Genomic DNA, 922,746 nt, shown 5'->3' with positions numbered 1-922,746 from the left:
TTGGTTCTGCGGAATCCATTAGCTATGCGGGCCCAGCGGTCCTGCTCACATTTTTAATTGTCGGGTTCATCGTCTATCTGCTGATGCGCATGCTCGGCGAGATGGCAGTAGCGCATCCTGTCTCAGGCTCGTTCGCGGCCTATGCTCGTGAGTTTATCGGCCCGCGCGCCGGGTTTATCACGGGATGGAACTGGTGGTTTACCACCATCGTGGTGGGCATGATTGAGCTCACCGCGATGGGCACCTTCCTCGACTTCTGGTTCCCTGACATTCCGCACTGGCTCACTGCGCTTGTCACGCTTATCGTTGTGATGCTTGTGAACGCAGCACGCGTGAGCGTGTTCGCAGAGGCCGAGTACTGGCTCTCACTGTTTAAGGTCATTGCGCTGATCCTGATGATCATTCTGGGCGTTGTGCTGGTGCTTGGTCTTGGTCCGGAGCCAGCAGTCGGTTTTGGCAACCTCTTTGTCCACGGCGGATTCTTCCCGAATGGCGCATCTGGTGTGCTGTTCTCCCTGGTAGCGGTGACCTTTACATTCGGCGGCATCATGTCGATCGGCACGGCAGCTGGCGAGACAGAGCACCCGGAGAAGACGATCCCGCGCGCAGTGAACTCTGTTATTTGGCGCATTTTGGTCTTCTACATCGGTGGCATGAGCGTCATCTTGCTGCTCGCGCCGTGGGACGAACAGGATATTTCCGCCAGCCCGTTCGTCAGGGTGCTCTCCTCCGTGGGAATCGACGGCGCCGCGCACTTGCTCAACCTTGTTATTTTGGTAGCGGTTGCGTCAGTGTGTAACACAATGACGTACTCGGGAAGCCGTATGCTGCGCGATCTCGCGCGCAATGGCCAGGCGTCCTCATTTTTCGCAGCAACAACCAAAAAGGGGTTGCCGCTTCGCGCTCTGCTGTTCAACGGTTCGCTGATGGGCATTGTGGTCTTCATGAACTACTTCTTTGAGGGTCGTGTGTTCGCCATCCTGCTTGCCATCATCGTCGGCTCCGAGCTGATTACTTGGGCTGCTGTGTGCTTCGCGCACCTGAACTTCCGGAAGACGCACCCCGATGTGTCCTTCCGCGCTCCGTGGTACCCAGTGGCAAACTGGATCTGTGCAGGGTTCTTCATCCTGGTGTTGGTCCTGATGGCGTTCCTGCCTGATTACCGCACCGGCCTGTTCGCTCTGATCGGCTGGGTGATCGCGCTTTCAATCATTTGGGCGTTGAAGCCGAAGTCGCGCGCCTAAACTTTTCTATTCTCTACTCAAGGAACATCCGAGTTGATTCGCAAAGATCTCGATAGCCTTCCGTCCTACGTCCCCGGCCAGAGGAACGAGCGTGCGGTGAAGCTTTCCTCCAATGAGATTGCTGAGGGCCCACTGCCCGCAGTAGAGGAGGCGATGGCACAGTCACTGCGGACCGTGAACCGATACCCGGACATGGGTGCGATGCAACTGCGCGAGGCGATTGCTGCCTCGCTCGGCGTGCGGTCGGAGCAGGTCGCTGTCGGCACCGGGTCTTCAGCGCTGTGCCAGCAGCTGGTGACCATGACCTCGCAGCCGGGCAACGAGGTCGTCTTCCCATGGCGGTCGTTCGAGGCGTACCCGATTTTCGCTCAGATCGCGGGAGCTACGCCGGTTGCAGTGCCATTGACGGCTGACCACCGGATGGATTTGCCAGCGATGGCGGATGCAATTACCCCACGAACTTCCCTGGTGTTTGTGTGCAACCCGAATAACCCGACGGGCACCACAATCACGGAGCGTGAGTGGGCTGACTTCATGGCCCGCGTCCCTCAAGACGTTATCGTCGCGCTGGACGAGGCCTACTTCGAATACAACGCAGCTACCGACTCCCCGCGCGGTGTCGATGAAATTCAGGTGTATCCCAACGTTGTGTGCCTTAGGACCTTTTCCAAGGCGTATGGGCTGGCCGGAGCGCGCGTTGGCTACGCGTTCGGCCAGGAGGAGACGATCGATGCGCTGAATAAGGTCGCCGTTCCGTTTAGTGTGAGCTCGGTGGCACAGGTCGGTGCGCTTGCTTCCTTGTCTTCACAAGACGAGCTCCACGACCGCGTCGCCCGGACGCGCGCGCAGCGTGAGCGGCTGCAGGAGTTCTTCGCTGCATACGGAACTCCCCACTCCGAGGCGAATTTCGTGTGGGTTCCGGCAGAGAGTTTGAACGAATCACCGCAGGAGTTGGCGGCGCAGCTTGCTTCGCACGGGGTGCTTGTTCGCGCCTTTGATGAAGGCATCCGTATTACGGTGACAAACGAGGAAGAAACCAATGCGTGCACTGCCGCCTGGCGGGCGCTTGACAATGGTGGGCGTCGAAACCTAAGCTAGCTGGGTCTCGGCGAGGGCTGATTTTGGCCGTTATCGACGCGATATGTATCTCAGACTTTGGCCTGTGATCACTCGACGAGCAATTTGTCCGTTCAGTGGTCACAGGTTTTTTGTGGCCCAATTACAAAAGGAGTCACAAACATGGCTATTACCCCAGTTGTTGTCCCAGGTCAGAAGCGCGAAGAGTTCGGCAAGGGCGCTGCACGTCGCCTGCGTCGCGACGGCCGTATCCCGGGCGTTCTCTACGAAGCTGGCATCGACAACATCCACTTCTCTGTCGACCGCATCGAGATGACCTCCATCGTGCGCAACGAGGGCGTCAACGCCATTGTTGAGCTGGAGCTCGACGGCGAGAAGCTGCTCGCGATGGTCAAGCACATCGACCAGAACGTGATCACCCTCGATATCGACCACATCGACCTGCTCGGCATTAAGCGCGGCGAGAAGGTTGTCGTCGAGGTCCCTGTTGTCACTGTCGGCGAGGCTCACCCAGACGCAGTCGTCCTGGTCGAGTCCGACCTGATCGAGATCGAGATCGACGCTCTGAACATCCCGGACGAGATCGAGGTCAACATCGATGGCAAGGAGATCGGCGACCTCATCACCGCTGCCGACGTCACGCTGCCTGAGGGCGCTGAGCTGGTGTCCGCTCCGGATCACCTGCTGGTGAACTTCACCTACGAGCAGGTTGACGAGGATCTCGAGGCTGCAGCTGAGGAAGCTGAAGAGGGCGGCGCTGAAGCTGGCGCAGAGTCCACTGAGGAAGCTGAGTAATCCTCCCGCTGCGTTTCACAACGTTTCGACGCCCCGTTCCACATGCGAGCGGGGCGTTTTGCCATCTGTGCCTATGATGTGGGAATGACTGCTTCACCTATCATCGTCGTGGGCCTTGGAAACCCTGGCCCGAAATATGAGGGAACGCGCCATAACGTAGGCGTGTCTGTTATTGAGGAGCTCGCGGGCCGAGCAACGATGTCGCCGGCGACGCTTGCGCTGCACAAGCGCACGAATACCCAGGTTGCGGAACTCGCCGCAGGCAGGCTTCTGGCGGACCGTCGAGTGGTCCTGGCACGAACGCAAAGCTACATGAACGTGTCTGGCGGCCCGGTCAAGGCACTGCTTGACTACTTCGACGCCTCCCCCGCGGACCTTTACGTGGTCCACGACGAGCTTGACCTTCCGCTGGGAGAGGTGAAGCTACGCACCGGCGGGGGCGACCACGGGCATAACGGGCTGAAGTCAGTGACCCAGTCGCTGTCGAAGCTGAAAAACGGCAAGAACTACAACAAGCTTGCGGTCGGGATTGGGCGCCCGCCGGGCAAGATGCCGCCGGCGGACTTTGTGCTGCGCCAGTTCGCGGCGAAAGAGCAGATCGATGTCGCGATTGCTGTTGCCGATGCGGCCGACGCGTTCATCGCCCACGCGCAGGGTTAAACAGGGTTAACGGGTACCTGCCATCCACGCTTCCACGGCCGCCGCGGGCCCCGTAGGCAAGGTGCCTCGGCGGGCACCGACTAGGCAGTAGTCATTGCTCGAGGTCATGGGGCGCAGGTAGGGGTAGAGTGGCGGCAGATCGGGGTGTTCGTCTGTGAACGCGCTCTGGATACCCCTGGCGACCCGTCCGCTGAACGCCCTGCTGGCAATCGTCGACCGATCGCTTTGGAGAAGCTCTCGGTTGCGCAGGCTCGTTCCGGCTTCGTCCGTCATGAGGAATATGCTGCCGCAGGATACCGCCGTGGCGCCTGCTTCAATGAGGCGATCGACGTCGTAGGGCGTGCGCGCTCCCCCAGCCGCGATGATTGGCACTCTGATGTCCTTGAGCACGCGGACAAGCTCCAGGGTGTCCCGCGGGTCGGGTGTCTCGTTCGGCGACCACGTTGCGCGGTGGCCTCCTGCAGAAATTCCTTGCACCACAAGTGCGTCAACGCCACGCGCGACGGCAACCTTCGCTTCTTCTTCGTTGGTGACGGTCGCCCAGGCCTGCGCGCCGGCGTTGTGTGCGCGTTGAATTTCGCGCTCGGAAAAACACCCAAACGTCGAGGAGACCACTGCAGGGCCAGCCTCGAGCGCAATCGCAAACTTATCCTCGAAGCCACAGCTCAAGTCAACATCCGGCACCTCCACCCCAAGTTCCGCGGCCAGCGCGCGGACGTCACGCTGATCGGGCGCAATCCGCTGTGGCATGAAGAAGTTCACGCCAAAGTTGCCGGTGACCTCCGCAAGTTCTTCGCGGGCCTGCGAGACGCTGCAGGTCCCAAACGCGAGGAACCCAAACGTCACGGCATTGACAAGGGCCGGCGTGGAGGGTCCTCCCGCCATCGGAGCCGCAATAATCTTCGGTAGCTGCATACCCATACGCTAACGGCTCCCACCGTGAGAATCAAGAGGTTCTGCCTTACACTAGCCTCCGTGTTGAACTTCTTCCGCCGCTTCAAGCGCGCCAACCCCGCCCCTGAGAACATCGACTGGCTCGTAGTTGGGCTGGGCAACCCTGGTACCGAGTACGAGCGGACGCGACACAACGTCGGCTACCTCGTTGTGGATGCGCTCGCGAAATCGCTTCCGGTCATCGCAGGTCGCGATTACTCGTTCGCGGTGAAGGACGGTGTGGCCTACGCCCGCGCGCACACCTACATGAACGAGTCTGGCAAGGCCATCGCTCCGCTCGCCGCGCGCTACAACCTTCCTCCGGAGCGGATCGTGATTGTCCACGACGAGCTGGACCTGCCTCCGGGCAAGGTTCGTTTGAAGCAGGGCAGCAACGAGAACGGCCACAACGGGTTGAAGTCGCTCACGCAGGAGCTCGGGACGCGCGACTACGTGCGGGTGCGCGTCGGCATCGGCAGGCCGCCGAAAGGAAGCGGCATCGCTATCCCCGATTGGGTGCTTGCGGAATTCACAACCACCCCCACTGATGCAATCGCGTTAGCTGCCGATGCCGTCCACGCAATCACCAGCACCGGGCTCGCGCAAGCGCAAAACGAGATCCACCCGCGCAGCTAACCCGGCTCTCCTACTGGGAAGCGTGATGGTGACGCAAGAACTGTTCCAGCGCATTCAGCATCTTCGTCAGGTCTGTGTTCTTCTGCGGGCGCGGGGTGAGGGTGCCGTTGGTGGCGTCGTCGAAAAGTGAAAGGGCAACTTGGTTGCGCACGTCGAACATCGAAAAGTTTGCGACGATCTGCCGCCAGTGCTCCACCGCGCGAATCGCGCCGTCGGCACTGTATCCAACGAATGCGACGGGCTTCATGGCCCACTCGCCGCTGAGGCTGTCGTAGGCGTTCTTCATCGCGCCAGGCACGGAGTGATTGTGCTCAGGGGTAACGAAGATGTAGCCGTCGCAACTATCGACTGCGCGAGACCATGCGGTAACACGCTCATCGGCGTACTGTTTGTTCGCGCCTCCAGGTAGCGTCGCTGTGTCGAGCAGTGGGACTTGAAACTCCTGGAGATCAAGGATCTCGTAGGTGACGTCGGGGCTGTTCGCAGCAGCGTCAGCAACCCAGTGGGCAACTTGCTCGCCAAAGCGGCCTTGGCGAATGGATCCGAGCACGATTCCGACTTTCATCACAAACCTCACAGTGTTGCGTTACGTTGACCTAATTCTTTCCCAACCGCGGCGACTATAGCACCGCCGCTTCTCACCCTACCTGCCTCCGGTTGTCTATCTCCCCCGCCTTGCGACTACGCTTGAGCACTTATGAGCACGTCTACTGGTACCCGCGCAGAGGCCCACCGTCGCCGCACGTTCGCAGTCATTGCCCACCCCGATGCTGGTAAGTCAACGCTGACGGAGGCGCTCGCGCTGCACGCGCACGTTATTTCGGAAGCAGGTGCGGTGCACGGAAAGGGCAACCGCAAGTCGACGGTCTCCGACTGGATGGATATGGAAAAGGAGCGCGGCATTTCGGTCGCGTCCTCGGCGCTCCAGTTCGAGTACCTCCCCGAAGGCTCGGAGGCGACGACGCCCTACATGATCAACCTGGTTGATACGCCTGGTCACGCCGATTTCTCCGAAGATACCTACCGCGTGCTGTCCGCAGTCGATGCCGCTGTCATGCTTATCGACGCCGCCAAGGGCCTTGAGCCACAAACCCTCAAGCTCTTCCGCGTCTGCAAGGCGCGCGGCTTGCCGATCGTCACGGTGGTCAACAAGTGGGACCGCATCGGCCGCGAGCCGCTCGAGCTGGTGGACGAGATTGTCCAGGAGATCGACCTGCAGCCGACGCCGCTGTACTGGCCTGTCGGCGAGGCTGGCGACTTCCGTGGGCTCGCCCACATCAACGCTGACGGCGAGGCAGACAACTATATCCACTTCATCCGTACCGCCGGCGGGTCCACCATCGCGCCGGAGGAGCACTACTCCCCTGATGAGGCAGCTAACCGCGAGGGCGAGACCTGGGAGACCGCCGTCGAGGAAGCTGAGCTGCTTGCCGCCGACGGCGCTGTGCACGACCAGACGCTGTTCGAGCAGTGCGTGACCTCCCCCATCATCTTCGCCTCCGCGATGCTGAACTTCGGTGTCCATCAAATCCTGGACACGCTGTGCGCGATCGCGCCAGCTCCTCAGGGCCGTGACGCCGACCCCAAGGCCGTCGAGACTTCCACCACCGCGATGGATACTCACCGTGACCTCGACGACGACTTTTCCGGTGTGGTGTTCAAAGTGCAGGCAGGCATGGACAAACACCACCGCGACACCTTGGCGTTTATGCGAGTCATCTCCGGCGAGTTCGACCGCGGTATGCAGGTCACGCACGCCCAAAGTGGCCGTACGTTCTCCACCAAGTACGCGCTGACTGTGTTCGGCCGAAACCGCGACACCGTGGAAACCGCCTTCCCCGGCGACATCATCGGTTTGGTCAACGCCGGTTCGCTCGCGCCGGGCGACACCATCTACGCAGGCAAGAAGGTGCAATACCCGCCGATGCCGCAGTTCGCACCGGAACACTTCCAGACGCTGCGCGCTAAGTCTTTGGGCAAGTATAAGCAGTTCCGTAAGGCCCTCGACCAGCTGGATGCGGAAGGCGTTGTCCAGATCCTGCGCAACGACCTGCGCGGCGACGCTGCTCCGGTCATGGCGGCCGTCGGCCCGATGCAGTTCGAGGTCATGCAGGCCCGCATGGAGCTGGAGTACAACGTGGAAACAGTCACGGAACCAATCCCGTACTCGGTGGCACGTCGCACCGATGCCGAATCCGCGGAGGCGCTTGGTCGCCAGCGTGGCGTCGAGATCTTCACGCGCACTGACGGTGAGCTCATCGCCCTGTTCGGTGATAAGTGGCGCCTGGCCTTCATCCAGAAGGAGCACCCGAACCTCACGATGGAACCACTCGTCGCCGACTAGGCCTCCGGCCCCTCCTCGACGTCGTCGTCTTCCCCCTGCTCTTTGAGCGCGGAGGCACTGCGGTCGATCCAGTGCTGCACTTTCAGCCGGAAATCGACCGCTTTCGTGCTTCTCGGCGGGACCTGAATGATTGTTTTTGCGTCATAGCCGACCTGCAGCTGTTTCACGCGCAGCACTTCCGCGTCGATCTTGACGCCTTCAAGTAGCACGACGTTCATCACCCACACCAGAACAAGCACGGCACCTGCCGTACCGAACGCCCCGTACGCGCTCGAAATCCCGATCGTGCCGATGAACCACGAAAAGCCAAGCCAAATAATGAAAATCGCCGTCAACGCCATCGAAGATCCGAGGGTGAGCAGGCGAAACTTCTCCGGCCGTACGTTGGGCGAAACGTAGTAGAGCACGGAGATCAACGCGATCGCAGTCACGATGATGACTGGGAAGCGGGCGTAATCCCAGACAGGCAGGAAGATCTTTGTCAGGTAATCAACGGTATCTGTCATCCCTAGAGGTTCTGCGATCGGCTGCAGCAGACCGTTCACAATTGACTCGCGCAAAAACGTGCCGACGATGATCACGATCACCCCAAGCACCATTATCAGCGTGGTGACCCACATGGTGAACCACGTGCGGACCAGGTTGCGCCCCTCTATGCGGCCGTACATGACGTTCGCGTTCCGGGAGAAGGACCGCACGTACGCGGATGCGGAAAGAAGCGAGACCACGATCGATACCACCAGCGCAATCGTGCTCTGCGCCGGGGTGCCAATCACCGTCAGGAGGAAGCGCAGGGCCTCATCCTCCAATGCTTCGGGTACATAGAGTGCAATGAAGTCGTCAATGATGTCATTGACGGCGGCCTCGTCACGTGGCAGCAGCAGCGTCGCGATCGAGTAGACCGCCAAAATCATCGGAGCGATAGACAACACGGCGTAATAGGTCAGCGCAGCCGCGCGGTCAAGCATCGCGTCAACGGAGAAGTCTGCAATGACACGCTTGGCCACGTATACCCAGCCCTGCGGCGTCACTCGGTTATCTTTTGTGAACACGTCAGGCCTGTCGCTGTGCTGCGGCACGTGCACGAGTTCGCCGGGACCATAGGGCACGACGTAGTCTGTCGCCGGAGGCGATTCGCTGTGTTCCATGGCGTTTACCCTAGTACAGGGTATCGTGTGCACCATGAGCGTGTTGGGTCAGATCAAGAAATGGTTCGGGGCGGGCGCTGCTCCTGCACTCGCAGAGTACCCGACGGAGTATGAGCGTGTGGAGCTCCCGGTGCTCAAGGTCACGACTGCGGCGCTCTCTCCAGGTTCGGACGAACGATTGGTCGTCGTGACCTCTACACCGGCGGCACTCGCGGAGCTCCAGCGTATCGACGGCCCGCTCCAAATGATCTGCCCCGGCGCGCGCACCGTGACTTGGGTGCCCGTCAAAAAGCCCGCTGTTCCTGTACTCGACCCCAATGCTGGATGGGTCATCCCGCTGACCGCTGAGGCGCGTCAGGAAATCGCTTCGCTGCCGGCGACCGAAGGCGAGCTCGAGCTGCAGACCATGCACCTCGCGTTCATTCTCGAGTCTGTACAGTAAGCCCCATGGATTCCGTTTCCCAGCTCTCCACCAGTACGCAGGACTATCTCAAGTCACTCTGGGCGCTCACCGAATGGTCAGACACGAAGGTGACCACCAAGGTGCTGGCGGATTACATGGGGCTTCGGCTCTCGAGCGTGTCGGACGCCGTCAAGAAGCTTGCTCAGCAAGGGTACGTACACCATAAGCCTTACGCGCCCATTACGCTGACGGAGGAAGGCCGCGCGCACGCCGTCGCGATGATTCGCCGTCACCGCCTCATCGAAACATTCCTCGTGGAAACGCTCGGATACTCGTGGGACCAGGTGCATGACGACGCCGAGGTCCTCGAGCACGCCGTTTCGGAATTCATGCTGCAGCGCCTCGACGCCCACCTCAACTACCCTTCCCGCGACCCACACGGCGACCCCATCCCCGCCGCCGACGGCACCGTGCCGCAATTCCACGCTGAGCCGCTGAGCACGATCGCCCCAGACAACGACGTCGTGGTCCAACGTGTCTCCGACGGTGACCCGAGTCTGCTGCAGTTCTTCGACACCTCCGGTATCACGGTGGGTACGCACTTGCGTACCCAGCAGGCAGCCCCGTTCTCTGACACCGTCGAAGTGCTTATCGACGGCCAGCAACCTCCACTTGCGCTCGGGAAACGCGCAGCGGACGCCGTGTGGGTGACCGCCGAGTCTGCCGAGTCCACCGGGCCCACAAGGCGCAGCTGAGGAACTCGAGCCCGTAGATGACAGTCATCGTGGCGGAGGTGGGGGCGTCGAGAAGGTAGGCGACGCCGAAGCCTGCGACTGCCCCAACCGCAGCGAGCAGAACCGTCAGGGCCATCATGCGAGGTACCGTCGTGGCCAACTGTTTGGCTGCTGCCGCGGGGATGACCACCAGCGCAATGACCAGGATCGCCCCGACTGCGTTGAACGCTGCCGTTACGGTCAACGACACCAGGAACATAAACGCGATCGACAGCATGCCCACTGGCACACCGATGCTGCGCGCGAACTGGCCATCAAACGTGGACGCGAGAAGCTGCGGGTAGAAAAGACCAATCACAGCCACGTTGAGTACGAGCACGGCAAGCATGATGTAGAGGTACACCGGCCCGATCTGCACCCCGCCGAGGCTGAGCTGGTGCCACGCGGCCAGGTTCAAGTCCCCGACGAGCACCGCGTGCGTATCCAGGTGCACGTTCGAGAAGTGCGAGGTAATCAGGATGACGCCCACGCTGAACAGTGCGGGGAAGATAAGCCCCTGCGGCGCGTCACCAATCACCAGGCCCGAATCCCCGAGCCACTGGGCGCCGAGGACCACCAGCACGCCCGCCAGCGCGGCACACACGATCACCACCGGCGAGTTCAGGTTGTTCGTAAATAAGTACCCCAGGGCAATGCCTGGCAGAATCGCGTGCCCGATGGCATCAATGAGCATGGAATGCTTCCGCAGCACAACGAATACCCCCGGCACCGCGCACGCGCTAGCCGTCACTACCGCTAACAAGAGTGTCCCGACGATAAAACTCACGATCCCACCTCCGCTTTCGTTGCAGTTTCCAGCCTGGCGCGTAGCGCTGCGGTTGCGCGCCGCTGTGCGCGAGCCCGTGCGATAACGCTGCGTTTCGGAGCGAAGAGGAACGACACCAGAAAAATCGCGAACAGGACAAGCACGATGACGGGGCCCGTCGGCACGTTGCCAAGCGCGATCGATAAGTAGGATCCGACACCGCTGCCGACCGCCCCAAACACGCCCGCGAGCACGACCATCGCTGGCACTGTTTGCACCCACTGACGCGCCGCAGCAGGCGGAGTTACAACGAATGCCACCATCAGCACCAGCCCCACCGATTTGACCCCGATCACCGTCGCGAGCGCGATCGTCATGAACATCGCCGTGTCGATGACCCTCGGGTGGAACCCAAGCATCGTGGACTGCACGGGGTCGAAGGAGCGCAGCTCGAACTCCTTAAACAACACGCACATCACGCAGACCGCGAGCACCCCGACGATGATGCTGATTCGCAGGTCCGCTCTGGTAATCACTGACGCGTTGCCGAACAGGTAGTCCTGAATCCCACCTTTGCCTGGGAACGGATTGTTTGTGATCACGTCCAGCAACAACATACCGAAGCCGAAGAAGAACGACAGGCTGATCGCCATCGCTGCATCAATCGACGTCCGTGTCCGGGCAGTAATCGTGTTCGCCACCATCACCGCACTTGTACCAGTGATGACAGCGCCCACGAGCAGCGCAACCATGTTACGGCCGTCGACTCCCAGCCCGACGCACAGCAAAAACGCCAGCAGCGTGCCCGGAAGTGCGGAGTGGGAAATCACATCACTGGTCAGCGATTGCTTCCGCAGGTACGCAAACGTCCCGAGCATCCCCGCCACAGCGCCGATGATGGTGGTCCCCCAAAACACCATGGAGTAGGTGTGGTTTGCAAAGAATGCACCAAGGCTTATCGACGTCCCCATCACAGCACACCCAACAATCCCATAGAGTCCGCACTCAATCCGTACGTCTTCGCGATCATCTCCGGCGTAAATGTCGTAGACACCGGGCCCGATGCAATCACTGTCTTGTCCAACAGCGTCACCGCATCGCAGTACGTTGGTACCGTTGCGAGGTCGTGATGGACCATCACCATCGTCGTACCTGCCTCGCGCATGTCGCGGAGCACGTCGATAATTGTCGCCTCACTTTTCGCATCAATGCCCTGAAACGGCTCGTCGAGGAAGAACAGGTCCGGGTCCTGCACTAACCCTCGTGCGAGGAACACCCGCTGGCGCTGCCCACCGGAGAGCGCACCAATCTGGCGGCTGGCGAAATCCTGCATCCCTACGCGCTCCAACGCACCGTACGCGGCGGCGCGTTCGCGCTTCCCCGCCCTGCGGAACCAACCGAGGCTCCCATACGTGCCCATCGTCACCACGTCAAGCACCGTCGTAGGAAAATCCCAGTCAACGCTCGCGTGTTGAGGCATGTAGCCCACACGGTGGCGCACTGCCTTGAGAGGCTGGCCGAAAAACTCGGTCGCCCCGGTCAACGTCGGAACAAGACCCAGCATTGCCTTGATCAGGGTCGACTTGCCGGCGCCATTCGGCCCGACGACCCCCATAATGACGCCTTCTGGGACCCGCACCTCCACCTGCTCCAGGACCGGATCAAGGTGGTAGGCGACGGAAAGATTATGCGTCGCGCACGCAAACGTCTGCGTAGTCATGGGTTACTTGCCCCCGAGCGCTGCAGCAACTGCTTCAGCGTTATGCAGGAACGCCCCGATGTAGGTATCCGTTGGCGCGGTGGGGCCGAGGGTGTCGGCGAAGAGCTCCTCGTCAGAAATGGCAACATCCCACCCGCGGGCGTGCACAGCCTCCTGCAGGCTCTTAATCGCCTGCGGGTTCGCCTGATTGTCCTGGAAGATCGTCGGCACCTTGTTGTCCGCGATGAGATCCGCAAGGTCCGAAAGTTCCGACGCCGACAGCTTCGCCTCTGTGGAAACAAAGTCCGTCGCGTACACATCCAACCCGTAGGTCTTGCCGAAGTAGTTGAAGGCATCGTGGCCGGTGATCAAGATGCGTGGCCCAGTGATGTTCGCCAGCATGGTTGCAGCCTTTTCGTTCGCATCCGCGATTTCCGCCTGGTATTTCGCGGCGTTCTCGTGGTACTCATCGGACTTCGAAGGGTCGACCTCTGCAAGCTTGTTTGCGACCTCGCCGACAACCAGGCTCCACGCCTCTGGACTGTTCCATACGTGCGGGTCATGCAGAGGGTTGCCCTCAGCATCGGTTTCTGGCCAGTCAAGCAGCAGATTGTTCGGCAGCTTGTCTCCTACTGCCAGCTGGCGGTCCCCGAGGCTCTCCAGCTGCTTGATCATCTGAGCTTCGAGGTGCAGGCCGTTCCAGAACACCACATCGGAGGACTGAATCTTGTCGATGTCCTTCGTTGAGGGCTGGTAGGTGTGCGGGTCCCCGCCCGGGCCAACCATCGTGGTGACCTCCGCCTCAGGCGCAATGTTGGCGATGGCATCCGCGAGGTAACCCGTGGTTGCGTAGACCTGCAGCGCACCGTCGGCGTTGATGCCGTCCTGTGTCGCCTGGTTGTCCTCGGTAGACGAGCAGCCTGCGAGCCCTACGCCCAAGGCAAGCGCGCATGCAGTGAGGATCCTGGATGTGCGTGACATGAAGTGTTTCCTTTCAAACTAAGGTGTACCTCACCAACTCTAAAGTTCGCCCTACCGAACTTGCAACTTATTATGTGCAAACTCACACGAAGATATGGTTGAGCTGCACAAATAGAGAAAGGCCCCGCGGGAGAATTCCCACGGGGCCTTTGTAGAGAGAAGTTTAGAACTTCAGAAGACCTGATGCCCATGCCGCAGCGTAGACCGCCGCCAACACACCGCCGACTGCAGCGATAATGCCGACGATCATCCCCACGTTGTCGGACGCGGACGACTTGTCCGACTGGCCCGTGTTCACACCAGTATCGGTCGGTGGCGCCTGAGGCTTCGGCGTCTCAACGTCAATGCGGTCCGGCTCCTCCGGTGCCTGACGCCCAGCCTTCGGGTCCAGAATCCGGCGCGCAGATTCCTTCAGGCGGTCACTAGCGGTTGGATCCTTCTCGATCTCCTTGCGGATGCGCTCCATCTCTTCCGCCGTGTAGTCAAGAACGGAAACCTGGTACTCCTCCTTGAATACCTCGTCGCCTTCGGCGTTAACGATGCGGATCTCAAGCGGCATCGTCGAGTCCCGCAGCGAGGTTGCATTCTTGATCGGGATTTCAACACGTGCAGAAGGTTCCGCACCGCTGGCGTTAATCTGGCCAGGAACAGTGACTTCGATTGGCTCCGCACCCGTGATCGTCGGGTATTTGGCGTACACCGTGAACTTGTGCAGATCCAGACCGAGGTTGCGGATCTCACCAGTCAGTACGTCGGTTGAACGGTTCGTCACCACCGCCGCATCTTCACCACCGGCCAGACGGAAACCGGCCTTTCCAGGGTTCTGATCTGCAGCAATGATTTCTAGCTCGCGAGCAGAAATATTGTGGCTTGGCTCCGGAATGTCGTCGGTGCCAACGGTGCCTTCACCTGAGCCAATGTATTTGCCCTTGAGGTTCAGGTTGTCCCAGTCCGCTGGTACAGAGTATTCGCCCTCGTAGCAGACGACGCCGTCCTGTTCGCACTTCTCCTTCGGGTACCTCTTGTCGGTCTTGGGGACCGATTCATAGGCCTGGTCGGAGTAGTCGAAGTGCGACCACTGGTAGAGGTAGTTCATGACCGACTTGTACGTCGGCAAATACGCCTCGGTATCCACCGGGTTCGTCGACAGTGCGCCATTGTGGGTCAGGCCTAGGTTGTGGCCGAACTCGTGCAGGATGGTGTTTCGCAGCTGCTCTTGGTTGGTCACGTTCTCGTGGTAAGACACGTAAAACGCAGAGTCGTTGACCAGGCCGGTACCCGTCGACCAGTCACCCTTCTCCATCTGGTCGCCGATAATGCCGACGCGGAACACCGACTCACGAGTACCGAGCAGCTCCTGGCGCTTTTGCCCTAGCTTGTCTCGCTTCGACATACCATCCGCGAAGTACAGCGGGGTGAAGTCCTCCGTTGGGCCACCGTGCCTGTTCTCGTAGTTAGGGATGGAGGTGTAGAGGTCACCAGCATCGATATGGAGACGAATCCCGTGCGCAGCGAACTTATCCTCCAGCTCCATCAGGGACTCACGGGAAGGCCGGTACACGTTCGCGTTCGCCTCAGCGCACTTCGCAAACTTCTCAAAGTCTTGGATGTTCGCGCCGAACTTATTCACCTCGTTGCAGTTCAGCGTCTCCCACTCAGACTTCATCCAGTTCAACTGCAGGAACAGATCTTTCTGTCCTACTTTCGCCCCCCACCTGTCGAGTGGAAGCTGGGTCCCGTCAGCAGCGGTAAACCCCACCTTCTCCCACTCATCCGGCAGCCCATCCTGGTCAGTGTCTTTCGCCGTGGGCTGCGTCTGGATGAAGATGTTCGCGGTAACCGACGCCGTCCCCTGAACTGGTAGTTCCTTGTTCCACGCCGCGTACTGGTAGCCGGCGCCGTCTTCGGCAACTTCACCCACCCGGCTAGCTTCGCCAGACTCGATCGCGTGCCCCGCCGCCTTTGAGACGTCAGCACCACGGAAGTTCACCGAAACATCGTAGCCAGGTTTTTCGGCAGGACCGAAGTTAAACCTTCCGCCTCGGTAGGTACCTTGATACTGCGCATACTTTGGCACGGCAGAGAACATCTCAATGTCAATCTTGCGGTCACGCTTCGACTTGTTCGTAGCCTCGACCGTCACGTCCATCGAATTTGTGCCGATCTCAATCGTGCGCGTGATCTGGATTTCGGTGTTCGCATCGTAGTGCGTCAGGATGACCTTGTAACCGATCTCGTTTTCTTCAACGTCAGACTTCGTCTCAGTCGGGAGGAACGCCACCTGCCGCCCGTCGACGGTCAGTACAGTCTGCAGGCTGCTTTCGAGCAAACCGCCGACCGACTGCGGGTTCTGGAACGTCGTGGTCAGCTTCGACCCGTACGCCAGGTCCGAGATAGCAAAGCCTTCAGTCTTCGAATCGTTCTCGATCCAGACGCCGCCGGGAATCTTTTGAACGCCAGCCTCAGCGATGGGCTGCACCCCACCGAAGGCAAGGCCTGCGCACAGCGCGATAGCAAGAGCTCGTTTCATCTTCACTTTTCTCGTCCTTTATCCCGAAACGTCAAATCCGGCGTTCTTCAACGCATGCGTCACCGCATTAAACGGCGGAACATGCTTATTACTGTCCCACAACCAGAAGAGTAAGACACCAAGGCCCTCAGCGGCGATCATGAACGGCACGATCCACCACACGCGCTCCCAGTTCAGCTCCTTTTGCGTCGCTGTTTGCTTAGGCACAACGTGTAGGTCGATCAGCTGCTGTGAGCCATCTTCCCACGTCACAACAACAGGAACGTTAATCTCTTTTGGCTTCTGACTACGTGGCACCGTAGCTCGCACCTCGCCCGTTTCCGGGTTGATATCGACGTTCGCGTCCTGGTTCTTGTAGCTCTTTGGCAGCCCGTAGTGCACACCAGAGAACTGATCTTTCGGCTTGGCAAAGCCCTCTTGCACAGCGTAGTCGACTGTGTTCTTCCTAGCTAACGAGTTAGCAGTTGCCTTCAACTCGATGATTTGGTGCCCACCGGGGAAGTCAACGCGCAGCTTCGCGGTGTAGGTGCTGTCTGCCTCGGTATCTGCCGGAATCTTTGCAGTGACGCGGCCTGTCGCGCGGTCAATGGTGATCGGAATGCCACCGTCGTTTTCGATGGAGAACACGCTGCCGTAGACAGGATCGCCCTCTGGTTCAGCGGTGAACGCCTTACCAGGGGTCACGATTTGCTGTGCATAGCGCAGCTTGTGTGCCTCGAGTTCCTCCGGGCTGAGTTGGTTCACGATGTGCACAGGCAGTGTTACGTACTCCCTTGACCCATCCGTGTAGCTGGCCAGGATGTGTAAGTTGTAATCCTTATCCTCGACGCCTTCGGGAACCACAGCCTCGACGACCCCCGTGGCACTGTCGACGGCGACGTTCCATCCGCGGAGGTCAGCGTTCTTTCTAGCGTCCCAACGGAACTCGGTGCCAACGGGCAGCGGTTCGCGGGAGTTGAGATCTGCAACGAACTTTCCACCTGGCGCCACGCGGGCGTCATCATAGGAGATGTCCGTTACTGTCTTGAGCAGCGGAGGGATCACCTCAAAAGCGGCGTCCGTCTTCAGCTGGCTGCCGTCGGGCATCGTCACGGTCACCGGAATTTTGACGGTCTCCCCGACCTTGGTACCCCTCGAAGCGACGTACTTGACCTCGCCGGTGTTCTTATCGATCGTAGCTTCTGGGTATGAAGTCTCAAACGTCGTCCCACGAGGCACCGGCTGGTTAATGAAGTCGTAGCCGTCTTTACGCAGCGTCAAGCTCGGTGTGATGCTTGAACCGACAGAACCGGGACGAACGTAGCTAGTTGGGTACTTGAAGGCGTACCGATCAGCGCCACTAGCTGATTCCTGCAACTCAATCCTGACGGCAAAGTCAGGTGCATTCGAAGCGCGAATCTTGACGGTGTACACACCGGCCTTCGTCGTTTCGAGTGGTGCAACCTCCACCGTGCCGTCACGGTAGACAGTCACCCATTCAGGAGTCCCACCGATCTTTTCAAACTCGGTACCGGTCTCATTCTCCTCGTTTGGCATGACCACTTTGCGCTCACCTGGCTTCAAGTCAATCTTCGGCCACGTATAGAAAATGGTTTGCTCAGCAGGCAGCTTCAGCGAGGTGATGATGAACGTGTCTTCTTTGACGGTGATCCAACCCGAAATAAAGCGCGGTTTCTCCGGGTCCTTTCCGCCATAGATTTGGTAGCGGTACGAACCTGGGTCGACGATAAACGCAACTGCACCATTCTCGCTGGTGCGCGCAACGTGCGAAGTCTTCCCATCCTGGCTCACGAACCGTACCTCGGTGTCCTGCAGTGGTGAACCATCGGTATCGAGGAAGAGGTACGAGCGCTTCGCTTTCCCTTCCGGAAGTTCCTCAAACCCCAGCGAGTTTGAAGTATCGACGGCAACTTCGTCGATCACTTCCGGAGAATCTTGCTCGGCATGGGCATATGTTGGAGCAATACCTGCGGACACAAGCATGATTGAAGTCGCCGCTGCGACCGCGAGCCCGGTTTTACACTTACCTCGACGCACTATTGCCTCTGCCTTACACTTCTTCGAATCACCCATACCGAAAGACGTACGCTTCTAACTTAGTGTATGAACGTCAATTTGCGAACTCCCAGCGCAAAACGTACACCCCCCAATAACTCATCATGCCCCAGGAACTGCCATGTGCAGCCTGGGGCATGGAAAGAAATGACTACTTCAGATCCTCCGGAACGGTCCGTGCGGGGTAAATGCGCGGGCGAACACCCGCGATCTCCTCAACAACTCGCACTACCTGGTGGGAGTAGCCATACTCATTGTCGTACCAGACGTAGAGCACGAGGTGCTTGCCGGCCGAAATCGTCGCCAACCCGTCAACGACACCAGCGTGCGTGGTACCGAGCAAATCTGTCGAGACAACCTCAGGCGATTGGATGTAGTCAATCTGCTGGCGCAGGTTAGAATCCGTCGAGACCTTACGGAGGAAGTTATTGACCTCATCCTTTGTCGTCTCGGTTTCGAGCTCGAGGTTGAGCACCGCCATGGAAACGTCAGGCGTTGGAACGCGGATCGCGTTGCCGGTCAGCTTGCCCTCGAACTCGGGAAGCGCCTTCGACACAGCCTTTGCGGCACCTGTTTCCGTCAGCACCATGTTGAGGCCAGCAGCGCGACCGCGGCGGTCCCCCTTGTGGAAGTTGTCGGCCAGGTTCTGGTCGTTCGTGTAGGAGTGCACTGTCTCAACGTGACCGTGGACCACACCGTAGCGATCGTTGATGACCTTCAGCACCGGCGTAATACCGTTCGTGGTGCACGAAGCCGCGGACAGGATCTGGTCGCCGTCCGCAATGTCAGCATGGTTGATACCGTAGACGATGTTCTTAATATCACCCTTACCTGGAGCGGTCAGCAGAACGCGGGAGACACCCTTGGACTTCAGGTGCTGGCTCAGCCCAGCCTCATCGCGCCAGACACCGGTGTTATCAACGACGATCGCATCGTTGATGCCGTACTCGGTGTAATCGATGGATGCCGGATCGTTCGCGTAGATCATCTGGATCGGCGTCCCGTTGGCCCAGATGACTTCCTTCTCGTGATCCACAGTGATAGTGCCGTCAAATGGACCGTGCACCGAGTCGCGGCGAAGCAAAGATGCACGCTTGACGATGTCGTCGTCACCCTTCTTCCGCACGACGACGGCGCGCAGGCGCGCTCCCCCGTACATCGCCTCACGAGCAATCAGAATGCGAGCCAACAAGCGGCCGATGCGACCGAAACCATACAGCACAACATCGCGTGGCTCGAGCTCCGAGTCCGTATCGACGACGTCGGCAAGCGCCTCGTTCAAGTAGGCCCGCAGATCGCTCGCGCCGGACTTCTTGTAGTCGCTGGCAAGACGGCCAAGGTCAATCGATGCCGTGCCGAGGTTCATCTGAACAAGCTCACGAAGCACCGGCAACGTGTCCTCGAGCGGAAGCTCCTTCTCCACAATGCGACGCGCGTACCGGTGCGCCTTAATAATGTCGATGTCCGTCACACCTACCAGCAGTCGGCCAAAAATCGAGGTGACAACGTTGTTTTCACGGTGAAGCTGGCTGATGAGCGGAAGCATTTCCTGGGCCAGGGTCAGCTTGTGATTCCAGTCCTGTTGGTGCGTTGTATTCGTAGGCGTAGACACAGTCATCCTCTTCATGCGGTAATTGAACAATTGGGAAACGTTTGCCTTGGGGGTACATGACACAGCTGCCGTACCCCCAATACAGGAATTATCGTAGCGTGTATTGGTCCATCTTTGTTACAAATACTCCAGCTAAACCAACCGCACCGCGAGATATGGTTACATCAGTCGCCTTAGGTGGGCTTTGTAGTGCAACGCCAAGTAAACCCGCACCCCACCCCCAAAACACACCCCCGGTGCTGGATGGCGGTATTTGTCCAACGTGGCGTCGACAAGCTGGCGCGAAACTACCTTCGGTACCCTGTGCACGTACATCAACGCATTGGAGGAAACGAATCTATGCCTTGCCCGAAGATCATCGCCCTCGACATGGACGGCACCCTGCTCAACGAACACGGGCGCATTCCCGACGCCTTCTGGGAGCTCCTTCGCCTTGCCGACGACCGCGAAGTCCTGGTCACGCCGGCATCGGGACGCCAGCTCGCGACGCTTCGTGATATGTTCACCACTCATCAGCCTCACACGTTCATCGCGGAGAACGGTTCCGTCGTCTTCCACGACGGCCGCATAATCGACGTGACTGCCATGCCGGAGCAGCCAGTACGCGAGTTTCTACGCGCGTTTGAAACAGCGCCGTTTTCAGCGTCGGCGGTGCTGTGCACTCCCGAGCAGTCCTACTCGCTGCGCGGTGCATCTAAGGAAGTCGAGCAGGAGATTGCAAAGTACTATCACGCCAACACAAACGTGGATTCGCTTGTCGACGTCCCCTTCGAACAACCCGTGAAAGTCGCGCTCTACGTGGACGGTGATGCAGAGCGTGACGCGCTGGCGTGGGTGCAGGCGCACGCGCCTGGACTGGACCACGTAGTAAGTGGCCAGCACTGGATCGACATCATGAGCCCAGCGGCAGACAAGGGCAAGGCGCTGCTGGCGATCGCGGACGCCTTGGGCGTGCCTCAGGAAGCAACTGCCGCGATCGGTGATTTCCTGAACGATTACACGATGCTCCAGGCGGCTGGAACAGCGGTTGCGATGGGCAACGCCCACCCGGACCTTAAGACGGTGGCGGACGAGGTCATCGGAACCAACGCTGAGCGTGCAGCAGTGCATCGACTTGCTGCATGGCTCAGTGAGCAATAGCGCTTACTTTGCGGACTTGCGCTCCGCAATAGCTCTCTCAAGCTCAGCTTGGCGCTCTTCGAACTCCTGGACCTTCGCCTTCATCTGCGCCATGAGTTCTTCGTGGTGCTTACGACCGAGCTCGAGGCGCTCCTCAAGCTCGGCCAGTTCCTTCGCACGTTGTGATTCATCTAGGGTCATGCCCCTATTGTGGCAAATTTTCCGCGCCGAAGCGAAGCGCTACTTCCCTTTCGCTAGAAACGACTCCGCGTTCGCAGATTCCCAGTCCTCGCGCCAGTTCTCTGGGACGTCGCCGTCGACTAGCTGACCGTCACGAAGCCACTCGTAGCGCTCGCGGTACGTCTGGGGTTTCCCGTAGTCGTCGTTGCAGCGAATCATCTCAGGGCGCAGGTCCTTCGGATCTTGCACTCCCATCGCGGCCATGAGGCGCAGCGCTGACGAAACGGTGGCCTTCTGGTACCGCATCACGCGCATTGATTTGTCCTCGACATCCAGGCCACGCTCACGCCACGGGTCTTGCGTCGCGACACCAGCCGGGCACGTACCGAGGTGGCACTCCATTGCCTGCACACAGCCGACGGCCATCATCATCGCGCGGGCGCTCAGCAGGAAGTCCGCGCCCTGCACCATGCGACGCACCAAGTCGTTGCCGGCGGCGATCTTGCCGGCAGCGCCGATCTTGATCTTGTCGCGAAGGCCGCAGCCCACCAGCGCATTATTCACGAACGTCAGGCCCTCTGTGAGTGGCAGGCCCACGTGGTCCTCAAACTCCTTCGGCGCCGAGCCAGTACCGCCCTCGGAACCGTCGACCACGATGAAGTCAGGCAGAATGCCAGTCTCGAGCATGGCCTTGCACACCGAGAGGAATTCCCGACGAGAGCCTATGCACAGTTTGAATCCAACCGGCTTCCCCCCGGAGAGGGTACGCATCTGGTCGATGAAGTGCAGGAGGCCGATTGGGGTATCAAATTCAGAGTGCGCACCTGGGGACGTGAACGCCTTCCCCTCCTCAATCCCGCGAATTTCAGCAACTTCCTTCGTCGCCTTCGCGGCTGGCAGCTCACCGCCCAAACCAGGCTTCGCTCCCTGTGAGAGCTTGAGCAGCGTCATCTTCACCTGCGGCCGCTTTGCCTTCTCTGCGAAGGTATCTGCATCAAATCCCCCCATCGGGGTGCGTGCGCCGAAGTACCCGGTGCCGATTTCCCACACCAGGTCACCGCCGTACTTTTCGTGGTGCGGGGACAGACCGCCTTCACCGGTGTCCTGGTAGAACCCGCCCATCTTGGCTCCCTTGTTCATCGCTTCGACGGCGCGCCCAGACAACGAGCCGAAGCTCATAGCGGAGATGTTCAGCAATGCTGCACTGTACGGCTGGGAGCACTGTGGACCTCCAATCAGCACGCGCGGCGGCTCGGCAGGCATATCTACGGGGCGCATCGAATGCACCAGGGAGCGGTGTCCCTGCTCGTAGACGTTTTCTTGCGTACCGAACGCAGTGGTCGAAGTCTGCCCTTTCGCGCGCGAGTAGATGAGACTACGAGTGCGGCGGTCGAATGGGCGGCCGTCCCAGTCACGCTCAATAAAGTACTGCTGAAGCTCCGGTCGAATCTTCTCGAGTGCCCACCGCGCACGCCCCAAGACTGGGTAAATTCTTCGAATGGAGTGTTTCTTCTGAGTCAGATCCACAGCTGCAACAGTTCCTACCCCCAACGCTGCCGCGATCGACGCTGTTGCTGCCCAGTTGCGCTTGCCTGCCATGATGCTCCTTAGACTAAGTGGCGTGTAGAAAAGCGTTCCTGTGTTCACCGTACGCAAAAAAATAACAAAACAAACTCCAGCCACACTTCATGTGGTGTTTCCCCCTTTCGTTCAACCACCATTGGGGAACTCTCGTTAGGGTGGGGCCATGATTGACTTTTCCCGCCCCGCAAACATCGTCGCGCCCAAACTACTCGGGTGCACACTCACTCATGGCGGGGTCAGCATCGTATTGACCGAGGTCGAGGCATACCTCGGCGAGGAAGACGCCGCCGCGCACACCTATCGCGGCAAAACGGCACGAAACGCTGCGATGTTCGGCCCTCCAGGACACTTCTACGTCTACCTTTCGTACGGCATTCACCACAACGTCAACATTGTGTGCGCACCGGAGGGCATCGGCCAGGGATGCCTACTGCGCGGAGGCAGGGTCATCGAAGGCCACGACATCGCCTATCGACGCCGCCAAAAACCCGACCGCCTTCCCATCGAAGAAGACAACCTGGCGCGTGGTCCCGGAAACCTGGGCGAAGCGTTGGGGTTTGAACTCACCGACAACCATAAATCCGTCTCTTTGACCGCACCTACCGCTCCCCCGGAGTGGGTTTGTGGCCCCCGTATTGGCATCTCGAAGAATGCTGATGCCCCCTGGCGATTCTGGATCCCCGGAGACAAAACTGTTTCCACGCCACGCGGTTATAAAACGAGCAATAAATACAAGGCATAAATCCTAAACTTTTGGGCGATTTTCTTTAGGTAAGCCTTGCCTTACTATTGGTGCGTCAGCTTGGAGCGCTCGCTCCCCACCTACACACGATCGGAGTCACCGATGACCCTCATCGCCCCTGCACAGATGCCACTGTCCGTCGCCCTGAAGGAGCAGACCACAGCCGCACACGCAAGTGCCGAGACCTCCCGCTTCATGTCTAACCTCAGCGGAGGTCAGCTCAGCGCAACAGCCGTCGCCGAGCTCACCGTGCAGTACTTCCACATCTATTCCGCACTCGAAGCCGCGGTGCGCCGCACAGCCACTCACCATGCCGTAGCCCAGATCGCCGACCCGAGACTTGAGCGGGTAGACGCAATCTCCGCCGACCTCACAGCGCTACTCGGCGCGGATTGGCAAAATCACCATCACCCACTCGAGGCAACGTCACGCTACGTTGCCGAACTCAACGCACTCACCCCCAACAACGGCCCCGAGGTGATAGCACACCACTACGTTCGCTACCTCGGCGACATCGCTGGTGGTCAGGCGCTTGCCCGGGTATTTCGCAGCGAATACAACCTCGGCGATAACGCCCTCAACTTCTACGACTTTTCCGCGATTGGGAAAATCCCGCCATATCGTGCGCAATACAAAGCATCCCTGGACGCCATGCAACTGAGCGACGACGAACGCGCCCAACTCATCGAGACAGCAAAGCACGTCTTCACGCTGAATGAAGCGGTGTTCCAGGAGCTCACATCACGACTCGACTAGCCCTCGACACTTGGCGTCACTGCTGTCGAGATACACAAGCACACCCCACACGGCACTTGCCGCCACAAAGGCGGCAAGCACGCCCCCGGTAAGGGTGTAGCTCTCAGGCACCGCAAACAACACCATCAGTGAGACTGCAATCACCCCAGCCCATACCACCCCAACGAGAAGGCCGGAGCGACGATCTCCGCGTGGTGCTGCCTGATAACTACGTCGCGACGGCAGCGCTGCTAGCGCAAGAACTAGCACAATTAACCCCAAGCAGGCCAAGGAGCTTACCCACACATTTCCGGCGCTCACACCAAAGACCACAATCCCAGCAATCACAGCTGCCAGTGCACGCTCCCACGGCGCGAACCGCCCTCGAGGCACCTCTGAGACGACTGGTATGAGCTCGGTTACAGGCTCCTGATCCACTACCACAACAACACCCTTCCATAAGGCTACGCTTACCTAATTTTTATTAGGTAAGCTTACCCTCATTTATTCCGACGACGAAGAGTATTCCTCAAGAACTATGTCTATCCGCTATGTATGCGCGTTGGCCGCTTCTGCCAGCATGCTTGGCTTTGCAGCAACAGCGTTCAGCCCGCTCCTCATTACCCCTCCCCCTGCTCCGGCACAAGAACAAACCGCGTCACACCGCACTGTATCCACGGGAACAATGGATTGGGGTGTGCGGGAATCGTTCCGTAAGTACATCGAAACTGGCGTCGCCAAGGGGTCCATCTCCACAGATGAAGGGGCGACTCGCTCAGGGACGGCATTCCAATTCCCAGCCGAATCCTCCGCGATTACTGGCCCATCCTCCGGACAATTCAACTTCACCGGCTCAGTCCACTTCAGTGGCCACGATGGCTCTCTCGAGCTGACGCTCAGCAACCCGATCTTGGTGGTCAACGGCACTAACGCAGAACTCCGGGTGGACTACAGCACACGGAAGTATGTCGGCGCAGGCGCTGTGGGCCCTGTCGAAGAAGGACAAAAAGAAGTACTGGCCACCATCACCCTTGACGCCGCACCGGACTTCACCGCAAGCCAAGTGACAATAAGCGGCCACACCTCACTTACCGCTTCTGGGGAAACTATCTTCGCCGGATTCTACGAAGCAGGCGAGCCCCTCGACCCGATCAGTATCGAATCTCTCACTCACGGAGGCTTCGGGTGCCGGACCAGTCCCGGACTTCACACTCGGGTCCCCATCAGGAGACAATAGCAACGCAGCTGCTCAGGGGCACAGTGGCGCCACACGTTCAAAGGCGACAAGCGGACCGGCTTTCTGGCTCGGACAGGTAAACGACACGCTCATCGAGGTCAACGGGCTGTTTACCAACGCCGACAAGGTCTTGCGAAGCGCAACGTCGTTACACGAGCGCGCTACATCGTCGCAACAGTCAGCCCGTCCCAACCGCTCTTCGACGGCGCCGGGGACGACTGCTTCGGCTGCCAACACGGCCCCGGCGCGCAACCAAGCATCAGCGCCGACTTCCCCATCGAGCAACGCATCGGCCCACAGCAATCGCGATGCCTCAGCCACAGCACCGTCAGGCGGTAATGCATCTTCAAATACCGTCTGTGATGCTGGCACCTCACACGGAGTCACCTCTGCTGAGGCACAGTGGGGAATCCGGCAGTCGTTCCGTACATACATCCGTGGCAATATCGCGAAAGGAAAGTGGGAGCTCCAAGGCGTTGGAGACAGCGGTAACACCTTTACTTTCAACGGCAATTCGGGAGCAGTTGATTCTGCGACGCGGTCGGGGTCCATCCTCTACCCCGGTTCGATCCGTTTTACCGGGCACGGGGGCGTATTGGACACTCGTTTTTCCAACATGGAAATCCAGTTCTCCGGCAATACCGGCCAGCTGATCCTCAACGCGACGTCGAACACCATGGAAGGCGACCCCCGCGACTACGGGCGCATCGCCATCGCAGACCTCACTTTCACGAACCTCGATGTGAGCGACTCTGCGGTAACCGGTACAGCAGAAGCAACGCTTACGAGCACAGGTTCGGAAGCGTTTGGGCAGTTCTACCCTCCTGGCGATCCGCTCGACACAATTCACTTCACCGCTCAACTCGGCGGATCGGCTAACTGCGCCGAAGGCCAGGGCTCCATCGGAGGGGCGTCCTCTCCATCCAACAATGCGGCGGGGGCCGACGCTCGAGCGAAACTTCGGAAGTCTACAACATCCTCGTCTACGCCTTCCCGCGGAAGCGTTCTCGACGAGCATTTGGGGGACGCAACTGTTTCGTCCTCTGATCAGCCAGAAGGCGGAAAGTTCCAGATTAAAAACACCGCGCCCAATTCGCGTACAGGGGCGGATGGTTGGGATGACGCGACCGTCGCGACGCTCTTGGTGCTCATTGCCTCGCTGCTTGGCGCAGGCGGTGCGCTCATCAGATTCGCGGTCATCGGATAGGGAGATATGACACTATGAAAATGCTGCAAACCACTCTTTCCTTGGTTACCGCGACTGCGATAACGCTGAGCCTCGGCGGGTGTGCGGAGTGGGACAACCCAACACAACACACCACCAACGAGCTCGCGGAGTCGCTGCAGACAAACGGGGACCCACACCAGGCGCAAGGGGTTTCGATGGTCTCTGAGATCTCCGAGGTCGAGCCAATCGATACGCCACGGGAACAAGCTCTGCCCGTCGAAGTGACCGATGCGGACGGTTACGACGTCACCATTACTGATACCTCCCGCATCCTTGCACTGGACCTATACGGCACATTCACCAAGACGCTTCGTGGTGTCGGCATGGCAGACAACATCGTCGGGCGGACCGTAAGTTCCTCGGAGCCGTCGCTTGCGCATCTGCCCGTAGTCACGGAAAACGGGCATTCGCTCAACGTCGAGGCCATTCTGAATCTTCGTCCCACCTTGGTGCTTGTCGACCGCTCAGTAGGACCAGTTGAGGCGATCGACCAGCTACGGGCAGCCGGTATCACCACTGTGATGCTGGAGCCGACGCGTTCGCTGGCCTCGATCGCGGAGGACATCACTAATGTGGCAACCCTCGTCGGTGAGCCTGAGGCAGGCCGCCTCCTCGCCGAACGCAGCGAGAAAGAAGTCCAGCAAGCGCTCGACGCAATCGCTGCGGTGGCACCTGAAGAACCACTGCGAATGTCGTTTTTGTATGCTCGCGGCACCGGTGGCGTCTTCTATCTACTCGGGCGTGAAGAAGGAACTGAAGAACTCATCACTGCTCTAGGTGGCAGGGACGTCAATTCCGAGCACGGCATCGGTCAGCCTTCGCCTGCAAGCCCTGAGGCGCTCGCCGAGGTAAACCCCGAAGTGTTCGTCATGATGAACGGTGGGCTCCAGTCCACAGGCGATATTGAAGGCCTCCTCCAACGTCCCGGCGTCGCACAAACCACCGCGGGGCAGCACCGGCGAGTCCTGGCGCTTCCCGACGGTGACTCACTTGCGTTCGGACCTCAAACTGGCGAACTGCTGCTGCGCGCGGCGCACGCTCTCTACGGAGAGCAGCTATGAGCGAGCACCACGGAGCAATCCATGCACGACGCATTGGAAGAATTGTGCTTTTCGCAGCCACCGCTTCCCTGCTAGTGCTCACGGCCATTGCCTCTCTCGTTGTAGGCCAGTTTGAGTTCTCCCCCGGCGAGCTCTGGCCGATCCTTACCGCAGGGCCAATGTCAGCGTCCACACTCGAAGCATCAGTATTGTGGCAAATCCGCATCCCGAGGCTCGTTCTAGGACTCTGCGTCGGCGCGGCACTGGGAACAGGCGGGGCGCTCATGCAGTCCGTATTTGCCAACCCCCTAGCAGAACCAAGCGTCGTTGGCGTCAGTACCGGGGCAGGTGTAGGCGCAGCAATCGCCACCGTATTCGGCATCACCATATTCGGAACGATGACCGTGCCGATCTTCGCGTTCGCAACGGGCATATTCGTCACCGTGGTGGTGTACCAGCTAGCGCGTTCAGGTGGCAGAGTCCGCGTCCTGAACCTGGTTCTAGTAGGCATCGCAGCGAACGCTATCTGCGGCGCATGCATTTCAGCACTCACATTCATCGCCCCCACCACGGCGCGGGAACAGATCGTTTTCTGGCAGATGGGCAGTCTCGCTGGGGCGAGTTGGGCGCAAACTGGGGTGGTAGCTGCCGTTGTCACCTTCGCATTGGCATGTGCCATGTGTTTTGTGCGCAAGCTCGACATCCTCGCTTTGGGCGACCAAGCTGCATTCCATGTAGGCATCAACGTCGCACGCCTGCGCATGTTGGCGATCGCACTATCGACATTGCTTACAGCCGCAGCAGTCTCCTTCGCTGGGTTGATCGGGTTCGTAGGACTCGTCGTCCCACATATCGTGCGCACTGCGGTCGGCCCGTCCAATACGATGCTTGTCCCGGCTTCTGCACTCGGTGGCGCGCTTTTGATCGGTGCTGGCGATATCCTCTCCCGCACAATCATTCCATTCGCTGACCTGCCAATCGGTATTTTCACAGCGCTGATTGGCGGGCCGACCTTCTTCTTCCTGCTGCGGCAGATGATGCGAAAGGGCCATGCACAATGACAGTTACCGCTTCACATGTCACAGTCCATAGACAGGGGCGCGAAATACTCCACGATGTCAGCATGTCCGCGCAGAGTGGAGAGGTCACCGGCCTCATCGGCCCCAACGGAGCTGGCAAGTCTACATTGCTCGCTGCGCTCTCCGGCGATACATCCCTCTCGAGCGGAAGCGTCCAGCTTGTAGGTCAGGATGTATCTGGGTGCACCGCTCATCAACTCGCTCGGACGCGTGCCGTCATGCTTCAGGATGTCAGTGTCGCCTTTTCGTTCTTGGTGCGCGACGTCGTCGAGATGGGGCGCCATCCGTGGGGCACTCAGCCTGACGACGCCACCATCGTCAACCAAGCGCTCGCCGCGACGGGCATCACGCACCTCCAGGAACGAGAGATGTTCACGCTTTCCGGTGGTGAGCGCGCCCGTGTGGCCTTTGCCAGAGTCTTGGCACAGCGAACACCTGTGGTGTTTCTCGACGAACCAACTGCCGCGATGGACGTGCGCTTCCAAGAGCAGACGATGGGCGTCGCCCGCACCTTGGCACGTGATGGCGCGACCGTGATCGTCGTGCTCCACGATCTTCAGCTTGCTGCGCGGTACTGCGACCACGTGGTGTGCTTGAAGCAGGGGGCTGTTGCGGCAGCGGGGCCGGTGGCCGAGGTGTACCAGGACCACATTCTGAGCGAGATCTACGACTGGCCTATTACGGTCCTGCACGACGGAAATCGTGTTTTCATCGCGCCTCATGAGGCAAACTGCTCCCCTATGACAGGTGCGACCTAGCCCCATTACCCCCGGCCGTTGACCAAACCCCAACCAATATTTAAGGTTAGCCTAACCTCACCATTCGGTGTGGTTGCGATTACTCATGAAAGGACGTACATGTCTCGCTCCACCACTCTGGCAACCCTCACCGCTGCCTTCCTTGCTTCTACTGCCCTCGTCGCGCCGAGCGCATTCGCGGAAGCCCCAACGCTCGAGTCCGGGCACGCAAACTGGAACATCAAGGGATCATTCCTGAGCTACATCCAGAAGCCGTTTGCCGCAGCAACCATCACGGCGTCCGATGGGGCAGAAAAGGTACTTGACGCGAGCAAGCTGGTTGACTTCGCCTTGCCAGTAAATGCAAAGGAGTCCAAGCTCACGGCAACTGGCGAAGGGGTCATAGACCTCGACGGCGCTATCAGTATCAACGCACACCACGGTGCGATGGATATCCAGCTGTCTGATTTCAAGGTCGTCATCGAAGGGGCTAAAGGGTTCCTCCAGGCAGACTATGTCCGCAAGGGCGCTATGCCCGGTGCAGAGACCACCACGTTGACCGGCGACGATAAGCGCATCGTCGAGTTCGACGTCCAACAGCCGCTGAAGGCTAACAAGAACAACCAATTCGCTGCGACCTTCACCCCGACCAAACTGACAGAGGACGGCTCCGCGATCTTCGATAAGCAGTACAAGGCCGGTGAGCCTTTCGCGGATTCCAAGGTAGCCCTTGCACTGAAATTCAAGGATGCTCCCGCACAGACGACGCCCACTCCCACGCCGGAAGGATCAAGCCTTGGAACCGGCGCGATCGTCGGAATCGTGCTTGCCGCAATCGCGGCCCTCGGTGGCCTTGCATTTGCAGCGAGCCAGCCAGGTTTCCAGGCGATGCTCGGGAAGCTCGTATGAGCGCCGTCGATAACGTCGGCGGACACATCACCACGGTGATCACTTCACTCATGGCGATCGCTGGCGTCGTAATGACCGTCGCCGCACTCGCCCAGGGCGCAGGGACGATTCTCGGGATCCAGCTACCAACGATTCCTTGATATACAGAGATATACAGACCGCAAAACAAGAAACCCAGCCACCTCATGGTATGGCTGGGTTTCTCCATTTGGGCAACACACCAAACTAGGAGTTCTTCTTGCCCTTCTTCTTTTTCTTGCTGCTCACCTTGGAGAGTTCCAGCTTTGCAGCAGCATCGGGCACGTAACGGAACTCGTCGCGCGGAGGTCGCTCGTAGTCAATAATCTCTGGGCGTTCAGGGATCTCTGGCAGATCAGGGTCAATGTGCTCGTAGGGGATCGTCGACAAGAGGTGAGAAATCACATTGATGCGCGAGCGCTTCTTATCCTCCGACTCAACCGTGTACCACGGCGCCGCAGGAATATCCGTGTGGATAAACATCTCATCCTTGGCTCGGGAGTAGTCCTCCCACTTTGTAATGGACTCGAGGTCCATTGGCGAGAGCTTCCACTGGCGCAGCGGGTCTTCCCGGCGGGATTGGAATCGCTTGTACTGCTCTTCATCCGATACAGAGAACCAGTACTTACGCAGCATGATGCCGTCCTCAACGAGGAGGCGTTCAAAGATCGGTGTCTGGTGTAGGAACCGACGGTATTCCTCCGTGGTGCAGAACCCCATCACGCGCTCAACGCCGGCGCGGTTGTACCAGGACCTGTCGAAGATGACGATCTCGCCTGCGGCGGGGAGCTTTTCGACGTAGCGCTGGAAGTACCACTGCGTCTGCTCGCGCTCAGTTGGCTTCGGCAGCGCCTCAATACGGCAGGTGCGCGGGTTCAGGTACTGGGTGATGCGCTTAATTGCGGAGCCTTTGCCTGCCGCGTCGCGCCCCTCCATCACGATGACAACACGCGCTCCGGTCTTGACGACCCACTGCTGCATTGCCACCAACTCAGCTTGAAGGCGTACGAGTTCTTTCTCGTACGCCTTCTTGGAAAGTTTCGGGGGCTTGGTGGAATTCTTCTCTTCACTCATAGGTACTAACCGTACCCATAAAGCGGGGAGAAATTAAGCCGATTCGGCTAGTCCACCTTGAATTCAGCCATGGTATCCCACTCGGTCTTACCCTCGATCAGGGTATTGATGATGGTCGGGGTTTCCTTCAGAATCTTCGGGAACAGCTCCTGGGCGGCGCGGAAATGATCGGAGTTCACGTGCGCTTCCGCGGCATCGTCGTGGAATGCCTCGATGAGCAGGTATTCGTTCTTATCCTCTTCACTGCGGTACCAGTCAAAGAAGATGCAGCCCGGCTCTGCGCGGGTTGCGTTGGTGAATTCCTCTACCTCTTGACGAAATGTCTCGACGTATTCTGGCAGTGGCTTGTAACGAACGTTGATCAAAATCATGCCACCACCCTACGCATATCTCGCATTGTTGTCAGCCGACGCTTTTGGCTACGAAGCTGCTCAGTTAATTGTTCAACAATAGATGCGTTATACTCGTAACAGTTGTCGGCCGATGGTTCTATTTACCATTGCTGACTAGCTTAAATAAATAGTTCTACACTTACGGATGCCATGCTTGCTCAAAACGTTGCCTCTGAGGTCCGCCGCGCGATTTCGCGTGGTGAGTTCTCCCCAGGCCAGAAGCTCAACGAGGTTGCCCTCGCTGAGCGTTTCGAGGTATCCAGAAATACCCTCCGCGAAGCATTTGCAATGCTTACGTCAGAAGGTCTTTGTGAGCGCATTCCGAACCGTGGCGTATTCCTCGCCACTCCTTCCCCGGACTTCGTCACTGACACCTACCGTGCGCGCGCCGCAATCGAGCCTGCGGCTCTCCTTTGGGGCGAAGAGCTCGATGTTGACCGTCTCGAAAAACTCAACACTGAAGCCCGCGAGGCAATCGCTCAGGACGACGATGACCTGCTGACGGCCGTGAACCAGGCTTTCCACCACGTGGTGCTCTCCGCAATGGGCTCGAAGACCCTCGGCGACACCATGGACCAGCTTGACGCGTTCATGCGCTTGGCAACGCTTCCGATTATTCAGCAGCAGCCGTCGTTTAACCGCCAGTTCATCTCCGTCAACGAGCACATTGTGGAGCTGCTGCGCAAAGAAAAGCGCCACGAGGCTTCCGACTACCTGCAGGAAGCACTCCTCGAGCAGGGTCGTATTGTGAACGACCTGATCGAGAAGATCAATAACGGGTACCCGATTTAGTGCTCGAGCTGCTCCCCAAGCTCAAGCCACTCCATCTCTAGCTCATCGCGGCCATCGTTGGTGCGCTGCAATTCCTGCGTCTTCGCGCCGATCGCTTCGAAATCCGGCGCGTCTTCACCCGACATGTCGGCAATCTGCGCTTCCAACTCCTTGGCACGTGTTTCCGCCGTCGCGATCTTGCGCTCAAGCGCTTTCATCCGCTTCCGGATCTCACGTTCTTCCTGCGATGACAGCCGCGGTTCCTCCACGGGGGCAGCTTTTTCGGAGTTTTCGGTCTTCTCCCCCAAATCGAGTGGACCCGTTTGGGTGTCCATGGCAGCTCGCTGCTCGAGGTACTGCGTGATCCCTCCGGGTAGGTTGCTCAGCCTGCCGTCGCCGAACAGTGCGTAGGTAGAGTCCGCGATGCGTTCAATCAGATAGCGGTCGTGCGAAATCACGACGAGCGTTCCTGGCCAGCCATCGAGTAAGTCTTCGAGTTCCTGCAGCGTATCGATGTCGAGGTCGTTGGTGGGCTCGTCGAGAAGCAATACGTTGGGCTCACTCATCAGCACACGCGTCAGTTGGAGCCGACGACGCTCACCGCCGGAGAGGTCCCCAACAGGTGTGCGCTGGCGCTTCGGGCTAAACCCGAGACGCTCCGCGAGCTGGGATGCCGAAACCTCCTTCTTACCCAACGTGATGTAGTGCGCGACGTCCTCCACAGAGTCGAGCACCGTCCTCGTTGGGTCGAGGTCGTCGAATTCCTGTCGCAGCCACCCAATCCGTGTGGTCAGGCCTTCGATGCGCTTGCCGACGGCAAGCGGGTAGTCACCGGCGAGCGTCCGCAGCAACGTCGTCTTTCCGGAACCGTTGACACCAACAAGACCGATGCGCTCGCCCGGCGCGAGCCGCCACGTGAGGTGGTCGACGAGCGTGCGCCCGTCAGGAGCGTCGATGCGGGCGTCCTCAAACTCGATGACGACGTTGCCCTGGCGTTGCTTGGAAAACGCCATCAGCTCGACCTTGTCGCGTGGTGGCGGGACATTTGCGATGAGAGCTTCGGCTGCTTCGATGCGGTAGCGCGGTTTTGACGTGCGTGCGGGGGCGCCTCGGCGCAGCCACGCGAGCTCTTTGCGCGCTAAGTTCTGACGACGCTGCTCGATGGCGTCGGCCTGGCGGGCACGCTCGGCGCGGGCGAACGTCCAGTCGTTGTAGCCACCCTCGTAGACGTCGACGGTGCCGTCGTGGACCTCCCAGGTCAGCGTAGCGACGGTATCGAGGAACCAGCGGTCGTGCGTAACCACCACGACTGCGAGTTTGCGCTGCATGAGGTGGGATGCCAGCCACTGCACGCCCTCGACGTCAAGGTGGTTCGTCGGCTCGTCAAGCACGACGAGATCTAAGTCCTGCACAAGGGCCGCGGCGAGGCTCACGCGGCGCCGCTCACCACCAGAAAGCTCCCCGACCGGGGTGTCCAGCCCGAGGGCAGCCACGCCTGTTCCTTGGAGAACCTCTCGCACCTTGCTATTCGACGCCCACTCGTACGTCTCGAGCCCCAAGGGTTTGACGACGACGTCGCCGACGGTGGCGTCGTCGTGAATTTCGAAGCGTTGTGTCACCACCGCCATGCGTAGGTCAGAGTTGTGCGACACGCGCCCGCTGTCCGGGGCTTCGATGCCGGTGAGCACCTCAAGCAACGTGGTTTTCCCACCGCCGTTGACGCCGACGATGCCGATGCGGTCACCGGTCTGAATACCCAGGGAAACACCGTCGAGTAGTGTTTTTAAGCCCCAGCTTTTGGATACGTTTTCGAGGTTGATCAGGTTCGCCATAGCAAACCCATCGTAGCTTACGCCTCGAGTTGCGCTCCCGCTGACGGGCCGGAAGTGCAGAACACCTCGACGCCCTCGACGCTGTCACGCAGTCGTGCTTCGAGTTTCCGTGCAGATTCTTCGTCGAAGCACAGTGCGGCGATCGTCGGCCCGGACCCGGAAACGATCGCTCGGGCTACAAGTTCAGTTTCGGATTCGATGCGTGTGATCAGGGCTGCGATGCGTGGGCGCATCGACACCGCCGCGGCCTCCAGGTCGTTGTGCAGGTGTTTCGCAAGTTCGCGCGCGTCGCCCGTCACGAGTGCCTGCGACAGCGCGGCCGTGTCCAAATGCGGTACGAGTGCCGGGTTGTCGTGACGCAGGTCATCGAGTGTTTCGAAGGCCTTGCCCGTCGAAATCCCAATCTTCGGATTGCAAAACACCCACCAGTACGTGCCGCGCCCGAGGACCTCAACGAGGGCGTCGCCACGCCCGGTGCCAAGCGCTGTGTGGCCGTGGAGTGCGAACGGCACGTCCGCTCCCAGCCCGGCTGCAAGGTCGTAAAGATCTTCTTCGCTGAGCCGCTCACCGCAGTACCGCTCCACGTAGGCGTTCGCTGCGACGAGCCCAGCCGCGGCATCTGCGGAGCCGCCAGCCATCCCGCCTGCCACAAACACATGCTTGTCGACGACCAGCTTCGCCTTCGGCAACGACAATCCTTGCACGCCACTGCGGGCCCGCACGGCGTCGACGACGGCATCGACCGCACGCCACGTCAGGTTTCGAGGCGTATCGATATCCTCGTCCGGTACGTCCACGTGGAAGTGCGTCTGCATCCCAACGACCACGGAGCCAGATTCGACGCATGCCGCCTCATCCTCGACGACGATGCGAACTCGCTCGCGGCGCTCAACGGCTTGGAAAACCGTTACCAACTCGTGGTAGCCGTCGGCACGCGCGTTGCCGACGCCGAGGTGCAGGTTCACTTTGCCGGGCGCTGATGCAACAATCTCCCGCGTGCTGCTGCTCATCGGGCCTCCCCCAGCCTGACGAAGTCCTCCACCCCGAGCTTCTCACCACGCAGTCCAGGATCGATACCGGCCGCCCGCAGCGCAGACTCGGCTTCCGCGGGGGAACCGTACACCGATGCGAGCGTTGAGCGCAGCGTCTTGCGGCGTTGGGCGAAGGCGGCGTCGATAAGTGGGAAGACCTTGTCGCGCACGCTGCGGTCGCGCCCCGGATCGACGTCGATGCGAACAAGCCCGGACTCGATATTCGGAGCCGGCCAGAAGACGTGCTTGCCGATGGTCCCTGCCTGCGACACCTCGCCATAAAACGCCGCTTTTACGCTAGGCACGCCGTAAATCTTCGTGCCTGGCTTCGCGGCAAGGCGGTCAGCGACCTCCTTCTGCACCATCACGAGCACGCGGCGAATGGAAGGGAACTCCGCAAGCAGATGTAACAACACCGGCACCGAAACGTTGTACGGCAGGTTCGCGACCAGCGCCGTTGGCTCCCCGGGAACATCACGCTGCGTAGTCTTCAGTGCATCCATGTGCACGATATCCAGCTTGTGCGCGGCCGAAGGTGCTCGAAGCTCCACCGTTTTACCCAGCTGCTGTGCCAGCCTGTCATCGATCTCGAGCGCGGTCACGTGCGCCGCCTCATCGAGCAAGCCAAGCGTCAGCGACCCGAGACCCGGACCGACCTCGACCACGCGGTCGTCTGGGGAAAGCTCCGCTGCGGCAACGATACGCCGTACGGTATTCGGGTCGTGCACGAAGTTCTGCCCCAGCCGTTTCGTTGGGGTGACATCGAGTGCAGCCGCAAGCTCACGGATTTCTACCGGGCCAAGCAGTTGGGATTCGCTCATACCTGACGAGGTTAGCGCAACCCCATCCGCGCGGTACATGCAGGCCACGCACCCCACCCCTGGGATGCCTGCGTTTTCTGGGCGATTGCGATCTGCTGCTCGCGGGTCGCCTGGTCAGCGGTCGGCGCGTACTGGGTGCCGCCGTACGCTGCCCACGTCGACGCAGAAAATTGCAAGCCGCCGTGGTAGCCATTACCCGTGTTGATGGACCAGTTGCCGCCAAACTCACACTGCGCCAACGTGTCCCATACCGAACCAGCTGCTACTGCGGGAGCATTCGCCGACTCCTTGGTACCGCGTCGCACCTTCGCCGCCTTCGGCGCACGAACCTCGCGCTCACCTGCAATGCCCTCGGATTCAACCTTGCCATTGACCAGAACGGTCTCGTGGAGAATTTCCTTCTCCCCGTCCTTGCCTTCCTCCAGCACCTCTTCGTTGCCGGTTTCCAGCTCTTCATCATCGACGTACTCAACCGGTGCCTCGATTGGCAGGACCTCAGCATGCTTCACCACGTTGACGCGGTCGAGCACGATCTCCATGTTCGGGTACACCGCGGCATCAAGCGGGTGGTTCAAACAATCATCGGAGTCGAAGGTGATGCCACGGTCCGCGAGGAGCTCGCCTACGGTTTTCTTCGCAACCGACGCGTAGGTCACGTTCCCGCCGTCATTGATCGCGATGATCTTCGGGGTGGTCACGTCGACATTGAGGCCGTCGACAAGCTTGGTGTCCTTGTCCAGGTCCGACGAGGAAGCCGGGGACACACCCACCTCGTCCATGACTTCCCCAACAGTCAGCGCTGTCGAGGTGATTTCCTTTGCCACCCCGTCGACGACGACGGCGACTGGCTTCGCAGTACGAACGGTCACGGTATCGCCGTTCGACAGCTTCTCAGCAGGCGCCGGGTACACAACGTCACTGTCCTTGACCTCAACGCCCGCAGCCTGCAACGCACCCGCGACGTCACCCGAGAAGGTCTTCAGCGAGGTCGCCTCACCGTTGACGTCCACTGTGACGTCCTTCTGCGCGGCGAGCGCCGTGGTGGTACCGGCTGCAATGACAACACCTGCGAGTGCCCCGACGGCGATTCGCTTCGTTGCGGTGTTGTTGTGCTGGATACGCGAGCCCATAAAGCGTCATTCCCCTTCGTCACGAAATAATACTTCGATAACAATACGGTAACTTCTACCGTTTTACCAGCACATGTTTGCACACCATGGTGGACACGTTCACTCGCGCCACGCGATTCACACCACTCACAGCCGACCTGGGACAACGCTTACTTGCGCCCAGTGTGTTCCCGGACACGTGCACAGCATCATCCCAGACCATAGACGCGATCGAAGGTAGCGGATACCTCGCTCGCCAGCGTCTCGACGTCCACTCCCCGAGCTTGCGCAACCACGTGTGCCGTATGCCCAATCAGCGATGGCTCATTGCGCGAACCTCGAAACGGCTCCGGGGTCATATACGGCGCATCGGTTTCGATGAGCAGCTGGCCCACCGGCGCCAGAGCCGCCGCCTCCCGCAGCTCCTCATTGCGCTTAAACGTAACGTTGCCGGCAAAGGAGAGCACATAGCCACGCTCAATCGCCTCCCGCGCCACGTCAAGGGGCGAGGAGAAGCAGTGCAAAATCACATGCTCCGGTTTCGGCGTATCCGCGAGAATCCGCATCATGTCCGCATCCCCCTCACGGTTATGGATCATCAATGCCTTGCCGGAGTCCACGGCGAGCTGAATGTGCCAACGAAACGCCTCTTCTTGCGTGGCAAGGTCAGCGGTGTTCTCGGCGTCGTGGCGGATCCAATACGTATCGATGCCTGTCTCCCCCACCGCAACACACCGAGCGTCCGAGGCCATCTGCGTGAGCCGTTCCCGCGTCGCGTCGCCGAGCTCGGCGGCTCGCGTCGGATGGATCGCGCACGCTGCGAACACGCCCTCATGCATGTGCGCGGCAGCAAGCGCCTGCTCTGCTTCCGCGAGCCCATCGCCCACGGTGCATACCCGCTCCACACCGGCGCTCAACGCACGCTCCATAATCGCATCGATATCCGCCTGCGTGGTGGCTCCGGTAGAGGCCAGGTGGGTGTGGGCGTCGATAAGCCCTGGTATAGGGGCTGCTGGTACTGGTGTCGGGCGAGGTTTCTTTTTGCTCATACGATAGAGCCTATGACATTCCACGCGATTGACGCACAGACCCAAACCAGCATCGACAACGCACTGGCCGAGGCAGCGGCGCAGGGGCTCAATGGCCCTGCACGAGTAATCATCGAGCGGTTCGAAGGGCTACTCGAGGATTTCCTTGCACTTCCCCGCGACGCACAACGCAGCTACCCGCGCGGCGACACAGCCCGTATCGTCGGCACCGCCCTCGGCGACGCATTCGTCCGCGACTACGGATTTACCTGGAAACTCCTGAAAGATGACTACGGCACGGACCTCGTCGTCGTCCGCGATGCCGACCCCAACTCCCCCAAATACACCGCCCCCATCATGGTTGTCGACGCCCGCTTCGACGACGACGCAACCGGCAAGCTCACCACGTTCCTGGAGCAGTTCCTCAGCGGCTTGCAACACTAAGCTCGTCGTCAATAACGACGTGACGCGCCGCCACGATGCCAACAGCCCCCATGACCAACGCCATGATGACTAACGCGATCAGGATCGGCTGGAACTCCCCGATCCGCCCATAGGCCACGCCAATGAGCAGCGGCCCCGTTGCCGCGAGCACGTACCCGACCGGCTGCACAAAACCCGACAGCCGTGCAGTGACTAGCGGGTCGCGTGTGCGCGCCGGGATCAGTGCGATTGCTAGCGGGAAGCAGCACCCGCCGAAGCCCAGGAGGAAGCTCCAGCCCAGCGGTGATGCTGCCGGTGCGAAGTACAAACCGAGATACCCAGTGGCCGTCGAGAGCGCAAACAGCACCACCAGCGGCGTCAGCGTCCGCGCGCGAGAGATGACCGTCGGCAGCACAAGCCCACCAACCATGCCTACCGCGCCAAGCAGCCCCAGTCCCGTGGCTGCGGTGGAAGGGGCAACCCCGGCGTCAATGAAAATGGCGGGCAACCACCCCATCTGGATATACGCGCTGGTTGACTGCAACCCGAAGAAGAGCATCAAGGCCACCGCAGTGAGCGACTTCCACACCGGCGCCTCTGGCGTAGCAACCGCGCCGTCCTGCGGGGTCGAAGCCTTGCTCCCGGGGATGTCCCTCCCGAACTTGAAGAGCACAAATACCCAAACTGCCAGCTGCACGACAGCCGTCACCGCCCACAGGCCGAGTGCCGACTGCCACGAGGATGTCACCAACGCGCTGAGCGGGCCAGCCGCCGACGATAAACCCAGCGTTACGGAGTACACCGTGGTCAGGGCGACGATGTAGCGCCCGCCATGCTGCTTGATCCACGCAGGCAGCAACACGTTCATAAGTGCGATGGCGCCGGCCGCGCCCACCGTCGCGAGTAAGAACATCGCGATATCGGGTGCGAAGGGGCGCAAGCCCAAGCCCGCGGTCAGCAACCCCGCAGCGCCAAGAATGACGGGGGTGAGGCCAAACCGCCGCGCAATCGGTACCGCACAGATACCGACCAGGAAGAAGAGCGTGCCGGGGATCGCTGTGATGACGCCACCGACCCATGCCGGGGCATCATAGTATGCGATGACCTGGTCAAGTACAGACCCGACGGAGGCAATGCCCGCACGCAAATTCAGTGAGGCACTAATGACAGCGACGAAAAGTACAAGAGCAAACACTCGAAGCACTCTAGCGCTGCCGCAGCGTTACTGCACAGGCGCCCACTCCGGGCCGGTCTCCCCGAGCTCCGGATCGAGCTTCGCCACCAGTGGCTTCGGCTTCGACAGTGCCACGCCGGGCTCCATTGGCACGCGCTTCCATGTCGCCTGCTGCTCGGAGTAGTCGCCGGTGATGGTGAGGTAGGTCTGGCCGCGCTCCGGCAGGCCGACGCCGACGAGATCGTAGTCAGCATCATCGCGAACCTCAACGATGGACGGCTCTGCGGCCCACACACCAGTCCGGCCGAGGGTCTCGTGTACCTTCTGCGCCGTGTGCGGCAGGAACGGGGTCAGCATCGCATTGCAGTCGCTGACCACCTGCAGTGCGGTCCACAGAACCGTCGCCAGACGAGTGCGCTGGTCCGGATCCTTCGCGAGCTTCCACGGCTCCTGGCCCGCGATGTACGCGTTGGTCTCCCCGACCACGTGCATGATCTTGGTGATCGCGCTCTTGAAGTGAGCCTCAGCCAAGTCCTTGCCTGCGGAAACAAACGTGGATTCCGCCAATTCAAGGATTTTCTCGTCCACTTCGGCGAGCTCTCCTGGTTCTGGAACCTCACCGAAGTTCTTGTGCGCCATCGACACAGTGCGGTTGACCAGGTTGCCCCAGCCATTCGCCAGCTCGTTGTTCACACGGCGCACGAACTCGTCCCAGGTGAAGTCCGTGTCGTTGTTCTCCGGTCCGGCCACCGCAATGAAGTAGCGCAACGGGTCCGCACCGAACTCTTTCAGGAAGTCCTTGACGTAGATGACTACGCCCTTCGAAGACGAGAACTTCGAACCGGACATGGTCAGGAACTCCGAGGACACAACCTCAGTCGGAAGATTCAGGGTGCCCAGCTCGTGTTCTTGCCCACCATGCGAGCCCTTGCCCGCGTAGCCGAGCAGCTCCGCTGGCCAGATCTGTGAGTGGAACGTGATGTTGTCTTTGCCCATGAAGTAGTAGCTCGCCGTTTCTGGGTCCTGCCAGAACGTCTTCCACGCATCCGGGTTGCCGCTTCGCTCCGCCCACTCAATCGAGGCAGACAAGTAGCCGACCACCGCGTCAAACCAAACATAGAGCTTCTTCGACGGGTTGTCCTGCCAGTCCTCGACCGGGATAGGGATGCCCCAGTCGATGTCACGCGTCATTGCGCGCGGACGCATGTCCTCCAAGAGGTTCAACGAGAACTTCAGCACGTTCGGGCGCCACTTCTCACGGGTGCTCAGCCACGTCTTCAACGCGTCGTGCAGCGCCGGGAGATCCAGCATGAAGTGCTCGGTCTCAACAAACTTCGGCGTCTCGCCGTTGATCTTGGAGACAGGGTTGATCAGGTCTGCTGGGTCGAGCTGGTTACCGCAGGTATCGCACTGGTCACCACGAGCGTCAGTCGCGCCGCAGATTGGGCAGGTGCCCTCAATGTAGCGGTCCGGCAGCGTACGGCCATTCGAAGGAGAGATCGCGCCCTGCGTCGTCTCCTTGATCATGTAGCCGTTGGCGTACAGTCCCTTAAACAGCTGCTGCACCACGGCATAGTGGTTACGAGTCGACGTGCGAGTGAACAGGTCGTAGGACAGGCCCAAACCGGCCAAGTCGTGCACGATCTGTTCGTTGTAGCGGTCTGCGAGCTCCTTGACGCTCACGCCTTCCTTGTCCGCCTGCACCAACAGCGGGGTCCCGTGTTCGTCGGTGCCGGAGACCATCAGGACGTTGTTGCCAGCCATGCGCTGATAGCGCGCAAACACGTCAGAAGGTACCCCGAAACCAGCTACGTGGCCGATGTGGCGGGGGCCGTTCGCATATGGCCACGCAACGCACACAAGGATATTTTTTTGAGTCTTCGCAGAAGTCATGCCCTTAAGCATAAGTTATGGCCCCGACACAACCCATGTTTCGGGTCATATCGGGGCCATGAGCGGTATTCACCGCAGGATGTCAGAGCTTAGTTACGCGGACGCAACATGCGCTTGACCTGCTCCTTCTTCCTATCAAGCTCGAGCTGGTCGCGGTGCATACGGCGTTCAATAGCCAACTGGCGGTTGAAGCGATCCTGTTCCTTCTTGTCCAGGTAAATCGTGTCGTTCGACACGTCCTTCACAATCGCGAACATCAGCAATACCAGGATGAGCAAGAACGGGGTTGCCGCAACAATCGTCACCGACTGCAGCGCACCCAGCGCGTCGGAGCCGCCGGCGATCAGCAGCGTCAGACCGACGAACGCCGTACCAAGGCCCCAGACCGCTGCGATCCACGGGTTCGCATCCGACTTACCGTTCTGCGACATCGACGCCATCACAGTCGACGCAGAGTCCGCCGAAGTAATAAAGAACGTACCCAGCAGGATCACCGCGAAAATACCAATGTAGAAGCCACCTGGCAGCTGGTGCAGCAGGTTGAAGAGCTGCTCTTCCGAGGTGCCCTCGCCGTAAATGGAACGACCGTCCTGCTCGAACTTGATCGCGGTGCCACCAAAGATGGCGAACCAGACGGTGGACAGGCCTGCCGGGATCAGCATGACGCCAAGGCAGAACTCGCGGATGGTGCGGCCACGGGAAATACGTGCCAGGAAGGTACCAACGAATGGTGACCAGGAAATCCACCATGCCCAGTAGAAGATGGTCCAACCGGACAGGAAGTCTCCTGCTTCACCGTTCTGATTCTCAGCGGTACGGCCAGCCATCTCAAAAAACTGGGACAGGTATGCGCCGACGCCCGTCGGCAAGAAGTTCAGGGTGCTGACGGTTGGGCCGAAGACGAACACGAAAATAGCCAGCAACGCAGCAATCGCCATATTGAAGTTCGACAGCCACTGGATCCCCTTGCCGACGCCCGACATCGCGGACAGCAGGAATGCAAGAGTCAGGACGGACACGATGCCGACCGTCAGCTTCGTCGACGGCGAATCCACAAAGCCGGAAGCGTTCAGGCCCGAGCTAATCTGCATCGCGCCCAAGCCCAGCGAACATGCGGTACCGAAAATCGTTGCAAAAATTGCAAAACCATCAATCAGCTTGCCCCAGAAACCGTTCACGCCCTTTTCACCAATCAGCGGGATGAAGGCGCTAGAGAGCAGCTGCTTGCGGCCGAGGCGGAACGTCGAGTACGCGATCGCAAGGCCCAAGATCGCGTAAATCGCCCATGGGTGCAGGCTCCAGTGGAACATTGTCTGCGCGAGCGCAGTGCCCACTTCGTGTGGCTGGTGGCCAGGGACACCATCGCGGTACATCGCCAGCGGCTCAGACGCACCGTAGAACATCAGACCAATGCCCATGCCTGCCGCGAACATCATCGCAATCCATGACGACGTTCTAAACTCCGGTTGTTCGTCCGACTTGCCCAGGCGGATCGTACCGAAGTTCGAAAACGCGATTACCAAGACAAAGAACACAAAAATCGTGCCGAAGAGCACGAACGCCCAGCCAAGGTTGTTAATCACCCAGCTGAAGGACGTATCAGCAAAGCTCGAGAAACTATCTGTTGCTAACAGGCCCCAAGCGACGACGGCCGCCACCACGACGAGAAGCGGAACAACGATGCTCCAGTCAATCTTCGCGTTCTCGTCCTCCGCAGCAAGCTCAACCTGCTCCTCTGCGTCGACCGATTCTTTACGCTCCCCGCGCCGCTCTGCAACGATGAGCTCGGCAAGCTCGCTCGTCGCAGACGGTGCGGCAATTTCGGTTTCATCGGAATTTATCTGTTCAGTACTCCGAGTTTCTGCATCAGGATCATGCGGATCCTGGGTCAGGTCTCCCTGAGACATGAAAAATTCTCCTCAATTCCATAGAAAATAAGAAAGCTTTAGCAGGTTAACTGAATTCGGCTGCTATATCTAATCCAATTCGTCCACGTAGTGCCCATTTTCAGCCAAAAAGTCTGACTATTCCGCGCTGCGAGCTTCCTGAGCGAGGTCATATAATTCGCCCGATTTCACCCCGTGCTGCTTCGCGATAGTCTTCACTGCATCCTTCATCCGCATACCCCCGCTTACCAGCTCTAAGACTAGTTCCACGAGGTCTTCGGGCTCCGCTGTTGCGGCATCACCGCCCTCGATGACAACGGTGACTTCTCCCCTCACTCCGTCCTTGGCCCACTCGGCGAGTTCACCGAGCGTCGCGCGCTTTACTTCTTCGTACGTTTTTGTCAGTTCGCGGCACACCGCTGCACGTCGATCGCGGCCGAGGACCGAAGCGGCGTCGTCAAGCGTCTGTGCCAGTCGGTGCGGCGATTCGAAGAAGCACACGGCGCGCGGTTGGTGTACAAGCTCCTTGAGCCAGGCTTCCCGCGCGCCTGCCTTGCGTGGAGCAAAGCCATCGAAGATGAAGTGCCCTACATGCAAGCCTGAGAGCGCAAGCGCCGTCGTGACAGCAGAGGGGCCAGGCAGGCAAGTCACGGGGACGCCGGCGTCGTGTGCCGCTGCAACGAGTGAAAGGCCAGGGTCGGACACAATCGGCATGCCGGCGTCCGTCACCACGAGCACAACGCCATTGCGAGCAGCCGCGAGCAACTCGTGCCGCCGCTGCTCTTCGTTGTGGTCAAAATTCGAGATGATCTTCCCACGCGGTTCCACTCCCAAGGCTGCCGCTAGCGCGCGGGTGCGCCGCGTATCCTCCGCCGCAATCACGTCTGCGTTCGCGAGTGCGTGCTGAAGCCGCTGCGAGGCGTCATCAATATTGCCGAGCGGCGTAGCGGCCAGCACTACCCCACGTGTTGGAAACTGGTGTTGCAACGTCGCTTGAGTGTCTGCACTATCCATGCAATAGATACTAGGTGCAGCTACAGATAATGCGGCGAACACAGTAGTATCCATTCACGTGAATACCAATGCGCCCATCGATACCGTCCAGAGTGAAGCGTCGCCAACGCCCGCGTTGATGAAGCCTGGCAGGCCCCAGCCGGGAGCACCAGTCAGCGTGCCTTGGCATCGCCGGGACACCATGACGCTGGCGGTACTGACGGTCCTCGCGCTGTTCACGCGCTTCCTCGGGCTGGTGCAGCCGACGTCTTCTGGCACCCCGGTCTTCGACGAGAAGCACTACGTGCCGCAGGGCTGGGACATGGTGCGCAGCTCCTTTAACCCAGTGCTGGGCGGCATCGAGTCCAACCCCGGCTATGGGCTGGTGGTGCACCCGCCGTTGGGCAAGCAGCTCCTCGCGCTTGGTGAAACCATCTTCGGCTACACCCCGATGGGTTGGCGCATCATGACAGCGCTCTTTGGTACCGCAGTCATCGTGTTCACGTTCCTGCTCGCTCGCCGCGTGAGCCAGTCGACGTCGATCGCAGCCATCGCAGGCGTCATCGCGCTTTTCGACGGCGTGCTGCTGGTCGCAGCCAAATTTGGCATGCTAGACATCTTCCAGGTGCTGTTCATCGTCGCCGCCGCGTGGACGCTCGCAGGTGACATGCGTCAGGTGCACCAGCGTTGGCACGACGCCTGGCTGTCAGGTGCTGTGCAGTCCTCGGGTCCGTACGGGCCGCGCCTCGGGTTCCGCTGGTGGCGCTTCGCTACCGGTGTGTTGCTCGGACTCGCCCTGGGCGTGAAGTGGTCGGGGTTGTATTACATCGCGTTCTACGGCCTGATGTCTGCGTTTTGGGATCTGTGGCTGCGAAAGCGTTATGGCGTCGAGAAGCCGCTGGCTGGCGCACTGTGGCGCGATGTGCCGTCTGCACTCGCCTCGATCGTGCTGCTGCCTGCGCTCCTCTATATCTGGTCGTGGCGCGCATGGTTCGCCTCTGAGACTTCTGTGTACCGCCACTCCCTGGCGGACGGCACGATCGCAGGTTCTGACTGGCCGTGGCTCGCCAACCTGCCGGATGCCGCTGCTGGATGGCTGTATTACCACTTCTCCGTGCTCGAGTTCCACGGCTCCCTCACGAGCTCTAGCGGGCACTCGCACCCATGGGACTCCAAGCCGTGGGCGTGGCTCGTCGCAGCACGCCCGATCCTCTACTACTCCTCCACCGACATCGAGTGCGGCGACGGCAACACCTGCCGCGAAATGATTTCACTGTTCGGCACCCCGGCGATCTGGTGGCTCACCATCCCCGTGTTGCTGTGGGCAGCGTGGGTCTGGATTACCCGACGCGACTTCCGCGTCATCGTGCCAGTCATCGGCTTTGCCGCAGGCTTCCTGCCGTGGCTTGCGGCGTTCGACCGCCAGATGTACTTCTTCTACGCCACCGCGCTCATTCCGTTTACCGCAGTGCTGCTCGCGCTGGCGCTCGGAAACATCGCGAAGAAAGGCACGCTACGGGAACCTAAGTGGCTGGTGAAGCTGACCGGCGCCCCGATTCGCACCGGCCAAATCATCGTGATTGTCTACCTCGCCGTTGTGGCGGCAAGCTTCGTCTACTGGGGTCCGATCCTGTACGGCCTTCGAGTCACCGACGGCTACTACGAGTCCCTCATGTGGTTCCCGAGCTGGAAATAGTTCGCTAGAGGCCGGTCGGGTCTGCGTTGAGCAAGTGCCACGCGCGGCGCATGGCCACGCCTTTGTCCGCGATCCACGTCCAGGCGAGCGCCAACAACGCGATTCCCGGAGCGATGACCGTCATCGGTGCCACTGCTCCGATACGCTGCACAGCATCAAGCACCGCAAACCCAAGGGTAAACGTGAACATCGTCCCCACGATCAGCACAATGCCGGGGATCTGGGCAGGCTTCCAGGACGCGAGCCCCAACGACAGGCCCACGCCGAAGCGGACCGCAACCCCCATCAGCGTGGCTGCGGCGACCTCAGGAGTCTGCGCCAACGCCTCGCCCACACCGACGACCCCAACGATGGCCCACACAATCCAGCACACCGCGATCGCACACAGCGCGGCTCTGCCAATCATCACGTTGACTTGTCGGCGCTGCATCATCGCGTGCCACGGGTCGTTGACCCCAGCGAGGATCGCGTCAGCGAGGTCGCTCGGAGGAGCCACATTGCCGTCAACCTCTGCAAAGCGCACCGTCTGCGACAAGGAAAGCGCCTGCTCCCAAAACGCGGCGCACTCCTCGCACTGCGCCAGGTGGGCGTCCACGATGGCGTCGTCAAGCGATGGTTGCTCCCCGTCGAGCCGCGCGGACAGGCAGGCCTGAATCTCGTCATGGCTAATCACGTGTGAGCACCCCGTCCAAGCTTGCGCGCCCCGGCCCGAACACGATGACCACGAACAACGCCGCGGCGAGCACCATCGTGTATTCAATACCGCCATCGGCAATGAAGAAACCGTTGCTCAAATGCACGAAGTAGGTTGCCGCCACCGCCAACAATGCAAGTACCGACGCGACGATCGTAGTCAGCAGACCAATGACGAGGAACGCACCCCCAACCAGCTCAACGAATCCCGCCAGATACGCCGACAGCGTCGGCTGAGGCACCCCAATCGCCGCAAAGTCCTCCGCAGTGCGCCGCATTCCCAGCTCAAACCAGCGCTGGTACCCACGCGCAACAAACACGATCCCGAGCACCGCGCGGATGACTAAGAGCGCAAAATCTCGAACTGCTGGCCTGTTCATGCACACTAGAGTACTCAAGGAACCGAACTAGACAGAAAAACGTCAAACTACGTATGGATAAAGAAACGAAGCAACAATTCCCAATCACCGGCGACGACGGACTCAGCCGCCCACCCTGGGCCGCACACGATCCGCTCCTGCGCCACTACTACGACACCGAATGGGGCATGCCCATCCGCGACGAGGCCGGAATGTTCGAGCGCCTCTGCCTCGAGGGGTTCCAAGTCGGATTGTCGTGGAAGCTCATTCTGCAAAAGCGCGACGCCCTACGCGAAGCCTTCCACGGATTCGACCCCGACGCCCTCGCACGGATGGACTCAATCGAACATCTTCTTGACGACGCCTCCCTGATCCGCAACCGGCGCAAACTCCAGGCGGTGCTCACCAACGCGTCCGCCACCCGCGAGTTGCGCGAATCCGGCACGGATCTTGCAACCTTTATCTGGTCCTACCAGCCAGAAACCACACCTACACCCCGCACGATGGAGGAGGTTCCAACCCAGTCTGAGGAGTCACGCCGCCTCGCGCGGGACCTGAAGAAGCGTGGCTTCACCTTCGTCGGCCCCGTCACGATGTACGCGCTCATGGAATCGACCGGCATCATCGACACGAATCTGATCGGCACGCACCGGCGAGGAGCCTCCGGGGTGTGGAGCTAGTCGTCATCCATCTCTGCGAAGGCTTCCTCCACTGAGTCGTACTCCTCGCGGGACGCCTCCCAGACTTCCTTCGCAGCTGAGAAGTTCACCGCTGCGATGATGGCGCCAACGATGATGTCGAACCAAGCGGTGGACCACACGAACGTCAGTAACCCGGCCGCAATGATGAGCAGGTTCGCCAGTGCGTCGTTGCGCGCTGCCAGCCACGCCCCCGTCGCCAACGACGACCCCTGGTCCCGTAGCCTCAGCAGAATCACCGCGCACACGACATTCACCACGAGCGCACCAACCGCGACCCCCGTAAGGCCCTCCGGCGATGGCGGCTCCGGGTCCAGCACCTTCGCAACAACGGTCACCACCGCCGCGACCGCCGGAATCAGAATCAACGCCGCCAACACACTACCCGCCGTACGACGCCGCGATGCAGACCAAGCGACCGCGAAGAACACCAGGAAGTTAATCGCCGTGTCCTCCAGGAAGTCCGCCGAATCCGCAAACAACGACGCCGACCCAATCGAAACAGCCGCCACAAACTCAACGAAGAAGTACGCCAAGTTCAGCAGCGCAACCACCAGTACTGCTCGGCGGATCCGTTCTGTAGCCACGAGGTTCTCCTTTTCTTCGACTGTCTTGCGCGTAGCACTCCTGTAGCACTCTAGCGACGTTGGTTGCTCTGTTCTAAACGTTCCTGAACGTTGGCTGGGCACCGCAATCCATTAGCCCAATCATGCGACCTGGGCTTTTGCCAGCCCGCTTGCCGAAAAACCCGGAATTTGGTGCCAGCACAAACACAACAAAACCCCAGGCCACCAACGACCTGGGGTTTTACGGAACTGTGGAGCTAAGGGGAATCGAACCCCTGACCTTCGCATTGCGAACGCGACGCTCTACCAACTGAGCTATAGCCCCTCGCTGGAGAAAACGTTACTCCTCTTCTCCGCTGATGCTAAATCGTCCGGGTACCCAGGCGATTTAGCTCGCTCGTGGGGCACGGTTGTCATCCTCGCCGTATGGGTAGTGGGGGGAATTCCTGTGGTCCTCGAAGATTGCGGAGGATGCTTCGGGGAGGTCGGTGAAGTCGGGGTGGGCGTCGTCAAGGTCGAGTGCTACGGATTCTCCGTATCGACGCGGCCACTCCTGCCTGGGGTGCGTCGAATCTGCAGTGGCGACGCCGAGGCGCGCGCGACGCAGCTGGCGCATGCGTCGGCGATGCAGCGCACGCTCCTGACGGACGACGCTGCGCAGCACAACCATGAACCAGGCGGTCAAGGCAACGGAGGCTGCTGGCAGGATCCATGTCCAGCCGCCTGCGACGAACGCAATCACAAACGTGACCACACAGGCGATGACGAGGCCCAGGAAGGTGCGCTGACGGCGCATAAAGCGGTCTTCGCGTGCCCGGCGTGCACGGTCTGGGTCCCAGCCGCCACGGCCGCGGCGGGCCTCTGCAAACGCGAGATCTTCGTCGGTGACTGCGACCTCTTCATCTGGAGCGTCCTGGTCGTCCTCAGGTTCCTCGGCAGTGAGCTCTTCGGCGTCCATCTTTGCCGTCACGCCAGTGTCGTATCCGAAGTCCGCTGCGGAGTAGTACGAGTCGGGGATGCTTTCGGCTTCTGCTACAGAGGCCTCCGGATCCTCCGCAGTCTCGAGTGCTACCGCATCGGCGTCGTCTGAAGAATCGTCTGAAGCCTCATCCACTTCATCGGCGGACTCAGTCTCAGCCTCAGCGGACTCCGCTTCAACTGCCGCATCCTCGACTGGCTCCGCTTCGATGACCTCTCCCTCAATAACGTTTGAGTCGGCATCTTCTTCGGAGCCAGCGTCTTCCTGGTTCTTCGAGAAGAAGTTTCGGATGACCGCACTGTCGTCGATGAGCACTTCGCTGGCAGCTGGCTCGTGTTCGACGGCTTCGACGAGTTCCACGTCCGCAGCGTCCTCGTCGTGCAGGTGCACGTCCGCAGCGGTCACGCGTGGGCGGCGACGAACCTCCATGGGTTCCGTACCACCGGTGTGCAGGACCCTCGTCTCGTCGTACCCTTCGCCGGAGCGGCGAATTGGTTTGTTGTTGCCAAATACGAGTGGTGCCAGCACGATGACCCACACGACGATCATCAAGATAATGATCAAGCTCGGGCTACCCATACAGCGAAGCCACCTTCCTAAAACTACCCTCGAAACTGACCTTTAACGGTAGCGAGCAATCCGCTCTTCCGGCCCGAGCCACGCCGGGGCCGCGTCATCGAATTCGGCCGGAACGCCGCAGCCTGTCTACAGCCGTGGTCGGGTAGTCATCTTCGGTCATTGCGACGAAGTAGTGGTCACGCCAGCGGCCGTCGATATGAATGTTTCCCCGCATGAATCCTTCTTCGCGGAAACCCACGGTCTGCAGGACGTGGCCGCTGGCCGGGTTGTCTGGAAGGTACGTCGCAGTCACGCGGTGCAGGCCCACCCGCGCAAAGGCGTGGTCAACGCCCAAGGCGCACGCGGCCGTCGCGACGCCGCGCCCTTGATACTGGCTGTGCACCCAGTAGCCGATCCAGCACTCGTCGACGGTTCCGCGCTGAATACCGCCGAGGGTCAGTTGGCCGGCAAAGTGGCCGTCGACCTCTATCACCATCGGTACGACGGTGCCATCTGCAGCCATTTCTTTGAGCATCGTCCACTGCCCCGCCCAAGCGCTCTTGGTGTGAGCAGCTTCCCATGTGGAATGGATCGTTGGTTCTACCGGCTGCAACCACTGCTGGTCAAGCAGGCGGGTACGGCACCATTCCCCGCCATCCTGCAAGCGTAGGGGCCGCAGCGTGACGGTTTCCCCGCTAGGAAGTCTCACGAACGGAGTGCGTTCGGGCCAACCAGGTGTGGGTCCGTGCAGCCAAGTTTCAATCCTTCGCAGCAGGCCCAACGTCTATCCCCGCTGCTGGAGGAATTCGACGTCCACCACGTCGCCTGGGCGGATCTCCGCGGTGGACTCCGGCAGGCGAATCATGGCGTTGGCTTCCGCGAAGCCTGCGAAGAGGTGGGAGGTTTCGCCACCGGCACCGCCGAGGCCTTCGACTAAGTAGTCGCCGGTCTCCGTGTCTCGCATGAGGCGTGCACGGATGTAACCACGCCGCCCCGGCTGCGAGGTAATTGCCCGCATCGAGCGTGCGCGAACCACCGGGCGCTGCCAAGACTGCTTGCCCAGCGCTTGGCGGATTGCCGGTCGCACGATGGTTTCGGCGATCACGAGCGCGGCCGTCGGATTGGACGGCAGCAGGAAGACCGGCACATGTTCCTCACCCAGCGTGCCGAAACCCTGGACGGACCCGGGGTGCATGGCCACTCGAGTGGTGTCGATTTCCCCGAGGTCATGCAGCACTTCTTGGAGTGTCTGCGCGCCTGAACCACCAACAGCGCCGGTGATCACGATCATCTCGCTGCGCCCAATGTAGCCAGCCAGGGTTTCCCGCATCTTCCGCGGCTCAGCGTTCATGATGCCGACACGGTGTACATCTGCACCCGCTTCCTCGGCGGCAGCAGAAACGACGTAGGAGGCGACGTCGATAACTTGGCCCAAGCCTGGCTCTCGTTCGATGTCAACGAGTTCCATGCCGAAACTCAGCACGGTGACTCTCGGCCGGGGATACACCAGTACTTTTGTGCGCCCAGCAGCGGCTAGCAGCCCAATTTGTGCAGGTCCGAGGACCGTGCGGGGGCGCACTGCGATGTCGCCTGGCTGGATATCAGCCCCCGGCTTACGTACGAACTCGCCACTTGCAACTGGGCGTTGCGGCGTAACCCGCTTGGTGCCCCGGTCGCTCCATTCCAGTGGCAACACGGCGTCGGCAAGTGTGGGAAGCGGGGCACCTGTTGCAACCCGCACCGCTTGGCGTGGCTGCAGGCGCAACGGCTTCTGGGAACCGGCGGGAACCTCCCCCACCACGGGTAGAGCACGATCGGCGTTGGTGCGTGGGCGCGAATCGCGCTCCGGCTCGCCGTCTTCTTCCGCCTGGCGCGGCTTCACCCGCAGGCCTGCGGATCCTCCGACGTCGACCGCGCGGACGGCGTAGCCGTCGATGGCTGCTTGCGAAAAACCGGGCAGCGCGCGTGTCGCTACGACTTCCTCGGCGCACATCAGCCCCAGCGCGTCGTCGATCCCCACTCGGATCGGCTCGGGGGTCCGGATTGCGTCGCCAATTATGGCAAGCTGCTCATCAACACCGCGCATCAGCCACGCCTCTTTCTACGCCTTCGTTAGCGTTGTTCATCACCCGTGAGTTCGGGGTGTTCGGCCTCAAAGTCGTTCATGATCTGCTTGAGTGCCGTGTACAGTGCAGGTCCGTACTTCGGGTCGTGCAAACCAAAGTCCACATTAGCGGGAATGTAGCCGCCCGGGTTGCCCAAATCGTGGCGCTTGCCGTGGTGCACCACGATGTGCACTGGATGACCTTCCTGGATCATCAGCTCGATCGCATCGGTCAGTTGCAGCTCCCCGCCCTTGCCCGGCGTGATGCGACGCAGCGCATCAAAAATTGCCCGGTCAAGCAGGTAGCGTCCGGTGGCCACGAGCGTCGACGGCGCGTCTTCCACGGCCGGCTTTTCCACCATGCCCTTCACGCGCTTGACCTCGACGCCCTCAATAGTCTCGTCGACGTCTTCGACATCAAACACGCCGTAGTTAAAGACTTCCTCCGGCGTCACGTTGAACGCACACAGCACGGAGCCGCCGAGCTTCTCGCGGGTGCGCACCATTTTCTCCATCACGCCGGTGGGAAGCACAAGGTCATCTGGCAGCATGACGGCGACAACGTCCTCGTTTTCGTCGAGGGCAGATTCCGCGCAGCTCACCGCGTGGCCAAGGCCCAACGGCTTCTCCTGCGTCACGGCGACTGCATTAATAAGGTCCGCGGCGCGGGCGACCTTCTTCACTTGGTCGTCTTTCCCGCGCGCCGCGAGGGTCTCGCGCAGCAGTTCGAACTCGCCGAAGTGGCGCATGATTTCTTCTTTTGCCGGAGCTGTCACGATCACCAATCGGCGAGCGCCGAGCTCTGCCGCTTCCTCGGCAATCAGCTCGATACCGGGTGTATCCACCACGGGCAGGAGTTCCTTAGGAACAGTCTTCGTAGCTGGCAAAAACCGTGTACCCATGCCAGCTGCCGGCACCACGACGGTCTTCACGCCACGCGACGCAGGCTGCTGGGAGGTTTCTTCATTAGACTTCCGCATAAAGATCTACTTTACCTCTGTATGGCCCGACTACCGTTTCCGACTCGTGAGGAGGCTCCCCCACTTGCACACCAAGCAAACTATCCGCGAAGCACACACTACTTTTCGACGCCACCTCGCCAGCAAACCCGACGAAAAGCGTCAACGCGACGCCAGCATTCTCCAGCACACGCTCGAGGCTCTCGATCACTTCGGCGCCGTGGGCAGTGAAATCAGCGCCTACCACCCGCTGCGCACGGAACCCGCTGCCGCTGACTACCCGCTGCAGCTCGCCCAACACGCAAGAACGGTGTGGCTGCCGATTTCGCTTCCTGGCGGTGTGCTGCAATGGGCCGCGTGCACCGAAGAACAGCAGCCGGGCGCGCTTGGCATCGCGGAGCCAGTCGGTTCCCGGTTCTCCAGCGAAGTGCTCAAAGGTTGCGCTGCGCTGGTGATCCCGGCGCTCGCCGTGGACCGCCGCGGGCAACGTTTGGGTAAGGGCGCCGGCTATTACGACCGAGCGCTTGAGCAGGTCCGCGACCACCGCATCCCTATTGTTGCGGTGGTGTTTGACGAAGAAGTCGTCGACACGCTGCCAGCGCAACCTCACGATGTGCCCGTCGATGCAATCGTGACAGACCGCGGATTTTTCCAACTCTAGGGAACCTTCCAGGCCACACCCGCGTCTAAAGACGCATGAAGCCCGCCTCATTCCTTCGCGACCTCCGCATGCCCGGCTACCACCGCACCGTCACAGTGCGCCGCACGATCGCCGTCGTGTTACTGCTGGTAGCAGGCGCAAGCATACTTTTCGACGCCCGCTCCGCCGACCCACCCGCTGTTGTCTTCGCCCGCGACGTTGAGGCCGGCACAGTGCTCACCACGGCGGACGTGGAGCTTCGCAGGCTGCCGCCCTCTGTTGTTCCCGCGAACGCCTTGGGCAGTACAGACCTCGCCGTCGGACAGGTCCTCGCGGCTGGTGCATCCGCGAACGAAGTAGTTACCAACACCCGTCTTGTCGGACCGGACCTTAAAGCTTCGCTGATCGAAAGCGATGACGACCCGCACGACTTCACCATGGTTCCGGTCACGCTCGCGGAACCGGAACTCATCCCGATGCTGCATCACGGCGCCGGCGTAGACGTGGTCGCGCCAGGCCCGCGAGTTATTGCGCGTGGCGGAAGGGTGGTCACGACGAACGAGGAGGGGTCAATCCTGGTACTGCTGCGCAGTGTCGATGCAGCCAACGTTGCGGCCGCATCACTGACGGACCCGTTAACAGTTGTATTGACCACACGATAGTTTGTTGCCTATAGTTTTTAGGTCCAAATCCAAACCTTACAAAGGAGACCCTAATGCTTGAGGGCTTTAAGAACTTTATTCTGCGCGGCAACGTTATTGACCTCGCAGTCGGTGTTGTTATTGGTGCTGCGTTCACCGCAGTTGTTACCGCTTTCTCCGACAACATCATCAACCCGCTGATCGCTTCCGTCGGTGGCGCTGATTACTCCGGCCTTGGCTTCCACATCATTTCCGGCAACGACGCAACTTTCCTCGACTTCGGCGCGCTGATCACTGCAGCGATTAACTTCCTGCTGATCGCGGCAGTCGTCTACTTCGTGATCGTCGCTCCGATGAACAAGCTCGACGAGATGCAGAAGCATAAGCGCGGCATCCAGCCAGACGCCCCGGCTCCGACCGAGACCGAGCTGCTCACCGAAATCCGCGACCTGCTCTCCGAGAAGCCCGCGCAGCAGTAGTACTGCTATTCTCCGTAATGGGGTGGTCGCTCGTACTCATAAAAGGCTTTGCCTGTGAGTTCTGGCTCGCCGTCGCCGTCGATATCGACGCTGCGCCCGGCATCATAGCCCGTCCGCCCAGAAGCCGCGTCACCAAATAGTTGCGTGCGTTCAGGACTACGGTCGTACTCTGCTTCCGACCGTCGCTCCACGCGCCTCCGCTGGTGGCGCGGCTTTTTCATGCTCGCCATCGTTCCTGATTACGCCTGTACGGAGTAGGTATTCAGCTCGCCGATCAGGTGCTGGACTAGTGGTGCGATCGTCGATACGCCGTCGCGTATCGCTTGGCGGCTTGCGGCGAGGTTTACCACGACGGTCGAACCAGAGACGCCACACACACCGCGCGACGTGCAGGCATCCACCGCTCCACACGCCTGGCCCGACGAACGAACCGCCTGCGCTACACCGGGCACGTTCTTGTCGATCACGGCCTTCGTCGCCTCTGGCGCCGTATCACGTGGCCCGACGCCAGTGCCACCGACGGTCAGCACCAGGTCAACCCCACCAACGACACCGGTTTCGATCGCTTTGCGGATCTCCGCCTCGCTCGAATTGACGTGCACCACCGCGTCAACGGTAAACCCGAACTCGCTGAGCAACTCGACGAGCATGTCACCCGTGGTATCCCCTTCTGAGCTGTATCGGCGGTCCCCAACCAGCACTGCGATGGCCGCAGGAGGCGTCGGAGTCTGCTCGGCGAGCTCTGCGGCCTTCAGCGATGCTTCGTCGGGCTCCCCAACCGTGTCAAGCAATACTTCTGTCGTTGGCATGCCAGGTCTCCTGTCGTGTCGTTGCGAAATCGCACAGTTTCATTTTCATTGTTTGCTTCAAAACTTACCCGTTGCTCAGGGTTACATCTACGGAATGAGGAGCTTCTTCTCCCTCCCGCAAGACTTCAAGCTGAACAACCTGCCCGAAGTCCTTCGACCGCGTCGCCGCAATCAACGCATCCGCTGAATCAATCAGCCGACCGTCCAGCTTGGTAATCACATCACCTTCTCGGATACCGGCCTTTTCTGCTGGACTACCAGGCTCAACTCCGGCGACCACGGCGCCGTCGATACGAGTGCCGCGAATCGAAACGCGGACGCCCAACATCGGCTGCGACGCCTTGCCGGTTTCAATGAGCTGCTGCGCGACACGCTTGGCAAAATTCGACGGAATCGCGAACCCGAGACCAATCGAGCCCGACGACTGCTCGCCACCAAAGCCGCCCGCCGAGAGCGAAGCAATAGCCGAGTTCATCCCGATCAGGTGCCCCTGCATATCCACGAGCGGACCACCCGAGTTACCAGGGTTAATCGCAGCGTCTGTCTGCAGCCCGTCCATCAACGAGCTCTCCCCACCGCCCTGGGCCGCACGCACCGGGCGGTTCTTCGCCGAGATGATGCCACTGGTTACCGTCGCCGAGAGCCCAAGTGGAGAACCAACTGCGACAACCTGCTGGCCAACCTTCAGCTCGTCCGAGTTGCCGAAGTCAAGCACAGGGAGATTTTCGACGCCATCAACCTTCAGCACGCCAATATCAGTGTTGACGTCCGACGCTACAAACGTAGCCGAGTGCTTCGAGCCGTCGTTGAACACCACCTGAATCTCGGACCGTTCGGTCGCCGCAGCGCCAATCACGTGGTGGTTCGTCAAAATGTAGCCGTCGGAGGAAATAATCGACCCCGACCCTTCCGCGATACCATTCGGCGTCGCCACAGTGATGGATACAACCGAAGGCAGCACTGCGGCCGCAACCTGCTCAACGGAGCCATCAGGCGCAGTCTCTGGCGATGCGAGGCTCGGGTTCTCAAGTGCGTTGTAGTGCTGCTGTTCGCCGTTATCGTTCGCAGCGACGACTGCGTACCCGGCGCCGGCGCCGGCCAACAGCGAAAGCACTACGGAGCACGCCACTGTAGCCGCACCCAGCCCACGCCGCTGCTTTTGCTGCGGTGCAGACTGCACGAATGCGGTTTCCGGGGAGGCCTCCTGTGGATAGGAGGCCTCGTACGGGTTTTGTTGTGGCGTATTTGATTGTGGTGAATACGGGTTCGTCATGTGCAGTAGTATGCACGACGCCACTGTGGTAGCACTAAAAAGTAAACTCGTTCTCTCGCAATGTTTCCTGAATGTTCACTGTGTTAGCTGAGCTGGGATTTGTTCGGCAATCGCGGAATTTCGATGCCTTCTTCTTCCAGATAAAAATCCTCATCAGCATCCGGAGCCTTCCCCGGGAAGACCACACGGAAGCGCGCCCCGTGGTCATCCGACTCCTCCACGAAGATCCGGGCACCATGCCGGTCCATCACCTGCTTGACGATTGCAAGCCCCAAGCCCGAACCAGGCATCGAACGCGACTCCGCCGAACGGTAGAAGCGCTCAAAAACCCGCTCACGCTCCTCCGGAGCAATGCCCGGGCCGGAATCGTCGACAACCAACACTGCGTACTTCTTCGCTGCCTTCAACGAAATCCTTACCGTTCCGCCTTCTGGCGACCACTTGGCCGCGTTGTCGATCAGGTTGAGCGGAGCGCGGCCCATCGCGAACCGATCACCCATAATCAGCCACGGGTCAGCGTTGAACTGGAACGTAACGTCAGGCCGACGACGCTCAACACGCCGCACAGCCTCCTCCAGGATCACATCCAGGCGGATCTCCTCAAACTCAACGTTCGAGGAATCCTCCCGCGCGAGATCCACCAGGTCTCCGATAAGCGTCGACATTTCTGTCATCTGCGCCAGCACATCCCGCTCAAGATCGGCGCGGTCCTCCGCACTAATCTGATCCTGCCGATCAGCGGAGTACATCATCATGAGCAGCTCAATGTTGGTGCGCATGGAAGTCAGCGGCGTTTTCAGCTCGTGGCCGGCGTCGGCAACAAGCTGTGCCTGCCTGGTGCGCGAATCCTGCAGCGAAGCCATCATGTCATTAAACGCGTTCGTAATACGCGCCATCTCATCATGGCCCTGCACCGGAAGCGGCTTCAGCTCCTTCGTCCTGGTTACTTCCTTTAGCGCAAGGTGCAATTTACGCAGCGGGCGCATACCGGAACTCGAAACCAGGAACGCCACCAGCGTCGACACTATCCAGCCCAAGCTGAGCAGCACCAACAGCGCCGCGGCAATACTGCGCTGCAGCTGACGCGTCGGGTCGACCGCCTTCGACAGGGCCACGACTGTCCCATCATCCAGCCTTGTAACCAACACACGGTTACCGTGCAGGGTGCGTGCGGAGACGTCCGCTCCGTAGTTCATTCGCGCAAAGTCCCCACCCACGGGAATTTCATCTCCCACGAATCGGTTCGACTCCGCGCGTGAAGCCGTGGCGAGGATGTGAGGGTTGCGGCGTCGAAAAGTCTCGACCTCAGCCGCCAGTTCCTCATCGCTGGACATTTCCTGCGAGTCGTACGCGAGCATCGCGCCCTGTGTGCGTAGATCGTTGTCCATCATGCCGATAATCGACGTCGACGACGCCCAGTAACTCACTGATGCCGTGACCAAAATCGTAAGGGCCACGAGCACGCCTGTCAGCACCGCAAGCTGCTGGCGAAGCGTCATCTCCGACCCGAGGTACGCACCACGAATATAGGTATCGAACAGGATCGTCGGCAGGTTCGGACGCGGGGGTTCCTGATCTTGCTCGGCTGCCGACACTTGGCGATCCGCCCCGTCAAGGGACATGCCCGTAGTGCGCTCAAAGTGATCCGCCGACTGGCGCAAAATCACAGTGCGGTCTCCCGAAGCACGTAGCCAACCCCACGGACCGTATGGATCAGGCGAGGCTCCCCGCCCGCCTCAGTCTTCTTACGGAGGTACCCGATGTAGACCTCCAAGGCGTTGCCGGACGTCGGGAAGTCGTATCCCCACACCTCTTCAAGAATCTGCTGGCGCGACAGCACCTTGCGCGGGTTCTCGATCAAAACGAGAAGGAGCGCAAACTCGGTACGGGTCAAGGAAATAGCGCGGTCGCCACGGAAGACGTCGCGGGTATCGGTCTCTACAGACAAGTCCTCAAACTCGTACTTTGTTTTCGGAGCAGACTGCGACTGGATAGCGTCAGCCTGAGCGCGGCGCAGCAGCGAGCGTACGCGTGCCAACAGCTCCTCAAGCGCGAAAGGCTTCGGCAGGTAGTCATCGGCGCCGGCATCCAAGCCCGCCACACGGTCCGCGACACCATCTCGCGCTGTCAGCATCAACACAGGACGGTCATATCCCGAGGAGCGCAATGTGCGGCACACGTCGAGCCCATCGATCTTCGGCATCATCACGTCAAGAATCGTCAGATCGGGCTGTTCGTCACGGATGACATCGAGCGCCTCCTCGCCGTCAGAAGCAAGCAGCACATCATACCCGTTGAAGCGAAGGGAACGCCGCAGGGATTCACGAACGGCTTGCTCATCATCGGCAACAAGAATCTTCATACGCCTATTATTGCCTATCTGAGAGACTTTTAACACCGGACTGTCAGATACATGAAAAAGCCGGGCCCGTTGGGCCCGGCGAACGCTTATAGTAAGGCGCTTTTAGAACTGCTCGACGTCAATCAAGCCAGCCTGTGCAGCCTTGAGCAGGCGACGTGGGATACGTACTTCCTGGCCGTCAACCTTCGCGGTGATCAGCGGCGCATTGTCAGCCTTCCACTGCGAACGACGCATACGGGTGTTCGCGCGGGACTTCTTAAACTTAGGGGTTGCCATTGTTGTTTCTCCTTACGCCCTATTTTGCGGTCTTCTTCTTGCGGCGAGCCATACCGCCGAAGCGCTGGTTGAACTTCTCAACGCGGCCAGCGGTGTCCATGAGACGCTGTGCGCCGGTCCAGAACGGGTGGGACTCAGCGGTCACATCAACGACGATGAGCGGGTACTCGTTGCCGTCTTCCCAGGTATCGGTGCGGTCGGAGGTCTTGGTGGAGCGCGTCAGGAACTTGTGGCCCGTGTTCGCGTCCTGGAAGATTACCGGGTGGTAATCCGGATGGATATCCTTCTTCATATGTGAGTTCGTCTCCCTCAGGATTGATACTTCAGGTCGGTTCCCCGTTTGGGGATCGTGCCTGAGTTGGGTGCGAATGATTCATGTCCGCCCAGCTGTTCACTGGACAACTTTGCACATATTACAGGGTGAATCCGGTTTTACATAATCAAGTTCCGCCAACGCCACCGACAAACAACCGGTAGGTGTGCGAAATAGAATTATGCATTTCCTTGCTGGACGTGTATTGTTGACTCTCGCTGTTGTCGAAGTACACGTATACGCCTACGTCAACCGATTACTCAGATACTTTGTCGCGGACCCTCACTCCGCATTTTCGTATCTAACTTTTCAGTGATCAGTGCGTGGGCGGCAGAAGAGAAAGAAGTCAACCCATGTCGGCACATTGCCAGGTCACGGGACGGAAGCCACAGTTCGGCAAGACCGTCTCCCACTCGCACCGCCGCCACTCGCGTCGTTGGAACCCCAACGTACAGAAGCGCCGGTTCTACCTGCCCTCCGAGGGCCGTACCATCACCCTGACCGTTTCCACGAAGGGTCTGAAGGTCATCGACCGCGACGGAATTGAGTCCGTCGTAGCTAAGATCCGTGCACGAGGTGAGAAGATCTAATGGCACGCAACGATATTCGCCCGATCATCAAGCTGAAGAGCACTGCGGGCACAGGTTTCACCTATGTAACCCGTAAGAACAAGCGCAACAACCCAGATCGCATCTCCCTGAAGAAGTACGATCCGGTTGTTCGCAAGCACGTCGAATTCCGCGAGGAGCGATAAGTTATGGCTAAAAAGTCCAAGATCGCCAAGAACGAAAAGCGCAAGGAGATCGTCGCTCGCTACGCTGAGCGTCGTAACGAGCTGAAGGCAATCATCCGCAACCCGGAGACCTCTGACGAGGACCGTCTGGACGCTCAGTTTGAGCTGAACCGCCAGCCTCGCGACGCCTCCCCTGTTCGCGTGCGCAACCGCGACTCCCGCGATGGTCGCCCACGTGGTTACCTCCGTAAGTTCGGTATTTCCCGTGTCCGTATGCGCGAGATGGCTCACCGCGGTGAGCTGCCTGGCGTCCGTAAGTCTTCGTGGTAAGGAGGATGACCAATGAAGCGCAATAATAACCATCGCAAGGCGCGCATGGAGCAGTCCCGCCGCCCGAAGAAGAACCCGTTGAAGGCCAAGGGCATCGAGAAGGTCGACTACAAGGACCTCGACACCCTTCGTCTGTTCATCTCTGATCGTCACAAGATCCGTTCCCGCCGTGTTACCGGTCTTTCCCCACAGCAGCAGCGTGAAGTTGCTACTGCGGTGAAGAACGCACGCGAGATGGCTCTTCTGCCGTTCACCAGCCGCTAAAGTTCGGTTGACGATAACAGCGTAGAGTCTTTCGACGAACTCCCGCCCCTGGTCTCCAGGCGCGGGAGTTTTTTCATGCCCTGTTGAAGCTGACGCACGGCACGACAAAAGGCCCCCACGACCGTGGGGGCCTTCAGTATGTCTCGGGTTAGGCGATACTAGTGCGCAAAGTGGCGCGTACCGGTCACGTACATTGCGACGCCAGCGTCTTCTGCGGCCTTAATGACTTCCTCGTCGCGGATGGAACCACCAGGCTGCACGACGGCACGCACTCCGGCGTCCGCGAGGATCTGGAATCCATCTGCGAATGGGAAGAACGCGTCGGAGGCGGCGACGGCACCGTTGGTACGGTTGCGGCCCTCGTCGAGCGAGTTAGCGCGGTCGACGGCCAGCTTCGCCGAATCGACGCGGTTGACCTGCCCCATGCCGATGCCGACGGTAGCGCCGTCGTGCGCAACGAGGATTGCGTTCGACTTCACGCAGCGTACTGCACGCCACGCGAACACGAGGTCCGACATGGTTGCGTCGTCGACGGCTTCGCCTGCCACTAGCTTCCAGTTTTCTGGGTTATCGCCCTCGGCCTGGAACGCGTCGCGCTCCTGGAGAAGGAAGCCGCCGGAGATCTGCTTGATCTCTTCGGTGTCTTGGCCTGGCTCCACTTCGAGGATGCGAAGGTTCTTCTTGGTCTGCAGCAGCTCGAGCGCATCCGGCGCGTAGGAAGGCGCGATGATGACCTCGGTAAAGATTGGCTTGACCTGCTCGGCAAGCTCGAGCGTGACCTCGCGGTTCGTCGCAATGACGCCGCCGTACGCAGATACAGGGTCGCAGGCGTGCGCCTTTCGGTGCGCGTCAGCGATGGATACCTCAGATATTGCGACGCCGCACGGATTGGCGTGCTTGATGATTGCGACGCACGGTTCTTCGTGGTCCCAGGCTGCGCGCCACGCGGCGTCGGCATCCTGGTAGTTGTTGTAGCTCATTTCCTTGCCGCCGTACTGAGTGGCGTCGGCAAGGCCCCAGCCCTCGTTGATGACGCTTGCCGCTTGGTGCGGGTTCTCACCGTAGCGCAGCGCACCGTCCTCGTCGTCGTCGAGCTGCTCCGCAAACCAGTCTGCAACGGCGGCGTCGTACTCTGCGGTGTGCGCGAACGCTGCAGCCGCCAGTTCGCGGCGCTGCTCGAGGGTGAATCCACCCTGCTCGACTGCTTCTTGCGCCAGCTGGTACTGGTCCGGGGAGGTCAGGATCGCCACTGATGGGTGGTTCTTCGCTGCTGCGCGGACCATGGAAGGACCGCCGATGTCGATCTGCTCGACGCATTCATCGAACTCCGCGCCGGACGCAACCGTTTCCTCGAATGGGTACAGGTTGACCACGACGAGCTCGAACGGTGCAACCCCGAAGTTCCTCGAGCTGTTGCTTGTGGCTGTCCTTGCGGAGGTCTGCCAGGATGCCTGCGTGCACGTGCGGATGCAGCGTCTTCACGCGGCCTTCAAGCACCTCTGGAAATCCGGTGACTTCCGATACTTCGGTGACGGGCACACCGCTTGCGGCAATCTTTTTAGCAGTCGAACCAGTAGAGACAATTTCCACACCGGCCGAGTGGAGCGCCTTTGCAAGCGGCTCAAGATCGGTCTTGTCGTACACGCTCACGAGCGCTCGACGAATAGGTGTGCGTGCGTTGTTCATGCGAAAGTGACCTTTCCTTCATGTATCGAAGCAGTAGCTAGTAGCTCAGTAACCTGACGGCGCTCTTCTTGCTTAATCCGTTCGTGCAGCGAGGACTCCGTATCCCCTGGCTGCACCAACACGGGGCGCTGCGCAATGATGCGGCCTGTGTCCATCCCGTCGTCGACAAAGTGGACGGTGCAGCCGGTGACCTTGACGCCGTAAGCGAGGGCGTCGCGCACCGCGTGCGCTCCTGGGAAAGCAGGCAAGAGCGAAGGGTGAGTGTTAATTGTTTTACCTTCGTAGACATCCAAGAATGGGCGCCCCAAAATGCGCATAAACCCTGCGGAAACAACAAGGTCCGGGCTGCAACTAGAGACGGTTTCCGCAAGGTGGGCATTCCACGCGTCACGGTCCTTTTCCATTTCCACGATTGCAGTCGGGATGCCTGCGTTCTTCGCCCTCTCGATTGCCGGACACACTTGGTCCGCAACAACTAGGTCAACACGGTATGCACAAGGGTGGGCGTCCTGGTAGTCCATAATCGCCCGCAAGAGCGTTCCAGTACCAGAAACAAGGACGGCCACAGATAAAGCTTTATCAGCACTCACGGTTCATCAGTGTAGTCATTCTTCTTCCGCGTGTGAGCGGTTCAAGAAAGTTCGCACAAAGCGCACAAGCCACACCAATCCGCCCACGCCGACGGTCCATATAAAGAGGAAAAGCACTGCGGAAGCTAGGTCAGCGCCAACGACGCCGTACGCCCCCGCGTGCCCACGCGCGAGTAGGAGGCAGACGGCGAACATCGCTGCACTCCACGAGCCAATGGCGGCGACTTCTACCATCGTTGACGTCCGCCGCACGAAGAACGCGCACAGGATGGTCACGGGCACAGCGAGGAGGACGGCTGCCCACGGCGCGACTGTCGCAGGGATTGCCGCAAAGAGAGGGAACGGGGGCAGGGGGACGGAGAGGACGTCGAAAAGCGACACTTCCCCACTGCCGACGTGGAAGGATCCGCCGAGAAGCACTGCGAGCGTGCCCACGACAGCATTCGGAAGGTACAAGATGCTCAGGAGGATCAGCATGATGGCGCTCCCCCACCCGGAGTTGGGGTATGCCGCGTAGGCTTCGCCAATGCTCTGGTAGCGCGCAGCGAGCACGATGAGCAGCACAAGTGCGCTCCCCGCGCATAGAAAGAGGAGAAGCAGGCTCGCAGCGCGGGCCGTATCGACGGCCACCACCGGCACACGGACCGTGGTGGCGAGGGCCTGCCAGAGCACATGCCGAATGCCAAAGAGGAAGCCGATGAGATGGATGCAAGGCGGTAGCACTAGCGCTTGCCATGCGGGTGGTGGTTCTATCGCGAAGACTGCGGAGGCGTCAGTCACCATGAACAGCGCCATCGCGCTTGCGAGTAGCGGCAGCACAATCACCAGCCCAGCGATCACCGCGAGATCCAAGATGCTGACCTGCTTCGCAGTTGCGGCACGTACTCGCCACGCCATGAGGGCCACGATCCCAATGGCTGGAAGCAGCGGCACCTGAGACAAGTACACCCCGTCGATCGTGAGGGATACGCCGTGAAGGACAAACCATGTTTGCCCGATTGCGGCGGGCAGGTACGCAGTCTTCCATCCACCAATCAGGAGCGTCGCGGCGCAGACTGCAACGATGCCAAGGATGACATCGAGCGTCGGGATACCTATATAAGGGAGGTACGTCCGAATACGCGTCTTCCAGGTGCGCTCCTCCGGCGGAATGGTGTCTGCATCAGGCTTTCTTTTCGACGCCCACTTCGCACCGCGCCGTGCATTACTCAGGAAACCGCGACCGCTGCCCCGCGAGGAGCGGTCCACCGGTGATGATTGAGGTCTTGTTTTCTTCGACATTGCGCCTTATATTGCCATTGGTTGACCGTTTTCTGCCGTTCGACACTACCGCATTCCACTCACTGCCTGGCGTTTTAGGCGATGTAACGTAATACGCAAAGAAAACGATTAAGAAATACTCAGGTTATAGCTTGCCTTAGCGCATTCGATTCATTACAGTTACCTCTCGTAGATAACAGGAAGGTTACAAACGTTACAGTTCTGTAACCAACGGGAAGTCTAAAGAGGGTCCATGCTCCACTCAACGAAATCAGCTGGCAAGCACCGCAAGCAGTCCCCTAACAAGGGTCGCGTCGCAATGGTTGCCGTTGCCACTGGCGCCGTCTCCACTGCTGGGCTCTCTGGCGCTGCCGCAGCTGCGCTTCAGGGCGATAGCTCCCAGCAAGCTGGCAGCTACACCCTCGCCGCAGACACCGACCAGCTCACGGCACTGACCGATGAGGCTGCGCCACAGATCCTCGCTATCGCGGAATACAAGCCGGTTGAGAACCTTGCGGATCAGCTCGTGAAGGCAGTCGCGCATTCCGAGGAGGTCGCACGCGCCGATGAAGCCGCTCGCGCACCGCTGGTTGTGAAGCCAGCTGAGGGTGTGTTCACCTCCGGTTTCGGCCCACGCTGGGGCTCTTTCCACTCTGGCGTCGACATCGCCAACGTGAATGGCACCCCAATCCTGGCCGTCATGGACGGCACCGTCATCGACTCCGGCCCGGCACAGGGCTACGGTAATTGGATCCGCATCCGACACGAGGATGGCTCTGTCTCCGTATACGGCCACATGGATTCCCTCTACGCTTCCGTCGGTCAGGTTGTGCACGCTGGCGAACTGATCGCCGGTATGGGTAGCCAGGGCTTCTCCACCGGCTCACACCTGCACTTCGAGATCCACCCAGATGGCAACACTCCTGTTGACCCGGCGACGTGGCTCGCAGAGCGTGGCATTCAGCTCTAAATCCAAAACTTCAGACCGCTGTGGCTCATATATGAGTCACGGCGGTTTTTTCTTTTTCGACACACCAGCCGGGGGTACCGTCACCTACCCCCGCCATAAACCACATTGGCACCATTGTTCCCATCTGTCACATTCGTCACGGGCGCCCAGCCAGCGAGTTTGCGGTTGTTCTAGAAGCATTCGAACATACTTTTCCCTCCCTACCTGCGGTTACGCATTGCTAAGCCCACGGGAGGTGACTAAGTTTTTTCGCTGTATGTGGCTGCAGCGTGGCCACCCGGATTTTTTAGAAAAGGTTGCTTCTCCGTATGAATCGCACAGTACTTTCGGCACTTGCCGTCGCGACTGCGTCCATGCTCACTCTCACCGCTTCCCCTGCGAACGCTGTAGGTCTCACGCTGAACGGCGCTCCGATTGACCACAATCAGGCCGTGAAGGCTGTTGCGCAAGCAGCAGACACGATTCTGGATAGCGGTGCAACCCTGCGCGTCGGAGACTACTCACTCGTGTACGACCCGCGCGTCATTCAGGAAAACCTCGGTCTCTCCTTCCAGCAGGAAGGTGCGAACGGTGGCGTCCGCTACCAGCGTGGCCGCACCGCCGATGGCCGCACGGTCGTCACCCCGGCAACGGGGACGTTTACGTCCGGGTTCGGCCCACGCTGGGGCACCGTCCACCAAGGCATCGATATTGCGAACAACCTCGGCTCCCCGATCTACGCCGTGATGGATGGCACCGTCATCAACGCCGGCCCGGCCCAGGGCTTCGGCAACTGGGTCGTGATCAAGCACGACGGCGGCGAGGTCTCCGTTTACGGCCACATGGCGGTCTACAACGTCAGCGTCGGCCAACGCGTGACGGCCGGCCAGCAGATCGCGCAGATCGGCAACGAAGGCTTCTCCACCGGGCCGCACCTCCACTTCGAGATCCACCCAGATGGCGTGACACCAGTAGACCCTGTGCCGTGGTTCGCGCAGGCAGGTATCCGCATCCAGTAGTTAGAGCTTCTCCATCGGTACGCCGCCGATCAGCATCAGGCGGACTGTCCCGGAGGAACCAAAGTCAATCGTCACGGTTTCTCGCACTCCCGCACCATCAACGGCCAGTACGGTACCCAGCCCGTATTTTGCATGGTTGACCCGGTCCCCGACCGCCAGCTGCAGGTCCTTGTTCACCTTGGTCCTGCTGCTACCGCCGCGCGACTGCGACCGCCCAAACCCGTTGCTGCGGCTCCGGCCACCAGTTGACCACGGTGAATGCGAAGAGCCCGAAGAATACGTGGGCTCCTCACGCTTCCAATCGATGAGTTCCTGCGGAATCTCCCCAAGGAATCGGCTCGCCGGGTTTGTCACCGGGCTCCCCCATGAGGACCGCACCATCGCGCGCGTCAGGTAAAGGCGCTTGCGCGCACGGGTGATGCCGACATACGCCAGGCGACGCTCTTCGGCGAGCTCCGCCGGATCCCCCAAGGCGCGCAGGTGCGGGAACTGCCCGTCTTCCCACCCAGTCACAAACACGACGGGGAACTCAAGACCCTTTGCGGTGTGCAGCGTCATCAACGTGACTACGCCCTGATCGTTCTCAGGAAGCTGATCGGCGTCAGCGACGAGCGCCACCTTCTCCAGGAAGGCTTGTAGGGTTCCTGGCAGCGGTTCACCCTCGTCGAAGATCTCCGAAATTTCCTCGTCGCTTAGGTACGCCAGCTGCAGTGCAGACTCCGAGGAATACTCGCGCGCGACGGACACCAACTCGTTTAGGTTGTCCAAGCGCGTCGCGTCCTGTGGGTCGTTCGACTGCTCCAACTGCGCTTTGTACCCGGTGACGTCCAGAATCGTGGAGACCAGCTCCCCGAGGTCAGTGTTGCCAGCCTCTTCTCGCTGGTCCGCTGCCATTTCCTCGCGCAATTCATCCATCATGGTGACAAAACCATTGATGGCGTTCTTCGCGCGCGTACCCAGTGCGTCAATGCCTCCGTCGGCCGCCACCCGCAACGCTTGGCCGAAGCTCACCGAGTAGGTCTGCGCGTACAGCGCCACCGTGGACTGCGCCTTATCCCCGATGGCACGCTTTGGCTCGTTAATAATCCTGCGCAGGCTGACCGTATCGTCCGGGTTTTCTAGCGCCTTGAGGTAGGCCACGATATCGCGAACCTCTTTGCGCTCATAGAAGCGCGTGCCGCCTACCACCTTGTACGGGATCCCGGTGCGAATGAAGATGTCTTCCAACGCACGCGATGCATTGTTGGTGCGGTACATGATCGCGATGTCGGAGTAGGGCACTCCACTGTCTGTGAGCCGGTCGATCTCGCCAGCGATAAACCGAGCCTCGTCGTGCTCGTTGTCCGCGACGTAGCCGACGATCTGGTCGCCGGTGCCGTGGTCCGTCCACAGCTTCTTCGGGCGCCGACCGGTGTTCTGGGAAATCACCGCGTTGGCAGCGTCCAAGATGGTTTGCGTCGAGCGGTAGTTCTGCTCCAGCACGATGGTGGTTGCGTCGGGGTAGTCGCGCTCAAACTCCTCGATGTTGCGGATCGTCGCGCCACGGAACGCGTAAATCGACTGGTCGGAGTCGCCAACTACGGCAAGCTCAGAAGCCTCAGGCCCCTTGCCCACCAGGGTGTGGATGAGTTCGTACTGCGCATGGTTCGTGTCCTGGTACTCGTCCACGAGTACGTGGCGGAAGCGGCGTCGATAATAATCCGCAACCTGCGGGTGCTCCTTAAAAATCCGCACGACCTCCCCGATGAGGTCGTCGAAGTCGACAGCGTTCGCGGCGCGCAGGCGGCGCTGATACTCAACAAACACCTTGGCCACAGTGGAATCGAATGGGTTGTGGGTGCGCTGCGCGTCGTCGGCCGCCTGCTGTTCGTCGATGAGCTCGTTCTTGAGGTTCGAGATCGCATTCGCGAGCACCCGGGGTGAAAACTTCTTCAGGTCGAGATTGTTCTCTTTGGCAATCATCGAGAGCAGCCGGCGGGAATCGTCGGCGTCATAGATACTGAAGTTCGTGTTCAGCCCAGGAACGAGCTGGGCCTGCTGGCGGAGGATCCGCACACAAATCGAGTGAAAGGTTGCCACCCACATCCGCTCGGTCTGCGGCCCGATAAGCGCAGCGACGCGCTCCTTCATCTCCGCGGCAGCCTTGTTGGTAAATGTAATCGCCAGGACCTGCCAGGGCGCGACGCCTCGCTCCTGCAGTAGGAATGCGATGCGCCTGGTCAGCACTGCGGTTTTGCCGGACCCAGCGCCCGCGACAATCAGAAGAGGCGAGCCGCTGTGGCGCACGGCGGCTTCCTGTTGGGGGTTGAGTCCTAGCGTCAGATCATTCATGTCACACACCCTAACTCACACCCCGGACACAACCGCTGGAGCAGTGGCATAATGAGCAACCATGAGTGACTTCGAAATCCGCATGCCGTCCGGGACGGACGATCCGCTCTCCGATGCGGAGATCCAGCAGTACCGCAAAGAGATTGACCGCCTCGACCGTGTGATTTTGGACGCGATTAAGCGTCGCACCAAGGTGTCGAAGGCGATCGGCAAGACGCGGATGGGGTCAGGCGGCACAAAGCTTGTGCACACCCGCGAGGTCGCGATCATTAACCAATTCCGCGATGAGCTTGGGGAGGAAGGCCCGGCGCTGGCAAATATCTTGCTGCGCCTGGGACGCGGAAAGCTGGGCTAGCCCCAACAACGCACTCCCCAACTTTCGTAGTACCATATCAAGGCAGACAACCATCCGTTTCAAGGAGGAACTATGTCCAATATCACCGCCACGCCAGCCTGGTCTAACTTGGAGAAGCTCCACGCCTCCAAGGCTGATACGACCCTGCGCGAGCTCTTCGACCGCGACGCAGACCGCGCGAAGAAGCTCACCTTCGACGCAGCAGGGCTGCACGTTGACCTTTCCAAGCAGCTTATCGACGCCGACGTCGTCGATGCGCTCGTCTCCCTCGCAGAAACCGCACAGCTTCGCACCAAGATCGACGCGATGTTCGCGGGCGAGCACATCAACGACACCGAGGACCGCGCGGTGCTGCACACGGCGCTGCGCCTTCCGGTAGAGGCCAACCTTGAGGTCGACGGCCAAGACGTAGCGGCGGACGTGCATGAGGTGCTGGGCCGGATGCGTGACTTCGCATCGGCGCTTCGCTCCGGCGAATGGCTGGGCCACACCGGACACACCATTAAGAAGATCGTCAACATTGGTATTGGTGGTTCGGACCTGGGACCTGCGATGGCAACCAAGGCACTGCGCGCCTACGCAACCGCGGGCATTACCGCAGAGTTCGTCTCCAACGTCGACCCGGCGGACATCGCCGCAGTCCTCGACCGTTGCAACCCTGAAGAGACGCTGTTCGTCATCGCATCGAAGACGTTCACCACCCAGGAGACCCTAACCAACGCACACGTGGCGAAGCGCTGGCTCATCGAGCAGTTCGACGGCGACGCCTCCGCTGTGGCGAAGCACTTCGTCGCAGTGTCTACGAACGCGGAAAAGGTCGCCGAGTTCGGCATCGATACCGCGAACATGTTCCCGTTCTGGAACTGGGTCGGCGGCCGCTACTCCATGGACTCCGCGATTGGCCTGAGCCTGATGGCCGTCATCGGACCGATGGACTTCATGCGCATGCTCGAGGGCTTCCACGCCATGGATGAGCACTTCCGCACCACCGAGTTCTCCCAGAACGTGCCGGTGCTGATGGGCCTGCTCAACGTCTGGTACCGCAACTTCTACAACGCCGAGACGCACGCCGTCCTGCCCTACTCCGAGGACCTTTCCCGCTTCCCTGCCTACCTGCAGCAGCTGACCATGGAGTCCAACGGCAAGTCCGTGCGCCACGACGGCACCGCGGTGACCTACAACACCGGCGAGATTTTCTGGGGCGAGCCAGGCACGAACGGCCAGCACGCATTCTTCCAGCTGCTGCACCAGGGCACCTCGCTCGTGCCGGCGGACTTCATCGGCTTCGCCACCCCGAAGGAAGACTTCCCGACCATGACCGGCGAAGGCTCCATGCACGACCTGCTGATGGGCAACTTCTTCGCACAGACGAAGGTGCTCGCGTTCGGCAAGAACCAGGCCGCCATCGAGGCCGAGGGTGTCGACGCCACGCTGGCCCCGCACAAGGTCATGCCAGGCAACCGTCCGACCACGACCATCCTGGCCGAGGAGCTGACCCCGTTCACGCTCGGCGCACTCATCGCGCTCTACGAGCACATCGTGTTCACCGAAGGTGTGATTTGGGACATCAACTCGTTTGACCAGTGGGGCGTTGAGCTCGGCAAGCAGCAGGCAAACGACCTGGCCAAGGCCGTCGCGGGCGAGGAAACCCCAGCAACCGGCGATGCCTCCACCGACGCACTGATTGGCTGGTACCGCGAAAACCGTCGCTAGCGCTTGGTGCATCACTCCTTAGTAGGGCAAGATAGGCAGTTGTTTTACCTACAACTAAGGAGTGAACGTGCAAGCCATCATCGACTGGATCGTCAACCTGATGGAGCTTCTCGGCGCCCCCGGCGTCGGGATAGCGATTTTCTTGGAGAACGCCTTCCCACCGATCCCCTCCGAGGTAGTGCTGCCGCTGGCCGGCTTCACGGTCGCGCAGGGCTCGCTGAGCTACCTGGCGGTGTTCATCTGGTCGGTGATGGGGTCCGTCGCGGGCGCGTTTTTCCTTTACGGCCTCGGTGCCTGGCTGGGCGCCGAACGCCTGCGCGCGATCGCTGACTGGATGTGGTTGGTGAAGGCGTCGGACGTCGATAAGTCCCTCGAGTGGTTTGATAAGCACGGCCGATCCTCAGTCTTCTTCGGCCGCCTGATTCCGGGGGTGCGCTCCCTCATCTCGATCCCAGCAGGCCTGGACCGCATGAACCTCGCGATGTTCGCCCTGTGGACCGGGCTCGGCTCCGCAATCTGGAACGCAATCCTGATCACGCTCGGCATGTACCTCGGCGAAAGCTGGGAGACGGTCTCCCATTACGTGGATACGTACTCGACCGTGGTCTACGTCCTGCTGATCCTGATCATGCTCGGCTTCCTGGCGTACTTCATTCGCCGCTCCATGAAGGAGAAGGCGGCTGGCACTGAGGGCACCACCAAATAACTCGCTCTAAGTCTCCCGCTCCCCCGAGAAACCCCTTCTCGATGAGCGTGCCGCACCGCCGACACGGCTTGTTGTTCCTTCCAAATACGTAGCTGGTCTCCCCGGCGCGTTTGATCCCTGTGGTCACTCGCACCGGGGAGTCTTTGTTTGCCCACATGAGGCGCCGCGCGATCGCCACATGCTTTTCGACGTCCACTTCACCCACCGTGCGCGACGGGTGCGTACCAGCGATGAAGTGAATTTCTGCGCGGTACTCATTGCCGATGCCCGCGACGAAACGCTGGTTGAGCAGCGCGCGCCCCATTTCGAGGTGCGGGTGCTCACTGATCCTGCGCACGACCTCTTCCTGGTCGAAGTCGCGTGCCAGCATGTCCGGGCCCAGGTAGCCCATCCGCTGCGGGTACTCGCGCGCGGGGAACACATCGACGAGGCCCAGCGAGTGTCCGACGAGCTCGATATCAGGCTTCGGCGCGTCCGCGAGGCGCAGCACCACCCGGGCGGTGTGGCCGGGCTTGCGCCAGCGGGTGCCCGCACGATGGATTGCCCATGTGCCTTCCATCTTGAGGTGCGTGTGTAGCACTTGTGATTCGTGGCCTTCGCGGGAAAACTCCATGAAGAGGTGCTTGCCGTAGGGCCAGACGCGCTCGCAGGTCATGCCGGTGAAATCGACGGTGGCGAAGCGCGGCACGCGAACACTCGTGGCAGTGACTTCACGGTGTTGCATCCACTGCAGGCGCTTCGACAGCTGATAGACGGAATCCCCTTCAGGCATAGTGGTATCCATGTTCCGCTTCTTACAAAACCTTTTCAACTACGGCCCCACGCCGGAAGAGTCGCTTATCGGCTTCTTCCCCGACATGGATGCCGCCACCGAGTGGGCGCGGGGTGTGCTGGCAGGGACCGGCACCGACCCCGAAACCGAGTTTGTTCGCGCCGTGAAAGACGTGCGGGTGGCGAACCCGCGCATCGGCCTGGCCGCGGCAACCCACCTGGTCAGACAGCTCGTTTAGAACGTATATTCGAGTCTGAGTGTTTCATGTCCGGCCCCTCGATATAGTTGATCTAACTACTAGAAGGAGGGGACATGAACGACGTGACCAAGCTCGTTGACCAGGTCATTAACGGCCTGGATCAGCTGCGCACGCTTTTCGACGACCCCACTTCCCTCCCCCTTTCCGCCATCGCCGAAGACATCGCACGCCTCGAACACGCGATGGACAAGAAGGCCTACATCGACGCCGCCTTCGCGCAAGTCTGCGCTATCACCGATGCCGGAAAACTCGTCGGCGCCAACTATCCCGACGCCTACCTCATGGAGAAGCTAGGCATCTCCAGGGGCGAGGCCTACAACCGGCTCGCGCGCGCCAAGGCGATGTTCGCTCCGGTGACGGAGCCGGACCGTGGCGGCCTGCTCGATGTGGAGGAGGCGGAGCGGCGTCGTAAAGACCAGGTCCAAGCTCGCCGCCACGCCGACGCGGTTCCGGCGGCCAAGCAAGACATCATCCGGCGCGAGACCGACAGGCTGCTCAAGGCCGCCGAGGGCGAGCACATGAGCATCTACGCCCACGCCATGGAGGAAGCGAGGACCCGAGACGAGCAGGACCTTCGCCTCACGGTCAAGCGCCTCGTGGATAAGGCGAACCGGCCACACGCGAAGAAGAACCCCAACGCGGGCTTTGAGAAGCGCGAGGCCACGCTCGGCAAGGAGAACTCCGACGGCACCTACCACGTGCGCCTGGACATGACAGCAGGCGATTACGCGCTCTACAAGGCGCTGACTGACAAGGGGCTTGCGCCAAACTCCAACATCCCGCCCGATCGCCAGCAGGACCGCGACCCCCGCACCCGTGGCCAGCGCCGCTACGACCAGTTCATGGCCATCATGCGCCAATACGAGCACGGCGAGCAGACCACCAACGGTGGCGCCGCCTCCGTGGTGGTCTCAGTGACTCTCGACGACTTCGCCGACGCCGACGCCACCACACTGTTCCAAACCAACGTCGGCGTGGAGCTGGACGCCTTCGAACTCGTGCGCCTCGGCATGGATGGCACGTCTGACTTCCTGCTCACCGTCGACGGAATCACCGGCGTGCCGCTGCATCTGGGCAGGTCCAAGCGGCTCGCCTCTGTTGGGCAACGCATCGCCATGTTTGCTATCCAGGGCGTGTGCTCCTGGGCCGGCTGCACCACCGCAATGAGCGAGTGCGAAGCCCACCACATCATTTCCTGGCTGCGCCACGGCGGCACCGACATCACCAACCTCACCGGCCTGTGCCCCACCCACCACCGGTGCAACAACGACCACCGGGACGGCTCCTTCAACAAGGGCTACATGGATTACGACCCCACCACCGGCACCGCGTTGTTGGTCAAGGCCGACGGCACCCGCCACACCAACACCTCGGACCCCGCCATGCACTCGGCGGTGAATCGGATCCGGAACAAACGGGCGATGCGGGCAGGGCCACCGGGGACTACTCACCGGCCGGTGCCTCGCGTGATACTGCGACCCTAAATCGAGCCGAAACGCTAATCGTCGAAGGAGAGCCCGTCCAGATCCCCTAGGGCCTCCGTCATGCTGCGCCCGCGCCGCTTCGGAGGCGCGGCCTGCTTGCCTCCGATTCTTACGCCCTTGTGCGTCACCGCCACGCCAAGATCGCGGAGCCGGAACGCGGGCTCGCCGTTGACGGTTTCGACGTTGAGCGGGCGCATCCTCCCGGCGGCGACGGCATCCGATAGTGCGTCGATGACAAGTGGTAGCGGATCTTCGATGCCTTCCGGGAAGGTCTCGAAGAAGGTGGTGAGCTTCTTGCCGCCACGGGTGATGTGGGCCGCCAACAGCCCGTCCACGAGCACCACCATCGCGCCTGCCGATTCTGGTCGGGCCGGTCACGGGCCACGGCAGCGCGGCCCCGTAGGGGTTGGCCGGGTCGGTGGCGGCGAGCACGTACACCTTTGGCTCACGCGCACCCGATGGCCAACCGGCGACGTCGTCGCTGTCCTGCTGGCCACGCAGCCGATCAATCGTCGCAGGGGTGGAGAACTGCGCTGCGCCAAGCCCCTCGATGAGGTAGCCGCGCAGCGCCTTGCCGGAGTCCTCGAACCCGGAGAGCACCTTGTACGCCAACGCGAAGCCGCCGATGACATTCTCTGCGACGACGGCGCCCTTGGTCACCACCCCGTAGCGGTCCAGCCATGCCTCCCCAAGCGCGAGCGAGCGCCGGGTCGGGTCGGTGTCGGGCTGCGGGGTTGCCGCCCACCTCCCCACCATGTCGGGCGGGGCGGTTTGCGTAAACGAGGTCCTCCCGGAACGGATGCGGGAGCGGGACGGTCTACGCTTCGCGCGGTGCGCGGCCTTACCGCCGGCGAGGCGTGCGCGCAGCGGCGCGAAGGAATCCGGTGAAACGTGGCCGGCCTCGACGAGGTCCCACATGGATTCGCGTAGCTCTTCGGCAGTCGTCGCTGGCGTGAGCAGGTCGCTGAACAGGTAGCCTCCACCTGCTGCGAGCGTGTCCATGATGTGCTGCTGCGTGAGCGAGAGCAACGGCGGGTCGACTTGCGGCAAGAGCTGCGCGGCGTAGTCACTCGGCAGCAGCATGATCCACGGATCGTTCGCCCCCGCCGACCCGGCGCCCACAATGATAACCTCGCCGGAGGCAGTCAGCTCATCCAACATGATCGGCGAGTAGTCCCCCACCCGCGACGGCAAGATGTGGGACTCCCACGCAGAGGCCGGCAGCCGCACGCCCGCGAGCTGCTCGATGACGGAGTACACTCCGTCGGCGCCGCGTAAGGGAGGCACCGTTCCCGCCGCGGCGACGTTTGACCACGCCGGCAGGAAACGCCCGTACGCCGACGCCGACACCGGCCGGGCCTGCGCCCGCGCGACCGCCAAGGAGCGCGAACGGATCACGCGCAGGACCTCGTGCGCGACGTACTCCTGGTCGTCGACGCCTTGGCGGAAGCGCCCCTCGATGACGGAGTTGGCGTCGACAAGCGGTTGGAGCACCGCGTAGGCAGCGCCGAGCGCGAGCCCGAAGGCGTCGGCAAGCGTGCGCAGCGTGAAAGGGCCGCGGGTGCGCACCCAGCGGCGCACGAGCTGGGCGAGCGCATCGGGGATGGTGGCCACCTGCGCTGCCACCCCGGGAGGGACCGGCACGCCAAGGCCATCGCGCAGCAGTGGGGCGTCGAGCGCCTGCGCAACGTGTTCCCTGCCGCCGATGCGCACCCGCATCACGCGTGGCCCGAGCGACGCCTCCACCCCCGCGAGCGGCACCGAGGTGTACTCCGCGAGCTCGTCCACAGACACCGGGCCGGTCAGGCGCAGGGTGTCGGCGAACTGCTCCGGTGTCTCGGCGCGGCCGACCCGGCGCAGCGACGCGTCGACCTCGGCGATCACCTCTGGGTCCAACAGCTCGCGCAGCTCCACGGTGCCCAACAGCTTGGCCAGCAGTGACGGGTCGAGCGCGAGCGCCGCCGCCCGCTTCTCTGCAAGCGGGGTGTCGCCCTCGTACATGAACGCGCCGGTGTAGTTGAACAGCAGCGATGAGGCAAACGGGCTCGGCTGCTGCGTAGTCACCTCCGCGATCCGGACTCGGCGCGTCTGCAGGTCACGGATCACCTCTTGCAGCGCTGGCAGGTCGTAAACGTCTTGGAGGCACTCGCGCACCGTTTCCAGGATGATCGGAAACGACGGGTAATTCCGGGCCACATCCAACAACTGCTCGGCGCGCTGGCGCTGCTGCCACAGGGGCGCGCGCTTGCCGGGGTTGCGGCGCGGCAGCAAGAGGGCGCGGGCGGCGCACTCGCGGAACCGGGAGGCGAACAGAGCGGAGTTTCCCACCTGCTCGGTGACGATGTAGGTGATCTCGTCGGCGTCGAATTGGAACAGGGCCCCGGAGGGTTCGTGGTCGCCTTGGGGCAGGCGCAGGACGATGCCGTCGTCGCCAGCCACGGCCTGGGCGTCCATCCCGGTCTCCTGCGCGATCCGCCACCCGGCAGCCAGCGCCCACGCGGCGTTCACACCCTTGCCGAATGGCGTGTGCAGCACCACGCGCCAGTCCCCGAGCTCGTCGGTGAAGCGCTCGAACACCAGCGTCGTCTCGTCCGGCAGCACGCCGGTGGCTTCCTCTTGCTCCTCGAGGTAGGCCCGCAGATTGTCGCGCGCGTACGCATCAAGCGAATTATCGACGCCCGCTCCGCCTCGCACCTCCCTCCTGAACGCACCGAGCGCCTTGCCGAGTTCGTACGGGCGCCCGACGCCCTCCCCCGACCAAAACGGCAGCCTGCCGGTATGCCCCGGCGCGGGAGAGACCTGTACTTGGTCGCGCGTGATGTTTTCGATGCGCCAGCTCGTCGCCCCGAGCGTGAACACGTCGCCGACGCGGGACTCGTAAACCATTTCCTCGTCTAGCTCGCCGACGCGGCGCGGCGCCCCGCCTTCGGCCTCGGAGCCGACGAGGAACACGCCGAACATGCCACGGTCCGGGATGGTGCCTGCGTTGGTGACCGCGACGCGCTGTGCACCCTGCAACGCCTTGAGCACGGTGCCGTCGAGCCAGGCGCGCGGCTTGAGCTCCGCGAAGTCAGTCGAGGGGTACACGCCGGTGACCAGGTCGATAACCGCGTTGAACACATCACGGTCGAGGTTGCGGTAGGGCCAGGCGCGGGTGACGGTCTCGTACCAGTCATCGAGCTCGAGGTCCTCGACTGCCACCGCGGCCACCGTCTGTTGGGCGAGCACGTCCAGCGGGGAGCGTGGCGTGCGCAGCTCCTCGATGAGCCCGTCGCGCATCCGCGGCACGGTCACGGCCGTTTGCACCAGGTCGGAGCGGTGCTTCGGATAGAACGAGCCGTGCGAGATCGCGCCTACCGTGTGCCCGGCGCGCCCGACGCGCTGCAGCCCGGAGGCGACCGACGGCGGCGACTCCACCTGGATCACCAGCTCCACCGCACCCATATCGATGCCGAGTTCCAGCGAGGACGTCGACACGACCACTTTGAGCGTGCCCTCTTTCAGCATCGTTTCCGTCGTGGCCCGCTCGTCCTTGGACACGCTGCCATGGTGCGCCCGTGCAATCACAGGCGCCGCCTCCCCCGCGAGGTCGACCCCTTTGCCCAGCTGTGCAGGGGGGCGTCGAGTAGCAGGGCTGAGGGCCTCGGGGTCGTGCTCCTTGGCCCACAGCTCGTTGAGCTGGCTGGTGAGCCGCTCCGCTGTGCGTCGCGAGTTCACGAACACGATCGTCGAGCGGTGCGCCATGACCTCCCGGTACACCGATTCCGCGATGTGCGGCCAAATCGACTTCGGCGCCGGTGGCATCAGCGCCGCTGTCTCCCCGCCGAGGTCCAGGGCGTCGTCGACGGTGGCATCCCCAATTGTCGACGCCTCCTCCGGCACCGGCAGGTCACTCATGTCAGCCACCGGCACCCGCACCGCGAGGTCCCAGCGCTTCTCCCCCGGTGGCTGGATGATCGTCGTTCGTGGCCCGAGGAAGTCCGCCACGGCCTCCAGCGGGCGCACCGTCGCAGACAACCCGATGCGTTGAAAGTCCCCAGCGATGCGCCCGAGCCGCTCCAGCGACAGCGCCAGGTGCACGCCCCGCTTCGTGCCCGCGAGCGCGTGAATCTCGTCCACGATCACGGTGTCTACGGTCCGCAGGATGCCCGAGGCCTTCGAGGTCAGCATCAAATACAGCGACTCAGGCGTGGTGATCAGGATGTCCGGCGGCTTGCGCACCTGGCGAGACCGCTCCGCTTGCGAGGTATCACCCGAGCGCACCGCCACCGAAACATCCGGTATGTCCAGCCCCATGCGCTGCGCCACGCGCCCAATCCCGCCGAGCGGGGCCCGCAAATTATTTTCGACGTCCACACCAAGGGCCTTCAGCGGCGAGATATATAAGGTGCGCACCCCGCCGTGACTGCTGGCGTTCGCCCCATCGATTGGCAGGGCCTGTTGCCCGTCGCGCTCCACGAGCGAATTCAACGACCACAAAAAGGCCGCTAACGTCTTACCAGAACCGGTAGGCGCTACCACCAGGGCGTTGCCGCCGTCGGAAATCGTGGCCCACGCCTGCTCCTGCACTGGCGTTGGCGCCTCGAATACTTCTTCAAACCAGGTCGCCACCTGCGGTTTGAAGCGTTCGAGGATTCCTTTGGCCATGCCCGCCAGAATACAGATAGTGCAGGCAGGCGAAAAGAAATGGTTCCTTTGGCTGGTTTCGCGCTAAAGTCGAAGCCATGACTGCTCAGTATTCAGACTCTCGGCTGACAAACTTAATCGCGCAAGGCACCGGCGAGATCCTCAAGGGTATTCGCGGTGTTGGCCTTCTCCGCGGACGTGAACTTGGAGAAGCCGGCGACGACCTGGCACAGAACTGGATCGCGCGCGTGCTTGAGCAGCACCGCCCGGGCGATGCATTTCTGTCCGAAGAGGCAGCCGACGACCACTCCCGTCTCAGCAACAACCGCGTCTGGATTGTTGACCCGCTCGACGGCACGAAGGAGTTCGCAACCGGCCGCCAGGACTGGGCCGTGCACATCGCGCTCGTCGAAGACGGCGTCCCGACCCACGCGGCGGTAGGTCTGCCGGACCTTGGCGTCGTATTCAAATCTTCCGACGTACGCCACGTCTCGGGGCCGTTCGCGAAGAAGATCGCAATGTCGCGCAACCGCCCGCCGGCGATCGCCCCGTTCGTTGCTGATGCCCTCGGCTTCGAGACCAACCCCGTCGGTTCCGCTGGCGCGAAGGCAATGCATGTCCTGCTCGGCGATTTTGACGCCTACGTACACGCCGGTGGCCAGTACGAGTGGGACCAGGCAGCACCAGTTGGTGTGTCCATGGCTGCGGGCCTGCACTGCTCGCGCCTCGACGGCTCGCCGCTGAAGTACAACAACAAGGACACCTACATCCCGGATCTGCTCATCTGCCGTCCGGAGCTTGCCGACGACATCCTGGAAGCCTGCGCGAAGTACTACGACGAGCACGGCTCCTTCGAAGGGGTCGTCGCGAAGTGAGCCTGGTGACTCCGTACGAAGACCTCCTGCGCGACGTCCTGGAAAACGGCACCGATAAGGGCGACCGCACCGGCACCGGCACGCGAAGCGTCTTCGGCCGCCAGCTGCGCTACGACCTTTCCGAGTCCTTCCCCCTGCTGACCACCAAGAAGGTGTACTTCAAGGGCGTCGTGGGCGAGCTGCTGTGGTTCCTCCGCGGCGACTCCAACGTGACCTGGCTGCAGGAACACGGCGTGCGCATCTGGAACGAGTGGGCCGACGAAAATGGCGAGCTCGGCCCGGTCTACGGCGTGCAGTGGCGTTCCTGGCCCACCCCCGATGGGCAGCACGTCGACCAGATTTCACGGGCGCTCGAGCTTTTGAAGGACGACCCCAATTCGCGCCGCAACCTGGTATCCGCGTGGAACGTCTCCGAGCTCGAGCACATGGCGCTGCTGCCGTGTCACCTGCTGTTCCAGCTGTATGTAGCTGACGGCAAGCTGAGCCTGCAGGTGTACCAACGCTCCGCCGACATGTTCCTGGGCGTGCCGTTTAACATCGCCTCCTACGCGCTGCTCGCGCACATGTTTGCACAGCAGGCAGGTCTCGAGGTCGGCGAACTCATCTGGACCGGCGGCGACTGCCACATTTACAACAATCACTTCGACCAGGTGCGCGAGCAGCTCTCCCGCGAGCCTCGCCCCTACCCGCAGCTCAAGCTGCGGAAGGCAGAGTCGCTGTTTGACTACGACTTCTCCGACATCGAAGTCGTCGGCTACGACCCGCACCCGACGATCAAAGCGCAGGTGTCCGTCTAATGCTGGGCGCGATCTGGGCCGAAAGCATCGACGGCATCATCGGCGACGGCGTGGGCATGCCCTGGCACCTGCCTGAGGACCTGCGCCACTTCAAGGAGATCACGCTGGGCCACCCGATCATCATGGGGCGCAAGACTTGGGACCACCTCCCCATCAAGCCGCTGCCGGGCAGGACAAACCATGTGTTGTCCTCGCGCGAGCCCGGCGAGTGGTCCGACGGCGCCTTCGTGTCCCGCGACATCCCAGATTTGAAGACGTCCGCCTGGATCATCGGCGGTGGCCAGATTTACGAAGCAACCATCGACGAAGTAGACGTCATTGAACGCACGATCGTCGATGTCCACGTCGCAGACAAGCTCGGAGCGTCCGCCGTCCGCGCGCCCCGCGTCACCGATGACTTCGCTATCGTTTCTGATGGACCGTGGCAAACCTCCGCCAATGGCACCCGTTTCAAGTACCAACGCCTCGAAAGGTTAGGCCCAAAATCATGACCACTCCCGAAACCTCTTCCCACGTCACCATCTTCGCAACCGATTGGTGCCCGTTCTGCAAGAAGCTTCGCGAGCGCCTCGACCGTACCGAAACCCCTTACGACGTCGTTGACATCGAAGCCGAAGGCGCCAAGGACGCCGCCGCGTGGGTCGAGTCCGTCAACGACGGCAACCGCGTCGTCCCCACCGTCCTCTATTCTGACGGCACGCACGCGACCAACCCTGCCGCGTCCGCTGTTCGCGCGAAGCTGCGCGAACTGACCGGCGAAGAGGCCTAACACCCGGGCAAATAGCGATGCCGTCGCGGGCGCCCGCGACTTTGGCAACACTTCTGTCCTGCGGTACTGTTAGTCGAGTTGCCCCAGTAGCTCAGGGGATAGAGCACGGCTCTCCTAAAGCCGGTGTCGGAGGTTCGAATCCTCTCTGGGGCGCAAAAGGGGGTTTCGAAGAATCTGGTTTGATTGTTCGAACAACCCCCTCAAATCATCAAAAACGCCTCTACCTGCGCAAATAGGAGAGGCGTTTTTGTTGTGCCGGGACTGTTTCCGGGGGTGTTGTTACCAAAAAGTGGCCGAAAATCGCTGCTTGTTGATCGCTTCTGCCCGCCACCCTTCTTGTGGTGGCGGTTGAAAGTTGAAAGTTGAAACCGGATTTAAGCAACTTGTGGTGGTGCGTTCGCGTAATGAATTTCAGAGAGAAACTCATCAGACATACGTCTCGTCTCAGGCGGTGTGGGTGGTTTCGGTTTGATGTCGAAGTTGATAACTAGCCTATGTAGGTAACGCTTAATAAGACCTACGTTGACACTGACAGCGCCGAGAGCAACAAACACCGCATTCGCAGCAAACCCGCGAACCATTCTCGTTGTCTGATCCCCGATTGACGAGTAACGACCAGACTTGAGAAGGTCATTGCGGGACTCAATCGTGTTACGGCCACGGTGATAAATCGCAGCCCATTCTTTGGTAGCCCAGGCAGGTCCTTGTTGGGCATATTTCGCTCCCACATGCAGCGGGATACGCAAAGTCTTGTTGCCCTTCAGCAACCCTTTTCGATGTTGCTTCGGAGGTAAATCCTTCTCAAAAACCTTCACCGCATCAGCAGCAAAATTCTCAGGCCTCTTCACACCCGGCAGAAGCACGGTTGTGTATTTTCCGTAATTCGCCGGGTTATAAAACACGGTTGTGCCATCCTCGGTGACGGTTTTGATGCGCAGTTCAAAGGGTTTCCGCTTCTCAATACGAGTAGCGAACTCGGTTTCATCAATTTTTCCTGCATGGAAATCAACACCCGCATCGACAAGCTTCTTCGGCATGCCTGCGACATACCAAGTGCCGTCAATCAGATCAGCACCCTGATAGTGCGTACGGAAACCGAGAGAGTCACCTCGCTGGTCACCCATCTTTTTGTACCCCGCAAGCCTCAGTGGCATGGCAAGGTTTTCGGGCTTCGAGTTCGGCAGATAAGCACGGTCACCGATGAAATACCCCTTCGGCATCTCGGGATCGCTAATGATGTGGGACAACGCGTCCTGTGCCCGTTTGCCAATGTTGTGGCCCGGTTTGTCGAGTGACATGCCTAGCAACAGAGAAGGCGTCTCGTCTTCAGTCTTACCGAAAGTCATGACAGCGAGAGTTGCTTCATACGCCCACATCGTCTTGTATGGGTTGTCTTCGTTCGAGCCATCATGGTTGCCTTCACGCACGTACCAGCCCGCGTCAGGCTCAGAGGAAACGCGACGAGCCCCGCGAGCAGAACCAATCCGAGCGGCTTTGATTGGAGTGCCATCAACCGCGACGTCACCGGTCCATCGGCTGAATTCTTCTTCACCGATAAGTTTCGCCGCTGCCATGATGAGGCTGTTGTTGAACAGGGTAAGTCGTTGTCTGCGTGCCTCGACCAGTGCGGGAGAGCGAGTTGCGACTAGGGTGTCGTATTCTTCGCGAGTGAGGCGTTGTTTGTAGGACATTTCTGGGAAGGGGTCGACCACGCGGAGGATGGCGTGATAGGCGTGCCAGAGTTTGTCGTACCACTGTTTACGACCACGTAGGCTCTTGTAGTCCGTTTCGTTACGGGCGGGGAAACCAAGGGTTTTGAGGGCTTTATCTGTAGCCCTGTCGCAGATGATGTCGCGAGCCTTCGTCAGGTGCATTGGCTGATTGTCGATAGCGAGCATCACCATGAGTACGAGCACGCTGCGGATGGGGATTTCACGTGGTCTACCGACACCGCCCAAACCGATGCCGTCTTCTTCGGTCCAGTGCTCGATGAGATCGATGACACCTGAGTCGTCAACAACGTCGATAGGGGTGCGTAGTTTCGCGACATCGACTTGGTCGAGGTAGATAAGTCCTACGTCTGCTGGGGTTCCATCTGCGCGTAGTGCTGAGTGCGTGGAGAACGTCATGAGGTGTCACCTCCCCTCAAAAAGTGTCGAGGCATTAAGGAATTGCCAGCATTCATCCCGGTTTGTGTTGCCGGGTGAAGCGGTGTGGGTTCCGTCGAATACGGACGTGAAATCGTCGCGTGTAACGCGTTGTCGAGAGTGGTGAGGGGTTTATGCGGTCGTAGAGCGGTTGGCTCGATACGAGGCGATGAAGGCTGGGCGGTACATGGTGTGTCCCCTTTCGTGGTGAGGAGTGTGGCCCTTGTTGGTCGTTGTAGCGACCATATAGCGCTTATGATAGCGGTTGTTAAAAAGACCGTCAAGGCCAAAGCTGCAGGCCACCACTTCGTTATCTCACCGTTAGCGTGGCGTGGCCCAAAACCACCCCAGCATTGTCCTACGGTCAATACATGCCCGCAAAACAACCCACGCCCCGCGAGCTCTATCCAGACTGGCCCACATATAAAGTCGATGACCTCGCACACGAACGAGTCCGCCAAGCCGTCCTTGGACTGAAAGACATCATGCGCACCTCCACCGAGCTGACGAGCATCAACAAAGTTGCCCGCTACTGCGGTGTTGGTGAATCGACACTTGCGGATTTCATGGCGGGCAGAGCCTGGCCAAGTATCCTTACCCTCGCCCAAATTGAAGTTAGCTTGGGTCAACCCATCTGGCCCGTACGTCAACGCATGGACGCACGGGAACGCAAACGAGAAGCGAACAGATTGGGCAAAGAAACGCACATATAAAGGATCACGGCCCACATCGATTCTTTTCGATCAAGTCACACCAACCAGGCACAACCACAACGAAAGCAGCAGGCCTAAGACCTGCACACACGTTTCACAACAGCCGGGAACGCGGCCGTAAACACAACGACACGCCTACAACAACGATAAGCAAGATAGTCTCATCATGTGCCCTACAGTAAGGACGTGACTCCCAAGAACAATCAGCCAGTACCTTCACCTAAAGAAGTCGAGTCAAAGCTACTCCTTCCCAGGCATGAAGACGAAATCCTAACCTCCCTACTGGAACTACTTCCAAAAGACCCCGAGGACTGGCAACTAATCGGAATCGTCAACAAAGACAAGGACGTATTCACCTTCGGCAATGACTCAAAAATCGTGGGCCGCGCATTCGAAGTCATCGCCACCGCCTACATCAAGCAACTCGCCCAAAACCTCGGGTACAAGTTCCACGAGAGCGAGATTCAGACTGTTTACCCTGACTTCGTTCTCGAAAAACCCAATGGACGCCTCATTGCAATCGACGTGAAATCCACCTACAGAGGATTCGACAAACAAGGCAACACACGAGCATTCAACTTCACCCTCGGAAGCTTCACCAGCTTCCTTCGTACAGGAACGAAGAATATCTACCGCCACTATGAAGACTATGACTCGCACTACGTCCTAGCATTCCTCTATTCGAGGACCAACAGATTTGAAACAACCAAAGTGTCGATAGATGACCTTGACTCCGTCCAACCGGCATACGCTGACGTCGAGGTGGCGTTTATGGAGAAGTATCGGCTCGCAGGGGACAAACCAGGAAGTGGCAACACCGACAACATTGGCACATTCAAATCAACCTCAATGGAGCCGTTCCAATACGGTGCCGGGCCGTTCGCCTTGCTGGGCAATGCTGTATACGAACACTATTGGCAGAATTTCCCCAAATATCGCGACTCAGCCAAGGAAAAAGAGAGCCGTTATAAAAACCTGCCCGCCTATTTCGACTGGCTCGAAAAGCAGGCCAACAGCCCCTTCGACCCTGCTGAACTGAGGGAAAAATACCAAGCATACAAAGCTTTTGTGGCTTCTAACGGTTGGAAAATTCCCCTTAACTAGAACAATGCCAGAACTTCCTCTGCCGGTTCCTCGACCTCCTCAACCTTCCGATTCAGTGGCTGTACATCACTAAGTGGCACCGCATTTTCGGGCGAGATAACCAATGCTTCAGTCATCGCATTACGATTCTTCTCGCTCGCTCCCACATGGTAAAAGTGCGCAGTCGTTCGTAGCTCTCCAGTCCAAGAATCAAGATGTGTATTCTCCCTATATTGGTTTGAGTGCCACATCGACAGTGCATAACCCGCATCCGAGCTTTGCACAATTTGAGCAAGTGAATCTGCCTTGCTTTGATCCCAAGTGCTGAAGTACTCATCATGCCGCCCAATGTAGGGCGGGTCGAGATAAATAAAGTCTCCGGCTTCAGCCCTATCGATAACTTCGCTAAAATCGACTAGCTCGAATTGCCACTGGGGGCGCTCGGCAATCAACTGCTCAACCCAATGAACCTGGTTGACAATCTTCGTAATGAGAGCGGGTTTAAATCGCTCTGGTTTTCTACAAAAGGGGACGTTATAGGACCCTTTGGTATTAAAGCGCATCATGCCGTTAAAGTTGCTGCGTTGAAGGAACAGAAAGTCAAACGGACTTGCAGTTTCATTAAAGCGTTCACGGACTTCGTAGTAGTACGAGTGCTTGTCGGCAGGGGTTTGAGCAAGTTTCGGGGCTTCCTCTTCGAGGTAGTCTCGCACTTTCCATGCGGTTACCTCGCCAGTCTGAACCGATTTGTAAAAATTTATGAGGTGTGGGTTCACATCTGAAAATACAGCTCGCTCAGGTGCAAGATTGAAGCCCACTACGCCCGACCCCATGAAAGGTTCGTAGTAGGTTCCATGCCCGTCCCACTGGATGTGTGAGGCGATAAACGGGACCAGTTTGGTTTTGATGCCCTGGATTTTGATTGGTGGGACTTTCACGCGATACATGCTTGAAGGAAGGCTCATTGTTGTGCTTTCGAGTAGTCGTTTTCTAGGTGGGCGTGAGTGTATCAGCGAGGGGCGACACGAGGTTTGGACTTTTCACATTCAGCCGGGTATCCGGCTATGCGAGTGATGTTAGCGCGCCTGTCTGCGGATAACCAGTTCCGGTCTGCAGGGGTCACTTTCTCCGATTGTATCCGCTTTTGATGATATCCTGAGATGGTCTTTTATGCGACCACCAGGGCCCATTCGTCGTAGCTTTTTGCGGCAATTTTCCTTCACGGTCGTTGATTTCACCGATCAACGAAGGAAAACACAATGCCCCCTGCAACCACGGAAACAACCCTCTCGCGCGACGAAATTATTCAACGCCTCAGCGAATTCAGACACTACTGGACACAGCAGATTGAGTTCTGGGAACAAGAAGGAACCAGAGGCACCGAGAAACGCTACGCCGACTCTTTCCTCAGAGAACTCGTCGAATGCTTCGGGATTAAAGCAACCAGGGCCCTAGAGGCACAACGACCCGCCAACAGAGCCGACACCGACAGCAACCTCAAAGGTGCTATCGACATGTTCTACCCAGGTGTTGTGCTCGCTGAAGCGAAGTCACACTACGTAGCCCTTGATGATGCGCAACAGCAGGCGCGGGCATATCTCTACGGCGGGGACATCGACCCGGATGAGAAGCCGCGTGTGTTGTTGATGACGAACTTCAAACAGTTCCGTCTCGAATTCGTTGACTCTGTTGAGCCTGACTACGAATTCGATTTGGTCGATATTGCGGAAAACGTCGATGCCTTGATGTTCCTGCACCGCCTTGACGCTCCCACCCCGAAGCAGCAGGAACACGCCTCAGTTGAAGCGTCAGACTCATGGCGAACCTTTACACCGCCATGGTTGGGGATGTCTCTGATGTGGAGGTTGGCGATGATGCGCCTGTCTGCCCAGAAGATGAGGACCGTGACACGTTTGAGGTGTCTGTGTTTTTGTCACGCATCTTGTTTCTGTTGTTCGCGGAAGACTCTGAACTGATCCCTCGCGGCTTGTTTACTACGTTCGTTGAGGAGCATACGACTGCAGAGACTTTGGGCGGTCAGATGCAGGCACTGTTCGAAACGTTGAACACGCCATGTGAGAGTCGGGATAAGAATCTGCCTGATTATCTGGCGATGTTCCCGTATGTCAACGGAAGGCTTTTTGAGCAGCATGTTCCGACGCGTTATTTCTCTGCTGAGATGCGTGAGGCGTTGCTTGCTGCGACTGTTTTGGATTGGTCGGGGATTTCTCCTGCGATCTTTGGTTCGCTGTTCCAGATGGTGAAGTCGAAGGAGGCTCGGCGTGCCGATGGGGAGCATTACACGAGTGAAGCGAATATTTTGAAGGTTATTGGCCCGCTGTTTTTGGATGAGTTTCGTCGTGAAGCGGACAGGTTGATTCGCAATAAGTCCACGACAGTGAAGAAGTTTCGTGCTTTTCAGGATGAGTTGGCGACGTATCAGTTTTTAGACCCTGCGTGTGGGTCGGGCAATTTTCTTGTGGTGGCGTATAGGGAACTGCGGTTGATTGAGACGGATATTATTGCGGAGATTTATCGTCGTGATCATCAGTCTATGTGGTCGTTGAATGTGGAGTTTGACCAGAAGGTTCGCATTGATCAGTTTCATGGGATTGAGAAGAACTGGTGGCCTGCTCTTATTGCTGAGGTTGCGATGTTCTTGGTGGACCATCAGGCGAATGTGGAGTTGTCGAAGCGCATTGGTTTGGCGCCTGAGCGTTTGCCGTTGCGCACTGCTGCGAATATTCGGCATGCGGATGCATTGAAAGTTGATTGGGGTGGCGAGGAGGGTGTGCCTGATGCTGCGATGACGTTTGTGTTTGGCAACCCGCCGTTTTTGGGGAACAACTACCAGACGGATGAGCAGCGGGCGGATGTGAAACGGTTGTGGGGTGAGCTTGGTGTGAAAAGCGTTGGTCAGCCAGATTTGGTGACGGGGTGGCATGTGAAGTCGGTGCAGTTCTTAGCGGACCGACATGGCAAGTTTGGTTTTGTGACTACGAATTCGATTGCTCAGGGTTCTCATGTGCCGCTGGTGTTTGGGACGTTGCGTCAGCATGGGTGGGTTCCTGAGTTTGTGCATCAGTCGTTTCCGTGGGATGCGGAGGCTGCGGTGCATTGTGTGGTGGTTGGTTTTACGCGAGAGAGGGGTGTGAAGCAGCGTTTGTGGGCCTATGGGGAAAAGGGTGTGCCGCCGGTTGAGGTTGCGGTGAAGCAGTTTTTGAATGCGTATTTGGTGGATGGTCCTGATGTGGTTGTGGAGAAAAGGACTATGCCGTTGAGTCCGGTTGTTCCGCCAGCGTCTAGAGGGTCGCAACCTACATCAGGGAATAATCTTGATCCGAAACCAGGCGCACCAAAACCTGTCGATGATGCTGTCGCCATGAAGTACGTTCGTCGCCTCGTTGGGGCACACGAGCTGATTCATGACGAAGATCGCTGGTGTTTATGGCTTGAAGACCTTGACCCCAAGGACCTAGCGAAGTCTCCAGTGTTGCAAGAGCGGGTCGAGGGCACTAGACAGTTCCGACTACAGAGTAAAAAGGCTGCGACTCGTGATGATGCGACGATTCCTCACTTGTTTACGGAGCGGAGGCAACCTGAGAGCGATTACCTGTGCATCCCTGTAGTCTTCTCCGAGAATCGTCCATATTTCACTGCGGACTACTTGCCTGCGGAGGTAATTGCCAACAACAGAGTATTCACGGCAGAGGATTCAGACGGTTTCGCGTTCGCAATCATTTCATCTTCCATGTTCAAGAATTGGCAAGATACCATCGGCGGAAGATTGGAATCACGAAATAGCTTTGCTAATACGCTTGTATGGAACACGTTCCCGATGCCTGACGTCGACGAGAAAACACGACAGAGAATCATTATCGCGGGGCAGAAGATTCTTGAAGCCCGTAAACTCCGCCCAGACTTGTCGCTCGATGAGCAGTACAAAGTCATGTCACCAGAACTCATCAAAGCGCACAATGCGCTCGATGCTGAGATGGATAAAGCGTTCGGGGCGAAGAAACGCCTGGATAGTAAGCAGGAGCGATTGAGCCGCTTATTTGACAGCTACAAAGGCCTCTCTAGAGATTGACCCTGTCCGATGTACCTTTGGTATTTTTGCTAAGGGCCTTAATCTGAGGCCCCGACCACCCTTTAGACCAAAAATAACTTTCAAGGTCGTATCGAGTTGGACGTAGCTCTGTAGGCAGCTCGGAAACGGCACCTAGTCGTTGTTTTCGCTCGTAGTCATATTTTGTTCCTGCCCAGCGGGAGTTTTTGCTCTTATCGTATTGAGACGCGAGATAGGATAGGTGATGCGCTGCCTGTCCGGAGAGTTCATTCGGGGCTGGGAGTAATATCCCCTTCTCGTCTGGTGTGCAGATGATCTCCGGCGAAACTGAATGGATGAAGGACGAAAAACCTAGCTCCGTTTCAGTCTCAGACCTCCTAGTTTCCAGATATGGAGCATCAACAAATGTTAGGCAACCCGGAGAATATGCAATTTCCAGATCGGAACGGGTTTCCCAAAAGATGGCATTTCCTCTCGCTGTATCGTCCTGTGAGAGGGTTTGGATATCGTACCTATCTCTAAAATCTTCCAATCCAGATTCTTTCAGATTTTTAAGCAGAGGAACGTAGATTGTGAAAGCATCAGTGCGCTCTTCCATCCAGCTAATAAGATGAGAAAAGCGATCCCTCGCTCCTAACCCCTGTGCTTTAAATGCTGCATGAGTGACGACGTATACGTTTTTTGTTTTTTCTTCTTGCATGTACCCAATTATACGCCGGAACGGTCCTTGTAAAGACCATTTATTTATAGCCGGGTACGCGGCTAGAATGAACCTCTCATTGAAATGTGGGAGGTTTTTCTTTTGCCTGTTTTTGATACTCCGCTGCCGCTGCAGATCCCTTCACGTGAAGCGCGCATTGTTGGCTTGACAGTCGATGCGACGTGGTGGCTGAACGATGAAACTGATATCTACAACACGCGCAGCGTGACAACGCATGAACATGATCATGTCCTGCAGAAAACGTTTGGTCTTGATGTTGCTGACACAGTGAAAACGATTAGTAACAATCTGTTTACGTGTGGGTCGTTTCCGTTGCCGGAGACTCGCGTATTGGCGGAGCGCGCCGAAAGTATTTGTTGCCGGGTTGATGTTGAAATTGGTGGGGAGAAGTTTTGTGACGCGGTTGTGTTCGATGTGTGTTTTCGTGGTGACACGCAGCCGTTAACAGCGACGTTTCACACGCGTGGCGATATGCCTGAGGATTTGAATCGGTTTGGGGAAATTGTGGTGGGGTTCCTTGCTCGTGAGCATGTGACACGGGCGGGATAGCAGTGCTTCACGCGGGTGTGGGTCCGGTGACGGGCGGGATTTTGTCTTACTCCCGTTGCGCCTCTCCTATGCGCCTTCTAGAGGGGATAAATACCTCTTCCCCGAACGCTTAAGGGAAGGGGTGAGTTATGGGGGTTTGTGTCCTCCGGTGTCCCATTTAGTGATTTTTAGGGTCTACGACGAGTCACCGCCGCTCGGAGGTGGGGTATGTGTGTTTTCGGGTCAGGATTGCAGGTCAGGACTATAGGTCGATTCGCAGGTTCGCGATGAGATGCCTGATTTTTCCCTCCGAATCGTCCGCTGAATCAGCCTTTATTTCGAACCGATAGGCGAACAGGCAGATTCCCGCCGGAAAGGGCTTTCAAACATCTTCCTGCATCCCCGCCGCAGACCCCATTATTTCTTCCTCCGAGCCTCTTTCCGAATCCACATACCTAAGTTTCCGAATTGGGTGGCGCATCGAATTACTCACTGTTGCGGCTCATGAACAGCTGCAGCCCTTTCACGCCATATTCCGGGATACTTTGACGCTCTACTCCGAATGTGTGACGCACCTCGATAACCATGTCAACAGTACGATCTGCGAATACTTTCGGCACAGTGCTCGGGAGTTTCTTCGGGTCCAGTGATCGCTCAACGATTTGCCCACCAGCCAACTGATTCTGCTCCCCTAAGAGGTAGTCACCTTTAAAACTGAGAATGGAGCCCTGCGAGCCATCCGAGTTAATCGTCGCGATGGTAATCATTCGGATCTCAGTCATCGTCCGACCCACGTTTTTAATTGAGAATCGGAACTCAGCGTGGTCTCGCAGAGATTCGATATCAGGCCTGCCGTAGAAGAAAATGAAGTTGATGTCGAGCACCGCCCCTTCTTTCTCCCACGCTTGTTTCGTAAACCGCAGCGTTGCGATAGCAACCACCAACGCCGCTAAAGCAACCGCAAATGACGCCCCGGAAAGAACCAGTGTCGGCCACTGAGGAGAAGAAGCAGGCCAGTTCGTTACTTCCACCGGGAGGGGTGTAGGCACAGGAGTAATCATGTGCCTAATCCTAAGGCGGAAGACCGGAGGCATAAAACAGTAAAGCCCCGACGAACTACTAGTGTTCAACGAGGCCTATTGAGGGGCTGCCTTATGCTCCAGGCCCTGCTGCGCCGCCCGTAGCGAGCACACTATGCAACCCTGCCACCCGCACATGCGCATCAGTCAAATAGTAGTGCCGCAGGGCACCTGTTTTCTCCGTCACAGCAATACGACACGGCTGCGTGGACTCGTCCAGTGCCACCTCGTCCACCGCCCCACTATTCAGCGAATCAGGAAGCGGATACGCACAGTCATACTGCGGGTCAATCACAAACCGAACACCACCCGCAAACTCCGCAACCACAACCGCATCAGCATTCCGCGACAGACGAAACGCCGCCACCTCATCCAACCCAAAACGTGCCATAACATCACGCACCTGGCCCGCCCTCATCCATGTTTCAATCGCTGCGTGAATCGTCCTCGTAGCATCTTTCCCCGTCACAACAAGAACATCAGTGGCAGGCGTAGCCCAGGAGCATGCTTTGCCTGTGCCACGCTGCACCAGCCCGAACCTGTTGACCCCGTCACGAAATGCTGCGGTAGCCACCATACGAACCCAACGAGCAGCATCACCTTCAACGAACCCACCCATAAACCTATGCCTGGGACGAATCACCACACGAACACTTTTCCCGTCCTCCTGCTTGCCGGTTAATAGGATTGCGGCTGTGTCGTCGTGCTTGAGATAGTTCATCAGCATTGCAATGTTGTCCATACACACCCCTCCTTCTATTTCGTTTCACGTAACACGCGCACTACTGTTCTCGCGGCTGTGCGTAGCTCAACTCTGTGGCCGGGTTCAAGCAGCTGAAAAACTCATGTTTCCCCGCCGCGTGAGGCAACAATCTGTTCATCGGAAATGTCCTCAACACGCCACATCGAGCCTTCACCCTCAAACACCGGCCACAGCGTCAACACATCAGACCCCCGCTTCACAATCGCCACACGATTACCGCGCAACCTTGCCTGCAAAAATCCCTGTTCCTGATTCATTAACTGATCTCCTCCCTAAAGAACGCCTAACCGACAACACGAAGCGACGGCACACATTGACCAAACAAATGCCTATGCTGCATCACCTCGCCAGGGTCAATCACCGGACGAAACGCCTCATATTTCCGCAACTGCTTAATCCCTGCTGAAGCACAAATCAACCAATCAGGCACCCGCCTGTGCAACAACGTGACAATCCACGTCGCACGCATCCTCCGAACCGTAGGTCGCAACAAGCCTGGCACTGACTGCGTGAGTGTTTTCGTAACAACAGCATCCGGGTGGCGATTAGCAACATTGGGGCGCAGCACAAACTGCGAAAGGTCACCGTCAGGTTGCAGTACTTGGAAATCATCCACGAAATCAGCAAGCATCGGCACAACCCGATCAGGCAAACGAATAACCGCGCCCTGCTCGTCGAAACGCACCTGATTCCACCGCAACTGTGTCATCTCCGACGCCGACAACCCAGCACCCAACCCAAGGGCATAAATCTTCTTCCGCTCCAATGTGACAATGCCAGGTGACACGGTTGAAGCCCACGAGTAAATAAGACTCTGCTCCCTGTCGTTATATGGGCCTGTGGGGTCTGAGGCGGGATACGGAATGTATTTCCTCGGACCCTCCCACGTGTCATTGAGCGCTTCCCCAAGACGCTTCAGCGTCTTACGCTTGTCAGACTTTGACGCTCGCGACACATCAAGCGAGTGCACATACTGCTCAATGATTTCATCATCTAACAGCACCGATGTCTCAAGGTCGTAACCAGTGCCAGCACAATACGCCGCAAGTCCCGCAAGCGGGCCCATATAGCGACGGAACTCAACATTGGGGTGGAGCTTAGCGTATTTCTCGGCATGCTCAACGACCCATGGGCGAACACTACCCCATAGGTGCTCGGGGATATTTTTCGGCGTGTATTCCTGAATCGAAGCCAGTTTTCCTCCAAAGGTCAGGCGCTTTATGCAGCCGCACTTACGACTGCGCGCACAGTTTGAAGGATAGCCCGGTTAGCCGGGTACCCGGCTGTGATTTTCGCTGCACTTCCCTGGCACCCCACACAGGGTGCAGAACTAGCGCGCCGCCCCCATCTACTTACCAGCCCGCCCAGGCCACAATTGACACCCCAATACAGTCTCAAGACGAGCCACCGTCTCCGCCGAAGGCCACCCAGCCCCATTCAACAACTGATGCAGCACCGCATGCGAAGTCCCAACCTTCCTGGCAAGGTCACGAAGCGAAGTGACTTCCCCCTCGCTCAACGCCTCATTAAATGCCGTTTGGAAATTACGGACAAGCCTCAGAAGCTTCTTGTCATTCACATCGCTCACCGCCGCTAGCTTCACATCAGGCCAGCCCTCATATAACGCGGCGTAATCCTTCTTCGGGGGACGACCCCGTGCAGGTGAACCAGACATACATCACTCCCAAACCCACGGCGTAAGACGCTGTCAATGCTAGGTCGTTTCACAGACCAGGACAACAGGTAACGGATAGCTCCTATGAAGCAATCAAACACGCCAATACTGTGAGACACACGAAAACGTTGATGAGTTCAGCCATCTCCAAACGTTCGACCCCATATACTGAATCTTTGTGACCCACTCTGATCCGAACATCGAAACAGTCGCCTCTCTGCACCTAGACGGCGACCGCTTTGAAGATTTCGGAATGCCCGCCGCAAACGCGAAAGAAGTAGCAGCGTTAGACGAACTCCTCTACCAACTCATTGAACTTCGCTGGCGAGCAAAGCACCCCGAAAGCTCCAAACTGCCAAACAACTTTAGGAAGGCCTACGAACTTCGAATTAACACCATCGACAAAGGCTCAGCCACTCCCCTCCTTCAGAGAAAGCTAAATGTCCCAGAAGACCCAACTCTATTTGATGTCACTCCTGATGGATTCACGGACGATTTTCGCCAGGCCGTAGAAGAGCTAGAAGAAATCCTACGCCTCGCGTCAGAGCACGGACCACTACCCGACAGCGTTTACGATTTACCCTTGCCCGCAATCCGAAACCTAGGGTCCACTCTTCGCGACGACGAAAAACTTCAAGTCGGACATGGCAGGGTCACCGACTGGAGTACCAAACCGACCTACACGACCTCCGCCCGTAAATACATACTTGACCAGCTGGGTAAACCACAGTTCAAACAAGTCACATACAGCGGACTTGTACGAAGCACAAACGTATCGAACGGCACTTTCAACTTCGTAGATGCGGCATCCCGCGTTTCAGCAACCGCTTCATACGACCTTGGCTTCCAACTCGACATTGATGGCCAAAACGAACAGACATGGGCTTGGGTCGAAGTTGAAGGACAAGTTGAATTCACCAGTAAATCAAAGTCACACGTCTTCATCTCAGTTGACAGCATTCATACAGATCAACTGACTGCTGAATACAACCGCCTGCAAGACCGACTCAAAGAGATCGGGGAGCTACAACCAGGATGGCTTGACGGCGAAGAAGGTGACGACTTCAACCAAGGTCAACTGGAGAATGCCCATGCAGTCGTTAAAGCTGCTGTAAACGCGGGCAAGTTACCGAAAACAGTGGCTCCATCGGTCGACGGTGCAATCGTCTTTTCTTGGATAAACGGTGACCAGCACTTCTCTGTTGAAGTGGAACCTGAAGGCGGATTCTATTTCCACAAATCCAACACAATCTCAATGAATGCCATCGACCAAGATGTAGAAACACTCGGCAAACACCCCTCCAACCTCGTCACAGAATGGGTAGAGAGGATTGTCGAGTGACTTAACCACAGCGGATAACTGAGCCTGAGCAGATAATGCTACGGGTCGTCAACGCCCAGTTCTTCGACAACGGGATGGTGACGGCGCAAGCATTCAGACTCACCAAGAACGACAAAGATAAACTGTCGGTCAACCAGGAAAGAAAAATCACGCCAAACGAGGCGCTAGAGCAAAAATCCGCGATCCTCCGAGCGAGGAAGCAAAGCGAAGGAAAGCCATTCAACCCACCTCCTGTAGTTGCGAGGATGACTGTGCGTGAAATTGAGGACATTCCTCTACCCACCGAGGAGGGCGAGTTGCACGATGGCGAGCAATCCGCTCTGTCGGTTTGGGATGACTCTATGCTCGAAGACACACCTGATAGCCACGCCTATATTGATTTTGGGCAGGCATATCCGTCAAGGAAGCGACTCAAAGCGATCTATAACCGTTTAGCCGCAATTGCCAATCAGAACGGTAAATTGTTCCAACCTGAGCAATAGCCGGATCATCGGCTAACAAACATGCACTTAACCTCTTTGTTTTCTTGGGCGATGTCCTTTGGCCAGTTTCAATGTGCCGTACCTTTTAGCGTCAACCCCATGAATCCAAACGACGTATACACACAACCCCCAACCTCCATACCCCGCACCACCTGGACAAAAATCGCCCCCATAGTCTGTGACATCATCGCCACCTACTGCACCGCACACCCACCAACCACCGTATCCCACTACAAAGCGCTCAGAGCAGCAGTCACAAAACACATCGCCTACTGCCACAACACAGGCTGCGACCTCAATTACCAGTACATATTCGACGACGAAATCATCGAACAATCAGTCCACAGCCACACCAACGCCGCGACCTCATCCAAAAGCAGAACACGACGACTCCTCAAAATCATCGCCCAACACCTCAACCCTGATTTTGACGGGCCTCGGATGTATCACCGCTACGAAAGAAACGACCCCAACCCGCCCTACACAACCAAAGAAATCCACAACATCTGGCAATGGGCCAACACCACTGACAAACGCGGTCACACAAAACAACTCATCGTCGCATGCGGACTCGGCGCAGGACTCACCGCAAAAGAAACAGGACACCTTACAGGCGCAGACATCAAAATCGACAACCTAGGAGTGATGCTTCACCTCCCCGACAGAACAGTTCCCGTCCTCAACGAATGGGACGAAGCTTTCAGAACCTACAAACTAGAGCAGCACCCTGACAGTGACTACATCCTCTGCCCACAGTCAGCACGACGAAACCAAATCATCTCCGAACGACTCAGCGTCATCGGAACCGTCACCGGCATCCCACAACCAAACATGCGACGGATGCGAACCACATGGATTGTCGAACACCTCAACAACCACGTACCCGACGCAGCAATCTGTGCAGCTGCAGGAATCAAAACACTCAAAAACTACGAACACTACCGACCTGACACAACCTCAGTAGAGAAGTACCGAAGCCTCCTCCACAGAGCACCTGTAGCAGGTCGAGGCGGACTAGTCGTAATCCACTAAACAAACGAGCCTTGGCTCACAGCGAGGCTTATCTTTTGCGACACAAGCGTGAGAGGAAAACTGAAAAGAGGTGAGAGGGCGGATGGATACGAGGCGAGAAAACAGGTGGACAAAGAAATATTCGACAACCCCCAAAACACCCCCGCGGCCTGCGCAAATAGGCTGCGGGGGTTTTCGCCTTTCTGCGAAAAACGCGAATGCACTAACTTATCTATCCCCTTTGCGGAAGATTTGGCCTGCCCAGGAACTCCTTGACCACGGTCATCATGTCCGACTTCTTCATGTCCGGCAGGTAACAGTGAATGACTGCCAGCGAGATATTGGCGAGTGACATTTCGTCTTCGTACAGCAGGTACCAGCCTTGGTGCGTCGGGTGGAATTTGTGCTTCGAGGCAGCGAGTGAGCGGAAGCCGTAGAGTGGCTCGATCGTCGCACCGGCCTTATCCAGGATGATTTCTACGAGTGATTCCGGCGCATCCGTTCGAGCCAGCGGCGCTCCGGAGAGGGAGACCCATCCAAGTCCTTGCTCGGCAGCGATGCGGGTGCTTTCCGCGAGAAGGAATTCGATGGCTGGCCGGAACCCGTTCGCGTCGCGGCGCATGAAGTCAAGGGTGTAGCCGACGAGGGCGCCGCCCTCGTAGACGGGCAGCCAGCTTGTTACTGCGTGCAGGCTGCCGTCGTCGCCCACTGCGAGGAGGAGTTTGGTGTCCGGGTCGCGGAGCTCGTCGAGCCCTCCCAGGGTGAAGCCCATTTCTGGAAGCGCTTTATCCGCGACCCATTGTTCTGAGAGCGCGACGATGCGCTCACGCATTTCCACTGGGCTTTCGGCCCAGCTAGTCCACACGGCGCGCACTCCCTCTTTTGCTGCGCGGTTGCGCGCGGTTCGGATGTTTTGAAATTTCTTGCCTTTGAACTCGGTGTTATCCGTCAACAACATGGATTCTTCGGCGACGTGGATGCGTCGGAAGTCGGGGCGAGCAAAGGTGCCGGGCACTGAATACCACGCGACTCTCCAGCCTTGACTTGCGGCGAACTCTTCAAACGCACTGGCAACGGCTTCTTCTGTCATCGTGCCTCGGTGCACGGGACTTCCGACCGTGACAGCGACGTTGTAGGAGACGCGGTACGCGACGACGCCTTCTCCGTCGCCGGAGTCCGTCCCGCAGAAAAAGTAGCGGTTTCTTTCCCACAGCCCCATCCACGCGAGGTGGTCACCGGACCCATGGACCAGAATCTCCCGGGCTCGCTGGCGGTCCTGCGCGTGTGCTTCGGACGGCGGCGCGGACAGCACCTCAAACAGTGCAATCAGCGCGGTAATCCAGAATATGATTCCCACCCATTCGTAGAAGATCCACGCCACGGAGCTGATGGGGAACGCATGCGTTGGAGCCAGCACAGCTACCACGGGTGGGAGGTACCTGTTCGGCAGCTCAGCAAGCAGCGCGCTTATCGACGCTCCTCCGAGGAAGCCGTCTCGCACAACCCAGGCTCCGCAGGTCCACAGTGCTGCGGTTGCTAACCACGTCCCTCCTATGATCGCCGCGCCACGGTACCAGTTGGACGGAACCGTGAACCGGCGGCGAGTGGCAATGAGGACTGCAATGGTGACCAGCCACGGGAGAACTACCAGTATTGTGTTCACAGCGGTAGAGCCGTCTGCTCCCCCACCGATTGTTTGCCAGCAGATCACCGCAATGGATCCAACGCTGACGAGGACGGCTGCCCACCATGCCAGTTTCCTGCCATGCACGAGCCCCAGCGCAAGGATGGCTGACAAAACGATAGGCAAGGCATTCATCAGCAAGGGACCGAGGCCATGTTGACTGTTTACCGCCATCGCTTCCGCGCAGGCGACGGATGTAGCGTCAGCGCACCGCTGGGCTACTAAATGCCCTGCGACTGTCGGCTCCCACATCAGCTTGCTCACTCCTGCGAAAGGCCCCTGTGCAGCGGGGTTGATCGCCGTGATAACTGGTCCGATTGCAACACTGAGAAACAGGGCAGCCACCAGGACCCGTGCTTCCCGCAGCGACATTCTGCGTGGCGTACCTGTGTCCGTGACAAGGACGCCAGCGACGGTCCCTGCGACAATGGCGACAAGTGCAACGACGCCTGAGAGTGAGCCGTCGTAGAGTACAAGGGTCGTCATCATCGCAAGCATCACGAGGCGGAGGCGGCGTCGCCACAGCACGCCCATGAAGGCAGTGGCGAATGCGGCGGGCCCGAAGATCCACGCGACCGGAGACACAAAGGTCTCGTTGGCAAGGTCTGGGCCCCACAGGTTAAAGCCTGCTCGCTCGATGGCACTACCGATAATGAAGCCGAAAGGAAGCGCTACAAACTCGGAAGCCGTCGCCGCAACCGCGAAGCGAGCAGAGCCAAGTCGCACCTCGGCTGGAACTGCGAATAGCAGCGCTGCGACAGTGGCCAGGATGAGCCCGACGAGGTTACCTGCGGTCAGCCCTGCGGTGGCCCAGTGCCAAAGGTCGGGATCAACGGGAAGGCGCAATCCGAAAGCCTCCCGCGGGGCCGCACCCGACAATACGCAGGCTAAATACGCAGCCCAAGCGATACTCAAGAGGCCGAGCGTGACTGGAACTTTCCTCAAACAGGTGCTGATCAAGTGTTTCATTGAATTCCTCCGCGTTGAGCAACGAAGTCAATGTCTTGGCGTAGCGCCACTCGCCACACTTCGAAGCTGTGTCCACCTGGCAGCGAGCGGAATGTGGTGCTCATCCCGGCTTTCTGCGCGAGCTCGTTTTGGTGCGGAAGCGCTGCCATAGCCTCTTGGTCACGCTTGCCGGCGGCGAACCTGCCAGCGATTCCCTTGTAGGTCGCCGTCCCGATTGCTTCCTGAAGGAGCGTTTCCGGGTTCACGGATTGGAACGCGGCCTCGTCGCCGCCGAACAGCACGTCGACGGTCCGTTGGTGCCCGCCTAGGTTCGGTTCCGCCTCACCCGAATAGTCGAGGAACGTCCCATAGGCCGTGGGATCGTTGGTAATCACTTGGAGTGCGCACGTGCCGCCGTAGCTTAACCCACCGATTGCCCACGTGCGTTGGTCTTCTTTCACACGGAAATTGTCCTTGACCAGCTGTGGAATTTGCTGGGCCAGGTAGGTTTGGATTTGCAGATCCGGGCCGTCCACGCACCCGGGATTCCCCGTGGTTGTTCCTGTGCCGTCCGCGCTGACGACAATGGGGGCTACGCCGTCGTGTGCAACTTGGTAGTCGTCGAGCGTCTGTTGCGCCCCGCCTTCGTCAAACCACCGGATTGGGCTGCCGGGGCTTCCCGCGAGCAGCACGAGGACCGGTAGGTGCTCGCCATGCCAGTAGGCGGGCGGAACGTACACAATTGCATCGCGCAGCGGTGGGGCAGGCAGGGTCACTAGGGCGCCCACTTCCCTGCCGTCGAGGGTCGGGGCGGTCGTCGTTTCGCGGAACTGATCCAAATTCATGGACACGGTGACCGGGACCGGGCGGAAGGACCCGAGGGTCGGGTACTGCTCATAAACAAGGTTGACCGCGAGGTACGCCAGCATCAAAGGAATCACTGCGAGCGGGGCGAGGCGCCACCGCCACCGCGGCGCCAAGAAGATGGTCGCCACCACGAACACGGCAGCTGCACAGCTGGCGTAGATGTGCCACGGAATTGCATCCGGGAACGGCTTCGGCCACACCGCGAGCAACAGGTACGCCGCTACGAGCAGCGCTGCCGCGATTGCGAGTGCAATGCGCCGGTGCTGACGGCCGTACCACAACGCGACAACCACGGAAGCAGCTAAGGAGAGGTAGATCGCCCAGGTCGCGCCTGTGCTGACCACGGATAACGAACGGATTGCATCCACGGCGAGTAGTTTAAGACGCTATGGCGTTGCTTTCCTACGTGCCACGGATACTTCCATCGCCTTCAACAGCGAACTCCCAGACAACAGGCCGCATCGTTGTGGCCCTCCATGGCACTGGCTCCTCCCCTTTTGTCTTCCGCCGCCTTGCACACGAACTGGAAAAACATGGGATTGGGTTGATTGCGCCTGGCTACGGCCATCGGGCAACGGCAGGTATCGACGCCTCGTCCCAAGAGATTGCGGCGTTCCTCGACAGCCTGGCTGCGCAGCAGGTCGATGTTGTGGGGCACTCGTATGGCGCGCTGATCGGGCTGAGGGCTGTTCAGCTGAGCGCAATCGCCGCGCGCTGCGGCACGATCGTGGGCCTCGGAGCCTCGTGGCGTGGCACGCACGGCATTGCGCGTCTGTTTCCGCCTGGACTTGTTCGGGCAGTGGTTGGCGACGCGTTCGTCGAATTGGAGCATTTCCGGGAGGAGCCAGTGGCCCCTTCCGGTACCGAAATCGTCTCCATCGTTTCGGATGCTGACCGCATTGTTCCAGCGTGGTCGTCACGGTGGGGAGACGTGATCGAGGTGTCTGGTGTATCGCATGCGGCGCTGGCGTTGCGGACGAATGAGATCCTGGCGGCGCTCGGGGTATGCCCTTCCGGCACCGGCTGAACAGCAACAACCCTACATTGTTGATACGTCACCAATAATCACCTACACTCGCACCTGCAATCATTTTTGATGACACGTCAACGAAAGTAGGAATCATGTCTCAGCTCACCGGTACATACAAGCTCGACCCGGCACACTCCTCCATCGGCTTCACCGTCCGCCACGCGATGGTGACGAAGGTCCGCGGCGAGTTTACCGACCACGACACCACCATCACGCTCACCGACGATCTGGCAGCAAGCACGGCACAGGGCACGGTCCGGACCGCGAGCGTCGATACCCGAAACGAGGACCGCGACGCACACGTGCGCGGCGAGGACTTCTTCGATGTGGAGAAGCACCCGGAGATGACGTTTACCTCGACGGCGTTCAACGTAGACGAGGCCGGCAACGGCACGGTCACGGGTGATCTGACCATCAAGGGCACCACGAAGCCAGTCACGTTCGAGGTTGAGACCTTCGGCGTCGAGGAGGACCCGTTCGGCAACACGCGCATCGGGTTCGAGGCCAGCACGTCAATTAACCGCACCGATTTCGGTATCGATTTCCAGGCTCCGCTCAACTCGGGCGGCATGCTCGTGAGTGAGAAGGTCGCCATTGAAATTGAGGGCTCCGCGATCAAGCAGGGCGCCTAGTCTCTGCCGTACCATCGGGGTATGAGCGCTACCAAGATCCCAACCATGTCGGTCCCTGTACGGGACTCTCGCGGGCCGTACGTCCTCGGCATCGACGTCGGCTCGACGGCGAGCCGCGGCGGCCTTTACGACGCCACCGGCCGCCCCGTCAAGGGCGCGAAGCAGCGCGTTGCGCACGCGTTTACTACCACCGCTGACGGCGCGAGCACCATCGACGCCGACCAGGTCGTCGCCGAGGTCCGCAAGGTTATCGACGACACCGTCGCGTTCGCCGCAGCGCATGACCTGCGCATTGAGGCCATCTGCATGGACTCGTTCGCCTCGAGCCTCCTCCTTGTCGACGCCCACGGCGACGCCCTGACCCCGCTGTACACCTACGCGGACTCACAATCCCGCGACTACGTCGAACGGCTCCGCAACACAATCGACGAGGCCGAGTACCACCAGCGCACCGGCGTGCGCCTCCACACGAGTTACCACCCGGCGCGCCTCGCCTGGGCCAAAGAACAGCTGCCAGAGTTTTCGCGCGCAGCCACGGTCATGACGATCGGCGAGTACGTGTACCACAAGCTCGCGGGCATCCATGGCCTGGCCGTCTCTACCGCGGCGTGGTCGGGCGTCGCCAATGCGCACACCGGGGAGCTCGACACCGAGATTCTCGACGCCATCGACATCCCGCACGACATGATCCAGCCGCTGCGCTTCCCCGACGAACCCGACTACCCGGATGACACCGCGTGGCCCGCGCTCAATGGGGTTGCGTGGTTCCACTGCATCCCAGACGGCTGGCCGTCCAATGTCGGCCCCGGCGCGACCGGCCCCGACACCATCGCGGTAGCCGCGGCGACCTCCGGCGCGATGCGCGTCATACTCCCGGAGGTGCCAGCTCGCATCCCAGAGGGACTGTGGTGCTACCGCATCGCACGAGACAAGGCCATCTTGGGCGGCGCGCTCAACGACGTCGGGCGTGCCGTCACCTGGCTCGAGGAAACCATCCAGCCGGTGGCCCCGGATGAGATCGCCGCGGTGCTTTCCTCCGGGCCAGGGCGCGCCCCGCTAGTGCTGCCGTTCTTTACCGGCGAGCGCTCCACCGGCTGGGCCGCGAGCGCGCAAGCGCAGCTCTTGGGCGTCACCGCGGCAACTACACCGGCCGATTTGTGGCGGGGCGTGTTTGAAGGCATCGCGATGTCGTATCTTCGCGTCTACGAGCAGCTCAAGGAGGCAGGCGCACTCCCCGAGCGCGTGGTCGCCTCCGGGCGCGTCACGGCCGACCACCCGGCATGGCTGTCGGTGCTCGCCGATGCGCTTGGTTGCGACGTCGTCCCCCTGGAGATGAAGCGCGCCACTTTGCGCGGCACCGTGCTCATCGCGCTGGACGACATCGCCCCTGAAGTAAAGAGAGCGACCCCGCCGTTCGGCCAAGGGCACCGCAACGTGGATGCACACGCCGAGTACTTCAGGGAGCTCCGCGACCGCTTCGAGGCTGCGTACCGCACGTTAGTTGCACAGTAGCTCTACAATCAGTCTGATTGTCCCAGTATTGATCTCACAAGGGAGCCCCGTTGGCACGCCACGCAACTCAGTCCTCGCCATCTCCGCTGCGCACGGCACGCGGCGCGCTAGTAGCGTTCCTCGCGATTGCCGGCATCGCCACGGTAGTGGGCCTCGCCCTACTGTGGCCGGGCGGCAAGCAGCCAGAGGTCCTGCCCGGGTTTGAGCAGACCCAGACGTCAACGGCGGAAACCGTCAAGGCAACCGTCATTGAACACTCGGTGGCTTCCTGTGGTGGCGTCGCAACGCCGAACCACCCTGAGTGCGACTTCCTGCGCGTCGAGCTCAAGTCCGGAGGCACCACCACGATCGAGACAGCGCAGCAGCCGGGCACCCCGGAGCTTTCGGTCGGCGACCGCGTGGTGCTCTCGGTGCACCACAGCCCCGAGACTTCGTACTCCTTCCTTGACATGGATCGCTCGATACCGCTTGGGCTGTGGCTCGCACTCACGCTGCTGGTCGTCGTCGTGGTTGGGGCATGGCGTGGGGTGCGCGCGATCTTCGGCCTGCTGTGCACCTTGCTGGTCATCTTCGGCTTCCTCGTTCCCGGGCTGCTGCTCGGATATAACCCCGTGGGGCTTTCCTTGGTGACGGGTGCCGCGGTGCTCTTCCCTGTCATCTTTGTTGTGCACGGCAGGAATTGGAAGTCCGCGTCAGCCCTGGCTGGCACCCTGACCGCGCTGGGGCTCGCGGCACTCGCCGCGCACCTCGCCATCGATACGACGCAGCTGCGCGGCCTTGCCGACGAAAACAACCTCCTCATCCACATGTACCTCCCCCAGGTGCAAGTGCCAGGCATCATGCTCGCCGGATTCATCATCGGTGCCCTCGGCGTGCTCACCGACGTCACCATTGCGCAGGCTTCAACGGTGCAGGAGCTGTATGAGACTTCGCCCGACGCCCGGCCCCGCACCGTGTTCACCTCCGCGATGAAGGTCGGCCACGACCACATTGCGTCGATGGTCTACACCCTGGTCCTGGCGTATATGGGCGCTGCCCTCCCCCTGTCGATGCTGCTCCAGGTCGCCGACCGGCCGCTGACCCAGGTGCTCACCTCCGACGTGGTGGCCACCGAGATCATGCGTTCGAGTATCGGCGCGATCGCGTTGGTCCTGGCAGTGCCGATCACCACGGCGATTGCCGCGTGGACAATCCGCGCTCCCCAACCCCAACAGTAATGTTGCTAGAGTTACGGGTGTGACTACTTTTAATCGACGCCGCTTCCTTCAAACCACCGCACTCGCTCTCGCGGGCGCAACCCTTGGCTCCACCGCGCAAGCCCACGCCCAGGGCCGCATCCTCGGCACCGTGATCGACTACGCGGGCGGGGTTCCGTCCGGTCGCGCAGTAAAGGCCGCCGGGCACCTCGGCGCTGTCCGCTACGTGTCGGAGCGCCGCCCCGGCGCGAACTGGATGCTGGGCAAGCCCGTCACGCTGGGCGAAACACAGGACTTCGCCGCGAACGACCTCGCCACGGCGTCCGTCTACCAGTTCGGCCGTGCCGAGACCGCCGACTGGCTCGGCGGCGCCGCTGCTGCCGCCCGCCACGCACCGGAGGCGATGCGCCTCCACGCCTCCGCCGGCGGCCCAACCGGCCGCCCGATCTACATCGCGATCGACGACAACCCCTCGCGTTCCCAGTACCTGAACCAGATCCGCCCCTACCTCCGGGCGTTCTCCGCGGCGCTGACGCTTGGCGGCTACCAGACCGGTGTATACGGAAACATCAACGTGATCCAGTGGTGCATCGAGGACGGCATCGGCTCGTTCTTCTGGCAGCACGACTGGGGCTCCGGCGGCAAACTGCACCCGCGCGCAAACATCCACCAGAAAGCAAAGTGGACCGGAGTGATCGACGGCGTCACGGTGGACATCAACAACGTCTACAGCGCCGATTGGGGCCAGTGGACCCCTGGGCGACGTGGCCCCGGCTTCACCCTTGGCGACCTGGGCAGCTCCCAGCTTTCATCACGCTTTGATTGGCGCGCGCTGCTGCCGAAGTAGCGTCACGCAAAGTAGCGTCACCAGGACATGGCAAAACCCCGGTGCACAGAGCGTAAAGGCTCGCCGCACCGGGGTCTTTGCGTTTGTGCTAGCTAGGGTCTCCCGGGAACTCGCGCGGGTCATTCGACATCCGCTCGCCGCTCAACGCGTCGAGCGCTGCGATATCTTCCTGCGAAAGCTCGACCTCGACCGCCCCGAGATTCTCCTCGAGGCGAACTGGATTCGCCGTCTTCGGCACAACCGAGCATCCCAGGCTCATCACGTACGCGAGCGCAATCTGCGCCGGGGTCCGGCCGTGCTTCTCGGCGAGGCGAGTAAACACCGGATCGTCAAGGTTCGCGCCTCGCGCGAGCGGCGCCCACGCCTCGGTGACAATCCCCTTTTCCTGGTGGTAGGCGCGCAGCTCCTGCTGAGTAAACCCTGCGTGCAGCTCCACCTGGTTGAGCACTGGCGCGACGCCGGTGTGCGCGATGATCTCATCGAGCACCTCTTCATAGAAGTTCGCCACGCCTACCGACTGCAACCGGCCCATGCCCTGCAGCTGCACCAAAGATTCGTACGCTTGCACGAAGGTCCCGTGCTGCGGCCACGGCCAGTGCACGAGGAAGAGATCGATAAACTCGAGCCCCATCCGCTGCAGCGACTCCTCGTAGGCTTCCGCTGCACGAGTCTGGTCATCGTTCCATAGCTTCGAGGTGATGAATAGCTCTTCGCGAGTCACATCACCGGCCGCAATCGCGTCGGCGACCGCGCGCCCAACCTGCTCCTCATTGCCGTAAAAGGAGGCAGTGTCGATGTGGCGGTAGCCCAACTCAATAGCTCGCCGCACGATGTTGACGCAGTCTTCACCCTGCAGCTTGTAAGTGCCCAGACCTAGCAGCGGAAAATCATAACCGTCGTTGAGTGTTGTCACTGGAATGCGCATATCGAATCCTTAGCGCGCGTCAAGCAGGTCGATAATGAACACCAGCGTCAGGCCAGAGAGCGGGTGGCCGCCACCAGCAGGGCCGTACGCCTTCTCCGGCGGAATCGTCAGCTTGCGGCGACCGCCAACCTTCATCCCCGGGATGCCCTCTTGCCAACCCGCGATGAGGCCAGCCAACGGGAACTCCGCGGCCTCGCCGCGGTCCCACGAAGAGTCGAACTCTTCACCGGTTGCATAGTCAACACCCAGGTAGTGCACCTGCACATAACCGCCTGCTACAGCTTCGGCTCCGTCGCCGACTACGAGATCCTCGATGACAAGGTCCGTTGGGGCAGGTGCTTCAGGTACCTCAATCGTGGGCTTTTCCATACGTGAATACTCCTTGCGTCGTTCATTCATGGCGAAACCGCCGGGTACATATCCCCAAAGTATAAAGGAAGATACGTACCCGGCGGTGAACGCTAGAGATTATCGCTGGTCACGCGGCACAAAGTCGCGCTTCGTGTAGCCGGTGTAGATCTGGCGTGGACGGTTGATCTTGGAGTTCATCGCCAGCTGCTCGCGGTACTGTGCGATCCAGCCCGGGAGACGGCCGATGGCGAAGAGCACGGTGAAGAAGTCCGTCGGGAAGCCCATCGCGCGGTAGATCAGACCGGTGTAGAAGTCTACGTTCGGGTAGAGCTTGCGCGAGATGAAGTAGTCGTCCTTCAGCGCGATCTCCTCGAGCTTCATCGCCAGGTCCAGGAGCTCGTCGCCACCGAGGTGCTCCAGCACCTCGTGTGCGGTCTCCTTGACGATCGCTGCGCGTGGGTCGTAGTTCTTGTACACGCGGTGGCCGAAGCCCATCAGGCGGACGCCCTTTTCCTTGTTCTTCACGCGGTTCATGAAGTCGGTGGCGTCGCCGCCGTGGTTGTCCTTAATGTCCTCGAGCATCTCGAGCACAGCCTGGTTTGCACCACCGTGCAACGGGCCTGCCAGCGCGTTGATGCCGCCTGCAATGGAGACGAACATGTTCGCCTGCGCGGAAGCAATCATGCGGACCGTGGAGGTGGAGCAGTTCTGCTCGTGGTCTGCGTGCAGAATCAGCAGCTTGTCCAGAGCCTTCACCAGGATCGGGTCAACCTCGTACGGCTCGGTTGGGTAGCCGAACATCATGCGGAGGAAGTTCTCGCGTGCGTTCAGCGAGTTGTCTGGGTACATGTACGGCTTACCTCGGGATGCACGGTATGCGTACGCCGCCAGCATCGGCACCTTCGCCATCAGGCGAACGGTTGCCTTGTCCAGCTGCTCCTCGTCGAGCGGATCCAGCTGGTCCTGGTAGTAAGCAGAAAGAATGTTCACGGACGACGCCAGCACCGCCATTGGGTGTGCGTTGCGCGGGAAGACGTTGAACGCGGCCTTGAAGTCTTCGTCGAGAAGCGTGTGGTGACGAATCTCGGAGTTGAACTTCTTGTACTCATCCGTCGTTGGAAGCTCGCCATTGATGAGGAGGTACGACACCTCGTTGAACGTTGCGTTCTGCGCCAGTTCAGCGATGTCGTAGCCGCGGTAACGCAGAATGCCGTTGGCGCCATCGATGTAGGTGATCTTCGACTCGGTCGAGCCAGTGGACACGTAGCCCGGATCGAAGGTGACAAGCCCAGTCTCCCCGAGGAGGTTGCCTAGCACCACTCCGTCGTTGCCCTCGGTGGCGGACTTGATGTCCATTTCGAATTCGCCACCTGGGTAGTGAAGTACAGCTTTGTCTTGACCTTCAGAAGCCATAGCAAACCTTTCTCAGAAGTTTCGGAAACCCTATTCCTTGCGGGATGCAAGGAGGTTGCAATTTACTCCCGCAATGCTAGCAAAAAATGTGACTCGCCCGACACAACTCAATAAATCTATTGACCACCACACCCCCATTTGTTCGATTTTCAAGTATCCGGAAAAGAGCTGGCGAAAGGCGCCCCGGGCGCGTCGTTGGGTAATAAGATGCAGTGAGACGCGAGTGGCGTCGTCAAGTTTCTCTACCCCCTGTTACAGGAAAGGCTGTCATGCAAACATTTCCGGTTCTTCCCCCAGCTCTGCTTCCTAGCGATGGACGTTTTGGCTGCGGCCCTTCAAAGGTTCGCCCGGAGCAGCTCGAGGCTATCGCGAAGGGCGCGGACATCATTGGTACCTCTCACCGCCAGCCAGCTGTGAAGAATCTTGTGGGTGAGGTCCGCCAAGGTTTGCACGACTTCTTCAGCCTTCCGGAAGGCTACGAAATCGTGTTTTCGCTCGGAGGCGCGACCGCCTTTTGGGACGCCGCTACCTTCGGCCTCATCGAGACGAAGTCTGCACACCTGACGTTCGGTGAGTTTTCTGGGAAGTTTGCGAAGGCCTCGGCCGCCGCACCATGGCTGGCTGATCCGCAGATCGTGGACTCCGCACCCGGCACCGCACCTTCGCCGCACGAGCTCGACGGCGCCGACGCCGACGTCGTTGCGTGGGCACACAACGAGACTTCCACCGGCGCGATGGTCCCTGTTCGCCGCCCGGACACCGATGCACTCGTAGTTATCGACGCCACCTCCGGCGCCGGCGGCCTCCCCGTCAATGTGCACGAGGCGGACGTCTACTACTTCTCGCCGCAGAAGTGCTTCGCTTCTGACGGCGGCATGTGGTTCGCCGTGATGAGCCCAGCCGCCCTGGAGCGCATTGAAAAGATCCAGGCGTCTGGCCGCTTCATCCCCGCGTTCCTGAACTTGCAGACGGCCGTCGATAACTCGCGGAAGAACCAGACGTACAACACCCCAGCAATCAGCCCACTGCTGATGCTGGCGGAGCAGGTTCGTTGGATGAACGAGCTCGGCGGGTTGGATGCGATGGTTGCTCGCACGACGGCTTCGTCCTCCTTGCTGTACAAGTGGGCTGACAACCACGAGTTTGCAACGCCGTTCGTCGAGGACCCTGCTGCCCGATCCAAGGTCGTCGGCACGATCGATTTCGACGAGCGCATCGACGCAGCTGAGCTGGCTAAGGCGCTTCGCCAGAATGGTTACCTGGATACGGAGCCGTACCGCAAGCTTGGCCGCAACCAGTTGCGCATCGGTCTGTTCCCTGCAATCAAGTCCGAGGACGTCAAGCACCTGACCAAGTCTATTGACTATCTGATCGAACAGGGCGTGGGCCAGAAGTAGTCCAGAACAAATGGGCTAAGCTGGTGGAGGTATTTGTCAGCGGAAAGGAGCCACATGCGCGAGTTGTACCTCATGGATGAGGAGTCCACGGAGACGTTCTTCGTCCTCCGAGATGACGAGGGCATCCGTTACCAGCTCGCGCGTTCCGAGATGCAGGCCGTGGCTGAGGAGGAATCCACCAAGCCTGAGCTTGAGGTTGCACCGGACGCGCAGGAACCATCCGCTGACGCTGACAATGCACTCGGTGACGAGCACTCCGAGGACGCAGCGGAGACAGCCTCCGAGGAGAAGCCTCGCAGCCTGCCGGAACCGGACCCGCTGTACTCCACCCCGCTTTCGATGCGCCCGAACCAGATCCAGGCGCGCATCCGCTCCGGCACCCAGCCATCCGAGTTGGCTGAGGAGATGGGGGTGGCTGAAAGCCGGATCGACCCGTACGCCCACCCGGTGCTCCTGGAGCGCTCGCAGGTTGCCGAGGCCGCAAAGCAGTCGCACCCGATGCGCGAGGACGGCCCAGCGAAGCTGACGCTGTTCGAAATCCTCGCCACCGCATTCGCTGCCCGCGGGCATTCGCTTAGCGACGCCACCTGGGACGCAACCCGTGAGCCCGGCGATGATTGGGTGGTGCATGTCCGGTGGCAGGCAGGCTTAAGCGAAAACGAGGCCTTGTGGTCCTTCCACCGCCAGATGGGTTCCGCACCGACGACGGAGGCGCGAAACTCCATCGCTGCAGACCTCACGGACCCGGATTTTGTGCAGCCAGTTCGTTCACTCACGGCTATCGATCAAGACGTCGATGAGGGCGAAGACGCCACCGATGCCCCCGCTGCTTCGGACGAGGATGCAATCGCGACCGGTGACTTCTTGCAGCACCCGGATGAGGCGCCGCAGCCGCAGAAGAGGCGTCGAAAAGCTGTGACTCCGCACTGGGAAGATGTCCTGTTGGGGGTCCGAACAAACACGAAGCGGCCGCGAAAGTAGGGCCCCGCTATGTCTCATAACGCCGTGGTTACCTGCTGGTTTGTCAACGTCGCACACCCGGAGGAGGTGCTCGAGGGCGAGCCGAAGGCGGACCGTGGGTTCGGCCGAAAGCTGCTCGCACAGGTTAATCCGGCGTGGCCTATTACTCCGATTGGCCAGTTCCCGCTGAATCGTTCCTCGGTTCCTGGTGTGGACGAGTATTACATCGCGGGGTACCCGGGAGTTGCGGTTGTCCGTTTCTTTGTCACGGACGCCGAGCGCATCAGCGAAACCGCCAAGGCGCTGCGCACCGCACTGCCTAGCGCTGACACCTACGTCTACGCGGAAGGCACCGATTCGGACTACGCGGCGATCGCCCACTACCAGGGTGAGACGCTGCGCCGCGCGTTCTCTGCCACCCGCGACCACGTCTTCGAGGACGTCGGCTTGCCGGACCCGTTCGAGGCCCCGTACTGGGCCGGGGAAACCGCACCCCAGCTCGGCGGCATTTCGCTACCGTTCGAGCCGCCAGCGCTGATGCGCGAGGCTGAGCGAGCGTGGTTGGGGATCGAGGTCGGCGAGGACGGGCCGGATGTGCACATCATCGGCTACGCGGTGGATGGCCGCCCGGAGCCGAAAGTCGAGGCTCCTGCCCCACGCACCAAGACTGTCAACGAGGTGGCGGCAAAGTTCGCCGAGCAGACCAACACGTACGACGATTACGAGCAGCACGACGAAGAGGCAGAGCGTGACGAGTTTTCCGAGCTTGCCGACGCCTCCGTCGCAGCAGCAAAGCGCGTTGGCCGCGGGCTACGTCGCCGCGCCCGCGACCTGAAGGCTACGATTGCGGAGAAAATCCGCCACGCAGACCGCGGCTGATGAGGTCGCGCTGGCGCTCGTAGAACGCAATCGCCGCAGCCGTGGCCACGTTGAGTGAATCCGTCCCCGGCGCCATGGGGATTCTCGCGCGCACATCGGTCGCGCGCATTGCGTGCTGCGTGAGCCCAGGGCCTTCCCCGCCGACGAGAAATGCCACCCTCTCGTGATCGTTGAGTGCCTCTGAGAGGTACACGGCATCGTCCGCAGGGGTCAGCGACACCAGCCACCAGCCCTGTTCCTGCAGCTGTGCGAGCTCGCGCTGCCACGTGGTTGGGGTTCCGCCGAAGTGCGCAAACGGGGTGCGAAGCACATGGCCCATTGAGACGCGGACGCTGCGCCGGTAGAGCGGGTCGGCGGTGGCGGCGCCGAACAGCACGCCATCAACGCCCATGCCGGCGGCGTTGCGAAAGATGGAGCCGATGTTCTCGTGGTCCCCCACTCCCTCAAGAATCACCAGGGTGCGGGCATCTGCCACGACGTCCTCGACGCTCAGCGGTTCGGGTTTATCCGCGGAGACTAACAGCCCGCGGTGCATGTCATAGCCGGCGACCTCCCCCATCACTGCGCGGCTGATCTCGTAGACCGGTATTCCCTCCGCTTCGAGGCGCTCGCCGTACTGTTCCAAAAAAGACTGGAGGCGGCCACCGAAGCCGAACACCGCGCGGACAGGAAAGCGGGACTCCACAAGGCGTCCCGCAACAAGAGGCCCCTCCGCAAACACCAGGCCTTTCTCGCGGTCTGAGTGCTTCAGGTCGCGGATATCGTCAAGCCGGGGGTCGGAGGGGTCGTCGATAACTATGCTCACGCTTTACGAGATTAGCGACATCAACGGTCCTTGTGCGAAATAGATCAGGAACAGCGCAGAAATCAGCCACATGATCCAGTGGATGTCCTTGCGCTTGCCAGCGAAGAGCGCCATCACGGTAAACGCGATGAAGCCGACGCCGATGCCGTTGGCAATCGAGTAGGTCAGCGGCATCATGATAATGGTCAAGAAGGCCGGGAAGGCAACGTCGAAACGGGTCCAGTCGATGTTGCTGACCTGCATCATCATCAGCGCGCCAACCACGACGAGGACCGGTGCGGCGGCCTCGATTGGGACGATTTCGTACAGCGGGGTGAGGAACATCGCCAGCAGGAACAGGATGCCGGTGACCACGTTTGCGAGGCCGGTGCGGGCGCCGTCAGCAATGCCGGCGGACGAGTCCACGAACACCGTGTTCGAGGAACCAGAAAACGCGCCACCGACTACTGCGCCGAAGCCTTCAACAACAAGGGCTTTCTTCATGCCTGGCAGGTTGTCGTTCTCGTCGGTCAGGCCGGCCTGGCGGCCGAGCGCCGTCATGGTGCCCATTGCGTCGAAGAAGTTCGCCAACACGAGGGTGAAGACCAGGAGGCTGGCGGCGACGACACCGACCTCAACGAAGGCACCAACCATGTCGATTTTGCCCACGAGGGACAGATCCGGGATGCCACCCAAAGAATCCGGAAGCGCAGGGACCGCGAGCGACCAGCCGTGGTCATTCTCAGTGGACGAGCCTGCACCGACGAAGGACTCCACAATCATCGAGATGATCGTCGTCGCGACGATGCCGATGAACAGCCCACCCGGAATGTTCCGGATCACCATGAAGCCACAGATGAGCAGGCCGATGACAAACACAGCCGTCGGCCACGAGGCGATCGAACCACCGAAGCCCAGCTGCACCGGGACAGTGGTGTGTGCCTCGTCAGGGATGCGGCGCACGAACCCGGCGTCCACCAAGCCGATCATCGCGATGAACATGCCGATGCCGACACTCATTGCCACCTTCATCGAGTTCGGGATGGCCTCAAAGACGGCGGTACGGAACCCGGAAATCGCAAGAATGCAGATGATAATACCGTCAATCACGATGAGGCCCATGGCCTCTGGCCAGGTCAGGCCCTGTTGCCCAACGAGTGTCACTGCAACGAGTGTGTTCAGGCCAAGGCCCGCAGCAATACCAAACGGATATTTAGCAATAACGCCGAACAAGATACACATCACACCGGCGGCAAGGGCCGTCACCGCAGCTACCTGCGGGATACCAAGCACGACACCTTCGCGGTCGGGGCTCGTGCCCAGGATCAAAGGATTCAGGAGCACGATGTACGCCATCGCAAAGAAGGTCACGATACCGGCGCGGATTTCGCGGCCGACGCTCGAGCCTCGCTCACTGATATGGAAGAATTTATCAAGCCCGCTAGCGGGCTGCTTCGTTGAAGATTCGCTTGGAATACTCACTGCGAAGATCCCCTTTAGTTCGTTGAGGAAGTTATGAAAGAGAGCAAAGTTGTTGCATGCATCGGCTGAAATCTATCTGCCAAAAGCCTGCAATAGACTTTTACCTTAGTGCACACACTTCCTAATAATTTCGACTTGGAGCCCAAAGTGGATGTATTCAGCTTTGTCATTTCGCAAGGCATGGTTGCAGATGCAGATCTGCTCACCTCGAAGCTTCGCGGCTGCGGCATCTCGCACTCGGAGTTTGAACGCCTCCGCGTTACGGTCAGCCAGGTTACGGGCCCTCGCAAAGCGGTCGTCCACGCCACGGGAGGCCATGCGTCCTTGACGCTTCGCCCGGCGTCTGCGCCCTCCACGGAGATCACCATGTTCGCGGAGCCAATCCGGGATCAGCGCGCGCAGCCGAACAGGCACGGGCCGGACCTCGGGTGGCAGTTGCACGCATCGGCAACGCTGGGCACCAACGACGGATTGCTTGCCGACGCCAGCGGCCGCATCATCTCCGCACTCCTCCAACCACTGATCACATTTTCAAGCGCCACGCAGGCGGTCATCTCCGGGCACCCTGCTACCGCTGGATCATACGCGCTGGAGGGGGTTGTGCGTGTGTTGGAGGAGGCGGGCGTCGAAACGCATGAGGCGCACGACGGCTTCTCACGCTTCGACCTGATGCACCAGGAGACGTGGGCCGTCGATGCTGTGCACGGTGCCCGGCTTGTCGAGCAATGGCAGGAGTATGGCACACCCAAGCCTGGCCCCCGAATGATTTCGCGCGGTTTACTGCCGACGCACCGCGAGATCAATGAAACCCGGCGGCTGCGGGCATCATTGCTCTAGCGGGTTACTTCCCGTCGTGGCGCGGCGCCTTGGTATCTGCGTGGGCACCGCAGCCGTAGGATGCAGCGACGATGCGGCCATCAGCTGAGTATTCGTTGGTGCACACTCCGAAGTTCTCCCCCACTGGGTGCTCCATCGGGATGTAGAACGCGCAGGTCCGGCAGTGCAGCGTTGCCTGCTCGGCGAACGCAGAATTAGGGCCAAACTTGCCCTTCCGCCACCGCGTCTTCGCCGCATTGAGGCCTTCTTGCGTGAGGTAGTGGTCAGTTTCCCTGCCTGGGAACGTCACTGCATCCTTTGCAAAGGAGTCTGTGGTCAGGCGCTCGTCGTCAGGCGCTGGCTCCATGATGTCGCCGGGGCCGAGGTCGCCGGGGCGAAGACGCTCGGAGTACGGCACCCAGTCCGGCGCCTGCAGCGCGTCGCGAGCCGGCATGAGCGCGACCTCGTTGACGGTCACCCATGTTGAGCCCGTGGCACACGCGACGACCGCGTTCCATTCCCACCCGTTGTAGCCAGGCACGCTCGCTTCGAAGCGGTGCGTGGCCACGTTGCTCGAGAGCCCAGCGACACCGATGTGCGCGCCGACCTCGCCTTCCGCGATCTCGAGGATGGCCTCTCGCGCGACCTCAATTGCTTTGTCGCTCAGCAGTGGTGAAGAGTTCTTGTTCTGAGACACGCTCTCCATTATGGCCCATTTCTGGGGAAATGCTGCATGATGGACGTATGCGTGTTCACTCCCGACGGTTTTGGTCCATCCTGATGTGTCCTTTGGTGCTGCTCACCGTGAGTGGTTGCGATGAAGCTGCCACCGAGGTGGAGCAGCTGAAACCCGAAATCGTACAACGCTACGACTACGACCCTGCCCTGTTCACCCAGGGCCTCGAAGTCGATGAGGACGGCACACTCCTCGTCAGTACCGGCCAATACGGAGCGTCCGGCATGTATCGGCTCACGACAGAAGGCGACGTGTTGGGCGAGGTTGCCTTGCCGGACGTGTTCTTCGGCGAAGGCATGACCCGCGTCGGAGATTCGCTTTGGCAGCTGACGTGGCAGGAGGGCACTGCGTTTCGCCGCGATGCAGCGTCCCTAGCAACTGTCGATACCGCCCACTACGACGGCGAAGGGTGGGGGCTGTGCGCCACCGATGATGCACTTATTTTCTCCGACGGTTCCGCCGAGCTGCGCCGCATGGACCCGGACACGCTCGCCGAGCTTGCGCGGTTCGAAGTCACCGACCAAGGCAAACCCGTCGAGGGTCTCAACGAGTTGGAGTGCGTCGGCGACGACGTCTACGCAAACATCTTCACAACCACCGACATCGTGCGTATCGACGCCACCTCCGGCCACGTCACGGCCAGGATCGATGCGTCGTCTCTTCCCAACAACGCCGACGAAGAAATAAACAATGTGCTCAACGGGATCGCGCATATCCCTGGCACCGACGAGTTTTACCTCACCGGCAAGCGTTGGCCCGACCTCTACCGCGTCCGGTTGGTCCCTTCCCAGTAGAATTTCGCTCATGACTGCTTCCCGCCGTGCTTCCTCTCGCCTTGCACTCCAACTCGGTGCGACAGTTCTCGCCGTCGCTATCCTGCTCGCTGGGGTGTACGCGTTCATGAACTGGCAGCGCTCGCAGCCAGGTCTTCCCGTAGAAGACCTTCGGATTCACGTCACTGCATCCGACGGCGAGCACGAGATCGCCCCCTACACGCTCTGCCCCCTCGATGAACAATGTGACGGCGGTGAGCCACCGGCACTCACACGTGATGGCTCCGACGAACTCACATTCCGCATCGACCCAGACATCGCTGCGGGCAGCTGGCGCCTCCTCCTCATTTACGACGACCCCTCCGCCAACGAAGAGCGCCTCCACCAGGCGGGCGAAACCACCGAAGAGACCGCTTCTGCCGTCAAAGAAGGCGGGGCGAAACTCCTCGTTGCTGAAGTCTCGACGCTGGCTGTAAAAAATGACGACCACGGGGAAGAAATCCCGGTGGTCGCCACATGGTCGGTCGCGTTTGAATAACGCTTAGGCGTCAAGCTCCTTCGCCACTGCGCGCAGGATGCCCGCAACCTGTCGAGCCTCTTTGCGCTCAGGGTAGCGCCCAGCCGTCAACGCCGGTTGCACGTCGGACTCGATGAGCGTCATCACATCGGCAAGCATGCTTCCGAGTTCTTCTGGCTTCCTACGGTGCACGGGGCGACGCTTCGGCGTCTCCAAGATGGCGACGCGCAGCGCCTGCGGGCCCTTTCGGCCTGCGGCAAAGTCGAACTCGATGCGCTGTCCAGGCACAAGCTCATCCACACCATCCGGGAGCACCGACTTAGAAATAAATACGTCGTCGTCTCCAGGGTTGGATGCGAAGCCGAAGCCCTTGTCGGCGTCGAACCACTTCACCTTTCCAATTGGCATTAGTCTTCGTTCCTTCTCTGTTCTCTATGCAGACTCAGCAGTGGCTATCCATCATAGTCGTATCGCCCGTTCGAGCCCCAACACGAAAGAAAGTGCCACAAATCACACTCGCGCCAATTTGGCTCGTGAACAGGACAAACAGCCCTACCAGTCTCCCCGCGTCCGCGACACCAACCCCAAAAAGTGCCCGGAGCGTGACTAAATCGTTATAAAGCGTTAGGCTGTCCCGCAGCAAGAAAACGAGGCACGCTGAGTTCTGTTCGCCTCGCACAATTACACAAAGAACAGAAGCGGAGGACCCAACCTTCGGAAACTCCCTCCCGGAGCTTCCTTGGGGTGAAGTTGCTACTGCAACCGGACACCTCAGCCCGAACCCGACAGCTTACTTCGCAAGCGACAACAAGAGAGGACATCGTATTTTCATGGGACGCCATTCCAAGCAGACCACTTCCCTGACCAAGAAGGCACTCGCCGGCGCAGCCGCAACCGCGGCGTTCGCTGGACTGATGGCCCCAGAGGCCACGGCAGCGCCTGACTCTGACTGGGACCGTCTCGCACAGTGCGAGTCCGGCGGCAACTGGGCAATCAACACCGGCAACGGCTACCACGGCGGCCTGCAGTTCTCCGCGTCCACCTGGCAGGCATTCGGTGGCGGCCAGTTCGCTCCAACCGCGAACCTGGCAACCCGTGAGCAGCAGATCATCGTTGCAGAGCGCACCCTGGCACAGCAGGGTTGGGGCGCATGGCCAGCATGCTCCGCTCGCCTTGGACTGAACTCCGCTGCGACAAATCGCGACGCACAGGCTGTCTCACCGGCACCTGCTCCTGCACGCGCTGCCGTTGCATCCCCGGACGCAGCCCAGCGCCAGGCAGAGAACCCAGTTGACGCCCTGTACCGTCAGCTCGGCAGCTCCCTGAGCAACTATGGTTTCGCGATTCCGGCGCACATCCAGCAGTCCTACGCTGCGAACCGCGCGAACTACGATGCGTTCTACAGCCAGAACGCTGCACTGATCAACGCTGTTCGCTCGGGCGATCTCGCCGCTATCGGCGCAGCACTGCTGAACCGCTAAGCACTCAATAGAACGTGCCCGCCACAGAAAGCTTGTGGCGGGCACGTTTGTTTTGCTTTATGAAAGGGGCATAGGGACTGGCCAGCCCACTCTTTCAGGGCTGGCCAAAAGGTTGAACACTTAGCGGTTGATTCGCGTCGTTGGGTGGACGTACCCGATTTCTTCCGCCGGGAGTGGGAGCACGAGCTCGTCCCCAAACGGGCTAGATGCACCGGTAAGCTGCGAGGACAGCTCGGTGACAGGCGAACCATTACCAGGGGTGTTGGTGGGCCACGCCGGGTTCGCGCGACCGATCTTCTCTACGTCTTTAGCCATGCGTACTATTCTTTCACGCCTGGACAAAAATCGCACGTACACTAGCCAACGCTATGACTACGTTCCAGGAAGCGCTCCGCACGATGCGCCCCGAACAACTCCGGGAGCTCATTTATCTCAGGCCAGACGCCTTTTACCCCACCCCGCCATCCTGGGGTTCGCTGGGGACGCGGCTGTCGCTGGCTGGGTCTGCAGCACGAGCGTTACGCCGTCTCAACGCTGCCGAGTTGCGGCTTCTGGAAGCGCTCGGGGACGTCGGCGCCGAGCTCTCTCCCGTCGACACCAACAGTGTCCCCGCAGCGCGTGTTCCCGGGGCCGTCGAGCGTCTCCGTGCGATGGCGCTCATCTATGGCCCGGATACTGCTGTACGGGTCGCACCAGGGGCACTTTCCGCGCTGCCGTCGGGCTGGCGCCTCGGGGACCAGGCCCCACCGAACCTCGACGGGCTGCTGGAAGGACTCAGCGCCCGCGAGCGCTCAGTGCTGGATACGCTAGCGGCGTCAGGTTCCGTCGGCACGACGAGGGCCGCCGCGGCGGACGCGGATCCCACGACGCCAGTTGCAACACTCATTGCGAAAGGGCTGCTCATCCGCGTCGACGCCACAACGGTTCGCCTACCTCGCCCCGTCCGCGACGTCCTCCGTGGCCTGCCACCGCGCGAGTTCCCCGAGCACGCCCCTGCCGTCAACGATCCAGATCAGCCGACGATCGACCGCAACGCTACTGGCGCGGGCCTCGACGCGGTGCGCAAGCTCCGCCAGCTACTGCTCCTGTTACTTGAGTCCCCGGTCGCACTGAACAAGGACGGCTCCCTGGGGGTCCGCGCACATGCGGGGTTAACGCAGGCCCTCGGTTTCGATCCTGCGCTCCTCATTACCACGGGCGAATCCGCCGGCCTTCTCGGCCGCGGAAGCACCGACGAGGCCGACGTACTCGCGGCCACCCACGACGCTCTTTCCTGGCTGGACGCCACACTCGCCGACCAGTGGGCTATCCTCCTCGCCGGCTGGCTCGCCTCGCCCTGGCGCACCGACAAGACACCGGAGCACCGCCTCCTTTCCGAGCCCACCCACAACCCCGACGTCAGGCACGCCCGGAGGCGCATCGTCGAGTACGCGGGCCCCGACCAGGAGGCTCGATTACTGTTCCACGTACCGCTCATGGCAGCGAATTTCTCACCCCAACTTATCGACGCCACCATCGCCGAAGCCGCATTCGTCGGCGCGATTGGCGGCGTGGGGAGCTCGGCGTCGACACCGCTGCTTGCGCTCCTCGACGACGGCGACGTCGTCGAGGCTACGAAGCAGCTCGTCCCCGCGGAGGTCTCGCAACTCATCGCGCAGGGCGACATGACACTGCTCGCCCCGGGGCCGCTCGATGCGGCGACCGCCGCCGTCGTCGAAGATATCGCCGACCTTGAATCGCCGGGCCTTGCCAGCATGTGGCGCATCAGCGACGCCTCCCTGAAGCGCGCCCTCGACCGTGGGCACGACGCCGACTCACTGCACACATGGTTTAAACAGCACATCATGGGCGAGGTTCCGCAGGCCATCACCTTCCTTATCGATGATCTCTCCCGCACCCACGGCGCAATCCGCGCCGGCAGCGCGCTGAGCTACATCCGCTGCGCCGACCCTGCCCTCCTCGCCGTGGCGGCTGAGCACGCCGATCTGCGGATCTTGGCGCCGACCGTCGCCGTCAGCCCGCTTCCGCTGCCACGCTTGCTCCACGAGTTGCAAGCCGCGGGCCTGCAGCCAACCGCCGAAGACGACCACGGCGCCTCCATCACACTTGCGGAGGAACCAACACTGGTGCGAGCAACACCGTCCTCGCTCCCCCGAACCGCCTCTCTGAGCAAAGGGGACGTCGATAAGATTGTTGCGGCCCTCAACTCGGATACAAGCCAACCTTCCGGGGTCAGCGAAACGTCAACGACTGATATGCTTCGTGCAGCAGCCCGCGCCCGTCGCCGCGTCAAGGTTGAGTACGCGGACTCGCAGGGCGCGCAGCACACCCTAACGGTCATCCCGTTGACGGTGAGTGTCGGCGTCATTGATGCGCAGGACACGGCCACGCAGCGCGTGATCCGCATACCACTGCGGCGCGTAATCACTGTGACGCTGGTGTAGAAAGAAAGGTCCAACAATGACGTTTGGGGACGGCCCACTGATCGTGCAGTCCGATAAAACCGTACTGCTTGAAATCGCGCACCCGGACGCGGCGAAAGCTCGCGCAGCGCTTTCCCCATTCGCTGAACTCGAGCGCGCCCCCGAGCACGTCCATACCTACCGCATCACCCCACTTGCGCTGTGGAATGCCCGCGCCACCGGCTTCGACGCCGAGACCGCAATCGATGTCCTCGAGCGCTATTCCCGGTTCCCCGTCCCCCAGTCGCTCCTCATCGACATTGCGGAGACGATGGCGCGCTACGGACGCGTCAGCCTACTCAACGATCCACAACGCGGGCTCATCCTCACCACGGAAGAGCCCCCAATCCTGGATGAGATTACGCGCAACAAGAACATCATCCCGTTTCTTGGCCAGCGCTTCGACGCGCACACGGTAGGCGTACACCCGTCTGCACGCGGGCGCATCAAACAAGAACTGATCAAGACGGGCTGGCCGGTGGCGGACCACGCCGGATACGTCGACGGCGAATCCCACCCAATCGCGCTCGACTTTGACGGTTGGGAGCTTCGCGACTACCAGCAGTACGCCGCTCAAGCATTCTGGGAGGGCGGCTCAGGCGTGGTGGTCCTGCCGTGCGGTGCGGGCAAAACCATCGTTGGCGCCGCCGCGATGGCGCAGGCAGAGACGACCACGCTGATCCTTGTAACCAACACTATCGCCGGGCGGCAGTGGCGCGATGAGCTGCTGCGCCGCACCACGCTCACCCCGGAAGAAATCGGTGAGTACTCCGGCGAAAAGAAGGAGATCCGCCCGGTCACCATCGCGACCTACCAGGTCGTCACCCGGAAAACGAAAGGCGAATACCGCGCCCTCGAGCTTTTCGACACCACCGACTGGGGCCTCATCATCTACGACGAAGTCCACCTCCTCCCCGCCCCCGTTTTCCGCATGGCGGCCGACCTCCAGTCCCGCCGCCGTCTCGGCCTGACCGCAACGCTCATCCGCGAGGACGGCCGCGAAGACGACGTCTTCTCCCTCATCGGCCCCAAGCGTTACGACGCCCCCTGGAAAGAACTCGAAATGGCAGGCTTCATCGCCACCGCCGAATGCATCGAGGTCCGCACCACGCTCACGGAAGAAGAGCGCCTCAGCTACGCGACGGCCTCCGCACGCGAGCGCTACCGCCTGGCCGCCACCGCATCAGCCAAGCTCTCGACGGTCAAGGACATTCTCGCCCGCCACGAGGGCGAACCGACGCTCATCATCGGAGCTTACGTCGACCACCTGCGCACCATTGCACAGCAGATCGACGCCCCACTCATCGACGGCCGCACCAGCACCAAAGCCCGCGAAGAAGCCTTCGAGCGCTTCCGCCAAGGCGAGCTCCGCACCCTCGTCGTATCGAAGGTGGCGAACTTCTCCATCGACCTCCCCCAGGCAGCCGTGGGAATCCAGGTCTCTGGCACCTTCGGTTCCCGCCAAGAAGAGGCCCAGCGCCTCGGCCGACTCCTTCGACCCAAGCCGGACAGCAGTGAGGTCCTGTTCTACACCGTGGTCACTCGAGACACCCTCGACGCCGAGTACGCCATGCACCGCCAACGCTTCCTCGCCGAACAGGGCTACGCTTATCGCATCATGGATGCCTCAGACCTCAAACGCGGCCTATAGACTGTGGCCTATGACTGAACAACCATTCCGCTTCAACGTCGACGAAGAATACGCCAAAGAACACAACGAACTTATTCGAAATACCAAGAACCTCGTTACCTCAAGCATCGCTCTGTTCGTCGTCTGCCTCATCGCGGGCGTCATAGTCTGGTTCCTCGTCGACCCGACCTCCCCCTGGCGCCTACTCGGATCCCTCTCCCTTATCTTTTTCGGCACCATCATGCTGATCGTCGGTCTTGCTATTCCTCGCGCGGTTCCACGTACCCAAGCAATTTACGACGCCAACCCCCTCTCTCCCGCCGTCATCACCGATGACAAGGGCACCACAGTTACCCTCACCGCGTTAGTAAACACAGTCGTTGACCAGCAGTCCCCTGCCGAGTGGGCGCTCACCTCAACTGTGGTGCAACGGATCCCCGGCGTCACTCCTAAGGTTGGCGCTGCAGTTCCGTGCGTCGCTGTGGGAGGCCAGCGCACATCCCGCGACAAGGCACACTGGGCAACGATTACTCCGATGCCAATCGCGTGGGGCACCCCTTCAGAGGAAGTTATCAAACAAGCCACGGACTACATCCCCGACAATCAGTGGCGCGCCCTCAAGCAAGCTATCCGCGACGAGGATCTAGTCAAGAAGTCTAGAAATGAGCTCATAGCTCTTTAGGCCGACATCCTCGCCTCTGCGTACGCCCCAGGGAATGCTCAAGCCCTGGGGCGTATTGCTTGCGCCATGCCTCAGCCATTGAGGCCAGGTAGCCTGAGAGGCCTAACACTTTGAACGGAGATTCCAAGATGAACGATGCTTTTCCCCTTCGCACCCCTCGCCTTATCCTCACTCCTCCCACGGACCAAGATATAGACGCCATTTTTAGGATCCACGCCGACGCCCGCACCTATCAACACCGTCCCGACCTCGCGATGAAAAACCGCAAAGAGGCAGAGGAGTTGGCGCGCGCATGGCAAGAAAACTGGGATGAACAGGGTCTTGGCTACTACGTAGTGTCCACGATTGACGGAACAACCATCGGGTTTACTGGAGTACGCCACAGTGAGGAAGCCGGTGAACAGGTACTCAACCTCTATTACCGATTCGCCCCTGAATCTCAGGGCCAGGGATACGCAAAGGAGGCCGCATCAGCGGCGATTGCCAATGCACAGGAACGCTTCCCGCAGCTTCCAATCATCGCTATCATCGACCCCACTAATGAGGCATCGATCGGTTTAGCATTGAGGCTCGGACTCCACCACGTCCATGGTGCGGGTGTACCGAACGATTACGAAGTCTACCGCCTCTCCTGACTTCTCAACTCAACGCGGCGGGGTTCTCGACGCAAGCCTCTCTAGATACATCCCCGTTTGTTTGTTGTGTGGGGGGTACACAACAAAAAAGAGTGTGGTGGGTACCACCACCCCCAACAACAGGAATAATGGAACCCACCACACACAAGAAAATGAAGTTATAGGCCGGCGGTAACCTACTCTCCCACACCCTCCCAGGTGCAGTACCATCAGCGCGGGCGGGCTTAGCTAACCGGGTTCGGAAAGGGACCGGGCGTTTCCCCGCCGCCATCAACCACCGACACGACCAAAATCGTGCCAACACAATACTGTTGATAACAACGACAATATTCACATATCAGCACAGGCATGTTATGCCAGACACTGCACAGTGGACGCAAACACTCAACTCTTCTTCGCGGAAGAACACTCAAAACTCTTGACCATAAACAATGCACACTATTGCGTGATTTGTTTTAGTCTCGGTGTAATTAGTACCAGTCACCTTACACACCTCACAGTGCTACCAGAATCCGGCCTATCAACCCCATCATCTCTAGGGAACCTCAAACGAAACCTCATCTCAAAACAGGCTTCCCGCTTAGATGCTTTCAGCGGTTATCCCTCCCGTACGTAGCCAACCAGCCCTGCTCCTGGCGGAACAACTGGCACACCAGAGGTACGTCCGTCCCGGTCCTCTCGTACTAGGGACAGCCTTCTTCAAGTTTCAACGCGCGCGGCGGATAGAGACCGAACTGTCTCACGACGTTCTGAACCCAGCTCGCGTGCCGCTTTAATGGGCGAACAGCCCAACCCTTGGGACCTACTCCAGCCCCAGGATGCGACGAGCCGACATCGAGGTGCCAAACCATCCCGTCGATATGGACTCTTGGGGAAGATCAGCCTGTTATCCCCGGGGTACCTTTTATCCGTTGAGCGACACCACATCCACAAGTAGGTGCCGGATCACTAGTCCCGACTTTCGTCCCTGCTCGACTTGTAAGTCTCACAGTCAAGCTCCCTTGTGCACTTACACTCACCACCTGATTGCCAACCAGGCTGAGGGAACCTTTGGGCGCCTCCGTTACATTTTGGGAGGCAACCGCCCCAGTTAAACTACCCACCAGGCACTGTCCCCAACCCAAATCATGGGCCAAGGTTAGACATCCACTACGGTCAGAGTGGTATTTCAACAACGACTCCACAATCACTAGCGTGACCACTTCACAGTCTCCCACCTATCCTACACAAACCGCACCGAATACCAATACCAAGCTATAGTGAAGGTCCCGGGGTCTTTTCGTCCTGCCGCGCGAAACGAGCATCTTTACTCGTACTGCAATTTCACCGGGCCTGTGGTTGAGACAGCAGGGGAGTCGTTACGCCATTCGTGCAGGTCGGAACTTACCCGACAAGGAATTTCGCTACCTTAGGATGGTTATAGTTACCACCGCCGTTTACTGGGGCTTAAATTCTCCGCTTCGACCACAAGGATCTAACAGGTCCTCTTAACCTTCCAGCACCGGGCAGGCGTCAGTCCGTATACATCAACTTAACCGTCTTCGCACGGACCTGTGTTTTTGATAAACAGTCGCTCCCCTCTATTCTCTGCGACCCCCACCAGCAACACACCGAAAAAGGCATGCAACCAGCAAGGGCCCCCCTTCTCCCGAAGTTACGGGGGCAATTTGCCGAATTCCTTAACCACAGTTCACCCGACCGCTTTAGTATTCTCTACCTGACCACCTGTGTCGGTTTCGGGTACGGGCCATACACACACATCGCTAGAGGCTTTTCTCGACAGCAAAGGATCACCACCATCACCCAACAATTGGGCTACGCATCACGCCTCACACAAAATATCGACCGCATTTCACAAGTCGACGTGCCACACGCTTACACCAAGTAATCCAACACTTGGCGCGGCTACCTGACTGCGTCACCCCATCACTGAACTACCACGGATCAGGCCCCACGCATCACCAACAACCACACACCCAAAAGGATGCGCATGTTGCCAGTTCAGGGTGGTTAGTATCACCGCTTCACTCTTTGTCGCATGCATACGGGTACGGGAATATCAACCCGTTGACCATCGACTACGCCTGTCGGCCTCGCCTTAGGACCCGACTCACCCTGGGAAGACGAACTTGACCCAGGAACCCTTAGTCATCCAGCGGATACGATTCTCACGTATCTCTCGTTACTCATGCCTGCATTCTCACTCGCACACAGTCCACCACCCCTTACAGTATGGCTTCACCCCATGCACGACGCTCCCCTACCCATAGTAAAAACTATGCCGCGGCTTCGGCGGTGTACTTGAGCCCCACTACATTGTCGGCGCAGAACCACTCGACCAGTGAGCTATTACGCACTCTTTCAAGGATGGCTGCTTCTAAGCCAACCTCCTGGCTGTCTTCGCAATCCCACATCCTTTTCCACTTAGTACACCCTTAGGGGCCTTAACCGGCGATCTGGGCTGTTTCCCTCTCGACTATGAAGCTTATCCCCCACAGTCTCACTGCTATAGAACACTTGACCGGCATTCGGAGTTTGGCTGATGTTGCTAAGATGATAGTCCCGCTCAACCAACCAGTAGCTCTACCTCCGGCAAACTACTATAACGCTGCACCTAAATGCATTTCGGGGAGAACCAGCTATCACGGAGTTTGATTGGCCTTTCACCCCTACCCACAACTCATCCCCTCAGTTTTCAACCTAAGTGGGTTCGCGCCTCCACAACCTCTTACAGCTGCTTCACACTGGCCATGGGTAGATCACCCCGCTTCGGGTCCAGGACATGCCACTTACAACACCCAATTAGGATTCGCTTTCGCTACGACTACCCCACACGGGTTAACCTCGCGACATGCCGCTGACTCGCAGGCTCATTCTTCAAAAGGCACGCCATCACACACACGCGGTGCTCTGACGGATTGTAAGCGCACGGTTTCAGGAACTCTTTCACTCCCCTCCCGGGGTACTTTTCACCATTCCCTCACGGTACTTATCCACTATCGGTCACACTTAGTATTTAGGCTTACCGGGTGGTCCCGGCAGATTCACAGCAGATTCCACGAGCCCACTGCTACTCGGGCAAACAATCACCACAACACGACACGCCTTCACGTACAGGGGCTCTCACCCTCTCCGGCACACCATCCCAGGTGACTTCCGCTAACACGCCGCATCATGAGGGTACATGGCAGCATACCCACAATCATCGCCCACAACACCACACGCGCAACCCCTGCCAGGTATCACACACGCATGGTTTAGCCTCATCCACGTTCGCTCGCCACTACTAGCAGAATCACAATTGTTTTCTTCTCCTACGGGTACTGAGATGTTTCACTTCCCCGCGTAACCCCCACACAGACTATACATTCATCTGCAGGTAACACTCCATAACAAGTGCCAGGTTTCCCCATTCGGACATCCTCGGATCAACGCTTTGTTGGCAACTCCCCGAGGCATAACGCAGCCTCACACGTCCTTCATCGGCTAAGCATGCCAAGGCATCCACCGTACGCCCTTGTAACAAAACAAAAACACACAACAAACAAACAACAAACAACCACCACACACAAACAGCATGACAATCACTTGTTGTTAGGCAAACTTACAATCAAAAAATTCTTCCACAAGAATAAAGATGCTCGCGTCCACTATACAGTTCTCACACAACACACCCCACACACCAACCACCAACCAAACCAGTCAATGATCAACACGCGGAATCATTCAAGACAACACAACTGCTGCCTCAGACACCCAACAGTGCACCAACACACAATAATTATTACTTCTTTTTGACTACATAACCCGGCCACACTGCAACCACAACCACAACCACCACACGCATATGCATGACAGTCTGTAGCTGGTGTGTCTCCACCCGGAAACAACAATTGGCAGCCACACCTACGGTGACTCAACCAACAAACAAGCCCACAACTGTGAGCCAACAAAAAATAAAACTCCTTAGAAAGGAGGTGATCCAGCCGCACCTTCCGGTACGGCTACCTTGTTACGACTTCGTCCCAATCGCCGATCCCACCTTCGACAGCTCCCATGACAGGCCACTGGCTTCGGGTGTTACCAACTTTCATGACGTGACGGGCGGTGTGTACAAGGCCCGGGAACGTATTCACCGCAGCGTTGCTGATCTGCGATTACTAGCGACTCCGACTTCATGGGGTCGAGTTGCAGACCCCAATCCGAACTAAGGCCGGCTTTGTGCGATTAGCATCCCCTCACAAGGTAGCAAACGCGCTGTACCGACCATTGTAGCATGTGTGAAGCCCTGGACATAAGGGGCATGATGATTTGACGTCATCCCCACCTTCCTCCGAGTTAACCCCGGCAGTCTCTCATGAGTCCCCACCATTACGTGCTGGCAACATAAGACAAGGGTTGCGCTCGTTGCGGGACTTAACCCAACATCTCACGACACGAGCTGACGACAACCATGCACCACCTGTATAGCGACCACAAGGGAAACCACATCTCTGCGGCGATCCGCTACATGTCAAGCCCAGGTAAGGTTCTTCGCGTTGCATCGAATTAATCCACATGCTCCGCCGCTTGTGCGGGCCCCCGTCAATTCCTTTGAGTTTTAGCCTTGCGGCCGTACTCCCCAGGCGGGGCGCTTAATGCGTTAGCTACGGCACAAATCCCGTGGAAGGGACTCACACCTAGCGCCCACCGTTTACGGCATGGACTACCAGGGTATCTAATCCTGTTCGCTACCCATGCTTTCGCTCCTCAGCGTCAGTTACTGCCCAGAGACCTGCCTTCGCCATCGGTGTTCCTCCTGATATCTGCGCATTTCACCGCTACACCAGGAATTCCAGTCTCCCCTACAGCACTCAAGTTATGCCCGTATCGCCTGCAGTCCCACAGTTAAGCTGTGGACTTACACAAACGACGCGACAAACCACCTACGAGCTCTTTACGCCCAGTAATTCCGGACAACGCTCGCACCCTACGTATTACCGCGGCTGCTGGCACGTAGTTAGCCGGTGCTTCTTCTCCAGGTACCGTCACAAAAATGCTTCGTCCCTAGCGAAAGGAGTTTACAACCCGAAGGCCTTCATCCCCCACGCGGCGTCGCTGCATCAGGCTTGCGCCCATTGTGCAATATTCCCCACTGCTGCCTCCCGTAGGAGTCTGGGCCGTATCTCAGTCCCAATGTGGCCGTACACCCTCTCAGGCCGGCTACCCGTCGACGCCTTGGTAGGCCATTACCCCACCAACAAGCTGATAGGCCGCGAGCTCATCCCATACCGCAAAAGCTTTCCACAACAATATCCAAAAAGTTGTCCTATCCGGTATTAGACCCAGTTTCCCAAGCTTATCCCGAAGTACAGGGCAGATCACCCACGTGTTACTCACCCGTTCGCCACTCGAGTACCAGTGCAAGCACTGGCCTTTCCGTTCGACTTGCATGTGTTAAGCACGCCGCCAGCGTTCATCCTGAGCCAGGATCAAACTCTCCACAAAAACTATTTCAGAAAGAAACAAGGCCGTGAAAAGCCCGAAAACCTAACCAAAAACAAACCAACCACCAACAACAACCAAAACAGTCATCGCCAGTGTCTGGCAAAATCCTAAAATTACAAAAACTGTAAAGTACAAACAACCAGTCCCAACCCGACGGGGCAAAACAGGACCAGTCACAACCACATCAACCAATACAGTCAACATGACCGTGCATCTGCACCACACCAGTGACACCCAATCATAGGTTCAAGCATCACCGCCGGCACACACCAAAACATGGCACACAGCACGCAACCAAAAGTCAATGCAATCAAAAAAATAAAAAGTACATTGGCACACTATCGAGTTCTCAAACAACAACCGCACACCCAACAACCAACCCCAACCAGAGCCAGCGTCAAGCAGCTGAAACAAAGTTACACACCCGTAAACACAAAGTCAAATCCAACCAAACCAGCCAGACTCAAAACCGCCCACAAGCAGCAACTTTATTCACTTTGATCATTCCCTCCAAGCGGCCAGGCCGCTCGTCGGCAACGAGGGATAACTTAACCACGAACCAACAAACAACACAAATCGCCTGCGTAACGAGCATTTTAGTGATATGTAGCGAGTGGCCCATCCGGGCCCCCAATTACATGCACGGGCGTGTTGAAGATTTGCGTGAGCAACTCGTCGTTCATGATTTCGCGCGGAGTCCCAAACGCGGCGATCTGACCATCCTTGGTGGCGCAGATGTAGTCGGCGTACTTCGCTGCGAAGTTGATGTCGTGCAGCACGATGATGATGGTCCGCCCGAAGTCCCTCGCGGCGGAGTACAGGTGCTTCATCATTTCCACCGAGTGTGCAATGTCGAGATTGTTTAGTGGTTCGTCGAGAAGAACATAGTCAGTTTCCTGGCAGAGCACCATCGCAACGTAAGCGCGCTGACGCTGCCCTCCTGAGAGCTGATCCAGGTAACGGTTTTCGAGTTCGTGGAGACCAAGGAAGTCGATGTACTTCGAGATGATCTGCTCGTCCTCGGGAGTGAGACGTCCATGGCTGTACGGGAAGCGCCCGAAGCCGACGAGCTGGCGCACCGTCAGGCGCGTCACAAAGTGGTTCTCCTGACGCAAGATCGAGATGATCTTTGCGAGATCTTTTGATTTAGCGCTGGTGACGTCCATACGGCCGATTTCGACGGTGCCGGAGTCGATAGCTAAGAGACGCCCAATCATCGTGAGGAGCGTCGACTTGCCCGCACCGTTCGGTCCAACGAGCGCGGTGATGCCACCAGCGGGAATCTCGATATTGACGGGTCCGATTTTGACGTCGTCGCCGTAGTCTTTGCGGACTTCTTTCAGCGTGATCATAAGCGTCCCTTCTTCAAGATGACTGCCAAAAAGGTGATGCCACCGACGAGCTCAATGATGATTGACACGACGCCCTGCGCATAAAACACGTGGTTCATGATGAAGTAGGCGCCACTGAGTACGCAGAATCCCAGCATTACTGCCATTGGGAAGATGTAACGGTGGTCGTAGGTATCGCAGAATTGGTACGCGAGCGTCGCTACGAGGAACCCCAGGAACGTCATCGGCCCGACGAGCGCGGTCGAGACCGCCATCAAGATGGAGACCAGCACCAATGTGAAGATCGAGTGGAATCGGTGGCTAACGCCGAGGTTCACGGTGACATCTCTGCCGAGTGCGAGGACGTTGAGGCGGCGTGAATTGAAGACCAGTAGTGCTGTGGCGCCGACCGCGAGTGGGATAGCGACCGGATAGTACTCAGGATCCGCGTTGTTGACGGAGCCAAACAACCGCGCGGTGAGGACGTCGAACTCGCTTGGTGTGAGGAGGCGCTGCATGAATGTCGACACACTGCCGAGTCCGCCACCGATCACGATGCCAACCAGCAGCATCGCGTGCATATTTGCGTGCTTTCCAGACAACAGCCACGCGTACAGCACAAGGCTCAGGCCAACCATGAGCACTAGCTGCAGCACGAACATCTGGAGCGTATATCCATTGTTCAGGCCAGCGGCACCGAGGAAGAACACGGTCGAGGTGTGAATCGACACGTAGAGGGCTTCAAAACCCATGATAGACGGCGTAATGATGCGGTTGTTCGTCACCGTTTGGAACGAAACGGTCGCCACCGCCTGGCACAGCGCCACAATCGCCATCGCGATAACCGAGTTCAAACGGCGCTTCGCAATCAGCCAGTATCCGGTGGTGCCGAAGTCCATGGGGTTGCCGTAGGCCAGCAAACCCGCGGTAAAGCAGACCGCGGCGATGATAAGGCACGCAAGAATTACCCAGTAGCGGGTTTTGCTCCTGCTGGATTGGAAGGCGCCGACGAAGCGGGCGTCGATAGGTTGTTTAGGCACGGCGACTCTGCCTCACGATCAAGAAGACGAAAACCACCGCTCCGATGATGCCCAAGATGACGGACACCGGGATCTCGAACGGGGCGATGATCGTGCGGGCCAGCAAGTCGCACACGGTGACGATGCCGACGCCAAGGAGGCAGACCCACGGAAGGTTGGAGCGGAGGTCGTCGCCACGCATCATGGAAACAATGTTGGGAACAATGAGCCCAAGAAAAGGAAGATTGCCGACGACCACCGTCACGACGCCCGCTGCGACCGCAACGAGGCTCGTTCCGACCAAGATGATGCGGCCGTAGTTAAGGCCAATGTTCGTGGCGACGTCCTCCCCCAGGCCGGCGGCCGTAAGGCGGTCGGCGTAGAAGAACACGGCAATCACGACCGCGACGACGATCCACAGCACCTCGTACTGCCCGGAAATCACGGAGGTAAACGAGCCAGCGAACCAGATGCCAAGTGACTGAAGCAGGTCAGTTTGAAGCGCCCAGAACGTGGAGAATGCACTGACGACTGCCCCCAGCATGATGCCGACGATCGGGACGATCAGGCTCGAGCGCAGCGTCACCCTCCGAAGGAACGCAAAGAAGACCATCGTCCCGATGAATGCGAAGGTGACGGAAATGATCATGCGCTGCAGGATCGTGCCGTCGGGTAAGAATACGTACGATGCCAGCAGGCCCAGGCCAGCCCACTCGGTGGTACCCGTCGTGGTGGGCTCGACGAAGCGGTTCTGGGTGAGCATCTGCATGATGAGGCCGCTCATCGCCATCGCAGCCCCGGCAAGCACCAGCGCGATAGTGCGCGGAACGCGAGTGGTTTTGAACATGTCCCAGCCGTCGCTTGATCGAAAAACGTCGTACTGGCCAACCAATAAGGACAAGGCCAGCAGCACGATCACAATGACGAGACCCACCCCAAGCTTCCAATTAAGAAGTTTGGGGTGGGTGCGCGTACCCGGTTGCGCCATTACTTGGCGGCCTCCAGCTGGTCAGCAATGCCGTTCAGGATTTCGGTGTAGGTCAGGATGGACTCGTTGATGTAGGTGTCCTGCGGAGCCACATAGATGTGGTTCTCCTTGACTGCGGTGACATTCTGCAGTGCGGCAGAGTCGCTCAGCACGCTCAGAGCAGCCGGGGACTCCCCTTCCTTCTTAATGGCCGCGTCGCGGTCAAGGGCGAAGATCCAATCTGGGTTGGAGTCGGCGATAGCCTCAACAGAAATATCGTCACCCTTGTGGTCGCTCGAGGCGTTTTCTACCTTCAGCGCCGGAGTGAAACCGATGAGGTCAAAGAGGGGGCCAAAGGTGCGGCCGATGCCCGGCGCAACATATCCGATTTCCCCACCAGAAACGTTGACAGCCATCACGGTCTGCGCTGGGTCGTATGCGTCGCGAGCACGCTGTACTGCCTTGGTGAAGTCTTCGACGGTTTTCTCCGCTTCGGCCTGCTTACCGAAGATTTCGCCGAGCTCGAGGGTCTGACGGATCAACTCACGGTCGAAGGGTTCATCGTCACGTGGTTCGAAGTCGACGAGTACTGCGTTTGGAACAAGTTTCTGAATCTCGTCGTCGTACTTTTCAAAACGCTGGCCCGAGATGATTACGTCCGGGTCAGCTGCAACGATGATCTCCAGATTCGGCTCCTTGTGATTGCCGATGTCCGCAATATCGTCATTGTCTCGCAGGCCCGGAACATCTTTCGAAACCAACTTCTTTGGCGCCGCAACCGGCTTCACACCCCAGGAGTCCAGGAGCTCGAAGGTGCGGTTGTCGAGCGCAACGACGCGCTTCGGCGGAGTCGGCACAGTCTTTTCGCCATAGTTGTCGGTCACGGTCACGGTGCCGTTTTCCGCGGCAGTCGTCGTAGCGGAGGCGCTAGCCTGGGTCTCCGAAGTGGACGCGTTGTTCGACTCTGCTTCAGAGCAGGCGGTCAGCGTCATCGCTGCGGCGGCTGCAACAGCCACGATGGTCTTACGTGAAAAACGAATCATGTTGAAAAGTATCCTTGCTACTCATATCCAAGGGTAGGGTTACCTCACTCACCCTAAGCTACTCATGAGAGTTAGGCAAGGCTTAGAGAAGAAAGTGATTATCGACATCCCCCTCCCCTTACCCCCGTGTCATGCATCTACGCAGCTTAGATCGCATCGAATCAGCCATTGGCCGCAGCCCCATCTGGTGCAAGCACACCTTAGCTGTGACAGAATACTCGGAGCACTGGATCTCACCGCGTCAGTACAATAGGAGGACTCCAAATGTCCACAATCGCAGTCTTCGCATTCTTTCTCGCCTACATCGTTGCCCCTAGCAGTCCCATCGTATGGATCTTGCTCGCGGTCGCGTTCGTCGCCCTCACCTGGGACACAGTCGCGCTCGTGCGAAAGGATGCTTCCCGATGAACTCACCACTCAACAACTCAGCCATCTACATCCTCGGTACTGCCCTTGCATATCTGGCGACCGGCTGGGCCTGGACGATTGCCATAGGCGCTGCCGCAGCTCTTTCAGCATTCTCCCGCCACCTGTACACAGACAAGGCGTAACGTCACTGAGGGGAACGGAAGAGATTCTACCGATCGTCAATAAACGTGAGATCCCCTCCAAGCCAAAAGCCGCCACTCACAGTGACGGCTACAACTAGCTATGTGCTTTACCCTTCGGTGAACGAGTCCCACGGAGCACCAACCATATCGGCAAGTTCAATATCCGCTTCATCTTCCGAAACCAGCTTCATATTCTAGGGCCAATACTCACCACGTATTCGAGCAAATCTTCACCCGTGTTCAACTGGCTCGCTCATCACGCTTTACCTTTCACTTGGGGCTCTGGCCTCTAGATGTCTTTGACGCTGCCTTCGCCGTCAATGAACTCCAGCGGCGACGCTGGGAAATGTGCACGACTGACAACCTCGGTAACGACGTCCGCAACAAGCTCGCGGGATGTCGTCATGCTGCTGGCACGCTCTGCATCATTGTCCAGCACAGTAATGCCCCCAGCAGGCTCTTCGGTGAGCGCCGCTGGGCCGAGGATGAGGTAGTTGAGGTCCGTCGAATTCAGCTTCTTATCGACGGCCTTCTTCGACTCGACATACGCATACCACGACTCATCCGACGGGTCAGTCGTGTTCTCAGTGGCGCCGACATAGGAGATCATCACGTAAGCCGGTGCTCGCTTCCCCTCCGCAGCCAGTTTCTCTAGCCCAGCAATGGAAGCGAGGGCGGCGTCGCGGTCGACTGCCCACGTCACCTCCGCACCAGCGCGTCCACCGTTACCGGCACCCCACACCACAACGTCATACTGGGCAAGGAGCTCAGCCCAGTCCTCAACGGAGATCTCGGTCAGGTCCCGCAGGACAGGAGTAGCACCGAGTGCTTCAATATCGGCAGCCTGGTCGGGGTTGCGTATGAGGGAATGGACAGTATGGCCAGCGGCGACGAGCTTTGGCGCTGCCAACAGCCCCACCTTGCCATGGCCACCGATGTACAGAACGTTCTTGCGTGCAGTCGTCGTTTCAGTCATGGGCGCCACTGTACGCGTCATCTGCTTTCTCTAACGGTTGGCCGAAATTTGGGTCATACCCAGACCCTCAACTTGTAGTTACTCTCCTTCACAATCGCCCACAATCGAAAACCAAGTCCATGCAACGTATCCGACATATGCGAGCGGAAGAACCAGCGGTAAGAAAATGCCAGCAACCGCGCACATCGTAAGTGCGCCGATGGCCACCCGTGCGAATGACGGTTCAGAACCTGAAGCAACGAGCCTTACCGTCACTACGGCGGTAACGAAGCAGAGGACAACAGTCAGCTCCCACGGGATCCCGCTTCTGGTGGCCAAGATCACCGTCGCAATACCAACACAAATCCACAGGACCTTTGGAAGACTCACACTAGAACCCGATCCATTCCTTAGGGACAGTCACACTGAAGCGTAACAAGCTCGGTCTACCGAGCACCAGGTATGCAACCTGAAGCCGATGGAATAGCCTCGGCAAGATATGAAGAAAATGACCCTCTACCTGCTTAAACAAGTAGAGGGTCAGTGGAGCCGCCGGGAATCCACTATCAGGCAGCATTACCCCAGCTAGTTGACGTGCAGGCCGTGCAATATCCAACACCGTGCAATATACGTGCAATATCAACCCGAGGAGCGGCCCCATGAACACCACGAAAACTACCACCAGCCCGGCGCGCCGGGCATCCAAACAACACCCACCACTACGCCACTTCATCCACCACGAGGAGGCAGACGGCACTATCCATTACATGTGCGGCCTAGTGCGTGCACCAGGCACTGCAACCAAGGGCACCCACGCAGATAAGATGAACTGCCCCGCCTGTGAGGCAGCAGCACACCTCTGGGAGGTAATGCCATGACCACTCACCAACTCCCCCGAGACGATCAACCAGGCGACTACACCGGCTGTTGGAACCAGGTCTACATCCAAACGGTCTACCCCGACACTGCCGCAGGGGTGTGGCACTTCTCCATGCCCAACAGGCTGCGCGGCTCCTACTGCGGCACGTTTAACCGCGTGTGGGGCTGCGAGCTACGAGGTGCGCGACTACGTACACGCCGGGGTGGTATCCTCACGATCAGCCCACAGGGCGCAACCGTCGGGCAGATCCTCAACAAACTTGCCCGCTGGGAGTTTAAGGGGCAGCTACTTGAGTTCTGCCCCAACTGTCTCGGTATGGCTCGGGCAGAAGCTGAACTGATCAGCCAACCAAAGTACCGGCTACGTGGGCTGCTCAGACAGCTTGAGGGCACCAGTACCCCACCGGCGTAAGTTCAACCGCTTAGACGGCAAAATTCACCAGGCGTTTTACCGAACACCCCGGCCCGGTAGTGTTGCTGTTCGTGGAGGGTACGCCCCACGCGGGCACGGGGTTACGCGTTAGTACGGAATCCCGTACTAACAACACCTGGTACGCCCCACGCGGGCACGGGGTTACGGTTTCCCGAATTCGGGAAACTCGAAAACGTGGAGTACGCCCCACGCGGGCACGGGGGCTACTCAATTGGTGAATTTCACCACTTTCCTCCATCTCATCGCGTACACCCAACCAGCCCGCCCCAGCAGCAACACCCCCCCGGTAGCCTCGGAGAGAGAGAAAACCTGACTGGGGGCGCAGTGCTGAGACAGGCACGGGAGGTGCCTAAGATTATCGCCACCCCCGCCTTATAGGTATCCGTTTTCCACACCCCAGACCCGTGCAAACTTTGCCGGGGAGAAAACGGGGGTTGGGCGTAGGCATCCCCCGCTGTGGCGCGCCGGGGAGCCACCCCCACCCCCTCCTACGGCAGGAGTGTACAGGCACCTGTCCTAAATGTCCTAGGTGTCCTAGTGCTGGTCACAGCGTTTTTCGCATGTCCTAGGTAGTGTCCTAACTGTCCTAAGTCACCCCGGTAGCTAGGACACCTAGGACGGGGTTAGGACACCCCGGCAAGCTAGCTACCTGCGTTAGGACGCTAGGACACCTAGGACACTTCACCCTTAGACACCACGGCATCGAAGTTCGGGCCGCGCCGCAACCAGTTACGCACCCGCCGCCCCTCCTCAGTCTTTTCGGCGACCACAGCCCCGGCAAGCTCCAACTCCCGCACCGCCATATCAAACTCATCACGATAGCGCCGCGCGCCGTTACGCAACGGGGACTCTGCCACCCATCCATCATCAGCGCGCAACGCGCCCAACACGTCCCGGCGCGCCTTAGCAACCTTGCGTACTTGCCGTTGCTCCTCTGCCGCATCCCGGCGCTCCATGCGCTCTGCATCAGCCTCAACGCGCTTGCCAAACAGGTGCTCCTCCGCAGCCGCAACCACATCCGAGGAGTACCCCATCAGCGCCTTAGCGCGGGCGTAATCATCCTCAGTCACATAGTTTGAGCTACGCAACAGGGCAATGCCTGCCGCCAACTTGAGTACGGTCTGCATCCCGTGCCCACTACTGCCCGGGGCAGGCCCATAGATCAGCTTTTGCTCCTGCCCACCACACACACTGTGCGCAATCTCGGGAGCAAATTGCATCGGCTCCCCACGAAGCAAAGAATCTGGCACCTCCACCCGCAACGGCTGTACCTGCGGGTACTCACCACCGGGCGTACGCGCCGGGTCTACCAGCTCGGTGAAGATAAAACGGTGGCGCAGCCCGTCATCATCGCCCTCTAGGAGGTAGCCAACCGTGTCAGGTTGCGCACCTACCCACATGCACGCTCGGTAGGTATCGGCGGGGATAAACGTGTTGTCCGCTTTATTGTTGGTGGTAAGCACATTGCCGCTGTACATGTTCAGGATGTGCGGGCGCAGCGTACTGCCCTGCCTGCCTGCCAACTGCCTAAACAGCCCCACCTCGGATACACCGAACAGCACGGGCTGTGCCACCGGCTCCTCCTCGGTAGCTTCCAATGCTTTCAGCACCCCCTCCCCCGAGCCAATACCGGCATCTTTCGGTGTAAGTTGCTTGCCACCGCCGTGCACGATTACGGCACGTCGCGCGCAACGCATCAGGCGATCTTTCCCCATCCCGGGCGCACCCATCAAACACAAAAACATGTTCGGAGAAAACGGCCCAAGACCAGCATCCAAGGTGACACTACCCGGGGTGCAGGCAAGCGTATACAACGCAGCCGCTTCCAACAGTGCTATTGGTGGGAGGTAGTTTGCGCGGGCGTAGTCGCGCACACGCTCAAGTGCGGCACCGGCACCACCAAACACCGACTGTTCTAACTGCCGCCACTGGTTTTTAGACGGGTAGACAGAATGAATTACCGACTCCACGACTGCACCCCCTTATCGGGCGCATCGGTACGCGGGCGCAGCGGATCACGGTGCCCACTGGCAAGCGGAACACAACGCAAACCAGACTCCCCACGCAGACGGTACCCCCGGCGCACCTCCTGTACCTTGCGGCGGGCACGTACCCGCAACACAGCTTCACGATCAATCATGCCCACGGCCGCACCCCCAACCCGGCGCGGCGCATCAGCCGATACAGCGGCGGCAACAACCGGTTACACACTGCGGCAACCTCCACATCCGAGGCACCCGCAGTAGCGCACAACGCTTCACCTGTGATCTCCAAGGCGCGCCGGGCACGCAGCCCAACCAGGGCATCAGCCAGCCCGCACACATCACTCCACACAGGCGCGGGGAACTGCGCACTAGTCGCGTCCAAAAGCACGCCAGCTACGTTGCCCGAGGCAAGCACACCGGCACGTTGTAGATCACTGCGCACCCGATCCGGCGACACAGGCGCATCACCCTCCCCCGCCTCAACCAGGCGGCGGGCAGCTTCTACCGTTGCGGCGTAGATCGTACGGGCATCTTGCGCGTACAGGTCTGCCTCCTCCAGCTTGCGGCTTAACTCAAGCACCTGTCGCGCCGGGGCGTAAAGAAGCCCGCGCAACAGGGCTGTTTCCGTTGAAGCGTTGTACCGCTGCCAGGTATCATTGTCGGTGACTGCCTGCCCCCGCGTAGTCTCTGGCACCCGCTCCCCTGCAACCGGGAGTTGGGTGCATTCTTTCGTGTTGGTCACTTTGCACCCCCAGCCCGGTGAGGGAACAGTTGGTGCACGCCGGTAGCGCAATCGCCTGGTGAGCTTGGTTCATCTGCGGCTGCGCAATCGTAATAGCCCGGCGCGATTACCTCCGAGTAGGCGCGGTTGCGCAACTCCACGGGCCACCCCTCTAGTGCTGCTGCGAGCACCTGGTGGGCAATGCCCAACAGATCACCCCGAGACGCGGGTACCTCAACTGCGCTGCCGTCTGCAAGTTCCAAGTGGAGGCGGTAGGCGGCTACATCCAAGTTGGTGCGCGGGCTGCGCTGGCACCACACCTCAAACTGCCCGGCTGGCTCCATATCGTCCTGGTCGGTGGGGTATTCATCTGCCCATAGTGCGCGGGCGGCTACTTTCTCCCATGCTGCGGTAGCCATTACTTCACCCCCTCTGCCCATGCATTAGTTGGGGTGAACAGTGCGTCTACATCCTCGGGGCGTAGACGGATAGCACGCCCGGCGCGGTAGGCGATCAGGGAACCATCTTCAATGCGGCGGCGCAGTGTCCGCTCGGTGAATCCTGTACGTTCAGCTGCCTGTTTCAGCGTCTCGTAACGCTGCAAAGTGTTATTAGCGGTTGCCGTTTTGGACACGACAAACACACCTCCCAAATTCGGAGTGAGTTTGCCTATACCGCTAAGTAGGTCATTGTGTCTACGGTATCAACCGAGAGCGTGTACCAATCACACTAACACAGTTGTCCGCTCAGTTCCGGCGTTGTCACTCTTTAGGCAGTTCAATCTCATTGCGAGGAGAATAAACGCCCATATCGTTCTCCACTTCCTCCACGCTCAGGCACGCTTCACTGTCTTTGCATACCAAAAGCCCCGGTGGATTACCGGCCTCAAAAACTGGTGGGTGCTTCTCTAGTTGCCGCCACAATTCACTATCTGTAACTTGCCAAACATCCCGCTTACCGCAGACTCCGATGTAGCCCGGCGAGCTACTTGCGCGCACGTCCTCGGGTGCCTCCCTCCCAGGTTGTAGCCCCTTAAGCCCGCCCGCTGGTGAAAAGCCAACATCATCGGGACCATCCCCCATGAGCATAAACTCCGGGTCTACATGCCGGTAGGCAAAAAACCACCAGGTCTCAAACATGTACCCCGGCTTCAAGTCTCTGAGAAAAGTAAACGGCCCCCACGGCTCCGGCCGCTCGGGGTAAATTCCCCCCTGGTCATTGGCCTCAAGTACCGGGGCGTTTACGAGGAGGTACCCATCGTCATCTAGTTCACCAAACTGCACCGGCTCTTGTGGGTGAAGCATCCTCACCGGGTACGCAAAACCTAGGAGTTTACGGCACTTGCGGCATCGGTAAACCACTTTTGCGGTACGCCGAAACCTGCTCTTATCTTCCTCTGTCAGTTTCCGTACCAGGTTCTCCTCCGGGTCGGGAATACCGTTGTACATCCACTGTTTAAAATCACTTGCCATTTAAGCCTCCTCTACTGCCTTGCCCGGCGCGCCGGGCACCGTAAGTGTTGCGTTTACTTTTTCCATCAGCGTGCTGGTGCGCTCAGCCCGCACCTGCATGTAAACCTTGGTGATCGTGTCCATATCGTCCTGCCCGAGCAACCGCCCAATCTCTTTCAGGTGCGCACCCTGCTCTGCTAGCCGGGTAATCAACCAGTACCTGCCCGTGTGCGGGTGCACCCGCTTAGTAACCCCCTGTGCATCCTGCACGCGGTTGAGTACCGAGCGGTAGGAGGTATCCATCAACATGCGGCCCGTGCTGGTGGTGGTAAACAGGCGCAGCTCCACCTCCCCCTCTGCCACCTGCACAGTGGTTGCGCTTGCCGGGGCGTAGTGATTGAGGTGATGCAGCATCAGCGGCACATCCACGGCCATAATTGGCACTGCCCGCTGCCCCGCACTGGTCTTAGGGGGCTGCACCACCATCTGAATACGCCCGTCTACTTTGAGGCGTTGCGCGTTGCGGCGCACATGCACCGTTACCCGAGGCAGGTACGGCCCCGAGTAGGGCACGGGCGGGGTGTAGTCAACCTCCACATCCTCCACGGCTACCGCTAGGGCTTCACCAATACGCAGCCCGTGATGGAGCATCAGCGCGGTAATCGCCCTGTAGCGCGCCGGGGCGTGCTCAATCAGCGTTGCAAGCTCCTCATCGGTGGGCAGGTACTTCTCCTCGGGGTTAACCCGCTTAGCACCCTCCCGAATATCCACCGGGTTTTTGTCAATCAGTTCACGCCGTACAGCTTCATCCATTGCCGCCTTAAGCCGTTTGTAGGCGTGCTGGTTGCGCTGCAACGTGTCAGGGTAGGCGCGGCGTAGACCATCCCACCAGGCATACACCTGTTGCTTAGTGAGTTCACGAATAGGCACACCCCGCAGCGCGACCACATCAGGCTCCTCATTCCCGGGCGGTACCGGCTCGGTAATGCGGTTGCGGGCAATGTCTCGGTAGTTCTGCATGGTGGACGCTCGGGGTGCATCGGCGCGCAGTTCGAGGATGTTGTGGTACTCATCTATCCATTCCCCCACAGTAAGCGCTGCGCGCTTCTCTGCCTCCTCCCGGCGTGCTGGTGGTGTCCACGCGTCTAGATCAATCAGGCGGCGCTCTGCGGCCAACCATGCTTCAGCCTGCCCGCGAGTGGGGAAAGTGTGCGGCGCTTTGTGTGTTGCCATATCCGGCCCGGCGTAGGTTGCTTGCCACCGCCCGCTCGGGAGTTTTCGGCGGCGGCCCCAATCCGAGCGCGCCTGTCGTTTCTTAGTAGCCACTGGTGCGCTCCTGGTATTGCACGGGCCTAGTTTCGTGCAATATACGTGCAATAGCAGGGTACAAAAGTGTCCGCTTGTGACATCTCATGACCACATAGTAGCATTGCCACTACCTGCACAAACAAAAGAAAACCCCCGATCAAAACAACCGAGGGTTTTCCCACTAGGTGGAGCCGCCGGGAATTGAACCCGGGTCCTTCACCACCGCGCCAGGGCTTCTCCGTGCGCAGTTCGCGCACTGCCTCTGCTCGGCCCTCCGGATCAGGCAAACATGTCCGGATGACGGGCCCAGTCAGTGAAAAATGTCCCTTCCGACGCCCCACTGACAAGGCCGGAAGGCAAGCCCCCTAAGTCGACGCCAGGTACCGGGTCGGGGGCATCCCCGGCCTGACGGACACGCAGGTCGCTGAACCTTTCTAATTAGGCAGCGAGGGCGTAGTCACGCTGAGAGTTCTTCTCTGCGTTTATTGGTTGCTACGACGCTTACGGTGGTCTCTAGCCTGCACCGGCACGCTTCCCCTGGCTTAGTCGATGAAGTCGAAACCAGAATCGACCCCTCGTACTACGGGAACCGTAGAAGCACCACCCTAGCCGACGAGTATGCTCCCGCGCAAGGGCCCCGACCTAGGCGGTTGGGGTGATGCGCAGGAATTCGACCACGGCATCCGGGCCGGCGTCAACGGCGAGGCGTGCGGCCTTCGCCACGGACTGTGGCGTCATCTTCGGCCCGTTGGTGTCGCCGTGGAGCATGTCGGTGTCGCTGCGTCCTGGGTGCAGGGAGGTCACGCGCACGGCTCCGGCTTCCTCCAGGCGGAGGGAATCGGTGAAGCCGCGCAGGCCGAATTTGGAGGCACAGTAGGCGGAGTTGCCGTCGATACCAAAGAAGCCGGCGCCGGAGTTGATGGTCAGGATGAGGCCGTTGCTGCGTCGCAGCGCGGGCAAGAGCGCCTTCGTGAGCAGCATTGGTGCGATCACGTTGACTTCCATGGTGCGACGCAGGTCGGCCTCGGTAAGGTCGGTGAGGCGGGCGGGCGTCATGACGCCTGCGGCGAGCACGAGCACGTCGAGCTCTTCAATGTTCGACGCAGCCTCCGCCACAGCGGCGCTGTCCGTCAGGTCAACCTCGAAGGGCTCCGCGCTGGGCAGTGCGCTGACAACCTCGGAGGCGTCGCGGGAGGCGCCGACGTAGACGTGGTGGTCGCGGCCAGTTCCTCGGCGATCGCGCGACCGATACCTCGGGAGGCGCCTGTGACCAGTGCTTTCTTCATGAAGTTTCCTCCTTAGGCTTTGATGCCTTTGAACTTCCGGCCGAGGTCGCGGGCGATTTCGCGGTCCTCAGTGCGGCGTTTGATGGCTTGGCGCTTGTCGTAGTCCTGCCTACCTTGCCCCAGGCCGAGCTCCACTTTCGCGCGGCCGTCCTTGAGGTAGAGCGAGAGCGGGATGAGGGTGCGGTTGCCGTCGCGAAGCTTGCCCTGCAGGGAGTCGATTTCGCGGCGGTGCATGAGCAGCTTGCGGGTCCGGCGTGGAGGGTGGTTCGTCCAGTGCCCCTTGGAGTACTCCGGGATGTGCATGTTGCGCAGCCAGACCTCACCGTTATCGATGGTCGCAAACGCCTCGACCAGCGACACCTTGCCTTCGCGCAGCGACTTGATCTCGGTGCCGACGAGCACGATGCCGGTCTCCCAGGTGTCCAGGATGTTGTAGTCGTGGCGCGCTTTCCGGTTGGTCGCGAGGACCCCGGTGTTGCTCAGCTTTTGTTTCTTCTTCTTGCCCATAGGCGTTCCACCCTACTACTTCCGTACATAGCTGCGCAGTGCCACCTGAGCTGCGAGGGCGCCAATGACGACGGCCCCAAGTCCGACAAGCGGCATCACTGTCATGACGGCGGAGTCCGGAACGCGGGCGACGAGTTGGGAGGCGTAGAGGTCACCGAGGATCGGGTCGACGAGCGAGCGCTTCCCCACCCACGCCAACACGGTGGCAAGCACCGCACCGATCAGCACGGAGAGCACCGCTTCCAGCACGAATGGGGCCTGGGTGAACCAGCGGGATGCACCCACCATGCGCATAATGGCGATCTGCTCGCGGCGGTTGTACGCGGCGAGCTGGACCATGTTCACAATCAGGAACAGCGATGCCAGTGCCTGCGCCGCGGCGACGACGAAGGTCACGTTGCGGAAGGTGTCCATGGTGCCCGCGGCCTCGCGTACGGTGTCGGCCTGGTCGCTGACCATGGCAACCTGCGGCATGTCACGGATGGCGTCGATAGGTGCGATGTCGGACGGGTCCTTGAGGCGCACGTGCAGCGCGGCGGGCAGCGCGTCCGGGGAGGTTTCGCGCACGAGGTCCGGCTCGGAGTCCTGGAAGAGCTCCACGAAGCGTTCGTAGGACTGCTCGCGGGAACGGAAGGTCACCTGTTCGACGCGGTCGTCGGCTTGCAGGGTGTCGCGGACCTCGCGGCAGGCCTCGGAAGAGCAGTCATTATCCTCGGCGGAGATGGTCTCGTCGAGCTCCACCATGACTTCGACGCGGTCGAGGTAGAGGTCCTTCGTCGCGCTCGTCGCCTGCGAAATCAGGATGCCTGCGCCGACGAGCACGAGCGAAAGCGCGGTGGTGATGATGAGCGCGATGGTCATGGTGAAATTGCGCCCGAGGCCGCGGAGGCCTTCGCGGAAAATGAAGTTCCAGTTCATGCTTATCCCCTCACGGTTCCGTAGACGCCGTTGGCGTCGTCGCGAACAAGTTTGCCCAGGTGCAGTTCCATGACGCGCTGGCGCATCTCGTTGACGGCGCGTGCGTTGTGGGTGGACATCACAACGGTGGTGCCAAGGCGGTTGATGCGCGCGAGTAGCGCCATGATCTCGTCGGAGGTTCCCGGGTCGAGGTTGCCCGTGGGCTCGTCGGCGAGGACGAGTGGGGGCTTATCGACGAACGCTCGCGCGATCGCGACGCGTTGCTGCTCGCCGCCTGATAGTTCGTGTGGCATGCGGTTCGCTTTCGCATCCAGTCCGACCAGCTCGAGGGCCTCTGGTACCAGTTTTGCGATGCGCTGCTTCTTCTTCCCGATCACCTCGAGCGCGAACGCCACGTTGTCGTAGACGCTCAGCTTGGGCAGCAGCCTGAAGTCCTGGAAGACGTAGCCGATGGACTGACGCAGCAGGTTTACGTTGCTGCCCTTTAATGCGTTGACGTGGAAGTCGTCGAAGTAGATATCCCCCGAGGTCAGGTTTTCCTCACGGATCATCAGCTGAAGCAACGTCGACTTGCCGGACCCGGACGGGCCGATGAGGAAGACGAAGTCGCCGTCGGCAATTTCGAATGAGACATCGTCGAGTGCTGGGCGTGTGGACGTCGGGTAGACCTTCGTCACGTTGGAAAAAGTGATCACCCGCTACACACTACTACTTCTTCTGTTACTCCTGTGACTGGAGTTGCTCCATGCGCCAGCGGATACCGGCCTCCAAGAAACCGTCGATGTCGCCGTCGAGCACCTTCTGCGGGTCCCCCACCTCGTAGTTCGTGCGCAGGTCCTTCACCATCTGGTACGGGTGCAGCACATAGGAGCGCATCTGGTTGCCCCAGCTTGCGTTGCCGCCGGCACCCAGGGCGTCCATCTCAGCCTTTTCTTCCATGCGTTTCTTCTCTAGGAGCTTGGACTGCAGCACGTTGAGCGCGGACGCCTTGTTCTGGATCTGAGATTTCTCGTTCTGGCAGGTCACCACGATGCCGGTTGGGATGTGCGTGATGCGCACCGCCGAGTCTGTGGTGTTGACCGACTGCCCGCCGGGACCCGAGGAGCGGTAGACATCCACGCGAATCTCGCTATCGGGGATTTCAATCGAGTCGGTGTGTTCGACCACCGGCAGCACTTCTACCTCAGCGAACGAGGTCTGGCGTCGCGCCTGGTTATCGAACGGCGAGATGCGCACCAGGCGGTGCGCGCCCTGTTCGACAGAAAGCTGACCGTACATATATTCCCCGTGCACCACGAAGGTCGCCGACTTGATCCCGGCTTCCTCGGCGTAGGAAATGTCGTACACGTCCACCTTGTGGCCGTGCTTCTCTGCCCAGCGGATGTACATGCGCATGAGCATCTCGGCCCAGTCAGCAGCATCAACACCGCCGGCGCCGGAGCGGATGTTGACGACGGCCTCGCGCTCGTCGTACTCGCCCGACAGCATCGTCTGCACTTCCAGGGAATCGACGTCCGCTTCGACGGCGTCGAGCTCATCGTCGGCGAGCGAAGGATCGCCTTCCTCTTCGGCGAGTTCGTACATGACGGGGAGGTCGTCGATACGCGAGCGCAAGCTCGTGACTTTCTTCAGGCGAGCCTGGACGCTGGAGAGCTCCGAGGTGACCTGCTGCGCGTGGGCGGGGTCGTCCCAGAGGCTCGGGTCGCCGGCTTGCTGCTCGAGTTCTTTGATGCGCAGGGCCATTTCGTCGAGGTCCATGACTTTTTCGATGGTGGTCAACGTGGCGTCAATACGTTTGATTCGAGCGAGCGTCTCCGGTTGCATACCGTCGAAGTCTAGACGACGCTCCACAAATCGCGCGCACAGCCCCATAATGGGTACATGACTTCTTTCATTGAGCAACATCGCGACTCTGATGACGCAACACTGGCCGCCGCGCTAGTTGAGCATGCTGGCTCGCTTGCGCTGCGAATGCGGGAGGAAGGCCTTTCGACGGATTACAAGACCTCAATTTCTGACGTGGTGACGGAGGCGGACCGTGCCGCCGAACGCTTCGTCGCGGAAACGCTCGCCGAGCTGCGCCCACACGACGGCGTCCTCGGCGAAGAGGGTGCTTCCAAACATGGCGATTCCTCACGGACGTGGGTAATTGACCCGGTTGATGGCACCTTTAACTTCACGCAGGGCTCCGACTACTTCTGCTCGGCGCTCGCGCTGGTAGAGGGCGACCCCTCGGACCCTGCGCGGATCCTGATTGGCGCGGTGCACCGCCCGGCGATGAATACGACGTGGCTTGCCCACGATGGCGTCGCGACGCGCAACGGCGAGCCATTGCCCGACCTCGAGGCGGCGTCGCTGGCCTCGCAGGGCCTGGTGACGTACCTGCACCCGACGTTCATGCGCGATGACGCCATCCGGAACGCGTGGTTGCGCGCGGTGCGCGACGCGGCGACGATCCGCATGTGGGGCGCTGGCTCCGTCGACCTGTCCAATATCGCTAGTGGCCAGCTGGGTGGGTGGCTGCAGCACTCCGTCGCCGATTGGGACTGGCTGCCGGGCAAGGCGCTCATTGAGGCAGTTGGGGGCGTGGCAAAGAAGGTGCCTGCGGGCGGGGTGACCTGGTGCGTTGCCGGAAACCCACAAATTGTGTCGGACATTGAAGCTAGGCTTACTGAGCATGACGAATCTTTATGACGATGACCTCGCCCTTGCCCTCGAACTCGCAGATGCTGCCGACGCGATCACGCTCGACCGCTTCGAAGCGTCCGACCTGAAGGTGAAATCAAAGCCGGATATGACCCCGGTTTCCGACGCCGATGTTGCTGTCGAGGAGGTGTTGCGTGAGCGCCTCGCCGAGGCGCGTCCAGGCGACTCGATCGTTGGCGAAGAGTTCGGCGGCGAGACCGCCTTCGAGGGCCGCCAGTGGGTCATCGACCCGATCGACGGCACGAAGAACTTCGTTCGCGGCGTTCCCGTGTGGGCGACGTTGATTTCACTGCTTGTCGACGGCCAACCAGTCCTAGGCGTCGTCTCTGCCCCAGCGCTTGCGCGCCGCTGGTACGCGGCCCAAGGCTCGGGCGCGTGGCGGACGTTTAACAAGGGCAGCCTGAAGCGCCTCGAGGTCTCCCATGTGAGCGAGCTTGCGGATGCCTCCCTGGCGATGTCTTCGCTTGAGGGCTGGAAGGCACGTGGCCTGCAGGAGAACTTCATCGCACTCACTGAGCGCACCTGGCGCCTGCGCGGCTACGGGGATTTCTTCGGCTACTGCCTGGTGGCCGAGGGCGCCGTCGACATCGCGGCAGAACCGGAGGTTTCTGTGTGGGACCTCGCTGCTCTGTCTGTCCTGGTCACGGAGGCCGGTGGCACGTTTAGCTCACTCAACGGTGAGCCTGGACCGCACGGCGGCGACGCGATCGCCACGAACGGGCTGCTGCACGACGCCGCCCGGAAGGTAATCGGCGTCTAAGCCGCCGCAAGCGTTTTAGTCCTACGGCAGGCGGAAGCCGTTGTCCAGCGTGGACAGCACCGCGTCCATCCGGACCGCGCCCGTCGGCGCGTGAATCACGCCCTGCAGCGGGCTGTGGCACGAGACATCGAACGGCGATGGGAGCACCCCGCCGTTCAGGATGCCGACGAGGCGGTCGCCCACCACTACGGGTGCGCCCGAATCACCCTGCATAGCGCAGGTGTGGGAGATGTTCATGGACTCCCAGTCGTGCAGCGTCACGCCGCACGTCCTGCCGGAGGCCACGCCCTGCTTGCACACCACGTTGCCGGGCTTGATCGGCTTGCTGCCGAGGTGGTTGATGTGGACGCCGTTGTAGGAGCGGGTCACCTCCGCGTTCGAGCCCAGCTCGATCAGTGCGTAGTCGAGGTCCCGGTTGACCTCCACGATGGTGCCGGAAGGCCCGACTTGCCAGGAGTCGGCGGAGGTGACGGCGTCGCCAACTTCACCGCAGTGCCCGGCGGTCAGCGCGTACTTGTGCCCTTTATCGTCGTGGCCCGCCACGGCGACGGTGCACATTGATTCGGTGCCATTGGTGCGCTTCACGTAAATCGGGGTGCTGGGCCCGTAGAGGGAATTTCCCCGAGTGAGCGCTTGGTTCGAGGCCTCCGGAATCCGCGGGGCGTCGTGGAAGGAACCGGGCACGCGGTGCAGCACGTAGTCGGTCCAAGGTTTTCCGGCGAGTAGCTTCGAAGCGGCGTCGCTACGCCAGACATAGTTTGGGTCGACGTTGCCCTCGTACTCCGAGCGCACCTGCGCTATTGCCGGTGGCGCGAGCCCCACCCCTGCGACCGCGATTCCAACCCCAGCAACGAGCGCACACACTCGGCGAAGCAACATAGGCACCCTTCCACTCCAACCACAGACGTTTCTTGAGTACACAATGCCACCTTTTGCCCTAATTTGCCCCATCGGCACGGCAGCCAGCACAAAAGGTGTGGGTGCGGAACTATGCTCAAGCCATGCGCCTAGAAGAAAAGTTCACGCCGTTCCTACAAAGCCTGGAAGCTCACCGCGGTGAGCTAGAGAATTTGTACAAGTGGTTCCACCAGAACCCCGAACTATCCATGCAGGAGTTTGCTACCTCCGCTCGCATTCAGGAGGAGCTGGAGGCGCTCGGCGTCGAGGTGGTGCCCGTCGGCACAACGGGGCTCGTGGGCGTCGTGCGAAACGGCGACGGCCCAACTGTCGGTTTCCGCGCCGACTTCGACGCCCTCCCAATCAAGGAAGAAACGGGGCTTGAGTACTCGGCTTCCCCGGAGCTGGGCATCATGCACGCCTGCGGCCACGACATGCACACGACCGCACTGTTGGGTGCGGTTCGCTTGCTGCAGGAAAATACCGACGCGTGGAGCGGCACCTTCCTTGCCATCTTCCAGCCTGGTGAGGAGACCGGCGCTGGCGCCCAGGACATGGCCGACGCGGGGCTAGCCACGAAGGTACCTACCCCCGAGGTAGTGCTTGGCCAGCACGTGGGACCGATGCTGCCGAACTACGGCCTCGGCGCACTACCAGGGCCAGTGTTTGCTGCGGCCGAACAGACGAAGGTCACCATTTACGGGCAGGGTGCCCACGGCTCGCAACCACACAACGGCATCGACCCGGTGGTGATCGCGGCAAGCATTATCACTCGGCTGCAAACGATCGTTGCACGCGAAGTAGACCCGCAGGACATGGCCGTAGTCACGGTTGGCGCGGTCCACGCGGGTAACTCGGCGAACACGATCGCCGCGACGGCCGAGATTTCCGTTTCCACGCGCGCGTTTACCTCCGAGCTTTCGGAGAAGCTCAACGCCTCCATCAAGCGGATCGTTCGTGCAGAGTGCGAGGCCGCTGGCACGCCAAAGCCGCCCGCGTTCGAGCGCATCGGTGGTGCACCGGAGTTCCACAACGACGAGGCGACGGCCGACACTGTCATGACCGCGTTCCGGAAGAACTTCGACGAGGTGGGCGACTTCGGCAGGCTTTCCGGCTCCGAGGACTTCCCCACGATTGGCAACGCGTTCGGCGCCCCGTACTTCTACTGGTTCTTGGGCAGTGTCAAAGATATCGACGGCGCCCCTTCGAACCACTCGCCGTACTTCGCCCCTGACCTGCAGCCGGTGCTTGACAGCAGTATCCAGGCCATCTTGGTCTCTACGTCTCCGTGGTTGATGCGAGGGTAGGCCTGCCGTACGCTTTCGTTGCATGCGTACCGTAGAGCAACAGCAACGTACACGGCTCGTCGTCCCGGATATCGCGCGGGGTTTGGCGCTGCTCGGCATCGCCGTAGCCAACGCGATTTCGTACTGGCTCACTCCTTTAAGCACAACCGTGACAGGCGAGCACCCAGGCACGGTGGCTGACCAAGCCGCGACGGTCTTCGCGGCGATGTTCGTGCACGTCCGTGGCCTGCCGATGTTCTCAACGCTCCTCGGCTTCGGCTTCGGTCTGGTCGCGGCGAGTCTGGCACGCAAAGGGTACCCGGCCGGTGCTGCCCGGCGCGTGCTGGCGAAGCGCTACGGGATGCTCGCGCTCTTTGGCCTGGCACACATGTGGCTGCTGTTTAGCGGCGACATCATGTTGACCTACGGGCTTATTGGTGTGCTGATGGCGATGTTCCTGCGCGTGCGCTCGGGGGTGCTCTACGTCATTGCTGGCATCATTCTGGGACTGTCGTGCATTGTGTACTCGCTGGTTGCGGTGTTTTTCTATGGAACACCCCTGGACCTTGCAACGCCGGCACCGGATGCTAGCTCCTTTGCCACGTACTTTGCCGGGAACCAAGAGTTCGCGATCTACATGTTTTTCTCGCAGCCCCTCGTTGTGATCCAGCTGGGCGCGCTTTCCCTGATTGGTTTTGTGTGGGCGCGTGACGGCGTGCTCACTGACGTGAATGAGCACGCGCGGACGCTGTGGATTTGGGTAGCGGTGGCCGTCGCTGTCGTTGTTGCGATCGGCATCCCACTTGGGCTTGCACAGCTGGGCATCCTGCCTGCGTCGACAGCGGCATTTTGGTCAATTTTGAACCAGAGCTTCGGGATGCTCACCGGACCGGGCATCCTGGCTGCGTTCGCGCTGGCAACGCAGCACTGGAACCAGCAGCCACCGCGCTGGACGATGCCGATGATCGCCCTGGGGAAGCGCTCCATGTCCGGCTACCTTCTGCAGACGTTCGTGTTGCTTCCGACCGCGGTACTGATCGGCTACTCGTGGCTGCCGGGTCTCGGGGAGCTCCGCCCAATATTGCTCGGGACCGCGGTGTGGCTGCTGTCGGTGGCGCTCGCCGCCCTGCTTGAGCGCATGGGCAAGCAGGGCCCGTTCGAGTCGCTGCACCGCCGCCTCTCATACGGCCCGACGCGCCGCATCGAACCATACTCAGATCCTGCGAGTGGAAAGGCCCTCCCGCAATGAGCACGCACCGAATCCAAGTAGCACCGCTTTCGGAGCTCACCTCGCTCGAGGCGTTCGAACTATTCAAGCTCCGCGTCGACGTCTTCGTCGCCGAGCAGCACTGCCCTTATCGGGAACTCGACGAGCAGGACGCGCACCCTGACACGCTGCACCTGCTCGCGTGGAACGGTGCGGTGTTGGAGGGCTGCGCCCGCGTCTTTCCCACCGCAACGGGTTCCCAGTTTGGCCGTTTCGTCGTCGCCCCGGCCGCTCGCGGCACAGGCCTGGGCGCGCAGATCGCGCGAACGGGCATCCAGCTCACCGAGCGCTGGCCGGGCGACCTGATCGTCGAGGCACAGTCTGGCCTGGTCCCCTACTACGAGCAGTTCGGCCTTGTCGCCGAGGGCGAGGAGTTCCTTGACACTGGAGTTCCGCATCGTGTGATGCGTCTTCGTCGCTCATAAATATTTTTCTAGCTTTTCCTAAGGTTTCGCGCTAGTCTCATTCTGTCAGATCATTGATTATTTGAAAGGAAGCTCCATGCGCGCAATCTCTGCAGCTCTTGGTTCTGTTCTCGTCGCAGGGCTGGCTCTGACCGGCTGCAGCTCCACGGATGAGCAAACCCCACAGGCACAGTCCGACTCCGCCATCACCATCGATAACTGTGGCACCGAGGTCACCGTTCAGGGACCGGTCCAGCGTGCGACCACGCTCGAGCAGGGCGCAACGGACACCCTGCTGTTGCTCGGCGCCAAGGATCAGATTGCAGGCTACGGCCACCAGAAGGACCTGCCACCAGCTGGCTTCTCCCTCGACGGACTGAAGGAAGTCAGCCCGTCGGTGCCGAACTCGGAGCAGCTGCGTGACGCGGACACGGACTTCATCTTCTCCCCGTTCGACGAGAACTGGCGCGCCGACGCCGCAGGTACCCGCGAGGAGTGGGCAAAGCTGGGCGTCGCCACCTTCAACCCGAACAGCGAGTGCCCGTCCTACGGCGACAACAAGGGCAAGGACTCCTTCCAGCTGATCGCGAAGGACCTCGAGGACCTGGGCAAGCTCTTCGGCCGCGAAGAGGAGGCGAAGAAGCTCATTGAGAAGCAGACCTCCGAGCTGGAGAACGCAAAGCAGGCGCCTGAGGGCACCACGTTCATGCTGCTCTACTCGTCTGTTGGCGGTTCCCCGTACGTCGCTGGCGGCCCGTCGATCGTCACCAACATGGGAGAGCGCACCGGCATGAAGAACGTCTTCGCCAACCTGGATGAGGAGTGGCCGCAGGTGTCGTGGGAGGCCGTCGCCGAGGCCGATCCGGACGTGATCATCCTCGCGGACCTGCCTGGCCGCGGCGAGCCGGGCGATAAGTGGGAGGAGAAGGTCGCAGACCTCGAGTCCACCCCGGGCACCAAGGAGATGAAGGCAGTCAAGAACAACATGTACATTGTGGTTCCTGGCGTCGCCACCTCGGCTTCCGCTCGTTCCTACGAGGTAGTGCAGAACATCTCGAAGGCAATTGACGACGGCCTCTTCGACGGAGCAGCCAAGTAACTGTGAAGAAGACCGTCACTGTTTCAGCCATCGCGTTAGTACTGCTGGTACTCGCGATGGTTTGTTCTATTCCGATTGGCTCAAGCTCCCTGAGCTTTACTGAGCTGCGGGGGATTTTTGATCCGGCGTTGCCCGCCCCTTCCCCGCTGCGCATGTCCATCCTGACCGAGCTTCGCATCCCTCGCATCCTGATGGCTGCGATGGTCGGGGCGATCCTCGCGGTGTGCGGTGTGGCGATGCAGGCCATCACCCACAACGACCTCGCCGAGCCGTACCTGCTGGGTATTTCCTCGGGCGCGTCGACGGGCGCTGTCGTGGCTATCCTGTTCTCAACCTGGCAGTACGGCATCATCGCCGGTGCAGCGGTGGGTGCGCTCGTGTCCTTCGGCATGTTGATGCTGCTGCTGCGCAACAGTGCGGCCGACGCCGCACGTGTGGTGCTGACCGGTGTGCTGATTGGGTTCCTGTTCCAGTCGTTGACCTCGCTGATCGTTACCGCGTCCGGGAACGCTGAGTCGACCCGCGGCATCATGTTCTGGCTGCTCGGCGTGCTCAGCGCCGCGCGTTGGTACACCGTGATCGCGGTGTTCATCGTCGGCACGCTCGGCACGGTGGCGTTGTGGATGATGTCGCGCTACCTAGATGCGCTCTCCCTCGGTGATGCGACGGCGTCCACGATGGGCATTCCGGTTGTGGCGTTGCGCTACGCGGTGTTGGTGGCGGTGTCGCTCATGACGGCGGCTACGGTCGCGTCCGTCGGCGCGATCGGGTTTGTGGGCTTGATTGTTCCGCACGCTGTGCGCATGATGTCCGGCCCGCGGCACGCGAGCTTGATCCCGATTTCCGCGGTGGTCGGCGCGATCACGCTTGTGGTTGCCGACGCCATCGCTCGCGCGCTGTTCGCCCCGCAGGAACTGCCTGTCGGCGTGATCACCGCGCTCATCGGCGTCCCTGCGTTCTTCTTGATCCTGCGGAGGAAGCACTGATGTTAGAAGTCAAGAACCTTGAAACGGGCTTCCCCGGTACGACCATCCTGAGCGGCATCTCGTTCGAACTCGACGCCCCGTCCGTCATCGGGCTCGTGGGCCCGAACGGCTGCGGCAAGTCGACGTTGCTCAAATCCATCGCCGGGGTGCACCCATTCACAGGCGATGTGCTGTTCGACGGCAAGCCGCTGCGCGACTACCCTCGCACCGAGCGCGTCCACGTACTGTCCTACGTTGCGCAGCACTCTGGCGACAAGATCCCGCTGACCGTGCGCGAGGTGATCCAGCTGGGCCGCAGCGCCGGCCGCGGACCGTTCGCGCAAGCCCAGCCGGAGGACGAGGAGATTATCCTTCACGCCCTGCGTCACGCGGACCTCGAGGGCATCGTGGACCAGAAGATGTCGGAGCTCTCCGGCGGCCAGATCCAACGCGCCATGGTTGCGCGCGCGATGGCGCAGCGTTCAAAGGTGATGCTGCTGGACGAGCCGACAAACCACCTCGACCTGCATCACCAGTACAAGCTGATGAACATGCTTCGCCACCTGTCCCGTGAGCACAACACGGTGATCGTGCTGGCGATTCATGACCTGGCGCTCGCCGCTCGCTACTGTGACCGCCTCCTACTGCTGCACGATAAGCAGCTCAAGGGCAACGGTGCGCCAGACGATGTGCTTACTCCGGCGGTCCTTGAGAATGTTTTCGGTGTGAGCGGTAACCTAGACCGAGATAGCCAGGACATCCCGGTGCTGCATATTTCCCATCCGGTGTAGTGAATTTTAGGATTCCAGAAAGGTTTCAGTAGTGGCTCAGTCAGTAGATTTCCCCCATTGGACCGGGATTTTCAAGATCCTCGGGGATCAAACCCGGTTGACGCTGCTTGCTGCGATTCACCACGCCGGCCAGCACAAGCTGACCGTGACCGAGCTCGCGGAGGTCACCGAGCTTCGTATCGCAACCGCGTCCGCCGCGCTACGCGCGATGGAGAACAACGGCACGGTGTCCTCGAAACGAGACGGCCGCAGCATCTATTACGCCATCGCGGACAATGACATCCACGAGCTGTTGCACTGGATAGGTGCGGGCCATGCCCACGAACATGGACATGGCCCGGATTCGGCCGATAGCAAGTAACTAGTACTGGCGCAGGTCGATCGGCCCCTGGCCGCGCGTCTCGGCACGAACCACGTTCGCTGCCGCCTTGATGATACGCATCAGGTCCTCCGTCCAGTCAGCAACCCCGCGCAGCACGAAGCCTGGCACTTCGGTCTCTGTGACCGAAGCGCTCGCAGTGCCCTTGCCCTCCAGGGAGTTGCGCACTGCATCCCGGACCTTCTCCAGCAGCTCCGGCGTCATGTTCGGGTCGATGCAGATCGCCGTTGCGAAGTGGGTGTGCTGCCCCAGGAAGGACTCCTTCACGTCGTTGAAGAGTTCCTTCGTCGGCTCGATGCGCACGTTGTCCACGACGGCCAGCTTGCCGTCGACACGAACGACGTTACGCAGGTGCGCCTGCTCGTACAGGAACTGGCGACCATCCGGCGACCAGCCCGGCGTGACGATGTCCGACATGAACAGCTGCGACTCCGCGTCCATGTTGACGGTAATTTGCTGGCGGAAGTCCGCCTCCCGGTACAGGATCAACTGATCCGGGATGTACTCCATCACGGCGTTGCCGTGCAGGGTGAACTCCACGTTCTGTACAACGTAGTCGTCCGGGGTGCGGTACACCTTCGCCGCGGACTGGTCAGTCAAAAGCACGGACGCGTCCGGCTCTACTTCGACTTCCATCCGGTACACGTCCCCACCAACGTATCCCCCACCGGGGTTCGCGATGGTGTAGTAGACCTGCCCGGAATCATCCAGGTAGTGCGGGCGGATGATCTTGAACGCACCCTCGTGGTACTGCCGTTTCGCTACGGACTTGGTACCGCCAATGCCGATACCAAGCTCCAGTACACCAGTTTCCTCATGCGGCGGTTCGTGGGTGAAGACCGCGCTTGACTCGCCCCACATCAAGCTACGCCTTGGTGTCGAGATCTTGCATAAGCACATCTCGACGAATCCACTCGATGACCTGGTCAAGGCCCTCGTCGGTCTTGAGGTTGGTCAGCACGAACGGCTTGTCACCGCGGAACTTCTTCGAGTCGTCGGCCATGACCTGCAGGTCCGCGCCAACGTACGGAGCGAGGTCCGTCTTGTTAATCACGAACAGGTCGGACTTGATCATGCCCTGGCCTGCCTTGCGCGGAATCTTCTCGCCCTGCGCAACGTCGATGATGTAAATCGAGAAGTCAACGAGCTCCGGGGAGAACGTCGCGGACAGGTTGTCGCCGCCGGACTCCATGAACACCAGCTCCAGGTCCGGGTGGCGGTTCAGCAGCTCCTCGTAGGCGGCCTCGTTCATCGAGGTGTCTTCGCGAATAGCGGTGTGCGGGCAGCCACCGGTCTCAACACCAATGATGCGGTCCTCTGGCAGCACGCCGTCGCGAGCCAGGATGCGGGCATCCTCGGTGGTGTAAATGTCGTTGGTAATCGCGGCCATGGAGATCTCTCCCTCCAGGGCGCGCGTAATACGCTCAATGAGCTGCGTCTTACCGGAGCCGACAGGGCCACCGACGCCAATCTTGATTACTGACATACTTCTATCTTCCTTCCAAGTTTTAAGACATAAACATTCGCGAGTGCAGGAACTCGTGTTCCATCTGCGCAATTTCCATATCCGGTGCCGCCACACCCAAGTCGTGGATCGTGTGCTCCATGGTCACCGCGGCGTAGCGCGACACCCAGTCATACACGCCAACCAGCAGACGCTGGCCCGCGTCCTGGCCGAGCGGGATCGCGCGGATCGCGTTCTGCACCATCGAAGTCGCAAGCTGCATGAGGTACGCCTCGACAGCGGTGTACTCCTCCACGCCAGCGGCGCCGAGCACCAGCCCGAACGCGATGCCGGGGTTGCCCTTGTACTCACGGGCCGCAAGCCCGCGGTCGTACTCGGTGACGAGCGCATCGTTGGCGTCGACAATCTTGGCAACCTTCGACATGCGCCGACCCATCGACTGCATCGCGGCGCGCAGCTCCTTCGGCGTCTGCGTCGCATGCACCAGGGCATCGAGCTCAGCGAGCTTTTCGACGCGCTCCGCCTCCGACAAGCCGGACTGCTGCAGCTCGATGGCGAACCTGGCCGCCAGGGCGTCATTAAACGTGGCCTGGTACAGGTAGCCGCGCAGCCACGTCGCGAACGTGTCGGCGTCGCGGATGACGTCACGCTGCAGGTACGTTTCCATGCCCGCGGAGTGCGCGAAGCCACCAGTTGGCAGGGCGGAGTCGGTGAGGTGCCAGACGACGAGCTGGCTGCGATTAGTGGGTATGCTCTGCATGACGGAACGCCTTTGGCATCACGTATTCACCGCGGTGGTAGGACACACCGGTGTGCTGGATATGGTGCTCGACGGTGTGGTCGTACCGCACAACCATAACGTCCTTGTCGAATGCATTCTCACCAGCGGCGAAGAACTGCGCCTGGAGGTGACGGTTACCGAGCGCGTGAGCGACCTCGAGGGCCTCGCGGATAGTCGCCGGTTCGATCACCAGGACGTCGGAAGCTGCGATCTTTGCGACGATCAGTTTGTCCCCCTCGCGGGCGAGAATGTCGCCGTCGACAAACTCGCGGAAGTCGTTGTTGAGACGGATGCCGAGCTCGGTGCCTTGCTCGGTGGTCACGCGCTGGATGCGCTTGACACGGGACTCGTTGTCGAACACGACGTAATCGCAGTTCGACGTATCAATACCCTCGGTGGTATTCACGTTGCCGAGAATCTCAGTAACGATCATGTTGCGATAAGTACCTTTCGTTTATTTTGTGGTCGCAGAAAATAAAAAGCGAGCTGAGGCAGCGTCTGCTGCCCCCGCTCGCTTCTGCTACACGTCCACCTTAGAACAGGAAGTAGCGCTGTGCCATAGCCAGTTCTTCAGCTGGCTCGGAGTGGATTTCCTCACCGTTGACGGTCAGTACGTAGGTCTCCGGATCGACCTTGATATCAGGCGTCTCGGAGTTGTACTTCATGTCTGCCTTGGAGAGGTTGCGGATGCCCTTCGCCTCAACGAACTTGCGGTTCGTGTTCAGCTGATCCGGCACGCCGGCCTCGAATGCGGCCGTCGGCAGGAAGGTGACGCTGGTGCGACGGACTGCATCGCCGTACGCTGCGTAGGAATAACGCATCGTGCGTGGCTGTGGCGTCGGGATGGATGCGTTGGAGTCACCCATCTCGGCGCGTGCAACGTAGCCGGACTTGAGCACGAGCAACGGCTTGACGCCGAAGTGTGCTGGCTCCCAGACCACCAGGTCAGCAATCTTGCCCTCTTCAACGGAACCGACTGCGTGCGCGATACCGTGAGCGATAGCTGGGTTGATGGTGTACTTGGACACGTAACGCTTGATGCGCTCGTTGTCGTTGCCCTCGGAGTCGCCCTCGAGCGGACCACGCTGCTGCTTCATGCGGTCAGCGACCTGCCAGGTGCGCAGCACGACCTCGCCGACGCGGCCCATTGCCTGGGAGTCGGAGGAGGTGATGGAGAGGATGCCCATGTCGTGCAGGACGTCCTCCGCCGCGATGGTCTCCTTGCGGATGCGGGAGTCTGCGAACGCCACGTCCTCCGGAAGATCCGGGTTCAGGTGGTGGCAGACCATGATCATGTCAAGGTGCTCTTCCAGCGTGTTGTGGGTGTACGGCAGCGTCGGGTTGGTCGACGCCGGCAGCACGTTGGAGTGGCCAGCAAGCTCGATGATGTCCGGCGCGTGACCGCCGCCAGCGCCCTCGGTGTGGAAGGTGTGGATGACGCGGCCGTCAATTGCCTTGACGGTGTTGTCCACGAAGCCACCCTCGTTGAGGGTATCGGTGTGGATTGCGATCTGGACGTCCATCTCGTCCGCGACCTTGAGCGCGTTGTCGATGGAGTTTGCGGTCGCACCCCAGTCCTCGTGGATCTTCAGGCCGATGGCACCGGCCTTGATCTGCTCGCGCAGCGGGTTCAGCGCGGAAGCGTGGCCCTTGCCCAGGAAGCCAACGTTGACCGGGAAGTCAACGGAAGCCTCGATCATGTGCTTGATGTTGGTCGCACCCGCGGAGACCGTCGTTGCGTTGGTGGAATCAACCGGGCCAACGCCGCCACCGATGAGGGTGGTGGTGCCGTTGTCCAGGGCAGCCATGACCTGGTCTGGGGAGATGAAGTGAATGTGGGTATCCACTGCACCAGCGGTGACGATCTTGCCTTCGCCGCCGATGACCTCGGTTGCGACGCCCACAACGATGTCGATGCCGTCCTGGATGTCCGGGTTACCAGCGCGGCCGATCTTGAGGATCTTGCCGTCCTTGATGCCGATGTCAGCAACGTAGATGCCGGTGTAGTCGATAATGATCGGGCCGGTAATAACGAGGTCCGGAATCAGTTCTTCACCGGTAACACGGGAGTTTTGGCCCATGCCGTCACGGATAACCTTGCCGCCACCGAAGTTGACTTCTTCGCCTGGCTTCAGCAGGTTCTTCTCAACGCGTGCGATCAGCGAGGTGTCCGCGAGGCGGACGCCGTCACCGGTGTGTGGGCCGTAAAGCTCGGCGTACTGACGCCTATCCATCTCAAATGCCATTTTGTTCCCTTCCTTAAAGGTTTCGTAATCCGTTTACTTGACTGGGCCGTTGACCTTGCCGTTGAAGCCGTGAACTTCGCGCTTGCCGCCGAAGTCGATCAGTTCAACAGTGCGGGAATCGCCTGGCTCGAGACGGGCTGCGGTGCCCGACGGGATGTCGAGGCGCTTGCCCATCGCAGCTTCACGGTCGAACTCGAGGGCGCTGTTTGCCTCTGCGAAGTGGAAGTGGGAACCGACCTGGATCGGGCGGTCGCCGGTGTTCTTCACCTCAAGTGTGATCGGCTCGCTGCCTTCGTTCAGGATGACCTTGCCTTCAGTGATGAAGTACTCGCCTGGAATCATGGATAGTCTCCTTTTATCGGATTGGGTTGTGGACAGTGACAAGCTTGGTGCCGTCAGGGAAGGTTGCCTCAACCTGAACGTCAGAGATCATCTCTGGAACGCCTTCCATGACATCGTCACGGGTAAGCACCTGGATGCCCTCGGACATCAGCTGCGCTACCGTCTTGCCATCGCGGGCGCCTTCCATGAGGTAATCCGTGATGAGAGCTACCGACTCTGGGTAGTTCAGCTTCACGCCGCGTTCCTTGCGGCGACGTGCCACATCAGCAGCAACCACGATGAGCAGCTTTTCCTGTTCGCGTTGGGTCAGCTTCATTTCTTCTCCTTGCTCGTTGACGATTGATATTCGATTATTTGCCGACGCCCCGCCTGTGCCTTCTGGAACAGACGGGGTTCAGCTTTCACTCATTGTGTGAAATTTTTTCGGTTCGCCCCGAACCTACTCCGAATTAGTGGTGATGGTGATGCTTCTTCGGGTTATCCGAGGCTTCTTCCGGTGAGTGTCCGGGCGCTAATCCCTCTCTGATGAGCTGTTCATCGAGTGAGTGATCCGGATTCTCATGGTCGGGTTTCATCTTCGATTTTGTAAACATTGAGAACAGTCCGTTCTGGTACGCCACTGTACCCAAAATCAGGAAGATACCGATGATCTGGAGTACCGATGGGATCTCGCCAAACAGCGGAGCTGCAATGATGACGGAGGTCACCGGCGAGAGCAGCAGGATACCTGCGGACAGGGTCGGGTCGAGCCAGACCGTGCCGTACTGCACGAAGGTCCATGCCAGCGCCTGGCCGAGGATAGCCAAGCAGATGAGGTTGAACCAGTTCCATGCGGTCAGCGCGTCACCGACGGTGTGCTCAGGATCAACCAGCGGGAGCTGACCGTCGATCAGAACACCGTTGACGAAGTCGAATCCCTTACGCGGGGAGATGAAGAATGCCACGATTGTTGGCGGGACTGCCTGCGCAATCATCGTGTACATCATCGGCTGGACGTACAGATCCTTACGTGCCGAGGTACCAGCCTTGCGGGAGAGGTAGAGGTAGAAGGAGTAGCACACGCCCGAGGTCAGACCGAAGATCGTGCCCAGGGTTGCAGTCTTAATGCCGTAGATGGACTCTGGGCCGCCAGATGCCTCAGCAGCCTCGAAGACGCCACCGGTCAGCAGCACGCCGACCGTCATGATCGGAACAAGAATAAGGAAGACCGGCGGAATCTTGTACTTATCAAATACCGCGGTCAGCATCGGCACGATAATGACCTGCAGGTTCAGCAGAATTGCAGCAATACCCGCACCAACGTAGAAGATGGAGTAGTTCCAGCAGGTAAAGTTGACACCAAGGAAGAGACCGGAGGCAATCGAGAGCATAATGCCCTTCTTGCTCAAGGCGGACTTCTTGCGGATCTCGGAAATACCGAACGGGATCAGGACAATGCAGCCGATCACGACGCGCAGGAAGGCCTGCGTGGCGGGATCCATGTTCGTGGCCTTGACCCACAACGGGGTACCGGCAAGGAATGCTGTACCAAGCGCAAGGAACAAAACCGCCTTGCCGTGGCTCACTGGTTTGATTGGCGGACCCTTGATGTCCGCTGCCGTAGTGGCGCTAGAAGTATTTGACATGCCAAACACAATACATTCCGAAACACAATTCAGAATTTCTTAAGGCGCCATTTGCATAACTTTCAAACTATTGCATATATAACCCCTCTCCGAGCGACTTTATAAAAGCTCCATTCAGATTTTTATACATTTCGACTACCCCCGTTATAGGGTATACCCAAACAGTACAAACATACTGTCAGCTGCACGTTTCCCAAAGATGCCCCGAAAATTGGGCCAAAAATAGAAACTCTCTACCCCTTTATTGAATATCCGAGATTCAATGGTTCGATTGAATTGCATACTGTTGTTTTTTCATTATTTTATAAATCAACATTCAAAAGTTTCCTGGGAGCTTTTTAAGGTCCAACTTTCAACCTTTCCCGGTTCGCCTGGTCCCATACCCCTCCCCGACCGCACTGTTAACATATTGCAGGTCAGATATAGGGAGGCGGAAAGCAGACATGCCTTTGTCCGAAATCAATGCTGAACGTAAACGAGAACAGCGGCTCCTCGAACGGTTTATGTGGCTCTCCATCACAGCGTCCGTCATCACCATTGCTTTGAAGATGGCAGCGGCCGGCATTACGGGATCAGTCGGTTTCCTCTCAGACGCCATCGAGTCCGTGATCAACCTGGTTGCTGCCCTCGTCGGCCTGTGGGCACTAAAGCTTTCCGCCAAGCCCGCAGACGAAAACCACAACTTTGGCCACGCGAAGGCCGAGTATTTCTCCGCGCAGGTGGAGGGGTCGCTGATTCTGGTGGCGTCCGTGGCCATTATCTATACGTCCGTGCAGCGCATTATTCACCCGCAGCCGGTTGAGCAGATCGGTATCGGCCTGGCGTTCTCTGTTGCCGCCACGGTACTGAACCTCGCGGTGGGCGTCGCGCTGGTGAAGGCTGGGAAAAAGTACCGCTCTTCAACGCTGGATGCCGACGGCCACCACCTGCTTACTGACGTGTGGACCACGGTCGGCGTGATCATCGGCATCGCGGCTGTCTGGATTACGGGCTGGCAGCTGCTCGACCCGATCATCGCGCTGTGCGTCGGCTTCAACGTCCTGTTCACTGGCTACCGCCTGCTCAAAGGCGCCATTCTTGGGCTGCTCTCGGAAGCGCTACCGCAAGATGAGCTGGAGAAGCTGCACGGCTTCCTTAATAGCTACGTCGCCGAGCACGACGTCGAGTTCACGTCTGTGCGCACGGCTGCGTTTGGGCGGGATCGGCTCATCAGCCTCGTGGTGCAGGTACCCGGCGGCTGGACAGTGGCGTACTCCCACGAACACGCTGACGCCATCGAGGACGGCATCACCGAAGCCATCGGCGAATCGGAAACCATCGTGCACGTGGAGCCCGCGGGGTACCACACGCGCACAGGCCCGCTCTGGGCTTAAGACCCGTCTTCGGTTACGGACGCGTACTGTTCGCTGAGCTTGTCCGCCTCGGTGACGTAGAACATGGCGCGCTGCCCCATGGACTCGTCGCGCTTGTCGGTGCGGGCCTGCAGGTCTTCGATTTCGGACTCGGGAACGCCGATGCCACGCATCTCGTCCGTCTTTGACCAGATGGCAATGATGGCGTCTTCGAAGGCGGGCTCGTCCATCTCGCCTGGATCGGCATCGGGCTCGGCCTCTGCTTCCTGCGAAGCCGGTGCGGCGGGTGTTTGCTCGAATGGGAGGGGCTGGGTGGTGCACGAAGTGGCCGTCGATACGCAGGCGGCGGCGAGTGCTGCGACGAAAAGTTTTGAGTGTTTCATTCTGCTTATTCTAACCACCGAAATTCGCTGGTCATACGATTAAGATACAGAGGTATGGCTGTACAGCATGGAACGATTCCACCACCGGCGCTCCAGCAGCGCGCCCCCTCCCTTTCGAAAAAGCAGTGGGCGGGCCTCATTCTTGGCGCCGTGCTCTTCGCGCTCCCCTTCTTTTTCAACATCCCTGGCCTCGAGGCGCCCGGCCAGCGGATGCTTTCTATTTTCCTGTTGGCGATTGTCTTCTGGATCCTCGAGCCGATCCCGCTGACCGCGACCGCGGTGCTAGTGATCTTCCTCGAGGTCATCCTGCTTTCGAAGGGCGCCATCGTTGACCCGACGGGTGGCGTCGAGGCGCTGAAGGAGACGGTGCTGCCGGCGTCCGACTACTTTGCGGCGCTGGCGAACCCGGTGATCATCCTGTTCTTGGGCGGGTTCATGATTGCGCATGGCGCGGAGAAGTTCGGGCTGGACAAGAACCTGGCGGCGATCATGCTTCGGCCGTTCCCGGACAAGGCGCGGCTGACGGTGCTGGGGCTCATGCTGATTACCGCGCTGCTGAGCATGTTTATGTCGAATACGGCGACGACGGCCACGATGTTCGCGGTGGTCATCCCGATTCTGCGCACGCTGCCGCCGGGTAAGGTGCGCGCGGGTGTGGCGCTGTCGATTCCGCTAGCGGCGAACGTGGGCGGCATCGGTACTCCGGTAGGTACGCCGCCGAACGCGATCGCGATTGGTGCGCTGGCAGAATACTGCATCAAGGTGTCCTTCGTGCAGTGGATGCTGCTTGCCGTCCCGTTCATGCTGGTTGTGCTGGTGTTTGCGTGGCTGTTCCTGTGCGTCGCGTTCATCCCTTCGGAGACGCGGATCTCGATTGCAATGGATGCGTCCTGGGATACGTCGTCGAACGCGAAGCTGTTTTACGCCGTCGCGGGGCTGACGATTGCGCTGTGGATGAGCGAGCCACTTCACGGGATCTCCTCGAATATTGTCGGTTTCTTCCCCGTCGTTGCGCTGCTGAGCCTGAAAGTGATGAAGGGCAAGGACGTCCAGGCGCTGGACTGGCCGGTGTTGTGGCTGGTCTCCGGCGGTATTGCGCTGGGCACGGGCGTGGGTGCGACGGGCCTCGACGATTGGCTGGTCGGCTCCGTGAACTGGAAGGTGCTCGGCCCGATGATGATCCTGGCGCTGCTGGGCCTGATCGGGTTTGCCATGGCGAACGTCATTTCCCACTCGGCGGCGGCGAACCTGCTGGTGCCACTGGCGGTCTCGCTGGCGATCACGCTGTCCGAGCCGAGCCCGATGCTCATCGCGGTGATTGTGGCGATCGCCTGCTCGCTGGGTATGGCGCTGCCGATCTCCACCCCGCCGAACGCGATTGCGTACGCCACGAAGGAGATCACCATCCCACAGATGGCGCAGGTCGGCCTGGTGGTGGGTACGGTGGCAACGCTGCTGCTGATCTTCGTGATGCCGTCAGTATGGACGCTGCTGGGGTTGCTGTAGATGATTCCACACTCAACAATCGCGGTCATCGGTGCGTCGGAGGCGTCGCGCACCGTCCAGAGCATCGTGCGCGACGCGTTCGGCGGCACGCATACGGTGCTCACCTACCCGTCGCTGACGGACTTGCCTCGCACGGACGACCTCGCGCTCGTCACCGTCACGGTGCACGAGCACGGGCTCACCGCCGATCACCCGCTGGTCAAATTTCTTGACGACGCCCACTACGAACACACCCGCATCATCGTCCTGACCACGGCACCGACGGTGTCGGGCCTGGACCGGCTCAGCGAGCTGGGCAGGCTGGACATGCTGGTGTACACGCCGGAGATCCACGACGAGGCCCTGGCACGGAACCTGCAGCAGCAGCTCACCCGCTATTGGGCGTCGCGCTACCACGACAACCCCGAGCTGGCGTCGAAGTACGACCAGCCGGCGGCGCCGGCGCTGGACGTGGAGCTCAGCGACGAGGAGATCATCAAGCACATTATTGACGCCGCCGACCGGCACCTCGGGCGCCAGCCGCGCCTGGTCTTCCCTCCCGGGGTGAACCTGACCACGGAGGGCAAAGAGGTCGAGGAAGTCATCTTGACCATCTCGGGCGAGGTGGTGCTGCAGCGCAGCACGGACGCCGGGGATATTACGATGCACCGCGGATCGACGGGCCAGGTAATTGGCCTGTTGGCGCTAGCGGGCACGCGCATCGGGTTCTTCACCGCGCGAACCACGACGGAGGTCACGGCGGTGCAGCTGCCGATGGACCAACTCAACTACCTGCTCGACATCGCACCTGGCCTGGACCGCATGCTCGCCGTGCTGCTGGTGCGTTCCTACGACCGGCGCCTGCGCCGCTCCGAGGACATCCAGGTGCACCAGCACGAGATGACCGCGGAGCTGGAGCAGGAGCGGGCGCGGCTGAGCACCGCGCTTCGCAACCTGGAGGAGGCCCGCCGCGAGTTGATGAGCCAGGCCCGGTTCGCCTCGCTCGGCGAGCTGGCGGCGGGGGTCGCCCACGAGCTGAACAACCCGATGGCCGCGATTGAGCGCACGGCGGCGCATCTCGGAGAGGACGTCGATAAGCTGCTTGCGGCGAGCCCGAACCGGAAGTGGCGCGAGGGCGTGCTCAAGGCGTTTGAGCAGGCGAAACTGGCGCCCTCGGTGAGTACGAAGGAGGCGCGCAGGCTGCGGCGTGAGCTCACCGAGATCATCGGCGACCGCGCGCTTGCGCAGCGCTGGGTGCTCGCCGGGCTGCACGACGCCGCCTTTGCTAAGCAGGTGGCCCGCTCCCGCAGGCTCGACTTCGAAACCATCGAGCGCGCTGCGGCGATCGGCACTGGGGTGCGCAACCTCTCCACCGCGGCGACCCGCATCACGGAACTCGTGGCCTCGCTGCGCTCGTACGCGCGCCCTGACGGCGACCCCGTCACCGATGTCAATGTCCACGAAGGTATTGACGACACGCTGCGCCTCATCTCGCACCGGCTCGACCACGTCGAGGTCATCCGCGATTACGCGGAGCTGCCCAACATCACGTGCATGCCGGGCCAGCTTGCGCAGGTGTGGACGAACCTGCTGACCAACGCCGCCGAGGCGATGCAGGACACGGGCGTTGGCAGCGCAGTCACGATCAGAACCAGCGCACCAGAGCCGGGCTGGATTGAAGTCGACATTATTGATGACGGCCCCGGCATCCCCGGCGAGCGCCTCGAGCGGCTCTTCGAACCGCGTTTCACCACGAAGAACGGCCAGGTGCGCTTCGGGATGGGGATCGGCCTGAGTGTGTGCCGAAGCATCATCAATAAGCACCACGGAACCATCACGCTGGAGTCCTCGCCACGAGGCACCCAAGCCAGCGTTCGCCTACGTATCAACGGACCAAGGAGACACCATGAACCTCACCATTCTGATTCTTGAAGATGAAGCCGAAGTGCGCGCCGCCCTTGAGCGCGACCTCCTCCCCTTCGCGGACACCGTCCGCCTGGAGGTTGCCTCCAACGCCGACGAAGCATGGGAGGTGATCGACGAGCTCAGCGACGACGGCGACCTCCTCGCGCTCGCGCTGTGTGACCACCGCATGCCCGGTACCACCGGCGTGGAGTTTTTGGTGCAGATGGCGCAGGACCCGCGCACCGCAGCGACCCGCAAGGTGCTGGTCACGGGCCAGGCTCAGCTCAAGGACACCGTGCACGCGGTGAACGAGGCGAACCTGGACTACTACATCGCCAAGCCGTGGGACGTCGAGGAGCTGCACCAGGTTGTGCGGAACATGCTCACGGACTACGTAGAGGCGCTCGACATTGACCCGCTGCCCTACTTCGAGGTGCTTGACCAGCAGCGGGCGCTGAAGCTTACCCGCCACCGGGACTAATGAATGGAGGTTGGGGTGTGCTCGGGCGGGATCTTCGGGTGGTCTAACAGGTCGAACCCGAAGAGGATCCGGTCCTTGACTCCCGCCAGAATCGCCTCGACGGAGTAGACGTCACGGAACGTTTGCTTCGTAAACACTTCGGCGGGTGAGCCTTCGGCATAGATCTTGCCTTCGTGGAGCACGATGATGTGGTCCGCGAAGCGCTCAATCAGGTCGATTTGGTGCAGGCTTACTACCGTTGTGATGTTTCGTTCAACCGTGAGCGCCTTGATTTGGTGCAGGATTCTGTACTGGTTTTCGATGTCGAGTGCGGACGTGGGCTCATCGAAAAGCAGGATGTCTGGCCGTTTGACCATGGCCTGCCCGATGAAGACTTTTTGGCGTTGGCCACCGGACAGGTTGCGGATCGCGACGTCGCGCAGGGGCTGCAGCTCAAGCATGTCGAGCACTTCGTTGACGTCGTCGATGTCTTCCTGCGTGGTGCGGATGCCCAGCTTGGATACTTTGCCGATCATCACCGTTTCGAAGACCGTGAACGGCAGGTCACCCTCCGTGTGCTGGTTCAGGTAGGAAATGGTGCCAGTGGTTTCGATGTCGCCGGAGATCTTCTTGCCGCGCCCCTGGTTGTGTGAGCGGACAATCGACGTCATCAGCGTGGTCTTGCCCGCGCCGTTGCGTCCCATCAACACGGTGACCTCGCCGGGTTTGGCTTGGAAGCTGATGTCCTTGATGATCTGGCGCTCGCCGTAGTCGAACGAGAAGTTCTTGACGCGAATCATGCCGCTACACCGCCCTTTGACGGCGCTGGCTTGTCAGCGCATAGACCAAGAACGGGATACCGATAATCGAGCTGATGATGCCGATTGGGACCACAACGCCCGGGACGATCAGCTTCGAGAGGATCGAGGACACCAGCAGGATCATCGCACCAAGAATGGCGGAGCTGGTCAGGTAGAACCGTTGGTCCTCGGAGACCAGTCGGCGCGCCAGGTGCGGCGCGGCCAGGCCGATGAAGCCGATCTTGCCGCAGAAACTCACCGCGAGGGCGGTCAGGATTGAGGCGAGGACCAGCGAGAGGATCTTCACGCGTCCGACCTTGACGCCGAGCGCTTCCGCTCGTGCTTCGCCGAACTTCAGCGCGGTCAGGTTCCACGCGTTGCGCAGCAGCACCGCGAAGACAACGACGAACGTCGAGAGCAGGATCCACGCCTGCGGGTAGGAGGCGCGGGTGAGCCCGCCCATCGTCCAGAAGACGATGTACGACAGGCTCTCTTCTGACGCGCGGTACTGGATCAGGGACAGGAAGGCGTCGAAAAGGAAGTTCAGCGCGATACCCGCAAGCACGAGTGATGAGTTGCTCATCTCGATGTATTTGCCCACCGCGAAGATAATCAGCACGGAGACCAACGCGAGCAGCAGCGCTCCGCCGGTTACGAAGACCATCGGCAGCGCCATCACAAAGACGATGGCTGCGCCGAGGCTCGCCGCCGAGGACACGCCAAGCGTGAACGGGCTGGCGAGCGGGTTATTCAGGATCGTCTGCATCACGGCACCCGCCAACCCCAGGCTCATCCCCACCCCTACTGCCATGAGGGCAGCTGGCATGCGCATGCGGAAGAACGCAACGTGCTCAACCGAGTCAGGGTCTAACACGGTGGAGAAGTTTGAGAGCTTGATGTTAGCGGGGCCGACGCACAATCCACCACGAAAAGGACTACGACCGCCAAAATGGCAAATGCGACCAGTAGCCCTTTCGGGAGGCTTCTTGATGTTGGTTTACTCATACTTGACGAACCAGGTTCCCTCGTATGGGATCGGCATGTACTTATCGAAGTAGTCCTTGATCAGGGCTTCCGGGTCCAAGTCTGCGAACTCGTCTGGGTGGAAGAGCTTGGCAAGCTGAGCGTAGGAGTAGAAGTCGAGCATTTCGCGGGTCATCGGGTGCCCGATGGCGTAGAGCTCGTTGTTTTGGATAGCGGTGAGCTTGTCCCAGCCTTCGCGCTCACGGTAAGGCTTAAGCGAAGCAAGCGCTTCGTCCTTCGAGACCGAAAAGCCCATCTTGACGGAGTCCGGCTGGTTGGCCCAGAGGGATCCGCAAAAATAATCTTGTCCGGGTCGCTGACCAACACCTGCTCTGCTGACAACGCTTCCGCGTCGTTGGCTGCCATGAAGTGCGTGGCGATGTTGTCCGCACCGACGGCGTCCAGGATGGCGCCCCACATAATGTCAGCACCGTAGGTGTTGCCGAACTCCGTCGGACCGCTGGAGCTGGTTTCAAAGTACACCGAGGTAGAGCGGTCCAGCTTCGAAGCGCGCTCCTCGATGTCGCCGACGACGTCCTCGTAGAACTTCGTGATCTCGTCGACATTCTTCGTCAGCCCAGTGGCTTCAGCGATGATCTTGGTGGACTGAATATGGTTTTCCAGCTTTTGGCTGTGGTAATCGATGTAGATTACCGGGATGCCAGTCTGTTCAGCGATGACATCCATCTTTGCCTTTTGGCGAACCGGAGCAATGACTCCGTCGACACCCATCGTCAAAAGTTGTTCGGCGGAGATCTGATCCTTCGTCGCATCACCAATCTTCGGGATATCAGCAAGCTCCGGGTTCGCCTCAAGCAAAAGGTCCCACAGATCTTGTCGATTGGACTCGAGCCCCTTGTCCATCGCAGCGATCTTGGACGTGTAGTTGTCCCGGTCGAGGGCCGCCATCGTCAAAAGCGGCCCGCCTGAACCAGAAAGCTGGATGGCGGCGTGCTCGAGTGGTTTCTCCAGTTGAATCGTGTTCCCGGTGATGTCCGTGATGGTCACTGCATGCGAGGCATCTGCAACGGTCTGGCTCGCTTCCGGAGTGGACTCGTTGTTCGTAGAGGTGCTGCATCCAGTGACTGTCCACATCATCGCGGCACAGAGCACTACAGCTGGGAGGGATTTCTTCGCGGAGAAGGCCATATGTATCGACTTTCACTGTGGTTTGGTTGCACCGATTCCGAGCAAGGAATGTGAAGGCGCAAGGGTGGATGGCTCCACCCAACTAGCAAATGTTCAATTAATAAATTGAACAACCAAATTACAGCACATGTGAAAGCGATACGTCAAGCCTGTCAATTTATTGTGAGACCTCTTCTGAAGCCTCCGCAATCGCGGCCGCGAGGCGCTGAGCCGCTTGCGCGATCTCCTCGTCGCTGATCACCAGCGGCGGCGTCAGGCGGATCACGTCATCCGCCGGCGCGTTGAGGATCACGCCGTGCTCAAGGCCAAGCTTGACGACGCGCTTCGCCACCGGCCGCTCCAGCACCACGCCGAGCATGAGCCCACGCCCGCGGACTTCCTTGACGCCCGGGATCTTCGAGGTGGCGTCGGCAAGCAGTTGCCCCTTGCGGCGCACCTCCGCGAGGAAGGCGTCGTCGATGGTGGCCAGCACTGCCGTGGCCGCCGCGCACGAGACGGGGTTGCCGCCGAACGTGGTGCCGTGGCTGCCCGGCGTAAATAGCTTCGCTGCCTCGCCGCGGGCGATCGTCGCGCCGATTGGCATGCCGCCGCCGAGGCCCTTGGCCATAGTGATCACGTCCGGTAGCACGCCCTCGTGTTGGAAGGCGAAGAAGTCGCCGGTGCGGCCGACGCCGGTCTGCACCTCGTCGGCGATGAAGAGGATGCCGTGCTTGTCGCACAGCTCGCGGACCTGGGTGAGGAAGCCTTCCGGGGCGGGGATGACGCCGGTCTCGCCCTGGATGGGCTCCATGATGATGGCCGCGGTATCCGAAGGGTTCTGCTCCACGAGTGCGGTGAGCGCCTCGATGTCGCCGTAGGGGTAGAACTCCACGCCGGCGGGCAGCGGCTCGAAGGGCTTTTGCTTGTCGGGCTGGCCGGTCATGGCGAGCGCGCCCATGGTGCGGCCGTGGAAGCCGTGCTGCGCTGCAAGGATGCGGCGGCGACCCGTCAGGCGCGCGAGTTTGAAGGCTGCCTCGTTGGCCTCGGTGCCGGAGTTGCCGAAGTAGACGCGGGCGGTGTTGTCGCCGACGTGCTCGCGGAGTGCCTCGGCGACCTTGACCACGGGTGCGGAGCCGAACAGGTTCGAGACGTGCCCGAGCGTCGACACCTGGTGGGTGACCGCCTCAACGACGGCCGGATGCGCGTAGCCAAGCGAGTTGACCGCGATGCCGGCCAGCATGTCGATGTACTGCTTGTCATCGGCGTCAGTCACGGTGGAGCCGGAACCTTCGACGAGCTCGATTGGCGGAACCGGGTAGTTATCTAAAAGCGCGCCCGCCCAACGCTGCGTGAAGTCCTTCATGCGTCATCCTTTCTAAAAATGGTGCCGTCCGGGTACTGGGAACGGTCGTAATCATCTGGCAGAACCATGGTGCCCACCCCGCCCATCGTGAGCAGCTCAAGGAGCACGGAGTGTGCGACGCGCCCGTCGATGACGTGGGCGGCTTTCACCCCGCCCTGCACCGCCGTGAGACACGCCTCCATCTTGGGGATCATGCCCGAGTCCAGTGCTGGCAGCATCTGCTCGAGGTCCCCGGCCTCGAATCTTAGACAGCAGCGAATCCCTATTCGGCCAGTCTGTGTAGAGGCCCTCCACGTTGGTGAGCACCACGAGGCGCTCCGCGCCGATCGCCGCGGCGAGCGCGCCCGCGGCCTCGTCGGCGTTGATGTTGTACACCTCGCCGTTCTCTCCCGGCGCGATGCCGGAGACCACCGGGATGCGGCCGGCCTCGATGATGTCCATGACGGCGGCGGGGTTCACGTCGGTGATCGTGCCGACGAGCCCGATGTCGCGGGTTTCGCCGTCGACTTCGACGGTGCGGCGCTTCGCGGTGAACAGCCCGGCGTCCTCGCCGGAGGTGCCCACCGCGTAGGGCCCATGGGAGTTGATCTTGCCCAGCAGGTCGCGCCCGACCTGGCCGAAGAGCACCATGCGCACCACGTCCAGGATCTCCGGTGTGGTGACGCGGAACCCGCCGACGAACTCGCCGCCGTCCAGGCCGAGGCGGGAGAGCATCGCGCTGATCTGCGGGCCGCCGCCGTGGACGACGACGGGCTTCGCGCCGACGGTGCGCAGGAAGACCATGTCGGCGGCGAATGCGGCCTTGAGGTCTTCATCGATCATGGCGTTGCCGCCGTACTTGACCACCACAATTTTGTCGCGGTAGTGCTGCAGCCATGGCAGTGCCTCTGCCAGGACGGTTGCCCGCTGCTCGCTGCTGAGATTCGCTAACACGACTGCCTCCTAGCTGCTGTATGCGGAGTTGATTTCGACGTAGGCGTGCGACAGGTCGGTGGTGCGCACGGTGGCGCTGCCCTGCCCGCCGGTGCCGAGGTTGACGACGACCTCGATGTCCGCACCGCTCAAGTCCACTTCGCGCGCGCCCGGCGCGCCCGCGGACTGCGCGCACACGGTGTGCCCGTTGAAGGTGACGGAGATGTTCTCGGCGTCCATCTCGGCCTCGGCCATGCCGACGGCGGCGAGCACGCGGCCCCAGTTCGGGTCGGAGCCGAACATCGCGGTCTTGACCAGGTTGTCGCGCCCGATTGTCCGGGCTGCGTTGAGCGCCTGGGCGTCGTCGGCCGCACCTTCGACGGTGATGGCCACGCGTTTGGTTACGCCTTCGGCGTCGGACTGCATCATGGCGGCGAGCTGCGAGCAGGCGTCCTGCATCGCGGCGTCGAGGTCTTCCTGCGTCGGGGTGACGCCGCTTGCGCCGCTGGCCATAGCGATGACGGTGTCGTTGGTGGAGGTGGAGCCGTCGATATCGAGGGTGTTGAAGGTGGTGGCAACGGCGCGGTCGAGCGCAGCCTGCAGCGCTTGGCTCTCGACGTCCGCGTCCGTGGTGATGCACACGAGCATCGTGGCAAGCGACGGCGCCATCATGCCCGCGCCCTTGCCCATTCCGCCGAGCGTCCACCCGTCACCATTGACGACGACCTCCTTCGCCACCGTATCCGTGGTCTTGATGGCGACGGCGGCGTCCGCGCCATGGTCGCCGAGCTGTTTCACAACGACCCCGATGCCGTGCTCTATCTTGTCCATCGGCAGCAGGTCACCAATGATGCCGGTGGAGCACACCGCGATCTGCGAGGCGTCCACCCCGATACCCTCGGCGGTCAGCTGCTGCATCGCCTTGGCGTCCTCGACGCCCTGCGCGCCGGTGCAGGCGTTGGCGTTGCCGGAGTTAAACACGACGGCGGAAATAGCGCCGCCCTTGATTACTTCGCGGCTGACCTTGACCGGGGCTGCGAAGACTTTGTTGCGGGTAAACACGGCTGCGGCCGCGTTCTTTGGCCCTTCGTTGACCACGACGGCCATGTCCGGCTTGCCGGATGCCTTGATGCCGGCCGAGATTGCTGCGGCGCTGAATCCCTTGGGGGCGGTAACACCAGTAGTGCTCATGATGAAAATGTCCTTTACAGTCCTATACGAGAAGAAGAAGTAGAGATGGGGTGAGGCTGGCGGTTACGGAGCCACCCCGGCTCGCGAGAGCCCCGCGGTCTCTTCGAGGCCGAGTGCAAGGTTCATGCACTGCACGGCACCGCCGCCGGTGCCCTTGGTGAGGTTGTCGATGGCACTGGTGACCACGAGCTTCTTGGCCGATTCGTCGACTGCTACCTGCACGTGGCACATGTTTGAGCCGACCACGTGCTGCGTCTGCGGCTGCTGCCCTGCCGGGAGCAGGGTGACGAAGGCTTCGCCCGCGTAGGCGGATTCGTACGCCGCGCGGACAGCGGCAGCGTCCACGCCCTGGGCAAGGGGTGCGACCACGGTGGTGAGGATGCCGCGCGGCAGCGGTGCGAGCACCGGCGTGAAGCTGATGCCGACCGGAGACTGCGCGACTTCTTGCAGGTTCTGCTGGATCTCCGGGGTGTGTCGGTGGGTGCCGCCAGCGCTGTAGGCCTTCAGCGAACCCATTGTTTCCGCGCCCAGCATGGCAACGCTCGCCTTCTTGCCTGCGCCGGACACGCCGGTGACGGAGACGATGGTCAGGTCCGGCTCGACCAGGCCGGATGCCACCGCGGGCCACGCCGCGAGCGTAGCGCCCGTCGGAAAGCAGCCGGGCACCGCGATCCGCGTGGCTGCCGCGATCTGCTCGCGGTGGCCGGGCAGCTCCGGCAGGCCGTACGGCCAGGACCCGGCGTGCTCGGAGCCGTAGTAGTGCTGCCAGGCATCGGCGCTGCGCAGGCGGAAGTCCGCAGCACAGTCGATGACCGTGACCTCTGGCGGCAGCGCCGCGCCGATCTTCGCGGAGTGCCCGTGCGGCAAGCCGAGGAAGACGACGTCGTGGCCCGCGAGCACCTCTACCGTGGTGGGTTCGATGACACGGTCGGCGAGCTCGGGCAGGTGCGGCATGAGCTCGCCTACCGAGGCGCCCGCGTTGGAGGCCCCGGTGAGCGCACCGATCTCGAGCTCGCCCGCGAGGTATGCCGGGTGGCCGAGCAGCAGGCGGAGGATCTCGCCGCCGGCGTACCCGGTAGCGCCCGCGACTGCTACGTTCAACACTTTTTGCTCTGACATACACGGGAGTGTAACAGCTATACGGCGCGGTGTATGTTATTCAGGAAAATTTCTTTCCTCCTACCCCCGGAAACACGTCTGCCCACTACCGAAACGAAATCGGCAGTGGGCAGTGAACGCGTATTTTATGCCATCAACGCATATTCATATATCCCTAGATGACGCCCTGCGCCAGCATCGCGTCAGCGACCTTCTTGAAGCCCGCGATATTCGCGCCGGCCACGTAGTCGCCCTCCATGTCGTACTCCTTTGCGGTCGAATCGACCGTCTTGAAGATGTTCGACATGATCTCATGCAAACGCTGGTCGGTGTACTCGAAGGACCAGGAGTCGCGCGAGGCGTTCTGCTGCATCTCCAGCGCGGAGGTGGCCACGCCACCTGCGTTGGCGGCCTTGCCCGGCGCGAACGCGATCCCCTTCTGCTGGAAGTAGTGGGCAGCCGCTGGGGTGCACGGCATGTTGGCGCCCTCGGCGACGTAGCGCACACCGTTGTCCACGAGGAGTTTGGCGTCGTCACCATCGAGCTCGTTCTGGGTGGCACACGGCAGAGCAACGTCCGCCTGGACCTCCCACACGTTGCCGTCCCGGTGGAATTCGACGCCCTCGCCGGCCTCGGCCGCGTAGGTGGAGATGCGCCCGCGGCGCACTTCCTTAACATCCTTGAGCAGTTCGATGTCCACGCCGTTCGGGGTGGTGACGTAGCCGGAGGAGTCCGACATGGCGACAACCACACCGCCGAGCTGTTGCACCTTCTCCGCAGCGTAGATAGCCACGTTGCCGGAGCCGGACACGATAACCTTGGAGCCCTCGAAGGACTCGCCGTGGGTCTGCATCATCTCGGAGGTGAGGTAGACCAGGCCGTATCCGGTTGCCTCAGTGCGGACGAGGGAACCGCCCCACTTCAGGCCCTTGCCGGTGATCACGCCGGACTCATGGCTGTTTTCCAGGCGGCGGTACTGGCCAAAGAGGTAGCCGATCTCGCGGGCGCCAACGCCGATGTCACCGGCTGGCACGTCGCGGTATTCGCCGATGTGGGTGTGCAGCTCCGTCATGAAGGACTGGCAGAAGCGCATGATCTCGGCGTCGGACTTGCCCTTCGGGTCGAAGTCGGAGCCACCCTTCGCGCCACCGATTGGCAGGCCGGTCAGGGAGTTCTTGAAGATTTGCTCGAAGCCCAGGAACTTGATGATGCCCAGGTTGACGCTCGGGTGGAATCGCAGCCCGCCCTTGTATGGGCCGAGCGCGGAGTTGAACTGTACGCGGAAGCCGCGGTTGACCTGGATTTGCCCGTTGTCATCGACCCACGGGACGCGGAACACAAGTTGGCGCTCTGGCTCGCAGAGTCGCTCAATGAGGCCGTAGTCAGCGTAGTGAGGATCCTTATTGAGGACGATCTTGAGGGAGTCAAGCACTTCCGCGAGCGCCTGGTGGAACTCTGGTTCCCCCGCGTTCCTCATCTGCAATTTGCCGTAATAGTCTGAGATCTGTTGATCGATAGACATGTGAATCCTTTCTTCGTGGCGCCCCTTCCGTGGCGAGCACTATATTGACTGGACCCCTGTTAGTTTTCCCTCATTGCACGAGCAGCGCAGCAGAAAACAACGCAAACTTTTGGGACATGGGTCACATTCTCCGCTCCCCTGCCCTTTACTGCTTTTCGACGCCCCTCCGCCCACCGCGCACACCCCACTCGAACACACCTTCGTCAACATGGACGCTGCACCCCGACCTCTACCTGCTAAAACGCGCCAACAGCACGACCAATACAGGCTTGCCCGCGTGCTTGCCCGCCGAAATGTCGGACCCGTTCGCTACATTGCAGCAACACCAACGACACCGAAGGAGACCAATCATGACAACAACGCCCACAGTGCGGTTCCACGGCTACCCGAAACGACTAGTGCCGGACATCCTGAGAGGAGTGGACCGGGACGTTCCCATGACCGATCGCGACAGCGACTCGATCTTCCTCATCGTGAAGTATCTGAAAATCACCGACCCGGAGAACGCGAACGAGCCGACCGCGTACAAGATTCTGAAACAGCTTCACAGCGAACACGCCCAGTTGGAGCGCGGGGTATTCAATCGATTGTGCGAGACACCGAGCGCGTGCAGGAGGAGAAAGATCAGGCGTTCTACCGGGTAATGTTCCAGTTTTTGCAGTACCAAGTAGGACAGCTCGTGATCAAAGCCTTGGAGGCGACGGAAGGGGACGCGACGAGGTTGGTAGGAATGATGCGCTGGCACAATCCGGGGATCACACCAGCAGAAACGAACGACGCAGTGATGAAGACTACCGTGGAGGAAGCACTGAAAACGTTGGGCAAGGACCACAGCCCGCAGGCTGTCGAGGAACTTTGGCGGCAGCTGAACCAACAGGTCGATCTGTTGTCGCAGACTCGGAGAGCGCAGCGATTAGCGCGATGGGCGAAGGACATCCAGAGCCTTCCGGACAGCAGCGACGAGATGAAACGAATCTTCCTGCAGGATCAGAACGAAGCCGCCTGGACGGTAATCGACCAACATCTGACGGAGCCGATCAACGCGCTGATGGAGCAGCAGGAAGAAGAGGATCCCTGGGCGGTGGACTGGGACAGTTAAGCGGGGTTGTCGATACCGCAACTCGTTCTGGCACACCGGTTCGGTTTGACCGGTCAAGCTTGGAACGGGTTGCGTCCTCGCCGCGAGCGCGCGTCGAAGCCAACATTGAGGCAATACGTCCCGCGCAGCACGGAATACACGGTGCGCTCAATATCGTGTGCGCTCATGACTGCCCTGCTTCAAATTGCTCGAACGCGTGTTTTGCCTCAATAAGATGGATACGACGAACCGCCTCCTCAACGACTTCGCCTACAACGCTCCTAACATCGCCCGTGCCCAGGAGAGCGTTGACAGCATCAATCTGTTCATCCGTCACTTCGTCGTCGACACCCGCAGGAACCTGGTAATACTTGGCCAACAAGTACCTAGAAAGGTCTTCTGTCAACGCGTTCAATCGCTGAAACTGCGCTCCAAGGGTTTCCGGCCCCAAAAGCCGCACTGCTTGGTCAATGCCAAAGACCTGCCACCCGCTTGCATCCGCCTTGCTGTCATCTCCTCCCCATGTTGCCGCGCACTCGGCGATATGTGATACGAGCAATTCTTTGGTTCGGTGCTTAATCAGGCTCCATGCCCGTGGCGACACACCGTTAAAAGCCCTGCTCATTGACACAATGTGTTCATTAATCGTGGTTGTTTTCATCATGGCAATACTCCATCTGCGAATGCTTGTCTATATTTAGACGCTGGAGACCGCGTCTCGGTTCCCAACGCTATTGCTCGAAGATCGAATGTGGGCGTAAGGGACATTTTGTATGTAGATGTCTATCTGGTTTCCCGGGATGGCCTCGGCCAACAACCAGATATGGTTTTCAAAACAGTTCCATTTGCCCGTTTTGAGAAATCAACACCGAATGACGTCTGGTGTGTGGTATGGAGTCTGCGGGCAGCACAGGAACCCCAGCGAGATCAAGGACTCTAAGGAACTAGAACCAGCCGCCTGTGCGTTGGGCGGTCGCAAATAGCCAGGGGACGAGCAAAGCCCTTGACGTGCACAATTCTGGCCGCATCGAGTTAGCGGGTGTTCCGGTCGACCTCCTAGCGTCGACCAATGCAGGTCACGGCATTTTGGGCCCATTTCGTGCTATTTGGCCGATTTTGCGCTGACCTGCGTTGGTAAACCGGAGTAGGTCGACCGGAAGAGGTCGACGGGAAGAGGTCGACCGGAAGAGGTCGACGGGCCGAAAGAATTCGATACCGGCATTGATCATCAGTGGAATCCCGACTTAGGAGTGAGAAAAAGGTGGGCCGGACGGAGCTGAACACACACACAAAATGTCCCTTATCGCGACACGCCGTGTTTACGCACAAAATGTCCCTTAAGCCGGAAACAGGAAAAGCCCCCTCCGAAGAGGGGGCTGATCCCGACAAGCTCCGCTGCCGGCCCGGCATCGCGTACAACACTGATGAGTCGGTGCGGTACATATCTGGCCCGAAGAAGGGCAAACAAATCTCCGGGAACCAGAAGTTCATCGACGCGCAGCGTGGACTTCGAGAGCACATGTACGCGTTGGGTTACCCGGTAGAGCTAGATGTGTCTGAACGTCACAATGAGTCGCTGAATCTTGACCGTTACGTCGAACAGCAGGACCGGGAGCGCGACCTTGCGAACCGTGAGGACGAGGTGGAACGGAAGCACAGCTCCGTACAGCGAGATGTCGATGCTGCAGCGAAAGACCGCAAGCAAGCTGCAGAAGAACTCGAACGGGCGCAGCAGGCCCGTGAAGAAGCCCAGCGTGTGCAGGAAAATGCTGAACAGCAGGCTCGCGAGGTTGCCGAGCGCGTACTCAAAGAAGCACGCGAGACGGCCGAGCAGGACGCCGAAAAGATTCGTGATGATGCACAGAAGGATGCTGAACAGGAGTTGGGTCTTGCCGAGGCACGGGCGGAAGAGTTGCTGGACCGTGCCAAGGAGGTTGAGAGCGCCGCCGAAGCCAAGCTCAAGCGTGTAGAGCAGGAAGCTGAACAGCTCCGCAGCGAAGCACGCGAAAAGGCCGAGCAAGAAGCCGAGCAGATCCGCAGTGACGCACGCAAAGAAGCTGAGCAGACGCTGGGTCTCGCTGAAGCTCAGGCAGATGAGCTGCTTGACCTTGCCGAAGAATTCGGCAGTGAAGAACATGATGAGGCCACACGTGACGCTGCAGTAACGCGCGAGGAAGCAGAGCAGGAAGCGAAGATCATCATCGAGGAAGCAACGCAGTCGTTGCAGGAGATTTCGCATGTTGATCAGGACTTTTTGCGGGTCGAGATTGACAGCAACCCAGAGATGAAGCAACGGTACCGCGAGATCGTCATCGACCGTACTCAGGAGGAAAGCGCTGCAGTACTGCGTCGCGCGCTGGAACGCATCGCTAAGCGCCGCCAGCAGGAGCAACAGCGCGACCACGACGGTGACAAGGAGTCCCCCGACGGCGGCAAGCCGTAGATGGGGGTCTCCCCTGCCCTGTATGGCCCTGTAGCGGCCTAACAGGATGTCGCCAGGGTCAGTGTCCAGCGACAGCGCTAAAACCGCTCTAATTCAGCGAAAATCGAAGAATTAGAGCGGTGTTTTTTGAAGCGTCCTGGGTTCAGATTCAGGTAACTCAAGGATGAGTGTGAATCCGGGGTTTGTGTCTTTGAGAAGGCCCTTTAGAAGCCTTCAAGTACTTCGTAGAGGGCGGTGGCTAGGGTTAGTCGCCGTCGCTAGCTGTGCTTGGCTGTTAATGTCATGTCGACCAACTGCAGGAAGCGTATAACGTAGTCTTTGACAAAGCCTGCGGTGCCTTCATTGAGATGGCCGGAGTCTTCGAAGAGGGTGGGGGATTGGCCAAGGAATACCTCGGGCTGACCAGGAAGCGGCATATCGAAGTAGGACAGGGCGAGCCGGAGGTTCTTCTGTGAACTGTAGCCGCCCATGCGGCCTACAGAGTGACTGATGATACCTGCGGGAAGGTTCTTCCAAGCCACATCCGAGTTGGGCTTGGAACCGATGTCCACTGCATTCTTGAGACAGGCAGGGATAGTACGGTTATTTTCCGGGGTAACAAAGAGGACGCCGCTCGAGTTCTTGATGGTGTCGCGGAAAGTGGTGTACTCAGCTGGAATGGGCTTGTCCGTGACCGAGGGGTCATCGTAGTCGAAGTCATAGAGCGGCAAGTCACGGATTTCAACGATGTCTGCCTGGTAGTTTTCAGGGATCATTGTGAGCACTTCGTGTGCAATCTTGCGCGCAAATGAGCCGCGGCGCAGGCTGCCGACGATAACACTAATGCGTGGGGTGGTCATAGGAAGTCCTTTCTTTTTAGTTGGGCGTAGGTACGTGCGATCAAGGGAGAAAAGGCTTGCAGCCAAAGGCAGGCGGTGGCCCGGCGGCGTGGGCGGCAGTAAGAAAGTTATCCACTTTGTCTTCTTCATGGCGGAAGTACAGTTCGATGAGTCCTAACAGTCCCCCGAGGACGGCCTCCCGTGCGGCGGACGTATCCAAAAGCCGCATGGCTGCTGGTTGGTTTCCTTCGCGGATGGCTTCAAACAGCGCGATGGTCTCAAGCCAGCTTCCTTGGTCTGGTCGTGGAAACGGTTTAGAAATCCCAGTCATCATCACTCGTTTCTTCAGCGGTGCCAATGACATAGGAGGAACCGGAGCCGGAGAAGAAGTCATGGTTTTCATCTGCTCCAGGTGCTAGGGCAGCGAGGATTTCCGGGTTCACTTCCGTTTCTTCAGGTGGGAAGTAGTCCGGGTAGCCCAAATTCATGAGCGCCTTATTGGCGTTATAGCGAACGAATACAGCTACATCATCCATGAGCCCCAACGGCTCATATAGCTCGCCGGAATAATCCAGCTCTAGGGCATAAAGCTCTTCGAGCAAGGAAATAGTGAAATCATGCATCTCCTGTTGCCGTTGTGGAGCAGACGTTTCCAGTCCGCGCTGGTACTTGTAGCCTGAGTAGTAACCGTGCACTGCCTTGTCACGCAGAATGAGGCGAATCATGTCTGCCGTATTTGTCAGGGTGGCGTGGACGGAAAAATGCAGGGGAAGATAGAAACCCGCGTAGAGAAGCAGCGAGGAAAGCAGCGTCGATGACACTTTGCGCTTGAGTGGATCGGGTCCAAAATAATGAGTGAGCACTTTTTTGGCGCGTGCCTGGAGAAGGTCATTATTCACCGCCCAGCGGTATGCCTCATCAATTTCTTTCGTACTGCTCAAAGTAGAAAACACTGAAGAGTAAGAACGGGCATGGACTGATTGCATGAAGGCGATGTTGGTATACACGGCCTCCTCGTGCTCGGTGCGGGCATCTTGGATCTGACAGATTTCGCCCACAGTGGCCTGGACGGTGTCCAGGGTGGTGAGTCCCGTGAACACCCGCATGGTGAGGTTGCGTTCCTCCGGTGTCATCCTCTGCCACGCCGGGAGATCGTTTGAAAGTGGAACCTTTTCTGGCAACCAAAAGTTGGCGGTGAGGCGGTTCCACACTTCAAGATCCTTCTCATCGCTCACCCGATTCCAATTGATGGCGCGGATGCGGGCTGAAGGGTCATGCCGGTAACTTGGCGGCGTAACTGAGATGCTGGTTAGCTCAGCAGTGTTTGATGTTGAAGACATAGCTTCTTTCTTTCTTGATGGATGGTTGTGAATGAAGGAAGGACCGTGTTCCTACAGAGCACAGGAAACGCAGCCTTCGACCTCGGTTCCCTGGAGTGCAGGTTGGCGTAAACGGATGTAGTACAAGGTCTTGATTCCGGCTTTCCAGGCATAGATTTGTGCCTTGTTGATGTCCCGCGTAGTGGTGTCAGCGGTGAAGAACAAAGTCAGGGAAAGCCCTTGGTCCACGTGTTGGGTGGCCATAGCGTAGGTGTCGATGATTTTTTTGTACCCCACGGTGTAGGAGTCATCGAAATACTCCAAGTTGTCGTTGGTCATTTCCGGTGCGGGGTAGTACACGCGCCCCAAGCGGCCTTCCTTGCGTATTTCAATCTTGGAGGCAATCGGGTGTATGGACGCGGTGGAGTCATTGATGTAGGAAATTGATCCAGTGGGTGGAACTGCCTGCAAGTAGGCGTTGTAGATGCCGTCTTGCATCACTTGGTTCTTGAGCCGTAGCCAATCCTCGCGTTGAGGAATCTGCACGCCAGCCTCATGGAATAGCTGTTTTACGTGGTCAGTGGCCGGCGCCCAGTCTTGGTCGATGTACTTGTCGAAGTAGACGCCAGTGGCATAGGTGGATTCTTCAAAGCCAGTGAATCGTTGACCTTTCTCAACCGCTAGCGCATGGGATGCACGGAGCGCATGATAGGTCACGGTCAGGAAATAGATATTTGTAAAGTCCAGTGCTTCGGCGCAGCCATAAGGAATACGCTTGGAAGCCAGGAAACCGTGGAGATTCATTTGGCCCAACCCGATGGCATGCATGGATGCATTACCGTGAGCGATGGAAGGAACAGCTTCGATATTTGTTAGGTCTGAGACCTTCGTGAGAGCGCGCACCGCGGTTTCAACAGTTTCCCCAAAGTCCGGTGATTCAAAAGCTTTAGCGATGTTGAGCGACCCTAGATTGCAGGAAATGTCCTGGCCAACGGTGGTGTAGTTACCTGAGGCGCCGTAGGTGGATGGCGTGTTGACCTGGAGGATCTCACTACACAGATTGGACATATTGATATGTCCTTTGAGGGGATTAGCGCGGTTGACCGTATCCTCAAAGAGTATGTAGGGGTATCCAGATTCAAACTGAAGCTCAGCCAGCGTGGTGAAAAACTCGCGGGCCTTGATAGTCGTATGAGAAATTCGCGGATTGGAAACCAGCTCGTCGTAATACTCGGTGATAGACATGTCAGACATGGCTACGCCGTACTCGCGAGCGATGTCATACGGGCTAAAAAGATGCATATCCTTGTTCTCTTTGGCCAGCTGGAAGGTTATATCTGGAATAACAACTCCCAGCGAAAGAGTCTTAATGCGGACTTTCTCATCGGCATTTTCCCGCTTGGTATCCAGGAAACGAAGAATATCTGGATGGTGCGCATGTAGGTAGACGGCTCCAGCGCCCTGTCGAGCGCCCAATTGGTTGGCATAGCTGAAGCTATCTTCCAGAATTTTCATGACTGGGACTACGCCGGAAGCTTGGTTCTCAATCTTTTTGATTGGGGCTCCGGATTCGCGCAGATTGCTCAGTAACAAGGCCACACCACCGCCGCGTTTTGAAAGCTGCAGTGCAGAGTTCACGCTGCGGCCAATGCTTTCCAAATTGTCTTCGATGCGAAGGAGGAAGCAGGAGACCATTTCGCCACGCTGGGCTTTTCCTGCGTTGAGAAAAGTAGGGGTGGCGGGCTGGAAGCGTCCGGTCATGATGTCATCCACCAGCTTCTCCGCAAGCTCTTCATCGCCCTGTGCAAGGTACAAAGCTGTGGTGGCGACGCGTTCTTCGTAGCCTTCCAGAAATCGCGAGCCATCAAAGGTTTTCAGTGCGTATGAAGTAAAGAACTTAAATGCGCCGAGGAAAGTGCGGAACTGATGCTTGGCTCGGTGGGCTCTGTCGTACATAGTGCACAGAAAATCGTCATCATAAAGCTCAAGGAATTCCCGCTCGTAGTATTCGTTATCAACCAACCACTCCAAGCGCTGCTTGGTGGATTCAAACTGATGCATGCGGGGAGTGACATGGTGCGCTAAAAAGTCTTGTGTTGCCTCAATGTCCTTGTCGAACTGGATTCTTCCCGAATCGTCGAATAGGTTCAGCTGCGCGTTGAGTGCATGGTAGCTCTTGCGCTTACCGACACCGCCGGCATCGTCTGCTGAAGCGGTGCGGGGCGTAGGGCCAATGGGCTGTGTGGGGGTGGCCTTAAGTGGCGGCATTGTGGTTTCCAATCTGTGTGTTGCGGATGTGGTCTTCATTTTGTGGGAAATCAATGGGGTGTAATTGTTAGTTGCTTTGCTGCTCCCAAAACTTGTGAAGGCCCTGCTTTACAGCGGCAACGTCCTTCTGCGTGCCGAGTAGCTCGAAGTGATACAGCTCTGGAACGTGGCACTTAGCGGAAATGATGCGGCCGGCGACGCAGTAAGCGCTTCCGAAGTTGGTATTGCCTGAGGTAATCACGCCCCGGATAAAGGAACGGTTGATTGGGTCATTGAGGAAGTCGATGACCTGTTTGGGGACTGCGCGTTTGAGCGAGCCACCGCCGTAGGTTGGAACGATGAGTACGTACGGGTGTGAAACCTGGATCATTCCGGTTTTCTTGGGCCGCAGTGGAATGCGCACTGCGGGTCTATCTAAGCGTTCGACGAATCTTTTTGTGTTTTCAGAAACGCTAGAAAAGTACACCAAATCTGGTGAGTCTGACATGACAATCCTGCTCATCCTGGCCTTAGCCATAAGTGGGATAGGTGATGATCGAAAAGATTAACTACGTACTACCGTAGTTGCAAACTACGTCGCACCGTAGTTTTTAAAAGGGCAGGTAGGGACAGGATTAATGAGAAAGGGAAAGACTACAGGATGTGGTGTGCTACAAACACTGCGTCCGTAGCTGGGCGCCCAAGTACTACCCACTGAGTACTGTCGGCTACCTGTACTTCGAGCGATTCTGAAAAGGGCGTTCCTTCGCGCGTGGTAAGAACAGCCCCAATGACGATGCCTTGCTCTTTGAGGAAGGCCAGCAGTTGTGGGTCGGAATCAGAAATGCGTTCCACGGTCACCTGCGGTTGTGCTCCGCTGTCGGTGAGACGGTGCGCACTGGGGATAGTGACCTGTCCATCAACCGTAGGGATAGGGTCGCCGTGTGGATCCCTAGTGGGGTAATTGAGGAACTTATCCACGCGCTCTATGAGCATGTCAGACACCGCGTGTTCAAGATTTTCGGCTTCATCATGGACCTCGTCCCACGTATAATCCAATGCTTGAACCAAAAAAGACTCAAGCAATCGGTGGCGGCGCACCATGACCAATGCGTACTGCCTGCCAAGTTCGGTTAACTCCACAGAGCCATAGGGCGTGTGTGACACGAGCCCTTGCTTCGACATTTTGCGCACTGCATCGGAGACCGAGGAGAGCTTGAGTCCCAGCTGTTTCGCTATAAGTGTGGCGGTAACGGGCTCGGATGACCATTCCTTTAGCCCCCAGATAGCTTTCAAATAGTTCTGGGTACTGGTGGACAGCTCAGAAACAGACATGAGTAAATGTTAACCCAGCTTCCGTATGCGCCTTAGGCGCTGTGCCCCAACGCTCATAGCGAACAGAGGCCAAGTTTGAGAGGAATGCCGGTAAGGTGGGGCCAGTTAAAGCATTCTTCACTTGAAGGAGAACCACTAATGTCTGAGAAGATTTCAATGAACTTGAAGTGCGCCAGCGTAGTGCGTAATGGAATGGCTAGTACACAGTGCAGTAAAACAGCGCATGTAATGGCTCATGTAATGCACTGTGTAGAGACAGAGCGTCTGGAGCAGGAGTATCAGCGCTCCCGTACTGGACGGCGACGGCGTTATGCGTGGTCTGTGCTGAAAAAATAACCCCGCAGGTTTCCCTGCGGGGTGTTGTTGCAACTAGAACGGCACTTCTTCAGAGTCATTAGCAGCAGCGTTATCTGCGCTGTTCTCGCGGCGTGCTGCTCGTGCCTCAGACTCCTTCTTGGAGTCGATCAGCTGCACAGTGTCGATGCGCGCTACCAGCGGATAGTGCTTGTTGCCGTCCTTATCGGTGTAGTTGTCAGTCTTCAGCGAGTAGCTCACTGCAACGCGATCACCAGCGCCGATGCATCCGAAGACGCCGAGGTTCTTGGCGTCAGCCACGTAGCCAGTGAGTTCGACAATCTCTGATTCCACCTTGCCTGTGGACTTGTTCTTGAACGTATTACGTGCATAGACGCTGAGCTTCACCGTCGCACCGCCGTTTGCGTGCTCGAACAGCTTCGGTGCGCGAGCTGCGTTGCCGACGATGGTGCCGTTGTTGAAGGGGTTGGATATGATGGTTCTCCTTATCTGAGTGGGTGTGATTTGCCGTGCAATTTGGGTACTTAAGCAGCGGCTTTGCTGCTGCGGGGTGGTTGCGCTGTCGCTACAGCACTGCCCAGGGCAGCGGTGTGCCTGCCGCCTCTAGGTCGCGCAGTTCTTGTGTTGCGCCCGGATCGGCGTCCTCGCCGTCGATGCCGTCGGCGAGCTGGTAGAGCAGTTCCAGGTCGGTGTGGATGAAGTCGCGCATCAGGTGCCTCCTTGTTCGGATTGGTGGTCAATCCGTCTGTTGGAGACAGCTCTGCTGTCTAGGGGTCGCTCCCTTGCCTCGTTGAGGTGTCTGTCGTCGCAAGCCACGGCCGACGAGAAATAGAAACCCCGTTGCATCGCTGCAACGGGGTGTGTGGGATTACTCGGCGAACAAGATCGTTCGGGTCTTCTCAGCGCCCTCGCGAACGAGTTCAACCATCCGCTCGCCTTGGCCGATGTCGGTCAGCTTGGCCACCAGAGACGGGAAGTTCTCGTCTGGCCCGATCTCGGTGGCTCGCTGCGCAGCCACGCCAGCCAGCCCCGGCTGGCCTGTGGCGTGCGCGAGCACGGCAACAGTGGCCGTGAGCTGCGAGCGCATCCCTGGCCAGCTGGTCGGGACGGCACGCATAACCTTCTCTATAAACGCAAGGCCCGCCTGCGGGTCATCGAGCAGCGCTGCAAGCAGCGTGTCTCGCAAGCGCGGCGTGGTGAAGCATTTCAGCGCGGATCGAACAGCGCGAGTGCTCGGCTGGGTCATCCCTGCCGCCGCCTGCTCGTACTCACGCTGCAGCACGTCGGAGAACATGGGCGGGATATACGCCAGCGCGTCTTCGATGATGTCGGCGTGCTCGGCAGCGTCGATGCCGTGATCGGTGCTGTTCAACCGTGCCTCGATGTCGTCTTTGCTCGGCTCCGGCAGCTCGCCGGTGTGCTCTAGCATCTGCCGCAGCGCCGCCGATGCGGCGACCTCGCCGACAACGCCGTGGCGCGGCTCGTCGATGAGCGGATGCTGATACACGGACCACCACGCAGCCCCGGTGACGATCTCAGGCACCTGCACCACCCCGAGCAGCGGCGGTAGGTGCACTGCCCCGCTGGTGAGATACGTTGCCGTCTCCTCGAAGACCGGCTGCGCAATGTCATCGCTGATCATGTACGCGATAACAGCGTCGAGTTCGAGGTGGTGGACCCACGCTGCGAACCGCTCGCGGCTCTCGGTGAGCTTTGCAACAGCTTCGTCCAGGTCGAACCGCGCGACCGGGCCGAGGCGGACGGTGTCGACGCCCTCGTCGTCGACGAAGAACGCGAGGATCAGCGAGTTGTTCGGGTAAAACCCGAGGATGCCGGGGAGGTTCGCGAGAATCTCGCCGTGGGATGCAAGCGTGTGAGAATGGGTGGACATGGCAGTGCTCCTTTGCACGAATACGGGGTGTATGTGGTCAATCCCGTATTCGGCCCGGCCCTGCCGATCGCAGGCGTATCCCAGCAGTGCAGCACTCATGTGTGCCGAGCGTCGCTAGCGCAGCCTGATGCCTTCTCGCCGGGTGCGAGCGCTAGCGACGCAGCCTGTGCCTAAGCGTCGGCTTCGATGCGCTTGAGAGCGCGATAGATCGTCGGCCGCGAGACGTTGAGTGTCCTGGCTACTGCGCTGACGGACTTGCCGCCCTCAATAAGCTTTCTCCCGAACGCCACGGTTGAGCAGTCTCACCCCCGAGATAGGCAGACCCCCCGAACTGCCGGCTCCCGTGGCGTTCCTTCGTTGCCGCCGACCTCGCAATCACTAAGCAATGCCCCGAAAACCTGCGCCGCTTCGTTGGAGCGTCGCAGTTCCGTTTGGTGCAGGATTTTGCTCCCAGTGCACCAGCTAGTGCACCAAAAGGTGATCCGATCACAAAATGAAGAAGACCCCTACCAGCATCTGCACTGGTAGGGGCCTTATCTTAGTAGCGGGGGCAGGATTCGAACCTACGACCTCTGGGTTATGAGCCCAGCGAGCTACCGAGCTGCTCCACCCCGCGTCGGGTGATGTTGAATTTTCACCTGCTGCCTTAACGGGCAACGAGTGATAACTATACGCATACCCCTTTGAAACGCCAAATCCCCTGCGCATCTCACGGATTCGCAGGGGATTCAGGCGGTCATACGGGAAGGGTTACATGCTCTGGTATTCCTTCACGGCGCGGTCCAGCTCGTCGAGCGCCTTGCCGTACTCCTCGAAGGAGCCGTTGCGTGCGCCTTCCAGGTTGCGCAGCGCGTCATTGATGTTGTTGAGGGCCTCATCCTTGTTACCGGCAGCCGCTGGTGCTGGGGTTTCGGCCTTCTCGCCATCGGCTGGTGCTTCCTCGGCAGGCTTCGTGTTGCCCTTGTCGTCGACGATGTCGATGTCCTGGGCAGCCTCAGAGTGAATGCCAACCTGCTTCAGCGCCTGGGAGATCGTCGGCGCGTAGCCAACCTGGCCGCGGTAGAACACGAGCACGCGCAGCAGCTTCGGGAAGGCCGATGCCTGGTCCTTGCGCTGCGAGTAAATCGGCTCCACGTAAAGGATCTCTCCTCCGCCGACCGGCAGGGTGAGCAGGTTACCGTTCTTCAGGTCGTTGGTGCCCTGCCACAGGGTGCGGTCGCGCGCCACCTGGTCAGAGGACATTAAGGCATCCTGCGCCTGCTTCGGGCCCTGAGTCTGCGTGTTGGTTGGCAGCACGCGGACGGTGATCTGGCCGTAGTTCTCCGGGTCGGAGGACACGGACATGTGCGCGGAGAGGAACTCGCGGTTCAGGCCACGGAACGGCGTGATCAGCTGGAAGGAAGGCTGGTTGGTCTCCGGGTCGCCGGCGACGACGTAGTACGGAGGCTGGTTGAGCTCCTTGCGGCCTTCCGGCGCGGTCGGGTCGTTCGGCACGGACCAGAAGGCGTCGTTGTTGAAGAACACGCCTGGGTCGTTCACGTGGTAGCGAGCCAGCAGTTCACGCTGGACCTTGAACAGGTCCTCCGGGTAACGCAGGTGGTCGCGCAGCGAATCGGAGATGTCACTTGCCGGGCGCACGGTGCCCGGGAACGCGCCCATCCACGCCTTGAGCACCGGGTCGTTCTCGTCGAATGCGTAGAGGTCCACCGTGCCGTCGTAGGCGTCAACGGTCGCCTTGACGGAGTTGCGGATGTAGCCAACGTTGTTGTTCAGCAGGCGCTGCGTGGTCCCGTCCGGGTTCAGCGCGTCCTGCGTCGTATCGGTCAGCGATTCGCGCGTTGCGTACGGCAGCTGGGACAGCGTGGTGTAGCCGTCCACGATCCACTTGATCTTGCCGTCGATCACCGCCGGGTACGTCTTGGAGTCGGTGGTCAGCCACGGCGCGACCTTCTCAACGCGCTCGCGTGGGTCGCGGTCGTAGAGAATCTTCGACTCGGAACCAACGCGGTCAGACAGCAGGAACTTCAGCTCCTGGTACTTCGCGGAGTACGCGATGCGGTTGACCCAATTGCCGATGTTGACGCCACCTTCGCCCTGGTAGGTGTAGGTAGAGCTGTCCGTGTCGTACTCGACGGGGCCCTGGCCGTTATCGCCGACGATGGCGTAGTCCAGGCCGTCGTTCGCAGAGGCGATCACCGGGCCGTAGTAGACGCGGGGCTCGTCGACCTGGATCCCCAGCTCGTCCGCCTGGTCCTTCTCAGCAGCGATCGCGTTGGTCTGCAAATCGGAAACGGTGAAGATCGGCAGACCACCACGGGTGGAGCCTGCGTCCTGCGCGGCCTCGTCAACGCGGTTCGCCTGCGCTGCAATGAAGCCGTTGCCGTGGGTGTACACGGTGTGGCGGTTGATCCAGTCACGCTGGTTTTCGCGCAGCGCGTTCGGGTCCATCTCGCGGGCCGCGACGACGAAGTCGCGCATCTTGCCGTCAACCTCGTAGCGGTCCATCGCCAGCTGGTCCGGGAAGCCGTAGAAGTTACGCAGCTGCTGGTTCTGGGTAAAGGTCGGTGAAATGATCTCCGGGTCCAGCAGGCGAATGTTGCTGATCGTGGCAGCGTCGTCCGCAACCTTATCGTTGGAGACCTTTTCCGCGCCCCAGTTGTCCTGGTATTTCACCTGCTCGTCGGTCAAGCCGAACGCGTAGCGGGTGGCCTCAATATTGCGGGCGATGTACTCGGCTTCCTTCGACTGGCGGTTCGGCTTGACCGAGAACTGCTCCAGCAGCGCCGGCCACACACCGCCGACCACGAGCGAGGACACAAGCATCAGCACCGCGGCCAGCACAGGAACGCGGAAGTCCTTATACACAACGGACGCGAAGAACGCCGCTGCGACGAGCACCGCGATGACCGTCAGGATCACCTTGGCCGGCAGCGACGCGTTGACCGTGGTGTAGGACGCACCCGTGAAGATGTCGTTCTGGGAGTACAGCAGGGTGTAGCGCTCTAGCCAGTAGCTAACTGCCTTGAGCACCATCCACAGGCCCGCGGTCACGGCGAGCTGCACGCGAGCGGACGTCGAAATGTGGCCCGGCACCCCGCTTACCTTGTTGCCGATGCGGATGCCGCCCAGCAAGTAGTGGCCCACCGCGCCAACGATGAAGGCGACGAGCAGCAGGAGCGAGAGGCCGTCGATAATCGCGGTGATACCCGGCAGTGCGAAGGCGTAGAACCCGAGGTCCTTGCCAAACTGCGGATCATTCACGCCGAAGGATTCCCCGTTGAACCACAGCATGAACGTGCGCCACAGGCGCTGCCCTGCCAGGCCGGAGAAGACCGCGATCACCACCGGAACCCACACCAAGAGCGTGCGAACGCCCTGCTGCAAGTTGACCTGGGTCCGCGTGTCGCCGACAACGGCTTCAAAGCTCAAGGCTTCTTTTGTGCGGCCGCGCCACGCAAGCCACGCGGCGAGGTAGGTGATCAGCGCGCCAACGGCGGCAAAAATAACAAACAACACCACTCGCGCCACGATGACGCGGTTGAAGACCCCACGGAAATCAAGCTCCCCGAACCAAAGAAAATCGGTGTAGAGACCGATCAGGATCGGGATGCAAAACAGCAATACACCGAGGACACCAATGGTGATGGCAAGTCCGGAGTTCTGTTTCTTCGCGTGGGGCTGTGGTTGGCTGAGGCGGGTGGCCAAATCCTGCTCCTTCGAAATAGTCTTAGTACGCGTATTAAGGTTCTACCTTAAAAAGTGTAACGCCTGAACTGACAGAAGGGTTCCCGTGCTCAACCAACAAGCATTAAATAAGGCCATGTCCGAAGCCGTCGAGTTCGTGCATGCGGAAGGCTGGGACCAAGGCCCGACCCTCTTCGCACTCGTGCCCTCCTCCCTGCTTGTGGACGAGCTCGAGCAGCTCGAGGTTGACGACGCCACTTCGCCCCTAACCCTCGTCGTGCAGGACAACCTGCCGGACAACATCCGCCCCGGCTCCGAGGAGCTCGCGGAGTACGTGGCACGTATCGCCTGGCCGCACGCGGTGGAGGGTGCCGTGCTGGCGCAGGAGATCATGTTCCGGGACACCAGCAGCGACGACCCCTCGCCGCGCCCGGCGCGCCTCTTCTCCGGTGTGCTGCGCGAAGAAGGCATCGAGCAGACGCTGCTGCAGATGCGCCTAACCGAGGAGGAGCTTGAGGAGCGCGGCCTGTTCGCCCAGGATGATATTGAGCTTCGCGGTGGGCCTAACGTGGCCCCGAATGTTATTGCTGCGTTACGCTACGGTTTGGAACAAGACCCTGATGAGCTGTCCTAAGAGGTTAAAGGAGCACAACGTGGCTACATTTTCGAACGTTTGGCGTCGGCGCGTCGGTACGCCAGCGGTGCTGGCGATGGTGCTGGTGGTAGCCACCGCGTGCGGTGGCAAGGACGAGCCGACGGAGCATCCGACCACGACGGAGGCACCAGCCTCCTCCACCGTTGAAACCACGGAGTCGCCGTCGGAGTCTGAGTCTGAGTCCGCGGAGGCTACGACGGAGGGGACGTCGACAAGCACCACGAGCACCGCGAAGAAAGACGATAACGGCGTTGCTGAGGTCGCCAAGCAGTTCTCGACGCTCGCTCCGCCCGAGTTCTTCGAAAAGCTAGACAGCTGCACCCCGACCGGCCTCCCGGACGCGTTCGATTGCAGCAGCTCCGAGATGGGCCAGTTCCAGTTCATGGAGTCCGAGTCCGTCGCCACCACGAGTACGCAGGTGCTCACCGAGCTGCGCTCGAGCGAGGTCGTGGAGGACACCGGCCGTTTCGTGGTCGGCTGGTCCACGGTTGGGTCCTCCGCCGTGGTGACCGTCATTGATAATGACAAGGGCCAGATTATGAAGCAGCTGCTCACCATGGACCGCGAAGGCCCGCGCGAACACATCTACAAGCTCGGGCTGGCGAAGCGCCCGGAGGGCGCCACCACCCCTGCGGAGGCAACCACCTCCACCGAGTCTGAGTCCTAGCTGCAGCTGCGCACCGGCTGGCCGTGGGCGAACGCGTCCATGGCCTTCACGGCGTCATCAAGCGTTTTGACTGCCGCGACCTGCATCTCCCCGCTGTCCGTGCGCATGACTTCCGCGCAGTTGCCCTCGGGCGCGAGGAAAAGCTCCGCGCCTGCGTCGCGGGCACCTGCGATCTTATGGGAGATGCCACCGATCGGGCCGACCTCCCCTGACTCATCAATCGTGCCGGTTCCGGCCACGAACTTCCCGCCGTTGAGCAGACCCGGCGAAAGCTTATCGATCACCGCCAGCGAGAACATCATCCCGGCACTCGGCCCGCCCACATCGTTGAGGTTGTAGGTCACCTGCACGCCGTCGGCCGGAGCGGACGTCATCAAGATCCCCAACATGGGCACCTTCTTATCCTCCGGATTCGCGCCGAGGGTGATCTCCTCCGTGTGCGGCGTGCCGTCACGCAGCACGTCGACGCTGAGCCGGTCGCCGGGGGCGTGCTCGCGCACGATCTGCTGCACCTCCCGCGGCTGTGAGACGTCCTTCCCCCCGACCTTCGTGATGATGTCTGCTGCCTGCAACGTACCGCCTGCGGCGCTGCCCTCCATCACCTCGTGAACCACCACTGTCGTCGGGCGGCCGAGGTAGTTCATCGCGGCGATCGTCGCCGCCGACTCCGAAGCAACGAATGCCTCCTGGTTGCGCTGCTTCATCTCCTCCCGGTTCGTATTCGAAGGCATGATCTGCTCCAGCGGCACAATCGTGTCATCCGTGGTGATCCAGCGGGTCAGCGCCTGCACCAGCGTCATATTGGTACGCACGGACACCGTGGTCATGTTGAGGTTGCCCTCCGTTTCGTCGGAGTCCGCGCCCTCGATCTCAACGACGGGCACGCCCTCAACATCGCCGAGCGTGTTAAACGTCGGCCCCGGCCCCTGCGCCGCGTACGGCACGGCCAGGGAGATATTGGTGCCAGGAATATGGTCGAGGCTCAGCGCCGCGGCCAGCACCGCAAGGGGGATGGCGCCCCACACAATCGTGGCGAGGCGGCGGCTGCGCGGCTGTGCCTGTGCTTGTTCTTGCTCGGCGTTCATCACGCCCACAAATCTTAGATGTTCGCCCACAGCGTTGCGATTTTCCCGCTTGCACCCAACACAACCTGCGCACACGACTGTAGGGTGGTGCCTATGAGCAATGGATTCGGATTTACCTTCCCCAACAACGACAACGACGGTGACAACGGTGACGACGAGCGTCGCAACCAGCAGAACAACCCGTTCGCCGCGTTCGGGTTCGGGGGCAACGTTGGCGGTGGCCAAGGTGGCTTGGGCGATATTTTGAACCAGTTCGGGCAGATGCTCTCCGGCATGGGCTCGACGATGAACGCCCGCACAGAGGGCGAGTCCGTGAACTTCGAAATGGCACTGCGCATGGCACGCCAGCACGTCGGCGACAAGGCTGCGGTCTCCGCGGGGGATCGCACCGCGGTTGAGGAGTCAGTACGCCTCGCCGACCTCTGGCTTGACGACGCCACTACGCTTCCTTCCGCGAACGCCCAGCCGCGCACGTGGAATGCGGACGACTGGCTGGTTGAAACCATGCCGATGTGGAAGCGCCTGGTCAACCCCGTTGCGGAGCAGATGAACCGCGCACAGCGAGACACCATGCCCGCCGAGGCCCGCGAGATGATGGGCCCGATGGTCGGCATGATGGAGCAGATGAACGCCATGAACTTCGGCGTCAAGCTCGGCCACGCCCTCGGCGACCTTGCCGAGCAAGCCCTGACCGGCTCCGACTTCGGCCTGCCCGTCGCCCCCGCAGGCGTGACGGCCATCTTGCCGAAGAACGTCACCGCCGCCGCCAAGGGCCTCGAGATCCCCGGCCAGGAGGTCCTGGTCTACATCGTGGCCCGCGAGGCTGCCCGCCAGCGCCTGTTCAAGCACGTGCCGTGGCTCGTCGAGCGCCTGGTCTCCTCCGTTGAGGAGTACGCGGCAGGCCTAGAGATCGATACCTCGCAGCTGGAGGAAATGGCTCGCGGGTTGAACCTGGAAAGCGGCGACCCGCAAGCCATCCAGGAAGCACTCCAGCAGCTTGAGGGCGCGGACCTCTCCCCGCGCGTGACCTCCCGCAACGCCTCTGCCACCGCCCGCCTAGAGACGCTGCTCGCGCTCGTCGAGGGCTGGGTCGACGTTGTCACCGACGCTTCCCTCGCGGACCGCATCCCGTCGACGCCACAGCTCGCCGAAGCATGGGCGCGCCGACGCGCAACAGGTGGCTCCGCCGAGCGCGCATTTGCGAACGTCGTCGGCATCGAGCTGGGCGCCCCGAAGGTCCGCGAGGCCGCCGAGCTGTGGCGCCGCGTCGAAAACGCCGTGGGCCAGACCCGCCGCGACCAGGTCTGGGACCACCCAGACTTCCTGCCGACCCCTGAGCACCTGTCCAACCCGGCGGCGTTCATCGATACCCTGCTGGACGATTCCTCCGACGACAACTTCGACGAAGAACTCGCGCGCTTGGAAGAGGAGCTGCGCAAGAACGACGAGGATTAGCCTTCCCCGCCGAACCGTTGGTAGGCCTCAAGGTAGCCCTTCGCGCGTTCCGCGAGGGGCGCTTTGTCTGCCCACGCCCAGAACTTCGGGCCATGCCCCGGGATGAACGTGTGCGTCAGCTCGTGCACAATCACCGCGTCGAGGACGTAGCCCGGCACCTGCTGCAGCCTGTCACTGATCCGAATCGTGCCCGTTGACGGGGTGCAGCTTCCCCACCGCTTCGTCTGGTTCGACACCCACCGTATCGAGCCCACTTTCGCCCGCCCCTCAAGCACCTGCTCGTTGAGCACCTCCGCGCGCGCCTGAAGATCCGCGTCGCTGACGTGCTGGTGGCGAGTCTTCTTCCGGATCTTTCGCAGCATCTCGGCCACCGCCTCGCGCTCCTCGCGCTCGCTGAACCGAGCTGGGATGCGAACTTCCACGACGCCGTCGATAAGCCGGGCCTGCACTGTGCGCGTGCGCCGCGGCGAGCGAATCACCCGATACTCAAACTCCGACTCTTGCATGCCGAAGATTGTATGCTGTACAACCGACACAGCTTACGGGGCACAAGGGGGAAGCATGTGTAACCAGCAGGAAACGCTCATCGCGCTGGCCATGGGGGTCCAGGTACTCAGCAGGGGCCCGCACGCGCTGCAATTCGGGCTCGACGCCACACGCAGCGGCATCATCGAAGTCGGCGACGCCCGCGCAGTCGCCGCGGTGCTCGACTCGCTGTCCACACCGCGGCCACTGCCCGAGGTGGTTCGGCGGCTTGCGGCTTCCATGGACGCGGATGCCGCGCGCAGCCTCATCCAGGACCTCATCGCCTACCGCGTCCTCGTCGAAGTCTCCCGCCCGGAGGTACTGCTGATCGGCACCTCAACGCTTGCGAACACGCTGGTAGAAACACTGCGTGCCAGCGGCATCCACGTGCGCTCCCCCGAGTCCACCCAGCCACTGTCCCGCTTTCTTTTCGACGCCCCCTCGCCCCTCCCGCTCATCATCGTCGACCAGGCGCACCGCACCCGGGCGCTCGCCGCGTACACCCGGCACCGCACAGGCCCTGTGATTCCGGTGCTGCAGATCGACTCCCGCGTTCTCATCGGCCCCTACGCAATCGGTGTGGAGGGCCCGTGCCTGATCTGCCGCGAGCACTACCTGCTTGAGCGCGACCCACAGTGGGCAGCGATCGCCGCCGCGGCACCCGCCGGGGTGCGCAACCCGGACCCGGTCGTGGTCCAGGCAGGAGTGGTCGCCGCAACAACGATGGCCCGACGGGTCTGCCAACTGCCGGACCCGCCGGGCGTATCCGCCCCGGACCCCCGCACCGGCGACACCCTGCTTGTGGACCCCTTCAACCGCACCCCACTCAAGACGCTTCGCCTGCAGCCACACCCCGACTGCCCGCTGTGCTTCTAGGTGGTTTGTCGCGGCTAGCGGAACTCCGCCAACGTTTCCAGAACCTCGGCGCCGTAGCGCTCCACCTTCACCGGACCCACCCCCGACACGGCGAGCAGGCCCTGCTCGTCCTCCGGCATAGTCTCCGCGATGGCGAGCAGGGTGGCATCGGAAAACACCATGTAGGCCGGCTGCTTCGCCGCGCGCGACGTTTTGAGCCGCCAGCGCTTCAGCGCCTGGTAGACGTCCTCGTCGATGTCGGCGTCGCAATCCTGGTGTCGGCCCAACGCCTTATCTGCCGGGGCGAAGAGCACATTGCCGCACACCCGGCAGCGGCGCGTCTGCTTCAACCGCTGCGGGGTTTCCTCCGCCTCAAGCTCGGGCACCAGCCCGTCCAGGAAGCGCGAGCGCGACCGCGACTTCCTGCCGCCCTCCTGCCTGGCCAGCGCCCACGACAGCTGCAGGTGCTCCCGGGCGCGCGTCACGCCAACGTAGAAGAGCCTGCGCTCCTCCTCGATGTTCTCGTCGCCCGCCTTGATCGCGTGCGAGATCGGCAGCGTGTTTTCCACCAGGCCAACGAGGAAAACCGCGTCCCACTCCAGGCCCTTCGCCGCGTGCAAGCTGGCGAGCGTGACCCCATCAATCGCCGGTGGTTGCTTTGCCTCCGCGCGCTGACGCAGCGAACGCAGTACGTCCTCCAGGCTCGAGGCCTCCTTGGTTTGCACGATCTCCTCGATGAGGTCCACGAGTGCGCGCAGCCCCTGCCAACGCTCCCGTGCCTGGGCGCCTTCCGGCTCCGTCGGCGTCAACCCGAGCGGCGCGAACGCCGCCTTGGCCACCACCACCGGGTCATCCGGCAAGTCGTGGCGCCTGGTTGCCGCCACGAGCGCCTGCAACGCCTCGCGGATCTCGCCGCGCTGGAAGAAACCTTCCCCACCGCGCACCTGGTAGACGATGCCCGCATCCGCGAGCGCGGCTTCAAACGCCGCCGACTGCGCATTAATCCGGTACAGCACCGCGATCTCCTTGGCGGGTACGCCGGAATCAATCAGGCGCTGTACCGCCGCGGCGACCTCGCGGGCCTCCGTCGGCTCGTCGTCGTAGGCGTGGAACGTCGGCTGCGGTCCGGACTCCCGCATACCGATCAGCTCAAGCCTGGTCCCCGCGGCCCGGCCTGTCGCGCGCGAGATGACCGCATTGGCCAGCTCGGTAATTTCGGGCGTCGAGCGGTAGTCGCGCTGCAACTTCACCACAGTGCCGTGCTCATAGGTGCGCGAGAAGTTCAGCAGGTAGTCCGGGGTCGCGCCGGTAAAGGAGTAAATCGTCTGGTTCGCGTCCCCTACCACCGTCAGGTCATCGCGCTGCCCAAGCCAGCCCTCCAGCACCCGTTGCTGCAGCGGGGTCACATCCTGGTACTCGTCAACCACGAAGGACTGGTACTGGGAGCGGAACTCCTCCGCCACCGCGGGCGCGTTCTCCAGGGCACCCGCGACGTGCAGGAGCAAGTCGTCGAAGTCGATGAGCATGCCTTCCGGGCTCGTCTTCGCCTCCTCGTACAGCCGGTAGACCTCCGCGACCTTCTTCGGATCCGTCGGCGGAGTCCGGTTCGTATCGGCGATGCGGTCCACGTAGTCCTGCGCGCCGATCACGCTCGCCTTCGCCCACTCGATCTCCCCCAGCAGGTCGCGGACCATCTCCTTATCCGACTCCAGCCCGGCTGCGCGAGCCGCCCGCCCCACCAGCGGGAACTTGTTGTCCAGCAGCCGCCACGGCAGATCCCCCGCAATCTGCGGCCAGAAGTAGCGCAGCTGCCGCATCGCCGCCGAGTGGAACGTGCGCGCCTGCACGCCGCCAATGCCCATCGTGCGCAGACGATCGCGCATCTCCCCTGCCGCACGCTGCGTAAACGTCACCGCCAGCACACGGTTCGGGCTCACCGTGCCCTGGTCAATCATGTGCGCGATGCGGTACGTAATCGTGCGCGTCTTACCCGTCCCGGCGCCGGCCAGGATGCACACCGGGCCACGAGGAGCGGTCGCTGCAATCCGCTGATCCTCATCCAGCAAGCTCAGATCTACAGCCACTTACGTTCCTCTCCGTTCCTCGTTGAACTCTCCACGAGCCCATTGGTCAATCATCCGCCGCGCAATCGTCCCCGGCACCGCCAGCGTGACAGTGCCGAGCTCGTCGCGGCGCAGCCAGCGCAGCTGCGTCAGCTCCCCATCCAAGGGGCCCACAGCATCAACATCACTTGTCGACGCCACCATCCCCAACATCAGCGCACCCGACAGCGCCCACGGCTGCGACCCAACATAGCGCACGCCCCCGACACGACGTCCTGTTTCCTCCCACACCTCACGCGCGAAGGCGTCCTCGATGGTCTCGCCGACATCGATGTATCCCGCAATCAGCGTGAAGTAGCCCGGGCGGCGCGCGTTCTCCCCCAGCAAAATCCGCTCCCCGTCCGTCGACTGCACCACCCCGATCACCGACGGGTCAATACGCGGAAACAGCGGTTTCCCGCTGGCACCACGGGCAACGATGCCCGCCTCGCCCCAGGCGACTTCGCTGCCGTCGCGCGGGTCGAAGCGCAGCTGGCGCTGGTTACGCAGCAGACCGAACCCGCGTGCAACAAGATAGTCGCTTGCGTGGCTGCGGCAAGTGCCGAAGCGCTCGCCCAATGCCTCAAGCTGCGCCTCGCTCACCAGCACCGCCCACACATCGTCGCCGACGTGCACCGTGTTCTCGGCGTGGGGTTGGGCGGAGTGGGCGTCGAAAAGTGTGGGCGTGTCATCAGCTCCAAGCACAAACCTGACGGCGGCATCGAAGGCAATGAACCGCTTCATAGGCCGCCTACTCCGTCGGGCGCGTGCGCTCAGTCAGCGGGGTCGGCTGCGTCATCTGCACGAACAGCAGGCGGTCGCCGGGCTCAACCGTCTCGGCCTCCGGGGCGTCAATGCGGTAGAGCTCACCGGAGCGCACCACACCCAGCACAATGTCGGCGAGGTGACGCGGGTTCGCTCCGACCTCGTCGTCCGCGATCGGACGCTCCGCAACCGCGAAGCCCTCGTCCGGGCTGAGCAGGTCCTCCATCATCTCCACCACAGGTGGCGTGACCGTCGCAATGCCCAGCAGGCGGCCCGCCGTTTCAGAGGAGACCACCACCGAGTCCGCGCCCGACTGCATCAGCAAGTGCTGATTCTCACTCTCACGGACGCTGGCAACGATCATGGCGCTCGGCGCCAACTCACGGACAGACAGCGTGACCAACACCGCGGTATCGTCCGAGGACGGCGCCACCACAACTGAGCGCGCACGCGCCACACCCGCGACCTTCAGCACGCTCGAGCGAGTGCCGTTGCCGTGGACGGTGACAAGGCCGCGCTTCTCGGCGTTCGACAGCACCACGGCGTCATCATCAACAACAACGATGTTGCCCGGGGCGGTACCGCCCGCGAGCAGCGCATCCACCGCGGACCTGCCCTTCGTGCCGTAGCCGATAACGATGGTGTGATTGCGCACTGTTCTCCTCCATTGCTGAATCTGTAGCGTCTTGCGGGAATCCTCCGTCAACACCGACAACGTCGTACCGACCAAGAGCATCAGGAATGCCACACGGCACGGCGTGATGACCAAGATATTCATCAGGCGCGCGCTTTGCGTCACCGGCGTGATATTGCCGTAGCCGGTCGTTGAGAGCGAAACCGCCGAATAGTACAGGGCGTCGATAAAGGTCAGTGGCTCGGTGTACCCCTCTTTGTCGAAGTAGACCACCGTCGCCACGGCCAACACCAACATGGCCGCGTAGCCGAAGCGCCTTGCCATCAACGCCCATGGAGTGGTGCGTTCCGCCGACGGAATCCGAACGACATCCAGCAGGGTGTGCACCGGTATTTCCGATGGATCCGCATCCGCACGGAACCGGTCACTCCATGACAACGCAAACGGCAGTTTCACTCCGCTATCCTTCCTCGCTACTACGGCGTGAAACTGTACCGGAAGTTGCGCCGTTTGCTGCATCTTCCAACAACTTCGTCAGCTGCTGCGCATCCGGAAGCTCCGTCGCGGTGAAGTCCTTTCCATCGCGGACGTAGAAGAACACGGCCTTCACTGGGCGGCCGTCGTTGGCGATTCGCTTCCACGCCTCCGTGTACACGGCAAGCTGCAGCTTCGCTGCCTCCATCGCCGCACCCACCGGGCGGTTGCCGGTCTTCCAGTCCACCACGACCCAGCCGTCGCCGTCCGCAAAGACCGCGTCCATGCGGCCGCGCACCACCGCCTTGCCGAGCGCCAGCTCAAACGGGCACTCCACGTGCGTCGGCGTCTTCGACGCCCAGTGGCTGCTCTCGAAGTTGGCTTTCAGTCGCTTGAGCGTCGAGGGATCTACCTCAAACTCGCCCATGCCCGGCAGCTCGTCCTCAGTGAGCAGCGGGTGCGCACCGTAGAAATCCTCGATCCACTCGTGGAATGCGGTGCCGCGCTTCGCGTACTGGTTCGGCTTGAACGGCACCGGGCGACGTGCCCGGCGCGCGAACTGTTCCACGTCCGCCTGCATGGCCACCACATCCGAGGCGGTCAGCTCACCAGGCAGCATGACGGGCACGTCCGGCGACTGCGCCGCCTTGTGCTCCTCAATGAGCGCGGTGGCGTCGCGCTCCCACAGCTCGTAGAGTTCGCCGGCCGCGGGCGCGATTTCAGTCTCGAGCGCGCCCCTGACCAGCTCACTCGGGCGAGTGGCCTGACTACTGGCAGCGTGCGCCGCTTCGTAGGACTGCACAGGCCACGTGCCGACGGCCACCTCCGGCTGCTGTACCGTTTTCTCCGCATCCTCGTCCTCGACCTGCTCCGGCAGCTCGAGGCCCTCGAACGCCGCGAAGTGCTCGTACGGCCCGTTCGTATTCTTTTTGCCGCCCAGAGAGATGTTCGACCCGGTAAGCAACAGCCTGTTTTCCGTACGTGTGATAGCCACGTAGAACAGGCGCGCCTGCTCCTCAGCGAGATCCTCGCCGATGTGCTTGCGCCACGCATTGGCAGCGTTCTTAAACTGCGTGCGGTGCTCTACCTCTGCGAACTCCTCGTAGATGTCCGGGTCACCGAACGTCTCAGGCTGCAGGAATGGGATCTGGGCGAGGAAGGTCTCAATCTTTGAGCTGTAGGTGTCCTTATCCGCGTGCAACACAGCGACGGTATCCCACTCCAGGCCCTTCGCCTTGTGCACCGTCAAGATCTGCACGCGGTCCCCGCGCACGGTGACGTTGCCCGGCGCAAGCCCGTCCTCCTGCTGCTTCGCCAACTCGAAGTAGTCCAGCAGCGCTTCCACGCTCGTGCCCGGGTACTCCTCGACGTAGTGCAGCAGCTGGTCCAAGTGCACCGTGCCTGCCGACGAGCGCCGCGCCAGCACCTCAACGCGAATACCGAAGACCTCGATGATGTCCGCGAACAAGTCACTGAGCCGCTTGCCCAGCGAATTGCGCCGCAGCTGTCGCAGCCGCGACGCCAGCAGCTGCAGGCGCTTGTAGCCTTCCTCGCTGTAGCGCTCTGGCTCGCCCAGGTCCGCCACCGCGTCCGCCAGGCCCGCGGGCTTCGCCGACTGCATCTTCAGCGCCTCCGCCTCGAGTGCAAGCTGCGTCAGCTCCTCGATGAGGCGCTCCTCCGGGTCCGCGGGCACTGGCCTGGCTGCTTCCTCCTCCGCGACCGGGCCGTCCGCGCGGGCTTGCAGGTTCTTGGCACGTGCGGCGAGCGCCTCCATATCCGCTAGCCCGAGCCCGACCGACGGCCCACCCAGCACGCGCAGTGCCGCCTCAGAATCCTCGGGGCGGACCAACATCGTGGCCACAGCCAACGTGTCCTGCACCTCCGGGGTATCCAGCAGGCCGCCGAGCCCCACGATCTCATACGGCACACCACGGGCCTCAAGCGCCTGGGCGATCGGCTGCGCATGCCTGTTCTTCCTGGTCAGCACCGCGGCCGAGAGCTTACCGCCCTGCTCAAACTGCTGCTGCAGCGCGTCGGCAACGAACTCAATTTCTTCCTCCTCCCGCTGGAAGAACTGCATCTCCACGTCGCCTGCCGCAGCGTCCTTGCGTGGCTCCAGAGGCGCGACGGCACGATCTTCCCCGCTGCCAAGGATCGCGGTGGAGACCTGGTTCGCCATCTCAAGCACCTTGCTCGGGTTACGCCAGGAGATGGTGAGCTGCTTCTTCTGCGCCGGCACACCGCCCGCGGCAGGGAAATCCTCCACGAATGCCGCGAGGTTTTCCGACGTCGCCCCGCGCCAGCCGTAGATTGCCTGCATCGGGTCGCCCACCGCAGTCACCGTCAACGTGGGGTCCTGGCCCTCGCCAAACAGGCTGCGCAGCAACACTCGTTGCGAATGCGAGGTGTCCTGGTACTCGTCGAGCATGACCACGCGGTACTTCTGCCGCTGCGCAGCACCGACGGACGCGTGCTGCTCCGCGAGCGTGGCCGCAATGTTCATTTGCTCGTTGAACGTGACCACACCACGCTCACGCAGCGCCGCGTTAAGCTCCTCAACCAGCGGCAACATCAACTGGCGCTGGCGCTGCTTGTTGCGCCACCCCGTCATGGTCTTGCAGAATTCGGTTTTGCTCCGCGGCGACTTCGGTAGCGATTCCGTCTCTTTCAGGAAGATCTCCGCGGCCTCGTAAATATCGTTTGGGTCTGCCAGGGCGTTGCCCATCGCCGTGGTGAGCTTCAGTAGGTCCTCCACCACTGTGCTCATCGCGGGGGCAGGGGCACCTTCCGCGATGAGTGGTTTGTTGTAATTGCTCACGACTTCGACGGCGATCGCATGCAGCTCAGCCTGCGTAATCAGGCGCGCGTCCGGCTCTACCGGGACGAGCAGCCCGTAGTCGCGAACGAGCTCGCCCGCGTACGAGTCGTACGTAGCAACAGTCGGCGCGATAACCTCCAGGCTTTCCGCCAGCGCGCCCGAAGGATCGAGCTCCCGTACGAGCTCCCGGTGACGAGCCAACGCCTGCAGCCGGTTCCGGATCCGCTGCCCCAGCTCGCGGGCCGCCTTGCGGGTAAACGTCAAGCCGAGGACTTCCTCCGGCCGCACATACCCGTTGGCGACGAGCCATACCACGCGGTCCGCCATCGTCTTCGTCTTGCCCGCGCCAGCACCGGCCACGACCAGCATCGGCCCCGGCTCGGCACCAATCACGTCGGCCTGCTGGCTACTAGGGGGAAATGCGTCCCCGAGCGCCTGGAAGAGTTCCTGGGGTGTGAAATCAGCCATTGTAAATCATCGTCCCTTCGATCTGGACCGGGCACAGCGCGCGCACAGCGCAGTAATCGCAGTGCTTGCCCGCCTGCGCTTCGAGTTGCGGCCCTGTTGTCTTGCCGGGCAGCGGTGCAATGAGTTCGGTGAAGTACTCGAGTTCTTCCTCTTCTTTGCGCGGTTGCTCGCGCGTGGTTGCGGCGTTCGTTCCGTGCTTCGAGTACACGAGCGCCGCCCCACCAACGTCCAGGCCCTCTTGCCCATCGGTGGACGTCACAACGCGAAGATCGTCGCCCTCACCGATGAGTTGCCCATGGCTCAGCGCAAGCTGGTACGCCATGAGCTGCTCGCACTCCTTCGCGCTATCTACGGAGAGCATCGTCGAGCCAGTCTTCAGGTCAACGATGTGCACGCTGCCGCTTTCTTCCTTATCCAGCCGGTCGGCTCGCCCGCGGATATGGACGTCTTCTGCGACCTGGACGGAGATCGGCACCTCCATGCCCACAACCTCGAACTTCTTCGCGCGGTTTTCCCACCACTTGTTGGTGCGCTCCAGCATCGCCTCGAAGTCGCGGACTTGGGCCTCGGCCTGCCACGCGGGGGCGTCAACAATCGCGCGGTAGGTGGCCAGCGTGTGCATCCGAGCCTGCTCTTCCGGCACGCCTCGGCCGAGGGCCTCGAAGTAGGCGTGCACGATCGATCCGATCACCATCGGCATCGAGCTATCAAAACCGAGAGTGCGCTCGAGCACCGAGCTCATCGGGCACTTCAACAGCGCCTCAATCCTCGACGGCGACAGCGAACGCTGCCCTTCAACGGGCTCATCCGTCGAAGGCTCCGTGGTGGTCCACCACTGCTCCGGGTCCGCAAGCGGCACCCCGGCCTCCACCAGCCGCGCAATCTGGCGCGCGGCCTGGCGCCGGTCTGCCTCCGTACTGTGTTCCTCGTCTGCGAGTGTGCGGCGTAGCTCCCCCAGGAAATCATCGCGGGACAGTACGCGCACAACCGTGGCCTCCGCACCGTCATCCCCAGCCGCGGCGTCCTCCGCAGACAGCGTCACCAGTTGCGGGGATATGCCGGTTTCCTCGCAGAGCTCCTCAATGAACCGGGACGGCTCGATGACCTCCTCGCCGTCAGTCTGGTCGACGGCCGTGACCAGGACGCGCTCCGTCGCGCGGGTCAACGCCACGTGGAACAGGCGACGCTCCTCCTCGAGGCGCTCGCGCAAGTGCGACACCGGGGTAGCGGGATCCACGTCGTGGTCAACCAGGTCCACCAGATCCTGCTGGCCGAAAATCGAGCCGGTCTCGCCCAGGCTCGGCCACTCGAGATCCTGCACACCGGCAACGACAACACGGCTAAACTGCCTGCCCACCGCACCATGCGCAGTCAACAGCGCCACTGCGTCCGGCGTGGCCGCTCGGCGATCGCGCACACCGGTGGGCAGTTCCTGCTCCAACATGCTGTTCACGAACAGCTCGAGCCCACCCTGGGTTTTACGCTCGGTGAAGTCACCGGCGGCGTCGAATAACGCCATGACCGCATCCAGATCCCGGTCAGCCTGCGAGCCCGTCGTGCCGCCCCGAAGCGCAACCGCAGTGAGGTGATCTGCCAAACCCGTGGCGTTCCACAGCGCCCACAACACCTCCTCGACGCTGCCGTCAGCGTCGTAGACCTCCCTGGCGGCATCCAACACCTGACGGATGCGGTGCAGCATCTGCAGCTCACGGTCAGTGAGTACCTCGCCGAAGTCCGGCAGCTCTGCCTTGGAAACAACAAGGTCACGCAGCGTTTCCTCCGCACGCGCCTCTGGTTTCCAACGCCGCAGGCCGCGCAACAGGCGGCGCAGCGTCACCGGGTCCGTACCACCGATGGGCCCAAGCAGCAGGTCGCGCCACTGCTCAACCGTCAGCGGTGTGTACAGCGACTGCAACCCAAGCAGCAGCGAGGCAACAATGCGTTGCTCGCTGAGCACCACATCCGTCGGATTCAGGGCTACCGGCACGCCCGCGTGCAACAGCGCGCGGCGGAATGGCTCAATCATCCCTGACGAACGCACAATGACCGCCATATCCCGAAACGCGACCTCCTCCTCGAGGTGCGCGCGACGAAGTGCGTCCGCCACCGCCGCGAGCTGCGCCGTCGGCGTCTGCGCTAGCGCCACCGAGACCTCCGGCGCACGCCGCGTCTGCCCCAAGTCAATCACCGTGTGCTCAAGGCCCCCCAGCGTGGCAAAGAACTCCGGGCTTGCCCCGCGGAACTGGTAGACGGACTGATCCAAGTCACCACCCACAACCCCGAGTGTGGCCCCCTGCAGCAGGCGCTGCACGAACTTTGCCGCCGCGGGCGAGAGATGCTGGGCGTCGTCCACAATCACGGTGTGCCACGTCCGTCCCAACGGCACGTCGAGCGCCCTGGCAATCAGCTCGGATGCCGAGTAACGCACCGTCCCGGTCAGCGCCATGACCTGCTGGTATTCCTCCAAAAAGTCGCCGGCCGCGCTCCAAATCCCCTGCCCGTAGCGGGCTCCGAGCACCTTGAGCTGCTCAGCGTCCAGCCCGCGCTCAATCGCGCGCAGCAAAAAGTCACGCAGCTGGCGCGCAAAGCCCACCATCGGCAATGCCGGGCGCAGCTCAGCAGGCCAGCTCCCCCGGCCATCCTCGGCGTGCCCCTGCAGCAATTGGCGGATGACCGCGTCCTGCTCCGCGCCAGAAATCAGGCGCAGCTGTTCCTGCTGCTCCCGCAGCACGGCAAACGCCAGGGAGTGCACGGAGCGAACCATCGGGCCGTCGGCAACAAAGTCAGTATCAGCGAGCCGCTCCGAAATCTCCGCCCTGATCCGCGCGGCGGACTCCTTCGAATCCGTCAAGAACAAGACGCCCTCCGCGTCCGACTGCCGCTTCGCCGACGCCACAAACGTATCGATGAGAAAGCTGGTCACCCCCGAACCCGCCTGGCCGGTTACCTTCCATAACCCCTCGGTGGGAAGTGGCTGCGACCACGTTCTATCGTGCGCTTGGTGTTCGCGCGGGACTAAAAACGCGCGGGGTGTGGTGGACTGCTGGTCATTCATGCCCACCATTGTGGCATGCTAGCGGGACATAAGGAGCTCGGAAACCTCCGAAAACTTCGAACGCGCGTTCGCATTCTGGAACGTTCCGTCGTGCTGCGCCATCCGCATCCGGAAATCCAACGCGCGCCCCGCCAGGAACACAAGGTCCGGAATGTGGGACCAGCGCTCCACGATTCGCGGATCGACAGCCCCGGCGAGCAGGGCGTCGACAATTACGACGGCAGCCGAGTACCCCCTCGGGCGAAGCCGCGCCGAAGGCACAAGATCCGTCAACACGGGCGCGGCATAGCCCGAAAACAGCGTGTGGGAGAGCACGTCCACGTGCGCCACGCACAGCCCCTCAGCACTGGCATCCTCGTGGCCCTTCCACGCACCGCGATCCGCCTCTGCGATCACGTCAGAGCTATCGCGTTCGGGCAGCTCCTGCGCCACCTCGGCCTGCTGCAGCGCGCGCTCCAGCGCAAGCGCCGCCGCCACGGCCTCATCCACGCGGGCCGCCGGCGCACCCGGCGAGAACTCGTTGGCCACGAAGCCAGCCACCACGAAGCGCCCGTCCGTCGCACGCACCGGGCGCGCAACATGCACCCCCTCAAGGTGGTCAGCGATGCGCTCACGCACCTTGCCCGACCACGCCGCCGTCGGCGCAGCCTGCGAAATCACAATGCGCCCAAATTTCTTCGCCTCACCCCAGGCAACATCAGGTGCCGACACCGACTCCCCATCAACCTGAAACGCCGACAACACATGCTCGGGAATAGTCACAGCGCAGCTCGCCTTCCTCTCGTCTGTCTCTACCTACAGCACTTACAACACTGCCGGGCGCGGGTACGGCCACGGGTTCGACCTGCAGGTGTCCTGGTTATCCGGGTACACCTCTTCCTTATCAAAGGAGTACAGCTGCGCATTGTTCAAGCTCAGCGTCTGCTGCATCATCACCGGCGCCAGCACGCCATTTTCCGGGCACGGCTCGTGGTGCGCGAAGCCGAGCGCATGGCCAACCTCGTGATTGATCAGGTACTGGCGGTAGCGACCCAGATCCCCCTCATACGGCGCAGCGCCCCGGACCCAGCGGGCCTCGTTCAAAATGACCGTGTCCTCGCCGGTCACGCGGGTGCGGCAGCTGGTCTCCATTTCAAGGTGCACGCCGCACAGCTCTCGTGTTGTCGCCGCGGACGCGAGCCGAATCTTCAGCGATGGCTCATCGGCCGCCGTGACGTGTTCAAACCGGAAGCGCGGGTCGTTGGTCCAGCCACGGGGGTCGCTCAAGGTGGCGTCGACAAGCGCGGCGACGGCCTCATTGCCCCCGTACAGTGCCGTATCGAGCCCATGCTCCACCTCGACAACAAAGCGAACCGTGAGCTCATCCCCCTTGCCAGCCTGCATCCCAGGGTGGCCAACCTCGTAAAAGGTGCCCTCCCCAGTCTCCGTAAACGGGCCACCCGGCGGCAACTGCAGTACGTCCTGCTGGCCTTCCGGCAGCACACTCACCGTGCGCGAGGCCTCGTCACCGTCAGGCTGCTCGATCGCGCTCTCACCAGCGCTTCCCGCAAACACCTCCCCGTCGGGGTTTTGCAGCATGTTCACAATCACGAACACCGTCAGCACAGCCAACACCGGAATCGCGTAGGCGCGCCACCCGTACTCGCGGGCGAAGCGCACAAGCCGACCCTCCGCTTCCGGGTCTACCGCGGTGAACTCACCGTCGTCCTCAAAGTCCCAATCCTCGAAAACGTCGGTGTCGTGATTGTTCTTCATGGTCGTAAATGTAGCGGGTTTTAACGCATGAACCCAACGGAACGAGCCTGCGCAGAGCCAAGCTCAACGTACGCAATCTTCTCGGTGCGCACCAAGTACTTCTTACCCTTGTCATCCTCCAGCGTCACCGTCGGAGTTTGGTCCTCAATCGCCTGCTTCACCGTATTGAGCACATTCTCATGCCCCTCAGCAATCGCGATGGAGAGCTCACGTGCGGTGTCTGCAAGACCGATCTTGATATCCATATGTTCGTTTCCGTCCTTATCGTTGTTCATCTTTGTTCATCTTCACGGATGTCAATCCATTGTAACGGCCTACAGCTAAGATGAGGGCGTGTCCAAATCAGCTGCTAGAGAACAGTCACCCGATTTTCATGAGCTAGGGGTCGCCGCCGAACTCATCGATGCCCTCGAGAAGCTCGATATCCATCGCACATTTTCCATCCAGGAACTTGCAATCCCCCTCGCGCTCGACGGCCGCGACATCATCGGCCAAGCCCGCACGGGAATGGGCAAAACCTACGGCTTCGGCATCCCGTTGCTCGACCGAGTATTTGACGACGCCACCATCGCCGAACTCGACGGCACACCCCGCGCCCTCGTGGTCGTCCCCACCCGCGAGCTCGCTGTGCAGGTCGGCGACGACCTGGAGCGGGCAGCGAAGTACACCCCGGTGCGCGTCGCCACCATCTACGGCGGGCGGCCCTACCAGGAGCAGATTGACGCACTACACAAGGGCGTCGACGTCGTCGTGGGCACGCCCGGCCGCCTCATCGACCTCTACCACCAGGGCGAACTCCAACTCGGCCACGTCGCGATCCTCGTCCTCGACGAAGCCGACGAGATGCTCGACATGGGCTTTTTGCCCGACATCGAAACGCTGTGGTCCGCCCTACCTGACCAACTGCAAACGATGCTGTTCTCCGCGACCATGCCCGGCCAGATCCTGCAGCTGGCGCGCTCCAAGATGAACACGCCGATCCACATCCGCGCCGAGCAAGGCGAGGAAGCCGCCTCCACCCACGAAAGCACCAAACAGGTCGTGTTCTACGCCCACCACATGGACAAACCCGAGGTGCTCGCGCGCGTCCTGCAGGCCAACGGCCGCGGCAAAACCATCATCTTTACCCGCACGAAGCGCTCCGCCGCGCGCGTCGCAGACGACCTCGGCCAGCGTGGCTTCTCCGTCGGTGCCGTCCACGGCGACCTTGGACAAGGTGCGCGCGAGGCCTCCCTGAACGCCTTCCGCGAAGGGGACGTCGAGATCCTCGTCGCCACCGATGTTGCAGCGCGCGGCATCGACGTCGACGACGTCACCCACGTGATCAACTACCAAGTCCCCGACGACCCAATGACCTACGTCCACCGCATCGGCCGCACCGGGCGCGCAGGCCACTCCGGCACCGCCGTGACCATGGCCGACCTCGACGAAACAGCGAAATGGGAAGCAATCAACGAGGAACTTTCCCTCGACAAGCCCCAGCCCCCAACGTGGTTTTCCACCTCCGAAGAGCTCTTCGAGGCCCTGGACATTCCGGACTCGGCTTTATCCACGGTGGGCAAACCGCGTAAAGTGCTCGGAGCACGCCCGCAACGCTCGGGCGAGAGAACACCCTCCACGAGACGTGGAACGAACCGCTCAGGAAGGAAACGGCGTTGAGTCAGCCCCTACGTCGCACCCGCAACGACTTGATCGCGACCGCAGTCATCACCGCGATCGCAATCATCCTCCTTGCCATCGCGTTTTTCACCGCACCGATCCGCAGCTCTCACCTGGAGCCGGCGGCGGAGGAATATGAGAACGCGGGACGCCTCGCCGTCGTCCCCTCGAAGGTCGAGGAAGCCTTCCGCCTTCCGGACACCTCCCCCGGCGTCCAACCCGTGATCGCTGCAGGCATGATCATCACCTACAACGACGGCACCATCACCGCCACCACGCCAGCCGGCGACACCGCCTGGACCTACAAACGCCCAAACGAGCTATGCCTGCTCGGCCATGCGTGGGACAAGGTCGTCGCCGCATACCGCGACAATGCTGGCTGTGGGGACGTCGTCACGATCAACGCGCTCACCGGCGAGTACGCAGGCACACGCTCCGCCATCGCCCCCGAAGTGATCACACGTGTGCAGTCCAACGACCGCGTCGGCTACGTCAGCTCCCACCGCGTCGAGCTGTGGCGCTCCGACATGGTCAAGACCGTCGAATACGGCTACAACGAGGCCCCGCAGGAGCCGGACATGCAGCCAGAGTCCTGCACCATCAACTCCGCACTGACCCGCACCGACATTATGGCGACCACGGAGTACTGCGACGACGGCCCCAAGCTCAAGTTCCAGAACACCACCCCCGAGGACTCCCGCGAACCCGAGATGTACGAAAGCGTCGACATCTCCGAGAACGCCTACCTCGTCGCGGTGTCCCAGGACGCGGCCGCGATCTACGACCCAGACAGCCACAAAGTCCGCACCTACGACAAGGACGGCAACGACCTCGCCGCCTCCGAAATCCCGCCACTGGACGGCCCGCAGAAGATTGACCAAATTGTCGACGTCCTCCCCGTCGCCGACCTGCCCCACCACATGACGTACCACGAAGGCGACACCCTGCTGCTCATGGAACCCTCCCGCCTGAGCGTTACCGGCGTGTTCCAGGGCGCGCTTGGCACCGGCTTCCCCGCCGGCGAGCGCCTGCTCTACGCCTCCGACACCGGCATCGCCGTCGCCAACTGGGACGACAACAAGGTGGAGAAGATCATCCCCGTCGATCGTGGCGGATACACCGGCCCCGTCTACATCGACTCCGCCGGCACCACGATCGTAGAAAAGCGCGGCGAGGAGATCGTCGTTCTCAACACGAACCTCTCCTAGCGTCGCGCAGCACCCCGATCCCCCGCGCCCGTCGCCTGGTAGCTTTGTTAGCTTCGCTAGCGGCGGGCCTTTTTCAGTTCGTACATCGCCTCTTGGTAGGCCGCTGACGCCGGGTGGAACACCGTAATCAACACGAGCACCGCCGAAAGCGCCGTCGCCGCACTGAGTAGGTGCGCGCCCCCGAGGAACATATAAAACGCCACACCGAGCAGGATCGCCTCGATGAGCACGATCGCGCCCGAGCCCCTTGGCCGTCCCCGCAGCGTCGAGATAGCCACAAACGCGACAAAACCGAAGACGATGGCAAGGAACACCGCCGTGCCCAACGCCACGTAGTGGCTTGCTTCCGCGCTCGATTCAATGCTGCTATCGCTAATGCCTTCAATCTGGGCGTAGATCAGCATGATGATGTAGCCGAGCATCGCCAAGCACTGCAGCAACACGACGACCGCTCCGAACCGCAGCATGCCCGGAACGCCAGGGTGGTCCAATGAGTTTTCTTTGCTGTTCACACAACGGAGTCTAATGATCAGGGCCAGATTCCGACACCAGTTGCGGTGCAGACGATTGCCGATTTGACCTTAGCGAACACATATGTCAGCTAATTATCTTCTTATATATGCAGCTCAGGGCGCTAAGAGCGCTCTATCACAGGAAACTCACACCACATATGAGCGGCAACAATGAATACAATCCATATGATTCCAATCACACTTTTGCCCAGAACCCTAGCGGAAAGCTCAAAACCGTGCCATCATTCTCGAGTAGCAAAAATTACGGGCTGGTTTCACAGCCCTTAACCCCAAGTCACCACAGGGTTAACGCCAGGTCCGGAAGTGGAGTCTCGCGCAACGCGATGCACTCGCCCAGGCAATGGAATCAAACTTAGTTTGCAACACGCCCCCTCAAGGGCGACAAATGTGGTGCGCAAAAATACATAGTCACGACGCATTCTGAACTTGAAGGAGTACTTATTATGGATTGGCGCCACGAAGCCGTTTGCCGCGACGAAGACCCAGAACTCTTCTTCCCTGTCGGCAACTCCGGCCCTGCACTCGCACAGATCGCTGAAGCGAAGCTTGTTTGCAACCGCTGCCCAGTCACTTCCCACTGCATGAAGTGGGCACTGGAAACCGGCCAAGACGCCGGCGTCTGGGGTGGCCTTTCTGAGGAAGAGCGTCGCGCACTGAAGCGCCGCAACAAGGCCCGCGCGCGCAACCGCGCACGCCTGTCGGCCTAAGCTCTACGGCTATTGCCGGTGCCTCTCGCAGAATTTCCTCGGGGGATTTCACCGCACTGCGGCAACAACGATAAACTGAATACTTCGTAACTAGGTTTGCACCTAATTCATCGCTATTTAAAGGAGGCACCATGAGCAAGCGTGGCCGTAAGCGTAAGGACCGTCGCAAGAAGAGCGCGAACCGCGGTAAGCGCCCAAACGCATAAGAACGCGAACACTCCCCATCGGCAAGGACCATGAGTCCACGCCGATGGGGAGTTTTTTCGTGCCCTGGTCCGCTGGCATTGCGGGGTGTTTTGGTTGCCTGTGTGGTGGCTGGGCACCACATTCCTACCGCATGCAGACGCGACCAGCAAGCTCTCGCAACGACGGGCCGCAAAACCCGGAATTAGGTGCGCCACCTGCTGATGCCCCGCGCGCCACTAGAAAATAGTTCCCACGCCCGGGAACCATTTTGCATCTGGGGCCGGTTCCGGTCGACCAGCACCGGCGTTTCTCCAAGTCGCGACGACTGTCTACGAAGATTGTTCCCGGTTTCACTGATCTTCGGGGAACTATCCTGAACCCCGCACAACAACAAAGAAGGGGCCTGTGCCACCAGGAACACTCCCGGTATCACAAGCCCCACGGCCCACTACCCTTTGTTTAGAAGTGCAGACCACCAGACATCGCAGCAGCAACACCACCACCAATTAACAGCAGCAGCACCACAATCGGAGCAACAATCGCCGCGATATTCGTCTCACCAGCAGGCGCACCACTTACATCACCAGCACTCGGTGCTGGACGCTGCGTGGTCAACTGCGAGGACTCATGCTTACCAGCCTTCGCCGTCGTCGTCGGCGCAGTCTGCGCATTGTGCTGCGGTTTACGCGGCGCACCAGCCATCGCATCACCATCAACATCAGCATCCATGACCGCGGCAACATCAAACCGGCCAGCAAACGCCTGCGAACCATCCTCATTGACCACACGCACATCCAACGGCAACGACGACGTCTTGACCACACCCACCGTCACCGGCAACTCCACCGTCGCCTCTCCTTGACCAGCAACCGTGACAACCTGCTCGGCCTTCCCAGACGGGTAGATCACCTCAAGGCGCATCCGGGCTGCATCCAACCCAGGATTTGCAACCTTCAAGCTCACCGTATTCTCACCACGGTGAAGCTGCGGGGAATCAGCAACAGCAACCTTGACAGAACCCTGCGCATCTTCTGCCGCCTGCATCGCTTCCTGCTGGGCAGCCAATGCCTTGGCATCAACCTTGCCACCGGCAGCACCGATCGTGGAGTTGTAATCCTTACCAATCTTGCCGGTGTTAATCATCAAGTTGTCCCAGTCAGCTGGCACACGGTAGTCACCTTTGTAGCAGTCCATGCCTGGCTGGTTGCACACCTCCGGCAGTGGGCCACCGGAGACGGCTTCTTCATCCGAGTAGTTAAAGTGGGTGAACTGGTAGAGGTAGTTCATCACCGAGTAGTAGTTCGGCAGGTAATCCGACTGCGGGACCTCGTTGGCGAACTTCATCGAACCATTATGATTCAACCCCAAGGTGTGGCCCAGCTCGTGCATGATCGTGTTACGCAGCTGATCATCGCTGCGCATACGCTCATGCTTGGCAACATAAAACGAGTTATCCGCAACCAAAGCCAAGCCGGTACCCCAGTGGCCACGCTGCATCTGATCGCCAATAACACCAACGCGGAAGACTGCCGCACGAGCACCCAGCATCGTGTCAATATTCTCGACCAGCTTCATACCAGGCACCGTGCCCTCAAAGTAGTACGGTGCATACGGCTCAGTCTGCCCACCGTGACGAGTCGGGTAGTTGACAATGTTGGTGTACGTATCACCCGCATCAATGTGCAGGTTGACCCCGTACTGATCGAAGCGGTCCACCAGCTGCTGCAAAATATCGCGACTTGGCCGGTAGCTTGCCGTCGACAGCTGCGCACACACATCAGCATCCGCACCCGCCTTATCGCACCCGGCCTGCTGCCACTGCGAATTCATCCAATTAAGCTGCAGGAACAAATCCGGTCGCTCTGGATCAGCACCCCACTCGTTCAGTGGCATGGCCGTACCGTCGCTTAGGGTAACCCCTTCACGCTCCCAGACATCCGGCAGACCGTCACCATCAGAATCAACAGCACTGTCTTGGGTTGTAACCTCCATGTGCATGGCAGCAGTCAACGTTGCGCCAGCATCAATGCGCTCAAACCAACGACCACGCTGGAAGCTGGCCCCTGCCGGATCCACAAACCCAACCTCACCGGCGGCCGTGGTGCGCTGGAACGCATCGGCTACACCAGACGAGGTTGCATTATCGAACGACACCGCAGTCTCATAGCCAAGCTGTGCCGGGGCAACAACAAACTTCCCATCATCATAGGAGCCGGAAAGCCCGACCTGGGAGTTAATCTGATTCGTCAGATCCGCCTGCACAAACGCCGAGGAATCCTTGTTGTTGGTCACCCGCACAATGACATCGACACGGTTGCCATCAAAGCGGTATTCACGCTCGACCGACACACCAGCGCCCTGGTCTTCACCGCGGTAGATGACCACCTGGGTGTTACCATCACGGTGCGTATCCACGTTAAGGCCAGCCTCTAAATCCACCAACGCACCATCGGCACGCAGGTCCACATACAGTGAGGACTCCTGGCTGCCAGCAATGGAGCGGGCATCCGTAAACTTCAACGTCGAAATACGACCCGGCTGTGTTACCGAGTTGTGAAAGACCGCACCCGGCCCGTCAGCGGTCACTGTGACCGACGAGTCAGCAACAGCCATCTCCGCGTGAGCAACCTGTGCACCATTAGCCGCAACGGCCAACACACACGCTGCTACGCATACCTTCCGTGCAATGCTGTTCATCATCGTTGTCACAATCCTTATACCTTCCATCACGCACCACCCAACCGGTGGAACATGAAACCCTTCGTTGTTCTGCCCCCAAGTTTATGCACCGCAACTATACATGGCTAATCAGCCCACAACGCCCCAACCAAACAGGCAAAAACACGCCTACAAAACCCGGATTGTTCAACACATCTAGCCCTACAACCTGCACACATAGCTTAAAAAACACTCAGAAACCATCGCAGCAAACCCAACATGTTCAACAAACCCACCGACACCTGTCGATGGGTGTTCAACAATCAACCCACCCGTATATTATGCGCTCTAGTGCAACAGTGGGTAAGAGAATACTTAACAAATCGGGATTACCAGGCACGACATGTGTCATTCGGCACGTGTCGCCGACGCTGTTAATGCACAACCTTTTTATACCTAAAACCTTTCGTGGTCTGGTGTAGCCAAACTTAGGCCCTATGGATGCGTTAGGCAGACCTTTTCGTGATCGTTGAACAGTTACTACCCCCGTGTTTTACCCCCGTTGGGTTGGGTCGAAAGTATGAAAGGCCCGAACCAGCATGATGCTTGTACTGGTTCGGGCCCGGCAAACAACGCCAACACGCGGCATTTAACGCCGCTGAATACGCACCTCTGTGTAGGAAATTGAGGTGATAATCCGCTCCCTCAATACCCGTGGCGCGTGGGCCTGCCCGCAGCAGTCGCGCACAAGGCCACGGATCGCTTCCTCCGATTCAAGCTGGCGGAGGCAGTCAGGGCAGCTCGCTAATTCTTTTCGGATGGCGGCCACGCGCTCAGGTGGCGTGTCCGGCTGGAACAGCTCGCACAGCAGCTGGTGCATGCCGCGGCAGTCAGTTTCGCTTGCGTGGTTATGTTCTGTTGCCATTACTTCTCCTCCACCTTCTGCTGCTTCAACTCCGCCATATCCGCATGGTCGAGCCCGATGCCCTGTTCATGTGCCACGTCTTTCAACATCTCGCGCAATTGTTTTCTTCCACGGTGCAGTCGGCTCATGACGGTCCCCAGCGGAATGTCCATCACTTCGGCGATTTCCTTGTACGCCATGCCTTCGACGTCCGCGTAGTAGACCACCATGCGGTAGTCCTCATTCAGCGCGTTGAGCGCTTCGCTGATCCGCGAGTTCGGCATCGCCTTGAGCGCCTCAACCTCCGCTGATTCGAGGCCGGTCGAATCGTGCGAGCTTGTGGTGTACAGCTGGTGGTCGGTCACGTCCTCGGCCGAGGTTTCCAGTGGTCGGCGCTTCTTCTTTCTGTAGGAGTTGATGTACGTGTTCGTCATGATTCGGTACATCCACGCCTTCAGGTTGGTGCCTGGTTTGAAGCTGTCGAATGCGTTGTACGCCTTCAAGAAGGTCTCTTGCACGAGGTCTTCGGCGTCTTGGGGGTTGCGGGTCATCCGCAGCGCGCCGCCGTAGAGCTGGTCTAGCAGCGGCATCGCTTCCTCAGTAAAGCGTGTTTTGAGGTCTGTTTCGGCCATAGGGGCCATTGTAGCCAGCCGGGCGCGCGACGTAGCATCGTCTGTATGCAACGAACTCGTGCTTTGAGAGTTGTGGCGAAGACTCCTCATAAGGTGTTGGAGTACGCCGCGAGCCAGGATAATTTCGGTGAGCATTCGGCCCATGAGCTGGGACTTGATCCTACGACGGTGCTCAAGACGCTGGTGGTGTCGAATGTGCAGGACCCGAAGAAGCTCGCTCTGTGCTGCGTGCCGGTCTCTGGGCACCTGAGTTTGAAGGCAGCAGCGAAGGCGCTGGGGTGGAAGAAGGCTGCGATGGCGGAGCTCACCCAGGCTGAGCACGCCACGGGCTATGTCGTGGGTGGCATCTCGCCGTTGGGCACGCTCAAGAGGCTCCCAGTGCTTCTCGACGCCACCATCGAATCCCTCGACGCCATCACCGTCTCCGCCGGTCAGCGGGGGCTATCCGTGCAACTGGCCCCGGGTGACCTGGCGAAGCTGACGTCCGGGAAGTTCGCGCCGATCGGCGCCTAGATCGGTTGGATGAGCTCGGGCGAATCGTTTCGGACGTTGCCCACCTCGCGCCCAACCGCATGCCATTGCAGCTGCGGTGCCACGCGCGAGGGAGAGATGAGCTCTTGGGCCTCTTCTGTTGTGCCTTGTGTCCACTGCTCGATTTCCTCAGGCAAGAGGAACAGCGGGAGCCGGTGGTGTAGCCACGCGATGCGCTCGGCGGCGTCGGTGGTGACCATTGTCGTCGAAAGCCGGTTAGCGCCGGTGTCCCACAGTGCGGCGGCGACGAGCATCCCGGACTCCGGGGTGACGTAGTAGGGCTGTTTTTCGTGCCATTCGTAGTAGCCGTCGAGAAGCATGATGCCGCGCTGCGAGCGCATTGCGCTACGGAACGACGGCTTCTCCGCGACGGTCTCCCCGCGCGCGTTGAACAGTGGCGGGCCGGAGTCGTCGCGCTTCCAGCTCGGGAGAAGGCCCCAGCGCGCGGCTTGGACGAGCGCCTCGTGTTCGTGGAAGCGCACGATGGGTACTTGGTGCGTCGGCGCGACGTTGTAGCGGGCGGGTGGCGTGCCGTCGGGCGCTACAACTTCGCGCACGCCTGGGAGAGAGCCGACGAATCCGAGGAGTTGCTCGCCGGTGCTAAACAAAACGAAACGGCCACACATTCCTCCATTATGATGTACGGCATGACTGACTTGTGGCCAGCCCCCTCCGTTGCCGACCCCGTCCGCGCCACACTCGCGCTGCCGGGGTCGAAATCCATGACGAACCGCGCCTATATTCTCGCGGCGCTGGCCTCCAGCCCGTCGACGCTCGTCGGGGCGCTGCGCTCCCGCGACACCGACCTCATGGAGGCGGCCCTGGCTGCCCTCGGCGTACAGTTCACCCACGACGGCGACACCGTCCACGTCCAGCCAGCACCGCTGCGCGGCGGCGACATCAACTGCGGCCTGGCAGGCACCGTGATGCGCTTCGTGCCACCAGTGGCGGCGTTCGCGCACGGCACCACCCGCTTCGACGGCGACCCGCACGCTCGCACCCGGCCGATGGGCACCATCCTGGATGCGCTGCGCCAGCTCGGCGCCGATATCGACGGGGAGCGCCTCCCCTTCACTGTCCACGGCACCGGCACTGTCGCAGGCGGGGACGTCAGCATTGACGCCTCCGGGTCTTCCCAGTTCGTCTCCGGACTGCTGCTTGCCGCGGCGCGCTTCGAGCAAGGCGTCACCATCACCCACACGGGCGACTCGCTGCCATCCATGCCGCATATTGATATGACGGTGGCAATGCTGCGCGAAGCGGGCGTCGAGACGCAGTGTGAGGACGCGACCTGGCACGTCGCCCCGCAGGAGATCCGCGGGAGGCGCTGGGAGATTGAGCCGGACCTGTCGAACGCGACGCCGTTTTTGGCCGCCGCTGCCATCACCGGCGGCGAGGTGCGCATCGAGCACTGGCCAACGCAGACGACGCAGGCTGGCGACGTAATCCGCGACATCCTGGCGCAAATGGGCTGCGAGGTCGAACTTTCCGGCAACTCACTGCGCGTGCAGGGCCCGACCCCGGGCGCCCTGCAAGGCATCAGACTAGACATGGGAGACATCGGCGAGCTCACCCCGACCGTCGCGGCGCTGGCCACGCAGGCGGCGACCCCATCGGAGCTGACCGGCATCGCGCACCTGCGCGGGCATGAAACGGACCGGCTGGCGGCGCTCACCACCGAAATCAACAGGCTTGGCGGCGCTTGCAAAGAGCTTGACGACGGCCTCCGTATCCACCCACAGCCCCTCCACGGCGGCACGTGGCACTCCTACGACGACCACCGCATGGCCACCGCCGGCGCCATCATCGGCCTGACCACCCCGGGTGTGCAGGTGGAAAACATCGCAACGACGGCAAAGACCCTGCCCGACTTCCCCACGATGTGGCACACCGCACTCCAGCACGAAGAAGCATAGAAAGAACCCCATGGCACGCCGCAAGTTCAGCGATTACGACGAATCCGACGTCCGCGTCCGGCCCGGCCGCGGCTCGCGCCCCCGCACCAAGGACCGCCCCTCCTACGAGGACGCGCTCACCGGGATGGTGGTCACGAAGGATAGGGGGCGCTGGGGTGTCATGCTGGATAACGGCACGCTGGTTGCCTGCATGCGAGCGCGCCACCTGAAGCGCACCAGCATCGAGGTCGGCGACCGAGTCAGCGTCGTGGGTGATACCAGCGGGCGCAAGGACACGCTCGCCCGCATCGTGCTGCGCGCCGACCGCACCTCGGTCCTGCGCCGCACCGCGGACGACACCGACCCCTTCGAGCGTGTCGTCGTCGCCAACGCGGAGCTGTTGCTCATCGTGGTCGCCGCCGCCGACCCGCCGCCACGCACCGGGCTTGTGGAGCGCGCGCTCATCGCCGCATTCGTCGGCGGGGTGCGCCCCATTGTCTGCATGACAAAAACGGACCTCGCGCGCCCCGACGAGTTCATCGCAGAAATCAAGGACCTCAACGTCGAAGTCCTCACCGTAGGTATCGACGACCCCCTCGACCAACTCACACAACGCCTCAACGACCACGTATCGGCCTGCGTCGGCCACTCCGGCGTGGGCAAGTCGACACTGGTCAACCGCCTCGTCCCGGACGCGCAACGCGAAACCGGCGACGTCTCCGGCGTGGGCAAAGGCCGCCACACCTCAACGCAGTCCGTGGCGCTCGATCTTCCGGGCGGCGGCTGGATCATCGACACACCGGGCATCCGCTCGTTCGGCCTGGCGCACGTCTCCCCCGACCAAGTAATCGACGTCTTCCCCGAGCTCGCCGAGGCAGCCCAGGATTGCCCGCGCGGCTGCACGCACGCCCGCCCACGGACCCGGAGTGCGCCTGGGACGCCTTCGAGGGAGGGGCGCTGTCGCGCCGCGTCGCCGCCGTGCGACGCCTACTCAGCGCGCTGCGCTCCAACAACGAGTGGGATCTAAAGCAGCTCGACGAGGAACGGTAACTCGCTGACGTCGTAAAACGCCAGGTAATTGTCCTGCGCGTCCCCGACGGCCAGCTCCGCGTCCTCGTCCCCGAGGTCTGCGGCGTCGATGTGTTCGATGGCCTTCGCCGTCGCCGCTTCTGCCTCCGCCAGGTCGATATGGATCGCCGCAACGTCCTCCAGCGCCACCGGCCCAGACACCCGCACGACGGAGTCCCCCATGTCATCGGCTTCCTCGGCGTCCACGTCCGCGGAGATCACCACGCGGCGGTGCGGGAACCGATCCTGGTCACCAATCGCCAGCAGACGGATGGAGGCCAGCGCGGCGTCGTCAAACGCTACTGCCTCGATCTCCTCCTCATCGCCGGAGGTGAAGAACTCGCGCAGCGCCGTCGTCGCGGCGAAGCCCCACCCGTTGCGCGGGTGCAGCACCTTGTCTGCGGCGAGTCCCTCTACCATGGAGAACGTCGCGGGGATGTAGACACGCATTAAAACTCTCCCTCGATATTGAACAGCGTCTGGATCTCTACCGCGGTGCGGTCAAACGCCGTGTGCAAAATCGCGATCATGCCGCACTCGACGGCCGAGCGGACGTTCATGATGTCGTCGTCGATCATGACGCAGTCATTGAGCGGAATATCCAGCGCATCCGCCGCGGCCTGGAATGCTGCCGGGGACGGCTTCTCCGCACCAATGTCGCCGGAGAGCACCACCGCATCCACGACACCGCGGAACTCCCAGTCCCGCACCGCGTCCGCCATTTGGCCCTCGGATTCCTCGTTGGACAAAATGCCTACGGCCTTGTCTTTCTCCTTCACAGCCTCAATCAGCTGCTGCCAGCGGCGCTGGTCCTCCGGGTCCTGGTCCAACACACCTGCGTAGTCAATAATGAGTCCCTGCATTTGGACGCCTCAATTCCTGTACTTCGTTTTCGGTTCTTCTGCAGTGCACACCAAAGTGCGCAAATTCTTCTAGCGCCCTCACGGCGCGAACGTGCACAATACTACCTACCAGCACCCCGCACCGTGCACAACGATACGAAAGGACCCCGCCGTGACCTACTACCCCGCCCCTGGCCACCAGCACGTTCAACTGCTCGTTCCCTCCCCGAAGCGCTCCGGACGCGCAGCGGAAACGCGCCGCCGCCAAGCACGGTACTCACCCAGCGACCCTCGCCGCACCGGATCCAACGTCGCCCCGCTCGTGCGCACAGCGCTCGCAGCAAGCTTCGGAGCCACAAACCTCCGTGCACTGCGCGCCGACCGCTTTTCCACGGCCGCCCGCACCAACGTCCGCGCCTACCGTCGCTTCCAGCAACAACACGCGGGCCCGCCGCGCATCGTCACCTGCCACGCCCGCGACGGCGGCGAGTTCTTCGGCACCGTCGCTACAGGGCAAAAGCGCTTCGGGTTCGTGGCAAAAATGGACAACGGCCGACTGGTGTCCTTCAAGATTCTCTAAGGAACACCAACCGGCCGGGGCGTGCAGGACGAGGTTAGGCCTGCGCCGTCTCGTCTTCTGCCGACTCGAACTGCTTGCGCATCATGAAGAGTTGACGCACCGTCTCTTCCTGGATCGCCTCATTCATCGCGTTGAACATGTCGCCGCCCTCCTTCTGGTACTCGACCAGCGGGTCGCGCTGCGCCATCGCACGCAGGCCGATGCCCTCCTTGAGGTAATCCATCTCGTAGAGGTGCTCACGCCACTTCGTATCGATGATCGGCAGGATCACCATACGCTCCACGTTGCGCATCTGCTCCTCGCCGCCGATCTCGGCAACGTTCGCCTCGAGCTGATCGTACTGCGCCTGGGCGTCGTCGATGAGTGCCTCGCGCAGCTGCTCAGCGGTGAGCTCGCCCGGCTTGCCGTACTCGTCGCCGTCGATAAGCTCCTGGGCCGTCTTCGACGGGCCGTACAGGGACTCGAGTGCGTGCCAGAGTTCCTGCAGGTCCCAGTCCTCGACGTAGCCCTCCATCGTCGCGCCATCCACGTACGCGCCGACAGTCGAGCTGATCATGCGGCGGACCTGATCCTTGATGTCCTTCGACGCCAAGATCTCCTGGCGCTCACCGTAGACCACCTTGCGCTGCTCGTTGAGCACCTCGTCGTACTTCAGGACGTTCTTACGCATCTCGAAGTTCTGGTTCTCAACCTGCGACTGCGCGCCCTTAATCGCATTCGACACCATCTTCGCCTCAATCGGAACATCGTCCGGAACGTTGAGGCGGTTCATCATGTTTTCCATCGACTGGCCAACGAAGCGAACCATGAGCTCGTCGCGCATCGACAGGTAGAAACGGGTCTCACCCGGGTCACCCTGACGGCCAGAACGGCCACGCAGCTGGTTATCAATGCGACGAGACTCGTGGCGCTCCGTACCGATCACGTACAGGCCACCGGCCTCACGCACTTCGTCGCCGAGCTGCTTCGAGCGCTCCTTCGCCTTCGGCAGCTGCTCGTTCCACGCCTCCTGGTAGCGCTCCTCATCCTCGAACGGGTCGAGGCCCTGCTCCTGCAGCTTCGCATCCAACAGAATTTCCGGGTTGCCACCCAGCACGATATCCGTACCGCGACCAGCCATGTTCGTAGAGACCGTCACCTTCGCCGGCAGACCAGCCTCCGCGATAATGCGGCCTTCTTCCTCGTGGTGCTTCGCGTTGAGCACATTGTGCTTAATGCCCTTGCGCGTCAGCAGCTGCGAGAGGTACTCCGAGCGCTCCACCGAGGTGGTACCGACCAGCACCGGCTGGCCCTTCTCGACGTGCTCCGCAATATCCTCCGCAACAGCGGCGAACTTCGCTTCCTGCGTCTTGTAGATCAGGTCGTCGCGGTCCACGCGCTGGTTCGGGCGGTTCGGTGGAATCTGTACAACGTCCATCTTGTAGATCTGGTGCAGCTCCGCCGCCTCAGTCTCAGCGGTACCGGTCATGCCAGCCAGCTTGTCGTAGAGACGGAAGTAGTTCTGCAGCGTCACCGTCGCCAGCGTCTGGTTCTCGTTCTTGATCTCGACGTTTTCCTTCGCCTCGATCGCCTGGTGCATACCCTCGTTGTAGCGACGGCCCGCCAGCACGCGACCCGTGAAGCTATCGACGATCATGACCTCACCCTGGCGGATGATGTAGTCCTTATCGCGCTCGAAGAGTTCCTTCGCCTTAATAGCGTTATTCAGGTAGCTCACCAGCTGCGAGTGCTCAGGCGCGTACAGGTTGTCAATGCCCAGCTGGTCCTCGACGAACTCCACGCCTTCCTCGGAGATACCAATGGTGCGCTTGCGGTGGTCCACTTCGTAGTGGATGCCCTCGCGCATACGCGGTGCGAGCTGCGCGAACACGGTGTAGAACTGGCTGGAGCCATCAACCGGGCCGGAAATAATCAGCGGGGTACGGGCTTCGTCGATAAGAATCGAGTCAACCTCGTCCACGATGGCGAAGTTGTGGCCGCGCTGCACCATGTCGTTGACCGAACGGGTCATGTTGTCACGCAGGTAGTCGAAGCCGAGTTCGTTGTTGGTGCCGTACGTAATCGCCGCGTCGTACGCCTTCTTGCGCTCCTGCGGGCGCATGTCGGACAGGATCACACCCACGTCGAGCCCCAGGAAGTGGTGGACACGACCCATCATCTCGGCGTCACGCTTTGCCAAGTAGTCGTTGACGGTAACAATGTGCACGCCCTTGCCGCTCAAACCATTGAGGTAGGCAGGCAGCACCGAGGTCAGGGTCTTACCTTCACCAGTTTTCATCTCGGCGACGGAACCGAAGTGGAGCGCGGCACCGCCCATGATCTGCACCTTGTAGTGCTTCTGCCCCAGCACGCGCCAGGATGCTTCGCGGGCTGTCGCGAACGCATCGAGCAAAATGTCGTCGAGCGAAGCGCCGTCGGCAATCTTTTGCTTAAACTCTTCCGTTTTGGCCTTCAACTCGTCATCTGTGAGTGCCGCGTACTCGTCATCGAGATCCATGACTTGATCAGCGATCTTCGAGAGGCGTTTTACCATACGCCCTTCACCCGCACGCAGCAGTTTCGACAGTCCAAACACGTTTCTAGAATCCTTCAAAAGTTAGAAAAACAAAGCGATCACGCCAGCTCTACGCGCTGCTTTTATGTACCAATCGGCCATTGTACGCACGCGTCAACGAAAACAGGCAATCACAACTGGTGGAATCAATAAGAAAAGAATGTGAAAACGCCGCCCGCCCGTACAAGCTTTTTGCTTACACAAGCAGGCGACGAATCATACAGTGACGACGCTACTTCTCGTCGTTTGCCTTGACCTCATCTTCTGGAGCCAGGGTGATCAGACCGTAGTCGTATGCGTGGCGGCGGTAGACCACTGCTGGACGCTTCGACTCTTCATCGATGAAGAGGTAGAAGTCGTGGCCAACCAGCTCCATCTCGGAGAGCGCCTCATCGACGCTGATCGGGGTATCCGGGTGCAGCTTGCGACGCACAACCTGGCCGAGCGGGGCATCCTCAAAGGTGCCAGCGTACGGGTCAGTGTCGTACTGGCCCTCCGCTTGCTTTGCGCGAGCATCCTCTGCCTCGTGCGCAAGCTCAGCTGCGATTTCGCCGGTGGACTTCGGTGCGCGGTGGCCGGAACGAGCAATCTCGCGGCGGACCTTCACCTTACGCAAGGAGCGCTCCAGCTTACCCAGCGCGGACTCAAGCGCTGCGTAGAAGCTGTCTTCCTTGGCTTCCGCACGTGCCAGGTGGCCCTTGCCGGTCGCAGTAATCTGCACGCGCTGTGCCTGTGCCTCACGACGAGGGTTCGGCTCGTGCTGCAGCTCAACATGGAAGAACGTCAACGTTGGATCAAGCTTCTCAATCTTGGCGAGCTTGGCGTTGACGCGCTCTTGGAAATGCTCTGGGACCTCGACGTTACGGCCAGTAATCGTAACCTGGGCTGCTGGTGCGAATCCGTCGGTGTGCTCTGCAGAAGTCATCTGCTTCCTCCCTAGCGTTGTTGGAACTGGGTCTATCACCACTATACAACTGGTAATAACCAATGGCTACGTATCTGTGTAAAACTCCCTGCCAGTTTGCTACCAGCGAACACCATGCGTGCTGCGCGGCTAGGCGGCGCACACGGCAACGCAGCTGACCACGTCAAACCCGTGCGCGAGCAGCACTTCTACGCTGGTCTGAAGCGTGGCGCCGGTGGTCACGACATCGTCGACAACAATGACGGGGCCAGCGCCGGTGCCCGTGTGCAGCGCCTCCCACCCGCGGCGCATCCGCACCGCGCCGGCCAAGTTGGACCGGCGGTGCGCCGCGTCCAACTCCGACTGGTCAGTCGTTGATTCCGCGAGCTCCAACACGTCCACCACCTTGCGCCCCGAACGCTTACAGATCACGCTCACCGGGTCCCCGCCGCGCTCCCTTGCCGAGGCCGCGCGCGTCGGCGCAGGGACCAGCAGCGCGTCCGGGTGAATCTCACCGCGAACCTCAAGAAAGGTCAGCGCCGCGTCCAGCACCGCCCCGACATGCTTGCGCACAGCCAAATTCCTGCGCTCCTTCATCGCGAGCACTACCCCACGGTGCGCGCCGCCGTACGGCCCGAGCGCGAACACCGGCACGTGCGGCAAGTGCTGCGGCGACACCCGGCGCGGCAGTGCCGACAGTTCAGTGCGGCAGGCTGGGCACAACACGGAGCCTGGGGTGCCGCACCCAGCGCAGTGGCGCGGTAGGAAGAGTTCACCAACCTCTGCGAGCGTCACGCCGCCTACCTCGCGATGATCGGCAGTGAGCGCACACCCTGCAGGCCAGGCACCTCGCGCCAGATCGGGGTGTCAGCACCACTGACGGGCATTTGCAAAATGGCGTTTGCGTCGGTCGCGTACAGCATGTTTGGCGACGCCGCCACGGCCACCACCGGCGCGGAGATGTTCCCGAGCGACAGCGCGGTGGTCGAGGATCCGTCCTGCTCCACACGCATCACGGGCGACGCCGGGTTCGAGGTGCCAACGATGAGCGAGCCGTCGGGATGCCAGTCCGCGGAGACCACGCTGCCACCGAGCTCGTAGCTGTACTCGAGAACGTTGACAATTGCGCCGGCGCCTGCGGCGCGCTGCTCGATGATGCCGGTGTACAGGCGGCCGTCAATCACCATGACGACGCGCGAGCCCGATCGGGAAAGACGCAGCACGGAAATGTTGCCGTCGACATCTTCGGGAAGATCAACGTGCACTTCCTCGGTGGTGACCTCCCCTGTCGCCGAGGATTGCGTGGAGCGCAGGATGTGCTTGCCGTCCGAAACGGTCCACACCGCCTTGCTGTTTGGCTCGAACGATGGGCGCGAGAAGGTCTCTGCCTTCACCACGTCCACGCTGCCGCCGGTGAGCTGCCCGAGGCGCAGCTCGGCGCCTTCGGGGCCGTCGCCGACGTTGAACACCGCGGCCCACTGCCCCTCACCGGAAATGTCGGCGGTGACCACGCTGTGCGTGTTGCCCAGCACACCGGCAACAGGCTGCGGGCCGCCGCCGGTGATTTGGGAGACGTGGCCGTCGGCAAGCGAGTACAGGGTGCTCTCCCCGACTTGCTCGACGACGGGGCTGACGTCGATGAAGTCGTCGGTGGTCAGTTCGCGGGCGCCGGTGATGAGCGGCTCGCCGTCGGCGAGGAGCGAAAACGGGCCGGTCACGCCTGCGGAGGCGAGCGTCCACACCACCTGTGCGGCGAAACGGCTGCGCGCGGCCTCGTCCATATTGCCGAGGCCCGCAAAGTGGTAGACACCGCCCTCGAAACCGGTGTAGCGCACCGTCGATGGCAGCGTCCCCATGATCGCGGGGCGCAAGCGGCTAGCCGGCCCTTCGAGCAGCAGCGAGATCAGCGTACTGGGTAGGAAATCGCGCGGCGCGTAGACCCAGCGCCGGTCGGTGACCAGCTCCTTGCCGGTCGGATCAAAGAAGTACAGGTTGTAAGGCTGGTATTGGTTGCGCAGCTCGGTGCGCTCCATGACCACGCCGGGCGGCAACGAGGAAATGCGCCACTGGCCGTCGACCTGCTCGAGCTCCAGCGTGGCCTCGTAGGTACCGCGCTCCGGAGTGAACACGCCACCACTGCCGAGCGCGCCGACCACGTTGCCGTGCACCGCAAAACTGCGCTTGCTCCCCGAGCTGCCGGACACCGTATTCAACCCGATCCGGTCGACGATGAGCGTCTGCTCGTTGGCGCTCCACGTGGGCTTCGCGGCCTCAGTGAGGAAGGCGCGCGCCGCTTCGTAGTCGCCGGTTGGGATCGCGGAGGCCGCGTAGAAGTCACGCAGCAAAAGGTCCGGCTCGCGGTCCTTGATCGGGCCGATAATCTCCGACTCCGGCGCTTCCTCCTGGTAGGGCCGGAGCACATGCGGGTCAGTATTCGACGGCAGCGTCGCGCACCCGCCCAAGAGCAGCGTCGTGCTCATCGCTATAGCAAGGTACCTACGCTTCATGCACTTCATCTGGCTGCCTTTCCTCGTCCTGCGTTTCGACGTCCACTTCGACGCTGTCCGCGTCCGCCCCGGGTTCCAGCTCGAGGGGCAGAGGGGACGTCGAAAAGCCTGCCTCCGGATCCAGCGGCAGGACCAGACGGAACAGCGCACCGACGCCCACTTCCCCGACGGCTTCCAGCGTGCCGTGATGCAGCTGCGCGTCCTCGCGGGCAATGGCCAGGCCAAGACCGGTGCCACCAGAGTGGCGCTTGCGGGACTTGTCGGCGCGCCAGAAACGGTTGAACACCAGTTCCTCCTGCCCAGGCTTGAGCCCGATGCCGTGGTCCCTGACCGTCACCGCGACGGCACTCTCGTTGGCGCGCAGTGTCACGGTAACCGGCCTGCCCTCCGAGTGGTCAATCGCGTTCGCAATGAGGTTACGCACGATGCGCTCGATCCGGCGGGACTCGCCCAGCATCATCACTGGTTCCTCCGGCATATCGAAGGAAACTTCCACGCCGAGCTCGTCCGCGAGGTGCTGCGTCTGCTGCCACGCCGACATGATCGGCGACTTCATATCCATCTGGGTGACGGACAAGTCGGCGACACCGGCGTCGTGGCGGGAAATCTCCAACAGGTCATTGAGCAGGGCCTCGAAGCGGTCCAGCTCGCGAGTCATCAGCTGGGAAGCGCGGCGGGTACCAGGCTCCAGGGAGTCCTCGTCGGCGGCGATCATATCCGCCGCCATCCGCACCGTGGTCAGCGGCGTACGCAGCTCGTGGGACACGTCGGACGTGAACTGACGCTGCAGGTCGCCGTAGCGCTCAAGGTGATCAATCTGCTGCGACAGCTTGTCCGCCATGTTGTTGAAGGACAGCGCCAGCACCGCCATCTCGTCCTCGCCGTCGACAGGCATGCGCTCACGCAAGTGGCCTTCAGCAAACCGGCGCGCAGTACGCGACGCCGAGCGCACCGGTGCAACAATCTGTTGCGACGCCAGCCACGCAATGCCCACCAGCAGGACGCTGACGATCACCGTGGCCGTCGCTAAGATGCCCCGCATCAGCGCAAGCGTCGAGGCCTCATTGTCCATGTTCATCACAAGGTAGAGCTGCAGGTGCGGCACATCCGAAGTCGTCGGGGTGCCAATAATCAGGGCATTGTACGACGAGTGGTCGCCGCGCTGCACCGAGGAAAACTGGTAGGCGATATTGCCCTCAGCGACGTATTCCTCCAGCTTGTCAGGGATCTGGTACGACTCCGGCGAGGACGTAACAACCCCGTTCGGGTTCTTTACCACCAGCACAGGCTCATACACAGCAGACGCCTCCGAGTTTTGCTGCGCACGCTGCGTCAGCCCGGCGCGCGCCGAATTCAAGCGGCTCTGCAGTGAGGTCGCGGACCCCGAGTTATTAATCTGCTCCTCGACGGTCACACGCGCACGGTCTATCTCCGCGCTCGCCGCCTCAATCTTGGATGCAGCGATACGTTGGCTCACTACCGACGCCAGCGCAAACCCCAGCACCATCATCACCACGGCGGAGACGATCAGCACTGTGCCGACGAAGCGCACCTGCAGCGAAGTGCGCCACGCCTCTACGATCCGGTCCCTGCTACGTTTCAGTACGGCGAACAGGAGCGCCACCTCCCACTCTTACTTCACGGACTTGTAGCCCACACCACGCACGGTCTGGATGATCTCCGGGTGTTCCGGGTCGTGCTCAATCTTGGAGCGCAGGCGCTGCACATGCACGTTGACCAGGCGGGTATCGGAGTTGTTGCGGTAGCCCCACACCGATTCCAGTAGCTCGTCGCGGGAGTGCACCTGGTTCGGCTTCTTCGCCATCTCCAACAGGAGATCGAACTCGAGCGGGGTCAGCGCGATCTCTTCCCCGTTGCGGGTCACCATGTGCTGGGGGACGTCGATTACTAAATCGGCGATCTCGATGACGTCACCCGGCTCCTCATCCGTCCGGCGCAGACGCGCCCGAATGCGGGCGACGAGCTCCTTCGGTTTGAAGGGCTTCGTGATGTAGTCGTCCGCGCCGGACTCGAGGCCGAGCACCACGTCGACGGTGTCCGTCTTCGCGGTGAGCATGACGATCGGTACGGAGGATTCGCGGCGAATCGCCTTGCAAATGTCGATGCCGTTCATTCCCGGAAGCATAAGATCCAGCAGGATCAGGTCGGGCTCGTACTCATGGAAGGCCTGGACGGCTTCGGCGCCATCGGTGACGGGGCGGGAGTCAAAGCCTTCGGCCTCCAGCACGATGGTGAGCATCTCGTTGATAGCTGGGTCGTCGTCAACGACCAGGATTTTCGACATGGACATTGGCAGCTCCTCTTAACGCGCGTTTTGTATTGCTTGGATAATAGCCGTGGCATCCGACGTGGAAATCCACCGACTCGCCCAGTCAGTCTCCGCGAGGCGGTTGTACTGGGCAAACGTCGCGTCCTGCAGCCCGCCGTCGCGCTCGTAGTGGTCGCGGGTGCGCGTCGCGTCCTGAGCTTCTCTGCGCTGCGCGCGCTCCCGCGCAACGCTCGGGGAGGTAGCGACGAGCACCTGCAGGTCGGGCTTCGGCAGCCCAAGCTTTCCGAACTCGAGCTCAGCAACCCACTCCGCCGCGGCATCATCCCCGGTGCGCGCCGCCGTGTAGGCGGCGTTGGAGGCAACGTAGCGGTCAAGCAACAAGATCCGATCTTGTGTGTCCTGGTACTGCTCAAGCTGCGCCTTGGCACCAAAACGGTCGAGCGCGAACATCGTCGCCATCCCGTAAGCGGAATCCACCAGGTCACCCATCTTGCCGTACAAGGCGTCCTGCGCCAGCTGCGCGTGCAGCGAGTCCTCGTAGCGTGGGAAGGACAGCGTGTCCGCGCCGTATTCCTCCACAATGCGCTTCACGATGGTGTTCTTCCCCGCCCCATCAATGCCTTCGATGGCGATGATCATGCCACAGACCTCCCAACGGCCCTCTTACGCGAGCGCTTCCAAGAACTGTTCGACGTCCTCGTCCTCTTCATCGCCAACAGCCTCAAGAAGCTCGGCTGCGCTCTCGATGAGCTGCTCGTCGAGCTCACCGCTGTTGCCGCGGATGAAGGGGAAACGCTCCGCGATCTCACCGGCGGAAAACGGCGCGCCTGCCAGATCGCGGTGATGGTCGCCGCAGCGAGCCCGTTGGTGCGTTCTTCATCTGAGGCGCTGTCCTGGTCAGCGGCTAGCAAGACGGCGTCACGGACAGCTTCCAGAATGTCTTCTTCGTCCAAATCCGCGATTTCGTCGAGAAAATCAATGTTGTCGTCGTTGGAGAAAATCTTCTGGTCCCAGCTGCTCATCAGTGTTTCCTTTCAGGTGGGGGCTGTATATACCCTGCAATCTACACGGCACGGCACGCATTGCGAACTTCCCTGCTTCCCACCTGATAACCGCGTGGACACACTCTTTTCAATGTCCGACTTCCGTGCTATAAACATTTCAAGCAACGAAATTGTTATCGTTTTGTAATTCTGGAAATTCTGCGGCGAAGGGCAACGTATGAATCAGACGCAAAGGAGAGTCGCCACGTTCATGGCGCTCGGCATCTGCGTTGCCATCGCAGTGGGAGTTGTGGTCTGGAACGCGTCCTCGCCGGGGCGCTCGAACGCCACCACACAAGCAGGCTTCATTGAGACAACCTCCACCACAACAACTTCTTCCTTATCGACGACCCCTCCGAGCTCTGCACGCTCTTCCCGGGGCGACTCCGCAGCGCTTCACACCGCCGATGCGTACATTGCCACGACTGCGCCGTCTGCCTACAACCTATCCGCGGACCCGCTGGCCCCTGCGCACGCGTTTTCCGGTGCGCCAGCCGTAACGGAGCCGACGAAGCAGTACCGCCCGTCGAACGTGGCCCCGGCCGCGCCTGCGTCGCGCCCAGCTGGTCCCGCCCCAACAGCAGAGCCGCAGCGCCCGAAGCAGCGCTCCCCTCGCCCCGACACGCCGGACGCACCGAACGTTCCAAGTACCACGTCGAGCACCTCGCGGCCACGGGCGACGCAGCAGGCGCCAACCACCATTTCGACGCCAACCACCATTGGCTCGACGCAGCCGGCATCCCCGACGGTGCTGCCATCTGAGCCGACGCAGAAGCTTCCCACCCCCACGACGTCAGCGCTACACCCCGGCGCCGCAGCGACGACATCGCTGCCAGTTAACACACCAACACCAACGAGCGAAGAGTCGGCTCAAGCCTCACAGGAAGACGCATCAACTACTTCCGAAGAGCCAGCCTCCCCAGAAGACGCAGTACCCCCCGCCGCAACTGACGGGCAGGGGCCTGCCTAGACCCGCGCGTAGAAGCACTGCGCGGAGGTACCCTCCGCAACCTCGAAGGTCACAGCCGGGTCGGCGGCTGGGATCCACGCGGCCTGACCAGGCTTCATTACGAAGTCACCCGCGCGCACCGTTCCCTCGGTACACAGGACGATGGCGGGGCCATCGGTGTCCACGAGCAGCGGATGCTCGGCGTCGATACGGTGGGCACTCATAATGAAGTCATCCACCGGCAGATGGAAACTCACTTCGTTGTCGCGCTCGGTGGTGTTCGCGAACGGGTCCTCCAACGTGGAGAAGTCCAGCACCTTGACCAGCTCAGGCACGTCCACGTGCTTCGACGTCAGTCCACCTCGAAGCACGTTGTCCGAGTTCGCCATGATCTCCACGCCGAGCCCGGACAGGTACGCGTGCAACTGCCCGGCTTGCAGGAAAAGCGCCTCCCCCGGGCGCATCTGTACATAGTTCAGCAGAAGTGCTGCGAGGACGCCGACGTCGTTCGGGTACTTGTCGTGGACCCGCAGGAACATCGCAGCTAGCGGACGAGCCGCGCCAGCTCCGGCGTCATCCGCGACGCGCTCGGCGGCCGGAACGATCGCGTCAATCAGAGTCTTACGCACGTCCTCGGGCAGGGAGATGAACGTCGTGAATACCGCACGGAGTCCAGCTTCCTCCGAAGTGGCGTCGAGAAGCGAGGCGTAGTGGTCAAGCTCCTCGCAGTTGAGCGCGGCGAAGAACTCGCGAGTCTGCGCAAGCGGGCGGAAACCGGCGAGGGCCTCGAACGGGGTGAGCGCCACGATGAGCTCGGGCTTCGGGTTCGGGTCCTTGTAGTTACGCGTCGGATCGTCCAGGCCGATGCCTTCTTCTTCCTCGCGCGCGAACCCCGCCTTCGCCTGCGAGCGCGACGGGTGCGCCTGGATACTCAGCGGCTCATCAGCGGCGAGCAGCTTCAGCAGGAACGGCAAATGCGAGCCATAACGGTCCGCGACGCGCTTGCCCAGCGTGCCTTCGGGGTCCGCGGCAATCACGGCGTCGAGGCCCCGGCCTGCGACTTGGGAAGGTGCGGCACTATGGGCGCCGAACCAGAGCTCAGCCTCCGGCGCCTCGCTGGGCACCTGGGTGCCACGCAGCTGTGCAAGCAACGTGTGCGACCCCCACGGGTAGTTCCGCAGAGCCCCCTGTAGGTGCTCCATAAGTGTCTCCTTCGCAAGTTCCGTCAGTTCCGTCAGTTCCGTCGGCATTGAAACGGTTGAAACAACAGCGTTCCAGGATACCAGCGAGGCGCCGTTTCACGGAACAGCGACGAAGACCACCTGCACTATTGGCGAATCACAGCCAAAACTTCCCGCACAATCTCGTCGACCTTTGCCTTCGTTGGGGCCTCGACGTTGAGTCGCAGCAGTGGCTCCGTGTTCGACGCACGCAGGTTCAGCCAGACCGGCCCGGGGGCACTGTCTTCGTCGCGAAGTGTGACCGTAACCCCGTCAAGACGGTCAATGTCCGCGACGCGGTCACCAAGTGCCTCAAGAACACGCCCGGTGGCAGCCTCTTGGTCATCGACGGTGGAGTTGATTTCCCCGGACGCCTCGTAGCGTTCGTACTGGGCCATCATCTCACTCAACGGCTTGTCCTGCTCCGCCAATGCCGCGAGCACATGCAGCGCCGCGACCAGGCCAGAGTCCGCGTTGAAGAATTCCGTGAAGTAGTAGTGCGCGGAGTGCTCCCCACCGAACATGGCACCTGTCCGCGCCATCTCAGCCTTGATGTACGAGTGCCCCACTCGGGTGCGCACGGGGTTTCCGCCCTGCTCACGGATAATTTCCGGCACTGCACGCGAGGTGATCAGGTTGTGGATAATGGTCGCGCCCGGGTGCGTCGCGAGCGTACGAGTAGCCACCAGTGCCGTAATCGCCGATGGAGATACCGCCTCCCCGCGCTCGTCCACGACGAAGCAGCGGTCCGCGTCACCGTCGAATGCCAGGCCAATGTCCGCCTTCTCTTCGACAACGAATCGCTGTAGATCCACAAGGTTCTTCGGGTCGAGCGGGTTAGCCTCGTGGTTCGGGAACGTGCCATCGAGATCGAAGTAGAGCGGCCGAATATCCAGGTCTCCGAGCACCGCCGGGACAGTCAGCCCGGCCATGCCGTTCGCAGCATCGACCGCGACCTTTAACGCCTTGCCCTGCGGCAGCGGCACAAGCTGCCGGAGGAAACGCGCATAGGAGTCGAGCACATCCCGCTTCTCGACGCTCCCAGCTTCGCCCTCAAACGCCGGAACCCCCTCGATGAGCATGCGGCTGATCTCGGACAGGCCCGTATCAGTACTGACCGGCGTAGCACCCGCGCGGCACAGCTTGATTCCGTTGTACTGGGCAGGGTTATGGGAGGCGGTAAACATCGCGCCGGCACACTCGAAGGTGCCTGCTGCGTAGTAGAGCTCGTCGGTCGAGGTCAGTCCGAGGTCAAGAACGTGCAGCCCCTGCGAGGTCGCACCCTCTGCGAACGCAGCGGAAAGCTCCGGCGAGGATGGCCGCATGTCGTGTCCGACGGCGATAGTTCGCTCGCCCTCGCTGTAAAGAATGTGGGCGAATGCTGCGCCTACTGTGCGGACTGTGTCTGCATCAATGGTGGAGCCAACAACGCCGCGAATGTCATACGCCTTAATAAGGTCCTTCAAGGACTCATAGGTGTGCTCAATAGCCATACAGGCAATCTTAGTTGCTGTGCTCCTCGCCGGTATCTTCGGCGTCTTCAGTGGCTTCGGCTGGGTCAGGGACCACGTGGAGGTGGGAACGCCGCGCATCTTTCTCCGCGGCGAGGTGCTCCTCGATCCGCTTCGTGCGGTGCACCGGGTGGTTCGAAGTCGACGGGTCGTTAAAGTCCTTGGTGGCCTCGTACTCGATTGGATCTCCGCCGTTGTCCACCAGCCCGGTGGTCACCCGGCCCGCCTCCCGGACGGCCTGCGCCAGCGCCGTGAGCTCCTCGTCCTCGAGGGCGTGGGCTTCGTCGTCAAAGATGTCGACGGCCTCTACTCGCACTAGCTCCCAGCCAACGGGGGCCGTGATGTGCGCCGAGTGGCGCTCACAAAGGTCCCACGCATGGGGTTCGGGGTTCGGCGAGAGCGGGCTGATTACTGCTGTCGATTCCGAGTAGGCATAAATCAGCGTGGCCACAGCAGGCCTGCCACAACCAGGACGACAACACCGACGGAAAGTACTCACGCCGTCTAAGCCTAAACCCCAACTTGAGATTTTGGTAGTACGGCCCCGGCGCGCCATGCCCGGTGCAGCGGCAACATCTCTAGAATCTGGGTGCATGAACGCGCCAACTCACCACCTTCGGACCGCGCGGGACCGCCACGGTCGTGGGGCCCGCGGCCCGCTGCTGCCCGTTGGCGTTCCGCGTTATCGAACCCGCTCCGCGCAGTTCGATCAGCTAGTACTGGACACGTACGCACCGCTGCACAACGCGTACTTTGAGCAGCTGGCAACGGTGGACTTGGCCGTCGATACGATCCCCCGGATGCGCCTGAGCCCCGACGTCGCGCGCTTCAGCGATGAGATTGTTGCCGACGGTCCCGTCCCACTCGGCCGAATCTTGCAGGCGGGCGTGGACCGTTACGGGGTGCCCACCCGGGCGCGCTTTGTGCTGTTTCGCCGCCCGATTGAGCAGCGCACTGAGACAGCAGAAGAGCGGTCAGCCCTCATTCATTGGGTACTGACCGCCCTTGTTGCTTCGTATATCAACCTGGACCCGCGGGATATCGATTCAGACTTTCCCTGGTAGTGCAGGCGTTTAGCCGATCTGCTTCTTCAAGCGGCGGCGCTCACGGTCCGAGAGGCCACCCCAGATGCCAAAGCGCTCGTCGTGCTCGAGCGCAAACTCGAGGCACTCATCGCGCACGGCGCACGCTTTGCAAATTCGCTTTGCCTCGCGAGTCGAGCCTCCCTTTTCCGGAAAGAACGCCTCGGGATCGGTTTGAGCACACAGCGCTTGATCTTGCCATTCCTGCTCGACGGCACCGAACAGCTCATCGAAGCTCATGCCGACCGCGGCTACGCCACGGATGTCAGCACCATTCGCCATGTCTTCCACGCCGTCCCCTTTCTCCGTCGTTCTTCGTTTCGGTCAGCTGCGTCGTCTACCCGCTTGAGAGGTGCGACGAGTGACCCTTGCACTCATGCGATTACACACCGAACCACTAAATAGGTGCAAGCTATCGGGGTGAAACCTTGACCTTTTCCGCAAGAATTGCACGCCATCAGTCACACGAGTCACAACAGTCACAGGGGGCTAGAAACGGGGGTACAGTACGGGGGTACTACATGTGGTAGGCGAATTGGCTACCCCTTACTAACCGGCCAGAATTTCCACCCATACGGCGTGTCGCTTACGCATCTGGGGAAAAGCGCACTCCCGAATCCGGAATCGTCACACCAGGCCACACTCGCATGCCGCCTTGCAGCTCGCAGCGCGCCCCAATCTGTGCGCCCTCTCCGATCACGCAGCCGTCGATACGCGAGTTCGCGCCAATCGTGGCGCCCGAGGCGATGATGGAATCGCGGATCACGGCACCGGGCTCAATGGTGACCCCATCGAAGATGACGCTGTCATCCACGCGACACCCAGCGCCGATCTCCGTGCCGCGTCCAACCGCGGTGCCGCCCATCAAGATGACACCACCCGCGACGCCAGCGGATTCGTCGATAAGCGCCTCACCGGTCTGGCCCTCCAGCAGCGGCGAGTACGCAATACCGCGCACCACGTCCGAGGAGCCCTGCACGAAATCCGACGGCCTACCCATGTCCCTCCAGTAAGAGGTATCCACGTAGCCGACCATCTTCGCGCCCGACTCAAGCAAACCAGGGAACGTCTCGCGCTCGACAGAGACCACGCGACCAGCCGGGATCTGCTCGATGACTTCGCGGCGGAACACGTAGCACCCAGCGTTAATCTGATCTGTCGGCGGATCCTCCGTCTTCTCCAAGAACGCAAGCACATTGCCGTCCTCGTCGGTTGGGACGGAACCGAACGCGCGAGGATCGGGTACGCGGACCAGGTGCAAGGTCGCGTCGGCGTCCTTCTCAGCGTGGTAGTTCAAAATCTTGCTCAGGTCAGCACCGGACAGCACGTCCCCGTTGAACACCATCGCGTTGTCGAAGCGCAGCTTGTCGGCAACGTTTCGGATCGCGCCCCCGGTACCCAGCGCCTCCTCTTCGACAACGTACTCAATCTCAAGACCGAAGTCGGACCCGTCGCCGAAGTACTCCTCGAACACCTCAGCGCGGTACGACGTCCCCAGCACCACGTGGCGCATCCCCGCCTGGCGGATCCGCGCAAGCAGGTGCGAGAGGAACGGGTGCCCTGCGGTCGGCAACATCGGCTTCGGGGTACTCACCGTCAACGGACGCAGGCGCGTGCCGCGACCACCAACCAAAATGACCGCGTCGGTATTCTCCGGGGTCACGGTGCGGGATGCATTCACGTGGAATCCTTTCAAAGCGTTCTTCTTATTTACTGCGCGAAACAAACAGTGCCGCCCGCACTTTCAAACCGACCCACAGCAGCGCGCGCAGCGGGGCCTGCCACCAGTGCGGGTGACGGTCAGACTGGAAACGATATGCGGAAGTGTGGTGCGCCGGCACCGTGACTCGCTGGAACTTGCTAGCAACATGGCCCTGGTCATGCACGATGACCGAGGAAGGGCAGTACACGTTCTCCCATCCGGCGCGGCGCAAGCGGTCTCCGAAGTCAACGTCCTCGAGGTACATGAAGTAGCGCTCGTCGAACCCACCAATGGCGTCGAAGGCGTCCCACCGCACAAGCAGGCACGCCCCAGAGAGCCAGCCCGCACTGCGCTGGTGGTCCATGTGTTGTTCCGCCTTGTACGAGGCAGAAAATGGGTTGGACGGCCACACCTCATATAACAAGGCGTGCCCCACGCCGGTAATGATGCCCGGCACCTCTCGCGCACTTGGGTACAGGTTGCCCTCGCAGTCCTCAATGCGCGGCCCTACGGCGCCCGCCTCCGGTAGCGCGTCCATGCAGGCGCGCAGCGTGTCCACGCTCCCCGGCTGGAACACCACGTCCGGGTTGGAGATCAAGAAGTAGTCACCGTTGATCTCTCCCCGCTCGCGACGTGGCCGCAACTCCCGGACCGCGGCGTTGATCGCAGCGCCGTACCCGATGTTGCCGCGGGTGCGCAGCAGTTCGACGTTGTCGTGTTCACGTGCGGCAGCCTCCGGGGCACCGTCGGTAGAGCCGTTATCTGCACAGATAAGCAGTGTTTGACCCTCGGTGGCGTCGTCAAGCGAAGCGATGAGCTGCGCCAAGTGCTTGCCTGGCGAGTACGTCACCGCCACCACGGCGAGTGGAGCTGTCATAGCTGCCTGCCCCTCCTATCGGTCCTCTCGGCCAGCCTTCATGTACACAATGCGAATCAGCTTACCCATCCAAAAGTGTGAGAAGCATCTTGAACTCGCCCACGCACGTGTCTTTTGTTGTTTTCGCACCCTGTATAATTGCGCCCTGTGACTGACTCCTTGAGGCCTGCGCGCGACATCCAGCCCGCCCCATCGCAGATGCGTGACATCTCGCAGTTGGGGCACCCGGTTGTGAAGACAACCCTTGCGGTGCTGTCTGCCGTTGCGTTGACAGTGTCGGCCGTCGGCTACTTCACTGTCGGCCGGGTCAGCAATCAGCTCAGTGCCTCTGAGCTGCGGATCAACGCGGGACGCGGGCAGAGCGACAAGGACCAGCTCGACGGCGCGATGGACATCCTGCTGGTCGGTTCGGACTCCCGCACCGACGCCCAAGGAAATCCGTTAAGCGAGTCCGAGTTGGCGCACCTCAACGCGGGTGTCGCCGACGGTGAGATCAACACGGACACCATCATGATTATCCGTGTGCCCGACGACGGTTCTCGGGCCACGGCAGTCTCCATCCCGCGCGATACGTACGTACACACCGACGACTACGGAAACATGAAGATCAATGGTGTCTACGGTGCGCACGCCGCCGCCAAACGCGAGGAGCTGATCGCCGCGGGCAAGCCGGAGGGCCCGGCACTCGAGCAAGAGGTTGCACGCGCAGGCCAGCTCGGGCTTATCGACGCCATCAATGACCTCACCGGCGTGGAAGTAGACCACTACGCGCAGGTTGGCCTGCTCGGCTTCGTCCTGCTTACGGACGCGGTTGGCGGGGTGAACGTCTGCCTCAACGCCGCGGTCGACGAGCCACTCTCCGGCGCACACTTCCCTGCCGGGCAACAAACGCTCGACGGCGCTCAGGCGCTGTCCTTCGTGCGGCAGCGCCACGACCTGCCGCGCGGCGACCTCGACCGCATCGTGCGCCAGCAGGCATACATGGCGTCGTTGGTACAGAAGGTGCTCTCCGCAGGCACGCTGACAAGCCCAGCGAAACTGCGCGACTTGGCAACCGCGGCGGAGCGCTCGGTCACTCTTGACCAGAGCCTCGACGTGATGCGTTTTGCCCAGCAGATGTCCGGCCTGGCGGGCGGCAACGTCACCTTCACCACCATCCCTGTGACCTCGGTCAACGGTGTCGGCGACTTCGGCGAATCCATCGTGACCGTGGACATCAACGAGGTCCACAGCTTCATGGAGTCCGCAGCCAAGGAACAGGTCCCCGAGGACAGCCAACCGGAGCAAGCTCCCCAGCAGGCCGAAGACTTTGCAGGTGCGCAGGTCTCCGTCCTCAACGCGGGCTCCGTTCCAGGCCAAGCCCGCGCCACCGGCGAGTGGTTGGCCGACGCAGGCATTACGGTCTCCGATGTATCCAACGCAATGGACGGAATCTACTGGGAATCCCAGGTGGTCGCCGCCGACCCCGAAGACCCACGAGCACGCAAGCTCGCCGAGATGCTTGGCGGCGTCCCAGTCACGGCGAACAATGCTCTCGAACCGGGCAGCATCATCGCGGTTGTCGCGGAAGACTACAACGGGCCTGCGAAGGTCGATCCGGAAGATGCCCAACAGCATGTGCCCGTCGGCACACCTGGCGACGATATCAGCGGAATGAGTCTGGGCCCGGAGATCGACGCTGGCGGCCAGGGGCCTCGCTGCGTGAACTAGCTTGGCCACCTATGCTTGGCTGCCATGAGTATGCTGGCACGCTTATTGCAGGAAGACCCCGCCACACCACGCCTGACCGTCTACGACGAGTCACAGGGCAGCCGCATGGAATTTTCTGCGCTGACTCTGGACAACTGGCTAAGCAAAGTGGGCAACTTGCTGGACGAGGAATTCGACCTCGAGGGCTCTGACCCCATTGTGATCGACCTTCCAGTGTCCTGGCAGGCTGCGGTGATCGCGCTTGGCGCCTACAACATTGGGTGTCGCCCGGTCTTCGCGAGCACAGGCGACGATGTCCCGCTCGTGTTTACCGTGGCGGAGCGCGTCGACACCTGGGCTGATGCGGACGAGTGCGTCGTTGTCTCAAGTGACCCCTTCGGACGCGGCGTCGTCGAATCAGGCGGCACGTTGCCACTTGGAACCGTGGACTTCAGTCCCACGGTGCGCAGCTACGGCGACCAGTACTTTGGACAGACTGCAGACATCGCGCAGTGGTCACAAGCGGCTCCTCAGGGGGCTGAGCAGCCCGCCTCCCCCCAACGGGTATTGATTGCCGGTTGGAACAGCGCCGAAGAATTCGAACAGCGCGTGCTTGCCCCGCTGGCTGGGGGCGGTTCGGTCGTCGTGGTGACAGGCGGAACGGAAACACCTGGTAAAGACAGGATCGCAGCCATCGCCCAGGCGGAACACGTAAACCACATACAACCGGACATTTAACCCCGTTTTCTCCCCCGTTCGTAGGTAATTCGGCAGATTTCTGCGCGCCCGGGTCCAGTTTTTCACTAGATTGAAGACACCGAATTCACACGAGTCACACATGACCCAACGAAAGGCGGATGAATGAAACTCCGTACGACTGGTGCAACCCTCTGTGCAATTGCGCTCGCTGGCGCAGCTCTGACCGGTTGCTCTTCTGACAACGAGGCAGCGGACACCAACAAGGACTCCGGCACCTCCGCTTCCGAGGGCGGCGCGGAGCGCGGCCCGATCACGTTCGCCATGGGCCGCAATGACACGGACAAGCTCAAGCCGATCATCGAGAAGTGGAACGAGGCTCACCCAGATGAGCAGGTCACCCTCTCTGAGCTCGCCGGCGAGGCCGACGACCAGCGCGATACGCTCGTGCAGTCCCTCCAGGCGGGTAACGCCGACTACGACGTGATGGCCCTCGACGTTGTGTGGACGGCCGACTTCGCAGCGAACCAGTGGCTCGAGCCACTCGAGGGCGATTACGCCATCGACACCTCCGGCTTGCTGCAGTCCACCGTCGACTCCGCGACCTACGGCGGCAAGCTCTACGCCCTGCCGCAGAACACGAACGGCCAGCTGCTGTTCCGAAACGTCGACAAGGTCCCAAGCGCGCCTGACACCTTCGATGACGTCATTGCCGCCTGCAAGGAGGTCGAGGGAGACTGCCTGACCACCCAGCTCAAGCAGTACGAGGGCCTGACCGTGAACACACTCGGCTTCATCAACGGCTGGGGCGGCAGCGTCCTTGACGACGCCGGCGAGCCAACCGTCGAGTCCGACGCCGCAAAGGCCGGACTGCAGGCACTCGTTGACGCATACAACGACGGCGTCATCGCCAAGAGCTCTACGGCAGCAACCGAGGAGGAAACCAACCTCGCGTTCACCGAGGGCAACACCGCCCTGGCGATCAACTGGCCGTACATGTACACCAACGCCCAGGAAGCTGGCGTGAACTTTGAGGTCCAGCCGCTGGTTGGCAAGGACGGCGTGGGTGTTTCCACCCTCGGTGGCTACAACAACGGCATCAACGTCAACTCCAAGCACAAGCAGACCGCGAAGGACTTCATCGAGTTCATCATCAACGAAGACAACCAGCTCTCGTTCGCTGAAGCATCCTTCCCACCAGTGCTCGCATCGATCTACGACGACGCCGAGCTGGTTGCAAAGCACCCATACCTGCCAGCACTGAAGGTTTCGCTGGAGAACGCGCAGCCTCGCCCGGTTTCCCCGTTCTACCCTGCGATCTCGAAGGCTATCCAGGACAACGCCTACGCAGCACTGACCGCCGGTAAGAGCGTCGATGACGCCACCGCCGACATGGCAGCTGCTATCAAGCAGGCTTCCTAATACGATACGTCGTATGAGCAGAACGCCCGCCCGGACTGTGTTCGGGCGGGCGTTATAGTTCGTATATCTCCATCTTCCCGTCTACTTTGCAAAGGCCCGCGATGAGCACATCTCCATCCAAGCCTCGCGATACCACGAAGGCAGCAGCGCTCGTCGCGCCCGCCTTGCTGGTGTTGGCGGTGGTGATCGGCTACCCGATCGTCCGCGCAATATGGCTTTCATTCCAGTCCAACCGGCACCTCGACGCCTCTACCGGAGTGTTCGTCGATGGTGGCTTTGCTGGCGTCGATAATTACTTGTACTGGCTGTCGAACCGCTGTATGACGCCGTCGGGCGTGGTGGGTGCCTGCCCTCCTGGCGTGCTTGCGACCGACTTCTGGCCAGCAGTGTCGGTGACACTCTTCTTCACCGTGGTCACCGTCGCCTTGGAGACAGTGCTCGGTATCGGGATGGCCATCATCATGAACCGGCCGTCGCGCGCCCGCGGTCTGATCCGCGCGGCCGTACTCATCCCTTGGGCGATCCCAACCGCGGTGACCGCGAAGTTGTGGCAGTTCATGTTCGCACCGAGCGGTATCGTGAACTCGCTGCTGGGCGCGAGCGTGGCGTGGACAACTGACCCGTGGGCGGCACGCTTCGCGGTGATCATCGCCGACGTGTGGAAGACCACGCCGTTTATGGCGCTGCTCATCCTCGCAGGCCTGCAAATGATTCCGAAGGACGTCTACGAGGCCGCGCGCGTCGACGGCGCCTCCGCATGGCAGACTTTCACCAGCATCACCCTGCCGTTGGTGCGGCCAGCGCTCATGGTGGCGGTGCTCTTCCGTACGCTCGACGCGCTGCGCATGTACGACCTGCCGGTCATCATGATTTCGGGCTCCTCGAACTCCCCTACCGCGACAATTTCGCAGCTGGTGGTTGAGGATATGCGTCAGGGCAACTTCAACTCGGCCTCGGCGCTGTCGACTCTCATCTTCCTGCTGATCTTCGCGGTTGCGTTCGTCATGGTGCGGTTCCTCGGAGCGAACGTTGGTGGCGCGAACGAACAGCGTGAAGCCCGGCGCGCGAAGCGCAAGCAGGAGAAGAAGGAGGCGGCAGCGCGATGAAACGACTCGGCCACTACGCAGGCATCATCTTCATCATGTTCTGGGGGCTCGCCCCGTTTTATTGGATGGTGATCACGGCGCTGCGGGACAAGCGGTTCACGTTCGATACCACGCCGTGGCCCACGCACGTCACCCTCGAGAACTACCGGGACGCGCTGGCCACGGACGCCGGCAATGACTTCCTCGGGGCGATTTTCAACTCGCTGATTATCTCGTTGGCGACGACGGCGTTGGCGGTCGCCGTGGGCGTGTTCACCGCCTACGCGCTTGCTCGCCTGGACTTCCGCGGCAAGGGATTCATCACGGGCATCATTTTGGCGGCCTCGATGTTCCCTGGCATTGCGCTTGTCACTCCCCTGTTCCAGCTGTTCGGTGACCTCGGGTGGATCGGCACATACCGTGCCATGATCATCCCGAACATCTCATTCGCCCTCCCCCTGACTATCTACACGCTGGTGTCGTTCTTCCAGCAACTTCCTTGGGAGCTCGAGGAAGCAGCGCGTGTCGACGGCGCCTCCCGCGGCCAGGCATTTCGCCTCATCTTGCTGCCGTTGGCAGCACCGGCCATCTTCACGACGGCCATCCTGGCGTTTATCACCACCTGGAATGAATTTATGTTGGCGCGCCAGCTGTCGTCCACGGCGACTGAACCTGTCACCGTCGCAATTGCACGATTCTCGGGGCCGAGCGCCTTCGAGTACCCGTACGCTGCGATTATGGCGGCGGGCTCGCTGGTGACGATTCCGCTGATCATCATGGTGCTGGTATTCCAGCGCCGTATTGTGTCTGGCCTCACAGCCGGCGGCGTGAAGGGCTGACTTAACTTTTTCTTATGTCTAGATTAAGCTGTATTCACTTTATTACTTCCCGCCCCTAGAAAGAGCAGCTATGCACCACACCACACTCCGAATCGCGACGGCAACCGCACTCGCATCCTCCCTGGTACTGAGCGGCATGACTGGCACGGCACACGCCGAAACCACCGCAACGGTGCACACCAACGCCGATAACAACGGCACGACAGTGACCACCAACGTCACCACCAACACCACCGCAAACGGTGGTGTGACCAAGGAAGAAGCAAACGCGCTTGAGGTCGCCGGAGTTGTGGTTGGGCTCTTGGCAGTACTCGGGGCCCTGATGGCCGGGTGGCTATACTTCGCTGCCCCGCACATGGGCCTGAACTTCGGCCCCCGCCTCTAACGAGTGCAACGGCCCTCACAGCGCCAGGATCTGCTCTGGCAAACAATCATTGGGTTCGTAGGGTTCTTCACCCTGCTCGCCTTCGTACAGGCCGCCATCAACATCACAAAGCCCGAGCCATCAATCTGGCCGGGCCTCGTTCTTGCCGCCTTCGTCGCAGCACTGTGGTGGCTGATTCGCCGGTGGCGCCAGTGGCGCGCAGGCGAAGACTAAATCACTCCTCGCCGAGCAGACGCTCACGCAGCGCGGCGTCCTTACGCTCAACTTCAGCCGCCATGTCGGACTGGTACTTCGCCGGCGATTAATGCGTCTACGAGTATCATGCCACCCACAATAAACACCCACACGCTGCACAAACAAGCGATTGTGAGAAGCATTCCACTTTCAGCTCAAAAGAGAACCGGCAGCCCAATCCATACGCCTAATATAGGTCTGGTTTTTGCCGCTGCGATCGTGCGCAGGGCAGGATTCGCGCTGTGCTAGTGTCACCAATGTGACACGGGGTGCACCCCGAAGTGGTGCTGAGATCAGACCCGTCGAACCTGCTCTAGCTCAACCTAGCGAAGGGATGTCCCACATGAATGCACCTGCCCTGCCCCGCATCCTCACGATTGCTGGCACCGACCCGACCGGAGGCGCAGGCGTCCAAGCCGATATCAAATCCATCCAGGCCGCCGGCGGCTTTTCCTACAGCGTAGTGACCTCGCTGGTCGCCCAGAACACCACCGGTGTGCAGGAGATTTTCACCCCGCCGATCGACTTTCTGCGCACACAGCTGCGCTCCGTCACCGATGATGTGGCGGTCGACGCGATCAAGATCGGCATGCTCGGCACCACCGAAATCATCGAGGTCGTGCACGAATTCCTCACCACACACGCACGAGAGGCCGCGGTGGTGTTGGATCCGGTGATGGTGGCGTCGTCAAGCGATAGGCTCCTGACGCCCGAGGCGGAAGTCGCGCTGCGCGAGCTCGCCTCGCTTGCCGACATCATCACGCCCAACCTCCCCGAACTCGCCGTCCTCACCGGCGAAGACCCGGCCACCGACTTCGACACCGCGATCGCGCAGGCGCAGGGGCTGGCGAAAAAGCTGGACACAACCGTGATTGTCAAGGGCGGGCACCTCACCGGCCCGCGCGCAGACAACGCCGTGGTGACCGCCGAGCGCGTGCACCACGTGTCGGTAAGCCGCGTGAACACGAAGAACACGCACGGCACGGGCTGCTCTTTTTCCTCGGCGCTGGCGACGCGCCTGGGCGCCGGCTTCGATACGTCGGCGGCGACCGAGTGGGCGTCGCGCTGGCTGTACGAGGCGATTGCGCACGCCGACGCGCTCGCCGTTGGACACGGCCGCGGCCCCGTCGACCACGGGCACGTCGGCCGCCGCATGCAGCGCGCCGCCGACTGCAACCCCGAGCGCTTCCTGCGCATCGACGCCCCACCAACCGCGCCACTCGCCACGCCTGCTGGCCCGTACACCCAGGCGCTGTGGGACGCCTCGGCGCCGTACCTCACCGCGATTATGGAGCTGCCGTTCATCCGCACGCTTGCCGACGGCACCCTCGACCACGCCGACTTCATGTTCTACCTCGAGCAGGACGCCTACTACCTGACCAAGTACGCGCGCTCGCTGCACGCGCTTGGCGGCGCGTGGGCAAAGGATGCGGACGCCGCGATCACCGACGAGCAAGAGATGCAACGCACCTGGCTCGCCGATCTTGGCCGCGAGACGCTGCCGTCGCCGGTCACACGCGCCTACACCGATTTCCTGCTCGCCTCCGCCCTCGGCGAGTCGGCGGCGATCGGGCAGGCGGCGGTGCTGCCCTGCTACTGGCTCTACTACGAGGTCGGCGCGCGCCTCGCGGAGCACAACCACGCCTCGCATCCCTACCACGACTGGCTGGCCACCTACTCGGGCAACGGTTTCTACGAGGCGGTGCGCGGCGCGATCGACCGCTGCGAGGCCACCCTTGAGGCGAACCCCGACGCCCTGGACGCGGCGGTGCGCGCGTGTGCGGTCGCCTCGCGCTACGAGCGCGATTTCTTCGACCAGGCCGACCGCGCGTGGGTGGTGCGCGATGCCTAAGTCGCTCGACCTACGCTGCTATTTCGTCACGGGCCAGCCTACCGCCGATGTCGCGCGCGTCGCCGCCGAAGCCGCGGCCGGCGGGGCGGGCGTGATCCAGGTGCGCAGCAAGCCGATCGCCAAAGCCGACCTCGAGCGTCTCGCGTGCGAGGTCGCCGATGCGGTCGCCGCGGCGAACCCGCGCACGCGCGTGCTTATCGACGACAACGTTCCCCTCGCCGCCCGCCTCATGCGCACCCACCACATCCACGGCGCGCACATCGGCCAGGACGACATGGACCCGCGCGCCGCGCGCGAACTGCTCGGGCCGGACGCGATCCTCGGACTGACCACCGGCACGCTCGCACTGGTGGAGGCGGCGAACGCGTACGCCGACGTGATCGATTACGTCGGCGCGGGCCCCTTCCGCCCGACCCCGACGAAGGACTCCGGCCGCGCCCCACTTGGCCTCGACGGCTACCCGGCGCTGGTCGAGGCCTCGCAGGTACCGGTCGTGGCGATCGGCGACGTACACGCCACGGATGCCGCCGCGCTTGCCGCCACGGGCGTGGCCGGCGTGGCGATCGTCCGCGGTTTCATGCACGCTGAGGACCCGCGCGCGATGGCGGCGGGTATCGTCAAGGATTTCGAGGAAGCGTCGTGAGTAGTTTCGAGCACGTCATCGTCGGCGCCGGCATCATCGGCCTGACCACCGCGTTCGAGCTCACACGCCGCGGGGTGGATCCCGCAGGATCGCGCTGGTGGACCCGGCCCCGGCAAGCGGCGCGACCAACGTGGCCGGCGGCATGCTCGCCCCGGCCGCGGAAGTGCAGTACCGCCAGGAGCCGCTCTATCCGCTGATGTTGGAGTCGGCGGCGCTCTATCCTTCGCTGATCGCAGACCTGCCGGGCATCGAGGTTGGGTACCGCACCGAGTCGACCTTCGTGGTCGCCGCCGACCGCGCCGACGCTACCCACCTGCGCGAGCTCACCGAGCACCAGCACGCCCACGGCATGGACGTCGACCGCCTCACGCTGCGCCAGGCGCGGGCGCAGGAGCCGGGCCTAAGCCCCCAGCTGGCCAGCGTGGTGGAGATCCCCGGCGACCACCAGGTCAACCCGCGCATGTTCGCCGCCGCTCTGCTGCGCGAGCTTGCATCGCGCGGCGTGACGCTGGTTCGCGAGCAGGCCACAGCACTGCGCTGGGAGGGCGAAACCTGCGTGGGCGTCGAAACCAGCACCGGCAGCCTGCGCGGCGACACCATCTACGCGTGCAACGGTCTCGGTGCCAGCGCGCTCGGTCTGCCGCTGAACCTGCGACCGGTGCGCGGCGACATGCTGCGTCTTACCGGCCGCATGCCGGTCGGCCGGGTCGTGCGCGCCTTCGTCGAGGACCGCCCCGTCTACATCATCCCGCGCACCGACGGCACCATCGCCGTGGGCGCAACCAGCCGCGAAGACGCGCGCGTGCGGCCCGCCGTCGATGGCGTGTATACGCTGCTTCGCGACGCCATCCGCGTCGTCCCCGCCATCGAGGACTGCGAGCTGGTTGAGGCGCTCGTCGGCAATCGCCCAGGCACGCCCGACGACCTGCCCTACCTGGGGCTGCGCGGCGAGAACCTGGTGGTCTCCACCGGTTATTTCCGCCACGGCATCCTGCTGGCAGCGCTCGGCGCGCGCGTCGGCGCCGACCTCGGGCTGGACCGCGAAACCACCGTCGATATTTCCGACTGCGACCCCGGCCGCCACGAACTGTAAAGGAGCATCATGCGCATCATCATCAACGAGAAGCCCCATACCTTCGACACCGCGCCGACTGTGCGGTCGCTGGTCGAGGAGGTCGTCGGCCACGCAGAAGGCGTCGCCGTCGCTGTCAATGGCAAGGTTGTGCCCGCAAGTCGCTGGGACAGCTCGCTTGCCGACGCCGACACCGTCGACATCCTCACCGCCGTCCAAGGAGGCTAGACGTGCTGAACATCGCCGACAAGAAATTCGACTCCCACCTGATCATGGGCACCGGCGGGGCGACCAGCCAGCAGTTGCTCGAGGACGCGCTGGTGGCCAGCGGCACGCAGCTGACCACCGTGGCGATGCGTCGGCATGCCGCCCGCACCAATGGCGGCGAGAGCGTCTTCGAGATGCTCACCCGGCTCGGCATCGATCCCCTGCCGAATACTGCGGGCTGCCGCACCGCCCGCGACGCGGTGCTCACCGCGCAACTGGCGCGCGAGGCGCTCGGCACGAACTGGGTCAAGGTGGAGGTCATCGCGGACGAGCACACGCTGCTGCCGGACGTCGTCGAGCTTGTCGACGCCTGCGAGCTCCTCGTCGCCGAAGGCTTCGTCGTGCTTGCCTACACCTCCGACGACCCGGTCGTCGCCGCCCGCCTGGAGCAGGTTGGGGTGCATGCGGTGATGCCGCTCGGCTCTCCGATCGGCACCGGCCTTGGCATTTTGAACCCGCACAACATCGAGCTGATCTGCGCGCGTGCGCAGGTGCCCGTGCTTCTCGACGCCGGCGTCGGCACCGCTTCCGACGCCACCTTGGCCATGGAACTCGGCTGCGACGGCGTGCTGCTCGCCAGCGCGGTCAACCGTTGCCAGGACCCGGTCGCGATGGCGCGTGCGATGCGACACGCGGTCGAGGCTGGCCGGCTCGCGCGGGATGCGGGTCGGATTCCGCGGCGGACGCATGCGGAAGGGGCGTTGGCGTCGTCAAGCTTTGATGGCCTAGCGAGCTGGGCGGATGAGGTCCTATGAGCCTGCCTCACGCTGAGCTGCGGCGCACCGCGCGCCAAACGCTGCTGCCCGGCTTCGGGCTAGCGGGCCAAGAGGCGCTGAACCGCGCGCGGGTGCTTGTCATCGGCGCGGGCGGGCTCGGCTGCCCGGTGATGCAGGCGCTGGCGGCCACAGGTGTCGGCACGATCACGGTGATTGATGATGACGTGGTGGATGACACCAACATCCACCGCCAGATTCTGTTTAGCGCCTCCGACGTGGGCCTGCCCAAGGTGGAGGTGGCAGCCGAGCAGCTGCGCCGACACCGCGCAGACGCCACGATCGTGCCGCTGCGCAAGCGCCTCGACACCTCCAACGCACCTGGGCTGTTCCGCGAGCACGACCTGGTCATCGACGGCTCCGATACCTTCACCACGAAATTCCTCGTCGGCGACGCCGCAGAACTCACCGGCACGCCCCTGGTGTGGGGCTCGGTGCTGCGCTTCCACGGCGAGCTCGCGCTGTGGTACTCCGGACCGGATGCACGCGGGGTCGGGCTACGCGACCTCTACCCCACCCACCCGGCACCCGAGGACACTCCGGACTGCGCCACCGCCGGCGTGCTCGGGGTGACGACCTCGGTCGTCGGCGGGCTGATGGCCACGGAGGCCGTGAAATACCTCGCGGGCATGGACGCCGAGGTCGGTGTGCTCCATGTCTACGAGGCGCTCGCCGGGACGCTCCGGCGCTTCGAGGTCGCTGCCGACCCGCAGCGCGAGCTGGTCACCGAACTCGTCGCCGAAGCTGCCCCGTGTATGCTGCCGCCAGACGGCGAGAAAACGCGCCTACTCGCGCAGGTCGCGGATGGTCACGCCACAGCGCTGGACGTGCGCGAACTCGGTGAAAAAGCGATCAAGGACCTGCCGCACGCGTCCTTCCACCTGCCGGCCTCGGTGTGGCGCGAAGACCCGGACGCCGCGCTTACGCTCCTCGACGAGCTGCGTGGCGCGGGCGAGGTCGTGGTCTACTGCGCCTCCGGCAAGCGCTCGGCCGATTTCGTTGCGCGCTTCGGCGAGGCTGCCGCCGCGCGCGGCCTCACTCTGCACAGTTTGCCGGGCGGGGTCTAGCGACCCCTAACGACGCTGCGCCGCTGCGATCTCGGAAGTGTTCTGCGCCGTCTTGATCGCCGAGACCATGAATTCGAGGGTGACGCGCGCGCTGATCAATGAGAACAGCGCGAAAAGCGTACCGAAGAGAAGGAAGCCGATCAGCATGAGCAGGCCGGTGCCAAAACCAACACTGAACGTAGCCAGCGACACCAAAAGGCCGAAGACCCCAGCACAGTCCGATGAAGACTGCGGAGATCAGGTAGATCACGCGGGCGAACTTCAGGGTGATGTACTGGGAGAAGGAGAAGTCGAAAAGCGCGGAGAAGAAGCCGTCGGCGGTCTGCTTGCTTTGCGCGGCGTTGAAGTTGGCGGTCATGGGTGTTCCCTTTCAGTCGTATTACAGGTGCACTACGAACTTATACCCGGGTTAACGCGCTCCCGCTTCGTTTATCCAGGTTGGTTACTCAGTCAGCAGGCTTTCGCCTCTGGCTTCCAGGAGTTGTTCCATCTCGTGCATCTCAGCGGTTTGCACGTCGACCATTTGTTGAGCCAGTTCCACGAGAGGCTGGTAGCCGCCGTTGTCGATTTGGTCTTGGGTCATGGCAACGGCACCCGCGTGATGGAAGTGCATGAGCTGGAGGAACCGGGTGTCTGCTTCCTCGCCCGAAAGTGATTTCAGCTGGTCCATCTGTTCTGGAGTGATCATGCCATTGGCAATGTGTGGGGCGTGATGTGCCATCAAGTCACCCTGGTCCCATTGTTCAGCCCAGTCGACCATGGTGTCGATTTCTTCTTGTTGCCCGATTTTAATCCGTTCGGCCAAGTCCGCGGTGGCTTCGCTGATGCCATCGGCGGCCAGGATGATCTCGCTCATGTCCACGGCTTGCTGGTGATGCGGTGTCATCATCGCGAGAAAATGCAAATCGACCCCATTGACTTCTGCGGGTTGGTTGGCCCCGGCAATCACTGCGGCACCGTCCTTGTCGGTCTGGGGCGCGTCTGTGGCGTCTTGGCCATCTCCGGCGCATGAAGCCACGCTGGCCCCCAGTACTGCAACGGTGATCAAGCCGGTGATGCGGCGATGTAAGTGTGTCATGAATGGAGCCTTCCTAGGACTGAAGCACATGGCACCAAAAGTAGCACCATCGGATGTACTCTAGCGCATTTTGTGCATAAGGCGTCGCCACACAACCCGCGCCGCGGAGTGCGGCAACGCAACGAGCTCGCGCGCGTAGTTCTTCGGCCGGGAGCGGCGCGGGGTGCGCGCAGGCACCATCTCCACTGGAATCCCCAGGTGCCAGGCCCACACGCGCGTGCGGCGCACGTGGAAGTTGCTGGTCACCACGATCAGCCGCGGCGCGTGCGGGAACAACGCGCGGGTACGCTCGAGGTTTTCGTTCGTCGACGACGCATGGGGCTCCTGAATGATCAGTTCACGGGGCACGCCGCGCTCGACAAGCCAGCGAGCCATCACGGCCGCCTCCCCGCGGCCGGTGACCACGATGGCGCGCCGCACGCCAGCGTGCGCGTCCGTCCGCCAGCGGAGCAGTGCGCTGCAGAGCCGGGCGTGCAGCATGCGCGACGGGTGGCCGTCGACAATTCGCGCACCCAGCACCACGATGGGACTGCTACTCACCCAGCAACCGGCTGCGCAGCGCGGCATCCTTACGCTCAACTTCGGCCGCCATGTCGGCCTGGTACTTCGCCATCTTGTCCACTAGTTCCGGATCCCCGGCACCGAGCATCCGAACAGCAAGCAGGCCCGCGTTCTTCGCGCCGCCGATAGACACCGTCGCGACTGGAACACCCCCTGGCATCTGCACGATGGAAAGCAGAGAATCCAGCCCGTCAAGGTCCTTCAATGCGCGAGGGATACCGATGACTGGCAGTGGCGTTGCCGCGGCAACCATCCCCGGCAGGTGGGCTGCCCCACCGGCGCACGCAATGATGACCTGGATGCCACGTTCATGTGCTTGCTTCGCATAGGCAAGCATCTTCTCAGGGGTGCGGTGCGCGGAGACCACCCCGACCTCAAACGGCACCCCGAACTCCGCAAGTACCTCTGCGGCAGGCGCAACCGTGTCCCAGTCCGAATCCGAGCCCATGATGAGGCCAACGCGTGCGTTCATGAAGAAACTCTCCTCCTGTTAGTACCAGTTCGCGTGAACAATAAAGTGCGCGGCGTGCTGCGCAATTGCCAAGGTGGACGTGGCGTCGTAGCCGGTGACGTTGACGTGTCCCATCTTGCGCCCAGGGCGCCAGCTCTTGCCGTACAGGTGCACCTTGGCCTCCGGGTAGCGGCGCATCACCTCGATGACGCGCTGCTCCATCGGCATCTGCGGATCCTCCTCCGCACCGAGAGTGTTCACCATCACCGTGACCGGCTCGAGCGTGTCCACGGACCCGAGCGGCCAGTTCAGGACCGCGCGCAGGTGCTGCTCAAACTGGGAGGTCACGCAGCCGTCCTGCGTCCAGTGCCCCGTGTTGTGCGGGCGCATCGCAAGCTCGTTGACCAGAATTTTCGACGCCCCGTCCTCCCCGATGCACTCGAAGAGCTCAACGGCGAGCACGCCCGTAACGTCAAGCTTGGTCGCAATATTGGTGGCAAGATCACGGCACTGTTTCGCCACATCAGCCGGCAGTTCTGGCGCTGGAGCAATCGCGATATGGCAGACGCCGTCCGCCTGCCGTGACTCGACGACGGGCCACGCCTTGACCTCGCCGTCCCGGTTGCGCGCCACCATCGCGGAAAGTTCGCGGGCGAAGTTCACCTTTTCTTCCGCGTAGAGCACAACGCCCTTCTCAAGCAGATCGGTGACCAGCTGCTCGCACTCTTGCAGGGTCTCTGGGAACCAGACGCCGTGCCCGTCGTAGCCTCCGCGCGTCGCCTTGACGCACACGCGGCCGTCGACAAGCTTCCAGAACTCGCGGGCGTCCTCCACGGAGTCAAACTTCGCAAACGGCGGCACCGGTGCCCCCAGCTCCTTGAGCTTGGTGCGCTGCTCAAGCTTGTCCTGGGCGTAAATCAGCGCCTGGGGGCGCGGCTCCACGTTGTAACCTTCGTCCAGCAGGCGCTGCAGGAACTCGTTTGGGACGTGTTCGTGGTCGAACGTAATCGCCGAGGCACCCTGAATGGTCGCGTGCAGGTCGTCGAAGTTGGTGTAGTCACCAAGCTGGACGTCACCAAACACCTGGGCGGCCGAGGCGTCCGGGGCGCCTGCAAGCACCCTGGGCTGCAGTCCAAGTTCGATGGCTTCCGTGTGCATCATTCTGGCAAGCTGACCGTCACCGATAACGGCAACTCTGGGCATTCCTTGAGCGTCTCTCACAACGAACTACCTTAGCCTTATGGGCGCTACGATGTGGGCATGACTGAAACGAATCCCGCGATTGTTCGCCACACCATCTTCCAGAACTCACTGATGACCGCGCTTCTCGACGGCATCTACGAAGGCGAACTGACCATCGGAGACATCCTCGGCAAAGGGAACTTCGGCCTTGGCACCTTCGACGGGCTCGACGGAGAGATGATCATTCTCAACGGCGTCTGCTACCAGCTCACCAGCGACGGCAAAGCGCGCGTCGCCAGCCTTGACCAACGCACGCCGTTTACCGTCGTGACGAACTTTGTGCCGCGCATCCGCGTCGACGCGCCGAAAGGCATGCGCCGCGCGGAACTTGCCGAGTTCATCGACGCGCTCGAGCCGAGCCACAACTTCTTCTACGCCGTCAGAATCACCGGCACCTTCGACGAGGTGGTCACCCGCACCGTGACCAAGCAGGAGAAACCGTACCGCCCCATGACGGAGGCCATCGGCGATGACACCGAGCACCACTTCACCGACGTACACGGCATCATCGGCGGCTTCCGCACGCCCGCCTATGCCAAAGGCATCGGGGTGCCCGGCTGCCACGTCCACTTCATTGACGACGCCCGCACAGCCGGCGGCCACGTGCTCGACTACACCATTAACGACGCCATCATCGAGCTGTGCCCCGCCACCGACATGGATCTGCACCTGCCGATCACGGCAGACTTCCAGGCAGGCAGTCTCAGCCCGAGCGACCTGGATAGCCAGCTGCACACAACGGAAATTAAGGAGTAGTTAGCGGCGGCGCAGGCTCTCGTCCAGCGCACGCTCCACCGCACGCGCCTTGCCTACCTGCGGGAAGAACACCGGCTGGTCGAACCCCCACAGGGCGATGGACAGCCCGCCGCGCTGGCGTCGAAAAGAATGAATCTGACGCAGCGGAATGGAATCGACCGCACCGCGCGCCGAGCGGGCGAGGATGCGGCGGTCGGTGAGCAGGAAACGCTGGCGGCGGTGGCGAACCACCGGCAACACGAAGCGCCACACCGACAGCAGCGCCCACACCGCAACCACGATGTTGTGCGCCTGGGGGTTCACAAACGGGGTGACGTCCATCCAGCCGATGGCAATCCAGGCGATCCCGGTGATCACGATGAGCTCGAGCAACGGGAAAATGAGGCTCGTTAACGGCGGGTTCGTGTCGGCGAGGACGGTCTCGCCCTCTGCCAGCTGAAACTTCACCCGCGACTGTTGCACGGCACAGATCCTACTGTTTCGGCCGGAGGTGGTGCACATCTCCGACGCTGTACGTCGTGCCGTCGATGATCACTTCGCCCTCGTCGTTGACGCCATCGACGGTGCCGACCACCTCGCCGTTGTGCAGCTCAATGCGCACGTGCTGCCCAATCGTGCTGCACACCTTGCGGTAGTCGGCGAGCAGCTGCGGGTCACGCTGTTGCCACTGCGCGAAACGCTCACCCATCGCGCACAGTACCTGCGTGGTGAAGTCCACGAAGTCGACGTCGATGCCCTCAAGGTTCAGCGCCGTTGCGGTGGGAATGGGCAACTGCTCACGCTCAAAGTTGAGGTTGATGCCGATGCCGACCACTACGCGCCCGTCCGCAAGCCCGGAGAGAATCCCCGCGAGCTTCTTCCCGCCGATCTGCACGTCGTTCGGCCACTTGAGCTGGGCCTGCGGCACGACGTCGGTCACCGCGACACCGGGCGCGATCGACAGCAGCCCGAACGGTGGCGGGTTGTCGTCGATGGGCAGCACCATGCTCATCGCCAGCTGCGCATCCTTCGGGCTGACCCACTTGCGGCCAAGTCGCCCGCGCAACGCCGTCTGCTCCCCCGCGATGAGCACGGTGCCGGGTTCGCCTTTGTTGAGGAGATCGTCGTTCGTCGACCCGGTGGTTTCCACCCAGCGCACCACCGGCCAATACTTTTCGACGCCCCGCTGGAGCCTGCTCAGTTCTTCAGCATTCATGTTGACCTAATCTAGCGCTACTGTTAGACACATGACGATTCAACGTTTCCTCCGCAAGGCCCTCATCCCGACGTTCGGGGTGGCCGGCATCCTGCACTTCATCAAACCAGAACCTTTCGACTCCATCGTTCCCGAGGCCCTCCCAGGTGAGGCCCGGACGTATACCTACACGTCCGGCGCCGCGGAGTTGGCAGCTGCTGTGCTGCTGGCCGCGCCCAAGCTTGGCCCGGCTTCGCACGCCGGGCATCAGAAACGTGCGCCGAAGCTGCGCAAACTCGGTGGTGGCTTCGCAGCAGCGCTCTTGCTGGCCGTGTGGCCTGCGAACTTCGAGATGGCCCGCCAGTGGCGCAACAAGCCGTGGCAAAAGCAGGTGATCAGCATCGGTCGACTTCCGCTGCAGCTGCCGCTGATCTCAGCTGCGTGGAGCATTTTCAAGGACCCGAGCATGCGCTAAGCGCGTTGCCCGTGCCGTGTTAGCGTCCTGGCACCTGAAACATAAGGGCCCCGCCGCGCGATTTATAATGTGGTTTTCTTTCCGTGCTAGTTAGACTGAGGCGATATGGGCGATAAATCTTCTTCCAAACCTGACATGTCGACGACAGCGGGCCGCATCCAAGATCTGCGCAACCGGCTCGATGAGGCCCGCGCGCCGCTTGGACAGGATGCGATCGACGCGGTCCACGAAGCGGGAGACCTGACCGCGCGGGAGCGCGTCGAGCGTTTGCTGGACGCGGGCTCCTTCGTGGAGGTCGACGCGCTTGCGCGCCACCGTGTCGAGGCGTACAAGATGGACCGCACCAAGCCGTCGACAGACGGTGTCGTGGCGGGGTACGGCCTGATCGACGGACGTCGCGTGTGCGTGTTCTCCCAGGACTCAAGCATTTTCGACGGCGGCATCGGCGAGGTGTACGCCGAGAAGATCCTCAAAGTCTACGAGCTGGCCGCAAAGACTGGCGTGCCGGTAATCGGGTTCTACGACTCGCTCGGCCCGCGCTGGCAGGAGGGCGTCGTCACGGCTCACATGCAGGCGAAGATCCTGCGTGCTGCGACGCAGGCTTCTGGCCTGTTGCCGCAAATCGCCGTGGTTGCCGGCGAGGTTGCCACGCTTGCTGCCACCACTGTCCCGCTGGCTGACATGCGCATCATGGTTGATGGCGCAAGCCTTCACCTGGCCGCAACCGACGTCGCCTCCAAGGTCGCTGGTAGCGAGGTGACCGCGGAGCAGCTCGGCGGCGCGGACGTCCACGCGGCCACCACTGGTGTTGCAAACATTCGCGTCAGCACCGACGAGCAGGCTGTCGACGAGGTGCGCAAGCTCATGAGCTACCTGCCGCTGAACAACCGCGCGGCTGCTCCCGTGGCTGACGCCGCCGAGGGCGCTGACGCCAGCGTGCTTGACTCCCTGGTTCCCGACGAGGACGCCCAGCCATACGACATCACCACCGTCATCGAGACGATCACCGACGGCGACTTCTACGAGCTCGGCGGCGCCCACGCCGGCAACGTCGTCACCGGGTTTGCGCACATCGATGGTCGGGCGCTCGGCATCGTAGCCACGCAGCCAAGTGTGCTCGCTGGCTGCCTGAGCGCCGACGCTGCCCGAAAGGCCGCGCGCTTCATCCGCACCTGCGACGCGTTCAACCTGCCGCTGCTGCACATCGTGGACTGCCCAGGCTTCGTCCCGACCGTCGAGGAGGAGCAGGCAGGCGCCCTGTCCGCTGCGTCCACGCTGGCGTACGCCTTCGCTGAGGCCCAGGTGGGCACCATTACTGTGATCACGCGCAAGGCGCTCGGCACCGCCTACTCGGTGCTCGGCTCGAAGGGGCTGGGCGCTGACTTGGTCTTCGCGTGGCCGACCGCGCAGATCGCGCTGGCTGACGCACCGACGGCTGCTGAGGCGTTGGGCGTCGATACGCAGGCGTACGAGGAAGAAAACCTCAACCCCTACGTCGCTACCGAGCGCGGCCTTGTCGACGCCGTCATCGCACCTAGCGACACCCGCGCCCAGGTCGTGGAGGGCCTGCGCCTGCTGGAGCGCAAGGTTGTCTATCCGCCGCAGAAGAAGCACGGCAACCTGCCGCTGTAACCACGAAAGGAACGTATGTCTTCCCTCCCCTTCGACGTTGTGAAAGGCAACCCCTCCCCCGAGGAGGTCGAGGCGCTACGCCTCGTGCTGGAGCAACTGCAGCAGCAGGCCCAGGCCGCGAAGCGCGGGCAGCGCAACCTGTGGGGCGTAGCGCCTTCGCCGGTGCATGCGCCGACGCTGTTTAACCCGCTCGCGTTCTCCCCTTCGACGTACTCCTAAGCCATGCGGATTGTTCTCGCCTCGCAGTCGCCGTCGCGCCGAATGCTGCTCGAGCAGGGTGGCGTCAAGCCTGTGCTTCGGCCCGCCAACATCGACGAGGATGCGGTGATCGCCTCGCTTGCCGACGCCCCACCAGCGCACACCGTCGCCGCCCTCGCCCGCGCGAAGGCCGAGACCGTCGCCGGCGAGTTCCCGGATGACGTCGTGGTCGGCTGCGATTCCATGCTGCTCCTGGACGGCCAACTGCTCGGCAAGCCGCACACCGTTGAGGCCACGATCGAGCGGTGGCGAGCACAGCGCGGCAAGACCGCAGAGCTGCTCACCGGCCACGCCGTCGCCTACAACGGCGAGTGGGTCACGGACACCGTGCGCACCACCATCCGCTTCGGCGAGGCGAGCGACGCCGACATCGTGGCCTACGCCAGCTCCGGTCAGCCTTTGCAGTGCGCGGGCGCGTTCACGCTAGAGGCACTCGGCTCCTGGTTTATTGACTCCATTGACGGCGACCCGACCAGCGTCATCGGCCTGTCCATGCCGCTGCTGCGGCGCTGCCTCTATCACTTCGGACTGGACGCGTCGGAGTTCTGGGTATCCTAGTCGGCATGAAGTTCAACGACATGCTTGCCCCTGATCCGATCCACCTCCCAGAAGACCCAGCCACCGGCTGCGACCTGCTTGCCGACGCCACCGCCGTCGCGCACCCCGATTCCCCCGCCGTGTGGGCCGCCCGCGCCGAGCGCGAGCTGGCAGACGGCGACACGATTGTCGCCTACGCGTACGCCCGCACCGGATACCACCGCTCACTCGACCGGTTGCGCGCCAACGGCTGGAAGGGCTGGGGCCCGGTTCCGGCCTCACACGAGGCGAACGTGCCGGTGCTCAAGGCTATCGCGATGCTCGCCCTGACCTCCAAGGCGATCGGCGACGACGCCGAGTACGACCGCTGCCGCCAAATGCTTTCCGACGCCGACCCGGACAGCGTCGCTACGCTCCTCTAAACCCCGGTCGGCGCCATGGCGCCTATGGCTAAACGCGACTAGGCGAACTTCGCCTCGACGCGCTTGATTGCCTCCTGCGCAACGAGCTCCTGAATACCCATGTCGAGCTCGGAAGTGAAGCCGACGCAGGAGCAGTTGATCTCGCCGAGCACGTAGGTGTCCTCGCCGTTCTCGCCGTCGGCCAGCATGAAGTCCGCGGTCCAGACGAGCGGGATGTTGTCGCCGCCGAGGTTCTCGGCGATGACCGGGCGGGCCTCAGCGAACATGTCAATGAGTTCTTGCCATGCCTCTGGCTTGTCGTAGGTGTACGTCGCGCCGGAGAACAGGGTCGCGGAGAAGTTATCGCCGCCCTCTGCCGGCTTCTTGTGCACAACGAACACCGGGTGCGGGCCGACGAGCAGAATGCGGATCTCGCCCTCGACGATGCGTGGCATGAAGCGCATGTCCACCAGCATGCCGTTGTCTCCAACGATGTACTGGTTGCAGAAGGTCATGAACTCGCCGAGCTCACGCGTCTCGGTGTGGTTGTCGACGGCCTCGGTGCAGCGGATCTTGGTGTCCAGCGGCAGCGCGGTGCCTGGCTCGACGGAGACCGCGAGGTCCTCGTCAGCGATACGGACGCGCCAGATGCCTTCACCAGTTGAGCCACGGTTCTGCTTCAGCACGCGCTCGCCGTAGGACAGGGACGTCGGGAAGGTCTCGTGGAACGTCTCGACGTCGTAGTACGCGGCGGTGTCGGACGGGACGAGGTCGGTGTCCTTCAGCTTCACCAGGGCGTCCTTCGCGCCGTAGGCCATCATCTCGCCCGGCGTGGACATGCCGACCAGGCCCGCAACCGAAAGGCTGGTGAGCAGGTCGAAGTAGCCCTTCTCACCGCCAGGGATGTTGCCTGGGTTGACACGGGAGATGTAACCGTCGAAGTTCTCGGAGACGTAGGTGTAAATCGCGTCTTTCCACTCAGGGCGGTAGAAGACAACTTCGGCGTGCCATCCCATAGCCTTGATCGCGTTGACGATCGGCATGGTGTCTTTCCGGTGTCCGTCGAAATACTTATCCGAGCCGCCCTCGACCTCGAATACGACGATAGCTTTATGCATGGGGCACCTTTCTAGTCATTGTCCCACCTTGTGGGTGGAAACGGGTGTCTGTATGTTCCAATTAGTAACTTTATTTGGCAGGATGAATTTTTCCGCACTCGCCTGGGAAAACGTGCCCAAGTTCACACCGCGTATAACCCCCGTGAATACACCCTGCGCACGCGAGTGACACCGCGCACACTGGACCCGTTTTTGCGGAATTTTGCGTCACCTATTTTCCTTGACATGTAGGGTGAGGGGCAGTAAGTAACTTCGCTCTGTGTTATTGGCCATTGCTATTGGAGGTTAACCCACCGTGAGCATCGAACTCGACGATCACTCGCAGTTTGCGAACTACGCACATCCGGAACGATTCGTGTCAGCCGCGTGGCTTTCTGCACGCTTGGGCATGCCGGGTCTGCGGGTGGTCGAAAGCGACGAGGACGCCTTCCTCTACGACATTGGGCACATCCCAGGCGCCGTCCGGATCGATTGGCACAACGACCTCAATGATCCTGTGCAGCGCGACTTTATCGACGGCGAGGCCTTCGCAGAACTCATGAGCGCGCGCGGCATCTCCCGCGACGATACCGTGGTGATCTACGGCGACCGCTCCAACTGGTGGGCCGCCTACACAGCGTGGGTCTTTGAGCTGTTCGGTCACCCGGATGTGCGCATCCTCGACGGCGGCCGCGACGCCTGGATGGGTGAAGAGCGCGATACCTCCTTCGCGGTGCCGGAGTACCCACGCACTGAGTACCCGGTAGTCGAGCGCCAGGACGCCCCGCTTCGCACCTTCGCATCTGAGCTGCTGCAGGAAACCCCCGCCCAGCTTATCGACGCCCGCTCGCCCGAGCATTACGCAGGAGCAGAGGCGGCCGCAAAGGATGGTGGCGTCGATACTCTGCGCCACGGGCACATCCCCGGCGCAGTGAACGTGCCGTGGGGCAACTCCGTGTTCCCGAACGCGCGCCTCAAGGGCAGGGACGACATTGCGCACGTCTATAAAGACTTCGACCCTGCTACACCGACTGTGGTCTATTGCCAGCTCGGCGAAAGCGCGGCCCACACCTGGTTCGTGCTGAAGCACGTGCTCGGCTTCGAGCAGGTTTCGCTCTACGACGGCTCGTGGGCGGAGTGGGGAAACATGGTGCGCGTGCCAGTGGAGCGCGGCGAACGCTAAGCCAGAACAGGTTGGCGGCCAGTCGCACCGGACTTCTAAGCACATATCAGGCAGGTGGCGGTGGCGTAGTCGCCGTCGTGGCTGAGCGAGAGTGATACGACCGGTCACGTCAAGCTTTGCGAGGACAGGGCGGACCACTTCCCAGCCCATCCCGTTTGTGGGGCTCAAATTTGCGTTGGGCGACGGACCTTTGCGTATCAAAAGAGCCAGAAGTCGTCGCCATCGGTGTCGCTGCCATCGATGCGCTTGATGACGCGCCCTTCCTAGGAAATAATGAGAATGACCTCGTCGATTCATTAATCAAGCAAATAACCAGGAGTTGGGACTCCGAGAGCAGGTGACATAAATGGAAAAGCGCCGTACCCCTAATCAAGAGTTTTACGTCCCAAAGACCAACGTTCCTCCGAACGCGGGCCAGATCGCCGCGGCCAAGCTCATCATGAAGCGCCACCGCGAGGGCAAAGGCCGTGTGGAGATCACACCGAAGATCCGTTACCTCGCGAACTACGGAGACTAATTCTGAGTCTCTCCTGCTCTCCAACCCATTGCCAGGTTGGCTGCCAGGAATCACTTTCCCCGTGTCTGCACCCCGCGGCTACGCATAGGATCGCGGCGTTGAGTGCGCACACAAGCTCGGCGGTCACCGGCTGCCGGTCGTGTTTCGCACGCAGCGCAATTCGTGCAGCGTCCTGCAGGTCTTGGAGCAGCTGCAAGTCAGCCCGCGAGGCGATTCCGGCAGTGCTGCCATTTGCCAAGAACTCCTCAGTCGCAAGCCGTCTGGTACGGAGGTTGTCGAAAACCTTGCCCGCCGAATAGATCACTGAGGCAAAGTCGTCCATCCGTAGCATGCCTCGTAGTGTAACGCTGGGGTGCCACGTGGCGTCGGCAAGCAGGCACTTGGACGAGTGCCCCGTGTGTTCCGGCGCCAAGCACGAACCCCCTGGCACGCAGTAAGCGCTGGCTCGTCGACAAGCACAAACTGATAGTCTGTCGCCAAATGCTTTCCGACGCCGACCCAGGCAGCGTCACCACACCCCTCTCATCTAACCCCAGGACGAAACCATGACACGCATGCTTTTCAACCGCGCATCAGCTGCCACTCTCGCGGTATTGGCACCACTGACCTTCACCGCGTGCAGCTCCGAAACAGACACACCACCCGTCATCACCATTACACAGACCACCGTGGTGGAAGAGCCCTCGTCCTCAGACACCCCTGACACCGCCTCATCGCCTGCCAAGCAGCCAGTGCAGCAGAACAATGCGGATGCGTGTGTCCAGCTACCCAATGATCCACGCGAGGCATACCCCTCCAACTCGACGCCCGGGCGCATGCCCGCTGATGATGGCAGCGACTTCAACTACTGGATCGAGGACATCGACAATCGCTACGACCCGTGTCAGCGTCTGAGCTGGATCATCTTCCGCGGCTCACTCGGGGACAAGGACCGCCCAGCTGGCACCGGCGCCTCCATTACCGACGGAGTAGCGTTCTATGTCGACGGCAAACCAATCAAAGAGATGAAGGCTTTCGGTCGCATCGACAACATCGAGCCGCTCGGGGACGGCGCTGCTGTCTTCGAATGGTCGGAGCGCGGCAATTACACCGCCGAAGGCTTCGTCAACCACTACTCTACAGAACTCCGCGTCACCGGCGGAGAGGTCACAGCGGTCTCGGGAGACACAGAGAAGTTTCACGAACACTGGGACTACCCCGTCAGCTACCTGCTGGGCACGTATGATTAAGCGCGCCCCCGCGACGCGTTTCATGCACTCCTCGCTATGAGAATCGCTGGGACCTACCGGCAAGTTGTAACATAGGGTGGCAAAATCCGATATATTTCGGCAAAGCTCAGACTCTTTGAGAAAGACGGGATTTTTTGTGCCTATTCACAATCAGCAAGTGACCAAGGTGTTGGTTGCAAACCGCGGCGAGATCGCGGTGCGCATCATTCGTGCTGCCCAGGATGAAGGCATCGCGTCCGTTGCGGTGTACGCAGACAGCGACGCGGCCGCACCATATGTTTCCCTTGCCGATGAAGCGTTCGCCCTCGGCGGGGAAACCGCCGCAGAGACCTATCTGGACATGGCGAAGCTGCTCAAAGTGGCGGCGGATTCGGGCGCGGACGCCGTTCACCCCGGCTACGGTTTCCTCGCCGAAAACGCTGAATTCGCACAGAAAGTTATCGACGCCGGCTTGACCTGGATCGGCCCCTCCCCCGAGGCTATCGCCACGCTGGGTGACAAGGTGGCGGCCCGTGCGATCGCCGAAGCTGTCGACGCCCCGATGGCCCCCGGCACGAAACATCCGGTCGCAGACGAACAGGAAGTCCTTGCGTTCGCAGATGAGCACGGCCTCCCGATCGCGATTAAGGCCGCCTACGGCGGTGGCGGACGCGGCATGAAAGTCGCGCATACGCGGGAAGAAATCCCGGAGCTGTTCGAGTCCGCGACCCGTGAGGCCGTTGCCGCTTTCGGCCGCGGCGAGTGCTTCGTGGAGCGCTACCTGGATAAGGCTCGCCACGTTGAGGCGCAGGTGCTCGCGGACCAGCACGGCAATGTCGTGGTCGTGGGTACCCGCGACTGCTCGCTGCAGCGCCGCTTCCAGAAGCTCATCGAGGAAGCCCCTGCACCGTTCCTCACCGATGAGCAGCGCGAGCGCATTGAGCGCTCCGCCGAGGCGATCTGTAAGGAAGCCGGCTACTCGGGCGCAGGCACCGTAGAGTACCTGGTTGGCGCTGACGGCCTGGTGTCTTTCTTGGAAGTCAACACGCGCCTCCAGGTAGAGCACCCGGTCACTGAGCTGACCACCGACCTGGACTTGGTACGCGAGCAGTTCCGTATCGCCCGTGGCGAGCAGCTTAGCATCACGGAGACCCCAACGCCGCGCGGGCACGCATTTGAGTTCCGCATCAACGGCGAGGACCCAACCATCAACTTCATGCCTTCTCCTGGCCCGATCAACGTCTATCGCGAGCCAGCCGGGCCCGGCGTGCGCGTGGACTCCGGCGTGCGCGAAGGTTCGGCGATTAACGGTCAGTTTGACTCGATGCTGGCCAAGCTGATCGTGTACGGCGCAACGCGCGAGGAAGCGCTGAATCGTGCCCGCCGCGCGCTTGCGGAATACGTCGTCGAGGGCATCCCGACCGTGATCCCCTTCCACCGCGCAATGGTCGAGCACGACGCCTTTATCGGCGACGGCACCTCGTTCGACGTCTACACTCGTTGGATTCGAAGAGGCCTGGGACGGCGAGATGCCAGCCGTCACCGCAGCTGATGATCAAGGTGTGGAGGGCGAAGCAGGCGTCGATAAGCAGGTGTTTGCCGTGGAGGTTGACGGCCGCCGCATCGAGGTAGCCCTGCCTTCCGCACTCGTGCCCGGTGCGGGCCCTGCCCGCAAGCCGAAGAAGCGCCGCGCATCGGCCGCGAAGACCGCCGCATCCGGCGACGCCGTGACGGCGCCGATGCAGGGAACTTTGATCAAGGTCAACGTGGCAGAGGGCGACACCGTCGCTGAGGGCGACGTCCTCGTCGTGCTCGAGGCGATGAAGATGGAAAACCCGGTCAAGGCGCACAAGGATGGCGTCGTGACGGGCCTGGCAGCCGAGCAGGGCGCTCAAGCGGCCAAGGGCGCAACGCTCATGGAGTTGAAGTAGCCCATGGACTTTAGTTTCCGTCGGGCCACCGAGTCCGACCGCACGTACCTCGAGCGTATTTACTTCCTCGCCGAGGCGCACGGTGATGAATCGAGCGAACTGTTCAGTGACTACCCCACCTACGCCGCAGGCTACATCGGCGACTGGGATCCGGAGCGCGACGGCGGCGTCATCGTCTACGACGCCCTCGGCGTACCGGCCGGGGCGATCTGGCTGCGGTTCTGGGAGGATACCTCCGCCGTGGGGTGGGCAAACCTTGGGCCGGATATCCCCGAGTTCGCCATCGCGATTGAGGCCCGCGCGCAGGGCAAGGGCCTGTCACGCACGCTGATTGAGCAGGCTTGCGAGCTCGCGCGCGACAAGGGTGCGCGACAGCTCGCTTTATCTGTCGACGCCGACAACCCCAAAGCGCGCCACGTCTACGAGAAATTCGGCTTCCGGGATGTTGCCGATGCCCCACACCCGGGCACGATGGTTATTGACCTCTAGCCGCTGCGATTGAGCGCCACGATTCGACGATAGAGACGATGTCGGGTGCCGCGGCGACGAGTACGCCCAACACGATTGCCAGCACGACTGGCAACACACCGCGCACTGCGGAGTCATCCTCGGAGGACAGCGAGTCCAGGCGCTTGCCCAACTGCGCCCCTGCGTTCGCAGCCGTTTCTACTGGGCGCTTGGCGGTGTGCACCACGGGGCCGTCGATATGGAACCAGCGCTTGAGCACCTCGATTTCGTCATCGCTGCCGTAGTCGCGGCCGTCTTCCGGGTGAACCGCGCGGGAAAGCCCGCGCACGCCCGACGATGAAGAGATGTTGCTCACGCCCGAGTACGGCCCGATCATTCCTTTGCCTTCGACCCACACGGGTGCACCGGAGTCGCCTGCCTGGCCATCTGGGAGCGTACTGAACACCGTGTTGCCGAGGCGCGCAGCGAACGAGCCGCAGCGCTTCGCCTTCGTCACCCCGCCGTATGTACACACCCGATCCTTCGAGGTCAGCGTCGCGTCCGGGGAAATAAGGGTGTCTCCGCTGAGCCAGTTCGGGCCGAGGGCCACGCCGTCGTCCCAGACCACCATGGCCCAGTCGTTCGCGGTGTAATCCTCCTCATCGCGGTATAACGGCGAGGGGATAAACGTTCCGGTGAGGCCTTCGGCCCCCTGGACGGTGACACGATCCCCGTTGCTGCCACAGTGGGCGCTGGTGTAGCTCACGCCCTGGTTTTTGTCATTCATCGCGACGGTGCATTTCACGTTGCTACCAACAACAATCAGACCCCCCTGCTGCACTACCGGCGCAGCGACCGCAGCCCCGTGTGAGATGCCAAGGGACAACGCCACAGTGACGGCCCCGATGCCGCGTGCAGTTCCTCCTCGCATAGGCCACAGGGTACCGCACGGCCCTGGCTGCGCCTATCCGTAGTAGTCGCGTTACAGTGGCACCATGACACAAAACAAGTCGTTTACTCTACGCCAAGCCACCGAATCAGACCGCATGTACCTGCAGCGCCTGAACTTTCTTGCGGACGTATTCGGCGATGAAACCGCGCCCGTCGGGCACGAGGAGCGCCTCGGGGTGACCGACTACGTGGACCATTGGGACCCGGAGCGCGACGGCGGCATTATCGCCTGCGATGAGTTCCGTACCCCCGCCGGTGGCGTGTGGCTGCGCTACTGGGATGACCCGGATGCAGGCCACGCAAACCTCGGCCCCGACGTGCCGGAGCTCGCCATCGCGGTGGAACGCCGCTTCGCAGGCCACCGGCTCGGCTCGAAACTGCTACGCGCAGTCATTGAGCTTGCAGCGCAACAAGGCGCGCCCCGCGTCGCTCTCTGGGTTGACCCAGACAACGAGCGTGCGCGCCACCGTTACGAGCAGTTCGGCTTCACCACGGTTGCCGACGTTGCCAATGTCATGGTGTTTGACTGCAACGTCGGCTAACTGCGGCGAGAAACCCTTTAGGAGATCACGACGACCAGGTCGCCGCCCTCCACCTTGGTTGCCTGCGTGAAGGCGACTCGCTCGATGGTGCCGTCCTTCGTCGCCGAGATCGCGGCCTCCATCTTCATCGCTTCGATAGAAGCAACCTGGTCGCCGGCCTTGACTTCGTCGCCAGGCTTGACGGTCACGTTCACCACACCAGCGAACGGTGCCGCAACGTGGCCTTCCTGCGACGGATCAGCCTTCTCCACCTCGGCGACTGTGGACTCGGCGTTCTCGTCCCTGACCTGCATCGGGCGGATCTGGCCGTTCACCGTCAAGATCACCTGGCGCATGCCCTTCTCATCGGGCTCGCCCACGGCGTCAAGGTTCACCACGAGCGGAGGCAGGTGGTCCTCGAGCTCGCCGTACCAGATCATCGTCTCCTCACCCTCAACAAGGCCGTAGAAGAAAGTGCGGTCCGACAGATGGTCCGTGATGCCGTAGGTGCGGCGGTGTTCCAGGAACTCCTTGTACTGCTTCGGGAACAGCAGCTGGTCCAGCGCAGCACGGCGCGTCACGTGGTCCTCGGAGTCAAGGTCACCAGCGAGTTCCTCCGGCACGTCCACCGTGTGGTCGACTTCCTGGCGGTCCTCGAGCGCCTTGTCGCGCAGCAGCGGCCAGCCACCTGGAGGCGTACCCAGCTCTCCCTGCAGGAAGCCGATGACGGACTCAGGGATGTCGTACTTGCGCGGGTTCTCCGCGAAGTCCTTCGGGTCCACGCCCGCACCCACCAGGTGCAGCGCAAGGTCACCGACAACCTTCGACGACGGCGTGACCTTCGTCGGGCGACCGAGGATCTCGTTCACCGCGGCATAGTAGTCCTCGATGAGCTCGAAGCGGTTGCCCAGGCCCAGCGCCTTCGCCTGCGTACGCAGGTTGGAAAGCTGACCGCCCGGGATTTCGTGCTTGTACACACGACCAGTCGGGCCCGGAATACCAGATTCGAACGGAGCGTAAACCTGGCGCACGGCCTCCCAGTACGGCTCGAGGTCGCTGACAGCCTGCAGGTCAATGCCGGTGTCACGCTCGGTGTTCGCGAACGCAGCAACGAGTGCGGACAGCGACGGCTGCGAGGTGGTACCCGCCAGCGGTGCCGACGCCACATCCACAATGTCCGCGCCAGCATTAGCGGCCGCCAGGTAGGTCGCTAGCTGGCCGCCAGCCGTGTCGTGGGTGTGCACGTGAACAGGCAGGTCGAAGCGCTCGCGCAGCGCCTTGACCAGTTTCGCGGCAGCGCCCGGACGCATCAGGCCGGCCATATCCTTGATCGCCAGGACGTGCGCGCCGGCGTCGACAATCTCTTCGGCCAGACGCAGGTAGTAGTCCAGCGTGTAGATGTCCTCGGCGGGGTCGAGCAGGTTGCCCGAGTACGCCATCGCAACCTCGGCGACGGTGGTGTTGGTCTCCAGAACAGCCTCGATAGCGGGGCGCATCTGGGAAACGTCGTTGAGGGCGTCGAAGATGCGGAAGATGTCAATGCCTGACGACGCCGCCTCGTTCACGAACGCCTTCGTCACCGAATCCGGGTATGGGGTGTAGCCCACGGTGTTGCGGCCGCGCAGCAGCATCTGGATATTCACGTTCGGGATGGCTTCGCGCAGGGCGTCGAGACGCATCCACGGAGACTCGTGCAGGAAGCGCATGCCCACGTCGTAGGTGGCGCCGCCCCACGCCTCTACAGAGGCGAGCTGTGGCGTCATGTGGCCGACGTGCTTCGCCGCAGCGACCAGCGTGTTCGTACGGATGCGGGTTGCCAGCAGCGACTGGTGCGCATCGCGGAACGTCGTCTCGGTCACGCCAAGCGCTGTCTGGTTGCGGATCTTTTCCGCCCACTTCGTCGGGCCGAGCTCCAGCAGGTCGTCGCGGGAGCCGCGCGGCAGGTCACCGTAGTCGAACTCCGGCAGCTTCTTCGAAGGACGAATCGAGGTCGGGCGTGGGCCGTTTGGCTTATTGACGGTCACGTTCGCCAGGTAGTCGAGGATCTTGCCGGCATCGTCAGCCGCGGCAGGAGCCTCAAGCAAGAACGGGTGATCGTTGATAAAGCCAGTGTTGATGCGCTTGAAGCGGAAGTCCTCGTCGGACAGCAGCGCGCGCAGGAAGCCAATATTGGTGGAGACACCGGTGACGGTGAACTCGTTAAGCGCGCGCAGTGCGCGGTCGACGGCAACCTGGAAGTTACGGCCACGGCACGTCATCTTCACAAGCAGGGAGTCGAAGTTCGGGGTGATCTCGGTACCGACGTTCGCGGAGCCGTCGAGGCGCACACCCGCGCCACCCGGGGAGCTGTAGCCGGTGATCACGCCGGAGTCCGGACGGAACCCGTTGTTCGGGTCCTCCGTGGTGATGCGGCACTGCAGCGCCGCACCGTTCATCTCGATGAGGTCCTGGGTCAGGTGCACGTCCTCGAGCTTCGCGCCCGCAGCGATGTACATCTGGTTCTTCACGATGTCCACGCCGGTGATTTCCTCGGTGACGGTGTGCTCCACCTGGACACGCGGGTTCATCTCAATGAAGACGTGGTTGCCCTGCTCGTCGACGAGGAACTCGACGGTACCGGCGCCCTCGTAGTTGATCTCCTTACAGAAGTTCACCGCGTCCTGGCAGATGCGTTCACGCTGTTCCTGCGTGATGTGCTGTGCCGGAGCGATCTCGACGACCTTCTGGTGACGGCGCTGCAGCGAGCAGTCACGCTCGAACAGGTGCACCACGTTGCCGTAGGAGTCCGCCATGATCTGCACCTCAATGTGCTGCGGGCGGATGACCGCGCGCTCGAGGTACACGTGGCCGTCGCCAAACGCTGCCTCCGCCTCGCGGGATGCCTCTGCTGCGAGGCGCTCGACATCTTCGATCTTCTCGATGAAGCGCATACCACGCCCGCCACCACCGGCGACTGCCTTGACGAAGACCGGGAAGGTGAATTCCTTCGCAATCTCGGCGAGCTCCGCCGGGTCAGTTGACGGCTCGGAGTCCTTCAACGTCGGCAGCCCGGCGCGCTCAGCAGCGTGCACAGCGGCCGCCTTGTCACCAGTCAGCTCAAGCGCCTCTGGGCTTGGGCCGATGAACTTAATGCCGTTGTCGCGACAAGCGCGCGCAAGGTCTGCGCGCTCCGAGAGGAACCCATAGCCCGGGTAAATTGCATCGGCGCCGGTCTCTTTCGCCGCACGGATAATTTCGTCGATGTCCAGGTACGCCTTGACTGGCTGGCCCTCAACACCAATTCGTACGGCTTCGTCGGCGAACGGTCGGTGGTAGGACTTTCGATCCTCGCGCGGGTACACCGCGACGGTTTTTGCGCCAGTCTCAAATGCTGCGCGGAAGGCACGAACCGCGATTTCGCCACGGTTTGCTACCAAGATCTTTTTGAATGCCGGGAGGTCATTCAGGGGGAGCTGCTCCATCGATGCAATCCTTCCATACTGTGACATGCGTGACAGTTTGAATGTTATTTGGTTGGCCTGACAATCCTAACGCAGGTTGGCGCCACACCACGGGAAAATGCACAATTGCATCTGTTCCCATAGCGATTACCCCCCAAGTTGGGGTCAGCGGTCAACGCCTCTCATATAAAAACAAACAAAACGGATGGTCCGCCCCAAAGGCAGACCACCCGTCGTTCTGGCTTACTGCGGCTGGTAGGTGCCGTCCAGGTGACGCTCCTCCGGGCCGTTGTACGCGGACAGTGGGCGAATCAGCGAGTTGTTCTCGTACTGCTCAATGATGTGCGCGGTCCAGCCGGTGATGCGGCTCATCACGAACAACGGCGTGAAGAACTCGATGTCAAAGCCCAGGATGTAGTAGGACGGGCCGGACGGGAAGTCAAGGTTCGGGCGGATGTTGATGGACGTGTTCTCGTACATCGTCTTCGCCATGATGTCGTAGATTTCCACCCACTTCTCGGCGCCCTGGTCCTTGTGCTCCGCGGCGAGCTTCTTGAACGCGGCTTCCATGGTCGGCACGCGCGAGTCGCCCTTCTTGTACACGCGGTGGCCGAAGCCCATGACGAGCTCCTTGTTCTTCAGCTTGTTCAGGCACCACTGCTCCGCGTTGGCTGGGTCGTCGATTTCCTTCATGTGGTGCATGACGAACTCGTTCGCGCCACCGTGCAGTGGCCCCTTCAGTGCGCCGATAGCCGCGGTGATCGCAGACCAGGCGTCGGACTGCGTCGAGGTCACCGTGCGGGCGGTGAACGTGGAGGCGTTGAAGGAGTGCTCCGCGTAGAGAATCATGGTCTTCTCGAATGCCTCGATATCCGACGGGATGGTTGCCGGGGAGCCTTCCTCGTCACCGAAGACCATCCAGAGGAAGTTCTCCGAGAAGCCCTTGTCCTTGCTCGGGGCGATGTAGCCCTTGCCCTGGCGGCGGCGAATGTCGGTGGCCACGATGGTCGGCAGCTTCGCCAGCAGCTCGGTACCGATCTTGCGGATGTGGTCAGCATCCGGGGTGAACTTGTACTCGTCGCGGGTGCCCAGGAAGGACACTGCGGTGCGCAGCACGTCCATCGGGTGGCAGTCCTTCGGCAGGTAGTTAATGACCTGGATGAGCTCCTCATCGATGTCGCGGTTGTTCATACATCCGAGGCGGAACTCCTCCGCGCCCGACTTGTCAGGCAGCTCGCCGTGCCAAAGCAGGTACGCAACCTCTTCGAAGGTGCAGTGCTCTGCCAGCTCGTGGACCGGGTAACCGTAGTACAGCAGGGAGTTCGTCTCAGGGTTGACCTTGGAGATTGCGGTGTAGTCCGCAACGACGCCGGCGAGGCCCTTCTTGATTTCTTGAGTGGTCATGGGATGAAGTCCTTTCGGGATAGGGATTGGGTTAGGGATGCGGGATAGGGATTACTCGAACGTGGACGAGTAGGTGTCCTTGGAATATGTGAAGACGGACTGGTCGAACTGGTTGAAATCTTCGTATTTGACCAGCTCGTACAGGCGGGACCTGTGCTGCATGCGGTCCAACCACGGCTCCTGCGTGCCGGTTTCCGCGATGTCGCGGAGCATGGCCTCGGTCTGCCCCATCGCGAGGCGGAACGTGGTCACCGGCCAGATCACCGCGTTATAGCCGAGGTCCTGCAAGGTTCCGGCGGAGAGCAGCTTGGTCTTACCGAACTCCGTCATGTTCGCCAGCAGCGGGATATCGACGGCCTTGCGGAAGGTCTCGAAGTCCTTCTCGGTATAGAGTGCCTCCGTAAAGATAAGGTCCGCGCCGGCATCTGCGTAAGCCTTGGCCCGCTCGATTGCGGAGTCGATGCCCTCGATGCCAGCCGCGTCGGTACGCGCACAGATGACGAATGCATCGTCGTGGCGCTCCTTTACTGCGGCGCTGATGCGTCGCACCATCAGGTCACGCGGCACTACTTCCTTGCCGTCGAGGTGCCCGCAGCGCTTCGGGTTCACCTGGTCCTCCAGGTGCAGCGAGGCAAGCCCCGCGGCCTCGAACTCAGCCACGGTGCGTGCTGCGGACATCGGTTCGCCGAAGCCGGTGTCGGCGTCGATAAGCACTGGAAGGTTCGTAGCGCGAGCGATGTGCCCGCCGCGCTGCGCGACCTCCGTCAGTGTGGTCAGCCCGATGTCCGGCAGGCCTAGGTCGTTGGCGAGTACCGCGCCGGAGACGTAGACACCTTCGAAGCCACCGATGTCCTCGATGAGTCGAGCCGTCAGCGGATTGAACGCGCCGGGCAGTTTTGTAATTTCGGTGGACTCGAGTGAGGCCCGCAGCGCCAGTCGGCGCTCATTTGGCGTTGTATCAGGAACAAGCATCTTAGAAAATCCCTCCTGGGATCTGAGGAGCATTGGCTTGCACGTCCGCGTTCACCTTGATGTTGAGCTTGCTCAAGTCGGTGAGCTCCTCGAGGTTCTGCACGTCTTCAAGGAAACGGTCCTGCTCTTCCTTATCGACGATCCCCTCCGCCAGCATGCGGAACTTCTGGATGTACTGCTCACGGGCAAACGGGCGTGCCCCCAGTGGGTGAGCGTCCGCCACGGCCATCTCATCCTCGATGACGGTGCCGTCGTTGAAGGTGATGACGGCCTTTGCTCCGAACGCCTTCTCGGCCGGGTCCTGCGAGTGGTAGCGACGCGTCCACTCTGGGTCCTCCACCGTGGAGATCTTGTGCCACAGCGTGACCGTCTCAGGACGGTTCGCGCGCTCAGGTGCGTACGAATCGACGTGGTGCCACGTGCCGTCCTCGAGCGCTACGGCGAAGATGTACATAATCGAGTGGTCGAGCGTCTCACGGGATGCCTTCGGGTCCATCTTCTGCGGGTCATTCGCTCCGGTGCCGATGACGTAGTGCGTGTGGTGCGAGGTATGCAGCACGATGGACTCGATATCGGCGGTGGACTTGCCTGCATCCGCGATGGTCTGCTTCATGCGGCGCGCCAGGTCGATCGGGGCCTGCGACTGGTACTCAGCCGAGTGCTCCTTGGTGTAGGTCTCCAGGATCGCGCGCTTCGCCTCACCGTCCGCCGGCAGCGGCACAACGTAGGTGCGCTCTGGGGAGTGCAGCATCCACGCGATGAAGCCGTCCTCACCTTCCCAGATCGGAGCGGGTGCGCCCTCGCCGCGCATCGCGCGGTCGACGGCCTCGATGCCCATCTTGCCCGCGAATGCTGGAGCGGACGCCTTCCAGGAAGAGATAAGGCCCTTGCGGGACTGGCGCGTCGCAGTCGTAGTGTGCAGCGCCTGGCCAACCGCCTGGTAGATGGTGTCGACGTCCAGGTCCAGCATGGTGCCCAGACCCGCCGCAACCGATGGACCGAGGTGCGCCACGTGGTCAATCTTCCACTCGTGCAGGCAAATACCCTTGACCAGGTTGACCTGGATCTCGTAGCCGGTCGCGATACCACGGATCAGCGCCTTACCGTCGAGGCCCTTGTGCTGTGCTACTGCGAGGATCGGCGGAATGTTGTCACCCGGGTGGGAGTACTCCGCCGCGAGGAAGGTGTCGTGGAAGTCCAGCTCGCGGACCGCTGTACCGTTGGCGAATGCGGCCCACTCTGCGGAGTAGGAGCCGTCGACACCAAAAATCTGCGCACCGCCTTCGGCGACCGGGTGGGCCTCCGCCATCACGCGAGCGGTCGCGACTGGGCGGCGACCGTAGGAAGCGACGGCGACCGAGGCATTGTCGATAATGCGGTTGATGATCATCTCAGTCGTATCAGCTGGAACCTCTACCGGGTCTGCTGCAACCTTGGCGATCTTGTATGCGAGGTGCTCTTCAATCGGGAAATCTTCTGCCGAACGGTGCGTGCGCACGTTGTGTTCGATCATCTTGGCTCCTTCGTCTTCGTTGTAGTTCCGCTACCGCGAAACCTCGTTGATGTTGCAGCTCATACTAGGGAGCCAAATGTGATGCGGGCCATGATTTTTGCATGTAAACTTCTGCGTACAAATTCTGCTACTTGTGCAAATTCTGTTAACTACGCAGTACATGCATACAAAATGGGAGACAGGTACGATGGCAAAGCTGTACGCGGGGGCAAAGATACAGACGCTCCGCCGTGAACTCGAACTCACACAAGGCGAAATGGCCCGCCGCATCGACATCTCAACGAGCTACCTCAACCAGCTCGAAAACGACCAGCGCCCGCTCACCGTCAGCGTGCTCCTCCAACTCACCCACGCGTTTCAGCTCTCCACCACTTTCTTCTCCCCCGATGAAGACCAACGCGTGGTCAACGAGCTTTCCGAGCTACTCCCCGACGTCCCGCAGCCGAAACTGCACGAGTTCGCACAGCGCTTCCCTGACATCGCCAACTCCTTACGGGCGCTGCCTTCACCCGAGACCACCGACTCCGAACACCCCCACGCACTCGTGCGTGAATTCTTCCAAAACCACAAGAACTACTTCCACGAGCTCGACGTTGCTGCCGAACAGCTCGCAGCGCACGCCGCGAACCGGCAACTGCGACTGACGCGCCTCGCGGCAACCTTCGACAGGGAATACGGCATCCAAGTGCGCTTCAACCAATACGCCCACGGCCCCCGCTCGACCCTGCAGCACGACCAGCGCGAGATCCGCCTACGCACCGGACTCACTGAGTCCCAGCAGTGCTTTGAACTCGCCTACCACTACGGCCGCACCGCCTTCGCGGAGCTCATCGACGAGTACGTCCGCGACACTTTCGACGAATCGACACAGCCCGAGCCCGTCCAGCTCGCGCGCCACGGGTTGGCGCAGTACTTCGCCGCCGCTGTCACCATGCCCTACGCTGAGCTCCTCCAAGCTGCCGAAGAAACCCGCTACGACATCGACGTCATCTCCGCGCGCTTCGGCACTGGTTTCGAGTCAACCTGCCAACGCCTCGCGACGTTGCAGCGCCCCGGCGCAGAGGCGATTCCGTTCGTCTTCGTGCGCACCGACCGGGCAGGCAACATTTCGAAGCGGCAGTCATCGACAGCCTTCCACTTCTCGCGCCACGGTGGGGGCTGCCCGTTGTGGGTCGTGCACCGCGCGTTTGAAACTTCGAATAGAGTGACGCGTCAAGTTGCCGTCATGCCAGACGGGCGGACCTACCTATGGATTGCGCGGATGGTGCAGGGCCCCGTCGTAGGATTCGACTCCCCGCGCCGGGAGCACGCGGTGGTGCTGGGCTGCGATATCGCGTTCGCTCAACGCATGATCTACGCCGACGGACTGAACATCTCCCCCGAATCGGCAACAAAAATCGGCCCCGGCTGCGCTACCTGCCCACGAACATCCTGTCCGCAGCGAGCGTTTCCGGGGCCACCTAGTTCTAGCCCGAGCGCTAGTCCAGATCAGACTTAGAGATCAGCCTGCGTGCCGCCTCCGTAATCGAACCGGACAGGGACGGGTACACCGCCATCGAGTTCGCCAGCTGGCGCACAGTCAGGTCGTTGGCCACCGCGATGGTCAGCGACAGAATCAGCTCGGAGGCAGTCGGTGCGACAATCACGCCGCCGAGTACCTGGCCGGAGCCCTTGCGGGCGAAGATCTTCACAAAACCGTGCTGGAGGGAACGCATCTTTGCGCGAGGGTTCGTCGCCAAGTCTAGCTTGTAGATGTCCGCGTCAACCTCGCCGTCGGTGATCTGCTGCTGTGTCACACCGACCGCGGCGATCTCCGGGCGGGTAAAGACCGCGTTGCCCACCGTCTTCAGGCGCACCGGTGACACGCCCTCGCCCAGCGCGTGGTCGACCGCAATGCGGCCCTGCTGCGCCGCGACGGATGCCAGCGGCATCAGGTCGCTGCAGTCACCCGCAGCGTAAATACCTGCAACGTTGGTACGCGACACACGGTCAACAATGATGTGGCCCGACGGGGCGACTTCCACACCGGCCGCCTCCAGGTTGAGGTCCGCCGTGTTCGGAATCGAACCAATGGACATCATCACGTGCGAACCGGCGATCTCGCGCCCGTCCGTCGTGCGCACAACCACGCCGTCGCCGGTGTTCGTCACCGACTCCACGCGAGCGTGCTTCTCCAGGTGGACGCCACGGCCCGCGAGCACCTCCTCGAGCACGTCAGCGGCATCGGCGTCATCGTGCGGCAGGATGCGGTCACGCGAAGCAACCATGGTCACCTCGACGCCCAACTCAGCGAACGCAGAAACAAACTCAGCACCGGTCACACCGGAACCGACCACGATCAGGTGCGTCGGCATCTCCTGCAGGCTGTACATCTGACGCCAGTTCAGGATGCGCTCGCCGTCCGGCTCAGCGCCCGGCAGCACGCGCGGGTTCGCGCCGGTGCACACCAGCACCATGTCGCAATCAATAATCTCGGTGTCTTTGCCCTCGCAGTGCACCTCCACGCGGTGCGTGGTGTGACCGTGCTGTTGGTCCGTAAAACGAGCGCGCCCCTGGATAAGGCGCACGCCACGCTGCTCCAACTGCTTAGCGATGTCACTGGACTGCTTATCAGCCAGCGCGATCACGCGCGCGTTCAGGGCGGTCAGCGAAAGCTGGGCTTCCCCAAGCCCGTGGTTGAGCCCCATGTCGTCTGCACGGCGAAGGTCCGTCTTAATGTTGGCGCCGGCGATAAAGCTCTTCGAAGGAACAACGTCCTTGCGGATAGCGGAGCCGCCCAAACCATTGTCTTCCACAATGGTGATATCGGCCCCGTACTTTGATGCAACCAGCGCAGCCTCGTAACCAGCTGGCCCTCCGCCAATGATGACGATCTTCTTCGACACCTACATACTCCTCAACGGTCTTCGTCGTTCGCACAAATACCTGGCTAGTCTACACGGCCGCCCACGGCTTCGTTACCAACCAAAAGTTGCACTAGCTGAGGTTTTCGGCGTACTTTTCGACGACCCCTCCGAACAAACGCACCCCAACTTCAAGTGCTCGCTCATCAATATCAAGGTTGCCTTGGTGCAGGTCCTGCATCTCTCCCTCACCGCTCCAGGCACCGAGCCGGAACATCGACCCGGGGACGTGCTCCAGGTACCAAGAGAAGTCCTCCCCGCCCGAGGACTGCGGCGCGGTCACCACCGCGTGTGGGTCGATCCTGCGCCCTGCCTGTACCCCGATCGCCGTCGCGGCGTCATCGTTGAGCACCGGTGGCACGCCCCGCATGTAGTCGAGGTGGTACGTGCACCCGGTCGGTGCGACGACGAGGTCAATCAGGTCAGTAACCAGATCTTCGAGGATCCGCCACGTCCCGATATCCGCTGTCCGCAACGTGCCCAGTAGCTCGCCTGTCTTCGGGATCGCGTTCGCCGCGTCGCCCGACTCGACGTGCCCGAACACCAACACCGTGCCCGTACGTGGGTCGACCCGGCGCGACAGCAGCGCCGGCAACTGCGTAATCAGCGCCCCGAGCGCGTAGACCACGTCCGCCGAAAGCTGCGGACGAGAGGTGTGGCCGCCAGGCCCGTTAACCGTAATGCGCAGCACGTCCGACGCCGAGGTAATAGCGCCCGTGCGCACACCGATCTGGCCTACGCGCAGTTTCGGTTCAGCATGGAGGGCGTAAATGCTCGCGACATCCTGCAGCGCGCCCCACTCGATCACGTCGAGCGCACCGCCGTTCATCACTTCTTCCGCCGGCTGGAAGATGATGCGTACGCCGAGCGGCAGCTGGACCGTCGATAAGGCGCACGCCAGCGCGAGCGCCACCGTCGTATGCACGTCGTGGCCGCACGAGTGGGAAACGCCCGGGTGCTGGGATGCGAACGGCAAACCGGTTTGCTCAGGCACTTTCAGGGCGTCGATGTCGCCGCGGAACGCGAGCCGCTTGCCGTCCTTTGGGCCCAGGTCGACGTAGAGTCCCGTGCCGGGAAAGAGGACGGGCTCAAGGCCGTGCTCACGCAGCACCTTCGCAATGAACTCGGTGGTGGCGAACTCTTGGTTGGAAAGCTCCGGGTAGGAGTGGAAGTGACGGCGCCACTCCACCATTGTCGAGTGATGTTCCTTCACCCATTGGTCTACCGCGCGCGCAATTCCTCCGGCCGTCATCGTGTATGTTCACCCTTCACCCAGCATTTGTGCGCGTGGCTCCCACTGCGCCTTATTGTGGCAATGATTCTACGCTCATCTCCGCCGAATCTTGTGACTGGTCGTGTTCGTCCACCTGCTCCTCGTCCGCTGGAAGCAGCTGCAGCGGCGAAACATCGAGCGCGGCAGCGATCCGGTAGATCGTCGAAAGCGTGGGGTCAGCAGCCCTATTCCTGTTGTAGCTATTGCGCTCCAGGTTAGAGAGCAGCGAACGAGAGATCCCCGCCCGCTCCGCCAGGTACGCCTGCGATAGCCCCTGCATTGTTCGCAGCGCGCGGATCTTCTCCCCTAACGCAAACGCGTAGCTGGCCCAGTACTGGTCCGAATCCACATCCGAAAAACGTGCGCCAAGACTCCCTTGAAAGAACACGTATACCCCCTCGTGTACGTAACAAACTTCCGGTGATTATATCCGACGCACGTTACTTTGACTAGAGGTCAATATTGCGTGGCCCGTACAACCTATCTCCGGCGTCGCCGAGGCCCGGCACGATGTACGCGTCCTCGTTGAGTCCTGGGTCAATGACGGCGGTGATCAGTCGCACCGATCCGCCGTGCTGCTTCAGCTTGTCGACGCCCGGCTGCGCACTGACCATGCACACACAAGTAATGTCGTCTGCCCCACGGCCTTCCAACAGTTCAATCGCGTGGATGAGGGAACCTCCCGTGGCCAGCATCGGGTCAACCAAGAACACCGGCTGTCCCGACAGGTCGTCGGGCAGCGCCTCGAGGTATGGAACCGGCTCGTGCGTCTGCTCGTCGCGCGCCATGCCGATGAAGCCGACCTGCGCGTCCGGGATCATGGACAACGCCGGGTCAATCATTCCGAGGCCGGCACGGATGATCGGAACAATAATTGGGGGCTTTTCCAAGCGAACGCCGGTGGCTGTTGCAACCGGCGTTTTGGTTTCAAAGGTTTCGGTTTTCAGGTCACGCGACGCCTCATATATCAGCATCGCGCCCAGGTCAGCGAGTGCGGCACGAAACGCGGTGTTGTCGCTTCGCTCATCGCGCATCAGTGTCAGACGGGAGGCTGCTAGGGGGTGGTCAACAACGGTAATTTCCATGATTCACATGGTAATTGAAATTCGGAGGGAACCGTTTACTGACTCTGTGCGTCCAACCTCTTATGACTACTTTCGCTTTTGACCAATCAACGATCCATTCGCACGCTGACTCGCTACGCGACGACGCCGCTGCGCTCCAACCACTGCCAAACGTTCCGGTTCCCAATGTGTGGCCGCTCGCGGAGTTCAGCCAGGCGCTCTCGCAGGCCGTGGAGCAGGAAAACGCGAGAAGCGAGGCTTTGAGTGAGGAAGCAAGCCGCGTCGCTTTCGCGATGCTCCTGGCTGTAAAAGCGGCCATCAGCGTTGATGAGCGATTCAGCAACCTTCTTCAGGCGGTGTTGTGATGGCTGCACTGGCTGCGGGCATTGACCCGATCGCGGCAGCGCAGCTCATTCTGCGACACGTCCCTGCCCCACTTCCCCAACTCCCATTCCTGTCCACTCCAGATTTTTCCGCCATCGAGCCCCTTGCCGCGTTCGTAGGGGCGCACCCTGCGGGCCAGACGCTGCGCAATGCTGCGAACCTGCTGGGGAAAGATCGCGACACCATTGTGAAGATGTTCGGTCAGGCGAGCAGCCTCGTGTTCTTTGCCGCCAAAGACCTGAGCAATATCGTGGTTGACCTCATCCGAGACACCCAACCGCTCCTACCACTGCTACTCAACCCTGCAACTGCGATCGGAGCGGGGATCAAGATCGCCGCCCAGGTCGCGTGGGCGGTCACCCAGGCTGGGCTCACTCTCAACGGGCTGGCGAACGACCTCGCACCACTGGCCAAGCAGCTCTCAGAGATCGTGGCATACGCAGCGAGCCAACCCGCTATTGCCGCATCCTCGCAAGCAAAAGCCGCCATGTACGAGCTCGAGCGCCTCATCACAGCCCGCGAACTCCCTCACGCTAAGAACGAGGTCACCCCGCTCGCCGCCGTCCAGCAGGCGGGACATCCTCCCTCCCGGGGCGGCTCGGCAACTGGTGAGGCTGCGGTCGCGGCGGCGAAACAACAGCTCGGCACACGGTACGCGTGGGGTGGATCTGCGCCCGGCGGGTTCGACTGCTCCGGGCTGACAAGCTGGGCGTATCGGCAGGCCGGTGTGGAGCTGCCACGCCTAGCCCAAGAGCAAAATATCGGGCAACAGGTCCGCTACGAGGACCTGCAACCGGGCGACCTCGCGGTGTGGGATGGACACGTTGCCATGTACGCCGGTGACGGGATGCTCATCGAAGCTGGCGACCCAGTTCAGATGAACCCGGTGCGAACAGAAAACATGGGAATGGCCTTCAAAGGTTTCTGGCGTCCAACAGCGTGATAGATTTGCTGCATGATTACCCGTGCTATTTTGCCCGTCAAGCTTTCACTGACCGACGGCGATTTCTACACCCTGTGGGCGCCAACCTGGAAGGAGCACGGCTCCGAGTGGCAGGCCTTTTTCGGCGATGAAAACTCGGTGCTCGTCTTCGAATCCCCCGAGGCGCTGCTCGCATACATCAACAACACGCCGAAGCATGACCTGGCGGACCACCCCAAGTGGGAGCAGTTTTCCAACCAGGGCGACGACCGTGTGGTGCCGAATGACAAGCAGTACTTCGACATCATTGGTGCACCGGAGTTGCTGGCTGGCCGCCCAAGCCACGAGAACGTCTCGCACCTGTCCCGCGTGCTGCAGATTTCGCGCTCCCTCGCGGAGGTAGCGGCGGCAGAGCCAGCACTGATCTTCTTCGCCTCCCACTCGATTTTGGGCAACGTCAACCGCGGCTCTGATCACTACCAGGGTGAGAACGGCCTGGACGAGTGGTCTGGTGTCGGCCGCGTCGTGCTGGCGAACTGGGAAGAGGTAGTCAAATCCCTCGACGAATCGGTCCGCGTGGTGAAGACGGACTCCATCGACGCGGCAGCGGTCAGCGCCGCTGCCGCAGCTATCGAGGCCGCACAAAAGGCCCGCGAAGAGGCGAAGCAGCAAGCCAGCGAGGCCGAGCGTGCTGAGCAGGAGGCGCAAGACCCATACGACAACTCCGCGTGGGCACGTGCCGGAATCGACCCAATGAAGGTTTCCATCCAGGGCAAGAGCGTCTACACGTTGCGCACCTACTTGGGCTCCAACGCGGTATTCCTGGGCAAGTACGGTGAAATCTTCACGTTCCCGTCCACCAAACACCTTGGACGCTGGATTATCGAGAACGATGACCATGACCTCGCCGCAGTAGCAACCTGGCCTGACCTGGTTACCCTGGCAAACGCTGGTGAGCTCGAGGTCACCGTCCACCCGGACAACTCCTACTCCTTCAACGGCATCGCGCAGGACATCAAGCAGGGCGTCGATAGCGTCGATACCAAGCAGATGGCGAAGGCCTACGAGCTGCTTGCCGACGCCGCCGACTGGGCCAAGGACGACTCGCTCAATTCATTCCTCCTGGCAAACCCACGCATGCAGGACTACCTGGCGTACATGCTGGGCTCCACCGAAGCCGCAGGCTACGTCCCATCTGCGCCGTTTACGGATAAGGCTGAGGCGTGGAACGAGATGGAGCTGCAGCTCATCAAGCGCTTCTCCAAGTTCTAGTCGCAGCCTAAATTCCTGAGGCCGTCGAAGACGCCGGATTCTGGCACACGTAAAATGTGCCACCATGGACCAGGTCGATCCGTTAATCTCCGCTATTTATCGTTGGTTCGATGTATCCGGTGTCTTACTGATGGGCATCATCGGTGGCACAATCGCACGCCACCGTGGCTACGACATCATCGGGTTTTTCTTCATCGCGATGCTCTCCGCACTCGGCGGAGGCATGCTTCGCGACGTCCTCATCAACGAAGGCACCGTGGCGGCAATGAGCCAGCCGGAGTACCTCATCCTGGCTTTTACCGGCGCGGTGATCGCGCGCTTTACATACTTCAAAGGGCGCGCGTGGAGCGTGCTTGAAAGCCATGGCGACGCCTTCGTCTCAGCGCTGTGGGCGGCCACCGGGGCGTCGAAAGCCCTGACGTACGGGCTGCCGGTCCTGCCTGCGATCATGATGGGCGTGTTCACCGCGACGGGCGGCGGCATGATCCGCGACGTTGTCACCGGCCGCGAGCCGAGTGTCTTCGGCAACAACCAACCAACGGTCATTCCAGCCGTGGCATGCTCTGTCATCGTGCTGCTTGGGCACGCCACGGGCCACATGGCGATCGGGATGGTGATTGGCCCGATGGTGAGCTTCGGACTCTTCCTGCTCGGCTACTACGGAAACTGGCGAATCTCCACGAACTCCGAGTTCGCGCCGGTAAACCAGACCGCGGCACACCTCGCTGAACTGGCTCGGAAAGCGGAGCGTCGCTCACGCAACATCGCGCGTGAACTCGAGCCGACCCGCGTGCGCTCCTGGCGCCACCGCCAGATGGAAAAGGCGCTCCAGCGCAGGATCGAATCGGAAGTCAAGCGCGGCAAAGGCCGTTCGGAAGCAGTCCACGAGGCGGATGCGTTCCTCCAGGAGTTCACATCCCAGTTCGAGGCGATCAACGTGGAGGAAGGCCAGGATGTGGCGGACGGGGCGTCGACAAGCGAGTCGCTGCTCGACGGCATCGGGGTGGATCTCTCCGGCGATTCCTACGACGAGGACCGCAACCTTGATCAGACCGCCAGCAAGATGCTGGACATGATTCTGCAGGACGACAAACTCACCGACGAGCTCATCGAGCGGCTGGTCAAGCAGTACGAGGCACGAAACTCTTAGAGCGCCGCGGTGCCGAAGGCCCAGCCAGCGCCGAAGGTGATGGCAAGTCCAAGCCCACCGCCGATGACCAAGCGCAACACGGCGCGCGTCACGCTCGCGCCACCAGTGCGAGCAGAGATCGCGCCAGTTGCCGCCAGCGCCACGAGAGTCACAATGAACGTCGACGCCACACGCCACGAGTCTGGCGGAAGTAGCACCGCAGCAAGCGGCAGCAACGCACCGAGGAAGAAGGAAATGAACGACGCAATGGCCGCGGACCATGGGTTCGCAAGGTCGTCCTCGTCGATGCCGTAGTGCATTTCCAAGTGGGCCTTGATGGGGTCCTCGGCGGTGCGCTCCTTCGCCACCTTCAGCGCCGTCTTCGAGCTCAAACCAGACGCGACGTAGCCTGCGACCAGGTGCTCGAACTCCTCGTGCGGGTCCTCCTTGTGCAGCTCAAGCTCGCGCTCAATGAAGGCGCTTTCCATATCCCGCTGGGAGGACACGGACACGTACTCGCCGAGCGCCATCGACACTGCGCCACCGATCAGCGCGGCGATGCCGGCCGTAGCGATCGCGGGAACGTTCGGGGTAGCACCCGCGACGCCGACGACCACCGCGGCCGTCGAAACGATGCCATCATTCGCGCCGAGCACTGCCGCGCGCAGCTTGTTCAGCCGCTCATTCATGCCTTCAACCGCAACCATGCGCTACATCGTGGCTGAAACTACACACCCGCGCAATAAAGCGCAGCCTCACCAATATCGTGGGTGACCTGGCGTACGATAGCCTGCGATGAACACTGCAATACGCATCGCAAGCGCCGTGTGCGCGCCCCTGTGCCTGACTCTCGCCCCTGCCCCGCTTGCGCAGGCGGAGGATACGACGGTCACGACCACGGTCACACCCCGCCCCGGGTTTTACGACGACTACGGCAACTGGGTCCCCCCTGTCCGCCTCCATGCGCCGGACACGAACAATTGCGAGCGCTCCCTGTGGCCACCCGAGCCAGTATCGACGTCCGAGGCCCGCGAAACCGAGACGCTCCAACCACTCCCCGTAACCTACGAGGGCTCCTGCGGCATCGAGGCGCCCGAGGGATTCCATGTCGATGAGGGGGTGCTCGCGTCCGCGTGGCTGGTCGCCAACCTCGATACCGGCGACGTGATTGCGATGAAGGATCCGCACGGCAGGTACAGGCCGGCCTTGATTATTAAGGTGCTGCTCGCACTCGTGGCGATTGACGAGCTGCCCCGCGAGCAGCGCGTTGTGGTCAGCGAGGAATCCGCTGGCCAGGAGGGCTCCGCCGTCGGCATCGGGGCCGGCGGCGAGTACACCGTCAACGACCTGCTACACGGCCTGCTGATGGCCTCGGGCAACGACGCCGCCCATGCGCTCGCGCAGGCGCTCGGCGGTGACGACGCCACCCTGACGAAGATCAACGCGAAAGCCCGCGAGCTCGGCATGCTCGACACCCGCGCAACCTCCTACTCCGGGCTGGATCGGGCTGGGATGTCCACTTCGGCATGGGATATGGCGCTCGCCTACCGGGCCGCGTTTTCCAACCCGGCGTTCGCCGAAATCGCAGACACCGCCTCCTACCCCTTCCCCGGCTATGGTGACATCCCGGGCTACGAGCTGTGGAACGACAACAAGCTCTACCTCAACGACCCAGACGGCATCGGCGGCAAGACCGGCTACACGGATGACGCGAACCACACGTTTGTAGGCGCAGTCGACCACGACGGCGTGCGTCTGGTGGCGGTAGTGCTGGACACCACGGTGGATAAAATGCGCGCGTGGCAGCAGGCGCAGACGCTTCTCCACGAGTCCTACGCCTACGCCTCCGAGGGCCACACCCACGTGGCGTCGCTGAACCCTGTCGAGGGAACGCCGACGACAACATCGCAGCCGACCGATACCGCTGATGAGCAGCCTGGAACAGCAAAAAGCCAGGGTGGCATTCCCTGGCTTTCCATCGCGCTCGTCGGCGGCGTGCTGGTGGTTACCGCACTCGCCGTCGCGCTTAGTTTCGCGTCAGCAAAGAAACGATCCCGACGCCAATAGCACCAATCGCGGCCCCAATGCCTAGCGCCTTGCCCGATGCCGAGGCGCTGCTAGCAGGGTCCTGGTACGCGCCCGCGCGCACATTAATGATCGCGGACTCCGGGACCTCAACCGGCTCGAGCTCCAACGACTCCTCTGTAGTTGCGGTCCAGGCAGAAACGTAGAGCACAACGCGCCAGATGAGATAGAGCACCACCATCAGCACAATCACTGGGCCGAAGATCGCGCCGGCTGGGTTGCCCGTCGCCGAGCTGACGATCACGGTTGCGAACTGCTTCACCAGCTCGAACGCGACCGCGCCGAGCAGCGCGCCCTTCAGGCCGGACTTCATCGGCACCTTCGTGCGCGGCATGTACGTGACCATCCACCACATAACCAGGAAGTTCGCCAGCACACCGACCAACAGGCCGACGGCCCACACCACGAGGCGGGCCCCCGGGAAGTCACCGAGACCGAAGTGCTCCATCGCCTGCGAGGTCCAGGAGGATGCACCTACAGCGGTCACACCGAACGCCACGATGAAGAGCAGAATCAAACCGATCAAGCCCAACAGGTCCGTCAGCTTCTTCACGACGAAGTTTCCACCATCATTCGCGTCAAGGTTCCACATCGCCGAAACGCCGACTCGCAGGTTGTTCATCCATCCCAAGCCGGACCAGAGGGTTGTGAGCAAACCGACACCTGCGACGGCTCCACGCTGGTCGATCGCTGCCTGTAGCAACTCGTTGACGGTCTCGCCGAGTCCCCCTTCGAGGTTCTCAGTGATTTGGTCCTGCACCTGCTGCATGATGTCCGGGCGCCCGTTCAAAAACATACCGAGGGCAGCGAACAGCAACATCGCCAGCGGGAAGAGTGACAGTACCGAGAAGTACGTAATACCTGCTGAAAGCTGGTTTCCGCCCTGCGCGGAGAAACGCTCGTTCATCCGCATCAGGTGCCCGACCGCCGGAGCCTTCTTCGCAATCTCGTCCGCAGCGCCCTCTGTTTGCTGCTTCGTGGCGCGCTCAATGCCCTGCCGATCGGTGTACTCCGTCTGTGGCGACGTCGAAGTGGCCATCACAGTCCCTTCCCTACTTCTGGTTTGTTACGTTAAGCACACCATCGTAGAGGAAAGGTCCACCATCTAGCCACCGAATTGCTAGGCTCCCGCGAGAAAACCAACCTTCTCATACACGTCTTTTACCAACGGCGCCGCGATCTCGCGTGCGCGCTGCGCTCCGTCCGCAAGGATGCGTTCCAGCTGTCCACGGTCGTTCATGAGTTCGTCGTAGCGGGCGCGAAGTGGCGTCGTAAAGGCCTCAAGTGCATCGGCCGTGTCAACCTTCAGTGCGCCGTAGCCCTTGCCCTCGTAGCTGGCCACCAGCGAGTCGATCGGGGTGCCGGTCAGCGCAGACTGGATCACTAAGAGGTTGGAAACACCTGGCTTGTTTTCCTTGTCATAGGCGACGACGCCATCATCATCCGTCACCGCGGAACGGATCCGCTTCGCGGACACCTTCGGATCATCCAGCAGGTTAATCAGACCCTTGGGGTTCTGCCCAGACTTGCTCATCTTCGACGTCGGGTCCTGCAAGTCGTAAATCTTTGCCGAGCCTTCCGGAATCAGCCCCTCCGGCACAACGAACGTGGAGCCGTAGCGGGAGTTGAAACGCTCGGCGAGCGTGCGGGTCAGCTCAAGGTGCTGACGCTGATCTTCACCAACGGGCACAACCTGTGGCGAGTACAGCAAAATATCGGCGGCCATCAACACCGGGTAGGTGAACAGACCGACCGAGGTGCGATCCTGGCCCTGCTTCTGGCTCTTGTCCTTAAACTGCGTCATGCGGCTTGCCTCGCCGAAGCCGGTGAGGCACTGCAGCACCCAGGTCAGCTCCGTGTGCTCAGGCACATGCGACTGCACGAACAGAGTGGACTTCTCTGGGTCGATGCCGAGCGCGATCAGCTGCGCGCAGCCCGCGATGGTGCGCTCGCGCAGCTCCTTCGGATCCTGGTCGACCGTGATGGCGTGCAGGTCCGGGATGAAATAAAACGCGTCGTACCCGTCTTGCAGGTCAATCCACTGCTTCAATGCCCCAAGGTAGTTGCCGAGGTGGTAGGAATCTGCCGTGGGTTGAATGCCGGAAAGTACGCGCTGTTTTTTAGTCATGCCTACCTACTGTAGACCGGAACGTGCGCGTGCGGTACCTGCCCTATTCTTTTTCCTCTTTGTCGGTCTTATTGTTTGGCCGCGGGTCGGTTCGGCGCATGCGCTTGATGCCGCGGTAGACCTGGCGCGCCCCCGGCACCATCCGCGCTCGCCGGTAGAAGTAAGAGGTCAGCGCGTACTTCGGGTCGATCTCGGCGACGCGCTCGTCGTCGTACACATAGACCGGCAGTGACCAGCCACGCTTCAGGGAAACCAGGCGGATACCCAGCACGAGCAGCACGGTAACAATGACGTTGACCCACTCCGGGACCCTCGCCATCATCATGAGCCACCACGCCACGGTGCCAATCACCGCCGCCGACGCATACAGCTCTTTCCGGAACACCAGCGGCACACGATCGGAGAGGACGTCGCGAATGATACCGCCGGACACACCGGTGGTGATGGCGGCCACGCAGGCAATGATGAACCCGTGGCCGTTCTCAATCGCGATTCGAATACCAACAACAACGAACGCGGCGAGCCCGATGGCGTCGGCAACTAAGAAGCCGCGACGCAGCTGGTGCATCAGCCAACTAATGCGGACAGTCAGTACGGAAGCAACTACGACGAGCAGCAGATACTCGGGTTTTTCCACCCACACCATCGGGTAAATCCCCAGCAGCAGGTTGCGCACCGTGCCGCCGCCGAGCGCGGTCAACGCGCCGAGGGTGATGACCCCGAAGAGGTCCATGCGCATGCGGCCCGCGGACACGGCGGCGGTCATGGCCTCTGCGACGATGCCGATGATGAAGAGCGCGGTGATGAGCTGATCGGTGCCGACTGCGTCCATATTAAATGTCGTATTCCACGATGAGTGGGGAGTGATCCGACCAGCGCTGCTCAACCGTAGGCGCCTTTTCCACCCAGCTGCGCTGCGCGCGCTCGAGCATGGACTTCGTTGCGGCCTGGTAGTCGATGCGCCAGCCGGCGTCGTTGTTAAACGCCTGGCCGCGGTAGGTCCACCACGTGTACGGCGCGTCCTCGGGCTGCAGGCGGCGCGCGACGTCAAACCACTGTGGGTTGTCATTCGCTTGTCGACGCCCCTCCGACTGGTACTCCACTGCCCCAGCCCACCGGCTTGCCTCCTTGTCTTCGAGGTCCTGGGCAGCGTCGTCCGGGAACGCACCGAAGACGGAGTCCATGAACGCGCGCTCGTCGGGCAGGAAGCCGGACTTCTTCCGGTTCGTCTTCCAGTTCTTCAAGTCTTCGCGGCGGTGGCAGATGTTCCAGTCGCCTGCGATCACCATGTCGGGGTACTTCGCGGGCAGTTCCTCGAGCACCGGGCCGAACTGGTCGAAGAAGCGGTACTTCTCGTCCTGCTTGGCCGTCTCCGCCGCACCCGACGGCAGGTAGAGCGATGCCACCCGCACACCATTTTCGAGCGTCGCCGCAATGAAGCGCCCCGCGTCCTCGAATCCTGGGATACCAACACTTACCTCAGATAGGGGGGTTCGTGAGAGAATTCCCACACCCGCGCGGCCTTTCGCGCCCGGAGTTTCTGCCGGGGCGACGGCGAGATACCACCCTTGCTCAAGCGCAGGCGCCAGCGCGAGCTCGGTTTGTTGCTGCGTTGCCCGCACCTCTTGCATCAGCACGACGTCGACAGACGAGGCGTCGAGCCATGCGTGCATCCCGTGATTAAGCTCGTTGCGGACCTTCGTGGCCGCGCGGATTCCGTTGACGTTGACCGAAGCAATGCTTAAAACCATGCCCATGACCCTACCTTTCCCCGCTAATACAAGACACGCGGTATGTAAAAGCTGTACGCTGTGGGTTTAGGCAACACATTTGACGCGATACTTAAGGAGAACCATGGCTCAAATCATTTGGACACGCACCGATGAAGCGCCACTGCTGGCAACCTATTCCCTCAAGCCAATCGTTGAGGCATTCGCCGCTCAGGCGGGACTCGATGTCACCACCGCTGACATCTCGCTTGCAGGCCGCATCATTGCGCAGTTCCCGGAGCGTCTCACCGACGAGCAGAAGATGGACGACGCACTTGCGCAGCTCGGCCAGCTTGCTACTACCCCCGAAGCGAACATCATCAAGCTTCCGAACATCTCGGCTTCCCTGGTCCAGCTGAAGAAGGCCATCGCAGAGCTGCAGGCCGCTGGCTTCGACCTGCCGGAGTACCCGGACAATCCTTCCACCGACGAAGAGCGCGAAGTACAGAAGCGTTACGACGCCGTGAAGGGCTCCGCCGTGAACCCCGTCCTGCGCGAGGGCAACTCCGATCGCCGTGCGCCGGAGGCCGTCAAGAACTTCACAAAGAAGCACCCACACTCGATGGGCGCGTGGTCGAAGGACTCCAAGACCAACGTTGCGACCATGGATGCTGGAGACTTCCGCCACAACGAGAAGTCCGTCATCATGCCGGCGGCCGATTCCCTGACCATCAAGCTGGTCGCCAATGATGGCACCGAGACCGTCCTCAAGGACTCCCTGGCTGTCGAAGCTGGCGAAGTCGTGGACGGCACCTTCATGTCCGCCAAGGCGCTCGACGCGTTCCTTCTCGACGCGGTCAAGCGCGCCAAGGAAGAGGGCGTGCTCTTCTCCGCTCACCTGAAGGCAACGATGATGAAGGTCTCCGACCCAATCATCTTCGGCCACGTCGTCCGCGCGTACTTCAAGGACGTCTACGACAAGTACGGCGAGACCCTTTTCGCTGCTGGCCTGAACGGCGAGAACGGCCTGGGCGCGATCCTCGATGGCCTTGCTGGCGTCGATAATGGTGAGGAGATCCGCGCGGCCTTCGAGCAGGCACTGAAGGACGGCCCGGCGTTGGCGATGGTCAACTCCCACAAGGGCATCACCAACCTGCACGTACCATCCGACGTGATTATCGACGCCTCGATGCCTGCGATGATCCGCACTTCGGGCCACATGTGGAACGCTGCCGACCAGGAGCAGGACACCCTGGCGACCATCCCGGATTCCTCCTACGCGGGCGTCTACCAGGCGGTTATCGACGACTGCCGCGCCAACGGCGCCTACGACCCAACCACCATGGGCACCGTGCCAAACGTCGGCCTGATGGCGAAGAAGGCTGAGGAGTACGGCTCCCACGACAAGACCTTCAAGATCCCTGCCGACGGCAAGGTCCAGGTTGTAAACAAGGCCGGCGACGTACTCATTGAGCACGACGTCGAGGCCGGCGACATCTGGCGCGCATGCCAGACCAAGGACGCCCCGATCCAGGACTGGGTCAAACTCGCGGTCAACCGCGCACGCCTGTCCGGCATGAAGGCCATCTTCTGGCTCGACGAGGAGCGCGCACACGACCGCAACCTCATCTCCCTTGTTGAGAAATATCTGCAGGACCACGACACGGACGGCCTGGACATCTCCATCTTGAACCCAGTTGAGGCAACGAAGGTCTCCGTCGAGCGCATCCGCCGCGGCGAGGACACCATCTCCGTGACCGGTAACGTCCTGCGCGACTACAACACCGACCTGTTCCCGATTCTGGAGCTGGGCACCTCCGCGAAGATGCTCTCCGTCGTTCCACTGATGGCTGGCGGCGGCCTCTTCGAAACCGGTGCTGGCGGCTCCGCACCGAAGCACGTGCAGCAGGTCCAGGAGGAGAACCACCTGCGCTGGGACTCCCTCGGCGAGTACCTCGCACTTGCAGAGTCCTTCCGCCACGAGAAGAACACCAAGGGCAACGAGAAGGCAGGCGTCCTCGGTGACGCGCTGGACCGCGCAACGGAGAAGCTGCTCAACGAAGGCAAGTCGCCATCGCGCAAGGTCGGCGAGATCGACGACCGCGGCTCCCACTTCTGGCTGGCACGCTACTGGGCCGAAGAGCTCGCCGCGCAGTCTGAGGACGCGGACCTGGCGGCCACGTTCGCCCCGGTTGCTGCAGCGCTGGCAGAGAACGCCGAGACCATCGACGCAGAGCTGCTCGCGGTGCAGGGCTCCCCTGCCGACTTGGGTGGCTACTACTGGCCTGAGGAGGCCAAGGTCACTGCCGTCATGCGTCCGTCGGCAACGTTTAACAAGGTGATTGACGGTTTGAAGTAAACCCTCGGTTTGATCGGCCCCGGTTGCTGCGTTTTCGCGGCGGCCGGGGTTTCGTTTACGGTTCTTGACCTGGCGCCCAGGATGGTACCTCTACGTGGTAACCAGAGGATGGTAATCAGCCGAGTAACTGGGCCGACGGCGATCACCTCTACTCGGCTGATTACCGTCCTCTGGTTACCATCCTCGGCAAAGAGCGGGCTGCGGGTGTGGTGGCGTCGAGAAGCGACTGCTCACGCGAGCGCAGCCCGGCGGCCAGCGATGGTGTCGCGGACCTCGCGGACGAACTGATCGGGGTACCGACGCAAGAACGACGGCGAGTAGCGGAGGAAGACATACCCCCTGTTGGCGATCATCTTCTGCCGCTCGAACTCTTCCTGCCGCGCGCGTTCGGCGTTGGGTCCCTGGTATTTCACGTTGCCGTCGATCTCGATGAGCAGCCAGCCGTCGACGCAGAGGTCCGCGTAGCGTCCAGCCACTTCGTACTGCGTAAGCAAAGGGCCGATCCCCGCCCGGATCAGCAGGGCACGTGCGAAAGATTCGTAGGGCGAACCGGAATCCGCGACACAGTGCCGGATGCACTCCCGGACCACGGCAACGCCCTTTAGCCTGCCAAGTTGGGATGCCTCCCGTTCAAGAAGTTCAAACGTAAACCCACTACACCGAAGGTAGTCGGCAGCGACGAGCCCTTCGACGAAGCCGTAATGGCGGGCGATGTCAGCAAACGTTCGGAAACCGTTAGTAACCCGGTGGCCGTCGCGCAACGAGATTTCGTTGCTACGCAGCACCATGCGCCGAAACATTATCCCCTCCCGGTTTCGGCGAGATGGCGGGCTCCCCCTCGAAAGCAGACACAGTTCGACGGGTTCTTCCGTCGTACTAATCACCCAAATGCCGTGCATGCGCGCGGCCGATCTTCCGACCAACACCGCTTCCCTGCTCATCATCGCAGCAGCTTCGACGCGCAGCCACTGACGTTCGTGGAACCTCAGCTCTTTCCAGCCCTTCTCTGCATACACAATGCTCGTGTCGAGCACCCGATACGGCCCTCGGAGTTTGTCGAGTTCCTTGTGGGAAAGAACCCGCTTGTCCACAATCCCCCGCCGTAGCTCTTCCTTCCGTTCCTCCCACCGTTGCTGTTGTGCCTTATGTGCTCTGTCAATCCCCATGTCTTTTCTGACGGCGAAAACCCGGCACCGGTTCCCTCCCGTCGCCGAAGGCCTACCCCGCGTTGCGCGACGCGAAGGTTCACGAACGTACATCACCGTCACTATTGTCAACATGGTTGAACCAGCAAGTTGGCATGACTACCGCCCGGGGTGAGCGTGACGCTGGACGCTCTTCACTATTCTATTTATATTCACATATATCGCCTGGTTAAACAGTATTGCTAGACAGCTTGGTTCACACAGAACCTACCAAGCGTTACATTGTTCCCCATGACACAATACGACAACAGCAATACGAAAGACTGGTCCTTCACCACACGCTCTATCCACGCCGGGCAGGCCGTCGATAGCGACTACGGGGCCCGTAACCAGCCTATTTACATGACCACCTCCTACGTGTTCGACAACGCTCAGCACGCAGCAGACCGCTTCAACCTCTCCAACCCAGGCCCGATCTACACTCGCCTGACCAACCCGACCCAGCAAGCGCTCGAAGACCGCATCGCGGACCTCGAGGGTGGCGTCGCAGCTACCGCATTCGCCTCTGGCATGGCTGCAGAGACCGCCGCCATCACGAACCTGGCGTCAGCAGGTGACCACATCGTCACCTCGCCTCGCATCTACGGCGGCACCGAGACCCTGTTCCAGGTGACGCTGCCACGCCTCGGCATCGACGTCACGTTCGTGGACAACCCTGACGATCCAGAGAGCTGGCAGGCGGCTGTCCAGCCGAACACGAAGGCGTTCTACGGCGAGACCTTCGGCAACCCGATCGCCGACGTCCTCGACATCCCGACCGTCGCGGAGGTCGCGCACCGCAACCAGGTGCCACTGATTATTGACAACACCATGGCCACCGCCGCCTTGGTCCGCCCACTGGAGCTCGGTGCAGACATTGTCGTCGCTTCGACTACGAAGTTCTACACCGGCAATGGCGCTGCCATCGGAGGCGTCCTCGTCGACGGCGGCAAGTTCGACTGGACCGTCGAACGCGACGGCAAACCGGTCTTCCCTTACTTCGTCACCCCGGACCCGGCCTACCACGGCCTGAAGTACGCCGACCTCGGCGCACCGGCTTTCGCTCTCAAGGCCCGCGCGGGCATCCTGCGCGATACCGGTGCTGCGATTTCCCCGTTCAACGCGTGGGTTGCGCTGCAGGGCCTGGACACGCTCAGCCTGCGCGTGGAGCGCCACAACGAGAACGCGCTGAAGGTGGCGAAGTTCCTCAGCGAGCACGACAAGGTAGCGAAAGTGAACTTCGCTGGCCTCGAGTCCTCCCCGCACTACGCCGTGAAGGAGAAGCTCGGCCTGCGCTACACCGGCTCGGTGCTCTCCTTCGAGATCGCAGGCGACAAGGACGACCACACCAACGCCTGGAAGTTTATCGACGCCCTCAAGCTGCACTCGAACCTGGCGAACATCGGCGACGTCCGCTCCCTGGTGGTTCACCCGGCCACGACGACGCACTCCCAGTCGGACGCGGAGGGCCTGGCGCGCGCCGGTATCTCCCAGGCAACCATCCGCCTGAGCGTCGGTATCGAAGACGCCGACGACATCATTGCGGACCTCGAGCGCGGATTCGCAGCGATCTAACATGCCCAACCTGGCGCCTGAAGGCGAGCTGCAGATAGTCCCGATTGGCGACTTCACCACAGAAGCCGGAGCCACCGTCCAGGACGCCCACATCGCGTACCAGCGGTGGGGGCAGTTCCGGGGTGACCCGAAGGGCGACAACAACATCCTTGTTGTTGAGCACGCCTTAACCGGCGATTCCAACGCCGCCGAGTGGTGGAGCGGGGCGATTGGCCCCGGCAAAGCACTCGACACCGACACATGGTGCGTGATCTGCACCAACGTGATCGGGTCCTGCTACGGCTCGACTGGCCCTGCGAGCACGCATCCCGACGGCGCCGCGTGGGGGTCCCGCTTCCCCGCACTTTCAGTCCGCGACCAGGTCCGCGCCGAACACACCCTGTTCACCCAGCTCGGTATCCACCGAGTGCATGCCATCATGGGAGGCTCCATGGGCGGGGCGCGCACCCTGGAGTGGACGCTGCTTTACCCCGAATCTGTCGGCTACGCCTGCGTCATGGCGGTCTCCGCGCGCGCGAGCGCCTGGCAGATCGGCATCCAGGAGGCTCAGATTTACGCCATCGTGCGCGACCCCAACTGGCACGGCGGCGACTACTACTCCACCGGCACCTCCCCCGATGAGGGACTGGCTGCCGCCCGGCGCATCGCACACCTCACCTACCGCGGTGAGCTCGAAATCGACGAGCGCTTCGGCACAAGCGCCCAAGAAGGCGAAAACCCACTCGGCCCCTACCGCGAGCACGACCAGCGCTTCGCTGTGCAAAGCTACCTGGACTACCAGGGGCAGAAGCTCGTCAAGCGTTTCGACGCCGGCGCCTACGTCACACTCACTGAAGCCATGAACCGCCACGACATCGGCCGCGGTCGCGGAGGCCTGAACAAGGCGCTGCACTCGTCGACGGTGCCGACGATGATTGTGGGCGTCGATACGGATATTTTGTACCCCTACCACCAGCAGGAACACATGTCCCGCAACCTGGGAAACCTGCTGGGGATGCACAAGCTGTCATCCCCGGTTGGCCACGACGCGTTTCTCGTCGAGGCCCGCCAGATGGACAACATCTTGCGCAACTTCATCGCGCTGACCAGCGCGTAAGATCCCTTTAGGAGCCCAGCGCGTCCACCGACCAGGCTAGCCACACCATCGCGGCGCCCAGGCCGGTGGAAAACGCGATATCGAAACGCTTGGAGCGCACTGCCAGCAGACCAATGACTTGCGAGTCGCACGTCAGGCGCAGCAGTGCGCACCACAGCATGGTCGCCCCGAGTGTGAACGTGGCACGCCGCCAGTGGTCCGTCAGCGACCACACCCCCGCGGCGACAAACCCCAGGATGAACACGCCGACCATCGCCACCTGCACGTTCCGAGGCAGTGGCGAGGGCGGGTTCCCAATGTCATGAGGGTTGTCCAGCGACAACCCTTCTGCCGAGTTAGGCAAGCTGCTCAGCCCGCTCCACGATATTGCGGACCAGGAACGTGCGAGTCATCGGGCCAACGCCACCAGGGTTCGGCGAGACCCAGCCCGCCTTCTCCCACACATCCGGGTGCAGGTCGCCGACCGTTTTGCCGTCGACACGAGAGACGCCCACGTCCAGCAACGCGGCGCCTTCCTTAATCATGTCCGCGGTAATCATGTGTGGCTTGCCAGCGGCCGCGATGACCACATCCGCCCGGCGCGTCTCCGCAGCCAGGTCCTTCGTGCCGGTGTGGCACAGCACCGTCGTGGCGTTGACGTTACGCGAGGTCAACATAAGGGAAATCGGGCGCCCCACGGTCACTCCGCGGCCGATGACACACACGATCGCGCCGTTCAGATCCACGCCAAAGCGCTCCAGCAGCTTGATGGAACCGTTCGGGGTGCACGGCAGCGGCGCGGGCTCGTTAAGCACCAGTTTGCCCAGGTTGACCGGGTGCAGGCCGTCGGCGTCCTTGTCCGGGTCGATCAGTTCCAGGATGCGGTTCTCATCCAGGTGCTTCGGCAGGGGCAGCTGCACGATGTAGCCGGTGACGGCGTCGTCGTTGTTGAGCTCCTCGATGACTTCCTCGAGTGCTTCCTGCGTGATGTCCCCCGGCAGCTCCTTCATGATGGAGGCAATGCCCAGCTCCTCACAGTCGCGGTGCTTCATGCGCACGTAGTTCTGGCTCGCCGGATCATCGCCGACCAGCACGGTAGCCAGCCCCGGCGTGATCCCACGCTCGCGCAGGGCGGCAACTCGTGTTTTGAGATCCGCAAAGATCTCCTCGCGGTACAGTTTTCCGTCTAATTTAATCGCAGTCACGGTGACCATCCTAGACTGTAACCATGTGCGCTTTTCACGTTATCTTTGACAATCCCGTCATCCCAGGCAACACCGGCAACGCAATCCGGCTGTGTGCAAACACCGGCGCCGTACTGCACCTGGTGGAGCCACTCGGGTTCAACTTCGAAGACAAGCACTTGAAGCGCGCAGGGCTGGACTACCACGACCTAGCGGACGTGCAGATCCACCCGACTATCGACGCCTGCTTCGCCTCCATCCCGGACGCCCGCATCTTCGCGTTCACCACACAGGCAACCGACTACTACCAGGACGTCGAGTACCGCGACGGTGACGCTCTCCTCTTCGGCACCGAGCCGACTGGTCTCCCCGAAGCACACCGCAGCCACCCGCGCGTGACCAAGCAGCTACGCATCCCGATGCTGCCGAGCCGCAGGTCAATGAACCTTTCCAACTCCGCGTCCGTCGCCGTCTTCGAGGCCTGGCGGCAGTTGGGATTCGTCGGCGGAGTCTAAGCGGAAGGGTTGCTACAGCTGTTAAGATCTGTGCCTGTTACCCTGCCCCTTAGTTGAAACGAGTCCGCCATGCTCTCTACGACTGCATCCCGTGCCCGTTTGACCGCTGTACTCGCCGCTTCTGCATTGTTGGCGAGTTGTTCGGGTTCCTCCGATGAGGAGCTCGACGCATGGCGCGCCGAGCAAGACGCCGCAGTCTCGGACATAGCCTCAATGCTTAACGAGAGCTCTCCGACACCAGCTACTACTACCTCCGCCCGTCAGTCACCGTACCGGCCAGAACCGGACTACCGCGAACGCCCAAGCGCCCCCAGCCAACGCGTCGAGCCACCGATTCAACGCAACGTCATCGATCCGAGAAACGACTCATCTGGGCAGCGGGGCCGCGACGACAACCGTGGCGTGTACTACCACAACTTTGTCGACTGGAAGTGGCTGGAGCAGCCTGGCGGGATCGTACCTGGCGGCAGGATCATCAACGAGACACAAAGCTCGGGCTGTTCGACGGGCTTCCTTGCATCCAAAGGCGAGCGGATCTTCATCATCACTGCGGGCCACTGTGGCGATCGCGGCGATCAGTTCTACGTGCAGGACGCCCAAGGCAACTGGTCGTATGTCGGAGAGATGGTGGAGTCCTATCTGGAGAAGGACGCATACGGCGGTATCGTCGGCGCCGATATCGGGCTGATCGAAATCACCGGCGATGCGCGATATTCCTCAACACTCCCGTTGGATCTTCCGCTCCGCGGCTGGATCACCCCACAAGAAGCGCAAGCCCGAGGCATGGCCATCTGCCGTCTCGGCGCCACCACCGGTTACTCATGTGGAGAGTTCGAAAGCATCGGAAACAACGGCCTCTTCTACTTCCGCAGCATCACCGATCGCGGAGACTCAGGCGGTGCGGTCTTCGCCGCCGACAACTCTGGAGTGTGGGCCGTAGGCGTCAACTCCAACGTGTCCGATGCGAATAAGACCCGCGTAGGCGCCATGGAGATCGGCAGCGCCATCCAATACTGGGGCCTGACCATCCACAACTAAGTCTCCTCGACGAGCGCTACCGCATCGTCCATGCCAGGCAGCGTGCGGGTGCGCAGCGTATCGACGAGCCAACGCCCCTCCCCCGCACGCATATCCCGCGCCACCATTTTGACGGCTCCCGGGACCAGGTCGAAGCGCACATGTGCCAGGCCAAGCCTGCGCTGCAACGGCCCTTGTTTGAAGGAAAGCTCCTGGATATGCGCGTTTTCCACCATCTGGTACCGCTGGGACAGGCGACCGAACGTGACCACGGTGACCTCTGGGTACAGCGTGACTGTCTGCCGCCGCCAATCAACCGGTGAAACCCACCGCGCAGAGCGCGGGGAGCGCAGCTGTGCACGCGACATGTCTCGCATCGCCTCACCGGACAGCGGCGCAATCGCGTCGATGACCTGCATGGCCTGCTCCAAGGTCCCGACCGGCAGCAGCTTGGATGTGCCAGTTGCCTTGTTGCGCTCGGACCCGTACCCGGCCACAGTCACCGAGACGGTCCACCACCCAAACATGCGCCACAGCAGTGGCTGGCGAAGCTGTACCGCGTGGATGCGGTGCAGCGGGACCGCTTGGTGCCTGCGGTTCGCAAGCCCGTACGTCATGTTGATGACGGCCCCGTTGCTGCCGGAGGTGGCGTCGTCAAGCACTGAATTGAAGCGCCACGAGTGGTCGATGGTGCGCCAGATCTGTGGCACGAACCCGACGAGGATCGGTACTGCCGCGGTGATCGAGAGATCGGTGAAGAGCGGGACGGCGCTCGAGACAACAGTAATGATGGTTGAGAGTTGGAACGCCGCAGCAAGCAGCGAACGACCAATCGGGATTGGTGGCACCAGCGTATTAGCCGGGTCGGCGTCTTGCTCGGTGGGCGTCAACGCGGACGCAGCTGCGCCGGGGCGGGCAGCAATGGCCTGCAGGATCTCGGCGCGTAGTTCGTCCGCTTCCGCGCGGGGCAGGTAGGCGATCTCGATGGCCGAATTGTTGCCTCCGGCCGCCTCGACGCGCACCGCCGCAAGCCCGAACAGGCGCGGCGCGAACGGTTCGATGACGTCGACTGCCTGGATCCGGTCGTAGCGAGCGGTGCGCACCTTAGTGGTGAGCACCCCTCGCGTCAGCTCGATGTCTTCTTCGCCAACGCGGAATCCGATCTTGGCCCACCACAGCTGCGAAATAATGAACACTACGAGCAGGCCAACGACGAACACGCCAACGGCCACGCCCACATCCATGATGCCGATGCCTTCGTCCTGCAGCCAGTTGACTAGGGGCATCGTGAAGTTGAAGACAGCGATCGTGAGCAGCGCAAGCAGCGTCGCCCACACGCGCAGCAACGGGGTCAGTCGGTGGACCCGCCGGTACTCAGAGGCCGCCGTCATAGGCCACTCATCTGTTCGCGTGCTTTGACTACAAGCCGGTCACGCAGCGCGTCGGCGTCGTGGGCGGGAAGTCCAGGCAGCGTGGTCACCGAACTGACCGATGCCGTGTTCACCACCAACTTCTTGAGCCCAAGTATCCGCATCACCGGTCCCGTGTTGACGTCCACGAACTGGATGCGCCCGTAAGGGATAACGGTGAGCGTGTGCCACATCTTCCCCTGGCTCAGGATGAGCTCGTTGTTCGTTTCCAGCCACGCCAGGTTGCGTACCTGGAACGGGATAAGGAAGTACTTCCAGATGAAGAACACTCCGCAGACGGCCGCTCCCCACATCCACCAGCCGCCGTACTTCCACTGCGCCCACAGCAGGCTGCCGATGACAATCAGCGCCCACACCGTGTTGGTCACCAGCATGGGCACCATGTACTTCGGTGATACGCGGTGCATCTGCTCAACCGAGGCCGGTAGCGGTGGTCTCGCGAGTGCGTCAGTCTGCTGTTCCATGGGCCCTACCCTAGCGACTTCACCGAAAATCACGTGAACCACGCGAGAGCCACTGGCCGACATCGATTTGCTCCAGACGGTCCGCCACGACGCTGACCGCACCTGACGCATTTTGGACAATCCCGCGCACCACCAGCGCGTGCGCTGTGCGCGCCACTACGCGCTGTCGCTTCCACAGCCCCGGCGACACCATGATGTTCAGCAGCCCGGTTTCGTCCTCCATCCCCAGAAACGTCAGGCCTGATGCCGTCTGCGGCCGCTGCCTGTGCGTGACCACGCCTGCGACGCGGACGCGGGTACCGTCTTCCACGCTACGAAGGTCGACCGCTCGGAGAATCCCCTCCCGTTGCAAGTGTTCGCGCAGCAGCTGCATCGGCTGCGTGTCGGGGGTAACGCCCGTGGCGGCAACATCGGCCGCGAGCAGCTCGAACGCGGTCATCCCGGGCAGCGCTGGGGCGTCGATACCTGAAAGCCCAGGCAGCATGCCGTCGCGCTCTGTTGCTGCGATGCCCGCAGCCCACACTGCTTGTCGACGCTCCCCTCCGAAGCAGTCCAGCGCACCCGCCTTGGCGAGCGCCTCGACGTGCTCCACGGTCAGCTCCGCCCGACGCGCCAGGTCCGCGATGTCCGTGAACGGCGCGGCCTTCTCGATCCTGGCCGCAGCCTTCTCCCCGACCCCCTTCACCAAATTCAGCCCGATCCGAATTGTGTCATTATCTATACAGCGCGCCTGTACGCCGGATCCGTTCACGCTCACCGGCAACACCGTGATGCCGTGGCGGCGGGCGTCTTGAATCAGGGACTGGGGCGAGTAGAAGCCCATCGGCTGTGCCCGCAGCAGGCCGACGCAGAACTGGGCCGGGTAGTAGTACTTCATCCACGCGGAGAAGTACACAAGCGACGCAAACGATTGCGAGTGCGACTCCGGAAATCCGTAGGCGGCAAACGCGACGATCTTGTTCCAGAGCTTTTCCGCGACGTCCGCCCCGATCCCGTTCGTGGTGTTGCAGCCCTCGAAGAACCGGGCTTTGAGCGCCGCCATTTTTGCTGGAGAACGCTTCGAACCCATCGCGCGGCGCAGCGCGTCGGCCTCCCGGCCGCTGAATCCTGCGGCGTCGACGGCGATCTGCATGAGCTGCTCCTGGAACAACGGAATACCCAGCGTCTTCCCGAGGGACTTTTCCAGCACCGGGTGGTCGTAGATAACGGGCTCGAGGCCATCGCGGCGCCGTAGATATGGGTGAACGGATCCGCCTTGAATTGGGCCTGGGCGAATGAGGGCCACCTCTACCACGAGGTCAAAGAAGCGCTGTGGTTTCAGCCGTGGCAGCGTGGAAAGTTGCGCGCGCGACTCCACCTGGAATACCCCGACGGCGTCCGCGCGGCACAGCATGTCGTAGACGTTGGTGTCGGCGAGGTCGAGCTCCCACAGGTGCACCTCGGTGCCCGTTGTATCGCGTACGAGGTCCACCATGTGATGCAGGGCCTCCAGCATGCCGAGCCCGAGCAGGTCAAACTTCACCAACCCCGCCGAAGCGCAATCGTCTTTGTCCCACTGCACCACAGAGCGCTGTTCCTTGCGCGCCCACTCGATGGGAACGACGTCCGCGATCGGCCGGTCGCAGATCACCATCCCGCCCGAGTGGATCCCGAGGTGGCGTGGCTGGCCAATGAACTCCTCCGCCAACGTACATACCTGCTCCGGCGGGTCGCTGAGTCCTTTTGACCAGGCATCCGCAGCACCTTGTGGGTACCCGAGCGCCCGGGAAGCGTCACGAACAGCACCCTTCCTCCGGTACGTAATCACGTTCGCCACCTGCGCGGCACGCTCGCGGCCGTAGCGCCGGTAAACGTACTGGATTACTTCTTCGCGCCTGCCGGACTCAATATCAATATCGATATCCGGTGGGCCATCGCGGTCCGGCGACAGGAAACGCTCAAAAAGAAGGCCAGCGCTGATCGGCTCGGCGTTCGTGATCCCGAGAGCAAAGCAGACCGCTGAGTTCGCCGCCGACCCACGGCCTTGGCACAGGATATTGCTGCGCCGACAAAAGTCGACCAGGTCGTACACGATTAAGAAGTAGCCGGGGAATTGGAGCTCCTCAATCACGCTGAGTTCGTAAGCAATCTGCTTCATCGCCTGATCACGGATGTTTTCCGGGCGCGTCGCGTACCGCACCTGCGCACTCGCGTAGGTCAACTCCTTCAGATAGCTCATCTCATTGTGGCCAGCAGGAGTGTCGTAGTCCGGTAGGTTTGGCGCGACAAGGTCGAGCGTAAACGCGCACTGTTCGGCAAGCTCCACGGTGGTGGCCAGCATCGGCTCACATCCCGGCAGCAGCCGGGCGAGCTGCTGCCCGCTGCGCAGCCAGTGCGCCCCCATGGGGTGCAGGTCAGCAACGTCTTGCCGCAGCGCGCGGCGCTGGCCAAGCGCATGTTTCGCTGCAGCGAGGCGCGCGTGTCGGCGCGTCGCAGCGGCAGGCCGGGTACTCACTATGGCGGGAAGATGAACGAAGCGGTCTAATTGTTGGTGATGATCGGCGTCATCCGGCATGAGTGAGACCACGTACTCCCTCACCACATTTTCCACCCCGAAGCTCTCGCTCAATTTATCGAATAGCGGGGTCCACTCCCACCCGCCAAGCGCTAAGCAGGAGCCATCAAGCCACTCCCCGATTTCCCACATCGGCGGGTACGAGAGCTCGCCTTTTTGCCTACCCTCCATGTGTGCGCGCGACATCAGATGCGATAACCTCCGGTACCCTTCCGCACCACGGGCCAGGACGGGCAGCACCCCCTCTTTCAGCGTCAGCTCTGCACCAAACACCGTGGGCATCCCGGCCGCAGCAGCAGCTTCCGCAAACTTCACTGCACCGTAGAAACCGTCACGATCACACAGGCCAAGCGCCGAAAGACCGAGCGACCGAGCGCGCGCGACCAGCTGTTCAGGCTCGCTCGCCCCGCCAAGGAAGCTATAGGACGACACCGCGTGCAACTCGGCGAATGGCACCCCACCGCGCCGCCCACCGACCCCCTCACCCTCCGCTTCACCAGCAAAGGTGAGGTGATCTACCGGAACGACAGGACCGACGTCGTTCCCAGACAGTATCCGCTCCAGCTTTGACCATGTCAGTGGAGCACCCCCATTGAATCGCATGTTCGATAGTGTAAACATGTTCGAATGCTCGCGCAAGTGGATTTATATTCAACGTTTGCAGCCAGGGATAGACTAAGCGGTCCAATAGATGCTAAGTTTTCAAACCATCAATGATTCCCCAACGAAAAACATAAAGGAGACATCATGCGCCTCAACCGTGTGATTGCAACCATCGCAGCTTCAGCCCTCGCCGCTACCAGCCTGGTAGCTTGCTCCAACGACTCTGCCGAGAAGACCACCGACGCTGCCGGTGGCGGCGAGGACACCGTCGTCAAGATTGGTACCACCGACGCTGACCAGAAGGCATGGTCCGTCTTCGAGGACCTCGCGGCAGACAACGGCATCACCCTCGACATCGTGCAGTTCTCTGACTACGCACCAGTCAACGAGGCGCTTGCCCAGGGCGAGATTGACCTGAACAAGTTCCAGCACATCCTCTACCTCGCCACCTACAACGAGGCTTCCGGCAACGACCTGAAGGTGCTGTCCACCACGGAGATCTACCCGCTGGCGCTGTTCTGGAAGGATCACGATTCCCTCGACGGCATCGAAGGCACCGAGGTTGCTATCCCGAACGATGACTCGAACCAGGGCCGTGCAATCAACGTCCTCGTCCAGGCTGACTTGGTCACGCTGAAGGACGGCGCTGATGAACTGGCACCGTCCCCAGCAGATATCGACGAGGCAGCGTCGAAGGTGAAGGTCGTTCCGGTCGACGCTTCCCAGACGACTTCCGCGTACAAGGAAGGCCGCCCGGCCATCATCAACAACTCCTGGCTGGAGCGCGCTGGCATTGAGCCAAAGCAGGCTATCTTCCAGGATGACCCGGCTTCCGAGCAGGGCGAGCCATACATCAACGTCTTCGCTGCACGCGCTGAGGACCTGGACAACCCGACCTACAACCGCCTCGCAGAGCTGTGGAACTCCCCAGAGGTCGCAGCTGCCGTCCAGGAGGATTCCCGCGGCACCGCGGTCGCTGTTGAGCGCTCCCGTGATGACGCAAACGCTATCCTCGCACGCCTTCAGGAGAAGTAATCCGTGACGAAAACCGGCACCCGGGTTGAGTTCCGGGACGTATCGAAAGTCTTTACAACGGGTGGGCGCGAGGTTGTGGCCGTCGACAATGTGTCGCTGACGGTCGAGCCTGGTGAGATCCTTGGAGTGATCGGCTACTCCGGCGCTGGCAAGTCCACGCTGGTGCGGCTGATCAACGGGCTCGACATGCCTACCAGCGGCGAACTCCTCCTCGACGGCACCAATATCGTCGGCAAGAGCGAAAAGCGCCTGCGGGAAGTGCGCCGAAACGTTGGGATGATTTTCCAGCAGTTCAACCTGTTCTCTTCCCGAACTGCGGCGGGCAACATTGAGTACCCGCTGCAGCTTGCCGGTTTGGGCAAGCAGGAGCGCCGGGCGCGCGTCGAGGAGCTCCTCGAGTTCGTCGGCCTGTCGGATCGTGGCAAGAACTACCCCGAGCAACTTTCGGGTGGTCAGAAGCAGCGCGTGGGCATCGCTCGTGCGCTCGCCACGAATCCCTCGCTCTTGCTTGCCGACGAAGCCACCTCCGCCCTCGACCCCGAGACCACCCACGAGGTGCTCGAGCTACTGCGCCGCGTCAACGCGGAGCTCGGCATCACGATCGTGGTGATTACCCACGAGATGGACGTGATCCGCGCGATTGCGGACAAGGTCGCCGTAATGGAGGCCGGCAAGGTCGTCGAGTATGGCTCCGTCTACGAGGTGTTCTCGGACCCGAAAACGAAGGTCGCGCAGCGCTTCGTATCGACGTCGCTTCGCAACACCCCAGACAAGCACGAGGAGCTCGAGTTGCTGAACGCGGCGCCTGGGCGCCTCTTCACCGTCGACCTGACCGAACACTCGGGATTCTTCGGTGCGGCGGAGAAGGCGCGCCAACGCGGCGTGTCGATTCAGCCGGTGCACGCGGGTATTACGACCCTGCAGGAGCACTCCTTCGGCAAGATGACGGTCCGCCTCAACGGCGACGATGCAGCGATTAACGAGTTCCTGCACACGCTGCAGGGCACCACGGATATTCAGGAGATACGTCGATGAACAGTGCTGTCAACGAATTCATTCTGGCGCAGCCGAACTGGGACCGGCTCGGCCCCACGTTCGTAGACGCCATCGGCGATACCCTTTGGATGGTGGGCATCACCCTGCTCGTCGGTGGTATCTGTGGCCTGATCCTCGGCGTGTTCTTGTACACCACCCGCCCGGGTGGCATCCTGCAGAACAACGTCGTGTACTGGGTGATTAACTTCGCCGTGAACTTCTTCCGGCCGATCCCGTTCATCATCATGATCGCGATGCTCTACCCCATCACCCTGTCGGTGGTGGGCACCACGATTGGCCGGGGCGCAGCTACGTTTGTGATGTGTTTCTCCGCGACCTTTACCGTGGCCCGTATTGTCGAGCAGAACCTGGTATCCATCGATCCCGGCATGATTGAGGCCGCACGTTCGATGGGCGCAGGACCGTGGACGATCATCCGCACCGTGATCCTCCCCGAGGCGCTCGGTCCGCTGATCCTCGGCTACACGTTCATCTTCATCGCGGTGATCGATATGTCCGCGATGGCAGGCTACATCGGCGGTGGCGGCCTCGGTGACTTCGCCATCGTGTACGGCTACCGCCAGTTCGAACCGCAGGTGACGTGGGCGGCTGTGATCGTCATCGTCGTCATCGTGCAGCTGGCGCAGTTCTTGGGCAACTGGCTGTCCAAGAAGGTGATGCGCCGCTAAGGTGTGACCAGTTGGTTAGGATGGGTGCCATGAAAATCGCAGCGTTTGATTTTGATGGCACCCTTCATCATTCCACGGACACTGACACGGGCGAGCACGGCTTCGACCCGGCCGACATGGCCGCGATCCAGGCCTGGCGCGACGCCGACCACATCGCCATTTCTGCCACCGGACGCTCGCGCACCGCGCTCGAGTTCGGAATGCGCCACTGCCCCATCCGCTTCGACTACCAGGTGCTCTCCAACGGCGGCTCCGCAACCACCGGCGATAACGAGCGCCTGCTCTACTCGCACCTTGTAGACCCGGAGATCGTCGAACAGGTGGTCACGCACTTCGCTGACACGGATGGGGTGGCGGTGTTCGGCACCACGATCGGCCACGTCGATGGTGAGTTCAGCAACAACACCCAGGCTCGCAGTAGCTTTACCGTCAACTTCGACAGGATGACCACGGCCGACATTCCCCACCACGAGTTCGCCGTCGTCCCCTTGTGGATCCCAGGCAACGAAGCGCTTCGCGCGGAAGTCTACGAGTGGACGCGCGCGCTGCCGCATGTATCGGTGGCGCAGAACCAGGACTTCATCGACATCATGGCGCCCGGTCGCACGAAGGGCGCGGGCATCCAGGACCTGTTGCAGCTCCTCGACGTCCCACGCGAAGACATCGAGCTGTACACCTTCGGCGACTCGTGGAATGACCTGTCCATGCACGAGATCGCAGATCACTCGCACAGCTTCCACCACTCGCCCGCCGAGGTGCAGCAGCGCACCGACCACGTGATCAACAGGGTCGCTGACGTGCTGCCCAGCTACATCTAGGAGCGCCCGACTGCGACCCAGCTCTTGCCGGGCTTCGGGTCCTTCCCGCATGATGCCATCACGGCATCAACGTCGCGCTGTTCCAACGTCACCTCGTAGGCAGTGTCGGTCGCGGTGTCGGTGACGGTGACGTGGGCGGAGGGGCCGTCGATACGCTCGGCGGTGACTTCGAGCTGGCCGTAGCGCACCTTGTCCCCTCGGGTGGCGAGCTGCGTTGCGACGTCCACTTCCGCCACCTGGCCTACCGGGCTGAAGGTGCCGCGGCCGCGGTTGCCCGGCACGAAGTACTCGCCGCGCATCGCAGCTTCAAGCATGGCCTCAGTAGCCTCGAGGTTCATCCGGCCAAAACTGTACGCCCACGGCATGAGCAGCATCGTGGCGGCGAAACGGTGCCCCTTGATGTGCGAGGTTTCCCACACCACATCGTTGCCATGCCCAAACGGGTACTTCTCTACGAGCTCGTTGACGATGGGACGGCCCTTGATGGCGCAGCACATGTTGCGCTTCGCGTGGGTACAGACCAGGACGAGTGGCTTCGTACGCGACTTGGCGCTGTTTTGCCCTGGGCCTGACAGGTCGAGATCCAGGATCGCCTCAGGCCCATCGACGTGCAGCACCTCGGTTGCTGCCTGGTCGGCGAAGACCAGGTAGACGTGGTGATCTTCAATCTGGCGGCCTTCCCTCGTTGGGTGGCGGATAAGCAGCAAGGTGGCGTTGTAGCGCTGCATGTGCGCTTTCAACTTTTCGGTCAGTTCGTCCCCGAAGGTGTCGCCGTCGAGTACGTCGTGGCTCCACTTGTGTGGCCACTCAAACAAAACGTAGGTCGAGCCGGGTTTCGCGGTACCCGGCAGCGGCTCACTGTCCGTATCGGAGCAGAGTGTGCGTGCATGGGCTGTAGTCATGTCACCTACTGTAGCGAAAATTTCCCGATTGATTAGGCATACCTAAACCGGGCCGAGTCGGGCAGTTAACATTTTGATAACCTTTTTGATTTTTTGCCGTTCTGCTTTGCTCTTCGAGATTCGTTCTGGCTACGGTAATTTGCGTGTTTCCCTTACCGAAGTTCGCCGTTGCGGCGCTGGCGCCCTGCATTGCTGGCGCCGTGCTCGCCGGGTGCGTGTCTTCTCCTGCTCAGGACCAGGCCGCGACCCGCGTCGGCTCGATGCATGCTGCGCCATCAACGACGCAGCTGCGCCCGCTCGGTACCGCGAACGCGAGCCCGAAGACTCAGCGGCCTTCCGCGCCTGCTCAGCTCGCCGTGACTGGCGTGCGTGTGGGCACCCACGAGGGGTTCGACCGCGTTGTCGTGGACCTCGTGGGCGAGGGCGAGCCGGGCTGGTTCGTGGATTACACCTCCACCCCGATGCAGGAGATCACCGGCAAACCGCTGAAGGTGACCGGCAACGCGTTCCTCAATATCAACATCGACGGCACCGTCTACCCCTACGAACTTGGCCTGGACGCGGACCAAATCAAGGTGGATACCCCGGCAGAGACCGGCAACATTATCGACGTCGTCAACGCCGGCACCTACGAGGGTCGCAGCCGCGTGGTCGTAGGGCTGCGCTCTGACCTGCCGTATTCGGTGCAGATTCTGGAGCACCCGCTGCGCCTGGTCGTCGACATCGTGCAGTCCTAACACCTAGTGGTAGAGCGCCTCGACGCTCCATCGCTGCCGGTGCCACACCAACAACCACCCGCGCTGCCCCGCCATCGACACCGTGTCATGCCCGAGTACCTGCAGGCGCGCAAGTTTCAAAGGGTGAGCACCCCACCACTCTTCGTCAACGGGCCAAGGCCCTGCCCACGCGGTGATGTCGTAGCAGCGCTTGCCCCACACTAGCGTTGTCGGCTGGCCGCTGAGCAGGACTTCGGCGTTGAGCAGTATCGGCTGGTCGGCGCTGTCCAGCAGCTGCACCCGCGATGACGGGTGTTCGATCCCACCGCCGAGCCGGGCTGGAAGTGGTGACGGAACGGCGCCGACGAACACCCCGCGACCCTGCGGCGGCACCTCCCCATAGGGCACCAGCTGAATACGCTCGGCCACGCCGCGACCTCCAACCGCGACCGGCTGCAGCACCGCCTCCATTCCGAGCTGGGACTGCACCCGCTCGATCACGCGCCGCGTCCCCTCGTCCGACGCCCCGTCGGACCACAGCTCCCCCACCATGTCGGGCTGCGCAAGCTCAAGTGGTTCCAGCATGAGCGAGGCGATCGGCCCTGCGCCACCGTTGGTGAGCCAGCCGTCGAGCTGCCAGCGCACCCGGTCGGCGGTGCCAGCCTCTGTCAGTGCTTCCCGGGTGCGCCACACGCGCTCGACCCGGGTGGCGTCGACAAGCTCGGCGGAGATTTTCAGCCGGAGGCAGTGCACCCCGGCCCCCTTGAGGCGCTGGTGCAGCGTAGCCGCGAGCGCCCGGGCGGCGAACGCGGCGGCGTCGACGCGCTCAATCGGTTCCTCCGGCGTCATCTCGACGGCGAAGTCCTCCACGGGTAGCTCCGGGGCGACGCGCCGGTCTGGGGCCGCGCTGGCGATCCGGTGGAGGTGGATGCCTGCGACCCCGAAGCGAGTCATCACGGCAGAGGCCGGCAGTTGCGCGAGCTGCCCCAGCGTCTGGATGCCCAGCTGGCCCAGGGTACGGACCGTTTCCGGGTCCGCGCCGAGTGCTGTCTCGGCGGTGAGCACCCGAAGCGGCTGTACTGCAAGGAACTGCGCCGACTCCCCCGCTGCAACCACGTGCGAGCTCCGGGTGGCGATCACGGCCGTGGCGATCTCGTCCGCCGCCCCTGCCATGACGTCGATGCCGTGGCGTGCGGCGGCGTCGAGAAGCATCTCAAGCGCCGTATCTTCATCGCCGTGGAACTTCGCCGCCGCGGCGAGGTCCGCAACCACCAGGCCAGGGCGCAGCACTTCCACGGAGGCCGCCACGTCATCCAGGGATCCCGCGAGCGCGCTGAACGTGCGGCTGTCGCGCTCCGGGTTGTCCTCCACCACCGTCAGCTCAGGCGCGACGGCCTGCGCGTTGCGCACCCGCATCCCGCGACGGACCCCGGCGCGCCGCGCCTCCTGCGAACACACCTTGATGCGGTGCTGCACCGCGATCGCGATCGGTTCCTCCAGCGTGTCCTCGGCTTCGAGCTTGGCTGCTTGCACGGGCCAATCCGGGAACCAGAGCGCCGCAACCCTCATGAGGGCACCGCCTTCAGGTGCGTGACACCGCCCGTCGCGGCCCCAAGCGTCAGCAGTGCCGGTGGCCGCTTCCAGCCTTTCGCGTGCGCGGACACCTCCAGGTCAATGCCTGCGATGCGCCCACGACCGCGCCCGATGCCGTGGAAGCTAGCGATGTCCGCGCTCATGCGCAATGCAGGCGAAGGCACCGTCGCGTTCACACACAGCATCGCCGCCTCCCCGGCGCGCACGCGGGCAAGCAGTGGGCGTGCCTGAGCGGGCGTGTACTGGATTTCGCTTCGGGTGTGTAGCACCACCACGTCTAGCCCCTCGGCGAGCACCCCTGCGGCGTGCATGGCGTCCATCCCCGGTTCCGGAACCGCTACGGTTCTGCGCAGCGCTTGCTCCGAGAGCTCTGCGTAGGACAACTCCGGCCACCCCACCACGGCCGCGTATCCTCCGGCTTCCGTGACCTGCCGCAGGATCTCTACGATAAGCGACGGCGTATCGCTCACCTGCGTGACTTGCCGTCTTGGCAAACCCCCGTTCGGGAGCACGCGCGCCAACTCTGCAGACAGCGGAACAACACCTTCGCCCCCGATCTGCTCCTGCACGGCACCACCGTCGAGCTCGGCTAATTGTGCTCGGAGTTGCGCAATCTGCTCAGCTTTGCTGAGCTGTCCGCCATCGTCCGAGGCGAACTCACGCAAGCGAATAGGTGTTCCATTCATGCATGTAAGTATGCAACGCGCCCCTGACACGGGCAACAGTAAAGGTCGAACACTATTTCGAATAGTAGCGCCACAAGGCAGGCCCCTATGCGGTACGCTCTGCCCTATGTATTACGCAGACTTCCGCAACCGCGTCACCCCAATTCCCACGCCGCCCGTTGTGCGGGCGGTGGCGGCGGGGTGCGTAGCGGCGTCGATAAGCGTGATGGCGGCACCGCTACCCGCAGCCGTGAAAGTTGGCGTTGCTCTCGCCGCGGTGCTCGTCGCCCGCGCCACCACCCGGGCACACCCGTACCGCAAGGCCATGGCCGAGTTTGCGCGCAGCCGCAACGTCTCGCAGGTGCCGTTGCTCAGCATGGTGGTGCCGCTGATGCTGTGGTGGCTGGCGCTCATGCTGAGCCCGCTGATCGCGCCGCTGCCCGGCTGGGGGCTGGCACTGCTTGCGGGTGGGTTGTTTGTGGTGGCGTGGGTGCTCATGCCGCACGTCGACGGCACGCGACGCCTCGCATACGCGCCCGCAGCCCCTGCAGCGCCCACCCAGAAGCGCTAGCGGTAGCGCTTCGGCACATCAGCCGCACCCAGGCTGAGCATGAGGCGGTTGGCCCAGTTGAAGAACGCCGCCGAGTTGATCAGGTCGAGGATCTCGAGCTCGCCGCAGCCGACCTCGCGGAGGGCTTCGACGTGCTGTTGCGAGAACGCGATCGGGGTGTGCGTGAGCGCCACGGCGGCGTCGCGCAGCGCGTTCCACAGCGGGGTGCCCAGGTCCGCGGTCACGCCTTCGGCAAGGAGCCGCGAGATTCGCCTCGGCGTCGCCGCCTTCCTGCTTCGCGCGCCCCTGGTGCACGGAGGCACAGTACTCGCACCCGTTGAGTCGGGAGACCACGGTCGCGGCGAGTTCACGCTCGGCACGGCCCAGTCCACCGTCGGTGTTGTAGAAAATGTCCAGGTCAGTCAGGGTGCGCGCCTTGAGCACCGCCGGGTCGCGCGCGAGCAGCCGGAAGTACTCCATGTCGATGCGCTCGGGCTTAAGCAGCGCGTCGCGGTGCTCGTCGGTGAACTCGGACTTGTCCAGGCTGGGCACCCACGCGCGCCAGCCCAGGGAGTGCTCGACGAACTTCGTCGGCGCCACAACTTCGGGCAGCAGGGTGCGCGGCCCGGGCTCCCAGCCGGGGTCAGCCACGCCGTGCGCGCGCCCGCTAATCGACGCCCGCTGCGCCCCACCAGCGTCAACCTCGCCGAGCACCCGCACGCCGTGCACGACACGCAACTGGAACGCCACGAACGCGATGAGCTGCCCCAACGTCACGATGCCGTTGTCGCTCCACCCGGCGGACTGCAGGTGCCCAATCGCTGCGGCGGTGGAATCCTTCGGGTGGACAACCAGCAGGTGTGCGAAGTCCAGGGCGGCGGCGAACTGCTCCGACGCCTCCCCAATGACGTCACCGAACAGGACGAAGTCGCCGTGCCAGTACGGCCCCTCGGATGCACCGCGCGCAATAGCGGCGTCGACGGCCTCGGCGAGGCCGGGGGCTTGGTCTTCGAGGTCCTCGAGCAACTCCCGGTAGAACGCGCTCGCAGTTGTCAGCCCGGTGAGCCCGGCCACGAACGCGGCGACACCATAGCGCCAGGCCAGTGGCACGTCGCCCTCGTCGTCAGGCTCGAAGAGGGCCGTAAACGTGAGCTCTGCGTTCTCGACTGCTTCCGGGCGGCGCCTGCGAAGGCGCGCGAGTTCCGGAGAGGCGTCGGCAAGCGTATCGATGATGTTAGACACTAAATTCTCCTAACTGCCGGGCGCGGAAGCGCGCGCCCGGGATTGCATGGATCAGGTTCTTTGTCACTTCGTGGCGCGGCCACTGGAAGACGTCGTCCGTCGGGCCGTACTCCACCTGGGTACCACGGCTGAGCACGCTGACCGTGTCCGAAACCTGGCGCACCACCGCCAAATCGTGGGAAATAAAGATATAGGTCAGGCCCAGCTCTTGCTGCAGGTCTTCCAGCAGCCGGAGGATCTGCGCCTGCACCGTCACGTCGAGCGCGGAAACCGCCTCATCGAACACGACGAGCTCCGGCTCCACCACGAGCGCACGCGCAATGGCGACACGCTGGCGCTGCCCGCCGGAAAGCTGCGACGGGGTGCGCCGCGCGAACTGCTGCGGGTCCAGCGCCACGCGCGCCAGCACCTCGTGCGCCTTCGCGCGCGCCTCGCGTTTCGACGCCCCCGTCAGGTTCCGAACCGGCTCGGCCACGATGGCCTCCACCGTCATTTTAGGGTTCAGGGAAGAAAACGGGTTCTGGTGCACCAGCTGCACCGTGGAGCGCAGCTTCCGGCGGGTGGCGTCGTCGACGCCGGTCACGACGTTGCCGCCGATGGTGACGCTGCCGCTCGTCGGATCCCGGAACAGGGAGATTGCCCGCCCAGTCGTGGTCTTCCCGGAGCCGGATTCGCCCACAATCGCGTGCGTGGACCCTCGCTTCACTTCGAAGGAGACGTCATTGACGGCCACGAAGTCCCCATACTCCTGGCGCAGGTGATCCACGCGCACCAGCACGTCGCCGTCCGGCGCTGGCCGGTGGTAGGCGTTCGCGACGGCGAGCGAAGGGGCGTCGGCAAGCAGGCGCTGTGAATACTCCTCTTGCGGGTCGGCGAGCACCTCCGCGGCGGGGCCTTCCTCCACGACGACGCCGCGCTGCATAATCACCACGTCGTCGGCACGGTCACCCGCCACCGCCAAGTCGTGCGTGATCAGCACGATGCCGAGGTTGAGGCGCTCACGCATCTCGTCGAGCACGTCCAGCACCTTTTCCTGCACGGTCACATCCAGGGCGGACGTCGGCTCGTCGGCGATCAGTACCTGCGGCTCGGGCGCGATGGCTGCTGCGATGAGCACGCGCTGCTTCATCCCGCCCGAGAGCTCGTGCGGGTACTGGCCGTGGCGGCGCTGCGGGTCGTCGATGCCGACGGCCTCCATGAGCTCCAGCGCGCGTGCGCGACGGGAGGCGGCTGTGCCAATACCGTGGACCGCCATCGCCTCCTCGATCGAGGCCCCGACGGGCTTGAGCGGGTTGAGCGAATTGTTCGGGTCCTGCGGCACCAAGCCAATCTTCGCACCGCGCAGCTGACGCCACTGCCGCGGAGACAACTGCGTGATGTCCTTGCCTTGGAAATAGACTGCGCCGTCCAGCACCCGCGCGGATCCGCCGAGGAGTCCCAGAGTCGCCATCACCGAGGTCGTCTTGCCAGAGCCGGACTCCCCCACGATCGCGGTGAGTTTGCCAGGCGCGACGGAAAAGGACACGTCTTGCGCCGATGGCGGCTGATTGCCGTACGCGACGGTCAGGCCACGTACTTCAAGTAAAGGTTGCAGGGGTTGCATGGGTTAGGCCTCCGTACGAATGAGTTGGGACAGGTGGTTCGCGCTCATGACGGTGGCGATGATCGCCACGCCGGGCAGGACGATGATCCACCAGGCGGTGGCCATGAAGTCGCGGCCTTCGGCGATGATGAGGCCCCACTCCGGGATCGGCGGCGGGGCACCGTAGCCGAGGAACCCGAGGATGGACAGCTGCAGGATCGCCGTGCCGAACTGCAGGGCCGCCAGCGCGATGACCGGGGTGAGCGAGTTCGGCAGGATGTGGCGCACCAGCACCTGGGACTTCGTCGCTCCAGAGCCGTAGGCGGCCTCAACGTAGTCGGTGCCTGCAACCTGCATCACCTGTGAACGGGCGAGGCGGGCGAACGTCGCCACCGTGGTCATGCCGACAGCGAAGGCCGCCTGTAGTGAGCCGAAGCCCAGCACGATGATGATGGACAGAGACAGCAGGATGCCTGGGATAGCGAGCAGGACGTCCACGATCCGCATCAGTACGGTGTCGACTTTGCCTCGCAGCGCGCCCGCCACCAGGCCAATCAGCGTGCCGAACACCAGCCCGACCGCCACCGCGATCACCGCGCCGAGCAGCGACTGGCGCGCGCCGTAGACCACGCGCGAGTACACGTCGCGCCCCACGGCGTCGGTGCCGAAGAAGTGCTCCGCGCTCGGCGCTGCAAGGGCTACGTCGACGCCCTTGTATGGGTCGTGCGTGGCAAATATGCCCGGCAGCAGGGCCCACGCGCACGCAAGCAGCAGCACGAGCAGTGCGAGAACCGTTCCCGGTTGTTTCCAATTCGTCGTTCGCATGGTTGCTACTCCCGTCCCGTTTCGATTGCCCGCACGTCGATGGCGTCGGCGGACTGGCTGGCGTACTGCTTCGGTGTTGCGGCAAACGGTCCGCCGGCGGTGCGCAGCCGCACGTCAAGCACCGGGTAGAGCAGGTCAATGATGAGGTTGATGGTCACGTACGCCACCGCGGCGATGAGGACTACGCCCAGCAGCACCGGCGTGTCGCGGTTCGACACGGCGGTGACCACCATGGAGCCCAACCCCGTGCGCCCGAAGACGGTTTCCGTCACCACAGCACCGCCGACGAGCTCGCCGAAGAGCAGGCCCGCCATGGTCAGCGCCGGCAGCAGCGCGTTTCGCAGCACATCGGACCAGAAGATGCGGGTCTCGCTCGCGCCGCGCGCACGCGCCACCTGCACGAATGGGCTGCGCTGCACCTCGTCGATGGAGCGGATCAGCACCTGTGCGAGCGGGGCCGCCATCGGGACGGACAGCGTGAGCGTCGGCAGCACGAGCCCCTCGAGCGGGCCCGGCGCAATCACGTTGATCCAGCCGAGCTCGAAGGACACGAGCTGCAGCAGCACGATCGCGATCCAGAACCCTGGCAGCGACACCATCAGGGAGGGCACCGCGCGAAACAGCGCGCCGATGCGCCCGGCGCCGGGCAGCGTCGCGACGAATGCGGTGATGAGTGCCACGATGATCGCGAGCCCGACCGAGGTCGCGGCCAACGCCAGCGTATGCGGCAGGGCGTCGGCGATGAGCTGGCCCACCGGCGTACCAGTGCGCACGGAGTAGCCGAGACTGCCGGTGAACAGACCCGTCAGCGTCGCCACGTACTGCGTAAGCAACGGCTTATCGACGCCCATCTCCGAACGGATCGCCTCAATCTCAGCCTGGCTGAGTCCCAGTGCCGGGTCAGCGTAGCGGGCCATGACACCGTCGGATGGCAGAGCCGAAAGCAGAAAGAATGCGAGAGTGTAGGTCAGCAGCATCACGATCAGTGCTTGGCCTACCCGCTTTACGATGTACGGCATGGCGTATCCCCTTCCTGGAGGTAGGCGCTATAGAGCGCAGGGCGTGCAACGGCTTCCACGCCGAACCCGCACAGACGTGGGCTGACGGCGTATACCTGTGGTTCTTCGAACAGCGGCAGCGTGTAGGCCTGCTCAGTGACGTAATCTTGGACGGCTTCCACTGCGCGGGCCCGGCCGGCGTCGTCGGGTGTGGAGACCACGGTCTGCAGCAGGTCTTCGAGGTGCTGGTCGATCACGTTGTCGTTTTCATCCTGGTTAATGAAGGAGTCTCGGCGCCCGACCGCGTAGTGCGACTCGATGGCGTCGTAGTCCGCCCGGCCGACCATCGTGTGGTAGAGCTGCACCTTGTTCGGGTCCTTCGACGCCACGTTTTGCGTCGAACGGTCGCCGGAGAGCACGGAGAGCTCAATGCCGATGTCGCGCAGGTTGGACTGCACCATCGTCATCACTTCGCGGGCGCGCGGCTGGGTCTGCGCGTAGTTGACGGTCAGGTGCAGGCGTTCCCCGTCCTTGACGCGGATGCCGTCGTTGCCCACGACCCACCCGGCCTCATCGAGGAGCTGCCGGGCAAGCTCCGGGTCGTACGTATAGGCGTCGCCCTGGTTTTTGTAGCCCAAGCCCGTGGCGGCCACGCTCGAGGTCGCCAGCGGGTAGGAATCAGAGAACAGGATGCGCAGCAGCTCTTCGCGGTCCACGCTGTGCGTGATCGCGCGGCGCACCCGGATGTCCTGCAGGTACGGGTGCTGCGGGCGCATCGCGATCTGGTTGTTCATCGCGTTCGTGCCGCGGGAGACGATCTGCACGCCGCGGTCTTGGAGGTGGCGCTCGGCCGACGCAGTCACGTCGCGCACGATGTCCGCCTGCCCGGATAGGACCGCGCCGGTGCGCATCGCTTCTTCGGCGGCGAGCCGGTACGTCACGCTGTCCAGCCGGGCGCGGCCCTGGTGCTCGAGGATGGGCGGTGCCCAGTCGTAGTCCTCGCGCGCCCGCAGCTCAATGGAGGTGCCCAGCTCCTCACCGGCGATGACGAACGGGCCGGAGCCGATGACGTTGTGGGCGCTGCCCGGGCCGAAGGATTCGTTGTCGAGCGCCAGGGTGGCGTCGGAAAGCAGCCCGGCGTTGTACACGGAGACCGCCTGGGCGAACCCCGGCGATGGGGCGGTGAAGTGGAAGCGCACCGTGTCTTCGTCGATGACTTCGCCGTAGTCATAGTTCGAGATCTGCTCGGAGGCGTTAAGCAGCCGCTCCTTGTCGCCTTTGCCGTAGAGGTCGAAGTTGGCCACGACGTTCTCCGCGGTCAGCGGCGAGCCGTCGGAGTAGGTGACGTCGGTGCGGATGTCGAACGTGTATACCGTCGCGTCCTCGCTGATCTCCGGTAGCTTCGTGGCGATCCACGGGTGCAGCTCAAGCGTCTCCGGGTCCTGATAGAGCAGTCTGTCTGTTATTTGATTCACGACGCCACCATTCGGGTAGAACCCGGCCGCAGGCGGATACAGCGAGGTAAACCAGTTCGGCTCCAGGTACGTGATTGCCTGCATGTCCCCGCTTTGCTCTGTTTGTCCTGCACATGCGGTGCATAACCCGAGTAGCGTGGTAGCCGCAAGCAGCGCTCCGGCCTGCGTTCGACGTGTGTGCTTCACTGTTCTCCCTTCGATGAGCGATAACGCTAACACAGATTAGACGGAGCGGTCTCATGCGTCTAGACTAAGCAGTCTAAACGGTCACTGTCGCAACAGGAAGGAACACACAGTGCAGCCAGCAATCGCCATCGTCGGCGCAGGTCCACGCGGCATTTCCATCATCGAACGCGTCGCCGCCACGCTCAACGAATCTAATTCCACCAAGCCGCTGACAATCCACCTCATCGACGACGCCCAGCACGGCGCCGGGCGCGTCTGGGACACCGCACAGACCCACACGCTGTGCATGAACACGCTGGCCGGCGCCGTCACCCTCTTCACCGAGCCCGGCGCGACCGTCACCGCCCCCGTACTCGAGGGCCCCACCATGTACGAGTGGATCCAGCTCCTGCGCGGCGAGCGCGACGCCGTGTCCGCCACCAAGCAATCACTGTTCGACGCCCACCCAACCCCCGACCACGTCACCGCGGACTTCGGCGCGGAGCTGGCTGCCACCCGCCCGGAGTCCAACCCATCCCGCGCGCTGTACGGCGAGTACCTCCACTGGGTCCTCACGGTCGCGCTGGCGCAGCTCCCCGAGCACGTGACCGTCACCAACCACCGCTCCCGCGCGCAGCGCATCACCGCCCAAAACGGCCACGACGCCATCACGCTTGGGGACGGCACCACCGTCCACGCCGACGCCACCGTGCTCGCCACCGGCTGGGTCGTCCCCGAGCACCCGGTGGCCTTCCGCGGGCACTGGATTCAGCCGGGCAACCCGGTGGAACAGGACGTCGATACGCTGGTTGCTGGCGAAACCGCAATCGTGCGCGGCCTTGGCATGGGCTTTTTCGACCTCATGGCGCTGAGCACCATCAACCGCGGCGGCCGCTTCGTGCCCGCCGACACCCGCTCCGGGCTACGCTACGAGCCCAGCGGCGCCGAACCACACCTCGTGGTTACCTCTGGCCGCGGCTACCCTTACCTGCCGAAATCCGAGTACCACTCGCTGCCGCCAAAGGCGGACCTCTCGCGGCTGCGCGCCGCGATCGAGCAGCACAGCGACGCCACAACACTCAGCTTCGGCGAGCAGCTCTGGCCCGCACTCATCCGCGACTCCTACGCCACCTACTACACCACCCTCGCACGCGTACGCCCCGACGCCCTGCGGATCCCGCTTGCGGACATCATCGCGCGCATCGACGCCGCACCACTCGCCGGCGCCGCCACCCGCACCAGCCTCCTGCCCTGCACCCGCGCGCTCAACGACGCCCTTGCCGACGCCACCACCGAGCCCTTCGACATCTCCTACTGGATCGACCCCCTGGCCGGGTGCGACGGCCTCGACGCCGAGAGCCTGAACTGCGTCATCGCCGACGCCCTGGCCCGCGACATCGCCGAGGCCGTCGCCGCCCACGACTCCCCCATCAAGTCCGCCCTGTGGGTGATCTCCGCAGGCCGCAAACCGACCGCCATCGCCGTCGAGAACGGCCGTGGTACCCCGGAGGATCAGCGCGGCGCGCTCTCCGACTACATGGCGTTCGGCCAGATGGTCGGCTCCGGTCCTCCGCTGTTCCGCTCCCGCGAGCTCCTCGCGCTCATCGACGCCGGCCTGGTCACCTTGCTCGGCCCAGCCCCAACCGTCACGCAGTCGGGCACCACGTTCACCGCCACCAGCGCCGAGCGCACCGTCACCGCGGATACCCTCGCGGACGCCTTCCTGCCGTCCCCCAACATCACCCGCGCAGCCGACCCACTCACCGCGTCGCTGCTGGAAAGCGAGCGCATCCGCCCGTTCGCGCCTTTCGGCACGCCCACCGGCTCCCCCGAAACCGACGCGGACACCCGCCGCACCGTCCACCCCGACGGCACCCTGGACCCGCGCCTGCACATCGCGGGCATCCCCACCGGCAAGCAATGGGCCGACACCACCATCTCCCCAATGCCCGGCACCGACCCGCGCATGCTGCAGGAAACGGACACCACCGCCCAATCGCTGCTGCGGCGGGCGGGCGTACGCTAACCCAGGTCGCGCGCAACCGCCCACCGGGTCAACTGGTGGCGGTTCGAGGTCTGCGTCTTGCGCAAAATATTTGACGCGTGCGTCTCCACCGTCTTCACCGAAATAAACAGGCGCTGCGCGATCTCCTTATACGTGTAGCCGCGCGCCAGCAGCCGCAGCACCTCGAGCTCGCGCCGCGTCAGCGAGTCCACCGCCGGGTCGTCCTCCTCGACGACCGGCCCGCTCGCAAACGCGTCAAGCACGAACCCCGCCAGGCGCGGTGAGAAGTACGCGTCCCCGCCGCGTACCCGCTCGATGGCCTCCGCGAGCTCCGCGCCCGCGATGTTCTTGGTCACGTACCCGCGGGCGCCCGCGCGGATCAGGGCGATGACGTCCTCGGCGGCATCGGACACGCTGAGCACCAAGTACGCAGGGCCCGGAGCCCGCTTCAGCACGGCGAGGCCGCCGCCGTCGGGCATGTGGACGTCGAGAAGCACGACGTCGGGCTGTGTCTGCTCGATCCCTCGCACCGCCTCGGCGACCGTCCCGGCCTCACCGACGATGTCCACCGCTTCCTGCAGCTCTGCCTTCACCCCAGCGCGGAACACGGAGTGGTCATCCACTAGAAACACGCGAGTCATAGGTCCAACGCTAGTTCAATCTCGGTGCCACTGCTTTCCGACGCCACCACGTGCACCTCTCCCCCAACGCGCTCCACGCGGCCCACGATGGAGTCCCGCAACCCGTGGCGGTCCGTCGGCACTGCCTCAGGGTCGAAGCCCTTGCCGCGATCCCTCACGAACACGGTGAGCCTGCCAGCAAGGTGCTCCGCGTAAACATCAACGGTGTCCACACCGGCGTGCTTGGCCGCGTTGACCATCGCCTCTCGAGCTGCGAGCACGACCGCCTCGGCGCGCTCGTCGAAAGGAATGTCGTCTCCCACCGTGACCGGCGCGATCACCACACCGTACGCGTCCTCCACCTCGCCAGCAGCCTTCTGCAACGCGGCGAAGGTGGTGGTGTGGTTGGACACGGTGTCGTCGAAAAGCCAGGCGCGAAGCTCACGCTCCTGGCCACGGGCAAGCCGAACCACCTCGTCCGGATCACCAGCCTGGCGCTGAATCAGCGCCAAGGTCTGCAGCACCGAATCATGCAAGCGGGAAGCGATCTCCGCGCGCTGGTCCGCCACCGCCTTCTGCTCACGCTCCGCGACAAGCGAGTTCGCCAACTTCGTAATCAGCGGCACCACCAGCACCGCCACCCCCAGCACCGTCACCAGCACAGAGACAACCACACCGGCGACCCCGCTGCTTTCCCCCATGAGCGCGAGTGCCAGCACCCCACTCATCACGAGCAGCGCACCCAGCGCCAGCGCCGCAAGATTCTTCCATGAGGCCATACCACGGTCGTAGGCCTGCAACGCGATAATCGCACCCACTATGAGCACGCCAACCACGAACAGCACAGCCGATCCAACGCCCGAGGAGCTCTGCAAGGACATCAGCGCACCCGCAAACCCCACCAGCACAAGGAAAACATCCAGCGCTCCAGGACGCTGCCGGGGCTCGGTACTCTCTGCAACCGGTGCGAACATCCACAAGCCCGTGTACAACAACACGCCAATCCCGCCAGTGAAACTTGCGACGACAAAGAACAGCCGCACCCATTTCACGTCCACCCCGAAGTGGCCAGCAATTCCAGAGGCCACACCCGCGATCACGCGGCGTGAACGGTCCCGGGTCAGCCGGGGATACAACGCAGACATGCACTCATCATGACACGGGCGGCGCCTCGGTCACATCAGGGTAAACCCTGAAATCAAAAATCAGGGTCATTCCCGATACCGCCCACGGGCCCACCACGCGACAATGGAGGCATGGAAACCAACACACTGAAGCGCATGTGGGAGACCCGCCCGCCCCGCATCCCAGAAGACCAGGGCGGTAAGGCTGTCATCGCTGGCGTCTGTGAAGGCATCGGCGCCCGCTACCAAGTCGACCCGACGCTTGTTCGCGTCATCTTCGTAGCACTTGCACTCGTATTTGGCGGCGGACTTTTCCTCTACCTACTGTGCTGGATCAACATGCCACGCTTCGGCATGACCCGCAGCCCGTGGAACTCAATTATCACGCCGAAAGAACAACTCACCGAGCCAGAGAAGAAGGACCGCAGCACCGGCTGGTGGCTACTCATCGGGTTGGTGATCTTCTTCCCATCTGTCTCAGCGGCAGGCGATGTCAACGGGGTGCTCGTTACGTTCGTGTTGTTCGCGCTCGGCTGGTACCTCGCCCACCAGCGCCAGCCGGAGCCGCCGGCAGGACTGCTGGTAATGAACCCCGAGGAGGCGTCGACAAGCGAAGGCCCCACCGTGGACACCTCACACCTCACCGTGCCCGAGGGCTACGAACACCCCGGCACGCCACCCGCGTGGGACCCACTCGGCGCAGCGCCCGGGCTGTGGCACCTGCCCGAGCCAACCGAGCCAGCGCCGGAACAGCCGAAGAAAAAGAAACGCCTTTGGCTATGGCTGCCCCTGGCTGTCATCCTCGTCTGCGCCCTGTTTATCACCGGTATTGCGGGCCCCCGATTCGAGAGCAACGTGGGCAGCCGCATCGGCGAAATGCACCTCTCATTCGAGGACGCGGCTTCGATCCCCATCTCAACAACCTCATCGGCGAGACCCACCTCGACCTGTCGAGTCTCGCGCCTCTCGACGAACCGAAGACCGTGAACATTGCCAACGGCGTCGGCGAAATCGAGATCATTCTGCCCAACAACGTGCCGGTCGACGTCCACTGCGAAGCCACCATCGGCGAAACCACATGCCCCCAAGGCAAGCAAAACGCGGACAAGGACGGCGAGCTACTCACGATCAACGTGAAGCAGCGCGTCGGGTCCGTGTCCGCGTACTTTGCCGATTAAGTCGGCTACCTACTCCCACTCAATGGTGGCCGGCGGCTTGGATGTAACATCCAACACCACGCGGTTGACATCCGCCACCTCGTTGGTGATGCGGGTCGAGATGACCTCCAGCGTCTCGTACGGGATGCGTACCCAGTCCGCGGTCATCGCGTCCTCGGACGCGACAGGGCGCAGCACAATTGGGTGGCCGTAGGTGCGGCCGTCGCCCTGCACACCCACGGAACGAACGTCGGCGAGCAGCACGACCGGGCACTGCCAGATCTGGTCGTCCAGGCCAGCCTTGGTCAGCTCCTCGCGAGCAATCGCGTCAGCGGCGCGCAGGGTTTCCAGGCGCTCCTCGGTGACCTCACCGATGATGCGGATGCCCAGGCCCGGGCCCGGGAACGGCTGACGGTTCACGATCACCTCGGGCAGGCCCAGCTCGCGGCCGACCGCGCGGACCTCGTCCTTAAACAGCAGACGAAGCGGCTCGACCAGCTCGAACTCGACGTCGTCCGGTAGGCCGCCGACGTTGTGGTGGCTCTTGATGTTCGCGGTACCGGTGCCGCCGCCAGACTCCACGACGTCTGGGTACAGCGTGCCCTGCACCAGGTAATCAACCTTGTGGTCCGACAACACATCAGCCACAGCGCGCTCGAAGGAACGGATGAACTCCGCACCGATCGCCTTGCGCTTGGCCTCCGGCTCGGTCACACCAGACAACTTGTCCAGGAAGGCCTTGCGCTCGTCCACGGTGACCAGCTTCGCGCCGGTCGCGGCGACGAAGTCCTTCTCCACCTGCTCGCGCTCACCCTGACGCAGCAGGCCGTGGTCCACGAACACACAGGTCAGGCGGTCCCCGATCGCACGCTGCACCAGCGCCGCAGCAACAGCCGAGTCCACACCACCGGACAGACCACAGATGGCGTAGCCGTCCCCAACCTGGGTGCGAACCTGCTCAATGAGCTGCTCCGCAATATTGGATGCCGTCCAGTTCTGCTCCAGACCAGCAATCTCGGTGAGGAAGCGCGTCAGCACCTCCTGGCCGTGCGGCGAGTGCATCACCTCCGGGTGGTACTGCACACCGGCGAACTTGCGCTCCACGTTCTCGAACGCGGCGACCGGCGCACCCTTCGAAGACGCGGTGACCTCGAAGCCCTCCGGAGCCTGCGTCACCGAATCGCCGTGGCTCATCCACACCTTGTGCTCCTCCGGCAAGTCGGCGTGCAGCACGCCGCCCTTGACGTTCATCGCCGTGCGGCCGTACTCACGGGCGCCGGTCTGCTCAACCTTTCCGCCGAGCGCCCGCGTCATCACCTGGAAGCCGTAGCAGATGCCGAAGATCGGAATCCCCAACTCGAAAATCTCAGGGTCCAACTGCGGAGCGCCATCCTCATACACGGACGACGGGCCACCGGATAGGACAAGCGCCAGCGGCTGCTTCTCCTTCACCTCCGCAGCGGAGATCGTGGACGGAACGACTTCGGAGAACACGTGCGCCTCACGCACACGACGCGCAATGAGCTGCGCGTACTGCGCACCGAAATCAACAACAAGAACAGGGCGAGTTTGAGCTGTAGTCACGCACCAAATCTTAACCTACGCAGCACCTAATGTGTACGTGAGCCCGATGACAGTGTCCTGCGCACCACATTCCCGCGCGCACAATTCGGGACCTGGGGAAACACCAATGCACCCGGCCGAAATACTGGAATCTGGTGCGGGAATCCCTTCGAAACAACAAAACACCACCCGCCAGGCAGGTGGTGTCTTCAGCGTTGCGGCGTTACAACAGACTACTTCAGCAGCGCACGCAGGTTCTCCAGCGCATCGTGCACCCCGTCAATCGCCGGGTCGGAGCCCAGCTTCTGCGAGGAAGCGTGCAGGCGCTCGATAGAGTTATCAGCAGCCTGGATAGCGCGGTGCACCTGAGCAACAAGCGGCTCGATGTTCTCGCCGAACGGCTCCTGCGCCGTGGTCTGGGACCAGCGACGAATCATCTCGAGCGGCATCTTGGTCAGCTCGGAAATCGAGTTCACCTTCAGGTCCACGCGGTTCGCCAGGGAGGAGTGCAGGAAGACTGCGTCGTCCATCTGCTTCACGTCCACCTCGAGGGCGTCGAACAGCATAGAGAGCACCTCGCCGCGGTTCGCCTCAAGGGAGAAAATCGCGGTCTGCGCAGTATGCAGACGAGCCAGCGCAATCGCCATACGCGCGGACGCCGCCTTCTTCGCCAACTCGCCAGCCACCTCGTTGAGCGACTGCGCGTTCTCGTCGATGATGCCACGCATCGTCGCCCACACCTGCAGTGGTGCAAGCAGCAGCGTACGGGCAGCACCCTCCGCCATGACGTTCTCCATCTCGCCCTTCACGCTGTTGGTCACAGCGTTTTCTTCCACCAAAGTCTGGCTGGCCTTTGCCAGTTCTTCGGCGGCTTCCTTAATGGAGGACTGGATTTCCATGAAGCGGTCCAGCTCGCGGTAGAGGCGCTTAGTGGCCTCGTACACCTCGCCGGTGCCCTCTGGAAGGTCGAAGCCCGCTTCCTCGCGCGCCAGCACCTCGGCTGGCAGCGCCTCGGCAACGAAGGCGTCGTAATCAGGTACAAGCTCCTGCAGCTTGGCCAGGCCAAGCTCTGCACGGCGGCGACGGCCAACGCCCTCGTGGCGCGCCTTCCACTCAACGTCGTTCACCGCTTGGTACACGTCGCCGACGACCTTGAACAGTTCGGTCATCGGGCGGGTGCGCACCGAGAGGTAGTCGCCATTTGGCAGAGGCGTCACGGTAGCAAACACGTCGTACGCAGAGCCGCTCTTTGCGCGGTTACGGACATAGCCTGCGAACGGTCGGCCGTCCTCAATGACGTCCCACATCAGCTTGAACGCGCCACCAGGCATCTCAATATGGCGAATGAGATTGTGTGGCTTCCCGATCATCTCGACTTCGGGATACTGCGCGTAGTGAATAAAGACCTCATTGACATGGGTCATAATGCCCTTGCTGTCCGTCACCGAGAAGAAGATGTGGTCGACATCAACCTCGTGGTGTGGGCCGTCAGGGGCATCTCGTTTAATAACTACTTCGTAGGCCATATTCGATATATTAGGTCAATCTGTTTACGGGCGGACGGTCACGTCGACCTTTTGGAACGACTTGAGATCAGTGTACCCACATTTCGCCATAATACGGCGCAAACCGCCCACTAAGTTCGTGGCAGCGCCCGAATCGCTCGATGGACCGAACAAAATCTCAGACAGCGGAAGACGATCGCCGAACTCCCAGTTGGCAACCTCGCCGCGCGGGAAGCGCGGGTGCGCAGCCGCCGGTTCCCAGTACGCGCCGCCAGCAGCGGCCTCGTTCGCCTTCGCGAACAGACTGCCTACCATGACGGCGTCGGCGCCCATGGCGAGTGCCAACGCGATGTCTCCGGCGTTCGACGGTGCCGAATCAGCGATGACGTGGACATAACGGCCACCGGTCTCGTCCAAGTAGTCGCGGCGAGCCGCAGCCACGTCGGCAATCGCAGTTGCGAGAGGAACGTCCAGCGCCAGGCCGGAAGAGGAGCGACCCGAACCAACAATCACGCCGGCTGCGCCAGCACGCATCAGGTGCGTGGCCGTCGTGTAGTCGAAGACGCCACCTGCGATGACCGGAACGTCGAGGGAGCCGATGAACTCCTTCAAGTTCAGCGGTTCCCCACCGGGCTGCACGTGCTCGGCGGAAATCAACGTGCCCTGCACGAACAGGATCTCCGCGCCGGCCTTGATCACTGCCGGAGCAAGCTCGCGCACGTTCTGCGGGCTCACGCGCACAGCGACGGTCGCGCCCGACGCGCGGACCTGCGCAATGCGCTCACTCAACACGTCCAAATTAATTGGCGCCTGATGGAGTTTCTGCAGCGTCGCCGTAGCCTTGGCAATCTTGCTAGGAATCTCGTGGTAATTCTCCTGCTCGAGGTCCTTGGGATTTGGCGCCTGCCCGCAGACCTCGTTGATCGCCTCTTCGAAGTTCGCGTGGCGGCCCAGGATGCCCTCGGCGTTGAGCACCGCAAGTCCACCCTGCTTACCCATCTCGATGGCGAACTCGGGGCTCGCTAGGGCATCGGTCGGGTGGGATACGAGCGGCATGTCAAAGGAGTAGGCGTCGATGTGCCACTCCGTGTTGACGTCCTTCGACGAGCGGGTGCGCCGCGTCGGAACCAGGGTCAGATCGTCAAGGTCGTAGGCCTTGCGGGCTTCGCGTCCGATGCCAATTTCTACATATTCACGCATGTCAGGTTCTCTCCTTCAGGAGCCAGTCAGAAAGGATTAGTTGTGGTAGTTCGGCGCTGCAACCGTTTGCGTGATGTCATGCGGGTGCGATTCGCGCAAGCCAGCCGTGGTGATTTGGACGAACTGCTTCGTCTGCAGTTCTGCGATCGAGGCGGAGCCGGTGTAGCCCATCGCGGCGCGCAGACCACCGACGATCTGGTGGGTGATGGCGTCGATATCTCCGCGGAACGGAACGCGGCCCTCGACGCCCTCCGGCACCAGCTTGTCTTCGCTGGTGACGTCTGCCTGGAAGTAGCGGTCCTTGGAGAAGGAGCGCTTTTCGCCGGTCAGGCCACGGCCCTGCATCGCGCCCATCGAGCCCATGCCGCGGTAGCGCTTGTACTGCTTACCCCCAACAACCACGACGTCACCGGGTGCCTCAGTGGTGCCTGCGAGCATGGAGCCGAGCATGACGGTCGATGCGCCAGCGGCGAGGGCCTTAGCAACGTCGCCGGAGAACTGCATACCACCGTCTGCGATGATCGGTACTCCGGCCTTGTGAGCAGGTACGGAAGCCTCCAGGATGGACGTGATCTGTGGTGCTCCGACGCCCGCAACAACGCGGGTGGTGCAAATGGAGCCAGGACCGATGCCGACCTTGATCGCGTCCGCACCGGCATCGATCATGGCCTGCGCGGCTTCGCGCGTTGCCAGGTTGCCGCCGACGACGTCAACGCGGTCGCCGAAGTCCTTCTTCACACGGGACACCATCTCCAGCACGCGGTTGTTATGTGCGTGCGCAGAGTCGACGACGAGGGCGTCGACACCCGCCTCAACGAGCAACGCGGCACGCTCGTAGGACTCTTCACCAGTGCCGATACCAGCGGCAACAAGCAGACGGCCGTTCGAGTCCTTCGACGCGTTCGGGTACTGCTCGCTCTTCACGAAGTCCTTCACCGTGATCAGGCCAACCAGCTTGCCTGCCTTGTCCACGATCGGCAGCTTCTCCACCTTGTTCGCCGACAGCAGCGCGAGTGCCTCCTGCTTATCGACGCCCTCATCCGCCACAACCAGCGGCATCGGTGTCATCACCTCTGCGACCTTGCGGTCGTAGTCCGGCTCGAAGCGCATATCGCGGTTGGTGATGATGCCCACCAGGCGCTCGTCGGCGTCGATCACCGGCAGGCCCGAGATGTGGAAGCGGCCGCACAGCGCGTCGACGTCACGAATCGTCATGTCTGGTGTGGCGGTCACCGGGTTGGTGACCATGCCCGACTCAGAACGCTTTACGATGTCAACCTGCTCCGCCTGGTCCTGAGCGCTCAGGTTGCGGTGCAGCACGCCAATGCCACCCTGGCGCGCCATCGCGATCGCCATCCGCGACTCCGTAACCGTATCCATCGCAGCCGATGCGATCGGGATACCCAGCTTGATGTTGCGGCTGAACTGCGAGCTCGTGCTCACTTCGGCCGCACAATGTGAGACTCGGCTGGCAGCAGCAGCACATCATCAAAGGTCAAGCCCCGCAGTGCAACCTTGTGCGGGTCATCCCCACCTGTAAGAACTCGCTCGTTTGCCATTGACAACTTCTCCTTCCGCGCGCGGTGTACCCGACATTGGTTTTCAGCCATGATATAACGTCGCGCGACACGACACACAGCGGCGTCGAAAAATCCCAACGCACATGGCTAATTGGCCTTGCTACTCCCCACACAATAGGCTGATCGGTGTGAATTACGACGACATGATGCCACTCGACCCGTTCGCAAACGACCCGAACGACCCGGCATCGTTCATCGAGGACGACGAACAGCCGGAGCCCTTAAGCAGCGAGGAGCGGCAGGCGATCATTCACGACCTCGCCCACGTCCGCGACGCACAACGTATCCTGCGCCCCCGCGGCATCCTCGGGATCTTCTTCATGTGTGAAGACTGCGAGCAGACGCACTACTACGACTGGGACATCATGGAGCAAAACATGATCTCCACGCTCAACAACGCGCTGCCGCCCGTCCACGAACCAAGCGCTAACCCGGACGTCAACGCCTATGTCACGTGGGATTACGCGCTGGGGTACATGGACGGCATCGAGTCCGCCGGGCGCTAGTGCTGCGGCGAGGCTGACGCCGGGGGCTCAACCGGCTTGGGGGAGGTCGTCGCCACTGGCGATTCCGGCGCGGCGTCCTTGCCTGTAGTAGCCGGCACGTGCGCACCGCTCGGTTCCGCACTCACTGTCGGCTGCGCGGAGGAATGCTGCTCGACGGCAGGCTGCTCCGTGACCACCTGCGTCACCGTCACCGGTTCGCGCGGCTCAGGTGTCACCGTCACAGTCACGGTGCGCGTCACCGTCACCTCAGGGATTGTCGACGCCACCGTGGGCTCAGACCCTTGCGTCTTCTTCGCATCCATGGAGTCAAGCAACGCCTTGGCCTGCAACACCAGGGCACGCACAGCGTCGCCGTTACCCTCATCGCTGGCTACTTCCATCTCGTCGAGCGTGCTCGCAAGCTCCATGACCGACGCACGCTCTCCGAACACGGTTGAGGCTACTGGCCACAGAGGGGAATCAGGAGTCGCGTTGTACAACACTGCCCCACTTCCAGCAACGATTGCGGTGGCTGCTGCCGCGCCCACAAGCCCACTGAGCCACGGGTTCATCTGCTTGCGCGCAGGCGCCGCCACGGGCGCTATGTATGGCGGCTCCGGCATCGGTCGCTCGACGTCCTCGCGCAGCGCACCCATCAGGCCCAAAAGCGGATCGGTGCCGTCGCTAGGGTCCTCTCCACGTGACGCTTTGGTCAACAGGGCGTCATCCGCCAACAGCTCATCAAACTGCGGGATACGGTGAGCATCACGTGTCATTTCGCAGACTCCTCTTCTTCAAGGGCCTCACGCAGGCGAGCCAGGGCACGGTGCTGTGCGACACGAACCGACCCAGCTGTCCCGCCAACAATCTCTGCTGTTTCTTCCGCCGAAAGGCCAACAAATACGCGAAGAATAATGATATTTCGCGCTTTCTCATTGAGTACATCGAGCAGCTCGCGCATTTTGTTACTCGCGTCGACATCCAGCGCATATCCCTCTGGATCCGCCTCTTGCGATACCCCATCGGGGATATCTTCGGTGGGCAGCATTCGGTCTCGCGCATAGCTGCGGTGCGCGTCCGTCACCTTATTAAATGCAATCCCGTACACGAATGCCATGAACGGCTTGCCCTGGTCCTTATAGGTACTGAGCGCCTTGACTACTGCAAAGCACACGTCCTGGGTGACGTCTTCCGGGGTCGGGGTGCGCCCGCCGCCAATGCGGGCGCGGGCGTAGCGCAGCACAAATGGATAAATGAGCGCCACGACGCGCTGCGTCGCCCGATCATCACCGGACTGTGCAGCAGGCAGCAGTTGCGCAAGCTGCGCATTCACGTCATCAGTATCTATACCGCTCATACGCGACGCCCGACTCCTTTCCAGTATCGCCTAAGGGTACAGCGCCGAGCATGCCATTCCCAAAGCCTGACCCATCAGGCACGCAAAAGCCCGAACGGCATGTATCCGTCCGGGCTCCCCTCGTCACAAACACTAATTAGTGCGCGTGACCGTGTGCGTGTTCCTCAACTTCTTCCGGCTTGTTCACCACAGAAACCTCCGTGGTCAGCACCATGCGGGCTACCGAGCAAGCGTTGACAACAGCGGAGTGTGTCACCTTCACAGGGTCAATGATGCCCTGCTCAACCAGGTTGCCGTACTCCATCGTTGCGGCGTTGAAGCCTTCGTCGTTCGCCATGTCTGCGATCTTCGACACAACAACTGAGCCGTCCAGCCCAGCGTTGTCCGCAATCCAGAACGCCGGCTTCACCAGCGCACGAGCAACCGCCAGCACACCAGTTTTCTGCTCGTCTTCGAAGGACTCCGCAAAGGTTTCCAGCTCGCGTGCGATCTGGACCAGCGCGGAACCGCCACCGGCGATGATGCCCTCTTCGACTGCCGCGCGGGCAGCGTTGATGGCGTCCTCGACGCGCAGCTTGCGCTCGTTGACTTCAGTTTCGGTCGCGGCACCTACGCGGATGACGGCAACACCACCCGACAGCTTCGCCAGGCGCTCCTCCATCTTCTCCTTGTCCCAGGTGGAGTCCGTCGCTTCAATGTCACGACGGATCTGGTTGCGGCGCTCTTCGACGTCCTCGGCGGAACCGGCACCGTCGACAAGCACGGTGTCGTCCTTGGTCACGGTGACGCGGCGCACCGAGCCGAGGTCCTCCAGCGTGGCGTCCTTGAGTGCCATGCCAACCTCAGGGTCAATGACGGTCGCGTTAGTCACCACGGCCAGGTCATCCATGAACGCCTTGCGGCGCTCGCCGAAGTACGGCGACTTCACAGCGACAACCTTCAGGGACTTACGCAGTGTGTTCACCACGAGCGTCTGCAGCGGCTCACCGTCGACATCCTCGGCGATGATCAGCAGCGGGACAGATGCCTCCGCAACCTTTTCCAGCAGCGGCAAGAAGTCCGGCAGCGAGGAAATCTTGTTGCGAACCAGCAGCACGCGGGCGTTTTCCAGCACCGCCTGGCCAGCGTCAGGGTCCGTCATAAAGTACGGCGACAGGAAGCCCTTGTCGAAGGAGACGCCCTCGGTGACGTCGACGAACGAGTCGATCGTCTGGGACTCCTCAACGGTGACAACGCCGTCCTTGCCGACCTTGTCCATCGCACCGGCAACCATCTCGCCGACCTCAGGGTCGCGGGAGGAAACGGTGGCAACGTTGGCGATCTCGGCGGACGAAGAAACCTCCGTCGCACGCGACTTCAGCTCCTCGATGACCTTCTCGGCCGCAGCCTGGATGCCCTTGTTGAGCTGGATCGGGTTCGCACCAGCGGCGACGTTGCGCAGCCCCTCGGTGACCAGCGCCTGCGCGAGCAGCGTCGCGGTCGTGGTGCCGTCACCGGCGATGTCGTTCGTCTTCACTGCGACGGACTTCACCAGCTGCGCACCAAGGTTTTCGAAGGGTTCCTCGAGGTCGATGTCGCGGGCGATCGTCACACCGTCGTTGGTAACGGTCGGGCCACCCCACGACTTCGAAAGCACAACGTTTCGGCCACGCGGGCCAAGGGTGACCTTGACGGTATCCGCCAAAGTGTCAACACCCTTCTTGATGCCTTCGCGGGCCTCCTGATGAAATGCAATAAGTTTTGCCATTGGTGGCTACGCCCCCTTCAATTACTTTTCGACGACGGCCAGCAGGTCGCGAGCGGAAAGCAGCAAGTACTCTTCACCGTTGTACTTCAGCTCGGTGCCGCCGTACTTGGAGAAGATCACGGTGTCGCCCTCGTTGACGTCGACAGCAATGCGCTTGCCCTGCTCATCCAAGCGGCCAGGGCCGACAGCGATAACAACTGCCTCCTGTGGCTTCTCAGCAGCGGAATCAGGGATAACCAGGCCGGATGCCGTCGTGGTCTCCACCTCAGCGATCTGTACCAGAACCTTGTCTTCCAGTGGCTTGATGTTGACGTTTGCCATGATCTGAACGCCTTCCTTCAATGTTGTATCTATCAGTTCAGTAGTTTTGCGGTTATTTGAAGGCCCAGCCGTCGTCGCGGGTGTACAACTGCGCTCTCCACAACCTTGTTAGCACTCTACCCCTGCGAGTGCTAACACTCAACATTGTGACGACACTCACCAATCTTTACTGGTGAACGAGCGGGATCTCCACTTCCAACGACGTATCCGTCGCCACGGACAGCTCCGAAGGCTTGGCCCCCTCATGGATGAGCTGGCCAGCCAACGCTGCGATCATCACGCCGTTATCGGTGCACAGCCCGAAGCGCGGTACACGCAGCTCCACGCCAGCCTTCTCGCAACGTTCCTGGGCAAGTGCGCGCAGGCGGCTGTTCGCCGCCACCCCGCCGCCGAGCAACAGCGTCTTCGCACCGGTCTCCTCCAGTGCCAGCAGCGCCTTGCGCACGAGCACGTCACACACCGCCTCCTGGAACGACGCGCACACGTCCTCCACGTTGACCACCCAGCCTTCGCGCTCCGCTTTTTCCACGTAGCGCGCCACGGCAGTCTTCAAGCCGGAGAACGAGAAGTCGAAGCGGTGCTCGCCCCGCAGATCGTCGGCCTTACTGAGCGCGCGCGGGAACGGAATCGCATCCGGGTTACCCTTCGCCGCCAAGCGGTCGATGACCGGGCCGCCCGGGTAGCCAAGCCCAAGCAGGCGCGAGACCTTGTCGTAGGCCTCGCCGGCGGCGTCATCAAGGGTGGAGCCAAGCTCGCGCATCGACTTGCCGACGGCCTCAACCTCCAACAACTGCGTATGCCCACCAGAGACCAGCAGTGCCACCGAGTGCGGGAGCCGCTCCTGGCCTTCCAGGTTCGCCACCGCCACGTGCCCACCCAAGTGGTTCACGGCGTAAAACGGCACACCCCACGCCGCCGCGTAGGCCTTCGCAGCGGACGCGCCGACCAGCAGCGCACCGGCAAGACCAGGCCCGATCGTCGCCGCAACCACGTCCGGGGCATCGATACCGGCCTCTTCCAGTGCCGCGGCCATCACTTGCGGCATCGCCTCAAGGTGGGCACGCGACGCGATCTCGGGCACCACGCCACCGAAGCGTGCGTGCTGCTCCATCGAAGACGCCACCTGGTTCGCAAGGATCTCCATGGTGCCGTCGGAGTGGACGTCGACAATACCGACGGCCGTCTCGTCGCACGATGACTCAATCCCGGCAACAATCATGCCTGCTCCCTTTCGCTCTTGCGTGGGCGCATCATCGAAAACGCGTCCGCGCCAGAAGGTTGATAGTAATTCTTTCGGGTGCCAACCACGGAAAAGCCGTAGCGTTCATACATGCCAAGCGCCGCGGAGTTGTCGGTGCGCACCTCGAGGAACATCGGGCCGTCGAGAAGGTCGGCGGTGTGGACGAGTTGGTCCATCAGCTCCCTACCCACCCCGCGGCGCTGCACCTCGGGCGCGACGCCGATGGTGTGAATTTCGAACTCCGGGTCGTTGCGCGGGCCCAGCATCGCAAGGCCCGCATACCCCAGAAGTGCGCCCTCGTCGTCGAAGGCGCCGATATAGAACGTGTACGGCTGCGCGAACTGCGTCAGCAGCACCTCCCGCGACCACGGGGTCTCGCCAGCGAACAGCACCGCCTCCAGCGCCGCGACGGCGTCTGCGTCGCTGGGTGTGAGCTCCCGGATATTCACAGTTTGATGTCCGGCAGCGCAGCAGAGCGCGGGCGCGGCTTCGGCGGCACGGCGTCCGGGCGGCGCAGGTACAGCGGTGTGAGTGGCTCCGGCGTATCTGATGGATCGCACGCGGCGAGCAAGCCGCGAACACCCGGCGCGAGATCGCGTACCTCACCAGCCGCGACAGTCACAGTCTCACGCAGCGCGTCCGGTACGACGAGCATGTCAACGGCGTCACCCTCAACGTCGATCGCGCTGGCTGCGCTGACGTGTGGGCCGTCGACGCGCTGTCCGTCACGGTAGAGGCTCCAGTACACCTCGCGGCGGCGCGCATCAGTGACCACTAGCACGCTTTTCCCGGTGGTGTCCCCGGCTTCCGCGGCGATGGCGTCGTGGGTGCAGACCCCGTACACCGGCACACCCAGCGCCTGCCCGAAGGCGGACGCGGTGGCCATGCCTACGCGAAGCCCCGTAAACGGGCCAGGCCCCACGCCAACAACGACGGCTTCGAGCGCACCGTAGGTGCAGCCCGCTTCCGCCAGTAGTTCGTTGACAGTGGGGACCAAAAGTTCGTTATGCGAGCGGGTTCTGATTACCCGCTGTGCATCCACGCGGCGCGACTGTTGCTCGCCCACGCCGACAACGAGGTCGTGCGTGGCTGTATCGAGCGCCAGCGTCAGCATTAAGCCGCTACTCCCATGACCCAGCCGTTACCGTCCTTGTGGAACGGCAGCGGCGTATTCATTGGGAACATCTCCGACTGCGGGATGGAGCAGATGTTCACCTTGGAAAGCTCCACCTTGTCCAGGTCGATCTCCGCGTTCTGGTCCTCGTCGAACAGCAGCATGTAACCCCAGTCGCCGGAGAAATCGAAGCGGTCCTGGTCAAGGTTCAGCGCCTGCAGCTTGCTCAGCAGCAGCTGGTCCGGCTCGTTCGGGCACAGCGTGGTGAACCCGATGTAGTCCTTGTCGTAGACGCGAGTCAGGTCGATGAGCTGGCCCGCAACGGCTTCGCCACCAGGCTTGACCTCTTCAAGGGAGCGGGAAAGAGAATTCGTTGGCGTCGCAGCCGCCATTGGGGACGGCTTGGTCAGTGGGATGAAAATGAGAGCAACGAGCACAATCACCCACAGTGCACACGCAATAGCGACCCAACCACGGCTAGTATTGTTCAGCTTCAGCATGGCCTACAGCCTACATCTTCCTATTCTGTGTGCACCCACCGCCATGTGATGATGCGGCCCTCACTGTCTTCGTCTTGCTCCACGAGCGTGGTGCGGTCAATGGTGACCAAAAGGTATTCACTGGCGATGTGAGCTGCGAGATCACCACCCCACTCGGCCACCACGACGCTGCGGTCGAGCTCCGACTCAAGGTCGAGAGCATCGAGCTCACCCAGCGGGTCGCCAGAGCTGCCCTCCCCCAACAGGCGGTAGGCATCGACATGAATTAACGACGCCCCCTCCGCCTCCTTCGCGCGGTGTTCCCTGGCGATGGTGAAGGTTGGGCTCGTCACACGCCCCTTGACCTGCATCCCTTCGGCAATGCCCTGCGTCAGCGTGGTTTTCCCGGCGCCGAGCGGGCCGTCGAGAATCACCACGTCCCCGGCGCGCAAGGTCTCCCCCAGCTCACGCCCCAACGCTTGCGTTTCCTCGCGCGTCTCGCAGACACGCCTGCCGCCGTACTCCCGCACTGTCCGTCCTTTCGGTGCACACAGCACCTCGTAGTGAATGGTGTTCGCCCGCAGCGCGAACTCGTCCGCACTCACGCCGCCGGCGCCAAAAAGTACCGCTTCATCGCCCGGCGCGACACCGGCTTCGTTTGCGCCCAGCCACACCACAATCTGATCCATGCACACCCGACCCACCTGGGGGTAGCGGGCTCCGTCAATGGTGACGTCCATCCGGTCCTGCCAGATGCGCATCACGCCGTCCGCGTAGCCGGCGGGCACCACGGCGGTAAACCCGTCCTCGGGCGCAGTCCATGTCCCTGAGTAGCTCACCGGATCCCCCGCGCGGATCGGTTTGACCGCGGTCACTGTTGCGACCCAGCTCATCGCGGGCCGCAGCCCGTTGTCGGTGCCGTCGATTGCTTCCAACCCGTACAGGCCAATCCCGGGACGGATCTGTTCAAAGCGGGCGTCGTCCCTCGTCCACGTCGCCGGCGAGTTCGCCACGTGGTTCACCAGGTCCTCTAGCCCCGCCTCGTGCGCCTGGTTGAGCGCTTCACGGAACGTCGCCAGCTGCCGGTCCGTGTACGGGTCCGCTGGGTTATCCGCGCACGCAAAATGGCTCATCAGCCCGGCCACACGGATCTGACCGGCCTGTTGCGCCTCGGCGGCCATCGCGAACAGCTCCGGCCACTGTTCCTCATCTACGCCCGAGCGGTTCATCCCCGTGTCGATCATCAGATGCACGGTGGGTACGAAGGGGGCGTCAATAAGCGCGCGCAGGTGCGCAAGACTCGGCACACCCATCTCGATGCCCTCCACCAGCTCCTCCCCCGGAGCCCACAGCCACGCCATCACGGGTTTCGACGTCAGCTTCGCCACACTAGCCGCCTCCGCGATCGTCGCGCAGCCGAACGCATCCGCACCGTTCGCCTCCATGATGGGGACACACTTCGCCGCGCCGTGGTTATAGGCATCCGCCTTCACCACGCACATCAAACGCGCGCCACCAGCCTGACGGCGCATCTGCCTCGTGTTGTGGGCAATCGCCGCCAGGTCAATGCGAAGTTTTAAAGCGTTCATGGGCATCTATTGAACAACGATCACAGCAAATGCGCCACGCCGACTACACCTAGCAGCAGCGATACCACCCACGTCGCGGTCAAACCAACCGTATCCGGGTGTGAGCGCGCCCACGCGAAACCTCGTCCAGCAACCGAGTCCGGCTTCGCCCGTACCCAACCGACCAGCAGGGCGCACAGCGTTGGCAGAGACAGCGCGACCGTGGCATAGAGCACCAGGAAGCTGTACTTCGTCGTCGTATCGATGCCCGTCGCAGACAGCACCGCAAGGCCACCAAAGAACGGCATCGACGTCGCCGATTGGACGATCCCCAGCACAAACCCCGTCAGCACCGTCAGCGCATTGGGTGCTCGCAGCGGGCGCATCACCCGTTCAATCAACGCGTGGTTATCTCCCCCACGCAGCGCCAGCACCGCGGTCAGGAGACCAGTAGCGATGAGGAGCCACCCGAAAATGGGACCCTCGACAAACGTTTGCACAACCGGACCGAGGCCATCGAACACAAACAGCATCACCGCCGCGAGACTCGCCACCCCAAGCCAGTCGCCAGCAATGAGCAGCGCCGTGATCTTCGCATACTGCCGTTTCGCTTGGGAGGCAACCACCCCGACTGCCACGATAACCCCGATCAACAGCACGTTGATGGAATCAATAAACGCAAAGGATAACGCTCCAAGCATGTCTCGCTCCTTTCGCGTGGCTCCATCAGGCGGAATCTCGGCCGTCTCTCAATCTGGCCCCTAACCCTAAACCACAAAAACGCTGAAGCGCTATTTCAGTACTGCAGAATTCAAGTAGGGTGGGTTGCGTGTCTGCGAAATTGAAGAAGTTAGCTGAACTGTCCAAGCGAGGCCCCCACAAGGTGCTGGAAGGCGACCTCGGTTACACCGGTTTGCCAGGCAAGGTCTACACGCCTGCGGAAGGTAAGAACCTGCCAGCCGTCGCCTTCGGCCACGACTGGCGCCAGAGTGTCGACGACTACCACGGCACACTTCGCCACCTGGCCAGTTGGGGCATTGCGGTCGCCGCGCCAGATACTGAAAAGGGGTGGCGCCCCGACCACGCTGGCTTCGCCGCCGATTTAGAAACCGCCCTGCAAATCCTGACTGGGGTGCGCCTCGGGAACGGCAAGATTAGCATCCACCCACAGCGCCTCGGCGTCGTTGGCCACGGCATGGGCGGCGGCGCTGCCGTACTCACCGCGGTAGAAAACCCGAAGGTGCAGGCAGTCGCCGCAATTTATCCGGCGAACGTGGCGCCCTCCGCAGTAGAGGCGGCCCGGCGCGCACTTCGCCCAGGGCTCATCATCGGCCCCGGCGAGGACGGTGACTCGCTCTTCGATCCAGGCAACCCCGCCAAGCTCGCATACAACTGGGCAGGCGAGGTGGCCTACCGCAGCGTCAAGAAAGGCGAGCAGCAGAGCTTCTCGGAGGACTCACTGACCAAGCGCCTGCTCGGCCTGGGCAAGTCGAGCGCCTCCCTGCAGACCACAGTGCGCGGCCTGCTCACCGGGTTCCTCCTGCACCAGCTAGCCGGGGAGAAGAAGTACTCCTCCTACTCCGAGCCGGACGCCGAAGGAAAGAACGTCACGTCCTATACCGGTGAGGACCTCGCTGAGCTGGCGGGCCTCACCAAGGACGACAGCCTCTTCTCATTCTTCTAACGTGCCGGGCTGACCAGCACGCTTCATCTCCCCCGGTGCTTCCGGGGCGTTGGGGCGTGCCTCGGTACGGATCGACGCGATTCCGCCCTGCGGCGGGCGGCGAAACGGGAACAACCGCTCGCCACCCTGTGGAATGACAACAGGTTGGCGTTTGTAGCCAAGCGCGGCGGCCCTTCGCTGCTCGGTAAGCATCATCTCCATTTGGCGATGGTGCTCAGCGATCATCTTTTCAAAGTTCTCCATCCGCATCGCCGTGCGCTGACGGTACTCTGCTGCAAACCTTGAAAAATCCATTTACCATTCCCCCAATTTCTTGACGCCCCAAGCATCAGCCGGGTCTGTATCTGCTGGCTGCTGCTCAGCGTGTTGTTCTGATGACGTCTCTGCTGCCGCCGGTGCCGTCATCGCTTGTTTTTCTGCCGGCACTGGTGGCTGCTCCACCTCGCCGAGTTGCTCAGGTGGCACGAACACACCGTTTTCGTCGACTGCCGGTGCAGGCTCCGGCGCAGGAGCGGGCTCGGGTGCCGGTGCTGTCGGTGGTGCCGGTGGTGTTGGTTCCGCGACGTCACACGGCACCTCCACAGCCTCCGTCGCGCACTGCCAGGCCGCGTCGATATTTGCCGCAAAGACGTTGATGCTTTCAATGACGACAGCCGCGCCCGTTTGCGCAAACGCGCCCGTGAACGCCTGCGCAGCGTCGCACTGCTCCTGTACCGGTGCGAACAACGCCGCTGCGTCGCGTGTCACGGCCTCGATGGGCGCGTTAACATGCACATCGACGTCGAAGTTAAAGGCCACGTTGATCCCTGCCGCACCTGCCAGTGCCGCTGACGCGGACTGCGTGCCGACGCTCTCCAGAGAAACAAGGCGCTCGCACGGCTGCGGCGGTGCCGGCGGCACAGGAGCAGGGGCAGGCACTGGTGCTGGTGCTGGGGCGGAAGGTGGTGCGGCAACACTCGCGCTGGCAGTCGAGGTGCTTCCGGCTGCGTGCGCAGCCGTCGCTGGCGCCGCAGCAGGCGCACTTCCAGCTGGCTTTCCGCCGGGCGCCTGACTGCAAGGCTGTTGTGCTTCCTCCACGCACACCGCGATCGCATCGAGGCACTCAGCGACAGCCACGTTGCATTCTTTCGCTGTCTGGCTCGCCTGCCGCATCGCATCAATTACGACCTGCACCAATGGGCGAATCAGGGTGGCGATTCCAAGCTTCGCAAGTATCTCAAGGTGCGAGTGCGCAAGGACCACGAACTGTTCCACCGCCAGGTTGGACGTCTTCTTGACGTCATCTATAGCGCTGCAGCACGAGGTAATCGAGCTTCCCAGCTCATTTAGGCGTGTAAAGTGCTGCGTCTCCGAATCTGCCGAGCATCGCTCCCGCGACCCCACGCCGATCTGCTCAAACCACTCTTTACTGCCCGGCGTATCCTGGCAAGGCGCCTTCAACGAAAACCTGTAGCCCACGGCGTCACAATTGAACTGTGACAGCGAGACACCGACCTGGTGGAAGCCGCGTAGGTCCTGGCAGCGGGTGGCCTGCAGCTCCCGAATGACTTCCTTCGCTAGTGCCTCCAATTGGTCGCGCTCAGGCCCCTCCAGGGCTGGGGCCGTCGCAACTGACTGAGAGAAGCGCTGCACCCCTTGTTCGACAACGTCGCTGGTTACCATGCGGAACCCACCCCCGAAATGCCATCGGTGGCGTCCTCGTCAGCGTCGCGGACCTCCTGTGCAAGGCTGCGAATCCCCTCCCACTGCTGCGTTCGCTCCTGCAACAACCGGAGCGAGTCCGCATAGACCGCCTGCACCGCCGCCGTGATGCGCTGGCCCTGCAAGGCAAAACCGGCACCGAAGTCGTCCGCACCCAGGTCTGGTTGCTGGCGGGCAAAGTCCGTGGCGGTGTCTTCGTAGGCGGAGATGGCGTCGGCAAAATATGACCGCACCGCGTCAACGTTGAGGCTGACGCCCTTGTTGTGCACAGTGTTTACCGTGTTCACCATGTTCAAAATTTCCCCCAAAATCCACGTCGGCTCACCACCGACAGTTCTAACTACTTCTCTTAGTTAGACTCCCCCAACGGCCCCGCGGTTCCCCGCGAGGCCAAATTTCTTACCAACGGACTCTACACTGCCGCAACGACAGCTGCGAGGCGACCCGCCACCTTTCGGGCTTGTTCTTCCTCGGCGGCCTCCACCATGACGCGAAACAGCTCCTCAGTACCGGAAGGACGAAGCAGCACGCGACCCGAGTGCCCGAGCTCTTCCTCGGCCTCATCGATCGCAGCCAGCACCTCCTGCGAGCTCATAATCTTGGACTTCTCTGACACCGGCACGTTGATGAGTACCTGTGGCAGCACCTGCATCACCTGTGCGAGTTCCTTGAGGCTCTTGCCGGTTTCCGCCATCTGTTCCATCAGCAGCAGCGCGGACAGCGTGCCGTCGCCAGTCGTGGCGTGCTCCGGGACAACAATGTGGCCGGACTGCTCGCCACCAAGCGAGAAGTCCCCACGGTTGAGCTCCTCGAGAACGTAACGGTCGCCCACCGCGGTCTGCTTCAGTGCAATGCCTTCGCGCTCCATGGCGAGGGTAAGTCCCAGATTGCTCATGACCGTGGCTACGAGCGTGTTGTCGCGCAGGTTGTTCTCGGCCTTCATGCCGCAGGCCAAGATCGCCATAATCTGGTCACCGTCGATGATGTTGCCTTCAGCGTCGACGGCGAGGCAGCGGTCCGCATCACCGTCGTGTGCCACGCCAAGATCAGCACCGTATTCGACGACGGCTGCCTGGATCTTGTCCATATGAGTGGAACCGGAGCCATCGTTAATGTTGAAAGCGTTCGGCTCGTTGTAGATCGCCACAACCTCGGCACCGGCGGCCTCGTACGCCTTCGGGGCGACCTCGGACGCCGCACCGTTCGCACAGTCCACAACGACCTTGATGCCCTTCAGGCTGGTGCTCATCGCCTCTTTGAGGTGCGCCAGGTAACGATCCTGCGCGTCCGGCGCCTCCTCGATCACGCGGCCGATACGGGTGCCGGTTGGCCCACCTTCTTCAAGCGTGTCGAGAGCCCTCTCAATTTCGTCCTCGACCTCATCAGGCAGTTTGTGGCCACCCGCGGAGAAGAACTTGATGCCGTTATCCGGCATGGGGTTGTGGGACGCGGAGATCATCACACCGATGTCCGCACCGTAGTCATCAGTGAGGTACGCCAAGCCGGGAGTAGGAATCACGCCGACACGCAGGACATCCACACCTTTCGACGCCATGCCCGCAGCCATCGCTGCCGCAAGCATTTCGCCGGACACGCGTGGGTCGCGGCCAATCAGCGCCGTCGGGCGGCGCTTCGAGGACTCACGGTCCTTCGTTAGTACGGTCGCGGCGGCGGCACCGAGCTTCAGTGCCAACGACGCCGTCAGTCGCTCATTGGCGAGACCTCGGACACCATCAGTTCCAAACAATCGAGTCATGCTGTTTATTATGCACTACCGACAGCTATACAAAAACAACAACCGCCCACCCGGCCAGTGCCAGGGGGCGGTTGATGATACAACCAGCGTAGTGATTAACGCTTGGAGTACTGCGGTGCACGACGGGCCTTGTGCAGACCAGCCTTCTTACGCTCGACCGCACGAGCGTCACGGGTAAGCAGACCAGCCTTCTTCAGGGTTGGGCGCTCAGCCGGGTTGTAGATGTTCAGTGCACGGGCAATCGCCAGACGCAGCGCACCGGACTGACCGGTTGGGCCGCCGCCCTTGATGTTTGCCTTGATGTCGAACTGGCCCTCGCGCTCGAGCAGGGTCAGCGGCAGCAGGATGTCCTGCTGGTGCAGCTTGTTCGGGAAGTAGTCCTCGAACTCACGGCCGTTGACCGTGATCTTGCCTTCGCCCTCAACGACGGTCACGCGAGCGATTGCGCGCTTACGACGACCAACGGTCTGGATTGGGCCCTCGTGCAGCGGTGCAACCTCAACGGTGTCCTGGGTCTCCTCGACCTCTGGAGCAATAGCGTCACCGATGGTGTAGTTGAACTCTTCCGTCGCCGCGGTTGCCGCGTCGATGTCGGTCTCAGCTGCAATGTTGTTCTGATCAGCCATTACTGTGCCACCTGCTTAAACTCGTAGGTTTCCGGCTTCTGAGCCTCGTATGGGTGCTCGGAGCCGACGAAGACGTGAAGCTTCTTGATGGACTCGCGGGAAAGCTTGTTGTGCGGCATCATGCCCTTGACAGCTTCCTCGATAACGCGGTCCGGACGCTCATCGAGCGCACGACCAAGCGTCATAGCAGTCAGACCACCCGGGTAGCCGGAGTGGCGGTAGCGCATCTCGCGATCGCGCTTGTTCGAGGAGATGTGGACCTTCTCGGCGTTGATCACGATGATGTGATCGCCGGTGTCAACGTTCGGTGCGAACTGTGGCTTATGCTTGCCGCGCAGGATATCCGCTGCAGTCGACGCAAGCTTGCCCAAGACCACGTCCGTGGCGTCGATGACGTACCACTTACGGGTAATGTCACCGCTCTTTGGGTGGTAAGTAGACATGCATGACTCCTTCAAGTCTGTCTAGTTGGCTGCCGGCCATAACGTATAAAACTGTGCGCTGTATCCTGCTCAGACGGCGGCCGGTGGAGACCCGACAAGCAGCACGGCACACAAGCTGCAAACTTTACAGCACAAAGCACTGAACAGCAAGACGCTCCCCCTGGCGCCTTGCTGTTCAGCAAGCTTCTGTGTAGTTATCCCCAGCTGTTTGCCGCGGCATTGTTTACCGCGAGCATGGTGGAGTTGCCGTCTTCAACGGTGCTGGCGATCTGGTTCAAAATGGTGTTCAGATCCTCTGCGGCCTGGTCCCACTTCGCCTGGTGTGCCTGGTACGCGGACGCTGCGGTGCCCTCCCAGGTCTGCGCCATCGGCTGGATGATCTGCTTCAGCTCGTTGAGCTGGCTGGTGATGCGGGTCGCCGACGAGCGCATGTCTTCAGCTGCGTTGGCGATCTGGGCGAAGTCGTACTTGATTTGCATGATGAGTATGTCCCTTTACATTCGGAAGATGGTCGTTTTGTCTGCTGAGAACCGCTGGGAGCGTTTTAGAGAGCCAAGCCCGCGGAACCGGACAGCGAACGGAAGTTGTCGGTGTTCGTAGCGTCGGTGCTCTCGTAGTTCTTGGCGTTGTCGCGGATGTTGTTCGCGATGTCACGCAGCGCTTCGGAGAGGCGTCGCTGCGCGTCGTCGTAGCGGACCATCAGGTCATCGAAGCTGCGCTGCGCATTGCCCACCCAGTAGCTGCGCGTGGACTCCGCGACCTGCTGCACGCGGTCGATTTCTCGGTTGACGTTTGCGTTGGTGTCATCTGCCCGGTCGGCAGTTGCGCGCATGACGTCGGCTTCTGTTCTGAACTGTTCCATGTTCAATCCCCCTACTAGGTACTGTGTCTTGGTTGTAACGACAGCCTTCCAAGCTGTTCATATAGTTGGACGCACGTTTTGGTGCTCCGGTTCCCTCAATGTTGAAGAAACTTTTCTCCCCACCCTCCCACCACGTTTATGCTGCGAGTTTGCCTCACCCCTCTCCTGTCGGTGGCGTGAATTCGGCGGTGTCGAAGGCCATCTGACACGTCGCCTGCTGCACCCTGCTGGGCGCCTGCCGCGTCTGGCACGCCACGAAAAGCTGGTAAGAATCCTGCGCCCAAGTTCGCCACAGCGTTTCGGCGCCTCCGGGGGCGGTCTCGCGGTACGTCACGGCGTGGAGGTTGTGATCCACGAGCGTGAGCTCGGGGTCGCGCTCGATACCCCCGAGCAGCTGCGCTACGAACTGCTCGGGCGGCAGCGTGTAGCGGTTCTCTGCGGAGATCAGTACGCGCATGTCGGGGTCGGCGCCTGTTGCCATCCAGCCCTGCTCGTGCTGCGCGAGTTGGAACCCGGGAGGCAGCTCAATCGCAAGTCCGTCCTGCGCGATTCGCACGGCGGTAGGCTCGCTCGCAACAGAAGGAGAGGGGCTTGTTGACGCCCGCGAGGCCGTCGGTTGACTGTGCAGCACAGTGGTCGATGTCGCCCCTTCTGAAGCCTGGGCAGACGTGGGCGAAGAGGGCGTCGATAAGAAACGAAAGAGCACGAACCCGCAGATTGCTGCGACCACAACCACTGCGGCGCCGAGCGCGACGAACGGCCACCACGCGCGACGTGGCGCAAGGTCTACGGCCGTAATCGCGGGTTGCTCTTCGGTCGGAGGGTCAGCCTCTACCTCTAGGCGCTCGGCGGTAATAGTGACGTCGTAGCCGCTCATGGCCTGCTCAAACTGATCGAGGTCCTCGGGGCTCGCGGCGATCTGAATCACGGCGCCGCCCGGGTCGGGCCCGAAGAGCCCGCGCACGTACTGCGCGACTTCCCGCGGGCCGGGGCCGTCAAAACGGTGGACGTTGGCGGCGCCGGTGAACACGGTGTTCGTGGACGTCATGGTGATGCGAAGATCGGGTTTCATAGAGTGCCTCCTTCTGGGTAGGGTGCTGCGACTTGGACCAGGCCACGGGCCTCACCTGACTGGACGAGCAGGCCTCGGCCGGGCGGCTGTGGGACTGGACGCACCCCGAAGAGCGCGCCTTCGTCCCTGGTTCCGTCGAGGATGACGACGTCGGGCAACAGGTCCTTCAGCGAGGACAGGAAGCTGCCGAACATGGCGCGCGATACTCCGCCGAACTTGCGGGCGGCCACCACGTGCAGGCCAATGTCGCGGGCGTGCGGGAACAGCGTGGCCAGCTCGCGCAGGGTGTCCTCCGGGACGAGCTCGAGGTCGTCGATGACGAGATAGAGCTCCGGGCCTTCCCACCAGGAACGCTGCGCGAGCTGCTGCGGGGTCACATCCGACCCGGGTAGCCTGCCGCGCAGCGTGGTGATCAGCGCACTGACCGCCTCGTCGACGGCGCTGGTAGAGGCTGCGTAGGCCGCCACCATGTCTGGGTTCGCCCGCCCGAGGTGCGCGCGGCGCACATCCAGAATCACCATGCGGGCCTGCTCACGGCCCATCGCCTCAATCGCGGTGATGGCCGAGGCAATCGCTGTGGACTTGCCAGCACCGCTCGCACCGATGACCAGCAGGTGGCCAGACTCGCTCCACAGCGGTGCAAGTCGGGGTCCACCGACGCCGAGTGGCAGACGTTGGCCTCCCGAGGTGAGCAGGTCCGCAACCTCCACGTGACTCGGCAGCACCCTTAGGCGTGGCACCGGAGGCTGACCCTGCGTCGCTGCGCGGACGTGTGCCACGTCCTGCGCGGAGGTGTGCGCGACCAGCATGAACGCCCCCTCTTCGGTAATGCCGCGGCCCGGCAGCGCGGGAAGTTTCGCCTGCACCTTCCTATCAATCACCGAGTCCATCGGTTCAGTAAGATGCAGCTCAATCCTTGTGCCGATCACGTCACGGACGTTCGCACGGATCGCATTCCAACGCTGCGTAGTCGCAACCAGGTGAATGCCCACAGCCGGGCCTTCCGCAGCAAGACGAGTCAGCGGTTCACGCAAGTCTTCCGTCTTCGCATCCGGTGCGAGCAACGTGTGCCAGCCGTCCACAATCAACACGGTGTGGCGCTTCGTGCGCCGCTGCGAGTCGTCGAGCATCTCGACCAGCTCGTCGACGACGCGGCGCACGCGCTCCTCGTCCGTGCGCTGCGCAACACCGGCCACATGCGGCAGTTCGGCGACGTCGCTGAAGTCGCCGGAGCCGGCGTCGATAATGTAGAAGCACAGCTCGTCAGTGGAGTGGCGCAGCGCGAGCGACGCCACCATCGTGCGCACCGCCATCGACTTGCCCGTCTGCGGTCCACCCGCGAGCGCCACGTGGCCACCCGCCACCGACAGGTCCAGCACGAGCGGCACCTGGCGCTGCTTGATCGGCTCGTCAATCACCCCGATAATCGCCCGCAGCTTCGGCATCGACTCACTGCCACCGTAGACCTGCGAAAGCTCGATCTGTGCAGGCAACGGCGGCAGCCACACCTGGTGCGCCCGCATGCCCAGGGCATCCGCCACCTCCCTCGACTTCTCGACGACCGCCGCCAGCAACGTCGTCGTCGCATCAGTATCGACACCGACACTCTCCTTCGCGTCCTCCACCGGCGGAGGCTCCCACCCGTGAAACAGGCGAACCTCCACGGCCGCCTCGCGCCTGGTCACGCCGCGGGCGCGCTCCAGCGGCCCCGACACGTACGCCGCGCGGAAACGCTCCAAGTCGCCTGAGCCCGTGGACAAGAAGCCCGCGCCGGGCTCGCTGGGTAGCTCGTAGGCGTCCGGCACGCCGAGCACCTGGCGGGATTCGGCCGCGGAGAACGTCTTGAGGCCGATACGGTAAGAAAGGTGCGAGTCCAGCCCGCGCAGCTTGCCCTCCTCCAAGCGCTGGGAGGCAAGTAGCAGGTGCACGCCCAGCGAGCGGCCAAGTCGGCCGACGGCCACGAACAGGTCAGCGAAGTGCGGGTGTTGGCTGAGCAACTCAGAAAACTCGTCCAGGATGATCACTAGCGCCGGCAGCGGCGCGAGGTCCTCGCCCGCGAGCCGGGCCGCGGTGTAGTCGGTGATATTGGCGTAGTTCCCCGCCTTGCGCAGTAGCTCCTGACGTCGGTTCATCTCACCGGAGATGGCGTCGTACATGCGCTCAACCAGGATGGATTCGTCCTCCAGGTTGGTAATGACCGCCGAGGTGTGAGGCAAGGACTCGCAGCCGAGGAAGGTTGCGCCGCCTTTGAAGTCCACGAGCACGAGGTTGAGTTCCTCCGGCGAGTGCGTCGCGGCGAGCGCCACAACGAGTGTTTTTAGAAGTTCCGATTTACCAGACCCCGTCGCACCGATGCACAACCCGTGCGGGCCCATCCCGCCCTGGGCGGACTCTTTCAGGTCCAAGTAGAGGGCCTGGCCCTGGGCAGTCGAGCCAATCGGGACCATGAGGCGCTGTCGGGTGCCTTCGCGTCCGGTCCACATGGTGTGCTCGTTGAGCTCGGCGATGTCGTTGATGCCGAGCATCGGGAGCAGCTTGCCTCCGTGGGAGGCGCTTTCGGCGCTGAGCAGCTCGGGGCGGCGATAGAACGCCAGTTGGCGCGCGATCAGCTCCGCCTCTGCGACACTAATCCTGTCGGGCCTGCCCAGAAACTCTAGGCCCATCCCGGTCAGCGCGTGGAGTTCGTCGTCGCAGACAAGGTGGAACGCCTCCTCATCCACCAACCAGTCCGGGTCCGGGTGGATAACCAGCACGCACACGTTCTCGCTGCTGGAGGCACTGGTGCTGAAGGAGATCACGGAGGGGTGGGTGGTGGCGTCGAGAAGTATGACTTGGAACTCGGCCGCCTCCGGCGTGGCGGAGTGCGGCAGCCACTTCACCCACTCAAATTCTCTCGGCGCCTGGGCGGCGTCGATGCCGACGAGCTCCGGGCCGTGGAAAAACGCCAGCTGGGCAATGATCGAGCGCGCGACCTCCGCCGCACGCGGCCCCACCATCGTGATCACGGGAAACGCATTGAGCGCCACCACGATCGGCATCTCTTGGATCGTGTTCACCGCGGCGACCGTCCTGCGCAGGCTCACCGCGCACACCGGGTCGAGGTCCTCGGGCGAGCCAGGGTCGTCGACCTCGATTGGGGTATGCAGTGCCACCGCGCCAACACCAATGCGCACCTGCAGCGCGTACGGCGAGGCGGCGTACTGTTCCCAGACACGCTCCGCAGGCACCGCCGTGAGCAGGGCGTTCGGTGCCGGGTGGAGATATTCGGCGTGCTCGCGCTGGACCTCGGCGTTGCTGCGCGCCCGGTGAGCGAGGGCGTCCAGGTGGCGCAGGTAGACCCGGCGCGTCTCGTCGATGTCGCCCTGGCGTTCCTGTGGAGAGAACATGGTGACCATGCCGAAGAGCATCATGACCGGGAAGATGAGCATCATTGGGCTCACGGTGCGCCCGGACATCACCATCAGCGCCATCACAGCACCAATGGCAACCACCATGACCACCGGCAGCAGCACTTTCAGCAGCGGCATCGGCTGGTCCTTGTGCGCCTGCGGTACCGCTTCGGCGCGGAGTTGGCCGGTCGGCAGTGGTGGTGGCGGCGCGAGTGTGTGCGCCGTCGATGGTGTCACGACTGGTTCGTGGTCAAGACCTAGCATGCATTCCCCCTCATGCATTTCCCCGGTTGCGCATTCCCCCTCGCGCAACGTCTGCATGCATTCTAGGCGATGGTGCGCTACATTGTTCAAGTTAAGCGCCAAGTCGCGCATTTGTTTGTTTTCCGGGGGGATTCATCGTGGCAGTTTCTGCAACGCATCACATCGTGCACGTCACCATTCGTATCGACGTCGCTTCGCTTCACCGCGATATCGATCTCAGTTTGCCGACGTCCTCGTCGCTCTACGAGCTGATACCCGAGATCGCGCGCTTCGTGGAACTGCCGCAGCTGCACCGCCCTTGGGAGTTCACCAACGTAGCTGGCATCCCACTGGACGGACACGTGCCGTTGTACCAGCTCAAGATGCGAAACGGAGCGACGGTGGTGATGCGCCCACAGGAGCAGGCGGCACCGCCCGTGATCCGCGACGCGGCCCACTCGCTCAGCGCCGCGGCGGCTTCTGCACGCGATGTGCGTGGCCTGCACATCGGCGCGACGATGCTGGGCCTGCTGTGCATTGCAGCGGTGGCTGGCACGGTCGGCGGAGTGGCGTTCGGCGCGGGCCTGGCGGCTGCGGCGGCGCTGGTGCTGTCGCTCGCGGCGCGAAGCAGCGCGGTTTACGGGGCGTTTCTGTGCGCGGCCCCTTTCGCAGTCGGCGCCTGGGTGGCTGGGCCTCCGGCTACGTGGGACGGGTCGAGCGATACGGCAATCGGGATGCTGGCTGCCGCGATCACCGCCGTGGCCTGCGTGGTCATCGGCGCGATGCTCAGGCTGTGCGGTGCGGCCGTCGCGACCTTCGCGGCGGTGTGCGCGCTGCTCCTTGCCGCGGCCTCGCTCGGTGCGTGGTTGCCGCAGCACCACGCGGGGGCGGCGGTGGTCGTGCTGCTCGGGTTGCTGCTGGTCATGCTCACGCCCCATATCGCCACGGCCGCCGCGGGCTTGAAGGTGCCACGCATCCCCACCGCTGGCGAGGAATTTGACCGCTCGGATGTGTACCAGCATGATGTCGATGCGCGCAGCCGCACCGCGCTGACCGTATCCGCTGCGATTGCATGTGCCGTGACCACCTGCTGCTTACCGGCGCTCTACGGCATTGCCACGATGGACGCCGCACTTGGCTGGCGCGTCGCACTCGCCGGTTGCGTGGCTGGCGCGCTACTCATCCACGCGGTGCGTCACCACTACCCCACCCCGCGCATCGCGCTGACGGCGCTGGCCCTCGGCGCGCTCGGTGCTGTGGTGCTCGCCACCGTATACGAGCCAAGCCCGCACCCAGCGTTCCTCGTGGCCGCAGGCTGCATCGCCATTGTGTGCGCTACCGCCGTCATCTGGTCGCGCCGCGTGCCTGACCTCGAGCCAACCACGGTGGTGTGGTTCGAGCGCGCCGAAGCCGCCGCCATCATCGCAGTCATCCCGCTCGCGGTGCACCTCACCGGGCTGTTCGACCTCATCCGGGGGCTCTAAGCCCATGCGCACCACTGCTTCTCGACACCTCTTCGTCACCCTCTGCGTCCCGCTCGCCGTTGGAACGACGCTGCCAATCTCGATCCCGGCCCCACCGGCGCAGGCCCAGGACTACGCCTGTGCCCGCCCTGCGCACCTGCAACTAGACCGAAACACGCCACCGGAGCTTGACCCATCCGTCGCCGCGTCCCGCAGCCACGCGAGTGGACGCGGGGTGCGCGTCGCCGTCATCGACACCGGCATCGCGCGGCACCCGCAACTGCCGCCGGTCACACCCGGCCGAGACTTCGTCACACCCGACGACCCCGATCCATTCTTCGACTGCGACAGCCACGGCACCATCGTCGCCGGCATCATCGCCAGCCGCGACCTCGGCATCGCGCCCACAGCGCACCTCATCTCAATCCGGCAAACCTCCGCGCACTACCGCGAAGAGCAGGCCGCGGGATCACTCGCCACCCTCACTGACGCCATCAACAACGCCGTCGACGAACGCGCACGCGTCATCAACATCTCAATCGTCTCCTGCATGCCGCCTTACCTCGCCGCAAGCCTGGACACCCGCGAGCTGGAGGCCGCGCTCCACCGCGCCGAAACCTCCGGTGCCGTCGTCGTGGCCGCCGCCGGCAACGCCACCAACGAATGCGCCCACGGCTTCGCCGTCTTCCCCGCGCACATGCCCACGGTCCTTGCCGTCGGCGCACGCGAGGACGCCCACACTGTCGCCGACTACTCCATCGCATCCCCAAAGCCGCCGCTCTCCGCCCGCGGCACCACACCCGTGGTCCTCGCGTCCGACGGCGCAGGGTTCGCCACCGGCATCACCGGCGAGCTCCAACCCGACGGCACACCAACCGTGCAGCCCTACGTGGGCACCAGCTTCGCCGCACCCGTCGTCAGTGGCGCCATCGCCCTCCTCTTCGAGCGCTATCCACACCTCTCACCGCAACAAGTGCGTGAGATCGTCTACGCCGCCGCGGAACCCAACGGCGGGGCGCTGCGCCCAGAAGACATCGTCACGCAACTCCCACCCACGCCACCGCGCGAGGCAACCGTCACCACCATCGACGCACCGTTGCCCACCGCATCCCTTGCGGCCCGGCGCGCCGGGCTGGCACTCGGTGGGCTCTTGGCATGCATCGCGCTGACGATCGTGGCGCGCTCCCTCCGTGGGGGCCGCGGACGCCGCGGGCTCTAAGACGCCACCGGTTTCAGCGCCACCGACCGCTCGAGCGGAGCTCCGGCTGGGAGAAGCGCAACGATCTGCCACGGCGCTTCCTCGGTGTGGCGCACACCGATCAGCTCGAGGGTGGCCTGCCCGGCGACCTCGTGGCGGGCACCCTCCGGCGACACCACGAGTAGGCCTTGCCCTGTATCCACGCCGACGGCGCCCTCGCGTAGTCCCGCGAAGTGGGTCGCGGTGCCCGTCCCCGCCAGCGCAATCGCCCCTTCAAGCACGCCACCGGCATCCTTCGGCCAGGTGGCTGCGCCACGTTTGTCGTTCACGCACACCGTGTCCTGTGTGGGTTGCACCCAGCGCGGAGCCTCGTGCGGGATGCGCAGGTCCAGTGGCGGCTGCGCGTCCGGGTAATGCGCGATGTCTGCGCGGTTGACGTCGCGGGAGGCGGCGCCGGCGTCGAGAAGCACTTGGGCGGCCGTGTCAGAGACTTGCTGCACACCGCCGTGCTCCGTAAGCACCCAGGTGGCCTCCGGGGTGCGCAGTACCTCAGGGAGGCGCGGTGGCAGCGTGAACGCCGGTCCCTCGCGCAGAGCGCCGAGCACCGCGTTCGGCGGCGACCAGCGCGGCGTCGTGGCGTCGATCCCCAGGGCACGGCGCATGATGCGCCCCTCCGGCGTGGTGGATGGCGGCAGCTGCCTGCGACCGTGCGCATCGACGACCCACTCACGGTGATCCGCCACCGCCAGCACCGCCGTACCCCTCGGTAGCGGCGCAGGCGCCTGACCCGCGACCACCGTGACCTTGCCCTCGGTGTGGCACGCGGACCAGGCATGCGCCTCCGTGGCCTCAGGGGCAAACATCCCAGGAGCCACGACGATGCCCACTGGCAGGCCGCGCGGCACCGTGGCCAAGTAGTCCCCACCGGCGCGGGCAGGCTCGGCGGCCTCCCCGGCGATGAGGCGAGCGGAAGTCAAGTTCGTCACAGGGTGCAAGGTGCCGTCGACACGCACGAACAGGCCGCCGTCAGTAGCTCGCACGATCGGGGCTTCGCCGGGGTGCGGGTTCGGGCTCATCCAGGCGAATAGCCCCATCACCGCGGCGATCAGCACCACCCCGACCGCCCCGAAGATCCCCGCGCGGCGCCGCGCCGCCAGCGGGTCATGGATCATCCGGATATCGCCGTAGATCAGGCCGTGCTCCACACGGCGCTGCATGAACCTGTGCCCCGACACCTGCGGTCGCGTTGTTGGCAACAATCGCTGCGACATGTATACCCCCGATGTTGTATCCCCCGATATCCAATAACGCTGTCTTACACTACCAAAGCTCCAGCGGTTCCGAGCCGTGCTTGACGGCGTCGTGCTGCATCTCCGCGAGCTCGGCGCGCGTAAACGCCTCGTTCACCGCGAAGATCACCGTGTCTCCCTTCACGTACACCGGGGTCAGCGCGCTATTGGCCGTGGCATTGTTCAAATTCACGCGCGGCGGCTGCTGCGCCCAGAACGACGGCGGCGATGCGATGTAAAACTTGATGTTCAGCCGTTCAACGGCCCGGTCCACGGCGTTCTTCGCCGTCGCGTCGCCGAGCACCCCGCGCCCGAGCATCTCTACGTCGAACAACGCGGTTGCGGTGTCGTCGCCTCGTGTCTTCGCTGGCCACAGGTAGTGCCGGGAGAGCGTCGGCACGCCGGTGTAGGCATACAGCCACGAATGCCCGTCCGCGGGCTCGCCGTAGGTCACGCCTTCCCACGCCACAGGCTGCGTCGCGAGCCAGTCGAACGCAGCCAGGTCGTCATCGTTGACCATTCGACCGCCAACGCGCGGAGCGGTGTAAATGCCCTCCGCCGATTGAGCTGCATTCGCGTGCACGGCGGTCGCAGTACTCGCAGCCACCACGAGGGACACGAGCACCGCCCCAATTGTCGACGCCCCCTTCGCCACCACCGTGCCCTCACGCGCGGCAACCGGCGCCAACGTCAGCATCCGAATCATCACCGAGGCCCCTATGGCCGCCGCGACGATGACGCACATCACCACCGGCAACACCAGGCGGTGCGCCGTGTTGTAGTGCAGCCCCGAAACCAGCGAAGGCACCACGTCCAGCACCGGCGGAAGCGGTGCGGTTGCCTGCACCACCGTCGCAAGTGACAGGACGTAGAACGCCACCGGCCACACCTGGCGACGCCACGCCACAACCGCCACCGCCCCCACGAGCGCGAGCCACAGCAGCACAGTCGGGTTGTAGTTCGGGAAGTACTCAGTGACGTGGCGCGTATCCATCGTGATCGCGAGCGCCCACGGATTTGGCGCCGTGCCATCCTCCGGAGTAGACCACCCCGCGACCTCCTGCGCCTGCTCGGAACCAGCAAACATCTGTGGCAGGAACAGCACCGCACCGGCAAGCGCCGGGGCCGCTAACCAGACAGTGTCCACGAGGCGTGAACGGACGGGACGAAGAAGCGTCGAAAAGCACCAAGCGAAGGCCACCGCCAGCGCAATCGTGGTCACCGGCGACGGGTGCACCGCCACCACCCCGAAGAACCCGATGGCCGCCGCAAACGCCGAGTTGTGATGCCGTGGCACCTCCAGGAACTGCCAAATCACAATGCCCGTGAGCGCAACTGCCATCATGTACGGCCACATGCCAACAAAATCCGACACCCACATCAGCTGCGGCGCACCGTACACCAGCAGCGGCGCGAACCCCGCCGCGATCTGCGCCGTCAGCCCCCGCGACCGCAGAAACGCAAACACCAGGCACGCCACGGACACGCAAGCCGCCACCGATGGCACGATCGCCTGCGCCACATTCAGCGCGGGGATCGGCGCCATCCCAGCGGTCTTGGCAAACAACGCAACCCCCGCGTGGTACCCCGAGGGATACAACAGCGAACTGTGCGTCTCCTGGTACATCAACTCCCCCATGCGCGTTGGCGACGCAATCCCCTCATCCATGATGAAGCGCACAGTATTAGCGTGCCACTGGGAATCCCAACCCTGCACGATATTTGCCAAACCCAGCGGAGTTCCCTGCAGCCACCGCAGCTTGTCACTAATCAGCATCGCCGACCCCGCAATCACACCAAGCAGCGGCAGCACCCAGACGGGGTCAACCACGCTGCCTTCGCGCCGCTCCTGCGGAGTCCCCGGCAGCAGCGCCCGACGCCACGACAGTTGCCCAGTGCCAGTCCAGCGCTCGCGGGCGCGGCGCGCAAACGCGTAGCGCCACCCCGCAGCACACAACATCACAAACACCACGCTCACAGAGAACGTCCACGGCGAAAACCTCGCCGACGTCAGGCCCCAAGACCAGGCACTGAAGCCAATAATGCCGAAGCTCGCGGGTATCGACGCTACCACCGACGCCGGCACACGCATGCCGGAGATGACGTTGACCAGGAATCCTGGCAGCACAAACACAAGTACCGCTGCTATGAACATCCCGGCAGTGACCACGCGTACTCCTTCGAGACCTAAGACGTTGAGACTGGTGAAATCTTATCGCTTTGCGCTCTCAGAGCGAACGCCGATCACGAGTTGTGTTGGCTCGTGCCTCCCACTCCTGCTCTGGTGGGTACACAACGTGGTCGAAGGTCAGCCCCTTCGCGGGGGCTAACGGTACGTCGGCGCGCCGCTCAGTGGCGTCGAGCAGTCCAGTGGCCCACGCCAGGTCGCGCTTGCCCTGCCCGACCGTGAGGCACGTCGCGGTCAGTGCGCGCACCATGTTCCAACAGAACGCGTCGGCACTGATGTGTGCCTCGTAGAGCTGCGGCTCCGCCTCCGTGGAAGCGTCCACCCAGCGAAAGCTGTGCACGTCGCGGATTGTCGTCGCGTGCGGTCGCGGCTTGCAGAACGCCGCGAAGTCGTGCAGCCCGAGCAGCACGTCGGCGGCCTGCTGCATTAGCTGCACGTCGACTGGGCGAGCCCACACTGCAGTGTCACGCGTCCGTGTCGGCAGCGCCCCCGCTGGGTTGGTAGTAACGCGGTAGATGTAGTGACGCGCCATCGCCGAGAAGCGAGCGTCGAACTCAGGGGCAACCTCCCGGACTTGATGAACTCGGATGTCGTCCGGTAGCAGTTTGGCAAGGCGACGCACCAGGCGCGCAGGATCACCGTCAAGAGAGCGCTGCTGCAATGACTCCGGAGCAATGTCCGCGTGCGCAACCTGACCGCGGGCGTGCACCCCCGCATCCGTACGGCCCGCGACCGTCAGGGCGACGGGGTGGCGCAGCACAAGCGCGAGCGCGTCTTCAACGGTTCCTTGGACGGTCCGCAGGTCGCCTTTCTGCCGGGCCCAGCCGTGAAAGTCGGTGCCGTCATAGGCGATGTCGAAACGCAGCCGCATCGTGTTCATTCGTTACAGGCTAGCAAACTGGTCGCGTGCTCTTGGAATGCGAAAACCCCGCGACACCGTGAAGGTGGACGCGGGGTCTCATGTGGTTGAGCTAGAAAAGCTCACTCAGCGAAGGATTAGTCCTCCTTGGAAGCCTTCGCCTCAGCTGGCTCCAGAACCAGGGAAATCTGGGTCATTGGAGCGTTGTCGCCGGAGCGAGGTGCAACCTTGATCAGGCGGGTGTAGCCGCCGTTGCGGTTTTCGAACTTCGGTGCAAGCTCGTTGAACAGGTATGCAACGATCTGCTTGTTCGGAAGCTTCGCAGCAACAGCGCGGCGTTCCTGCAGGGAACCGCCCTTCGCCTTGGTGATCAGCTTCTCAGCGTATGGGCGAAGTGCTTTCGCCTTTGCATCGGTCGTCGTGATGGCGCCGTGCTCGAACAGGGACTGCGCCAGGTTAGACAGAATGTGCTTCTGGTGGGCGGCGGACCCTCCGAGACGGGCACCCTTCTTCGGGGTAGGCATTTTCGTACTCCTCGTATGGGATTGTGAGCGCGTGCTCTTGGTTTACTCGGTTTCTTCCGCGGTGTCGTCGACGTAGTCACCAGTCTCGGCGTCGTAGCCTTCGATCTGGGTCGGGTCGAAATCTTCCGGAGCGTCCTTCAGCGTCAGGCTCATGGAGGCGAGCTTGATCTTGACCTCATTGATGGACTTCTCGCCAAAGTTGCGGATATCCATCAGGTCGGTCTCGGAGCACTCAGCCAGCTGGCCGACGGTGTTGATGCCCTCGCGCTTCAAGCAGTTGTAGGACCGGACGGAGAAGTTGAATCCTCAATCGGCAGGTTGTAAGCCGCGATGTACTCCGTCTCCTGTGGGGACGGGCCGATCTCGATGCCTTCTGCTGCCGTGTTCAGCTCACGTGCCAGGCCAAACAGCTCCACCAGGGTGGAACCGGCCGAAGCCAACGCGTCGCGAGCAGACATGGAGTTCTTCGTCTCCACGTCGATGATCAGCTTGTCGAAGTCAGTGCGCTGCTCAACACGGGTTGCCTCAACCTTGTAGGCAACACGGGTCACTGGCGAGTAGATCTGGTCGACCGGAATGCGGCCGGCTTCCCCACCAGAGTTCGGCATCGCCGGGACGTAGCCACGGCCACGCTCCACGACAAGCTCCATCTCAAGGCGTGCCTGCTCATTGAGCGAAGCGATGTGCAGATCCGGGTTGTGGATCTGAACATCAGCTGGCGTCTCAATGTCGCCGGCGGTAACGACTCCCGGGCCTTCAACGGACAGGTACATCACGACTGGCTCGTCGGACTCCGACGACAGCACGATGTCCTTGATGTTGAGGATGATCTCGGAAACGTTTTCCTTCACACCGTTGATGGTGGTGAACTCATGGAGCACACCATCAATCTTGATCGAGGTAACCGCTGCGCCCGGAATGGACGACAGCAGCGTACGGCGCAGGGAGTTACCCAGCGTGTAACCAAAACCTGGCTCGAGTGGCTCGATGATGAACTTCGAGCGGTTGGTATCGATGTACTCCTCGGTCAGCTGCGGACGCTGTGAGATGAGCATGAACTTCTCCTTTTCCGGCTACCACTATATGAAGCCGCGAGAATATGGACTTTCGGAAAGATATCGCACCACTTGTATACGTACGTATCGACGCAGTGCGGGGTGAAGTAAGCGGGCTTACTTCGAGTAGAGCTCGACGATGAGCTGCTCCTGCAGCGGCACCTCGATCTGAGCGCGCTCCGGCAACTGGTGCACGAGAATGCGCAGGGTGTCCGGAACGACCTGGAGCCATGCCGGAACAACGGCGTCCAGCAGGTTGTCCTGGGCCTCTTCGAACCAGAGCATCTTGCGGGACTTGTCACGAACATCGATGATGTCGTACTGCGTGACCTTGTAAGAAGGAACGTCGATACGCTTGCCGTTCACGGTGAAGTGACCGTGGGAAACAAGCTGACGTGCCTGGCGACGTGTGCGCGCCAGACCTGCACGGTATACAACGTTGTCCAGACGGGACTCAAGCAGGATCAGCAGGTTGTCGCCGGTCTTACCTGGGAGGCGGTTGGCCTCCTCGTAGTAGCGACGGAACTGCTTCTCCATCACTCCGTAGGTGAAGCGAGCCTTCTGCTTCTCCTGGAGCTGGAGCAGGTACTCAGATTCCTTGATGCGAGCGCGGCCAGCCTGCCCCGGAGGGTATGGGCGACGCTCGAAGGACATGTCACCGCCGACGAGATCGACGCGGAGGCGACGGGACTTACGGGTAGCAGGGCCGGTATAACGAGCCATGATGTATTACCTCTTTTCCTTTCTGCCTTAAACGCGACGACGCTTCGCCGGACGGCAGCCGTTGAACGGCTGTGGGGTCACGTCAGAGATTCGAGGACACCTCCAGGCCAGCAGCCTGGAGCGAACGGATTGCGGTCTCACGGCCGGAGCCTGGACCCTTGACGAAAACGTCAACCTTCTTCATACCGTGGTCCATCGCCTTGCGAGCAGCGTTCTCAGCTGCCATCTGAGCAGCGAACGGCGTGGACTTGCGGGATCCCTTGAAGCCAACGTGGCCGGAGGAAGCCCAGGAGATAACAGCACCGGTCTGATCCGTGATCGAGACGATGGTGTTGTTAAAGGTCGACTTGATGTATGCGTGGCCAGCAGCCACGTTCTTCTTTACGATGCGACGGCCACCACGGCGCGCACCGGAACGAGTCTTAGGAGGCATGGATTACTTCTTCTTTCCTGCGATGGTCTTCTTCGGGCCCTTACGAGTGCGAGCGTTCGTCTTGGTGCGCTGCCCGCGAACAGGCAGGCCACGACGGTGACGAAGGCCCTGGTAGGAGCCGATTTCAATCTTGCGGCGGATGTCTGCCTGCACCTCACGACGCAGGTCGCCCTCTACGGTGTAGGAGGACTCGATTGCGTCACGCAGTGCGGACAGCTGATCGTCGCTCAGGTTGTCCGTACGCAGGTCTGGAGAAATGCCCGTCTTCTCGAGCAGCTCCTTGGCGCGGGTTGCGCCGATGCCATAAATGTAAGTAAGTGCGATCTCCATGCGCTTATTGCGCGGAAGATCAACACCAGCTAGACGTGCCATGTGGAACGTACCTTTCGGGTTGTTACGGCGGTTTTCTCCCTATCCGCCCACGCCAACCGACTCTTTATCCGGACCGTACCGGAGGATGGGCCGTGATACACGTGGCTTTGGCCACCGTAGCCAAAGGTAAGCGACGCGCAGCAACGCCACGCGTCTGGGTAAGGAGGCTTCAAACGAAATTACTTGTAGCGGTACGTGATACGCCCACGGTCCAGGTCATATGGAGACAGCTCCACAATGACCCGGTCTTCAGGAAGGATGCGGATGTAGTGCTGGCGCATCTTGCCACTGATGTGAGCAAGGACCTCATGCCCGTTGTCGAGCTCGACACGGAACATAGCATTCTTCAAAGGTTCGACGATGCGACCCTCTACCTCAATGGCGCCTTCTTTTGCCATACACTCCACTTCCTATAGCTCACGGAACACAGCGATCCTCATTGATGCGCAATGTTTCCGCTGGTAGCTGACGTAAAACATACTTGTACTACGTGGTGCATAAACACCAGTGGTCAACTATATCCCTTCACCAGCGCAAACACAAGCCCACCTGGGAAGCTAAGTCCGCAGGTGGGCGTCGAAAAAATGGAGCAGCTAGAAGACGAAGACCTTGTCCCCGATAGCCAGATCCTGGAAGTAACGCTGGGCATCCGCGCGGTACATGCGAACGCAGCCGTGCGAGAGAATCGACGGATCCCCCTGGTGGAACGCGATACCGTTGTTGGTGAAGTACGTCGCGTACGGCATCGGCGCATTGCCGAACTCCCACGAGATCTCATCCTTCACCTTGCGGTTGACGTAGAACGTACCCTTCGGCGTATCAAGGCCAGGCCTGCCCGGACCGATCAGGTCAGCCGTGTAGTACATCTGGCCGTTATTCTGCAGCCAGGAACGGCGTCCGCCGGTGTCCACACACACCTTCGCATCCTTCGGACATGGGCCGTAATCGAACGCGGGTTGTGCAGGTGGCGCCGGGCGTGCAGCTGGTTTCGGCGCTGGCTTCGGAGTCTTCTCGGCGATCAGGCCTGGGTAGAAGCGTTCGACAGTAGCATCGATGCTTGCCTTCGCCTGGGCTGGCAGGTCCTTGTTGATTGCCGCCAATCCGTCGGCCTGCGCGCGCAGCGAGTTGCGGGTCTGCCATGCTCGCTCACGTGCGTCGGGCGTACTGGAGCCGATGCTGGAGAGCTGAGACTGCGTCTGCTCAAGCAGGGCACCCAGTCCACCATTCGAAGACATCGCTGGCATCTGCTGCGCCTCCGCCATCGCTGGCTGGGCAAGCATGGAGGCGGCGACGCCGATTCCAACACTCAAACCGGCAAGCTTGCGGCTCAGTTGGGATGGCTTCGCATGTCGAGGTTGATAACGCATGTGGGCAGTATAGCTTACTTCGCTTCGCGGACAGTGAGGATGCGCGGCCCGTCAGCCGTGGCGGCGACCGTGTGCTCCCAGTGCGATGCCGGGGCGCCGTCGATGGAAACGACCGTCCAGTCGTCACCGAGCACCTCCGTGTCGATCTCCCCGCCGAGGATCAGCATCGGCTCAATCGCCAACACCGACCCCTCCTGGATCACAGGGCCGCGCCCGGGTTTTCCCTCGTTGGCAAGGTATGGATCCTCGTGCATCGTGCGTCCGATCCCGTGGCCGCCGTACCCGTCCACAATGCCGAGCTCCACTCCGAACTTCTCCTCTGCTGCATACGTCGCGCGCTCGAGTGCATGCGACACGTCGGTCAACCGGTTGCCCGGCACCATCGCCTTCAGCCCCTCGTACAGCACCCATTCAGTTGCCCGGTTCAACTTTTCGACGTCCGCTTCGAGCTCACCCACACCGAACGTCCACGCAGAATCCCCTACCCAACCATGCAAGGTCGCGCCACAGTCGATAGAGACCAGGTCTCCCTCGCGGAGCACAGTCTCATTGTTCGGGATTCCGTGCACGACTACCTCGTTGACTGATGCACAGATCGAGCCCGGAAACCCCTGGTACCCCAAAAACGTGGGCGTGGCCCCGTGATCACGGATAACAGCCTCCGCGACCTTGTCTAAGTCAAGCGTCGACTTGCCGGGGGCGGCCGCCGCCCGCACCTCCTGCAGCGCCAAACCGACGATTCGGCCTGCCTTCTCCATCGCGTCGAGCTGCTCAGGTGTCTTTGCGACAATCTTGCGCTTCCGGAACCCCATCATTCGCTTCCTTCCTAGAGTTACTGCGTAAAAGGGCCGGTAGGCACTCGTCGAGTCCCTACCGGCCCTTGCGCCTATATAGACGCTGTATGTTACTTCTTCAGCTGCGCCATCGCGCGCTCGTTGATTTCATCAACGTCACCAACAGCGTCGATGGAGATGATCTCGTCGCCGTAGTGATCAATCAGCGGCGCGGTTTCTTCGCGGTAAACCTTGAGGCGGGTGCGGATCGTTTCCTCATTGTCGTCCGCGCGGCCACGGGCGAGCATGCGCTCGACCACCACGTCTTCGTCGACAACAAAGTTGAGCACGCCGTCCAGCTTCAGGCCCTGCTTACTCAGCAGCTCCTTCAGGATCTCTGCTTGCTCAACGGTGCGCGGGAAACCGTCGAGCAGGAAGCCGTTCGCAGCATCTTCCTGGCTGAGTCGGTCTTCCACCATGCGTGCGGTGACATCGGTCGGCACAAGCTTGCCAGCATCGATGTAGCTTTTCGCTTCGACACCAAGCGGGGTGCCCTGGCCGATGTTCGCACGGAACAGGTCACCGGTGGAGATGTGCGGAACGCCGAGCTTCTCGGAGAGAATGGCTGCCTGAGTGCCTTTGCCAGCGCCGGGAGGGCCAAGTAGTACAAGTCGCATTATCGCAACAGTCCTTCGTAGTTGGATTGGAGAAGTTGGGATTCAATTTGCTTGACCGTAGTCAATGCTACGGACACCATAATCAGGATAGCCGTACCGCCGAACGCACTCATGCCACCGCGGCCAGCGCCGCCAATGCCGGCGTCGAGCGCCAGGTTCGGCAGGATCGCGATGAGTGCAAGGTAGAGCGCGCCAACGAACAGGAGGCGGTTCATCACGAACGCGAGGTACTCGGCGGTTGGTCGACCCGGACGAATGCCTGGGATGAAGCCACCGTACTTCTTCATATTCTCTGCCTGGTCGACCGGGTCATACTGGATAGAGACGTAGAAGTAGGAGAAGAAGATGATCATGGCGAAGTACGCCAGGATGTACTGCCAGGAGCCTGGGTTCTGCAGCCACGCCATAACGTTGTTCATCCACCAGTTGTCCGGCGGAGTCGTGTTGTTCATGGTCACGATCTGCGTGATTAAGACAGGGACGTACATCAGTGAGGAGGCGAAAATCACAGGAATAACGCCAGCCTGGTTGACCTTGAGCGGCAGGTACGTAGAGGAACCGCCGTACTGACGGCGCCCAACCATGCGCTTCGCGTACTGCACCGGAATGCGGCGCTGGCCCTGCTCGATGAAGATGATGCCAACGACCAACGCAATGATCGCCGCAACGACCATGGCGAAGGTAACCGCGCCGGAGTTCTTCAGGATGTAGGCACCCTCGGACGGAAGCTTCGTCGCAATACCAGCGAAGATCAGCAGGGACATACCATTGCCGACGCCCTTTTCAGTGATGATCTCGCCGAGCCACATAATCAGGACTGCACCCGACGTCATGACGATGATCATCATGATGAGCGTCCAGATGTTGCGGTCCTCAATAAGCACCGGAATCCCCTGGCCGAGCAGCTGCTCACGGTCGGCCAGCGCCACAATACCTGCGGACTGCAGCAGCGCCAGCGCTACCGTGAGGTAACGCGTGTACTGCGTCATCTTGGTTTGGCCCGACTGCCCTTCCTTCTTCAGTTCTTCGAACTTCGGGATCACCACGGTCAGCAGCTGCACGATAATCGACGCCGTAATGTACGGCATGATGCCAATCGCGAAGATGGACAACTGCAGCAACGCACCACCAGAGAACAGCCCGATGATGGAGAACATCGTGGCGTTGTCACCCTGAGCGACTTCCTCCAGACGGGAGTTAATCAACGCGTAGTCGACACCAGGCGTCGGAATCTGGGCACCAATGCGGTACAGAATCATCAACGCAAGGGTAATCAGAATCTTCTTCCGAAGATCCGGGTCCTTGAACGCTTGCAATATAGCGGACACAAAGCCTCCTGGCTCCTGCAGCACTCACGCAGGAGATAGTGGACAGTACGGTTGCCAAAAGTGCACGTCACAACCACCGTAGCGGGCTGACGGGACACTCCAGACAGGATTGACCCCACTACTCTACCAGTTAGCAGGCCAAACCCCCGATTCGGCCAGCACCCCCGCGAGGGTTTCCAACTTTCGATTGAAAATCACTACACTCGAAAATAGGTAATTGGTATTACATTTATTCACGACTTTTCTGTAGAAAATCCTCGCATTCGAAGGGACAGCGATGAGCACAGCACCTACACCAACGCCGACTCCCGTGAGTCGGCGTAAATTTCTCCAATGGTCAGGCCTCGTAGGAGGCGCAGCCGTAGCGACGACGGCCGTCTCTGGCACGCTCCTGCGCGGCACCCCAGGTGTCGGCGCCGCAGAGGCCGCAGAAGGCACAAGCACCGACCCGAAGTTCGTCTGGTCCGCCTGCACCGTCAACTGCGGCTCCCGCTGCCCGCTGCGCCTCCAAGTTGAGGACGGGCGCGTCATCCGCGTCCTTCCCGACGATGGCGGCGACAACTCCATCGGCTCGCAGCAGATCCGCGCCTGCGTGCGCGGCCGCTCGATCCGCCACCGCATCTACAACCCGGACCGGCTAAAGACGCCGCTGAAGCGCAAGCCGGGCACGAAGCGCGGCGACGGCGAGTGGATCGAAATCTCCTGGGAGCAAGCGCTCGACGAAATCGCCGACCAGATGAAGGGCATCCTGGACAAATACGGCAACGAGTCCATCTACCTCGCGTACGGCACGGGCACCATCGGCGGCACCGTGGCACGCTCCTGGCCACCCGCTGAAACCCCCTTCGCACGCTTTATGAACCTCATTGGCGGTTACCTGAACCACTACGCCGACTACTCCACCGCGCAGATCACGGCAGCCTACCCGTACCACTACGGTTCCTGGGTCACGTCGAACTCCTTCGACGACGTGAAGAACTCCAAGCTGCAGGTCATGTTCGGCAACAACCCGCTTGAGACCCGCATGTCCGGTGGTGGCGAGACGTTCGTCACCCAGCAGACGAAACGCAAGTACGGCGTGAAGACCATCGTGATCGACCCGCGCTACTCCGAGACCGCAGTCGGCCTTGGCGACGAATGGGTTCCGATCCGCCCGGGCACCGACGCAGCGCTCGTTGCAGGTATCGCGCACGTACTGCTCTCCGAGAACCTGCACGACCAAGCGTTCCTGGACAAGTATTGTGTCGGCTTTGACGAGGACCACATGCCGAAGGGCGCGCCGAAGAACGGCTCGTACCGCTCCTACATTGAGGGCAAGGGGCCGGATGGCGTCGAAAAGACTCCTGAGTGGGCCGCTCGCATCTGTGGGGTGCCTGCGCAGAAGATCCGCCAGCTTGCCCGAGAGATGGGCACCGCAAAGCCAACCGCAATTACCCAGGGCTGGGGTCCGCAGCGCCACGCGAACGGCGAGAACCAGTCGCGCGCGGTGTTTACGCTGGCAGCGCTGCTCGGGCAGATCGGTATCCCTGGTGGAGGCACCGGCGCTCGCGAAGGCTCGGCAAGCTTGCCGATGACGTACCCGTTCAACACGCAGTACGAGAACCCGGTGGAGACGTCGATCTCGGTTGCAATGTGGCCACAGGCCGTCGACCACGGCCCAGCAATGACCAAGACGAAGGACGGCGTACGCGGCAAGGACAAACTCGACGTCCCGATCAAGATGATCTGGCAATACGCCGGCAACACCAACACGAACCAGCACGGCGACCTCAATCGCACGGTCGAGCTGCTTCGCGACGACTCCAAGGCCGAACTCATCGTCGTCAGCGACATCCAGATGACGGTGTCCGCGCGCTACGCGGACTACGTTCTGCCGGACTGCTCCACCGCTGAGCAAACCGACATCATCCAGCAGGGCTCGGCGGGCAACCTGGAGTACACCATCCTGGCCTCCAACGCCATCAAACCGCTGTACGACTGTCGGCCGATTTACGACGTCATCGCCGACCTCGCTGAACGCTTCGGTGTGCGCGACAAATTCACCGAAGGCCGCACCCAGGAAGAGTGGCTGCGCTACACCCTCGACGAATCCCGCAAGGAGATCCCGGAGCTGCCGTCCTTTGAGGAGCTCAAGAAGATGGGTGTGTGGCGTCGAGAAGGCGAAACCACGGTCGCACTGAAAGACTTCCGTGAGGACCCAGTGGCCAACCCCCTGGAGACCCCGAGCGGCAAGATCGAGATCTTCTCCTCCGAGCTCTACGAAATGTCGAAGGAGTGGGAGTTTGACCCGAACATCGCAGGCGACAAGCTGACACCGCTGCCGGAGCAGGTCGCAACTTGGGAAGGCGCCGAGGAAGCCGCAGAGAACAAGGAGTACCCGCTGCAGGTCATCGGCCACCACACCAAGGGCCGCACCCACTCCTCCTACGGCAACGTCGATTGGCTGCGTGACGACGCCCACCCGCAGGTCCTCTGGATCAACCCCATCGACGCCAAGGAACGCGGCATCAAGAACGACGACCCCGTCTACGCCTACAACAAGCGTGGCCGGATCCGCTCCATCGCCCGCGTCACCCCGCGAATCGCACCGGGTGTCATCTCGGTGCCGCAGGGTTCCTGGTTCAACCCGAAGGACGGCGGCGTGGACGTAGGGGCATCCGTCAATACGCTGACCAGCTGGCATCCCTCCCCTCTTGCCAAGGGCAACGCGCAGCACACGGCGCTGTGCCAGGTTGAAAAAGCGAAATAACAACACCAAGGAGTGAAACAACAACATGGCTAACAACAACGACAAGCCGAGCAAGCGCCTTGGTTTCTTCTTCGACCAGACCTTGTGCAACGGCTGCAAAGCCTGCCAGATCGCCTGCAAGGACAAGCACAACACACCGATCGGCGTGAACTGGCGCCGCGTGGTCGAGTACTCGGGCGGCGACTGGAACCGCAACGCCGACGGCGAGCTGACCACCAATACGTTCACCTACTACACATCGGTGTCCTGCAACCACTGCGACAACCCGATCTGCACCAAGGTCTGCCCGACCACCGCGATGCACATCGGCGAGGACGGCGTCGTCTCCGTCGACCCGCACAAGTGCGTGGGCTGCCGCTACTGCGAGTGGGCGTGCCCCTACTCCGCGCCACAGTTCAACCCTGAAAAGGGCGTCATGACGAAGTGCGACCTGTGCGCCGACTACCGCGCAGAGGGCAAGGACCCGGCGTGCGTGGCCGCGTGCCCGTCGCGCGCGCTCGACTGGGGCCCTATCGACGAGCTGCGCAAGGAACACGGCGACGTCGCCGGCATCGCGCCGCTGCCGGACCCAACGTTTACCGAACCACGCCTGACCATCAAGCCGCACAAGGACGCAAAGCGCTGGGACGCGTTGGATGCTGGCGAGATCATGAACCCGGAAGAGGTCTAACTCATGAATATGCACGAATGGCCCCTCACGTTTTTCACTACGTTCGGGCAGATGGCAGTCGGCGCGTTCTTCGTCCTCGGCGTCATCACAATGGTGGGACGCACCCGCTACTCCGCGAACGCGATTAACCGCATTTGTGTGCCGGCGCTCTACGCAATCGGCCCAATCATGATCGCAGGCTTCTGCCTCGCGTTCTTCCACCTCGGCAACCCGATCAACGCGCTGAACGTGATGCGCCACATCAGTTCCTCCGGACTCACCCAGGAGCTCGTGGGCGGCTGCATCTTCGCGGCGCTCGGCTTCCTGTTCGCTGCCTGCCAGTTCTTTGACTGGGGCTCCGTGGGCACCCGCACAACCATCGCGGTCATCACCGCAATTGCCGGCATCGGGTTCATCGCCACCATGGCGCGCCTCTACATGCTGCCCACGATCCCATCGTGGAACCACTGGACTACCCCGGCGGCGTTCTATCTCTCCGCCGCGGTCACCGGTCTGCTCGCGATTGCGGTCGCGCTCACGGCGTACAACTGGCTCGAGGACTCAGAGCTCATCAAAAAGCTGATTCCGTCCGCGCGCAACGAAGACCAGACAGACGCCCAGAAGGAAGAAGTCTGGGACCTCATCCACGCGTCCCTGCGCTGGATCGGCATCGCGCTGACCGTCGTCGTGCCGCTCATTTTCATCGTGATGGTGTTCAACTACGGCCGCCCCGCGGGCCCGAATCCGGCGCAGTTTGAGTTCAACATGACCGCGTTCGTCATCCGCATTGGGCTCCTGCTGGTCGGCGCGTTCATCGTGGGCCTCATCCTGGCGTTTGGCGGCCGCACCCGCCGCCCCACCTCGAGCGCAATGCTATGGATCACCGTCGCGTACATCCTGGTGGTCATCGCGGAGCTGCTCGGCCGCTTCATGTTCTACGGCGCAGTCGACCGGATCGGAATCTGATGCACACAGAGTTAGTTGAACGCTGCCACATCGCAGCAGACATCGTGGGGCAGCTCTTCCTCGACGAGCCGCAAGGCCCGCTTCTCGACGCCCTCTCCGACCCCTCCTTCCTGCAATCATGGCCGCTCGAGGACGACGCCTCGCAGCAAGCCATCAACGCCCTGCTGGAAGCGGAGCGCGACACCGCCGAAGCGTTGCAGCGAGACCACCTCTACCTGTTCATTGGCGTAAGCTCCCCGCTTGCCCAGCCGTACGAGTCCCCGTACTTTTCCAAGGACGGACTCGTCATGGATGAGGACGCCGCGGCCGTCGCCGCCGTTTACCACCAGGTCGGCTTTGACCCCGGCGCCGATAACCTCCCGCCGGACCACATCGGGCTGGAGTTCCGCTGTATCAGCCAAATGTGCGCCCTGGCGCTCAACGCGTCCTCCGAGGCCGATCAAGCCGCAGCGCTGGCGGTTCTTCGCTCCTTCACCGCCGAGCACCCCGCCCGCTTCGCTGAGCAGGTGCTTGGGGGCGTCGAAAAGCATGCGAACACCGTGATCTACCGGGCGCTGCCTGGGCTTACGCGGGGCGTGCTGGCCGCCGTCGAAACCCTCTAATACGAAAGCTCCCCACCTCGTCGCTGACGAGTGGGGAGCTTTTCTCTGCGCTGTGGCGCGAAGATGAAGGCTTATGCCTGGGTGGTGGACCCGCCGGCTGCCTCGATCTTCTCAACCGCAGACTTGGAGAACTTGGTAGCGGTGACGTCCAACTTGACGTTGATGTCGCCGTTGCCCAGCACCTTGACTGGGTGGTTCTTGCGAACCAGGCCAGCTGCGACGATGTCGTCGATGGTGATGGTGCCGCCGTTCGGGAACGCTTCTGCGAGCGCCTGAACGTTGACTACCTGGTACTCCACGCGGTTCGGGTTCTTGAAGCCCTTGAGCTTCGGCAGGCGCATGTGAAGTGGCATCTGGCCACCCTCGAATGCTGCGGAGACCTGCTTGCGAGCCTTGGTGCCCTTGGTACCACGGCCAGCGGTCTTGCCGCCCTTGCCTGCTTCACCGCGACCTACGCGGAACTTTGGTTTGTTAGCGCCCTTTGCTGGGCGCAGATCATGGAGCTTGATAATTTCAGCCATGTTGTTCTACTCCCCTGCAACTTCTTCGACGGTAACGAGGTGGCGAACCTTCAGGATCTGTCCACGGGTTGCGGCGTTGTCCTTCTTAATGACGGACTGGCCGATCTTGCGCAGACCGAGCGCCTCGAGGTTCTTACGGGTCAGTGGCTTCTCGCCAACCTTGCCGTGGTGCAATGTGATCTTCAAAGCCATTGTTCTTACGCCTCCTGTCCTGCGCGTGCGCGCAGCATGCGAGCAGGTGCGACGTCCTCGAGGTCCTTGCCACGCTTCGCAGCAACTTCCTCAGGGCGTACGAGCTGCTTGAGACCTGCAACCGTTGCCTGAACAACGTTCAGAGCGTTGTCAGAACCGATCGACTTAGCAAGGATGTCCTGGACGCCAGCGCACTCGAGCACTGGGCGAACTGCGCCACCGGCGATAACACCGGTACCTGGTGCAGCCGGGCGCAGCATAACGATGCCTGCTGCCTCTTCTGCCTGGACTGGGTGAGGAATGGTGCCACCGATCATCGGGACGCGGAAGAAGTTCTTACGTGCTTCTTCTGCACCCTTCTGGATAGCGGCAGGAACTTCCTTTGCCTTGCCGTAGCCAACGCCGACCATGCCCTTGCCGTCGCCAACGACGACGAGAGCGGTGAAGGACATGTTGCGTCCGCCCTTCACGGTCTTTGCGACACGGTTGATGGTGATGACGCGCTCGATGTACTTGTCGCGGTCATCATTCTGGTTGCGACGATCATCGCGACGGCCACGGCCACCGCGGTTGTTGCGCTCATTCTTCTTGTTCTGGTTGTCGGCGGAGCGTCCGCCGTCACGCCGTTCACGTTCGGCCATTACGCGATCCTTCCGTTGATGGTGATGATTGCGGTGGTCATTAGAACTTCAGACCACCTTCACGAGCGGCGTCGGCAAGAGCTGCGACGCGACCGTGGTACTTGTAACCTGCGCGGTCGAAGACGATAGCTTCGATGCCTGCAGCCTTGGCGCGCTCAGCGATCAGCTGACCAACCTTGGCTGCCTTTGCCTTCTTGTCACCTTCCATTGCGCGCACGTCAGCCTCGATGGAGGATGCCGCTGCGAGCGTGTGGCCAGCGAGATCGTCGATCAGCTGGACGTGGATGTGACGCGAAGAGCGGTGCACAACGAGACGTGGGGTCTCCGGGGTGCCGCGCAGCGTCTTGCGGATACGGAAGTGGCGACGTGCACGAGCCTCGCGGCGGCGGGAGGAAATATCCTTGCCGACCGGGGTGCGCTTGGTGTTCTCTGCAGAATTGCTCATGATTACTTACCCGTCTTTCCGACCTTGCGGCGAATCTGCTCACCTTCGTAGCGGATGCCCTTACCCTTGTATGGGTCATCCTTACGGAGGCGGCGGATGTTAGCCGCGATCTGGCCAACCTGCTGCTTGTCAATGCCCTCGATGGAGAACTTGGTGTTGCCATCGACTGCGAAGCTGATCCCTTCCGGAGCCTCAATGAGGATCGGGTGGGAGTAGCCGAGCGAGAACTCGAGGTTCTTGCCCTTGGCCTGGACACGGTAGCCGACACCGAAGATCTCCATGTTGATCTTGTAGCCCTCAGTCACGCCAACAACGAGGTTGTTGACCATGGAACGGGACAGGCCGTGCAGCGCACGGTGCTTACGGTGATCGTCCGGACGGGAGACGACAATCTCGTTGTCCTCAACCGCAGCGGTGATTGGCTCAGGCAGCTCGAAGTTGAGGGAACCCTTAGGGCCCTTGACCTCTACGACCTGACCGTTAATTTTAACTTCGACACCATTCGGGATGGCGATGGGTGCATTACCTACACGCGACATAGTCTTTTCAACCTCCCTTTACCAGACGTAGGCGAGAACTTCTCCGCCTACACCCTTCTCCTGGGCCTGACGGTCAGTGAGGAGACCCTGGGACGTGGAGATGATCGCCACACCCAGACCACCCAGCACCTGCGGCAGGTCGTTGGACTTTGCGTACACGCGCAGACCAGGCTTGGACACGCGACGCAGGCCAGCGATGGCAGCCTCACGGGTCGGGCCGTACTTGAGGTCCAGGGTCAGCTGCTTGCCAACCTTGGCGTCCTCAACCTTGTAATCAGCAATGTAGCCTTCCTGCTTCAGGATCTCGGCGATGTTTGCCTTGATCTTGGAGGAAGGCATTGTCACGCTCTCGTGCTGTGCGTGCGACGCGTTGCGCACGCGAGACAGCATGTCTGCGATTGGATCAGTCATCGTCATAAGATGTGACCGTTTACCTTTCTCGTTGCGGTTCCCTACCCACCTGACCAGCAAGACTATGTCGTGCCAGGTCGCGTTTTCCGCATGATCTGTCGGGGGCTACTTCACGCTCCCCACGCTCAATAACGCGGGGCGCTCGCCGCCTCCCTTGCACGCGGTCCGCTTCTCGGCGGGGGGCCTGCAACAAAGTTGGATGTACAATGTTCTCTCGGATTTTGCGCGCAGACAACCATCTGTGCACAAGTCCGTTTGGCCACATTACACTCCTTCTATACAAGAAACAAGTCACGTTGGCCCGATCGCTGCGTCGTATAGTCGGTGCTATGAAGCACCTCGACGAACTTTTCGACGCCCTCTCCGCCACCCGCACGCACCGCGAGGAGCTCTACCGCTGGTTCCACCTACACGCTGAGCTCTCGATGCAGGAAACCCAGACCTCACAGCGCATCGTTCAGGAACTTGAGGCAGCCGGGATCCCATACTCGGTATTGGGCGAAACGGGCGTCGTCGCCACCATCGAAAACGGGCCTGGTCCCGTCGTCGCCCTGCGCGGCGATACTGACGGCCTCCCAGTCAAGGAGGATTGCGGCAAGGGCTACGCCTGCACGCAGACCCAAGTCGATGCTGCGACGGGGCAAGAAGTGCCGGTGTCCCACGCGTGTGGGCACGACTTCCACATTTGCTCGGTGCTCGCGGCCCTCGTCGCGTTCAACACTTGCCGCGACGCCTGGTCCGGCACGCTGGTAGGCGTATTTCAGCCCGGCGAGGAAACTGCCTCCGGTGCACGTTCCATGGTTGAGCACGGTATCGCCGACGCGATCCCCCACCCCGACGTGTACTTGGGCCAACACGTGCTCAGCACGCTGCCATTGGGCCATGTGGGGACCCGGCCGGGCCCGGTGCTCTCCCAGGCGTTCTCGGTGAAGGTCACAGTACACGGAGTGGGTTCGCACGGATCCATGCCTGAGATGGGCGTCGATGCGGTCTTGTTGGCGTCGACAATTGTGACGAGGCTGCACACCGTAGTCTCCCGAGAGATTGCTGCTTCCGAAACCGCGGTGCTGACGGTCGGCGCGATCCATTCGGGAGCGAAATCCAACGTCATCCCGGATAGCGCGGAGCTGCTGATCAATACCCGCGCCTATTCGGAGGCGACGAGCGCGCACCTCAAGGAGGCCATCGAACGCATCGTGCGCGCTGAGTGCGAGGCAGCGCGTAGCCCGCAGCTGCCCGAGTTCGAGTACTACGACGCCTACCCGCTCACCAGCAACGATGCCGCAGTAACGCAGCGGGTACGCAACGCCTTCGAGGCGCGATTCGATGATGAAGCGCAGACGTTGGCGCAGGTCCCTGCCAGCGAGGACTTCTCGATCATCCCGGACGCGCTCGGCGTGCCGTACACGTTCTGGGGCCTCGGCGGCTTCGCCAGCTACCCGCATGCGCCGGGCAATCACAGCGCAGCGTTCGCGCCCGACCTCCAGCCGACGCTCGACCGCGGCGCCGAAGCGATGGTCACGGCTGCGAGCGCGTGGCTCATCAACAAGAACGACGACTAAGGTGGCACACATGGCTAACAACGAAGGTTTGCAATCAACACACGAGTGGCTCGAAGAGGTCTCCCGAACGCTCGGCGTTTCCCCGGATCTCACGCGCTCGCTGGTCGGCGACATTCTGAAGATGACAGCGGACGTCGCGCACAACGGCCCGTCGCGCCCGGCGGCTCCAACGACGGCGTTCGTCGTAGGCGTCGCAACCGGTGCGGCGCTCCAGGGCGATACTGATGCAGACGCAGCAACGACGCGCGCGGCGCTTGCCAAGGTAGCGAAGCTCCTGGAAACGTATGAGCAGGATTAATCGACGCTTCGCCGTCACGAAAGTCACCCGCACCGACAGCGGCTTCGCGCGCGATACCCGCGCCGATACCGTCACCGTGGAAGAGCCGCTGGCGATCCGCGCCACCGGCGACACGCTAACCACCACGATGCGGACCCCCGGCCACGACGTCGAGCTGGCACACGGCTGGATGTTCGCGGAGGGACTGATCAGCAGCGCAGAGGACGTTCGTTCCGCGCGCTACTGCGCGGGTGCGGTCGGGCCGAACGGCGAAAACACGTACAACACGCTCGACATCGACCTCGGGCCCGCGGCCTCCCCCGCTGCACCGCAGTTCATTCGCCTGACCACTACCACGAGCGCATGCGGCGTGTGCGGCACGCAGTCGATCGACGACATCATGGGCAAGGTGCCCGCGCCAATCACTCCCGTCCGCTTGGACCCGGACCTGGTGATGCGATTACCCGGCGCCCTTGCAACCGGCCAAAAGCAGTTCCGTAAGACAGGCGGCATCCACGCGGCCGGTGCGTTTACCTTTGACGGCGAACCTGTAGTAATCCGCGAGGACATCGGTCGACACAACGCGACCGACAAAGTCATTGGCCACCTACTACTCGAAGGGCTCCTGCCAGCCAGCGACCTGATCCTAGTTGTCAGCTCACGTGCGTCATTCGAGCTTGTGCAAAAGGCCGCGATGGCGGGCTTCCCGGCAATGGTTGCGGTCTCTGCGGCATCCTCCCTTGCCGTCGAACTGGCCCGCGAAACAAAAATGGCGCTCGCCGGCTTTGTGCGCGGCGAGCGCTTCAATCTGTACTCCGGGGAGCTTGCAGACTAGTCCTTGTACACCGTCTTCGTCTTGTTCAACCAAGCGTAGACACCGCCGATGCACAGGCCACCGCCGATGAAGTTGCCGATCCACACAGCAACCCAGTTGCTCAGGATTGCAGCGGCGGTGAATCCCTCAGGTGGCGTGCTGGACAGGAACGCCAGGGAGAACAGCGAGAAGTTCGCAATAACGTGCTCGAGGCCCAGGCCAACGAAGATAGCGATCAGTGGCAGGATCACGACGAACTTGGAGATGAACTCCTTCGCCAGCAGCGCACCAACAATCGCCATGTTGACAATGAAGTTCGCGAAGATCGCCTCAAGCAGTGCGCCGAAGAACGGCTTCGCCAACTTGCCCTCAACCAGAGTGACAATCAGGTGGCTGTTATCCATCGAGCCGAACTTGGCCGACTGGCTCATCACAGCCGCGAAAATGATCGCACCGATCAGGTTCGCCACCGTCACCACAACGACGAGCCAAATACCCTTGCCCCAGCTGAACACCTTGTCTGTCGCCGCCCAGGACGCAAACATCATGTCGCCCGTTGCAAGCTCCGCGTTCAGGATGACGATCGCGAACAGGCCAAGCCCGAACAGCAAGGCGAACACAACCGAGCCGAGCCCCGGCGCATATTCATTGACCGCATTTCCCGCCACCGCGGCGAACGCCGTACCGGCGGTCAGGTAAATGCCGGCGAGAATCGCGCGGACGAAAAACCGTGGCATCTCATTATCGAGAAGCTGCTCTTTCTTTTTGGCCCCAGCGTGGACCATTTCTTGCAAAGCCATTGTGGCCTCCTCAAATTCACCTGAGAGATTGTTGCAGAATGTCAGTCTATCCGACGTTTCCCAAAAGCAGTACATGCGTACTTTTCGGGTGTGCTCTGCAGGTTCCCCCAAAAGACGTACACCCCCGCAACCCGGTTGGGTCGCAGGGGTGTTCGTCGAAAAGCAGTGACGCGTTATGCGCGCTGCATCTTGCCATCCTTGTCAGCGAACGGGAAGCCGAGGTGGCGCAGGAGTGCGCGGCCCTCGTCGTCGTTCGTTGCGGTGGTGACGACAGTGATGTCCATACCGCGGACGCGATCGATCTTGTCGATGTCGATTTCGTAGAACATCGTCTGTTCGGTCAGGCCGAAGGTGTAGTTGCCTGCACCGTCGAACTGCTTGTCGCTGAGGCCACGGAAGTCACGAATACGTGGCAGAGCAACCGTCAGCAGGCGGTCCAGGAACTCCCACATGCGGTCGCCGCGGAGGGTGACCTTCGCGCCGATCGGCATGCCTTCACGGAGCTTGAAGTTAGCGATGGACTTCTTCGCGCGGCGAAGCTGTGGCTTCTGGCCGGTGATCGCGGCGAGGTCCTCGAGTGCGCCGTTGATGACCTTGGAGTCACGTGCAGCGTCGCCGACACCCATGTTGACAACAATCTTGGTCAGACCTGGGATCTGCATGACGTTGTCGTACTTGAACTCATCGTTGAGCTTGGTACGGATGTCCTCTTTGTACTGGGTCTTCAGACGAGGGGTGTAGTTCTCAGCCATGCTTAGATGTCCTTCCCGTTCGACTTTGCAACGCGGACCTTCTTGCCGTTTTCGTCGAAACGGTAGCCCACGCGCGTCGGCTTGCCGTCGGAATCCAGGACCATCACGTTGGAGACGTGGATCGGAGCTTCCTGGGTGACAATGCCGCCGGACTCTGCGCCGCGCTCGTTGTAGGAGTTCGCGACGTGCTTCTTCATGCGGTTCACGCCTTCAACGAGAACGCGCTGACGCTTCGGGTATGCCTCAATAACCTTGCCCTGCGCGCCCTTATCCTTGCCAGAGATGACCTGGACCATATCGCCCTTTTTGATTTTCATCCCTAGATCACCTCCGGTGCGAGAGAAACGATCTTCATGAACTTCTTGTCGCGCAGCTCGCGAGCAACTGGGCCGAAGATACGGGTGCCGCGTGGCTCGGTGTCGTTCTTGATCAGCACTGCAGCGTTCTCGTCGAACGCGATGTAGGAACCGTCCGGACGACGGGTCTCCTTCTTCGCGCGAACGATGACAGCCTTAACGACTTCGCCTTCCTTAACGTTGCCGCCTGGGGCAGCTTCCTTCACAGTGGCGACGATCGTATCGCCGATGCCGGCGAAGCGCCGAACGGATCCGCCGAGGACACGGATGCACAGAATTTCACGTGCACCGGTGTTGTCGGCGACCTTCAGGCGCGATTCCTTCTGAATCACTATTGGTCTCCTGACCTGGGTCGATGTGCGTTAGATTTCCGTCCTATACGCACGTGGTCAATGTCTTCGATGTCTTTTCGCTTGTCGACGGCGCCTTCGGCACCGCAGGCGTACATGCTCAGCTCGGAAACGCGCAGAACAAACACGCAGCAACGGACAACTGGAATATTAAAGCACGGAACATGCGCGCCTGCAAACCGCGACTTTTGGTTGTGTGGATTCGTGCCCGGTTCTGACCTTTGGTATGGTCATACCTATGAACTTCGATGGCACACTTGCGGATTCAATCGGCTTCAAGTCGTACCTCTACACCTACGAACTCCCCAAGTTCGCGGTACGCTCCATGCTCGCCGGCATGTTTTTGACGATCATGACGGCCTTCGCCACCGTCGCCTCCACCCAAGTAGAAAGCAGCGCCCCCGGCTACGGCCGCTTCGTGTTCGCAGCTATCTTCTGCCTCTCGCTGTACGTCATCGTTGTCCTGGGTGCGGAGCTCGCCACCGGCAACATGATGTTCATGACCTACGGCAGCGCCTCGGGACGCCTCCCCTGGCTCAAGGGCTTCCTGATGGTCTCCACCTGCACCATCTTCAACCTGCTCGGCGTCCTCATCACCGCGGTATTCCTGGTGCACGCCACGGCGTTCCAGCCGATCGGGATGGACAGCTTCCTCGCCGCGACCGTTGAGACCAAGCTCGCGAAGCCGGACAGCTTGCTGTTCATGGAAGGCATTTTCGCCAACATCGTGGTCAACATCGGCGTGCTGCTCGCCATCCAGGCTGGCAAGGACTTCACCGCGAAGTTCCTCGCCATCATGCTGATCGTTCCCGCATTCGCCGCAATGGGGTACGAGCACTCCATCGCCAGCTTCGTCGTCTTCTCCCTGGCGGGCTACGGCATCGGCGCCGAGCACTTCGCCGGGTTCACACTGACGAATGGCCTGATGAACTGGCTCATCGTGTGGGTCGGCAACTACATCGGTGGTGGCCTCATCATGGGCGGCGTCTATGCTTGGCTAAACAAGGGCGGCACCCCGGCAACCCCGCTGGCGACACGCCGCTAACCCCCAAGCAGAAAGAAAACGCCCCGTTCCCGCGAAGGGAAGGGGGCGTTCGTTATTGCTCGGTGAGCACTTAGCTCGAAGCAGCGATGCCCACGCCGGTTGCCGCAGCAACAATCGACAGGATGACCACAACGGCCATGTTGACGACACCGATGGACGAAAGCACAGCCGGAACCAGCAGCAGGTTCGGACCCTGCGGGCCAGCGAAGTTGCGCAGCTCGTTCATGACGTTGTTCAGCGGCTCTGGGTACTGTGCAGCACTTGCATCGGTAGCAACAACGCCAGACAGGACAACAACAGAAGCGGCAACTGCAATTGCGTTACGAAGTTTCATTCTTACGTTCTCTCTCTATGGTCTCGGGTGAATGGGTGGGATTTAGACGCGCTGCGAAGACGTCGCGATGTTCGTCAGGAAGCCCAAAGAGGACAGCAGTGCAGGCACGAGGATCAGGTTCTGTGCCTGGTAGCCACCGAGGCGCTTCAGCTCGTGCAGGACACCTGCCAGCGGTTCTGGCGCTGGCTGTGCTGCCTGTGCGACCGGTGCGCCCACTGCAAGAGCGGAAGCCACGAGGCCTGCGGCGAGAATGCGACGAAGTTTCATAGTTTTCCTCCTGTGATGTCCGCTAGACCCTTGTGAGCTAGCGCGCTGAACAAGACACCAACAGATTAACAGACCAATTTAAGGTTGTTGCCAGTTTTCTAAAAAACTTTTATTTTGCTTCTTCAGCTATCTTTTTCGGCTCGACGAAGAAGAGGGCATCGCCAAACTTCGTGTCTGCAGGAAGGCTTCTCGACGCCCCAATCTCCCCTACCCGCTTCGTATTCGAGACAACGACCGGAGTCGTCACTTCGTATCCTGCGTCGCGGATGGCATCGATATCGAACGTCGCGAGGAGCTGGCCTGCTTCCACGACGTCACCTTTCTCCACGTGTGCGGTGAAGTGCTCGCCCTTGAGGTTCACCGTGTCGAAGCCGATGTGCATAAGGATGTCCACGTTCTTGCCATCGGTCCCCTTGGCGCGGATTGCGTAGGCGTGGCCGGACGGGAACGTGACCGCAACCGTACCGGCGACGGGTGCGCGCAGCTCTCCAACCGTCGGCACGATTGCCACGCCGTTCCCCAGCTTGCCCTGGGCAAACATCGGGTCACTGACCGTCGCAAGCGGCACGGCGTTGCCCTCGAGTGGCGCCACGACGTGGAGCGCCTCGTCGGACGCCTCGAGCAGCGCTTGCTCGGCAGCGGCATCGGCGGCTGGATCCTCGGTTGCGTCCGGATCGATGCTGCCATGCTTGCCCACCAGGTAGCGCCCGTACCCGTAGGCCGCCACGAAGGCGATCACGAACGTAATGACACCGAGGATCAGGAAGGTCACCATGTCATTCGCGCGGATGGAGACCACGCCGATAAAGCCCGCCGCACCAAGCGCAACTGCCTTGACATCAAAGATCGCAATCAGCATTGCACCAATACCGGCCGCGCCGAGGCCGATAAAGAAGGGCCAGCGGAGGCGCAGGTTGACGCCGAAGATGGCGGGTTCCGTGATACCAAATACGGCCGAGATGCCCGAGGAACCAGCTAGACCTTTGAGCTTTGCGTTGCGCGCCAGGAAGTACACGGCAAGGGCCACTGCGCCTTGCGCGATGTTCGCCATGGAGGCCGTCGGGAAGATGAAGGAGCCGCCCTGATTAAACAGCTCGAGCTCGATTGGCGGGAAGGACTGGTGCAGGCCAGTGATCACGATCGGCGAGTACACCAGACCGAAGAGCAGGCCACCGATTGGGCCACCGAAGTCGTACAGGCTGGAGAGGCCGACAATCAGCAGGTCACCGAGCCAGCGGACAAACGGGCCGACGGCGATGAAGGTAATGAAGCCCGTAATCAGCAGGGTTGCCAGCGGAGTAATCAGGAAGTCCGCCGTACCCTTCAGACGCTTGTGGAACCACTTCTCGATCGTTGCCAAGATCCACGCGACCGCCAGCACCGGCAGCACCGCACCCTGGTAACCCGCCTGCGCGACAGGCAGGCCGAACAGGTCCCAGAACGGCATCGTGCCGTCGGCTACGGAGTTCGCCACGTCGTAGCCGTTGACCAACGCCGGGTGAACCATCGCCATGCCCATGCCGGCGCCGAGGTATTCGTTGCCACCGAAGCGCTTCGTCGCGGAGTACCCCACCAGCACCGGCAGGAACGCGAACGGTGCGGAGGCCAGCACATTGATGATCTCCGTCAGACCCTGGATCTGCGGGAACATCCCCACCAGGGAGTTCTCCCCGAACAACCCCTCGGCGGTCAGGACGTTGTTGAGCGCCATGAGCAGACCGCCGCCAACCAGGATTGGGATCAGCGGCACGAAGATGTCAGAAAAGACCTTAATGAAGCGCGTAAACCAGTTGCCCTGGTTCGCCGCTACTTCCTTCAGGTCTTCCGTGGAGACAGCAATGCTCTTGCTGGTCATGCCGTTGAGCTGATCAAAGACAATATCTACGTCGCCGGGGCCGACGATGATCTGGAACATGCCGCCGGTTGCGAACGTGCCCTTCAAATCAGGGTCGTTCTCCAGCGTATCCTGCGCAACCTTGTCGACGTCCTTAAGCACGAAACGCAGTCGCGTCGCGCAGTGGGCGACGCCAACGATGTTTTCCTCGCCCCCTACCCCGGCGAGGACCCGCCGGGCTACTTCTTTGTGGTCCATGTGGGAATCCTTTCTCTTCCCACACAGTCAAACATCTATACGGGCATAAATCAGCTTACTTGCGTCCGATTACCCCCGGTTGTGGCCGATTTCACGTACTTCCACAGCGACCCATGGGGCTCCCTCAGTACCGAAGACCGCCGAGGAGAACGCCACTTCCCCGTCTCCGGCAACAACTTCGAGCGCCGCCCCGTCAGCGCACACCACGAGCTCGCCCTGCGCGCATTGGGCGCGGCGCTCGTCACCGCCGACCGTCACGCTCAGCGTTCCACGCCCGGCTTCGCCAGGCCGCCACGCCACGTGAGCACCAACGCCACCGGCATCGTCGACCAGGTCGGCCTCCCACGGCTGTCCCCTGAGAACTTCGCGGTGCACGACCATCCCCGCGGGATCGGTTGGGAGAAGGAGTTCGGTGCGAAGCTGGCCGTCGACAAGCTGGAGCCTGCGAGGCAACGTCAGCTGATGCACCCAGCCCTCTGCTTGAAGCGTTGGGGTGTCATCGCGGGCAGGCAGTCCCATCCAACCGAGCAACAGCGCATCGCCATCGTCCTCGGCGACCATCTGCGGCGCGTAAAACTGATGCCCAAAGTCCAACGCCCGGAACTGCGACTCCACGCGAAACCACAGGCCATCAAGCGAACCGACGACGTAGCCGCACTCGTCCGAGCCCGGGTACTGTGGGCACAGCACGAGTACCTCGCGCCACTGCCCCGTCGCGTGGTCACGCATCCGCAGCAGGTTCGGGCACTCCCACATGTAGGCGGCCTCAACGCGCGGGTCCAGCCCCTCGAACTGCAGCGCGCCAGCAAACGACCAGTTCAGCAGGTCCGGTGACTCGTAGAGCACCACCGCGCCGCGCTCCTCCTCACGCTGCGCACCGAGCACCATGCGCCAGGAGCCGTCCTCATTCTGAGTGACGTGCGGGTCCCGGTAGTGGGCGGTAAAGCCGAGGGCTGGGCCGTCAATGAGCGGATTCTCCGGCGCACGGTGGTACACACCGCCCATCGGGCCCTCCAAGTCCTCAACGCGGACCAGGTTCTGCGTGGTCAGGCGGCGCCCATCCTCCTTCACGTTGCCGGTGTAAAACAGCATGATCTCGCCGTCGTGCACCACGGAGGACCCGGAGTAGCACCCGTGCGTGTCGTACGGGAAGTCCGGATACAGCGCGTCCGGAAGGTGGCGCCACTGGCCCAGGCCCTCCTCACCCCCAATTGTGGTGACGGCGTGGCCCCAACCGGTGCGCTTCGCAGCGTGCGGAAAGCACGGATCATGCTGGTAAAACACGTGGAGTTGGTCGCCGATGAGCGTGACGCCGTTCGGGTCGTTGAGGCGCCCTTGCGGCGGGGACAGGTGAAATGTTGGCCGGTACGTCATGCGACTTAGTCTACGGTGGAACCATGATCACTGTGTACGGCGAAGCCCTCGTTGACCTTGTCCCCCAGGACCGTTCCCCGCTCGCGCCGCTGGTGCCCGCGCTCGGTGGCGGCCCGTTCAATGTGGCCCGTGCGCTGGGCAGACTCGGCGCAGACGTCTCCTTCCAGTCACGGTTGTCTCGTGACAACTTCGGAGAGACACTCGCCCAATCGCTTCTCGACGCCCACGTGGACCTCACCAACTGCGGCCGCGGCGACGAGCCCACCACCCTGGCTGTCACCGCCCTGGCTGAGAACGGCTCGGCAACGTACACGTTCTACGTCGACGGCACCGCCGACCGCTTCGCACAGCCAGTCCCGGTGCAGGAGGGCTACGCGGTGTTCGGGACCCTGTCCCTGGCGCTGGAACCGGCGTCGCTGCGCTACGCGGAGGCCGCCTCTGAATCGGCAAAGCACGGCGCAATCGTCTGCCTGGACCCGAATATCCGCCCGGCGTTCGCCTCCGAGAAACACCGCCTGTTCCTGCGGGGGCTGCTCGATTCCGTAACGGTGCTCAAACTCTCCGACGAGGAAGTCGAGTTCCTCGGTGACACCTCCCACGTGCCAGTCGTGGTGACCACGCTCGGCGCCGACGGCCTGCGGGTACGCGCGCCGTTCGGCACGGTCACGGTCCCCTCACCGAAGGTCACGGTCGCGGACACGATTGGGGCCGGGGACACGGTGATGGCGGCGCTGGTCCACCAGTTCGACGCCCGCGGCCTGGACCGCGACGGCCTGCTCGCCCTGGACGAGGAGGAGTGGCGCGAGATCCTCACGTTCGCCACCCGCGCGGCCGCGATCACGGTGTCGCGCACCGGCGCAGACACCCCCTTCGCCCACGAGCTGGATTAGGAAGCCGCGTACGCTGGCTCCCACCCAAGCGCCGGCGCGACGTGCTCGGCGAACCCGCGCAGGATCTGCATGCACACGTCCACCCCGGCCTGGTTCGGAACGGTGAGCATCAGCGTGTCCGAGGCCTGGATTGCTGGGTCATTACCGAGCTCCTCGATAAGCTGGTCGGCCTCTGCGGCGTACGTCTTGCCGAACGTGGTGTACACACCACGCTCAATCTGACCGATCTGTTCCTCGGTATCCAGCAGTCCGAAGAGCCGCTCGGTGTCCTCGTCCACGATCGGAAAGATAGAACGAGAAACAGAAACGCGCGGCTCCCAGTCGTGGCCCGCGGCCGCCCACGCCTTCCGGTAGTGCTGAATCTGTTCCGCCTGCAGCTCGCCGAGGCTGCGGCCGTCGGCTTCCGAAATCAGCGTGGAGCTCATCAGGTTCACGCCGTCGCGGGCAGCCTGCTCGGCGCTGGCGAAGGTACCTGCGCCCCACCACACCCGGCGCGCCGCCCCCTCGGAGTGTGGCAACACCGCAAGCGGGCTGGCAGGCGGGTACATCTGCGGGTACTGCTCCTCAAGGGATGCGGCGAGCGCCATCGGGTCCCCGCGCAGCGCGGAAATGAAACGCTGGAAATGTGCACGCGCCAGGTCAGAACCGTTCGCGGCCTCTGACTCGTAGCCGAAAGCGCGCCACCCTCTATCGGCAGGCTCCGGTGACCCGCGGGAGACGCCGAAGGCGAGGCGGCCGTCGCTTAGCAAATCGAGCGCGGCGACGTCCTCCGCGAGCTGCAGCGGGTTGGCGTAGCGCATATCGACGACGCCGGTGCCCACCTCAATGTGCTTCGTCGCCGACGCCATCGCGCCAAGCAGGGCAATCGGAGACGCGAACTGCGGCGCGAAGTGGTGCACTCGCACGTAGGCGCCGTTGACACCAATCGCGTCCGCCTGGCGCGCGAGCTCCACGGTGTCCTGTAGCGCCTCGCGCGCGGTCATCCCCTGGCGCCCGGGTGGTGCGTGGTGGCCGAATGAAAGGAACCCAAACTTCTTCATGCGGCCACTCTAGCGCGCTACTCCACCGTGACGGACTTCGCCAGGTTGCGCGGCTGGTCCACGTTCAAGCCACGTGCTTGCGCAACGGTGCAGGCGAAGATCTGCAGCGGGATCGTCGACAAGAGGGGCTGCATGAGGCCGGCCGACTGCGGGATGCGGATCACGTGGTTGGCGAAGCGGTTCACGTCTTCGTCGCCCTCTTCCGCGATCACGATGGTGACGGCGCCACGCGCGCGGACTTCCTGGATGTTGGAGACAACCTTGGCGTGCAGGTTGTGGCGCGAACGCTTCGACGGCACGATGACGAACACCGGCTGCCCTTCCTCAACCAGCGCGATCGGGCCGTGCTTGAGCTCGCCTGCGGCGAAGCCCTCTGAGTGCAGGTAGGCGACCTCCTTGAGCTTCAGTGCGCCCTCGAGCGCGACTGGGAAGCCGACGTGGCGGCCGAGGAAGAGTACCGACTTCGCGTCGGCGAGCTCGCGGCCAAGTTCCTGGATTTCTGCTTCGTTGTCCAGGATCCACTGGATCTTCTCCGGCATCTCCTCCAGCTCAGCAATGATGGTCTGGATTTCGTCGGTGAACTTGTTGCCGCGGACCTGCGCCAGGTACAGCGCCAACAGGTAGGACGCCACGATCTGGGAGATGAACGCTTTCGTCGACGCCACTGCGATTTCTGGGCCAGCGTAGGTGTACAGGGATGCGTCGGCCTCACGCGGGATGGAGGAGCCGACCGTGTTGCAGATCGCGATGACCTTCGCGCCCTGCTCGCGCGCGTGGCGTACCGCCATGAGGGTGTCCATGGTCTCGCCGGACTGCGAAATTGCTACGACCAGGGTGTTCGGGGTGACGATCGGGTCGCGGTAGCGGAACTCGTGCGCCAGCTCGACCTCCGTCGGGATGCGGCACCAGTGCTCAATCGCGTACTTCGCCACGTGCCCCGCGTACGCAGCGGTACCGCAGGCCACGATGATGATCTTGTCGACGCTGCGCAGCACGGACTCGTCGATACGTAGTTCGTCGAGCGTGAGCTTTCCCTCGGCGTCGAAGCGGCCGTAGAGGGTGTCGCGAACGGCGGCCGGCTGGTCGTGGATCTCCTTCGCCATGAAGGAATCGAACCCACCCTTTTCTGCGGCGGTGACGTCCCACTCGACGCGGAACGGGCTGCCCTCGGCGTGGTTGCCTTCGAAGTCAATGATGTCGTAGCTGTCGGCGGTCAGGGTAACGATCTGCCCGTTGTCCATCTCCACCGCGTCGCGGGTGAACTCGATGAAGCCGGAGACGTCAGAGCTGAGGAAGTTCTCACCCTCGCCCAGGCCGATGACCAGCGGGGAGTTCCAGCGCGCCGCAACGATACGGTCCGGGAATTCCTGCTCGATGGCCAGCAGCGTGAACGCGCCCTCGAGTCGCAGGGCGGTCAGGCGCATTGCCTCGGTGAGGTCCTTGTTCGCCTCAGTATTGAAGATGTCCAGCAGCAGCGTGGCTGCCACCTCGGTGTCAGTTTCGGAGCGGAACGTGTAGCCCTTCTCGCTCAGCTCAGCACGAAGTGCCGCGAAGTTCTCGATGATGCCGTTGTGCACCACGGCCAGCGCGCCGTCGCCGACGACGTGGGGGTGGGCGTTGGCGTCGGTAGGCCCGCCGTGGGTTGCCCACCGGGTGTGCCCGATGCCCAGGTTGGAGGGCGCAAGCGGTGCCTCTGCGATGGCCTGCTCTAGGTCCGCAACCTTGCCTGCCTTCTTCCTGCACGCGATGGTGTCGCCCTGCATGACTGCTACCCCGGCCGAGTCATAACCGCGGTATTCGAGCCTGCGAAGCCCATCAATAATGACGGTGAGGGCGTCGTGCTCGCGTGCACGCTCGCCACCTATGTATCCAACGATTCCACACATGGGGCGAATTTTACACGCGGCGTAGTTCCTGAAAAAGTGACGCCGCCGAACCCTATCTCAGAGAGCCCGTGAGCTTGCTGTGAAACTCCGTGGTACTCGGGTTCATGCCGATGAAGCGCACGTGCTTGCCGCGCTCTTCGTATTTTTGTTCAATGCTGTCGAGCGCCGCGACCGTCGACGCGTCCCACACGTGCGCGCGGTGCAGGTCCACGACCACTTCGTCGGGGTCCTCCGAGTACATGAACAGAGTGGTCAGGTCGTTGGAGGAGGCAAACAGCAGCTGGCCGGACACCACGTAGTGGGCCACGCCGTCGACAACTTCGCGGGTCACTTCCACCAGGTGGGCGACGTTTCGCACAAAGATTACGGACGCCACAAGCACGCCAACCACGACGCCGATAGCCAGGTTGTTCGTCGCCAGCACCACCGCAACCGTGATCAGCATCGTGACGGTTTCCGAAGCCGGCAGCTTGCGCAGCGTGCTCGGCATCACCGAGTGCCAGTCGAACGTGCCCACCGACACCATCACCATCACGGCAACCAGCGCAGCCATCGGGATCATGGCGACGTACTCGCCGAACGCGAGCATCAGGATGAGCAGGAACGCGCCCGCCAGGAAGGTGGAAATACGGGTGCGAGCCCCGGAGACCTTCACGTTGATCATGGACTGGCCGATCATGGCGCAGCCACCCATCCCGCCGAACAGGCCGGTGACAATGTTCGCGACGCCCTGCCCCCAGCTCTCGCGGGTCTTGTTGGAATGCGTGTCCGTGACTTCATCGATCAGCTTCGCGGTCATCAGCGACTCCATCAGGCCGACGAGCGCCACGCCGAGCGAGTACGGTGCGATGATCCGAAGCGTCTCCCAGGTCAGCGGCACGTGTGGGATGAAGAATTCGGGCAGGCTGCTCGGCAGCTCGCCGCGGTCTCCGACCGTCGGCACGGGTGCCTTCGTAGCGACCGCGATGAGCGTGACCACCAGAATCGCAATGAGCGGCGCCGGAACCGCCTGCGTAAACTTCGGCATCACCACCATGATCACGATGGCCAGCGCCAGCAGCGGGTACACCGCCCAGTGAATGCCGATAATTTCGGGCAGCTGCGCCACAAAGATGAGAATCGCCAGCGCGTTGACGAAGCCGATCATCACGCTGCGCGGCAAGAACCGCATCAGCGTTGCGACGCCAGCTACCGCCAACACAATCTGGAACACCCCGGCGAGCATGATGGCCGCCACCATGTAGTCGTAGCCGTAATCCCTCACCAGTGGCGCGATTACCAGCGCCACCGCACCGGTGGCGGCCGCGATCATGGCGGGGCGCCCACCCGTAATCGCGATCACCATCGCCATGATGAAGGAGGAGTACAGCCCGATCTTCGGGTCCACTCCTGCGATGATGGAGAAGCTGATCGCCTCTGGGATCAGCGCCAGCGCCACAACCAGCCCGGCGAGGACCTCCTTCGTCAGGATGCGCGGTGTCTTCAGCGCTGTCGCCACTGATGGCTCGGGCTTGTACCGGCGCGTGTTTTCCGTGGTCAGCACGGTGGCTGCCATATGTGTCACTCCAAACGTTGTTGCTATTCGTAGCGCAGGGCTTCGATCGGGTTCATTCTCGATGCGCGGTTTGCCGGGTAGTAGCCGAAGAACAGGCCAATCAGCAGCGCGAATACCAGTGAGAGTAGCACTGCCGAGATCGGGGGGAACACGAAGGCGTTCAGCAGCAGCGCGCCCAGCATGCCGAAGCCCGCGCCCACGACCACGCCGAAGAGCCCGCCGATGAGGCAGACGATCATCGCCTCGGTGACAAACTGCGTGCGGATCATCCGACGCGTCGCGCCCAGCGCCATGCGCACACCGATCTCACGGGTGCGCTCCGTCACGGTAATCAACATGATGTTCATCACGCCGATACCGCCGACGAGTAGCGAGATCCCGCCGATTGCGGAGACCACCACGCTCATCATGGTCAACGTCTGGTTGAGCTGATCGATGTCACGCTTCATGTCGGCCACTTTCCCCTTGTAATCGGGGTCGTCCTCATAGGCGCGGTCCGCCCACGCCTGGACGTCCTTGGCCACTTGATCGGTGTCGGCGCCGTCCGCGGCGCGCACGCTCACGTTGTCCACGCCAGGCACCGGCGTGCGCATCATGTCCGGCTGCACCGTGTACGGCACCGCCATCATCGACTGCGAAAAGTCCCCGACCAGCACTCCCTGCTTCTCAAAGTGCCCGTACGCACCGACCACCTGCACCGAAGCGTACTGCCCGCCGATGTCCAGCTCGACTTCCTGCCCGATCGCCGAATCAGGGTCGTTATTGAACAGCTGCTCCACAACCTCCGGCGAGACCACCGCCACGGCGCGGTTCGCCTCAATGTCGTCTTGGGTCAGAAATCGCCCGGCGGTCAGCGGCAGGTTCTGCATCTCCAGCTGGTCAGCGTTGACAAAACTCACCATCGTGGTGCCGTGCGCCAGCCCGCGTGTCGCCTGAGCTGTCGAGCTATCCAACTCAAACGCGATACCCTTCGCCCGCGTCCCGAGTTCGGCGCGCAGGTCCTCGATCATGTCGGGGGTGAGCTTCGAGGCGTCGTCAATTTCTTGGAACATGTAGCGGGCGGCCTCGCTGTCATCCTCCTGGCGGGGCTTGACTTCGAGGTGGACGTCGTGAATGCCGAACTGCTCCAGGCTGTCCAGCGTCTGCTTCTGCATCGCCTTACCCAGCGTCATAATCGCAATCACCGAGGCGATGCCAATGATCACCCCGAGCAGCGTCAGCGCCGAGCGCATCTTGTTCGCCCGCAGGCTCACCGTAGCGAGTCTGACAGATTCGCGCGGGTTCACTCCTGCTCCTCAACCAAGGTCACAGTGGCACCGACGCGTTCGCGGTACTCGGCAGGCTTGTTCAGCACCCGCGTCCCCTTCTCGACGCCCTCTACGACCACATCCGAATCCGAGACCAGCCCAACCTTGACCGGCGTCTTCACTACCTCGAACTTGTCCCCGTCATCCTTCGGGCGAAGCGTGTACACCGAGTAGCTGCCATTCTCGTCGACGACGGCCTCCCGCGGCACAGCGAGCGCGTCCTTCGCGGACTCCGTGGTGATCTGCGCCTTTGCCGTCCCGCCGATCTTGAGGCCCTCGGTATCACCCAGAACCTCGATCTCCACGGGGAACTCCGGGCGCGCCGCCTGTGCCGACGCCCCATCCGCAGCGGGCTGCGCTTCCGCAACCGATGAAACATCCAGCACACGGCCCTTAAACTTCTTCGCGCCGGTGCCAGGCGTGGTGAACGTGACGGCGTCGCCCGGCTGCATCTTCGCCGAGTCCAGCTCCTTGACGCTCGCGCGCAGCACCAGCCGATTCGGGTCCGCCACCGAGAGCAGATAGCCCGTCGGCGTTTGCCCCTGCTTCACCGCAACCTCCGCGACCACACCCGCGATCGGAGCACGCACCTGACCCGACGCCACATCGACCTCAAGCTGCGCGATTGACTGGCCCGCCGCGGCCTGCGCCGCCTGCACACCACGCTGCGCCTGCTGCACCGCTGCCGCCTGGGAGTCGAGCTGCTGCTGGGCCGCAAGCTTTGCTACCTCGAGCCCGACCGCTGCCTCCGCCTTCGCATCAAATGCCTGGGCAACCGCGCGCTGCTTCGCCGCAAGATCCGCGTCGGTGTCGTTGAGGGCAGCGTCGTACGCCTTTTGCGCCGCAGAAAGGTTGTGCTTCGCGCCGCGGAAACGCTCGTCGGCCTCCAGTTTGCTCAGCAACGGCTGCACAGCATCGTCTTGCGCCATCCCAGATTGGAAGATGCCGTGATTGCCGCGCACAGACTCCAGGGCCGCCGTCAGCGCGTCACGACGCGCCGAGTCCACGCCCTGCGCCTGCGTAAGCAACGTGCTGTCCAGGCCCGCCGCGACTGCTTTCTTTCGCTGCTCGAAAACTGCGGTAGCCTCCTGCAACTGGCCATCAGCCTGGCGAAGCGCCGCCTCCGCCTGCGTCACCTGCGGGTTCAGGCCACGCTGCATCGCGTCGCTCGACTGCTGGTAAGCCTGCTGGGCCTGCTCAAGCTGATTCTGCGCCGCGACATCCGCCGAAATCTGCTGCGCGCGCTGCGCATCAATCTCACGCTGAACCCCCGACGTATCCAGGACAGCGACCACCTGGCCGGCCTCAACACGCTGTCCCACCTTCACGTTCAGGGCTGTGACCGGGCCGGTCAGGTGCGTCGTCAACGCGGTCACCGTGGCAGCCTCCACCGTCGCGGTGACCGGCACTTTGGCAGCAACATCACGAGGAGCGAGCTCTGTCGTATCAGCCGCCATGACTGGCTGACCGCCCCCAAACCCGCAGGCGGCGGTAGAGGCAAGAATACAAAGCCCGAGCCCAACGGTTGCGAGGGCTCGGGAAACGACACGGTTCGTTCGGCGCAGTCCTTTATTCACAGCGCTAAGGATAGCCGAAGTTTCACATCAATCAGAAGTTTTACGGATATAAAACTCCGGGTGATCCGCGCGCAGCAACGTGTTGCCGGTCAGGCCACACCAGGCACGAATATCGATATCGATCGCCTCGTTCGTGGACCGCAAGTGCAGCACTTCCCCTTCCTTGATCTGGTCGCGGAACAAGAGGAAGAGGCGCACCAGGACATCACCGCACGCGATGTCCTGGGCATCCCAGTAGTGATCCTCATGCATTGCGGCGCGCCATCACATTGTCGCGGGCCTGCACAATGAGCGCGAGTTGCTGCTCAGCCAAGTTCGCAGCCACGATCGGGTTATCCGCAAACGTTGCAAAACCGCAGTCCGTCGAGAAGACCACCCGGTCAGCTCCGAGCGTGTCCAGGGCGCGCTCGATGCGCGCCTCCACTGCCTCGACGGGCTCCAGCTCCTGAAGCTTTTGGTTCAGCACGCCAACGCAGATGCGCTGGTCGTCGCGGATTCCCTCGAGGGCTCGGATATCGCCGGCACGAGGCGTCGCCAACTCCATGGACAACATACCCACGTTCAGCGAGGCGAACAGCTCAACAAACGGAGCGTAATCGCCCGTCAGCGCCGCCGACTCGTCCGTGGTCCAGTTGCCGCGGCACACGTGCAGCGCCAACCGCTCCTTCGGCAGCCCCTCAGTGAGCTCATCGAGCAACGACTTCGCGAACTCCAGCTCCTCATCCACCGTGCCCTCCAGGCCGTCGAGCGCGCCACACATAAACGTGCGGCCGCCCCCGCCTGCCTGCCCGTACACGACTTCAGTAAGCACCGGCTCATCGATCTGCACCAGCGACGTTCCCTTCGCCAGCAATTCGTGGAGCTCCTCGCGTAGCACGCGGACGATATCCTTCGACATCTCCTCACGGTTCTCGTACGCGCGGTCGGAGACACACTCCATCCACATCGTGCGCGTGAGCAGATACGGCCCCGGCAGGCACACCTTCACCGGGCGGTCGGTGAGCTGCTGCACGAACTCAACCTCGTGCGCAACCAGCGGCTTATCGCGACCAAGCGGGCCAAAGACCGCCGGGTGGCGCACCTCGCCCGCCGGGACGTCCAACGCGCGAAGCTCGCGCTCGAACTCCTCCGGGTCATCCACGTACGGCAGCAGGTCCGTAATCGGGATGAGCTGGCAGTTCTGCAGACGCCCCGCGACGAAGCTCGAGTAGTTGTCGCGTCGCATTTCACCATCCGTGACGACGTCCACTCCGGCCCGCTCCTGCGCCGCAAGCACAAGGCGCACTGCGTCGTCGGCTGTGGCCTGGAACGTGCCCTCATCCATCCGCTCTTCGAGGTGGCGGTGCAGCGCATCCAACAACCACGGAGACCGTGGCCAAGAGCCCATCGTCAGCACAGATCCCGCCGGAATCTCCGGCGCGGGAGCTGGCTCAGGCAGTTCCTTGGCGATCGTCGGCTCCACGACCTCCTGCGTCACCGGCATCTGCGGGCGCTTGCGCGGCCCCTTCTTCTTTTTCGGGCGCACAGCCTCGGGAGCGGCCGGGATGTCAGCAACCTCCACGGGCTTCGTGAACGCCCCCTTCGACACAAGGAAGCGCCACCGCTTGTGCTCTGGCTCCTCAACCACGTTGACCAGGTCGTTGCCAGTCAAGTTACACCAGGAAGGCAGGTCCACCTTGACTGTGGGGTCGTAGGAGATAATCTCCAGCAGCTGGCCAGACTCGAGCGGATCGATGTTCTTTCGGATCAATAACAGCAACCCGTTACCGCAGTCCAGATCGCCACCGTCGAAGCTGGCGTCTGGGGCGTACGGGTGCAGATTCTCGGACTGAGACATCGCTGCCTTAGTAGGAAACGCTTGGGGTGCCGTCTGCCAGGAACTCAACCAGCTTTGCGCCGCCGACGATGGTGGCGCCGTCGATAAGATCCTCTTCCCCGAAGCCGCGCTTCTTGGCACAAGGCGCGCACACGTACAGCTTGCCCTCTGCGGCAACGAAGTTCTCAATCAACTCCTTGATTGGAGCGAAGCCCTCCTCATGGATGTCGTCCGCGTAGCCCTTCGCAGCGAGGCGAGCGCCCTCGGAAGACAGGAAGACCATCGTGTCCTGCGCGGAACCTACAGCAGCGTTGGCGACGACGAAACCGAGCGTCGCAAGGTCCTCATTGTCCTTCGCGTGTGCAACAGTGACGCAAAACTTGCCAGTACCCATAGTGAACTCCTTTTCATTGAACGTTACGAGCACCAGAAAGTCTACCGAAATAGAAAAAGCACCACCCCGTCGTAACGAAACTTGGGGGTGGTGCTCTCTTGTCCTTGAGTCGGACGCCTCTACCGGATGGGTTTAGCGTGCCTTCTCAATGATCTCCACGAGACGGAAGTGCTTGTCCTTGGACAGCGGACGCGTCTCCTGGATGCGGACGAGGTCGCCAACACCGGCGGTGTTCTCCTCGTCGTGTGCCTTCACGCGCTTGGTGGTACGGACGATCTTGCCGTACAGGGCGTGGGACTTGCGGTCCTCGACCTCGACAACGATGGTCTTGTCCATCTTGTCGGAGACGACGTAGCCGCGGCGGTTCTTCTGAACACGCTTCTCGTTGGTCTGTTCGTTCACGTTTGCCTCACTCATGATTAAGCCTCAGCTCCCGGAACAACGGACAGGCCGAGCTCGCGCTCGCGCAGCACGGTGTAGATACGTGCGATGTCGCGCTTCACGGTGGAGATGCGGCGGTTGTTGGTCAGCTGGCCGGTAGCAAGCTGGAAGCGCAGGTTAAACAGCTCTTCCTTTGCCTCGGACAGACGAGCGCGCAGCTCTTCGTCGTTGAGCTCGCGGAACTCGGATGCGGGGGTACCGTTTGCCATTAGAACTGGTCCTCCTTCTTGATGATGCGAACCTTGCAAGGCAGCTTCGCGCCTGCGCGGCGCAGTGCCTCGATAGCGGTTGCGTCGTTCGGGTAGGACATCTCAAAGAGAATACGTCCCGGCTTTACGTTAGCGACCCACTTCTCGACAGGGCCCTTACCGGAACCCATACGAACACCGAGCGGCTTCTGCGTCAACGGACGGTCCGGGAAGATGTTGATCCAGACCTTGCCACCACGCTTGACGTGGCGGTTGATCGCAATACGAGCCGCCTCAATCTGACGGTTGGTGATGTACGCCGGCTCGAGAGCCTGCAGAGCGTAATCACCGAAGTTGATCGTGTTGCCACCCTTGGACACGCCAGAACGAGTCGGGCGGTGCTGGCGGCGGTACTTCACACGCTTAGGAATAAGCATTGATTAGCCCTCCTGCTTCTGCTCTGCACGCTGGCGGCGCTGGCCACCACGGCGTGGGCGGCGATCGCCACGGCCACGACGCTCGTTCGACGGAGCGTTGAGCTCGGACTCGCGCACGCCACCGACGACGTCGCCCTTGTAGATCCAAACCTTGACGCCGATGACGCCGAAGGTCGTGTGTGCTTCTGCGATGCCGTAGTCGATCTCAGCACGAAGGGTGTGCAGTGGCACACGGCCTTCGTGGTAGCGCTCGACGCGGGACATCTCAGCGCCGCCGAGACGACCCGAGGTCATGACCTTGATGCCCTTGACCTGTGGGTTACGCATAGCGGACTGGATTGCCTTGCGCATCGCACGACGGAACGCAACGCGGTTGACCAGCTGCTCAGCGATGGACTGAGCAACGAGCGTTGCGTCGGCGTCGACGTTCTTGACCTCGAGGATGTTCAGCGCAACCATCTTGCCGGTGAGCTTCTCGAGCTCACGGCGGATGCGGTCAGCCTCAGCGCCACGACGGCCAATCACGATGCCCGGGCGGGCAGTGTGAATGTCGACGCGGACGCGGTCACGGGTGCGCTCGATGACAACGTCGGAGATACCGGCGCGCTCGAGGCCCTTGGACAGGAACTCGCGGATCTTGATGTCTTCTGCGACGTAATCAGCGTAGTTCTTGTCGGCGTACCAGTGGGACTTCCAGTCGGACGTGATACCCAGGCGCAGGCCGTGTGGGTGAATCTTCTGGCCCATTACTTCGCCCCTTCCTTGGACTCGACAACTACGGTGATGTGCGAGGTGCGCTTCCGGATCTGGAATGCGCGACCCTGAGCGCGTGGCTGGAAGCGACGCATGGTCGGACCTTCGTTTGCCCAGCACTCGGAGACGACCAGCGTACGCGGGTCCAAACCGAAGTTGTTTTCAGCGTTGGCGGCTGCAGATGCAACAACCTTGGCGACGTCCTTCGCAGCACCCTGTGGTGCGTACTTCAGGACTGCGAGAGCCTCGGAGACGGACTTCCCACGGACGAGGGCGAGCACGCGGCGCGCCTTCATCGGGGAAACACGAACGAACTTGGCCGTCGCGGATGCAGTGGTGATGGTGTCAGCCATTGCTTATCGACGTCCCTTCTGTTCCTTGACGTGACCCTTAAAGGTCTTGGTTGGTGCAAACTCGCCGAGCTTGTGGCCGACCATGGACTCGTCGACAAACACCGGGACGTGCTTGCGGCCGTCGTGGACGGCGAAAGTGTGTCCGATGAAATCTGGGAGAATGGTCGAACGGCGAGACCAGGTCTTGATTACCTGCTTGGTGCCTGCATCGTTCTGAGCGTCCACCTTGTTGAGGAGGTGCTCATCGACGAACGGGCCTTTCTTTAGGCTACGTGGCATGTCTTACTACCTCCTCTTAACGCTTCTTGTTCTTCGAGCGACGGCGTCGCACGATCATGTTGTTTGAGTAACGGTTTGGGTTGCGGGTGCGAACTTCCTTCTTGCCCCATGGGGACACTGGGTGACGACCACCGGAAGTCTTACCTTCACCACCACCGTGTGGGTGATCCACAGGGTTCATGACAACACCGCGGACCGTTGGGCGCCAGCCCTTCCAGCGCATACGGCCAGCCTTGCCCCAGCGGATGTTGATCTGGTCAGCGTTGCCGACCTCACCAACGGTTGCGCGGCAGCGGATGTCCACGCGGCGAATTTCGGAGGACGGCATACGCAGCACTGCGTAGGAACCTTCCTTACCGAGCAGCTGAATAGAAGCGCCTGCGGAACGAGCAAGCTTGGCACCTGCACCAGGCTTGAGCTCAACAGCGTGGATCGTCGTACCGGTCGGGATGTTACGAAGTGGGAGGTTGTTACCAACCTTGATGTCGGCGTTAGGACCAGCCTCAACGACGGCACCCTGCTTCAGGCCCTTCGGAGCGATGATGTAGCGCTTCTCACCGTCGTAGTAGTGGAGCAAAGCAATGTTAGCGGTGCGGTTCGGGTCGTACTCGATGTGAGCAACCTTTGCCAGCACGCCGTCTTTGTCCGAACGACGGAAGTCAATCACGCGGTAGCGACGCTTGTGGCCGCCACCACGGTGACGAGTGGTGATGTGGCCGTGCGTGTTGCGGCCACCCTTCTTCGGGAGCGGGCGCAGCAGCGACTTTTCCGGAGTGGAGCGGGTAAGCTCCTCGAACTCCGAAACAGAGCTGGCACGGCGACCCGGGGTTGTCGGCTTGTACTTACGAATAGCCATATTTTGTCCTTTTCTATCGAGTCACTTAGACGGCTGCGCCGCCGAAGATGTCGATGGGATCGCTGCCCTCGCGGAGAGTAACGTAGGCGCGCTTGGTGTCCTTGCGCTTACCGAAACCAGTGCGGGAACGCTTGCGCTTGCCCTCACGGTTCACGGTGTTCACCGAAGCGACGTCGACGCCGAAAATCTCTTCCACGGCAATCTTGATCTGGGTCTTGTTAGCAGACTTCGCTACAAAAAACGTGTAGGTGTTCTGCTCCATCAGCGCGTAGGTCTTCTCAGAGAGGACCGGCGCGATGATGATGTCGCGGGAATTCACGATCTTAGCCATTTACTTCTCCTCCTCCGCAGCTTCAGCCTTGCCACGGTTGATGAAGGTGTGCAGCGCCTCAACCGAGAACACAACGTCATCGGCGTTCAGCACGTCGTAGGTGTTCAGCTGCGCCGGCTCAAGAATGGTGACGCCCGGCAGGTTCCTTGCGGACAGACGGGAGTTAACATCCTCACGGCCGATCACGAGCAGCACCGACTTACGGTCAGTCAGACGCTCAATGAACGCACGAGCAGACTTGGTCGAAGGCTTCTGGCCCGGAACAAGCTCCTCAATGAGGTGGATGCGCTCGTTGCGAACACGATCAGTGAGTGCACCAGCAAGTGCAGCCTTGATCATCTTCTTTGGGGTGCGCTGCGCGTAAGAACGCGGCTGCGGACCGTGGACAATGCCACCGCCGGTGAAGTGTGGCGCGCGGATCGAGCCCTGACGAGCGCGACCGGTGCCCTTCTGGCGGAATGGCTTCTTACCACCACCGCGGACCATGCCGCGGGTCTTGGTGGCGTGAGTGCCCTGACGAGCGGCTGCCAGCTGAGCTGTCACAACCTGGTGCATCAGGGGAATGGAAGCTTCACGGTCAAAAAGTTCTGCCGGAAGCTCAACGGAACCGTTGGTCTTTCCGTCTGCGGTGTGGACGTTCAACGTCAGGTTCGTCATGCGTGAGCACCGCCCTTCACTGCGGTCTTGACGGTAACAACAGAACCCTTCGCACCAGGGATAGCACCCTTGATGAGGAGGAGGTTGTTGTCGCCGTCGATGCGTTGAATCTTCAGGTTCTGGGTAGTAACGCGGTTACCGCCCATACGGCCAGCCATGCGCTTGCCCTTGAACACGCGACCCGGCGTAGACGCGCCACCAATGCCACCAACGCGACGGTGAGCAGCCTGGTTACCGTGTGCTGCACCCTGGCCCGCGAAGCCGTGACGCTTCATTGCGCCAGCGAAGCCGTGGCCCTTGGTGGTGCCAGCAACGTCGACGAAGACGTCGCCGTCAAACAGATTGACGGTGATCTCTTGGCCGAGTTCGTACGCAGAGGTGTCATCCATGCGGATTTCAGCTACGTAGCGACGTGGGGTGACGCCAGCCTTCTTGAAGTGGCCAGCCTCTGGCTTGTTCGTCTTACGGGGATCGATGTCGCCGTAAGCAATCTGGATGGCGGAGTAGCCATCAGTCTCTGGTGTACGGATCTGGGTGACCACGCACGGCCCAGCCTCAACGACGGTAACCGGGATAACACGGTTCTCGTCGTCGAAGATCTGGGTCATGCCGAGCTTGGTGCCCAGAATGCCCTTGATCTGGTTATCAGACATGTATTAGTTCTCCACTACTTACAGGTTGTCGGATCTCTAGTGATTACTGGATGTTCACGTCAACGCTTGCAGGAAGGTCGATACGCATGAGCGCGTCAACCGTCTTCGGCGTCGGATCGAGAATGTCGATGAGACGCTTGTGCGTGCGCATCTCAAAGTGCTCGCGAGAGTCCTTGTACTTGTGGGGAGAACGAATAACGGCGTACACGTTCTTCTCTGTGGGCAACGGCACCGGTCCAACGACGCGGGCACCCGTGCGGGTGACCGTCTCAACGATCTTCTTCGCAGATGCGTCGATCGCTTCGTGGTCGTAGGCCTTCAGCCTGATGCGGATCTTCTGTCCCGCCACGCTTACCTCTTCCTCGCATCCCCACATTCTGAACGAAGCGGTGGGGTTGTAGCTTCTAGTTTCTCTATAACGTTGTCCGGGCTGGGCCCATGGCTCAACGCCAGTGTCGTTTTCATTGACTGTTTGACACTTCCGGAAGGTGAGTAACGCGACAATAAACTGCGCGCTTACTTCAGTGCTTCCGCCTCGGTGCACACGTGCATCGGGGTGTCAGACTCGGAAGGGTGCGTGACCCTTGCGTACTGCCGCTGTTTATTTGCCATGTCCCTTCTCCGGTTTCTCACCTAGTTAACCTAGATAAAAACCTTCTTTGGAAGGTGTCATGTTTACCCCACCATCACAACCTTGCGGCCATCATGTCGAGGCAACCCGAGTATTAAAACACGTTCTTGCAAGAAGTGCAACCCCTTCTCCGAACATTTCAGTTTGGTTGCAGAGTGATATCCATTCGGAAATTTTTGCATCGATTCAGGCAAGCTAGCTGGTTGCTGTGTACCCTGGGTGTTTACACGGGCGTCTGTCCGTCGTACTTTTCTTTACCCAATATATAGACGAAGGGATTTTCCATGGCCGACCACAATGCAACCGAGAACACTCCTGCCACCACCGAGGCAAAGGAGACAGAGCAGGTTCGCACCCGCAACTCCAACCTTGAGACTGAGCACGGCACCACGATGATCGACGACAACGTCGTCGGCAAGATCGCCGGCATCGCCGCCCGCGAAGTTTCCGGAGTTTACAACCTGGGCGGTGGCGCTGCACGCATGTGGGGTGCTGTTCGCGAGTCGCTGACCTCCTCCACCAATGTTCAGCAGGGCGTCGATGTCGTTGTCGAGGACGGCCACGCTTCCGTCGCTGTTGCAATTATTGCGGAGTACGGCGTCGCCATCCACGAGCTCGCAAACGCCATCCGCGAGAACATCACTGTTGCTGTGACCCGCATGACCGGCCTTATCGTTGACCGCGTCGACGTCACTGTTCACGACGTCCACCTGCCGGAGCAGGACAACGAGGAGTCCAACGAGGCCGCCTACAACGCTAACCAGGCGCTGGCTCAGTAGTTATGGCGTACACCTCCGTTAGCCGCGAGGTGGCCGAAGCCGCCCGGGACGCCATTTTGGCTGTCCCCGGCGTTGCGGGTATGCATGGCGGGTTCTTCGGTGAAGTTGCCCTCCTGCTACCCGGCGAGCGGATCGAAGGGCTCAAACCCGCGACGCGATCCTCAGACCCCAACCTCCGCGGCCTTGAAGTCAACTTTATTTACGACGTTTCGAGCGAACGGGACATTCACTCCGTCGCCGACGACGTACGCACCGCTACCCTGCGCGCCACCGATGTCGATTTCGTCGACGTTGTTGTCGCCGACGCCGAATAGGAACGCCCGTTAGGGCGTCCGCGTTGCGTACCCACAACTACAAGTAAGTGGTGAACAATGAATCTTTTATCTAACAAAGCGTTAACCGGTGTCATTATCGGCATTATCGTTGCTTTCTTCGTCACCTTTGGCGGCGGACTCGGGCTACTTTGGCTCGTTCTCTTCTCCGTCATTGGTGGTGTCGTCGGCGCCCAGCTTGATGGCAAGCTGGACCTCGCAGAAATCCTGAGCACCAGCTCGGGCAAGGGTCGTAGCTAATGGCGTCGAACCAATTCCATCTCAGTGAGCGCGTCATCGCGCAGATTGCTGAGGTGGCGGCTTCGTCAGTGCCCGGCACGATCGAAATGGACGCAAAGCTTGCAGGTTTGGCAGGCCGCAGCTTTCCCCAAATCGATGTCCGCCTGGACCGAGTTTCAGGCACCGCGGCCGTCGAAGCCGAGATCGCTACTACTTACCCTGCCCCCATTGCTGCCATCACGGACGCGGTGCGTTCAACGATCATCTCGCACATCCGGACCTTGACTGGGCTTGACGTCTCCAGCGTCAATATCGAGGTGGCAAACGTCACCGCGAACGCCGGTGAACCCGTCTCGTGGGACGACGTTGCAAACCACCAGTCGTTCATCATCCCGACTCCGCTGAAGGTCAAGCCTTTGGACGTAGAGTCCCCGACGACGAAGGAGCCGGAACCGTTGCACGATATCGTCGCTCGCTCGCTTGTCGACGACCTGACGGACACCCACGTTCCAGAGCCAGTCTCTGTGAAATCCATTGCCGCTCCGACTCCGTACCCCGTGCGTACCAAGGGCTTCGAAGCACAGCCCACGCGGGTTTTCCGTCCACAAACGCCGGAGCCTGCCCGACTGCTTGGCGTGCAAACACGCAAACAGCGCGTATATAGCCCGAGCGTTCCGCAACCTGCGCCGCTCAAGCCCATTCGCGTGAAGCGCACTGCGGCACCGACGACGGTATCGGCACCGCAACCTCAGCCGCTTCGTGAAATTACGATCAAACCGGCGGTGAAGTACTATGACCGAACCTAATACGCCCGTCGCCCCAGTAGGCCCGCACCCGGCTGCCGCACCGAAAGCTAGCCCAGTTGCACGCTGGATCACCGTGCTCGCCGGCCTGGCGTTCCTCGGGGGCGCCGTTGTTATCGGGCACGACGTTTGGGTCCGCCTCCAAGAAGCAGATGGCCAAACCGAATGGCTCCCCGAGCTCTACGACCAGTTGACGTTGAATCTCATTGACATTACGTGGGTAGCCGTCGCCGTCGGCATCGTTGTGATGTTGGTGGGGCTTGCGCTCGTGATTGCGTCGTTGAAGCCACGCCAGAAAACTCATCTACGCGTGCAGTCACCGGTTTCGATCTGGACGCGACCCGTGGATATTGCGCGGAAGTCGACGTTCCTTGCAACGTCTCAGTTTGGCGCAAACCATGCGCGTACCAAAGCGGACCGGAACAAATTGACGCTCACAATGCAGACCGACGTCCAGCGGCCCGATGTCGAGCAGCAAGCGCACGAAACTCTCGTTGGTGAGTTCCAGCGTCTGGAGCAGGTACCCGCCATCACCATCAAGACCGAAGCGCCAGCACCAGTTGCTGAACAGGAGGCGAAGTAAATGACCAAGACACTTGCGTTCTTTGACCGCCTGCTCGTGTTCATCATTGGCGTTCTCCTGCTCTGCGTCGGGTTTATCCCACTCACGTACTTCTGGGACATCCCCTACGTGAGCGAATGGATCCAGCAGGTCGATCCAGTCGTGATCAGCAATCTTCCCTACCGTTCCTGGTACAACACAGCGCTGATCGTCGGTGCTGTCGTGCTGGTACTTCTTGGACTGTGGGCTGTCATCGCAAATATTCGCAGCCGCGGATTCTCGACCCGAGCAATCACCGCGGCCGACGCCGAGCATGGCACAACCGAAATCAACGTCAAACGCGTCGCCGAAGCGGCGTGCCACCACTTGGCTATGGACCCCATCATCAACTCTGCCGACGCCAAAGTTGCGATGGTCGAGACCAGGCCGACCGTTGAATTCGTTGCGATTGCCAACCCAGCATTCTCGCTGGACGAAGTCGTTGACGTTCTCGAGCGCGCCGATCAGGACTTCCGAATGGCAAACCACACAATGAACGTGGATACCCTGTGGAAGCTGCACTTCGACCAGGTTAGCGCCTAAAAGGACTCACGCGAATGCTCCCCACCAACAGGTGGGGAGCTTTTCGTGTCCAGACGGTGCGGCTTAAGGGACATTTTGTGTGTATAAATCTATTCGGCTTCCCGGACTCCCGATATGGTTTTCAAAACAGTTCCATTCGCCAGTCTTGAGAATTGAACGCCGGATGACGTCTGACGTGTGGGATGTATTGAGTCTGCGGGTAGCGCAGCGAGATTGGTGGCTCTAGGGAACAAGAACCGGTCTCCCTACGCGTTGGGCGATCGCATACTGCCAGGGACACGAGCAAAGCCCTGGGCGCGCACGATACTGGCCAGGGCACGAACAGGACCGGGAAGCAAGGCGTTGGGGTATGCCATTAAGCGAGCTGCCATACAGCCTGCGGGGCGAGAGACGATCTTGCACACCGCGGTGCGCTGAATGGGCGACTGAAAGAATTCAATACTGGCAATGAACGTCAGTGGAACCCCGGTCTAGCCGTGAGAAAGGGGTGGGCTGGACGCGGCTAGTTACACACAAAATGTCCCTTAAGTCGGCGGTGCCCAATGCACTGAAGTAACAGCACGGTGACCAGTTGCAGGACATAGTGGTCCTAGAACCATTGCCTTCCCAACGCACTGTAGGCATGAAAAAAGGTCACTCCCCGATGGGGAGTGACCTTTACGTCACGTTATCGGACTGAATTAGCCGAGGATCTTGGTGACGCGGCCAGCGCCGACGGTACGGGAGCCCTCGCGGATAGCGAAGCGCAGGCCCTCGTCCATAGCGACTGGGTGGATCAGCTCGACGGACATGTCGACGTTGTCGCCAGGCATGACCATCTCGGTGCCCTCAGGCAGGTGCACAACACCGGTAACGTCGGTGGTGCGGAAGTAGAACTGAGGACGGTAGTTGTCGAAGAATGGCGTGTGACGGCCACCCTCGTCCTTGGACAGGACGTAGACGGAGCCCTCGAACTTGGAGTGAGGGGTGTAAGCGCCCGGCTTGATGACAACCTGACCACGCTCAACGTCCTCACGCTTCAGGCCACGGAGCAGCAGAGCTGCGTTGTCGCCAGCCTCAGCGGTGTCGAGAAGCTTGTTGAACATCTCGATGGAGGTGACGGTGGTCTTCGTGGACTTCTCGCGGATACCGATGATCTCAACTTCGTCGTTGAGGTTCAGGACGCCACGCTCAACACGGCCGGTAACAACGGTACCGCGGCCGGAAATGGTGAAGATGTCCTCGATCGGCATCAGGAAGTCACGGTCGGTCTCGCGAACTGGGTCCGGAATGGAGTTGTCGCAAGCTTCCATGAGCTCAACGATGGAGTCAACCCACTTCTCCTCGCCCTCAAGAGCCTTCAGAGCGGAGATGTGAACGATTGGAGCCTCTTCGTCGTAATCCTGCTCTGCGAGAAGCTCACGAACTTCCATTTCGACGAGCTCGATGATTTCCTCATCGTCGACCATGTCGCACTTGTTCAGGGCAACGAGGATGTAAGGAACGCCAACCTGGCGAGCAAGCAGAACGTGCTCGCGGGTCTGAGGCATCGGGCCGTCGGTAGCAGCAACCACGAGGATTGCGCCGTCCATCTGAGCAGCACCGGTGATCATGTTCTTGATGTAGTCAGCGTGGCCTGGAGCATCCACGTGTGCGTAGTGACGCTTAGGAGTGTTGTACTCGACGTGGGAAATGTTAATGGTAATGCCGCGCTCGCGCTCTTCCGGCGCCTTGTCAATCGCGTCGTACGCGAAGGACTTGTTCTCCTCCGGGTACTTGTCAGCGAGCACCTTGGTGATAGCAGCCGTGGTGGTCGTCTTACCGTGGTCGACGTGACCAATGGTACCGATGTTGACGTGCGGCTTTGTACGTTCGAACTTTGCCTTTGCCACTGTATGTCCTCCTAGGACTTCATGGTGGCTACGACCTTCGCAGCCACGTGGTTTACATTTGCCTTTGCCTTCGAAAAGGCGTCGGCTCATTCACAATGTGCCAGTTACCTGATCCTAGAGATTCCCAGTCTGATTTTCAAACCGTCAGACCGAAAGTTCCGGGATCATTCGTCGCGAGTAACGGCCGGCTCAAACCACCACTTCAATCTTGTGGCGATTCCAGCGCGACCGCTACTAGCGGCCATCCCTGCTTCCTTCTACCGGTCACGCTCACTGGCACGTGAGCAGGCCGTCGAGAAGCAGGGAGCAGCGATTAGTTGCCGTTGCGGGCGTCGATGATTTCCTGAGCGACGTTGGACGGAACTTCACCGTAGGAGTCAAACACCATGGTGTAGTTCGCGCGACCCTGCGTCTTGGAGCGCAGGTCACCAACGTAGCCGAACATCTGCGACAGCGGAACAACAGCCTTGACAACCTTGGCGCCAGAGCGGTCGTCCATCGAGTTGACCTGGCCACGACGGGAGTTCAGGTCACCGATGACGTCACCCATGTACTCCTCAGGCGTGACAACCTCAACAGCCATCAGCGGCTCGAGCAGCACTGGCTTCGCCTTAGCGACGGCCTCCTTGAGCACCTGCGAACCGGCCATCTTGAAGGCCATTTCGGAGGAGTCAACCTCGTGGTAAGCGCCGTCTTCGAGGGTTGCCTTGATGTTGACCAGCGGGTAGCCAGCGAGGTAGCCGTACTGCATCGCGTCCTGGATACCGGCATCCACGGAAGGGATGTACTCCTTCGGCACGCGACCACCGGTGACCTCGTTGACGAACAGGTAGGTTGCGCTCTCGCCCTCTTCCAGGGTCTCTGGATCCGGGTTGTAAGGCTCGATGGAAACGATAACCTTTGCGAACTGACCGGAACCACCAGTCTGCTTCTTGTGGGTGTAGTCCAGGGACTGCACCTTCTTGCGGATGGTCTCGCGGTACGCAACCTGTGGAGAACCAATGTTCGCCTCGACCTTGAACTCGCGCTTCATGCGGTCAACGAGGACGTCGAGGTGGAGCTCGCCCATGCCGCCGATAACGGTCTGGCCGGTCTCCTCATCCAGGTGAACGGTGAAGGTTGGGTCCTCTTCAGCAAGCTTCTGAATAGCGGTGCCCAGCTTCTCCTGGTCAGCCTTGGTCTTCGGCTCAATAGCAACCTGAATAACCGGATCCGGGAAGTCCATGGACTCGAGGATGATCGGGTGATCAGGGTTGCACAGGGTGTCACCAGTAGTGGTGTGCTTCAAGCCAATGAACGCGTAGATGTTGCCGGCGTCAGCGTGCTCAACCGGGTTCTCCTTGTTCGCGTGCATCTGGAAGAGCTTGCCCACGCGCTCACGCTGCTGCTTGGTGGAGTTCATCATGTTCTCGCCCGGGATAGCCTGGCCCGAGTACACGCGCACGTAAGTCAGCTTGCCGAAGAACGGGTGCACAGCAATCTTGAACGCCAGTGCAGAGAACGGCTCATCAACGGAAGGCTTACGCGTGAGGTCTTCCTCACCGTCGACGGAGGTGCCGTGAACCTCGCCGATATCCAGCGGAGAAGGCAGGTAATCGACGATGGCGTCCAGCACAGGCTCGACACCCTTGTTGCGGTACGCAGTACCACAGAACACTGGGTAAACTTCCGAATTAACGGTCAGCTTACGGATGCCAGCCTTGAGCTCCTCGATCGTGAGCTCTTCGCCGCCGAAGTACTTCTCCATGAGCTCTTCGTCGGACTCAGCAACGGTCTCGACGAGCTTCTCACGGTACTCCTCAGCCTTTTCCTTCAGATCGTCCGGGATCTCGGTGATCTGCGCAGGGGTGCCGGTCTCGACCTTGCCCGGCCACAGCATTGCCTTCATCTCGAGAAGGTCAACGACGCCGTCAAAGTCATCCTCAGCACCGATCGGAAGCTGCATTACCAACGGCTTCGCGCCGAGACGATCGACGATCGTGCCAACGGTGTAGTAGAAGTCAGCGCCCAGCTTGTCCATCTTGTTGACGAAGCAGATACGCGGAACGTCGTACTTTGCAGCCTGACGCCAGACCTGCTCGGACTGCGGCTCAACGCCTTCCTTGCCGTCGAACACAGCAACTGCGCCATCGAGCACGCGCAGGGAACGCTCAACCTCAACGGTGAAGTCCACGTGACCCGGCGTATCGATGATGTTGATCTGGTTGTTATTCCAGAAGCAGGTCACTGCTGCGGACGTAATGGTGATGCCGCGCTCTTTCTCCTGCTCCATCCAGTCGGTGGTTGCGCCACCGTCGTGGGTCTCGCCGACCTTGCGGTTAATACCGGTGTAGAACAGAATGCGCTCTGTCGTGGTGGTCTTACCAGCATCGATGTGCGCCATGATGCCGATGTTGCGGACCTTGTGCAGATCCTTAAGCACTTCTTGTGCCACGTTATTTACCCCAACTTAAAAGTCGTCGACGTGCTGCACACGTCTTGGCGAATATTTACCTAGTTCATTGTGCCACTGTTTGCCCAAGATGGGCAGAGCCAGCCTGTAAGTCACTTCAAAACAAAAACCCGGACGCCGCACGTGAACCCACATTGGTGGGTAACCACGTATGCAATTGTGCACACGTTGTCCGTGTCAGCATGGTCCGGGCGTTTTGTCTCATATATGACCTACCGGCGACTACCAGCGGTAGTGAGCAAACGCGCGGTTTGCCTCGGCCATCTTGTGGACGTCCTCGCGACGCTTCACGGATGCACCCAAGCCGTTGGATGCGTCCAGGATCTCGTTAGCGAGACGCTCGATCATCGAGTTCTCACGTCGCTGGCGCGTGAAGGTGACCATCCAGCGCAGAGCCAGAGTGGTTGCACGAACTGGCTTCACCTCGACTGGAACCTGGTAGGTAGCGCCACCGACACGACGGGAGCGAACCTCAAGGTCAGGACGGATGTTGCCGAGTGCCTTTTCCAAGGTGCCAACCGGATCGGTGCCGGTCTTTTCACGGCAGATCTCGAGTGCACCGTAGACGATGCGCTCAGCGGTGGACTTCTTGCCGTCGAGAAGCACCTTGTTGACCAGCTGGGTCACGAGTTCAGAGTTGTATACCGGGTCCTTAACGATGGGACGCTTCGGAGCTTGCTGCTTACGCATTTCTGATTACTGTCCCTTCTTTGCGCCGTAGCGGGAACGAGCCTGCTTACGATCCTTGACACCCTGGGTATCCAAGGAACCACGAATAATCTTGTAGCGAACACCCGGGAGGTCCTTCACACGACCACCACGGACAAGCACCATGGAGTGCTCCTGGAGGTTGTGGCCCTCACCTGGGATGTATGCGGAGACCTCAATACCGGAGGTCAGACGAACACGAGCAACTTTACGAAGCGCCGAGTTCGGCTTCTTCGGCGTGGTGGTGTACACGCGGGTGCACACGCCACGACGCTGCGGGGAACCCTTCAGCGCTGCAGTTGCTACCTTGCCACGCTTGTCGTGGCGGCCCTTGCGGACCAGCTGCTGGATAGTTGGCATAGATTTTCCTTCTAATTTTTACGCTGAGGCGGACAATCGCCTGAACATGCAAAAATGAGGGCTCTTTCCCGGGGCCCTGCCGCACGTCCAGAACGCTCCGCCACGTTTATGCGAAAACGATCAGACACTTCACCTTGAGTTGGTGAACCGTCCGACAGCGTATCACGGCCACCCCAGCTTTGCAAGACCGAAACCTCCTCCACAGTACATACCCCCGCTCGAGGGTGTACTGAAGGTGTATGGAGGCGCTACTACACCTACACCTATCGCCCGTCGTCCACCAAGGATGCACACCCCTACGGCTACCACATGTTGTATCTCAGTTACTCTTTGTGTCCATATCTACTAAATACGATCAATGGAATTACAGCTACGTTAGTTACGAACCGAGAGAAAGGAAGCAGCATGGCCGCCAACAACGTCAACCCCCAAGCCACCATCAACGAATACCTCCACCGCGCTGACTGGCGCATCAACGCAAACGCCAATCAGGACTACTCCCTCGGCGGAATGATTCTCAACTCCGCCGGCAAAATCACCGCCAACTACTGGCTGGACGAAGTGTTTTCCGACGTCGCCGGCAATGCCCACCGCAACGGCGACCTCCACATCCACGATCTCGACATGCTCTCCGGGTACTGCGCAGGGTGGTCATTGAGGCAACTCCTTGAAGAAGGGTTCGGAGGGGTACCTGGCACGATATCTTCTCTGCCACCAAAACATTTCTCCTCCGCGTGCGGACAAGTAGTGAACTTCCTCGGCACGCTGCAGAACGAATGGGCTGGCGCGCAGGCGTTCTCCAGCTTCGATACCTACATGGCACCATTCGTGCGGCTGGACTCGCTCACCTACGAGGACGTCTTGCAACACATGCAGGAGTTCGTCTTCAACCTCAACGTTCCCTCGCGTTGGGGGACGCAGACTCCGTTCACAAACCTTACATTTGACTGGACGTGCCCTCAGGACCTCGCTGAGCAGACTCCGTTCATCGGTGGAGACCCTGTCGACTTCACTTACGGCGAGCTCCAAGAAGAGATGGACATGATCAACCGCGCGTTCATTGAGGTTATGTCCCAAGGCGACGCCGACGGCCGACCATTTACCTTCCCCATCCCGACGTACAACATCACCAAGGACTTCGACTGGGGCTCGCCAAACGCGAAAGCCCTGTTCGACATGACTGGCAAGTACGGCCTCCCCTACTTCCAAAATTTCCTCAACTCGGATTTGGACCCAGGCATGATCCGCTCGATGTGCTGCCGCCTCCAACTCGACCTGCGTGAACTACTCAAGCGCGGAAACGGCCTGTTCGGTTCCGCGGAGCTCACTGGCTCCATTGGCGTAGTCACCCTGAACTGCGCACGCCTCGGGTACCTCTTCCCCAACAATGAGGCTGCACTACTGCGCAGGGTTGACGAGTTGATCGAGGTGGCTGTCGATACGCTGGAGCGGCGTCGCGCGTTTGTGCAAGATTGCTTCGATAAGGGGCTATACCCGTACACGAAACGGTGGTTACCGGGGTTTGACAACCACTTCACCACCATCGGGGTCAATGGCTGCAACGAAATGGTACGCAACTTCACGCACGACGCCTACGACATCACCGACCCCCAAGGCCACGCACTTGTGGCGCGCCTGCTCGACCACATCAATGCCCGTATCACGGAAGCTCAGGAACGTACAGGGCACCTCTACAACCTAGAAGCGTCCCCCGCGGAAGGCGCAACGTACCGCTTCGCACGCGAGGACCGTGCCCGCTATCCCGGCATCATCCAGGCAGGTACCGAGGAGCAGCCGTACTACACCAACTCCTCCCAGCTGCCTGTTGCGCACACTCCAGATCCGTTCGCGGCGCTCGCCGCCCAGGAGGACCTGCAAACGAAGTACACCGGCGGCACGGTGCTTCACCTGTACATGGGCGCAGCAATGTCCAGTGGCGAAGCAACCGCCAAGCTCGTACGACGCAGCCTAGAAACCTTCCGCCTGCCGTACATCACTATCACGCCGACGTTCTCCATCTGCGCAAACCACGGCTACATCTCCGGCGAGCACCCCGAATGCCCGCACTGCGGAAGCGCCACCGAAATGTGGACGCGCGTAATGGGCTACTTCCGGCCCGTGCAAAGCTTCAACACTGGGAAGAAGGGTGAGTTCGCTGAGCGTCACTACTTCGCAGAAGCCTTCGCCTAACCTGCCGGTGGCGGGGATCATTCCGTTCTCCGCCACCGACTGGCCCGGCCGTCTCACGGTCACGGCATTCACACAAGGCTGCCCACTGCGCTGCAGCTACTGCCACAACCCTAACTTGCAGGAATTTACTCCTGCTCCCCACGATTTCTCGGAAGTGCTCGACTTACTGCGGGCTCGACACGGACTGATTGACGCCCTCGTCATTTCCGGCGGCGAACCACTCGCATGCGCAGGACTCGGCGAAGCGATTGCCGCGGCCCATGAGATCGGGTTTCCCGTCGGGCTACACACGAGTGGCTATGTCCCCGCGAGGCTGGGTTCCATTCTCGCTGAGTCGACTACCCGCCCCGACTGGATCGGGTTCGACGTCAAGGCGCTTCCCGAGCACTTACCCTCGGTCGCTGGTGTCACCAGCGTGGTGGCTGCACGGATGTGGGAAAGCCTCGACATCGTGTGCGCCGCGGCCCGCGAACATGGCATGGAACTGCAGCTGCGTACTACGTTGTGGCCGGGGTCCGTCATCGAGCAAAACATCGACCAGCTGCAGGACGCCGCCGCACAGCGGGGCCACGCGCTGGTATTGCAGTGGGCTCGCGGAGTTGACGCCCACGGCGTGTACAGCGCCTAAGGCAAAGCGCCCCGCCTCCCTGGGTTCAGGGGGCGGGGCGCTGGTGCTGGGGTAGCAGACCTAGCTATAAGCCAGAGTCACTAGATCTGGTCGTACCCGTATTCCTCCAGTGGGACGGAGGCGCCGGTGTAGTCGCCGTATGCCTCGTCGCCGTAGATGCCGTCGCCGAAGGACGGGATCGAATAGGCGGCGGAGCGGGCGGCTTCCGTCGGCTTGACCGTGATGTTGCGGTAGCGCGAGATACCGGTACCAGCCGGGATCAGCTTACCGATGATCACGTTCTCCTTCAGACCGATCAGCTGGTCAGAACGCTTGTTGATAGCAGCGTCCGTGAGCACACGCGTGGTCTCCTGGAACGAGGCGGCGGACAGCCAGGACTCGGTTGCCAGGGAGGCCTTGGTGATACCCATGATCTCGGAGCGCATCTCTGCTGGCTCGCCACCATCTGCAACAGCTGCAGCGTTGACCTGGCGTGCCTCCGACAGGTCCACGAGCGTACCCGGCAGGAACTCGGTGGTACCCGAGTCGATGACGGTGCCGCGTCGCAGCATCTGGCGGATGATGATCTCGATGTGCTTGTCGTGGATGGACACACCCTGGGTGCGGTACACGGCCTGCACTTCGTCGATGAGGTGCTTTTCCACGCCACGGCGGCCGAGGACCTCGAGCACGTCGTGCGGGTCAGCAGCGCCACGCAGGAGGCGGTCGCCCACGTTAACGTGGTCGCCTTCACGCAGGGAGCGCTCGATCATCGCGTTCGGGTTGGACTCCATCGGGCGGCGGACCTGTGCGAGGCCCTGGCGCTTCGACAGCTTCTCGTAGACCACAACGTCGGAGCCGTCATCCGGGTGGATGGTGAGCGTCCAGAAGTTGCCTTCGTCTTCGAGGGTGACGGTGCCGGCCACGGATGCGATCGGGGCGCAGTTCTTCGGCACGCGGGCCTCGAACAGCTCCTGAACACGTGGCAAACCACCGGTAATGTCGCCACCGACACCACCCTGGTGGAAGGTACGCATGGTCAGCTGGGTACCAGGCTCACCAATCGACTGTGCAGCCACGATACCGACGGCTTCACCGATGTCGACAAGCTTGCCGGATGCCATGGACTTGCCGTAGCACTTCGCGCAGACGCCGGTTGGGGTCTGGCAGGTCAGGACGGAGCGGACCTTGACTTCTTCGACACCGGCGGCGACGAGGGCGTCGATACGCTCTTCCGAAAGCTCAGCGTCGGCTTCGAGCACAACGTTGCCCTCGGCGTCCTTCGCGTCGGATGCCAGTACTCGGCCAGCGACGGAGGTCTCGACGAACTCGTCGCGGACGAACTTCTCACCGGCAAGCTGCGCAACTGGAACCTTGACTCCCTGGCGGGTGCCGCAGTCGTGCTCGCGGACGATGACGTCCTGGGCGACGTCGACAAGACGGCGGGTCAGGTAGCCGGAGTCTGCGGTACGCAGTGCCGTATCCGCCAGGCCCTTTCGGGAACCGTGGGAGTTGTTGAAGTACTCCATCACTGTCAGGCCTTCGCGGAAGGAGGTCTTGATCGGGCGGGTGATGTACTCACCGCGCGAGTTCACGACCATGCCCTTCATGCCGGCCAGGTCCAGATCTGACGCATGTTACCGGCAGCACCAGACTTCACGATCATCGGAATCGGGTTGTCATCCGGGTACAGCGCCTCAACTGCTTCACCGACCTGGTTGGTGGCGTCCTGCCACAGCTCCACGAGACGGTCGTAGCGGTTCTCCTCGGTCAGGGCACCCTTCTCCCAGTACTTGCGCTCGATCTCTTCGGCGCGCTGCTCGTACTGCTCGAGGATTTCCGTCTTGTTCGGAAGCACCAACACGTCGGACATGGAGATGGTCACGCCGGAACGGGTCGCCCAGTAGAAACCGGCGTCCTTCAGCTTGTCCAGCGTCTGGGCAACGGTAATCATTGGGTACTTCTCCACCATCGACTGGATGATGTCGCCCAACAGCACCTTGCCAGCGCCGCCGCCCTTACGGACCATCGCGCCTTCCTGGTACGGGAAGTTGAACGGAAGCAGCTCGTTGAACATGATGCGACCAAGGGTGGTCTCCATCATCCAAGCCTGGCCCTTCGACCAGCCGTCTGGGAACTGCTCAGCTTCAATCTCAATCGTCGGACGCAGGTGGTCGATGCGCACCTTGATCGGTGCCTGCAGGCCAAGTACGCCCAGGTCGTAGGCCATGATGGCCTCACGGTAGGAGGAGTACACGCCCTTGGCTGGGCCGTTCTCGTCGGCTGGGGTGAAACGACCCTCGCCGCCGATCTCGTCCTCGCCCTTTTCCATGGTCAGGAAGTACAGGCCGGTCACCATGTCCAGGCGAGGCATCGCCAGTGGCTTGCCGGATGCCGGGGACAGGATGTTGTTCGAGGACAGCATCAGGATGCGGGCCTCTGCCTGCGCCTCCGCGGACAGTGGCAGGTGGACTGCCATCTGGTCACCGTCGAAGTCAGCGTTGAACGCCTCACAGGCCAGCGGGTGCAGCTGGATTGCTTTACCCTCGACCAGCTTCGGCTCGAACGCCTGAATGCCAAGACGGTGCAGGGTTGGCGCACGGTTCAGCAGCACCGGGTGCTCGGAAATCGCCTCTTCGAGGACGTCCCACACCTCAGGGCGCTGGCGCTCCACCATGCGCTTCGCCGACTTAATGTTCTGCGCGTACTCATTGTCCACGAGGCGCTTCATCACGAACGGCTTGAACAGCTCGAGCGCCATCAGCTTCGGCAGACCACACTCGTGCATCTTCAGCTGCGGACCAACAATAATGACCGAACGGCCAGAGTAGTCCACACGCTTACCCAGCAGGTTCTGGCGGAAGCGACCCTGCTTACCCTTCAGCAGGTCAGACAGGGACTTCAGCGGACGGTTGCCTGGGCCCGTGACAGGGCGGCCTCGACGGCCGTTGTCGAAGAGGGCGTCGACAGACTCTTGCAGCATGCGCTTCTCGTTGTTCACGATGATCTCTGGGGCACCCAGGTCAATCATGCGCTTCAAACGGTTGTTGCGGTTAATCACGCGACGGTACAGGTCATTCAGGTCCGAGGTGGCGAAACGGCCACCGTCGAGCTGCACCATTGGACGCAGCTCCGGTGGGATCACCGGGATCGCGTCCAGGATCATGCCGGCAGGATCATTGCCGGAACGCTGGAACGCAGCCACGACCTTCAGGCGCTTCAGTGCGCGGACCTTCTTCTGGCCCTTGCCCTCAGCGATGATGGTGCGCAGCTCCTCCGCCTCAGCTTCGAGGTCGAAGTTGCGGATCAGCGTCTGGATCGCCTCAGCACCCATGCCGCCAGTGAAGTAGTCCTCGTAGCGGTCCACGAGCTCTTCGTAGAGGAACTCGTCGATAATCATCTGCTTCGGAGCAAGCTTCTGGAAGGTGGACCAAATTTCGTCGAGGCGCTCAACCTCGCGCTCGCCGGCCTCGCGGATGTGCTGCATCTCCTTGTCAGCAGCGTTCTGCACCTTCTTGCGGGCAGCAGCAGTTGCACCGGCAGCCTCGAGCTCAGCGAGGTCCTCCTCCAGCTTCTGCGCACGCTCCGCAATCTCGGCATTCGCGTCCTGCTCGACTTCCTTCTTCTCGAGCAGCATCTCCGCCTCGAGCGTCGACATGTCGTTGTGACGCGCCTCCTCATCAACACTGGTGATGATGTTCGCGGCGAAGTAAATGATGCGCTCCAGATCCTTCGGAGCAAGATCCAGCAGGTAGCCCAGGCGCGATGGGACGCCCTTGAAGTACCAAATGTGGGTCACCGGTGCGGCCAGCTCAATGTGGCCCATGCGCTCACGGCGAACCTTCGACTTAGTGACCTCGACGCCACAACGCTCACAAATGATGCCCTTGTAGCGGACACGCTTGTACTTGCCACACGCACACTCCCAGTCACGGGTAGGACCGAAGATGCGTTCGCAGAACAGGCCGTCCTTTTCCGGCTTCAACGTGCGGTAGTTAATCGTTTCGGGCTTCTTGACCTCACCATGCGACCAACGACGGATGTCGTCAGCAGTAGCCAGGCCGATGCGAAGCTCGTCGAAGAGGTTTACGTCAAACACGTAAATTCCCTTTCACCTCCCCAACGACGGGGAGGATTGCAGTTGGATAGATTCTTTCGTTCGTTCCTGGCTTAGGCGGTATCCGCCGCGGAGCCCTCGTCACGTGACAGGTTGATGCCAAGGGAGGAACCGGCCTGATCAAAGTCGTCATCATCGCCGTCGAGCTCCATCGGGGTGCCGTCCGTCGAAAGGACTTCAACGTTCAGGCACAGCGACTGCAGCTCCTTGAGCAACACCTTGAACGACTCCGGAATACCCGGGTCAGGGATGTTCTCGCCCTTCACAATGGCCTCGTACACCTTCACGCGGCCAACCACGTCATCCGACTTAATCGTCAGCAGTTCCTGCAGCGTGTAGGCGGCGCCGTATGCCTGCATCGCCCACACCTCCATCTCACCGAAGCGCTGGCCACCGAACTGGGCCTTACCGCCGAGCGGCTGCTGGGTAATCATGGAGTACGGACCAGTGGAGCGAGCGTGAATCTTCTCGTCAACCAGGTGGTGCAGCTTGAGCATGTACATGTAGCCGACGGAAATCGGGTACTTGAATGGCTCGCCGGAGCGGCCGTCGAACAGCGTGGTCTTGCCGTTCTCATCGACCATGACGTCACCGTCGCGGTTCGGCTTGGAATTCGCCAGCAGACCAGCAATCTCCTCGTTCGTCGCGCCGTCAAACACTGGGGTCGCGGTGAGCGACTCCGGCGGGACGTCGTACAGATGCTCAGGCAGCGTCTCGAGCAACTTGGCGTTCGCAGGATCGTCCGGGTTGACCGTCCAACCAGCCTTCGCCAACCAGCCGAGATGCACCTCGAGGACCTGGCCAATGTTCATACGACGCGGCACACCGTGGGTGTTCAGAATGATGTCCACCGGGGTGCCATCTTCCATGAACGGCATATCTTCCTGCGGCAGAATCTTGCCCACGACACCCTTGTTGCCGTGGCGGCCAGCCATCTTGTCGCCGTCCTGGATCTTGCGCTTCTGCGCAACATAGACGCGAATCATCTCGTTGACGCCTGGGGACAGATCGTCGTCGTCCTCGCGGGAGAAGCGACGAACCGCGATGACCTTACCGGTCTCACCGTGCGGCACCTTCAGGGAGGTGTCGCGGACCTCGCGGGCCTTCTCACCGAAGATGGCGCGCAGCAGACGCTCCTCCGGAGTCAGCTCGGTCTCACCCTTCGGGGTGACCTTACCGACCAGGATGTCGCCGTCACGCACGTCCGCACCGATGCGGATAATGCCACGCTCGTCGAGGTCCTTCAGCACGTCCTCGGACACGTTCGGGATCTCGCGGGTAATTTCCTCTGCACCCAGTTTGGTGTCGCGGGCGTCGATCTCGTGCTCTTCGATGTGCACGGAGGTCAGAATGTCGTCCTCAACCACGCGCTGGTTCAGGATGATCGCGTCCTCGTAGTTGTGGCCTTCCCACGGCATGAACGCAACCAGGAGGTTGCGGCCGAGCGCCATCTCACCGTTCTTGGTGCCTGGGCCGTCAGCCAGCACCTGGCCAGCCTCAACACGCTGACCGTGGTCAACGATCGGAACCTGGTTGTAGCAGGTGCCCTGGTTCGTGCGCTCGAACGTGCGCAGCATGTAGGTGTCCTGGATGCCTTCGTCGTCCATGACGGTGATGAAGTCACCCGTCACATTCGTGACGACGCCGGCCTTCGCTGAAATAATCGTGTCGCCAGCATCGTATGCAGCACGCTGCTCCATACCGGTGGCCACGTACGCGGCCTCAGAACGCAGCAGCGGCACAGCCTGCTTCTGCATGTTCGCACCCATGAGTGCACGGTTCGCGTCATCGTGCTCGAGGAACGGAATCATCGCCGTTGCCACGGACACCATCTGGCGTGGGGAAATGTCGAGGTAATCCACGCCCTTCGGGCCAACGACGCCGATGTCGCCGTCCTTCAGGCGGACCTCAATACGCTCACCGGTAAGGTTGCCGTCTTTATCCATCGGGGTGGCCGCCTGCGCAATTGCGTAGCGGTCCTCTTCGTCCGCGGTCAGGTAGTGGACCGTATCAGTCAGCTTGCCGTCTTCGACCTTCTGGTACGGCGTCTCAATGAAGCCGAACGCGTTGACGCGTGCGTAGGAAGCCAACGCACCGATCAGACCAATGTTCGGGCCTTCCGGCGTCTCAATCGGGCACATGCGGCCGTAGTGCGACGGGTGCACGTCTCGGACTTCAATGCCGGCGCGCTCACGCGACAGACCACCAGGGCCCAGCGCCGACAGACGACGCTTGTGCGTCAGACCAGACAGAGAGTTGTTCTGGTCCATGAACTGAGACAGCTGCGAGGTGCCGAAGAACTCGCGGATCGCCGCGGAAACCGGACGGACGTTAATCAGCGAGGTCGGCGTGATGGACTCCGCGTCCTGCGTCGTCATGCGCTCGCGCACAACGCGCTCCATGCGGGACAGACCAACGCGGACCTGGTTCTGGATCAGCTCGCCTACCGTGCGCAGACGACGGTTACCAAAGTGGTCAATGTCGTCCGTGTTGATCGAAATGACCTCGCCCTCTGGGGAAGTCATCTCGTGCTCACCTGCGTGCAGGCGCACCAGGTACTCGAGGGTCGTCGCGATGTCTTCCTCGGTCAGCGTCATCAGGCCGTCGTGGTCGCCGCCAAGACCGAGCTTGCGGTTGATCTTGTAACGGCCAACTCGTGCCAGGTCGTAGCGCTTCGCCTTGAAGAACGAGTTCTCCAGCAGGGACTGCGCGAGGTCGCGCGTCGGCTGCTCGCCCGGGCGCTGCTTGCGGTAAATCTCCAGCAGCGCCTCGTCGGTGTTCGCCACACCGTCATTCTCGAGGGTGGACATCATGATCTCGGAGAAGCCGAAGCGCTCCGTGATCTGCTCCGTCGTCCAACCAAGCGCCTTCAGCAGCACCGTCACTGGCTGACGACGCTTACGGTCAATACGCACACCAACCGTGTCACGCTTATCGACGTCAAACTCCAACCACGCACCGCGCGAAGGGATCACCTTCACCGCGTGCAGCGGCCGCTCCGTCGACTTATCAATCGTCTCGTCGAAGTACACGCCCGGCGAACGCACCAACTGCGAAACAACAACACGCTCAGTGCCGTTGACGATGAAGGTGCCCTTGTCCGTCATCAGCGGGAAATCACCAATGAACACCGTCTGAGACTTAATCTCCTGGGTTTCATTGTTGATGAACTCCGCCGTCACATACAACGGCGCGGAGTAGTTAATATCTTTTTCTTTACACTCGTCGATCGTGTCCTTGACATCTTCGAAGCGCGGCTCGGACAGCGTCAGGCTCATGTTGCCCGAGTAGTCCTGGATTGGAGAAATCTCTTCGAGAATGTCCTCCAAGCCACTCGTGATACGCGCGTCGGCGCCGCGAGCTTCCTGCTCACGCTCACGCCACTCCTGCGTACCAACAAGCCACGCGAAAGATTCAAGCTGTACATCAAGAAGACCCGGGACAGCGATCGGCTCTGCGATCTTCGCGAACGAATAACGTTCGGGAGCCCCGGGAATTTCAGCCATTGACATGGTCTGGTTTGAGACTGCCAAGTTGGGTCCTTCCAGCACCTAAGGCGGACGCCGATCTCTACTCTGGCTCTGTAAAAATCGGCGTTTCCGCTGGGTAGATTAGCATTCGGTCTGCTTCGGAATACCCGCCCCCAGAGACAGCAAAATCACCTTGTCAAGTCAGCGCTTCGAAAATTCTCGACGCCAACAAAGCAAGGTTGACATAGCGGACTGGAGACGGCTTCCAGTGCACCGAATGAGTTTACACAATGCACCCAATGTTGTAAAGGGCAGCAACAATCCCCCGATTCAATGCCGTCGCGGGGAAGCTTAGCACTAAACGCAGGCGCGACGCTAACGCCGACGCGGCCACAACGCGCCAACCAGACCAATCAAGGTCAGCGCACCACCCAAACCGAGCACGCTCCACGTGAAGGCTTGCTGCGTGGAAGGCCCGTAGGCGCCGTCGAGAAGCGAGATGAGCTCGGCCGTCTGCTGCTCGTCCATCGCGGCGTCGTAGGAAACAATGCCCTGGACCTCATTGCCGTCCACGTCAGCATAATAGTCGTTGACGCGCTCCTGCATCCCCACGACCACGCCGGTGATCTGATCAACCAACAACTCGCGCTGCGCGCTATGCGTATAGAACGTGCGGACCGGCTCACCTTCTTCCCCTTCGACGGTCAACGTGTTTCGCATATCCGCGTACCGCTGCGCCACGTTCGTTGGCGCAATGACCTGCCGGAACCGCAGCACCGTGCGCCCAGCAACCGATTCCTCTGCGACGAACTCCGCGGGAGCAGCCCCACGCAACACCGGGTCGAACACCTGGTACGTCTCCTGCTTCACCGGCGATGGCAACTTCAGCCACGACCCCTCCATCGGGACATCGACGGCCGGCATCGCCATCACAAGCTGGACCTTTGCCGGTCCCTGCGCCTCACCGGTTTCACGGTTCAAGGTATACGTCCACGTGCTCGCGCCGACAAGGTTTTCAAAGTCCGTACCCGCGTCCCCCGCACGCAACGTGTCCCCCACGCGCACGCTGGCAGAGTCCTTGCCCGCCGGATTCTGCACCTCCATGTGCAGCTGGTGCACCACCGGGGCCGCCCTCGCGGGTGCCATCGGGATCGGCCATCGTCAACGTTACCGCCCCAAGGTCCAGCGGTAGCTTCGCGCCCGAGTTCAGCACACGCGGGGCCAGCAGACCACCAACCAACAACGCAATGCCGAGGCCCGCCAACAACGAAGCAATGATCCTGGATTTGGGCAGCATGGTGCGAAATCTTAGCACACAACGCGAAACACCCCGCCAGTCACAGTACGTGGCAACGGGGTGTTCGTCGAAAAGCTATGCAGCCTGCGAGATTACTTGAGGGTAACCTTTGCGCCAGCCTCTTCCAGCTTGGCCTTTGCAGCCTCTGCATCGTCCTTGTTTGCGCCCTCGAGGATAGCCTTTGGAGCACCCTCGACCATTTCCTTGGCGTCCTTCAGGCCCAGGCCCGGAACGAGCTCGCGGACAACCTTGATGACACCGATCTTCTTGGCGCCAGCGTCCTCGAGAACAACGTCGAACTCGTCCTTCTCCTCTGCAGCAGCAGCGTCGCCGCCAGCAGCGCCCGGAGCAGCAGCAACAGCAACTGGTGCAGCAGCGGTAACGTCGAAGACCTCCTCGAATTCCTTCAGGAACTCGGAAAGCTCGATGAGGGTCATTTCCTTGAACTGCTCAATGAGCTCGTCCTTAGACAGCTTAGCCATGGTGGCTTCCTTTCTATTGGTGGGCGGTTAGCCCAAGTTTGTAAGTGTGTTATGCGGCGTCGTTCTGCTTGTCCTGCAGCGCAGCGACAAGGCGAGCCGTCTTGGATGCCGGAGCCTCGAACAGCCCAGCAGCCTTTGCCAAAGAACCCTGGAATGCGCCAGCGAGCTTTGCAAGCGTGGTCTCGCGGTTGTCCATCTCAGCGATGGCATCAACCTGAGCGGCGTCGATGGCAGCGCCATCCATGTAGCCACCCTTGATCACGAACGCGTCGTGATCCTTGGAGAACTTCTTCATGACCTTAGCAGCGTCGACAGCCTCGCCCTTAATGAAAGCGATAGCGGTCGGGCCGGTCAGAAGCTCGTCGAGACCCTCGATGCCGTGCTCGTTCGCAGCGATCTTGATGAGGGTGTTCTTGGCGACGTGGTATTCGACATCGAAGCCGAGATCGCCACGAAGAGTCTGCAGCTGACCAACGGTCAGGCCACGGTACTCCGTCAGCACGATGGAGCTAGCAGCGTCAAACTTCTCCTTCAACACAGCAAGCTCGCGCTCATTCTTCGGATTTGCCATTACACACGCCTCCTTCCAATAACTTCATGTCCTTCAATCCGCCCGGGACACAAAAAGTGCCCCGTGCAGAAGCACGAGGCACCATTAGAAAGGTAGGCCACGTTCCTCCTGCGTGGGTCGACCCCTGGAGAGGGGTACCTTCGGCCCCGAAGGGCGACCGACGGTCTTCGGTGAAACTTGAGCTCGGGTATTACCCGTTCAAACTTCGTTGTGGAACCTTACACGTCTTCTTGCGTGCGCGCAACTCCGCGCAACATCCGCGCCGCCACCACGAACAACGCAATGCCCCCCAGCAGCGCCATCAAGCCAACACCGAGGATGAGCCCGCCCCAGAAACCGCTGGCAGTCACGCCCGTTGCGGGTTCCTCCTGCGCTGCTCCCTGGTCGAAAGATGAGACGATGCCACCGCCACCAGCCTGTATCGGAGCATCCGGGATCGCCCTTCTTGTCGACGTCGGCTTCGCCCCTGTCGCCGTTGCCGCCTTCTGCTTCGGTGCCGACGTTGTTGTGGACTTCTGCGCCGGTTTCTGCGCTGTCGCCTGCTTTGGTGGCGCCTGCTTGGTCGCGGCCTTCGCTTCCGTCGCACGCACAGTACTTATTACAGTGCGCGGTGGCACTGGCTTTGACGGCGCAGTCGTTGCTACTGGCCGTAGCTTGTGGCCGAACTTGCTCAACTCCTCGTCGATTGAGCGGATCCCCTTCGCCAATGCACCCATCCACGTGTCGCTGGTCGCTGCATTGGAGCCGCACGAGTCCAGCTCACGATACCCGCTCGCGTGCTGTTCGCGGGCCGTCGCGATGGCGGCGTCGCCGACCGCGAAGACCGCAACGAGCTCCGCGGAGTCAAACGCGAAAGTCACGGCGTAAAGTCCAGGCTCGGTGAATCCGAATGCCTGGTGGTCATGGGCGTTCGCCGGGTAGCTCAGCGTGCGGGACTTGTCGCCGGAGTCCAGCTCGAGCTTCGCGCCCTGCAGACCCTCGTGCCAGGTGTACATACGGCCGGGTCCGGCGACAGCAGTAATGCGGACGGTGGCGGGGGCTGGGTGGTGGGTTGTCGAGAACCCGAGCCATGGCAGGTCCGCCTTCTGCGACTGCGGCAACACCCACATGCGCTCGGGACGGTTGGGGAACGTGTCGCGCAGCGTCGCAGGGATGTCCTGGCGCGCGCGGTCGGGAACCTCGAAGAGGAAGGTGCCGCTGGAGTGTCGCGCGGGGTTGTTGGGGTCGCGGTCGTCGATGAGCGCGGCCTCCCCCGTATCGACGGGCCCCATGTCCATATGCCCGTTCGCGATGAACGCCTCCGGGCGGGTGCGCAGCGCGGCGCAGTGCTTCGCAGCGGGTGCGGGTGCGGGTGCCGGTGCCGCGGTTGTCACTGGTGCTGTTGGTGTTGGTGTTGGCGGTTGCGTCGGTGACGGAGTGGGCGTCGATAGTGCGGGGGTGCGAAGTCCCGTCGTGGTGCCCTCCGGCAAACCGACGTCCGCGTCGGTGCCAACCAGCCAGTACTGGTCGGTCCAGCCGGTGTACTCGGTCTCACCGTTGGTCAGCTCGGCGCGACCCTGCCAACGCAGCTTATAAACGCCGGGCTTCGTAAACGTCCAGTTGAAATGGCCGTGCGCGCCAACCTCATACTCGACGGTGCGCATCTGTTCGTCAGCGCTATTGAAGAGGCGCTCGGCCGGCGAGGCGGCGTTCTTAAAGAAGATCTGCACATCACCCGGACCATCGATGCCCAGCAGGTCGAAGTACATCATGTCGTCTTTGAAGTTGCTTGGCACAGCACCCGGCAGCTCGTGCGCCGGGTCAAATGCACCGATGCCGGACCAGATGGGGCGCCAATCATCGGTAAAATCCGCGTGCTGGGGCGCGAGCCACACCTGACTGCCCGGAGCGCCCAGAAAATCGAGGGAACCATCATCCGGGATGGTGAGGCGGGAGACGTCATTGCCGTCGGCGTCAGCGTCGAGAGGCAGACGGAAGCAGACGTCGCGCTGGTCGGTGACCTGCTGACCGTCAACCGCACCAATGGACAGCTGGCCGTCGAACCGGGTGCCGTACAGCGCGTCATTGTGGGAGTGGTAGAGCAACTTACGCCCGGCACAGGGGTGGTCAAGGTCCTCCGGGAGGACGACGCCATGCCCCGGGTCACCGGGTTGATGCCCGGCAGGCGTGGTCGCGTGCGCCGGGGTGACAGTAAACGCGATCAGCGCAACCACAAGGATGAGTCTGCGGATCATGCCCGCACCCCTTTCCTAGCGAAGAGCCAACTCGCACCGAAGATGGTAGTCACACACAGTACAATCGTTGCGCCGGTCGGCGAGTCAAACGACCACGCCAGCCATACACCAACCACGCTGCCTACCACGCCAATCAGCGCGGCGAGGATCATCATGGTCTCCAGGTTGTCTGTAAACAGTCGCGCGGCGGACGCCGGGGTAACCAACAGTGCCAACACCAGAATGTTGCCGATCGTCTGCACCGAAACCACCACCGCGGCCGTCACACACAGGTACAACACCAAGTCCAGGAGCGCGACGCGCACGTTCATCGCGCGCGCCGTCTCTCGGTCGAGCGCCACCGCGGTCAGCCACGGCCGTAACACCACCACCAGCGACACAATGACAGCACACGTCGCAGCACTGACTATAAGGTCGCGCTCACTCACACCTGTCAGCGAACCAAACAAGAACGAACTCAGCGACGCTGTGTAGCCCTCAACACGCGAAATAATCACCAGGCCAAGCGCGAACGCGGCCGCAAACACAATGCCAATCACCGCGTCCTCTTTCAGCGCACGCCGTTGCGATAGCACTGCAATCAACACCGCCACGATCAACCCGGCAACGGCCCCACCGAGCAGCACCGACACCTGCAGCGCGAACGCCAACGCAACGCCCGGAAACACGGCGTGTGCCACCGCATCCCCGATAAACGCCATACCGCGCAGCACCACAAAACACCCAACGACCGCGCACAACACGGACGCCAACACCGCCGCCGTCAACGCGCGCGGCAAGAACGCCAGGTGTGGGTTGGCCACGTCAGCCAAGAATTGCAGAAACCCGATCTCAAGCACGGGATACCTCTTTCACATGTGTTTGCAGCGCCGCCAGCCATGGCGAATCCGGGCCGACGTCGAACGTGTCCATCCAGGGGCGGGCGTCGTCAAGATCAGCGGGAGCCCCGTCCGCGCCGATGCCACCGCGGAACAGCAGGAGGCGATCACAAGAGTCAACAGCCTCCACGATGTTGTGCGTGGACATCACGATCGCGATTCCGCGGGAAGCCAGCTGACGAAACAGCGCTAGCAGCTGCTCAGTAGACGGGATATCGAGGCCGGTGAACGGCTCGTCGAGGAACAGCGCGCCTGGACGACGCACCAGGGCGCGCGCCACCAATACGCGTTGGCGCTGCCCTCCGGAAAGCGCCGCGATCGGCCGGTGTGCCAGGTCTTGGAGGTTCACAGCTTCGAGTGCTTCCGCCACAGCTTCGTGGTGCTCCGCCTTAGGCCGCGCGTACCACGGGCGCAGGTCAAGCGTGGCGTTCATGACAGCGGACGCGACATCGATCGGGAAATCCCAGGCGACGTCGTGACGCTGCGGGACGTACCCCACCACTTTGCGCACCGCGTGGCCCGTACACTCCCCTACCCGCACCGTTCCGGCTGCGCCGGGAATCAGGCCGAGCGTTGCACGCATCAGCGTGGTCTTCCCCGCCCCGTTCGGGCCGAGCAGCGCGACGAACTGCCCCGCAGGCACAAGAAGATCAACGCCCTCAAACACCGGGCGGCCCGGGTACCCGGCGCGCAAGCCTCGCACCTCTATAAGCGGTTGCGTGCTCACGCGCGACGCTCCTTCCGAGAACGCGCCACTAGAAGCGCCACCAGCGCGAGCACCAACACACCGATCACCCCACCAGCGATCAGCCCCGCATTCAGCGTGCTCTGGCTATCTGCCTGTTCTTCCGACGCAGCACCCTCGCGCCACGGCCCGTTGAACTGCGCGGACTGCGCCGCCGCTACGTCCGTCCCGTCGCCTACAGCCACGCGCACCAACTGCTCGTCCGTGTGAACGGTACCAGCGTCATCCTTCACCACTGCTCGCACCCCGACCAGGTGCACTCCCGGCTCGGTGAAGACCCAATTGGCGTGGGTATGCGTGTTCGGCTCCACCCACATTGGCTGCACACCCGGCTCAGTAGTCGTCCACAGCAACTGTGGTGCGTGGAACCCGCCCGGTTGCAGGAACAGGGAGAACTCGCCTGGCCCTTCATGTCCGCCGAACTCCAGGCTCACGCCGTTTCCGGAGTGTTCGAGCAGGCTCGCGGCCTGCGTGTTCCACCCCAGCCACGGCACCCCGGCAACCTCAGTCTGTGGGATCACCCAGACGTCTGCACCTGGCTTTGCGCCGGTGAAGGCGAAGTCGTCGCCGTCGGGGAGGGTTTGCTTCGCGGCATCGGTCACGCGGAACACCACGTCGTCGAGGTGACGCCATACGGGCGGTTGCTGTGTGTCGTCGCGAGCGAGAAATTCAAGGGTATCCCCGTTGAATGTCGCGCCTAGATCGACGTGACCGGCGTCAATAACTGTGTGCTCACCGGCTGGCGCAATCGCCTCATCTGCGCTGACCACCTGTTGTAACGCAGGATCGTTGTTGGCGGCCTGCGCATTCGCGATCGCAGGAGTTGCCACGATCATCGCAGCAACCATCAGTGGGGTAATTCGAAGTTTCATTGTTCGCTCATTTCTCATTTCGTCCGAGGCACCTGCGTATCGACGCAGCATTCGCCTCCACAAGGTGTATATAGGTATCGGCTGGCCCAGACCCCGGAGGATCCAATGTGTCGCCCCAGATTGGGCATACCTCTATGCCAAGCCGGGCGGCGGTTTCTGTCAGCACTGTGCTGCGCCCCGCCAACTGTGGTTCCAGGAAGACCGCGGGCACGTGCAGATTCTCCAGTGTGCGGGTGAACGCGATGACATCACGCGGGCTCGGCTCCACGCTGGGGTTTGGCGTGACAAAACCTGCAACTCGCATTCCATATGCCCGCGCGAGGTAGGCGTATCCATGGTGCGTAGTCACCAGGTTGCGTTGTTCCTCCGGAACCGCGGAGACAGACTCGTGCATCATTTCATCCGCTGCGTCCAGTTTTTGCAGGTAGTCGCGGGCGTTTGCCTGGTAGATTTCCGCGTGGCGCGGATCCACCGCAGCCAACTCGTCACGGATTACCTGAACGATCGCTTTCATCGCCCGAACGTCGTGCCACACATGCGGGTCCAGCTCACCATGCACGTGATTGCCCAGCACCGCCTGCGGGAGCAGGTAGGTTTCCTCCCCCGGTGTACCGAGGAATCGGAAGGGGCGCTCCGGAGGGATCGGCTGCAGGGTTGTATTCGGCACTGTGACGGCTACGTTCACTGGATCCATGCGGCCGTCGTCATCCGAGTTGAGCACGAGGTGAGCCGCACCTTGCCCATCAAGCTCTGTTGTAATGTCGACGTGCCCCTTCTCCACCGCGTGCAACCCCGGCGTTACCCGCGCGGGATCCTGCCCCACAACGACCGTCACCGTCGACTCCGCACTTGCGCGCTCAGGTGCACCGACGGCATCGCGAATATGCGATTCAAACGTCAGCTTGTACACGCCTGGCTTGGAAAATGCCCAGCTCAAGTGAGTATGCGCGTCAACCGGCAGGGTCTTTACGTCACGGCTATCCAGCCCGTCGTGAGAGTTGAACACCACCTCCGGGGTGCCGAAGGTTCCCAGGATGAACGCAAAAGTGGCACCGGGGCCGTCAACATCTACAAGGTGTAAGTCCGCGACTCCCGTCGTCGGGAGCTGTTGGCCCGTATCCACCCGCAACCCGAGCCACACCGCATCTAGGCTCGCGTCCTCCACAAGCGGAATCGGCGCAAACCCGTACCGTTGCGCCTCCTGCGCAAGTGCCACGACCGGAGTCGTGTCACGCACGGTCGCCGCAATCGTATTCGTTAAAGACTGTGGCTCCAACAACAGTCCGTTGGTAAAAATGGCATCCGCATACGCGATGTCGCGTGTGGCATGCAAGCTCGGTTCGTAGCTGTGTGGATCAACCCCACGAGCCATCAGCGTGTGCACATCAGCCACATCACCTGCAACGTTTTGAACCGCATCCGCCAAAATAGGTGTCGACGCCACCACCGACGCCTTCCCCTCTCCCACCGACTGCCCTTCCGGTGCGCTACACGCCCCGAGCAGCGCCACGCACATCAGCACAGCGGCTCGTTGAAAAAACTGGATCACCGGTGGCCACCGAAACCCCACGCTGCGGCGACACGACGGCGCAACGACGCATCCAAACACAACCAACCCGCACCAAAGACAAACACGCCCAAGCCGAGCACAGCCACCGGCAGCGTCATCACTGTCGTACCCGTTTCTGCAAGGGCCCCACCGCGTTGCGCGGGAGCAACATCCTGCTGCTGGTGATCTTGTGATTGCAACTGAGTCTCTCCCTGATCAGGCGCTGGATTCGCGTTGCTCGCCGCCACTGGCTGCGCGCACTCGCCCTCCTCGTCAAAGACGGAGCCAAAGTCGAAGTGACCATCGTTCGCGTTACCGGCGCCGCCAATGTCAAAGGTGAGCGTCGCCTCCCCGCTCACCGGCTCGCCATTACTCGTCGTCGCGCTTTGACGAACTGTCACCGTGTAAGTCCCCGGAGCACTGAACATCCAGTTTGGATGCACATGTGAATTCGCAGGAATGGTATGGCTGCCCTGCGCCTGCCCATCGACGCCACGGAACCACTCCTCGCCCACGACCTGACCGAGCCCACCCTGTGTGAACACAAACATGGCACCGGGTCCATCAAAATTTGTAATCTCCCAGGCCACATCCCCAGAAGTGTGCTCAAGCAGCGACGGATGCTGCGTATTCGCTCCAAGCCATGGCACACCGGCTTGCTGAGTTGCACCGATCATCCACGCGGTACCGGCCGGAATTGGCCCGACTGGATTGGAGAGCTGTTGCTTTGCTGAATCACCCAGCCCAAAAACGAGTTCTGCGGGATCGCGCCACTCGGCCGGAACAGTGCGGTCGTCTTTCACCATCGGGTGCAGTGTCGGGTGGCATTCCGCCGCGAAAGCAGGCGTCGACATGGAAAGGAGCAGTAATGTCGCGGCGAGCGCTCGCAGAATCTTGATGACAAAAAATTTCACCTAATGAACATTATTTTCATTAGCGTTCGCATGCAAGTCATACGTTATCCACAGGGCACTTCAGAAAACGCCACACAAGAAGAAGTTATCCACAGGTAGCGTGAAAAGCCTTTCCCAGGCGTTCTGCAACCACATATGTTCAGGTTATGAACTTCAAGACATTCCTAGAATCCATGTCCACGCAGGCACTCGACGTACTGGACGGCTTCGATTACGAAGCCGCCATCGAAGCAGGCGTCGATCCAACACGAGCCCGCGCCTGGCGCCAGCTCCACGACATCTACTTCGGGCCCACAAAATCCCGACAAAAACAGCGACTCGCTACCGAAAAGGCTCGACGCTACGGCTTCTCACTCGACCAACTCGCTATGATCGAACGGCGCTTACGCCCCATCAAGTCCGCGCGAACACGCACCAAACTGCGCCTCGTACTCCTCGATACCAAGGGCACATACAAAAAGCTCAGCGAACGCGCAAAAGCACTTCTTCCGAACAACACCAAGCACCAAAACGACCGCCTCACATTTTCGCCTTCCCGCAATGGGCGCCGCACCATGACGCTCACCACCAACGAGCGCGACCTCGCCGACCTTGAACACGCCCTCACCCAAGACATGGACCCCAAGACGCCACCCACGAAACACATGCTGCGCAGATTCCTCGACATCATACGTGGCGACGGCCGTTCCGTCCCCCACGCAGTCCCCCGACCTCTCTTGCTCATTCCACTCCCCCAGTGGATCCAAATACAGCGCGGCCACGGCGACGAGACCACCCTCACCCTGACCGATGGCACCACCATGACAGGCGCCGAATACCTAAACAGCCACGTCGCCACCACCGAGAACGAGCTCGAAGCCGCCGTCTTCCACCCACAGCACGGGGCAGTCAACCTCTACCGGACACAACGCCTCGCAAATGACAAGCAGCGCGCTCTGGCCCGCGCCGTTACCCCCGGCTGCCCAGTGCCTGGATGCCGCCATGCAGCCGACGCCTGCGAAATCCACCACATCACTGCATGGCAACACGGCGGGGAAACGAACATCAACAACCTGTCGCCATTGTGCCGCTACCACAATCGCGTCAACGACGACGACCCCCAACGAGCACGCCGAGGTCGCATCGAAATTGTGGACGCACAACCGCTCTGGCACTCACCACGCGGCTACTCCGCCCCAAACCCAGTCCACCGACCTGGTGCGATGAAAATGTTGTACACATAGCAAAACGCCCACCACGACGGGGCCGAAGTGGGCGTCGAAAAGCTGCTGACTAGAACTGACGCTTCATCCAGTTCACGATGACCTCATTGAACTCATCAGCCTTCTCAACCTGCGACCAGTGGCCACACTGTGCGAAAAGGTGAGCGTCAGCGGACGGAATTGTGTTCACCAGGTCCCACGTGCGCTGCGGCGTAATCACGACGTCTTGCATGCCGTGCACTAGCAGAACCGGGATCTCGACCTTCGACAGCACGTCGAAGTCGAGTGGAAGCTCGGTACGGTCACGGTCACGCGCCTGCACAACCTCCTGTAGGCGATCAGACGCCGTATCGTTCAGCGCGGACTGGTAGCGCAGCGACACGAGCTCATCGGTGATCAGCGACTTATCCACCACGAACTGCTCGAGCGTGTTGCGGATACCTTCTTCGGTCAGCTTCGGGTTCGAATGACCCTTCAGCGCGCCGGTCAACTTCGCCCCACCGGTGCCCATGGAGATGATGCCCTTCACACGCTCCGGGTGGTCGATGATCATCTGGAAGCCAACCCAGCCACCGAGCGAGTTACCAACAATCCAGGTCTTTTCAATTCCCAGGGCATCCAGCACACGGATTGCGTGCTCAACCCACTCGCGGATACCGTACTTGGTGCCCTCAGCTACGACGGTCTGGCCGTAACCAATGGAGTCGATCGCGATGCATCGTGCGTTCTCGGAGATGGTCGGAAGGTTCAGCCACCAGTTCGCGGCTGCAGTCACGCCCGTGCCGGAGCCGTGGAGGAACAGTACTGGTTCGCCCTCGCCGAGATCGTGGTAGTGAGTGAGCTCGCCGGGTGCCGTCTCCAGCCACTTGTCCTCGAGCCCGAAGAATTCGTCAGTCTTGTAATCAGGAATGGAAATTTCAGTCATACAGCCAACATAGCGACGAACCCACGCACACGCCGGAGTGTTCCAGTCCGTGGCACACGATAGACACTATCCGGTTACACTGAGCCTATGGTTCAAGACGCAAAACCAAACTCCATCGACAAGGCGTTCGGCATTCTGAAAGCGTTCAAGAGCGAGGACGTCAACGGGGTTGGCGTTTCAGAGTTAGCCCGGCGCGTCGATCTTCCAAAGTCGACGACGCACCGCCTTCTTAACAAGCTGGTGGAAAATGATGCCGTCCTCAAAGCGAACGAGCTCTATCGGCTCAACCCGGCGCTCGGAATGGCGTCAACACCGGAGGTGTATTCCGAGCAAACCGCTCAGGTATCAGAGTTGCTCACACCATTTTTGGCAGCGCTTTTTGAGCGCACTCGACACACCGTCCACCTTGGACATGTTGAAGGGACGAACGTTCGTTACGCGAACAAGCTCTTTTCCGTCCGTGGTGTGACAGCGCCGTCGCGCATTGGCGGCCTCATTCCCGCTTACGCGACTGGCATTGGCAAAGCAATTATGGCGTACGACGAAACGCTGACCGAGCGCATCATCCGTGAGGGGCTCGCACCATGGACTCCGCACACGATCTCAGACCCGGATGAGCTGCGTGAAACGTTGAAAAAGATCCGCGATGAAAGTATCGCCTACGACCTTGAGGAAATTTCGGAAGGTCTATGCTGCGTCGCCTGCCCGATTTTCGGCACCGAGGGCGTACCGATTGCCGCGATGAGCGTTTCCTTTCCCGCAGAAGACTTTCAGCCCAAAACAGTAATCCCGGTCCTCAAAAAGATTTGTGGATCCGGGACTCGTGCGTGGAGAGCGAAGCACGCGGGATAAACCCGCATACGCGCTCTACTTCGCTACTTCTGCTTTGCCAGGTCGATTGCGACGTCGATAATCATGTCTTCCTGACCACCGACGTAACCACGGCGACCGACTTCTTCCAGGATGGTCGCTGCAGGCACACCATAGCGTTCCGCGGCGCGCTGCGCGTGGAGCAAGAAAGAGTTGTAAACGCCAAACTCACCCTGGACGATGGAGCCGCGGTCCATCATTGGGAGACGCTCGACCATTGGCTTCAGGACGTCTTCAGCGGCGTCACGAAGCTTGGCTTGATCAACATTGCCGATGTCAATGCCGGTGCGGTTGAACACCGTGGCTAACACCTCGATCGGTGCGTTACCGGCGCCAGCACCAAGCCCATACAGGGTGCCGTCAATTTGGCGAGCACCATTGACTACAGCGAGCAACGAGTTTGCAACCCCGAAACCGAGGTTCTGGTGTCCGTGGAAGCCGACCTGTGCGTCGTCGCCAATCTCTTCAACGACTGCCTTGACGCGGTCCGCGGCCTGGTTCATCACCAGGTAGCCGGCGGAGTCGACCACGAAGACGCACTGACAGCCGGCATCGACCATGATGCGGGCCTGCTTCGCAAGCTCTGCTGGTGGGATGCGGTGTGAAAGCATCAGGAAGCCACCGGTCTCAAAACCAAGCTCCCGTGCTGCCTGGAAGTGCTGGATCGAAATATCTGCCTCGGTGCAGTGAGTGGCAACGCGCACGATGGATGCGCCCGCACTCTTTGCTTCTTTGAGGTCCTTTACGGTACCCAGGCCTGGAAGCATCAGTGCGGCAATCTTCGCATTCTTGACTTCTTCGACTGCGGCTTCGATGAGTTCGATGTCGCGGGTGTGGGAGAAGCCGTAGTTGAAGGAAGACCCGCCAAGCCCGTCGCCGTGAGTGACCTCGATCATTTCGACGCCGGCGTCGTCAAGCGCACGGGCGATCTTTTTCACCTGGTCTTTGGTGTACTGGTGGCGTACGGCGTGGGATCCGTCACGCAGGGTCGTGTCGTTGAGGCGGATTTTGTGTGTCGGGATGCCATCGATGACATCGCTCGCAACCGTGTTCATACTATGCTCCTTGCTTCTGCGCCGACACGAGCTCGGCGTACTTGTTTGCGGTGGCAATTGCTGCCGATGTGATGATGTCGAGGTTGCCGGCGTAGTCCGGCAAGAAGTCGCCTGCTCCTTCTACTTCGATGAGGACGGAAACACGACCGAGTCCGTTCCAGTCGTCGCGGGCTTCTTCGAACTGTGGATCCGCGGTGAGGCGGTAGCCCGGTACGTACTGCTGCACCTTCGCTGCCATTTCTTTGATGGACGCGGCGATCTGGTCTTGCAGTTCGCCAGGAGCCGCGGCTTCTGGAGGAAGGGCACAGTAGACGGTGTTGCGCATCATCATTGGTGGCTCGACGGGGTTGAGGATGATGATGGCTTTTGCGTGTTTCGCGCCAGCGAGTTGTTCGAGGGCGGCGGCAGTGGTTTCAAGGAACTCGTCGACGTTAGCGCGGGTGCCGGGACCCGCAGACTTCGAGGAGATCGACGCAACGATCTCCGCGTATTCGACGTCTACGATGCGGGATACTGCCGCGACAATCGGGGTGGTGGCCTGACCGCCACAGGTAATCATGTTCACATTGTCGACGGTTTCGAGCTCATCCAGGTTGACCGATGGGCAGAAGAATGGGCCGACGGCCGCCGGGGTGAGGTCGATGGCGCGGATGCCTGCTTCGCGGTAGCGCGGTGCGTTTGCTGCGTGTGCGCCCGCCGAGGTTGCTTCAAAGACGAGGTCTGGAAGCGGATCCTGCTGTAGGAGCCAGTCGACGCCTTCGTGGGAGGCTGCGATGCCGTTTTCGCGCGCACGCTTGAGGCCTTCCGATTCTGGATCGACGCCGACCATGTAGCGCAGATCAATGTTGGATTCGTTGTTCAAAAGCTTCATCATCAGGTCGGAGCCGATGTTGCCCGATCCGACGATGGCTGCTGTCATTTTCTTTTGCATTGTGGTGCTCCAAACCTATTTAAACCGGACGTCGATGGCCCCGTATGGGCCGTAGGATACTGCGAGGTGTTGGCCTGCTTTGAAAGCGACTGCGCCGCAGAAGCTACCGGTAAGCACGATGTCACCGGCGCGCAGGGCGGTGCCTTGCTCGTCGAGAATGCCTGCGAGCCACGGCAGCGGGAGCAGCGGGTCGCCCATCACATCCTTGCCGACGCCCTCTCCGACAACTTCGCCGTCGAGCGTCATCGTCGCGTGGACTGTTGCAGCTTCCTCCAGGTCGAGATCGAGCGGGGTCGGGTCCCACACGATGGCGCCGAACGAAGCGTTGTCGGCGATGGTGTCGACAAGGCGGATGTCCCAGTCACGGACTCGTGAGTCGATGATTTCGACTGCAAGGTGCGCGGACTTGACAGCCTTGCGGGCCTCTTCGAGTGTCGCGCCCGGTTCAAGGTCCTTCCCGAGCACGAACGCGAGTTCCGGTTCGACCTTCGGGGAGATGAAGCGGTCGACTGCAATGTCGGTACCGACTTCGTAGAGGTCGGCGTCGGTAAAGAACCCGAAGTCTGGGCTATCGACCCCCAGCTGCTGCTGCATTGCGAGTGAGGTCAGGCCAACCTTGCGCCCGATAACTTTGTGTCCGCGGGCAACGAAGTCTTTTTCCTGGATCTGTTGGATTGCGTAGGCGTCGGCGATGTCAAGGTCGGCGACGACGGTGCGCGGTGGCGCGATCGGCTCGCGGGACGGGTACGCGGCGAGCAGGTCGTTTGCGATGGTACGCAGGGAGTCCTCACGGCTACTCATCTATCTGTCTCTCCTATGATGCGATGACCAGGCCGAAGCCTGCGACGAACTCTGGGATTGGGCGGTAGAACGTGAACTCCGCGTTGACTCCACCGTTGGCGGCGGTCAGCGCGGAAAACGCCGCAACCCAGGTACGCACCTCGTGCGAGGAGTGACCGGCTTCGTCGTCCATGGTGTCGGCGTCGTAGGCGTCGAATCGCGTCGATTCGCCGGAGATGCAGTCCGCCATGAACTTTTCGTCCCACTCTGGGTTGATGTCGATGATTCCTGCATTTGCGGCACCTTCTTTGCCGGCGGCGATGACGCGAGCTTCACGAGCGTCGCGGTCGGCCTGGTCCGGGTGGCCGTGGAGCATGAAGTGCTTCTGCGCGTCGGTTGCGGATGCCCAGCGTGGAAGCGGCGGGTCGTGGGACAGGCCACCGGAGGCAACCATCAGCACCTTCTTATCCTGGGCCTTCGCCCACTTGCCGACGGCCTCCCCCATCACACGGATGCGCTGCATCGCGGTGAACGGTCGGGCGACTCCGTTGACGAAGATCGGGATGACTGGCTTGGCGGTCAGGGAGCCGAAGAGCAGCTCGACAGGCTGTGCGCCGCCGTGGTCGAGAACCATCTGGCGGGAGATTGCCATGTCGACGTCCTGGTCGATAACGAATTGCGCGAGCTCTTCTGCGGCTGACTCGGGCACGTCGAATGGGCCAGGCGTAGTGAGGTAGTCACCCATCGATTCTGCTTGTAGGCCTACACAGAACGGGGGCATCAGGGTGTAGAAGAACCCGTTGAAGTGGTCCGGCGTGAAGACGATGACCAGATCTGGGTCATATTCTTCCGCGGCTTTGCGGGCTTTTGCGAATGCGTCTTGCAGCGCCTCGTTCACCTCTGGTTTTGGCTCGTTGATGCCGAGCAGCGGGCTGTGGGAAAGCGCAATAAGTTTTACGCTCATGGTGGCCTCCTCCGGGGCTGGGTTTATCAGCTGTCACATCTGACTGTAGAAGTAGCGCATCACACTCCGCACCCTCGTTCCGGGTTTTGGAACACTAAACCACATACTCAAAAGCAAGAATGCCTGGACTACCCTCGTTCCCTACCCCCGTTCCACAGATTCTGTTCTATTCACTGGAACACATACGCGAACATAACTGCCCCCATGTAGCTTAAGAATTGTGTGAAGCAAAGAACGCTTCAGAAGTAATTGTGCTTTCTATCACTAGGTGCGAAGGAGTTACCTATGGCAACGCCACCAAAGTCCGGCTTACAGCGGCCGCCAGAATTGGATCAGTGCATCGACGTCAGTGGCATGGTCGACCCTGAAGGTGGCCTGGTAGATCGTCGAGTCTTTACGGACGAGGCCGTCTACAAGCAGGAAATGTCGCGTATTTTTGCCCGTTCCTGGCTGTTTATCGCCCACGAGTCGCAGTTCCAGAAACCGGGCGATTTCTTCCAGACGTACATGGGCGAAGACCCGGTCATCGCGACGATGAACAAGAAGCGCGAAATCCGCGTGCTGCTCAACAGCTGCCGTCACCGCGGTGCCCGCGTGTGCCGCGCCGACCAGGGCCGCACGAAGATGTTTACCTGTACGTACCACGGCTGGGCGTACGACCTCGACGGTAACCTCGTCAACCTTCCTGGCAAGGAGCAGTACGACGAGAACTTCTCCCAGGACGACTGGCCGCTGGTCACGGTGCCACGCGTGGAGTCCTACAAGGGCCTCATCTTCGCGAACTGGGACGAGAACGCCGAGCCGCTCGAGGATGCGCTTGGTGATATGCGCTGGTACATCGACGCATTCATGGACCGAGACCCTGAAGGCACCTACGTCGTTGGTGGCGTCACTAAGTGGGTGCTCGACGGCAACTGGAAGTTGGCAGCGGAGCAGTTCGCTACTGACTGGTACCACGTCAACATGTCGCATGCCTCTGCGCTGATGGTGATGTCCCCGTCGGGCAAGGGCCCGAAGAAGGAGATCGCGGAGCGCACCGGTGTGCAGTACCACGACGACCACGGCAACGGCGCGGGCTTCCCAGTCCACCCGAAGAACCGTTTCGACGCCCAGCCGGTCCACGAGTACTACGACTACGACTTCTTGCGCGAGCGGCTCTCCCCTGAGCAGGTGATGGGCCCGATGACGAACGGCCACGCAACCGTGTTCCCGAACTTCTCCTACCTTCCGGTGAATGGCTCGATCCGCGTCTGGCACCCGAAGGGCCCGAACAAGATGGAAGTTTGGGCATGGACTGTCCTGGACCGTTCGATGCCGGAGGATGTGGCTCGCGCGCAGCGCCTGTACAACCTGCGCACTTTTGGCCCGTCGGGCATCTTCGAGCAGGACGACGGCGAGAACTGGTCTGAGTGCCAGTCCATCGCGCATGGCTTCATGGTTGGCAACACCCCGCTGAACTACCAGATGGGTATGGCCACGGTCGGCGAACGTGAAGGGTTCCCCGGCACTACATCCGAACTGTATTCAGACGCTGCTGGTCGTGCGCTGTACCGCCGTTGGCGCGAACTGATGTCGACCCCAGCTTGGCACGAGAAGTAAACCAAACACACCCTCGAAAGGAACCGAATTACCATGGCTGAACCAGTAAAAGTTGCTGACCTGGACGATCTCGAGCAGGAGGAAGGCTTCCTGGTCACGGAGGAAATGTCGGGATACGACAAGCCGATTGCACTCTTCCGCACCGAAGACGATGAGGTGTACGCCCTCGACGATATTTGCACCCACGAAATCGCCCACCTGTCTGACGGCTGGGTCGACGGCACAATGGTTGAGTGCCCGGTGCACTCCAGCCAGTTCTGCATGAAGACTGGCGCGGTGCAGTGCATGCCAGCGACCGAGGACACCAACACGCACAAGGTTGAGCTGCGTGGCGAAGAAGTCTGGCTCTACCCAGGCGTGCCTGCTGAAGGAGCCGACAAGTGAGCAGCACGACAATCGTAGGCGGCGGAATCGGCGGCTTTACCGTCGCTGATGAGCTGCGCAGGAACGGTTACACCGGTGAGATCACGATCATTGATCCGCTTGGTGTTCCGTACGACCGCCCACCGCTGTCCAAGGACTACCTGACCAACGAGAAGACGCGCGCTGAGATTGAGTTCCGCCCGGCGGAGTGGCTCGAGGAAAACAGCATTGTGCTGAAGCAAGCCACCGTTGAGCGCGTTGAGGCGCAATCGAAGAAGCTGGTGCTGGAGGGCGGTGAGGAGGTTGCGTACGACAACCTCGTGATCGCCACTGGTGGTACTGCTCGTCGCGGCAGTGCGCCGGGCTTCGACAGCGACAACGTCGTGGTGCTGCGCACTACTGAGGACGCTGACAAGCTGCGCTCGCTGATCGGCCCAGGCAAGAAGCTTGGCATCATTGGCGCTGGCCTTGTTGGTGCAGAGGTCGCGTCCTCTGCACGCAAGCTGGGCGCGGACGTGGTACTCATCGACCCTGCACCGGTATCCCTGGTCCCTGCTGTCGGCCCTGAGCTGGCGCAGCGCCTCCACGACATGCACGCGGAAAACGGTGTGGAGTTCATCAACGCGATGACCTCCAGCATCGAGGAGTCTGACGGCAGGTTCCACATCGGCCTCGACGGCCACGACGCCGTCACAGTTGACGCTGTGTTGCTGTGCATCGGCATCATCCCGGAGACGGTCCTCGCCGAATCCGCTGGTCTGGAGACCGATAACGGCATCCTGGTGGATGAGCAGCAGCGCACGTCGAACTCCTCCATCTGGGCTGTGGGCGACTGCGCCCGCACCCGCCTCGAGGATGGCACGCTACTTCGCCGCCACGAGCACTGGGACTCCGCAATCCAGGAAGCAAAGACAGCCGCCACCTCAATTATCGACGGCCCGTCTCCGAAACTTTCCGCGTCCTGGTTCTGGTCCGACCGCTACGGCGTCCACGTTGAGGGTACCGGCGATATGACTATCCCTGGCGAAACCATCATCCGCAATGACGCGGAGGGTCGCCCGGCCGTCGCGTTGCGCCTCGACGAGAACGGCGCCCTGGTTGGCGCGGCAGCAATCGAAGATTCGATGGCTGTTCGTGCGGCACGTCGCATCATCGACCGCGGTATTGCCGTCGATAAGGACAAGCTGGCTGACGCATCGATTCCTCTGAAGAAACTTGCTCGATAGCTACAAGAAAGGAATGGACTCGTGACTGACTTTCTACGTCGCGACGACGTGACCCCCGGGGAGCGAGTGGACCAAACCACCTACTTCGATCTCCAAAACATGTACTACGACGAAGCCGCCCTCCTCGACGAGGGACGCTACGTCGACTGGCTGACCCACTTCGACGAAGACCTCTTCTACTGGGCACCAACCCGCACGAACCGCCTCCGCCGCGAGCAGGCCCTCTCCATTTCGGACGAGGACGGCCCGGCCTTCTACGACGAAACCTACGACTCGCTAGCGTGGCGCATCCGCCGCTTCGACTCCGGCATGACGTGGGCTGAAGACCCGCCGTCACGTACGCGCCACCTAATCACGAACCTGATCGCACGGCACGTCACCGTCGGTGAAGGCGCCGACGCCGTCGAGGCGCTCGAGGTCCGCACCAACTTCTACGTCTGGCGCACTCGCCTCGAGCGCGAGCAGGACCAGTTTGTGGGCACCCGCACCGACCTGCTTCGCCCCGCGAAGGACGGTGAGGACGGCCCGAAGTGGAAGGTCTTTGACCGCCGCATCCTGCTCGACATCAACGTTCTGAACTCCAAGAACATCTCTACTTTCTTCTAAGGGCCGACATGCTACAAGGACAACACGTACTTATTACTGGCGGTGGCTCCGGACTTGGGGCAGCGCTGGCGAAGCGCTTCGTTGAAGAAGGTGCGCGCGTAGCAGTTGTGGACATCTCGCTCGAGCGATGCGAAAGCGTCGCCGACGAGATCGGCCGCGAGCACGTCCTGCCGCTCGAGGCGGACGTGACCGACACACACTCGCTGCACAAAGCCGTCGACGCTGCCGTGGCGGAGTTCGGATCCCTGGACACCGTCATCGCGAACGCTGGCATCTGGGACTACAACCGTTCCATCACCCGTCTCAACGGCGAAGAGATGAGCGCCATTTTTGACGACGTCATGAACGTCAACCTCAAGGGCTACCTGCTCACCGCGGAAGCTACGTGGCGTCACTTGCTAGCGTCGAACGGTTCGCTGATCTTCACGCTGTCCAACGCATCGACCTACGCGGCCGGCGGCGGGCCGGTCTACACCGCAAGCAAGCACGGTGCCGAAGGCATGATGCTTGAGCTGGCGTACGAGCTCGCCCCGAAAATCCGTGTCAACGGTGTCGGCGTTGGCGGCATGCGCACGAACCTATCCGGCCCCGCGTCCGCTGGCCTGGATGACCGGAAGTTCTCCGACATCATGGACAAGCGCGGCGACGGCGGCAACCCATACCTACCACTCCACGACATTTCTACTGACCCCTATGCATTCACCGGGCCGTACGTGCTGTTGGCGTCCAGGAAAGACGGCGCGAACATCACCGGCGAAGTGATCAAGATTGATGGCGGAATCGCGGCTCGCGGTTTCGCTAAGACTGCCGGAGGCGACAACCTATGTTAATTCGCGGTGTTGAGCACGACGCAAACACTCTCGACGTCAGCCCTTGCTTCCAAGTACAGCGCCACGCTGACTGGCAGCCAGAACGCTTGGCGATGGCCTACGAAGGCCAAGAAATCAATTACGGTGAGTTCCGTGACACCGTAGTCCGCTGGGCGGCCCAGCTGAAGGAAGCTGGCGTGAATCCGGGCGATCGCGTCGCTTACTTCGGTATGAACTCCAGCTCCTTCATGTATGGCATGTTCGCGTCCTGGTGGATCGGCGCAGTGTTCATGCCTGTGAACTTCCGCCTGGCTGCGGGCGAAGTCTCGCAGCTGCTGGCGATGGGCAGCCCGAACAGCATCATCGTGGAGGGCACGTTCCTCGACGAGGCAAAGCGCATCTACGGCGTGGAGCGCCACCATGTCCTCGTCGTCGATGACGACGAAGCCGCCCCACCAGAGAGCAATATCCCGCTGTACTGGTCGCGGACCTCGCAAAGCTCCGAGTACGAAACCGTGGCGGTGGAAAAGCCGACGCCACGCACCATGTCTGACTTGGCGCTGCTGCTGTTCACATCCGGCACGACTGGCCTGCCGAAGGGCGCCCAGATCACGTTCGGCAACCTGTGGTGGAACCAGATCAACGTGGACACAGCGATCGACAGCCGCATCGGCGACGCGACGCTCGCGTCCGCCCCGCTGTTCCACGTCGGCGCGCTGAACTCCTTCGCGGTGCGCGCCTTCGGCCGCGGCAACTCGGTTGTGGTGCACCGTACCTTCGACCCAGCCCGCATCTTCAAGGACGTCGCCCAGTACAAGATCGGTTCGGCGTTCCTCGTGCCGGCACAGCTCGAGGCAATGGCACAGCACGACGAGTTCGCCGACTCCGACCTTTCTAGCCTCCGCGTCATCATCTGCGCAGGCGCCCCGGTGCCACCACGGCTGATCCGCACGTACTGGGAGCAGAAGGACTCCGTCGTCCAGCAGGCGTGGGGCCTCACCGAGACCTCCCCATTTGCCACCTACCTCCCACCGGCCAGGACCATGGAAAAGCTCGGCTCCTGTGGCATCCCCATGGCGCACACCGAAGTCAAACTGATGGACACCGAAACCGGGCAGCACATCAAGGAACCAGGCGTTCCCGGCGAGATGTGGGTGAAGGGCCCAAACGTTGCCGTCGGCTACTGGAACAACCCTGAAGCAACCCAGAAGGCGTACACCGGTGGCTGGTTCCACTCCGGTGACATTGGCTACTTCGACGAGGACGGATACTTCTTCATCGTCGACCGCCTCAAGGACCTGATCATTTCCGGCGGAGAGAACGTCTACCCCGCCGAGGTGGAGCGCGTCCTCGCCGAACACGACGACATCCTGGCTAACTCCGTCATCGGTATCCCCGACGAGCGCTGGGGTGAAGCCGTCGTCGCCGTCCTGCAGGTCAAGGACGGCAAGGAACTCACTTTGGAAGAAGTCCGCGACCACTGTGCGAACTACCTGGCACGTTACAAGCTGCCAACCCGCGTTGTGCACGTAGATGAAATCCCACGCAACCCGGCAGGCAAGATCAACAAGATCCAGCTACGCCAGGAAGTGCGCGCGATGTTCGGCGAGAATCCCGAGACTGCCAGCCAGTCCGTCGTATCATCGCAAAATCAGCCCGACGCGCAGAAGTAAGGAGGCGGAAACGATGCTCGACTACCGCAACATCACCAAATCGCCGCTGAAGCACACGTACCCGTACGGCACCACGGACACCGTGGTGGACCTCGGGACTACCGCGGAAATCAAAGAGACCGTGGCTGAGGTGTTCAAACAGCAGCCGGAGTGCCGGCGCGTCATTGTGCCTGTGCCTGTCGGCGACACCGACGGCGTCATCGCTGCGGAGGAGGCCGGGCTGCGGTACGTCTTGGACGTCACCCAGCGTGATGGCCAAGAGTTCTCCCTCCTGGTTGCTGAACCCGACTGGGTCACCAACCAATCCATGGATATCGACGGACTGGAGTTGAAATAAATGGCCGAACTTAACGAGTTCCAGAAGCGCTGGGCGCACTTCTACCGCGAGGACGGCGGCGTCCAAGACGTGGCACAAACCTTGCGCGTTTACGCCATCGACGGCAACAAGGACCAGGTCAAGCTCGGTATGCCGCTGCACAAGGCGATCGCCCAGCAGGCCGGCATGTTCTCTGCCCCGGCGCTGTTCGGCCAAGCCGACTTGTGCGGCACCTGGCTGGCGATGCAGCAGGTACCAGAAGGCGTATTCCCGCTCGCTGTCTCGGTAGCTGGCAACGTGGTGTCCAACACCAAGGAGGGTGACGCAATCGCTACCGCCTCCATCGTGAGGGCGGGTCGCACCATCATCGTTGCGGACGTGGAGACACACTCTGAGGTCACAGGCGCCATTCTGTCGAAGTTCACCTTCACCTACTCGGTGCCGCGCCCCAAACAGTAACCAAGACGCAAGAGTAGAAAACACCCCAGTCGACGAATCGACTGGGGTGTTTTGCGTAGTAAAACGCCGAAGCTTACGCCTTCTTAGCGAAGTCCTTCACAACGTTGGTGTCCACTGGGACGCCAGGGCCCTGCGTTGCGGAGACGGTGATCTTCTTGATGTAGATACCCTTCGCGGATGCCGGCTTGAGGCGCAGCACCTCGTCGAGCAGAGCGCCATAGTTCTCAGCGAGCTGCTCAGCGGTGAAGGAAGCCTTACCGATCAGCGCGTGCAGGTTCGAAGCCTTGTCCACGCGGAACGCGATCTTGCCGCCCTTGGTCTCCTCGATCGCCTTCGCGACGTCGGTGGTGACGGTGCCGGTCTTCGGGTTCGGCATGAGGCCACGTGGGCCCAGGACGCGAGCGACGCGGCCAACCTTCGCCATCTGGTCCGGGGTCGCGATTGCGACGTCGAAGTCGATGTTGCCGGCGTTGATCTGCTCGATCAGTGCGTCGGTTCCGACGATGTCAGCGCCTGCAGCCTCAGCCTTGGTTGCGTTCTCGCCCTCTGCGAACACAGCGACGCGGACGGTCTTACCGGTGCCGTGTGGCAGGTTGACAGTGCCGCGGACCAGCTGGTCAGCCTTGCGAGGGTCGACGGACAGACGCATTGCGACGTCGATGGTGGCGTCGTAGTTCTTGGAGGAGGTCTCCTGTGCCAGCTTGACGGCGTCGAGCGGGTGGTAGAACGCGTCGCGGTCGACCTTTGCCAGCGTCTCGTTGTAGCGCTTGGACTTCTTAGCCATGTTGATTTCCTTTCAGAAAATGGTGTTGTCAGGAAATGTGGTACGCGCCTGGCCGGCGCTCCCACAGACGGTGAGAATTACTTCTCGACCGTGATGCCCATCGAGCGGGCGGTACCAGCGATGATCGCGGCGCCAGCCTCGATGTCGCGGGCGTTGAGATCCTTCTTCTTGGTCTCGGCGATTTCCTTGCACTGATCCCAGGTGACAGAGCCAACCTTCTGGGTGTGCGGGACGCCGGAGCCCTTCTTCAGACCAGCTGCCTTCAACAGCAGGGATGCAGCCGGTGGGGACTTCAGGATGAAGTCAAAGGAGCGGTCTTCATACACGGTGATTTCAACCGGGATGATGTTGCCGCGCATGGACTCGGTTGCAGCGTTGTATGCCTTGGTGAACTCAACGATGTTCACGCCGTGTGCACCCAGCGCAGGACCAACCGGCGGAGCCGGGTTTGCCATGCCAGCCTCGATCTGCAGTTTGATCAGGCCAGTGACCTTCTTCTTAGCCATCGAATTACCTCAATTCCTTGGTACAGTGCCGCCTGCCACGATGACGGCAGGAGCACTTCCGGATGCCCCGCTTGACGGAGCCACCGGGGAGAACGAAAAAACGTCGCGGGCCTTACGGCACACGCGACGTTCAACCTTACGCCCCCACTAGGCTCAAACGCAAACGGTTACATGATGCGTTCGATCTGGTCAGCGGTGAGCTCGACTGGTGTTTCGCGGCCGAAGATGGACACGAGCGCCTGGATCTTGCCGGTCTCCTCGTCGATCTCGGAAATGGTGGCGGACACGGACGCCAGGGCACCGGACAGGATGGTGACGGCTTCGCCGACCTTGTAGTCGTGGTCGATCTTCTTCGGCGCTGCTTCCTCCGGCATCGCGACGACAGTCTCGCCTTCGGCGTTCGGCTTGGTGTCCTCGCCGGTAGCTGGCTCAGCCTTCGGCATCAGGAACTTCGCCACGTCGCGGTGCTTGACCGGGGTAGCGTTGCCCTCGTTGCCCACGAAGCTGGTTACGCCCGGGGTTTCACGCACGACGGACCACGCGGCGTCGTTCATGTCCATACGGACCAGGACGTAGCCCGGCAACAGCTTGCGCTTGACGAGCTTCTTCTTGCCGTCCTTGTTCTCGATAGCTTGCTCGATCGGCACGACCACGTCGTAAATGGAGTCCTCCACCTCGAGCGTCTGGATACGCATGTCGAGGTTGGTCTTCACCTTGTTTTCGTAGCCGGAGTAGGACTGGATGATGTACCACTCGCCCGGCAGCTTCTTCAGCTCACGGACGTACTTGCGCAGGCGCGCGCGGTACTCGGAGTCATCGTCAGCCTCCGAAGCACCCGAAGCCTGCGAAACCTCGGCACCCTCAGCGCCCTCAGCGAGCGGCGACTCGGCCGCGGTGAGGTCGCCCTCCTGCACCGGCTCCTCGACGGCCTCAACGGCCTCGTCTGCCTCTACAGTGGCCTCTTCTATCTCCGGATCGGTGGCCTCGGTGACGGCGCCGCCTTCGGCGACCATTTCCTCTTCGGCTTGCAGTTCGGTTTCCTGCTCAGTTGCTTCGATGTCGGCGTTTTCCAGGTTTTCCAGGTTTTCCGGCTCGGTGGTCATGGTGTTTCTCCTTGGTGTGGCAAAAACTAATCCCGCCTTACCTCGAGGTTGAGGTGGCGGGACAATCACTTGTTGTTCATGTTAGCGGATGAATACCCATTGCATCAACATGGTGCCGAGGCGGTCGGTCCCCCACACGAGTGCGGTGAGCACGATGAGGAATGCGAATACGACGAGGGTGTAGTTGAGCATCTGGTTTCCGGTTGGCCAGATGACTTTGCGCATTTCCTGGACGACTTCGCCCGGGAACGCACCTGGGCCGCCGCCGAGGGATTCTTCGCGGTCCTCTTCCTGCTTGGCGGGCGCGTGCTTCTCTTCGTAGGAAGCGGATGAAACAGAGGAAACCCCGCGCAGCTGGCGCTTGCCGGTGGGCTGTGCTGGGTTGTGTTCTTGCGGATTAGTCAAAAGAACTCCTCTAACTACAAGTTTTGGCAGGGGCGACAGGACTCGAACCTGCAACCTACGGTTTTGGAGACCGTTGCGCTACCAATTGCGCCACGCCCCTAGGACACTGTGAACAGTGCTCCTAACCCTACCACGGGAAACGCGTTTCCCGTTTTGAGGTGAGTAGCGATGGCGAGAATTGAACTCGCGACACAGCGATTATGAGTCGCTTGCTCTACCACTGAGCTACACCGCCATGTGTTTGCCGCCACGAGGGCCATACAAACAACAGAGCCCCCTGTCAGAATCGAACTGACGACCTTTTCCTTACCATGGAAACGCTCTGCCGACTGAGCTAAGGGGGCACAGCCTCTATGTTGTGAACTCACCGTTTTGGTGTGTCCGCTCCGTTGAAGCCTTTGAAAGACTAACCCGGTTCTATCATTGAACGCAAATCGCCAGGTAGCAATAGCTTTTCGACGCCTTCTTCGTGCACGCTATAACGCGTCACTACAACATGAAAAATGCCCGCCCCTCACGTTCTGTGAGAGACGGGCTTGCGGTGCCAGGTAGAAGATTCGAACTTCTGAAGGCGTACGCCGGCGGATTTACAGTCCGCTTCCTTTGGCCACTCGGACAACCTGGCATGCACCGTAAGTGCGTGGACTACTTTACATCAACGCACCCGCGATAAGGCAAATCGCGTGCACAGAGGGCATATCCCACCGCTATCCGACGCGTTCGATAGCGTACACGGAGACCTGCCGCAGTGCTTGGTTTGCGGGGCCGTCGGGAAGGAAGTCGAGTTCGCGCTCGACGATGTCGAGATACTCGTGCACGGTGGCGAGGGAGCGTTGGCGCCCTTGCGTCTGGCCGAGCAGAGTGATGGCCCGTTCGACGTCGGCGTCGTTTTCGAGTGGGCCAGTGAGGAGGCTACGAAGCTCCTCTGCCGCGGGCGAGTCCTCTTCGAGCGCGTACAGCACGGGGAGGGTAAACACGCCTTCGCGGAGGTCGGTGCCTGGGGTTTTCCCGGACTGGGCGCTGTCGGAGTAGATGTCGATGATGTCGTCGACGATCTGGAAGATCATGCCGATGGCGCTGCCCATTCGGGAGCAGCTCTCGACGATGTCGCGCGACGCCCCGGAGTGCAGCGAGCCGAGGTAAGCCGCGGACGCGATGAGGACGGCGGTTTTGCCGTCGATAACTTTGAGGTAGTGCTCGACTGGGTCCTCCCCCTGGGCGCCGACTGTCTCGCGCATTTGGCCGGTGACCAGGCCCTGGAAGGTGTCGGCGAAGTGGGCGACGGTGTCGGTGTCGATTTCGCTCATGAGGCGGGAGGCGTGTGCGAACAAGATGTCGCCAGCAAGGATGGCGACGGTGTTGTTCCACCGCATGTTGGCGGAGTCGACGCCGCGGCGCTTCTCGGCTTCGTCCATGACGTCGTCGTGGTAGAGGGTGGCCAGGTGCACCATCTCGGTGGTGGTGGCGCCTTTGATGACGTTGGTGGCGCCCGGGTTGGGGCCGAACTCGCTGCAGAGCAGCGCCACGAGGGGACGAAAGCGTTTGCCGCCAGCGACTGCTAGGTGCATCACTTTGTCGGTAATGAACGCTTCACCTTGTTGGAGGCGTTCCCTGAGCAGCGTTTCAACGTCGCCCATGCCCTTCGTAACACGCTCGGTGAGGGCGTCGTCGCCTAGGTCCATGCGAAATCCATGGCGTGGTGACGGTGTTATGCCGTTGGTCATCGATGATGTCCTTGCAGGTTAAAGTACTCATTGCGCCATGCCCGGGGCATGTGCTGCGCGCGGTTAACATCACTAACCGTAGTCCACACCCTCCATTTTTTGCAGTAATGGGGTGTGCCTGCGCTATCTGGCACAATGTGGACTCGTGACTGAGTTTGTTGATTGCGTAGTTGTGGGCGCGGGCCCGTCGGGGGCCACGGCGGCCATTGCCGCCCAGAGAGCTGGGTTTTCTACTCTGCTTCTCGACGCCGCTTCGCCCGGCCGCGACAAAACCTGCGGCGACGGCCTGACCCCACGCGCGGTACATACGTTGCGCCGCCTGGGCCTGGAGCACGTGCTGCCCGCCTACCGCAACAAGGGCCTTCGACTGCACGGGTACGGGGGTGACGTGACGGCGCCGTGGCCGGACGGAGTCTACGGCACGGAGGGCTCCGCGAGCCCGCGCGCGACCTTCGATGCCGCGCTGGTCGCGGAGGCTGAGGCCGCGGGCGCCACTGTGTGGCAGGACTGCCCAGCAACGGACGTGGCGTTCGGAGCGGACGGCCTGATCGAGTCCGTGCACACCGCGCGCGGCGAGGTGCGCACCGGCTGGGTGATCGTGGCTGATGGGGTGCGTTCGACCTTCGGCAAGCGGTTGGGACGCACGTGGCACAAGGGCGAGGTCTTCGGTATCGCGGCGCGTTCCTACTGCACCTCCCCCATGTCCGGGGAGCCGTGGATGCACTCGCACGTGGAGCTTCGCGACGACACCGGCACCATCCAGCCCGGCTACGGCTGGATCTTCCCGCTCGGCGACGGCACGGTGAACCTCGGCTGCGGCGCCTTGTCCACGGACGCCCGCCCGGCGCGCGTGAACACGAAGAAGCTGCTCCACCAGTACGCGGACCAGCAGCGTGACACCTGGGCCTTGGGCGAGCCGCAGCAGGTCACCAGCGCCCTGCTCCCGATGGGCGGGGCAGTCTCGAACGTGGCGGGTCCGAACTGGATGCTCATCGGGGATGCGGCGGCGTGCGTGAACCCGCTCAACGGCGAGGGTATCGACTACGGCATGGAAACCGCCGTCATGGCGGTGGAACTGCTGCAGGAGGGCAAGGACTGCACGCTGGCGTGGCCGCTCATCCTGCGGGAGGCGTATGGCCGGGCGTTCGCGTTGGCGCGCACGGCGGCACGTCTGCTTACTTACCCGCAGTTCTTGCCGGTGGCGGGCCCGCTGGCGCTGCGTGGGGTGGCAGGACGCCACCTGATGCCGGCGGCGGCACGCCTGATGGGCAACCTGGTCACCGAAGAAGACACGGACCTGATTTCGCGTGCGTGGCGCGCGGCCGGGCGCGCGGTGCCCGTGAACGCGCCGCTATGGGACGCTACGTTGTAGGTTTCACGGCGCTGTGCAGCGCCACAATGCCGAGCGAGAGGTCCTGCCAGCCGGCGCCTGCCCACCCGTTGTGGTTGATGGCGGCGGCCAGCTCTTCTTGGTGCGGCCACGCCCGGATGGACTCGGCGAGGTACTCGTAGGCTTCTGCGTTGGAGGAGAACACCTTCGCCAGCAGCGGCAGCGCCACCGGCAGGTACTGCTTGTACAGGGTGCGGAAGCCGGGGACGATGGGCGTCGAAAATTCGTTGACCAGAAGGCGCCCGCCGGGCTTGGTCACGCGCGCCATTTCGCGCAGGCCCGCCTCGAAGTCGTAGACGTTGCGCAGGCCGTAGGAGATGGTGACGGCGTCGAACGTGTTGTCGGCGAACGGCAGGTGCATCGCGTCGCCGACGACCTTGGGCACGTCGCGGTCGCGACCGGCGGCCAGCATGCCCTGGGAGAAGTCGCAGGCGACGACCCACGCGCCGGACTTCGCCAACTCCACGGTGGACACGGCGGTGCCGGCGGCGAGGTCGAGCACCTTCTCCCCCGGCTTCAGGTTGAGGCGCTCGCGGGCGCGCCTGCGCCAGTACTTGTCCAGCCCGAAGGACAACACGGTGTTGGTGATGTCGTACTTCTCGCCGACGCCGTCAAACATGCCCGCTACGTCGAAGGGCTTCTTCTCCAGATCTGCCTTGGCCATAACGCTCTACTGTAGCGCGCGCTGTGCCTGTTCGTAATACTCGACGAGTTGCCGGCACAGCGCCTCCCACGTTTTGCCGGAAGTGGACTCGCGGGCCGCGACCCGAAGGTCCTGCCACCTGATCTCGTCGAGACACCACGCGACGGCGTGCGGGAGTTCGGTGGTGAACGTGGGGACGTCGAGAAGGAGGCCGTTGGTGCCCTCGGCGATGAGGTCGATGGGCCCGCCGGCGCGCGGCGCGATGGTGGGCACGCCGCTGGCCTGAGCTTCTTGGATGGTTTGGCAGAAGGTTTCAAACTCGCCGGGGTGTACGAAGACGTCGAAGCTGGCGTAGGCGCGGGCGAGCTCCTCGCCGGTGAGCGGGCCGCAAAACACCGCGCCCGGCAATACGGCGCGCAAGGCGTCGGCCTCAGGACCGCCGCCGACGATCACCACTTGCAGGTCCTCGCGGCCACAGAGTGGTGCGAGGCGGTGCACGCTCTTCTCGGCGGCGAGGCGGCCGACGAAGCCGACGATGCGTTTGCGACCGCTCGGGTCCCAAGTGCGGCGTAGCTCCTCGCTGCGGCGGCGGGGGTGGTAGAGGGTGGCGTCGACACCTCGGCCCCACGTGTGGACGCGCTCGATGCCGTGCCTGTGCAGCTGCTCCACCGCTGCCGACGACGGTGCGAGCGTGAGCTGGCAGGCATTGTGGAGGCGCCGCGTCCAGTCCCACGAAAGCTTCGCCAGCGCCGGGAGGTGGTATTTCGTGGCGAACCCGGCCACATCGGTTTGGTAGAGCGCTACCGCGGGCACCTTCAGCTGGCGCGCGGCGAACGCGCCGGCCGCCCCGAGCACGAACGGGCTGGCCAGGTGCACCACATCCGGCTGAAAGGAAGCGAGCGCGGCGCGCACGGCACTGGTGGGGACCCCGATGGGCAGCGAGTTGACCATCGGCACGCGCACGGTGGGCACGCGCACCACGCGGAAGCCCCGGTAGTCGGGGATTTCCTCCTGGTGTTCACGCGCCCCGGGGGCGATCACGAGGGCGTCGTGGCCGTACTCGCGAAGGTGGTCGAGCACGCGCAGCACGGAATTGGTCACCCCGTTGACGTTCGGCAGGAAGGACTCTGCAACGATGGCCACGCGCATCCGCTACGCCGCCCCCTCGCTGTCCTCGCGCACGAAGCGCCCCACGCCCTTCCAGGCCGCGGCAGCCACAAGCGTTGCCACCACGGCGACGGACAGCGCAGGGATCAGCGACAGCATCCAACCGCGGCCCTCAACTTTGACCAGGTCGGGGTCGGTGCGCGAGTACGTCACCCACACCTGTTGGCCTTCGCTGAGCCCGGTTGGGTACAGCAGACCGGTCGCCGGCGAGTGGGTGCGCCCGCGGTCATCCTGGTACTCCACGGCGGTGCGGATCTTGCTCACGCCAGTCACAGTGGCGAGGCCGCGGCCGGGGTCGCGGGCGATGCGCCAGTCGTTGATGGCCGGCCCTGCGACCATCGCGAGGCTGCCGAGCATCGCGCACGTATACAGCGCCAGCACGAGCTGCTGGGCGCGTCGCTTCCAGCGGATCACTTCTGCAGCCGCTGCGCGAGCGCTCGCCGGGTGGCCCGTGTGGTGCGCGCTTCCACGACGGTGATCGGGCTGGGCTGCGCCTCCAGCTCGAGGAGCACCTCGTGCAGCTCGGCGAGGGTTTCGGCACGGCGGTAGTCGGCGCCGTAGGCCTCCGCCAGCTTTTCGACGTCCACTTCGTGCCTCGTACCAAACGCCTTCTCAAAGTCGTCCCGGACGGACTCCGCCCCGACCTCGAGCGTTTCGAAGATGCCACCGCCGTCGTCGTTGGCGACCACGATGGTGAGGTTGCCGGGGCGTGGCTCGTCGGGCCCGATAAGGAGCCCTCCGGCATCGTGAAGGAAGGTGAGGTCCCCCATGAGCGCGACGGTGCGCGGGGCGCGGATCTCGTCCGGGTGCAGACGCTGCGTGGCAAGGGCAATGCCGATTGCCTGGGAGACCGTGCCGTCGATGCCCGCGGCGCCGCGCGGGGAGAAGGTCGGCACGCCGTCGAACGGCATGCCGACGAAGGAGGCGTCCCGGACCGGGTTGGAGGCCCCCAACACCAGCGTGTCCCCGACCCCGAGGGTGTCGCACACGGCGGCGGCGACGTGCATGCCGGTAAACCCGTAGTCGGCGTCGGCGAGGGCGTCGCGCACCGTGTTCGCGCCGACGCCGCCCGCGGCCTCGCAGATGGTGATCCACTGCTGGCGCGGCTGGCCGGTCGCGTTGACTCGCGAACCGCGCAGCTGCGGGTTGCCCGTGAACGTCTCCGTGCGCGAAATGCCGATCACGGTGATGTCCGGGTCGGCGAGCAACGCCATCACGTCGCGGTGCAGGGTTGGGTGTCCCACCACGATGACCTGCTCCGGCTTCGTCGACGCTGCGAAATCGCCGCCGTCGTGGCTAATCGAGACCTCGCTCTGCGCGAAGAATCGCGCGGCCAGCGGGTGCACCTGGTGGAACGGCGTTGGCGCGGTGGGCTCGGCGATGGTGGGCACGTGCTCCAGTCCGGGAACGTCCCAGGCCTCGTCGCCTGCGATGACCAGCGTGTCCTTCGTCAAGTCGACGTCGACGGCGCCGTGGTCACTCCACGCGGGCTTCGTGGCCAGGCGACCCGGACCAACCCGGCGCGACTTCCCCACCGGCTCCGGCAGGGCGTCGGGCACCAGCGGGGTGTCCAGGGCCACGTTGACGTGCACCTGGGCTGCGCCGAAGTCCAGCGCGCGGGCCTCCTCCGCACTGGTGACCTGCTGGGTCTTGGCGTAGTGGCCGAAGATGCCCTGCTGCCAAATCGTCTGGGAGGCCCCAGTGCCGACCATCCACTCGGGGCGGTCGGCGCTGATCACGGCCAGCGGCACGTGCGCCATGTGCGCCTCCACCATGGCGGGAAGCGTGTTGGCAACCGCGGTGCCGGACGTCATCACTACGCCGACGTGGCGGCGCTGCACGCGCGCCAGGCCGAGGGCGGTGAAGGAGGCGGAGCGTTCGTCGATACGCATGTGGACGGTGATGTCCCTGCGTGCGAGCAGCGCGTACGCCAACGGCGAGTTGCGCGAACCTGGGCACATCACCACGTCGGTAACGTGCTGCGAGAGCGACTCGGCGACCTGGCGGGCAATATCCATCGAGTTCATGGCCACCTACCTTACTGGCCTTGCAGGGCGCTCTCTGCACCGGAGACGATGTCGTCGAAAAGGCCGCGCAGCTCGGTCGGCACCTCGACGGCTGGCTCGGTCGGTGCCACGGTCTCCCCGCTCTCCCCGCGCCCCCGGTCCGGCAGCAACTTCGGCCGCTTCGTCGTGGTCTCCGTGACCGTCTCCGTGGACACGGCAGTCTCGGTCACCGTGGAGGTCACCGGCGGCTTGTCCGCCTCGGCTGCGGCGCTGCGCCACAGGAAGAACAGCACCGTGCCGGCGCACAGTGCGATAGCAAGGGCAATCCCCAGCCCAATTGCGAGCCCGTTGGAGCGCTGCGGCTCCAGCTCGTAATAGGACTGGGGTTCGTAATAGGCTTCCGGCTCGTAGTACTGCGTTTGGTGCTCCGGGTCCGGGAAGTATTGCTTTGGACGTTGCTGGTTATCCATGCTGCTAGCGTACCGCTAGAGCACCAAACCAAACACCGGCACCGCCAGGAAGTAGGTCACCACGGTGATCAGGCCGAGGGAGATGATGTTCAGCCACAGGCCACCCTTGAGCATCTCGCCCATAGTGACGTAGCCGGAGGAGTACGCGATCGCGTTCGGCGGCGTTGCCACCGGGAGCATGAACGCACAGGTTGCGGACAGCGCCACCGGGATGGCCAGCAGCAGGATATTCATCTCGGTCGCCTCGGTCAGGCCGATACCAACCGCGACACCGCCCATGATCGGGAGGAAGGTGGCGGCGGTCGCCGTGTTCGAGGTCAGCTCGGTCAGGCCCAGCACCAGTGCAGCGACAGCCATGATGAGCAGGATCGTCGGCAGCACGGCGAGGCCCTTTGCGGCTTCACCGATCCAGAGGGACAGGCCGGTGGAGGTGAACATCGCGGACAGAGACAGGCCACCACCGAACAGCAGCAGGACGTCCCACGGCATCTCGTTCGCGGTCTCCCAGTCCATCAGGCGCTTGCCCTGCTTCGTGCCCGGCACGATGAACATCAGCAGGCCGGCAATGATGCCGACGATGGCGTCGTTGTACGGGAACTCCCAACCGAACTGCTTGATGCCAAGCGGAATGAAGATCCAGGCGAGTGCTGCGACCAGGAAGATGATGCCGACGGCCACCTGCGGGAAGGTCCATGCGCCCAGCTTGCGGTACTCGGCGTCGATAAGCTCCTTGCCACCAGGGATCCGGTCGATCTCAGGCTTGAACACGTTAATCAGGACAAACCAGGCGATCACGGTCAGCAGGATCGCCATCGGCATACCGACGAGCATCCACTGACCGAACCCGATCGTGATGTCGTGTGCTTCCTTCATGTAGCCGGCCAGCAGCGCGTTCGGTGGTGTACCAATCAGGGTGCCGAGCGAACCGGTGGAGGCGGAGTACGCGATTGCCAGCATGAGCGAGGTAGCGAACTTCTTCTGGTTCTGCATGCCACCCACGGAGTCAGCGGTCAGGGTCAGCACAGAAACACCAATCGGGAGCATGACCACCGCGGTTGCGGTGTTGGACACCCACATGGACATGAAGCCAGTGGCCAGCATGAAGCCCAAGATGATGCGCTTCGGGCTGGTACCCACAATGCGCACGACCACCAGCGCGAGCCTGCGGTGCAGATTCCAACGCTGCAACCCGAGGGCCATCAGGAAGCCACCCATGAAGAGGAAAATCGTGGACGACGCGTACGGCCCGGAGACCGCGCTGAACTTTGCCACGCCCATCACCGGGAAGATCGCTATCGGTAGCAAGGCGGTTGCCGCCAGCGGGATCGCCTCCGTCATCCACCACGCCGCCATGAGCACCGTGGTCGCGGCGACGACGCGCATTACGTCGGCATCGTAGGTCGTTTCAGGGTCGGCGCCCGAGGACTGTTGCACTGTTTCGGCAGCGCTGCCCGGGAAGATGTAGTACACCAGCAGCGCAAGCAGCACACCTGCGATCAGGCCGATGAGTTGGCGGCGCCACTCACCCGGTTCGGGCGACTTGGCAAGCTCGCCGTCGGAGAGCGCGGACGATTCGTGCATCACGGGAGTCGACATTTTCGATCCTTTCGAACAGGATTCACACAACAGCTAAAAAGGTGATCTTTCACACCCTCGCGTGGGAGACGTTACGCCCTCACACATCAAATGTCGCAAGAATGCACAGATTAATCAAACATTTCCACCCCCGCCCGGGCACGTTTTTACCCCCGCATGGTGTCCATGCAGTCCCGAACGCGCTGAAACCACCAGTCGCGACGTTCCGCGGGAGCCCGCAACTCGTGCAGACGCGCCGGATCGGGGGTAACAGGGGTGGCTTCGAGGCAGCCATCGATAAGTGGGCGGGGCTTCGCGACGTCCTCTACGAACAGCCGCTGCGTAGCCAATCCCGCTGCACGCGAATCCGCGCACCGCGCCGCTACCAGCCCCGCGTACATCCCCACCGCGGTGTCCAGGGCGCTGGCCACCGTCACATCCATCCCCAGGTCCCGCTTCAGCGCCAGCAGGCGGCGCACTCCCCCGAGCGGCGCAACCTTCAACACGGCAACATCCGCCGCGCCCAGCTCGGCGACACGCAGCGGGTCAGCCGCCCGGCGTATCGATTCGTCCGCCGCGATCGGCGTACGCACCCGCGCACGCACCTCCGCGAGCTCCTCCGCGCTCCCGCAGGGCTGCTCGATGTACTCCAGCTCCCCCAACGCGTCGGCGGCGCGCACCGCCTCCTCGACGCTCCACCCCCGGTTCGCGTCCACGCGCAGGGTCGCGTCGGGACGCAGCTCGCGCACCCGCTCGACGCGCGCGACATCGTCGGCGAGCGTCTGACCAGCCTCGGCCACCTTAATCTTGAACGTCCCGATCCCCGGGAAACGCTCCAACACCTCCTCCACCTGGGCGGCATCCACCGCGGGCACCGTGCCGTTCACCGGCACCGGTCCGGAGGCCTCCGGCAGACCATCGAACGCGGCCTCCGAACCGGAGCGCAGCCACTGCGCGGACTCTTCAGGGCCGTACTCCACAAAGGGAGAGAACTCGCCCCAGCCGGAGGGGCCGTCGATAAGCAGGGCCTCACGGGTGGTGATCCCGCGGAACTTCACTGCCATAGGCAGGGCTACAACGTGGGAGCGCTCAAGGATCTCGTCAACGGAAGGCAATAAAGAAGGCATAGGGCCAGGCTAGCGCCGGCCGAGCACCAACGCGACAGGGCCCGACGTGCACGCCCCGCGAGACGGACAGCCACCGCAGCCGCCCGCGCAGGAGTCGTTGAGGGCGCGGCGCTGCACTTCGCCGGTGGCCTCGAGGTGGGCCATGACAGCGTCGATAGTCATGGGTGACAGGTTGGTGCGGCGCGCGATTTCCTCGCGGCTCACGCAGCCCTCGCGCAGTGCGCCGAGCACCGCCGACATCGGTCCGCCACTCATCAGAAGAACACCTTCAGCAGCTGGAACGCGCCGACGGCCAGGCCCCACGCCATCACCATCTGCAGCGCGACGCCGAACAACGTCCACTTCAGGCCGATCTCCCGGCGCTGCGCGGCAAGTGTAGCCACGCACGGGGTGTATGCCAGCAGGAAGAGCATGTACGCCCACACTGCAGGTATCGCGTGCCCGCCGGAGGCCTGGTTGAAGTCTTCGCGGATTGCCTGGCTCAGCGGCGAGTTGCCGTCGCCTTCCTCGGGCTCCTCCAGCGCGTAGGTCTGGGCCCAGCTCGAGATGACGGCCTCCTTGGCCACGAAGCCGGTAATCAGCGGACCAGCGAGGGACCAGGAGTCGAAACCGGCGGGCGCGAAGACGGGGGCGATCGCGTCAGAGACAGTGCCGTACACCGACTCCTGCGGGGCCACCTCGCCGAACTCTGCTTCGGAGGTCACCGGGGTGGACTGCAGCGCCCACACCACGACGACAGTCGCGACGATGATCTTGCCGGCGGTCTCCAGGAAGCCGCGCAGGCGAGCCCACATCACCGACAGCGCCAGACGCGCGCCCGGCAGCTGGTACACTGGCAGGTCAATGACCAGGGGCTCAGTGCCCATCGTGGACCACAGCGCCTTACGCAGCGCCAGGCCGGTCAGCACGACAAGCAGAATAGAAATGACGTACATCGCGAAGACGACGGTGCCCGCGTGGTCCGGGAAGAACGTCGCACCCAGCATGACGTACACCGTCAAACGCGCACTGCAGGACGTGAACGGCACCAAGAGGGCCGTCATCAGGCGGTGGCGCGGGTCCCCCATCACGCGCGTCGCCGAAATCGCCGGCACATTGCAGCCGAAGCCAACGATGAGCGGGATGAACGCCTTGCCCGGCAAGCCCATCGCGCGCATCACACGGTCCGCGACGACGGCCGCGCGCGCCATATACCCGGAGTCCTCCAGCACGGCGAGGCACAGGAACATCAGCGCCATCAGCGGGGCGAACGTAAGCACCATGCCCACGCCGTTAATCAGGCCGTCGACAACCAGGCCGCGCAGCCAGCCGATATCCGGCAGCACCGCGAGCGCCGCGTCAGAGACCGGGCCGCCGAAGAAGTTCTCCAAACCATCCTGCAACGGCTTCGCCACAGTGGTGGTGATCTCGAAGACCATCCACATCGCCACCAGGAACATCAGCGGGCCAATCACCGGGTGCAGCGCGAAACGGTCCAGGCGCTCGGTGAAAGTCTGCTGGTGGCCGGTGTCGCTCGCGGCGCGCTCGACGGCGGCGTCGACCCAGGCGAAGCGGGCGTCGGCAAGCTCGAAGTCGTCTGAAGTGGCCACTGGGCGCAGGGTGACGGCGGGCTCGGCGAGCTGGGCGTCGATAACTTCGCGCAGCCCGCGAACGTCCCTCTTACGCGGATCGACCGCGACCACGGGCAGCCCGAGCGCGTTCTGCAGCGCCGCCGCATCCACCGCAATGCCCTCCGCGCGGGCCACATCCATCTTGGTCAACGCAACCACGATGCGGTACGGCGTCTCCGCGAGCTGCGCCACCATATACAAACCACGCGCAAGGTTCGCCGCATCAACGACGACCACCACCGCATCCGGACGCTCCGCCGGGCAACGCTCCAGCAGCAGCTCGCGAGTGAGCTCCTCGTCAGGGCTCTGCGGATCCAGCGAGTAGGCGCCAGGAAAATCAATCACGTTATAGGAACCCGCCCACACGCCGCGAGAAATCTCCACGGAGGTGCCAGGCCAGTTGCCCATCTTCACGTTCGCGCCAGTCAGCGCATTAAACAAGGTGGACTTGCCGGCGTTCGGAGCTCCGATCAGCGCGATGGTGGGCTCGCCCTTGACGGCGGTATCTGCGTGCGGCCCGCAACACGACGGAACCTGGGTGAAATCGGCCATGGCTATGCCACGCTCACCTTGATGCCACGCAGCGCGTCAGCGCTGAGGGCGTAGCGGGAGGTTGCCACCTTGATCACGCGGCCACCACCAGCCGTGGACTGCATAATGCTCACGCGCTGGCCTGGGCGAAGACCAAGCTCCTGCAGGCGACGCGCGACGGTAGGTGTAGTGTCAAGCGCCGCGATAACGGCGCTGTCGCCGACGGGGATGCGGGCAAGGGTGCCCTCGGCAGTTTTCGTTATCAGACTCATACGTTTGATTTAACTCCGAGCCCATTAGGTAAGCAATGCCTTATACAGCGGTTGCCTCCCTGTGGGGGTGCCCCGAGCTGCCGTCGGCACCGTAGACTACAAAGCCATGATCTATTCCACTGCGCAACCATTCGACCCAACCCAATGGCGCGAGGTCGAAGGTTTTGACTTCACCGACATCACCTATCACCGACACGTAGGGACCACGCGCGCCGACGGCATCGTCCGCATCGCCTTCGACCGCCCCGAAGTACGCAACGCGTTCCGCCCCCACACCGTCGACGAACTCTACCGGGCACTCGACCACGCCAGGCGCGACCCTTCTGTGGGCGTGGTGTTGCTGACCGGCAACGGGCCTTCCGAGAAGGACGGCGGCTGGGCGTTCTGCTCCGGCGGCGACCAGCGCATCCGTGGCCGCTCCGGCTACCAGTACGCGGGCGGCGACACCGCCGACACCGTCGATGAAGCGCGCGTCAAGGCCGAGGGCGGACGCCTGCACATCCTTGAGGTCCAGCGCCTCATCCGCACCATGCCCAAGGTGGTCATCGCGGTGGTGAGCGGCTGGGCAGCCGGCGGCGGCCACTCACTCCACGTCGTGTGCGACCTGACCATCGCCTCGAAGGAGGAGGCCAGGTTCAAACAAACCGACGCCGACGTCGGCTCCTTCGACGCCGGCGACGGCTCCGCCTACCTGGCCAAGATGGTGGGTCAAAAGTTCGCCCGCGAGATTTCTTCCTCGGCCGCACCTACTCTGCCGAGGAGATGCAGCGCATGGGCGCCGTCAACATCGTCGCCCCGCACGCTTCCTTGGAAGAGGAGGCCATCCAGGTCGCCCGCGAAATCAACGGCAAGTCCCCCACCGCACAGCGCATGCTCAAATTCGCCTTCAACCTTGTCGACGACGGCCTCATGGGCCAACAAGTCTTTGCCGGTGAAGCAACCCGCCTCGCCTACATGACCGACGAGGCCGTCGAAGGCCGCGACTCCTTCCTAGAAAAACGCGAACCCCGCTGGGACGACTTCCCGTTCTACTACTAGGTACTAGGTAGGTGCGCGGCCTGGCGGTTTTCTCCCCTTCGTGCCCGCCGAAATAGTTCCCGCCGCCGGGAACTATTTTGGGTTCGGGGCCGGTTCCGGTCGACCAACGGTTACATTTCCCTAGGTCACAACGACTGTCCACGAAAATGGTTCCGGCGATCACGAATAGGTTGGGAACTTTCTTCAGGTTTCTAGTTTTCTGTAGCGTGGTGCCATGAAGCGCTATCTGCCTCTCATCACCGCCACTCTCCTGCTGGCTTCCTGCGGCACGGCGCCTGTGCCGGAAGCGCCCGTGCCGGAAACAACACTGGGCACGCCCGCGACTGAAGCACCGGCGCCCTCCACCCGTGATCTGTACGCCGACGCCATCGCGGACCCGGCGCGATTCTTCGCAGATCTCGAAGGCTTGGACGGCACGTTCACCTACGACGTCTTAGATATCAACGGCGATCTTGAGCCGGAACTGCTGCTGCGCGCTGATGCTGACGGCCCCTCCCCCGTTCGTGTGTTGCGGGCCCAGGACGGCACGCTGAACTGGACGAAGGACTACCTCATCGACTCGGACGACCCTTACCCGACGGTGTTCACCAACGGCACGCAGCCGGGCTTGGACCAGTACGAAACCGAAGGCCCTCTCCTGCACGTGACGCACTTCGAGCTGCGGGGTCAGCGTTTGGAGAAGGTGTGGGGTCCGGAGGAGACGGTCGTCGGCAATCCGCTCAGCGAGTTCACCCGTATCACCTGGCACCCGACGACGGCCGCGGCGGCGCTGGGCACAATCAAACCTCCAGAGCTCAAAGGTCCAATGGAGGGCACGATGGGTCAGGTATCCGAGGTCGAGCACCTACAGGGGCAGCAGTTCCGTGTCTGGTTCGCGCCAACCGCGGACGGTATCGCGGTGACCTACCCTGAGCTCGGCTGCGCGGGCCACCTGACCAGGACCAATGATGGCTTCCGCGAGACGATCACCGAGGGCACCTGCGATAACGGCGGCACGTGGCACTTACTTATCGACGACAACCACGCCCACGCCTTCTACAACTCCCCCGATGGTCGCTACACGGCGGACGGACGCCTCACCCCGGCGGGTTAGCGTCGTACTGGGCGCATCCCGCGCAGCGTCCGCATCAGCAGCATTACAACCACCGCCAGCAGCACCAGCCCCACCGCAGCCGCAACCCACACTCGTGCACCGGTGGCCGTAGCTGGCCATGCGGGGACGGCGAGGATCCATAACGCAGATTGCGCGAGGACATCCCCGCCGATCGTGGCGGAGACGATTGTGACCAGGATCGTCGTGGCCAGCGTCCACGCCACGCCGAAGCGGACGGTGATGGCAAGTGCGGTGAGCGTCAATACGCTGCCTGCGAGAAACGCGAGGAGTCCGAAGCGTGCGTCGCCAACCACGGCCGCTCCGAACGCGCACACGAGGGCGACGACTCCAAAGCACCACGTGGCCAATGCGGCGCGGACGCGTGGGTGTTCGACCTGCATGAGCGCCCAGGCGGGACGCAGTTTCGGCCACACCAGTGTGGGAAGCACGCCCGCCCCTATCGGCAGGATGATGTAGGTGAACATCGCCTCACGCACATCCACCGGATATGCCAGCGAGAACAGCAGCACCAGGGCGGTGAGCAGGAGCAAGGCGCGTATCGACGACACCCTCGCCGCCATCGCAACCCCCTTCACCGCAGCCACGTATCCGGTGGCTTCGGTGCGTGGCGTCGCCGGAGAAGTGGCCAGCGGTGCGGTGACGTGGTGGACTCGGCGGCGGCGCAATATAGGTCGGGTGCGCGGTGGTACGAGGGCGGCCACTACAAAGCCAATTGCTGCGAGCACCAGCGTGAGGATGAGGGCAAGCACAGGAGACTCCCCCGCCATCGGATCCGTGGCGTCGAGGGGCAGCAGGTTGAAGTGCAGGCCCATGGTCGGCAGCACCAACCGAATTGGCCAGGCGCCGGGGTTGGCCCACCACCAGTCGCGTTCGGCGAAGTAGCCAAGCTCGATGGTGAAGAAAAAGCCGAGGATGATGGTCGGCAGCATCCCGATGCGTCGCGTAGACGCGGCGGCGAGGCCTGCCGGACCGAGCATGCCCAGCCACACAAACAAGCCGACGAGTGCGATCGCGGCTGTGTTGTCTAGGTTGAACATGAGGCCGGCGGCAACCGGTACGACAAAGTCAAGGGCAACGAACACGGCCAGCGCCAGCCACACCACGGCGATGCGGGCGGCTCGCGTTCGCACCCGTGAGACCGGCCGCCACCAAGTGCCACCGCCTCGGGCGTCACGCTCGCGGGTCTCGGCCAAGCCTGCGAACAGTGCGGCGGCAGGCGCAGCCATGCCGGTGACCAACAGGCCTTGCGGGTAGAGCAGGTTCGTGGCGGTTTCCACATTTCCGGCCAGGGCGAACAACGTCAGCAGCACACCGACCAGCAAACCTGCCCCAGCGAGCCACCACAGTATGGAGCCGCGAGCACGGATCCATTCGGCGTGTAGGAGGTTCATCGTTCACCACCGGAGGTGAGCCGAAAGAACGACTCTTCTAGGTTTGGACCCAGTTCCGCGAGCTCGCCTGCGAAGCGGACGCTGCCGCCTGCGATGACTGTGGCGTCGTCGGCCATGTGCAGCACTTCGCCGAGTTGGTGGGAACTGACCAGGACGGTGCGCCCGGCACGTGCGTATTCGCGGAGGTAGTCGCGCAGGTGGGCAATGCCTTCGGGGTCGAGACCGTTTTGTGGTTCGTCGAGAATGAGCACCTCTGGCTCGCCGAGCAGCGCCTGAGCGAGAGCGAGGCGGCCTTTCATGCCGGTGGAGAAACTGCCGGCTTTCTTCTTGCCCGCGGTTTGGAGGCCAACCAGTTCGAGGACCCGGTCGGCTTCGCTGTCGGGAAGGCCCAGCAGCGTGGTGTGGACGCGGAGGTTGTTGCGGGCGCTGAGGTGGCTGTAAAAGGCGGGGTCGTTGATGGAGGCGCCGACATGGCGCAGTGCCGAGCGGTCAAACGGCTGCCCCATCAGTGTTACCTCGCCGACATCGGGTTCGATCAGGCCGAGCAGCACCGACATCAGCGTCGATTTACCCGCGCCGTTGGGGCCGAGCAGTGCGTGGACTCGGCCCGGGGTGGTGGTCAACGACACGTCGCGAAGTACGTGGTGGTCCCCGAAGGACACGGCCACGCCGCGGCAAGCAAGTTGCGTATCAGTCATGGCATTCATGGTCGTCGCCGAACAAGGCGACCACATCGGCCGGCGGAACCACACTGCCTCCTCCTCTAGGAGGAGATCCCGGCGCGCTGGGCGATCAAGGCAAGCGCCACCCTGTCGCGCGCGCCGAGTTTGGCAAGCAGGTTGGAGACGTGCGTTTTCACCGTGGTCTCTGCAATAAACAGTGTGGCGGCGATTTCAGCGTTCGTGGCGCCGCGGCCAATTTCTGCGAGCACGTCGTGTTCGCGTTGCGTCAGCGCCTCCAGCGCGGCGGCGGATTCTTGGGTGCCCGCACCGTCGCGGACCCATTCCATCACGCGGCCGGTCACCCCGGGGGCCAGAACCGATTCGCCGCGGGCGACAGCGCGCACGGCGTTGGCCAGGACGTCGGGTTCGGCGTCTTTGAGAAGAAAGCCGTGCACGCCGGCGTCGATAGCCGCATGGATCAAGGTGTCGTCGTCGAAGGTGGTCAGCATGATCACGCGTGGGCCCATTTCCATGATGGTGCGGGCGGCGGTGATGCCGTCGAGTACTGGCATGCGGATGTCCAGCACCGCCACGTCGATGCGGTGGGCGCGGGTTTGCTCCACGGCCTCGGCGCCGTCGGCGGCGGTGGCGACGACGGTGATGTCGTCCTGGGCGTCCAAGATGGTGCGGAGGGCGCTGAGGAGGAGCGGTTGGTCGTCGGCAAGGAGCAGGCGGATCATGCTGCCAACTCCGCCCACACGGTAAATGTCTCCCCTGACTGCCATGTCTTCAGCGTGCCACCGGCGCTTGCCGCGCGTTCGCGCAGCCCCTCCAGCCCAACACCAGTGCCTGGTTGGGGTCGAATCTGGCCGGTAGAAACGACTTCTACCACTACGGTCTCGCCCGGTGCGATCCGAACCATCACAGCGGGATCGACTTGGTGGCGTGCCGCGTTCGCCAGCGCCTCCGCCACGATGCGATAAATAGCAAGCGAGGTCACCGGGGAGACATCCACTGCTGGTGCTTCCAGCGACACTTCCAGACCGGCGTCGCGGTAGCGCTGCACCAACGACGGCAGGTCAGGGATCCCCGCCGCCGGCGAAAACGCATGATCGCTCTCACGCAGGCCGCGCACAAGCAGGCGAATCTCCGACAACGACTGCCCGGCGGCCTCGTTGATCTGCTGCAGCGCCTCCCGCTCCTGTCCGGCCGCCAACCCTGCATTGGCCTGCGCTTTGATCAGGGTCAGCGAGTGGCCGAGAAGGTCGTGAATATCGCGGGCAATGGCGCGGCGTTCCTCCTCGCGCGCCGCTGCGAGACGTTGCTCTTTCGCGTGTGCTTCTCGACGACGCACCTCATCCTCAGCTGCCACATTCGCCCCAAGGAGATACCCCACCGCACTCGCACCCCAGTGCAGCGCAAGCGTGATCCCGAGATCGACCCCGTGCCGGTAGAACAACACAAAGTTGTCGTCCCACGTCCACATGAACGGCGACAGCAGTGCCCACCCGCACGCGGCAGCGAGAACAACTAGCGCGAAGCGCTTCCCTGTAAACAGCCCGGCAATAAAGGTCGCCACCGGGACCGCCAACACCCACGGCGAAAAGCCAAGGTTGACCGGCGCGGCCAGCCACATCACAGACCAGGCAACATTCAGCGCGATAAGCGCAATCGAGGAGAACTTGGGTTTGCTCGTGAGCACCACGCACACCGCGACGAAGCCCCACGACAGCACGGCCTGGCCCCAACTGGCCGCATGCGTGGGTTGGGTAAACGCACTCGCGGTGTACACCGCCGCCAAGATGGCAACAGCGACCGCGAGCACAAGGTCACCCGGTTTGTAGCGCATGGCCGTAAGCCTATCGGCAACACCGAACACGCGCCTCCTCCCAGGGGAGGAGATCTACTTGTTCAGCCCGGGAATCTTCGGAAGCTCCGGCACATTGATGCCGGCGTTCTTGAGCAGCGCGAACAACCCACCCAGCGCTGCCAGAACCGCAGCGATGATGCCGATGATCTGGCCGAGCTTGGCGTCAAAGTTCTGCGGCTGCTCCGGCTTCGGCGCGGGCTGCTCCGGGGTCGGCGCTTCGGGTGTGGAAGGGTCTGCTGATTGGCCCGGCAGGGTGTTCTTCAGTACCGGCGGTGCTGGCAGGTCTGCGTTCTGGGTGCTGAAGATAAGCGGTGGGTTGTCGCTGCACTGTTGCGCCTGCTTAAGCAAGTAGTAGTACCGGGACTCGAGTGAGTCGGTGGCCTTGGCAAAGTATGTGTCGGACATGTTCGAGGCAAACGCGGCGCGCTTCCAGTCCTGGACGTGGTTCAGGAACCGAGCAGTGTTGTCGCCGGTACGGCCAAACACGTAGTTCGCCCCGAGGCTGGTCACCTCCGGCACGGAGCCGTCGATACCGATGTACCAGCGCGCCGATCCCTGCAGCGCCTTGCCCGCTGGTGAAAGCGGAATCTGGGCGCCCTGCTTCATGTCCAGGTAGAAGTCGGCGTCGGTGGAAACCAGGCCTAGCTTGGCCAGTTTTTCCTTAGTGGCGGCGCGGGTGGCGTCGTAGTCGGGACGCTCGCCGGGCTCCTGCCCTTCCAGGCGGAGTTGCTGGTAGGAGATGATGGCTGGTTGGTCGAGGTGGGCGTCGCCAAGTGGTTTGAGCCCCTCGAAGGTTGCCTCGAATGCTTCGGCGACGGCGGTGGCGTACATGCCGTGCGTGAGCGTTTTTGCGATGCGTTCGGCCTGCCAGGCAGGGCCGCGCTCGGCGTCGTTGAGGACGACGCGGCACTGGCCACTGTCAGTGCGGGCGAGGTGGGCGGCGTGGGCCGGGGTCGTGGCGAGGGCAGTGAAGGCGGTCGCCGCAGCGACGGCCGATGCGAGGATCTTCTTCATGCCCATGTAATCGGCACAGACGGTGCCGGGCGTTACGCGGCGACCACAACTCCCCCTCCGGTTCCATCGAACATCCGGCCGACTCCGTCCCTGGTGTGTCCGAGGCGTGCCTTATATTTATTGACGCCCCCAACACGGATGGACAAAGGAGCAGGAATGGGCCGGAATGGGTTTGCGGTCGTCGATTTGGAGACGACAGGGCTGAGCAACCAGGACCGCATTGTGGAGATCGGCGTGGTGCTGCTGCGCCCCGATTTCACGGTGGAGCGCACGTGGGAGACCCTGATCCAGCCGGAGCGCGACATTCCGAATAGTTACATCCATAAGATCACGGCGACCGATGTGGTGGATGCACCATTATTTTGCGTCGTCGCTCCGTACCTGGGCTCGCTGCTCAATGGCCGCACGCTGGTGGCGCACAATGCGTCGTTTGAGCACCGCTTCCTGACCAACGAGTTCGCGCGCGCCGGCGCGGAGGACGGCTTGTGCGAGTGGCTGGACACGATGCGGTTGACGAAGCAGTACATGGGCGTGGGCAAGTTAAGTGAAGCGCTGGATATCGCGAGGATTCGGAACCGGTTTGCGCACTCGGCGCTCGCGGACGCCGAGGCGACCGCCGAGCTCCTCCATTACTTGTGCGTGGGCAACGGAGTGGACGTCGAGAAGTATCCGACGGCGACGTTCACCGCCCCCGCAGCCGAGGCCCCGTGCCTCCCCCGCGGCGGCGAGCCCTCCTGGGCGGGGCAGCTTTCGCGCACCTTGCCGACGGCCACCACCAAGAACGAAGCCGACTACCGCGCCGAGCTGACCTGCGCACTTGTGGACCGCGCCATCTCCCGCACCGAGATGCGCCGCCTCGAATCCACCGCCATCGCCGCGGGCCTCAGCGCCGACGACGTCGACGCCATCAACGAGGAGTTTACGCGCCAGCTCGCCGTCGAAGCCTGGGCCGACGGCGTCATCACCGACGAGGAACGCGCCACGCTGCTCGACATCGCCGAGGCGCTCAACGTCGATGCGCAGCTCGTGCGCTCGCTTCTCGACGAGTCCACCTCCGGCCCCACCCCCGCCACCTTCAGCCTGCGCCCAGGCGACCGCGTCGCGTTCACCGGGGCCCTCGACATCCCGCGCGACGTATGGACCGACCGCGCCACCGCCGCCGGCCTCGACGTCGGCGGCGTGACCCGCACGTGCGCCGTCCTTGTTGCGGCGAACCGGGACTCGATGAGCGGGAAAGCGAAGCAAGCACGCGAGAACAACGTGCCGATCATCAGCGAGACCCACTTCGCCCAGCTGCTGACGGCCATGGAGGACTCGACCGAGGACGCACCGGTTGTTGCCCCTGATGCCGCTCCGCCTGTTTCAGCCCCGGAGCAGTTCTCTTGGCTGACCACCGAGCAGTCGCACGCTGTTGGCTCGTCGAGTGCGCGCATCGCCGCCGCATGGATCGAGCAGCACCCGGACCGCCCACTGCACGAGATCGCCGACAACCTCAAACCCCACCACGTCCCCGAGGCGACCGGGCGCGGCATCGACCGTTACCTCGCCATGTGGAGCCTCGAGCACCCGGAGATGCTCAACGCCAGCGCCTACGACCTACTTGACCTGCACGGCGTCGGCCCGAAGCGGTGCAGCCAGCTCGTGGAGATGGTGGTGGACCTCGCCGTCGACGGACTCGAGGAACCGGTTGAGGTGGAGGCGGCGGTTGTTGAGGAGGTCACTCCGGAGATTGTTGCGGAGGCGCAGCCTGCTCCAGCGCCACGCCCTGCAGCCACCGAGCCCCGACCTGCCACCAATGAACTGACACCTGAGGAGCTGCTTGCCGCAGCGTATGCCCCGCTGCACGCACCGGTTCCTGCCCAATCGACACCGTACGATCCCGCGCTAGTCACGCCTGCTACCGCCCCGAAACGACGCTCCAAGTCCGGGAAGGTATTCAAGCGGTCGGTGATCATCACCGTGGTGTCGTTTGTGCTCTTCGGTCTGTGCCTGGAAACGTTCGACCCGGAGGCCGAGTCCTTCATCGCCGGGATGCTCGCTCTGGCCACGTTGGCCGGAATGCTGACAGCGGGGGTCTCGGGCGTGATGGCATTGATCGGCAAGTTGCGGAGATAGAGCGCCAGGCCTTGTGCGTGTCTGATATTCAGTTAGACTTAGCCACGACATGACCTCCACTCATGTCGGCAAAAACGGTTGAACCCCTGCGAGGCCGGTTAACCAACGCAAGGGTTCGGCGAGACTAGCTATCTGGCCAGTCGGTTAACTTGCGGATCAGATCCGCAAGCAGTCTGGCTAGCAGCCCGCCTAAGGCTCGGATTGTGATCTCCTTCATCGCTTTCCGGGCCTTTCGCTTGTCCGGCTGGTTACCGGAATCAGCTTGAGGCATTCATCTCACCCCCTTCCTTACGGTCGAGACCAGCCGCTTCCACAAAGAAGCGCGTCCGCGCCGCCACTCACAGTCCCGCAAATTGCAAAAGCGGGTGCGAAAGCGTTGCAGAAACGGGTACGCCACCCGTGAGCTGCACGTTTACCGCAGCTCTAGGAACGCGCTCGCCACCATGCCGCGCACCCAAAAACAGCAGCGCGAGCCCCCCAAAAAAACTCCAAACTGTAGTAGGTGGATTGTAGTAATCCTCGAAATTCTTTGCGAAAAGCGGAATACTACAATCCTTTTACTCACTTTTAGGCGATCAACCCTAGCCCCCGGCCGCCCAACCCCAGCCCCCGCCCCCAACCTCACCCCACCCCAACCCAGCACAAGCCCAAACCAGACCGCCCCGACCACCTCGCGCCCCAACAAAATAGACCGACCAGTCTTGCAATAACAAACCGAGTGGTTTATTCTTCGGTACAGCTTAAAACATCTTGAAAGGAAACATCGTGCTGAAGAAACTCACTGCCATCACCGCGGCTGCCGCGTTAACGCTTGGCCTCACCGCCTGCTCCGGCGATTCCACCGACGCCTCCGCAACCCCGGACGGCGACTTGCAGACGATCCGTGTCGCTACTTCGCCTGGCCCGTACTCGGAGCTGTTCACGGACGCGGTCGGCCCCATCCTGGAGGGGCAGGGTTACGAAGTGGAGTACCAGTCGTTTACTGACTTGACCCAGGCAGATACTGCACTCAACGAGGGGTCTGCTGACTTGAACGTTGACCAGCACACTGCCTGGTTGAACGTGTTTAATGAGGAAAAGGGTGGCAACCTCGCCTCCATTACTGAGGTGCCGACGGTACCGGCCGGCTTGTACTCCGATAAGTACACGCAGCTCACCGAGGTTGCCGACGGCCACAAGGTTGGCATCCCGCTGGATGGGTCGAACAAGTCCCGCGCGCTGCACCTGCTAGTGGATGCTGGCTGGATCACATTGCAGGACCCGGATGCGACGCTGGTCGCGGAGTCGGATATTAAGGACAACCCCCACAACCTGGAGATTATCTCCATTGATTCGGGCAACCTGTCGCGCACGCTGCCGGACTTTGACTGGGCGGTGATTCCTGGCTCCATGTCGTATTCCGCCGGGTTGGACCCGAAGTTGCAGGTGTTCCAGGAGACGCTGCGTCCGGAGCTGATTCTTGTAGCGGTGACCACCGAGGACAAGAAGGATCAGCCGTGGGCGAAGGCGGTTGCGGACGCGTACCGCTCGGAGGAGTTCAAGCAGTACTTCGACGAGCACAACGAGAACAACTACTGGTTCCTTCCGGATTCTCTGAAGTAGACAAAGCGCTAGAAAGGCTCGCATGACCATCGCAACCGGCAGCGGCAACGCCGTCATATTCGACGGTGTGACCAAGGTGTTCGACACCGGGGACACAAGCTTTACTGCACTCGAGGACATCTCGTTCGCGGTACCCGCGGGCGGGATTTCCGGCGTGGTGGGGACGTCTGGTGCTGGCAAGTCCACGCTGATTCGTACCGTCAATGGGCTGGAGGTGCCGACGTCGGGCTCGGTGTCGGTACTCGGCGAGGAGCCCGCGAAGCTGAACGCGAAGCAGCTGCGTGACCTGCGGCACAAGGTGTCGATGGTGTTCCAGAACTACAACTTGCTAGAGACCAAGACGGTTGCGGAGAATGTGGCCACGCCCCTGCTGTTGTCGAAGACGCCGAAGGCGGAGATCCAGCGCCGTGTCGCGGAGGCCCTCGAAATGGTGGGGCTGGCCGACCGCGCAAGTCACAAGCCACGCCAGCTTTCGGGCGGTCAGCGGCAGCGCGTCGGCATCGCTCGTGCGCTTGTGACCAATCCGAGTATTTTGCTTTGCGACGAGCCCACATCCGCCCTGGATCCGCTCACCACAACACAAATCCTGGAGCTACTCCGAAAGATCAATGCGGAGCTCGGCGTGACCATTTTGCTGATCACACACCAGATGGACGTAGTGGCACGCCTCGCGGATGGAGTTGCGGTGCTATCCGAAGGCCACCTTGTGGAATCGGGCCCCGTCGCCGAGGTGTTCGCCGATCCGCAACACCCGTTGACGCAGCGGTTCGTGGAGACGGTCATCCAGCGCGAGGTCCCTGAGCACGTGCGCGAGACCGTCCGCGAAGGTGGGTTTGACCGCGCGGTGCAGCTCGTCCATACGGGCGGGGCTGCTCAAGAGGTGTTCACGCAGCTCGTTGGCAGGTTTGGTGTGGATGCGCGGCTGCTGGCGTCGTCAAGTACTGAGCTTGCAGCAACCACCGTGGGCACCACCATCGTCGGCTTGCGTGGCGGCGAGACGGGCGGCGCGGTGGCGTGGCTGTCCTCCCTGGAAGGTGTGACTGTGAATGAGGTGGAGGCGTAAATGGAACCGCTGAACTCTTGGTGGCGCGACCTGACGGGCTCGCGCGTGACTCCGTCGATGTACCTCGACTCCTTCGGGGAGACCGTGTACATGGTGGGGGTCGCGCTGTTCATTGGCGCTCTGGTTGGCATTCCGCTGGCGCTGGCGCTGGTAATCACCCGCCCGGGCGGTCTGCGCCCGAACCGGCTGGTGTACGGGGTGCTCAACGTGGTGGTCAACATCATCCGTTCCCTGCCGTTTATCATCTTGCTCGTCGCGATTTCGCCGTTCACCCGCTCTATTGTGGGCACCTCAATAGGCACGACGGCCGCGCTGGTACCGCTCACCCTGTACATCGCCCCGTTCATCGCCCGCCTCATCGAGCAGTCCCTGCTCGAGGTCAACCCCGGTATCACCGAGGCCGCCGAATCGATGGGGGCGAACATGTGGCAGACCATCCGCCACTTCCTCCTGCCGGAGGCGAAATCCTCCATCATCCTCGCGATCACGACGGCAACCGTGGGTCTTATCTCCGCGACCGCGATGGCCGGAACGATTGGCGGTGGCGGCGTGGGCGACCTTGCGATTGCCTACGGCTACCAGCAGTTCGACTCCGTAGCAATGCTCACCACCGTGATCATCCTGATCATCGTGGTGCAGGCCATCCAGTCGCTAGGTAATACACTCGCCCGCCGGGCCCGCGCGTAGCGCCCCAAACCGCTCAAAGCGTGGGATTCAAAGCGTGCGATGCAGCTCGCGCAGGAGGGCGCGCACGCGGGCGTCGATATCGTCGCGTACGAGGCGCATCCGTTCCATGCCTTCGATGCCACGGGTGGACGGCTCGTCGGTGTGCCAGCGTTCCAGGGTGCCGGCGGCGTCGGCTGGCATGTTGAGCTGGGCGGCGTCGCCAATTATTACTACTCGGTCGACTGTGCGCAGCAGTTCTGGGTCGATGGGTTTTGGTGTGCCGCGCGACATGTCGGCACCGAGTTCTGCAATTGCGGCGACGGATTCTTGGTTCAGCTTCGTGCCCGGTTTCGTGCCAGCGGAGAAGACGCTGACCTGGTCGCCTGCGTAGTGTCGCGCAAGCGCCGCCGCCATTTGTGATTTACCGCCGTTGCTGACGCAGACGAACAAGACACTGGGATTCATGAACGGCTCCTTGCAGCTGGCAGGGTGGGATCGCCTGAGAAGAGTCTCTGCCCGATGCCGCGCATGAGGTAGACAAGTCCGACGAGGACGGGGATTTCGATGAGCGGGCCGATCGTACCTGCCAGCGCTTGAGCCGAGGTGGCGCCAAACGTGCCGATCGCCACCGCGATGGCCAACTCGAAGTTGTTGCCCGCGGCGGTAAAGGACACGGAGGCGGATTGGGCGTAGCCCATCCCCGACGCCTTCGACACCACCAGGGCGATCAGGAACATGCCCACGAAGTACCCCAGCAGTGGCAGGGCGACTCGGGCAACGGTCCACGGTTGGGATGTAATCTGATCGCCTTGCAGGGAGAACAGCAGCACGATCGTGTACAGCAGCCCCACGAGCGCAAGCGGGGAAACCGCTGGCAGGAAAGTCTCTTCGTACCACGCACGGCCCTTCACTCGCTCACCGATGATGCGGGAGAGCACTCCGGCAAGTAGCGGGATACCGAGAAACACCAGTACCGCGGTGACGATGGAGAAGAAGGAGAACTCCACAGAGGTGGTCTCCAGGCCCAGCCAGCTCGGCAGGATCTGCAGGTAGAACCATCCGAGCACGCCGAACATGAGCACCTGGAATACTGAGTTGATGGCGACCAGGACGGCCGTGGCTTCCCGGTCGGCGCAGGACAGGTCGGACCACACCAGCACCATGGCGATGCAGCGCGCCAGTCCGACGATGATGAGGCCTGTGCGTAGCTCTGGCTGGTCCGGCAGAAACAGCCAGGCCAGGGCGAACATGAACGCGGGGCCGACGATCCAGTTCAAGATGATGGAGACGGTCATGAGCCGTTTGTCGGTGGCGATCTCGCGGATCTTGTCGTAGCGGACTTTGGCCAGCGGCGGGTACATCATCACCAAAAGGCCCAGCGCGATCGGCAGCGAAATACCGCCGACTTCAAAACGCTCAAGCGTGCTGCGGAGTCCTGGAACGGCGCGGCCCAGCAGCAGACCGAATGCCATCGCCAAGATGATCCACACTGGTAGGAATCTGTCGAGGAACGACATTCGAACGGGGGTCGGCTCTGGGTTGGTCATCTAATCACCTCACATATCGATAACTATCAATATGTGAAAATAGAGGGGCGCATAGACCGCTGTCAATATGAGAAGGTAGAAGTCATGCACGAACAATCCCCCGCCCCAGACTGCTGCTCACTCGGCTCCGGCCCACTCCCCCCAGAAGACGCCGAGCGCTTCGCGGCCCTGTTCAAAGTGCTGGCAGATCCCGCCCGGCTGCGCCTCCTCTCCCGCCTCGCCGCAGAAGGGTGCGAGCCGATGAGCGTGACCGCGCTTACCGAGTATTCCGGGCTCAGCCAACCGACGGTCTCCCACCACCTCAAGAAGCTTGCCGAAGCCGGACTACTCAAAAAGTCCCGGACAGGCCGAACCGTCACGCACGAAATCTGCCCGGCTCCCTTCGCGGAACTGCGCACCGTCCTGCAGATGGACTAGGCGCCAGTTTCACGGGCGCGTAGCCACTACACTCATTCGACATGCTTGACGTTCTGACTGGTTTCGCCATCATCTTCACCGTGATCGCGGCGGGCTGGTGGCTTGCCCAGAAGAAGGTGATCGGCCCGGGCGAGCAGCGGCTGCAGCTCAACCGCATCGCGTTCCATGTGGCAACACCGTCGTTGATTTTTTCATCGGTGGCGGTTTCGGACACGGATGCGTTCTTCTCCCCGGTGATCCTGGTGATCGCAATCGCGACAGTGACCACGATGCTGATCTATTGGACGATCAGTGCGGTGTGGTTCAAGCAGGATGCTGCGGAGACCATGGCGGGGGCGGCGTCGTCGAGTTATTACAACTCGGTCAATATCGGATTGCCCATCGCCACCTATGTGCTGGGGGATCCGACGTACGTGATTCCGGCGCTGGTGTTGCAGATGGCGGTGCTCTCCCCCATCGTGATCGCTGGCCTGGACCGTGGGGCGTCGGGGCTACTGAAGTCGGTCATCGCGGGGTTGAAGGCGCCGGTGGTGGTTGCGGCGTTTGCGGGGTTTGCGGTCTCAGCGTCGTCGTGGACGGTGCCGGAGCCGGTGCTCGCGCCGCTGCAGATTCTGGGTGGCGCGTCCATCCCGATGATTCTTATGAGCTTCGGCGCCTCGCTCACCGGGGAGAAGGTGCTGCAGAGCCAGCGCTTAGCGACGACCACCGCTACCATCCTCAAGCTGATCGGCATGCCGGCCGTGGCGTGGGGCGTGGCGTCGCTTCTGGGCCTGACCGGCTCCGATATGTACGCGGCCCTCATTCTGTGCGCACTGCCGACGGCGCAGAACGTGTACAACTACGCGGCGACGTACCGTTCCGGCGAGGTGATCTGCCGGGACACCGTCTTCCTCACCACGTTCCTTTCGCTACCTGCGATGTTGTTGATCGCGGGGGTGTTCTAGCCTTGACAAACATGGTGCGGTGGATCACACTCATACAATGGCTAAGACACGGACTACATTTTTTGCCGCAGCGCTGATGGCTGCGGCGTTGCTTGTTGGGTGCTCCTCAACAGGCGGCGCACCCCGCTCCGAGAACACTGAAGGGACCGCTGGTGGCGTCGATACGCCGAGGTACGTGGTGGCCATGGTCACGCACGGTGCGCCGGGCGACACCTACTGGGACCTCGTGCGCAAGGGCGCGGAGGACGCGGCGAAGAAGGACAACATCGAGCTGCGCTACTCCTCCGACCCGCAGGCGCCGAACCAGGCGAACCTGGTGCGCTCGGCGGTGGACGCTGGCGTCGACGGCATCGCCGTGACCATGCCGAACGCCGAGGCAATCGGCCCTGCGGCGCGCAACGCTGTCGACCGCGGCATCCCCGTCGTCGGCCTGAACGCCGGTATGGGCAAGTACCAGGACTACGGGATGACCGGCTTCTTCGGCCAGGACGAGTCGGTGGCGGGCAACGCCGCTGGCGAGCGCCTCAAGGAGGAAGGCAAGTCGAACGTCCTGTGCGTCATCCACGAGCAGGGCAACTCCTCCCAGGAAGCGCGCTGCGACGGCGTCCGCAAGGGCCTCGATGGCAACGTCGAACTGCTCTACGTCAACGGCCAGGATTGACGTCCGTGCAGTCCACCATCACCTCGAAACTGTCGCAGGACAAGAGCTTCGACACCGTCTTCGCCCTCCAGGCGCCGGTGGCGATGCGCGCGACGGAGTCCGTGAAGCAGTCCGGGTCCAAGGCGCAGGTCGCCACGTTTGACACCAACGCCGAGCTTGTCGACGCCATCGCCGACGGCCGTGTCGCCTTCGCCGTCGACCAGCAGCCGTACCTGCAGGGCTACCTGGCCGTCGACTCACTGTGGATCGCGAAGCGCAACGGCGGCACCCTAGGCGGCGGCCGCCCCGTCTACACAGGCCCGAGCTTCGTAGATAAGGACAACGTGGACAAGGTCGCCGAGGCAGCGAAGGCGGGCATGCGATGAGCGCGGCAGTGAGCGAAGGGGCGTCGACAAGCGATGACCGGCTACGAACGCACACTGGCTTTTCCAAGCTCATCCGGCGCCCCGAGTTCGCTTCGATGCTGGGCTTCATCGCGATCTTTGCGTTCTTCCTGACCGTCGCCCCCGCGTTCCGCTCCTTTGAGGCGCTCGCGACCACCTTGTACGCGTCCTCGACGCTGGGCATCGTGGCGCTCGCGGTGGGGCTGCTGATGATCGGCGGCGAGTTCGATCTTTCCTCCGGCGTCGCCGTGACCACGGCCGCGTTGGCCGCGACGATGCTGAATTACAACCTGCACCTCAACTCGTGGGTTGGCGCGTTCATGGCGCTCGGGATCTCGCTGGCGATCGGCGCGCTGAACGGCTACCTGGTCACCCGCACGGGCATCGATAGCTTCCTGATTACGCTGGCGGCGTTTTTGATGCTGCAGGGCCTCAACCTAGCGGTGACCAAGCTGGTGACCGGCCAGGTGGCGACACCGATCATCTCCGACATGGAGGGTTTCCCGTCGGCGCACGTGGTGTTCGCGGGCACCTTCGACATTGGCGGCGTCACCTTGAATGTGACGGTGCTGTGGTGGTTGCTGCTCGTCGCGATTGCCTCGTTTGTGCTGTTCCGCACGAAGTTCGGCAACTGGATCACGGCGGTCGGCGGGGACCAAAACGCCGCGCGTGCCGTGGGCGTGCCGGTGCGTCGGGTGAAGATTCTGCTGTTCATGGGCGTGGGCTTCGCGGCCTGGTTCGTGGGCATGCACACCCTGTTCGCCTTCGACTCCATCCAGGCAGGCCAGGGCGTGGGCAACGAGTTTCTCTACATCATCGCTGCCGTCATCGGCGGCTGCGCTATGACGGGCGGGCGCGGCACCGCGGTGGGTACCGCGATCGGCGCGCTGATTTTCGGCCTGACGAACCAGGGCATCGTCTACGCCGGCTGGAACCCTGACTGGTTCAAGTTCTTCCTCGGCGCAACACTGCTGGTCGCCGTGTTTACGAATATGTCCTTCGCTAAGTACACCAAGGGGCGCTAAGTGGCTGTCATTGAACTGAAGAACATCACCAAGTCCTACGGCAGCTTCGATGCGCTGCGCGGGGTGAACCTCGCAGTGTGTGAAGGGGAGGTCACTTGCGTGCTCGGCGACAACGGCGCCGGCAAGTCCACGTTGATCAAGATTCTCGCTGGCCTGCACCAGCCGACCTCGGGCGAAGTGCTTATCGACGGCCAGCCAACCACCTTCACCTCCCCCCGAGATTCGATCGATACCGGCATCGCAACGGTGCACCAGACGCTGGCGATCGTGGATGAGCTCAGCGTGTGGCGCAACTTCTTCCTCGGCCAGGAGCTCACCGGCCGCTTCGGCGTCCTCCGCGACGCCGAGATGAAACGCATCTGCGCCGAGCAGCTGCGCGAGATGGGCATCGACATCCCCGACGTCGAGGTGGACGCCGGGAACCTTTCCGGCGGCCAGCGCCAGGTCGTGGCCATCGCACGCGCGGTGTACTTCGGCGCCCGCGTGCTCATCCTGGACGAGCCGACCGCGGCGCTTGGCGTGAAGCAGTCCGGCGTGGTGCTGCGCTTTGTCGCCGCCGCCCGCGACCGCGGCATCGCCGTCGTCCTGGTCACCCACAACCCGCACCACGCGTTCCTGGTCGGTGACCACTTCACCATTTTGAAGCTGGGCCGCCAGGAGCTCGACGCCCCACGGGCCGAGGTCACCTTGGAGGAGTTGACGCACCAGATGGCTGGCGGCGGGGAGCTCGAGGCGCTGAGCCACGAGCTGGGCCGGTAGCGGTAACGACTTTTTCTGACACGGATCGCTTCGCCCCCGACATCGGCAACGTCACGTGGCGCGACGCCATCGGGGTGCTTGCGGGCCAGCGCACCCTGCTGCCAGACATGGCAGAGGAGGTGTTCGCCCGTAGCCGGGCATGGCTCGTGGACGTGTTTATTTGTGGGTTGCTGGCGCAGGCCGAAGGATCGTCGCCAAGCAACCTCCCCCTCCGCCACCCACTACCGCGACACCGTGTTTTTGACCATCTTCCTGGCGCTGCCGGCCATGCTGCTGATCGCCGAGGTGTTCTAGCTGTACTGACCTCAAACGTTGGTCAATCGTGAAAACCCAGTGCAACCAGCCGCCGAGCTCGCCGCGGTAGCAAAGCGGTGGAGAGGTGTGAGGATGATGTTCGTGTGTCTTAGGTCTCTCATGCCTCGGCCAGCGTCTTCTGCGGCATCTTGAGTTGACCCAGGGCTAGGAGCAGTGCTGCCATGGCCAGTGGCACCAGGCCGGCGGTGATGAACAGAGTCCTGGAGTCGATGAAGCGGCTGAAGAGTCCGGTGAGAGCGATGGACAAAGGCATGAAGGCGATGGAAATGAAGAAGTCGAGGCTGGCGACCCTGCCGAGCATCTCCAAGGGGACGTGCTCTTGGAGCACTGTTCCCCAGATGACCATCCCGATCCCGATCAGCGCCCCGTAGAACGCGAGTCCTGCACCGATGGCCCATGGATTGCTGGTGAGCGCCGGAATGGACAAGAACAGACATCCGAGCGCCCAAACGCCGACCATTGCGGGCAGGAAGCGTTCCGGTGTGCGCCACGACCCCGCCAGCAGGGAGCCCACCAACCCGCCCGCGCCGAGGGCAGCCAGGACGGCCCCGTAGAGAGCAGGTCCATTGTCATGCGAGGAGCGCATAAGAGCGGGTAGGAGGACTTCGAGTGGTCCGGTCACGACCAGTCCCATAACGGCCGCGAACAGGACACTGGAGCGGACCCAGCGTGTGCGGGAAACGTAGCGGAAGCCATCGAGCAGGTCGGTGATCGGTGAGTCGGCCGCAGCGTCAGCATCGGCCTCCGTTTCGGCACGGGTGGGGGTGGGAAGCCGCAGGGCCGCGAGCAGGCCAAGTCCGATTGCTGCTGCGATGAGGTACCCGCCAGCGGCGGGCATGCTTGCGCCGATGACCGCTCCGACGACGGCGGGCGCAAGTGCCTGTCCGACCAAGGGACGGGTGGCGCCTTCGAGGCCGTTGACGGCCATGAGGTCGTCGCTATCCACCAGGACTGGCACCAGTGCCGTGTAGGCGGGGAAGAAGAAGGCGGTTGAAGCGCCAATGATGAATGCGGAGACCGCGAGCATCCAGAAGGTGACAAAGTCGAGGATTGCTGCTGTGGACGTCGCGGTCGCGATGGCGAGGTTCAGGGCGAACACACCCACGATGACGGACTTGTTGGGGATCCGGTCGGCAATTACGCCAGCTGGGAGGGATCCCACAAGCAGGCCGATGCCGCTCCAGGCCACGACACCCGACAGGGTGGCGGGCGTGGCGCCCAGGTCGAGGGTCTGCATGGTCAGGTAGAGGGCCCAGGCGCCCTGGGCGAAGATGGTCAGCACCATCGCTACGAACAACTGGCGGTACGTGGGGATGGTCAAGGGGTGAAGCGGGTTCATAGCATCTCCTTCAAGTCAAGGTTCAGATGGGGCCAGTCGGTAAAGTCGCGGAGCATCTGCCGGTCATGGGTGGCGACGATCACCGCGCAGGAGGCCTGTTGAAGCTCGGTGGTGATGTCGTCGACGAGGTTCGATGACAGATGATTGGTGGGTTCGTCCAGGAGCAGCAGGTCTGGGTCCTGGGCCAGACACATGGCCAGGTGAAGTCGGCGTTGCTGTCCTTGCGACAGGCGCCCCACGGGCGTGTTGGTTGCAGAGGCCTCGAGCAGCCCGAGCGAGCCGAGAGTAGGCGCCTGAGATTGGCGGCCCAGCTTTGTTAGGTACGCCTCGTAGACCTCGTGTGCGGAGCTGGAGTGATCCCAGTCGGAGACCTCTTGAGACAGCAGAGCGATGCGCGCTGTCGGGTTCACTCGCACATGTCCCGTGGTGGGGGCCAGACGCTGTGCAAGAACTGCCAACAAGGTGGACTTTCCCGCGCCGTTTGGTCCGGTGACCACCAACCGGTCACCGCCGTCCACGTCAACCGACACCGGAGTGTCCAACCGGTCCTTCACAGTAACTTCGGTGGCGTTCATGATGCTCTGTCCGGCACGAGTTGTCGAGGCGGGCCACGCTAGACGCAGTGGCGGTGCCGGCACGTCGATCTCATGACGTTCCAGGTCTTCTATACGTCGGTTGAAGGCTTGAACCACTCCAGCAGCGCGTGTGGCGCGTTGGTGCTTGCCTGTGCCCTTGTCAGGTCTCCATCCCCCCTGAGACAGGCGGGAGCGTGCCTCGGCTGCAGCGCGTGTCAGTTCCTTGTGCCGGGCGACCTGGGCGGCGTGGTCCTGTTCCCACACGAGGCGTTCTCGTCGGCGACCTTCAATCCAGCCTTGGTAGCCACCCGAGTAGGTTCGCGGCACGGCATCTCGGGTCGGGTCGAGATCCAGGAAGGTGGTCGCCACATCACACAGCAGGGCGCGGTCGTGACTGACCAGAGCCAGACCACCGGGGTGATCACGCAGTCGTTCGGTTAGGAAGGACAGTCCTGCAGCGTCGAGGTGGTTCGTGGGCTCGTCCAGCAGGAGCAGGTCAGGGGTCGATCCAAGTGCGACGGCAAGCCGGACCCGGTACCGTTGCCCGACCGACAAGGTCGACAGTTTGCGGGCGCGGTCGCTGCAAGCGTCAAAGCCTGCAAGTGCGATGTCCACGCGCCTTTCTGCATCCCAGGCATCCAATAGCGTGGCGGTCTCGAGCGCTGCGGAATAGGCATCGGCCGCGTCGTTTCCTGCGGCGAGTGCTGCGCTCGCCACGTCGAGTGCCTCAAGTGCAGCCCTGGAGGGAGCTGTCGCTTCGGCGATGAGATTGCCGACGGTGCGGTTGCCCTCAGTGGGCATGTCCTGCTTGACCAGGACGAGGGAACCCATCTGGGTCACTACTCCCGAGTCAGGGGTCAGGAGCCCCGCCAAGATATGGAGCAAGGTGGTCTTACCACGGCCGTTGTCGCCGACGATCGCCAGGCGTGAGCCGGCGGAGACGGTGACATCCAGCCCGTTCAGGAGGTGCCTGTCTCCCAAGGTGATGTGGATTGATTCGGCACGGATGTGTGCGACTGGCCCGCGGGGCGTTCCATTCCACACACATGACCGCAAGGTTGGTGTAATTGGCATTTCGTACTCTCAGCTCGTCATGGAGCCGGGCAGCACTAAATGACCGCCCGGCAGATGGCCAGGACGGCAGACGAGAGGTCAGAAGGGGTCCCGCCGCCGTCAGCGGGCGGAACGCAGCTTCATGGAAGCGATGCCTGAATACATGAGGCAGAGCTTACCCAGCGTGGCGGATCCCGACAAATTAATTACAACCTCCGGTCAATACGTCTAGTCCGCTTGACGCACCCGAATGCGGTGGTTCACACTTTGGCAATGAAGAAGTCCAGGAAGGCGGTCGTTTCGGTGTTATGCCTTGTTGTGGCGGTGTTGGGCGAATGCTCGCCGACAGGCGGAGGCGCCATCGCTGGCGGCGGGGAGCTCGAGGCGCTGAGCCACGAACTGGGCCGGTAGCTGCGCGGGCAGCTGCGCGGTTTCAAGTATATCTGAAACTCTTGCCTGTTTTGGAGATAGTTTCCGGTATACTCGAAACTCATGAGAGTCCTGCACCCGAGGCAGCAGTACCTGGATAACCTGCTGGCAGTCACCGATAACGATTTCGTACGCATCATCACCGGCGTGCGCCGCTGCGGGAAGTCGACCCTCCTGGAGTTGTACCGCCGCCACCTGCGCGAGCACGGCACCCCGGAAGACGCCATCATGGTGGTCAACTTCGAGGATCAGGCCAACGCCACACTGCGGAACCCGACCACCTTCCACGACACCGTTACGCAACGGCTCGCACAGGGGCTGCGCTACCTCCACGTTGACGAGGTGCAGGAGCTGAAGGACTGGGCGCGCGTGATCAACTCACTGCGGCTCAACGAGCAGCTGGAGATCTGCGTCACCGGCTCCAACGCCTCCCTGTTCGTTGGCGAGTCGCTGACCTATCTAGCGGGGCGCTACATCGAGATCCCGATGCTGCCACTTTCCCTGGCGGAATTCATGGAGTTCCGCTACCCAGCGGACGCACGCCCTGGGCTTGATCACGCATTTCAGGAGTGGGTCACTATCGGCGGCTTCCCCGCCACGGTGCAGCTCGCGGACCCGGTGGTGATTCGTCAGGCGAACTCCTCCCTCTTCGATTCCATCTTTACCCGCGACATTTCGCTGCGCGGCCAGATCCGCGACACCGACGCTTTCCTACGTGTGGCCCGTTTCCTCTTCGATAATGCAGGTAACCCGGTGTCTACGAATCGCATCGTGGGCCACCTCAAGCACGAGGGGCTCAAGGCGTCGAGCGAGACGGTCGACCGCTACCTCGGCCTGATGTCGGACGCGCACCTTATTTATCAGTGCCGGGACTACGACACGAAGGGCAAGCGATGGCTGAGTACGAACGGTAAGTTCTACTTCGTCGATCCAGGTCTGCGCACAGCCCTGCTGGGCTCTCGCCCTTTCAACTTCGGCCACGACTTGGAAAATATGTTCTACCTGGAGCTTCGCCGCCGCGGCTACCAGGTTTCCACCGGCAAGGTGCCCGGTGGGGAGATCGATTTCATCGCCAATGATGGACAGCGCACACTCTACATCCAGGTGGCGCTCACGGTTACCGAACCCACAACGCTCGCGCGCGAACTCGCGCCGTTCGACACACTGCCCGCCGGATCCCGCTGCATCCTTGTAACGACGGATCGCTTCGCCCCCGACACCGGCAACGTCATGTGGCGCGACGCCATCGAGGTGCTTGCGGGCGGGGCGCTAGACTAACGCTTCGTGACGAAGCTGCTGGAACTCCTGCCCGTTAACCCTGCCGATCCGTTGGCGATCCTGCCTGCCCTCGAGGAGGCCCTGACCGGCCAGCGCGCCCTGCTGCCGGTGCCGACGAACGACCCGGCGCGCGCCAACCTGCTGCGCAACACACAGGGTGTGGGTGAGCCGATCGACGACGACGTCGCCCTCGTGGTAGCGACCTCCGGGTCTACGGGCACCCCGAAGGGTGCGCTGCTGACCCCGACGAACCTGATTGCCAGCGCGGACGCCACCCACCAGGCGTTGGGCGGGCCGGGCCAGTGGCTGTTGGCGATGCCGGCCGCGTTCATCGCGGGCATCCAGGTGTTGGTGCGCAGCATGGTCGCGGGTGTCGAACCCGCCTTCGTGGACCTAACCCACGGGTTCCACGTTGATGAGTTCGCGGCGCGCACCGCGGAAATCGCGACGACCGGGGACCGCTGCTACACCGCGCTGACCCCGCTGCAGCTGGATAAGGCGATGTCCACGCTCACCGGGATTGACGCGCTGCGCAGTTTTGACGCGGTGCTCGTCGGCGGGGCGGCGACGAACCCGACGCTGCTGGATTCGGCGGCGAAGCTGCGCATCAACGTTGTCACCACCTACGGTTCCTCGGAAACCTCCGGCGGCTGCGTCTACGACGGGGCGCCAATCGCCGACGCCAACGTGCGCATCCGCGACGGCCGCATCTGGCTCGGCGGCCCCATGGTCGCGCAGGGCTACCGCAACCAGCCGGAGCACCCCGACTTCGCCGAGCCGGGGTGGTTCCGCACCTCAGACGCAGGCCAGCTTATTGACGGCCACCTGACGGTCGAAGGGCGCGTCGATAATGTGATTGACTCCGGTGGCCTGAAGCTGCAGCCGGAAGTGCTCGAGCGCTTCCTGCTCGGCGTGCCCGGCGTGGCGGACGCGTGCGTGGTCGGCGTGCCGGACGAGCGCTTCGGGCAGCGTATTTGCGCTGCGTTTGCGGGTGAGGCGCAGGTGCCGGACGTGATGGATACGCTGCAGGACCTGCCACGGTGGCAGGTACCGAAAGAGCTCAAGCGCGTGGCGGCGCTGCCGCTGTTGGGGCCGGGCAAGGTGGACCGGGCCGCGGTGCGCGACCTGTTCTAGCCTGCGTTGACGACTGCGCTGATGTCCTCTGCGCTGTAGCTTGCGGCGAGCTGGGCGTCGTTGCCACCGCGCAGGTTCTTCCGCACCAGCGCCACCGACTGCGAGCCCGGCACCAGCGGAAACTCCTTCGGTTTGTCAAAGACTTGGCGCACAAAGTGCCCGGAGCGCACCGCGCACATGTTGAGCCAGACGTCGTCGGCGCTGGGTGCGGCGCGCAGGAAGGCGTCGCCCTGGGCGGCGACGAAGTCCACCATCGCGGGTGGGTACGCCACCCCGGATACGCCGGTGGCGAAGTGTCGCGGGCTCGGCGCGGTGGTGCGCACGCTGCGCCACTGCGTATACGGCGCGAACCCCTCACCCACCAGCGCGATCTCGTGGGCACGATACGCCGTCACTGCCAGCGGATCCACCACCAGCTTCTCGACGAACCACCTCGGGTACAACACGTCATCATCCACCGTGATCACGCTCGTCCCCGTACCCGCGAGCTGCCGGAACGTACCGTAGTACTTGGTGTGCGGGCCGTAGTGTCCGTCGGAACGCCGCACCTGCAGGCCGCACTGCACCAGCTCCTGCAGCGGCTCGGGCCAGGGTGCATCGAAGTCCTCCGCGTCCAGCCACAGGATGGTGGGCACGCGGCGAGTCCCCACCAACAGCGATGCGAGGGTGTGGTGGACCGTCGATAAGCGGGTGCCGTGCGAGGTCAGGCTGATCACGGTATGCCCCGCGGCGGGAAACTCCAGACGCCCAGAGCGCACCGCCAACCGTAACGAGGGCAAACGCGCCACCGCGCCTATCGACGCCACCGCCTGCCGCGCCGCATAATCGACCCACATGGCGCACCACTTTAGCCGACAGGCCCGACACGGGGCATGATGGAAACCATGAACGCACAACCCAACCTGCACGCGTGGTGGGAAGCCTCCCGCCCCCACACCTGGCCAAACGCCTTCGCGCCCGTCATCGCCGGCACCGGCGTCGCGGCCTTTACCGCGCACGCCAACCTCGGCCGGGCACTGTTGGCGCTGCTCGTGGCGTGGGCCCTCATCATCGGCGTGAACTTCGCCAACGACTACTCCGACGGCATCCGCGGCACCGACGACGACCGCTCCGGCCCCACACGCATCACCGCCAGCGGACTCGCCGACCCCAAGGACGTAAAGCTCGCCGCCTTCATCGCGTTCGGTGTTGCAGGGCTGTTCGGCATCATCCTGTCCGTGCTGGCCGGGGCGTGGTGGCTGATCCTGGTCGGCGCCGTCTGCATCGCCGCCGCTTGGTTCTACACCGGCGGCAACAACCCCTACGGATACATCGGACTTGGCGAGGTCAGCGTCTTCATCTTCTTCGGCCTCGTCGCCGTGATGGGCACCGAGTTCGTCCAGACCGGCTTCCTGTCCTGGGAGGGCCTGCTCGTCGCCGTGGCGATCGGCGCAATCTCCGCATCCGTGAACCTAGTCAACAACATCCGCGACATCCCCACCGACTCCGCCTCCGGCAAGCAGACCATCGCGGTCCGCCTCGGCGACAGCCGCGCCCGCACCCTGTTCACCGTCCTGACCTGCGTCCCGTTCGTAGTCAGCGTGCTGCTGGCCCTGGTGTACGCGCCGGCCCTGGTCGGGCTGGTAGCGCTCCCCCTGGCGATCGCCGCCATCATGAAGGTCCGCAGCGGCGCGACCGGCACAGCCCTCATTCCGGTGCTGGGCCTCAACGGCAAGACGATGCTGGCCTGGGCCGTGCTCACGGCCATTGCGCTGGCGTTCGGCGGGATGGTCGTCCCGTACGCGTAGGGCTGGTTCTTTGTGGTTTTGCGGGGTCTACGCACCAAATTTCCTCACGCAGTTTGCGTGACCCGGGCTTTTCCAAACCGGCGTGCGAAAATCTAGGAATTTAGTGTCCTCGTTCGCCGCGCTAGTGACAAAAGACGCAACCCCCTTTTCGCGAACTGGGCTTTTACCAAGGTCGACCGGCAGGATTGCGCCCATTGTCACTCGCCGTTCACACAAGACACCACATTCCCTCACACGACCTACACGACCTGGGCTTTTCCAAATCGACACACGATTCTTCAGGACACGCCCGGCGAACCCGGAGAGGATGGCAACGCAGCGACCATATCAATCCCGTCGGCCTCGTCCAGCCAGGCGTCCAGCAGCTTCGTGCCGTCGTGGATGGTGGTCTCGAGGTTGGTGGTGCCGTAGATGAACCTGCCAGCATCGAACGCCTGTTGGTCAAAGAACTCGAACCTGGCCGCCAGGCAGCGCTTCGACCCCGCATACGCCTCAGACTCTGTCACCTGGGTGATTGGGGAAACCGGACACAGCGTGAGGAAGGCTCTCGCACATACGCCCCCGAGGACCGACGAATCCGGACGGATCAGAGAGCCCACTGGTGTGTGAACGTACCGATGGCTCCGTGCCCCGTGTTCTTGCTTCGCCGTCGTCAACTAGGTAGCTTTGCAAGCAACATGACCGGTTCCGCTGCCCGCCTCGGTGGGAGTCCAGGGCCGGTCTTCGTTTTTTATCCCGAGCATGCCGAGATGCTGCTGGCGCGATTGAACTACTGATGCGCCGTTTCTCCCAAGGCGACGGCACCGCCCGAGATGAATTCGTTGACGGAGCATCGTTTGACCTGGTGGTAGCCCTCTATGGGTTTGACGAACAATTGCGCCACAGCGTGTTCATCGAGCTTGATCGCGTGGAGTTGGCTATTCGAACCAAGCTCGGTCACGAACTGGGCCGCCTTGACCCGCTGATCTATTTGGATCCTCAACGTTTGAACGCCCGGGCACGGCAGCGAAACAAAGACGGGCGTAGCGTGCATGAGGTATGGGTGAGAAAGTACCAGTCGGCATTGAAAGCGTCGAAGGAGGACTTCGTCACCCACCACAAATCCAAATATGGCGGGACTCTACCCATCTGGGCGGCCGTCGAAATCATGGATTGGGGAATGCTGTCATACCTGTACGGCATGTCGCCCAATATCGTGCGCAAACGGATTGCCCAACCCTGCGGCCTAACCGGTCCTCAGCTTGAATCGTGGCTGAAATCCTTGAATATTCTGCGCAACTACGCAGCTCATCATGCGAGGATGCTCAACCGCGTTTACGACATCAAACCGAAACTGAACAATGACGTCAGGCTGGCTCCGGTAGCTGAAGGAATGAATCGCGTGTTCGGGCAGCTCTCCCTTATCCAATACTTGCACCGCCAACTGGGCTTGTCCCCAGCCGACCGGATGCCGAAGCTGTTCGACACTTACCCGCACAATCCCATCGTGCCAATTTCTCGCACAGGCGCACCTGACAACCGGCGTGAGTTGCCTCTCTGGCGCGTCTAATCCTTGCGGTTCATTACCGCGCGACCAAAAACACCGACTGGGTTGCCTGCAAAAGTCACGATCACGTTATCCGCACGACAAGTAAAACGGCACCGACGCCGTGTGCATTGATGATGCATTGTTAACCATAAATCTGACTCACAACCACTTGACATAGAGCGTCGTCAAAGCCAACTCGCTGGTGGACTACTCGGGGCCGACTCCTGAGGATAACGTGATGGAACGGCTACTTCAGGCACGCTCATAGTTATTGGCGTAGTGCGGGTGCGGTGTGGGCGTAGATGACGACCACTGCAATCAAGGCGATACAGACGGCGAAGGGTGCCAGCGGGTTCCACCCGTAAAGGGCGGTCGAAGCCAGCGGGGCAATCGCGTACGCCAACCCATTATTAGCGTTGATGATGCCAGCCACTGCGCCTTGCTCATCTGCACTCATCTTCAAGGTTGGGCCAGTGTTGTACCCGGGCATCGCCAGTCCCATACCTACCCCCAGCACGATACACCCGACAACCAGTAAAGCGTGCGAGGAGGTAGGCCAAATGAGCACAGTTGCAACTAGTGTAATGGCCAGACCAGTACGTAAAAGCTTCGCTGCTCCCCACCCTGTCTTTGGAGCAATCACCGCTTGGGCAATGATCATGGTCACGCCCATGATGGTCAGGTAAATCGCGGAAATACCTGCGGTCGCAGTTGCCGACAGGGCGAAGCGGTCTTGGACAGTGAATCCAAAAATCGTAGCAACAGAAGAAAACACAAGAAACATCACCAGACCAGTTGCTAGCCAGGGAGCTACACGCGGATCAGTGAAGCGAATCCGTTGAGGCTTTGCAAAAAGTTGCCCTCGGCTTTGAGGTGCGAAACTCACCAAGAGAACAACCAGACCAATCACCATCACAACGGGCATGACCACCAAGGGCAAGAGCAGGCCACCAGCAGCGGCTAACACACCTCCAGTAACACCTCCAACAATGGAGGCCATCCCTTGAGCCGCTCCAATCATGCCCAGTGCTTTTACCCGCCCGTTCTCGCTGGCAGCATGCGTGACCAGGTGGGCTTGCGCGGTCGGGGCGATCGCTGAAATCCCTCCACCATAGAGCAAACCACGAGTGATCACAACACCAAAAACTAGTCCGACACCGCCAACTACCTGGTTCATCCCCAGGTAGGAGACAATACCGAAGGCGCTCAAAGCGATGATCGCGATCACAAGCCCGGCAGCGAGTACACGTTTAGCGCCGACACGTTGGGAAGCTCGCCCCCAATAAGCACTCAAGCTCGCTAGTACAATCGCTGCCAAAGAGATAGTGGCGCCAATATGCCATTCCCGCAATCCCATCTGTCGTGACAGTGGCGCGATGATCGGATTGAGAATCATTTGCCCCATAAAGGCGAGAAAAACGATTCCCACTACCAGGTTCGCTTGCGCTCCTGGATCAATAGAGCTCTGTGTCGGCTTATTACTACGAGGGTCGGGCATCACTACACTCCATTACTAGAACACTGTTTCACTTAGGGATATTGTAGAATGGTGTTCTAGTAAGGGTCAAGGAATAAGTTAGGGTCACCTTATGAACACTGTGCCAACGGGGCGAAGGGCTGGGCTATCACGCGAGCTGATTGTCAAACAAGCTGTACAGTTAAGCGCGATCAGTGGCGTTGAGGGATGGTCAGTACGGGACATTGCCCGTGAACTGGGCGTGGTTCCCTCAGTGATTTATCATTATTTTCCAAACAAGGAAGCCATTTGTGATGCTGTTGTAGACCGGGTATGTGTCGGGATTGAAGTTCCCGACCCGGACCTTGAATGGAAAGCCTGGTTTCGAGCTATGGCTCACAATCTACGCCCCGCATTGTTAGCATATCCGGGGATTACCGACAGGTTCGCGCGGGGCAAGTTCACCGAACAGTTTTTGCCGATGATCGATGGAGCCTGGGCCAAACTACAAGAAGCTGGGTTTGGTGACAATTCGCCTGTGGCCTACACAATTATCGCGAACTCGATCATCCACACGATCGGAGCGAGAAACCTGCGCGCATCCAATCAAATCCAGCCTCGCCACAACCTGCACGAAATGCTTGTCAGGCTTGAGCCTATGATGGCTCAATCTGTTGGACTGACCAGTATTGTCAACTCTTACCTGGAGCCTCTCTCACACCCTGATGAAGAAGAAGCGATGTCCGAGGAATACTACGACCTCGTCATCGATGTGATCCTAGACGGCATCGAACACACCCTGCTGCCTTAACTCTGACCCACTTCTCAATCATCGTCTTAGTGAGCGCCCGCACAGCTGTGTACTTCAACACAGCGGATGTACCCCAGTTGATAAGCCGGGTCAGTTCACGTTCACCCCCGCGTTCTCATGGTCACGGAGACGGTTAAGTAGTTCTTCCTGATACGGATTATTCATGGTGTGCCCTTCATCCAGGTATGGGTAAAGGGGGCCAAGGCACACACCCTGACCCCCTTCGCTGTCTGCTACGGGCTAGCGTCTACTCGGTAGCACCCGCCGTGGTCGGCTCCACCACATCCTGTTCAGCCGTCGCCAGCGCCTCCGGGCGGATCACGGAACCGCCGTACACCTGGAGGCCCGTAATCGCACGGGTGAAACGGAACGGCAGCATGGACGATTCCTCCACCTCCGTGATCTGGTAGCCGAACGGGGTAGCCATCGGGTGGCCCGCAATGACCACCTCACGGCCCGGCACCGTCGGCGCGGAAATGATGCGGAACCCGAGCAGGCGACCAATCTCACCGTTCAAGAGATTGCTGTTGTTCACTGCCTTGTCCAGGCGCTCGTCGTACAGCAACGCCGATTCCATCTCCGGGCCAACCATCACGAAACGGTCAGTCTTCGGAACCGAAGTGGCGTTGAGTTTCTTACGCAGCGCCACCAGCGTCTTGTACGCGTCCTTCTTCTCAATGTCGAGCGGGAGGGTGCCCACCTTGTTGGAGTTCTTCACTCCGTCCTTCATGAGCTTGCCGATGTAGGTATCGACCTGCTCGGACATGCCTTCCTCTGCCTCGCTGACTGCCTCCGGCTTCACGTCCAGAGCAGACTGGACGGAAGATACCAGCGGAATCTTGAAGTTGAAGTAGTCGCCCTGGTCGGTCTTGAACTTACGCTCTCCGAACTCGACATCTTCAACAATCATGTCTTCGGACTCGTCGTACTTACGGATGGTGGGGACGGCCAAGGTTGGAGACAACAACCTCGTCACCCTTGCCCTTGATTTCACCTTCGAATTCGCGGTTCGTCACGCCTTCCTGCGCGAATGCCCAGGTCTCCTTGAGCGGCTGCATGAGCGCGGACGCGACAACGGGGCCAATTACCGGATCCCAGTTCTTGTGGGACTGTGGAGTTGCCATAGTGTGTTCCTCCTAGTGGAAACTGTTAGCGGCTGATACGGCCTTCCTCCACTGCCTTGTTGATTTCCTCAAACTTGCCCTGTGCGTACAGGCGGTTGAGGTCATCGGCGGTGAGGATTCGGCCATCGTTGTTGTTCGTGGGGCTGGGGTTCCGCTGGTGCGGGGTGCTACCCCACCCGCCTTGAACTGTGGGAATGAGTTGAGCGTGTTGGTGACGAGTTCGCCAGCCTTACTGTCCCACTCGTCGCTGCCCCACTTCGGGAGATCACCTACACCACGGAGATACGGCACAAGCATGTCGGGGCTGCCCCGTTTTCCTTCGCCAGCTTGCGTAGGGTGTTGTCCTCGCGCATTCGGTCGAGTTCGGCCTGGAGCTTGTCACGCTCGGCTTCTCGTTCCTGCGCGGCGGCCTTGGCCTGCTTGATTTGTTCCTCCGGGTCTTCGTCGGACGGTTCAAAACCGAGTACCTGCGCGAGTTTCTTCAACGTCGCTGCCTGTTCTTCCGCCTGCTTCGCCTTCACTCGGCGGTCGCCGTTCTCGTTCTTCAACTTGCGGTTTTCCGCTTCGTATCGGGCGAGCTGCTTACGTAGCGCGTCAAGGTCTACGGCTTCGTCCGCCTCGTTGGCCTGCGCCTCGCCTAGGTGTTCACCGGCTTGGGTGTAGTTGCCCTGCTCGGTGTCGTGCTGGGCTTGCTGCGCCTTGTCAGCGGCCTGCTGTGCGAGTTCTGCGGGGGTGGTGTTTTCATCCGACATGTGGTTTGTCTCCTCCTTGGGGGCTTGGGTGGTGTTCCACGCCTTGGTGGTAACGGGGAGGAGTATCGCGGAGTCAGGGTGGCGGTCAGTGTTGCGTGATAATCACCCAGGCGGAATCGTCCTCACACACCTGCCAGTACCACTCCGGCCACGTATCAGCGTTGGAGGACAAAGCCACAACCTCTGTAGGGGTTACCCAGGCGGGAGCGTCACCAACCACCATGGGCACTGTTTCCTCCGGCATTACCATCGCCTCGTCACCGTAAACAACCACCCGGTTAGACCACAGGCGCTCGGGCAGCGCCTCCCTAGCGCGCTCCACCGCCCGTGCTGCAACGTCAATCAACGCTAATCACCGCCAAAACTTCATCCGTAGGTGTCAAATCGTCCGTGCGCATCATCGTCAGCGAACCCGCCTTCAACTTCTTCAACCGTTCGTCAACATTGATTAGTCCATCTGATGACTGGCCCTCAAACCACTTGATCTCGCCGTCCTCTTTAACCCCAGTTCCAGATATGGCCGCTCCTAGTGTGTGCACGGCACGTACCGGGACATCATCGCGGGGTTCCTCGGGACGGTCGAAGGGTTATAGAGCGTGGCGTGGGGTCGGATTGGCCGTTTTAAAAAATAATGCTTTGTTGCCTTAAGAAATCAAACTCTGTCATGCACTGCACTCCCAAGCCATTGGCAACGTCAGGCAGCTTGACCCGCGTTCGTTTTCGCGGACTCGGGGTCTCATTGGTGATCACGATGAAGTCTCGGGCATGCGCACTCGCCACTATCCAAGAATCTGCAACGCGCAAAAATTCTCGAATTGCACTTTCTTCATAGGGAGCATCCTTACGATCACGCACCCATCGTGTTACCGCACGATAGGAGTCAACCTCTTCTTGCGTCACAGTGAGAACCTGCGACGTAGGGACGAAGCTTCTCAGCCACTGTGACTTTTCGTCATCTCGTTTCAGCAACTCATCTTCTACAGTCTGGTGAAAATAAAACTGACCATTGGAGAAAAACGAATCGAACTGCCGCCAGTACGTTTCAAAAATGTCCCGTGGCCGATGGTTGAACGCACCAATCACGATATTCGTATCGATGAGGTACATCTATGCGACCCCCTGCGCACGAGTAACCGTATTCTTCAACGTCTCGGTCTTGGCAATCCCCAGTTGACGCGAAGCCTCCTCTTCAGAAATTGCACCGTCTACATATGCCCCGGTGACGGTGTCCAAAAATCGGCCACCCAGCCGCGACTTCAACGTGACGAAGAAGTCACCGCCTCCACTAACAATCGGAGGCGTAGGGTTCGAGGGACGTTGCCGAAGGAATTCCTGCACTTGTGGTTTGCCAAGGCGGCGCTGCCCCACAAGGGACCACAGTGCCGTATCCGCGCTTACCCGGTACGCATCGTATGCCCATTCAGTGATGCGTTTCAGATCGGGATTTCTGTCCCATTCCTGCAACAACGCATGCTGTGGCAGAAGCAGGGCAGCTGCAAACCTGTTACACCATCGCTCCACATCGTGATGATCATTCATGGCACCTGTGAGACCTTCTGCAGCGAGCAGTACGTGGCCCAGCTCGTGAGCAAGGCTGAAGTACTGCCCAACTTTGTAATCACTGCCGTTAACAAAGATCAAGGGGTAGGGGCCATCGAACAGTGTGAAAGCACGAAACTCGTCGATGTCGAGTTTGCGGTGGTTGTTATTTCCAAGTACGGAGTTCCGCATCACTAAGACACCGCAGTGCTCAATTGCATCCGCTAATTCCAGCACATTCTCCCGACCAGTGGGCGCTTTACCTGGCCTCCATCCGGCATCGGCAAGCTGGGGTAACAATGCACACACCGCATCGTCCGGGCTATCACGCAGTGTCCAGGCACCACCGAAATTTGGAGGATCAATTCCTTCCGCGCGCGCAAATTCTGCATACCAGCTCAAGCGGCGCTCACAGGTATAAATCGTCTCCTTCAACGCTGGGCTGAACTCAGTTACTTTCTTACTATCCACGGTGCGAAAATCTGGGAGATTCGGCTGGTCGTCCGTGGGGCCGTCGAGAAGCAAGTAACCAAACGGGATACATGCAAGCGATGCCAAGTGCTCAGCCTGATGCAGCGTCGGCGACACCTTGCCTTCCAGCCATTGCCGGACCAACCGAAAATCACTTCTTTGGGCAAGTTCTTCCACCGTGCTACCGGTTCGCTGCAGCGCCCAGCGCAGTGTCGGTTCTGCAATGTCGACTCGAACAGTCATCACTCACCTCCCGCTAGTTACGTAGTTTTTACCTTAGCGGAGGAGCCCGACAAACATCTCTGGGTAGCTACAGCTAGCAAATTGATACAAACGAGTTTTCAGGCTTGTGGAACTAACCTCACGAACGCTAGGATTCATGTCAATCGTTCAGCCCGCCTCCGAGCCAAGCTCAGAGTGTGGGCTGGATTTCTTATTGCAATCGGGGGATATACTTCGCCAAGCTGCAAAATCAAACCAGCTACAACCGTTTCGCAACAAATCGCAAGTTCTCCTCGCTTCCAGAAGGACAACGTGAACACAGTTTCGGAGCTTTCGTTATCATGTCCTCCGTAATTCGGGTTGTGTCCCCCGGGACGACTTGGCCAGACACAGTCTCGCAGTATCAAAAAGCGTGCCAGCCGTTGCACACAATAGCGATAGACATTTAAGATAAGGCTAACCTAAGTTACCTAATGAGGGGAGTCTCATCTTGAACGTATCCACACGGCGTCGCGTCGCAACGGGCGCTACCCTATTCGCGCTGCTCAGCCCCAACGTTGCGGTCGCGCACGCCTTCCCAACTATCGACGCCGCCACCGCCCCCGGCTGCACCGGCGAACTCGACACGCGGCACCCGAACCTCGGCGTGCAGTTCGACGTCACCGGCCCCGACACCATCGACCCAACCAAGGACATCACGTTCAAGTTGAAGGGGTCGGGGATCAACCCGGCGTCGACGCCCGGGGCATCCAACGGCGTCTACGTGGTGCTCACGCCGACGCGGGTGTGGCGCCTCAACCACTGCTCCACCATGACCGGCGACGGCGACGCGCTCGTCGCTCGCTGGATCCCCGCCGCCGTGATGAAAGACAACGGCGGGAAGCTGGACCTCGACCTGCTCGTGGAGGCAAACACGCTACAACCGGGGCAAACATACACGGTCGGGATCATGGCGGCGCACGCCCTGGCACTCAGCGAACGCTACTTCGACCGCGGCGTCACGTTCAAGGTGCCGTCGGTAACAACCGACCACGTAGCGACGCCATCCAACGTCCGCGGCGAGATCGACCAGAAGCGCAACGTCACCGTCGCGTGGGACTACCCCGAGTCCGTCCCCGGCACCGCGTGGCGCGCCCAGATCGAGTGCGTCGAACACTGCACCAGTGCCAAAACACTCCGCAGCCTCGACCTTTCCGACCCCAACGCCCGCACCGCCAAGTTCGACGACGCCGACCCCGGCGTCTACCAAGCCTCCGTCAACGCCAGCCGATGGGTCAACGGCAAATTCGTCACCACAGACTTCGGGACGTCGACGCGCTTTGTCGTAGGGGACGTCGATAAACCAATCAGCCAGCGACTGTACGCGGCGGGCATCGCGCACGAGTACGGCGAATACGTGGCGCCCGGCACCGATGTCACCCTGACGAGCCCCCTGAACACGAAGGCGAAATGGTCGGTGACCGGCGTGAAAGACTACGAAGTCGACCCCGCGACGCAGGCGATACGCTTCACTATGCCGACCAACCCCGTGCAGGTCGAAGTTGCAGAGGCCAAGGAGGCGCCGACGACCACCCCGACCACCCCGACTTCGACGACCGCAGCGCCTACCGTGCCTGCAGAGCCCACTACCCCTGCTGCCCCTACCAAGTTCCCAGCTTGGGGCGCGGTGCTGATCGCGGGCGGGGCAGCCCTGCTCGCCGTCGTCGCAGGCCTAGCTACCCAGTCCCCCGTGATCGCGGCGCTGCTCAAGCGCCTGCAGCGTTAGGCGTTAGATCTTCGGCAGGATGCTCGCCGCGAGCGTATGCAACGCGGCAAACCCACCCAACAGCGTGGCGATGACCCCCAGCACAATCGCCACAATCGACTCCGGGGCCATGCCCTGCTGCTGCGCCGACGGCATCTCGACCGGCGGCAGCACCGTCCCGTCCGTCAGCGTCACAACGAGCTTGCCGTCCTTATCCGTCTTCACCGACGCGATACCGCGACCGTCCTTGCCGTTGTTGCCATTTGTGCCTGGGGCGCCTTCCTTACCTGGGGCGCCGTCTTTTCCTGCGGCGCCGTCGCGGCCATCCTTGCCGTCCCTACCAGCGGGAGCATCGCGGCCGTCACGACCATCGTGACCGTCCTTACCATCAGCGCCGTTGCGGCCATCCTTGCCGTCCTTCCCCACCACTTTGCCGAGGTCCTTGGTCGCGCCGTTGGTGAAGGTCAGGATCAGGTGGCCGTCACGATTAATCGAGGCGTCGCGGATGCCGCCTTCTGGCTGCTGCCCTGGCGCTGGTGCCGGTTCCGGCTTGGCAGGCTCCTCGGGCTTCTCGCCGAGCTCCAGCGTCACAGCAAACGGCGCCGGCTTCTTCTGGTCCTCCCACCTGCTCCCCGAGTTGTAGAACCACGACCGCACCGAGTCCGTCACGTTGTTCACCAGCTCAGTCGGCCACGCATCCGGGTAGGAAATGTCCTCATCCCGCTTATAGACGACCCCTTCGTACTCCGGCGTCGCCCCCACCGTCACCGTCTTTCCCTCGACGGCAACGTTGGCACCCTTGAACGTCGCGACGGTGACCCGCTTCGCTTCCTTATTATTCACTGCCTGGTTCGGGTCCGCCGAGCTCACGACCGCCGTAATCTTACCGGCGCCCTCCACATCGACCTCGAGCGCGAAGTCCTTGAAAGAGATCGTTTGCGCCCCGTTAATCGTGTAGGTCACCTGACCAGTCCACTGCACCGACAGCGCCTTGGTGTCCTCGTTCACCCAGCCGGTCGCCTTGGTCAGTTTCAGGCTCCCATTGTTCGGCTCGGACTCGTCAACCGGAACGACGGAGACTCCCTCCCCTTCCACGGCGGCGTCCCACAGCAGGGCGCGTTTGCTCAGTTCCCACTCCAGGGTTTGGGATTGGGCGTCAGCAAGCGGTGTTGTCCCAGCTGGCTGAGCTGCTGCGACGGGCGCGACGGCCGTGGTGCCAGCCTCCTGGGCTTGGGCCGGGACGGCCAGCGGTGCGACGGCGAGACTTGCCGCGAGCGCAACCGCGGGCAGCGCTGGCAGCACAGCGTGGATCCGACGTTGGGACTTCTTCATAAGGTTCACCCTCCTCGTAGAATTATTAGGCTTGCCTTACCTTAGTGCAAGATATGGTTTGGAGTAAAGGTTTCCGGGCGGGTTTTGGGGCGTTTCTGGGGCGTTCGTTCCCGTCGCTTCCGTTCCTGTCGACCTCTTCCGGTCGACCAACGCAGGTCACAGCATTTTGGGCCTTTTTGGTGCGATTTTGCCGATTTTGCGCTGACCAGGGTTGGTCGACGCGAGCAGGTCGACGGTAAGAGGTCGACCGGAGCAAGCAGCACGCCCACCATCGGTGGCCGGTTCGTGAACGAACCTGTCGTGGTGGGCTACCACCCGACAAGCGTTTCAGAATAATAAACCCCCGGGAACCATAGACATTTAACTATGGTCCGGATCCGGGGGACTACATTGGCTAGCCTATAGCAATGACGTTTCCTACACAACTGCCTTCAACAAATGCTGCCTTGCTTTGGGGTTCCCTCCCACCCGCCCGTTTAGCCAGTTTTCTTAGCGAATCGCCGAACGGCAACATAGACGAAGCCCTCGAGCTCTATATATGGAACATCAAGCTATCTACTGCATTTCTAGCGGATATTGCCATTTTGGAAGTTGCACTACGGGAATCGATCAATAAAGCGGCAGCTGCAAAATGGGGCAGCCACTGGTACCTCGAAATTCCACTGGATGAACGGTCAGAGCAGAATCTTGCGGTGGCTTGGTCGCAACTTTCCAGGAGGGTACGTGAGCGTCCAAACGATGGTGACGTTCCCGGGCATCTTTTCGCTAACTGTACCTTTGGTTTTTGGACGAATCTCTTTGACAAAGGAGGACATACAGGCAAGTCCCCCAGACGGGTCCGCGTCAATTACGAGCACAACTGGGAAGCCGCCCTACGTCATGCTTTCCCTGAAGGAAGAAACGTAGCAAGACAGCAACATGCTGGTTTCACCAGAGATTGGGTGCACGGGATTTGCAAGCGAGTCAATAGCATTCGAAACCGTGTAGCCCACCATGAACCGCTCATCAGAGGTTTCCCGATGCCTGGACAGCCTCACCGTATGACCTGCACGGAGGCACACGAGGAGACCCTGAAGCTTGCCAGGATGCTTGACCCGAAGTTGGCCGCCTGGCTAGCAGAAAACAGCGATGTTCCCAGGCTAATCGCTGCACGCCCCTGCACCACGTAATAGCACCGCGAACCCCCGTTCGAACATCGCCCGTGCAATGTCGGGGCTGCATGCTTCAATGAAGTCAACAAGTGATAGTTGATGCGAAAGGTGCAGGTCATGGCTATTTCTATGCCGCAGGACTTCGAGCATGAGCTCGCGTCGATGCTCAACGGCGAGAGCGTTGTGATCGACGGCGCGCCCGGCACCGGCAAGTCGGCGTTGCTGCGCACGTTCATGGAGGTGAACGACGCACTACCCGATAGCCAGCGCAAACGGGTGCTGCCCGTCGCGCTGCTGGGACGCGCGGCGAGCGGCATCAGCGGGCTGACGATCGACTCTGCATTCAATTTCGATCCCTTCATGACGCTCGGCGACGTCCTGCCGGGCGGTTCCTGGGACATCGACAGTGCAAAGCTGCTGCTCAGCTTGATTGAGACATTAATTATCGACGACGCCCACAACGTCAACACAGAGCTCCTGTTGATGATGAGCGTCGCCCTGCAGCGCGTGCGAAAGAACAACGAACCGTTTGGGGGCGTGCAACTCATCGCTGCGGGAGAATTGGCTGGGCCCGACTCACCGCTGGAGATGATGCTGGAGGAGGCAAGGCAGGATCCCGAGCGTTACGTGTTCCTCTCCTTTGACGGTGTCAGTTTTAATGTGAGCTACCACGTGGTTCGCGTTCACGCGGTGGTTGTGGAGCGTGGCCAGGTCGTTGCGGACTTTGGCACGTGGCTCAACCCGATGTCTGACTTGGGGCAGTTCGGCCTCGACAACGAGGTTCCTCCAGGTGGGCTTGCTCTCGCACCAAGGCTCGAGGACTTTTGGCCGCTGCTGCTACGGCAGGCTGCGGGTGGCATTGTCGTCGGTGATCGGCTCGAGAGGGCCCAGGACGCCGGCCGCTACCAGGCACGAGGCCTCGACATGGAGCTCGGGGACGGTATCGACGCCGAGTCACTCGACATCATTGTTGAGGGCAGTGACGTCGTCGAGCGGGCACATTCAATGGCGCTCGACTTCCTCTCGGGGGGCGTCGAGATCCCCTACGTGCGACCGGTACCCGACGCATCCGATACACAAGAAGGCGCGCTCTTCCAGCCGTTTTGGGCACCCGCTGCCCCGCTCAAGCTCGATCAGACCCGCGCGACCGACTCCGATAACGCCTGGGCAGCCTTCTCTGGCTCCGGCGTGGAAGTCGGCGACCAGCGCATGCTCCAACAGACTGCCCTGCGGCTTTCTTCCTGGGGGATGTCTCGCGGTGTTTGGACGAAGCGGGCCGAAGAGGAGGTGCGCAAACGCGCCATCATGACAGGGCTGACGCAGGTGTCCCTCCCGGAAGGCGAAGAGCAAAACATCGATATTGCTGCGCTGCTCTCCCCAGGCATAAGGGTGGTATTTACGGGCTGCCGCGAAGCCATCAGCTTCTACGACGGCGAAGAGCAGCTCATCACCGCCTGCGAGTCGTGCGGACTCATCTTCGAAGACAGCGTCTCTGCAACCACGTGCGATGTCCTCGTAGCGTGGGACCCGGCATCCATGTCGCGCAAGGCAAGAACCGCCAGGGAGCTGGGCATCCCAATCGTCTCGTTCGCCGATTTTGAGGACTGGCATAGGTACTACACGGGTTCGCCCTACGAGACCTTCCTCGCGGACATCCTCGAGGAAGGCCACCAGGTGGCGTTCCGCGGATTCATCGTCATCAACGGGATCCACATCACCGACGGTGCACGCATGGCGCTCCTGTGCGACGAGCTCGGCCTCGTGTACAGCCCGGAAATCCCCATCTCACTTTGCGACGCCCTCATCACCGACGACCTGACCGCCAGCCAGTACGGCATACCACTCATCCCAGTGGATGCATTCGGCGCGTGGGTGAACAGGGAGTTCGCATCCAAGGGTCAGTTCTTCACCGAAGACTTCTTCATCCCCGCCGACATCACCGCGCTGTATGGCCCGGACGAGCTGCTTTCCAAGATCGACGAGAGCAAGGCTTGACTCTGACGTAACGTCAGGCTGCACAATGACTGCCATGACCAACAACGAAGAGCTTTACACAGTCGGCGAAGTGGCCAACGCATTCGGGATCACGGTGCGAACCCTGCACCACTGGGAGCAGGCCGGCCTCATCGAACCTGTGTACCGCAGCTGGTCAAACTACAGGCTGTACACGCCAGATGACCTGGAGCGCATCCAGCACATCCTGGTCTACCGGACCACCGGTATGAAACTGTCTGAAATCAAAGAAGTACTCTCCCACCCCACCTCGAACCGGGAACACCTGCGCAGGCAACACGAACGCCTGCTTGAGGAGCGTTCGCGGATCGATGGGATGGTGGTGGCCGTCGAAAAGTTATTGGAGCAAGCAATGAACAATCACAAGCCAACCCTCGAAGAAATCGGCGAGATCCTCGGCGACCCTAACTACGCCGAACATCAAGCCGAAGCGCAAGAGGTCTACGGCGACACGCCCGGCTGGGCGCAGTACCAGGGCCGCACCGGCAACTGGGGCGCGAGCGACTGGGAGGACAGCAAGCAGCGTTTCGACGCCATCGATACCAAACTCGCCGACGCTGTTCGCCGCGACGTGCCCACCGACAGCGCGGAAGCCGCCGAACTCGTCGAGGAACACCGGAAGGTGATCGGGCAGTTTTTCGACGTCACCCCGGAGATGCAGTTTCAGATCTCGCGCGGCTACATCGCCGATGAACGCTTCAAGCGCTACTACGAAGAACGCCAACCTGGCCTGGCACAGTGGCTCGCCGATGCCATCGCGCACGCCACCGGCCACGGCGACGAGAGCAAGGACTAGCCGGGCCTAGCGCAGCAGACGCTTGCCCAACCGCAGCCCGAGCGCCATCGTGTCCGCGACCTGCTTGCCGCCGCCAGCGCCGACCCCGCCGAGCGGCAAATAGCGCTGCGCCGCCACGGTGCGCGCCTCGGTGTACTTCAGCAGGCCTTCGTCGCCATGGCGCCGCCCCACACCTGATTGTTTCCACCCGCCCATCGGCGCGTCCATCGATGCCCACGCGGCCGCGTAACCCTCGTTGATGTTCACGGTTCCCGCATGCACATGCTCCGCGACCACGCGCGCCTCGTCCTCCGCGCCCCAAATCGAGGCATTGAGCCCGTAGTCGGTGTCATTCATCTTCTCGACGCCCACCTCCGGCCCATCCACCACCTCCACGTAGACGACCGGCCCGAACACTTCCTCACGGTACAGATTGGAGTCCTCCGGGACGTCCACGAGGATGGTCGGTGCGTAGAACGTGTCGCCGAGCTGCGGTAGCGCTTCTCCACCGGTCAGGACGGTGGCGCCTTTGTCCACGGCGTCGTGGACGTAGGCGTCGATGCGTGAGAGGTGCTCCGCAGAAATCAACGAGCCAACATCGTCACCCCACCCGTGCCCAATGCGCAGGCGTTTCGTCAGCGCCACAAACTGTTCAAGGAACACTTCTGCCACGGCGCGGTCCACGTAGATCCGCTCCACGGAAATGCACAGCTGGCCGGTGTTGCTGAAGCAAGCGTCGACGGCACCGCGCGCCGCCGTCTCGGGGTTTGCGCTAGCCAGAACCAGCAGCGGGTTCTTCCCGCCCAGCTCAGCGGAGAACCCAATCAGACGCTCCCCGGCCTGCGCGGCAAGCTTCCTGCCGGTGGCGGTGGACCCTGTGAACATGAGGAAATCGCATCGCTTCACGATCTCCTGCCCCACCGTCCGCCCGCTTCCTTCCACAACCTGGAACAGGTCGGCTGGCAAACCGGCCTGCACCAACAGCTGGTGGGCGCGCTGCGCGGTGCGCGGGGTTTGCGTATCCGGCTTCAGTACCACGGCGTTGCCCGCAATCAGCGCCGCCACTGCGTCCGACATCGCCAACGAAAGCGGGTAGTTCCACGGCGCGATCACTCCCACCACGCCTTTCGGCGCCCGGTGCACCTCGGTCCGTGTCACCAGTGGCATAGCGCCCCGCACCCGGGCCAGCGCCAGCAGGGTTTTTGCACGGTATGCGTAGTGGCGGGCGGTGATCGCAACGTCCATGACCTCGTCGAACGCGTTGTGCTTCGCCTTGCCGGTCTCCTGCTGGATCAGGTCCACCAGCTCGTAGCGGTGGGCAAGGATCAGGTCGTGGTAGCGGAGAAAGATGCGGCTGCGCTGGCGAAGAGGGGTCGTCGCCCAGGCGCGCTGTGCCGCGCGTGCAGTGTCGAAAGCGTGCTGTACTGACATGCAGCCCAGGTTAGCGCCGCCGTGCCGCCATGCGGCTGAACTTTTCCACCCGGCGCGAATCCCCATAGATCTGCACCTGCTCGCCAGCCGCCAGGACCATGTGTCCAAGCACCGGCTGCCAGCGGTCCTCCCGGCGCACGGCAATCACCTTCACGCCGTGGCTCTGCCACAACGCCTGCTCGTCGAGCGGGCCCGCCACGTGCGTCGGCACCACCGTGTGCACAATCGCCGTGCCCGAGGACAACTCCACATAGTCGAGGTTCGCGCCACGCACCAAGTGCGCCACACGCCGCCCCATCGCCTCCTCCGGGTGCACCGCATGCGGCACACCAATCTGGTCCAGGATGCGCCCGTGCGCATTACCGGAGGACTTCGCCCACAAATTCTCGACGCCCACATCCACCAACAGCGAACACGTCAAAATCGACGCCTCCACGTGCGCCCCGCCGATCGCCACGACGACGCCGTCGAACTCCGAAATGCCCAGCTCATCAATCGTGGCCACGTCCGTGCAGTCAGCCTGCACCACCTTCGACAGCAGCCCGTTGTTGCGCTTCACGGCAGCCTCTTCCAGATCGACGCCGACGACGGTGGCGTCGTCAAACATGAGCTCCCGGCCCACCGCCGAGCCAAACCTCCCGAGCCCAAGCACCGCGTACGTGGGCGTTGCAAACTTAACCAATGATCGGCCTTTCATAAGGAAGCAAAATTTTCGACGCCGGCTCCGCAAACGCGAACGCCGTCGCCACAGTAATCGGACCCAACCTGCCAACAATCATCATAAAAATAATGACCAACAACGAAGGCGCATCCAGGTGCGGCGTAATGCCCGTGGACAATCCCACCGTGCCAAACGCCGACAACACCTCAAACAACACCTCCGACAGGTGAAACGGCGTCAGTGCCAACAACGCGAACGTCGCCGCCACCACCAGCGCGCCGCTGAGCATCACCACCGTGATCGCCTGGTGCACCACCTCCACCGGGACACCTTTGCCCAGCATGACCGGCTGCGTGCGACCCCGCACCACCGCCGACACCGCCGCCACCAGCACCAACACCGTCGTGATCTTCACGCCACCCGCCGTGCCGCCGGGCCCGCCCCCACAAACATGAACAGGTCCATCGCGAACAGCGTCGGCTCGTGCATCCCGCCAATATCGACAGAGTTGAACCCGCTCGTGCGGGTCTGCACCGCCTGAAACAGCCCCGCCAACACCGCATCCGACGCCGGCAACCCACCCAGCGTGCGCGGGTTGTTCCACTCCATGACGAGGATGGTGGCCGTCGAAAAGCAAAGAAGGAAGAGCGTACCGGCAACCACCATGCGCGTATTCAACGTCCAGCGGTGCAGGTGAAACACGTCCCGCCGAAACTGAAACAGCACCGGAAACCCCAAACCACCAATAATGATCGCCGCCATGATAGGCACGCAGACCCACCAATCCCCCACGAAGCCGGTCATGTTGTCCGAATAAAGCGCGAACCCCGCATTGTTAAACGCCGACACCGCATGAAACACCCCATGCCCCAACGCGCGCGACAACGGGTAGCCCAACGCCACGAACCGCGCCGTCAACGCCAGCGCGACCAGCGCCTCCACCACGATGCTCACCAGCAGGACCCGCCTCAACAGCGGCGCGATCCCGCCCACCGCCGTACGACGCTCCACCGCCGAAATCACATTCGCACTCAAATTCGCTTTGCGGACCACCGCCTGACCCAGAATCGTCGCGAAGCTCATCACCCCGAACCCGCCAACCTGGATCAACACGGCAATGACCACCTTGCCGAACGTAGTCCAATACGTCGCCGTATCCACAATGGCTAGGCCGGTTACACACAGCGCGGACGTCGCCGTAAACAACGCCGGCAACAGCGGCAACCCACCCGGATTCACAGTGGAAGCCGGAAGCATCAGCAACACGGTGCCCACGAACAGGGCTACCAGGAAGCCGAACAAGATCACCGCCGCGCTATTGAGCTGGCGGTGCCGAATGTCAGCAGGCACCAGCGGAACATTACGCCAGCGGGGTGCGGGTGGCAAGGGTTTTCTTGTCCCTGAGTGGCTGTGGAGTGGGCGCCAGTGCCAAATCTGACATCGTTTGTTGTCTAGCACATTTTTTGCCAGCAACTTTGAAGCAATAGACCTTATTCGATTGCGTCTTTTGGCACTCGAACCGACCTGCCTGACACCAAATTCCCTCGCGCAGAACAGGCGACCTGGGCTTTGCGAACCCACGACGCCAAAATGCAGGAATGTGGTGCACACCGTCCCACGAGAGAACTAACGCTCGGCCAGCTCGGCCTCGATCCACGCCTTGCGGGCCTGGCGCTGCTCCTTCCAATGTGCAAGCGCCTGGACGGCCTCAATGCGCTGCTTCTTGAACACCAGCATGGACAGCGGGAACGCCACGATGAGGGCCAGCAGGGCCGACATGATCAGCGGGACGGGCGCCCCAACCGCGACGGCTAGCAGCTGGATCACCACGGTGAGGACGATGAAGAGGAGGAGCCGGTACAACCCGTAGATGGCGGCGGCTTTGTTTGCGCGACGCTTCGCGCTCGGGTCAACTTCGGGTGCTTCACTCATGGGGGCCATGGGGACTTAGCCTAACGCAAAGGTGGACCAGTATGTTAGAGGGCATGGGAAGGCTTCTACTCATCGCTCTGATCATTCTGGCTGTGTACTTGATGTGGCGCGCGTTCGGCCCGGGGTCGAATGCACGGTATGGAGGGTACGGGGTGCAGCAGCAGGAACAGCCACCGGTTATTAAGGGGCCGGATGATGATGAGGAGTTCCTGTGGGAGATTGAGAAGAATAGGTTTAAAGAACGCCGGGCCCGCGAGGAGGCGGAGCGCCGGCGTCGTGAAGAGGAGGAGCGTCGGAGGAAGCGCGGCGAAGACTAGCTGCGCGTTGCTTCCTCGGCGAGGACCTCGGGCAGCTTCTCTGCCCAGGCCAGGGAGTCGCGGACGCCCTGCTCGATGGTGAGTTCTGGGGACCAGCCGAGTACCTCGCGCGCCTTGTCGATGCGCGGTGCGCAACCGGCGACGTCGCCCTCGCGTGGTGGTGCGGTGGTGACCTCCATGTCGGAGCCGCTGGCGGACTTGAACGCCTCCGCGAGCTCGAAGACGGTGGTGCCGGTGCCGGTGCCTAGGTTGATGACCTCGTATGGGGCGAGGTCGGCCTTGAGGGCGGCGACGTGGGCGCGGGCCAGGTCCCAAACGTGGACGTAGTCGCGCAGGCCGGAGCCGTCGCGGGTTGGCCAGTCGACGCCGGTGACCGTGAACGCCTCACCCCTCTGGTGGGCGGTGATCATCTTGCCCAGCGCGTGGGACGGCAGCGGGTTCTGCAGGCCGGTGCGCAGCTGTGGGTCGGCGCCGATCGGGTTGAAGTAGCGCAGGGCCACAGCCTGGATCTGGCCGGCGGCAGCGGCGTCAGCCATGACGCGCTCCAGCATCCACTTCGACGCGGCGTACGGGCTGGTTGGCGCCACAACGGAGGACTCGTTGACGGTGAAGTCCTCGTCCGCCTGGTACATTGCGGCGGTCGAGCTGAGCATGACGCGCTTGACGCCGCGGTCGCGAAGGACCTGCAGCATCTTGGTTGCGCGGCCGACGTTGACGTCGTAGTACTCGAGCGGCTGCGCGACGGACTCCGGCACGATGATCTTGGCCGCGCAGTGGATGACGGCTTCGATGTCGGGGTGGTCGTCGAAAATTTTGTTGAGCAGCTCGGTGTCGGCGATGTCGCCCTCGTAGTGGTCGAAGCGCTCTGCGAAGACGCGCAGGCCAGTGGAGTAGTCATCCAAGATGACCGGGGTGATGCCTGCGTCGGAGCAGCACGATGCAATTGTGGAGCCGATGTAGCCGGCCCCTCCTGTAATCAGTGTTTTCATTAGTTCAATCCTGCGTACGAGTGAAGTCCAGCAATGACAGTATTTACATAGGTCATGTTAAAGATGGTCATGGCCAAGGCAAAAACGTTGATCCACGCGGCCTTCGAGTTCTTCCAGCCGGCGGTGGCGCGCGCGTGGAGGTAGGCGGCGTACAGAATCCACGTAATCATGGACACGGTTTCCTTCGCGTCCCAACCCCACGGGCGACCCCAGGCGACCTCAGCCCAAATCGCGCCGAACACGATGCCGATTCCAAACAGTGGCAGTGTAATGATCGCCGTCTTGTAGGTGATCTGGTCGAGCGTCTTCGCGCTCGGCAGCGGCTTCGCAATCGCGCCGAAGAACCCGCGCTCCTCGCCGCGCGGCTGCCACATGCGCAGCAAGTACAGCAGCGCAAAGATTCCCGACACAATACCTATCGACGCCCCCACCGACACCGACGAAACGTGCACCGGCAGCCAGTAGGACTGCAACGCCGGCACCACCGGTGCCACGTGCATGTGGAACACGGTGGAGTTGAGGAACATCGCGATCGCCATCGGGGCGAGCAGCCACGGCCAGATGGTGTGCCAGTTCTTGCGCTGCACCACGATCGCGGCTGCGACCATCACGACGGCCGTCATGGCCAGGATGTACTCGTACAGGTTGCCGAGCGGGAAGCGCTTCGCCGCCAGCCCGCGCGTAATGAAGGACGCGACGTGCAGCACGATGCCGAACCAGATCAGCGCCTGCGTCATGTTCGCCCACTTGCGGGCGCCGGCGACGCGGCGGTCGTATTCTGCCTGGTCGAAGGAGTCGGAGGGGACGTCGATAAGCTCGGAGCCGCCCCCGGCCCCCACGGCGACTTTTTGATCCATGCGGGCGCGCTCGCGGCGCATGTCGAGCACGCCGAACATGCGCCCGTAGTAGATACAGGACATGATCAGCGCAGCCAAGTACAGGATGAACGCGGTGCGGAACGTGAGGTCTGAGAGGTCCGCCATCGTGGAATCGACAAGCATGGGGAACAATCTACCGCGTCATCGCAGGTTAGCCAAGGTCATCAACCTCGAAGGAGGGGTTCTCCTCCTCCGAAATGCCCAGGATTTCCTCCACGATTTCATCGAACTCGGCGCCCCACCCGGCGCGGTCCGTGCGCGCCAGGCCGGCGAGCTCCACGTGGGTGCCGGTGGCCGTCGGGGTCAGGCGGATCCACAGGCGGCGGCGCTTGATGGTCAGCGAGCCAGCCAGCGCGGCCAGCATGAGCACCGAGGTTGCCAGCATCCAGCCCTGGGTCGGGTCGTGGGAGATTTGGTAGTTGGCGTATTCGGCGGCGCCGTCGAAGCGCACGCGGATGCCACCCTCAAGGGTGGTTTCCTCCCCCGGCACCAGGTTGACGCGCTCCACCTTCTGCAGGCGCCCCTCGGCGATCAGGTTCTGGTCCAGCACGAAGATGTTCTGCGGGCGGCCGGTGTCCAGGCCGGCGTCTCCGACGTAGATGTCTACGGCCATCGCTGGGTCCTGCATCGCAGGGAAGCCGGACTGCAGCATGTCGCCGTTCACGCCGGTCCACTGGGCGGTCGGCGCGAAGTTGCCCTCGATGGCGATCTGGTGCTCGCGGCGATCGGTGAGGTCCGGGTACATGCCTGCGGGTCGAAACGCATTACGCCGGCGGACAGGAAGTTCTGCACGTCCGTGGGCCTAAACTGCACCATCTGGGTGCGCGACTCCCCGTTCGGCCAGGTGATGGTCACCTGCGGGGCAAAGCCGTGCCCCTGCAGGTAGACGCGGTTGCCGTCCACGCGCAGCGGGTGGTTGACCTGCAGCGTGAAATCCTGCCACTGCTCACGTGGGGCGGCCACGTCCGGTGTGTAGGCCACGTCCGACCAGAACCCGTTCGCTTGCCCAGTGTTGAGGTACTCGGCGCGGAAGTTCTTCGACTCGATGCAGAACGGGTGCAGGCCGGTGCCGTCGAAGAGCGGTCCGGCGCGGAAGACGTCGAAGTTCGCAGGCGACGTATTACAGAACTGGCGCGGCTGCTCCACCGGCACCGCGTACTGCGACTCGGACTCGGTCACCATGATGACCTGGCCCTCGTAGAAGACCATGCGGCCCGCCGCGAACGCCACGATCATGCCCACCAGCCCGATGTGGAACAGCAGGTTCATCAGCTCGCGGGAGTAGCCGCGCTCCGCCGAGATCGAGAACACCCCGGCGCGGTCTTCCTCCGGCTGGTAGGAAGCCACGTGCCACTTGCGCAGCACTGCGCGCGCCTTCGCCTCCAACTCGTCCTTCGGCGTATCGACGTCCCCCTCCGCATGCAGCGGCATCCTGGACAGGTACTTCGGCGCCTTGGTCGGCGTGGCCCGGTACGCGCGCCAGTGGTCAATCGAGCGCGGGATGATGCACCCGACCAGCGAGACCATCAGCAGCGTGACGATAGCGACGAACCAGGTGGAATCGAAGACGTCGAAGAGCTGGAGCTTGTCGTAGATGGGCCCCATGGTTGGGTTGGCGCGCAGGTAGTCGTCTACCAGCGTCGCGGAGACCGTGCGCTGCGGAAGCAGCGCTCCCGGGATGGAGGCCAGGGAGAGCAGGAACAATAGCAGCAGCGCGGTGCGCATACTGGTCAGCCAGTGCCACGACCTGCGTAGCCACGTGAGTGCAGTGCTCATTTAAATCACCGTTGCTCCATATCCGACGACGAGCTGGCGCGTCCAGCCGATAAACACGTTCCAGGCCCCTGTCAGCAGCAGCAGGCCGACGATGACCATCGCTACCCCGCCGATCACCTGGATGGTGCGCGAGTGCTTTCGCAGCACCTCGATACTACGCACCGCTTTCGCCGAGCCAAGCGCCACCAGCAAGAACGGCAGCCCCAGCCCGAGGCAGTACGCGATGACCAGCAGCACGCCGCGCGCCGCCGTCATGCCCGCCGTGCCCACAGAGACGGAGACGATCGCGGCGAGCGTCGGCCCCAAGCACGGGGTCCACCCGAGCGCGAACACCCCGCCGAGCAGCGGCGCGCCCAGCAGCGTGGTCCACTTCTTCGGTCGCAGCCGCGTGTCGTTTTGCAGCGCCGGCACCCAGCCGGCGAACACCAGGCCCATCGCAATCGTGACCACGCCGCCCGCGCGCATCAGGGTCTCAGCGTTGAGCGCCACCGCGCTCACCGCGCCGAAGACGGTCACGGTGGCCAACAGGAACACCACCGTAAACCCGAGGATGAACAGGCCCGCCGCGCCGGCGACGGCCCAGCGGCGCCGCGTCACAGATACCCCGTGCTCATCCACGTTGAGCTCCCCGCCCACGATGCCCGTCAGGTACGACATGTAGCCCGGCACCAGCGGCACCACGCACGGCGAGGCGAAGGACGCCAACCCGGCCAGCGCAGCCGCCAGCATTCCCAGCAGCAGCGGCCCCTGGGAGACCAGCTCCGATAACGCCTCCCCCATTTAGGCCTCCGCCTCCTGGTGCAGCGTATTCGCCAGGTCAATGATCTCCTGGGCGTTGACCTCCCGCAGGAACACCGCCGCCGGGCGGTGCTGGGTGTCCAGCACGATCGTCGTCGGGATCACGGAGCTGGGCACGCCGCCCAAGAACGCGGCGGTCTTAAACGGCGGGTCGTAGATGGATGGGTAGGTCACCCCGTTGTCCTTCATGAAGTCGCGCGCAATGTCCGCGTTGTGGTCACGCACGTTAATGCCCAGCACGGTGCCGAAGCCCTCGATGGACTCCTGCACCTCCTGGAGGTCGTCGACCTCCGCACGGCACGGCGCGCACCACTGGCCCCACGCGTTGAGCACCACGACCTCGCCGTCGAAGTCGCTGAGCGAAATCTCGCTGCCCGGCTCCATCAGGGACTCGCCGGAAAAGTCCGGCAGCGGCTTACGCTCCTCCTGCGGGTAGAACAGCTCCACCTGCCCGCCCGGCGAGTGGAACGCGAAGGACCCGCCGTTGTCGCTGGCGCTCGAGCACCCGCTCAGCAGCACGGCTGCGGCAACGAATGGGACAAGGCTGCGGCGCACGGTCATAGGGTCCTTCCAGGTTAGATCGCGGATGCGGGGGTTGAGTATGACCAGTCAACAACAACGTCGTCGTCGAACACAAGTGACGTCACACTGGCCAGCTCGCAGCGACGGCTCGCGTGCGCGAAGGGCTTGCCCTGCACGTAGCGCTGCACCGTCACGATCGGCAGCTGGTGGCTCACCAACACGGCCTCGTGGCCCTCGGCGCGCTGGCGGGCGTCCTCAATCGCGACGTCCATGCGAGCGAAGATGTCCTCGTAGGACTCGCCCCAGCTCGGCTCCCAGGGCTTAAGCATGTGGCGCCACCGGATCGGGTTCCACAGCTGGGAGCGCCACCCCTTGGTGCGCAGCCCCTCAAAGGTGTTGCCGGCCTCCAGGATCTCCTCCCGGGTATCAATCTCCAGGCCAGTGACCTCCGCAATCGGCTGCGCGGTCTCCTGCGCGCGCAGCAGCGGGCTGGCCGCCAGGTAGGTAACATCGCGGCCCTCGAAAAACTTCGAGGTCGCAGCGGCCATCGAGTAGCCGCGGGAGCTCAAGTGGTAGCCCGGCAGGCGCCCGTAGAGGATCTTCTTCGGGTTGAACACTTCACCGTGGCGCACCAGGTGGACAACAGTTCGCGTCATTTACTGGCCCTCCGGGGTCGCGGCGGCTGCGGCCTTCGCAGCCGGGGCGAGCGCGGCCTCGATGGTGGCGAAGTCGTCGTCGGTCAGCGCCGTGGAGACGAACCAGGTCTCGAACGGGCTCGGGGACGCGTGCACGCCGTGGTCCAGCAGCGCGTGGAAGAACGGCGCGTAGCGGAACGTGTCCGCCGCCTTCATGTCGTCGAAGTTGTGGCCCTCGCCCTCCGCGAAGCGCACCGACAGCATCGTCGACGCGCGCTGGATGTGGTGCGCCACGCCCTCACGCGTCAACGCTGAGCTGACCAAATCTTCCAGCCTGTCCGCGTTGCGGTTCAGCACCGGGTAAATATCCTCGCTGGCCAGGCGCAACGACGCCATGCCAGCCGCCATCGCCACCGGGTTTCCGGACAGGGTGCCCGCCTGGTACACCGGCCCGTTCGGCGCCAGCTTCTCCATCACTTCTCGACGCCCACCAAAGGCCGCCGCCGGCAACCCACCCGAGATGACCTTGCCGAAGGTCGTCAGATCACCCGCAACACCGTCAACCCCGTACCAGCCGGAGTAGGAGGTGCGGAAGCCCGTCATCACCTCGTCCAGGATGAGCAGGGCACCGTTAGCGTGGCAGACCTCCTTCAGCTTCGCGTTGAAGTTGTCCTGCGGCGCCACCGTGCCCATATTGCCGGCGGCCGCCTCCGCGATCACGGCGGCAATCTGGCCCTCGTTCTCCGCGAACGCGCGCTTCACAGCCTCGATGTCGTTGTACGGCACCACGATCGTGTCCGCCGCCTGCGCGCCGGTCACCCCTGGCGAATCCGGCAGCGAGAACGTCGCAATGCCGGAGCCTGCCGACGCCAACAGAGCGTCCACATGGCCGTGGTAGCAGCCATCAAACTTAATAATCTTCGGGCGCTGCGTATACCCGCGCGCCAGGCGCACCGCCGACATCGTCGCCTCAGTACCCGAGTTGACCATGCGCACCTCCTCCACGGACGTACGCTGCGTGATCATCTCCGCGATCTCCACCTCGGCCTCAGTCGGCGCGCCGAAGCTCAACCCGTTCACCAGCGCCTTCTCGACGGCCTCCAGGATCGCCGGGTGCGCATTCCCGTGGATCATCGGACCCCACGAATCCACCAGGTCCACGTAGGAGTTGCCGTCGACATCTACAAGCGTGCTGCCGAACGCCTTCTCAATAAAGCGCGTCTGCCCACCCACCGAGCCAAACGCGCGCACCGGCGAGTTCACCCCACCCGGCGTGACCCGCTGAGCGCGCGCAAACAACTCAGCAGAACGAGCAGTATTTTCTGAAGTCAGGTTCGTCTTCGTCATAGTTGCCTATCCTAGGCGATATGAAGATTGCATTTTTAGGCCTCGGCCGTATGGGTACCGAATTAGCACTCAAGCTTGTCAGTGACCACGACCTCACGGTCTGGAACCGCACCGCAGCAAAAACCGCCCCGCTCGTGGAGCGCGGCGCCACCGCCGCCGACACCCCTGCAGACGCCGTGAAAGGCTCCGACCTCGTAATCACCTCCCTGTTCGGCCCCGACACCGTCCGCGAAGTCATCATCGAACCCGGCCTCATCCCCGACGGCGTCACCTGGGCCGACGCCACCACCATCTCCCCCGCCGACGCCGACTCCTTCGCCGCCGCCGTCCCCACCTTCGTCCACACCCCCGTAGTCGGCTCGCTCATCCCGGCGCGCGCCGGAAAGCTCGGTGTCTACGTCGGCGGCGCCACCGAGCAGCGCCGCAAGGAAGTCGCCGACGTCGTCGCGCCGTGGGCCGCCGCGAACCCGGAACGCCTCAAGGTCGTCGACACCGCCGCCCAGGCCGCGACGGGCAAGCTCATCGCCAACCTCGCCCTGGCAGTGACCATGCAGGGGTTCAAGGAAGCCCTGCACATCGGCAACGCCCAAGGACTTGACGACGCCACCATCGTCGACATGCTCGGTTCCACCGGCCTCGAGTTCATCGTGAACATGAAGTCCCCCTTCCTCCTCGGCGAACGCGACACCAACCCCGGCGACTTCTCCACCGACGCCATCGAGAAGGACGCGCGTTTGATGCTCGCCACCGCCGAGGCCGCCGGCAAGGAGCTGCCCGCCGTGGCAGCCGCAGTTGCCTCCCTGCAGGAGCAGCAAAAGAAGGGCCACGGGGACGAGGACTTCTCCTCAGTGGTGGTGTACCGCTAATTTTCTGGGGAGCGAGTGCCAAAGGACGCAATTCTTGTTCGGGGAGGACGCAAAAGCCCAGGTCGTGAAAAGGGGGTTGCGTCCTTTGGCACTGGCACGGTTGAGAGGGCACCAAATTCCTGGATTTCGCGCGGCGATTTGGAAAAGCCCAGGTCGAGCAAACTGCGTGAGGGAATTTGGTGCGCGCACCCGCCTACGCTTTCTTCGCTTGCCTCCTAAACGCGCCGAACATGATCACCACGATCAGGCCGATGGCAATCCAGTTGGCCACCTTCGCGTACTGCTCCAGCACGTACACCACGGGCTCCCCGATCCACCATCCGAGGGCGAAGTACCCAAGTGACCACAGGGTTTTCGAGATGAAGTCCAGCACCATGAACTTCCACAGCGGCATGCCGGTCATGCCCATCAGGACGAAGACGACGAAGGCGATGGGCAGCGGGATCGGTACGTAGGCGAGGAAGATCCCCAACCAGCCGAGCTTGAGGGCCCACTTTTCCACGCGCGCGATGTTGCGGGCGCTGCGCTTGGAGTTCTGCGCCTGCACGTCAAGGATTCCGCGCCCCCACAGTTTGCCGGCCCACCAATAGATCCAGTCGAACTTGATGGCCATCAGCGTGCCGATGAGCAGGTAGCCCAGCCAGTGCTGCACCTCGCCGACGGCGGCGAGCGCGCCCGTCGACGCCGCTCCAATCCGGGAACCGGTAATGGCCAGCATGATGGGCGGGTGCAGCCCAAGCAGCCAGGCACGGAGCGGGATCATGGCGAGGCCGAAGAGGCCTACGAAGCCGAACCAGCCAAGGCACCAGTAGTCGGCCTTGGTTGGTTTGCTGTTCCAGGGCATGCCTGGTTGTTCCCACCATTCTGGTTCGGGTGTGGTCTGCTCCTCGCTTTGCATAAGCAGAGAGTGTACCTAGCTAGAACATATTTAAAATTCCCGGGTTGGTGGCTACCACGATTCCGATGATTGCCAGCAGCCCGAGTACTACGCCGGCGATGATGCCGCCGGTGGAGGAGCCTTCCTTGTCGGCGCCGGTCAGCTTGTCGCAGTCGGCTTTGACGGGTTGGTATTCGGCTTCGGCGCGCTCGGTGTTTGCGCGGGCCTCGGCTGCGGCTGCCTTGGCGGCCGCAGCGGCAGCAGCCGCATCCTCCTGCATCTGCTTCGCAGCCTTCAGCGCTTCCTCGGCGGCGGCCTGTCGGGCCGGTTGCGCCTCCTTGGCGGCGGCGAGTTCCTGTTCACGCTTCGCGACGAGCTCCTGCGCCGCCTGCAGCGCGCGTGCGGCTTCCAGGGTCTGCTCCGCCTTTTCGACGTCCCCTTCGCGCTCCTCGAGCGTTTGACGCTTGGTGGCGTCGCCAAACTCGATGGCGTGCTTGAGGCCGTCGTAGTAGGTGTTGAAGCGCTCGGTGTACTCGTCGACGGTGAACAGTGGCGTGCCCTGCTTCATCCAGTGGGTGGCGAAGGTCTGCGCGTGTGCAATACGCCACGGGTACCCCTGGTACCGGAAGGCTTTGGTGTTCACGGCGAAGCCGGTGGCGCGCATGTCCGGGTTGACGATCGCCATGTAGTGGCCAGCGCCCGCCGCGAATGGCTCCTCGCCCTTCTCGAGTGCCTCGAAGTACGCGACGCGCTCCTCGTGGAACCAGCCCTTGAACGGGTTCTCGTAGTTCCAGGACAGGTTGTCCCATCCGTTCTTCGAGTGCCCGCGCGGCAGCTGGTGCGACCAGTTCACGTTTACCTGGGCCTGCGCCATCAGGAAGTCGGAGACGGGCAGGGCGGGCTGGCCGTCGCTTTCGCGGAGCTCGTTGGCCTCGGGCAGCCAGCCAATGGCTGCCTTCATGTTGTCCAGGTGGGTGGCGTCGTCGGCCTCACCGATGTGGGTGTCGTCCGCGATGCGGTAGCCCGTCTGCCCAGCCACCGGGTCTTCTTCTTTGAAGCGGAAGTCGGTGTTCAGTTCGGCGACGGCGTCGGTTGCGCCCATGGCTTCGAAGAAGCCGAGGGAGCCGCGGTCGAACTGCTGTTGCGCCTCGGCCTTGCTGGCTTCGAGGGCGGCGGCTGCTTCGGCGGCCCGCGCCTTCGCGTCCTCGAGCGCCTGCTGTGCAGATTCCGCCGTCACGCCGGCGGGCACTGCGGACTGTTTCGCGGTGCGGTCGGTGGTGGCGTCGTCAAGGAGTCGTTGGGCGTCGGCGACCATGCCCTTTGCTGCCTTGAGTTCTTCCTGGGCGGCGGCGACGTCGCGCTGCGCCGCATCGAGCGTCTGCTGCGTGGCGCGCTCGCGGTCCTGCGCATCGCGCTGCTTCGCGGTGGCGTCCTTGACCGCGTCGACAAGCGCCACGCAGCGAGCCTCCGTGAGCTGGGCGGTGTCCTCCGCCATGGCCTGCGGGGCCACCAACATGGCCGCTGAGCAGGTAGTAACGAGCATGAGTCCGAGCTGCTTCTTCATACCGGCAGATTAGCAGGAAACTTTCGTAATTTTCCCAAATAAAAGCCAGAATTGTTCTAAGGTTTTGCCCATGAAAACAGCACTGACCCGCACGCAGCGCCTCGATAGGCTGCCGGTTACCCCGAAACACAAGAAGCTCCTCGTCGGATCGGGGGTGGGGTGGGCGCTCGACGCGATGGATGTCGGGCTGGTCTCCTTCGTCATCGCGGCGCTGGCCGTGCACTGGGACCTTGAGAAAACCACCACGAGCTGGATCGCGTCCGTGGGGTTCATCGGGATGGCGGTCGGCGCCTCCCTCGGCGGGCTGCTCGCGGACAAGCTGGGGCGCCGCCAGGTCTTCGCCCTCACGCTCCTGATCTACGGCGTGGCCACGGGCGCTTCGGCGCTCGCCGGGTCGGTCGCTGTCCTGCTCGTCTTCCGGTTCCTCACCGGCCTTGGCCTCGGCGCGGAGTTGCCCGTCGCGTCCACGCTGGTCAGCGAGTTCGCGCCGCTGAAGGTGCGCGGGCGGATGGTGGTCTGGCTCGAGGCGTTTTGGGCGGCGGGCTGGATTCTGGCGGCGGTCATCGGCACGTTCGTCGTCGCCGAGGGCGAAAACGGCTGGCGTTGGGGGCTTGCGCTCGGCGCCGTGCCTGCGCTCTACGCACTGTACGTGCGCATGCAGCTGCCCGAATCGGTCCGCTTCCTGGAGGCGCGCGGCCGCGACGAGGAAGCAGAGGCAGTGGTCCGCAGCTTCGAGGAGCAAGTCCCACCCGAACTACTTACCGACGCACCCATCGCCAACACCACCGATCCCGATGCAAGTTCCGGCCATCACATCTGGGGTCCCGAACTGCGCGCCCGCACCGCCGCGTTCTGGACCGTCTGGTTCTGCGTCTCCCTCGCCTACTACGGCGCGTTCACCTGGATCCCTTCCCTGCTTGTGGACCAAGGCTTCAGCCTCGTGCGCTCCTTCAGCTTCACGCTGATCATCACGCTGGCCCAGCTGCCCGGGTACGCCCTGGCCGGCTGGCTCATTGAGGTCTGGGGGCGCCGCACCACCCTCGCCGTCTTCCTGGCCGGGTCGGCGGTGTCGGCTGGGCTCTACGGGTTCGCCACCGCGCCCTGGCAGATCATCGCCGCAGGCTGCCTGCTCTCCCTGTTCAACCTGGGCGCGTGGGGTGCCCTCTACGCCATCGGTCCTGAGCTCTACCCCACCCAGATCCGCGCGACCGGCACGGGCGCCGCTGCGGCCTTCGGGCGCGTCGGTTCGATCCTGGCGCCGCTGATCGTCCCGCCAGTCCTGGCCTTCGGCGGCCACGCCAGCGTATTCGTGGTCTTCGCGGTGGCGTTCACCGTGGCAGCCGCGGCTGCGTTCGTCCTGCCGGAGCAGAAGGGCAAAGTGCTCGTCTAGAGGAGATCCTGCGCCGCCTTACGCGCGTTGCCGATCACGGCCGGGACCCCAACCCCGGCGACCCAGGCGCCGGTCACGCCGACACCGTCGACGTCGGCGAGTGCGTCCTGGACCTTGGCCACGGTGGCCAGGTGGGTGGCGTCGTAACGCGGAAGGCCACCGAGCCAGCGCTGAACGAAGATCTCCTCGACGCCGGCGGCGCGGCCGTCGAAGCCGGTGATGGTCTGCAGGTCGTCGAGGGCCCAGTCCACGAGGTCATCCTCGCTGGCGGTCAGGGCGACGTTGTCGCCGTAACGGCCGAAGCTGGCGCGTACAAGGGCACCGCCGCGCTCGGCGAGGTGCGGCCACTTACGCGACGAAAGCGTGAACGCCTTGGCGTGCACGTCCTTCGCATCGGTGCTGACCAGCACGCCGGAGTTCTCCGGCAGGCCCTCGTCGGTGGCGAAGCGCAGGCCCACCACGGCGGAGTTCGCCAACTCGACGGAGCGAAGCGCTTCGGAGGCCTCGGGGGCGATGTCGCGAAGCAGCAGCGCGGTCGTCGGCGCCGGGGTGGCCAACAGCACGCGGTCGTAGACGGTGTCCTCGCCCCCCTTGAGACGGAACCCCTCGCCTTCGCGGCTGATGGACGGGATGAAGGCGTCGACGTAGATATTCGCGCCGGACTGCTCCGCAAGCGCCTCGTAGAGTTCCTGGTAGCCCTCGCGGAACGTGGCGAAAATCGGCACCGGCTTCGAGGGCTTCGAGGCACCTGAAGACCCAGCCGCGGCGACAGCCTTCTTCCGGGCGGCCTCCAGGTTGGCGACCGCGGTGGACAGGTGCACCGGGCCGTCGGCGGCCAGGCGGTCGAACTCGGCGGCGAGCTGCGGCACGGTGGCGCGAACGCCCAGGTCATCGGCGGTGCAGGAGTACACTCCGCCAAGCAGGGAGGAGACGATGTTGTCCACGACGTCGTCGCCGTAGCGGTCGCGGACCAGGGCGCCGACGCTCATGTCGCCGCCGATGGTCCACTCGAAGCCCTCGCGCTCCGCCTCGGTGTCGATGCGCCGCGCGGTTTCCTCGCTGACCAGGTGCGCGACCGGCTCGGAGGTAGATGGGATACCCATCATGCCGCCTGCCGGCATAGCGCGGGTTTCGCCGTCGACGTACAGCAGGGAGCGCATCCCCGATGGGGAGACCAGCGAGTCTTGCAGGCCCAGCTCTTCGACGAGCTGCTTTGCTTCCGGGCGGCGCGCAATGAAGGCTTCTGCTCCCATATCGGTGGGGCCGCCGTCGAACGCAACGGTGTACAGCTTGCCGCCGATGCGGTCGTTGCCTTCGTAGACGTCGACGGTGTGGCCGGAGTTGCGCAGCTCAAACGCTGCGGTCAGCCCGGCAAGCCCTGCACCGACAATGGCGATATTCAATGGGGATCTCCTTCGTTATGCTTCGTGGATCATTGCGACGGCGTCGGTGATGGCGCCTGCATCGGTGGTCGGCAAGACGCCGTGCCCGAGGTTGAAGATGTGGCCGGTGGCGGTGCCGGCGTCGATAGCTCGTGCGGCCTCCGCCTTGATGCGGCGCACTTCCTCCTGCACCACGGCGGGACCGGCGAAGAGCATCGCTGGGTCAAGGTTGCCCTGCAGCACACGCGGCGACGCAAAGCGCTTCGCAGCGACGTCGAGCGGCACGCGCCAATCGACACCCATCACCTCGGAACCGGCCTCCGACATCGCGCCAAGCAGCTCACCCGTGGCCACACCGAAGTGGATGCGCGGGATAACGCCCTCGACCTCCTTCAGGATCTCGGCGGAGTACGGCAGGACGTGCTCGCGGTAGTCGACCTCGGTGAGGAAGCCCGCCCAGGAGTCGAAGAGCTGCATGGCGTCGATGCCGGCGTCGACCTGCGTGCGCAGGAACGCGCTGATGGTCGGCACGAGGCGGCGCATCAGGGCGTGCCACGTGTCCGGGTCGCCGTGCATCATGGCCTTCGTCTTCTCGTGATTCTTGCTCGGCCCGCCCTCGATGAGGTAGCTGGCCAGGGTAAACGGCGCGCCGACAAAGCCGATCAGGGCCTGGGTGTCGGTGAGCTCGTCAAGAATGATCTCGATGCCCTTGGCCACTTCCTCAACGTTGTGGTCCAGCACCGGCAAATTATCGACGTCCTCTTTCGTCGTAATCGCCTTCTCCATCACTGGGCCGCGGCCTGGCACGATTTCAACGCCGATACCCGCTGCCTTCAGCGGCACAACGATATCGGAAAAGAGGATCGCCGCATCCATGTCGTGGCGGCGCACCGGCTGCATCGTGATCTCCGCGAGGAGCTCCGGCATGAAGCAGGAGTCCAGCATGGAGATGCCTTCACGGACTTTGCGGTATTCCGGCAGCGAGCGCCCGGCCTGGCGCATAAACCACACCGGGGTGCGTGAGGGCGTGCGGCCGTTGGCGGCCTCAATGAGCGGGGCAGAAGAAAGGTCGCGTCTGGTCATAGTCCCCCACCCTACCGCCGTTGCGGTTTAGGAGGGAAAATGATTTGCCCGCGAGGAGTGCGCCTCAATCACGAGCGAGCTGCCCAGCATGAGCAGCGTGGCCCCCACCGGGGGCAGCACGCCGATCGCGGCAAGCACGATCGCGGTGGAGTTGTACGCCCAGGCGAAGATCATGTTGTAGTCAATGATGTGGCACACCCGGCGCGCGTGCGCGATGAGCTGCGGGACGGCGGAGACGTCGTCGCGGATCAGCACGGCGTTGCAGGCGCGGGCGATGGTGGAGGACTGGGCGTCGATAATGTCGTCGGTGGCGTAGAGCAGGCCGACGTCCGCCACCTTGATAGTGGGAAGCGCGGTGGCGTCGCCGATCATGGCAACCGTGGCGCCCTTCGTGTGGATGGCGCGAACCGCCCCCGGCTTATCCGGCGCGGTGATGCCGGCGAGCACGTTGGACATACCCAAAAAGTCGGCAAAGCGGCGGGCCACCGGGTAGGTATCGCGGGTGAGCATCACCGTCTCTACGCCCATCTGTTCCAGGCGGTTGATGGCCTCGTGGGCGTCGTCCTTCGCGGGATCGTAAAGGGTGATCACGCCGCGGTCCTTGCCACGCCAGCGCACCACTACAGGGGTGCCTCCGGCGGTCGCGGCCATCGCGAGGCGGCCGTGCAGCTGGGACAAGTTCGTGGGGCGCCACAGGCAGGCGTCGAAGGACTCGGTACGGTCCTCGTCCTCGTCGCCGTAGGTCAAGGTGAGGCGGCCGCGGAACTCGCCGCCGGGCGTGATTTCCTCGTTGCTCATCTCGATCCACGACGGCACATCGGCGCTCTTCGTGCGCCCATCGCGCGCCTCACGCGCCGCCTTCACCATCGCGCGTGCCGACGGGTGGTTGGACTCCACCGACAGTGCACCCGCCACGCGCATCACCATCTCCGGGCTTTCGCCGCGCTCCGCGGTGACGGTCTCCACCGTCATCTGCGGCTTGACAAGGGTGCCCACGCGGTTGAACACGGCCGTGTCCGTCGACTCCAACGCGCGGAAGGTTTCGCCGTCGCGGATCAGGATGCCGTTTCGCACCGCCGACTCAATGCCGAGGCGGATCGCCAGCGAAGGCGAAATCGCCAGCGCCACCGGCGCCACCACCACCAGGATGGCCAACGCCGTGGAAAAGCCAGCGTTGTAGTTGCCGGTCAGCAGCACCCACAGCCCAAAATCCAAGATGGCCAGCGCATAGGCCGCTGGGATGAGCAGGCCCGCCGCGCGCGTGGACATCAACGTGGCCTCGTTCTGGTGGCGCAGCACAGCGTCCACCCAGCGCTCCACCGCGCCCAGGCGGGTGGTGTGTCCGACGCGCTCCACGCGCATCTTGATCTTGCCGCTGCGCAGCACCGACCCGGCGCGCACCGTTGAGCCGACTTTCACTTCGGAGGGCTCGCGGGCGTCGATAATCTGGGGGTTCAACACGCCAGAGCCGCCGACCACCTCGCCGTCGGCAGGGATGATCTCGCCCGCGTGGACGTAGACGTCATCCCCCTTGTTCAGCTCGACTGCCGGGAAGTCTTCCTCCGTCACGTTACCCGCCCGCGAACGACGCACCACCTTGTACACCGCGTCCGGATCAGGGTTGCGGGCCTGCAGGTCCTCCATGAGGCGGGGGCGAGCGCGCATGGTGAAGTAGCGGCCGACCAGCAGCAGCGTGGTGACGGCGCAGGAGACCTCGAAGAAGATCTCAACGTCGTGGCCCATCTGGTGCGGCACCCAACCGCTGCTGGTAGTCCAGCCGATCTGCCCGGCGGACGTCAGCACCACCGCGACCAGCGACCACAGCCAAGCGGCCAAAATCGCGATCGAGCTCGCGCCGTCCAGCGCGGAAATCCCGCGGCGCACGCCACCAAGCATCGCGCGGTGGAACGGGAACGCGCACCACAGCACCACCGGCGTGGACAACGCCAGCGAGCACCACTGCCACCCCGGGAACTGAAACTGCGGCACGTACGCCATCAGGATCACCGGGATGCTCAGCACAATAGCGATCCACATGCGAAGCGGCGTGACCAAGTCGCGGGCGGTAAACAACACGTCCTGGCCGCGCATCATGCCACGGCGCCGCCGGGCGGTGCGCACGAACCCGCTCGCGCGCGCCGTGCGCAGGGAGCGCTGCTCGTGTTCCTTCATCCGGCGCATCCGGCCGGACATGCCGCGCGTGCCACGCCGCGGCAGCGTGTGATCCACCACCGAATGCCCCTGGGCGCGGCGGCGCAGCGTCGAATCCGTCAGCTGCACCTCCACCCCGAAGCGCTGCATCACCTCGGCGATCGTGTGCGGTGCCGTGGTGTCCGGCGCGGTTACCCACGCCATCTTCGTCGGGTACACCAGGCGCGCCTGCACGCCCGGCAGCTCCTCGAGGGCCTCCTCGATGTCGCGCAGCTGCGCGCCGTCCTCCAGGCCCTCGAGCTCGAACGCGTAGGAAGCGTGGGGGCGCAACGGGTTGCCGTTGCTGTCCTCGGAGTGGCGCGAGTCCGGGTCGAACCCGGCGTCCTTGGCCGCCAGGCGGGCGTCGTCAATTGAGCGCGTCACATTATCAGCCATGCGCCGTTACTCCACTTCTTCCCTACTGCTCAGCCGGACGCAGGTAGTCCTGCGATTCCTTCCGGGAAGCATAGAACAGCCCCAATGCTCCCGCCACACCGACCACGATCTGCACCGCACCGTCGACGGCGAACAGCGCAACCGGCACTTTAGTCGCAGCGGGCGTCATCAAGAAGAGCGTGAGCACGCGCACCGCGAAGAAGACCGAGAAGACCTGCAGCACCCGCGTGGCGTTGAGCATCCACTTTCCGCGGCGCTGCACTGAGCGCAGCGCCAGGCAAAACACCACGATGATGCCCAGCTGCAGCAACGCCAGCAGCACAACCGTGGCGTACATGCTCGCCTGCATCATGTTCTCCGGCAGCGCCTCCGACTGGTTCTTCGCGGCCTGCTTCGCCGCCTCGCGCAGCGCAGCCGGGTCGAGCACCGTCACCACCACGGCGAGGATCTGGTGCAGGAGCTCACCGAGGATCATCACTGCCCACGCGCCGAGGAGATAGCGCACCGCCTCGGGCTGTTGCTGCGTCGGCTCGTCCTTCCGGTGTCTCGGTGGCAGGGCCGGGGCCTGCGCCGCGGGAGGTGTGTTAGCCATGAAGCTCCTTCAGCGCACGCGCGCCCTCGATTGCGTAGTACGTCAAAATCTGGTCCGCGCCAGCACGCTTGATAGAGGTCAGCGACTCCATCATGGTCGCCTCGAAGTCGATCCAACCGTTTTGACCAGCGGCCACCATCATCGCGTATTCGCCCGAAACCTGGTACGCCGCCACCGGCACCGGCGACATGTCTGCAACGCGGCTGAGCACATCCAGGTACGGCAGCGCAGGCTTGACCATGACGAAGTCCGCGCCTTCCTCAATATCGAGCTCGGTCTCGAGCAGAGACTCGCGCACGTTCGCCGGGTCCTGCTGGTACGTGCGGCGGTCGCCCTTCAGGGAGGAGCCGACCGCGTCGCGGAACGGCCCGAAGAACTTCGACGCGTACTTCGCCGAGTACGCCATGATGGCCACGTCCTGGTAGCCCTCGGCGTCGAGTGCCTCGCGGATCACACCGATCTGCCCGTCCATCATCCCCGACGGGCTCACGATGTGCGCGCCCGCGGCAGCCTGCGACAGCGCCATATCGCGGTAGAGGTCCAAGGTGGCATCGTTATCCACCACCTGGTTGCCATACTTATCGACGCCCACTACGCCACAGTGCCCGTGGTCCGTGAACTCATCCAGGCAGGTGTCGGCCATAATCAGCAGATCCTCGCCGAACTCCTCGCGCAGTGCGCGCACGTTCCGGTTCAGGATGCCCTCCGGGTCCCACGCGACGGAACCCGTGGCGTCCTTATCCTCGTCGAGTGGCACGCCGAAGAGGTCAACGCAGCGGACGCCTTCCTCGAGTGCCTCGTGGCAGATCGCCTTCAGGGTGTCCGTGGGGTGCTGGTACACCCCCGGCATGGAGGCAATCTCTCGGCGTTCAGTGATGCCATCAGCCACGAACAACGGCAAAATAAAATCGGCCGGAGCCAGTCGCGTCTCCGCGGTGAGCTGCCGAATCGCAGGATTCTGGCGGAGGCGACGTGGACGGCGTGGAAGATGATATGTAGTCATGTGCTACATCATAACGCCGGTTTCCGACGCGCCCTCCGCTTCTTCCGCGGCGGCGGCAGCTCCCCAGCTGCCCGCAGGGCAGCGACGTGCTCGGCAAGCGCGTCCACCAGCGACGGCACGTCCGCAACCTCTGGTACGACGTCGACACGCAGCCCCTGCTCGCGCGCTGCCTCAGCCGCCATTGGGCCGATGCACGCGATGATCGTGCGCTGGTGCGGCTTACCCGCGATGCCAACCAGATTGCGCACCGTCGAGCCGGACGTGAAGCAGACTGCGTCAAACCCGCCGGTCTTGATCATGTCGCGCACCTCAGGAGCTGGCGGGGCCGCGCGCACCGTGCGGTAGGCCACGACGTCCTCGACGTCCCAGCCCTTCTCAATCAGGCCATCCACCAGCACGTTCGTTCCGATGTCCGCCCGTGGCAGCAGCACCCGCGAGACCGGGTCGATGTCCTCCACGTACTCGGGGAACACCTCCACCAGGCCAGCGGCGTTCTGTTTCGTGCGGTGCGGCAGCAGCTCCGGGCTCATCCCTAGCGCGCGCAGCGCCTCCGCCGTCTTGCGGCCGACCGCCGCCAGGTGCACACCCGCGAACGCGCGGGCGTCCAAGCCAAGCTGCTCGAACTTCTTCCACACCGCGTGCACCGCGTTCGTCGAGGTGAACACCACCCACTGGTAGCGACCCTCCACGATCCCCTTAATCGCGCGGTCCATCTGCGCCGGGTTGCGCGGCGGCTCCAGAGAAATCGTCGGCACCGACTGCGGGATCGCCCCGTACGACGCCAGGCGGCTGCTCATCGCCTCCGCCTGCTCCTTCGCACGCGGCACCAGCACACGCCACCCGTACAAAGGACGGTTTTCCCACCACGAAAACTTCGATCGATCATCATTCACAGTACCGAGCGTCACCACCAAAGAACCAGGCAGATCCGCCGTCACCGAGTCCATGGTTGCCAGGGCCTCCAGGGTCGCATCGACCGTGCGCTGCAGCCGCGTCGTTCCGTTGGCCGTGACGCTGCACGCCAGCTCACCCGGGAACCCGCGCTGCATCAACTGCGACGCCATCTCCGGCAGCTGCTCGCGCACCGCCTGCAACACCAACGGCTGCGGCGCCTGCGACAACTGGTCCCAGTCCACCGGCCCGTTCGCCAGATCTGCTTCCGTATACGTTGAACCAAGCGCGATACCTGCAAAGGACGGTACCGTCGACGGCAGCGACATCCCCGGCACAATCTGGAACTCCAGGCCGGCGGCCGCCACCGCGGCGATCTCCTCCCGCACGGCATCGCGCGTCAGCGGGTTCCCGCTGACCAGACGGATCACATCCCCGTCACCGTCATCCCCCTTGCGGATCACCTCGGCCGCCGCCTGCAGCGCCGAGCGCAACCGCGCAACAATATCGTCCGTGCCAAGCGGCACCTCTTCAACCTCAGCCGCGGTCGGGTCCGCAGGCTTCGGCGGGCGGCGCCGCGCCCCCGAGGCCTTCGCCTCCGCACACATCGCCTCGTACTGCGCCTCAGCAGCGTCGATCTTCTCCTGCGGCACCGCGCACGCTGCGGCAAGAACATTTCGGACACCCTCAAGAACATCCGGTTCCACCAACGCGATAGAATTGCGTTCCATCACCTGGCGAGCGCGAATCGTCAGCAAATCGGGATTGCCAGGTCCGGCACCGACGAAGATCACCTTCCCCGGCTGGGGAGTGATTGAGGGCAGTGTCATCAAAATGGTCTTTTCTGGTCTTGTATAAGGCGTAAAGAAGTGTCCCGGCGTACAGCGAGCCCCAAAGGGACCCCTATACACCGAGACGATTGGACGTATGGTAGTTACACCTTAATTTGCATACGCCGTGTTTCAAAACCTGTTTCAAAACCAGTCTGAAAACTTATTGCATAATCTCTGCCGCCCCGCGGCCAATCAGCGTCTGCGCAAGCTGTGTTCCCAGCTCACGGGCGTCCTTACCTGAAGCCTCCTCAATCAGCTGCTTGGAGCCATCCAGGGCGAATACCCCCGCCCGCAAGGTAATGGTGCCGTCAGCGATGGTCGCGTGCGCCGCAACCGGGGCCGTGCAGCCTGCCTCCAAAGTCGCCAGCACCTGACGCTCCGCCGCCGCGCACGCAAAAGAATCCGCGTCCAACAGCTTGTCCAGGCCCTCACGCAGCGCGGTGTCGTCGACGCGGCACTCCACCGCCAGCGCACCCTGCGCCGGGGCGGGCATGAACACCTCAGCATCGAAGACTTGGGTGGCGCGGTCCGCGAACCCACCACGGACCAAGCCCGCATACGCCAGGACAATCGCGTCCATCTCGCCGCTTTCCACCCGGCCCATGCGCGTCTCAATGTTGCCTCGCAGCGGGAGGATCTCCAGGTCAGGACGCAGCGCGCGCAGCTGGGAAACACGGCGCGGCGCCGAGGTGCCCACCTTCGCGCCCTTCGGCAGCGTGTCCAGCGTCAGGCCGTCGCGGGCGATGAGTGCCTCGCGGTGGTCTTCGCGCTCCGGAACGATCAGGTAGGTGCGGGGCTCTGGGGCCGTCGGCAAGTCCTTGAAGGAGTGCACGGCGACGTCCACCTCGCCGTCGAAGAGGGCGTCGCGAAGCGCAGACGTAAACACGCCGACGCCGATGCGTTCCACCGGCGCGTGGGAAACATCCCCGGCAGTTTTCACAATGTGCAGCTCAGACGGGTACCCGTGCGCGATCAGGGCATCACGCATATGCCCCGCCTGCGTCGTGGCCAAGTGCGAACCCCGCGTACCAATTTTCAGCATGTAAATTACGACTCCTTCAACTTCAATTCGTCGGGACTCGGCAACCGGTCCATATCAGTAGCGGCCGACACGGGGCGCACCCCAAACAGTTCCTCAACGGCGGTCTCCAGGCTAATCGAGTCCGAGCTCGCCGCCAGCTCCTTAATCTTCACCGTCGGCTTATGCAGCAGCTTATCCACCACACGCTTCACCGACCGCGCCACCTGCTGGAAGTCCTCTTCACCCAGGTCAGGAAGACGCTTGCGCAGCCGCGCCAGCTCCTCCTCCGAAATCTCCGCGCCAATCCGGCGCAGCTGCGCCACCGCCGGCGCCACCTCGCGCACCCGCTGCTCGGAGCTAAACGCCTGCACCTCCTCGGCCACGATTGCCTCTGCGGCCTGCAGCGCTTTCGAGTCCTCCGAGTCTGCGTTGTGCAGCTGCTCGTGCAGGTACTCGATGTTGATCAAGTGCACGCCGTCGTGCTCCAGTACCGAATTGTCAATATCGCGCGGTAGCGACAAGTCAATCAGCATCGTCGGCCCCGAGATGTCCTCGCCCGAAATGGTGAACCCATCTGACGCCGTCGCCGACACCGTAATATCCACACGCCCCAACGCCCCCGCGCGCGCATTAAAGTCCACGACCTCCGCAGCCACCCCGGCCTCCCGGGCATGCTCCGCCAACCGCTCCGCACGCGAGCGAGTGCGGTTCGCAATAATCAACTTATCGACGCCCCTCTTGCCCAAATGCGTCGCCGCCAACGAGCTCATCGCACCAGCCCCCAACACCAGCGCAGTCTGGCCCTCCAGCGTGTCCACCCCCATCGTCTCCATCGCCGTATCCAGCGCGAAAGTCACCATCGAGCCGCCGGCATCATCAATCGACGTCTCCGTATGCACACGCTTGCCCGTATGCAACGCCGACTGCGCCAACGAATGCAACGCCGGGCCCACCGTGCCCTGCTCCGCCGCGTGCGTATACGCGGTACGCACCTGCCCGATGATCTGCTGCTCCCCCACCACCATGGAATCCAGGCCGGAGGCGACCGTCAACAAGTGCTCCGCAGCCGCGTCCGAATACCGCACGTACAGGTAGCCGCGCAGCTCCGCCTCACTCACCCCGGAGACCTCCGCCAGCACCGCCAACACATCCTGCACACCCGCATGGAACGCGTTGGCAACCGTGTACACCTCCAGCCGGTTACACGTCGAAATGATCATCGCCTCAGACAACGACGGGCGCTCCACCAGCGCCGACGCCGCCGAATGCTGCACCGCATCATCCATACTCAAGCGTTCCAACAACGCAACGGGCGCCGAGCGGTGCGACATCCCTACAACGAGAACACTCACTCAATCCCTCCAGTCAGCCGTGAATCAAACCAAAGGATAGCGCGTCACTCTGACAGCGCCTCGGCCAGGTCCGCGTTATCCACTTCCCAACACGCGAACTCGTCCCCATCAATCACCACAACCGGGACGCGATCCCCGAACTCGGCGTTGAGCGACGGAGAGGCGTCGACATCTACAAGCGTGAGCTGCGCGCCGCACTGCTCGACCACCGGGGCGATCTGCGCGGCCACCCGCTCGCACGACCCGCAGGTAGCGCGCACCATCAGTTCAACCTGTTTCATCTCTCCGCCAATCTTGTTTACGATACAAGCTATCACGTCTGCCACACGGTGAAAGGCTCGCTGGCAATGTCCGACCACAAAGAACTCCTGGCCCAATGGTCACTCACCCAAGGCAACCTTCGCCGCTTCCTCGAAGAAGTTGCCCTCCCACCTCTCGACGCCGAATCCCAGCGCACTGCCGGTAACGCCGCCGCAGCCGCCGCCATCGAAGAAACCTTCGGCATCAGCATCGAAGAATTCGCCACCGGCGTCGACTCCGTCGGCGGCGCCTTCAAAACCGCCGGCCGGGAGAAAATCACCCAGCCCGACCCCGACGTCCCCCAAGACACCGAGGCGGCCGCGTTCTTCGACATCGACAACACCCTCATCCAGGGCTCCTCGCTCATCCTGCTGGCCAAAGGCTTGGCCAAGCAGCGCTTCATCACCCTTCGCGAGCTCCTGCCCGCCCTGACCAAGCAAATCCGCTACCGCGTCTCCGGCTCCGAAAGCGCCAAAGACATCGCCAAAGGCCGCGAGCAGGCCCTCCAAGTAGTCAAAGGCAAGAACGTCGAGCAGCTCAAAGAGCTCTGCGCCGAAATCGTCGACCGCCAAATGCTCGACAAGACCTACCAATCAACTATCGACGCCGCGTCCCGCCACATCGCCCAAGGCCAACAAGTCTGGCTGGTCTCCGCCACCCCGGTCCAAATCGGCCAGGCGCTCGCGGAACGCCTCGGCTTCACCGGTGCCCTCGGCACCGTCGCCGAAGAGGAAGACGGCAAGTTCACCGGCCGCCTCGTCGGCGACATCCTCCACGGCCCCGGCAAGCAACACGCCGTCGCCGCACTGGCTGCCATCCAGAAGCTCGACCTGGCAAAGTGCACCGCCTACTCCGACAGCATCAACGACCTGCCGATGCTCTCCATGGTCGGCAACCCCGTCGCCATCAACCCGGACCGCGCACTTCGCCGCTACGCGACAGGCCAAGGCTGGACCATCGAGGACTACCGCTCCCTACGCCGGTACATGCTCCCGGCCCTCGGCGCTCTGGCGGGCGGCGCGCTCGCTGCCGGTGTCGCGGCTGGCGTGGTGGCGCTGCGTCGACGATAGTTCTTAGGACCCCTGCACCAAATTCCTGGTTTCCCCTAGCGTCGGGAGGGAGCTAGGACGTTTCCCCAGGTCGCCTAGGACGCGGGAGGGAATTTGGTGTCATCTCGAGCACGCGTGGCACCAAATTCCTATTTTTTCGCGAGCGAATCTGAAAAAGCCCAGGTCGCTGAAATTGAATGAGGGAATTTGGTGCGGGCATCACCGCTCAAGCCACTCCGAACGCAGCAATCCGTGGCGGGAACACGCCGCCGACCACGCCATCGGCGAAATCTTCACCACCATCCGCCGCTGACACAGCGGGCAGATACGTGGCGCGTCGTAGGGGCGGGCCGGGTCGAGAGGCCAGGCGATGTCGCCGGAGAGGATGGCGTCGGCAAGATCGGTGTTGTCTGGAATGCGCATCAGAGTGACTTGATCGTGTCGTAGAGGATGCCGTGGCCGGAGTTCACCTTCTGGCCGACGGGTGTAATGCCCAGGTTGATGCGCGGCCGAGAGCTCCCGTCGAGGACGCGGTCCACGGCGTCGCGGTCCTTCTCTATCGGACGGCCAAACGTGGTCAGGTAATTACCGCCGATGATGGCGTTCGCGCCGCCCATCAGGCCGGCTTCGGTGCCGTCGTCGCCAAGGGCGAGCTCGGTGCCACCGGCGAAGCGGAGCTGGGTGGTGGGCATAGCCAAGCGGAACGCGGCGACGGCCCGAAGCGCCTCCCCCTGCGGGACGAGTGGCCGGTCGGCGAACGGGGTGCCGGGGCGAGGGTCGAGGAAGTTCATCGGCACTTCGTGTGGTTGGATCTCGGCGAGCTGGGTGGCGAACTCAGCCCGCTGCTCAATCGTCTCCCCCAGACCAATGATCCCGCCACAGCAGGTCTCCATCCCCTCAGCGAGCACGTGCTCGAGAGTGTCTTTGCGCTCCTGCCAAGTGTGGGTGGTGACCACGTTCGGGAAGAAGGATTCAGCGGTTTCGAAGTTGTGGTTATAGCGGGACACGCCCATCTGCGCGAGTTGGCGCGCTTGTTCACGGGTCAGAATGCCAAGCGAGGCAGAAATAGAGATGTCCACCTCCTCCCGAATGGCAGTCACCGCCGCCGCGACCTGGTCCAGCAGGTCCTGCGTCGGGCCTTTCACGGCGGCGACAATACAAAACTCGGAGGCGCCCATCTTCTCGGACTGCTTCGCGGCCTCCACGAGCTCGTCGATATTCAGGGTGACGGCACGGACCGGGGACTCAAACAGGCCGGACTGGGAGCAGAAGTGGCAGTCCTCGGGGCAGCCGCCAGTCTTCAGGGAGATGATGCCCTCAAGGGAGACGTCGACACCACAGTGCTTGATGCGAACCTGATGGGCAAGGTCGAGCAGTTCCGTCAGGCGATCGTCCTCGATGGTGAGGATCTGCACGAGCTCTTCCTTGTTCAGGCCTTCGCCCCGCTCAAGGGCTTTTTCGCGTGCGATGTCGAGGATGTCAGTCATGGTAATGCGCTCCGTTCAGTGCGGGGACGTGTTGTAAGTACGCATCAGTGTAGACCGCAATTGAACACCGTTCAGGTGTTTCGTGCCCCAACCTCCACCCACATCAAAAAGTTCATTCCCGCGCCCGGGAACCATTTTGCGGTTTGGGCCGGTTCCGGTCGACCAACGGTTACGTTTCTGCAGGTCGCAACGACTGTCCACAAAGAAAGTTCCCGCGATCACAGAAATCCGAGGAACTTTTCGCAATTTCGGGGTAGTCCACCCGCCCGAACACCCGCCTGACCTGCAAAGTGTAGTAACAGGAATGTAGTAATCCTCGAAAAGGGAGCCAAAACGGGGATTACTACAATCCTGTTACTACCATTTGGGTTTTAGCCACGCCCACAACCGCATTTCCCCAGGCTAATTCGCTCGCTCACCGGTATGGAGCGCGAGCCACACGCATGAAAAAACGCCCGCTCCAACCATGTGGTGCGGGCGCTGCAAAAGCTTACTTGCCAAGCTTACGACGCTGAACACGCGTGCGACGAAGCATCTTGCGGTGCTTCTTCTTGGACATACGCTTGCGGCGCTTCTTAATCACTGAACCCATAAGGTTTCCTCGTTTCTTCGTAGTACGTTCTTGACGTGCCAGCATCCACTCGTGGTGTACGCAATGGGTGTAAGCATACAACCAAGGTGTTTGGCACTCAAAAAGGTTCGGGCAAGGTGAGTGCTATTTATCCGACGTCGTACACGGAGGACTCGAGGTACTCACTGACCGCCGTTTCGTTGACGCGGAAGGAGCGGCCGACGCGTACTGCCGGCAGCTCACCCGAGTGCAACAAGCGGTAGACCGTCATCTTGGAGACGCGCATAATTTCGGCGACTTCAGCGACGGTTAAGAACTTGCCTTTATCTTCATTTGCCATTAATTCATAAACCCTTCAGCACGGTCGCGCTGCAGGCTTCCCCTCCTGCAGGACGAAACACGCACGTGCTTCAAACAACCTTATCGTGAACACTGGGCCTAATGCGACTCATGTGCCGATAATTTTTCAAAGTGCCTGGAGAAACACCCCGTATCTGGTGTGAAAGCGGTGACTGCTGTGGCACAACCGGCACAACCGGCGCAACCGGCGCAATCGGCTCAGTAAGCTTCGGAGCGCGTCGCGCAGGCGTCGGTGGCGCGGTAGATCGCGGCGCGTAGGCCGGACTCCTCGAGTTCCCGGATTGCGGCGACGGTGGTGCCGCCCGGTGAGGAGACGGCGGCACGCAGGCCAACGGGGTCGGGGTGCTGGTCCAGGAGCGCTCCGGCGCCGGCGCAGGTTTGGGTGGCCAGTTCCGTAGCGAGGTCCCGGGGCAGTCCGAGGGCAACGCCGGCGTCGATAAGTGCTTCGGTGAGCAGGAAGTAGTAGGCGGGCCCCGAGCCCGAGAGCGCGGTGACGGCGTGCATTGCCTTTTCGGGGACGGCGACGACGCGGCCCGCGGACGTCAACAGCTTTTCGACGGCCTCCCGCTGCTCGTCTTCCACATAGCGGCCGGCGGAGACGGCGAGCACGCCCTTGCCCACGAGCATCGGGGTATTGGGCATCACGCGCATGATGGGGGTGCCCGCGGACGAGATGGCCTCTTCCATGTCGGCGATGTCGACGCCGGCTGCCATCGAGACGAGCACGGTGGGCACCGAGTTGCTCGCGACGGTCTCCGCGATCTCCCCGATCACGTCAATGATCTGGTTGGGTTTGACGCACAGGAAGACAACGTCGGCGTCGGCGGCGGCCTCGACGTTGTCCGTCGTGGCCTGGATGGCGTAGCGCTCGGCGAGCGCCGCCACGCGCTCTTCGGAGCGGCAGGTGGCAATGAGGTGGTGCGGTTCGACCTGGGAGGCGATCAGCCCCTGCAGCAGGGCCTCGCCGATATTGCCAACGCCAATGATTGCGATTTTTTCCATGCACCACACACTAGCGCCACGGGGGCACTGTGGTGGAAAACGCCCTTAGAGCAGGGCCGGGCCGAACGCCATGACCAGGGCGGCAACGCCCGCGAGCGTCATGGTCAGACCATCGCGGCCAGTGTGCATCGCGCGCACACCGAAGACGACGCCCGCAACAGCGGCGGCGCCCAGGATGGCTGCGAGTGCGGTTGCCAGGTTCGCCCAGATCCAGCTGAACAGCATGAACCCGAGCACGCCCAGAACCACGCCGATGAACACGAAGAGCACCAGCATGATGGGGTTGACGGCGCCGTCGTCATCGATTTCGGCGACCTCGGCGGCTTCAGCCTTTTCGACGTCCACATCCTCAGCATGCTCATCGTCGAAGAGGTCGAGCGCGTCTTCCTCGGCGGGCTTCTCAGCCGGCTTCGGCGCCGCCTCAGGCTTGGTGCGCTGCACTGGCTCGTTGGTGTCCTCCACGACGCGGATCTGCGTCGTTTCGTCCTCGGAAGGGCTGTCCTGCGCGGCAGGCGCAGGCGCGGGCGGGTCAACCGGCTTCTCGGCCGGAGCCGCAGGCTTTGCAGCAGGCTTTGCTGCGGGTTTCTCAGCTGCGGGCTCTGCCTTTTCAGCAGCAGGCTTCGCCGGTGCGGGTTCGGCTGGTGCGTCGAGTGGCACGCTGGAGTGCTTCGCTTCGGCCGGGCGGGCGTCGACAGCCTTGAAGGAGCCGGTCAGCTCCGCGACCGAGACGCCGCCTTCCTCCAAGCTGCGGCGTCGGCGGGGACGCTTACCCACGTCCGGGTTGGTTTTCTGGGCCCGGGCGAGGAGCTCCGCAACCGTCAGCTGCTTGTCCTCAGACATCAGTCGTTGTCTCCTTCGTCATCTCCTAAGTCATGCCCTTGGTCGATCCAACGGAGGATCACGCCTTCTCGTAGCGCCCATGGACAGATCTCTAACTTATCAAGCTTAAGCGCTCGCATGGCAGCCTCTGCAACTAGGGCACCCGCAACGATCTGGTGGGAGCGGTCGGCGCTGATGCCTTCGAGCTCCGCACGGTCGGCTGCGGTCATGCGGGAGATGAACGCGATGAGCTGGCGCAGGCCCGGCGCGGTGAGGGTTCGCTTCACGAAAGGCCCAGCTGAGGAGGGTGCAGCGCCGGTTAGCCGAGCGAGGGAGCGGAACGTCTTCGAGGTGCCGACGGCCAGCCCCGCCTCCCCCAGCGCGTGGAACTCGCGGGCGGGCCCGGCGAGTTCAGCGTCGATGTAGTCGCGCAAAAGGTTGATCTTTTTGCGCTCGGGCGGGTCGGATTCGAACCACTCGTGGGTGAGCCGCCCGGCGCCCAGGTCGAGGGACACGGCCAGGTCGGGGCTTTCTTCGGTGCCGGTGGACATTTCCAGGGAGCCGCCGCCGATGTCCAGGTTGGTGATGCGCCCGGCGGACCACCCGTACCAGCGGCGCACCGCGAGGAACGTCAGCCGCGCCTCCTCCTCGCCGGAGAGGACTTCGAGGCGCACGCCGGTTTTCTTCTCAACCTTCTTGAGCACTTCCTCGGAGTTCGTTGCCGAGCGCACGGCGGACGTCGCAAAGGCGAGGAACTCTTCGCACTTCAGCTTGCTGCTTAGACCTGCGGCTTCCCCCACGGCGTCGACAAGCTTGTCGACGCCCCGAGGTTCAATATTGCCCTCGTCGTCGAGGAGTTCGACGAGCCGGAGCGGCTGCTTCCAGTCACTCATCGGGGTGGGGCGGCCACCGCTGCGGGCATCTACCCCCACGAGATGCACCGTATTACTGCCTACGTCTAATACACCTAATCGCACACCCTCAGCGTAGTGCGTCTACGGTGTGTTGGTGTGAATCAACCAGTTTTTCTCGGATTCCCCGCCGAATCCCCCGCCGGCCGCTCGATCCTCGCGGGACGCGAAGTGCCCACCGACTTCCCCCGCGAATGGTTCGTGTTCATGCACCCGGAGGACCCGCTGCACTACTTCAGCATCGACCTGACGTGGGTGGAATCCACCTGGTCCTGCCGGTTTGGCACCCCGCAGTGCCACGGGATTGATGAGGACTTCTCCGTTGTCGGCTGCTGCATCCACGGCGCGTACCTCTCCGACGAAACGGACCGGGATGACCTCTATAATGCGGTCGCCGAGATGCCTGCGAAGTACTGGCAGCTGCGCCCCCGCGACGTCGATTCCTACATCGCGGCCGCCGACCCCACCATCCTGGAGCCCTGGCTGGAATGGGACGACACCGAAGAAGAGGACGACGGCCCACACATCAAGACGCGCGTGGTGGATGGCGCCTGCATCTTCGCCAACCGCAACGGCGCCGAGACCGGCCCGGGCTGCTCCCTGCACCAGTGGGCGATGGCGGAGGGCCGCAACATCATCGGCTCCAAGCCGGAAGTGTGCTGGCAAGTGCCGTTTTCCCGGGAGGACTCCTGGGAGGAACGCGCCGACGGCCAAGATCCTGCGCACCACCATCGGCGAGTACGACCGGCGCCAGTGGGGTGGCGGCGGCGAAGACTTCGACTGGTGGTGCACCGACGCGCCCGCCTGCCACACCGGCGGTACACCCGTGTGGCAGTCGATGAAGCAGGAGCTACAGCAGCTCATTGGCGAGAAGCCCTACGAGGTCCTCGCCGCGCACTGCGCCGCCCGCGCGAAACTCCCGCGTGAGGCGAAGACCACGCACCCGGCTAGCGATCAGGCCTCGAACTTGTAGCCCAGGCCGCGCACCGTCACCAGCTGCTTCGGCTTCGACGGCTCCTCCTCAATCTTCGAACGCAACCGTTTGACGTGCACGTCCAGGGTCTTGGTGTCGCCGACGTAGTCCGCGCCCCAGATCATGTCGATGAGCTGGGAACGCGTAAGCACCCGGCCGGCGTTGCGCATCAGGTACTCCAGGAGGTCGAACTCCTTGAGCGGCATGCGGACTGGTTGGCCGTCGACAAGCACGCTGTGGCGCTCGACGTCCATGGTGACGCGGCCGCCGATGAGTACGTCGCGGCTCGGCTCGTCCTTTTCCTCCGCCGCCGACTCCCCGCCGCGGCGCAGCACCGCCCGGATGCGCGCGATGAGCTCGCGGGTAGAGTACGGCTTGGTCACGTAGTCATCCGCGCCGAGCTCGAGGCCCACCACCTTATCGATCTCCGAATCGCGCGCCGTGACCATAATGATCGGCACCGACGAACTCGCGCGCAGCTTCCGGCACACATCCGTGCCGCTCATGCCCGGCAGCATCAGGTCCAACAGGACAAGGTCGACGTCGTTGGCCTCGAACGCCTCAAGCGCCGCGGGGCCGTCGGCCGCCCACACCGTGGAAAAGCCCTCCTTTTCCAGCAGATACGACAGCGGATCCGCCAGGGACTCTTCATCTTCAACGATCAGGATTTTCGTAGACACGGTTAGGGAAACCCTCCTGCAAAAGCTACATCGGCAACTCGAGCGTGAAAGTCGACCCGGTCCCCGGGCGCGACCACACTCTGATAGTACCCCCGTGGTTTTGCGCCACATGCTTCACGATGGCCAAACCTAGGCCAGTCCCCCCAGTCGAGCGCGACCTCGCCTTATCGACGCGGTAAAAACGCTCAAACACGCGCTTCTGATCCTCCAGTGCAATCCCGATCCCGCGGTCAGTGACGCGCACAAGCGCCACCTTCTGCTTCCCGGACATACGCACCTGCTGCGTAATACTCACCGGCTGGCCGTCCGGCGAGTAGTTAATGGCGTTCGACACCAGGTTACTCACCGCGGACGTCAGCAGGGACTGGTCCCCCATCACCGTGATCCCCGTGGGTTCCCCACGGATCAGGTCGATGTTGCGGCCCTCGGCGGTGACGTGATTGCGAGTGATGGCGTCGTCAATCACCTCGTCGAGGCTCACCGGCGACATCTCAGGCAACGCCTCCGCACCCTGCAGCTTCGACAGCGAAATCAGGTCCGTGATCATGTCGCCCATCCGGTGGGCCTCCTTCAGCACCTTCGTGCCGAAGTAGTCCACCATCTCCGGGTCATCCGGGTCCTGCAGCAGCGCCTCCGCGAGCAGCGCCATCCCGCCAACCGGCGTCTTCAGCTCGTGCGAGACGTTCGCCACGAAGTCGCGGCGCGCGTGCTCCATCCGCACGTTCTCCGACTCGTCCGTGCTGTAAGCAATCACGTAGGAGTTCTCCGTCAGCGTCAGCGGTTTGACCACCACGCGCACGTTCCGAATGCGGGACCCCGTCGCACGAATCGGCAGGTCAAGGTCAAGGACGTGCGTCTCCTGATCTTCAAAAACCTGCTGGGCGGTCTCCCACACCTCCGGCTGCACCGTGCGGTCATACACCAGCGACATATCGTGCGCCCTCGCGTTCGAGAGCAGCACCTTGCCCTCCTGGTTCATCACCGCAATCCCCGTCGGCGAGCCCTGCACCGCCAACTGCAGCACCTCACTAATCGTGGCCGCCCTACGGGAATCCGAACCACCATCAACCCGGTTGCGTAAACGCCAACGCAGCGCCCGCCGCACCAACGGTGCAGCAAGCGCTGCGAGAACTACGCCCCCTAAAAACGCCAGTAGCGGGGACAATGTGGCTACTTACTTCTGGCCCTGGTTAGCAACCGCAGCAGCACCTGCCGCAGCCGCCTCCGGATCGAGGTACGTGCCGCCTGGGTTGAGCACCTTGCCCTTGCTGTCAATCTCATAGACCAACGGCATGCCGGTCGGGATGTTCAGACCAGCAATGTCATCGTCGGAGATGTTGTCCAGGTACTTCACCAGCGCGCGCAGCGAGTTACCGTGCGCAGCCAGCATGACCGTCTTGCCGTCGAGAACCTCAGGCAGGATGACGTCGATGTAGAACGGCAGGAAGCGCTCCACAACGTCCTTCAGGCACTCCGTGCGAGGGACCTCTGGGAGGAACGCGTAACGCACGTCGTCGGTCTGGGAGTACTCGTTGTCGGCGTCGATTTCTGGTGGCGGAGTGTCGTAGGAACGGCGCCAGCTCATGAACTGCTCCTCGCCGTACTCCTCACGGATCTCGGCCTTGTTCAGGCCCTGCAGCTTGCCGTAGTGACGCTCGTTGAGGCGCCAGTTACGCACAACTGGGATCCAGTGACGGTCCGCAGCGTTCAGCGCGATGTTCGCGGTGCGGATCGCACGACGCAGCAGCGACGTGAACACGATGTCCGGCAGCACGCCCTTTTCTGCCATCAACTTACCGGCGTTGACGGCTTCCTGCTCACCCTGCTCAGTCAGATTGACATCGACCCAGCCGGTGAACTGGTTGGACTTGTTCCATTCACTTTGTCCGTGACGGACAAGAATCAACTTTCCATTCGTCATGGCACCAATCATGCCACGAATCGTATGATTTTTCTTTAAGGTTGGGTCTCATGATCCACGCCAACGCCGTCGCCGCCACGCTCTCCGTCGCACTTCTCGCACCTGGGGCACCATTTCGTGTCCTCCCAGAGCAACCACCGACCACAATACGAGTGGGCAATCACACAATTTCCATCCCCGAACACGCCAGCGCCGCGTCCTGCTCCCAAGGCTTCAGCGGCACCATCAACGGCCAGCTCGTCATGCTCACCGCCGGCCACTGCTTCGACCTCTCCGAGGGTGTCGACAACGAACCCACCGACGTCATGCGCACCCACCGCGTCGAAGTACCTATCGACGCCAGCTACCGCCCCATCGGCACCCCAACCAAACTCAAGCCCTCCACCGACTACGCCGACGTCTACCTCCCCTCACAGTTCTTCTGGGACACCGTCAACACCCCGGATTGGGGCGTCGTCACCGCCGCCCCCGACGCCCCGGCCACCCGCATGTCCTTCTCCCGCGACGCCAACGGCCACGCCCACGGCGCACCTCGCGAACTGCGCTACATCCAGGACACCCGCAACCTGCCCTACAACTACTTCGACACCTCCAACTTCGGCCAGCCCATCTGCAAAGACGGCGCCACCACCGGCCGCACCTGCGGCCACCAGCTCGCCCGCTCCCGCAACAGCATCTACTCCTGGGGCCTGCGCTACGAACACGGCGACTCCGGCGGCATCAACTACGACCCCTGCGACGGCGCCGTCCTCGGCGTCAGCTCCATGGGCATAGGGCCTCTCGGCAAAGCCCAGCGTGCTGATCGCATCATCGAAGACGCCTTCAACGTCCCCGACGGCAAGGTCAACGAAGCCTTCACACTCCCCGATTCCACCGCGCCCCACGCCGACTTCACCCCGCTCAATCAGGAGCAAGGGGCATTGATGGGCCAGATCATGCAGGACAACCCCGAACTGAAACCGCGCAAGACCGGCAAGCAGGGCTTCGACGAGGCCGTCACCGCCGCCCAACGCGACGCCGACGTTGCCGCCCAGCGCGCCGGCCAGGTCCGCACCGTTGAGCAGGCGCAACGCCTCGCCGCCGACGTCTCCGGTGCGGTCGATCACCACGCGCAGCAGCTCGGCAAGTGGGGCGCGGCCGCGGCTGTGGAGGCGCTCGGGCGGTAATCCGGGGCGGCTGGGGGACACCACATTCCTTCACGCAACGTCGGCGACCTGGGACAACGCACCAACGCTAAAACGAAAACATCGAATTTGGTGCATAGATTGGGGAGCCAGTGCCAAAGGACGCAATCCTGTCCGCCGATTCCGGCAAACGCCCAGGTCGCGAAAAGTGGGTTGCGTCCTTTGGCACTCGGGTCTGCTGGGGTGACACCACATTCCTTCACGCAGCGCCGGTGAACTGGGGAAACGCGCCAGCACTAGAACGAAAACATCGAATTTGGTGCGCACCCCCCCAAAAACACGCGACTAGCTCCCGATGGCTTTCCGGTCGCAGAGGCCGCGGTCGAAGTGGTCGAGGGTGTCCTGGTAGATGCCGGTGAGGTCGTGGGCGCTTTCGCGCCAGCTGAACTTGCTGGCTTGGGCGACGGCGGCTTGGCCCATGGCGATGCGGGTGTCGTCGTCACCGAGGAGCTCACCGATGGCGTTGGCCCAGTCGGCGGGGTCGTGGCTGGGGACGAGGGTGCCGGTTTCGCCATCGGCGATGACGATCGGCAGGCCGCCGACGGCTGCCGCGACGACAGGAGTGCCGGTGGCTTGGGCTTCGACGGCGACGAGGCCGAACGATTCGTTGTAGCTGGGCACGGCGACGATGTCGGCGGCTTGGTAGACGTTCACGAGTTCCTGCGGCGGTCGCGGCCCGAGGAAGCGCACGATGTGGCCCACGCCTTCTTCCTCGGCGAGGCGCTGATACGTATCGACGCTCACTCCGCCACCGGAGGCGCCGCCGCAGATAAGGACGCGCAGGGGGTAGTCGACGCCGTCGCGAACGAGTTGGCCGATGGCCCGGATGAGCACCTGCGGACCTTTGAATTCTTGGAGGCGGCCGACGAAGGCGACCACTTTGGCGTGGACGGGGATGCCGAGGTGGCGGCGTGACATTTCGGTGTTGCGGTTGGTGCCGGGGGTGTAGAGCTCGGTGTCGGCGCCGGGGGTGACCACGGCAATTTTGGCGGGGTCGACGTCGTAGTGGCGGGACAGTTCGGTGATTTCGTCTTCGGTGTTGACCACGAGGCGGTCGGCGTTGTCCACGAGTTGTTGTTCGCAGATGCGGCGGGCTTCGCTTTCGGAGCTTTCGGCACCGGATGCGTAGGCGTTTTTGACGGCGGCCCAGGTGTGGCCGGTGTAGATGAGGGGGACGTCGCTAAGTTCGGCAAGCAGCCAGCCGACCTGGCCGGAGAGCCAGTAGTGGGCGTGGATGATGTCGTAGTGGGCGTCGTAAATTCGGCAGAACTGCACGATGCCGCCGGCGAACGTGGCGAGCTGCGTGGGCAGCTCCTCTTTGGGGAGGCCTTCGTAGGGGCCGGCGACGATGTGGATGACCCGGAAGCCCGGCTCGACCTCGGCGATTTGTGACTGGCTGGGGCGCGTGGCGCGGGTGAACACGTCGACTTCGATGCCCTGGCGCGCGAGCTGCTGGGCGATATTGAGGATGTACACGTTCATCCCCCCGGCGTCCCCGATGCCGGGCTGTTCGAGGGGCGAGGTGTGCATTGAAATCATGGCGACGCGCATGCCCGCCAGCGTATTACATCACCGCGTGGCGGTGCCACGACCCGAAGTCCGCTGCGACGGTCGCGGCGAGCTGCTGGTAGGCACGCAGAGTGTCGGGCGCGAGGCGGTCCATATCGACGACGGCACCTTCGGCGAGGTGACGGTCGTATGGGATGGCGTGGACGGCGCGGGTACGGGCGGCGAAGTGCTCGGTGAGCCGCTCCATATCAATGGTGGGTTTACCCGGCGCGCCCGCGCTGATGACGACGACCGCGTTGGAGGCGAGCTGGTCGTAGCCGTGGAGGCTGAGCCAGTCGAGGGTGGCTGCGGCGGATTGGGCACCGTCGAGGGCTGGTGAGGTGACCAGGACGAGCGCGTTGGCGAGGTCGAGGACGCCGGCCATTGCGGAGTGCATGAGGCCGGTGCCGCAGTCGGTGAGGATGACGTTGTAGTGGTGTTGCAGGATGTCGATGGCTTTGCGGTAGTCGAGTTCGGAGAAGGCTTCGCTGACGGCCGGGTCGCGTTCGGAGCCGATGACTTCGAGGCGTGAGCTGGCCTGGTTGGTGAACGCCCGGACCTGCGGGTACCGCGAGGTGTCCTGTGCGAGCAGGAGGTCGCGGATGGTGGCGGGCGAGTTGGCGGTGGCGCGTTGCGCGAGCGTGCCGAGGTCCGGGTTGGCGTCGATGGCGATGACGCGGTCGCCGCGGGTTTCGGCGAAGACGCCGCCGAGGGCAATGGTCGTTGTTGTCTTGCCGACGCCCCCTTTCAGCGACATGACGGCAATCCGGTAGTCGCCGCGCAGGGGTGCGCGGATGGCGTCGATGAGTTCGTCGCGTTCGGCTTGGGCGCGGGAGCGCCCCGGGTTGATGCGGCCGCGGCTGGCGCTGTGGACAAGTTTGCGCCAGCCCTGTTTTGGTGGTGCTTTGACGGGATCGACCAGGTTGCTTTGGTCGAGGCCGGTTGGCGGTGTGAGGTCAGTGGTGGCGTCGAAAAATGTGGTCAATGGAATCCCCCCTTGTGTTTCCCCAATGGCTCACGAGCGTACCTGATGTGGAAAACTAGCAAAACCTACCAAACCGTAGGTTATACTTTCCCTCACCTACTTTCGACTAGCTAACAAAAGGAGTGTTTATGGGCGCCTACGAAACCAAAGCCTGGCTTACGCACTACCCCGAATGGACCGACCCGCACCCGATCGTCGGCAGCGACACCCTCGTCAGCCTGTTCAATACCGCCGCGACCACCCACCCGGACCGCATCGCCACCTGGTTTATGGGCAAAACACTCACCTACCAAGCCCTCAACGAGCAGGTCAACCGCCTCGCCGCCACCCTGCAGCGCCTCGGCGTCGCACCCGGCGACCGCGTTGTCATCGCGCTGCCGAACTGCCCGCAGCACGTCATCGCCATCACCGCGATCCTGCGCATCGGTGCCGTCGCCATCGAGCACAACCCGCTCTACACCGCCTACGAGCTAGAGAAACAGTTCCTGGACCACGGCGCGCGCGTGGCCATCGTGTTCGACCGGGAGGCCGAGACCTTCCACACACTGCAGGAGACGACGGCGCTCGAGACCGTCATCGCCGTCAACCTTATCGACGCCATGCCTCGCCACCTGCAGCTCGCACTCAAGATCCCGCTCGGGTCGGTGCGCAGCCAGCGCGAGGAACTGCACAAGCCCGCACCAAAGGCGATCTCGTGGGAATCCCTCGTGGCGAAGCCCGCCACACCAACGAACCTGCCGACCATCGCACAGTCCGACACCGCGTTCATCCTGTACACCTCCGGCACCACCGGCACCCCCAAGGGCGTGCCGCTCACCCACGCGAACGTGCTCTCCGTCCTGGTCGCCGGCGCACAGTGGGTGAAGGATTGGGGCGCCGTCAACGAGAAGGTGCTCGCCATCCTGCCGATGTTCCACATCTACGGCCTGGCCCTGAACTACGGGTTCCCGCTGACCGTCGCCGGCCAGATGGTGCTCGTGCCGGCGCCGAAGCCGAAGCTCTACCAACAGGCCATCGTGAAGACGCGCCCGACCCTCCTGCCTGGAGTGCCGCTGCTGTACGAGCGGATTGCGGAGTGGGCCGTCGAAAAGCATGTGGACCTCTCCTCCTTCCACAGCGCGATCTCCGGCGCTGCAACCCTGCCGCAAAGCACCATTGAGCTGTGGGAACGCGTGACCGGCGGGCAGCTCATCGAGGGCTACGGGCTCACCGAGACCTCCCCGATTCTGTGCGGCAACCCGCTCGACGGCAACCGACGCCCCGGCTACATCGGCGTGCCGTTCCCGAACACCGACATCCGCATCGCCAACCCGGACAACCCCAGCGAGACCATGCCCGACGGCGAGCCCGGCAAGCTGCTCGCGCGCGGCCCGCAAGTATTCTCCGGCTACCTCAACAACCACGAGGCCACCGAGAAGTCCTTCCACGACGGCTGGTTCCGCACCGGCGACATGGCCGTCATGGAGCCCGACGGCTTCATCCGTCTGGTGGCGCGCATCAAGGAAATCATCATTACGGGCGGCTTTAACGTCTACCCGGACGAGGTCGAGGAGGCGGTGCGCTCGCACCCGGACGTCGAGGACGTCGCCGTCGTCGGCCGCCCGCGCGAGGACGGCTCCGAGGACGTCGTCGCGTGTGTCACACTTCGCGACGGTGCCCCGCTCGACCCGGAAGGGTTGAAGGAGCACGCTCGCCAGCGCCTGACCCGCTACAAGGTGCCGCGCACCTTCTACCATTTCGAGGACTTGAACCGGGACCAGACCGGCAAGATCCGACGCCGCGCGGTCCAGCAGGAACTGGTGGCCATGCTGCAGCCCACACAATAGGTTACGGTAGCGTAGGGTAGGGCCATGACCTTGGATGCAAACACCACAAAGCCATGGCTGCAGTACTACCCGGAGTGGACCGCGCACTCGCTCGAGTACGGGTTCACTACGCTGCCAGGCATCTACGACGACAATCTGGAACGCAACGCAGACAAGCCAGCAACCAGGTTCTTCGGCCGTTCCATGACCTACGGCGAGCTGGACAAGGAAGTCCGTCGCGCCGCCGCCGGGCTCAAGGCCTTCGGCGTGCGCAAGGGCGACCGCGTGGCCATCCTGCTGCCGAACTGCCCACAGCACGTCATCGCCTTCTTCGCGGTGCAGAAGCTTGGGGGCGTCGTCGTCGAGCACAACCCGCTGTACACCGCCAACGAGCTTCGCCCGCAGTTCCAGAACCACGGTGCCCGAGTGGCCATCGCGTGGGACAAGGCGGCGGACACCCTCGAGGCGCTGCGCACCACCACGGACCTGGAGACGGTCATCTCCGTCGACATGACCAAGGCGATGCCGAAGCTGCAGCAGCTCGCCCTGCGCATCCCGATCGCGAAGATCCGCAAGGCGCGCGAGCAGCTCACTGTGCAAAGCTCCAACACGGTGCTCAAGACGGTGCCGTGGGAGACGCTGCTTGGCTCCGCCATCGGCGGCGAGGGCGACGACCTCGCCACCGAGGCGGACATCGCCCCCGACGACCCAGCACTCATCCTCTACACCTCCGGCACCACCGGCGAGCCCAAGGGCGCGGTGCTCACGCACAAGAACCTGCACGCCAACGCGTGGCAGGGCGTCGCCTGGGTCAAGGATCTGCAGTCCGATTCGCAGCAGCGCATGCTGGCCACCCTGCCGTTCTTCCATGCCTACGGGCTGACGTTCTCGCTGACGCTCACGGTGCTCATCGGCTCCGAGGTTGACCTGCTCCCGGCGCCAAAGATGGACCTTGTCATGAGCTCCATCAAGAAGTTCAAGCCCACCTTCATCCCCGGCGTGCCCACCGTGTTCGAGCGAATTATCGACGCCGCCAACAACGAAGGCCTCAACATCAACGGTGTCAACACCGGGTTTTCGGGCGCGGCCTCCCTGCCCGTCGAGACGATTGAGGCGTGGGAGCGCGTCACCCACGGCCACCTCGTCGAAGGCTACGGTCTGACCGAGACCTCCCAATCCTGATCGGCAACCCGGGCACCGCGGACCGCCGCGCGGGCTACATCGGCATCCCCTTCCCCGACACCGAGATCCGCATCGTCAACCCCGACAACCTGGACGAGGACATGCCCTACGGCGAGCCCGGCGAAATCCTCGCCCGCGGCCCGCAGGTCTTCTCCGGCTACCTCAACAACAAGGAAGCCACCGAGCAGGCTTTCCACGATGGCTGGTTCTGCACTGGCGACCTCGGCGTCATGGAGGAGGACGGCTTCATCAAGCTCGTTTCCCGCCTCAAGGAGCTCATCATCACCGGCGGCTTCAACGTCTACCCCGCCGAGGTGGAAACGGTCATGCGCACCCACCCGGACGTCGTGGACGTCGCCGTCGTCGGCCGCCCGCGCGAGGACGGCTCCGAGGACGTCGTCGCCTGCGTGACGCTTCGCGACGGCGCCCCGCTCGACCCGGAGGGCCTGAAGGACTTCGCGCGCAAGAACCTCACCCGCTACAAGGTGCCGCGCACCTTCTACCACTTCGAAGAACTGCCGAAGGACCAGCTGGGCAAGCTGTCGCGCCGCAAGGTGCAGGAAGAGCTACTGTCCCGGCTGTAGGTGACTAGATCGACATCCCGACCCACACCGGCTCCGGCACCAGCCGAACGCCGAAGGCGCGCTCCACACCGGCTTGCACGTCGCGGGCCAGAGCCACGATGTCGTCGGCCTTGGCGTTGCCCCGGTTCGTCAGCGCCAGGGTGTGCTTGGTGGACAGGCGGGCCGGGGCGTGCTCGCCGGGGTAACCGCGTGGGAACCCGGCGCGCTCGATGAGCCAGGCGGCGGAGAGCTTCACGCGGCCGTCCTCCTGTGGGTAGCGCGGCATCCCCTCAATACCGATTGCGTCCGCCACCGAGGCGTCCACCACCGGGTTGGTGAAGAAGGAGCCCGCGGACCAGGTGTCGTGGTCGGCCGGGTCGAGCACCATGCCCTTTGACCGGCGCGTCTCCAGGACGGATGCGCGTGCCTCCGCGAGTGGGACCCGCTTTCCGCCGAGGTGGCGCAGCGGCGCCGACAGGTCCGACTCGGTCAGCTTCAGCTCGAATCTCGAGGACCACAGCACGGTGGGTGAACTTCAGGTTGGAGTAGCGGTACGCCAGCTCCAACGACTCCGGGGTGACCCACTCGTCCACGCCGGTCTCTCGGTTCCACAGGCGGACGCGGTGCAGCACGTCAGCAATCTCGGCGCCGTAGGCCCCCACGTTCTGCACCGGGGTGGCCCCAGCGGAGCCCGGGATGCCGGACAGGGCCTCAATGCCCGCCAAGCCGTGCTCCACGGCGTAGGCAACCACGTCGTCCCACACGGTGCCGGCGCCGACGCGGAGGGTGGTGGCGTCGATAAGTTCGATGCCGGCGTTGCGCACGAGCACAGCAGTGACTGCCTGCGGGCCGTCGGCGACCACCAAGTTGGAGCCGCCGCCCACGACGAGCAGCGGCGCGCCTGCGGCGTCGAGGCGCGCGACCGTCGCAGCGAGGTCCTCTGCGGTGTCGCAGCGGATCACATCAGCGGGGGTGCCGCCGACGCGCAGAGTTGTCATTGAGGCAAAAGATGTATCAGACACCCCATCAACGGTAGTCTGTTCACTATGACTGCACGTAGTGAAATCACCGTAACCATCAACCATCCTGCCCAGAAGGTGCGCGACGCCTTTGCAAGCAAGGATTACTGGGCGTTCATCGCGGAGAAGCTCTCCCCGAACCGGGCGAGCTCCACGAGTTCGACGGCTCCACTGCCGTCCTCTTCGAGATCCTGCCGAAGTCCATCCTGCCTGAGGCAGCGCAGGCCATGATTTCGCAGGACCTGAAGCTGAAGCGCACCGTCAACACCGGCACGGACCCGATCACCTTCACCGGTGACGTCAAGGGCACCCCGGTCGACTTCGGCGGCGAGATCACGCTGACCGACAACGGCGACACCACCTCCCTGGCCTACGACAACGAGGCAAAGGTAGACATCCCGTTCATGGGCGCTGCGCTGGAGCCGAAGGTTGCTGAGGCGCTCGAGGAGATCGTCGAGAACGAGGCGAAGCTCACCGAGGAATGGATCACCAACAATCTCTAAGCACCACCACAATCTGCGCTCGCAGGCGGGCCGCGGGCAGCCCTACGGGGTGATCACCCGGGGCACGACCGGCATCAACCGGCTGCGGCGCTGCGATCGATGGACCCGCCACAACGCGCGGGTCATTTCGCTTTTGCGCGAAGGAACCCCACTAGCGCTCGACGTCGGCTACGGCGCCTCCCACACCACCACCTGCGAGTGGGCGGGCTGGCTGCGGCGCATCAACCCCAACGTCGAGGTCGTGGGCCTGGAGATCAACCCCGAGCGGGTACTCCCGCCGCGCGACGGCGTCCGCTTCGAGCTCGGCGGCTTCGAGCTCGCCGGCTACCAGCCGCACCTTGTGCGCGCGTTCAACGTGCTGCGCCAGTACGACGTCGCGGAAGTCCCCGATGTGTGGCGCACCGTCACCTCCAAACTCGCCCCCGGCGGTCTCTTCATCGAGGGCACCTGCGACGAGCTCGGCCGCCGCAGCACCTGGGTACTTCTCGACGCCACCGGCCCCCAAACCCTCACCCTGTCCTGGGACCCATTCGACATTTCGACGCCCAGCGACCTCGCCGAACGCCTGCCGAAGGCGCTCATCCACCGCAACGTCCCCGGTGAGCCCATCCACGACTTTCTTCGCGACGCCGACTCCGCCTGGGAACACGCCGCCGGCTGGGAGCCGCACGGCCCCCGGGTGCGGTGGCGCCACGCCCGCGAGGCCCTTGCCCGCGACTGGCCAATCACTCCGGTGCGCCGTCGGCTCAGCGACAACACCGTCACCGTCGACTGGGCGGCTGTGGCGCCCAAAGGTGAGTCGCTACACTAGTGCGCATGAAAACCGTCTGGAAAGTCCTGATCGGCATCCTCGCCGCCATCCTGGTCCTGTTCATCGCCGCCGAGGCCGGCTCACGCGCCTACATCGGCAGCCAGATGCGTGACCAAGCCCCGGAGGGCACCGAGGTTTCCTTCGGCGCTTCCCCCCTGACGCTGGGTATGCTGCGCGGCACCATCCCGCACGTCACGGTGACCACGCCATCCACGCTGGTGGTCAACGGCGATGAGACCACCGGCCAGCCAGCCTCCACTGTGGAGATGGACTCCATCAAGGTTGACGCCAGCGGCAAGTCCGTCGCGGACACCCTGACCGCCACCACTGAGGTTCCGAGCGAGTTCGTGCGTGCGATGCTGAACACGCAGCTGCAGCAGAACATCGGCAGCGATTTCCTCTCCGCGCTCATCAACGTGTCCGAGGTGACCACCTCCCCCGAGGACGGCACATTCACCGTCGAGTTCAGCGGTGGCGCCGCTGCGGTTTCGCTTCGTCCCGAAATTGACAACGCCGGAGGGTTCTCCGTCCAGGCCGTCGACACCTCGCTGTTCGGCAACACGCTGCCGGATGAGATCTCCTCCGCGATTACCGAGGCACTCACCAACGGCGTGGCCGAGTACACCGACCAGACGATGCGCATCACCGGCTTCGACGTCGTCCCCGGCGGCCTCCGCGTTACCATGCAGGGCCACAACGTGGACTTCGCCGAACTTCAGGCCTACCAGCAGTAGGCCTGCTTACCAGCCGTAATTCCCCCGCAAAATGTTGTTGATCTGCGGCCGCACATCGAAGTAGTACACACCGATAGCGACCGCGCCAATCCACGCCACGAACGGCAACGACAGCATGCAGGCAAACGCGGAACCGGCCAGAATGGCCACCCACGTGCCCTTCGACTGACGCCCCGCCGCCTCAAACGCGTCCGGGCGCGTCGACGCCGCCATCACCGCCGCCACAATGCCCGCGATGGCCAGCACCCAAAACAGCAGCGCGTTCGCCATCACGGGCAGCGACATGATCAGCTGCTCAGCAGTGAGGGACATTACTTCTTGCCGCCCAGGTCAGCGACGCGCTCCTGCACACGCGTAACCACGGACTCGATGCGCTGCTTCGCGTCATCAGCGTCAATGTTGCCGAACGCATCGCGGATCTCCTCAGCGACCAGCTTGAACGCATCCTTAGCCTCGCCGGCCTCCGCGGAATCACCGATGTTGCGCACGATGGACTCGGCGTCGCTCGCAAAGGAAGACACTGCGTCCTTCAGCTCCTTGTCATCGCCCGCACCGTCAAACGTGCTACGAGCGTTGTCCACAGCCTGCTTCAGCTGCTCAGTCACATCGCCGCCCAGCTTGCCGACGGCCTCTCCGACCGACTGCCCAGCAACCAGCAACGCATCCGCAATATCGCGCAGACCAGAATTGTTCTCAGACATCATCATTCTCCTTTTAGAAAAACAGCAACTGTGACACAGCGTATATAATAAGTCCGGCCAATGCACCCACGATCGTGCCGTTCACGCGGATGTACTGCAGGTCCTTGCCCACCATCAGCTCGATCTTGTCGGCGGCTTCCTGCCCGTCCCACTTCTGAATCGTCTCCGAAATGATCCCGACGATCTGCCCCGCGCCGTTCTCCGCAGCGAAGTGCGTCCACTTCTGCAGGTTACGCTCGGCCGCCTCACGCGTCGCCGGCTCGTTGACTAGCTTCTCGCCCCACTCGTGCACCGTCAGGGCTATCTTTCGACGCACCAAACTCTCCGGATCCGACGCCGACTCAATAATCGCCGCCGACACCTGCCCCCACAGCCCAGCGGCCGCGTTCTGCACCGCATTCGATGCCATCACATCCGCCTTCAGCTCCTCCACGCGCGTAATCATGGCGCCGTCGAACTGCAGGTCCTGCGCGAATTGGTTGATTTGGCGTCGAATAGCTCGGCGAGCCTCGTGGTCCTTGTCCTTATCGACGTCCGCCATGAACGCCACAAGCTCGTTATAAACTTTCGCACCAACCAGGTCCTTGGCGAATTTCGGCGCCCAAGCGGGCATGCGCTCATCGATGGTGCGGACGATGGCGTCCTCCATGCCGGCGAGGCGCTCGTTGCCCCAGGCGACGATGTCGTCGACCACCGGCTCGATCTTGCCGTCCGCGATGAACCCCTCCAGCGCGCGCCCGATCGGCGGGCCCCAGATCGGTTCCGCGAACCGGTCAATGACCTGTGAGTTGAGAAACTCCTCAGCCTCCGCAGGGTCGACCGCCTCAACGGCCTTGACCGTAAACTTGCCGACCTCCTCCGACACCCGCTTCGCGTTCTTCTCAAGCGACAACCACCTTCCGGCACGCTCCGGGATGCCCGCCGCCATCACCTTCTCGGTGATGGTCTCCGCGTTGAGGAAGTTCTCACTCACGAAGTCACTCAGCGCGTCAGCCACCTGGTCCTTCTTGTTCGGCACCAAGGCCGTGTGCGGGATAGGCAGCCCCATCGGGTGCTTAAAGATCGCCGCGACCGCGAACCAATCCGCCAGCCCGCCGACCATCCCGGCCTCCGCCGCCGCGCGCACGTACCCCACCCACAACGGCGCGGTACCCTGCGACTGCCACCACGAACACGTCAGGAAGATCACGGCCATCAGCCCAAGCAGGGCCGTCACCCCGATCTTGTACTTCCGCAGTGTCCTGCGGCGCTGTTCGTCCGCCTCGGTGAGCTCCATTAACGCGTGTGTAGCCATGCACTTGATTAAAGCAAAAATCTCCCCGCCACCATATTGAGCGTGGTGACGGGGAGACCTGGAGGTAGCCGCTAGTTGACGCGACCGGTTTGCTCGCGGTACTGACGGTAGGCCGCGCGACCCTTCACGATAAGGAACGCGCCGAGCACTAACGTCACAACCGCCTCTACGAGGCCGTACAGGATGAGCTGGCTGCTGACCTCAGCAGACGCACCATACCCGTACGTGCCAACAGTTGCGCCCCAGATGGCAAGCCCCATACCGAACAGTGACGCCAAGATCAGGCCCATCGCTACCCACGTGGAGTAGCGCAGCAGCGAAGAGTGCGGCGCGGAGTACGACACCGGGTCGTAGCCTTCGACGTACAGGTCCTGAATCTTGCCCTCGTACTCAGGGAACGATTCACTGCGGATATCAGCTACAGCATGTTGGGACGCCATCGTTGTTTCCTTCCTCGTTTTATTCTCTGTTTAGTCGTCGCCGCCACGGACAGCCGCGCGGGCACGCTCGGCGTTAATCGCGCCGACCGCGTCCAGCGGGATGCCTGCAGGGCAGACGTCTGCGCACTCGCCGTACAGGGAGCAAGGACCGAAGTTGGTTTCCAACTCGTCGATCATCTTGCGTGCACGACGGCTACGCTCCAGCTTGCCCAGTGGCAGCAGCTTCAAGTGCTTCAGCTTAGCACCAGTGAACAGGTGCGCGGCGCCATTCGGGCACGCAGCCACACAAGCACCACAGCCGATGCAGGCTGCGTAGTCGAGTGCAAGCTCGGAATCGTGGTGGTTGACGGACAGGGTGTCTGCGTCTGGGGCGGTGCCCGGGAAGACGGAGACGTAGCCGCCCTGCTGCATCACGCGGTCGAGCGCGGAGCGGTCAACCACGAGGTCCTTGATGACCGGGAACACAGCGGAACGGAACGGCTCGATCTTGAGGGTGTCGCCGTCGTTGTAGTTCACCAGGCGCTGCAGACATGCAGGGACGTTCTGGTCCGCACCGTGTGGGCGACCGTTGATGGTCAAACCACAGGTACCGCAGATGCCCTCGCGGCAGTCAGAAGCGTAGGTGAAAGGCTCCTTGCCTTCCTCAACAAATTGATTGTTGACGTGGTCAAGCAGCTCCAGGATAGACATCTGCTCAACTGCGTCCGGCACCTCGACGGTTTCGAAGTGGCCTTCAGTATCGGGTCCGGCCTGACGCCAGATCTCAAGTGTCAGTTTCATTACTTGTAGTTCCTCGTCATCAGTGGGATCGAATCGAAGTACAGTGGCTCGGCGTGACGCACGAACTGGTCGTTGCCCACGGTCTCCCATGCGGAGACGAAGCACCAGTTCTCGTCGTCACGGCGGGCCTCGCCGTCTTCGGTGAGGTGGTCCATGCGGTAGTGAGCGCCACAGGACTCGTCGCGGTCAAGTGCGTCAATGCACATCAGCTCGCCGAGGTTGATGTAGTCAACCAGACGAAGCGCAGCCTCGAGCACCTGGTTCATCTCGTCAGCACGGCCTGGGATGTGGAGGTTCGCCCAGAAGTCATCGCGCAGTGCGCGGATCTTGTCGATGCCCTCACGCAGGCTGTCCGCGGTACGTGCCACGCCACAGTGCAGGTAGAGGATCTCGCCCAGCTTGATGTGGTAGTACTCCGGACCGTGTGGGTCGGAGCCCTTGATGTTCATCAGGCTGTCAATACGCTTCTGCGCACGCTCAACGGCTTCGACGGATGCCGGAGCGTCCTCGCCGTACACCGGCTCGTTCAGGTGGTCTGCCAGGTAGTTCGGCACCGTGAACGGAATGGTGAACCAGCCGTCGACCGATGCGGACAGCAGCGAGTTCGCGCCCAGGCGGTTCGCACCGTGGTAGGTCCAGGAGCACTCGCCTGCTGCGAAGAGGCCGTCGATAGACGTCATCTCGTTGAAGTCGGTCCACAGGCCACCCATGGAGAAGTGCACCGTCGGCGCAATACGCATCGGGGCCTTGTATGGGTTCTCGCCGGTGGAGTCTTCGTACATCTCGAAGAGGTTGCCGTAACGCTCGCGGATAGTGTCCTCACCAAGGCGCTCGATGGAATCCTTGAAGTCCAGGTACGCCGAGTTGTGCAGCGGGCCAACGCCAAAGCCAGCGTTGAGCTGCTGGGAAATCGCGCGGGACGCAACGTCACGTGGCACGAGGTTACCGAACGCCGGGTAGCGACGCTCCAGGAAGTAGTCGCGCTCGTCCTCTGGAATGGTGTTCGGGTCGCGGTCGTCGCCCTTTTCCTTCGGGGTCCAGATGCGGCCGTCGTTACGCAGGGACTCGGACATCAGCGTCGTCTTCGACTGCCAGCTCGCGTTCAGCGGCAGGCCGGTCGGGTGGAACTGAATGAACGCCGGCGACGCCAGGTACGCACCAAGCTCGTGCGCACGCATCATCGCGGAGGAGTTCGAGTTCTTCGCCAACGTGGTCTTGTGGTACACGTTGCCGTAACCACCGGTACCCAGCACAACAGCATGGCCGGTGAACGGGGTCAGGGAGCCGTCAATCAGGTTGCGGGTAACAATACCGCGGCAACGCTTCTTGCCGTCTTCCTCAGTAATGATCAGATCGATCAGGTCGTTGTGCGTGAAGATCTCAACGTTGCCCAAGTGGATCTGACGCTGCAGCGCCGAAGCGGTGGACAGCTGCAGCTGCTGGCCCGTTTGGCCACGGGTGTAGTAGGTACGGGAGACCTGCACACCACCGAAGGAACGGGTAGCCAGGGAGCCACCGTACTCACGCGCGAACGGAGCACCAATCGCGTTCATGTGGTCAATCACGCGGACCGACTCGACGGCCAGGCGCCAGCAGTCAGCCTCACGGCAGCGGTAGTCGCCACCCTTGACAGTGTCCTTCACGTGGCGGTACGCGCCGTCGTTATCAACCTTCTTGCCGCGAGCAGCGTTGACGCCACCCTGCGCTGCAATGGAGTGTGCACGACGAGGAGCGTCATGGTACGTGAAGACCTGTACCTGGTAGCCCAGCTCGCCCAATGCGGCGGCAGAAGCACCGGCAGCCAAGCCCGTGCCCACAACGAGCACCTTGAACTTGCGACGGTTCAGTGGGGACACCAGCTGCATGTGGTCCTTCTGGTACTCCCACATGTCCTTCATCCGGACCTTGTGGCGGTCCGGCATTGCATTATCAAGAATGCGGCCAATGGTGACGCCAGGAGCCGAGGACTCCGGCTGGCGGAACACCTCGTCCTGCGTCTGGTTCAAAGAGGTAGTCATTAAAGTTTCTCCTAATCAGCCGTTAGCGGGTGTACCCCGGGATAAGACCAGCCATGATGGCCAGTGGCATGATGACGTTTCCAAGAACAACGATGAACGGCAGTACGTACCCCAACACGACCATTACGCCGCGCCCACGCTCGCCGAGCCATCCAAGGTCAGAAACTGCCAAGTACACACCGTGCGTCAGGTGCAGCAGCAGCGCCAGCATGGCAACCAGGTAGAACAGGGTCACGTACCAACGCTCAGGAGCGAAGGTTGCAATCAGGTTGTCACGAACATTGCCATGAACGAACTGCTCAGAAGCAACAACCGTGCCCGCGGTCAGATCCAGGATGTGGAAGATGATGAACAGCAGCAGGATGACGCCGGTCACCAGCATCCAACGCGTAGCGGTGGACTGCCAGCCTCCCATCAGGTTCGTGCGCTTGAACGTACCGCGCGACTCGGCGGAACGCTTCTTCAGAGTGAACGCACCATACACGTGCAGGATCAGGCAGGTCAGCAGGACGATACGGAGAATCCACAGGAATCCCCCGCGCGGGAACAGTGGCTCACCAAACGTGCGGAACCACTCGCCGTAGTCATCAATGTGTGCGCCGCCATCAGCCTTAAGCGGCATGAAAATCTTCAGGTTGCCCACCATGTGAACAAGAAGGAAGAGCGAGAAGATGAGGCCAGTGATGGCCATCTCGAGCTTTACTGCCCATGTTGGGAACCCTGGCCGCTCTCGTAGCGGCTTCTCAGTAATTTTTCCGTGACGAATTGCTTCACGGTCTGTTTTTTGTACAGTCATGGCACCTCCAGTGTCACAACCACTTTAGGCACCATTCTTCACTATTGCCTAGTCAGAGCATGTTTCTTTCGCCTGATTTTCACCCAAAATTCACCGCCCGGACGCGCTTGGCAAATTTTCGAAATTTTAAGCATGGCGACACCCTGCACATATTCAGTATGAGAACAAACCAAGGTAAACCTAATTTGTGATGTTACTCACGACCTGCGCGTAACGTCTATAAAATCTTCGAACTACCCCCAAAGGTCGGTAGTCAAGAGTCTGCTTCAAACATCGGGAAATGGGAGGGTGAGCGGTCCTTTTACTACCCCGTCAGCGCGCCCCAAAACGTTCGAAGCGTGCGCTTAGAAGCGTGCGATGCAGGTCGGTAAAAATCGGACGGGGTTGGCCAAAAGAGGCGACCAGCATCGCACTCCTTTAACTCCTCGACCGGAGCAATGTAAGAAGGCGCGAAGGCAGGACAACTGAGCGAGAACCCCACCCACACAGCGCAAAACCCGGTCCCACCAACAGGCGGGACCGGGCGTCGAGAAGAAAAAGGCTACAGGTTGATCATGTGGCCTTCGATGCCGTGGGCCGCTTCCTTCAGCACCTCAGACAGGGTTGGGTGAATGTGGATAGAGCGGGCGATTTCGCCAGCGGTGAGGTCGAAGCGCTGGGCGAGGACGACCTCCGGCAGCAGCTCGGCAACGTTGGCGCCAACCAGGTGTGCGCCGAGGATCTCGCCGTATTCGGCGTCGGCGACGATCTTGCCGAAGCCCGCGGTCTCAGCCAGGCCGACTGCCTTGCCGTTCGCGGAGAACGGGAAGGTCGCAACCTTGATTTCGCGGTCTGGCCACTTCTCCTTCGCCTGCTCCTCGGTGTAACCCATGGAGGCGACCTGAGGGTTGCAGAAGGTGGCGCGCGGCGTCATCATGTAGTCCTCGATTTCGAGGGTTTCGGCACCCGCGATGGTCTCGGCGGCGATGATGCCCTGCGCCTCGGCAACGTGCGCGAGCTGCAGCTTCGCGGTGACGTCGCCGATGGCGTAAATGCCGTCTACGTTGGTGCGCATGCGGTCATCGATAGCGATGGCCCCACGCTCGGTGAGCTTGACACCAGCCTTGTCCAGGCCGTAGCCCTCAACGCGCGGGGCGAAGCCGACGGAGATCATGACACGGTCAACGGTAAGCGTCTCGGTCTCATCGGTGCCATTCTTCTTGACGTCCACCTCGACCGAGTCGCCGTTGTCGCGCACCGCGGTGGTTGCGTGGCCGGTCATGAGCTTGACGCCGAGCTTCTTGTACGCCTTCGCGATCTCCTTGGACACGTCCTTGTCCTCGTTCGGCAGGACGCGATCCATGTACTCGATAACGGTGACGTCCACGCCATAGTTGGACAGCACGTACGCAAACTCCATGCCGATAGCGCCCGCACCCACGATGACCATGGACTTCGGTGCGTCCTCGTTGAGGATCTGCTCCTCGAAGGAGACAACGTTTTTGCTCAGCTCGATGCCTGGCAGAGTGCGCACGACGGAGCCGGTCGCGATGATGCAGTTGTCGAAGGTGACGGTCTTGCCCTTGTCATCGCCTTCGGTGATCTCAATCGTGTTGGAATCGGTGAAGGAGCCAAGACCGTGGATCTCCTGGATCTTGTTCTTCTTCATCAAGTAATGCACGCCACCGACGATCTTCTCGGAGACCTTGCGGGAGCGCTTGTGGGCGTCTTCGTAATCAAACTCGACATCACCCTTGATGCCGAACGTCTTCGCTTCATGGTTGAAGATGTGGGCGATCTCCGCGTTCTTAATCAACGACTTCGAGGGGATACACCCAACGTTGAGGCACACACCTCCCCAGTACTGCTTCTCAATGACCGCAACCTTCAGGCCCAGCTGCGCTGCTCGGATGGCGGCGACATAGCCACCAGGGCCAGCGCCGAGGACAACAACGTCATAATGCTCTTTAGTCACGCCCCATAGAATACGTTGCTTGTAACGTTTTCGCTTCAATATCGGACACTTTAATAGAATGCTTGAAGGACCCCCTTCACCACCTACAAAAAGTTGAGGAGCACCCCGTGAATATTGCGCGTCCAGCTATCGCCGGAGCCGCCGCCGTGGCGATCGCTGCAGGAGGCTGGTATGCCGTTGCACCATCCGAACAGGCAACGACTATCTCTGCCGCCCAGAGCGTAGAGGAGACGTCGATAAGTGAGGCGACGACGACCTCTTCCTCGAAGACCACCACGACCACAACCAAGGTTGAGGAAACGACGGTCGTCGAAGTCGTAGAGGAAGACAGCACCGAACCCACGCTTGACGACGCCGACATCCCCACAGCCGAGGGTGCCGAAACCACAAACGATGCCATCGCGCGCGTAAAGAAGCTGGAAACCGCACCGCAAAAACCCAGCGGCGGCGATCAGTACTGGTTCACCAACATCGACGGCATCAAGGGCTCCGAGAAGCTCAGCGTCTACTCCCCCGCTATGGAGCGCGACATCCCAGTCGGTGTGATCCGCGCGGGCGTACCAAACGCACCGACCATCTACCTCCTCAACGGCGCCGGTGGCTCCGAGCAGGATACTGACTGGATCGCGCAGGCCGGCACCGTGGTGAAGAAGGTCTTCGAAGACGAGCCGGTCAACGTCGTCATCCCGATGGCGGGTGCGTTCTCCTACTACATCGACTGGCTCTACGAGCCGAACTCCCGCTACCTGCAGGGCAAACAGCTGTGGTCCACATTCTTGGGCTCCGAGCTTCCTGACGCCATCGAGCCCTACCTCGGCACCAACAACGACAAACGCGCCGTCGTCGGGTTCTCCATGTCCGCAACCTCTGCACTCCTCCTCGCCGAGCACAACCCGGGCAAATACGCCGCCGTCGGCTCCTTCTCTGGCTGCGCGGCAACCTCGACCGGCATCCCGAACGGCTGGGTCAACCTCACCGTCAACCGCGGCGGCGCCAAGCCCGAGGAGATGTGGGGCCGCGCCGGCAGCGAGTACAACCGACACAACGACGCCCTCGTCAACGCCGAGAAGCTCAAGGGCACCAAGCTGTACATCTCCAGCGCAACGGGCCTTTTCGCCGAAAGTGACACCGTCGGCTTCCTCCGCAAGACCCGCGACATGGACTTCGTCCAGGCCTCCGCGAACGCCCAAACCCTCATCGTCGAGGGCGGCGTGATCGAAGCCGCCATGAACGCCTGCACCCACGACCTGCTGGTCAAGCTCAAGGCCAACGACATCCCATACAACGCCAACCTGCGCGCCACCGGCACCCACTCATGGCGCATCTGGAAGGAAGACTTGGAGCTGTCCTGGAAGCAGACCATCAAGCCGGCGCTTGGGCTGTAGCCCCCACCCCAGACACCAAATTCCTTCCCACACTAGGAATTTGGCGCGCCCCCTGGTCGACCAGTGCCAAAGGACGCAACCCTTAACATCTAGCGCTTTTCTCACCTGCAGGTTTGAATGTCTAGCCTAAATAAGGTTGCGCCCTTTGGCACTCCAGCGTTTCCACAAGACACCAAATTCCCTCACGCCCACTCGGCGACCTGGGGAAACACAAACCTGCCCCCCAAAAATTAAGGAATTTGGTGCGCAGCGCCCTGCACGAACCACAAAACCCGCCGCACCACCCAACAAAAGGTGGCGCGACGGGTTCAAGCGGGCCAAGCCCCTAGAACAGGCCCATGCCGTATGCGATGGTGGAAGACGTCGAGGAGCCGAAGTGGATCAGCTCACCGAGGACGTTATTGATGGCGACCTGCATGGACTCGATCGGGTTCATTGCAACTACCTTCTTTCAAAGAGAAATTCTGTAAGAACGAAATACTTCCCACATTCTTGCACGAAACGCCGAACAAAGTGACACCAGAAGCCCCAATTGCCACATCTGTAAAGTAGGATGGCTTCCATGTTGAAGCGCATCACTCGTTCGGTTGTGGCTACAGCGATGGCTGTAGCCATTCCTTTGTCGGCACTCCAGGCGGTCCCAGCAGTTACGCCAGCAGCATCGGCCCAGCCCGTGGGTACGGTGAAGCCCTGGAACGCAATTGCGAATCCACCGTTGGCGAAGACGGACGGGAAGCCGCAGAAGTGGGTCGAGAAGGTTGACCATAAGCAGGTGTTGAGCTTCTTGGTGTATTCGCCGTCGATGCGCCGGGATATCCCGGTGGCGGTGTTGCCTGCAACGAATACTGCGGGGCAGCGCGTACAGAACGCGCCGACGATCTACCTGCTCAACGGCGCTGGTGGTGCGGAGCAGCACCAGGACTGGTTGAGCATGAGTGATGCTCGCGAGTTCTTCGCAGGCAAGGGCGTCAATGTTGTGATTCCGCAGGAGGGCGCGTTTTCGTACTACACGGACTGGGTGAGTGACAATGTGCGCTCGCGCTACATTAACGGCCCACAGAAGTGGGAGACGTTCCTGGTCAAGGAGTTGCCGGGCCCGATTGAGGGCCTGCTGGGGGCGGATAAGAACCGTCGTTCGATTGTGGGATTCTCCATGTCGGGAACCACGTCCCTAGTGTTGCCGACACACTACCCCGGGTTCTATAAGTCTGCGGCGTCCTTCTCGGGGTGTGCGGCGACGTCGACGCCTGAGGCGTACCAGTTTGGCCGGATTACGGTGAACCGGGCGTCGGGAACGTTGGATTACCGCACGGTGACGCCGGAGATGATGTGGGGCCCGATGGGCAGCCCGAATAACCGCTACAACGATGCGCTTGTGAATGCGGAGAAGCTGCGCGGGACCCGCTTGTACATTTCGACGGGCACGGGCCTGGCGGGCCGCCAGGATCAGGTGAGTTACTTGGTTGGCCAGGGGCTTCCGCAGCCTGCGGCGAGTGTCGGTTCGGCGATTCTGCAGGTTGAGGGCGGCGTGATTGAGGCTGCGATTAATAAGTGTTCGCATGATTTGCGCGCGAAGCTGGAAGGCCTGAATATTCCGGCGCAGTATGAGTTCAGGAATGCGGGGACGCACTCGTGGCCGTACTGGCGCGAGGATCTGCACAAGGCGTGGTTTACGACGATCGCGCCGTCGTTCGGAATGTAAGGCGATGTAACGCCAGGTGAAGCACCTTTCTTTTGCCACGCTGTTCGCGGCGGTCAGCGGCTTTGTGGTGTTGTGGGTGGCGTCGAAGGCACTCGACGCCGACTCGGCCTACCGCTACTTCGCTGCGTACTGGGGGTTGTTTTTCGCGTCCACCGGGCTTATCGACGGCCTCACCCACGAGACCACGCGTGCCGTCGCGGCGGCGCGCGAGGACGGTCGGCGGGGTTCGGCGAATCCGTGGCGGTTGGGGGCGTGGACGGCGCTGGTGGTGGTCGTTGTGGCGGCGGTGGCGGGCGCGCTGTTTCTTGGCACCGTTGTCCCCGGGAGCACGCTGACGGCCACTGCCCTGCTGCAGGTTGGCCTGGTGATGTACGTGTTCCAGGCGGTGCTGGGCGGGGTGTTGTCGGGGGCGCAGTTGTGGGAGCGCTACGCGGCGTTGGTGGCACTGGATTCGGGTGTGCGGCTGGTGTTGGCGCTTCTGGCGTGGGCGCTGGGGTGGGGCCTGCCTGCGTTTTTGGTGATTACGGTGGTCGGCGCGTTGAGCTGGCTGGTGGTGTTGCGTCGGGAGCATTTGCGGGTACCGCTGGATGTGCATCGTGGGGTGTTCGTGCGCCGGGTGTTGACGGCGATGGTGGCGTCGGGGGCGTCGGCGGCGCTGATCACGGGCTTCCCGACGGCGGTGAACGCGGCGTTCCCGCAGGCGTCGGTGGCGGCGATTATGAACGCAGTGATTTTGACGCGGGCGCCGGTGTTGGTGCCGTTGCAGCGGTTCCAGTCGGCGTTGGTGGTGAGGTTTGTGGAGCGTCGAGAAGCGTTGTTTGCGGCGTTGGTGCAGCCGGTCGCTGCCGTGCTCGGCTTGGGCGTGGTGGGCTTCGCCGCGGCGTGGGCGGTGGGCCCCTGGATTCTAAAACTGGCGTTTGACCCGGAGTTTTACGTCGATGGGTTGACGCTTGGGGTGCTCACGTTCGCGTCGGCGTTTATGGGCGCGCTGATTATTACGGGGGTGGCGGTGCTGTCGCTGGAGCGGCACGGCTGGTACGTCGCGGGGTGGTTGACGGCGACGGCGGTGGCGTTCGCGGTGCTGGGGGTGATGCCGCGGCTCGTGGGTGTCGACGTCCACTCCGTCGTGGTCACGGCCTTGTTCGCGGGCCCGCTGGCGGGGGCGGCGGTACATTTGGTGGCGCTCCGGCTAAGGTAGAAGCCCATGGGAACAATGCTGGTCACTGGTGGTGCGGGCTTCATCGGCGCGAATTTCGTGCGGATGGTTACCGAGCGCACTGACTACAAGGTCACGGTCTTGGACAAGCTGACGTACGCGGGCAACCCGGCGAATCTGCGGGGGCTGGACGTGGAGTTGGTGGAGGGGGACGTCGCTAATGAGGCGCTGGTGGGTGACTTGGTGGGGGCGTCGGATGTGGTGGTGCATTTCGCGGCGGAGTCGCATAACGATAATTCGTTGGAGGACCCGTCGCCGTTTATTCACTCGAATCTGATCGGCACGTATGTGTTGCTGGAGGCGGTGCGGGAGCACGGGGCGCGGCTGCACCACATTTCCACGGACGAGGTGTTTGGGGACTTGCCGTTGACGGGCAATGAGAAGTTCACGGAGGCGACGCCGTATAAGCCATCGAGTCCGTATTCGGCGACGAAGGCCGGCTCGGACCATTTGGTGCGGGCCTGGATCCGCAGCTTCGGTATCAAGGCGACGATTTCGAACTGCTCCAACAACTATGGGCCGTACCAGCACGTGGAGAAGTTCATCCCGCGCCAGATCACGAACATCCTGTGCGGGCAGCCCGCGAAGCTGTATGGCACGGGCGCGCAGGTGCGCGACTGGATCCACGTCGACGACCACAACGATGCTGTGCTAACCATCCTGGAACGCGGCACGTTGGGCGAGACGTACAACATCGGCGCGGACAACGACCACACCACGAACAAACAGGTCATCGAGATGATCTGCGAGCTGATGGGTGGCGAGTACGAGCACGTCAACGACCGTCCCGGCCACGACCAGCGCTACGCGATGGACTCCACGAAACTCACCACCGAGCTTGGGTGGCGGCCGCGCTACACGAAAGATCTGCGCGATGGGCTGCAGCAAACCATCCAGTGGTATCGCGAGAACCGCTGGTGGTGGGAAGGGACGAAGGGGGACGTCGAGAAGCGTTATGAGGCGAGAGGACAGTAATGATTGCTGGGTTGGAAGTCCACGAGCTTGCGGTGCACCGCGATAACCGCGGCTGGTTCAAGGAAAACTGGGCTGGACAGAAGCTGGTGCCGGTGCAACAGAATGTGAGCTTCAACGCGCGGCGCGGGGCGACTCGCGGCATGCACGCGGAGCCGTGGGATAAGTGGGTGTCGGTGGCGTCGGGCCGCGTGTTTGGGGCGTGGGTGGACATGCGCGAGGGCTCAGCGACGTTCGGGGAGACGTTCAGCTGCGAGATTGGCCCGGAGACGGCGGTGTTCGTGCCGCGCGGGGTGGCCAACGGCTTTCAGGCGCTCGAGGACGGCACGACGTACATTTACCTGGTCAACGAGCGTTACCAGCCCGGCGCGCGCTACGCCTACTGCTCCTACAGGGAGGTCGAGTGGCCGCTGGAGCCCACGGAGCTTTCGCAGGCTGACCTCACCCACCCCATGCTTGTCGACGCCCCCCCAGTCCCCCAGCGCAGAATCCTCGTGACGGGCGCGAACGGCCAGCTGGGCCGGGCACTGCAGGAGCTCTACGGGCCGGATGAGGCGGAGTTCTGTACGCGGGAGCAGTTGGACATCACGAAGCTGGAGGGGGTGGACTGGTCGAAGTACTGGGCGGTGATCAACTGCGCGGCGTACAACGACGTCAACGGTGCGGAGGACGACCCGGCGGGCGCGTGGCGCGTGAACGCGGAGGCCCCGGCACGGCTGGCGCGGGTAGCCAATGAGCACGACTTGGTGTTGGTGCACGTGTCCAGCGACTACATCTTCGACGGCACGCAGGAGGTACACACGGAAGAGGAGCTGCCGAGCCCGTTGAGCCGGTATGGGGCGTCGAAGGCTGCCGGGGAGACGGCGGCGCAGGTGGCGCGCAAGCACTACGTGGTGCGCACGTCGTGGGTGTTCGGGGACGGGGCGAACTTTATGGCGACGATGCGCTCCCTCGCGGAGGCCGGCGCAAAGCCGCGGGTGGTGAAGGATCAGCGCGGGCGGCCGACGTCGGCGGAGGACCTGGCGAAGGGCATCCGCCACCTGCTCGCGAACGAGGCTGAGTACGGGGTGTACAACATCACCTCGGATGGGGATTCGGTGGGCCGCGACGAGATCGCGATGGCGGTATTCATCGGGATGGGCAAGGACCCCGCGCAGGTACACCCGGTGACTTCGGAGGAGTACGGGGACAAGGCGCCGCGGCCTGCGGAATCGACGCTAGCGCTGGACAAGATCAAGGCGACGGGCTTTGCCCCCATGAACTGGAGAGCTGCGTTGGCGCTCTATCTTGGGTAGGTTGTACTGCATGAATCGCACTTCTCTTACAGCTCTCGCGGTGGCGGGGGCACTGGTGGTGGCAACCCCGGCGTTCGCTTCCACCCAAACTTCTACCCCTTCGGCCCCGGCAACCACCACGGTCACCGTCACCCCGACGGTGACGGCGACGGTCACCCCGACGGTTGCACCAACGACGACGAACACCGCCCCGACGGACCCTGCGATGGCGCTGTCCGCGGGCGACACGTCGAACGTGTCCACCCCGGCGCTCGTCCTGTTCATCATGGGCATTCTGACCACGGTGCTGACCGTGATTGAGAAGCTGCCGCTGGACCAGATCCTGCCGAAGCGCTAAGTCGATGAAGGGCATCATTCTGGCCGGCGGGTCCGGCACCCGGCTCTACCCGATTACGAAGGGTATTTCGAAGCAGTTGATGCCGATTTATGACAAGCCCATGATCTATTACCCGCTGACCACGCTGATCAGCGCTGGTATCCGGGAGATCATGGTGATCACCACGCCGGAGGACGCGCCCGCGTTCCGGCGTCTCCTCGGTGATGGTTCCGACTGGGGCATCATGCTCCACTACGGCATCCAACCCTCCCCCGATGGGCTTGCCCAGGCGTTCCTGATCGCCGAGGACTTCATCGGGGATGACTCGGTGGCGCTCGTGCTGGGTGACAACATTTTCGACGGCGCCCTGGACTTAAGCCACGACGGCACCGGCGGTACCATCTTCGCCTACGAGGTCTCCGACCCGCACCGCTACGGCGTGGTGGACTTCGACGCGAACGGCGTGGCCACCTCGATTGAGGAGAAACCGGAGCACCCGAAGTCCAACTTCGCCGTCGTCGGCCTGTACTTTTACGACAACCAGGTCGTGGACATCGCGAAGACGATCACCCCGAGCGCCCGCGGCGAGCTGGAGATCACCAGCGTGAACGAGGCGTACCTGAAGGCGAACCAGCTGCGGGTACACCGCCTGAACAGGGGTGACGTGTGGCTGGACACCGGCACGATCGACTCGATGGCGGAGGCCTCCGCCTACGTGGAGGTGCTGCAGAAGCGCACCGGCCTGGTGATTGGCTCGCCGGAGGTCGCCGCCTACGAGCAGGGGTTCATCTCTGTGGACAGGCTGGTCAGCCTGGGTGAGTCCATGGTGAAGTCGGGCTACGGCACATTTCTTCTCGACGCCGCACGCAACTAGTATCGGTATCCATGTCCACCGTTACTGCGCTCCTTTCTGCCTACCACGGCACCGTTCCTGACCAGCTCGCTGAGGCGCTCCAGTCCCTCGACGAGCAGACCCGCCCCGCGGACGAGGTCGTGGTCGTCTTTGATGGGCCGGTGGCGGATGGGGTCGAGGGGGTCGTCGAGAAGTATGGGGCGCGCGTGGTGCGCTGTGCCGAAAACCGCGGTGCTGGCCCCGCGCTGCAGGCGGCCCTAGAGACGATCGACAGCGAGTTCGTGGCCCAGCTCGACTCCGACGACAAGGCGTTCCCCCAGCGCATCGAGCGACAACTCGAATTCCTGCAGCAGCACCCCGAGGTGTCCGTGGTGGGAACTGCGGTGCAGGAGTTCGACGGCGAGCGCACCGGCGGCATCCGACGCCTGCCCGAGCACCCCGCACACTACGCCAAGATGAACTCGCCAATGAACCACCCTTCCGTGATGTACCGCACGGCGGACGTCAAGGCGGTGGGCGGGTACCAGGACGTGCACCTCATGGAGGACTACGACCTCTTCGCGCGCCTCATCGCCGAGGGCTACACGCTCTACAACATGCAGGAGCCACTCACCTACTTCCGCGTCACCGACGAGCAGTTCGACCGCCGCACCGGCAGCGACATGTTCACCTCCGAGGTAGACATGCAGATCCGCCTGGTGCGCTACGGGCTGATCGGCCGCACCCGCGCGATGGTGAACGTCGCGGTGCGCACCCTCTACCGCCTGCTGCCGAAGCCTCTGCTGAAGCGCGTTTATGCGCGGCTTTTCCACCGCGCCGGGTAACATCTGCGTCAACATGAACGACGACACTTGGCTCATCATCCCCTGCTATAACGAGGGCCCCGTTATCCAGCAGGTCATTGAGCATGCGCGGGAAACGTTCCCGAACATCGTGGCCGTCAACGACGGCTCCCGCGACAACTCCGCCGACGCCATCCGCGCCGCCGGGGCCCACTTGGTCAACCACCCGGTGAACCTGGGGCAGGGCGCCGCGATCCAGACCGGGGTGGAGTACGCGCGGGCTCAGCCGGGGGCGAAGTACTTTGTCACCTTCGACGCCGATGGCCAGCACCAGGTCAAGGACGTGCAGCGCATGGTGCAGCGCCTGCGCACGGAGCCGCTCGACATCGTGGTGGGCACCCGCTTCGCCGGCCAAGATAGCTCGCAGGTCCCGTGGATCAAACGCGTGGTGCTGCGCACGGTGGTGATGCTCTCGCCGCGCACTCGTCGCCTCGGGCTGAGCGACGCCCACAACGGCCTACGCGCCTTCAACCTCAAAGTGGCCAACGAGATGAACCTGCGGATGAACGGGATGTCGCACGCATCCGAGATCGTCGCCCTGATCGACCAGCGCAAGTGGCGCGTCGCCGAGGAACCAGTGGAGATCCTGTACACCGAGTACTCGATGAGCAAGGGCCAGTCGCTGATCAACGGGGTCAACATCCTGGCCGACAACATCGTGGCAGGGAGGCTCCCATGATCCAATTCGCGCTGATCTGCGCCACCGTCCTGTTAGCGCTCTACTTTTTTGCTAACCGCCGAAAGGCGAACGCGAAAGCGTGGGTGAAGATCGGCTTCGGCGCGATGTTCATCGCCGCCATCTGGGCGATCCTGCGCCCCGACGACGTCACCATCCTTGCCAACTGGTTGGGTGTTGCCCGCGGCACGGACCTGATGCTGTACGTGCTGATCATCGCGTTCTTCTTCACCACCATCTCGACCTGGACCCGGTTCCGTGAGCAGGAGCTGCGCTACGCTCGTTTGGCGCGGGCGGTAGCATTACAAAACGCAGAACAACCAAAGGAGCACCATGAGTGATACCAAGATCCCACCACTGATGTGGGCATTTACGGCAGTATTGGCGGTCGGCACCGGGGTGGGTGGCTACGTCATCGGCGCAAACTCCGCGACACCCGCCACGGAGACCGCCCAGACTGCACCGTCTCAGGCCGCCGAAGAGCCTGCCGCCGAACCGACTATGAACGAGGCCGCCGCCGAGATCGAGCGCCGCGACGCCAACGACCCAATGGCCCTCGGCGATGTCGACGCCCCCGTCGTCCTCTCCGAGTTCTCCGACTGGGACTGCCCATTCTGCATCAAGGCCAACGTTGAGATCATGCCGCAGATCATCAAGAACTACGTCGATGAGGGCAAGGTGCGCATCGAGTTCAACGACTTCGTAGTTAACGGCCAGGCCGCCGTCGAAGCAGCCCGCGCCGGCCGCGCTGCCGCCGACCAAGGCAAATTCTTCGAGTACCAGGACGCCTACATGGCAGAGGCCATCAAGGCCAAAGGCCACCCCGACTTCGACATGGAGGACTTCGTCCGCTTCGCTGAAGCCGCAGGCATGCCGGACATGGAGAAGTTCAAGGCCGACGCCGCCAGCGACAAGTACGACGCCGCCCTGCAGGACGCCAACAACCTAGCGCAGCGTGCAGGCTTTAACTCCACCCCGTCCTTCCTGGTCAATGGCCAGGAAATCATCGGCGCGCAGCCTTACGAGGCCTTCGAGCAGGCCATCGAGGACGCGCTGGCCAAGTAGCTAGTTTCTAGGAATGCGCGATGACGTCCGCGACGTGGGCGTGGCCGCGCTGGTTCACGTGCAGCGGCATGTTGCGTGGCGAAGGGCCGAAATCGACCAGCCCGGCCCACATCCGGATGTGGTCCGGGGCACACATGTTGTTGTTCCACGTGGACGGCTTCAGGTCCAAAAATTCGACACCCGCTGCGCGCGCCAGGTCCACCTGCATCCACTGCGCGGTGTCCTCCCACGCTTGCACGAAGGGCATCGGGGTGGCGTCGTGCATGTTGTTGCCCAGCTGAAACAGGCACACGCGGTCGCCCTGCGTGATCTTCGGGTAGCCGACAATCTGGATGCGCGCGTTCGGCGCCGCCGCCCGGATACGGTTCACCTGCGGCACCATCGCGTCGACGAAGGCGCGACGCACCTGCTCCGGGGACCGGCCGCCGGTCGAATAGGTGTCATTGAAGCCGGTCGAGATGATGACGCGGGCCGTTGCCGGGTTCAGGGCGCGGTCGCGCAACGCGCGGTCAACCTGCAGGGAGAAATAGGGGCCAACGCGAGTTGAAACGGTGCCGGCACAGGAGTAGTCCATTGCCCGCAACCCGAGGCGCGCAGCCGCCTGCTTGCCCCAATTCCTCGCACCGGTTGGGCACCAGACCTTCGCATCCGAGGAGCCTTGTGGCGTGGCGCCGATTTTTCCTGCCGCCCAGTCGTGGACTGTTGGGTCGGCAATGACTGAATCGCCGAAAACCACCATGTTACGCGGCTGCGCGGTGGCCTGCGCTGGCACAATGGCCAGCGCGGTCGCGACGATCGCCGCCGTCAACTTACGAAACACAAGTGCACTTCTTTCACATCTACAACAAGAACTACGCCTACTTTGCCAGATGTCATAGAATAGAGCAATGTTTCTCCGCTTTCTCAGGGCCACCCACCGCGCCGGAATGATCAGCCTCGGCAACAGCCCGAAAGCAGCGCTAGGGGTTATACCAAATCTGCTCCGCTTCCGTTTCACCACCGCCCGCGCCATCGAACAGGGCTACCTCGCCGCCCCCGAGCGCACCGCCCTTATCGACGACGCCGGCCTCCTCACCTACCGCGACCTCCGCACCCAAGCGCGCAACGTCGCCAGCTGGGTCCTCAGCGTCACCGATCAGCCGCGCATCGGCGTCATCGCCCGCAACGGACGCGGCATCATCCTGCCGCTGGGCGCCAAAGGCTACACCGGCGGCTCCATCTTCCTCCTCAACGTCGGCTCCTCCACCGAACAGCTCCGCGGGTGTATCGAGGAAAACGACATCAACGTCCTCTTCACCGACGACGAGTTCCTGCCCCGCATCCCAGACATGGGCACCGCCATGGTGGTAGTTGACGAGGCGAAGTTGGCGTCGATAAGTATGGGTGGCGGCGACGCCGCGCTGCCGCTGTTTCCGAAACATGGCGACATCGTGCTCATGAGCTCAGGCACCTCCGGCATCCCCAAGGGCATCCTGCGCGCCGAGCCCGCCCTCCCCTTCGTGGTCACCGGCTACCTCGAGGCGATCCCCTTCCGCGCCGGCGACACCGTCCAGATGACCGCCTCCATGTTCCATACCTGGGGCTGGTCCGCGCTCAACATCACGCTTGGGGTCGGCGGTACCATCGTTACGCAGCGTGTCTTCGACCCCGACAAGGTTTTTCGGCAGCTCGAACACTTCCGTTGCGACGGCCTCATCTCCTCCCCCATCTTGCTCAAACACATGCTTGACCTGGATGAACACTACGACACCTCGCGCCTGCGCTTCATAGGCACGGCCGGCAACGCCCTGACCCCACTCCTCGCCGAGCGCCTCATCTCCCGCTTCGGGACCATCGTCGCCAACATTTACGGCTCCACCGAACTCGCTCTCGCCGCAGCCGCCGACGCCATCACCGTCGCCAACGACCCGACCTGCGTCGGCCGCGTCCCACCCGGCACCACCCTGCGCATCTACGACGACGCAGGCCGCGAAGTCCCCACCTGCACCGTCGGGCGCATCTTCCTCAACAACGAAACCGCCCTGCGCGGCTACACCAACCCCGACACGCCCATGGTCACTATCGACGGCCTCATCGAAATGGGCGACCTCGGGTACTTCGACAACCAGGGCCTCCTGCACGTCGTGTCCCGCAGCGACGACATGATCATCGTCGGCGGCGAAAACGTGCACCCCCAATCCGTCCAGGCGGTCCTCGAACGCATGCCAGGTATCGACGACCTCTACGTCGGCAGCGTCGACGACCCCGACACGTTCAAACGCGTCGCCGTCTGGATCGTCCGCACTGACGATCCCGCCGGCCAGGCGTTGACGGCTGCCAGCGTCCAGGCTTGGGTCCGCGACCACCTCGCCGACCACTCCATCCCCCGCGACGTCCACTTCGTCGACGCGCTGCCGCGCAACGCCACCGGAAAAGTGGTGCCGCGGGAGCTGTAGCGGGCATTCGGCGCGCGGGTTGGTACGTAGCAGCCTCACATGAGACGCTCCGAATCGTTCCGGTCGAGGTCTTAGAAGCGTGCGATGCTGGTCGCCGAAAATCAGACGGGCTTGGAGAAAATGGGCGACCTGCATCGCACTCCTTGAACACCTCGACCGGAGCGAGAACCGCCCAGAGACCAGCCGCAAACCACCCCCACCTACCCCCGAATTCCCACGTTAACGCTGTCGCAACATGCGGTGTCGGAAACTAATCGCGTACACCTGGTACACCCACTCGACCTCAAGGAGGACACCATGAAACGTATCGTTACCTGCGCTGCTGCCACTGCGATCGCGCTCGGCACCATTGCCGCACCCGCCCACGCCGCGACGGTGAACGTGAAGGACAAGGACGGCATGTGCACGGTGCAACTCTCGGCCGACGAGCAGCGCTTCGTTGTCTCCTGGTTCGAAGCGTCGAAGGCGATTGGGCTGCATGAGCAGGCACGCGACTTCGTGGCCGCCGTGGATACTGCTTACCCGGACGCCACGAAGCGCCCAACCAAGCTCGCCGAGAAGTACGCCGAGGCACAGAAGACGGTGAAGGAGACGAAGCCGACGAAGGAACGCACGCTCGAGGGCATCGACCCGGCCAAGCGCCAGGTCGGTCCGGAGATGAAGCGCGCTGAGGTGCCGTTTGGCGTCGAGAAGAGTGATGAGGCGCTGTATAAGGCGTGGGCCGCCACGCCAGCTGGGAAGGTCGCCGAGAAGCAGGCAATGCTTGACGACGCCGACTCCGCCGCGGCCGCTGCCTGCGCGAAAGGCGCTCAGGCGGATGTTGCGTACCCGACGGCGGAGCCAGAGCTGAACGTGGCGGCGATTGTTGGTGGCGTGATCGCGGCGGTGCTCGCGATCATTGGCCTGATTGCCGCGTTGCCGAAGCTCGGCGTGAAGTTGCCGATGCTTCCTATGTAGACAGGTAGTAGCTGCTAGAACTTAGGCAGCTGCGTGCGCAGGTTGTCCACCAGGGATGGTGCTGCCTGTGCGATCACAGCCAGCAGACCGGCGACTCCGAGGATGGACAGGATGGCGATGAGCCACGGGGAGTCGGCGGAGGAGCCGTCGGCAGGCTTCTTGTTGTCTGCTGGCTTTTCGCCGTTCCACCACTTGTCCAGGGTGAGGCGGGCGACGGTGGTGTTGTCGATGTAGGAGCCGCGGATCTTGTCGGTGTGCTTGGTGGCCTCTTCGTAGATGTCGTCGGAGCCTGCGCCCTTGTACCAGAAGCCGACGAGCTGGTTGGTGTGGTTGTCGGAGTTGTAGGTGTGCTCCGGCTTGGCACCCTTTTCGCCGCTGAGCTCGCTGTACTTGTCGGTATCCTGCGGGCCTGCGAGGTAGCCGGTTTCGTGGTCGGCGGTGACGATGAGCAGGGTGTCTTCCCAGGAGGAGTTCGCCTCGACCCACTTTTCGACGGCCTCTACCGCGTCAAAGAAGTCGATGGTCTCTTCGATGGAGCGGCCGATGGTGTTGGCGTGGCCGGTCCAGTCGATGGCGCCGCCTTCGATCATGAGGTGGAAGCCGTCTTTGTCCTGGTTGAGGGTGTTCAGAGCGCCGAGCGACATGGTGGCCAGGGTTGGCACGCCCTTGTTGAACTCGGTCAGGTACGGGCCGACATTTGCCTTGTCTTCGCCGTCGGAGCCGTCGCGGCCCTGCTGCAGCGTGTTCGCCACAGGTGCGAGGCCGAAGACCTTCTTGGCGTCCTTGTTGGCTGCCTTGGCGAGGGACTCGAAGTCCGCCTGGTCGGTGACGAGGCTCCAGTCGGTTTCGCCGTTGGCGACCTTGTTGTAGGTCTCCTCGGTGATGTACTTCGGGTTGAACTTGTCGGTCTTTTGGGCGTTGTCGTCGTAGAGTGGGTGGCCAGCACCCATGATCACGGACAGCGGGCTGTCGGGGCCGAGCATTTCGTCGGCGAGCTGGGTGTAGTTGCTGCGGTTCTCGTTGTGTCCACCCCAACCGGCCGGGGTGGCGTGGTTGAACGGCACGGAGGAAACCACGCCGGCGGCCTTGCCCTGCGCCACGGCTCGCTGGGAGGTGTTCTCGAGCTTCTCTCCCTTGTGGTCAACGCCGATCTTGCCGTTGTCCGTCTTGACGCCGGTGCCCATCGCGGTGGCTGCTGCCGCGGAGTCGGTGTAATCCTTGTTGATCCAGTCGCGGTCGCTCCACGCCTTGATTTCGTCGTACTCGTTGCCGTACTGGAAGGTGGTCATGGAGGTGTGCTTCCAGCCCTTGTCCTCCTGCTCGAAGGCCTGGACTGGTTTGCCGTCAACGTTGGAGATGCTGTTGATGCTGTTTTCGCCGTTGAGCATCCACTTTGACTGGCCGGTCTGCCAGAGGTTGACTGCGGCGACGTGGTTGTAGCCCATGCCGTCGCCGATCATGTAGATGATGTTCTTTGGCGCCTTCGGTTCAGCGGCCTGCGCCGGCGTTGCGACGACAGCGAGCGCCACCACAGCGGACGTTGCTGCAGCGGCGACACGTGGGTTGGTAAAAGCCATGAGTATCCTTCACAGAATCAGTACTTGGTTCGAGCCGCCGGGTTGGCGACGTATCGATTCTGCGAAAGCAATGTGAGTTTCCGGAGACATTCCGGTTATGTTTGGCGCAATTTTGGGTGAACGCTGAGCAAACCCTCAACTGCGGCGGAACGCCAAAAGGCGCCACCCGGTGTGGGTGGCGCCTTTCATTCGGCTCTGCGCGGTTTACTTCTGTTCAGAAGAACCGGCCTTGGCGTTGTCGGCAGGCGTGTCGCCCTTCGACGAACCGAGGATGGTCAGGCCGTTATTGAACCCGTCCTCCTCACACGCCTGGGCAATCAGGACACCCAGCATGCTGACCGCGGCGATCGCGCCAAGCGCGATACCCAGTGGGCGCAACTGCTCGCCGTAGCCAGCGAACTGACGGTTCACTGCGTCAGCCTTCGCACGCAGCTCACGGACCCATTCTGGGTCTTCGTGACGGCGACCCTGCTGACCGTGGCCCCAATCACGCTTCGGCATCGACTCCTGGAAGCGGGCGTTCAGCTCAGCACCAGCCTGCTGCAGCTGCGGACCGAACGCTTCGTTCACGCCGTATCCGATACCGGCAAGGAGGCCGATTGGCAGCAGCCACAGCAGCGGGCTGTTGACCGCGAACGCGTTCGCCGCACAGCGCTTCGCCTTCTCCGAGGAACCGTTGGCACCTGGCTCAGCAGGCGTCGAAGGCTCGGTTGGCTTCGACGGATTGGTCGGGTCGGTTGGGCTCTTCTTCGTGCCGACCTTGATGATCAGCTTCTGCGGAGCAACCTCGACGACACTGCCGTCTTCCTTATGGATGCGCTGACCAGGCTTACCCGGCTGCACAACCTCGTGCTTGCCCGATTCGAGCTCGGAGTCCTCAACGACCTCGTAGTCGTAGGAGACCTCCTCAGTCCAGCTGGTGCCCGCCGGTGGTTTGGTGCCAACGCGAACAACGCGCTCAACTGGCTTCTCCACCATTTCGGCGACGGGGCTGCCGTCGACAACCTTGATGGTGTAGCGGCCGTCCTTACCCGCAACATCCTCGACTTCCTCGCCTGGCTTCAGGCTCGGGTCGTAGACAATCCGGGTGGTGTAGCGGACCTTGATCTCCAGGTCGCCACCAGGCGTCGGCTGCTCAGGCTGGTCTGGATTCTCTGGGTCTTCGCTCGGCTTCTTGGTGCCGATGAGGATGACGTGATCCTGCTTCTCTACGAGCGTCTCTTCGGTGCCGTCAGACTTGTGGTGGACCAGGCCTGGCTTGCCTTCCTGCTCGACCTTGTGCTTGCCAGCCTCGATGGTTGGGTCAAGTTTGACTTTCACCTCGAACGGGATTCGCTCGTTCCACTCGATATCCGCAGGTGGCTTGGTGCCAACACGGATGATCTTCTCGACTGGCTCCTTCACGACCTTCACCGAAGGCTGACCCTTTTCGACGGTCACCTCAACCTTGCCGTTTGCGCCTTCCTGGTCCACGATTTCCTGACCAGGCTCGAGCGTCTCGTCGTAGATGATCTTCGTGGTGTACGGAAGCTCGACTTCCTTCGGATCGATCGACGGCCCTGGCTCATCGGTCGGCGGCGTCGGCTGCTCCGGTTCATCGGTCGGTGGTGTTGGGTTCGCAGGCTTCTTGGTGCCGACGCGGATGATCGCCTTCTTCGGCTCCTTCGTACGCTCGGTCTTCACCACAGGCTCGCCGGATGGTTTGCCGTCGACAAGCTTCTGCGTGGAGGTGACGACCTCCTCGCCGAACTCGCCCTGCTCGATGACCTGCTTGCCTTCTTCAAGGTTCGGGTCTTCGACGATCTCGGTTTCGAACTCGACCAGGCGGGTGGTCTTGGAGACGACGCTGTCGTCCTCAAGGCCTGGGCCGAACTCGACGATCCGCGGAGTCGGCTCGGTGCGAGCTGTCTCCTCCGTCTTGGCGGCCTCACCGTTGGTGCCGGTGAATGTCGCGGTAAAGGTTGCCTCGCCGTCCTTACCTTGCTGGACGACTCGCACCTCACCCGGGGCAAGGTTCAAGTTCGGGCGCAGCTCCGTCGGGTACGGAATTGGCTCCTTCCACTCCACCTTGTCGGATGCAGTTGCCTGCTTGGTACCGACCTTGATGACCTCGGTGACCGGCTCAGAGTTGGTCGTCTCGCCGCGCTTGGCATCAACAACCTTGCTGTTCTCGATCGTCTGGGTGATCTTGGTGGTCTTCTCACCAGGCTGGCCCTTGGTGACGATCTTGTACTCGCCAGCCGGAATCTCTGGGTCGTACTCAACGACGGTGTCGAACGGGATCGGCAGCTTCTCTTCCAGCTCGTACGTGCCATTGGTCATGGAACCGACACGGACGATCTTCTTCTTCGGTGCCTTGGTCTGCTCGACGGTGATGTTCGGCTCGCCGTCTGGCTTGCCATCCTTGATCTTCTGGGTCGAGGTGATCAGCTCCTCGCCCTTCTCGCCTTCCTGCTCGACCTTGGTCTGGCCGACCGGCACCGTGTTGTCCACGATGAACTCGGTCTCGTAGTTGACCTCGCGTGTCTTTGTCGACGTCAGCGTCTGGTCAGGAGTGGTCGGACCGTACTCGATGATCTCCTTGACCGGGTCCTTGGTCTGCTTCTCCTCAGGCTTCACGGAAGAATCGTCGCCCTTGGAGGTGAAGTTGGCCGTGTAGGTCTTCTCACCCGGCTCGCCCTTCTGGACGACCTTGATCTCACCCGGCTTCAGATCCTTGTTCGGACGCGTCTCAACCTCGAACGGAACTGGCGCCTTCCACTCGACCTTCTCAGAGGTCTCGGACGGCTTGGTGCCGACCTTGATCACCTGATCGACAGGCTGCTCGGTGACCTTCTCCTCTACGGTGGCCTCGCCATCCGGCTGGGAGTTGGTGACCTTCTGGGTGACCGTGGTGGTCTTCTTACCCGGCTTGCCCTCAGTAACTACCTCGGACGTGCCAGCAGGCATGTTCGGGTCGTACTCGATCTTCACGCCGAACGGAACCTCAGACTCAACGGTCTTCTTGGTTTCACCGGCGGTCTTGGTACCGATGCGGATCTTGGCCTTCTTCGGGGCCTTGGTCTGCTCGATGTTGATGCTCGGCTCGCCGTCCGGCTTCCCATCCTTGATCTTCTGGGTGGAGGTAATCGTCTGCTCACCCGGGACGCCCTCTTCGTCGACAACTTGCTTGCCGGACTCGAGGGTGTCGTCGTAGACGTACTCGATCTCGAACGGGACCTCTTGGGTCTTCTTGCTCGTCAGTTCCTGATCAGGGATGCCCGGGCCGACCTCGATGATGCGCGGCTTGGCTTCCTTGGTGGTCTCTTCCTCAGCAACCTGTGCTTCAGAGCCCTTGGACGTGAACTTAGCGGTGTAGGTCTTCTCGCCGTTCTCGCCTTCCTGGACGGTCTTCATCTCGCCAGGCTTGAGCTCCGGGTTCTCGCGAACCTCGGTCGGGTACGGGATCGGGAACTTCCACTCGATGTCCTTGGCGCTCTCGGCAGGCTTGGTGCCGATAACGACGACCTCGTTCTTCGGTGCCTTGGTACGCTCCCAGGTACCGTCCTTGTGCATCTTGGCTGCACCCGGCTCACCCTTGGTTTCGACCTTGTACTCACCAGCAGGGAGGGACTCGTCGAACTTGTACTCGACCTCGAACGGTTCCTCACGCTCCGGAAGTCCGAGGACATTGACGACAGCGTATGCAATATCCGTAGAACCGTCTTCGTAAGTCACGGTGACCGGAATCTTGACTTGCGTGCCCGGCTTTGCATCCGCAGGTGCGGTTGCAGTGATCCGGCCATTGTCGTCAATGCTGACATTCCAACCAGCCGGAACATCGCCCAGCTTGTAGGGGTTTTCCTTCGCGACGTTGACGTCCTCCGGCTTTTGAAGATCAACTGGCAACGTTGCAGCTTCACCCGGGTAGACAGTTTCCACCGGGTATACCGGCTCAGCTTCCCAGCTGTTGGTGTGCTTCACCACAGTGGTGACGGGGACCTCTGGGCGGGAACCGTCCGGAGTCTGGACCGTCACCGTGATGGTCTTCTTGTCACCCGGCTTAGCGGTTGCCGGCGGGGTGGAAGACACAACACCGGTCTTCGGGTCAATCTTGTATTTCCAGCCGTCGACTTCCTGCTCCGTGACCGGATTGCCGTCCTCGTCGTTACCGAAGGAGTAGGTCGAGTCTTGCGGCGCACCCGTCACCTGGTGGTCAACAGCCTGGTTCGGGCCGGTGACCTGCACGTTGTACTGCGGGGCGACGTCGCCCTTGATCACAACGACGGTGCCCTTGACCTTCTGCGGCTTGTCCGCATTGTCGTAGTGCGCGAGAACCGGCACGTCGAGGATGTCACCTTCCGGCGCATCCTTCGGGATGGTCGTGGTGATCTTACCGGTCTTTTCGTCGATCTTTACGGTCCACGTCTTGCCCTCTTTACTCGTGAGGGTATTCGTGGTTTGACCGTTCTCGAAGGTGTAGCGCTTCGGAGCCTCGTCAGAGGTGTTACCGCTGAGGCCACGCTCAGGAACGTTCGGGATCAGGCTGACCTTGGCGTTCGGCTTGTTGGTCACCGTGTCGTACTCAGGGATCTTGATGTCCACGATCGCCTGGAACTGGGTCTCGATTTCATCCGTGGTTTGGTCAGGGTAGGTTGCCTTCACCTTCGGGGTGATGACGGTGCCCGGCGCAACAGAATCGTCTGCCTTCGCGGTGACCTTGCCGGTCGCATCGACCGTGACGGTCCAGCCGGACGGTACGGTGTCCGGATCAACCTCAAACTTTGCTGGGTGGACTGGCTTGTGGCCCTTCATGATGGACTTGGTGCCCACCTGCGCGGTGAGGTCCTCACCGATTTTGCCCTTGGTCAGCCCCGGGCGTACCAGGTCGGTGACCTGGGTGTTGTTCGGGTCAACGACCACCAAGAGCTGGAGAACATCGGTGGAGCCATTGGAGTACTCCAGCGTGATCTTGGGCTGCGCGAAGGTGCCCGGCTTCGGGTTTTCCGGTGCGGTGACGGTGACGTTGTAGTTCTCGTCCATCTCGACGGTCCAGCCGTCGTAAACGTACGTTTTATCCAGGGCGACCTTCGCCTCGAAGCCACCGTCGCCCTTTTTCTTCGCCAGCTCCTTGATCAGGTCAGGGGTCTGGGTGAAGGTGACCCTCTGCGGCTCGGTAGCCAGCGGTCCGGTAGCGCTATCGACGCCGGAAATGATCGTGGCGTCAACCTTGTCATACCGAGGGTTATGTTCATCCGTGTTATCCAGGGAAAACGCCTGGGAGCCGATGACGTTCGCCTTATTGTAGCGTGTCAGCGAGTTGGAGCTGTCGAAGACTTGAGTGGTGCCAAACTCATTGTTGTTCTCACCAGCGGCCTGGAGCTGGTCCACGTTACGCGGCTTCGCCAGAACGGAGAAGTTCACGTTCTTGTCAGTTGCCAGGTCGGTACCGCGGTACTCGGGCCAGGTGAAGTAGATATCGCCGGTCTTGCTGTCGATACGCAGGAGCTGCTCGCCGCCGGATGCTGCCGGGTCCGTGGTGCCGATGAACTTGCCGTTGCCGTCGTAGGCTTCCACGACCATGCGGGACATGGAGTCATCCGTGCCACCGCTGGTCACAGCAGGAACGTTGATCTTACCGACCTTGGATACTTCTCCAGGGACAATCACGTGGTTCTCGGATACATCGGGAGTATCCCACGACACCGTGATCGGGTTACATTCGATGTTCTCGCTCGGCCACGGGTTCACAACGGCAGTGAAGGATACACTGTCTCCCCCCGGGTGGCCCTTGGCCCACCCGGATTTTCCTTCGTATAGTTTCCCTGCCAAGCATAACGTACCGGGTTCGCGGCAGTGGCCTCAGCGAACTGCTTGACTTCCGCATTGGTCAGTTCTGCGAAAAGGTTCAGGTTTCGCTGTTGCCTAGTGCCATTAATGATGAGGGCTTCATCGGCCTTGTGTGTGACATTGTTGCCAAGAAAGGTCTGGCCGACATTCATCGACTGGACTTGACCTGTGTCGAGATACGCACCCATAAGACCTGAATTGGTGAAGCCCCAATCGGCGAACGTGCGGTCCTTCGAATTATCAAAGGAGACGCTCAAGCCCCAGGCTTTCTTGTCGGGGCTGGTCGCAGACGGCTCCAGGGTGTTCCAGCTGAAACCAGCCTGGCTGCCATCCGGAGTGGTGTCCGAGACAACACACGAGCCGGCCTGCAGGTCAGAGGCCTTTTGGGCGTCCTTCTCCACCGCGCCGGACTTCTCGCGGATGCCGCCGGAGAGTGTGGCGGCTGCAGCCTCCGGTGCAAGTGGGCCAGGTGCGACGACGCTCAGGCCGCCAAGCGCGAGCGCGATCGCGGATGTTGCCGCGATGCCAGTAGACGTTGACTTACGTAAACGCCGAGATGATTCGGCCATTAATTTACTCCTCATAATTGCTTCAGAAAATACTGATAAAAACAACCAGCTTCCTGAATCTGGTATAAAAGTGCCACTGACATGGTATTTCCAGCAGTAGATAGCCATCTATTCTAGTGAATAGGTATAACGAATGTCGATATATGTTTCACAGCACCCCCACCGCGACGGTCCATGGAACCAGAAAAACACCCCGCGTATTCGCATTTTCCGTACGGGCGGGGGCGAGTTTAATTTTCTTGCCAGACTGACCTCTGCAGTGGTGGAAACAGGGAGTGGGGCAAAGAGGGCGTCGATACATTGGCGAGACCTGCCACACAGCGTAAAGCGCGCTGTGTGTGCCCTATGCCCATGAATATAAGTCACGCTAAGTTTTCGCAGAGAGCGTGCTACCGCTGACCGGTTCGGCTACGAAATGGTTCCCGGTTCCGCGAACTATTTTGGTCCCGGCCCAGACTGTCTGCGTTTTCTCGTAACGTTTTACCAAGTCGTCGAAGTGGTCATCTGAAATAATTCCAACGAACGCGCTGGTACGGGGACGATGGACTTTGACACCCACGCATAACAAAACCCCAGCTAAAACCGTGTTCTAGCTGGGGTTTTCATTGAGCCACCTGCGAGAATCGAACTCGCGACCTTCTCATTACGAGTGAGACGCTCTGCCGACTGAGCTAAGGTGGCAACGCTGCACAATATTACAGCACCGCCAAGAATCTACGAAACTGCCAGGTCAGCGGGCGTCGCAGGCGAGGCGGATGTGGCCGAGCATCCCGTTGAACGCCACGACGGGGCTCACCTGTTGCTGGAGGCGCAGTCGACACTGGGCGATGGCGTCGAGGCAGGCCACGAGTCCTTCGGGGCGGACCTTCTCGGCGAGTTCGGCGGCCAGCGGCTGGAAGTCGGGGTGGGTCAGCGAGACCTGCGCGTCGGACTGGACGGCGAGGGCGTCGCGGTAGATACCGGCGAGGTCCACAAGGATGAGGTCGAAGACGTCGCGCTTGCGGCGGGTGCCGCGCGCTTTCTGGCTCGCCTCGAGCGCTTTGACGGAGGCGGACGCCCCGCGCAGCGCCTTCGCCGCTCCCCTGCCCTTCGCGCCGACGCCGAGGGCCTGCTCGAGTTTGGCGCGCTCCTCGGCATCCTCCTCTGCATAGTCCTCGACGGCGGTCTTCTCCGTGGCCTTCACCAGAGAGGCAACGGCCTGGAAGGCCTGCGCGCCGTGGAAGATCAGCTCGGCAAGGTTGATGGCTTGGGCGCGGCGGATCTGTACGGATTTGTCGTTGACCATCCTGCGGGCACGGCCCACGTGGCGCAGGGTGGTGGCGGCGGCAAGCCGAGCGTCGGACTCTGTGGCGCCTTCCTCTTGCATGAGGATGCGCACCACCTCGTCCTCGGAGGGCGCGGGGATATAGAGGTGCCGGCAGCGGGAGCGCAGCGTCTGGGAGAAGTCCTCCGGGTCCGTCGACGGCGCGCACAGGATAATGACGGTGTGGGCTGGGGGCTCCTCCACCGTTTTCAGCAGCGCGTCGGAGGCGTCCTGGCCGAGGCGGTCGGCGTTCTCGATGATGAGGACGCGCCAGGGGGCGACCGTCGGCATGCGGGCGGCCTGCGCGATGTACTCGCGGGTCTCCTTCACCTTGATCGTGAGTTCCTTGGGCACCACATGCATGACGTCGGTGTGTTGGGAGGACAGCGCGTCGCGGCAGCCTTTGCAACGCCCGCAGCCGATCTCGTCGGGGTCCGTGCACACCAGCGCGGCCGCGAACGCGAGCGCCGCGTTGGAGCGCCCCGAACCGGGAGGCCCCGTGAACAGCCAGGAGTGCGTCATCGCGCGCGCGTCGCCGATTCCCCGGGCGGCCGCGGCAGCGTTCATGATGACCTGCTGGACGGAGGGGGCGTCGGCAAGTAATTGACTCACGGTAGGCACAAGCCCCAAGCGTACAGCAGGGCGAAAACCCGCTAAAGTGTTACAGCATGGAACGATTCTGGCGCAGTTTCAAATGGCTGTGGGGCACCTCGTGGCCCCTCTACGCCGCAACTGTGCTCGGAACCAACGTGCTCGGCGCCGTGCTGATTATGCTGTTCGTGCGCTTCCTCATCCCCATGCGGGAGGTGCAGCAGCTCAACATTCACGACGAAGGCCTCGGCTTCCTCGGCGCAGCCTACTTCTGCTTTGCCATCTTCGTGGGCATCGTGGTCACGTTCTTCCTGTTCCGGCCGGTGCTCGAGTGGCAGCTCAGCCCCGACGACCACGACCCAAACATGGTGCGCAACCTGGTCATGCGCATCCCGGTGCTGCAGACCGTGATCGTGGTCGGGGTGTGGGCCATCGGCATCATGATCATCACCGTGGCTGCCTGGCGCATCGACCACCAGCTGGCAATCGTGACGTTGGGGTCTACGTCGCTGGCGTGCTTCGTCACCGCCGTGATGACGTATCTGCAGGCAGAGCGCCTGGTGCGGCCGGTGGCGGCGTCGGCACTCGCACGCCGCTTCGAGGACTCCACCCTGGAACCACCGATCAAGCACCGCCTCTACCTGACGTGGTTCACCACCTCCGCCGTACCAATGTTCGGGGTGCTCGCCCTGTTCTTCGCGCAGCGCCACGGCTTCTTCTACAACCGCCCCGGCGAGCTCATGCCTGCCGTGCTCGCGCTGACGCTCACCGCGCTGGCCACCGGCTTCATCGGCACCGCGTTCGCCATCATGAGCGTGGTGGACCCCATCAAGGAGCTGCAGGAAGCCATCAACAAGGTGCGCCGCGGGGAGCGCAACACCCAGGTCGACATTTACGACGGCTCCGAAATCGGCGTACTGCAGGCCGGGTTCAACGAGATGATGCGCGGGCTCAACGAGCGCCAGCGCGTCCGCGACATCTTTGGCCGCTACGTCGGCACCGAGGTTGCGCAGAAGGCCCTGGAGGAGAAGCCGGAGCTCGGCGGGGAGGACCGCCGCGTGGCCGTCGTGTTCATCGACGTCATCGGCTCCACCACGTTTGCTGTCAACCACACCCCGGAGCAGGTCGTGGCCGCGCTGAACAACTTCTTCGAGATCGTCGTTGAGGTGGTGCACCGCAACAAGGGCGTGATCAACAAGTTCCAGGGCGACGCCGCGCTGGCCGTGTTCGGCGCGCCCGTCTCCATCCACGACGCCGCCTCCCACGCCCTCCAGGCCGCCCGCGAACTCCGCCGCGAACTGGCGGGACTGGAGCTGCAGGCAGGCATCGGGGTGGCCTCCGGGCACGTGGTCGCCGGCCACATTGGCGGCTCCGACCGCTTCGAATACACCGTGATCGGCGACGCCGTCAACGCCGCCGCCCGCCTCACCGAGCTGGCCAAGGACACCCCGGGCTGCGTGCTCACCAACGCAGCTACCCTACGCGCCGCCAACGAGGTTGAGCAGCAGCGCTGGACGCTGATGAAGTCCGTGGAGCTGCGCGGGCGCAACCGCATGACGCAGCTGGCCCGCCCGGTGCGCTCCACCCTGGCGGACCGCTACTAGCCAGCCCCGCTACTAGCTCTTCGCGGCCTTCTTCGTTGCCTTCTTGCGCGTCGTCTTCTTCGTCGCCTTCTTGCGCGTGGTCTTACGCGTGGCCTTCTTGGCTGGCTTCGGGTTCTCCGCCTCGCGGGCCCGGCGCGCAGACAGCAGCTCGTTCGCGCGCTCGTCCGTCATGGTCTCCGGGGTATCACCGCGCTGGAGGGACGCGTTGGTGGTGCCGTCAGTGACGTACGGGCCGAAGCGGCCGTCCTTAATGGACATCGGCTTGCCGGACACGTCGTTGTCCCCGAGCAGCTTCAGCGGCGGCTTCGCAGCCCCGCGACCGCGGCGCTTCGGCTCCGCGTAGATGCGGCGCGCTTCCTCCAGCGTGATGCTGAAGATCTGCTCCTCGCTGGCCAGGGAGCGCGAGTCGGAGCCCTTCTTCAGGTACGGGCCGTAACGGCCGTTCTGCGCCGTAATCACTTCCCCATCGTCGACGCCCACCTCGCGCGGCAGGCTCAGCAGCTGCAGCGCCTGCTCAAGCGTGACCGAAGCCGGGTCCATCGACTGGAACAGGGACGCCGTCGCGGGCTTGAGCTGCTCGTCGACGAGCTCGGTCATGCGCTTTTCTTTCTGCTTCGCGGCAGTCTTGGTGTCCCAGTTCTTCTTCCGCTTGCCTTCTTCGGCGCGCTGCTTGTCCTCGGTGGCACGCTCCTCGGCGATGACTTCCTCGGCGTGGGCTTGCGCTTTCTCCAGCTCGTCGTCGCCGAGCTGCTCCGTGACGTACGGGCCGAAGCGGCCTTCCTTGGCCACTACCATGCGCCCGTTGGCAGGGTTCACGCCCAGCTCGCGGCCGGACTGCGGGGTAGCGAACAGCTTCTCCGCCAGCTCCAGGGTGACCTCATCAGGTGTGGTCGCCTCGGGGATGTTGGCGCGCTGGTACTCCGGCTCGCCGTCGGCGGTGACGCCCACCTGGCGTTCCATGTACGGCCCGTAGCGGCCCACACGCACGTTGACGGCGCGGCCTTCCGCGTCGTCGAAGAGTTTCAGAGAGTTGACCTGGCGGGCGTCGATACGCTCGAGGTTGTCCTCAATGATGTGCTTGAGCCCACCGCGGCGCGCGATCGCCTCGGCGGTGTTGTCGCTGGCGTCGGCGTCACCGAAGTAGAAGCTGGTCAGCCAGCGGGTGCGGTCCTCGTTGCCGTGCGCGATCTCGTCGAGCTCGTCCTCCATCGAGGACGTGAAGTCATAGTCCACCAGGGCATCGAAGTTGTTCTCCAGCAGCCCCACCACGGAAAACGCCACCCAGCTGGGCACCAGCGCGTTGCCACGGGAGAAGACGTAGCCGCGGTCCTGGATCGTCTTAATAATCGACGCATACGTCGACGGACGCCCAATCCCAAGGTCCTCCATCTTCTTCACCAGGCTCGCCTCCGTGTAGCGAGCCGGCGGGTTCGTGGAGTGCCCATCCGCCGAAATCGCGGTGGTCGGCAGCTCGTCGCCCGCAGTGAGCTGCGGAAGGTGCGTCTCGCTGTCTCGCGTATCCGAGTAGGCGCGCAGCCAGCCTGGGAACGTAATCGTGCGGCCGGTCGCAGCGAACTCGGTATCGAAGTCGCCCGCAACAGTCACCTTCGTGGAGTTCCCGCGAGCGTTCTCCATCTGGGACGCCACCGTGCGCTGCCAAATCAGCTCGTAAAGCTTGAACTCCTCCGCATCAAGCACCTTCGACAACTGCCCCGGCGTAGGAAAACGCTCACCAGCAGGGCGGATCGCCTCGTGCGCCTCCTGCGAGTTCTTCACCTTCCGGTCGTAGATACGCGGCTTGTCCGCCACGTACTCCGTACCGTACAGCTCCGTCGCGGCAGCCCGCGCCGCCGACAGGCCCTGCTGCGACAGCGACGTCGAATCCGTACGCATATAGGTAATGTGGCCGTTCTCGTACAGGCGCTGCGCAATACGCATCGTTCGCGCCGACGTAAACCGCAACTTCCGCCCGGCCTCCTGCTGCAGGGTGGACGTCATAAAGGGTGCGTACGGCTTGCGGCTGTACGGCTTTTCCTCCACGCTGCTCACCGTCATCGAGGTGCCCTTCAGCGCCCCAGCAAGCTCCTCCGCCACCTGCTTATCGACGACCACAACCCCCTCAGCCGACCCCTTCAGCCGACCGCGATCATCAAAGTCCTTGCCCTGCGCAATCCGCGAACCATTAATCGCAACAAGCTTCGCATCAAACGCCGTACCCCCACCGTACGTCGCAGTCACATCCCAATACTCCGCCGGGATAAACGCCATGCGCTCGCGCTCACGCTCCACAATCACACGCGTCGCCACCGACTGCACACGACCCGCCGACAGCCTCGGCATGACCTTCTTCCACAACACCGGAGAAACCTCGTAGCCATACAACCGGTCCAGAATGCGACGGGTCTCCTGGGCGTCGACAAGATCCATATCCAGCTCGCGGGTATTCTCCGCAGCCTCCCGAATCGCCGACTCCGTAATCTCGTTGAACACCATGCGCTCCACCGGCACCTTCGGCTTCAACGTCTCCAGCAAGTGCCACGCGATCGCCTCACCCTCACGGTCCGGGTCTGTCGCCAGCAGCAGCCTGTCCGCCTGCTTCAACTTCGCCTTCAGGTCAGCGACCTTCTTCTTCTTGTCAGGACTGACAACATATATAGGTGCAAACCCAGACTCCGGATTCACACCCAACTTCGCCCACGGTTCCTTCTTGTGCTTCGCAGGGATGTCAGCAGCGCGGCCCGGAAGATCACGAATGTGCCCCACGGAAGCTTCCACAATGTAGTCGCTCCCCAGATACTTCTGGATCTTCTTCGCCTTCGTCGCGGACTCCACGATGACGAGGGTCTTGCCGTCTTCAGCCACGCTTCGTGACACCTCACTTCAAGAACTATGTTCGTTAACTCACATAAGTTGTATCAGACAATATGAATAGCAACCCTACAACTCCTCGTTTTCACCCCCACCAACTACACTGAACCCCCATGAGCACCATCGGGCACCCAAGGAGGTAAAACCCCAGATGATCGACTCCCTCATCGGCTTCCTCCACACCCTGATGGGCACACCCCTCTTCTACCCACTCGTCATACTCCTCATCCTCGGCGACGCACTCATCCCCCTCATCCCCTCCGAAACCGTCCTCAACCTCTCCGGCGCCTTCTCCGCATCCCAAGGCGTCCCCAACGCGTGGGGCATCATCGCCGCCGCCATCATCGGCGGCATCATCGGCGACAACATCTGCTTCCTCCTCGGCGGACGCCTCATCCACGTCGTCGACCGCCTCGACCCCAACTCCAAAGCCGGCCAAGCCATCGACTGGGTGCGCCGCAACATGAACCGCGGCGCCGGCATCACCGTCCTCGTCGCCAGGTTCCTACCCTGGGCACGCTGGGTTGCCACCATCGTGCTGGGCAGCGTGCGCTACAACTGGTTCGCCTTCTTCCTCTACGACACCATCGGCGTCATCATCTGGGCCTGCCTCTCCGTCGGCCTCGGCTACGCCGGCGGCTCCCTCCTTTCCGACTTCCCCCTCCTCGGCATGATCGTCGGCATCGCCCTCGGCGCCCTCGTCGGCTGGATCATGCAGCGCATCCAGTCCTACATCTTCGAACTTTTCGACGTCCGGCGCGGCGTCTCCGCCGTGTAGGTCTTGGCTGTGCTGGCGGCGCGTGCTTCCCAGGTGGCTAATTTCGGCGAGGGAATTTGGTGCTAGTAAACAGGAGTCAGTGCCAAAGGACGCACCCTACTTTTCACGACCTGGGCTTTTCTCGAATCCCCCGGAAGGAATTGCGTCTATTGGCACTGGCACGTGAATGGAACTCAAAAGCAAAAACCCCGGCCGGAGCCGGGGTGTGCACCTATATAGATTAGAGAGCGGTGACCTGCTGGGCCTGTGGGCCCTTGGCGCCCTCGCCGATTTCGAACTCGACCTTCTGGTTCTCCTCGAGGGTGCGGAAGCCGCTGCCCTGGATCTCGGAGTAGTGGACGAAGACGTCGGCGGAGCCGTCGTCTGGAGCGATGAAGCCGAAGCCCTTTTCTGCGTTAAACCACTTCACGATGCCTGTAGCCATTGGTGTGTTCCCTTTCAAAAGATGGATAAATGAAGCCGTCCACCAGGGCTGATGTCCTGGCGCCCGCGTAAACAATCCCTCGCGAGCACCGTTGAAGGCGCGCACAAAATTTGTTACTGCCAACCAGTGTGCCACAAACTGGCATACTTTGCTGTGTCATGAAGCAGGATTTTTGTTCTTTTGGGGGCGAGCTCGTTCGCGGGCTTCGCGAGCAGTTCCCCCACTCCACGATCACCCACGTGGAGGAGGTTCCGGCGCGCCCGGCCGAGTACGGCGAGTGGCCCGAGTGGGTGCATCCGGCGCTGCGTCACGCACTCGAACAACGTGGCATTCAGCGGCTGTTTCGCCATCAGCAGCTGTGTGCCGAGGCTGCTTGGCGGGGTGAGGACGTTGTGGTGGCGACGGGGACGTCGTCAGGCAAGTCGTTGGGGTATCAGCTGCCGGTGCTGTCTGCGTTGGCGGCGGATGAGCGGGCGTGTGCGCTGTACATCACGCCGACGAAGGCGCTGGGGTCAGATCAGTTGCAGGCGACGTTGGCGCTGACGAAGGATCTGCCTGGGATTACGCCGGCGCCGTATGACGGCGATACTCCGGTTGATGCGCGGCGTGCGATTCGCGATCAGTCGCGGTTCGTGTTCACAAATCCTGACATGTTGCACGCGAGCATCCTTGGTTCGCATGAGCGGTGGGCACGTCTGTTGCGCCACTTGCGTTTCATTGTGGTGGATGAGTCGCACACCTATCGGGGGGTGTTCGGCGCCAATGTGTCCCTCGTTTTTCGACGCCTGCTTCGCCTCGCCCGCGCGTACGGTTCGGAGCCGACGTTAGTGTTTGCGTCGGCGACGTCGGCGGCCCCGGCGGAGCACGCGGAACTACTGTGTGGCAGGCCGGTGCGGGCGGTGGATGTGGATACAGCGCCGACGGGTGAGCGCACGGTGGTGTTGTGGGAGCCGGGTTTCATCGAGGGCGCGGAGGGTGAGCACGGTGCCCCGGTGAGGTATGCGGCGACGACGGAGGCGGCGTCGATAATGGGGTGGTTGGTGCGTGAGGGGGCGCGGACCTTAACGTTTGTGCGCTCGCGGCCGGCCGCGGAGGTTGTGGCGATGCGCGCGCAGGAGGATTTGAGTGCTGCGGGGCGGCCGGATTTTGCGCGGCGGATCGCGGCGTATCGGGCGGGCTACCTTGCGGAGGACCGTCGTGCGCTGGAGCGCGCCCTGGACGAGGGCGACATCCTGGGCATGGCCACGACGAACGCGCTCGAGCTGGGTATCGACGTCGGCGGGCTCGACGCCGTGGTGATGGCGGGCTACCCGGGGACGGTGGCGTCGTTTCGGCAGCAGGCGGGCCGGGCGGGGCGCCGCGGGCAGGGATCGCTGGTGGTGCTAGTCGCGCGCGATGAGCCGATGGATGCCTTCCTGGTGCACCACCCCGAGGCGCTACTGGGACGCCCGGTGGAGCGCAGCGTGTTCAACCCGTCGAACCCGTATATCCTGCGCGGCCACCTCTACCACGCGGCACTCGAGCGCCCGCTGACCTCGAAGGATGTCGACGACTTCGGCGCCCACGACGTGGTGGAGCAGATGTGCGAGGAGGGCCTGCTGCGCAAGCGTCCCCGCGGCTGGTTCCCGGCGCCCGACGCTGAGGTGACCGTCTCTATCCGCGGCGGTGCTGGTGCCGAGGTGATGATCGTGGACGTCAGCGACGGTCGCCTTTTGGGCACCATCGATGCCGCCCGCGCCCTCACCCAGGTCCACGAGGGCGCCGTGTATGTGCACCAGGGTGAGCACTTCGTGGTGCAGGAACTCAACCTGGACGACTACGTTGCGCTCGTGGAGCCCGCGCAGCCCGACTACACCACCCGCGCCCGCTCCACGACGGACATCCGCATCCTGGGCGAGGCCCACGAGACCCACCAGCTGGCGAAGGGCGTGTGGGTGGCCAGCGTGGACGTCGAGGTCACCGACCGCGTCACCGGCTACGTTGTCCGCCTGGCGGACGGCTCGGTCAGCGAACACATCCCGCTGGACCTGCCCGCGCAGCACCTGGAGACCCGAGCGGTGGCCTACACGATCGACCCCCTGGTGCTGGACTCGCTAGGCATCAGCGCGGGCGAGGTGCCCGGCGCGCTGCACGCCGCGGAGCACGCGGCGATCGGGCTGCTGCCGCTCATCGCCACGTGTGACCGCTGGGACATCGGCGGCGTATCGACGGCCCTCCACCAAGACACACTGCTGCCCACAGTGTTCGTGTACGACGGCCACCCCGGCGGCGCCGGCATGAGCGACGAAGGCTTCGCCCGCTTCCACACGTGGATCACCGCCACCTACGGCGCAGTGGAGTCCTGCCCGTGCGAGCACGGCTGCCCGTCCTGCATCCAGTCTCCAAAGTGCGGCAACGGGAATCAGCCGCTGGATAAGCAGGCGGCGCTGAAGGTGTTGGGGCTCCTGAGCAAGGCGTCATCCGTGGACGCAGAAAACCGGGAATTTGGTGCATAGATCGGGGAGCGAGTGACAAAGGACGCAATCCGGTCGGCCGAATCCGGCAAAAGCCCAGGTCGCAAAAAGTGGGTTGCGTCCTTTGTCACTCGGTTCTGCTGGGGTGACACCAAATCCCTTTGCGCAGGGGTCGCGACCTGGGGAAACGCCACGGCGCCATCCCGAAAAGCGGGATTTTGGTGCACACCTTGGCGCAGCACGCACCAAAATCCATCACAGCCCCTAGCGAGCGGAAATGCTATCCTTTACCTCGAAAGCCCCGGAACGATCCCTGCACTACGAAAGTAGGAGTAAATCGCCGGGGTTACTGGTTTTCAGCTTAATCATAGTCCTTTTGATTGATACACTGCGGGGCATGGATAAACGCACACTCCGCATGTGGATCCCAAACCAGCACGGCGCGTGGGCAATGGCGCTCACCCCCGCCATTGTGGGGACCCTCGGCGTCGCGTTCGGCACCGAGCGCTTCCCGGCCGCGATCGTGTGGTTGTTGATTGCGTGGTTTATCGGATACTGCGCGTTCTTCACGTTCGGCCAGGCGGCCCGGGCACGCACTGTGGAGCGGCGCCGCCAGTACATGCCGCCAGTACTCACCTACGGAGCGATCTCCCTGGTCGCGGTAGCGATCGTGGTCATGCAGGATCCGTCGGTGCTCAGGTGGGCGTGGTGCTACGCCCCACTGGTCGGCATCGCTGTGTGGGAAACACTGCAACGCAGACCGCGCTCGCTGGCCAGTGGCGCAGCGACGACGGTCGCCTCCGCACTACTGGTCGCGGTGATCGCGCACCTAGCCGGGTTGCCGACTGATTGGTCCAGCCCGGCGATCGTCGCGACGACGTTTTTGGCGCTCTACTTCACCGGGACGGTGCCGCTGGTCAAGACAATGGTGCGTGACCGCGGCAGCAGCGCCATGTTGGCGTTCAGTATCGGCTACCACGTGGTGGCAATCGTGGTGATGGTCGTATATACCGTCCTTGTTGGGTTCGGTTGGTGGATGGTTGCGGTACTGGTGTTGGCGCTGGCCCGCGCAGTGTACTTCCCACTGAGCGCGCGTCGCGGAAAGCGGTGGACTGCCAAGGACATCGGCAAGGCGGAGGTTGTGCCGTGCGTCCTGGCGGCGCTCGCGGCACTTGGGGTGCTGCTCACCGGATAGAGCGGCGCCTGACCAGATTGAGCAGGGTGTATCACAGATCTTCCGCTTCTCTGGCGGTAAAGCTGGGATACTGTAGTTTATGTCCTCTCGAAAAATTCTGCTTCGTCCAGAGTATAGCCATCCAAGCTCTTTATGGCCGTCTAAAGAACTAGTAGTCTCTGAGCCTAAAAACCTAGGGTTCTATCTTCCTGAGGAGATAGGGATTAAGCCAGCTTTAGGAAACGAAATCCTTGAGTGGACGAGGGAATTTCAGGATAATTTTCTCGAGAAACCCGATAGCTTTCATCAGCGCCCGCGCTGGAAAGACCAATTCGATAGATTTCAATGGTATGACGCGGGCTGGGATATCACGTACGCCTTGAGAGATTCATTCCCATCGACGCAGATCATTCCCCGGTTTTCGCAATTTGTTTTTTCCATCAATGAGCGAAGAGAGAATTTCGGAAAGCAGCCACTATGCCTTCCCGGGGACGAACGGGAAGGGTACGTGTCCATCAAGGAATGTCGGGAATAATGAAGAATTGTGGATCGCGCCGTCTGGGACAAATATTGCGAACCAAAACCTAAATAAGTTCAAGGGCTTCTTACCCGCGCCGATATATGCTTTTCCTCATAAAATAATCGATGTTCAAACCTACAAGACCCCGTGGCCGGGTGACCCTCGTGTCAATATTCAAAATGCGAAGGGCAAGGCCAAGCCATATCAAGTGAACCAGGTTCTCGAAGCAATTGAGAAACTAGGCACGCAGAAGAGTGAATCGGAGTAGCCAGCATGGACATCAATAAGTACACCTATCAAGTCTCCTGGTCGGAAGAAGATCAGGAGTACGTGGCGACCGTGGCTGAGTTCCCCTCATTGTCTTGGCTGGATGCAGATCGGCACCAGGCCGAGCGCGGTTTGATTGATCTTGTGACTGAGGTTGTCGAAGACATGGAGGCCTCCGGCGAGGTGGTTCCCGTGCCATTGGGGAGTCGTAACTATTCGGGGAAGTTCAACGTGCGCACGTCTCCGTCGCTGCATCGGCGGTTGGTTATCGCCGCTAAAACAGAGGGAATTTCTCTCAACGCACTAGTCAATCAAAAACTCGCGTCCGTCTAACTGGCGCACAGACCACACGCGCACTGAGATGCTCACGACGAGACGCCACTCACCTGCTAGACCGGCCCGGCGCGCGCCTTCTGCACGGCCCGGCCGACGCGCACGCTGACCTGCACGTCCGGCCCGTCAACCTCGCACGTGTCGACGCTTCCACCGTTGGCCTGGGCGGTGTCGTTGGCGGTGGAGCAGGCCTCGACACCTTGGTAGAGGGCGGTGGCCGCGGCGACAGCTGCGAGGTCGGCGGCGACGCGCGCCCGATGGGTGTTCGCCACCCCGGCAACCACCGCCGCAACCGCAAGAGCCAGCGCGGTCACCGCGGCGATGATGCCCGCCGTGGTGACAGATGCGGAGCCTTCGTCGCTTCGGAGTTGACCAAGCATGTCTAGCCTCCGAACTCGGTTGGGAAGACGGCGGTGGCCTCCATGCCGCGCACGCGGGCGGTCACGGTGACCATGCCGCCGCGTTCCTGGGTGGTCACGCGCCCGGCGGGCGGGTCGTAGTCCAGGCCGATGGCGTGCGCGCGGGCTGCGGCCCCGGCGATGTCCACCGCCGAGATGTAGGCGCCCATCGCGGCCAGCGCCGCCACGATCACACCGGCGACGACCACCAGGGCGCTCAGGGAGAGCGCTGCCTCGATGGTGTTCATGGGCTAGCCCGGCTTGTTGGTCAGCGCGTCGGTGATCACGCCTTCGATGGCGTCGGAGACGCCGTTGCTGGTGACCACCATGTAGAGCACCCCGGCAAGGGCCGCGGCAGCCAAAGTACCAAAGGCGTATTCGATGGTCGAAAGCCCGTCGTCGTTGGATAGTTTCGCCTGCATGCGCGTGATAATTCGGGCAGCTGCAGCGTGAACAAGATTCATAGACATTTTTATCTCCTTATTAGTTGTTGGTGTTTTAAAACAGGGTTTGGCCCAGGCTGACCACCACGGGCGCCAAGCCGAGGACGAAGAACGCCGGCAGGAAGAAAGCGGTCAGTGGGAGTGCGATGAGCACCCCGGCGCGCTCGGCGCGGGCGGTGGCGTGGTCGGCGGCGTCTGCGGTCAAGCTGACCGCGATGCGCTCGCAACCCGCGGCGAGGGTTGCACCCGTGGCGTTAGATAAGGCCACCAGGTGCGCGAGCTCCTCACCGCCCGGCACTGTGTGCAGTTCCGCCCAGGCGCGTGCCGGATCGGCCCCGAGCGCGCTGAGCGCCGCCACGGTGTGCCAGGGGCTTGGGTCCTCGCCGTGGGTGTCGGCCACTGCGCCCGCGGCAGCGGCAACCGGCAGGCCTGCGCGGCAGCACGCCGCGAAGAGCCGGATGTCGGTTGCGCTCCTGCCGGGGCTTGGCGACGGCCCGTCCCGCGGGGTCTTCGGCGCACGGGTCACGTCGCGCCCCACCCGGCCGCGTGGGCTGTGCCCGGCGACGGCCATCGCGCCAGCGACGCACAAAGCGGTAACAAACGTACTCATTGGGTTGCCCTTTCAATGATGTGTTGTGACGTACAGAAACCGGCCCCCACCAGCGCGGTGCCGGCAATGAGCAGCACCCCGCCCAAGTTGGTGCCGGTCAAAAAGTGCAGCGGGCGCGCCCCCATCGCGGCGCCCATACCGATCCCGGCCAGCGGAAGCAGGGAGAGCACCACCGCGCTCGTCTTCGGCCCGGCCAACGCCGCGGCGGTGGCGGCGCGGTGGCGCAGCGCAGCGTCGATCTCCTCGCGTGCGGCGGTGACCAGGGAGGCGATCGGCACGCCGCGTTGCACCCCGACCCGCCACAGGGCCTCCACCCGGGACAGCTCCGGGGTGCGAAGCCCCGCGGCGTCGCCGGTGCTTAGCACGTGGCAGAACAGGGAGGCGTCGGCAAGCAGGTCGGTGGGGGTGGTGTCGGGGAGTTGGTCGGTGGCGCGAAGGGTGGCGTCGAGAAGCGAGGAACCTGCCTGCAGGCTGGCGCTGATGTGGCCGAAAAACTGCGAGGCCGCCTCCTGGCGCCGCACCAACGCCTGCCCGGCGCGGCGCCGCGAGTAGGCGTAGAGCACCGTCGCCCCGGCGAGCGCGGCAGCGATAACCACCGCCGCGCGATCCGTCACGATGACCAGCAGCGCCACAGCGAGCGCCACCGGCGGCACCCACCCCCAGGACACCGCACGCGGGCGAATCCGACGCACAGGCACCCCTCCCGTCCAGGCCACACAGGCCGCGAATGCGAACAGGTACGTCATGGCCGCTGCCAAATCACTCGCGTGGTCACCGGGTTGCCCTCCAGAGCGCCGACCTGGTGCAGGACGCGGCGGCCGTCGGGGCGGCGCTGCATCACAATCACCGTGTCCAGGGCTGGCGCGAGCTGCGCGTGCAGGGCGTCGCGCCCCATCCCGCCGAGCGCGGCGAGCGCCTCAAACCGGGCCGGGACCTCCTCGATCGCGTTGGCGTGCAAGGTGCCAGCGCCGCCCTCGTGACCGGTGTTCAGCGCCGCGAGGAGGTCCGTCACCTCCGCCCCGCGGATCTCCCCCACCACGATCCGGTCCGGGCGCATCCGCAACGACTGGCGCACCAGGTCCGCGATCGTCACCTGGCCCGCACCCTCCGTGTTCACCGCCCGCGTATTCAGGTTCAGCACGTGCGGGTGGTTCGGGGTCAGCTCCAGGGTGTCCTCGATCGCCAGGATCCGCTCGTGCGGCGCCACCTCAGCAAGCATCGCGGAGAGCAACGTCGTCTTGCCCGACCCGGTCCCGCCCACGATGACGAAGGCGCGCCGGGCCCGCACGATCTCGCGGAGCATCTCGGCGCGTTCCTCGTCCATCGTGCCGCTGGCCACTAGCTCGTCGAGGGTCGCGGTGGTGGTGCGCAGCACGCGCAGCGACAGGCACGTGCCCGCCACGGCCGTGGGCGCCAGCACCGCGTGGAAGCGGATAATCGAGCCGTCCGGCCTGCGGAAATGGCCGTCGCAGTAGGGTTGGGCGTCGTCAAGGCGGCGCCCGCAGCGCAGCGCCAGGCGCGTGGCCAGGCGGCGCACGGACTCCTCGGAGTCGAAGCGGATCTCGCTGCGCTCGAGGCCGTGCCCGCGGTCCACGAACACGCGGTCGGGGGCGTTGACGCAGATGTCGGTCACCTCCCCGTCGGCGAGCAGCGGTTCCAGGGGCCCGGCGCCGGAGGTGTCGTCGCGAAGTTGGCGCATCGCCGCCAGCACGTCCACGTCACTGATGACGACGGCCTCTTCACGGATCAGCGCTGCAAGCCGGGTGGCGTCGATCTCCCCGGGCTCGTCGGCCATGCGGCGTTGCACGCGTAGTAACAAGTCCCAATCCACTAGGCCACCTCCTCGAGCACAGCTTTTGCCGCCTTCGCAAGCCCAGTAGGCAACCGCTGCGGCAGGCCGCGCTGCTCGACGCGCTTCGTCAGCCCGCGGACCTGGCCGATGGTGGCCACCACCCGCGAACCCGCAATCGCGGCGATCTCGTCCACGCCGATGCCAGCCCACCCGATGTCCCTGACCACCAGCACGTGCCGCAGCCCGGCTCGCTCGCACTGGGCGACCAGTTGCGCCGCCGCGGACACCGCCCTGACCTGCGGGGCGACCAGGATCGCCACTACGTCGCAGCGCGCGGGCAGCTGCGCGCACGGGGCGTCCACCACGGTCACCCCGCCGGTGCCGAGCACCTCCACCAGCGCCTCAAGTTCATCCACACCATCCCCGAGACCAGCGCCGGAGACCTCCCTGCTACACGTCATCACCGCCACGCCGTCCGGGGTGGCGGGCAGCGCGCGGCGCACGTCCTCGCGGGCGACCGCGCCCTCCCCGATCGCGATCTCGCCCCACCGCGCGCCGATCTCCTCCTCGATACCGAGCAGCAGGTCCAGCCCGCCGGAGTGCGCGTGCCCATCAACCAGGGTCGACGGGGCCGCGGCCCTGGCGCACGCCGCCGCAAACGTCGAGGCGCCCACGCCGCCGGACGCGCCCACCACGCCGATGACCCTGCCGCGTTCCTTCGGTGTCCGCAGCGCCCCAATCGCGCGCAGCAGCTGTCCGGACTGATCCGGGACGTCGTAGGCGCCGCGCTGCTGGCCGAGCTCGAAACAATTCGGGCGGCGCAGTACCGCGGGTGGCAGGTAGGTGGCGAAGTGGGCGTCGATAAGTATGGCGAAGGCCTGCTCACAACGGCGGGCGACCTCCGCCGGCTCGGCGCTACTGAGGTCGGTGACGGGCATACCTGTTGCCGCCGCGAGGTGCATGGCCTCGGGGTGCAGCGCCGCGTCGCTGACGGCGATGGTGATGTTGTGCGTGCTCATGGCTTCGAGCATCACCCACGCCACAACCGCCCCACAACGGTTTGGAACGCGCCTGTGGATAACTCCCCTGTTGCCTGAACGCTCGACCCTGATTTGTGGATAACATTCTGCACAGCCCAACGCGTTCGTGTATGTGGCGTTAGAATGTGCCTCATGGCTTCGAATTCGGCACCGGTAGCGGCGTTTTTTGATCTGGATAAGACGATCATCGCCACGTCGTCCGTGTTCGCGTTCGGCAAAGAGTTCCTGAACAACGGCATGATCACACGCCAGGAAGCGCTGGACCTCTACCTGACCAAGGCCGCCTACATGCTCGTCGGGCAGAGCAGCGAACAGATGGACACCACCCGCGACAACCTAGCCAACATGATTACTGGTTGGAGCGTCGAGGACGTCACCGCTGTCACCACCGAAACGATGCACAACGTGATCACCCCGGCGATCTACTCGGAGGCCCGCGAGCTCATCGAGGCGCACCGTAAGCTCGGCCACGACGTCATTATTATCTCGGCGTCGGCAAATATTTTGGTCGCGCCGATTGCGAAGGAGCTGGGCATCGACATGATTGTCGCCAGCGAGGTCGAGGTTGTCGACGGCACCCTCACCGGCCGCATCACCCGCTACCTCAAAGGCGACGCCAAGGCCGAAGCCATCCGCGAATTCGTCGCCGAACACGGCTACGACCTGGATCGCAGCTACGCCTACTCCGACTCCGCCACCGACATCCCCATGCTGGAGCTGGTGGGCAACCCCGTCGCAGTCAACCCGGACCGGGCGCTGCGCAAGCACGCGCAGGCGGAAGGCTGGGACGTGCAGACGTTCAAGAATCCGGAGCCGCTGATCCAGATCCCGAACGCGAAAGAAGTCGGTATCGGGGCGTCCGTCATCGCGGGCGTGACCGCGTTAGCCGTGGCAGGGACGCTGCTGGCAAAGGCCATGAAGAAAGATAAGTCTGCCTAAGCCCTGAGGGTGTGCGACAAATCCCATCAATGGTTGCTAGGGTTGAGTGTATTCAATAATCGCAGGAAGGTTGAACATACAGTGAGCAACGAAGGTCTGTACACCAGTGGAACGTCCGCAGTGTCCGCAAAGGTTAACTCGATTCCTTTGCACGACACCGATGTCACCCACCCGGGCAAGGACTCCATCGGTACGTTGATTTCGAACGCCTCCGAGCAGGTATCCACCCTGGTTCGCGGCGAGATTGAGCTGGCGAAAGCCGAGGTTATCGGCGAGGCCAAGAAGGGCGCCGTCGGCGGCGGCCTGCTGGGCGTCGCAGGGGTTATCGCCCTGTACTCCTCCTTCTTCCTCTTCTTCGCGTTCGCCGAGATGCTGTCCTCCTGGATGCACCGGGGTTGGGCGTTCCTGATTGTCTTCGCCATCATGATCGCCCTGGCGGGCATCCTGGCGCTGGTCGGCGTGAAGAGCCTGAAGAAGATCCGCGCGCCGAAGAAGACCATCGATTCCGTCAACGAGCTGAAGAACCTGCGCCCAGGCCAGGCACAGAAGAACCTTGCCAAGGACAGCTCGGGGCTCTACACGGGCTCGAACTAGGGCGTGCCAGACTTTTCGACGTCCCCTTCGGCTATCGACCTACCTGGTCCTTTTACCCACGAGTGGTTGCACACTCGTGGGTTGCGTCTGCATGCGGCCGTCGCGGGCGACCCTACGAATCCCCTGCTGTTGCTGCTGCACAGCGCGTTCGGCGGCTGGTATGACTACCGCAACCGCATCGCCGACTTTGCCGATTCCGGCTATCACGTCGCAGCCCTCGACCTGCGTGGCTGCGGTCTGTCCGACAAGCCGGTGCGCCGCAGCGGCGACGCCCTCCTGCTGCACGCCGGTGACCTGAAGGGCGCGATCCACACGCTGGGCCACGACTCCGCGGAGGTGATCAGCGCGGGCGCCTCCACCGTGATCACGAACACGCTGCGGGAGCGGTCCCCGCACCTGGTCACGCGCCACACCTCAGCACCATGGACCGGCAGCAAAGCCGCCTTTGTGCCGACGCCCCTCTACCGCCACTTCCCGGCCCTCTTCGACCAACTGTGGCTGCGTGACCTGCTGCGCAACCAGCCCGAGGACGCCACCGCCGACCACCTGCGCCTGCGCCGGGACGGCACCCACATCACCAACGCGCTGCCCTACATTCTGGAGCTCGCGCGCATCGAAGCCCGCATGTAGCTAGCGCCCGACGCACGCCCCCGTACCAACCTGCTCACGCAGCCCAGCGATCTCGCCCGTACGCTCCAGGATCTGCTGCGCGGTGAGCACGTAACCGGTCTCCGTGGCGTCCACAGAGGCGCCAAACACCATGCCCGCGACACCGCCGGACGGGGTCAGCATCGGCCCACCCGAGTTGCCCTGACGGATATTGCCGCGGATCGTATACACCTGGCGTTGCACGTGCCGCTTCGCGTAAATATCGGGGCCAGACAGGCTGACTTGGTTGCGCACCCGCACCGGCATCGCTTCAAACGGGCCGGACTCCGGGAAACCCATCACCAGGGCGCTGTCGCCGGTGCGCAGCGTGCCCTCCGCCCAGCGCAGCGGCGCGATCCCCAGCGCCTCCGCGTGCAGCACCGCGATGTCCGCCTCCGAGTCGTAGAAGACCACTTTTGCCTTCTTCACCCCAAGCACCGTGTCCAGGGACACCGTCTCCGTACCCGCCACCACGTGCGCGTTGGTGAGCACGTAGCCGTCCTCGATCACGAATCCGGAGCCCATCAGCCGCCGACTGCAGGACTCCGCGTCCCCCATCACGTGCACCACGGAGGCGCGGACGGCGTCGACAAGCTCGGGGCGCGCAACCGACGGGTCCGGGGCGTCGACCTCCGCATGCCCATCCGAGGCAAACGGGGAAATCAGCGGCGGCAGACCCGAATCCGCCAGCACCGCCGCCACCTGCAACGGCAACTGCTTGCCCGCCGCCGGCATCGCAGCATCAATCTGCGTGAGCACCCGCGAGCTCTGCAAGTGCTTCGCCCACGCCCCCGGCAACGACGCCGCCAACGGCATACACACGCACCACACCAACGCCACCGCCACGGCCCCCTGGAACAGGGCACCGAACAGCGAATCGAGACGCTGCGCCGCCTTCCGTCGGAACCGGTCATGCATCCAGTCACCCACCGTCGATCCCGCGAAGGACCCCAGGCATACCACCAGCACAACCACCACAATCAGCACCGCCACGCGCTCCCACTGCGCGTCCGCCCGCTGAATCAGCGGCGGCAGCCCCACCACCGCGAGCGTCAAACCGGCAACAATGCCCAGCGCCGACAGCACCGCCGAAAACGCACCGCGCCGCCAACCGCTCACACAGGCGGCGAGCACGATGATGAGGATGAGGACGTCGATAAGCACTAGAGCCCCACCGCTTCCTCAAGCTCCTCCAGCGAGTGGAACTCCTTCGGGAACAACCCAACCTGCCGCCCATCGCGCAACACCAACGTCAACGGCACCACCGCAGGCAGCCCCAACGCGCCCGCGAACGCATTCTCACCGTCCTGGTAACTCGGCACATCGACACCCAGATCCCCCAACAACGCCGCCCCATTCGCAGCGTTACCATCCGCGTGCACACCCACCACGCGCACGTCCGGGTGCGCCTCCGCCAGCGCGTCAAACAACGGCAACTCCGCGCGGCACGGCTCGCACCACCACGCCCACACGTTCACCACCGTCAAGCCCGACTCCGACTCCTGGCCCGACTCCCCACCCAAACACGGCAACGCGACGCCGGCCACAGTCGGGCCCGGGCAATCCGGGCGCTGCGCCACCTGCGCCGTCGTGGCGGGCTGGTTACCCGGCTGCGCCGGTTCCCCAGGGCGCAACAACTGCCACGCACCCCCAACCACCAGCGCCGACACCACCACAATCGCAGCGACGCTCGCAACCACCGACCTACTCGCGCTCACACCTGCTCCATCTCGCCCTTGACACGTTTCGCCGCCTCAGCAGGATCCGTCGGACCCTCCAGACCAAAGCTGGGACAATCGTACGCGATAGGGCAGACACCACACGCCGGCGACTTGGCATGACACACCCTCCGGCCCTCAAAAATGATCCGATGCGAAAACATCGTCCACTCCGAAGGCTCAATCAACTCCGCCACAGCATGCTCAATCTTCACCGCGTTCGAGCCCAAGGAGGCGTCGATAAGCTTCAGCCTGTGCATCAAACGCTGAAAATGCGTATCGACGGTCAGCCCCGGCCTCCCAAACGCATTCCCCCGCACAACGTGCGCCGTCTTGCGCCCCACACCCGGCAAGCTGACCAAGTCCTCCAACGCGACCGGCACCTCACCACCAAAATCCGACACCAACTTCTGCCCCAACCCAATCAAGTTCGCAGCCTTCGCACGGAAGAAACCCGTCGGGCGAATGATCTCCTCCACCTCCGCCTGCGACGCCGCCGCATAATCCGCCGCCGTCGGGTACGCCCGGAACAGCGCGGGGGTGACCTGATTCACCCGCACATCCGTCGTCTGCGCCGACAACACCGTCGCCACAAGCAACTCCAGCGGGTTCGAAAAATCCAACTCCGCATGGGCATCAGGGAACGCTTTCGCCAGCGTACGATTAATCCTCCGCGCGCGACGCTTCCGCGCCAACGGCGACACCTCCCCCTTCAACACCGGATGCTTACCAGGGACCCGCCGCTGCTGCGGCGTCAACGAACCAGACATGCTTTCTCACCTTAACGGGGTAAGCGATACGATGGACGCATGGCAGTACTCTTAGTCGTCGCGATTCCCCTCATTCTCGGGCTGTTCACCATAGGAATGGAACACCTAGAGTCCGCAGTCGTCGACTAGTGGTACAGTTCCAGTGTGGTGTGACTCACGCACACTTCAAGAGCTAACGTGACAACCGACACGGGACTGTCACACCCGTCCACAAGGAGGATTCATGGAAGGCGCACACGAAATTCTCGCCCGCGCGGGCATATTTCAAGGCGTGGATCCCGCGGCCGTCGCAGCACTGATCCAAGACATGGAAACAGTCACCTTCAACCGCGGCACCACCATTTTCGACGAAGGTGAACCCGGCAACCGCCTCTACATCATCATCAGCGGCAAAGTGAAACTCGCGCGCCACGCCCCCGACGGACGCGAAAACCTCCTCTCCGTCATGGGCCCCTCCGACATGTTCGGCGAACTGTCCATCTTCGACCCAGGACCACGCACCTCCTCCGCAGTGTGCGTCACCGAAGTCACCGCGGCCACCATGGACTCCACGCTGCTGAAGAAGTGGATCGACAACCACCCTGAAATCTCCCAGCAGCTCCTCCGCGTCCTGGCCCGCCGCCTCCGCCGCACCAACGCGTCCCTCGCCGACCTCATCTTCACCGACGTCCCCGGCCGCGTTGCCAAAACCCTCCTCCAGCTGGCCAACCGGTTCGGCACCCAGGAAGGCGGCGTCCTGCGCGTGAACCACGACCTCACCCAGGAAGAAATCGCCCAGCTTGTCGGCGCCTCCCGCGAGACCGTCAACAAAGCCCTGGCAACCTTCGCCCACCGCGACTGGATCCGCCTCGAAGGCAAGTCCGTGGTCATCGTGAACACGGAGCACCTCGCCCGCCGCGCGCGGTAGGCTGCTGTTCTAGTTTTTGCCTGTTTTGTGAGCCCCCGGGCCTTCCCCGGGGGTTTTCTTCTGCACTTGTGAGGTCCCCCCTTCACCGCCAGTGCCAAAGGACGTACCTTCTTTTGAGTAGTCCTTTTTCTACCAGGCTGTTTGAATGTCTAGCTTCTTCTGGATTGCGTCCCTTGGCACTGGAGCCCTGGGAGTGTGCACCAAATTCCCACACTCGGCTTCGGCGACCTGGGCTTTTGCAGACCGGCCTGTTGAAATCCCGGAATCTGGTGCCGAGCAGATTGGGCCAAGCACCAAAGGCAACACAAAAGCCCTAGCTGCCAGCATCCACGACTAAGGCAACTAGGGCTCTAGAACTCGAAACGCCAGGAACTAGTGTTCCTTCAGGTAACGCAGGGCGACGCGCGTGGACTGTTCCGCGGCGCCGCGGAGGACTGGGTCGACGTCGTCGTAGATGGCGTCGACAAGGGTGTTGATGTCTACGTCCTCGCCGTACTTCTTCAGGGCCTCACGGATCTGGTCGAGGCGCTGCTCGCGGCGGTCGATGTACTTGCGGGCGAAAGCGGAGAGGTCCGGGGCATCAGGTCCGTGACCTGGCAGCAGCGGGATGTTCTTACCGCGGCGCTCCAGCATGGACAGCGTTTCCAGGTATTGGGCCAAGTCGCCGTCGGTTTCAGAGATCATGGTGGTGTGGCGGCCGGCGATGGTATCGCCGGTAATGATGCCTTCGAGCTGGTCATCTTCGACGTCGTGGGTGTAGACGAAGAAGCAGGTAGAGTCCGCGGTGTGGCCCGGGGTCGCAACGACCTGGATCTTGGGGGAGACGCCTTCGATGGAGATGATTTCGCCATCGGTGAGTGGCTCGGCGCCGTGGGTGTAGCGGGCGTCAAGAGCACGGATTGGGGCGCCGGTGAGCTGCGAGAAGCGGCGGGCGCCGTCGGCGTGGTCGTGGTGGCGGTGAGTCAGCAGGATGAGGGCAACCTTGTCCGCTTTAGACTGCAGGACGTTGAGGTGGCCTTCGTCTTCTGGGCCCGGGTCGACGACGATGCTGTACTCGTCTTCGGGGTCGCGCACAACCCAGGAGTTTGTGCCTTCGAGCGCCGCGTAGCTTGGATTGGGCGCAAGAACGACCGCGACGGATGCCGTTACAGGACGCAACTGACTATAAGCGGGATGCTGCATGCCACCCACCCTACCGCCTTGCGCGCGGATTTTGCTGCGAAACAACGCGATTCCCCCGCTTAGGGGCACCGCGCGGTATCACTGCAGCTCGACGACGATCTCCACTTCCACTGGGCTGTCGAGCGGCAGCACGGCAACGCCGACGGCGGAGCGGGCGTGGGCGCCGGCATCGCCAAAAATGTCGCCGATGACGTCGGAGGCGCCGTTGATCACGCCTGGCTGGCCGGTGAAGGCCGGGTCGGAGGCGACGAAGCCCACAACTTTCACCACGCGCTTGATGCGCTCGAGGCCCACCAAATTATCGACGGCAGCTAACGCGTTGAGGGCGGCCTGCCGGGCGTAGCCGTAGGCGTCCTCGGCGAAGACGTCCGCGCCGACTTTGCCGGTGGCGGGCAGGGTGCCGTCGATAAATGGGAGCTGCCCGGAGGTGTGCACGTGGTTGCCGGTCTGCACCGCGGGAACGTAGGCCGCGACGGGCGCGGCGACGGCGGGCAGGGTGATGCCGAGTTCGGTAAGGCGCGCGGCCCAATCAGTGTGTGCCATGGCCTACTCCAGCGGGCGCTTCATGTAAGCGACGACGCTGTCCGGCGTCGGCCCTGGGGTGACGGTGACCAGTTCCCAGCCGTCCTCGCCCCAGGAGTCCAGGATTTGCTTCGTGGCGTGTGTGAGCAACGGAACCGTTGCGTATTCCCATTTCGTCATGGCCACTACCCTAGACGAATTCTAGAGGCCGATAATCTCGCGGCCAGGCGACGAGGTGCTCGCCCCAGTCGTTGACCTGTGGGTTCTTGCGCAGGACGGCGCGGCGCTGACGCTCGGTCAGGCCGCCCCACACGCCGAACTCGACCCGGTTTTCGAGGGCCTCGGCGAGGCACTCGAGTTGGACGGGGCAGCGTCGACAAATTTCTGCGGCCTTGCGCTGCTCGGCACCTTGCACGAAGAGAGCGTCTGGGTCACCTGTGCGACAGATTGCACGCGTAATCCACTCCCCACGGTCAAACACAAATCCCCAGCAGAGTTCACGCGGCGCGGAATGGCGCGGGTGTCCTCGCAAGTCGCGGTTCCAAGAGTGGCAGTCATGAATCGGTCTCCTTTCAAGCGGAGGCAAAGTATAATACTTAGACCCATTAAGCGCTTGTAAGTGTATTCACAGGGTATGCAGCTTGTAAAATGCATCACACGAAAGGTGGGGGCGTCCTATTCACTCTCCCCCGCGTTTCATTTAAGGTAACGGTGTGAGTGCACTTCGTTCCTTTGGAAACCTTTTGCTCGGCCTTTGCGCCGTTGCGCTGGCGATTGCCCTGTGTTTGGCGCCGGTCGCAGGCCTGACGGGCCTCGCGATTGCGCGCACCGCGAATACAATGCAGTCGAATCTGCTCGACCTGACACACGGCGATGTCCCCGGTGTCACGACCGTTACGGACGTCAACGGCACCCCCATTGCGTGGTTATACAAACAGCGTAGATACGAGGTTCCAAGCGAAAAAATTTCAGCGCATGTAAAACATGCGCTGGTTTCCACAGAGGATCGACGCTTTTATATGCACGACGGCGTTGATATGCAGGGCTTCGCGAGGGCCATGGTGACCAATGTGCTGGCGGGTGGTGTCGAGCAGGGGGCGTCGACAATTAATCAGCAGTACGTGAAGAACTACCTGTGGCTGGTGGAGGCAGGTAACGACGAGGAGGCGCAGGCGGCGACCGAGCAGTCGATCCCGAGGAAGCTGCGCGAAATGCGCATGGCATCCGACCTGGACAAGACGCTGACGAAGGACGAGATCCTCACCCGCTACCTCAACCTAGTTTCCTTCGGAAACCACGCCTACGGCATCGAGGCCGCAGCCCGCATCTATTTCGACATCCCGGCCGCTGAACTGAACCCGCCGCAGGCGGCGCTGCTGGTGGGGCTGCTGCAGTCCGTGGAGTACCTGAACCCGTACACGAACCCGGAGGGCGCGACGCAGCGCCGCAACACCGTGCTGCAGAACATGGTGAACGAAGGCCACCTCACGCAGGCGGAAGCGGACCGCTACGCGGCGACCCCACTGGGCGTGGTGGACAAGCCGAAGGGTTTGCCGGACGGCTGCATCACCGCCGGTGACGCAGGCTTTATGTGCGACTACGCCCTGCAGTACCTGGAGAGCAAAGGCTTAAGCCTCGACGAGATCGAGCGCGGCTCCTACACCATCACCACCACCCTCGACCCGGCGGTGCAGGCCTCGACGGTGCAGGCGGTGCGTAACAACGTCAACCCAGCCACCCACGGCGTGGCCGAGGTCCTCAACGTGATCCGGCCCGGCGCGGACTCCCGCGACATCCTCGCGATGGCATCCTCGCGCTACTACGGCCTCGAGCTGGAGAAGCACCAGACGATCATGCCGCAGCCGACCTCCATGGTGGGCAATGGCGCCGGTTCCGTGTTCAAGATCTTTACCGCCGCGGCCGCGCTCGAGCAGGGCTACGGCCTCGACTCTATGCTGAACACCCCGGCACGCTCCGTGGTCTACGGCATGGGCAAGGGCGGAGCCGCCGGCTGCCCGCCGGGCGCCTACTGCGTGGAGAACGCCGGCGTCTACCCGCCGCAGATGACGCTGCGCGACGCCCTGGCTCAGTCCCCGAACACCTCGTTCATCGAGCTCATCCAGAGCGTCGGCGTCACCCCAACAGTGGATATGGCGGTGCGTCTGGGCCTTCGCTCCTACACCGAACGCAATACGTTTGGCGACGGCCGCTCCGTCGCCCAAGCCGCGAAGGAAGAGAACATGGGCTCCTTCGTGCTCGGCCCCACGGCCGTGAACCCGCTCGAACTTTCCAACGTGGGCGCCACGCTCGCCGCGGGTGGCCGCTGGTGCGAGCCGAACCCGATCAAGAGCGTCGTGGATAAGCACGGGCAGGAAGTGTTCATCCAGCGCCCGCCGTGCGAGCAGGTCATCGACCCGGACATCGCAGGTGCGCTCGCCCTCGGCATGTCACACGACACTATCGACGGCACCGCCAAGGACGCAGCCGCCGCCTCCCGGTGGACCGCACCCGTCGCTGCCAAGACCGGCACCACGGAGTCCCACCAGTCCTCCGCGTTCCTCGGGTTCACCCGCGGGATGGCCGGCGCGCCATACATCTTCAATGACGGCACCCAGACCACCCCGCTGTGCACCGGCCCGGTGCGCCAGTGCTCCGCAGGCAACCTGTTCGGCGGCAACGAGGCCGCGCGCACCTGGTTCCAAGCCGCCCACGGCGTGCCCGGCGCCGCGGCCGCCGGCCTACCACCAACGAACGCGACCTACACGCGCGGCACGAAGCAGTCGGCGCTCGACGCCGTCGTCGGCCTCCCAGCCGCCACCGCGAAGCAGCAGCTCCAGGCGCAAGGGTTCAACGTGACCACCCAAACCGTCTTCGGCAACGGGGCGCCCGCCGGCAACGTCATCGCAGCGATCCCCGCCAACCCCGCGCTCACGCAGGGCACCATGGTGACCCTCAACGTGTCCGACGGCAGCGCCGCCTCCCCCACCGCGTCACCGTCGGCGTCCACCCCGCCACCAACGAGCACGCAGGCCCCCGCCGTCGACTTCGACGGCATCCAGCAGTCGCTTAACGACGCCCGCGATGCGCTCACGAACGTCTTCCAATAAGGCTGGTTCCTAGTTCATCCCTAGCTCAGGCGGGCCTTGACCGCCGTGGAAAGCCGCTTGCCGTCAACACGGCCGGCGGCTTTCGCATTCGCAGCTTTCATGACCTGCCCCATCTGCGCCATGGACTCGGCGCCGACCTCGGCGACGGCCTCCTCCACCAGGGCATCAACCTCCTCGTCCGTGAGCTGGGCAGGCTGGTATGCCTCGAGGATTTCGGCTTCGTGGAGTTCGGCGTCGGCAAGCTCTTGGCGGCCGTTCGTGGCGTAAATCTCCGCGGACTCGCGGCGCTTCTTCACCTCGCGGGCAATGATCTTCAGGATCTCCGCATCGTCCACCTCGTGCTTCGTGCCCTCGGTCTCAGCGGTCTGGATGGCGGCCAGCAACATACGGATCGTGCCGGTGCGTTCCTTCTCCTTCGCCTTCATCGCGGTCTTCAGGTCTGCGCGCAGCTGTGCTTTCAATTCACTCATGTGGGAAAGCGTAGTCCATCTGTACGCTAGGACGCGTGAATACTTCCCTCAAACGCCTCACGCGTGCCGCCGGCGTCATCGCTGCGACCGGCATGGCCACCGCCGCGTACGGCGTGAGCCAACTCAACAACTACCGACTGAAGGAATACACCCTCCCCCTCCTCCCTCCCGGCACCCTCAACGGGCGGGACTCCTTCGACATCTTGCACGTCAGCGACCTCCACATGATCCCAGGCCAACGCGCCAAAGTCGCCTGGGTCTCCAGCCTCGCCGAACTCCAACCCGACCTGGTGATCAACACCGGGGACAACCTCTCCGACCCCAAGGGCGTGCCTTGGGTCTTCCAGGCCCTCGGACCGCTCCTCGACGTCCCGGGCGCCTTCGTCTTCGGCACCAACGACTACTGGGCGCCCCGCCCCGTCAACCCCTTCAAGTACCTCCTCGGCACGAAGCGCGAGCCCTCCTACGTCGACCTCCCCTGGGAAGGCATGCGCGCCGCATTCCAGGAGCACGGCTGGCACGACGCCACACACCGCAGGCTCGAGTTCAAAATTAACGACGTCCGCCTCGCCCTCGCAGGCGTCGACGACCCACACCACAACCTTCACGACTACTCCACCATCGCCGGCGCCCCCAACGCTGACGCCGACCTCTCCATCGCGCTTCTCCACGCCCCCTACCGGGAAGTCCTCGACGCCTTCGAGCGCGACGGCTACCAACTGGCGCTGTCCGGCCACACCCACGGCGGCCAGATCTGCCTACCTGGCGAGCGAGCCATCGTCACCAACGCCGACATCGACCGCGAGCGCGCCTCCGGCCTCCACCGCTTCGGCCGCATGTGGATGGAAGTCTCCAACGGGCTGGGCACCTCCAAGTACGCCCCCGTACGGATCTGCCCGCCATCCGCAGCGCTCCTCCACATCACGGAGCGGCCCTGAACACGGCTTTTGTTTTTCGCGGGCACAGGAGTAAAGTAACCAGGTGCCCACGGGATATGGCGCAGCTTGGTAGCGCGCTTCGTTCGGGACGAAGAGGTCGCAGGTTCAAATCCTGTTATCCCGACCAATAGAACCCCGCCGCTTTCGCGGCGGGGTTTCGCGTTGCTCAGGTGGGTTAAGGGTCAAAATGTGTGTCTGGCTCGGCGTGTCGCGGGGGTTAGATTTGGCCTTTTTGAATGCCGATTGAGTGGGTGTAGTCGGTGTCGATAGCGTTGTCGTAGAGGGCTGGGCGTCCTGTTTCGTGGTCGGCTTGGTTCTCGGTTTGGGTCAGGGTGGATACTTTGGCGAGTTGGCCCTGGCCCCAGTCGGACTGCCTGGCGATTCGTACTGGATCGTCAGGCAGTTCCGTTTTTAAGTAGAGCCACCAATCCAGCATGCGGCGTTGTCGTTCGCCTGATCTGCCGCGGTGGGTTCTGGCGAGCAGTTTGAGCTGGGCGTTGATGCCGCCTTCTAAGCTGTTGGTGGTGGATTTGATCCGCTCGGGCGCAAGGACTCCTGCTGGCGGGTTGAGGTAGACAAACAGCATCTCGGACCGCCAAAGATGGTTGAGGCTGTTGTAGGCCTTGCGCACGTTGTGGTGGGTCCACACGCGGGTCCATGCACCTGTTTTGGGGTCTTTGATCATGGTTTTCTCGTTCATCCATTCCCGGTAGATCGTTGAAAACTCGTGCAGTTGCACACCCCACGCGGCGGCTTCATCCAGTGTGGTGATCCGGGTCAGTTTCAGCGCAAGTCGGTAGATGGTGCGCCCGGCATCGGTGCGTGGGTTGGTGGTGGTGTAGCGGCGGACCACGCGTTGGGCGTGGACGAGGCAGCGTTGAATTTTCGTAGTCGGCCAGCACTTTTTGATTGCGCTGTATGCGCCTTGGCCGCCGTCGATGACGGCGATGAGTGGGGCTTCGATGCGTTCAAGCAGCAGTTGGTAGTCGCGGGTGGTTTCGTGTTTGCACCAGTGCCAGGCGATCACGTGGTCGATGGTCGCCGCGACGATCAGGCAGCCACCGGCGGTGTAGGTGCCATCGAGAAATACCTGGTCGTAGATCCGCTTGTGGTGGCCGGCGGTGGGGTCAGGCACATCAACGAGCCAGCACCACTTGAAGCGCCGCTTCATGGTGGCGCGGCTAACACCGTTTCGTTTGGCTAGGTCGTCGAGTGATATTGCGGTGGTGCAATGCTCGATGAACTGGGTGAACACTGCCGCGTTGGTGATGTCGTTTCGACGTTTGACGCTGGAGGCGCCGCATTGTTTGCAGCGCCATCTGGTGGTGCCTTTGCTGGTGGTGCCGTTGCGTTTCATTTCACCGCCGCAGTGGCAGCGTGGTTGGTTCTTCGACATTGCGACACCACACCACGCCGCGCATAGCACATCACGGCTGCCACACCGAGGATTTCCCGTCGGGGGCTAGATATATGCTTCCGGAGCATATACTTTCCGGAAACCTACAGGTCAATCCGTGAAAATCCGCGATTCCGGACACACTTTTTGACCCTTAACCCGCTCAGGTGGGCTTGGGACCCGCGCACCACATTCCTTGTTTTTTGGGGAGCACCGTCGGCGTTTCCCCAGGTCGCCAAGGGGCAGGGTGGGAATTTGGTGTCACGACGAACGGGCTAGACACCAAATTCCCGGTTTTCCCACGCAGATCCGGAAAAGCCCAGGTCACGAAAACCTCGTACAGGAATTTGGTGTCACCCCAACCGGGGCGAGTGCCAAAGGACGCAACACCATTTGGATTAGACGTCTAAACTCGCAGGTCCCAAAAGGCCTACTTTTCGGAAGATGCGTCCTTTGGCACTGGCTCACCATCTTTGGAGGAACCGAGGACGGTCATGCCACGGTCAAAGCCCTCGGGCTGGCATGCCTGGGCGATCAGGGAGATCGCCAGGCCGCCGACTGCGATGGCTCCAAACGCGATAGCAACGGGCTGCAGCTGACGGGCGTCGACGCCGAACTGCCTGTTAATGGCGGCAATCTGGTCCTCGAACCCGCGGCCTACGTGGCGCAGGGAGTCGTTGAACTGCCCAAGAGCGGCGTTGATCTGTGGCTGCATCGTGTTCGCAACGCCAATACCGACCGCGGCGGCGAGCCCGATTGGCAGCAGCCAGAGGATCGGGCTGTTGAGCGCGAACATGTTGGACATGCAGCGCTTGAAGCCGTCGGCAGATGAATCGGCGGGAGCGGGAGTAGGCGTAGAAGGCGCAGGCGTGGTCGGGCTCGGGGCTGCACCGCCCTTCGCGATGACCCCCACGACGGTCTTCACCTCGTACGTTGCACCTGTGGCGGTGGTGACAGTAACTGGGATGTCGACCTTCTCGCCAACTTCGGCGGAGGCGGGTGGGGTGACCAGCAGATCTCCCGAGGCGGACACGGAGGCCCGCCACCCGGTCGGCAGATCACCGATCTTGTAGGTGTTGCCGTCGGTGTGGCCGCTGATCTTGATGGACGTCGGCACGCCCGGCGCGGTGATGGCCGGCGGGTACGACGGTGCTGGCGCGATAGGTACAGAAGGAGCAGTCGGAGTGGCAGTCGGGGACGGCTCCGGCGCCGCAGTCGCGGAAGAAGTAGGTTCAACTGGCCCGGTCGGCACGTTGGCCACGGTGAAGACGGCCTGGGTGGTGTAGGCCTCGCCGTGGGCTGGGGTGACGGTGACGGGGACGCGGATCCAGGCACCTGGGGTGGCGGACTTCGGCGCGGTCGCGGTGACGGTGCCGTGCTCGTCGACGCTCACCTTCCAGCCATTGACCCGGTCGGGTACCGAGTAGCGGTTGCCGTCGGTGGCATTCGTTGCAGGCTGAGTACTCGTCTCGCCGGGAAGGACGGAGGCGGAGGCGTAGCTGACGTGCGGGGATTCGTCGGTTTCCTTGATGGCCGCGAATGCCGGAACGACCAGGATGGCTCCGTCGGTGTAGGTGACCTTGACGGGGATGAGGATGGAGTCGCCGGGCTTGGCATCGGCTGGCGGCGTCGAGAAGACGCGGCCGTGCTCGTCGACGGTGGCGGTCCAGCCCGGGATGGTTGGCTTCCACTCGGCGTCGATTTCGAAGGTAGCGTCAGAAGGCACCTTGGAGCCTTCGTGGAGAGGGACCTCATCGGTTGCGCCCGGTTCCTGGACGACCTTGCCGTAGGTTGGCACGATGTGGCCGACGCCGACCTCGATGATGCGCTTGACCGGGGTCTTGGTCGTGGTGGTGTGTTCGACGGGGTTGCCGACGACGTGGCCGTCGACAAGCTGCCAGGTCTTCTCCGTGATGGTTTGGCCGTAGGAGCCTTCCTGGATGGTCTTGACCACGCCAGCGGGCAGGCTGTCTACCTGGCGGATTTCGGTCTCGAACGGCACGGGGGTGTGGATGGTCTCGCGTAGCTCTGTCTGCTTGGATTCCTTCTTGGTGCCGACCAGGATGAGTTGGTCCTCGGCCTCCACGACCTGTGGTTTCTGCGCGATGCCGTCGATAATTTTGTAGGAGATCCTGCCCACCTTGCCGCGCTGTGCGACCTTGTGGGTGCCGGCCTCGAGCGTCGGGTCTTCCCGGATGATTACGCGGTACGGCGTCTCTTCCGACCAGTGGATTTCCGGCGTGACGCCCGGCCTTTCCTTGGTGCCAACGCGCACGATGCGGTCCTGCGGGTCCGCGATGCGCGTCTGCTCGATGCGTGTGCTGACCACCTCGGAGTTCGTGATGGTCCTGGTCGTGTTCACTTTGTCGGTGCCGAGCACGCCGGGGTGTTCGGCGTCGACGACCTGCGTGCCTACGTCGAGTGTGGGGTCGAAGACGATCTGCGTCTCAAACGGCACGATCACTTCGTACTCGGTGTTGATGTCGAAGGAGACGTCAGGCGCGGGCCCCCTGACCACGACGAACGCGGCGGTGACCACGTCTTTCGAGCCGTCCTGGTAGGTGACGGTGACGGGGACGTTGAGGTGGTCGCCAGACTCGGCGTCTTTCGGTGGGGTCGCAGTGACGGTGCCTTTGCCGTCGACGCGCAGCTTCCAGCCGTCGAGGCTCGCGGGCACGCTGAACGGCGTCTTTTCCGCGAGGTCGCGGGCAGGGATGCGGGTGGGCTCGGTGATCTCAGATCGCTTGTCGACGCCCGGCTTCGCCTCCTGCTGCTCGTATCGCGGCTCGTAGACGGCGCGCTGCTCACCGAGGACGACCACGGTGGCGACGATGATGGCGGTCGTGCCGTCCTTATAGGTCACGCGCACCGGGATGTCCGCGGAGCTGCCCGGTACGGCGCGCTCGCTGACCGGGGTGGTGATGGTGCCCGTCTTCGGGTCGATCTTGACCTGCTCCCACCGGAGGTTACGCGGCGGAGCGATGTAGTGCTTGTCCTTCGGGTCCGTGATCAGTGCGAACTTCGGTTCCGAAATGTCCCGGACGCTTCCAGTGTCCAGTTTGCTCGTGACCGTGGTTCCCGGCTTGCCCGACTTGGTTTGGTACCGCGGGTTGTTCATGCCTTTGTCGTCGCCGACGACGGTGAACGCCGCCGGGACGTCCGCCTCGGAGCCGTCCGGGTAGCGGACGTGGATGTCGATGATCGCCTGGTCACCGGGCCGCGCGTCCTTCGGCGGAGTGGCCGTGACCACGCCCTTCTTCGACACGTCGAACGTCCAGCCGTCCGGGAGTTGCTCCGGCAGGCTGTACTTCGCCTTCACCGGGTCCGCCAGCAGGGTGCTGATCATCGAGGAGACCGGCAGCCCGGGCTTGGTGAAGCTCTGCGGGTAGTTCGCAACGTCGGTGCCCGTACCGTCGCCGATCACGTTGATGGTGGCGGTGGTTTCCTGCGGCACGGCGCCGCTGGCGTAGTGGGTACGCACCGGCACCGTGATGTAGGCGCCCGGCAGCGCGGTGTCCGGGATGGTGACGGTCAGCTCGCCGGTGGTGGCGTCGAGAGTGACGTTCCAGTCGCCGACTTTGTACTGCTGGGAGCCGTTAGGGAAGGTGTAGCGGTTCGGTGTTTCGTCGTGCGCGTTGCCGCCGAGGCCAACCTTCGGCACGGTCGGCGTGAGCGTCACGCGGTCTGCCGCCTCACCCGAGGCCGAGCCATATGACGGCACCTTCACGTCCGAGAACACCTGGAAGGACACCGGAGCTTCGTCGGTCGTACCGTCCGGGTAGGTCGCCTTCACCACGGGTTTGATGGTGGTGAAGTTCGGCACGGTTGCCTTCGCCTTCGCGGTGACGGTGCCTTCCTTATCGACTGTGACGTTCCAGCCGTCTTTGTCGGAGGGGGCGTCGATAAGCTCGAATTTCTTCGGCTTGATGACGTCCCCCTTGCCCAGCACCCGTGTCAGGCTCGCCTTGGCGGTAAGTGTTGTGTTTTGGGCGCCCTGCACTGGCTCCGCGGGGTACTCGAGGTTGGTCTGCTGCGTGTGATTCGGTTCGACGACCACGAGCAGCGGGATGGCGTCCTTGGAGCCGTTCGAGTAGCGTACATGCACCACAGGCTGCGCAAACGTCCCAGGGGTCGGCTTATCGACGCCCTCCGGCGCCGTCATGATCACCCTGTAGTCGCCCTTTTCCTCGTCGGCGAACTTGGCGGTCCAGCCGTCGTAGACGAGGCTCTCGTCGAGGGCGATGGTGGCGTCGAACTTCTCTTTCAGGTCGGCGAGGGTGTGCCCGTTTGCGTCGGGAAGCTCCTCGAAGACAATCGCATCCTTTGAGATCCCGGAGGTGATGTTGACCTCAGACCTGGTGAACTGCGGATCGTGGTAAAGCGTGTCATCCACGCTGATCGCGTGCGAGCTGAGCTCGTTGGCGGTGTTGTAGCGTGGCAGCGCAATGGAGCTGGCCGTTACCCCAACCCTTGTATCTTCGTACGCGTGGTTCTGAGCGATAGCCTCGAGCTCCTCGACACTGCGCGGCAGCGCAACCGCGGTAAACGTGAGGCCCTGGAGGCCGTCGAGCTCGGCGTCGTCGGCGAACTTCGGCCAGGTAAGGAAGAAGTCGGAGCCATCGCGCGTGATGGTGACGTGCTCGAGCACCTTGCCGCTGCCGTCCGCGACCTGAATGCGCAGACGATCCAGGTCACGTTCCGTGAACATCCCGCCGGCAGAGGCGATCTTGACCTTCTCCCCCGGCTTGATCACGGCCTTCGAAATGTGCTCCCAATCAAGTTTGAGGGGGACGCATTCGTCGGTCTCGCTCGGCCAAGGGTTTGCGTTCGCGTCAGCTTGGAAGTTTTGGCTTTTGAAAAACCTGTGGTCAGAGTCTTCCTTTGTGTAAGCCCCTTTCCACGCAAAGGTGAGCCCTTCCGGGCTCACGGCTTGTTGCTGGAACTGTTCCGTGAAGGGGAACGCGCCGTTCAAGTTGCGCTGAACTCGGGAAGCGGTAATTTCGGCGGGCTCAGCAGTGTTGTTCACCGTGAACGGGTTACCGCCATCGAGCTTCTCGTCCGCGGGGACAACGCCTAGCTCGCCAGCTTCGACTGGAACAGGCCCGCTGTCGCTAAACCCTGTATCCGTGAAGGTGCGCTGCTTGTCCGCGTTGAAGTGCAGCTGAATGCCGAACTCAGTTGCGCTCTCGGAGTACTCGCCAGGGTTGAGCGCGTCAAACCTGAAACCCGCAACGTCCTTGCCGACATCGTCCTTCTCCAGCACCACTCGGCAGGCATCATCGCCCAGCCCCTCTGACTTCGCCTGCTGCTCAGCGCCGATCACCGCACCGGTGTACGCCAAGTTCTCCTGCGCATATGCAGCAGGGGAAGGTACAACCACAGCCGCGCTCCCCAACGCGAGCGCTATCGCAGACGTTACGGTAATTCCAACACGTACTTTCCGACGCCCCGCGCCCGGAAATGTGCCTTGCATGTGGCTGCCCTTCACTTTTCACAACGATTGGTCAGTAACAGCGTAATTCGGGCTGTGTGCTTCGTACACTCTTAACGTTGCATAAGTGGCAATAAGTGAAGGCCCCGCCAGCCGAAGCCGACGGGGCCTTCCCCATCCCTAACCCCTTTCTTGCCCACAATGGGCGAAAGGAGACCACTCAATCCAAGCCCCTATTACTTGAAATGAGCACCGCTAGATTAACACAAACCCATCCGAAAGTAGGAACCATGTCCGTGTGCTCGGATTATTCCTCCACGTGAACCGCAACGTCACGTCGCTGCGGTACTCCGCCCAGCAGCCCGACCGCCGCGACGAGCGCGCTCATAGCGATACCAATCCATAGTGCCTGCGCAGAGCCGTTATTGCCCGCGCTCGAGAGCGACGCGGCCAGCCAGTGCATCGGCATCGCCGAAGAAAGTGCCTCGAGGACCCCACTAACAGGGGCAGCCGCGGCGGCTTTCCAAACCCACCCGACTACCCCCATCTGAAGAATTATCAGGATTGCGGCAACCAGACTCCCCCATCCGCGGCCAAACAGCGCCGCGAGCGCCGTCGTCACACCAACGGAGGCGGCCGCACCGCACAGCAGCGCGAGAGCCGCGATCCCCAGAGCGGCCGGGCTCAGGTTGTGGCCGAGGATGAACACCAGCACCCAACCAGCAACCGCCAGGAGCACGACGCCTAGCTCCAGCGCCAGCCAGCGCCTCGTGCGGGACATCCACGCCGCCGCGGCGACGCCAACACCGCCCAGCCCCACGAGCGCCGCGACCAGCATCGCCGCGACCGGAGCCAGCGAGGACTCCTGCGGCTCCTGCGCCTCCGCACCCGCCTGCGCCGCCGCCGGCGCCGGGAGCGCGCCACGCACCGCGCGAATCTGGTCGGCGGTCAGGTTCGCCATGTGGTCAATCTTTGCGACACCCTCATCAAGCTGTGCAATACCGCCGACCGCGCCCTGCGCCTCGTTATTGAGCTGAGTCAGTCCACTCGCCAGCTGCTGGGCGCCGTTCGTGGCCGTGTAGACGCCGTCGTGGTAGGCGTAGCCCGGCACCGCTAGCTGGTTGGCTACCTCGCGGGAGCCGTCGCGCAGCTTGTTCATCTGGGCGACAACCTCCGGCGGCAACTGGGCATTGTCCGCCTGGACCTTCAGTTGTTGAAGCTGCTCGCGTGCGGCGATGACGTCCGGGTCCTTGGAGGCCTTCGTCGATACGAGGGCGCGGTCGATGGCAGCCGTGACCTGGCCACGCACCGCGTCGAAGGCCGTGGCCTGCTCAACAACCTGGCCAATCGCGTCCGCGACCTCCGTCGCGCCACCCCCGAGCTGGCCCGTCGCCGCCTGTAGCTGCACCATCCCGGCCGACAACTCCTGCGCACCAGCCTGCGCCTGGGAGATCGCGGCGACGAGTTCGTCGGCGCCGCCGGTGAGTTGGGAGGTGCCGTCGACAAGCTCTTTGGTGCCCTGCGTGAGAAAGCCCGCCTGCGTGTTGGCCTCCCCCGCCGCGCGGCGCGCCTCGTTCGGGTTGCCGCGATCCGACGGCAGCTGCGGCGCGCTGGCGTCCCCCTGCGTGGACATCCAGGTACTCACCGGACTCAACGGCAGGAACGCCGCAACAATACACACCAACAACACACACAACACGCGCCACTTCATGGTGCACAATGTAACCCCTGCAACTGCATGAATGCTGGAAGGCACACCGCACGCTCCCAAAGATGTTGTGGCCTTGTCCAAGCTTGTTGCTACCCTTTAAAGCAACTGACAGTTTTCAAATCCCAAACTCAGAGAGGGTTCACCATGGCACTACCTCTCGTGCTCGCATTCGTGGCCGCGACGGTTCCGCTATCGCCGCTGCTCGTGCGAGTTTTCGACAGGAAAGCAGGCTGGCCGCTGGCGCTCCTGCTGTTCGCCGCAGCGGTCACGCTGGGCCGCGAATTTCCTAACATTTCCCAAGGCAACGTGGAAACGTGGTCCCTTACATGGGCCAACGACATCCTCGGGCCCGGCACCGAAATCGCGTTCTCACTGCGCGCGGACGGCCTGAGCATCTTCTTTGCGTTGCTCGCGCTCGTCATTGGCGGCATTGTCCTTATATATTCGGCCGCATACCTGCCGAAGCGCGAGGGCAACACCAGCTTCTACACCATCATGACGGCGTTTACCCTCTCGGTGCTGCTGCTCGTGCTTGCGGACGACACCGTGCTCCTCTTCATCGGCTGGGAGCTCGTCTCGATCGCGTCCTTCATGCTCATCGCCCGCTCCGGCTCCGGCGGCGAGGCCGGCTCCTACCGCACGCTCATCCTGACCTTCTTCGGCGGGCTGACGCTGCTGGCGGGCCTGGCGGTCGTCTCCGTCGCGGCAGGAACGACGCAGCTCAGCGCAGTGCTCGCGTCGCCGGTCTGGGCGCAGTCGCCGGGGCTGACCACCACGGTGGCACTGCTCATCGGCTTCTCCGCCTTCACCAAGGCCGCGCAATTCCCCTTCCACTTCTGGCTGCCTGAAGCCATGGCGGCAGCCACGCCAGTCTCCGCGTTCCTGCACGCGGCGGCAGTGGTCAAGGCGGGCGTCTACGTCCTGCTGCGCTTCTCCACCATCTTCCACGACGTCACCGCGTGGAACACGCTGCTGCTGGTCACCGGCCTGTTTACCGCGCTGATGTCGGCAGCCTTCGCCATTACGAAGACGGACCTGAAGCACCTGACGGCCTACTCCACGGTTTCCCACCTGGGTTGGATCGTCGCGGCGATCGGCATCGGCACCCCGGCGGCGCTTGCCGCCGCGATGGTGCACACGCTGGCCCACGCGCTGTTCAAGTCCTCCCTGTTCATGCTCATCGGCGTCATTGACCACCAGGCCGGCTCCCGCGACATCCGCCGCCTCGGCCAGCTGTACAAGCAGCTGCCGTTCACCTTCGCCTCCACCTGCGTGGCCGCGGCCTCCATGGCCGCCATCCCGCCGCTGTTCGGCTTCATTTCGAAGGAATCCATCCTCACGGCGTTCGACGCCACAAGCTTCGGCCCGCTGCTGCTCGCCATCGCCGGGCTTGCCGCCCTGCTGACCTTCATCTACTCGGCGAAGATCGTCTTCGGCGCATTTATCGACGGCACCAAGCCCATGCCGCACGTCACCGAAGCGCCCGTCGCGCTCTGGCTGCCAGCCGCGCTGCCCGGCCTGACCTCCCTGGTCCTGCCGTTCACGCTCGGCTGGGTAGACAACCCGATCAACGCGGGCGTGCGCACCATCACTGGCGACACCGAGTTCCACTCACACCTGGCACTGTGGCACGGTCTGAACGCGCCATTCATCGTCTCGCTCATCGTGCTCGTGCTGGGTGTTTGCTTCGTCCTCTTCGTGCGCAAACCGTTCTTTGAGGCCGTCGAGAACAAGCAGCTGCTGCCAACCAGCGGCAATGACCTGCTCAACGCCATGGTCCGCGGGCTTTCCAAGGTGGGCCGCTGGCTCGGCGCGATGGCGGACACGTTCAACCCGTCGCGCCACCTGCTGCCGACAGTGCTGTGCATCCTCGTCCTCGGCGTGAGCACCGCGGTGTTCACCGAGGGTGTCGACGGCATGCCACTCGCACCGCGCGCCGAAGGCATCGACGTGTGGTGGGACCTCATCCCATTCGCCATCATCACCCTGTCCGTCATCGGCCTGGTGCGCACCCGCTCCCGCCTCGCCGCGGCGGTACTGCTGGGCACCACCGGCGTGGGCATGACGCTGCAGATGCTCATGCTCGGCGCACCCGACGTGGCGCTGACCCAGTTCCTCGTCGAGTCGCTGACCGTCGTGATCATCATGGTGGTGCTGCGCTACCAGCCACGCACCTTCCCCAAGACCCCGACCTCACGCAAGGTCTTCGCGGCCGTCGTCGCTGCCATCGCCGGCGTGGTCGCCTTCCTCGGCGTCTACGCCCTGCTGGGCCGCCACGACCGCTCCGACCTCGCCCTGTGGTACCTCACCGAGGGAGGAAAGATGACCAGCGCCGACAACATCGTCGCCGTCATCATCGTTGAGTTCCGTGGCTTCGATACCCTCGGCGAGCTCTCCGTGCTCGGCATGGCGGCAGTGGTCATCGCGGCCGTCGTCCAGTCCATGCCACGCCACATGTTCGAGGCCGGCACCCGCCCACGCCCATTCGGCCAGTCGCAGCTCAACTCGCTGCCACTGCGCAAGGCGTCCGCGCTCGTCGTACCGATCCTCGCACTGCTGTCCGTCCTCATCTTCTTCCGTGGCCACACCGCGCCCGGCGGCGGCTTCGTCGCAGCGCTCGTGCTGGCCACCGCGTTCGGCCTCAACTACCTGTCCCGTGGCGCGGACGCGTACGTCGTCAAGCAACTCACCCCGATCAGGCTGACGGGCTGGGGCATCATCATCGCCATCAGCTCCGGCTTCCTCGGATTCCTCGAAGGCGGATTCATGTACGCCATCCACGGCGAGATCGCCGGACAGCACATGACGACGTCCCTCATCTTCGACTTCGGCATCTACCTCGCCGTGCTCGGGATGGTCACGCAGGCGCTCAACGCGCTCGGCGGCTACCTGCGCCCAGGCACCGACATCTCCGACCTCACCTACACCCGTGGCGGCGAGAACCCACTGCCGGACGTGCCAGAGCCAGAGGCGCCCGCCGAGCCTGTCGACGCCCACCCAGCACCACTCAACCCCGCGGAAAGCCCGCGCCCAGTTACCACGAAGGAGCTGTAAACCACATGGTCATGGCACTTACCATCGCGGTCCTGGTTGCAGGGTCCGTCTACATGATCCTGCAGCGCGGCATGGTCCGCATCATCTTCGGCATGTCCCTCTTCGGGCACGCCTCCAACCTGACGCTGCTTGCCACCGGCGTCGGCGCCTGGCGCGGCGAGGCATTCCCCTCCCGCACCGCCTTCGCCGACTTGTCCGACCCACTCCCGCAGGCCTTCGTGCTCACCGCCATCGTCATCGCCATGGCGACGACCACGATCCTGCTCATGCTGGCGTCCCTCGGCAAGGATGACGACACCATGGACAACCCGACCGGCGTCGCAGGCACCTACGACCTCATGCGCCTGAGCCCGTCCGCGCTGTCCACCGCAGGCCGCACCGCGCGCCTCAACCCGAACAAGATGAACAACACGGAAGGAGCACCACGCGCATGAGTGCGGACGCAATCCTCCCAGTCTTCGTCGCGCTGCCGCTCATCATGGCGGCGGTGACGACGCTCAGTCCCTGGAAGCGCGGCAACGACGCCCTGGGCCTCATCATCCCCGCTATCAACCTCGGCCTGGCCATTTGGCTGTACAGCTACACCGCCGAGCACGGCACCATCTCCCACGTCATCGGCCTGTACCAGGGTGGCGTCGGCATCTCCTTTGCTGCCGACCAGTTCTCGGCCATCATGCTGATCACCACCATGATCGTGGCGCTGACCTCCAACTGGTTCGCCAGCGTGGCCGGTGAAACCCAGGCGCGCTACTTCACGCCGCTAACCCTGGTGCTTATCACCGGTGTCTCCGGCGCACTGCTCACCGCGGACCTGTTCAACTTCTTCGTCATGATCGAGGTCATGCTGCTGCCGTCCTACGGCCTCATCGCCATGACCGGCACCCGCAACCGCCTGCTGTCCGCCCGCACGTTCGTGCTGGTGAACCTGGCGGCGTCGACACTGCTCGTGATGGGCGTGGGCTACATCTACGGTGTTGCCGGCGCCGTCAACATCGCCGCCCTGCGCGGCGCCGCGGCCGGCAACGGACCGATCACCGTGGCCACCGGCCTGGTCGTCATCGCCATCGCCGCCAAAGCCGGCGTCTTCCCGGTCCATACCTGGCTGCCACGCACCTACCCCTCCACCAGTGCCGCCGTCATGGGCCTGTTCTCCGGCCTGCACACCAAGGTGGCCGTCTACATGCTCTTCCGCATCTGGGTGGTCATCTTCGACATGGACGCGCGCTGGAACGCACTGATCATCGTCATCATGGTGATCTCGATGCTCATCGGTGGCTTCGCCGGCCTTGCCGAGCACACCATGCGCCGCGTCCTGGGCTACCAGATGGTCAACGGCATGCCGTTCATCCTCATCATGCTGGCCTTTACTAACGACGACGCCCGCTACGCCCTCGCCGCCGGCCTCATGTACACGCTGCACCACATGATCACCATCGCAGCACTCGTGCTCAACGTCGGTGCCATCGAGGAAACCTACGGCACCGGCACCATCTCGAAGCTGTCCGGCCTCGCACGCCGCGACCCGCTGACCTCCGCCGTCTTCGTCGCCGGCGCGTTCTCCATCGTCGGCTTCCCGCCGTTCTCCGGCCTCTTCGGCAAAGTCACCATCGTGCTCGCCGCCGCTACACCCGGCGACTGGCGCTCCTGGGTGGCAATCACCACCATCATCGTCGCGTCCTTCGGTGCGCTGCTGTCCATGATGCGCGTCTGGAAGCGCGTCTTCTGGGGCCGCCCAATGCAGCACTACCCGAAGGCCCTCAACGTCCGCGCGAAGCTGCTCGCACCGTCCGCGCTGCTCATGTTCATGTCCCTCGGCATGTTCATCGGCGCCGGCCCACTCTGGGCAGCCAGCACCGCGGCCGTCGACAGCCTTCTCGACGTCGACTCCTACACCACCGCCGTCCTCGGCGACGACGCCATCGGCATCCCCGATGTGGACACCCTCCAAGGAGGTAACTAACCATGCTGCAACGCTTCGCACACGGCGTGGGCTACACCGCCTGGCTCATCAAAGAAATCTTCGCCTCCGGCTTCAGCGCAGCCGCCGCCGCGTTCAAGCCCAACACCGGGCTGGACCCGATCATCATCTACTACCCGCTGCGCCTGACCACCGACTGGCAGATCTTCTGGTACTCCACCTCCATCACCGTCACCCCGGGCACGCTGTCCCTCGGACTGCGCTACCCCGCCCAGGAAGGCGGCCCGATCGTGTTGCTGGTACAGGCCGCGTTCGGCAGCGACCCTTTAGAGCAGATCGCCGGCCTCATCGACATGGAAGAGCGCATCAACCCGGCAGTCAAAGCCACCCCGCTGGACCCCGCATCCATCGGGTGGGACCACTACGTGGACCTCGGCGACCCCGACGACCACACCCTGCCACCAGCGGAAAGGATGGACTAGAACATGTTTGAAACAATTCTCATGGGCTGCGTCATCGTCATGGCGCTCAGCCTGCTCGTCGGCCTCGCTGGTCTGATCCTGGTGAAGGACGAACTTTCCCGCGCCGTCATGGCCGACCTCATCTTCTACGCCATGGTCACTATCTTCCTCGTCTGGTCCATCTGGACCCCGACCATGATCGGCTACGAAATCGCCATCCTCGCAGGCCTTGTCTGTGGCGTCATCCCGACCATCTCCATGGCCCGCATCATCACGAGAGGACGCCGCTAATGACCATCATCGAAATCATCGTCGCAGCGCTCGTCATCGTGGCCACCCTGCTCGTGGTCGCCACCGCGCTCCTGCAACTACGCGCCCCCGACGCCCTGACCCGCGCGAACCTGCTCGGCCCAACCGTCTGCCTGGCCTTTCCGATCCTGGTCGTTGCCAAGCTGATCTGGTCCTGGTCCACCACCGGATTCGACCTCAACGACTTCCTCCGCGCCATCATCGCCATCGCCGGCGTATGGATCGTCGGCTCCGTCGGCTCCTTCATCATGGGCCGCACCCTCTACGGCGTGACCGTCTCCGATAAGCGCGACCGGCACCCAAACCGGCCGAACCACCGGATTTAGGTTCCGGTTCTGGGGTTTGCTGGCGCCCAAAACCATTCATAGCGTGGGCTTAAAGGAGTGCGATGCAGGTCGCGCATTTTCACCCACCCGGGCCGATTTTCGGTGACCAGCATCGCACTCCATTAACACCTCGACACGAACAAAACGCTCGGGGTGGCGCCGTGTCTGTACCCCACAAACACCAAAACCCGCCGGGGCGTCACCGTCCTGGCGGGCTTAAATCGTTAAGGGTTACTTCTACTGCTCAGCGCGCTTAGCGGCGAGGGACTCGCGGACCTTGGTCTCCAGGTCAGCGTCGACCTTGCCCCAGTATTCGTAGACGCGCTCCTCGATCTCCTTGTTGGTGATCGCCATCATCTTGTTGGTGATGTTGTGCACGAAGCGTTCCTTGGCGGCGTCGTCGAAGACGTCGCGGTAGAGGGTGCCGGCCTGGCCGAAGTCGTCATCCTCTGGGTGCTTGACGTAGGCGGCGCGCACCAGGTCGGTGCCCTCCGGGTCCGGGTTGATGTACAGGTTCTCGGCGAGGCCGAGGTCCTGGCCGCTGGCGGAGGTTTCGCCGTCGTCGAGGTAGCCGGCGCCCTTCTCGTAGGAGTTCGGGCTGTAGTTTGGTTCGTTCTCTTCGTTGAAGAAGTATGCCATGGAGCCGCGCTCTGCGTAGGTGTTCACCTCGTTGATCGGGCGGTTGACCGGCAGATCCTTGTAGTTGGCGCCGATGCGGTAGCGCTGCTGGTCAGCGTACGCAAAGACGCGGGCCTGAAGCATGCGGTCTGGGGACAGGCCGACACCTGGGACCAAGTTGGCTGGGTCGAGTGCCAGCTGCTCGATCTGTGCGTGGAAGTTCTTCGGGTTGCGGTTGAGGACGAAGTAGCCGACGTCGATAAGCGGGTAGTCCTTCTGCGACCACGTCTTGGTGAGGTCGAACGGGTTGAAGCGGTAGTCTTTCGCTTCCTCGAACGGCATGATCTGGACCTTGACGTCCCAGATTGGGTAGTCCCCCTCCTTGATGGCATTGAAGAGGTCCTCGCGCTGGAAGTCCGGGTCCGTGCCGGCCTTCTCGGTGGCTTCTTCGTCGGTGAAGCATTCCCAGCCCTGGCGGGTCTTGAAGTGGTACTTGACCCAAACTGGGATGCCTTTCTCGTTGATCCACTGGAAGGTGTGGGAACCGAATCCGTCCTGGTGGCGGGAGGTCTTCGGAGTGCCGCGGTCGCCGAGTAGGTAGGTCACCTGGTGGGCGGATTCAGGGGTGCGGGTCCAGAAGTCCCACTGCATCTCGTCATCGCGCAGGCCGGAGTTCGGCTGGCGCTTCTGGGAGTGGATGAAGTCCGGGAACTTGATGCCGTCGCGCAGGAAGAACGTCGGGGTGTTATTGCCGACAATGTCATAGTTGCCGTCTTCGGTGTAGAAGCGCAGTGCGAAACCGTGAACGTCACGCCAAGTGTCTGGGGAGCCTGCCTCACCAGCAACGGTGGAGAAGCGTGCAGCCATCGGGGTGACGGTGCCAGGCTGGAAGAGCTTCGCCTTCGTGTACTTGGACACGTCCTCGGTGATGTGCAGCTCACCGAATGCTCCGTGGCCCTTCGCGTGTGGAATACGTTCGGGGACATTCTCGCGGTTGAAGTGCGCAAGCTTCTCGATGAGGTGAATGTCATCCAGGACATTCGCGCCCTGACGGCCCTGCGTAACACTCACGTTTTCCGATGGGACGGGCTGGCCGCCGAGCTGAGTGGTTTGACCTTTGCCCGCTGGACGTTCGCCGTTCGAAAGGATGTGGTCTACGTTCTTCTCTGCCATTGTTAGGCCCTCCTTATTGTTAGGGTTCGATTTATACAGTACGCGAATATCAGAGTGGCATCAAGGGTTTTTCCAATACTGGTACCCTTTTTATTCGTGAACAGCAGCGATAGCCAGTACGTCACCGACCTCGCCCTCCGGGCCGGCCGGGGCGACAAAGCTGCCCTCACCGACTTCATCGCCGCCACCCAAGACGACGTCTGGCGCCTCCTCGCCCACCTCGCAGGACACGATGCCGCCGACGACCTCACCCAAGAGACCTACCTGCGCGCCCTCGGCGCCCTCCCGCGCTTCGCCGGCCGCTCCACCGCCCGCACGTGGCTCCTCTCCATCGCGCGCCGCACCTGGATCGACTCCGTGCGCCACGACCGCAGCCGCCCGCGCGCCACCAACAGTGACTACGACGACGTCGCCAACCAACAGCCCAGCACCGACGACCCGAACCTGTGGCCCGAAGTTATCGACGCCCACAACCTCCTCAACGAACTCGCCCCCGACAGGCGCGAAGCCATCGTCCTCACGCAAGTGCTCGGCTACAGCTACGAGGAAGCCGCCAAAATCGCTGGCGTGCGCATCGGGACCATCCGCTCCCGCGTCGCCCGCGCCCGAAAAGACATCATGCGACTCACTGAACAGACCTAGTTCATAATCCCATTTTTCGTTTATTGCACAGCAGGCCCTCGAAGACCTTGACATCGCGCTTTCACAACCCCACTCGAGCAGCGTCGACATTGTCGTCGATGGGTCCCAGCAGCCGATACGCATTCCACGATCCGCTGCCTCTGCACTACGCGAAGTGCTCGCCAACGAGGCGGAGGGCAGGCCGGTTGAAATTGTTCCGGTACAAAAAGAGCTCACCACCCAGCAGGCGGCGGACCTCCTCCACGTGTCCAGACCTCACGTCGTGAAGCTCATCGACACCGGCCAATTAGCCGGCCACAAAGTCGGGGCGCACCGGCGCCTCTACGCCGACGACGTCTTCGCATTCAAACGCAAAAGGGACGCAGCGCAGCGCGCCAACACGGACGAATGATCCACCTGGAACCAAACCAAAAAGGTTCCGAATTCACCGACCAGGCCCAACCCATCAACTACACTGCCTTTTATGATTCGAAACGCAATAGCGATCTCCTTTGCCTTCATCGGCATCGTTGTCGGCGCCGGGTTTGCGTCCGGGCAGGAAGCGATGCAGTACTTCGTCGCCTTCGGCACACAAGGCATATGGGGAGCACTCTTGAGCTCGGCCCTGATGCTGGTCGGCGGCATCTCCATCCTCCAGCTTGGCTCCTACTTCCAGGCGACTGAACACATGGAAGTGCTCGGTAACATCACCGGCAAGGTCATGGGCTGGGTTCTGGACATCTCGACGATCATCACGCTGTTCTCCATCGGGTTCATCATGTTCGCAGGTGCGGGTGCGAACCTGAACCAGCAGTTCGGTATCCCGGTCTGGATCGGCGCGGTCATCATGCTGGCAATGGTGCTCGGCGTGGGCATGCTGGACGTCAATAAGGTGACCAGCGCAATCGGCATCCTCACCCCGTTCCTCCTGATCTTCGTGATCGGCGGCTGCACCTGGACCATCGTCAACGCGCAGCCAGACTGGGACAGCATCAACATCGCGGCCCAGGACGTCGCAACCGAGCTGCCAAACTGGTGGATCGCCGCACTGAACTACACCGGTCTGAACTTCATCTGCGTTGTGTCCATGGCGGTCGTCATCGGCGGCAACTACCTCGACCCGCGCGAAACCGGCCTCGGCGGCCTCTTCGGCGGCATTGCCTACCTCGCGATGCTGCTCCTGCTCGGCATGGGCCTCATGGTCAGCATCAGCGACGTCAACGGCCACGACATGCCGATGCTCACCCTCATCAACAACATCAACCCAACACTCGGCCTCATCATGACCTTCGTGATCTTCGGCATGATCTTCGCCACCTCGTTGGGCATGTTCTACGCCCTGGGCAAGCGCCTGGCACGCGGTCGCCAGCAGAAGTTCCGCGTCATCTACATCTCCGCGTGCCTGATCGGGTTCGTCCTGTCCTTCGTCGGCTTCAAGGACTTAATCTCGTTCGTCTACCCGATCCTGGGCTACCTGGGCCTGGTACTCATCGTCGTGGTCACATTAGCCCGCATCCGCGGCTCGGAAACCCTGCGCCACGAAGGCAGCCTGCGACGCCGCGCCCTCGAGCTCATGAAGGACAAACTCGATCCGCGCGTGAAGTTCACCCGCCACGACCAGCGCGAGCTGGACAAGATTACCGAGAAGTCCGTCATGGAAAATAAGGACTTCAAGGAAGCCATGATCGAAGAGGCCGAGCAGGCCCTCGAAGCGGAAGAAGTCCTCGAGACGGAAGAGGCTGAGAGCCAGGCTAAATAATCCTGCCCAGCCAAGTGCCAAGGGACGCAAGATGCGTGCTTTGGCACTTTTTCTTTGGCTCATACAAGGGTGAGCGCACCAAATTCCTGTTTTTCGGAGAGGAGTCGGAACGTTTCCCCAGGTCGTAGGCAGTACTTGATGGAATGTGGTGTCCCCACCACCCGGTCCGACACCAAATTCCCGCTTTCAGGAGCAGCCCTGAGCGTTTCCCCAGGTCGTTGATTCTGCATGGGCGAATTTGGTGTGCACCCAGAGAGGCCAGTGCCAAAGGACGCAACCGGTTTTGGTGCAGCCATTCAACACTGCAGGTCAGCAATGTGCTAGATGTTTTCCGGTGCGTCCATTGGCACTGGCTACCTAGCAACCACACCTCAAACCCAGGATCCAAGAAAGTATTGGGGCATTTCCCTGGTCACGGACCGGCCTGCCCCAAAAGCCGAAGCAGAAAAGCGGCCCCGCCAGGGAACAAACCCCAGGGGACCGCCTCAAGCGCCCTCAAGCGCCCTCAAGAAGCCAGAGAAGCTACTTCACAAGCAGCTCCGCGATCTGAATCGTGTTCAGTGCGGCGCCCTTGCGCAGGTTGTCGCCGGAGACGACGAACACGAGGCCGCGGTTGCCGTCGACGGCCTGGTCCTGGCGGATGCGACCGACGAGGGAATCGTCCTTGCCGGCGGCGGCGAGAGGGGTCGGTACGTCGACGACGGTGACGCCCGGCGCGGCCTCCAGGACGGCGCGAGCCTGGTCAGGGGTGATTTCCTTTTCAAACTCGGCGTGGACGACCATGGTGTGCCCGGTGAACACTGGGACGCGGACGCAGGTGCCGGAGACGCGCAGGTCTGGGATGGAGAGGATCTTGCGCGATTCGTTGCGGAGTTTCTGCTCCTCGTCGGTTTCTTCGGTGCCGTCGTCGACGAGGTTGCCGGCGAGTGGCAGCGCGTTGAAGGCGATCGGCGCGACGTATGGGCCGAGCTCCTCGGGCTGGAGGAGGGAGCCGTCGAGGGCGAGTTCGGTGTTGCGCTCGCCGATTTCGGCGACCTGGTTTGCAAGCGCCTGCACACCGGCGAGGCCGGAGCCGGATACGGCCTGGTAGGAGGCTACGCGCATGGTGTGAAGGCCGGCGGCGTCGTGGAGTGCCTTGGCCACGGGCATGATTGCCATGGTGGTGCAGTTCGGGTTCGCGATGATGCCCTTGGCTGGCGCCTTGGCTTCGTCGGGGTTGACCTCGGAGACGATGAGGGGGACGTCGTCGTCCTTGCGCCACGCGGAGGAGTTGTCTACGACGGTGGCGCCGGCGGCTGCGAAGACTGGGGCCCACTGCTTGGAGGTGCCGCCGCCTGCGGAGAAGAGCGCAATGTCGACGTCGGCGACGGAGTCTTCGGTGACCTGCGTGAGGTCTTCGACGACGACATCCTGGCCGCGGTATTCGAGGTGCTTGCCCGCGGAGCGTGGTGACGCGAAGAAGCGCACCTTGTCCGCTGGGAAGTCTCGTTCGGCGAGGATTTCGCGCATGACGCGGCCGACCTGGCCGGTTGCACCTACTACTGCGATGGTGGTCATGAAGTGTGTCCTTTCTTAGCGTCCGGTGCCAGCGTAGACGATGGCTGGTTCGTCGCCGCCGAGTTCGAACTTGTCGTGGATAGCGCGGGTGGCTTCCTCGAGGTCGATTTCGCGTACAACGGCAGTGATGCGGATTTCGGAGGTGGTGATCATGTCGATGTTCACGCCGGCGTCGCGAAGTGCTTCGGTGAAGTCGGCGGTGACGCCCGGGTGGGTCTTCATGCCTGCACCGATGAGGGACACCTTGCCAATCTGGTCGTTGTAGGTGATGTTGTCCCAGCCTTCTTTCGCCTGGAGGGCCTTGAGCAGTTCCATGGCGCGGGGGCCGTCGGCAATTGGGAGGGTGAAGGTGATGTCGGTGGTCAGGTTGTGGAGGCTGGAGATGTTCTGCAGCACCATGTCGATGTTGATCTCGTTGTCGGCGAGGACGCGGAACACCTTGGCGGCCTCCCCTGGCAGGTCCTTGACGCCGAGGATGGTGATTTTCGCTTCGGAGGCGTCGGTGGCAACGCCGGACAGTACTGCTTCTTCCATGGGGATATCCTCCAATGCTCCGGCGACGAGGGTGCCGGGATCGTTGCTGTATGACGAACGCACCCGCATGGGTACGTTGAATGCGCGCGCATATTCCACACTGCGCAGCACAAGGATTTTCGAGCCGGACGCGGCGAGCTCAAGCATCTCTTCGAAGCAGAGTTTGTCGAGCTTGCGGGCATCGTGGACGATGCGTGGGTCGGCGGTGTAGACGCCGTCGACGTCCGAGTAGATTTCGCACTCGTCGGCGCCGAGGGCGGCGGCGAGGGCGACGGCGGTGGTATCGGACCCGCCGCGGCCGAGGGTGGTGACGTCCTTGGTGTCACGGTTGACGCCCTGGAAGCCGGCGACGATGGCGATGCGGCCGGCGTCGATAGCTTCTTGGACGCGGCCCGGCGTCACCTCAATAATGCGGGCGTTGCCGTGGCGCTCGGTGGTGATGACGCCCGCTTGCGAGCCGGTGAAGGACTGCACATCAGCGCCGAAGGATGCGACCGCCATCGCGACCAGCGAGTTCGAGATGCGCTCGCCTGCGGTGAGCAGCATGTCCATCTCGCGGGCTGGCGGCGTTGGGTTGACGCGGGCGGCGAGGTCCAGCAGCTCGTCGGTGGTGTCGCCCATTGCGGAACACACCACCACGACATCGTGCCCCTGCTTCTTAGTGGCAACGATGCGTTCAGCAACCGCGCGTATGCGGTCGGCGCTTTCGAGGGACGAGCCCCCGTATTTCTGCACGATCAATGCCATGGTAGAACCTTCCATCGGTGTAAAAACTGTCGCGTGAAAATCCGCACTATAAGAATAGCGTCCCAAAAACGACTATGGGGCGACATGGCACAGAAAATTAGTATTATCGTTGACCATGCAGAACGACTTCCTTGCGATTAGCTTTGCGCTCACGTCTGCGCTGCTCATCGCGGTGGGAACGGTGTGGCGCCACCGCATCTTGCGCGCCGGCCGCTCCACAACGGAGGTCAATCCCTCACCGCTTTCTTCTTTGCGACGCCCCGCCTGGTGGGCATCGCTCGCCCTTGCGCTGGCCGCGTACGGATTTCAGGCGCTGGCGCTGGCGTTCGGATCCCTGCTGGTAGTCCAGCCGATTCTGGTGCTGTCACTGATGTTCACGCTGCTGCTTTCGGCGCGCGTGGAGCACCGCACAATGTCGCCGCAGGGCACGGCGTGGGCGACGCTGCTGACCATTTTCGTTGCGGTGGTGATCCTGGTGGGCCGCCCGGTGCCGGGCACCGCCCCGCCGGGAATGGTCGGCTGGGTGCTGGCAATCGGGGTTGGGCTGGCCTGGATGGTCGGGACGGTCGCGTTCGCCCGCACCCGTGGCGCCGCTACGCAGGCGCTGGCCTACGGCATCCTGTGCGGCGCGATCTTCGGCTACCTGGCGGTGTTTTCCAAGGTGGCTGTGGACGCCTACGTACACGGCGGAGTCGTTGGACTTGTGGAGTCGTGGCAGTTCTGGGCCATGCTGGCCTGCGCGGTGCTGGGCACGGCAGTGCAGCAGTTCGCGTTCGGCGCCAGCAAGCTGGCCACCACGCTGCCGGCCATGAAGGTTGTTGAGCCGCTGGTAGCGCTCACCTTGGGCATCGTGCTGCTTGGGGAGAACTTCGCCGTGTCCAGTGTTGGGGGTTGGGTGGCGATAGTGGCGTCGATAATTATGATGCTGGCCAGCGCGGCGATGCTCACACGGGTCAGTATTCAAGTGGGATAGGCGCAAACCGTGTATGCTTTGGCGCATGTCACATCAGCTGCTGCTCCTAATCTGCCGCGGCGGGATACAGGCCTCGTTGTAACACGGCCGGCGCCCGTCGCGGAGTTTGTGCACGCCGACCGTGAAACTCGCCACGAAGGAGAACAGCCCAATGACCACCCAACCAGCCTGGAATAAGCAGCAGCCATCGAAGATGCCAGCGCACCGCTACCTGCCGTTTGCGCAGGAGGTAGAGCCTATCCGCCTGCCGGATCGCACCTGGCCAGACGCCACCATCACGCACGCGCCACAGTGGTGCGCGGTGGACCTGCGCGACGGCAACCAGGCCCTGATTGACCCGATGAACCCGGAGCGCAAGCGCCGCATGTTCAACCTGCTGGTGGAGATGGGTTACAAGGAGATCGAGGTGGGCTTCCCGTCCGCCTCGCAGACTGACTTCAACTTTGTGCGCGAGATCATCGAGCAGGACATGATCCCGGATGACGTCACCATCCAGGTGCTGGTACAGGCCCGTGAGCACCTGATTCATCGCACGTTCGAGGCGTGCTCGGGCGCGAAGAACGTGATCGTGCACTTCTACAACTCGACGTCGAAGCTGCAGCGCGAAGTGGTGTTCCGGAAAGACCGCCCGGCGATCAAGAAACTGGCGACGGACGCGGCGGAGCTGATCAAGGGCATCGCGAAGGATTATCCGGACACGAACTGGCGCTGGCAGTACTCGCCGGAGTCCTTCACCGGCACTGAGCTGGACTTTGCGGTTGAGGTGTGCGACGCCGTCGTCGAGATCATGGACGCGACCCCTGAGCAGCCGATGATCATCAACCTGCCGGCGACCGTCGAAATGATTACCCCAAATGTGTATGCGGACTCGGTGGAGTGGATGCACCGCAACCTGCAGCGCCGCGACTCCATCATCCTGTCGCTGCACCCCCACAACGACCGCGGTGAAGGCATCGCCGCGGCCGAGCTGGGCTACATGGCGGGCGCGGACCGCATCGAAGGCTGCCTGTTCGGCAACGGTGAGCGCACCGGCAACGTCGACCTGGTCACGCTGGGCCTGAACATGCTGACGCAGGGCGTCGACCCGCAGATCGACTTCTCTGATATCCAGCGCATCCGCGACGTCGTGGAGTACTGCAACCAGCTGCGCGTCCCCGAGCGCCACCCATACGGCGGCGACCTGGTCTTCACGGCGTTCTCCGGCTCGCACCAGGACGCTATTAATAAAGGCCTGGACGCACTGGCGAGCAAGGTGCGCCCCGGCGCGAACTCCACTGAGGTGCAGTGGGAAGAGCTGCGCGAGACGGTCTGGGAGGTCCCATACCTGCCGATCGACCCGAAGGATGTGGGCCGCGACTACGAGGCCGTCATCCGCGTCAACTCCCAGTCCGGCAAGGGTGGCGTTGCCTACATCATGAAGACGGACCACGGCATCGATATGCCGAAGGCGATGCAGCCGGAGTTCTCGGCGGTGGTGCAGAACATCACCGACAACGAGGGCGGCGAGGTCAACTCGAAGAACATGTGGGACATCTTCGCCACGACCTACCTGGACCCAGATTCGCCACTGGAGCTGCACTCCTTCCGCACGTCGGATGAGGAGGGCAAGGACGCCACGACGACCGGGATCCGCGCGCGCGTGACCTACAACGGCCAGGACCACGAAGTCACGGGTGTCGGCAACGGCCCGATCGCGGCGTTCGCGAACGCTCTGGAGAACATCGGCATCAACGTCGAGGTGCAGGACTACTCGCAGCGCGCCCGCTCCGCGGGTGACGACGCCAACGCGGCCTGCTACATCTACGCGGATGTCGACGGCAAGCGTGCGTGGGGCGCTGGCGTGGCAGGATCGACGACGTTGGCGTCGATGCAGGCCATCGTGTCCGCGGTGAACCGCTCGACCGTCGCCTAACACTACCCCCCGTCAGGGGGGTCGTTCTGCCTGGTGGACTGAGATGCGAGTGATAAAGCGCGCTCACTTCTCTTACGCCTCTCTCAGCGTATAAGAATCCGCGCTGCGTACGACCGTGACGGGTCACACGTCTCCACAGGTCGACATGCGTTTACCCAGGTGCGCGCCTTATACTCATTGCTCGGAGATTTATCTACTGGCGAGGCAGCACCGGGTAAGGCAGGGCGAAATGGCAACAACATACGTGGTTCCAGACCACGGGCTTGGTGCTGTTCGCAACATCCCGGTGCACGAGGCAGAGCAAGAGCACATCATTCACCTGCTCGATTCCGCCGATACGGGCGTTGCGGACCTCGCGGCGCTGCTTATCCCGCGCGCTGAGGGCGGCGGGTTCGACATTCACTTCCAGGACTCGGTGCTCGGCAGCATGAGCGCCTCGGACGCGCGCGAGTACGCGGAGCTGTCCTGGATCGTGGAAGCCTCGATGATCCCGCAGGTCACGGTGCGCGCCACCCGCCTCGCGGACGGCTCCCTGCAAACCGTCCTTCGCCTGCCACGCCCCGGCCTGTGCATCCCCACCAACCAGCCCCCGACCGAGCCGTGGGTGTTTCTCGACGACACCCGCACCTACGACGTCTCCTTCCTCCCGGACGCGCAGGAAGCCCAGGAAGTTTCGGTGCTGGACCGGAAGCATTACCTGCTCACGCTGAGCGCCACTGAGGATGCCGCCGAAGATACTGTGCAGGTCGCGATTGGGGATCGGGCCGTCGGCACCCTGGTGGGGCCAGTGGCCACCGCGCTGCTGCCGACGCTGCAGTCCCTCAGCGAGCGTGGCCTGCTGGCGGTAGCTCACGGCTACCTCGCGCCGTTGGGCGGCAAGCCGTCGTTGAGCGTGACCGTTGGCCCACTCGCCCCGGACGTGCTTCCGCCCCTCTCCCCGATTCCGCCGGTGCAGGTCCACCCGCGCCACCCAGATACCTCGGCGATGTCGGCGACCACCGTGATCCCCGTGGTACGCCCAGAGGAGCTGGAAGACAGCGCCGACGCGGTGGCCAAGTCCGCCGCAGCGAAGGCTGATTCGGAGGAGTTCCCCGCCGTGGAGACCCCGGCGGACGAGAAGGCCCCGGAGGCGCAGCCGAAGAAGAACCAGCCGATCCACCCCATGCGCTGGGTAGCCGCTGTCATCGGCGCGCTGCTGATCGCACTGATCGGCTCGGTGGCGTTCAGCGAGCAGTGGAGCGGCTCGCCGGACACAGTTTCCACGTACATGACGGAGCCTGCGCACTCCCCGAGCAAGTCCGGCCAGAAGCCGGAACCTTCGAAGCGGTCGACGGAACAGACCACCGAAGAGACCACGCCGCCTTCTTCGGAGCCCGCGTCTGAGCCGGCCTCGGCGCCAGCCCCGGCGCAACAGGAACCGGCGTACCAGGTGCCAGCACAGCCGGCCCCGGTGTGGCAGGCTCCAGCCCCTGCGCCCGTGCCCGCTCCTGCGCCTGCACCAGCGCCTGTGCAGCAGCCCGCTCCCGTGCAGGAACAGCCCGCGCCGGCCCCTGCACCAGCGCCTGCCCCCGACTACCAGTACAATTTCGGCGGTCTACAGATCCAGTCGGACACGCCGCTCGGCGGGCCATTACACCGCGTGCAGTGGCCATAGCTACTATCTAAGTGATGACAACACCTGACCACGAGCTCTTTCCGTTCGTCGCGGTAAGCGCCCTTTCGACAAGCATCCACCCCTCCACGGGGCGTTTGCTCACCCTCGATGCGGTCACGTTCGACGAAAACGGCGAGGTCGGCGAGGACTTCCACGCCGTATTCAACCCGGTCAAAGACGCCGGCCCACGCCACCTGCACAACCTGGAGAAGAGCGACTTCGCCCAGGCGCCACGGTTCGCGCGGCACCTCAAGACACTCAACAAGCTTATCGACGGCCGCACCCTCATCGTGCTCGACAGCCCCACGGAGTGGGGGTACCTCGTCTCCGAGTCGCGCCGCGCCATGAACGCCGCCGCCCGCGCCAACCGCCAACGCGCGCGGAAGCACAACCGGCGCCGCCAGCGCGTCGGCCACATCCCGCGTCCCGAAGCAATCGTGGACATCCTCGGCAGTGCGCGCCGCCAGGGCCACATCCTCATCGACGAGCGACTCAACGCCGTGGCCAACCAAGTCGGCGTGCTCTCCGAACCGGCCACCGCCACCGTCGAACGCGCCAGCGTCCCCGAGGAGGAACTCTCCCGGGCGGCCACACTGAAGCTCGTCGCGGTGTACCTGCAGCTGCACGAAAACGGCACGCTGACCAGCATCGAACCGGAGGACCTCAAGGCGGACCGCTTCGGCCTGCAGCGCTCCGCACTGCGGGTGGACGCGCATAAGCGCGAAGGGGACGTCGATAATCCGGGCGTCTACACGGGTGCGGGCCTCAAGCCAGGCATGGAGATCTCCATCTCCGACGACATCGCCGTCGACCCCGACGAGCTCATCCAGGTCGCGCTCGACGCCGGGCTGAACTACCAAGAAAAGCTCACACGCACCGCCTCCCTCGTCGTATCCGACGCCCCCTCCCGCGGCGCCGAACTGCGAGGCAAAGCGATGCACGCGCACCGCAAAGACATCCCGGTGCTCAGCGCGCAGGAGTTTCTCCAGGCCGTAGCGCACGACTAACGTAGAGGCATGCTCTCACAACTGCGTACCTCTGTTGCGCTGGCCGCCGCGCAGGCCGCCACGTTCGCGTCGCGCGCCACCGGCCGCGGCGCCGGCGGCATGATCGGCGGGCTCGTTGCCAACGCGATCGACCCGAACATCATGGCAGGCCTGTCCAAAGGACGCCCGGCCGTGCTCGTGACGGGCACGAACGGCAAGTCCACCACCACAAAAATGCTGGTGGCGGCGCTGCGCTCCACCAGGACCGTGGCCACCAACGACGGCGGCGACAACATGGACGCCGGCATCATCTCCGCGCTCATGGCGGGCAAGGACGCCTCCACGATCGCCCTCGAGGTCGACGAGCTGCACGTCCCCCACGTCGCCGACCGGCTGCAGCCGAAGGCGTTCGTGCTGCTCAACCTGTCGCGCGACCAGCTGGACCGCGTCGGCGAGATCAACAAGATCGAGCGCGCCCTCCGCGGCGCCGTCAACGCACACCCGGAGGCCACCGTCATCGCTAACTGCGACGACGTGCTGATGACCTCCGTCGCCTGGGACCACCCCAACGTCATCTGGGTTTCCGCGGGCGCCGGCTGGCTCGGCGACTCCGTCACCAACCCCCGCAGCGGCGGCCACGTCGTACGCACCGAGGACGACTGGTACGCCGTCGAGCCCCTCCCCGACGGCTCTGAGTTTCGACGCCCCACCCCCACCTACGCCGTCACCGACGACGGCCTGCGCTGCCCGGATGGGGGCGTCGTCACGCTTGACCTGGCGCTGCCGGGGCGGGCCAACCGCGGCAACGCCGCACAGGCCGTAGCCTGCGCCGTCGACGTCTTCGGTGTACCACTCGCCTCCGCGCTCGCCGCCGTCGCCGACGTCCAAGACGTCGCAGGACGCTACTCCACCATCCACTTCGGCGACCACGAAGTCCGCCTCCTGCTGGCCAAGAATCCGGCAGGCTGGCAAGAGGCCCTCTCCATGGTGGACCGCACCGCCGACGGCCTCGTCATCGCCGTCAACGGCCAAGTCGCCGACGGCGAAGACCTCTCCTGGCTCTGGGACGTCAAGTTCGAAGACTTCCACGGCATCGCCGTCAAAGCCGCCGGCGAACGCGGCACCGACCTCGCCGTGCGCCTGCTCTACGCCGACATCGAACACGAACTGATCCACAACTGCGTCGACGCCATCCGCGCCTGCCCACCCGGCCGCGTCGAAGTGCTGGCCAACTACACCGCCTTCCGCGACCTCAAAAAGGACCTACACAAGGAGCTGGACCGTGACTAACACTTTGACCATCGGCCTGCTGCTGCCCGACGTACTCGGCACCTACGGCGACGACGGCAACGCACTCGTCCTGCGCCAACGCGCCCGCATGCGCGGCATCGACGCCCACATCCGGCCCATCCCCCTCACCGAGGACATCCCCTCCGACTGCGACATCTACACCCTCGGCGGCGGCGAAGACTCCGCCCAAATCATTGCGGCCTCCCGCCTGCAAGCATCCCCCGGCCTGCAGCGCGCCATCGACGCCGGCCGCCCCGTCTTCGCCGTCTGTGCCGGCATGCAGGTCCTCGGCCACAGCTTCACCGCCCACGGCGAAGAAGTCGCCGGCATCGGCGTCCTCGACGTCCGCACCTCCCCCATGTCGGAGCGCGCCATCGGGGAAGTCCAATCCCACCCACTTCTCGACGGCCTCTCCGCCCCCCTCACCGGATTCGAAAACCACATGGGCGGCACCACCCTCGGCCCCGACGCCTCCCCACTCGGCCAGGTGAAACGTGGCGTGGGCAACAACGGTTCTCGGGCTGGCGTTGAGGGCGTTGTGCAGGGCAGCGTCATCGCCACCTACATGCACGGCCCCGCCCTGGCCCGCAACCCCGAACTTGCCGACCTCCTCCTCGCCCGCGCCCTCGGCATCCACGCCCAGGAACTCACCCCACTCGCGTTGCCCGAGGTGGACCAGCTGCGCAAGGAGCGCCTCAGGTAGGTTGCCGCTAGCGCTCTAGGAGCCAGTGCCAAAGGACGCAATTCGTTCCGAGGAACTCGGGAAAAGCCCAGGTCGCAAATAAGCGGTTGCGTCCTTTGGCACTCGGCCCGGTTGGGGTGACACCAAATTCCCTCATTGGATTTTCGCGACCTGGGGAAACGCCTCAGCGCCTGCTCAGTGAGGGAATTTGGTGCACAGCACCTCCTACAACGTGAGCCGCCCGGAGAGCGCGCGGGAGAGGGTGAGCTCGTCGACGAACTCGAGGTCGCCGCCGAGCGGCATGCCGGAGGCCAGGCGGGAGACGGTCAGATCTGGGAAGTCCTTGAGCAGGCGGGCCAGGTAGGAGGCGGTGGCTTCGCCTTCGGTGTCGGGGTCGGTGGCGAGGATGACTTCGGTGATTTGGGGGGCGTCGTCGCCGTCGAGGTCGGGAAGGACGCCGCCGATGCGCTTCAGCAGGGGCGTGACGGCGAGGTCCTTGGGGCCCACGTTCGCAAGTGGGTCCAGTGCCCCACCGAGCACGTGGTAGCGGCCGTTGAACTCACCGGTCCGCTCGATGACCTGGATATCTTTGGCGTCTTCGACGACGCAGATGAGGTCTTTTTTGCGGCCGGAGTCGGCGCAGATGCGGCAGACCGCTTCGCGGGAGACGTTGTTGCAGATGCGGCAGAACGTCACGCCGTCGCGGACGCCGGCGAGGGCGGCGCGGAGTCGGTCGATATCTTCGGGCTCGGTTTGGAGGAGGTGGAAGGCGATCCGTTGCGCAGACTTGGGTCCGACGCCGGGGAGGCGCGAGAGCTCGTCGATAAGGTCTTGGAGCGGTCCTTCGAACATGGGGGTCCTTTACAACACAAAACGCCTGGCGAAGTGCCAGGCGTTCAAGCGGGTGGGTTTAGATGATGCCGCCGAACGGAATCTCACCAGGTGCAGGCTGCTGACCACCAGGAGCCTCCTGTGGCATTGCGCCGCCGGTCAGTGGGCCGATCTTCTCCTGTGCCAGCTCGCCGGCCTTGTTGTGGGCGTCGCGGTATGCGGCGAGGATGAGGTCCTGCAGCGTCTCGACGTCGTCGGCGTCAACAGCCTCCGGCTTGATCTGCAGGTCGGTGATCTCTGCGCCACCGGTCATGACGACGGTGACCAGGCCGCCGCCAGCGGTGCCGGTGACGGTGGTGCTGAGCAGCTCCTGCTGTGCCTGCTGCAGCGCCTGCTGCACCTCGGCTGCCTGGCGGATGAGTTCCTGCATGTCCTGAGGCATATTTGGCTGGGTCATGGTGCGTAACACCCTTTCGTGTCAGTGATTTTGTCTAATTTGCTCACCAGTGTACCCGGTGGTTCCTGAATGCTTACAAGGGCTTGGCTCCAAGTTCGCTGGCAAGCAGGTCCATGGCAACTTCGGTGGCGTCACGACGGTCGAAGGTCGCCGACTCGGCCTCGGCCTGGTCGACCATGTCGCGCTCTTCGTCCTCTTGGCTGTAGGGCTCGGGCGGCGGCGGTGGCGGTTCCCATCCGGCGTCTTCGTGGAATGGTTCGGGCGGCGGCGGGACTTCTTCGTGCTCGCGGCGCTCCTGTTGCGCGCTGCGTTGCCCGGCGGCTTTCGCTATCGCCCGCCAGTCAGTGGGCTGCTGCGCTGCGGGTTTTGGGGTTGCTTCACTTTTCGACGCCCCCTTCGCCCCTTTCGTGCCCACCACACAGCGCACGGCCACCTTGGTGCCAAGCGCTTCGGAGAACACCGCGACGATGTCCGCGTTGTTGTTGTCGGCGTTGAGGCGCTCCGCGAGGGCACCCGTGTTGTGTCCGATGAGCAGCGTGGGCTGGCCGTCTTCGTTGTCGAGGGAGAGCGGTTTTGCCTCGGCAAGCATGATTTCGGCGACCTGGTTGCGCTTGCCCACAGCTTGGCGCAGCTTCATCCAGTCACGCTGCACGCGTTCGAGGAGGTCTTCCGCAGGTGCTGGCTCTGGCTTCGGTGCCGGGGTTGGTTCCGGCTTCGGCGGCGTTGCGGGTTCCGCCGGCGGTTGCGGCACAGGCTTCGGCTCGGGCTTCGGCTCGGGCTTGTGCTCAGGCTTCGCTGCAGGCTCGGGCTTGGGCTCAGGCTTCGGCGTGTTCTGCGCCTTTCGGCGCTCCGCGATCCTGGCCGCAGCAGCCGCAGCGGCCGCGGCTCCCCCACCCTGCGAAGGAGTCTGCGACGGGCCGGCTGCGCAGGCTGGGCCGCCTGCGCAGGGGTAGCAGGCGCCGGTGCAGCTGAGGTAGCCGAGGAGACCGCCGGGCGGTCGCCCATCGTGAGCAGGTGCGCCATCATCACTTCCAACAACAGGCGCGGGGACGTCGCACCGCGGAGGTCGCCGATCCAATCGTTGACCTCGGTCGCGAGCGCGGCCAGCGTCGACGGGTGGAACTGTTGCGCTTCGGCGCGGAGTATTTCGGCGCGGTCGACGGGGGCGTCGACAAGCCCTTCGCCGAAGGCATCCGGCACGGTGACGATGAGCAGCAGGTCACGCAGCCGGTCCAGCAGGTCGAGGGCGAAACGGCGCGGCTCGTGGCCGGACTCGATCACCTTGTCGATGGTGTGGAACATCGCCGCGGCGTCCTTGGTGGCGAGGGCGTCGACGGCGGCGTCGAGAAGCGTGAGGTCCGTGACCCCGAGCAGCGGCAGCGCCATCTCGTAGGTCAGGCCGTCCGGGCAGGCGCCCGCCAACAGCTGATCCAGCACGGACAGCGTGTCGCGCGGCGACCCGCCGCCAGCGCGGATGACCAGCGGGTACACGTTCTCGTCGACGAACGCGCCCTCCTCCGCAACGATGTTTTCCAGCAGGTGGCGCATCGCCTGCGGGGTCAGCAGGCGGAACGGGTAGTTGTGGGTACGCGAGCGGATCGTGCCGAGGATCTTCTCCGGCTCGGTCGTCGCAAAGATGAAGATGAGGTGCTCTGGCGGCTCCTCCACAATCTTGAGCAGGGCGTTGTTGCCGGAGGGTGAAATCATGTGCGCCTCGTCGATGATGAAGACGCGGTAGCGGGACTCCGCAGGCGCGAACATGGCGCGTTCGCGCAGCTCACGCATGTCGTCGACACCGCCGTGGGAGGCGGCGTCGAGCTCCATCACGTCCAGGTTCCCGGTGCCACCAGGCGCCAGCGACACGCAGGACGCGCACTTGCCACACGGAGTGGATGTCGGCCCCTCAACGCAGTTCAACGAGCGCGCCAGGATGCGCGCCGAGGACGTCTTGCCACACCCCCGCGGCCCCGAAAACAGGTACGCATGGCTGATGCGCCCGTTGTCGAGAGCGTTCGATAACGGCACAGTCACCTGGTCTTGCCCAACCAGCTCACCAAACGTTGCAGGACGATATTTCCGGTACAGAGCCACGGCGCCAAGTGTAGACGATCAGCCCTCTTCCCGGCACCAATCTTTCACATCCACACCACGCCTGCGAAGACGCCGCTCCAGCACCGGATAGCCCTGCTCGGAGGCGATCCCGAACTCCTCATCGGTGAGCGCAATCAGCTCCAGAAGCAGCGTAATCCGGCCCGGCTCACGCACCAGCGGGGTGCCCTGCGCAAACACCTCCGGCTCCCGCAGCAGCCCATGCCGCACGGTGCCCGGCGCGTCGGCCAGCAGCCCCTCGAGCAGCACGCCAGGCTGCCCCGGCACTCCAAGGCGCTCAAGCTCGCGGGTCGCGTCCACGACGGCCTCGGCAAGCACCTGCTTCTCGACGTCCCCCACCGCCATCACCTCACACACCACTTTGGTGGCGTCATCGTCAGCCAGCACCAGACCCAAATCGGTGCCGCTGAACCCGGCGGTGACCGCCACGTTCGCACCGTTCAGTTCAGCGGTGGCGGCGGCGCGGGCGTCGATAAGCGAAAGCTGCATCCCCGGAAACACCGAGGCCAGCCAGGCGGCGAGGTCGTCACCCGTCATGCGCTGAGCTTCTCCACCGCCGCGAGCAGCACGCACGTGGCCACCCCGTCCATCGCCCGCGTGACATCCTCCAGTGGCGGCATCGACGGCGCTAGGCGAATATTGCGGTCGTTCGGGTCCTCCCCCTTCGGGAACGCCGACCCCGCCTTCGTCAGGCTGATGCCGGCCTGCTTCGCCAACTCCCACACGCGAGTCGCGGTCCCGTCCATCACGTCCAGGGAGATGAAGTAGCCGCCCCTCGGCTCCGACCAGGTCGCCACGCCCGTGCCCCCGAGCCGGTTCTCCAGCACCTCAAGCACAGCCTCAAACTTCGGCGCCAGCGACTCAGCATGCTTCCGCATCACCTCACGCACACCATTCGCGTCCTTGAAGTACATCGCGTGCGCCAACTGGTTCACCTTGTTCGGGCCGATGCCTCGCACATTCGCGATCGACTCATACCACTCCAGGTTCTCCTCCGACGAGGCAAAGAACGCCACACCCGAGCCCGCGTGCGTAATTTTCGACGTCGACGACATGTACCAGAACCGGTTCGGGTTACCCGCCTTCGCCGACAGCGCAAGCACGTCCGCGTTCACCGGGAACGTATCCGTCAGCGTGTGTACCGCGTACGCGTTGTCCCACACAATGCGGAAGTCCGGCGCGGCCGTCTCCATCGCCGCCAGGCGCTCGATAGTCGCCTGCGAGTACACCGCGCCCGTCGGGTTAGAAAACACCGGCACGCACCACATGCCCTTCACGGCAGGGTCCTTCACCAGTTCCTCCACGACGTCCATGTCGGGGCCGTCCTCCAGCAGCGGGACAGTGATCATTTCGAAGCCGAAGCGCTCCGTAATCGTGAAGTGGCGGTCATAGCCGGGCACTGGGCACAGCCACTTAATCGCGTGCTCGCGCTGCTCATCCGCCCACGGCCGCGGCGAATCATTCGTCCCAAACGTGTACGCCCAGGACACCAGGTCAAACATAATATTTAGCGACGACGAGTCTCCCGCCACCAACAGCTTCGGGTCAATGCCGAGCGCCTCGGCCCACAACTCACGCAACTGCAAAATGCCCGTCAGGCCGCCGTAATTACGCACGTCCACACCCGAGGCGTCACGGTGATTCCCCACACCCGGCAGGGCCAACAGGTCGTCCGCCAAGTCCAACTGGCGCGCCGAGGGCTTCCCCCTCGTGAGATCCAACGCCATGTTGGTCTCCTCCAGCTGCTTGTACTGCTCACGCAACTCAGCAGCCAGGCTTGCAAGCTGCTCAGCATCTAGTTCTTTCAACGGGGTGTTCAATGTCTTGGTGTCCTATTCGAGTACGTCGGCGTATCTACTAACGACCCATCATCGTACTAGCGACACCCCACCCCGCGCGACGGTTTTTCCCCAGTTTTACCCCATAAAAAAGGGGACCTCACGCACCTGCCAGCGCCCGCTTACCCTTGCTGCGTTCCCGCCCTGGGGGAGTTCACGAGATGAGCACCGCGTGAGATCCTGCAGAACACTCTAGCCTGAAGCTTTAGGCGTTGCAAAACATTGACTGCGCAGGCGTTTTGTCGGAACCTGGGGGGATGGGTTAAAGTAGTCCCTCGACGCATGATGTGTCGCAACTAGGAGGATTCGACTAGCGGCCTATGTCACACGCCTGGAACGCGTGCGGGTTTCACGACCCTCGTGGGTTCAAATCCCACATCCTCCGCGCTATTCAGACAGCGCATCCGGTTGAAGTTTTTCGCCGGGTGCGCTGTTTTTGTATTTGCATTGGGCTTGCTGTGCACCACATTCCCTGTTTTTCGGAGTGGTGCCCGAGCATTTCCCCAGGTCGCGCTCGCTTCGTGAGGGAATGTGGTGCACTACCCATCGCCCGAGTGCCAAAGGACGCAACCCACTTTTCACGACCTGGGCTTTTACCCCCTCCCCCAACAAAAACTGCGTCCTTTGGCACTTGCACCACGCACGGAGACACCAAATTCCCCCACCGGCTGCCAGTGACCTTGACTTTTCCAATCCGTCCCGCGAAAACCCAGGAATGTGGTGCGCGAGGAGGGTAGTTGCGCACCAAAATCCGGCATTTTGAAAAGTCGCCAAGGCATTTCCCCAGGTCGCACCGACCGTATGAGGGAATTTGGTGCGCGGGTCCAGCATGCGCAAAACCCCGCGACCCAACTCACAGGTCGCGGGGTTTTATACAGAGGAGCTACTTGTTCTCTGTAGTGGTCGGCTCAGCCGAGGTCGTGGCTGGTGCCGTCGTGGGAGCTGCCGTCGAGGTCGTGGCAGTTGCCGTGGTCGATGGCTTCCGGCCGAGGAAGTCGCCGAGCGAGGAGCCCTCGTTGGAGCTCTGCTGGATCTTGTTGGCTGCGCCGTTCTCGCCTGGGGCACACAGGGAGAGCAGGCCGGCCAGGGCACCAATGCCGAGCGTGACCGCTGCGATGGCGCCGAGGGCTTCGGTGGCCTGCGGGCCGAACTTGGCGTTCAGGCGGGCGGCTTCAACGTCGAGCTGCTTCAGGAAGTCAGGTCGGTTGTCGCCGAAGTTGCCGAACGGGTTCGGGATGTTCATCTGCTCGGAGACACGGCGTGCGGAGGCGCTGATCTCTGGGCCCATTGCGGCGATGAGTGGCGCGCCGACGGCGGCTGCCAACCCGAGCGGGATGAGCCACAGGAGTGGTCCGCCGTGGGAGGACATGTCGGCGAAGCAGCGCTGCAGGTCATCGGTCGAGCTCTTGCCTGGGGTCTTCGGCTGGTCTTCACCCTGGACAACGACGTGGACGGTGACGTCGCCTTCGCGGCCTGGGATCGTGATGTCGAAGCCCTTGGGGTCCGGGGTTCGCTCAGCTGGTGGGACGATGATGACCTTGTCGCCCTCGCGCTGAGCGGTCCAGCCGTCGGGGAGTTTGAGGTCGCCGATGTTGGCACCTGGCACGTGGACCTCAACGTGCGATGTGCCCGGTTTGACCTCAATGGTCGGAGGGGTGTTACCTGCGGAGGTTGACGGGGTATCACCAGTGACGGTAACGACGGCCGGGCGGGTGACGGTCTTACCGCCTGGGTAGGTGACCTCTACTGGGACGACGACCTGCTCGCCTGGTTTGGCGTCGGCAGGTGGCGTGACGGAAACTGAGCCGCCGTCGTTGATGGTGACGCTCCAGCCTTCCGGCGCCTTCCAGCCGTCGACGATCTTGAAGGTCGCGCCGTCAGGCTGCGTGCTTGGCGGCACGACAACGGTGACGCCGCCCTTGGTACGGCCAGGGTTGTAGTCGACTGGTGGCTGGCCTTCGGGGGTGTCGGCGTCGTCAACAACCAGGATGGTTGCTGGGCGCGTGACCTTCTGGCCGCCTGGGTAGGTGATGTCGACTGGGACGACGGTGTAGTCGCCGGACTTGGCGTCGGCAGGCGGGGTGGCGGTGACGCCGCCGTCTTCGCCGACGGTGACCTTCCAGCCCTTCGGCGCCTTGTACTCAGGCGAGATGACGAAGGTGGTGCCGCCCGGCGCGCGTGGCGTCGGGTTGACGGTCACGGTCTGGTTCGGCTTGGTCTGCTTCGGGGCGTAGTTCTGGTCGGGGGCGGACGGGGTGGCCGGGTTCGGGTCGACGGGTGCGGCCGGGTCGTCGATGACGGTCACGACGATTGGGCGCGTGATGCTGTTGCCGTTCGGGTCGGTGACCTGTACGTTAATCACGCCGAAGTCGCCTGGCTTGGCGTCGGCAGGCGGGGTGACGTGCGCGACACCGGTGTTTTTGTCGATGTTGATGGTCCAGCCTTCGGGGATGTCCTTCTGCTCGACAACGTAGGTGGAGCCCTCGGTGCCGCCCTTAGGGGTGACAACTACGACGGTGCCCGGCTTGGTCGGCTTCGGTGGGAACTGGACGTCGTTGGTGCCCTTGGGGGCGTCGTCGACAACTACGACGACCGCTGGGCGAGTGATCGAGGAACCATCCGGGTAGGTGATCTGGACAGGCACGACAATGCGGTCGCCTGGCTTGGCATCGGCCGGCGGGGTCGCGGTGACGGAGCCGTCCTCACCGACGTTGACCTTCCAGCCCTTCGGTGCCTCGTAGGCGTCGTGGATGGTGAACGTGGTGCCCTTCGGCGCATCAGCGCTGAACTCTGGGGCGTCCACGGTGACCTCGACACCTGGGCGGGTGGTTTCCGCCAGGTAGTACGCGTCTGGGTTCTGCGCCTGCGGCGGCGCGCTGACGATGACGGTGCCCGGTACGACCTTGGTGGAGCCGTCTGGGAAGGTCACCTCAACGTTGATGGTCTTCGTTTCGCCGTCGCGGGCGTTCGCCGGCGGCGTTGCGGTGATCTCGCCGGTGCGCTTATCGACGCCCACCGTCCAATCACCGAGCTGCTGGTCAGGGGCGATCTTGAAGGTCGTGTCGGCCGGCAGCTCCTGGTCACGGACCTGCGGCAGCGTCACTGTGACGGATGGGCGGGTAATCACCACGTCGTAGCCAGGGGTGTGCTCCTGCGCCAGGGTCGTGTCAACGCCGACCACGGACTCCAGCACGTCGTGGGATCCGTCTGGGTAGGTGGCCTTGACCTGCACGGTCACGGTGTCTTCCAGGCGCGCGCTCATCGGCGCGGTGACCTTGAGCGCGTTGCTGCCCTCTTCCAGAGTGACGTCCCATGGGCGAGCCTCGCTGCTTGGGGTAGCGCCGATAACCTCGAAGGTGGTGCCGTCAGGGTACTTCGGGCTGCCCGGCTTCAGCGCGACGGTTGCCGTCTTGCCCGGGGAGGTCTTCTCGTTGCCGTAGCTTGGGGCCCACTGCTGGGTCTTGAGCTGGAACGTTTCGCCGATCTTGGCGTTGTCCTTGTACTTCTGCAGGTTGAGCTGGTCGGAGCCGTCGCGCGGGGTGGCGTATACCTCAACCTGGAGTACCTCCGGCTTCTCGTTGTCGATTTCGCCGGTCCCGCCGACAGGCAGGGTGACATGCACGCGGCCATCCTTATCGACGCGCGCATTCGCGCCCTCGACAGCCTTACCGTTTCGCGTCACGACAGCAATCACACGAGCGTAATCTTCTCCAGCACCGTTGGTGACCTGGATGTTCGTCGCAAACTCCTTGCCGTTCGCGGTGACAACCGGCACCTCGTCCTGAGCCGCCTGCAGCGGGAAGCACTGCGCGTTCTCTGCCGGGACCGGCAGCAGGTCAACCTCGGCGATGTTGCGGGCTTCGAAGCCCAGGCGGTTCGGGAAGTTCTCGTAGCCGTTGCCTACGCTTCGGGCGACCCACGCGAACGTGCGTGTCTCGCCTTCCTTGATGTCCTTCACGTCCTCGAGGGTGACCTTCGCGGACACCACCGGGGAGCCTTCCGAAAGGTGCAGCTCGACCGGCTCAACGTGCGCGGTGCCGGTGACCTTCAGGTCCATATTGGTGGTGCTATCCTCGCCGGAACGCACCGCTCCTGGGATAGTCTCCCCTACAGACACCGCCGAAAGGGTGAAGGTCTCCTCGAAATCAGAGATGCCGGTCTGGTTCATGCGCAGCTCGGAAACCATCGAGTCCACAGCGTGCTCACCGTCGCCGTGGAGGCTGACCCAGTAGTACACCTCAACCTGGCCCTGCTCGTTGACAACGCGGGTGCCCGTCTCAAACGAGCCCTCGTTCGGCGTAGTCACGGCACCAACGTGCTGGTGCGGGAACAAGGTGTTCGCGCTCAGCACGTCGTGGCATCGGTTCTCCTCGGCGCTCTGCGCGTCCACCTGTGGCACCACGAGCGCGGACGCCCCCAGCGCCAGCGCCACCACAGTGGCTGACATTCTACGATTTCGCATTCTGAAACTCCCCTCAAAGGCAACTGTGTGTTATTTGTGCTATCCATTCATCATGAACGGTTTTTAAGAAGTTTCAAGTACTTTTGACAGTTTATTTTCAGCGAATGCCCGGACCTGCACAGTTGTCGTCAAAATATTTGCATCACATGAATGTTATTCAACCAGCGGTTACCCCCGCTCGGGTGTATTTGTCCAGACGAAAGGATCCGCTGAGAGCCTCTCAGGGTCAAAGCGCTCAAGGATCTCCTGCGCCGTCACAGCGCCTGCGCACCCAATCGATTCTGCAAGCGCCCGCACCACGCCATCCACCCCAATGCGCTGCGACATCTCCGCAAACGTCACCGCCCCATCACGCTTCGCCAACCGCTTGCCCTCCGCGTTGAGCACCAGCGGCACGTGCACATACTCTGGCTCCTGCCCGCCCAACAGGTGCGTCATGTACGCCTGCGCCGGCGCTGACATCAACAGGTCATCCCCGCGAACCACCTGGTCAACCCCCTGATCCACGTCGTCGACGACCACCGCCAAGTTATACGCCCAATCCCCCGCCTGCGCCTGCGCAAGGTTTCCGCCCCGGCGCACCACCACGTCATCGACAGGCCCGGTCACCTCCCCAGCAAAGAAGTCCCGGACCGTCCACTCCCTCACATCAGCACGCAGGCGGAGGGCAGGCATGCGGCCCTGTTGCGAAAGCTGGTGGCGTCGAAAAGCTCGCTGCTCCTCGCTCAAGTCCCTGCATGTACCTGGGTACAGCCCAGGCTGCGCGTGCGGCGCACTTGCCGCCTCCCGAATCTCCCGACGCGTGCAGTAGCACTCATACACCGGCAGCTGCGACAACGCCGCCTCATACAGCGCCGAACGCTGCGACTGCCACACCACCGGCGGATCAAAATCAAGCCCCAGCGCCAGCAAGTCCCCTATTTGACGACGCCCCGCCTCCTCCGACGAACGCTCCGAATCAACATCTTCCACCCGCAACCAAAAACGCCGCCCACTCTGACGCGCGAACAACCACGCCAGCAACGCCGTCCGCAAATTACCGAAATGGAGATCCCCACTCGGAGAAGGTGCATACCGTCCAGCATTCATGTGTATAGGATATGTAGCCGTGACAAACCAAGAAACTTTTGCGCGATCGCTTTACCCTGTACTGGTATCTGTGTTCTGCGCCGTCTTCCTCATTTCCAACATCACAGCACAGAAGGGAGTCGCCCTCGGACCATTCATCACCGACGGCGCCTTCTTCCTCTTCCCACTTGCATACGTCCTCGGCGACGTACTCGCCGAAGTCTACGGGTTCAAAGCCGCCCGCCGGGCGATCTTCACCGGGTTCGGCATCGCCATCCTGGCCGTCGTGTCCTTCTACATCGCCATCTGGCTCCCCGGCGCCGACTTCTACGACATGCAAGAACCCTTCTCGACGATCCTCGGCCTCATGCCGCGCATCGTCATGGCATCCCTGGCAGGCTACATCGCAGGCCAGCTGCTCAACGCGTGGGTGTTGCAGAAAATGAAAGACCGGTTCGGACACGAGCGCCTGTGGGCACGCCTCATCGGCTCCACCATCGTCGGCGAGTTCGCCGATACCCTCCTGTTCTGCGCCATCGCAGCGGCGGTCATCGGCATCGAAACGCCAGGTCAATTCATCAACTACGTCGTCGTCGGCTTCCTGTGGAAGACCCTGCTCGAAGTCGTCCTCCTCCCAATCACGTACCCGACCATCGCGTGGGTGCGCCGCCGCGAGCAGGAACTACACGCAGAGCTGCGAAGCTAACGCCCAGAGCCAGCGCTAGGAGCTGGCTCGAACACCAATCTGAGATCAAGGGCCGCAAGCACTTTGAGCAAAGTGTCAACAGTCGGGTTACCAAGCCCGTTTTCAATGCGGCTCAACTCGGCTTGCTGGATCCCAGCGGAATCTGCAACCTCTTGCTGCGTTGCGTCGCGTTCTTTCCTCGCGGTCATCAGGGCAGCACCCACTGCCCTTCGGTCTGCAATCTCGGAAGCAAACGCACGAGCAGCAGCATCTCGCACGATCTCAGCAGCTGGTGAAGCTGCTTCCCGATACGGTTTTACGAATTCTTCAAATGCTGTAGTCCCCATTCCCACACCTTTCATCCGCTGATTCAATACCCCTGATCTTATGTGTTACAGCACATAAGATCAAGAGGGTTGGTCACGCTTCCACTGCTCCAACGCAGCCCTTGCAGCTCGAATCTCCTTCTGTTCTTGCTTGCTACTTGGCGCACGCAGTTTGTTGTACCCACCCAGCAACAGAACGATCTTATCGCCGTGAAAAGTGCAGTAGACACGGATCAATACGCGTTTCTTCCACCAACGTTTTGGCACCCGATCAGCTGCTCCCGAGGGCCCATGCTCGCGAAGAATTGTGTCGATGCTTCTTCTTATTCGAAGTTCAAACAGCCCCCTACCAAGGCTTTTGCCCCATTCGCTTTCACAGATGCGAATCCCCAGCGGCGCTAAGACATACTGGACTGCTGCGTCCGTGACTGCTCGTTCCACTTCATCCAGGCGTTTGTAAAAACGATGAAAGTTTCCACCATCGAAAACCTCGACACGCCAAAGTTGATCAGACAATATACCCCCTTGTCCCCCGAAATGCGCTCTAGCTTAACGCCTATAAGAGCCTCTAGCCCCCAGAAACACCTACTTCCCCGCGTAGTACCTGCCCATAAACTCGTCTCGGAACGCCTCGTACTCCCCGGCATCGATGGCGTGGCGGATGTTGTCCACCAGGCGGATCATGAACTCCAGGTTGTGCATGGTGCACAGCGTGCCCGCCAGGAACTCCTTGGCCTTGAGCAGGTGGTGGATGTAGGCGCGCGAGTAGTTCTCGGAGACGTAGCCACCGAACTCCTCATCGACGCCGGAGAAGTCCCGCTTGAACCGGGCGTTCATCAGGTTCATGCGTCCGCCTAGCGTATAGACGCCCCCACGGCGACCAAGCCGCGTCGGCGCGACGCAGTCGAACGTGTCGGCGCCGGCTTCGACGGCGGTGAAAATGTCGTCCGGCTCGGAGATGCCCAGCAGGTGGCGCGGCTTGTCCACGGGCAGCTCATCGGTGACCCAGCCGACGATGGTGCCCAGGTTTTCCTTCTCCAGGGCGCCGCCGATGCCGAAGCCACCGAAGCCGCGTCGGCCGGCCTCGCGCGCCTCCCTGTCGAGGTCGAGCAGTCCGCGGGTGGCGTGGCGTCGTAAATCTTCGTACTGGGCGCCCTGCACCACGCCCCACAGTGACTGCTTCGGGCGGTGCGTGCGCGCCTCGGTGAGGCGGTGGTGCTCGTCGAGGCAGCGCTTCGCCCAGCGGTGGGTGCGCTCCACGGAACGCTCCTGGTAGTCGCGGGTATCCACGAGGGTGGTGAGCTCGTCGAAGGCGAACATGATGTCGGCGCCGAGCTGGTGTTGGATCTGCATGCTCACCTCGGGGGTGAAGCGGTGCTTGGAACCGTCGATGACAGACTTGAAGTCGACGCCGTCTTCGTCGACCATCGCCATGCGCTTACGCTTCTCGGCCCGGATGTCTTTGTCGGTGAGCCCGGCGGTGTCCATGGCCAGGACCTTCTTGAAGCCGACGCCCAGGCTCATCACCTGGAAGCCACCCGAGTCCGTGTAGGTCGGGCCGTCCCAGTTTTCGAAGGCGGCGACGCCCCCGGCCTCGTCCACGATGTCGGGACCCGGCTGAAGGTACAGGTGGTAGGCGTTGGACAGGATCGCCTGCGCACCGGTCTGGTGGATCTGCTCCGGGGTGAGCGTCTTCACCGTGGCCTTCGTGGCCACCGGGATGAACGCGGGGGTCTGGATCGGGCCGTGCGGCGTATGGATCACACCCGTGCGCCCATGCTTGCCCGGCGCGTCATACAAGGTGGTGTTCAGGTCGAAGGAAAGGTCGTCGGTCATGCGTGCTCCAGTGATTCGGGGTGGAATTCGGCTTCGAGTTCGGTGCCCTCCACGTCAACTTCCGGCAGCACCTTGTCCAGCCACTTCGGCATCCACCAGGTGGAACGGCCCAGGATGAACATCGTAGCGGGGACGAGCGCCATGCGGACGAAGAAGGCGTCGAAAAATACGGCGGCGCCGAGCGTAAAGCCAAAGATTTGGATGAATGGCAACGGCTGGTCGATGAACGCCACGAACACCGCAATCATGATGACGGCTGCGGCCGTGACCACGCGCGCGCCCTGCACGAAGCCCTCGACGGTGGACTCGCGCACCGCCTTGATTTCCGCCTCCGGGTCGCCGGCGCGGCGCAACTTCAGGTAGCGCTCGCGGATACGGGTGACAAGGAAGACCTGGTAGTCCATGGCCAGGCCGAACGTGACGCCGATCAGGAAGATCGGCATAAATGACAGGATCGGGCCGGGAGTGTTCACAAGTCCGCCCCAGCCGAGCTGGAACAGGCCCACCGTCATACCGAACGCCGCACCGACCGACAGCAGGAAGCCCAGGCCCGCCACCACCGGCACCAGGATGGAGCGGAACACCAGGATCAGCAGGATGATCGCCAGCCCAACCACAATCGCCAGGTAGAGCGGCATCGCGTCGCCCAGCTCCTCAGTAATGTCCATCTGCACCGCAGTGAGACCCGTCAGGCCTATCGACGTCCCCGTCGCATCCTCCACCTGGACATTGTTCGCACGCAGCGCATGCGCCACCTCCAGCGTGTACTCCTCTTCCGGACCGCCCTTCGGGGTGGCCAGGATCCGGGCCGCCGTCAGGTCCTCATTCGCGCCGACGAGCTGCGCGTGCTCGATACCGTTGACGCTGTTGGCCTCCTGCACCGCGTACATAAACGACGCCAGCGCTGCCTTCTGCGCGCGCCCGCCAGCCTCGTCCGGCATCATCGCCATGTACGGCTGCAGCATCTCCGCGTCCGGGTTGACGGAGGTGGCGTCGACAACCAGGAGGAACGGTGCGTTGACCCCCGGGCCGAAGCCCTCCGCCATCAGGTCCGCCGACTTGCGCTGCGTCGTGTCCAGGTTCGACGTCGTATCCGACGGCAACGCCATCTCCAGCTGCAGCAAGGGTGACGCCAGCGCACCCAGCCCCAGCACGACCACCGTCATCACCAGCACCGGGAACCTGCGCACCACATTCACCCAGGACCGGCCCACCGACTTCGCCGACAAGTCGCGGCCAGGCCGCTTACCCGGGCCAGGGTTGCCCGCGAACCACGGCAGCTTCCCACCAAACGAGCGATCACCCCACACCCCCAGCAGCGCCGGGAGCAGCGTTAATGCCACAAGCACCGCGATGAGCACCGTCAGCGCCGCCGCCAGGCCCATCCACGTCAGAAACTCGATACCTGCCAGGGAGAGCGCCACCAGCGCCGTGAACACCGTCGCCCCCGCGAACACCACCGAGGACCCGGCCGTGCCCACCGCCAGGCCCGCCGCCTCCGGCGCGTCCAGCGTCTGCCGTTCCTGCCTGTACCGCGACAGGATGAACAGCGCGTAGTCAATACCGACAGCCAGGCCGATCATCACCGCCAGCACCGGCGTGACCTCATTGAGCTCCACCCAATGCGTCGTGATCAGCACCGCCAGCACACCAATACCCACCCCCACAACAGCACTCACAATCGGCATTGTCGACGCCACCAAGGACCCAAACGTCACAATCAACACCACGAACGCCACCGCGAGCCCCACCATCTCCGACGTCGTCTTAATTTGGATCGGGTCTCCGAACCCGGCACCACCGGCCTCAACCTGCAGGCCAGCCTCCCGGCCGATCTCCAGCGCCTCATTGACCACGGCGCGCTCTTCCTCCGACACCGACATCGAAGACTCCGCACCAAACTCAAACGTGGTGTACCCGATCCGGCCATCATCCGACACCATCCGCAGGTAGTACGCGTCCTGCTTCGCCTGCTCCTCAGGCAGGCCCATCTGCGTCATCTGCCCGACGATCATCTCCCCCAGCTCCCGGTTCACATTCACCGGGTTGCCAAACCTGTCCGTCCCCGTCAGCCCCTCCAGGTGCTCCTCGATGTAGCCGACCGTCGCGTCCATCCCCGCCATGAACTCCGGCTCATCTAATCGACGCCCCTCCGGCGCCGCAAACACCAAATTCACCCCAGGCGCCGTCGCCACGTTCCCTTCACCCGGGAAGTGCCGCTCCATGTCCTCGAGTGCTTCGATGCCAGGCGTACCCGAAATCGGAAACTCCGACGTAAATGGCTTCATCAGCGAAAACGCCCCTGCCGCCGTCGCGCCGAGCAGCAACAGCCACGCCACGATCACCTTCCACTTATGCAGAAATGACCAGCGCCCAAGCCGAAACAGCATCTTCGCCACGGTGTTTACGTCCTCACTGTCGCTTCTCGATTCTGACTGCCACCAAACCGTGGCACACTACCAGGCCATCTTATAGGCGAAACCTTGCTGGACTCGATTTCCCTTCATACCCAGGTCACCCGTCTGGCCAAGCGAAAAAGTTGCCCGCCTTAGACAACCTGGGGAAACGCACCGACCCCACCCCAAAACAGGGAATGTGGTGCACATACAAAGGAGCGAGTGCCAAAAGACGCAACGCAATAATTCTAGCCCTTTTTTGGCCTGCGGGAATACAAATGCTCGTTTTGCGAATTGCGTCCTTTGGCACTCGGGGTTAAGGGTCAAAAAGTGTGTCCGGAATCGCGGATTTTCACGGATTGACCTGTAGGTTTCCGGAAAGTATATGCTCCGGAAGCATATATCTAGCCCCCGACGGGAAATCCTCGGTGTGGCAGCCGTGATGTGCTATGCGCGGCGTGGTGTGGTGTCGCAATGTCGAAGAACCAACCACGCTGCCACTGCGGCGGTGAAATGAAACGCAACGGCACCACCAGCAAAGGCACCACCAGATGGCGCTGCAAACAATGCGGCGCCTCCAGCGTCAAACGTCGAAACGACATCACCAACGCGGCAGTGTTCACCCAGTTCATCGAGCATTGCACCACCGCAATATCACTCGACGACCTAGCCAAACGAAACGGTGTTAGCCGCGCCACCATGAAGCGGCGCTTCAAGTGGTGCTGGCTCGTTGATGTGCCTGACCCCACCGCCGGCCACCACAAGCGGATCTACGACCAGGTATTTCTCGATGGCACCTACACCGCCGGTGGCTGCCTGATCGTCGCGGCGACCATCGACCACGTGATCGCCTGGCACTGGTGCAAACACGAAACCACCCGCGACTACCAACTGCTGCTTGAACGCATCGAAGCCCCACTCATCGCCGTCATCGACGGCGGCCAAGGCGCATACAGCGCAATCAAAAAGTGCTGGCCGACTACGAAAATTCAACGCTGCCTCGTCCACGCCCAACGCGTGGTCCGCCGCTACACCACCACCAACCCACGCACCGATGCCGGGCGCACCATCTACCGACTTGCGCTGAAACTGACCCGGATCACCACACTGGATGAAGCCGCCGCGTGGGGTGTGCAACTGCACGAGTTTTCAACGATCTACCGGGAATGGATGAACGAGAAAACCATGATCAAAGACCCCAAAACAGGTGCATGGACCCGCGTGTGGACCCACCACAACGTGCGCAAGGCCTACAACAGCCTCAACCATCTTTGGCGGTCCGAGATGCTGTTTGTCTACCTCAACCCGCCAGCAGGAGTCCTTGCGCCCGAGCGGATCAAATCCACCACCAACAGCTTAGAAGGCGGCATCAACGCCCAGCTCAAACTGCTCGCCAGAACCCACCGCGGCAGATCAGGCGAACGACAACGCCGCATGCTGGATTGGTGGCTCTACTTAAAAACGGAACTGCCTGACGATCCAGTACGAATCGCCAGGCAGTCCGACTGGGGCCAGGGCCAACTCGCCAAAGTATCCACCCTGACCCAAACCGAGAACCAAGCCGACCACGAAACAGGACGCCCAGCCCTCTACGACAACGCTATCGACACCGACTACACCCACTCAATCGGCATTCAAAAAGGCCAAATCTAACCCCCGCGACACGCCGAGCCAGACACACATTTTGACCCTTAACCCTTTAAATGGATATAATTAGACCCATGTTGATTTCAGGTACCGCTTTCTTGCGGTTGCGCACCAACCGCTAAGGCGGTTTCCTACCCCGTAGGTTAAAAACCGCTCCGGTCCTTTAGCCGGGCGGCTATTTGTCATGCCCGGCTCCCTTTCAAATCCAAGGAGCACACCTGATGTCTGCATACGGACACGGCCGTCACGAGCATGGCCAAAATTTTCTCACCAACCACAAGATCATCAACTCCATCATCGACCTTGTGAAACAAACCTCCGGCCCCATCATTGAGATCGGACCAGGAAGCGGTGCCCTCACTCACCCGATGGCCCACTTGGGGAGGGCGATAACGGCAGTTGAAGTGGACGCAAAACTAGCTGCCAAAATCACACAAGAAACCTCCTCGGCGGCGGTCGAAGTGGTCCATGATGATTTCCTTAACTTCCGGTTACCCGCCACTCCCTGCGTCATTGTGGGAAACATTCCCTTTCACCTCACCACTGCCATTCTTCGAAAGTTGCTGCATGCGCCAGCATGGACTGACGCTGTACTCCTCATGCAGTGGGAAGTCGCTCGCCGCCGGGCCGGGGTAGGCGCAAGCACGATGATGACGGCTCAGTGGTCCCCATGGTTCACATTTCACCTGGGTTCTCGGGTACCAAGGACTGCTTTCCGGCCACAGCCAAACGTTGACGGGGGGATCTTAGTGATCCGCCGGGTGGGTGACCCGAAGATTCCGATAGAGCAGCGCAAAGCCTTTCAGGCGATGGTGCACACCGTTTTCACTGCCCGGGGACGCGGGATAGGGGAAATTCTCCGAAGGGCAGGGTTGTTTTCATCACGTTCAGAAACACAATCATGGTTGCGCTCGCGAGGAATCGACCCCGCGACCCTACCTCCCAGATTGCACACCAACGACTGGATCGATCTCTTCCAGGTGACTGGTTCCTCTCTACCTCACCATCGACCCATTTCACCATCGGGAAGTAGTCAACGACCTCCTCAACGGAAAAACCGAAGCCGGCGGCGTTAATCCCCACCAAAACCGAAATCCACCAGTAGTACTAAAAGGGCTCTTCCGGTTTTAGAGTGCATTGATTAGTTCGCCGGGGGTTCGGGCGTGGCACAAGATATTGGGGTCCTTGGCTTTGTAGGAAAAAGGTATCTAATCCATCCGTACAAAACTAAGGACCTACTGTGCAGCCTAACGGAAATGTCATCGTCGATACCATCTGCCGCACCGCAAAACTAGGAACTACTATCACCGGTGCCACAGAAAACGGTGACGTCACTGTTATTGAAGCCGAACCCGTCGAGCCGATCAATGAATGCCCTACCTGCGGGCAGCCTGGAGTATTCCGCGACCACGTCATCCGCAGCCTGGTCGATCTGCCCATCGTCGGCCACCCAACAACTTCATGTGCGCCTTCCACGCTACCGGTGCACCAACAAGCGTTGCTTGCAGAAGATCTTCCGTGCTGGCCTTGCCTGCGCGCCAGACAATGCAAAGACCACGGACCAGGTGACCCACTGGATCCTGCAACGACTCTGCCTAAATCGGATGAGCGTTGCCGCTGCACCCAAGTCATTAGGCCTGGGGTGGGATATGAAGTGTCCCAGGTTTTGTTCCGTTTGATGAAACCCGTTTTTGAAACAACGTACGGAGCACAACGCACGCCGATGCCAAAGCTTCCGCAACATCGACTACCTCATCAAACCCACGACAGTGGGATTCACACCCTCAATCCCCACGCGTGCAATCTGGGTTAAGGGTCAAAAAGTGTGTCCGGAATCGCGGATTTTCACGGATTGACCTGTAGGTTTCCGGAAAGTATATGCTCCGGAAGCATATATCTAGCCCCCGACGGGAAATCCTCGGTGTGGCAGCCGTGATGTGCTATGCGCGGCGTGGTGTGGTGTCGCAATGTCGAAGAACCAACCACGCTGCCACTGCGGCGGTGAAATGAAACGCAACGGCACCACCAGCAAAGGCACCACCAGATGGCGCTGCAAACAATGCGGCGCCTCCAGCGTCAAACGTCGAAACGACATCACCAACGCGGCAGTGTTCACCCAGTTCATCGAGCATTGCACCACCGCAATATCACTCGACGACCTAGCCAAACGAAACGGTGTTAGCCGCGCCACCATGAAGCGGCGCTTCAAGTGGTGCTGGCTCGTTGATGTGCCTGACCCCACCGCCGGCCACCACAAGCGGATCTACGACCAGGTATTTCTCGATGGCACCTACACCGCCGGTGGCTGCCTGATCGTCGCGGCGACCATCGACCACGTGATCGCCTGGCACTGGTGCAAACACGAAACCACCCGCGACTACCAACTGCTGCTTGAACGCATCGAAGCCCCACTCATCGCCGTCATCGACGGCGGCCAAGGCGCATACAGCGCAATCAAAAAGTGCTGGCCGACTACGAAAATTCAACGCTGCCTCGTCCACGCCCAACGCGTGGTCCGCCGCTACACCACCACCAACCCACGCACCGATGCCGGGCGCACCATCTACCGACTTGCGCTGAAACTGACCCGGATCACCACACTGGATGAAGCCGCCGCGTGGGGTGTGCAACTGCACGAGTTTTCAACGATCTACCGGGAATGGATGAACGAGAAAACCATGATCAAAGACCCCAAAACAGGTGCATGGACCCGCGTGTGGACCCACCACAACGTGCGCAAGGCCTACAACAGCCTCAACCATCTTTGGCGGTCCGAGATGCTGTTTGTCTACCTCAACCCGCCAGCAGGAGTCCTTGCGCCCGAGCGGATCAAATCCACCACCAACAGCTTAGAAGGCGGCATCAACGCCCAGCTCAAACTGCTCGCCAGAACCCACCGCGGCAGATCAGGCGAACGACAACGCCGCATGCTGGATTGGTGGCTCTACTTAAAAACGGAACTGCCTGACGATCCAGTACGAATCGCCAGGCAGTCCGACTGGGGCCAGGGCCAACTCGCCAAAGTATCCACCCTGACCCAAACCGAGAACCAAGCCGACCACGAAACAGGACGCCCAGCCCTCTACGACAACGCTATCGACACCGACTACACCCACTCAATCGGCATTCAAAAAGGCCAAATCTAACCCCCGCGACACGCCGAGCCAGACACACATTTTGACCCTTAACCCCACTCGGGCCCCCCAAAACCAAAACAACGCACCCCAGGCGAACCCAGGGTGCGTTGTTTTTAATTGGCGGTAGCGGCGGGATTTGAACCCGCGGAGGTTTTACCCTCACTCGCTTTCGAGGCGAGTACCTTCGGCCGCTCGGACACGCTACCGCAAACCAGAGTAACGGTTCTTGCCCGAGCAACCAAATCAAGACGGGGACTAGTCGTTCAGCTTGTCCTCGACCTTGGCGGCTACCTCGTTTGCCTTGTCCTTGACGGAGTCGGCAGCCTCGTTGACCTTATCCTTAGCATCGCCGATGAGCTGGTTGGCCTTGCCTTCGTTCTCGAGGGACTTGTCGTCGGAAAGCTTGCCAGCTGCTTCCTTAGCGGTGCCCTTCAGCTTGTCTGCTGCTCCTTCAAAAGCCATATGGTTGCTCCTTTTCGTTTCGTTCTTAAGCTAACGGTTCCCCATGGTAGCCACTTTGGCAGGGCGGCACTGTAACGATTCGGTTAAGTATTAGCGCAGGTCCCGGAAAAATTCGGCGAGCAGTTCCGCGTTTTCGGGTTCCATGATCCCGCCGCGGACTTGGATCTGGTGGAGGTGGTGAGGGTCGCGGAGGGCGTCAAACAGGGAGCCAACGGCGCCGGTTTTGGGCTCGAAGGCGCCGAAGATGAGCGAGTCGATGCGGGCGCCGAGCAGGGCCCCGGCACACATGGTGCAGGGTTCCAAGGTGACGACGAGCTCGCAACCGTCAAGGCGCCAGGTCCCGAGGGTGCGCGCGGCGTCCCGGATCGCTTCGACTTCGGCGTGGGCGGTGGGGTCTTGGCGTTGTTCGCGCCGGTTGACGCCGCGGCCGATCACCTCGCCGCCAGCGTCGAAGACGAGGGCGCCGACGGGCACGTCGCCGGGCGGGGTCGTTGCCGCGAGGTCGAGCGCTTGTTGCATGCGGGCGGTGGCGCGCCGCTGCCAGCTTGAGCAGGCCACCGTTACCGCAGTGCTTCGTGAAGTTCGTCGGCGAAGCCGAGGGCGTCGGCGATGTCGTCGATGAGGTCGGCGGGTTCTTCGTCGGCGTCGAGGAGCAGGCTGAGGCGTTCTTCGGTGAGGCCGAGGTCGGCGAGGATATCGAAGTCGCCGTCGGCCCAGCTGTCAGTGTCGTCGAGGTCATCGGGGTCGATGTCGGGGATGTCGCAGCCGGCTTCCTCGAGGGCGTCGGCGGCGTAGTCGTCGTCGACGGCGATGGGGGCGTCGCTAAGGAGGATGCGTGCCCTGTTTGGGCCTGGGCGCAGCACCACAACGTACTCATTTTCGACGTTGAGCAGCGCAAACGTGGGTCCTTCGCTGCGGAGGCGGCGTACTGCGGCGATGGTGTCTTCCAGCGAGTCGAAGCTGTCGTTGTAGCGGTGCACGGACCATGCACCGTCGTGCTGGGCGACTGTCACTGCGTACCCGTCTGGAAATTCCTGTGCCATGTCTCACGACATTAGCCTGCACGCAGTGAATTTGTCACTAGAATGTGAAACCGTGACTGCCTCATTCCTACATTCTTCGCGCCACCTGCCTCCCGTCTGCATTGTTGGGCTGGGGTTGATCGGTGGCTCCATCATTCGCGACCTCACCGCGGCCGGCCACGATGCGTTCGGCTACACGCACTCGAATGCGGGCACGAGGGCTGCGCAAAAAGATGGTTTCGACGTCACCAACGACCTCGAGGCCGCACTGCAGAAGGCAGAGGCGCAGCAGGCCCTGATCGTGGTCGCGGTACCGATGGATGCGGTGGCGACCGTCCTGGACGCCATCGCGGAGCACGCCCCGAGCTGCGGCATTACAGACGTGGTCAGCGTGAAGCAGCCGGTGTACGACCTCGTGCTGGAGCGCGGTCTTGAGGAACGCTACGTTGGCGGGCACCCGATGGCCGGCACCGAGTTTTCCGGCTGGTCGGCGTCCCAAGAGGGGCTGTTCCAGCGCGCGGCGTGGGTGGTGACGTATGACTACGCGGAGAGCGTCGACAAGGTGCCACAGACGTGGGCGAGCCTGTTCGCGGACGTGTGCAACCTGGTCGCGGTCACGGGCGCGGAGGCCGTGCCGGTGTCAGTGAAGCGCCACGACGAGGCAGTGGCCCGCGTGTCCCACCTGCCGCATGTGATTGCGGAGGCGCTCTCCGTGGTCGGGGATCGCGGCGGCACGTTGGCGCAGTCGCTTGCGGCTGGCTCATTCAAGGGCGCCACGCGCGTCGCGGGCACGGACCCGTCGCTGGTCCGCAACATGTGCGAAACCAACGCCGAGAGCCTCGTCAGCATCATCGACGAGTTCACCGAACTGCTTGCCGACGCCCGCTCCGCCCTCTCCGCCGACGCTCCTTCCATGAAGCGCCTCGCCGACAACGGCCACCGGGCGCACACCCGTATGCTGGCGCGTTCGGGCGCGCGACGTGAGTCGGTGTCACCGGTGAAGATTTCTTCGCGCCCTGTGATGCGCCTGCACCCGGGCGCGCCAGGCTGGGTGAAGCAGCTGCGCCAGATCGAGTCATTGGGCGGGCGCGTCGAGGTGTTCTAACTCGCGTTTGCTAGGTACGGCAAAGGCCCGAGGGGATCACTCCCTTCGGGCCTTTACTCTGTACTGCTAATGCGCTTTATGCGTCGCGGCGACGTCCCATGAAGACGTACGCGCCACCGATCAGGAACAGCACGATGCCGAGCGTGATCACGCCGGACATCGGGGTACCGGTATCGGCGAGGTCCCCGCTGCGGGTCGACGTGGTCGTCGAGGAGGACTTGCTGGAGCTGCGCTTGCTGGTGCTCTTCGCCGTGGAGCGCGCGGCTGCGGTGCTGCGGGACGTTGCGCTGGTGGTGCGTCCGGTGGACACGGTGCCGGAGCTCTTGGAGTTAGAGAACGTTGAGGTCGTCGAAGTCTTCGAGCTTGTCGACTTCGAGCCTGCAGCCCCTGCGCCTGCGCCCGCGAGGGCACCGAATGCGCCGAGCAGCGGCTTGACTTCCTTGAACACCTCGAGGATTTCCTGCGGCTTGGACATCGTGCTCGTTGCACGGGTGTCCTTGTCCAGGGTGATTTCCTTGACCAAGTCATCCTTCTTGATCTGGATGGACTTGTTCTTGTAGCCTTCCGGTGCCTCTACGAGGCGGACAGTGAAGCTCTTGTCGTTGAGCTCTGCTGGCAGGGTGGTAGACAGGTAGCCGTCGGCGTCGGTTGCGCCTTCGAGTTCGAGGTTGTCCAGGCTCGGGACGACCAGGCGTGCGCCCTCGACCGGCTTCTTCTTTTCACCAGTGCCGACGTAGATCTCGACCTCGAGCGTGCGCTGCTCGGTGGCCTCTGGCGTCGGGGTTGAGGACGGCTTCTCACTGTTGTTGGCCGGAGGCTGCTGCTTGTCCGCATCCTTGTTCGTCGGCTCAGCAGGCTTCGCAGCTTCAGCGTCAGACTTCGTCGGTTCGGACGGCTTCTTATCCGCCTGCTCCGCAGTATTGTCAGACTTCGGGGCCTCCGCATCGGCCTTCGTCTTGTCCGAAGCCGGCGTCTCCGCGTCCTTTTCCTCACCCGCGTGCTTGATGGCGGTGAATCCGAACTTCTTATCGGCGCCGAGCACCTCACTGAGCGTGTCGTCTCCGTCCTGGGAGAACGTGGCCACGAGCTCGTCACCAGGGCCGATCTTGAGCTGCGTCGGCTTGAACTCGACGGTGTTGCCGTCCTTGTCGCCCGCAACGAAGACGTCGGTGTCCTTGGTCACTGCGTAGGCAACCTCACCCAGACGGTCGATGCCCTCGGTCTTCACACCACGCGCCACCTTCAGCGTGGTCACGCTGAGCTTGTCGGTGTCGGTGTTCAGGGTCCACAGCGCTGGCTTGCCGTCGAGGGTTTCAGCGTATGCGTGCAGGTACTCCCCCTTCGGGTCGACCTTCTTGGAGGCCGTGCCCCACGCACCGGGTGCCTTGAAGTCCTTCGGCTTGCTGAAGGTATCCACCGACACCTTGTGCTCGGTGAACACCGGGGTGGTGGTCGCGCTCAGCTTGTCCAGGTCGATGGCGTAGTAGCTGTCGCCGTCCTTCGAGAGTTCCTCCGACACAATCAGGCGGCCATGAGAGGTAATGGTTGCCGTGGTGATGTCGGTTGGAAGTGCGCCGTGCTCGACGCGTGCAGCCCCAAGATCCTCGACGTTGCCCGTCGCCGGGTCGATCTTCAGCAGGTGGTTCTCCTGCGGCGCGGTGGACAGCGCGTAGACGCTGCCGTCGGTTGGGTGCCCCGCCACCGCCGTGTACGTCCACGCACCGGACTCGAGCTCTACACCGCTGGTACCAGTGCCTGGCTTATCGCTTGTCGACGCCTTCTTCGCCTTCGCTGGCGTCGTCGCCACTGCTGGTGCGCCCGCGACGGACGGGGCAACGCTCACGGTTGGGGTGTCGCTGGCGCTTGGCGTCACGCTGGAGGTAGCAATGCTCGAAGGAGCGGTTGCTGTCGTGGTGACGGGCGCCTGGGTGCGCGTCTCGGTCGTGGTGTCAGCGTTCGCTGCCACTGGGACGAGTGTGAATGTCCCGGCGAGTGCGGACGCCATCGCCAAGCGGCCGTAGTAACCGGCGGTCTTCGAAATTTTCATTGTTCCCTCTCGTATAGGTTGCGGGGCTGCAAACCCAGTAATCCACCATTCAATGTACAAAACGATGTGGTACTTCTCAAGCAGCAACCCGCCACCATTTTCGTGGTGGCGGGTTGCTTTTCGCTCGTCCTTAGCGCTTTGGGCTAGGAGACCTTTTCCTGCTCTTTCGCTGGGGTCTCTTCCTTCTTGCTCGAACCGTTGCCCTTGCTGGAGCTATCGACTCCGGACTCGCAGGCGGCGTACGCCAGACCCACGGCAATGGCACCTACTGCGACCAGCATGATGGCCAGGACTGCCGGGCCTGCTGCTGGGTGCAGCTGCTCTAGCTGTCGGCTGATCTGGTTCATCCACGCCGGACGCTCGATTGCGAGCTGCGGCATCGCCTGGTTGAACTGCTTGACCACGGCGTTGAACTGGTCCTCGTAGATGACCAGGCTGCCCGCCATCGCGCCGACCAGCAGGCCGAGCGGGATGAGGTACATCGCCGGGTTCGAGGCGGAGGAGGTCTCCGTGATGCAGCGCCCAAGGGAGCTGCCTTCCTTCGGAACTTCCGCCTTCACCAGCTGGATGCTGAGGTCCGTCGGCTGTTCTGCTTCGACTTCGAACAGCTTGGTGGTGATCTTCCCACCCTGGGCTGCCTTCTCGGACGGGATGCCGTACTCGCCAGCGATCTTCATGACGTCCTCGGACGGGTTGGTCACGCGCAGCTTGTACTTGCCTGGCGTGACGTTGCCGTAGGCAAACTTTCCGTTACCGTCGACGGTTGCGCTCAGGGAGGTCTTGTTGTCCTCCGAGATGAGCTCAACCTTCGCCTCCGTGAGCAGGCCAGCCGGCAGGCCGCTGAGCACACCATCGATGTAGCCCTTCGGGGTCTTGCCCTCAGACACAATCACGTGTGCGTTACCCCACGAGTTCTTGTTCGGGGTAACCGTCAGGATTGACGGTGGGTCCTCCTCGTAGATGCCCTTCTCTTCCTCAATACCCGGGCTACGACGCGGCTGGTCAAGGTCGGCCTTCACCAGCGCCTTGTTGTGGTGACGGGTGCCTGGCTTCAGCGGCGGTAGCGCAGCGGTGAGGAAGACGCGCTCGCCTGGCAGCAGGGTGCGGTTCCAGTCGCTCGGCAGGTCGATTTCCATCGGCTTGCAGTCGTTGGAATCGTCTTCGCTCGTGCCTTCCTTCCACTCACAGACCTCGTCGGTCAGGGTGACGTTGTACATCGGTGCGGCGCCACGGTTCATGATCTCGTAGGTGAAGTACATGTCTTCATCCACATCGAGGGACACTGGCTTGTTCTTATCCACACCGAACCGTGCGTTGACCTTCTTCTCCACAGAGGCAGAACCAATTCTTGCCACTGCGTTATCAGGTGTCGACGCCACCATCTGCCCCTTGCTGCCCGTACCGCGGGCCGTCGCGATGTTGTTCACAACGGACATGTCCTTCTGCGGCGGAATCTTCGCGGAGGCAAACACGTGCTCGCCTGGCTCCAAGGTGCGATTCTCTGGCTTCTCCCAGCCCTCAGGCCAGGTGATCTTGGCATCTCCCAGGAATGGGTCATCCAGGGTGATGTTCTTGATGATCTCGTCGGTCTCGTTGGTGATCACGAAGCCGTAGATCAGGTCCCAGTCCTCAGGGAGGATCGGGGCGCTGTCCATATCGTCGGCATCGTACCCGCGGACACGCTTGCTCAGCTTGAGCTGCTTCTCCGTCAGGTGGACGCCCGGGATTGCAACGTCCTGGCCAGGCTTGACCGGAACGTACATTGGGTCGACGTTCTGGATACCCTGCGGGGTGAACACCTCGATGGTGGAGGTACCCGGCAGCGCCTTGTCAAAGACGAACTTGCCGTCCTTGTCGGTCGCGACCGCGCTGGTCTCACCACGCGGGTCGGTCGCGGTCACGATGACGCCCTCGACTGGGTTGCCGGAGCCGTCGTCAACAACACCTTCGACGTTGCTTCGCGGTGCCTTGATGCTGACGAGGCCAAGCTCAATCGCCTTGTCCTCAGTAACAGTGACCTTCTTCGGCCAGCCCTTCGGCTTTGGCCAGCCATCTGGGACGTCGAGCTCAATGGTGTACTCACCTGGCTCAAGGCAATCCGTGGTGAAGTAGCCGTCCTTGCCAATCTTCACCGCTGGAAGTGTCTCGATAGGCTTGCCGTCCTCGTCAAGGCGTGGACTGCCGTCCTTATTCTTTGCGGTGCCCTTGATGCGAACCGTGCCGCCCTTGATTGGGTAGTTGCCGTCATCAAGGAGCCAGCCGCTGATCGTGCCTGGTGCTGCACCTGGCTTCGGGTTCGGCGTCGGCTTGCGCTCGAGGTAGACCCGCAAGTCGTCGTTCGTCTTGCCAGCCTCAACAACGACACGCTCGTAACGTGGCGTATTGAAGCCCTCCGGTGCCTCCACCTGGACGACGTACTCGCCCGGCTCGAGACCGGAAGCGGTGAAGATACCGGAATCGTTCGTGGTGACCTGCGTAGATCCGCCACCGAGGCGGAGGATGTTCACCTTCGCGCCAGCAATCTGCTCAACTGGCTTGCCCTCGCTCACGCCGAGCACGTTGCCCTGCAGGGTACCCGTGGTCGGGGTGTTCTCAACTGGGATCCTCTCCAGTTTGATGTCCTGGGCATAGTTGTCCAGGCCCGTCTCGATGACAACGGTGATGTCCGCGCGCTCGAGGTAGCCCTCCGGCTGCGCGATCTTCAACTGGTAGTTACCGGTTGGGATGCCGTTGCGGCGGAACGAACCGTCAGCGTTAATAGCCACCGGGTAGCGTCCAGCGTCGCCAACAAGAACCAGGCCGGTCTGCGGCAGCGGAGCATTCGTCGCCTTGTCGTAGACACCACCGATGAAGTTACCGGTTTCGGCCTCCACCTCGCTCTTCTTCAGCGTGATGGTCGGGACGACACGCTCCTTACCTGCGTCGATCTTGACCGGGATGTTGTCCACCGGTTCGTAGCCAACCGGCTGGGTCACCTTGAGGCTGTAGGAGCCTGCTGGGATGGTGGCGTCGTCAAATGTGCCGTCTTCGGCGACCTTGACGTCGATGGTGTTGCCCTTGCCGGAGGTCGGCTCGAGCGAGATACCAACGTTCGCAACCGGTTCACCGGCTTCGTCCTCAATGTTGCCCTTGATGGTGCCCTTCGTCGGCTTCGTCTCGAGGGTGATGTCAAGAGCCGTTTCCTCGGCAGGCTTCACCGTGGCGGTCAGACCGCGGACCGGCTTGAACTTCTCCGGCTGCACAACGTCAACCGTGTAATCGCCCACCGGGACCTTGGTGAAGGAGAACGTGCCGTCTTCGGCAGATTCAGATTCGATTGGCTGCTGGCCTGCTCGCTGCAGCTTGATCTTGACCTTGCCAACAGGCTCGCCGTTCTCGTCACGGACAGTGCCTGCAACGTCGCCGATCTCGGCGGTGAACTTAATCACGCCCAAGTCAGCTTCCTTGCCTGGGTAGACCGTCAGTGGTGGAACGCTTACGCGCTTGTAGTTGTCCGGGGACTTGACCTCAACATTGTACGTACCTGCTGGTAGCTCTGGCACGGCAATGTTGCCTTCGTTGTTGAATTCCAGATCGATTGGATCGCCGGACTCCGGTACCAGTCGGATCTCGGCACCGTCGACAACCTTGTTGTTCGAGAATTCGACCTTACCCTTCATGCTGCCTGGCTTGCGCTGCAAGGAGACCTGGACAGGATCCGTACCCTGGCCAAGCACAACCTCGAAGCTTTCGCTCTCACCAGCGAGGTGGGTGTCAGTCTCCTCGACCTTCACCGTGTAGGTACCCGGCTCCATCTTGTCGAATGCAAAGCTACCGGACTTATCGGTGGTCTGGGTCTTTACTACCTCACCGTTCTGGATCAACTGTGCTTCGACGCCTTCGATGGCATTGCCGCCATCGTCAAGCACGGAGCCGTTGAGGCGCTTAAGGTCTCGGGTGACCTCGATGGTGATCTCTTTCTGATCACCTGGCAGCAGACCGTTCACGGTGAGGTTGTTACCGGTGTACTCGCTAGTCTTCGGGACCTCAAAGGTTGCGTTGCCTTCGCTGAGGCCCTCGACGACGAACTTGCCGTCCTTGTCAGTCGTGACTTCTTGCATGCCTTCGTTCGTCACCTTGACGGTGGCGCCAGCAACTGGCTGCTTGTTTTCGTCGACGACGGTACCGATCACCGTCGCGGACTCGTTGGTCACCCTGACGAATTCCTTGTTATCAGCTGCTGTGGTGCCAGGCTTGATGGTGACGCCGGACTTCGATCCACCCTTGTGGCGATCCGTTGGCTCAACCTCAATCGTGTAAGTACCTGGGCGCAGCTCGTTGAACTCGACCTTGCCGTTCACGTCCCCGGTGCCCTTGGTCTCTGCACCGTTTTCATCAATCAGCTTGATGACTGGTGACGAGATAGCACGGCTCTTCTCATCCATGACGTGGACCGTCATGGATGCATCTTTACGACGCAGCTTCACATCGCGAACGACGTTGCCCGCTGCATCGACCTTGAGCTCAATACCCTGGGCCTCGTCGTATACTGCAGAGTCTTCAATGGTGACCTTGTAGGTACCGACTGGAACCTTATCGAAAGCGACCTTGCCGTTTGCGGTGGTCAAGTCCTTGTTGATTTGCGTCTTGTAAGCGTCAGACTGCGTGCCCTTAAGCCGTACCTTCACACCGTTTACTGGCTGCCCTGCATCGTCAGTGACGTTAATCGTGACGGTGCCCGGGTTACGCGTGACGATGTAGTTAGCGCGGCCACCTGCAGCCCACCTCACGGTGACCTTACCCTGCGTCGAACCATGAGTGTCGTTTGCCTCAACCTGGACGATGTACTCACCAGCAGGCAGGTTGCCCGAGGTGTACACGCCGCGCTCGCCTTCGGTCCAGGTAGTGTCAACGTCCTTGAGAGTCAGCTTTGCGCCACTGACTAGCTCGCCGGCCTCATTACGGACGGTCGCGACAATTGGAGCGCGATTTTCCTTGAGGTCAAACTCAACCTTTGCAGCCTCTCCAGGCTTGACGGTGACAGACTTGGTCGTCTCGTCGAAGCGGCCATCACCCGAGTTTCGGACCGTGACCTCGTACTTACCTGGCAGCAGCTTCGCGGAACCGGTATTTGCAAAGGAGAACTTACCGCTCGAGTCAACGCCACCGAAGTCGATGTACGCGCCGTTCTGGCCCTTTGCTTCCACCGAGACACCACCCGAAGCAGGCTTCCCGTCGATGCGGACGGTGCCTTCAATGCGGGAGGTTGCTCGGTCGACCTTGATGTCTTCGACAGTCTTCCTCTCCGCTGCCTTGAGCGCGGAGAACTTCTGCGAGGCCTCTGCGTAGGTGCCGTCACCTGCGGCAGCAACGGTTACCGAGTCAGTACCAGCCGCGACCCTGTTAAAGGTGTAGTAGCCGTTCCAGTTCGTACGAACCGTCTCATTGCCAACTCGAACTTCGGCATTCACCACTGGCTTGCCATCGTCGTAGATGACGCGACCGTTGATCTCGCCTGGGTTCTTCTTCAGCGTGATCTCCTGGACTTGCATGCCATTCTTGGGATCAATCGTGACGGTTCGAGGAGCATTCTCGAACGTGTACTTGTCGCCCAGGTCGCCCTTCGGAGAAGTCAGCTTGAGATCGTAGGTGCCTGGGTACAGCACCTGCTGGACAAAGCCGTTCTTATCAGTGACGCCCTTACGTCCTTCAGCCCCGTTTGCCTTCTTATGGTTCGGGCTCGGAGCGACTTCCCACGTCACGCCCGCAGCGCCCTCTTCACCGCCGAGGAACTGGAGAAGGAGTTCCTTCGTCATAAAGTTCGGCTTCAGCGGGTCAGGAAGATCGTAGGTTTTGCCGCCTTCAGTCTTATTGACAGGCACTGACGTATTCAGTTCGTAGGTGTAGTTATCAATTGCATCGACCTTGACCTGAACTGTCGCAGTGGGCTTCACGCCTGCAACAACGAACTGGCCGCGACCGTCCGTCTTCACGCTCTTGCCGTTTACAGAGACCGTGGCACCAGAAATTGGCTTATCGAACTGGTCAAGCACCACGCCCTGGTAGGAAGCCAGCGTCTTGGACACTGTGGCGCGCACAATCTTAGTTTCGCCTGGAAGCACGAACTCATAACCGCTGCCTACGACCTTTCCGTTCCGGTCGATCAGCTGGACGGATACCTCACCTGGGTTGACAACACCGAGGTCGTATCCTGCTTGATTCTTGTATGGGTAGTCACCCCAAGTCTGATTGTTGTATTTCAGGCGAATCTTTCCGCCATCAAAGTTCTCGTTGCTTGGGACCTGGATCTCTACCTTAGCGCGGGCCTCTTTCAACGTTGGTCGGAAGTCAACTCCGTCGATCGTACGGTTACTAATATTCACCGTTCGTGAAACGGTATTGATGTAGTCACCAGAGAGCTGGAAGCGGTAGCTTCCATTGTCCAGACCCTGAATCTTGTAATCCCCAGAGTCCAGGAGAGATACCTTCCGGACCTCGCGTTTGTTTTGGTCAAACACTGTGAGGGTAAGCCCCTGCGCAGCATTGAACGAGTAACCAGACGGCAGGTAAACCCTACCGCTTACCTCCTTGCGCTGCAGGTAGAACCTGATTTCACTTGGCCGGTTCCCTGGGATATTGAACGACTGTGCTGATGTAGGGAAGTACTCATCCGAGCCGCTGTACCAAATTTGGTAGTCGCCGTAGCTTCCGGTTAGTTCAGTCGACGACCAATTCCCATGGTCAATTGAAGCTCCGTTACTCGGGCCAAGGTCGGTACGTTTGATCTGCAGGCTACCTCCCGTGTTCCACAGCGGGTAGCCATGACGATCGTGCATATGGACCAAAACGGTCCCCTTGCGCTCCTCAAGTTTGATATTGAGGTAGGACTGCTGGTCAGCACTGATTGTAACGCTACCGCTTGACGTTGAAGTCTTATCGTTCAGGCGAGCTTCCCAGCCGTACGTCCCAGCATTGAACTTCTCGCTCACAAACCAGCCGTTGCCACCAACTTGAACTGGGCGCCCATCAATCTTCAGGTCAACATCGGAGGCCGAGTAGCCATTCGGTACCTGTACAAGGCCCGCTACCCAACCTTGTTTGGGGGCTTCTGGTTTCTTTTCCTCAGCTTCACGGTGCCCAAAGCCTCCCTGAAGGCGACCTTGCTCGAAGTTTCCCAAGAGCTTTCGATCGAGATCGTTCGCAGACTCAATCCACAATGAGTGGACGTCAGACTGTGGGAGGTAACAAGGCGAAGAGGTGGTGCACTTGGAGGAGAGATCAAGCTCATAGGACTTCCCGTCAGAGGTGATCGGAAAATCAAACTCGCCTAGAGTCTCAACAACTTCAGCACCCTGCTTGATCTGGACTTTTACCTTACCGATCGGCACGATCGGCTTTTTGGACTCCAGCCAAGGAGTGATTGTAAAAATCCCGGAGATAGGGATTGGATATCGCGCCGACCCTACAGACTGTATCGCCCACGAAATTTTTCGCTGCCCCTTTTTAGTCACTTTTGCCTGCTGAATGGGCAAATCAGTGATAACAGTTGCCGCCGCCGACGGCAGCGCCACCTCGGCGGCGTGGTCGCTCACCGCCGGGACGGCCATCCCACCGATAGCTAAAGAGAAAGCGGTCGCCGTAGCTATGGCCGCTTTGCGAATGCTGGAAAACAGCCCGCGTCCGGACTTACCGTTTCCGGTCATTATGGTCTCCTGATTCGTACGTTATTGAGAGAAATTCGAAGCCTAGGAGCGAGCGCACAGACTTCTCCTAAGTAATCTGTACAAATATACGTCGTTTACCACCGTCAACTCAAGCTAAGAGCTACATATACGCAGCGCAAGAATCGCAAATCCCCTCTTCGCACCGCTCCAATTATCGACGCCCCCTCCGACCTGCGCCCTTAGTCCAAATCAATCAAGCGCCCCCAACACGCACTGAGCGAACCTTGCAAAAAGCTGAGAGCAGCGGCCCCCTTTTGTTTCCCCAGTTCACTGATGGCCAATGAGGAAATGAGTATCAAGAGACGCAATTCGAGAAAACGTGACCAATATACGCACAGGTCAGAAAGGGCCTAGATTTCAAGGGGTGCGTCTTTTGGCACCGCCTCAAAGAATAAAGCAGAAACCCCAGCCCACACGCGGTGGACTGGGGTTTTATTTGGTGCGCCCGGAGGGATTCGAACCCCCAACCTTCTGATCCGTAGTCAGATGCTCTATCCGTTGAGCCACGGGCGCGGTGTTTTGCTGCCCTGTAGGCAACGAAAGAGACTCTACACCGAAACTGCGAGTGCAGCAAAACGCCTGTTAGATGCCCAGAACCGCCTTCGCAATAAAGAAGTAGATAATCAGACCGGTGGCATCACAGAACGTAGAGATAAACGGGTTAGAGAACACGGCTGGGTCGGCGCCAATGGTCTTAGCGATGATTGGCATCACACCGCCCACGGTTGCGGCCATCGTGCAGACCAGCAGCAGCGTCAACCCAATGACAATGCCCACCGACTGCCCGAACACCAGCCCTGCCAGCACAAAACCCAGCGAGCCGAGCACGGCACCGAGCAGCATCCCCACCCGCATTTCACGCCACGCCACCTTAGCCACGTCGCGGTTACGGACGTCATTGAGTGCGAGCGCGCGAGTCACGGTGGTGGCGGCCTGGTTGCCGGTATTACCGCCGGTACCCGTCAGCAGCGGGATGAATAAGGACAACACGACGGCCTTCTCAAGCGTGTCCTCGAAGATACCGAGCACCTGCACCGTCAGGATCGCGGAGACCGCAAGCACCAGCAGCCAGACGATACGGCTCTTGACCAGGGCCTGCACGGGCGTTGAGAGGTACGGGCGCTTCAGGGACTCGGACGCACCCAGGCGGGCTGTGTCCTCACTGTCTGCTTCTTCGACGATGTCGTGGGCCTCGTCGTATGTGAATATGCCCACCAGGTGGTGCTCATTATCGACGACCGGCAACGCCAGCAGGTTCGACGCCAGGAACCAGCGCGCGGTGTCCTCTGCCTCGTCGGAGGCGTAGGCGTACTGCGCTTCCCGCATGACCTCGGAAACGGGTTGGTTGGCGTTGGATTGGAAGAGGCGTCGTAAAGAAACGATGCCTACGAGCGTGCGGTGCGCATCCGTGACGGGGACGGTGTAGATCGTCTCCAGACTGTCGACGTTCTCGCGGAGATTATCGACGACCTCCTTGACCGTCATCTCTGGCGTGACCAGCGGCACCTCCGGCGACATGGTGCGGCCGACGGTGCCCTTCTCGTAGCCAAGGACGACGTTGGTAACGCGCTGGTCGTCCTCGTCGAGCTCGTGCATGAGGCGGGCGGCGACCTCGGGAGGAAGCTCGTCGAGGAGGGCCACGCGGTCCTCGGCGCCGAGGGCGTCGAAGAAGCCGACGACGGCTTCGTCTCCAAGTGCGGTGACCATGTCTGCCTGGTGCGCCGGGTCCAGCACGTCGAAGACGACCGCAGAGCGCTCCGGCGACAGCAGGCGCAGAATCTTCGCACCGTTCGTGACATCGGTGCGCTCAATCATCGCGATGATGTCCTTGAGGCGGACGTGCTTCAGCTGCTCCTGAAGCTCCGAGAGCTCCTCAATTTCAGGATCGTGGTCCTCTAGCCGACGCTCGAGCTCGTAGAGCTGCTCGGGGTCATTGATCTTCATCTCCACATCCTTTCACCTCACCGCGATTGGCCAAGTCAAGCATTGCAAGCGTAGCCGCACTTACCCCCGGAGGTGGAATAGCGCACCTTTTTGTTCAGCGAACTACCTGCATGTTTTGCCTATCCCTTTACGTTCCTCGCCTTGGGCGGGGGTGAGAATGTTAAGTTTTACTGGACAGAAACGATATCAATCTGTGACATACCTGTGCTGCAGGTCCAGTGCAGCGTTTCCGCTCTTGAGCAAAGGACAAGTTTATGGCATACAGCACGCGCACAAAGCGCATCTCTATCGCCGCCGGTGCGCTTTCGATCGCGCTGGTCGCCCCATTCGTCAGCGTCTCGACGTCCGACCTCCCCGCAGCCCACGCCCAGACAGTGGCGACGCAGGCATCCGACTTCGACACGCCCGAAGAGGTCAACTTCTGGGACGCCAAAACGCGCCAGCTCAAAGACCTCGCCCTAAACCCTGGCGACAAGGTAGAGACCTATTACAGCTGGACGACGATCGGCACGTACCGCTGGAAAGTCACCGTCGACGACCTCGGCGTCCTGACCGTCGGGCGCCCGAGCGACGGCTTGGCGTTCAGCAGCAAGGTCGGAAAGACCGTCGAGATCCCGATCAAGGTCAACCCAACCTCCGGCGAGCCCTACGAGGCCACGCTGAAGATCACCGTCAAGGATGAGAAGCCAGCGGAGGAGACCACCACGCCGGAGACGACCTCGGCAGAAACCACCACGCCGGAAACCACCACGGCTGAGTCCGGGGCACCGTCTGAGTCCTCCGAACCGGAGACACCAGCCGAGTCTTCCGAACCGGAAGCACCAGCCGAGTCGGAGGGGCCGTCGACAAGCGAGGAAGCCCCAGCCCCTGAGGCGCCGAAGTTTGACTTCGACAAGACCTACGAGGCCGAGAACTTCTGGAACAAAGAAACCGTGCCCGTGCCGGACGCCAAGCTCGAGCCCGGCGACAAGATCGCGTCGACCTACTGGGATAGCACCACGCGCTGGCCGGTGACCGTCGATGCGGAGGGCAACCTGACCATCGGGAAGCCGTGGAACAGGATCACCTTCAACAACGCCATCAAGGCTGGTAGCGCGGATATTCCGGTCACCATCACGCCGAAGGAAGGCGAGCCGTACTCCGGCACCCTGAAGGTCAAGCTCACCGACACCATGCCTCCCGCCGAGTGGGAAGGCGACCTGCCGGACTTCAGCAAGATCTACTCAGTCGACTTCGAGAAGCAGCGCGTGAAGCCGGTTCCGGGCCTCACCCTGCCGGAGAACGTCACGATTGAGCGCAGCGGCGCGAAGTACCCGCTCTGGTCCTTCACCAACCTCAACGGTGAAGTACAGGTCAACGCACCTGCCACCTTCACCCCGGGCGTGTTCGACCTGCCAGTCAAAATTAGCGACGGCACCTCCACCGTCGAGCGCACCATCCGCATCAACGCCACCAACCCGCAGACCACTGGCGGGGAAATCGCGAAGGGTATCGGTGGCGTCCTCGGCCCGATCCTGGGCGGTCTGATCGGCGGCGGCACCGGCGGCATCGGTGGCGCTATCGGTAACTTGCTCGGCGGCCTCATCGGTGGCGGCTCCGGCGGCTCTGGTGAGGACGGCAAGGGCGGCTCGGGCGGCGGGCTGCTCGGCAGCCTGAAGGGCGCGCTCGAGGGCATCGTCAAGGTTGAAGACGGCGCGATCCGCATCGAAAACAACGGCAACAACAACGGCCATGTCACAGTCACCGGCAACGCGAACCCGACGGTCAACATCTCCGACAACGGTTCCAACAACGGTAACCCGCAGGTCAGCGTCGTTGTCACGGATAACGCCAAGGTCCACGACAACGGCAACGTCACCATCACGGGCAACGCCAACCCGACCGTAAACATTTCCGACAACGGCAACAACAACGGCAACCCAAACGTTGTTGTGACCAACAACGCGAACCCGACGGTCAACATCACCGATAACGCGAACAACAACGCGTCCAACAACGGCAACCCGGACATCAAGATCTCGGATAATGCGAAGGCGTCCGTTGTTGTGACCAACAACGCGAACCCGACCGTCAACGTTTCGGACAACGCGTCGAACAACGGCAACCCGAACGTTGTTGTGACCAACAACGCGAACCCGACCGTCAACGTTTCGGACAACGGCAACAACAACGGCAACCCAGACATCAAGGTCTCCGACAACGCTAAGGCGACCGTCGTGGTCACGGGGAACGCGAACCCAACCGTAAACGTTTCGAACAACGGCAACAACAACGGCAACCCAGACATCAAGGTCTCCGATAACGCGAACCCGAACGTGCAGGGCATCCCGCTCAGCTCCGGCGGCGGCTCCTCCAAGGGCGGCGGCCAGGGCGGCGAAGGCCAGGGCGCTGGCAATGGCGGCTCCTCGAACCTGAACGCGCGCGTCGGCGCCGAGGGCGGCATCTCCGACCCACGCTGCATCGCGACCCTGGTCGGCCTCGGCCTTCCGCTGCTGGCCGCAATCCCGGTTGCACTGTCGAACCAGCTCGGCATTCAGGCTGCGGGCGTCGATAAGAACTCGATTGACCGCGCACTCCGCGACACCGCCCGCTCCCTCAACGTCGACGCAAACACGCTGACTGCGGTCGGCGGCGGCCTGGTCGGCGTCGTGGTGACCCTGCTGGCGATCGCCGGCCTGCGCAGCTGCATCCCGAACGTCAAGGACATCGACATCACCGTCGGCAGCTCCGGCAACCAGGGCCAGCAGCCGACCGGCTCAGTGACCACCACCGCGCCAGTCGTCCCCACCACCCCAGCGAAGTAAGGGCGCCGGGCGCTACTCGAACACTGTCTGGTTCGAAATGCGCCCCAACCCCTCAACCTCAATCGTGACGACGTCCCCGTCGCCCACATAACGCTTCGGGTCGCGCGCATGCCCAACCCCGCCCGGCGTACCAGTCAAGATGGTGTCGCCGGGGTTCAGCGGGTAAATGTGCGAAATGTACTCAATCAGAAACTCCGGTGTAAACACCAGGTCAGACGTCGAATCGTTCTGCACCACCTCGCCGTTGAGGCGCGTCGTGAGCTGCCCCGCACCCGCCCACTCGTCGCGAGTGGTCAGCCACGGCCCGAACCCCGCCGACTTCTCCAGGGACTTGCCCTGGTGCCACTGCAGGGTGGAGTACTGGTAGTCGCGCATCGTGTAATCATTGGCCACCGCGTAGCCCGCGATGTAATCAGCCGCGTCCGCCTCTACTACTCGACGCGCCCTCTTCCCAATCACAACCGCCAACTCCCCCTCCCAATCCAGGGCTCCCCTGGCCCATTCGGGAACGTTCACATCGTCGTAGGGGCCGGTGAGGGCGTCAGCAAACTTAATGAACAGCGTCGGGACTTTCGGCAGCTCACGACCCATTTCCTTGATGTGGTTCGCGTAGTTCAGACCGACACAAATGACCTTGCCCGGGCGAGGCACAACTGGCGCGAGATCCTTGTCCTGGAAGGTGACCTGCTCCCCGTCTGCCGCGGCAAGGTCCTGCCAGTTTTCTTGGGCGAGGAGCTCGCCGACATCTTGAAAGCCGAGCTTGACTGCGGTCGTTTCCCCGGTGCGGCGCGCGGCGGTCGTGGTTCCGCCTGGTTGGCGAAGTGTCATCAGTTGCATAGTGCGATTCCTTTCGGTGCGTGTGTGTACGCACGACGCTACCGGCCCGCATATGCGCGCGCACCAGATTCGCCAATTCGCGCGACGGCGCTCGGCGTTTTCCCAGTTCGCTGATGGGCTGGGAGGGAATTTGGTGTCCCTCCCAGCCGATTGAGTGCCAAGGGACGCAATTCGAAAAATCGGCCCGGACATATAAGCAGGTCACGAAAGGGCTAGGCAATAATGGTTGCGTCCATTGGCACTGAGACACTGGCACAAGCAACACAACAACCCCAGCCCACACGCGGTGGACTGGGGTTTTATTTGGTGCGCCCGGAGGGATTCGAACCCCCAACCTTCTGATCCGTAGTCAGATGCTCTATCCGTTGAGCCACGGGCGCGTGGCGGAGACGACAGGATTTGAACCTGCGGCCCTCCGCAAAGAGGGCAACTCCTTAGCAGGGAGCCCCATTCGGCCGCTCTGGCACGTCTCCAGACCTTCGCCCATAGTACACACACCACGAACGGGGAACAAAACGAAGGCCCCTCACCAACCGGTAAGGGGCCTTCACGTGCGGAGACGAGGGGATTTGAACCCCTGGAGGTGTGACCCTCGCTGGTTTTCAAGACCAGTGCATTCGGCCGCTCTGCCACGTCTCCAATGTTGCGTGATTCTACAGCACCGCCTTGCCGAACGCGAAAATTCAGTACGCTGGCGCGGTATGAGCACACAGAACACGAAGACTATGCAGGCCATCGTCCAGACTGATACCTCGGACCCGCAGGCTCTCGAACTGACAACCGTCCCCCTCCCCGAGCTGAAGGAGGGCGAAGTACTGGTGAAGGTGCACGCCGCTGGCGTGAATCGCGGGGACCTGATGCAGGCGAAGGGGATGTACCCGCCGCCGAAGGGCGAGTCGGAAATTATGGGGCTGGAGTGCGCGGGCACCATCGCCGATCCGGGCACGACCAGCCGCCGACAAGGTGAAGAGGTCGGCTGCCTGCTGGCAGGCGGCGGCTACGCCGAGTACGTGGCGGTGCCGGAGGGCCAGCTGACGCCGAAGCCGACCAACCTCACTCTCACGGAGACCGCCGGCGTTGTGGAGGCGGCCGCCACGGTGTGGTCGAACCTGGGGATGGTCGCCGGGTTGCAGTCCGGGGACAAGGTGCTCATCCACGGCGGGGCGGGCGGCATCGGTTCCTTCGCCATCCAGCTGTGCAAGGCTATGGGCTGCGAAGTCGCCGTGACCGCGGGGAGCGCCGAGAAGCTCGAGTACTGCAGGCAGCTCGGCGCGGACAAGCTCATCAATTACAAGGAGCAGCGCTTCGAGGAGGAGCTCGCGAGCTGGGCGGACATCATCCTGGACGTCATCGGCGGCTCCTACCTGGAGGCCAACATCAAGTCGCTGGCGGTGGACGGCAGGCTCGTCGTCATTGGGCTGCAGGGTGGGCCGAAGGGCACGCTGAGCCTGGGCCGCATGCTCACGCGCCGCCAATCCGTCCACGCGACCACGCTGCGCGCCCGCCCGCGCCCAATGAAAGCAGCGATCGTGGCAAGCACGGTGGAGCACGTGTGGCCACTCATTGAAGCAGGCCACATCACACCGAACATCTCCCGGACCTTCCCGCTTATCGACGCCCGCTGCGCCCACTCCTACCTCAACTCCGGCGAGCACACCGGCAAGGTCGTCCTAGAGGTCGAAACCGCTTAGGCCAGGGAGGCCACGGTGCGGATCAGCTGCTCGATGTCCACTTCCGTATTGAAAGGACCGAGCCCGACGGCGACCGCGCCGCCCATCTCGGTGACGCCCATGTCCTGCAGTAGCGGTGTGGTCGGGGCGGGCGTCGATACGATGCCATTGGCGAACAGCCGCTGGTGCACCGTCTCTGCCGGCACGCCGTGCACGCCGAAGACCAGGCGCGGGGTGTGCTCCATGCGCGAGCCCTCAGCGGCCTCGCCGGACACACCCACGATGTGCACCGACGGCAACGTGCCCAGGAAGGTGTGCAGGTCGTCGCGCAGGCCGCGCATGTAGCGCTGCGTCAGCCCCATCGAGAACTCCAGCCGGTTGCGGCGGGTCTTGCGGCGCCCCGGCTCCTCCACCAGGCGCGCGTAGTGGTCGACGATGGCGGACACCCCGCCGGCGAGGCCCGTCGATACGTCGAGCTGCAACGCCGACATATCCAGCCTGCCGAACATCGCCTCATCCCGGAACACCAGCGCCGCCACCTGCGGCCCGCCGAGCTCCGCGACGTCAATGCCCAAAATGTCCGCGCCGAAGCTATCGAAGTCCATCAGGTAATACGGCGCGTACGCCGAGACGTCCGCGAGCACCCACGCGCGGGAACGATCCCGCACCGTGTCCGCAATGTCCGCCACGCGGACCACAGACCCCAGCACCTCATGCGCAGCCGGGACCGCCACCAGGCGCGTCGAGCCGTCGACCAGCTCGCCGAACTGCCAGGCAGGCACATCGCCAGTCGCTAGATCCGTCTGTGCCCAACGCAGCTGCGCATCCTCCGCGCAGCGCGCCAACGCGTCCGTCAACACCGGGCGATCCGCATTGCACACCACCACCGACGAACGGTGCCGAAACAGCGGGCGCATCGCCAACACCAACGCCGAATACAACACCGGGAGCGACGGCCCCAACACCACACGCTCGGGCGAAACGTTGCACAGGTCGGCGATGGCGGAGCGGGCGTCGAAAAGAAAACTTTGCCCCTCGGGCACACCGACAGTCGGGCGAGCATGCGAGCCGACCCGCGGCTCCGGGCGTGCAACCGCCGTCGACATACGGAAGGAACGCGCAACCGCCGCCGACACCCGCTCCGGAATCTGCGGGCAGTCGTGCGCATTCATATAGGTCCAGCCGTCAGAAAGAGAGGTGTACAGCCCACGCACACTAGCAACGTCATACGACTGCAACGACACCACGACCTCCTCCAGGCAACACTTCCAATCATTATGCACGCCCGAACACCGCAGCGCACCCCACCCGCAGCATGCTGCCAAAACACCGCTCAACGCACACGCAAGCTAGGGTATGAACCGTGCACAATACAAACCAGCTCCGAAACGACGTCGCCAGGATGACCTCCGAGCCACACCACGACGACGCTCCGAAATCACAGTCGAAAACACTGAAGCTGGCATTCCGCGACCTCATCCGCGGATGGGGCCAGCACGAACTCTGGCTCCAACTAGGCTGGCAGGACATCAAACAGCGCTACCGACGCTCCACCCTCGGACCGCTCTGGATCACCATCGCCACCGGCGTGATGGCGCTCGCCCTCGGCCTCCTCTACTCCATGCTGTTCCAAATCAGCGTGCGCGAATTCCTCCCACACGTCACCGTCGGCTTCATCATCTGGGGATTCATCTCCGGCTGCATCAAAGACGGCGCGGAGGTCTTCATCGAAAACGAAGGTCTGATCAAACAGCTGCCGTCGGCGCTGTCGGTCCACGTATACCGACTCGTGTGGCGCCAACTCCTCTTCCTGGCGCACAACCTGGTCATCTGGGTGATCCTGGTCCTCGCGTTCCGCATTCACCTCGGCTGGCAAGTCCTGCTCGCCATCCCGGCGATGGCGCTCCTCGTGGTCAACGGAGTGTGGGTGACCATGCTCTTCGGCATCATCGCCACCCGATTCCGCGACGTCGCCCCGCTTCTGGAAGCGCTCGTGCAGCTGCTGTTCTACGTCACCCCGATCGTCTGGACCACCCACACACTCAAGGTGCAAGGCGGCGACGTCGCCAAGCGAGCCATGCTCGCCGAAATCAACCCCCTCTACCACTACCTCGAGATCGTGCGCGCCCCCATGATCGGCCAAGAACTCGCCGGCTACCACTGGATCGTCGTCGGCGTCTGCACCATCATCGGCCTGCTGCTCGCCCTGCTCGCTATGCGCCAGATGCGCTTCCGCGTGCCGTACTGGGTCTAAGGAGAAGAAGTCACACATGGTTTCCATCGACACCTACAACGCCTGCGTCGACTTCCCAATTTTCGACGCCAAATCCCGCTCACTCAAAAAGGCAGTCATGTCCTCCGCCGGAGGCAAGATTGGCAAAAATGCTTCCAACACCGTGGTCGTCGAAGCACTCAAAGACATCAACCTCCACCTGCGCGAAGGCGACCGCGTGGGACTGGTCGGCCACAACGGCGCCGGCAAATCCACGTTGCTACGCTTGCTCTCCGGCATCTACGAACCAACCCGCGGCGTCGCCGACGTCCGCGGCCGCGTCGCCCCCGTCTTCGACCTCGGCGTCGGCATGGACCCTGAGATTTCCGGCTACGAAAACATCATCATCCGCGGCCTCTTCCTCGGCCAGACCCGCAAACAGATGAAAGCCAAGATGGACGAAATCGCCGAATTCTCCGAACTCGGCGACTACCTCTCCATGCCCCTGCGCACCTACTCCACCGGCATGCGCGTTCGCCTAGCCCTGGGCGTAGTCACCTCCATCGAACCCGAAATCCTGCTCCTCGACGAAGGCATCGGCGCCGTTGACTCCGCCTTCATGGCCAAAGCCCGCGTCCGGTTGGCCGAACTCGTCGAGCGCTCCGGCATCCTCGTCTTCGCCTCCCACTCCAACGACTTCCTGGCACAGTTGTGCAACACCGCCCTGTGGGTGGACAAAGGCGAAATCAGGAAAGCCGGCCTGGTCTCCGAGGTCGTGGGCGCCTACGAAGGGCCCGAAGCCGGCCAGTACGTCGACGACCTGGTCACGCGGTTCCAGGCGGAGTAGGCGCCGGGCTGGGTGGGCGCTGGTTTCGGTCGGTTTTCGCTGGCCAGAGCTCCTCTGAAACCCAAATGGGAGTAACAGGATTGTAGTAATCCCCTTTTCGCAATCATTTTCGAGGATTACTACAATCCACCTACTACACTTTGCAGTTTTTGCCGGTTTTCGAACGACCGTTTGGCGGCCTGCCCTCCCGTTTCCCCTCCAAGGTTAAAACCGAGCGGTGCAGGTCGCGCATTTTCACCCAGCCCGGCCGATTTCTGGCGACCAGCGTCGCACTCCTTGTACACCTCGACCGGAACGAAAACCGCGCAAAACCCCCGCGAACCCCCACCCCGCCCCGCCGATGGTGCACAATATGAGGCATGACTGGAACTGGAACGGCACACCTGAAAAGTAGTGGTTCGACGGCGGCGGTGATTGTGACGCATAAGCGTGTCGAGATGCTGCGGCATTCCCTGGAACAGGTGGTGAACCAGACGCACCCGGTGCAGTGGGTGATCGTGGTGGATAACGGCTCTGAGCAGGCTGTTCAGGAACTGCTGCAGGAGTTGGCTGGGGATCGGGCGGTGTATTTGCCGTCGAAGACGAACTTGGGTGGTGCTGGCGGTTTCGCGTATGGCTTTTTGACGGCGCTGGCGTTGGGGGCGGACGCGATTTGGTGCGCGGACGACGATGGCCGCCCGGCGGACCACGGCGTGTTGGAGGAGCTGTATCGCGTGGCGGAGCAGCACCGGCTGCATGAGGTGAGCCCGGTCGTGGCGAATATTGGGGATCCGGCGAAGTTGGCGTTTCCCCTGCGCCAGGGCTTGGAGTGGAAGCGGACGACGGCTGAGTTGGAGGGGTCGTTCTTGCCCGATTATGCGTCCTTATTTAATGGGGCGTTGATCTCGGCGGAGGCGATGGAGCGGATTGGTGTGCCGGATTATCGCCTGTTCATTCGGGGTGATGAGGTGGAGTATCACCGGCGTTTGTCGCAGTCGGGGCTGCGGTATGGCACGGCGCTGACCACGAAGTATTTGCACCCGGATGGGTCGGGCGAGTTCCACCCGATTATGGGTGGCAGGGCGCATGCGCAGTGGCCGGATAATGAGTCGAAAAGGTATTTCACGTATAGGAATCGCGGCTACATCATTAATCAGCAGGGTATGAAGAAGATGAAGCTGCAGGAAGTGGTGCGCTTCGGGTGGTTCTTCCTGGTGGAGCGGAAGGATCCGAAGGGCTTCCTGCAGTGGCTGCGTCTGCTGCGGATGGGGGCGCGGGAGGACTTTAGGCGTCCTTAAAGATGACTTTGCTTTGGAGGACGAAGTTGGTCACGGTGGCAACGCCTTGGGCGATGACGAAGGACACGGCGTTCTTCCACGAATCTTGCAAGCCTAGCGACGACAACGGCTCGTCCGTCACCCTCCACAGCAACATCTGCACCGCGAAGGTGGTGGCGTAGAGGATGAACACGGCGCTGGCTTTTTTGGCGTCGATTTTGGCGTTGAAGGCGAACTTGGAGTTCAGCACGTAGGCGGAGATGGTCCCGAAGACCCAGCCCACGGCCTTGGCAAGATCGCGTTGGACGTCGAGGGCTTGGTCGAGGGTGTTGGTGATGCCGAAGTCGATGACGGCGCAGCCGATGCCGATGATGAGGAATGGCAGCACCTGCTGCTTCATTGCGCTCACAGTTGTTTCGCCCCGAGGTATGCGAGGGCTGCGACGGTGCCGATCGCCACGTTGGGCTTTGCGACGCCCCTTCGGCCCAGCCAGCCTGCCAGTTTCTTTTGCGCCTGCACTCCGGCGGCGAAGGCGCCGACGGCGGCCACGGCGATGCCGCCGATGGTGAACCAGGTGGTGGCGATGGATTCGGCTTCGCCTTGTTCGGATTCGAGGACGGCGGTGAGGTCGTTGCGTGGGTCCTCGTCGAAGGCGTTGAAGGCGGCGATGGTGGCGAGGTTGGCGGCGCCGAGGAGGGTCCAGGCCAGCGCTTTGCGCGTGGTGAAGTCGGGGACGGAGGCGGCGGCGAGGATGTAGGCGGCTTGGATGCACTGGCCACCGAAGGTGTCGTCGAGGGCGTTGTAGTCGATGGTGGGCTCGTCGACAAGTGATTGAATCGTGTCAGTCATGGTGTCCAATGCTACTAGTAGGGTGAAAAGCATGACTAAGCATGAGGAGATTCATGAGGCGGCGCAGCGCGTCGAGGTGCCGCTGTCCGATTACATGGTGAGGCTGTTCGCGGAGGAGCTGCCGTTTGTGGATTCGATGTCGCGTGGGCGCATCTATGAGCTACTGCGGGAGCATAAGGCTGCGGGGAAGCCGGAAATTACGTCGCAGGAGGAGCTTCCTGCAGAAATCAGGGAGCTTATGGACCTTTAGTTTGATGTTTTTATAGGTTTTTCGACTTACATCATTTAGACTCGAACCGAATGTCTTCGCACTTCGGCGAAGCAACGACGACAAGAAGAAGCGAAAGAGATGGAACTACACACCAATCTTAAGTCACTCTACGGCTGGGGCCGCACGGCTCCGTCGACTGCGCATGTGCTGTCCACGCCTGACGTGGAGGTCATCAAGCAAGCCGTCGCACAGGTCGCGCAGGATAACGAGAGCCTGCCTGAGCACGCTCGCCGCGGCGTCATCGCCCGTGGTCTGGGCCGCTCCTACGGCGACCCAGCACAGAACGGTGGCGGCCTGGTCATCGACATCAACGAGCTGAACAAGATCCACTCGATTGATCCGGAGACCGGCATCGTCGACGTGGACTCGGGCGTCAACCTGGACCAGCTGATGAAGGCGGCCCTGCCGTACGGCCTGTGGGTTCCGGTCCTGCCGGGCACCCGCCAGGTCACCATCGGTGGCGCGATCGGTCCGGACATCCACGGTAAGAACCACCACTCCGCTGGTTCCTTCGGCGACCACGTGGTCTCCATGGAGCTGCTGGTGGCGGACGGCCGCGTCCTGCACCTCGAGCCGGAAGGCAGCGCGGACGACCCGGACGGCACGCTGTTCTGGGCGACGGTCGGCGGCATGGGCCTGACCGGCATCATCCTGCGCGCACGCATCCAGATGACCAAAACGGAGACCGCGTACTTCCTGTCTGACACGGATCGCACCAGCACGCTGGATGAGACGATCGCGCTGCACTCGGATGGTTCCGAGGTCAACTACACCTACTCCTCCGCGTGGTTCGACGCCATCTCCGCGCCGCCGAAGACGGGCCGTTCCACCATCTCCCGTGGCTCGCTGGCGACGCTGGCTCAGCTGGAGGAGTACGCTCCGAAGCTGGCGAAGGATCCGCTGCGTTTCAAGGCGCCTCAGCTGATGACGGTGCCGGACATCTTCCCGTCCTGGACCATGAACAAGCTGACGCTGTCCGCCATCGGCGAGGCCTATTACATGATGGGCGCCCCGAGCAAGAACGACATCAAGAACCTGACGCAGTTCTACCAGCCGCTCGACTTGATCGGTGAGTGGAACCGCGGCTACGGCAGCGCGGGCTTCCTGCAGTACCAGTTCGTGGTGCCGACGACCGCTGTGGAGCCGTTCAAGGACATCATCTACCAGATCCAGTCCTCCGGCCACTACACGGCGCTGAACGTGTTCAAGCTGTTCGGCGAGGGCAACCGCGCGCCGCTGTCCTACCCGATGAAGGGCTGGAACGTCTGCGTGGACTTCCCGATCCGCCCGGGCCTCAACGAGTTCCTGGACCGCCTGGACGACCAGGTGATGGAGTTCGGCGGCCGTCTCTACCTGGCGAAGGAGTCCCGTACGTCGGCGGAGAAGTTCCACAAGATGTACCCAGGTCTGGAGGGCTGGCTGAAGACCCGCCGCGAGATTGACCCGACCGGCGTCTTCGCTTCCGACATGTCCCGCCGCCTCGAGCTGAACTAGCTGAATGAACTGAAGGAGATTTTTCACATGTTGAATGCAGTAGGCCAAGCGCAAAACATTCTGCTCGTGGGTGGCACCTCGGACATCGGCCTCGCCATCGTGCGCGAGTTCGTCACCCGCGGCGGCAATCCGAATGTCACCCTCGCGGCTCGCAAGAGCTCCCCGCGTATCGACGCCGCCGTTGCTGAGGTCACCAACGCAGGTGCAGGCTCCGTTGAGGTCCTGGACTTCGACGCGACCGATTTCGCGTCTCACCCGGACGTGATCAAGCAGGCGTTCTCCGGTGGCGATGTTGACGTCGCCGTGGTTGCCTTCGGCACCCTGGGTGACCAGGAGCAGCTGTGGCAGGACCAGGCGGCAGCCGTGGAGTCGGCGCAGGTGAACTACACCGCGTTCGTGTCCATCGGCGTGCTGTTGGGCCAGGAGATGAAGCGCCAGGGCCACGGCACCATCATCGCGATGAGCTCCGTTGCGGGCCAGCGCGTGCGTCGCTCCAACTTTGTGTACGGCGCGTCGAAGTCTGGCATGGATGCCTTCTACCTCCAGTTGGGTGAGGCGCTTCGTGACTCCGGCGTGAAGGTGACTGTGGTTCGCCCAGGCCAGGTACGTACCAAGATGACGGATGGGTTGGAGGAGGCTCCGCTGACCGTCGATAAGGAGGAGGTGGCGCAGACTGCCGTTGAGGCTGCGTTGAAGGGCGAGCCAAGCGTGTTTGTGCACAAGCTGTTCGGCCCGATTTCCTTGGTGCTGCAGCACATCCCGGCAGGGATTATGCGCAAGCTCAACTTCTAATTCCCGGCGGGGAACGTGGTGGATGCGCTGCGATGTGCCAAACTGAGTGCATGACAGATACATCCATCCAACCCACGCTGGAGTTCAAGACCGTCGACTACGAGCCTGACGCTGTGTCATGGACGTCGGCGGTCTTGCGCATGCTTGCGGCCGGTGCCAGCGCGGCGGTGGTGACGTTGGCGGTGTGGTACGTGCTGCACTCCACGTCGCTGCCTGCGTTTAATACCTCGATGGTGACGCGCGCTCTATCCACGGGCGGCTCTTTCGTTGTGATTCTGTGCGCGGCGTTGGCGTGCTGGGCGTGGGTGCGGAAGCGCCTGTCGCGGCCGGTGCGCGTGCTGTGCCAGGCTGTCTGCGGGCTGGCCCCGGCTGGTCTGGTGATTACGGCGCTGGGGATCCCGCTGGCGTCGACACGCCTGTGGCTGGACGGCATCCAGGTGGATCAGGGGTTCCGTACCCAGTTCTTGAGCCGGATGACCGAGGTGGCCACCAACCAGGACATGAACTACCTGGACCTGCCTACCTTCTACCCGATTGGGTGGTTCTGGCTCGGCGGGCGCCTCGCGCACCTGCTGGGCATGGAAGGCTGGGAGGTATACCAGCCGTGGGCGCTGGTATCGCTGGCTGCCGCGGCGTGCGCGCTGGTGCCGATTTGGCGGAAGCTGTGCGGCTCCCTGCCGGTTTCTACGCTGATCGCGCTCGTATCGACGGGCATTGTGCTCACCGAGACTCCTGACGAGCCCTACGCGGCGATCGTCGCCCTCTTCGCCCCCGCGGCCGCTGTCACCGCGTATAAGGCACTGACGGGCTCCTGGCAGGCCACGGTGGTGCTGGCGCTCTACCTGGGCGTTTCCGCCATGTTCTACACCCTGTTTACTGCGATCGCCGCACTGACCGTTGTGGTGATCGCGGTGCTGTTGTGGTTCCGCCGCAAGTTCGCGCGCGGCCCCGTCGTGCACCTTTTGGCTTCCGGGGTGGGTGCGCTGTGCATCGCGGCGATTGGTTGGGCGCCGTACCTGTACGAGTCGGCCTTCGGCGGTTTCGACGTGCGCCACACCGCGAACCACTTCCTGCCCGCCCAGGGCACGGTGATCCCGCTGCCGTTCTTCTCCCTGTCCATCATCGGCGTGCTGTCGGTGTTGGGCCTGATCTTCATGGTTGGGCGCCTGCATGTGCCTGAGGTGGCGTCGTTAACTGTGATGGTGGTGGTCTGCTACACCTGGGTGATCGTCTCGATGTTTGCGTCGCTGCTGGGCACGTCCCTGCTGGGCTTCCGCATCGAGGTGCTGCTGATGCTGCTGTTTTCCACCGTGGGTATCTTCGCAGTGGCGGACTTGCGCACTGCTGGCGTCGATTATTACTACCCGGGCCACTTCAAGGAGCGCACGCAGCGCGTGATCACCGCGGTGCTCATCATCGTGGTGGCTGCGGGCACGCTCTCGTTCGTGCAGCGCATCCCGGCGGTCAACGAGGCACACATTGACCAGGCGTACTCGGATACGGACGGCTTCGGCGAGCGCGCCGACCGCTTCCCGCCGGACCCGGGCCGCTACTACGGCGAGATCGACGAGTTCATCCAGTCGCACGGCCACACCCCTGGGGAGACCGTGGTGTACACGGATGAGATCAACTTCATGGCGTTCAAGCCCTACCACGGCTTCAACGCGTTCACCAGCCATTACGCTAACCCGCTTGGGGAGTTCCACCTGCGCAACGAGGCACTTTCGCAGTGGGCGAAGCTCTCCTTCGACGCCCCCGAGGAACTCGACGCAGCGATGCAGGAGGCGAAGTGGACGGCGCCGCAGGCATTCATTTTCCGCGGAACCATGAGCGATGACCCGCGCGCCGACGCCACCGAGAACCGGGATGCGGCGTGGAAGACGCACATCGGCCACAACATCTTCCCGAGCGAGCCGAACGTGCGCTACGAAGGCCTGTTCTTTAACCCGAAGGCGTTCCCCCGCGAGACGTGGGACGCGAAGCAGATTGGTCCGTTTGTCGTGGTGGTTCGCAATGCCGCCACGCCTGAGAAGTAGAGTATGCCCCTGTGACAACTGAGACATCCGTGAATCCCGTGAACCCTGCGAACCCACAGAGTGCGGCGAGCACGCCCGGCGCGCAACAACCTCGGCGCGCCCCGCGCCAGCTGGTGGCTGCGACCGTCGTGTCCGGCTTCATCGCCTTCGTGTTGCTGCTGCTGACGCCGCTGCTGCCTGTGACGCAGGTGCAGTCGTCAGTGCAGTGGCCGCAAGGCGGCTCGGTGGGGTCGGTGAATGCCCCGCTGATTTCGCTGGCGCCGCAGGAGATTGACATGACGGTGCCGCTGGAGGCGACGCGTCACCTGCGTGAAGGCCAGAACATCATTGTGTCGACGCTGCCTGCGTCCTCGGAGGAGGCGACCGACCGTGGCATGTTTGTGTCCGCGCCGGATGGCGGGTTGGTGGTCAGCTCGATTAATAAGGTGCTCTTCGAGTTGAGCCCCGGCGAGCTGGCGGGTATCGGCCCGGACAAGCAGCTGCGGGTGCACATCACGGATGAGCAGGCGGAAATTTCGGTGCCGGGCACCAGCTTCGAGGAGGTCCTCGAGGATGATTATCGCCCGCAGCTCAGTGGGTTGTACTCGGAGCTGAAGGAGGAGTCGTCGGCGCAGCTTATTGACGCCGGGCTCGCCGCCAACATCGAGATCAACTCTCGCTTTACGTCCAGCCCGACCCTGGTGAAGTCGCTGGCGATGTGGCTGGGGCTGGCCGCGATGGCGGTGAGCCTGTGGGGGCTGTGGCGCCTGGATCAGCTGGATGGGCGTCGTATCCCGCTGTTCAACCGTCGTTGGCGCACGTTCAAGCCGCTGGACGCGGTGGTGCTGGCGGTGCTGGGGTTCTGGCACGTGTTCGGCGCGAACACCTCGGATGACGGCTTCCTGCTGACGATGGCGCGGGTCTCGAACGACTCGGACTACATGGCGAACTATTACCGCTGGTACGGCGTGCCCGAGGCGCCGTTCGGTTCCCCGTTCTATGACGTGTTGGCGTTGTTGGCGAAGGTGACGACGGCGTCGATGTGGATGCGCCTGCCGACGCTGCTGGCCGCCATCTTGGTGTGGTGGCTGATTTCCCGCGAGCTGCTGCCGCGCTTCGGCGCGGTCATCGCGGACCGCCGCATGGCGTACTGGACTGCAGCGTTTGTGTTCCTGGCGTTCTGGCTGCCGTACAACAACGGCACCCGCCCGGAGCCGATTATCGCGATGGGGTTGACGCTGACGTGGGCGCTGTTTGAGCGCACAATCGCGACGAAGCGGCTGGCCCCGGCGGCGCTGGGCACGGTGGTGGCGGCGTTCACGCTGGCCTGCGGCCCGACGGGCCTGGCGGCGGTGGGCGTGTTCCTGATCTGCCTGCCTGAGGTGTTCCGCATCATGAACAAGCGACGCGCGATTGCCCCGGGCATCGCGTACATAGCGGCGTTTCTGGCGGCGGGCTTCGCCGTGATGGTGCCGGTGTTCAAGGACCAGACGCTGGCGACGGTGTTGGAGGCCACCAAGGTGCGCGGCGAGGTCGGCCCGGCGCTGTCCTGGTACTCGGAGTGGGTGCGCTACGGCACGCTGTTCCAGGAAGCTGTCGACGGCTCGCTGTCGCGCCGCTTCCCGATGCTGGTCTTCGCCTTCTGCGTAGTCCTCATCCTGTTTTCGATGGCACGCCACGGCGCGATCCCAGGCACGCCTGCGAAGCCGACGCAGCGCCTGATGCTGATCATCGGGCTGTCCACGTTCTTCCTGATGTTCACCCCGACGAAGTGGACGCACCACTTCGGTATTTACGCGGGTATCGGCGGTGTGGTCGCAGCACTCGGCGCGGTGGTGCTGTCTCACTTTGCGCTGCAGTCGGCGCGCAACCGCTCCTTTGCGATCGCCGCGGTGCTCTTCCTGGTGTCCCTGAGTCTGGCGGGCTGGAACGCGTGGTGGTACGTGTCCTCCTTCGGCGTGCCGTGGTGGGACAAGAACCCGCAGGTCAAGGGCATTGAGGCGAACACTGTTTTGCTCGGAATTACGCTGGTGATTGCCTTGGTGGGCGTCGTCCAGTGGCTGCGGCCGCGCCCTGATTCTGCGCGGGAGCGCGCGGCGGCGTCGCGCTGGGCTGGCGTGATGGCCGCGCCGATCGCCGTCGCCGCGGTACTCATGGTGGCGTTTTCGTGCCTCACCTTCGTGAAGGCGTTTGCGGAGCAGACCCCGAACTACTCGGTGGGCATGGGCAACGTGAAGACGTTCAAGGGTGACATCTGCGCCCTCGGCAGCGAGATTCTGCTTGAGACCGACACGAACGATTCCTTCCTCACCCCTGTCGACGGGGTGCCGCTGGGCCGCTCGCTGGACTCCGGGGTGAACCGCGCGTTCTACCCGGACGGCGTGCCTGCCACGATCGCGGACGACAACGCCGACACCACGGATACGAAATCGGGCGACGACACCGCCATCGAGACCGTCCAGTCCGATGCAAACGAGGAGCCTGAGCTCTCCTCGGATGCACGCAGCGTCGAGGGCAACCGCCCGTTCACGCTGCGTGGCGTCAACGGGTCGACGGTGCGCCTGCCGTTCAACCTGGACTTCAACCGCGTCCCGCTGCTGGGCACATACGACGAGCGCGCGACGCGCACGGCCTACCTGGAAACCACCTGGTTCGAACTGCCACAGAAGCGTGACGACGCCCCCCTGCTGGTCACGTCCGTGGCTGGCAAGATCGCGCACCACGACATTAATGGCGTCGAAAAGGAAGGTGCCGAGCTGGTGCTGGAGTACGGCGTGCGCAGCGACGACGGCTCGATAAAGACCCTGGGCGAGGCAGAAATGCTGGACCAGGGGCCGACGCCGAAGTGGCGCAACCTGCGCTACCCCATCGCGGACCTGCCCGAGGAGGCAAACGTGGTGCGCCTCGTCGCCGAGGACGCCTCCCTTGCGGAAGACGACTGGATGGCCGTCACCCCGCTGCGCAACCCGACGCTGCAGCCGCTGAACAAGATGTTCGACTCGGACACCCCGGGCCTGCTCGACTGGTCGGTGGCCTTCCAGTACCCGTGCCAGCGCACGTTCAACCACTTCGCTGGCGTGACCGAGATCCCGGAGTTCCGCATCATGCCTGACGCACCGGGTAAGCAGCAGCTGTCCGGATTCATGGACTTCCTGGGCGGCGGTGCGCTGTCCACCGCGGAGGCCGTGAACTACTCCTACCAGGTGCCGGGGTACATGAAGGGCGACTGGCAGCGCGACTGGGGTTCCCTGTCCCGCTACCAGCTGCGCACGAACTCCATCGGTGAGGTGCCAGCGCTCGCGGAGATCCAGCTGGAGGAGGTCACCCGTTCAGGGTGGTGGACCCCAGGCCCGATGAAGATTCGGGAGGTCTAACAGCTAAGATGAGGCGCCATGCGCGCTTTCGCATCCCTCCGCTCCGTTCTTGTTGCCGCCGCTACCGCCGCCCTTGTCGCGGTTGGTGCGGCGGCTCCGGCCTCTGCGCAGCAGCTGCAGCTGCCGGCGCCGATCGCACCGTCGTTCCGCCTGCCGAGCCTGCTGAAGTCGCAGGGCTGCAAGTCGGAGTACTTGATTGCGGTGCCGGGTGGCGTCAATACGATGCCGGGGCTACCGCGCAACCTGCCGCACGGCGGGAACGTGTGGCTCACGGGCGTGCTTACCCAGCTGTATACGGGTGGGCAGATTCAGCCGCTGTGGATCGCGTACGACGCCGCGCCGTTCGCCACCACGCAGTACCAGACGGCGTCGAACCGCGGGTACGCGGAGACGAAGAAGGCCGTCGCGGGCATCGCGAACGCCTGCCCGAACGCGCGCTTCAGCTTCACTGGCTACTCCCTCGGCGCGGATATTGTGTCGCGGATGCTGAATAACATTGCGCATGACCGTGGCCCTATCGCGAAGGAGCGCGTCGTCTCGGCTGCCCTGTTTTCCAGCCCCTACCAGGGCGGGAACGGTGCGGTGATGTCTGTGGGAACGTCGCCACACGTGCGCGGCGCGCTCGGTGAGCTGGAGGGCGGCTATGGCGACCTCGGTGAGCGCGTGCTGGAGATCTGCAACACCGGCGACATCGTGTGTTCCCCGTCGGAGGATCAGCGCGAGATCGTCGACCCTGCGATGGACGTCAACCTGAGCAGCGGCGGGATGCCCCGCTGGGTGATTGACATCGCGCGCGCGAACGACGGCCGCACGAGCAGCATCATCCACTCGATCGGTGCGCACGGGTCCTACACGCTGGCGCAGCAGCATGAGGCTGCGAACTGGATCGCCAACCACCGCTAGTCCCGCCGACGCGCATGTCCGCCCCACACGTTAGAGTTGTGGGCATGCATGATCTTTTTCATCACGTAAACGGCGAGTGGGTCGAATCCCACGAGATCCCAGCCGATCGCGGTATCGACGGCTCCTTCTACGCCCTGCGCGACAAGGCGGAGGAGGACGTCCACACGATCGTCTCGGAGACCAGCGACCTGTTCGCCTCCTTCATGGATACCGACGCCATCAACGCCGCAGGCACCGCGCCTCTGCAGCCGGACCTGGACCTGATCGCGGTGAAAGATATCGAGGAGTTCGCCCACAACCTGGGCGTGCTCGACCGCACGGGTGTCGGCTCCCCCCTGGCCTTTTGGGTTGAGAAGGACTCCCAGGGCGAGGACAGCGTGCCCTACCTGGTCCAATCCGGCCTTGGCCTGCCGGACGAGGCCTACTACCGGGAGGACGCCCACGCGGAGACCCGCGCCACCTACCAGAAGCACGTGGCCCGCATGCTGGCGTTTTTGGACCCGGCGTACCTGCTGGGGCTTACGCCTGAGGTGGCGGCGCAGCGCATCATGAACCTGGAGACCCAGGTGGCGGCCAGCCACTGGGATGTGGTGCGCAGCCGGGACGCGATGGCTACCTACAATCCGGTGGAGTTGGCGGAGTTGCCGTCGATAATTGTGACGATGCTGCGCGGCGCCGGGCTTCGCGACGGCCGCGTGATCAACATGATGCCCTCCTTCACCGAGGACTTAGCGACGATGCTTCGCCCCGAAACCCTCGCCGACTGGCAGCTGTGGGCGGCGTGGACCGTGCTGCGCTCGCGCGCGAGCGTGCTCACCGAGGAGATCGGGCGGGCGAACTTCGAGTTTTACGGCACGGTGCTCTCCGGCGCGACGCAGCAGCGCGACCGCTGGAAGCGCGGCGTGGGGCTGGTGGAGTCGCTGGTTGGCGAGGAGATCGGTAAGGAGTATGTGGCGCGCCACTTCCCTACCGAGTCGAAGGAGCAGATGCTCTCCCTGGTGGACTACCTGGTGCGGGCCTACGAGCAGCGCATCAGCGACCTGCCGTGGATGACGCCGGCGACGCGCGAGCGCGCCCTGGAGAAGCTGCGCCTGTTCCAGGCGAAGATCGGCTACCCGGAAACGTGGCGCAGCTACGAGGGCCTGACCTTTGATCCTTCCGGCGAGCAGCTGGTGGCCAACGTGCGCCGCGGCGCCGCCTTCGAGCACGACTACCAGCTGGGCAAGATCGGCAAGCCCTCGGACCGCTCCGAGTGGGTGACCACCCCGCAGACCGTCAACGCGTTCTACAACCCGGTGGTCAACGACATCACCTTCCCGGCCGCAATCCTGCAGCCGCCGTTCTTCGACCCAGAGGCGGACCCGGCGCGCAACTTTGGCGCGATCGGCGCGGTGATTGGCCACGAGATCGGCCACGGTTTCGACGACCAGGGCTCGCGTTACGACGGCCACGGCAACCTCAACTCCTGGTGGACCGACGAGGACCGCGCCCACTTCGAGGAGCGCACCGCGAAGCTGGTGGAGCAGTTCCAGGGCCTAGTGCCTTCTGTGCTGGAGGGCCAGGACGTCGCGGGTGTCAACGGCGAGTTCACGCTCGGCGAGAACATCGGCGACCTGGGCGGCCTTGGTATCGCGGTTGTGGCGTACCAGCTGTACTGCGCCGACAACAACGTCGAGCCGAACCTGGAGGAGCTCTTCCTGGCGTGGGCCCGCGTGTGGCGTTCGAAGGCGCGGCCGGAGATGGCGGCGCAGCTGCTGGCGATTGACCCGCACTCGCCGAACGAGTTCCGCTGCAACGTCATCGCGTCCAACGTTGACGAGTTTTACGAGGCCTTCGACGTGGAGCCCGGCTCTGCGATGTGGATCGCCCCGGAGGAAAGGGTCAAAATATGGTAGAGGAATCGTCGCTTCAGCCCGGCGCGGAGGGCGCGCACTACCCGCTCAACGAGCAGGGTTCCGAGGAGTTCCAGGTCGGTGGCGTGGAGCGCACCCTGCCGGAGTCGGAGCAGCTCGCGCAGCTGGTGTCCTACATCGAGGCGTCCTACGAGGACTCCCCGCAGTACCTGGCGTTGCTTCCGGACCGGATTACGCACGCCGCGATGCTGATGCTGGGTTCCGCGGTGGATCACCAGATGCCGGGTGTGGCGTTGACCGGGGACGTCTCGGTCGAGGACGCCCCGCTGGGTCAGGTGTTCACCTCATCGAAGGCGCCCGCCAAGGGAGGCGTGTGGGTGGTGTCCTGCTACGACGGGCCAGCGGATGCCCGCGAGTTCGCCTGGCGCCCCGAGGTTGCCGCCTGCGCTGAGCAGGCCGGCGCCCGTGCCTACGACGTGGACGACCCGGCCGGCGTCGCCTCCGCCGTGCATGCCGCACGCCAGGAAGGCGCGGACGTGGTCGCGGTGTGGGGCACCGGCTCCTCCTGCGGGCTGCTGCCTGCGGGCGCGGACGCCTACGTGCTCACCTTCCCCGCCGAATCCACCGAAGCCGCTGGGGCCCTCGCGACGGCTGACGCAAAGGTACTGCTGCAACGCGCCTCCGACGCCGCGTGGGAGCAGCCCTCAGTCGAGGGGGCGGAAGTGAAAGAGTACGTCTCCACCGGGGTAATCGCTACCCCGGCCCAGCACCGGCGCAAGGTCCTCGATGCCGCGGAGTTTCTTTCCGGACTTGCTGTGGCCGAAGGCTGACGCGGGCGTGGCGTCGTGGCGCTGCACAATGCCGCGCCGCACATCCACGGTGTTGTGGTAGGCGCTGCCGTTCGTCAGCGCCGCCACCGCCCACGTCTCATCCAGCGTGGTGCCCCAGGAGACAGAGGCGGTCGCTGTGGTGGCCTCGTTGGCCCAGCCCATCTTGGAGCCCTGCACGCCACGCAGACGCGCGGTGCCGAACTGCTGACCAAACCCGTCAGAGGCCACCAGCGACTGCCGACGCATCCCGTCCAACAGCGGCTCAGCAACCGGGTCCCACAGGATCGCGGCGATGAACGTGGCCACGTCCCTCGCCGAGGTCAACGTCGTGCCCCACGCGCCGACGCGCTGCGTGCGCTCCAGCTCGAAGTCGGCGGCAATCTCGTCGATGGCCTGCGGGTAGCGGGCGTCGAGTTCCTCGGCGATGGCGTCGTTGGAGACGCGCACCATCTCCTCCACCTGCGCCTTCTCCTCCTTCGTGCCGTTGTAGAGCACCCAATAGCCAAGGTAGAGCTTGGCCAGGGACAGGGCGGCGCGGGGCTCCTCGCCCGCCGGGGAGATCGACACCCGGCCGTCCGGGTGCACCACCGCCAGCGCAGTGCGCTCCCGCGTGTAGCCGGGGTTCACGTGAAACCCCTGCAGCGCGGGCATCAGCGCGCACACCAACAGCGCCGTAATCCACTTCTTCAACACAGTGCTTCCGCTTCGTTTCGCGCCCTAGAGGTCCAGGATGGAGTCTGCTTCGCTGACGTCCTCGCTGACCGGCTCCGGCACCTCGCACAGGTACACGTTGGCGCCGGTGGCGTCCTTCGCCCCAAGCATCGGGCCGAACGGGCTGAGCGTCGGGCCAGCCAACACCTGGCCGCCACCCATACGCACCGCATGGGACGCCGCATCAACGTCCTTGACGCCGAAGTAGGAGTGCCAGACCGCCGCAAGGCCATGCTGCTGCAGCCGCGGGTCCAGGCGCAGGCCCAAGAACGCCGCGCCCTCCTGCAGCGCAATGTAGTAGCCGCTTTCCTTGCGCAGCTCCCAGTCGAACAGCTCCCCATAGAAGTCCACGGTGGCCTCATCCGGCGCCACGCACTCGTACCACACCGGAACACCCGGCTCACCAGCGGCAACAAAGGCGTCCTCCCCCGCAGGGCGCATCAAGCCGAACAGGCCACCGGACGGGTCCGCGCACACCGTCATCACACCGAAGTCCACCTCCTGAGAGCTCAGCACCTTGCCACCCAGCGACTCCACGCGTGACTCAATCGAGCCGTCCGCGTCCATGAAGTACGTCACCCACAGGTCCCGCTCCTGCTTCGACGGCACGAACCCCGCCACCGGCAACCCGTCCTTGCGGGCAACCCGGTACGTCTCGCCCGTCACTTCCCAGCCGAGCACCTTCGAGTAAAAGTACGCGGACTTCTGCACGTCCTTGGTCAAGCAGTCCTGCCAGTACGGCATCCCTGGTGTTCCCTGAAACGCAGGCATTTACATGTTCCTCCACTTTTCCGGATCGAAATCGTCGTTCGCGGTGCGCTCATCGAAGTAGTCGCCGTCATCCCCGCCGGTGCTCACGGTTGCTGTTTGGGTGCCGACGGTGACGGAGTCGGCGTCGAAAAGCAGGTGCCCGCGCGCACGCACCACCTCCCCATTGACACTGACCTCGCCGGCGTTGATGAGCTCCTTGGCGTGCCCGCCGGACTCCACAAGGTTGGCCACCTTCAAAAACTGACCGAGCTTAATGCTCTCCCCCGAAATCACCACATCAAACGCCATGATTACACCACCGGCGGAGCAAGCTTGACCGCAGTGCCCACCGCGGACACCAACATCATGCCGCCGTCAGCGCCCATGGACTCGTAGTCCACCTTCACGCCAACCACCGCGTCAGCCCCCATCTCCGCGGCGCGATGCCACAGCTCGTTCAGGGCCTCCTCGCGGGCGCGCACGACGTCGGCCTCCCACGCGGCGGCGCGACCACCCACAATGTTGCGAATGCCCGCCGCGAAATCCTTGAACACATTCATGCCGACGATCGCCTCGCCGCCCACGATGCGCATGTACTCAGCGATGGTGCCCCCATCGACGGAATTAGTAGTGCTTAGAATCATGCAGCCAGTCTAAGCCACGCCCCCGACACTTAGCGTTCAGCCTGGTCAGTCGGCATAATCGACAACGTATCGATGTTCACGTGCGGCGGCAAACTCGCCACCCAGCGCACCGCCTCCGCAATGTCCTCCGCGGTCAAGTTCAACTTGCCCTCGTACACCGCGTACGCACGCTCGGCATCGCCCGCGAAACGGTTCAGGGAGAAGTCCGTCTTCACCCGGCCAGGGTCAATCTCCGTAACACGGATGTTGTTCTCCGCCTCCTCCCGTCGCAGCGCCCGCGTGATCCCGCGCAGCCCGTACTTCGCCGCGTTATAGCCGCTGCCGCCCTTGTACGCGTCAGTCGCCGCCACGGACCCAATGTTCACCACCAGACCGGACGCCTCCAGCAGGTGCGGGTACAGGGCCTTCGTCACCCGCATGGTGCCGAGCACGTTCGTCTCGTACATCCACTGCCAGTCGGCGGGGTTCGCGTCGCGAAGCAGGTCGAGGCCCTTCGCGCCGCCCGCATTATTCACCAGCAGCCCAACCGGCCCCTCAATTATCGACGCCAACTCCCCCACACTCACCTCATCCGTCACATCAAGGCGCACCGCCACGCCCCCGATCTCTTCTGCGATGGCCTGGCAGTGCTCCACCCGGCGCGCCGCCACGTACACCTTCCAACCGTCCGCGGCGAGCGCCCGCGCACACGCCTCCCCGATCCCGGCGGAGCCTCCCGTTACTACGGCTACTTTCGTTGTCTCTGTCATGGTTGGCAGTGTAGTGCTCGTGCGGGCTCGGCGTGCCTGGGCGTTTGGGTGATCGTCCTGCTTTTTCAAATCTCAGGGTTATACTCTCACCTGCAGTGCGTACCCATTCATGTGAGTACTTCACTGTCCGCAGGAGTTTATTCACCTGCGCCTCTCCGTGGGATTTCGTCCCTCACCTGCGGAAGGACCCTATGGGGCGGCGCCTGATAAGGAGGAATCCTATGGGTTGCTTCATGCTCCAAATTGGGCTTAAGAGACATTTTGTGTGTATAAATCTATCTGGTTTCCTGGGATGACCTCGGACAACAACCAGATATGGTTTTCAAAACAGTTCCATTCGCCCGTTTCGAGAAACCAACACCAAATGACGTCTGGTGTGTGGTATGAAGTCTGCGGGTAGCGCAGGGACCCCAGCGAGATCGAGTGCTCTAGGGGGGTGGTTTACAAGTAGTCCGCGAATCGGTCGGGGTAAGCCACGGCTAGTTGGTTGATGGCTTGTTTCCACCCGGTGGCTTTCGCTCCTTCAATATAGCCGTTGCACTCAATGTCGCGCTTTGCTTTCTTCGCTCGCTGGGCGGCACGCTTGTTCGATGTTGCAGATCATCAGCCACAGCGTCTTTAGTGCGGCAGTATCGTTCGGGAATTGGCCCCTGTTGCGGGTAGCTTTACGCAGTTCAGCATTCAGCGACTCGATTGAATTGGTGGTGTAGAGCACCCGGCGTGCCGCCGGCGGAAACTGCAGAAACGGCACGAACCGCTCCCAGGCGTCGCGCCAGACTTTGACCGACTGGGGGTATTTCCGGCCCAGTTCACTGGCCTCGAAAGCATCCAGGCTGGCACGTGCGGTGTCCTCGTTAGCGGCTGTGTAGACCTCACGCAGCGCGCGGGAGACTGCTTTGCGGTCCTGGTAGGACACCCACCGGTTCGCAGCCCGAATCAGGTGCACAATACAGGTCTGTACCATGGAATTCGGCCAGGTTGCCTCCACGGCTTCCGGCAAGCCTTTGAGCCCGTCGCAGCACACAATGAACACGTCTTGGACACCGCGGTTAGCCAGAATCCGCACACACCGATGCCCAGAATGCGGCTCCTTCATTGTCGGCGATCCACAGTCCCAGGATGTGCTTGATGCCGTCCATGTCGACACCAACCGCCATGTAGCAAGCCTTGTTGACCACGCGGTGGCCGTCACGGATTTTCACGCGTAGCGCGTCGAGGAAGATCACCGGGTAAAACTCGTCGAGCTGGCGGTTTTGCCAGATCATGACCTCGTCTAACACCGCATCGGTAATGGTGCTGATCGTATCCGGGCTCATATCCACCCCAAGGGTGGTCGCGAGGTGATGCTGGATATCGCGCACGGTCATCCCACCGGCGTAGAGCGAGATAATCATGTCGTCGAGCTCTGTGAGCCGACGTGCACCCTTGGGCACCATCCGGGGAGTAAACGTGCCGGCACGATCCCTGGGCACGGTCACCTCAACTGCGCCGTAGCCAGAATTGACGGTCTTGGTGTACGACCCGTTACGGTGATTATTCTCCTGTGCGGTTTCGACCTGGGATTTCGCTTTGCGGTCGGAATGGCCGTAGCCCAAGTGCGCATCCATCTCCGCCTTAAGGCCAGCGTTGATTGATGCTTGCAGCAGGCCTTTGACCAGCTCGCTTGCATCATCAGCGGAGCTCGACAGCTCGCTAATCAAGCTGGCGATTTCAGAATTTTCCATCAGCTTCTCGCTGATCTCGTTGACCCTCGCCGGGTCATGGTTTTCTTCGGTGACACCGTAGTCATTATCGGTGAAACTCCTTCTAGATCAGAGCCTCACACACAAACTTCCTGACACCCTTCAGGAATGACAGGCGAGGAGCAATCCGCGGGGACGGATAAGGCCACAGCGCGTTCAAATGTCTCACATGAGTGCAACGGTGAGGGGTGTAGAGAACGCACGGTGGGCGGTTGCGAATAAGTGACCACGCTGGCAGCCAAGAGGTACGAGCGATGAAAGATCAGCTCGAGCATTAGCGAACGTACTGACGTCGCTTTATTAGGTGTACTGACCGGGTACGTTGCGGGCACGCCGGTTCGGCGCACCGCCACAGCCGCTTGCGCCACACCAGCAGCACCGGCCGCCCCGCCGAGGGGATGTCACGCACCAGATGCTCACGCCGGCCGTGGGCCACCGCGACCACCCCGCACCGCGGGCACCCGGTCACCGACTCGGAGGTCTCCACCAACAGCTCCAGCTCACCGCCGTACTCACCGACGGCAAGCACCACCAACCCCGAGATGCCGAGCATCGCAGCAGACAGGACGGTAGCCTCAACACTCACCTGGGACTCCTCTCGATCCGTTGCTTGGTCGCTACGAATCGTGGAGTCCCAGGCCCGTCTTCACCAGCCCAACCCGGTCAGCGCGTCGCAACCCGGCTACCACGCTTGGTGAGGAAAAGCTGCTAACATGGTTCGGCGACGGCCCGGGCACGTCCTTGTTCCTAACCGTCGTGCGCTGGGGTCCGCGTGGACCGCTCGGCCAGCGTCCATCCAGTCAGGAGGAAGTCAGCAAATGTTCGACGACAACGGCTCATTCCTACTCGCCATGTTCGAGTTCTTCATCTTCTTCGCATGGTTGATGTCCCTGTGGTGGATCTTCGGAGATCTCTTCCGCAGCAAGGACCTCGGCGGCTTCGCGAAGGCGCTGTGGGTGGTGTTCATCCTCGCGCTGCCGTTCATCGGAATGCTCGCGTACCTGCTTGTTCGAGGTCGGGGGATGACCGACCGCGCGGTCGAGGCGCGCCAGGAGCTCCAGCAGCGGCAGGATGAGTACATCAAGTCCGTCGCCGGCGGCTCCGCCGGATCGAGCCCGACCGATGAGATTGCCTCGGCGAAGGCCCTTCTCGACTCGGGAGCGATTACCCAGCAGGAGTTCGACCAGATCAAGGCAAGGGCGCTCTCCTCGGTCTGACCCTGGTCCGCTCCCTCGCCAGCCGCAGCGTCGCGGTCCGAGGGCGGCCATCCGGCGCGGCCTAGGTATTCGCCAAGTGTGCGGCTTGCGCGCGCGAGCAGGCGCATACCGGGCAGAGGGTGTCCGATTGTTTGTGTGCGGGGGGGTGGGACTAGAACCAGCCGCCTGTGCGTTGGGCGGTCGCATATAGCCAGGGGGACGAGCAAAGCCCTTGACGTGCACAATTCTGGTCGCATAGAGGTATCGGGGGTTCCGGTCGACCTCATTGCGTCGACCAACCCAGGTCAGCGGTGATTTGGATGATTTTGGGGCTATTTTGCCGATTTTGCGCTGACCTGCGTTGGTAAACCGGAGTAGGTCGACGGGAAGAGGTCGACGGGCCGAAAGAATTCGATACCGGCATTGATCATCAGTGGAACCCAGCTTAGGCGTGAGAAGAGGGTGGGCTGGACGCGGCTAGTTACACACAAAATGTCCCTTAAGCCTCGATACCGGCATTGATCATCAGTGGAACCCCAGCTTAGGCGTGAGAAAAGGGTGGGCTGGACGCAGCTAAACACACACAAAATGTCCCTTAAGCCCCAAATTGAGAGACACAGAAAACTAAAGAGAAAGGGATGCGAAGATGGAAATTCAATCTTCGCATCCCGTGGGTGTGGTTACTTGCGCTAACCGTTGGATTCACCCGCGCTTCTGAAGCAGTTTGGCCGCTCCTTCAGAATGCTCTCATGTAGTGTGTCCCTCGCCACCCTCCAGGTCCTCAAACACCCTGGAGGGTGGTTCTATTTTGCAACACAACAACACATCACAACACCATGTTTTGTGTTGTACTCATTGTCCCCCTGACATGTCCCCCTGTCAACCGAAACCCCTCAATGCTCTGTCCCTTCTCGGCTCGCACCGATACTCTTTGAAAAAGTTCCCGCGCTCGGGAACCATTTTGGATTTCGAGCCCACTCCGGTCGACCGACGCTGCCGTTTCCCCAGTTCGCGACGCCTGTCCATGAAGATCGTTCCCCGCATCACGGTTCTCGGGGGAACTTTTTCGACGGGCGGGGGCGGTAAGCCGAGCGGCAGGCAGGGCCGTAGGGGCTACACACCCCGGTACCCTGGCTGGTATGTATTCGATGGAGCAGATGCGATCAGGTCAGTGGTACCTCCCCGGCGGCGAGGAGGCCGACGCCCAACACGCCCGGACGTGGGAGTTGATGCGCCAGGTCAACGCCCTGGGCAACACCGATCAGCCGCGGGCGGAGGAGCTGTTGCGGCAGGTGTTTTCCAACAGTGAGCACGTGCCGGGACTGTTCGCGCCGCTGCATGTGGAGTTCGGGCTGAACACCCGGTTCGGCAAGGGGTGCTTCATGAACTTCAACTGCGTCATCCTCGATATTGCGGAGGTGACCATCGGGGACGGGTCGGTGTTCGGGCCGGGCTGCCAGCTGATTACGGTGGGTCACCCGGTTGAGGATGCGGCGAAGCGGGCTGAGGGGTGGGAGATTGCGAAGCCGGTTCGGATTGGGAAGGACTGCTGGTTCGGGGCGGGTGCGATGGTGATGCCTGGCGTGACGGTGGGTGATCGTTGCGTGGTGGCCGCCGGCACGGTGGTGACGAAGGACGTGCCAGATGACTGTTTGGTGGCGGGGGTGCCGGGCGTCGTGAAGCGAAAGTTTGCGCAGGATGCCTGAGCACGCGTTTGACCTGGGCAAGATTGGGGAGGGGCTGCCCGTCGCGAAGGTGATTGGGGAGCTGCCGCGCACCGGGCCGCTGGTGGTGGAGGCGCCGCCTGGGACGGGTAAGACGACGCTGGTGCCACCGGCGGTGGCAAATGTGTGTGGGAAGACGCTGGTGACGGCGCCGCGGCGTGTGGCAGTGCGTTCGGCGGCGAAGCGGCTGGCGGACCTGGATGGGTCGCGGCTTGGGCAGCGGGTGGGCTACTCCATTCGTGGTGAGCATCGGGATGGTTCGCTGGTGGAGTTTGTGACGCCGGGTGTGCTGCTGAACCGCCTGTTGCAGGACCCTGGCCTGGAGGGCGTCAACGCGGTGATCATCGACGAGGTGCACGAGCGTGGCCTGGACACCGACCTGGTGCTGGCCATGTGCATGGAGACTGCCCTGCTGCGCGATGACCTGTACCTGTGCGCCATGTCGGCGACGCTGGACGCGCGCCGCTTCGCCGACCACATGGGCGCCGAGGTGCTGTCCACGGAGGCGGCGACCTACCCCGTCGAGGTCACATATGCTCCGCACGCTGGGCGGATGCAGGGTTCGCGCGAGTTCTACCGGCATGTGGCCGCCCTCGCGGAGGCGCCGGAGCGCACCCTGGTGTTCGTGCCGGGGGTGCGGGAGGTGGAGCTCGTCGCCAGCTTTCTTGACGACGCCACTCCGCTCCACGGCCGCTTGTCCTCCGCGGAGCAGGACGCCGCGCTCTACGGGGATGCTGCGGTGGTGGTGTCGACGAACGTTGCGGAGTCCTCGGTGACGGTGCCGGGTGTGCGCCGCGTGGTGGATGCCGGGCTTACCCGGGTGCCGCGGCGGGATGCCCGCGGGATGACGGGCTTGGTGACGGTCTCTGCGGCGAAAAGCAGTGCGGACCAGCGGGCGGGCCGCGCCGGTCGCCTGGGGCCTGGCACGGTGGTGCGGGCCTACTCGGAGACGGACTACCAGCACTTTCAACCGGATGTGGCGCCGGAGATCGCGACGAGTGACCTCACGCAGGCGGCGCTGCAATTGGCGGCGTGGGCGTCGCCAGACTTGCCGCTGCTGGACCCTCCCCCGGCGCACCACTTGGCCGCTGCACAGGAGACGCTGCGGCTCATCGGCGCGCTGGACGATGAGCACCGCATCACCGCCCTCGGTGAGAAGCTGGTGCGCATGCCGGTGGATCCGCGGCTGGGGGCCGCGTTGGTGAAGTTCGGCTCGGGCGCTGCGGACACGGTGGCCAAACTCGCCGACCAGCCCGCGAAACGCCTGGCCAGACTCGTACACCAGTCAGCGCCGGTGGCGCCTGGCGACGTGATCGCGGCGGCGTACCCCCAGTGGGTGGCCAAGCGCGACGGGGGCGAGTACCTGCTTGCCTCAGGAACGAGGGCGCGGCTGGACGTGCCGATCGGCGCCCCGGAGTGGATCGCGGCCGCAGAGGTGCAGCGCACTGCGCGGGGTGCGGTGATCCGCGCGGCGGAACCGCTTGCGATGCCGCAGGAGCGCGTCGAGGAGCACGTGCGCGCATCACTGGTGGACGGGAAAGTGCGCGCACGCAGGGTCAAAGCCATCGGCGCCATCGAACTGAGCGCCACCCCAATCCGCCCCGAGCCCCACGAGGTGGAAGAGGCACTGCGCGACATCAGCTTCGAAGATTTCGCGCTTGATAGCGCCGCCACCGCCCTCAAGCAGCGCCTCGATTTCCTGCACGCCACCATCGGCGAGCCGTGGCCGGACGTGACCAAGGGCGACTACTCGCTGGAGGTGGCGCAGTTGGCCAGGGGGGCGTCGATAAGAGAGCTGGACATGCGACAGGCGCTGATGCGGCAACTGCCGTGGCCCGAGGCTTCGCGGCTCGACGAGCTGGCGCCGACGCGCATCGCGCAAGGCAAGCTGGACTACTCGACGGGCCGACCCGTCGTGCGGCTGAAGCTGCAGCTGGCGTTCGGGCTGGCGGACTCGCCGGTGATTGGCGGGCAGCGGGTGCTGTTCCACCTACTCTCCCCTGCTGGGCGCGAGCTGGCGGTCACGGACGACCTGCGCAGTTTTTGGAACGGGCCCTACCAGGACGTGCGTAAGGAGATGCGCGGGCGCTACCCGAAGCACCCGTGGCCGGAGGACCCGTGGACGGCAACGCCTACTGCTCGAACGAAGCGCACGCTGAATAAATGATGCCGCCGCCGACAAGGCCAGCGACCGTCAGCACCGACGCGATGCCGAGGTCCGCATTGCGGCGGTTGTACTGGCGCGGCTTGAGGTGAATGTTCACCGGCTTCGCCAGGTTTGTAATCTGCAGGTTAACGCTGTCCTGCACCGCAACGATTGGTAGCCCCATTTGGGTGGCAAAGCCGAGCGGGATCAGTGCCAGCAGCGGAATGCCCACTGCCAAGGAAGTCTTGGAACACTTCGGCGTGATCTGCTCAAAACCGAGCGGCTTCAGGAAGTCCGGTGCCACGCCTTCATCCGTTCCCGGGTTCGCCACAGTGACTCGGACCGGGATGATTTCCGTGGATTCGTCGCCGTAGTGGGCAACGACTGGCCACTGGTAATCGCCAGGATCGACGCCGACAGATGGCGTCAGCTCGATGGAGCCATCGGCTTCAGAAAGGTGCGCCCAGCTGGGGATACTCGTGCCGCTGTACCAGGCTTGGCCCCTGGGCAGTGGTGGGGGTAGTGTTTCCGTACTACCGATAGTTACGGTTGTAACGGGGTAATTGCCCTGCACGATCGCCTGTCCGTGCGCAGTTTCTACCGCCACGGCATGTGGGGAGGTGCAGGCAAGCATGACTGCACACGCAGCAGCTGTAATCCGGCCACGCATGACCGACCTCCTTCGACGCTTCACGGCTCTCATCATAAGGTAACTTATTCTCCATGACTAATGCCCAATCACACACGGTGACCATGTGGACGCTGGTGTCGCTCATTATTGGCTCCACCATTGGCTCCGGCATCTTCGCCTTGCCGCAAAATATTGGCTCCGTGGCGAGCCCCGGCGCAATGCTCATCGGCTGGGTTATCGCCGGGGTGGGCATGCTCTCCATCGCGTTCGTGTTCCAGATCCTGGCGCGGCGCAAACCGCACCTGGACTCGGGCGTGTACTCCTATGTACGCGCTGGCCTGGGCGACTTCATCGGGTTCACCTCTGGACTGGGCTACTGGTTGGGTTCCGTGATGGCACAGGTGGGCTACGCCACCCTGTTCTTCTCCACGGTGGCCTACTACTTCGCCCCGCTGAATAATCGGTGGGTGCTGGCTGTGGCGGTATCCGTGATGACGTGGGGCATCTTCATCATGCTGACCCGCGGCGTGAAGCAGGCTGCCGTGATGAACGTGGTCACCACGGTGGCCAAGCTGGTGCCGATCCTCTGCTTCATCGTCTTGGTCGCCTTCCTCGGCTTCTCCTGGGACAAGTTCACCTTGGACTTCTGGGGCGAGGGCTCGGCCATCCCGTTCTCGCAGCAGCTGCAGGGCATCATGCTCTACACCGTGTGGGTCTTCATCGGCATTGAGGGCGCCTCCGTGTACTCCAAGCAGGCGAAAACCCGCAAGGACGTGGGCCGCGCGACCATCATCGGCTTCCTGTCGGTGCTGTTGCTGCTGGTCTTAGTGTCCACGCTCTCCTACGGCGTGCTCACCCAGGAGGAGCTGGCGGCGCTGCCGGAGAACTCGATGGGTGCCGTGCTTGAGGCGGTCGTCGGCCCGTGGGGCGGCGTGTTCATCTCAATCGGCCTGTGTCTGTCGGTGCTGGGCGCGTACGTATCCTGGCAGATGCTGTGTGCCGAGCCGATCGTGCTCATGGCGAACGACGGCCTGCTGCCGCAGTCGCTCGGCGTGGCCAACAAAGCGGGCTCCCCGTTCCGCGCGCAGCTGATCTCCACCGTGGTGATCCAGCTGTTCGTGATCATCTTCTTCGCCAACGAGACGTCCTATAACGCGATGGTGCAGCTGGCGACCATCATGTACCTGCTGCCGTACATCTTCTCCTCGCTGTACCTCATCCTGCTCGCGGTGCGCGGCAAGGGGCTTAACCACCCGAACGCGGGCGTGCGTTTCGACGACTCCGGTCCGGAGGTCAGCCGCAGCGACAACCAGCGCCACCTCATCGTCGGCGCGGTCGGTTTCGTGTACTCGATGTGGCTGATCTACGCCGCCGACCCGGTCTACGTGCTCTTCGGCGCGCTCGCCGTGGTTCCGGGCATCATCCCGTACGTGTGGACGCGCATCGCGAACAAGGAGCGCCTCTTCAACAGCTTCGAGTGGGTTGTGGTGGCGATCGTGATCGCGGGCGCTATCGCAGCCGTGGTTGGCCTGGCCAACGGCTCTCTGCAGCTCTAGTCAGCTCTCAGCAGCTCTAATCGTTTCGGCGGTCCGGGTCCACAGCTAGCTGTGGCCACAGGACCGTCGCGGTATTTTCGGCGTGCCGCTCGGCGGAGGCCTCACTGAACGCCTGGCGCATAACAATGCCGCCGAGCAGCATGCCCACGAAGGCGTACGGGTTGATGTTCGGGTTATACAGGCCCTCGTCCATCCCCTTGCGGATCCCCTCCACCATCCGTTCGAGGATTTCGGTTTCAAGGCGCAGACGCCACTGCGACACGAAAGGCTCTGCGCTGGCGATGATGGAGCCGATCAGCCTCACGCCCAGCGTCTCGTCGAGGTAGCGCTGCAGGTCAATCATGTATTTTACGAACTCTGCGCGCGTGGTGGGGAGGTAGATCGGGATCTGGAGCGCGATTGAGTCCAGCGCCGCGGTGATCATCTCGCGGCGGTCAGCGTAGCGGCGGTAGATCGTCGTCTTTGCGACACCACAATCCGCCACAACCTCGTCGATCGTTACAGAGTGCAATCCGCGATCGCGGGCGATGCTGAGCACCGACGCGAAAATCTTCTGCTCGGTTGCTGCCCTACGGGCCTAAGAATCTTCTGCTGCTTTTCCACGCCGCCATTATTGCACGAATTCTTGCCACCCAAGCCGCGCGCATAGAACAACTACGAGCGTCAATAAGGCGATTCGGACCAACTTGGACCCGCCCTGCAGCACGGTGCGCGCGCCGAGCTGCGCGCCGATGACGTTCGCGATCGCGAGCGCGATTGCCAGCGACCAGTCCACGTAGCCCCCGGCGATGAACACTCCGAGCGCGCCGATGTTCGTCGCGGTGTTGACCACCTTCGCCATCGCCGCGGACTCGAGGAAGGTTTGAGAGAACACAGCTGTAAACGCCATGATGAGGAACATGCCGGTGCCGGGGCCGAAGACGCCGTCGTACCCACCGACGAGCAGGGCCACCGCGACGCCGAGCGCCACCCGGCGCGGCGTGATGATGCGGTTGCCCTCCGACCCAAACGAGGGCTTACACACCACGAAGATGCCCACTGCCAGCAGTAACACAATGATGAGTGGGCGTATCACGGAGTCGCTGACGAGCGCGACGGCCAGCGCACCGCCCGCGGAGGCGCACATCGCGGCGAGCGCGAAGCCCCACGTGCAGCGCGGAACCCCAACCTTGCGCACCATGGTGACCGCGGCGGAGGAGGTGCCGGTGAACGCCGCGAACTTATTCGTCGCCAGGACGGCGGCGGCAGGCATGCCGGTGGTGGACATCAGCACAGGGATGAGCACCAGGCCACCGCCGCCGATGACGGCGTCAATCCAGCCGGCGGTCAGTGATGCAATCAGCAGGGCGACAATCATGCACTAAAGAGTAATATCAACAGCCATGCTTCGTTGGTGTGTGGTCGTCCCGGTGTCAATCGCGCTCGGTTGGGCCTTCAGCGCGCTGCACCTTCCGGCCGCGTGGATTCTGGGGGCGATCGTCGCATCGGGCGCGGTGGCGCTGCGCAGCGGGCGCGACCTTCCCATCAACGAGCTCCTGTTCACGTGCACCCGCGGCGTGATCGGCGTACTGGCGGCGCTGCCACTGGTGGGCATCCCCCCGAAGACGCTGTTGCCGTTCCTGCTGCCCGGCCTGCTGGCCGCGGCGAGCATGATCGGGTTGGCCTACGTGGGCGGCGCGGTGCTCGCGCGCAAGGGAATCTCGCAGGAAACCGGGGTGTTGTCGCTGCTCGCGGGCGGTGCGTCGCTCATGCCGGTCATCGCGAAGGAGATTGGTGCCGACGTCCGCTACGTCGCTCTGACGCAGTACCTGCGCCTGCTCGTCGTGTCGATGACGCTGCCGGTGGTGGCGGGGCTGCTCACTACCAAGCACGCCTCCGCCACGGAGCATCTGGAGCCCTACTGGTGGATGTGGTTGCTGGTGCCGGCGCTGGTGGCGGTTGGGCAGCCGATCGCGAAGGTGCTGCACATCCCGAACCCGTCGATTTTCGGCCCGATGATCGTCACCGCAGTGGTCGGCTCCTTCATGGACGTGGTCATCGTTCCGCCGGAGCCGCTGAACATCGCGGCGTTCTTGTGCATTGGCTGGGCGTGCGGCGGCGGCCTATCCGTACCTGCCCTGAAGCAGTTCTCCCGCCTGCTGCCCATCACGATCGTCTACATCGCCGCCCTCATGGCAGCCTGCGCCGGACTGGGCTGGCTGCTGGCGCTGTGGCTGAATATCAGCTTCTACGAGGGGTACCTGGCCACCACGCCAGGCGCACTCGAGACGGTGCTGGCACTCACCGCGGAGGGCGGGGTGGGCCCGGCGGTCGTGGCGGTCCAGCTGATCCGCCTGATCTGCATCCTGCTGTTCGCGGGTTACCTGCCGAAGTTGGTCAACTGGCAGAATCGCAAACGCAACGGCTAGCAGGCTAGTCGTGGTGGTTGAGCACCTCGTGGGCCAGCATGTCCATCGGCATCGACCCGAACTTGAGCGCCTTGTCGTGGAACTGGCGCAGCGTCATGCCCTGCTCCAGGGCGCTGTCGCGCAGTGAGCACCAGTCGCGGTAGCCGATGGCGTAGCTCGGCGCCTGGCCCGGCCAGCCCAGGTAGCGGTCCAGTTCGAAGGCGATGTGGGACTCTGGCATGGCGGAGTTGTCGCGCAGGAACGCCTTGGCGTAGGCGGCGTCCCACACGCCGGTGCCGTCCGGGGTGGCCTTCTTGAGGTGGACGCCGATGTCGATCATGACGCGGGCGAGGCGGAGCCGGCGGGCGTCGAGAAGCCCCATGCGGAAGCCTGGGTCGTCGAAGTGGCCGTGCTCCCCCATGAGCTCCTCGGCGTAGAGCGCCCAGCCCTCGCCGTGTGCGGAGTTCCAGCACGCGGTGCGACGCCACAGGTTGAGGTCGTTGCGCTGCATGAGCGCGGTGCCGATCTGCAGGTGGTGGCCCGGGATACCCTCGTGGAAGACGGTGGTGAGCTCCTGCCAGGTGTGGAACACTTCCTGGCCCTCCGGCACTGACCACCACATGGTGCCGGGGCGGATCAGGTCGTCGGACGGCGGGGTGTAGAAGATGCCGCCGGAACCGGCGTGGTCAATCGCGCACTCTACCTTGTGCAGGCCCTCCGGGATGGTGACGTCAACGCCGTCGAGGTCCCGCATGACCTGCTCGTTGACGGAGTTCATCCACTCCAGCAGGGCGTCGGTGCCGCGCAGGGTGTAGCGCTCCTCCTCGTTGAGACGCTTGTACGCACCCAGGATGGTGGCGTCCGGGCCGTAGAGCTTCTGCGCGAGCGCGCGCTGCTCAGCGACGGTTTCCTTCAGCTGCTCCTTGGCCCAGGTGTAGGCCTCGTCGAGGTTGATGCCGCGGCCCAAGAAGAACTCGGAGAAGAGTTCGTAGCGGTCGCGGCCGACGGCGTCGTCGTGGCGGCCGTGTGGCGCGAGCTCGGTGGACAGCCAGGTGGCCATCTCGTCGAATGCAGCCTTCGCCTTTTCGACGACGGCCGAGTCCTCCGGCAGACCCAGCTGGTCGAAGACGCTGTCGTCGTCGGTGAGGTCGCCGCACTGCTTGATCACGGCTTCGATCTGGCGGTACGCAGGCACATTGCCTGCCGACGCCGCCTCCGAAAGCGACGCGCGATAGCCCGCGAGCGCCGCCGGCACCTTGGACAGGCGCGCCTCAATGTGTTCGAAGTCCTCCTTGCTCACCTTCGGCATCAGCGCGAAGGAGTCGCGGATGGTCTGCACCGGCGAATCGATGTTGTTGAGCTGGCGCAGGTCCTCGCCCTGGTGGTGCAGCTCCAACTTGAATGCCATCCGGTCGCGCAGCAGCGAAGCGGTGAGATTGTCGACGTCGTCGAAGTCGTCTTCGTCGTCGGAGGCGTCCGTGGAGTCGTTGAGCGCGTCGACGTCGGCGACGACGTCACGGATGCGGTCGGCGACTTCGCCGTAGTACTCGGGGCTGAAGTCCTGCAGGTCGCAGTCGTGGCCTTCGAGGCCGATCTCCGTTGCCAGGGTAGGAATCAGCTCGGCGAGGTCGTAGAGAAAGTCTTCGCAGGTGGCGTCGAGTAGCGAAGGCTCGCGTTCTGACTGGGATGCGTGCTCCTCAAGCAAAGGATTGGTCATGGGTAGGCAGTGTAACCGAGGGACACGCTGAATGTGCACCTCTACACCCCATACAAACCGCATTGTCTACCGAGACGGCCCACTCTAGCTCGATAACTGGACAAAGCGGTCTACTACCGGTACATATATTCACATGCCTGCGACACGGACAGCGTTCCATCACCCAACAACCCCCGCCGCCAAGTGCCTGCACCTCATTCGCCTGCAGGAACAGTGCGTGCGACGAGACCTGATCGCAGCCACCGGCCTCTCGCAGCCCACCATCACCCGCGCCGTCACCGCGCTGGCAAACTCCGGCTACATCGTGGAACGCGGCGACCTGTCCGAGTCCACCGGCCGGGGCAGGCCCACCATGCCGCTCGAGCTCGGGGAACCGAACTCGCTGTACGCCGGGGTGGCCGTCGGCACCTTGAGCACCTACATCGCGCTGTTCGACCTCAAGGGGCGCACCCTGCGCAGCATCGATGTGGACATCCCCGTCGCACACATGAGTCCGGATGACTTCGTGCAGCACATCATGGCCGGGCTACACCGCCTCAGCGCCGGGATGGGCCGCCCGCTCGCAACCGTCGGCGTGACTACCTCGGGCACCGTCAACGAGGACGGCGAGGTCACCGCGGCAAACCTCGGCTGGCACGGGGTGCCGATCCGCCAGCAGATGCGGGAGCAGTTCGGCGTGCCCGTCGAGGTCGTCTCCATCAGCCAGGCGATCGTCGGCTCGGAGATGCAGTCGAGCCTGGACATCGACACCCCGCCGGTGATGGCGCTGTTCGCCGATGACTCGCTGGCCTGCGCAATGTCCACCCCGACCGGCGTGATGGCCATCGACGTCGCCAGCGATCACCTGACCACGCAGGGGCTCCTCAACGCCATCGGACAGTCGGCAGTACAGTCACTGCAGGAGGTCGTCGCGCTCGCGGAGCAGCAGTCGGCCACGCGCCAGGCGCTCGACCAGCGCGCACGCGGCCTCGGCTCACTCGTGGCCACGCTTGCCGACGCCCACACCCCCAGCACCGTCGTCGTCGCCGGCAGCGCCTTCATCGACGACCCGCAGGCGCCCGCCACGTTCGCGCGCACGGTGGTCAGCGAGGCCGAGCGCGCCCCGAAGCTGCGCATGATCCCTTCGCACCGCGAGATCGTGCGGGACATCGCGCGCGCGGTTGCACTGGATAAAGTGCTACGTGAACCGCTCTGTCTAGTTTAGATTTGACGCGTTTCTAGAGGATAGGTGTAGAATTTAGCTTCGTTTAATACCGATTAGTCTATAAATCTACACCTGGAGAACTTCATGCACCTTCCAAAGTGGATGACCGGGTTCGGCGCCCAAGTGATCGCCGGCCTGATCATCGGCCTCATCCTCGGGCTCATCGCCGCGGCCAACGACATCACCTGGCTCAGCGAGACGCTCAGCTGGGTCGGCAGCGCCTATGTGCAGCTGCTGAAGCTACTCATCCCGCCACTCGTGTTCACCGCGGTGGTCACCTCTATCGCGAACCTGCGCAAGGTCACCAACGCCGCGCGCCTTGCCTGGCAGACCCTGCTGTGGTTCGCCATCACCGCGTTCTTCTCGGTGATCATCGGCATCATCGTCGGCACCGTCATGCAGCCCGGCGCGAACTCGTCTGTCGACGCCTCCTCCGCCGCCGAACCAAGCGGCTCCGGCTCCTGGCTCGGCTTCCTGAACACCGTCATCCCGTCGAACTTCTTCGGGCTTGGTGTCAAGGTCTCGGAGACGAGCGCCTCGGTGAACTTCAACGTGCTGCAGATCCTGGTGATCTCTCTGCTCATCGGCGTGGCCGCCATCAAGGCGGGCAAGGCCGCGGAGCCGTTCCTGCAGTTCTCCGCCTCTTTCCTGGAGGTCATCCAGGTGGTGCTGTGGTGGATCATCCGCCTTGCCCCAATCGGTTCGGCGGCGCTCATCGGTAAGGCCGTGGCCACCTACGGCTGGGAGGCTCTGGGCAATCTCGGCCAGTTCGTGCTGGCGATCTACGTGGGCCTCGCGCTCGTGATCTTCGTGCTGTACCCGGCGGTACTGGCCGTCAATAAGGTGCCGGTCGGTGGCTTCTTCCGCCGCGTGTGGCCGGTGACCACCCTCGGCTTCGTCACCCGCTCCTCCATGGGCGTGATGCCGGTGAACCAGCGCACCGTCGAGGAGTCGATGGGCGTGCCGCGCGAGTACGCGGCCTTCGCCATGCCGCTCGGCGCGACCACAAAGATGGACGGCTGCGCCTCCATCTACCCGGCGATCGCGGCCCTGTTCGTCGCGCAGTTCTACGGCCTCGACCTGGGCGCGACGGACTACCTGCTCATCGTGATCGTGGCCGTGCTCGGCTCCGCGGCGACCGCGGGCACCACCGGCGCGACCGTCATGCTCACGCTGACGCTGTCCACCCTGGGCCTTCCGCTGGCTGGCGTGGGCCTGCTGCTGGCCATCGAGCCGATCATCGACATGGGACGTACCGCCGTCAACGTCACCGGCCAGGCCGTCGTCGCCGCCATCGTGGCGAAGCGCGAAGGCATCCTGGACGAAAAAATTTGGGACGCCGCAGAAGACGGCGCCCCAGCTCCCCAGCGAGGATAGCGATGCTACTGCTCGTCCGCTGCCCCACCACTGGTGGCGCGCAGCGCGCCGATCACGAGATCTAATGCCGCGCGAACGTTTTCTACGCGTTGCGCGGTTTCTTCATGCTCGCGGTCGCGCAGCATGCCGTCGATCAGGATGTCCTGTGTTCCGGCAGCCATGAAGCGGGCCGTGTCGCGCAGCGTTTCCTCCGTCAGAGCAATTTCTTCGCCTGACTCGATCTGGGTGTAGATCTTCTTCAGGTAGGCGTCCGCCAGAATGTTGCAGATCTTGTCGTTGAGATGGCCGTGCACCGAGGAGTTGATCAGATGCTTGACCGCCTTGTCGTAGCGCTCGAGGTGCTTCACCAGCCGCGCCACCTGGTCCGGGTACGTTTCGTCGATCACGATGTCATTGACGAAAGACTCGTAGGCAGGGAGGCAAATGTCGCACCCCGCAGCCAGGATGAGCGCGTCCTTGTCGTGAAAGTGCTCGTAGCAGGCCTGGCGGCTGACCTGCGCGTACTTCACAATCTGGGACAACGAAAGCTCATCCACCCGGTAATGGAGCAGCAGTTCCTTCGTTGCGTTCAGTAACGCCGTGCGCGTACGAACCGCGCGCGGGTCCATACTAAGTTCACGTGGTGTCATGAATGCAGGATACCTCACTGAGGCAAGCTCATTGCCCTACCGAACACTCCGAACACGCTCATTGCGCGTTTGACGGCTTCCTCGTAATTCTCGGACTCAGTCGCCGACTTCATAAAGATCGAAAACGCGCCGGAGCACAGGTAAGAAGCCACGTCGGCAGCTTCCTCGTCGGTCATCGGGACGACCTCGGCGCGCATCGCCGTCACCATGTCGTGCAGCATTGGCATCTCGGGCGTTGTAAAGCAAGCCATCAGCGTGGCGTGGGCCGGGCCGTTAATCACGTGGCTCAAGAGGCAACGAACCTCGGCGAGCTGCGAGAACAGCGCCTCCAGCGCAGGAGGCATCTCGCCGGTCTTCTTATACGTCTCGATGTAATCGTTCACCGCCGGGGCCAGCGCGCGCTGGATTGCTGCCTTGACGGCGGCGTCGCGGTCCTTGAAGTGCTCGTAGAAAACCTGGCGGCTCATCCCTGCCGCGTTCACAATCTGGGACACCGTGATGTCCTCAACCCGGTGCTCATTCAACAACTCGGTAGTTGTCTTGATGATCGCGTTCCGCGTTTTCACAGCGCGGGGGTCCTGGCTGAGTTCTCTTCGAGCCATACGACACCAACTCCTCTCTGGATGCCCACAAAAGCACCTAATATGCCAGACATGAACCTACATAGCGCAACAGTGGATCTCTTACGAACCCTTATCCAAAATACGTGTGTCAACGACCTTACCCCAACTTCGGGGGGAGAATACCGCAACGCGGCCACGCTCGAATCGTTTTTCGACGGCGCTCCCGTGCGCATCCAAAAGTATGAACCCACAGATGGGAGGGTGTCTATCGCGTTTACCATCGAGGGTACCGACCCCTCCGCGGAGCCCCTCACGCTGCTCGGCCACACGGACGTAGTGCCCGTCGATAAGGAGCAGTGGACGCACGACCCCTTCGGCGCCGAAATTATCGACGGCCGACTCTACGGCCGCGGCGCCACCGACATGCTGTACATCACCGCCGCGATGGCCGCCGCCACCCGCGACGTGGCCCTGAGCGGCAAACGCCCGCGCGGCACACTGACTTTCGTGGGCGTGGCGGACGAGGAGGCGCGCGGCGGGCTCGGCGCCGGCTACCTCTCGCAGCTCGACCCGGAGCCGTTCAGCTGGAAGAACTGCCTCTCCGAGGAGGGCGGCTCCCACCTGCCGGTGCGCGACGGCTCGGACGCGATCGTCGTGGTGATTGGTGAGAAGGGCGCGGCCCAGCGCCGCCTCGTGGTGCGCGGGGACGCCGGCCACGGCTCCGCCCCGCACGACCGCGACATGGCCGTCACCAAGATTGGTGAGGTTGCTCGCCGTATCGCGTCGGTGCAGCCCTCCGTGACCACCGAGCAGCCGTGGCCGGACTACATCCGCGCCTGGAAATTCGACCCCGAGACCGAGGCCGCCCTGCTGCGCGGCGAAGGCTACGAGGCGCTCGGCGACCTGGCGCGCTACTCGCACGCCATGAGCCACCTGAGCATCGCACCGACGGTGCTGCGCGCGGGCGAGGCCATCAACGTACTGCCGTCCATGGCCTACATGGAGCTGGACATCCGCCCGCTGCCCGGCCAGAGCCAGGAGTGGATCGACGAGCAGCTGCGCACGGCGCTCGGCGACCTGGCCAGCGAGGTGGAGATCCAGCACCTCATCACCGAGGACGCCACCATCTCCCCCACCGACTCGCCGCTCTATCAGGCGATCTGCGAGACCTACGCCGAGTTCTTCCCCGACGCCGTGGTGGTCCCAACTATCGCCGCCGGCGGCTCGGACCTGCGCTTCGCGCGCCGCAAGGGCGGGGTGGGCTACGGATTTGCGATGCACGCCCGTGAGCGTCACCTGGGTCAGGTGCTGGATTTGCTGCATGGCCACGACGAATACGTGGATATCGAGGACGTTCACCTCACCGTGGACGCCTACCGCAGCCTGATCCGACGCTTCCTCGACGCCTAACCGGGTGTGACAGATGGGGCTGATGTGACATACTGGCGGCTATGAAAATTCGCACAGCTGCACTCACCGCACTCATGGCCGCCACCGTTTCTACCGGCGTGGCCTCCGCTGACGCCATCGACGACGCCCTGGCAAAGCTTCCCGCAGGCCAGATCTCCTGCGATCAGGCATCCCGCTACTGGACCAACGACGCCGACTTCAACGCCAAGAAGCGCCAGGCCCAGACCATCGCAGCCTTCGACCGCCGCGGCCCGCAGATCCAGGCCGCGCTCGGCCGCGTGGAGGAAGCCGCCAACCGCTGCGGCCTGCGCGGCACCACGGGCGCGCCTGCAAATAAGCAGCAGCCTGCCCAGCAGAACGCGCAGCCAGCGCAGCCTGCCCAGCAGAATGCCCAGCCGGCCCCCGCACCCGCACCGCAGGGCACACCTGTGATCACGCTGGCACCCGCCAACGTGCCCACCTTCGACATGCCGGTCGCGGGCGCGGTCACGCTGCGCCTGCCGGACCTGTCCGTCATTGCCCGGGAGCTGCTGGCCAAGTACGCACCGGGTTCCTCCCTGCCGTTCTAGGCCGTTCTAGCGGTTAGACAGCAGACCACTCGTAGCAGGTCTCGCCCCCGGACGTGATGCGCACGCCCGGCGCGGGGTCGAGCCAGGCGGTCACCGTCGCGCGCTCCGAACCGGATTCGAGCGCCACGGTGATCGCCTCATTTGTTTTGTCGGTCACCTCGAGGGTGGCGGTTTCGAGCCAGCGGTGGCGGCGTCGAAAAGCGATGAGCTTCTTGTGCTCCTCGAAGATCCACTGCCCCAGACTCGAAAGCTCCGCGGGGCTGGCTGGCAGCGGCGGGCGCACGGGGTCGTCGGCGGCGAACCCCTCCCCGCGCAGGCCCTCGAAGCCCTGCTCATCGCCGTAGTAGATGCTGGGCATGCCGGGCAGCGCCATGAGCAGCGCCGTGGCCACAAGCGCGCCGTCCTGCCCCACCTTCGAAGCAATCCGGTCCACGTCGTGGTTGCCGACGAACGTGTTGGGCACCATGTGCTCGCACAGGTCGCGGTGGCGGCCCAGCGCGTGGTCAAGCTCCCAGAAGTTCACGTCCTTGATGGAGGACCACAGGGCCTTCCACAGCTCGTATTGAGTGACGGTGTCCAGGGTGCCCGCCGCGGCGATCTCGGCGTAGTCGCCGTGGATGACCTCGCCCAGGAAGAGCGCGTCCGGGAAGCGCTCGCGCACGCGCGCCAGCACGGTGCGCCAGAACTCCGGCGGCACCGAGTACGCCACGTCCAGGCGCCAGCCCGTGATGCCGCGTTCGAGCCAGTAGCACATGACGTCGGTGACCAGGTCCGCCACGCGCGGGTCCTCGTGGTGGAGGGTGGCCAGCTCGCCGTGGCCTTCCCAGTCCGTGTCGCCGGCCAGGCCCTGCGCCACCAGCGGGTGGGTGCGCGCGACGTGGTTGAACACGCCATCGAGCATCACGTGGATGCCGCGCTCGCGGCAGGCGGCCATCAGGTGGTCGAAGTCCTCGTTGGTGCCCAGGCGGGGGTCGATCTGGAAGTGGTCCAGCGTGTCATAGCCGTGGGACACCGATTTGAAAATCGGGCCGAGCAGCAGCCCGTTGCAGCCGAGCTCGATCAGGTAGTCCAACCAGGGCTCGAGCTGCCGCAGGCGCGGCGCTTCGTCGTGCTCCTCGCGGATCGGTGCGCCCGTGGCGCCCAGCGGGTAGACGTGCCACCAGATAATGTCTGACGTGGACAAGTTCCTCACACTTTCTATTGAGCAAAGCTCAGTACTGTAGGGTGGTGTCCATGACACAACCACGACGGAGGCTCAGCGTCGAGCAACGCCAGGAAGAAATCCTCGCCGCTGCCACGGACATCTTCTCCACCACACCTTACGTGGAAGTCTCCACCCAGGACATCGCCGACGCCTGCGGTGTGTCCCAAGGCCTCCTCTTCCACTACTTCGAATCCAAGGCAGGGCTCTACACCGCTTTCCTCAAGGCACACACCCAGCCGCTTTTCGACGACCACCTCGACCCCAACACCGACACCCACGAGGCTCTGCGCAGCACCCTGGAGCGCTACCTCAACCACGTCGCCGAGCACCCGTTCGTGTGGCTGGCCGGTCGCCGCGGCGGCGCCGAACCCACCGAGGCAATCAACCTGCGCATTGAGATGCGCGACGCCTCCGTCGAAACGCTGTGCTCCCTGCTGGGCCGCGACGACGAGCACGCCGCACGCGCCGCATCCGGGATGCTCGGCTTCCTCAACGCCGTCTGCATCGACTGGGTCGACGAAAGCTGCCCCGCCCCCGAACGCGACGACATCATCGACACCGCCATCGGCGCACTCACGGGGGCACTCGCCGCTACACAGAAGTAGCACTTCGAGAGGTCTATCCCCTAAACTTTGCGCATGCACAAGTTGACCTCCGGCGCCCTCGTTGTCGCCCTGACCGGCACCGCCGTCACCGTCCCCGCCACCATCAACCCCACCGCCCACTACGCCGAAGCGCAAGGCCTCCTCGGCCTCGGCGGGCAGGCGTTGCAGGGGCTCGTCGAAAAGGGCGAAGCCAAAGTCGCCGAACTCGAATCCCAGCTATGGAAAGCCGACCTGGCGCTCAAGGGCGCGCAGGCTGTCCTCGAGATGAAGCGCTGGGGCGTCGTCCTCGCCATCGGCGAGGAGAACAAGAAGGCCAAGCAAGCCGAGTACGACCAGCAGAAACTGCTCGTCGACTCCGCCGAACTCCTCGTCCGCACCACCAAGACCTCCCTCGACGCCGCACGCAAAACACTCGCCGTGACCAAGAAGCAGCTCGAGGACTTCAACGGCAAAGACCCATCCGCCTACGAAGACGCCCCCGAACCCGACATCAAACCCGTCGCCCTGCCCACCAACCTGCGCGAAGCCCTTGAGAGCATCACCGCGCAGCAGGAGGCAGTGGCCAAGCGCCAAGCACTTTTCGACGAAGCCGACTCCGCCTACACCAAACACAAAAAAGAAGTCGACTCCAGCTGGTTCAGCTGGCTCGCCCCCTCCAACACCAAGGAGCTCGAGGGCCTGAAGAACCGTCGCGACGCCCGCAAAGCCAAACTCGACCTCGAACAAGCCCGCCTGGACAACATCACCCGCTCCATCGAACTCTTCGAAGCCATCGAAGCGGAAACCCCTGCACATGACGGCCACGGCGCCGACCGCTACGACGCCACCACACCCACCAATGTCGACGACGCTTCCCGCCAGCTCGAGTTCGCCAACAGCACCCTCGAAGCCGCCACCCACCGCAAGGCCAACATCGAAGCCAACCTCGCCGCACTCACCGGATGGCAAGAGCGCAACCCATTCACCGGCTTCTGGCACAACGCCGACAAGTGGACCCTCGAACACGCCCTCCGCGCCGCGGACAACGAAATCGCCGACGCCACCAAACGCATCGCCGACAAAGCCGCCGCGCTGGAGGAACTGAAGAACGCGCCCGCGGAGACTGAGGCTTCTGCGCCGGAGGTTGAGACGCCGTCCGAGGTTGTTGAGCCTTCTGCGACGGTAGAGCCTTCTGCGGCTGCCGAGCCGACCGAGGACTCCGCCCCGCGGACACCGGAGCCATCGGCACCTGAAGTAGCTCCGGAACCGTCGGAATCTGAAGCGCCCACTGCCCCTGAATCTCCCGCAACCTCCTCAGAGGAGTCCGCCCCGCGGACACCAGAAACAACAGAGCCAACTACGGACGTGTCCACGGCAACCTCAACACCAGCGACAACGTCTACTTCAACTCCGGAGGATTCCGCCCCGCGGACACCCGAAGCTTCCGAAAGCGTTGAACCTGCAGACACTTCCGCCGAACCCGAAGATCAAATCGATATCGACGAGCTCACCCACAACCTCGACGAGGCAAAGAAACTCGAGCAGGACATGCTCGATCTGCAGAAGCTGCTGCAGCAGTACATCAACAAACCTGAGGCCGAGACAACCGAGCCGTCCGAGACTGAGGTGACTCCAACGACCGTGACCGAGGTGTCCGCGGCGACTTCGGCACCAGCGACAACGTCTGTTCCAACTTCGGAAGTGTCCGCCGCGCGGACGACCGAAACGACAGAACCGGCTACCGAGGATTCCGCCGCGCGGACAACCGAGGAGACAGCACCCACTGCTGACAGTTCCGCCGCGCGGACAACCCCGACCGAAATTCCTTCAAGTGAGCAGTCCGCCCCGCGGACAACTACTTCGGCAAAGCTGTCCACGGTAGCCGTGGCCCCTGCAACCTCGTCCGAGGTGTCCGCCGCGCGGACAACTGAAGCCGCAGAGCCAACGACCGAAGTGTCCGCGGCAACCTCAACACCAGCGACAACGTCTGTTCCAACTTCGGAAGTGTCCGCCGCGCGGACAACCGAAACGACAGAACCGGCTACCGAGGATTCCGCCGCGCGGACAACCCCGACCGAAATTCCTTCAAGTGAGCAGTCCGCCCCGCGGACAACCACTTCGGCAAAGTTGTCCACGGTAGCCGTGGCCCCTGCAACCTCGTCCGAGGTGTCCGCCGCGCGGACAACTGAAGCCGCAGAGCCAACGACCGAAGTGTCCGCGACAACCTCAACACCTGCGACAACGTCTGCCCCGGCCTCATCGGAAGTGTCCGCCGCGCGGACAACCCCGACTGAAATCCCTTCGAGCCAGCAGTCCGCCCCGCAGACAACCGAAGCCGCAAAGCCAACCACCGAGGTGTCCGCGGCAACCTCAACACCTGCGACGAGGCCGGGAAGTTCCGCGCCGCGGACAACTAGCCAGGCGCCGGAAACTACGCAGCAGGCCAAACCAACGCAGCAGACGGAAGGGGCTGCGAGTGGGGCGGAGGGGTCGTCGGCAAGTAGTTGGCTGTGGCTGATCCTGCCGCTGCTGCTGGCGCTTGGGTTCGGCGGTGCGGCGTACGCGGACCTGATTCCGGGCGTGCGGCTGCCGAGGATGTAGCGCGCGCACCAGATTCCTTGTTTTCGCGGGGCGGATTTGGAAAAGCCCTGGTCGCGGGAAGCACGTGAGGGAATTTGGTGTGCGTAGAGTAAGGTCTGAGTGCCAATGGGCGCAACCTCTTTTGGGCTAGCTATTCATACTAGCTGGTAATAAAAGCGCTAGATGTTTAGTCGTGCATCTTTTGGCACTGGCTTCCGGGAAGAGTCGGAAAGGCTATCGCGGGCTGAACTTTGAGCCCCGAGGCCCCTCCTTTTATGCCCGCCGGGGCTGTTCCATTGACTGGAACGTGGGTTTTAGCCAATTATTCTTCCGTTTAAAGTCACTCCCACAGATGACACAGATCACAGAGGGGAAGTGGCTATGAGTAAGATCGCAGAACTCATTGATCCGGTCGGAGGATACGTTTCCGGCAAGATTTTCGCCGACGAGGACATCTACCGCCAGGAGTTGGAGACCGTCTGGCAGCGTACCTGGGTGTTCCTTGCGCACGAGTCGATGCTGCCGAAGCGCGGGTCATATATCCAGACCTACATTGGTGAGGACCCGGTCATTGTTGTGCGCCAGAAGTCCGGTGAGGTCAAGGCGTTTCTGAACCAGTGTCGTCACCGCGGTATGCGCATCTGCCGTGCTGACCGCGGTCAGGCGAAGTCTTTCATGTGTTCCTTCCACGGCTGGTCTTACGACCTTGAGGGCAACTTGACCAACATCCCGCATGAGAACAATGCGTACCCGGAGGGCATCGATAAGTCGAAGTTGTCGGCAATCAAGGTGCCGCGCATTGAAAACTACAAGGGCTTCATCTTCGGCTCCTGGGATGAGACGATCCCGCCGCTGGAGGAGTACCTGGGCAACGCGAAGTACTACCTGGATGGCTACATGGACCGCTACGAGGGCGGCATGGAAGCCATCGCCGTCCACAAGTGGGTCCTGCCGGCGAACTGGAAGTTCAACGTTGAGCAGCCGACGTCCGACATGCAGCACTCGGAGATCTCCCACGTCTCCGCGGTGGAGGCGCTCAGCTCCGGTTCGGACACCTTCGACCGCAAGACCGGCCGCAAGAAGGTCCCGGAGGGCCGCCAGTTCCTCAGCCCGTACGGTCACGGCGGTGCGTTCTTCGGCAAGCGTGACGCGGAGATCCCCAACACCGGCCCTGCGCTGATCGAGTGGGAGAACACCATCCGTGACTCCATCGTGGAGCGCCTCGGTGAGTTCCGCGAGGTCCGCGGCCACATGAACGTCTTCCCCAACTTCATGCTGCTGGGCAACTACACCTTCCGCGTCACCCACCCGCGTGGCCCGAACGAGATGGAGATCTGGTCCTGGGCGTTCGTGCCGAAGGACGCGCCGGAAGAGGTCAAGGAAGCCATCCGTGTCGACGTCATGCGCACCTTCTCCCCTGGCGGCATGTTCGAGCAGGACGACGCCGAGAACTGGGAGGAGATGCAGCACATCCTCCGCGGCGCGAAGTCCCGCGAGACCGGCTTCACCTACAACATGCGTCGTGTCCCCGTCAGCTACGACGATGACGGCTACCCAGGCGCATCCACGGCACATGTCTACTCGGACAACGCCGCGCTGAACATGTACGGCTTCTACCGCGACCTGATGGAAGACAAATCTTGGGAACAGCTCAAGGCCGAACGAGGGGGCGTTCCGGAGGTTGACCAGCGAGACTTCACCAAGGTGATGGATCCGGAAGCAGCAGCGGCAGCTGCAGCCTCTGACGGTGCTTACGAAGGCAACGTCGATTAGTCCCTAGCTTTTACACGACCTTTGAAGGAGAAACCCATGGCGAGCAACAACACGCAAGCGTCAGAGGCAGTGACCCAGGCCCCTGCGGGTGCGGAAGATGAGCGCCTCATCGCGCGCTTCCTGTACGACGAAGCCGAAATGATGGACAACATGCAGTGGGAAGACTGGCTCGACTGCATGCACGACGACGTCGACTACTGGGCGCCGGTCCGCGAAAACCGTGTGGCCCGTGAGCGTAAGGAAGAGTTCTACCCGAAAGGGACGTCGGTCTACTTCGAGGAATCCAAGGAGTTCCTGCGCCAGCGCGTCGTCCGTCTGCAAACCAACATGGCGTGGGCCGAGGAGCCGCCGTCACGTTCACGCCACATGCTCACCAACCTGCGCATTGACGAGCGTAGCGACGGCGCCTTCGCCGTTCGTTCGAACTTCCTCATCTATCGCTCACGTGGAGAGCGCTACGAGGACACCATCGCAGGTGAGCGCCGCGATGTCATCGTGCGGGCACCGGAATCGCGTTACGGATTCCTGGTGCTCGAACGTGAGATCCGCTTCGATATGGCAACCATCCTCGTCAAGAACTTGTCTCTGTTCTACTAAAGAAAGGAAACGCTCTTGAGTACACAGATTGAAACCACGAACCTCCTGCGCATCGGCGTTGTCGTCTATGATCTCGACGCCAAAATCAAGGATTACTCCCGCATCTACGGCATTACCGACTGGGACATCGCCGAGCACGCGCCAACCGACGCAGTAGCGCACGGTCGACGCCTGGCGACGACCCCGGGCACCTGGCGGAGCGCCGTCGGCACCACCCCTGCCGTCAACGGCGAGAAGGGCCCAGGCGGACGCCCGGCGTCGAGCCTTACCTTCGAGCTCATCGAACCAACCGGCGGCGAGAGCCCCTTCAACGAGTTCCTGCGCACCAAGCGCGAAGGCATCGCGTTCCTGCAGGTCCGCTCCACCGCGGCCAACGACGAGGCGGTCGCGGAGCACTTCAAGGCGCTCGGCTACGACATCGCCTACACAGCAACTGTCGACGGCGCCACGCGCACCTTCTACGACACGCGCGAGAACCTGGGCGGCTTCCTCGTCGAGATGCTTCCGGCAACCGCCGCCGACCCGGCCCAGGTGAGCACCGACACCCGCCCGACTCAACCGGTGCAGGGCATGTACCACTTCGGTGTCCTCGTGCACGACGTCATGGCGGCGCTGCCGCACTACCGCGACGTCTTCGGCATCCAGCGCTACGAGATGAAGACGTGGGAGACCGGCTTCGGCCGCCTGGACAAGCCGTACTACCGTGGCAAGGACGGCGACACCGGCTACTTCACCGCCCAGGGCACCGCCGGTGACTTCGGCTTCGAGATCATCTCCGTCAACCACGGCGACTGCCACTACAACCGCGAATTCTTCGATGAGCGCGGCCCGGGCATCCACCACTACTTCGCGTGGATGACCACGGAGGACTCCGAGTGGGACGAGGTCGTCGCCTCCATGACCGAGGCTGGCCACCCACTGTGCATGGGCTCTAACCTGCGCGGCGGCGCCGCCGAGTTCGGCTACTTCGACACCTTCGACGCGCTCGGCGGCTACCTCATCGAGATCGTCGCGCGCCGCGAGCCACCGAAGCCGGAGTTCGCCGCACCCGACTGGATCGTCGACTTCGAGGAGCTCGTATGATCCGCATCGTTCATCGCGGAGCCACCGACGCTCCAGAAAAGCTTCTTCACGACGTCGCATCCCTCCGCCAGCGCGACGGAATCAAGGAAGCCGAGGCCTATCAAACCCTGGCGGTCGAGGACGAGGACTACGCCGTCGCGATTCTCGCGGCGAACGTGTCCGACTACGCAGAGATTGTCGAGAAGCTGCCGGAACTCCCGAACCTGCACACATTCGTGCAGGACGGCACGACGGAGATCTACGAGCAGTCCAAGTACGTCCTCGCCGACGGCGTGTGGGCCCCAGAAGCGGGCTACGACGCCCGCATCATGTGGCCGGCGCGGGCCAGTCAGCATTGTCATCCAGAACGCTTTCGTCGAAAACCCTGAGATGCGCGCGCTGACCGCCCAGGAAATCACCGAGACCCGCCGTGAGCCGGGCTGCCTCTACTACGCGTGGATGGAGAACCTGGAACTGCCCAATCACCTCATGCTGCTTGAGGTGTGGGCGGACCAGACAATCTACGACCATCACTGGTTCGGGCGCATGGCCACGGGCGAGTACCGCGGCAACTCCGGACGCGAGGCCGCCACGCCGCAGCGCGGAGAACTTACCCGCGAGTTCTACCGCCAGCAGCCCTTCGAGTACCACTACGGACGCCTCCTCCCTGAGGCAACCGAAAACTATTCCCACTCCGTTGCGTGGTCCGCGCGCTAGCTGACCACCCCATCCCTTTCAGGAGACCCACATGACTAACATCACCCATGCCCCGCCGGTAGACCTCGCGAAGCATGAGCGCACGCCGAAAGAGCGGCGCCTCGCCCTTGGTTCGTCCTTCCTCGGCTCCACCGTGGAGTACTACGACTTCCTGCTCTACGCAGCCGCAGCTGGCCTGGTGTTCCCGCAGCTCTTCTTCGCGAACATCGACCCGAAGCTGGGCACGATGCTCTCCTTCGTCATCCTGCTCACCGGCTACCTCTCCCGCCCGATTGGTTCGATGGCGTTCGGCCACTTCGGCGACAAGTACGGCCGTAAAAACGTCCTGGTCATCACGCTGATGACGATGGGGCTTGTCTCCATCTCGATCGGCCTGATGCCGTCCTCGCAGATGATTGGGCCTGCCGCTCCGATTCTGCTGGTCATCCTGCGCATCATCCAGGGCATGGCGATCGGCGGCGAATGGGCCGGCGCCACCCTGATGGCCATGGAGAACTCCACCGCCAAGAACAAGGGCTTCGGCGCCTCCGTCGCCATCGCTGGCGGCCCAGCAGGTGCCATCTTGTCGACGCTGGTCCTCGCGATCTTCGCGAAGGCTTCCGGCGACAACTTCGCCAACCCCGAGCAGTACTTCATCACCGACTGGGGCTGGCGCGTTCCGTTCCTGTTCTCCGCAGCCATCGTCATCGTCGGCCTGTTCATGCGCGCCAACGTGAAAGAGTCCCCAGAGTTCGAAGCAGCCCGGCGCGCCGGCAAGGTGCATACCGGTGTGCCGCTGGTCCGCATGCTGAAGGAAGCCCCGCGCGAGCTGGTCCTCGGTGCGCTCGCCGGCACCGCCGCACTATTCGTGCAGGGTCTGCAGGGCTCGTTCATGGTGCCGTACATCGTGAACGCGACCGCTGAAACTGAAACGCCAGTCGGCCGCTCGACTGCCCTGATGATGGTCACGGTCGGCTCCGCCATCGCGATCTTCGTCATGCCGGGCTTGGCCGCCCTGTCTGACCGCCTCGGACGACGCCGCGTCATGCTGGCCGGTGGTTTGGTCTCCATCATCGGCATCTGGATCGTCTTCAACATGATCGACTCCGGTGACCCAACCAAGATCTGGATCGGCATGGTCCTGCTCGTATGCGTGGTGCAGCCCGCACAGTACGGGCCGATCGGCGCGTTCATCTCCGAGAAGTTCGTCCCCGAGCTGCGCTACACCGGCTCCGGTATCACCTACCAGGCGGCGTCCATCCTCGGCGCTGGTACCGCACCGCTGGTCGCGACCCGCTTCGTCTCCCCGGAGACCGGCCTGACCCCGCTGGCCATCATCATCACCGGCCTGTTCGTGGTCTCCTCGCTGGCGATTTACTTCTCCAAGGAAACCGCCCAGAGCATGGGCCACGCAGAGCGCTTCACCAAGACGAATATGTTCAAGGGCTAGGTCAAGGGCTCACACAGCACGAAAAAATACCCCGGAGCTACTCTGGGGTATTTTCTTATTGCCTTAGTCGACCGGCTTCACCAGCCGCCGGGCAACCGGGGTGAACGCCCCCACGATAAACCCGAGAGTCAGCGCCGAGACGATCGTCGCCTCACGGGCAGCTTCAAAATGGCCGACCCACACGACGGAAAGCACCAACGCCAGCAACACACACACGATGTCGAAGACTAGCTTGACCTTGTAGAACGGTTTTCGACGCAGCGTCGCAACGGTAGCGACGAAGCCCTCGCCCGGCAGGAAGACGGCGTTGGCAGTAGCCAGAATCGCCACGCCAAAGCCGAGCACCACCAACCCGACCGCGACGAGTGCAACCTGCGCCGCGTAATTCGTCGACGCCAAAGGGCGGCACACATACATCCACCCGTCCAAACTCACGCTGCCGACAAGCAGCGCGGGCAGCTGCAGCCAGTACCGGCCCGGGAAGTCCTGGCGCAGCATCACCCACTGCGCCGCAATGAGGAACAGGTTCAGCGCAAACGTCCACCCGCCAAAGCTCAACCCGCCGATCAGCGTCATCGCATACACCGGCGACGAGACCGGCGGCGTGCCGAGCTGGCTCGTCGTCACAAGGGCGGTACCGGCCATCATCACCACAATGGCGAACACTGAATATGCGTAGTCTCTCGGCCGCGCCGAGTGTTTCGAGTCGCTCACTTGCGATACCTCCTTGATAAAGACTTGTTAAACACCAGGGACACCCAAACATTCCTGTCTGAGTGCCCCTGAAGTAGTCAGTATGTAATTACTGCACGCGCATGCTTGCAGCCTGCTTGTACGCCTCCCACGCCTGGCCTGCCTGGGCGTTGAGCGTTGCCACCGCAACGAACCTGTCCGGGCGGACAAGCACCGTACCAACCGCGCGGGTATCAAAGAAGCCCTTCAGCGCACCCGTGATATCCGAGACAACCTCGGTGTCCGCCGACACGTACTCCTTCGCCCACTCGACCTGCGTCGGGCTGACCGCACACACCAGTTTGACGTTCGCCTTTGCCATCTCAGCGAGCTGCTCCGGCGTGAACAGGCGGGCCGGGTCCACGCCCCAGGTCACCACGGCGTGGTTGAGGCCCAGGGCGTCGTCGAGAAGCACCTCAGCGCCGTTGTACTCGACCTTCGGCTGGATGATCTGCAAGCCCACCGGCGACAACTTGTTCACCGCAACGCGCGACGTGACGATGCGCGGGCGATGCGACGGATCATTCGAACGATCTGCAACGCCAGGCTTCAACGTCGCCTGATCCACCACCGCGCCACGGCCGTAGCGAGGCACCGGCTTGAACTTCATGTCCGCGAAGTACTCCTTGACACGCGGCGAAAGGTTCATCAGCTTCGCCGCCGTGTCGCGCACGAACGCCACCTTCTTATCCGTCGGCTTAATCACCGTGCCGAACGTCATCGACAAATCGATCATGGCCTTGGCGTGGTCGCGGCGCTCGACATCGTAGGTATCCAGCAGCTCCGGGCTGAAGTTGCCCTGCAGCACGCCAGCGAGCTTCCACGACAGGTTCGTCACATCGCGGATACCCGAGTTGTACCCCTGGCCCATCCACACCGGCATCAAGTGCGCCGCGTCACCGGCGATGAGCACGTTGCCCTTCCGGAACGTCCGCGCCATCCGGCCGTGGTGCGTGAACACGCGGCGGCGGATCACGTCCAGCTTCGTGCCCTCCGGGATGTGCTCCGACAGCAGCTCCTCGATGAAGGCATCCTCGTCGACTTTCTCGGTCGGCTCGTCATCAAACAGCATGAACTCCCAACGACGCACCCCGCGCGGCAGGCCAATGGACACGTACGGGCGGTTCGGGTCAGCACCGAGGTACACATTCGGGGCGCCCAGCGGATCATTATTGACGTCAACAACCACCCACCTTGTCGACGGCGACTTCCCCTCAAACTCCGTCCCCATCCACTTGCGCGTAAACGAACGGCCGCCTTCACAACCAACGAGGTACCTCGCGGTGATCTGCTCCTGCTCGCCCGTGCGCTCCTCCCCCTCTTCACCACGCACGACCTCAAAGGTCGCGCGGACGCCACCCTCAACCTCCTCGATCTTCACCAGCTCACGGCCAAACGTGGTGGTGACGTGCGGGAACCTCGCCAACCCATCGAAGGAGGCCTTATCCGCCAGCGGCTGCAGGAACCCAAACTTACGAGGCCACCCATACGGCTCACCCTGCGGGTTATTCGTCAGGATGACGTTGCCGGCACCATCGACCAAGCGCATGATGTGGTGCGGAATCGTGTACGGCCGGAACTCCTCCGCCAGGCCCATCGCCTGGATGGTGCGCATGGACTCGTCGTCGAGGCCGACCCCGCGCGGGTAGTCAATCAGCTGGTCACGCTTCTCCATGACCGCGACCGAAACACCACGGATGCCAAGCAGGTTCGCCAGCGCTAGGCCAACCGGTCCCGTACCGATGACCAGCACATCAACGTCTGCATTCAACTCTCCCAAGGTGTTCGCTCCTTGACTTTCGACAATAGACCCAGCGCAGTGAGTCACCTCACTTTCGCATGTGTTTCTAGTTCTAATCACAGGAGTAAGTTGACGCATCTCCAATTCCGCCTTTCGGAACATGTGAGAGCGGGTGCGCGCACCAGATTCCTTGTTTTTCTCGGGGCGGGTTTGCAAAAGCCCTGGTCACGGGAAGCGCCGCGAGGGAATTTGGTGCGCAGTCTACTCAGATTTGCTCTCGCGCTTGATCAGCGGCTCCAACTTGTCGCGGAGACGCGCCTTCCAGTCGGCGGCGGCCTCCTCGTAGCCTTCCTCGTGCGGGTGCATGCCGCGGTGGGTGAATTTGACGCGGGTGTCGCCGTCGGGGGCGTCTTCAAGCTCGAAGATGATGTCGGTGTCGTCCCACTCGGGGTCCTCGAGCAGGTTGCCGGTGGGCTCGACGCGCCAGACGAGGCGGTCGCCCTGCTCGGCTTCGGAGACGTAGAGCTCGGCGAATTGGTCGTCGTTTTGGAAGTGGAACTCGCCGCCGGCGGTGTCGGCGGAGCCCTCGATGGTTTCGTCCCACCACTCCTGTGGCCTGGTGATGGCGCGGAAGACTTCGGTGCGGCTCGCCGGGACCTCGAAGGAGGTGGAGAAGTCCTTCACGGCGCGGAATTTGGTGCCGTCGGAGAACTCGTAGTCGGGCATGGCGCCGTCGGGGTCGTAGATGGAGACGTCGAAACCTTGGTCGCGGATCTGCTTGATGCCTTCTTTAATCAGCAGGCGCCCGGCCTTGTTGAAGGAGGTGACGTGGGAGACGTCGAGCACCAGGCGGTTGCCGGCGAGGCGGTATTCGCCGAGGTCGTGGAGGATTTTCTCGGCGGCAGTGAAGTTGATCATGCCCTGGAGCTGCACGACGGTCTTCGCTTCTCGACGATCCACCGTCCGGATCCCTGGCGCCGCGTAGTAGTCGGCGCTCATCAGGTTGAGGCCGAGGGATTCGGAAAGCTCGCGGAAGATCTTCACGCCGCGTACCGAGTTGCCCTGTTTGTCCAGGCGCGGGCTGAGCGACGCGATGCCGAGCTGCCCCGGCATCGTGCCGATGAGGCCACCGGCCACGCCCGACTTGGCGGGGATGCCCACGTTGACCATCCAGCGGCCGGAGCCGTCGTACATGCCGGCGGACGTCATCACGGCCTGTGTCACCCGGCTAGCCGCAGCGGACATGATGCGCTCGCCGGTGATCGGCTGGACGCCGCCGTTGGCCAAGGTGGCGGCCATCACGGCGAGGTCGCGGACGGTGACCAGGATGGAGCACTGCTGCGTATACGAGTTCACGGCGTCGTGGGCCTGGTCCTGCACCATCCCGAACTCCCGTAGCAGGTGCGCGATGGACAGGTTGCGGTGCGCGGTGGCCAGCTCGTCGTCGAGGATGTCCTGGTCAATGCGCAGTTCGCGGCCCGCAAGGCGGGAAAAGAAGGACCGAATCTTTTCGACGCGGTCTTCGACGCTCGAATCCGCCCCGTTGATGAGTTGGTTCACGGCGATGGCGCCCGCATTGATCATGGGGTTTGAGGGGCGGTTGGTGGCGTCGTCAAGAGAGATGGCGTTGAAGGCCTCCCCTGAGGGCTCAACCCCCACAACCTTGTGCACTTCTTGGGCGCCGAGTTCCTCGAGTGCGAGGGCGTACACGAACGGCTTTGAGATCGACTGGATGGAAAACTCGTAGCTGTCGTCGCCGACGGAGTAGAGGTGGCCGGACGTGGTGCACACGGCGAGGCCGAGCTTGTTTGGGTCGGCGGTGCGCAGCGACTCGATGTAGTTGGCGGGCTCGCCGGCGTCGTCGTCGCGGACGAGGTCAAGGATCTTATCGAGGTACGCGGGCACTGGAGTTGGCATGCCGCCAGCTTACTTCCCACATAACATCCCACATAACATCCCACATGTGGGATGTTGGGTGGTATGTTGAGTTTATGCAGGCAGAAGAGTTATCGAAGATCGTCGCAGATCTGCGGTTGGTCGGTGAGACACCGCGAGTTGAGGTGAAATCGAACGTCGGGAAGAGCATCCTGGAGACGCTCTCCGCGTTTGCGAATACGCGGGGTGGGGTGATTCTCATCGGATTGAGCGAGGACGCATCCTTCGCCCCGCTCGATAGGTTCGATGCGCAGCGCGCCCAGGATGCGGTCGCGTCGCGCTGTGACCAGCTCTCACCAGTGCTTCGACCACTTGTCACGCCGGTGCCGTTCGAAGGGTCCGTGATTGTAGTCGTCGAGGTGCCCACCCTTCCCCCGCGCGAGCAGCCCTGCTACGTCAAGGAACGAGGGATGTACAAGGGCAGCTTTACTCGTACCGGGGAAGGCGAGCGGCGCCTCGAGCCCTACGAAATTGACCGCCTGCTCGAGGAACGCACCCAACCCACGTGGGATGAGGAGCCAGTGACAGACGCCTCCCCGGACGACCTGGATACCGACCTGCTCACCCCCTACCTCTCCCATCAGAAATCACTACGCCCGCGCACCTTCAAGCAGGGTGATGTAACAGCAATGCAGCGCCTACGCATCCTCGATGGCGAACACCCCACACTCGCTGCTCTTCTCACTATGGGTGAGTACCCGCAGCAGTTCTTCCCGCGTCTGACCATTACGTTTACTCTCTTGCCAGGCACTGAGATCGGGGAGGTCGCGGAAGGAATTCGGTTCCTGGACAACGCGACGCTCACCGGCACGATTCCCGAAATGGTCGAAGCGGGCGTCGAACTTGTGAAGAAGAACATGCGCACCGCGAGCGTCATCGGCGATGTGTACAGGAAAGACATGCCGGACTACCCGGTGGAGGCAGTACGCGAGGCGCTGGTCAATGCCGTCATGCACCGCGATTACTCCCCTGCCGCGCGCGGAGGCCAGGTCCAGATTATGATGTTCGCCGACCGTCTGGAGATCACGAATCCTGGGGGCCTCTACGGCGGAGTCACCACGGAAAACCTTGGCGACGCCGGGGTCAGCAACTCACGCAACCAGCGGCTTTCTACGTTCCTGGAGGAACTGCGCTTCGACGACGGCGGGCCCGTCGCGGAAAATCGCGGCTCCGGAATCGCCGTGATCGAACAAGCGCTTGCCAAAGCGCTCATGCCCCCACCGACGTATGCAAACTCGCTCACGCACTTCACGATCACCTTTCACAAACGCAGAATCATCGCAGCAGAGCGGCACGGGACGGCCATCGACCAAGTGAAAGATCTCCTTGCCACGAAGGAGTCCTGGTCCACGACCGAGCTCGTAACGGAGACGCAGCTGAGCCGAACAGCGGTCCAAAACGCACTCAATCGCCTGGTAGACGCCGGAGAGGCGGAGCGAACAGAGCCGCATAAGAGCCCCCGCCAGCGCTACCGCGCAACATAACATCCCACATAACATCCCACATGTGGGATGTTGGGTGGTATGTAGGGCATCCGATTAAACACGAGTATATTCGTGTTTATGTTCATTGACGAGAAACCGAACCCGAAGCAGGCCTACCTAAGCGACGAGCACGCCGAGATCATCAAGGCGACGCTCCCGCCGGTAGGCGCGAACATACAGACGATCACGAAGACCTTCTACAACAAGATGTTCACCGCCCACCCCGAGCTCATCGCCGACACGTTCAACCGCGGCAACCAGAAGCAGGGCGCGCAGCAGAAGGCACTGGCGGCGTCGGTGGCGACGTTCGCCACGCAGCTGGTGGACCCCGACGCGCCGGACCCAGTGATGATGCTGGACCGCATCGCGCACAAGCACGTCTCGCTGGGCATCACGGCGGACCAGTACCAGATCGTGCACGACAACCTGATGGCCGCCATCGTCGAGGTGCTTGGCGACGCCGTCACCCCAGAAGTCGCCGAGGCCTGGGACAAGGTGTACTGGCTGATGGCCGACGTCCTGATCAAGCACGAAGGCAAGCTCTACGAATCGGACGGCGTGGAAGCCGGCGACGTGTTCCGCACCGCCACCGTCACTGAGAAAACCCAGCTCAGCGACACCGTCTACGCCTACACCCTGGAGGGCGACTTCACGGCGCCGCGCCCAGGCCAGTACACGTCGGTCGGCGTGAAGCTGCCGGACGGCGCGCGCCAGCTGCGCCAGTACTCCATCATCGAAGGCGACGCCTCCCACTACCGCATCGCCGTGGAGACCGAGGGCGAAGTGTCCACGTTCCTGCGCGACCACGTCAACGTCGGCGACACCGTCGACGCCACGCTCGCCGCCGGCGACCTGGTGCTGCAGGCCGGCACAAACCCGGTTGTGCTGATCTCCTCCGGCATCGGGTCCACGCCGATGACCGGCATCTTGGGGCACCTCGCGGCGGAGGGCTCGCCACGCAAGGTCACGGTCGCGCACGCCGACGAATCGCAGCAGTCGTGGGCGCAGGCGGATGAGATGCGGATGCTCGTCGACAAGCTTGACGACGCCTCCCTGCACCCCTACTTCCGTACCGAAGGCCAGCGCCTCAATGTCTCTGACCTGGACGTTTCCGGCGCGGATGTGTACCTGTGCGGCGGCGAGGGCTTCCTGCAGTCCATCCGCGACGACCTGGCACAGCTCGACCCGGCGAACGTGTACTTCGAGCTGTTTAGTCCGAACGACTGGCTGATCGGTTAACCAGCCGGGCACCGCACTGCCCCTGCGCGTCGAACGGCATGAAGTCGAGGTGGTGGGGGCCGATGGTGGCGTCGATAAACCCCTGGTGCAGTGCGCAAATCGTGGCTGCGGGCGGGGTGCCGTCGGCGGCGACGAACGGGCACGCCTGCAGGCCGACCTCCACAGAGGCGTCGCCGTCAGCCTCGCGGACGAGCGGGTCGAAGCCCATCTCGCGCAGGGAGCGCAGCACCGCGTCGGCGAGCTCCTCGAAGTCCTCGGGCGGCTCCCCGAAACGGTCCGCGTTGCGCCGCGCCCACGCGCGCCCGAAATCGCGGGCTGCGTCCAGGTCGAAGCCGGCGAGCGACTCAATCAGCGACTCGACGAGCGCGACGTACTCGTGCATCACAGCGTGATGCTGCGGAGTGCGCGCGTGGTACACGTGCGAGGGGCGACCACGGGTGGTGCGGCTGGCCACGCGCCAGCCCACCAAACCGCGCTCCGCCAGCTCATCGATGTGGCCACGCACAGTATTGACGTGGATGCCAAGCTCCTTGCTCAGCTCGCTGAGCAAGGCACCCTCCGGGAAGGAATCGAGCGCATCGAGGACCTCACGCTGCTTCGGACTCAGCTCTGCCGCGCGGCGCATAAGTTCCGCGGTGGGCAGGGGGGCGGCGGCGTCGTCGATAGTCATAGTTCGATCTCGCACTGCGATGGTCGACTATACGGCAGCAGCTTGTGCACGATGCCGCCGCCGAGTTCATCCAGGTAGCCGGCGTGCAGGGCACAGATGACCGAACTTGGCGCGCTGACGCCCACCGTCGTGAACGGGCAGGCGTTGAGGCCAATGTTGCCGGACTGGTTTGGGTAGGAGGGGTCGAAGCCGAGGTCCCGCAGGATCGCGATCAGGGCGTTGAGCTGGGACGCACCGGAGGCGTCCGACTGCACCTCGCGGCCGTTGTGGGTCTGGCGCGCCCACTGACGGCCAATCTCCCGCGCCTTCTCCTCATCGCCCTCCGTGAGGCACTCCGCCATCGTCCTGACCAGGCCGATGTACTCGCGAGTCACGGTCGAGTGGTGCGGGGTGCGGGTGTGGAAAATGTTGCTCGGGCGGCCACGGCCCTCGCTCGGAGCCGTGGTGACCTGCACCAAATCCCGCGCCAACAACTCATCCAAATGCCCGCGGATCGTGTTGGGGTGCATCCCCATCTCCTTGGCAAGGTCGCCGACCTGCGCCCCATGCGGGTGCAAAGCCAGGCGATCAAGCACCTCGCGCTGCTTCACGCTCAACTCGGCGGCGCGGTCCATCAGGTCCGTCGTCGGTTGAGGCGGGGTCGCCGAATTCACGTGTCCTCCTTCGGTCAGAGCTACTGACCAGCTTAAACCGAAGTCGCCGATTTTCCCTATTCCAGGCCGTATTTATTGAAAGAACGTGACGAAGAGGTTATTTCGCACTTTCTCGCCATAACACCTGGTACTTCACTATTGGCCACCAACCACGTAGCCAGGTCAGTGTCAATCATGCGGGCGAGGGACAAGATTTGCGCGAATGCCTCCTCAACTGTTCTCCTTCTTTTTTCATTTCGATGCGTTTGTCCACGAAGTGGGACACCATTCAGTAACGGTTCATGATGCGCAACACGGTTTCGAAGTTCATTAATCTCTTGGCACAACTGATGAACCCACACACGAGAAAAAGTTATCGCTCTCGCCTTTTCAGGATGCTCATCCCGCTGACGTGCAGCTTCTCGCCTGCCGCCGGGGAATGCTTTTGCTAGAACTGGCCAGTTCCGCTCATTGTCAACCTTTCTGCGCCAAGGACCTCGGCCGGTATAACCGCCTTTATCAAACAGATTCGTCCAGAAGCCAAACATGCAGTTGGCCACTAGTCTCCCTGGTAAATCCCCACGTTCCGAGTTCAATCTCACGTGAGCAGGCAGACGTTCCCAAGCACTAGCCAAAGCCGTTCGCGACCGGTCGTCCAAAGGCATTTCCTGATACCACTGCACGCCCCATTTCTCGGTCAGAACAGCATGAATAGCCTCACGTAACGCAACTTCGAGGACCGCTAAATCGGCCATAAAGGCCATGGACAAATCGCGATTCCATACATAAAGTTCAAGCGCCTCATCGGCGCAATGATGAGACGTGTGTGATAGAAATGTCGCCATCCGAGCAGGTGAAATAGACCCCCATAACAGGTGGTGGCGCCCTGTAGGCGGCTGCACTGGATACGTCATTGTGCTATTGTAGCCAACGTAGTCCCTCGGATCTGGGTCACAGACATAGACTCTGTGTTCCCCCGAGGGTTTTTCTATGGGTGCCGAGCTTTCCCTATTTCGAACCATATTTATTACGATCGAGACCGTGAATAAAAAAGGGCAGACCTCCGACGGCCTGGCGTGGGGCATCATCGCCGTATTCGTGGCGCTCGTGGTGGCGTTCAGCGCGCTGAGCTCGACCGCAGGCGACAATCGCGGCCCGGAACCACTCGACACCAGCGGTGCCACCACGCTCGACGTCGACATCCAAGGCATGGCCTTCACGCCGAATCGTATCGACGTCCCCTCCGGTACCCGCCTCATCCTCACCATCACCAACTCCGACGACCAGCAGCACGACCTCAAGCTGGGCAACGAGTACACAGGCCGCATCGATCCCGGCGACACCGTCGTCCACGACTTCGGCGTCTTCACCGAGTCCACGCAAGGCTGGTGCACGATCGCCGGACACAAGGCGATGGGCATGGTGTTCGATGTCGTGGTCGGGTCGGCGAGCCCGAGCACTTCACCGAGCGTAGCGCCCAGACCGGTAGTCGCCGCGGATGGGCCTGACGACGGCCTGGTCTACCGCGACCCGGCGCTGCCTCCCGCGCCCGATGCTCCCGAAAGAACTGTCCACGAGCACACCTGGCACGTCACCGAAGGCGAGCGCCAAGTCGCGCCCGGCGTCACCCAACCCGTCTGGACCTTCGACGGAAAAATGCCAGGTCCCGTACTGCGCGGGCGCGTCGGCGACCTGTTCCGCATCACCATCGTCAACGACGGCACAATGGAGCACTCCATCGACTTCCACGCGGGTGAGGTCAACCCCGATACAAATATGGCCCAGATCGCTCCGGGTGAATCGCTCACGTACGAGTTCGAGGCCCGCCGCTACGGGATCTGGATGTACCACTGCGCCACCATGCCGATGAGCCTGCACATCGCCAACGGCATGTTCGGCGCCGTCGTCATCGACCCACCGGACCTCACGCCTGTCGACGCCGAATACGTCCTCCTCTCACACGAGGTCTTCCTCGGCGAGGACGGCGCCGACCCCGAGCGAGTCGCCGCCGGGCTCTACAATCTCACCGCGTTCAACGGCTACCCCAACCAATACCAGCACCGGCCGATTCCGGCCCGCGTCGGCGATACCGTCCGTGTGTGGATCTTCAACGTCGGCCCCGACAACCCCCTGAGCTTCCACGTGGTCGGCGAAATCTTCGACACCGTATTCAAGGAAGGCCAGTACCAGGTCCGAAACGCCACTGACACCGGTTCACAGGCGCTTGGGCTCCTCGCCGCCCAGGGTGGGTTCGTCGAGATGACCTTCGATGAACCCGGCACCTACACCTTCGTGAACCACCAGATGACCGACGCCGAAAAGGGACAGCGCGGCCAGTTCGTGGTCACCCCCTAGGTGACCGGGCTCAGGCAATCCCGCCGAAGGCCGCCACAATCGTGGCCACTAGCGCCAGCGCCAGGGCGGACTGCCCAGCGGGGCGCTCCACGTGGGCGCCCGCCACCGGGGCCTCGCGCTGCCCTCGCAGCACCGCCACCTGTGCTTTCACTGCCCTGCGCAGCAGCGGCAGGTACGCCACCAGCACGGCGAACACGAGCAGGCTCATCACCACTCGCAGCCAGGACTGCTCCGTCAGCAGCCACACCGTTAGCGCGAGGTTGTACAGCACGACCCGGAAGTAGGTGCCCCGGGACAGTTCCAGCAGCCCGGCGCGCACCGCCTTCGGCCCGCCGCCCATCGTGGTGGGCAGCAGGTAGCTCATGGTGCCGATCAGCAGGGGCGCCACGAAGCCGAGGAGGAGCGCCAGCGTGGGGATCTCCGGGACCGTCCGCACCAGGCCCACGGCGTACCAGAGCATCGTGCCGATCAGCCAGAACATCGCTACGAAGACGGACAGGCCTGGGTAGGTGATGCGGTCGCGCGGGTCGCGCAGGACGTCGATCACGTTGACCACGAAGCCCTGGAAGAGCCACAGCCACGCGCCGACGTAGACGAACGCGCCAACCGCGACTACCTGCGAAATTCCCAGCAGCGCGCCGGTAACCGCGCACGCAATCCCGGCCACCGCGCCCCAGATCGCCGCGCGGGTTCGGTCGCGCATGCCGTTAATCCGCCACATCGTTGGGAACAGCACGCTCAGGCTCGACATCGCGGCCAGGCCCACAAAGCCCGCGACGTTGGTGAACAGGTGCGCCTGGCGGATCTGCTCCTGCCAGGTGCCGGGCAGGCCCATCGACAGCGACGCACCGAAGCACACCCCGAACAGCAGGCAGGCAGCCGACGCCACGTACCCGACCGCGGCGGGCCGGTGCCGCTTCTCCGGGCCGGCATCACGCACCAGCCGGGCGAGCACCACCGCGTGCCACAGCACCGCACCTGCGACCAGCAACCCGCCGGCCCAGGTGACCAGCCAGTGCTGTTCCCACCAGCTGGCCAGGACCTGGCCCACCAGCACCAACACGACGCCGACGTTCAGGACCCAGGTGCGCCGCAGCTGGGCCGGGCGTGCCTCCTCGGGAAGGCGCTGCTGCAGGAAACGCTCGGTCAGGTTCACGCTCCACAGCACGATCGAGTTCGCCACGATACCGAGCGTGAAAATGTGAATCAGCAACCATGCCGGTTCAGGGAACAGCGTGTGGGTGAGCCCGATCAGGATGAACACCCACATCCAGATGCTCACCGGCTTGGACGCCTTCCGGTGCCAGCTGCGTGCGCTCATTTATGCCGCCACCTTCGCGTCGCCCGACTTCGGGTTATCGCGGAAGCACCACCAGGTCACCGCACCAAAGACCAGGGCCGAACAGGCGATCATCACAAGCACATTGTGGTACGCCCCGGCGTAGGCGGGGGCGGCAAGCGCGTTGGTGGAGGCGTCGTAAATTGCGTCCATGCCGATGGGCTGCAGCTCAGCCGGGAGGTTGCGCACCATCCACATAGGCAGCAACGAGCCAGTCACCGCGACGGTGACCAGGGTGCCGAACTCGTAGGAGACCTCCTCGACGCCCGCCGCCATACCGGAACGGTGCAGGGGCGCGGCGCCGATAATCGCGATGGAGGACACGCTCATCACCGAGCCCGCCGAAAAGCCCATCACGGCCAGCGCCGTAATCTCGATGCCGAGGCTGCCCGCGTCCGAACCCCAAATCAGAGCCGCGGCACCCGCAGCCGCGCCCAGGAAGCCGCCGCCGATCAGCGGCAGGAAGCCAATCTTGTGCAGGTAGGCGCCCCCAAGTGTCGACGCCGGAATCGCCGCCGCCGCCATCGCGATGATGGTGGCGCCGGCGTGGAGGGGGGAGAAGCCGTCGACAAGCTGAAGCTTCTGCGTGGTCATCAGCTCGGCGCCGGCCATGAAGAACATGCCGCCGGCTGCTGCGACGACGCCGCCGGTGAACATGCGGGACTTGAAAATGTCGAAGGTGAGCAGCGGGTCCGCCAGCTTCCCCTGGCGGCGCACGAACAACACCGCGCCGACGACGCACAGCACCACCGCCACCACGAACAGGGACCAGCCGGAGTTCGGGTTCGCCAATTCTTTGATAGCCATGGTCAGGCCCGACAGCGCGAACAGTGCGTACACCGAGGAGATAAGGTCCCAGTGCTTCGCCGGGTTCGGCATGTTCTCCGGGGCCAGCCAGAACGTCAGGGCCAGCGCGATGAGCACGATCGGCACGTTAATCAGGAAGACGGAGCCCCACCAGAACGCCTCCAGCAGCGCGCCGCCGACCAGCGGGCCCAGCGCCGCACCCACCACGGCCACCGACCCCCAAATGCCGATCGCGGTGTTGCGCTCCCGCTCGTCCGGGAACGTAAGGCGAATCAGCGCGAGCGTCGCAGGCATCATCACCGCAGCACCCATGCCGAGCAGCCCGCGCGCGCCAACCAGCAGCCACGCCGACGGCGCAAACGCCGCCGCCAGCGACGCCACCCCGAACACCACCAGCCCAACGATGAACATCAGGCGGTGGCCCAGCTTGTCCCCCAGCGTGCCCGTGCCCAGCAGCAGCCCCGCCAGCACCAGCGGGTAGGCGTTAATAATCCACAAGCCCTGGGTCGGGGTGGTGTGCAGCTGCTCGTTGAGCTCCGGCAACGCCGTATACAGAATTGAATTGTCCAGCCCGATCATCAGCAGACCGAGCGAAATCACTGCAAAGAAGGTCCAACGTTGACCCGGCGTCGAATCAGTCATAGCAACAAGCTACACCCGAGGAAAGCTAATCGACGCCTCTCCCCCCTCCACCGAAACATCCACACGCCCGCCGACCGGGAACGTCAGCAAGGGGTTCGTGTGCCCAAACGAAGCGTTCGCCACCACCGGCTTCCCCCTCAACTCAGGTATCGACGCCACCATCTCCTCCACCATCAACCTCGTGACACGGCTCGCGGTCTGGAAACGCCCAATCACCAACCCCTCAATTCCGTGACCATCCGGGGCCTGCAACAACGACACCAACTCACGTCGGAAATCCATCACGGTGTACTTCCCCGTCACCTCCGCAAACAACACCGCATCGTTCAGGGACGGCATGAACTCCGTGCCCGACAACAACCCCAACGTGCCCAAATTCGACCCAAGCGCAATCCCCTCCGCGCGGCCCTCCTGGATCACCCACCAGCCATCATCCGGCTCCTGCACACGACCATCCTGGTTAATAAACCAGTCATCGTCCGTGTACCAGTCCCCCGGCTCCCACACGATCGGCCCATCAGTAAACGCCGCCTGCACAAACGCGTCACGGGTCACCTCGCCGAAATCGCGCATCCCCAACGTCGACCAGTGCGGCCCCACGTACACCACCTGGCCCGTCTTCGCATACACCGCATTCGCCAACGCCGACACATCCGAATTCCCACACAAAAACTTCGGGTGCTCCGCAATCACGTCAAAGTCCAGGTGAGGCAGGATCTCGTTACTGGTAAAGCCGCCAATCACGCTCATGATGCCGTCGACGGATGGGTCGGAGTAGGCGTCGATAAGATCCTCAGCCCGCAACTTGCCCGGCGCAGACCAAAACATATCCGAGACCCGCACATTCGCCCCAAAACTCACCGACAGGCCAAGCTGCTCCAGGCGCCGCGTGGCCAACTCAGCCACAAAACGACCCGCCGGCCCCTGCTCCACATACGCCAACGAACGCGCCGGAGCCACCACACGCACATGATCACCCACCGACAACGGGCGAGGATACAACGCCATTAGTACAAATACACCGACGCGTTATTACCGCCCTGGCACCGGGCTCCCCCACCCGCCGGCCAGCACGACATCGTGTACGTCTGCCCCGTCACCGGGCTATACACGCTCAACGACCCCGGGAACTCACCAGTGGCCGCAGCCCGCTCATTAAACACAGCCAACACATTACCCGCGAACTCCGACGACGTATTCCCGGTCTCCGCCGTCGCGTTCGAGAACCCCGCACTCGACCCCATCGGCTCACGCCGGTTCACATTAGGCTTGCTGCCCTGGTTGCCGTTGTTGCCGTTGTTTCCGGCTTCCGGCGCGACCGTCTCAATCTCCGTCACGATCACCGGATCCTGCTGCTCGTCCTTCGTCCCGTCGGAGCGCACAACCAAAAACGCCACCGCTCCAGCCAACGCCAACAACACCAGCGTCCCCAACACCGACAACGCAACCACCAGGCCGGTGTTGCTCTTCTGCTGCGGCTGGTACGGCGGCTGCGGCTGATATGGCTGCTGGTAGTACGGCTGCTGGTACTGCTGTTGCTGCTGGGTCGCCCACTCGTTGGTGCCAGGGTGGGTGTCGTCGGGCTGGTACGGGTTCGTCATGAGGGGCTTCCTTCAGGGATATGCAACAATACTGCAGCTCACCTTACTAGGTGCGCGCTGCTCATATAGGCGGGCGGCCCCATATTTCTATAGCGCCGGCATCTGCCATGCAGTCACCGACTGCACCTGGCGCTGACTCACCGAATCCGGCACGCGCCCAAGCACCCAATTACGTATCGACGCCACCTTCCTTCCTCCGGCGTGAATAGCCCGCCCAACGAGCCGGGACTGACGCGCAATCGTTTGGCTCCTCCGAAGGCGGTACTCATCGTAGGTGCGAATGTCCTGGGTGCCGTTGAGAAGGAGAGCGGAAAGGACAGCGACGTCCTCAAGTCCCTGGCACGCCCCCTGCCCAAGATTCGGAGTCATGGCGTGTGCCGCATCCCCGACGAGCACCACTTTGCCGTTGCAATAAGTGGGTAGCGGTGACACCAACTCTTGGATCGGCAAAAGCTGGATCGACTCGTCAGGTGTTGCGCGCAGCAGGTCCGGGATGGGGTCATGCCAGGAGGCAAAGGTGCTTTTGAGCAGGTCAAGGCGAGCCTCGCCCGGTGTGGCCTCTGCCCCGGAAAGAACGGCGAACCAATAGACGCGGCCGTCGTGAAGTGGGACGGCGCCGAAGCGAGCGCGCTCGCCCCAGGTCTCGAAGACGGCGTCGTAAAGCGGGCCATCGCTGACGCCGCGCCAGGCGTTGCAGCCCGCGTAGGCGATACCAGGATCATGAAAGCAACTACGCCGAACCGCGCTGCGGATCCCATCCGCGCCGACCACGACGTCGAAACGCTCGACTTTGCCATCGGCGAAAGTGACCGTTCCGGTCTGCGCCTCAACGTCCACGGCCTCGGCGGACGTGTGGACGAGCGTTTCGGGCAGGTGCTTGAGCAGCAGCGTGTGGAGCTCCGCGCGATCAATGCCGAGCCCATCCGCTGGAATACACGACAACCACTCCCCCTCCGGGCACCGAATCCCACCCCGCACAAGGGTCTGCCCCCACTGGCGATGACGGAACGCAGCCCCAATCCCTAACGCATCAAGTGCCGTAAGTCCGTTTTCGGCCAACGTGATCCCTGCACCCGTACCGCGGATGTGTCCGTGGCGCTCATACAACTGCACGTCCACCCCACCACGATGCAGGGCCGCACCCAGCGCGAGACCCGAAATACCAGCACCGATAATGCCAACTCTCATGATTTTCGAGGATAGCGAGTGTAGCTGGCGCCTGTGAGGAACTTTGCACCAGATTCCGGGTTTGCATTTTCGCGACCTGGGGAAACGCCGCTCGGGTTGCTTGAAAATGGGGATTGTGGTGCACAGGAAACTCGCAGGAGTGCCAAATCTGACATCGTTTAACATCTAGCACTTTTCTGAACTGGCACTTTAAATGGCCGGACCAAATCGGGTTGCGTCTTTTGGCACTCGCATCCCTTTGCAAGAACCCAAACGCAAAAAGAACCGGCCCTCCCGAAGGAGAGCCGGTCCGTTTGTGCCCGGGGGGGGACTTGAACCCCCACGTTCTTGCGAACACTGGCACCTGAAGCCAGCGCGTCTGCCAATTCCGCCACCCGGGCGGGCACTGGAACAATATAACACCCTTACATAGAGAAGTGCCAAATCCGCATGTCATGGGGCGTAAAGGTGTTTCACGCTAGGTTGTGTCGGAATGCGCACCTATACTAACGGGGTTAAAGAAAGGAGGTGCATGCGGATGGGAGTCATGGATCGATTGGCAAAGCTGGACAGTTCGTTGCAGCGTGGCCTGGATAATTCGATGGCGGCGCTGTTTGGCGGCAAGGTGGTTCCGGCTGAGATCGAGGAGCTGCTGAAGCAGGAGGCGCAAGACTCTGTTGTGGTGACTGACCATGATGAGTTTGTGGTGCCGAATGTGTTCGCGGTGGGTGTTTCTTCGAAGGATTTGGAGAACTTGTCGCAGGAGCGTGACCTGCCGGTGCACCTCGCGGAACAACTGACGCGGTATGTGCGCAACCAGGGTTGGTTCTTTGATGGGCAGGCGGTTGTGCGGATCGCGGAGGAGTCAGGGCTGCGTACGGGCCAGTTGCGGGTCAGTTCTTATATTGATCCGCAGCCGGAGGTCGCGAGTGGGTTTGATGCCATTGTGGCGGAGCCTACGAAGCGGTCGAAGGGTGGTCGGCACCGTCATGCGGCAAACCGGGATCAGGAGGATCACATGCATGAGCCAAATACGATGACGCCGGTTGAGGGCGGCGAAGCGACTGTGAGCCTGCTGTTGCAGGACGGGTCGTCGCGCACTTACTTGGTGCATGAGGGCTCGAATATTTTGGGCCGTTCGAATGATGCGGATTTCCGCCTGCCGGACACGGGTGTGTCGAGGCAGCATGCGGAGATTACGTGGGATGGCCAGGTTGCGGTGTTGGTCGATTTGCAGTCGACGAACGGCACGACGGTCAATGATGAGCCGGTGGAGAACTGGATGCTTGCCGACGGTGACGTGATCACCCTCGGGCACTCCCACATCGAGGTGCGCATTGTGGAGCCGAGGGCGTCGAGCCCCGCGGCGCCGGACCCAGCGGAGGGCGCGCCGCGCTACACGGATGCGGCGTCGCACCCGCAGACAGAATTTTTCCAGGCCTAACAAGCCCTGACTTGAAGGAGCTCCTTTGTTGGATTCCGCGGTGATCCTGAGCGCACGCTTTGGCCTGCTCGCGCTGCTCTGGCTGTTCATTCTGCTGGTGTTGTGGGTGCAGCGGAAGAATGTGCGTGAGGTGGGTGGAGCTGGGCGTCGACAAGTGAAGCAGGCGGGGAAACCGCTGCAGTCGCGTGAGAAGGTCCGGCAGATTGCGGTCGTTGAGGGGCCGCTGCAGGGCTCGCACATGGAGATTGCGAGTGTGGAGCATGTGACGCTGGGCCGCTCGCCGGATAATGATTTCCAGCTTGGGGATGATTTTGCGTCCTCGCGGCACGCGCGACTGTTCCGCCGCGGCAGCGACTGGTTTGTTGAGGACCTGGACTCTCGCAATGGCACCTTTGTGCAGGGCATGCGCATTGACCAGCCGGAGCGGGTGTCTGTGGGGACGAATATCAAGATGGGGCGCACGATTGTGAGGTTGATGCCATGACGCTGCGGTTGAATTATGTGGCGGCATCGGACAAGGGTCTGGTGCGTGGAAACAATGAGGACTCCGCCTACGCGGGCCCGCACCTGCTGCTGCTTGCGGACGGGATGGGTGGCCACGCGGCGGGCGAGGTTGCCTCGCAGTTGATGGTCAGCCACATGGAGCACCTCGACCGGGACCCGGAGGACGCCGACATGTTGGCGCTGCTCGGGGCGGCTGCGGATGATGCGAACGCGACGATTGAGCGTTCGGTGGCGCAGCACCCGGAGCAGGAGGGCATGGGCACGACGCTGACGGCGTTGATGTTCAACGGCGCGGAGTTCGGCCTCATTCACGTGGGCGATTCCCGCGGGTATTTGCTTCGCGACGGTCAGCTTCGCCAGATCACCGAGGACGATACGTTCGTGCAGTCCCTGGTCAACGAGGGGAAGCTGGACCCGGAGGACGTGTCGAGTCACCCGCAGAAGTCGTTGATTTTGAAGGCGTACACGGGCAACCCGGTGGAGCCGCACCTGGAGATGGTTCAGGTTCGCGCGGGGGATCGTGTGTTGTTGTGCTCGGATGGTTTGTCGGATCCGGTGACGGCGTCGACGATTGGGGAGGCGCTTGGTCAGGGCACCCCGTCGGTGGCGGCGCAGCGGCTGATTGAGTTGGCGCTGCGTTCGGGTGGGCCGGACAACATCACGGTGGTCATCGCTGATGTTGTGGAGGTCAAAGACGGCGAGGAGCACCCCGACTTGCCGACGTCCCCCGCGCTGGCGGGCGCGTTGGCGCCGGAGTTCGAGTCGACGCACCCGGACTCTTCGGCGTCTCGTGCGGCGGCGTTGATGCGCAAGTCGGAGACGATTCCGCCGAACCACAATCGTGAGGGCCGCCGTGATGGGTCGCAGCCCGGCGCGAGTGACGCGTCGGCGGACGAGGAGGATGACCAGCGGTTTCGACGCAAGGTGAACGTTTGGCCGTGGGTGCTGTCCGCGTTGGTGATTGTGCTGATGTTGTCGCTGGCGGCGGTGTTGTGGACGAACGATAGGCTCAACGACCGCTATTTTTTAGGCACCGACGGCAACGACGGCCACTTCGCGATTGAGCGGGCCGTCGGGACGTCGTTGTTTTCGGAGCCGCGCCGCGAGGTGATTCAGCGGGCGTGCATTAATGAGCAGAACAAGTTGCAGATTGTGTCGTCGAACTCGGTGCCGCAGGACTGCGTGATCTTCGGTATCAATGACCTGCCGGAGAGCCAGCTGAACACGGTGGAGAACTTCAAGGGCGGCACGTATGACGATGTGCTGGGTATCTTGAACCGGTTGGCTGGTGAGGCGTTGCCGGTGTGCGTCGATAATGATGCGGCGAAGGACGCCCCGCAGGGTGCGTGCCGGGAGGTGAAGTAGCGATGTCTCGTGTGTTTCGGCGTGCGAAGGAGCTGTTCCTGCTGCTGTGTTCGGCGGGGCTGCTGCTGCTGATGCTGTTCGGCCTGGAGCTGAGCCAGGGCCGCACAATGTCGACGGAGATGTTCTACCTGGTCGGCGGGTTCGTGGGCGTGTACGCGATTGCCCACGTGGCGATTTCGCTGGCGGCGCCGCACGCGGACCAGCTGCTGCTGCCGCTGGTCTCCCTGCTCAACGCGATTGGCCTGGTGGTGATTTACCGCCTGGACCTGGCGGAACGGGCGGGGTATGCGCCGCTCGCAGAGCGTCAGGTGATGTGGTCGCTGGCTGGTGTAGTGCTGATGGTGTGCACGCTTGTGATCGTGCGCGACCATAAGGCGCTGGCCCGCTACTCCTACCTGCTGGGCCTGCTTGGCCTGGTGCTATTGGCGTTGCCGCTGGTGTGGCCGCAGCCGCCTGGGTTCGCGGATGCGCGGATCTGGATCTGGCTGGGACCGTTCTCGATCCAGCCGGGTGAGTTCTCGAAGATCCTGCTGCTGGTGTTCTTCGCACAGCTGTTGGCACAGAAGCGCGCCCTGTTTACGGTGGCGGGCAAGACGCTGCTGGGGATGAGCTTCCCGCGCCTGCGCGACCTGGCGCCGATTTTGGCGGTGTGGGCGATCGCGATTGCGATCATGGCGGTGTCGAACGACTTCGGCCCGGCCCTCCTCCTCTTCGCCACGGTGCTGGGCATGGTGTACTTCGCCACGGGGCGTACGTCATGGCTGGTCATCGGTGCAGGCCTGGTGGCTGTTGGCGGGTACACGGTGTACCAGGTCAGTGAGAAGATCCAGGACCGCGTCGCCAACTTCATGGACCCGCTGGCCAACTTTGACACCACGGGCTACCAGCCGTCGCAGGCGCTGTTCGGCCTGTCCTGGGGTGGGCTGACGGGCACCGGGTTGGGCTATGGCCACCCAGAGATGGTGCCGGTGGCGCACTCGGACTACATCCTGGCGGCGATTGGTGAGGAGCTCGGGCTCGTGGGCGTGGCCAGCGTGCTGTGCCTGTTCGCCATCTTCATTACCCGCGGCTACTCGGCGGCGCTGCAGGTCAGTGACACGTTCGGCAAGTTGTTGGCCGCAGGCTTAGCGACGACCATCGCTATCCAAATCTTCGTGGTCGCCGGAGGGATCTCCGCGATGCTGCCCATGACGGGCCTGACCACGCCGTTTATGTCCGCTGGTGGCTCGTCGATCATGGCGAACTACGTGCTGCTGGCGCTGCTGCTGCGGATCTCGAACGCGGCGAACAAGCCAGCGGAGTTTGATGCTTCGGCGATGGGTGCCCAGGCACCGGAGGCGGTGAGCGCACGATGAACAAGTCTATTCGCTTAGGCGCGGGCATTGCCCTGCTGCTGATTGTGGCGCTGCTGGTGAACTTCACCGTGGTGCAGGGCTTCCGCGAGGAGAAGTACGCGCAGAGCCCACTGAACTCGCGCACCGTGGTGGAGCTGCGCCAGATCAACCGCGGTCAGATCAGCGCCGGCGGGCAGGTGCTGGCGGAGTCCCACCCGCTCGAGGACGGCTCCTACCAGCGCACGTACCCGAACATGCCGTGGTCCTTTGCGCCGGTGCTCGGCTACGTGTCAGACCAGTACGGCACCTCCCAGATTGAGGCCGGCTACAACGGGCAACTGACCGGGGCGGGCTCCGGCAAGTCCTCCCGCTTCCTGCGCACCGGCCTGGAGCAGGACGTGGTGGGCAACTCGGTTGAGTTGAGCATCGACCCGCACCTGCAGGCCCTGGCCTACGAGCAGCTTTCAAACCGCAACTACGAGGGCGCGATCGTGGCGCTACGCCCGTCGACCGGCCAGGTGCTGGCGATGGCGTCGACGCCCTCGTACGACCCGAACGCGATCTCCAACCCTGACACCGCCGAGGGCGCCTGGGCCGAGGTGAACAACAACCCCGGCAAGCCGCTGCTCAACCACGCGACGCAGGACCAGCTGCCGCCGGGGTCGATCTTCAAGATCGTCACCACCGTCGCCGGGCTGCGCAACGGCTACACGCCGGATTCCCCGCTGACGGGCGCGCCGTCCATCACCCTGCCGGGCACGACCGTGCCCCTGACCAACTACGCGGGCCAGGCCTGCGCCGGCGGCGGCCAGGTGCCGCTGCGCACCGCGTTCGCACTGTCCTGCAACACGGCGTTCGTGCAGATGGGCATGGCCGTCGGCGCTGACGCGCTGCGTGAGGCCGCCCACGGATTCGGCATCGGCGAGCAGTACGACCTCGGCATGCCCAACGCCACCGGCTCGCTCGGCGACCTGCCCGGCGACGCCGAACTTGGGCAGTCCGCGATCGGGCAGCGCGACGTCACCATGACCGCGCTGCAGGCCGCCGTCATGGCGGGCACCGTCGCCAACGAGGGCCGCCGTATGGCGCCGTACGTGGTCAACCGCGTACTCAGCCCCGACCTGCGCGAAATCGAAACCACCAAACCCCGCATGCTTTCCGACTCCATCAAACCCGAGGAAGCAAACACCATCAAGGACCTCATGTTCGGCTCCGAGCGCGACACCTGGGGCTACGACGGCAACGGCTTCGCCTCCAAGACCGGCACCGCCGAGCACGCCGAAGGCGCAGCGCCGCACACCTGGTACGTCGCCTTTGACCCGGTGAAGGATGTGGCGGTGGGGGTCGTCGTCAAGAATGGTGGCGGCCTGGGCACCGGGGCGACCGGCGGGCAAGTCTCCGCACCACTCGGGCGCGCGGTGCTCTACGCGGCACCCGCAGCGCCAGCTGATGAGGAAGGAACCAACGCGCGATGAACTACGAAAACAAAGACGAACTACAGAAGCTCATCGGTCCCGACTACCAGCTGCAATGGATCATCGGGCACGGCGGCATGTCCACCGTCTGGCTTGCCGACGACGTCCGCCACGAACGCGAAGTAGCCCTCAAAGTACTGCGGCCGGAATTCACCGCGAACCAGGAGTTCCTCACCCGCTTCCGCAACGAGGCCAACTCGGCGGAGGGGATCAACTCCCCCAACGTGGTCGCCACGTATGACTACCGCGAGGTGAAGACCGACGGCGGGTTCCCCATGTGCTTCATCGCCATGGAATACATCCGCGGCGAATCCCTCGCCGACCTCATCGCGCGCGAAGGCCAACTCAAGGAAGACATGGCCCTTGACGTGCTGGAACAGGCCGCGCACGGCCTCGCCGTCATCCACCGCATGGGGCTGGTGCACCGCGACATCAAGCCCGGCAACCTCATGATCACCCAGAACGGGCAGATCAAGATTACGGACTTCGGCATCGCGAAAGCGGCGGCGGCCGTGCCGCTGACGCGAACAGGGATGGTCGTAGGCACCGCCCAGTACGTCTCCCCCGAGCAGGCCCAAGGCAAGAAGGTCACGGCGGCGTCCGACGTGTACTCGCTCGGCGTGGTCGGCTACGAGATGCTCGCCGGGAAACGCCCGTTCACCGGGGACTCCTCGGTTTCCGTGGCGCTGGCGCACGTCTCCGCCGAGCCGCCCGCACTGCCGATTAGCGTGAGCGCCCCGGCGCGCGAACTCATCGAGATCGCCCTGCGCAAAACGCCAACCCAGCGCTTCCGGGACGGCAACGAGATGCAGCTGGCCGTCGAACAGGTCCGCCAGGGGATGCGCCCGACGCAGCCCGGCGGCGACACGGCCGTCATCGCCATCGAGCCCTCCCCGACCGCGTCCACCCAGATGCTCGCCGACATGTCCCGGCCGACCACGGCCCGGCCCGCCGCGCCGCGGCGCCGCCCGCCCGTGCCACCGCAGGCCCCGGCGCGCGCAGCGATGCCTGTGCGCCCGGCGCCCGCTGACGTTGCTGCTCCTGGGAAACGACGCGGGACAGCCGGCTACTGGGTCGGCATCGTGCTCGGCGTGATCACCCTCGCCGTCATCGGCGGCGTGGCCTGGGCATTCAACAACGGCACTCTCGGCGGCAGCACCCCGAGCAGCACCGCCCCGCGCCAAAGCGTGGTCACCCAAACCACCACCGTGGAAACCGAACCGACCTACGAGGAACCCGTCGAGGAGCCGACCACGCACGCCCCCGACACGCCCACTGAGCACAGCAAGCCCAGTAGGCACAGCAGCGCCCCGGCCACGCTGACCATCGAGGACGAAACGCCAACGCAGCCAACCCACACCCGCTCTTCGGTGCCGGAGCAGCGGCCGACGGAGGGGACGTCGATAAATAATGAGGCGCCCACGACGCAGGCACCCAGCGAAAGCCCGGTTGGTGGGGAAATCGGCAATGGTGAACTAGACTTGCACAATCTGCCAAACATCCTCGGAGGAAATGCGTAAATGACAACGATCGCTAACCGATACGAACTCGGCGCCGTCATCGGCACCGGGGGCATGAGCGACGTCTACGCAGCCACCGATACCGTGCTTGGCCGCGACGTCGCCGTCAAAATGCTCAAAATCGACATGGCGCGCGACGAAAATTTCCGCGAACGCTTCCGCAAAGAAGCCCAAAACTCGGCGCGGCTCAACCACACCAATATCGTCGCCGTCTACGACACCGGCACCGAAGAAGTCTCAGGTGTCGACGTCCCCTTCATCGTCATGGAACGCGTCACCGGGCAAAACCTGCGGGACCTCGTACGCGCCGAAGGGCCCTTAAGCCCCCAAAAAGCGGCCGCGTTCCTGCTGCCCGTCACCCACGCGCTCCAAGCCAGCCACGACGCCGGCATCATCCACCGCGACATCAAACCAGCCAACATCATGATCACCAACACCGGCGAGGTGAAAGTGATGGACTTCGGCATCGCCCGCGCGCTGGATGACTCCACCTCGGCCATGACGCAAACCTCCGCCGTCATCGGCACCGCGCAATACCTCTCCCCCGAGCAGGCCCGCGGCAAAGCTGCCGACGCCCGCTCCGACATCTATGCCCTCGGCTGCGTCATGTACGAAGCCATCACCGGCAAGCCGCCATTCGAAGGCGAATCGCCCTTCGCCGTGGCCTACCAGCACGTCCAAGAAGACCCCATCCCGCCGAGCGAACGCGTCCCCGCTGACCGCGAACTGACCCCCAACGAGGCCGTCAACCTGGACAGCGTCATCCTCACCGCCATGGCGAAACACCCGGCGGACCGCTACCAAACCGCCACCGAAATGGGCGAAGACCTGGCGCTCCTCAAGCGCGGCGCAGTGACCAACGCCGCCCGCAGCCACCTCGCCTCCCCCGGCGGCGACCACGCCGACCCTACGGATGATGCCACCATGGTCTCCGAGACCATGGTCTCCGAGACCGTCCAGGGCAATGCGCCACGCCGCGCGCCACGCCCCGAGCGGCCCGTCGGGCAACTGCCGGAGAAGGCAGCCGCCGGTGCGGTCGGTGCTGGCGCTGGTGCCGGGGCGGCCGGGCGCTACGCAGCACACCGCCGCGAACACGAAACCACCACCCCAACCTGGATGAAATGGCTCGCCATCGGGCTCGGCGCCGCCATCATCGGCGCCTCCGGCTGGCTCGCCTACTCCTACTTCTCCCCCAACAACGAAGAAACCAACAAGACCTCCCAGATGGTGATCATCCCGGACCTCGCCGACAAACCGCGCGCGGAAGCCGTCGCCGAACTCGAAAACCTCGGCTTCCAGGTCGCCGTCTCCGACGAGCCCAGCCCCGACATCAAGCGCGGCAACGTCATCGACACCAACCCGATCGCCGGGTCCGAACTCCAGCGCGGCACACTCGTCACCGTCAACGTCTCCTCGGGGCGCGAGCTTACCGACGTCCCCGACGTCACCAACATGGACGCCCAAGAAGCCGCAAAGGTCCTCGAAGATGCCGACCTGGAACTGAATGCGGAGCTGCGTCGAGAAGCCAGCGAAGACGTGCCGAAGGGCGAGATCATCAGCCAGCACCCCGCAGCCGGCACCCAGATCTCCAAGGGATCCAAGGTGACCGTCACGGTGTCCGACGGCCCCGAAATGGTCCAGGTACCGTCGCTGTCCGGCGTCAACGTCAACCAAGCGTCCGCCACCCTCGGCTCCATGGGGCTCCAAGTCACCGTGAACAAGGTCGACTCCGAACGCCCAGACGGCGAAGTCATCGCAGTCGCCGGCGAAAACACCGAGGTAGCCAAGGGCACCACCGTCGAAGTGCGCGTCTCCAACGGCATGCTCATGGTCATGCCGAACATCACCCGCATGAAACCTGCCGACGCCGACAAAGCGCTACGCGACGCCGGCTGGAGCGGACGCCTCGTCGAAGGTCCAACCGTCCCGACCGGCGCCCTCGTCGACAACGGCCTCATCGGACACCAAGAAGTCAACGCGGGCGACACCGTCCGACGCGACGCCGCCATCGGCTACAACCTCTGGCAGTTCACCGCCGAACGCCTGATAAGGTAAAAACCCTGATAGCTGGAAAAGCCACCGCACTTGCTTGTAAAGGACTGACATAATGCCAAAGGCAAAAATCACCAAGGACCACCGCCCCGTATCAACCCCAACTGGCGTGTCCCGCACCCCGGTCAAGATCAACACCGGCGGCACCCCGATCTGGTACAAGACCATCATGTTTGGCCTGATGCTGCTCGGCCTCGGCTGGATTATCTTCTACTACATCGCCGGCGACCAGCTGACGTTCCTTGCGGAGCTCGGCCCGTGGAACTACGGCATCGGCTTCGCAGGCATGATCCTCGGCCTGCTCATGACCATGGGGTGGCGCTAGCCTCTGGCGTTTTTCCGGGATTTTTCGTAGATGGTAGTAACAGGATTGTAGTAATCCCGATTTTGGCCCCCATTTCGGGGATTACTACAATCCTGTTACTACCATTTGCGTTTTGACGTGCGGTTTTGACGTGCGTTTTAGCGGGCCGCGCGGCCCTTTGCGCGGGCCCGTTCCAGCTCGATTCGGGCGAGGATCTCGTCCATGCGGTGAAGCACATCCGTGAAGCCGTACCGTAGAACGGTGTATCCCTGGTTGGTTAGCTCGCGTTCGCGTTTGCGCTCCTGCAGGAGGCTGCGGCGGGGGTCGGAGGCGTGTTTGGTGTCGCCGTCGAGTTCGAGGATGACGGAGTCGTCGAAAAGGAAGTCGACGCGGTAGCGCTGCACCGGCGCCTGGAACTTCCAGCCGGTGACGCCGCGGAGGAGGAACTCGGCGCGGGCGAGGGACTCCATGGGGGAATCGGCGTTGTAGACCGCGGCGCGGGCGGCGTCGCGCGCCACGCCGCAGTTGCGGACGCGGCCCATGCGCTCGATGTGCAGCAGGATGTCGCTGCGCTCCACGTGCGCGATGGAGAGCAGCCAGTCCATAGCGATGAGGCCTTCCTGAAACCCGTGGTAGCGGGCGATATTGATTGCGGTACGGATAGGTGTGGAAAGGCGGATGCCGTACGCGGTAGTGACCTCGGCGGCGGTGAGAGCGGAGGTGCGGTAGCGGACATCGGGCTCCACGAGGTGTTTCGCGGGGCCGCGGCGGCTGGGCGTCGTTACTTCTTGGATTTCTTCGGTGAGGCTGATGACCCACATGCCGTGGATGCGGGCGGCGGTCCTGCCTACGAGGCAGCCTTTGGTCATGGCGCGGGCGGTGGCATAAGCGCGCACGAGGTGCCGCTGCCAGGCATTGAGTTGCCCCCAGGTGCGCGACGGGATGCATTGCGTCCGGTTGAGGCGTCGGTACTCGGGGCTGTGCAGACGGTGACGGAGCGTGCGCGTGTCCACGATGGATGCGAAAAGTTCAGTGTTTTCCAACATGAGGTTTAGACGCACAGGAAAGCCGCCAGGTTCCCCACAGGTGTTCGGTAGCGGGGTGGCACGGGGGTGGATTGTTGAACAATCCGCGCACAGAAGGTGTACACATAGGAACAGGGCCAGAAAGGCCCTGACCTGCTATTTTACTATTGTCACCTTATGAAAGGTATAGTCATGCGGTTTATTCGTTCCATGACGGGCGTTGTAGCGGCCTTGGCATTAGCTGCCGGTACGCTGACCCCAGCCACGGCTCAGACGCTTGAGGAGTCGTACCCCGAAACCCCAGCGACCAATGATGCGCTGCCGATCATCCACACCTACAGGGGATCGGACCACTTGAAGGCGAACGTGCTCAACCCGCGCCCAGTGTGCAACTCCACTGAGGACTACCGGACCATCGTGTACAAGGTGAAGGACAACTTCCTGCCGGTCGGCACGATTTCGACGACCAACCTGACCAAGAACACCATCCCGCTGACGCAGGACCTGGCGCGCACGCAGACGATTTCGGCGTCGGTCAACGGGTCGAAGACTGAGACGATCAACATTGGTGGGTCGGGCTCGAAGGATGGGCTGCAGGGCAACATCGGCTACTCGCTGGCGAAGATGCTGGGCTGGTCGGTGTCCGGAAGCTTGAGCTGGAACGTCGGCCAGAAGATCGGGCCGTACGAGGTTCCGGCGGGCAACACAGGCGAAGCGACGTACGGCTTCCGCACCGTCACCATGACGGGCACGCAGCAGCGCTGCCGCCCGAACGGCACGTGGGCGACGCCGACGGCGTGGGTCGCGAACATGCCGATCAAGAACGAGGTTCGTGTGAAGAACTACTCCACACCTGCAGGTTCGTGGGCACCGAACCGCGGCGCGCAGGTCACTGACACGGTAGAGAACCCGAACCCGGCGTACAACGAGGATGTTCAGAAGATCACCGAGGGTGAGAACCTTGACGACGTCACCACCATCGACGACAACGACGAAGCCAATGTGACCAACGTGGAAATCGACGGCGAGACCGCCGCGGTGATCACGGATGAGGAGTCGGATGAGGCGACCTCGGAGGAGAACACTGAGGTCGAAGAGGTCGTCGATAATGCGGAGGCGCCTACGCTCGACCTGGTGCCATACTTCACGACGAGCTCCTGGAAAGCTTCCGGCTTTGCTGGGTCCGTGGCGCTGCGTGTGAAGAACGTGGGCACCGAGCGCTACTGGGCGGAGTTCCCGGCGCTGACGTTCCGCGTTGAGGTGCGTACCGAGTCCGGCCCGAAGGGTGTGGACCGCCTGATCACCACCACCGGCGCGAACGGCTCGCACATCCGCGACCTCGGCTACAACGCCAAGAAGGGCGCGCGCATCTTCGAGGTGACGCTGTCCAACCCGGTCAACGCCGGTGACGACATGCTGCTCGGCGCGTTCAGCTTCGGCGACGGCAAGACCAAGGAAGGCCGCCTGCACAACTACATGACAGTCACCCAGACCAGCCGCCTGGCCGGCGACGTTTCCCAGTGGAACGACCAGAACGTCGACTCCCGCGACGTGACCGTGTCCGACTTCGGCCGCTGGCTGAAGGGCACCTTCTAGGGAGCATTTTGTGTAATTCGTAGTGCCAAGTTATCCACAGGTTGTGGGTGGTTCTGTGGAGAGGACCGTTATCCACACCTGTGGATAACTCTGTGCACAACCTATTCGCACATCGAACGCCTGGCGTAATGAGCTGCAATGATGCCCATTCGCCAGGCGTTTTTTCTTGTGAATCGCTGACATGTTCTAGCGATGTTCTAGAAATTACACGGTTGTGTTTATCCACAATGTGGACAACTCTGTGGAGTTCTCCACCGGTGTACAAACTTGGGGATAACATGTGAAAAACTAGGCAACACCAATCACAAACGCCACAGCAGCCACAGCTGCTACGGCCGCAAGAGCGGACGCGAGCCACCTGACGCGCTTCTTCACCGACGTCACAGGCCAGCCCGCCAACAAGCCCACCACCAAACCGCCAAGGTGCCCCCACAGACTGATACCCGGGGACAGCACCGAGTAAGCAAGATTCGCGCCGACCAGGGCCAACGGCGCCCGGACGTTGACCTTCTGGCGCATCGACAACGCGAGCAACACGCCCATCAGCATGTAGAGGGCGCCGGACGCGCCGGCCGTGGGCACGTCGTAGTTCCACTCCAGCACCGACGCCGACGACCCCAACACACCCGCCACGTACAGCAGCGAATACGGCCCAGTCCCCAGGCGGCGCTCCAGCTGCGGGCCCAACAACGCCAACGTGATCATGTTCACGGCCACGTGGGAGATATCCACATGCAGAAAGCCCGCGAGGAGGGTGCGGAAGGTGGCGGAGGGGGCGTCGATAAATGGGCCGAAGAGCACCATGTTCTCGGCGAGGCTGGAGCCCCACACCACGTTGCTGATCGAATGCGACTGGAGCGCCGTAATCACGAAAACGCCCAGGCAGACGGCGGTGATCAGCGCGGTTGCGGGCGCGCCGCGGAAGAGAGAGCGAACGAATTGCATACGGCTTACGGTACGGGGCGGCCTGGGCGTATTGCGAAATTGTGTTAAAGATGTGCCCGTATCTGATTTTTCGCATCTGGGCACATCTTTGTGGATATTTCAGGATAGGCGCTTGATATAGTCCGCCATTCCAGGGACCGTGAACTGCACAACACCGTGGTCAGGGGCAAAAATGAGACCCTTCTCAATCAGGTGCTTCCGGTTACTACTCAACGAATTCACCGAAACGTCAAGCGAATCCGCAATGTCCTTCGTGGGAACCTGCTTCGCAGAATGCGCAGCCATCGCCTGCAAATAGCGCTTCTCACCAGGCGTCGCACGCTCCCAACGGCTCGGGAAAAACCCGGCGTCAAGGGCCGCATTGCCTTCCGCCACCGCAAGCTGCGCATCGCCTTCAGTAAACGGCGAAGCAGGAGCAACGTTCCAGATCGCCTTCCCGTACTCCTGAAGGAAATAGGGGTAATTCAGAGCGGCGTCCACAAGATTCCGCAACGCTGCTGATGTAAACAGCACCCCTTGCCTGGTAGCCGGATCCTCAAGTGCGGCCGCCGCCGCGCTATCTGACAATGGACCAATCTTGCGGTACTCGAACAGACGCTCCGCGTACGACTGAGATTCCGCCAGCTTCTGAGGCAACGTAGGTAGGCCCGCCCCGAACACATAAAACGGCAAACCACGCTGGCCCGCCTGGTGCTGCGCGGTAATCACCGCCGACATCAATTCCGCATCAAGGTCCTGCATCTCGTCAATAAAAAACGCAATCGCCTTCCCGTCCTTCTGCGCGGACTCTGCGACACTCAGCACAAGTTCCTCGAGATCCATCCCAATATCACCAGAGTCAGAAATACCCGCCTGAGCAGGTACCTCCAGCGCGACGTCAATACCACCGACATGCCAAGCAAACGAAGAAATCGCTGGAAGTGCGTCCTTGAAATGCTGCCACCGCTTACGCAACGACACCTTCCGCGCACTCAACGCCAGTTCACGGGCCAACCGCTTCCGGACCCGCTGCGCACCAGCACGATCAGCGCTTGCCTCAAGCTGCACCGTCAACCAATCTGCATTCTCGGCACGCGACGCGAGTTCATTCAGCAACACCGTTTTGCCCACCCCACGCAAACCACTCAGGATAACGCCGCGATTGTGCAATCCGCTGCGGGTCCTTGTGATGATCGCCTCGACAAGCTCGAGCTCCGCTTCACGCCCTGTCAGCGCAGGTGGACGCAAGCCAGCACCTGGCGAATACGGGTTCAGTGTTTGGTCCATGGGTTCACGATAATCGAAAATGTGTGAAATATCCGGCTAGATGTGCCCAGATGTCCCCGTATCTGATTTTTCGCATCTGGGCACATCTTTATGGATATTTCAGGATAGACGGGTGTGCTGGGGCTGGGGGTTGGGGGCTGGGGCCGTGCTGCTTGCTGAAATCCGTTCCGGTCGAGGTGTTCAAGGAGTGCGACGCTGGTCGCCAGAAATCGGCCGGGGTGGGTGGAAATGTGCGACCTGCATCGCACGCTTTGAAGCGCACGCTACGAGCAGGTGTGAGGGCCGGAGGCGCCAAAAGCGCCAGCGCGGCCTACCAGGTCGGGCCGGGCAGGTGGGCGCGCCAGCCGAGGACCACGTTGACCAGGCAGCACAGGGCAAGGATGGTGCCGATGACGAACAGGGTGGTGAAGCCGACGACGGGCGCGGCGGCACTGAAGACCATCGGGATGAAGAAGCCGGTGTAGGACACCGAGTAGTAGACGGCGGTCAGGCCGGCGAGTTCGTCGGCGTTGGCGATGCGTTGGACCTCGGAAAGTCCGGCGACCAGGGCCAGGCCGTAACCGGCGCCCATGATGGCGGCGGCCGCAACGCCGATTGGCAGCGACAGCGACCGGGACGCTTCGGCGGCGAGGATGCAGCCGACGGTGATCACGGCCATCGCGACGGCGGACGCGCGGGCGGACCTACTCGTATCGATGACACGGCCGAGCATCTGGACGCCGACGCCGCAGCCGAGGGTCACGACCGTCATGAAGCCGGAAAACGCGATGGGCATATCGTGCGCCGAGCTGGATAGCAGCTGCGGCAACAGGGCGTACGCGGCGCCGGCGCAACCGAATACCCAAGGCGCGACCGGCACGACGATGCGCACGAAGCGGCGGTGCGCGGCGGATGGGATGTGCAGCATTTCGAGCATGTCGCGAACGCGCAGCTCAAGGAAGGTTTCCTTCACGGTGCCCCGGCGCGGCGGGCGGGTTTCCGGGGTATCTAGGAGCCAGTAGGCGGTGCCGAGGGTAAGCAGGATGTGCAGCACGTACGCGGTGTGCGTGGGCCACGGGCCCCACTGCGCCAGCACGGAGGCGAGCGCAGCGCCGATCAGGAAGCCGACGGTCAGGCACATCGACGCCTTGCGCGGCCCCGACGCCGGGTCCCCGCCCGCTTTAATAATCAGCTCCGAGACCCACGTGGACCCCACCGCCATCACGATGCCCAGGGCGAGCCCGCACAGGATGCGGCCCGTCGCGATCACCAGTGGCTCGTTCGGGGCGATGGACAGCAGGAAGGACCCCACGAGCGAAAGTGGTGCGGCTGGGAGCATGGTGGGGCGTCGTCCAATGTGGTCGGACAGCGGACCGCTGATCAGGAGCGCCGGGATGATGCCCAGGACGTAGGCGGCGAGCAGCCCATTGACGGTGACCTGCGAAAAGTGCGAGGTTTCGCGGTACATCACGAGCAGCGGGGTGAACTCGTTGCCGCCCCACGCGACAGCAACCATGCTGCCTGCGACGGGGAACCATGCGCGCGGATGAAATTGTTGAGTCATAATCAGTTCTTCACGTTGTCCGATTGGTAGCACGAATATATTGCTCCTCGGATGAGGTATGACCAAATCGCGCCCCGCTAGGGGTCCAACTTTTCGACGACGGCTCTGCCCTATCTTCTGAAAATCTGGAAAAGCAGAACTTAGGCGCTGTTCGATACGCACCTATCTTATAGAAATCGCGGTTTTTAAAAGATAGCTCCGCCTCGGGAGGCTGCTATCTTCTGCCCCGCGCGGTTGTTAGAATGACGCCATGATTACAGGCGCACTGAAATCCCAGGTAGACCGCATTTGGGACACTTTTGATCCAGTGTCATTTCGAACCCGATCACGATGATTGGGCAGCTTGGGAACCATTTCAAGCCGACGCACGTGCGACCTGGGGAAATGTCAGTGGTAAGTGGGGGTTTTGGGGCTCAGCTGTGAAAAAGTTCCCCGTTTCAAACGTGAGCTGCACCAAATTCCCTCACGCGCGCTCGCCGACCTGGGCTTTTACAAATCGAGCTGCTCAAAAACGGGAATTTGGTGCAACCCCCAAAGGCGCTCTTCACCAAAAGCCCTGGTCGGAAGTTAGTTGTATGGTTCTTGGGCCGCTCGTGGGCTTCAGAACCGTGTGAGGACTTCCTCGACCGCCGACGAGAGGTGCCACACGAACCGCAGGCGCTATCTACCGCTACTTTGGGGGGCATGATTGAAAAGAAGTTGACCACCACGCTCATTTTCGGAAACGTCGTATTGGAGTCAACCCTCACAGCATGTTACGTGCGCGTGTATTCGGATGATAAGCGATCTTTTTCTATGAGCACGAACCCTCCAGTCGAGTTGAAAGTACCTCTTGATGAGCTGAAAAAGAACGCCTCAAGGGAGCAAAAGGAAGCAATCGCTACCCACATTTTCGACGAGTCCAGACACTTGTTGGACGCTGACTATCCAGGAGGCGCTGATGCTGCGGCTGAGGAATTTTTTGAATGGCTGTGTGAGGTTTAGAAGAGTCTCATTGGATAGTCCGTGATGGCATCTCGCTGCCTGCCCCGCGCGGTTGTTAGAATGACGCCATGATTACAGGCGCACTAAAGTCCCAGGTAGACCGCATTTGGGACGCTTTTTGGTCCGGCGGCATCTCCAACCCAATCACCGTCATCGAGCAATTCACCTACCTGCTGTTCATGCGCCAGCTCGACGAACGCCAAGCACAAGCCGAGTTCCTCGCCAACACACTGGGTGCGCAGCCGGATGACACCCAAATATTTTACGACGCCACCCACGACCACCTGCGCTTTTCCAAGTTGTTGGCCGTCGATTCGCCGGAAGCACGCTTCGCCGCGTTCCGCGAAGGGTTCGACTACATCAAACAACTCGGCGCCGCACGTGACAGCGGGTTTGTCACCCATATGAAAGACGCAGCGTTCCTGATCCCGAACCCGGCAACACTGACGACGGTCGCGACGATGATCGCGAAGCTGGAGTTCTCCAATAAGGACATGACCGGCGACTTGTACGAATACATGCTGTCCAAACTGGCCACCGCCGGCACGAACGGACAGTTCAGAACACCAAGCCACATCATCGAACTCATCGTGGCGCTGACTGAGCCGAAGGTCACCGACCGGCTTATCAACCCGGCCTGCGGCACCGCAGGCTTCCTCGCCGCCACCAGCGAATACCTACGCGACGACTTCAAAAACGCCACCAAACAACAGCGCGAACACTACCTCGCCTGCGGCCTGACCGGGTTCGACTTCGACTCCACCATGGTGCGCATCGCCGCGATGAACATGGTCATGCACGGCTTTAGCGACCCGAACATCTCCTACCTTGACTCCCTGCAGGAGCTGGCGCCAGAGCGGCTTGAAGCATTCGATGTGTTGCTGGCGAACCCGCCGTTTGCGGGCTCGATTAACCAGGACATTTTGGATCCGGAGTTGGCGTCGATAAAGACGAAGAAGACCGAGCTGCTGTTCATCGCGAGGTTTTTGACCTTGCTGAAGCTGGGCGGCAGGGCGGCTGTCGTTGTGCCGGAGGGTGTGCTGTTCGGCTCGACGCGCGCGCACAAAACCCTGCGCAAAGAGCTTGTGGACAACCAGAAAATCGACGGCATCATCAAACTGCCGTCCGGCGCGTTTAAGCCGTACACCGGCGTGTCCACCGCCATCGTGTGTTTTACCCGCACCGACTCACCGGGCCAAAATGAGCACATCTGGTTCTACGACATCACCGCCGACGGCCGCTCCCTCGACGACAAGCGCAGCCCACTGCTCGCCGAGGAACTACTCGGCCCCTGGCCCGCTACTCCACTTGACGACGCCCAGCTGCGCCTCAACAACCTGCCCGACGTTGTGGCCCGCTTCCACAACCAGACCGCCGAACGCGACCGCGCCCGCACCGAAGCATCCTTCACCGTCCCCGTCGACGAGATCCGCGAGGCGGACTACGACTTGTCGATGAACCGGTACAAAGAAATCGTCTTCGAAACCGAAGAAACCCGCGACCCGCAGGATATTCTTGCCGACATCGACGCCCTCGACGCCGAAATCGCCGACGCCATGAGCACGCTCAAGGGGCTGATCTAGATGGGGTGGGAGATGGTGAAGCTGGGGGATGTTGCCGAGGTTGTTACCAAGAAAGTGCCGGGAGAAAACCTCGACCCTGCGACACCATACTTTGGATTGGAACACCTCAAAACCGGTGGCGGAATTCTAGGAAACAGTCGTGCCGATGCGTTTTCGCTTAAAGGCGGAAAGCCCGTATTCGAGTCCGGTGACATTCTGTTTGGACGTCTCCGGCCCAATCTCCGCAAAGCTGCTATTGCATCTGCGCCGGGCACGTGCTCAGGTGACATCACTATCCTCCGCATGATTAACGGCGACGATACCCACTACCTGTTGCATTTCTTACTTAGCGGTTTCGCATTTGCTCAAATCAAAAGGCATCTTAACGGGATCAACCTTCCCAGGATCAACAACCGCGACCTCTTGGAGATCAAGGTCCCTCTGCCTCCTCTGGAGGAGCAGCAGCGCATCGCGACAATTCTGGAAACGGTAGAGGAGGCGATCCGCGCTGAAGAGCAGTCCATTTCAAAGCTAGAAACACTGATCAAAAATCTGGCACCAGAAACGAACCGAACTGTCCCGATTGGAGAATACGTAAAGAGAATTGTCTCCGGGAAAAGCCTCAAAGAGCATTCAACGCCTGGAGGGCCACGTGTCCTCAAAATTAGCTCGACCACTAGCGGGTACTTCAAACCAGAAGAGTCGAAACCCTTGGACCCGAGCTACGAACCCCCTGAGCATCACCGAGTACAAGAAGGGGACCTACTCGTTTCTCGAGCCAACACCACCGAACTGGTGGGGGCGTCTGCAATCGTGGATCAACCCTATGAGAATTTGCTGTTGCCGGATAAGTTGTGGCGTTTGGTCACGAAGGACTCGGTCGACCCTTTCTTCCTATGGGCATGTCTGCAGCACCCACTTACACGGAATGCGATTAGTAAGGCATCTTCCGGTAGCGGCGGAAGCATGAAGAACATTTCGCAAACTAATTTTTTGTCCGTTGAAATTCCAGATGTCGACGCAGCTCTGCAAACAACAGTTGGAAATCAAGTCCGGACGGCTTTTCACCAGCGAGCACTTCGCAGCAGTAAATTGACACTGCTCCGAGAGCTCTACACCTCCCTTTCCTCTCGGGCTTTCTCGAGAGAGCTTTAGAGCTGACAGATAAAAGGACTCGTTAAAGACCACTTGGCAATCTACTCGAAACGGTTTCGAGTAGATTGTTTTGCGCTTTTCACGACTTGAAAGTTCGTTTCGAGTACGTTTCGAGCCATACGCAGAATTACATTTGGACTATCTTCCACCCGGTCGCATCTCGGACAATGTTGTAGATCTCTTTTACAAACGCCTCGGGTCTATTCCGCGGGCGGACAATCCTCAAGGTTCCACTGTCCGCGGCACAGCCACTACCTGCGACTTTCCTGGCGTAAACCCGTCGAGGTGTCCGCCGCGCGGACAGGCAACCACACCGGCTTTCCGCGGGGCGGACAGCAATTGCTAACGGTGTACGCAACTTCGGGTGTCGCAAAGGTCCGCGGGGCGGACAGTTCACTCGTTTCGAATGTCCGCGGGGCGGACAAGTTGTCACTGGATTCCGCCGCGCGGACAGATCTTCATCGCTCACCCGGAAGCCGGGTCATGTTGTTGGTGGTTAGCGTGGTGGGACGGAGAGGGCGTCAATAAGAAAGTATTCGCTGCTTCCACTGTCCGCGGCACCATCGTGACCAGCGAGCTTCTTGACGGCAACCAGTTGAGGTGTCCGCCGCGCGGACAGTCGGCAGCAGTGAACATGATGTGGATGACGGATGAAGGTATCCGTGGTGGGAGGGCCACCTATAAAAAGCTGCGACAGATTCCGCGGGGCGGACTGACATCCACCACTCACCCGGAAACCGAGGCGCGTTGTGAAAGGTAAACGTGATGGGACGGAGCCGGCGTTGATTAGAAAACCCGCCGCTGCTTCCATTGTCCGCGGCACGCCATCTACCAGCAACTTTCCCGGCGTGAAGCCGTCAAGGTGTCCGCCGCGCGGACAGGCAACCACACCGACTTTCCGCGGGGCGGACAGGTTGCCACCGGTGAATGTGGCTTCGGGGTTACGGCAGAGTTCCGCGCCGCGGACACTCTGCAAAACCTCGGCTTCCAAGTCGAACTGTCCGCGGGGCGGACAGTGGGATCGTATTCGGGTGTCCGCGGGGCGGACAGTTGGCAGCAGTGAACACGATGTGGATGACGGAAAGGTATCCGCGGTGGAAGGGGCGTCGATAAGAAAGCTGCAGCAGATTCCGCCGCGCGGACAATGGAGTCGGTATTCAGGTGTCCGCGGGGCGGACAGGTAGTCGCTGGATTCCGCGGCGCGGACAAATAATCACAGTTCACCTGGAAACTGGATCATGAGTGTTAAAGGTAAGCGTGGTTGGTCGAAGGGGCATCGATAAGAGCCCTCGTGCTTCCACTGTCCGCGGCACTGCCACTGCCAGCAACTTTCTCGGCGGTGAACTTATCAAGGTGTCCGCCGCGCGGACGAAATAGCCGCGAACATCCTGCAGCTCATGGGATGAGGAGGCGGCAACCCGACTGATAGTTTCGCAGGAGTTATGAAATCTCCGTGCTGCAAAACTATCCTATATGGTAATTTTTGAAGTATGGATGCCGCCGAATCGTTGGAGATCATCGGGGAGATCGCTTCCCAACAGTGGGGACTGTGCACGGCAAAACAAGCACGCGCAGAAGGAGTAACGCCCTTGACTCTCTCCCGACTAGAGACAAGGGGTGGACTCATCCGAGTTCGACATGGGGTTTATGCGACCGTCGGCACCATGATGAGTCCAGCGTTAGACGTCAAAGCACAATGGCTTGCACTCCGACCCGAGATGATGGCCGCTGACCGGGTCCACGACCCTACATTGGCGTCCGAATCCGTCATCTCCCACACCACCGCAGCTGAACTCTGGGGCATCGGTGACCTCTGGCCCGATGGAATCCACTTCACCGTCAACCGTCGACGCCAAAGTAGGCAACCAGAAGTCCAGTTTCATCGAAACAAACTCGACGACCACGAATGGACCCTGCACCCCGAACACAACCTCCCCATCACAACTGCAGCTCGCACCATCGTGGACCTCGCACTAGACGGACATGAACCCCAACATCTCCTTGATCTCATCGCAGATGCGAGCGAAAAGCAATTACTGCAAGAACCTGAGCTACTCAGCGCTTTTGCTGGAAACGAAACAGCTTTCGGCCTGCCAAAAGGTGATCAGGAGGGGCTACGTATGCTTTGGAAAGAATGCTTTCCACCTGTTCCCGCGGCAATCATGGAAGAGCAAATCCAAAGAGCTGTCGCCAAGGCGCTCGAGCCATTTGCTGAAGAGTTAAAGGCGCTCGTCGCAAAGATGCCACTTCAAACCGACTTTCACAGCAGCAATGTAGAAGAGGCACTCCAGAACATGCTCGCTGGCAGAGCAGCTACTGCCCATGCGCTCGAAGCAACACATAAACAATTAGCCGAAACGATCGTGCACAGTGAAGGTTTGAAGACCCTCTGGCTGTCCACCCCTCTTCCCCCATCCCACACAGCAAAACCTCAAGGAGAATCCTGTGCCACAACCTCAAAAACAAAGGGAGCGCCACGGTCAGATCGTTTCAGCACTGAAGAAGGAAGCAAGCCACGCCGGAAAGAAGCCAAACGACGTATATAACCAGTTTTTCCGTGAGGTGTTCCTTCATGAACTCATGCGCCTAAACGACGGTTGGGTGCTCAAAGGGGGCACCAACATTTACTGCCGAATACCAGGCGCCCGGCAGACAAAAGACCTCGACCTATTTCGGCAATATGCCCCTACCTCAGCCTTAAAAGCCGCTGACAGCCTCATCGCGACAATGAACAAGCACCGAGTAGGCCCTTATACATTTCAAGTGGAAAAGAGCAATGGCAAGGCGGAACGAATCGGCACGATAGACAGCAAACGCCTCAAAGTTACAGTCACTTACGGCTTAGGTAGCAGCAACCGCTTCATTGAGTTTTCCATCGACGTCAGTGGTGACCTTGAGGTCACTAGTGAAGTGGAATCAGTCACCGTAGCTTCAAGTTACGACGTCCAGACACCTTATCTTCCAGAACATTTCCAAGTCACGTCGTACCCCATCGCAAACCAGATCGCAGATAAAGTCTGCGCAATGTATGAGATACACGGCGACACACCTCCGGGCAAAGCGTCGACACGCTATCACGATCTCTACGACATTGCGCTATTAGCTTCAGAGCTTCCGCCAACAACACAGCTCAATGCTGCTGAACTCCGCGACGCTCTCAACTCACAGCAACAAATCCGAGGCGTTACTCTCCCAACAAATCTCAATATCCCTGATGCAACGTGGGCAGATCGGTACCCGAAAGCCGCAAAGAAATTTGGCAACGAAATACGAAAAGAATTCTTGATTCTAGATGAAGCCCTTCGGGTTGCTGCACTCCTCATTGACCCCGTTCTGAACAATGAACTCCATACGTTGACCACAACCTGGAACAGCGCAACACTTTCCTGGACACAATAGCCAGCGCCGGATATCCGCTTGAGGGTGTTCACTCTTCCTCAACCAACTGCACCAAACGCACATTGCCAAAGTGCAAAACCAAAGTGTGAAAGTGCAAAACTTTTTGGCCCCCCTGGCTTGAACATATGGCGATGAAAACTAGACTTCAAGTAGTTGAACTTTTGGTATGGAGATGCCTATGCGTAAGACCTTAATCAGCCTCACCGGCCCCGCCTTCGTTGCTGCAGTGGCTTACGTCGACCCCGGCAACGTAGCCGCCAACATCAGCGCCGGCTCCCACTACGGCTACCTCCTGGTGTGGGTACTCGTCGTGGCCAACCTCATGGCCATGTTCATCCAGTACCACTCCGCCAAACTGGGCCTAGTCACCCACCGCTCCCTGCCGGAAATCATGGGCGAGCGTCTCTCCCGCCGCGCGCGCCTAGGCATGTGGGCCCAGGCCGAGCTCATCGCCGCGGCCACCGACCTCGCCGAAGTCATCGGCGGCGCCATTGCCCTGCAACTCCTCTTCAACCTCCCCCTGTTCGCGGGCGCGCTCATCATCGGCACGGTCTCCATCATTCTCCTCATCTTCCAGAAGAAGAACCAGTGGTTCGAGGGGCTTGTCATCGGCCTGCTCCTGGTCATCTGCATCGGCTTCCTTGCCGGCCTCGCCATCGCCCCGCCCGACCCCGCCGACGTGGCCGGCGGCCTCATCCCCCGCCTAGAGGGCAAGGACAGCATCCTGCTGGCCGCCTCCATGTTGGGCGCCACCGTCATGCCGCACGCCATTTACCTACACTCCTCCCTGACCAAGCAGCGCTACCCCGACCTGGAAATCCCCCACGTGCTGGCCGGCACCCGCGCGGACATCGCCGTGGCGCTGTCCATCGCCGGGCTCGTCAACGTGGGCCTGCTGGTCCTGGCGGGCTCGGCCCTCTACGGCGTGGACGGCACAGAGACCATCTCCGGGGCCCACACGGCGATTGCCAGCCACCTCGGCCCGCTGGCCGGCGTTCTCTTCGCCATCGGCCTGCTGGCCAGCGGCCTCGCCTCGACGTCAGTGGGCGCCTACGCCGGCTCCGAAATCATGGACGGCCTGCTTCACATCAAGGTCCCCCTACTAGTCCGCCGCCTGGTCACGCTCATCCCGGCGCTGGTCATCATCGGCTGCGGGGTCGACCCCACTATGGCACTGGTGGTCAGCCAGGCACTTCTTTCCCTGGGCATCCCCTTCGCCATCATCCCGCTTTTCCGCTATGCCGGCTCCCGGGACGTCATGGGTGAGTTCGCCGCGAAACCCTGGTCTATGGCCGTGGGCTGGACGCTTGCCGCGCTGGTCATCGCACTCAATCTCGCCCTCGTGCTCCTGCCGCTGCTCTAGGCCGCCTACAATCAGCAGCCATGATTGAAGTAGCAGCCGTCGTCATCCGCAACCCACAAGGCCACGTGCTTACCGTGCGCAAGAAGTCCTCCACCAAGTACCAACTGCCCGGCGGCAAGCCCGAGGCGGGCGAGGCGCTTGTCGACGCCGCCCTGCGCGAAGTTGCCGAAGAAGTAGGCCTCACCCTCGACGCCGAGAGCCTCAACAAACTCGGCACCTTCGACGCTCCCGCCGCCAACGAACCGGGCGAGGTCGTCGTCGGCACCATCTTCACCTACACCCGCACCGTCACCGCCGACGAACCCCATGCCGCCGCCGAAATCGGCGACACCGCCTGGGTCAACCCAGCAGCCCCCGACCGCGAGCTTGCACACCTGCTGCGCGACCGCGTCTTCCCCACGCTGGCCTAGCGCCAACTGTCAACACTTCGGCGTCATTGACCTCGAAACCATCAAGAGCTACCCTTTTGAACATGTTCACTGAACACGTTCACTCATCGCGCTCGGCCGCCAAAGCTGGCACCGTCAGCAAGGTCCTAGCCACCGCCTACGAACTCTTCCTCACTCAGGGCTACGCCACCACCAGCATCCGGACTATCGCATCCGAAGCTGGCGTTAGCGTGGGAACCGTCATGGGAGTCGGCGACAAACAAACGCTGCTCATCCGCACCATTGGCCAACACATTTCAGAACTCCACGATGACATCCGGGGACAATCCGATAGCCTTCTCGATGTCCTGAGACCTTTCCTCCAGATGTTTACCGGCCACGAAGAGCTCTCCCGCGCCTTTGGCGCAGCACTCATCCAACAAGGCAATCAAGGCGAAGCGCTCACCGCACTCAAAACGCTCCTGACCGATGAAATCACCCTGCGACTCGGCACCAGGCTCAGCAGCGCCGATGCGGCCGAGTACGCCGACCTGCTGTACAACGTCTACCTCGGCTTACTCATCGGCTGGGCCGCCGGAATCTACGACACCGAGCACCTCACATCCCAAGCCGCCTCATCAATCGAACGCCTCAACACCGCATTCGGAGTAACCCAATGATCCTAGAATCTTCCCCAGCCTGGCCCTCCCTTCTACTAGCAGCCATTCTGCTTGGCGACGCCGCCCTCTCCCTCAAACCAGTCCCCTTCATCGAAGCCTGCCTCAGCGGCGTCAAACTCCCCAAGGACTGGTGGTGGGCGCTCATTGTCATCAAGTGCCTCGCCGCCGTAGGACTCATTGCCGGCCTCTGGTTCCCCGGCGTAGGAATCACAGCCATGATTGGAGTCATCGCCTATTTCTGCGCGGCCGCAGCAGCCCATGTCCGCGCCCACTTCCTCGGTAGCGCATTCTGGATCAACTGCTTAGGCATGCTCGCATTCTCCATCGGAGTACTGATCCTGACGCTCGCACTGAATTAAGACACCAGTCAACCTTTCACGGCTTCCTGAAGGCAGATACATCATTGCACCTCTTGAATGATGACTTGATGCTTTCTACCCTAAAGGTATGCGCACGACGATAAACCTCCCGCCGAAACTCCTTGAAGAAACGAAGGTCCAAGCCAAAGCCAACAATGTCACTTTGAGCTCATACGTCGAAGAGGCGGTCCGCGCTGCCCTCAAGAAGGAAGCCCGCATCAGTACCGAAGACACCCCCGTTAACCTGCCCTCCTTCGATTGCGGCGGACCGGCTCTAGTTGATCTCAGCAACAAAGAAGCTGTGTGGGCGGTACTCGATGATCATTCCTGATGTCAACATTCTCGTTTATGCCTTCCACTCCGCTGCACCGCAACATAAACCCGCTCAACAATGGCTAAGTAGTGCTCTAAATCGGCATGAAACAATTGGACTCCTGGATGTTGTGGCAACGGGCTTGCACTGAGGAGGGCTTCCCACTATTCAAACTGCTAAACATGCAGGTCATCAAAGTGTGAAACTTCAAAAACCATACTGTTAAAGTGTAAAACTGTTGCTTGCTCCCAGACCAGTTATGTTTCACATGAAACGGAGTGTCGGGTTGTCACAAAGTTCCGCGGACGGCGGGGCGGACACCCCGGGCGGCCTCTGCCTACAGGTCGAACTGTCCGCGGGGCGCACAAGCTGTCGCGGGGTTCCGCCGCGCGGACAACCACGCTGACGAAGGCGGCGGCACCCGCGAAGCGATCACCTCCTGCCGCGAATCACGCGTAGCGACGCCCCGCTTCATCAACACCAGCGTCCAATTCACCGTACTGTTCCCACGAGGCTCCCGCTCCAGCGCAGAACACGATGCCCGGCTGGAAGACATAGGCTCCAATACCCGACTCTCCCCGACCGAGGAAGACCTACTGGTCAACCTCCAAGCCTTGGGCAAGAACGTACCCCGGATCTACCAGGCACTCTCCGCGACAGGTAGCGGTATCACCGTGAACGTACTGGCAGCCAATACCGGACTTTCCACAGGCCAAGTGCGCTACGGACTCGCGCCACTGCTTCGCGAGGGCATCGTCACCATGGAAGGTGGCCAAGGCGACCGAGCAACGGTGTACAGGATTGTGCAATCGGTGAGTTAGTAAAACCGCATCATTTTCTTTATTAAGCCTTTCTGGGGAAATTTTTTCCCGTAATGAGCTTTTCTCACCTAAACTTACTTCCATGAGACTGCTTAGCTTTATTGCGGAGAATCACCGTAGCTTCCGTGATGAGTTTGCGCTGGAAATGACGCGCAGCTCCTGGCGCACCGCAGTTCCTCGTCAAGGTGAGAGTTGGGCCGATGCCGTTCTACCGGTTGCAGCCATCTTTGGACCCAACGCGTCAGGAAAGACGGCGGTACTCGACGCAATGCGCTATGCAATGGAGGCAATCCAATGCTCTGCAAGCAGATGGCTTGAATTTCAGAAAAATCGTCGATCTCCATTCAAGCTAGATGAGGACTCTGTACGTTCCCCCAGCTTCTTTGCACTCGATTTCACGTTAACCGGTGGCATTGGCGGCCCGGAGCTTGCGGCCCGAGAAATTCGATATCACTACGAATTCTCCATTTCCGCGAACCGCATTGAACACGAGCTGCTGCTTGGTTATTTCTCCTCCCGCCCAACACGACTTCTGGAAAGAGACGCCGAACAAGGCATAACCAGCTGGCATAAGTATCTGGGACCACGTATATCTCCAGCCCCGCGAGAACTTGTGCTCTCCCGTGGCTACGTTGCAGGTCACGACAAACTGCAGTCGTTTGTGGGAAGCATTATCGCTGGCGTCGATTTCTACGACATCAGCGACAGTGCCCGGCGGCAACGCCTCGACCGAATTGCGGCGGATATCGCCGATGAACGAATTCCGTTGAACGTACTCACCACACTCGCAGCAGTAGCGGATATCGGAATCACGCGAATTGATGTAGATGAACGAGAGTTACCCCCGGAAATACGCAAGATTCTCGAGCGATCTGCGGCACGGGGCCTGAAGGCGACCGGGAAAGCTCTATCAGGCCAAAGTCTGATCGACCACGACTTCGTAAACAGAACACTGCGGTTTTATCACCATGGCAACGAATCCGCCGACGCCGGCTTTCTCATGCGCGATGAATCATCCGGAACGTTGGCATGGCTCGCCATGGCCGTTCCCATCTTAGAAGCGCTCCGCGACGGCACAATTTTTTGCGTCGACGAGCTGGATACCAGCCTCCACCCCATTCTCGCCGAAGCAATCGTCGCACTGTTCCAAGATCAAGATACAAACCCACACGGGGCCCAACTGATCTTCACGTCACATGACGTAACCCTGCTCCAGCCGCAGTCTTCTGCGAACCTGACGAAAGAGCAAGTCTGGTTCACCGAAAAAGACAGCTCTGGTGCAAGTACGCTCTATAACTTGCAGGACTTCCGCGATTTGAAACCGGCATCAAATCTTGCAAAGCAATACCTGGAAGGCCGATTCGGCGCGCTACCGTATCTATTACCAGGTTTAATGCGAAGTGCTGTTGAAGAACTATCACCTACACGACGGGGGCAAGAAAATGGGGAACGTGGCAGCGCGTAAAGGTACACCCAGAAAGCCCAAGAGCAGGGCAAAGCGGAAGCTGAAAAGTCGGCTTCTGATTGTTGTAGAAGGCGACAAAGGAAAGTCTGAGCAAGTTTACTTCCAAAGGCTCGCACAAATTCTGCGTTCCAACGACGTGGCCACGGACATCAAGGTTGTACCTAGTAAGGGAGAACCCAAGCGAGTTCTTGATACATGCGAGAACCATCTGAAGTCCGACAACTTTGACCGCGCGTTCCTAGTCGTCGATTGTGACCAACACACCACCCTGGGTGATGTTCTTCAGCTCGCACAAAAGAGCAATATCTCAGTCGCAGTAACGAACCCTCAATTTGAGCAGTGGCTGTATTGGCACCTCTACGACGGCGGGAGCGACGCGAAGAAAATGACCGATGTACTGCAAAAGGAACGCTATCTCACAGGCCGCAATGCGAAAGAACTCGGGGTAACGTTCCCAGTCGAGAGATACCCTGAGGCAACGGCACGCGCAAAACGCCACTGGACCGAAATGCGCCCCAATGCACCAATGCAAAAGGGCCATGCCCGTCATCTTCAATCCCGTACCTTATAGAAGCGATGCAAAAGTAATGACTAACTAGAGGGCCACACAAACCTCCCCACGCACCCGTGGGGAACTTTTGTTCGTTGGTCATGTATCAGTAACGCAGCGGGCTGACCGCTGACCATGTTGCGCGAGGATCCCTCAAACCGCTTCCGTTCCACTGCACGAGTCCAGCGTCCCGGAGTGCTTGCAGAGCACGGCGGACGGGAGGGTTCGAGAGGTGAAGGGCGTTGGCCACTTGGCCCGTCGATAAGGGATGTGGGCTTGCCTGCAAGGCTGCAAGCACCTCTGTTGAGTAGCGCGGCAAGTCCGCACGAAGCGACTCGTCGAGGCGTTGCACTGCCTTCAATGTCAAGACAACACTGCCACTTGTCTGCCGGTACACTGGGTCTGCAAAACTCGCCTTTCGCATACCAGCGATCATTCGTCGAATCCCTTCCCCCAACTCCTGCCCAATCCGCAACTCAGCAGTCCCACGCGCAATCAACGGGTTTCTTGCAAACCTCGCAATTGCTTCGGGTTTCGACGGGTCCACCAAGCCAGGGAACCTGCCAGGGCTAGACACCTCAACCCGATCAGGATAGATCTCGAACCTGACGTGATCCCCAGCCATACTGTAAGACCTGTGGATCACCGCATTCACCAAACCCTCTAGCCACACATCCGGCGGGATCAAATCCTCCTCTTCAAAAAGCCCACTGCCTACAAGACGGCGCACTTTTGGAAGAATCTTGCTAATCGCAGTTCTGGCCTGCTGAATCTGTTCTGGCAGGGTGCCGTCGAAGCGTTCGTCGTAAAGAATTTGCTGACCATGACCCGGCAACCGATCTATGTCATTGAACTGGACCACACGAACATGAGCGTTTGGAAAGAACTCCTGCGGATGTTTTCCGAAAAGCAACAATGCTGCTGTCCGCGGGTTGCCGACCCTATCTACCAAGTTTCGCGCCCTCAACGCATCTTGGGCCGAGGCCGAACCAATCGCCTCCGCATACCGCTCGACCTGCGCCATATCGAGGTCTCCAGGCTCAGCACGTGGTGGAACAATTGCATCAAACTGCTGCTCCCCCTTCAAATACCGCAACTCTAAAATGCCGTCGGGGCCCAGCTGCTTCGTTTCATCCCCGATGCGCAGGAAGCACTCCCCCGAATTGGAATAATGTACACGCTCACTAGGCAAGATATGGAATAGGTATACAGATGTGGCGTCATCAATGCGAAGGCTCTCGATCTCGACTCGAACCGTTGGATCGGTGTGATCAAACGCCGATTGTCGTAAGTCGTTGTCCTGCCGTGCGCTAGGCAACCCGTCGAATTGTCGATCAGTGATACCGACAGCGATGACCCCGCCCTCGGCGTTGGCAAACGCGATAATCGCCTTCGCAAGATCCTTCGGTTTAATACGAAACGATTTCCGCTCAAACCACTGATCTTCGGGGCGCGTAAGTAACTCATCAACCTTTACCGCAGTATTCATGTGGATCACTCTACTCGAAACGCTTTCGAGTAGGGTGATATACCCAGGTCAAAACATGTAAATCCGTTTCGAGCATGTTTCGAGTAGGTTTCGAGCCACAACCCAACGGTATAGAATAACGCGCAGGCGAACGAGCGCACCGGGAAGAAAGGCGATCAGGTGAGCATCACTCCACGTCCGTCCAACTTTGGCTTCGTTGGGCAAGCATGGCCCCAGCTCATTATTGAGTGTCGCAATGCGGAGGATGCCGCGCTGACCAACCCGCGCGCGTCGATGTTCCAATCCCGGTTCGTGTTAGAGCAGGTCATTGGGCATATCGCGGCGCTGAATGGGCTGGAGAAACAGTCCAACATCTTCGATACACTGACCAACCCGGACTTCTCGCGCCTGCTGCCGGAGACGATCCGTTCCAAGATGCACATCCTGCGCAAGGCCGGCAACACCGCGGTGCACAGCGAAGCGCACATCACCAGCGATGAGGCGCTGCAGGCGCTGAAGCACCTGTATGACGTGATGGTGTTCGCAACTACGCACTTCTCGGGGAAGACGATTCGGGGGATTGCGCCGTTTGACGTCGAGATCTTGAAGCAGGCACCGCGGCAGGCGGCGTTGAACCAGCGGCAGATGATGGCGCTGGCGGCGAAGGAGAAGTCCGCGAGGGAGCAGGCTGACCTGTACAAACTGCAGCTGGATGAGGCGCAGCAGCGGGAGCTGGAAAAGGCTGCGGGGTATGAGGAGGAGATCGCGAAGCTGCGGGAGCAGATTCGCAAGCAGCAGGAGAAGCTGACGCCACCGGCGCCGCAGTTGGCGGTGGATGAGGCGCAGACGCGCCGTGACATCATCACGCCGATGCTGGAGGAGGCCGGGTTTGTGCGCGGCCGAACGCTCATCGAGGAATACCCGGTGGCGGGCATGAAGGTGGACTATGTGCTGCTGGATACGCAGGGTGTGCCAATCGCCGTTGTGGAGGCAAAGAAGGCCAGCCGCAGCATTAACGACGGCCGCCAGCAGGCCGCGATCTACGCCGACGCCATCGGCAACGCGACGGGACGTGTGCCGCTGATCTTCTACACCACCGGGTACGAGGTGCGCTTTTGGGACAGGGACGCCGACCTACCGGGCGGTGTCGGCTACGAAACCCGCACTATTGAGTCCTACCCAACAGTGCGCGCGATGGAGGCGCTCATCGCCCGGCGCGACAAGCGCCAACCACTCAGCGCGCACAGCGCCACCATCACCAAGATCGCCGGTAGGCCCTATCAGCTGGAGATGATCCAGTCCGTGGCGGAGGCGTTCGGCAAGGGCAAGCGCCGTGCGCTGTTGGTCATGGCGACGGGGACGGGCAAGACGCGCGTCTCCATCGCCACCGTGTCCATGCTGTTGGAGGCCGGCTGGATCCGCAACGTGCTCTTCCTTGCCGACCGGAAAGCGCTGGTCACGCAGGCGCACGCGGCGTTCAACGAGCACCTCGCAGAGGCGGTGCCCGTCAACCTGACCACCAACCCCGCCGGCGAGGGCCAGGTGTACGTGAACACGTACCAGACCATGATCGGCATGATCGGCGAAGGCCAACGCTTCAACTCCTTCGACTTCGACCTCATCATCGTCGACGAGGCCCACCGGTCCATCTACCAGCGCTATCGACGCATCTTCGACTACCTGGACGCCCTCGTCGTCGGACTGACAGCCACCCCGCGCAGCAACCTCTCCCACGACACCTATACCTTCTTCGGCTGCGAGCCCGACACCCCGACCGGCTACTACAGCCTGAGCCGCGCAATCGAGGAGGGCAACCTGGTGCCCTACGAGGTATTCTCCGGCAGCACCGCCTTCATGCGCCGGGGCATCTCCTACGGCGAACTCACCCCCGAGCAGCAGCTGGAGTGGGAAAACGCCGAATGGGGTGTCGACGAACACGGCGACCCACTTTCCGCACCCCAGGAAGTCAACGCCGCCGAGATCAACGCGAAGCTGCTCAACCGGGACACGATCCGGAAGGTGTTGCGCCAAGTCATCGGCAAGGGGCTGAAGGTCGACGGAGCGGACCGGCTGGGCAAGACCATCATCTTCGCCCGCAACCAGGCCCACGCAGGCCTCATCGCCGACGAGTACCGGGCCATCTTCCCCACCACCGCCACCCGCGCCGAAGTGATCACCCACGGCGTGTACAACGCGGAAGCACTCATCGCCGAGTTCAAACAGCCCGACTCCGGCCTGGACATCGCCATCAGTGTGGACATGCTCGACACCGGCATCGACGTCCCCGAGGTCGTCAACCTGGTGTTCTTCAAACCCGTCTACTCCCCCACCAAGTTCTGGCAGATGGTCGGCCGCGGGACCCGCCTGCGCCCCAACCTGTTCGGCCCCGGCGTCGACAAGACCTGCTTCTACATCTTCGATTACTGCGACAACGTGCGCCAATTCAGCGGCACCACCAACACCACGGAAGGCTCGCACCAGATCTCGCTTTCGCAGCGCAGCTTCACCACCCGCGCGCGCCTGCTGCTGACGGCCACGGATGAGGTGCGGAGGGACGTCGCAAAGCATCTTTCGGACGCCGTGCGCAGCGTGCCCCACCGCAGCATCCTCGTGCCTACCGAAGCGCGCGCCTACCTCGAACGATTTAGCGACGCCACCCCCTGGCTCACCGCCGACGCCGACACCCACCAACAAGCCGTGAGCGCACTCGCGCCACTACCCTTCGCCGCGACCGGCGACAAAGAACAAGCCCGGCGCTTCGACTACCTCATCTACCAGCTCGAACTCGGACTATTCGAAGAACGCGGCGACTGGGACGCGCTCGCGGAGAAAGTCGCGACCATCGCCGCGGCGCTACTGCAGAAAACCAACATCCCCACCGTTGCCAACAACGCGGCGCTCCTCGAAGCGCTCGCCGGCCCGCAATGGTGGGACGGCGTGACCTACAGCGACCTCGAACTCGCCCGCAAAACAATCCGCGGGCTCACCGTCTTCCTCGACAAAGCGCAACGCGCCGTGGTGATCACCGACATCGAAGACGAACTCGGCGAACTCGAACACAGCACCCTCCAGGCCACCGGCGGCACCCAACGCGAGAGCTCCGTCGTCGAAGAAGAACTCCGCCGCGCGCTCGAAGGCAACACCACCAGCCTGGCGCTGCGCAAACTCCGCAACGCGCAACAGCTCAGCACGCACGACCTCGACGAACTACGCCAGCTGCTGCTCAACGCCCACGTCGACGGCGCCGCCGAACTCGCCGACACCCACCAAGCCAAACTCGGCCTCTTCCTGCGCGAAGTCGTCGGGATGGACGCCACCGCCGTCGAGGCACACTTCGAGGAACTGCTGCACTCCACCGACCTCAACTCCGTGCAGCGCACGTTCCTTAACACCGTCGTCAGCGAGGTGATCCGCAACGGCGTCGTCGAAGCCCACGAGCTCACCCAACCGCCCTTCGACGAAAACGGCTCCATCATGGACATCTTCCACGAAAACGTCGGCGTTGTTTTGCAGCTGCGCGACAGCCTCGAGCAGCTCAACAACACCGCCCTGCCGAGCGCGGGGTAGCTTCGATAAAATCAGGCGCATGAGCAAATGGTCACAAATCCTTGGCATTGGCGCAGCGACACTGCTGATCGGCGGCGGCGTCGGCGCGGGTACCTACGCAGCCATCGACGAGCCCGACCCGGCGCACTACGCCATCGCCACCACCGCCGAGGCGCCACGCCTGCAACTGACCAACCCCGACGGCCTGCTCACCCCATCTGACCAGGCACAACTCGAGCAGAACCTGCAGCGCATCGACCACCCCGAAGTCGTGCGCACCATCCACATCCTCGCGTTCAACAACGCCGAAAACACGCGCGACAACATCAACGACACCATCGAGGAATACTTCCGCGCCCACTACCCCGACGAAATCCTGGACAAACACGGCTTCCGCGACGGCACGCTCATCCTCGCCGTCGACATGGCGCACCGCCACCACGCCATCTTCGCCGCCGACGACGTCGCCGACGTCCTCGACCTCCACAGCGAATCATCGCGCGTCTCCTCAGTTATCGACGCCATGGTTCCCGGCCTACAAAGCAACAACGTCCCCGCCGCCCTCTTCGCCGGCGCGAGCCTCGCCATGGACACCGCCGGCCTGCAGCAGGAGCGTTACGAGTCCGCAGTCGACGACCGGATTGGGGGCGGCATCGGCGCCGGTGTGGGATCCGGCGTGTTGGCAGGCGTTGTTGGCGGCACAGGCGTCGCGCTGCGCAACCGGCGCCGCCGATTGATCGAGCAGGCGCGGGCGGACTACTCGCTCGTGACCAAGGAATACGCCGACCTCGCCGGGCGCCTCGACGGCATCGACGTCCGCGCCAACTCCCTGACCAGCGCGTTTGCCGATGCGGAGCTGCGTCGTCAATGGGGCGACGTCCGCGACCGCTTCCTCAAACTCCACGACACCGTCTCCGGCGCCGGCGGCATCAGCAGCATCCCCATCTCCGACGACGCCGCTGCCTACCGCGCCCGCAAACAACTCGCCGACGCCGCCGAAACCCTCACCCACACCAGCCACGCCGAAGACAACATCAACCGCCTCTTCAACATCGAACAAGGCGACACCACGACCCGCCGCACCGACCTCGCCCGCCTCAGCAGGGACATCACCAAAGCACGCACCTCAATTAACGACGCCACCCTCCGCCAAGAACTCGTCTCCTTGGAGGAGCGCGTCCGGCAGCTGGATGCGGACCCCGCCAGCCCCACCTTCCTCGACGACTACCTCCACCTCCTCTCCGACTACCGCATCATCCTCGACGCCGTCAAAGACAAAGAGTTCAGCGACGTCAAAGACCGTCACAAACTCACCACCCCAGCCATCTACGACAAGGACTACTGGTACCCCACCTACGTCCCATTCGTTGCGATGCAGTCCTGGCACAACACCAACGTCGCCGCCGCGAACTCGGCTGCTTCTTCCTCCTCTTCGGGTGTGAACACGACGTTCAGCTCGGGGTTCACGGCCGCTGGCGGGTCGGGGAGTTTCTAGGGGTTGGTCCTGCACCAAATTCCCTCATACGCGCTCGCCGACCTGGGCTTTTGCAGATTGGGCTGCTGAAAAGCGGGAATGTGGTGCATGTCCCGGCCTTAAAAACATCAGAATGCAGATTGATGCTAAATTGGCGTTGCAGACCTCCACCGCACATGCGGAATTTGGGGGTCTAGCTGTTTTCCAGGGCTATTGGCCGTATCTTCGGGGAGTTCCACCCCAGTCTCACCTCTCAACCGGTCCGGGACAAATCTTGAAATCTTGTAAATGTGAGGACTGTGGAATCCATCTGAGCAGGAGGAATCTGAGTGATAGCCTTATTCTCGTGCGAAAAATGAACATTAATTTCAGGGCCGAATGGAATAACGCGCAAGTCATTGCCGCTCTGCTCGTTGCTTTCGTGTTATTCCTTGCCATGGTGCACTGGGGGTTGGTGCTCTTCTGGGAAAAGCCCTGGCAGGAATCGCTTGCGACGATATTTTCATATCGAGGAGCGATACCTGCTGCCGCAGCTGCCGTACTTACGCTAGGTATCGCCACCAAGTCACTGTCGCAGAAATCAAATGCTGATGACCGCTCTGCGTACTACGAACGTGTTCAGTGGGCAATCGATATGACACTTGCAGAAAATCCCGCTCAGCAAAATGCAGGTTGGCATTTTTTGACCCCAATGCTGGAGTCAGGGTTGAAGTCTTCAGAAGATATCGGGTTTACTCGGGCAATTCTTGAATACGACAATAAATTTAACCCGACGAATTCAACCTTTTCGCCGGGTACTACTTCGAAGAACTGGGTTTCAGACCTAGAGATTTTGTTACTATTATCCGTACTAGGTCATAACAGGGATAGGAAGGAGTCTGCTGATGACTAATCAGGCAATGGCAGAGCGGAAGTATCCACTGACCGAGTCCCATAAACGAATGATCGAGCAGTTGCCAATGACACAGGCGAAAGCTAGCCGTGATTTGCAAGAGTATGCCAAGAAACTCGAAGCACGTCAGAACCGGCCCTTATGGCAGCGGATTCTAGGCATTTATCCGATATAGATGGTGTTGCCCGGAGGGCTCCACACATAGGTTAAAAGACCGAGTGTGATCCATGCGACCATCAAACACAGCCACAAGCAGCGGTTCTAAAACGTTTCACGGGGCTTCTCCTAGTATGAGTAGTGTTTCCTTGCAGGATAAATGCAAATATTTTTGCACACAATTGTTTGCTCTGCCCGAACACATTCACTCCAGCTGGCTGACTAGCCGTCACCAATCTAGGCTTTTACAACTTGGCCAACTCAAAGCGAGGGAATGTGGTGCAGGCACCTCTTCCCTGCGCACCAAATTCCTGGTTTTCGCGGGGCGCTCGGCGTTTTCCCAGGTCGCGATTCGGCAAGATGGGAATGTGGTGCGCGCCCCAGCCTGCCCAGCCGAGCCAGTGCCAAAGGACGCAATTTCGAAAAGTAGCACCAATATAGTGCCTGGTCAGCAATGGGCTGGATGTTTAGGGGTGCGTCCTTTGGCACTCACGGCACTCGAGACCTAAGAACGCCAAAGGCCCCACCAAAAAGGCGGGGCCTTAAGCCAAAAACTAAAGCTACTCCACGGTGACGGAGTTGATCACGACGTCCTCGACGGGGCGGTCCATGCGGCCGGTCGGGACGTTGGCAAGCTCGTCGACGACCTTGCGGGAAGCCTCATCGGTGACCTCGCCGAAGATGGTGTGGCGGTTGTTCAGCCACGGCGTCTCGGCGACGGTGATGAAGAACTGGGAACCGTTCGTGCCTGGGCCGGCGTTGGCCATGGCCAGCAGGTATGGGCGGTCAAACTGGAGTTCTGGGTGGAACTCGTCGGCGAACTGGAAGCCTGGGCCGCCGGTGCCGGTGCCGGTTGGGTCGCCGCCCTGGATCATGAAGTCGGGGATGATGCGGTGGAAGATGGCGCCGTCGTAGAAGGGGCCTTCGGTGGTGCCGGAGGCGTTCTTGGTGGAGTAGTCGAGGGTGCCCTTCGCCAGGCCGGTGATGGTGTCAACGGTGTGTGGGGCGTGGTTACCAAACAGGTCGACTTTGATGTCGCCGTGGTTGGTATGGAACGTCATTGTCTGCGTCTTTTGAGTCATGGTGTACAGCGTACACGACCCTCCACGCCCCTCGTCCGGTGTTAGCGCTGGGCGAGCACCGCGTCGCGTGCGGCAACCAGGTTGCGTAGCGACGGCACCACTTCCTCATACTTGCGCGTCTTCAGGCCGCAGTCGGGGTTGACCCAGAGGTGTTCGGCTGGGACGTGACGCAGTGCTGCTTGGAGCAGTTCGGCGATTTCCTCGACGGAGGGGACGCGCGGTGAGTGGATGTCCCACACGCCGGGGCCGATTTCGGAGTGGAAGGTGTCGTCGATGTCGGCGAGCAGTTCCATGCGAGAGCGGGCGGCTTCGATAGAGGTGACGTCGGCGTCGAGGCCGGCGACGGCTTCGATGATCTGGCCGAACTCTGAGTAGCAGAGGTGGGTGTGGATCTGGGTGGTCGGAGTGGCGTTCAAGGAGACGAGTCGGAAGGAGCGGACGGCCCAGTCGAGGTAGGACGGGCGGTCCTTGGCTCGGAGTGGGAGGAGTTCGCGCAGGGCTCGTCGATTTGGATGATGCTGATGCCGGCTTCCTCGAGGTCGCGGACTTCGTCGGCGAGGGCGGCGCCGATTTGGTCGGCGGAGACGGACAGGGGGACGTCGTCGCGTTTGAAGGACCAGGCCAGGATGGTGACTGGGCCGGTGAGCATGCCCTTAACCGGCTTGTTGGAGAGGGATTGGGCGTAGGTGGCCCATTCGACGGTCATTGGGGCTGGTCGGGAGACGTCGCCGTAGACGATTGGTGGGCGGGTGCAGCGGGAGCCGTAGGACTGGACCCAGCCGTTTTCGGTGACGACGAAGCCGTCGAGGAGTTCGGCGAAGTATTGGACCATGTCGTTGCGTTCGGCTTCGCCGTGGACGAGGACGTCGATGCCGATTTCTTCTTGCAGTTCGATGACCTGCTTGATTTCTTGCTGCAGCGCTTCCTTGTATTGAGCGTCGCTGAGTGTGCCGTTGCGGTGTGCGGCGCGGGCTTGGCGGATCTCGGGGGTTTGGGGGAAGGAGCCGATGGTGGTCGTCGGCAAGCTGGGGAGGTTCAGGGCGTCGCGCTGAGCCTGCTGGCGCTCGGCGAACAGCGGCTGACGCTGCACCTGACCTGCAGGAAGAGTGCCAAGACGCTTGGCGACGGCCTCGTCGTGGCGCAGCGGGGACTCCGCGCGAGTGCGCGCCACACGGGCGGATGCGGCGAACGCGACCTCCGCGGCCTGCGGCCCGGCGCTCAAGGCGAGGGCTTCGGCGATCTTCTCGTCGGCGAACGCAAGCCAGGTGGCGACGTCCACGGGCAGGTTGCGCTCGGCCTTCAGGGTGTGCGGCACGTGCTGCAGCGAGGTGGACGTGGTCACCGATGTGGCGCCGAGGGTGGTGAGGACTTCGGTGCGTTCGGCGAGGTCGGCGGCCCAGACGTTGCGGCCGTCGATAAGTCCGGCGACGAGGTGTGTCTCGGGCGCGACGTGGGTGCGGACCTGCTCGACGTAGTCAGGGGTGGCCTGCAGGGTCCACGGGGACAGGTCGACGTGGAGGGCTTCGGGCTTGAGTTCGCCGAGGACGGGAAGGGCGGCGTCGGCGGCGCCGTACGGGGTGGTCAGGTAGACGCTCGGGCGAGCGTCGGCGCCGAGGAGCGTCGACCATGCCTCACCCAGGTAGCGCGCGATATCGGTGTCCGGGGTGTCAACGTCAGCGACGACGATCGGCTCGGCGACCTGGACCCACTCCACACCGGCCTGGTGCAGCGCCGCGAAGACCTGAGCGTACGCGTCGACCAGGGCCGGGAGCAGGGACCACTCCACCGGCTTCGACAGCGCGAGCAGCGTGACTGGGCCGACGAGGTACGGGCGCACCTGATGGCCGGCCTCGCGGGCCTCCTCCACGATGCGCACGATGCGGTCCGGCACCGGCGTGATCTCCTGACCAGCGGCGACCTCGGGCACGAGGTAGTGGTAGTTGGTGTCGAACCACTTGGTCATCTCCAGCGGCACGCGGTTGGCGGTGCCGCGGGCGAGCGCGAACTCCTCGTTCAGGTCGGTGCCGCCGGCGACGAGGCCGACGGTCAGCGCGGTCTCCAGGACGTGGTCGTAGAGGGCGACGTCCGCCGGGATGGCGTAGGGCTCGGAGAGACCGAGGTCACGCAGGTGGTTGTACGTATCGATGCGCAGGGCGCGCGTCGTGGAGCGGAACGTGTCCGCGTCGATCTGCCCGGACCAGTAGGACTCCAGGGCGCGCTTCAGTTCGCGTTGCGCGCCGATCCTCGGGTAGCCCTCGATGGTCGTGGTGGGGAATGCTACGGTGCTCACAGGTTGAGTCCTTTCAATAGTTCACGTGTTACTGCTAAGTCGTTATGTGTGTAAACATGCAGGCCACCGGCGCCAGCCTGCAGAATCGTGCGCGCTAACTCAACGGTGAGTCGCATGCCAATCTGGTGCTCTTCCTCCGGTGTCCGCGCCGCTTCAAGCTGCTTGATGACGTCCACCGGGGGTGCCACACCGGACAACTCGCCCATCCTGCGCACCCGGTTCACGCTGGTCATCGGCATGATGCCGGGGATCAGCGGGATGCGCACCCCGGCGAGCCGGGCACGCTCCGCGAAGCTGAGATAGTCCTGCGCGTCGAAGAACAGCTGCGTGATGGCGAAGTCGGCACCGAGGCGCTGCTTCGCCAGCAACACGTCCAGGTCTTGGTCGTCGCTGGTGCTCTCCGCGTGTCCCCGCGGGTAGCAGGCCACCGACAGCGCGAGCTTGCCCGCCGCGAGGCGGTAGGCCTGGGCGTCGGCAACGTCCTGGATCAGGTTGAGCAGGTCCGTTGCGTGCTGCAGGTGTGTGTCCGGCAGGCGGTCGAGTCCGGCCGGGATGTCGCCGCGAAGGGCGAGGAATCCGCGGACGCCGGCGTCGATAAGCTGGGTGATCCACTGCCGCAGCTCGTCGGGCGTGCCGGCGGTGCAGGCGAGGTGCGCGATGGGGCGCATGCTCGTGGTCTGCGCGATGCGCTCGATGAGGCGGGCAGTGCCTTCCAGCCAGTCGCTGCGGTGCGAGCTGGTGACCGACACGTAGTCGGGCTGGTAGGCGGCGAGCCCTTGGATGAGGGCGTCGAGCTTGGCGGAGTCGGCGCTGTGACGCGGTGGGATCACCTCGAAGCTGAGTGCCGTGCGTGCCCGCTGCGGGCGTGGTGCGAGCTCCTCCTCGATGCCGTCCAACGGTGCCGACGCCGAGATCCGCGTTTCCAACGTTGCCTGCCGCACCTGACTCACCTGCCTTCTGTTGCTTCCTGTTGATGGGGTGCAATGAAATTTAAGACTGGCCGCAAGGGTGCACAACTACTTTTGCGTATCGCGATGTATTGCCACAGGTCAGCGACCTGCGAAATGTGAATAATATTTCCCAAAACTGAACCGCTTGGTCTACTTTGTGCGGACTGTGGGGGCACATGTCGGTGCAGCCCGCTAGGGTGGTTGGGAAAGAACACAACGAAGGAGCACACATGAACCTCACCACTGCACGACTCGCACTGCGCGGCATCAGCGGCGCCTGGAACTACTTCCGCGAACTCAACAGCAAGCAGCAGCGTGACGTCTACGAAGCACTCACCGAAGCCATCAAGGACGACAACATCGACGACCTCCACGACCTCGCCGACGTGCCACAGCTCGAGGGGATCTACGACGCCGCGCGCCAGCAGGCCGGCAAAGTCACCCGCGCCAGCCACGCGCGTATCGACGCCCGCCGCGCCCTCCACGCCGCGACCGCCCCTGACCGCAAGGCCCGCCAGATCGCGCTGAAGAAGGAAGCGCGCAAGCGTGGGACCGGCTCGAAGGTCCTGTTCGCCTCCCTCGGTGCTTGCGCGCTCGCGGTCGGCGGCTGGGCGCTGTGGGAGTTCTACCTGCGCGAAAAGCTCGAGGAGCGCAACCACGAGCCGAAGCACGCGCTGCGGGAAGACGCGACTGAGGGCACGTCTGAAGGCACGGCCACGCTGGTGTATTCCACCGATTCCGCCGACGACCAGTTCAGCACCCTCGACGCCCTCGACGAGGACCAGCGCCGCGCTACGAAGTAGCTGCTAGCTGGCGTCCACCCGCCACGCCAGCAACAGGTGGTTGACCAGGCGGGTCTTCACGTCTGGGAAAAGGTTGCGCAGATTCGCACTCATGGGGCGGGTCACCACGATGAGCTCGGCGGCGATCTCGGAGGGAGTCAGCGCTGGGTCCACCAGGCCGTGAGCGGCGGCGAGGTCCAGCAGCTCTTGGGCGTGCGCGAAGAACTCGTCGCGGCGCTGCCGCACCGTGGGCTCCAGGGCGTGCGGCGGCTCGTCCGCCGGGGCCGCCACCAGCATGCCGATACCCGAGTCGGCGCACGCCCAAATGAAAGCGCGCCACTGCTCCTCCGGGGCGCTGTCAAACTTGGCCAGCGTGTCCCCCAGCTTCGCGTCGAGCACGTCAATGAACTCGAGGGCGCACGCCTGGCGCAGGTCGGCGCGCGTCGGAAAGTGCCTGTACAGCGTGGCGATGCCCACCCCAGCGTGCTCCGCGATCTCGCCAAGCGTGACCTCCGAGTTCGGGCGGGTGCGGAAGTTCTCCACCGCCGCCCGGATCAGCTGTTCGCGCTTCTGTCTCGCATCGGCTCGCATGGTGCTTCCTTTCCGCTTGACATTAACTGATAGTCAATCCTACGCTTAGCACCATTCTGCAACGAAAATCAACCAAAGTAGGTGTTCAATGGACTGCATCCTACGAGCCGTCGACGTCGTCGTGCGCCCAGGGAACAACCCGGTCAACCTCGAGGTTGGCGAAGGGTTCACGCTGGTCACATCGCCTCGCGAGTCCGGCGCGTCCACACTGAGTATGGCGCTCGCCGGCCGCTACGAACCACACAGCGGCACCATCGAGCTTTTCGACGAGCCCACCACCGCCCGCCAACGCTTCCCCGAGATCGCCCTGGCGGGCATCTCGCTCATCGACTCCGTCGAGCGCTCCGTGCCCACCAAGGAAATCATCCGGGAGCAAATCTCCTGGGAGCTGCCGTTCTTCCGCCTCATCCCGCGTGACCTGCTCGGCCACGAACTTGTCGAACCCTGGCTGGAACCCCTCCAATTCGACCTGGACGAGGACAAACTCAAGCTCGGCATCGGCGACCTCAGCATCGTCGACCGGATGCGGTTGCGTGTACTGCTCGCGCTCATCGCGCGACCAGACGCGCCGCTCATCATCGTCGACGACCCAGACCAGCTGCGTAACTTTGAGCTGCGCAAAGAATTCATCGACAACCTGCGCGACGTCGCAAAACTCAAACCTGTGCTGGTCAACAGCGTGAACAAGGAGGACCTATGATCGCAGGGCTGCACATCGGCAGCAACTTCCGAAAGTTCGGTCACGGCAAACTGCCGCCGCTCGCCATCATCGCCATCACGCTCATCCCGCTGCTCTTCGGCGGACTGTTCGTCTGGTCCTACTACGACCCGCTGGGCAACCTGCACAAGATGCCCGTCGCCCTGGTCAACTCGGACGAGGGTGAGCACGGCCTTACCGTGGTGGAAGAACTCATGGACGAGCAACCCATGGACTTCCGCCTGGTCAGCGCGGAGGAAGCCCAAAAGGGCGTCGCCGACGGCACCTATTACCTTGGCGTGGAGATCCCCAGCGACTTCTCCGAAGCCGCCGAATCCGTCAACTCCGACAACCCCCACCAGGCGAAACTCAACATCTCCCTTAATGAGACCAACGGGTTCATCCCCACCATGCTGGGCAACCAGGTCACCATGATCATGAGCTCCGTCATCTCGGAGAGCGTGAGTAAAGAGGTGGTCAACCAGCTCTTCGTCGGCTTCAACACCATCCACGACGGCATGGTGCAGGCCGCCGACGGCGCGGGCAAACTCGATGACGGCGCGCACAAAGCCAAGGACGGCAGCGGCAAACTGAAGGACGGCGCCGGCAAGCTCAACGGCGGCGTCGGGGAGCTCGACAACGGCATCAAGAAGCTCGCCGACGGCGCGCAGCAACTCGACTCCGGCATCGGCGAACTCCAGCAGGGCGCCAACACGCTCAACGAGAAGCTCGGCGAAGCCTCCCAAGGCGCCAACAAGCTTGCCAACGGCCTCACCGCCCTCCAAGACGGCACCGCCCAGCTCGGCGCCGGAGCAGCCGCCATCGCCGGCGGTGTAGGCAAGCTGACCTCCATCACGGACCAGCTCAACGTGGCCCAGAACACCTTCAACAGCATCAACGCCACCCTGGACCAGGCCATCCGTCAGCTCGACGCCACCCCAGTTCCCGGCGCCTCCGACCTGGCCAATCAGGCCCGCGGCCTGAAAGCTCAGCTCAATGCCGACCAGTTCGTCGCCATGAACCCGCAGATGATCAACGACCTGACCAGGCTGCGCAACGGCGCCCACGAACTGTCCACCCAGCTCAACGACCCCACCGCCAAGTACCGCTCCGGCATGGACCAAGCCGCCGCCGGTGCGCAGACGCTGGCGCAGGGCCTGCGGATGCTGCAGGACGGCTCCGGCACGCTCGTGGTGGGCGTCGGCAAGCTGAAGGACGGCTCCTCCCGCCTCGTCGTGGGAGCGAACTCCGCAGCCGAAGGCACCTCCAAACTCGCGGGTGGCTCCAACCAGCTCGTCGTCGGCCTCAACGACCTGAACGACGGCCTGGTCACCCTCAGCGACGGCACCGGCGAACTCAGCCTCAAACTCAACGAAGGCGCCGACAAAGCCCCAACCTGGGAAGGCGACCGCCTCGAGAAAGCCACCGAGGCCGCCGGTAACCCCGTCGTACACAACAACACCGGCGACGAACTCACCTTCTTCGGCAAGGGCCTCTCCCCCTTCTTCCTGTCCCTCTCCCTGTGGATCGGCGGCCTGGTGCTCTACATGATCCTTGCGCCGTTCTCACGCCGCGTCATCGACTCCGGCACCAACCCCTTCCGCATGGTCGCCCACACCCTGCTGCCGTCCCTGATCGTCGGCTTCGTGCAGGCCGTGCTGCTGTGGCTCGTGCAGGTCGTCGCGATCGGCGTCGAGCCGAAGCACCCACTCGGCCTGTTCGGCGTGCTGTGGTTCGGCTCCTGGGTGTTCATGTCCCTCATCCTGGCCATCAACATGGTCTTCGGCCCCGCCACCGGCAGACTGGTTACCATGGCGCTCATGTCCCTCCAGCTGGTGGCCTCCAACGGCCTCTACCCGCCCGAAGTGCAGCCAGGGTTCATCCAGTGGGTCCACGCCTGGGACCCGATGCGCTTTACCGTGGATATGATCCGCGTCGCCTTCTTCGGCAACCACGCCGAAGACCCGCGCCTGCTGCGCGCCATCGTGGTCCTCACACTGCTCGCAGTGGCCGCGTGGTTGATCAGCGCGTGGGGCATGTGGAAGCGCCGCATCCTCAACGACAAGGACATCCACCCAGAGCTGTCGCTGTAAGGGTTTGTGGTTGCTGGGGGCCGGTCCCTGGCACCACATTCCTATTTGGGGGTTCGGTGAGCTGGGGAAACGCTGTGGCGCATTTTCGAGATTCGGGAATTTGGTGTCTGGGCAGGGGATGCGCGCACCAAATTCCTGGATTTTGGCAGCCGGGTTTGGAAAAGCCCAGGTCGATGGGGGTCGGGGAGGGAATGTGGTGTCCCATCGGGAGATGCCAGTGCCAAAAGACGCAATTCTTGTTGGGGGAAGGGGTAAAAACCCAGCTCGTGAAGAGAGAGTTGCGTGCTTTGGCACTGAGGTGAGGGGGAGTGCACCAAATTCCTCCTCGTGGAGTTGACGACCTGGGGAAACGTCGCGTCGCCTTTTCGAGATTCGGGAATGTGGTGTCGTGATGCTTGGCCTGCGCACCAAATTCCCTCACTGGCCCTAGGTGCGTTTAGTGACCTGGGAAAACACGTGTGCGACCTTCGGAAAATCACGAATTTGGTGCGCTCCCCCTTCTGCAGGTGACTTCTACGACTGGTAGACTCGCAACATTGTTGATGCGTCAACACGCATTGCGATCTACCAATAACGAAGGAGCACACTATGTCTACATCCGCAAAGCTTGCATCCGTTGCCCTGCGCGTCCCGACGGGGCTTTTCATTTTGAACTCTGCCCTGGGCAAGTTCGGCCTCAACCGCGAGGCCGCCGAGGGCCTCCAAGGCATGGCTGCCACGGGCATCCCTGCGCTTGGCAAGTTGGATCCGGAGCAGTTCGGCAAGGGTCTCGCTGTCTCTGAGGCAGCGGTGGCCGGCGCGCTGCTCGCCCCCTTTGTGAGCAACCGTCTCGCCGGTGCGGCCCTTGGCTCGTTTGGCGCTGGCATGTTGACGATGTACTTCAACAACGACGCCATGACCGAGGACGACGGCATCCGTCCTTCCCACGATGGCCTTTCCCTGGCGAAGGATTCGTGGCTGGTTTCGATGGGTGCGGCGCTGATGGCGTTGCCGAAGAAGCGGAAGTAGCCGATTCCCTTTACTGCAAGAGAAAACCCGGCCCGCGCACCGTGTGGTGTGCGGGCCGGGTTTTGTTATGCCCTGACCTCAGCCTGAGACGGAGTCAACGTTAGTTGTTCTCCGCTGGCTTGTCCTCGGCAGGCTTTGCTTCCTCGGTGCCCTGATCGTCCTTCTTGGAGGAACCGTCAATCAGGGTCTGGTTGCCGGTTGCCTTGCCCAGCTGGTAGGAGGACGTTGCTTCGTCCACACCACAGCTACGCAGGACAACGTCCATGATGATCAGGCCGGCGGTGATGGCACCGAGGGCGCCACCTGCGAGGCCGATCATCTGTGGGTTCGCTACCTGGAACGCACCCTGCAGGCCGGCTGCGCGCTCTGCGCGGTCGCGGTCGTAGATACCCAGGCCACGCTGGATGTCATCGTTAGCGCGCTTGATGGCTGCGTTGACCTCTGCGCGCAGGCTCTCGAGGCCCGGAATGCGGACCTGGGAGAGGATGCCCAGCGGGATCAACAGCAGCAGTGGCGACGCCATGCCGACCAGACCAGCGATGCACTTCGGGTCCTTGAAGTTCGCGTTCGAGGAACCCTTGGTTTCCTTCGTAACGGTGATATTTACCTCAACATCGACTGGAGCACCCTGAGCAGAGTTCGGGAAGATCGGCACGATGGTGAGGTTGCCATTCTTCTCCGGGGTGATGATCCACTTGCCGTCCTTGAACTCCTTCGTCGCCTTACCGCCGACAATGTCGAAGTCGACCTTGCTCAGGTCAAGCTTCACGCCAGAGTCAGGGTTGAGCTGGATGGTGATGACGCCGGTCTTCTCGTTCTTCTTAATGATGAAGAGCTTGTTCGGGTCGGCAATGTTTGCACCCTCGGAGGTGGACCAGCCCTTTGGCAGGACGGAGATGGTGTATCGAGTCACCAGGTCACCGTTGGCGTTGTACTCCTCAACAACCACAGACTGGTTTGCAGCCTTGTCCGTCGGAGTGAAGACGGAGTTATCAGCGCTGATGTCAGTGAGAAGATCGCGGCCCTTGACGATGGCCAAGGTGTTGTCCTTGTCCTTCTTCTCGATGGTCTGCGTCTCACCAACAAGAGCGCCCTTCTGAACCTCATCGAACTTACGGACCTTCGGCGCCGTGATGTTCAGCGTGTAACGGTTGACAACGTTGCCGTCTGGGTCAACCTCCTGCACGATGCCCGACTTGCCAGCCGAATCCTTCACAGGCTTTGCAACCCACTCAGAGATCTTGTTGCTCTTGCCGTCGACAGAACCGCTGTCCTGAACGTTAGTCGTGAAGTTCTCGGAACCACTAACCCACACCATGGTGTTCGGGTTGATCTGCAGCACGCGGAACTCAGACGATTCTGGGATCTCGAAGGTGCGGTTGCTCTTGTTCTCGCCAGTGCCGACGGTGAACTCGTAGTTCGCGTACACGCCACGGTCGTCAGCGATCTGGAAGGTGAAGACCTTGCCGATTGCTGCCTCGAGCGGCACGAGCTGGAACTCGTTCGTCTCCTCGGAGTACTTGAAGTACTTCTTGAACTCGCTGGTGATGTCCTTACCATCTGCCAGGGTACCCTCGAGGACCTTGAAGACCTTATCGTTCTCGTAGCGGGCCAACTTCGCGGTGCTATCCGTCGTGATCACGCGCTTGATGACCTTGTTCAAGTCACGACCAGGCTTGAAGTTGATGGTGTAGCGCTCGAAGACGTAGCCGTCGTTCGTGCGGTTCTCGACGACAACGGTGCCTTCTGCCTCACGCTTCGGCTCCAGCTTCATGATGGAACCTTCTTCAGGCTTCGACTTCAGCAGCTCCTCGCCCTTGATGAGCTTGAGGTCGGTGCCCTGAATCGTCAGGTCGTTGTCAGTGGTGAACTCGTGGTTCAGCTCCTGGACGTGACCCGGCTCGACATCAACAACCCACTCGGTGATGACAAGGTCAACGTACCGCTTGCCGTCCTTGTTCTTCGGAGCCTTATCAACAATGATCTTCGGCTTCTTCGGGTTATCATTGTTCGGGTCGAGCAGGCTCTCGTCAGCGATGGTGGAACCCTCAGGAATATCCTCTACGTCGAGCCAACGCATGGTCTCCTGGATCTTGACCTGGCCCTTCGTGCCCGGCTTGAAGCGGAAGCGCAAATCGGTAGTGTCACCGTTGTCGTTGGTCTTCGTATTCTTCTCATCCTTGACGACCAAGTCCTCACCCTCAGTGATGGTGAGGTTGTTGTTCGTGGCGTTGCCAGCGTTAATCGTCATGTAGGAACGATCAACCGCCTCACGCTGCAGCACGCGCTTTTCGAAGGTGTCCTGGTTGAGAGCAGGGTTAATCTGAATGTTCCAGATGTTGCGCAGCTCACCCTTGTCGTCGTTCACCTGAACGACGACCTGGCTGCCCTGAAGGTTATTGGCAGCTGCGTCGGTCGGCTTCACGACCCACTTGCCATTCTCTTCAATGATCTTCGCGTAGTCTTCACCGCTGACAATCTTGATGGTGTAGTTGTCGCGGCGCTCGATCTCGACCTTGCCATCGTGGTTGATGAGAACGTCACGGATGTCCGGGCCAGCATTCACGTCCTTCTTGACGATGAACGTGAATTCGTAGGTGCGGCCGTCCTTGTCGGTGAAGGTGACGGTTGCTTCGCCTTCAGCGCCTTCGTTCGGAACGATCTTCCAGTTGTCGCCGTCCTCGACGATCTCCTTGATGACCTTGTTCTCGTCGGAGGTGATCTCGAACTTGGTACCACCACGACGCTCAACGAAGCCCACGGAGGTGTTGAGGATCTCGCGGGTCACCTTGTAGGTGGAGTTGATGTTCTCAATGGTGATAATGTTCTGCTTCTCTTCACCGTTCTTCGACGTGATCTTGACGATCACCTCACCGTGAACATCCTTGTCCTTCGGGGTGATGACGAGCTTGCCAGCACCATCGTCCTTCACGGTCGCGATGTCGCCACCCTCGAGAACCTCTACCTTGTCACCCTTGTCCAGCGTGATGATCTTGGTGCGATCAGAGCCACCCTGGTTGATGTTGTAGAAGTAGTTGTTCACGATCTTGTTGAGGTGCTCGACCTCACCAGTGCGATCGTTGATCTGCAGCTCGTAGATGTACTCGTTGCCGTTCTCATCGGTAACGACGATCTCAACAACACCGGATCCCTTGAAGTCATCCTTCGGCTTGATGATCAGGTTGTTGTCCTTATCGCGATCCACGATCACGAGGTCCTCGCCCTTCGTGATGCGCCAGGAGTAGCCCTGCTTCTTCAGATCGCCCATGTCAAGGATCTTCTTCTCGTCCTTGTGACGGATGTCGATCGTGTTGTGGATCTCGTAGACTTCCTTCTCGATCCGGGTGTAGTACTCCTTGATGATCTCCTGAACGTTGACGTTCGTGGAAGTCGTCGTGACCGTGGACTGCTCGGTCTTCGTCTCGGTGACGTCAGTCGGGGTGACCTCAACCGTCGTTGGGACGGTCGTGTAGTGGGTCTCCGTCGTCGGGGTGACGTGCTCCTTGACCGTGGTCACGACTGGGCGCTCAGTAACGGTCGTCGTGTTGGTGACTGTCGAGCCTGGAACAACCGTCTCAACGATCGACGGCTCCGGCGTGATGGTCTTCGTGACCGTGACGTCCTTGCCGTTTTCACGCTTGGTCGTCGTCACCGTCGACGGCTCGTGAGTAACCGTAGTGGTCTTCGTCTCCGCCGGCTTCGTTACAGTCGTTACCTTCGTGGTCGGCGGGATTTGCTCCCAGCGGGTCTCGGTCGCCTCTGGGACTGTCACGACGGTGGTAACCGTGCTCTTCGGCAGCGTCACTGTCGTGTTCGTGTAGTGAGGCTCCTGCGGCTTTGGCTGCTTCGGCTTCTCCAGACCTGGCTGGTACGGCGTGATCAGACGCTGGGAAGTGTATTCACGCCTCCAGCTGAAATTCAGGTTGTAGTTGTTTGGCATCAAGACAACGATGTATTCGCCTTTGTTGTAGCTCTTGCGAACCTTTTCCATCGCTCCCTCGTTAACGACGAGGTAGTAGTTCGGCCCCGGGTTTGCCCTATCAACACGCTTGTAGCGAATCTCGAAACCGGTCAGCTCGGTGAACATCGCGTCACCCATCAGGTTCGGGCGAACCTCGTTGAGGTATGCAAGGTTGTTGGAAACCAACGCCTGCATGTACATCATCTTGCGCTTAACGCCCTCGATGTCGCCTTTCTCCTGGTCCTCGAGAACGGCCTTCATCAGGTTGATGGCGCCCTTCTCAACATCCGGGTTGATGCGGTTACCAACGCCGTAGCGGCCGGACTGGCCGGTCAGCTTACGGAAGGAGTAACCCTTCGGGTTGTTCCACGGGTTATCGACGCCCCAGTCGATGCACCAGCCCGGGCCGTACTGGGTAGCCAGCAGACCGAGAGCGTTCTGGCCCTTCGGGATCTTCTCTTTCCAGATCTGCTGGCCTTCAAAGACCTTCTGCAGCTCCTCCTGGGAGAGCTGATCGTACTGGCTTGTAACAGCAATGTCTGCGCTTGCGTTCGGCGCAGCAACGTGCACGGTGCTAACGGCCATGACGCCTGTAATCAGGCCGGCCATGATTCGCTTCTTAAGATGTGCGTTTTGCAACGGCTCAATCCTTAAAAATCGTAGGAGATATTCGAAGCAGCCTGAAGACCATCTGAACACGGATCCACAAACTGACAGACATTTATTCAATCACAAAAATCTCCCTGAAAGTAGTCCACTACGCCCCCACCACCACAAAAACACCACCACAACCCACAAAACCACACCCCACAACCCTCAAAAACCCCCTGACCAGCAGCTTCACAAAACCTGTCAAAGTATGCAACAAGAACGTGATCTATCACACTCAAAACACCACTGCCACCAAACAGGGGGGACACGTGTCATCGTGCTCACCTCGATGAACGCCAAAAGGCCCCTTCCGAAAGTGGAAGGGGCCTTCTGCTAGGCGAAATTACTTCTCAGGCTGCGCCGGAGCATTTGCCTCAGTAGTAGGGACCGGGGTTGCGGTCCTGATTACGTCGTTCTTCTTCGAAGAACCGTAAATGAGGGTGTCGTTACCCGTTGCCTTACCAATCTGGTAGGACGAGGTCTTGTCGCCCTGGCCACAGGAGCGGAGCACAGCGTCCGCGATGAGCAGACCCACAGTAATCGTTCCGAGAGCACCGGCTGCGAGGCCGACCATCTCTGGGTTGGCTACGTTGAATGAGGCCTGGAGGCCCGCAGCGCGCTCTGCGCGGTCGGGGTCGTAGATGCCCAGGCCACGCTGGATGCGGTCGTTTGCCTCGCGGACAGCGGCGTTCAGCTTGCCCTGGACGCCTTCAAGGCCCGGAACGCGAACCTGGGACAGGATACCCAGCGGGATCAGGAGCAGCAGCGGCGAAGCGATGCCCACGAGGGATGCGATGCACTTGCCGTCGGAAGAAGTAGCCACATCCTTACTCGTGAGCTCGACATTGATTCGAACTCGCTTCTGCGGCTGACCGTTCACCTGAGGGATGAACGTGATGTGGGTCGTGCCCTTCTCGATGCCGCCCTTACCAGGCTTGATCGTGATGGACCCGTCCGGGTTCGGAACAACCATGTCCGGATCCACCGGCTTGCAGTTCGAACCAGAGCAAATCTCAATGTCGGTCGCGCCACCGCCAGGAACGACAATCTTCCAGGAACCATCTGGGTTCGGGCTGACATCGTGGTTGCCTGGCTTGCCGATGATGTTGCCCTCGGACGTAGCCGGGACGTCGATCTCAATGATGCGAACCGGGTTGCCAGCACCGTCAACTTCCTCGATGAGGACGCGACCAGACTTCTGTGGCAAAGGCTTCACGTTGAAGCTGCCTGGGTGCGTCGGGATCTCCTCGATGAGGTCCTTACCACGAAGGACGCGGAAGGTGTTGCCTTCGCCCGTGGTGATCTTGTCGGTCAGCTTCGGCTGGTAGACACGACGCTCCTCGACGAACTTCAGCACACCACCGCTCTTGGTGATGGTGATGTTGTGCGTCTTCACAACCTTGCCGTTGTTCTTCTCAACGACAACAACCTTCTTGCCCTCGGTGTTCTCGTTGATGCGGAGCTCGAAGCGCTTGTCGGTGTCGTTGACGACGGTGACGTATTCCTTGCCCTCAACAACCTCGTACTTGTTGTTGTTGACAATGGTGACGTCGAAGGTGCCCTGCTCCGTGATCTTGTGCTCAACAACGGAGTTGTTGGAGGAGTCGGAGCCGCTACCGGTTCCCTTGGTGATATCCAAGATGAACTGCTTGTAGACCTTGCCGTCCTTGTCGGTGACGTCGAGGACGACCGTGCCCTCAGCGCCATCCTTCGGCGTGACAGTCCACTCGTCACCGTTCTGGGTCACTTCAACGAGGTTCTCGCCTTCGACGACGGTGAGCTTGTCACCAGGGTTGAGCTCGGTGGTGAACTTGTCATCCGAGGTGATCTTGAACTCGGACTTGTTCGGCTTCGTCAGCTCAACATTGTAGGTGTAGCGGGAAACCGGCAGGCCACGGGAGTTCTGGACCTCGAGGACGATCTTTCCGGAAACGCCTTCCTTGATCTTGATCTTGCCGCCGCCAGCTTCGTTGACGTCGCCGTCGATCAGGTCCTTACCAGACACCACGACGAGCTTCTGTTTGTCAGGCTGGGACAGCACAGGCGCAGGCTGCTCCGAGTTGTCTGGAACCGTGACGGCGTCGAACTCGTGAACCTTAGCAGGCTTGACGTGGATCGTGTACTCGATCAGCGCATGGCCGCCCTTGGACTGCTCGACGACCTTGATATCACCCTCGAAGTCAGGGTTCGGCATCAGGTAGAACTTTTCAGGATTGTCCTGATCCTGAACCCAGCTGAAGTTATCTTCACCCTCTGGGAATACGAACTCGTTAGAGCTCAGGCCCTTCGTCAGGATCGCCGTGTTGCGGTTCGTAATCGTGTAGTCGTCGACTTTCTGTGTCGCAGGCTTCGCCTCTTGTGGCGTCACGATGATCGTGTAGACCGCGACCAGGTTGCCCTCTGCATCCTTGACATGCGCAACGATCAGTCCATCCTTGATCGGCTTCAGGGTCCACTCGCCGGTGCCCTCAAGCTGAGCTGGGTCGACGAGATCCTTACCGCGGGCGATCTCGATCTTGTCGCCGTCCTGACCCTTGACCTTCACAGATCCGCCGACGGCAATGATTTCCGTCTCGGAATCAACGAGAACGTTGCGGCCTTCACGTACGTCGAGGGTGAACATGAAGGTTTCGCCCTTGTCGTTCTTGGCGCGGACAATCACGGTGCCGGTCTGGCCAGCCTTCGGGGTCAGTACCCAGTGGTCACCCTTCTTCTCCAGGGACTCAACAATGTCCTTGCCCTTGAGAATCTCAGGCTCGCCGACGATGTTGTCTACCTCGAATCTTGTACGAGGAGATGTTACCGATCTTGCGGGATTGGTTGTACTTGTTCGGCTTGGTATCGATGTTGAACTCGTAGTTCTGCTCGTTACCGGTTGGCTTGCCGTCCTTGTCAACCTCGAAGACCTTGACCTTCACCCGGCCTGTGATGACGCCAGCCTTGACGTTCACGTTCAGGGTGTTGCCATCCTGGGTGGTGGTGACCTTTTCCTTGCCCTCGGTGACTTCGTACTTCCAGCCCTCTGGGATCGTAATGGACTGGTCAAGGCCAGTAACCCCGACGTTGAAGAAGTGGTTGTCCACGCGAACAGTCTTCTCGGTGGTCTTCTCGGAATCCTTGTTCACCACGTGGATGCGGTACTCGTGGCGGTTGCCGTCACCGTCCTTGATGATGATGCGGACGTCGCCCTCACCCTGCTTCTTCGGGGTGATAACGAGGCGGTTGTTTTCCTTGGTGACCTCGACGAGGCCGTTGGAGTCGTCGACAAACTCGATGGTCCAGTTACCCAGCTTCTTTGGCTCGATGACCTTCGACTCGCTCGTGTTGGAGAAGTCGTAGAAGTAGTTGAACTGGGAATAACGACGCTCGAATCGTGGTGGTCTCGTGCTTCTCGGAAACACGGGTGACGGTCGTGTCAACGACCTTCGTCTCGGTCTTCGGCGCAGCGGTGACCGTCTTCGTCTCGGTCTTCGGTGCACCAGTCTCGGTCGTAGTGACGTAGACAGGCTCAGTAACCGTGACCTTCGGCTGGACCTTGTCGGTCTCAGTGATCGTCGGCTTCACCGTTGCAGTCTCAGTGACAGTTACTGGATCGCGCTTCTCCACGACAATGACGCGTGGATCTTCCGTGACGGTCTCAGTGGCGGTGGACGTTGGTCCGCCCTGCTCGAACTCAGTGACGGTAACAGCAGGCTTCACTACCTCATGCGTCACGGTCTCCGTTTCCGGAGCGACCTCAACCGTCTTGTAGTGAACTTCCTGCCGCTCGTTGGTCACGGTGACCGTCGGACGCTCGGTAACAGTAGTCACAGCGGCCTCTGGGCGAACAGGCACGGTGTGCGTGATGGTCGGGCGACCAGTCTCGGTCACGGTGGATGTAACACCAGCTTCACCAGGAACCGTCACGGTGGTGGTCACAGTTCCGCCGCCGTTGCCGCCGCCTGGGCGTGGGTAGAAGCCGTCAAGACCCGGCTGGGTCGGTGGGATCAGGCGCTGGAAAGTTGCCTCGCGGCCATCCTGGTAGATGTTGTAATCCTTCGGCAGCAGGATGGTGACGTACTCGCCAGCACGGACGGTGCTGGAGACGCGGCTGAATGCAGCCTCATCCTTGATCAGTGCGAAGTTCGGCTGGAACTCCTGGGTACCGCCGAAGACAGCGCTGACGCGGAAACCGGTCCACTGGGTGAACTCCTGGTTAGTCACGCGAACGCCATTCTGAGTCTGGCCGTTCATGATGTAGGAACGCTGGCCGTCCAGAACGCTCTTGTTGTTCGACAGCAGTGCCTGCAGCGCGACGTTCTTCTTCTTCACGTCCTCGAAGTTGCGGTTGTACCAGGAGACCAGCATCGACTTCGTCAGCGAGATCGCTGCCGTCTCGATGTCAGCGTTAATACCAAGGTCGCCGTTAAAGCCGTTGAAGCCGTACAGGCCGGACATGCCGTCCAGCTTGCGCAGCTCGTAGCCCTGGGTCTGCAGGTTTGGCTGCGGCTTCTCAAGGTCAATGCACCAGCCCGGGCCCATCGGGGTGACCTGCATCCAGGTCTTCAGCATGGCCTGGTAATCATTCTGATTCGTGAGCATCTTGATCTGCTCAGTGTTAAAGCGCAGCGCCTCATCGTACTTATCGCTCGGCAGTGCGGAGTACGTACCCGTAATGCGATCGTCTGCGCTTGCGTCCGGGGCGACGACGACAGCGCCACCTGCAATCATTGCGCCTGAAATCAGGCCGGCCATGATTCGCTTCTTAAGATGTGCGTTTTGCAACGGCTCAATCCTTAAAAATCGTAGGAGATATTCGAAGCAGCCTGAAGACCATCTGAACACGGATCCACAAACTGACAGACATTTATTCAATCACAAAAATCTCCCTGAAAGTAGTCCACTACGCCCCCACCACCACAAAAACACCACCACAACCCACAAAACCACACCCCACAACCCTCAAAAACCCCCTGACCAGCAGCTTCACAAAACCTGTCAAAGTATGCAACAAGAACGTGATCTATCACACTCAAAACACCACTGCCACCAAACAGGGGGGACACATGTCAACGCATGAAGAACCGTACGAAAAAACCCTGGCCTCCGAACCGGAGACCAGGGTGAACCTGTGGAGCATAGGAGAATCGAACTCCTGACATCCTGCTTGCAAAGCAGGTGCTCTACCAACTGAGCTAATGCCCCTTTTGTTCCTGTGGGCCTAGCAAGAATCGAACTTGCGACCTCATCGTTATCAGCGATGCGCTCTAACCGACTGAGCTATAGGCCCTGGGAACGAGAAGTAAGATTACCTACCACTATAACCTTTGACAAATCGCCAGTACAAGCGGTGTTTTTATAGTGGCTATAGCGGTAGGTATCTCACGGCTATCGGGCCCTGTTGGACATCACCAGGGTGACGCCGCCGACCAGGTCCGCGATCGAGTTGTAGAGCAACGCCGTCAGCGGAGCCATCACGGCGATGAACACCACGCCGATGAGCCCGAAAAGGCCGGCCGCGGACATGACCAGGGTGGCGTCGATAACTTGGTCGCCGCCGACGCCACTGACCAGCGAGTTCAAGGAGTCGATGACCCCTGTCTGCGCGAGGCCGTAGTAGACGATGGCCGCGCCCAGCATCCACGCGACGAAGCCGACGAGGGCGAGGATCGTCGCCACCTTAAACACGGAGGCGACACCCACGCGCCGCACCACTATCTTGCGGGCGGCCATGGTTTACTCCCCATCCTTCGGCGAGGCGGAGGTGGACGAGGAGGTCTGCTCCTTGGCTTCCTCAATCGTCTTCTCGCCCTTGGCAACCGCGGTTGCCTCCTCTTCGCCCTGCTCCTCGACGTTCTTGTCGATGGCCAGCAGCTCAACGTCATCCGCGAGGTCGACCAAGCGGACGCCCATCGTGGCGCGGGAGGACGGACGGATCTGGTTGACCTCGGTGCGGATCACGCCGCCGGCGGAGGTGATGGCGAAGATCTGGTCTTCCTCATCGACCGCCAGGGCGCCGATCAGCTTGCCGCGCTTCGGGGTGTACTTGAAGGTCATGACGCCCATGCCGCCGCGGCCCTGGGTGTTGTACTCCTCGATCGCGGTGCGCTTGCCGTAGCCGCCAGCGGTAGCGACGAGCAGGAACTCGCCGTCCTGGACCACGGTCATCGCGAGCAGCTTGTCGTCGCCGCGGAAGCGCATGCCCTTCACGCCGGCGGTCGCGCGGCCCATTGGGCGCAGCTGGTCGTCGTCGGCGGTGAAGCGGATGGCCTGGCCTTGCTCAGAGACGAGCAGCAGGTCGTCTTCCTCGCCGGCCAGTGCGGCGCCGATCAGGGCGTCGCCCTCGTTGAGGTTGATCGCGATGAGGCCCGCGGAACGCGCCGACTCGTAGTCGGTCAGGCGGGACTTCTTCACGCGGCCGTCGCGGGTGGCCAGGACCAGGTACGGGGCGTCCTCGTAGGACTGGATCTGGATGACCTGCGCGATGCGCTCCTCCGGCTGGAACTCCAGCAGGTTCGCCACGTGCTGGCCGCGAGCGGTGCGGCCTGCCTCCGGCAGCTCGTAAGCCTTGAGGCGGTACACGCGGCCGAAGTTGGTGAAGAACAGGATCCAGTCGTGGGTGGAGCAGATGAAGAAGTGCTTTACCACGTCGTCCTGCTTCAGTTCCGCCCCGCGGACACCCTTGCCGCCGCGCTTCTGCGACTTGTACGCATCCACCTTCGTGCGCTTCGCGTAGCCGGTAGAGGTGATGGTGACCACGACGTTCTCGCGCGCGATGAGGTCTTCCTCGGTCACATCGCCGGTTGCGGCCACGATCTTGGTGCGGCGCTCGTCGCCATACTTTTCGACGATCTCACGCAACTCGTTGCCAACGATCTCCCGCTGGCGCTCCGGGCGGGCCAAGATGTCCTTGTAATCGGCGATCTTGCGCTCGATCTCGGCCAAATCGTCGATGATCTTCTGGCGCTCCAGCGCTGCCAGGCGGCGCAGCTGCATTGCCAGGATTTCGTTGGCCTGGATCTCGTCGACGTCGAGAAGCTTGATCAGGCCCTGGCGGGCGTCGTCAACGGTCGGCGAGCGACGGATCAGGGCGATGACCTCGTCCAACGCATCGAGCGCCTTGACCAGGCCGCGCAGGATGTGGGCGCGCTTCTCTGCCTCATCCAGGCGGAACTTGGTGCGGCGAACGATGACGTCGATCTGGTGCTTGACGTAGTAGCGCAGCATCTGGTCGAGGCGCAACGTGCGCGGCACGCCGTCGACGATGGAGAGCATGTTCGCGGAGAAGTTCGTCTCCAGCTGCGAGTGCTTGTACAGGTTATTGAGCACCACTCGAGGAACCGCGTCGCGCTTCAGCGTGACCACGATCCGCATGCCGACGCGGTCGGAGGACTCATCCTCAATCTTGGAGATGCCCACCATCTTGCCCGCGGTAACCTGCTCCGCAATGTTGTGGATGAAGTTATCCGGGTTGACCTGGTACGGCAGCTCCGTAATCGTGATGACCTGACGGTTGCCGATCTCCTCGATCTCGGTCACACCGCGCATGCGGATGGAACCGCGGCCTGTGGTGTAGGCGTCCTTGATGCCCTGATCGCCGACGATGAGGCCGGCCGTCGGAAAGTCCGGGCCCTTCACTCGCTCCATTACCGCATCGAGCGCCGCCTGCTCATCCGCGTCATAGTTGTCGAGCATCCAGTAGATGGCCTCCGCCAACTCGTTCAAGTTGTGCGGCGGAATGTTGGTGGCCATACCGACGGCAATACCGTTCGAGCCGTTCATCAGCAGGTTCGGCACACGCGACGGCAGCACGTCCGGCTCGCGGGTCTTGCCGTCGTAGTTCGGGGAGAACTCCACGGCGTCCTCGCGGATGTCGCGGACCATCTCCATCGCCAGCGGCGTCATCTTGCACTCGGTGTAACGCATGGCCGCGGGGCCGTCGTTACCCGGGGAACCGAAGTTACCCTGGCCGTCGACCAGCGGGTAGCGCATCGCCCAAGGCTGAGCCATGCGCACCAGCGTGTCGTAAATGGCGCTGTCACCGTGCGGGTGGAAGTTACCCATCGTGTCAGCGACAGGCTTGGCACTCTTCACGTACGAACGCTCGGGGCGGTAGCCGTGGTCGTACATCGCGTAAATGATGCGGCGGTGCACCGGCTTCATGCCATCGCGAACATCCGGGAGCGCACGGCCGACGATCACGCTCATCGCGTAATCGATGTAGCTCGTCTGCATCTCCTCATTGATGTCAATGGGCTGGATGGCGTCGGAACCGCCGCCACCTAGAGTGTCATCACTCATTGCTCACCTTTCGTCAAACATTGGTTCCTACCGATTCTAGCGCCTTGTGCACCGAATCACCCCTGCGCCGTGGTATCACTCTGATACCATCACGACATGGCTATGACGCTACGACTCTCCACAGACGAAGACACAGCCCTCATCATGCTCGCCTCCGCCTGGGGCTGCTCCAAGCAAGAGGCCGCCCGCCGCGCCATCGTCACCGCCGCCTCCCGCCTTCTTGACGACGCCACCATTACCAACCTCGCCCGCACCACCCTGCAGGAATACGCCCACACCGAACGCCGCATCCGGCAGGCCCGCGATGCGTAGCTTAAGCAGTGAGCAGCTGCTGGCCATCGCCGACGAATGCGCGCATATATATAAGGTGCGAATACGCTCCTTCGCCGCACTATGCGCCTGCGCTGCCGTCCCCGGCGCCCACCTCCACGGCGTGCCCGTCTACGACACCGCACACGCCGCCGCCCGCGGCCTCGCCGACACGATCCGGGCCCTGTGCCCCCTGACCGGAGCCAACGACGCCTTCGCTGACGTCGCCGGCACCACCTATTTGCGGTGGGTCGAGGAAGCGTAATCGCGTACTTTCTCCTACACTGGCAACTATTTACACGGACCATTAGAGAACACTTGGTGGAGGAACAATGAACGCTACAAAGTACACCGCTGTACTGGCAACCACCGCAGCGCTGATCGGCGCCCTGGCCGCGCCGCAGCTGCGCGCGGAAGAGACCGCTGCTGCGTCTGATTCGGCGTCTGCGGCGTCTCAGTCTCAGGAGGCGCGCGAATGGCGCGACGCCGAAATCACCGCAGGCGACACCATCACCGTCGAACCGAGCGTCCCTCTCCCAGAGGGCGCCAAGGCCGTCGGCCCGACCAGCATCGACGGCTGGAAGCTGACCACCGACGAAAAGACGGGTGCCGTTACCATCGAGGCCGCACCGAAGCTGCGCCCCGGCCAGGGACTGCGCTACCGTGTCTTCGTCCTCTTTGCAGACAAATCCACGGCCACCTATGACACCGAGGTCACCGTCGTTCCCGGCGGAAACAACAACGCCAACACCGCCACGATCGAATACAAAGATTCGCTCGTCCAGCCGAAGGAGAGCGTCACCGTCACGCCTACCGGCAAGTTCCCGCAGGGTACGAAGTTCTACCTCAACAGCGACAAAATTGAGAAGTGGGACGTCAGCGTCGAGGAGGCCACCGGCGCCGTCACCGTCAAGGCCGGCGATATTGGATATGGTTCCTGGATCTCCATCCCAGTTCGCGCCGAGTTTCCCGACGGCTCCTCCGACGTCAAGCACGCCAAAGTATCCGTCGCCGACAAGCACGGCAACACCACCCCGTCATCCGACCGCCTCGCCGCGAAGCACACCCCGTCCTACCCAACGGAGCAGATCGCGGGCAACGAAACAGCCACCGTCAAGCAGACGGCTGAGCTGCCGGAAGGCACCACGTTCAAGATCGTCGGCGAGTCCAAGCTATGGGACCTGTCTATCGACGCCACCAACGGCACCATCACCGCGAAGCCAAAGGAGCCGCTCGCTGCCGGTGCAGTCGTGAATGTGCCTGTCATCGTCACCTACTCCGACGACTCCCAAGACTTCGTACAAGCCAAGGTCGAGGTGACCAAGGACCCCGTCTGGCAGTCCAGCAAGGCCAACGTCGATTATCCAGTGACCAATACGCCCGCTGATGAGACCGCCACCATCACTCCTGCACTCAAAGATGTGCCGGACGGCACCAAGTTCGCCATGAACGCAACGCCACCAACGGGATGGGAGATCAGCATTGAGCCATCGACCGGTGTGGTGACCGTCAAAACCCCAGAGGGCACCCGCGCAGGCACCCAGATCAACGTGCCTATCCGCGTCGAGTTCCCCGACGGTTCCCGCACCGTCACCAGCGCCGTCGTCCTCTTCGAGGCGCCAACCAATCCCGAGTCCGAAAAGTTCAAGGTGACCTACAAGGACGTGACCATCAAGGCCGGCGAGAACCACGTGTTCAAACCAGCTGAATCCCTGCCGACCGGTGCCATCGTCAACGGCCCGAAGAACCAGAGCGTCAACGGTGTGAAGGTCAATACCGACAAGGACGGCGCTGTCTCCGTTGAAGTACCAAGCCACGCCCGTGACTTCGACTTCACGGTTCCCCTCGAGATCTACTTCCGCGACGGCTCCAAGCAGGAGACGAAATTCCACGTCACCGTGAAGGCAAAGGAGACGACTACTCCGACGACCTCCACCAAGGAGTCCACGCCGACTTCGGAGGAGTCCGCGCCGCGGACAACCGACCCGGCGACTTCGGAAAAAACCACGGAACCGTCCACGCCACGGACAAGCGAAGAGGCTACGACGACGAAACCGACGACTTCGGACAAGACGACAGAGCCATCCACGTCTGAGGAGTCCACGCCGACTTCGGAGGAGTCCGCCCCGCGGACAACCGACCCGTCAACGACTACGCCGACGACTTCGGACAAGACGACCGAGCCGACCACGTCCGCGCCGCGGACAACCGAGAAGTCCACCACCCCGGAGACGACCACCCCGGCCACGTCGACTACCAAGGCAACGCCAACAACCAAGGCAACGACGACCACGAAGGAGTCCGCGCCGCGGACAAGCGAAGAGGCGTCGACAAGTGAGACGACTCCAACTACCTCGACGAAGCCTTCGAGGCCGCAGAATGAGACGACCAAGATTGAGTACGCGCGCACGCCGGTGCACGCGGGTGAGTCTGTGACGCTGAAGCCGAAGGGCGAATTCCCTACGGGGACGAAGTTCAACGGGCCGAGCGGGTCGCAGCAAGGATGGTCCGCCACCACGAACAGCCAGACTGGTGAGATTCGGATTACTGCACCAGCGAACGCGACGGTTGGTACCACTGTGAGCTTCCCTGTCACCGTGGTCTTCCCAGACAAGTCGAGGCAGATTCACGAAGTCACCGTCTACGTGGAGCGCACCACCACGGCGCCGTCCACCAGCGAGCAGCCGACCAGCGAGCAGCCGACGAGCACCACGACGCCAGCAAAGCCGAAGGAGTCCCAGGCGGACAAGTCGGACGTCGACTTTGAAAACCAGAAGGTGAACGCTGGCGGCACGATCGTGCAGCGCCCGAGCGGCAACGCTCCTGCAGGCACCAAGTTCACGGGCCCGAACGGTACGTACGACGGTTGGAAGTTCGCCACCGACCCGAACACGGGTGAGGTCACCATCACGCCTCCGGCGGACGCGAAGCCTGGCGCCTCCATCGACTACACCGTCACCGCGACGTTCCCCGACTGGTCGACGAAGGACTACAAGCTGAAGGCCACGGTTGAGGGCGGAGTGGACGTCGATAAGGGTGGTGACACTGGATCGAGCAAGGAAGGCTCCAGCAGCTCCTCGTCGAACGAGGAGGGCTCGAGCACGGGTGCGACCATCGGCATCGTGGTTGGCGTGCTCGCGCTGCTCGGTCTGCTGGCCGGCGCGGCGAACTATGTGCTGCAGTACGTCGACATCAACGCGCTGCTTCGCTAACACCGTTCGCGCGGGGACGATATTCTAAGCACTATGAAGAAAATGAGTGCTCTCGTCCTCGCCGGCGGGCTTACGGCGTCGCTGATCGTCGCGCCGCAAGCCACCACCGCTCCATCGGGGTCCTCCGGATCCTCCAAACCGACGCCGGTGATCACGCCGACCGTCACCCCACCAAAGCAGCCACCGCTCGGCAGCGCATACACGGGCTCAGCGCCGGTCTCGCTGACCATCGCGGCGCTGCTCACCCTGCTGGTCGGCCAAGTAATTGTCGACGCCGTCCCCCCACTGCGCGCAGCCGTCGACGACCTCGCGCGCCAGGCAGGACTCTCGGGCGTGATGGGATCCTCCCAGGGTAACCGCATTTTCGATTTCTCCAAGATCGACCTCAACGAGCTGCAGAAGATGTTGCCCAAGGTCTAAACCCCACCCCAAATATGTAACCACTGTGACTCATGATAAGTTTGTTCCTGTTGTGGTTACAGTGTCCTGTGTGACGGCTGTGGCGGAAGAGCCGCAACGCTCAACGTAACAATGCGACCTGCCGGGGGGCAGGTCGCATTTGTCATACAATCAACGGCATGGAAACACCACAAGGACTCAACGCACTGCTGCACAATGGGCGCCGCCCAGGAATCGTCGACGCGCTCGCCGGAGTGGTCGACCAGACCGTCGCAGACCAAAGCGGACTCACCGGCATGGCGCTGCGCTCCGCAATCGCGGGCGTAAAGAAAGTCGACGCCCGGATCCTGCACAAGGGCATCAACACCGTACTCCCCCAGCTGCTCGAGCAGCTCAACCCCCGCTGGGAAGACTACAAAAACAGCGACCACGCCGCCTTTGGCGAATACCTCGCACAACACGAAGACGACGTGGTCACAGAACTCGTCTCACTCGGCGACAACCTCCGCGACTCCATGCCAGCCGGCGTACAGAAGATCTACGCCACCTTCCGCAGCAAGGCCGCCAAAATTGTGGGGCCTGCGTTGCCGCGGATCGGAGAGGTCGTCGAAAAGCAGATGGAAGGCTAGACGTCCAGGAAGCGGACGTCCTTCGCCTTGCGGGTGATGAAGGAGCGGCGAGCCGCCACATCATCGCCCATCAGGATGCTGAACAGCTCATCAGCGCGCTGGGCATCCTCCACATCAACGCGACGCAGAATACGGTGATCCCGGTCAAGCGTGGTCTCCCACAGCTCGCTCGGGTTCATCTCACCCAGACCCTTGTAGCGCTGGATGCCGTCATCCGTGTTGATCTTACGGCCGGCCTCCAGGCCCTCCGCGAGCAACTGGTCACGCTCCGCGTCGGAGAAGGCGTAGCCAGGCTCGCCCTTCGCCCACTTCAGCTTGTAGAGCGGCGGGTTCGCCAGATAGACGTGGCCCTCCTCGATGAGCTCCGGCATGAAGCGGAACAGCAGGGTGAGCAGCAGCGTCGCGATGTGCTGGCCGTCGACGTCAGCATCCGCCATCAGCACAATCTTGTGGTAGCGCAGCTTCGAAATGTCGAACTCTTCGTGAATACCCGTACCCAGCGCGGTGATGATCGCCTGGACCTCCGCGTTCTTCAACACGCGGTCCATGCGGGCCTTCTCCACGTTCAGGATCTTGCCGCGCAGCGGGAGAATCGCCTGGTACATCGAGTCGCGGCCCTGCTTCGCCGAACCACCTGCTGAGTCGCCCTCAACAATGAACAGCTCGGACAGCTTCGGGTCCTTCGAACGGCAGTCCGCCAACTTACCCGGCAGGCCACCCAAGTCCGTCGCCGACTTACGACGCACCAAGTCACGCGCCTTGCGCGCCGCCTGACGCGCCTGCGACGACGACACAGCCTTCGAAATAATGGCCTTCGCCTCCGCCGGGTTGGCATCAAACCAATCCGACAGATTCTCGTTCACGGCGCGCTGCACGAAGCCCTTCACCTCGGTATTGCCGAGCTTCGTCTTCGTCTGGCCCTCAAACTGCGGGTCCGCCACGCGGACAGACACCACGGCCGCGAGACCCTCACGGCAGTCATCACCAGTGAGGTTCGGCTCCTTGTCCTTCAGCAGCTTATGGTCACGCGCGTAGCGGTTCATCAGCGTGGTCAACGCCGCACGGAAACCCTCCTCGTGCGTACCGCCCTCATGCGTATTAATGGTGTTCGCGAACGTGTGCACAGACTCCTTAAACGAGCTGTTCCACTGCATCGCCACCTCAGCCTCAAGGCCGTCACCCTTCTGGTCAAAGCCCACGATCGTCGGGTGGATCGCCGTCTTCGACTTATTCAGGTAGTTGACGTAATCAATCAGGCCATCCGGGTAGTGGTACGTGACCTTCTTCTCGCGCTTCTTCGGGGCAGCAGATGTGTCACCCTCGGTGGCGTCGTCAAACGAGTCCGAGCCAACCGCAGCGGCCGTCTCACCCTCCTCCGCGATCGCCTCGAGCTCAAGCTCCTCCTCGGAGACGCGCTCATCCTTCAGCGTGATGGTCAGGCCCTTGTTCAGGAACGCCATCTCCTGCAGACGACGCGCGATCGTGTCCCACTTAAACTCCGTGGTCTCAAAAATCTCCGGGTCCGGCCAGAAACGAATCGCCGTACCCGTGCCGCGGGCATTGCCGCCCTCCTCCAGAGGCTCCGGCTGCGCGTCCACAAACCGCTGGTACCAGTGCTTGCCATCGCGCTTAATGTCCGCCTCCACGCGCGTGGACAGCGCGTTCACCACGGAAATACCCACACCGTGCAAGCCACCCGACACCGCGTACGACTCCGAGTCGAACTTACCGCCCGCGTGCAGCTGCGTCATCACGACCTGCACCGTCGGCGCACCAGACGGGTGCATCTCCACCGGAATACCACGACCATTATCGACGACCTCTACGCCGCCATCCGCGAGCAGAGTCACATCGACGCGATCGGCATAGCCCGCCATCGCCTCATCGACCGAGTTATCCACGACCTCCCACACCAAGTGGTGCAGGCCACGCTCACCGGTCGACCCAATGTACATACCTGGGCGCTTCCGGACGGCCTCAAGGCCCTCGAGGATAGTAATCGACGACGCGTCATAATGAGGTTGTTGATCAGCCACTGGAAAAGACGCTCCTCCTGAAAAATGTCATTAACCCGTCCCATCTTACACGTAAAACAGGACACCAAACCCCACGACTACCCGTACGTGTCCCTCGGACCCCGCCCCTTCACGTGCAGCGGACCATAGCGCCAACTCTTCACCCGCGGCCCATAAATGTGCAGCTTCCGGATCACATCCGGGCCCACCTTCTCCGCGATCGCGCGCAGCACCGTCGACTGCATGTACTTCAGCTGCGTCGCCCACGCCGTCGTCGTGCAGGTGATGAAGACCTCGCCATCCTTAATCATCTCCACCTTCGTATGCTCCGCGATCGTAGCTCCGACCAGGCCCTCCCAATTGCCCATCACCCAGCCATACGCCATGTTCTCCGTCCAATCGCGCTTCCGGATCTCCTTACCCAGCAGCGACGAAAACGACTTCACCTTGTAACTCCGCGGCAACGCCCGGCCATCCTTGCCCGTCGGACGGCCCCGCTCCAGCCACGGCCTGCGCTCCTCCTGCTCAAAGTGCAGCCCCGGCACCGTAATATCCTTCACCGGACGGCCCTTGCCCTGACTGCGGCGCGGCACCACGCTCACGCCCTGCTTCGACAAATCCGGCAACCGCCCGCCGCGCCGCTTCGCCGTGCGCCGCAGCTGATCAAAGGTGGTGCCCACCAAGTCACGCTCGCTCAATATGGGACACCCCCTCCTCCATCCGCACGTGATACCGCGCCGTCACCGCCCCATCCAAATTCCCCGGCAAATCATCCCCGACCGCCGCCGTAATCAGCACCTGCTCCGCCGACTCCGCCACGTGCACCAACCGCTCACGGCGCTTCGCGTCCAACTCCGCAAACACATCATCCAGAATCAGCACCGGATCCGTGCCCTCACCAGCCAACAACCGGTACTCCGCCAAGTGCAAACTCAGCGCAAACGACCACGTCTCCCCATGCGACGCATACCCCTTCGCCGGCTGCTGACCCAGCATCAACACCAAATCATCCCTATGCGGACCAACCAGCGTTGAGCCGCGCTCAATCTCCTCTTTTCGACGCCTCCCCAACTCCGACAACATCGCCGCCTCCAACACCTGCGGATCCCGCGACGCCTCCCCCGTCAACTCCAACACCGCCCGATCCAACGTCGACGTGTACTCCACCGACGCCGCCCGCGACTCCGGCGCCACCGACGCATAGGACTCCGTGATGGGGTCGGAGAGGGCGTCGACAAGCAGAAGCCTGCCCGCCAGCACCTGCGCCCCATAGCGCGCCAACTGCGCATCCCACGCATCCAACGTACTCAACGCACCCGCGCCCGCCGCATCCCCATAACCGCGGCGCAGCGCCATATTCTGCGAACGCAACAACGCATTACGCTGGCGCAACACCTTGTCATAATCCGCCTTCACCCCACCATGACGCGGCGTACGCACCGCCGCCAACGCATCCAAAAACCGGCGACGATCCCCCGGCTCCCCATTCACCAACCGCAAATCCTCCGGCGAAAACATCACCGTCCGCAGCACACCCAGCAGCTCACGCGCCGACTTCAACCGCGTCCTATTAATCTGCGCCTGATTCGCCCCACTCGCCTTAATCAACACATGAGTAGTCAGCGCGCGCCCCTCATTCACCGTCGTCGCCGACACGCGCGCATCACTCGCCCCCGAATGAATCAGCGGAGCGTCCGTGGCCACCCGGTGACTCCCGAGCATCGACGTATACCGCACCGCCTCCACAATGTTCGTCTTCCCGTGCCCATTGCGACCCGAAAACACCGTGACGCCCGGCTCCAAATCCACATGCAACTCCCGCCACGAACGGAAATCACGCAGGTCAAGCTCCGAAACGTACATCGTGGCAAACTAGCCCGGCAGGCGAACCGGCATCAACAGATACGTGAAATTCGTCTCCGGCGTCGGGAACAACCCATCATCGCCCTTCTCCGGCAAGGACTCCGGCTCCGGAATCATAATCGCCGGACGCGACGACTCCGTAAACCCAAACACCGCACGATCCGTCCCAATCACCGACAAACCATCACGCAAATAACCAGCATTAAACGCAATCAACAGCTCATCCTCCCCCACAAACTGCGCAGGAATCGACTCCGACGCCTCACCCGAATCAGCCCCCGACGCAAACAACGTCACCTGACCCTCCGAAAAATGCAACCTCAACTGTGCATTCCGATCCGCCACCAACGACACACGGCGAATCGCCTCCAACAACGGAGCCACCTCCACCGACGCCATCGACGTATGCGCCTTCGGCAACAACGGCTGCACATTCGGGAAATCCGCATCCAACATGCGCGTCGTCGTCTCACGATTGCCCGCATGCAAACCAAACAAGCCGTCCGCGCCCACATTATCGACGCCACCAACGGCAATCTGCACCGGCTCCTCCAACTGCGTATCCAACGTCCGCGCGTTATCCAACAACGTCTTCGCCGGCACCAACAGCTTCGCCTGCACCCCCTCACCAGCAGGCGACCACTCCAACGAACGCAACGCCAACCGGAAACGGTCCGTCGCCGTCAAGTGCAACGTCGAACCCTCCACCTCAATGTGGATACCGGTCAGCATCGGCAACGTGTCATCCTTACCCGCCGCGGCAGCCACCTGCATCACCGCACCACTCAGGTCCTCCGAACCGATCGTGCCCGTCACCTCAGGCAACTGCGGCAACTGCGGATAATCGTCCAACGGCATCAAAGGCAGCTCGAAGTGGGCGGAGCCGCCGTCGAGAAGCAACTTTGTGTCACTCGTAGAAACCTCAACCGGCTGATTCGGCATATTCGCAACAATGTCAGACAACAACTTGCCCGCCACCGCCACGCGACCAGGCGTATCCACCTCAGCCGCAATCCGCACCCGCGACGACACCTCATAATCGAAGCCCGCGAACTCCAAACCCTCATCCGACGCCGTAATCAACACCGCGCGAAGAATCGGCTGCGTGTTCTTCGTAGGCAACATCCGAGCAACCCACGCCACCGCGTCCGACAGGTCCTCCTTGTGCACGCGGAAGGAAACGTTGGAATTCAAGTTGTCTTGGATGTCCGCCATAGTGACACGGGCTCCTTGCAGTACGTAGAGATTCTTGTAATTACGTTCTCACTTTAGGCGGGGACGGGCTTTTTGTCATTCGAGTTTTCACACGCCTGGCTCATGGCTTTTTGGGGCGTTGGTCGTTTGTGCGCCGTTCTGCACAGCTCCCCTTTCTACTCTAGGAATTACAAGTAAAAACCTTGGGAACAACAATAAGTCCTGTGCAATCTGTGGAATTACATGAATTCGCCGTGGTCGGAGCGCGAAAACAGGGTGTGCAATTGCCTGTGGAAGAAATGTGGATAACTCTGAGCGCTTGTGGATAGATTTTCTGTCATTTGATCTGTGCACAACTCAGGAAGGGTTGTCCACTGGGGATTCACACGTTATCCACAAGGCCTGTGGTGTGTGATGTGGGTCTCGTTGTGGTGGGGGTCACTTAGGTGTTTTGCCCCTAAATGTGAATTACAGCGGTGTAATTACACAGGTGTGGATAAGTCTGTGGATGGATTTTTAGGGTGCGGGAGGAAGGAGTGCCAAATGTCGCAATCTGATATGGACTAGGTGTTCAAAGTGCCTGGCAGAAAAAGGGCTAGTCAAAAGTGGGTGCGTCTTTTGGCACTGAGAGACCAGGTGGGGCACCAAATTCCGGGATTTGGGGAGTCGGGCTTGTGTTTCCCCAGGTCGCTGGGGGTGCGTGAGGGAATTTGGTGCGGGCGACGCCGAGAGCGACGAAAGTTAGCGCAGGGTGCGGGCGCGGGCCTTGATGATTTGGGTCAGTTCCTGGATTTCGTCGTAGGTGCCGCGGTTCTCCGTCATCTCCTTGCGGATCTTGCGGTCCGCGTACATCACGGTGGTGTGGTCCTTGCCGCCGAACTCGTCGCCGATCTTGGGGAGGGAGAGTTCGGTGAGTTCGCGGCACAGGTACATCGCGATCTGGCGGGCGTGCGCCACCTGGCGGGTTTTACCTGCGCCGATGAGCTGGTCCATCGTGACGTTGAAGTATTCGGCGGCGTACTCCTTGATGGTGGAGGCGTTGATGTTGATGTCGCCTTCGTCGGGGAGGATGTCGCGAAGTGCGACTTGGGCGACGTCGAGGGTGATGGGCTCGTCGATAAGGGAAGAGTAGGCAGAGACCCTGATGAGGGCGCCCTCGAGCTCGCGGATCGACGACTCGAACTGCGAGGCGATGAGCTCGAGCACCTGGTGGTCGACCTGCGTGCCGTCGGCGGCCGCCTTCTTCATCAAGATGGCGATGCGGGTTTCCAGGTCTGGTGGCTGGACGTCGGTGATGAGGCCGCCCTCGAAACGGGTGCGGAGGCGGTCTTCGAGGGTGGTGAGCTGCTTCGGCGGGCGGTCAGACGACAGGATGATCTGCTTATTTGCCTGGTGCAGCGCGTTGAAGGTGTGGAAGAACTCCTCCTGGGTACCTTCCTTGCCCTCGAGGAACTGGATGTCGTCGACCATCAGGATGTCGAGGTTGCGGTAGCGGCGCTTGAAGCTTTCTTGGCGGTCGTCGCGCACGGAGTTGATGTAGTCGTTCGTGAACTCCTCGGAGGAGACGTACTTGATGCGGAGGTTCGGCTGCAGGACCTGCGCGTAGTTGCCGGCGGCGTGCAGCAAGTGCGTCTTGCCGAGGCCAGAGCCACCCCAGATGAACAGGGGGTTGTAGGCGCGGGCCGGGTTCTCGGCGACGGCGACGGCGGCGCCGTTGGCGAAGCGGTTCGAGGAGCCGATGACGAAGTTCTCAAAGGTGTACTTCGGGTTCAGGCTGGTCTCGCGCTCGGGGTCGTGGGCAGGCTTTTCGCGGGGGATTCGCTTAGGGACGGTCGGGTGCGCCGGCGCCTGGTGTTGTTGCTGTTGGCGGGCGTGCATCTCGGCGAGTTCGTCGAGGCCCATTGGGATTTGCTCGCCGGGGGTCATGTGGGCCGGGTCGACGGCCTCGGGGGCAGGCGGAGCTGCCGGGGCTTCTGGCGCCTGGATCGAGACGGCGAGTGTGCAGTGTTTGCCCAGGTGGGAGGCCAGTAGCGCCGTGATGTGCGGCGCGAGGGACTGCTCCACGACCGTTTTTGCGGCGGCGTGGGGGGCGGAGAGGATGGCGTAGCCGTCGACAAGCATGACGGGGCGGACGAGCTGGAGGTACGCGCGCTCTTGTGGGGTGAGCGTCGGGACCTGCGAGCTGGGCTGCGCGGACAGCGCCAGCAGGTCAGCGACGATGGTGCGCCATAGCGTTTCGATGTCTTGCTCTGCCAACGTCCCGCTTTCCTCCTAATCCGACATGTCATTTAGTGACGTTCATCACAACTGTGGAATTTCACGTACATTCCACCGCTGTTTCACAGATTTTGTAATTCCAAAACCTGCGTCTCACCAGTATCTTCCACAGACCTATCCACACCTGTGGATAACTTCGGTGAGTAAGTTGTCCACAGTCTCTCCCCTCCCCTGTGGATAACTTTTCACGGAACTTTTACCGGCTGTGACCTGCTGTAATTACAAATTACGCCGCAAAGTCTCAACCTGTTGTTCACAGTTATCCACAGCGATGTGGAGAAAGAACGTGTGTAATTGTGGTGCTTTATCATTGTTACCCGGTGTGAGCTTGTAATGTCTAACAGCCCGCACGCCACAACCCTGTGGATAACTCGTTTCACGGATGTGATTCACAGGAAATCTCGAACATTGCGTACGCGTGTTGGGAAGTAATCGCGCGTCAGGCCGGTGATAGCGCGGCCCCCGGTGTTCGAAAATGTGCAACCACCTGCGCGAAAGTACACCTTTGTAATTACGGGGGTAAACGAATGGACCTGCGCCCCACCCGGCGCAAAAGACAGTGTGTCGATTTGAACAACCAGCGGTTTTTCGCGTAGTCTGGCGTAGTCTGTCACACCACGGGCGCGAAGCAACATGCCCACGGTGTGCTTGAGAGCACCATCTACGCAGTGCACCGGGCCGCCCACCCAGGGCGAGTCAGCGAAGGTGATGCATGCAGGTCAACGCGCACACCGCGCCGCGGCCGGGCGATCTCAACCTGAACATTACAATTCCGGGACGGCTACTACCCCGGGAGGGAATGCGTCGCACACCGCGGCGGGTTCCCGCTGGCCGTCGTGACCTCTTATAAGGAGTCCACCGTGTCTAAGCGGACTTTCCAGCCAAACAACCGCCGTCGTTCACGCAAGCACGGCTTCCGTGCCCGCATGCGCACCCGCGCCGGCCGCGCAATCGTTTCCGCGCGCCGCAAGAAGGGCCGCGCAAGCCTGACGGCATAAACGCCCGAAGCGCAGCGACATCGTGTTACCCCGCCCGCACAAACTCTCCTCCTCTGCCGACTTCCGGCAGACCATGAGGAAAGGAGTGCGCGCGGGGTCTCGCACTTTAATCGTCCACGTCCGCTCCCGGGCCGGCGACACCATCGCGCTGCACGGCGGGCCGCGCTTCGGACTGATCGTGTCCAAGCAGGTCGGTAACGCGGTGACCAGGCACGCGGTGTCTCGGAAACTGCGGCATGTGCTGCGAGGGGGCGTCGATAAGCTGGAGCTGCACCACGACGTCGTGGTGAGAGCCCTGCCCGCCTCAGCCACCGCCACGAGCGCGCAACTCGCGCACGACTACGACGCCGCGCTGCGCAAAGCCCTGGACAAATGGCGTACTACAACTTCCTAGGCCAACGCATCCCCGCACCACCAACCGCGGCCGCGCGGGCACTCGTGAAGGCCGTACGCTGCTACCAAAAGTACCTCTCACCCCTTAAGATGGGTGCGACGTGTCGTTTCATGCCAGTGTGCAGCGCCTACGCACTCGAAGCGGTCGCGCGACACGGTGCCATCAAAGGCACCCTGCTCAGCGTGGCCCGCATCTGTAAATGTGGGCCCTGGCACCCCGGCGGGTTCGACCCAGTACCCGGCAGCGGTACGGACGCGTCCACAGGAACGACCACCAAGTAACCAACGAGGAGAAACACCCCAAAGTGCTGAATTTCATCTACTGGCCGATTTCTTGGGTGCTGTGGTTCTGGCACAAAGTATTCGGCTTCATCCTCTCGCCAGACTCGGCGTTGTCATGGATCCTGTCCATCGTCTTCCTCACCTTCACCCTGCGAACCCTGCTGGTCAAGCCCATGGTCAACCAAATGCGGTCCATGCGCAAGATGCAGGAAATGCAGCCGAAGATGCAGGAAATCCGCCAAAAGTACAAGAACGACCAGCAGAAAATGGCGGAAGAGACGCAGAAGCTGTACAAGGAGATGGGCACCAACCCGCTCGCCTCGTGCATCGTCCCGCTGGCGCAGATGCCCGTGTTCATCGGCCTGTTCCACGTGCTGCGCTCCTTCAACCGCACCGGCACCGGCCCCAACCAGCTGGGCCTCAGCGTTGAAGAAAACCGCAACCTGGCCAACTACGCGTTCTCCCCAGAAGACGTCCGCTCCTTCCTGGACGCCGACTTCTTCGGTGTGCCGCTCTCCGCGTACATGTCCATGCCAGAAGACGCCTTCGCGGCGTTCACCGGCCTGGACTTCACCCGCGCCAACATCATCATGGTGTGCCTGCCGCTCGTGCTCATCTCCGCGACGTTCACCCACCTCAACGCCCGGATGTCCATGAACCGTCAGGCCGCACGCCGCGCCGCCGGCAAGGTCAACACCCCATCCGGTGACAACGCCGCCATGATGCAACAGCAGATGCAGATGATGAACAAGATGATGCTCTGGGTCTTCCCGGTCATGATCATCGCGTCCGGCTTCCTGTGGCACATCGGCCTGCTGTTCTACATGCTGGCCAACAACGTGTGGACCTTCTTCCAGACCCGCATCGTCTTTGCCAAGATGGACGCCGAGGAAGAGGCCGAGGAGCGCGCCAAGGCGGAAGCCAAGCGCGCCTCCGCTCCCGTTGTCGGTGCACGCAAGGTGGACAAGCGCAGCAAGAAGCAGCGCAAGCAGCAAGGCAAGTAACTGACTGCCTTCAGCCCCCAGCAAGTGTTTGCTGGGGGCGTTACTTTTACTAGAGTCGATGCCAGACTAAAAATTCAAAGGAGTACACAGCCGTGTCAGAACAGCCCACAGCCGCCGCCACCATCTTCGGCGACCGCCTACCGCTCGCCGAGGCCTACCACGAATCGCTCGCCACCACCGCCGCCGAGCGCGGCTTCATCGGCCCCAAAGAAGTCAGCCGCCTGTGGGAACGGCACATCCTCAACTGTGCGGTGGTCTCCGAAGCACTTGACGACGCCACCACCGTCGCCGACATCGGCTCCGGCGCAGGGCTGCCCGGCATCCCACTGGCCATCGCCCGCCCCGACGTCTCGTTCACCCTCATCGAGCCGCTGCTGAAGCGCTCCACGTACCTCGCCGAGGTGCAACGCGAGTTGGGTCTGGACAACGTCACCGTCGTCCGCGGCCGCGCCGAGGAACAGCCCGGCGGGCAATTCGACGTGGTTACCTCCCGCGCCGTCGCCCCCCTGGGCAAGCTGGCCGGCTGGAGCCTTCCACTGGTGCGCCGCGGGGGCTCGATGTTGGCGCTGAAAGGCGCTAGTGTTGCAGAAGAACTCGAACGCGACGCGCGGGCGATTAAGAAAGCTGGGGGGATCACGCCGAACATTTTCCAGGTTGGCGCCGACGTCCTCGACCAGCCGACCACCCTCATCCGAATCGTGCGGAAATAGCGGAAAGGAACACCACCAGCATGGACAACGCCACGCTGCAACGCCCCGCGCACACCCGCGTGTTCACCGTTGCGAACCAGAAGGGCGGCGTCGGCAAGACGACGACATCGGTGAACATGGCGTCGGCACTCAGCCGCCAAGGCATGCGCGTCCTCGTCATCGACCTGGACCCGCAGGGCAACGCCTCCACCGCGCTCGGCGCCGAGCACACCTCCGGCACCACCTCCAGCTACGAAGTCCTCATCGGCGAAGCAACGCCCGAGGAAGCACTGCAGGCGCACGCCAACAACGAGAACCTCTACTGCATCCCCGCCACCATCGACCTCGCCGGCGCCGAAATCGAGCTGGTGTCCATGGTGCGCCGCGAATACCGGCTGCACGACGCCATCCGGCGCGGCTTCCTCGAAGAGCACAACTTCGACTACGTCTTCATCGACTGCCCGCCATCACTTGGGTTGCTCACCATCAACGCCATGACCGCCGTCGACGAAGTCATGATCCCCATCCAGTGCGAGTACTACGCGCTTGAGGGCGTCGGCCAGCTGCTCGGCAACATTGGCATGATCCGCGAGCACCTTAACCACAACCTGCACATCTCCGCGATCGTGCTCACCATGTACGACGCCCGCACGCGCCTCGCTGCGGACGTCGCCGGCGAAGTGCGCAACCAGTTCGGCGAAGTGGTGCTGCGCAACGTCATCCCGCGCTCCGTGAAGGTTTCCGAGGCGCCAGGCTACGGCCAGACCGTCATCGACTACGACCCACTCTCCAGCGGAGCGCTGGCCTACTACGACGCCGCCCGCGAACTGGCAACACGCGGCGACTACCAACCACACGCCACCACGGGGCCCATCGGAGTCAGCCCGCAGGTGGCCCAACAACTTGACGAGGGCGAGGAATAACCATGGCACAAGAGCGTAAAGGCGGCCTCGGCCGCGGACTAGCAGCACTTATCCCGCAGGCACCCGCTGCGACCGACAAAACCGGCAAGACCGGCGGCATCGGCGGCAAGGCCTCCGACGTGATCTTCGGCGCAGCCGGCGCCGCCGGGGCTTCGGGAGCTTCAGGGGCTTCCGGTGGCGGCGACAAGCTTCCGCCCCGCGGAAAGCGCCCCAAGGTCGCGGGCGCGCCCACCGTCGGCGCCACGCCAGAGAACGTTATGCAACCCGTGCCCGTCGGCGCACGCTACCAGGAAATCGCGGTCGGGCAGATCATCCCGAACCCGAAGCAGCCACGCCAGGTCTTCGACGAAGACGACCTCAACGAGCTGGTCCACTCCATCCGCGAGTTCGGCCTGCTGCAACCCATCGTCGTCCGCGACACGCCCGAGGGTTTCGAACTCATCATGGGCGAGCGCCGCTGGCGCGCCGCCTCCAAAGCCGGCCTGAAGCACATCCCGGCCATCGTCCGCGAAACCTCCGACCAGGACATGCTTCGCGACGCCCTCCTGGAAAACATCCACCGCGTCCAGCTCAACCCGCTCGAAGAAGCCGCCGCCTACCAGCAGCTCCTCGAAGAGTTCGGCGTCACCCAGGAGCAACTCGCCGACAAACTCGGCCGCTCCCGCCCGGTGATCACCAACGCGATCCGCCTCCTGCGCCTCCCGGTGCCGGTGCAGCGCCGCGTCGCCGCCGGCGTGCTCTCCGCAGGCCACGCCCGTGCGCTGCTCGGCCTCAAGCTCGGCAGCGACGCCCTGACCTCCAACGGCCAGACCCTGCTCGCCGAACGCATCGTCTCCGAGGGCTTAAGCGTCCGCGCCACCGAAGAAGCCGTCACGCTCATGAATAACGAAGGCGGCGTCCCACAAAAGAAACGCCGCGAACCCGTCCCCCAGCCCGAATACCTCACCCGGGCCGCCGACCAACTCGCCGACGAATGGGACACCAAAGTCTCCGTCACCATGGGCAAACGGAAAGGTAAAATCGTCGTCGAATTCGGCGACCGTCAGGACTTCGAACGCATCATGGGCCTCATCCAGGGCACCGATTAACTACAGGTGCTCCTGGCGGAGCAAGTCCTGGAAAGAGTAGGTGCCTGTCGGCTGGTCATCAGAATCCAGCAAGTACAGGCGCTTCACCGCCACCACAATCGCCTCCGCGATCGCGTCACGCTGCTGCGGATCCGTCACCACCTCAACATCGTGCGGATTCGTGACATAGCCAGCCACGATCTCCACTGACGGCATCCGCGTCATCCGCAGCATCTCCCACGTCCGGGCATGATTCCAGCAATTACGTAGCGACGTCCTCGCCGCAATCTCACGCTGAATATAGCCCGACAGCGTCTCCCCCGTCATCGACGACGTCCCGTTCTCCGAACCGAAGTAGAACGTGGCCACACCATTCGCCTTCTCATTGGCATAACGGTCCAACTGCAGGGAAATCACCAAGTCGGCGTCGAAGCCGTTCGCCAGATCGGCGCGCTCCTTACACGACGGATTATCACCACGCGGGCGCGAGATGATCGTCTCCACACCAGCCGCAATCATGCGGCCCTCCACGCGCTGCGCCAAATCCCACAGGATCTCCTCCTCCGTGATCTGGCCGAAGGGGCCGTCGACAAGCGCGCCCTTATCCGCACCACCAAGATGCGGATCAATCACCACGCGCTTGCCCGCCAACTGCGGGCCAGCCGCGCGCACATGCTCACGCTCGCGAATCGCGTGCGCCGAACCGCCCGTAATCCGGCGGCCCAACAGACTCAACGCGTGCAACGTATCCGGGCCACACACCCCATCGTCTTCCAAGCCCGAATTCAGCTGGTAATTCATCACGGCCTCGTGCGTGCGCGGACCGAACCGCCCATCCACACGATCCGAATAAAAGCCCAGCTCATGCAGCTGCGTCTGCAACTGCCCCACGTCGTCGCCCACCAACTCCTGATTCGGCTGGTACTGCAACACACGCGCCCCCAACGTATACGACGCCTCACGCAGCTCACGCAACGTCAAGTCATCGATAGCGCCAGTCGGCATAATTCCCCGCGACTGCTGAAATGCTTTCACGGACTCCGCCAAAGGGGCGTCGAAAAGCATCTCGTCGGGAGTGAACTGCCGCGAGTTGAAGTCCTCGAATATCCCCATCGAAGTCCTCCAACATGCCCAAACGCGCAAGCGTCGCACGCGCCTCGGCCACGCGAGCACTCGAATCACCTACGCGGAGAATGTCACCCACTGGGCACCTTTCTACAAAACCAACAATGCAGTCCATCCTACGACGGACAGCCTACAGATACGACTCAACCTTCTGGACGATCTGCGCCTTCGGGAGCGCCCCCACAAACTCATCCACCTTCTGGCCATCCTTGAAGATCAACACAGTCGGAATCGACATGACCTGGAACATCATCCCCAGCTCACGCTCCTCATCCACATTCACCTTCGCGACCTTCACCTTGCCATCCAGCTCAGACGCAATCTCATCCAACGTCGGCGACAACTTCCGGCACGGAGCGCACCACTCAGCCCAAAAATCCACCAACACCGGCGTCGAAGCCTCAACGACCTCAGCCTTAAACGTATTCTTCGTCACATCAACAGGTGCACTCATCGTTCCTCCTTGAACACAGTTCTTTCTATTCTAAAGCGCCGCAAGGAAATGCTGCGCATCCAACGCCGCCCGGCACCCCGAACCAGCCGCCGTAATCGCCTGACGATAGTGGTTATCCACCAAATCACCACACGCAAACACGCCCGGCACGTTCGTGCGCGTCGAAGGGGCGTCGACAAGGACGTACCCACCCTCGTCCGTGGCCACCTGGCCCTCCAGGAACGCCGAACGCGGATCATGCCCGATCGCCACGAACAACGCCGTCGCGTCCAGCACCGACTCCTCGCCCGACTGCACGTTGCGCACCTTCAGGCCGCCAACCTTGCCATCCTTTTCGACGACCTCTTCGACCACCGAATGCGTAATAAACTCAATCTTCTCATTTGCCCGGGCGCGCTCCAACATAATCTGCGACGCGCGGAAGTTCTCCGAACGGTGAATAATGGAAACCTTCGACCCAAATTTGGTCAAAAACGTCGCTTCCTCCATCGCCGAATCCCCACCACCGACAACGGCAATGTGCTGATCCTTAAAGAAGAAGCCGTCACAGGTCGCGCACGTGGACACACCGCGACCCGTCAGCTCAGCCTCACCCGGAATGCCCAGGTGACGCGGTGCCGCACCAGTAGCGAGAATGACCGCGCGGGCCTGGTAGACGTCATCCCCCACGAACACCTTCTTCACGTCACCGGAGAGATCAACCTTGTCCACCAGCTCCGACTCCAGGCGCGCGCCGAACTTCTCCGCCTGCTCGCGCATCTGCATCATCAGATCCGGGCCCATCACCCCATCCTTGAAGCCAGGGAAGTTCTCCACCTCAGTGGTGTTCATCAGCTCGCCGCCGTACTCGTAACCCTCAAACACCAACGGGTTCAGCTCCGCACGCGCCGCGTACAGCGCCGCCGTGTACCCCGCCGGGCCCGAGCCGACAATAATCACGTCATGAATTTGTTCTGCTTGTTCGCTGGCCTCGTTGGTCATGGAAACTCCTCGTAGATTTGCTCTGTCAGGGGTGTAAACGTAGCCAGTCTACTGTTTGTTCCAGACGTGTGCTTTTGGGCTAACAGACCTCTTCCATGTGCTCGAGCATCATGGCGCGAGCTCGGGCGCGGCGCGACTTCATGGTGCCGGGCTGGACGCCGCAGGTGTCGGCGGCGGACTGCAGGGACATGCCCATGATATCGATGAGGAAGACAGCCTTCCGGTGCGCCTCCGGTACGACGCGCAGCGCGTCCTTGACGGCGATGAGGCGGTCGAGGTGAGCGGTCGGGTCGTGGGCCAGGCGGGGATCCTTGTCCTGGGAGAGCTCATCGTGGTCGTCGAGGGACACGGTGTACTCGGCCTTGCGTCGGCGCTGGTGGTCCAAGCTTGCGTTGGCGACCAGCCGGTATAGCCAGGTAGACACCTTCGACTCGAAGCGGAAGCCATACAGGTGGCGGGATGCCTTGAGCAGGGCGTCCTGGACGATGTCTTCGGCGTCGCACTCATTGCGTGAGTAGCGAAGGGCGACGCCGAGCATGTTGCGTTCGTGGCGCCGGACGATGAGGTTGAAGGCGTGGATGTCGCCTGCGATGTATTCGTGGACGAGTTGGTGGTCTGTTTTTCTGCGCATGATGCACCCTCCCATTGCTGATGCATCCAGTGTGATGCATCAGCGCCGGAAGAGGAAGCCTTTTTTGTCCACCATGGTGGACATCATCGGAGACTAGTGCGCCCGATGAGGGTGACGTCCCGGAGGATGATGTCCTGGCCGGAGACGTTGAGGACCAAGCCGGTGAGTTCCGGTGAGTCCTCCACGTCGATGCCGTTTTCGCCGTTGAGGAACGTGCCCTCCTTAAGCAGCGGCAGGTCTGCGACGTCGCCGTTCCACGAGGCGCCGGCGGGCAGGCCGTAGATCCGGAAGCTGTCGCCGTTGGATGGGGTATCGACAATCACGTGCTCCAGGGTGAACCCTTTGCGGGCGGTCGCGCCCTTGGCGGGTCGGAGCTCGACGCTCACGTTGTCTGAGCCGGTCCAGGTGGTGGAGCGGTCGGCGTCGACAAGCTCGGGCGCGGAAGCACCTTCGATGGTCGCGCGCATCGGGGTGAGCAACACGGGCAGACCCGTGACCTCCTCCTCGACCTCCTCTACCCCAGTCTGGACCGAGTCCACCGTGACGGGCGCGTTCGTGTCGTCGCCGGAGAGGAAGCCGACCAGGTACGCGGTGAGCGCCGCGATGATGATCACCGCGCCAACCGCGAGCGACAGCAACACCGCGAGTGTGACTGGGCCGTAACGGCGGGATCCGAAACCGCCGCGCAGGTCCTTCGGCTCCTCCGGCTCCTCCTCCACCGGCTCGACGGGGTCGATAGCTTCGGCGGGTGCGTCCTCGGCTTCGTCGCGGGTGAGCTGGCGCTCGAGTTCGCGGAAGTCGTGAGACTCGATGGCGTCGGCGTCGACGAGGGCGCGGGTGGTGCTGGCGACGTCGGCGAGGTCGTCGGAGTCGACGTTGGTGGTCAGCAGCTGCAGCGCGGAGGCGAAGGCGTCGGCGTCGTCGGCGGCGGAGGCGTCCGGCAGGACTGCCGGGAACGCGAGGCGCACGTGGCCTTCGCGGTCGATGCGCAGGCGCTGGCGGTTATCCAACCCGAGCGGCACCCCAGCCTCGTGCGCCGCGGCGATCGCGCCCGCCAACGGGGCAAGCGCGTTCGCCACCGCATCCGTGTGCAGCGTCTGGCCCGACTCGGCGACGGCGCGGACCGAGGAGCCCTCCACCCAGTCAGCGACCACGAGGGCACCCGTGCGGTACGAGAGGATCTCGATGTTCTCCGGCAGCGCCGGGTGGCGCAGCATCGCGAGCTTGCGCGTGCGACGCGACACACCCGCGGCGTCGATAGCGGCCTGGCGCGGCGTCGCCGGAGCCATCGGGGCCATGCCCGTCGTATCGACGAACGTCAGCGCCACGGAGCGGCCCGTCGACACCTCGCGGGCCTGCCAGAACTGCGCACCCGTGGTAGAGCCGTGATCGCGGATGAGGCGGAAACGGCCATCCGACACCGACGCACCCGGTACCAAGCGCGGGCCGCGCACGACACCGGCCGACATCGGCGGCGGCACCGGCGACGCATTGAACGTATCGGCGGCCAGGAACTGCTGCGACACATCCCGCAGATCCACCTCGCCGACCTCGATCGCGGCGTCCTCGTCCGGGCGGATAAAGCGACCCATGCCCGGGATGCGCGCCAGCGCGCGGCCCAGGTTCTGCACCTCCGGCAGGCCAGAGCGCGACAGCACCAGGCCCGTCGCCACCACGAACAGCACGCCGAGGACCATCACCTCAAGCAGGAAGCCCAGCGACGGCAGGCCGATGAGCCCGCCGAGGAAGGACGGGGCGTCGATACCCGCGACATCACGCACGAGCCAGCGCACCAGGAACATCACCGCGATACCGACCAGCGCCGAAGCCGCCGCCCACAGCGACGTGTGCAGCACCGAACGCGCCTCCAGCGTGCCCAACTTCCGACGCAGCAACAGCGCGCCGATCACCGCGCCGGCGACGAAACCGAAGCCGTTCGCAGCACCCAACAGCACCACGACGGACTGCGTCGAATCCGCAACCAGCGGCGCTAGGTACGACAGCACCACCTTCGTAATCGTGATGCCGGCGATAATGAACGTCGGCGTCCATGCCTCCTCCCGCGCGTAGAACACGCGCAGGTGCAGCATCACCAGGGCGTACGGGATCAGCGTAAACGCGGAGAAACTCACCGTCAGGCCCAGCGTGCGGGCCGTGCCGCCGTCGAAGTTGCCGTAGGCGAACAGCGCGTGCCCGATGTCCGGGCCGAGCGCCGTCATAAAGACAATGATCGGGATCAGGGCGATGAACGTCAGCTTCGTGCCCAGCGTCAAGTCCCGGACCACCGCGGCGTCATCACCGTCGGCGGCGTTGCGGGACAGGCGCGGCATGATCGCCGTCAGCAAGGTGACGCCAATGATGCCGTAGGGCACCTGCAGCAGCATCCAGTGCTGCTGGTAAATAATCGGGGCGGCGTCGCTCGCCATCGACGCGATACGCGTGGTCACGATGTAGCCGACCTGGCTGATGCCCACATAAGTCACGATCGCCAGGGCCATCCCGCCGAACACCTTGAGGCGGTCGTCGATACCCCACAGCGGCCGCAGATTAATGCCGAGCTTCCGCAGCGCCGGCAGCATAATCAGGCACTGCACCGCCACACCCAACGTCGTGCCGACGCCCAGCAGCAGCACATGCGGATTCGCTATCGACGCCGGCGCCGCGGGATTCAAACTGCCCGGCAACATCATGTACCCCAGCAGCACCGCAATCGACACCACGTTGTTCGCCACCGGCGCCCACGCACCCGGCCGGAAATGCTCCTTCGTATTCAGCACCGCCATGAACAGCGAGAACATGCCGTAGAAGAAAATCTGCGGCAACACCAAATACGCAAACGACGTCGACTGCGCGACGTTCACCTGGCCCTCATCGTCGAGGAAGATGCGCGTCAGCAACGGCGCGGCGGCCACCGCGATGATGGTCACCACCGTCAGGAGCGTCAGCGTCAGCGTGAACAGCTGGCGGATAAAGCGCTCCCCGCGGTCCGGGTCCTCCTTCTCCGCGCGCACCAACACCGGCACCACCAGGGCCGTCAACACGGACCCCAGCACGATCTCCGTAATAATGTTCGGCAGCGTATTCGCCGTATTAAATGCCGACGCCACCGCCGGGCCCAACGCGGCGCCGATCAGCACCGTGCGGATGAACCCCGTGATGCGCGAAATCAGCGTCGCGATCGCCATCGACCCCGTCGCCCGCACCACGGAATTGCTCTCCGGGGCGGGATCTGGCACCGCCGCCGAAGGGTCCGCGGTCAGCGTCGAACGGTCCGGGGCCTCGGCCTCGGTGGCGTCGATAAGCTCTGGGTTCTCTCGCGGGGTGGGCACCGGCGCCGGCGGCGCAGGGGGCACGATTCGGCCACGCGTACCAGCCCGAGGTTGCTCAACCACGTCAGTCTCCAATCAAAGGTGGGTGTTCATTGTCCAAACGTTGCGGTGTTGTTGGGCTGCGTGGCGCTGCCCGCGCCCGGCGGCGGCGGCCCACCGAATACATCAGCATCAGCACCACCAGCACGCCGAGCCCGGTGACCAGCGCCCAGCCCTCCACGGCGGCGCCCGCCGTGCGCACAGAAATGTTCACCGGCTGCGAGATCGGGCTGCCATCGGAACCCGCCAGGTACAGCTGCAGGTCGATACTGCGCTGGTCCTCCGGGTAATCCGCCGTCATCTGTACCGTCTGAGAACCGCGGGCCGGGATCCGCATCGTCGTTGGCACGTGCAGCGTGATCGGGCCGCTCGCCGCCTGGAACCGGATGGTCGTCTGTACCGGCAGCGGCATCCCGTTCTGCGCCACGATCAGCAGCGGGCTCGACGGGGAGGTCCGCGTGTACACGTTGCCCGGCGGGATCAGCGTCACCGACGCCCGCAGCGCCTGCAACGTGTCGCGGCTGCCCCGCAACCGCTCGGCCGTGGTGCGCACGGCGGCGTCGTACCGCGACAGCGACTGCCGCTCCTGCATACTCAGGGCCGCCAGCACATCGCGGCGCAGCGGCAGCGTGAACCCATAACGCGTCAGCGCCACCTGCGGGTCGTTCGCGAGCAGCTGCGTCAAGTCATCTGTGAACTCGGCCTGCTGGGAGGCCGTCAGCACCTCCGCGTCCGAGACCACCGTCGGATCCGGAAATAGCGTGCCCACGCGCGTCGCCGTCGGCACCTCCGCCGGGTCGGGCGTGTTCAGGAAGTCGCCGAAACTCATCGGCGCGACCTCACCGGACCGGACCAGCTCCGCGACCGTCCCCAGCAGCAGTGCCGCCGAGTCCGCGTCCCAGCCCGCCGGCGGGTTCACGAACACCGGCTCCTCCGGCGTCGCCTCCTGCATCGCAAGCCTGAGCGCGGAGGCCGCGTTGATCGCGCGCGCCCGTTGGGAGTCCATCTCGTAGCGGTACCGCAGCGCGTCATTCGAGTAGCCGACGGTGGCGGGGGCGGAGCCGACCGTCGCTAAGACCGAGGCCAGCGAGTCCTGGAACTGCACCGCCATCACCCCCGGCGCCACCCACGCGGCGTTGCCGGGGCCCGGGTGGTCGACGCTGCTTCGCGCCGCCAGCACGTGCACCGGGTGCGCAGGCGCCGCCGGGAACACGTCCGCGGGGTCCGGCAGTTCGTTGCGGTCGAGCGCAGCCTGCCCGTCCCCACTTGTCGACGCCCGCTCCGCCCGAGCAGCCTCCCACTCCCCTTGCAGCCCGTGCTCCGGGATCGCGGAGTCGATGTGGTTGGCCCAGCCGAAGGCGGGGGCCGCATCCGGCGTGATGTAGCCGGCGCCCGGGATGACGGCGTTGAGCGTGCCCGGCGTGCCGAGCTCCCGCTCGAGCACGAACGGACCGCGCTCCAACGCCTCACGCATCAGCCACGGATCCCCGGTGCGGGCGAGGGCGTTGACGTCTACGTTTTGCCACGGCAGCGCCACCGTGCACCCCTTCGCGGCGACGCTGCGCAGCTGCTCCAGCCACGCCTGCGCGTCCGCGGAGCCCGTGCCTACCTCTCCCTGGGCGGTGGTGTCGTCGGTGTTCCAGCTGTCGCGGAGTCGCTTGGGCTCCTCAGCGACCGGCGGGCGTGTGGTGGTCACGCGGTAGCCCTCCGCCATCCGCGCCACCGTGTCCACGAGCGCCGGGTCCAGCCCCACGCACGTGGCGAAGCCAACGCCAGGTTCCTCCACCGCGTCCTCGTACTGGCTGAGCAGCCGTTCAAGGCGCCCGCCGGGCGCGAGCTGGCTCGCCAACGTCTCCGACTTCAGCAGCAGCGGGGAGCGCTCCGGGGCTTCCCCAGTCTCGCCAGGCACGATGTCAATCGGCGCGGTGATCGGGTACAGCGCGGTCATAGCCGGCGCCGGGTCCTCCGACGGCTCGCCGCGCACCGAGATGTGGAAGCGCTCAGTGTCCAGCGAGGTCAGGTTCTGTTTGAGTTCGAACAGCAGCGGGTACGTCCCCGCGCCCGGCAGCTCAACATCCAGCTCGACCTCTGCCGACTCCCCCGCGCCCAACTCCTTATCGACGTCCACTCCGCGCCCCACCGGGCCGTACTCGCTCACCGAGGCGACCGCCGCCGCGCGCTGGTCCAGCACGGAACCCGTGGCCGGGCCACGCCGTGGGACCACGCGCAGGTTCGCCAGCGGCGCGTCCGTGTCGTTGTGGATGCGAAGTTTCACGTGAAACATTTCGCCGACGTTGAGTGCCGAGGGGGCGTCGACAAGCGTGATGGACGCGCGGGTGCCCTCCCCCGGACGCACTGCCGGGTTCACCCACTGCGACGCCACCGCCGGGTCCTCGGGCGACGTTGGCGCTGGTAGGGCGCCCGCCGTGACCGGAAGCAGGCCCAGCGCCGCCACCGCAATCGCCGCGGCTCCGCTACGCACGCTGCTCATCGCGGTGTCAACCTTCCGGCCGCGGCTTCCTTGCGCGCCAAGTCCGGCATCCTGTTCACCGCGATCCGCGCGAGCTTGCGCTCGTCCGCGTACGCCAGGCGCTCGATCAGCTGGTTCATCGGCACCCACGCGACTTCCGTGACTTCCGGGTCTTCGTCGTTAAACGCCCCGTCGACGTAGCGCAACAAGTTGTGGTGCACTGTCTTATGAATACGGACGCCCTCAGAAATGAACCAATAATCAATCACACCGAGCGTGTTGAAGGCCTCGCCGGTAATCCCGGTTTCCTCCCACACCTCACGCTCCGCAGTGCGCCACTGCTCCTCGCCTTCCTCCACGTGGCCCTTCGGCATCGACCACAACAGACGCCCCCGACGGTCCAGCCGCCCAATGAGCGCGACGTAAATCTTCGACAGGTCCACCTTGTCGTGCCGGTCCACAGCCTCCGCCATACCAGACACCACCAGGCCGCCCGCACTCGTCTCGTTCCGGGTCTCCAGCGACGAATCCATCGGCCGCTGCTGCCTCTTGCGTGCCGAGGTCCCCCTGCCCCGCCGGTTCGACCCGCGGCGACGCTGCTGCTGCGACCCCCGCTTTTTGGCGTGCGAACCACGCCGACGGCCACGCCGCCGCTTCGGGGAGTCACCCCCCGCCTTCGAGTTAGCGCCGTCCCCGCGCCCCTTCCCGCCAGAGTTCGAAGACTTCCGCTCCGACGGAGGAACCGGCTTCGGCCGAGTGTTCTCAGTCATTCAATTCATGGTATCCGTACTGGCCACCTTTGTGGTACTTAACAGCACCAGGGAAGCAAAGTATCGTGTGAGAGGTGACAAAGACTGAAGAAACACACCGGTGCCCGTTCGACCTCCCCGACCCCTCCGACCCGAACGCCGTCGCGGCGTTGCAGGTTCGGGCCGAAGAGGGCGTCGAAAAGCTGAGTGGCTTGCTGACGCCCCTCGCCCAGCGCTTCGTGGAGCGCGGCGAGCACCTCTACCTCGTCGGCGGGCCCGTGCGCGACGCGATGCTTGGCAAGCTCGGGCACGACCTCGACTTCACGACGTCCGCCCTGCCCCCCACCGTGCAGGAAATTCTCGACGAGTGGGGCGAGACGACCTGGGACACCGGCATCGAGTTCGGCACGGTGGCCGCCGTGCGCGAGGGGCAGCAGGTGGAGATCACGACGTTCCGCTCCGACCTGTACGACGGCGTGACACGCAACCCCGAGGTGACCTTCGGCGACACCCTCGACGGCGACCTCATTCGGCGCGACTTCGCCTGCAACGCGATGGCCATCGAGCTCGATGTGGTCGACGGCGCACTTCGCCCAATCTTCCACGACCCCGTGGATGGCATCAGTGACCTGCTCCAACGCCGCCTTGACACCCCGCAGGCCCCCGAGATTTCCTTCCGCGACGACCCGCTGCGCATGCTGCGCGCTGCTCGCTTCGCCTCCCAACTCGGCTTCGAGGTTGCCCCGCGCGTCTTCGACGCGATGCGCGACATGGCAGGTGAGATTGAGCGGATCACCGTCGAGCGGATCCAAGCCGAGCTGGACAAGCTCATGTGTGGCATCGCCCCCTGGGACGGCATTGACCTGCTGGTTCGCACCGGCATCGCCGAGTTCGTGCTGCCTGAGGTGCCGGCGCTGCAGCTCGAGCAGGACGAGCACATGCAGCACAAGGACGTCTATGCGCACTCACTGACAGTGCTTCGACAGGCCACCGAGCTCGAGGACGACGGCCCCGACCTCAAGCTGCGGCTCGCTGCGCTGCTTCACGACGTCGGCAAGCCCGCCACCCGCGCCCTCAAGGAAGGCGGTGGCGTGAGCTTCCACCACCACGAGGTCGTGGGTGCGAAGCTGGTGCGCAAGCGCCTCCGCGCGCTGAAGTACCCGAAGCACGTCATCAGCGATGTCGGCCAACTGGTGTTCCTGCACATGCGTTTCTATGGTTTCGGCGAAGGCAAGTGGACCGATTCGGCGGTGCGTCGCTACGTCACCGACGCCGGCGACCTCCTCGGCCGCTTGAACAAACTCGTGCGCGCCGACTGCACGACGCGAAACCCACGCAAGGCGCGCCGCCTGCAGCGTGCGTACCAGAACCTCGAGGAGCGAATCGCGACGCTCGCCGAGCAGGAGGATCTTGCGCGCATCCGCCCTGACCTGGACGGCAACGAAATCATGCAGATCCTGGATCTTAAGCCCGGCCCGGAGGTCGGCGAGGCCTGGAAGTATATGAAGGAACTACGTCTGGAGCGCGGCGAACTCGAGCACGGCGAGGCCGTCGCTGCGCTGAAGTCTTGGTGGGAGGAACGTAATGCCTGAGTATTTCTTCGGTGACCGCCTGTTTACGTCACTCGAACGCACGGAACCCGACAGTGGCATGCTGCTCGTCGCCGCCCCGGGGATGTATTCGCCGGAGTTCGCCCGCACGGTCGTGTTGGTGATCGAGCACGGCGAGCAGGGCACGCTTGGCGTCATCTTGAATCGTCGTTCCGACGCCGCCGTCGTGAACGTGCTGCCAGAGTGGGAAGCGCTCGCCAGCGAGCCGCCGGTGATGTACTACGGTGGACCCGTCAGCCCGAACGCGGCCGTGGGCCTGGGAGTGACGCACAACGATGTGGATATCGCCGAGCACCCGACCCTGACGCGCCTTGCGAACAAGCTGGTGCACGTCAACATGCATGAGCCGGCTGATTCCTTCTCTGAGTTGCTGGAGGGCTTCCGCCTCTTCGCCGGGTTCTCTTCGTGGGACGCCGGGCAGCTCGACGAGGAGATCGAACGCGGCGACTGGTACGTCGCCCCGGCCCTCCCCTCCGACGTCATCACACCCGCGAGTGTCGATTTGTGGGCCGACGTCCTACGCCGCCAGCCCATGCCTCTACCCCTTTTCGCCACCTTCCCATCGGACATCGAGGACAACTAGATGAATGTTTCACGTGAAACATTGCGAGAACTCGGCCTCGGGGTGCGGGACATGTGGCTCGTGGGCCTCGGCGTTGTGCCACTCGGTCTGGCGTTCGGCCTGCTCATGGTGCAGTCTGGTTTCGCCTGGTGGTGGACACCGGTCTTCTCGATGCTTATCTACGCCGGCTCACCCAGTTCCTCGCAATCCCGATGGTGCTCGGCGGGGTCGGCCCCGCCTCCGCCGCGATGACGGGTTTCATGGTGAACTTCCGCCACCTCTTCTACGGCCTCACCTACCCGCGGGACGCGATCCGCTCGACCTTCGGCCGCCTCTATTCGATGTATTCACTAACCGACGAAGCCTACGCCGTCATCAGTGCCCGGCAGCAGACCACGCGCTACACCGGGCCGCGCCTCATCGCCATCCACGTGATGTGCCAGGCGCTCTGGGTCGTGTCCGGGCTCGTCGGGGCGCTTGCCGGCGAACGCCTTCCCGGCACAATCGAGGGCATGGACTTCGCCCTGACCGCGCTGTTCATCGTCCTCGCCTACGAAGCGTTCCAGGCATCCCGCGACATGAGCGCCGTGCTCATCGCCGCTGGGATCGGGCTCGTTGCAGCCTTCGTCGTCCCCGGGCAGATGCTGATGGTAGCGCTCATCGCGTACTTCCTGGTCCTGCTGGTTCGGTTCTGGGTACCTGGCGTCGATAAGCGATTGGAGTGGAAGCGATGAACGGACTTCCCGCCGGCGTTGATCTGCCCATGGTGTGGGCCGTCATCTTGCCGATCGCCGTGGTCACCGTGCTTCTGCGTGCCCTGCCCTTCGCCTTCCGCGGGTGGCTAGACGGCAGCCCCCTTCTCGACTTCCTCCGCCTCTACATGCCCGTCGGTGTCATGATTGTCCTCGTGCTGTACACCTTCACCAGCTCCGACCAGCCCGTGTGGACCGGGGTGCTCGTCGGCTTCGTGACGCTCGCCCTCCACGCTTGGCGACGCTCCCCCGCCCTCTCCATCCTGGTCGGCACGGGGTTGTACGTGGCGCTCGTCAACCTTGTCTTGTGAATAGAAGTGTTGCTGAGTTAGAAACTGCCTGATACATTAGCGGTTGTTGTTAAAAGCCTGGCAATATCGCCCTCTGTATTCAGGAGATTCCCATGAAGCGTTTCGCTACCGCTGCCATCGCAGCCACCACTGCCCTTTCGCTCGCTGTTGTTCCGGCGGGTGCTGCAGACACGTCAAGCAACGATGACGAAGTCACCTCGTCGGTTGGTCTTTTGGCTCTGTTGCAAGCAGGCAAGCTGGCCGGTGCCGAAAACCAGGCGGATTACGATCAAGCAGCTGTAGAGACGCTGTTCGGCGCCGCCGCATTGCAAAGTTCCTTTGAAAACGACGAGAAGAAGGGCTGGCCCATGGGTCGCACCTTCGACATCATCTGGGGTTCCTTGCTCGGTGTTGCGGCTCTTGGTGGTCTTGCGTTCCTGGCACTAAACGCAAAGTAGATTTCAAGATTTAGCGCTCGGCTCGGGTTTCGGGCCGGGCGCTTTCGCGTATATGCCACAGGGTTTAATAACGTCACATACGTTAGACTGGTCCATAGTCTTGGTAGGGGCGAAGCTTCAATTTCTGCCACTTACTTGCCTCGTCCGAAGCGTTCCCAGGGGATGTTGTGCCTATATTTATTGTCACTCAACAGTGTGGTGTGGGGCTGAGATGATCCACGAGCGGGTTGATGGGGCCGAGCTATTGACTGGGAATTAATAGGCGCCAATCAAATTGAAAAACCCAGCCTTATACGAGAGGCTGGGTCAGAATGTGGCGTCGATAAGTGAATTAGAACGGCAGCGCTGGAAGCTGAATGCCCGGAATGACGCCGGAGACTGCAGCAACGACACCAAGAAGTGCAACGAGCGCAGCCGGAACGCCGATCAGGAGACCGAGAATGCCTGCCTTGTAATCCTTGTCGTTGATCAGCTCCTTGACACAATCCAGCTCGTCAGAAGAAGAGGTCAGCTCCTCGCGGATCTCCTGACGAGTCTGATCAGCCTTGTTCTTAGCGATGTCACCAGCAGTCTGTGCATCAGCTGCCTTCTTCTTCGCCTCAGCCTTCTTTTCCTTCTCTGCGACCTCAGCCTTCGCCTTGCACTTCGCGAAGGCAACCGACGAGCCGACCTTGGCATCCTTGTCGGAAGGCTGAGCCTCAGCCGCGAATGCAGGGCCAGCGACCAGGGACAGGGACAGAGTTGCAGCAGCTGCTACGGAGGTAAAACGCTTCATGGGTAGCTCCTTTGTGGGATCGGTTAAAGTTAGGGACTCGCCAAAGTTTTGGCATGTCTGCAACTAACATCGATCGGAACGTCCTGTGCGTTACTTCGGAGATCAAATGATTCCGAGAGGTGATTTGGGAACAGCGCTCCCCTGCCCTGCGCGGGCTCGGACCAATAGGTCAGAGTGGGTTGAGAACTTGCTACTCCCATGGGGCCGTCGAACGGCTCCGATTGTCCGCGGGGCGGACAGGTGATTGCGTGTTTCGATATTCCGCGGGGCGGACAACTCGCCGTTGTTGCAACCCAGTATTGTTCACTTTCCGCGGGGCGGACACCACTTCGCGAATTGCATCGGCGAAGCACGCATTCCGCGGGGCGGACAATCTATCCGTTGTTGCAACCCAACCTCCCGCACAGTCCGCCGCGCGGACTCCAACGAAGCTTTAGTCGACTCCAGTAGCATTCCGCGGCGCGGACAGAGCGAGTTCAGCTCAAGACCCCAACGATTGCATCAAGGTGTCCGCCGCGCGGACACCCACCCACACACCCGTGCTCGAAAGTGGCGTCGCAAAGCGCCCCGCGCACTGTCCACCGCGCGGACACCCACCAACAAATATTTGGATAAACCTCTTGACACCATCATTCGAACACGTATACTAAACAAAACAGCCAAAACACCAGGGGGAACCATGCACACCACCACCATCGACGCAGAATCAATCGTCAACACCATCCATGCAAACGCACGCATGTTCGCCTACTCACATGCGGAAATACTGACCGCGATCGCCGAATTCGACACCCATAACCTCGCCGAGCACTACGGCTGCGCTTCTACCGGGGCATGGCTTGCCAGAGTGTTAAAAATGAAACGCACCCGCGCCTACGAATACGCCGCCGTCGCACGCAAACTCACCGCCTTTCCCACCATCCTCGACGCGCTGCGACAAGGAACCATCGACTACACCAGCGTGCGCTACATGCTCGACTACGCCACCGACACAAACCAACACGAACTCGTAGAAATAGCCGCCGAATCTGGCTACCAAGGCCTCGTACACGCCCTGGCAGGCGCAACCCCCACCGACAAACAGCCCGAGGATGCTGGTGAACACTGCGGGCTGACCATCCGCGAAGACGGCCAATACCTACGCGGCTGGTTTTGCATGAACGCTACCGACGGTGTGGCCTTTCAAGCAGCCCTGCGCGCAGGCGCACACGCCTATGCGGACGACAACGCGATGGATGAGGCTGATGCGCAGATGATGCGCTCGACCTTCGGGCTGCCACCGGCACGATTAATGCTGCAATCACTGATGGGGATGGTGCACATGGTGCGCACCGGGGCCGCTAAGCATGCAACGATGGCGCCGGCAGCACAAGTGATGGTGCATATGACATCAGATGGGCGGGCGTTTTTACCGAATCACATGGCCGCTCCTGCCGCACGGCTTGCCAATCTGGTAGATCATGCAGATTTGATGGGTGTGCTCTATGACGCCGACGGGCAGGTGATCAAGTTTGGGCGCAAACGCAGGCTTGCAAGCCCGAAGCAGGTGCAGGTGTTGTTAGGGATGTGGGGGCATAAGTGCGCGGTGCCAGGCTGTGGGCATACCAGGTTCTTGCAGATGCATCATATTCGGGATTGGGCCGAGGGCGGCACCACGGATTTGGAGAATTTGGTGCCGTTGTGCTCGAGGTGTCATTCGTTGGTCACGGATGGGTTTATTCGGGTGGTCAAGCCTGGGCCTGTGTTGTATTTCCGGTTTGTAAGTGGTGAGCAGTGGGTGTGTGAGCCTGGTCGGGTGGGGTATCGCGATGATGCTGCCGAGATTGAGTTGGATGGGTGGGGTGTGGATTCGTTTGCGGATGAAGCCGCACCGACGTGGGATTGGGACACACCCAAGGTTTAAGCATGCCTCAGCAGACTACAAGCCTCAGCCCACAGCGCCTCGAACTCCTCTACCGCAATGGCTGTCGCAGAAATGCCCTCGAACTGTGCGTACAGGTCTGGGTGCGGAACGATAGACATCGGCTCATTCGCCTGACCAATCACTTTGCCGTCGGTATAAATGCCAGTAATGGTCTCGCTCGGGTCCAGCTCGATCATCCGAACCATCGTACATTCGCGAGGGTTCAGCTCCTCAAGTTCGGCAATATTGAGAAGCTCTCCCCAAGATCTGGAGCGCTGTAATGAATCCGGACGTAATGTTTCACGTGAAACTATTCCTTCGAAGCTGTGGTTTGGGCAAGGCGCGAGACGTACGCGGAGCACGTCATCAACTGAATCAGATGGTAGACCATCAACGGCACAATCAGCACACCGAGTTGACCGCCGCCAAAGATAACCGACGCCATCGGCAGCCCCGCCGCCAAAGACTTCTGCGTCCCGCACATCTGGATGGCTACCGTGTCCGCCCTCGAGAACCTCAAGGCCTCCGGGACAACCCGCGTCACCCACAGCATGACGCAAACCAGAACCAGAGCGAACGCAGAGAGGAAGACCAACTCGAGCGCAGAAACATTCGACCACACGCCAGAAACAACACCGGCTGAGAACGCCGAGTACACGACCATCCAAATGGACCCGCGGTCAACAAGCTTGGTAGCTTTCCGCGCAGCGAAGCCAGCAACACCAGGCACCACTGCCCGAGCGACCTGACCCAGCACGAAAGGAAGGAGCAACTGTAATGCAACATTCCGGAACACGGATGCATCGATATGAATGCCACTGTCGGCACCCATCAGGACCATAACGAGGGCGGGCGTCGCTACGACACCAACTATCGACGACAGGCTCGCCGCCACCACCGCTCCCGGCACATTGCCACGCGCGATGCCTGTCAGTGCAACCGAGGACTGGACAGTCGACGGCACCAGGCAAAGATAGAGGATCCCCTGGTATACCGAGTCGGAAATGAACGCGGTTGTGGGGCGCATGGCCAGGCCGATCAAAGGATACGCGATGAACGTAAAGGCGAGGATGATCGAATGCAGGCGCCAATTCGTCAAACCTTGCAGCGCCTCGCGGGTGGAAAGACGCGCACCATAGAGGAAAAACAGCAGACCGATTGCAAGTTTGACAGCAATGGAAAAGCCCTCGGCAAACGAGCCTCGGGCGGGCGCAATGAACGCGAGTACCGCGGCGAGGATGATGCCGAGGAGCAAGGGGTCAATACGGCGAAGAAAACCTGGCATGCACACATGATAGCCACGCAGGCCACGCCAGGCAGGCCGAGAAAGCAGCAGTTTTACATCGACGCGTTCAGCGTCTCACCCTCTTCTGTCAGCTGCGCTGGGGTCAGTGGATTTTGCGTTGGCCCGGAGACTGCGGAGCCGTCGATAATGCTGAAGACGGAGCCGTGGCCGGTGCAGCGAACAGTGTCCCCATCGACCTTGGTGATCTTCTGGCCCTGGTGGGGGCAGGTTTGGGAGTATGCGACATACTCACCGGCGGTCGGTTGGGCGATAATGAAGCCGTCGAGGATGACGGCGCTGCCGACCGGTACTTGGGTTTTGGCTACCTCGGCGGTTGGTTCAGATCCGCAGGCGGCGAGGAACGCGCCGGCGAAGGTGGTGGCGGTGCCGAGGAGGAACATGCGTCGTGAACAAGTCATGCCCTGATAGTAGCCTGTTTCATTGCCGTGACGTAGGAGGACAGCTCGGCGGTCAGCGCGTCGATGTCCGTAATGCGCGCGGGGTTCGGGTGCGTGTGTTCGGTGTATCTGGCCACGATGTTCGCGATCGCGGAGCCGGTGATTGCGCCTACTGCCCCGGCTGCGATTGCGTCCGCGACGTGCTGCGGTGTGGAGATCCCGAACCCGAGCAGCACCGGGGCGCCGCCGTATGCTTGCACGTTGTCCACTACCTCGCGAAGGCCGTCGACGGAGGCTTCCTTGTCGGCGCCGGTCACGCCGTCGCGGGAGATGGCGTAGATGTACCCGCGGGACTGGGCGGCGACGCCCTCCAAAGTCTGCGGGCTGGCTTTGGCAGGGGCGATGTAGATCGGGTCGACACCCGCGGCAAGAGCAGCTTCGCTGAACGGCACCGATTCGCGCACAGGGACGTCCGGGAGTAGCACGCTGTCCGCGCCGGCCTCTCGGAACGCCTCGTAGAACGAGGAAAGACCACGCACGTAGGCGACGTTGGCGTAGATCAGCATGCCGATCGGCAGGTCGGGGTATCGCTCGCGGATCGTCCGAACTTGTGCCAGTGCCTTATCGACGGTCGCTCCGCCATCGAGTGCCCGCACGTGTGCCGCCTGGATGGCGGGGCCGTCGGCGACGGGGTCGGAGAACGGGACGCCGAGTTCGAGGGCGTCGGCTCCGGCGGTGACGGCGGCGTCGATGATTTGGAGGGCGTCGTCGGGGGTTGGGTCGGAAAGCATGATGAATGGGACGAATGCTCCCTCTCCCTTTTCCTGTAGGGAGGCGAACAGTCTTTCGTAACGTGACGTTGTAGGGGCGGACATGTTAGTTGGTCTCCTTTCGTACATTTTCAACCCATTCCGGGTGTTCGGCGAGTGTTCTACGGACGTGAGCGACATCTTTGTCGCCGCGGCCGGAAAGGGAAACGAGGATTGTGAGCGGTTCCGCGTCAGCTGGGTGGGACGCCGCGCGTTGCAGCGCGTACGCCAACGCATGCGAGGACTCGAGCGCCGGGATGATGCCCTCGTGCCGTGACAGCAACTGGAACGCACGCAGGGCGGATTCGTCGGTGACGGGAACGTACTGCGCGCGTCCCGTCTTGGCAAGGTGTGCGTGCTCGGGTCCGACCGCAGGGTAGTCCAGGCCGGCGGATATTGAGTAAGACTCAGCAACTTGGCCGTCGGTGTCACGCATCAGGTAGGAGCGCGTGCCGTGCAGAATGCCGACGGTTCCGGCGGCAATCGCGGCGCCATGCTTGCCGACGCCCACGCCCTCTCCTCCGGGTTCGACGCCGACGAGTTCGACGCCCTCCTCGTCGATAAACTCGGCGAACATCCCGATGGCGTTGGAGCCGCCACCGACGCAGGCGCAGACGACGTCCGGCAGTCCGCCGGTGTGCTCAAGCATCTGGGCTTTCGCCTCGGCGGAGATCACGCGGTGGAACTCTTTGACGATCTTGGGGAACGGGTGCGGTCCGGCAGCGGTGCCGAGCAGGTAGTGTGACTCGTGGAAGGTGGCGGTCCAGTCGCGTAGTGCCTCGTTGACGGCGTCTTTCAGGGTGCCGGCGCCGGAGTCGACGCCCACTACCTCAGCACCCATCAGCCGCATGCGGTAAACGTTTGGCTCCTGCCGCGCCATGTCGGTCTTGCCCATGTAAATGACGCAGTCCAAACCCAGCAAAGCGCAGGCGAGCGCGGTCGCGGTGCCGTGCTGGCCGGCGCCGGTCTCGGCAATGATGCGCGTCTTCCCCATCTTCTTCGCCAGTAGTGCTTGGCCGATGACCTGGTTCGTCTTGTGTGCGCCGCCGTGCACGAGGTCTTCCCGCTTGAGGAAGATGCGGGCGTTCGCGCCGTTGAGGAGCAGGTTGCGGCATTCGGTAAGCGGGGTCGGTCGGCCGAGGTAGTCGCGCAGCAGCGCGCGGTATTCGGCCATGAAGCTCTCGTCGGCGAGGGCGTCGACAAACGCTCGCTCGAGCTGGTCAAGCGCCGGCAGGAGCGATTCGGGGACGAATTGCCCGCCGAATTCGCCGTAGTATGCGGGCAGGATGGTGCTGCCGCCGTGGGTGTAATCAGTCATTTTCTGTCCTTGGGTAGTGGTAGTTGCCGATGATCTCGAAGGCCCGCCGCAACGCGCCCGCGTCCTTACGCCCGGCCTGAGCAGGGTATTCGATGCCCGAGTTGAGGTCTACGCCGGAGCAGCCGACGGCGAGCGCGTCCGCAAGGTTGTCGGGGTGCAGCCCGCCGGCGAGGAGCGAGTCGCCGCGCACCTCGTCCGGGATGTCGGCCCAGCGGAAGGTCTCGCCGGAGCCGCCGTCGCGCGCGTCGAGCACCAGCTTGTCGACGCCCCCTCGGATCCCCAGCGCAACCTCCACGCCAGCCCCTGAAGTCATGGAGACCGCCCTCCAGAGCTCAACGTCCTCCCCGATCTCTGCGCGCACCCGCTCGACCAGGGAGCGTTCTGCCTCGAGCAATCCCTGGTACGGAGCGTGCACCTGCACCGCGTGGATGCCCGGCTGGACCAGTTCGCCGTACCCGGACGTGCGGCGGGAAACCGCGACGTACCGCAGCCCCGGCTCGTGTGCGATGATGTCCGCCGATGTTTCACGTGAAACATTGCGCGGACTCGACTCCTCGAAGATGAGCCCGCCGTACACGGCGCCCGCCGCCTTGGCGGCCTGCGCGGCGCTCCACGACGTCAGCCCGCACACCTTGTTTGGCCCGTACACCAGTTTCCGGGCGGCCAGGTCGATGTCCGGCTGACCGGTCAGCTGCGACCCGACCAGGAACCCGTCCGAGTGCCCGCCGAGCTGACGCACAGTCTCCACGGACCGGATGCCGGACTCCGACACCACCGCCGCTTCGGCAGGAGCGAGTCGCGCCAACCGGGCGGAGCGCGTTAGGTCAATCGACAGGTCGTGGAGGTTCCGGTGGTTCACGCCGAAGATCCGCGCGCCGAGTCGACTAGCCCGCACGGCCTCCTCCTCGCTAATCACTTCGGTGAGCACGTCCATCCCGAGGGACTCGGCGAGGCCGGAGAGGTGGGCGTAGCTGGCGTCGTCAAGAATGGAGAGCATGAGCAGAATGGCGTCGGCGCCGAAGTAGCGCGCGGCGTAGACCTGGACTTCGTCGATGATGAAGTCCTTGCAGAGCACGGGCAGGTGCGTGCTTGAGGCGACCGTGGCCAGGTGGTCGTAGTCGCCGCCGAAGCGGGAGGGCTCGCACAGCACGGAGATGCCGGCGGCGTAGCGCGAGTACACCGAGGCGATTTCCCCTGGCTTGTAGTCGGCGCGGATCAGGCCGAGGGACGGCGAGGAGGACTTGCATTCCATGATGAAGCTGGTGCCCTCGCGCTTCAGGTTGTTGTAGAGTGAACGCTCCGAGCGTGGGAGTGCAGCGACATTCACGTGGGCAAGACGCTCGCGGATCGCTGCCAGATCGCCGCGTCGGCTTGCCACGATCCCCTCGAGCACGGTGGGTAGTTGTTTAGGCACTGTAATCAGCCTCCTCGTGTCGTTGCAACCATGCTTGCACGGTGCCGTCGGCAAGCAGGTTGAGGGCGTGGGTGACGCCGTCGGCGATGGTCGGCGCTGTGCCGTTGAGGTAGAACATGGCACCCGCACCGGCGGCGACGGCCGAGCGGTGCGCCGCCGGGCCCTCCCCCGCGAAGGTTGCACGGATGGCGGCGGCATTCTCCACGCCGTCGCCGCCGCGCAGGTCCTCGAGCGAGCAGCGCTGAAGGCCGAGCTCCTCCGGCGTAAGCACGTACTCAGTGATGGAACCGTCGCGGCCCAGCTCCCAGACCTGCGACTCGCCGTGCACCGCCAGCTCGTCGGTGCCCGCGCCGTGGACGACGAGCGCGCGCCCCCGCCCGAGCTCGCGCATCGTCTCAGCGATGACGCGTCCCTGCGCCGGGTTGGCGATGCCCATGATCTGGTACTCCGGCCGCGCCGGTGAGAGCAGCGGCCCCATCGTGTTAAACAGCGTGGACACGCCCAGCGCCTTGCGCACCGGCTGCACGTGCGCGATGGCCGGGTTGTACGCCGGCGCGAAGAGGAAGGTGAAGTTGGAGGACTCGAACTGTCGCACCGCGCGCGAAGGGTCGAGGTCGAGTGGGATGTTCAGGGCCTCGAGGACGTCGGCGGAGCCGGACTTGGAGGACACGGACCGGTTGCCGCACTTGATCATGGGCACTCCGCCAGAGGCGGCGACCAGTGACGCCGCGGTGGTGATGTTGATGGTATTCGCGCCGTCGCCGCCGGTGCCGGCGGTGTCCATCAGCCCCTCCCCCGTCACCGGGAACGGTCGGCCTGCGGCGAGGAACGCGCGAGCCGCGCCGGCGATGTCGGCGAAGGTTTCGCCGCGTGTGCGGATCGTGGCCAGGAGTGCTGCGATGTGGACGTCGTCGTAGTCGCCGACGGTGAGCGGGGTGAATGCCTCGATGGCTTCCTCGAGTGTCGGCTCCCGGTTGTCCAGGAAGCGCTTGAGGATGGTGAGGGATCGTTCGGTTGCCATGGTTAGTTTCCTTTCTTCAGCTTGTCGACGCACCGGCGCAGCATCGTTGGGCCTGCGGGTGTGAGGATCGATTCGGGGTGGAACTGCAGCCCGATGGACATGCCGTCGTCGGTTGCGCCGGCCATGACGATGTCCCCGGTGCGTGCCAAAGCGTGCATCCCTGCAGGCATTTCCGTAGCCCCGAGCGAGTGGTAACGTGCTACGGGCACGTCGCGCCTGAGCTGGCTGGTCATGCCGTCGAAGAGCCCGCACGCAAGCCCTTCCGAGGTCAGCCTCATGGTGTCCGAGACTCCGTGGACGGGCCCGCAGGGCTGGACGGTGCCGCCGAAGTGTTTCACAAGGGCCTGGTAGCCGAGGCAGATGCCGAGCATCGGCACGCTGCCCTGTGCCCGGCGGATCAGTTCGGGCATGCAGCCGGCGTCGCCGGGGTACCCGGGCCCGGGTGAAAGCACGATCAGTGAAGGATCCAGCGCCAGTATTGAGTTAACATCAACAGTGTTACGAAACACTACTGACTCATACTCAGCAAGCGCGTCCACCAAATTGTAAACGAACGAGTCCTGGTTATCCAGCAGCACAATCATTTGATGACCTCCAGTTCTGCGCCAGCGGCCAGCGCGATCGCGTTGAGTACCGCGTACGCCTTGTGCAGCGTCTCGTCGGCTTCGGACTGCGGGTTGGAGTCGCGCACGACTCCAGCGCCTGCCTGCACGATCGCCTTCCCGCCGGTGACGTACGCAGAACGGATCACGATGCAGGTGTCAAAGTCGCCGTTGCTGTCCAGGTAGCCGACTGCTCCGCCGTAAGACCCGCGCCGCGCGCCCTCGAGCGAGCGGATGAGCGAGGTCGCGCGCAGCTTCGGCGCCCCGGTGAGCGTGCCCATGTTCATGCACGCCCGGTACGCGTCGAGCGCGTCGAGGTCCCCAGCCAGCCGCGCGGTGACCCGGGACACGAGGTGCATGACGCGCGAATACCGGTCTACCTGCAGCAACTCGGCAACTCGCCGCGTGCCGGGCTCCGCAACGCGGGCGACGTCGTTGCGCGCGAGGTCCACGAGCATGGTGTGCTCGGCGACTTCTTTGGCGTCGGTGCGCAGCTGCAGCTCCATCCGCGTGTCCAGCTCGTGGTCGACCGTCCCGTCCTCGGCGAGCCCGCGCGGCCGCGTCCCCGCGATCGGGTACAGCTGCACCTCGCGGTCGGCGTTGGTGTACTTCAGGTTGGACTCGGGCGAGGCGCCGAACAGCTCGAAAGAGTCACCATGCTTATCGACGCCCCTTTGGTAAAACATGTACGGCGAAGGATTAGTCGCGCGCAGTTGGAGGTACGCGGCGAACGCGTCCGGGCAGTCGGCGATGAAGCTGCGGGCGGGCACGACTTGGTAGATGTCCCCGTTGTAGATGTGCTCCTTAAGTCGCTCCACGTCGGCGCAGAACGTGGCATCGGGGATGTCGGCGCGAGCAACCAGGGTGCCGCCGGCCTCCTCCGAGGAACGTAATGGTGTGGGCGAAGCGGCGTCGATACGCTCGGCGAGCGCGTCAATCCCAACTCCGCTGAGCGTCGCGGTCTGTGATTGGTGATCGATGCGCAGGAGCACTTCGGCGAGGACGAACTGGTAGTCGGGGTAGGTGTTGGCGCCGTCGGCGACGGCCGGGAGCTCCTCGAAGGTTTCGAGGTAGTCGTAGGCGAACCCGCCGGCGAGGAACCCGAAGCGGCTGAGCGCGCGCAGTACCTCGACGGTGGAGGTGGCGGTGAGGCGCTCGCGCTCGTCCGCAACAACAGCAGCGGCAACAGGCGGAAACGCGTAGACGTTCTCTCCAACGTGGTACTCCCCCAGCTGCTCCCGTACGCGATCGGCCACCGTGCGCCCGAAGGAGGTCAGCGGCTCGACGTGTACATGGCTGCCCGAGCAGGTGACGCGCACCGCGGCCCGCAGCACCGCGACCGATTGGATACCGGAGCGGGTGGTGATGTCGGCGGATTCCAGCAGGACGGTGTCCCGGGTCGTGGTGCCGCCGAGGTGCGCGAAGAGGCTGGCGGCGTCCGCGTGGTACTTCACGCGGCGGGTGGTATGTGTGCTCATGGTCGTCCTTCGTGTGTTGGTACACCGAGGGCGTGTGAGCCAAAGCAAACGGCCCGCGGTGCTTGTGGTTACAAGCGGCGGGCCGTTGTTGAGACTCGAGAAGTTGCTAGAGAAGGCGGCTCGCCGTGTTGGGGAGCCACCACCAGTTCTTCTGAGTCGTGAAAGTCATAGCTGCAAAGCTAGCGGAAAGATCGGGCGCGGGGAGCAAAACCGTCAAACACCCAGCGCAAAGCGTGAATATAAAACGGCTACTGCTGTTCGTCCGCCTTCCCGGCGGCCTTACGCAGTGCGCCGAGGTCCACGGCGGGCTCGTCTGAGGAGTCTGAGTCTGAGGCGTCCAGGGCGGCGTCGACAAGCGCGGCGGCGCGGGCCCCGAAGTTGCCGCCGACGGAGATGCTCACGAGTGCGGCGATGACCGCCACGGCGACGAGAATCCACATCCACCCGTATGCAATAAATGCAAAGGCGGCGCCGATGGCGAAGGCGACTGCGGCGAGGACCCAGAAGGGGCCGGTGACGCGGTGGGCCTGGCGCCAGGTGGACTCGTGCTTGCGAACTTCCGGTACACGCAGCCCGATCACGCCGTTGCCGGGCAGCTTCCCGGCGGTCGCGAGGACGCCTGGTATGAGAAGTGCCACAGTGAATACTATAAGGAGTATCCCAATGATAGTATTTATGGAACTTGTGTCAGAAAATGGCCCATTAGGGCTCTGTGCAAGCAACATACCGTATAGCATAACCATCACAGGTTTTTCGCCTGTGGATCTGTCCATCGCCTCGTATTAAAGGTGCAACAATGAAATCGAAAGTGTTGAGCTCGCTGCTCTTCTGGATTGTCGTGGCGATCGTCGCCGGCTTTCTGTGCAGTTTTTTCTTTCCTGACTGGCTCGCGCGCGTCTTCGTGACGTTCAACGGCCTGTTCTCGAACTTCCTGGGATTCTTCGTCCCAATCCTCATCTTCTCCCTGATCGCCCCCGCGATTGCGGGCCTGGGCAAGGGCGCGGGTAAGTGGTTGGGTATCACGGCCGGGGTCGCCTACGGATCCACGATCATTTCCGGCCTGATTGCCTGGGGTGTGGCTTCAGCACTCTACCCAACGTTGCTGGCTGGTACGCAGCTGCGTACAGATATCGACGACCCCTCCGAGGGCGGCCTGTCGCCGTTCTTCGAGGTGGAGATGCCTGCACCGTTTGAGGTGATGTCGGCGCTGCTGCTCGCGTTCGTGATTGGTATCGCGATGACCACGGTGAAGTCCCGCACGATGCACGAGGTGCTCAACGAGCTGCGTGACGTGATTATGAAGGTGGTCCAGAGCTTCGTTATTCCGCTGCTGCCGTTGTTCATTTTCGGTACGTTCCTGAACCTGGCTATGAACGAGAACTTCGGTTCGACGATGGCCGCGTTCGGCGTGGTGCTGCTGCTCTCGGTCGGCATGACGATCGTGATTGTGCTGGGCCAGTACTTGATCGCGGGTGCGGTGGCTGGTCAGAACCCGTTCACGGCGCTGAAGAACATGCTGCCGGCGTACTTCACGGCGCTGGGTACGTCGTCCTCCGCGGCGACGATTCCGGTAACCTACCAGTCCACCCTGAAGAACAAGGTGGACGAGAACGTGGCGGGCTTCATCGTGCCGCTGTGCGCGACGATTCACCTGTCTGGTTCGATGATGAAGATTACGCTCTACGCCCTGGCGATTGTGTTCATGGCGCAGCTGCCGATCACCGGTGGCGCCGTCGTTGGTTTCGTGCTGCTGCTTGGCATCATGATGATCGCTGCGCCGGGCGTGCCTGGTGGCGCGATCATGGCCGCGGTTGGCCTGCTGCAGGCGAACCTGGGCTTCGACGAGTCGATGATTTCCCTGATGATCGCCGCTTACATTGTGGTTGACTCCTTCGGCACCGCGGCGAACGTGACCGGTGACGGTGCGATCGCGATGATTGTGAACCGTTTCGCGAAGGGCAAGATCGTCACGCAGGATATGGAACGCGCTAAGGAGATTCAGGCGCAGGACGCCTAGTCGCTAGCGAGTCCCCGCCCGAGCGGTGCCGCGACGAGCAGCTGTACAAGAAACAGCGTGAGCGCCGGCACCAAAAAGAAGTAGGCGGGGATCCACACGGCAACTGAGGTCCACAGCGGCAGGGATGCCGCCGCCCCGATGCATAGGAGTGCGCCGAGGGTGCGTGGCAGTTGCTGGAACGTGAGGATCACGGAGCGCCCCAGGGTTTCGCCCAGGGGCGCTTTTTGCTGCCCTTCTGAGGTCGCCTGGAGGTCCAGCTGCGCCTGGAGCGCGAAGAACCACACGCTGATGCCGGTGATGATGAGGATGCCGGACAGGGTGAGCCCTTGCGTGAGGTTGAGGAGGTGGCCGTCGACACCTGCTTGAAAGATGACCCACTGTTGGTAGGTGACGCCGAGGCCGATGGCGACGAGGATCCCCCACCACTGGGTGGAGGCGCCGCCGAATTTGCCGCCGCCGTAGCGGAACTCGCGGAGGTAGTGCAGCCCGTAGCGGGAGCCGCGCCCTTCGACCATGTAGCCGGTGACGACGTTCGCCGCGCGGATCGCCATGCCGCCCGTCACGATGGGCAGGCTAGACAGGACGAAAAGCATGTTGACAATGACAATGTCCGCCATCAAGGTGAAGGCGGACATAAATCGGGAATCGGGATTGAAAAGGCTCACGCCAGAATGTTATCCCTTCACGGCGCCAGCTGCGACACCCTCCACGATGTGCTTCTGGGAAGACATGTAGAAGATGATGATCGGGACGATGGCGAGCACGAGCATTGCCATCATTGCGCCCATGTCGCGGTTGCCCTGGGACCCAACGAACTGCTGGATGACCACTGGGATGGTGCGGTATGGGGTGGACAGGCCGATGACGAGGTATGGCAGCAGGTAGTCGTTCCAGACCCACATTGCGTTGAGGATGGCGACGGTCACTGCGGTTGGCTTGAGCATCGGGAGGACGACGCGGAAGAACGTTTGCAGTGGGCTGCAGCCGTCGATGGTTGCTGCTTCTTCAATCTCGAGCGGGATCGACTTGACGAAGCCGGCGAACATGAAGACGGACAGGCCTGCACCGAAGCCGGTGTAGAGCACCACCATGCCGAGCGGGTTGGCCAGGCCGAGGCGGTCGGCGATGGTGACGGTTGGGAACATCACCATCTGGAACGGGATGACCATGGAGAACACGAACAGGTAGTACAGCGTGGACGTCCACCACGTTTTCACGCGGGTGATGTAGTAGGCCGTCATCGAGGAGAAGAAGACGATGGAGGCGACGGAGAGGATCGTGATGGTGAAGGACCACACGATGGCCCACGCGAAGCCTTCGCCTTGGATGCCGGTGATGTAGTTTTCGAATCCGGCCCACATGTCGCCGAGTGGGATGGCGAATGGGTTGTTGGAGATCGCGAACTTCTGCTTGAAGGAGTTCAGGAAGATGAACACGATTGGTCCGAGGAAGACCACGGTGAGGAATACCAGCACCGCGTAGATGAGTACTTTGGCTGGGCCGCTGACGCTCGCCTCGGAGGCGGTGACGGGTGCCTTTGTTTTGGTTGCCATGGGTTATGCCTCCACTTCCTTGCTGCGTGTTGCGCGCAGCTGGAACATTGCGATGACGACGACCACTACGACGAAGATGACGGCCTTTGCTTGGCCGACGCCCTCGACGTTGTTGCGCAGGAACATCGTGTTGACGATGTTCAGAGCGACCATTTCGGTTGCGCCGCCTGGTGCACCGTTGGTGAGCGCGAGGTTCTGGTCGAAGAGTTTGAAGGTGTTGGACAGGGTCAGGAAGAGGCAGATGGTGATGGACGGCATGATCATTGGGATGGTCACGTGGCGGAGCATTTCCCACTTGGAGACGCCGTCGAGTTCTGCTGCTTCGATGAGCTCTGGTGGCACGTTCTGCAGGCCGGCGATGTAGATGATCATCATGTAGCCGACGAGCTGCCAGTTAATGAGGATGACCAGGCCGAGGTAGCCGTACTTCCAGTCGGAGACGATCGTGGTGCCGTATTGGGCGAGCACGGCGTTGATCATGGACTGCCATGTGTAGCCGAGGACGATGCCGCCGATGAGGTTCGGCATGAAGAATACGGTGCGGAAGAAGTTGGTGCCTTTGAGTTTCCGTGTCAGTGTCCAGGCGATTGCGAACGCGAAGACGTTGACGGTGATGATGGAAACGATGGAGACGAGGGCGGTGAATCCGAACGCTCGGACGAAGCCTTCTCGCGCTTGGAACGCTTGGACGTAGTTGTCGAATCCTACCCAGGTTGCGTCGGTGATGGTGTGGAAGCTGGTGAATGACAGCAGGAAACCAATGACGAATGGGGCAAGGAAGGCGATCAAGAACGCAAGCAGCGTCGGCAGTACGAAGATTGGGAAATATTTCTTCAGTGATTGCTGCATTTGTGGTGCCTATCTGGGGAATAAAAAGCGCGGAGTGCGCTGTTCGCACACCCCGCGCTCTGGTTTACAACATGTTCAGTGCTTAGTTGGAGCCCTTTTCGGCCTTCCAGTCCTCGCTGAACTTAGCGACGACGTCTGCCCACTCCATGTTGCCGGATGCGTACTGGGCGAGGTTGCCGCCGAAGTCATCCTTGAACTGCTGGGATGGGAAGAACTGGAAGTCCCATGGCAGGGTGCTCAGCTCGGTGTTGGAGATGGCTTCCTGGACCTGGCGTGCCAGCGGGTCTGCTGGGACGTCGGTCTCCGTGTAGTTCTTGAACGGTGCGATGAAGCCGAGGTCCTCGATGACGTGCTTCTTGCCTGCCTCGGAGGTGAACAGCCAGTTCAGGAAGTCCTTGGTTGCCTGCTGGTCCTCTTCTGGGGCCTTGGCGTTGATGGCGAGGTAGTTCTCGGTGCCGACGTTGATGCCGGTCTTCTCCTCATCTGGGAGGCCCATGTACATCGGGAGGAACTTGATCTTGTCTTCCTTCACGACGTTGCCGTTCACGTCGGCGATCTGCGACCATGCCCAGTTACCGTTCTGGACGAAGGCTGCCTGGCCGAGTGCGAACTCTGCCATGGAGTCGGAGACTGCCTTGGACGGTGCCAGGGTCGGCGCGATGGTGGAGTTGTTCAGGTACAGGTCAAAGAGGTTCTTGAACTCCTTGTTGTACTTGAAGGTGACGTCCTCTGCGTCGGTGGTGCCGAGGTCCTCGAACTCGTAGTGCATTGGGCCGTTGGCCAGGTGCGTCTGCCAGCGCCAGTCCTCACCGCTGGTGAGGGAGGTGGAGGCGAAGGTGCCGTCGATGCCAAGCTCGTCCTTCTTCGACTGCATGTCTTCGGCGAGCTTCTTCAGGGATTCGAAGTTCTTGACTTCGTCCATGGAGGCGACTGCCGGGTTTGGCAGTGCGAAGTACTTATCGGTGATGTCCTCGTTGTAGATGATGCCGAAGCCTTCAACTGCGAACGGGATGCCGCGCACGGTGCCGTCTTCCGCGGTGAGCGGGGTGACGTCCTCGTTGAGGTCCTGCGCGAGGGAGAAGTCGGACAGGTCTGCGGTGTAGTCCTTCCAGGTCTTGAAGCCGGTTGGGCCGTTCATCTGGAAGAGCGTCGGAGCGTCGGACTTGCCGACCTCGGTGCGCAGGGTCTGCTCGTAGTTGCCGGATGCCGCGGTGACGACCTTGACTGGGACGCCAGTTTCTGCGGTGTACTCTTCGGCGATTGCTTGGTAGGTCGCGTCCTGCTCAGGCTTGAAGTTGAGGAAGTAGACGTTCGGACCTTCGGTGTCGCCACCGCCGCCACAGGCGACGAGGGCGGATGCTGCCAGTGCTGCGACAGCGGTTGAGGCAAAAGCTCGCGTGAATTTCTTCATGGGCCATCCTTCATGTGTAGCCGTGCTCCTTGCCAGCGTTACCCGATGCGGTTCACGGCGCGTTATAAGGTACTACCTCAGTATAGTGACCATTTATGGAGCACGGCAAACATTATGGCCCGCGTCACATCTCCGGGGGTAATTTATAGACGATTGCTTCGTCCGGATGCCCCGGCAGCACATGATCGAAATAGGACTGCGCCGCCTCGGCCAAGGTGACGTAGCGTTGGTCGTTTTGGCTCATGAACCAGCGGTGATCCAGGATTTCGTGGAAAATCTGCGCGGGTTCGAGCTTCTCGCGCAGCTGCGGCGGGATGAGTTCCACGATGGGTTCGTAGTTCTTCACCATCCAGCGGTGCGCGACGGCTTCGAGGGGGAGCTTGCCGCCGTAGCGCACGGCGCGGTAGACCTCCATCTCGCCGAGGAGGCGCTGTGCCTGCCGGTCCTGCACCTCCAGCCCGGTGAGTCGCAGCAGCTTTTTCTGGTAGAAGCCTGTGGAGAACACGGCGGGCTCGATGATCACCCGGTAGGTGTCTTCCCCGTCGTGTTCGATCTCGACTTCGCCGACGTCGAAGCCCAGCTCATTAATCTTTGCGACGCGCCCAGCGATCGCCCCGAACGCATCACCTTCGACGATGAGCTCCCCTGTCATCAGGTCCCACAGTTCGTTGTAGGTGGAGGCGATATCGTTGCCAAGGGTGATCACGTCGACGTCCTCGCTGAGGTAGCCGCCTGCCTGCAGGTCCATCATCTCGCCGATGATGTTGACACGGGCGACGTCGACGTCGTAGAGGCGTCGTCCGTCGGAGATGGGGTCGTGGAATTCGCCGGTTTCGGCGTCGACGAGGTAGGCGGAGAACTGGTCGGCGTCGCGGCGGAACAGGGTGTTGGACAGTGAGACGTCGCCCCAGTAGAAGTGGAGCAGGTGCAGGCGCACCAGCAACACCGCGAGGGCGCGCACCAGCTTGTTGATGGTGTCGACGGTGATGTCGCGGGAGAACACGTCGCGGTACGGGAGTGAGAACCGCAGGTGCTCTGTGACCAGGCAGGGGGTGAGTTCCTCTCCGTTTTCGTCGACGCGGTGCGTGATGACGGCCACGGGGACGACGCAGGGGGCGTCGAGCTCTTGGAGCCTCCGGAGCATGTTGTACTCGTGGTAGGCGACTTCCCCGCCGATTTCCTTGACTGCGAAAACTAGCCCGTCGGCTTCGATGAGGCGCACCGTGTGTCGCGAAATGCCGCGGGGCAGCGCCGCGAGGAGGTCGGAGGACCAGTCCTCGAGTGGCTGCGCCCACGGCATTTTCAGCAACGTCGGTGCGTAGACGGGCGAGACAACGCTGAGTTTCTCGCGCAATGTGTGTCCTTAGATCCGCTGGCCGGTTGCCTTGCTAAATACGTGGAGCCCACCGTCAACGATCTGGACGTGGACGACGTCGCCCTTCATGATGCCGGACAGCGGCGCGGTGCGCACCACGATCTGGCCGGAGGTCTCCTCCTCGAGGCCCTCTTCCTTCCAGCCGCCGCCTGCGAGGTGGCCGTACAGGTAGGAGTCGGAGCCGAGCTCTTCCACGAAGTCGATCTCGACCGGGATGGAGTGCTTCGCGGTCTCGTCGACGACCTGCAGGGACTCTGGGCGGAAGCCGAGGATGACCTGGCCGTCGTCTTCCACGGTGAGGTGGGAGATGTGCTCGTCGGAAAGTGGGATGGAGGCGCGGCCGAGCTTGGCCACCTTTTCGTTCAGGTCAACGTCGAAGGTGGACAGGTTCATGGCCGGGGAGCCGATGAAGCCTGCGACGAAGACGTTGTTCGGGTGATCGTAGAGCTCACGCGGGGTGCCGACCTGCTGCAGGACGCCGAAGTTCAGGACGGCGATGCGGTCGCCCATGGTGAGGGCTTCCGTCTGGTCGTGGGTGACGTACAGCGTGGTTACGCCCATGCGGCGCTGCAGGTTCGCGATCTGGGTACGGGTCTGCACACGCAGCTTCGCGTCCAGGTTGGACAGTGGCTCGTCCATAAGGAAGACCTGTGGCTTGCGCACGATGGCGCGGCCCATAGCCACGCGCTGGCGCTGACCACCGGACAGTGCCTTCGGCTTGCGGTCGAGGTACTGGGTCAGGTCGAGGGTCTTTGCAGCCTCTTCCACTCGCTTGTCGATCTCGGCCTTGTCCATGCCGGCGATCTTCAGCGCGAAGCCCATGTTCTCGCGCACGGTCATGTGCGGGTACAGGGCGTAGTTCTGGAAGACCATCGCGATGTCGCGGTCCTTCGGGCTGACGTGGGTGACGTCGCGGTCGCCGATGCGGATGTGGCCTTCATTGGTGTCCTCGAGACCGGCGAGCATGCGCAGCGCGGTCGACTTACCGGAGCCGGACGGGCCGACGAGGACGAGGAACTCCCCGTCCGCGATTTCAAGGTTGAGTTTGTCGACACTCGGTGTGGTCGCACCCGGGTAGATGCGCGTTGCGTTGTCGTAAGTTACTGATGCCATGTGGTCCTCCATCGGCAGGTACGTGCCGAACGTTCCGTAGTGGGGATAAGGTACTCCCTTAACCTACCATCTGGAATCACAAGCCCATACTCGCTATGTCGCGAGTCACACTCCCGCTACCCCCGTTACATCCTCCCCCCGTACGGGGCTGAACTGCGTGACGTGTCCCCGTTTTTCAAACTTTTTTCTATTTGGAATACCCCAAGGTCAGCGCGAAATTAAGAGAAAGTTAAGAAACCTTCGTTGTCCCCTGTCTTTAAAGTTTAGGCCGATTTTCTCACGGGTATTCCCCTTTTTCGCAGCTGGTTCCGTATAGTCCCAAGTAGAGAAATTCGAAGCAGAGACCCGGCACCTAGAACACGAGGTGCCGGGTTTTTCTTTGCCTTCTTAGAATTTTTTTAAGCCGCCGGGCCCTCGCCGTCCAGGATCCGCTGCGCGTCCTCGGTGCTCAGCTCGTATCCGTAGAACGTTGAGTAGAATTGTTGCGTCTCAGCAACCAGGTCGACGTCCTCAAACTTCTCCGGGTGGAACAGCTTCGCTGCCCACAGCAGCTGCAGCGCTTCCTCCGCCGAGTAGCGGCCCCAGTTCGACGTCCCCACCGGGTTCTTCACCACGTTGCCCTGCTTCACCGCAGGCACGTTCGCCAGTGCAGGATCATTCACCAGCTTATCGACGCCCAGCTGCGCCTCCATACCGCCCACGATGATGAAGTCCGGAGCGGCGTCGACAATGTCTTGCGGGGTGACGGTCGTGACGTCCACAACCTCCTCGATCACATTGCGAGCCCCCGTCGCTGCAATCCACTCCCCCACCAGGGAGTCCGGCCCGTCCGCCTGCGTGACGTCCTCCCCGCCAACGATATGCAGCACCTTCGGCTTCTTCTCCCCCGGCATGCCGCCCAGGCGGTCCGCGACCATCTTCAGGTTGCGCTCCATGTAGGTCACGTACTCGGTCGCCTTCTGGTCGGCCTCCTCGGTGCCCAGCGCGTTCGCCGTAATGCGCACGGACTTCATCAGTTGCTCAAAGTCATCAAAGTCGACCCTCGCCGCCGGGATCCCCTGCGCACGTGCCGCCTCGACCTGTTCCTTCGAGGAGGTCAGGAGCATTTCGGGGTTGATCTCTTTCAGCTCTTCCACGTTGAGCCGAGTTCCCGACGCCGGCGTCGGCAGCTCAGTCACGTGCGGGTAGATCTTCGTCAGCCACGGCAGCCGCTTCGCTTCCTCGGTGGTGGCCACCAGGGTGTCCCCGCCACCAAGCATCAGCACGAACTGGTTATTCACGTCCCACGTGTCCGCCAACCGGGTCACCTGCTTCGGCACCCGCACGTCTGTGCCGTCGATGTCCGTGAGCAGGCGGGTCGTGTCCTCCTGGGTTGTTTGGGTCGTCTCCTCGGCTGTGTTTTCGGCTGAGTTTTCTGCTGAGTTTTCGGTGGTACACCCGGTGACCAGCAGTGTTGCGGTCAACAACGTTGCGGCTACGGCGTGGTGACGCATAGGAAAGGACTCCTTCTTAGGGGTTGTGATTACGCCAGCAGTGTACCCACCGACACCCCCATGCCCGAACCCGCCCCTCCCCGCGCACCAAATTCCCTCACGCAGTCTCAACGACCTGGTCTTTTGCCGACGCCGCTTCCAAAATTCCGGGATTTGGTGTCGTATCTCGGCGTGCCAGTGCCAAAGGACGCAACCGATAACATATAGCACATTTATGACCTGCGGAAATGCGGAGGCCGGAATTCAAACATGCGTCTCTTGGCACTGAGGCCTCTGTGTACGCACCACATTCCCACCTGGCCGACCCCCGACCTGGGCTTTTGTCAACGCCGTTTCCCAAAAATCAGGGATTTGGTGTCAGTCCCCTCGTGCCAGTGCCAAACAACGCAACCGATAACCTCTAGCACATTTATGACCTGCGGAAATGCGGAGGCCGGAATTCAAACATGCGCCTCTTGGCACTGAGGCCTCTGTGTACGCACCACATTCCCACCTGGCCGACCCCCGACCTGGGCTTTTGCCAACGCCACTTCCCAAAATCCAGGAATTTGGTGCGGGAACCTCGAAAAGAAAAAGAGTGAACCCCCTGCGCTCTCGCACTCGAAAATGGGGGGTGTTGAGTGCTCAACCGGACTCGGGGGGAATCCGTGGGCAGGAGGCTCGACATTTATTATAGCCAAATTTTCTCCCTTGTAAAGCCCGCGGGAAAAGAAGCAAATATTCCAAGGTAAACGCCATAATTAGGATATCCTCATTTTTTAGCAGTACGTGCGTACTGCAGTTCTTGAGTGAAAGTAGGACAACTATGCATGTAGGCAAAGAGCTGGTGCCGGTTGATGATCAGACGCAGGGGTGGGCGTCGAAACTTCTCACGGCGAGTTGGGTGCTATTGACGATCTTTGTGGTCGTCGGCGGGCTGTTTTTCTGGGTCATGGGCGGCGTGAAGGGTGAGGACCTTGGGGCGCTGACGTGGACGATTGCCTTTTGCTCGATGATTGCGTTGATGACGATTCGTCAGTACTTGTTGGCGGAGAGGAGCTAGGGCCATGTTGATGCAAGGTATTACGTACAACACGACGATGGGGCTGGTCGTCGGTGTAATTATGTTGATGGTGCCGCTGTTCATGCGTGCGTTGCAGAAAGTCGGAAACCGCTCAGTGTCTGGGTTTGGCTGGGCGTTCGTGTTCCTCGGTGCGTTTCTCGGGATGACGGGTGTGCATATGATGCTCACGTGGCCGCTGGAACAGATCGAGGGTGTGTTCTGTTGTGCGGTCGATAATGTGACGTTTGGTGAACCGGCCGCATTTTACGGTGTGATGACACTTACCGTTGGTGTTGCCGTGCTTCGCGCAGAGGATCGCGCTGACCGTGGTATCCGCGATTTGGACTGGGTGGCTACGCTCCGCCCGATTCTGTATGTGGCTGCGGTCGGTGGGTTTGGCCTGATCATGTTTGGTATCGCCGGGATGCATTTTGGTCAGTGGCGTCCACCAGAGGTTGAGCCGATTGCGCGTTTGTTGGCGGGCTCGATGCTTGAGCCGTTTATGGTGTTTACCTTGTATGTGGGTACGGGGCTTTCGGCGTTGCTTTCCCCGTTCGTGCTGACCAGCCCGGTTGCCCGGAAGGTGTTTGTGCCGGTGACGTTCATCATCGGCATGATGTGGGTGTTCCTCGGCCTGACCCTGTTTTACGGCCACGTTGGGTTCTTCCCGTGGCCGTTGCAGGGTGGCGGTGAGATGCACCCGGTGGGTGAACCGCTGTTTTAGAACGGCAGCTTCGCGGGCAGGTCGAACGGCAGTAGGTCCTTCAGTGGCCCTGCTACGACGGCCACGATGGCACCGAGAGCAGCCAGTACGCCGAGGGCGATGCCTGCGGCTTTGAGCTTGTCCTCGGTGTCGATGTCGAGGCGGGAGCTCAGGTCGGCCTTGCCGAAGGTCAGGTTGAGGTCGGCCTTGGCGTCGGATGGAGTCTCGCCGGCTTTGAGGCCGAGTGGCGTGATGCCGATGCCGTAGGTGACAGGGCGGGCCTTGGCGGCAAAGTTGGGCTGCGATGGGTCGATGGCGTTGTCGAGTTGGAAGGTGCCCAGGACCACGTCGTTGTGTTCGCGTTCGATGACCGTTCCGGATTCGATGTCGCCGGTGATGGTGGCGTTGGTGCCGGTGATAGTGATTTTGATGTCGTCGATGTCGACCTTGGGGGCGACGGTGCCGTGCAGTTTCAGTTCGCCGTCGAAGTGGAGGACGCCGTTGCCGTTGGCGTCGAGGCGGGTGTCGGCGACGTCGAGGGGGAAGGTGACCAGGTTGGCGTTCGGGTCGAAGACGGCTTGGTCCTTGGCGTAGACGCCGGCATCGGTCACCAGGTTGGCGTTCTTGTTCAGTTCCTGCAGGAGGGACTGCTTGATTGGCCAGGTGAAGGTGCCGCTGGCGACTTGGGTGGCAGCGGTGGCAGCGGTGGCTTGTGGGGCGATGAGCGTGGATGCGGCGATGGCAATTGCGGCGCCGCTAGCAAGTGCAGTGTTCTTCATACTGCGACTATCGCCCCCTGCTACCTGTTCTGTTACACGGCGTCCGCTACCGCCTTGGCGACGGCCGGTGCCACGCGGGGGTCGAGTGCTTGGGGGACGATGTTGTGGGCGGTGGGGGCGTCGATAAGTGAGGCGATGGCTTCGGAGGCGGCGAGCAGCATGGGGCGGGTGATGCGGGTGGCGCCGGCGTCGATGGCGCCGCGGAAGATGCCGGGGAACGCGAGGACGTTGTTGATTTGATTGGGCATGTCTGAGCGCCCCGTTGCGACGACCCCTCCGTGCTTCCGCGCAACCTCCGGCTCAATCTCCGGGGTGGGGTTGGCCAGCGAGAACAGGATGGGTGCCTCGGCCATGAGGAGGACTTGCTCTTCGGTGATGTGGCCGCGGGACAGTCCGATGAAGGTGTCGGCGTCGCGGAGGGCGTCGTCGACGGTGGTGTGGATGTTGCGCGGGTTGGTGCGCGCGGCGAGGGACTGTTTGACGGGGGTGAGGCCGGCGCGGTCGGCGTGGATGGGGCCTTGGGAGTCGAGGACGATGATGTCGTGGATGCCGGCGTCGAGAAGCATGTCGACGCATGCGATGCCCGCGGCTCCGGCGCCGGAGATGACCACGCGCAGGTCGGCGAGGGTGCGGCCGAGGACGCGCGCGGCGTTGCGTAGTGCCGCATAGATAACGACGGCGGTGCCGTGCTGGTCGTCGTGCATGACGGGGATGTTGAGGCGTTCGTCGAGGCGGCGTTCGATGTCGAAGCAGCGTGGCGCGGCGATGTCTTCGAGGTTGATGGCCGCGAAGGAGGGCGCGATTCGCACGACGGTGTCGACGATTTCGTCGACGTCCTGGGTGTCGAGGACGATCGGGAAGGAGTTCAGCCCGGCGAATTGTTGGAAGAGCTGGGCTTTTCCTTCCATGACGGGCAGGGATGCCTGGGGGCCGATGTCGCCGAGGCCGAGGACCGCGGTGCCGTCGGTGACGACGGCGACGGTGTTCCCTGCCCCCGTGTAGTGGCGTGCCTTGGCGGGTACTTGCGCGATCGCCTCGCACACCTCCGCTACCCCCGGCGTGTAGCAGATGGCGAGGTCCCGCATGGTGTTCACCTCCATCCGCGATTGGATGGAGAGCTTGCCGCCCTCGTGAGCTGCGAATATCTCGTCTGTCGTTGGCTGTTCCTGCATGATTTCCCTTTCATCATCCTAAAGATTGACCTCATAGTACAGCTGTGGTGTGTCCGGGTCTATGGGTTAACCCCGATGTGTTTCACGTGAAACATGGGAAATGTGGCGGTGGACTAGGCTAAGATGACTTTACCTATGTTGTTTTTCGCCCAAAAGGAGCGCAGGTGCAACGCGCAACTAAACTCGGAGCCGCAGCGCTAGCCGCAACGCTGGCGTTATCGGGTGCCGCCGCTCCCAACGCTGCTGCGGACCTCAGCTCCGTGCGCTACACCGCCGGCGTCGTGGTGAACCAAGGCGACATTGTTGAGGTCGGCATCACGAAGTGCCAGGTTGGCTACGTCGATGCGGCGTCGAAAACGGTGTACGTCGCGCGCCACTGCTTCACCCAGAGTCCAGGAGAGGTCCTGTATAAGAACAGTCAAGCGGTGGGCTACAGCACTCGCGCCGGGCTTATCGACGCCCGCTTCAAAAACGACGACGTCATGGCCGTCAGGCTCTACGAGGATGTTATCGCAGGCCAGAACGTGTTTTCGGGCGATACCGTCGTAGATTACGGCACCCTGGAGTCCGGTATGGAAGTGTGCGCTAACTCGGTAAAGCAGCGCAAAGTTGTGTGTGGCAGCCTCCAGGGCGCAGGTGACGGCGTGATCAAGGTGGAGTCTGATGACACCCTCATCCAGGGCGACTCCGGCGGGCCCGCCTGGCTCGTCGATGACTCCGGCAACCCCCTCTCATTCGTTGGCGTGATCTCGCAGACCAGCACTACCGAAACCCCGAACGGTAAGCCCTGGTACGAGTGGAAACTCACCTCCGTAACCGCGAAGTCCTGCCGTGCCAGCACGGAAGTTCCCTCCTACACGCGCACGCAGCCCGAGTCGTGCGGGATTCACGACGACGCCCCCGGCCTCCTCGCACCCGTCACCAGAATGCGCCCACCCGGCCAGCCCTGGATGAAGCGGGTAGCCACCGAGTTTGAGGTGTTGTCCTCGAAGATCAAGGCCGGGGAACCCCTAAGCCGATAGCAGGAGGACATGGTCTTGGGGCTTACGCTGTCGATCGTGATCGGCATCGGAGGGCTGGGCCTTTACGCCGCGTACCTGGTGGGAGAACCCAAGGTCGCGCAGTTCGTGGATGGGCTCAAGCGCTAACCCCACTCAACCGTTCGGTTGACGCAATGTTCAACCTGCTGCGCGATTAATTTCTGCGCCCGCTCCAGCACCATTGATGGTGTCAATGGATTTCCCGCCGGTGTCGGCGGTTGTAGAAGGAGTGTGTACCGTGCAGAAGTTGTACAGGGCAGCAGTGTTGTACTTGGTGCTTGGGTTGGGCGCGGGGTTGTTCTACCGCGAGTTCACCCGCGCGAATGATTTCCCGGAAGGCCAGTTCACGCAGCTCGGCGTGACGCACACGCACTTGCTGGTGCTCGGGTTCGTCATGTCGTTGATTTTCTTGGTGTTGGAGAAACTGTTCCGGGTTTCGCGGTCCGGCAAGCTGTTCACTTGGTTCTTCTGGGTGTACAACGTCGGCGTGCTCATGACCTCGGGCATGATGGTCTGGCACGGCATCCTCACCGTGCAGGGCAAGGAGTCCACGGCGATGATCGCGGGTATCGCGGGCTTGGGCCACATCGCGATCACGGTTGCGTTGGGCTTGTTCATGGCGGCGCTCGGTCGCGCGCTCAAGTCTGTTGAGCCGGAATCAGTAAGGCGCTAGTGATGAACGAAGCAGAGGCCACCACGCCAACGCGTCGCGACTGGATCAGCCTCGCCGTCCTCTCGGTGGGGCTCGGGGTCATCGTTCTCGACGGCACGATCGTTGGCGTGGCGTTGCCGTCGATAATTACTGACCTCGGCCTGGACCTCACCCAGGCACAGTGGGTGAACAGTCTGTACGCGGTGCTGCTCGCCGCGTTGTTGCTGTCCACGGGCAAGATTGCGGATTCGTGGGGCCGCAAGCGCGCCTTCCTCGCGGGCCTCGGGGTGTTCGTCGCGGGCAGCGTCCTCGCCGGCTTTTCGACGTCCGCCTCGACCCTCATTTCCGCCCGTGCAGTGCAAGCCGTCGGTGCTGCCCTCATCATGCCGTCAACCCTTTCGACGGTAAACGCGGTGTTCCGCGGGAAGTACCGCGCGGCCGCCTTCGGTGTGTGGGGCGCCGTGATCTCTGGAGCCGCCGCCGTCGGCCCCCTGGCCGGTGGCGCACTGACGCAGTGGGTGTCCTGGCACTGGATCTTCCTGGTCAACGTGCCAATCGGCGTGATCGTCGCCATCGGCGCGGTGCTCACCGTCCGCGAGACCCGCAGCCCCGACAAGCTGCCCGGCATCGACGTCGACGGCGCCCAGCTCAGCGCCATCGCCTTCGGCACTCTCGTCTTCGCCATCATCGAGGCACCCGACCTCGGCTGGTGGACCCCCAAGGAACCCCTGACCGTGTTCGGCTGGACCTGGCCCACCACCGCCCCGGTCTCCCCCGTCCCCGTCGCACTTGCGATCTCCGCCGTCGCATTTGCCCTCTTCATCCGCTGGGAACAGCACCGCAAGCGCGTGGAACGCTCCGCGCTCCTCGACTTGGGCCTGTTCTCCTACTCCACCTTCTCCTGGGGCAACATCACCGCCGGCGCCGTCGCCATCGGCGAATTCGCCATCATCTTCATTTTGCCGCTCTACCTTATTAATGCGCTGGGCCTGTCCGTCATGTCCGCCGGCCTCGTCCTGGCCGCGATGGCCGTCGGCGCATTCCTCTCCGGCGCGGCAGCCCGCCACGTCGCCGCCCGCTTCGGCGCGCCGGGCACCGTCCTGATCGGCCTCGCCCTCGAGGTTGTGGGCGTCATCATCCTCGCCTCCGTCATGGGTGCAAACACCAGCGGTTGGCTCATCGCCGCCCCACTCACTCTCTACGGCCTCGGCCTAGGCCTGGCATCGGCGCAGCTCACCGGCACCGTCCTGCGAGACATCCCAGTGCAGCGCTCCGGCCAGGGCTCCGCCACCCAAAGCACCGTCCGCCAGATCGGCTCCGCCCTGGGCACCGCGGTCTCCGGTTCCGTCTTCTCGATAGCCCTCGCCATCGCCCTCCCCAAAACACTGACGGCCGCCGGCATCACCGGCCCCCTTGCCGACGCCACCTCCACCGCCACCCGCCAATCCGCCGGCTCCGCCATCACCCAACTCCGCATGGAGGGCGCAGCCAGCGCATTCGGCGACCAAACCGCCGTCGTCGTGCAGGCCCTCAGCGAGGGCATGGCCGACGCCGCCCGCTGGTCCCTCCTCGCCGCCACCGCCTTCCTGGCCCTCGGGTTCGTCGGCGCGCTGCAGGTGCGGAGGGCGGCGGGTGTTCAGGCGTAGGGCCCTGCCACGTCCCCAGCTCCGCCCCGCCTTGCCCCTCCGAAAAAGTTCCCGCGCCGGGGAACCATTTTGGGTTTCAGGCCCGCTCCCGTCGACCGGCACTCGTGTTTCCGCAGGTGGCGACGCATGTCCATGAAGAAAGTTCCCGTTATTCAAAATCCGTTGGGAACTTTTCTGGCCTGCACACGAACCCGGCCTTCCTGCATCAGCTCTTCGATCAAGGTGAGGCACTCAAACATCGTGGCCGCCGAACACCGCGCCGGTGTCCAACCTTGCCGAATCATCTTTAAGGTGATGGAGGAGTCCTTATTCCGCTGTTGGTAATCGGAGTGATGTGCGCCGTCGTACATGACGGCAATCTTCAACTCGGGAATGGCAAGGTCAAACACTGTGACAAGCTGGTCACCGACTCTCAGCGGCACTTGTTCTTCGACTGTGCAGCCGTACCGGTTGGCCAGGGCGGCAACCAGCAGGCGCATTTCAGTTTCTTTTGGTGAGTCCGCCAATACGCTGCTGTGTCGTAGCACCTTGTGCAGCCATGTGGCGTCAATTTTGTGCCGAGCTGCCTTGGCGATGCTGCTGGGTGTGATGTCCCAAAAACGTCGCACACAGTCAACTAGTTGGATACCTCTGACCTCTTCGGGGGCAAGGCCTTCTACAGTGATGGTACTCCACCGGTGCTCACCACGTTTGACCTGCACAAGTGCCTGTATTACGGCGGTAAGTGGTGTGACCGCTTGCAGTGGTACACCTCGGTGGGTGACGGTCCATGTTGCAAGTGAGATCCGTGATCGGCGGATTGTCGGACGGCAGGCCCCGGCTACGCTGGTGTGGCCGGAGGTGGTCACCAAGGTGGTGTCGGCGCCTTCGACGAGATATGGCAACCCGTAGAGCGCGAGTGCCGAGAATCCAGAGATGATGCTGCCGGGTTGTTCTACCGCATGTGCGATTGCACGGACTGCTGCCGGGGCGGGGTACATGACGTTTTGGGGGTGGTAACGCGCATTGTTTTGTACTTGCCATGGTTGCAGGCAGTGTTCGTTTTGTAGGTAGCGACGCACGCTGACCTGCTGGTATGCATGGTTTGGTCTTCGCTGTTTTTGGTGGATCAGGGGTGTGTCGAGGTCGATGGTCATGCCGTTGTAGAGAGTGTTCATACCGTTTAGACGTAACGACGGCGTGTTCGGCTCCCTCGGTCCTTATTATTTTTCGACGCCCCTAGCCCCGCCCGCCGCCCACCGCCCGCCGAGAAAGCTCCCAACGTTTTTTGAAACCGGGGACTTTTCTTCGTAGACATGCGTCGCGACCTGGGGAAACGTAAGAGGTGGTCGACCGGAACCGTCTCAAACCCCAAAATAGTTCCCGGGATGCGGGAACTATTTCAGGCCTACCCTTTCGACCGCCCAGCCCTATCAGTTTCCCTGGAATTGGCCATGACCTAAGACGAAGTCCGCCTGTCTCGCTCGTATGCGATGCGCTGCCGTCGTGCTTTGCTCCATCCGGTACGCCGTTTTGGTGCTCGCGCGTTCTCGCGCATCATGAGCGTGATGCCGTCGAAGTCTGTGGGTTTCCAGGCGTGCCGGTGCTCGCGGAACTCCATACCTTGCTCGTTATTTGAGCTGTAGACGAGCAGTGCCCTGCCGTCTTTGCAGAGCTCGATGGTGCGGTCCCAGAGTAGGTCTCGGATGCGAGCTGATGGGGTGCCCACGAAGACACCTGGGCTGAGTTCCATGAGCCACTTTGTCAGGTCGCCGCGCAGGCCCGCCGGGCATGCGGTGACGATGAGCACCATCATTGCATTGCCTCTTCCTCTGCCCAGTTGACGCCTGCAGAGATGACTTCCAATTCGCTCCACAGCATGAGTTCGACGTCGCTGTAGAGTTCTTCTTCGGGTACGTCCATGACGTATTGGAGGTCTTTGACCATGCGCTGCATAAGTCGCTTTTCGACGACGGCGTCGCGCACCTTCCGTCGCACCTCGATATGCGGTTTCCCTTTCGCTTCAGCTACTGCGTCGAACGCGGCGGGGATGGCGATCTCGGCTTTGTACAGGTCGGCGATGTCGTAGACGAACGCGCGGTCTGTGCCGGTGTGGACAACTCCGAGTGCGGGAACGAACCCAAGCCCAGCGATGACCGCGTGAGCAATGCCGTAGAGCGCTGCGCTTGCTGCGGTGAGCGCTTGGTTGATGGGTGTGCCGGAGTCGAAGTCGTTCGCGTCATAGCTTCGTCGGTCCCAGTACACGCCGGTTCGCTCGGCCTCGGCGGCGTAGACGCGTTTCATGCGGGCGCCTTCCCTGCCTCGTAGCTGCGCCATGGTGAGCGCAGAGACGTCTTCTCCTGGGAATCGGAGGCTGTACATTTTCCTGGCGCAGTCGAGCCGTTTGCGCTGGTGCGTTACGACTTCCGCCTGAAGCAGCGCCATTCGTGATGACTTTGCGGGTGGGCGTCCGGATGCGTAGTAGCGGACACCGCGCTCGCCGACCCAGACTGTGCTGGTGCCTGCGTCACCGAGTAGTGCCATGGCGGCGTAGGTGATCCGGGTTCCGGGGCCGAGCAGGAGCACTGCCAGCTGTGTCGCGGGGACGTGTGCGGTGCCGCGTTGGTCGGTGATCGTCAACGCGTTGCCGTCGCGGTTGACCACGCACCGTTCCGTGTAAAGGAAGGACAGCCGATCACTCATTCGCGCGAGTGCACGGCGAGTGACCGGGAGTTCATGAGGCGTTGGCATCTCAGCACCTATTTGGTGGGAGCGGCCAGCGTTAGGAGGCCACAGCCGTAGCCGCGACCACGTCCGATGCCTTGGGTGAGGGTGCGTCGAAAAGCTTCGACGTCAGTGACTTCCAGGACCCCGGAAAAGCGGGCCTTGGCGATCCGTACGGGCCTGCCTTTGGTGCCGTCGGCCTTCTTCCGGTGAAACACGTCGGTCCAGCTTTGGATAACTGCCGGCGCTTCAAACGCGTCCCAGCGTGCGCGCTCTTCGTCGCTGACCTCGTCGTCGAGGCCTGGTGCGAGCGCAAACCCATGCGCGAGTGACTTTTTCCGAAGCCATCCCAGCTGGTGACGCGGGGAAACGTGCGCCTTGACTTTGCCCCGCTTACCTTGCTGAAACTCGCTATACGTTGGGTTGGCGACGAGTTCGAACCGCCAGCGCTGCCCTTTCATGATGCTGTCGAGGAAGCGGTTGTAGTCGGCGATCTTCGCCGGCCGGGTATCCCACCCTGCCTGTTCCACGATGGAGTCAGCGGTCGGTTTTTCGGGCCCCACGATGTAGAGCACGTGGGTGTGCTCGTGGCTATCGACGCGCCACAGCACCCGCCCTGAAGTCTCATCGAGATCCGGCGGGAACGCACTGCGTACGGCGGCGTGCATCGCTTGGGAGTCGGTGAGCAGTCTCCTGCCTTGGCGTCGGGCAGGGTTAATGAGGATCCTTGTGAATGTATTGCTCATGCCTTGATCACCGTTTCGAAGAAGACGTCGCTGTCTACCAGCGATTCAGTTCCATCGGGATTATCGATAGCGACGTCCTCTACGCGCAGAACGTCACGCCACCCGTAGCGTCGGTGCTGCGGGTCGAAGCTTATGGGCACGTCCTGTCGCCGGACTCCGCCTTGTTCTTCCTCGTCCGCATCCCGGTAGAGCGCCAAGTGGACGTGTTTTGGCGCTTCACGCTTGTGCTGTGCTGTTGCATGCCACGTAGGATGCTCGCGCAGCGCAGTTTCCGCGTCGGTGTCGACGATGCCGATCACTAGTCCTGGGTGCACCGGACATGACCTTCGGCCCATGAAGAGTGGGAATGCGGGAGCGCGTAGTGCTTCCGCGATGCCCTCCAGCAGGGCACGGTCGTCCGATTCGACAGCTACTACGAACGCAGCGTCGCTGAGGAAGTATCGGGTGATGAGCTCCGCGGATGCGTTCGGGTCGGTAAGCCAGGGCTGGGCCGTCTGATAGTCGCGCAGTAGGCTGCCTGACTGGTCAACGCGCACTCCGAGCCGGAGGCGAGTGAGGTCTTCGACTGGGTCCGTTCGACGCCGCCCCTGTGCTGCAGCGATGAGTCCGATGATGCCCGATTTCGTCGGTGTGAGCGCAGTAGCACGTATTTTGTGCCGAGACTCATCACCCCATGACTGTAGGGGCCCTTTCAGTAGGAGGAGTAGGGAGGAACTCATGCGTCATCACCTAGTGCGGTGGCAACGTCGGCTGCGACGCGTTCGCCCAGCTCCTTCAGTGTTACGCGCTCCGCGAGGCCGTCGAATGGCGCGGCGATATCGCCGAGACCGAGGACGTATTGGCTGGTGGGGACGAAGCCGTAGGTGTCCTGAATTGCGCGTGCCTCGTCGGCAAGACGTGCTGCTGCTACGTGGCGACGGTCGAGTTGCTCGGTTGCAGTCACCGCGTCTTCAAAAGCAGTGACGAGGGAGACTGGGCGGGTATCGCGGACGGTCACAAACACGAGCTCGGGGAGAGTCTGGTTGGCAAAGGTATTGATCTTGCCAGTTGGCATGGACGCGACGAATGCCTCGATGAACTGCTCGACAGCCTTAATCGTGGCATCGGTGGACTCGAGGTTTTTCTTCAGGCCGTCGACGTTGATGGTGGCGTAGCGGTAGAGGCTGGAGGACATCATCTGTACAGTGCCCAGCATCCCAGCGCCTGTTTCTTCGCCTTGTTCGGCAAGGTCGTCGACGGCGGTGTAGAAGTCGAATTCAGGTGCGGATGCGTGCACGCCGATGGCGTGCGCTACCTGGACTGCTGCGTCGACATTGAAGGATGCGTCATCCGCGACCATGCGACCGAACATAGACATGTCCACGCTGTGGTTGGTGTCCAAAATGGCTGTTGCTTCGGCCTTGGTGAACTTCTGACCGTCGCGCTCAGCAAGTTCACGGACAGCGCGGTCGATTTGCTGTGGGCTGAGGAAGATCAGGTATGTGGTTTGTGGCCACGGGTTGTGCTCGGTGTCGTCGCCCTTCTTTGGCTTCTCCACGACGGTCTTGATCTTTACAGCGCTGAAGAGCTGCTCCGTGCGCTTGATCGCGTCTTCCTGGGAGATGCCGGCAACTTTGACAAGCTGCTTAGCAATTTTTTCTGGAAGGCGCTTGGAGCGGTCGCCGATGGATTCTGGGTCGAAGTGCTCGCCGAAATACTTCCGGATTGCGCGCTTCCAGGACTGGGAGGAGACGCGCTGACGTGGGACGCCGCCGAACACGGCTGTCTTAGGGGCGCCGGTATCGTCGCGGTTGATGAGTGAAGGCGGGACTGTCTGAAGTGCGTGGATATCGATGATGAGAGACATGATTGTCCTTTCGAAAAGTAGAAGTTAGCGGATTGCGTTGTCGAGTTCTTGTGCTTCTGCCTGGGCAGAGGGCCGGAGTGTTCCGATGGCGAAGTCTCTACCCCACCGCAGCAAAACGCCGTCCCGGTACTTTGGGTTTTGGAGCGATCGGAGATCCCCGGCGAATTGCCCGTAATCAAACGGCAAGTCTTGCGAGCGAAGCAGGCTGACGAGTGAACGTAGATGGGTGATCCGTGATGGGAAATCCAGAGCAACCTGCATCGCGTCGAACCGCTGCTTTATTGAGTTGGACTCAGTTTTTCTGTAGAGCTGACCACATGCGAGTGCGAACGAATCTCCCTGCTTGTGCGCCGGTGTGCGTGCACTTTGCATGTGGACCCCGAACAGGGCGAGTGCGTAGAACGCTGCGTACTCGCTTGGGGAGGGCTTGTCAGACTTTCCCAGTTCTTGATCACTGAGTTCCGGTTGCAGCAGCATGAGCACGTCTTGGAGTGCGAGCGGGTTATGCTCCAATCCTATTGAGGCATATTTGCGCAGGTCGGCAAGCGATCCGCGGGCGCTAGCTCCTAGAGCGGTATAGGCTTGCTCTAGGTAGTGGTTCTGTAGCCGCGTCGCCGTTGCCCCTACTGCGGCGCGGAGGGTGGGTTTAGTCATGGTTTTCTCCCTGTTGTGATGTGCGGTCGGCGTTTCGCTGGGCAAGAAGCGGAAGGGCGTCGCGCAGCTTCCGAAGCAGCTGGTTATGGATGGATCCGGCGTTGATCACACGGCCTTTGCCGTCTTCAGTGCTATCGAGGCGGCCGATCATGGCTTTGGGTCCTGCTCCTCGGACGAGTTCCGCTGCAAGCTCGAGTGCGCTATCCCGGACGAGTTCCTGCCAGCGCACGCACTCGGAGGCTACGTCGTCGATGTTGAGATTCCGGAGCCACGTCATGAACTCGGGTTCGAGAAGGGCGTAGAGTCGGTCCGCCGACTTGGTGCCGAAGCTGTACTCTCCGCCTGCCGCGACCGCGAGTTGTCCTTCAAACCAGCCGAGGCAAACCGCTGTATCGCGCACCGCCTGGGCGGCCGCGCGGACACGTTGCCGGTCGGTGGTGGAATACTCATTGTTCTGCAGCAGATAGAGGGGCAGCCCGATTTCGCCGCTGATCACGGTGCCGACAGAAGAACTCTGAGGGCCGTAAGCTATGGAGACAATGGCGATGTCGAGCAGTTCTTGCTCCCCGGTCACGTCGGCAATCTCCGCCAGATTTGCGAGTGTTGCGGGTTTGATCGGGGCCAGGTTCTTTCCGCCAAACCCGGCGTCATTTTCGCTGACAAGGAGTGCATCGATCGAGTTCCACACGGTGCGCTCTGAATCGTATGGCTTCGGGTAGTACGCGGTGAGGTCTTTCTTACTCTGATTCGGGCTGTACCGGTATGGCGTCATCGGGTCGCCGAAAACATTCTTTCCTGCGTCTGGGATGCGGTCACCATTGCAGACGAGCACTCTGGTGACGCGGTCTCCCTCTGGGAAGAGCCGGATGCGTCGGGTTTGCCAGGTTGCCAAGTCAGCAGGGCCGTTCGGCATCACGCCTTCCTTGGGCGCACTGGGGTCGAACAATCGCTGGTTAGCGGTATCGGGGTCGCGTTCCCAGGCCGGTAAATCTCCGGTGGCCGTCGGGTCTACTGCTTCCTTTACCGTATTGAGCACCAGTGTTTCTTGCAGTGTGTCGCCGCGTACGACCGTTCCGCCGGTCATGCCAGCCCACCCGGTCCCGATCGGGTAGCCTTTGCCACCTGAGGCGCGCGGGTCATCTGCAGCGCCAGATTTGATACCGGAGTAATCGTAGGCGTGCTGGTGGATCAGCCACCTGGCTGCCTCCGGGAACGAAATGGAGGCGCGCCCTGCGCCGGTGCGCATGGTGAAGAAATCTGCTTCGGCGTCTGGGAGAATCCGCGAGATGGGTGAGTTTGAATTCTTGCTGGTATGCAGGTTTGCGACCTGCATGAACGGCACTTCATCGTCGATCAGATTGAAGCGGTGTTCGTATTCTTTCAGATAAGCAAGAACGATGTCATCGCGCTGGTGCTGTCTCGCCTGGTTGCGCTGTTCCTGGAACCACGACTCCCAGCGGAAACCTCGGCTTCGTCGGCCGGTGGGTACTGAACTCTTGAGGTGATGGTGGTGCGCTCGCCAGTAAATGGCAAGCAGCACTCGGAGCACCGCGTAGTCCTGTGTCGGTGAGTCGCCAACGACGCTGAGTGGCTGCTCGGTGCCGTCGAAAATTTGCTGCAAGCTGAGGACTTTGTCGCCGTCAGTCGTTGTGGTGCAGATCCACGGTTCATGTACGAGGTTGAATGTCACGTTCATCACTCCTTTCTCTCATTGTTGTGCGTATGACTACAGCGTAGCGGTGGAGGGGACACCACTACTCACCCCTTTCGAACGAGACTTCGATTCCGAGCTCGCTGCTGTAGCGAACGAGGAATCGGCCGATCCTTGTTTCGCCGTCCTCGTCGAGGGGAAGTGCGAGTTGGCCGTTGAGTAGGTAGTGCTTACTCCAGGTGACAGGGGTATTTTCCTCGAGCGCATCCATGACGATGTTGAAGTCGCTCTCGTATCGCGTCAGGCGCGCCGGGAGTCGCACAGTGCTTGATGCGAGTTGGAATGCCGTCTGATAGTCAGGCTCGGCGTCGGCAAGTACTTCCTTATCGACGCCCCATAGCCGGTACCCGTAGTCAGTCTCGATAATCGGAATCACTTCGACGGCGGGCTCCGCGTCGCGAACCTGCGCGGCGCCGGCTTCTTCCCTGTCCAGGTTCAGCACGGCCTTACTGTCCTTGAAGAATTCATTGAGTCGAGTCGAGCAGAACGGGGATGGAGTCCGGAAAGACTTCGAGCGTTCTCGCGCGTTATGCTGCCTTAGTCGACTTGCTCCAGCGGCTTCGTCCCAGATCTGCTGCATCTCGTCGGGTACTACGGTCGTGTCCAGGTCATATGTTGACTGGACGAGTTCTTCGATGTCGTCTGGCCGATGGAACGTCGTGGGCAGATGGAGCAGGGTGGAAAGAAGAATCTGGGGATCGTAAATGGCCATCGCGCCACCATCGAATTCAGGGGCTGGCATTGGCGAGAGCATGCCGCGGATAAAGATTTTCGGATCCCGTAGCAGTGGTGGCCGGTCATCGACCGGGCGACTGTGACGCTGGAGACGGCCAGCGCGCTGTACGGCGAGGTCCATCGGCGCGATGTCGGTGATCAGTACGTCGGCGTCGATGTCCAAACTCTGCTCGGCGACTTGGGTAGCAACAACAACCTTGCGGTATGGGCGACCTGCGCCACGTCGCGCGTGCGGGCCGAGTTGTTCCCGGAGTGCGTCTTCCTTTTGCGATCGTTCCCAGGCGATGAAGCCGGCGTGGTGCAGTTCGATGTCGTCCGCATACTGGGTTTTGAGCTCCCGGTACGCATCTTGGGCGCGGGCAATGGTGTTGCAGATGATAAGGGCGCAGCCGCCGTTGATAAGCAGGTTGTCGAGCGTGCCTCGAAGAGTGTCGAGTGAGTCGTCGATGTGCTCGATGGTGGCCACCATGTTGGTTGGATTTGGGGGTGGCGTGATGTACGTCGTTGCTGACTCGTCAGCGACCGTAATCAGCGGGTAGCCGTGTGGTGCTTCCTCGGGAGCCACCCCGGTGTACGCTTCGACGAGCGAGGCCCGTCGCTGGGCCGGCAGCGTCGCAGACATCATAATGACGCTCGCGCCGTAGTACGCAAGCCACTCAAGTGTGGTTTCGAGGTATTCGGAAGTGTAGGCGTCATAGGCATGAACCTCGTCGAAAATGATGACCTTTCCTGCTAGCGCGGCGTGACGCAGCATCGAAAAGCGTTGCATGAGCGACATCATTAAGACTTGGTCAATAGTGCCAACGACAATGTTTGAGAGGAGGCCGCGACGTCTCCCTCGCATCCAGCTGCTCGCGATCACATCACCGCGGTTCGACGTTTCGTCTTCGGCGATCCCGCGCGGCAGACTCATTGCTGCCCGTGAGAGCTGGTTTTTGGAGTGCGCGAGGTACAGCGACGTGACAGCGCCAACGCCTGAGGTGTTGCGCGCCCAGTCGATGGTTCGCTCCAGTAGCCCGTTCGCAGTGGCCATAGTGGGGGCCGCAAAATAGATGCCCTGTGCACCAGTCTGATCAGCGATGATGTGTGCTGCTGCAAGCGCCGCCTCAGTCTTGCCGACGCCAGTCTCCGCCTCAAGAATGAACAGCGTGGGCCGGGTTGCGCGTCGCGCAGCTTCAGCGAGTGCGCGTTGCACGTTGCGCGCATTGAAGTGTTGGGGCCAGGCGAATGATGCTCGATATAACTCGTCGATGTCACTGATCGGCGTAGTTGGATGCCACGGAGCCGTGAGATCGGTCCGCGCCATCCCCGACCGCAGCCTCTCGACCTGTCCTTTATCGACGACCATCGGAAACGCCTCAGCGTTCGACGCTATCCAGTCCGCAATGACCACCAAGCCAGTCAGGAACTGCGCAACCCCCGCCTCGGGGTCCTCGATCTTTCCGATTTTGTCTAGGACCGGTTGCGCGTGCAGCGTCGTCGTCATTGCGCTGACAATTTCGTCTTGAACGCCTAGCCATGCCGCTGGGTACTTGCTGAATTCGTTTTCAACGGCTGTCTTCTCGTCGCCTGTCGACGCGACTCCGTGGTGCGCGTCCCCTGTCGACCCAACCCAAGTAGCCATCGTTCGCGGCATGCCTTGTGTTTCCAGCCAGCGCCTCAGGATGACTCCCGAACTCCTGCCGTGCGGCATCTTCAGAAGTTCATCTTTTTCGAGGTCAAGGCCAGTATCGACAATGGCATTGATGATATGCTCGTACCCGGCTCGATCCTGAAGCTGGGTCTGGAAAGAGCGGGTAATCTTCCCCGCGTCGTGAGTGCCAGCGAGCCAAATATAAAAAGTGCGGAGCTCCTCGACGGTGATTGCTAGATGCCCCGCGATCTCGCGTTTGATGTTATCGGCGACCCATACGTCGAACACCGCAGCTGCGGCACAGGCTGCATCTACTAGATGCTGGGGAACTGAAAGATGGCCAGTCTCATCGCCGGACTTGGCCCAAAGAGACTGCGCCTGCGGGGAGCGTTTCGAGACCCACTTTTCGAACAGCTGAGCTGTCTCGAGCGTGCTTTCTGGCAGTTCGTGTCCGGGCCTCATGTTTTAATCCTTTTGTCGATGTTGCTTCAAGTTATAGCAAGTGTTTCATACCAATGCAACCCGGAACCCGCTCTAATCAGTTAACGAAAAAATACTTAACTCTTTTGAGCACGGCAGATTCAGGCACTAAATTCTAAGTATCCCCGCTTCGGCAGGGATGAGCCTTGATTGGATCGAGGCTTTAGATTCTCCCTGCGTCGGCGGGGTTATGTTCCGATCGCAAGTCGTATGTAGAATGCGGTACAGGCTCCAAAACTTGCAGCTCAGCAAGTGTGTTCCCCGCGCCTGCGGGGATGAGCCCCACCGCCCAAAAATCCAATTGCTACCGCCAGTGTGTTCCCCGCGCCTGCGGGGATGAGCCCTGTTTCATCTCGTGAAAATGTTGCCCCTGACCGTGTTCCCCGCGCCTGCGGGGATGAGCCGTCCAATGAAGAGCCGGGGCACACCACCCGCGAGTGTTCCCCGCGCCTGCGGGGATGAGCCCCCCCAATCAGCTTTCGCCTAGCCATCAGTAAAGTGTTCCCCGCGCCTGCGGGGATGAGCCGTGACCGCATGAGCAGCAATTATGACCGGTTGGGTGTTCCCCGCGCCTGCGGGGATGAGCCCATCGACAGTGGCCTCATGGGACTCGGCAACCCGTGTTCCCCGCGCCTGCGGGGATGAGCCGGCGCGGCGCGCGCTATCGAAGTTTCCCGGCCTGTGTTCCCCGCGCCTGCGGGGATGAGCCGCGCACCCTTGCCCGGTTTGAACCCCCGGTTGTGTGTTCCCCGCGCCTGCGGGGATGAGCCCCTTGACGGGCCCGATCTCGCCGTTCCATCGCAGTGTTCCCCGCGCCTGCGGGGATGAGCCCCTTGCGCCTCACACACAGCGCATCTCGAAGCCGTGTTCCCCGCGCCTGCGGGGATGAGCCGTCTCCTTCCATCATGGGGCGCGCCGGGGAGAAGTGTTCCCCGCGCCTGCGGGGATGAGCCCATCACCCGTGGACGATGCCGGGCAAGCACTGGGTGTTCCCCGCGCCTGCGGGGATGAGCCGGATACGCGGGTGGCGGAGCATGTCGAGAAGCTGTGTTCCCCGCGCCTGCGGGGATGAGCCCGACGCCTCAGCAACCGACCCAGAACCAGGCCGGTGTTCCCCGCGCCTGCGGGGATGAGCCCCCCAACCCGCCACCTCACGGACGGCGAGGTCTGTGTTCCCCGCGCCTGCGGGGATGAGCCCCGGGTGCCATCGGACAATTCAGTCCAGTGCTCGTGTTCCCCGCGCCTGCGGGGATGAGCCTCAGCTGGGAACCGAGTTTGATAAGGCGAAGCTGTGTTCCCCGCGCCTGCGGGGATGAGCCCACTGGCCAAAGGCATGCGCGTAATCGTGACGGGTGTTCCCCGCGCCTGCGGGGATGAGCCCGGCTCCCCCGCCCGAATCAGGCGACCCATTGCGTGCTCCCCGCGCCTGCGGGGATGAGCCGTTTGGCAGGTCAATTAGCGACTATCTTTTGAGGTGCTCCCCGCGCCTGCGGGGATGAGCCCACTGCCTCGTCGATACCGCCGTGCGCGAGGTGGTGCTCCCCGCGCCTGCGGGGATGAGCCTGAACCGTGCACGACTGTAAAACTCAACCCCGCGTGCTCCCCGCGACTGGGAAAACTTCGGGAACACCCCCACCGTGCTCCCCGCGCCTGCGGGGATGAGCCCCACTACCGAAAAGGAGCCGACCGCCGATGTCCGTGCTCCCCGCGCCTGCGGGGATGAGCCCCACGGAGGAACAGCGCATGAAATGCAAACGGCGTGCTCCCCGCGCCTGCGGGGATGAGCCCCACTCTTTCGCTTGTTTGCATTGCCAGCACGCGTGCTCCCCGCGCCTGCGGGGATGAGCCCATCTCGAAGCCACGAATCAAATCCCGAAGCTCGTGCTCCCCGCGCCTGCGGGGATGAGCCCACGAGGGCGTCCTTAAACGGAACCTCGAGTGCGTGCTCCCCGCGCCTGCGGGGATGAGCCCTCACGCGCCCACGCCTCAAACGTCAACGCCCCGTGCTCCCCGCGCCTGCGGGGATGAGCCGCTGAAGATGAAGGAGGTGACGGGACGTGATTGGTGCTCCCCGCGCCTGCGGGGATGAGCCCCTCATTGGGGTTCGAGGCCATTGATTTTTGCGGTGCTCCCCGCGCCTGCGGGGATGAGCCCAGCTCCTCGTCGAATTCCACCGGGTGAATTTCGTGCTCCCCGCGCCTGCGGGGATGAGCCCGTGAACAAGGCTGTTGCCGCTTCCGGGGCGCTGTGCTCCCCGCGCCTGCGGGGATGAGCCGGCGGGCACCGACCGTGTGGCCCGTAACGGTCTGTGCTCCCCACGCCTGCGGGGATGAGCCCATCAATAACGCTTTCGTAGGTGCACCACCGATGTGCTCCCCGCGCTCGCGGGGATGAGCCCGACCCTTCGCGGGCCGCATAACGGCGCACTCGGTGCTCCCCGCGCTCGCGGGGATGAGCCCAACACTGTTTGGATCGGGATGCCTGGTGCGCCGTGCGCCCCCGAGCGGGTGGGAAAGAGCCACATAGTGTGTTCTTTTCTGAGGCTTTGTGACGAGGTCTTTAACGCTCCATGTGCTTGCGGGGATGAGCTCGTTGAGTCTCGACGCAATACGTTTTCAAGGGTGTTCCCTGCGTTTGTGCGGTGGTCCGGTCTTTTGGCAGTTTATAGAATCCATGCACTTTCTGCCGTAGCACGCCATTCGCTGGGAAAATCCAGGGCGAATTGTCTTATCGAAGGGGAGCTTGGTTGCCTAATCAACCACGATCTACCGACGCCCTCTCCTTGGATCGAATTCACTTGTTGTAGGCCGATCCAGATAGATCCATCCGGATATACCTTCGGTCACGACACGTCCACCTCAACAAAAAGGGCAGGCCCTCACGAAAGTGAGGGCCTGTGACCTGTATTGTACGGGCGTTTTCCCGTTTCACTCTCGCCAGTATACGGCCTATCCGTTTCGTATCCAACACTAACCATCGACCAGCAAAATAGTTCCCGCGCTCGGGAACCATTTTGCGTTTCAGACCCGCTCCCGTCGACCAGTACCTACGTTTCTCCAGGTCACGACGCCTGTCTACGAAGAAAGTTCCCAAGACCCGTAGGTCCGGGGAACAATTCTGGAGCGGCGGGGTGGGTCAGACAGCCAGACAGCCAGACCGGGAGAAGCCTTCAAAAGCCAAAAGCCATCAAAACCCGCTAACCTCAAGCCCAACACCACCCACCCCCAACCAAAACAGCCCGCGCCGTACCGTAGTACCGCGCGGGCTGCCCCACCATGGGCCCCACCAGGCCCTTTAGGTTCGGGCCCCACCAGACCCGAAAGGAGGTCGTCACGCTGTTGCTGTCATCAGAGCCAAGCAATGTGACAGGCAATGGTGACTGACCGCGTTCCATGGTACCCGGTTGGCGCGGTGGGGGCGAAGTGGGCGTCGGAAAGCGAAAAGTGGGACGCAAGCAAAAACGCAATTCTGTTCACAAAATCTCGAGCAAACTCATCATCACTACCTGTCCCCCCAAAAAATGACGCCTACAATCAAACTTTCCAATTCCACAATCTGTAAAGGACCGCCCATGGACCTCGTAAGGCTCCTGCGCAGGCACGCGCGCCCATACCGCGGCGCGATGCTCGCGGTGGTGTTGCTGCAGGCAATCACGACTGCGGCGACGCTCTACTTGCCCAGCCTGAACGCAAAAATTATCGACGAAGGCGTCTCCCAAGGTGACGTTCCCTTCATCTGGCGCACCGGTGGCGTGATGCTGGCCGTGGCGTTTGTGCAGGTGATCGCGGCGTGTGCGGCGGTGTGGTTCGGTTCTAGGGCTTCGATGGGCACGGGTCGCGATATCCGCGAGGAGGTGTTTGGTCGGGTGTCGCGGTTCTCGGCGGAGGACATGTCGCACTTCGGATCGGCGACGCTGATTACGCGCGGGACGAATGACGTGCAGCAGGTCCAGCAGGTGTTCTTGATGTTCTTGAACTTTATGGTGGCGGTGCCGATCATGATGGTCGGCGGCGTGGTCATGGCGGTTCGGGAGGATCCGGGGATGAGTTGGCTGGTCGCGGTTTCTGTTCTTGTGTTGGCGGTGGTTGTGGCGGCGCTGATCGGCCTGCTGCTGCCGTTGTTCCGCTCGATGCAGTCGAAGATTGACCGTATTAATGGCGTGCTCCGCGAGCAGATCGCGGGCGTGCGCGTGGTCCGCGCGTTTACGCGGGAGGAGTTCGAGTCCGAGCGTTTCGACGCCGCCAACGCCGACCTCACGCGGTTGAGTCTGCGGATCGGCAATTTGTTTGTGATGATGTTCCCGCTGATCATGCTGATCCTGAACCTGGCGACGGCGGCGGTCCTCTGGTTCGGCGGCCACCGTGTGGATGCGGGTGAGGTGCAGGTCGGGTTGTTGACGGCGTTCTTGCAGTACCTCCTACAAATCCTCGCCGCGGTGATGATGGGCGCGTTCATGGCGATGATGCTCCCGCGCGCCCTGGTGTGCGCCACCCGCATTACGGAGGTGCTGAAGCACGAGCCGTCGCTGACCGAGCCACACACCAGCGCAGCCAGCGACCCGACAGACAGCACCGTCTCTTTCGAGGACGTGACCTTCACGTACCCGGGCGCGGAGGAGCCGGTGTTGGACGGCATTTCCTTCCAGGCCAACCCTGGCGAAACGACCGCGATTATCGGCTCGACGGGCTCGGGCAAGTCGACGTTGTTGGGGTTGATTCCGCGCCTCTACGCGCCGACGGGCGGTCGGGTGCTGGTTGGTGGTCGGGATGTGGCGTCGTTACGCCGTGGGCAGCTGGTGGATGCGGTGGCGATGGTGCCGCAGAAGCCGTATTTGTTCTCGGGGACGGTGGCGTCGAATTTGCGTGTGGCCAGCCCGGATGCGACGGATGAGCAGCTGTGGCGGGCGCTCGAGATCGCGCAGGCCACCTTCGTGGATGACTTGGAGATGCCGATTTCCCAGGGCGGCACGAACGTGTCCGGCGGGCAGCGCCAGCGCCTCTGCATCGCGCGTGCGATCGTGGAGCGGCGTGGCGTCCTCCTGTTCGACGACTCCTTCTCCGCGCTCGACATGACCACGGACGCGCGGCTGCGCACAGCGCTCGCCGAGCACGTCGCCGAGGCGACGGTGATCGTGGTGGCGCAGCGTGTCAGCTCGATCCAGAACGCGGACCAGATCCTGGTGCTTGACGCCGGCCGTATCGTGGCCCGCGGCACCCACGATGAGCTGCTACAGTCTTCGCCGACGTATCAGGAAATTGTCCGTTCCCAGCAGACTGTGGAGGCAAAATAATGGCCGCACATCAAAGCAAGGACCACGTCGAACTCACCGACGAGGAAATCCAGAAGCTCGAGGGCTCCATGGACGGCCACTTCGGCGGCGCCCCGCGCTCCGCGAAGAACTTCTGGCCGTCGGCGAAGCGGCTGGTCGGTCTGCTGGCCCCGCACAAGGCGTTGTTTGCCCTGGTGGTGGCGCTGGTGTGCGTGTCCGTCGGGCTGAATGTGTACGCCCCGCGCGTGATGGGCCACGCGATGGACGTCATCTTTTCGGGCGCGATCGGCGCCCACTTGCCTGGCCGCGCGACCCAGGAGCAGGTGATTGAGGGCCTGCGCGCGGGCGGCCAGGACACCTTCGCGGACATGCTGTCCGGGATGGATGTGGCCCCTGGTGTGGGCGTCGATTTCTCGCGCCTCGGCGAGCTGATCCTGGCGGTGCTGGCGCTGTACGTCGGCGCCAGCCTGCTGATGTGGCTGCAGGGTTTCTTGCTGAACCGCATGGTCATGCGCGAGATTTACCGCCTGCGCGCCCAGGTGGAGGCGAAGCTGAACCGGGTGCCGCTGAGCTACTTTGACCGCGGCCAGCGCGGTGATATCCTGTCGCGCACCACGAACGACGTCGATAATGTGCAGCAGACGTTGCAGCAGGCGCTGTCGCAGGCGTTGCAGTCGGTGCTGATGGTGTTGGGCATCATGGCGATGATGTTTACGGTGTCGTGGCAGCTCACCCTCCTCGCCCTCGTCTCGATTCCGCTCACGGGCCTGGTGGTTGGGGTGATCGGCAAGCGGTCGCAGCGTCACTTCAAGCAGCAGTGGCGCGCAACGGGCCAGCTCAACGGGCACATCGAGGAGTCTTTCTCGGGCCACGAGGTGCTCACGCTCTTCGGCCGCCAGGACGCCTCCCAAGAAATTTTCGACGCCCGCAACCACGACCTCTACACCGCCTCCGCCTCCGCGCAGTTCCTTTCCGGGCTCATGATGCCGATCATGCAGTTCATCTCCTACCTGTCCTACGTCCTCATCGCGGTTTTCGGTGGCCTGAAGGTCGCCAACGGTTCGCTCACGCTCGGCGCGGCGACGGCGTTCATCCAGTATTCGCGCCAGTTCAACCAGCCGCTCGGGGAGCTCGGCGGTATGGCTCAGATGGTGCAAAGCGGCGTCGCGTCCGCCGAGCGCGTCTTCGAGTTCCTCGACGCCCCCGAGGAACCCCGCGAGTCACACACCAGCCCGAAGCGCGCCTCCGGGCACGTCCAATTTATCGACGTCCACTTCTCCTACACCGACACTCCCCTCATCCAGGACCTCAACCTGGAGGTGCAGCCGGGCCAGAAGGTCGCCATCGTCGGGCCGACCGGCGCCGGCAAAACCACCCTGGTCAACCTGTTGATGCGCTTCTACGACATCGACTCGGGTCAGATTCTCCTTGATGGCGTCGATACGCAGTCGATGTTGCGCCAGGACTTGCGCAGCCAGGTCGGCATGGTGCTTCAGGACGCCACCCTCTTCGAAGGCACCATCCTGGAAAACATCCGCTACGGCCGCCTCGACGCCACCGACGAGGACGTGATCGCCGCCGCCAAAGCCACCCTTGTCGACCGCTTCGTGCACACCCTCCCCGACGGCTACCACACCGTCATCGACCAGGACGGCGGCGCCCTCTCCGCCGGCGAACGCCAACTGATCACCATTGCGCGCGCCTTCGTGTCGAAGCCGTCCCTGCTCATCCTCGACGAAGCCACCTCCAGCGTGGACACCCGCACCGAGCTGATGGTGCAGCACGCCATGGCCGCCCTCCAGGCCGACCGCACCAGCTTCGTCATCGCCCACCGGCTCTCCACCATCCGCGACGCCGACCTCATCCTGGTCATGCAGGACGGCCACATCGTCGAACAAGGCGACCACGCCTCCCTCCTTGCCCGCCGCGGCGCCTACTGGGAGCTCAACCAGGCCGGCTTCGCCGAGGACTAGGCCCCTCGGTGGGCCCGCTGAGGCCCCGCTGAGGCCCCGTGCGCACCACATTCCCTCCCGTACCCCCGCCGACCTGGGCTTTTCCAAACCCGGCTGCCGAAAAACCAGGAATCTGGTGCGCGTGTCCCCCGCCCAGACACCACATTCCCGTTTTCCGCCAGACCCCCTCGGCGTTTCCCCAGGTCGTCAACACCACGAGAGGGAATTTGGTGCACTCCCCCTCACCCCAGTGCCAAAGGACGCAACCCCCTTTTCGCGACCTGGGCTTTTACCCCTTCATCCAACAGGAATTGCGTCCTCTGGCACTGGTACCCCAACCTCGAACATAGTCTCGCCTAATACGCCTGCCGTGTCGGGTCCCGTTCGTATCCTGATACTTGCAACCCCCGATGGCCCCCAACAACCACCAGAGAAAGGAACCCATCATGGATCAGTCATTACGCGCGCGGGCCCGAGGCGCCATGTACGGCCAGATCATTGGCGATAACCTCGGCGCGCTAGTCGAGTTCTCTTCCCCCGCGCAGATTCGCTCCCGGTTCCCGGATGGCGTCCGCGAACTCACTGGCGGCGGCCCGTTCAATGTCGCGCCGGGCCAGGCCACTGATGATTCGGAGCTGGCGCTGGCGCTTGCCCGCAGCATGGTGCGCTGCGGCGGGTATGAAGAAAAGGACGTGTTCGAGTCGTATGTGCGGTGGGCGGCGTCGTTCCCGCCGGATATCGGCAATACGTGTGCGGCTGCGCTTCGGCCACCGTTTGCGCCGAATGCGGCTAGCAAGTCGAATGGTGCGTTGATGCGGGTCAGCCCGATCGGCATCGCGTACGCGCACGACCCGCAGCTCGCCGGCGACCACGCCCGCACCGACGCTCGCCTCACCCACCCCAACGAGTACCCGGTGGCCATCAACGGTATGTATTGTGAGGCGCTCGCCCGCACGATCAGTGGCCAGGATCCTTGCGAGGCGCTGCTCGCGGCGGCTGGGGATGAGGCGTCGACAATTAGGGAGTTCATACAGTACCTTCCCGTGGATGTTTATAGCCAGCAGATGGGGTACGTGCAGTTCGCCTGGAATATTGTGTGCTATTTCGTCGCGAACGGTGTCTCCTTCGAGGAGGACCTCGTCGCGATTGTCGGGATGGGCGGCGACACGGACACAAACGCCGCGATTGCCGGCGCGTTCCTGGGTGCGGTGTACGGGGAGGAGGGGATTCCTCGCAGGTGGCGCCACATTATCGACGCCTACTCCACCCACAACGCGAACCGCCCCGAGGAGTTTTCCGTCGAGGACGCCCTCGAACTGGTGGACGCCCTCCTCTCCTAGGCGCGCACCACATTCCCTCGCCAGCCCCCAGCGACCTGGGCTTTTTCAAACCCGGCTGCCAGAATCCAGGAATTTGGTGCATTGCCAATCCTCGCGTACACCACATTCCTTGATTCCAGAAAAGCCTTCGGCGTTTCCCCAGGTCGCCAACGCCACGAGGGAGAATTTGGTGCACTCCCCCTCGCCTCAGTGCCAAAGCACGCAACCCCATTTTCACGACCTGGGCTTTTATCCCCTCCCCCAGCAGGAATTGCGTCCTTTGTCACTCGCACTCGCTGACGCGACACCACATTCCCTCACCGACTCCCAGCGACCTGGGCTTTTCCAAACCCGGCTGCCGAAAACCAGGAATTTGGTGTGTGCACCCCCAAAAACCAAGCCCCTATTCGTCCGGGTTCCGGATCTCCACGTAGTCGGGGTCATGCCAGTCGACGTTGACGTTGTCCTTGGTGTCCAACCCCTGGTCGGCGAGTTCGGGCACCTTGGCGAAGATGTTGCGGCGGGCGCGGCCGGCGCGCAGTTGGCGTTCGACGCGTTGGGCGAGGACGGTGAGTCCCCAGTTGATGAGGATCATGATAATGGCCACGACGGCCAGCGATGCCAGGAAGTTCTGGTTGGCGGATGCGCTTTGGATGCCGGAGCGGACGACTTCGACGTAGCCGATCTGGTAGCCGAGTGCGGAGTCTTTGAGCGCGATGATCATTTGGGCGATCAGGGCTGGCAGCATGGCGGCGATGGCTTGGGGCAGCAGGATGGTCCGCATGGTTTGCGGGTAGGTGAGGCCGAGTGCTTCGGCGGCTTCGGTTTGGCCTTTGGGGAGGCTTTTGATGCCGGAGCGGAGGATTTCGGCGATGACGGACCCGTTGTACATGGTGAGCCCGAAGACGACGGCGGCGAACGCCAGGTGCTTTGGCGGGGCGAGGTGGTAGATGGCGAAGAGTTGGTAGGCGAAGATCATGAGGAGGAGCACTGGGATGGCTCGGAAGATCTCGACGATGACGCCACACACCCAACGAACAAAACGATTGCGGGACAGCCTGCCGAGGCCGAGGAGGATGCCGACGGCCAGCGCGAGCAGGATGGATGCCACCGCGGCTTTGAGGGTGCCCATGAGGCCGGGGAGGATGTAGGTGGTCCAGGTTTGGGAGTTGAGGAACGGAGTCCATTTCGCGGCGGCGAGTTGTCCGTTGGCCTGCAGTTTCCAGAAGACCCATGCGGCAATGCCGAGGCAGACGGCGAGGCTGATGCCGGTGAGGATGCGGTTGGTGCGGCGGCCGTTGGGGCCGGGGACGTCGTAAAGTACTGTTGCGCGGACGCTCATTATTTTTTCACCGCCATGCGTTCGGAGAGGGCGCCAAGGGCGAGGCCGGTTGGCAGGGTGAGGATGATGAAGCCGAGTGCGAAGATCCCGAAGATGGGGAAGAGCATGTTGGCGTGGTTTTCGATGGTGGATTTCATCAGGAGGGATGCTTCGGCGACACCGATTGCGGATGCGATGGTGGTGTTTTTCGTCAGCGCGATGAGCGTGTTGCCGAGCGGTACGATGGCTGCGCGGACGGCTTGGGGGAAGATGATGTTGCTGAATGTTTGGCCGAAGCTGAGTCCGAGGGATCGGGCGGCTTCGGCTTGCCCGAAGTGGACGGTGTTGATGCCGGAGCGCAGCGATTCCGCGACGAACGCCGAGGTGTAAATGATGAACCCGAGTACGGCGAGGCGGAAGTTGTTGTCTACCAGGAACGTCGCGGACTCTCTATCAGCGAGGGTGATGCCGAGGTTTTGGTAGAGCCCGAAGGAGCAGAAGATGATGATGAGGGTCAGGGGTGTGTTGCGCACGACGTTGATGTAGAACGTCGACATCGCGCGCAGCACGGGGATGGGTGCGACTCGCATCGCGGTGAGGATCGTGCCCACAATCATGGAGCCGATTGCGGAGTAGATGGTGAGCTTGATGGTCAGCCAGAAGGCTGCCAAGAGCTGCGGGCCCAGGTCGGACCAGAGTGTGGACATGATGTTCCTGCCTTAGGGGGTCTTACTGTTCGATGAAGGAGAGGTCGCCAGGGGTGCCGGCGTCGACTGCGTCGTCGCCGCCAAGGTTCTTATCGACGAGGGCGTCGAACTCACCGGACGTTTGCAGTTCTTTGAGTGCGTTGTTGATGGCGTCGGTGCCTGCGGTGTCGCCCTTTGCCAGGCCGATGCCGTAGTACTCGTCGGTGAATGGCTTGCCGTCCTTGGTCATTTCGACGACCTTGAAGTCGCCTGGGGTTTGGGCGGAGTAGCCGAGCAGGATGGTGGCGTCGGTGGTCATGGCGTCGATGTTGCCCTGGCGGAGTGCTTCAACGCAGGAGGAGTAGGTGTCGTACTCCTGGAGCTGCACGCCTGGAAGGGCGTCCTTGACCTTCTGGGCTGGGGTGGAGCCGGTGACGGAGCAGAGGATCTTGCCGTCGAGGTCTTCGAGGCCCTTGATGTCGGTGTTGTCGTTGCTGACGAGGAGCGCCTGGTGGGTGACCAGGTATGGTCCGCCGAAGTTGACGGATTCGGAGCGGCCCTTGTTGATGGAGTAGGTCGCCGCGATGGCGCCGACCTCGCCGTTTTGGATGAGGGTTTCGCGCTGTGCGGATGGGCTTTCGCGCCAGGTGATGGTCGGTTCTGCCCAGCCGTTCGCCTTCGCGATGTGGTTGACCACGTACGTCGCCACGTCGACGTCGAGGCCGGACATGGTGCCGTCCGGGTTGCGCAGGCCGAGGCCCGGCTGGTCATACTTGGTGCCCAGGGTGACCTGGCCGGATTCGATCTGGCCGAGGAGGTCGGTGCCTTCACCGGCACCGCCGCCACAGGCGACGAGGGTTGCGGCAGCAGCGGAGAGCGCGGCGGTGAGTGCGGCGTAACGGATGTTCATGGTGTTGTCCTTTCGGTTAGTGGGCCAGGATTTTGGCCAGGAAGTCTTTCGCCCTGTCGGTCTTCGGGTTGGTGAAGAACTCTTCGGGTGTGGCGTCTTCGATGATCGCGCCGTCTGCCATGAAGATGATGCGGTCGGCGACGCGCCGGGCGAAGCCCATTTCGTGTGTGACCACGAGCATCGTCATCCCCTCGTTGGCGAGGTTGGCCATGACATCAAGCACTTCATTGACCATTTCGGGGTCGAGGGCGGAGGTGGGCTCGTCGAAAAGCATGACTTTGGGTGACATGGCGAGCGCCCGCGCAATCGCGACGCGCTGCTGCTGCCCACCCGACAGTTGCGCCGGGTACTTGTCCGCCTGATTCGCGATGCCCACGCGGTCCAGCAGCTCAATCGCCCGCTTCTCGACGTCCCCCTTCCCCTGCTTCCGCACCTTCAACGGACCAAGCGTCACGTTGTCCTTGATGGTCAGGTGCGGGAACAAGTTGAAGGATTGGAACACCATCCCGACGTCCGCCCGCAACTTCGCAAGGGCCTTGCCCTCCTCCGGCAGCGGGACTCCGTCGATGGTGATGGTGCCTTCGTCAATCGTTTCGAGCCTGTTGATCGTGCGGCACAGCGTCGACTTCCCCGACCCCGACGGCCCGAGCACCACCACTACCTGGCCCTTCGGCACAGTAAGGTTGATGTCTCGAAGCGCGTGGTAGTCGCCGAAGTGCTTCTGTACGCCCGCTAGGTCAATCATGGCTTCACTGGAGCTATTGCCCGACCCACTCTGGGCAGTGAATGTGCTGTGTGTCATATCGGGCAGGTTAGTGGCCTGGCCCACACTTTGTATAGTTCTCGGGTGCTTTTCGCCCGAAAGTTCACCCCCACTGCCTGAACTGCGCGCCTACTTCCCTTCCGGTTCGCAGCCGACCTGAGCTTTTGATCTCACCCCCACGAGGAATTGCGTCCTTTGGCACTCACTCCCCTGTCGCGCGCACCACATTCCCTCCCGTACCCCCGCCGACCTAGGCTTTTCCAAACCTGGCCGCCGAAAAACCAGGAATCTGGTGCGCGTGTCCCCCGCCCAGACACCACATTCCCGTTTTCCGCCAGACCCCCTCGGCGTTTCCCCAGGTCGCCAACTCCACGAGGGGGAATTTGGTGCGCTCCCCCTCACCCCAGTGCCAAAGCACGCAACCCCCTTTTCACGACCTGGGCTTTTGCCCTCACCCCCACCAGGAATTGCGTCCTTTGGCACTGGCACCCCCGATGGGACACCACATTCCCTCCCGCGCCCTAGCTGACCTGGTCTTTTCCAAACCCGCCTGCGAAAATCCTGGAATTTGGTGCGCGCCCCCTAGGCTTCTAGCCCAAGCGCATAAAAAATGGGCGACCCACATGGGTCGCCCACATCTATCGGTGAGATGCTTCTTAGAAAGGAAGCGCGTCGCGCACTGCTGGTGGCAGCATCGGTGCAACCTGTGGCAGGGCCACTGCGATCAGGGCGATCAGCGCGAGAACGGAGCCACCAGCTACGGCACCGATGCCATAGTTGTTCAGCTTGCCGTCAATGGAGCTGAGGGTGGACTCGATCTTGGAGCTGGATGGGGAGAGGTCCTTGCCAGCTGCGCAAGCGCGAAGTGCTGGGGCGGTGGCGTTCAGGGTGGCGAGCTTTGCGTCGATCTCCTTGAACTTCTTGTCGGCGTCTTCCTGCTTGATCTTCTTGTCCTTGAGCTGTGCCTCGACCTCAGCGCGCTCCTTGACCAGTTTGGCCGAAGCCTCGATGTCCTTCTTCAGCTGTGCGTCAGCCTCAGCCTTGGTGAATTCCTTCGTTTCGGCCTTGTCGCCTTCCTTGGCAACCGGGTAGGTGATCTTGCACTTGGTCTCCTGTGGCTGGTTGTCAGCTGCCTGTGCTGGAGCGGCCAGGCCACCAGCGATGACTGCCGAAGCAACTGCGGCGGTGATGATCTTCTTCATGTGAACCTCTTTTCAGGGGTAAGAAATAAGGGGCTTTAGGTGAACTACCTAGCTCGAAAATATATTGAATCCCCACTATTCGGGAAACAGTTTTTCGATAAATGTTTGGAGTTCATCCCCTAACTACCCCCGAAATAGGTGCGCCTAGAACGGCAGCTTCGGCGCCAATGTTGGGAATACCACGGTCACGAGTGCGGCCGCGCCGAGCACTACTGCGAGGAAGATCCCGGCGAGTGGGCCAGCGACGCTGAGCCAATCGCGCATCTCTGCTGGGCTCACATCTTTAATGCTACTTCCTTCGCTGTTGCCGATTGACCCGGTCTGCTTTGGTGCAGTTTGCTTTGGCCGTGGGCTTGTGGTCTTAACTGTCCATTTCCCGTGATTTTCGCGCTGAGAGCAGGCTTTCAGGGCAGGCTCGAAAGCGCGAAGGAACTTGAGCTGGGAGTTGAGCTGTTTAAGTTGTTGTTCGTCGGCTGTGCCGATGGTGGTGGCGTCGAGAAGTTCGGAGCGCTGCTTGGTGAGTGCGGTGACCTCCTGATCGAGGAGCGCCAGCTTTTCGGATGCTTCTTGTGGCGTTACCAGCGCGAATGCCTCGCGTAACCCATCCTCCGAAAGTGCTTTCTTGGGTGCGATGGTGCTTGCTTTGAGGCTGGGAAGTTCGTCGTCGAACAGGGTGAACGTGCAGGTGCCATTCCGGTACTCAACGTTCGCTGCGTGTGCTGGTGTTGCGGTCGTAGCCAACAGGGCTACGGCGGTTGCGGAAGTAATGATTCGCTTCATGTGGTGTCCTTTCCTGTCGGGGAACCTGATGGTTCAGGTTCTTCAAGAGTTTGACGCTGCGTCGCGCGCTTTGGTTCCATCGCGTCTTTGACTAGCTAGGCGTGGGTTAGTATTTCGGTATGCTTACCCGCTTTGAAGTTGATGGGTTTAAGAACCTGCGCAACCTAGCTATCGACCTCGGCCCATACACCTGTGTCGCCGGGGCGAATGCTATTGGTAAATCTAATCTTTTCGACGCTCTCCAGTTCCTAGCGCTCACTGGGTCGCGGACGTTGAATGAGGCTGCCATCAAGATCCGGGGTAATGGCGGGGACGTGCGCGATATTTTCGCGCCGGGTGGCAAGATGTCGTTTGCTGCAGAGATGATTACGGAGAAGGAGTTTGAGGATTCCTTCGGCAAGTCGATTACTGCTGATCAGACGTATCTCCGGTATGAGGTTGATCTTGAGCTGCGGGACGTGACTGTTGGTAACAATAGGAATGTTTCCAGCATTGTTGTTACGCGTGAGGAGCTAAAACCGCTCACGAAGGCGGATGCTCGAGAGAAGCTGGGTTGGGCAAAGAAAAGCTTTGTTGAGTCTGCGATCGTGGGCGGACGTCGAAAAGCGTTTATTGAGACGAGTGAGCAGGAACGACAAATCCATGTGCGGCATGGAAGTCAGGGAAGGCCGTCGTTGGTGTCGCTGAGCGGGGATGCGCCGGCCCGTACTGCGCTGTCGGTGTATGGGCAGCAGGACCAGTATCCGGTGATTATGGCGGCGCGCCGGGAGCTGGATGCGTGGATGTACCTTTCCCTTGAGCCGAGCGCCATGCGCGCGCCGAGCGAGGCGTTGGCTCCCGACTTTATTAGTGCGAAAGGCGGGAACCTGCCGAAGACGTTGGATCGTCTTGTGGGGCAGTCGCCGGATCATGATGTGCTTGCGGAGCTTGCTGACATCGTCGGAGATCTTGTCGATGTACGCAGCGTTACGGTGGACTTTGACGAGGCACGCCAGGTGTTTACGCTGCAGGCGCAGGTCGGTAATGGCGGTGTGGTGTCTGCCCGTTCTCTTTCCGACGGGACGTTGAGGTTCCTAGTCCTGGGGACGATCCTGCTGGACTCAGAGGGCAGTCGCCTGATCTGCTTCGAAGAGCCCGAGAACGGCATTCACCCGTTAAAGATCCAGGCGATGTATTGGCTGTTGCACGATTTGAGCGTGGACCCTGAGGAAGCAATTGGGGCGGAGAATCCGCTTCGTCAGGTCATCGTGAATACCCATTCACCAGCATTTTTAGCGCTGCACAAAGACAATTTCGATGAGCTACTGCTGGGGTCGAAGGATCCGATGAATGGCTCGCTGGTCCTCACCCCGGTGGTGGCGGAGGGGAGCTGGAGGAAGTCGAAGGTGAAGGCTTCGGCTGCGAACGTTGAGGAGCTTCTTCGCGAGTCGTTCCCGGAGCTCAACTTCCGTGAGCTCTTTGTGGCAGACGATGAGGGGGATCGATGAGTAGGCCACTGTACTGTTTGCTCGTTCGCGAGGGCACCAGCGACGATGGCTTGATGAGCCCGCTCAAGGCGCTCCTCATCGATCTCGGATTCGGGGCTGACTCCCAAATTGTTGCTCAGCCTTTCGCGGGGTCGAAGCGCACGGCTGATGTCCTTCAGCTCATCGTGGATCAGGGCCAAACGCCTGACATTGTTTTTGTCCATCGGGATGCAGACAATGACGGCTATGAGCGCCGTGCGCTTGAAGTCCACCAGGCGTCCGAAGAGGTCAGCCCGGAGTTCGCGGTTGTTCCCGTTGTGCCGGTGAAAATGACTGAGGCGTGGGTGCTCCACGCACTGCACAGTCCGCAGTATCAGGCACAGCTGGGGATCAACATTCCTGCGAAGGATCTGCCAGCCAGGAAAACTATCCCGAATATTGCGGCGAAGGATCGGCTAAAACAGCTTCACGACGCCCACTTCGCCACCCGCGGGCGCCGAAAGCGAAAGCACGATTCCCGCTTCACGACGGACCGGTCCCGTTGGGTCGAGGCACTCACCAATGTGAGCTTCTTGGAGGGGTGCGAGTCCTTCGAGCGCTTGCGCGACGAATCCTCAGCGCACAAACAGGCCTCTAGCCTCACTCCCTCCCGATGGGACACCACATTCCCTCCCGTACCCCCGCCGACCTGGTCTTTTCCAAACCTGGCCGCCAAAATTCAGGAATTTGGTGCGCTCCCCCTCACCCCAGTGCCAAAGGACGCAACCCCCTTTTCACGACCTGGGCTTTTACCCCCTCACCCAACAGGAATTGCGTCTATTGGCACTCGCTCCCAAAAAACTAGATCTCGAACCCCTGCCGCCGCGCGACATCCAGGGACCCGTCCTGTGGCACGGCGTGCGTCGGCAACCCTGCGCGGACTTGGCGGAAGAAGTTGTCTGACCTGCGGTTTTTGTCGCGGAGGTCGTAGTAGGTGGTCATCTCCTGGTCGTACTCCCCCAGCGCCTCGGACCAGCTCGCGGGGGCCTGGTAGGTGTTTTCCATGACGCGCAGACGCGCCGGGATGCGTGGTTTGAGTTGTGGGTCTTGGGCGGGCCAGCCCAGGGTCAGCCCGACGACTGGGAAGGTAAAGCGTGGCAGTTCCAGCAGGTCAACGACGGCTTGGAGGTCGTTGTGGATGTTGCCGAGGTAGTTGGCTCCCATCCCAAGTGACTCCGCCGCGTTGACGACGTTTTGGGCCATGAGGCAGGCGTCGGTAAATCCTTCGATGAAGGGGCGCGTGTGCCCGGCGGCTGAGGGGTCCTCCAACAGCGCCGCGTTGCGCGCGGTGTCCACGATGAACAGCAGGTAGACGGGCGCGCGCCCGACGTATTCCTGCTGCCCGATCTCGGCCAACCGCCGCTGCTTGTCGGCGTCGGTGACGTGGATGATGCTGGCTTGCTGCAGGCCGCGCGAGCTCGCTGTGCGCATCGCGACCTCGAAGAGCTGGTCCAGCACCTCCTTATCGACGCCCCTCCGCTCAAACTCGCGGATCGTCCTGTGCTGTAGCTGGTGTTCGATGGTGTGGTTCATGCCCACACGCTACTTGAAATCGGCTACCCGAGCTCCTCCCGAAGCACATCGCGCACGATTTCGGCGACGTGCTGCGCCTGGGTGCCGGTGCCCTGCTCGACTTGGGTGCGGCAGGAGAAGCCGTCGGCGACGACGGGGCCGTCGTGTTCCCTCACGCGCGGGAACAGCTCGCGTTCTCCCAGTTCGAGGGACATTTCGGCGTGGCCGTCTTCGAAGCCCCAGTTGCCGGCGAGGCCGCAGCACCCGGTTTGGATCTGTTCCTCGTCGTAGCCGAGCGCCGCCAGGATCAGGGAGGACTGCTGCGGGTCGCCGAGTGACTTCTCGTGGCAGTGGACCTGGGTGAGGATGCTGCCGCTGTGCTTGCGCACCTTGCCCTCGGCGACGAGCGCCTGGATCTTCGGGGCGACGATTTCGGCGAAGGTGTGGGTGGCTTCGGCGAGTTCCCGTACGGCGGGGTCGGCGGTTTGGGTGGTGGCGTCGTGTTGCAGCATGACGGTGCACGACGGCTCTAGTGCGACGACTTGCAGCCCTTGGTCGAGGTACGGCTTGAGTACGCGCGCGGAGTGTTCGAGCACGCGCCGCGTCATCGCGAGTTGCCCGGTGGAGTGCCAGGTCAGGCCGCAGCACACGAAGCCGTCGGGGATGATGACCTCGTAGCCGAGCATCTCCAGCGTTTCGACGGCCGCTCGCGCCGGGCCGGTGTTGAGTTTGTTGTTGAAGCTGTCTGGCCACAGCACAATCCGCTCACGCGAAGCCGCAGAACCAGCAGCACCGCCATCAGCACCCGAACGCTTCCGCGCCCACTTCTGCAGCGACTCGGGTGCGAAGCTGATGAGCGGCCGCCCGGTGTCGACGCCGCCGAGTTTCGCGACGGCCGTCGAGACGCCGGGGGCGTGGAGGGCCCAGTTCGTGATGCGTGGCACGAGCGGGAGTTTGTGGGCGATGTGGCTGAGGATTGGCAGCCAGCCCATGAGGTAGTGGACGCGTGGGCGGACGCGGCCGGCGTAGTGGTCGTTGAGGAACTCTGCTTTGTAGGTGGCCATGTCCACGTTGACGGGGCATTCGGAGGCGCACGCTTTGCAGGAGAGGCACAGGTCGAGGGCGGTGGTGGCGTCGTCACCTGTGATGGTTTCGCCGCGGAAGAGTTCGGAGAGGATGCGGGCGCGGCCGCGGGTGGAGTGGATTTCGTCGTGGGTGATTTGGAAGGAGGGGCACATGGAGCCGTCCATGGAGCGGCAGGCGGAGACGCCGACGCAGCGGTTGACGGCGTCGGTGAAGCTGCCGTTGTCGCGTGGGAAGAGTTGGACGGGTGTGATTTCGTGGGTGCGTTGGGCGGGTTCCATGCGCAGGCCGTCGGTGACGGCGTCGGCCCAGACGAGGACGCCGGGGTTCATGATGCGTTGCGGGTCGAAGAGCAGTTTGAATTCTTCGAAGATGGCGCGCATTTCGGGGCTGTACATGGTGTGCAGCAGGGATGAGCGTGCGCGGCCGTCGCCGTGTTCGCCGGACAGGGACCCGCCGTGCTTGGTGACGAGTGTGGCGGCGTCGTTCATGAAGTTGTTGAAGTTGGTGATGCCCTCTGTTGAGTGGAAGTCAAAACTGATGCGGACGTGGACGCAGCCTTCGCCGAAGTGGCCGAATGGGATGCCGCGGTAGCCGTAGGTGTCCATGAGGGCGTAGAGTCCGCGCAGGTAGCTGGCCAGGTTTTCGGGTGGTACGGCGGAGTCTTCCCAGTTGGGCCAGGCTTCGCCGCCGTCGGGGAGGCGGGTGACGGTGCCTGCGGAGGCTTCGCGGATGCGCCACAGCGCGCGGGCTTCGGCGTGGTCGCTGACCACGACGGCGCCGGTGTGTTCGACGGTGGTCGTGAGCGCTTCGGCGGCGGCGATGGCTTCCTCGAGGGTGTCGCCTTCGGTTTCGCAGTAGAGCCAGCCGCCGGCGTGGGGTTGGCCGGGGAGGTTCTCGCCGGCGTGTTCTTGCCCGTTTTTGCTGCGCAGTGCGTCGAGGAGGTCGCCGCCCATGCCTTCGATGGTGGCGACGCCGGGTTGGCGCAGTTTGGGGGCGGCGTCGGCGGCGGCGAAGACGTCCGCGAAGGACAGCACGGCCAGCGCGGTGTACTTCGGCTTATCGACGAGCCTCACGGTCATCCGCGTAATCACCCCGAGGGTGCCTTCGGACCCGGCGATGGCTTTGGCCATGTCGGTGCCCACGTAGTGCAGTCCGTACCCGGAGACTTGGCGCGGGAAGCGCCCGAGTTCCCGCTGGATCAGTTCCTGGTTTCGGGTGTAGAGGTCGGAGAGGGCGTCGTGAAGCGTGGGGTCGTCGCAGCCGTCGGCGCTGAAGGTGACTTCCCTGCCGTCGGCGAGTGCGAGCGTGATGTCGACGAGGTTGTCGGCGGAGGTACCGTAGGCCACTGAGTGGGAGCCGCAGGCGTTGTTGGCCACCATGCCGCCGATGGTGCAGCGGGAGTGGGTGGAGGGGTCGGGACCGTAGGTCAGGCCGTGGGGTGCGGCGGCGTCGCGGAGTTGGTCGCAGATGACGCCGGGTTCCACGGTGGCCGTTTTGGCATCCGGGTCGATGTCGAGGATGCGGTTGAAGTAGCGGGAGGTGTCGATGACCAGGCCGTCGCCGATGGCGTTACCAGCCACGGAGGATCCACCACCACGCCCTACGATGGACCAGCCGCGTTCGCGTGCGTAGGCGATGCCGTCGAGCACGTCTTGTGCGCTGCTGGGTTCGAGTACTGCGGCCGGGACGCGTCGGAAGAGTGATGCGTCAGAGGAGTAAGCGGCCCGGGTTGGCATGTCTTTGCGGAGCTTGGCCCGGATTGCGTGTGGCGTGGTGTTCATGCGTGTCCTCTATTATTCTGCGCTGTTTTCGTCCCGAGCATCGTCGCGGTGCTCGCGGAATTGCACTTCTTTGTCGCGTTGGCGTTGTTCGCGTTGTGCTCGGAGCGCTTCGGGGCGGTAGCCGAGTACGAATGCGGATACTGCACAAAGTGTAGCTGCGCCGAAGACCCATGGCGCGAGCGCCGCTTTGGCGCCGGTGATGGTGTCACCGCTGCCGGTGACGAGTCCGACCGCCTGAATGCCGACGAGTGCGAGCCCGCCGAGGAGGAATGCGGCGAGGAAGACGTAGAACAGGATGGAGAAGAGCTTGAAGATTGAGTTCATGGTGTTACGCTCCTGGTACGTAGACGGGGACCATGCCCATGCCGACGAGCCACGCCAGCAGGATCATCGGCAGGACGAAGTAGATGATGAGCGGGATGAACATCTTGGTCGGGTTGGCTTCCGCCATCGCGGCCGAGAGGTAGATCGGCGCGCCCACGGGTGGCGACGCCCCCTCCGTCGAGGTGCACAGCAGGGTGACGACGATCGCCACCGTCGGGTCGATGCCCACCGCGGTGAGCGCCGCGACTGCCGGGGCACCGATGGCGGCTGCCGTCGCGGTGGAGGACAGTGGGGTTGCCACGACGACGGCGAGCACGCCGACGACGAGGATCATGACCCACTTCGGCAGGTCCATTGCCCCAAGCGTGTTGGAGAGCTGGTCGCCCACACCGAGTTCCTCCATGATGGACGCGGCCGCGAGCGCTGCGAACAGCGAGATGCCGACGGTGGCGAAGCTCGGTAGGTCACGGACGATTTGCGCCCTGAACTGGGCGTTGTTGCGGCGGATGCGGCCGGCGCCCTCGATGAGGGCGATGAGCGTGATCAACACCGGAACCCACACGATGATGGAGATGGCCTTGATGCCGTCCTCGCCGACGCCGGTGGAGTTTTTGAACCAGTTGGCCAGCGGGCCGATGGTGAGCAGCACCGGGATGATGATGCCGAGGAAGATCGACGGCGAGCGCCACCCCTGCGCCCACGCCTGCCCGAACGGCACGATCTGGTCTTTTGGTGTTTTGGGAATGCGGTCCTTCTTGGTCCAGAAGAACACGACCGCCAGGCGGTACAGCACTGCGTACGCGCCGGCGCAGGCCAGCGCCACGTACACCTGGCTTGCCGACGACGCCGCAGCCGCCGGCATCGCCAGAATGATGAACATGGTGGAGTTCGGCGGCAGCGCCACGCCCAGGCCGGAATTACCGGCGACCAGCGTCGCTGCCCTGTTGGAGGAGAAGCCGGTCTGCTTCATCCACGGGATGGTCACGGAGCCGACCGTGGCGGAGTTGCCAGCGGTCGATCCCGCGATGAGTCCCATCATCGCCGAGGCCAGGGTGGACACGTAGCCCGCCCCGCCGCGCAGCCGACCAAAGATCGAGTTCAGGATGGTAATTAGCCTGTCAATCAAGCCCGTCGACTGCACAATGATCCCCATGAACACGAACGCCATACCGGCGAACGTGACCTCCGAGGAGACGGCCTTTTTAATTCCCAGCCACAGCAGCTCTGGCGCCCTCGTTCCGCCGACGAGCGCCACGCCGACCAGGCCGATCAGCAGCGCTTCTGCAATATTGCGCTTTAGCAAAACATTGAACACAACCGTGATCGCGATGAACACTATCAACGCAACGATGCCCATGTTCACTCCCTTCAACTCCAATTAGTGACGCGGCACACATTACGCGCTGCATGTTGCTGTAGCTACAAAATCCAACTAATTATCGACGCCCCTCCTCCCCCATCAACGCAAAAACCCGGGCGGGTGCGTTGTTGCACCCACCCGGGTTTGACCCCCGGTAGCGGTAATCCTTACTTCGCCGGCACGTTCACTTCGGCCAGGTCGGAGCCGTCCGGGTTATCGATGCTGACTTCCCACTGCAGTACGCCGTTGTCTTCGTCGAGTTCGGCGGAGTCGAGGATGCCGTCGTGCTGGCTCAGGGCGTCCTTGATGGCGTCTTCAATGGCGACGGTTGCCTGGCCCGCCTTCGCGACGTCCTCGGCGTCCTGCTCGGACTCCTTTTCCATCACGTGGTTGCCGTCGACATGCAGCTCAACGATCTTGTCCTCTGCCGCGACCTTGACCTCGAAGGTGTTGGTGTTGTTCTCGCGGTCGATGGCAATGACGGTGCCGAATGGTCGCGCCGCCTCAATCGCGTCGTACGCGGCGTCGTTGGTGGCCTCGCCCGCGCTTTCCGACGCTACGCTGGTCGCCACCGTGGTCTCCGGAGCCTCCGTCACGGTCTTCGTCGCTGGTGCCTCGTCCGTGCCGTTCGAGCAGCCTGCGAGCAGTGCCGCCGCGGCCAAGACTGTCAGTGTGCGTTTCATGATTGCTCCTTCGTTCGGGTTCAGAAAGCCCCCACACTACCTGTTTTGGAGGTAGAGTGTCGCACAACAAAGGTTCACAAACGCGGAGGAAATTCACCATGACCGATGTGGAAAAGATCGAGCGCGACACGCTTCTACCTGCATATTTCGGAGAGTTCGGCGGACAGTACGTGCCCGAGCCGCTCTACCCGGTGCTCGATCAGCTGGAGCGCGCCTTCGTCGAGGCCCGCGAGGACAAAGAGTTTCTCGACGAGCTCTCGCGCCTCCAAGCGAAGTTCCTCGGCCGACCGACTCCGGTCTATGAATGTGCCAACCTGCCGAGGGTTGGGTCGTCGAAAATTTTCCTGAAGCGTGAAGACCTCGCGCACGGCGGCGCCCACAAGGGCAACCAGGTGCTGGCGCAGGCGCTGATCGCGAAGCGGCTGGGCAAGAACCGTCTCATCGCGGAGACCGGCGCCGGCCAGCACGGCACCGCCACTGCCATGGTCGCAGCGCTGATGGGTATGGAGTGCACGATTTACATGGGCGCGCAGGACGTCGCCCGCCAGCAGCCGAACGTGCGCCGCATGCGCCTGATGGGTGCGACCGTCGTCCCCGTCACCAACGACGCCGGCGGCTCCATGTCCAACGCCATCGACATCGCCCTGCAGGACTGGGTCGAGCACATCGACTCCACCCACTACGTCCTCGGCTCCGCCTGCGGCCCCCACCCATTCCCGACCCTGGTCAAGGAGTTCCAGGCCGTCATCTCCCGCGAGTCCCGCCAGCAGATGCTCGAGGACACCGGCCGACTCCCCGACGCCGTCATCGCCGCCGTCGGCGGCGGCTCCAACGCCATCGGCGCCTTCGCCGAATACCTGAAGGACGAGCCCGGCAACGCCGACGTCAAACTCATCGGCGTCGAACCCGCCGGCGAAGGCCTGGACACCGACCGCCACGGCGCACCACTCAACCACGGCAAGCTGGGCATCCTGCACGGCTCCCGCTCCTACATCGTCACAGGTCAGGACGGCGAAGTCCTCCCCGAGTCCTTCTCCGTCTCCGCCGGCCTGGACTACCCGGGCGTCGGCCCCGAGCACGCCTACCTCCGCGAGATTGGCCGCGCCCAATACGTCGCCGTCACCGACGAAGACGCCCTCCAGGCCTTCCGCCTGCTCTCCCGCTACGAGGGCATCATCCCCGCCCTCGAGTCCTCCCACGCCCTGGCCTACGCCCTGAAGCTCGCCGAAGTCGCCGACGCCGACGGCCACGAGCTCAACCTGCTGGTCAACCTGTCCGGCCGCGGCGACAAGGATCTCGACTACGTCTACAACATCCTCGGCGACCAACTCTTCGAGGACCCCGAGCAAGCCCCCATCGGCGACCTCCACATCAGCGAAGTCCTCGCCTCCATGACCAGCTCCTCCAACGAACGCGAGGCCGGCCACACCGTCGCCCACTAGTTATTGGGTTCTTGAGGGTCCCTCGTGGGGCCCTTTTTCTTCCCGCGCCTGCCTGTGTGCTGCCTGTGCGTTCCCCGTGCACCACTTTCGCTCGTGACCTTTTGGCGACCTGGGCTTTTCCACGCGGCCCCTCCCAAAATCCCGGAATCTGGTGCGCGCCTCCTCGCAGCAGTGCCAAAGGACGCAATTCCATCTGCCGGATCCGGCAAAAGCCCAGGTCGTGAAAAAGGGGTTGCGTCCTTTGGCACTCACTCGGTTGGGAGGGACACCACATTCCCTCCCGCCCAACCTGCGACCTGGTCTTTTGTCTCGGCACCTTCCCGAAATCCTGGAATTTGGTGCGTCCAACCCCCTCACCAACGCAAAAACCCGCACCCCCAGCCACGAAAGCTAGGGGTGCGGGCTCAAACCCATTTGCAATTATGCCCGTGGAAGGACTGCGAGCGGTAGCACGTCGATGCCGGTGGCAACGCCGTTGTTCTCGTCGCGGAACCACGTGCGGATTTGGTTGATCAACTGCATCATGTGGGTCCCTCCTTTCAAAGTGTGAAGGTTGTTAACCTTCTGTTCACGTTGAGGTAACTCTAGGGCCACAAAATTAGTTTGTCAACACCCACTATTGGCGTGTCGCAGGTATTTCTGGAACGAGCCCCGGTGGCCAGCACACTCATTTCCCCAGGCTTGAGCCGAAGAGCAACAACTCGTTTATGGTGGGGTATGACATGAAGCAACCCAATGCCTCCATGTCAGCGTAAAGGCGAAGCCCCTCACCCGCCGCCAAGCAAAGTGAAGGGCTTCGTGAGACTAGTTAGTCGGCCAACCGGTCAGCTCGCGGACAACATCCGCGAGCAGTTTGGCCACTAACGCCATAAAGGTCCGGATCGTAATCGCACCGATTGCTATCCGGGCCTTTCCCTGATTCTCGGGCAATCAGGCTCTACGGCTGAACCGCAGAAATACCCCGATCCATTCAAAGCGTGGGATTAGAAGCGTGCGATGCAGGTCGCGCATTCGCACCGGCCCGGGTCGATTTTCGGCGACCAGCGTCGCACTCCTTTAACACCTCGACCGGAACGAAAACCTACAAGAACGGGTACGGGTCCCACCCGGTGAAGTATTCGATCCGCTCGCGCGCGATCAAAAGGATCGCGGCGACCACGGCCACGAGCACAATCGCCAGGAACACCCACCCAACGACCCGCCGCACTCCGCTTGCCGCCGTGCCGTCTTCGGCTGGGGACAGGAAGTGGATGCTCATCGAAAACAGGGTGGGCAGCCCGGCGCCGAGGAGCAGGCCTACGCCGAGGACCATGAGTAGTGATTTCAGCATTGGTGCCTCCTATTTGCCCAGGTGGTGGTTGAGTCCGTGGGTGGTGTCGACGATGTGTGCGGGTCCGGTCGGGCCGGTTTGGGGGCCTTCGGGGCCGTCGATTGGGTCCCAGTCGTCGTTGACGTTGTCGCGGTGCACAGGCTGCAGTTGCGCGCGGTAGAACATGTAGCCGCCGCCGATTGCGAGGATGACGGTGAGGAGGATGCCGCCCCAGACGAGGTCGCCTCCAATTGTCGACGCCCACTTCGCCACCCACCACGTGACGAAGGAGATGGCTGCCGCGATCGGCAGTGTGGTGATCCAGGCGAGTGCCATCCGGCCGGCGACTCCCCAGCGCACTTCACCTTTCGGGCCGGTGAGTCCGGAGCCCATGATGGATCCGGTGGCGACGTGGGTCGTCGATAGTGCCATGCCGAGGTGGGAGGAGGTCAGGATGATTGCTGCGGACGATGTTTCCGCGGCGAGGCCTTGTGGCGGGTGGATCTCGACGAGCCCTTTGCCCAGTGTGCGGATGACGCGGAACCCGCCCGAGTAGGTGCCGATGGCGATGGCCAGGGCGCACGCTGCTTGGATCCAGAAGGGCATGGTGTGGTCGGCGTCGAATTGCCCGGCGGCGACCATGGCGAGGAAGATGACGCCCATCGTTTTTTGGGCGTCGGACGTGCCGTGCGCGAGCGCGACGAGCGACGCGGTCCCGACCTGTCCCCAGCGGAAGTAGGTGTCGCGGTGTTCGTGTTCGGCGTTGGCGGTGAGTCGGTACACCAGCCACGTCGCGACGGCCGCAATGATCCCCGCGACGAACGGCGCGAATACTGCGGGCAGGATGATTTTGTCCAGGACGCCTTCCCACACGACACCTCCCCACCCGATTGCTGCGATCGCCGCGCCGATCAGCCCGCCGAACAGCGCGTGCGAGGACGATGATGGGATCCCGTACAGCCACGTGAACAGGTTCCACATGATGGCGCCAGTCAGCCCGGCGAACACCACGAGCAGGAGCTTCTCGGATTCGATGGTGTTGGACAGGTCGAACCCGTCCAGCTTCACGATGCCACTCGCCACCGTCTTCGCCACCGCCACCGACAGGAACGCACCTATTAAATTAAGGACGCCCGCGAGCGCCACCGCCGTTTTCGGCTTGAGCGCCCCCGTCGCGATGGATGTGGCCATCGCGTTCGCCGTGTCGTGAAAACCGTTCGTGAAGTCGAAGAACAGTGCCACAGCGATAATCAGAATCAGAAGGATAGTGATACTCACAACCTGGCATTATTCTCCTCCCCCGCCGGGAATGAAACTCTTTTCCACTTTTTACCTATTGTTCACCTCCCACCAGGCCTTTTCCCAGAGCGTCCGCCCGTTGTTCACCTTCTGGGGCTGGCGTGGGGGTGTGTTCGTGTTAGAGTCTGTGCCAATGAGGACACGCCGAGGTTGGGGAGGTGCACCGTGAACGATTCCGCTGCGTACGTTCCGTTTCTGACGTTTGCTGAGTGGTCCAACCAGGCGAATGGGCATGGGGCGTTTGAGCGACTTGCTGCCGAGTTTCGACGTTTCGGGGCGGAGCAGCGTGCTCGCTATTCGCGTGAGTCGACGCGCTTTGCTGCCGTCGATACGAATGCGATTGAGGGGGTGTTTCGTTCGGATCGTGGTTTTACGTATTCCGTGGCGAAGCAGGCGCATGGTTGGGAATCGGCGATGGAGGAGCGCGGTGTCCATGTGCGGCCGTCGTTTGAAGCGGCGATGGACGGCTACAACTTGGCGCTTGATGTAGCCACGGGCCGCTGGCCGTTGACGGAGGCGTTGATCCGTCGCCTGCACGAAACGATCATGGCGAGCCAGGACGAGTATGAGGTCAGGGTGCTGGTTGCTGGTGAGCTTCGTCGCCAGAAGCAGCCGCTGCAGCGTGGCGTGTATAAGTCCCAGCAGAATTCCCCGGTGCGCCCGGATGGTTCGCAGCACGTGTATGCGTCGCCGGAGGAGACGCCGAGTGAGATGCGGCGCCTGGTGGAGCAGTGCCGTTTGGATGAGTTTGTGGCGGCGCATCCGGTGGTGCAGGCATCGTATGTGCATTATGCGTTCGTGTGCGTGCACCCGTTTGCTGATGGCAATGGGCGTGTGGCGCGCGCGTTGGCGTCGGTGTTTTTGTACCGGGATCCGGGTATCCCCCTTGTAATTTTCGACGACCAAAAGCACCACTACTATGACACCCTCGAGAGCGCCGATGCGGGTGTGTTCCGCCCGTTCATCGATTTCATTGAGCAGCGGGCGATTGACACGATGAACGTCGCGATGCTCGAACTCGGCGGCACAGATGACGTTGATTCCGCCCTCGCCGACCTCGGCGATGCCTCCGCACTCCGCCTCGCGGACATGGTGTTCACGGAGCTCGAGCGCCAGTTCGGTGCACTCCAGCACCCTCTTTTCGACGCCACCATCGCCCGCACCTGCACCACTCCAACCTGCGCCGATACCGGCTACCTCCCCGCCATTTCCGACGCTGACGGCTTTTCTTTCTCCCTCACGCCGACCTCATCTTCCGGCTCCCAAGTGACCGCAAACTTCAGCGTGTTTGCCAATCTGCAGGCTACCGATCGTCCCGAATACATCGTGGCTTGTACGTATGTGCAGCCATCCGGCCGCCCTGGCCCGCGAAACCTGGAAGTGTTCCGTCGCGAGCTCACCCCGGACATCAGCCTGAGCCTGACTGCCCGCATCCGCGCCTGGTCGGCAGCCGTACTCGCCGACGCGGTGCGGGTGTTCAAGGGTTAGCACACCCCTGTTAGCTCACACTGTTCGCTCACCACGGCAACCCCACAAACACGAACGGCACGACCGAGACCAAGCGCGACAGTCCCGATCTGGTTCTCCGGGCGGCACGCCTCCTGTGCGCTCAAAGCGTTCGCTTCGAAGCGTGCGATGCAGGTCGCGCTTTCTCACCCAGCCTGGCCGATTTTCGCCGACCAGCGTCGCACTCCTTAAAGCCCACGCTTTCAACCCAGCTCGAGAGGGCACCCGAAGTACCAGAGTGGCTAAGAGGGCTTCCTGAACGTTAGCTGTGCACCACAATCCCCGACGTGACGGCAGTGACCTGGGCAAATAGAACGTCGGCAAACAGGAAACCCGGATTTTGGTGCGCCATCCCGCGCCCGCCGACTAAGCCCCTCGACCAGACACGAAAAAACTCCCCTACCAGCAACCTGGAGGGGAGCCCAAGAAACTAACTACTGCACCGCCACGAAGGACTTTCCGGAGAACATGTCTGGCGAGACCGCCAGCACACCGTTCTCGATTCCTTCCGAAGGTACCGCGATAGCAATGTTGCCGGTGGTGCTTGCGCCTTCGTACAGGGTGCCAAGCTGGTCGAAGTCATCTGGCGCGACGGCGAGGTTATCGTGCGAGGAGAAGGTGTTGCCGTCAGCGGATACGTACGCAACCGAGCCGAGTGGGATGGAGCCTTCTGGGTCGTTGCCGGTGTAGGTGGCGGTGACGTTGATCAGGATGTACTGCTGGCCGTCGGAGGGGGCGTCGTTAATTGGGTTTTCGGCCAGGACGGCGTCGGTGCCGTTGAGCTCAACGCTGTTGATCTTGTAGGACCATTCCTTGGACTCGACGCTAGAGCCCACTGGGAGCGGGTTGTCGCGACTCGTGCCCTGTGCGTCCTTGCCCTTGTCCTCGATGGTCTCCCCATCCGGGCTGGTCTGGGCAGGAGGAGCGTTGAGTGCTTCGTCGGCGGCGTCGGTAACGTACGCCAGGAACATGATCGGCGCTACAACTGCACCCACCACCGAGACCACGATCGCCGCGATGCCCATCCCCTTCTTCTTGTTCTTCATGAACAGCGACACGATGCCCAGGATGAACGCGATCGGCAGCAGGATCCACCCCGCCATCAGCGCGCCTTTCACGCACGCCAGGATGAGCCCGAGGATCGCGACGATGAGGGCAATGAGCCCCAGCGTGTTCTTCGTCGGTGCCGGCTGTGCGGGCTGCGCGTACATGGGCATTGACTGCTCAGGCGTTGGGATAGGTTGAGTCATGGTTACTCCCTAGTCGGTGGAGAAAAACAAAATTCAGGACCATTCAAGCCCCCCCCCCCTCTCACATGACGGTAGGTAGCCCCGTTTGAATATGAGAAGATATTTCGTTGATATATGTGTTAGCGATGTGCGAGTGCTCGGTTGTACACTTTATTGTTGAGCATTGCGCTCTCAGCGGGGCGATTATCACTAATACCTTGGAAGAGGTATGCAGTTGTGAATGTGCTGTATTCACCTCGGGGGCGTCGCCCGAAGAGCGTTCCAACAAACTCTGTCGCGCCAGTATCTGGATTGATGCGCCAGACAGGGCCACCTGAGTCGCCTCCGATAGCGCCATTACCGTCTGCAGCTTGAGCGCTGTAATTCACTTGAGATTCGTCTTCGTGGGCGAGAGCGTCACCACAAGAAACTTCTGTGCCGTGCCCATTAAGCATACAGAGGGTATCCCCTGGTGCAACAGACTGGGTGACAACAGTATCACCGGAAAAGCGATTGTTGCCGAATGCAACATCAGTGGCATTGAGATGAAAACCACTTAAGTCAGTACTAGCGGTCTCACGTGCATCACCACGCGGGTAGCCAAAGCCTAATATATCGTCGCGGTATGCAACGATTGGGTTTCGTCCATCGGAGGTAATAAGGCGAATAAACAGGATTTTCTCACCGTTTTCTTCCCTGAAGCAGTGACGTGCGGTGTAGATCGTGTTGGTTTGTTTTTCAACGTAGCCTACCGTGCACATCGATCCTGGTCGCTCGGTGCTACCAGACTCGGATCGTACAATGCGCAGTCGGTTGCCTTGACTAATCGCGTAGTTGACACGGGATGCGTCTGCCGGGTTGGCAAAGTCGTCGACAACATTGCGGGGGTTGTCGTAGTACCAGCCATCTGTAGTGGAAGTAACGGTGGAGTTGCGACCGTGAATAGCCTTGATGTTTTCAGCAATGAGCTTGTGGTGAGCATCGACGTTGAGACTATTGATGTAGTCAGTTTCATTGTTCGTGTATGGCAGATTGCGTCTGCGCTGAATTTCATCGCGTGCGTTATCTGCGGGCTGCATGTCACGTTCACGCTCTTGACGCTCGCGTTCACGCTGGGCTTCTGCCTCACGTTCGCGTTGCAGCTGTGCTTCGCGTTCGCGCTGAGATTGCTCTTCACGCTGGCGCTGCTGCTCCGCACGAGACCAGAGATCACCGTGATCGAAGTTTTCATTCTGCTGCATTGTCGGCGGAATGTACTGCGATGTCTTCGGTGCGGGTGGTTTCGGCTTCGCGGGTGCTGCGGTTGACGTGGTTGACTGTGCACGCTTTGCGTCGTTTTGACGCTGCAACTCTTCGATGCGGCTCCAGAAATCGCCGTGATCGAAGTCGTCGTTTTGCTCCATAGTGGGAGGGATATACTGCGACGTTCGCGGCGCTGTAGTCAACGGTGCACGTTGTGTGTGCTTCGGCTGCGCTTGTGGAGTCGGCGTGACCTTTGTAGAACGCTTCGGCGTGCTTGCCGGTGGCTGTGCCTTTGTTGTCAGGCGCTGCGAGGTTGCAGCCGGTCGCTTCGAGCTTGGCTTCGCACTCGACTTCTTCGAAGAAGTCTTTGTAGTGGCGGTAGTAGACGTTGTGGGCTTTGCGCCAGGCGTTTGCGGGGCGGTTTGTGATTGCTCACGCGAGGAGGAGCTCCCAGTGCCGTTCTGCTGCGGAACAACGATGCCCACAATAGTTAAAATAATGGCCAGCAGCACCCCGACGGCGGGGCCCAAGTGCGCGATCATATCCACAGTAACGGACCTTTCGTGAGCATAAAATACATTGCCGTTACCCCAAGTATTAACCGAACATATCGACAAATCAATGTGTTCAACAGTATTTAATATGCGTGGTAATTTTAATTATGCATATCTGGTATTGGTTACCCACATACACACTATGAAGGCGTCAATCGACTATTCGAACGTTGTAAAAGCAGAACATGCTGATGGAAGGTTTCGTTGCTGGTGTTGCTAAACAGCGGGACTCAGCTTCGAACGACAAAGCTATTGATTCCCTTTACCCTGGAATCTAGGTTTCAATTCGTTAAACAGCGAGACTCAGCTTCGGACGTAGATCCTGATAATACTACCGAAGAGTAGTACCGTTTCAATTCGCTAAACAGCGAGACGCAGCTTCGGACCTCACTCAACCCAGATGACTGGTACGCAACCGAAAAGTTTCAATTCGCTAAACAGCGAGACGCAGCTTCGGACGCCCAGACTGCGGCGGCGCCGTCATCGCAGCCTAGTTTCAATTCGCTAAACAGCGAGACGCAGCTTCGGACGGAATTCGAGACCTTTATCCCGAAGTCCGTCGAAGTTTCAATTCGCTAAACAGCGAGACGCAGCTTCGGACCGGTAAGATGAACTACCGTCAGTATGTCGACGTCAGGTTTCAATTCGCTAAACAGCGAGACGCAGCTTCGGACGAGAAACCAACACGCTGGAGACACCCAGCCGGTCACTGTTTCAATTCGCTAAACAGCGAGACGCAGCTTCGGACATGTGGAATTGGAAGAAGAAGTAGGAAGGATTAGTTTCAATTCGCTAAACAGCGAGACGCAGCTTCGGACCTCGAGAAGATCATCAACAAGATGAAGTAAAGTTTCGTTTCAATTCGCTAAACAGCGAGACGCAGCTTCGGACTTTTCGCAGGCCGTCTTGCAGCCGATCCAGTTGTGTTTCAATTCGCTAAACAGCGAGACGCAGCTTCGGACCCTACCAGATTTTCGTAGCCCGTGACCAGCACCGATTGAAGACGTGTTCACACACCGGGTGTTTAGCAGATGAATGGCGAGCAAGGCGAGTCAAATCCGAAGCATATTGCCTGGTCATGCCTGTTCACACTCCTGCCATGTTTTCTTAGATGATGAACCACCCCTGCTGGCCGTCGTCGAGGTTCATTTGGCCGTGGGATCCGATAGCAGCGTAGCAGGACTTGCATACGGGTAGGAAAAGGATGCGGTCGACATCCAGATTGCACAGGTCGAGGATCTTGCTGCCAGGAGGTGTCGGGGGTTGCGGTGTGGACGACGAAGACAGACTCCTGGATACGCTCGCCGATGGCTTGCAAGCGGGCGGATACTTTGGAGCGGCGCCGGTTGTGGGAGATGTCGTAGCAAACGAGATACTTCATCGCCATGTGAATCCTGTGAAGTGTGCGGGGTCGTGCTCCTCAATTGCGCGCATGACGCACTCGGCCTGCCGGTAGAGGGTACGGCGCGTGCTGCCTTTGAAGTTATCCAGCGCACCCGAACGGACTTGGAGCATGCGCCGTTCGTATTCTTTCAGTAGGACCTGCTTCCCTTTCTTGGTCAGGAGTATTCCGCCTGGCCGATCGCTGTCTGGGCGCCCGTGGTCAGGTGTGAGCGAGCCCCACTTGGCAAGTTGGAGGACTGCACTATCTACGACGTAGGGGCGGAACTCTTCCATGAGATCGAGGGCCAAACTCGGCCTCCGACGCGCATTGCTCGATGCGTGCATGATACCGCACGCCGGCTCCAATCCGGCGGCTGCAGCAGCCGCAGTCGCTTCGGAAGCAAGAACGGCGTAGCCGTACCCGAGTGCAGCGTTGACAACGTCGCGGGGTGGGCGGCGGGACCGGCCGTCGAAACGCAGTGGTTCGGGGAAGAGCTGCCCGTAGGCGTGGAAGTAATTGCGGGCGGCGATGCCTTCAAGGCCCATGAGAGTCTCAATCGAAGAAGCGTCGGTAAGCTGCTGACGTGCTTCGACGATTTCTTTGATGGAATCTTTTACTGCTCTGGCATTCGCTACGCTGGAATGCCGTCGCAGCAGCGTGAGCTGATGGCTCAGCTTCGAAGAAAGAAACTCCCGTGCAAGTGCGAGGCGGAACTCTTCGTCGGCGCTGGCCGCAATTTGCAGCTGGAGGCGCTCAACGTTGGCTGCCGAGGAAGCACTCTGCAAGCGCCCCATGAAGGAACCGCGGCGTGACAAGAACGTGATGGGTAACCCGGTGTAGAGCGCGTGGGACCTCACACCGGCGGAAACACCGATGGAGCCGAAACAGACGATTGCCCCGACGTGGGTTTTCGGCACGCTGAGCAGCTCGTGGCGTTTGCCGTCGCTGATTCTGATTCGTCCCTTATCCGTGTGCACGTAGGAGCCTTGTTTTGCCACGTAAAGCGTTTTCTTTGGGGCTTCCTCGTACTCGTTAACCTCGGCGGTACTAGGGTGCTTTGGTCCGAATTCTTCGCCAAGGAAGGTAAACCCAGACTCAAAGTTCATAATTTCGCTGTCTTCGCTGTTGAGCGTCATGCCCTGTCTTCCTAAGAGTTGCGTGGCGTAGGTGATGGCGTTGAGCATTTCAGATTTGGTGTGCCCGAATACTGCCATATCGTCGGAGTATCTGACGAGGGCGTAGCCCCGTTCTTGCATTTTGCGGTCAAAGTCGCGGAGTGCAAGGTTCAACAGCAACGGTGAGAGCGCACACCCTTGTGGGATGCCCACGTCGCTGAGCGCTTCCCCAGCAACCGGTCGCACGACCAGTTTGTGAAGGAGCTCGTCGAGTGAGTTGTCGGGAAGGAGAGAAAGGAACACCTTGAGGGCGCATTCACGAGGGATGTGGTCGAAGCAGTCGTCGATATCCATGCGCGCGCACCAGTCAAGTCCGCTGTCCCGGTACTCGACGATGTCTGCGGTCGCCGTAAATACGCCACGCCCGGGCCGGTACGCGTGGGCGGCGGCATCCACTCCGCGATCGGTAAACGCCCCACACTGTTCGACAACCGCCCGCTCGACAACGCGGTCCCGAACAGAAGAAACCGACAGCTTTCGGGTGCCTCCGTCATCTTTCGCGATGTAGAATCGATGGAATGGCTTAGGTTGGTATTCTCCGCTCAGCAGCTGCTCGTGGAGCTCAGCAATCCTTTCTGTTGCCGCAGCTTGGAACGCGTCAATTGCGCGTGAATGGTGCCGCTCCCCGGCAGCGTTTCTGCGAACGTCGACCCAAGCATCCCAAAGATTAGAAGGATCGGCGATGAATTCGATGAGCGAAGCTGGCAACGTCGGCTACTCTTCTGCATCCAAGTCGATCACGCCCAAGCCGCGGGTGGTGTAGGACCCCAACCCGGTAAGTAGCACGAGACCGAAGAGCGAACTGAACGATTGGGCGGCAAGGACCGAATCGAACTCGTAGGTCATGGTGCCTTCGAACCCTGACACCGTCACCTGTTTTCCGATAGTAAATACACGGTTCTTCCCATCAATATCGGTCACGCGACTGTTGGCCAGGATATTCTGCTTTTCTGCGGCGAACGTTTCTTTCGGAAGAAACGGGCTGCCGAACACGTCCAACCAGCGGTGCGTCATCGAATTCAGCAGCCGCGCCGGGTCCGCCAAAGGGGTGGTCTTGTTGCCGGTGCGAAACGTTGTGGGCGCGCGGAACACGACGGTAATCCGCCTCCACGGCCTGATTGCTCGCAAATCCTCCTCACTCTTCGAGAAAACACGAGCGGGCTCAAACAGTACCTGTGCCTGTTGCCTCCCGAGCTGCAGCGTCTGCCCCGGAAAGGCTTGCGCAAGGAGGCGGTCGGTGGCCTCGTCGCCGATGGTGGTAACACGTAGCGACGCAACACCAGGCTGCTCCTCCTGCAACATACCGATGGACCACGGTTTTGCGCGCTGCCAGTGCTGTTGGTCCAGCAAGCGAGATACGGCTGCGTGGGCGTGGGCCAGTTTCACCGAGCGCGCGTCCACGTTTCCAAGGAGCAGGTTCCAAACATTGACGATCATGCGAGCCTCGCTAACCCTCTACACCCGATGATCTCGTTGTGCTCGTTACGCACGACGGGGTAGGGAAAATAGAGATCGTCCCGGTGCGGGAGCGCCTGACAAATCAGCTGCGACACGATCAAGATGGTGCCAGCGCAAAAGTCAGGCAGGTTCTCTACCTGCTCGGTGTAGCTGACCTGCGCGGTGGGTATCACAACACCCTCAGCGTGCAGCGCATCAGTCGGCGTGACTGCTTCTGACACACGGGCCGCTGTGTCCGCTGCAGGCACTGTCAGAATGACATCGCCGTGAGAACTGTTTACGCCGCTGCCCAAAAAGTGGACTGCGTGTGGTGTGAGGTTCAGGAGTTTCATCGGGGTTGTGCCTTCTACTGTGAGGGGTATTCCAGGAACGGTGCTTCGCCGGATTCCCAATTCAGCGTCGGCAGCGTGGCGTCAGCAGTCTTCTGCCACCACTCGTACTGCTTGCCTTGCTGCTCTTGGGTGAGGCGCGGATATTGGATCCGAGTTTTCTTACCAAAGCCCGCCGCCATGAGGTAGAACTCGCGCACAGCCTGACGAATGGAGGGGTCGGCGTTGTCGCCGTCGAAAAACTGAGTGAAACGCTGTTTGAGTTCTTCCACGTGTGCGGAGATCCCGCTATCTGCGTCGGCCGAGTGGACGCGTAGCGTGCGTGGCTCGAAAAGCGCATCCATGCTGTACCGATTGGCCGTGTCTTCGTCGTCGCGGAGATCTGATGCCACGACTTTGCACGTGGTGGCGCCGAATCCGAGGGGTTTGCCCAGGCCGAGAAGCAGTACGGGCTGCGTTCCAACGCCACCTTGCTCAAAATCGATGGTGTTGTTGCTGATATCGAGCAACCAGAGCAGGGCCGCGGCGTCGTTGCGTGCAACATTGTGGAGCTGCAACTGGCACCGGAAGGTGACGCCATAGTTCACCCAACTACTGATTGCAATAGCCACATTGGACTTGTCTTTGCCGTCGCTGGTCTCGGGAAGGAGGAATTCTCTCTTTGACTTCTTCGTCAGCGGATCATCCCAGTACTTGTCCTGATTCTTGGTTACAAAGCGGCCCTGATGTGCAATGTAAAACTTGCGTCCGCGCAGAGAAGAGCCTTGTCTATAGCTGTTTGTAGCGTAAAACCCTGCGCTATTTGTCTTGCCGCCGTTGAGTACTGCCAGGTCAAGTGGCTGGCTAAAGTGCACCACCGGATTCGAACCACTTGCGCAGCTGCGGTAATGCACGCTTCCGACATCCAGCTGTGCACGGTGCGCAGTCGTCGAGGTGTTCTCGCGCGGAACCCACCCGAACACGCGGTCTGCGGCGGACAGCTCGTCGAGCGTTGTTGCCGGCCTGTGGTTGGTGTTCCTGATGAGGTCCCACGGAGAGGCGTCGAAAAGGGTCCTTCCGATCATGGAGGGTGAGAGCAGCTTTGATTTCGGGTCGAACCAGGCAGTTCGGCCTGGCTGTAGTTCCCAATTCTTTGCGTACTTTGGGTCAGCGTACGTGCCGGGGCGAGCACTGGTGCCAGCGTTGGTTTTGTCAAACTCTTCAGCAGCCATCCGGTAGGAGTGAATGAGGTCGTCCCAGTCCTTGACCTGCACCTTTACGGTTCTTTGTGCACTCTTGGCAAGGAGGTTGTCAAGGTGATCCGACGTCGACTTGAGAACGTTAGTGATGAAGAGTCGCTCGTTCTTCTTCCCGTCAATCGAGCTGTCTGTCCAGTGGACAATGCCCTCAACAAGCGTTTCGCCCTTAGCCAGATCTTCCTCATCCGCTTTGGTCCCGAGCGGGCGAAAGCGATCTACCGTGTAGCTCGACGGGTTTCCGCTGTGTATGACCACCGCGCAAGTTCTCAGCATGTCGGGAGAATCGTGTTCGGGTTTTTTGGAAAGCGGAAGCTTTGCGGCGCACTGCTTGTCAAAGATCCGGACGGTCGCAGTCCTCCGGGAGGCGTCGACCGATTCTACGATGCCCGGCAAGACGTTCGAGCCCTGCTTCGCCCTTTGCCGGTGCGAACCTACAGTGCTGTGCGTGGCAACGTCGAACGTGCCGTAGCGCGAATTCGTGATCGCCTCATAGGCGGCGCGGAGTGCTCCTTTGAGGCTCGAGCCGAGCATCAGTGGCTTGTCCAGGCCGTCGACTCGTGTGCCTTTGATGTTGTGGGAAGAGCGATCCTCCGCGGGCAGCAGGAGCGGTGTGAGGGTGGTCAGCTCGATGGTCACGGAGCCAGAGATGCCAGACGCCTTACCGTGGGGCGCTGGCCTGCTATCAGGGAACGGGTTCGTGGCAGTGTCCCGTGGGAGGAGCGAGACAAAGTTATACGGGTTGATGAATTTGGGGCCCTGTTTCTTACTCATGATTCCTTGCTCCTTGTCTCTGAGGGGTTAGCGGAGGCAGGCGCGAGGCCGGCGATGCGCGAGCTGCCAGGGAAGCAGTTCCCAAACTCGTCCGTGTCGATGTTCGTCACTTCGACCAGGCAGACTCGTTGTCCCGCGCTCAGGCCGTCGAGTGGGACTGCGTAAGTACCGATGCGGGGCTCAGCGCACAGCGACCAATGTGGGCTCCGGCTGCCGTCGATGACGCTGCCCCACAGCAGCTGCCGCTGCTCGAGGGTGTCCTTGCTGGTCTCGTCGTTGTCTGTAGGTGCGTGTTGCTCATACGCGGTACCGACGCCGTCTGCTTCATGGCGCCACCGCAGTTGGGTGTCCTCGCTGAAGAAGACGGCTTCGAAGGCGGAGTCCCACGTGGCAGGCGATTCACCGTCGAGGTAGCGCTGCCAGGTTGCGGAGGGGGCGTCGAAACGCACGAAGTAGGTGGCATCGGGCGTGTACACGAACCCGGTCTCGCACCCGGCGCTGTGGGCTTGTTCTGCTGCTTGTGCAGCGCTGATGTTATGCATGAGTTGCTTCTTCCAGTTCTTCAAGGACGAGACCCCAGTTCATCGCGATGCGTTCGCGGCATTCGACGAAGCCCGTGCCGTAGAGGAAGTCGCTGAGGCTGCATTCTCCCTCGAGCCAGGTGATTGTGATGTGCTCAGGGTGCGTGACGACGCCGCCACTGCCCCGCGTTGTGTTCGCGCCGAAGCGCAGCGCGCCTTCGACAAGGTCGATGAGCAGGAACGTGAGGAGCGCGTAGGAGGCATCGATGCGCGTTTGGTCGCCGTCTGCCAGCTCGCGGAGCAGCTGGAGATCGAGCGTGATAGAGAGCGCATTCCAGGAAACGTGCGGTTCGAGCGTGCTGAACAGCGCGCCGACGACGGTGTTGCCGGAGAACCTGTCCACAGAGTTGCGCACGGCTATGTCGAGGAAATCGGAGTTGAGCTTCTGGTTGATGGAGTCGACGAGCTCGAGCGCGTCCTCTTCGGTACGCTGTGTCTTCGTCATCCTGATGAGGTCCTGGTAATCCTTTTTGTTCACGGTCGTGGCTGAGGTGACGTCGTTGAACGTGAGGGCGCCTCGGTTTGCGGACTCGGCGTGCGAGGAACCGAACAGGTCCGCGATTTGTTGAAGCCCCGTCTGAGACAACTGGTCCAGGAACCGCTCTGGCACGTCGGTACCAGTGACGGTGCGGGCGATGAACTCCGCTCGGCTGCGGAACACCCCTTTGATGGAGCTGCCTGGGAGAAGAAAGCGCACGACTTGCCCATCTGTTCTGGTCAGTGGCACGGTGTCGATCACGGTGCCGTCGCGCGTTTGACCCACAAACAGCGTCCCTTCCGCTTTGATGGGGATGGTGATGGTGACCGTGCCCGAGACGTATGTGGCGGTGGCGGCGCCACGAGGTTCGTCAACAGCAGTGCCACCGCCGAGCGATTCGAGGAGGCCGGCCGGGGTGAACTCCCGCCTTTTCAGGGTGGAGTTGGTCAGCCGGATATGACCATTACCGGTGGAGGTTCCTTTACCGATCTTGATGCCCGGCTTCGTGATCAAGCCTTTGATAGCAAGCATGAGTTGCTCGACGCGCTCGCTGTTCTCCGGTGTGCAGTCGGCGTAGCAGCGGAACCGGAAGGTGGCACCCGGCAAGACATGCTCGCGGGAGTGCAGGTGGTGGGCTGCAACGCCGCCGGTACGGCGGTCGATGGAGTTCATTGTGCGGGTCTCAATAGCGGGTGGTGCATCTGCCCACGCATCGCACACGGTGAGAACGCTGGTCGTGAAGTCTCCTTCGGACTCACCCCACAGTTCGTCGTCACTGAGTAGAGAGCGGAGCACACCGGCGAGGGACGTGCCGGGGATGAGGATTCGTCCCTGGCCGTCGCGCATGAGTTCTTCATCAACAAGATCACCTTCGTCAGCAGCACCGATGTGCAGCGGCGTGATCACGCTGAGCTGTCCTTCTAGCTCCAGAGTTGTAATCATTAGCTTGCCTCTTTCTTCTCGCGCAGGCTCCGCTTCACAATTTGCATGATGAGCGTCTGCACCATGTTCGAAATGATGGTGTTGCGTTCCTCGCTGTTCAGCGCCGGGTCCCACAGCGATTCCAACAGCGGGCCGCCAACCTGCTTGAGCTGCGGGTGCATGTCCTGAACAGTGTTGGGAAGGCTCAGCATATGCCTCATGGATGCGAAGAATTCAGTGGAGTCCTGGTCGTCGAACCAGCTGCGGATGGCCTCCTGCCCGTCTTGCGACGCCATATCCTGGGCGAGTGAACGCAGCTTATTTAGCTGCGTGTTGCTGATCTCCGTTGTCATGAACGCCTGCGGCAACTGGCACGAGGCCGCCCGCTGCTCCAAGACATCATGGATGATCACTGCCCGCAGTGCGCTATCGATCTTGGGCGCTGCGTGCTGTTGCACGTCGAGTGGGAGCAGCTCCAGCGTGGGGTGCATGAGGTAGCGCGGGTCCACCGCCACCTGACCGAAGCCTTCCGCGGTCCGCACGCCGATCCCCCGTTGGAGGCGGAGGAACTGCTCCGGGGAAATCTCCTGGCTTGAGCTGATGCCGAAGACGCTACCGGCTGCCAGCCCAATCAGGCTTGGACGCGGAAGGCCCCATTTGGTGTGCCAGGACTCGTGGCGCGCGACGCTTGTGATCTGTGTGAGGGCGAACGATCCGCCTTCGCGTGGTGCTTCCTGCACATGCAGCGTTTCTGCTTGCAGCCCGAGTACGCGCTCGAGCTCTCGCAGCAGCTGGTCCGGGGTTGGTAAGAAGTCGCCGGTCTCCCCAACCAGGAGCGCATCCGACATCAGCGAAAGCGTGAACTCCGAGACCGGAGCACTCGGCGGTGGGCACGGCGCGGTGCCGTTGCGGTCAATTGTGACGCTCACCAGGCCGTAGTCGTCCTTCCTGGAACTGCCGATCCTCGCCTCAACCGCACCCCCCTCAGGCAGCCGCGTGTGGGTCCCCGCGGCGCAGAAAATATGCGCCACGAACTCGGTTCCGGCCGGCACCGCACGGTACTCGTACAACTCTGGGTCGCGGCCGGGTTCGAGGGAAACGTGCGTGTGGGAGACGTGGTCGATACGGATTGCTGAACCGGTGCCGTCCCCGCGGTCGACGAAGTAGGCGTCGCTAAGCGGTTTGAGCTTGGGGTCGAAGATGTGCGGCTCGAGCTTGTTGGTCAGGTTGGGCTGATCCGCGTCCTTCTTGCGCGTGAGCGCGGCGGGCCACGGCACCCCGGCCCTGTCGGCGCTGGACGGGTACGCGTTGGTCACCAGCACGTCGCCCTGGAACACGGCGGCGCGCTCCCACCCGAGGGTGCGCTGCACCAGACCGAGGAGTGTCGCGCCGGGAATGTACGTCGCCGAGGTGACGACGGTCCCCCGCTTCGTTGGGCCGACGATCAGCGGAGTGAGGGTGCGGATCTTGGCCGTAAACCACGAGTCTTCCGCGAGTGGTGCCGCTGCGCCCTCGTCGTTGGGCGTGGCCACGCCGGTTGGTGGTGCCGGAACGTCGGCAGTAAACCCGTTGGGGCCGACATACCGCTTGAGCCGCGACAGCTCGAGCTCCGGTGCGTCAAACGTGAACGCGAACTCGCCTGCTCCGCGGCGACGCTTGCCTCCGACGCTACGTAGCAGGCGTTGCACGCTCGCGAGGAGTACCCACATCGGCCACAGCTGCTCCATAGCGGCATCGGCATCCGCGACGAGGTTGACGGTCAGGGCCCCGCGAAGGACCTGCCCGGCGCGGGCGCGCTCCTCGCTGCGGAGGCTGCCGTCCGCTGCGGTGCCGGTGTGGGCGTCAATTTTGACGGACTTGCGTTGCACCGTCATGGAGCGTTGCAGCTCTTGGTGGGTAATGCCTAGGGACGCTGCGATTGCCTCGCCGTCGAGAACATCAGTGAGTCGGAGTGGGGTTGCGTGAAGCGCGGCTGGAACAGGGCGTTGGTGTCCGCCTTCGCCGCGGTCGGGCTGGCTGCCGAACAGGAAGGTGACCCACTCGTGCCACACGGTGCTGTCGCCCACTGTGAAGCTTTCGGCTAGCTGCTCGGCGCGTTCGCGCAGGAGCCCGATCAGTGTTTTCGCCGGAATGTAGGGCAAGCCGGCGGCGTCGCGTACCACCGCGGAGTCGATGCCCTTTGAAAGGCCGTGTCCTGCCCGGATACTCCAGTCGGACAGCGCCTCCGCGGTGACGGGGATGGTGAGTTGTTTCATCGCTCTACCTCTTCTTCTGCTTCCAGGACGGCGGCTACTTCGAGCGCAGTAATGAACGTGGTCGGCGATTCCTCCGTATACAGGTTTGCCTCTGACTTGGAAGTGTCCACCTCGATTGCGCTGAGCAGGCCGAGCTTGTCCTGTTGCCCGAGTTCGGACGCGCGGTCCTTCGCTGCTTTGAGGGCCTCACCCGCGCTGTTCACGGTGGGCGCTTCAGTCACCGCCTCGCGGAACATCTGGATTACGCCGTGGCTTGGTGCATCCGCAGCTGCGTGGGCCGCGCCACGGATGGTGCGCAGCATGGCTTCGAATTCTTCTGTGGTGCCTACGCCGGAGGCTTCGCTGTCAACCACGATGGGTTGCATGTTGAAGCACTGGCCTTCGATGGCGGCGTCGTCACGCAGTGTGTCCAAGGGGCGCAGCGAGGGCTCGTAGAGTACATGCACGGCGACCGACGACTCGGCGCGCGTGCGCGTCTTCGCGAACGACGTGAGCTCCTCCGCGACGGTGGCGCTGTGGTGGAAGGGGTGCTTGATCTTGGTCAGGAGCACACCCGCAGCCATCGAAAGCTGCTCCGCGTTTTGGCTCGCCGGGGTGCTCGTATCGGTGCCAAGCACGTCCCGGATCTCCCGGAACATGTGCTGAAACTCCACCGCGGTCGCGTTATTGGGGTCTGTCGCCACCGCCTGGAACCGCCGTGTGAGCGCCACCGCGAAGTCGTAGGCGATCGCACCGCTGACCATCACGACGACGTCGTCGCCGCCGATGAGGATCGGGAGCACTGAGTTCTCGTGGTCGGCGGCCACCTCCTGTACGGCCTGCCGGAATGCGTCCCACGTGATTTCTTCCAGCCCGCGGGACAGTTTTGCCTGCGCGATGATGAACTCGCGCCCTGCCCTGCTGGGGTTGTCGGCGTTCTTCGCTTTGACGTCCGCGAGGTTGCGGAAAATCTTGCCGACGCCGTTGCCATCGGCATGGATGACGCCAACCCAGGAGGACGCGTTGATGCCCCGGTCGAGTTCCGTCATGCGTAGCAGCGCCCGCTCGAGACCCTCGCCACCTTCTGCAAGGAGTGCGTCCTCGAGCCTGCGGCGAGCCTTCCCTGCTTCCTCGAAGAGGTAGTTGGTTTTCGCGCTGCGCAGGTACAGGCGTGCGTCACGGCGCGTTTCCTTCGCCGCCGTGGTTGCGACTTCGTTGCTGTAGTCACACCGTGCATGGAACGGGGTGGCGGGGTGTGCCGCGCTGGGGCCAGTGCGCTTGTAGCGCTGCGCCTCGAGCTGCAGCGTTGCCTCGCGCAGGCGCTGCGCGGCGTCTTCCAGGTTGGCGGCGATCGGATCAGAGACGACGCCCCACACGTCAATGCCCGTGCCGTCCATCATTGCCTGACGCGTGATGGCGTGGATGATTTCTTCACCGATCTGCCGGGTTGGTACCAGCAGGTACGCTTTGCCGGACGCCTTCACAATGTGCGCGATGGTGCCCGCATACTGGTCTGGGCCCCCGCCTTCAGCGCCAAAGCGTTGCTCGATCTCCGCCGGCTCCGACAGGTATTCGCAGCCGTGCTTGTCGGCTGCTTTCTGTGCGGCCTCCTCGACCCACTCGTAGCCAAGCGACCAAATCGCTGCCGAGGCCGCCACCTGCAGGCGTTGCTTCGTTGTCGAGAAGATGTACTTCTGGTTCGACCCTGTTTCAAGCAGCACCCAGAACAGGCCGCCCGCCTCGCCGTTATGCTTCTCCATGCTTGCCTCCTTGCTCACTGTGCGCGTGTGCATACTTTTCGACGTTTTCCCGCTCCAACTCGTGCGCGATCAGCCAATGAAACTCCGTCTCTGAGACAAAATGAAGTAACCGAAGACGTGACCAATAGTCGGTGCTCCTGCGGGTTCCTGTGCCGTCGTCGTTGCGCGTCTCAATTTCGGTGATGGCCATGCCAGAGGCGAAAGCCACTGTTTTTGGCGCTCGCAGGACCACATCAATCGTCGCGTTCGGGTAGTCGGTGAGCGCTTGCGCCACCGCGTAGGCTACCGTGCGCGAGAGCTCAAGGCCGTCGACCTGCGGGATGTCCGAGTTCTCGGCGTTGTCTTCCTGTAACGCTACGGCGTCTGCAGCACCCTGGTCATCTGAACCGTTGATCTGCTTCAACCCAACAATCCGGACGACATCATACGGCGCTGCTTCGCCTACTGGCGGGGTATCAACATTGTTCACACCTGCATTTAGCCCTGTCTGAACATGCAGTTTCACCCTCTTCGGCCCATGGTCCACATGGTCTGTGGTCAAAGTGGTGCAAGGGAAGCTCGTCTCCCTGAACGTTTCTGGGCCTTTCCCATGCCGTTCGGTCACGCGGACTTTCAACGCATTACTCGTTGCGCCACTGGTGTTTCCAGCCTGGTCGACCGCGAGCGTTGTGTAGTCCCAGTGAACGAGTTGGGTAGGAGTGCGCTGGTTCATTTCGCGCATCTCAACACGCTGGCGAGGGAACCACTGGTGCCCGAGCCGAAACGCCAATGGCCAGGGCAAGTCCGGTGCTATCTGGAAGCGGGAGTGCTCGTTGTCCGCGTTTGTCTGCTGTTCCAGCTCACGTGAGATGGAGGTTCCAATCTCTGACAGGTCGTACAGCGTTTGATTTTCATCGACTGATGGGATGACGCGGTTAATAGCTTTAAAATCCAGTGCGTCGCTAATTAGCTGATTAGCCTGGAACGCGTGCCACGCCAGCGTGCTCTGAGGATGGGCGCGTAGGTAATAGACGGTGCCCATTTCTTCGGCAAGCTTCTTTTTCTTCCCCGTTCCCGAAAGAAGCAAAAGCGCCAAAATTACGATGATGAGCGCCCAGATACCTGCGGAAAGCAGTGGCTCCAATTTAGACGCAACGGAATCTTCGGCTGCGTAGGTAAAACCCCAATTGATCACGTACTCGATGACCAAACCCGCAAGGATACCGATCGCCGTGATGTAGATGGCATTCCAGTTTTCAATCGAGAGTTTCTCTTCATACTTCGACCGCTTTTTGTCTGACACTGCGTGTTGGCTCCTTGCTAGGTAAGAGATGTCCAGAATTCGTCCGGAACGAGGATATGGTCGGCGAGGATTCCCCCGTAGGGGACTACTTCGAACCAGTCGTTGGCACGGACTGCGGTTTCCCACGTGAGTCGGCGCCCACTGGGTGATTCCTTTGCTGTGGGCGGGGATCGGAACGTGTCTGGCAGCACTACCATCACCCGATTTAGCGGACCAACGACGGCCTCCAGCTTTGCCTCCTCTTCGACGATGCGGTTTCGCGCAGCCCGGACAGCTGCCTGGTGGACAACGCGTTGCGACGCCGACTGGTCCACGACTGCAACAAGGGCGGTCATGTTCCTGCCCGTCAAGATCAGTACCTCGATAGGAACGTGCGGTTCGTGCCTGATCTGGAACTGCCGCAGTTTCCCGTACTTTGAGTCCGCCGGGACATACACCTCAATTCCGCGTGCGTCGGCTTCCTCGGCAATCGTCCGTGCGCGGCGGGTGAGTTTCCCGAACTGCCCAGGGGTCAGCAATTGGTAGTCTCCGCTGTCAGAGATGTTTTCAAATGTCTCTTCGTACTGGCGCCGATATGCCAGCGACTCCAAGCGTGGGTTCCAGAATCGCACGCAGCGACCGTAGGTGTCGTCGTCAAGAAGAAGCTGAATGCGGTCGAGGTGCGCCAGATACACTGACTCGCTTTCCCACGCGTACCGGGTGAATCCCCCAACTGCCCACTTCGGGCCCGACGTCACCCCGACGTACGTTGGCCGCGAAGCACACGCCACCTGGTACGCCACAGCAGCATCCAGCCGGCCAAATTGAAACACTTTCTTTTCGACGCCCCCAGGCAACTCAGGCGCACCATCCAACGAGGTCAAACACCCAAACACCGGAGCACGTTCGATGCCATCCATCCTGAACTTCGCAGCGACCTCCCCCGCCAGCGCCTGCGTCGCCGGCGCGACCCCCAACGTGCACGACAACACATCCACCTGCGAGACACCGCGCAGATCAGGCGTCGCGGGCGCGGCCTGCCTGGGACGAAAGGAGACGATCTTCTCTACAAGGTGCTGGTAAAACTCACGCCGCTCCTTCCCCGACGCGATCACATCAAAGTCCAACCTGTCCCGCGCCGTTCCTGGTGTGTGCCCCACCTCTTCCAGCTCTTCGAGCTGCTCCTGGATCTCTCGCCTGGTGGATCGTAGCGTCACTGTCCACGCATGCGTCTCGGGGCCAAACATGCTCCGACCCAGCATGTCCCTATCGATGAACAGACTTCTCGCTTGCTGGTCTTTCCTTTTCACCTCAAAGTGGAGGATGCGCTGATTGACGCGCAAAACAACGTCGAACTCAGCAAGGTTGGCTTGGACACCATATGCATTTGCAATCTGAATCTTCACCCCGCCGAGCACTTCGTACTCCAAGCCCTTCTCCGCGCACACCTCATCTGCGGCGAGCGCCGCGTAGCAGCCCACCACAATCTCCCCCGCGGCACCAGTCGCATTGTGCTCGAGCGATACATCATCCAGCCCGGAGAAGTACTCCCTCAGCGGCTCGAACGCTTTGCGAAGCCTGCCAGCCGTGGTCGCATTGGGCTGCGAAGAATCATGGCGAATTACTTCATCGCAAAGGTGGTTCACGTGCTTGAATGCGGCGGCTCTCCTGCTGGGGCTGCTGTGTTTCACTCGCATCGGCCCAAAACTTGTGGCGTAGGACCTCCCTGTCGCACCGATGAAATGGCGCAGCGACAGCTGCTGCCCAACGCCGTAGGCGTTGACGTTGTGCTCCACCCCGTCCAGCAGCATGTTTCCCGAAAAGTTGTCCAGGTATTGGCGCAGGTGATGGTGCTCGCCGCCATGGTCGTCGAGATGTTTCCAGATGGCGCACGCAGCCAAGACGCGGTTACCATCCGTGTAATCAAGCCGATAGGGAGCGTGTACGTCTATAGCGTTGAGCTGCGCAAGGCAGTCGTCGAAGTCAACACAGTAACCAGCATCAACTACTTCAAATTCAAGTCCTGCAAACTCTCTTTGTGACTGCAGATAGTCCACCAGCACCTGTGCATCTGCGACAGCCTCTGTCGTACTCACTACCTTGATTTTGTCCTTCGGCTGTAGCGCAAACAGTCCGGGAAGAAGCGCAGAGCTATGGCCATCAAACAGAAAAACGCAGTCCACTCAATCCACCTTGTGAAAACTCCCGAGCAGTGGATCCTTGGCCACACCCGTGTGTTCCTTATCGTAGACCAGGCAGTGCGCTGGAAAAGGCTTTTTTCGGAACGCGGGCCACTACACTTCTTCTACAGATTTTCGTTGAAGAAAGCCCGAATCATCATGACGAGTGCAGCACCCACCAGCGCCACTGTTGCCACCCCGAACGTTCCATACTCCAGGTTCGGCTCGGTTCTTGCAGACATCCTCGTCCTCACCGCCGTCCTCTTTGTCGCGTATTTGATGGTCACGCTGATCGGATTCTCCGCCTTTGAGGTGTACGGTCGGGCGCCGAGTTTGGTGATTATGCACGTCTACCTCGCTGGGTATGCGCTGGTGTATTTTCTGTGCAGGCCGCAGGACTCGTACGGTGTGGCGCCTATGCTTTCGGAGGCAGAGCAGGGTCCCGCCATGAAGAAGGTGGCGTGTTTGGTTGCGGTGTTTTGTGCTGCCGTTCCGCTCGCGGTGCTTGGGTATAACAGGGTGAACCATGTGAACTATGGGGATCCGAGTTTGGAGTACCGCATATTTAGTCATATTGGTGCGTGTATTGCAGCGCCGATTGCGGAGGAGCTGTTGTGGCGCAAAACGACGTATTCCCTAGTCCGCCGGTACTCGCTGCTGTCAAGCTACCCTATGGTCCTGGCTGTGTTGTACTTGCTGTTCATGCCAATTGCTTTTGGATTTTCCCATAACAACTTTTTTCAGGCGATCACCGTCCTCCCGCTGGCTGCGATCGTGACTGCGGTGTACGTGGCCACGAAGAGCGTCGTGTGGTCCATCGCAATCCACATGCTGTACAACATCACGTGCACGGCGGTGACCTGGTTGTTGCGCCCGACGTTTCGCCAGCTCAGCGACGGTGACGTGGAGCTGATTTGGCAGGTTGGCATCGCGGTCGCGATCGCGTGCTCGGCGGGGGTAGTGTTCGTGCTCAGGCACGCACTTGCCCGCGAGGTTCATTCGTTTGGGCAGCTCCCCCACCGCGTCATTGAAGGCCCCAGCTTATCGACGCCAGCTTCGCCTCACCTACATTTCGCCAGCAGCCGCTTGTAGTTCTGCCGCCTCGAGAGCACCTAGGCTGACGCCATCGATAGTTTCCCAGTAGACCTTTCCCGAGGTGGGTGTACCCATTAGGAAGCTCGATGCTGCGGACGGAGAAGAGAACACCGTGTCTTGCTTGAGTACGTTACCTTCGACGCGGCTAGCTAACCTCTCTCGGGCCTTTCGCACCGAATCAGGCGCGGAATCGGTCACTTCTGCTCGCAGGTTCGAGCCTTTAAGGACGACGAATCCGTCGCTTGTCTGGCGGCCTTCTCCGGAAGCACCCCTCTCTTCTATCACCAGCGTTGGCTCTCCACTGGAGTGTGTTGGCTTCGATGTGTTGTGCGCCAAGGATTTGGCGTCATCGGCCGGTTCAAACGCCCGGTAGCCCAGTGAACTGATCAGGATTTTCGCCTTTGCAATAAATTCGTCCAGCTTGGCCCTCTTCTCCTCGGTCACATTGCCAGGAGAGGGATCGTTGCCGTTGGCCATGTCAACACGGCCAGCGTCTTTCGCCTGCTTGTAGAAAGCATTTTCCAGGTAGGAAATCTCCGTGGGGCCGAATGAGTTATCGGAGTCGATGATCAGGACGCTTCAGAAATCACTATTTCAAATGGTGACTTTGAAGAATGTGTTCAAACAGCAGAAAAGGTGGCTTTGTTCATTTCAATCCTCCATACCACCCGTCTCTGAAGCTTCAGCATTTACAAGTTGTGCTCGGTTTAGAGAGGCAAGAAAGATTACGTGACGTATTTGTTGAATTAGACAGAAGAGGTGCTCATGTCATGTTGTCCAATTGGGATTTACTAGTCATTTATGAGCTCTGTAAGGACTATCAAAATACGACGCATATTGTATTTACTGGCCGTATGATTAACTCTAAAGGAACAGGCCGTGGAAAAGTAAATGAATTAATAATCATAAACCGTAGAGAAAGGGCCTAGAAGTATGCGGCATGATGTTTTTAGTTATCTAAATATGACCCCTGGGCAAAAAGTGGAATATTTTTTAGAAACACGCTCGACCCTTAATTTTTTACCGAGCTATTGGGTTAACTACGATAATGTAAGAAAAAACATGAAGCGTTATGAGTTGCCCGAGTTATATACGCTAGATTATTTGATTGGTAAAACAAACGAAGAGGTGCATAACTTTTTTACCGAACGGCCAAATATGCTTACAATGCTGCCTACATTGCTAGGCATAAGACCTGGTCGAATGAGTGGTGGAAAATTATCAGTTCAAGATGTAGATAATCATTACGAACTAGATTTTAAAGAGATACAAAAAGAAGATCTGCCATTGTATCTTAAATTTTTAGATGAATCGGGTTTGACATGGGTCTTTCAGTCAGGAATTAGAAAATCGGTACATGATTATGCCGTAGGGCTTGAATCAGGATTAGATTCTAATGGGCGTAAGAATAGAAGCGGAAAAATGGGGGAAAGTTTCTTAGAGGCTGTTTTGCAAGATTTTGCAGAAGAAAAAGATTGGTTATATAACGGTCAGACAACGTCTAAGACAGTTAAAACCATGTATGGCCTAGCGCTTGATGAGACATTCAACAATCGTCAATTTGATGGCTCTTTATTTAATCCTAAAAGAAAAAAGCTGTACCTTTTTGAGGTAAACAATTTCAACGCTGGAGGCAGTAAGTCTAAAGCTTCGGCAACAGAATTTATGGATTTATCAGACCGTTTCTCTCGTACTAATCATGAGTTTATTTATATTACTGATGGTAAAGGGTGGGACTCAGACAAATCGCACTTGTTAGAAGCGATGGAGTATATCGGTAAAGTATTTAACTATCAAATGATAGAAGATGGCTACCTCAAAGACTATTTAGGATAGATGATTTTACATTAAAAAGTGTCCAATTAATGTATTGATAATCAAAGATCCCCTACTCCATAAGCGCTAGGACCCAGGCGATCCAGCTAGCGACAGATTGGGCGCGCCGATTGATGGTGGATTCTTCGATGCAGATGTTGTGTTGACGCATTTCATTCGTGATGACGTCGATGCGGGGGACACAACCGCTGGTGAGCGCGGTTTGTAGGAGCATGTTGAAGATGTGGTGCTGGCTGAGGAGACGAACATAGGCGAGTTGGCGTTGTTTGTATCCGAGGTTGAGGATGTCGTTGCCTTGTTTATTGAGGACGTACTTCCCGGACCCGATCCTATCGACGACCCCAAGGTAGCGTGCCGCCGCGATGTAGTAGGCGGTTTGCCGGATGACGAGCCCCATGAAGTCGGTGACTTCTGAGGAAGTGGCTTCGTAGTCGGGTTGGTTAGAGAGGAATTCGATAAGGGAAAGGACGCGGTCGAAGCGGTCAGCTTGGATGAATGGGATATCGGAGCTGCCGTGGGTGTCGTATGTGGTGACGGTAGTTCCACGTACCACGGATAGTAGGTCTTGGGCAGTGATGCCTTGGTCCTCGAAGCTGTAGGCCTTGCTTTTTATCAGCTCGATTGAAGAGAAGTTTTCAGGGTCTGTGAAAGTGTATTCGTACAGGTGATAGGTCAGGTTTGTGAACTGGGAGAAAACGAGTCGGATTGGTTTGTGTACGCGGGACTTGTAAAGGCGGTATGGGAAGTAGAGCTGTCGGACGTTGAAGTCGTCGTTGATGACGTTCTTGGCTTCCATGATCACCACGGAGCTTGGGGATTCGAAGCCACCATCGATTTCAAGTTGTGCCTTATTCACGTTGATACGAACCTGTTTGTTCAAGGCCTGCTCGAGAGGTGAACTTTCCCCAAGAGTCTTGGAATTGTGCAGATTCACGCGGAAGTCAAATTTGCCAGTGCCCATTCGTCCGTTGAAGGTTTCGATGAGGTCCCCCTGTTCTTCGCCGAGGAAGTCGTTGAGGGCACCTGAGACGACGAGCGCGTTGATAGCGTTAGATTCGCTGGTTAGGTTGTCGATTCGTAGTGTTTCGAGCTCTGGCAGCGGGATGGATGTGGGTGTGAGGTGGCTGCTGTCTGGGAATTCTTGGTAGAGGTTAAACCCACCGATGACGTATGAGCTCCGGCTCGTGGGTAGGACGTTGAGTTTCCTCGTACGCAGTGGGGCGGCGACGGAGTCGGAGGTGTCGAATTTCGTCATGAGGCGCGGTTCACGGAACTCTTTGATTGCGGCTGCGGTGATGTCGTAGAGCCCTTCGGTCTCAACGGTTTCCTCAATAGGATACTTTTCCAGCAGTGCGTTCCACGCCGTGTTTGTTTTGCCTTCTGTACTAGCCACGAATGAGCACCTCGGTTATTGAACCGCGCTTGGCTGCTTTGGAATTGACCGCACGGCGAGCATTCACCGTGTGAATTTCAAAGTCTTTGTAAAGTTCTCGGATTGCTTCGCAGTCACTATTAGACTGTAGAAATGCGATTCCTTGCTCTTTCAGTTTAAGGCACTCGTCACGCAATATGACCTGATCTTGGTAAACAAATCCCTCTTGCGTGTACCCAGTAAAGGAGGAGGTTCGGCTTAGAGGCATGTATGGTGGGTCCAGATACACGAAACTGTCCTGTGGTAGGTCCACGAGGCAATCTTTGTAGTCACCGCATCGCATATCGACTTCCGCTTCGTTCAGGTACTCTTCCAGTGCCAAGATCTGCTCTCGGTTGACGATGTTAGGGTTCTTATACTTTCCGTATGGTACATTGAGCTGGCCGGCGGAGTTCACACGAAAGAGTCCGTTGAAGCAGGTTTTATTCAGATAGAGGATGCGGGCAGCTCGCTGAATGTCGCTAAGATCGCGGTACTCTTCACTCCGGTCGAGCGCGCGCACGGAGTAGTAGTACTCGCTGCCGCGCGCGGCGTTGTGACGGGCGTGTTCTTCTAGGATTTCTATAAGCTCCGACGCGGACTTCTTCACACACTTGTACACGTTGATGAGCTCTGCATTCGAGTCATTCACACGTGCCTGCGCGGGCTGTTCATGCAGCAGCACGGCGCCTCCCCCGAGGAACGGTTCGACGTATAGCAAGTAGCTGTCCGGCACATGCTTCGCAATCTCCGGTAGCAGTTGCCGCTTGCCGCCGACCCACTTCAAAATTGGGGCCAAAGGTCGTTGTGCCTGTGTCATGTAGGGCTCCTCGAAGTTGCTTGCGAATGATTCAGATGCAGTCTACTCAAGGCCCCGGACAAAACTCACTGATGCTCTTTCAACCCAGCTCAGACGCCTTTTAGCTTTTAGCCTCCTCCACATCTCTCGTCGCAGTGAGATGTTGAGGTGTACCGTCGCCAGATCATTCAACTCGGATTGACTCTGGGGAACTCGATTTAGCGTAAGCGGATAGTCGCTTATACCTACGTACCAAATAGATCGAGAACCTGCTCACAGTGGTAGCGAAGTACGTCAAAATGAATCCATCGTCCTTGGTGAACAAACTGTCTCGTCGTCGATTTGGGCCTTCTGTAGTAGCGCCTTTCTTATACTAGGCGTCCTCGCACCTCAGCTTCGCGTTCCTGTTTTTTCGCCTTGGAAAGCCAGGGTTCATATCGTGATATACCTGCTTTACCGATTTGAGAAAAGTAAGGGTCTTCATCCGTAGATAGTTTTTGGAACTTATCAAGGTACTCTTGCACTTTGTCTGATTCGAGGCCAGAGTAGCTTCGAAACTCTGTTGCATACACAAATTTCTCTGCATCTGGCTGCAGCGGTCGTAGTGCTTCCGCAAGCTCTCTCATTTCGTAGTCTGTGTCTAGGGTGAACATGTAAGCATCCAATAAATCATCCGCTGTTTGTTTGAAACCTGCATTTGAAACTTCGCTTTTCACCCAAGTGATGTCGTTGCCCGCTACTACCCAGAAAGCTTCAGCAGAGAGAGGCGCAGTTGAGATGTTTTGCCAGATACGGCTTTTTATAGGTGCGTCTGTACTTTTTATGGCATAGGACCATTGTGTGAAATCTAAGTTGTTGTTGTTCACGAGAGCAGAACGAAATAGTTTTGTAAATAGATCAACGTCACTTTGCAAGATTCCCCAGAGAGCTTCGTCGGAAAACGAGGAGCTAGCTTCGGCCGTTGCAAAGGAGTAATCAGTGATGGCTTTTCGCCAATGAGTATTCTGCGTATCGAGATTAGGCCACTCCGCCCAGATAGCTGCGCATCTGCCTCTGATTGTGACATTCGGGTGAGCGAAAAGTTTGTCTCGAGCGAGAGTACCGGAGCGCCAGATAGCAGCGTGGCTTATATGAACGAAATTATCGGCAGTTGCTCGCACCAGACAGTGCTCAAGAATTGTTTCATCGGTGCTGCATTCGATCGCAGTCTCCAGCAATGCTTGGAAGCCTTCCGAGGAATCTCCGATGCACTCGAGATCAGCTGTGGAGAGTGTGTTCTGCTTGACACATTCAGATAAAAGAGGTTTAGATTCCTTTACGAAACCAGCCATTTGAGCCGCCAATAGCCAAGCACGATGGTCGATATTCTGGTTGGATAGCACCCTGAAAAGCGCTTGAACGCCCTCTCCATTACGCACTAGGTGAATAGATGCCGAGTGTCGTTTCAACCACTTGACTAGGATCTGAGGCTCATCGTCTAGATATGGAGCCAAGGCACGGATGATGGCAGCATCGTGTTTTTCAAAGGCTTCAGTTGTATCAAGTCGGAGATCGTATTTGTCTACCAACGCTGTAAAGAGCTCGTCGGGTTCTTCTAATTTTAAATTGAGAGGCTTAGCCGCATCGTTGAATAGTTTTCTGACACCGGAATCGGTGATTGAACTCGACATTGTTGTCGCCAGTGAAAGAGCCACATTCTTAGCTGCATCTCGCTGATCAGGTGTCAGCGTAAACGTCGTACCCCTGAAGGCGATTTGTACCCACTCCCTTAAGAGCTCCAACAGTTGGCATTGAGCCTTAGGCGGTAAGTACTGCCAACGACTTAACAAAATTTGATCAGTAATTTCTCCGATCTGTTTTAATGTCTGTGGCTCCCAAGCTCCGTTCATAAGTATGAAAGTTGAGCGGGACTCGGGATCGATAGAAATGGTTTCCACTATTGGCGAAGCTAGAGCCGCAGTAAGTCGTGCGATGACTTCACCAAAATCATCTGGGGCTGGTGCGTTGTGGATACTGCGAAGAAGACGGATTGTTTTCTCAGCTGATGGTCGTTCGCCGGGAAGTGGGGTTTGTAAGTTCTTTGCCAGTTGAGAAATCGCAGACTGGCAATCGGCACTAGCGGCCTCAAGAGTATGGAGGGCACCTATTAGGTGCTCAACGACTGGCGAGCCTTCCGACCAATGCATTGCAGCCAGCGCATTACCGAAATCTTGTGCGCTTTTGACCGCGTTCTTTCGGTTATTCTCCTCCATGCAGCTTTGTATGCGGTGAAGAATTGCTTCTGCGCAAGACTCGGACTGCCATGGGCCGATAGCAGAGAAGAGCCGGAGTAGTGAGGAGTCGTTGTGCTCTACTGCCAGGTATTTAATCTCCTCGAATTCTGGTAGACAAGGCCGAGTAGCCTTTAGAAAATAACCTTCGCATTGGGCTCGCAGGATTGATGCAAGCTTTTCGGGAAAAGCATCCTTTACCTCGATAATGCTAACCGGTAGGTTCCGTTCGGAGAAGTAAACAGCAGTGGCGAGCGATGCTCGCATCAGCCCCGGTTGGGTGCGGTATAGGTTCATTGGCTGTTTTGCAGTGCTTATTACCGCGTAAGTTCGCTGTAGTGACACATCAATTAGCCCAGCTTTCGCGATATTCTCTAATGATCCGGATACGTCGGTACGAGGGATGCCCAGCAATTCACCGAATTTCGCCATTTCTCGTTCATCCAAATCACCTATTAGCGCTAGAGTCCCCAAGATAGCTAGAGAACGTTGGTCATCCAACCCGAGCTTCTCCATCGATTCTTCCACTGCTTTTTGCAGCCCACCGCCGTACCACGCGGCATCTAGATCTTGGTGCTCGATTACAAGATTCGCTAGGTTGATTGCCCAACCAGGCCTGCCGTCTGCCTGGTCCAAGATCTGAGCACGTATGGCTAATCGGGTGATCCCCTTACCTCGCAGGATTTCTCCAATTTCTGCGCGAGATAAACGCTCGATCTGAACCGTTTCTGCTTGATTAAGCTCTTTGGTAACCTTGCTCTCTTGATGCGGCCAGCAGGTAGCGATAAGTCTGAAATCGAGGCCTTCTGCATGCCGTATATCTCTAAGTAGCTGGAGTTTTTCTATGTTCAGCCCAGCATCATCAACTACAACGTAGTCGGGGCGTAGTTCAATCAAGTCGTCAATGAGGTGGGCCCCAGTTGCATATGAATTGGTGAATGCGGTATTGCGTAGAGATGCAGCGACGTGGGTTTTGCCGATGCCGGGTATTCCATACAACACCACGTCACGTTGAGCTCTATTTATTTGATTGATTATTGATTCGCGACCGATGGTGTAGCGGTCGGCAAACTCTTGATTCCATCCCGGAGGCTTTCGTGAAAAACAGGATGGGTCCCCGGGGATTTGTAGGATGGTCTTCCGCCAGTCTGGATACTCATAGAACTGATCGGCAAACCAGTCTCTGTCAAAGACTGCTTTAAGAGTGAACCCTAAGTCCTGGGCAATGACCTCCAATTTTTTCCTCTGGTACATTGAGTTTTTCGCTAGTGAAGCGAAAATAATGGCTTTTATGTGTGGATAGTTCTCGGAAACTGATTTGAGGTTCTTCCTAAGGTTCTCTCTGGCTCCTTCTTGTCGTCGGGACGACGTAACAAGGACGCCAACGGTTTCGTCTTCTTGATTGACCCTTCCATCCAGGCCTCCGTCGGTTCCTCCTGACACTGCTTCAATGTTGGGATAGAGGTTTCGGAGCATGGAGATTGTGCACATCTCGAAATCCTCATGTTGAATCTTCACGGAACGGTCGTCAAGAGTGTGTACGATTCGCTGTCGGAGGCTAGACATAAAGTGATCATAGCCTGTTTTCGAAGACAAGTTCGAGGTGTTGTGGGGGAATATGAGCGAGTCTGGTTTTATTACAGCTGCTTCAACCCCCTCGCGACATTATTGCGACGGGCCGGTTACTTCTACGACAACCACCACAAGTTCAACCCAGAGCCTCGGCTTACTGCCCACCCGACTACCTCGGCACCAACTCAGAACGCCTCCAGCCTCCGCAACCACTGGGCGAGCGTGCCGTCGATAAGGCGGCATGCAACATAGCTGGACTAGCAAGCTGCGCCGCCTGGATGTTCTTCTGGATCACCGAGAGCACCTGCAGCTCTGTGGCCGGTTCCGGCGGTACCTGCTCGTTGATCCCCGGCAGCGACAGGCGAGCGACGTCCGCGTCCGGCGTCTCCAGCGCGTATTTCGCGAACTCCTTCGTGAACTGGGTCCGCAGCGCCTCGGTGTCCTCAAGCGGCGTCTGTAACTCGGCGGCTTCGTCCATCTCCGCGACGAACTTCAGCAGTCATCCCGCGCGAAGGGAAGACCGCCGTCCCCCTCCACCGTGGTCTCTTCGCTTCTTGACGTCCCGTCCTTCTCGTCATTGGGGAGCAGGGCAAGCACCACGGCAAGCGCGAAAAATGCGACTGCCCCGGTCACCAGAAACTCTGTCAGTGACAAGTCATCGCTCAAACGTGGCCCCAGTGTGGCAAAAACCGTGTGGGCTGCATCATGTTGTGCATGCAGGGTCCAAACGGAGCTAGCTCCATTTGGTCAAACTGCCATGCCAAAAATTTCACACGCCCCCGCCCTACTCACTGACCCGATAAAGTGGAGCGTGTAGCTGCTGCCCCACAGATTGGATCAACGATGTCCCAGCCAAAAGACGACCTACCTGTCAACCGCCCCGAAGTGTTTGGTGCTGCAGACTCGGCAGACTCGATCGACCACGCCACCTGCATCCAGACGATCAACGCCGTCGCCCCAAGGCCGGACAACGCGCGACCGGGCGTCAAGCGACTGCTACAGGGCGACGGCGCGAACCTCATCGTCTTTAACTTCTGCCCTGGCCAGACGCTGCCGGATCACAAGGCGGCCCACCCGATCACCGTGCAGTGCCTCAACGGGTCCCTCGAGTTCGAGTGCGGCGGCGAGCGTTTCCCGCTCAAGCAGGGAGAAGTTGTCCACCTGCGCGCGTACGTGCCGCACGCGGTCTACTGTCCGGATGATGCCCTGTCGCAGGGTAACATTTTGCTGCTCAGCATGCTTACGGGCGAACGCCACGGCGAGCAAGACAGCTAACCCCAAACACAACCCTAAAGGTGCACGATCTCCACGTCGTCCCAAACTTCGGCGAGGTACTCGGCGGCAACTAACCGATGACAGGTGGAGGGGTCTGCTTCGGAGCAAAGCAGCACGGCGTCGTCAAAAAGCGACCGATCGAGCGACGAAACATCCCCAGCGCCGTACTCCTCGCGCAGCTGCTTCGAAAACTCATCGAAGCCAACCTCGTCATGCCGATACGCGCGCATCAGATCCGCCGACGGCGCGAGAGCCAGCTCATGCGTGTACGGCATGTCCAGGATGACCCGCAGGAAGTAGCGCAGGTCGTCCTTCTTGGTAAACCCAGCGAGCTGGTTCGTGTTCGAGCGGCGAATATCCACCACGCGCCGCACGCCGGACTCGCGCAGAATGTCGAAGAACTCCTCCGCGCTCTTGTGTGAAAACCCGAGTGTGTAAATTCGCATAATCCTCCTAGATCACGAAGCCTTGCCAGCGAGCCGCTCGGCAGCGATTCGTCCTTGCGTTCGTGCGGTGCGTTAGCTGCGCGCGCAGCTCCGACGGCGCGTCGATCGAGAGGTCTTCAGGCTTGGGCGCAAGTGCATCAGTCACGCAGCCCACGGTACCGCAGGGACTCTTGCTTATCGACGCCCCACTGCCCCACCAAACGTCTCCCGCTGTGCCCTAATGTCCCTTAAGCCCGGATTACTCCCATCTGCAATTCTGTTCACAAATTCCCGACTCCGTTTGTGACGCCTATCCCTTCCCCTAGCCTGTTCCCATGCCTACGATCCGCCGCGCCAGGCCCGACGACGCCGAAGCCCTCGTCGAACTGTCTATCGCCACGTTCACGCAGACCTTCGGCCACCTCTACAATCCGGCCGACCTCGCGGCCTTCCTTACCGAAGCCTACGACCTGCAGAAGCACAAAACCCTCCTCGCCAACCCCGACAACGCCACCTGGGTCGTCGAGGACAACGGCGCCCTCGTGGGCTACGCCCTCGCCGGACCCTGCAGCCTCCCCCACCCCGACATCCTTCCCGAAGACCGCGAACTCAAACGCCTCTACCTCCTTGCCGACCACCAACAGTCCGGCCTTGGCTCCACCCTCATCGAGCTCGTCCTCGACTGGATTGGTCCGCGTACCGCGTGGCTCGGCGTGTGGTCACAGAACTTTGATGCGCAGCGCTTCTACCACCGCTACGGCTTCTCCAAGGCCGGCGAGTACTTCTTCAAAGTCGGCAACCACCGCGACCACGAGTTCATTTACCGGCGCTCCGCGTTCTCTGCCTCCTAAACGTTCCGGTCGACCTCTTACGGTCGACCAACCCAGGTCAGCGCAAAATCGGCAAAAACGCCCGGATTCGGTCGAAAACGTCGTGACCTGCATTGGTCGACCGGAGCAGGTCGACGGGAACGAAACCAGCGCGAAGACCAGCAGCGCACTTACCGTCGGGCGCGGTTGAGGGCGGAGTGGACCGTCGATAAGAAGGCGGTGGGGTTGCGTGCGAGTTCGTTGGGCGAGAACCGGATGAGTTCGTAGCCAAGGTTGCGTAGGGTGTCGGCGCGGCGCTTTTCCCGGAGCAGCACGTCCGCGGTGTCGACGCCGGCGTCTTCGTATTTCACGCGACCGTCGATCTCGATGATGAGCGCATTCTCGATGAGAAGGTCTACCCGGTAGCGCGTCTTTTCGATCCACACGTTCGGCAGCACATTACGGAACCCGGCATCCAGCAATATCGCCCTGGCATGCGACTCTGGCGCCGACTCCGGCCCAAGTTCCGCACACTTAACAGCCCTACGAGCTGCGCCAATACCGTGAAATCTGGGGGTGATGCACATCATGTGTTCTAGCTGCGCAGGTACCATTGTCCCCGAATAGAGCAGCCAGTCCGCCGCCACGAGTGCGTGCACGAACCCCGCTTCGCGAGCAATCTCCAAAAAGGTCCGGTATGGCGTCGTCGTGTTGAGGTGCTGCCCGCGCACCACCTCGTCCCGCCGAAGCGGCGCCCGCACGTAGCGCACACCCGGCTGCTGCTTGGACTTCGGCGGCGGATGCTTCGCCAGCAGCCTCACCTCGGGCATCGGCGCATTCACCGTCCACATCCCAAACAGATGCGCCGCCGCCCGCCCTGTCACTACCGCCGCCCGCGCGCCCATCCCTACGCAGAAGCTCCTCGCCCATTGCCGCTGGTACCTCGGCAATCCATTAATTATCGACGCCGGCACCGCCACCCCCGACGACAACCTCACCAGCTCACCCGTCTCCAGTCGCTCCCTGACCTGGCTGTTTACGTTGACGCAGTCGCGGACGTCGATAAACTCTGCGCGTAGTGCTGACTTCCAATCCCCCGTATGCATGCGTTCATTCTGGCAGCCCCCACTTTCCGACGCCCCCTCTTTCCCCAATTTGCACACCATGATGTACATCCCCCTCCCCTGCTCCCCACCCCCGTCTCCGCCGTGCTCCATCCCGGGCGAAACGCTTCCCCTCCGCTCCCTCAATTAGTTCCGGTCGACCTCTTGCGGTCGACCAACCCAGGTCAGCGCAAGATCGGCAAAAACGCCCC

838 protein-coding genes, 18 tRNA genes, 3 rRNA genes, 2 other RNA genes, 29 pseudogenes, 3 CRISPR repeat arrays and 2 riboswitches (1 of these 895 cut by a window edge) are annotated in these 922,746 nt (G+C 62.0%); of the genes and pseudogenes, 356 read left to right on the top strand and 534 right to left on the bottom strand.

The genetic code is table 11. From position 1 onward, the window contains the following. From R0V12_RS10140 to pth (R0V12_RS10125), 4 genes are all read left to right on the top strand, one after another. Positions 1-1,244 carry the 3' portion of an amino acid permease gene (locus R0V12_RS10140; protein ID WP_320072583.1) on the top strand. Its footprint begins 115 nt before the window's first position, so 1,244 of the gene's 1,359 nt are visible here — the last part of the coding sequence; its start codon lies off the left edge, out of view; the stop codon is at positions 1,242-1,244. 33 nt (positions 1,245-1,277) lie between these two features. Continuing rightward, positions 1,278-2,342 (top strand): histidinol-phosphate transaminase, encoded by a 1,065-nt coding sequence (gene hisC, locus R0V12_RS10135; RefSeq protein WP_320072582.1) that lies wholly within the window; start codon positions 1,278-1,280, stop codon positions 2,340-2,342. A 141-nt stretch (positions 2,343-2,483) separates the two neighbouring features. After that, positions 2,484-3,116, top strand: coding sequence for a 50S ribosomal protein L25/general stress protein Ctc (locus R0V12_RS10130; RefSeq protein ID WP_070362778.1), 633 nt, complete (start codon positions 2,484-2,486; stop codon positions 3,114-3,116). An 84-nt stretch (positions 3,117-3,200) separates the two neighbouring features. Then, complete coding sequence (pth, locus tag R0V12_RS10125) at positions 3,201-3,776, top strand: aminoacyl-tRNA hydrolase (RefSeq protein ID WP_070479311.1); 576 nt, start codon at positions 3,201-3,203, stop codon at positions 3,774-3,776. A gap of 6 nt (positions 3,777-3,782) precedes the next feature. Here pth (R0V12_RS10125) and R0V12_RS10120 read toward each other — a convergent pair whose 3' ends face one another. Beyond that, the gene (locus tag R0V12_RS10120; RefSeq protein WP_070479309.1) at positions 3,783-4,697 is read right to left on the bottom strand and encodes a nitronate monooxygenase; all 915 of its coding nucleotides are present in this window, start codon (positions 4,695-4,697) and stop codon (positions 3,783-3,785) included. A 54-nt stretch (positions 4,698-4,751) separates the two neighbouring features. Between R0V12_RS10120 and pth (R0V12_RS10115) the strand changes: the two genes are divergently transcribed. Continuing rightward, positions 4,752-5,345, top strand: a complete 594-nt coding sequence (gene pth / locus R0V12_RS10115) for an aminoacyl-tRNA hydrolase (RefSeq protein ID WP_320072581.1) — start codon at positions 4,752-4,754, stop codon at positions 5,343-5,345. 10 nt (positions 5,346-5,355) lie between these two features. On the opposite strand, the gene R0V12_RS10110 is transcribed toward pth (R0V12_RS10115), so the two are convergent. Beyond that, entirely contained in the window at positions 5,356-5,910 is a 555-nt protein-coding gene (locus R0V12_RS10110; RefSeq protein ID WP_070362782.1) for an NADPH-dependent FMN reductase, read from the bottom strand. 132 nt (positions 5,911-6,042) lie between these two features. On the opposite strand from R0V12_RS10110, the gene R0V12_RS10105 reads away from it, so the two are divergent. After that, positions 6,043-7,689, top strand: a complete 1,647-nt coding sequence (locus tag R0V12_RS10105) for a peptide chain release factor 3 (RefSeq protein WP_070362783.1) — start codon at positions 6,043-6,045, stop codon at positions 7,687-7,689. Here R0V12_RS10105 and R0V12_RS10100 read toward each other — a convergent pair. Next, a complete protein-coding gene (locus R0V12_RS10100; RefSeq protein WP_071573295.1) occupies positions 7,686-8,837 on the bottom strand; it encodes a YihY/virulence factor BrkB family protein in 1,152 nt (383 codons plus the stop codon). The genes R0V12_RS10105 and R0V12_RS10100 overlap by 4 nt on opposite strands. Here R0V12_RS10100 and R0V12_RS10095 point away from each other — a divergent pair. Next, positions 8,836-9,279 carry a hypothetical protein gene (locus R0V12_RS10095; RefSeq protein WP_070479302.1) on the top strand — a complete coding sequence of 148 codons (444 nt, stop codon included), beginning with the start codon at positions 8,836-8,838 and terminating at the stop codon, positions 9,277-9,279. The genes R0V12_RS10100 and R0V12_RS10095 overlap by 2 nt on opposite strands. Before the next feature lie 5 nt (positions 9,280-9,284). Further along, positions 9,285-9,995: a metal-dependent transcriptional regulator gene (locus R0V12_RS10090; RefSeq protein WP_083329492.1), complete on the top strand. Its 711-nt coding sequence runs from the start codon at positions 9,285-9,287 to the stop codon at positions 9,993-9,995. On the opposite strand, the gene R0V12_RS10085 is transcribed toward R0V12_RS10090, so the two are convergent. From R0V12_RS10085 to R0V12_RS10055, 7 genes are all read right to left on the bottom strand, one after another. Next, the gene (locus R0V12_RS10085; protein ID WP_070976163.1) at positions 9,889-10,800 is read right to left on the bottom strand and encodes a metal ABC transporter permease; all 912 of its coding nucleotides are present in this window, start codon (positions 10,798-10,800) and stop codon (positions 9,889-9,891) included. The genes R0V12_RS10090 and R0V12_RS10085 overlap by 107 nt on opposite strands. Next, positions 10,797-11,750 carry a metal ABC transporter permease gene (locus tag R0V12_RS10080; RefSeq protein ID WP_070976161.1) on the bottom strand — a complete coding sequence of 318 codons (954 nt, stop codon included), beginning with the start codon at positions 11,748-11,750 and terminating at the stop codon, positions 10,797-10,799. The genes R0V12_RS10085 and R0V12_RS10080 overlap by 4 nt, the downstream gene beginning before the upstream one ends. Beyond that, positions 11,750-12,499: a metal ABC transporter ATP-binding protein gene (locus tag R0V12_RS10075; RefSeq protein WP_070976160.1), complete on the bottom strand. Its 750-nt coding sequence runs from the start codon at positions 12,497-12,499 to the stop codon at positions 11,750-11,752. Before R0V12_RS10075 ends, R0V12_RS10080 begins: the two co-directional genes overlap by 1 nt. 3 nt (positions 12,500-12,502) lie before the next feature. Beyond that, positions 12,503-13,459 carry a metal ABC transporter substrate-binding protein gene (locus R0V12_RS10070; protein WP_070362790.1) on the bottom strand — a complete coding sequence of 319 codons (957 nt, stop codon included), beginning with the start codon at positions 13,457-13,459 and terminating at the stop codon, positions 12,503-12,505. Between the two features lie 163 nt (positions 13,460-13,622). Continuing rightward, complete coding sequence (locus R0V12_RS10065) at positions 13,623-15,995, bottom strand: zinc metalloprotease (RefSeq protein WP_320072580.1); 2,373 nt, start codon at positions 15,993-15,995, stop codon at positions 13,623-13,625. A gap of 12 nt (positions 15,996-16,007) precedes the next feature. Then, on the bottom strand, positions 16,008-18,062 hold the full coding sequence (locus R0V12_RS10060; protein WP_320072579.1) for a Rib/alpha-like domain-containing protein: 2,055 nt from the start codon (positions 18,060-18,062) through the stop codon (positions 16,008-16,010). 133 nt (positions 18,063-18,195) lie between these two features. Next, on the bottom strand, positions 18,196-19,590 hold the full coding sequence (locus tag R0V12_RS10055; RefSeq protein WP_246814959.1) for a glyceraldehyde-3-phosphate dehydrogenase: 1,395 nt from the start codon (positions 19,588-19,590) through the stop codon (positions 18,196-18,198). 405 nt (positions 19,591-19,995) lie between these two features. Between R0V12_RS10055 and R0V12_RS10050 the strand changes: the two genes are divergently transcribed. Then, positions 19,996-20,796 (top strand): HAD family hydrolase, encoded by an 801-nt coding sequence (locus R0V12_RS10050; RefSeq protein ID WP_320072578.1) that lies wholly within the window; start codon positions 19,996-19,998, stop codon positions 20,794-20,796. Between the two features lie 3 nt (positions 20,797-20,799). On the opposite strand, the gene R0V12_RS10045 is transcribed toward R0V12_RS10050, so the two are convergent. Both R0V12_RS10045 and R0V12_RS10040 read right to left on the bottom strand, forming a co-directional pair. Further along, on the bottom strand, positions 20,800-20,976 hold the full coding sequence (locus R0V12_RS10045; RefSeq protein WP_168156190.1) for a hypothetical protein: 177 nt from the start codon (positions 20,974-20,976) through the stop codon (positions 20,800-20,802). Between the two features lie 39 nt (positions 20,977-21,015). Next, a complete protein-coding gene (locus R0V12_RS10040) occupies positions 21,016-22,554 on the bottom strand; it encodes an FMN-binding glutamate synthase family protein (protein WP_071573291.1) in 1,539 nt (512 codons plus the stop codon). A 148-nt stretch (positions 22,555-22,702) separates the two neighbouring features. On the opposite strand from R0V12_RS10040, the gene R0V12_RS10035 reads away from it, so the two are divergent. Then, positions 22,703-23,281 carry a DNA-3-methyladenine glycosylase gene (locus R0V12_RS10035; protein WP_070362796.1) on the top strand — a complete coding sequence of 193 codons (579 nt, stop codon included), beginning with the start codon at positions 22,703-22,705 and terminating at the stop codon, positions 23,279-23,281. Between the two features lie 102 nt (positions 23,282-23,383). Beyond that, complete coding sequence (locus tag R0V12_RS10030; RefSeq protein WP_070976152.1) at positions 23,384-24,037, top strand: biliverdin-producing heme oxygenase; 654 nt, start codon at positions 23,384-23,386, stop codon at positions 24,035-24,037. Here the strand turns inward: R0V12_RS10030 and R0V12_RS10025 are convergent. After that, entirely contained in the window at positions 24,023-24,454 is a 432-nt protein-coding gene (locus R0V12_RS10025; RefSeq protein WP_143110578.1) for a hypothetical protein, read from the bottom strand. The genes R0V12_RS10030 and R0V12_RS10025 overlap by 15 nt on opposite strands. A 259-nt stretch (positions 24,455-24,713) precedes the next feature. Here R0V12_RS10025 and R0V12_RS10020 point away from each other — a divergent pair, with 259 nt between their 5' ends. Beyond that, complete coding sequence (locus tag R0V12_RS10020; protein ID WP_413774855.1) at positions 24,714-25,253, top strand: HtaA domain-containing protein; 540 nt, start codon at positions 24,714-24,716, stop codon at positions 25,251-25,253. A gap of 12 nt (positions 25,254-25,265) precedes the next feature. On the opposite strand, the gene R0V12_RS10015 is transcribed toward R0V12_RS10020, so the two are convergent. Next, positions 25,266-25,574, bottom strand: coding sequence for a hypothetical protein (locus R0V12_RS10015; protein ID WP_320073028.1), 309 nt, complete (start codon positions 25,572-25,574; stop codon positions 25,266-25,268). Positions 25,575-25,662: 88 nt separating this feature from the next. Between R0V12_RS10015 and R0V12_RS10010 the strand changes: the two genes are divergently transcribed. The 6 genes from R0V12_RS10010 to R0V12_RS09985 all read left to right on the top strand — a co-directional run bounded on the left by R0V12_RS10010 (position 25,663) and on the right by R0V12_RS09985 (position 30,386). After that, complete coding sequence (locus R0V12_RS10010) at positions 25,663-26,460, top strand: HtaA domain-containing protein (RefSeq protein ID WP_413774880.1); 798 nt, start codon at positions 25,663-25,665, stop codon at positions 26,458-26,460. Positions 26,461-26,474: 14 nt separating this feature from the next. Continuing rightward, complete coding sequence (locus R0V12_RS10005; protein ID WP_070362799.1) at positions 26,475-27,542, top strand: heme/hemin ABC transporter substrate-binding protein; 1,068 nt, start codon at positions 26,475-26,477, stop codon at positions 27,540-27,542. Continuing rightward, the gene (locus tag R0V12_RS10000; RefSeq protein ID WP_320072576.1) at positions 27,539-28,582 is read left to right on the top strand and encodes a FecCD family ABC transporter permease; all 1,044 of its coding nucleotides are present in this window, start codon (positions 27,539-27,541) and stop codon (positions 28,580-28,582) included. Before R0V12_RS10005 ends, R0V12_RS10000 begins: the two co-directional genes overlap by 4 nt. Continuing rightward, positions 28,579-29,358, top strand: coding sequence for a heme ABC transporter ATP-binding protein (locus R0V12_RS09995; RefSeq protein WP_070362801.1), 780 nt, complete (start codon positions 28,579-28,581; stop codon positions 29,356-29,358). The genes R0V12_RS10000 and R0V12_RS09995 overlap by 4 nt, the downstream gene beginning before the upstream one ends. Positions 29,359-29,457: 99 nt before the next feature. Next, a complete protein-coding gene (locus R0V12_RS09990) occupies positions 29,458-30,246 on the top strand; it encodes an HtaA domain-containing protein (RefSeq protein ID WP_070362802.1) in 789 nt (262 codons plus the stop codon). Continuing rightward, the gene (locus tag R0V12_RS09985; protein WP_168156192.1) at positions 30,243-30,386 is read left to right on the top strand and encodes a hypothetical protein; all 144 of its coding nucleotides are present in this window, start codon (positions 30,243-30,245) and stop codon (positions 30,384-30,386) included. The genes R0V12_RS09990 and R0V12_RS09985 overlap by 4 nt, the downstream gene beginning before the upstream one ends. An 85-nt stretch (positions 30,387-30,471) precedes the next feature. Here R0V12_RS09985 and ppk2 read toward each other — a convergent pair whose 3' ends face one another. Further along, on the bottom strand, positions 30,472-31,338 hold the full coding sequence (ppk2, locus tag R0V12_RS09980; protein ID WP_070362803.1) for a polyphosphate kinase 2: 867 nt from the start codon (positions 31,336-31,338) through the stop codon (positions 30,472-30,474). Positions 31,339-31,385: 47 nt separating this feature from the next. Beyond that, a complete protein-coding gene (locus R0V12_RS09975) occupies positions 31,386-31,709 on the bottom strand; it encodes a putative quinol monooxygenase (RefSeq protein ID WP_070362804.1) in 324 nt (107 codons plus the stop codon). Between the two features lie 171 nt (positions 31,710-31,880). Between R0V12_RS09975 and R0V12_RS09970 the strand changes: the two genes are divergently transcribed. After that, positions 31,881-32,522 (top strand): GntR family transcriptional regulator, encoded by a 642-nt coding sequence (locus R0V12_RS09970; protein ID WP_070362805.1) that lies wholly within the window; start codon positions 31,881-31,883, stop codon positions 32,520-32,522. Here the strand turns inward: R0V12_RS09970 and R0V12_RS09965 are convergent. The 5 genes from R0V12_RS09965 to R0V12_RS09945 form a co-directional block, all read right to left on the bottom strand. Continuing rightward, complete coding sequence (locus tag R0V12_RS09965; RefSeq protein ID WP_320072575.1) at positions 32,519-34,333, bottom strand: ABC-F family ATP-binding cassette domain-containing protein; 1,815 nt, start codon at positions 34,331-34,333, stop codon at positions 32,519-32,521. The two genes, R0V12_RS09970 and R0V12_RS09965, sit on opposite strands and share 4 nt — an antisense overlap. A gap of 17 nt (positions 34,334-34,350) precedes the next feature. After that, on the bottom strand, positions 34,351-35,343 hold the full coding sequence (locus tag R0V12_RS09960) for a 4-(cytidine 5'-diphospho)-2-C-methyl-D-erythritol kinase (RefSeq protein WP_320072574.1): 993 nt from the start codon (positions 35,341-35,343) through the stop codon (positions 34,351-34,353). Further along, positions 35,340-36,185, bottom strand: coding sequence for a 16S rRNA (adenine(1518)-N(6)/adenine(1519)-N(6))-dimethyltransferase RsmA (gene rsmA / locus R0V12_RS09955; RefSeq protein ID WP_288792181.1), 846 nt, complete (start codon positions 36,183-36,185; stop codon positions 35,340-35,342). The genes R0V12_RS09960 and rsmA overlap by 4 nt, the downstream gene beginning before the upstream one ends. Before the next feature lie 11 nt (positions 36,186-36,196). Then, a complete protein-coding gene (locus R0V12_RS09950) occupies positions 36,197-37,315 on the bottom strand; it encodes a transglycosylase family protein (protein WP_320072573.1) in 1,119 nt (372 codons plus the stop codon). A 188-nt stretch (positions 37,316-37,503) separates the two neighbouring features. Continuing rightward, the gene (locus tag R0V12_RS09945) at positions 37,504-38,343 is read right to left on the bottom strand and encodes a TatD family hydrolase (protein WP_320072572.1); all 840 of its coding nucleotides are present in this window, start codon (positions 38,341-38,343) and stop codon (positions 37,504-37,506) included. A 12-nt stretch (positions 38,344-38,355) separates the two neighbouring features. Between R0V12_RS09945 and R0V12_RS09940 the strand changes: the two genes are divergently transcribed. Continuing rightward, positions 38,356-38,766 carry a DUF3806 domain-containing protein gene (locus R0V12_RS09940; protein WP_256007883.1) on the top strand — a complete coding sequence of 137 codons (411 nt, stop codon included), beginning with the start codon at positions 38,356-38,358 and terminating at the stop codon, positions 38,764-38,766. Here R0V12_RS09940 and R0V12_RS09935 read toward each other — a convergent pair. The 4 genes from R0V12_RS09935 to rsmI form a co-directional block, all read right to left on the bottom strand. Beyond that, complete coding sequence (locus tag R0V12_RS09935) at positions 38,747-39,940, bottom strand: MFS transporter (protein WP_288792183.1); 1,194 nt, start codon at positions 39,938-39,940, stop codon at positions 38,747-38,749. The genes R0V12_RS09940 and R0V12_RS09935 overlap by 20 nt on opposite strands. Positions 39,941-39,967: 27 nt before the next feature. Then, positions 39,968-41,812, bottom strand: a complete 1,845-nt coding sequence (gene metG / locus R0V12_RS09930; protein WP_320072571.1) for a methionine--tRNA ligase — start codon at positions 41,810-41,812, stop codon at positions 39,968-39,970. 89 nt (positions 41,813-41,901) lie between these two features. Beyond that, positions 41,902-43,719: a BCCT family transporter gene (locus R0V12_RS09925; protein WP_320072570.1), complete on the bottom strand. Its 1,818-nt coding sequence runs from the start codon at positions 43,717-43,719 to the stop codon at positions 41,902-41,904. 117 nt (positions 43,720-43,836) lie between these two features. Beyond that, positions 43,837-44,712, bottom strand: coding sequence for a 16S rRNA (cytidine(1402)-2'-O)-methyltransferase (gene rsmI / locus R0V12_RS09920; protein ID WP_320072569.1), 876 nt, complete (start codon positions 44,710-44,712; stop codon positions 43,837-43,839). 118 nt (positions 44,713-44,830) lie between these two features. On the opposite strand from rsmI, the gene R0V12_RS09915 reads away from it, so the two are divergent. Then, positions 44,831-46,387 carry a dolichyl-phosphate-mannose--protein mannosyltransferase gene (locus R0V12_RS09915; RefSeq protein ID WP_320073024.1) on the top strand — a complete coding sequence of 519 codons (1,557 nt, stop codon included), beginning with the start codon at positions 44,831-44,833 and terminating at the stop codon, positions 46,385-46,387. Positions 46,388-46,391: 4 nt separating this feature from the next. On the opposite strand, the gene R0V12_RS09910 is transcribed toward R0V12_RS09915, so the two are convergent. Continuing rightward, positions 46,392-47,060, bottom strand: coding sequence for a zf-HC2 domain-containing protein (locus R0V12_RS09910; RefSeq protein WP_070479267.1), 669 nt, complete (start codon positions 47,058-47,060; stop codon positions 46,392-46,394). After that, positions 47,053-47,460, bottom strand: a complete 408-nt coding sequence (locus R0V12_RS09905; protein ID WP_070976133.1) for a DoxX family protein — start codon at positions 47,458-47,460, stop codon at positions 47,053-47,055. The genes R0V12_RS09910 and R0V12_RS09905 overlap by 8 nt, the downstream gene beginning before the upstream one ends. A gap of 53 nt (positions 47,461-47,513) precedes the next feature. On the opposite strand from R0V12_RS09905, the gene R0V12_RS09900 reads away from it, so the two are divergent. Continuing rightward, a complete protein-coding gene (locus tag R0V12_RS09900; protein ID WP_256007885.1) occupies positions 47,514-48,119 on the top strand; it encodes a DNA-3-methyladenine glycosylase I in 606 nt (201 codons plus the stop codon). Here R0V12_RS09900 and R0V12_RS09895 read toward each other — a convergent pair. The 6 genes from R0V12_RS09895 to R0V12_RS09870 all read right to left on the bottom strand — a co-directional run bounded on the left by R0V12_RS09895 (position 48,116) and on the right by R0V12_RS09870 (position 53,324). Further along, positions 48,116-48,724: a cation efflux transmembrane domain-containing protein gene (locus R0V12_RS09895; protein WP_256000366.1), complete on the bottom strand. Its 609-nt coding sequence runs from the start codon at positions 48,722-48,724 to the stop codon at positions 48,116-48,118. The genes R0V12_RS09900 and R0V12_RS09895 overlap by 4 nt on opposite strands. 231 nt (positions 48,725-48,955) lie before the next feature. Beyond that, positions 48,956-49,028, bottom strand: a tRNA-Ala gene (locus tag R0V12_RS09890). A 63-nt stretch (positions 49,029-49,091) separates the two neighbouring features. Further along, positions 49,092-50,261 carry a divisome protein SepX/GlpR gene (sepX, locus tag R0V12_RS09885; RefSeq protein WP_320072568.1) on the bottom strand — a complete coding sequence of 390 codons (1,170 nt, stop codon included), beginning with the start codon at positions 50,259-50,261 and terminating at the stop codon, positions 49,092-49,094. Between the two features lie 94 nt (positions 50,262-50,355). After that, positions 50,356-50,949 carry a GNAT family N-acetyltransferase gene (locus R0V12_RS09880; protein ID WP_320072567.1) on the bottom strand — a complete coding sequence of 198 codons (594 nt, stop codon included), beginning with the start codon at positions 50,947-50,949 and terminating at the stop codon, positions 50,356-50,358. Between the two features lie 75 nt (positions 50,950-51,024). Then, on the bottom strand, positions 51,025-52,326 hold the full coding sequence (gene glp, locus R0V12_RS09875) for a molybdotransferase-like divisome protein Glp (RefSeq protein WP_070362818.1): 1,302 nt from the start codon (positions 52,324-52,326) through the stop codon (positions 51,025-51,027). Positions 52,327-52,352: 26 nt separating this feature from the next. Then, complete coding sequence (locus R0V12_RS09870) at positions 52,353-53,324, bottom strand: UTP--glucose-1-phosphate uridylyltransferase (RefSeq protein WP_070362819.1); 972 nt, start codon at positions 53,322-53,324, stop codon at positions 52,353-52,355. Positions 53,325-53,388: 64 nt separating this feature from the next. Between R0V12_RS09870 and R0V12_RS09865 the strand changes: the two genes are divergently transcribed. From R0V12_RS09865 to mscL, 3 genes are read left to right on the top strand one after another with little or no spacing between them, the layout of a single operon-like run. Further along, entirely contained in the window at positions 53,389-53,964 is a 576-nt protein-coding gene (locus tag R0V12_RS09865) for a 5-formyltetrahydrofolate cyclo-ligase (protein WP_070479252.1), read from the top strand. 35 nt (positions 53,965-53,999) lie between these two features. Further along, positions 54,000-54,605, top strand: a complete 606-nt coding sequence (locus tag R0V12_RS09860) for an SAF domain-containing protein (RefSeq protein ID WP_070362821.1) — start codon at positions 54,000-54,002, stop codon at positions 54,603-54,605. 53 nt (positions 54,606-54,658) lie between these two features. After that, the gene (gene mscL, locus R0V12_RS09855; protein WP_070362822.1) at positions 54,659-55,063 is read left to right on the top strand and encodes a large-conductance mechanosensitive channel protein MscL; all 405 of its coding nucleotides are present in this window, start codon (positions 54,659-54,661) and stop codon (positions 55,061-55,063) included. Between the two features lie 5 nt (positions 55,064-55,068). Here the strand turns inward: mscL and R0V12_RS09850 are convergent, their stop codons facing one another. The 7 genes from R0V12_RS09850 to R0V12_RS09820 form a co-directional block, all read right to left on the bottom strand. Then, positions 55,069-55,254: a hypothetical protein gene (locus tag R0V12_RS09850; RefSeq protein WP_141742264.1), complete on the bottom strand. Its 186-nt coding sequence runs from the start codon at positions 55,252-55,254 to the stop codon at positions 55,069-55,071. A gap of 48 nt (positions 55,255-55,302) precedes the next feature. Further along, entirely contained in the window at positions 55,303-55,872 is a 570-nt protein-coding gene (locus tag R0V12_RS09845) for a MogA/MoaB family molybdenum cofactor biosynthesis protein (RefSeq protein ID WP_070362823.1), read from the bottom strand. 64 nt (positions 55,873-55,936) lie between these two features. Continuing rightward, positions 55,937-57,145, bottom strand: coding sequence for a S1C family serine protease (locus R0V12_RS09840; protein ID WP_083290956.1), 1,209 nt, complete (start codon positions 57,143-57,145; stop codon positions 55,937-55,939). 83 nt (positions 57,146-57,228) lie between these two features. Continuing rightward, entirely contained in the window at positions 57,229-58,812 is a 1,584-nt protein-coding gene (locus R0V12_RS09835) for a HAMP domain-containing sensor histidine kinase (RefSeq protein WP_320072566.1), read from the bottom strand. Continuing rightward, positions 58,809-59,507 carry a response regulator transcription factor gene (locus R0V12_RS09830; RefSeq protein ID WP_070362825.1) on the bottom strand — a complete coding sequence of 233 codons (699 nt, stop codon included), beginning with the start codon at positions 59,505-59,507 and terminating at the stop codon, positions 58,809-58,811. Before R0V12_RS09830 ends, R0V12_RS09835 begins: the two co-directional genes overlap by 4 nt. Positions 59,508-59,609: 102 nt before the next feature. Next, a complete protein-coding gene (gene rpmF / locus R0V12_RS09825; RefSeq protein ID WP_070362826.1) occupies positions 59,610-59,783 on the bottom strand; it encodes a 50S ribosomal protein L32 in 174 nt (57 codons plus the stop codon). Between the two features lie 19 nt (positions 59,784-59,802). Further along, on the bottom strand, positions 59,803-60,075 hold the full coding sequence (locus tag R0V12_RS09820; protein ID WP_038589209.1) for a type B 50S ribosomal protein L31: 273 nt from the start codon (positions 60,073-60,075) through the stop codon (positions 59,803-59,805). 374 nt (positions 60,076-60,449) lie between these two features. Between R0V12_RS09820 and rpmB the strand changes: the two genes are divergently transcribed. Genes rpmB through rpsR form a run of 4 tightly spaced genes read left to right on the top strand, consistent with a single transcriptional unit; the run spans position 60,450 to position 61,423 of the window. Further along, positions 60,450-60,686 carry a 50S ribosomal protein L28 gene (rpmB, locus tag R0V12_RS09815; protein ID WP_070362827.1) on the top strand — a complete coding sequence of 79 codons (237 nt, stop codon included), beginning with the start codon at positions 60,450-60,452 and terminating at the stop codon, positions 60,684-60,686. Beyond that, positions 60,686-60,850, top strand: a complete 165-nt coding sequence (rpmG, locus tag R0V12_RS09810) for a 50S ribosomal protein L33 (RefSeq protein WP_070362828.1) — start codon at positions 60,686-60,688, stop codon at positions 60,848-60,850. Before rpmB ends, rpmG begins: the two co-directional genes overlap by 1 nt. A 3-nt stretch (positions 60,851-60,853) precedes the next feature. Further along, entirely contained in the window at positions 60,854-61,159 is a 306-nt protein-coding gene (gene rpsN, locus R0V12_RS09805) for a 30S ribosomal protein S14 (protein ID WP_070362829.1), read from the top strand. Between the two features lie 12 nt (positions 61,160-61,171). Next, positions 61,172-61,423 (top strand): 30S ribosomal protein S18, encoded by a 252-nt coding sequence (gene rpsR, locus R0V12_RS09800; RefSeq protein WP_070362830.1) that lies wholly within the window; start codon positions 61,172-61,174, stop codon positions 61,421-61,423. 158 nt (positions 61,424-61,581) lie between these two features. Here rpsR and purH read toward each other — a convergent pair. The 3 genes and pseudogenes from purH to R0V12_RS09785 form a co-directional block, all read right to left on the bottom strand. After that, positions 61,582-63,109, bottom strand: a pseudogene (gene purH, locus R0V12_RS09795) (bifunctional phosphoribosylaminoimidazolecarboxamide formyltransferase/IMP cyclohydrolase). Next, positions 63,106-63,699, bottom strand: a complete 594-nt coding sequence (gene purN, locus R0V12_RS09790) for a phosphoribosylglycinamide formyltransferase (protein WP_320072565.1) — start codon at positions 63,697-63,699, stop codon at positions 63,106-63,108. The pseudogene purH and the gene purN overlap by 4 nt, the downstream one beginning before the upstream one ends. Positions 63,700-63,714: 15 nt before the next feature. Next, positions 63,715-64,980 (bottom strand): cell division protein PerM, encoded by a 1,266-nt coding sequence (locus tag R0V12_RS09785; RefSeq protein WP_320072564.1) that lies wholly within the window; start codon positions 64,978-64,980, stop codon positions 63,715-63,717. A 232-nt stretch (positions 64,981-65,212) separates the two neighbouring features. On the opposite strand from R0V12_RS09785, the gene R0V12_RS09780 reads away from it, so the two are divergent. After that, complete coding sequence (locus R0V12_RS09780) at positions 65,213-65,929, top strand: M23 family metallopeptidase (RefSeq protein WP_256000363.1); 717 nt, start codon at positions 65,213-65,215, stop codon at positions 65,927-65,929. Positions 65,930-66,237: 308 nt separating this feature from the next. Continuing rightward, positions 66,238-66,927 carry a M23 family metallopeptidase gene (locus R0V12_RS09775; RefSeq protein ID WP_070976111.1) on the top strand — a complete coding sequence of 230 codons (690 nt, stop codon included), beginning with the start codon at positions 66,238-66,240 and terminating at the stop codon, positions 66,925-66,927. Here R0V12_RS09775 and pcrA read toward each other — a convergent pair whose 3' ends face one another. Next, on the bottom strand, positions 66,928-69,258 hold the full coding sequence (gene pcrA / locus R0V12_RS09770) for a DNA helicase PcrA (protein ID WP_320072563.1): 2,331 nt from the start codon (positions 69,256-69,258) through the stop codon (positions 66,928-66,930). It abuts the gene before it with no gap. A gap of 61 nt (positions 69,259-69,319) precedes the next feature. Between pcrA and R0V12_RS09765 the strand changes: the two genes are divergently transcribed. From R0V12_RS09765 to R0V12_RS09755, 3 genes are all read left to right on the top strand, one after another. After that, a complete protein-coding gene (locus R0V12_RS09765) occupies positions 69,320-69,613 on the top strand; it encodes a chorismate mutase (protein ID WP_070362837.1) in 294 nt (97 codons plus the stop codon). Between the two features lie 72 nt (positions 69,614-69,685). Continuing rightward, positions 69,686-71,326, top strand: coding sequence for a glucose-6-phosphate isomerase (gene pgi / locus R0V12_RS09760; protein ID WP_320072562.1), 1,641 nt, complete (start codon positions 69,686-69,688; stop codon positions 71,324-71,326). A gap of 67 nt (positions 71,327-71,393) precedes the next feature. Continuing rightward, a complete protein-coding gene (locus tag R0V12_RS09755) occupies positions 71,394-72,032 on the top strand; it encodes a DedA family protein (RefSeq protein ID WP_320072561.1) in 639 nt (212 codons plus the stop codon). On the opposite strand, the gene R0V12_RS09750 is transcribed toward R0V12_RS09755, so the two are convergent. Further along, entirely contained in the window at positions 71,977-72,804 is an 828-nt protein-coding gene (locus tag R0V12_RS09750) for a DNA-formamidopyrimidine glycosylase family protein (RefSeq protein ID WP_320073023.1), read from the bottom strand. The two genes, R0V12_RS09755 and R0V12_RS09750, sit on opposite strands and share 56 nt — an antisense overlap. A gap of 10 nt (positions 72,805-72,814) precedes the next feature. Between R0V12_RS09750 and R0V12_RS09745 the strand changes: the two genes are divergently transcribed. Further along, on the top strand, positions 72,815-73,042 hold the full coding sequence (locus tag R0V12_RS09745; RefSeq protein WP_320072560.1) for a hypothetical protein: 228 nt from the start codon (positions 72,815-72,817) through the stop codon (positions 73,040-73,042). A 74-nt stretch (positions 73,043-73,116) separates the two neighbouring features. After that, on the top strand, positions 73,117-74,547 hold the full coding sequence (locus R0V12_RS09740; protein ID WP_320072559.1) for an HNH endonuclease signature motif containing protein: 1,431 nt from the start codon (positions 73,117-73,119) through the stop codon (positions 74,545-74,547). Between the two features lie 14 nt (positions 74,548-74,561). Here the strand turns inward: R0V12_RS09740 and R0V12_RS09735 are convergent. Beyond that, positions 74,562-79,194 (bottom strand): annotated as a pseudogene (locus R0V12_RS09735) (ATP-dependent helicase). A gap of 77 nt (positions 79,195-79,271) precedes the next feature. Here R0V12_RS09735 and R0V12_RS09730 point away from each other — a divergent pair. From R0V12_RS09730 to R0V12_RS09710, 5 genes are all read left to right on the top strand, one after another. Beyond that, positions 79,272-80,048 carry a 3'(2'),5'-bisphosphate nucleotidase CysQ gene (locus tag R0V12_RS09730; protein WP_070976106.1) on the top strand — a complete coding sequence of 259 codons (777 nt, stop codon included), beginning with the start codon at positions 79,272-79,274 and terminating at the stop codon, positions 80,046-80,048. Next, a complete protein-coding gene (locus R0V12_RS09725; RefSeq protein ID WP_070362843.1) occupies positions 80,045-80,845 on the top strand; it encodes a thymidylate synthase in 801 nt (266 codons plus the stop codon). Before R0V12_RS09730 ends, R0V12_RS09725 begins: the two co-directional genes overlap by 4 nt. Next, positions 80,845-81,336, top strand: a complete 492-nt coding sequence (locus R0V12_RS09720; RefSeq protein ID WP_070362844.1) for a dihydrofolate reductase — start codon at positions 80,845-80,847, stop codon at positions 81,334-81,336. The genes R0V12_RS09725 and R0V12_RS09720 overlap by 1 nt, the downstream gene beginning before the upstream one ends. Then, positions 81,333-81,614, top strand: a complete 282-nt coding sequence (locus tag R0V12_RS09715; protein WP_256041768.1) for a mycoredoxin — start codon at positions 81,333-81,335, stop codon at positions 81,612-81,614. The genes R0V12_RS09720 and R0V12_RS09715 overlap by 4 nt, the downstream gene beginning before the upstream one ends. 80 nt (positions 81,615-81,694) lie before the next feature. Beyond that, a tRNA-Arg gene (locus tag R0V12_RS09710) sits at positions 81,695-81,767 on the top strand. A 221-nt stretch (positions 81,768-81,988) separates the two neighbouring features. On the opposite strand, the gene R0V12_RS09705 is transcribed toward R0V12_RS09710, so the two are convergent. Continuing rightward, positions 81,989-83,743 carry a hypothetical protein gene (locus R0V12_RS09705; protein WP_320072558.1) on the bottom strand — a complete coding sequence of 585 codons (1,755 nt, stop codon included), beginning with the start codon at positions 83,741-83,743 and terminating at the stop codon, positions 81,989-81,991. A 389-nt stretch (positions 83,744-84,132) separates the two neighbouring features. Between R0V12_RS09705 and R0V12_RS09700 the strand changes: the two genes are divergently transcribed. Continuing rightward, positions 84,133-84,474, top strand: coding sequence for a helix-turn-helix domain-containing protein (locus tag R0V12_RS09700; RefSeq protein ID WP_320072557.1), 342 nt, complete (start codon positions 84,133-84,135; stop codon positions 84,472-84,474). Between the two features lie 186 nt (positions 84,475-84,660). Then, complete coding sequence (locus R0V12_RS09695; RefSeq protein ID WP_320072556.1) at positions 84,661-85,578, top strand: type II restriction endonuclease; 918 nt, start codon at positions 84,661-84,663, stop codon at positions 85,576-85,578. Here R0V12_RS09695 and R0V12_RS09690 read toward each other — a convergent pair. Further along, positions 85,575-86,495 (bottom strand): DNA adenine methylase, encoded by a 921-nt coding sequence (locus tag R0V12_RS09690; RefSeq protein ID WP_320072555.1) that lies wholly within the window; start codon positions 86,493-86,495, stop codon positions 85,575-85,577. The genes R0V12_RS09695 and R0V12_RS09690 overlap by 4 nt on opposite strands. A 321-nt stretch (positions 86,496-86,816) precedes the next feature. Here R0V12_RS09690 and R0V12_RS09685 point away from each other — a divergent pair, with 321 nt between their 5' ends. Both R0V12_RS09685 and R0V12_RS09680 read left to right on the top strand, forming a co-directional pair. Beyond that, complete coding sequence (locus R0V12_RS09685; protein WP_320072554.1) at positions 86,817-87,533, top strand: type IIL restriction-modification enzyme MmeI; 717 nt, start codon at positions 86,817-86,819, stop codon at positions 87,531-87,533. After that, positions 87,416-89,647: a class I SAM-dependent DNA methyltransferase gene (locus tag R0V12_RS09680; protein ID WP_320073022.1), complete on the top strand. Its 2,232-nt coding sequence runs from the start codon at positions 87,416-87,418 to the stop codon at positions 89,645-89,647. The genes R0V12_RS09685 and R0V12_RS09680 overlap by 118 nt, the downstream gene beginning before the upstream one ends. On the opposite strand, the gene R0V12_RS09675 is transcribed toward R0V12_RS09680, so the two are convergent. Continuing rightward, on the bottom strand, positions 89,637-90,326 hold the full coding sequence (locus R0V12_RS09675; RefSeq protein ID WP_320072553.1) for a hypothetical protein: 690 nt from the start codon (positions 90,324-90,326) through the stop codon (positions 89,637-89,639). The genes R0V12_RS09680 and R0V12_RS09675 overlap by 11 nt on opposite strands. 102 nt (positions 90,327-90,428) lie before the next feature. Here R0V12_RS09675 and R0V12_RS09670 point away from each other — a divergent pair, with 102 nt between their 5' ends. Then, positions 90,429-90,896 carry a hypothetical protein gene (locus R0V12_RS09670; protein WP_320072552.1) on the top strand — a complete coding sequence of 156 codons (468 nt, stop codon included), beginning with the start codon at positions 90,429-90,431 and terminating at the stop codon, positions 90,894-90,896. A gap of 464 nt (positions 90,897-91,360) precedes the next feature. Here R0V12_RS09670 and R0V12_RS09665 read toward each other — a convergent pair whose 3' ends face one another. From R0V12_RS09665 to R0V12_RS09645, 5 genes are all read right to left on the bottom strand, one after another. Continuing rightward, positions 91,361-91,936: a hypothetical protein gene (locus tag R0V12_RS09665; protein WP_320072551.1), complete on the bottom strand. Its 576-nt coding sequence runs from the start codon at positions 91,934-91,936 to the stop codon at positions 91,361-91,363. Positions 91,937-92,027: 91 nt separating this feature from the next. After that, positions 92,028-92,696 carry a hypothetical protein gene (locus tag R0V12_RS09660; protein ID WP_320072550.1) on the bottom strand — a complete coding sequence of 223 codons (669 nt, stop codon included), beginning with the start codon at positions 92,694-92,696 and terminating at the stop codon, positions 92,028-92,030. Positions 92,697-92,797: 101 nt separating this feature from the next. Continuing rightward, positions 92,798-92,974 (bottom strand): hypothetical protein, encoded by a 177-nt coding sequence (locus R0V12_RS09655; RefSeq protein ID WP_320072549.1) that lies wholly within the window; start codon positions 92,972-92,974, stop codon positions 92,798-92,800. Positions 92,975-93,000: 26 nt separating this feature from the next. After that, entirely contained in the window at positions 93,001-93,483 is a 483-nt protein-coding gene (locus R0V12_RS09650; RefSeq protein ID WP_320072548.1) for a site-specific integrase, read from the bottom strand. Positions 93,484-94,065: 582 nt separating this feature from the next. Continuing rightward, positions 94,066-94,392, bottom strand: coding sequence for a helix-turn-helix domain-containing protein (locus R0V12_RS09645; RefSeq protein ID WP_320072547.1), 327 nt, complete (start codon positions 94,390-94,392; stop codon positions 94,066-94,068). Positions 94,393-94,570: 178 nt separating this feature from the next. Between R0V12_RS09645 and R0V12_RS09640 the strand changes: the two genes are divergently transcribed. From R0V12_RS09640 to R0V12_RS09630, 3 genes are all read left to right on the top strand, one after another. Beyond that, entirely contained in the window at positions 94,571-95,734 is a 1,164-nt protein-coding gene (locus R0V12_RS09640) for a hypothetical protein (RefSeq protein ID WP_320072546.1), read from the top strand. 35 nt (positions 95,735-95,769) lie between these two features. Further along, positions 95,770-96,216 carry a hypothetical protein gene (locus R0V12_RS09635; protein ID WP_320072545.1) on the top strand — a complete coding sequence of 149 codons (447 nt, stop codon included), beginning with the start codon at positions 95,770-95,772 and terminating at the stop codon, positions 96,214-96,216. 99 nt (positions 96,217-96,315) lie between these two features. Next, a complete protein-coding gene (locus tag R0V12_RS09630; RefSeq protein ID WP_320072544.1) occupies positions 96,316-97,248 on the top strand; it encodes a recombinase XerC in 933 nt (310 codons plus the stop codon). Positions 97,249-97,459: 211 nt separating this feature from the next. Here R0V12_RS09630 and R0V12_RS09625 read toward each other — a convergent pair whose 3' ends face one another. Continuing rightward, complete coding sequence (locus tag R0V12_RS09625; protein ID WP_320072543.1) at positions 97,460-99,826, bottom strand: bifunctional lysylphosphatidylglycerol flippase/synthetase MprF; 2,367 nt, start codon at positions 99,824-99,826, stop codon at positions 97,460-97,462. Positions 99,827-99,876: 50 nt separating this feature from the next. Then, positions 99,877-101,094 carry an alpha/beta hydrolase gene (locus R0V12_RS09620; RefSeq protein ID WP_320072542.1) on the bottom strand — a complete coding sequence of 406 codons (1,218 nt, stop codon included), beginning with the start codon at positions 101,092-101,094 and terminating at the stop codon, positions 99,877-99,879. Between the two features lie 20 nt (positions 101,095-101,114). On the opposite strand from R0V12_RS09620, the gene R0V12_RS09615 reads away from it, so the two are divergent. From R0V12_RS09615 to R0V12_RS09595, 5 genes are all read left to right on the top strand, one after another. Continuing rightward, positions 101,115-101,753 (top strand): esterase/lipase family protein, encoded by a 639-nt coding sequence (locus tag R0V12_RS09615; protein ID WP_256006340.1) that lies wholly within the window; start codon positions 101,115-101,117, stop codon positions 101,751-101,753. Positions 101,754-101,848: 95 nt separating this feature from the next. Further along, positions 101,849-102,388: a YceI family protein gene (locus R0V12_RS09610; RefSeq protein WP_256006338.1), complete on the top strand. Its 540-nt coding sequence runs from the start codon at positions 101,849-101,851 to the stop codon at positions 102,386-102,388. 21 nt (positions 102,389-102,409) lie between these two features. Beyond that, the gene (locus R0V12_RS09605; protein ID WP_320072541.1) at positions 102,410-103,900 is read left to right on the top strand and encodes a gluconokinase; all 1,491 of its coding nucleotides are present in this window, start codon (positions 102,410-102,412) and stop codon (positions 103,898-103,900) included. A gap of 50 nt (positions 103,901-103,950) precedes the next feature. Beyond that, positions 103,951-105,117 (top strand): YibE/F family protein, encoded by a 1,167-nt coding sequence (locus R0V12_RS09600; protein ID WP_320072540.1) that lies wholly within the window; start codon positions 103,951-103,953, stop codon positions 105,115-105,117. 19 nt (positions 105,118-105,136) lie between these two features. Beyond that, positions 105,137-105,943, top strand: coding sequence for a DUF1906 domain-containing protein (locus R0V12_RS09595; protein WP_256000351.1), 807 nt, complete (start codon positions 105,137-105,139; stop codon positions 105,941-105,943). An 88-nt stretch (positions 105,944-106,031) separates the two neighbouring features. On the opposite strand, the gene R0V12_RS09590 is transcribed toward R0V12_RS09595, so the two are convergent. From R0V12_RS09590 to R0V12_RS09580, 3 genes are all read right to left on the bottom strand, one after another. Next, a complete protein-coding gene (locus R0V12_RS09590) occupies positions 106,032-106,868 on the bottom strand; it encodes an aldo/keto reductase (protein WP_070362853.1) in 837 nt (278 codons plus the stop codon). 9 nt (positions 106,869-106,877) lie between these two features. After that, positions 106,878-107,237: an FKBP-type peptidyl-prolyl cis-trans isomerase gene (locus R0V12_RS09585; RefSeq protein ID WP_070362854.1), complete on the bottom strand. Its 360-nt coding sequence runs from the start codon at positions 107,235-107,237 to the stop codon at positions 106,878-106,880. A 99-nt stretch (positions 107,238-107,336) separates the two neighbouring features. Continuing rightward, on the bottom strand, positions 107,337-108,632 hold the full coding sequence (locus R0V12_RS09580) for a citrate synthase (RefSeq protein ID WP_070362855.1): 1,296 nt from the start codon (positions 108,630-108,632) through the stop codon (positions 107,337-107,339). 269 nt (positions 108,633-108,901) lie between these two features. On the opposite strand from R0V12_RS09580, the gene serC reads away from it, so the two are divergent. From serC to R0V12_RS09565, 3 genes are read left to right on the top strand one after another with little or no spacing between them, the layout of a single operon-like run. After that, positions 108,902-110,029, top strand: a complete 1,128-nt coding sequence (serC, locus tag R0V12_RS09575; protein ID WP_070362856.1) for a phosphoserine transaminase — start codon at positions 108,902-108,904, stop codon at positions 110,027-110,029. 54 nt (positions 110,030-110,083) lie between these two features. Then, entirely contained in the window at positions 110,084-111,010 is a 927-nt protein-coding gene (gene sepH, locus R0V12_RS09570) for a septation protein SepH (RefSeq protein ID WP_284805052.1), read from the top strand. 9 nt (positions 111,011-111,019) lie between these two features. After that, complete coding sequence (locus tag R0V12_RS09565; protein ID WP_256000350.1) at positions 111,020-111,868, top strand: DUF6928 family protein; 849 nt, start codon at positions 111,020-111,022, stop codon at positions 111,866-111,868. Here the strand turns inward: R0V12_RS09565 and R0V12_RS09560 are convergent. Beyond that, the gene (locus tag R0V12_RS09560) at positions 111,828-112,667 is read right to left on the bottom strand and encodes a TrmH family RNA methyltransferase (protein ID WP_413774879.1); all 840 of its coding nucleotides are present in this window, start codon (positions 112,665-112,667) and stop codon (positions 111,828-111,830) included. The genes R0V12_RS09565 and R0V12_RS09560 overlap by 41 nt on opposite strands. 9 nt (positions 112,668-112,676) lie before the next feature. Further along, the gene (locus tag R0V12_RS09555) at positions 112,677-114,134 is read right to left on the bottom strand and encodes an NCS2 family permease (RefSeq protein WP_320072538.1); all 1,458 of its coding nucleotides are present in this window, start codon (positions 114,132-114,134) and stop codon (positions 112,677-112,679) included. 135 nt (positions 114,135-114,269) lie between these two features. On the opposite strand from R0V12_RS09555, the gene R0V12_RS09550 reads away from it, so the two are divergent. Beyond that, the gene (locus tag R0V12_RS09550) at positions 114,270-114,971 is read left to right on the top strand and encodes a hypothetical protein (protein ID WP_320072537.1); all 702 of its coding nucleotides are present in this window, start codon (positions 114,270-114,272) and stop codon (positions 114,969-114,971) included. A 4-nt stretch (positions 114,972-114,975) separates the two neighbouring features. Here R0V12_RS09550 and R0V12_RS09545 read toward each other — a convergent pair whose 3' ends face one another. Next, positions 114,976-115,647, bottom strand: a complete 672-nt coding sequence (locus R0V12_RS09545) for a DUF3027 domain-containing protein (protein ID WP_369822037.1) — start codon at positions 115,645-115,647, stop codon at positions 114,976-114,978. A gap of 47 nt (positions 115,648-115,694) precedes the next feature. Between R0V12_RS09545 and R0V12_RS09540 the strand changes: the two genes are divergently transcribed. Further along, positions 115,695-116,480, top strand: coding sequence for a glutaminyl-peptide cyclotransferase (locus tag R0V12_RS09540; RefSeq protein WP_320072536.1), 786 nt, complete (start codon positions 115,695-115,697; stop codon positions 116,478-116,480). A gap of 10 nt (positions 116,481-116,490) precedes the next feature. After that, positions 116,491-116,997, top strand: coding sequence for a DUF2771 domain-containing protein (locus tag R0V12_RS09535; RefSeq protein ID WP_320072535.1), 507 nt, complete (start codon positions 116,491-116,493; stop codon positions 116,995-116,997). A 3-nt stretch (positions 116,998-117,000) separates the two neighbouring features. On the opposite strand, the gene R0V12_RS09530 is transcribed toward R0V12_RS09535, so the two are convergent. Continuing rightward, the gene (locus tag R0V12_RS09530) at positions 117,001-117,384 is read right to left on the bottom strand and encodes a cold-shock protein (RefSeq protein ID WP_070362863.1); all 384 of its coding nucleotides are present in this window, start codon (positions 117,382-117,384) and stop codon (positions 117,001-117,003) included. A 237-nt stretch (positions 117,385-117,621) separates the two neighbouring features. Then, positions 117,622-117,795: riboswitch (cyclic di-AMP (ydaO/yuaA leader) on the top strand. Between the two features lie 11 nt (positions 117,796-117,806). Between R0V12_RS09530 and R0V12_RS09525 the strand changes: the two genes are divergently transcribed. Further along, positions 117,807-118,457 (top strand): resuscitation-promoting factor Rpf1 domain-containing protein, encoded by a 651-nt coding sequence (locus tag R0V12_RS09525; RefSeq protein WP_070362865.1) that lies wholly within the window; start codon positions 117,807-117,809, stop codon positions 118,455-118,457. Positions 118,458-118,577: 120 nt separating this feature from the next. On the opposite strand, the gene R0V12_RS09520 is transcribed toward R0V12_RS09525, so the two are convergent. Then, a complete protein-coding gene (locus R0V12_RS09520) occupies positions 118,578-118,772 on the bottom strand; it encodes a hypothetical protein (RefSeq protein WP_070362866.1) in 195 nt (64 codons plus the stop codon). 53 nt (positions 118,773-118,825) lie between these two features. On the opposite strand from R0V12_RS09520, the gene R0V12_RS09515 reads away from it, so the two are divergent. The 4 genes from R0V12_RS09515 to R0V12_RS09500 all read left to right on the top strand — a co-directional run bounded on the left by R0V12_RS09515 (position 118,826) and on the right by R0V12_RS09500 (position 123,866). Further along, positions 118,826-120,901, top strand: a complete 2,076-nt coding sequence (locus R0V12_RS09515; RefSeq protein ID WP_320072534.1) for a helicase-associated domain-containing protein — start codon at positions 118,826-118,828, stop codon at positions 120,899-120,901. Between the two features lie 16 nt (positions 120,902-120,917). Continuing rightward, entirely contained in the window at positions 120,918-122,570 is a 1,653-nt protein-coding gene (locus R0V12_RS09510; protein ID WP_320072533.1) for a DNA repair helicase XPB, read from the top strand. Between the two features lie 10 nt (positions 122,571-122,580). Further along, positions 122,581-123,231 (top strand): DUF3239 domain-containing protein, encoded by a 651-nt coding sequence (locus R0V12_RS09505; protein ID WP_320072532.1) that lies wholly within the window; start codon positions 122,581-122,583, stop codon positions 123,229-123,231. 128 nt (positions 123,232-123,359) lie between these two features. Further along, positions 123,360-123,866, top strand: coding sequence for a GNAT family N-acetyltransferase (locus tag R0V12_RS09500; RefSeq protein ID WP_320072531.1), 507 nt, complete (start codon positions 123,360-123,362; stop codon positions 123,864-123,866). 163 nt (positions 123,867-124,029) lie between these two features. Here the strand turns inward: R0V12_RS09500 and rrf are convergent. From rrf to R0V12_RS09465, 7 genes are all read right to left on the bottom strand, one after another. Continuing rightward, positions 124,030-124,148: ribosomal RNA gene (rrf, locus tag R0V12_RS09495) — 5S ribosomal RNA — on the bottom strand. Positions 124,149-124,314: 166 nt separating this feature from the next. After that, positions 124,315-127,397 (bottom strand): 23S ribosomal RNA (locus R0V12_RS09490). Between the two features lie 439 nt (positions 127,398-127,836). Then, positions 127,837-129,353, bottom strand: a 16S ribosomal RNA gene (locus R0V12_RS09485). Together the 16S, 23S and 5S rRNA genes form the textbook arrangement of a ribosomal RNA operon. Positions 129,354-129,949: 596 nt before the next feature. Further along, complete coding sequence (locus tag R0V12_RS09480; protein ID WP_320072530.1) at positions 129,950-130,705, bottom strand: iron ABC transporter ATP-binding protein; 756 nt, start codon at positions 130,703-130,705, stop codon at positions 129,950-129,952. Then, positions 130,702-131,724 carry an iron chelate uptake ABC transporter family permease subunit gene (locus R0V12_RS09475; protein ID WP_320072529.1) on the bottom strand — a complete coding sequence of 341 codons (1,023 nt, stop codon included), beginning with the start codon at positions 131,722-131,724 and terminating at the stop codon, positions 130,702-130,704. Before R0V12_RS09475 ends, R0V12_RS09480 begins: the two co-directional genes overlap by 4 nt. Continuing rightward, positions 131,717-132,691 carry an ABC transporter permease gene (locus R0V12_RS09470; protein ID WP_070476993.1) on the bottom strand — a complete coding sequence of 325 codons (975 nt, stop codon included), beginning with the start codon at positions 132,689-132,691 and terminating at the stop codon, positions 131,717-131,719. The genes R0V12_RS09475 and R0V12_RS09470 overlap by 8 nt, the downstream gene beginning before the upstream one ends. Continuing rightward, complete coding sequence (locus tag R0V12_RS09465) at positions 132,691-133,713, bottom strand: siderophore ABC transporter substrate-binding protein (RefSeq protein WP_070362874.1); 1,023 nt, start codon at positions 133,711-133,713, stop codon at positions 132,691-132,693. Before R0V12_RS09465 ends, R0V12_RS09470 begins: the two co-directional genes overlap by 1 nt. Positions 133,714-133,977: 264 nt before the next feature. Here R0V12_RS09465 and R0V12_RS09460 point away from each other — a divergent pair, with 264 nt between their 5' ends. Together R0V12_RS09460 and R0V12_RS09455 are read left to right on the top strand one after the other, a co-directional pair. Next, positions 133,978-134,121 carry a hypothetical protein gene (locus R0V12_RS09460; protein ID WP_256021741.1) on the top strand — a complete coding sequence of 48 codons (144 nt, stop codon included), beginning with the start codon at positions 133,978-133,980 and terminating at the stop codon, positions 134,119-134,121. Continuing rightward, entirely contained in the window at positions 134,118-134,264 is a 147-nt protein-coding gene (locus R0V12_RS09455) for a hypothetical protein (protein ID WP_168156196.1), read from the top strand. Before R0V12_RS09460 ends, R0V12_RS09455 begins: the two co-directional genes overlap by 4 nt. A gap of 289 nt (positions 134,265-134,553) precedes the next feature. Here the strand turns inward: R0V12_RS09455 and R0V12_RS09450 are convergent, their stop codons facing one another. Then, complete coding sequence (locus R0V12_RS09450) at positions 134,554-135,240, bottom strand: SDR family oxidoreductase (protein ID WP_256021738.1); 687 nt, start codon at positions 135,238-135,240, stop codon at positions 134,554-134,556. Between the two features lie 638 nt (positions 135,241-135,878). On the opposite strand from R0V12_RS09450, the gene R0V12_RS09445 reads away from it, so the two are divergent. Then, the gene (locus R0V12_RS09445; RefSeq protein WP_320072528.1) at positions 135,879-136,097 is read left to right on the top strand and encodes a hypothetical protein; all 219 of its coding nucleotides are present in this window, start codon (positions 135,879-135,881) and stop codon (positions 136,095-136,097) included. Further along, on the top strand, positions 136,094-136,510 hold the full coding sequence (locus R0V12_RS09440) for a hypothetical protein (protein WP_320072527.1): 417 nt from the start codon (positions 136,094-136,096) through the stop codon (positions 136,508-136,510). Before R0V12_RS09445 ends, R0V12_RS09440 begins: the two co-directional genes overlap by 4 nt. 692 nt (positions 136,511-137,202) lie before the next feature. Here the strand turns inward: R0V12_RS09440 and R0V12_RS09435 are convergent. The 14 genes from R0V12_RS09435 to prfB form a co-directional block, all read right to left on the bottom strand. Then, positions 137,203-138,501 carry a hypothetical protein gene (locus tag R0V12_RS09435; RefSeq protein WP_320072526.1) on the bottom strand — a complete coding sequence of 433 codons (1,299 nt, stop codon included), beginning with the start codon at positions 138,499-138,501 and terminating at the stop codon, positions 137,203-137,205. Continuing rightward, the gene (locus R0V12_RS09430; protein ID WP_320072525.1) at positions 138,489-138,671 is read right to left on the bottom strand and encodes a hypothetical protein; all 183 of its coding nucleotides are present in this window, start codon (positions 138,669-138,671) and stop codon (positions 138,489-138,491) included. Before R0V12_RS09430 ends, R0V12_RS09435 begins: the two co-directional genes overlap by 13 nt. Then, positions 138,668-139,258: a hypothetical protein gene (locus tag R0V12_RS09425; protein WP_320072524.1), complete on the bottom strand. Its 591-nt coding sequence runs from the start codon at positions 139,256-139,258 to the stop codon at positions 138,668-138,670. The genes R0V12_RS09430 and R0V12_RS09425 overlap by 4 nt, the downstream gene beginning before the upstream one ends. Further along, positions 139,255-139,656, bottom strand: coding sequence for a hypothetical protein (locus R0V12_RS09420; RefSeq protein WP_320072523.1), 402 nt, complete (start codon positions 139,654-139,656; stop codon positions 139,255-139,257). Before R0V12_RS09420 ends, R0V12_RS09425 begins: the two co-directional genes overlap by 4 nt. Then, positions 139,656-139,871, bottom strand: coding sequence for a helix-turn-helix domain-containing protein (locus R0V12_RS09415; RefSeq protein WP_320072522.1), 216 nt, complete (start codon positions 139,869-139,871; stop codon positions 139,656-139,658). The genes R0V12_RS09420 and R0V12_RS09415 overlap by 1 nt, the downstream gene beginning before the upstream one ends. A gap of 127 nt (positions 139,872-139,998) precedes the next feature. Then, the gene (locus R0V12_RS09410) at positions 139,999-140,709 is read right to left on the bottom strand and encodes a hypothetical protein (RefSeq protein WP_320072521.1); all 711 of its coding nucleotides are present in this window, start codon (positions 140,707-140,709) and stop codon (positions 139,999-140,001) included. Further along, positions 140,710-142,014 carry a site-specific integrase gene (locus R0V12_RS09405; RefSeq protein WP_320072520.1) on the bottom strand — a complete coding sequence of 435 codons (1,305 nt, stop codon included), beginning with the start codon at positions 142,012-142,014 and terminating at the stop codon, positions 140,710-140,712. A 165-nt stretch (positions 142,015-142,179) separates the two neighbouring features. After that, positions 142,180-142,571: a transfer-messenger RNA gene (gene ssrA / locus R0V12_RS09400) on the bottom strand. A 67-nt stretch (positions 142,572-142,638) separates the two neighbouring features. Then, a complete protein-coding gene (locus tag R0V12_RS09395) occupies positions 142,639-143,130 on the bottom strand; it encodes an SDR family NAD(P)-dependent oxidoreductase (protein WP_320073021.1) in 492 nt (163 codons plus the stop codon). After that, complete coding sequence (locus R0V12_RS09390) at positions 143,127-143,282, bottom strand: hypothetical protein (RefSeq protein ID WP_320072519.1); 156 nt, start codon at positions 143,280-143,282, stop codon at positions 143,127-143,129. Before R0V12_RS09390 ends, R0V12_RS09395 begins: the two co-directional genes overlap by 4 nt. A gap of 12 nt (positions 143,283-143,294) precedes the next feature. After that, positions 143,295-143,789, bottom strand: coding sequence for an SsrA-binding protein SmpB (gene smpB, locus R0V12_RS09385; RefSeq protein WP_070362877.1), 495 nt, complete (start codon positions 143,787-143,789; stop codon positions 143,295-143,297). 15 nt (positions 143,790-143,804) lie between these two features. Continuing rightward, complete coding sequence (gene ftsX, locus R0V12_RS09380; protein WP_256000959.1) at positions 143,805-144,707, bottom strand: permease-like cell division protein FtsX; 903 nt, start codon at positions 144,705-144,707, stop codon at positions 143,805-143,807. 2 nt (positions 144,708-144,709) lie between these two features. Then, positions 144,710-145,402 carry a cell division ATP-binding protein FtsE gene (gene ftsE, locus R0V12_RS09375; RefSeq protein ID WP_256000960.1) on the bottom strand — a complete coding sequence of 231 codons (693 nt, stop codon included), beginning with the start codon at positions 145,400-145,402 and terminating at the stop codon, positions 144,710-144,712. Between the two features lie 25 nt (positions 145,403-145,427). Continuing rightward, entirely contained in the window at positions 145,428-146,531 is a 1,104-nt protein-coding gene (gene prfB / locus R0V12_RS09370) for a peptide chain release factor 2 (RefSeq protein ID WP_256060182.1), read from the bottom strand. Between the two features lie 57 nt (positions 146,532-146,588). Here prfB and R0V12_RS09365 point away from each other — a divergent pair, with 57 nt between their 5' ends. Both R0V12_RS09365 and hisN read left to right on the top strand, forming a co-directional pair. After that, entirely contained in the window at positions 146,589-147,401 is an 813-nt protein-coding gene (locus R0V12_RS09365) for an inositol monophosphatase family protein (protein WP_070362880.1), read from the top strand. Further along, positions 147,385-148,173 carry a histidinol-phosphatase gene (hisN, locus tag R0V12_RS09360; protein WP_320072518.1) on the top strand — a complete coding sequence of 263 codons (789 nt, stop codon included), beginning with the start codon at positions 147,385-147,387 and terminating at the stop codon, positions 148,171-148,173. The genes R0V12_RS09365 and hisN overlap by 17 nt, the downstream gene beginning before the upstream one ends. A gap of 21 nt (positions 148,174-148,194) precedes the next feature. Here the strand turns inward: hisN and R0V12_RS09355 are convergent, their stop codons facing one another. Next, positions 148,195-149,052 carry a S1 family peptidase gene (locus R0V12_RS09355; RefSeq protein ID WP_256042083.1) on the bottom strand — a complete coding sequence of 286 codons (858 nt, stop codon included), beginning with the start codon at positions 149,050-149,052 and terminating at the stop codon, positions 148,195-148,197. A gap of 122 nt (positions 149,053-149,174) precedes the next feature. Here R0V12_RS09355 and R0V12_RS09350 point away from each other — a divergent pair, with 122 nt between their 5' ends. From R0V12_RS09350 to R0V12_RS09320, 7 genes are all read left to right on the top strand, one after another. Beyond that, positions 149,175-150,377, top strand: coding sequence for an amidohydrolase (locus R0V12_RS09350; RefSeq protein ID WP_256000965.1), 1,203 nt, complete (start codon positions 149,175-149,177; stop codon positions 150,375-150,377). Between the two features lie 22 nt (positions 150,378-150,399). Next, entirely contained in the window at positions 150,400-151,605 is a 1,206-nt protein-coding gene (locus tag R0V12_RS09345) for a DUF418 domain-containing protein (protein ID WP_320072517.1), read from the top strand. Further along, positions 151,602-152,048: a GNAT family N-acetyltransferase gene (locus tag R0V12_RS09340; RefSeq protein ID WP_070362884.1), complete on the top strand. Its 447-nt coding sequence runs from the start codon at positions 151,602-151,604 to the stop codon at positions 152,046-152,048. The genes R0V12_RS09345 and R0V12_RS09340 overlap by 4 nt, the downstream gene beginning before the upstream one ends. A gap of 76 nt (positions 152,049-152,124) precedes the next feature. After that, positions 152,125-153,126: an ABC transporter substrate-binding protein gene (locus R0V12_RS09335; protein WP_070975995.1), complete on the top strand. Its 1,002-nt coding sequence runs from the start codon at positions 152,125-152,127 to the stop codon at positions 153,124-153,126. A gap of 56 nt (positions 153,127-153,182) precedes the next feature. Then, a complete protein-coding gene (locus R0V12_RS09330) occupies positions 153,183-154,112 on the top strand; it encodes a FecCD family ABC transporter permease (RefSeq protein ID WP_083329483.1) in 930 nt (309 codons plus the stop codon). Next, positions 154,112-154,882 (top strand): ABC transporter ATP-binding protein, encoded by a 771-nt coding sequence (locus R0V12_RS09325; protein WP_070362887.1) that lies wholly within the window; start codon positions 154,112-154,114, stop codon positions 154,880-154,882. The genes R0V12_RS09330 and R0V12_RS09325 overlap by 1 nt, the downstream gene beginning before the upstream one ends. Before the next feature lie 31 nt (positions 154,883-154,913). Next, the gene (locus tag R0V12_RS09320) at positions 154,914-155,243 is read left to right on the top strand and encodes an ArsR/SmtB family transcription factor (RefSeq protein ID WP_070362888.1); all 330 of its coding nucleotides are present in this window, start codon (positions 154,914-154,916) and stop codon (positions 155,241-155,243) included. Here the strand turns inward: R0V12_RS09320 and R0V12_RS09315 are convergent, their stop codons facing one another. From R0V12_RS09315 to R0V12_RS09280, 8 genes are all read right to left on the bottom strand, one after another. Then, on the bottom strand, positions 155,244-156,122 hold the full coding sequence (locus tag R0V12_RS09315; protein ID WP_070476968.1) for an urease accessory protein UreD: 879 nt from the start codon (positions 156,120-156,122) through the stop codon (positions 155,244-155,246). It abuts the gene before it with no gap. A 4-nt stretch (positions 156,123-156,126) separates the two neighbouring features. Next, on the bottom strand, positions 156,127-156,747 hold the full coding sequence (gene ureG / locus R0V12_RS09310) for an urease accessory protein UreG (protein ID WP_070362890.1): 621 nt from the start codon (positions 156,745-156,747) through the stop codon (positions 156,127-156,129). Positions 156,748-156,769: 22 nt separating this feature from the next. Continuing rightward, positions 156,770-157,486 carry an urease accessory protein UreF gene (locus R0V12_RS09305; RefSeq protein WP_288858386.1) on the bottom strand — a complete coding sequence of 239 codons (717 nt, stop codon included), beginning with the start codon at positions 157,484-157,486 and terminating at the stop codon, positions 156,770-156,772. Further along, a complete protein-coding gene (locus tag R0V12_RS09300; protein WP_288858384.1) occupies positions 157,467-157,940 on the bottom strand; it encodes an urease accessory protein UreE in 474 nt (157 codons plus the stop codon). The genes R0V12_RS09305 and R0V12_RS09300 overlap by 20 nt, the downstream gene beginning before the upstream one ends. A 100-nt stretch (positions 157,941-158,040) precedes the next feature. Then, on the bottom strand, positions 158,041-159,753 hold the full coding sequence (gene ureC, locus R0V12_RS09295; protein WP_288858381.1) for an urease subunit alpha: 1,713 nt from the start codon (positions 159,751-159,753) through the stop codon (positions 158,041-158,043). Between the two features lie 33 nt (positions 159,754-159,786). Continuing rightward, positions 159,787-160,095: an urease subunit beta gene (locus R0V12_RS09290; protein WP_252931478.1), complete on the bottom strand. Its 309-nt coding sequence runs from the start codon at positions 160,093-160,095 to the stop codon at positions 159,787-159,789. A gap of 13 nt (positions 160,096-160,108) precedes the next feature. Further along, positions 160,109-160,411: an urease subunit gamma gene (locus R0V12_RS09285; RefSeq protein WP_070362895.1), complete on the bottom strand. Its 303-nt coding sequence runs from the start codon at positions 160,409-160,411 to the stop codon at positions 160,109-160,111. A gap of 133 nt (positions 160,412-160,544) precedes the next feature. Continuing rightward, positions 160,545-161,720 (bottom strand): DMT family transporter, encoded by a 1,176-nt coding sequence (locus R0V12_RS09280; protein ID WP_320072516.1) that lies wholly within the window; start codon positions 161,718-161,720, stop codon positions 160,545-160,547. A gap of 443 nt (positions 161,721-162,163) precedes the next feature. Here R0V12_RS09280 and R0V12_RS09275 point away from each other — a divergent pair, with 443 nt between their 5' ends. Next, complete coding sequence (locus tag R0V12_RS09275; RefSeq protein ID WP_288792045.1) at positions 162,164-163,093, top strand: cation diffusion facilitator family transporter; 930 nt, start codon at positions 162,164-162,166, stop codon at positions 163,091-163,093. Here the strand turns inward: R0V12_RS09275 and R0V12_RS09270 are convergent. Continuing rightward, positions 163,090-163,455 carry a hypothetical protein gene (locus R0V12_RS09270; protein WP_252931476.1) on the bottom strand — a complete coding sequence of 122 codons (366 nt, stop codon included), beginning with the start codon at positions 163,453-163,455 and terminating at the stop codon, positions 163,090-163,092. The genes R0V12_RS09275 and R0V12_RS09270 overlap by 4 nt on opposite strands. Before the next feature lie 54 nt (positions 163,456-163,509). Between R0V12_RS09270 and R0V12_RS09265 the strand changes: the two genes are divergently transcribed. From R0V12_RS09265 to R0V12_RS09255, 3 genes are read left to right on the top strand one after another with little or no spacing between them, the layout of a single operon-like run. Then, entirely contained in the window at positions 163,510-164,961 is a 1,452-nt protein-coding gene (locus R0V12_RS09265; RefSeq protein WP_320072515.1) for an SLC13 family permease, read from the top strand. Beyond that, positions 164,962-166,872, top strand: coding sequence for an ATP-binding protein (locus tag R0V12_RS09260; RefSeq protein WP_256042087.1), 1,911 nt, complete (start codon positions 164,962-164,964; stop codon positions 166,870-166,872). Further along, positions 166,847-167,326, top strand: coding sequence for a response regulator (locus R0V12_RS09255; protein ID WP_288858380.1), 480 nt, complete (start codon positions 166,847-166,849; stop codon positions 167,324-167,326). Before R0V12_RS09260 ends, R0V12_RS09255 begins: the two co-directional genes overlap by 26 nt. Here the strand turns inward: R0V12_RS09255 and R0V12_RS09250 are convergent. The 9 genes from R0V12_RS09250 to gdhA form a co-directional block, all read right to left on the bottom strand. Beyond that, complete coding sequence (locus tag R0V12_RS09250; protein ID WP_320072514.1) at positions 167,323-168,105, bottom strand: ABC transporter ATP-binding protein; 783 nt, start codon at positions 168,103-168,105, stop codon at positions 167,323-167,325. The two genes, R0V12_RS09255 and R0V12_RS09250, sit on opposite strands and share 4 nt — an antisense overlap. Before the next feature lie 4 nt (positions 168,106-168,109). Further along, complete coding sequence (locus R0V12_RS09245) at positions 168,110-168,979, bottom strand: FecCD family ABC transporter permease (protein WP_413774854.1); 870 nt, start codon at positions 168,977-168,979, stop codon at positions 168,110-168,112. A gap of 123 nt (positions 168,980-169,102) precedes the next feature. Beyond that, positions 169,103-169,264, bottom strand: coding sequence for a hypothetical protein (locus tag R0V12_RS09240; RefSeq protein ID WP_320072512.1), 162 nt, complete (start codon positions 169,262-169,264; stop codon positions 169,103-169,105). Then, positions 169,261-170,277: an ABC transporter substrate-binding protein gene (locus R0V12_RS09235; protein ID WP_320072511.1), complete on the bottom strand. Its 1,017-nt coding sequence runs from the start codon at positions 170,275-170,277 to the stop codon at positions 169,261-169,263. The genes R0V12_RS09240 and R0V12_RS09235 overlap by 4 nt, the downstream gene beginning before the upstream one ends. A 157-nt stretch (positions 170,278-170,434) precedes the next feature. Beyond that, the gene (locus tag R0V12_RS09230) at positions 170,435-171,619 is read right to left on the bottom strand and encodes an acetylornithine transaminase (RefSeq protein ID WP_288858376.1); all 1,185 of its coding nucleotides are present in this window, start codon (positions 171,617-171,619) and stop codon (positions 170,435-170,437) included. A 96-nt stretch (positions 171,620-171,715) separates the two neighbouring features. Further along, positions 171,716-172,552, bottom strand: coding sequence for an acetylglutamate kinase (gene argB, locus R0V12_RS09225; RefSeq protein ID WP_320072510.1), 837 nt, complete (start codon positions 172,550-172,552; stop codon positions 171,716-171,718). A 9-nt stretch (positions 172,553-172,561) separates the two neighbouring features. Beyond that, complete coding sequence (gene argJ / locus R0V12_RS09220) at positions 172,562-173,722, bottom strand: bifunctional glutamate N-acetyltransferase/amino-acid acetyltransferase ArgJ (protein WP_288858374.1); 1,161 nt, start codon at positions 173,720-173,722, stop codon at positions 172,562-172,564. A 63-nt stretch (positions 173,723-173,785) separates the two neighbouring features. Next, entirely contained in the window at positions 173,786-174,841 is a 1,056-nt protein-coding gene (gene argC / locus R0V12_RS09215) for an N-acetyl-gamma-glutamyl-phosphate reductase (RefSeq protein ID WP_320072509.1), read from the bottom strand. 154 nt (positions 174,842-174,995) lie between these two features. Beyond that, positions 174,996-176,342 (bottom strand): NADP-specific glutamate dehydrogenase, encoded by a 1,347-nt coding sequence (gdhA, locus tag R0V12_RS09210; RefSeq protein WP_320072508.1) that lies wholly within the window; start codon positions 176,340-176,342, stop codon positions 174,996-174,998. Between the two features lie 350 nt (positions 176,343-176,692). Between gdhA and R0V12_RS09205 the strand changes: the two genes are divergently transcribed. Beyond that, on the top strand, positions 176,693-176,986 hold the full coding sequence (locus tag R0V12_RS09205; protein ID WP_320072507.1) for a hypothetical protein: 294 nt from the start codon (positions 176,693-176,695) through the stop codon (positions 176,984-176,986). Next, a complete protein-coding gene (locus tag R0V12_RS09200; RefSeq protein ID WP_320072506.1) occupies positions 176,932-177,441 on the top strand; it encodes a hypothetical protein in 510 nt (169 codons plus the stop codon). The genes R0V12_RS09205 and R0V12_RS09200 overlap by 55 nt, the downstream gene beginning before the upstream one ends. A gap of 163 nt (positions 177,442-177,604) precedes the next feature. Here the strand turns inward: R0V12_RS09200 and R0V12_RS09195 are convergent, their stop codons facing one another. Continuing rightward, complete coding sequence (locus R0V12_RS09195) at positions 177,605-178,084, bottom strand: hypothetical protein (RefSeq protein ID WP_071572895.1); 480 nt, start codon at positions 178,082-178,084, stop codon at positions 177,605-177,607. Between the two features lie 666 nt (positions 178,085-178,750). On the opposite strand from R0V12_RS09195, the gene R0V12_RS09190 reads away from it, so the two are divergent. After that, the gene (locus tag R0V12_RS09190; protein ID WP_320072505.1) at positions 178,751-179,863 is read left to right on the top strand and encodes a coiled-coil domain-containing protein; all 1,113 of its coding nucleotides are present in this window, start codon (positions 178,751-178,753) and stop codon (positions 179,861-179,863) included. Between the two features lie 257 nt (positions 179,864-180,120). Here the strand turns inward: R0V12_RS09190 and R0V12_RS09185 are convergent, their stop codons facing one another. The 12 genes from R0V12_RS09185 to R0V12_RS09130 form a co-directional block, all read right to left on the bottom strand. Further along, positions 180,121-180,702 carry an NADPH-dependent FMN reductase gene (locus R0V12_RS09185; RefSeq protein ID WP_022862715.1) on the bottom strand — a complete coding sequence of 194 codons (582 nt, stop codon included), beginning with the start codon at positions 180,700-180,702 and terminating at the stop codon, positions 180,121-180,123. 40 nt (positions 180,703-180,742) lie between these two features. Next, the gene (locus R0V12_RS09180; RefSeq protein WP_133065267.1) at positions 180,743-181,015 is read right to left on the bottom strand and encodes a hypothetical protein; all 273 of its coding nucleotides are present in this window, start codon (positions 181,013-181,015) and stop codon (positions 180,743-180,745) included. Beyond that, positions 180,996-182,021, bottom strand: a complete 1,026-nt coding sequence (gene nrdF / locus R0V12_RS09175) for a class 1b ribonucleoside-diphosphate reductase subunit beta (protein WP_034666259.1) — start codon at positions 182,019-182,021, stop codon at positions 180,996-180,998. Before nrdF ends, R0V12_RS09180 begins: the two co-directional genes overlap by 20 nt. A gap of 51 nt (positions 182,022-182,072) precedes the next feature. Then, positions 182,073-184,268 (bottom strand): class 1b ribonucleoside-diphosphate reductase subunit alpha, encoded by a 2,196-nt coding sequence (gene nrdE, locus R0V12_RS09170; protein ID WP_052205721.1) that lies wholly within the window; start codon positions 184,266-184,268, stop codon positions 182,073-182,075. Between the two features lie 67 nt (positions 184,269-184,335). Continuing rightward, a complete protein-coding gene (gene nrdI, locus R0V12_RS09165) occupies positions 184,336-184,755 on the bottom strand; it encodes a class Ib ribonucleoside-diphosphate reductase assembly flavoprotein NrdI (RefSeq protein ID WP_033399510.1) in 420 nt (139 codons plus the stop codon). 146 nt (positions 184,756-184,901) lie between these two features. After that, positions 184,902-185,582, bottom strand: coding sequence for a metal-dependent transcriptional regulator (locus R0V12_RS09160; protein WP_070478492.1), 681 nt, complete (start codon positions 185,580-185,582; stop codon positions 184,902-184,904). Between the two features lie 369 nt (positions 185,583-185,951). Then, entirely contained in the window at positions 185,952-186,371 is a 420-nt protein-coding gene (locus R0V12_RS09155; RefSeq protein ID WP_144718281.1) for a single-stranded DNA-binding protein, read from the bottom strand. A gap of 91 nt (positions 186,372-186,462) precedes the next feature. Then, a complete protein-coding gene (locus R0V12_RS09150) occupies positions 186,463-186,606 on the bottom strand; it encodes a hypothetical protein (RefSeq protein ID WP_170253140.1) in 144 nt (47 codons plus the stop codon). 159 nt (positions 186,607-186,765) lie between these two features. Continuing rightward, on the bottom strand, positions 186,766-187,788 hold the full coding sequence (locus R0V12_RS09145) for a DUF4192 domain-containing protein (protein WP_256060153.1): 1,023 nt from the start codon (positions 187,786-187,788) through the stop codon (positions 186,766-186,768). Between the two features lie 170 nt (positions 187,789-187,958). After that, entirely contained in the window at positions 187,959-188,078 is a 120-nt protein-coding gene (locus R0V12_RS09140) for a helix-turn-helix domain-containing protein (RefSeq protein WP_083583987.1), read from the bottom strand. 252 nt (positions 188,079-188,330) lie between these two features. Then, positions 188,331-188,404, bottom strand: a tRNA-Met gene (locus R0V12_RS09135). A 134-nt stretch (positions 188,405-188,538) separates the two neighbouring features. After that, on the bottom strand, positions 188,539-191,433 hold the full coding sequence (locus R0V12_RS09130) for a UPF0182 family protein (protein WP_413774878.1): 2,895 nt from the start codon (positions 191,431-191,433) through the stop codon (positions 188,539-188,541). Positions 191,434-191,608: 175 nt separating this feature from the next. On the opposite strand from R0V12_RS09130, the gene R0V12_RS09125 reads away from it, so the two are divergent. After that, a complete protein-coding gene (locus tag R0V12_RS09125) occupies positions 191,609-192,106 on the top strand; it encodes a PPA1309 family protein (RefSeq protein WP_070362925.1) in 498 nt (165 codons plus the stop codon). A 19-nt stretch (positions 192,107-192,125) separates the two neighbouring features. After that, the gene (locus tag R0V12_RS09120; RefSeq protein ID WP_084028606.1) at positions 192,126-192,794 is read left to right on the top strand and encodes a hypothetical protein; all 669 of its coding nucleotides are present in this window, start codon (positions 192,126-192,128) and stop codon (positions 192,792-192,794) included. Here the strand turns inward: R0V12_RS09120 and R0V12_RS09115 are convergent. Further along, complete coding sequence (locus R0V12_RS09115; protein ID WP_320073020.1) at positions 192,791-193,879, bottom strand: YlbL family protein; 1,089 nt, start codon at positions 193,877-193,879, stop codon at positions 192,791-192,793. The two genes, R0V12_RS09120 and R0V12_RS09115, sit on opposite strands and share 4 nt — an antisense overlap. 93 nt (positions 193,880-193,972) lie before the next feature. Here R0V12_RS09115 and R0V12_RS09110 point away from each other — a divergent pair, with 93 nt between their 5' ends. Next, the gene (locus tag R0V12_RS09110; RefSeq protein ID WP_256042122.1) at positions 193,973-195,334 is read left to right on the top strand and encodes a zinc-dependent metalloprotease; all 1,362 of its coding nucleotides are present in this window, start codon (positions 193,973-193,975) and stop codon (positions 195,332-195,334) included. Here the strand turns inward: R0V12_RS09110 and R0V12_RS09105 are convergent. After that, positions 195,331-195,840 (bottom strand): M48 metallopeptidase family protein, encoded by a 510-nt coding sequence (locus R0V12_RS09105; RefSeq protein WP_320072503.1) that lies wholly within the window; start codon positions 195,838-195,840, stop codon positions 195,331-195,333. The genes R0V12_RS09110 and R0V12_RS09105 overlap by 4 nt on opposite strands. Before the next feature lie 55 nt (positions 195,841-195,895). Between R0V12_RS09105 and R0V12_RS09100 the strand changes: the two genes are divergently transcribed. Beyond that, positions 195,896-196,735: a hypothetical protein gene (locus R0V12_RS09100; protein WP_320072502.1), complete on the top strand. Its 840-nt coding sequence runs from the start codon at positions 195,896-195,898 to the stop codon at positions 196,733-196,735. A gap of 14 nt (positions 196,736-196,749) precedes the next feature. On the opposite strand, the gene R0V12_RS09095 is transcribed toward R0V12_RS09100, so the two are convergent. The 8 genes from R0V12_RS09095 to R0V12_RS09060 are packed head-to-tail and all read right to left on the bottom strand — an operon-like array spanning position 196,750 to position 209,060. Next, positions 196,750-198,798 (bottom strand): ATP-dependent DNA helicase UvrD2, encoded by a 2,049-nt coding sequence (locus R0V12_RS09095; protein ID WP_320072501.1) that lies wholly within the window; start codon positions 198,796-198,798, stop codon positions 196,750-196,752. Then, a complete protein-coding gene (locus R0V12_RS09090) occupies positions 198,799-199,560 on the bottom strand; it encodes an NAD(+) diphosphatase (protein ID WP_320072500.1) in 762 nt (253 codons plus the stop codon). A 7-nt stretch (positions 199,561-199,567) separates the two neighbouring features. Further along, on the bottom strand, positions 199,568-200,665 hold the full coding sequence (locus tag R0V12_RS09085) for a potassium channel family protein (RefSeq protein ID WP_413774877.1): 1,098 nt from the start codon (positions 200,663-200,665) through the stop codon (positions 199,568-199,570). Between the two features lie 10 nt (positions 200,666-200,675). Next, complete coding sequence (locus R0V12_RS09080) at positions 200,676-203,975, bottom strand: ATP-dependent helicase (protein ID WP_071572883.1); 3,300 nt, start codon at positions 203,973-203,975, stop codon at positions 200,676-200,678. Next, the gene (locus R0V12_RS09075; RefSeq protein ID WP_320072498.1) at positions 203,968-207,030 is read right to left on the bottom strand and encodes an ATP-dependent DNA helicase; all 3,063 of its coding nucleotides are present in this window, start codon (positions 207,028-207,030) and stop codon (positions 203,968-203,970) included. The genes R0V12_RS09080 and R0V12_RS09075 overlap by 8 nt, the downstream gene beginning before the upstream one ends. A gap of 18 nt (positions 207,031-207,048) precedes the next feature. Next, positions 207,049-207,792, bottom strand: coding sequence for a hypothetical protein (locus R0V12_RS09070; RefSeq protein WP_070362933.1), 744 nt, complete (start codon positions 207,790-207,792; stop codon positions 207,049-207,051). Between the two features lie 42 nt (positions 207,793-207,834). Then, on the bottom strand, positions 207,835-208,785 hold the full coding sequence (locus tag R0V12_RS09065) for a DUF3152 domain-containing protein (protein ID WP_256021669.1): 951 nt from the start codon (positions 208,783-208,785) through the stop codon (positions 207,835-207,837). 20 nt (positions 208,786-208,805) lie between these two features. After that, positions 208,806-209,060: a DUF3107 domain-containing protein gene (locus R0V12_RS09060; protein WP_240492734.1), complete on the bottom strand. Its 255-nt coding sequence runs from the start codon at positions 209,058-209,060 to the stop codon at positions 208,806-208,808. A gap of 58 nt (positions 209,061-209,118) precedes the next feature. Here R0V12_RS09060 and R0V12_RS09055 point away from each other — a divergent pair, with 58 nt between their 5' ends. Beyond that, positions 209,119-210,444: a DEAD/DEAH box helicase gene (locus tag R0V12_RS09055; RefSeq protein ID WP_284804222.1), complete on the top strand. Its 1,326-nt coding sequence runs from the start codon at positions 209,119-209,121 to the stop codon at positions 210,442-210,444. Then, positions 210,441-211,652, top strand: coding sequence for an Rv3212 family protein (locus R0V12_RS09050; protein ID WP_256021666.1), 1,212 nt, complete (start codon positions 210,441-210,443; stop codon positions 211,650-211,652). Before R0V12_RS09055 ends, R0V12_RS09050 begins: the two co-directional genes overlap by 4 nt. Positions 211,653-211,708: 56 nt before the next feature. On the opposite strand, the gene R0V12_RS09045 is transcribed toward R0V12_RS09050, so the two are convergent. Further along, the gene (locus tag R0V12_RS09045) at positions 211,709-212,164 is read right to left on the bottom strand and encodes a hypothetical protein (RefSeq protein WP_240492735.1); all 456 of its coding nucleotides are present in this window, start codon (positions 212,162-212,164) and stop codon (positions 211,709-211,711) included. Between the two features lie 464 nt (positions 212,165-212,628). Between R0V12_RS09045 and R0V12_RS09040 the strand changes: the two genes are divergently transcribed. Both R0V12_RS09040 and R0V12_RS11545 read left to right on the top strand, forming a co-directional pair. Further along, positions 212,629-212,892, top strand: coding sequence for a WhiB family transcriptional regulator (locus R0V12_RS09040; protein WP_070362936.1), 264 nt, complete (start codon positions 212,629-212,631; stop codon positions 212,890-212,892). A gap of 131 nt (positions 212,893-213,023) precedes the next feature. After that, positions 213,024-213,098, top strand: a complete 75-nt coding sequence (locus tag R0V12_RS11545; protein WP_100227335.1) for a 50S ribosomal protein bL37 — start codon at positions 213,024-213,026, stop codon at positions 213,096-213,098. Between the two features lie 439 nt (positions 213,099-213,537). Here R0V12_RS11545 and R0V12_RS09035 read toward each other — a convergent pair whose 3' ends face one another. The 3 genes from R0V12_RS09035 to R0V12_RS09025 form a co-directional block, all read right to left on the bottom strand. Continuing rightward, complete coding sequence (locus R0V12_RS09035) at positions 213,538-215,778, bottom strand: hypothetical protein (protein ID WP_320072497.1); 2,241 nt, start codon at positions 215,776-215,778, stop codon at positions 213,538-213,540. A 607-nt stretch (positions 215,779-216,385) separates the two neighbouring features. After that, positions 216,386-216,661, bottom strand: a complete 276-nt coding sequence (locus R0V12_RS09030; RefSeq protein WP_311475231.1) for a hypothetical protein — start codon at positions 216,659-216,661, stop codon at positions 216,386-216,388. Next, a complete protein-coding gene (locus R0V12_RS09025) occupies positions 216,661-217,272 on the bottom strand; it encodes a sigma-70 family RNA polymerase sigma factor (protein ID WP_176754820.1) in 612 nt (203 codons plus the stop codon). Before R0V12_RS09025 ends, R0V12_RS09030 begins: the two co-directional genes overlap by 1 nt. Positions 217,273-217,317: 45 nt before the next feature. On the opposite strand from R0V12_RS09025, the gene ybaK reads away from it, so the two are divergent. Next, positions 217,318-217,785: a Cys-tRNA(Pro) deacylase gene (gene ybaK, locus R0V12_RS09020; RefSeq protein WP_320072496.1), complete on the top strand. Its 468-nt coding sequence runs from the start codon at positions 217,318-217,320 to the stop codon at positions 217,783-217,785. Here ybaK and R0V12_RS09015 read toward each other — a convergent pair. Then, positions 217,782-218,429: an SOS response-associated peptidase gene (locus tag R0V12_RS09015; protein ID WP_320072495.1), complete on the bottom strand. Its 648-nt coding sequence runs from the start codon at positions 218,427-218,429 to the stop codon at positions 217,782-217,784. The two genes, ybaK and R0V12_RS09015, sit on opposite strands and share 4 nt — an antisense overlap. A 21-nt stretch (positions 218,430-218,450) precedes the next feature. Here R0V12_RS09015 and aroA point away from each other — a divergent pair, with 21 nt between their 5' ends. Further along, entirely contained in the window at positions 218,451-219,719 is a 1,269-nt protein-coding gene (gene aroA / locus R0V12_RS09010; protein ID WP_320072494.1) for a 3-phosphoshikimate 1-carboxyvinyltransferase, read from the top strand. 10 nt (positions 219,720-219,729) lie between these two features. Then, a pseudogene (gene rsgA / locus R0V12_RS09005) lies at positions 219,730-220,748 on the top strand (ribosome small subunit-dependent GTPase A). Here rsgA and R0V12_RS09000 read toward each other — a convergent pair. Then, complete coding sequence (locus R0V12_RS09000) at positions 220,722-221,216, bottom strand: DUF6912 family protein (protein WP_070362942.1); 495 nt, start codon at positions 221,214-221,216, stop codon at positions 220,722-220,724. The pseudogene rsgA and the gene R0V12_RS09000 overlap by 27 nt on opposite strands. Beyond that, positions 221,216-221,629 (bottom strand): HAD family hydrolase, encoded by a 414-nt coding sequence (locus tag R0V12_RS08995; protein ID WP_070975921.1) that lies wholly within the window; start codon positions 221,627-221,629, stop codon positions 221,216-221,218. The genes R0V12_RS09000 and R0V12_RS08995 overlap by 1 nt, the downstream gene beginning before the upstream one ends. 151 nt (positions 221,630-221,780) lie before the next feature. Between R0V12_RS08995 and R0V12_RS08990 the strand changes: the two genes are divergently transcribed. Beyond that, the gene (locus R0V12_RS08990) at positions 221,781-222,188 is read left to right on the top strand and encodes a hypothetical protein (RefSeq protein ID WP_071572687.1); all 408 of its coding nucleotides are present in this window, start codon (positions 221,781-221,783) and stop codon (positions 222,186-222,188) included. A gap of 34 nt (positions 222,189-222,222) precedes the next feature. Here the strand turns inward: R0V12_RS08990 and secA are convergent, their stop codons facing one another. From secA to R0V12_RS08950, 8 genes are all read right to left on the bottom strand, one after another. Beyond that, positions 222,223-224,763: a preprotein translocase subunit SecA gene (gene secA, locus R0V12_RS08985; protein ID WP_071572688.1), complete on the bottom strand. Its 2,541-nt coding sequence runs from the start codon at positions 224,761-224,763 to the stop codon at positions 222,223-222,225. 211 nt (positions 224,764-224,974) lie between these two features. Next, positions 224,975-225,667: a ribosome hibernation-promoting factor, HPF/YfiA family gene (gene hpf / locus R0V12_RS08980; RefSeq protein WP_070362946.1), complete on the bottom strand. Its 693-nt coding sequence runs from the start codon at positions 225,665-225,667 to the stop codon at positions 224,975-224,977. 129 nt (positions 225,668-225,796) lie between these two features. Further along, complete coding sequence (locus tag R0V12_RS08975) at positions 225,797-226,441, bottom strand: ComF family protein (protein WP_070477717.1); 645 nt, start codon at positions 226,439-226,441, stop codon at positions 225,797-225,799. Between the two features lie 5 nt (positions 226,442-226,446). Continuing rightward, on the bottom strand, positions 226,447-228,153 hold the full coding sequence (gene lpqB / locus R0V12_RS08970) for an MtrAB system accessory lipoprotein LpqB (RefSeq protein WP_246814901.1): 1,707 nt from the start codon (positions 228,151-228,153) through the stop codon (positions 226,447-226,449). Continuing rightward, positions 228,143-229,663, bottom strand: a complete 1,521-nt coding sequence (mtrB, locus tag R0V12_RS08965) for an MtrAB system histidine kinase MtrB (RefSeq protein WP_413774876.1) — start codon at positions 229,661-229,663, stop codon at positions 228,143-228,145. Before mtrB ends, lpqB begins: the two co-directional genes overlap by 11 nt. A gap of 123 nt (positions 229,664-229,786) precedes the next feature. Beyond that, positions 229,787-230,458: an MtrAB system response regulator MtrA gene (gene mtrA, locus R0V12_RS08960; RefSeq protein ID WP_070477811.1), complete on the bottom strand. Its 672-nt coding sequence runs from the start codon at positions 230,456-230,458 to the stop codon at positions 229,787-229,789. 18 nt (positions 230,459-230,476) lie between these two features. Continuing rightward, positions 230,477-231,082 carry a dTMP kinase gene (locus tag R0V12_RS08955; protein WP_070362949.1) on the bottom strand — a complete coding sequence of 202 codons (606 nt, stop codon included), beginning with the start codon at positions 231,080-231,082 and terminating at the stop codon, positions 230,477-230,479. Further along, a complete protein-coding gene (locus R0V12_RS08950; protein WP_320072492.1) occupies positions 231,079-231,465 on the bottom strand; it encodes a DUF4259 domain-containing protein in 387 nt (128 codons plus the stop codon). Before R0V12_RS08950 ends, R0V12_RS08955 begins: the two co-directional genes overlap by 4 nt. 199 nt (positions 231,466-231,664) lie before the next feature. On the opposite strand from R0V12_RS08950, the gene R0V12_RS08945 reads away from it, so the two are divergent. Then, entirely contained in the window at positions 231,665-232,456 is a 792-nt protein-coding gene (locus tag R0V12_RS08945) for a hypothetical protein (protein WP_143000832.1), read from the top strand. Here the strand turns inward: R0V12_RS08945 and manA are convergent. The 3 genes from manA to R0V12_RS08930 form a co-directional block, all read right to left on the bottom strand. After that, positions 232,453-233,637, bottom strand: coding sequence for a mannose-6-phosphate isomerase, class I (gene manA / locus R0V12_RS08940; RefSeq protein ID WP_320072491.1), 1,185 nt, complete (start codon positions 233,635-233,637; stop codon positions 232,453-232,455). The genes R0V12_RS08945 and manA overlap by 4 nt on opposite strands. Positions 233,638-233,762: 125 nt before the next feature. Beyond that, entirely contained in the window at positions 233,763-235,148 is a 1,386-nt protein-coding gene (locus R0V12_RS08935; RefSeq protein WP_320072490.1) for a phosphomannomutase/phosphoglucomutase, read from the bottom strand. A gap of 10 nt (positions 235,149-235,158) precedes the next feature. Then, positions 235,159-235,722: a DUF3499 domain-containing protein gene (locus R0V12_RS08930; RefSeq protein ID WP_083329464.1), complete on the bottom strand. Its 564-nt coding sequence runs from the start codon at positions 235,720-235,722 to the stop codon at positions 235,159-235,161. Positions 235,723-235,759: 37 nt separating this feature from the next. Here R0V12_RS08930 and R0V12_RS08925 point away from each other — a divergent pair, with 37 nt between their 5' ends. After that, positions 235,760-236,230 carry a metallopeptidase family protein gene (locus R0V12_RS08925; protein ID WP_070362954.1) on the top strand — a complete coding sequence of 157 codons (471 nt, stop codon included), beginning with the start codon at positions 235,760-235,762 and terminating at the stop codon, positions 236,228-236,230. 9 nt (positions 236,231-236,239) lie between these two features. Here R0V12_RS08925 and R0V12_RS08920 read toward each other — a convergent pair whose 3' ends face one another. From R0V12_RS08920 to R0V12_RS08910, 3 genes are all read right to left on the bottom strand, one after another. Further along, entirely contained in the window at positions 236,240-236,530 is a 291-nt protein-coding gene (locus R0V12_RS08920; RefSeq protein WP_305083192.1) for a WhiB family transcriptional regulator, read from the bottom strand. 304 nt (positions 236,531-236,834) lie between these two features. After that, a complete protein-coding gene (manB, locus tag R0V12_RS08915) occupies positions 236,835-237,929 on the bottom strand; it encodes a mannose-1-phosphate guanylyltransferase (protein ID WP_252930919.1) in 1,095 nt (364 codons plus the stop codon). Between the two features lie 25 nt (positions 237,930-237,954). Continuing rightward, positions 237,955-238,827, bottom strand: a complete 873-nt coding sequence (locus tag R0V12_RS08910; protein WP_070477706.1) for a glycosyltransferase family 2 protein — start codon at positions 238,825-238,827, stop codon at positions 237,955-237,957. A gap of 147 nt (positions 238,828-238,974) precedes the next feature. Between R0V12_RS08910 and R0V12_RS08905 the strand changes: the two genes are divergently transcribed. From R0V12_RS08905 to R0V12_RS08845, 13 genes and pseudogenes are all read left to right on the top strand, one after another. Further along, positions 238,975-240,537 carry an LCP family protein gene (locus R0V12_RS08905; RefSeq protein ID WP_320072489.1) on the top strand — a complete coding sequence of 521 codons (1,563 nt, stop codon included), beginning with the start codon at positions 238,975-238,977 and terminating at the stop codon, positions 240,535-240,537. A gap of 24 nt (positions 240,538-240,561) precedes the next feature. Further along, a complete protein-coding gene (locus R0V12_RS08900; RefSeq protein WP_070477804.1) occupies positions 240,562-241,254 on the top strand; it encodes a TIGR03089 family protein in 693 nt (230 codons plus the stop codon). Positions 241,255-241,377: 123 nt separating this feature from the next. Continuing rightward, a complete protein-coding gene (locus R0V12_RS08895; protein WP_070477704.1) occupies positions 241,378-242,634 on the top strand; it encodes an ABC transporter substrate-binding protein in 1,257 nt (418 codons plus the stop codon). 101 nt (positions 242,635-242,735) lie between these two features. After that, positions 242,736-243,740: a carbohydrate ABC transporter permease gene (locus R0V12_RS08890; RefSeq protein ID WP_070477703.1), complete on the top strand. Its 1,005-nt coding sequence runs from the start codon at positions 242,736-242,738 to the stop codon at positions 243,738-243,740. After that, the gene (locus R0V12_RS08885; protein WP_070477701.1) at positions 243,737-244,558 is read left to right on the top strand and encodes a carbohydrate ABC transporter permease; all 822 of its coding nucleotides are present in this window, start codon (positions 243,737-243,739) and stop codon (positions 244,556-244,558) included. Before R0V12_RS08890 ends, R0V12_RS08885 begins: the two co-directional genes overlap by 4 nt. Positions 244,559-244,628: 70 nt before the next feature. After that, positions 244,629-244,943, top strand: a complete 315-nt coding sequence (locus tag R0V12_RS08880; protein ID WP_070362961.1) for a hypothetical protein — start codon at positions 244,629-244,631, stop codon at positions 244,941-244,943. Positions 244,944-244,946: 3 nt separating this feature from the next. Beyond that, positions 244,947-245,156, top strand: coding sequence for a PEP-CTERM sorting domain-containing protein (locus R0V12_RS08875; protein WP_070477699.1), 210 nt, complete (start codon positions 244,947-244,949; stop codon positions 245,154-245,156). A 276-nt stretch (positions 245,157-245,432) separates the two neighbouring features. Continuing rightward, a riboswitch (TPP riboswitch) is annotated at positions 245,433-245,529 on the top strand. A 3-nt stretch (positions 245,530-245,532) separates the two neighbouring features. Further along, positions 245,533-247,029: pseudogene (locus R0V12_RS08870) on the top strand (bifunctional hydroxymethylpyrimidine kinase/phosphomethylpyrimidine kinase); the annotation flags it as partial. Next, entirely contained in the window at positions 247,022-247,672 is a 651-nt protein-coding gene (locus R0V12_RS08865; protein ID WP_070362964.1) for a thiamine phosphate synthase, read from the top strand. The pseudogene R0V12_RS08870 and the gene R0V12_RS08865, both read left to right, overlap by 8 nt. Then, positions 247,669-248,765, top strand: a pseudogene (gene thiO / locus R0V12_RS08860) (glycine oxidase ThiO). The gene R0V12_RS08865 and the pseudogene thiO overlap by 4 nt, the downstream one beginning before the upstream one ends. Positions 248,766-248,774: 9 nt before the next feature. After that, positions 248,775-248,972: a sulfur carrier protein ThiS gene (gene thiS, locus R0V12_RS08855; RefSeq protein WP_070362966.1), complete on the top strand. Its 198-nt coding sequence runs from the start codon at positions 248,775-248,777 to the stop codon at positions 248,970-248,972. A 2-nt stretch (positions 248,973-248,974) separates the two neighbouring features. Then, positions 248,975-249,766, top strand: coding sequence for a thiazole synthase (locus R0V12_RS08850; protein WP_070362967.1), 792 nt, complete (start codon positions 248,975-248,977; stop codon positions 249,764-249,766). Further along, positions 249,763-250,851, top strand: coding sequence for a ThiF family adenylyltransferase (locus R0V12_RS08845; RefSeq protein ID WP_320072487.1), 1,089 nt, complete (start codon positions 249,763-249,765; stop codon positions 250,849-250,851). Before R0V12_RS08850 ends, R0V12_RS08845 begins: the two co-directional genes overlap by 4 nt. Before the next feature lie 6 nt (positions 250,852-250,857). Here the strand turns inward: R0V12_RS08845 and R0V12_RS08840 are convergent, their stop codons facing one another. The 5 genes from R0V12_RS08840 to R0V12_RS08820 form a co-directional block, all read right to left on the bottom strand. After that, on the bottom strand, positions 250,858-251,043 hold the full coding sequence (locus R0V12_RS08840; RefSeq protein WP_240492828.1) for a DUF4282 domain-containing protein: 186 nt from the start codon (positions 251,041-251,043) through the stop codon (positions 250,858-250,860). A 250-nt stretch (positions 251,044-251,293) separates the two neighbouring features. Continuing rightward, positions 251,294-251,929 carry a DUF305 domain-containing protein gene (locus tag R0V12_RS08835; RefSeq protein ID WP_070477692.1) on the bottom strand — a complete coding sequence of 212 codons (636 nt, stop codon included), beginning with the start codon at positions 251,927-251,929 and terminating at the stop codon, positions 251,294-251,296. Positions 251,930-251,989: 60 nt separating this feature from the next. Next, positions 251,990-252,469 carry a YdcF family protein gene (locus R0V12_RS08830; RefSeq protein WP_071572702.1) on the bottom strand — a complete coding sequence of 160 codons (480 nt, stop codon included), beginning with the start codon at positions 252,467-252,469 and terminating at the stop codon, positions 251,990-251,992. Continuing rightward, positions 252,462-252,962: a 5-(carboxyamino)imidazole ribonucleotide mutase gene (gene purE / locus R0V12_RS08825; protein WP_070362972.1), complete on the bottom strand. Its 501-nt coding sequence runs from the start codon at positions 252,960-252,962 to the stop codon at positions 252,462-252,464. The genes R0V12_RS08830 and purE overlap by 8 nt, the downstream gene beginning before the upstream one ends. Before the next feature lie 18 nt (positions 252,963-252,980). Then, the gene (locus R0V12_RS08820; protein WP_256041924.1) at positions 252,981-254,144 is read right to left on the bottom strand and encodes a 5-(carboxyamino)imidazole ribonucleotide synthase; all 1,164 of its coding nucleotides are present in this window, start codon (positions 254,142-254,144) and stop codon (positions 252,981-252,983) included. Positions 254,145-254,201: 57 nt separating this feature from the next. Here R0V12_RS08820 and budA point away from each other — a divergent pair, with 57 nt between their 5' ends. Then, on the top strand, positions 254,202-254,939 hold the full coding sequence (budA, locus tag R0V12_RS08815; protein ID WP_320072486.1) for an acetolactate decarboxylase: 738 nt from the start codon (positions 254,202-254,204) through the stop codon (positions 254,937-254,939). On the opposite strand, the gene R0V12_RS08810 is transcribed toward budA, so the two are convergent. Continuing rightward, positions 254,940-255,401, bottom strand: coding sequence for a hypothetical protein (locus tag R0V12_RS08810; RefSeq protein WP_246814899.1), 462 nt, complete (start codon positions 255,399-255,401; stop codon positions 254,940-254,942). It abuts the gene before it with no gap. Between the two features lie 10 nt (positions 255,402-255,411). Further along, entirely contained in the window at positions 255,412-256,134 is a 723-nt protein-coding gene (locus tag R0V12_RS08805; protein WP_320072485.1) for a biotin--[acetyl-CoA-carboxylase] ligase, read from the bottom strand. Positions 256,135-256,165: 31 nt separating this feature from the next. Here R0V12_RS08805 and R0V12_RS08800 point away from each other — a divergent pair, with 31 nt between their 5' ends. The 5 genes from R0V12_RS08800 to R0V12_RS08780 all read left to right on the top strand — a co-directional run bounded on the left by R0V12_RS08800 (position 256,166) and on the right by R0V12_RS08780 (position 259,437). Then, positions 256,166-256,588, top strand: a complete 423-nt coding sequence (locus R0V12_RS08800) for a DoxX family protein (RefSeq protein ID WP_070477684.1) — start codon at positions 256,166-256,168, stop codon at positions 256,586-256,588. Positions 256,589-256,693: 105 nt separating this feature from the next. Then, on the top strand, positions 256,694-258,220 hold the full coding sequence (locus R0V12_RS08795) for an acyl-CoA carboxylase subunit beta (RefSeq protein ID WP_320072484.1): 1,527 nt from the start codon (positions 256,694-256,696) through the stop codon (positions 258,218-258,220). 15 nt (positions 258,221-258,235) lie between these two features. After that, positions 258,236-258,439: an acyl-CoA carboxylase subunit epsilon gene (locus R0V12_RS08790; protein ID WP_070362979.1), complete on the top strand. Its 204-nt coding sequence runs from the start codon at positions 258,236-258,238 to the stop codon at positions 258,437-258,439. A gap of 3 nt (positions 258,440-258,442) precedes the next feature. Next, positions 258,443-259,036, top strand: coding sequence for a Maf family protein (locus tag R0V12_RS08785; protein ID WP_284817647.1), 594 nt, complete (start codon positions 258,443-258,445; stop codon positions 259,034-259,036). A 5-nt stretch (positions 259,037-259,041) separates the two neighbouring features. Next, on the top strand, positions 259,042-259,437 hold the full coding sequence (locus R0V12_RS08780; RefSeq protein WP_070477678.1) for a DUF3151 domain-containing protein: 396 nt from the start codon (positions 259,042-259,044) through the stop codon (positions 259,435-259,437). 38 nt (positions 259,438-259,475) lie between these two features. On the opposite strand, the gene R0V12_RS08775 is transcribed toward R0V12_RS08780, so the two are convergent. Further along, positions 259,476-260,534, bottom strand: coding sequence for a Cj0069 family protein (locus R0V12_RS08775; protein WP_070477676.1), 1,059 nt, complete (start codon positions 260,532-260,534; stop codon positions 259,476-259,478). A gap of 295 nt (positions 260,535-260,829) precedes the next feature. Here R0V12_RS08775 and R0V12_RS08770 point away from each other — a divergent pair, with 295 nt between their 5' ends. The 5 genes and pseudogenes from R0V12_RS08770 (at position 260,830) to R0V12_RS08750 (ending at position 265,841) form a co-directional block, all read left to right on the top strand. Beyond that, the gene (locus tag R0V12_RS08770; RefSeq protein ID WP_284804163.1) at positions 260,830-261,696 is read left to right on the top strand and encodes a sulfurtransferase; all 867 of its coding nucleotides are present in this window, start codon (positions 260,830-260,832) and stop codon (positions 261,694-261,696) included. 346 nt (positions 261,697-262,042) lie between these two features. Next, the gene (locus R0V12_RS08765) at positions 262,043-262,213 is read left to right on the top strand and encodes a hypothetical protein (protein WP_168156198.1); all 171 of its coding nucleotides are present in this window, start codon (positions 262,043-262,045) and stop codon (positions 262,211-262,213) included. Positions 262,214-262,758: 545 nt separating this feature from the next. Continuing rightward, a complete protein-coding gene (locus R0V12_RS08760) occupies positions 262,759-263,442 on the top strand; it encodes a hypothetical protein (protein WP_311475203.1) in 684 nt (227 codons plus the stop codon). Between the two features lie 136 nt (positions 263,443-263,578). Then, positions 263,579-265,352: pseudogene (locus tag R0V12_RS08755) on the top strand (acetyl/propionyl/methylcrotonyl-CoA carboxylase subunit alpha). A gap of 3 nt (positions 265,353-265,355) precedes the next feature. Further along, positions 265,356-265,841, top strand: a complete 486-nt coding sequence (locus R0V12_RS08750) for a GNAT family N-acetyltransferase (RefSeq protein ID WP_070362986.1) — start codon at positions 265,356-265,358, stop codon at positions 265,839-265,841. Here R0V12_RS08750 and R0V12_RS08745 read toward each other — a convergent pair. Next, positions 265,828-266,730, bottom strand: a complete 903-nt coding sequence (locus tag R0V12_RS08745) for a chymotrypsin family serine protease (RefSeq protein WP_320072483.1) — start codon at positions 266,728-266,730, stop codon at positions 265,828-265,830. The genes R0V12_RS08750 and R0V12_RS08745 overlap by 14 nt on opposite strands. 64 nt (positions 266,731-266,794) lie before the next feature. Here R0V12_RS08745 and R0V12_RS08740 point away from each other — a divergent pair, with 64 nt between their 5' ends. Then, complete coding sequence (locus R0V12_RS08740) at positions 266,795-267,292, top strand: GNAT family N-acetyltransferase (RefSeq protein WP_070362988.1); 498 nt, start codon at positions 266,795-266,797, stop codon at positions 267,290-267,292. Positions 267,293-267,309: 17 nt separating this feature from the next. On the opposite strand, the gene R0V12_RS08735 is transcribed toward R0V12_RS08740, so the two are convergent. The 4 genes from R0V12_RS08735 to prpD all read right to left on the bottom strand — a co-directional run bounded on the left by R0V12_RS08735 (position 267,310) and on the right by prpD (position 274,600). Further along, positions 267,310-270,759, bottom strand: coding sequence for a pyruvate carboxylase (locus tag R0V12_RS08735; RefSeq protein WP_240492740.1), 3,450 nt, complete (start codon positions 270,757-270,759; stop codon positions 267,310-267,312). Positions 270,760-270,954: 195 nt separating this feature from the next. Then, positions 270,955-272,115, bottom strand: a complete 1,161-nt coding sequence (locus R0V12_RS08730; RefSeq protein WP_070362990.1) for a bifunctional 2-methylcitrate synthase/citrate synthase — start codon at positions 272,113-272,115, stop codon at positions 270,955-270,957. A 51-nt stretch (positions 272,116-272,166) separates the two neighbouring features. Then, positions 272,167-273,087: a methylisocitrate lyase gene (gene prpB / locus R0V12_RS08725; RefSeq protein WP_320072482.1), complete on the bottom strand. Its 921-nt coding sequence runs from the start codon at positions 273,085-273,087 to the stop codon at positions 272,167-272,169. 1 nt (position 273,088) lies between these two features. Next, a complete protein-coding gene (prpD, locus tag R0V12_RS08720) occupies positions 273,089-274,600 on the bottom strand; it encodes a 2-methylcitrate dehydratase PrpD (protein WP_320072481.1) in 1,512 nt (503 codons plus the stop codon). A gap of 187 nt (positions 274,601-274,787) precedes the next feature. On the opposite strand from prpD, the gene R0V12_RS08715 reads away from it, so the two are divergent. Beyond that, entirely contained in the window at positions 274,788-276,098 is a 1,311-nt protein-coding gene (locus R0V12_RS08715) for a helix-turn-helix domain-containing protein (RefSeq protein WP_320072480.1), read from the top strand. Here R0V12_RS08715 and R0V12_RS08710 read toward each other — a convergent pair. The 4 genes from R0V12_RS08710 to upp form a co-directional block, all read right to left on the bottom strand. Continuing rightward, positions 276,079-277,485: an NAD(P)H-quinone dehydrogenase gene (locus R0V12_RS08710; protein WP_070975871.1), complete on the bottom strand. Its 1,407-nt coding sequence runs from the start codon at positions 277,483-277,485 to the stop codon at positions 276,079-276,081. The two genes, R0V12_RS08715 and R0V12_RS08710, sit on opposite strands and share 20 nt — an antisense overlap. A 91-nt stretch (positions 277,486-277,576) precedes the next feature. Then, positions 277,577-278,755, bottom strand: coding sequence for an amidohydrolase (locus R0V12_RS08705; protein ID WP_070362995.1), 1,179 nt, complete (start codon positions 278,753-278,755; stop codon positions 277,577-277,579). Between the two features lie 52 nt (positions 278,756-278,807). Next, positions 278,808-279,164: a helix-turn-helix domain-containing protein gene (locus R0V12_RS08700; protein WP_240492741.1), complete on the bottom strand. Its 357-nt coding sequence runs from the start codon at positions 279,162-279,164 to the stop codon at positions 278,808-278,810. Positions 279,165-279,225: 61 nt separating this feature from the next. Beyond that, positions 279,226-279,861: a uracil phosphoribosyltransferase gene (gene upp / locus R0V12_RS08695; protein ID WP_070362997.1), complete on the bottom strand. Its 636-nt coding sequence runs from the start codon at positions 279,859-279,861 to the stop codon at positions 279,226-279,228. Between the two features lie 62 nt (positions 279,862-279,923). Here upp and R0V12_RS08690 point away from each other — a divergent pair, with 62 nt between their 5' ends. The 4 genes from R0V12_RS08690 (at position 279,924) to R0V12_RS08675 (ending at position 283,568) form a co-directional block, all read left to right on the top strand. Then, positions 279,924-280,205: a hypothetical protein gene (locus R0V12_RS08690; protein ID WP_070362998.1), complete on the top strand. Its 282-nt coding sequence runs from the start codon at positions 279,924-279,926 to the stop codon at positions 280,203-280,205. Next, positions 280,205-281,167 carry a C40 family peptidase gene (locus R0V12_RS08685; protein WP_084028610.1) on the top strand — a complete coding sequence of 321 codons (963 nt, stop codon included), beginning with the start codon at positions 280,205-280,207 and terminating at the stop codon, positions 281,165-281,167. The genes R0V12_RS08690 and R0V12_RS08685 overlap by 1 nt, the downstream gene beginning before the upstream one ends. A 12-nt stretch (positions 281,168-281,179) precedes the next feature. Beyond that, complete coding sequence (locus R0V12_RS08680; RefSeq protein ID WP_320072479.1) at positions 281,180-282,418, top strand: hypothetical protein; 1,239 nt, start codon at positions 281,180-281,182, stop codon at positions 282,416-282,418. 64 nt (positions 282,419-282,482) lie between these two features. Continuing rightward, positions 282,483-283,568 (top strand): trimeric intracellular cation channel family protein, encoded by a 1,086-nt coding sequence (locus R0V12_RS08675; RefSeq protein WP_320072478.1) that lies wholly within the window; start codon positions 282,483-282,485, stop codon positions 283,566-283,568. Here the strand turns inward: R0V12_RS08675 and R0V12_RS08670 are convergent. Then, complete coding sequence (locus tag R0V12_RS08670; RefSeq protein WP_070363001.1) at positions 283,565-284,254, bottom strand: VIT1/CCC1 transporter family protein; 690 nt, start codon at positions 284,252-284,254, stop codon at positions 283,565-283,567. The genes R0V12_RS08675 and R0V12_RS08670 overlap by 4 nt on opposite strands. Positions 284,255-284,342: 88 nt before the next feature. On the opposite strand from R0V12_RS08670, the gene R0V12_RS08665 reads away from it, so the two are divergent. Next, positions 284,343-285,614, top strand: coding sequence for a D-alanyl-D-alanine carboxypeptidase family protein (locus R0V12_RS08665; RefSeq protein WP_320072477.1), 1,272 nt, complete (start codon positions 284,343-284,345; stop codon positions 285,612-285,614). Here R0V12_RS08665 and R0V12_RS08660 read toward each other — a convergent pair. The 4 genes from R0V12_RS08660 to R0V12_RS08645 all read right to left on the bottom strand — a co-directional run bounded on the left by R0V12_RS08660 (position 285,574) and on the right by R0V12_RS08645 (position 289,511). Then, the gene (locus R0V12_RS08660) at positions 285,574-286,671 is read right to left on the bottom strand and encodes a YhjD/YihY/BrkB family envelope integrity protein (RefSeq protein ID WP_070477651.1); all 1,098 of its coding nucleotides are present in this window, start codon (positions 286,669-286,671) and stop codon (positions 285,574-285,576) included. The genes R0V12_RS08665 and R0V12_RS08660 overlap by 41 nt on opposite strands. Positions 286,672-286,752: 81 nt before the next feature. Beyond that, the gene (gene trpS, locus R0V12_RS08655) at positions 286,753-287,760 is read right to left on the bottom strand and encodes a tryptophan--tRNA ligase (RefSeq protein WP_070363004.1); all 1,008 of its coding nucleotides are present in this window, start codon (positions 287,758-287,760) and stop codon (positions 286,753-286,755) included. A gap of 43 nt (positions 287,761-287,803) precedes the next feature. Further along, a complete protein-coding gene (locus R0V12_RS08650) occupies positions 287,804-288,592 on the bottom strand; it encodes a trimeric intracellular cation channel family protein (RefSeq protein ID WP_320072476.1) in 789 nt (262 codons plus the stop codon). A gap of 1 nt (position 288,593) precedes the next feature. Continuing rightward, a complete protein-coding gene (locus R0V12_RS08645; protein ID WP_288857697.1) occupies positions 288,594-289,511 on the bottom strand; it encodes an exodeoxyribonuclease III in 918 nt (305 codons plus the stop codon). Positions 289,512-289,614: 103 nt separating this feature from the next. On the opposite strand from R0V12_RS08645, the gene R0V12_RS08640 reads away from it, so the two are divergent. After that, a complete protein-coding gene (locus R0V12_RS08640; RefSeq protein ID WP_070363006.1) occupies positions 289,615-291,828 on the top strand; it encodes an NADP-dependent isocitrate dehydrogenase in 2,214 nt (737 codons plus the stop codon). A 230-nt stretch (positions 291,829-292,058) separates the two neighbouring features. Here the strand turns inward: R0V12_RS08640 and R0V12_RS08635 are convergent, their stop codons facing one another. Further along, positions 292,059-292,994, bottom strand: coding sequence for a hypothetical protein (locus tag R0V12_RS08635; RefSeq protein WP_083329460.1), 936 nt, complete (start codon positions 292,992-292,994; stop codon positions 292,059-292,061). Positions 292,995-293,264: 270 nt separating this feature from the next. Here R0V12_RS08635 and R0V12_RS08630 point away from each other — a divergent pair, with 270 nt between their 5' ends. Next, positions 293,265-294,587 carry an O-acetylhomoserine/O-acetylserine sulfhydrylase gene (locus R0V12_RS08630; protein WP_256007738.1) on the top strand — a complete coding sequence of 441 codons (1,323 nt, stop codon included), beginning with the start codon at positions 293,265-293,267 and terminating at the stop codon, positions 294,585-294,587. A 1-nt stretch (position 294,588) separates the two neighbouring features. Then, positions 294,589-295,683, top strand: a complete 1,095-nt coding sequence (gene metX / locus R0V12_RS08625) for a homoserine O-acetyltransferase MetX (RefSeq protein WP_320072475.1) — start codon at positions 294,589-294,591, stop codon at positions 295,681-295,683. Positions 295,684-295,690: 7 nt separating this feature from the next. On the opposite strand, the gene R0V12_RS08620 is transcribed toward metX, so the two are convergent. Beyond that, positions 295,691-296,026, bottom strand: coding sequence for a DUF3017 domain-containing protein (locus R0V12_RS08620; protein WP_240492742.1), 336 nt, complete (start codon positions 296,024-296,026; stop codon positions 295,691-295,693). Then, a complete protein-coding gene (locus R0V12_RS08615; RefSeq protein WP_205634833.1) occupies positions 296,019-296,867 on the bottom strand; it encodes a bifunctional methylenetetrahydrofolate dehydrogenase/methenyltetrahydrofolate cyclohydrolase in 849 nt (282 codons plus the stop codon). Before R0V12_RS08615 ends, R0V12_RS08620 begins: the two co-directional genes overlap by 8 nt. A gap of 23 nt (positions 296,868-296,890) precedes the next feature. Between R0V12_RS08615 and R0V12_RS08610 the strand changes: the two genes are divergently transcribed. Both R0V12_RS08610 and R0V12_RS08605 read left to right on the top strand, forming a co-directional pair. Next, positions 296,891-297,361, top strand: coding sequence for a tRNA (cytidine(34)-2'-O)-methyltransferase (locus R0V12_RS08610; RefSeq protein WP_070477642.1), 471 nt, complete (start codon positions 296,891-296,893; stop codon positions 297,359-297,361). 69 nt (positions 297,362-297,430) lie between these two features. Further along, on the top strand, positions 297,431-298,399 hold the full coding sequence (locus R0V12_RS08605) for a S1 family peptidase (protein ID WP_256059613.1): 969 nt from the start codon (positions 297,431-297,433) through the stop codon (positions 298,397-298,399). Here the strand turns inward: R0V12_RS08605 and R0V12_RS08600 are convergent. Genes R0V12_RS08600 through R0V12_RS08590 form a run of 3 tightly spaced genes read right to left on the bottom strand, consistent with a single transcriptional unit; the run spans position 298,396 to position 303,429 of the window. After that, positions 298,396-299,769 carry a PH domain-containing protein gene (locus R0V12_RS08600; RefSeq protein ID WP_320072474.1) on the bottom strand — a complete coding sequence of 458 codons (1,374 nt, stop codon included), beginning with the start codon at positions 299,767-299,769 and terminating at the stop codon, positions 298,396-298,398. The two genes, R0V12_RS08605 and R0V12_RS08600, sit on opposite strands and share 4 nt — an antisense overlap. Further along, a complete protein-coding gene (locus R0V12_RS08595; RefSeq protein WP_240492743.1) occupies positions 299,766-300,272 on the bottom strand; it encodes a PH domain-containing protein in 507 nt (168 codons plus the stop codon). Before R0V12_RS08595 ends, R0V12_RS08600 begins: the two co-directional genes overlap by 4 nt. A 19-nt stretch (positions 300,273-300,291) precedes the next feature. Further along, positions 300,292-303,429 carry an error-prone DNA polymerase gene (locus R0V12_RS08590; RefSeq protein ID WP_413774853.1) on the bottom strand — a complete coding sequence of 1,046 codons (3,138 nt, stop codon included), beginning with the start codon at positions 303,427-303,429 and terminating at the stop codon, positions 300,292-300,294. Between the two features lie 144 nt (positions 303,430-303,573). Here R0V12_RS08590 and R0V12_RS08585 point away from each other — a divergent pair, with 144 nt between their 5' ends. From R0V12_RS08585 to R0V12_RS08570, 4 genes are read left to right on the top strand one after another with little or no spacing between them, the layout of a single operon-like run. After that, a complete protein-coding gene (locus R0V12_RS08585; protein ID WP_256000544.1) occupies positions 303,574-304,464 on the top strand; it encodes a MetQ/NlpA family ABC transporter substrate-binding protein in 891 nt (296 codons plus the stop codon). Positions 304,465-304,467: 3 nt separating this feature from the next. Then, a complete protein-coding gene (locus R0V12_RS08580) occupies positions 304,468-305,499 on the top strand; it encodes a methionine ABC transporter ATP-binding protein (protein ID WP_070363017.1) in 1,032 nt (343 codons plus the stop codon). Next, complete coding sequence (locus R0V12_RS08575; protein WP_070975850.1) at positions 305,496-306,188, top strand: methionine ABC transporter permease; 693 nt, start codon at positions 305,496-305,498, stop codon at positions 306,186-306,188. The genes R0V12_RS08580 and R0V12_RS08575 overlap by 4 nt, the downstream gene beginning before the upstream one ends. A 29-nt stretch (positions 306,189-306,217) precedes the next feature. Beyond that, complete coding sequence (locus tag R0V12_RS08570) at positions 306,218-307,006, top strand: HAD family hydrolase (protein WP_083433182.1); 789 nt, start codon at positions 306,218-306,220, stop codon at positions 307,004-307,006. Here R0V12_RS08570 and R0V12_RS08565 read toward each other — a convergent pair. Next, the gene (locus tag R0V12_RS08565; protein ID WP_320072472.1) at positions 307,003-307,908 is read right to left on the bottom strand and encodes a sucrase ferredoxin; all 906 of its coding nucleotides are present in this window, start codon (positions 307,906-307,908) and stop codon (positions 307,003-307,005) included. The genes R0V12_RS08570 and R0V12_RS08565 overlap by 4 nt on opposite strands. Before the next feature lie 143 nt (positions 307,909-308,051). On the opposite strand from R0V12_RS08565, the gene R0V12_RS08560 reads away from it, so the two are divergent. Next, positions 308,052-308,645, top strand: a complete 594-nt coding sequence (locus tag R0V12_RS08560) for an AMIN-like domain-containing (lipo)protein (protein WP_288792480.1) — start codon at positions 308,052-308,054, stop codon at positions 308,643-308,645. 3 nt (positions 308,646-308,648) lie between these two features. On the opposite strand, the gene R0V12_RS08555 is transcribed toward R0V12_RS08560, so the two are convergent. Beyond that, positions 308,649-310,193, bottom strand: a complete 1,545-nt coding sequence (locus R0V12_RS08555) for a Y-family DNA polymerase (RefSeq protein ID WP_320072471.1) — start codon at positions 310,191-310,193, stop codon at positions 308,649-308,651. Then, positions 310,190-310,903 carry a hypothetical protein gene (locus R0V12_RS08550; protein WP_284804131.1) on the bottom strand — a complete coding sequence of 238 codons (714 nt, stop codon included), beginning with the start codon at positions 310,901-310,903 and terminating at the stop codon, positions 310,190-310,192. The genes R0V12_RS08555 and R0V12_RS08550 overlap by 4 nt, the downstream gene beginning before the upstream one ends. Positions 310,904-311,009: 106 nt before the next feature. Between R0V12_RS08550 and R0V12_RS08545 the strand changes: the two genes are divergently transcribed. Further along, entirely contained in the window at positions 311,010-311,453 is a 444-nt protein-coding gene (locus tag R0V12_RS08545; RefSeq protein ID WP_320072470.1) for a hypothetical protein, read from the top strand. Between the two features lie 18 nt (positions 311,454-311,471). On the opposite strand, the gene R0V12_RS08540 is transcribed toward R0V12_RS08545, so the two are convergent. The 5 genes from R0V12_RS08540 to R0V12_RS08520 are packed head-to-tail and all read right to left on the bottom strand — an operon-like array spanning position 311,472 to position 317,740. Further along, positions 311,472-312,674 (bottom strand): CMD domain protein, encoded by a 1,203-nt coding sequence (locus tag R0V12_RS08540; protein ID WP_320072469.1) that lies wholly within the window; start codon positions 312,672-312,674, stop codon positions 311,472-311,474. After that, the gene (locus R0V12_RS08535) at positions 312,667-314,277 is read right to left on the bottom strand and encodes a dipeptide ABC transporter ATP-binding protein (protein WP_288792489.1); all 1,611 of its coding nucleotides are present in this window, start codon (positions 314,275-314,277) and stop codon (positions 312,667-312,669) included. The genes R0V12_RS08540 and R0V12_RS08535 overlap by 8 nt, the downstream gene beginning before the upstream one ends. A 3-nt stretch (positions 314,278-314,280) precedes the next feature. Next, positions 314,281-315,081 (bottom strand): ABC transporter permease, encoded by an 801-nt coding sequence (locus R0V12_RS08530; RefSeq protein ID WP_288792490.1) that lies wholly within the window; start codon positions 315,079-315,081, stop codon positions 314,281-314,283. A 5-nt stretch (positions 315,082-315,086) separates the two neighbouring features. Then, complete coding sequence (locus tag R0V12_RS08525) at positions 315,087-316,100, bottom strand: ABC transporter permease (RefSeq protein ID WP_288792492.1); 1,014 nt, start codon at positions 316,098-316,100, stop codon at positions 315,087-315,089. Further along, on the bottom strand, positions 316,085-317,740 hold the full coding sequence (locus R0V12_RS08520) for a TIGR04028 family ABC transporter substrate-binding protein (RefSeq protein WP_255366137.1): 1,656 nt from the start codon (positions 317,738-317,740) through the stop codon (positions 316,085-316,087). Before R0V12_RS08520 ends, R0V12_RS08525 begins: the two co-directional genes overlap by 16 nt. A 109-nt stretch (positions 317,741-317,849) precedes the next feature. On the opposite strand from R0V12_RS08520, the gene R0V12_RS08515 reads away from it, so the two are divergent. After that, positions 317,850-319,745, top strand: coding sequence for an FAD/NAD(P)-binding protein (locus R0V12_RS08515; RefSeq protein WP_311475168.1), 1,896 nt, complete (start codon positions 317,850-317,852; stop codon positions 319,743-319,745). Here the strand turns inward: R0V12_RS08515 and R0V12_RS08510 are convergent. Together R0V12_RS08510 and R0V12_RS08505 are read right to left on the bottom strand one after the other, a co-directional pair. Continuing rightward, positions 319,742-320,365 carry a LuxR C-terminal-related transcriptional regulator gene (locus R0V12_RS08510; RefSeq protein WP_284804123.1) on the bottom strand — a complete coding sequence of 208 codons (624 nt, stop codon included), beginning with the start codon at positions 320,363-320,365 and terminating at the stop codon, positions 319,742-319,744. The genes R0V12_RS08515 and R0V12_RS08510 overlap by 4 nt on opposite strands. Beyond that, the gene (locus R0V12_RS08505; RefSeq protein ID WP_284804120.1) at positions 320,362-321,489 is read right to left on the bottom strand and encodes an ATP-binding protein; all 1,128 of its coding nucleotides are present in this window, start codon (positions 321,487-321,489) and stop codon (positions 320,362-320,364) included. Before R0V12_RS08505 ends, R0V12_RS08510 begins: the two co-directional genes overlap by 4 nt. Positions 321,490-321,600: 111 nt before the next feature. Here R0V12_RS08505 and R0V12_RS08500 point away from each other — a divergent pair, with 111 nt between their 5' ends. Both R0V12_RS08500 and R0V12_RS08495 read left to right on the top strand, forming a co-directional pair. Further along, the gene (locus R0V12_RS08500; protein WP_320072468.1) at positions 321,601-322,455 is read left to right on the top strand and encodes a PspC domain-containing protein; all 855 of its coding nucleotides are present in this window, start codon (positions 321,601-321,603) and stop codon (positions 322,453-322,455) included. Then, positions 322,356-322,646, top strand: coding sequence for a LiaF domain-containing protein (locus R0V12_RS08495; protein ID WP_320073019.1), 291 nt, complete (start codon positions 322,356-322,358; stop codon positions 322,644-322,646). Before R0V12_RS08500 ends, R0V12_RS08495 begins: the two co-directional genes overlap by 100 nt. Positions 322,647-322,655: 9 nt before the next feature. On the opposite strand, the gene guaA is transcribed toward R0V12_RS08495, so the two are convergent. The 4 genes and pseudogenes from guaA to guaB form a co-directional block, all read right to left on the bottom strand. Beyond that, on the bottom strand, positions 322,656-324,209 hold the full coding sequence (gene guaA, locus R0V12_RS08490; RefSeq protein ID WP_083329458.1) for a glutamine-hydrolyzing GMP synthase: 1,554 nt from the start codon (positions 324,207-324,209) through the stop codon (positions 322,656-322,658). A 212-nt stretch (positions 324,210-324,421) separates the two neighbouring features. Then, a complete protein-coding gene (locus R0V12_RS08485; RefSeq protein ID WP_320072467.1) occupies positions 324,422-325,714 on the bottom strand; it encodes a PAS domain-containing protein in 1,293 nt (430 codons plus the stop codon). 24 nt (positions 325,715-325,738) lie between these two features. After that, positions 325,739-326,893 carry a GuaB3 family IMP dehydrogenase-related protein gene (locus R0V12_RS08480; protein WP_070363034.1) on the bottom strand — a complete coding sequence of 385 codons (1,155 nt, stop codon included), beginning with the start codon at positions 326,891-326,893 and terminating at the stop codon, positions 325,739-325,741. Positions 326,894-326,929: 36 nt separating this feature from the next. After that, a pseudogene (guaB, locus tag R0V12_RS08475) lies at positions 326,930-328,452 on the bottom strand (IMP dehydrogenase). A gap of 104 nt (positions 328,453-328,556) precedes the next feature. Here guaB and R0V12_RS08470 point away from each other — a divergent pair. Next, entirely contained in the window at positions 328,557-328,979 is a 423-nt protein-coding gene (locus R0V12_RS08470) for a DUF5319 domain-containing protein (protein WP_070363036.1), read from the top strand. Here the strand turns inward: R0V12_RS08470 and R0V12_RS08465 are convergent. The 10 genes from R0V12_RS08465 to R0V12_RS08420 all read right to left on the bottom strand — a co-directional run bounded on the left by R0V12_RS08465 (position 328,976) and on the right by R0V12_RS08420 (position 337,485). Beyond that, positions 328,976-329,734: a hypothetical protein gene (locus R0V12_RS08465; protein ID WP_071572757.1), complete on the bottom strand. Its 759-nt coding sequence runs from the start codon at positions 329,732-329,734 to the stop codon at positions 328,976-328,978. The two genes, R0V12_RS08470 and R0V12_RS08465, sit on opposite strands and share 4 nt — an antisense overlap. Then, positions 329,731-330,315 (bottom strand): sigma-70 family RNA polymerase sigma factor, encoded by a 585-nt coding sequence (locus R0V12_RS08460; protein WP_070363038.1) that lies wholly within the window; start codon positions 330,313-330,315, stop codon positions 329,731-329,733. Before R0V12_RS08460 ends, R0V12_RS08465 begins: the two co-directional genes overlap by 4 nt. A gap of 136 nt (positions 330,316-330,451) precedes the next feature. Then, on the bottom strand, positions 330,452-332,062 hold the full coding sequence (gene groL / locus R0V12_RS08455; RefSeq protein WP_320072466.1) for a chaperonin GroEL: 1,611 nt from the start codon (positions 332,060-332,062) through the stop codon (positions 330,452-330,454). Between the two features lie 21 nt (positions 332,063-332,083). After that, a complete protein-coding gene (gene groES, locus R0V12_RS08450; RefSeq protein ID WP_320072465.1) occupies positions 332,084-332,383 on the bottom strand; it encodes a co-chaperone GroES in 300 nt (99 codons plus the stop codon). A 166-nt stretch (positions 332,384-332,549) separates the two neighbouring features. Further along, positions 332,550-333,602, bottom strand: coding sequence for a tRNA (adenosine(37)-N6)-threonylcarbamoyltransferase complex transferase subunit TsaD (gene tsaD / locus R0V12_RS08445; protein WP_320072464.1), 1,053 nt, complete (start codon positions 333,600-333,602; stop codon positions 332,550-332,552). After that, positions 333,599-334,072 carry a ribosomal protein S18-alanine N-acetyltransferase gene (rimI, locus tag R0V12_RS08440; protein ID WP_288792571.1) on the bottom strand — a complete coding sequence of 158 codons (474 nt, stop codon included), beginning with the start codon at positions 334,070-334,072 and terminating at the stop codon, positions 333,599-333,601. Before rimI ends, tsaD begins: the two co-directional genes overlap by 4 nt. Further along, the gene (tsaB, locus tag R0V12_RS08435) at positions 334,069-334,737 is read right to left on the bottom strand and encodes a tRNA (adenosine(37)-N6)-threonylcarbamoyltransferase complex dimerization subunit type 1 TsaB (RefSeq protein WP_070363043.1); all 669 of its coding nucleotides are present in this window, start codon (positions 334,735-334,737) and stop codon (positions 334,069-334,071) included. The genes rimI and tsaB overlap by 4 nt, the downstream gene beginning before the upstream one ends. Next, a complete protein-coding gene (locus R0V12_RS08430) occupies positions 334,737-335,237 on the bottom strand; it encodes a hypothetical protein (protein ID WP_070363044.1) in 501 nt (166 codons plus the stop codon). Before R0V12_RS08430 ends, tsaB begins: the two co-directional genes overlap by 1 nt. A 20-nt stretch (positions 335,238-335,257) precedes the next feature. Then, positions 335,258-336,805 carry an alanine racemase gene (gene alr, locus R0V12_RS08425; RefSeq protein ID WP_083290813.1) on the bottom strand — a complete coding sequence of 516 codons (1,548 nt, stop codon included), beginning with the start codon at positions 336,803-336,805 and terminating at the stop codon, positions 335,258-335,260. A 20-nt stretch (positions 336,806-336,825) separates the two neighbouring features. After that, positions 336,826-337,485, bottom strand: a complete 660-nt coding sequence (locus R0V12_RS08420; protein ID WP_070975827.1) for a GAP family protein — start codon at positions 337,483-337,485, stop codon at positions 336,826-336,828. A 128-nt stretch (positions 337,486-337,613) separates the two neighbouring features. Here R0V12_RS08420 and R0V12_RS08415 point away from each other — a divergent pair, with 128 nt between their 5' ends. Continuing rightward, positions 337,614-338,468 carry a dienelactone hydrolase family protein gene (locus R0V12_RS08415; protein ID WP_070975825.1) on the top strand — a complete coding sequence of 285 codons (855 nt, stop codon included), beginning with the start codon at positions 337,614-337,616 and terminating at the stop codon, positions 338,466-338,468. Here R0V12_RS08415 and R0V12_RS08410 read toward each other — a convergent pair. From R0V12_RS08410 to eccCa, 10 genes are all read right to left on the bottom strand, one after another. After that, positions 338,457-338,762, bottom strand: a complete 306-nt coding sequence (locus R0V12_RS08410; RefSeq protein WP_070975823.1) for a hypothetical protein — start codon at positions 338,760-338,762, stop codon at positions 338,457-338,459. The two genes, R0V12_RS08415 and R0V12_RS08410, sit on opposite strands and share 12 nt — an antisense overlap. Beyond that, a complete protein-coding gene (locus R0V12_RS08405; RefSeq protein ID WP_320072463.1) occupies positions 338,763-340,130 on the bottom strand; it encodes a hypothetical protein in 1,368 nt (455 codons plus the stop codon). Continuing rightward, positions 340,124-340,459, bottom strand: coding sequence for a hypothetical protein (locus R0V12_RS08400; RefSeq protein ID WP_070975820.1), 336 nt, complete (start codon positions 340,457-340,459; stop codon positions 340,124-340,126). The genes R0V12_RS08405 and R0V12_RS08400 overlap by 7 nt, the downstream gene beginning before the upstream one ends. Positions 340,460-340,581: 122 nt before the next feature. Then, positions 340,582-341,925, bottom strand: coding sequence for a phosphoglucosamine mutase (glmM, locus tag R0V12_RS08395; RefSeq protein WP_070363051.1), 1,344 nt, complete (start codon positions 341,923-341,925; stop codon positions 340,582-340,584). A gap of 95 nt (positions 341,926-342,020) precedes the next feature. Continuing rightward, positions 342,021-342,551 (bottom strand): 30S ribosomal protein S9, encoded by a 531-nt coding sequence (gene rpsI / locus R0V12_RS08390; RefSeq protein WP_070363052.1) that lies wholly within the window; start codon positions 342,549-342,551, stop codon positions 342,021-342,023. Further along, on the bottom strand, positions 342,551-342,994 hold the full coding sequence (rplM, locus tag R0V12_RS08385) for a 50S ribosomal protein L13 (protein WP_070363053.1): 444 nt from the start codon (positions 342,992-342,994) through the stop codon (positions 342,551-342,553). Before rplM ends, rpsI begins: the two co-directional genes overlap by 1 nt. Positions 342,995-343,188: 194 nt before the next feature. Further along, complete coding sequence (locus R0V12_RS08380; protein ID WP_070477587.1) at positions 343,189-343,473, bottom strand: WXG100 family type VII secretion target; 285 nt, start codon at positions 343,471-343,473, stop codon at positions 343,189-343,191. A 65-nt stretch (positions 343,474-343,538) separates the two neighbouring features. Beyond that, entirely contained in the window at positions 343,539-343,856 is a 318-nt protein-coding gene (locus tag R0V12_RS08375) for a WXG100 family type VII secretion target (RefSeq protein WP_071567367.1), read from the bottom strand. A gap of 154 nt (positions 343,857-344,010) precedes the next feature. Further along, a complete protein-coding gene (locus R0V12_RS08370) occupies positions 344,011-344,928 on the bottom strand; it encodes a type VII secretion-associated protein (protein ID WP_320072462.1) in 918 nt (305 codons plus the stop codon). Then, positions 344,925-348,581 carry a type VII secretion protein EccCa gene (gene eccCa / locus R0V12_RS08365; RefSeq protein WP_256000518.1) on the bottom strand — a complete coding sequence of 1,219 codons (3,657 nt, stop codon included), beginning with the start codon at positions 348,579-348,581 and terminating at the stop codon, positions 344,925-344,927. Before eccCa ends, R0V12_RS08370 begins: the two co-directional genes overlap by 4 nt. 137 nt (positions 348,582-348,718) lie before the next feature. Between eccCa and eccD the strand changes: the two genes are divergently transcribed. Together eccD and R0V12_RS08355 are read left to right on the top strand one after the other, a co-directional pair. Beyond that, positions 348,719-350,044: a type VII secretion integral membrane protein EccD gene (gene eccD, locus R0V12_RS08360; RefSeq protein WP_256006182.1), complete on the top strand. Its 1,326-nt coding sequence runs from the start codon at positions 348,719-348,721 to the stop codon at positions 350,042-350,044. 4 nt (positions 350,045-350,048) lie between these two features. Continuing rightward, positions 350,049-351,242 (top strand): S8 family serine peptidase, encoded by a 1,194-nt coding sequence (locus tag R0V12_RS08355; RefSeq protein WP_256007714.1) that lies wholly within the window; start codon positions 350,049-350,051, stop codon positions 351,240-351,242. Here R0V12_RS08355 and eccB read toward each other — a convergent pair. The 13 genes and pseudogenes from eccB to secY form a co-directional block, all read right to left on the bottom strand. Further along, entirely contained in the window at positions 351,239-352,438 is a 1,200-nt protein-coding gene (gene eccB / locus R0V12_RS08350) for a type VII secretion protein EccB (protein ID WP_413774852.1), read from the bottom strand. The genes R0V12_RS08355 and eccB overlap by 4 nt on opposite strands. A 103-nt stretch (positions 352,439-352,541) precedes the next feature. Next, the gene (locus R0V12_RS08345; protein ID WP_320072460.1) at positions 352,542-354,680 is read right to left on the bottom strand and encodes a DUF6541 family protein; all 2,139 of its coding nucleotides are present in this window, start codon (positions 354,678-354,680) and stop codon (positions 352,542-352,544) included. Positions 354,681-354,738: 58 nt separating this feature from the next. Next, a complete protein-coding gene (gene truA, locus R0V12_RS08340) occupies positions 354,739-355,578 on the bottom strand; it encodes a tRNA pseudouridine(38-40) synthase TruA (protein ID WP_288792289.1) in 840 nt (279 codons plus the stop codon). Positions 355,579-355,700: 122 nt separating this feature from the next. Continuing rightward, positions 355,701-356,081: pseudogene (rplQ, locus tag R0V12_RS08335) on the bottom strand (50S ribosomal protein L17); the annotation flags it as partial. 42 nt (positions 356,082-356,123) lie between these two features. After that, positions 356,124-357,136 (bottom strand): annotated as a pseudogene (locus R0V12_RS08330) (DNA-directed RNA polymerase subunit alpha). A gap of 117 nt (positions 357,137-357,253) precedes the next feature. Further along, a complete protein-coding gene (gene rpsD, locus R0V12_RS08325) occupies positions 357,254-357,859 on the bottom strand; it encodes a 30S ribosomal protein S4 (protein ID WP_070363063.1) in 606 nt (201 codons plus the stop codon). A 27-nt stretch (positions 357,860-357,886) separates the two neighbouring features. Further along, positions 357,887-358,292, bottom strand: a pseudogene (rpsK, locus tag R0V12_RS08320) (30S ribosomal protein S11). A 3-nt stretch (positions 358,293-358,295) separates the two neighbouring features. Then, a complete protein-coding gene (gene rpsM / locus R0V12_RS08315; RefSeq protein ID WP_070477572.1) occupies positions 358,296-358,664 on the bottom strand; it encodes a 30S ribosomal protein S13 in 369 nt (122 codons plus the stop codon). A 179-nt stretch (positions 358,665-358,843) separates the two neighbouring features. Further along, entirely contained in the window at positions 358,844-359,062 is a 219-nt protein-coding gene (gene infA / locus R0V12_RS08310; protein WP_018017508.1) for a translation initiation factor IF-1, read from the bottom strand. 195 nt (positions 359,063-359,257) lie between these two features. Beyond that, positions 359,258-360,031: a L,D-transpeptidase gene (locus R0V12_RS08305; RefSeq protein ID WP_070477570.1), complete on the bottom strand. Its 774-nt coding sequence runs from the start codon at positions 360,029-360,031 to the stop codon at positions 359,258-359,260. 14 nt (positions 360,032-360,045) lie between these two features. Then, the gene (map, locus tag R0V12_RS08300) at positions 360,046-360,843 is read right to left on the bottom strand and encodes a type I methionyl aminopeptidase (RefSeq protein WP_256000513.1); all 798 of its coding nucleotides are present in this window, start codon (positions 360,841-360,843) and stop codon (positions 360,046-360,048) included. A 92-nt stretch (positions 360,844-360,935) separates the two neighbouring features. Continuing rightward, a complete protein-coding gene (locus tag R0V12_RS08295) occupies positions 360,936-361,481 on the bottom strand; it encodes an adenylate kinase (RefSeq protein ID WP_256000512.1) in 546 nt (181 codons plus the stop codon). Continuing rightward, positions 361,481-362,809: a preprotein translocase subunit SecY gene (gene secY, locus R0V12_RS08290; protein ID WP_070477568.1), complete on the bottom strand. Its 1,329-nt coding sequence runs from the start codon at positions 362,807-362,809 to the stop codon at positions 361,481-361,483. The genes R0V12_RS08295 and secY overlap by 1 nt, the downstream gene beginning before the upstream one ends. A 277-nt stretch (positions 362,810-363,086) precedes the next feature. Between secY and R0V12_RS08285 the strand changes: the two genes are divergently transcribed. From R0V12_RS08285 to R0V12_RS08270, 4 genes are read left to right on the top strand one after another with little or no spacing between them, the layout of a single operon-like run. Beyond that, positions 363,087-365,558, top strand: coding sequence for a DMSO/selenate family reductase complex A subunit (locus R0V12_RS08285; protein WP_320072459.1), 2,472 nt, complete (start codon positions 363,087-363,089; stop codon positions 365,556-365,558). Between the two features lie 25 nt (positions 365,559-365,583). Beyond that, positions 365,584-366,228, top strand: a complete 645-nt coding sequence (locus R0V12_RS08280) for a DMSO/selenate family reductase complex B subunit (protein WP_070363070.1) — start codon at positions 365,584-365,586, stop codon at positions 366,226-366,228. Positions 366,229-366,231: 3 nt separating this feature from the next. After that, positions 366,232-367,173 (top strand): dimethyl sulfoxide reductase anchor subunit family protein, encoded by a 942-nt coding sequence (locus R0V12_RS08275; protein ID WP_070363071.1) that lies wholly within the window; start codon positions 366,232-366,234, stop codon positions 367,171-367,173. Further along, a complete protein-coding gene (locus R0V12_RS08270) occupies positions 367,173-367,775 on the top strand; it encodes a TorD/DmsD family molecular chaperone (RefSeq protein WP_256000510.1) in 603 nt (200 codons plus the stop codon). Before R0V12_RS08275 ends, R0V12_RS08270 begins: the two co-directional genes overlap by 1 nt. 71 nt (positions 367,776-367,846) lie before the next feature. On the opposite strand, the gene rplO is transcribed toward R0V12_RS08270, so the two are convergent. From rplO to rpsH, 6 genes are read right to left on the bottom strand one after another with little or no spacing between them, the layout of a single operon-like run. Continuing rightward, the gene (rplO, locus tag R0V12_RS08265) at positions 367,847-368,296 is read right to left on the bottom strand and encodes a 50S ribosomal protein L15 (RefSeq protein ID WP_070363073.1); all 450 of its coding nucleotides are present in this window, start codon (positions 368,294-368,296) and stop codon (positions 367,847-367,849) included. A gap of 6 nt (positions 368,297-368,302) precedes the next feature. Beyond that, positions 368,303-368,488 carry a 50S ribosomal protein L30 gene (rpmD, locus tag R0V12_RS08260; RefSeq protein ID WP_070363074.1) on the bottom strand — a complete coding sequence of 62 codons (186 nt, stop codon included), beginning with the start codon at positions 368,486-368,488 and terminating at the stop codon, positions 368,303-368,305. A gap of 5 nt (positions 368,489-368,493) precedes the next feature. Next, a complete protein-coding gene (gene rpsE / locus R0V12_RS08255) occupies positions 368,494-369,129 on the bottom strand; it encodes a 30S ribosomal protein S5 (protein WP_070363075.1) in 636 nt (211 codons plus the stop codon). Positions 369,130-369,169: 40 nt separating this feature from the next. After that, entirely contained in the window at positions 369,170-369,574 is a 405-nt protein-coding gene (gene rplR / locus R0V12_RS08250) for a 50S ribosomal protein L18 (RefSeq protein ID WP_070363076.1), read from the bottom strand. Between the two features lie 2 nt (positions 369,575-369,576). Beyond that, a complete protein-coding gene (gene rplF / locus R0V12_RS08245; RefSeq protein WP_070477559.1) occupies positions 369,577-370,113 on the bottom strand; it encodes a 50S ribosomal protein L6 in 537 nt (178 codons plus the stop codon). Positions 370,114-370,131: 18 nt separating this feature from the next. Further along, a complete protein-coding gene (gene rpsH, locus R0V12_RS08240; protein WP_070363078.1) occupies positions 370,132-370,530 on the bottom strand; it encodes a 30S ribosomal protein S8 in 399 nt (132 codons plus the stop codon). A 323-nt stretch (positions 370,531-370,853) separates the two neighbouring features. Here rpsH and R0V12_RS08235 point away from each other — a divergent pair, with 323 nt between their 5' ends. The 3 genes from R0V12_RS08235 to fdhD are packed head-to-tail and all read left to right on the top strand — an operon-like array spanning position 370,854 to position 373,198. Further along, a complete protein-coding gene (locus R0V12_RS08235) occupies positions 370,854-372,086 on the top strand; it encodes an amidohydrolase (RefSeq protein WP_256000509.1) in 1,233 nt (410 codons plus the stop codon). Positions 372,087-372,096: 10 nt separating this feature from the next. Continuing rightward, entirely contained in the window at positions 372,097-372,384 is a 288-nt protein-coding gene (locus tag R0V12_RS08230) for a DUF6457 domain-containing protein (protein ID WP_070976034.1), read from the top strand. Beyond that, positions 372,371-373,198: a formate dehydrogenase accessory sulfurtransferase FdhD gene (gene fdhD, locus R0V12_RS08225; RefSeq protein ID WP_071572775.1), complete on the top strand. Its 828-nt coding sequence runs from the start codon at positions 372,371-372,373 to the stop codon at positions 373,196-373,198. The genes R0V12_RS08230 and fdhD overlap by 14 nt, the downstream gene beginning before the upstream one ends. Here fdhD and R0V12_RS08220 read toward each other — a convergent pair. The 4 genes from R0V12_RS08220 to rplN all read right to left on the bottom strand — a co-directional run bounded on the left by R0V12_RS08220 (position 373,195) and on the right by rplN (position 375,417). Next, positions 373,195-373,977 carry a formate/nitrite transporter family protein gene (locus tag R0V12_RS08220; protein WP_070363080.1) on the bottom strand — a complete coding sequence of 261 codons (783 nt, stop codon included), beginning with the start codon at positions 373,975-373,977 and terminating at the stop codon, positions 373,195-373,197. The two genes, fdhD and R0V12_RS08220, sit on opposite strands and share 4 nt — an antisense overlap. Positions 373,978-374,150: 173 nt before the next feature. Next, positions 374,151-374,729 carry a 50S ribosomal protein L5 gene (gene rplE / locus R0V12_RS08215; RefSeq protein WP_070363081.1) on the bottom strand — a complete coding sequence of 193 codons (579 nt, stop codon included), beginning with the start codon at positions 374,727-374,729 and terminating at the stop codon, positions 374,151-374,153. Positions 374,730-374,731: 2 nt separating this feature from the next. Continuing rightward, complete coding sequence (gene rplX / locus R0V12_RS08210) at positions 374,732-375,046, bottom strand: 50S ribosomal protein L24 (protein ID WP_070363082.1); 315 nt, start codon at positions 375,044-375,046, stop codon at positions 374,732-374,734. Between the two features lie 2 nt (positions 375,047-375,048). Next, a complete protein-coding gene (gene rplN, locus R0V12_RS08205; RefSeq protein WP_070363083.1) occupies positions 375,049-375,417 on the bottom strand; it encodes a 50S ribosomal protein L14 in 369 nt (122 codons plus the stop codon). 256 nt (positions 375,418-375,673) lie between these two features. Here rplN and R0V12_RS08200 point away from each other — a divergent pair, with 256 nt between their 5' ends. Continuing rightward, the gene (locus R0V12_RS08200; protein WP_070363587.1) at positions 375,674-376,480 is read left to right on the top strand and encodes a formate/nitrite transporter family protein; all 807 of its coding nucleotides are present in this window, start codon (positions 375,674-375,676) and stop codon (positions 376,478-376,480) included. 70 nt (positions 376,481-376,550) lie between these two features. Here R0V12_RS08200 and R0V12_RS08195 read toward each other — a convergent pair whose 3' ends face one another. From R0V12_RS08195 to R0V12_RS08180, 4 genes are all read right to left on the bottom strand, one after another. After that, positions 376,551-376,814 carry a hypothetical protein gene (locus R0V12_RS08195; protein WP_070363084.1) on the bottom strand — a complete coding sequence of 88 codons (264 nt, stop codon included), beginning with the start codon at positions 376,812-376,814 and terminating at the stop codon, positions 376,551-376,553. A gap of 42 nt (positions 376,815-376,856) precedes the next feature. Next, positions 376,857-377,081, bottom strand: a complete 225-nt coding sequence (locus R0V12_RS08190; RefSeq protein WP_070363085.1) for a hypothetical protein — start codon at positions 377,079-377,081, stop codon at positions 376,857-376,859. 109 nt (positions 377,082-377,190) lie between these two features. Then, positions 377,191-379,173, bottom strand: a complete 1,983-nt coding sequence (locus R0V12_RS08185) for a sucrose-specific PTS transporter subunit IIBC (RefSeq protein WP_284804095.1) — start codon at positions 379,171-379,173, stop codon at positions 377,191-377,193. Between the two features lie 69 nt (positions 379,174-379,242). Next, a complete protein-coding gene (locus tag R0V12_RS08180; protein WP_320072458.1) occupies positions 379,243-380,547 on the bottom strand; it encodes a glycoside hydrolase family 32 protein in 1,305 nt (434 codons plus the stop codon). Between the two features lie 23 nt (positions 380,548-380,570). Here R0V12_RS08180 and R0V12_RS08175 point away from each other — a divergent pair, with 23 nt between their 5' ends. Further along, on the top strand, positions 380,571-381,437 hold the full coding sequence (locus R0V12_RS08175) for a carbohydrate kinase family protein (RefSeq protein ID WP_320072457.1): 867 nt from the start codon (positions 380,571-380,573) through the stop codon (positions 381,435-381,437). On the opposite strand, the gene R0V12_RS08170 is transcribed toward R0V12_RS08175, so the two are convergent. The 19 genes from R0V12_RS08170 to rpsJ all read right to left on the bottom strand — a co-directional run bounded on the left by R0V12_RS08170 (position 381,434) and on the right by rpsJ (position 396,309). Beyond that, positions 381,434-382,477, bottom strand: a complete 1,044-nt coding sequence (locus tag R0V12_RS08170; protein ID WP_070363089.1) for an LLM class flavin-dependent oxidoreductase — start codon at positions 382,475-382,477, stop codon at positions 381,434-381,436. The two genes, R0V12_RS08175 and R0V12_RS08170, sit on opposite strands and share 4 nt — an antisense overlap. 17 nt (positions 382,478-382,494) lie before the next feature. Then, positions 382,495-384,363 carry a glutamine--fructose-6-phosphate transaminase (isomerizing) gene (gene glmS, locus R0V12_RS08165; RefSeq protein WP_071572781.1) on the bottom strand — a complete coding sequence of 623 codons (1,869 nt, stop codon included), beginning with the start codon at positions 384,361-384,363 and terminating at the stop codon, positions 382,495-382,497. Between the two features lie 52 nt (positions 384,364-384,415). Next, positions 384,416-385,918: a SulP family inorganic anion transporter gene (locus tag R0V12_RS08160; protein WP_256006163.1), complete on the bottom strand. Its 1,503-nt coding sequence runs from the start codon at positions 385,916-385,918 to the stop codon at positions 384,416-384,418. Between the two features lie 23 nt (positions 385,919-385,941). Beyond that, positions 385,942-387,204, bottom strand: coding sequence for an ABC transporter permease (locus tag R0V12_RS08155; protein WP_256006161.1), 1,263 nt, complete (start codon positions 387,202-387,204; stop codon positions 385,942-385,944). Next, complete coding sequence (locus tag R0V12_RS08150; protein ID WP_320072456.1) at positions 387,201-388,802, bottom strand: efflux RND transporter periplasmic adaptor subunit; 1,602 nt, start codon at positions 388,800-388,802, stop codon at positions 387,201-387,203. Before R0V12_RS08150 ends, R0V12_RS08155 begins: the two co-directional genes overlap by 4 nt. Before the next feature lie 27 nt (positions 388,803-388,829). Next, positions 388,830-389,054, bottom strand: coding sequence for a sulfurtransferase TusA family protein (locus R0V12_RS08145; protein ID WP_320072455.1), 225 nt, complete (start codon positions 389,052-389,054; stop codon positions 388,830-388,832). Next, positions 389,047-390,639: a sulfurtransferase TusA family protein gene (locus R0V12_RS08140; RefSeq protein ID WP_320072454.1), complete on the bottom strand. Its 1,593-nt coding sequence runs from the start codon at positions 390,637-390,639 to the stop codon at positions 389,047-389,049. Before R0V12_RS08140 ends, R0V12_RS08145 begins: the two co-directional genes overlap by 8 nt. Positions 390,640-390,646: 7 nt before the next feature. Continuing rightward, entirely contained in the window at positions 390,647-391,012 is a 366-nt protein-coding gene (locus R0V12_RS08135) for a DsrE family protein (RefSeq protein ID WP_070477537.1), read from the bottom strand. 132 nt (positions 391,013-391,144) lie between these two features. Then, the gene (gene rpsQ, locus R0V12_RS08130; RefSeq protein WP_070363097.1) at positions 391,145-391,429 is read right to left on the bottom strand and encodes a 30S ribosomal protein S17; all 285 of its coding nucleotides are present in this window, start codon (positions 391,427-391,429) and stop codon (positions 391,145-391,147) included. Between the two features lie 2 nt (positions 391,430-391,431). After that, complete coding sequence (rpmC, locus tag R0V12_RS08125; RefSeq protein ID WP_070363098.1) at positions 391,432-391,662, bottom strand: 50S ribosomal protein L29; 231 nt, start codon at positions 391,660-391,662, stop codon at positions 391,432-391,434. Then, the gene (gene rplP / locus R0V12_RS08120) at positions 391,662-392,078 is read right to left on the bottom strand and encodes a 50S ribosomal protein L16 (RefSeq protein ID WP_070363099.1); all 417 of its coding nucleotides are present in this window, start codon (positions 392,076-392,078) and stop codon (positions 391,662-391,664) included. The genes rpmC and rplP overlap by 1 nt, the downstream gene beginning before the upstream one ends. Before the next feature lie 3 nt (positions 392,079-392,081). Further along, on the bottom strand, positions 392,082-392,825 hold the full coding sequence (gene rpsC / locus R0V12_RS08115; protein WP_070363100.1) for a 30S ribosomal protein S3: 744 nt from the start codon (positions 392,823-392,825) through the stop codon (positions 392,082-392,084). Next, positions 392,825-393,184 carry a 50S ribosomal protein L22 gene (rplV, locus tag R0V12_RS08110; protein ID WP_070363101.1) on the bottom strand — a complete coding sequence of 120 codons (360 nt, stop codon included), beginning with the start codon at positions 393,182-393,184 and terminating at the stop codon, positions 392,825-392,827. Before rplV ends, rpsC begins: the two co-directional genes overlap by 1 nt. Positions 393,185-393,187: 3 nt before the next feature. Beyond that, positions 393,188-393,463: a 30S ribosomal protein S19 gene (rpsS, locus tag R0V12_RS08105; RefSeq protein WP_070363102.1), complete on the bottom strand. Its 276-nt coding sequence runs from the start codon at positions 393,461-393,463 to the stop codon at positions 393,188-393,190. 16 nt (positions 393,464-393,479) lie between these two features. Then, positions 393,480-394,319, bottom strand: a complete 840-nt coding sequence (gene rplB, locus R0V12_RS08100; protein ID WP_070363103.1) for a 50S ribosomal protein L2 — start codon at positions 394,317-394,319, stop codon at positions 393,480-393,482. Between the two features lie 25 nt (positions 394,320-394,344). Continuing rightward, entirely contained in the window at positions 394,345-394,650 is a 306-nt protein-coding gene (gene rplW / locus R0V12_RS08095; protein ID WP_070363104.1) for a 50S ribosomal protein L23, read from the bottom strand. Next, positions 394,651-395,307, bottom strand: coding sequence for a 50S ribosomal protein L4 (gene rplD / locus R0V12_RS08090; RefSeq protein ID WP_070363105.1), 657 nt, complete (start codon positions 395,305-395,307; stop codon positions 394,651-394,653). Then, positions 395,304-395,960 carry a 50S ribosomal protein L3 gene (gene rplC, locus R0V12_RS08085; RefSeq protein ID WP_070363106.1) on the bottom strand — a complete coding sequence of 219 codons (657 nt, stop codon included), beginning with the start codon at positions 395,958-395,960 and terminating at the stop codon, positions 395,304-395,306. The genes rplD and rplC overlap by 4 nt, the downstream gene beginning before the upstream one ends. Before the next feature lie 43 nt (positions 395,961-396,003). Continuing rightward, positions 396,004-396,309 carry a 30S ribosomal protein S10 gene (rpsJ, locus tag R0V12_RS08080; RefSeq protein WP_003848085.1) on the bottom strand — a complete coding sequence of 102 codons (306 nt, stop codon included), beginning with the start codon at positions 396,307-396,309 and terminating at the stop codon, positions 396,004-396,006. Between the two features lie 566 nt (positions 396,310-396,875). Here rpsJ and R0V12_RS08075 point away from each other — a divergent pair. From R0V12_RS08075 to R0V12_RS08050, 6 genes are read left to right on the top strand one after another with little or no spacing between them, the layout of a single operon-like run. Next, complete coding sequence (locus R0V12_RS08075) at positions 396,876-397,370, top strand: Asp23/Gls24 family envelope stress response protein (RefSeq protein WP_070363107.1); 495 nt, start codon at positions 396,876-396,878, stop codon at positions 397,368-397,370. 2 nt (positions 397,371-397,372) lie between these two features. Beyond that, a complete protein-coding gene (locus R0V12_RS08070) occupies positions 397,373-397,684 on the top strand; it encodes a hypothetical protein (protein ID WP_070363108.1) in 312 nt (103 codons plus the stop codon). Positions 397,685-397,741: 57 nt separating this feature from the next. Next, a complete protein-coding gene (locus R0V12_RS08065) occupies positions 397,742-397,942 on the top strand; it encodes a hypothetical protein (protein WP_070363109.1) in 201 nt (66 codons plus the stop codon). Next, the gene (locus tag R0V12_RS08060; protein WP_070477536.1) at positions 397,942-398,727 is read left to right on the top strand and encodes an Asp23/Gls24 family envelope stress response protein; all 786 of its coding nucleotides are present in this window, start codon (positions 397,942-397,944) and stop codon (positions 398,725-398,727) included. Before R0V12_RS08065 ends, R0V12_RS08060 begins: the two co-directional genes overlap by 1 nt. Beyond that, positions 398,714-399,307: a hypothetical protein gene (locus R0V12_RS08055; RefSeq protein ID WP_070477535.1), complete on the top strand. Its 594-nt coding sequence runs from the start codon at positions 398,714-398,716 to the stop codon at positions 399,305-399,307. Before R0V12_RS08060 ends, R0V12_RS08055 begins: the two co-directional genes overlap by 14 nt. Further along, complete coding sequence (locus R0V12_RS08050) at positions 399,308-399,868, top strand: Asp23/Gls24 family envelope stress response protein (RefSeq protein ID WP_070477533.1); 561 nt, start codon at positions 399,308-399,310, stop codon at positions 399,866-399,868. A gap of 680 nt (positions 399,869-400,548) precedes the next feature. Here R0V12_RS08050 and tuf read toward each other — a convergent pair. From tuf to rpsL, 4 genes are all read right to left on the bottom strand, one after another. Then, a complete protein-coding gene (gene tuf, locus R0V12_RS08045) occupies positions 400,549-401,739 on the bottom strand; it encodes an elongation factor Tu (RefSeq protein ID WP_070363113.1) in 1,191 nt (396 codons plus the stop codon). Between the two features lie 313 nt (positions 401,740-402,052). Next, complete coding sequence (gene fusA / locus R0V12_RS08040) at positions 402,053-404,173, bottom strand: elongation factor G (RefSeq protein WP_070363114.1); 2,121 nt, start codon at positions 404,171-404,173, stop codon at positions 402,053-402,055. 240 nt (positions 404,174-404,413) lie between these two features. Then, the gene (gene rpsG, locus R0V12_RS08035; protein WP_070363115.1) at positions 404,414-404,881 is read right to left on the bottom strand and encodes a 30S ribosomal protein S7; all 468 of its coding nucleotides are present in this window, start codon (positions 404,879-404,881) and stop codon (positions 404,414-404,416) included. 6 nt (positions 404,882-404,887) lie between these two features. Beyond that, positions 404,888-405,259 carry a 30S ribosomal protein S12 gene (gene rpsL, locus R0V12_RS08030; RefSeq protein ID WP_070363116.1) on the bottom strand — a complete coding sequence of 124 codons (372 nt, stop codon included), beginning with the start codon at positions 405,257-405,259 and terminating at the stop codon, positions 404,888-404,890. A 405-nt stretch (positions 405,260-405,664) separates the two neighbouring features. Between rpsL and R0V12_RS08025 the strand changes: the two genes are divergently transcribed. Together R0V12_RS08025 and R0V12_RS08020 are read left to right on the top strand one after the other, a co-directional pair. Continuing rightward, complete coding sequence (locus tag R0V12_RS08025) at positions 405,665-407,449, top strand: ribonucleoside triphosphate reductase (protein ID WP_320072453.1); 1,785 nt, start codon at positions 405,665-405,667, stop codon at positions 407,447-407,449. Continuing rightward, positions 407,415-408,077, top strand: a complete 663-nt coding sequence (locus R0V12_RS08020) for an anaerobic ribonucleoside-triphosphate reductase activating protein (protein WP_413774875.1) — start codon at positions 407,415-407,417, stop codon at positions 408,075-408,077. The genes R0V12_RS08025 and R0V12_RS08020 overlap by 35 nt, the downstream gene beginning before the upstream one ends. 80 nt (positions 408,078-408,157) lie before the next feature. On the opposite strand, the pseudogene R0V12_RS08015 reads toward R0V12_RS08020, so the two are convergent. The 12 genes and pseudogenes from R0V12_RS08015 to R0V12_RS07960 form a co-directional block, all read right to left on the bottom strand. Beyond that, positions 408,158-412,155, bottom strand: a pseudogene (locus R0V12_RS08015) (DNA-directed RNA polymerase subunit beta'). A 71-nt stretch (positions 412,156-412,226) separates the two neighbouring features. Next, positions 412,227-415,724, bottom strand: a complete 3,498-nt coding sequence (gene rpoB, locus R0V12_RS08010) for a DNA-directed RNA polymerase subunit beta (protein ID WP_256000493.1) — start codon at positions 415,722-415,724, stop codon at positions 412,227-412,229. Positions 415,725-416,018: 294 nt separating this feature from the next. Further along, on the bottom strand, positions 416,019-416,747 hold the full coding sequence (gene pgfA / locus R0V12_RS08005; protein ID WP_320072451.1) for a cell envelope lipid trafficking protein PgfA: 729 nt from the start codon (positions 416,745-416,747) through the stop codon (positions 416,019-416,021). Continuing rightward, positions 416,659-416,940, bottom strand: coding sequence for a hypothetical protein (locus tag R0V12_RS08000; RefSeq protein WP_320072450.1), 282 nt, complete (start codon positions 416,938-416,940; stop codon positions 416,659-416,661). The genes pgfA and R0V12_RS08000 overlap by 89 nt, the downstream gene beginning before the upstream one ends. Positions 416,941-417,032: 92 nt before the next feature. Continuing rightward, positions 417,033-417,422 carry a 50S ribosomal protein L7/L12 gene (gene rplL / locus R0V12_RS07995; protein ID WP_070363121.1) on the bottom strand — a complete coding sequence of 130 codons (390 nt, stop codon included), beginning with the start codon at positions 417,420-417,422 and terminating at the stop codon, positions 417,033-417,035. Positions 417,423-417,471: 49 nt separating this feature from the next. Next, a complete protein-coding gene (gene rplJ / locus R0V12_RS07990) occupies positions 417,472-417,993 on the bottom strand; it encodes a 50S ribosomal protein L10 (protein ID WP_070363122.1) in 522 nt (173 codons plus the stop codon). A gap of 218 nt (positions 417,994-418,211) precedes the next feature. Continuing rightward, positions 418,212-420,227: a choice-of-anchor M domain-containing protein gene (locus tag R0V12_RS07985; protein WP_070975782.1), complete on the bottom strand. Its 2,016-nt coding sequence runs from the start codon at positions 420,225-420,227 to the stop codon at positions 418,212-418,214. Further along, the gene (locus R0V12_RS07980) at positions 420,224-421,066 is read right to left on the bottom strand and encodes an anchored repeat-type ABC transporter permease subunit (protein WP_070477522.1); all 843 of its coding nucleotides are present in this window, start codon (positions 421,064-421,066) and stop codon (positions 420,224-420,226) included. Before R0V12_RS07980 ends, R0V12_RS07985 begins: the two co-directional genes overlap by 4 nt. Next, entirely contained in the window at positions 421,059-421,832 is a 774-nt protein-coding gene (locus R0V12_RS07975) for an anchored repeat-type ABC transporter ATP-binding subunit (RefSeq protein ID WP_070477520.1), read from the bottom strand. Before R0V12_RS07975 ends, R0V12_RS07980 begins: the two co-directional genes overlap by 8 nt. Beyond that, a complete protein-coding gene (locus tag R0V12_RS07970; RefSeq protein ID WP_070975781.1) occupies positions 421,829-422,722 on the bottom strand; it encodes a choice-of-anchor M domain-containing protein in 894 nt (297 codons plus the stop codon). Before R0V12_RS07970 ends, R0V12_RS07975 begins: the two co-directional genes overlap by 4 nt. A gap of 7 nt (positions 422,723-422,729) precedes the next feature. Beyond that, positions 422,730-424,271, bottom strand: coding sequence for an anchored repeat ABC transporter, substrate-binding protein (locus R0V12_RS07965; protein WP_252930984.1), 1,542 nt, complete (start codon positions 424,269-424,271; stop codon positions 422,730-422,732). Further along, the gene (locus R0V12_RS07960) at positions 424,268-425,185 is read right to left on the bottom strand and encodes a TIGR03773 family transporter-associated surface protein (RefSeq protein WP_071572799.1); all 918 of its coding nucleotides are present in this window, start codon (positions 425,183-425,185) and stop codon (positions 424,268-424,270) included. The genes R0V12_RS07965 and R0V12_RS07960 overlap by 4 nt, the downstream gene beginning before the upstream one ends. 146 nt (positions 425,186-425,331) lie before the next feature. Between R0V12_RS07960 and R0V12_RS07955 the strand changes: the two genes are divergently transcribed. Beyond that, complete coding sequence (locus R0V12_RS07955) at positions 425,332-426,408, top strand: HNH endonuclease signature motif containing protein (protein WP_070477514.1); 1,077 nt, start codon at positions 425,332-425,334, stop codon at positions 426,406-426,408. A gap of 49 nt (positions 426,409-426,457) precedes the next feature. Here R0V12_RS07955 and R0V12_RS07950 read toward each other — a convergent pair whose 3' ends face one another. Next, complete coding sequence (locus R0V12_RS07950) at positions 426,458-427,312, bottom strand: alpha/beta fold hydrolase (RefSeq protein ID WP_070363590.1); 855 nt, start codon at positions 427,310-427,312, stop codon at positions 426,458-426,460. 87 nt (positions 427,313-427,399) lie between these two features. Here R0V12_RS07950 and R0V12_RS07945 point away from each other — a divergent pair, with 87 nt between their 5' ends. Next, the gene (locus R0V12_RS07945) at positions 427,400-428,164 is read left to right on the top strand and encodes an IclR family transcriptional regulator (RefSeq protein WP_070477512.1); all 765 of its coding nucleotides are present in this window, start codon (positions 427,400-427,402) and stop codon (positions 428,162-428,164) included. A 23-nt stretch (positions 428,165-428,187) separates the two neighbouring features. On the opposite strand, the gene dmpG is transcribed toward R0V12_RS07945, so the two are convergent. The 4 genes from dmpG to R0V12_RS07925 are packed head-to-tail and all read right to left on the bottom strand — an operon-like array spanning position 428,188 to position 431,912. After that, positions 428,188-429,237, bottom strand: coding sequence for a 4-hydroxy-2-oxovalerate aldolase (gene dmpG, locus R0V12_RS07940; RefSeq protein WP_070363130.1), 1,050 nt, complete (start codon positions 429,235-429,237; stop codon positions 428,188-428,190). Position 429,238: 1 nt separating this feature from the next. After that, entirely contained in the window at positions 429,239-430,168 is a 930-nt protein-coding gene (locus R0V12_RS07935; RefSeq protein ID WP_070363131.1) for an acetaldehyde dehydrogenase (acetylating), read from the bottom strand. Positions 430,169-430,183: 15 nt separating this feature from the next. Further along, the gene (locus tag R0V12_RS07930; RefSeq protein ID WP_252930986.1) at positions 430,184-430,969 is read right to left on the bottom strand and encodes a 2-keto-4-pentenoate hydratase; all 786 of its coding nucleotides are present in this window, start codon (positions 430,967-430,969) and stop codon (positions 430,184-430,186) included. A gap of 13 nt (positions 430,970-430,982) precedes the next feature. After that, the gene (locus tag R0V12_RS07925; protein ID WP_070363133.1) at positions 430,983-431,912 is read right to left on the bottom strand and encodes a 3-carboxyethylcatechol 2,3-dioxygenase; all 930 of its coding nucleotides are present in this window, start codon (positions 431,910-431,912) and stop codon (positions 430,983-430,985) included. A gap of 285 nt (positions 431,913-432,197) precedes the next feature. Here R0V12_RS07925 and R0V12_RS07920 point away from each other — a divergent pair, with 285 nt between their 5' ends. From R0V12_RS07920 to R0V12_RS07885, 8 genes are read left to right on the top strand one after another with little or no spacing between them, the layout of a single operon-like run. Beyond that, positions 432,198-433,511 (top strand): aromatic ring-hydroxylating dioxygenase subunit alpha, encoded by a 1,314-nt coding sequence (locus R0V12_RS07920; RefSeq protein WP_256041857.1) that lies wholly within the window; start codon positions 432,198-432,200, stop codon positions 433,509-433,511. 33 nt (positions 433,512-433,544) lie between these two features. Further along, positions 433,545-433,895 (top strand): non-heme iron oxygenase ferredoxin subunit, encoded by a 351-nt coding sequence (locus R0V12_RS07915; protein WP_070363135.1) that lies wholly within the window; start codon positions 433,545-433,547, stop codon positions 433,893-433,895. After that, positions 433,892-435,100 (top strand): NAD(P)/FAD-dependent oxidoreductase, encoded by a 1,209-nt coding sequence (locus R0V12_RS07910; protein ID WP_320072449.1) that lies wholly within the window; start codon positions 433,892-433,894, stop codon positions 435,098-435,100. Before R0V12_RS07915 ends, R0V12_RS07910 begins: the two co-directional genes overlap by 4 nt. Positions 435,101-435,121: 21 nt before the next feature. Then, complete coding sequence (locus R0V12_RS07905) at positions 435,122-435,706, top strand: aromatic-ring-hydroxylating dioxygenase subunit beta (RefSeq protein ID WP_320072448.1); 585 nt, start codon at positions 435,122-435,124, stop codon at positions 435,704-435,706. An 8-nt stretch (positions 435,707-435,714) separates the two neighbouring features. Further along, positions 435,715-436,536 (top strand): SDR family NAD(P)-dependent oxidoreductase, encoded by an 822-nt coding sequence (locus tag R0V12_RS07900; RefSeq protein ID WP_070477503.1) that lies wholly within the window; start codon positions 435,715-435,717, stop codon positions 436,534-436,536. Beyond that, positions 436,530-438,188, top strand: a complete 1,659-nt coding sequence (locus tag R0V12_RS07895; protein WP_320072447.1) for an acyl-CoA synthetase — start codon at positions 436,530-436,532, stop codon at positions 438,186-438,188. Before R0V12_RS07900 ends, R0V12_RS07895 begins: the two co-directional genes overlap by 7 nt. Before the next feature lie 13 nt (positions 438,189-438,201). Next, positions 438,202-438,525 (top strand): hypothetical protein, encoded by a 324-nt coding sequence (locus R0V12_RS07890; RefSeq protein ID WP_070363140.1) that lies wholly within the window; start codon positions 438,202-438,204, stop codon positions 438,523-438,525. Then, on the top strand, positions 438,526-438,963 hold the full coding sequence (locus R0V12_RS07885; RefSeq protein WP_320072446.1) for a PaaI family thioesterase: 438 nt from the start codon (positions 438,526-438,528) through the stop codon (positions 438,961-438,963). A 73-nt stretch (positions 438,964-439,036) separates the two neighbouring features. On the opposite strand, the gene rplA is transcribed toward R0V12_RS07885, so the two are convergent. The 9 genes from rplA to R0V12_RS07840 form a co-directional block, all read right to left on the bottom strand. Further along, the gene (gene rplA / locus R0V12_RS07880) at positions 439,037-439,747 is read right to left on the bottom strand and encodes a 50S ribosomal protein L1 (protein WP_070975772.1); all 711 of its coding nucleotides are present in this window, start codon (positions 439,745-439,747) and stop codon (positions 439,037-439,039) included. 77 nt (positions 439,748-439,824) lie between these two features. Further along, positions 439,825-440,253: a 50S ribosomal protein L11 gene (rplK, locus tag R0V12_RS07875; RefSeq protein WP_070363143.1), complete on the bottom strand. Its 429-nt coding sequence runs from the start codon at positions 440,251-440,253 to the stop codon at positions 439,825-439,827. 167 nt (positions 440,254-440,420) lie between these two features. Next, the gene (nusG, locus tag R0V12_RS07870) at positions 440,421-441,356 is read right to left on the bottom strand and encodes a transcription termination/antitermination protein NusG (protein WP_256006134.1); all 936 of its coding nucleotides are present in this window, start codon (positions 441,354-441,356) and stop codon (positions 440,421-440,423) included. An 81-nt stretch (positions 441,357-441,437) separates the two neighbouring features. Then, positions 441,438-441,761 carry a preprotein translocase subunit SecE gene (gene secE, locus R0V12_RS07865; protein WP_252930988.1) on the bottom strand — a complete coding sequence of 108 codons (324 nt, stop codon included), beginning with the start codon at positions 441,759-441,761 and terminating at the stop codon, positions 441,438-441,440. A 24-nt stretch (positions 441,762-441,785) separates the two neighbouring features. After that, positions 441,786-441,861 (bottom strand) — tRNA-Trp (locus R0V12_RS07860). A 63-nt stretch (positions 441,862-441,924) separates the two neighbouring features. Continuing rightward, positions 441,925-441,996 (bottom strand) — tRNA-Met (locus R0V12_RS07855). Between the two features lie 36 nt (positions 441,997-442,032). Next, positions 442,033-442,105: transfer RNA gene (locus R0V12_RS07850), tRNA-Thr, on the bottom strand. A 198-nt stretch (positions 442,106-442,303) separates the two neighbouring features. Further along, positions 442,304-442,386, bottom strand: a tRNA-Tyr gene (locus R0V12_RS07845). Between the two features lie 82 nt (positions 442,387-442,468). Continuing rightward, a complete protein-coding gene (locus R0V12_RS07840; protein WP_256006132.1) occupies positions 442,469-443,485 on the bottom strand; it encodes a polyprenyl synthetase family protein in 1,017 nt (338 codons plus the stop codon). A gap of 145 nt (positions 443,486-443,630) precedes the next feature. Between R0V12_RS07840 and R0V12_RS07835 the strand changes: the two genes are divergently transcribed. Next, a complete protein-coding gene (locus tag R0V12_RS07835) occupies positions 443,631-444,857 on the top strand; it encodes a geranylgeranyl reductase family protein (protein ID WP_320072445.1) in 1,227 nt (408 codons plus the stop codon). Here the strand turns inward: R0V12_RS07835 and R0V12_RS07830 are convergent. The 10 genes and pseudogenes from R0V12_RS07830 to R0V12_RS07785 all read right to left on the bottom strand — a co-directional run bounded on the left by R0V12_RS07830 (position 444,847) and on the right by R0V12_RS07785 (position 454,276). Then, positions 444,847-445,539: a demethylmenaquinone methyltransferase gene (locus R0V12_RS07830; protein ID WP_070363148.1), complete on the bottom strand. Its 693-nt coding sequence runs from the start codon at positions 445,537-445,539 to the stop codon at positions 444,847-444,849. The two genes, R0V12_RS07835 and R0V12_RS07830, sit on opposite strands and share 11 nt — an antisense overlap. 27 nt (positions 445,540-445,566) lie before the next feature. Continuing rightward, positions 445,567-446,667, bottom strand: a pseudogene (locus tag R0V12_RS07825) (glycosyltransferase family 4 protein); the annotation flags it as partial. A gap of 3 nt (positions 446,668-446,670) precedes the next feature. Further along, positions 446,671-447,096 carry a DUF3592 domain-containing protein gene (locus R0V12_RS07820; protein ID WP_370687097.1) on the bottom strand — a complete coding sequence of 142 codons (426 nt, stop codon included), beginning with the start codon at positions 447,094-447,096 and terminating at the stop codon, positions 446,671-446,673. Then, on the bottom strand, positions 447,096-448,712 hold the full coding sequence (menD, locus tag R0V12_RS07815) for a 2-succinyl-5-enolpyruvyl-6-hydroxy-3-cyclohexene-1-carboxylic-acid synthase (RefSeq protein WP_320072444.1): 1,617 nt from the start codon (positions 448,710-448,712) through the stop codon (positions 447,096-447,098). Before menD ends, R0V12_RS07820 begins: the two co-directional genes overlap by 1 nt. A gap of 11 nt (positions 448,713-448,723) precedes the next feature. Further along, complete coding sequence (locus tag R0V12_RS07810; RefSeq protein WP_070363152.1) at positions 448,724-449,161, bottom strand: hypothetical protein; 438 nt, start codon at positions 449,159-449,161, stop codon at positions 448,724-448,726. A 15-nt stretch (positions 449,162-449,176) separates the two neighbouring features. Then, on the bottom strand, positions 449,177-450,757 hold the full coding sequence (locus tag R0V12_RS07805) for an SLC13 family permease (protein ID WP_071572810.1): 1,581 nt from the start codon (positions 450,755-450,757) through the stop codon (positions 449,177-449,179). Between the two features lie 146 nt (positions 450,758-450,903). Continuing rightward, positions 450,904-451,863: an o-succinylbenzoate synthase gene (locus R0V12_RS07800; protein ID WP_320072443.1), complete on the bottom strand. Its 960-nt coding sequence runs from the start codon at positions 451,861-451,863 to the stop codon at positions 450,904-450,906. Between the two features lie 9 nt (positions 451,864-451,872). Continuing rightward, positions 451,873-452,205: a FeoC-like transcriptional regulator gene (locus tag R0V12_RS07795; RefSeq protein ID WP_284818369.1), complete on the bottom strand. Its 333-nt coding sequence runs from the start codon at positions 452,203-452,205 to the stop codon at positions 451,873-451,875. Then, complete coding sequence (gene feoB, locus R0V12_RS07790; protein ID WP_320072442.1) at positions 452,118-454,025, bottom strand: ferrous iron transport protein B; 1,908 nt, start codon at positions 454,023-454,025, stop codon at positions 452,118-452,120. Before feoB ends, R0V12_RS07795 begins: the two co-directional genes overlap by 88 nt. A 2-nt stretch (positions 454,026-454,027) precedes the next feature. Then, positions 454,028-454,276 carry a FeoA family protein gene (locus R0V12_RS07785; protein WP_083290805.1) on the bottom strand — a complete coding sequence of 83 codons (249 nt, stop codon included), beginning with the start codon at positions 454,274-454,276 and terminating at the stop codon, positions 454,028-454,030. Between the two features lie 106 nt (positions 454,277-454,382). Here R0V12_RS07785 and R0V12_RS07780 point away from each other — a divergent pair. Next, a pseudogene (locus R0V12_RS07780) lies at positions 454,383-455,314 on the top strand (1,4-dihydroxy-2-naphthoyl-CoA synthase). A gap of 214 nt (positions 455,315-455,528) precedes the next feature. Next, complete coding sequence (locus R0V12_RS07775; protein ID WP_320072441.1) at positions 455,529-456,407, top strand: hypothetical protein; 879 nt, start codon at positions 455,529-455,531, stop codon at positions 456,405-456,407. On the opposite strand, the gene R0V12_RS07770 is transcribed toward R0V12_RS07775, so the two are convergent. From R0V12_RS07770 to R0V12_RS07750, 5 genes are all read right to left on the bottom strand, one after another. Beyond that, entirely contained in the window at positions 456,404-457,819 is a 1,416-nt protein-coding gene (locus R0V12_RS07770) for an ABC-2 family transporter permease (RefSeq protein WP_320072440.1), read from the bottom strand. The two genes, R0V12_RS07775 and R0V12_RS07770, sit on opposite strands and share 4 nt — an antisense overlap. Continuing rightward, positions 457,816-458,517: an ATP-binding cassette domain-containing protein gene (locus R0V12_RS07765; RefSeq protein ID WP_320072439.1), complete on the bottom strand. Its 702-nt coding sequence runs from the start codon at positions 458,515-458,517 to the stop codon at positions 457,816-457,818. The genes R0V12_RS07770 and R0V12_RS07765 overlap by 4 nt, the downstream gene beginning before the upstream one ends. A 65-nt stretch (positions 458,518-458,582) precedes the next feature. After that, a complete protein-coding gene (locus R0V12_RS07760) occupies positions 458,583-459,221 on the bottom strand; it encodes a response regulator (protein ID WP_071572817.1) in 639 nt (212 codons plus the stop codon). Continuing rightward, entirely contained in the window at positions 459,218-460,330 is a 1,113-nt protein-coding gene (locus R0V12_RS07755) for a sensor histidine kinase (RefSeq protein ID WP_143110524.1), read from the bottom strand. Before R0V12_RS07755 ends, R0V12_RS07760 begins: the two co-directional genes overlap by 4 nt. A 54-nt stretch (positions 460,331-460,384) precedes the next feature. Next, the gene (locus R0V12_RS07750; protein ID WP_320072438.1) at positions 460,385-461,365 is read right to left on the bottom strand and encodes a hypothetical protein; all 981 of its coding nucleotides are present in this window, start codon (positions 461,363-461,365) and stop codon (positions 460,385-460,387) included. 156 nt (positions 461,366-461,521) lie between these two features. Between R0V12_RS07750 and R0V12_RS07745 the strand changes: the two genes are divergently transcribed. The 4 genes from R0V12_RS07745 to R0V12_RS07730 all read left to right on the top strand — a co-directional run bounded on the left by R0V12_RS07745 (position 461,522) and on the right by R0V12_RS07730 (position 466,832). Beyond that, positions 461,522-463,480, top strand: a complete 1,959-nt coding sequence (locus R0V12_RS07745) for an exonuclease domain-containing protein (RefSeq protein WP_320072437.1) — start codon at positions 461,522-461,524, stop codon at positions 463,478-463,480. Positions 463,481-464,245: 765 nt separating this feature from the next. Next, positions 464,246-465,082, top strand: coding sequence for a MetQ/NlpA family ABC transporter substrate-binding protein (locus tag R0V12_RS07740; protein WP_320072436.1), 837 nt, complete (start codon positions 464,246-464,248; stop codon positions 465,080-465,082). Positions 465,083-465,104: 22 nt separating this feature from the next. Then, on the top strand, positions 465,105-466,145 hold the full coding sequence (locus R0V12_RS07735) for a methionine ABC transporter ATP-binding protein (RefSeq protein WP_320072435.1): 1,041 nt from the start codon (positions 465,105-465,107) through the stop codon (positions 466,143-466,145). Beyond that, positions 466,146-466,832: a methionine ABC transporter permease gene (locus tag R0V12_RS07730; RefSeq protein ID WP_070975750.1), complete on the top strand. Its 687-nt coding sequence runs from the start codon at positions 466,146-466,148 to the stop codon at positions 466,830-466,832. A gap of 27 nt (positions 466,833-466,859) precedes the next feature. Here R0V12_RS07730 and R0V12_RS07725 read toward each other — a convergent pair whose 3' ends face one another. After that, positions 466,860-467,276, bottom strand: a complete 417-nt coding sequence (locus R0V12_RS07725; RefSeq protein WP_070477457.1) for an arsenate-mycothiol transferase ArsC — start codon at positions 467,274-467,276, stop codon at positions 466,860-466,862. Then, positions 467,273-468,358 carry an ACR3 family arsenite efflux transporter gene (arsB, locus tag R0V12_RS07720; protein ID WP_320072434.1) on the bottom strand — a complete coding sequence of 362 codons (1,086 nt, stop codon included), beginning with the start codon at positions 468,356-468,358 and terminating at the stop codon, positions 467,273-467,275. The genes R0V12_RS07725 and arsB overlap by 4 nt, the downstream gene beginning before the upstream one ends. 84 nt (positions 468,359-468,442) lie before the next feature. On the opposite strand from arsB, the gene R0V12_RS07715 reads away from it, so the two are divergent. The 6 genes and pseudogenes from R0V12_RS07715 (at position 468,443) to R0V12_RS07690 (ending at position 472,841) form a co-directional block, all read left to right on the top strand. Then, the gene (locus tag R0V12_RS07715) at positions 468,443-468,775 is read left to right on the top strand and encodes an ArsR/SmtB family transcription factor (RefSeq protein ID WP_256006107.1); all 333 of its coding nucleotides are present in this window, start codon (positions 468,443-468,445) and stop codon (positions 468,773-468,775) included. A 41-nt stretch (positions 468,776-468,816) separates the two neighbouring features. Beyond that, on the top strand, positions 468,817-469,719 hold the full coding sequence (locus R0V12_RS07710; RefSeq protein WP_320072433.1) for an AEC family transporter: 903 nt from the start codon (positions 468,817-468,819) through the stop codon (positions 469,717-469,719). 37 nt (positions 469,720-469,756) lie between these two features. Beyond that, positions 469,757-470,745: pseudogene (locus R0V12_RS07705) on the top strand (substrate-binding domain-containing protein). Next, positions 470,742-471,788: an ABC transporter permease gene (locus R0V12_RS07700; RefSeq protein ID WP_070477446.1), complete on the top strand. Its 1,047-nt coding sequence runs from the start codon at positions 470,742-470,744 to the stop codon at positions 471,786-471,788. The pseudogene R0V12_RS07705 and the gene R0V12_RS07700 overlap by 4 nt, the downstream one beginning before the upstream one ends. Further along, positions 471,789-472,547, top strand: a complete 759-nt coding sequence (locus tag R0V12_RS07695) for an ATP-binding cassette domain-containing protein (protein WP_070477445.1) — start codon at positions 471,789-471,791, stop codon at positions 472,545-472,547. Between the two features lie 162 nt (positions 472,548-472,709). Then, a complete protein-coding gene (locus R0V12_RS07690; protein WP_255365778.1) occupies positions 472,710-472,841 on the top strand; it encodes a hypothetical protein in 132 nt (43 codons plus the stop codon). Positions 472,842-472,959: 118 nt separating this feature from the next. On the opposite strand, the gene R0V12_RS07685 is transcribed toward R0V12_RS07690, so the two are convergent. Together R0V12_RS07685 and R0V12_RS07680 are read right to left on the bottom strand one after the other, a co-directional pair. Then, positions 472,960-474,201, bottom strand: a complete 1,242-nt coding sequence (locus R0V12_RS07685; protein ID WP_070477443.1) for an MFS transporter — start codon at positions 474,199-474,201, stop codon at positions 472,960-472,962. Beyond that, positions 474,198-475,850, bottom strand: a complete 1,653-nt coding sequence (locus R0V12_RS07680) for an ABC-F family ATP-binding cassette domain-containing protein (protein WP_413774851.1) — start codon at positions 475,848-475,850, stop codon at positions 474,198-474,200. The genes R0V12_RS07685 and R0V12_RS07680 overlap by 4 nt, the downstream gene beginning before the upstream one ends. Before the next feature lie 252 nt (positions 475,851-476,102). Between R0V12_RS07680 and R0V12_RS07675 the strand changes: the two genes are divergently transcribed. From R0V12_RS07675 to menE, 3 genes are all read left to right on the top strand, one after another. Further along, positions 476,103-476,240: a hypothetical protein gene (locus tag R0V12_RS07675; protein WP_168161606.1), complete on the top strand. Its 138-nt coding sequence runs from the start codon at positions 476,103-476,105 to the stop codon at positions 476,238-476,240. 81 nt (positions 476,241-476,321) lie between these two features. Next, on the top strand, positions 476,322-477,536 hold the full coding sequence (locus R0V12_RS07670; RefSeq protein ID WP_320072431.1) for an ATP-binding protein: 1,215 nt from the start codon (positions 476,322-476,324) through the stop codon (positions 477,534-477,536). A gap of 6 nt (positions 477,537-477,542) precedes the next feature. After that, positions 477,543-478,670, top strand: a complete 1,128-nt coding sequence (gene menE / locus R0V12_RS07665; RefSeq protein ID WP_320072430.1) for an o-succinylbenzoate--CoA ligase — start codon at positions 477,543-477,545, stop codon at positions 478,668-478,670. Here menE and R0V12_RS07660 read toward each other — a convergent pair. Further along, entirely contained in the window at positions 478,667-479,506 is an 840-nt protein-coding gene (locus tag R0V12_RS07660; protein ID WP_320072429.1) for a glycosyltransferase, read from the bottom strand. The genes menE and R0V12_RS07660 overlap by 4 nt on opposite strands. A gap of 48 nt (positions 479,507-479,554) precedes the next feature. On the opposite strand from R0V12_RS07660, the gene R0V12_RS07655 reads away from it, so the two are divergent. Next, a complete protein-coding gene (locus tag R0V12_RS07655) occupies positions 479,555-480,457 on the top strand; it encodes a 1,4-dihydroxy-2-naphthoate polyprenyltransferase (protein WP_320072428.1) in 903 nt (300 codons plus the stop codon). A 278-nt stretch (positions 480,458-480,735) separates the two neighbouring features. Here the strand turns inward: R0V12_RS07655 and R0V12_RS07650 are convergent, their stop codons facing one another. Then, entirely contained in the window at positions 480,736-480,963 is a 228-nt protein-coding gene (locus tag R0V12_RS07650) for a hypothetical protein (RefSeq protein ID WP_256020512.1), read from the bottom strand. Positions 480,964-481,134: 171 nt separating this feature from the next. Here R0V12_RS07650 and R0V12_RS07645 point away from each other — a divergent pair. After that, positions 481,135-482,006: pseudogene (locus tag R0V12_RS07645) on the top strand (Abi family protein). A gap of 247 nt (positions 482,007-482,253) precedes the next feature. Here R0V12_RS07645 and R0V12_RS07640 read toward each other — a convergent pair. After that, positions 482,254-483,483 carry an MFS transporter gene (locus tag R0V12_RS07640; RefSeq protein WP_070495012.1) on the bottom strand — a complete coding sequence of 410 codons (1,230 nt, stop codon included), beginning with the start codon at positions 483,481-483,483 and terminating at the stop codon, positions 482,254-482,256. Between the two features lie 91 nt (positions 483,484-483,574). Between R0V12_RS07640 and R0V12_RS07635 the strand changes: the two genes are divergently transcribed. Further along, the gene (locus R0V12_RS07635) at positions 483,575-484,252 is read left to right on the top strand and encodes a TetR/AcrR family transcriptional regulator (protein WP_070614954.1); all 678 of its coding nucleotides are present in this window, start codon (positions 483,575-483,577) and stop codon (positions 484,250-484,252) included. 247 nt (positions 484,253-484,499) lie between these two features. On the opposite strand, the gene R0V12_RS07630 is transcribed toward R0V12_RS07635, so the two are convergent. From R0V12_RS07630 to R0V12_RS07605, 6 genes are all read right to left on the bottom strand, one after another. Beyond that, positions 484,500-485,219, bottom strand: coding sequence for a hypothetical protein (locus R0V12_RS07630; protein WP_256006089.1), 720 nt, complete (start codon positions 485,217-485,219; stop codon positions 484,500-484,502). Continuing rightward, positions 485,182-485,376 carry a hypothetical protein gene (locus R0V12_RS07625; RefSeq protein ID WP_071566606.1) on the bottom strand — a complete coding sequence of 65 codons (195 nt, stop codon included), beginning with the start codon at positions 485,374-485,376 and terminating at the stop codon, positions 485,182-485,184. The genes R0V12_RS07630 and R0V12_RS07625 overlap by 38 nt, the downstream gene beginning before the upstream one ends. 269 nt (positions 485,377-485,645) lie before the next feature. Then, positions 485,646-486,128, bottom strand: a complete 483-nt coding sequence (locus R0V12_RS07620; RefSeq protein ID WP_320072427.1) for a hypothetical protein — start codon at positions 486,126-486,128, stop codon at positions 485,646-485,648. 85 nt (positions 486,129-486,213) lie between these two features. Beyond that, on the bottom strand, positions 486,214-486,474 hold the full coding sequence (locus tag R0V12_RS07615; RefSeq protein ID WP_143000822.1) for a hypothetical protein: 261 nt from the start codon (positions 486,472-486,474) through the stop codon (positions 486,214-486,216). 275 nt (positions 486,475-486,749) lie between these two features. Beyond that, positions 486,750-487,235, bottom strand: coding sequence for a DUF4411 family protein (locus R0V12_RS07610; protein ID WP_070975723.1), 486 nt, complete (start codon positions 487,233-487,235; stop codon positions 486,750-486,752). After that, positions 487,236-488,381, bottom strand: a complete 1,146-nt coding sequence (locus R0V12_RS07605; protein WP_320072426.1) for an ImmA/IrrE family metallo-endopeptidase — start codon at positions 488,379-488,381, stop codon at positions 487,236-487,238. Positions 488,382-488,850: 469 nt separating this feature from the next. On the opposite strand from R0V12_RS07605, the gene R0V12_RS07600 reads away from it, so the two are divergent. Continuing rightward, positions 488,851-490,125 carry a hypothetical protein gene (locus R0V12_RS07600; protein ID WP_320072425.1) on the top strand — a complete coding sequence of 425 codons (1,275 nt, stop codon included), beginning with the start codon at positions 488,851-488,853 and terminating at the stop codon, positions 490,123-490,125. Positions 490,126-490,128: 3 nt separating this feature from the next. On the opposite strand, the gene R0V12_RS07595 is transcribed toward R0V12_RS07600, so the two are convergent. Next, positions 490,129-491,436, bottom strand: coding sequence for an HtaA domain-containing protein (locus R0V12_RS07595; RefSeq protein ID WP_320072424.1), 1,308 nt, complete (start codon positions 491,434-491,436; stop codon positions 490,129-490,131). Between the two features lie 407 nt (positions 491,437-491,843). Between R0V12_RS07595 and R0V12_RS07590 the strand changes: the two genes are divergently transcribed. The 3 genes from R0V12_RS07590 (at position 491,844) to R0V12_RS07580 (ending at position 495,396) form a co-directional block, all read left to right on the top strand. After that, the gene (locus R0V12_RS07590) at positions 491,844-492,605 is read left to right on the top strand and encodes an Abi family protein (protein ID WP_084028621.1); all 762 of its coding nucleotides are present in this window, start codon (positions 491,844-491,846) and stop codon (positions 492,603-492,605) included. Between the two features lie 99 nt (positions 492,606-492,704). Continuing rightward, on the top strand, positions 492,705-494,582 hold the full coding sequence (locus tag R0V12_RS07585; RefSeq protein WP_320072423.1) for an AAA family ATPase: 1,878 nt from the start codon (positions 492,705-492,707) through the stop codon (positions 494,580-494,582). A 34-nt stretch (positions 494,583-494,616) separates the two neighbouring features. Next, positions 494,617-495,396, top strand: a complete 780-nt coding sequence (locus R0V12_RS07580) for a MerR family transcriptional regulator (RefSeq protein WP_320072422.1) — start codon at positions 494,617-494,619, stop codon at positions 495,394-495,396. Between the two features lie 6 nt (positions 495,397-495,402). Here the strand turns inward: R0V12_RS07580 and R0V12_RS07575 are convergent, their stop codons facing one another. The 4 genes and pseudogenes from R0V12_RS07575 to R0V12_RS07560 form a co-directional block, all read right to left on the bottom strand. Further along, the gene (locus tag R0V12_RS07575; RefSeq protein ID WP_320072421.1) at positions 495,403-496,806 is read right to left on the bottom strand and encodes a succinic semialdehyde dehydrogenase; all 1,404 of its coding nucleotides are present in this window, start codon (positions 496,804-496,806) and stop codon (positions 495,403-495,405) included. A gap of 10 nt (positions 496,807-496,816) precedes the next feature. Continuing rightward, positions 496,817-497,488: a potassium channel family protein gene (locus R0V12_RS07570; protein ID WP_320072420.1), complete on the bottom strand. Its 672-nt coding sequence runs from the start codon at positions 497,486-497,488 to the stop codon at positions 496,817-496,819. Next, positions 497,481-498,724 (bottom strand): annotated as a pseudogene (locus tag R0V12_RS07565) (TrkH family potassium uptake protein). Before R0V12_RS07565 ends, R0V12_RS07570 begins: the two are co-directional and overlap by 8 nt. A gap of 369 nt (positions 498,725-499,093) precedes the next feature. Continuing rightward, positions 499,094-499,408: a DUF4229 domain-containing protein gene (locus R0V12_RS07560; RefSeq protein ID WP_369822028.1), complete on the bottom strand. Its 315-nt coding sequence runs from the start codon at positions 499,406-499,408 to the stop codon at positions 499,094-499,096. A 44-nt stretch (positions 499,409-499,452) separates the two neighbouring features. Here R0V12_RS07560 and R0V12_RS07555 point away from each other — a divergent pair, with 44 nt between their 5' ends. Continuing rightward, positions 499,453-499,716, top strand: coding sequence for a hypothetical protein (locus tag R0V12_RS07555; RefSeq protein WP_070477766.1), 264 nt, complete (start codon positions 499,453-499,455; stop codon positions 499,714-499,716). Here R0V12_RS07555 and galE read toward each other — a convergent pair. The 7 genes and pseudogenes from galE to hemL form a co-directional block, all read right to left on the bottom strand. Further along, entirely contained in the window at positions 499,713-500,705 is a 993-nt protein-coding gene (galE, locus tag R0V12_RS07550) for a UDP-glucose 4-epimerase GalE (RefSeq protein WP_070477405.1), read from the bottom strand. The genes R0V12_RS07555 and galE overlap by 4 nt on opposite strands. Next, complete coding sequence (gene ccsB / locus R0V12_RS07545; RefSeq protein WP_070975705.1) at positions 500,705-501,706, bottom strand: c-type cytochrome biogenesis protein CcsB; 1,002 nt, start codon at positions 501,704-501,706, stop codon at positions 500,705-500,707. Before ccsB ends, galE begins: the two co-directional genes overlap by 1 nt. Before the next feature lie 28 nt (positions 501,707-501,734). Beyond that, positions 501,735-503,359 (bottom strand): annotated as a pseudogene (locus R0V12_RS07540) (cytochrome c biogenesis protein ResB). Continuing rightward, positions 503,360-504,139: a cytochrome c biogenesis CcdA family protein gene (locus tag R0V12_RS07535; RefSeq protein WP_320072419.1), complete on the bottom strand. Its 780-nt coding sequence runs from the start codon at positions 504,137-504,139 to the stop codon at positions 503,360-503,362. Continuing rightward, positions 504,140-504,718: a TlpA family protein disulfide reductase gene (locus R0V12_RS07530; RefSeq protein ID WP_070363186.1), complete on the bottom strand. Its 579-nt coding sequence runs from the start codon at positions 504,716-504,718 to the stop codon at positions 504,140-504,142. It abuts the gene before it with no gap. 14 nt (positions 504,719-504,732) lie between these two features. Continuing rightward, positions 504,733-505,335 (bottom strand): histidine phosphatase family protein, encoded by a 603-nt coding sequence (locus tag R0V12_RS07525; RefSeq protein WP_070363187.1) that lies wholly within the window; start codon positions 505,333-505,335, stop codon positions 504,733-504,735. After that, the gene (gene hemL / locus R0V12_RS07520; protein WP_320072418.1) at positions 505,336-506,661 is read right to left on the bottom strand and encodes a glutamate-1-semialdehyde 2,1-aminomutase; all 1,326 of its coding nucleotides are present in this window, start codon (positions 506,659-506,661) and stop codon (positions 505,336-505,338) included. A gap of 20 nt (positions 506,662-506,681) precedes the next feature. Between hemL and R0V12_RS07515 the strand changes: the two genes are divergently transcribed. Beyond that, on the top strand, positions 506,682-507,527 hold the full coding sequence (locus R0V12_RS07515) for an NAD(P)-dependent oxidoreductase (RefSeq protein ID WP_311475607.1): 846 nt from the start codon (positions 506,682-506,684) through the stop codon (positions 507,525-507,527). 193 nt (positions 507,528-507,720) lie between these two features. Here the strand turns inward: R0V12_RS07515 and R0V12_RS07510 are convergent, their stop codons facing one another. Both R0V12_RS07510 and R0V12_RS07505 read right to left on the bottom strand, forming a co-directional pair. Further along, positions 507,721-508,425: a DedA family protein gene (locus R0V12_RS07510; protein WP_320072417.1), complete on the bottom strand. Its 705-nt coding sequence runs from the start codon at positions 508,423-508,425 to the stop codon at positions 507,721-507,723. 19 nt (positions 508,426-508,444) lie between these two features. Then, positions 508,445-509,968: a CAP domain-containing protein gene (locus tag R0V12_RS07505; RefSeq protein ID WP_320072416.1), complete on the bottom strand. Its 1,524-nt coding sequence runs from the start codon at positions 509,966-509,968 to the stop codon at positions 508,445-508,447. Between the two features lie 70 nt (positions 509,969-510,038). Between R0V12_RS07505 and R0V12_RS07500 the strand changes: the two genes are divergently transcribed. Further along, a complete protein-coding gene (locus tag R0V12_RS07500) occupies positions 510,039-511,358 on the top strand; it encodes an MFS transporter (protein WP_320072415.1) in 1,320 nt (439 codons plus the stop codon). Here the strand turns inward: R0V12_RS07500 and R0V12_RS07495 are convergent. From R0V12_RS07495 to R0V12_RS07455, 9 genes are all read right to left on the bottom strand, one after another. Next, a complete protein-coding gene (locus R0V12_RS07495; protein WP_320072414.1) occupies positions 511,355-512,761 on the bottom strand; it encodes a protoporphyrinogen oxidase in 1,407 nt (468 codons plus the stop codon). The genes R0V12_RS07500 and R0V12_RS07495 overlap by 4 nt on opposite strands. Positions 512,762-512,776: 15 nt before the next feature. Continuing rightward, positions 512,777-513,823: a uroporphyrinogen decarboxylase gene (gene hemE / locus R0V12_RS07490; RefSeq protein ID WP_320072413.1), complete on the bottom strand. Its 1,047-nt coding sequence runs from the start codon at positions 513,821-513,823 to the stop codon at positions 512,777-512,779. Between the two features lie 27 nt (positions 513,824-513,850). Further along, entirely contained in the window at positions 513,851-516,409 is a 2,559-nt protein-coding gene (locus R0V12_RS07485; protein ID WP_320072412.1) for a heavy metal translocating P-type ATPase, read from the bottom strand. Positions 516,410-516,431: 22 nt separating this feature from the next. Continuing rightward, a complete protein-coding gene (locus tag R0V12_RS07480; protein ID WP_256042382.1) occupies positions 516,432-517,001 on the bottom strand; it encodes a hypothetical protein in 570 nt (189 codons plus the stop codon). Then, positions 516,994-518,004: a porphobilinogen synthase gene (gene hemB, locus R0V12_RS07475; protein WP_320072411.1), complete on the bottom strand. Its 1,011-nt coding sequence runs from the start codon at positions 518,002-518,004 to the stop codon at positions 516,994-516,996. The genes R0V12_RS07480 and hemB overlap by 8 nt, the downstream gene beginning before the upstream one ends. Positions 518,005-518,012: 8 nt before the next feature. Beyond that, positions 518,013-519,725 carry a bifunctional uroporphyrinogen-III C-methyltransferase/uroporphyrinogen-III synthase gene (locus R0V12_RS07470; protein WP_320072410.1) on the bottom strand — a complete coding sequence of 571 codons (1,713 nt, stop codon included), beginning with the start codon at positions 519,723-519,725 and terminating at the stop codon, positions 518,013-518,015. A 163-nt stretch (positions 519,726-519,888) separates the two neighbouring features. Beyond that, positions 519,889-520,770, bottom strand: coding sequence for a hydroxymethylbilane synthase (hemC, locus tag R0V12_RS07465; RefSeq protein ID WP_070477387.1), 882 nt, complete (start codon positions 520,768-520,770; stop codon positions 519,889-519,891). 5 nt (positions 520,771-520,775) lie between these two features. Next, a complete protein-coding gene (locus R0V12_RS07460; RefSeq protein WP_320072409.1) occupies positions 520,776-522,101 on the bottom strand; it encodes a glutamyl-tRNA reductase in 1,326 nt (441 codons plus the stop codon). A 44-nt stretch (positions 522,102-522,145) separates the two neighbouring features. After that, positions 522,146-522,382, bottom strand: coding sequence for a glutaredoxin family protein (locus R0V12_RS07455; protein ID WP_070363200.1), 237 nt, complete (start codon positions 522,380-522,382; stop codon positions 522,146-522,148). A gap of 66 nt (positions 522,383-522,448) precedes the next feature. Between R0V12_RS07455 and R0V12_RS07450 the strand changes: the two genes are divergently transcribed. Continuing rightward, positions 522,449-523,471, top strand: a complete 1,023-nt coding sequence (locus R0V12_RS07450) for an HAD-IB family hydrolase (protein ID WP_256006064.1) — start codon at positions 522,449-522,451, stop codon at positions 523,469-523,471. 198 nt (positions 523,472-523,669) lie between these two features. Here R0V12_RS07450 and bsaP read toward each other — a convergent pair whose 3' ends face one another. From bsaP to R0V12_RS07415, 7 genes are all read right to left on the bottom strand, one after another. After that, positions 523,670-523,873: a biotin synthase auxiliary protein BsaP gene (bsaP, locus tag R0V12_RS07445; protein ID WP_070363202.1), complete on the bottom strand. Its 204-nt coding sequence runs from the start codon at positions 523,871-523,873 to the stop codon at positions 523,670-523,672. Then, entirely contained in the window at positions 523,873-524,937 is a 1,065-nt protein-coding gene (bioB, locus tag R0V12_RS07440) for a biotin synthase BioB (protein WP_320072408.1), read from the bottom strand. The genes bsaP and bioB overlap by 1 nt, the downstream gene beginning before the upstream one ends. A gap of 490 nt (positions 524,938-525,427) precedes the next feature. Then, entirely contained in the window at positions 525,428-525,529 is a 102-nt protein-coding gene (locus tag R0V12_RS07435) for a 30S ribosomal protein bS22 (RefSeq protein ID WP_003855542.1), read from the bottom strand. Between the two features lie 127 nt (positions 525,530-525,656). After that, positions 525,657-525,848 (bottom strand): helix-turn-helix domain-containing protein, encoded by a 192-nt coding sequence (locus R0V12_RS07430; protein ID WP_070363204.1) that lies wholly within the window; start codon positions 525,846-525,848, stop codon positions 525,657-525,659. A gap of 218 nt (positions 525,849-526,066) precedes the next feature. After that, a complete protein-coding gene (gene proC, locus R0V12_RS07425; RefSeq protein WP_070477378.1) occupies positions 526,067-526,870 on the bottom strand; it encodes a pyrroline-5-carboxylate reductase in 804 nt (267 codons plus the stop codon). A 45-nt stretch (positions 526,871-526,915) separates the two neighbouring features. Continuing rightward, a complete protein-coding gene (locus tag R0V12_RS07420) occupies positions 526,916-527,710 on the bottom strand; it encodes a hypothetical protein (RefSeq protein ID WP_320072407.1) in 795 nt (264 codons plus the stop codon). Next, complete coding sequence (locus R0V12_RS07415) at positions 527,710-528,666, bottom strand: Ppx/GppA family phosphatase (protein WP_070477374.1); 957 nt, start codon at positions 528,664-528,666, stop codon at positions 527,710-527,712. The genes R0V12_RS07420 and R0V12_RS07415 overlap by 1 nt, the downstream gene beginning before the upstream one ends. A gap of 33 nt (positions 528,667-528,699) precedes the next feature. Here R0V12_RS07415 and R0V12_RS07410 point away from each other — a divergent pair. Continuing rightward, positions 528,700-529,573, top strand: a pseudogene (locus R0V12_RS07410) (DUF3109 family protein). On the opposite strand, the gene R0V12_RS07405 reads toward R0V12_RS07410, so the two are convergent. From R0V12_RS07405 to R0V12_RS07395, 3 genes are read right to left on the bottom strand one after another with little or no spacing between them, the layout of a single operon-like run. After that, on the bottom strand, positions 529,555-530,253 hold the full coding sequence (locus R0V12_RS07405) for a response regulator transcription factor (protein WP_070477372.1): 699 nt from the start codon (positions 530,251-530,253) through the stop codon (positions 529,555-529,557). The pseudogene R0V12_RS07410 and the gene R0V12_RS07405 sit on opposite strands and share 19 nt — an antisense overlap. Before the next feature lie 25 nt (positions 530,254-530,278). Beyond that, positions 530,279-531,418 carry a sensor histidine kinase gene (locus R0V12_RS07400; RefSeq protein ID WP_083329444.1) on the bottom strand — a complete coding sequence of 380 codons (1,140 nt, stop codon included), beginning with the start codon at positions 531,416-531,418 and terminating at the stop codon, positions 530,279-530,281. Positions 531,419-531,427: 9 nt separating this feature from the next. After that, a complete protein-coding gene (locus R0V12_RS07395) occupies positions 531,428-532,174 on the bottom strand; it encodes a phosphoglyceromutase (RefSeq protein WP_071566638.1) in 747 nt (248 codons plus the stop codon). 50 nt (positions 532,175-532,224) lie between these two features. On the opposite strand from R0V12_RS07395, the gene R0V12_RS07390 reads away from it, so the two are divergent. Then, positions 532,225-533,340: a chymotrypsin family serine protease gene (locus R0V12_RS07390; protein WP_320072406.1), complete on the top strand. Its 1,116-nt coding sequence runs from the start codon at positions 532,225-532,227 to the stop codon at positions 533,338-533,340. Positions 533,341-533,643: 303 nt separating this feature from the next. Here the strand turns inward: R0V12_RS07390 and mshA are convergent, their stop codons facing one another. Continuing rightward, positions 533,644-534,909: a D-inositol-3-phosphate glycosyltransferase gene (mshA, locus tag R0V12_RS07385; RefSeq protein ID WP_320072405.1), complete on the bottom strand. Its 1,266-nt coding sequence runs from the start codon at positions 534,907-534,909 to the stop codon at positions 533,644-533,646. A 13-nt stretch (positions 534,910-534,922) separates the two neighbouring features. After that, positions 534,923-535,891: a MinD/ParA family ATP-binding protein gene (locus R0V12_RS07380; RefSeq protein WP_070363214.1), complete on the bottom strand. Its 969-nt coding sequence runs from the start codon at positions 535,889-535,891 to the stop codon at positions 534,923-534,925. 128 nt (positions 535,892-536,019) lie between these two features. Here R0V12_RS07380 and R0V12_RS07375 point away from each other — a divergent pair, with 128 nt between their 5' ends. Together R0V12_RS07375 and R0V12_RS07370 are read left to right on the top strand one after the other, a co-directional pair. Continuing rightward, positions 536,020-537,717 carry a long-chain-fatty-acid--CoA ligase gene (locus tag R0V12_RS07375; protein ID WP_320072404.1) on the top strand — a complete coding sequence of 566 codons (1,698 nt, stop codon included), beginning with the start codon at positions 536,020-536,022 and terminating at the stop codon, positions 537,715-537,717. Positions 537,718-537,747: 30 nt separating this feature from the next. After that, positions 537,748-539,462, top strand: a pseudogene (locus R0V12_RS07370) (long-chain-fatty-acid--CoA ligase). A gap of 4 nt (positions 539,463-539,466) precedes the next feature. On the opposite strand, the pseudogene R0V12_RS07365 reads toward R0V12_RS07370, so the two are convergent. After that, positions 539,467-540,439 (bottom strand): annotated as a pseudogene (locus R0V12_RS07365) (UDP-N-acetylmuramate dehydrogenase). Positions 540,440-540,487: 48 nt separating this feature from the next. Here R0V12_RS07365 and R0V12_RS07360 point away from each other — a divergent pair. The 3 genes and pseudogenes from R0V12_RS07360 to R0V12_RS07350 all read left to right on the top strand — a co-directional run bounded on the left by R0V12_RS07360 (position 540,488) and on the right by R0V12_RS07350 (position 542,508). Continuing rightward, a pseudogene (locus R0V12_RS07360) lies at positions 540,488-540,963 on the top strand (DUF2505 domain-containing protein). Then, positions 540,956-541,774: a class I SAM-dependent methyltransferase gene (locus R0V12_RS07355; RefSeq protein ID WP_320073018.1), complete on the top strand. Its 819-nt coding sequence runs from the start codon at positions 540,956-540,958 to the stop codon at positions 541,772-541,774. Before R0V12_RS07360 ends, R0V12_RS07355 begins: the two are co-directional and overlap by 8 nt. A 5-nt stretch (positions 541,775-541,779) precedes the next feature. Continuing rightward, positions 541,780-542,508, top strand: a complete 729-nt coding sequence (locus tag R0V12_RS07350) for an LmeA family phospholipid-binding protein (protein WP_256000710.1) — start codon at positions 541,780-541,782, stop codon at positions 542,506-542,508. Positions 542,509-542,514: 6 nt separating this feature from the next. On the opposite strand, the gene R0V12_RS07345 is transcribed toward R0V12_RS07350, so the two are convergent. From R0V12_RS07345 to lpdA, 8 genes are all read right to left on the bottom strand, one after another. Then, complete coding sequence (locus R0V12_RS07345) at positions 542,515-542,820, bottom strand: DUF2516 family protein (RefSeq protein WP_256472911.1); 306 nt, start codon at positions 542,818-542,820, stop codon at positions 542,515-542,517. Beyond that, the gene (locus R0V12_RS07340) at positions 542,820-543,209 is read right to left on the bottom strand and encodes a CGLAU_01105 family protein (RefSeq protein WP_311475592.1); all 390 of its coding nucleotides are present in this window, start codon (positions 543,207-543,209) and stop codon (positions 542,820-542,822) included. The genes R0V12_RS07345 and R0V12_RS07340 overlap by 1 nt, the downstream gene beginning before the upstream one ends. 13 nt (positions 543,210-543,222) lie before the next feature. Next, positions 543,223-544,503 carry a DUF445 domain-containing protein gene (locus R0V12_RS07335; protein WP_320072403.1) on the bottom strand — a complete coding sequence of 427 codons (1,281 nt, stop codon included), beginning with the start codon at positions 544,501-544,503 and terminating at the stop codon, positions 543,223-543,225. A 71-nt stretch (positions 544,504-544,574) separates the two neighbouring features. Next, positions 544,575-544,943 carry a hypothetical protein gene (locus R0V12_RS07330; RefSeq protein ID WP_070363220.1) on the bottom strand — a complete coding sequence of 123 codons (369 nt, stop codon included), beginning with the start codon at positions 544,941-544,943 and terminating at the stop codon, positions 544,575-544,577. 30 nt (positions 544,944-544,973) lie between these two features. Beyond that, a complete protein-coding gene (locus tag R0V12_RS07325) occupies positions 544,974-545,723 on the bottom strand; it encodes a succinate dehydrogenase/fumarate reductase iron-sulfur subunit (protein ID WP_320072402.1) in 750 nt (249 codons plus the stop codon). After that, positions 545,723-547,741, bottom strand: a complete 2,019-nt coding sequence (locus R0V12_RS07320) for a fumarate reductase/succinate dehydrogenase flavoprotein subunit (RefSeq protein WP_320072401.1) — start codon at positions 547,739-547,741, stop codon at positions 545,723-545,725. The genes R0V12_RS07325 and R0V12_RS07320 overlap by 1 nt, the downstream gene beginning before the upstream one ends. Before the next feature lie 22 nt (positions 547,742-547,763). Continuing rightward, positions 547,764-548,537, bottom strand: a complete 774-nt coding sequence (locus R0V12_RS07315; RefSeq protein ID WP_070363223.1) for a succinate dehydrogenase cytochrome b subunit — start codon at positions 548,535-548,537, stop codon at positions 547,764-547,766. A 541-nt stretch (positions 548,538-549,078) separates the two neighbouring features. Continuing rightward, a complete protein-coding gene (lpdA, locus tag R0V12_RS07310) occupies positions 549,079-550,491 on the bottom strand; it encodes a dihydrolipoyl dehydrogenase (protein WP_256007632.1) in 1,413 nt (470 codons plus the stop codon). Positions 550,492-550,598: 107 nt separating this feature from the next. On the opposite strand from lpdA, the gene R0V12_RS07305 reads away from it, so the two are divergent. The 11 genes from R0V12_RS07305 to R0V12_RS07255 all read left to right on the top strand — a co-directional run bounded on the left by R0V12_RS07305 (position 550,599) and on the right by R0V12_RS07255 (position 560,813). Further along, complete coding sequence (locus R0V12_RS07305) at positions 550,599-551,876, top strand: alpha/beta hydrolase (RefSeq protein ID WP_320072400.1); 1,278 nt, start codon at positions 550,599-550,601, stop codon at positions 551,874-551,876. A 562-nt stretch (positions 551,877-552,438) separates the two neighbouring features. Then, the gene (locus R0V12_RS07300) at positions 552,439-553,578 is read left to right on the top strand and encodes an alpha/beta hydrolase (protein WP_320072399.1); all 1,140 of its coding nucleotides are present in this window, start codon (positions 552,439-552,441) and stop codon (positions 553,576-553,578) included. Between the two features lie 16 nt (positions 553,579-553,594). Further along, positions 553,595-554,776, top strand: coding sequence for a hypothetical protein (locus R0V12_RS07295; RefSeq protein ID WP_320072398.1), 1,182 nt, complete (start codon positions 553,595-553,597; stop codon positions 554,774-554,776). A 6-nt stretch (positions 554,777-554,782) separates the two neighbouring features. Then, on the top strand, positions 554,783-555,769 hold the full coding sequence (gene rfbB / locus R0V12_RS07290; protein WP_320072397.1) for a dTDP-glucose 4,6-dehydratase: 987 nt from the start codon (positions 554,783-554,785) through the stop codon (positions 555,767-555,769). Continuing rightward, the gene (rfbD, locus tag R0V12_RS07285; RefSeq protein ID WP_320072396.1) at positions 555,769-557,061 is read left to right on the top strand and encodes a dTDP-4-dehydrorhamnose reductase; all 1,293 of its coding nucleotides are present in this window, start codon (positions 555,769-555,771) and stop codon (positions 557,059-557,061) included. The genes rfbB and rfbD overlap by 1 nt, the downstream gene beginning before the upstream one ends. Before the next feature lie 10 nt (positions 557,062-557,071). Then, positions 557,072-557,398, top strand: coding sequence for a hypothetical protein (locus R0V12_RS07280; RefSeq protein WP_320072395.1), 327 nt, complete (start codon positions 557,072-557,074; stop codon positions 557,396-557,398). Between the two features lie 4 nt (positions 557,399-557,402). After that, entirely contained in the window at positions 557,403-558,251 is an 849-nt protein-coding gene (rfbA, locus tag R0V12_RS07275; RefSeq protein WP_070975181.1) for a glucose-1-phosphate thymidylyltransferase RfbA, read from the top strand. A gap of 11 nt (positions 558,252-558,262) precedes the next feature. Continuing rightward, positions 558,263-559,054, top strand: coding sequence for a glycosyltransferase (locus R0V12_RS07270; RefSeq protein WP_320072394.1), 792 nt, complete (start codon positions 558,263-558,265; stop codon positions 559,052-559,054). A 13-nt stretch (positions 559,055-559,067) separates the two neighbouring features. Then, positions 559,068-559,751 (top strand): glycosyltransferase family 2 protein, encoded by a 684-nt coding sequence (locus R0V12_RS07265; RefSeq protein WP_256042433.1) that lies wholly within the window; start codon positions 559,068-559,070, stop codon positions 559,749-559,751. Continuing rightward, positions 559,748-560,089, top strand: coding sequence for a DUF2304 domain-containing protein (locus R0V12_RS07260; protein WP_070477332.1), 342 nt, complete (start codon positions 559,748-559,750; stop codon positions 560,087-560,089). Before R0V12_RS07265 ends, R0V12_RS07260 begins: the two co-directional genes overlap by 4 nt. Next, positions 560,082-560,813: a DsbA family protein gene (locus tag R0V12_RS07255; RefSeq protein ID WP_246814886.1), complete on the top strand. Its 732-nt coding sequence runs from the start codon at positions 560,082-560,084 to the stop codon at positions 560,811-560,813. The genes R0V12_RS07260 and R0V12_RS07255 overlap by 8 nt, the downstream gene beginning before the upstream one ends. 7 nt (positions 560,814-560,820) lie before the next feature. Here the strand turns inward: R0V12_RS07255 and R0V12_RS07250 are convergent, their stop codons facing one another. Next, on the bottom strand, positions 560,821-561,633 hold the full coding sequence (locus R0V12_RS07250; protein WP_070363231.1) for a GDSL-type esterase/lipase family protein: 813 nt from the start codon (positions 561,631-561,633) through the stop codon (positions 560,821-560,823). Between the two features lie 67 nt (positions 561,634-561,700). Here R0V12_RS07250 and R0V12_RS07245 point away from each other — a divergent pair, with 67 nt between their 5' ends. Beyond that, positions 561,701-563,248: an AMP-binding protein gene (locus tag R0V12_RS07245; protein WP_320072393.1), complete on the top strand. Its 1,548-nt coding sequence runs from the start codon at positions 561,701-561,703 to the stop codon at positions 563,246-563,248. Positions 563,249-563,545: 297 nt separating this feature from the next. After that, positions 563,546-564,205: a hypothetical protein gene (locus R0V12_RS07240; protein ID WP_070477328.1), complete on the top strand. Its 660-nt coding sequence runs from the start codon at positions 563,546-563,548 to the stop codon at positions 564,203-564,205. A gap of 14 nt (positions 564,206-564,219) precedes the next feature. On the opposite strand, the gene R0V12_RS07235 is transcribed toward R0V12_RS07240, so the two are convergent. The 5 genes from R0V12_RS07235 to R0V12_RS07215 all read right to left on the bottom strand — a co-directional run bounded on the left by R0V12_RS07235 (position 564,220) and on the right by R0V12_RS07215 (position 574,050). Beyond that, positions 564,220-565,782, bottom strand: coding sequence for an alkaline phosphatase (locus tag R0V12_RS07235; protein ID WP_320072392.1), 1,563 nt, complete (start codon positions 565,780-565,782; stop codon positions 564,220-564,222). 204 nt (positions 565,783-565,986) lie between these two features. After that, the gene (locus tag R0V12_RS07230; protein ID WP_320072391.1) at positions 565,987-571,512 is read right to left on the bottom strand and encodes a G5 domain-containing protein; all 5,526 of its coding nucleotides are present in this window, start codon (positions 571,510-571,512) and stop codon (positions 565,987-565,989) included. Further along, positions 571,509-572,180 (bottom strand): adhesin domain containing protein, encoded by a 672-nt coding sequence (locus R0V12_RS07225; protein ID WP_320072390.1) that lies wholly within the window; start codon positions 572,178-572,180, stop codon positions 571,509-571,511. The genes R0V12_RS07230 and R0V12_RS07225 overlap by 4 nt, the downstream gene beginning before the upstream one ends. 608 nt (positions 572,181-572,788) lie before the next feature. Beyond that, positions 572,789-572,861 (bottom strand) — tRNA-Thr (locus R0V12_RS07220). A gap of 49 nt (positions 572,862-572,910) precedes the next feature. Continuing rightward, entirely contained in the window at positions 572,911-574,050 is a 1,140-nt protein-coding gene (locus R0V12_RS07215) for a DNA polymerase III subunit delta' (protein ID WP_413774874.1), read from the bottom strand. Positions 574,051-574,151: 101 nt separating this feature from the next. Between R0V12_RS07215 and R0V12_RS07210 the strand changes: the two genes are divergently transcribed. Beyond that, a complete protein-coding gene (locus R0V12_RS07210) occupies positions 574,152-575,678 on the top strand; it encodes an adenylate/guanylate cyclase domain-containing protein (RefSeq protein WP_320072388.1) in 1,527 nt (508 codons plus the stop codon). A gap of 12 nt (positions 575,679-575,690) precedes the next feature. Here the strand turns inward: R0V12_RS07210 and topA are convergent, their stop codons facing one another. Next, complete coding sequence (gene topA / locus R0V12_RS07205) at positions 575,691-578,540, bottom strand: type I DNA topoisomerase (RefSeq protein WP_320072387.1); 2,850 nt, start codon at positions 578,538-578,540, stop codon at positions 575,691-575,693. Positions 578,541-578,697: 157 nt separating this feature from the next. On the opposite strand from topA, the gene R0V12_RS07200 reads away from it, so the two are divergent. After that, positions 578,698-579,324, top strand: coding sequence for a DedA family protein (locus R0V12_RS07200; protein WP_070477320.1), 627 nt, complete (start codon positions 578,698-578,700; stop codon positions 579,322-579,324). A gap of 220 nt (positions 579,325-579,544) precedes the next feature. Here R0V12_RS07200 and R0V12_RS07195 read toward each other — a convergent pair whose 3' ends face one another. After that, positions 579,545-579,748 carry a cold-shock protein gene (locus tag R0V12_RS07195; RefSeq protein ID WP_070363240.1) on the bottom strand — a complete coding sequence of 68 codons (204 nt, stop codon included), beginning with the start codon at positions 579,746-579,748 and terminating at the stop codon, positions 579,545-579,547. A gap of 158 nt (positions 579,749-579,906) precedes the next feature. Between R0V12_RS07195 and R0V12_RS07190 the strand changes: the two genes are divergently transcribed. The 4 genes from R0V12_RS07190 (at position 579,907) to R0V12_RS07175 (ending at position 584,495) form a co-directional block, all read left to right on the top strand. Then, positions 579,907-582,243 carry a DEAD/DEAH box helicase gene (locus R0V12_RS07190; protein ID WP_320072386.1) on the top strand — a complete coding sequence of 779 codons (2,337 nt, stop codon included), beginning with the start codon at positions 579,907-579,909 and terminating at the stop codon, positions 582,241-582,243. Positions 582,244-582,598: 355 nt separating this feature from the next. After that, entirely contained in the window at positions 582,599-583,396 is a 798-nt protein-coding gene (locus tag R0V12_RS07185) for a YwiC-like family protein (RefSeq protein ID WP_070363242.1), read from the top strand. Between the two features lie 422 nt (positions 583,397-583,818). Further along, positions 583,819-584,163: a hypothetical protein gene (locus R0V12_RS07180; protein ID WP_240492752.1), complete on the top strand. Its 345-nt coding sequence runs from the start codon at positions 583,819-583,821 to the stop codon at positions 584,161-584,163. Positions 584,164-584,168: 5 nt separating this feature from the next. Beyond that, positions 584,169-584,495: a type II toxin-antitoxin system HicB family antitoxin gene (locus tag R0V12_RS07175; protein WP_070363243.1), complete on the top strand. Its 327-nt coding sequence runs from the start codon at positions 584,169-584,171 to the stop codon at positions 584,493-584,495. A gap of 56 nt (positions 584,496-584,551) precedes the next feature. On the opposite strand, the gene R0V12_RS07170 is transcribed toward R0V12_RS07175, so the two are convergent. Genes R0V12_RS07170 through R0V12_RS07140 form a run of 7 tightly spaced genes read right to left on the bottom strand, consistent with a single transcriptional unit; the run spans position 584,552 to position 588,757 of the window. Then, positions 584,552-584,875, bottom strand: coding sequence for an Rv3654c family TadE-like protein (locus R0V12_RS07170; RefSeq protein WP_070363244.1), 324 nt, complete (start codon positions 584,873-584,875; stop codon positions 584,552-584,554). 2 nt (positions 584,876-584,877) lie between these two features. After that, complete coding sequence (locus R0V12_RS07165; RefSeq protein WP_070363245.1) at positions 584,878-585,141, bottom strand: hypothetical protein; 264 nt, start codon at positions 585,139-585,141, stop codon at positions 584,878-584,880. A 3-nt stretch (positions 585,142-585,144) separates the two neighbouring features. Then, positions 585,145-585,357, bottom strand: coding sequence for a DUF4244 domain-containing protein (locus R0V12_RS07160; RefSeq protein ID WP_070363246.1), 213 nt, complete (start codon positions 585,355-585,357; stop codon positions 585,145-585,147). Between the two features lie 34 nt (positions 585,358-585,391). Then, a complete protein-coding gene (locus R0V12_RS07155) occupies positions 585,392-585,946 on the bottom strand; it encodes a type II secretion system F family protein (protein ID WP_071569544.1) in 555 nt (184 codons plus the stop codon). After that, the gene (locus R0V12_RS07150) at positions 585,943-586,692 is read right to left on the bottom strand and encodes a type II secretion system F family protein (protein ID WP_320072385.1); all 750 of its coding nucleotides are present in this window, start codon (positions 586,690-586,692) and stop codon (positions 585,943-585,945) included. The genes R0V12_RS07155 and R0V12_RS07150 overlap by 4 nt, the downstream gene beginning before the upstream one ends. Further along, a complete protein-coding gene (locus R0V12_RS07145; RefSeq protein ID WP_320073017.1) occupies positions 586,689-587,777 on the bottom strand; it encodes a TadA family conjugal transfer-associated ATPase in 1,089 nt (362 codons plus the stop codon). The genes R0V12_RS07150 and R0V12_RS07145 overlap by 4 nt, the downstream gene beginning before the upstream one ends. Further along, complete coding sequence (locus R0V12_RS07140) at positions 587,777-588,757, bottom strand: CpaE-like family protein (RefSeq protein ID WP_256006013.1); 981 nt, start codon at positions 588,755-588,757, stop codon at positions 587,777-587,779. The genes R0V12_RS07145 and R0V12_RS07140 overlap by 1 nt, the downstream gene beginning before the upstream one ends. Before the next feature lie 153 nt (positions 588,758-588,910). On the opposite strand from R0V12_RS07140, the gene R0V12_RS07135 reads away from it, so the two are divergent. The 3 genes from R0V12_RS07135 (at position 588,911) to R0V12_RS07125 (ending at position 590,941) form a co-directional block, all read left to right on the top strand. Then, positions 588,911-589,717, top strand: a complete 807-nt coding sequence (locus R0V12_RS07135) for an HAD family hydrolase (protein ID WP_256006011.1) — start codon at positions 588,911-588,913, stop codon at positions 589,715-589,717. A gap of 81 nt (positions 589,718-589,798) precedes the next feature. Beyond that, the gene (locus R0V12_RS07130) at positions 589,799-590,311 is read left to right on the top strand and encodes a phage holin family protein (RefSeq protein ID WP_070363251.1); all 513 of its coding nucleotides are present in this window, start codon (positions 589,799-589,801) and stop codon (positions 590,309-590,311) included. Between the two features lie 3 nt (positions 590,312-590,314). Beyond that, positions 590,315-590,941 (top strand): alpha/beta fold hydrolase, encoded by a 627-nt coding sequence (locus R0V12_RS07125; RefSeq protein ID WP_071573609.1) that lies wholly within the window; start codon positions 590,315-590,317, stop codon positions 590,939-590,941. Here the strand turns inward: R0V12_RS07125 and R0V12_RS07120 are convergent, their stop codons facing one another. The 3 genes from R0V12_RS07120 to nth are packed head-to-tail and all read right to left on the bottom strand — an operon-like array spanning position 590,942 to position 593,447. Then, entirely contained in the window at positions 590,942-592,123 is a 1,182-nt protein-coding gene (locus tag R0V12_RS07120; protein ID WP_320072384.1) for a MarP family serine protease, read from the bottom strand. It abuts the gene before it with no gap. After that, positions 592,123-592,677 carry a TlpA family protein disulfide reductase gene (locus R0V12_RS07115; RefSeq protein ID WP_320072383.1) on the bottom strand — a complete coding sequence of 185 codons (555 nt, stop codon included), beginning with the start codon at positions 592,675-592,677 and terminating at the stop codon, positions 592,123-592,125. Before R0V12_RS07115 ends, R0V12_RS07120 begins: the two co-directional genes overlap by 1 nt. Next, positions 592,674-593,447, bottom strand: a complete 774-nt coding sequence (gene nth, locus R0V12_RS07110) for an endonuclease III (RefSeq protein ID WP_256006005.1) — start codon at positions 593,445-593,447, stop codon at positions 592,674-592,676. The genes R0V12_RS07115 and nth overlap by 4 nt, the downstream gene beginning before the upstream one ends. Positions 593,448-593,670: 223 nt before the next feature. On the opposite strand from nth, the gene glxR reads away from it, so the two are divergent. Further along, positions 593,671-594,354: a CRP-like cAMP-activated global transcriptional regulator GlxR gene (glxR, locus tag R0V12_RS07105; protein WP_070363256.1), complete on the top strand. Its 684-nt coding sequence runs from the start codon at positions 593,671-593,673 to the stop codon at positions 594,352-594,354. 372 nt (positions 594,355-594,726) lie between these two features. Here glxR and R0V12_RS07100 read toward each other — a convergent pair whose 3' ends face one another. The 4 genes and pseudogenes from R0V12_RS07100 to R0V12_RS07085 all read right to left on the bottom strand — a co-directional run bounded on the left by R0V12_RS07100 (position 594,727) and on the right by R0V12_RS07085 (position 596,616). Then, complete coding sequence (locus tag R0V12_RS07100) at positions 594,727-595,536, bottom strand: MBL fold metallo-hydrolase (protein ID WP_070363614.1); 810 nt, start codon at positions 595,534-595,536, stop codon at positions 594,727-594,729. A gap of 78 nt (positions 595,537-595,614) precedes the next feature. Beyond that, positions 595,615-596,079: a RidA family protein gene (locus tag R0V12_RS07095; protein WP_320072382.1), complete on the bottom strand. Its 465-nt coding sequence runs from the start codon at positions 596,077-596,079 to the stop codon at positions 595,615-595,617. Positions 596,080-596,082: 3 nt separating this feature from the next. After that, positions 596,083-596,238 (bottom strand): Sp36 family protein, encoded by a 156-nt coding sequence (locus tag R0V12_RS07090; RefSeq protein WP_145945277.1) that lies wholly within the window; start codon positions 596,236-596,238, stop codon positions 596,083-596,085. 21 nt (positions 596,239-596,259) lie between these two features. After that, a pseudogene (locus R0V12_RS07085) lies at positions 596,260-596,616 on the bottom strand (WhiB family transcriptional regulator). Between the two features lie 155 nt (positions 596,617-596,771). Between R0V12_RS07085 and R0V12_RS07080 the strand changes: the two are divergent. Continuing rightward, a complete protein-coding gene (locus tag R0V12_RS07080) occupies positions 596,772-599,165 on the top strand; it encodes a transglycosylase domain-containing protein (protein WP_413774850.1) in 2,394 nt (797 codons plus the stop codon). A gap of 20 nt (positions 599,166-599,185) precedes the next feature. Here R0V12_RS07080 and R0V12_RS07075 read toward each other — a convergent pair whose 3' ends face one another. Then, entirely contained in the window at positions 599,186-599,635 is a 450-nt protein-coding gene (locus tag R0V12_RS07075; protein WP_070975162.1) for a GatB/YqeY domain-containing protein, read from the bottom strand. 92 nt (positions 599,636-599,727) lie between these two features. Between R0V12_RS07075 and R0V12_RS07070 the strand changes: the two genes are divergently transcribed. Together R0V12_RS07070 and R0V12_RS07065 are read left to right on the top strand one after the other, a co-directional pair. Further along, positions 599,728-600,573, top strand: a complete 846-nt coding sequence (locus tag R0V12_RS07070) for a metallophosphoesterase (RefSeq protein WP_320073015.1) — start codon at positions 599,728-599,730, stop codon at positions 600,571-600,573. 50 nt (positions 600,574-600,623) lie between these two features. Next, positions 600,624-600,700: transfer RNA gene (locus R0V12_RS07065), tRNA-Pro, on the top strand. A gap of 90 nt (positions 600,701-600,790) precedes the next feature. Here R0V12_RS07065 and R0V12_RS07060 read toward each other — a convergent pair. The 3 genes from R0V12_RS07060 to R0V12_RS07050 form a co-directional block, all read right to left on the bottom strand. After that, on the bottom strand, positions 600,791-601,969 hold the full coding sequence (locus R0V12_RS07060; RefSeq protein WP_005323424.1) for an IS256-like element IS1249 family transposase: 1,179 nt from the start codon (positions 601,967-601,969) through the stop codon (positions 600,791-600,793). Positions 601,970-602,399: 430 nt separating this feature from the next. Continuing rightward, positions 602,400-607,349, bottom strand: a complete 4,950-nt coding sequence (locus tag R0V12_RS07055; protein WP_320072380.1) for a YPDG domain-containing protein — start codon at positions 607,347-607,349, stop codon at positions 602,400-602,402. A 358-nt stretch (positions 607,350-607,707) separates the two neighbouring features. After that, positions 607,708-609,111 (bottom strand): hypothetical protein, encoded by a 1,404-nt coding sequence (locus R0V12_RS07050; RefSeq protein WP_256006000.1) that lies wholly within the window; start codon positions 609,109-609,111, stop codon positions 607,708-607,710. Between the two features lie 144 nt (positions 609,112-609,255). Here R0V12_RS07050 and R0V12_RS07045 point away from each other — a divergent pair, with 144 nt between their 5' ends. Genes R0V12_RS07045 through R0V12_RS07020 form a run of 6 tightly spaced genes read left to right on the top strand, consistent with a single transcriptional unit; the run spans position 609,256 to position 615,179 of the window. After that, a complete protein-coding gene (locus tag R0V12_RS07045; RefSeq protein ID WP_320072379.1) occupies positions 609,256-612,165 on the top strand; it encodes a DUF4040 family protein in 2,910 nt (969 codons plus the stop codon). Positions 612,166-612,170: 5 nt separating this feature from the next. After that, a complete protein-coding gene (locus R0V12_RS07040; protein WP_256005997.1) occupies positions 612,171-612,599 on the top strand; it encodes a cation:proton antiporter subunit C in 429 nt (142 codons plus the stop codon). Then, positions 612,596-614,125 carry a monovalent cation/H+ antiporter subunit D family protein gene (locus tag R0V12_RS07035; RefSeq protein ID WP_070477295.1) on the top strand — a complete coding sequence of 510 codons (1,530 nt, stop codon included), beginning with the start codon at positions 612,596-612,598 and terminating at the stop codon, positions 614,123-614,125. The genes R0V12_RS07040 and R0V12_RS07035 overlap by 4 nt, the downstream gene beginning before the upstream one ends. Before the next feature lie 2 nt (positions 614,126-614,127). After that, complete coding sequence (locus R0V12_RS07030) at positions 614,128-614,565, top strand: monovalent cation/H+ antiporter subunit E (protein ID WP_083290792.1); 438 nt, start codon at positions 614,128-614,130, stop codon at positions 614,563-614,565. Positions 614,566-614,568: 3 nt separating this feature from the next. After that, the gene (locus tag R0V12_RS07025; RefSeq protein WP_070477293.1) at positions 614,569-614,835 is read left to right on the top strand and encodes a cation:proton antiporter; all 267 of its coding nucleotides are present in this window, start codon (positions 614,569-614,571) and stop codon (positions 614,833-614,835) included. Beyond that, entirely contained in the window at positions 614,835-615,179 is a 345-nt protein-coding gene (locus R0V12_RS07020; RefSeq protein ID WP_070477292.1) for a Na+/H+ antiporter subunit G, read from the top strand. Before R0V12_RS07025 ends, R0V12_RS07020 begins: the two co-directional genes overlap by 1 nt. 237 nt (positions 615,180-615,416) lie before the next feature. Here R0V12_RS07020 and R0V12_RS07015 read toward each other — a convergent pair whose 3' ends face one another. Next, positions 615,417-616,970: a catalase gene (locus R0V12_RS07015; protein ID WP_320072378.1), complete on the bottom strand. Its 1,554-nt coding sequence runs from the start codon at positions 616,968-616,970 to the stop codon at positions 615,417-615,419. Between the two features lie 96 nt (positions 616,971-617,066). Between R0V12_RS07015 and R0V12_RS07010 the strand changes: the two genes are divergently transcribed. The 3 genes from R0V12_RS07010 (at position 617,067) to R0V12_RS07000 (ending at position 619,350) form a co-directional block, all read left to right on the top strand. Next, positions 617,067-617,612 carry an RNA polymerase sigma factor gene (locus tag R0V12_RS07010; protein WP_070363268.1) on the top strand — a complete coding sequence of 182 codons (546 nt, stop codon included), beginning with the start codon at positions 617,067-617,069 and terminating at the stop codon, positions 617,610-617,612. A 154-nt stretch (positions 617,613-617,766) separates the two neighbouring features. After that, positions 617,767-618,003, top strand: a complete 237-nt coding sequence (locus tag R0V12_RS07005; RefSeq protein WP_256000666.1) for a helix-turn-helix domain-containing protein — start codon at positions 617,767-617,769, stop codon at positions 618,001-618,003. A gap of 72 nt (positions 618,004-618,075) precedes the next feature. Then, entirely contained in the window at positions 618,076-619,350 is a 1,275-nt protein-coding gene (locus R0V12_RS07000) for a YkvI family membrane protein (RefSeq protein ID WP_320072377.1), read from the top strand. Positions 619,351-619,872: 522 nt separating this feature from the next. Here R0V12_RS07000 and R0V12_RS06995 read toward each other — a convergent pair. Both R0V12_RS06995 and R0V12_RS06990 read right to left on the bottom strand, forming a co-directional pair. Next, positions 619,873-620,907, bottom strand: a complete 1,035-nt coding sequence (locus R0V12_RS06995; RefSeq protein ID WP_311475753.1) for an aspartate-semialdehyde dehydrogenase — start codon at positions 620,905-620,907, stop codon at positions 619,873-619,875. A 15-nt stretch (positions 620,908-620,922) separates the two neighbouring features. Next, complete coding sequence (locus R0V12_RS06990; protein ID WP_070363272.1) at positions 620,923-622,188, bottom strand: aspartate kinase; 1,266 nt, start codon at positions 622,186-622,188, stop codon at positions 620,923-620,925. A gap of 115 nt (positions 622,189-622,303) precedes the next feature. Here R0V12_RS06990 and R0V12_RS06985 point away from each other — a divergent pair, with 115 nt between their 5' ends. The 6 genes from R0V12_RS06985 to R0V12_RS06960 all read left to right on the top strand — a co-directional run bounded on the left by R0V12_RS06985 (position 622,304) and on the right by R0V12_RS06960 (position 629,706). After that, a complete protein-coding gene (locus tag R0V12_RS06985) occupies positions 622,304-623,161 on the top strand; it encodes a DMT family transporter (protein ID WP_320072376.1) in 858 nt (285 codons plus the stop codon). 151 nt (positions 623,162-623,312) lie between these two features. Continuing rightward, positions 623,313-625,073 carry a 2-isopropylmalate synthase gene (gene leuA / locus R0V12_RS06980; protein ID WP_320072375.1) on the top strand — a complete coding sequence of 587 codons (1,761 nt, stop codon included), beginning with the start codon at positions 623,313-623,315 and terminating at the stop codon, positions 625,071-625,073. Between the two features lie 229 nt (positions 625,074-625,302). Further along, the gene (locus tag R0V12_RS06975) at positions 625,303-626,727 is read left to right on the top strand and encodes a hypothetical protein (protein WP_320072374.1); all 1,425 of its coding nucleotides are present in this window, start codon (positions 625,303-625,305) and stop codon (positions 626,725-626,727) included. Positions 626,728-626,741: 14 nt separating this feature from the next. Next, on the top strand, positions 626,742-627,734 hold the full coding sequence (locus tag R0V12_RS06970) for a DNA polymerase III subunit epsilon (RefSeq protein WP_320072373.1): 993 nt from the start codon (positions 626,742-626,744) through the stop codon (positions 627,732-627,734). Positions 627,735-627,743: 9 nt separating this feature from the next. Beyond that, entirely contained in the window at positions 627,744-629,003 is a 1,260-nt protein-coding gene (locus tag R0V12_RS06965) for a Mur ligase family protein (protein WP_071568134.1), read from the top strand. After that, entirely contained in the window at positions 628,996-629,706 is a 711-nt protein-coding gene (locus tag R0V12_RS06960) for a type 1 glutamine amidotransferase (protein ID WP_320072372.1), read from the top strand. The genes R0V12_RS06965 and R0V12_RS06960 overlap by 8 nt, the downstream gene beginning before the upstream one ends. A 204-nt stretch (positions 629,707-629,910) precedes the next feature. Here the strand turns inward: R0V12_RS06960 and recR are convergent, their stop codons facing one another. From recR to ffs, 6 genes and pseudogenes are all read right to left on the bottom strand, one after another. After that, positions 629,911-630,537, bottom strand: coding sequence for a recombination mediator RecR (gene recR, locus R0V12_RS06955; protein WP_070363279.1), 627 nt, complete (start codon positions 630,535-630,537; stop codon positions 629,911-629,913). Between the two features lie 58 nt (positions 630,538-630,595). After that, entirely contained in the window at positions 630,596-630,973 is a 378-nt protein-coding gene (locus tag R0V12_RS06950; protein ID WP_070363280.1) for a YbaB/EbfC family nucleoid-associated protein, read from the bottom strand. A gap of 73 nt (positions 630,974-631,046) precedes the next feature. Next, positions 631,047-633,064 (bottom strand): annotated as a pseudogene (locus R0V12_RS06945) (DNA polymerase III subunit gamma and tau). 18 nt (positions 633,065-633,082) lie between these two features. Beyond that, the gene (locus R0V12_RS06940) at positions 633,083-633,655 is read right to left on the bottom strand and encodes a hypothetical protein (RefSeq protein ID WP_256021929.1); all 573 of its coding nucleotides are present in this window, start codon (positions 633,653-633,655) and stop codon (positions 633,083-633,085) included. Next, entirely contained in the window at positions 633,616-634,902 is a 1,287-nt protein-coding gene (locus R0V12_RS06935; RefSeq protein WP_320072371.1) for an aspartate aminotransferase type Ic, read from the bottom strand. Before R0V12_RS06935 ends, R0V12_RS06940 begins: the two co-directional genes overlap by 40 nt. A 104-nt stretch (positions 634,903-635,006) precedes the next feature. Next, positions 635,007-635,105: signal recognition particle sRNA small type (gene ffs, locus R0V12_RS06930), an RNA gene on the bottom strand. Positions 635,106-635,219: 114 nt separating this feature from the next. Between ffs and R0V12_RS06925 the strand changes: the two genes are divergently transcribed. Then, positions 635,220-635,305 (top strand) — tRNA-Ser (locus R0V12_RS06925). A gap of 498 nt (positions 635,306-635,803) precedes the next feature. Here R0V12_RS06925 and R0V12_RS06920 read toward each other — a convergent pair. Both R0V12_RS06920 and gluQRS read right to left on the bottom strand, forming a co-directional pair. Further along, complete coding sequence (locus R0V12_RS06920; RefSeq protein ID WP_320072370.1) at positions 635,804-639,382, bottom strand: YPDG domain-containing protein; 3,579 nt, start codon at positions 639,380-639,382, stop codon at positions 635,804-635,806. 168 nt (positions 639,383-639,550) lie between these two features. Then, positions 639,551-640,471, bottom strand: a complete 921-nt coding sequence (gluQRS, locus tag R0V12_RS06915; protein WP_320072369.1) for a tRNA glutamyl-Q(34) synthetase GluQRS — start codon at positions 640,469-640,471, stop codon at positions 639,551-639,553. Here gluQRS and R0V12_RS06910 point away from each other — a divergent pair. Continuing rightward, positions 640,470-641,156, top strand: a complete 687-nt coding sequence (locus tag R0V12_RS06910) for a queuosine precursor transporter (protein ID WP_413774849.1) — start codon at positions 640,470-640,472, stop codon at positions 641,154-641,156. The two genes, gluQRS and R0V12_RS06910, sit on opposite strands and share 2 nt — an antisense overlap. Here R0V12_RS06910 and R0V12_RS06905 read toward each other — a convergent pair. The 4 genes from R0V12_RS06905 to R0V12_RS06890 all read right to left on the bottom strand — a co-directional run bounded on the left by R0V12_RS06905 (position 641,153) and on the right by R0V12_RS06890 (position 645,696). Continuing rightward, entirely contained in the window at positions 641,153-641,482 is a 330-nt protein-coding gene (locus R0V12_RS06905) for a helix-turn-helix domain-containing protein (protein ID WP_256005968.1), read from the bottom strand. The genes R0V12_RS06910 and R0V12_RS06905 overlap by 4 nt on opposite strands. 60 nt (positions 641,483-641,542) lie before the next feature. Then, positions 641,543-641,977: a type II toxin-antitoxin system RelE/ParE family toxin gene (locus tag R0V12_RS06900; protein ID WP_141742150.1), complete on the bottom strand. Its 435-nt coding sequence runs from the start codon at positions 641,975-641,977 to the stop codon at positions 641,543-641,545. 69 nt (positions 641,978-642,046) lie between these two features. Further along, positions 642,047-643,297, bottom strand: coding sequence for a tRNA guanosine(34) transglycosylase Tgt (gene tgt, locus R0V12_RS06895; protein WP_320072368.1), 1,251 nt, complete (start codon positions 643,295-643,297; stop codon positions 642,047-642,049). Continuing rightward, positions 643,294-645,696 carry an MMPL family transporter gene (locus R0V12_RS06890; protein WP_320072367.1) on the bottom strand — a complete coding sequence of 801 codons (2,403 nt, stop codon included), beginning with the start codon at positions 645,694-645,696 and terminating at the stop codon, positions 643,294-643,296. Before R0V12_RS06890 ends, tgt begins: the two co-directional genes overlap by 4 nt. A gap of 471 nt (positions 645,697-646,167) precedes the next feature. Between R0V12_RS06890 and R0V12_RS06885 the strand changes: the two genes are divergently transcribed. The 5 genes and pseudogenes from R0V12_RS06885 (at position 646,168) to R0V12_RS06870 (ending at position 650,486) form a co-directional block, all read left to right on the top strand. Further along, complete coding sequence (locus R0V12_RS06885) at positions 646,168-647,346, top strand: IS256-like element IS1249 family transposase (RefSeq protein ID WP_005323424.1); 1,179 nt, start codon at positions 646,168-646,170, stop codon at positions 647,344-647,346. Between the two features lie 50 nt (positions 647,347-647,396). Then, the gene (locus R0V12_RS11540; RefSeq protein WP_071569110.1) at positions 647,397-647,462 is read left to right on the top strand and encodes an erythromycin resistance leader peptide; all 66 of its coding nucleotides are present in this window, start codon (positions 647,397-647,399) and stop codon (positions 647,460-647,462) included. Between the two features lie 99 nt (positions 647,463-647,561). Beyond that, a complete protein-coding gene (gene erm, locus R0V12_RS06880) occupies positions 647,562-648,416 on the top strand; it encodes a 23S ribosomal RNA methyltransferase Erm (protein ID WP_005390949.1) in 855 nt (284 codons plus the stop codon). A 164-nt stretch (positions 648,417-648,580) separates the two neighbouring features. Continuing rightward, positions 648,581-648,998, top strand: a pseudogene (locus R0V12_RS06875) (transposase family protein); the annotation flags it as partial. A gap of 309 nt (positions 648,999-649,307) precedes the next feature. Further along, on the top strand, positions 649,308-650,486 hold the full coding sequence (locus R0V12_RS06870) for an IS256-like element IS1249 family transposase (protein ID WP_005323424.1): 1,179 nt from the start codon (positions 649,308-649,310) through the stop codon (positions 650,484-650,486). Positions 650,487-650,595: 109 nt separating this feature from the next. On the opposite strand, the gene R0V12_RS06865 is transcribed toward R0V12_RS06870, so the two are convergent. From R0V12_RS06865 to R0V12_RS06850, 4 genes are all read right to left on the bottom strand, one after another. Beyond that, positions 650,596-650,683, bottom strand: a tRNA-Ser gene (locus tag R0V12_RS06865). Between the two features lie 49 nt (positions 650,684-650,732). Then, positions 650,733-650,939 carry a CsbD family protein gene (locus tag R0V12_RS06860; protein WP_070363288.1) on the bottom strand — a complete coding sequence of 69 codons (207 nt, stop codon included), beginning with the start codon at positions 650,937-650,939 and terminating at the stop codon, positions 650,733-650,735. 90 nt (positions 650,940-651,029) lie between these two features. Next, positions 651,030-651,458, bottom strand: a complete 429-nt coding sequence (locus R0V12_RS06855) for a nucleoside deaminase (RefSeq protein ID WP_070363620.1) — start codon at positions 651,456-651,458, stop codon at positions 651,030-651,032. Between the two features lie 41 nt (positions 651,459-651,499). Continuing rightward, positions 651,500-651,982 (bottom strand): tRNA adenosine deaminase-associated protein, encoded by a 483-nt coding sequence (locus tag R0V12_RS06850; protein WP_320072366.1) that lies wholly within the window; start codon positions 651,980-651,982, stop codon positions 651,500-651,502. Positions 651,983-652,034: 52 nt separating this feature from the next. Between R0V12_RS06850 and R0V12_RS06845 the strand changes: the two genes are divergently transcribed. Further along, positions 652,035-653,066: a prephenate dehydrogenase gene (locus R0V12_RS06845; protein WP_320072365.1), complete on the top strand. Its 1,032-nt coding sequence runs from the start codon at positions 652,035-652,037 to the stop codon at positions 653,064-653,066. Positions 653,067-653,142: 76 nt separating this feature from the next. Here R0V12_RS06845 and R0V12_RS06840 read toward each other — a convergent pair whose 3' ends face one another. The 4 genes from R0V12_RS06840 to mgtE form a co-directional block, all read right to left on the bottom strand. Next, on the bottom strand, positions 653,143-655,113 hold the full coding sequence (locus R0V12_RS06840) for a prolipoprotein diacylglyceryl transferase (RefSeq protein ID WP_320072364.1): 1,971 nt from the start codon (positions 655,111-655,113) through the stop codon (positions 653,143-653,145). A gap of 143 nt (positions 655,114-655,256) precedes the next feature. Further along, the gene (locus tag R0V12_RS06835; protein ID WP_320072363.1) at positions 655,257-662,795 is read right to left on the bottom strand and encodes a carboxypeptidase regulatory-like domain-containing protein; all 7,539 of its coding nucleotides are present in this window, start codon (positions 662,793-662,795) and stop codon (positions 655,257-655,259) included. Between the two features lie 458 nt (positions 662,796-663,253). Then, positions 663,254-663,329 (bottom strand) — tRNA-Arg (locus R0V12_RS06830). A 69-nt stretch (positions 663,330-663,398) separates the two neighbouring features. Then, on the bottom strand, positions 663,399-664,760 hold the full coding sequence (mgtE, locus tag R0V12_RS06825; protein WP_320072362.1) for a magnesium transporter: 1,362 nt from the start codon (positions 664,758-664,760) through the stop codon (positions 663,399-663,401). 254 nt (positions 664,761-665,014) lie between these two features. On the opposite strand from mgtE, the gene R0V12_RS06820 reads away from it, so the two are divergent. Beyond that, on the top strand, positions 665,015-667,564 hold the full coding sequence (locus R0V12_RS06820; protein ID WP_320072361.1) for a hypothetical protein: 2,550 nt from the start codon (positions 665,015-665,017) through the stop codon (positions 667,562-667,564). Positions 667,565-667,576: 12 nt separating this feature from the next. Here R0V12_RS06820 and R0V12_RS06815 read toward each other — a convergent pair whose 3' ends face one another. From R0V12_RS06815 to R0V12_RS06800, 4 genes are all read right to left on the bottom strand, one after another. Beyond that, on the bottom strand, positions 667,577-668,401 hold the full coding sequence (locus R0V12_RS06815) for a fumarylacetoacetate hydrolase family protein (protein ID WP_070363294.1): 825 nt from the start codon (positions 668,399-668,401) through the stop codon (positions 667,577-667,579). A gap of 304 nt (positions 668,402-668,705) precedes the next feature. Then, positions 668,706-668,781 (bottom strand) — tRNA-Arg (locus R0V12_RS06810). 1 nt (position 668,782) lies between these two features. Then, positions 668,783-668,874: transfer RNA gene (locus R0V12_RS06805), tRNA-Ser, on the bottom strand. A gap of 81 nt (positions 668,875-668,955) precedes the next feature. Next, positions 668,956-669,040 (bottom strand) — tRNA-Ser (locus tag R0V12_RS06800). Positions 669,041-669,102: 62 nt separating this feature from the next. Between R0V12_RS06800 and R0V12_RS06795 the strand changes: the two genes are divergently transcribed. Beyond that, on the top strand, positions 669,103-670,092 hold the full coding sequence (locus R0V12_RS06795; protein ID WP_320072360.1) for an NAD(P)H-quinone oxidoreductase: 990 nt from the start codon (positions 669,103-669,105) through the stop codon (positions 670,090-670,092). Here the strand turns inward: R0V12_RS06795 and R0V12_RS06790 are convergent. Beyond that, positions 670,089-671,354 carry an aminotransferase class V-fold PLP-dependent enzyme gene (locus R0V12_RS06790; protein WP_320072359.1) on the bottom strand — a complete coding sequence of 422 codons (1,266 nt, stop codon included), beginning with the start codon at positions 671,352-671,354 and terminating at the stop codon, positions 670,089-670,091. The two genes, R0V12_RS06795 and R0V12_RS06790, sit on opposite strands and share 4 nt — an antisense overlap. Positions 671,355-671,473: 119 nt before the next feature. Between R0V12_RS06790 and wzm the strand changes: the two genes are divergently transcribed. The 3 genes from wzm (at position 671,474) to glfT1 (ending at position 674,407) form a co-directional block, all read left to right on the top strand. Then, positions 671,474-672,325, top strand: a complete 852-nt coding sequence (gene wzm / locus R0V12_RS06785) for a galactan export ABC transporter permease subunit Wzm/RfbD (protein ID WP_083290788.1) — start codon at positions 671,474-671,476, stop codon at positions 672,323-672,325. A 16-nt stretch (positions 672,326-672,341) separates the two neighbouring features. Further along, entirely contained in the window at positions 672,342-673,130 is a 789-nt protein-coding gene (gene wzt, locus R0V12_RS06780; protein WP_070363296.1) for a galactan export ABC transporter ATP-binding subunit Wzt/RfbE, read from the top strand. A gap of 359 nt (positions 673,131-673,489) precedes the next feature. Then, the gene (gene glfT1, locus R0V12_RS06775) at positions 673,490-674,407 is read left to right on the top strand and encodes a galactofuranosyltransferase GlfT1 (RefSeq protein WP_256021956.1); all 918 of its coding nucleotides are present in this window, start codon (positions 673,490-673,492) and stop codon (positions 674,405-674,407) included. On the opposite strand, the gene R0V12_RS06770 is transcribed toward glfT1, so the two are convergent. Then, positions 674,394-674,786, bottom strand: a complete 393-nt coding sequence (locus R0V12_RS06770; RefSeq protein WP_070363298.1) for a GtrA family protein — start codon at positions 674,784-674,786, stop codon at positions 674,394-674,396. The genes glfT1 and R0V12_RS06770 overlap by 14 nt on opposite strands. Positions 674,787-674,791: 5 nt before the next feature. Beyond that, positions 674,792-675,235 (bottom strand): hypothetical protein, encoded by a 444-nt coding sequence (locus R0V12_RS06765; protein WP_070363624.1) that lies wholly within the window; start codon positions 675,233-675,235, stop codon positions 674,792-674,794. A 31-nt stretch (positions 675,236-675,266) separates the two neighbouring features. Here R0V12_RS06765 and R0V12_RS06760 point away from each other — a divergent pair, with 31 nt between their 5' ends. The 8 genes from R0V12_RS06760 to R0V12_RS06725 all read left to right on the top strand — a co-directional run bounded on the left by R0V12_RS06760 (position 675,267) and on the right by R0V12_RS06725 (position 686,767). Beyond that, positions 675,267-675,485 (top strand): hypothetical protein, encoded by a 219-nt coding sequence (locus tag R0V12_RS06760; protein ID WP_070363299.1) that lies wholly within the window; start codon positions 675,267-675,269, stop codon positions 675,483-675,485. Positions 675,486-675,584: 99 nt separating this feature from the next. After that, positions 675,585-677,000: a decaprenylphosphoryl-beta-D-ribose oxidase gene (locus tag R0V12_RS06755; RefSeq protein ID WP_070363300.1), complete on the top strand. Its 1,416-nt coding sequence runs from the start codon at positions 675,585-675,587 to the stop codon at positions 676,998-677,000. Between the two features lie 27 nt (positions 677,001-677,027). Further along, a complete protein-coding gene (locus tag R0V12_RS06750) occupies positions 677,028-677,792 on the top strand; it encodes a decaprenylphospho-beta-D-erythro-pentofuranosid-2-ulose 2-reductase (RefSeq protein ID WP_320072358.1) in 765 nt (254 codons plus the stop codon). 50 nt (positions 677,793-677,842) lie between these two features. Then, complete coding sequence (locus tag R0V12_RS06745; protein ID WP_256060402.1) at positions 677,843-679,828, top strand: galactan 5-O-arabinofuranosyltransferase; 1,986 nt, start codon at positions 677,843-677,845, stop codon at positions 679,826-679,828. An 11-nt stretch (positions 679,829-679,839) separates the two neighbouring features. After that, positions 679,840-683,181, top strand: coding sequence for an arabinosyltransferase domain-containing protein (locus R0V12_RS06740; RefSeq protein WP_320072357.1), 3,342 nt, complete (start codon positions 679,840-679,842; stop codon positions 683,179-683,181). An 18-nt stretch (positions 683,182-683,199) separates the two neighbouring features. After that, complete coding sequence (locus R0V12_RS06735; RefSeq protein ID WP_284817729.1) at positions 683,200-684,084, top strand: cutinase family protein; 885 nt, start codon at positions 683,200-683,202, stop codon at positions 684,082-684,084. A gap of 44 nt (positions 684,085-684,128) precedes the next feature. Next, complete coding sequence (locus R0V12_RS06730) at positions 684,129-685,979, top strand: M13 family metallopeptidase (protein WP_320072356.1); 1,851 nt, start codon at positions 684,129-684,131, stop codon at positions 685,977-685,979. Then, positions 685,973-686,767 carry an alpha/beta hydrolase gene (locus R0V12_RS06725; RefSeq protein ID WP_320072355.1) on the top strand — a complete coding sequence of 265 codons (795 nt, stop codon included), beginning with the start codon at positions 685,973-685,975 and terminating at the stop codon, positions 686,765-686,767. The genes R0V12_RS06730 and R0V12_RS06725 overlap by 7 nt, the downstream gene beginning before the upstream one ends. A 717-nt stretch (positions 686,768-687,484) precedes the next feature. On the opposite strand, the gene R0V12_RS06720 is transcribed toward R0V12_RS06725, so the two are convergent. The 6 genes and pseudogenes from R0V12_RS06720 to R0V12_RS06695 form a co-directional block, all read right to left on the bottom strand. Beyond that, positions 687,485-688,249 carry a VOC family protein gene (locus R0V12_RS06720; RefSeq protein ID WP_256000623.1) on the bottom strand — a complete coding sequence of 255 codons (765 nt, stop codon included), beginning with the start codon at positions 688,247-688,249 and terminating at the stop codon, positions 687,485-687,487. Further along, positions 688,250-688,537 carry an RNA-binding S4 domain-containing protein gene (locus R0V12_RS06715; protein ID WP_070477226.1) on the bottom strand — a complete coding sequence of 96 codons (288 nt, stop codon included), beginning with the start codon at positions 688,535-688,537 and terminating at the stop codon, positions 688,250-688,252. A gap of 2 nt (positions 688,538-688,539) precedes the next feature. Continuing rightward, the gene (locus R0V12_RS06710; protein WP_070363307.1) at positions 688,540-688,872 is read right to left on the bottom strand and encodes a heavy metal-binding domain-containing protein; all 333 of its coding nucleotides are present in this window, start codon (positions 688,870-688,872) and stop codon (positions 688,540-688,542) included. A gap of 29 nt (positions 688,873-688,901) precedes the next feature. Next, a complete protein-coding gene (locus R0V12_RS06705) occupies positions 688,902-689,621 on the bottom strand; it encodes an SDR family oxidoreductase (RefSeq protein WP_070363308.1) in 720 nt (239 codons plus the stop codon). Positions 689,622-690,062: 441 nt separating this feature from the next. Continuing rightward, positions 690,063-691,410 (bottom strand): annotated as a pseudogene (locus tag R0V12_RS06700) (IS256 family transposase). Positions 691,411-691,637: 227 nt separating this feature from the next. Further along, complete coding sequence (locus tag R0V12_RS06695; protein ID WP_070363309.1) at positions 691,638-691,949, bottom strand: transposase family protein; 312 nt, start codon at positions 691,947-691,949, stop codon at positions 691,638-691,640. Between the two features lie 232 nt (positions 691,950-692,181). Between R0V12_RS06695 and R0V12_RS06690 the strand changes: the two genes are divergently transcribed. The 3 genes from R0V12_RS06690 to R0V12_RS06680 all read left to right on the top strand — a co-directional run bounded on the left by R0V12_RS06690 (position 692,182) and on the right by R0V12_RS06680 (position 696,450). Then, on the top strand, positions 692,182-692,580 hold the full coding sequence (locus R0V12_RS06690; RefSeq protein ID WP_070477224.1) for an SHOCT domain-containing protein: 399 nt from the start codon (positions 692,182-692,184) through the stop codon (positions 692,578-692,580). Positions 692,581-693,698: 1,118 nt separating this feature from the next. Beyond that, on the top strand, positions 693,699-694,265 hold the full coding sequence (locus tag R0V12_RS06685) for a sugar O-acetyltransferase (RefSeq protein WP_070363310.1): 567 nt from the start codon (positions 693,699-693,701) through the stop codon (positions 694,263-694,265). Further along, positions 694,258-696,450 carry an ATP-dependent RNA helicase gene (locus tag R0V12_RS06680; protein WP_070479006.1) on the top strand — a complete coding sequence of 731 codons (2,193 nt, stop codon included), beginning with the start codon at positions 694,258-694,260 and terminating at the stop codon, positions 696,448-696,450. Before R0V12_RS06685 ends, R0V12_RS06680 begins: the two co-directional genes overlap by 8 nt. Here R0V12_RS06680 and R0V12_RS06675 read toward each other — a convergent pair. After that, the gene (locus R0V12_RS06675) at positions 696,416-697,099 is read right to left on the bottom strand and encodes a Rib/alpha-like domain-containing protein (protein ID WP_070479007.1); all 684 of its coding nucleotides are present in this window, start codon (positions 697,097-697,099) and stop codon (positions 696,416-696,418) included. The genes R0V12_RS06680 and R0V12_RS06675 overlap by 35 nt on opposite strands. Before the next feature lie 53 nt (positions 697,100-697,152). Here R0V12_RS06675 and R0V12_RS06670 point away from each other — a divergent pair, with 53 nt between their 5' ends. Then, entirely contained in the window at positions 697,153-698,616 is a 1,464-nt protein-coding gene (locus R0V12_RS06670; protein ID WP_070479009.1) for a basic amino acid/polyamine antiporter, read from the top strand. Between the two features lie 16 nt (positions 698,617-698,632). On the opposite strand, the gene R0V12_RS06665 is transcribed toward R0V12_RS06670, so the two are convergent. Both R0V12_RS06665 and R0V12_RS06660 read right to left on the bottom strand, forming a co-directional pair. Continuing rightward, a complete protein-coding gene (locus tag R0V12_RS06665; RefSeq protein ID WP_320072354.1) occupies positions 698,633-699,154 on the bottom strand; it encodes a TetR/AcrR family transcriptional regulator in 522 nt (173 codons plus the stop codon). Between the two features lie 72 nt (positions 699,155-699,226). Continuing rightward, positions 699,227-699,973 carry a TSUP family transporter gene (locus R0V12_RS06660; RefSeq protein ID WP_252931184.1) on the bottom strand — a complete coding sequence of 249 codons (747 nt, stop codon included), beginning with the start codon at positions 699,971-699,973 and terminating at the stop codon, positions 699,227-699,229. 25 nt (positions 699,974-699,998) lie between these two features. Between R0V12_RS06660 and R0V12_RS06655 the strand changes: the two genes are divergently transcribed. Further along, complete coding sequence (locus tag R0V12_RS06655; RefSeq protein WP_070363315.1) at positions 699,999-701,024, top strand: AbrB family transcriptional regulator; 1,026 nt, start codon at positions 699,999-700,001, stop codon at positions 701,022-701,024. A gap of 4 nt (positions 701,025-701,028) precedes the next feature. Here the strand turns inward: R0V12_RS06655 and R0V12_RS06650 are convergent, their stop codons facing one another. Continuing rightward, the gene (locus R0V12_RS06650; RefSeq protein WP_070363316.1) at positions 701,029-702,720 is read right to left on the bottom strand and encodes a DUF885 domain-containing protein; all 1,692 of its coding nucleotides are present in this window, start codon (positions 702,718-702,720) and stop codon (positions 701,029-701,031) included. 133 nt (positions 702,721-702,853) lie between these two features. Here R0V12_RS06650 and R0V12_RS06645 point away from each other — a divergent pair, with 133 nt between their 5' ends. Beyond that, positions 702,854-703,924, top strand: a complete 1,071-nt coding sequence (locus R0V12_RS06645) for an ROK family protein (RefSeq protein WP_070363317.1) — start codon at positions 702,854-702,856, stop codon at positions 703,922-703,924. Between the two features lie 84 nt (positions 703,925-704,008). After that, complete coding sequence (locus tag R0V12_RS06640; protein ID WP_070363318.1) at positions 704,009-705,301, top strand: dicarboxylate/amino acid:cation symporter; 1,293 nt, start codon at positions 704,009-704,011, stop codon at positions 705,299-705,301. Between the two features lie 5 nt (positions 705,302-705,306). Here the strand turns inward: R0V12_RS06640 and R0V12_RS06635 are convergent, their stop codons facing one another. Both R0V12_RS06635 and R0V12_RS06630 read right to left on the bottom strand, forming a co-directional pair. Continuing rightward, positions 705,307-705,930 carry a TetR/AcrR family transcriptional regulator gene (locus tag R0V12_RS06635; protein ID WP_083290935.1) on the bottom strand — a complete coding sequence of 208 codons (624 nt, stop codon included), beginning with the start codon at positions 705,928-705,930 and terminating at the stop codon, positions 705,307-705,309. Positions 705,931-705,944: 14 nt separating this feature from the next. Beyond that, a complete protein-coding gene (locus R0V12_RS06630) occupies positions 705,945-706,532 on the bottom strand; it encodes a TetR/AcrR family transcriptional regulator (RefSeq protein WP_070479015.1) in 588 nt (195 codons plus the stop codon). Positions 706,533-706,583: 51 nt separating this feature from the next. Between R0V12_RS06630 and R0V12_RS06625 the strand changes: the two genes are divergently transcribed. Further along, a complete protein-coding gene (locus R0V12_RS06625; protein WP_070363628.1) occupies positions 706,584-707,903 on the top strand; it encodes a M20/M25/M40 family metallo-hydrolase in 1,320 nt (439 codons plus the stop codon). A 41-nt stretch (positions 707,904-707,944) separates the two neighbouring features. Continuing rightward, positions 707,945-708,472, top strand: a complete 528-nt coding sequence (locus R0V12_RS06620) for a hypothetical protein (protein ID WP_070363321.1) — start codon at positions 707,945-707,947, stop codon at positions 708,470-708,472. A 13-nt stretch (positions 708,473-708,485) separates the two neighbouring features. Here R0V12_RS06620 and R0V12_RS06615 read toward each other — a convergent pair whose 3' ends face one another. Continuing rightward, positions 708,486-709,655: an alpha-amylase family protein gene (locus R0V12_RS06615; RefSeq protein ID WP_070363322.1), complete on the bottom strand. Its 1,170-nt coding sequence runs from the start codon at positions 709,653-709,655 to the stop codon at positions 708,486-708,488. A 50-nt stretch (positions 709,656-709,705) separates the two neighbouring features. Here R0V12_RS06615 and R0V12_RS06610 point away from each other — a divergent pair, with 50 nt between their 5' ends. The 8 genes from R0V12_RS06610 (at position 709,706) to R0V12_RS06575 (ending at position 718,418) form a co-directional block, all read left to right on the top strand. Beyond that, on the top strand, positions 709,706-710,281 hold the full coding sequence (locus tag R0V12_RS06610) for a TetR/AcrR family transcriptional regulator (RefSeq protein WP_320072353.1): 576 nt from the start codon (positions 709,706-709,708) through the stop codon (positions 710,279-710,281). 33 nt (positions 710,282-710,314) lie between these two features. After that, positions 710,315-712,861, top strand: coding sequence for a hypothetical protein (locus R0V12_RS06605; protein ID WP_320072352.1), 2,547 nt, complete (start codon positions 710,315-710,317; stop codon positions 712,859-712,861). 360 nt (positions 712,862-713,221) lie between these two features. After that, positions 713,222-714,613, top strand: coding sequence for an aromatic ring-hydroxylating oxygenase subunit alpha (locus R0V12_RS06600; RefSeq protein WP_070363325.1), 1,392 nt, complete (start codon positions 713,222-713,224; stop codon positions 714,611-714,613). Between the two features lie 36 nt (positions 714,614-714,649). Continuing rightward, complete coding sequence (locus tag R0V12_RS06595; RefSeq protein WP_256001448.1) at positions 714,650-715,210, top strand: aromatic-ring-hydroxylating dioxygenase subunit beta; 561 nt, start codon at positions 714,650-714,652, stop codon at positions 715,208-715,210. 15 nt (positions 715,211-715,225) lie between these two features. Next, the gene (locus R0V12_RS06590; protein ID WP_284804772.1) at positions 715,226-716,293 is read left to right on the top strand and encodes a VOC family protein; all 1,068 of its coding nucleotides are present in this window, start codon (positions 715,226-715,228) and stop codon (positions 716,291-716,293) included. Then, positions 716,290-716,661 carry a hypothetical protein gene (locus R0V12_RS06585; RefSeq protein ID WP_320072351.1) on the top strand — a complete coding sequence of 124 codons (372 nt, stop codon included), beginning with the start codon at positions 716,290-716,292 and terminating at the stop codon, positions 716,659-716,661. The genes R0V12_RS06590 and R0V12_RS06585 overlap by 4 nt, the downstream gene beginning before the upstream one ends. A gap of 1 nt (position 716,662) precedes the next feature. Further along, complete coding sequence (locus tag R0V12_RS06580) at positions 716,663-716,989, top strand: putative quinol monooxygenase (protein WP_320072350.1); 327 nt, start codon at positions 716,663-716,665, stop codon at positions 716,987-716,989. A gap of 31 nt (positions 716,990-717,020) precedes the next feature. Continuing rightward, positions 717,021-718,418, top strand: coding sequence for an MFS transporter (locus R0V12_RS06575; RefSeq protein WP_256001444.1), 1,398 nt, complete (start codon positions 717,021-717,023; stop codon positions 718,416-718,418). Between the two features lie 63 nt (positions 718,419-718,481). Here the strand turns inward: R0V12_RS06575 and R0V12_RS06570 are convergent, their stop codons facing one another. From R0V12_RS06570 to R0V12_RS06555, 4 genes and pseudogenes are all read right to left on the bottom strand, one after another. Further along, on the bottom strand, positions 718,482-719,132 hold the full coding sequence (locus R0V12_RS06570; protein ID WP_071573679.1) for a DUF6198 family protein: 651 nt from the start codon (positions 719,130-719,132) through the stop codon (positions 718,482-718,484). An 88-nt stretch (positions 719,133-719,220) separates the two neighbouring features. Then, a complete protein-coding gene (mhpA, locus tag R0V12_RS06565) occupies positions 719,221-720,930 on the bottom strand; it encodes a bifunctional 3-(3-hydroxy-phenyl)propionate/3-hydroxycinnamic acid hydroxylase MhpA (protein WP_320072349.1) in 1,710 nt (569 codons plus the stop codon). Positions 720,931-721,152: 222 nt separating this feature from the next. Beyond that, complete coding sequence (locus tag R0V12_RS06560; RefSeq protein WP_255366105.1) at positions 721,153-721,575, bottom strand: SRPBCC family protein; 423 nt, start codon at positions 721,573-721,575, stop codon at positions 721,153-721,155. Continuing rightward, positions 721,567-722,808: pseudogene (locus R0V12_RS06555) on the bottom strand (glutaminase); the annotation flags it as partial. The gene R0V12_RS06560 and the pseudogene R0V12_RS06555, both read right to left, overlap by 9 nt. A 74-nt stretch (positions 722,809-722,882) precedes the next feature. On the opposite strand from R0V12_RS06555, the gene R0V12_RS06550 reads away from it, so the two are divergent. Together R0V12_RS06550 and R0V12_RS06545 are read left to right on the top strand one after the other, a co-directional pair. Then, positions 722,883-724,310: an ATP-binding protein gene (locus tag R0V12_RS06550; RefSeq protein WP_320072348.1), complete on the top strand. Its 1,428-nt coding sequence runs from the start codon at positions 722,883-722,885 to the stop codon at positions 724,308-724,310. Positions 724,311-724,388: 78 nt separating this feature from the next. Further along, positions 724,389-725,549, top strand: a complete 1,161-nt coding sequence (locus R0V12_RS06545; protein WP_320072347.1) for a globin domain-containing protein — start codon at positions 724,389-724,391, stop codon at positions 725,547-725,549. Here the strand turns inward: R0V12_RS06545 and R0V12_RS06540 are convergent. Genes R0V12_RS06540 through R0V12_RS06530 form a run of 3 tightly spaced genes read right to left on the bottom strand, consistent with a single transcriptional unit; the run spans position 725,521 to position 727,765 of the window. Further along, positions 725,521-726,234 (bottom strand): helix-turn-helix transcriptional regulator, encoded by a 714-nt coding sequence (locus tag R0V12_RS06540; RefSeq protein WP_320072346.1) that lies wholly within the window; start codon positions 726,232-726,234, stop codon positions 725,521-725,523. The genes R0V12_RS06545 and R0V12_RS06540 overlap by 29 nt on opposite strands. Then, a complete protein-coding gene (locus tag R0V12_RS06535) occupies positions 726,216-726,872 on the bottom strand; it encodes a helix-turn-helix transcriptional regulator (RefSeq protein WP_320072345.1) in 657 nt (218 codons plus the stop codon). The genes R0V12_RS06540 and R0V12_RS06535 overlap by 19 nt, the downstream gene beginning before the upstream one ends. Positions 726,873-726,928: 56 nt before the next feature. Continuing rightward, positions 726,929-727,765: a hypothetical protein gene (locus R0V12_RS06530; RefSeq protein ID WP_141742254.1), complete on the bottom strand. Its 837-nt coding sequence runs from the start codon at positions 727,763-727,765 to the stop codon at positions 726,929-726,931. 127 nt (positions 727,766-727,892) lie between these two features. Between R0V12_RS06530 and R0V12_RS06525 the strand changes: the two genes are divergently transcribed. Then, on the top strand, positions 727,893-729,206 hold the full coding sequence (locus R0V12_RS06525) for a multicopper oxidase domain-containing protein (RefSeq protein WP_320072344.1): 1,314 nt from the start codon (positions 727,893-727,895) through the stop codon (positions 729,204-729,206). Between the two features lie 10 nt (positions 729,207-729,216). Here the strand turns inward: R0V12_RS06525 and R0V12_RS06520 are convergent, their stop codons facing one another. The 6 genes from R0V12_RS06520 to R0V12_RS06495 form a co-directional block, all read right to left on the bottom strand. Beyond that, on the bottom strand, positions 729,217-730,527 hold the full coding sequence (locus tag R0V12_RS06520) for a copper oxidase (protein ID WP_320072343.1): 1,311 nt from the start codon (positions 730,525-730,527) through the stop codon (positions 729,217-729,219). Further along, a complete protein-coding gene (locus R0V12_RS06515; RefSeq protein WP_320072342.1) occupies positions 730,528-731,994 on the bottom strand; it encodes an MFS transporter in 1,467 nt (488 codons plus the stop codon). It abuts the gene before it with no gap. A gap of 9 nt (positions 731,995-732,003) precedes the next feature. Further along, positions 732,004-733,002, bottom strand: coding sequence for a S66 family peptidase (locus R0V12_RS06510; protein WP_288857640.1), 999 nt, complete (start codon positions 733,000-733,002; stop codon positions 732,004-732,006). Then, on the bottom strand, positions 733,002-733,595 hold the full coding sequence (locus R0V12_RS06505; protein ID WP_311475616.1) for a hypothetical protein: 594 nt from the start codon (positions 733,593-733,595) through the stop codon (positions 733,002-733,004). The genes R0V12_RS06510 and R0V12_RS06505 overlap by 1 nt, the downstream gene beginning before the upstream one ends. Before the next feature lie 87 nt (positions 733,596-733,682). Continuing rightward, the gene (locus tag R0V12_RS06500; protein ID WP_320072341.1) at positions 733,683-734,783 is read right to left on the bottom strand and encodes an FAD-dependent monooxygenase; all 1,101 of its coding nucleotides are present in this window, start codon (positions 734,781-734,783) and stop codon (positions 733,683-733,685) included. A 296-nt stretch (positions 734,784-735,079) separates the two neighbouring features. Beyond that, a tRNA-Leu gene (locus R0V12_RS06495) sits at positions 735,080-735,163 on the bottom strand. Positions 735,164-735,300: 137 nt separating this feature from the next. Here R0V12_RS06495 and R0V12_RS06490 point away from each other — a divergent pair. Genes R0V12_RS06490 through crgA form a run of 8 tightly spaced genes read left to right on the top strand, consistent with a single transcriptional unit; the run spans position 735,301 to position 744,781 of the window. After that, complete coding sequence (locus R0V12_RS06490) at positions 735,301-736,206, top strand: DUF3662 and FHA domain-containing protein (RefSeq protein WP_320073014.1); 906 nt, start codon at positions 735,301-735,303, stop codon at positions 736,204-736,206. 28 nt (positions 736,207-736,234) lie between these two features. Continuing rightward, a complete protein-coding gene (locus tag R0V12_RS06485) occupies positions 736,235-736,690 on the top strand; it encodes an FHA domain-containing protein FhaB/FipA (protein ID WP_070363634.1) in 456 nt (151 codons plus the stop codon). Next, positions 736,687-738,075, top strand: a complete 1,389-nt coding sequence (locus R0V12_RS06480) for a PP2C family protein-serine/threonine phosphatase (RefSeq protein ID WP_320072340.1) — start codon at positions 736,687-736,689, stop codon at positions 738,073-738,075. The genes R0V12_RS06485 and R0V12_RS06480 overlap by 4 nt, the downstream gene beginning before the upstream one ends. Before the next feature lie 2 nt (positions 738,076-738,077). After that, positions 738,078-739,430, top strand: coding sequence for an FtsW/RodA/SpoVE family cell cycle protein (locus R0V12_RS06475; protein WP_070479051.1), 1,353 nt, complete (start codon positions 738,078-738,080; stop codon positions 739,428-739,430). Next, complete coding sequence (locus R0V12_RS06470; RefSeq protein WP_256008380.1) at positions 739,427-740,884, top strand: penicillin-binding transpeptidase domain-containing protein; 1,458 nt, start codon at positions 739,427-739,429, stop codon at positions 740,882-740,884. Before R0V12_RS06475 ends, R0V12_RS06470 begins: the two co-directional genes overlap by 4 nt. Continuing rightward, positions 740,881-742,404: a serine/threonine-protein kinase gene (locus tag R0V12_RS06465; protein ID WP_070363344.1), complete on the top strand. Its 1,524-nt coding sequence runs from the start codon at positions 740,881-740,883 to the stop codon at positions 742,402-742,404. The genes R0V12_RS06470 and R0V12_RS06465 overlap by 4 nt, the downstream gene beginning before the upstream one ends. Further along, complete coding sequence (gene pknB / locus R0V12_RS06460; RefSeq protein WP_070363345.1) at positions 742,405-744,459, top strand: Stk1 family PASTA domain-containing Ser/Thr kinase; 2,055 nt, start codon at positions 742,405-742,407, stop codon at positions 744,457-744,459. Between the two features lie 52 nt (positions 744,460-744,511). Beyond that, positions 744,512-744,781, top strand: coding sequence for a cell division protein CrgA (gene crgA / locus R0V12_RS06455; RefSeq protein ID WP_070363346.1), 270 nt, complete (start codon positions 744,512-744,514; stop codon positions 744,779-744,781). A gap of 137 nt (positions 744,782-744,918) precedes the next feature. Here the strand turns inward: crgA and R0V12_RS06450 are convergent, their stop codons facing one another. Then, positions 744,919-745,806: an endonuclease domain-containing protein gene (locus R0V12_RS06450; protein WP_320072339.1), complete on the bottom strand. Its 888-nt coding sequence runs from the start codon at positions 745,804-745,806 to the stop codon at positions 744,919-744,921. 171 nt (positions 745,807-745,977) lie between these two features. Here R0V12_RS06450 and R0V12_RS06445 point away from each other — a divergent pair, with 171 nt between their 5' ends. Then, positions 745,978-747,381, top strand: coding sequence for a hypothetical protein (locus tag R0V12_RS06445; RefSeq protein ID WP_256008384.1), 1,404 nt, complete (start codon positions 745,978-745,980; stop codon positions 747,379-747,381). Between the two features lie 288 nt (positions 747,382-747,669). Here the strand turns inward: R0V12_RS06445 and R0V12_RS06440 are convergent, their stop codons facing one another. From R0V12_RS06440 to R0V12_RS06430, 3 genes are all read right to left on the bottom strand, one after another. Then, the gene (locus tag R0V12_RS06440; RefSeq protein WP_320072338.1) at positions 747,670-748,326 is read right to left on the bottom strand and encodes a rhomboid family intramembrane serine protease; all 657 of its coding nucleotides are present in this window, start codon (positions 748,324-748,326) and stop codon (positions 747,670-747,672) included. A 99-nt stretch (positions 748,327-748,425) separates the two neighbouring features. Then, a complete protein-coding gene (locus R0V12_RS06435) occupies positions 748,426-749,592 on the bottom strand; it encodes an ATP-binding protein (protein WP_284818859.1) in 1,167 nt (388 codons plus the stop codon). Positions 749,593-749,902: 310 nt separating this feature from the next. Further along, a complete protein-coding gene (locus R0V12_RS06430) occupies positions 749,903-751,135 on the bottom strand; it encodes an MFS transporter (protein ID WP_071573210.1) in 1,233 nt (410 codons plus the stop codon). Between the two features lie 684 nt (positions 751,136-751,819). On the opposite strand from R0V12_RS06430, the gene R0V12_RS06425 reads away from it, so the two are divergent. The 13 genes from R0V12_RS06425 to R0V12_RS06365 all read left to right on the top strand — a co-directional run bounded on the left by R0V12_RS06425 (position 751,820) and on the right by R0V12_RS06365 (position 764,175). After that, positions 751,820-752,119 (top strand): hypothetical protein, encoded by a 300-nt coding sequence (locus R0V12_RS06425; protein ID WP_288857646.1) that lies wholly within the window; start codon positions 751,820-751,822, stop codon positions 752,117-752,119. Positions 752,120-752,187: 68 nt separating this feature from the next. After that, positions 752,188-753,702, top strand: a complete 1,515-nt coding sequence (locus R0V12_RS06420) for a class I SAM-dependent DNA methyltransferase (protein WP_320072337.1) — start codon at positions 752,188-752,190, stop codon at positions 753,700-753,702. Positions 753,703-753,714: 12 nt separating this feature from the next. Beyond that, positions 753,715-754,836: a restriction endonuclease subunit S gene (locus tag R0V12_RS06415; RefSeq protein ID WP_320072336.1), complete on the top strand. Its 1,122-nt coding sequence runs from the start codon at positions 753,715-753,717 to the stop codon at positions 754,834-754,836. A gap of 1,490 nt (positions 754,837-756,326) precedes the next feature. After that, positions 756,327-757,382 (top strand): type IV toxin-antitoxin system AbiEi family antitoxin domain-containing protein, encoded by a 1,056-nt coding sequence (locus R0V12_RS06410; protein WP_070479067.1) that lies wholly within the window; start codon positions 756,327-756,329, stop codon positions 757,380-757,382. Continuing rightward, a complete protein-coding gene (locus tag R0V12_RS06405) occupies positions 757,282-758,235 on the top strand; it encodes a nucleotidyl transferase AbiEii/AbiGii toxin family protein (RefSeq protein WP_246814950.1) in 954 nt (317 codons plus the stop codon). Before R0V12_RS06410 ends, R0V12_RS06405 begins: the two co-directional genes overlap by 101 nt. A gap of 178 nt (positions 758,236-758,413) precedes the next feature. Then, a complete protein-coding gene (locus tag R0V12_RS06400; protein WP_070363637.1) occupies positions 758,414-759,598 on the top strand; it encodes an Nramp family divalent metal transporter in 1,185 nt (394 codons plus the stop codon). Between the two features lie 20 nt (positions 759,599-759,618). Next, positions 759,619-760,008, top strand: coding sequence for an NUDIX hydrolase (locus R0V12_RS06395; RefSeq protein WP_005292595.1), 390 nt, complete (start codon positions 759,619-759,621; stop codon positions 760,006-760,008). Positions 760,009-760,070: 62 nt separating this feature from the next. Continuing rightward, on the top strand, positions 760,071-760,646 hold the full coding sequence (locus R0V12_RS06390; RefSeq protein WP_005292598.1) for a TetR/AcrR family transcriptional regulator: 576 nt from the start codon (positions 760,071-760,073) through the stop codon (positions 760,644-760,646). Then, on the top strand, positions 760,643-761,005 hold the full coding sequence (locus R0V12_RS06385; RefSeq protein WP_005292602.1) for a DoxX family protein: 363 nt from the start codon (positions 760,643-760,645) through the stop codon (positions 761,003-761,005). The genes R0V12_RS06390 and R0V12_RS06385 overlap by 4 nt, the downstream gene beginning before the upstream one ends. Positions 761,006-761,093: 88 nt before the next feature. Beyond that, positions 761,094-761,336, top strand: a complete 243-nt coding sequence (locus R0V12_RS06380; protein ID WP_005292604.1) for a YlcI/YnfO family protein — start codon at positions 761,094-761,096, stop codon at positions 761,334-761,336. Positions 761,337-761,596: 260 nt separating this feature from the next. Continuing rightward, on the top strand, positions 761,597-762,139 hold the full coding sequence (locus R0V12_RS06375) for a winged helix-turn-helix domain-containing protein (protein ID WP_070363354.1): 543 nt from the start codon (positions 761,597-761,599) through the stop codon (positions 762,137-762,139). 82 nt (positions 762,140-762,221) lie between these two features. Further along, complete coding sequence (locus R0V12_RS06370) at positions 762,222-763,604, top strand: AAA family ATPase (protein ID WP_070975474.1); 1,383 nt, start codon at positions 762,222-762,224, stop codon at positions 763,602-763,604. Next, positions 763,591-764,175, top strand: a complete 585-nt coding sequence (locus R0V12_RS06365) for an RloB family protein (protein ID WP_168156208.1) — start codon at positions 763,591-763,593, stop codon at positions 764,173-764,175. The genes R0V12_RS06370 and R0V12_RS06365 overlap by 14 nt, the downstream gene beginning before the upstream one ends. Positions 764,176-764,260: 85 nt before the next feature. Here the strand turns inward: R0V12_RS06365 and R0V12_RS06360 are convergent, their stop codons facing one another. Then, positions 764,261-765,643 carry an RNA-binding domain-containing protein gene (locus R0V12_RS06360; protein ID WP_070363638.1) on the bottom strand — a complete coding sequence of 461 codons (1,383 nt, stop codon included), beginning with the start codon at positions 765,641-765,643 and terminating at the stop codon, positions 764,261-764,263. Between the two features lie 159 nt (positions 765,644-765,802). On the opposite strand from R0V12_RS06360, the gene R0V12_RS06355 reads away from it, so the two are divergent. From R0V12_RS06355 to R0V12_RS06340, 4 genes are all read left to right on the top strand, one after another. Next, positions 765,803-769,189 (top strand): DEAD/DEAH box helicase family protein, encoded by a 3,387-nt coding sequence (locus tag R0V12_RS06355; protein ID WP_320072335.1) that lies wholly within the window; start codon positions 765,803-765,805, stop codon positions 769,187-769,189. A gap of 19 nt (positions 769,190-769,208) precedes the next feature. Next, positions 769,209-770,663, top strand: a complete 1,455-nt coding sequence (locus R0V12_RS06350; RefSeq protein ID WP_320072334.1) for a DUF5129 domain-containing protein — start codon at positions 769,209-769,211, stop codon at positions 770,661-770,663. A 325-nt stretch (positions 770,664-770,988) separates the two neighbouring features. Beyond that, on the top strand, positions 770,989-771,534 hold the full coding sequence (locus R0V12_RS06345) for a hypothetical protein (RefSeq protein ID WP_320072333.1): 546 nt from the start codon (positions 770,989-770,991) through the stop codon (positions 771,532-771,534). Further along, the gene (locus tag R0V12_RS06340; RefSeq protein ID WP_070363358.1) at positions 771,527-771,709 is read left to right on the top strand and encodes a hypothetical protein; all 183 of its coding nucleotides are present in this window, start codon (positions 771,527-771,529) and stop codon (positions 771,707-771,709) included. Before R0V12_RS06345 ends, R0V12_RS06340 begins: the two co-directional genes overlap by 8 nt. A gap of 541 nt (positions 771,710-772,250) precedes the next feature. Here the strand turns inward: R0V12_RS06340 and R0V12_RS06335 are convergent. The 3 genes and pseudogenes from R0V12_RS06335 to R0V12_RS06325 form a co-directional block, all read right to left on the bottom strand. Then, complete coding sequence (locus tag R0V12_RS06335) at positions 772,251-772,772, bottom strand: peptidylprolyl isomerase (protein ID WP_070363359.1); 522 nt, start codon at positions 772,770-772,772, stop codon at positions 772,251-772,253. Between the two features lie 41 nt (positions 772,773-772,813). Continuing rightward, positions 772,814-775,062: pseudogene (gene metE / locus R0V12_RS06330) on the bottom strand (5-methyltetrahydropteroyltriglutamate--homocysteine S-methyltransferase). Next, on the bottom strand, positions 775,059-776,003 hold the full coding sequence (locus R0V12_RS06325; RefSeq protein ID WP_369822223.1) for a methylenetetrahydrofolate reductase: 945 nt from the start codon (positions 776,001-776,003) through the stop codon (positions 775,059-775,061). The pseudogene metE and the gene R0V12_RS06325 overlap by 4 nt, the downstream one beginning before the upstream one ends. Positions 776,004-776,242: 239 nt before the next feature. On the opposite strand from R0V12_RS06325, the gene R0V12_RS06320 reads away from it, so the two are divergent. Then, positions 776,243-776,815: a hypothetical protein gene (locus R0V12_RS06320; RefSeq protein ID WP_320072332.1), complete on the top strand. Its 573-nt coding sequence runs from the start codon at positions 776,243-776,245 to the stop codon at positions 776,813-776,815. Positions 776,816-776,818: 3 nt separating this feature from the next. Here R0V12_RS06320 and R0V12_RS06315 read toward each other — a convergent pair whose 3' ends face one another. After that, the gene (locus tag R0V12_RS06315) at positions 776,819-777,385 is read right to left on the bottom strand and encodes a TetR/AcrR family transcriptional regulator (protein ID WP_071573199.1); all 567 of its coding nucleotides are present in this window, start codon (positions 777,383-777,385) and stop codon (positions 776,819-776,821) included. Between the two features lie 88 nt (positions 777,386-777,473). On the opposite strand from R0V12_RS06315, the gene R0V12_RS06310 reads away from it, so the two are divergent. From R0V12_RS06310 to R0V12_RS06300, 3 genes are all read left to right on the top strand, one after another. Further along, a complete protein-coding gene (locus tag R0V12_RS06310) occupies positions 777,474-778,085 on the top strand; it encodes an ATP-binding cassette domain-containing protein (protein ID WP_070363363.1) in 612 nt (203 codons plus the stop codon). Then, positions 778,082-780,175: a YhgE/Pip family protein gene (locus tag R0V12_RS06305; protein WP_070363364.1), complete on the top strand. Its 2,094-nt coding sequence runs from the start codon at positions 778,082-778,084 to the stop codon at positions 780,173-780,175. Before R0V12_RS06310 ends, R0V12_RS06305 begins: the two co-directional genes overlap by 4 nt. 588 nt (positions 780,176-780,763) lie before the next feature. Further along, on the top strand, positions 780,764-781,183 hold the full coding sequence (locus tag R0V12_RS06300; RefSeq protein WP_070363365.1) for a hypothetical protein: 420 nt from the start codon (positions 780,764-780,766) through the stop codon (positions 781,181-781,183). A 100-nt stretch (positions 781,184-781,283) separates the two neighbouring features. On the opposite strand, the gene R0V12_RS06295 is transcribed toward R0V12_RS06300, so the two are convergent. The 8 genes from R0V12_RS06295 to gyrA form a co-directional block, all read right to left on the bottom strand. Then, entirely contained in the window at positions 781,284-785,783 is a 4,500-nt protein-coding gene (locus tag R0V12_RS06295) for a hypothetical protein (protein ID WP_320072331.1), read from the bottom strand. A 355-nt stretch (positions 785,784-786,138) separates the two neighbouring features. Beyond that, complete coding sequence (locus R0V12_RS06290) at positions 786,139-788,457, bottom strand: hypothetical protein (protein ID WP_320072330.1); 2,319 nt, start codon at positions 788,455-788,457, stop codon at positions 786,139-786,141. Between the two features lie 88 nt (positions 788,458-788,545). Beyond that, positions 788,546-789,196 carry a hypothetical protein gene (locus tag R0V12_RS06285; RefSeq protein WP_320072329.1) on the bottom strand — a complete coding sequence of 217 codons (651 nt, stop codon included), beginning with the start codon at positions 789,194-789,196 and terminating at the stop codon, positions 788,546-788,548. Further along, complete coding sequence (locus tag R0V12_RS06280; protein WP_320072328.1) at positions 789,078-790,529, bottom strand: hypothetical protein; 1,452 nt, start codon at positions 790,527-790,529, stop codon at positions 789,078-789,080. The genes R0V12_RS06285 and R0V12_RS06280 overlap by 119 nt, the downstream gene beginning before the upstream one ends. Positions 790,530-790,906: 377 nt before the next feature. Continuing rightward, positions 790,907-790,979 (bottom strand) — tRNA-Ala (locus R0V12_RS06275). A gap of 11 nt (positions 790,980-790,990) precedes the next feature. Next, positions 790,991-791,064, bottom strand: a tRNA-Ile gene (locus R0V12_RS06270). 98 nt (positions 791,065-791,162) lie between these two features. Beyond that, the gene (locus tag R0V12_RS06265) at positions 791,163-791,507 is read right to left on the bottom strand and encodes a DUF3566 domain-containing protein (protein ID WP_256008404.1); all 345 of its coding nucleotides are present in this window, start codon (positions 791,505-791,507) and stop codon (positions 791,163-791,165) included. A 3-nt stretch (positions 791,508-791,510) separates the two neighbouring features. Continuing rightward, the gene (gyrA, locus tag R0V12_RS06260; protein ID WP_256008405.1) at positions 791,511-794,075 is read right to left on the bottom strand and encodes a DNA gyrase subunit A; all 2,565 of its coding nucleotides are present in this window, start codon (positions 794,073-794,075) and stop codon (positions 791,511-791,513) included. Positions 794,076-794,171: 96 nt separating this feature from the next. Between gyrA and R0V12_RS06255 the strand changes: the two genes are divergently transcribed. The 5 genes from R0V12_RS06255 to R0V12_RS06235 all read left to right on the top strand — a co-directional run bounded on the left by R0V12_RS06255 (position 794,172) and on the right by R0V12_RS06235 (position 798,624). Continuing rightward, complete coding sequence (locus R0V12_RS06255) at positions 794,172-794,387, top strand: CopG family transcriptional regulator (protein WP_070363370.1); 216 nt, start codon at positions 794,172-794,174, stop codon at positions 794,385-794,387. Beyond that, a complete protein-coding gene (locus tag R0V12_RS06250; RefSeq protein ID WP_070363371.1) occupies positions 794,380-794,649 on the top strand; it encodes a TetR family transcriptional regulator in 270 nt (89 codons plus the stop codon). The genes R0V12_RS06255 and R0V12_RS06250 overlap by 8 nt, the downstream gene beginning before the upstream one ends. A 67-nt stretch (positions 794,650-794,716) precedes the next feature. Continuing rightward, positions 794,717-797,596, top strand: coding sequence for a Rib/alpha-like domain-containing protein (locus R0V12_RS06245; protein WP_320072327.1), 2,880 nt, complete (start codon positions 794,717-794,719; stop codon positions 797,594-797,596). 33 nt (positions 797,597-797,629) lie between these two features. Beyond that, positions 797,630-798,016: a hypothetical protein gene (locus R0V12_RS06240; RefSeq protein WP_256008407.1), complete on the top strand. Its 387-nt coding sequence runs from the start codon at positions 797,630-797,632 to the stop codon at positions 798,014-798,016. Between the two features lie 158 nt (positions 798,017-798,174). Then, on the top strand, positions 798,175-798,624 hold the full coding sequence (locus R0V12_RS06235; RefSeq protein ID WP_070478304.1) for a DUF6918 family protein: 450 nt from the start codon (positions 798,175-798,177) through the stop codon (positions 798,622-798,624). On the opposite strand, the gene gyrB is transcribed toward R0V12_RS06235, so the two are convergent. The 5 genes from gyrB to dnaA form a co-directional block, all read right to left on the bottom strand. Continuing rightward, positions 798,621-800,660: a DNA topoisomerase (ATP-hydrolyzing) subunit B gene (gene gyrB / locus R0V12_RS06230; protein ID WP_070478306.1), complete on the bottom strand. Its 2,040-nt coding sequence runs from the start codon at positions 800,658-800,660 to the stop codon at positions 798,621-798,623. The two genes, R0V12_RS06235 and gyrB, sit on opposite strands and share 4 nt — an antisense overlap. A 77-nt stretch (positions 800,661-800,737) precedes the next feature. Continuing rightward, positions 800,738-801,340, bottom strand: a complete 603-nt coding sequence (locus R0V12_RS06225) for a DciA family protein (RefSeq protein ID WP_256008437.1) — start codon at positions 801,338-801,340, stop codon at positions 800,738-800,740. Further along, the gene (gene recF, locus R0V12_RS06220; RefSeq protein ID WP_311475674.1) at positions 801,324-802,502 is read right to left on the bottom strand and encodes a DNA replication/repair protein RecF; all 1,179 of its coding nucleotides are present in this window, start codon (positions 802,500-802,502) and stop codon (positions 801,324-801,326) included. Before recF ends, R0V12_RS06225 begins: the two co-directional genes overlap by 17 nt. Positions 802,503-802,511: 9 nt before the next feature. Beyond that, positions 802,512-803,717: a DNA polymerase III subunit beta gene (gene dnaN / locus R0V12_RS06215; RefSeq protein ID WP_177224269.1), complete on the bottom strand. Its 1,206-nt coding sequence runs from the start codon at positions 803,715-803,717 to the stop codon at positions 802,512-802,514. A 720-nt stretch (positions 803,718-804,437) separates the two neighbouring features. Then, on the bottom strand, positions 804,438-805,952 hold the full coding sequence (gene dnaA, locus R0V12_RS06210; RefSeq protein WP_320072326.1) for a chromosomal replication initiator protein DnaA: 1,515 nt from the start codon (positions 805,950-805,952) through the stop codon (positions 804,438-804,440). A gap of 881 nt (positions 805,953-806,833) precedes the next feature. On the opposite strand from dnaA, the gene rpmH reads away from it, so the two are divergent. The 7 genes from rpmH (at position 806,834) to R0V12_RS06175 (ending at position 811,350) form a co-directional block, all read left to right on the top strand. After that, positions 806,834-806,971: a 50S ribosomal protein L34 gene (gene rpmH / locus R0V12_RS06205; protein WP_070478313.1), complete on the top strand. Its 138-nt coding sequence runs from the start codon at positions 806,834-806,836 to the stop codon at positions 806,969-806,971. 22 nt (positions 806,972-806,993) lie between these two features. After that, a complete protein-coding gene (rnpA, locus tag R0V12_RS06200) occupies positions 806,994-807,365 on the top strand; it encodes a ribonuclease P protein component (RefSeq protein WP_252931825.1) in 372 nt (123 codons plus the stop codon). Continuing rightward, entirely contained in the window at positions 807,344-807,646 is a 303-nt protein-coding gene (gene yidD / locus R0V12_RS06195) for a membrane protein insertion efficiency factor YidD (RefSeq protein ID WP_256005829.1), read from the top strand. The genes rnpA and yidD overlap by 22 nt, the downstream gene beginning before the upstream one ends. Before the next feature lie 23 nt (positions 807,647-807,669). After that, the gene (yidC, locus tag R0V12_RS06190; protein ID WP_071568056.1) at positions 807,670-808,650 is read left to right on the top strand and encodes a membrane protein insertase YidC; all 981 of its coding nucleotides are present in this window, start codon (positions 807,670-807,672) and stop codon (positions 808,648-808,650) included. A 92-nt stretch (positions 808,651-808,742) separates the two neighbouring features. Then, entirely contained in the window at positions 808,743-809,360 is a 618-nt protein-coding gene (gene rsmG / locus R0V12_RS06185) for a 16S rRNA (guanine(527)-N(7))-methyltransferase RsmG (RefSeq protein ID WP_320072325.1), read from the top strand. Positions 809,361-809,380: 20 nt separating this feature from the next. Further along, on the top strand, positions 809,381-810,262 hold the full coding sequence (locus tag R0V12_RS06180; protein ID WP_070363382.1) for a ParA family protein: 882 nt from the start codon (positions 809,381-809,383) through the stop codon (positions 810,260-810,262). A 2-nt stretch (positions 810,263-810,264) separates the two neighbouring features. Further along, positions 810,265-811,350 (top strand): ParB/RepB/Spo0J family partition protein, encoded by a 1,086-nt coding sequence (locus R0V12_RS06175; RefSeq protein WP_071573180.1) that lies wholly within the window; start codon positions 810,265-810,267, stop codon positions 811,348-811,350. Here R0V12_RS06175 and R0V12_RS06170 read toward each other — a convergent pair. The 7 genes and pseudogenes from R0V12_RS06170 to R0V12_RS06140 all read right to left on the bottom strand — a co-directional run bounded on the left by R0V12_RS06170 (position 811,351) and on the right by R0V12_RS06140 (position 821,128). Further along, a pseudogene (locus R0V12_RS06170) lies at positions 811,351-812,533 on the bottom strand (N-acetylmuramoyl-L-alanine amidase). 51 nt (positions 812,534-812,584) lie between these two features. Further along, positions 812,585-812,908, bottom strand: a complete 324-nt coding sequence (gene trxA / locus R0V12_RS06165; RefSeq protein ID WP_070478319.1) for a thioredoxin — start codon at positions 812,906-812,908, stop codon at positions 812,585-812,587. A 30-nt stretch (positions 812,909-812,938) separates the two neighbouring features. Next, entirely contained in the window at positions 812,939-813,889 is a 951-nt protein-coding gene (gene trxB, locus R0V12_RS06160; protein WP_284804845.1) for a thioredoxin-disulfide reductase, read from the bottom strand. 79 nt (positions 813,890-813,968) lie between these two features. Then, on the bottom strand, positions 813,969-814,520 hold the full coding sequence (locus R0V12_RS06155) for a sigma-70 family RNA polymerase sigma factor (protein ID WP_320072324.1): 552 nt from the start codon (positions 814,518-814,520) through the stop codon (positions 813,969-813,971). An 83-nt stretch (positions 814,521-814,603) separates the two neighbouring features. Next, a complete protein-coding gene (locus R0V12_RS06150) occupies positions 814,604-817,912 on the bottom strand; it encodes a murein biosynthesis integral membrane protein MurJ (RefSeq protein WP_320072323.1) in 3,309 nt (1,102 codons plus the stop codon). Position 817,913: 1 nt separating this feature from the next. Then, complete coding sequence (locus tag R0V12_RS06145; RefSeq protein WP_320072322.1) at positions 817,914-820,379, bottom strand: DUF6049 family protein; 2,466 nt, start codon at positions 820,377-820,379, stop codon at positions 817,914-817,916. Further along, complete coding sequence (locus R0V12_RS06140) at positions 820,376-821,128, bottom strand: NUDIX hydrolase (RefSeq protein ID WP_320072321.1); 753 nt, start codon at positions 821,126-821,128, stop codon at positions 820,376-820,378. Before R0V12_RS06140 ends, R0V12_RS06145 begins: the two co-directional genes overlap by 4 nt. A gap of 149 nt (positions 821,129-821,277) precedes the next feature. Between R0V12_RS06140 and R0V12_RS06135 the strand changes: the two genes are divergently transcribed. The 5 genes and pseudogenes from R0V12_RS06135 (at position 821,278) to R0V12_RS06115 (ending at position 824,779) form a co-directional block, all read left to right on the top strand. Beyond that, positions 821,278-822,699 (top strand): CCA tRNA nucleotidyltransferase, encoded by a 1,422-nt coding sequence (locus R0V12_RS06135; protein ID WP_320073013.1) that lies wholly within the window; start codon positions 821,278-821,280, stop codon positions 822,697-822,699. Beyond that, positions 822,692-823,300, top strand: coding sequence for a YqgE/AlgH family protein (locus tag R0V12_RS06130; RefSeq protein WP_320072320.1), 609 nt, complete (start codon positions 822,692-822,694; stop codon positions 823,298-823,300). Before R0V12_RS06135 ends, R0V12_RS06130 begins: the two co-directional genes overlap by 8 nt. Next, positions 823,301-824,013 (top strand): annotated as a pseudogene (locus R0V12_RS06125) (AzlC family ABC transporter permease). Then, complete coding sequence (locus tag R0V12_RS06120) at positions 824,010-824,342, top strand: branched-chain amino acid transporter permease (protein ID WP_256005812.1); 333 nt, start codon at positions 824,010-824,012, stop codon at positions 824,340-824,342. The pseudogene R0V12_RS06125 and the gene R0V12_RS06120 overlap by 4 nt, the downstream one beginning before the upstream one ends. 92 nt (positions 824,343-824,434) lie before the next feature. Next, positions 824,435-824,779, top strand: coding sequence for a hypothetical protein (locus R0V12_RS06115; protein ID WP_320072319.1), 345 nt, complete (start codon positions 824,435-824,437; stop codon positions 824,777-824,779). Between the two features lie 331 nt (positions 824,780-825,110). Here the strand turns inward: R0V12_RS06115 and R0V12_RS06110 are convergent, their stop codons facing one another. Next, on the bottom strand, positions 825,111-825,554 hold the full coding sequence (locus tag R0V12_RS06110) for a hypothetical protein (RefSeq protein WP_320072318.1): 444 nt from the start codon (positions 825,552-825,554) through the stop codon (positions 825,111-825,113). Between the two features lie 679 nt (positions 825,555-826,233). On the opposite strand from R0V12_RS06110, the gene R0V12_RS06105 reads away from it, so the two are divergent. Then, positions 826,234-827,457 carry an HNH endonuclease signature motif containing protein gene (locus R0V12_RS06105; protein ID WP_320072317.1) on the top strand — a complete coding sequence of 408 codons (1,224 nt, stop codon included), beginning with the start codon at positions 826,234-826,236 and terminating at the stop codon, positions 827,455-827,457. Here the strand turns inward: R0V12_RS06105 and R0V12_RS06100 are convergent. The 10 genes from R0V12_RS06100 to R0V12_RS06055 form a co-directional block, all read right to left on the bottom strand. Further along, complete coding sequence (locus R0V12_RS06100; protein ID WP_320072316.1) at positions 827,454-827,654, bottom strand: hypothetical protein; 201 nt, start codon at positions 827,652-827,654, stop codon at positions 827,454-827,456. The genes R0V12_RS06105 and R0V12_RS06100 overlap by 4 nt on opposite strands. 113 nt (positions 827,655-827,767) lie before the next feature. Beyond that, positions 827,768-828,742: a bile acid:sodium symporter family protein gene (locus R0V12_RS06095; RefSeq protein ID WP_070478612.1), complete on the bottom strand. Its 975-nt coding sequence runs from the start codon at positions 828,740-828,742 to the stop codon at positions 827,768-827,770. Between the two features lie 53 nt (positions 828,743-828,795). Further along, a complete protein-coding gene (locus R0V12_RS06090; protein WP_070478614.1) occupies positions 828,796-829,143 on the bottom strand; it encodes a Rieske (2Fe-2S) protein in 348 nt (115 codons plus the stop codon). Between the two features lie 14 nt (positions 829,144-829,157). Further along, entirely contained in the window at positions 829,158-830,015 is an 858-nt protein-coding gene (trpA, locus tag R0V12_RS06085; RefSeq protein WP_320072315.1) for a tryptophan synthase subunit alpha, read from the bottom strand. Position 830,016: 1 nt separating this feature from the next. Further along, positions 830,017-831,267: a tryptophan synthase subunit beta gene (gene trpB / locus R0V12_RS06080; protein WP_256042358.1), complete on the bottom strand. Its 1,251-nt coding sequence runs from the start codon at positions 831,265-831,267 to the stop codon at positions 830,017-830,019. Further along, entirely contained in the window at positions 831,260-832,681 is a 1,422-nt protein-coding gene (gene trpCF, locus R0V12_RS06075) for a bifunctional indole-3-glycerol-phosphate synthase TrpC/phosphoribosylanthranilate isomerase TrpF (protein ID WP_320072314.1), read from the bottom strand. The genes trpB (R0V12_RS06080) and trpCF overlap by 8 nt, the downstream gene beginning before the upstream one ends. Then, a complete protein-coding gene (gene trpD / locus R0V12_RS06070; RefSeq protein ID WP_320072313.1) occupies positions 832,674-833,702 on the bottom strand; it encodes an anthranilate phosphoribosyltransferase in 1,029 nt (342 codons plus the stop codon). The genes trpCF and trpD overlap by 8 nt, the downstream gene beginning before the upstream one ends. Before the next feature lie 2 nt (positions 833,703-833,704). After that, positions 833,705-834,286: a glutamine amidotransferase-related protein gene (locus R0V12_RS06065; RefSeq protein ID WP_070361621.1), complete on the bottom strand. Its 582-nt coding sequence runs from the start codon at positions 834,284-834,286 to the stop codon at positions 833,705-833,707. After that, positions 834,283-835,782, bottom strand: a complete 1,500-nt coding sequence (locus R0V12_RS06060) for an anthranilate synthase component 1 (protein WP_320072312.1) — start codon at positions 835,780-835,782, stop codon at positions 834,283-834,285. Before R0V12_RS06060 ends, R0V12_RS06065 begins: the two co-directional genes overlap by 4 nt. A 248-nt stretch (positions 835,783-836,030) precedes the next feature. Further along, a complete protein-coding gene (locus R0V12_RS06055; protein WP_256005797.1) occupies positions 836,031-836,420 on the bottom strand; it encodes an SdpI family protein in 390 nt (129 codons plus the stop codon). A gap of 158 nt (positions 836,421-836,578) precedes the next feature. Between R0V12_RS06055 and R0V12_RS06050 the strand changes: the two genes are divergently transcribed. Continuing rightward, positions 836,579-837,799 (top strand): dicarboxylate/amino acid:cation symporter, encoded by a 1,221-nt coding sequence (locus R0V12_RS06050; RefSeq protein ID WP_070975436.1) that lies wholly within the window; start codon positions 836,579-836,581, stop codon positions 837,797-837,799. Here R0V12_RS06050 and R0V12_RS06045 read toward each other — a convergent pair. The 7 genes from R0V12_RS06045 to R0V12_RS06015 form a co-directional block, all read right to left on the bottom strand. Continuing rightward, positions 837,796-838,464, bottom strand: coding sequence for a MusI family membrane protein (locus R0V12_RS06045; protein ID WP_320072311.1), 669 nt, complete (start codon positions 838,462-838,464; stop codon positions 837,796-837,798). The two genes, R0V12_RS06050 and R0V12_RS06045, sit on opposite strands and share 4 nt — an antisense overlap. A gap of 9 nt (positions 838,465-838,473) precedes the next feature. Continuing rightward, complete coding sequence (locus tag R0V12_RS06040) at positions 838,474-839,352, bottom strand: carbohydrate ABC transporter permease (protein WP_070361625.1); 879 nt, start codon at positions 839,350-839,352, stop codon at positions 838,474-838,476. Positions 839,353-839,355: 3 nt separating this feature from the next. Next, the gene (locus R0V12_RS06035) at positions 839,356-840,201 is read right to left on the bottom strand and encodes a carbohydrate ABC transporter permease (protein ID WP_320072310.1); all 846 of its coding nucleotides are present in this window, start codon (positions 840,199-840,201) and stop codon (positions 839,356-839,358) included. A gap of 82 nt (positions 840,202-840,283) precedes the next feature. After that, a complete protein-coding gene (locus tag R0V12_RS06030) occupies positions 840,284-841,612 on the bottom strand; it encodes an ABC transporter substrate-binding protein (protein WP_320072309.1) in 1,329 nt (442 codons plus the stop codon). A 124-nt stretch (positions 841,613-841,736) separates the two neighbouring features. Further along, a complete protein-coding gene (locus R0V12_RS06025; RefSeq protein ID WP_070478637.1) occupies positions 841,737-842,966 on the bottom strand; it encodes a DUF4032 domain-containing protein in 1,230 nt (409 codons plus the stop codon). Between the two features lie 9 nt (positions 842,967-842,975). Continuing rightward, entirely contained in the window at positions 842,976-844,100 is a 1,125-nt protein-coding gene (locus tag R0V12_RS06020) for an ABC transporter ATP-binding protein (protein ID WP_256008433.1), read from the bottom strand. Between the two features lie 398 nt (positions 844,101-844,498). Then, complete coding sequence (locus R0V12_RS06015) at positions 844,499-845,593, bottom strand: ABC transporter substrate-binding protein (protein ID WP_320072308.1); 1,095 nt, start codon at positions 845,591-845,593, stop codon at positions 844,499-844,501. 805 nt (positions 845,594-846,398) lie between these two features. Here R0V12_RS06015 and R0V12_RS06010 point away from each other — a divergent pair. Both R0V12_RS06010 and R0V12_RS06005 read left to right on the top strand, forming a co-directional pair. Further along, positions 846,399-846,635: a hypothetical protein gene (locus R0V12_RS06010; protein WP_071573698.1), complete on the top strand. Its 237-nt coding sequence runs from the start codon at positions 846,399-846,401 to the stop codon at positions 846,633-846,635. Positions 846,636-846,639: 4 nt separating this feature from the next. Further along, positions 846,640-847,359: a DUF981 family protein gene (locus tag R0V12_RS06005; protein ID WP_320072307.1), complete on the top strand. Its 720-nt coding sequence runs from the start codon at positions 846,640-846,642 to the stop codon at positions 847,357-847,359. Here the strand turns inward: R0V12_RS06005 and R0V12_RS06000 are convergent. Both R0V12_RS06000 and R0V12_RS05995 read right to left on the bottom strand, forming a co-directional pair. Next, positions 847,356-848,117: an HtaA domain-containing protein gene (locus R0V12_RS06000; RefSeq protein ID WP_256005787.1), complete on the bottom strand. Its 762-nt coding sequence runs from the start codon at positions 848,115-848,117 to the stop codon at positions 847,356-847,358. The two genes, R0V12_RS06005 and R0V12_RS06000, sit on opposite strands and share 4 nt — an antisense overlap. Positions 848,118-848,149: 32 nt before the next feature. Next, positions 848,150-849,289 (bottom strand): NAD(P)-dependent malic enzyme, encoded by a 1,140-nt coding sequence (locus tag R0V12_RS05995; protein WP_320072306.1) that lies wholly within the window; start codon positions 849,287-849,289, stop codon positions 848,150-848,152. A 164-nt stretch (positions 849,290-849,453) separates the two neighbouring features. Between R0V12_RS05995 and R0V12_RS05990 the strand changes: the two genes are divergently transcribed. The 3 genes from R0V12_RS05990 (at position 849,454) to R0V12_RS05980 (ending at position 852,627) form a co-directional block, all read left to right on the top strand. Beyond that, the gene (locus tag R0V12_RS05990) at positions 849,454-850,311 is read left to right on the top strand and encodes a hypothetical protein (protein ID WP_320072305.1); all 858 of its coding nucleotides are present in this window, start codon (positions 849,454-849,456) and stop codon (positions 850,309-850,311) included. A 256-nt stretch (positions 850,312-850,567) separates the two neighbouring features. Next, positions 850,568-851,002, top strand: a complete 435-nt coding sequence (locus R0V12_RS05985) for a DUF2871 domain-containing protein (protein WP_070478651.1) — start codon at positions 850,568-850,570, stop codon at positions 851,000-851,002. Positions 851,003-851,004: 2 nt separating this feature from the next. Then, entirely contained in the window at positions 851,005-852,627 is a 1,623-nt protein-coding gene (locus tag R0V12_RS05980) for an MFS transporter (RefSeq protein ID WP_320072304.1), read from the top strand. Between the two features lie 152 nt (positions 852,628-852,779). Here the strand turns inward: R0V12_RS05980 and R0V12_RS05975 are convergent, their stop codons facing one another. From R0V12_RS05975 to cas3, 9 genes are all read right to left on the bottom strand, one after another. Further along, positions 852,780-853,784: a hypothetical protein gene (locus tag R0V12_RS05975; RefSeq protein WP_320072303.1), complete on the bottom strand. Its 1,005-nt coding sequence runs from the start codon at positions 853,782-853,784 to the stop codon at positions 852,780-852,782. A 281-nt stretch (positions 853,785-854,065) separates the two neighbouring features. Beyond that, positions 854,066-854,422, bottom strand: coding sequence for a type I-E CRISPR-associated endoribonuclease Cas2e (cas2e, locus tag R0V12_RS05970; RefSeq protein WP_070361634.1), 357 nt, complete (start codon positions 854,420-854,422; stop codon positions 854,066-854,068). After that, positions 854,419-855,357 (bottom strand): type I-E CRISPR-associated endonuclease Cas1e, encoded by a 939-nt coding sequence (gene cas1e / locus R0V12_RS05965; protein WP_320072302.1) that lies wholly within the window; start codon positions 855,355-855,357, stop codon positions 854,419-854,421. The genes cas2e and cas1e overlap by 4 nt, the downstream gene beginning before the upstream one ends. Positions 855,358-855,365: 8 nt before the next feature. Then, entirely contained in the window at positions 855,366-856,076 is a 711-nt protein-coding gene (gene cas6e, locus R0V12_RS05960; RefSeq protein ID WP_320072301.1) for a type I-E CRISPR-associated protein Cas6/Cse3/CasE, read from the bottom strand. Beyond that, entirely contained in the window at positions 856,073-856,795 is a 723-nt protein-coding gene (cas5e, locus tag R0V12_RS05955; RefSeq protein WP_320072300.1) for a type I-E CRISPR-associated protein Cas5/CasD, read from the bottom strand. The genes cas6e and cas5e overlap by 4 nt, the downstream gene beginning before the upstream one ends. Continuing rightward, positions 856,792-857,922: a type I-E CRISPR-associated protein Cas7/Cse4/CasC gene (cas7e, locus tag R0V12_RS05950; RefSeq protein ID WP_320072299.1), complete on the bottom strand. Its 1,131-nt coding sequence runs from the start codon at positions 857,920-857,922 to the stop codon at positions 856,792-856,794. Before cas7e ends, cas5e begins: the two co-directional genes overlap by 4 nt. Positions 857,923-857,946: 24 nt before the next feature. Then, entirely contained in the window at positions 857,947-858,576 is a 630-nt protein-coding gene (gene casB / locus R0V12_RS05945; protein ID WP_320072298.1) for a type I-E CRISPR-associated protein Cse2/CasB, read from the bottom strand. Beyond that, complete coding sequence (casA, locus tag R0V12_RS05940; protein WP_320072297.1) at positions 858,569-860,272, bottom strand: type I-E CRISPR-associated protein Cse1/CasA; 1,704 nt, start codon at positions 860,270-860,272, stop codon at positions 858,569-858,571. The genes casB and casA overlap by 8 nt, the downstream gene beginning before the upstream one ends. 58 nt (positions 860,273-860,330) lie before the next feature. Then, positions 860,331-863,117, bottom strand: a complete 2,787-nt coding sequence (cas3, locus tag R0V12_RS05935; protein ID WP_320072296.1) for a CRISPR-associated helicase Cas3' — start codon at positions 863,115-863,117, stop codon at positions 860,331-860,333. Between the two features lie 272 nt (positions 863,118-863,389). Beyond that, positions 863,390-864,698: a CRISPR direct-repeat array (repeat unit 28 nt; unit sequence GTGTTCCCCGCGCCTGCGGGGATGAGCC). Positions 864,699-864,771: 73 nt separating this feature from the next. Further along, positions 864,772-865,593: a CRISPR direct-repeat array (repeat unit 28 nt). Positions 865,594-866,706: 1,113 nt separating this feature from the next. Here cas3 and R0V12_RS05930 point away from each other — a divergent pair. From R0V12_RS05930 to R0V12_RS05920, 3 genes are all read left to right on the top strand, one after another. After that, entirely contained in the window at positions 866,707-868,425 is a 1,719-nt protein-coding gene (locus R0V12_RS05930; protein ID WP_320072295.1) for an ABC transporter ATP-binding protein, read from the top strand. Continuing rightward, positions 868,425-870,377 carry an ABC transporter ATP-binding protein gene (locus R0V12_RS05925; RefSeq protein WP_320072294.1) on the top strand — a complete coding sequence of 651 codons (1,953 nt, stop codon included), beginning with the start codon at positions 868,425-868,427 and terminating at the stop codon, positions 870,375-870,377. Before R0V12_RS05930 ends, R0V12_RS05925 begins: the two co-directional genes overlap by 1 nt. Positions 870,378-870,802: 425 nt before the next feature. Beyond that, complete coding sequence (locus R0V12_RS05920) at positions 870,803-871,696, top strand: ADP-ribosylglycohydrolase family protein (RefSeq protein ID WP_320072293.1); 894 nt, start codon at positions 870,803-870,805, stop codon at positions 871,694-871,696. Positions 871,697-872,078: 382 nt separating this feature from the next. Here R0V12_RS05920 and R0V12_RS05915 read toward each other — a convergent pair whose 3' ends face one another. The 6 genes from R0V12_RS05915 to R0V12_RS05890 all read right to left on the bottom strand — a co-directional run bounded on the left by R0V12_RS05915 (position 872,079) and on the right by R0V12_RS05890 (position 877,337). Next, positions 872,079-873,017, bottom strand: a complete 939-nt coding sequence (locus R0V12_RS05915) for an amino acid ABC transporter permease (RefSeq protein ID WP_070975415.1) — start codon at positions 873,015-873,017, stop codon at positions 872,079-872,081. After that, positions 873,017-873,703: a glutamate ABC transporter permease GluC gene (gene gluC, locus R0V12_RS05910; RefSeq protein WP_320072292.1), complete on the bottom strand. Its 687-nt coding sequence runs from the start codon at positions 873,701-873,703 to the stop codon at positions 873,017-873,019. Before gluC ends, R0V12_RS05915 begins: the two co-directional genes overlap by 1 nt. Positions 873,704-873,725: 22 nt before the next feature. Continuing rightward, entirely contained in the window at positions 873,726-874,592 is an 867-nt protein-coding gene (locus tag R0V12_RS05905) for a glutamate ABC transporter substrate-binding protein (RefSeq protein ID WP_070361657.1), read from the bottom strand. 16 nt (positions 874,593-874,608) lie between these two features. After that, positions 874,609-875,337 (bottom strand): glutamate ABC transporter ATP-binding protein GluA, encoded by a 729-nt coding sequence (gene gluA / locus R0V12_RS05900; RefSeq protein ID WP_070361658.1) that lies wholly within the window; start codon positions 875,335-875,337, stop codon positions 874,609-874,611. Between the two features lie 674 nt (positions 875,338-876,011). Continuing rightward, positions 876,012-876,557 (bottom strand): hypothetical protein, encoded by a 546-nt coding sequence (locus tag R0V12_RS05895; protein ID WP_070361659.1) that lies wholly within the window; start codon positions 876,555-876,557, stop codon positions 876,012-876,014. Between the two features lie 144 nt (positions 876,558-876,701). Further along, the gene (locus R0V12_RS05890; RefSeq protein WP_284818166.1) at positions 876,702-877,337 is read right to left on the bottom strand and encodes a hypothetical protein; all 636 of its coding nucleotides are present in this window, start codon (positions 877,335-877,337) and stop codon (positions 876,702-876,704) included. A 119-nt stretch (positions 877,338-877,456) separates the two neighbouring features. Between R0V12_RS05890 and R0V12_RS05885 the strand changes: the two genes are divergently transcribed. Next, the gene (locus tag R0V12_RS05885; RefSeq protein ID WP_320072291.1) at positions 877,457-878,824 is read left to right on the top strand and encodes an AAA family ATPase; all 1,368 of its coding nucleotides are present in this window, start codon (positions 877,457-877,459) and stop codon (positions 878,822-878,824) included. Positions 878,825-879,643: 819 nt separating this feature from the next. Here R0V12_RS05885 and R0V12_RS05880 read toward each other — a convergent pair. The 5 genes from R0V12_RS05880 to R0V12_RS05860 form a co-directional block, all read right to left on the bottom strand. After that, a complete protein-coding gene (locus tag R0V12_RS05880) occupies positions 879,644-880,375 on the bottom strand; it encodes a nitroreductase family protein (protein ID WP_320072290.1) in 732 nt (243 codons plus the stop codon). Between the two features lie 23 nt (positions 880,376-880,398). Beyond that, positions 880,399-883,221 carry an FAD-binding and (Fe-S)-binding domain-containing protein gene (locus tag R0V12_RS05875; protein ID WP_320072289.1) on the bottom strand — a complete coding sequence of 941 codons (2,823 nt, stop codon included), beginning with the start codon at positions 883,219-883,221 and terminating at the stop codon, positions 880,399-880,401. 12 nt (positions 883,222-883,233) lie between these two features. Then, positions 883,234-883,545 carry a hypothetical protein gene (locus tag R0V12_RS05870; RefSeq protein ID WP_284805470.1) on the bottom strand — a complete coding sequence of 104 codons (312 nt, stop codon included), beginning with the start codon at positions 883,543-883,545 and terminating at the stop codon, positions 883,234-883,236. Positions 883,546-883,549: 4 nt separating this feature from the next. After that, positions 883,550-884,902 carry a TRAP transporter large permease subunit gene (locus R0V12_RS05865; RefSeq protein WP_256005759.1) on the bottom strand — a complete coding sequence of 451 codons (1,353 nt, stop codon included), beginning with the start codon at positions 884,900-884,902 and terminating at the stop codon, positions 883,550-883,552. A 170-nt stretch (positions 884,903-885,072) separates the two neighbouring features. Then, complete coding sequence (locus R0V12_RS05860) at positions 885,073-885,588, bottom strand: PepSY domain-containing protein (protein ID WP_256042065.1); 516 nt, start codon at positions 885,586-885,588, stop codon at positions 885,073-885,075. Between the two features lie 98 nt (positions 885,589-885,686). Here R0V12_RS05860 and trpB (R0V12_RS05855) point away from each other — a divergent pair, with 98 nt between their 5' ends. Further along, positions 885,687-887,030 (top strand): tryptophan synthase subunit beta, encoded by a 1,344-nt coding sequence (trpB, locus tag R0V12_RS05855; protein ID WP_320072288.1) that lies wholly within the window; start codon positions 885,687-885,689, stop codon positions 887,028-887,030. A gap of 1,081 nt (positions 887,031-888,111) precedes the next feature. Here trpB (R0V12_RS05855) and R0V12_RS05850 read toward each other — a convergent pair. Together R0V12_RS05850 and R0V12_RS05845 are read right to left on the bottom strand one after the other, a co-directional pair. Continuing rightward, positions 888,112-888,360 carry a hypothetical protein gene (locus R0V12_RS05850; protein ID WP_256042063.1) on the bottom strand — a complete coding sequence of 83 codons (249 nt, stop codon included), beginning with the start codon at positions 888,358-888,360 and terminating at the stop codon, positions 888,112-888,114. Positions 888,361-888,369: 9 nt separating this feature from the next. After that, positions 888,370-889,617 (bottom strand): inorganic phosphate transporter, encoded by a 1,248-nt coding sequence (locus tag R0V12_RS05845; protein ID WP_070478690.1) that lies wholly within the window; start codon positions 889,615-889,617, stop codon positions 888,370-888,372. A gap of 186 nt (positions 889,618-889,803) precedes the next feature. Between R0V12_RS05845 and R0V12_RS05840 the strand changes: the two genes are divergently transcribed. Beyond that, entirely contained in the window at positions 889,804-891,126 is a 1,323-nt protein-coding gene (locus tag R0V12_RS05840; protein WP_320072287.1) for a Fic family protein, read from the top strand. Positions 891,127-891,578: 452 nt separating this feature from the next. On the opposite strand, the gene R0V12_RS05835 is transcribed toward R0V12_RS05840, so the two are convergent. Further along, a complete protein-coding gene (locus tag R0V12_RS05835) occupies positions 891,579-892,394 on the bottom strand; it encodes a DUF4352 domain-containing protein (protein WP_320072286.1) in 816 nt (271 codons plus the stop codon). Positions 892,395-892,513: 119 nt separating this feature from the next. Continuing rightward, on the bottom strand, positions 892,514-893,776 hold the full coding sequence (locus R0V12_RS05830; protein WP_320072285.1) for a hypothetical protein: 1,263 nt from the start codon (positions 893,774-893,776) through the stop codon (positions 892,514-892,516). Positions 893,777-893,861: 85 nt separating this feature from the next. On the opposite strand from R0V12_RS05830, the gene R0V12_RS05825 reads away from it, so the two are divergent. Next, a complete protein-coding gene (locus tag R0V12_RS05825) occupies positions 893,862-894,182 on the top strand; it encodes a hypothetical protein (RefSeq protein ID WP_320072284.1) in 321 nt (106 codons plus the stop codon). A gap of 265 nt (positions 894,183-894,447) precedes the next feature. After that, positions 894,448-895,131: direct repeats of the CRISPR family, unit length 37 nt; unit sequence GTTTCAATTCGCTAAACAGCGAGACGCAGCTTCGGAC. Positions 895,132-895,193: 62 nt separating this feature from the next. On the opposite strand, the gene cas2 is transcribed toward R0V12_RS05825, so the two are convergent. The 11 genes from cas2 to R0V12_RS05775 are packed head-to-tail and all read right to left on the bottom strand — an operon-like array spanning position 895,194 to position 909,855. Beyond that, complete coding sequence (gene cas2 / locus R0V12_RS11535; RefSeq protein WP_413774873.1) at positions 895,194-895,550, bottom strand: CRISPR-associated endonuclease Cas2; 357 nt, start codon at positions 895,548-895,550, stop codon at positions 895,194-895,196. Beyond that, complete coding sequence (gene cas1 / locus R0V12_RS05820) at positions 895,547-897,436, bottom strand: CRISPR-associated endonuclease Cas1 (RefSeq protein ID WP_320072283.1); 1,890 nt, start codon at positions 897,434-897,436, stop codon at positions 895,547-895,549. Before cas1 ends, cas2 begins: the two co-directional genes overlap by 4 nt. Before the next feature lie 6 nt (positions 897,437-897,442). Then, positions 897,443-898,165: a CRISPR system precrRNA processing endoribonuclease RAMP protein Cas6 gene (gene cas6 / locus R0V12_RS05815; protein WP_320072282.1), complete on the bottom strand. Its 723-nt coding sequence runs from the start codon at positions 898,163-898,165 to the stop codon at positions 897,443-897,445. Further along, positions 898,162-898,518, bottom strand: coding sequence for a hypothetical protein (locus R0V12_RS05810; RefSeq protein ID WP_320072281.1), 357 nt, complete (start codon positions 898,516-898,518; stop codon positions 898,162-898,164). The genes cas6 and R0V12_RS05810 overlap by 4 nt, the downstream gene beginning before the upstream one ends. Positions 898,519-898,532: 14 nt before the next feature. Continuing rightward, entirely contained in the window at positions 898,533-900,524 is a 1,992-nt protein-coding gene (locus tag R0V12_RS05805) for an RAMP superfamily CRISPR-associated protein (protein WP_320072280.1), read from the bottom strand. Further along, positions 900,521-901,066, bottom strand: a complete 546-nt coding sequence (gene csx19, locus R0V12_RS05800) for a type III-D CRISPR-associated protein Csx19 (RefSeq protein ID WP_320072279.1) — start codon at positions 901,064-901,066, stop codon at positions 900,521-900,523. The genes R0V12_RS05805 and csx19 overlap by 4 nt, the downstream gene beginning before the upstream one ends. After that, entirely contained in the window at positions 901,059-902,525 is a 1,467-nt protein-coding gene (locus tag R0V12_RS05795) for an RAMP superfamily CRISPR-associated protein (protein WP_320072278.1), read from the bottom strand. Before R0V12_RS05795 ends, csx19 begins: the two co-directional genes overlap by 8 nt. Next, on the bottom strand, positions 902,525-904,759 hold the full coding sequence (locus R0V12_RS05790) for an RAMP superfamily CRISPR-associated protein (protein ID WP_320072277.1): 2,235 nt from the start codon (positions 904,757-904,759) through the stop codon (positions 902,525-902,527). Before R0V12_RS05790 ends, R0V12_RS05795 begins: the two co-directional genes overlap by 1 nt. Next, positions 904,756-906,498, bottom strand: coding sequence for a Cas10/Cmr2 second palm domain-containing protein (locus R0V12_RS05785; protein ID WP_320072276.1), 1,743 nt, complete (start codon positions 906,496-906,498; stop codon positions 904,756-904,758). Before R0V12_RS05785 ends, R0V12_RS05790 begins: the two co-directional genes overlap by 4 nt. Then, on the bottom strand, positions 906,485-907,780 hold the full coding sequence (locus R0V12_RS05780) for a hypothetical protein (protein ID WP_320072275.1): 1,296 nt from the start codon (positions 907,778-907,780) through the stop codon (positions 906,485-906,487). Before R0V12_RS05780 ends, R0V12_RS05785 begins: the two co-directional genes overlap by 14 nt. 17 nt (positions 907,781-907,797) lie before the next feature. Then, positions 907,798-909,855 carry a hypothetical protein gene (locus R0V12_RS05775; protein WP_320072274.1) on the bottom strand — a complete coding sequence of 686 codons (2,058 nt, stop codon included), beginning with the start codon at positions 909,853-909,855 and terminating at the stop codon, positions 907,798-907,800. Positions 909,856-910,077: 222 nt separating this feature from the next. Here R0V12_RS05775 and R0V12_RS05770 point away from each other — a divergent pair, with 222 nt between their 5' ends. Beyond that, positions 910,078-911,031: a CPBP family intramembrane glutamic endopeptidase gene (locus tag R0V12_RS05770; RefSeq protein ID WP_320072273.1), complete on the top strand. Its 954-nt coding sequence runs from the start codon at positions 910,078-910,080 to the stop codon at positions 911,029-911,031. Here the strand turns inward: R0V12_RS05770 and R0V12_RS05765 are convergent. Then, positions 911,005-911,511 (bottom strand): DUF4357 domain-containing protein, encoded by a 507-nt coding sequence (locus tag R0V12_RS05765; RefSeq protein ID WP_320072272.1) that lies wholly within the window; start codon positions 911,509-911,511, stop codon positions 911,005-911,007. The two genes, R0V12_RS05770 and R0V12_RS05765, sit on opposite strands and share 27 nt — an antisense overlap. 456 nt (positions 911,512-911,967) lie before the next feature. Here R0V12_RS05765 and R0V12_RS05760 point away from each other — a divergent pair, with 456 nt between their 5' ends. Continuing rightward, on the top strand, positions 911,968-912,870 hold the full coding sequence (locus R0V12_RS05760; RefSeq protein WP_320072271.1) for a type II restriction endonuclease: 903 nt from the start codon (positions 911,968-911,970) through the stop codon (positions 912,868-912,870). Between the two features lie 52 nt (positions 912,871-912,922). Here the strand turns inward: R0V12_RS05760 and R0V12_RS05755 are convergent, their stop codons facing one another. From R0V12_RS05755 to R0V12_RS05735, 5 genes are all read right to left on the bottom strand, one after another. Continuing rightward, a complete protein-coding gene (locus R0V12_RS05755) occupies positions 912,923-914,263 on the bottom strand; it encodes a type II restriction enzyme (protein ID WP_320072270.1) in 1,341 nt (446 codons plus the stop codon). Next, positions 914,256-915,101: a DNA adenine methylase gene (locus R0V12_RS05750; protein ID WP_320072269.1), complete on the bottom strand. Its 846-nt coding sequence runs from the start codon at positions 915,099-915,101 to the stop codon at positions 914,256-914,258. Before R0V12_RS05750 ends, R0V12_RS05755 begins: the two co-directional genes overlap by 8 nt. A gap of 347 nt (positions 915,102-915,448) precedes the next feature. Beyond that, the gene (locus R0V12_RS05745) at positions 915,449-918,868 is read right to left on the bottom strand and encodes an ATP-binding protein (protein WP_320072268.1); all 3,420 of its coding nucleotides are present in this window, start codon (positions 918,866-918,868) and stop codon (positions 915,449-915,451) included. Positions 918,869-919,091: 223 nt separating this feature from the next. After that, a complete protein-coding gene (locus R0V12_RS05740) occupies positions 919,092-919,400 on the bottom strand; it encodes a hypothetical protein (protein WP_320072267.1) in 309 nt (102 codons plus the stop codon). 14 nt (positions 919,401-919,414) lie between these two features. Next, a complete protein-coding gene (locus R0V12_RS05735; RefSeq protein ID WP_320072266.1) occupies positions 919,415-919,588 on the bottom strand; it encodes a hypothetical protein in 174 nt (57 codons plus the stop codon). Between the two features lie 177 nt (positions 919,589-919,765). On the opposite strand from R0V12_RS05735, the gene R0V12_RS05730 reads away from it, so the two are divergent. Beyond that, positions 919,766-920,197, top strand: a complete 432-nt coding sequence (locus tag R0V12_RS05730) for a cupin domain-containing protein (protein ID WP_320072265.1) — start codon at positions 919,766-919,768, stop codon at positions 920,195-920,197. Between the two features lie 14 nt (positions 920,198-920,211). Here R0V12_RS05730 and R0V12_RS05725 read toward each other — a convergent pair whose 3' ends face one another. Together R0V12_RS05725 and R0V12_RS05720 are read right to left on the bottom strand one after the other, a co-directional pair. Beyond that, positions 920,212-920,643 (bottom strand): DUF488 domain-containing protein, encoded by a 432-nt coding sequence (locus R0V12_RS05725; RefSeq protein WP_320072264.1) that lies wholly within the window; start codon positions 920,641-920,643, stop codon positions 920,212-920,214. 7 nt (positions 920,644-920,650) lie between these two features. Beyond that, on the bottom strand, positions 920,651-920,788 hold the full coding sequence (locus R0V12_RS05720) for a hypothetical protein (RefSeq protein ID WP_320072263.1): 138 nt from the start codon (positions 920,786-920,788) through the stop codon (positions 920,651-920,653). Positions 920,789-920,957: 169 nt separating this feature from the next. Between R0V12_RS05720 and R0V12_RS05715 the strand changes: the two genes are divergently transcribed. Beyond that, complete coding sequence (locus R0V12_RS05715; protein WP_320072262.1) at positions 920,958-921,473, top strand: GNAT family N-acetyltransferase; 516 nt, start codon at positions 920,958-920,960, stop codon at positions 921,471-921,473. Between the two features lie 149 nt (positions 921,474-921,622). Here R0V12_RS05715 and R0V12_RS05710 read toward each other — a convergent pair whose 3' ends face one another. Then, positions 921,623-922,537, bottom strand: a complete 915-nt coding sequence (locus tag R0V12_RS05710; RefSeq protein WP_320072261.1) for a DUF559 domain-containing protein — start codon at positions 922,535-922,537, stop codon at positions 921,623-921,625. Between the last annotated feature and the right edge of the window lie 209 nt (positions 922,538-922,746).

The sequence above is a fragment of the Corynebacterium sp. UMB2355A genome (assembly GCF_033877495.1).
Lineage (GTDB): Bacteria > Actinomycetota > Actinomycetes > Mycobacteriales > Mycobacteriaceae > Corynebacterium > Corynebacterium pseudogenitalium.
Note: the sequence above shows the minus strand (reverse complement) of the source record. Positions and strands in the feature narration are given on the sequence as shown.

Bases quoted from the DNA above. Each gene is read 5' to 3' on its own strand.
- R0V12_RS10130 (WP_070362778.1), top strand. From the start codon at position 2,484: ATGGCTATTACCCCAGTTGTTGTCCCAGGTCAGAAGCGCGAAGAGTTC.
- pth (WP_070479311.1), top strand. From the start codon at position 3,201: ATGACTGCTTCACCTATCATCGTCGTGGGCCTTGGAAACCCTGGCCCG.
- R0V12_RS10120 (WP_070479309.1), bottom strand. From the start codon at position 4,697: ATGGGTATGCAGCTACCGAAGATTATTGCGGCTCCGATGGCGGGAGGA.
- R0V12_RS10110 (WP_070362782.1), bottom strand. From the start codon at position 5,910: ATGAAAGTCGGAATCGTGCTCGGATCCATTCGCCAAGGCCGCTTTGGC.
- R0V12_RS10105 (WP_070362783.1), top strand. From the start codon at position 6,043: ATGAGCACGTCTACTGGTACCCGCGCAGAGGCCCACCGTCGCCGCACG.
- R0V12_RS10095 (WP_070479302.1), top strand. From the start codon at position 8,836: ATGGCGTTTACCCTAGTACAGGGTATCGTGTGCACCATGAGCGTGTTG.
- R0V12_RS10100 (WP_071573295.1), bottom strand. From the start codon at position 8,837: ATGGAACACAGCGAATCGCCTCCGGCGACAGACTACGTCGTGCCCTAT.
- R0V12_RS10090 (WP_083329492.1), top strand. From the start codon at position 9,285: ATGGATTCCGTTTCCCAGCTCTCCACCAGTACGCAGGACTATCTCAAG.
- R0V12_RS10080 (WP_070976161.1), bottom strand. From the start codon at position 11,750: ATGGGGACGTCGATAAGCCTTGGTGCATTCTTTGCAAACCACACCTAC.
- R0V12_RS10075 (WP_070976160.1), bottom strand. From the start codon at position 12,499: ATGACTACGCAGACGTTTGCGTGCGCGACGCATAATCTTTCCGTCGCC.
- R0V12_RS10070 (WP_070362790.1), bottom strand. From the start codon at position 13,459: ATGTCACGCACATCCAGGATCCTCACTGCATGCGCGCTTGCCTTGGGC.
- R0V12_RS10060 (WP_320072579.1), bottom strand. From the start codon at position 18,062: ATGGGTGATTCGAAGAAGTGTAAGGCAGAGGCAATAGTGCGTCGAGGT.
- R0V12_RS10055 (WP_246814959.1), bottom strand. From the start codon at position 19,590: ATGCTTCCGCTCATCAGCCAGCTTCACCGTGAAAACAACGTTGTCACC.
- R0V12_RS10050 (WP_320072578.1), top strand. From the start codon at position 19,996: ATGCCTTGCCCGAAGATCATCGCCCTCGACATGGACGGCACCCTGCTC.
- R0V12_RS10045 (WP_168156190.1), bottom strand. From the start codon at position 20,976: ATGACCCTAGATGAATCACAACGTGCGAAGGAACTGGCCGAGCTTGAG.
- R0V12_RS10040 (WP_071573291.1), bottom strand. From the start codon at position 22,554: ATGGCAGGCAAGCGCAACTGGGCAGCAACAGCGTCGATCGCGGCAGCG.
- R0V12_RS10035 (WP_070362796.1), top strand. From the start codon at position 22,703: ATGATTGACTTTTCCCGCCCCGCAAACATCGTCGCGCCCAAACTACTC.
- R0V12_RS10030 (WP_070976152.1), top strand. From the start codon at position 23,384: ATGACCCTCATCGCCCCTGCACAGATGCCACTGTCCGTCGCCCTGAAG.
- R0V12_RS10005 (WP_070362799.1), top strand. From the start codon at position 26,475: ATGAAAATGCTGCAAACCACTCTTTCCTTGGTTACCGCGACTGCGATA.
- R0V12_RS10000 (WP_320072576.1), top strand. From the start codon at position 27,539: ATGAGCGAGCACCACGGAGCAATCCATGCACGACGCATTGGAAGAATT.
- R0V12_RS09995 (WP_070362801.1), top strand. From the start codon at position 28,579: ATGACAGTTACCGCTTCACATGTCACAGTCCATAGACAGGGGCGCGAA.
- R0V12_RS09990 (WP_070362802.1), top strand. From the start codon at position 29,458: ATGTCTCGCTCCACCACTCTGGCAACCCTCACCGCTGCCTTCCTTGCT.
- R0V12_RS09985 (WP_168156192.1), top strand. From the start codon at position 30,243: ATGAGCGCCGTCGATAACGTCGGCGGACACATCACCACGGTGATCACT.
- ppk2 (WP_070362803.1), bottom strand. From the start codon at position 31,338: ATGAGTGAAGAGAAGAATTCCACCAAGCCCCCGAAACTTTCCAAGAAG.
- R0V12_RS09975 (WP_070362804.1), bottom strand. From the start codon at position 31,709: ATGATTTTGATCAACGTTCGTTACAAGCCACTGCCAGAATACGTCGAG.
- R0V12_RS09970 (WP_070362805.1), top strand. From the start codon at position 31,881: ATGCTTGCTCAAAACGTTGCCTCTGAGGTCCGCCGCGCGATTTCGCGT.
- R0V12_RS09965 (WP_320072575.1), bottom strand. From the start codon at position 34,333: ATGGCGAACCTGATCAACCTCGAAAACGTATCCAAAAGCTGGGGCTTA.
- R0V12_RS09960 (WP_320072574.1), bottom strand. From the start codon at position 35,343: ATGAGCAGCAGCACGCGGGAGATTGTTGCATCAGCGCCCGGCAAAGTG.
- rsmA (WP_288792181.1), bottom strand. From the start codon at position 36,185: ATGAGCGAATCCCAACTGCTTGGCCCGGTAGAAATCCGTGAGCTTGCG.
- R0V12_RS09950 (WP_320072573.1), bottom strand. From the start codon at position 37,315: ATGGGCTCGCGTATCCAGCACAACAACACCGCAACGAAGCGAATCGCC.
- R0V12_RS09945 (WP_320072572.1), bottom strand. From the start codon at position 38,343: ATGAGCAAAAAGAAACCTCGCCCGACACCAGTACCAGCAGCCCCTATA.
- R0V12_RS09940 (WP_256007883.1), top strand. From the start codon at position 38,356: ATGACATTCCACGCGATTGACGCACAGACCCAAACCAGCATCGACAAC.
- metG (WP_320072571.1), bottom strand. From the start codon at position 41,812: ATGACTTCTGCGAAGACTCAAAAAAATATCCTTGTGTGCGTTGCGTGG.
- R0V12_RS09925 (WP_320072570.1), bottom strand. From the start codon at position 43,719: ATGTCTCAGGGAGACCTGACCCAGGATCCGCATGATCCTGATGCAGAA.
- rsmI (WP_320072569.1), bottom strand. From the start codon at position 44,712: ATGGATAGTGCAGACACTCAAGCGACGTTGCAACACCAGTTTCCAACA.
- R0V12_RS09915 (WP_320073024.1), top strand. From the start codon at position 44,831: ATGAAGCCTGGCAGGCCCCAGCCGGGAGCACCAGTCAGCGTGCCTTGG.
- R0V12_RS09905 (WP_070976133.1), bottom strand. From the start codon at position 47,460: ATGAACAGGCCAGCAGTTCGAGATTTTGCGCTCTTAGTCATCCGCGCG.
- R0V12_RS09900 (WP_256007885.1), top strand. From the start codon at position 47,514: ATGGATAAAGAAACGAAGCAACAATTCCCAATCACCGGCGACGACGGA.
- sepX (WP_320072568.1), bottom strand. From the start codon at position 50,261: ATGGGTAGCCCGAGCTTGATCATTATCTTGATGATCGTCGTGTGGGTC.
- glp (WP_070362818.1), bottom strand. From the start codon at position 52,326: ATGCGCGGTGTTGATGAGCAGCTTGCCATAATTGGCGACGCAATCCGG.
- R0V12_RS09870 (WP_070362819.1), bottom strand. From the start codon at position 53,324: ATGCGGAAGTCTAATGAAGAAACCTCCCAGCAGCCTGCGTCGCGTGGC.
- R0V12_RS09860 (WP_070362821.1), top strand. From the start codon at position 54,000: ATGAAGCCCGCCTCATTCCTTCGCGACCTCCGCATGCCCGGCTACCAC.
- mscL (WP_070362822.1), top strand. From the start codon at position 54,659: ATGCTTGAGGGCTTTAAGAACTTTATTCTGCGCGGCAACGTTATTGAC.
- R0V12_RS09845 (WP_070362823.1), bottom strand. From the start codon at position 55,872: ATGCCAACGACAGAAGTATTGCTTGACACGGTTGGGGAGCCCGACGAA.
- R0V12_RS09840 (WP_083290956.1), bottom strand. From the start codon at position 57,145: ATGACGAACCCGTATTCACCACAATCAAATACGCCACAACAAAACCCG.
- R0V12_RS09830 (WP_070362825.1), bottom strand. From the start codon at position 59,507: ATGAAGATTCTTGTTGCCGATGATGAGCAAGCCGTTCGTGAATCCCTG.
- rpmF (WP_070362826.1), bottom strand. From the start codon at position 59,783: ATGGCAACCCCTAAGTTTAAGAAGTCCCGCGCGAACACCCGTATGCGT.
- R0V12_RS09820 (WP_038589209.1), bottom strand. From the start codon at position 60,075: ATGAAGAAGGATATCCATCCGGATTACCACCCGGTAATCTTCCAGGAC.
- rpmB (WP_070362827.1), top strand. From the start codon at position 60,450: ATGTCGGCACATTGCCAGGTCACGGGACGGAAGCCACAGTTCGGCAAG.
- rpmG (WP_070362828.1), top strand. From the start codon at position 60,686: ATGGCACGCAACGATATTCGCCCGATCATCAAGCTGAAGAGCACTGCG.
- rpsN (WP_070362829.1), top strand. From the start codon at position 60,854: ATGGCTAAAAAGTCCAAGATCGCCAAGAACGAAAAGCGCAAGGAGATC.
- rpsR (WP_070362830.1), top strand. From the start codon at position 61,172: ATGAAGCGCAATAATAACCATCGCAAGGCGCGCATGGAGCAGTCCCGC.
- R0V12_RS09785 (WP_320072564.1), bottom strand. From the start codon at position 64,980: ATGTCGAAGAAAACAAGACCTCAATCATCACCGGTGGACCGCTCCTCG.
- R0V12_RS09780 (WP_256000363.1), top strand. From the start codon at position 65,213: ATGCTCCACTCAACGAAATCAGCTGGCAAGCACCGCAAGCAGTCCCCT.
- R0V12_RS09775 (WP_070976111.1), top strand. From the start codon at position 66,238: ATGAATCGCACAGTACTTTCGGCACTTGCCGTCGCGACTGCGTCCATG.
- pcrA (WP_320072563.1), bottom strand. From the start codon at position 69,258: ATGAATGATCTGACGCTAGGACTCAACCCCCAACAGGAAGCCGCCGTG.
- R0V12_RS09765 (WP_070362837.1), top strand. From the start codon at position 69,320: ATGAGTGACTTCGAAATCCGCATGCCGTCCGGGACGGACGATCCGCTC.
- pgi (WP_320072562.1), top strand. From the start codon at position 69,686: ATGTCCAATATCACCGCCACGCCAGCCTGGTCTAACTTGGAGAAGCTC.
- R0V12_RS09750 (WP_320073023.1), bottom strand. From the start codon at position 72,804: ATGCCTGAAGGGGATTCCGTCTATCAGCTGTCGAAGCGCCTGCAGTGG.
- R0V12_RS09745 (WP_320072560.1), top strand. From the start codon at position 72,815: ATGTTCCGCTTCTTACAAAACCTTTTCAACTACGGCCCCACGCCGGAA.
- R0V12_RS09740 (WP_320072559.1), top strand. From the start codon at position 73,117: ATGAACGACGTGACCAAGCTCGTTGACCAGGTCATTAACGGCCTGGAT.
- R0V12_RS09730 (WP_070976106.1), top strand. From the start codon at position 79,272: ATGACTGCTCAGTATTCAGACTCTCGGCTGACAAACTTAATCGCGCAA.
- R0V12_RS09720 (WP_070362844.1), top strand. From the start codon at position 80,845: ATGCTGGGCGCGATCTGGGCCGAAAGCATCGACGGCATCATCGGCGAC.
- R0V12_RS09715 (WP_256041768.1), top strand. From the start codon at position 81,333: ATGACCACTCCCGAAACCTCTTCCCACGTCACCATCTTCGCAACCGAT.
- R0V12_RS09705 (WP_320072558.1), bottom strand. From the start codon at position 83,743: ATGACGTTCTCCACGCACTCAGCACTACGCGCAGATGGAACCCCAGCA.
- R0V12_RS09700 (WP_320072557.1), top strand. From the start codon at position 84,133: ATGCCCGCAAAACAACCCACGCCCCGCGAGCTCTATCCAGACTGGCCC.
- R0V12_RS09685 (WP_320072554.1), top strand. From the start codon at position 86,817: ATGCCCCCTGCAACCACGGAAACAACCCTCTCGCGCGACGAAATTATT.
- R0V12_RS09675 (WP_320072553.1), bottom strand. From the start codon at position 90,326: ATGCAAGAAGAAAAAACAAAAAACGTATACGTCGTCACTCATGCAGCA.
- R0V12_RS09665 (WP_320072551.1), bottom strand. From the start codon at position 91,936: ATGATTACTCCTGTGCCTACACCCCTCCCGGTGGAAGTAACGAACTGG.
- R0V12_RS09660 (WP_320072550.1), bottom strand. From the start codon at position 92,696: ATGGACAACATTGCAATGCTGATGAACTATCTCAAGCACGACGACACA.
- R0V12_RS09655 (WP_320072549.1), bottom strand. From the start codon at position 92,974: ATGAATCAGGAACAGGGATTTTTGCAGGCAAGGTTGCGCGGTAATCGT.
- R0V12_RS09645 (WP_320072547.1), bottom strand. From the start codon at position 94,392: ATGTCTGGTTCACCTGCACGGGGTCGTCCCCCGAAGAAGGATTACGCC.
- R0V12_RS09635 (WP_320072545.1), top strand. From the start codon at position 95,770: ATGCTACGGGTCGTCAACGCCCAGTTCTTCGACAACGGGATGGTGACG.
- R0V12_RS09630 (WP_320072544.1), top strand. From the start codon at position 96,316: ATGAATCCAAACGACGTATACACACAACCCCCAACCTCCATACCCCGC.
- R0V12_RS09615 (WP_256006340.1), top strand. From the start codon at position 101,115: ATGGCGTTGCTTTCCTACGTGCCACGGATACTTCCATCGCCTTCAACA.
- R0V12_RS09610 (WP_256006338.1), top strand. From the start codon at position 101,849: ATGTCTCAGCTCACCGGTACATACAAGCTCGACCCGGCACACTCCTCC.
- R0V12_RS09605 (WP_320072541.1), top strand. From the start codon at position 102,410: ATGAGCGCTACCAAGATCCCAACCATGTCGGTCCCTGTACGGGACTCT.
- R0V12_RS09590 (WP_070362853.1), bottom strand. From the start codon at position 106,868: ATGCGCATTCCAGTGACAACACTCAACGACGGTTATGATTTTCCGCTG.
- R0V12_RS09585 (WP_070362854.1), bottom strand. From the start codon at position 107,237: ATGGAAAAGCCCACGATTGAGGTACCTGAAGCACCTGCCCCAACGGAC.
- R0V12_RS09580 (WP_070362855.1), bottom strand. From the start codon at position 108,632: ATGGCTTCTGAAGGTCAAGACAAAGCTGTACTTCACTACCCAGGTGGC.
- serC (WP_070362856.1), top strand. From the start codon at position 108,902: ATGCAAACATTTCCGGTTCTTCCCCCAGCTCTGCTTCCTAGCGATGGA.
- sepH (WP_284805052.1), top strand. From the start codon at position 110,084: ATGCGCGAGTTGTACCTCATGGATGAGGAGTCCACGGAGACGTTCTTC.
- R0V12_RS09565 (WP_256000350.1), top strand. From the start codon at position 111,020: ATGTCTCATAACGCCGTGGTTACCTGCTGGTTTGTCAACGTCGCACAC.
- R0V12_RS09540 (WP_320072536.1), top strand. From the start codon at position 115,695: ATGCGTGTTCACTCCCGACGGTTTTGGTCCATCCTGATGTGTCCTTTG.
- R0V12_RS09535 (WP_320072535.1), top strand. From the start codon at position 116,491: ATGACTGCTTCCCGCCGTGCTTCCTCTCGCCTTGCACTCCAACTCGGT.
- R0V12_RS09530 (WP_070362863.1), bottom strand. From the start codon at position 117,384: ATGCCAATTGGAAAGGTGAAGTGGTTCGACGCCGACAAGGGCTTCGGC.
- R0V12_RS09525 (WP_070362865.1), top strand. From the start codon at position 117,807: ATGGGACGCCATTCCAAGCAGACCACTTCCCTGACCAAGAAGGCACTC.
- R0V12_RS09520 (WP_070362866.1), bottom strand. From the start codon at position 118,772: ATGGCTAAAGACGTAGAGAAGATCGGTCGCGCGAACCCGGCGTGGCCC.
- R0V12_RS09515 (WP_320072534.1), top strand. From the start codon at position 118,826: ATGACTACGTTCCAGGAAGCGCTCCGCACGATGCGCCCCGAACAACTC.
- R0V12_RS09510 (WP_320072533.1), top strand. From the start codon at position 120,918: ATGACGTTTGGGGACGGCCCACTGATCGTGCAGTCCGATAAAACCGTA.
- R0V12_RS09505 (WP_320072532.1), top strand. From the start codon at position 122,581: ATGACTGAACAACCATTCCGCTTCAACGTCGACGAAGAATACGCCAAA.
- R0V12_RS09500 (WP_320072531.1), top strand. From the start codon at position 123,360: ATGAACGATGCTTTTCCCCTTCGCACCCCTCGCCTTATCCTCACTCCT.
- R0V12_RS09480 (WP_320072530.1), bottom strand. From the start codon at position 130,705: ATGATCACGCTGAAAGAAGTCCGCAAAGACTACGGCGACGACGTCAAA.
- R0V12_RS09470 (WP_070476993.1), bottom strand. From the start codon at position 132,691: ATGGCGCAACCGGGTACGCGCACCCACCCCAAACTTCTTAATTGGAAG.
- R0V12_RS09465 (WP_070362874.1), bottom strand. From the start codon at position 133,713: ATGATTCGTTTTTCACGTAAGACCATCGTGGCTGTTGCAGCCGCCGCA.
- R0V12_RS09460 (WP_256021741.1), top strand. From the start codon at position 133,978: ATGTCCACAATCGCAGTCTTCGCATTCTTTCTCGCCTACATCGTTGCC.
- R0V12_RS09455 (WP_168156196.1), top strand. From the start codon at position 134,118: ATGAACTCACCACTCAACAACTCAGCCATCTACATCCTCGGTACTGCC.
- R0V12_RS09450 (WP_256021738.1), bottom strand. From the start codon at position 135,240: ATGACTGAAACGACGACTGCACGCAAGAACGTTCTGTACATCGGTGGC.
- R0V12_RS09445 (WP_320072528.1), top strand. From the start codon at position 135,879: ATGAACACCACGAAAACTACCACCAGCCCGGCGCGCCGGGCATCCAAA.
- R0V12_RS09440 (WP_320072527.1), top strand. From the start codon at position 136,094: ATGACCACTCACCAACTCCCCCGAGACGATCAACCAGGCGACTACACC.
- R0V12_RS09430 (WP_320072525.1), bottom strand. From the start codon at position 138,671: ATGATTGATCGTGAAGCTGTGTTGCGGGTACGTGCCCGCCGCAAGGTA.
- R0V12_RS09420 (WP_320072523.1), bottom strand. From the start codon at position 139,656: ATGGCTACCGCAGCATGGGAGAAAGTAGCCGCCCGCGCACTATGGGCA.
- R0V12_RS09410 (WP_320072521.1), bottom strand. From the start codon at position 140,709: ATGGCAAGTGATTTTAAACAGTGGATGTACAACGGTATTCCCGACCCG.
- R0V12_RS09390 (WP_320072519.1), bottom strand. From the start codon at position 143,282: ATGAAGAAAGCACTGGTCACAGGCGCCTCCCGAGGTATCGGTCGCGCG.
- smpB (WP_070362877.1), bottom strand. From the start codon at position 143,789: ATGGGCAAGAAGAAGAAACAAAAGCTGAGCAACACCGGGGTCCTCGCG.
- ftsX (WP_256000959.1), bottom strand. From the start codon at position 144,707: ATGAACTGGAACTTCATTTTCCGCGAAGGCCTCCGCGGCCTCGGGCGC.
- prfB (WP_256060182.1), bottom strand. From the start codon at position 146,531: ATGCAACCGGAGACGCTCGCTCGAATCAAACGTATTGACGCCACGTTG.
- R0V12_RS09365 (WP_070362880.1), top strand. From the start codon at position 146,589: ATGACTTCTTTCATTGAGCAACATCGCGACTCTGATGACGCAACACTG.
- hisN (WP_320072518.1), top strand. From the start codon at position 147,385: ATGACGAATCTTTATGACGATGACCTCGCCCTTGCCCTCGAACTCGCA.
- R0V12_RS09355 (WP_256042083.1), bottom strand. From the start codon at position 149,052: ATGTTGCTTCGCCGAGTGTGTGCGCTCGTTGCTGGGGTTGGAATCGCG.
- R0V12_RS09350 (WP_256000965.1), top strand. From the start codon at position 149,175: ATGCGCCTAGAAGAAAAGTTCACGCCGTTCCTACAAAGCCTGGAAGCT.
- R0V12_RS09345 (WP_320072517.1), top strand. From the start codon at position 150,400: ATGCGTACCGTAGAGCAACAGCAACGTACACGGCTCGTCGTCCCGGAT.
- R0V12_RS09340 (WP_070362884.1), top strand. From the start codon at position 151,602: ATGAGCACGCACCGAATCCAAGTAGCACCGCTTTCGGAGCTCACCTCG.
- R0V12_RS09335 (WP_070975995.1), top strand. From the start codon at position 152,125: ATGCGCGCAATCTCTGCAGCTCTTGGTTCTGTTCTCGTCGCAGGGCTG.
- R0V12_RS09330 (WP_083329483.1), top strand. From the start codon at position 153,183: ATGGTTTGTTCTATTCCGATTGGCTCAAGCTCCCTGAGCTTTACTGAG.
- R0V12_RS09325 (WP_070362887.1), top strand. From the start codon at position 154,112: ATGTTAGAAGTCAAGAACCTTGAAACGGGCTTCCCCGGTACGACCATC.
- R0V12_RS09315 (WP_070476968.1), bottom strand. From the start codon at position 156,122: ATGTGGGGCGAGTCAAGCGCGGTCTTCACCCACGAACCGCCGCATGAG.
- ureG (WP_070362890.1), bottom strand. From the start codon at position 156,747: ATGTCAGTAATCAAGATTGGCGTCGGTGGCCCTGTCGGCTCCGGTAAG.
- R0V12_RS09305 (WP_288858386.1), bottom strand. From the start codon at position 157,486: ATGCAGAGCATACCCACTAATCGCAGCCAGCTCGTCGTCTGGCACCTC.
- R0V12_RS09300 (WP_288858384.1), bottom strand. From the start codon at position 157,940: ATGATCGTTACTGAGATTCTCGGCAACGTGAATACCACCGAGGGTATT.
- ureC (WP_288858381.1), bottom strand. From the start codon at position 159,753: ATGGCATTTGAGATGGATAGGCGTCAGTACGCCGAGCTTTACGGCCCA.
- R0V12_RS09290 (WP_252931478.1), bottom strand. From the start codon at position 160,095: ATGATTCCAGGCGAGTACTTCATCACTGAAGGCAAGGTCATCCTGAAC.
- R0V12_RS09285 (WP_070362895.1), bottom strand. From the start codon at position 160,411: ATGAAGCTGACCCAACGCGAACAGGAAAAGCTGCTCATCGTGGTTGCT.
- R0V12_RS09280 (WP_320072516.1), bottom strand. From the start codon at position 161,720: ATGTCAAATACTTCTAGCGCCACTACGGCAGCGGACATCAAGGGTCCG.
- R0V12_RS09275 (WP_288792045.1), top strand. From the start codon at position 162,164: ATGCCTTTGTCCGAAATCAATGCTGAACGTAAACGAGAACAGCGGCTC.
- R0V12_RS09270 (WP_252931476.1), bottom strand. From the start codon at position 163,455: ATGAAACACTCAAAACTTTTCGTCGCAGCACTCGCCGCCGCCTGCGTA.
- R0V12_RS09265 (WP_320072515.1), top strand. From the start codon at position 163,510: ATGGCTGTACAGCATGGAACGATTCCACCACCGGCGCTCCAGCAGCGC.
- R0V12_RS09260 (WP_256042087.1), top strand. From the start codon at position 164,962: ATGATTCCACACTCAACAATCGCGGTCATCGGTGCGTCGGAGGCGTCG.
- R0V12_RS09255 (WP_288858380.1), top strand. From the start codon at position 166,847: ATGAACCTCACCATTCTGATTCTTGAAGATGAAGCCGAAGTGCGCGCC.
- R0V12_RS09250 (WP_320072514.1), bottom strand. From the start codon at position 168,105: ATGATTCGCGTCAAGAACTTCTCGTTCGACTACGGCGAGCGCCAGATC.
- R0V12_RS09240 (WP_320072512.1), bottom strand. From the start codon at position 169,264: ATGACCCGCGAAATGCTCGACTTCTACTCCTACGCTCAGCTTGCCAAG.
- R0V12_RS09235 (WP_320072511.1), bottom strand. From the start codon at position 170,277: ATGGCCTTCTCCGCGAAGAAATCCCTCCCAGCTGTAGTGCTCTGTGCC.
- R0V12_RS09230 (WP_288858376.1), bottom strand. From the start codon at position 171,619: ATGAAGGACTTCACGCAGCGTTGGGCGGGCGCGCTTTTAGATAACTAC.
- argJ (WP_288858374.1), bottom strand. From the start codon at position 173,722: ATGAGCACTACTGGTGTTACCGCCCCCAAGGGATTCAGCGCCGCAGCA.
- argC (WP_320072509.1), bottom strand. From the start codon at position 174,841: ATGTCAGAGCAAAAAGTGTTGAACGTAGCAGTCGCGGGCGCTACCGGG.
- gdhA (WP_320072508.1), bottom strand. From the start codon at position 176,342: ATGTCTATCGATCAACAGATCTCAGACTATTACGGCAAATTGCAGATG.
- R0V12_RS09205 (WP_320072507.1), top strand. From the start codon at position 176,693: ATGACAACAACGCCCACAGTGCGGTTCCACGGCTACCCGAAACGACTA.
- R0V12_RS09195 (WP_071572895.1), bottom strand. From the start codon at position 178,084: ATGATGAAAACAACCACGATTAATGAACACATTGTGTCAATGAGCAGG.
- R0V12_RS09190 (WP_320072505.1), top strand. From the start codon at position 178,751: ATGTCCCTTAAGCCGGAAACAGGAAAAGCCCCCTCCGAAGAGGGGGCT.
- R0V12_RS09185 (WP_022862715.1), bottom strand. From the start codon at position 180,702: ATGACCACCCCACGCATTAGTGTTATCGTCGGCAGCCTGCGCCGCGGC.
- R0V12_RS09180 (WP_133065267.1), bottom strand. From the start codon at position 181,015: ATGATGACTGGGATTTCTAAACCGTTTCCACGACCAGACCAAGGAAGC.
- nrdF (WP_034666259.1), bottom strand. From the start codon at position 182,021: ATGTCTTCAACATCAAACACTGCTGAGCTAACCAGCATCTCAGTTACG.
- nrdE (WP_052205721.1), bottom strand. From the start codon at position 184,268: ATGCCGCCACTTAAGGCCACCCCCACACAGCCCATTGGCCCTACGCCC.
- nrdI (WP_033399510.1), bottom strand. From the start codon at position 184,755: ATGTCAGACTCACCAGATTTGGTGTACTTTTCTAGCGTTTCTGAAAAC.
- R0V12_RS09160 (WP_070478492.1), bottom strand. From the start codon at position 185,582: ATGTCTGTTTCTGAGCTGTCCACCAGTACCCAGAACTATTTGAAAGCT.
- R0V12_RS09150 (WP_170253140.1), bottom strand. From the start codon at position 186,606: ATGCGCGACTTCATCCACACCGACCTGGAACTGCTCTACCAGCTCGCC.
- R0V12_RS09145 (WP_256060153.1), bottom strand. From the start codon at position 187,788: ATGTCCACCCATTCTCACACGCTTGCATCCCACGGCGAGATTCTCGCG.
- R0V12_RS09125 (WP_070362925.1), top strand. From the start codon at position 191,609: ATGTCCGAAGCCGTCGAGTTCGTGCATGCGGAAGGCTGGGACCAAGGC.
- R0V12_RS09115 (WP_320073020.1), bottom strand. From the start codon at position 193,879: ATGAACGCCGAGCAAGAACAAGCACAGGCACAGCCGCGCAGCCGCCGC.
- R0V12_RS09110 (WP_256042122.1), top strand. From the start codon at position 193,973: ATGAGCAATGGATTCGGATTTACCTTCCCCAACAACGACAACGACGGT.
- R0V12_RS09105 (WP_320072503.1), bottom strand. From the start codon at position 195,840: ATGCAAGAGTCGGAGTTTGAGTATCGGGTGATTCGCTCGCCGCGGCGC.
- R0V12_RS09100 (WP_320072502.1), top strand. From the start codon at position 195,896: ATGTGTAACCAGCAGGAAACGCTCATCGCGCTGGCCATGGGGGTCCAG.
- R0V12_RS09090 (WP_320072500.1), bottom strand. From the start codon at position 199,560: ATGAAGCGGTTCATTGCCTTCGATGCCGCCGTCAGGTTTGTGCTTGGA.
- R0V12_RS09080 (WP_071572883.1), bottom strand. From the start codon at position 203,975: ATGGCTGATTTCACACCCCAGGAACTCTTCCAGGCGCTCGGGGACGCA.
- R0V12_RS09075 (WP_320072498.1), bottom strand. From the start codon at position 207,030: ATGAATGACCAGCAGTCCACCACACCCCGCGCGTTTTTAGTCCCGCGC.
- R0V12_RS09065 (WP_256021669.1), bottom strand. From the start codon at position 208,785: ATGAAGAACAATCACGACACCGACGTTTTCGAGGATTGGGACTTTGAG.
- R0V12_RS09060 (WP_240492734.1), bottom strand. From the start codon at position 209,060: ATGAACAACGATAAGGACGGAAACGAACATATGGATATCAAGATCGGT.
- R0V12_RS09040 (WP_070362936.1), top strand. From the start codon at position 212,629: ATGGATTGGCGCCACGAAGCCGTTTGCCGCGACGAAGACCCAGAACTC.
- R0V12_RS09035 (WP_320072497.1), bottom strand. From the start codon at position 215,778: ATGATGAACAGCATTGCACGGAAGGTATGCGTAGCAGCGTGTGTGTTG.
- R0V12_RS09030 (WP_311475231.1), bottom strand. From the start codon at position 216,661: ATGGCAACAGAACATAACCACGCAAGCGAAACTGACTGCCGCGGCATG.
- R0V12_RS09025 (WP_176754820.1), bottom strand. From the start codon at position 217,272: ATGGCCGAAACAGACCTCAAAACACGCTTTACTGAGGAAGCGATGCCG.
- ybaK (WP_320072496.1), top strand. From the start codon at position 217,318: ATGCAACGAACTCGTGCTTTGAGAGTTGTGGCGAAGACTCCTCATAAG.
- R0V12_RS09015 (WP_320072495.1), bottom strand. From the start codon at position 218,429: ATGTGTGGCCGTTTCGTTTTGTTTAGCACCGGCGAGCAACTCCTCGGA.
- aroA (WP_320072494.1), top strand. From the start codon at position 218,451: ATGACTGACTTGTGGCCAGCCCCCTCCGTTGCCGACCCCGTCCGCGCC.
- R0V12_RS09000 (WP_070362942.1), bottom strand. From the start codon at position 221,216: ATGCGTGTCTACATCCCCGCGACGTTCTCCATGGTAGAGGGACTCGCC.
- R0V12_RS08995 (WP_070975921.1), bottom strand. From the start codon at position 221,629: ATGCAGGGACTCATTATTGACTACGCAGGTGTGTTGGACCAGGACCCG.
- hpf (WP_070362946.1), bottom strand. From the start codon at position 225,667: ATGACTTCTGCAGAGCACACCGACGGATTCGCACCAGCAGCCCAGGTT.
- lpqB (WP_246814901.1), bottom strand. From the start codon at position 228,153: ATGAAGCGTAGGTACCTTGCTATAGCGATGAGCACGACGCTGCTCTTG.
- mtrB (WP_413774876.1), bottom strand. From the start codon at position 229,663: ATGATGGTGCTGGGGTTTGCGCTGGCGTCGGTAGTGAGCCAACGTATC.
- mtrA (WP_070477811.1), bottom strand. From the start codon at position 230,458: ATGTCGAAAATCCTGGTCGTTGACGACGACCCAGCTATCAACGAGATG.
- R0V12_RS08955 (WP_070362949.1), bottom strand. From the start codon at position 231,082: ATGATCATCGCCATCGAAGGCATTGATGGGGCGGGGAAGAACACCATC.
- R0V12_RS08950 (WP_320072492.1), bottom strand. From the start codon at position 231,465: ATGAGCAGCTGGGACCAGAAGATTTTCTCCAACGACGACAACATTGAT.
- R0V12_RS08945 (WP_143000832.1), top strand. From the start codon at position 231,665: ATGAATCAGACGCAAAGGAGAGTCGCCACGTTCATGGCGCTCGGCATC.
- manA (WP_320072491.1), bottom strand. From the start codon at position 233,637: ATGGAGCACCTACAGGGGGCTCTGCGGAACTACCCGTGGGGGTCGCAC.
- R0V12_RS08935 (WP_320072490.1), bottom strand. From the start codon at position 235,148: ATGGCTATTGAGCACACCTATGAGTCCTTGAAGGACCTTATTAAGGCG.
- R0V12_RS08930 (WP_083329464.1), bottom strand. From the start codon at position 235,722: ATGGCGCGCCGGGGCCGTACTACCAAAATCTCAAGTTGGGGTTTAGGC.
- R0V12_RS08925 (WP_070362954.1), top strand. From the start codon at position 235,760: ATGAACGCGCCAACTCACCACCTTCGGACCGCGCGGGACCGCCACGGT.
- R0V12_RS08920 (WP_305083192.1), bottom strand. From the start codon at position 236,530: ATGGCGAATGGTGCTGACATCCGTGGCGTAGCCGCGGTCGGCATGAGC.
- R0V12_RS08910 (WP_070477706.1), bottom strand. From the start codon at position 238,827: ATGACAGCTCCACTCGCCGTGGTGGCGGTGACGTACTCGCCAGGCAAG.
- R0V12_RS08900 (WP_070477804.1), top strand. From the start codon at position 240,562: ATGAGTATGCTGGCACGCTTATTGCAGGAAGACCCCGCCACACCACGC.
- R0V12_RS08895 (WP_070477704.1), top strand. From the start codon at position 241,378: ATGAAACTCCGTACGACTGGTGCAACCCTCTGTGCAATTGCGCTCGCT.
- R0V12_RS08890 (WP_070477703.1), top strand. From the start codon at position 242,736: ATGAGCACATCTCCATCCAAGCCTCGCGATACCACGAAGGCAGCAGCG.
- R0V12_RS08885 (WP_070477701.1), top strand. From the start codon at position 243,737: ATGAAACGACTCGGCCACTACGCAGGCATCATCTTCATCATGTTCTGG.
- R0V12_RS08880 (WP_070362961.1), top strand. From the start codon at position 244,629: ATGCACCACACCACACTCCGAATCGCGACGGCAACCGCACTCGCATCC.
- R0V12_RS08865 (WP_070362964.1), top strand. From the start codon at position 247,022: ATGCCTAAGTCGCTCGACCTACGCTGCTATTTCGTCACGGGCCAGCCT.
- thiS (WP_070362966.1), top strand. From the start codon at position 248,775: ATGCGCATCATCATCAACGAGAAGCCCCATACCTTCGACACCGCGCCG.
- R0V12_RS08845 (WP_320072487.1), top strand. From the start codon at position 249,763: ATGAGCCTGCCTCACGCTGAGCTGCGGCGCACCGCGCGCCAAACGCTG.
- R0V12_RS08835 (WP_070477692.1), bottom strand. From the start codon at position 251,929: ATGACACACTTACATCGCCGCATCACCGGCTTGATCACCGTTGCAGTA.
- purE (WP_070362972.1), bottom strand. From the start codon at position 252,962: ATGAACGCACGCGTTGGCCTCATCATGGGCTCGGATTCGGACTGGGAC.
- R0V12_RS08820 (WP_256041924.1), bottom strand. From the start codon at position 254,144: ATGCCCAGAGTTGCCGTTATCGGTGACGGTCAGCTTGCCAGAATGATG.
- budA (WP_320072486.1), top strand. From the start codon at position 254,202: ATGACTGAAACGAATCCCGCGATTGTTCGCCACACCATCTTCCAGAAC.
- R0V12_RS08805 (WP_320072485.1), bottom strand. From the start codon at position 256,134: ATGAATGCTGAAGAACTGAGCAGGCTCCAGCGGGGCGTCGAAAAGTAT.
- R0V12_RS08800 (WP_070477684.1), top strand. From the start codon at position 256,166: ATGACGATTCAACGTTTCCTCCGCAAGGCCCTCATCCCGACGTTCGGG.
- R0V12_RS08795 (WP_320072484.1), top strand. From the start codon at position 256,694: ATGGGCGATAAATCTTCTTCCAAACCTGACATGTCGACGACAGCGGGC.
- R0V12_RS08790 (WP_070362979.1), top strand. From the start codon at position 258,236: ATGTCTTCCCTCCCCTTCGACGTTGTGAAAGGCAACCCCTCCCCCGAG.
- R0V12_RS08785 (WP_284817647.1), top strand. From the start codon at position 258,443: ATGCGGATTGTTCTCGCCTCGCAGTCGCCGTCGCGCCGAATGCTGCTC.
- R0V12_RS08780 (WP_070477678.1), top strand. From the start codon at position 259,042: ATGAAGTTCAACGACATGCTTGCCCCTGATCCGATCCACCTCCCAGAA.
- R0V12_RS08775 (WP_070477676.1), bottom strand. From the start codon at position 260,534: ATGCATAAAGCTATCGTCGTATTCGAGGTCGAGGGCGGCTCGGATAAG.
- R0V12_RS08765 (WP_168156198.1), top strand. From the start codon at position 262,043: ATGGAAAAGCGCCGTACCCCTAATCAAGAGTTTTACGTCCCAAAGACC.
- R0V12_RS08760 (WP_311475203.1), top strand. From the start codon at position 262,759: ATGACACGCATGCTTTTCAACCGCGCATCAGCTGCCACTCTCGCGGTA.
- R0V12_RS08750 (WP_070362986.1), top strand. From the start codon at position 265,356: ATGGACTTTAGTTTCCGTCGGGCCACCGAGTCCGACCGCACGTACCTC.
- R0V12_RS08745 (WP_320072483.1), bottom strand. From the start codon at position 266,730: ATGCGAGGAGGAACTGCACGCGGCATCGGGGCCGTCACTGTGGCGTTG.
- R0V12_RS08740 (WP_070362988.1), top strand. From the start codon at position 266,795: ATGACACAAAACAAGTCGTTTACTCTACGCCAAGCCACCGAATCAGAC.
- R0V12_RS08735 (WP_240492740.1), bottom strand. From the start codon at position 270,759: ATGTCACAGTATGGAAGGATTGCATCGATGGAGCAGCTCCCCCTGAAT.
- R0V12_RS08730 (WP_070362990.1), bottom strand. From the start codon at position 272,115: ATGACCACTCAAGAAATCAAGAAGGGCCTCGCCGGCGTCGTTGCGGAC.
- prpB (WP_320072482.1), bottom strand. From the start codon at position 273,087: ATGCTTGTTCCTGATACAACGCCAAATGAGCGCCGACTGGCGCTGCGG.
- prpD (WP_320072481.1), bottom strand. From the start codon at position 274,600: ATGATCGAACACAACGTGCGCACGCACCGTTCGGCAGAAGATTTCCCG.
- R0V12_RS08715 (WP_320072480.1), top strand. From the start codon at position 274,788: ATGGCAAAGCTGTACGCGGGGGCAAAGATACAGACGCTCCGCCGTGAA.
- R0V12_RS08705 (WP_070362995.1), bottom strand. From the start codon at position 278,755: ATGACGGCCGGAGGAATTGCGCGCGCGGTAGACCAATGGGTGAAGGAA.
- upp (WP_070362997.1), bottom strand. From the start codon at position 279,861: ATGGAAATTACCGTTGTTGACCACCCCCTAGCAGCCTCCCGTCTGACA.
- R0V12_RS08690 (WP_070362998.1), top strand. From the start codon at position 279,924: ATGACTACTTTCGCTTTTGACCAATCAACGATCCATTCGCACGCTGAC.
- R0V12_RS08685 (WP_084028610.1), top strand. From the start codon at position 280,205: ATGGCTGCACTGGCTGCGGGCATTGACCCGATCGCGGCAGCGCAGCTC.
- R0V12_RS08680 (WP_320072479.1), top strand. From the start codon at position 281,180: ATGATTACCCGTGCTATTTTGCCCGTCAAGCTTTCACTGACCGACGGC.
- R0V12_RS08675 (WP_320072478.1), top strand. From the start codon at position 282,483: ATGGACCAGGTCGATCCGTTAATCTCCGCTATTTATCGTTGGTTCGAT.
- R0V12_RS08670 (WP_070363001.1), bottom strand. From the start codon at position 284,254: ATGGTTGCGGTTGAAGGCATGAATGAGCGGCTGAACAAGCTGCGCGCG.
- R0V12_RS08665 (WP_320072477.1), top strand. From the start codon at position 284,343: ATGAACACTGCAATACGCATCGCAAGCGCCGTGTGCGCGCCCCTGTGC.
- R0V12_RS08660 (WP_070477651.1), bottom strand. From the start codon at position 286,671: ATGGCCACTTCGACGTCGCCACAGACGGAGTACACCGATCGGCAGGGC.
- trpS (WP_070363004.1), bottom strand. From the start codon at position 287,760: ATGACTAAAAAACAGCGCGTACTTTCCGGCATTCAACCCACGGCAGAT.
- R0V12_RS08650 (WP_320072476.1), bottom strand. From the start codon at position 288,592: ATGGACGCAGTCGGCACCGATCAGCTCATCACCGCGCTCTTCATCATC.
- R0V12_RS08645 (WP_288857697.1), bottom strand. From the start codon at position 289,511: ATGGTTTTAAGCATTGCTTCGGTCAACGTCAACGGAATCCGCGCGGCC.
- R0V12_RS08640 (WP_070363006.1), top strand. From the start codon at position 289,615: ATGGCTCAAATCATTTGGACACGCACCGATGAAGCGCCACTGCTGGCA.
- R0V12_RS08635 (WP_083329460.1), bottom strand. From the start codon at position 292,994: ATGGGGATTGACAGAGCACATAAGGCACAACAGCAACGGTGGGAGGAA.
- R0V12_RS08630 (WP_256007738.1), top strand. From the start codon at position 293,265: ATGACACAATACGACAACAGCAATACGAAAGACTGGTCCTTCACCACA.
- metX (WP_320072475.1), top strand. From the start codon at position 294,589: ATGCCCAACCTGGCGCCTGAAGGCGAGCTGCAGATAGTCCCGATTGGC.
- R0V12_RS08610 (WP_070477642.1), top strand. From the start codon at position 296,891: ATGTGCGCTTTTCACGTTATCTTTGACAATCCCGTCATCCCAGGCAAC.
- R0V12_RS08605 (WP_256059613.1), top strand. From the start codon at position 297,431: ATGCTCTCTACGACTGCATCCCGTGCCCGTTTGACCGCTGTACTCGCC.
- R0V12_RS08600 (WP_320072474.1), bottom strand. From the start codon at position 299,769: ATGACGGCGGCCTCTGAGTACCGGCGGGTCCACCGACTGACCCCGTTG.
- R0V12_RS08595 (WP_240492743.1), bottom strand. From the start codon at position 300,272: ATGGAACAGCAGACTGACGCACTCGCGAGACCACCGCTACCGGCCTCG.
- R0V12_RS08590 (WP_413774853.1), bottom strand. From the start codon at position 303,429: ATGCGATTCAATGGGGGTGCTCCACTGACATGGTCAAAGCTGGAGCGG.
- R0V12_RS08585 (WP_256000544.1), top strand. From the start codon at position 303,574: ATGCGCCTCAACCGTGTGATTGCAACCATCGCAGCTTCAGCCCTCGCC.
- R0V12_RS08575 (WP_070975850.1), top strand. From the start codon at position 305,496: ATGAACAGTGCTGTCAACGAATTCATTCTGGCGCAGCCGAACTGGGAC.
- R0V12_RS08570 (WP_083433182.1), top strand. From the start codon at position 306,218: ATGAAAATCGCAGCGTTTGATTTTGATGGCACCCTTCATCATTCCACG.
- R0V12_RS08565 (WP_320072472.1), bottom strand. From the start codon at position 307,908: ATGACTACAGCCCATGCACGCACACTCTGCTCCGATACGGACAGTGAG.
- R0V12_RS08555 (WP_320072471.1), bottom strand. From the start codon at position 310,193: ATGAGGGTTGCGGCGCTCTGGTTCCCGGATTGGCCCGTGCAAGCAGCC.
- R0V12_RS08550 (WP_284804131.1), bottom strand. From the start codon at position 310,903: ATGAATGGAACACCTATTCGCTTGCGTGAGTTCGCCTCGGACGATGGC.
- R0V12_RS08545 (WP_320072470.1), top strand. From the start codon at position 311,010: ATGTATTACGCAGACTTCCGCAACCGCGTCACCCCAATTCCCACGCCG.
- R0V12_RS08535 (WP_288792489.1), bottom strand. From the start codon at position 314,277: ATGCAACCCCTGCAACCTTTACTTGAAGTACGTGGCCTGACCGTCGCG.
- R0V12_RS08530 (WP_288792490.1), bottom strand. From the start codon at position 315,081: ATGCGAACGACGAATTGGAAACAACCGGGAACGGTTCTCGCACTGCTC.
- R0V12_RS08525 (WP_288792492.1), bottom strand. From the start codon at position 316,100: ATGCCGTACATCGTAAAGCGGGTAGGCCAAGCACTGATCGTGATGCTG.
- R0V12_RS08510 (WP_284804123.1), bottom strand. From the start codon at position 320,365: ATGACTCGCGTGTTTCTAGTGGATGACCACTCCGTGTTCCGCGCTGGG.
- R0V12_RS08505 (WP_284804120.1), bottom strand. From the start codon at position 321,489: ATGTCTGCGTTGTATCCCCGGCTGACCCGGGACCGTTCACGCCGCGTG.
- R0V12_RS08500 (WP_320072468.1), top strand. From the start codon at position 321,601: ATGGAAACCAACACACTGAAGCGCATGTGGGAGACCCGCCCGCCCCGC.
- R0V12_RS08485 (WP_320072467.1), bottom strand. From the start codon at position 325,714: ATGGCCTACGAAGTAGTTATTAAACGAGATGCCCCTGACGGCCCACAC.
- R0V12_RS08480 (WP_070363034.1), bottom strand. From the start codon at position 326,893: ATGCGTGAATATGTAGAAATTGGCATCGGACGCGAAGCCCGCAAGGCC.
- R0V12_RS08470 (WP_070363036.1), top strand. From the start codon at position 328,557: ATGGCTAATTGGCCTTGCTACTCCCCACACAATAGGCTGATCGGTGTG.
- R0V12_RS08465 (WP_071572757.1), bottom strand. From the start codon at position 329,734: ATGACACGTGATGCTCACCGTATCCCGCAGTTTGATGAGCTGTTGGCG.
- R0V12_RS08460 (WP_070363038.1), bottom strand. From the start codon at position 330,315: ATGAGCGGTATAGATACTGATGACGTGAATGCGCAGCTTGCGCAACTG.
- groL (WP_320072466.1), bottom strand. From the start codon at position 332,062: ATGGCAAAACTTATTGCATTTCATCAGGAGGCCCGCGAAGGCATCAAG.
- groES (WP_320072465.1), bottom strand. From the start codon at position 332,383: ATGGCAAACGTCAACATCAAGCCACTGGAAGACAAGGTTCTGGTACAG.
- tsaD (WP_320072464.1), bottom strand. From the start codon at position 333,602: ATGATTGTTGCCGGGATTGAGTCATCGTGCGACGAGACGGCCGTCGGT.
- tsaB (WP_070363043.1), bottom strand. From the start codon at position 334,737: ATGCTGACGCTGGCGCTCGATACAGCCACGCACGACCTCGTTGTCGGC.
- R0V12_RS08430 (WP_070363044.1), bottom strand. From the start codon at position 335,237: ATGCTGAAGCTGAACAATACTAGCCGTGGTTGGGTCGCTATTGCGTGT.
- alr (WP_083290813.1), bottom strand. From the start codon at position 336,805: ATGAACGCTTTAAAACTTCGCATTGACCTGGCGGCGATTGCCCACAAC.
- R0V12_RS08420 (WP_070975827.1), bottom strand. From the start codon at position 337,485: ATGCTTGGAGCGTTATCCTTTGCGTTTATTGATTCCATCAACGTGCTG.
- R0V12_RS08410 (WP_070975823.1), bottom strand. From the start codon at position 338,762: ATGGATTTTTCAAGGTTTGCAGCAGAGTACCGTCAGCGCACGGCGATG.
- R0V12_RS08405 (WP_320072463.1), bottom strand. From the start codon at position 340,130: ATGGTAACCAGCGACGTTGTCGAACAAGGGGTGCAGCGCTTCTCTCAG.
- R0V12_RS08400 (WP_070975820.1), bottom strand. From the start codon at position 340,459: ATGGTGAACACGGTAAACACTGTGCACAACAAGGGCGTCAGCCTCAAC.
- glmM (WP_070363051.1), bottom strand. From the start codon at position 341,925: ATGACTCGATTGTTTGGAACTGATGGTGTCCGAGGTCTCGCCAATGAG.
- rpsI (WP_070363052.1), bottom strand. From the start codon at position 342,551: ATGGCTGATCAGAACAACATTGCAGCTGAGACCGACATCGACGCGGCA.
- rplM (WP_070363053.1), bottom strand. From the start codon at position 342,994: ATGTCTACTTACCACCCAAAGAGCGGTGACATTACCCGTAAGTGGTAC.
- R0V12_RS08380 (WP_070477587.1), bottom strand. From the start codon at position 343,473: ATGCAAATCAAGTACGACTTCGCCCAGATCGCCAACGCAGCTGAAGAC.
- R0V12_RS08375 (WP_071567367.1), bottom strand. From the start codon at position 343,856: ATGGAACAGTTCAGAACAGAAGCCGACGTCATGCGCGCAACTGCCGAC.
- R0V12_RS08370 (WP_320072462.1), bottom strand. From the start codon at position 344,928: ATGAAACCCGATCTTCGCATCACCATGACGTCCACGAACACCGTGTTC.
- eccCa (WP_256000518.1), bottom strand. From the start codon at position 348,581: ATGCTAGGTCTTGACCACGAACCAGTCGTGACACCATCGACGGCGCAC.
- R0V12_RS08355 (WP_256007714.1), top strand. From the start codon at position 350,049: ATGCGCACCACTGCTTCTCGACACCTCTTCGTCACCCTCTGCGTCCCG.
- eccB (WP_413774852.1), bottom strand. From the start codon at position 352,438: ATGCAGCGCCGTGTGGAGCACGGCCTGATCTACGGCGATATCCGGATG.
- truA (WP_288792289.1), bottom strand. From the start codon at position 355,578: ATGAACACGATGCGGCTGCGTTTCGACATCGCCTATGACGGCACCGAC.
- rpsD (WP_070363063.1), bottom strand. From the start codon at position 357,859: ATGGCTCGTTATACCGGCCCTGCTACCCGTAAGTCCCGTCGCCTCCGC.
- rpsM (WP_070477572.1), bottom strand. From the start codon at position 358,664: ATGGCACGTCTAGCTGGTGTTGATCTTCCGCGCAATAAGCGCATGGAG.
- infA (WP_018017508.1), bottom strand. From the start codon at position 359,062: ATGGCAAAAGAAGGCGCCATTGAGGTAGAGGGTCGCATCGTCGAACCT.
- R0V12_RS08305 (WP_070477570.1), bottom strand. From the start codon at position 360,031: ATGCGTTATCAACCTCGACATGCGAAGCCATCCCAACTGAGCCGCAAG.
- map (WP_256000513.1), bottom strand. From the start codon at position 360,843: ATGGGGTTCCGGAAGCGCAAGATTGTCGCAAAGACACCTGAGCAGCTC.
- R0V12_RS08295 (WP_256000512.1), bottom strand. From the start codon at position 361,481: ATGCGACTTGTACTACTTGGCCCTCCCGGCGCTGGCAAAGGCACTCAG.
- R0V12_RS08285 (WP_320072459.1), top strand. From the start codon at position 363,087: ATGAGCACAGCACCTACACCAACGCCGACTCCCGTGAGTCGGCGTAAA.
- R0V12_RS08280 (WP_070363070.1), top strand. From the start codon at position 365,584: ATGGCTAACAACAACGACAAGCCGAGCAAGCGCCTTGGTTTCTTCTTC.
- R0V12_RS08275 (WP_070363071.1), top strand. From the start codon at position 366,232: ATGAATATGCACGAATGGCCCCTCACGTTTTTCACTACGTTCGGGCAG.
- R0V12_RS08270 (WP_256000510.1), top strand. From the start codon at position 367,173: ATGCACACAGAGTTAGTTGAACGCTGCCACATCGCAGCAGACATCGTG.
- rplO (WP_070363073.1), bottom strand. From the start codon at position 368,296: ATGGCTGAAATTATCAAGCTCCATGATCTGCGCCCAGCAAAGGGCGCT.
- rpmD (WP_070363074.1), bottom strand. From the start codon at position 368,488: ATGGCTTTGAAGATCACATTGCACCACGGCAAGGTTGGCGAGAAGCCA.
- rpsE (WP_070363075.1), bottom strand. From the start codon at position 369,129: ATGGCCGAACGTGAACGGCGTGACGGCGGACGCTCCGCCGACAACCAG.
- rplR (WP_070363076.1), bottom strand. From the start codon at position 369,574: ATGAGCAATTCTGCAGAGAACACCAAGCGCACCCCGGTCGGCAAGGAT.
- rplF (WP_070477559.1), bottom strand. From the start codon at position 370,113: ATGTCGCGTGTAGGTAATGCACCCATCGCCATCCCGAATGGTGTCGAA.
- rpsH (WP_070363078.1), bottom strand. From the start codon at position 370,530: ATGACGATGACTGATCCAATCGCAGACATGCTGTCTCGCGTGCGCAAC.
- R0V12_RS08235 (WP_256000509.1), top strand. From the start codon at position 370,854: ATGAAGCACCTCGACGAACTTTTCGACGCCCTCTCCGCCACCCGCACG.
- R0V12_RS08230 (WP_070976034.1), top strand. From the start codon at position 372,097: ATGGCTAACAACGAAGGTTTGCAATCAACACACGAGTGGCTCGAAGAG.
- fdhD (WP_071572775.1), top strand. From the start codon at position 372,371: ATGAGCAGGATTAATCGACGCTTCGCCGTCACGAAAGTCACCCGCACC.
- R0V12_RS08220 (WP_070363080.1), bottom strand. From the start codon at position 373,977: ATGGCTTTGCAAGAAATGGTCCACGCTGGGGCCAAAAAGAAAGAGCAG.
- rplE (WP_070363081.1), bottom strand. From the start codon at position 374,729: ATGGCTGAGAACTACACCCCTCGTCTGAAGACCCAGTACAAAGAGGAC.
- rplX (WP_070363082.1), bottom strand. From the start codon at position 375,046: ATGAAAATCAAAAAGGGCGATATGGTCCAGGTCATCTCTGGCAAGGAT.
- R0V12_RS08200 (WP_070363587.1), top strand. From the start codon at position 375,674: ATGAACTTCGATGGCACACTTGCGGATTCAATCGGCTTCAAGTCGTAC.
- R0V12_RS08195 (WP_070363084.1), bottom strand. From the start codon at position 376,814: ATGAAACTTCGTAACGCAATTGCAGTTGCCGCTTCTGTTGTTGTCCTG.
- R0V12_RS08190 (WP_070363085.1), bottom strand. From the start codon at position 377,081: ATGAAACTTCGTCGCATTCTCGCCGCAGGCCTCGTGGCTTCCGCTCTT.
- R0V12_RS08185 (WP_284804095.1), bottom strand. From the start codon at position 379,173: ATGGACCACAAAGAAGTAGCCCGGCGGGTCCTCGCCGGGGTAGGGGGC.
- R0V12_RS08180 (WP_320072458.1), bottom strand. From the start codon at position 380,547: ATGACGTACCGGCCAACATTTCACCTGTCCCCGCCGCAAGGGCGCCTC.
- R0V12_RS08175 (WP_320072457.1), top strand. From the start codon at position 380,571: ATGATCACTGTGTACGGCGAAGCCCTCGTTGACCTTGTCCCCCAGGAC.
- R0V12_RS08170 (WP_070363089.1), bottom strand. From the start codon at position 382,477: ATGAAGAAGTTTGGGTTCCTTTCATTCGGCCACCACGCACCACCCGGG.
- glmS (WP_071572781.1), bottom strand. From the start codon at position 384,363: ATGTGTGGAATCGTTGGATACATAGGTGGCGAGCGTGCACGCGAGCAC.
- R0V12_RS08160 (WP_256006163.1), bottom strand. From the start codon at position 385,918: ATGGCAGCCACCGTGCTGACCACGGAAAACACGCGCCGGTACAAGCCC.
- R0V12_RS08145 (WP_320072455.1), bottom strand. From the start codon at position 389,054: ATGCATGAGGATCACTACTGGGATGCCCAGGACATCGCGTGCGGTGAT.
- R0V12_RS08140 (WP_320072454.1), bottom strand. From the start codon at position 390,639: ATGTCTCAGTCCGAGAATCTGCACCCGTACGCCCCAGACGCCAGCTTC.
- R0V12_RS08135 (WP_070477537.1), bottom strand. From the start codon at position 391,012: ATGGGTACTGGCAAGTTTTGCGTCACTGTTGCACACGCGAAGGACAAT.
- rpsQ (WP_070363097.1), bottom strand. From the start codon at position 391,429: ATGAGTGAGGCAAACGTGAACGAACAGACCAACGAGAAGCGTGTTCAG.
- rpmC (WP_070363098.1), bottom strand. From the start codon at position 391,662: ATGGCAAACGGTACCCCCGCATCCGAGTTCCGCGAGCTCAACGACGAA.
- rplP (WP_070363099.1), bottom strand. From the start codon at position 392,078: ATGCTTATTCCTAAGCGTGTGAAGTACCGCCGCCAGCACCGCCCGACT.
- rpsC (WP_070363100.1), bottom strand. From the start codon at position 392,825: ATGGGCCAGAAGATTCACCCACACGGCCTGCGCCTGGGTATCACGTCC.
- rplV (WP_070363101.1), bottom strand. From the start codon at position 393,184: ATGGCTGACACCATCACCACTGCATCCGCGACGGCCAAGTTCGTTCGT.
- rpsS (WP_070363102.1), bottom strand. From the start codon at position 393,463: ATGCCACGTAGCCTAAAGAAAGGCCCGTTCGTCGATGAGCACCTCCTC.
- rplB (WP_070363103.1), bottom strand. From the start codon at position 394,319: ATGGCTATTCGTAAGTACAAGCCGACAACCCCGGGTCGCCGTGCCAGC.
- rplW (WP_070363104.1), bottom strand. From the start codon at position 394,650: ATGGCTAAGATCGTGAATTCCCGCGACATCATCATCGCGCCGGTCCTC.
- rplD (WP_070363105.1), bottom strand. From the start codon at position 395,307: ATGACGAACCTGACGTTGAACGTCCACACCGCAGACGGAAAGACCAAC.
- rplC (WP_070363106.1), bottom strand. From the start codon at position 395,960: ATGTCTGATAACCAGATCAAGGGCATTCTGGGCACCAAGCTCGGCATG.
- R0V12_RS08075 (WP_070363107.1), top strand. From the start codon at position 396,876: ATGGCCGACCACAATGCAACCGAGAACACTCCTGCCACCACCGAGGCA.
- R0V12_RS08070 (WP_070363108.1), top strand. From the start codon at position 397,373: ATGGCGTACACCTCCGTTAGCCGCGAGGTGGCCGAAGCCGCCCGGGAC.
- R0V12_RS08065 (WP_070363109.1), top strand. From the start codon at position 397,742: ATGAATCTTTTATCTAACAAAGCGTTAACCGGTGTCATTATCGGCATT.
- R0V12_RS08060 (WP_070477536.1), top strand. From the start codon at position 397,942: ATGGCGTCGAACCAATTCCATCTCAGTGAGCGCGTCATCGCGCAGATT.
- R0V12_RS08055 (WP_070477535.1), top strand. From the start codon at position 398,714: ATGACCGAACCTAATACGCCCGTCGCCCCAGTAGGCCCGCACCCGGCT.
- R0V12_RS08050 (WP_070477533.1), top strand. From the start codon at position 399,308: ATGACCAAGACACTTGCGTTCTTTGACCGCCTGCTCGTGTTCATCATT.
- rpsG (WP_070363115.1), bottom strand. From the start codon at position 404,881: ATGCGTAAGCAGCAAGCTCCGAAGCGTCCCATCGTTAAGGACCCGGTA.
- rpsL (WP_070363116.1), bottom strand. From the start codon at position 405,259: ATGCCAACTATCCAGCAGCTGGTCCGCAAGGGCCGCCACGACAAGCGT.
- R0V12_RS08025 (WP_320072453.1), top strand. From the start codon at position 405,665: ATGGCCGCCAACAACGTCAACCCCCAAGCCACCATCAACGAATACCTC.
- pgfA (WP_320072451.1), bottom strand. From the start codon at position 416,747: ATGGAGGTGCAGAATCCGGCGGGCAAGGACTCTGCCAGCGTGCGCGTG.
- R0V12_RS08000 (WP_320072450.1), bottom strand. From the start codon at position 416,940: ATGCTGCCCAAATCCAGGATCATTGCTTCGTTGTTGGCGGGCCTCGGC.
- rplL (WP_070363121.1), bottom strand. From the start codon at position 417,422: ATGGCTAAGCTGTCTAAGGACGAGCTCATTGAGCAGTTCAAGGAAATG.
- rplJ (WP_070363122.1), bottom strand. From the start codon at position 417,993: ATGGCAAATCCGAAGAATGAGCGCGAGCTTGCTGTGTTGAAGGAGAAG.
- R0V12_RS07985 (WP_070975782.1), bottom strand. From the start codon at position 420,227: ATGATCCGCAGACTCATCCTTGTGGTTGCGCTGATCGCGTTTACTGTC.
- R0V12_RS07970 (WP_070975781.1), bottom strand. From the start codon at position 422,722: ATGAAACTTCGAATTACCCCACTGATGGTTGCTGCGATGATCGTGGCA.
- R0V12_RS07955 (WP_070477514.1), top strand. From the start codon at position 425,332: ATGAACTTCAAGACATTCCTAGAATCCATGTCCACGCAGGCACTCGAC.
- R0V12_RS07950 (WP_070363590.1), bottom strand. From the start codon at position 427,312: ATGACTGAAATTTCCATTCCTGATTACAAGACTGACGAATTCTTCGGG.
- R0V12_RS07945 (WP_070477512.1), top strand. From the start codon at position 427,400: ATGGTTCAAGACGCAAAACCAAACTCCATCGACAAGGCGTTCGGCATT.
- dmpG (WP_070363130.1), bottom strand. From the start codon at position 429,237: ATGAACACGGTTGCGAGCGATGTCATCGATGGCATCCCGACACACAAA.
- R0V12_RS07935 (WP_070363131.1), bottom strand. From the start codon at position 430,168: ATGCAAAAGAAAATGACAGCAGCCATCGTCGGATCGGGCAACATCGGC.
- R0V12_RS07930 (WP_252930986.1), bottom strand. From the start codon at position 430,969: ATGAGTAGCCGTGAGGACTCCCTGCGTACCATCGCAAACGACCTGCTC.
- R0V12_RS07925 (WP_070363133.1), bottom strand. From the start codon at position 431,912: ATGAGCGTAAAACTTATTGCGCTTTCCCACAGCCCGCTGCTCGGCATC.
- R0V12_RS07920 (WP_256041857.1), top strand. From the start codon at position 432,198: ATGGCAACGCCACCAAAGTCCGGCTTACAGCGGCCGCCAGAATTGGAT.
- R0V12_RS07915 (WP_070363135.1), top strand. From the start codon at position 433,545: ATGGCTGAACCAGTAAAAGTTGCTGACCTGGACGATCTCGAGCAGGAG.
- R0V12_RS07900 (WP_070477503.1), top strand. From the start codon at position 435,715: ATGCTACAAGGACAACACGTACTTATTACTGGCGGTGGCTCCGGACTT.
- R0V12_RS07895 (WP_320072447.1), top strand. From the start codon at position 436,530: ATGTTAATTCGCGGTGTTGAGCACGACGCAAACACTCTCGACGTCAGC.
- R0V12_RS07890 (WP_070363140.1), top strand. From the start codon at position 438,202: ATGCTCGACTACCGCAACATCACCAAATCGCCGCTGAAGCACACGTAC.
- R0V12_RS07885 (WP_320072446.1), top strand. From the start codon at position 438,526: ATGGCCGAACTTAACGAGTTCCAGAAGCGCTGGGCGCACTTCTACCGC.
- rplA (WP_070975772.1), bottom strand. From the start codon at position 439,747: ATGGCTAAGAAGTCCAAGCGCTACAACGAGACGCTGGCAAAGGTCGAC.
- rplK (WP_070363143.1), bottom strand. From the start codon at position 440,253: ATGGCTAAGAAGAAGGTCACTGGCCTGATCAAACTGCAGATCGAGGCT.
- nusG (WP_256006134.1), bottom strand. From the start codon at position 441,356: ATGACCACCGAGCCGGAAAACCTGGAAAACCTGGAAAACGCCGACATC.
- R0V12_RS07840 (WP_256006132.1), bottom strand. From the start codon at position 443,485: ATGACCAACGGCATAACACCGTCACCACGCCATGGATTTCGCATGGAC.
- R0V12_RS07830 (WP_070363148.1), bottom strand. From the start codon at position 445,539: ATGGCCAAGGCAGATCTGGAGAAGAAGCCCTTCGACGTAGCGGGCATG.
- menD (WP_320072444.1), bottom strand. From the start codon at position 448,712: ATGAACTCGATGGATATTGCCCGCCAGGTCGCCGAGTCGCTCTCGCAG.
- R0V12_RS07810 (WP_070363152.1), bottom strand. From the start codon at position 449,161: ATGGATAACCAGCAACGTCCAAAGCAATACTTCCCGGACCCGGAGCAC.
- R0V12_RS07805 (WP_071572810.1), bottom strand. From the start codon at position 450,757: ATGTCGACTCCCGTGATGCACGAATCGTCCGCGCTCTCCGACGGCGAG.
- R0V12_RS07800 (WP_320072443.1), bottom strand. From the start codon at position 451,863: ATGCCTTCTTTATTGCCTTCCGTTGACGAGATCCTTGAGCGCTCCCAC.
- feoB (WP_320072442.1), bottom strand. From the start codon at position 454,025: ATGGCCGATTTCACCCAGGTTCCGTCGTGTTGCGGGCCGCACGCAGAT.
- R0V12_RS07785 (WP_083290805.1), bottom strand. From the start codon at position 454,276: ATGAGTCTGATAACGAAAACTGCCGAGGGCACCCTTGCCCGCATCCCC.
- R0V12_RS07775 (WP_320072441.1), top strand. From the start codon at position 455,529: ATGAAGCGCTATCTGCCTCTCATCACCGCCACTCTCCTGCTGGCTTCC.
- R0V12_RS07770 (WP_320072440.1), bottom strand. From the start codon at position 457,819: ATGAACCTCCTACACGCCGAATGGATCCGTGCTCGCGGCTCCATACTG.
- R0V12_RS07765 (WP_320072439.1), bottom strand. From the start codon at position 458,517: ATGACTGATACGCAACTTGCTTGCCGCGGCGTGGCCGTGTCCTTCGGG.
- R0V12_RS07760 (WP_071572817.1), bottom strand. From the start codon at position 459,221: ATGATCCGCCTGCTCCTTGCCGACGACCAACCGCTCCTCCTCAGCGCC.
- R0V12_RS07755 (WP_143110524.1), bottom strand. From the start codon at position 460,330: ATGCGCTACAAACCGGGTGACCTTGTGCTCGCGGTCGCTGTTGCCATC.
- R0V12_RS07750 (WP_320072438.1), bottom strand. From the start codon at position 461,365: ATGAAGAAGATCCTCGCATCGGCCGTCGCTGCGGCGACCGCCTTCACT.
- R0V12_RS07745 (WP_320072437.1), top strand. From the start codon at position 461,522: ATGGGCCGGAATGGGTTTGCGGTCGTCGATTTGGAGACGACAGGGCTG.
- R0V12_RS07735 (WP_320072435.1), top strand. From the start codon at position 465,105: ATGACCATCGCAACCGGCAGCGGCAACGCCGTCATATTCGACGGTGTG.
- R0V12_RS07730 (WP_070975750.1), top strand. From the start codon at position 466,146: ATGGAACCGCTGAACTCTTGGTGGCGCGACCTGACGGGCTCGCGCGTG.
- R0V12_RS07725 (WP_070477457.1), bottom strand. From the start codon at position 467,276: ATGAATCCCAGTGTCTTGTTCGTCTGCGTCAGCAACGGCGGTAAATCA.
- arsB (WP_320072434.1), bottom strand. From the start codon at position 468,358: ATGACCAACCCAGAGCCGACCCCCGTTCGAATGTCGTTCCTCGACAGA.
- R0V12_RS07715 (WP_256006107.1), top strand. From the start codon at position 468,443: ATGCACGAACAATCCCCCGCCCCAGACTGCTGCTCACTCGGCTCCGGC.
- R0V12_RS07710 (WP_320072433.1), top strand. From the start codon at position 468,817: ATGCTTGACGTTCTGACTGGTTTCGCCATCATCTTCACCGTGATCGCG.
- R0V12_RS07700 (WP_070477446.1), top strand. From the start codon at position 470,742: ATGAGCGCGGCAGTGAGCGAAGGGGCGTCGACAAGCGATGACCGGCTA.
- R0V12_RS07685 (WP_070477443.1), bottom strand. From the start codon at position 474,201: ATGAACCCGCTTCACCCCTTGACCATCCCCACGTACCGCCAGTTGTTC.
- R0V12_RS07680 (WP_413774851.1), bottom strand. From the start codon at position 475,850: ATGCCAATTACACCAACCTTGCGGTCATGTGTGTGGAATGGAACGCCC.
- R0V12_RS07675 (WP_168161606.1), top strand. From the start codon at position 476,103: ATGAAGAAGTCCAGGAAGGCGGTCGTTTCGGTGTTATGCCTTGTTGTG.
- R0V12_RS07670 (WP_320072431.1), top strand. From the start codon at position 476,322: ATGAGAGTCCTGCACCCGAGGCAGCAGTACCTGGATAACCTGCTGGCA.
- R0V12_RS07660 (WP_320072429.1), bottom strand. From the start codon at position 479,506: ATGTGGGTCGATTATGCGGCGCGGCAGGCGGTGGCGTCGATAGGCGCG.
- R0V12_RS07655 (WP_320072428.1), top strand. From the start codon at position 479,555: ATGAACGCACAACCCAACCTGCACGCGTGGTGGGAAGCCTCCCGCCCC.
- R0V12_RS07640 (WP_070495012.1), bottom strand. From the start codon at position 483,483: ATGCCCGACCCTCGTAGTAATAAGCCGACACAGAGCTCTATTGATCCA.
- R0V12_RS07635 (WP_070614954.1), top strand. From the start codon at position 483,575: ATGAACACTGTGCCAACGGGGCGAAGGGCTGGGCTATCACGCGAGCTG.
- R0V12_RS07625 (WP_071566606.1), bottom strand. From the start codon at position 485,376: ATGGCAACTCCACAGTCCCACAAGAACTGGGATCCGGTAATTGGCCCC.
- R0V12_RS07620 (WP_320072427.1), bottom strand. From the start codon at position 486,128: ATGTCGGATGAAAACACCACCCCCGCAGAACTCGCACAGCAGGCCGCT.
- R0V12_RS07610 (WP_070975723.1), bottom strand. From the start codon at position 487,235: ATGTACCTCATCGATACGAATATCGTGATTGGTGCGTTCAACCATCGG.
- R0V12_RS07605 (WP_320072426.1), bottom strand. From the start codon at position 488,381: ATGACTGTTCGAGTCGACATTGCAGAACCGACACTGCGCTGGGCGCTG.
- R0V12_RS07595 (WP_320072424.1), bottom strand. From the start codon at position 491,436: ATGAAGAAGTCCCAACGTCGGATCCACGCTGTGCTGCCAGCGCTGCCC.
- R0V12_RS07590 (WP_084028621.1), top strand. From the start codon at position 491,844: ATGACGTTTCCTACACAACTGCCTTCAACAAATGCTGCCTTGCTTTGG.
- R0V12_RS07585 (WP_320072423.1), top strand. From the start codon at position 492,705: ATGGCTATTTCTATGCCGCAGGACTTCGAGCATGAGCTCGCGTCGATG.
- R0V12_RS07580 (WP_320072422.1), top strand. From the start codon at position 494,617: ATGACCAACAACGAAGAGCTTTACACAGTCGGCGAAGTGGCCAACGCA.
- R0V12_RS07575 (WP_320072421.1), bottom strand. From the start codon at position 496,806: ATGTCAGTACAGCACGCTTTCGACACTGCACGCGCGGCACAGCGCGCC.
- R0V12_RS07560 (WP_369822028.1), bottom strand. From the start codon at position 499,408: ATGGCCCCCATGAGTGAAGCACCCGAAGTTGACCCGAGCGCGAAGCGT.
- R0V12_RS07555 (WP_070477766.1), top strand. From the start codon at position 499,453: ATGGGAAGGCTTCTACTCATCGCTCTGATCATTCTGGCTGTGTACTTG.
- galE (WP_070477405.1), bottom strand. From the start codon at position 500,705: ATGAAAACACTGATTACAGGAGGGGCCGGCTACATCGGCTCCACAATT.
- ccsB (WP_070975705.1), bottom strand. From the start codon at position 501,706: ATGCTTGTCGATTCCACGATGGCGGACCTCTCAGACCTCACGTTCCGC.
- R0V12_RS07535 (WP_320072419.1), bottom strand. From the start codon at position 504,139: ATGGGGGAGGCGTTATCGGAGCTGGTCTCCCAGGGGCCGCTGCTGCTG.
- R0V12_RS07530 (WP_070363186.1), bottom strand. From the start codon at position 504,718: ATGACCGTGCGCCGCAGCCTTGTCCCATTCGTTGCCGCAGCCGTGCTG.
- R0V12_RS07525 (WP_070363187.1), bottom strand. From the start codon at position 505,335: ATGACGCGAACTGTTGTCCACCTGGTGCGCCACGGTGAAGTGTTCAAC.
- hemL (WP_320072418.1), bottom strand. From the start codon at position 506,661: ATGACGAAGACGAACCTGACTTCAGAAAATACTGCTCGTTCTGCTGAG.
- R0V12_RS07515 (WP_311475607.1), top strand. From the start codon at position 506,682: ATGAAGATTGCATTTTTAGGCCTCGGCCGTATGGGTACCGAATTAGCA.
- R0V12_RS07510 (WP_320072417.1), bottom strand. From the start codon at position 508,425: ATGCAAAGCGAGGAGCAGACCACACCCGAACCAGAATGGTGGGAACAA.
- R0V12_RS07505 (WP_320072416.1), bottom strand. From the start codon at position 509,968: ATGAAGAAGCAGCTCGGACTCATGCTCGTTACTACCTGCTCAGCGGCC.
- R0V12_RS07500 (WP_320072415.1), top strand. From the start codon at position 510,039: ATGAAAACAGCACTGACCCGCACGCAGCGCCTCGATAGGCTGCCGGTT.
- hemE (WP_320072413.1), bottom strand. From the start codon at position 513,823: ATGACCAGACGCGACCTTTCTTCTGCCCCGCTCATTGAGGCCGCCAAC.
- R0V12_RS07485 (WP_320072412.1), bottom strand. From the start codon at position 516,409: ATGGCTGATAATGTGACGCGCTCAATTGACGACGCCCGCCTGGCGGCC.
- R0V12_RS07480 (WP_256042382.1), bottom strand. From the start codon at position 517,001: ATGGCTAACACACCTCCCGCGGCGCAGGCCCCGGCCCTGCCACCGAGA.
- hemB (WP_320072411.1), bottom strand. From the start codon at position 518,004: ATGACTACATATCATCTTCCACGCCGTCCACGTCGCCTCCGCCAGAAT.
- R0V12_RS07470 (WP_320072410.1), bottom strand. From the start codon at position 519,725: ATGACACTGCCCTCAATCACTCCCCAGCCGGGGAAGGTGATCTTCGTC.
- hemC (WP_070477387.1), bottom strand. From the start codon at position 520,770: ATGCTGAAAATTGGTACGCGGGGTTCGCACTTGGCCACGACGCAGGCG.
- R0V12_RS07455 (WP_070363200.1), bottom strand. From the start codon at position 522,382: ATGAAACAGGTTGAACTGATGGTGCGCGCTACCTGCGGGTCGTGCGAG.
- R0V12_RS07450 (WP_256006064.1), top strand. From the start codon at position 522,449: ATGTCCGACCACAAAGAACTCCTGGCCCAATGGTCACTCACCCAAGGC.
- bsaP (WP_070363202.1), bottom strand. From the start codon at position 523,873: ATGCGCATTCCAGACAACACCGATCTTGCCGACGCCATCCTCTCCGGC.
- bioB (WP_320072408.1), bottom strand. From the start codon at position 524,937: ATGACTGACATCCTCGACATCGCACGCGAAAAAGCCCTTGAGCGGGGC.
- R0V12_RS07435 (WP_003855542.1), bottom strand. From the start codon at position 525,529: ATGGGTTCAGTGATTAAGAAGCGCCGCAAGCGTATGTCCAAGAAGAAG.
- R0V12_RS07430 (WP_070363204.1), bottom strand. From the start codon at position 525,848: ATGGCAAATGAAGATAAAGGCAAGTTCTTAACCGTCGCTGAAGTCGCC.
- proC (WP_070477378.1), bottom strand. From the start codon at position 526,870: ATGGAAAAAATCGCAATCATTGGCGTTGGCAATATCGGCGAGGCCCTG.
- R0V12_RS07420 (WP_320072407.1), bottom strand. From the start codon at position 527,710: ATGTCTGAGGACAAGCAGCTGACGGTTGCGGAGCTCCTCGCCCGGGCC.
- R0V12_RS07395 (WP_071566638.1), bottom strand. From the start codon at position 532,174: ATGACGAATGGAAAGTTGATTCTTGTCCGTCACGGACAAAGTGAATGG.
- R0V12_RS07390 (WP_320072406.1), top strand. From the start codon at position 532,225: ATGATCCACGCCAACGCCGTCGCCGCCACGCTCTCCGTCGCACTTCTC.
- mshA (WP_320072405.1), bottom strand. From the start codon at position 534,909: ATGCGCGTCGCCATGATTTCAATGCACACCTCGCCCCTCGAACAGCCC.
- R0V12_RS07375 (WP_320072404.1), top strand. From the start codon at position 536,020: ATGGGCGCCTACGAAACCAAAGCCTGGCTTACGCACTACCCCGAATGG.
- R0V12_RS07350 (WP_256000710.1), top strand. From the start codon at position 541,780: ATGAAAACCGTCTGGAAAGTCCTGATCGGCATCCTCGCCGCCATCCTG.
- R0V12_RS07345 (WP_256472911.1), bottom strand. From the start codon at position 542,820: ATGTCCCTCACTGCTGAGCAGCTGATCATGTCGCTGCCCGTGATGGCG.
- R0V12_RS07340 (WP_311475592.1), bottom strand. From the start codon at position 543,209: ATGTCTGAGAACAATTCTGGTCTGCGCGATATTGCGGATGCGTTGCTG.
- R0V12_RS07335 (WP_320072403.1), bottom strand. From the start codon at position 544,503: ATGGCTACACACGCGTTAATGGAGCTCACCGAGGCGGACGAACAGCGC.
- R0V12_RS07330 (WP_070363220.1), bottom strand. From the start codon at position 544,943: ATGGCGTCCCAACATGCTGTAGCTGATATCCGCAGTGAATCGTTCCCT.
- R0V12_RS07325 (WP_320072402.1), bottom strand. From the start codon at position 545,723: ATGAAACTGACACTTGAGATCTGGCGTCAGGCCGGACCCGATACTGAA.
- R0V12_RS07320 (WP_320072401.1), bottom strand. From the start codon at position 547,741: ATGACTACCTCTTTGAACCAGACGCAGGACGAGGTGTTCCGCCAGCCG.
- R0V12_RS07315 (WP_070363223.1), bottom strand. From the start codon at position 548,537: ATGACTGTACAAAAAACAGACCGTGAAGCAATTCGTCACGGAAAAATT.
- R0V12_RS07300 (WP_320072399.1), top strand. From the start codon at position 552,439: ATGTTGAAGCGCATCACTCGTTCGGTTGTGGCTACAGCGATGGCTGTA.
- rfbB (WP_320072397.1), top strand. From the start codon at position 554,783: ATGGGAACAATGCTGGTCACTGGTGGTGCGGGCTTCATCGGCGCGAAT.
- rfbD (WP_320072396.1), top strand. From the start codon at position 555,769: ATGATTGCTGGGTTGGAAGTCCACGAGCTTGCGGTGCACCGCGATAAC.
- R0V12_RS07280 (WP_320072395.1), top strand. From the start codon at position 557,072: ATGAATCGCACTTCTCTTACAGCTCTCGCGGTGGCGGGGGCACTGGTG.
- rfbA (WP_070975181.1), top strand. From the start codon at position 557,403: ATGAAGGGCATCATTCTGGCCGGCGGGTCCGGCACCCGGCTCTACCCG.
- R0V12_RS07270 (WP_320072394.1), top strand. From the start codon at position 558,263: ATGTCCACCGTTACTGCGCTCCTTTCTGCCTACCACGGCACCGTTCCT.
- R0V12_RS07265 (WP_256042433.1), top strand. From the start codon at position 559,068: ATGAACGACGACACTTGGCTCATCATCCCCTGCTATAACGAGGGCCCC.
- R0V12_RS07260 (WP_070477332.1), top strand. From the start codon at position 559,748: ATGATCCAATTCGCGCTGATCTGCGCCACCGTCCTGTTAGCGCTCTAC.
- R0V12_RS07255 (WP_246814886.1), top strand. From the start codon at position 560,082: ATGAGTGATACCAAGATCCCACCACTGATGTGGGCATTTACGGCAGTA.
- R0V12_RS07245 (WP_320072393.1), top strand. From the start codon at position 561,701: ATGTTTCTCCGCTTTCTCAGGGCCACCCACCGCGCCGGAATGATCAGC.
- R0V12_RS07240 (WP_070477328.1), top strand. From the start codon at position 563,546: ATGAAACGTATCGTTACCTGCGCTGCTGCCACTGCGATCGCGCTCGGC.
- R0V12_RS07235 (WP_320072392.1), bottom strand. From the start codon at position 565,782: ATGGCTTTTACCAACCCACGTGTCGCCGCTGCAGCAACGTCCGCTGTG.
- R0V12_RS07225 (WP_320072390.1), bottom strand. From the start codon at position 572,180: ATGGCCGAATCATCTCGGCGTTTACGTAAGTCAACGTCTACTGGCATC.
- R0V12_RS07215 (WP_413774874.1), bottom strand. From the start codon at position 574,050: ATGAACGCTGCCGCGGCCGCCCGGGGAATCGGCGACGCGCGCGCGATG.
- R0V12_RS07210 (WP_320072388.1), top strand. From the start codon at position 574,152: ATGGAACGATTCTGGCGCAGTTTCAAATGGCTGTGGGGCACCTCGTGG.
- R0V12_RS07200 (WP_070477320.1), top strand. From the start codon at position 578,698: ATGATCGACTCCCTCATCGGCTTCCTCCACACCCTGATGGGCACACCC.
- R0V12_RS07195 (WP_070363240.1), bottom strand. From the start codon at position 579,748: ATGGCTACAGGCATCGTGAAGTGGTTTAACGCAGAAAAGGGCTTCGGC.
- R0V12_RS07190 (WP_320072386.1), top strand. From the start codon at position 579,907: ATGAAGCAGGATTTTTGTTCTTTTGGGGGCGAGCTCGTTCGCGGGCTT.
- R0V12_RS07185 (WP_070363242.1), top strand. From the start codon at position 582,599: ATGGATAAACGCACACTCCGCATGTGGATCCCAAACCAGCACGGCGCG.
- R0V12_RS07180 (WP_240492752.1), top strand. From the start codon at position 583,819: ATGAGCGAAGAGAGAATTTCGGAAAGCAGCCACTATGCCTTCCCGGGG.
- R0V12_RS07175 (WP_070363243.1), top strand. From the start codon at position 584,169: ATGGACATCAATAAGTACACCTATCAAGTCTCCTGGTCGGAAGAAGAT.
- R0V12_RS07170 (WP_070363244.1), bottom strand. From the start codon at position 584,875: ATGCTTGGTCAACTCCGAAGCGACGAAGGCTCCGCATCTGTCACCACG.
- R0V12_RS07165 (WP_070363245.1), bottom strand. From the start codon at position 585,141: ATGAACACCATCGAGGCAGCGCTCTCCCTGAGCGCCCTGGTGGTCGTC.
- R0V12_RS07160 (WP_070363246.1), bottom strand. From the start codon at position 585,357: ATGAATCTTGTTCACGCTGCAGCTGCCCGAATTATCACGCGCATGCAG.
- R0V12_RS07155 (WP_071569544.1), bottom strand. From the start codon at position 585,946: ATGAGTACGTTTGTTACCGCTTTGTGCGTCGCTGGCGCGATGGCCGTC.
- R0V12_RS07150 (WP_320072385.1), bottom strand. From the start codon at position 586,692: ATGACGTACCTGTTCGCATTCGCGGCCTGTGTGGCCTGGACGGGAGGG.
- R0V12_RS07140 (WP_256006013.1), bottom strand. From the start codon at position 588,757: ATGAGCACGCACAACATCACCATCGCCGTCAGCGACGCGGCGCTGCAC.
- R0V12_RS07135 (WP_256006011.1), top strand. From the start codon at position 588,911: ATGGCTTCGAATTCGGCACCGGTAGCGGCGTTTTTTGATCTGGATAAG.
- nth (WP_256006005.1), bottom strand. From the start codon at position 593,447: ATGTCTGGTTCGTTGACGCCGCAGCAGCGGCGGGTCCCTGGTAAGCAT.
- glxR (WP_070363256.1), top strand. From the start codon at position 593,671: ATGGAAGGCGCACACGAAATTCTCGCCCGCGCGGGCATATTTCAAGGC.
- R0V12_RS07100 (WP_070363614.1), bottom strand. From the start codon at position 595,536: ATGCAGCATCCCGCTTATAGTCAGTTGCGTCCTGTAACGGCATCCGTC.
- R0V12_RS07095 (WP_320072382.1), bottom strand. From the start codon at position 596,079: ATGGCACACACTGATTGGGCCGCGCGCCTTACCGAACTCGGCATCACC.
- R0V12_RS07090 (WP_145945277.1), bottom strand. From the start codon at position 596,238: ATGACGAAATGGGAATACGCAACGGTTCCGTTGCTCACACACGCCACG.
- R0V12_RS07075 (WP_070975162.1), bottom strand. From the start codon at position 599,635: ATGAGTGAATTGAAAGCACAGCTGCGCGCAGACCTGAAGACCGCGATG.
- R0V12_RS07070 (WP_320073015.1), top strand. From the start codon at position 599,728: ATGGCCACCGCCGCGTACGGCGTGAGCCAACTCAACAACTACCGACTG.
- R0V12_RS07060 (WP_005323424.1), bottom strand. From the start codon at position 601,969: ATGTCGAAGAACCAACCACGCTGCCACTGCGGCGGTGAAATGAAACGC.
- R0V12_RS07050 (WP_256006000.1), bottom strand. From the start codon at position 609,111: ATGAAGTGGCGCGTGTTGTGTGTGTTGTTGGTGTGTATTGTTGCGGCG.
- R0V12_RS07045 (WP_320072379.1), top strand. From the start codon at position 609,256: ATGGCACTACCTCTCGTGCTCGCATTCGTGGCCGCGACGGTTCCGCTA.
- R0V12_RS07040 (WP_256005997.1), top strand. From the start codon at position 612,171: ATGGTCATGGCACTTACCATCGCGGTCCTGGTTGCAGGGTCCGTCTAC.
- R0V12_RS07035 (WP_070477295.1), top strand. From the start codon at position 612,596: ATGAGTGCGGACGCAATCCTCCCAGTCTTCGTCGCGCTGCCGCTCATC.
- R0V12_RS07030 (WP_083290792.1), top strand. From the start codon at position 614,128: ATGCTGCAACGCTTCGCACACGGCGTGGGCTACACCGCCTGGCTCATC.
- R0V12_RS07025 (WP_070477293.1), top strand. From the start codon at position 614,569: ATGTTTGAAACAATTCTCATGGGCTGCGTCATCGTCATGGCGCTCAGC.
- R0V12_RS07020 (WP_070477292.1), top strand. From the start codon at position 614,835: ATGACCATCATCGAAATCATCGTCGCAGCGCTCGTCATCGTGGCCACC.
- R0V12_RS07015 (WP_320072378.1), bottom strand. From the start codon at position 616,970: ATGGCAGAGAAGAACGTAGACCACATCCTTTCGAACGGCGAACGTCCA.
- R0V12_RS07000 (WP_320072377.1), top strand. From the start codon at position 618,076: ATGATTCGAAACGCAATAGCGATCTCCTTTGCCTTCATCGGCATCGTT.
- R0V12_RS06995 (WP_311475753.1), bottom strand. From the start codon at position 620,907: ATGACCACCATCGCAGTAGTAGGTGCAACCGGCCAGGTCGGCCGCGTC.
- R0V12_RS06990 (WP_070363272.1), bottom strand. From the start codon at position 622,188: ATGGCATTGATCGTGCAGAAATACGGGGGCTCGTCCCTCGAAAGCGCC.
- R0V12_RS06985 (WP_320072376.1), top strand. From the start codon at position 622,304: ATGCAGAACGACTTCCTTGCGATTAGCTTTGCGCTCACGTCTGCGCTG.
- leuA (WP_320072375.1), top strand. From the start codon at position 623,313: ATGACCACCCAACCAGCCTGGAATAAGCAGCAGCCATCGAAGATGCCA.
- R0V12_RS06975 (WP_320072374.1), top strand. From the start codon at position 625,303: ATGGCAACAACATACGTGGTTCCAGACCACGGGCTTGGTGCTGTTCGC.
- R0V12_RS06970 (WP_320072373.1), top strand. From the start codon at position 626,742: ATGACAACACCTGACCACGAGCTCTTTCCGTTCGTCGCGGTAAGCGCC.
- R0V12_RS06965 (WP_071568134.1), top strand. From the start codon at position 627,744: ATGCTCTCACAACTGCGTACCTCTGTTGCGCTGGCCGCCGCGCAGGCC.
- recR (WP_070363279.1), bottom strand. From the start codon at position 630,537: ATGTTCGAAGGACCGCTCCAAGACCTTATCGACGAGCTCTCGCGCCTC.
- R0V12_RS06950 (WP_070363280.1), bottom strand. From the start codon at position 630,973: ATGACCCAGCCAAATATGCCTCAGGACATGCAGGAACTCATCCGCCAG.
- R0V12_RS06920 (WP_320072370.1), bottom strand. From the start codon at position 639,382: ATGCGAAATCGTAGAATGTCAGCCACTGTGGTGGCGCTGGCGCTGGGG.
- R0V12_RS06910 (WP_413774849.1), top strand. From the start codon at position 640,470: ATGTGTATAGGATATGTAGCCGTGACAAACCAAGAAACTTTTGCGCGA.
- gluQRS (WP_320072369.1), bottom strand. From the start codon at position 640,471: ATGAATGCTGGACGGTATGCACCTTCTCCGAGTGGGGATCTCCATTTC.
- R0V12_RS06905 (WP_256005968.1), bottom strand. From the start codon at position 641,482: ATGGGGACTACAGCATTTGAAGAATTCGTAAAACCGTATCGGGAAGCA.
- tgt (WP_320072368.1), bottom strand. From the start codon at position 643,297: ATGACCGACGACCTTTCCTTCGACCTGAACACCACCTTGTATGACGCG.
- R0V12_RS06885 (WP_005323424.1), top strand. From the start codon at position 646,168: ATGTCGAAGAACCAACCACGCTGCCACTGCGGCGGTGAAATGAAACGC.
- erm (WP_005390949.1), top strand. From the start codon at position 647,562: ATGTCTGCATACGGACACGGCCGTCACGAGCATGGCCAAAATTTTCTC.
- R0V12_RS06870 (WP_005323424.1), top strand. From the start codon at position 649,308: ATGTCGAAGAACCAACCACGCTGCCACTGCGGCGGTGAAATGAAACGC.
- R0V12_RS06860 (WP_070363288.1), bottom strand. From the start codon at position 650,939: ATGGCTTTTGAAGGAGCAGCAGACAAGCTGAAGGGCACCGCTAAGGAA.
- R0V12_RS06855 (WP_070363620.1), bottom strand. From the start codon at position 651,458: ATGCAACAAGCGCTCGACCTCGCGGCAACGACCCCGCCCGGCGACGTG.
- R0V12_RS06850 (WP_320072366.1), bottom strand. From the start codon at position 651,982: ATGGCACAGGAATTTCCAGACGGGTACGCAGTGACAGTCGCCCAGCAC.
- R0V12_RS06840 (WP_320072364.1), bottom strand. From the start codon at position 655,113: ATGAAAATTTCGAAGACCGCCGGTTACTACGGCCGCTTGGCGATGGCG.
- R0V12_RS06835 (WP_320072363.1), bottom strand. From the start codon at position 662,795: ATGACCGGAAACGGTAAGTCCGGACGCGGGCTGTTTTCCAGCATTCGC.
- mgtE (WP_320072362.1), bottom strand. From the start codon at position 664,760: ATGAAGATCAATGACCCCGAGCAGCTCTACGAGCTCGAGCGTCGGCTA.
- R0V12_RS06820 (WP_320072361.1), top strand. From the start codon at position 665,015: ATGGCATACAGCACGCGCACAAAGCGCATCTCTATCGCCGCCGGTGCG.
- R0V12_RS06815 (WP_070363294.1), bottom strand. From the start codon at position 668,401: ATGCAACTGATGACACTTCGCCAACCAGGCGGAACCACGACCGCCGCG.
- R0V12_RS06795 (WP_320072360.1), top strand. From the start codon at position 669,103: ATGAGCACACAGAACACGAAGACTATGCAGGCCATCGTCCAGACTGAT.
- wzm (WP_083290788.1), top strand. From the start codon at position 671,474: ATGACCTCCGAGCCACACCACGACGACGCTCCGAAATCACAGTCGAAA.
- wzt (WP_070363296.1), top strand. From the start codon at position 672,342: ATGGTTTCCATCGACACCTACAACGCCTGCGTCGACTTCCCAATTTTC.
- glfT1 (WP_256021956.1), top strand. From the start codon at position 673,490: ATGACTGGAACTGGAACGGCACACCTGAAAAGTAGTGGTTCGACGGCG.
- R0V12_RS06770 (WP_070363298.1), bottom strand. From the start codon at position 674,786: ATGAAGCAGCAGGTGCTGCCATTCCTCATCATCGGCATCGGCTGCGCC.
- R0V12_RS06765 (WP_070363624.1), bottom strand. From the start codon at position 675,235: ATGACTGACACGATTCAATCACTTGTCGACGAGCCCACCATCGACTAC.
- R0V12_RS06760 (WP_070363299.1), top strand. From the start codon at position 675,267: ATGACTAAGCATGAGGAGATTCATGAGGCGGCGCAGCGCGTCGAGGTG.
- R0V12_RS06755 (WP_070363300.1), top strand. From the start codon at position 675,585: ATGGAACTACACACCAATCTTAAGTCACTCTACGGCTGGGGCCGCACG.
- R0V12_RS06750 (WP_320072358.1), top strand. From the start codon at position 677,028: ATGTTGAATGCAGTAGGCCAAGCGCAAAACATTCTGCTCGTGGGTGGC.
- R0V12_RS06745 (WP_256060402.1), top strand. From the start codon at position 677,843: ATGACAGATACATCCATCCAACCCACGCTGGAGTTCAAGACCGTCGAC.
- R0V12_RS06735 (WP_284817729.1), top strand. From the start codon at position 683,200: ATGCGCGCTTTCGCATCCCTCCGCTCCGTTCTTGTTGCCGCCGCTACC.
- R0V12_RS06730 (WP_320072356.1), top strand. From the start codon at position 684,129: ATGCATGATCTTTTTCATCACGTAAACGGCGAGTGGGTCGAATCCCAC.
- R0V12_RS06725 (WP_320072355.1), top strand. From the start codon at position 685,973: ATGGTAGAGGAATCGTCGCTTCAGCCCGGCGCGGAGGGCGCGCACTAC.
- R0V12_RS06720 (WP_256000623.1), bottom strand. From the start codon at position 688,249: ATGCCTGCGTTTCAGGGAACACCAGGGATGCCGTACTGGCAGGACTGC.
- R0V12_RS06715 (WP_070477226.1), bottom strand. From the start codon at position 688,537: ATGGCGTTTGATGTGGTGATTTCGGGGGAGAGCATTAAGCTCGGTCAG.
- R0V12_RS06710 (WP_070363307.1), bottom strand. From the start codon at position 688,872: ATGATTCTAAGCACTACTAATTCCGTCGATGGGGGCACCATCGCTGAG.
- R0V12_RS06705 (WP_070363308.1), bottom strand. From the start codon at position 689,621: ATGACAGAGACAACGAAAGTAGCCGTAGTAACGGGAGGCTCCGCCGGG.
- R0V12_RS06690 (WP_070477224.1), top strand. From the start codon at position 692,182: ATGTTCGACGACAACGGCTCATTCCTACTCGCCATGTTCGAGTTCTTC.
- R0V12_RS06685 (WP_070363310.1), top strand. From the start codon at position 693,699: ATGTATTCGATGGAGCAGATGCGATCAGGTCAGTGGTACCTCCCCGGC.
- R0V12_RS06680 (WP_070479006.1), top strand. From the start codon at position 694,258: ATGCCTGAGCACGCGTTTGACCTGGGCAAGATTGGGGAGGGGCTGCCC.
- R0V12_RS06675 (WP_070479007.1), bottom strand. From the start codon at position 697,099: ATGCGTGGCCGGATTACAGCTGCTGCGTGTGCAGTCATGCTTGCCTGC.
- R0V12_RS06670 (WP_070479009.1), top strand. From the start codon at position 697,153: ATGACTAATGCCCAATCACACACGGTGACCATGTGGACGCTGGTGTCG.
- R0V12_RS06660 (WP_252931184.1), bottom strand. From the start codon at position 699,973: ATGATTGTCGCCCTGCTGATTGCATCACTGACCGCCGGCTGGATTGAC.
- R0V12_RS06655 (WP_070363315.1), top strand. From the start codon at position 699,999: ATGCTTCGTTGGTGTGTGGTCGTCCCGGTGTCAATCGCGCTCGGTTGG.
- R0V12_RS06650 (WP_070363316.1), bottom strand. From the start codon at position 702,720: ATGACCAATCCTTTGCTTGAGGAGCACGCATCCCAGTCAGAACGCGAG.
- R0V12_RS06645 (WP_070363317.1), top strand. From the start codon at position 702,854: ATGCCTGCGACACGGACAGCGTTCCATCACCCAACAACCCCCGCCGCC.
- R0V12_RS06640 (WP_070363318.1), top strand. From the start codon at position 704,009: ATGCACCTTCCAAAGTGGATGACCGGGTTCGGCGCCCAAGTGATCGCC.
- R0V12_RS06635 (WP_083290935.1), bottom strand. From the start codon at position 705,930: ATGACACCACGTGAACTTAGTATGGACCCGCGCGCGGTTCGTACGCGC.
- R0V12_RS06630 (WP_070479015.1), bottom strand. From the start codon at position 706,532: ATGGCTCGAAGAGAACTCAGCCAGGACCCCCGCGCTGTGAAAACGCGG.
- R0V12_RS06625 (WP_070363628.1), top strand. From the start codon at position 706,584: ATGAACCTACATAGCGCAACAGTGGATCTCTTACGAACCCTTATCCAA.
- R0V12_RS06620 (WP_070363321.1), top strand. From the start codon at position 707,945: ATGAAAATTCGCACAGCTGCACTCACCGCACTCATGGCCGCCACCGTT.
- R0V12_RS06610 (WP_320072353.1), top strand. From the start codon at position 709,706: ATGACACAACCACGACGGAGGCTCAGCGTCGAGCAACGCCAGGAAGAA.
- R0V12_RS06605 (WP_320072352.1), top strand. From the start codon at position 710,315: ATGCACAAGTTGACCTCCGGCGCCCTCGTTGTCGCCCTGACCGGCACC.
- R0V12_RS06600 (WP_070363325.1), top strand. From the start codon at position 713,222: ATGAGTAAGATCGCAGAACTCATTGATCCGGTCGGAGGATACGTTTCC.
- R0V12_RS06595 (WP_256001448.1), top strand. From the start codon at position 714,650: ATGGCGAGCAACAACACGCAAGCGTCAGAGGCAGTGACCCAGGCCCCT.
- R0V12_RS06585 (WP_320072351.1), top strand. From the start codon at position 716,290: ATGATCCGCATCGTTCATCGCGGAGCCACCGACGCTCCAGAAAAGCTT.
- R0V12_RS06580 (WP_320072350.1), top strand. From the start codon at position 716,663: ATGCGCGCGCTGACCGCCCAGGAAATCACCGAGACCCGCCGTGAGCCG.
- R0V12_RS06575 (WP_256001444.1), top strand. From the start codon at position 717,021: ATGACTAACATCACCCATGCCCCGCCGGTAGACCTCGCGAAGCATGAG.
- R0V12_RS06550 (WP_320072348.1), top strand. From the start codon at position 722,883: ATGCAGGCAGAAGAGTTATCGAAGATCGTCGCAGATCTGCGGTTGGTC.
- R0V12_RS06545 (WP_320072347.1), top strand. From the start codon at position 724,389: ATGTTCATTGACGAGAAACCGAACCCGAAGCAGGCCTACCTAAGCGAC.
- R0V12_RS06530 (WP_141742254.1), bottom strand. From the start codon at position 727,765: ATGACGTATCCAGTGCAGCCGCCTACAGGGCGCCACCACCTGTTATGG.
- R0V12_RS06520 (WP_320072343.1), bottom strand. From the start codon at position 730,527: ATGAGCGCACGCAGCTGGCACCGGAAGGCGTCCAAGCCGGTGAGCATC.
- R0V12_RS06515 (WP_320072342.1), bottom strand. From the start codon at position 731,994: ATGACTGATTCGACGCCGGGTCAACGTTGGACCTTCTTTGCAGTGATT.
- R0V12_RS06510 (WP_288857640.1), bottom strand. From the start codon at position 733,002: ATGGCGTTGTATCCTCGCCCGTTGTCGGTGGGTGATCATGTGCGTGTG.
- R0V12_RS06505 (WP_311475616.1), bottom strand. From the start codon at position 733,595: ATGACGAACCCGTACCAGCCCGACGACACCCACCCTGGCACCAACGAG.
- R0V12_RS06500 (WP_320072341.1), bottom strand. From the start codon at position 734,783: ATGAGAGTTGGCATTATCGGTGCTGGTATTTCGGGTCTCGCGCTGGGT.
- R0V12_RS06490 (WP_320073014.1), top strand. From the start codon at position 735,301: ATGGGAGTCATGGATCGATTGGCAAAGCTGGACAGTTCGTTGCAGCGT.
- R0V12_RS06480 (WP_320072340.1), top strand. From the start codon at position 736,687: ATGACGCTGCGGTTGAATTATGTGGCGGCATCGGACAAGGGTCTGGTG.
- R0V12_RS06475 (WP_070479051.1), top strand. From the start codon at position 738,078: ATGTCTCGTGTGTTTCGGCGTGCGAAGGAGCTGTTCCTGCTGCTGTGT.
- R0V12_RS06470 (WP_256008380.1), top strand. From the start codon at position 739,427: ATGAACAAGTCTATTCGCTTAGGCGCGGGCATTGCCCTGCTGCTGATT.
- R0V12_RS06465 (WP_070363344.1), top strand. From the start codon at position 740,881: ATGAACTACGAAAACAAAGACGAACTACAGAAGCTCATCGGTCCCGAC.
- pknB (WP_070363345.1), top strand. From the start codon at position 742,405: ATGACAACGATCGCTAACCGATACGAACTCGGCGCCGTCATCGGCACC.
- crgA (WP_070363346.1), top strand. From the start codon at position 744,512: ATGCCAAAGGCAAAAATCACCAAGGACCACCGCCCCGTATCAACCCCA.
- R0V12_RS06450 (WP_320072339.1), bottom strand. From the start codon at position 745,806: ATGTTGGAAAACACTGAACTTTTCGCATCCATCGTGGACACGCGCACG.
- R0V12_RS06445 (WP_256008384.1), top strand. From the start codon at position 745,978: ATGCGGTTTATTCGTTCCATGACGGGCGTTGTAGCGGCCTTGGCATTA.
- R0V12_RS06440 (WP_320072338.1), bottom strand. From the start codon at position 748,326: ATGCAATTCGTTCGCTCTCTCTTCCGCGGCGCGCCCGCAACCGCGCTG.
- R0V12_RS06435 (WP_284818859.1), bottom strand. From the start codon at position 749,592: ATGGACCAAACACTGAACCCGTATTCGCCAGGTGCTGGCTTGCGTCCA.
- R0V12_RS06430 (WP_071573210.1), bottom strand. From the start codon at position 751,135: ATGACTCAACAATTTCATCCGCGCGCATGGTTCCCCGTCGCAGGCAGC.
- R0V12_RS06425 (WP_288857646.1), top strand. From the start codon at position 751,820: ATGATTGAAAAGAAGTTGACCACCACGCTCATTTTCGGAAACGTCGTA.
- R0V12_RS06420 (WP_320072337.1), top strand. From the start codon at position 752,188: ATGATTACAGGCGCACTAAAGTCCCAGGTAGACCGCATTTGGGACGCT.
- R0V12_RS06415 (WP_320072336.1), top strand. From the start codon at position 753,715: ATGGTGAAGCTGGGGGATGTTGCCGAGGTTGTTACCAAGAAAGTGCCG.
- R0V12_RS06410 (WP_070479067.1), top strand. From the start codon at position 756,327: ATGGATGCCGCCGAATCGTTGGAGATCATCGGGGAGATCGCTTCCCAA.
- R0V12_RS06400 (WP_070363637.1), top strand. From the start codon at position 758,414: ATGCGTAAGACCTTAATCAGCCTCACCGGCCCCGCCTTCGTTGCTGCA.
- R0V12_RS06395 (WP_005292595.1), top strand. From the start codon at position 759,619: ATGATTGAAGTAGCAGCCGTCGTCATCCGCAACCCACAAGGCCACGTG.
- R0V12_RS06390 (WP_005292598.1), top strand. From the start codon at position 760,071: ATGTTCACTGAACACGTTCACTCATCGCGCTCGGCCGCCAAAGCTGGC.
- R0V12_RS06385 (WP_005292602.1), top strand. From the start codon at position 760,643: ATGATCCTAGAATCTTCCCCAGCCTGGCCCTCCCTTCTACTAGCAGCC.
- R0V12_RS06380 (WP_005292604.1), top strand. From the start codon at position 761,094: ATGCGCACGACGATAAACCTCCCGCCGAAACTCCTTGAAGAAACGAAG.
- R0V12_RS06370 (WP_070975474.1), top strand. From the start codon at position 762,222: ATGAGACTGCTTAGCTTTATTGCGGAGAATCACCGTAGCTTCCGTGAT.
- R0V12_RS06360 (WP_070363638.1), bottom strand. From the start codon at position 765,643: ATGAATACTGCGGTAAAGGTTGATGAGTTACTTACGCGCCCCGAAGAT.
- R0V12_RS06350 (WP_320072334.1), top strand. From the start codon at position 769,209: ATGAGCAAATGGTCACAAATCCTTGGCATTGGCGCAGCGACACTGCTG.
- R0V12_RS06340 (WP_070363358.1), top strand. From the start codon at position 771,527: ATGACTAATCAGGCAATGGCAGAGCGGAAGTATCCACTGACCGAGTCC.
- R0V12_RS06335 (WP_070363359.1), bottom strand. From the start codon at position 772,772: ATGACTCAAAAGACGCAGACAATGACGTTCCATACCAACCACGGCGAC.
- R0V12_RS06320 (WP_320072332.1), top strand. From the start codon at position 776,243: ATGAACCTCACCACTGCACGACTCGCACTGCGCGGCATCAGCGGCGCC.
- R0V12_RS06315 (WP_071573199.1), bottom strand. From the start codon at position 777,385: ATGCGAGCCGATGCGAGACAGAAGCGCGAACAGCTGATCCGGGCGGCG.
- R0V12_RS06310 (WP_070363363.1), top strand. From the start codon at position 777,474: ATGGACTGCATCCTACGAGCCGTCGACGTCGTCGTGCGCCCAGGGAAC.
- R0V12_RS06305 (WP_070363364.1), top strand. From the start codon at position 778,082: ATGATCGCAGGGCTGCACATCGGCAGCAACTTCCGAAAGTTCGGTCAC.
- R0V12_RS06300 (WP_070363365.1), top strand. From the start codon at position 780,764: ATGTCTACATCCGCAAAGCTTGCATCCGTTGCCCTGCGCGTCCCGACG.
- R0V12_RS06280 (WP_320072328.1), bottom strand. From the start codon at position 790,529: ATGGCCGGCCTGATTTCAGGCGCAATGATTGCAGGTGGCGCTGTCGTC.
- R0V12_RS06265 (WP_256008404.1), bottom strand. From the start codon at position 791,507: ATGGCCGCCCGCAAGATAGTGGTGCGGCGCGTGGGTGTCGCCTCCGTG.
- gyrA (WP_256008405.1), bottom strand. From the start codon at position 794,075: ATGAGTGATGACACTCTAGGTGGCGGCGGTTCCGACGCCATCCAGCCC.
- R0V12_RS06255 (WP_070363370.1), top strand. From the start codon at position 794,172: ATGGCTATGACGCTACGACTCTCCACAGACGAAGACACAGCCCTCATC.
- R0V12_RS06250 (WP_070363371.1), top strand. From the start codon at position 794,380: ATGCGTAGCTTAAGCAGTGAGCAGCTGCTGGCCATCGCCGACGAATGC.
- R0V12_RS06245 (WP_320072327.1), top strand. From the start codon at position 794,717: ATGAACGCTACAAAGTACACCGCTGTACTGGCAACCACCGCAGCGCTG.
- R0V12_RS06240 (WP_256008407.1), top strand. From the start codon at position 797,630: ATGAAGAAAATGAGTGCTCTCGTCCTCGCCGGCGGGCTTACGGCGTCG.
- R0V12_RS06235 (WP_070478304.1), top strand. From the start codon at position 798,175: ATGGAAACACCACAAGGACTCAACGCACTGCTGCACAATGGGCGCCGC.
- recF (WP_311475674.1), bottom strand. From the start codon at position 802,502: ATGTACGTTTCGGAGCTTGACCTGCGTGATTTCCGTTCGTGGCGGGAG.
- dnaN (WP_177224269.1), bottom strand. From the start codon at position 803,717: ATGGCGGACATCCAAGACAACTTGAATTCCAACGTTTCCTTCCGCGTG.
- yidD (WP_256005829.1), top strand. From the start codon at position 807,344: ATGGCGTACTACAACTTCCTAGGCCAACGCATCCCCGCACCACCAACC.
- R0V12_RS06180 (WP_070363382.1), top strand. From the start codon at position 809,381: ATGGACAACGCCACGCTGCAACGCCCCGCGCACACCCGCGTGTTCACC.
- R0V12_RS06175 (WP_071573180.1), top strand. From the start codon at position 810,265: ATGGCACAAGAGCGTAAAGGCGGCCTCGGCCGCGGACTAGCAGCACTT.
- trxA (WP_070478319.1), bottom strand. From the start codon at position 812,908: ATGAGTGCACCTGTTGATGTGACGAAGAATACGTTTAAGGCTGAGGTC.
- trxB (WP_284804845.1), bottom strand. From the start codon at position 813,889: ATGACCAACGAGGCCAGCGAACAAGCAGAACAAATTCATGACGTGATT.
- R0V12_RS06155 (WP_320072324.1), bottom strand. From the start codon at position 814,520: ATGCGCAGAAAAACAGACCACCAACTCGTCCACGAATACATCGCAGGC.
- R0V12_RS06145 (WP_320072322.1), bottom strand. From the start codon at position 820,379: ATGAGCAGCGTGCGTAGCGGAGCCGCGGCGATTGCGGTGGCGGCGCTG.
- R0V12_RS06140 (WP_320072321.1), bottom strand. From the start codon at position 821,128: ATGACTGAGAACACTCGGCCGAAGCCGGTTCCTCCGTCGGAGCGGAAG.
- R0V12_RS06130 (WP_320072320.1), top strand. From the start codon at position 822,692: ATGCCTGAGTATTTCTTCGGTGACCGCCTGTTTACGTCACTCGAACGC.
- R0V12_RS06120 (WP_256005812.1), top strand. From the start codon at position 824,010: ATGAACGGACTTCCCGCCGGCGTTGATCTGCCCATGGTGTGGGCCGTC.
- R0V12_RS06115 (WP_320072319.1), top strand. From the start codon at position 824,435: ATGAAGCGTTTCGCTACCGCTGCCATCGCAGCCACCACTGCCCTTTCG.
- R0V12_RS06110 (WP_320072318.1), bottom strand. From the start codon at position 825,554: ATGAAGCGTTTTACCTCCGTAGCAGCTGCTGCAACTCTGTCCCTGTCC.
- R0V12_RS06105 (WP_320072317.1), top strand. From the start codon at position 826,234: ATGCACACCACCACCATCGACGCAGAATCAATCGTCAACACCATCCAT.
- R0V12_RS06100 (WP_320072316.1), bottom strand. From the start codon at position 827,654: ATGATCGAGCTGGACCCGAGCGAGACCATTACTGGCATTTATACCGAC.
- R0V12_RS06095 (WP_070478612.1), bottom strand. From the start codon at position 828,742: ATGCCAGGTTTTCTTCGCCGTATTGACCCCTTGCTCCTCGGCATCATC.
- R0V12_RS06090 (WP_070478614.1), bottom strand. From the start codon at position 829,143: ATGTTCCTCCTCGGCACCGCCACCACCTTCGCCGGCGCGTTCCTCGCC.
- trpA (WP_320072315.1), bottom strand. From the start codon at position 830,015: ATGTCCGCCCCTACAACGTCACGTTACGAAAGACTGTTCGCCTCCCTA.
- trpB (WP_256042358.1), bottom strand. From the start codon at position 831,267: ATGACTGATTACACCCACGGCGGCAGCACCATCCTGCCCGCATACTAC.
- trpD (WP_320072313.1), bottom strand. From the start codon at position 833,702: ATGGCAACCGAACGATCCCTCACCATCCTCAAGCGCTTCCTGGACAAC.
- R0V12_RS06065 (WP_070361621.1), bottom strand. From the start codon at position 834,286: ATGATTGTGCTGCTGGATAACCAGGACTCGTTCGTTTACAATTTGGTG.
- R0V12_RS06060 (WP_320072312.1), bottom strand. From the start codon at position 835,782: ATGAGCACACATACCACCCGCCGCGTGAAGTACCACGCGGACGCCGCC.
- R0V12_RS06050 (WP_070975436.1), top strand. From the start codon at position 836,579: ATGAAATCGAAAGTGTTGAGCTCGCTGCTCTTCTGGATTGTCGTGGCG.
- R0V12_RS06040 (WP_070361625.1), bottom strand. From the start codon at position 839,352: ATGGCAACCAAAACAAAGGCACCCGTCACCGCCTCCGAGGCGAGCGTC.
- R0V12_RS06035 (WP_320072310.1), bottom strand. From the start codon at position 840,201: ATGCAGCAATCACTGAAGAAATATTTCCCAATCTTCGTACTGCCGACG.
- R0V12_RS06030 (WP_320072309.1), bottom strand. From the start codon at position 841,612: ATGAAGAAATTCACGCGAGCTTTTGCCTCAACCGCTGTCGCAGCACTG.
- R0V12_RS06020 (WP_256008433.1), bottom strand. From the start codon at position 844,100: ATGGCATCAGTAACTTACGACAACGCAACGCGCATCTACCCGGGTGCG.
- R0V12_RS06015 (WP_320072308.1), bottom strand. From the start codon at position 845,593: ATGCGTCACCACGCCGTAGCCGCAACGTTGTTGACCGCAACACTGCTG.
- R0V12_RS06010 (WP_071573698.1), top strand. From the start codon at position 846,399: ATGCATGTAGGCAAAGAGCTGGTGCCGGTTGATGATCAGACGCAGGGG.
- R0V12_RS06005 (WP_320072307.1), top strand. From the start codon at position 846,640: ATGTTGATGCAAGGTATTACGTACAACACGACGATGGGGCTGGTCGTC.
- R0V12_RS06000 (WP_256005787.1), bottom strand. From the start codon at position 848,117: ATGAAGAACACTGCACTTGCTAGCGGCGCCGCAATTGCCATCGCCGCA.
- R0V12_RS05995 (WP_320072306.1), bottom strand. From the start codon at position 849,289: ATGCAGGAACAGCCAACGACAGACGAGATATTCGCAGCTCACGAGGGC.
- R0V12_RS05980 (WP_320072304.1), top strand. From the start codon at position 851,005: ATGAACGAAGCAGAGGCCACCACGCCAACGCGTCGCGACTGGATCAGC.
- R0V12_RS05975 (WP_320072303.1), bottom strand. From the start codon at position 853,784: ATGAACACTCTCTACAACGGCATGACCATCGACCTCGACACACCCCTG.
- cas2e (WP_070361634.1), bottom strand. From the start codon at position 854,422: ATGATGGTGCTCATCGTCACCGCATGCCCGGCGGGCCTGCGCGGCGAC.
- cas1e (WP_320072302.1), bottom strand. From the start codon at position 855,357: ATGCCAACGCCTCATGAACTCCCGGTCACTCGCCGTGCACTCGCGCGA.
- cas6e (WP_320072301.1), bottom strand. From the start codon at position 856,076: ATGAGCAATACATTCACAAGGATCCTCATTAACCCTGCCCGACGCCAA.
- cas5e (WP_320072300.1), bottom strand. From the start codon at position 856,795: ATGAGTTCCTCCCTACTCCTCCTACTGAAAGGGCCCCTACAGTCATGG.
- cas7e (WP_320072299.1), bottom strand. From the start codon at position 857,922: ATGTCTCTCATCATCGATATCCACGCACTTCAGACAGTCCCGCCTTCA.
- casB (WP_320072298.1), bottom strand. From the start codon at position 858,576: ATGACTAAACCCACCCTCCGCGCCGCAGTAGGGGCAACGGCGACGCGG.
- casA (WP_320072297.1), bottom strand. From the start codon at position 860,272: ATGAACGTGACATTCAACCTCGTACATGAACCGTGGATCTGCACCACA.
- cas3 (WP_320072296.1), bottom strand. From the start codon at position 863,117: ATGAGGCCCGGACACGAACTGCCAGAAAGCACGCTCGAGACAGCTCAG.
- R0V12_RS05930 (WP_320072295.1), top strand. From the start codon at position 866,707: ATGGACCTCGTAAGGCTCCTGCGCAGGCACGCGCGCCCATACCGCGGC.
- R0V12_RS05925 (WP_320072294.1), top strand. From the start codon at position 868,425: ATGGCCGCACATCAAAGCAAGGACCACGTCGAACTCACCGACGAGGAA.
- R0V12_RS05920 (WP_320072293.1), top strand. From the start codon at position 870,803: ATGGATCAGTCATTACGCGCGCGGGCCCGAGGCGCCATGTACGGCCAG.
- R0V12_RS05915 (WP_070975415.1), bottom strand. From the start codon at position 873,017: ATGAGCGTCCGCGCAACAGTACTTTACGACGTCCCCGGCCCCAACGGC.
- gluC (WP_320072292.1), bottom strand. From the start codon at position 873,703: ATGTCCACACTCTGGTCCGACCTGGGCCCGCAGCTCTTGGCAGCCTTC.
- R0V12_RS05905 (WP_070361657.1), bottom strand. From the start codon at position 874,592: ATGAACATCCGTTACGCCGCACTCACCGCCGCGCTCTCCGCTGCTGCC.
- gluA (WP_070361658.1), bottom strand. From the start codon at position 875,337: ATGATTGACCTAGCGGGCGTACAGAAGCACTTCGGCGACTACCACGCG.
- R0V12_RS05895 (WP_070361659.1), bottom strand. From the start codon at position 876,557: ATGAAGAAGATCATCACCGCCGCAGTTGCTTCGGCAGTCATCGCTGGT.
- R0V12_RS05890 (WP_284818166.1), bottom strand. From the start codon at position 877,337: ATGAAGCGAATCATTACTTCCGCAACCGCCGTAGCCCTGTTGGCTACG.
- R0V12_RS05885 (WP_320072291.1), top strand. From the start codon at position 877,457: ATGCTTACCCGCTTTGAAGTTGATGGGTTTAAGAACCTGCGCAACCTA.
- R0V12_RS05880 (WP_320072290.1), bottom strand. From the start codon at position 880,375: ATGAACCACACCATCGAACACCAGCTACAGCACAGGACGATCCGCGAG.
- R0V12_RS05875 (WP_320072289.1), bottom strand. From the start codon at position 883,221: ATGAACACCACGCCACACGCAATCCGGGCCAAGCTCCGCAAAGACATG.
- R0V12_RS05870 (WP_284805470.1), bottom strand. From the start codon at position 883,545: ATGAACTCAATCTTCAAGCTCTTCTCCATCCTGTTCTACGTCTTCCTC.
- R0V12_RS05865 (WP_256005759.1), bottom strand. From the start codon at position 884,902: ATGGGCATCGTTGCGTTGATAGTGTTCATCGCGATCACGGTTGTGTTC.
- R0V12_RS05860 (WP_256042065.1), bottom strand. From the start codon at position 885,588: ATGAAACGCACACTGACAGTCTTGGCCGCGGCGGCACTGCTCGCAGGC.
- trpB (WP_320072288.1), top strand. From the start codon at position 885,687: ATGACCGATGTGGAAAAGATCGAGCGCGACACGCTTCTACCTGCATAT.
- R0V12_RS05850 (WP_256042063.1), bottom strand. From the start codon at position 888,360: ATGCTGAAATCACTACTCATGGTCCTCGGCGTAGGCCTGCTCCTCGGC.
- R0V12_RS05835 (WP_320072286.1), bottom strand. From the start codon at position 892,394: ATGACTCAACCTATCCCAACGCCTGAGCAGTCAATGCCCATGTACGCG.
- R0V12_RS05830 (WP_320072285.1), bottom strand. From the start codon at position 893,776: ATGGAGCAAAACGACGACTTCGATCACGGCGATTTCTGGAGCCGCATC.
- cas2 (WP_413774873.1), bottom strand. From the start codon at position 895,550: ATGAAGTATCTCGTTTGCTACGACATCTCCCACAACCGGCGCCGCTCC.
- cas6 (WP_320072282.1), bottom strand. From the start codon at position 898,165: ATGATCGTCAATGTTTGGAACCTGCTCCTTGGAAACGTGGACGCGCGC.
- R0V12_RS05810 (WP_320072281.1), bottom strand. From the start codon at position 898,518: ATGAAACTCCTGAACCTCACACCACACGCAGTCCACTTTTTGGGCAGC.
- R0V12_RS05805 (WP_320072280.1), bottom strand. From the start codon at position 900,524: ATGAGTAAGAAACAGGGCCCCAAATTCATCAACCCGTATAACTTTGTC.
- csx19 (WP_320072279.1), bottom strand. From the start codon at position 901,066: ATGCATAACATCAGCGCTGCACAAGCAGCAGAACAAGCCCACAGCGCC.
- R0V12_RS05795 (WP_320072278.1), bottom strand. From the start codon at position 902,525: ATGATTACAACTCTGGAGCTAGAAGGACAGCTCAGCGTGATCACGCCG.
- R0V12_RS05790 (WP_320072277.1), bottom strand. From the start codon at position 904,759: ATGAAACAACTCACCATCCCCGTCACCGCGGAGGCGCTGTCCGACTGG.
- R0V12_RS05785 (WP_320072276.1), bottom strand. From the start codon at position 906,498: ATGGAGAAGCATAACGGCGAGGCGGGCGGCCTGTTCTGGGTGCTGCTT.
- R0V12_RS05765 (WP_320072272.1), bottom strand. From the start codon at position 911,511: ATGGCCAACGGCAACGATCCCTCTCCTGGCAATGTGACCGAGGAGAAG.
- R0V12_RS05760 (WP_320072271.1), top strand. From the start codon at position 911,968: ATGCGGCATGATGTTTTTAGTTATCTAAATATGACCCCTGGGCAAAAA.
- R0V12_RS05750 (WP_320072269.1), bottom strand. From the start codon at position 915,101: ATGACACAGGCACAACGACCTTTGGCCCCAATTTTGAAGTGGGTCGGC.
- R0V12_RS05740 (WP_320072267.1), bottom strand. From the start codon at position 919,400: ATGGACGAAGCCGCCGAGTTACAGACGCCGCTTGAGGACACCGAGGCG.
- R0V12_RS05730 (WP_320072265.1), top strand. From the start codon at position 919,766: ATGTCCCAGCCAAAAGACGACCTACCTGTCAACCGCCCCGAAGTGTTT.
- R0V12_RS05725 (WP_320072264.1), bottom strand. From the start codon at position 920,643: ATGCGAATTTACACACTCGGGTTTTCACACAAGAGCGCGGAGGAGTTC.
- R0V12_RS05715 (WP_320072262.1), top strand. From the start codon at position 920,958: ATGCCTACGATCCGCCGCGCCAGGCCCGACGACGCCGAAGCCCTCGTC.
- R0V12_RS05710 (WP_320072261.1), bottom strand. From the start codon at position 922,537: ATGCATACGGGGGATTGGAAGTCAGCACTACGCGCAGAGTTTATCGAC.